797 protein-coding genes, 17 tRNA genes, 6 rRNA genes, 1 other RNA gene and 18 pseudogenes (2 of these 839 running past the window's edge) are annotated in these 922,746 nt (G+C 59.2%); 445 read left to right on the top strand and 394 right to left on the bottom strand.

Going from position 1 to position 922,746, the window contains the following annotated elements; genetic code table 11:
• Window positions 1-576, bottom strand: partial view of a hypothetical protein gene (locus R5M92_RS14170; protein ID WP_346796619.1) — the 5' portion only. The gene continues 27 nt to the left of window position 1, outside the view; the window shows 576 of its 603 coding nt (coding positions 1-576); its start codon is at window positions 574-576; its stop codon lies beyond the left edge, outside the window.
• 520 nt (window positions 577-1,096) lie between these two features.
• Between R5M92_RS14170 and glnA the strand changes: the two genes are divergently transcribed.
• From glnA to R5M92_RS14145, 5 genes are all read left to right on the top strand, one after another.
• Complete coding sequence (glnA, locus tag R5M92_RS14165; protein WP_346796618.1) at window positions 1,097-2,503, top strand: glutamate--ammonia ligase; 1,407 nt, start codon at window positions 1,097-1,099, stop codon at window positions 2,501-2,503.
• A gap of 126 nt (window positions 2,504-2,629) precedes the next feature.
• Window positions 2,630-3,151: a DUF4124 domain-containing protein gene (locus R5M92_RS14160; RefSeq protein WP_346796617.1), complete on the top strand. Its 522-nt coding sequence runs from the start codon at window positions 2,630-2,632 to the stop codon at window positions 3,149-3,151.
• A 361-nt stretch (window positions 3,152-3,512) separates the two neighbouring features.
• Window positions 3,513-4,559, top strand: coding sequence for a nitrogen regulation protein NR(II) (glnL, locus tag R5M92_RS14155; protein WP_346799389.1), 1,047 nt, complete (start codon window positions 3,513-3,515; stop codon window positions 4,557-4,559).
• Window positions 4,552-5,961 (top strand): nitrogen regulation protein NR(I), encoded by a 1,410-nt coding sequence (glnG, locus tag R5M92_RS14150; RefSeq protein ID WP_346796616.1) that lies wholly within the window; start codon window positions 4,552-4,554, stop codon window positions 5,959-5,961. Before glnL ends, glnG begins: the two co-directional genes overlap by 8 nt.
• A gap of 171 nt (window positions 5,962-6,132) precedes the next feature.
• Window positions 6,133-7,320, top strand: coding sequence for a GGDEF domain-containing protein (locus tag R5M92_RS14145; protein ID WP_346796615.1), 1,188 nt, complete (start codon window positions 6,133-6,135; stop codon window positions 7,318-7,320).
• A 162-nt stretch (window positions 7,321-7,482) separates the two neighbouring features.
• Here R5M92_RS14145 and R5M92_RS14140 read toward each other — a convergent pair whose 3' ends face one another.
• The 3 genes from R5M92_RS14140 to R5M92_RS14130 all read right to left on the bottom strand — a co-directional run bounded on the left by R5M92_RS14140 (window position 7,483) and on the right by R5M92_RS14130 (window position 9,462).
• Window positions 7,483-8,667, bottom strand: a complete 1,185-nt coding sequence (locus R5M92_RS14140) for a ChaN family lipoprotein (protein ID WP_346796614.1) — start codon at window positions 8,665-8,667, stop codon at window positions 7,483-7,485.
• A gap of 85 nt (window positions 8,668-8,752) precedes the next feature.
• Window positions 8,753-9,292 (bottom strand): YqiA/YcfP family alpha/beta fold hydrolase, encoded by a 540-nt coding sequence (locus R5M92_RS14135; RefSeq protein ID WP_346796613.1) that lies wholly within the window; start codon window positions 9,290-9,292, stop codon window positions 8,753-8,755.
• A gap of 38 nt (window positions 9,293-9,330) precedes the next feature.
• Window positions 9,331-9,462 carry an entericidin A/B family lipoprotein gene (locus R5M92_RS14130; RefSeq protein ID WP_346796612.1) on the bottom strand — a complete coding sequence of 44 codons (132 nt, stop codon included), beginning with the start codon at window positions 9,460-9,462 and terminating at the stop codon, window positions 9,331-9,333.
• Between the two features lie 322 nt (window positions 9,463-9,784).
• Between R5M92_RS14130 and R5M92_RS14125 the strand changes: the two genes are divergently transcribed.
• Entirely contained in the window at window positions 9,785-10,360 is a 576-nt protein-coding gene (locus R5M92_RS14125; RefSeq protein WP_346799409.1) for a hypothetical protein, read from the top strand.
• Window positions 10,361-10,867: 507 nt separating this feature from the next.
• Window positions 10,868-11,038 carry a hypothetical protein gene (locus R5M92_RS14120; protein ID WP_346796611.1) on the top strand — a complete coding sequence of 57 codons (171 nt, stop codon included), beginning with the start codon at window positions 10,868-10,870 and terminating at the stop codon, window positions 11,036-11,038.
• A 185-nt stretch (window positions 11,039-11,223) separates the two neighbouring features.
• On the opposite strand, the gene R5M92_RS14115 is transcribed toward R5M92_RS14120, so the two are convergent.
• Both R5M92_RS14115 and R5M92_RS14110 read right to left on the bottom strand, forming a co-directional pair.
• A complete protein-coding gene (locus R5M92_RS14115; RefSeq protein WP_346796610.1) occupies window positions 11,224-11,763 on the bottom strand; it encodes a phosphatase PAP2 family protein in 540 nt (179 codons plus the stop codon).
• Window positions 11,726-12,889: a glycosyltransferase family 1 protein gene (locus R5M92_RS14110; RefSeq protein WP_346796609.1), complete on the bottom strand. Its 1,164-nt coding sequence runs from the start codon at window positions 12,887-12,889 to the stop codon at window positions 11,726-11,728. The genes R5M92_RS14115 and R5M92_RS14110 overlap by 38 nt, the downstream gene beginning before the upstream one ends.
• A 149-nt stretch (window positions 12,890-13,038) precedes the next feature.
• Here R5M92_RS14110 and R5M92_RS14105 point away from each other — a divergent pair, with 149 nt between their 5' ends.
• Together R5M92_RS14105 and R5M92_RS14100 are read left to right on the top strand one after the other, a co-directional pair.
• Window positions 13,039-13,704 (top strand): SDR family oxidoreductase, encoded by a 666-nt coding sequence (locus tag R5M92_RS14105; protein ID WP_346796608.1) that lies wholly within the window; start codon window positions 13,039-13,041, stop codon window positions 13,702-13,704.
• A gap of 157 nt (window positions 13,705-13,861) precedes the next feature.
• Window positions 13,862-14,311: a DUF305 domain-containing protein gene (locus R5M92_RS14100; protein ID WP_346796607.1), complete on the top strand. Its 450-nt coding sequence runs from the start codon at window positions 13,862-13,864 to the stop codon at window positions 14,309-14,311.
• Between the two features lies 1 nt (window position 14,312).
• Here the strand turns inward: R5M92_RS14100 and R5M92_RS14095 are convergent, their stop codons facing one another.
• The 4 genes from R5M92_RS14095 to ugpB all read right to left on the bottom strand — a co-directional run bounded on the left by R5M92_RS14095 (window position 14,313) and on the right by ugpB (window position 18,588).
• On the bottom strand, window positions 14,313-15,365 hold the full coding sequence (locus tag R5M92_RS14095; RefSeq protein ID WP_346796606.1) for a sn-glycerol-3-phosphate import ATP-binding protein UgpC: 1,053 nt from the start codon (window positions 15,363-15,365) through the stop codon (window positions 14,313-14,315).
• 1 nt (window position 15,366) lies between these two features.
• On the bottom strand, window positions 15,367-16,209 hold the full coding sequence (gene ugpE, locus R5M92_RS14090; RefSeq protein ID WP_346796605.1) for a sn-glycerol-3-phosphate ABC transporter permease UgpE: 843 nt from the start codon (window positions 16,207-16,209) through the stop codon (window positions 15,367-15,369).
• An 81-nt stretch (window positions 16,210-16,290) separates the two neighbouring features.
• Entirely contained in the window at window positions 16,291-17,175 is an 885-nt protein-coding gene (gene ugpA, locus R5M92_RS14085; protein ID WP_346796604.1) for a sn-glycerol-3-phosphate ABC transporter permease UgpA, read from the bottom strand.
• An 87-nt stretch (window positions 17,176-17,262) separates the two neighbouring features.
• The gene (ugpB, locus tag R5M92_RS14080) at window positions 17,263-18,588 is read right to left on the bottom strand and encodes a sn-glycerol-3-phosphate ABC transporter substrate-binding protein UgpB (protein ID WP_346796603.1); all 1,326 of its coding nucleotides are present in this window, start codon (window positions 18,586-18,588) and stop codon (window positions 17,263-17,265) included.
• Window positions 18,589-18,806: 218 nt separating this feature from the next.
• Between ugpB and argE the strand changes: the two genes are divergently transcribed.
• On the top strand, window positions 18,807-19,970 hold the full coding sequence (gene argE, locus R5M92_RS14075) for an acetylornithine deacetylase (protein WP_346796602.1): 1,164 nt from the start codon (window positions 18,807-18,809) through the stop codon (window positions 19,968-19,970).
• An 86-nt stretch (window positions 19,971-20,056) separates the two neighbouring features.
• Here argE and R5M92_RS14070 read toward each other — a convergent pair whose 3' ends face one another.
• Window positions 20,057-20,365, bottom strand: a complete 309-nt coding sequence (locus R5M92_RS14070; protein WP_346796601.1) for a hypothetical protein — start codon at window positions 20,363-20,365, stop codon at window positions 20,057-20,059.
• Window positions 20,366-20,547: 182 nt separating this feature from the next.
• Here R5M92_RS14070 and R5M92_RS14065 point away from each other — a divergent pair, with 182 nt between their 5' ends.
• On the top strand, window positions 20,548-20,859 hold the full coding sequence (locus R5M92_RS14065; protein ID WP_346799388.1) for a GIY-YIG nuclease family protein: 312 nt from the start codon (window positions 20,548-20,550) through the stop codon (window positions 20,857-20,859).
• A 56-nt stretch (window positions 20,860-20,915) separates the two neighbouring features.
• Here R5M92_RS14065 and R5M92_RS14060 read toward each other — a convergent pair whose 3' ends face one another.
• Both R5M92_RS14060 and R5M92_RS14055 read right to left on the bottom strand, forming a co-directional pair.
• Window positions 20,916-21,305 (bottom strand): lysozyme inhibitor LprI family protein, encoded by a 390-nt coding sequence (locus R5M92_RS14060; protein WP_346796600.1) that lies wholly within the window; start codon window positions 21,303-21,305, stop codon window positions 20,916-20,918.
• Between the two features lie 4 nt (window positions 21,306-21,309).
• Window positions 21,310-22,065, bottom strand: a complete 756-nt coding sequence (locus tag R5M92_RS14055) for an SDR family NAD(P)-dependent oxidoreductase (RefSeq protein WP_346796599.1) — start codon at window positions 22,063-22,065, stop codon at window positions 21,310-21,312.
• A 251-nt stretch (window positions 22,066-22,316) separates the two neighbouring features.
• Here R5M92_RS14055 and R5M92_RS14050 point away from each other — a divergent pair, with 251 nt between their 5' ends.
• The 10 genes from R5M92_RS14050 to R5M92_RS14005 all read left to right on the top strand — a co-directional run bounded on the left by R5M92_RS14050 (window position 22,317) and on the right by R5M92_RS14005 (window position 33,018).
• On the top strand, window positions 22,317-23,678 hold the full coding sequence (locus R5M92_RS14050; protein WP_346796598.1) for an aspartate aminotransferase family protein: 1,362 nt from the start codon (window positions 22,317-22,319) through the stop codon (window positions 23,676-23,678).
• 84 nt (window positions 23,679-23,762) lie between these two features.
• Complete coding sequence (locus tag R5M92_RS14045) at window positions 23,763-25,457, top strand: VRR-NUC domain-containing protein (protein ID WP_346796597.1); 1,695 nt, start codon at window positions 23,763-23,765, stop codon at window positions 25,455-25,457.
• Window positions 25,454-27,784, top strand: a complete 2,331-nt coding sequence (locus R5M92_RS14040) for an ATP-dependent DNA helicase (RefSeq protein ID WP_346796596.1) — start codon at window positions 25,454-25,456, stop codon at window positions 27,782-27,784. The genes R5M92_RS14045 and R5M92_RS14040 overlap by 4 nt, the downstream gene beginning before the upstream one ends.
• An 88-nt stretch (window positions 27,785-27,872) precedes the next feature.
• Complete coding sequence (locus R5M92_RS14035) at window positions 27,873-28,328, top strand: DUF2170 family protein (RefSeq protein ID WP_346796595.1); 456 nt, start codon at window positions 27,873-27,875, stop codon at window positions 28,326-28,328.
• Between the two features lie 40 nt (window positions 28,329-28,368).
• Window positions 28,369-29,064, top strand: coding sequence for a PspA/IM30 family protein (locus R5M92_RS14030; protein ID WP_346796594.1), 696 nt, complete (start codon window positions 28,369-28,371; stop codon window positions 29,062-29,064).
• A gap of 41 nt (window positions 29,065-29,105) precedes the next feature.
• Window positions 29,106-29,837 (top strand): DUF2491 family protein, encoded by a 732-nt coding sequence (locus R5M92_RS14025; protein WP_346796593.1) that lies wholly within the window; start codon window positions 29,106-29,108, stop codon window positions 29,835-29,837.
• Between the two features lie 69 nt (window positions 29,838-29,906).
• Window positions 29,907-30,320: a DUF350 domain-containing protein gene (locus tag R5M92_RS14020; RefSeq protein WP_346796592.1), complete on the top strand. Its 414-nt coding sequence runs from the start codon at window positions 29,907-29,909 to the stop codon at window positions 30,318-30,320.
• A gap of 57 nt (window positions 30,321-30,377) precedes the next feature.
• Window positions 30,378-30,992 carry a DUF1190 domain-containing protein gene (locus R5M92_RS14015; RefSeq protein ID WP_346796591.1) on the top strand — a complete coding sequence of 205 codons (615 nt, stop codon included), beginning with the start codon at window positions 30,378-30,380 and terminating at the stop codon, window positions 30,990-30,992.
• A gap of 37 nt (window positions 30,993-31,029) precedes the next feature.
• Window positions 31,030-32,196: a glutathionylspermidine synthase family protein gene (locus R5M92_RS14010; protein ID WP_346796590.1), complete on the top strand. Its 1,167-nt coding sequence runs from the start codon at window positions 31,030-31,032 to the stop codon at window positions 32,194-32,196.
• 42 nt (window positions 32,197-32,238) lie between these two features.
• Window positions 32,239-33,018 (top strand): sulfite exporter TauE/SafE family protein, encoded by a 780-nt coding sequence (locus tag R5M92_RS14005; protein WP_346796589.1) that lies wholly within the window; start codon window positions 32,239-32,241, stop codon window positions 33,016-33,018.
• A 255-nt stretch (window positions 33,019-33,273) separates the two neighbouring features.
• On the opposite strand, the gene R5M92_RS14000 is transcribed toward R5M92_RS14005, so the two are convergent.
• Window positions 33,274-33,350 (bottom strand) — tRNA-Pro (locus tag R5M92_RS14000).
• 89 nt (window positions 33,351-33,439) lie between these two features.
• Complete coding sequence (gene ispB, locus R5M92_RS13995) at window positions 33,440-34,447, bottom strand: octaprenyl diphosphate synthase (RefSeq protein ID WP_346799386.1); 1,008 nt, start codon at window positions 34,445-34,447, stop codon at window positions 33,440-33,442.
• Window positions 34,448-34,772: 325 nt separating this feature from the next.
• Here ispB and rplU point away from each other — a divergent pair, with 325 nt between their 5' ends.
• The 18 genes from rplU (at window position 34,773) to R5M92_RS13905 (ending at window position 53,301) form a co-directional block, all read left to right on the top strand.
• Window positions 34,773-35,084 (top strand): 50S ribosomal protein L21, encoded by a 312-nt coding sequence (rplU, locus tag R5M92_RS13990; protein WP_346796588.1) that lies wholly within the window; start codon window positions 34,773-34,775, stop codon window positions 35,082-35,084.
• 32 nt (window positions 35,085-35,116) lie between these two features.
• Window positions 35,117-35,374, top strand: coding sequence for a 50S ribosomal protein L27 (gene rpmA, locus R5M92_RS13985; protein WP_346796587.1), 258 nt, complete (start codon window positions 35,117-35,119; stop codon window positions 35,372-35,374).
• Between the two features lie 101 nt (window positions 35,375-35,475).
• On the top strand, window positions 35,476-36,666 hold the full coding sequence (gene cgtA, locus R5M92_RS13980) for an Obg family GTPase CgtA (RefSeq protein WP_346796585.1): 1,191 nt from the start codon (window positions 35,476-35,478) through the stop codon (window positions 36,664-36,666).
• 160 nt (window positions 36,667-36,826) lie between these two features.
• The gene (proB, locus tag R5M92_RS13975; RefSeq protein WP_346796584.1) at window positions 36,827-37,963 is read left to right on the top strand and encodes a glutamate 5-kinase; all 1,137 of its coding nucleotides are present in this window, start codon (window positions 36,827-36,829) and stop codon (window positions 37,961-37,963) included.
• A gap of 252 nt (window positions 37,964-38,215) precedes the next feature.
• On the top strand, window positions 38,216-38,482 hold the full coding sequence (gene rpsT / locus R5M92_RS13970; RefSeq protein ID WP_346796583.1) for a 30S ribosomal protein S20: 267 nt from the start codon (window positions 38,216-38,218) through the stop codon (window positions 38,480-38,482).
• A gap of 58 nt (window positions 38,483-38,540) precedes the next feature.
• Complete coding sequence (murJ, locus tag R5M92_RS13965; RefSeq protein ID WP_417338957.1) at window positions 38,541-40,136, top strand: murein biosynthesis integral membrane protein MurJ; 1,596 nt, start codon at window positions 38,541-38,543, stop codon at window positions 40,134-40,136.
• Window positions 40,137-40,227: 91 nt separating this feature from the next.
• Window positions 40,228-41,346, top strand: coding sequence for a bifunctional riboflavin kinase/FAD synthetase (gene ribF, locus R5M92_RS13960; protein WP_346796581.1), 1,119 nt, complete (start codon window positions 40,228-40,230; stop codon window positions 41,344-41,346).
• Window positions 41,347-41,353: 7 nt separating this feature from the next.
• Window positions 41,354-44,185: an isoleucine--tRNA ligase gene (gene ileS / locus R5M92_RS13955; RefSeq protein ID WP_346796580.1), complete on the top strand. Its 2,832-nt coding sequence runs from the start codon at window positions 41,354-41,356 to the stop codon at window positions 44,183-44,185.
• Entirely contained in the window at window positions 44,178-44,708 is a 531-nt protein-coding gene (lspA, locus tag R5M92_RS13950) for a signal peptidase II (RefSeq protein ID WP_346796579.1), read from the top strand. The genes ileS and lspA overlap by 8 nt, the downstream gene beginning before the upstream one ends.
• 69 nt (window positions 44,709-44,777) lie before the next feature.
• Window positions 44,778-45,224, top strand: coding sequence for an FKBP-type peptidyl-prolyl cis-trans isomerase (gene fkpB / locus R5M92_RS13945; protein WP_346796578.1), 447 nt, complete (start codon window positions 44,778-44,780; stop codon window positions 45,222-45,224).
• 67 nt (window positions 45,225-45,291) lie between these two features.
• Window positions 45,292-46,284, top strand: a complete 993-nt coding sequence (gene ispH, locus R5M92_RS13940) for a 4-hydroxy-3-methylbut-2-enyl diphosphate reductase (protein WP_346796577.1) — start codon at window positions 45,292-45,294, stop codon at window positions 46,282-46,284.
• A 66-nt stretch (window positions 46,285-46,350) separates the two neighbouring features.
• The gene (locus R5M92_RS13935) at window positions 46,351-46,788 is read left to right on the top strand and encodes a type IV pilin protein (protein ID WP_346796576.1); all 438 of its coding nucleotides are present in this window, start codon (window positions 46,351-46,353) and stop codon (window positions 46,786-46,788) included.
• A 3-nt stretch (window positions 46,789-46,791) separates the two neighbouring features.
• Window positions 46,792-47,322, top strand: coding sequence for a GspH/FimT family pseudopilin (locus tag R5M92_RS13930; protein ID WP_346796575.1), 531 nt, complete (start codon window positions 46,792-46,794; stop codon window positions 47,320-47,322).
• The gene (locus R5M92_RS13925) at window positions 47,319-47,777 is read left to right on the top strand and encodes a type IV pilus modification PilV family protein (RefSeq protein WP_346796574.1); all 459 of its coding nucleotides are present in this window, start codon (window positions 47,319-47,321) and stop codon (window positions 47,775-47,777) included. The genes R5M92_RS13930 and R5M92_RS13925 overlap by 4 nt, the downstream gene beginning before the upstream one ends.
• Before the next feature lie 8 nt (window positions 47,778-47,785).
• A complete protein-coding gene (locus R5M92_RS13920; protein ID WP_346796573.1) occupies window positions 47,786-48,952 on the top strand; it encodes a PilW family protein in 1,167 nt (388 codons plus the stop codon).
• Window positions 48,952-49,962, top strand: coding sequence for a pilus assembly PilX N-terminal domain-containing protein (locus R5M92_RS13915; RefSeq protein ID WP_346796572.1), 1,011 nt, complete (start codon window positions 48,952-48,954; stop codon window positions 49,960-49,962). Before R5M92_RS13920 ends, R5M92_RS13915 begins: the two co-directional genes overlap by 1 nt.
• A gap of 65 nt (window positions 49,963-50,027) precedes the next feature.
• Window positions 50,028-51,050 carry a tryptophan--tRNA ligase gene (locus tag R5M92_RS13910; protein ID WP_346796571.1) on the top strand — a complete coding sequence of 341 codons (1,023 nt, stop codon included), beginning with the start codon at window positions 50,028-50,030 and terminating at the stop codon, window positions 51,048-51,050.
• 37 nt (window positions 51,051-51,087) lie between these two features.
• On the top strand, window positions 51,088-53,301 hold the full coding sequence (locus R5M92_RS13905) for an adenylate/guanylate cyclase domain-containing protein (protein ID WP_346796570.1): 2,214 nt from the start codon (window positions 51,088-51,090) through the stop codon (window positions 53,299-53,301).
• 3 nt (window positions 53,302-53,304) lie between these two features.
• Here R5M92_RS13905 and R5M92_RS13900 read toward each other — a convergent pair whose 3' ends face one another.
• From R5M92_RS13900 to R5M92_RS13885, 4 genes are read right to left on the bottom strand one after another with little or no spacing between them, the layout of a single operon-like run.
• Window positions 53,305-55,500 (bottom strand): hypothetical protein, encoded by a 2,196-nt coding sequence (locus R5M92_RS13900; protein ID WP_346796569.1) that lies wholly within the window; start codon window positions 55,498-55,500, stop codon window positions 53,305-53,307.
• Window positions 55,501-55,511: 11 nt separating this feature from the next.
• The gene (locus tag R5M92_RS13895) at window positions 55,512-56,921 is read right to left on the bottom strand and encodes a hypothetical protein (protein WP_346796568.1); all 1,410 of its coding nucleotides are present in this window, start codon (window positions 56,919-56,921) and stop codon (window positions 55,512-55,514) included.
• The gene (locus tag R5M92_RS13890) at window positions 56,918-57,691 is read right to left on the bottom strand and encodes a 3',5'-cyclic-nucleotide phosphodiesterase (protein ID WP_346796567.1); all 774 of its coding nucleotides are present in this window, start codon (window positions 57,689-57,691) and stop codon (window positions 56,918-56,920) included. The genes R5M92_RS13895 and R5M92_RS13890 overlap by 4 nt, the downstream gene beginning before the upstream one ends.
• Window positions 57,692-57,717: 26 nt before the next feature.
• The gene (locus R5M92_RS13885; RefSeq protein WP_346796566.1) at window positions 57,718-59,373 is read right to left on the bottom strand and encodes an HD domain-containing phosphohydrolase; all 1,656 of its coding nucleotides are present in this window, start codon (window positions 59,371-59,373) and stop codon (window positions 57,718-57,720) included.
• 441 nt (window positions 59,374-59,814) lie between these two features.
• Between R5M92_RS13885 and R5M92_RS13880 the strand changes: the two genes are divergently transcribed.
• The gene (locus tag R5M92_RS13880) at window positions 59,815-61,491 is read left to right on the top strand and encodes an NAD-dependent malic enzyme (protein ID WP_346796564.1); all 1,677 of its coding nucleotides are present in this window, start codon (window positions 59,815-59,817) and stop codon (window positions 61,489-61,491) included.
• 93 nt (window positions 61,492-61,584) lie between these two features.
• On the opposite strand, the gene acnA is transcribed toward R5M92_RS13880, so the two are convergent.
• A complete protein-coding gene (acnA, locus tag R5M92_RS13875; RefSeq protein ID WP_346796563.1) occupies window positions 61,585-64,338 on the bottom strand; it encodes an aconitate hydratase AcnA in 2,754 nt (917 codons plus the stop codon).
• Window positions 64,339-64,784: 446 nt separating this feature from the next.
• On the opposite strand from acnA, the gene trxB reads away from it, so the two are divergent.
• Window positions 64,785-65,744 carry a thioredoxin-disulfide reductase gene (gene trxB, locus R5M92_RS13870; protein ID WP_346796561.1) on the top strand — a complete coding sequence of 320 codons (960 nt, stop codon included), beginning with the start codon at window positions 64,785-64,787 and terminating at the stop codon, window positions 65,742-65,744.
• A gap of 86 nt (window positions 65,745-65,830) precedes the next feature.
• Here the strand turns inward: trxB and R5M92_RS13865 are convergent, their stop codons facing one another.
• Complete coding sequence (locus R5M92_RS13865; protein WP_346796560.1) at window positions 65,831-66,388, bottom strand: GspH/FimT family pseudopilin; 558 nt, start codon at window positions 66,386-66,388, stop codon at window positions 65,831-65,833.
• Between the two features lie 221 nt (window positions 66,389-66,609).
• Here R5M92_RS13865 and thiO point away from each other — a divergent pair, with 221 nt between their 5' ends.
• Window positions 66,610-67,710: a glycine oxidase ThiO gene (gene thiO, locus R5M92_RS13860; RefSeq protein ID WP_346796559.1), complete on the top strand. Its 1,101-nt coding sequence runs from the start codon at window positions 66,610-66,612 to the stop codon at window positions 67,708-67,710.
• Here the strand turns inward: thiO and R5M92_RS13855 are convergent.
• Window positions 67,707-67,988, bottom strand: coding sequence for a PP0621 family protein (locus tag R5M92_RS13855; protein WP_346796558.1), 282 nt, complete (start codon window positions 67,986-67,988; stop codon window positions 67,707-67,709). The two genes, thiO and R5M92_RS13855, sit on opposite strands and share 4 nt — an antisense overlap.
• 105 nt (window positions 67,989-68,093) lie before the next feature.
• Between R5M92_RS13855 and R5M92_RS13850 the strand changes: the two genes are divergently transcribed.
• Window positions 68,094-69,725 carry an NAD+ synthase gene (locus R5M92_RS13850; protein ID WP_346796556.1) on the top strand — a complete coding sequence of 544 codons (1,632 nt, stop codon included), beginning with the start codon at window positions 68,094-68,096 and terminating at the stop codon, window positions 69,723-69,725.
• Window positions 69,726-69,847: 122 nt separating this feature from the next.
• Here the strand turns inward: R5M92_RS13850 and R5M92_RS13845 are convergent, their stop codons facing one another.
• Window positions 69,848-71,461: a methyl-accepting chemotaxis protein gene (locus R5M92_RS13845; protein WP_417338949.1), complete on the bottom strand. Its 1,614-nt coding sequence runs from the start codon at window positions 71,459-71,461 to the stop codon at window positions 69,848-69,850.
• A gap of 157 nt (window positions 71,462-71,618) precedes the next feature.
• Complete coding sequence (locus R5M92_RS13840; RefSeq protein ID WP_346796555.1) at window positions 71,619-72,440, bottom strand: outer membrane protein assembly factor BamD; 822 nt, start codon at window positions 72,438-72,440, stop codon at window positions 71,619-71,621.
• 160 nt (window positions 72,441-72,600) lie between these two features.
• Here R5M92_RS13840 and rluD point away from each other — a divergent pair, with 160 nt between their 5' ends.
• The 5 genes from rluD to ilvN all read left to right on the top strand — a co-directional run bounded on the left by rluD (window position 72,601) and on the right by ilvN (window position 79,725).
• Complete coding sequence (rluD, locus tag R5M92_RS13835) at window positions 72,601-73,560, top strand: 23S rRNA pseudouridine(1911/1915/1917) synthase RluD (RefSeq protein WP_346796554.1); 960 nt, start codon at window positions 72,601-72,603, stop codon at window positions 73,558-73,560.
• A complete protein-coding gene (gene pgeF, locus R5M92_RS13830; RefSeq protein WP_346796552.1) occupies window positions 73,557-74,312 on the top strand; it encodes a peptidoglycan editing factor PgeF in 756 nt (251 codons plus the stop codon). The genes rluD and pgeF overlap by 4 nt, the downstream gene beginning before the upstream one ends.
• 143 nt (window positions 74,313-74,455) lie before the next feature.
• Window positions 74,456-77,038 (top strand): ATP-dependent chaperone ClpB, encoded by a 2,583-nt coding sequence (gene clpB, locus R5M92_RS13825; RefSeq protein WP_346796550.1) that lies wholly within the window; start codon window positions 74,456-74,458, stop codon window positions 77,036-77,038.
• A 471-nt stretch (window positions 77,039-77,509) separates the two neighbouring features.
• The gene (locus R5M92_RS13820; RefSeq protein ID WP_346796548.1) at window positions 77,510-79,234 is read left to right on the top strand and encodes an acetolactate synthase 3 large subunit; all 1,725 of its coding nucleotides are present in this window, start codon (window positions 77,510-77,512) and stop codon (window positions 79,232-79,234) included.
• Window positions 79,234-79,725, top strand: a complete 492-nt coding sequence (ilvN, locus tag R5M92_RS13815; protein ID WP_346796546.1) for an acetolactate synthase small subunit — start codon at window positions 79,234-79,236, stop codon at window positions 79,723-79,725. The genes R5M92_RS13820 and ilvN overlap by 1 nt, the downstream gene beginning before the upstream one ends.
• A gap of 54 nt (window positions 79,726-79,779) precedes the next feature.
• On the opposite strand, the gene ilvY is transcribed toward ilvN, so the two are convergent.
• On the bottom strand, window positions 79,780-80,670 hold the full coding sequence (gene ilvY / locus R5M92_RS13810; RefSeq protein WP_346796545.1) for an HTH-type transcriptional activator IlvY: 891 nt from the start codon (window positions 80,668-80,670) through the stop codon (window positions 79,780-79,782).
• A 171-nt stretch (window positions 80,671-80,841) separates the two neighbouring features.
• On the opposite strand from ilvY, the gene ilvC reads away from it, so the two are divergent.
• The 10 genes and pseudogenes from ilvC (at window position 80,842) to R5M92_RS13760 (ending at window position 90,894) form a co-directional block, all read left to right on the top strand.
• Entirely contained in the window at window positions 80,842-81,858 is a 1,017-nt protein-coding gene (gene ilvC / locus R5M92_RS13805; RefSeq protein WP_346796544.1) for a ketol-acid reductoisomerase, read from the top strand.
• 157 nt (window positions 81,859-82,015) lie between these two features.
• Complete coding sequence (gene pssA, locus R5M92_RS13800; RefSeq protein ID WP_346796542.1) at window positions 82,016-82,870, top strand: CDP-diacylglycerol--serine O-phosphatidyltransferase; 855 nt, start codon at window positions 82,016-82,018, stop codon at window positions 82,868-82,870.
• 424 nt (window positions 82,871-83,294) lie between these two features.
• A 16S ribosomal RNA gene (locus tag R5M92_RS13795) occupies window positions 83,295-84,827 on the top strand.
• A gap of 86 nt (window positions 84,828-84,913) precedes the next feature.
• Window positions 84,914-84,990, top strand: a tRNA-Ile gene (locus tag R5M92_RS13790).
• Window positions 84,991-85,101: 111 nt separating this feature from the next.
• Window positions 85,102-85,177: transfer RNA gene (locus R5M92_RS13785), tRNA-Ala, on the top strand.
• 217 nt (window positions 85,178-85,394) lie between these two features.
• Window positions 85,395-88,285 (top strand): 23S ribosomal RNA (locus tag R5M92_RS13780).
• A gap of 172 nt (window positions 88,286-88,457) precedes the next feature.
• Window positions 88,458-88,573, top strand: a 5S ribosomal RNA gene (gene rrf, locus R5M92_RS13775).
• The 16S, 23S and 5S rRNA genes sit together here with 2 tRNA genes alongside, the layout of an rRNA operon.
• A 211-nt stretch (window positions 88,574-88,784) precedes the next feature.
• A pseudogene (locus R5M92_RS13770) lies at window positions 88,785-89,926 on the top strand (IS3 family transposase).
• Window positions 89,927-90,047: 121 nt separating this feature from the next.
• Window positions 90,048-90,233, top strand: coding sequence for a hypothetical protein (locus R5M92_RS13765; protein ID WP_346796540.1), 186 nt, complete (start codon window positions 90,048-90,050; stop codon window positions 90,231-90,233).
• Between the two features lie 85 nt (window positions 90,234-90,318).
• Window positions 90,319-90,894 (top strand): isochorismatase family protein, encoded by a 576-nt coding sequence (locus tag R5M92_RS13760; RefSeq protein WP_346796539.1) that lies wholly within the window; start codon window positions 90,319-90,321, stop codon window positions 90,892-90,894.
• Here R5M92_RS13760 and yaaA read toward each other — a convergent pair.
• Both yaaA and R5M92_RS13750 read right to left on the bottom strand, forming a co-directional pair.
• Window positions 90,891-91,676: a peroxide stress protein YaaA gene (gene yaaA, locus R5M92_RS13755; protein ID WP_346796537.1), complete on the bottom strand. Its 786-nt coding sequence runs from the start codon at window positions 91,674-91,676 to the stop codon at window positions 90,891-90,893. The two genes, R5M92_RS13760 and yaaA, sit on opposite strands and share 4 nt — an antisense overlap.
• Window positions 91,677-91,757: 81 nt before the next feature.
• A complete protein-coding gene (locus R5M92_RS13750) occupies window positions 91,758-92,789 on the bottom strand; it encodes an NADP(H)-dependent aldo-keto reductase (RefSeq protein ID WP_346796535.1) in 1,032 nt (343 codons plus the stop codon).
• Between the two features lie 295 nt (window positions 92,790-93,084).
• Between R5M92_RS13750 and R5M92_RS13745 the strand changes: the two genes are divergently transcribed.
• Window positions 93,085-93,585, top strand: coding sequence for a tetratricopeptide repeat protein (locus R5M92_RS13745; RefSeq protein ID WP_346796533.1), 501 nt, complete (start codon window positions 93,085-93,087; stop codon window positions 93,583-93,585).
• A 60-nt stretch (window positions 93,586-93,645) separates the two neighbouring features.
• Complete coding sequence (locus R5M92_RS13740; RefSeq protein WP_346796532.1) at window positions 93,646-94,146, top strand: hypothetical protein; 501 nt, start codon at window positions 93,646-93,648, stop codon at window positions 94,144-94,146.
• Here the strand turns inward: R5M92_RS13740 and R5M92_RS13735 are convergent.
• From R5M92_RS13735 to R5M92_RS13710, 6 genes are all read right to left on the bottom strand, one after another.
• Window positions 94,143-94,700 carry a TIGR00730 family Rossman fold protein gene (locus tag R5M92_RS13735; RefSeq protein ID WP_346796531.1) on the bottom strand — a complete coding sequence of 186 codons (558 nt, stop codon included), beginning with the start codon at window positions 94,698-94,700 and terminating at the stop codon, window positions 94,143-94,145. The genes R5M92_RS13740 and R5M92_RS13735 overlap by 4 nt on opposite strands.
• 71 nt (window positions 94,701-94,771) lie before the next feature.
• Window positions 94,772-95,293 (bottom strand): DUF501 domain-containing protein, encoded by a 522-nt coding sequence (locus R5M92_RS13730; protein ID WP_346796530.1) that lies wholly within the window; start codon window positions 95,291-95,293, stop codon window positions 94,772-94,774.
• Window positions 95,265-95,591 carry a hypothetical protein gene (locus R5M92_RS13725; protein ID WP_346796529.1) on the bottom strand — a complete coding sequence of 109 codons (327 nt, stop codon included), beginning with the start codon at window positions 95,589-95,591 and terminating at the stop codon, window positions 95,265-95,267. The genes R5M92_RS13730 and R5M92_RS13725 overlap by 29 nt, the downstream gene beginning before the upstream one ends.
• A gap of 38 nt (window positions 95,592-95,629) precedes the next feature.
• Window positions 95,630-96,037, bottom strand: coding sequence for a thioesterase family protein (locus R5M92_RS13720; RefSeq protein WP_346796527.1), 408 nt, complete (start codon window positions 96,035-96,037; stop codon window positions 95,630-95,632).
• A gap of 93 nt (window positions 96,038-96,130) precedes the next feature.
• A complete protein-coding gene (locus R5M92_RS13715; RefSeq protein WP_346796526.1) occupies window positions 96,131-96,943 on the bottom strand; it encodes a hypothetical protein in 813 nt (270 codons plus the stop codon).
• Between the two features lie 78 nt (window positions 96,944-97,021).
• Entirely contained in the window at window positions 97,022-97,456 is a 435-nt protein-coding gene (locus R5M92_RS13710; protein WP_346796525.1) for a hypothetical protein, read from the bottom strand.
• Between the two features lie 34 nt (window positions 97,457-97,490).
• On the opposite strand from R5M92_RS13710, the gene R5M92_RS13705 reads away from it, so the two are divergent.
• Window positions 97,491-98,651, top strand: coding sequence for a PatB family C-S lyase (locus R5M92_RS13705; RefSeq protein WP_346796524.1), 1,161 nt, complete (start codon window positions 97,491-97,493; stop codon window positions 98,649-98,651).
• Window positions 98,652-98,690: 39 nt separating this feature from the next.
• Here R5M92_RS13705 and R5M92_RS13700 read toward each other — a convergent pair whose 3' ends face one another.
• Both R5M92_RS13700 and R5M92_RS13695 read right to left on the bottom strand, forming a co-directional pair.
• Window positions 98,691-99,647 (bottom strand): tetratricopeptide repeat protein, encoded by a 957-nt coding sequence (locus R5M92_RS13700; RefSeq protein WP_346796523.1) that lies wholly within the window; start codon window positions 99,645-99,647, stop codon window positions 98,691-98,693.
• Between the two features lie 138 nt (window positions 99,648-99,785).
• Window positions 99,786-100,460, bottom strand: a complete 675-nt coding sequence (locus R5M92_RS13695; RefSeq protein ID WP_346796522.1) for a PRC-barrel domain-containing protein — start codon at window positions 100,458-100,460, stop codon at window positions 99,786-99,788.
• Between R5M92_RS13695 and R5M92_RS13690 the strand changes: the two are divergent.
• A pseudogene (locus R5M92_RS13690) lies at window positions 100,459-101,357 on the top strand (IS3 family transposase); the annotation flags it as partial. The gene R5M92_RS13695 and the pseudogene R5M92_RS13690 sit on opposite strands and share 2 nt — an antisense overlap.
• Window positions 101,358-101,386: 29 nt before the next feature.
• Here R5M92_RS13690 and R5M92_RS13685 read toward each other — a convergent pair.
• A pseudogene (locus R5M92_RS13685) lies at window positions 101,387-102,528 on the bottom strand (IS3 family transposase).
• A gap of 61 nt (window positions 102,529-102,589) precedes the next feature.
• On the opposite strand from R5M92_RS13685, the pseudogene R5M92_RS13680 reads away from it, so the two are divergent.
• Window positions 102,590-102,862, top strand: a pseudogene (locus tag R5M92_RS13680) (IS3 family transposase); the annotation flags it as partial.
• On the opposite strand, the gene R5M92_RS13675 reads toward R5M92_RS13680, so the two are convergent.
• The 6 genes from R5M92_RS13675 to R5M92_RS13650 form a co-directional block, all read right to left on the bottom strand.
• On the bottom strand, window positions 102,859-103,095 hold the full coding sequence (locus tag R5M92_RS13675) for a hypothetical protein (RefSeq protein WP_346796520.1): 237 nt from the start codon (window positions 103,093-103,095) through the stop codon (window positions 102,859-102,861). The pseudogene R5M92_RS13680 and the gene R5M92_RS13675 sit on opposite strands and share 4 nt — an antisense overlap.
• 128 nt (window positions 103,096-103,223) lie before the next feature.
• Window positions 103,224-104,153, bottom strand: coding sequence for an endonuclease/exonuclease/phosphatase family protein (locus R5M92_RS13670; protein ID WP_346796519.1), 930 nt, complete (start codon window positions 104,151-104,153; stop codon window positions 103,224-103,226).
• A 366-nt stretch (window positions 104,154-104,519) separates the two neighbouring features.
• Entirely contained in the window at window positions 104,520-105,743 is a 1,224-nt protein-coding gene (locus tag R5M92_RS13665; protein ID WP_346796518.1) for a toxic anion resistance protein, read from the bottom strand.
• 60 nt (window positions 105,744-105,803) lie between these two features.
• Complete coding sequence (locus R5M92_RS13660) at window positions 105,804-106,745, bottom strand: cobyrinic acid a,c-diamide synthase (RefSeq protein WP_346796517.1); 942 nt, start codon at window positions 106,743-106,745, stop codon at window positions 105,804-105,806.
• Window positions 106,746-106,941: 196 nt separating this feature from the next.
• Window positions 106,942-107,769 (bottom strand): PRC-barrel domain-containing protein, encoded by an 828-nt coding sequence (locus tag R5M92_RS13655; protein WP_346796516.1) that lies wholly within the window; start codon window positions 107,767-107,769, stop codon window positions 106,942-106,944.
• A 190-nt stretch (window positions 107,770-107,959) separates the two neighbouring features.
• The gene (locus tag R5M92_RS13650; protein ID WP_346796515.1) at window positions 107,960-109,231 is read right to left on the bottom strand and encodes a hypothetical protein; all 1,272 of its coding nucleotides are present in this window, start codon (window positions 109,229-109,231) and stop codon (window positions 107,960-107,962) included.
• Between the two features lie 192 nt (window positions 109,232-109,423).
• On the opposite strand from R5M92_RS13650, the gene R5M92_RS13645 reads away from it, so the two are divergent.
• A complete protein-coding gene (locus R5M92_RS13645; protein ID WP_346796514.1) occupies window positions 109,424-109,891 on the top strand; it encodes a hypothetical protein in 468 nt (155 codons plus the stop codon).
• Window positions 109,888-110,439, top strand: a complete 552-nt coding sequence (locus R5M92_RS13640; RefSeq protein ID WP_346796513.1) for a sterol desaturase family protein — start codon at window positions 109,888-109,890, stop codon at window positions 110,437-110,439. Before R5M92_RS13645 ends, R5M92_RS13640 begins: the two co-directional genes overlap by 4 nt.
• Here the strand turns inward: R5M92_RS13640 and crtB are convergent.
• The 5 genes from crtB to fni are packed head-to-tail and all read right to left on the bottom strand — an operon-like array spanning window position 110,378 to window position 116,315.
• Window positions 110,378-111,313 carry a 15-cis-phytoene synthase CrtB gene (gene crtB, locus R5M92_RS13635; RefSeq protein ID WP_346796512.1) on the bottom strand — a complete coding sequence of 312 codons (936 nt, stop codon included), beginning with the start codon at window positions 111,311-111,313 and terminating at the stop codon, window positions 110,378-110,380. The genes R5M92_RS13640 and crtB overlap by 62 nt on opposite strands.
• Window positions 111,310-112,797: a phytoene desaturase gene (locus R5M92_RS13630; protein ID WP_346796511.1), complete on the bottom strand. Its 1,488-nt coding sequence runs from the start codon at window positions 112,795-112,797 to the stop codon at window positions 111,310-111,312. The genes crtB and R5M92_RS13630 overlap by 4 nt, the downstream gene beginning before the upstream one ends.
• Window positions 112,794-114,011, bottom strand: coding sequence for a lycopene beta-cyclase CrtY (gene crtY / locus R5M92_RS13625; protein ID WP_346796510.1), 1,218 nt, complete (start codon window positions 114,009-114,011; stop codon window positions 112,794-112,796). The genes R5M92_RS13630 and crtY overlap by 4 nt, the downstream gene beginning before the upstream one ends.
• A complete protein-coding gene (locus R5M92_RS13620) occupies window positions 114,008-115,267 on the bottom strand; it encodes a glycosyltransferase (RefSeq protein ID WP_346796509.1) in 1,260 nt (419 codons plus the stop codon). Before R5M92_RS13620 ends, crtY begins: the two co-directional genes overlap by 4 nt.
• 1 nt (window position 115,268) lies before the next feature.
• Window positions 115,269-116,315, bottom strand: coding sequence for a type 2 isopentenyl-diphosphate Delta-isomerase (gene fni, locus R5M92_RS13615; RefSeq protein WP_346796508.1), 1,047 nt, complete (start codon window positions 116,313-116,315; stop codon window positions 115,269-115,271).
• 206 nt (window positions 116,316-116,521) lie between these two features.
• Between fni and R5M92_RS13610 the strand changes: the two genes are divergently transcribed.
• On the top strand, window positions 116,522-117,430 hold the full coding sequence (locus R5M92_RS13610) for a polyprenyl synthetase family protein (protein ID WP_346796507.1): 909 nt from the start codon (window positions 116,522-116,524) through the stop codon (window positions 117,428-117,430).
• 155 nt (window positions 117,431-117,585) lie between these two features.
• Here R5M92_RS13610 and R5M92_RS13605 read toward each other — a convergent pair whose 3' ends face one another.
• Both R5M92_RS13605 and R5M92_RS13600 read right to left on the bottom strand, forming a co-directional pair.
• A complete protein-coding gene (locus R5M92_RS13605) occupies window positions 117,586-117,714 on the bottom strand; it encodes a putative transporter small subunit (RefSeq protein ID WP_346796506.1) in 129 nt (42 codons plus the stop codon).
• 56 nt (window positions 117,715-117,770) lie between these two features.
• Window positions 117,771-119,462, bottom strand: coding sequence for a sodium:solute symporter family protein (locus R5M92_RS13600; protein WP_346799381.1), 1,692 nt, complete (start codon window positions 119,460-119,462; stop codon window positions 117,771-117,773).
• 681 nt (window positions 119,463-120,143) lie between these two features.
• Between R5M92_RS13600 and R5M92_RS13595 the strand changes: the two genes are divergently transcribed.
• From R5M92_RS13595 to R5M92_RS13585, 3 genes are all read left to right on the top strand, one after another.
• A protein-coding gene (locus R5M92_RS13595; protein ID WP_346795833.1) for an IS3 family transposase occupies window positions 120,144-121,318 on the top strand; the annotation gives its coding sequence in 2 pieces (ribosomal slippage) (window positions 120,144-120,399 and window positions 120,399-121,318; 1,176 coding nt in all).
• Between the two features lie 22 nt (window positions 121,319-121,340).
• On the top strand, window positions 121,341-121,952 hold the full coding sequence (locus tag R5M92_RS13590) for an acyl-CoA dehydrogenase family protein (protein WP_346796505.1): 612 nt from the start codon (window positions 121,341-121,343) through the stop codon (window positions 121,950-121,952).
• 11 nt (window positions 121,953-121,963) lie between these two features.
• Entirely contained in the window at window positions 121,964-123,043 is a 1,080-nt protein-coding gene (locus R5M92_RS13585; protein ID WP_346796504.1) for an acyl-CoA dehydrogenase family protein, read from the top strand.
• Between the two features lie 59 nt (window positions 123,044-123,102).
• On the opposite strand, the gene R5M92_RS13580 is transcribed toward R5M92_RS13585, so the two are convergent.
• Window positions 123,103-123,579, bottom strand: coding sequence for a hypothetical protein (locus tag R5M92_RS13580; RefSeq protein ID WP_346796503.1), 477 nt, complete (start codon window positions 123,577-123,579; stop codon window positions 123,103-123,105).
• 57 nt (window positions 123,580-123,636) lie between these two features.
• Between R5M92_RS13580 and R5M92_RS13575 the strand changes: the two genes are divergently transcribed.
• The 3 genes from R5M92_RS13575 to R5M92_RS13565 all read left to right on the top strand — a co-directional run bounded on the left by R5M92_RS13575 (window position 123,637) and on the right by R5M92_RS13565 (window position 126,714).
• Window positions 123,637-124,542, top strand: coding sequence for an RES family NAD+ phosphorylase (locus R5M92_RS13575; RefSeq protein ID WP_346796502.1), 906 nt, complete (start codon window positions 123,637-123,639; stop codon window positions 124,540-124,542).
• 1,552 nt (window positions 124,543-126,094) lie between these two features.
• The gene (locus tag R5M92_RS16265) at window positions 126,095-126,394 is read left to right on the top strand and encodes a type II toxin-antitoxin system RelE/ParE family toxin (RefSeq protein WP_417339169.1); all 300 of its coding nucleotides are present in this window, start codon (window positions 126,095-126,097) and stop codon (window positions 126,392-126,394) included.
• A gap of 26 nt (window positions 126,395-126,420) precedes the next feature.
• Window positions 126,421-126,714 (top strand): helix-turn-helix domain-containing protein, encoded by a 294-nt coding sequence (locus tag R5M92_RS13565; protein WP_346796499.1) that lies wholly within the window; start codon window positions 126,421-126,423, stop codon window positions 126,712-126,714.
• A gap of 90 nt (window positions 126,715-126,804) precedes the next feature.
• Here R5M92_RS13565 and R5M92_RS13560 read toward each other — a convergent pair whose 3' ends face one another.
• A complete protein-coding gene (locus R5M92_RS13560; protein ID WP_346796498.1) occupies window positions 126,805-129,198 on the bottom strand; it encodes a TOTE conflict system archaeo-eukaryotic primase domain-containing protein in 2,394 nt (797 codons plus the stop codon).
• A gap of 119 nt (window positions 129,199-129,317) precedes the next feature.
• Here R5M92_RS13560 and R5M92_RS13555 point away from each other — a divergent pair, with 119 nt between their 5' ends.
• From R5M92_RS13555 to R5M92_RS13545, 3 genes are all read left to right on the top strand, one after another.
• Entirely contained in the window at window positions 129,318-129,845 is a 528-nt protein-coding gene (locus R5M92_RS13555; protein ID WP_346796497.1) for a hypothetical protein, read from the top strand.
• Between the two features lies 1 nt (window position 129,846).
• Window positions 129,847-132,336 carry a hypothetical protein gene (locus R5M92_RS13550; RefSeq protein WP_346796496.1) on the top strand — a complete coding sequence of 830 codons (2,490 nt, stop codon included), beginning with the start codon at window positions 129,847-129,849 and terminating at the stop codon, window positions 132,334-132,336.
• A gap of 109 nt (window positions 132,337-132,445) precedes the next feature.
• A complete protein-coding gene (locus R5M92_RS13545) occupies window positions 132,446-135,514 on the top strand; it encodes a DNA breaking-rejoining enzyme, catalytic core (RefSeq protein ID WP_346796495.1) in 3,069 nt (1,022 codons plus the stop codon).
• 370 nt (window positions 135,515-135,884) lie between these two features.
• On the opposite strand, the gene R5M92_RS13535 is transcribed toward R5M92_RS13545, so the two are convergent.
• From R5M92_RS13535 to R5M92_RS13430, 22 genes are all read right to left on the bottom strand, one after another.
• Complete coding sequence (locus R5M92_RS13535; RefSeq protein ID WP_346796493.1) at window positions 135,885-138,089, bottom strand: S8 family serine peptidase; 2,205 nt, start codon at window positions 138,087-138,089, stop codon at window positions 135,885-135,887.
• Window positions 138,090-139,020: 931 nt separating this feature from the next.
• Complete coding sequence (locus R5M92_RS13530) at window positions 139,021-139,350, bottom strand: I78 family peptidase inhibitor (protein ID WP_346796492.1); 330 nt, start codon at window positions 139,348-139,350, stop codon at window positions 139,021-139,023.
• Window positions 139,351-139,735: 385 nt separating this feature from the next.
• Window positions 139,736-140,971 carry a glycosyltransferase gene (locus tag R5M92_RS13525; protein ID WP_346796491.1) on the bottom strand — a complete coding sequence of 412 codons (1,236 nt, stop codon included), beginning with the start codon at window positions 140,969-140,971 and terminating at the stop codon, window positions 139,736-139,738.
• Between the two features lie 44 nt (window positions 140,972-141,015).
• Window positions 141,016-141,219, bottom strand: coding sequence for a hypothetical protein (locus R5M92_RS13520; protein WP_346796490.1), 204 nt, complete (start codon window positions 141,217-141,219; stop codon window positions 141,016-141,018).
• A 2-nt stretch (window positions 141,220-141,221) separates the two neighbouring features.
• A complete protein-coding gene (locus tag R5M92_RS13515; protein WP_346796488.1) occupies window positions 141,222-142,043 on the bottom strand; it encodes a SapC family protein in 822 nt (273 codons plus the stop codon).
• A gap of 324 nt (window positions 142,044-142,367) precedes the next feature.
• Entirely contained in the window at window positions 142,368-143,645 is a 1,278-nt protein-coding gene (locus R5M92_RS13510) for a hypothetical protein (protein WP_346796486.1), read from the bottom strand.
• 295 nt (window positions 143,646-143,940) lie between these two features.
• Complete coding sequence (tnpC, locus tag R5M92_RS13505) at window positions 143,941-145,491, bottom strand: IS66 family transposase (RefSeq protein ID WP_346799379.1); 1,551 nt, start codon at window positions 145,489-145,491, stop codon at window positions 143,941-143,943.
• Between the two features lie 80 nt (window positions 145,492-145,571).
• The gene (gene tnpB / locus R5M92_RS13500; protein ID WP_346796484.1) at window positions 145,572-145,937 is read right to left on the bottom strand and encodes an IS66 family insertion sequence element accessory protein TnpB; all 366 of its coding nucleotides are present in this window, start codon (window positions 145,935-145,937) and stop codon (window positions 145,572-145,574) included.
• A complete protein-coding gene (tnpA, locus tag R5M92_RS13495) occupies window positions 145,904-146,272 on the bottom strand; it encodes an IS66-like element accessory protein TnpA (RefSeq protein ID WP_346796483.1) in 369 nt (122 codons plus the stop codon). The genes tnpB and tnpA overlap by 34 nt, the downstream gene beginning before the upstream one ends.
• Window positions 146,273-146,325: 53 nt before the next feature.
• A complete protein-coding gene (locus R5M92_RS13490) occupies window positions 146,326-148,983 on the bottom strand; it encodes a class I SAM-dependent methyltransferase (protein ID WP_346796482.1) in 2,658 nt (885 codons plus the stop codon).
• A 580-nt stretch (window positions 148,984-149,563) separates the two neighbouring features.
• On the bottom strand, window positions 149,564-150,007 hold the full coding sequence (locus R5M92_RS13485) for a hypothetical protein (RefSeq protein WP_346796481.1): 444 nt from the start codon (window positions 150,005-150,007) through the stop codon (window positions 149,564-149,566).
• Between the two features lie 467 nt (window positions 150,008-150,474).
• Window positions 150,475-151,188, bottom strand: a complete 714-nt coding sequence (locus R5M92_RS13480; RefSeq protein ID WP_346796480.1) for a cytidylyltransferase domain-containing protein — start codon at window positions 151,186-151,188, stop codon at window positions 150,475-150,477.
• Between the two features lie 3 nt (window positions 151,189-151,191).
• Entirely contained in the window at window positions 151,192-152,730 is a 1,539-nt protein-coding gene (locus R5M92_RS13475; protein WP_346796479.1) for an N-acetylneuraminate synthase family protein, read from the bottom strand.
• On the bottom strand, window positions 152,657-153,385 hold the full coding sequence (locus R5M92_RS13470) for an inositol monophosphatase family protein (protein ID WP_346796478.1): 729 nt from the start codon (window positions 153,383-153,385) through the stop codon (window positions 152,657-152,659). The genes R5M92_RS13475 and R5M92_RS13470 overlap by 74 nt, the downstream gene beginning before the upstream one ends.
• A 296-nt stretch (window positions 153,386-153,681) precedes the next feature.
• Window positions 153,682-155,493, bottom strand: a complete 1,812-nt coding sequence (locus R5M92_RS13465) for a hypothetical protein (protein WP_346796477.1) — start codon at window positions 155,491-155,493, stop codon at window positions 153,682-153,684.
• A complete protein-coding gene (locus R5M92_RS13460) occupies window positions 155,483-157,906 on the bottom strand; it encodes a glycoside hydrolase family 99-like domain-containing protein (protein WP_346796476.1) in 2,424 nt (807 codons plus the stop codon). Before R5M92_RS13460 ends, R5M92_RS13465 begins: the two co-directional genes overlap by 11 nt.
• 103 nt (window positions 157,907-158,009) lie before the next feature.
• Window positions 158,010-158,579, bottom strand: a complete 570-nt coding sequence (gene rfbC, locus R5M92_RS13455) for a dTDP-4-dehydrorhamnose 3,5-epimerase (protein WP_346796475.1) — start codon at window positions 158,577-158,579, stop codon at window positions 158,010-158,012.
• Window positions 158,580-158,649: 70 nt separating this feature from the next.
• Complete coding sequence (gene rfbA / locus R5M92_RS13450) at window positions 158,650-159,525, bottom strand: glucose-1-phosphate thymidylyltransferase RfbA (protein WP_346796474.1); 876 nt, start codon at window positions 159,523-159,525, stop codon at window positions 158,650-158,652.
• Window positions 159,526-160,049: 524 nt separating this feature from the next.
• Window positions 160,050-160,931, bottom strand: a complete 882-nt coding sequence (gene rfbD, locus R5M92_RS13445) for a dTDP-4-dehydrorhamnose reductase (protein ID WP_346796473.1) — start codon at window positions 160,929-160,931, stop codon at window positions 160,050-160,052.
• Window positions 160,928-162,010, bottom strand: a complete 1,083-nt coding sequence (gene rfbB / locus R5M92_RS13440; RefSeq protein ID WP_346796472.1) for a dTDP-glucose 4,6-dehydratase — start codon at window positions 162,008-162,010, stop codon at window positions 160,928-160,930. Before rfbB ends, rfbD begins: the two co-directional genes overlap by 4 nt.
• Before the next feature lie 20 nt (window positions 162,011-162,030).
• Entirely contained in the window at window positions 162,031-162,654 is a 624-nt protein-coding gene (locus R5M92_RS13435) for a hypothetical protein (protein ID WP_346796471.1), read from the bottom strand.
• Between the two features lie 43 nt (window positions 162,655-162,697).
• Window positions 162,698-163,357 carry a hypothetical protein gene (locus R5M92_RS13430; RefSeq protein WP_346796470.1) on the bottom strand — a complete coding sequence of 220 codons (660 nt, stop codon included), beginning with the start codon at window positions 163,355-163,357 and terminating at the stop codon, window positions 162,698-162,700.
• Window positions 163,358-163,419: 62 nt separating this feature from the next.
• On the opposite strand from R5M92_RS13430, the gene R5M92_RS13425 reads away from it, so the two are divergent.
• A protein-coding gene (locus R5M92_RS13425) for an IS3 family transposase (protein WP_346795833.1) occupies window positions 163,420-164,594 on the top strand; the annotation gives its coding sequence in 2 pieces (ribosomal slippage) (window positions 163,420-163,675 and window positions 163,675-164,594; 1,176 coding nt in all).
• Here the strand turns inward: R5M92_RS13425 and R5M92_RS13420 are convergent.
• The 10 genes from R5M92_RS13420 to R5M92_RS13375 form a co-directional block, all read right to left on the bottom strand.
• Complete coding sequence (locus R5M92_RS13420; RefSeq protein ID WP_346796469.1) at window positions 164,503-164,955, bottom strand: class I SAM-dependent methyltransferase; 453 nt, start codon at window positions 164,953-164,955, stop codon at window positions 164,503-164,505. The two genes, R5M92_RS13425 and R5M92_RS13420, sit on opposite strands and share 92 nt — an antisense overlap.
• A gap of 21 nt (window positions 164,956-164,976) precedes the next feature.
• A complete protein-coding gene (locus tag R5M92_RS13415) occupies window positions 164,977-166,167 on the bottom strand; it encodes a hypothetical protein (protein WP_346796468.1) in 1,191 nt (396 codons plus the stop codon).
• Between the two features lie 191 nt (window positions 166,168-166,358).
• Window positions 166,359-167,405 (bottom strand): tetratricopeptide repeat protein, encoded by a 1,047-nt coding sequence (locus R5M92_RS13410; RefSeq protein WP_346796467.1) that lies wholly within the window; start codon window positions 167,403-167,405, stop codon window positions 166,359-166,361.
• A gap of 150 nt (window positions 167,406-167,555) precedes the next feature.
• Window positions 167,556-168,158: a class I SAM-dependent methyltransferase gene (locus R5M92_RS13405; protein ID WP_346796465.1), complete on the bottom strand. Its 603-nt coding sequence runs from the start codon at window positions 168,156-168,158 to the stop codon at window positions 167,556-167,558.
• 221 nt (window positions 168,159-168,379) lie between these two features.
• Complete coding sequence (locus tag R5M92_RS13400; protein WP_346796463.1) at window positions 168,380-170,761, bottom strand: glycosyltransferase family 2 protein; 2,382 nt, start codon at window positions 170,759-170,761, stop codon at window positions 168,380-168,382.
• On the bottom strand, window positions 170,758-173,244 hold the full coding sequence (locus tag R5M92_RS13395) for a glycosyltransferase family 2 protein (RefSeq protein ID WP_346796462.1): 2,487 nt from the start codon (window positions 173,242-173,244) through the stop codon (window positions 170,758-170,760). Before R5M92_RS13395 ends, R5M92_RS13400 begins: the two co-directional genes overlap by 4 nt.
• 172 nt (window positions 173,245-173,416) lie before the next feature.
• Window positions 173,417-174,484 carry a DUF4214 domain-containing protein gene (locus tag R5M92_RS13390; protein ID WP_346796461.1) on the bottom strand — a complete coding sequence of 356 codons (1,068 nt, stop codon included), beginning with the start codon at window positions 174,482-174,484 and terminating at the stop codon, window positions 173,417-173,419.
• Between the two features lie 159 nt (window positions 174,485-174,643).
• Complete coding sequence (locus R5M92_RS13385; protein ID WP_346796459.1) at window positions 174,644-175,588, bottom strand: hypothetical protein; 945 nt, start codon at window positions 175,586-175,588, stop codon at window positions 174,644-174,646.
• Between the two features lie 876 nt (window positions 175,589-176,464).
• Window positions 176,465-177,205, bottom strand: coding sequence for a response regulator transcription factor (locus R5M92_RS13380; protein ID WP_346796458.1), 741 nt, complete (start codon window positions 177,203-177,205; stop codon window positions 176,465-176,467).
• Between the two features lie 12 nt (window positions 177,206-177,217).
• Window positions 177,218-178,579, bottom strand: coding sequence for a sensor histidine kinase (locus R5M92_RS13375; protein WP_346796457.1), 1,362 nt, complete (start codon window positions 178,577-178,579; stop codon window positions 177,218-177,220).
• A 322-nt stretch (window positions 178,580-178,901) separates the two neighbouring features.
• Between R5M92_RS13375 and R5M92_RS13370 the strand changes: the two genes are divergently transcribed.
• Entirely contained in the window at window positions 178,902-184,655 is a 5,754-nt protein-coding gene (locus R5M92_RS13370) for a DUF4347 domain-containing protein (RefSeq protein ID WP_346796456.1), read from the top strand.
• A gap of 475 nt (window positions 184,656-185,130) precedes the next feature.
• Here R5M92_RS13370 and R5M92_RS13365 read toward each other — a convergent pair whose 3' ends face one another.
• Genes R5M92_RS13365 through R5M92_RS13355 form a run of 3 tightly spaced genes read right to left on the bottom strand, consistent with a single transcriptional unit; the run spans window position 185,131 to window position 187,541 of the window.
• Complete coding sequence (locus R5M92_RS13365) at window positions 185,131-186,084, bottom strand: TraI domain-containing protein (RefSeq protein WP_346796455.1); 954 nt, start codon at window positions 186,082-186,084, stop codon at window positions 185,131-185,133.
• Window positions 186,071-187,309 (bottom strand): site-specific integrase, encoded by a 1,239-nt coding sequence (locus tag R5M92_RS13360; protein WP_346796454.1) that lies wholly within the window; start codon window positions 187,307-187,309, stop codon window positions 186,071-186,073. Before R5M92_RS13360 ends, R5M92_RS13365 begins: the two co-directional genes overlap by 14 nt.
• Window positions 187,302-187,541 carry a hypothetical protein gene (locus tag R5M92_RS13355; RefSeq protein WP_346796453.1) on the bottom strand — a complete coding sequence of 80 codons (240 nt, stop codon included), beginning with the start codon at window positions 187,539-187,541 and terminating at the stop codon, window positions 187,302-187,304. The genes R5M92_RS13360 and R5M92_RS13355 overlap by 8 nt, the downstream gene beginning before the upstream one ends.
• A 151-nt stretch (window positions 187,542-187,692) precedes the next feature.
• On the opposite strand from R5M92_RS13355, the gene R5M92_RS13350 reads away from it, so the two are divergent.
• Window positions 187,693-187,917, top strand: coding sequence for a helix-turn-helix transcriptional regulator (locus R5M92_RS13350; protein ID WP_346799377.1), 225 nt, complete (start codon window positions 187,693-187,695; stop codon window positions 187,915-187,917).
• Window positions 187,918-188,080: 163 nt separating this feature from the next.
• On the opposite strand, the gene R5M92_RS13345 is transcribed toward R5M92_RS13350, so the two are convergent.
• Window positions 188,081-188,157 (bottom strand) — tRNA-Met (locus R5M92_RS13345).
• 327 nt (window positions 188,158-188,484) lie between these two features.
• On the opposite strand from R5M92_RS13345, the gene phbB reads away from it, so the two are divergent.
• The gene (gene phbB, locus R5M92_RS13340) at window positions 188,485-189,231 is read left to right on the top strand and encodes an acetoacetyl-CoA reductase (RefSeq protein ID WP_346796451.1); all 747 of its coding nucleotides are present in this window, start codon (window positions 188,485-188,487) and stop codon (window positions 189,229-189,231) included.
• 118 nt (window positions 189,232-189,349) lie between these two features.
• On the opposite strand, the gene R5M92_RS13335 is transcribed toward phbB, so the two are convergent.
• Window positions 189,350-192,208, bottom strand: a complete 2,859-nt coding sequence (locus R5M92_RS13335; protein WP_346796450.1) for a DUF349 domain-containing protein — start codon at window positions 192,206-192,208, stop codon at window positions 189,350-189,352.
• 260 nt (window positions 192,209-192,468) lie between these two features.
• On the opposite strand from R5M92_RS13335, the gene minC reads away from it, so the two are divergent.
• The 4 genes from minC to sbcB all read left to right on the top strand — a co-directional run bounded on the left by minC (window position 192,469) and on the right by sbcB (window position 196,089).
• Window positions 192,469-193,221 (top strand): septum site-determining protein MinC, encoded by a 753-nt coding sequence (minC, locus tag R5M92_RS13330; protein WP_346796449.1) that lies wholly within the window; start codon window positions 192,469-192,471, stop codon window positions 193,219-193,221.
• A gap of 200 nt (window positions 193,222-193,421) precedes the next feature.
• Complete coding sequence (gene minD / locus R5M92_RS13325; protein ID WP_346796448.1) at window positions 193,422-194,240, top strand: septum site-determining protein MinD; 819 nt, start codon at window positions 193,422-193,424, stop codon at window positions 194,238-194,240.
• Window positions 194,237-194,488, top strand: a complete 252-nt coding sequence (gene minE, locus R5M92_RS13320) for a cell division topological specificity factor MinE (protein WP_016915987.1) — start codon at window positions 194,237-194,239, stop codon at window positions 194,486-194,488. Before minD ends, minE begins: the two co-directional genes overlap by 4 nt.
• Before the next feature lie 107 nt (window positions 194,489-194,595).
• Entirely contained in the window at window positions 194,596-196,089 is a 1,494-nt protein-coding gene (gene sbcB, locus R5M92_RS13315; RefSeq protein WP_346799375.1) for an exodeoxyribonuclease I, read from the top strand.
• A gap of 18 nt (window positions 196,090-196,107) precedes the next feature.
• Here the strand turns inward: sbcB and R5M92_RS13310 are convergent, their stop codons facing one another.
• Window positions 196,108-198,948, bottom strand: coding sequence for an insulinase family protein (locus R5M92_RS13310; protein WP_346796446.1), 2,841 nt, complete (start codon window positions 198,946-198,948; stop codon window positions 196,108-196,110).
• A 14-nt stretch (window positions 198,949-198,962) separates the two neighbouring features.
• On the bottom strand, window positions 198,963-199,637 hold the full coding sequence (locus R5M92_RS13305) for an SOS response-associated peptidase (protein ID WP_346796445.1): 675 nt from the start codon (window positions 199,635-199,637) through the stop codon (window positions 198,963-198,965).
• Window positions 199,638-199,821: 184 nt separating this feature from the next.
• Here R5M92_RS13305 and R5M92_RS13300 point away from each other — a divergent pair, with 184 nt between their 5' ends.
• Window positions 199,822-200,439 carry a TetR-like C-terminal domain-containing protein gene (locus tag R5M92_RS13300; protein ID WP_346796444.1) on the top strand — a complete coding sequence of 206 codons (618 nt, stop codon included), beginning with the start codon at window positions 199,822-199,824 and terminating at the stop codon, window positions 200,437-200,439.
• Between the two features lie 71 nt (window positions 200,440-200,510).
• Window positions 200,511-201,173, top strand: a complete 663-nt coding sequence (locus R5M92_RS13295; RefSeq protein ID WP_417339167.1) for a 1-acyl-sn-glycerol-3-phosphate acyltransferase — start codon at window positions 200,511-200,513, stop codon at window positions 201,171-201,173.
• Here the strand turns inward: R5M92_RS13295 and R5M92_RS13290 are convergent.
• Entirely contained in the window at window positions 201,170-202,444 is a 1,275-nt protein-coding gene (locus tag R5M92_RS13290; RefSeq protein ID WP_346796443.1) for an HlyC/CorC family transporter, read from the bottom strand. The two genes, R5M92_RS13295 and R5M92_RS13290, sit on opposite strands and share 4 nt — an antisense overlap.
• A 102-nt stretch (window positions 202,445-202,546) precedes the next feature.
• Entirely contained in the window at window positions 202,547-203,347 is an 801-nt protein-coding gene (locus tag R5M92_RS13285; protein WP_346796441.1) for a cytochrome C assembly family protein, read from the bottom strand.
• A 228-nt stretch (window positions 203,348-203,575) separates the two neighbouring features.
• Here R5M92_RS13285 and ffh point away from each other — a divergent pair, with 228 nt between their 5' ends.
• The 11 genes from ffh (at window position 203,576) to R5M92_RS13230 (ending at window position 214,411) form a co-directional block, all read left to right on the top strand.
• Window positions 203,576-204,994 (top strand): signal recognition particle protein, encoded by a 1,419-nt coding sequence (ffh, locus tag R5M92_RS13280; RefSeq protein WP_346796440.1) that lies wholly within the window; start codon window positions 203,576-203,578, stop codon window positions 204,992-204,994.
• 233 nt (window positions 204,995-205,227) lie between these two features.
• On the top strand, window positions 205,228-205,476 hold the full coding sequence (rpsP, locus tag R5M92_RS13275) for a 30S ribosomal protein S16 (RefSeq protein ID WP_346796439.1): 249 nt from the start codon (window positions 205,228-205,230) through the stop codon (window positions 205,474-205,476).
• 61 nt (window positions 205,477-205,537) lie between these two features.
• Complete coding sequence (gene rimM / locus R5M92_RS13270) at window positions 205,538-206,083, top strand: ribosome maturation factor RimM (RefSeq protein WP_346796438.1); 546 nt, start codon at window positions 205,538-205,540, stop codon at window positions 206,081-206,083.
• Between the two features lie 15 nt (window positions 206,084-206,098).
• On the top strand, window positions 206,099-206,896 hold the full coding sequence (gene trmD / locus R5M92_RS13265) for a tRNA (guanosine(37)-N1)-methyltransferase TrmD (RefSeq protein ID WP_346799372.1): 798 nt from the start codon (window positions 206,099-206,101) through the stop codon (window positions 206,894-206,896).
• Between the two features lie 117 nt (window positions 206,897-207,013).
• Window positions 207,014-207,370, top strand: coding sequence for a 50S ribosomal protein L19 (rplS, locus tag R5M92_RS13260; protein WP_346796437.1), 357 nt, complete (start codon window positions 207,014-207,016; stop codon window positions 207,368-207,370).
• Window positions 207,371-207,491: 121 nt separating this feature from the next.
• On the top strand, window positions 207,492-208,373 hold the full coding sequence (gene xerD, locus R5M92_RS13255) for a site-specific tyrosine recombinase XerD (RefSeq protein WP_346796436.1): 882 nt from the start codon (window positions 207,492-207,494) through the stop codon (window positions 208,371-208,373).
• The gene (locus R5M92_RS13250; RefSeq protein ID WP_346796435.1) at window positions 208,348-209,118 is read left to right on the top strand and encodes a thioredoxin fold domain-containing protein; all 771 of its coding nucleotides are present in this window, start codon (window positions 208,348-208,350) and stop codon (window positions 209,116-209,118) included. Before xerD ends, R5M92_RS13250 begins: the two co-directional genes overlap by 26 nt.
• A 59-nt stretch (window positions 209,119-209,177) precedes the next feature.
• Entirely contained in the window at window positions 209,178-210,494 is a 1,317-nt protein-coding gene (locus tag R5M92_RS13245; RefSeq protein ID WP_346796434.1) for a homoserine dehydrogenase, read from the top strand.
• Window positions 210,495-210,496: 2 nt separating this feature from the next.
• On the top strand, window positions 210,497-211,885 hold the full coding sequence (gene thrC / locus R5M92_RS13240) for a threonine synthase (RefSeq protein WP_346796433.1): 1,389 nt from the start codon (window positions 210,497-210,499) through the stop codon (window positions 211,883-211,885).
• Window positions 211,886-211,905: 20 nt separating this feature from the next.
• Window positions 211,906-213,702 carry a single-stranded-DNA-specific exonuclease RecJ gene (locus R5M92_RS13235; RefSeq protein ID WP_346796432.1) on the top strand — a complete coding sequence of 599 codons (1,797 nt, stop codon included), beginning with the start codon at window positions 211,906-211,908 and terminating at the stop codon, window positions 213,700-213,702.
• A 73-nt stretch (window positions 213,703-213,775) separates the two neighbouring features.
• Entirely contained in the window at window positions 213,776-214,411 is a 636-nt protein-coding gene (locus tag R5M92_RS13230) for a YitT family protein (RefSeq protein WP_346796431.1), read from the top strand.
• Between the two features lie 60 nt (window positions 214,412-214,471).
• Here R5M92_RS13230 and R5M92_RS13225 read toward each other — a convergent pair whose 3' ends face one another.
• The gene (locus R5M92_RS13225; RefSeq protein ID WP_346796430.1) at window positions 214,472-217,024 is read right to left on the bottom strand and encodes a heavy metal translocating P-type ATPase; all 2,553 of its coding nucleotides are present in this window, start codon (window positions 217,022-217,024) and stop codon (window positions 214,472-214,474) included.
• On the bottom strand, window positions 217,021-217,434 hold the full coding sequence (locus R5M92_RS13220) for a MerR family transcriptional regulator (protein WP_346796429.1): 414 nt from the start codon (window positions 217,432-217,434) through the stop codon (window positions 217,021-217,023). Before R5M92_RS13220 ends, R5M92_RS13225 begins: the two co-directional genes overlap by 4 nt.
• A 292-nt stretch (window positions 217,435-217,726) precedes the next feature.
• On the opposite strand from R5M92_RS13220, the gene R5M92_RS13215 reads away from it, so the two are divergent.
• The 6 genes from R5M92_RS13215 (at window position 217,727) to greA (ending at window position 225,668) form a co-directional block, all read left to right on the top strand.
• Entirely contained in the window at window positions 217,727-219,073 is a 1,347-nt protein-coding gene (locus R5M92_RS13215) for an OmpP1/FadL family transporter (RefSeq protein ID WP_346796427.1), read from the top strand.
• Between the two features lie 176 nt (window positions 219,074-219,249).
• Window positions 219,250-219,531, top strand: a complete 282-nt coding sequence (locus R5M92_RS13210; protein ID WP_346796426.1) for a DUF2218 domain-containing protein — start codon at window positions 219,250-219,252, stop codon at window positions 219,529-219,531.
• Between the two features lie 107 nt (window positions 219,532-219,638).
• The gene (gene dapB / locus R5M92_RS13205) at window positions 219,639-220,445 is read left to right on the top strand and encodes a 4-hydroxy-tetrahydrodipicolinate reductase (RefSeq protein ID WP_346799371.1); all 807 of its coding nucleotides are present in this window, start codon (window positions 219,639-219,641) and stop codon (window positions 220,443-220,445) included.
• A gap of 304 nt (window positions 220,446-220,749) precedes the next feature.
• Window positions 220,750-221,895 (top strand): glutamine-hydrolyzing carbamoyl-phosphate synthase small subunit, encoded by a 1,146-nt coding sequence (carA, locus tag R5M92_RS13200; RefSeq protein WP_346799369.1) that lies wholly within the window; start codon window positions 220,750-220,752, stop codon window positions 221,893-221,895.
• A 54-nt stretch (window positions 221,896-221,949) separates the two neighbouring features.
• Window positions 221,950-225,195, top strand: a complete 3,246-nt coding sequence (gene carB, locus R5M92_RS13195) for a carbamoyl-phosphate synthase large subunit (RefSeq protein ID WP_346796425.1) — start codon at window positions 221,950-221,952, stop codon at window positions 225,193-225,195.
• A complete protein-coding gene (gene greA / locus R5M92_RS13190) occupies window positions 225,192-225,668 on the top strand; it encodes a transcription elongation factor GreA (RefSeq protein WP_346796423.1) in 477 nt (158 codons plus the stop codon). The genes carB and greA overlap by 4 nt, the downstream gene beginning before the upstream one ends.
• 103 nt (window positions 225,669-225,771) lie before the next feature.
• Here the strand turns inward: greA and R5M92_RS13185 are convergent, their stop codons facing one another.
• Complete coding sequence (locus R5M92_RS13185) at window positions 225,772-226,098, bottom strand: YhbY family RNA-binding protein (protein WP_346796422.1); 327 nt, start codon at window positions 226,096-226,098, stop codon at window positions 225,772-225,774.
• Window positions 226,099-226,198: 100 nt separating this feature from the next.
• Between R5M92_RS13185 and rlmE the strand changes: the two genes are divergently transcribed.
• The 16 genes from rlmE (at window position 226,199) to R5M92_RS13105 (ending at window position 243,448) form a co-directional block, all read left to right on the top strand.
• The gene (gene rlmE / locus R5M92_RS13180) at window positions 226,199-226,897 is read left to right on the top strand and encodes a 23S rRNA (uridine(2552)-2'-O)-methyltransferase RlmE (protein WP_346796421.1); all 699 of its coding nucleotides are present in this window, start codon (window positions 226,199-226,201) and stop codon (window positions 226,895-226,897) included.
• A gap of 227 nt (window positions 226,898-227,124) precedes the next feature.
• Window positions 227,125-229,131, top strand: coding sequence for an ATP-dependent zinc metalloprotease FtsH (gene ftsH, locus R5M92_RS13175; RefSeq protein WP_346796420.1), 2,007 nt, complete (start codon window positions 227,125-227,127; stop codon window positions 229,129-229,131).
• Window positions 229,132-229,228: 97 nt separating this feature from the next.
• On the top strand, window positions 229,229-230,125 hold the full coding sequence (folP, locus tag R5M92_RS13170; protein WP_346796419.1) for a dihydropteroate synthase: 897 nt from the start codon (window positions 229,229-229,231) through the stop codon (window positions 230,123-230,125).
• 4 nt (window positions 230,126-230,129) lie between these two features.
• A complete protein-coding gene (gene glmM, locus R5M92_RS13165) occupies window positions 230,130-231,479 on the top strand; it encodes a phosphoglucosamine mutase (RefSeq protein WP_346796416.1) in 1,350 nt (449 codons plus the stop codon).
• Between the two features lie 81 nt (window positions 231,480-231,560).
• Window positions 231,561-232,310: a triose-phosphate isomerase gene (gene tpiA / locus R5M92_RS13160; protein WP_346796414.1), complete on the top strand. Its 750-nt coding sequence runs from the start codon at window positions 231,561-231,563 to the stop codon at window positions 232,308-232,310.
• Between the two features lie 4 nt (window positions 232,311-232,314).
• On the top strand, window positions 232,315-232,674 hold the full coding sequence (gene secG, locus R5M92_RS13155; protein ID WP_346796412.1) for a preprotein translocase subunit SecG: 360 nt from the start codon (window positions 232,315-232,317) through the stop codon (window positions 232,672-232,674).
• A 22-nt stretch (window positions 232,675-232,696) separates the two neighbouring features.
• A tRNA-Leu gene (locus R5M92_RS13150) sits at window positions 232,697-232,783 on the top strand.
• Window positions 232,784-232,945: 162 nt separating this feature from the next.
• Window positions 232,946-233,022: transfer RNA gene (locus R5M92_RS13145), tRNA-Met, on the top strand.
• Window positions 233,023-233,253: 231 nt separating this feature from the next.
• Window positions 233,254-233,712, top strand: a complete 459-nt coding sequence (rimP, locus tag R5M92_RS13140) for a ribosome maturation factor RimP (RefSeq protein WP_346796410.1) — start codon at window positions 233,254-233,256, stop codon at window positions 233,710-233,712.
• A gap of 75 nt (window positions 233,713-233,787) precedes the next feature.
• Entirely contained in the window at window positions 233,788-235,302 is a 1,515-nt protein-coding gene (nusA, locus tag R5M92_RS13135) for a transcription termination factor NusA (protein ID WP_346796409.1), read from the top strand.
• Window positions 235,303-235,329: 27 nt separating this feature from the next.
• Complete coding sequence (gene infB / locus R5M92_RS13130; protein ID WP_346796408.1) at window positions 235,330-237,873, top strand: translation initiation factor IF-2; 2,544 nt, start codon at window positions 235,330-235,332, stop codon at window positions 237,871-237,873.
• Window positions 237,874-237,891: 18 nt separating this feature from the next.
• A complete protein-coding gene (rbfA, locus tag R5M92_RS13125) occupies window positions 237,892-238,302 on the top strand; it encodes a 30S ribosome-binding factor RbfA (protein ID WP_346796407.1) in 411 nt (136 codons plus the stop codon).
• On the top strand, window positions 238,302-239,240 hold the full coding sequence (gene truB / locus R5M92_RS13120) for a tRNA pseudouridine(55) synthase TruB (RefSeq protein ID WP_346796406.1): 939 nt from the start codon (window positions 238,302-238,304) through the stop codon (window positions 239,238-239,240). The genes rbfA and truB overlap by 1 nt, the downstream gene beginning before the upstream one ends.
• 98 nt (window positions 239,241-239,338) lie before the next feature.
• On the top strand, window positions 239,339-239,608 hold the full coding sequence (gene rpsO, locus R5M92_RS13115; protein ID WP_346796405.1) for a 30S ribosomal protein S15: 270 nt from the start codon (window positions 239,339-239,341) through the stop codon (window positions 239,606-239,608).
• Between the two features lie 178 nt (window positions 239,609-239,786).
• Window positions 239,787-241,937 carry a polyribonucleotide nucleotidyltransferase gene (pnp, locus tag R5M92_RS13110; RefSeq protein ID WP_346796404.1) on the top strand — a complete coding sequence of 717 codons (2,151 nt, stop codon included), beginning with the start codon at window positions 239,787-239,789 and terminating at the stop codon, window positions 241,935-241,937.
• Window positions 241,938-242,134: 197 nt separating this feature from the next.
• Entirely contained in the window at window positions 242,135-243,448 is a 1,314-nt protein-coding gene (locus tag R5M92_RS13105) for a PAS domain-containing methyl-accepting chemotaxis protein (protein WP_346796402.1), read from the top strand.
• A gap of 122 nt (window positions 243,449-243,570) precedes the next feature.
• Here the strand turns inward: R5M92_RS13105 and R5M92_RS13100 are convergent, their stop codons facing one another.
• The 11 genes from R5M92_RS13100 to dksA all read right to left on the bottom strand — a co-directional run bounded on the left by R5M92_RS13100 (window position 243,571) and on the right by dksA (window position 255,956).
• Entirely contained in the window at window positions 243,571-244,746 is a 1,176-nt protein-coding gene (locus R5M92_RS13100; RefSeq protein ID WP_346796399.1) for an acetyl-CoA C-acetyltransferase, read from the bottom strand.
• 197 nt (window positions 244,747-244,943) lie between these two features.
• Window positions 244,944-245,324: an aspartate 1-decarboxylase gene (gene panD / locus R5M92_RS13095; protein WP_346796398.1), complete on the bottom strand. Its 381-nt coding sequence runs from the start codon at window positions 245,322-245,324 to the stop codon at window positions 244,944-244,946.
• A 53-nt stretch (window positions 245,325-245,377) separates the two neighbouring features.
• Window positions 245,378-246,241, bottom strand: a complete 864-nt coding sequence (gene panC, locus R5M92_RS13090; RefSeq protein WP_346796397.1) for a pantoate--beta-alanine ligase — start codon at window positions 246,239-246,241, stop codon at window positions 245,378-245,380.
• A 42-nt stretch (window positions 246,242-246,283) separates the two neighbouring features.
• Entirely contained in the window at window positions 246,284-247,075 is a 792-nt protein-coding gene (panB, locus tag R5M92_RS13085; protein ID WP_346796395.1) for a 3-methyl-2-oxobutanoate hydroxymethyltransferase, read from the bottom strand.
• Between the two features lie 101 nt (window positions 247,076-247,176).
• A complete protein-coding gene (gene folK, locus R5M92_RS13080) occupies window positions 247,177-247,728 on the bottom strand; it encodes a 2-amino-4-hydroxy-6-hydroxymethyldihydropteridine diphosphokinase (protein ID WP_346796394.1) in 552 nt (183 codons plus the stop codon).
• Between the two features lies 1 nt (window position 247,729).
• Window positions 247,730-249,124 (bottom strand): polynucleotide adenylyltransferase PcnB, encoded by a 1,395-nt coding sequence (gene pcnB / locus R5M92_RS13075; RefSeq protein ID WP_346796393.1) that lies wholly within the window; start codon window positions 249,122-249,124, stop codon window positions 247,730-247,732.
• 865 nt (window positions 249,125-249,989) lie between these two features.
• Window positions 249,990-251,360, bottom strand: a complete 1,371-nt coding sequence (locus R5M92_RS13070) for a sigma-54 dependent transcriptional regulator (RefSeq protein ID WP_346796392.1) — start codon at window positions 251,358-251,360, stop codon at window positions 249,990-249,992.
• Window positions 251,338-254,289, bottom strand: coding sequence for an ATP-binding protein (locus R5M92_RS13065; protein ID WP_346796391.1), 2,952 nt, complete (start codon window positions 254,287-254,289; stop codon window positions 251,338-251,340). Before R5M92_RS13065 ends, R5M92_RS13070 begins: the two co-directional genes overlap by 23 nt.
• Entirely contained in the window at window positions 254,279-254,455 is a 177-nt protein-coding gene (locus tag R5M92_RS13060; protein WP_346796390.1) for a hypothetical protein, read from the bottom strand. The genes R5M92_RS13065 and R5M92_RS13060 overlap by 11 nt, the downstream gene beginning before the upstream one ends.
• A 6-nt stretch (window positions 254,456-254,461) precedes the next feature.
• Window positions 254,462-255,367, bottom strand: a complete 906-nt coding sequence (gluQRS, locus tag R5M92_RS13055) for a tRNA glutamyl-Q(34) synthetase GluQRS (RefSeq protein WP_346796389.1) — start codon at window positions 255,365-255,367, stop codon at window positions 254,462-254,464.
• A 136-nt stretch (window positions 255,368-255,503) separates the two neighbouring features.
• A complete protein-coding gene (dksA, locus tag R5M92_RS13050) occupies window positions 255,504-255,956 on the bottom strand; it encodes an RNA polymerase-binding protein DksA (protein WP_346796388.1) in 453 nt (150 codons plus the stop codon).
• A gap of 190 nt (window positions 255,957-256,146) precedes the next feature.
• Here dksA and R5M92_RS13045 point away from each other — a divergent pair, with 190 nt between their 5' ends.
• Window positions 256,147-257,307: an aminotransferase class I/II-fold pyridoxal phosphate-dependent enzyme gene (locus tag R5M92_RS13045; protein WP_346796387.1), complete on the top strand. Its 1,161-nt coding sequence runs from the start codon at window positions 256,147-256,149 to the stop codon at window positions 257,305-257,307.
• The gene (gene sfsA / locus R5M92_RS13040; protein WP_346796386.1) at window positions 257,307-258,038 is read left to right on the top strand and encodes a DNA/RNA nuclease SfsA; all 732 of its coding nucleotides are present in this window, start codon (window positions 257,307-257,309) and stop codon (window positions 258,036-258,038) included. The genes R5M92_RS13045 and sfsA overlap by 1 nt, the downstream gene beginning before the upstream one ends.
• A 41-nt stretch (window positions 258,039-258,079) precedes the next feature.
• On the opposite strand, the gene R5M92_RS13035 is transcribed toward sfsA, so the two are convergent.
• The 6 genes from R5M92_RS13035 to R5M92_RS13010 are packed head-to-tail and all read right to left on the bottom strand — an operon-like array spanning window position 258,080 to window position 262,582.
• Window positions 258,080-258,535 (bottom strand): DUF4426 domain-containing protein, encoded by a 456-nt coding sequence (locus R5M92_RS13035; protein ID WP_346796385.1) that lies wholly within the window; start codon window positions 258,533-258,535, stop codon window positions 258,080-258,082.
• Window positions 258,536-258,557: 22 nt separating this feature from the next.
• The gene (gene metW / locus R5M92_RS13030) at window positions 258,558-259,154 is read right to left on the bottom strand and encodes a methionine biosynthesis protein MetW (protein ID WP_346799367.1); all 597 of its coding nucleotides are present in this window, start codon (window positions 259,152-259,154) and stop codon (window positions 258,558-258,560) included.
• Window positions 259,154-260,335, bottom strand: a complete 1,182-nt coding sequence (gene metX / locus R5M92_RS13025; protein ID WP_346796384.1) for a homoserine O-succinyltransferase MetX — start codon at window positions 260,333-260,335, stop codon at window positions 259,154-259,156. The genes metW and metX overlap by 1 nt, the downstream gene beginning before the upstream one ends.
• A 31-nt stretch (window positions 260,336-260,366) precedes the next feature.
• Window positions 260,367-260,960, bottom strand: a complete 594-nt coding sequence (locus R5M92_RS13020; protein WP_346796383.1) for a YggT family protein — start codon at window positions 260,958-260,960, stop codon at window positions 260,367-260,369.
• A gap of 29 nt (window positions 260,961-260,989) precedes the next feature.
• Window positions 260,990-261,814: a pyrroline-5-carboxylate reductase gene (proC, locus tag R5M92_RS13015; RefSeq protein WP_346796382.1), complete on the bottom strand. Its 825-nt coding sequence runs from the start codon at window positions 261,812-261,814 to the stop codon at window positions 260,990-260,992.
• A 54-nt stretch (window positions 261,815-261,868) separates the two neighbouring features.
• Window positions 261,869-262,582, bottom strand: a complete 714-nt coding sequence (locus tag R5M92_RS13010) for a YggS family pyridoxal phosphate-dependent enzyme (protein WP_346796381.1) — start codon at window positions 262,580-262,582, stop codon at window positions 261,869-261,871.
• Window positions 262,583-262,616: 34 nt separating this feature from the next.
• Between R5M92_RS13010 and R5M92_RS13005 the strand changes: the two genes are divergently transcribed.
• Together R5M92_RS13005 and R5M92_RS13000 are read left to right on the top strand one after the other, a co-directional pair.
• The gene (locus tag R5M92_RS13005; RefSeq protein ID WP_346796380.1) at window positions 262,617-263,651 is read left to right on the top strand and encodes a type IV pilus twitching motility protein PilT; all 1,035 of its coding nucleotides are present in this window, start codon (window positions 262,617-262,619) and stop codon (window positions 263,649-263,651) included.
• A gap of 36 nt (window positions 263,652-263,687) precedes the next feature.
• A complete protein-coding gene (locus tag R5M92_RS13000; RefSeq protein ID WP_346796379.1) occupies window positions 263,688-264,848 on the top strand; it encodes a PilT/PilU family type 4a pilus ATPase in 1,161 nt (386 codons plus the stop codon).
• On the opposite strand, the gene R5M92_RS12995 is transcribed toward R5M92_RS13000, so the two are convergent.
• The gene (locus tag R5M92_RS12995) at window positions 264,849-265,985 is read right to left on the bottom strand and encodes an anhydro-N-acetylmuramic acid kinase (protein ID WP_346796378.1); all 1,137 of its coding nucleotides are present in this window, start codon (window positions 265,983-265,985) and stop codon (window positions 264,849-264,851) included.
• A gap of 117 nt (window positions 265,986-266,102) precedes the next feature.
• Between R5M92_RS12995 and tyrS the strand changes: the two genes are divergently transcribed.
• The 4 genes from tyrS (at window position 266,103) to rrf (R5M92_RS12975) (ending at window position 272,772) form a co-directional block, all read left to right on the top strand.
• On the top strand, window positions 266,103-267,302 hold the full coding sequence (gene tyrS / locus R5M92_RS12990; RefSeq protein WP_346796376.1) for a tyrosine--tRNA ligase: 1,200 nt from the start codon (window positions 266,103-266,105) through the stop codon (window positions 267,300-267,302).
• Window positions 267,303-267,751: 449 nt separating this feature from the next.
• Window positions 267,752-269,284 (top strand): 16S ribosomal RNA (locus R5M92_RS12985).
• A gap of 309 nt (window positions 269,285-269,593) precedes the next feature.
• A 23S ribosomal RNA gene (locus tag R5M92_RS12980) occupies window positions 269,594-272,484 on the top strand.
• Window positions 272,485-272,656: 172 nt separating this feature from the next.
• Window positions 272,657-272,772, top strand: a 5S ribosomal RNA gene (gene rrf, locus R5M92_RS12975).
• Between the two features lie 140 nt (window positions 272,773-272,912).
• Here the strand turns inward: rrf (R5M92_RS12975) and R5M92_RS12970 are convergent.
• From R5M92_RS12970 to hisC, 3 genes are all read right to left on the bottom strand, one after another.
• Window positions 272,913-273,991 (bottom strand): IS3 family transposase gene (locus tag R5M92_RS12970; RefSeq protein ID WP_346796374.1). Its coding sequence is split into 2 segments (ribosomal slippage): window positions 272,913-273,736 and window positions 273,736-273,991, totalling 1,080 coding nucleotides; the frame shifts between segments, so codons are not numbered across the junction.
• Window positions 273,992-274,134: 143 nt separating this feature from the next.
• On the bottom strand, window positions 274,135-275,082 hold the full coding sequence (locus R5M92_RS12965) for an AEC family transporter (RefSeq protein WP_346796373.1): 948 nt from the start codon (window positions 275,080-275,082) through the stop codon (window positions 274,135-274,137).
• A 175-nt stretch (window positions 275,083-275,257) separates the two neighbouring features.
• Window positions 275,258-276,319, bottom strand: a complete 1,062-nt coding sequence (gene hisC / locus R5M92_RS12960) for a histidinol-phosphate transaminase (protein ID WP_346796372.1) — start codon at window positions 276,317-276,319, stop codon at window positions 275,258-275,260.
• 184 nt (window positions 276,320-276,503) lie between these two features.
• On the opposite strand from hisC, the gene R5M92_RS12955 reads away from it, so the two are divergent.
• The 4 genes from R5M92_RS12955 (at window position 276,504) to mnmH (ending at window position 280,741) form a co-directional block, all read left to right on the top strand.
• Window positions 276,504-276,953: a copper resistance protein NlpE N-terminal domain-containing protein gene (locus R5M92_RS12955; RefSeq protein ID WP_346796371.1), complete on the top strand. Its 450-nt coding sequence runs from the start codon at window positions 276,504-276,506 to the stop codon at window positions 276,951-276,953.
• 176 nt (window positions 276,954-277,129) lie between these two features.
• Entirely contained in the window at window positions 277,130-278,506 is a 1,377-nt protein-coding gene (gene radA / locus R5M92_RS12950; RefSeq protein WP_346796370.1) for a DNA repair protein RadA, read from the top strand.
• Window positions 278,507-278,567: 61 nt separating this feature from the next.
• Window positions 278,568-279,605 (top strand): selenide, water dikinase SelD, encoded by a 1,038-nt coding sequence (selD, locus tag R5M92_RS12945; RefSeq protein ID WP_346796369.1) that lies wholly within the window; start codon window positions 278,568-278,570, stop codon window positions 279,603-279,605.
• A complete protein-coding gene (gene mnmH, locus R5M92_RS12940; protein ID WP_346796367.1) occupies window positions 279,602-280,741 on the top strand; it encodes a tRNA 2-selenouridine(34) synthase MnmH in 1,140 nt (379 codons plus the stop codon). The genes selD and mnmH overlap by 4 nt, the downstream gene beginning before the upstream one ends.
• Here the strand turns inward: mnmH and R5M92_RS12935 are convergent.
• On the bottom strand, window positions 280,703-281,389 hold the full coding sequence (locus R5M92_RS12935) for a type 1 glutamine amidotransferase (RefSeq protein WP_346796366.1): 687 nt from the start codon (window positions 281,387-281,389) through the stop codon (window positions 280,703-280,705). The two genes, mnmH and R5M92_RS12935, sit on opposite strands and share 39 nt — an antisense overlap.
• 195 nt (window positions 281,390-281,584) lie before the next feature.
• Between R5M92_RS12935 and R5M92_RS12930 the strand changes: the two genes are divergently transcribed.
• Entirely contained in the window at window positions 281,585-282,184 is a 600-nt protein-coding gene (locus R5M92_RS12930; protein ID WP_417338896.1) for a YjaG family protein, read from the top strand.
• A gap of 15 nt (window positions 282,185-282,199) precedes the next feature.
• On the opposite strand, the gene R5M92_RS12925 is transcribed toward R5M92_RS12930, so the two are convergent.
• From R5M92_RS12925 to hisB, 5 genes are read right to left on the bottom strand one after another with little or no spacing between them, the layout of a single operon-like run.
• Window positions 282,200-282,679, bottom strand: a complete 480-nt coding sequence (locus tag R5M92_RS12925; protein WP_346796365.1) for a hypothetical protein — start codon at window positions 282,677-282,679, stop codon at window positions 282,200-282,202.
• 44 nt (window positions 282,680-282,723) lie between these two features.
• Entirely contained in the window at window positions 282,724-283,497 is a 774-nt protein-coding gene (gene hisF, locus R5M92_RS12920) for an imidazole glycerol phosphate synthase subunit HisF (RefSeq protein ID WP_346796364.1), read from the bottom strand.
• A complete protein-coding gene (gene hisA / locus R5M92_RS12915) occupies window positions 283,494-284,246 on the bottom strand; it encodes a 1-(5-phosphoribosyl)-5-[(5-phosphoribosylamino)methylideneamino]imidazole-4-carboxamide isomerase (protein WP_346796363.1) in 753 nt (250 codons plus the stop codon). Before hisA ends, hisF begins: the two co-directional genes overlap by 4 nt.
• A 35-nt stretch (window positions 284,247-284,281) precedes the next feature.
• A complete protein-coding gene (hisH, locus tag R5M92_RS12910; protein WP_346796362.1) occupies window positions 284,282-284,923 on the bottom strand; it encodes an imidazole glycerol phosphate synthase subunit HisH in 642 nt (213 codons plus the stop codon).
• A gap of 46 nt (window positions 284,924-284,969) precedes the next feature.
• Entirely contained in the window at window positions 284,970-285,563 is a 594-nt protein-coding gene (hisB, locus tag R5M92_RS12905) for an imidazoleglycerol-phosphate dehydratase HisB (protein WP_346796361.1), read from the bottom strand.
• A 201-nt stretch (window positions 285,564-285,764) separates the two neighbouring features.
• Here hisB and R5M92_RS12900 point away from each other — a divergent pair, with 201 nt between their 5' ends.
• The 10 genes from R5M92_RS12900 to R5M92_RS12865 all read left to right on the top strand — a co-directional run bounded on the left by R5M92_RS12900 (window position 285,765) and on the right by R5M92_RS12865 (window position 292,036).
• Entirely contained in the window at window positions 285,765-286,256 is a 492-nt protein-coding gene (locus tag R5M92_RS12900; RefSeq protein ID WP_346796360.1) for an acetyl-CoA sensor PanZ family protein, read from the top strand.
• On the top strand, window positions 286,256-288,589 hold the full coding sequence (locus R5M92_RS12895) for an AsmA family protein (RefSeq protein ID WP_346796359.1): 2,334 nt from the start codon (window positions 286,256-286,258) through the stop codon (window positions 288,587-288,589). The genes R5M92_RS12900 and R5M92_RS12895 overlap by 1 nt, the downstream gene beginning before the upstream one ends.
• A 76-nt stretch (window positions 288,590-288,665) precedes the next feature.
• Window positions 288,666-289,772, top strand: a complete 1,107-nt coding sequence (gene mutY / locus R5M92_RS12890) for an A/G-specific adenine glycosylase (protein WP_346796358.1) — start codon at window positions 288,666-288,668, stop codon at window positions 289,770-289,772.
• A gap of 29 nt (window positions 289,773-289,801) precedes the next feature.
• A complete protein-coding gene (locus tag R5M92_RS12885; protein ID WP_346796357.1) occupies window positions 289,802-290,074 on the top strand; it encodes an oxidative damage protection protein in 273 nt (90 codons plus the stop codon).
• A gap of 107 nt (window positions 290,075-290,181) precedes the next feature.
• Window positions 290,182-290,257, top strand: a tRNA-Phe gene (locus R5M92_RS12880).
• 6 nt (window positions 290,258-290,263) lie between these two features.
• Window positions 290,264-290,338 (top strand) — tRNA-Gln (locus R5M92_RS12875).
• A gap of 64 nt (window positions 290,339-290,402) precedes the next feature.
• Window positions 290,403-290,478: transfer RNA gene (locus R5M92_RS12870), tRNA-Thr, on the top strand.
• A gap of 473 nt (window positions 290,479-290,951) precedes the next feature.
• Window positions 290,952-291,149, top strand: a complete 198-nt coding sequence (locus R5M92_RS16260) for a helix-turn-helix transcriptional regulator (RefSeq protein WP_417338892.1) — start codon at window positions 290,952-290,954, stop codon at window positions 291,147-291,149.
• The gene (locus R5M92_RS16255; protein ID WP_417338889.1) at window positions 291,146-291,361 is read left to right on the top strand and encodes a helix-turn-helix domain-containing protein; all 216 of its coding nucleotides are present in this window, start codon (window positions 291,146-291,148) and stop codon (window positions 291,359-291,361) included. Before R5M92_RS16260 ends, R5M92_RS16255 begins: the two co-directional genes overlap by 4 nt.
• Before the next feature lie 48 nt (window positions 291,362-291,409).
• On the top strand, window positions 291,410-292,036 hold the full coding sequence (locus R5M92_RS12865; protein WP_346796356.1) for a hypothetical protein: 627 nt from the start codon (window positions 291,410-291,412) through the stop codon (window positions 292,034-292,036).
• Between the two features lie 168 nt (window positions 292,037-292,204).
• On the opposite strand, the gene brxL is transcribed toward R5M92_RS12865, so the two are convergent.
• From brxL to R5M92_RS12810, 11 genes are all read right to left on the bottom strand, one after another.
• Window positions 292,205-294,265 (bottom strand): BREX system Lon protease-like protein BrxL, encoded by a 2,061-nt coding sequence (gene brxL / locus R5M92_RS12860; RefSeq protein WP_346796355.1) that lies wholly within the window; start codon window positions 294,263-294,265, stop codon window positions 292,205-292,207.
• A 21-nt stretch (window positions 294,266-294,286) separates the two neighbouring features.
• Window positions 294,287-296,620 (bottom strand): BREX-1 system phosphatase PglZ type B, encoded by a 2,334-nt coding sequence (gene pglZ, locus R5M92_RS12855; protein WP_346796354.1) that lies wholly within the window; start codon window positions 296,618-296,620, stop codon window positions 294,287-294,289.
• A gap of 52 nt (window positions 296,621-296,672) precedes the next feature.
• Window positions 296,673-298,541, bottom strand: coding sequence for an Hsp70 family protein (locus tag R5M92_RS12850; RefSeq protein ID WP_346796352.1), 1,869 nt, complete (start codon window positions 298,539-298,541; stop codon window positions 296,673-296,675).
• 1 nt (window position 298,542) lies between these two features.
• Window positions 298,543-299,796, bottom strand: a complete 1,254-nt coding sequence (locus R5M92_RS12845; RefSeq protein WP_346796351.1) for a hypothetical protein — start codon at window positions 299,794-299,796, stop codon at window positions 298,543-298,545.
• On the bottom strand, window positions 299,789-300,895 hold the full coding sequence (locus R5M92_RS12840; protein WP_346796350.1) for a hypothetical protein: 1,107 nt from the start codon (window positions 300,893-300,895) through the stop codon (window positions 299,789-299,791). The genes R5M92_RS12845 and R5M92_RS12840 overlap by 8 nt, the downstream gene beginning before the upstream one ends.
• 74 nt (window positions 300,896-300,969) lie before the next feature.
• Window positions 300,970-302,664, bottom strand: coding sequence for a DUF262 domain-containing protein (locus R5M92_RS12835; RefSeq protein ID WP_346796349.1), 1,695 nt, complete (start codon window positions 302,662-302,664; stop codon window positions 300,970-300,972).
• 4 nt (window positions 302,665-302,668) lie between these two features.
• Window positions 302,669-306,067, bottom strand: a complete 3,399-nt coding sequence (locus R5M92_RS12830) for an Eco57I restriction-modification methylase domain-containing protein (protein WP_346796347.1) — start codon at window positions 306,065-306,067, stop codon at window positions 302,669-302,671.
• Between the two features lie 158 nt (window positions 306,068-306,225).
• Window positions 306,226-307,938 carry an ATP-binding protein gene (locus R5M92_RS12825; RefSeq protein ID WP_346796346.1) on the bottom strand — a complete coding sequence of 571 codons (1,713 nt, stop codon included), beginning with the start codon at window positions 307,936-307,938 and terminating at the stop codon, window positions 306,226-306,228.
• Window positions 307,939-307,946: 8 nt separating this feature from the next.
• A complete protein-coding gene (gene brxC, locus R5M92_RS12820; RefSeq protein ID WP_346796344.1) occupies window positions 307,947-311,381 on the bottom strand; it encodes a BREX system P-loop protein BrxC in 3,435 nt (1,144 codons plus the stop codon).
• A gap of 52 nt (window positions 311,382-311,433) precedes the next feature.
• Entirely contained in the window at window positions 311,434-311,985 is a 552-nt protein-coding gene (locus tag R5M92_RS12815) for a BREX protein BrxB domain-containing protein (protein WP_346796342.1), read from the bottom strand.
• Complete coding sequence (locus tag R5M92_RS12810) at window positions 311,982-312,791, bottom strand: hypothetical protein (protein ID WP_346796341.1); 810 nt, start codon at window positions 312,789-312,791, stop codon at window positions 311,982-311,984. The genes R5M92_RS12815 and R5M92_RS12810 overlap by 4 nt, the downstream gene beginning before the upstream one ends.
• Window positions 312,792-313,391: 600 nt before the next feature.
• On the opposite strand from R5M92_RS12810, the gene R5M92_RS12805 reads away from it, so the two are divergent.
• The 8 genes from R5M92_RS12805 (at window position 313,392) to R5M92_RS12770 (ending at window position 321,083) form a co-directional block, all read left to right on the top strand.
• Window positions 313,392-313,826 carry a hypothetical protein gene (locus R5M92_RS12805; protein ID WP_346796340.1) on the top strand — a complete coding sequence of 145 codons (435 nt, stop codon included), beginning with the start codon at window positions 313,392-313,394 and terminating at the stop codon, window positions 313,824-313,826.
• A complete protein-coding gene (gene mobI, locus R5M92_RS12800; RefSeq protein ID WP_346796339.1) occupies window positions 313,816-314,400 on the top strand; it encodes a conjugative transfer protein MobI(A/C) in 585 nt (194 codons plus the stop codon). The genes R5M92_RS12805 and mobI overlap by 11 nt, the downstream gene beginning before the upstream one ends.
• An 825-nt stretch (window positions 314,401-315,225) precedes the next feature.
• Window positions 315,226-315,669 carry a hypothetical protein gene (locus tag R5M92_RS12795; RefSeq protein ID WP_346796338.1) on the top strand — a complete coding sequence of 148 codons (444 nt, stop codon included), beginning with the start codon at window positions 315,226-315,228 and terminating at the stop codon, window positions 315,667-315,669.
• A 10-nt stretch (window positions 315,670-315,679) separates the two neighbouring features.
• Window positions 315,680-315,934, top strand: coding sequence for a hypothetical protein (locus R5M92_RS12790; RefSeq protein WP_346796337.1), 255 nt, complete (start codon window positions 315,680-315,682; stop codon window positions 315,932-315,934).
• A 26-nt stretch (window positions 315,935-315,960) separates the two neighbouring features.
• The gene (locus tag R5M92_RS12785) at window positions 315,961-316,611 is read left to right on the top strand and encodes a hypothetical protein (protein ID WP_346796336.1); all 651 of its coding nucleotides are present in this window, start codon (window positions 315,961-315,963) and stop codon (window positions 316,609-316,611) included.
• Window positions 316,612-316,630: 19 nt separating this feature from the next.
• On the top strand, window positions 316,631-317,572 hold the full coding sequence (locus R5M92_RS12780; protein ID WP_346796335.1) for a metallophosphoesterase: 942 nt from the start codon (window positions 316,631-316,633) through the stop codon (window positions 317,570-317,572).
• A gap of 1,310 nt (window positions 317,573-318,882) precedes the next feature.
• The gene (locus tag R5M92_RS12775) at window positions 318,883-319,137 is read left to right on the top strand and encodes a hypothetical protein (RefSeq protein ID WP_346796334.1); all 255 of its coding nucleotides are present in this window, start codon (window positions 318,883-318,885) and stop codon (window positions 319,135-319,137) included.
• A 521-nt stretch (window positions 319,138-319,658) separates the two neighbouring features.
• Window positions 319,659-321,083, top strand: coding sequence for an integrase family protein (locus R5M92_RS12770; protein WP_346796332.1), 1,425 nt, complete (start codon window positions 319,659-319,661; stop codon window positions 321,081-321,083).
• A 287-nt stretch (window positions 321,084-321,370) separates the two neighbouring features.
• Here R5M92_RS12770 and R5M92_RS12765 read toward each other — a convergent pair whose 3' ends face one another.
• Window positions 321,371-321,577, bottom strand: coding sequence for a hypothetical protein (locus R5M92_RS12765; RefSeq protein ID WP_346796331.1), 207 nt, complete (start codon window positions 321,575-321,577; stop codon window positions 321,371-321,373).
• Between the two features lie 797 nt (window positions 321,578-322,374).
• Between R5M92_RS12765 and R5M92_RS12760 the strand changes: the two genes are divergently transcribed.
• Both R5M92_RS12760 and R5M92_RS12755 read left to right on the top strand, forming a co-directional pair.
• Complete coding sequence (locus tag R5M92_RS12760; RefSeq protein WP_346796330.1) at window positions 322,375-323,094, top strand: DUF2201 family putative metallopeptidase; 720 nt, start codon at window positions 322,375-322,377, stop codon at window positions 323,092-323,094.
• 94 nt (window positions 323,095-323,188) lie between these two features.
• Entirely contained in the window at window positions 323,189-324,211 is a 1,023-nt protein-coding gene (locus R5M92_RS12755; protein WP_346796329.1) for a WYL domain-containing protein, read from the top strand.
• A 331-nt stretch (window positions 324,212-324,542) separates the two neighbouring features.
• Here R5M92_RS12755 and R5M92_RS12750 read toward each other — a convergent pair whose 3' ends face one another.
• From R5M92_RS12750 to R5M92_RS12725, 6 genes are read right to left on the bottom strand one after another with little or no spacing between them, the layout of a single operon-like run.
• Window positions 324,543-324,962, bottom strand: coding sequence for an SMI1/KNR4 family protein (locus R5M92_RS12750; RefSeq protein ID WP_346796328.1), 420 nt, complete (start codon window positions 324,960-324,962; stop codon window positions 324,543-324,545).
• Between the two features lie 13 nt (window positions 324,963-324,975).
• Window positions 324,976-325,569 carry an HNH/ENDO VII family nuclease gene (locus R5M92_RS12745; RefSeq protein WP_346796327.1) on the bottom strand — a complete coding sequence of 198 codons (594 nt, stop codon included), beginning with the start codon at window positions 325,567-325,569 and terminating at the stop codon, window positions 324,976-324,978.
• Complete coding sequence (locus R5M92_RS12740; protein ID WP_346796326.1) at window positions 325,566-328,838, bottom strand: ATP-binding protein; 3,273 nt, start codon at window positions 328,836-328,838, stop codon at window positions 325,566-325,568. The genes R5M92_RS12745 and R5M92_RS12740 overlap by 4 nt, the downstream gene beginning before the upstream one ends.
• A complete protein-coding gene (locus R5M92_RS12735) occupies window positions 328,838-329,764 on the bottom strand; it encodes a hypothetical protein (protein WP_346796325.1) in 927 nt (308 codons plus the stop codon). Before R5M92_RS12735 ends, R5M92_RS12740 begins: the two co-directional genes overlap by 1 nt.
• Before the next feature lie 13 nt (window positions 329,765-329,777).
• Window positions 329,778-332,039, bottom strand: coding sequence for a dynamin family protein (locus tag R5M92_RS12730; protein ID WP_346796324.1), 2,262 nt, complete (start codon window positions 332,037-332,039; stop codon window positions 329,778-329,780).
• Window positions 332,036-333,118 (bottom strand): dynamin family protein, encoded by a 1,083-nt coding sequence (locus R5M92_RS12725; RefSeq protein ID WP_346796323.1) that lies wholly within the window; start codon window positions 333,116-333,118, stop codon window positions 332,036-332,038. The genes R5M92_RS12730 and R5M92_RS12725 overlap by 4 nt, the downstream gene beginning before the upstream one ends.
• Window positions 333,119-334,062: 944 nt before the next feature.
• On the opposite strand from R5M92_RS12725, the gene R5M92_RS12720 reads away from it, so the two are divergent.
• A complete protein-coding gene (locus tag R5M92_RS12720) occupies window positions 334,063-335,406 on the top strand; it encodes an AAA family ATPase (protein WP_346796322.1) in 1,344 nt (447 codons plus the stop codon).
• 93 nt (window positions 335,407-335,499) lie between these two features.
• Here R5M92_RS12720 and R5M92_RS12715 read toward each other — a convergent pair whose 3' ends face one another.
• Window positions 335,500-338,031, bottom strand: a complete 2,532-nt coding sequence (locus R5M92_RS12715; protein ID WP_346796321.1) for a nuclease domain-containing protein — start codon at window positions 338,029-338,031, stop codon at window positions 335,500-335,502.
• Complete coding sequence (locus R5M92_RS12710; RefSeq protein WP_346796320.1) at window positions 338,031-340,160, bottom strand: McrB family protein; 2,130 nt, start codon at window positions 340,158-340,160, stop codon at window positions 338,031-338,033. Before R5M92_RS12710 ends, R5M92_RS12715 begins: the two co-directional genes overlap by 1 nt.
• 383 nt (window positions 340,161-340,543) lie before the next feature.
• On the opposite strand from R5M92_RS12710, the gene R5M92_RS12705 reads away from it, so the two are divergent.
• From R5M92_RS12705 to R5M92_RS12685, 5 genes are all read left to right on the top strand, one after another.
• Window positions 340,544-342,754 (top strand): ankyrin repeat domain-containing protein, encoded by a 2,211-nt coding sequence (locus tag R5M92_RS12705; protein ID WP_346796318.1) that lies wholly within the window; start codon window positions 340,544-340,546, stop codon window positions 342,752-342,754.
• A 101-nt stretch (window positions 342,755-342,855) separates the two neighbouring features.
• Complete coding sequence (locus R5M92_RS12700; protein ID WP_346796317.1) at window positions 342,856-343,095, top strand: hypothetical protein; 240 nt, start codon at window positions 342,856-342,858, stop codon at window positions 343,093-343,095.
• Window positions 343,092-344,318, top strand: coding sequence for a B12-binding domain-containing radical SAM protein (locus R5M92_RS12695; protein ID WP_346796316.1), 1,227 nt, complete (start codon window positions 343,092-343,094; stop codon window positions 344,316-344,318). The genes R5M92_RS12700 and R5M92_RS12695 overlap by 4 nt, the downstream gene beginning before the upstream one ends.
• A complete protein-coding gene (locus R5M92_RS12690) occupies window positions 344,318-344,875 on the top strand; it encodes a dTMP kinase (RefSeq protein WP_346796315.1) in 558 nt (185 codons plus the stop codon). The genes R5M92_RS12695 and R5M92_RS12690 overlap by 1 nt, the downstream gene beginning before the upstream one ends.
• Before the next feature lie 536 nt (window positions 344,876-345,411).
• Entirely contained in the window at window positions 345,412-346,077 is a 666-nt protein-coding gene (locus R5M92_RS12685) for a fumarylacetoacetate hydrolase family protein (protein ID WP_346796313.1), read from the top strand.
• A gap of 64 nt (window positions 346,078-346,141) precedes the next feature.
• Here the strand turns inward: R5M92_RS12685 and speA are convergent, their stop codons facing one another.
• On the bottom strand, window positions 346,142-348,061 hold the full coding sequence (gene speA, locus R5M92_RS12680; RefSeq protein ID WP_346796312.1) for a biosynthetic arginine decarboxylase: 1,920 nt from the start codon (window positions 348,059-348,061) through the stop codon (window positions 346,142-346,144).
• On the bottom strand, window positions 348,058-349,029 hold the full coding sequence (locus tag R5M92_RS12675) for a homoserine kinase (protein WP_346796311.1): 972 nt from the start codon (window positions 349,027-349,029) through the stop codon (window positions 348,058-348,060). Before R5M92_RS12675 ends, speA begins: the two co-directional genes overlap by 4 nt.
• A 221-nt stretch (window positions 349,030-349,250) precedes the next feature.
• On the opposite strand from R5M92_RS12675, the gene polA reads away from it, so the two are divergent.
• A complete protein-coding gene (gene polA, locus R5M92_RS12670; RefSeq protein ID WP_346796310.1) occupies window positions 349,251-352,037 on the top strand; it encodes a DNA polymerase I in 2,787 nt (928 codons plus the stop codon).
• A gap of 93 nt (window positions 352,038-352,130) precedes the next feature.
• Here polA and R5M92_RS12665 read toward each other — a convergent pair whose 3' ends face one another.
• Window positions 352,131-353,159 (bottom strand): Fe(3+) ABC transporter substrate-binding protein, encoded by a 1,029-nt coding sequence (locus tag R5M92_RS12665; RefSeq protein WP_346796309.1) that lies wholly within the window; start codon window positions 353,157-353,159, stop codon window positions 352,131-352,133.
• Between the two features lie 204 nt (window positions 353,160-353,363).
• Here R5M92_RS12665 and R5M92_RS12660 point away from each other — a divergent pair, with 204 nt between their 5' ends.
• Window positions 353,364-354,551 carry an ABC transporter ATP-binding protein gene (locus R5M92_RS12660; protein ID WP_346796308.1) on the top strand — a complete coding sequence of 396 codons (1,188 nt, stop codon included), beginning with the start codon at window positions 353,364-353,366 and terminating at the stop codon, window positions 354,549-354,551.
• Here the strand turns inward: R5M92_RS12660 and R5M92_RS12655 are convergent.
• From R5M92_RS12655 to dctP (R5M92_RS12640), 4 genes are all read right to left on the bottom strand, one after another.
• On the bottom strand, window positions 354,444-356,108 hold the full coding sequence (locus R5M92_RS12655; RefSeq protein WP_417339163.1) for an ABC transporter permease: 1,665 nt from the start codon (window positions 356,106-356,108) through the stop codon (window positions 354,444-354,446). The two genes, R5M92_RS12660 and R5M92_RS12655, sit on opposite strands and share 108 nt — an antisense overlap.
• 266 nt (window positions 356,109-356,374) lie before the next feature.
• Entirely contained in the window at window positions 356,375-357,700 is a 1,326-nt protein-coding gene (locus R5M92_RS12650; protein WP_346796307.1) for a TRAP transporter large permease subunit, read from the bottom strand.
• Entirely contained in the window at window positions 357,697-358,200 is a 504-nt protein-coding gene (locus tag R5M92_RS12645; RefSeq protein WP_346796306.1) for a TRAP transporter small permease subunit, read from the bottom strand. Before R5M92_RS12645 ends, R5M92_RS12650 begins: the two co-directional genes overlap by 4 nt.
• A 105-nt stretch (window positions 358,201-358,305) precedes the next feature.
• Window positions 358,306-359,415: a TRAP transporter substrate-binding protein DctP gene (dctP, locus tag R5M92_RS12640; RefSeq protein ID WP_346796305.1), complete on the bottom strand. Its 1,110-nt coding sequence runs from the start codon at window positions 359,413-359,415 to the stop codon at window positions 358,306-358,308.
• Between the two features lie 381 nt (window positions 359,416-359,796).
• Here dctP (R5M92_RS12640) and R5M92_RS12635 point away from each other — a divergent pair, with 381 nt between their 5' ends.
• Together R5M92_RS12635 and R5M92_RS12630 are read left to right on the top strand one after the other, a co-directional pair.
• Window positions 359,797-361,983 carry a tRNA(Met) cytidine acetyltransferase TmcA gene (locus R5M92_RS12635; RefSeq protein WP_346796304.1) on the top strand — a complete coding sequence of 729 codons (2,187 nt, stop codon included), beginning with the start codon at window positions 359,797-359,799 and terminating at the stop codon, window positions 361,981-361,983.
• A 31-nt stretch (window positions 361,984-362,014) separates the two neighbouring features.
• The gene (locus R5M92_RS12630; RefSeq protein ID WP_346796303.1) at window positions 362,015-363,484 is read left to right on the top strand and encodes an aminoacyl-histidine dipeptidase; all 1,470 of its coding nucleotides are present in this window, start codon (window positions 362,015-362,017) and stop codon (window positions 363,482-363,484) included.
• A gap of 74 nt (window positions 363,485-363,558) precedes the next feature.
• Here R5M92_RS12630 and R5M92_RS12625 read toward each other — a convergent pair whose 3' ends face one another.
• Window positions 363,559-364,032, bottom strand: a complete 474-nt coding sequence (locus R5M92_RS12625; RefSeq protein WP_346796302.1) for a Dps family protein — start codon at window positions 364,030-364,032, stop codon at window positions 363,559-363,561.
• Window positions 364,033-364,183: 151 nt separating this feature from the next.
• On the bottom strand, window positions 364,184-365,332 hold the full coding sequence (locus R5M92_RS12620; RefSeq protein ID WP_346796301.1) for a glycerate kinase: 1,149 nt from the start codon (window positions 365,330-365,332) through the stop codon (window positions 364,184-364,186).
• Between the two features lie 155 nt (window positions 365,333-365,487).
• On the opposite strand from R5M92_RS12620, the gene R5M92_RS12615 reads away from it, so the two are divergent.
• From R5M92_RS12615 to R5M92_RS12600, 4 genes are read left to right on the top strand one after another with little or no spacing between them, the layout of a single operon-like run.
• Window positions 365,488-366,069, top strand: coding sequence for a hypothetical protein (locus tag R5M92_RS12615; protein WP_346796300.1), 582 nt, complete (start codon window positions 365,488-365,490; stop codon window positions 366,067-366,069).
• The gene (locus R5M92_RS12610; protein WP_346796299.1) at window positions 366,066-366,425 is read left to right on the top strand and encodes a hypothetical protein; all 360 of its coding nucleotides are present in this window, start codon (window positions 366,066-366,068) and stop codon (window positions 366,423-366,425) included. Before R5M92_RS12615 ends, R5M92_RS12610 begins: the two co-directional genes overlap by 4 nt.
• On the top strand, window positions 366,422-367,075 hold the full coding sequence (locus tag R5M92_RS12605; RefSeq protein WP_346796298.1) for a DUF1007 family protein: 654 nt from the start codon (window positions 366,422-366,424) through the stop codon (window positions 367,073-367,075). The genes R5M92_RS12610 and R5M92_RS12605 overlap by 4 nt, the downstream gene beginning before the upstream one ends.
• Before the next feature lie 44 nt (window positions 367,076-367,119).
• Entirely contained in the window at window positions 367,120-368,025 is a 906-nt protein-coding gene (locus tag R5M92_RS12600; RefSeq protein WP_346799363.1) for a nickel/cobalt transporter, read from the top strand.
• Here the strand turns inward: R5M92_RS12600 and R5M92_RS12595 are convergent.
• The gene (locus R5M92_RS12595) at window positions 368,015-368,455 is read right to left on the bottom strand and encodes an HIT family protein (RefSeq protein WP_346796297.1); all 441 of its coding nucleotides are present in this window, start codon (window positions 368,453-368,455) and stop codon (window positions 368,015-368,017) included. The two genes, R5M92_RS12600 and R5M92_RS12595, sit on opposite strands and share 11 nt — an antisense overlap.
• Before the next feature lie 262 nt (window positions 368,456-368,717).
• Here R5M92_RS12595 and R5M92_RS12590 point away from each other — a divergent pair, with 262 nt between their 5' ends.
• Window positions 368,718-368,849: an entericidin A/B family lipoprotein gene (locus R5M92_RS12590; RefSeq protein WP_346796296.1), complete on the top strand. Its 132-nt coding sequence runs from the start codon at window positions 368,718-368,720 to the stop codon at window positions 368,847-368,849.
• Window positions 368,850-368,953: 104 nt separating this feature from the next.
• Here R5M92_RS12590 and R5M92_RS12585 read toward each other — a convergent pair whose 3' ends face one another.
• The 7 genes from R5M92_RS12585 to R5M92_RS12555 form a co-directional block, all read right to left on the bottom strand.
• Window positions 368,954-370,015: an ion transporter gene (locus R5M92_RS12585; RefSeq protein WP_346796295.1), complete on the bottom strand. Its 1,062-nt coding sequence runs from the start codon at window positions 370,013-370,015 to the stop codon at window positions 368,954-368,956.
• Window positions 370,012-370,572 carry an acyl-CoA thioesterase gene (locus R5M92_RS12580; RefSeq protein WP_346796294.1) on the bottom strand — a complete coding sequence of 187 codons (561 nt, stop codon included), beginning with the start codon at window positions 370,570-370,572 and terminating at the stop codon, window positions 370,012-370,014. The genes R5M92_RS12585 and R5M92_RS12580 overlap by 4 nt, the downstream gene beginning before the upstream one ends.
• A gap of 128 nt (window positions 370,573-370,700) precedes the next feature.
• Complete coding sequence (locus R5M92_RS12575) at window positions 370,701-372,011, bottom strand: short-chain fatty acid transporter (protein WP_346796293.1); 1,311 nt, start codon at window positions 372,009-372,011, stop codon at window positions 370,701-370,703.
• Window positions 372,012-372,193: 182 nt separating this feature from the next.
• Complete coding sequence (locus tag R5M92_RS12570) at window positions 372,194-373,513, bottom strand: MATE family efflux transporter (RefSeq protein ID WP_346796292.1); 1,320 nt, start codon at window positions 373,511-373,513, stop codon at window positions 372,194-372,196.
• Window positions 373,514-373,648: 135 nt separating this feature from the next.
• Window positions 373,649-373,897, bottom strand: coding sequence for a YfhL family 4Fe-4S dicluster ferredoxin (locus tag R5M92_RS12565; protein ID WP_346796291.1), 249 nt, complete (start codon window positions 373,895-373,897; stop codon window positions 373,649-373,651).
• A 73-nt stretch (window positions 373,898-373,970) separates the two neighbouring features.
• On the bottom strand, window positions 373,971-374,450 hold the full coding sequence (coaD, locus tag R5M92_RS12560) for a pantetheine-phosphate adenylyltransferase (RefSeq protein ID WP_346796290.1): 480 nt from the start codon (window positions 374,448-374,450) through the stop codon (window positions 373,971-373,973).
• Window positions 374,450-376,348, bottom strand: coding sequence for a beta-ketoacyl synthase (locus tag R5M92_RS12555; protein ID WP_346799361.1), 1,899 nt, complete (start codon window positions 376,346-376,348; stop codon window positions 374,450-374,452). Before R5M92_RS12555 ends, coaD begins: the two co-directional genes overlap by 1 nt.
• Before the next feature lie 212 nt (window positions 376,349-376,560).
• On the opposite strand from R5M92_RS12555, the gene R5M92_RS12550 reads away from it, so the two are divergent.
• From R5M92_RS12550 to R5M92_RS12530, 5 genes are all read left to right on the top strand, one after another.
• Window positions 376,561-377,268 (top strand): methyltransferase domain-containing protein, encoded by a 708-nt coding sequence (locus R5M92_RS12550; RefSeq protein WP_346796288.1) that lies wholly within the window; start codon window positions 376,561-376,563, stop codon window positions 377,266-377,268.
• Window positions 377,269-377,371: 103 nt separating this feature from the next.
• Window positions 377,372-378,856, top strand: coding sequence for a D-alanyl-D-alanine carboxypeptidase/D-alanyl-D-alanine-endopeptidase (gene dacB / locus R5M92_RS12545; protein ID WP_346796287.1), 1,485 nt, complete (start codon window positions 377,372-377,374; stop codon window positions 378,854-378,856).
• Between the two features lie 46 nt (window positions 378,857-378,902).
• Complete coding sequence (locus tag R5M92_RS12540; protein WP_346796286.1) at window positions 378,903-379,274, top strand: diacylglycerol kinase; 372 nt, start codon at window positions 378,903-378,905, stop codon at window positions 379,272-379,274.
• A gap of 60 nt (window positions 379,275-379,334) precedes the next feature.
• Entirely contained in the window at window positions 379,335-382,343 is a 3,009-nt protein-coding gene (glnE, locus tag R5M92_RS12535) for a bifunctional [glutamate--ammonia ligase]-adenylyl-L-tyrosine phosphorylase/[glutamate--ammonia-ligase] adenylyltransferase (protein ID WP_346796285.1), read from the top strand.
• 3 nt (window positions 382,344-382,346) lie between these two features.
• Window positions 382,347-383,240, top strand: coding sequence for an AEC family transporter (locus R5M92_RS12530; protein WP_346796284.1), 894 nt, complete (start codon window positions 382,347-382,349; stop codon window positions 383,238-383,240).
• A gap of 61 nt (window positions 383,241-383,301) precedes the next feature.
• Here R5M92_RS12530 and R5M92_RS12525 read toward each other — a convergent pair whose 3' ends face one another.
• Window positions 383,302-383,667, bottom strand: a complete 366-nt coding sequence (locus R5M92_RS12525; protein ID WP_346796283.1) for a hypothetical protein — start codon at window positions 383,665-383,667, stop codon at window positions 383,302-383,304.
• Window positions 383,668-383,850: 183 nt separating this feature from the next.
• Here R5M92_RS12525 and R5M92_RS12520 point away from each other — a divergent pair, with 183 nt between their 5' ends.
• From R5M92_RS12520 to R5M92_RS12490, 7 genes are all read left to right on the top strand, one after another.
• Window positions 383,851-385,488 carry a BCCT family transporter gene (locus tag R5M92_RS12520; protein ID WP_346796282.1) on the top strand — a complete coding sequence of 546 codons (1,638 nt, stop codon included), beginning with the start codon at window positions 383,851-383,853 and terminating at the stop codon, window positions 385,486-385,488.
• A gap of 64 nt (window positions 385,489-385,552) precedes the next feature.
• A complete protein-coding gene (locus tag R5M92_RS12515; RefSeq protein ID WP_346796281.1) occupies window positions 385,553-385,699 on the top strand; it encodes a hypothetical protein in 147 nt (48 codons plus the stop codon).
• A gap of 108 nt (window positions 385,700-385,807) precedes the next feature.
• Window positions 385,808-387,151 (top strand): MFS transporter, encoded by a 1,344-nt coding sequence (locus R5M92_RS12510; RefSeq protein WP_417338867.1) that lies wholly within the window; start codon window positions 385,808-385,810, stop codon window positions 387,149-387,151.
• Between the two features lie 46 nt (window positions 387,152-387,197).
• Window positions 387,198-387,725, top strand: coding sequence for a retropepsin-like aspartic protease (locus R5M92_RS12505; RefSeq protein WP_346796279.1), 528 nt, complete (start codon window positions 387,198-387,200; stop codon window positions 387,723-387,725).
• 61 nt (window positions 387,726-387,786) lie between these two features.
• Window positions 387,787-387,966: a PLDc N-terminal domain-containing protein gene (locus tag R5M92_RS12500; protein ID WP_346796278.1), complete on the top strand. Its 180-nt coding sequence runs from the start codon at window positions 387,787-387,789 to the stop codon at window positions 387,964-387,966.
• 762 nt (window positions 387,967-388,728) lie between these two features.
• Entirely contained in the window at window positions 388,729-389,487 is a 759-nt protein-coding gene (locus R5M92_RS12495; RefSeq protein ID WP_346796277.1) for a winged helix-turn-helix domain-containing protein, read from the top strand.
• Window positions 389,488-389,529: 42 nt separating this feature from the next.
• Window positions 389,530-391,125, top strand: a complete 1,596-nt coding sequence (locus tag R5M92_RS12490; RefSeq protein WP_346796276.1) for an ATP-binding protein — start codon at window positions 389,530-389,532, stop codon at window positions 391,123-391,125.
• 22 nt (window positions 391,126-391,147) lie between these two features.
• On the opposite strand, the gene R5M92_RS12485 is transcribed toward R5M92_RS12490, so the two are convergent.
• Window positions 391,148-392,062 (bottom strand): LysR family transcriptional regulator, encoded by a 915-nt coding sequence (locus tag R5M92_RS12485; protein WP_346796275.1) that lies wholly within the window; start codon window positions 392,060-392,062, stop codon window positions 391,148-391,150.
• Window positions 392,063-392,162: 100 nt separating this feature from the next.
• Here R5M92_RS12485 and metE point away from each other — a divergent pair, with 100 nt between their 5' ends.
• Window positions 392,163-394,460 (top strand): 5-methyltetrahydropteroyltriglutamate--homocysteine S-methyltransferase, encoded by a 2,298-nt coding sequence (gene metE, locus R5M92_RS12480; protein WP_346796274.1) that lies wholly within the window; start codon window positions 392,163-392,165, stop codon window positions 394,458-394,460.
• An 84-nt stretch (window positions 394,461-394,544) separates the two neighbouring features.
• On the opposite strand, the gene ppk1 is transcribed toward metE, so the two are convergent.
• The gene (ppk1, locus tag R5M92_RS12475) at window positions 394,545-396,731 is read right to left on the bottom strand and encodes a polyphosphate kinase 1 (RefSeq protein WP_346799360.1); all 2,187 of its coding nucleotides are present in this window, start codon (window positions 396,729-396,731) and stop codon (window positions 394,545-394,547) included.
• 209 nt (window positions 396,732-396,940) lie between these two features.
• Window positions 396,941-397,939, bottom strand: a complete 999-nt coding sequence (hemB, locus tag R5M92_RS12470) for a porphobilinogen synthase (RefSeq protein ID WP_346796273.1) — start codon at window positions 397,937-397,939, stop codon at window positions 396,941-396,943.
• A gap of 217 nt (window positions 397,940-398,156) precedes the next feature.
• Here hemB and elbB point away from each other — a divergent pair, with 217 nt between their 5' ends.
• Window positions 398,157-398,816 carry an isoprenoid biosynthesis glyoxalase ElbB gene (elbB, locus tag R5M92_RS12465; RefSeq protein WP_346796272.1) on the top strand — a complete coding sequence of 220 codons (660 nt, stop codon included), beginning with the start codon at window positions 398,157-398,159 and terminating at the stop codon, window positions 398,814-398,816.
• A gap of 139 nt (window positions 398,817-398,955) precedes the next feature.
• On the opposite strand, the gene tatC is transcribed toward elbB, so the two are convergent.
• From tatC to R5M92_RS12400, 13 genes are all read right to left on the bottom strand, one after another.
• A complete protein-coding gene (gene tatC, locus R5M92_RS12460) occupies window positions 398,956-399,720 on the bottom strand; it encodes a twin-arginine translocase subunit TatC (RefSeq protein ID WP_346796271.1) in 765 nt (254 codons plus the stop codon).
• A complete protein-coding gene (gene tatB, locus R5M92_RS12455; RefSeq protein WP_346796270.1) occupies window positions 399,717-400,154 on the bottom strand; it encodes a Sec-independent protein translocase protein TatB in 438 nt (145 codons plus the stop codon). The genes tatC and tatB overlap by 4 nt, the downstream gene beginning before the upstream one ends.
• Window positions 400,155-400,159: 5 nt before the next feature.
• The gene (gene tatA, locus R5M92_RS12450; protein ID WP_346796269.1) at window positions 400,160-400,429 is read right to left on the bottom strand and encodes a Sec-independent protein translocase subunit TatA; all 270 of its coding nucleotides are present in this window, start codon (window positions 400,427-400,429) and stop codon (window positions 400,160-400,162) included.
• A gap of 128 nt (window positions 400,430-400,557) precedes the next feature.
• Entirely contained in the window at window positions 400,558-400,923 is a 366-nt protein-coding gene (locus tag R5M92_RS12445) for a phosphoribosyl-ATP diphosphatase (RefSeq protein ID WP_346796267.1), read from the bottom strand.
• Between the two features lie 46 nt (window positions 400,924-400,969).
• Entirely contained in the window at window positions 400,970-402,592 is a 1,623-nt protein-coding gene (ubiB, locus tag R5M92_RS12440; protein ID WP_346796265.1) for a ubiquinone biosynthesis regulatory protein kinase UbiB, read from the bottom strand.
• Complete coding sequence (locus R5M92_RS12435; RefSeq protein WP_346796263.1) at window positions 402,589-403,230, bottom strand: ubiquinone biosynthesis accessory factor UbiJ; 642 nt, start codon at window positions 403,228-403,230, stop codon at window positions 402,589-402,591. Before R5M92_RS12435 ends, ubiB begins: the two co-directional genes overlap by 4 nt.
• A gap of 7 nt (window positions 403,231-403,237) precedes the next feature.
• Window positions 403,238-403,993: a bifunctional demethylmenaquinone methyltransferase/2-methoxy-6-polyprenyl-1,4-benzoquinol methylase UbiE gene (ubiE, locus tag R5M92_RS12430; RefSeq protein ID WP_346796262.1), complete on the bottom strand. Its 756-nt coding sequence runs from the start codon at window positions 403,991-403,993 to the stop codon at window positions 403,238-403,240.
• Window positions 403,994-404,114: 121 nt separating this feature from the next.
• Window positions 404,115-404,504 (bottom strand): DUF971 domain-containing protein, encoded by a 390-nt coding sequence (locus R5M92_RS12425; RefSeq protein ID WP_346796261.1) that lies wholly within the window; start codon window positions 404,502-404,504, stop codon window positions 404,115-404,117.
• A gap of 227 nt (window positions 404,505-404,731) precedes the next feature.
• A complete protein-coding gene (gene hslU / locus R5M92_RS12420) occupies window positions 404,732-406,054 on the bottom strand; it encodes an ATP-dependent protease ATPase subunit HslU (RefSeq protein ID WP_346796260.1) in 1,323 nt (440 codons plus the stop codon).
• A 2-nt stretch (window positions 406,055-406,056) separates the two neighbouring features.
• A complete protein-coding gene (gene hslV, locus R5M92_RS12415; RefSeq protein ID WP_346796258.1) occupies window positions 406,057-406,575 on the bottom strand; it encodes an ATP-dependent protease subunit HslV in 519 nt (172 codons plus the stop codon).
• Between the two features lie 250 nt (window positions 406,576-406,825).
• Window positions 406,826-407,581: an SPOR domain-containing protein gene (locus R5M92_RS12410; RefSeq protein ID WP_346796257.1), complete on the bottom strand. Its 756-nt coding sequence runs from the start codon at window positions 407,579-407,581 to the stop codon at window positions 406,826-406,828.
• Window positions 407,582-407,584: 3 nt separating this feature from the next.
• Window positions 407,585-409,270, bottom strand: a complete 1,686-nt coding sequence (argS, locus tag R5M92_RS12405) for an arginine--tRNA ligase (protein ID WP_346796256.1) — start codon at window positions 409,268-409,270, stop codon at window positions 407,585-407,587.
• Between the two features lie 165 nt (window positions 409,271-409,435).
• Complete coding sequence (locus tag R5M92_RS12400; protein WP_346796255.1) at window positions 409,436-411,664, bottom strand: primosomal protein N'; 2,229 nt, start codon at window positions 411,662-411,664, stop codon at window positions 409,436-409,438.
• Window positions 411,665-411,813: 149 nt separating this feature from the next.
• On the opposite strand from R5M92_RS12400, the gene rpmE reads away from it, so the two are divergent.
• Both rpmE and R5M92_RS12390 read left to right on the top strand, forming a co-directional pair.
• Entirely contained in the window at window positions 411,814-412,029 is a 216-nt protein-coding gene (gene rpmE / locus R5M92_RS12395) for a 50S ribosomal protein L31 (RefSeq protein ID WP_346796254.1), read from the top strand.
• Between the two features lie 327 nt (window positions 412,030-412,356).
• A complete protein-coding gene (locus R5M92_RS12390; RefSeq protein WP_346796253.1) occupies window positions 412,357-413,628 on the top strand; it encodes a malic enzyme-like NAD(P)-binding protein in 1,272 nt (423 codons plus the stop codon).
• Window positions 413,629-413,712: 84 nt separating this feature from the next.
• Here R5M92_RS12390 and R5M92_RS12385 read toward each other — a convergent pair whose 3' ends face one another.
• A complete protein-coding gene (locus R5M92_RS12385; RefSeq protein ID WP_346796252.1) occupies window positions 413,713-414,540 on the bottom strand; it encodes an acyl-CoA thioesterase II in 828 nt (275 codons plus the stop codon).
• Window positions 414,541-414,662: 122 nt separating this feature from the next.
• On the opposite strand from R5M92_RS12385, the gene tadA reads away from it, so the two are divergent.
• Window positions 414,663-415,148 carry a tRNA adenosine(34) deaminase TadA gene (gene tadA / locus R5M92_RS12380; RefSeq protein WP_346796251.1) on the top strand — a complete coding sequence of 162 codons (486 nt, stop codon included), beginning with the start codon at window positions 414,663-414,665 and terminating at the stop codon, window positions 415,146-415,148.
• Here the strand turns inward: tadA and mltF are convergent.
• Complete coding sequence (gene mltF, locus R5M92_RS12375) at window positions 415,138-416,604, bottom strand: membrane-bound lytic murein transglycosylase MltF (RefSeq protein ID WP_346796250.1); 1,467 nt, start codon at window positions 416,602-416,604, stop codon at window positions 415,138-415,140. The two genes, tadA and mltF, sit on opposite strands and share 11 nt — an antisense overlap.
• A gap of 166 nt (window positions 416,605-416,770) precedes the next feature.
• On the opposite strand from mltF, the gene purL reads away from it, so the two are divergent.
• From purL to R5M92_RS12360, 3 genes are read left to right on the top strand one after another with little or no spacing between them, the layout of a single operon-like run.
• Window positions 416,771-420,709: a phosphoribosylformylglycinamidine synthase gene (purL, locus tag R5M92_RS12370; protein WP_346796248.1), complete on the top strand. Its 3,939-nt coding sequence runs from the start codon at window positions 416,771-416,773 to the stop codon at window positions 420,707-420,709.
• A 35-nt stretch (window positions 420,710-420,744) separates the two neighbouring features.
• Complete coding sequence (locus R5M92_RS12365) at window positions 420,745-421,536, top strand: crotonase/enoyl-CoA hydratase family protein (RefSeq protein WP_346796247.1); 792 nt, start codon at window positions 420,745-420,747, stop codon at window positions 421,534-421,536.
• Window positions 421,537-421,552: 16 nt separating this feature from the next.
• Window positions 421,553-423,355: a DEAD/DEAH box helicase gene (locus tag R5M92_RS12360; protein ID WP_346796246.1), complete on the top strand. Its 1,803-nt coding sequence runs from the start codon at window positions 421,553-421,555 to the stop codon at window positions 423,353-423,355.
• Window position 423,356: 1 nt separating this feature from the next.
• Here the strand turns inward: R5M92_RS12360 and R5M92_RS12355 are convergent, their stop codons facing one another.
• A complete protein-coding gene (locus R5M92_RS12355; protein ID WP_346796245.1) occupies window positions 423,357-423,782 on the bottom strand; it encodes a helix-turn-helix domain-containing protein in 426 nt (141 codons plus the stop codon).
• A 134-nt stretch (window positions 423,783-423,916) separates the two neighbouring features.
• Between R5M92_RS12355 and R5M92_RS12350 the strand changes: the two genes are divergently transcribed.
• Window positions 423,917-424,957, top strand: coding sequence for an SO_0444 family Cu/Zn efflux transporter (locus R5M92_RS12350; RefSeq protein WP_346796244.1), 1,041 nt, complete (start codon window positions 423,917-423,919; stop codon window positions 424,955-424,957).
• A 3-nt stretch (window positions 424,958-424,960) separates the two neighbouring features.
• On the opposite strand, the gene R5M92_RS12345 is transcribed toward R5M92_RS12350, so the two are convergent.
• The gene (locus tag R5M92_RS12345) at window positions 424,961-426,241 is read right to left on the bottom strand and encodes an MFS transporter (protein ID WP_346796243.1); all 1,281 of its coding nucleotides are present in this window, start codon (window positions 426,239-426,241) and stop codon (window positions 424,961-424,963) included.
• A 248-nt stretch (window positions 426,242-426,489) separates the two neighbouring features.
• Between R5M92_RS12345 and R5M92_RS12340 the strand changes: the two genes are divergently transcribed.
• The 6 genes from R5M92_RS12340 (at window position 426,490) to nadA (ending at window position 430,926) form a co-directional block, all read left to right on the top strand.
• A complete protein-coding gene (locus R5M92_RS12340; RefSeq protein ID WP_417338854.1) occupies window positions 426,490-427,404 on the top strand; it encodes a segregation and condensation protein A in 915 nt (304 codons plus the stop codon).
• Window positions 427,401-428,261: an SMC-Scp complex subunit ScpB gene (scpB, locus tag R5M92_RS12335; RefSeq protein WP_346796242.1), complete on the top strand. Its 861-nt coding sequence runs from the start codon at window positions 427,401-427,403 to the stop codon at window positions 428,259-428,261. Before R5M92_RS12340 ends, scpB begins: the two co-directional genes overlap by 4 nt.
• Window positions 428,245-429,303, top strand: a complete 1,059-nt coding sequence (gene rluB, locus R5M92_RS12330; protein WP_346796241.1) for a 23S rRNA pseudouridine(2605) synthase RluB — start codon at window positions 428,245-428,247, stop codon at window positions 429,301-429,303. Before scpB ends, rluB begins: the two co-directional genes overlap by 17 nt.
• A gap of 104 nt (window positions 429,304-429,407) precedes the next feature.
• A tRNA-Lys gene (locus R5M92_RS12325) sits at window positions 429,408-429,483 on the top strand.
• A gap of 68 nt (window positions 429,484-429,551) precedes the next feature.
• Window positions 429,552-429,627: transfer RNA gene (locus tag R5M92_RS12320), tRNA-Lys, on the top strand.
• Window positions 429,628-429,897: 270 nt separating this feature from the next.
• Window positions 429,898-430,926, top strand: a complete 1,029-nt coding sequence (nadA, locus tag R5M92_RS12315; RefSeq protein WP_346796240.1) for a quinolinate synthase NadA — start codon at window positions 429,898-429,900, stop codon at window positions 430,924-430,926.
• 78 nt (window positions 430,927-431,004) lie between these two features.
• Here the strand turns inward: nadA and R5M92_RS12310 are convergent, their stop codons facing one another.
• On the bottom strand, window positions 431,005-432,465 hold the full coding sequence (locus R5M92_RS12310) for a M48 family metalloprotease (RefSeq protein WP_346796239.1): 1,461 nt from the start codon (window positions 432,463-432,465) through the stop codon (window positions 431,005-431,007).
• A gap of 132 nt (window positions 432,466-432,597) precedes the next feature.
• Here R5M92_RS12310 and R5M92_RS12305 point away from each other — a divergent pair, with 132 nt between their 5' ends.
• Together R5M92_RS12305 and R5M92_RS12300 are read left to right on the top strand one after the other, a co-directional pair.
• Window positions 432,598-432,897, top strand: a complete 300-nt coding sequence (locus R5M92_RS12305; RefSeq protein ID WP_346796238.1) for a sulfurtransferase TusA family protein — start codon at window positions 432,598-432,600, stop codon at window positions 432,895-432,897.
• Entirely contained in the window at window positions 432,894-433,997 is a 1,104-nt protein-coding gene (locus R5M92_RS12300; RefSeq protein ID WP_346796237.1) for an AI-2E family transporter, read from the top strand. Before R5M92_RS12305 ends, R5M92_RS12300 begins: the two co-directional genes overlap by 4 nt.
• A gap of 29 nt (window positions 433,998-434,026) precedes the next feature.
• Here the strand turns inward: R5M92_RS12300 and R5M92_RS12295 are convergent, their stop codons facing one another.
• Window positions 434,027-434,500 (bottom strand): peroxiredoxin, encoded by a 474-nt coding sequence (locus R5M92_RS12295; protein WP_346796236.1) that lies wholly within the window; start codon window positions 434,498-434,500, stop codon window positions 434,027-434,029.
• Between the two features lie 230 nt (window positions 434,501-434,730).
• Between R5M92_RS12295 and dapA the strand changes: the two genes are divergently transcribed.
• The 3 genes from dapA to purC are packed head-to-tail and all read left to right on the top strand — an operon-like array spanning window position 434,731 to window position 437,424.
• Window positions 434,731-435,615: a 4-hydroxy-tetrahydrodipicolinate synthase gene (dapA, locus tag R5M92_RS12290; protein ID WP_346796235.1), complete on the top strand. Its 885-nt coding sequence runs from the start codon at window positions 434,731-434,733 to the stop codon at window positions 435,613-435,615.
• Between the two features lie 22 nt (window positions 435,616-435,637).
• A complete protein-coding gene (locus R5M92_RS12285) occupies window positions 435,638-436,660 on the top strand; it encodes a lipoprotein, NlpB (RefSeq protein WP_346796234.1) in 1,023 nt (340 codons plus the stop codon).
• Window positions 436,661-436,707: 47 nt separating this feature from the next.
• Window positions 436,708-437,424, top strand: a complete 717-nt coding sequence (purC, locus tag R5M92_RS12280; protein ID WP_346796233.1) for a phosphoribosylaminoimidazolesuccinocarboxamide synthase — start codon at window positions 436,708-436,710, stop codon at window positions 437,422-437,424.
• Between the two features lie 49 nt (window positions 437,425-437,473).
• On the opposite strand, the gene tsaA is transcribed toward purC, so the two are convergent.
• Together tsaA and nadC are read right to left on the bottom strand one after the other, a co-directional pair.
• Window positions 437,474-438,193, bottom strand: a complete 720-nt coding sequence (tsaA, locus tag R5M92_RS12275) for a tRNA (N6-threonylcarbamoyladenosine(37)-N6)-methyltransferase TrmO (protein ID WP_346796232.1) — start codon at window positions 438,191-438,193, stop codon at window positions 437,474-437,476.
• A 60-nt stretch (window positions 438,194-438,253) separates the two neighbouring features.
• Window positions 438,254-439,144 (bottom strand): carboxylating nicotinate-nucleotide diphosphorylase, encoded by an 891-nt coding sequence (nadC, locus tag R5M92_RS12270; protein WP_346796231.1) that lies wholly within the window; start codon window positions 439,142-439,144, stop codon window positions 438,254-438,256.
• Window positions 439,145-439,203: 59 nt separating this feature from the next.
• On the opposite strand from nadC, the gene ampD reads away from it, so the two are divergent.
• From ampD to R5M92_RS12235, 7 genes are all read left to right on the top strand, one after another.
• Window positions 439,204-439,803, top strand: coding sequence for a 1,6-anhydro-N-acetylmuramyl-L-alanine amidase AmpD (gene ampD, locus R5M92_RS12265; RefSeq protein ID WP_346796230.1), 600 nt, complete (start codon window positions 439,204-439,206; stop codon window positions 439,801-439,803).
• A 414-nt stretch (window positions 439,804-440,217) separates the two neighbouring features.
• Window positions 440,218-442,890, top strand: a complete 2,673-nt coding sequence (gene aceE, locus R5M92_RS12260) for a pyruvate dehydrogenase (acetyl-transferring), homodimeric type (RefSeq protein WP_346796229.1) — start codon at window positions 440,218-440,220, stop codon at window positions 442,888-442,890.
• Window positions 442,891-442,948: 58 nt separating this feature from the next.
• Entirely contained in the window at window positions 442,949-445,021 is a 2,073-nt protein-coding gene (gene aceF, locus R5M92_RS12255; RefSeq protein WP_346796228.1) for a dihydrolipoyllysine-residue acetyltransferase, read from the top strand.
• A 289-nt stretch (window positions 445,022-445,310) separates the two neighbouring features.
• The gene (gene adk, locus R5M92_RS12250) at window positions 445,311-445,967 is read left to right on the top strand and encodes an adenylate kinase (protein ID WP_346796227.1); all 657 of its coding nucleotides are present in this window, start codon (window positions 445,311-445,313) and stop codon (window positions 445,965-445,967) included.
• 136 nt (window positions 445,968-446,103) lie between these two features.
• Window positions 446,104-446,802 (top strand): tRNA (adenosine(37)-N6)-threonylcarbamoyltransferase complex dimerization subunit type 1 TsaB, encoded by a 699-nt coding sequence (gene tsaB, locus R5M92_RS12245; RefSeq protein ID WP_346796226.1) that lies wholly within the window; start codon window positions 446,104-446,106, stop codon window positions 446,800-446,802.
• Window positions 446,787-447,497, top strand: coding sequence for a class I SAM-dependent methyltransferase (locus tag R5M92_RS12240; protein WP_346796225.1), 711 nt, complete (start codon window positions 446,787-446,789; stop codon window positions 447,495-447,497). The genes tsaB and R5M92_RS12240 overlap by 16 nt, the downstream gene beginning before the upstream one ends.
• Before the next feature lie 32 nt (window positions 447,498-447,529).
• Window positions 447,530-448,651 carry a phospholipase D-like domain-containing protein gene (locus R5M92_RS12235; RefSeq protein ID WP_346796224.1) on the top strand — a complete coding sequence of 374 codons (1,122 nt, stop codon included), beginning with the start codon at window positions 447,530-447,532 and terminating at the stop codon, window positions 448,649-448,651.
• On the opposite strand, the gene R5M92_RS12230 is transcribed toward R5M92_RS12235, so the two are convergent.
• Window positions 448,648-449,307, bottom strand: a complete 660-nt coding sequence (locus tag R5M92_RS12230) for a YecA family protein (protein ID WP_346796223.1) — start codon at window positions 449,305-449,307, stop codon at window positions 448,648-448,650. The genes R5M92_RS12235 and R5M92_RS12230 overlap by 4 nt on opposite strands.
• Before the next feature lie 43 nt (window positions 449,308-449,350).
• Here R5M92_RS12230 and R5M92_RS12225 point away from each other — a divergent pair, with 43 nt between their 5' ends.
• From R5M92_RS12225 to R5M92_RS12215, 3 genes are all read left to right on the top strand, one after another.
• Window positions 449,351-449,905, top strand: a complete 555-nt coding sequence (locus R5M92_RS12225; RefSeq protein WP_346796222.1) for a SprT-like domain-containing protein — start codon at window positions 449,351-449,353, stop codon at window positions 449,903-449,905.
• A gap of 182 nt (window positions 449,906-450,087) precedes the next feature.
• Complete coding sequence (gene acs / locus R5M92_RS12220; RefSeq protein WP_346796221.1) at window positions 450,088-452,037, top strand: acetate--CoA ligase; 1,950 nt, start codon at window positions 450,088-450,090, stop codon at window positions 452,035-452,037.
• 223 nt (window positions 452,038-452,260) lie between these two features.
• Complete coding sequence (locus R5M92_RS12215; protein WP_346796220.1) at window positions 452,261-452,923, top strand: response regulator transcription factor; 663 nt, start codon at window positions 452,261-452,263, stop codon at window positions 452,921-452,923.
• Between the two features lie 63 nt (window positions 452,924-452,986).
• Here R5M92_RS12215 and R5M92_RS12210 read toward each other — a convergent pair whose 3' ends face one another.
• From R5M92_RS12210 to R5M92_RS12195, 4 genes are all read right to left on the bottom strand, one after another.
• The gene (locus R5M92_RS12210) at window positions 452,987-456,940 is read right to left on the bottom strand and encodes a NahK/ErcS family hybrid sensor histidine kinase/response regulator (protein WP_346796219.1); all 3,954 of its coding nucleotides are present in this window, start codon (window positions 456,938-456,940) and stop codon (window positions 452,987-452,989) included.
• Between the two features lie 102 nt (window positions 456,941-457,042).
• Window positions 457,043-457,555, bottom strand: a complete 513-nt coding sequence (locus tag R5M92_RS12205) for a hypothetical protein (protein WP_346796218.1) — start codon at window positions 457,553-457,555, stop codon at window positions 457,043-457,045.
• Between the two features lie 97 nt (window positions 457,556-457,652).
• The gene (locus R5M92_RS12200) at window positions 457,653-459,449 is read right to left on the bottom strand and encodes a sodium:solute symporter family protein (protein WP_346796217.1); all 1,797 of its coding nucleotides are present in this window, start codon (window positions 459,447-459,449) and stop codon (window positions 457,653-457,655) included.
• A 6-nt stretch (window positions 459,450-459,455) separates the two neighbouring features.
• A complete protein-coding gene (locus R5M92_RS12195) occupies window positions 459,456-459,716 on the bottom strand; it encodes a DUF4212 domain-containing protein (RefSeq protein ID WP_346796216.1) in 261 nt (86 codons plus the stop codon).
• 477 nt (window positions 459,717-460,193) lie between these two features.
• Here R5M92_RS12195 and R5M92_RS12190 point away from each other — a divergent pair, with 477 nt between their 5' ends.
• The 3 genes from R5M92_RS12190 (at window position 460,194) to ttcA (ending at window position 463,694) form a co-directional block, all read left to right on the top strand.
• On the top strand, window positions 460,194-462,014 hold the full coding sequence (locus tag R5M92_RS12190) for a putative nucleotidyltransferase substrate binding domain-containing protein (RefSeq protein ID WP_346796215.1): 1,821 nt from the start codon (window positions 460,194-460,196) through the stop codon (window positions 462,012-462,014).
• Between the two features lie 46 nt (window positions 462,015-462,060).
• On the top strand, window positions 462,061-462,678 hold the full coding sequence (locus R5M92_RS12185) for a 3'-5' exonuclease (protein WP_346796214.1): 618 nt from the start codon (window positions 462,061-462,063) through the stop codon (window positions 462,676-462,678).
• 107 nt (window positions 462,679-462,785) lie between these two features.
• Window positions 462,786-463,694, top strand: coding sequence for a tRNA 2-thiocytidine(32) synthetase TtcA (ttcA, locus tag R5M92_RS12180; protein WP_346796213.1), 909 nt, complete (start codon window positions 462,786-462,788; stop codon window positions 463,692-463,694).
• On the opposite strand, the gene fnr is transcribed toward ttcA, so the two are convergent.
• From fnr to ccoN, 11 genes are all read right to left on the bottom strand, one after another.
• Window positions 463,681-464,433 carry a fumarate/nitrate reduction transcriptional regulator Fnr gene (gene fnr / locus R5M92_RS12175; RefSeq protein ID WP_346796212.1) on the bottom strand — a complete coding sequence of 251 codons (753 nt, stop codon included), beginning with the start codon at window positions 464,431-464,433 and terminating at the stop codon, window positions 463,681-463,683. The two genes, ttcA and fnr, sit on opposite strands and share 14 nt — an antisense overlap.
• A 157-nt stretch (window positions 464,434-464,590) precedes the next feature.
• Window positions 464,591-466,009 (bottom strand): oxygen-independent coproporphyrinogen III oxidase, encoded by a 1,419-nt coding sequence (hemN, locus tag R5M92_RS12170; RefSeq protein WP_346796211.1) that lies wholly within the window; start codon window positions 466,007-466,009, stop codon window positions 464,591-464,593.
• A 90-nt stretch (window positions 466,010-466,099) separates the two neighbouring features.
• Window positions 466,100-466,801, bottom strand: a complete 702-nt coding sequence (locus R5M92_RS12165) for a sulfite exporter TauE/SafE family protein (protein WP_346796210.1) — start codon at window positions 466,799-466,801, stop codon at window positions 466,100-466,102.
• On the bottom strand, window positions 466,782-467,012 hold the full coding sequence (gene ccoS, locus R5M92_RS12160) for a cbb3-type cytochrome oxidase assembly protein CcoS (protein WP_346796209.1): 231 nt from the start codon (window positions 467,010-467,012) through the stop codon (window positions 466,782-466,784). Before ccoS ends, R5M92_RS12165 begins: the two co-directional genes overlap by 20 nt.
• On the bottom strand, window positions 467,009-469,483 hold the full coding sequence (locus R5M92_RS12155) for a heavy metal translocating P-type ATPase (RefSeq protein ID WP_346796208.1): 2,475 nt from the start codon (window positions 469,481-469,483) through the stop codon (window positions 467,009-467,011). The genes ccoS and R5M92_RS12155 overlap by 4 nt, the downstream gene beginning before the upstream one ends.
• Window positions 469,484-469,555: 72 nt before the next feature.
• A complete protein-coding gene (locus R5M92_RS12150; RefSeq protein ID WP_346796207.1) occupies window positions 469,556-470,068 on the bottom strand; it encodes a FixH family protein in 513 nt (170 codons plus the stop codon).
• Window positions 470,069-470,070: 2 nt separating this feature from the next.
• Window positions 470,071-471,501 (bottom strand): cytochrome c oxidase accessory protein CcoG, encoded by a 1,431-nt coding sequence (gene ccoG / locus R5M92_RS12145; protein ID WP_346796206.1) that lies wholly within the window; start codon window positions 471,499-471,501, stop codon window positions 470,071-470,073.
• Between the two features lie 128 nt (window positions 471,502-471,629).
• The gene (gene ccoP / locus R5M92_RS12140; protein ID WP_346796205.1) at window positions 471,630-472,559 is read right to left on the bottom strand and encodes a cytochrome-c oxidase, cbb3-type subunit III; all 930 of its coding nucleotides are present in this window, start codon (window positions 472,557-472,559) and stop codon (window positions 471,630-471,632) included.
• Window positions 472,556-472,774, bottom strand: coding sequence for a cbb3-type cytochrome c oxidase subunit 3 (locus R5M92_RS12135; protein WP_346796204.1), 219 nt, complete (start codon window positions 472,772-472,774; stop codon window positions 472,556-472,558). The genes ccoP and R5M92_RS12135 overlap by 4 nt, the downstream gene beginning before the upstream one ends.
• 3 nt (window positions 472,775-472,777) lie before the next feature.
• Window positions 472,778-473,386 carry a cytochrome-c oxidase, cbb3-type subunit II gene (gene ccoO / locus R5M92_RS12130; RefSeq protein WP_346796203.1) on the bottom strand — a complete coding sequence of 203 codons (609 nt, stop codon included), beginning with the start codon at window positions 473,384-473,386 and terminating at the stop codon, window positions 472,778-472,780.
• An 18-nt stretch (window positions 473,387-473,404) separates the two neighbouring features.
• Window positions 473,405-474,832, bottom strand: coding sequence for a cytochrome-c oxidase, cbb3-type subunit I (gene ccoN, locus R5M92_RS12125; protein ID WP_346796202.1), 1,428 nt, complete (start codon window positions 474,830-474,832; stop codon window positions 473,405-473,407).
• A gap of 35 nt (window positions 474,833-474,867) precedes the next feature.
• On the opposite strand from ccoN, the gene R5M92_RS12120 reads away from it, so the two are divergent.
• The 6 genes from R5M92_RS12120 to R5M92_RS12095 all read left to right on the top strand — a co-directional run bounded on the left by R5M92_RS12120 (window position 474,868) and on the right by R5M92_RS12095 (window position 476,001).
• Window positions 474,868-474,993 carry a hypothetical protein gene (locus R5M92_RS12120; RefSeq protein WP_346796201.1) on the top strand — a complete coding sequence of 42 codons (126 nt, stop codon included), beginning with the start codon at window positions 474,868-474,870 and terminating at the stop codon, window positions 474,991-474,993.
• 452 nt (window positions 474,994-475,445) lie between these two features.
• Window positions 475,446-475,521: transfer RNA gene (locus tag R5M92_RS12115), tRNA-Val, on the top strand.
• A gap of 83 nt (window positions 475,522-475,604) precedes the next feature.
• Window positions 475,605-475,681: transfer RNA gene (locus R5M92_RS12110), tRNA-Asp, on the top strand.
• 44 nt (window positions 475,682-475,725) lie between these two features.
• Window positions 475,726-475,802, top strand: a tRNA-Asp gene (locus R5M92_RS12105).
• 42 nt (window positions 475,803-475,844) lie between these two features.
• Window positions 475,845-475,921, top strand: a tRNA-Val gene (locus R5M92_RS12100).
• Between the two features lie 3 nt (window positions 475,922-475,924).
• Window positions 475,925-476,001: transfer RNA gene (locus R5M92_RS12095), tRNA-Asp, on the top strand.
• A gap of 59 nt (window positions 476,002-476,060) precedes the next feature.
• Here the strand turns inward: R5M92_RS12095 and R5M92_RS12090 are convergent.
• The 5 genes from R5M92_RS12090 to R5M92_RS12070 all read right to left on the bottom strand — a co-directional run bounded on the left by R5M92_RS12090 (window position 476,061) and on the right by R5M92_RS12070 (window position 482,336).
• Window positions 476,061-476,465 (bottom strand): heme-binding protein, encoded by a 405-nt coding sequence (locus R5M92_RS12090; protein ID WP_346796200.1) that lies wholly within the window; start codon window positions 476,463-476,465, stop codon window positions 476,061-476,063.
• A 96-nt stretch (window positions 476,466-476,561) separates the two neighbouring features.
• Window positions 476,562-477,791 carry a glycolate oxidase subunit GlcF gene (gene glcF, locus R5M92_RS12085; RefSeq protein WP_346796199.1) on the bottom strand — a complete coding sequence of 410 codons (1,230 nt, stop codon included), beginning with the start codon at window positions 477,789-477,791 and terminating at the stop codon, window positions 476,562-476,564.
• A gap of 15 nt (window positions 477,792-477,806) precedes the next feature.
• Window positions 477,807-478,925 carry a glycolate oxidase subunit GlcE gene (glcE, locus tag R5M92_RS12080; protein WP_346796198.1) on the bottom strand — a complete coding sequence of 373 codons (1,119 nt, stop codon included), beginning with the start codon at window positions 478,923-478,925 and terminating at the stop codon, window positions 477,807-477,809.
• 16 nt (window positions 478,926-478,941) lie between these two features.
• A complete protein-coding gene (gene glcD, locus R5M92_RS12075) occupies window positions 478,942-480,441 on the bottom strand; it encodes a glycolate oxidase subunit GlcD (RefSeq protein WP_346796197.1) in 1,500 nt (499 codons plus the stop codon).
• Window positions 480,442-480,629: 188 nt separating this feature from the next.
• Entirely contained in the window at window positions 480,630-482,336 is a 1,707-nt protein-coding gene (locus tag R5M92_RS12070; protein ID WP_346796196.1) for an L-lactate permease, read from the bottom strand.
• 388 nt (window positions 482,337-482,724) lie between these two features.
• On the opposite strand from R5M92_RS12070, the gene R5M92_RS12065 reads away from it, so the two are divergent.
• The gene (locus R5M92_RS12065; RefSeq protein ID WP_346796195.1) at window positions 482,725-483,420 is read left to right on the top strand and encodes a glutathione S-transferase N-terminal domain-containing protein; all 696 of its coding nucleotides are present in this window, start codon (window positions 482,725-482,727) and stop codon (window positions 483,418-483,420) included.
• 256 nt (window positions 483,421-483,676) lie between these two features.
• The gene (locus R5M92_RS12060; protein ID WP_346796194.1) at window positions 483,677-484,039 is read left to right on the top strand and encodes a phasin family protein; all 363 of its coding nucleotides are present in this window, start codon (window positions 483,677-483,679) and stop codon (window positions 484,037-484,039) included.
• 191 nt (window positions 484,040-484,230) lie between these two features.
• On the opposite strand, the gene uraD is transcribed toward R5M92_RS12060, so the two are convergent.
• Window positions 484,231-484,758, bottom strand: coding sequence for a 2-oxo-4-hydroxy-4-carboxy-5-ureidoimidazoline decarboxylase (gene uraD, locus R5M92_RS12055; RefSeq protein ID WP_346796193.1), 528 nt, complete (start codon window positions 484,756-484,758; stop codon window positions 484,231-484,233).
• 114 nt (window positions 484,759-484,872) lie between these two features.
• Here uraD and uraH point away from each other — a divergent pair, with 114 nt between their 5' ends.
• From uraH to R5M92_RS12015, 8 genes are all read left to right on the top strand, one after another.
• A complete protein-coding gene (gene uraH, locus R5M92_RS12050) occupies window positions 484,873-485,226 on the top strand; it encodes a hydroxyisourate hydrolase (protein WP_346796192.1) in 354 nt (117 codons plus the stop codon).
• An 11-nt stretch (window positions 485,227-485,237) separates the two neighbouring features.
• Window positions 485,238-486,434 carry a urate hydroxylase PuuD gene (locus tag R5M92_RS12045; RefSeq protein WP_346796191.1) on the top strand — a complete coding sequence of 399 codons (1,197 nt, stop codon included), beginning with the start codon at window positions 485,238-485,240 and terminating at the stop codon, window positions 486,432-486,434.
• A 16-nt stretch (window positions 486,435-486,450) separates the two neighbouring features.
• Window positions 486,451-487,167, top strand: a complete 717-nt coding sequence (locus R5M92_RS12040; protein WP_346796190.1) for a GntR family transcriptional regulator — start codon at window positions 486,451-486,453, stop codon at window positions 487,165-487,167.
• Window positions 487,168-487,243: 76 nt separating this feature from the next.
• Window positions 487,244-488,191 (top strand): allantoinase PuuE, encoded by a 948-nt coding sequence (gene puuE, locus R5M92_RS12035; RefSeq protein ID WP_346796189.1) that lies wholly within the window; start codon window positions 487,244-487,246, stop codon window positions 488,189-488,191.
• A 17-nt stretch (window positions 488,192-488,208) separates the two neighbouring features.
• Complete coding sequence (locus R5M92_RS12030) at window positions 488,209-489,039, top strand: bifunctional allantoicase/(S)-ureidoglycine aminohydrolase (protein ID WP_346796188.1); 831 nt, start codon at window positions 488,209-488,211, stop codon at window positions 489,037-489,039.
• 30 nt (window positions 489,040-489,069) lie between these two features.
• Complete coding sequence (locus R5M92_RS12025; protein ID WP_346796187.1) at window positions 489,070-489,558, top strand: ureidoglycolate lyase; 489 nt, start codon at window positions 489,070-489,072, stop codon at window positions 489,556-489,558.
• Window positions 489,559-489,689: 131 nt separating this feature from the next.
• Window positions 489,690-491,174, top strand: coding sequence for a pyruvate kinase (pyk, locus tag R5M92_RS12020; protein WP_346796186.1), 1,485 nt, complete (start codon window positions 489,690-489,692; stop codon window positions 491,172-491,174).
• A 40-nt stretch (window positions 491,175-491,214) separates the two neighbouring features.
• Entirely contained in the window at window positions 491,215-491,724 is a 510-nt protein-coding gene (locus tag R5M92_RS12015) for a DUF192 domain-containing protein (RefSeq protein ID WP_346796185.1), read from the top strand.
• Here R5M92_RS12015 and R5M92_RS12010 read toward each other — a convergent pair.
• The gene (locus tag R5M92_RS12010) at window positions 491,669-492,553 is read right to left on the bottom strand and encodes a DMT family transporter (protein WP_346796184.1); all 885 of its coding nucleotides are present in this window, start codon (window positions 492,551-492,553) and stop codon (window positions 491,669-491,671) included. The two genes, R5M92_RS12015 and R5M92_RS12010, sit on opposite strands and share 56 nt — an antisense overlap.
• A gap of 329 nt (window positions 492,554-492,882) precedes the next feature.
• Between R5M92_RS12010 and R5M92_RS12005 the strand changes: the two genes are divergently transcribed.
• From R5M92_RS12005 to R5M92_RS11955, 11 genes are all read left to right on the top strand, one after another.
• A complete protein-coding gene (locus R5M92_RS12005) occupies window positions 492,883-493,893 on the top strand; it encodes a DctP family TRAP transporter solute-binding subunit (protein ID WP_346796183.1) in 1,011 nt (336 codons plus the stop codon).
• A gap of 60 nt (window positions 493,894-493,953) precedes the next feature.
• Window positions 493,954-494,433, top strand: coding sequence for a TRAP transporter small permease (locus tag R5M92_RS12000; RefSeq protein ID WP_346796182.1), 480 nt, complete (start codon window positions 493,954-493,956; stop codon window positions 494,431-494,433).
• Complete coding sequence (locus tag R5M92_RS11995; protein ID WP_346796181.1) at window positions 494,423-495,727, top strand: TRAP transporter large permease; 1,305 nt, start codon at window positions 494,423-494,425, stop codon at window positions 495,725-495,727. Before R5M92_RS12000 ends, R5M92_RS11995 begins: the two co-directional genes overlap by 11 nt.
• A gap of 37 nt (window positions 495,728-495,764) precedes the next feature.
• Complete coding sequence (locus tag R5M92_RS11990; protein WP_346796180.1) at window positions 495,765-496,010, top strand: DUF2798 domain-containing protein; 246 nt, start codon at window positions 495,765-495,767, stop codon at window positions 496,008-496,010.
• A gap of 344 nt (window positions 496,011-496,354) precedes the next feature.
• Window positions 496,355-497,338 (top strand): TAXI family TRAP transporter solute-binding subunit, encoded by a 984-nt coding sequence (locus R5M92_RS11985; RefSeq protein WP_346796179.1) that lies wholly within the window; start codon window positions 496,355-496,357, stop codon window positions 497,336-497,338.
• Window positions 497,339-497,472: 134 nt separating this feature from the next.
• Window positions 497,473-500,073 (top strand): TRAP transporter permease, encoded by a 2,601-nt coding sequence (locus R5M92_RS11980; RefSeq protein ID WP_346796178.1) that lies wholly within the window; start codon window positions 497,473-497,475, stop codon window positions 500,071-500,073.
• Between the two features lie 28 nt (window positions 500,074-500,101).
• Window positions 500,102-500,530: a universal stress protein gene (locus R5M92_RS11975; RefSeq protein ID WP_346796177.1), complete on the top strand. Its 429-nt coding sequence runs from the start codon at window positions 500,102-500,104 to the stop codon at window positions 500,528-500,530.
• Between the two features lie 288 nt (window positions 500,531-500,818).
• Window positions 500,819-501,637, top strand: coding sequence for a DUF2189 domain-containing protein (locus tag R5M92_RS11970; RefSeq protein ID WP_346796176.1), 819 nt, complete (start codon window positions 500,819-500,821; stop codon window positions 501,635-501,637).
• A gap of 136 nt (window positions 501,638-501,773) precedes the next feature.
• Window positions 501,774-502,301: a molybdopterin-dependent oxidoreductase gene (locus R5M92_RS11965; RefSeq protein WP_346796175.1), complete on the top strand. Its 528-nt coding sequence runs from the start codon at window positions 501,774-501,776 to the stop codon at window positions 502,299-502,301.
• A 55-nt stretch (window positions 502,302-502,356) separates the two neighbouring features.
• Window positions 502,357-504,528, top strand: coding sequence for an ATP-binding protein (locus R5M92_RS11960; protein WP_346796173.1), 2,172 nt, complete (start codon window positions 502,357-502,359; stop codon window positions 504,526-504,528).
• 165 nt (window positions 504,529-504,693) lie between these two features.
• On the top strand, window positions 504,694-506,214 hold the full coding sequence (locus tag R5M92_RS11955; RefSeq protein WP_346796172.1) for an aldehyde dehydrogenase family protein: 1,521 nt from the start codon (window positions 504,694-504,696) through the stop codon (window positions 506,212-506,214).
• 163 nt (window positions 506,215-506,377) lie between these two features.
• Here R5M92_RS11955 and betT read toward each other — a convergent pair whose 3' ends face one another.
• The 6 genes from betT to R5M92_RS11925 all read right to left on the bottom strand — a co-directional run bounded on the left by betT (window position 506,378) and on the right by R5M92_RS11925 (window position 515,592).
• Complete coding sequence (gene betT / locus R5M92_RS11950) at window positions 506,378-508,426, bottom strand: choline BCCT transporter BetT (protein ID WP_346796171.1); 2,049 nt, start codon at window positions 508,424-508,426, stop codon at window positions 506,378-506,380.
• Between the two features lie 192 nt (window positions 508,427-508,618).
• Window positions 508,619-509,029, bottom strand: coding sequence for a hypothetical protein (locus tag R5M92_RS11945; RefSeq protein WP_346796169.1), 411 nt, complete (start codon window positions 509,027-509,029; stop codon window positions 508,619-508,621).
• Between the two features lie 113 nt (window positions 509,030-509,142).
• Entirely contained in the window at window positions 509,143-509,847 is a 705-nt protein-coding gene (locus R5M92_RS11940) for a response regulator (RefSeq protein ID WP_346796168.1), read from the bottom strand.
• Entirely contained in the window at window positions 509,847-511,256 is a 1,410-nt protein-coding gene (locus R5M92_RS11935; RefSeq protein WP_346796167.1) for an ATP-binding protein, read from the bottom strand. Before R5M92_RS11935 ends, R5M92_RS11940 begins: the two co-directional genes overlap by 1 nt.
• Entirely contained in the window at window positions 511,256-514,348 is a 3,093-nt protein-coding gene (locus R5M92_RS11930; RefSeq protein ID WP_346796166.1) for an efflux RND transporter permease subunit, read from the bottom strand. Before R5M92_RS11930 ends, R5M92_RS11935 begins: the two co-directional genes overlap by 1 nt.
• Window positions 514,345-515,592, bottom strand: coding sequence for an efflux RND transporter periplasmic adaptor subunit (locus R5M92_RS11925; protein ID WP_346796165.1), 1,248 nt, complete (start codon window positions 515,590-515,592; stop codon window positions 514,345-514,347). Before R5M92_RS11925 ends, R5M92_RS11930 begins: the two co-directional genes overlap by 4 nt.
• A gap of 161 nt (window positions 515,593-515,753) precedes the next feature.
• Between R5M92_RS11925 and R5M92_RS11920 the strand changes: the two genes are divergently transcribed.
• The 3 genes from R5M92_RS11920 (at window position 515,754) to R5M92_RS11910 (ending at window position 518,379) form a co-directional block, all read left to right on the top strand.
• On the top strand, window positions 515,754-516,338 hold the full coding sequence (locus R5M92_RS11920) for a TetR/AcrR family transcriptional regulator (RefSeq protein WP_346796164.1): 585 nt from the start codon (window positions 515,754-515,756) through the stop codon (window positions 516,336-516,338).
• Window positions 516,339-516,448: 110 nt separating this feature from the next.
• Window positions 516,449-517,558: an alkene reductase gene (locus tag R5M92_RS11915; RefSeq protein WP_346796163.1), complete on the top strand. Its 1,110-nt coding sequence runs from the start codon at window positions 516,449-516,451 to the stop codon at window positions 517,556-517,558.
• An 83-nt stretch (window positions 517,559-517,641) separates the two neighbouring features.
• A complete protein-coding gene (locus tag R5M92_RS11910; RefSeq protein ID WP_346796162.1) occupies window positions 517,642-518,379 on the top strand; it encodes an SDR family oxidoreductase in 738 nt (245 codons plus the stop codon).
• Between the two features lie 92 nt (window positions 518,380-518,471).
• On the opposite strand, the gene sugE is transcribed toward R5M92_RS11910, so the two are convergent.
• The 4 genes from sugE to modA form a co-directional block, all read right to left on the bottom strand.
• Window positions 518,472-518,792, bottom strand: a complete 321-nt coding sequence (gene sugE, locus R5M92_RS11905; protein ID WP_346796161.1) for a quaternary ammonium compound efflux SMR transporter SugE — start codon at window positions 518,790-518,792, stop codon at window positions 518,472-518,474.
• A gap of 150 nt (window positions 518,793-518,942) precedes the next feature.
• Entirely contained in the window at window positions 518,943-520,013 is a 1,071-nt protein-coding gene (gene modC / locus R5M92_RS11900) for a molybdenum ABC transporter ATP-binding protein (RefSeq protein ID WP_346796160.1), read from the bottom strand.
• On the bottom strand, window positions 520,010-520,696 hold the full coding sequence (modB, locus tag R5M92_RS11895; protein ID WP_346796159.1) for a molybdate ABC transporter permease subunit: 687 nt from the start codon (window positions 520,694-520,696) through the stop codon (window positions 520,010-520,012). The genes modC and modB overlap by 4 nt, the downstream gene beginning before the upstream one ends.
• A 68-nt stretch (window positions 520,697-520,764) precedes the next feature.
• Entirely contained in the window at window positions 520,765-521,568 is an 804-nt protein-coding gene (gene modA, locus R5M92_RS11890) for a molybdate ABC transporter substrate-binding protein (RefSeq protein ID WP_346796158.1), read from the bottom strand.
• A 171-nt stretch (window positions 521,569-521,739) separates the two neighbouring features.
• Between modA and R5M92_RS11885 the strand changes: the two genes are divergently transcribed.
• Complete coding sequence (locus R5M92_RS11885) at window positions 521,740-523,941, top strand: OsmC domain/YcaO domain-containing protein (RefSeq protein WP_346796157.1); 2,202 nt, start codon at window positions 521,740-521,742, stop codon at window positions 523,939-523,941.
• A gap of 96 nt (window positions 523,942-524,037) precedes the next feature.
• Window positions 524,038-524,721 (top strand): DNA-3-methyladenine glycosylase I, encoded by a 684-nt coding sequence (locus tag R5M92_RS11880; protein ID WP_346796156.1) that lies wholly within the window; start codon window positions 524,038-524,040, stop codon window positions 524,719-524,721.
• Between the two features lie 7 nt (window positions 524,722-524,728).
• Here R5M92_RS11880 and R5M92_RS11875 read toward each other — a convergent pair whose 3' ends face one another.
• The 4 genes from R5M92_RS11875 to R5M92_RS11860 all read right to left on the bottom strand — a co-directional run bounded on the left by R5M92_RS11875 (window position 524,729) and on the right by R5M92_RS11860 (window position 528,682).
• Window positions 524,729-525,958, bottom strand: a complete 1,230-nt coding sequence (locus tag R5M92_RS11875) for a nucleoside recognition domain-containing protein (protein ID WP_346796155.1) — start codon at window positions 525,956-525,958, stop codon at window positions 524,729-524,731.
• A 7-nt stretch (window positions 525,959-525,965) separates the two neighbouring features.
• A complete protein-coding gene (locus R5M92_RS11870; RefSeq protein ID WP_346796154.1) occupies window positions 525,966-526,898 on the bottom strand; it encodes a lysine exporter LysO family protein in 933 nt (310 codons plus the stop codon).
• The gene (locus R5M92_RS11865) at window positions 526,899-527,678 is read right to left on the bottom strand and encodes a hypothetical protein (RefSeq protein WP_346796153.1); all 780 of its coding nucleotides are present in this window, start codon (window positions 527,676-527,678) and stop codon (window positions 526,899-526,901) included.
• Between the two features lie 68 nt (window positions 527,679-527,746).
• The gene (locus tag R5M92_RS11860) at window positions 527,747-528,682 is read right to left on the bottom strand and encodes a glyoxylate/hydroxypyruvate reductase A (RefSeq protein WP_346796152.1); all 936 of its coding nucleotides are present in this window, start codon (window positions 528,680-528,682) and stop codon (window positions 527,747-527,749) included.
• A gap of 385 nt (window positions 528,683-529,067) precedes the next feature.
• Here R5M92_RS11860 and doeA point away from each other — a divergent pair, with 385 nt between their 5' ends.
• The 8 genes from doeA to R5M92_RS11820 all read left to right on the top strand — a co-directional run bounded on the left by doeA (window position 529,068) and on the right by R5M92_RS11820 (window position 537,859).
• A complete protein-coding gene (doeA, locus tag R5M92_RS11855; RefSeq protein WP_346796151.1) occupies window positions 529,068-530,267 on the top strand; it encodes an ectoine hydrolase DoeA in 1,200 nt (399 codons plus the stop codon).
• Window positions 530,268-530,294: 27 nt separating this feature from the next.
• Window positions 530,295-531,344: a N(2)-acetyl-L-2,4-diaminobutanoate deacetylase DoeB gene (gene doeB, locus R5M92_RS11850; protein WP_346796150.1), complete on the top strand. Its 1,050-nt coding sequence runs from the start codon at window positions 530,295-530,297 to the stop codon at window positions 531,342-531,344.
• Window positions 531,345-531,356: 12 nt separating this feature from the next.
• A complete protein-coding gene (locus R5M92_RS11845; RefSeq protein WP_346796149.1) occupies window positions 531,357-531,827 on the top strand; it encodes an Lrp/AsnC family transcriptional regulator in 471 nt (156 codons plus the stop codon).
• A gap of 222 nt (window positions 531,828-532,049) precedes the next feature.
• Complete coding sequence (locus R5M92_RS11840; protein ID WP_346796148.1) at window positions 532,050-533,546, top strand: NAD-dependent succinate-semialdehyde dehydrogenase; 1,497 nt, start codon at window positions 532,050-532,052, stop codon at window positions 533,544-533,546.
• 187 nt (window positions 533,547-533,733) lie between these two features.
• A complete protein-coding gene (locus R5M92_RS11835; RefSeq protein ID WP_346796147.1) occupies window positions 533,734-535,149 on the top strand; it encodes an aminotransferase in 1,416 nt (471 codons plus the stop codon).
• Window positions 535,139-536,161, top strand: coding sequence for a hydroxyectoine utilization dehydratase EutB (eutB, locus tag R5M92_RS11830; protein ID WP_346796145.1), 1,023 nt, complete (start codon window positions 535,139-535,141; stop codon window positions 536,159-536,161). The genes R5M92_RS11835 and eutB overlap by 11 nt, the downstream gene beginning before the upstream one ends.
• Window positions 536,162-536,191: 30 nt before the next feature.
• Window positions 536,192-537,133: a cyclodeaminase gene (locus R5M92_RS11825; protein WP_346796144.1), complete on the top strand. Its 942-nt coding sequence runs from the start codon at window positions 536,192-536,194 to the stop codon at window positions 537,131-537,133.
• 48 nt (window positions 537,134-537,181) lie between these two features.
• Window positions 537,182-537,859 carry a haloacid dehalogenase type II gene (locus R5M92_RS11820; protein WP_346796143.1) on the top strand — a complete coding sequence of 226 codons (678 nt, stop codon included), beginning with the start codon at window positions 537,182-537,184 and terminating at the stop codon, window positions 537,857-537,859.
• Window positions 537,860-537,934: 75 nt separating this feature from the next.
• On the opposite strand, the gene glgB is transcribed toward R5M92_RS11820, so the two are convergent.
• The 10 genes from glgB to R5M92_RS11770 all read right to left on the bottom strand — a co-directional run bounded on the left by glgB (window position 537,935) and on the right by R5M92_RS11770 (window position 558,885).
• Window positions 537,935-540,160: a 1,4-alpha-glucan branching protein GlgB gene (glgB, locus tag R5M92_RS11815; RefSeq protein WP_346796142.1), complete on the bottom strand. Its 2,226-nt coding sequence runs from the start codon at window positions 540,158-540,160 to the stop codon at window positions 537,935-537,937.
• Entirely contained in the window at window positions 540,153-543,503 is a 3,351-nt protein-coding gene (gene treS, locus R5M92_RS11810) for a maltose alpha-D-glucosyltransferase (RefSeq protein ID WP_346796141.1), read from the bottom strand. Before treS ends, glgB begins: the two co-directional genes overlap by 8 nt.
• 98 nt (window positions 543,504-543,601) lie before the next feature.
• Window positions 543,602-545,626 (bottom strand): alpha-1,4-glucan--maltose-1-phosphate maltosyltransferase, encoded by a 2,025-nt coding sequence (locus tag R5M92_RS11805; protein WP_346796140.1) that lies wholly within the window; start codon window positions 545,624-545,626, stop codon window positions 543,602-543,604.
• Window positions 545,627-545,684: 58 nt separating this feature from the next.
• Window positions 545,685-547,883 (bottom strand): glycogen debranching protein GlgX, encoded by a 2,199-nt coding sequence (gene glgX, locus R5M92_RS11800; RefSeq protein ID WP_346796139.1) that lies wholly within the window; start codon window positions 547,881-547,883, stop codon window positions 545,685-545,687.
• A gap of 114 nt (window positions 547,884-547,997) precedes the next feature.
• Window positions 547,998-548,729, bottom strand: a complete 732-nt coding sequence (locus R5M92_RS11795) for a DUF2934 domain-containing protein (protein WP_346796138.1) — start codon at window positions 548,727-548,729, stop codon at window positions 547,998-548,000.
• Between the two features lie 131 nt (window positions 548,730-548,860).
• On the bottom strand, window positions 548,861-551,668 hold the full coding sequence (treY, locus tag R5M92_RS11790) for a malto-oligosyltrehalose synthase (protein WP_346796137.1): 2,808 nt from the start codon (window positions 551,666-551,668) through the stop codon (window positions 548,861-548,863).
• The gene (gene malQ / locus R5M92_RS11785; protein ID WP_346796136.1) at window positions 551,661-553,802 is read right to left on the bottom strand and encodes a 4-alpha-glucanotransferase; all 2,142 of its coding nucleotides are present in this window, start codon (window positions 553,800-553,802) and stop codon (window positions 551,661-551,663) included. The genes treY and malQ overlap by 8 nt, the downstream gene beginning before the upstream one ends.
• Complete coding sequence (gene treZ, locus R5M92_RS11780) at window positions 553,799-555,661, bottom strand: malto-oligosyltrehalose trehalohydrolase (RefSeq protein ID WP_346796135.1); 1,863 nt, start codon at window positions 555,659-555,661, stop codon at window positions 553,799-553,801. Before treZ ends, malQ begins: the two co-directional genes overlap by 4 nt.
• A 14-nt stretch (window positions 555,662-555,675) precedes the next feature.
• Complete coding sequence (glgA, locus tag R5M92_RS11775) at window positions 555,676-557,343, bottom strand: glycogen synthase GlgA (protein WP_346796133.1); 1,668 nt, start codon at window positions 557,341-557,343, stop codon at window positions 555,676-555,678.
• Between the two features lie 528 nt (window positions 557,344-557,871).
• Entirely contained in the window at window positions 557,872-558,885 is a 1,014-nt protein-coding gene (locus R5M92_RS11770) for an isocitrate dehydrogenase (RefSeq protein WP_346796132.1), read from the bottom strand.
• Between the two features lie 144 nt (window positions 558,886-559,029).
• Between R5M92_RS11770 and R5M92_RS11765 the strand changes: the two genes are divergently transcribed.
• The 7 genes from R5M92_RS11765 to R5M92_RS11735 all read left to right on the top strand — a co-directional run bounded on the left by R5M92_RS11765 (window position 559,030) and on the right by R5M92_RS11735 (window position 566,761).
• Window positions 559,030-560,436, top strand: coding sequence for a nodulation protein NfeD (locus R5M92_RS11765; protein WP_346796131.1), 1,407 nt, complete (start codon window positions 559,030-559,032; stop codon window positions 560,434-560,436).
• A gap of 25 nt (window positions 560,437-560,461) precedes the next feature.
• Window positions 560,462-561,244 carry a slipin family protein gene (locus R5M92_RS11760; RefSeq protein ID WP_346796130.1) on the top strand — a complete coding sequence of 261 codons (783 nt, stop codon included), beginning with the start codon at window positions 560,462-560,464 and terminating at the stop codon, window positions 561,242-561,244.
• Between the two features lie 452 nt (window positions 561,245-561,696).
• Entirely contained in the window at window positions 561,697-563,187 is a 1,491-nt protein-coding gene (locus tag R5M92_RS11755; RefSeq protein WP_346796129.1) for a SulP family inorganic anion transporter, read from the top strand.
• Between the two features lie 17 nt (window positions 563,188-563,204).
• On the top strand, window positions 563,205-564,059 hold the full coding sequence (locus R5M92_RS11750) for a universal stress protein (protein WP_346796128.1): 855 nt from the start codon (window positions 563,205-563,207) through the stop codon (window positions 564,057-564,059).
• 170 nt (window positions 564,060-564,229) lie between these two features.
• Window positions 564,230-565,387 carry a cyclopropane fatty acyl phospholipid synthase gene (cfa, locus tag R5M92_RS11745; RefSeq protein ID WP_346796127.1) on the top strand — a complete coding sequence of 386 codons (1,158 nt, stop codon included), beginning with the start codon at window positions 564,230-564,232 and terminating at the stop codon, window positions 565,385-565,387.
• A gap of 64 nt (window positions 565,388-565,451) precedes the next feature.
• Window positions 565,452-565,817, top strand: a complete 366-nt coding sequence (locus R5M92_RS11740; protein ID WP_346796126.1) for a putative quinol monooxygenase — start codon at window positions 565,452-565,454, stop codon at window positions 565,815-565,817.
• 89 nt (window positions 565,818-565,906) lie between these two features.
• A complete protein-coding gene (locus R5M92_RS11735) occupies window positions 565,907-566,761 on the top strand; it encodes a universal stress protein (RefSeq protein ID WP_346796125.1) in 855 nt (284 codons plus the stop codon).
• Window positions 566,762-566,824: 63 nt separating this feature from the next.
• Here R5M92_RS11735 and R5M92_RS11730 read toward each other — a convergent pair whose 3' ends face one another.
• Both R5M92_RS11730 and R5M92_RS11725 read right to left on the bottom strand, forming a co-directional pair.
• Window positions 566,825-567,688, bottom strand: a complete 864-nt coding sequence (locus R5M92_RS11730) for a MurR/RpiR family transcriptional regulator (RefSeq protein ID WP_346796124.1) — start codon at window positions 567,686-567,688, stop codon at window positions 566,825-566,827.
• Window positions 567,669-569,444: an EAL domain-containing protein gene (locus R5M92_RS11725; protein ID WP_346796123.1), complete on the bottom strand. Its 1,776-nt coding sequence runs from the start codon at window positions 569,442-569,444 to the stop codon at window positions 567,669-567,671. Before R5M92_RS11725 ends, R5M92_RS11730 begins: the two co-directional genes overlap by 20 nt.
• A 228-nt stretch (window positions 569,445-569,672) precedes the next feature.
• Between R5M92_RS11725 and R5M92_RS11720 the strand changes: the two genes are divergently transcribed.
• The 12 genes from R5M92_RS11720 (at window position 569,673) to lpxL (ending at window position 580,417) form a co-directional block, all read left to right on the top strand.
• Entirely contained in the window at window positions 569,673-570,815 is a 1,143-nt protein-coding gene (locus tag R5M92_RS11720; protein ID WP_346796121.1) for a GNAT family N-acetyltransferase, read from the top strand.
• A 162-nt stretch (window positions 570,816-570,977) separates the two neighbouring features.
• Window positions 570,978-571,322: a cell division protein FtsB gene (gene ftsB / locus R5M92_RS11715; RefSeq protein ID WP_346796119.1), complete on the top strand. Its 345-nt coding sequence runs from the start codon at window positions 570,978-570,980 to the stop codon at window positions 571,320-571,322.
• Window positions 571,319-572,038: a 2-C-methyl-D-erythritol 4-phosphate cytidylyltransferase gene (gene ispD, locus R5M92_RS11710; RefSeq protein ID WP_346796118.1), complete on the top strand. Its 720-nt coding sequence runs from the start codon at window positions 571,319-571,321 to the stop codon at window positions 572,036-572,038. Before ftsB ends, ispD begins: the two co-directional genes overlap by 4 nt.
• A complete protein-coding gene (ispF, locus tag R5M92_RS11705) occupies window positions 572,038-572,532 on the top strand; it encodes a 2-C-methyl-D-erythritol 2,4-cyclodiphosphate synthase (RefSeq protein WP_346796117.1) in 495 nt (164 codons plus the stop codon). Before ispD ends, ispF begins: the two co-directional genes overlap by 1 nt.
• Entirely contained in the window at window positions 572,529-573,593 is a 1,065-nt protein-coding gene (gene truD / locus R5M92_RS11700) for a tRNA pseudouridine(13) synthase TruD (RefSeq protein ID WP_346796116.1), read from the top strand. The genes ispF and truD overlap by 4 nt, the downstream gene beginning before the upstream one ends.
• A 31-nt stretch (window positions 573,594-573,624) precedes the next feature.
• Window positions 573,625-574,371, top strand: coding sequence for a 5'/3'-nucleotidase SurE (surE, locus tag R5M92_RS11695; RefSeq protein WP_346796115.1), 747 nt, complete (start codon window positions 573,625-573,627; stop codon window positions 574,369-574,371).
• On the top strand, window positions 574,358-575,035 hold the full coding sequence (locus R5M92_RS11690; RefSeq protein WP_346796114.1) for a protein-L-isoaspartate(D-aspartate) O-methyltransferase: 678 nt from the start codon (window positions 574,358-574,360) through the stop codon (window positions 575,033-575,035). The genes surE and R5M92_RS11690 overlap by 14 nt, the downstream gene beginning before the upstream one ends.
• Complete coding sequence (locus tag R5M92_RS11685; protein WP_346796113.1) at window positions 575,032-575,973, top strand: DUF368 domain-containing protein; 942 nt, start codon at window positions 575,032-575,034, stop codon at window positions 575,971-575,973. The genes R5M92_RS11690 and R5M92_RS11685 overlap by 4 nt, the downstream gene beginning before the upstream one ends.
• Window positions 575,974-576,008: 35 nt before the next feature.
• Complete coding sequence (locus tag R5M92_RS11680) at window positions 576,009-577,130, top strand: peptidoglycan DD-metalloendopeptidase family protein (RefSeq protein ID WP_346796112.1); 1,122 nt, start codon at window positions 576,009-576,011, stop codon at window positions 577,128-577,130.
• A 140-nt stretch (window positions 577,131-577,270) separates the two neighbouring features.
• Window positions 577,271-578,248, top strand: coding sequence for an RNA polymerase sigma factor RpoS (gene rpoS, locus R5M92_RS11675; protein ID WP_346796111.1), 978 nt, complete (start codon window positions 577,271-577,273; stop codon window positions 578,246-578,248).
• Between the two features lie 121 nt (window positions 578,249-578,369).
• A complete protein-coding gene (gene alr, locus R5M92_RS11670) occupies window positions 578,370-579,485 on the top strand; it encodes an alanine racemase (protein ID WP_346796110.1) in 1,116 nt (371 codons plus the stop codon).
• 14 nt (window positions 579,486-579,499) lie between these two features.
• A complete protein-coding gene (gene lpxL / locus R5M92_RS11665) occupies window positions 579,500-580,417 on the top strand; it encodes an LpxL/LpxP family Kdo(2)-lipid IV(A) lauroyl/palmitoleoyl acyltransferase (RefSeq protein WP_346796109.1) in 918 nt (305 codons plus the stop codon).
• A gap of 54 nt (window positions 580,418-580,471) precedes the next feature.
• Here the strand turns inward: lpxL and speD are convergent, their stop codons facing one another.
• The 4 genes from speD to R5M92_RS11645 form a co-directional block, all read right to left on the bottom strand.
• A complete protein-coding gene (speD, locus tag R5M92_RS11660; RefSeq protein ID WP_346796108.1) occupies window positions 580,472-581,266 on the bottom strand; it encodes an adenosylmethionine decarboxylase in 795 nt (264 codons plus the stop codon).
• A gap of 225 nt (window positions 581,267-581,491) precedes the next feature.
• Window positions 581,492-581,911 carry an OsmC family protein gene (locus tag R5M92_RS11655; RefSeq protein ID WP_346796107.1) on the bottom strand — a complete coding sequence of 140 codons (420 nt, stop codon included), beginning with the start codon at window positions 581,909-581,911 and terminating at the stop codon, window positions 581,492-581,494.
• A 75-nt stretch (window positions 581,912-581,986) separates the two neighbouring features.
• The gene (gene murU / locus R5M92_RS11650) at window positions 581,987-582,661 is read right to left on the bottom strand and encodes an N-acetylmuramate alpha-1-phosphate uridylyltransferase MurU (protein ID WP_346796106.1); all 675 of its coding nucleotides are present in this window, start codon (window positions 582,659-582,661) and stop codon (window positions 581,987-581,989) included.
• Window positions 582,658-583,674, bottom strand: coding sequence for an aminoglycoside phosphotransferase family protein (locus R5M92_RS11645; protein WP_346796105.1), 1,017 nt, complete (start codon window positions 583,672-583,674; stop codon window positions 582,658-582,660). Before R5M92_RS11645 ends, murU begins: the two co-directional genes overlap by 4 nt.
• Before the next feature lie 70 nt (window positions 583,675-583,744).
• On the opposite strand from R5M92_RS11645, the gene R5M92_RS11640 reads away from it, so the two are divergent.
• From R5M92_RS11640 to R5M92_RS11610, 7 genes are all read left to right on the top strand, one after another.
• On the top strand, window positions 583,745-586,168 hold the full coding sequence (locus R5M92_RS11640; RefSeq protein WP_346796104.1) for an LPS-assembly protein LptD: 2,424 nt from the start codon (window positions 583,745-583,747) through the stop codon (window positions 586,166-586,168).
• Window positions 586,169-586,233: 65 nt separating this feature from the next.
• Complete coding sequence (locus R5M92_RS11635) at window positions 586,234-587,235, top strand: peptidylprolyl isomerase (protein ID WP_346796103.1); 1,002 nt, start codon at window positions 586,234-586,236, stop codon at window positions 587,233-587,235.
• A complete protein-coding gene (gene pdxA, locus R5M92_RS11630; RefSeq protein ID WP_346796101.1) occupies window positions 587,235-588,314 on the top strand; it encodes a 4-hydroxythreonine-4-phosphate dehydrogenase PdxA in 1,080 nt (359 codons plus the stop codon). Before R5M92_RS11635 ends, pdxA begins: the two co-directional genes overlap by 1 nt.
• A gap of 52 nt (window positions 588,315-588,366) precedes the next feature.
• The gene (gene rsmA, locus R5M92_RS11625; RefSeq protein ID WP_346796100.1) at window positions 588,367-589,185 is read left to right on the top strand and encodes a 16S rRNA (adenine(1518)-N(6)/adenine(1519)-N(6))-dimethyltransferase RsmA; all 819 of its coding nucleotides are present in this window, start codon (window positions 588,367-588,369) and stop codon (window positions 589,183-589,185) included.
• Window positions 589,178-589,555 (top strand): Co2+/Mg2+ efflux protein ApaG, encoded by a 378-nt coding sequence (gene apaG / locus R5M92_RS11620; RefSeq protein WP_346796099.1) that lies wholly within the window; start codon window positions 589,178-589,180, stop codon window positions 589,553-589,555. The genes rsmA and apaG overlap by 8 nt, the downstream gene beginning before the upstream one ends.
• A 13-nt stretch (window positions 589,556-589,568) precedes the next feature.
• A complete protein-coding gene (locus R5M92_RS11615) occupies window positions 589,569-590,384 on the top strand; it encodes a symmetrical bis(5'-nucleosyl)-tetraphosphatase (RefSeq protein ID WP_346796098.1) in 816 nt (271 codons plus the stop codon).
• Between the two features lie 101 nt (window positions 590,385-590,485).
• Window positions 590,486-591,676: a polynucleotide adenylyltransferase gene (locus tag R5M92_RS11610; RefSeq protein ID WP_346796097.1), complete on the top strand. Its 1,191-nt coding sequence runs from the start codon at window positions 590,486-590,488 to the stop codon at window positions 591,674-591,676.
• 27 nt (window positions 591,677-591,703) lie between these two features.
• On the opposite strand, the gene folK (R5M92_RS11605) is transcribed toward R5M92_RS11610, so the two are convergent.
• Both folK (R5M92_RS11605) and folB read right to left on the bottom strand, forming a co-directional pair.
• On the bottom strand, window positions 591,704-592,300 hold the full coding sequence (folK, locus tag R5M92_RS11605) for a 2-amino-4-hydroxy-6-hydroxymethyldihydropteridine diphosphokinase (protein ID WP_346796096.1): 597 nt from the start codon (window positions 592,298-592,300) through the stop codon (window positions 591,704-591,706).
• The gene (gene folB, locus R5M92_RS11600; protein ID WP_346796095.1) at window positions 592,300-592,674 is read right to left on the bottom strand and encodes a dihydroneopterin aldolase; all 375 of its coding nucleotides are present in this window, start codon (window positions 592,672-592,674) and stop codon (window positions 592,300-592,302) included. The genes folK (R5M92_RS11605) and folB overlap by 1 nt, the downstream gene beginning before the upstream one ends.
• A 135-nt stretch (window positions 592,675-592,809) precedes the next feature.
• On the opposite strand from folB, the gene R5M92_RS11595 reads away from it, so the two are divergent.
• Window positions 592,810-593,421, top strand: a complete 612-nt coding sequence (locus tag R5M92_RS11595; protein WP_417339161.1) for a glycerol-3-phosphate acyltransferase — start codon at window positions 592,810-592,812, stop codon at window positions 593,419-593,421.
• Here R5M92_RS11595 and tsaD read toward each other — a convergent pair.
• Complete coding sequence (gene tsaD, locus R5M92_RS11590; protein ID WP_346796094.1) at window positions 593,396-594,451, bottom strand: tRNA (adenosine(37)-N6)-threonylcarbamoyltransferase complex transferase subunit TsaD; 1,056 nt, start codon at window positions 594,449-594,451, stop codon at window positions 593,396-593,398. The two genes, R5M92_RS11595 and tsaD, sit on opposite strands and share 26 nt — an antisense overlap.
• Before the next feature lie 219 nt (window positions 594,452-594,670).
• On the opposite strand from tsaD, the gene rpsU reads away from it, so the two are divergent.
• The 3 genes from rpsU (at window position 594,671) to rpoD (ending at window position 599,002) form a co-directional block, all read left to right on the top strand.
• A complete protein-coding gene (gene rpsU, locus R5M92_RS11585) occupies window positions 594,671-594,886 on the top strand; it encodes a 30S ribosomal protein S21 (RefSeq protein WP_086622362.1) in 216 nt (71 codons plus the stop codon).
• Window positions 594,887-595,035: 149 nt separating this feature from the next.
• On the top strand, window positions 595,036-596,913 hold the full coding sequence (gene dnaG, locus R5M92_RS11580; RefSeq protein WP_346796093.1) for a DNA primase: 1,878 nt from the start codon (window positions 595,036-595,038) through the stop codon (window positions 596,911-596,913).
• Window positions 596,914-597,151: 238 nt separating this feature from the next.
• On the top strand, window positions 597,152-599,002 hold the full coding sequence (gene rpoD / locus R5M92_RS11575) for an RNA polymerase sigma factor RpoD (protein ID WP_346796092.1): 1,851 nt from the start codon (window positions 597,152-597,154) through the stop codon (window positions 599,000-599,002).
• Between the two features lie 119 nt (window positions 599,003-599,121).
• Here the strand turns inward: rpoD and R5M92_RS11570 are convergent, their stop codons facing one another.
• On the bottom strand, window positions 599,122-599,763 hold the full coding sequence (locus R5M92_RS11570; protein ID WP_346796091.1) for a hypothetical protein: 642 nt from the start codon (window positions 599,761-599,763) through the stop codon (window positions 599,122-599,124).
• A 200-nt stretch (window positions 599,764-599,963) separates the two neighbouring features.
• On the opposite strand from R5M92_RS11570, the gene R5M92_RS11565 reads away from it, so the two are divergent.
• Window positions 599,964-601,328 carry an L-serine ammonia-lyase gene (locus R5M92_RS11565; protein WP_346796090.1) on the top strand — a complete coding sequence of 455 codons (1,365 nt, stop codon included), beginning with the start codon at window positions 599,964-599,966 and terminating at the stop codon, window positions 601,326-601,328.
• Window positions 601,329-601,351: 23 nt separating this feature from the next.
• Here R5M92_RS11565 and R5M92_RS11560 read toward each other — a convergent pair whose 3' ends face one another.
• On the bottom strand, window positions 601,352-602,269 hold the full coding sequence (locus R5M92_RS11560) for a LysR substrate-binding domain-containing protein (RefSeq protein ID WP_346796089.1): 918 nt from the start codon (window positions 602,267-602,269) through the stop codon (window positions 601,352-601,354).
• 127 nt (window positions 602,270-602,396) lie between these two features.
• Here R5M92_RS11560 and R5M92_RS11555 point away from each other — a divergent pair, with 127 nt between their 5' ends.
• From R5M92_RS11555 to mtgA, 3 genes are read left to right on the top strand one after another with little or no spacing between them, the layout of a single operon-like run.
• Entirely contained in the window at window positions 602,397-603,506 is a 1,110-nt protein-coding gene (locus R5M92_RS11555; RefSeq protein WP_346796088.1) for an S-(hydroxymethyl)glutathione dehydrogenase/class III alcohol dehydrogenase, read from the top strand.
• Window positions 603,507-603,548: 42 nt separating this feature from the next.
• Complete coding sequence (gene fghA, locus R5M92_RS11550) at window positions 603,549-604,403, top strand: S-formylglutathione hydrolase (protein WP_346796087.1); 855 nt, start codon at window positions 603,549-603,551, stop codon at window positions 604,401-604,403.
• 50 nt (window positions 604,404-604,453) lie between these two features.
• On the top strand, window positions 604,454-605,179 hold the full coding sequence (gene mtgA / locus R5M92_RS11545) for a monofunctional biosynthetic peptidoglycan transglycosylase (RefSeq protein WP_346796086.1): 726 nt from the start codon (window positions 604,454-604,456) through the stop codon (window positions 605,177-605,179).
• A gap of 29 nt (window positions 605,180-605,208) precedes the next feature.
• On the opposite strand, the gene R5M92_RS11540 is transcribed toward mtgA, so the two are convergent.
• Together R5M92_RS11540 and R5M92_RS11535 are read right to left on the bottom strand one after the other, a co-directional pair.
• Window positions 605,209-605,898, bottom strand: a complete 690-nt coding sequence (locus R5M92_RS11540; RefSeq protein ID WP_346799355.1) for an EAL domain-containing protein — start codon at window positions 605,896-605,898, stop codon at window positions 605,209-605,211.
• Window positions 605,899-606,021: 123 nt separating this feature from the next.
• On the bottom strand, window positions 606,022-606,942 hold the full coding sequence (locus tag R5M92_RS11535) for a DMT family transporter (protein WP_346796085.1): 921 nt from the start codon (window positions 606,940-606,942) through the stop codon (window positions 606,022-606,024).
• Between the two features lie 150 nt (window positions 606,943-607,092).
• Between R5M92_RS11535 and R5M92_RS11530 the strand changes: the two genes are divergently transcribed.
• The 3 genes from R5M92_RS11530 to R5M92_RS11520 all read left to right on the top strand — a co-directional run bounded on the left by R5M92_RS11530 (window position 607,093) and on the right by R5M92_RS11520 (window position 610,352).
• The gene (locus R5M92_RS11530) at window positions 607,093-607,488 is read left to right on the top strand and encodes a DUF4168 domain-containing protein (RefSeq protein WP_346796084.1); all 396 of its coding nucleotides are present in this window, start codon (window positions 607,093-607,095) and stop codon (window positions 607,486-607,488) included.
• A gap of 228 nt (window positions 607,489-607,716) precedes the next feature.
• Window positions 607,717-609,630 (top strand): DUF294 nucleotidyltransferase-like domain-containing protein, encoded by a 1,914-nt coding sequence (locus tag R5M92_RS11525; RefSeq protein ID WP_346796083.1) that lies wholly within the window; start codon window positions 607,717-607,719, stop codon window positions 609,628-609,630.
• Window positions 609,627-610,352, top strand: a complete 726-nt coding sequence (locus R5M92_RS11520) for a 3'-5' exonuclease (RefSeq protein WP_346796082.1) — start codon at window positions 609,627-609,629, stop codon at window positions 610,350-610,352. Before R5M92_RS11525 ends, R5M92_RS11520 begins: the two co-directional genes overlap by 4 nt.
• Window positions 610,353-610,479: 127 nt before the next feature.
• On the opposite strand, the gene R5M92_RS11515 is transcribed toward R5M92_RS11520, so the two are convergent.
• The 4 genes from R5M92_RS11515 to R5M92_RS11500 form a co-directional block, all read right to left on the bottom strand.
• Window positions 610,480-612,150, bottom strand: coding sequence for a BCCT family transporter (locus R5M92_RS11515; RefSeq protein ID WP_346796081.1), 1,671 nt, complete (start codon window positions 612,148-612,150; stop codon window positions 610,480-610,482).
• 65 nt (window positions 612,151-612,215) lie between these two features.
• Window positions 612,216-612,647: a universal stress protein gene (locus tag R5M92_RS11510; protein WP_346796080.1), complete on the bottom strand. Its 432-nt coding sequence runs from the start codon at window positions 612,645-612,647 to the stop codon at window positions 612,216-612,218.
• A gap of 179 nt (window positions 612,648-612,826) precedes the next feature.
• Window positions 612,827-613,657 (bottom strand): proline/glycine betaine ABC transporter permease, encoded by an 831-nt coding sequence (locus R5M92_RS11505; protein WP_346799353.1) that lies wholly within the window; start codon window positions 613,655-613,657, stop codon window positions 612,827-612,829.
• Between the two features lie 5 nt (window positions 613,658-613,662).
• Entirely contained in the window at window positions 613,663-614,910 is a 1,248-nt protein-coding gene (locus R5M92_RS11500) for a glycine betaine/L-proline ABC transporter ATP-binding protein (protein WP_346799351.1), read from the bottom strand.
• 484 nt (window positions 614,911-615,394) lie between these two features.
• Between R5M92_RS11500 and R5M92_RS11495 the strand changes: the two genes are divergently transcribed.
• On the top strand, window positions 615,395-615,790 hold the full coding sequence (locus R5M92_RS11495) for a hypothetical protein (protein ID WP_346796079.1): 396 nt from the start codon (window positions 615,395-615,397) through the stop codon (window positions 615,788-615,790).
• A 501-nt stretch (window positions 615,791-616,291) separates the two neighbouring features.
• The gene (locus tag R5M92_RS11490; protein ID WP_346796078.1) at window positions 616,292-616,510 is read left to right on the top strand and encodes a hypothetical protein; all 219 of its coding nucleotides are present in this window, start codon (window positions 616,292-616,294) and stop codon (window positions 616,508-616,510) included.
• Between the two features lie 30 nt (window positions 616,511-616,540).
• Here the strand turns inward: R5M92_RS11490 and R5M92_RS11485 are convergent, their stop codons facing one another.
• From R5M92_RS11485 to R5M92_RS11460, 6 genes are all read right to left on the bottom strand, one after another.
• On the bottom strand, window positions 616,541-617,944 hold the full coding sequence (locus tag R5M92_RS11485) for a sigma-54 dependent transcriptional regulator (RefSeq protein WP_346796077.1): 1,404 nt from the start codon (window positions 617,942-617,944) through the stop codon (window positions 616,541-616,543).
• Between the two features lie 41 nt (window positions 617,945-617,985).
• Window positions 617,986-619,437 carry a sensor histidine kinase gene (locus R5M92_RS11480; protein WP_346796076.1) on the bottom strand — a complete coding sequence of 484 codons (1,452 nt, stop codon included), beginning with the start codon at window positions 619,435-619,437 and terminating at the stop codon, window positions 617,986-617,988.
• A gap of 159 nt (window positions 619,438-619,596) precedes the next feature.
• Window positions 619,597-620,775: a PQQ-dependent sugar dehydrogenase gene (locus tag R5M92_RS11475; RefSeq protein ID WP_346796075.1), complete on the bottom strand. Its 1,179-nt coding sequence runs from the start codon at window positions 620,773-620,775 to the stop codon at window positions 619,597-619,599.
• A 71-nt stretch (window positions 620,776-620,846) separates the two neighbouring features.
• Window positions 620,847-621,722 (bottom strand): AEC family transporter, encoded by an 876-nt coding sequence (locus tag R5M92_RS11470; RefSeq protein ID WP_346796074.1) that lies wholly within the window; start codon window positions 621,720-621,722, stop codon window positions 620,847-620,849.
• 73 nt (window positions 621,723-621,795) lie between these two features.
• Complete coding sequence (locus R5M92_RS11465) at window positions 621,796-622,746, bottom strand: LysR family transcriptional regulator (RefSeq protein ID WP_346796073.1); 951 nt, start codon at window positions 622,744-622,746, stop codon at window positions 621,796-621,798.
• A gap of 181 nt (window positions 622,747-622,927) precedes the next feature.
• Window positions 622,928-625,060, bottom strand: coding sequence for a TonB-dependent receptor domain-containing protein (locus tag R5M92_RS11460; protein WP_346796072.1), 2,133 nt, complete (start codon window positions 625,058-625,060; stop codon window positions 622,928-622,930).
• Between the two features lie 266 nt (window positions 625,061-625,326).
• Between R5M92_RS11460 and R5M92_RS11455 the strand changes: the two genes are divergently transcribed.
• Genes R5M92_RS11455 through R5M92_RS11435 form a run of 5 tightly spaced genes read left to right on the top strand, consistent with a single transcriptional unit; the run spans window position 625,327 to window position 631,038 of the window.
• Complete coding sequence (locus R5M92_RS11455; RefSeq protein WP_346796071.1) at window positions 625,327-626,253, top strand: ABC transporter substrate-binding protein; 927 nt, start codon at window positions 625,327-625,329, stop codon at window positions 626,251-626,253.
• Window positions 626,254-626,258: 5 nt separating this feature from the next.
• Complete coding sequence (locus R5M92_RS11450) at window positions 626,259-627,263, top strand: iron ABC transporter permease (RefSeq protein ID WP_346796070.1); 1,005 nt, start codon at window positions 626,259-626,261, stop codon at window positions 627,261-627,263.
• Window positions 627,264-627,271: 8 nt separating this feature from the next.
• On the top strand, window positions 627,272-628,381 hold the full coding sequence (locus tag R5M92_RS11445; protein WP_417338800.1) for a FecCD family ABC transporter permease: 1,110 nt from the start codon (window positions 627,272-627,274) through the stop codon (window positions 628,379-628,381).
• On the top strand, window positions 628,378-629,184 hold the full coding sequence (locus tag R5M92_RS11440; protein WP_346796069.1) for an ABC transporter ATP-binding protein: 807 nt from the start codon (window positions 628,378-628,380) through the stop codon (window positions 629,182-629,184). Before R5M92_RS11445 ends, R5M92_RS11440 begins: the two co-directional genes overlap by 4 nt.
• A gap of 39 nt (window positions 629,185-629,223) precedes the next feature.
• Window positions 629,224-631,038, top strand: a complete 1,815-nt coding sequence (locus R5M92_RS11435) for an ABC transporter ATP-binding protein (protein ID WP_346796068.1) — start codon at window positions 629,224-629,226, stop codon at window positions 631,036-631,038.
• Window positions 631,039-631,107: 69 nt separating this feature from the next.
• On the opposite strand, the gene R5M92_RS11430 is transcribed toward R5M92_RS11435, so the two are convergent.
• Window positions 631,108-631,683: a hypothetical protein gene (locus tag R5M92_RS11430; RefSeq protein ID WP_346796067.1), complete on the bottom strand. Its 576-nt coding sequence runs from the start codon at window positions 631,681-631,683 to the stop codon at window positions 631,108-631,110.
• A gap of 137 nt (window positions 631,684-631,820) precedes the next feature.
• On the opposite strand from R5M92_RS11430, the gene R5M92_RS11425 reads away from it, so the two are divergent.
• Window positions 631,821-631,897: transfer RNA gene (locus R5M92_RS11425), tRNA-Ile, on the top strand.
• A gap of 39 nt (window positions 631,898-631,936) precedes the next feature.
• On the opposite strand, the gene R5M92_RS11420 is transcribed toward R5M92_RS11425, so the two are convergent.
• A complete protein-coding gene (locus tag R5M92_RS11420) occupies window positions 631,937-632,935 on the bottom strand; it encodes an integrase (RefSeq protein ID WP_346796066.1) in 999 nt (332 codons plus the stop codon).
• Window positions 632,936-633,331: 396 nt separating this feature from the next.
• Between R5M92_RS11420 and R5M92_RS11415 the strand changes: the two genes are divergently transcribed.
• Window positions 633,332-634,117, top strand: a complete 786-nt coding sequence (locus tag R5M92_RS11415; RefSeq protein WP_346796065.1) for a hypothetical protein — start codon at window positions 633,332-633,334, stop codon at window positions 634,115-634,117.
• 673 nt (window positions 634,118-634,790) lie between these two features.
• Here the strand turns inward: R5M92_RS11415 and R5M92_RS11405 are convergent.
• The 4 genes from R5M92_RS11405 to R5M92_RS11390 all read right to left on the bottom strand — a co-directional run bounded on the left by R5M92_RS11405 (window position 634,791) and on the right by R5M92_RS11390 (window position 638,884).
• The gene (locus tag R5M92_RS11405) at window positions 634,791-636,059 is read right to left on the bottom strand and encodes a YfjI family protein (protein WP_346796064.1); all 1,269 of its coding nucleotides are present in this window, start codon (window positions 636,057-636,059) and stop codon (window positions 634,791-634,793) included.
• A 2-nt stretch (window positions 636,060-636,061) separates the two neighbouring features.
• Window positions 636,062-636,244, bottom strand: a complete 183-nt coding sequence (locus R5M92_RS11400; RefSeq protein ID WP_346796063.1) for a hypothetical protein — start codon at window positions 636,242-636,244, stop codon at window positions 636,062-636,064.
• A gap of 935 nt (window positions 636,245-637,179) precedes the next feature.
• The gene (locus R5M92_RS11395; protein WP_346796062.1) at window positions 637,180-637,890 is read right to left on the bottom strand and encodes a YagK/YfjJ domain-containing protein; all 711 of its coding nucleotides are present in this window, start codon (window positions 637,888-637,890) and stop codon (window positions 637,180-637,182) included.
• Between the two features lie 43 nt (window positions 637,891-637,933).
• Entirely contained in the window at window positions 637,934-638,884 is a 951-nt protein-coding gene (locus R5M92_RS11390) for an IS481 family transposase (RefSeq protein ID WP_346796061.1), read from the bottom strand.
• A 1,678-nt stretch (window positions 638,885-640,562) separates the two neighbouring features.
• On the opposite strand from R5M92_RS11390, the gene R5M92_RS11385 reads away from it, so the two are divergent.
• Window positions 640,563-641,531, top strand: a complete 969-nt coding sequence (locus R5M92_RS11385) for a DUF932 domain-containing protein (RefSeq protein ID WP_346796060.1) — start codon at window positions 640,563-640,565, stop codon at window positions 641,529-641,531.
• A 153-nt stretch (window positions 641,532-641,684) separates the two neighbouring features.
• Here the strand turns inward: R5M92_RS11385 and R5M92_RS11380 are convergent, their stop codons facing one another.
• Window positions 641,685-642,683, bottom strand: a complete 999-nt coding sequence (locus R5M92_RS11380) for an IS5 family transposase (protein WP_346795917.1) — start codon at window positions 642,681-642,683, stop codon at window positions 641,685-641,687.
• Between R5M92_RS11380 and R5M92_RS11375 the strand changes: the two genes are divergently transcribed.
• Window positions 642,660-643,688 (top strand): hypothetical protein, encoded by a 1,029-nt coding sequence (locus R5M92_RS11375; protein ID WP_346796059.1) that lies wholly within the window; start codon window positions 642,660-642,662, stop codon window positions 643,686-643,688. The two genes, R5M92_RS11380 and R5M92_RS11375, sit on opposite strands and share 24 nt — an antisense overlap.
• 161 nt (window positions 643,689-643,849) lie before the next feature.
• On the opposite strand, the pseudogene R5M92_RS11370 reads toward R5M92_RS11375, so the two are convergent.
• Window positions 643,850-644,113, bottom strand: a pseudogene (locus R5M92_RS11370) (JAB domain-containing protein); the annotation flags it as partial.
• A gap of 57 nt (window positions 644,114-644,170) precedes the next feature.
• On the opposite strand from R5M92_RS11370, the gene R5M92_RS11365 reads away from it, so the two are divergent.
• Complete coding sequence (locus tag R5M92_RS11365) at window positions 644,171-644,482, top strand: DUF1153 domain-containing protein (protein ID WP_295713727.1); 312 nt, start codon at window positions 644,171-644,173, stop codon at window positions 644,480-644,482.
• The gene (locus R5M92_RS11360; RefSeq protein ID WP_346796058.1) at window positions 644,482-645,297 is read left to right on the top strand and encodes an IS3 family transposase; all 816 of its coding nucleotides are present in this window, start codon (window positions 644,482-644,484) and stop codon (window positions 645,295-645,297) included. Before R5M92_RS11365 ends, R5M92_RS11360 begins: the two co-directional genes overlap by 1 nt.
• Before the next feature lie 28 nt (window positions 645,298-645,325).
• On the opposite strand, the pseudogene R5M92_RS11355 reads toward R5M92_RS11360, so the two are convergent.
• The 5 genes and pseudogenes from R5M92_RS11355 to R5M92_RS11335 all read right to left on the bottom strand — a co-directional run.
• A pseudogene (locus R5M92_RS11355) lies at window positions 645,326-645,562 on the bottom strand (DNA repair protein RadC); the annotation flags it as partial.
• Window positions 645,563-645,649: 87 nt separating this feature from the next.
• On the bottom strand, window positions 645,650-646,261 hold the full coding sequence (locus tag R5M92_RS11350; protein ID WP_346796057.1) for a lambda exonuclease family protein: 612 nt from the start codon (window positions 646,259-646,261) through the stop codon (window positions 645,650-645,652).
• 32 nt (window positions 646,262-646,293) lie between these two features.
• Window positions 646,294-647,073: an ERF family protein gene (locus R5M92_RS11345; protein WP_346796056.1), complete on the bottom strand. Its 780-nt coding sequence runs from the start codon at window positions 647,071-647,073 to the stop codon at window positions 646,294-646,296.
• Between the two features lie 426 nt (window positions 647,074-647,499).
• The gene (locus R5M92_RS11340; protein WP_346796055.1) at window positions 647,500-648,327 is read right to left on the bottom strand and encodes a hypothetical protein; all 828 of its coding nucleotides are present in this window, start codon (window positions 648,325-648,327) and stop codon (window positions 647,500-647,502) included.
• A 13-nt stretch (window positions 648,328-648,340) separates the two neighbouring features.
• On the bottom strand, window positions 648,341-648,799 hold the full coding sequence (locus R5M92_RS11335) for a hypothetical protein (protein ID WP_346796054.1): 459 nt from the start codon (window positions 648,797-648,799) through the stop codon (window positions 648,341-648,343).
• Window positions 648,800-649,025: 226 nt separating this feature from the next.
• On the opposite strand from R5M92_RS11335, the gene R5M92_RS11330 reads away from it, so the two are divergent.
• Window positions 649,026-650,024: an IS5 family transposase gene (locus R5M92_RS11330; protein ID WP_346795917.1), complete on the top strand. Its 999-nt coding sequence runs from the start codon at window positions 649,026-649,028 to the stop codon at window positions 650,022-650,024.
• Window positions 650,025-650,141: 117 nt separating this feature from the next.
• On the opposite strand, the gene R5M92_RS11325 is transcribed toward R5M92_RS11330, so the two are convergent.
• From R5M92_RS11325 to R5M92_RS11260, 14 genes and pseudogenes are all read right to left on the bottom strand, one after another.
• On the bottom strand, window positions 650,142-650,399 hold the full coding sequence (locus R5M92_RS11325) for a hypothetical protein (RefSeq protein ID WP_346796053.1): 258 nt from the start codon (window positions 650,397-650,399) through the stop codon (window positions 650,142-650,144).
• Window positions 650,400-650,595: 196 nt separating this feature from the next.
• A complete protein-coding gene (locus R5M92_RS11320; RefSeq protein ID WP_346796052.1) occupies window positions 650,596-652,785 on the bottom strand; it encodes a DEAD/DEAH box helicase in 2,190 nt (729 codons plus the stop codon).
• A gap of 42 nt (window positions 652,786-652,827) precedes the next feature.
• A protein-coding gene (locus tag R5M92_RS11315; protein ID WP_346795833.1) for an IS3 family transposase occupies window positions 652,828-654,002 on the bottom strand; the annotation gives its coding sequence in 2 pieces (ribosomal slippage) (window positions 652,828-653,747 and window positions 653,747-654,002; 1,176 coding nt in all).
• Window positions 654,003-654,076: 74 nt separating this feature from the next.
• A pseudogene (locus tag R5M92_RS11310) lies at window positions 654,077-654,298 on the bottom strand (transposase); the annotation flags it as partial.
• A 61-nt stretch (window positions 654,299-654,359) separates the two neighbouring features.
• Window positions 654,360-655,310 carry an IS481 family transposase gene (locus R5M92_RS11305; protein ID WP_346796051.1) on the bottom strand — a complete coding sequence of 317 codons (951 nt, stop codon included), beginning with the start codon at window positions 655,308-655,310 and terminating at the stop codon, window positions 654,360-654,362.
• Window positions 655,311-655,410: 100 nt separating this feature from the next.
• Entirely contained in the window at window positions 655,411-655,620 is a 210-nt protein-coding gene (locus tag R5M92_RS11300) for a hypothetical protein (RefSeq protein WP_346796050.1), read from the bottom strand.
• A gap of 51 nt (window positions 655,621-655,671) precedes the next feature.
• Window positions 655,672-656,103 carry a DUF488 domain-containing protein gene (locus R5M92_RS11295; RefSeq protein WP_346796049.1) on the bottom strand — a complete coding sequence of 144 codons (432 nt, stop codon included), beginning with the start codon at window positions 656,101-656,103 and terminating at the stop codon, window positions 655,672-655,674.
• 75 nt (window positions 656,104-656,178) lie between these two features.
• Complete coding sequence (locus R5M92_RS11290) at window positions 656,179-656,412, bottom strand: hypothetical protein (RefSeq protein WP_346796048.1); 234 nt, start codon at window positions 656,410-656,412, stop codon at window positions 656,179-656,181.
• A 301-nt stretch (window positions 656,413-656,713) separates the two neighbouring features.
• Window positions 656,714-657,128, bottom strand: a pseudogene (gene rnk / locus R5M92_RS11285) (nucleoside diphosphate kinase regulator).
• 332 nt (window positions 657,129-657,460) lie between these two features.
• Window positions 657,461-657,622 (bottom strand): hypothetical protein, encoded by a 162-nt coding sequence (locus tag R5M92_RS11280; protein WP_346796046.1) that lies wholly within the window; start codon window positions 657,620-657,622, stop codon window positions 657,461-657,463.
• A 13-nt stretch (window positions 657,623-657,635) separates the two neighbouring features.
• The gene (locus R5M92_RS11275) at window positions 657,636-657,788 is read right to left on the bottom strand and encodes a hypothetical protein (protein WP_346796045.1); all 153 of its coding nucleotides are present in this window, start codon (window positions 657,786-657,788) and stop codon (window positions 657,636-657,638) included.
• 73 nt (window positions 657,789-657,861) lie between these two features.
• Window positions 657,862-659,319, bottom strand: coding sequence for a nucleobase:cation symporter-2 family protein (locus R5M92_RS11270; RefSeq protein ID WP_346796044.1), 1,458 nt, complete (start codon window positions 659,317-659,319; stop codon window positions 657,862-657,864).
• Between the two features lie 899 nt (window positions 659,320-660,218).
• Entirely contained in the window at window positions 660,219-661,217 is a 999-nt protein-coding gene (locus R5M92_RS11265) for an IS5 family transposase (protein WP_346795917.1), read from the bottom strand.
• Window positions 661,218-661,527: 310 nt separating this feature from the next.
• Window positions 661,528-662,919 carry an MBL fold metallo-hydrolase gene (locus R5M92_RS11260; RefSeq protein ID WP_346796043.1) on the bottom strand — a complete coding sequence of 464 codons (1,392 nt, stop codon included), beginning with the start codon at window positions 662,917-662,919 and terminating at the stop codon, window positions 661,528-661,530.
• A 106-nt stretch (window positions 662,920-663,025) separates the two neighbouring features.
• On the opposite strand from R5M92_RS11260, the pseudogene R5M92_RS11255 reads away from it, so the two are divergent.
• Window positions 663,026-663,427 (top strand): annotated as a pseudogene (locus tag R5M92_RS11255) (integrase core domain-containing protein); the annotation flags it as partial.
• A gap of 31 nt (window positions 663,428-663,458) precedes the next feature.
• A pseudogene (locus R5M92_RS11250) lies at window positions 663,459-663,746 on the top strand (integrase core domain-containing protein); the annotation flags it as partial.
• A gap of 132 nt (window positions 663,747-663,878) precedes the next feature.
• Here the strand turns inward: R5M92_RS11250 and R5M92_RS11245 are convergent.
• Window positions 663,879-664,817, bottom strand: a complete 939-nt coding sequence (locus R5M92_RS11245) for a LysR family transcriptional regulator (protein ID WP_346799349.1) — start codon at window positions 664,815-664,817, stop codon at window positions 663,879-663,881.
• A gap of 144 nt (window positions 664,818-664,961) precedes the next feature.
• On the opposite strand from R5M92_RS11245, the gene R5M92_RS11240 reads away from it, so the two are divergent.
• Window positions 664,962-666,020 (top strand): SDR family oxidoreductase, encoded by a 1,059-nt coding sequence (locus R5M92_RS11240; RefSeq protein ID WP_346796042.1) that lies wholly within the window; start codon window positions 664,962-664,964, stop codon window positions 666,018-666,020.
• A 30-nt stretch (window positions 666,021-666,050) separates the two neighbouring features.
• On the opposite strand, the pseudogene R5M92_RS11235 reads toward R5M92_RS11240, so the two are convergent.
• The 11 genes and pseudogenes from R5M92_RS11235 to R5M92_RS11185 form a co-directional block, all read right to left on the bottom strand.
• Window positions 666,051-666,374, bottom strand: a pseudogene (locus R5M92_RS11235) (integrase core domain-containing protein); the annotation flags it as partial.
• Window positions 666,355-666,738 carry an EAL domain-containing protein gene (locus R5M92_RS11230; RefSeq protein WP_417339159.1) on the bottom strand — a complete coding sequence of 128 codons (384 nt, stop codon included), beginning with the start codon at window positions 666,736-666,738 and terminating at the stop codon, window positions 666,355-666,357. The gene R5M92_RS11230 and the pseudogene R5M92_RS11235, both read right to left, overlap by 20 nt.
• Before the next feature lie 255 nt (window positions 666,739-666,993).
• On the bottom strand, window positions 666,994-667,896 hold the full coding sequence (locus tag R5M92_RS11225; RefSeq protein ID WP_346796040.1) for a hydroxymethylglutaryl-CoA lyase: 903 nt from the start codon (window positions 667,894-667,896) through the stop codon (window positions 666,994-666,996).
• Window positions 667,897-667,906: 10 nt separating this feature from the next.
• Window positions 667,907-669,958 carry an acetyl/propionyl/methylcrotonyl-CoA carboxylase subunit alpha gene (locus R5M92_RS11220; protein ID WP_346796039.1) on the bottom strand — a complete coding sequence of 684 codons (2,052 nt, stop codon included), beginning with the start codon at window positions 669,956-669,958 and terminating at the stop codon, window positions 667,907-667,909.
• Between the two features lie 8 nt (window positions 669,959-669,966).
• Complete coding sequence (locus tag R5M92_RS11215) at window positions 669,967-670,812, bottom strand: enoyl-CoA hydratase/isomerase family protein (protein WP_346796038.1); 846 nt, start codon at window positions 670,810-670,812, stop codon at window positions 669,967-669,969.
• 7 nt (window positions 670,813-670,819) lie between these two features.
• Complete coding sequence (locus R5M92_RS11210) at window positions 670,820-672,427, bottom strand: carboxyl transferase domain-containing protein (RefSeq protein WP_346796037.1); 1,608 nt, start codon at window positions 672,425-672,427, stop codon at window positions 670,820-670,822.
• A gap of 104 nt (window positions 672,428-672,531) precedes the next feature.
• Window positions 672,532-673,818, bottom strand: coding sequence for a TRAP transporter large permease (locus R5M92_RS11205; RefSeq protein ID WP_346796036.1), 1,287 nt, complete (start codon window positions 673,816-673,818; stop codon window positions 672,532-672,534).
• A 141-nt stretch (window positions 673,819-673,959) separates the two neighbouring features.
• The gene (gene dctP, locus R5M92_RS11200) at window positions 673,960-674,850 is read right to left on the bottom strand and encodes a TRAP transporter substrate-binding protein DctP (protein ID WP_417338786.1); all 891 of its coding nucleotides are present in this window, start codon (window positions 674,848-674,850) and stop codon (window positions 673,960-673,962) included.
• A gap of 209 nt (window positions 674,851-675,059) precedes the next feature.
• Window positions 675,060-675,623, bottom strand: coding sequence for a TRAP transporter small permease (locus R5M92_RS11195; RefSeq protein WP_346796034.1), 564 nt, complete (start codon window positions 675,621-675,623; stop codon window positions 675,060-675,062).
• 86 nt (window positions 675,624-675,709) lie between these two features.
• Window positions 675,710-676,867 (bottom strand): FAS1-like dehydratase domain-containing protein, encoded by a 1,158-nt coding sequence (locus R5M92_RS11190; RefSeq protein ID WP_346796033.1) that lies wholly within the window; start codon window positions 676,865-676,867, stop codon window positions 675,710-675,712.
• Window positions 676,868-676,911: 44 nt separating this feature from the next.
• Window positions 676,912-678,471: an acyl-CoA synthetase gene (locus R5M92_RS11185; protein WP_346796032.1), complete on the bottom strand. Its 1,560-nt coding sequence runs from the start codon at window positions 678,469-678,471 to the stop codon at window positions 676,912-676,914.
• Window positions 678,472-678,647: 176 nt separating this feature from the next.
• On the opposite strand from R5M92_RS11185, the gene R5M92_RS11180 reads away from it, so the two are divergent.
• The 4 genes from R5M92_RS11180 (at window position 678,648) to R5M92_RS11170 (ending at window position 682,072) form a co-directional block, all read left to right on the top strand.
• A complete protein-coding gene (locus R5M92_RS11180) occupies window positions 678,648-679,463 on the top strand; it encodes an IclR family transcriptional regulator (protein WP_346796031.1) in 816 nt (271 codons plus the stop codon).
• Window positions 679,460-679,867 (top strand): PaaI family thioesterase, encoded by a 408-nt coding sequence (locus tag R5M92_RS16250; RefSeq protein ID WP_417338782.1) that lies wholly within the window; start codon window positions 679,460-679,462, stop codon window positions 679,865-679,867. The genes R5M92_RS11180 and R5M92_RS16250 overlap by 4 nt, the downstream gene beginning before the upstream one ends.
• Before the next feature lie 42 nt (window positions 679,868-679,909).
• Window positions 679,910-681,166: a CoA transferase gene (locus R5M92_RS11175; protein WP_346796029.1), complete on the top strand. Its 1,257-nt coding sequence runs from the start codon at window positions 679,910-679,912 to the stop codon at window positions 681,164-681,166.
• 72 nt (window positions 681,167-681,238) lie between these two features.
• Window positions 681,239-682,072, top strand: coding sequence for a type III pantothenate kinase (locus R5M92_RS11170; RefSeq protein ID WP_346796028.1), 834 nt, complete (start codon window positions 681,239-681,241; stop codon window positions 682,070-682,072).
• A gap of 77 nt (window positions 682,073-682,149) precedes the next feature.
• Here R5M92_RS11170 and R5M92_RS11165 read toward each other — a convergent pair whose 3' ends face one another.
• Window positions 682,150-682,983 (bottom strand): acyl-CoA thioesterase II, encoded by an 834-nt coding sequence (locus R5M92_RS11165; RefSeq protein WP_346796027.1) that lies wholly within the window; start codon window positions 682,981-682,983, stop codon window positions 682,150-682,152.
• A gap of 357 nt (window positions 682,984-683,340) precedes the next feature.
• Between R5M92_RS11165 and R5M92_RS11160 the strand changes: the two are divergent.
• Window positions 683,341-684,288, top strand: a pseudogene (locus R5M92_RS11160) (IS481 family transposase); the annotation flags it as partial.
• Between the two features lie 436 nt (window positions 684,289-684,724).
• The gene (locus R5M92_RS11155; protein WP_346796026.1) at window positions 684,725-685,537 is read left to right on the top strand and encodes a class III extradiol ring-cleavage dioxygenase; all 813 of its coding nucleotides are present in this window, start codon (window positions 684,725-684,727) and stop codon (window positions 685,535-685,537) included.
• A gap of 237 nt (window positions 685,538-685,774) precedes the next feature.
• Here R5M92_RS11155 and R5M92_RS11150 read toward each other — a convergent pair whose 3' ends face one another.
• The 6 genes and pseudogenes from R5M92_RS11150 to ytfE all read right to left on the bottom strand — a co-directional run bounded on the left by R5M92_RS11150 (window position 685,775) and on the right by ytfE (window position 690,595).
• Window positions 685,775-686,269: a hypothetical protein gene (locus R5M92_RS11150; protein WP_346796025.1), complete on the bottom strand. Its 495-nt coding sequence runs from the start codon at window positions 686,267-686,269 to the stop codon at window positions 685,775-685,777.
• Window positions 686,270-686,661: 392 nt separating this feature from the next.
• The gene (gene rnk, locus R5M92_RS11145) at window positions 686,662-687,075 is read right to left on the bottom strand and encodes a nucleoside diphosphate kinase regulator (RefSeq protein ID WP_346796024.1); all 414 of its coding nucleotides are present in this window, start codon (window positions 687,073-687,075) and stop codon (window positions 686,662-686,664) included.
• A 110-nt stretch (window positions 687,076-687,185) separates the two neighbouring features.
• Window positions 687,186-688,538, bottom strand: a complete 1,353-nt coding sequence (gene gdhA, locus R5M92_RS11140; protein WP_346796023.1) for an NADP-specific glutamate dehydrogenase — start codon at window positions 688,536-688,538, stop codon at window positions 687,186-687,188.
• Between the two features lie 136 nt (window positions 688,539-688,674).
• Window positions 688,675-689,073, bottom strand: coding sequence for a CZB domain-containing protein (locus tag R5M92_RS16245; RefSeq protein WP_417339158.1), 399 nt, complete (start codon window positions 689,071-689,073; stop codon window positions 688,675-688,677).
• 165 nt (window positions 689,074-689,238) lie between these two features.
• A pseudogene (locus R5M92_RS16240) lies at window positions 689,239-689,568 on the bottom strand (methyl-accepting chemotaxis protein); the annotation flags it as partial.
• A 370-nt stretch (window positions 689,569-689,938) separates the two neighbouring features.
• Window positions 689,939-690,595, bottom strand: a complete 657-nt coding sequence (ytfE, locus tag R5M92_RS11130; protein WP_346796021.1) for an iron-sulfur cluster repair protein YtfE — start codon at window positions 690,593-690,595, stop codon at window positions 689,939-689,941.
• 176 nt (window positions 690,596-690,771) lie between these two features.
• Here ytfE and norR point away from each other — a divergent pair, with 176 nt between their 5' ends.
• Complete coding sequence (gene norR, locus R5M92_RS11125; protein WP_346796020.1) at window positions 690,772-692,298, top strand: nitric oxide reductase transcriptional regulator NorR; 1,527 nt, start codon at window positions 690,772-690,774, stop codon at window positions 692,296-692,298.
• A 71-nt stretch (window positions 692,299-692,369) separates the two neighbouring features.
• On the opposite strand, the gene R5M92_RS11120 is transcribed toward norR, so the two are convergent.
• Window positions 692,370-693,176: a cytochrome c oxidase assembly protein gene (locus R5M92_RS11120; RefSeq protein WP_346796019.1), complete on the bottom strand. Its 807-nt coding sequence runs from the start codon at window positions 693,174-693,176 to the stop codon at window positions 692,370-692,372.
• A 2-nt stretch (window positions 693,177-693,178) separates the two neighbouring features.
• Window positions 693,179-693,640, bottom strand: coding sequence for a DUF2243 domain-containing protein (locus R5M92_RS11115; RefSeq protein WP_346796018.1), 462 nt, complete (start codon window positions 693,638-693,640; stop codon window positions 693,179-693,181).
• Between the two features lie 222 nt (window positions 693,641-693,862).
• Between R5M92_RS11115 and R5M92_RS11110 the strand changes: the two genes are divergently transcribed.
• Window positions 693,863-695,044 carry a cytochrome P450 gene (locus tag R5M92_RS11110; protein ID WP_346796017.1) on the top strand — a complete coding sequence of 394 codons (1,182 nt, stop codon included), beginning with the start codon at window positions 693,863-693,865 and terminating at the stop codon, window positions 695,042-695,044.
• 37 nt (window positions 695,045-695,081) lie between these two features.
• Here the strand turns inward: R5M92_RS11110 and R5M92_RS11105 are convergent, their stop codons facing one another.
• The gene (locus tag R5M92_RS11105; protein ID WP_346796016.1) at window positions 695,082-696,278 is read right to left on the bottom strand and encodes an NnrS family protein; all 1,197 of its coding nucleotides are present in this window, start codon (window positions 696,276-696,278) and stop codon (window positions 695,082-695,084) included.
• Between the two features lie 247 nt (window positions 696,279-696,525).
• On the opposite strand from R5M92_RS11105, the gene cofG reads away from it, so the two are divergent.
• The 11 genes from cofG (at window position 696,526) to R5M92_RS11050 (ending at window position 707,302) form a co-directional block, all read left to right on the top strand.
• Window positions 696,526-697,653 (top strand): 7,8-didemethyl-8-hydroxy-5-deazariboflavin synthase CofG, encoded by a 1,128-nt coding sequence (gene cofG / locus R5M92_RS11100; RefSeq protein WP_346796015.1) that lies wholly within the window; start codon window positions 696,526-696,528, stop codon window positions 697,651-697,653.
• Window positions 697,654-697,680: 27 nt separating this feature from the next.
• Entirely contained in the window at window positions 697,681-698,889 is a 1,209-nt protein-coding gene (cofH, locus tag R5M92_RS11095; RefSeq protein WP_346796014.1) for a 5-amino-6-(D-ribitylamino)uracil--L-tyrosine 4-hydroxyphenyl transferase CofH, read from the top strand.
• Window positions 698,886-699,845, top strand: coding sequence for a 2-phospho-L-lactate transferase (gene cofD, locus R5M92_RS11090; RefSeq protein WP_346796013.1), 960 nt, complete (start codon window positions 698,886-698,888; stop codon window positions 699,843-699,845). The genes cofH and cofD overlap by 4 nt, the downstream gene beginning before the upstream one ends.
• A complete protein-coding gene (gene cofC, locus R5M92_RS11085; RefSeq protein ID WP_346796012.1) occupies window positions 699,842-700,543 on the top strand; it encodes a 2-phospho-L-lactate guanylyltransferase in 702 nt (233 codons plus the stop codon). Before cofD ends, cofC begins: the two co-directional genes overlap by 4 nt.
• On the top strand, window positions 700,480-701,316 hold the full coding sequence (gene cofE / locus R5M92_RS11080; protein ID WP_346796011.1) for a coenzyme F420-0:L-glutamate ligase: 837 nt from the start codon (window positions 700,480-700,482) through the stop codon (window positions 701,314-701,316). Before cofC ends, cofE begins: the two co-directional genes overlap by 64 nt.
• Entirely contained in the window at window positions 701,313-701,978 is a 666-nt protein-coding gene (gene npdG / locus R5M92_RS11075) for an NADPH-dependent F420 reductase (RefSeq protein WP_346796010.1), read from the top strand. Before cofE ends, npdG begins: the two co-directional genes overlap by 4 nt.
• Before the next feature lie 79 nt (window positions 701,979-702,057).
• A complete protein-coding gene (locus tag R5M92_RS11070) occupies window positions 702,058-703,062 on the top strand; it encodes a TIGR03842 family LLM class F420-dependent oxidoreductase (protein WP_346796009.1) in 1,005 nt (334 codons plus the stop codon).
• Between the two features lie 126 nt (window positions 703,063-703,188).
• A complete protein-coding gene (locus R5M92_RS11065; protein ID WP_346796008.1) occupies window positions 703,189-704,421 on the top strand; it encodes a Zn-dependent hydrolase in 1,233 nt (410 codons plus the stop codon).
• Window positions 704,422-704,453: 32 nt separating this feature from the next.
• The gene (locus tag R5M92_RS11060; protein ID WP_346796007.1) at window positions 704,454-705,617 is read left to right on the top strand and encodes a Re/Si-specific NAD(P)(+) transhydrogenase subunit alpha; all 1,164 of its coding nucleotides are present in this window, start codon (window positions 704,454-704,456) and stop codon (window positions 705,615-705,617) included.
• Window positions 705,617-705,904 (top strand): NAD(P) transhydrogenase subunit alpha, encoded by a 288-nt coding sequence (locus R5M92_RS11055; protein WP_346796005.1) that lies wholly within the window; start codon window positions 705,617-705,619, stop codon window positions 705,902-705,904. The genes R5M92_RS11060 and R5M92_RS11055 overlap by 1 nt, the downstream gene beginning before the upstream one ends.
• 3 nt (window positions 705,905-705,907) lie before the next feature.
• Window positions 705,908-707,302, top strand: a complete 1,395-nt coding sequence (locus R5M92_RS11050; protein ID WP_346796004.1) for an NAD(P)(+) transhydrogenase (Re/Si-specific) subunit beta — start codon at window positions 705,908-705,910, stop codon at window positions 707,300-707,302.
• A gap of 257 nt (window positions 707,303-707,559) precedes the next feature.
• On the opposite strand, the gene R5M92_RS11045 is transcribed toward R5M92_RS11050, so the two are convergent.
• The 5 genes from R5M92_RS11045 to R5M92_RS11025 all read right to left on the bottom strand — a co-directional run bounded on the left by R5M92_RS11045 (window position 707,560) and on the right by R5M92_RS11025 (window position 713,775).
• The gene (locus tag R5M92_RS11045) at window positions 707,560-708,210 is read right to left on the bottom strand and encodes a TetR family transcriptional regulator C-terminal domain-containing protein (RefSeq protein ID WP_346796003.1); all 651 of its coding nucleotides are present in this window, start codon (window positions 708,208-708,210) and stop codon (window positions 707,560-707,562) included.
• A 219-nt stretch (window positions 708,211-708,429) separates the two neighbouring features.
• On the bottom strand, window positions 708,430-709,869 hold the full coding sequence (hydA, locus tag R5M92_RS11040; protein ID WP_346796002.1) for a dihydropyrimidinase: 1,440 nt from the start codon (window positions 709,867-709,869) through the stop codon (window positions 708,430-708,432).
• A 56-nt stretch (window positions 709,870-709,925) separates the two neighbouring features.
• A complete protein-coding gene (locus R5M92_RS11035; protein WP_346796001.1) occupies window positions 709,926-711,425 on the bottom strand; it encodes an NCS1 family nucleobase:cation symporter-1 in 1,500 nt (499 codons plus the stop codon).
• Window positions 711,426-711,499: 74 nt separating this feature from the next.
• Window positions 711,500-712,375 carry a nitrilase-related carbon-nitrogen hydrolase gene (locus R5M92_RS11030; protein ID WP_346796000.1) on the bottom strand — a complete coding sequence of 292 codons (876 nt, stop codon included), beginning with the start codon at window positions 712,373-712,375 and terminating at the stop codon, window positions 711,500-711,502.
• A 476-nt stretch (window positions 712,376-712,851) separates the two neighbouring features.
• Entirely contained in the window at window positions 712,852-713,775 is a 924-nt protein-coding gene (locus R5M92_RS11025; protein WP_346795999.1) for a LysR family transcriptional regulator, read from the bottom strand.
• Between the two features lie 221 nt (window positions 713,776-713,996).
• Here R5M92_RS11025 and R5M92_RS11020 point away from each other — a divergent pair, with 221 nt between their 5' ends.
• From R5M92_RS11020 to ald, 3 genes are all read left to right on the top strand, one after another.
• Entirely contained in the window at window positions 713,997-715,340 is a 1,344-nt protein-coding gene (locus R5M92_RS11020; RefSeq protein WP_346795997.1) for an aspartate aminotransferase family protein, read from the top strand.
• A gap of 49 nt (window positions 715,341-715,389) precedes the next feature.
• Window positions 715,390-716,880: a CoA-acylating methylmalonate-semialdehyde dehydrogenase gene (locus R5M92_RS11015; protein WP_346795996.1), complete on the top strand. Its 1,491-nt coding sequence runs from the start codon at window positions 715,390-715,392 to the stop codon at window positions 716,878-716,880.
• Window positions 716,881-716,983: 103 nt separating this feature from the next.
• Window positions 716,984-718,096, top strand: a complete 1,113-nt coding sequence (gene ald / locus R5M92_RS11010; protein ID WP_346795995.1) for an alanine dehydrogenase — start codon at window positions 716,984-716,986, stop codon at window positions 718,094-718,096.
• A gap of 112 nt (window positions 718,097-718,208) precedes the next feature.
• On the opposite strand, the gene R5M92_RS11005 is transcribed toward ald, so the two are convergent.
• Both R5M92_RS11005 and R5M92_RS11000 read right to left on the bottom strand, forming a co-directional pair.
• Window positions 718,209-719,645: an iron-containing redox enzyme family protein gene (locus R5M92_RS11005; RefSeq protein WP_346795993.1), complete on the bottom strand. Its 1,437-nt coding sequence runs from the start codon at window positions 719,643-719,645 to the stop codon at window positions 718,209-718,211.
• 93 nt (window positions 719,646-719,738) lie between these two features.
• Complete coding sequence (locus R5M92_RS11000; protein WP_346795992.1) at window positions 719,739-719,936, bottom strand: hypothetical protein; 198 nt, start codon at window positions 719,934-719,936, stop codon at window positions 719,739-719,741.
• Between the two features lie 10 nt (window positions 719,937-719,946).
• On the opposite strand from R5M92_RS11000, the gene R5M92_RS10995 reads away from it, so the two are divergent.
• The gene (locus tag R5M92_RS10995; RefSeq protein ID WP_346795990.1) at window positions 719,947-721,035 is read left to right on the top strand and encodes an AI-2E family transporter; all 1,089 of its coding nucleotides are present in this window, start codon (window positions 719,947-719,949) and stop codon (window positions 721,033-721,035) included.
• A gap of 111 nt (window positions 721,036-721,146) precedes the next feature.
• Here R5M92_RS10995 and R5M92_RS10990 read toward each other — a convergent pair whose 3' ends face one another.
• The 3 genes from R5M92_RS10990 to R5M92_RS10980 form a co-directional block, all read right to left on the bottom strand.
• Window positions 721,147-721,905 (bottom strand): phosphatase PAP2 family protein, encoded by a 759-nt coding sequence (locus R5M92_RS10990; protein ID WP_346795988.1) that lies wholly within the window; start codon window positions 721,903-721,905, stop codon window positions 721,147-721,149.
• Between the two features lie 110 nt (window positions 721,906-722,015).
• Window positions 722,016-722,822, bottom strand: coding sequence for an alpha/beta hydrolase (locus tag R5M92_RS10985; RefSeq protein WP_346795987.1), 807 nt, complete (start codon window positions 722,820-722,822; stop codon window positions 722,016-722,018).
• A gap of 179 nt (window positions 722,823-723,001) precedes the next feature.
• On the bottom strand, window positions 723,002-723,217 hold the full coding sequence (locus R5M92_RS10980; RefSeq protein ID WP_346795986.1) for a DUF2945 domain-containing protein: 216 nt from the start codon (window positions 723,215-723,217) through the stop codon (window positions 723,002-723,004).
• Window positions 723,218-723,475: 258 nt separating this feature from the next.
• On the opposite strand from R5M92_RS10980, the gene R5M92_RS10975 reads away from it, so the two are divergent.
• The 5 genes from R5M92_RS10975 (at window position 723,476) to R5M92_RS10955 (ending at window position 728,141) form a co-directional block, all read left to right on the top strand.
• Window positions 723,476-724,219 carry a Crp/Fnr family transcriptional regulator gene (locus R5M92_RS10975; RefSeq protein ID WP_346795984.1) on the top strand — a complete coding sequence of 248 codons (744 nt, stop codon included), beginning with the start codon at window positions 723,476-723,478 and terminating at the stop codon, window positions 724,217-724,219.
• 181 nt (window positions 724,220-724,400) lie between these two features.
• On the top strand, window positions 724,401-725,240 hold the full coding sequence (locus R5M92_RS10970) for a glycine betaine ABC transporter substrate-binding protein (protein WP_346799347.1): 840 nt from the start codon (window positions 724,401-724,403) through the stop codon (window positions 725,238-725,240).
• A 272-nt stretch (window positions 725,241-725,512) separates the two neighbouring features.
• Window positions 725,513-726,985 carry an Nramp family divalent metal transporter gene (locus R5M92_RS10965; RefSeq protein WP_346795983.1) on the top strand — a complete coding sequence of 491 codons (1,473 nt, stop codon included), beginning with the start codon at window positions 725,513-725,515 and terminating at the stop codon, window positions 726,983-726,985.
• Between the two features lie 123 nt (window positions 726,986-727,108).
• Window positions 727,109-727,684 (top strand): hemerythrin domain-containing protein, encoded by a 576-nt coding sequence (locus R5M92_RS10960; RefSeq protein ID WP_346795982.1) that lies wholly within the window; start codon window positions 727,109-727,111, stop codon window positions 727,682-727,684.
• Window positions 727,685-727,889: 205 nt separating this feature from the next.
• Window positions 727,890-728,141 carry a hypothetical protein gene (locus R5M92_RS10955; RefSeq protein WP_346795981.1) on the top strand — a complete coding sequence of 84 codons (252 nt, stop codon included), beginning with the start codon at window positions 727,890-727,892 and terminating at the stop codon, window positions 728,139-728,141.
• An 86-nt stretch (window positions 728,142-728,227) separates the two neighbouring features.
• Here the strand turns inward: R5M92_RS10955 and R5M92_RS10950 are convergent, their stop codons facing one another.
• The 3 genes from R5M92_RS10950 to R5M92_RS10940 form a co-directional block, all read right to left on the bottom strand.
• Window positions 728,228-728,581, bottom strand: a complete 354-nt coding sequence (locus R5M92_RS10950) for a hypothetical protein (protein ID WP_346795979.1) — start codon at window positions 728,579-728,581, stop codon at window positions 728,228-728,230.
• Window positions 728,582-729,011: 430 nt separating this feature from the next.
• The gene (locus tag R5M92_RS10945) at window positions 729,012-729,434 is read right to left on the bottom strand and encodes a ferritin-like domain-containing protein (RefSeq protein WP_417338764.1); all 423 of its coding nucleotides are present in this window, start codon (window positions 729,432-729,434) and stop codon (window positions 729,012-729,014) included.
• Between the two features lie 257 nt (window positions 729,435-729,691).
• Window positions 729,692-730,219: a cytochrome b gene (locus R5M92_RS10940; protein WP_346795975.1), complete on the bottom strand. Its 528-nt coding sequence runs from the start codon at window positions 730,217-730,219 to the stop codon at window positions 729,692-729,694.
• A 265-nt stretch (window positions 730,220-730,484) separates the two neighbouring features.
• On the opposite strand from R5M92_RS10940, the gene R5M92_RS10935 reads away from it, so the two are divergent.
• The gene (locus R5M92_RS10935) at window positions 730,485-731,054 is read left to right on the top strand and encodes a YgjV family protein (protein WP_346795974.1); all 570 of its coding nucleotides are present in this window, start codon (window positions 730,485-730,487) and stop codon (window positions 731,052-731,054) included.
• A gap of 71 nt (window positions 731,055-731,125) precedes the next feature.
• A complete protein-coding gene (locus R5M92_RS10930; protein WP_346795972.1) occupies window positions 731,126-733,081 on the top strand; it encodes an alkaline phosphatase family protein in 1,956 nt (651 codons plus the stop codon).
• Between the two features lie 88 nt (window positions 733,082-733,169).
• On the opposite strand, the gene R5M92_RS10925 is transcribed toward R5M92_RS10930, so the two are convergent.
• Window positions 733,170-734,669 carry an FAD-dependent oxidoreductase gene (locus R5M92_RS10925; RefSeq protein WP_346795971.1) on the bottom strand — a complete coding sequence of 500 codons (1,500 nt, stop codon included), beginning with the start codon at window positions 734,667-734,669 and terminating at the stop codon, window positions 733,170-733,172.
• Between the two features lie 244 nt (window positions 734,670-734,913).
• Here R5M92_RS10925 and R5M92_RS10920 point away from each other — a divergent pair, with 244 nt between their 5' ends.
• On the top strand, window positions 734,914-735,441 hold the full coding sequence (locus tag R5M92_RS10920) for an HPP family protein (RefSeq protein WP_346795970.1): 528 nt from the start codon (window positions 734,914-734,916) through the stop codon (window positions 735,439-735,441).
• 19 nt (window positions 735,442-735,460) lie between these two features.
• Here the strand turns inward: R5M92_RS10920 and R5M92_RS10915 are convergent, their stop codons facing one another.
• Both R5M92_RS10915 and nusG read right to left on the bottom strand, forming a co-directional pair.
• Window positions 735,461-735,853: a YbaN family protein gene (locus R5M92_RS10915; protein ID WP_346795969.1), complete on the bottom strand. Its 393-nt coding sequence runs from the start codon at window positions 735,851-735,853 to the stop codon at window positions 735,461-735,463.
• 137 nt (window positions 735,854-735,990) lie between these two features.
• On the bottom strand, window positions 735,991-736,521 hold the full coding sequence (nusG, locus tag R5M92_RS10910) for a transcription termination/antitermination protein NusG (protein WP_346795967.1): 531 nt from the start codon (window positions 736,519-736,521) through the stop codon (window positions 735,991-735,993).
• 221 nt (window positions 736,522-736,742) lie between these two features.
• Between nusG and R5M92_RS10905 the strand changes: the two genes are divergently transcribed.
• Complete coding sequence (locus R5M92_RS10905) at window positions 736,743-737,312, top strand: hypothetical protein (protein WP_346795965.1); 570 nt, start codon at window positions 736,743-736,745, stop codon at window positions 737,310-737,312.
• Window positions 737,313-737,332: 20 nt separating this feature from the next.
• Here R5M92_RS10905 and R5M92_RS10900 read toward each other — a convergent pair whose 3' ends face one another.
• Window positions 737,333-738,223 (bottom strand): LysR substrate-binding domain-containing protein, encoded by an 891-nt coding sequence (locus R5M92_RS10900; protein WP_346795963.1) that lies wholly within the window; start codon window positions 738,221-738,223, stop codon window positions 737,333-737,335.
• Between the two features lie 240 nt (window positions 738,224-738,463).
• On the opposite strand from R5M92_RS10900, the gene R5M92_RS10895 reads away from it, so the two are divergent.
• The 4 genes from R5M92_RS10895 to R5M92_RS10880 all read left to right on the top strand — a co-directional run bounded on the left by R5M92_RS10895 (window position 738,464) and on the right by R5M92_RS10880 (window position 742,338).
• Window positions 738,464-739,813 carry a VOC family protein gene (locus tag R5M92_RS10895; RefSeq protein WP_346795962.1) on the top strand — a complete coding sequence of 450 codons (1,350 nt, stop codon included), beginning with the start codon at window positions 738,464-738,466 and terminating at the stop codon, window positions 739,811-739,813.
• 114 nt (window positions 739,814-739,927) lie between these two features.
• Complete coding sequence (locus tag R5M92_RS10890; protein WP_346795960.1) at window positions 739,928-741,511, top strand: ABC-F family ATPase; 1,584 nt, start codon at window positions 739,928-739,930, stop codon at window positions 741,509-741,511.
• A 103-nt stretch (window positions 741,512-741,614) separates the two neighbouring features.
• On the top strand, window positions 741,615-741,908 hold the full coding sequence (locus R5M92_RS10885; protein ID WP_346795958.1) for a hypothetical protein: 294 nt from the start codon (window positions 741,615-741,617) through the stop codon (window positions 741,906-741,908).
• A gap of 43 nt (window positions 741,909-741,951) precedes the next feature.
• The gene (locus R5M92_RS10880) at window positions 741,952-742,338 is read left to right on the top strand and encodes a SirB2 family protein (protein WP_346795957.1); all 387 of its coding nucleotides are present in this window, start codon (window positions 741,952-741,954) and stop codon (window positions 742,336-742,338) included.
• A 26-nt stretch (window positions 742,339-742,364) separates the two neighbouring features.
• Here the strand turns inward: R5M92_RS10880 and R5M92_RS10875 are convergent, their stop codons facing one another.
• The 9 genes from R5M92_RS10875 to R5M92_RS10835 form a co-directional block, all read right to left on the bottom strand.
• Complete coding sequence (locus R5M92_RS10875; protein WP_346795956.1) at window positions 742,365-742,898, bottom strand: nitrous oxide reductase accessory protein NosL; 534 nt, start codon at window positions 742,896-742,898, stop codon at window positions 742,365-742,367.
• A gap of 36 nt (window positions 742,899-742,934) precedes the next feature.
• Window positions 742,935-743,759 (bottom strand): ABC transporter permease, encoded by an 825-nt coding sequence (locus R5M92_RS10870; protein ID WP_346795955.1) that lies wholly within the window; start codon window positions 743,757-743,759, stop codon window positions 742,935-742,937.
• The gene (locus R5M92_RS10865; protein ID WP_346795954.1) at window positions 743,756-744,688 is read right to left on the bottom strand and encodes an ABC transporter ATP-binding protein; all 933 of its coding nucleotides are present in this window, start codon (window positions 744,686-744,688) and stop codon (window positions 743,756-743,758) included. Before R5M92_RS10865 ends, R5M92_RS10870 begins: the two co-directional genes overlap by 4 nt.
• Window positions 744,685-745,980 (bottom strand): nitrous oxide reductase family maturation protein NosD, encoded by a 1,296-nt coding sequence (locus R5M92_RS10860; protein ID WP_346795953.1) that lies wholly within the window; start codon window positions 745,978-745,980, stop codon window positions 744,685-744,687. Before R5M92_RS10860 ends, R5M92_RS10865 begins: the two co-directional genes overlap by 4 nt.
• Before the next feature lie 69 nt (window positions 745,981-746,049).
• Window positions 746,050-747,927 (bottom strand): TAT-dependent nitrous-oxide reductase, encoded by a 1,878-nt coding sequence (gene nosZ, locus R5M92_RS10855; protein ID WP_346795952.1) that lies wholly within the window; start codon window positions 747,925-747,927, stop codon window positions 746,050-746,052.
• A gap of 4 nt (window positions 747,928-747,931) precedes the next feature.
• Complete coding sequence (gene nosR / locus R5M92_RS10850; RefSeq protein ID WP_346795951.1) at window positions 747,932-750,076, bottom strand: transcriptional regulator NosR; 2,145 nt, start codon at window positions 750,074-750,076, stop codon at window positions 747,932-747,934.
• A gap of 25 nt (window positions 750,077-750,101) precedes the next feature.
• The gene (locus tag R5M92_RS10845; protein WP_346795950.1) at window positions 750,102-750,404 is read right to left on the bottom strand and encodes a c-type cytochrome; all 303 of its coding nucleotides are present in this window, start codon (window positions 750,402-750,404) and stop codon (window positions 750,102-750,104) included.
• Window positions 750,405-750,661: 257 nt separating this feature from the next.
• Window positions 750,662-751,855, bottom strand: a complete 1,194-nt coding sequence (locus R5M92_RS10840; protein ID WP_346795949.1) for a cytochrome D1 domain-containing protein — start codon at window positions 751,853-751,855, stop codon at window positions 750,662-750,664.
• 13 nt (window positions 751,856-751,868) lie between these two features.
• A complete protein-coding gene (locus tag R5M92_RS10835) occupies window positions 751,869-752,201 on the bottom strand; it encodes a cytochrome c (protein ID WP_346795948.1) in 333 nt (110 codons plus the stop codon).
• A 335-nt stretch (window positions 752,202-752,536) separates the two neighbouring features.
• Between R5M92_RS10835 and R5M92_RS10830 the strand changes: the two genes are divergently transcribed.
• The 8 genes from R5M92_RS10830 (at window position 752,537) to R5M92_RS10795 (ending at window position 760,106) form a co-directional block, all read left to right on the top strand.
• Entirely contained in the window at window positions 752,537-754,267 is a 1,731-nt protein-coding gene (locus R5M92_RS10830) for a cytochrome D1 domain-containing protein (RefSeq protein WP_346795947.1), read from the top strand.
• A gap of 128 nt (window positions 754,268-754,395) precedes the next feature.
• Window positions 754,396-754,875 (top strand): Lrp/AsnC family transcriptional regulator, encoded by a 480-nt coding sequence (locus tag R5M92_RS10825; RefSeq protein ID WP_346795946.1) that lies wholly within the window; start codon window positions 754,396-754,398, stop codon window positions 754,873-754,875.
• A 2-nt stretch (window positions 754,876-754,877) separates the two neighbouring features.
• Complete coding sequence (locus tag R5M92_RS10820; protein WP_346795945.1) at window positions 754,878-755,420, top strand: AsnC family protein; 543 nt, start codon at window positions 754,878-754,880, stop codon at window positions 755,418-755,420.
• Window positions 755,417-755,875, top strand: a complete 459-nt coding sequence (locus R5M92_RS10815; protein WP_346795944.1) for an AsnC family transcriptional regulator — start codon at window positions 755,417-755,419, stop codon at window positions 755,873-755,875. The genes R5M92_RS10820 and R5M92_RS10815 overlap by 4 nt, the downstream gene beginning before the upstream one ends.
• The gene (locus R5M92_RS10810; RefSeq protein ID WP_346795943.1) at window positions 755,850-756,446 is read left to right on the top strand and encodes an Lrp/AsnC family transcriptional regulator; all 597 of its coding nucleotides are present in this window, start codon (window positions 755,850-755,852) and stop codon (window positions 756,444-756,446) included. Before R5M92_RS10815 ends, R5M92_RS10810 begins: the two co-directional genes overlap by 26 nt.
• A 24-nt stretch (window positions 756,447-756,470) precedes the next feature.
• Complete coding sequence (gene nirJ / locus R5M92_RS10805; protein ID WP_346795942.1) at window positions 756,471-757,670, top strand: heme d1 biosynthesis radical SAM protein NirJ; 1,200 nt, start codon at window positions 756,471-756,473, stop codon at window positions 757,668-757,670.
• Between the two features lie 16 nt (window positions 757,671-757,686).
• Window positions 757,687-758,535 (top strand): uroporphyrinogen-III C-methyltransferase, encoded by an 849-nt coding sequence (gene cobA / locus R5M92_RS10800; RefSeq protein ID WP_346795941.1) that lies wholly within the window; start codon window positions 757,687-757,689, stop codon window positions 758,533-758,535.
• Between the two features lie 53 nt (window positions 758,536-758,588).
• Window positions 758,589-760,106 carry a cytochrome D1 domain-containing protein gene (locus R5M92_RS10795; RefSeq protein WP_346795940.1) on the top strand — a complete coding sequence of 506 codons (1,518 nt, stop codon included), beginning with the start codon at window positions 758,589-758,591 and terminating at the stop codon, window positions 760,104-760,106.
• Between the two features lie 93 nt (window positions 760,107-760,199).
• Here R5M92_RS10795 and R5M92_RS10790 read toward each other — a convergent pair whose 3' ends face one another.
• Window positions 760,200-760,652, bottom strand: a complete 453-nt coding sequence (locus R5M92_RS10790) for a hypothetical protein (protein WP_346795939.1) — start codon at window positions 760,650-760,652, stop codon at window positions 760,200-760,202.
• 209 nt (window positions 760,653-760,861) lie between these two features.
• Here R5M92_RS10790 and R5M92_RS10785 point away from each other — a divergent pair, with 209 nt between their 5' ends.
• From R5M92_RS10785 to R5M92_RS10760, 6 genes are all read left to right on the top strand, one after another.
• The gene (locus tag R5M92_RS10785) at window positions 760,862-762,073 is read left to right on the top strand and encodes an NnrS family protein (protein WP_346795938.1); all 1,212 of its coding nucleotides are present in this window, start codon (window positions 760,862-760,864) and stop codon (window positions 762,071-762,073) included.
• Window positions 762,074-762,249: 176 nt separating this feature from the next.
• Window positions 762,250-762,702: a cytochrome c gene (locus R5M92_RS10780; RefSeq protein ID WP_346795937.1), complete on the top strand. Its 453-nt coding sequence runs from the start codon at window positions 762,250-762,252 to the stop codon at window positions 762,700-762,702.
• 18 nt (window positions 762,703-762,720) lie between these two features.
• On the top strand, window positions 762,721-764,076 hold the full coding sequence (locus tag R5M92_RS10775; protein ID WP_346795936.1) for a cbb3-type cytochrome c oxidase subunit I: 1,356 nt from the start codon (window positions 762,721-762,723) through the stop codon (window positions 764,074-764,076).
• A 63-nt stretch (window positions 764,077-764,139) separates the two neighbouring features.
• A complete protein-coding gene (locus tag R5M92_RS10770) occupies window positions 764,140-764,952 on the top strand; it encodes a CbbQ/NirQ/NorQ/GpvN family protein (protein ID WP_346795935.1) in 813 nt (270 codons plus the stop codon).
• A 9-nt stretch (window positions 764,953-764,961) separates the two neighbouring features.
• Window positions 764,962-766,905: a protein norD gene (locus R5M92_RS10765; RefSeq protein WP_346795934.1), complete on the top strand. Its 1,944-nt coding sequence runs from the start codon at window positions 764,962-764,964 to the stop codon at window positions 766,903-766,905.
• Window positions 766,906-766,916: 11 nt separating this feature from the next.
• Window positions 766,917-767,147 carry a hypothetical protein gene (locus R5M92_RS10760; RefSeq protein ID WP_346795932.1) on the top strand — a complete coding sequence of 77 codons (231 nt, stop codon included), beginning with the start codon at window positions 766,917-766,919 and terminating at the stop codon, window positions 767,145-767,147.
• Between the two features lie 31 nt (window positions 767,148-767,178).
• Here R5M92_RS10760 and R5M92_RS10755 read toward each other — a convergent pair whose 3' ends face one another.
• From R5M92_RS10755 to ubiU, 6 genes are all read right to left on the bottom strand, one after another.
• The gene (locus R5M92_RS10755; protein WP_346795931.1) at window positions 767,179-767,478 is read right to left on the bottom strand and encodes a cytochrome C oxidase subunit IV family protein; all 300 of its coding nucleotides are present in this window, start codon (window positions 767,476-767,478) and stop codon (window positions 767,179-767,181) included.
• A 96-nt stretch (window positions 767,479-767,574) separates the two neighbouring features.
• Entirely contained in the window at window positions 767,575-768,141 is a 567-nt protein-coding gene (locus tag R5M92_RS10750; RefSeq protein ID WP_346795930.1) for a cytochrome c oxidase subunit 3 family protein, read from the bottom strand.
• Entirely contained in the window at window positions 768,141-768,617 is a 477-nt protein-coding gene (locus R5M92_RS10745; protein ID WP_346795929.1) for a hypothetical protein, read from the bottom strand. Before R5M92_RS10745 ends, R5M92_RS10750 begins: the two co-directional genes overlap by 1 nt.
• 193 nt (window positions 768,618-768,810) lie before the next feature.
• Window positions 768,811-769,257: an Rrf2 family transcriptional regulator gene (locus R5M92_RS10740; RefSeq protein ID WP_346795928.1), complete on the bottom strand. Its 447-nt coding sequence runs from the start codon at window positions 769,255-769,257 to the stop codon at window positions 768,811-768,813.
• A 137-nt stretch (window positions 769,258-769,394) separates the two neighbouring features.
• Window positions 769,395-770,342 carry a U32 family peptidase gene (locus R5M92_RS10735; RefSeq protein ID WP_346795927.1) on the bottom strand — a complete coding sequence of 316 codons (948 nt, stop codon included), beginning with the start codon at window positions 770,340-770,342 and terminating at the stop codon, window positions 769,395-769,397.
• Window positions 770,343-770,350: 8 nt separating this feature from the next.
• The gene (gene ubiU, locus R5M92_RS10730; protein WP_346795926.1) at window positions 770,351-771,346 is read right to left on the bottom strand and encodes a ubiquinone anaerobic biosynthesis protein UbiU; all 996 of its coding nucleotides are present in this window, start codon (window positions 771,344-771,346) and stop codon (window positions 770,351-770,353) included.
• Between the two features lie 220 nt (window positions 771,347-771,566).
• On the opposite strand from ubiU, the gene hemN (R5M92_RS10725) reads away from it, so the two are divergent.
• On the top strand, window positions 771,567-772,952 hold the full coding sequence (gene hemN, locus R5M92_RS10725) for an oxygen-independent coproporphyrinogen III oxidase (RefSeq protein ID WP_346795925.1): 1,386 nt from the start codon (window positions 771,567-771,569) through the stop codon (window positions 772,950-772,952).
• A 24-nt stretch (window positions 772,953-772,976) separates the two neighbouring features.
• Here the strand turns inward: hemN (R5M92_RS10725) and R5M92_RS10720 are convergent, their stop codons facing one another.
• The gene (locus tag R5M92_RS10720; protein WP_346795923.1) at window positions 772,977-773,354 is read right to left on the bottom strand and encodes a hypothetical protein; all 378 of its coding nucleotides are present in this window, start codon (window positions 773,352-773,354) and stop codon (window positions 772,977-772,979) included.
• A gap of 176 nt (window positions 773,355-773,530) precedes the next feature.
• Between R5M92_RS10720 and R5M92_RS10715 the strand changes: the two genes are divergently transcribed.
• Genes R5M92_RS10715 through R5M92_RS10705 form a run of 3 tightly spaced genes read left to right on the top strand, consistent with a single transcriptional unit; the run spans window position 773,531 to window position 776,542 of the window.
• Entirely contained in the window at window positions 773,531-774,412 is an 882-nt protein-coding gene (locus R5M92_RS10715) for a putative selenate ABC transporter substrate-binding protein (protein ID WP_346795922.1), read from the top strand.
• Window positions 774,412-775,065: an ATP-binding cassette domain-containing protein gene (locus R5M92_RS10710; protein WP_346795921.1), complete on the top strand. Its 654-nt coding sequence runs from the start codon at window positions 774,412-774,414 to the stop codon at window positions 775,063-775,065. The genes R5M92_RS10715 and R5M92_RS10710 overlap by 1 nt, the downstream gene beginning before the upstream one ends.
• A gap of 7 nt (window positions 775,066-775,072) precedes the next feature.
• Window positions 775,073-776,542: an ABC transporter permease gene (locus R5M92_RS10705; RefSeq protein WP_346795920.1), complete on the top strand. Its 1,470-nt coding sequence runs from the start codon at window positions 775,073-775,075 to the stop codon at window positions 776,540-776,542.
• A 9-nt stretch (window positions 776,543-776,551) separates the two neighbouring features.
• Here the strand turns inward: R5M92_RS10705 and R5M92_RS10700 are convergent, their stop codons facing one another.
• Window positions 776,552-777,193, bottom strand: coding sequence for a lysozyme-like domain containing protein (locus R5M92_RS10700; protein WP_417339156.1), 642 nt, complete (start codon window positions 777,191-777,193; stop codon window positions 776,552-776,554).
• A gap of 261 nt (window positions 777,194-777,454) precedes the next feature.
• Here R5M92_RS10700 and R5M92_RS10695 point away from each other — a divergent pair, with 261 nt between their 5' ends.
• A complete protein-coding gene (locus tag R5M92_RS10695; RefSeq protein WP_346795919.1) occupies window positions 777,455-777,757 on the top strand; it encodes an antibiotic biosynthesis monooxygenase in 303 nt (100 codons plus the stop codon).
• A 109-nt stretch (window positions 777,758-777,866) separates the two neighbouring features.
• Window positions 777,867-778,235: pseudogene (locus tag R5M92_RS10690) on the top strand (TetR/AcrR family transcriptional regulator); the annotation flags it as partial.
• A gap of 126 nt (window positions 778,236-778,361) precedes the next feature.
• Here the strand turns inward: R5M92_RS10690 and R5M92_RS10685 are convergent.
• The gene (locus R5M92_RS10685) at window positions 778,362-779,360 is read right to left on the bottom strand and encodes an IS5 family transposase (RefSeq protein WP_346795917.1); all 999 of its coding nucleotides are present in this window, start codon (window positions 779,358-779,360) and stop codon (window positions 778,362-778,364) included.
• Window positions 779,361-779,450: 90 nt separating this feature from the next.
• Between R5M92_RS10685 and R5M92_RS10680 the strand changes: the two are divergent.
• Window positions 779,451-779,717 (top strand): annotated as a pseudogene (locus tag R5M92_RS10680) (TetR family transcriptional regulator C-terminal domain-containing protein); the annotation flags it as partial.
• A gap of 30 nt (window positions 779,718-779,747) precedes the next feature.
• Here the strand turns inward: R5M92_RS10680 and R5M92_RS10675 are convergent.
• Entirely contained in the window at window positions 779,748-780,350 is a 603-nt protein-coding gene (locus R5M92_RS10675; protein WP_346795916.1) for a glutathione S-transferase N-terminal domain-containing protein, read from the bottom strand.
• Window positions 780,351-780,541: 191 nt separating this feature from the next.
• Between R5M92_RS10675 and R5M92_RS10670 the strand changes: the two genes are divergently transcribed.
• Window positions 780,542-781,594, top strand: coding sequence for a class I fructose-bisphosphate aldolase (locus tag R5M92_RS10670; protein ID WP_346795915.1), 1,053 nt, complete (start codon window positions 780,542-780,544; stop codon window positions 781,592-781,594).
• A gap of 97 nt (window positions 781,595-781,691) precedes the next feature.
• On the opposite strand, the gene R5M92_RS10665 is transcribed toward R5M92_RS10670, so the two are convergent.
• Both R5M92_RS10665 and pcsA read right to left on the bottom strand, forming a co-directional pair.
• The gene (locus R5M92_RS10665) at window positions 781,692-782,384 is read right to left on the bottom strand and encodes a uracil-DNA glycosylase family protein (RefSeq protein WP_346795913.1); all 693 of its coding nucleotides are present in this window, start codon (window positions 782,382-782,384) and stop codon (window positions 781,692-781,694) included.
• Window positions 782,385-782,418: 34 nt separating this feature from the next.
• Entirely contained in the window at window positions 782,419-783,144 is a 726-nt protein-coding gene (gene pcsA / locus R5M92_RS10660) for a phosphatidylcholine synthase (protein WP_346795912.1), read from the bottom strand.
• 134 nt (window positions 783,145-783,278) lie between these two features.
• Here pcsA and R5M92_RS10655 point away from each other — a divergent pair, with 134 nt between their 5' ends.
• Window positions 783,279-783,728 (top strand): GNAT family N-acetyltransferase, encoded by a 450-nt coding sequence (locus R5M92_RS10655; protein WP_346795911.1) that lies wholly within the window; start codon window positions 783,279-783,281, stop codon window positions 783,726-783,728.
• Window positions 783,729-783,801: 73 nt separating this feature from the next.
• Here R5M92_RS10655 and R5M92_RS10650 read toward each other — a convergent pair.
• Window positions 783,802-783,957: pseudogene (locus R5M92_RS10650) on the bottom strand (cytosine deaminase); the annotation flags it as partial.
• A gap of 3 nt (window positions 783,958-783,960) precedes the next feature.
• Window positions 783,961-784,581 carry a TetR family transcriptional regulator gene (locus R5M92_RS10645; RefSeq protein WP_346795910.1) on the bottom strand — a complete coding sequence of 207 codons (621 nt, stop codon included), beginning with the start codon at window positions 784,579-784,581 and terminating at the stop codon, window positions 783,961-783,963.
• A 142-nt stretch (window positions 784,582-784,723) separates the two neighbouring features.
• Between R5M92_RS10645 and R5M92_RS10640 the strand changes: the two genes are divergently transcribed.
• The 3 genes from R5M92_RS10640 (at window position 784,724) to R5M92_RS10630 (ending at window position 791,016) form a co-directional block, all read left to right on the top strand.
• Entirely contained in the window at window positions 784,724-785,830 is a 1,107-nt protein-coding gene (locus tag R5M92_RS10640) for an efflux RND transporter periplasmic adaptor subunit (RefSeq protein ID WP_346795909.1), read from the top strand.
• Window position 785,831: 1 nt separating this feature from the next.
• The gene (locus R5M92_RS10635; protein ID WP_346795908.1) at window positions 785,832-788,873 is read left to right on the top strand and encodes an efflux RND transporter permease subunit; all 3,042 of its coding nucleotides are present in this window, start codon (window positions 785,832-785,834) and stop codon (window positions 788,871-788,873) included.
• 448 nt (window positions 788,874-789,321) lie between these two features.
• Window positions 789,322-791,016: a methyl-accepting chemotaxis protein gene (locus R5M92_RS10630; protein WP_346795906.1), complete on the top strand. Its 1,695-nt coding sequence runs from the start codon at window positions 789,322-789,324 to the stop codon at window positions 791,014-791,016.
• A gap of 46 nt (window positions 791,017-791,062) precedes the next feature.
• Here R5M92_RS10630 and R5M92_RS10625 read toward each other — a convergent pair whose 3' ends face one another.
• The gene (locus R5M92_RS10625; protein ID WP_346795905.1) at window positions 791,063-791,926 is read right to left on the bottom strand and encodes an ABC transporter substrate-binding protein; all 864 of its coding nucleotides are present in this window, start codon (window positions 791,924-791,926) and stop codon (window positions 791,063-791,065) included.
• A 224-nt stretch (window positions 791,927-792,150) separates the two neighbouring features.
• On the opposite strand from R5M92_RS10625, the gene R5M92_RS10620 reads away from it, so the two are divergent.
• Entirely contained in the window at window positions 792,151-792,360 is a 210-nt protein-coding gene (locus R5M92_RS10620) for a CPXCG motif-containing cysteine-rich protein (protein WP_346795904.1), read from the top strand.
• A gap of 78 nt (window positions 792,361-792,438) precedes the next feature.
• Here the strand turns inward: R5M92_RS10620 and R5M92_RS10615 are convergent, their stop codons facing one another.
• Entirely contained in the window at window positions 792,439-793,443 is a 1,005-nt protein-coding gene (locus tag R5M92_RS10615; RefSeq protein ID WP_346795903.1) for a WYL domain-containing protein, read from the bottom strand.
• 198 nt (window positions 793,444-793,641) lie between these two features.
• On the opposite strand from R5M92_RS10615, the gene R5M92_RS10610 reads away from it, so the two are divergent.
• Both R5M92_RS10610 and R5M92_RS10605 read left to right on the top strand, forming a co-directional pair.
• The gene (locus tag R5M92_RS10610; RefSeq protein ID WP_346795902.1) at window positions 793,642-794,529 is read left to right on the top strand and encodes a hypothetical protein; all 888 of its coding nucleotides are present in this window, start codon (window positions 793,642-793,644) and stop codon (window positions 794,527-794,529) included.
• 44 nt (window positions 794,530-794,573) lie between these two features.
• A complete protein-coding gene (locus R5M92_RS10605; RefSeq protein WP_346795901.1) occupies window positions 794,574-795,464 on the top strand; it encodes a hypothetical protein in 891 nt (296 codons plus the stop codon).
• A 96-nt stretch (window positions 795,465-795,560) separates the two neighbouring features.
• Here the strand turns inward: R5M92_RS10605 and R5M92_RS10600 are convergent, their stop codons facing one another.
• Window positions 795,561-796,478 carry a hydroxymethylglutaryl-CoA lyase gene (locus R5M92_RS10600; RefSeq protein ID WP_346795900.1) on the bottom strand — a complete coding sequence of 306 codons (918 nt, stop codon included), beginning with the start codon at window positions 796,476-796,478 and terminating at the stop codon, window positions 795,561-795,563.
• A gap of 39 nt (window positions 796,479-796,517) precedes the next feature.
• Entirely contained in the window at window positions 796,518-797,723 is a 1,206-nt protein-coding gene (locus tag R5M92_RS10595) for a CoA transferase (RefSeq protein ID WP_346795899.1), read from the bottom strand.
• A 135-nt stretch (window positions 797,724-797,858) separates the two neighbouring features.
• Here R5M92_RS10595 and R5M92_RS10590 point away from each other — a divergent pair, with 135 nt between their 5' ends.
• A complete protein-coding gene (locus R5M92_RS10590) occupies window positions 797,859-798,752 on the top strand; it encodes a LysR substrate-binding domain-containing protein (RefSeq protein WP_346795898.1) in 894 nt (297 codons plus the stop codon).
• Between the two features lie 58 nt (window positions 798,753-798,810).
• Here R5M92_RS10590 and R5M92_RS10585 read toward each other — a convergent pair whose 3' ends face one another.
• On the bottom strand, window positions 798,811-799,101 hold the full coding sequence (locus R5M92_RS10585; protein ID WP_346795897.1) for an SDR family oxidoreductase: 291 nt from the start codon (window positions 799,099-799,101) through the stop codon (window positions 798,811-798,813).
• 379 nt (window positions 799,102-799,480) lie between these two features.
• Here R5M92_RS10585 and R5M92_RS10580 point away from each other — a divergent pair, with 379 nt between their 5' ends.
• The 12 genes from R5M92_RS10580 to R5M92_RS10525 all read left to right on the top strand — a co-directional run bounded on the left by R5M92_RS10580 (window position 799,481) and on the right by R5M92_RS10525 (window position 810,622).
• The gene (locus R5M92_RS10580) at window positions 799,481-800,458 is read left to right on the top strand and encodes a TRAP transporter substrate-binding protein (RefSeq protein WP_346795896.1); all 978 of its coding nucleotides are present in this window, start codon (window positions 799,481-799,483) and stop codon (window positions 800,456-800,458) included.
• An 87-nt stretch (window positions 800,459-800,545) separates the two neighbouring features.
• The gene (locus R5M92_RS10575) at window positions 800,546-801,091 is read left to right on the top strand and encodes a TRAP transporter small permease (RefSeq protein WP_346795895.1); all 546 of its coding nucleotides are present in this window, start codon (window positions 800,546-800,548) and stop codon (window positions 801,089-801,091) included.
• Window positions 801,088-802,383 (top strand): TRAP transporter large permease, encoded by a 1,296-nt coding sequence (locus R5M92_RS10570; RefSeq protein WP_346795894.1) that lies wholly within the window; start codon window positions 801,088-801,090, stop codon window positions 802,381-802,383. Before R5M92_RS10575 ends, R5M92_RS10570 begins: the two co-directional genes overlap by 4 nt.
• 48 nt (window positions 802,384-802,431) lie before the next feature.
• Window positions 802,432-803,577: a heparan-alpha-glucosaminide N-acetyltransferase domain-containing protein gene (locus R5M92_RS10565; protein ID WP_346795892.1), complete on the top strand. Its 1,146-nt coding sequence runs from the start codon at window positions 802,432-802,434 to the stop codon at window positions 803,575-803,577.
• Between the two features lie 20 nt (window positions 803,578-803,597).
• Complete coding sequence (locus tag R5M92_RS10560; protein ID WP_346795890.1) at window positions 803,598-804,728, top strand: serine hydrolase; 1,131 nt, start codon at window positions 803,598-803,600, stop codon at window positions 804,726-804,728.
• Window positions 804,729-804,757: 29 nt separating this feature from the next.
• Window positions 804,758-806,188 carry a phospholipase D family protein gene (locus R5M92_RS10555; RefSeq protein WP_346795889.1) on the top strand — a complete coding sequence of 477 codons (1,431 nt, stop codon included), beginning with the start codon at window positions 804,758-804,760 and terminating at the stop codon, window positions 806,186-806,188.
• A gap of 140 nt (window positions 806,189-806,328) precedes the next feature.
• On the top strand, window positions 806,329-806,607 hold the full coding sequence (locus R5M92_RS10550) for a peptidylprolyl isomerase (RefSeq protein ID WP_346795888.1): 279 nt from the start codon (window positions 806,329-806,331) through the stop codon (window positions 806,605-806,607).
• A gap of 74 nt (window positions 806,608-806,681) precedes the next feature.
• Complete coding sequence (locus R5M92_RS10545; protein ID WP_346795887.1) at window positions 806,682-807,629, top strand: ABC transporter ATP-binding protein; 948 nt, start codon at window positions 806,682-806,684, stop codon at window positions 807,627-807,629.
• Window positions 807,626-808,387 carry an ABC transporter permease gene (locus R5M92_RS10540; protein WP_346795886.1) on the top strand — a complete coding sequence of 254 codons (762 nt, stop codon included), beginning with the start codon at window positions 807,626-807,628 and terminating at the stop codon, window positions 808,385-808,387. Before R5M92_RS10545 ends, R5M92_RS10540 begins: the two co-directional genes overlap by 4 nt.
• Before the next feature lie 54 nt (window positions 808,388-808,441).
• A complete protein-coding gene (locus tag R5M92_RS10535; RefSeq protein ID WP_346795885.1) occupies window positions 808,442-809,461 on the top strand; it encodes a nucleoid-associated protein in 1,020 nt (339 codons plus the stop codon).
• Window positions 809,462-809,516: 55 nt separating this feature from the next.
• Window positions 809,517-809,978 (top strand): TerB family tellurite resistance protein, encoded by a 462-nt coding sequence (locus tag R5M92_RS10530; protein WP_346795884.1) that lies wholly within the window; start codon window positions 809,517-809,519, stop codon window positions 809,976-809,978.
• Window positions 809,979-810,076: 98 nt separating this feature from the next.
• Entirely contained in the window at window positions 810,077-810,622 is a 546-nt protein-coding gene (locus R5M92_RS10525; protein ID WP_417339155.1) for an exopolysaccharide biosynthesis protein, read from the top strand.
• A gap of 345 nt (window positions 810,623-810,967) precedes the next feature.
• Here the strand turns inward: R5M92_RS10525 and R5M92_RS10520 are convergent, their stop codons facing one another.
• The 7 genes from R5M92_RS10520 to R5M92_RS10490 all read right to left on the bottom strand — a co-directional run bounded on the left by R5M92_RS10520 (window position 810,968) and on the right by R5M92_RS10490 (window position 816,721).
• The gene (locus tag R5M92_RS10520; protein WP_346795882.1) at window positions 810,968-811,273 is read right to left on the bottom strand and encodes a hypothetical protein; all 306 of its coding nucleotides are present in this window, start codon (window positions 811,271-811,273) and stop codon (window positions 810,968-810,970) included.
• A gap of 127 nt (window positions 811,274-811,400) precedes the next feature.
• The gene (gene cysQ / locus R5M92_RS10515) at window positions 811,401-812,207 is read right to left on the bottom strand and encodes a 3'(2'),5'-bisphosphate nucleotidase CysQ (RefSeq protein ID WP_346795881.1); all 807 of its coding nucleotides are present in this window, start codon (window positions 812,205-812,207) and stop codon (window positions 811,401-811,403) included.
• A gap of 98 nt (window positions 812,208-812,305) precedes the next feature.
• Window positions 812,306-813,586, bottom strand: coding sequence for an MgtC/SapB family protein (locus R5M92_RS10510; RefSeq protein WP_346795880.1), 1,281 nt, complete (start codon window positions 813,584-813,586; stop codon window positions 812,306-812,308).
• Window positions 813,587-813,793: 207 nt separating this feature from the next.
• Complete coding sequence (locus R5M92_RS10505) at window positions 813,794-814,000, bottom strand: hypothetical protein (RefSeq protein WP_346795879.1); 207 nt, start codon at window positions 813,998-814,000, stop codon at window positions 813,794-813,796.
• 88 nt (window positions 814,001-814,088) lie between these two features.
• Window positions 814,089-814,682: a cell division protein ZipA C-terminal FtsZ-binding domain-containing protein gene (locus R5M92_RS10500; RefSeq protein WP_346795878.1), complete on the bottom strand. Its 594-nt coding sequence runs from the start codon at window positions 814,680-814,682 to the stop codon at window positions 814,089-814,091.
• A gap of 412 nt (window positions 814,683-815,094) precedes the next feature.
• Window positions 815,095-815,643 carry a hypothetical protein gene (locus R5M92_RS10495; protein WP_346795877.1) on the bottom strand — a complete coding sequence of 183 codons (549 nt, stop codon included), beginning with the start codon at window positions 815,641-815,643 and terminating at the stop codon, window positions 815,095-815,097.
• Between the two features lie 103 nt (window positions 815,644-815,746).
• Window positions 815,747-816,721, bottom strand: a complete 975-nt coding sequence (locus R5M92_RS10490) for a GNAT family N-acetyltransferase (protein ID WP_346795876.1) — start codon at window positions 816,719-816,721, stop codon at window positions 815,747-815,749.
• Window positions 816,722-817,640: 919 nt separating this feature from the next.
• Between R5M92_RS10490 and R5M92_RS10485 the strand changes: the two genes are divergently transcribed.
• The 8 genes from R5M92_RS10485 to R5M92_RS10450 all read left to right on the top strand — a co-directional run bounded on the left by R5M92_RS10485 (window position 817,641) and on the right by R5M92_RS10450 (window position 823,163).
• A complete protein-coding gene (locus R5M92_RS10485; RefSeq protein ID WP_346795875.1) occupies window positions 817,641-817,976 on the top strand; it encodes a type II toxin-antitoxin system PrlF family antitoxin in 336 nt (111 codons plus the stop codon).
• Entirely contained in the window at window positions 817,973-818,476 is a 504-nt protein-coding gene (locus R5M92_RS10480) for a type II toxin-antitoxin system YhaV family toxin (RefSeq protein WP_346795874.1), read from the top strand. The genes R5M92_RS10485 and R5M92_RS10480 overlap by 4 nt, the downstream gene beginning before the upstream one ends.
• A gap of 295 nt (window positions 818,477-818,771) precedes the next feature.
• Window positions 818,772-818,954, top strand: a complete 183-nt coding sequence (locus tag R5M92_RS10475; RefSeq protein WP_346795872.1) for a type II toxin-antitoxin system HicA family toxin — start codon at window positions 818,772-818,774, stop codon at window positions 818,952-818,954.
• 35 nt (window positions 818,955-818,989) lie between these two features.
• Window positions 818,990-819,403, top strand: a complete 414-nt coding sequence (locus tag R5M92_RS10470; RefSeq protein WP_346795871.1) for a type II toxin-antitoxin system HicB family antitoxin — start codon at window positions 818,990-818,992, stop codon at window positions 819,401-819,403.
• A 314-nt stretch (window positions 819,404-819,717) separates the two neighbouring features.
• Window positions 819,718-819,996 carry a type II toxin-antitoxin system RelE/ParE family toxin gene (locus R5M92_RS10465; RefSeq protein WP_346795870.1) on the top strand — a complete coding sequence of 93 codons (279 nt, stop codon included), beginning with the start codon at window positions 819,718-819,720 and terminating at the stop codon, window positions 819,994-819,996.
• Between the two features lie 9 nt (window positions 819,997-820,005).
• Window positions 820,006-820,287: a HigA family addiction module antitoxin gene (locus R5M92_RS10460; RefSeq protein WP_346795869.1), complete on the top strand. Its 282-nt coding sequence runs from the start codon at window positions 820,006-820,008 to the stop codon at window positions 820,285-820,287.
• Window positions 820,288-820,446: 159 nt separating this feature from the next.
• Window positions 820,447-821,484, top strand: coding sequence for an IS110 family transposase (locus tag R5M92_RS10455; RefSeq protein WP_346795868.1), 1,038 nt, complete (start codon window positions 820,447-820,449; stop codon window positions 821,482-821,484).
• 737 nt (window positions 821,485-822,221) lie between these two features.
• A complete protein-coding gene (locus R5M92_RS10450) occupies window positions 822,222-823,163 on the top strand; it encodes a GNAT family N-acetyltransferase (RefSeq protein WP_346795867.1) in 942 nt (313 codons plus the stop codon).
• Window position 823,164: 1 nt separating this feature from the next.
• Here the strand turns inward: R5M92_RS10450 and R5M92_RS10445 are convergent, their stop codons facing one another.
• The 4 genes and pseudogenes from R5M92_RS10445 to R5M92_RS10430 form a co-directional block, all read right to left on the bottom strand.
• Entirely contained in the window at window positions 823,165-823,479 is a 315-nt protein-coding gene (locus R5M92_RS10445; protein WP_346795866.1) for a flagellin, read from the bottom strand.
• Window positions 823,480-823,528: 49 nt separating this feature from the next.
• Window positions 823,529-824,670: pseudogene (locus R5M92_RS10440) on the bottom strand (IS3 family transposase).
• Between the two features lie 29 nt (window positions 824,671-824,699).
• Entirely contained in the window at window positions 824,700-826,862 is a 2,163-nt protein-coding gene (locus tag R5M92_RS10435) for a hypothetical protein (RefSeq protein ID WP_346795865.1), read from the bottom strand.
• 105 nt (window positions 826,863-826,967) lie between these two features.
• Window positions 826,968-828,137: a nucleotide sugar dehydrogenase gene (locus R5M92_RS10430; protein WP_346795864.1), complete on the bottom strand. Its 1,170-nt coding sequence runs from the start codon at window positions 828,135-828,137 to the stop codon at window positions 826,968-826,970.
• Between the two features lie 839 nt (window positions 828,138-828,976).
• Between R5M92_RS10430 and R5M92_RS10425 the strand changes: the two genes are divergently transcribed.
• From R5M92_RS10425 to R5M92_RS10405, 5 genes are all read left to right on the top strand, one after another.
• On the top strand, window positions 828,977-830,290 hold the full coding sequence (locus R5M92_RS10425) for a nucleotide sugar dehydrogenase (RefSeq protein ID WP_346795863.1): 1,314 nt from the start codon (window positions 828,977-828,979) through the stop codon (window positions 830,288-830,290).
• A 12-nt stretch (window positions 830,291-830,302) separates the two neighbouring features.
• Entirely contained in the window at window positions 830,303-831,250 is a 948-nt protein-coding gene (locus R5M92_RS10420; RefSeq protein WP_346795862.1) for a Gfo/Idh/MocA family oxidoreductase, read from the top strand.
• 1 nt (window position 831,251) lies between these two features.
• Window positions 831,252-831,833, top strand: coding sequence for an acyltransferase (locus tag R5M92_RS10415; RefSeq protein ID WP_346795861.1), 582 nt, complete (start codon window positions 831,252-831,254; stop codon window positions 831,831-831,833).
• Window positions 831,833-832,921 (top strand): DegT/DnrJ/EryC1/StrS family aminotransferase, encoded by a 1,089-nt coding sequence (locus R5M92_RS10410; RefSeq protein WP_417339153.1) that lies wholly within the window; start codon window positions 831,833-831,835, stop codon window positions 832,919-832,921. The genes R5M92_RS10415 and R5M92_RS10410 overlap by 1 nt, the downstream gene beginning before the upstream one ends.
• A 118-nt stretch (window positions 832,922-833,039) precedes the next feature.
• Window positions 833,040-834,812: a class I SAM-dependent methyltransferase gene (locus tag R5M92_RS10405; protein WP_346795859.1), complete on the top strand. Its 1,773-nt coding sequence runs from the start codon at window positions 833,040-833,042 to the stop codon at window positions 834,810-834,812.
• A gap of 141 nt (window positions 834,813-834,953) precedes the next feature.
• Here the strand turns inward: R5M92_RS10405 and R5M92_RS10400 are convergent, their stop codons facing one another.
• Window positions 834,954-838,802, bottom strand: coding sequence for a glycosyltransferase (locus tag R5M92_RS10400; protein ID WP_346795858.1), 3,849 nt, complete (start codon window positions 838,800-838,802; stop codon window positions 834,954-834,956).
• Between the two features lie 135 nt (window positions 838,803-838,937).
• The gene (locus tag R5M92_RS10395; RefSeq protein ID WP_346795857.1) at window positions 838,938-839,870 is read right to left on the bottom strand and encodes a flagellin; all 933 of its coding nucleotides are present in this window, start codon (window positions 839,868-839,870) and stop codon (window positions 838,938-838,940) included.
• Between the two features lie 274 nt (window positions 839,871-840,144).
• On the opposite strand from R5M92_RS10395, the gene R5M92_RS10390 reads away from it, so the two are divergent.
• Complete coding sequence (locus R5M92_RS10390) at window positions 840,145-840,330, top strand: flagellin (RefSeq protein WP_346795856.1); 186 nt, start codon at window positions 840,145-840,147, stop codon at window positions 840,328-840,330.
• Between the two features lie 138 nt (window positions 840,331-840,468).
• Here R5M92_RS10390 and fliD read toward each other — a convergent pair whose 3' ends face one another.
• Together fliD and R5M92_RS10380 are read right to left on the bottom strand one after the other, a co-directional pair.
• Window positions 840,469-841,857, bottom strand: coding sequence for a flagellar filament capping protein FliD (gene fliD / locus R5M92_RS10385; RefSeq protein WP_346795855.1), 1,389 nt, complete (start codon window positions 841,855-841,857; stop codon window positions 840,469-840,471).
• Between the two features lie 121 nt (window positions 841,858-841,978).
• Entirely contained in the window at window positions 841,979-843,010 is a 1,032-nt protein-coding gene (locus R5M92_RS10380; RefSeq protein ID WP_346795854.1) for a DUF1853 family protein, read from the bottom strand.
• A gap of 234 nt (window positions 843,011-843,244) precedes the next feature.
• Between R5M92_RS10380 and R5M92_RS10375 the strand changes: the two genes are divergently transcribed.
• From R5M92_RS10375 to R5M92_RS10360, 4 genes are all read left to right on the top strand, one after another.
• Window positions 843,245-843,694 carry a C40 family peptidase gene (locus tag R5M92_RS10375; RefSeq protein WP_346799344.1) on the top strand — a complete coding sequence of 150 codons (450 nt, stop codon included), beginning with the start codon at window positions 843,245-843,247 and terminating at the stop codon, window positions 843,692-843,694.
• 221 nt (window positions 843,695-843,915) lie between these two features.
• Window positions 843,916-845,127 carry a zinc-dependent alcohol dehydrogenase gene (locus tag R5M92_RS10370; RefSeq protein WP_346795853.1) on the top strand — a complete coding sequence of 404 codons (1,212 nt, stop codon included), beginning with the start codon at window positions 843,916-843,918 and terminating at the stop codon, window positions 845,125-845,127.
• Between the two features lie 302 nt (window positions 845,128-845,429).
• The gene (locus R5M92_RS10365; RefSeq protein WP_346795851.1) at window positions 845,430-846,758 is read left to right on the top strand and encodes a diguanylate cyclase; all 1,329 of its coding nucleotides are present in this window, start codon (window positions 845,430-845,432) and stop codon (window positions 846,756-846,758) included.
• A 119-nt stretch (window positions 846,759-846,877) separates the two neighbouring features.
• The gene (locus tag R5M92_RS10360) at window positions 846,878-848,695 is read left to right on the top strand and encodes a putative bifunctional diguanylate cyclase/phosphodiesterase (RefSeq protein WP_346795850.1); all 1,818 of its coding nucleotides are present in this window, start codon (window positions 846,878-846,880) and stop codon (window positions 848,693-848,695) included.
• 77 nt (window positions 848,696-848,772) lie between these two features.
• Here the strand turns inward: R5M92_RS10360 and R5M92_RS10355 are convergent, their stop codons facing one another.
• On the bottom strand, window positions 848,773-849,375 hold the full coding sequence (locus tag R5M92_RS10355; RefSeq protein WP_346795849.1) for a putative metalloprotease CJM1_0395 family protein: 603 nt from the start codon (window positions 849,373-849,375) through the stop codon (window positions 848,773-848,775).
• Window positions 849,376-849,520: 145 nt separating this feature from the next.
• Between R5M92_RS10355 and R5M92_RS10350 the strand changes: the two genes are divergently transcribed.
• The 4 genes from R5M92_RS10350 (at window position 849,521) to R5M92_RS10335 (ending at window position 851,826) form a co-directional block, all read left to right on the top strand.
• A complete protein-coding gene (locus tag R5M92_RS10350) occupies window positions 849,521-849,751 on the top strand; it encodes a DUF2835 family protein (RefSeq protein WP_346795848.1) in 231 nt (76 codons plus the stop codon).
• Window positions 849,752-849,828: 77 nt separating this feature from the next.
• Window positions 849,829-850,212, top strand: coding sequence for a hypothetical protein (locus R5M92_RS10345; RefSeq protein WP_346795847.1), 384 nt, complete (start codon window positions 849,829-849,831; stop codon window positions 850,210-850,212).
• A gap of 294 nt (window positions 850,213-850,506) precedes the next feature.
• On the top strand, window positions 850,507-851,061 hold the full coding sequence (locus R5M92_RS10340; RefSeq protein WP_346799342.1) for an antibiotic biosynthesis monooxygenase: 555 nt from the start codon (window positions 850,507-850,509) through the stop codon (window positions 851,059-851,061).
• A gap of 93 nt (window positions 851,062-851,154) precedes the next feature.
• A complete protein-coding gene (locus R5M92_RS10335; RefSeq protein ID WP_346795846.1) occupies window positions 851,155-851,826 on the top strand; it encodes a glutathione S-transferase in 672 nt (223 codons plus the stop codon).
• 142 nt (window positions 851,827-851,968) lie between these two features.
• Here the strand turns inward: R5M92_RS10335 and nhaD are convergent, their stop codons facing one another.
• Window positions 851,969-853,456: a sodium:proton antiporter NhaD gene (nhaD, locus tag R5M92_RS10330; RefSeq protein WP_346795845.1), complete on the bottom strand. Its 1,488-nt coding sequence runs from the start codon at window positions 853,454-853,456 to the stop codon at window positions 851,969-851,971.
• Between the two features lie 315 nt (window positions 853,457-853,771).
• On the opposite strand from nhaD, the gene R5M92_RS10325 reads away from it, so the two are divergent.
• Window positions 853,772-854,767: a TAXI family TRAP transporter solute-binding subunit gene (locus tag R5M92_RS10325; protein WP_346795844.1), complete on the top strand. Its 996-nt coding sequence runs from the start codon at window positions 853,772-853,774 to the stop codon at window positions 854,765-854,767.
• A gap of 98 nt (window positions 854,768-854,865) precedes the next feature.
• On the top strand, window positions 854,866-856,710 hold the full coding sequence (locus R5M92_RS10320) for a TRAP transporter fused permease subunit (protein WP_346795843.1): 1,845 nt from the start codon (window positions 854,866-854,868) through the stop codon (window positions 856,708-856,710).
• 8 nt (window positions 856,711-856,718) lie between these two features.
• On the opposite strand, the gene R5M92_RS10315 is transcribed toward R5M92_RS10320, so the two are convergent.
• Both R5M92_RS10315 and R5M92_RS10310 read right to left on the bottom strand, forming a co-directional pair.
• A complete protein-coding gene (locus R5M92_RS10315; RefSeq protein ID WP_346795842.1) occupies window positions 856,719-857,282 on the bottom strand; it encodes a hypothetical protein in 564 nt (187 codons plus the stop codon).
• Window positions 857,283-857,318: 36 nt separating this feature from the next.
• Window positions 857,319-858,275 (bottom strand): calcium/sodium antiporter, encoded by a 957-nt coding sequence (locus R5M92_RS10310; protein ID WP_346795841.1) that lies wholly within the window; start codon window positions 858,273-858,275, stop codon window positions 857,319-857,321.
• Window positions 858,276-858,425: 150 nt separating this feature from the next.
• Between R5M92_RS10310 and R5M92_RS10305 the strand changes: the two genes are divergently transcribed.
• Complete coding sequence (locus R5M92_RS10305) at window positions 858,426-860,048, top strand: methyl-accepting chemotaxis protein (RefSeq protein WP_346795840.1); 1,623 nt, start codon at window positions 858,426-858,428, stop codon at window positions 860,046-860,048.
• A gap of 13 nt (window positions 860,049-860,061) precedes the next feature.
• Here R5M92_RS10305 and R5M92_RS10300 read toward each other — a convergent pair whose 3' ends face one another.
• Window positions 860,062-861,003, bottom strand: coding sequence for a LysR family transcriptional regulator (locus R5M92_RS10300; protein ID WP_346795839.1), 942 nt, complete (start codon window positions 861,001-861,003; stop codon window positions 860,062-860,064).
• Window positions 861,004-861,169: 166 nt separating this feature from the next.
• Between R5M92_RS10300 and R5M92_RS10295 the strand changes: the two genes are divergently transcribed.
• From R5M92_RS10295 to R5M92_RS10285, 3 genes are all read left to right on the top strand, one after another.
• Window positions 861,170-862,111 carry a sodium-dependent bicarbonate transport family permease gene (locus tag R5M92_RS10295; RefSeq protein WP_346799340.1) on the top strand — a complete coding sequence of 314 codons (942 nt, stop codon included), beginning with the start codon at window positions 861,170-861,172 and terminating at the stop codon, window positions 862,109-862,111.
• Between the two features lie 345 nt (window positions 862,112-862,456).
• Window positions 862,457-866,275, top strand: a complete 3,819-nt coding sequence (locus tag R5M92_RS10290; protein ID WP_346795838.1) for an AsmA family protein — start codon at window positions 862,457-862,459, stop codon at window positions 866,273-866,275.
• The gene (locus R5M92_RS10285; protein WP_346795837.1) at window positions 866,275-866,592 is read left to right on the top strand and encodes a BON domain-containing protein; all 318 of its coding nucleotides are present in this window, start codon (window positions 866,275-866,277) and stop codon (window positions 866,590-866,592) included. The genes R5M92_RS10290 and R5M92_RS10285 overlap by 1 nt, the downstream gene beginning before the upstream one ends.
• Before the next feature lie 67 nt (window positions 866,593-866,659).
• Here the strand turns inward: R5M92_RS10285 and R5M92_RS10280 are convergent, their stop codons facing one another.
• The 3 genes from R5M92_RS10280 to mobV all read right to left on the bottom strand — a co-directional run bounded on the left by R5M92_RS10280 (window position 866,660) and on the right by mobV (window position 869,652).
• Window positions 866,660-866,854 carry a hypothetical protein gene (locus R5M92_RS10280; protein WP_346795836.1) on the bottom strand — a complete coding sequence of 65 codons (195 nt, stop codon included), beginning with the start codon at window positions 866,852-866,854 and terminating at the stop codon, window positions 866,660-866,662.
• Window positions 866,855-867,245: 391 nt separating this feature from the next.
• On the bottom strand, window positions 867,246-867,905 hold the full coding sequence (locus tag R5M92_RS10275) for a hypothetical protein (RefSeq protein ID WP_346795835.1): 660 nt from the start codon (window positions 867,903-867,905) through the stop codon (window positions 867,246-867,248).
• Between the two features lie 283 nt (window positions 867,906-868,188).
• A complete protein-coding gene (gene mobV, locus R5M92_RS10270) occupies window positions 868,189-869,652 on the bottom strand; it encodes a MobV family relaxase (protein ID WP_346795834.1) in 1,464 nt (487 codons plus the stop codon).
• 358 nt (window positions 869,653-870,010) lie between these two features.
• On the opposite strand from mobV, the gene R5M92_RS10265 reads away from it, so the two are divergent.
• A protein-coding gene (locus tag R5M92_RS10265) for an IS3 family transposase (protein ID WP_346795833.1) occupies window positions 870,011-871,185 on the top strand; the annotation gives its coding sequence in 2 pieces (ribosomal slippage) (window positions 870,011-870,266 and window positions 870,266-871,185; 1,176 coding nt in all).
• 544 nt (window positions 871,186-871,729) lie between these two features.
• On the opposite strand, the gene R5M92_RS10260 is transcribed toward R5M92_RS10265, so the two are convergent.
• The 5 genes and pseudogenes from R5M92_RS10260 to smpB all read right to left on the bottom strand — a co-directional run bounded on the left by R5M92_RS10260 (window position 871,730) and on the right by smpB (window position 876,568).
• Complete coding sequence (locus R5M92_RS10260; protein WP_346795832.1) at window positions 871,730-872,740, bottom strand: hypothetical protein; 1,011 nt, start codon at window positions 872,738-872,740, stop codon at window positions 871,730-871,732.
• 120 nt (window positions 872,741-872,860) lie between these two features.
• A pseudogene (locus R5M92_RS10255) lies at window positions 872,861-874,002 on the bottom strand (IS3 family transposase).
• A gap of 257 nt (window positions 874,003-874,259) precedes the next feature.
• The gene (locus tag R5M92_RS10250; protein ID WP_346795831.1) at window positions 874,260-875,486 is read right to left on the bottom strand and encodes a tyrosine-type recombinase/integrase; all 1,227 of its coding nucleotides are present in this window, start codon (window positions 875,484-875,486) and stop codon (window positions 874,260-874,262) included.
• A 166-nt stretch (window positions 875,487-875,652) separates the two neighbouring features.
• Window positions 875,653-876,033: a transfer-messenger RNA gene (gene ssrA, locus R5M92_RS10245) on the bottom strand.
• 43 nt (window positions 876,034-876,076) lie between these two features.
• A complete protein-coding gene (gene smpB / locus R5M92_RS10240) occupies window positions 876,077-876,568 on the bottom strand; it encodes an SsrA-binding protein SmpB (RefSeq protein ID WP_346795830.1) in 492 nt (163 codons plus the stop codon).
• Between the two features lie 124 nt (window positions 876,569-876,692).
• On the opposite strand from smpB, the gene R5M92_RS10235 reads away from it, so the two are divergent.
• Window positions 876,693-877,127 carry a type II toxin-antitoxin system RatA family toxin gene (locus tag R5M92_RS10235; RefSeq protein WP_346795829.1) on the top strand — a complete coding sequence of 145 codons (435 nt, stop codon included), beginning with the start codon at window positions 876,693-876,695 and terminating at the stop codon, window positions 877,125-877,127.
• Entirely contained in the window at window positions 877,117-877,419 is a 303-nt protein-coding gene (locus R5M92_RS10230; protein ID WP_346795828.1) for an RnfH family protein, read from the top strand. Before R5M92_RS10235 ends, R5M92_RS10230 begins: the two co-directional genes overlap by 11 nt.
• A 93-nt stretch (window positions 877,420-877,512) precedes the next feature.
• Here R5M92_RS10230 and R5M92_RS10225 read toward each other — a convergent pair whose 3' ends face one another.
• Window positions 877,513-877,974 carry an outer membrane protein assembly factor BamE gene (locus R5M92_RS10225; RefSeq protein ID WP_346795827.1) on the bottom strand — a complete coding sequence of 154 codons (462 nt, stop codon included), beginning with the start codon at window positions 877,972-877,974 and terminating at the stop codon, window positions 877,513-877,515.
• Between the two features lie 72 nt (window positions 877,975-878,046).
• Here R5M92_RS10225 and fur point away from each other — a divergent pair, with 72 nt between their 5' ends.
• Entirely contained in the window at window positions 878,047-878,499 is a 453-nt protein-coding gene (gene fur, locus R5M92_RS10220) for a ferric iron uptake transcriptional regulator (protein WP_346795826.1), read from the top strand.
• A gap of 66 nt (window positions 878,500-878,565) precedes the next feature.
• On the opposite strand, the gene recN is transcribed toward fur, so the two are convergent.
• A complete protein-coding gene (recN, locus tag R5M92_RS10215; protein WP_346795825.1) occupies window positions 878,566-880,239 on the bottom strand; it encodes a DNA repair protein RecN in 1,674 nt (557 codons plus the stop codon).
• 217 nt (window positions 880,240-880,456) lie between these two features.
• Here recN and grpE point away from each other — a divergent pair, with 217 nt between their 5' ends.
• The 10 genes from grpE (at window position 880,457) to R5M92_RS10165 (ending at window position 890,971) form a co-directional block, all read left to right on the top strand.
• Window positions 880,457-881,086: a nucleotide exchange factor GrpE gene (grpE, locus tag R5M92_RS10210; RefSeq protein ID WP_346795824.1), complete on the top strand. Its 630-nt coding sequence runs from the start codon at window positions 880,457-880,459 to the stop codon at window positions 881,084-881,086.
• A 172-nt stretch (window positions 881,087-881,258) separates the two neighbouring features.
• Window positions 881,259-883,190 carry a molecular chaperone DnaK gene (gene dnaK / locus R5M92_RS10205; protein ID WP_346795823.1) on the top strand — a complete coding sequence of 644 codons (1,932 nt, stop codon included), beginning with the start codon at window positions 881,259-881,261 and terminating at the stop codon, window positions 883,188-883,190.
• 102 nt (window positions 883,191-883,292) lie between these two features.
• Window positions 883,293-884,450 carry a molecular chaperone DnaJ gene (gene dnaJ / locus R5M92_RS10200; RefSeq protein WP_346795822.1) on the top strand — a complete coding sequence of 386 codons (1,158 nt, stop codon included), beginning with the start codon at window positions 883,293-883,295 and terminating at the stop codon, window positions 884,448-884,450.
• A 248-nt stretch (window positions 884,451-884,698) separates the two neighbouring features.
• A protein-coding gene (gene prfB / locus R5M92_RS10195) for a peptide chain release factor 2 (protein ID WP_346795821.1) occupies window positions 884,699-885,797 on the top strand; the annotation gives its coding sequence in 2 pieces (ribosomal slippage) (window positions 884,699-884,773 and window positions 884,775-885,797; 1,098 coding nt in all).
• A 34-nt stretch (window positions 885,798-885,831) separates the two neighbouring features.
• Window positions 885,832-887,346 (top strand): lysine--tRNA ligase, encoded by a 1,515-nt coding sequence (lysS, locus tag R5M92_RS10190; protein ID WP_346795820.1) that lies wholly within the window; start codon window positions 885,832-885,834, stop codon window positions 887,344-887,346.
• A 60-nt stretch (window positions 887,347-887,406) separates the two neighbouring features.
• Window positions 887,407-887,793, top strand: coding sequence for a hypothetical protein (locus R5M92_RS10185; protein ID WP_346795819.1), 387 nt, complete (start codon window positions 887,407-887,409; stop codon window positions 887,791-887,793).
• Between the two features lie 70 nt (window positions 887,794-887,863).
• Window positions 887,864-889,267, top strand: a complete 1,404-nt coding sequence (locus tag R5M92_RS10180; protein WP_346795818.1) for an MFS transporter — start codon at window positions 887,864-887,866, stop codon at window positions 889,265-889,267.
• Window positions 889,268-889,308: 41 nt separating this feature from the next.
• Window positions 889,309-889,617: a BolA family protein gene (locus tag R5M92_RS10175; protein ID WP_346795817.1), complete on the top strand. Its 309-nt coding sequence runs from the start codon at window positions 889,309-889,311 to the stop codon at window positions 889,615-889,617.
• A gap of 11 nt (window positions 889,618-889,628) precedes the next feature.
• Complete coding sequence (locus tag R5M92_RS10170; RefSeq protein WP_346795816.1) at window positions 889,629-890,459, top strand: hypothetical protein; 831 nt, start codon at window positions 889,629-889,631, stop codon at window positions 890,457-890,459.
• The gene (locus R5M92_RS10165) at window positions 890,456-890,971 is read left to right on the top strand and encodes a GNAT family N-acetyltransferase (protein ID WP_346795815.1); all 516 of its coding nucleotides are present in this window, start codon (window positions 890,456-890,458) and stop codon (window positions 890,969-890,971) included. The genes R5M92_RS10170 and R5M92_RS10165 overlap by 4 nt, the downstream gene beginning before the upstream one ends.
• Window positions 890,972-890,985: 14 nt before the next feature.
• On the opposite strand, the gene R5M92_RS10160 is transcribed toward R5M92_RS10165, so the two are convergent.
• Entirely contained in the window at window positions 890,986-891,162 is a 177-nt protein-coding gene (locus R5M92_RS10160) for a cell division protein ZapB (protein ID WP_346795814.1), read from the bottom strand.
• 104 nt (window positions 891,163-891,266) lie between these two features.
• Entirely contained in the window at window positions 891,267-891,875 is a 609-nt protein-coding gene (rsmD, locus tag R5M92_RS10155) for a 16S rRNA (guanine(966)-N(2))-methyltransferase RsmD (protein WP_346795813.1), read from the bottom strand.
• Window positions 891,876-891,965: 90 nt separating this feature from the next.
• On the opposite strand from rsmD, the gene ftsY reads away from it, so the two are divergent.
• The 4 genes from ftsY to rpoH all read left to right on the top strand — a co-directional run bounded on the left by ftsY (window position 891,966) and on the right by rpoH (window position 895,843).
• A complete protein-coding gene (ftsY, locus tag R5M92_RS10150; RefSeq protein WP_346795812.1) occupies window positions 891,966-893,249 on the top strand; it encodes a signal recognition particle-docking protein FtsY in 1,284 nt (427 codons plus the stop codon).
• The gene (ftsE, locus tag R5M92_RS10145; protein WP_346795811.1) at window positions 893,246-893,914 is read left to right on the top strand and encodes a cell division ATP-binding protein FtsE; all 669 of its coding nucleotides are present in this window, start codon (window positions 893,246-893,248) and stop codon (window positions 893,912-893,914) included. Before ftsY ends, ftsE begins: the two co-directional genes overlap by 4 nt.
• On the top strand, window positions 893,911-894,885 hold the full coding sequence (ftsX, locus tag R5M92_RS10140; protein ID WP_346795810.1) for a permease-like cell division protein FtsX: 975 nt from the start codon (window positions 893,911-893,913) through the stop codon (window positions 894,883-894,885). Before ftsE ends, ftsX begins: the two co-directional genes overlap by 4 nt.
• A 91-nt stretch (window positions 894,886-894,976) precedes the next feature.
• Window positions 894,977-895,843 carry an RNA polymerase sigma factor RpoH gene (gene rpoH, locus R5M92_RS10135; RefSeq protein WP_346795809.1) on the top strand — a complete coding sequence of 289 codons (867 nt, stop codon included), beginning with the start codon at window positions 894,977-894,979 and terminating at the stop codon, window positions 895,841-895,843.
• 119 nt (window positions 895,844-895,962) lie between these two features.
• Here the strand turns inward: rpoH and slmA are convergent, their stop codons facing one another.
• From slmA to coaBC, 5 genes are all read right to left on the bottom strand, one after another.
• Complete coding sequence (slmA, locus tag R5M92_RS10130; RefSeq protein ID WP_346795808.1) at window positions 895,963-896,571, bottom strand: nucleoid occlusion factor SlmA; 609 nt, start codon at window positions 896,569-896,571, stop codon at window positions 895,963-895,965.
• 18 nt (window positions 896,572-896,589) lie between these two features.
• A complete protein-coding gene (gene argB / locus R5M92_RS10125; RefSeq protein WP_346795807.1) occupies window positions 896,590-897,501 on the bottom strand; it encodes an acetylglutamate kinase in 912 nt (303 codons plus the stop codon).
• A 182-nt stretch (window positions 897,502-897,683) separates the two neighbouring features.
• Complete coding sequence (locus tag R5M92_RS10120) at window positions 897,684-899,108, bottom strand: phosphomannomutase/phosphoglucomutase (RefSeq protein ID WP_346795806.1); 1,425 nt, start codon at window positions 899,106-899,108, stop codon at window positions 897,684-897,686.
• A gap of 28 nt (window positions 899,109-899,136) precedes the next feature.
• Complete coding sequence (dut, locus tag R5M92_RS10115; protein WP_346795805.1) at window positions 899,137-899,601, bottom strand: dUTP diphosphatase; 465 nt, start codon at window positions 899,599-899,601, stop codon at window positions 899,137-899,139.
• A complete protein-coding gene (gene coaBC / locus R5M92_RS10110) occupies window positions 899,598-900,926 on the bottom strand; it encodes a bifunctional phosphopantothenoylcysteine decarboxylase/phosphopantothenate--cysteine ligase CoaBC (RefSeq protein WP_346795803.1) in 1,329 nt (442 codons plus the stop codon). The genes dut and coaBC overlap by 4 nt, the downstream gene beginning before the upstream one ends.
• Window positions 900,927-901,171: 245 nt before the next feature.
• Between coaBC and radC the strand changes: the two genes are divergently transcribed.
• The 6 genes from radC (at window position 901,172) to R5M92_RS10080 (ending at window position 905,214) form a co-directional block, all read left to right on the top strand.
• Window positions 901,172-901,846 carry a RadC family protein gene (radC, locus tag R5M92_RS10105; protein ID WP_346795802.1) on the top strand — a complete coding sequence of 225 codons (675 nt, stop codon included), beginning with the start codon at window positions 901,172-901,174 and terminating at the stop codon, window positions 901,844-901,846.
• A 232-nt stretch (window positions 901,847-902,078) separates the two neighbouring features.
• On the top strand, window positions 902,079-902,315 hold the full coding sequence (gene rpmB, locus R5M92_RS10100) for a 50S ribosomal protein L28 (RefSeq protein ID WP_230447225.1): 237 nt from the start codon (window positions 902,079-902,081) through the stop codon (window positions 902,313-902,315).
• 24 nt (window positions 902,316-902,339) lie between these two features.
• Window positions 902,340-902,495 carry a 50S ribosomal protein L33 gene (gene rpmG, locus R5M92_RS10095; protein ID WP_027337782.1) on the top strand — a complete coding sequence of 52 codons (156 nt, stop codon included), beginning with the start codon at window positions 902,340-902,342 and terminating at the stop codon, window positions 902,493-902,495.
• Between the two features lie 121 nt (window positions 902,496-902,616).
• Complete coding sequence (gene mutM / locus R5M92_RS10090; protein WP_346795801.1) at window positions 902,617-903,447, top strand: bifunctional DNA-formamidopyrimidine glycosylase/DNA-(apurinic or apyrimidinic site) lyase; 831 nt, start codon at window positions 902,617-902,619, stop codon at window positions 903,445-903,447.
• Window positions 903,448-903,501: 54 nt separating this feature from the next.
• The gene (locus R5M92_RS10085) at window positions 903,502-904,692 is read left to right on the top strand and encodes a class I SAM-dependent rRNA methyltransferase (protein ID WP_346795800.1); all 1,191 of its coding nucleotides are present in this window, start codon (window positions 903,502-903,504) and stop codon (window positions 904,690-904,692) included.
• Between the two features lie 66 nt (window positions 904,693-904,758).
• The gene (locus R5M92_RS10080) at window positions 904,759-905,214 is read left to right on the top strand and encodes a thioesterase family protein (protein ID WP_346795799.1); all 456 of its coding nucleotides are present in this window, start codon (window positions 904,759-904,761) and stop codon (window positions 905,212-905,214) included.
• 56 nt (window positions 905,215-905,270) lie between these two features.
• Here the strand turns inward: R5M92_RS10080 and R5M92_RS10075 are convergent, their stop codons facing one another.
• The gene (locus tag R5M92_RS10075; RefSeq protein WP_346799338.1) at window positions 905,271-905,519 is read right to left on the bottom strand and encodes a SlyX family protein; all 249 of its coding nucleotides are present in this window, start codon (window positions 905,517-905,519) and stop codon (window positions 905,271-905,273) included.
• A gap of 106 nt (window positions 905,520-905,625) precedes the next feature.
• Here R5M92_RS10075 and R5M92_RS10070 point away from each other — a divergent pair, with 106 nt between their 5' ends.
• A complete protein-coding gene (locus tag R5M92_RS10070) occupies window positions 905,626-906,180 on the top strand; it encodes a cold shock domain-containing protein (RefSeq protein WP_346795798.1) in 555 nt (184 codons plus the stop codon).
• 108 nt (window positions 906,181-906,288) lie between these two features.
• Here the strand turns inward: R5M92_RS10070 and R5M92_RS10065 are convergent, their stop codons facing one another.
• The 7 genes from R5M92_RS10065 to map form a co-directional block, all read right to left on the bottom strand.
• On the bottom strand, window positions 906,289-906,678 hold the full coding sequence (locus R5M92_RS10065; protein ID WP_346795797.1) for a hypothetical protein: 390 nt from the start codon (window positions 906,676-906,678) through the stop codon (window positions 906,289-906,291).
• On the bottom strand, window positions 906,675-907,850 hold the full coding sequence (dapE, locus tag R5M92_RS10060) for a succinyl-diaminopimelate desuccinylase (protein WP_346795796.1): 1,176 nt from the start codon (window positions 907,848-907,850) through the stop codon (window positions 906,675-906,677). Before dapE ends, R5M92_RS10065 begins: the two co-directional genes overlap by 4 nt.
• Window positions 907,837-908,862, bottom strand: a complete 1,026-nt coding sequence (gene dapD, locus R5M92_RS10055; protein ID WP_346795795.1) for a 2,3,4,5-tetrahydropyridine-2,6-dicarboxylate N-succinyltransferase — start codon at window positions 908,860-908,862, stop codon at window positions 907,837-907,839. The genes dapE and dapD overlap by 14 nt, the downstream gene beginning before the upstream one ends.
• A 74-nt stretch (window positions 908,863-908,936) precedes the next feature.
• Window positions 908,937-909,281, bottom strand: coding sequence for a Spx/MgsR family RNA polymerase-binding regulatory protein (locus R5M92_RS10050; protein ID WP_346795794.1), 345 nt, complete (start codon window positions 909,279-909,281; stop codon window positions 908,937-908,939).
• Window positions 909,282-909,283: 2 nt separating this feature from the next.
• Window positions 909,284-910,477: a succinyldiaminopimelate transaminase gene (gene dapC / locus R5M92_RS10045; protein WP_346799337.1), complete on the bottom strand. Its 1,194-nt coding sequence runs from the start codon at window positions 910,475-910,477 to the stop codon at window positions 909,284-909,286.
• Window positions 910,478-910,600: 123 nt separating this feature from the next.
• Window positions 910,601-913,276: a [protein-PII] uridylyltransferase gene (locus R5M92_RS10040; protein WP_346795793.1), complete on the bottom strand. Its 2,676-nt coding sequence runs from the start codon at window positions 913,274-913,276 to the stop codon at window positions 910,601-910,603.
• Window positions 913,276-914,067 (bottom strand): type I methionyl aminopeptidase, encoded by a 792-nt coding sequence (gene map / locus R5M92_RS10035; RefSeq protein ID WP_346795792.1) that lies wholly within the window; start codon window positions 914,065-914,067, stop codon window positions 913,276-913,278. Before map ends, R5M92_RS10040 begins: the two co-directional genes overlap by 1 nt.
• Before the next feature lie 295 nt (window positions 914,068-914,362).
• On the opposite strand from map, the gene rpsB reads away from it, so the two are divergent.
• The 9 genes from rpsB to bamA form a co-directional block, all read left to right on the top strand.
• The gene (gene rpsB, locus R5M92_RS10030) at window positions 914,363-915,112 is read left to right on the top strand and encodes a 30S ribosomal protein S2 (protein ID WP_346795791.1); all 750 of its coding nucleotides are present in this window, start codon (window positions 914,363-914,365) and stop codon (window positions 915,110-915,112) included.
• Window positions 915,113-915,355: 243 nt separating this feature from the next.
• Window positions 915,356-916,225: a translation elongation factor Ts gene (tsf, locus tag R5M92_RS10025; protein ID WP_346795790.1), complete on the top strand. Its 870-nt coding sequence runs from the start codon at window positions 915,356-915,358 to the stop codon at window positions 916,223-916,225.
• A 125-nt stretch (window positions 916,226-916,350) separates the two neighbouring features.
• The gene (pyrH, locus tag R5M92_RS10020; RefSeq protein WP_346795789.1) at window positions 916,351-917,130 is read left to right on the top strand and encodes a UMP kinase; all 780 of its coding nucleotides are present in this window, start codon (window positions 916,351-916,353) and stop codon (window positions 917,128-917,130) included.
• Window positions 917,131-917,134: 4 nt separating this feature from the next.
• Window positions 917,135-917,692: a ribosome recycling factor gene (gene frr, locus R5M92_RS10015; RefSeq protein ID WP_346795788.1), complete on the top strand. Its 558-nt coding sequence runs from the start codon at window positions 917,135-917,137 to the stop codon at window positions 917,690-917,692.
• 74 nt (window positions 917,693-917,766) lie between these two features.
• Window positions 917,767-918,555: a polyprenyl diphosphate synthase gene (gene uppS / locus R5M92_RS10010; RefSeq protein ID WP_346795787.1), complete on the top strand. Its 789-nt coding sequence runs from the start codon at window positions 917,767-917,769 to the stop codon at window positions 918,553-918,555.
• Window positions 918,548-919,360 carry a phosphatidate cytidylyltransferase gene (locus tag R5M92_RS10005; RefSeq protein WP_346795786.1) on the top strand — a complete coding sequence of 271 codons (813 nt, stop codon included), beginning with the start codon at window positions 918,548-918,550 and terminating at the stop codon, window positions 919,358-919,360. Before uppS ends, R5M92_RS10005 begins: the two co-directional genes overlap by 8 nt.
• Window positions 919,357-920,550, top strand: coding sequence for a 1-deoxy-D-xylulose-5-phosphate reductoisomerase (gene ispC / locus R5M92_RS10000; RefSeq protein WP_346795785.1), 1,194 nt, complete (start codon window positions 919,357-919,359; stop codon window positions 920,548-920,550). The genes R5M92_RS10005 and ispC overlap by 4 nt, the downstream gene beginning before the upstream one ends.
• Window positions 920,551-920,655: 105 nt before the next feature.
• Complete coding sequence (rseP, locus tag R5M92_RS09995) at window positions 920,656-922,014, top strand: RIP metalloprotease RseP (RefSeq protein WP_346795784.1); 1,359 nt, start codon at window positions 920,656-920,658, stop codon at window positions 922,012-922,014.
• Window positions 922,015-922,120: 106 nt separating this feature from the next.
• Window positions 922,121-922,746: the start of an outer membrane protein assembly factor BamA gene (gene bamA / locus R5M92_RS09990; protein WP_346795783.1), read on the top strand. Its footprint extends 1,720 nt past the window's final position; only the first 626 of its 2,346 coding nucleotides appear in the window; the start codon lies at window positions 922,121-922,123; its stop codon lies beyond the right edge, outside the window.

Here is a 922,746-nt window from a genome sequence, read left to right as displayed (position 1 = left end):
CGGGGTGGGGTTGATATCGTTGTTTTCGTCGTCGAGCCGGTGAACGTTAGTTTTGCGGCGACGGTGCAAGTCCACATCCAGCGCCTTGATACGTGTCGGGCATGCCATCAGCCGTTGAAGAAGGTCGCTTGGAGCCGCCAGGTCGAGTTCCGCATCGAACCCGCCGATTTTTTCCAGCCAGGTACGGGTGACAGCCAGGTAGGGCGGAACCGGCGTGGTGGGGGGAAGGAATCGTTGCAACAGCCGCTCGGTCAGGGTGGGCTGGGGAATACCGATCATCGCCGCGTCCAGCAGATGAGTATCCAGTTGGGAGAATATGGGCTGCCACGCCGAGGGAACGGCGGCGCCCTGAAAGGGGAATATCAGCCACTCGGCGCGGGTATAGAGAACGGCATGGTTGAGCCGTGCGCCGAGCAGGCGATGGGGAATGGACAGCAGCTGGGCATGATGGCGCAACGCCAGCGCGGCAAGGCGCGAGTCCTTCTCCCCGGCAGTGAGAATAAGCTGGCCGTTGGTGGACTCCGCGCTCTGGCTGGGTACGGCGTGCAAGTGACGAGGCAAGGTTGCACCTGTCACGAGCGCATCGATGATGAAACAAAAGGAGTCCATCTCTGAGTTGCCCTCGAGGCGAGTGGAGGACCATTATTGTGTAATATATTGTAGTATATAGTTTAGTTGTGTATCAAGAAAGGGCGAGCTTTTGTTGTTCCTTGGCGAGAATATTTTCTTGCACGCTATTGGTGCATAAAGGAGTTGGTAGGAGCTATTTTGGTGCGCAACGCTGCCGATTTACGTGCTTACGCCTTGAGCTGAAACGATATGCCACATTGCGATGCATCTTTTTCTTCACATATTAATTTTTAAAACAATGACTTAGTGTTTTACATGCCATGTTGGTGCAATTGTGGCATGAACTCTGCATTAATGATGGGTAGCGGCTTGGCCGTCATAGGCAGGCAGCTTGTGACGTGCTAAAACGATAGCCGGCCGAATCACCGCCGTCGATTTCCGTTCTATTCATCTGACGGAGTCTCGGCGAGAGCAATGACAGCAACGAGACCGTTTACTACTTAGCCAAGCTCATACCGGAGGGCACATGTCAGCCAAGACCATCGCGCTAATTGAAGAACATGACGTCAAGTGGGTCGATCTGCGTTTTACCGATACACGTGGTAAGGAGCAGCACGTCACCATTCCCGCGCGTGATGTCGACGAGGAGTTTTTCGAAAACGGCCAGATGTTCGATGGCTCTTCCATCGAAGGTTGGAAAGGCATCAACGAATCCGACATGATTCTGCGCCCGGAAGACGGCACCGCCTATCTCGATCCGTTCACCGAAGACGCTACCCTGGTATTGCGTTGCGACATCATCGAGCCCGCCACCATGCAGGGCTATGACCGCGACCCGCGCTCCATCGCCAAGCGTGCCGAAGCCTACCTGCAGACTACCGGCCTGGGCGATACCGCCTTCTTTGGTCCGGAACCCGAGTTCTTCATCTTCGACGAAGTACACTGGAAGGCCGACATCGAAGGCGCCATGTACAAGATCACCTCCGAAGAGGGTGCCTGGTCCACCGACCGTCAGGTCGAAGGCGGCAACCTGGGCCACCGCCCGCGGGTGAAAGGCGGCTACTTCCCGGTTCCGCCGGTCGACAGTTTCCACGATATCCGTGGTGCCATGTGCAACACGTTGGAAGCCATCGGCCAGACCGTCGAAGTTCATCACCATGAAGTATCCAACGCCGGCCAGAACGAGATCGGTGTCAAGTTCAACACCCTGGTGAAGAAGGCCGACGAAGTTCAGGAAATGAAATACGTGATCCACAACGTGGCTCATGCTTACGGCAAGACCGCGACCTTCATGCCTAAGCCGCTGGTGGGCGACAACGGCAGCGGCATGCACGTTCACCAGTCGTTCTGGAAAGACGGCCAGAACCAGTTCGCGGGTGACGAGTACGCTGGTCTTTCCGAAATGGCGCTGTATTACATCGGCGGTATCATCAAGCACGCCCGTGCCCTGAATGCCTTTACCAATGCGTCCACCAACTCCTACAAGCGTCTGGTGCCGGGCTTCGAAGCGCCGGTCATGCTGGCCTACAGTGCCCGTAACCGCTCCGCGTCCATCCGTATTCCGTACACTGCAAGCCCCAAGGGCAAGCGTGTCGAGGCTCGCTTCCCCGACCCGACCGCCAACCCTTACCTGGCTTTCGCGGCGATGCTGATGGCCGGTATCGACGGCATCAAGAACAAGATCCACCCCGGCGATGCCATGGACAAGAACCTGTACGACCTGCCGCCGGAAGAAGGCAAGGCCGTACCGACCGTCGCCCATAGCCTGGATCAAGCCCTGGAAGCGCTGGATGCCGACCGCAACTTCCTGACCGAAGGCGGCGTCTTCACCGACGACATGATCGATGCCTACATCGAACTCAAGATGGAAGAAGTGGAGCGTATTCGCATGACCACGCACCCGATCGAGTTCGACATGTACTACAGCTGCTGATCATTGTCAGTTGTTTGTCATTGTCTGACGCCCAGTATCTGGGTACTCGAAACCCCGCTTCGGCGGGGTTTTTTCTGGACCGAAAAAAGCCACAATGGCAGCGACGATGCAAGCAATGGGTAGGCCATGAACAACAAGGTGTTAGGCGCACTGGTAGGGACGCTGCTGTGGTCGAGCAGTGTTTCCCAGGCTTTCGCCCAGACGGTATTTCGGGTGGTGGACGAACAGGGCAACGTGACGTTTACCGACAAGCCCGACCGGGGCGGCGAGGCGTTGCAGCTTGCGCCGTTACCTTCGGCGCTGCCGGGAGCGGCACCGGCGGTCGATCGGGATTCGTCGCCGCGCCGTAAAGCGGCGGTAGGGCAACCTTTCATGCCCTATGACCGTTTCGCTATCGCCAGCCCCGCCGCGGGGCAGATACTCGAAGCGCCCCTGACCAGCGTGTCGGTAGAAGTGGTGCCGGCATTGCGCGAGGACCATCAGGTACGCCTGCTGCTTGATGGGGAAATAAGCCAGTCGGCGTTGCACAGCGATGTATTCTGGCTGGCGGGTCTGGAGCGGGGCGAGCATCGCCTGCAGGCCGAACTGCTGGATAGCAGCGGGCGGGTGCGACATCGCTCCCGGGAAATCACGCTTTCCGTGCGCTAGGCGCCATGGTAGCTAGGTGCGCCATGTTAGACAGCATTCTGTGTCTGAGCGCTCCAGGTGAAAGGATATGTCATGGCGCACGTAATGCACCTTAATGGTGCATCGAAGGCTGCTGTTTTTGCGCGCCACGCTTTGTCGCGTGCCGGCCAAGCCCGTAATCGGCCGCATGTGGTGCGCTATGCTGGTGCCTGGGTAGGTTGGCGCACTTATTGCAACCCATCTTGACGACAGCTAACCAAGAGACCCGACCCCGCTGAGTGTCGGTTCGCTCGATGTTAACCGGATATGTGTTGCCATGACTCACACTGGGGCATCAAAGCCCGATACCCACCAACGCGAGCCGCGCGGTCACGGCGATAATATGCATCAACGTCTGCTGGAGCATTTGACCACGGCGGTCTTGCTGCTGGACGGAAAGTTGCAGGTACGCTGGATGAACCCGGCGGCAGAGGCCTTGCTGGCGGTCAGTCTCAGCCGTGTCTATGGCTCCAGCCTGGAAACCCTGCTGGGCTGCGAAGATAGCATCGATGACGTGCTGGCCAAGGCGCGGGATGCCTTTCATCCCTTTACCCAGCGCGAGGCGCGCATCACCCCGCTGAATCAGGAACCCTTGACCGTGGACTACACGGTGACCCCGCTCTCCGCCGACGAGTTGCTGCTCGAGGTAGAACCGCGTGACCGGCTGATGCAGATCTCCCGAGAAGAGGCGCTGTTGACTCGCCAGGAGACGATCAAGATTCTGGCCCGCGGCCTGGCCCATGAGGTCAAGAACCCGTTGGGCGGTATTCGCGGTGCGGCCCAGCTGTTGGAGCGCGACCTCGATGAACCGGGGCTGCGCGAGTTTACCCGCATCATCATCGAGGAAGTCGACCGGCTGCGCGATCTGGTCGATTCGATGCTGGGCCCGAACCGGGTAATAAAGCACGAATCGTTGAATATCCATCGGGTACTGGAAAGGGTTCGCTCGCTGCTGCTCGCCGAACATCCCGATATCACCATCATCCGCAATTACGACCCCAGCCTTCCGCCGCTTTCGGGCGATGAATCGCAGATGATTCAGGCGCTGCTCAACGTGGCGCGCAATGCGGTCCAGGCGATGACCGACGCCCAGGTGCCAGAACCCGAGCTAATCCTGCGCACCCGTGCTCGCCGCCAGTTTACCTTGGGCGCCGAGCGCCACCGCCTGGTATGCGAAGTCACGGTGAGCGACAACGGTCCCGGCATTCCCGAGACCCTGCGAGAAACGCTGTTCTATCCCATGGTATCCGGGCGGGCGGAAGGCAGCGGCTTGGGGCTGTCTATCGCCCAGTCCATTCTCCATCAGCATCAAGGATTGATCGAATGCGAATCCCGACCGGGACATACCGAATTTCGTTTACTGATTCCATTGGAGACGCGCCATGACTGAGGTCGCACGTATAGTGATTGTGGACGATGACCGTGCTATCCGCTGGGTACTGGAGCGTGCCCTGGCGCAACCCGACCTGGAAGTGGAGTGCATCGAGCGGGCCGATATCGCACTCGACCGGCTGTTGGAGAGTCCACCGGATGTGCTGGTCACCGACATTCGCATGCCGGGAATCGATGGGCTGGATTTGATGTCCCGAGTGCGCGATGCCCATCCCGATCTGCCGGTCATCGTGATGACTGCCCATTCCGATCTCGACAGCGCCGTGGCTTCCTACCAGGGCGGGGCGTTCGAGTACCTGCCCAAGCCGTTCGATGTGGACGAAGCGCTGGCGCTGGTGCGACGCGCCGTGGCCCACGCCCGTGAACGCAAGCAGCCGGTGAGCGTGCCGGAAGGATTGAATGCCGAGATCATCGGCGAAGCACCCGCCATGCAGGAGGTGTTTCGCGCCATCGGCCGGCTGTCCCATTCGCATATCACCGTATTGATCAACGGCGAGTCGGGAACCGGCAAGGAGCGCGTCGCCCAGGCCTTGCATCAGCACAGCCCCCGGGCCGGGAAGCCGTTCATCGCCCTGAACATGGCGGCCATTCCCCGCGACCTGATCGAATCCGAGTTGTTCGGTCACGAAAAAGGGGCGTTCACCGGTGCCACCGCACAGCGCCAGGGACGCTTCGAGCAGGCCAACGGTGGCACTTTGTTTCTGGATGAAATCGGCGATATGCCGGCGGAAACTCAGACTCGCTTGTTACGCGTGCTGGCCGATGGCGAATTCTACCGGGTCGGCGGGCATACGCCGGTCAAGGTGGATGTGCGTATCATCGCCGCCACGCACCAGAATCTGGAAAGACTAGTGGAGGATGGTCGCTTTCGTGAGGACCTGTTTCACCGCTTGAACGTGATTCGCGTCCATCTTCCTCGGCTTGCGGAACGGCGGGAGGATATCCCTCGGCTTTCGCGTCACTTTCTGGCGGAAGCCGCCAAGGAGCTGTCTACCGAGATCAAGGTGCTGACGCCGGAAGCCGAAACCCATCTGACGCGGCTTTCCTGGCCGGGGAACGTGCGCCAGCTGGAGAATATCTGCCGCTGGTTGACCGTCATGGCTTCCGGCCGTGAGGTGCTGGTCGAGGATCTGCCGCCCGAGCTTCGGGAGATAGGGAGTGCGGACAGCCCCCAAGGCGACTGGCGCAACGCTTTTCGTGACTGGGCCGATCGTGCCCTGGCCGAGGGCCATACACACCTGCTCGAGGAAGCGGTACCGGATTTCGAGCGAATCCTGATCGAAACCGCGCTCAAGCATACCGGTGGACGCAAGGGCGAAGCCGCCGAGCTGCTGGGCTGGGGGCGCAACACCTTGACGCGTAAGCTCAAGACCTTGCTTCCGGCGCTGGCCGAGGAGTAACGATTCCGCAGAAGCTTGATTGAACTCAAGAGCCTGGCTTGGTCATCGCGTAAGCTGCTGGAATGAAGTTTCAGCTGTCGGTATGAAGCATCTTGCGCGATGTACCGTAAACGAAAGAGCTTAATGCATTCGTGGGTCATTGTTCCTGTTGGTCAAGCTGCGAGCCTTGTCATGTCTGCCAATAAAAGTACCTCTGCCTTGTTTTCCTTCAAGGACAGGCGCCGCCATCCCCACGAACCCATCAGGAAGGAGATGTCGCTTTTCGCCACCCTCTTGAGTTCCCTGTGGGATACGCTGACGTCGCGTCATCATAGCCGTGACTTCATCTTTGCTCATGCTCATTACTTGCGCAATCGCGTGCTGGCGGTAGGGTTGATCTTCGCTGTCCTGTCACCGCTATGGGTGCTGGTCGATGGCATCATGTTGCCGCACGAGATCCAGGCGTATACCCAACTGGGTCGCTTGATGATGACGCTGGGGTTCATCGGGGTGTTATGGCTGGCCTGGCACAGTGTGGACAAGATCAGGCGGATTCGCCTTAGCGCGGGATTGCTGCTCGCGTTACCGGCGGCGTTCTATGCGCTGGTGCTGTTTCTCATGCCCCCCGGTGGAAGCCGCGAGCTGGCCGGTTATAGCTTCATTCCTTTCTTGCTGGTGGCGACTCTGAGCATCTTCCCGTTTACCCTGATCGAGTCCCTGCTGGCGGGGCTGGCCATGCTGGCGCTACTGAGCTTTGCCCAGTATGTGCAGGGAAGCTGGATGACCCCGCAAGGGCTGCAGGAGCAGTGGCTGCTGGGTACCCTGCTGGTCGTGGCGTTGACGGCAAATCATTTTCAGCTTGGCTTGTTGTTGCGACTCTATCGTCAAGCCACCCACGACGCGCTGACTGGGCTTTTGAACCGTGGGGCTCTGGAGCGACGCCTGGCGGAGTTGGCGCGTTCCGGCGATGAGCACACCTACAGCCTGCTGATGATGGATATCGACCATTTCAAGATGGTCAACGACACTCACGGCCACTCGGTCGGCGACAAGGTGCTGCGTGAATTCGCGCGACTGTTGGCGCTGCAGGTGCGAGCGGGGGATTGCGTGGCCCGCTATGGCGGGGAGGAGTTCGTGGTGATCCTGCTCGATACCGATCGGCGCAACGCCGCGTTGGTGGCGGAACGCGTGAGAGCGGCAATCGAGCAAGCGACGCTGTTCGATCATGACGGCAACCCCGTCCCGGTGACCACCAGTGTCGGAGTCGCCTGCCATGTCCGGGGTGAGGGGACCGAGACGACACTCAAGCGTGCCGATGACTCTCTCTACCAGGCCAAGGAAAGCGGCCGCAACCGGATCTGCATAAATGAATGTGCGTAAGTGAGTCGGTATAAGCGAGCCTGTATAAGCGAGTCCGCGTCAGAGAGAGTAGACCAACTATCTCGGTGCCTGTGTTGCCATGTGGTGATATCGATCATGTGGTTATATCGAGCATGTAGTTATATCGAGCATGTAGTTATATAGATTAAGTACAAAAGCCCGTCAGGACGAGGGAAAACGTACCAGCCGCTCCCGGGTGGCGCCGTCACGCTGAACCTCCAGCGGCAACAATGTTCCCGGCGCCTGCCGGTTGATGATCATCACTAGCATCGAGGGTGACGCCACCCGGCTGCCGGCGGCATGAGTAATAATATCGCCCTCCCTTAATCCCGCCTGCTCGGCGAGGCTTTGCTTCTCCACATGCAGAATACGTACTCCCTGTGAGTCGCTCTCCAGCATGACCCCAAGGCGGGGCGGCTCAAGCGAGGCGCCGCTTGATGTCTCCAAGGTGTATATCAGATCCGCGGAGCCGGGTTCCGGTGTCCGGCACTCGCTGACGTCCCAAGGTCGTAGCGTCAGGGGATCTTCCACGCCAAGGTCCTTTAATTGGTAGGGCACGCCGTCTCCGTGCAGTAAGTGGCCTTGGCCCATCAAGCCGACCACCAGAACACCCGGTTCGATGCTATCGGCCAACGCCGACGCCATGGCCCGATCCCACGCCAGCTGTGCCTGGATGAAACGCTCCAAGGCGTGATTCTCCTTCTGGCTATTGTTTTCTTCGCTGTTTCTATCTTCGTGATTCTCGTCGTCGAGGGGCGCTAACGCATGGTGCTGGAAGACCTGGGTGAGGCGTTGGCGATAGTTTTCGCTTGCTGCTAGCGGCGAGGTAATACCGAAGCGCTCGTCAGCTGGAACCTGATGCCACCCGTCGGCCAGGCGCTGGCGCAATGTCGGCGAGATGTTGAGCGCAACAAGGGGAATAGCCTGCATCCGGGCGAAGTGCAGAATAGGCAGATAGAGAGCAGGATCGAACCCCCAGCTCTCGTGCCATCGGCTCTGCTCGAGAAAGGCTTTTTCGTTGAGCTCTCCCGCTACCCAGGCGTCCAGTACCGGCTGGGCCTCCCTGGGCAACATTTCCAGGCCGATGACGAGTTCGTCGTGGTGCGCGTGGAGCCCGGCAAGAGTATGCAGTTGCCAACGATGATGCGCCTTGTTGTCGTGCTGCTCGCCCAACAACACGATCTCGTGCTGCGTCGCTTCTGCATATAGCTGCGTCTGCGACTCGGGCTGAAGGTCGTCTCCGTTCCACCACCGGCCGGGGGCGAGACAGTCGGCTATCCCAGGCGTGGGGAGCAGCAGCGCGGCGGAGGACAGAATAATAATGAGAGAGGTCAGGGCGACGCTCATGCAAGCTCCCGCTCAAGTTCGGACTTTGAAGTTGGTGCTTTTGAAGTTGGTGCTTTTGAAGCTGGTGCTTTTGAAGCTGGTGCTTTTAAAGATCGTCTTTTAAAGGTAGTGCTTTTGAATGGCACACATCCAGAAATGCCCCTAGATCCTGGAGGATCGTCGGCATGCTGAGGTGCAAGCGATGATCGTCGTCCACCAGGCGTAACGAGAGGCGCTGGGTGCGGGCATAGTCGATCACCCCGTCGACGGGGATCACGTCATCGCGCCAGCCGTGAACGATGTGGGAATGCTCGGCCTGAAGCCGAGGGCAGGATTGCGGATAACGGGGCAAGCCGATGGCCGGGGCCAGCAGAAAGCAACCCAGTACGGGATGAGTGCTGCTGAGCGCGGCACTTACCCAGCCTCCCAGGCTGGAACCGACCATTATGCAGCGGGCCGGATCGTCGTGTCGGCTTGCCAAGGTATCGAGCAGGTGTGCCAGGCGCTCTTCCGGCTCCGCCATGCCACGGTAGTCCATGACCACGGCGGCGCATTCGTCGTGTGCTTCCACCAATGTTTTCATGGTCTGAACCTTGAAAGCACCGGGGCCGCTTTCCAGGCCATGCGACAAGTACACCGTGATCATGGGCGTCTCCAGGGCGGATTCTGCGCGATAAAACTTGGCTAGGTAGTGGAGCGCTGGATCGCTTGGCCGCCCTCCTCGATGTCTTCCCCAGCGCCGCGAATGGTATTGCAGCCGCTCAACAGACTTATTGTCAGTATTGCCATTAGAACCACGAGGATGGAACGCTTCATGACTGTATTCTCCAGAGTCGTCTATGCGCGTGATAGGCGCATTCCAAGATTAGCAAATCTTCTTGTCCGGAAGGTACCTCCGTTGGGTTTACGTCGGGATTGTCTTGTGTGACAAAAATGCACACTTTATCGGCATGTCGGGCTCATGTGTCAGATGTAGCCACGGTGCGGGCCGTGTTTTTCGCGTTCTAAGGAGTTTTGATAACTCAATGTTATTTCTTAAGTAATTGTTTATTAAGTAATATATTTTCACCTTGGCATGAGTTGGCCTGGTTGATGCTTCTATCAGGGTGAGGATGACACTCCTGTTCAAGGAGCAAGGATGGGACGAGAGGAAGCATTCATTCCCGCAGTCCTAGCAGATTTGCCAAATGGAGGTGCAAACATGTTGTCTACAGAAGCGCTTAAAAAACTTGGAATTCTTGGTGTATCTTTCGGCTTGATCGCAAGCCCGCTTGCTTTCGCCAACCAAGATGAATACAACGACGCAGATACTCGTCAGCAGCAGACGGTAAATCAGGATCGTAACCCCAACGCCGATACCGATCAGCATGCAGACATGAATACTGGTACCACTGCCGGCAGCGTTGGCGGTAACGCTAACATCGAAGAGCGTGATGAGGATGAGGATACTCGGCAGCAACAGACGATAAACCGAGACCGCAATCCCAATGCCGAAACCGATCAGCAGGCAGAAGTGCCCATGCCAGGTACTACAACTGATGGTACTGCCGGTACTGCGGGAACCACCGGCACTGCTGGTGCTGCTGGCAGCACCAACTTGGAAGAAGTCGATGAAGAGGAAGATACTCGTCAGCAGCAGACGATAAACCGAGATCGCAACCCCAATGCGGAAACCGATCAGCAAGCTGAAACGGGTACCAGCCAAAACGATTGATAGCATCAGGTAAGTTTCGTGGTGCTTGGCTTGATTCCTGAAGTTTCTCGGGTCAGGACGACCTGAAGCAAGGAGAGATTGAATCAAGGACGATCGACTCAAGGATGAGTGATTCAAGGAAGGATGTAACGTCAGGAAGACGTTTCAGGAGTAACCGGGTCAACGACTCGGTAGGGAAAAGCCAAGCATTTGGATCGACTGAGCAAGTAACAAGGAATACAAGGAAGTAACGAGTAGATAAGGATTTCCTGGGAAGCTACAGTCGATCCATTACTCAAGGATGAGTGACGATACATCACCACTTGGCACAGTGAATGTAGCTAAGTGTGATGAGAACGCCGGAGCCGTGTGCCGTCAGGTACACGGCTCCGGCGTATGCGTATACAAAATTTAGCACTGCTCGGAATAGTCGCTTGCTTGCGTATAGGCTACCCTTGGTGCAGAAGACGATCAGGAGGCTGATAAATACCAAAACCAACAGCCCGACGCCAACAGGGAGCAAGCACTATGGCTATGGCATTGATGCTATTCATGTTCGTGCTGTTTTTGTGCTTTTCCGTAGTAGGGGTGTATCTGGCGGTCAAGATGCCGCTGCCCCGCTTCGCCAAGCGAATGGATGAGCTGGAGTTACCTCCGGAAGGCGTGAAGCGAGCGCCGCGCAGTATCTCCAAGCGGTAAACCTGTTCATGTATCAGTCATGTACAAGCAATACCCAACCCCATGCCTCGCGTAGCGGAGCATGGGGTTTTTATTAGTGGTCGCGGCTCGTAAGCAAGAGGAACCCTGTCGCTCTCGGTTCCTCAGTGTCGGCCACTCAAGCGCATGTATTCTGGAGTTAGGCGCTATGGTTCGCTATGGGCGACCTAACTCGCCATCATCAGGCTCACCAGAGCGAAGATGCAACCAATGGCGGCTCCCGCCAGCACGTCGCTGATGTAGTGCAGCCCGAGACCGACTCGTGACAGCGCGATCAGTAGAGTCAGCGGCAGGACTACAGGCAGTAGCCACGGTGTATGCACCGCGACCATAATACTGAACATGATCGCGTGCATGGTATGGCCGCTGGGAAAGCTGTAGCGGTCTCGCGCGGGTTCGCTGCAGCGAATGCCGTGGCTATAGGTGATGAACGGACGTTCCCGGCATAACCGAGTCTTGAGTAGGCGGTAGAATCCCAAGGCCGCCAGGGCGGTCAGGGTGTACTGCACGATGCTCCAGGGCTGCTGTGGTTGAAGCCACGGCTGGGCCAAGATCAGCGCTACCCATACGGGCCAGTCTCCCAGCCGGCTAGCGGCCTGGAGCAGAAGACGCCAGGGCCGATACAGGCTGAGACGGGTGAAGCGTTGGCATAGCTGCCATTCCAACAGGTCAAGACGGTCGAATACGACAAGTGTACGGGGTCGCATGGTAAGCCTCCCGGGCTTGGGTGAGGTGGGTGAGGAACTGGATCGCGATATCGGCCCAACGCTGTTCCAGGGCGCGTAGACGTGCCAGGCGTCCGTAACGAGCGTAATCGGCAGGGCTTTGGCAGAGGGCGACGGCAGCTTGGCAAAATGCCGCTGGATCGTCCGGGGGAACGGTGATGCCGTTGTAGCCGCTGTGGATGAGCTCGGCACTGGCCGCATGGTGATAAGCCACCACGGCCAACCCGCTGGCCATGGCTTCGCTGACCACGTTGCCCCATGTTTCGGAAAGCGAGGGAAAGATGAACAGGTCGGCACTGGCGTAGTGGCGGGCAAGCGCTTGTTGGTCGATGAAGCCGGTAAAGTGAGCGTCGGGTAACGCGCTGGCAAGCTGAGCACGCGCGGGGCCGTCGCCGACGACAACGTGAGCCATATCGGGACGAACGGTGCGCATGGCGTGATACGTTTCCTGCAGCATCGCCAGGTTTTTCTCGGCGGCGAGCCGGCCCACGTAAAGGGCTACCGGCTGATGGTCGTTCACACCCCAGGTACGACGTAATTCAAGGTCACGATGGACAGGGGAAAAACGCTCTCCATCTATGCCCCGCGACATTACCTGGACATCGCGGATGCCTTGCTGACGAAGCTTCTTGGCTTGCAAGTGAGTGGGTACCAGCGTCAATGCGCAACCGTTATGAAAATGACGCAAGTAGCGGCGGGTGGCTGGGGCCAGCCAGGGCATGCCGTAGTCGCCGCAGTAGTGGTCGAAATTGGTATGCCAGCCTGCGACCAGAGGAATATTCAGTTGACGAGCTGCCTGGCGTGCCGACCAGCCGAGCGGACCTTGAGTCGCCAGATAGATCACATCGGGTCGGTTCGCTTGCCAGAACTTGCGCAAGGTCGCCGGACGGCAAAAACCCATCCGCACCTCGCGGTAGCCGGGCAGCGACCAGCACGGCACGTGCAACTCGGCAAGCGCCTGGGACACCTTGGTCGCATGGGCGGGTTGTGGACGCACGATATCGATATCGACCCGGTGGTGTTCTAGCTCCCGGGTCAGGCGGCCCAAGGTGCGCGCGACGCCGTTGATCTCCGGTGCCCAGGTTTCGCTGACGATGCAAAGCCGCATGTACCATTAATCCTATGAACTATTTTAAAGACAGTGTGCGCGGCATGGATGACATGACCGAGTCAGACAGGTGAAGAAGCGATGACAGGTGGGCTGGTGCTGTACAGTTCGCTTATGTATCACCCATGGCAATGTATATGGAGTGGATGATGAAGCCGACAGTATTGATTACCGGCGCTAACCGGGGAGTAGGGTTGGCGCTTGCAGAGCATTACTCTAATGCTGGGTATCGAGTGATAGGCACTTGCCGACAGCCGTCCGATGATCTGACGCGAGTTGCCGATCAAGTAATCGAGTCCATTGATGTCACCCAGCCCGATGATATCGACCGGCTTGTCGAGTCGCTCGATGGAACGACACTGGACGTGCTTATTAACAATGCGGGGCTGTTGCGCGATGAGTCCCTGGGCAGCGTTGATTTCGACAGCATCCGTGAGCAGATGGAAATCAATGCTTATGCGCCATTGCGTGTTGTCGAAGCGTTACTGCCGAACCTTGTAACAGGCAGTAAAATTGCCAACATTACCAGCCGCATGGGCTCAATCGCGGATAACGACTCGGGCGGCCGTTACGGTTACCGTGCATCGAAAGCGGCCCTCAATGCGTTTGGTAAATCGTTAGCGATGGACTTGAAACCACACGGCATCGTCGTCGCCCAACTACACCCCGGATTTGTGCAAACGCGCATGGTGAATTTTGGCGGGCTGATCAGCCCGCAAGAAGCGGCGCTAGGTATTGCCGCGCGTATCGAAGCGCTGACGCTCGACAACAGCGGGGGATTCTGGCACAGCAATGGCGAAGCTCTTCCTTGGTGACAGTCCTTGGTGACAGTCCTTGATGATAGCAATAGGGAATGAATAGAAGAGTTTGCTCGCTACTGGCGCTGCAATGTGGCTGCATCCTCATTCGGCACGGCGGGAGGTTCGTGACTACACTCGAAACTCAAACGGATATGTCGCTAGGAGAAAGCCGATGAAGATGTACGTGCGTTTTGGCGTGATGATCGTGACAGCCACCATGATCATGCTGGGATTGATGTACCTGAACACCTACCAGCTGGATCATGTCACCTTCAGTGAAACCCGTACCTACATGGCGATCGTCATGGGTGCCACGATGGCAGTGGTCATGTTGGGTTTCATGCTGAACATGTACACCAACAAGGGGGTGAACGCGGCCATATTGGCGGTCAGCGTGGTGGTGTTTGCCGGGGCACTATGGCTGGTGCGCAGCCAGCAAACGGTGGACGACGTCTCCTACATGAAAGCGATGATTCCGCATCACTCCATTGCCATTCTAACCAGCGAACGCGCCCAGATATCGGACCCCCGCGTTCGTGAGCTCGCCGATGAGATCATCGAGGCCCAGCGTAAGGAGATCGCGGAAATGAAAGCGCTGATAGCGGACCTGGAAAACGACTGATTCATCGAGTCCGCCGGCCGGTCTGGCTGTCGAACGGATGCAGCGCGTCACGGGTGACGAAAAAGCGCAGCGTTTCGCCTTCGGCGACCGGAGGCTGGCCCGCCGTGCGGATTATCGTGGGCTGATCGCTGTCGGCGAGGTTCACATACAGGTGACTATCAGCGCCGGCGGCCTCGTATAGCTCCAGGGTCGAATCAATGACCAGGTGCGGTTCCTCCGGCGCAACCAGATGCATATCGTCGGGACGAATGCCGACGATATCGGTACCGGCGGGCAGAACGTCCAGCACACCGTTGGCCCCCCGTGCGTGCAGGTACTCGACCGGTACCATATTCATGGCGGGTGAACCGATAAATTCCGCGACGAACATCGAAGCCGGCCGGGTATAGATCTCCATGGGCGTGCCGACCTGTTCAATCTTGCCACCATTGAGCACCACCAGACGGTCGCCCAGGGTCATGGCTTCCAACTGGTCGTGGGTCACGTAGAGGCTGGTGGTCTTGAGCCGCCGCTGCAGTTTCTTGATCTCGACACGCATCTGCACGCGCAGCTTGGCATCCAGATTGGAAAGCGGCTCATCGAACAGGAACGCCGCGGGTTCGCGCACCAGAGCCCGGCCCATGGCCACCCGCTGGCGCTGGCCGCCGGAGAGCTTGCGCGGCTTGCGTTGGAGAAAATCTTCAATTTCCAGCATTCGTGCCGCCTCGCCGACCCGGCGTTCGATTTCATCCCGCTTGAAGCCCCGATTCTTGAGGCCGTAGGCAAGATTGTCGTAGACCGTCATATGCGGATACAGCGCGTAGTTCTGAAACACCATGGCGATATCGCGTTCGGCGGGTTCCAGCGTGTTGACCACGCGTTCACCGATCTTCAGCGTGCCTTCGGTAATGGTCTCCAGCCCGGCCACCATGCGCAGCAGGGTGGACTTGCCGCAGCCCGATGGGCCGACCAGCACCACGAGTTCGCCGTCTTCGACCTCGAGGTCGATGCCCTTTACCGCCTGCACCTCCCCGCCATAGGTTTTCTTCAGGCCTTCCAAAGTGATACTTGCCATCTTATTTCTCCGTCTCGGTCAGGCCTTTCACGAACAAGCGCTGCATGAACAGGATTACCAGAACCGGTGGCAGCGCGGCCATGACCACGGCGGCCATGATTAGATGCCATTGGGGGTTCTCTTCGGCGGTCATGCGCTGAATGCCCATCACGATGGTGGTGTAGTCTGCGTCGGTGGTGATCAGCAGCGGCCACAGGTATTGGTTCCAGCCGTAGATGAACATGATCACGAATAGCGCGGCGATATTGGTGATCGACAGCGGCAGCAAAATGTCCTTGAAGAACTTCAGCGGTCCGGCACCATCCACTCGGGCGGCTTCGAGCATCTCTTCGGGTACGGTCATGAAGAACTGGCGAAACAGAAAGGTGGCGGTGGCCGAGGCGATCAGCGGAATCGAAAGGCCGGCAAAACTGTTGAGCATGCTGAGGTCGGCGACCACCTGATAAGTGGGAATAATACGGACCTCTACCGGCAGCATCAGGGTGATGAAGATCAGCCAAAAGAAGAAAATACGAAAACGGAAGCGAAAATAGACGATGGCAAAGGCGGAGAGAATGGAGATACTCAACTTGCCGATGGTGATCGCCATGGCCATCACGAAGCTGTTCCACAGCATCTGCCATGCCGGTGCCGCACCGGAGCGGGACAGGCCGGTGCGCCACATGGTGGTGTAGTTTTCCAGGCCGTGGCTGCCCGGCAGTAGTGGCATGGTTCCTCGCAGCAGCTCACCGGGTCCTTGGGTGGAAGCCACGATGGCGATATAGACCGGGAATACCACCAAGGCTACGCCGCAGATCAACACGGTGTGAGCGAGAAAGTTGGCCCAGGGGCGGTTTTCAACCATCTTGTTACTCTCTCTGCAATGACTGGCTCTATAAGGACAGGCCAAGGGCTGGGTAATAAAAGGTCTCTGTAATAGGAACCGTTAATAATTGACCCGCCGCTCGATATAGCGAAACTGGATGACGGTCAGCCCCACCACGATGGCCATCAGGATCACCGATTGGGCCGCCGAGGAACCCAGGTTGAGGCCGACGAACCCATCTGCGTAGACCTTGTAGACCAGCGTATTGGTGGCCTGGGAGGGTCCGCCTGCGGTGGTGGCATGGATAATGCCGAACGTATCGAACATGGCGTACACCACATTCACCACCATCAGAAAGAAGGTGGTGGGAGTCAGCAGGGGAAAGACAATCGTCCAGAAGCGTTTCAAGGGACCGGCGCCGTCGATCGATGCCGCCTCGATCAGCGACTGGGGAATGGATTGCAGCCCGGCAAGAAAGAACAGGAAGTTGTAGGAGATCTGCTTCCAGGAGGCGGCAAAGATGACCAGTAGCATGGCGTCATTGCTGGAAGTACGGTGGTTCCACTGATACCCGACGGCATCGAGCATGTAAGGGATGATGCCGATGGAAGGGTTGAAGATGAACCACCACAGCACACCCGCAATTGCCGGAGCGATGGCATAGGGCCACACCAGCAGTGTGGTATAAGTGCTGCGCGAGCGAATCATGCGGTTCACGGTACTGGCGAAGAGCAGCGCCACCGACATCGATACCAGCGTGGTGCCTATTGCAAATATAGCGGTGACCGACAGCGAGTTGAGATAGCTGCCATCGCGAAACAGGCGGACAAAGTTCTCAAGGCCGACAAAGGTCGAGCGCAGGCCGAAGGCGTCTTCGCGCAATAACGATTGATACAGTGCCTGGCCCGCCGGCCAGATAAAGAAGATCAGGGTAATGATTACCTGAGGAGCCAGCAGCGCATAGGGCATCCAGTGGCCAGGAAAGGTCATGCGTTTGGTTTGCATGGGCAGCTCTTATCGGTACCAATAAATATGCATCAACATACGACAGCGCCGCCTACCTCTAAGGTAGACGGCGAAGCAAGTGCTTATTTACTGGTTGGCTTCTTCGAAATCGCGCAGCAGGTCATTGCCGCGCTGGACCGCGTCATCGGCGGCTTCCTGACCGCTCTTGTCGCCGGTCATTACCGCTTCCATCTCTTCGGAGATGACGTCGCGAATCTGCACGAAGTTGCCGAACCGCAGGCCCTTGGAATTCTCGGTAGGCTCGTTGAGTGTCATCTGCTTCAACGAGATATCGCTGCCCGGGTTTTCCTCGTAGAACCCCTGCTCCTTGCTCAAATCCCAAGCCGCCTGGGTAATGGGCAAGTAGCCGGTGCGCTGGTGCCATGCGGCCTGCACCTCGGGCTGCGACAGATATTCGAAGAAGGCGGCAACGGCGTCGTACTCTTCATCGCTATGGCCTTGCAGGGTCCACAGTGTCGCCCCACCGATGATCGAGTTCTGCGGGGCGCCGTCGACATCCGCGTAATACGGCAGCATGCCGTAGCCTACCTCAAAGTCTGCGTTGGCCACCACATCCGCTCGTGACGCCGACGAGCCGAAGAAGATCGCGCAATCCTGGGAGTAGAACATCGGCTCTGAGTCAGGGCCGGTGCCGGGACCACCCCAACGGAAGACGTTCTCTTCCTGCCAATCGTGCAGGTTGTCCCAGTGGCGGGCGACCAGTTCGTTGTTGAAGTTAAGTTCGGTTTCCATGCCACCAAAGCCGTTTTCCAGCGTGCCCAACGGTGAATCGTGCATGGCGGACAAGTTTTCCAGCATCACCCAACTGGGCCAGGAGCTGGTAAACCCACAACTGGCCGCTCCGGACTCGACGATTTGGCGAGAAAAGTCGGCCAGCTCTTCCCAGGTTTCCGGCGCCTGTTCGGGGTCCAGGCCTGCCTCCTCGAACACGTCACGGTTGTAGTACATGATCGGCGTGGAGGAGTTGAACGGGAAAGAGAGCATGTTGCCGTCGGTATCGGTGTAGTACCCCACTACCGCCGGCAGAAACGCTTCACGGTCGAACGGACGGCCGTGCTCTTCCATCAACTCATACACCGGATAGATGGCACCGTCAGCGTTCATCATGGTGCCGGTACCGACCTCGAATACCTGAAGAATGTGCGGCTGTTCATTGGCGCGGAAAGCCGCAATCGCCCCGGTCATGGTCTCGGAATAGTTGCCCCGATAGCTGGGGTTGACCTGGTAGTCATCCTGGGATTCGTTAAAGTCCTGGGTGATTTCCTCGAGAATTCCCCCCAGCTCGCCGCCCATGGCGTGCCACCAGCTGATTTCTGTCGCGGCCTGGGCTGAGAGGCTGATGCTGGCGGTCGCTACACCAACGGCAATAGTTTGCAACGTGAAACGAGACATGAGAGCTCCTTGTGGACCTGAATCAAGTCAGGTAGTGCAATGCGTTTATTGGGCTTCTTGGATGCACTGAACAATAATTAGTGTAGGTGACGTTTCAATGAACGCTAGGTGAACACACGATGACAGGCAGCGCCGATGGGCGAGGTAGGCGTAGCATCAAGGGGGTGATAGGGTTAGCGGCAAGCTATTTTGTCAAGCTATCCTGGAAAGAGAACACCATGTCCCACGCCATTTCGTTGCTCGAAAAATTGGTCGCCTTCGATACCACGTCCAGTGAATCCAACCTGGCCCTGGTCGAGTTCGTGGAGCGTTATCTCGCCGACTACGGGATCGAGGCAGATCGGGTGATGAGTCCTTGCGGCAACAAGGCCAATCTGGTCGCGCGCATCGGCCCCGACGCGCCGGGCGGGGTAATGCTGTCCGGGCATACCGACGTGGTCCCGGTAGCCGGCCAACCCTGGTCGACCGATCCTTTTCAGTTGCACGATGGCGGAGACGGCCGGCTCTATGGGCGTGGCACTTGCGACATGAAGGGCTTCATTGCCTGCGTGCTGGCAATGGTGCCCGAGTGGGTGGAGGTACCGCTAAAGCAGCCGATCTACCTGGGTTTTTCCTACGATGAAGAGGTCGGCTGCCTGGGCGCACCGGATTTGATCCGGCATTTCTGCCAGAAGTATTCCAACAGTGCCCATGTCATCGTCGGTGAACCCACCGACATGCAGCCGGTGGTGGCGCAGAAAGGCGCGACCAACCTGCGTACCCGCGTGATCGGACGCGAGGCTCACAGCAGCCAGGTCAACCAGGGCACCTCGGCCATTCACGTGGCGGCGCGCCTGGTCACCTTCATCGAGGACACCATGCAGGCGCTGGTCGATGAGGGCCGCGTGAATAGCGCGTTCAACGTGCCCCATACCAGCCTGCATGTGGGCAAGATCAAGGGCGGCACGGCGATCAACATCATGGCTCGGGAGTGTGAATTCGAGTGGGAGATTCGTCACCTGCCCACCGAAACCTTCGAAGATGTCCATGGGCGTTTCGAGGCGTACTGCCGTGAATTGCAGGCAAGTTTCGCCACTCAAGGCAAGACAGTCGAGATCGATACCCAGCCCCTGAACGTGACGGTACCGGGCCTGGCCGACCGGGATAACGCCAAGGTGCTGGCACTCACCAAGCGCCACCTCCCCAGTGAATGCTGCTCCCAGGCGGTGGCCTATGCCACGGAAGCGGGGCAGTTCCAGGCGCAAGGCTTGCAGACCTTGATCCTGGGGCCAGGCAGCATCGCCCAGGCGCATCAGCCGGATGAGTATGTCGAGGTTGCCCAGTTGGAAGCGTGTAGCGAATTCCTGCATCGCCTGGGACGCGACCTGACGCAGGATGCATAAGCCAAGCAGCCAAGGGTTGCCGCCAACAGCAAAGACCCCACCGCATGGGTGGGGTCTATACGCTAACTTGCTGTATCGACAGTGGGCTAGTGATGATGGTTCTCGAACAGATCCGCCTTGGCATGGCGCATGACATCTTCGCATGCCGCCTGGTGAGCGAGCTGGGTAAGCAGGCTCTGGGTTACCTCGAAACCTTTGCCCAGACAAGTGTCGATATCCTGGCGGCTCACTTGCGGGGTGACGCTGCAATCGATCTTGATGGTTCTTCCGCTACAGTCCAGCTTGTCGGCCATGTATCGTAGTCGCCAAGCGATACGCTCTTTCCAGCTGGCTGATTCTTCCGCGGCTTCGTTTACGCTAAACGTGCACTGCCATTCAGGCTTGTATACCTTCATGATAAGAACCTCCTGAGCTTGCTGGGAAAGAATGATCGATCGTCGTTACCGCTCCGTATTTGAGATGATGCCTATCCACTATACCGATTTTAAGAAGGCGGTATAGGACAGGCCCTGAAAAAAAACCGAACATGCCTTTTGCGCGAAACCGCTACCACATGAGCAAATTGAATACCTCTTCAATGCCGGCCTTGGCAGAAACCACGCAGAAACAGACTGGTGCTCCTTGGTACCTGTACTTGCTGGACTGCAAGGGAGGCAGTACCTATGTGGGTATCACCAACGATCTGGCCAGACGCTTTGCTGCCCATCAGGCCGGCAAGGGAGCCCGCTATACGCGGGCGAACCCGCCTATCGCCGTGTTGGGCAGCCAACCGTTTCCGGACCGCGCCAGCGCCAGCCGGGCGGAGTACCAACTCAAGCGCAAGAGCGCGGCGCAGAAACGCGAGTGGGCCTGCGACTGGCCCTGTTCACACCCTGTCGAAGTCGACTGAATCAACAGGCGGTAAGTCAGCATCCGACAGGGCCTGGCTAATCGAGCACAAGCGGATCAATGCTGCATCAGCTTTTCCAGCTCATCCGCCCGCTCTCTGGTTTCATTCAGTACGCATGAATTGGCACTCACCCGCGCCAAGGTGCCGCCTTCGGGGTCGAAATAGAAATCGCAGTTGGCTTCCTTGTACTGAATCCACGCTCGTTGCGCGGTAAGCAATTGCTCGCGGCGAGCACTGCTCAGCTGGCTGCGAAGCTGCTGGTAGTTTTCGTTGAGCCTCTGGTCCTGGCGCTCGTACTCATCGGTGATACACGTCACGATATCGACGGTACTGACGGCCTGCTGCAGGCACTCGTCGTGTGTCGGCGAAGCCGTATCGCCGTAAACGACGCCACTCGCCAGCATGGCGGCGCCGAACATGAAGCGCCGAATGCGTTTGGGTTTCATGGGCTTAATCCCTATCAATGGCGAAAGGTGCCCAGGCCTGGCGCGTACACATGACTTCCAGGCGGTTGATGTTGATATGGTCGGGCAGAGTCGCCAGGTAGAAAAGCTGCTCGGCGATGTCTTCCGCCTGCAGCGGTGTGGTGCCGCGGTAGAGCGCTTCCGAAGCGGCCTGGTCGCCCTTGGTGCGCACCAGGGTGAACTCGGTTTCGGCCATGCCGGGGGCGAGGTCGGTCACGCGAACCCCGGTGCCCTGCAGGTCGCAGCGCAGGTTATAACTGAACTGCTCCACGAAGGCCTTGGATGCGCCGTAGACATGGCTTCCGGGGTAGGGCCATTGGCCAGCCACCGAGCCCAGGTTGATCATGCTGGCGCCGGCGCCGGCCTCGATCAACAGCGGCAAGGCAGCGTGGGTGACGTTGACCAGACCGGTGATGTTGGTGTCGATCATGGTGTGCCAGTCCTTCAGATCCACCTTGTGCGCCGGTTCCGGCGCGAGAGCCAGGCCAGCGTTGTTGATCAGACAGGTCAGCGGCTTGAACTCCTGGGGAAGCTCGGCAAGCGCCTGGCTGACCGCGGCGGCGTCACGCACGTCCAGTTTGATGGTCAGCACCGGTACTTGTTCCTTGAGCTCGGTTTCAAGCTCGGCCAGGCGTTCAGCACGGCGTCCGGTGAGGATCAGCGACCAGCCCGCCTGGGCGAAGCGTTTGGCGGCGGCACGGCCGAACCCTGATGTAGCACCGGTAATCAGTACGACGGGCATGGAAGTCTCCTATTGATAGTAAGTTGATATGGTTTGGTTCATGACGAGCCAAACTAGTCCCGCAGTTCACTCAGCAGTATCCAACTTGCCATGACGATCAGCAATGGGGTAACCACGGTACGAAAGGAGCGGGAAGGATAATGCTGGAAACTCCACTGGTTTTCTGATCTGTAAGATACCGAAGGTTGCACACTTTCCCTGAGTCGGTTGCTGTAACATCACCGCCCGTCATCATTGCCAGAGGTCGCATCATGAGCCTGCACGACGCCACTGATACATCCGCTTCCCCACAAGCCGCGCCGCAAGTCACCGATGCCTACGTTCATCAATTGGACCGGCAATACGTGTTCCACTCCTGGGCCCAGCAGGGCGCCCAAGACCCGATGGTGGTGGCGGGCGCTGCAGGCTGCCGGGTATGGGATCATGCCGGCAATACCTATCTGGACTTCAGCAGCCAGCTGGTCAATACCAATATCGGTCATCAGCATCCGCGCGTGGTAGCGGCCATTCAGCAGCAGGCGGCACAACTGGCGACCATCGCCCCCGCCCACGCCAACCTGGCCCGGGGCGAAGCAGCCAAGCGTATCCTGGCCCGTGCCCCGCAGGGATTCAGCAAGGTGTTCTTCACCAACGGCGGAGCCGATGCCAACGAAAATGCCATTCGCATGGCGCGGCTCTATACCGGCCGGGAGAAGATTCTTTCCGCTTATCGCTCCTATCACGGCAATACCGGCTCGGCGATCGCCGCGACAGGGGACTGGCGGCGAGTGCCCAACGAGTACGCCAGGGGGCATGTGCATTTCTTCAACCCCTACCTGTATCGCAGCGATTTCTGGGCCGAAAGCGAGGCCGAGGAGTGCGAGCGCGCCCTGCAGCATCTGCGCCGTGTCATCGAGTGCGAGGGCTCCCGGTCCATCGCCGCGATCCTGCTGGAAACCATTCCCGGTACCGCCGGTATACTGATGCCCCCCAAGGCCTATCTGCAGGGGGTGCGCCAGTTGGCCGATGAATTCGGCATCATGTTGATTCTCGATGAGGTCATGGCCGGTTTCGGCCGTACCGGGCGCTGGTTCGCCTTCGAGCATTTCGATGTGGTGCCGGACTTGATCGTTTTCGCCAAGGGGGTCAATTCGGGCTATGTGCCTGCCGGTGGGGTGGTAATTTCGGACGCCGTCTCACGCCACTTCGACGACCACTTGTTCGTTGGCGGGCTCACCTACTCCGGCCATCCCCTGGCCATGGCGGCGATCGTCGCCACCCTGGATACCATGGCGGACGAGGGGATAGTGGAAAATGCCGACCGTGTCGGCAATGGACCGCTGGCCGCGGGTCTGGCGCGCCTGGCCGAACGCCATGCATTGATCGGCGAAGTCCGCGGCGTGGGGGTGTTTCACGCCCTCGAGCTGGTTGCCGACCCGGTGAGCAAGGCACCATTGCCGGCAGCGCAGGTGGGCGTAATCAAGCAGCAGCTGCAAGCCAGGGGGCTTCTGGTCTTCACCGCCGAAAACCGTATCCATGTAGTGCCGCCCTGCATCGTCACCGAAGAGGAGGTGAAAGAGGGGCTGGCGATACTGGATGACGTGTTAAATGCCTACGCAAATTCCTCGAACTAGAGACCTGAAAACTGAATCGTCTTGCAATTTTTACGCAAGGCAGTTTCGCTGACGGTATCGGGGTGTCGCTGATATAATGGATGCATGAACAGTATCTTCGATGCCCCGACTACCGCCTCTCTCGACGACCCCTTCTATTACCTGACGAACTTTCGCTTCGTTCTGACGTGGGTGGGTGAGCGTCACGGCGACCTGCTTGATGACGTCGAACGCGATTTTCTCGCCCACTTCGATGCCTTGCCGCGTGCCTCCCAGGCGCTGCTGGCGCGTATGGTGATGCGCAAGGGAGAGCTGTTCCGGCTCGGCAAGCTGAAGTATGCCGAAGTCGGCGACAGCGCAAATGCCCTGTTGCCATTGATCGAGTTGGGCTGGGTCGATGGCGACCCATGGCTCACTATCGATGAACTTTTTCACCAGTTGCGCCTCGCCGAGCTGCGCCAGGTGCTGGCGAGCGAGATTCACGCCGCAGCGCTCGCCACTTCCAGCAGCAAGGCGGTGCTTCAGGAGACGCTGGCGAGTCGCCTGACCGACTTCCTGCCGTTGCAGAAGTGGTGGCCCGACGCGGCTGATCGCGTGGTGCGTCTCACGGTGATGGATACCTGCGATCGCTTGCGTTTGATGTTCTTCGGCAACCTGCGCCAGGATTGGGCCGAGTTCGTGCTGACCGAACTCGGCCTGCAACGTTTCGAGACGGTGCCCTTTACGCCACAATCCCGCGCCTTTCAGTCGCGTCACGAAGTGGATACCTATCTGACCCTTCATCGTTTGCGTCAGCGCCTCGATGCCGGGGAGTCGCCTGCAGAGCTTCAGGGCGAGATGCCGCCACCCTCGGAAAATCGCTGGCTGGCCACTCGCCGGGCGCGGTTGCTGCTGCAGCTGGGGCGTGATGCGGAGCGTGGCGGCGATACGGCACTAGCGCTGTCGCTATATGGCGATTCAGACAGCAGCGAAGCGCGAATCCGCCAGTTACGGCTGCTGGAGCGGTTGGGCGAGCACCAAGCGGCGTTCGAGTTGGCCAGTCAGGCGCTGGAGCACGACCCCAGTGAAAGCGAAGCTCAGGCGCTGGCGCGGCTGCTGCCCCGCTTGCGGCGACGGCTTGCATTGCCCGCTATACCGGGCGATCCCGAACCGGCTCATGAGCGATGGGAGCGGGAACTACCCGGCCCGCAAAGCGTGGAGCGTGCCGTGGTGGAGGCCCTCGGCGAGCCGTGGGCGCCGGTTTACTATGTCGAAAACACGCTTCTGACCGGCTTGTTCGGTCTGCTCTGCTGGCCGGCCATTTTCGCGCCGCTGCCCGGCGCTTTCTTTCATCCCTTTCACCATGGCCCGGCGGATCTGTACCGCGACGATTTCGTGGCACGCCGGCGCGATATCTTCGATGCGTGCCTGGCGCGTTTGGATGACGACAGCTATCGCGAGGTGATTTGGGCGACATGGCGGGAGAAGTTCGGCCTGGCTTCGCCCTTTGTTCACTGGGCGGTACTCGACGAGGCACTCCTGGAATTGGCGCTTTCGTGTATCCCGCCAGAGCACCTGCGCCACTGTTTCGAGCGGCTGCTCGGCGATCTCAAGGCCAACCGGGCCGGGCTGCCGGATCTGATTCAGTTCATTCCCGAGGCGCTGCCCGGCGAGCCGCGCTACCGGATGATCGAAGTGAAAGGCCCCGGCGACCGGCTGCAGGACAACCAGCGCCGCTGGCTGACGTTCTTTCACCGGCACGATATTCCTGTCGCGGTGTGTTACGTGCGCTGGGCGGCCAGCGGCGAGTGTGAACAATGAGCGCAGCGTATCGTGTAGCGGTACGGGCGTTATGCGATTTCACCGCCCGAGAGGGAGATCTGGATCACCGCTTCACCCCCGCTCCCAGCGCCCGCGAAGGGGTCGAAGGGCATACGCTCGTCGCCAGCCGGCGCGGGGAGGATTACCTTGCCGAGCTGCCGCTGTCGGGCTCCTTCGAAGGGCTAACCGTGACGGGACGCGCCGATGGCTATGACCCCACGGCCAATCGCCTGGAGGAGGTCAAGACTCATCGTGGTAGCCTGGAGCGCATGGCGGATAATCAGCGCGCGCTCCATTGGGCGCAACTGAAGGTGTACGGGGCGCTGCTCTGCGCCGAGCGTGGCCTGGAGCACGTCACCTTGACGCTTGTCTACCTGGATATCGCCAGCGGCAAGGAAACGCTGCTGAACCAAGACGCCAGTGCCAGCGAGCTTGAGAGTTTCTTCATCGCCCAGTGCCGTCGATTTCTCGCCTGGGCGCAACAGGAAGCCGAGCACCGCCAGCGCCGAGACGATTCCCTGCAAGCACTGAGCTTTCCCCACGCCGCGTTTCGCCCCGGCCAGCGCGAACTTGCCGAAGACGTCTACAAGGCGGCGAGCACCGGGCGCTGCCTGCTCGCCCAGGCCCCCACGGGCATCGGCAAGACTCTGGCAACCCTTTTCCCGATGCTGTCGGCAATGCCGCGCCAGCAGATCGATCGGGTCGCTTTTCTGACCATGAAAACCCCCGGTCGACGCTTGGCGCTGGACGCCCTGGCGACCCTTGGTTCCGCACATGGCAATGAAGGGAAGATGCCGCTGCGGGTACTGGAGCTGGTGGCACGGGACAAGGCCTGCGAATATCCCGGTCGCGCCTGCCATGGCGAGGCTTGCCCCCTGGCCGCTGGCTTCTACGACCGCTTGCCCGCCGCCCGTCAGGCCGCGGTTGAGCAGGCGTGGCTGGATCGCGAGGGACTGCGCGAAGTGGCGGCCGCCCATGAAGTGTGCCCTTACTACCTGGGTCAGGAGCTGGCGCGCTGGGCGGATGTGATCGTGGGAGACGTCAACCACTGGTTCGACAGCCACGCGCTACTGCACGGCTTGGCCCAGGCCAACGACTGGCGAGCTGCGGTGCTGGTCGATGAAGCGCACAATCTGGTGGAGCGCGCTCGCGGCATGTATAGCGCGGAGCTGGATCAACAACGCCTCAACCGCCTGCGCCGCACCGCACCCAAGGCGCTCTCGAGGCCCTTGAACCGCATGGCCCGCCAATGGCAGACGGTGATTAAAGAGGCGGGCCTTGATGAGATGGGACTTGAAAAGACCGACGAAAACGGCAAGCCAGGCTATCGCCTGCTGGAAGCGCTGCCCGACAAGCTGGTAACTGCGGTTCAGCAGGTGGGAGCCACTATCACTGACCACCTCGGGGAACACCCCGAGGATGCCAGTCTCGAGCTTCAGGAGCTGCTGTTCGAAGCGCTGGCGTTCTGCCGGCTGGCGGAGCACTTTGGCAGCCACTCGCTGTGTGATCTCACCCGTCAGGGCCGCGGGCGGGCCGTGCTCGGCTTGCGCAATCTGATACCTGCCGACTTTCTGGTACCGCGTTTCAAGGCCGCCCACTCGGTCGTACTGTTTTCGGCGACGTTGACTCCCGCTCACTACTACCGGAATCTACTGGGATTGCCGGAGAATACGGTGTGGCGTGAAGTGGCGTCACCCTTCGCCGCGCGCCAGCTGGAGGTGCAGATTCGTCGCGATATTTCGACGCGCTTTCGCGACCGTGGCGCCTCCGTCGAGCCTATCGTGGCCGCTATGGTGCAGCAGTATCAGCGCAGCCCAGGCCATTATCTGGCGTTTTTCAGCAGCTTTGCCTATCTCGAGGCGGTGCTGGCGCGTTTTCGCCAGGCGCATCCAGGCGTACCGGTTTTCAGCCAGACCCGTGGGATGACCGAGGCCGAACGCGAGACATTCCTGGCGCGCTTTACCCCCGGCGGCCAGGGTATCGGCTTTGCGGTGCTGGGGGGCGCTTTCGCCGAGGGCATCGACCTGCCCGGCGACCGCTTGATCGGCGCCTTTATTGCCACGCTGGGCTTGCCGCCGTTCAACGACTTCAACGAAGCGCTCAAATCACGACTCACCGAGCGCTTCGGCCAAGGCGACGATTACACTTACCGCATTCCCGGTATGATCAAGGTGGTTCAGGCGGCAGGTCGGGTGATTCGCGGCCCCAAGGATGAAGGCGTGGTAGTGTTGATGGATGATCGCTTCGCCCAAGCCAACGTGCGCGCGCTGCTGCCCGGCTGGTGGGCGGTAGAAAAGCGCGAACGATCCCGTCGTCAGTTGTCATAGAATGAGCGAATCACAGCGTAACGCTTCTGGACCCTTCACCCGCAGGGGCGTACGGTGATTCATCCTTCGTCATTAAGGAGCCTCTGCCTTGACCACTACTGCCTCTTCCGCCGGTATCAACGCCGCCGAGCTTTATCATCTTGTGACTGAGCCCACGGCGGCAGACGGCGACAGCAAGCTCGAGTGGCCGCAGGCCACGGTAACCCTGGATCAGGCCAACGATACGCTGATCTGGGAGTTGGCCGATTACGGCAATCTGGTCCTTACGCTTTCGCGCAGCGAGAACGAGTGGGTGGCGATGACGCCGGTCGCGCCCATCAAAGGTGTGAAGCACAGCGTCGAGCTGAACGAGGTATTGCTGCGCCAGGGTCTGGCGCTGCCCCTGGCCTCGATTGGTATCATGGAGATCGATGGCGAGGACTATTATGTCGCTTATGGTCAGCTCTTCGGCGACTCCAAACTGGAATCGATCTGTGCCGAGCTTCACGCTACCGCCGGCGCGGCCATGGAAGTCGCCGAACTGATCCAGGCCCATTTCGCCTGATTTCGCCCATGCTGGGTAACCAACGAGTGAGAACGACACTATGTTGAGCAAGATCATGACGGCACTACGCGGCGGGGCCACGGAAGCGGGACAGACCGTGGTGGACTCGCAGGCTCTGCGTATTCTCGACCAGGAGATCCGTGATTCGGAAAATCAGTTGAACAAGTCCAAGACCGAACTCACCCGCTTGATGGCCCAGCGGCAGCTGAATACCGATAAGGTCCGGACCCTGGAAGGCAAGATAGCCGAGCTGGAGAAAAGCGCCGAAGCGGCGCTGGACAAGGGCGAGGAAGCGCTGGCGGTGGAGGTTGCCGAACGCATCGTGGCCCTGCAGGACGAGCTGGACGCCGAGCGTGCCATCGTCGACGAGTACGCGGGCAGCATCGAAAGCCTGCGTGGCGCTATTCGGGGAACCGAGAACCAGCTGCGCCAGCTCAAGCAGCAGGTCAGCGTGGTCAAGGCCACCGAATCGGCGCAGAAGGCGCAATCGGCGGTGGCGGCACGGCATTCGGGCCAGAACAGCTCCATGGGCAGCGCCATGGAATCCCTCGAACGTATCAAGGAGCGCCAGCAACTGAGTGCGGCGCAGATGAAGGCTGCCGACGAGATGGCGGCTGAAGAAAATGGCAGCACACTCGATGCCCGTCTGAAAGCGGCCGGCATCGGGGCTTCCGAGCGCAAGGCCGATGACGTGCTGGCGCGCCTGAAAGCCAGAAAAGGCACAGCGCAGGAATAATCATCCACAGGCGGGTCTTTGCTTCGGCCGGAGAGAATGAAATGTTGAATACGCTCAAGGCGCTGTTTCGTGCCAACCCGGCGGGCGGCAGCAAGGAGGAAAAATCCGCTGACGCCAGGTCGATCGCGCCGGGACTGCCCGCGTCCCTGGCCCACGTCGAGATGCAGGGCCTGCGTCTCGACGGGCGTGTCAAGATTCAGCTGGTAGGTCTGCGCGCCTACGAAGATGCCCTGTTTTGCTGGGATGACGAGACCTACCATCATATTGCCGCCGTGGGTCATGTCGACCTGGGGCAGGGCGCACACCTGGTGCGCTTCTATCTGGACAACGATACCTGGCTGCAGGCCAATATCGAGCATGGGCGGGTGGTGGAGTACAAGCTGTTCGACTTCTACCGGGTCGACCATGTCTCCGACGCCGAGTTCGATGCCGTGGTCAACGGCGCAGAAAAGCGGGCAGATGCACTGGGTGCGCAGCAGGTCGATATCTCATCGACCCAGGTGGCCGGGAAGGTATGTACGTTCAAGCGGGTATGGGGCGATACCGGTAGTCTGTGGTCGCCGCCGGTGCTCTTCGAGGAGGAGGTGATGACCACCGAAACGATCGCCTCCCGTCAGGTTCGCCATCATGCCATGCTCTACGAACGCCCCATTGCCGGGTCCGATAGGCTGGAGTATCTGCTGTTGAGCGCCGAGGACGATGGCGAAGGAAGTTTCATGGTGGTACACAACATCGGCGTCGATGTGGCTTCGGTGGACATCGATGCGCTCTAGTCGCTTATCTGGAATTCGCTTTTTCATCTTCACCGACACGTTCCAACGACAACCAAGGGAAACTGTCCCATGATGCATTATCTGCAGGGCCTGCCATTCTTCTTTGCCTATCTGCTGGGTGCCATCGTGCTGCTGGTGGCATTCATGTACTGCTACAGCCGCATCACCCCGCATCATGAATGGCAGCTGATTCGCGAGGGCAACGCTGCGGCGGCCTCGGCCTATGGTGGCTCGATCCTTGGGTTCACGATTCCGCTGTATAGTGCCATGGCAAACTCGGTAAGCTATTTGGATTTCCTGCTCTGGGGCATCATCGCCTTCGGCGTGCAGCTGGCCACTTTCTTTGGCATCAAGCTGTTCCTGCGGCGCCAGGGTGAAAGTCTTTCCCAACACATCACCGAGGGGCATCAGGCTTACGGCATCCTGGTGGCCGCCGTGGCCGTTTCGGTGGGCCTGCTGAACGCCGCCTCGATGACCTGGTAGTTAAAGACAGGGTAGTTAAAAGACATGGTAGTTAAAAACAGGGTAAGGAGAATGCGCATGCCATCCACAGAACCCTCCGCTCACCTGCCGCGCCGCAAGCGCAGCGCACGTCTCTCCCTGGCCATGATGGGCGTGGGGGCTTTCGGCTTGTCGGCCTGTTCGCCGCCGCAATCCGAGGAGCATGTCACCGACGTGAGCTTCGATAATCCCGAAAGCTATCAGAGCGTCGAGGATTGCGTGGCCGCCGAGATATACACGCGCAGCGCCTGCGAGACGGCCTACGAAGCGTCACTGGAGTCCGTGCCGCGCTTCAGCTCCCTCGAGGAGTGCGAGGCGGAACATGGCGAAGGTGCTTGCGTCGCGCCGACCGCAGAGCAGTCCCAGGTAGCCACCGGCAGTAGTACCGGCAGCTGGTTCATGCCGGCGATGATGGGTTACATGGTGGGCAGCATGATGTCCAACACCAATCGCGGGCGGGCGTTCGAACGTGTCTACCAGGAGCCGGTGTATCGCAATCGCCAGAACCAGGGTAACTGGAACACCGCCTCGAACCAGGCCACGCAGCGGGTTACCCAGCGCAACGAAGCCATGCGCAGCTCGATCGTTCGTCAAGCCACCCAGCGTAGCGGCTTCGGTTCGCGTTCGTCAGCCAGGGGTGGCTGGGGGTCGTAATTATCGCCGCCGGGAGTCGCCATGCTCAGGATCGTCCATGCTCCGAATTGATATTGCCGAACGCCATAACTGGAAAGACCTGGCTCATGAGCTGGGTTTTCATTTTCATACCATCGATGGCGAACCCTACTGGAAGGAAGACGCTTACTACCAGTTCACCCTGGAGCAGGTGGAGCGTGATATCGAAGCCCCCACGGAAGCGCTGCACGAGATGTGCATGGAACTGGTGGACCGGGTATGTAACTCCAATGCCCTGATGCAGCGTCTGGCCCTGCCGGAGTTCATGTGGGACAGCATTCACGATTCGTGGAAGGCCGGCCAGCCACACCTTTACGGACGCATGGACTTCGCCTATTCCGGTGACGGGCCAGCCAAGTTGCTGGAGCTCAACTACGACACCCCCACGTCGCTTTACGAGGCGGGTTTCTTCCAGTGGGTATGGCTCGAGCAAGCCATCCAGCAGGGATTGCTCCCCCGCCACGCCGACCAGTACAACTCGATCCAGGAGCGCATGATCAACGCCATGGCTCATGTCGGCCGGGGGCTCGAGGACGCCACACTGCATTTCTCCTGCGTTAAGGACAACACCGAAGAGCGCGCCACGGTGCATTACCTGCAGGATATGGCGGTGCAGGCGGGCTTGAAGGCACCCTTCATCTTCATGGAGGATATCGGTTACCAGCCTGGGGGCGACTACTTCGTCGACCTGGATAACCAGCCGATTCGGGCGCTGTTCAAGCTCTATCCGTGGGAGGAGATGGCGGACGACGCCTTTGGCGAGCGGATCCCATTGATGCAGACCCATTGGTTCGAGCCGCCGTGGAAGGCGGTTCTCTCCAACAAGGGAATCCTGCCGCTGCTCTGGGAGCATTTCGAAGGGCATCCGAGCCTGCTGCCGGCTTTCTTCGAGACGTCAAACAGCGAGCCCATGGCGCCGGGCTGGGTGCGCAAGCCGTTCTTCTCCCGCGAGGGCAGCAACATCGAACTGATCACCGATGCCGGTGAGCGCGAAGCCGTGGGCGGCCCCTATACCGACAGCCCGTGGATTCGCCAGGCTTACCAGCCCATGCCCCGTTTCGGCGATCGCCATGCCCTGATCGGCAGCTGGGTGGTCGGTGATCGTGCCTGCGGCATGGGTGTGCGCGAGGATGTGGGCCGTATCACCAAGGACACCTCCTGCTTCGTTCCCCACGCGATCGTATGACGACGACACCGCTCTTTCTAATGACTATTGATAAGCGAGACCATGGCTGATCTCTACTGGTACCAATATCTTCTTATCGGTTTGATTTTTGCCTGGAGCGGTTTCGTCAGGACCAGCCTTGGCTTTGGCGGCGCCGTGCTGGCGCTGCCGTTCTTGCTGCTGGTGGTGAACGAGCCGCTGGTGTTTCTGCCCATCATCGCGGTGCATCTGCTGATTTTCTCCAGCTGGATCGCCTGGAGCGGGCATCGCCAATTGCAGAAAGAGGGCGCCGCCAGCTCGGACGAGAGCAATATCGATTGGGGCTATCTGTTCAAGGCCTTGAAGATAATGATCATTCCGAAGCTGATCGGCGTGGTGGGGTTGTTGACGCTGCCGGCTAACGTCATGACCAGCATCATCTTCGGTATCGTCATCATCTATGCCATCGGTTACGTGCTCAACAGGCCTTTCAAGAGCAAAAACAAGTACGTCGACTACGTGCTGCTTGCGCTGGGTGGGTACGTCAGCGGCACTTCGCTGATCGGCGCGCCATTGATCGTGGCCGTATTCGCCGCTCATGTGGCCAAGGAGCAACTGCGCGATACCATGTTCGTGCTGTGGTTCATCCTGGTGGTGATCAAGATGGTCTCGTTCCTGATCGCCGGCGTGGACCTGCAGTTGATCCATCACCTGTGGCTTCTGCCGTGCGCGTTCCTCGGTCATCTGCTGGGCGAACGAGCCCACCGCTATATGCTGAAAGCGGACACGGGACTGTTCTTCCGGGTATTGGGCGCGGTGCTGATTCTGGTCAGCGTCGTTGGGTTGATCCACCCACCGGCGTGACGCGGTGTGGGCGCATCGGTCGCGCCAGCGCTAAGCGGACCGTCATCCAAGGCTAAGCCTGCCGTAAGGAAAGCCCTCCAGCGCCAGCCAAAAGGGTATCCCTATTGTGGAGAACCTTTTCACCAGTCTCACCAGTGAGACAAAAGAAAAAAGAATAAGACATCATCGGGTGCTGACATATTGCCGACACATGAAAACCAACAAAAAAACGGCCACTTGCTGTGATAGCTAAGTGGCCGTTTTCAATAGTGTCCTTGGTCGGAATAGCAGGATTCGAACCTACGACCTCTGCCTCCCGAAGGCAGCGCTCTACCAAGCTGAGCTATATTCCGAGGTCTCGCCCAAGTGGTCGCCACTTGGTGGAAACGGATCATACGCATGCACCGCCAGTTTTTCAAGCCTCAAGCGGAGGATTTTGCGCTCAGGTGGTGCGCTTCACCGCAAGGTGGGCGAGCTCCGCCATGCTGTCGCGATAGGGGCTGGCGGGGAGAACGGCGAGCTGCTCCAGGGCCTTTTGCGCCATCTCTTCGGCGCGCCTGCGAGTGTATTCCAAGGCCCCGGTTTCGTTGACGATTTCCATTACCGCGTCGAGCTGCTCCAGGCCGCCCTGGCGTATTGCCTGGCGAATCAGCTTGGCCTGCTCTGGTGTGCCCTCGGCCATGGCGTGGATCAACGGCAGCGTCGGCTTGCCTTCGGCCAGGTCATCGCCCACGTTCTTGCCCATGGCCGTGGCGTCGCCCTGGTAATCGAGCAGATCGTCGATCAACTGGAAAGCCAGCCCCAGGTAGCGGCCGTAATGCTGCAGGGCGACTTCCTGTTCTGGTGTGGCTTCGGCCAGCACGGCGCCGCTGTGGGACGCGGCCTCGAACAGCATGGCGGTCTTGCCCTGGATGGTGGCGAAGTAGTCGGCTTCGCTGATATCCGGGTTGCCGACGTTGGTCAGCTGCTGGACTTCACCCTCGGCGATAATGCAGGTGGCGCCGGAGAGAATCGCCATGATGCGCATCGAGCCGACATCCACCATCATCTGGAACGATCGCGAATAGAGAAAGTCGCCGACCAGTACCGAAGGCGCGTTGCCCCAGGCGTCGTTGGCGGTCTTCTTGCCGCGGCGCATGTGCGACTCGTCGACCACGTCATCATGCAGGAGGGTCGAGGTGTGCATGAATTCGATCAACGTGGCCAGGGTGATGTGCTTTTCCCCGGTGTAACCCAGGGCGCGCGCGGCAAGCAGCACCAGAAGGGGACGCAGCCGTTTGCCACCACTTTCGATGATGTACTCGCCGATGGTGTTCACCAGCGGCACCTTGGACGCCAGTTGCGTGATGATGGTGCGATTGACGCTGGCAAAGTCTTCCGCCACCGCGGCGTGCAGCGGCGAGGGCGAAGGGCTGACTGGCGGTGAGGAAGGCGAGGCGTTGGCAGGCATGAATTCCATCGTCACGGTCAAGTGGGGGCGGCAAGCGCCGACCTTGGGTGGAGCCATGCTATGAGCCTCCCCGTGAAGCGTCAAGGTATGGTGGCCCGGTATTGACCGCGGCAGCAGGAGACGCGCTTATGACAAGCCCCGCGAGACGATACTTAAAAGACGATAGGGTTGTAGCCACGTCGCGATATCGCTATAATCCGCGACCCACTCATCATGCTCCCTGTCAGATGGTTGCCGAAAGGGGCGCCACTCGCCGCAGGCCGATCAAGAGCGAATGCCGATGAGCGCCGGAAAGCCCGGTAATCACACAGTCCCGGAGAGAGACATGTACGCAGTTATCAAGAGCGGCGGTAAGCAGTATCGCGTTCAGGAAGGTCAGACCCTCAAGCTCGAAAAGATCGAAGTCGCTACCGGCGAAACGATCGAGTTTGATGAAGTGCTGCTGGTTGCAGACGGCGATGACGTAAACGTTGGCGCGCCGCTGGTAAGCGGTGCCAAGGTTGCCGCTGAAGTCGTTTCCCACGGCCGTGGCGATAAAGTGACGATCATCAAGTTCCGTCGCCGCAAGCACAGCATGAAGCGCCAGGGCCACCGTCAGTGGTTCACAGAAGTCAAAATTACCGGAATTTCCGCGTAAGCGGCTAGATTCCCTTAGAGGAGGATTTTGCAATGGCACATAAGAAGGCAGCCGGCTCCACGCGTAACGGTCGCGATTCCGAATCCAAACGCCTTGGTGTGAAACTCTACGGTGGCCAGGCGGCGACTGCGGGCAACATCATCGTGCGTCAGCGTGGCACGCGTTTCCACGCCGGCACCGGCGTTGGCCTGGGCCGCGACCACACCTTGTTCGCGCTGAACGACGGCGTGATCAAGTTCGAGACCAAGGGTCCGAAAAACCGCAAGTTCGTTAGCGTCGTTTCTGCTTAAACGCTCGAACCTGTGACAAGAAAGGCCCCGCTCTGGCGGGGCCTTTTTGTCTGTTTTGTCCTTTTGTACCGGGGCGGCGGAAGCGGCCAGGAGAAAAAACCATGCAGTTCGTCGATGAAGCCTCGATTATTGTCGAGGCGGGAAAAGGCGGCAATGGCTGTCTGAGCTTTCGCCGTGAGAAATATGTACCCAAGGGCGGTCCCGACGGGGGCGATGGCGGTCACGGCGGCAGCGTTTATCTGATCGGGGATGACGCGCTCAATACCTTGATCGACTTCAAGTACCAACGCTTTTACAAGGCCGAGAACGGCCAGGGCGGCATGGGACGCCAGATGAGCGGCAAGGCGGGAGAAGACCTGCACGTCAAGGTGCCCGTCGGCACCACGGTGATCGACGAGGATACCCTGGAAGTGATCGCCGACGTCACCGAGATCGGCCAGGTAGTGCTGGTCGCCGATGGTGGCCGCCGGGGACTGGGTAACATTCACTTCAAGTCCTCGACCAACCGCGCGCCACGCCGGACCACGCCGGGCACCGAAGGCGACCGGCGCAACCTGCGCCTGGAAATGAAGGTCATGGCGGATGTCGGCCTGCTGGGCATGCCCAACGCCGGCAAGTCGACCCTGATCCGTTCGGTTTCCGCCGCCAAGCCCAAGGTCGCCAACTACCCCTTCACCACGCTGGTGCCCAACCTGGGGGTGGTCAAGCTCGGCCTGCACGAGCATTTCGTGATGGCCGATGTGCCGGGGTTGATCGAAGGCGCCTCCGATGGAGCCGGGTTGGGGTTACGCTTTCTCAAGCACCTGACCCGTACCCGCCTGCTGCTGCATGTGGTGGACGTGGCGCCGTTCGACGAGACAGACCCGGTCGAGGCCGCCGAGGCGATTATCCACGAGCTAGGGCAGTTCTCGCCGACCCTTGCCGAGCTGCCTCGCTGGCTGGTGCTCAACAAGCTCGACCTGATCGAAGCGACGGAGCGCCAGGCGGTCATCGATGAAATCGTCCAGCGCCTGGACTGGCAGGGGCCGGTGTTCCATATCTCGGCGATCAGCAATGAAGGTACCCAGGCCCTGGTGCAAGCCGTGCATCGCTGGCTGACCGAGCAGCAGCGCCTGGAGCATGAGGACGAAGAAGCACGGGCACGCGAGCAGGAAATGCGGGCGCGCATGGAAGAAGAAGCTGTAGCACGTACCGAAGCGCGTCTGGGTCGCCGGCGCAAGAAGGTCGATGAAGACGACGATGATGATTTCGATGACGACGATTATGATGTCGAGATCGAATACGCTCCCTAGGTGACACTGGCTGCGCTCGGCCATACGTCGTTAAACCTTGGCTCAAGATGCTCATTTGCAACAGCAAACTCCGCTCTTTCGTCAAGGGTTTGCCTAGTCTGGCCATCGCTCGCGCAGTGTCTCAAGTTAGGAGATTGCAGCTTTGAAGGGGAGTCGAGAGGTGAGCAAAGACCAGATTCTGGGCCGCGATGCGCTGAGCGGTGCGCGCCGTGTCGTTATCAAGATCGGCAGCGCGCTTTTGACCAACGACGGACGCGGGCTCGATGAAGCGGCGATCGGCGGCTGGGTCGACCAGATCGCCGAGCTGCACCGCCAAGGCGTTGAAGTTCTGCTGGTATCGTCCGGTGCCGTGGCCGCGGGTATGGTGCGCCTGGGTTGGCACACAAGGCCCGGCGCCGTGCATGAACTCCAGGCCGCCGCCGCGGTGGGGCAGAACGGCTTGACCCAGTGCTACGAGCAGCATTTTGCTCGCCACGGCCTGGTCACCGCTCAGGTGTTGCTGACCCACGATGACCTCTCCAACCGTAAGCGGTATCTCAATGCCCTCTCCGCCTTGCGCACCTTGGTGGGCCTGCGTGTGGTGCCGGTGATCAACGAAAACGACACCGTGGTGACCGATGAGATTCGCTTCGGCGACAACGATACTCTGGGCGCCCTGGTCGCCAACCTGCTCGAAGCGGATGCGCTGGTGATCCTGACCGACCAGGAGGGCCTGTTCGATGCCGATCCGCGCCACGACCCGCACGCCAAGCTGATCGCCGAAGGCGACGCCGATGACCCGGCGCTTGCCGCGGTGGCCGGTGGCGGCGGTGCGCTGGGGCGGGGCGGCATGAGTACCAAGGTGCAGGCGGCCAGGCTGGCGGCGCGTTCGGGGGCGGTCACGGTGATCGCCAGCGGCCGCCAGCCTGACGCTATCAACCGCATTATGGCAGGGGAAGCGCTGGGTACGCTGCTGCGTCCCGAGCAGGCGCCGATGGCGGCCCGCAAGCGGTGGCTGGCGGGGCAGCTGCAGAGTCGCGGTACGTTGACCCTGGATGCCGGGGCGGTCAAGGTATTGCGCAGCCAGGGCTCGAGCCTGCTTCCCGTCGGCGTCAAGGCGGTCAGCGGCGAGTTCCGCCGTGGCGACATGGTGCTTTGCGTGGATGAGCAGGGGGCCAGAGTAGCCAAGGGTCTGGTCAACTACGGCGCCGAGGAAGCCGGGCGTCTGCTGGGCCAGCCGAGCCATCAGATCGCCGCCATCCTGGGCTATGTCGAGGCGCCCGAGCTGATTCATCGCGACAATCTGGTGGTGTTGTAGTCGCCCTTGCATGCACCATCCAATGCTGGCAAGGGGAGAAAGCGCGTGATAGACTACGCCATCCTCTCAGACAATACCCGTGGACAGGCGGCCAAAAAGATGCGCCTGTTGCACCATTTGATTGACCGGCTACCTGAGTAGCAAGGTGTCGATCAGATTTCTCGGTTATTTATGGAAACGTCGCCAATGGCGGCTGTAGACAGTTAATCCGTTGTCGTAAGCGGCAACCTTTATTCTCCAAGGAGATACCCAGTGGCGAACAGCAAGCAAGCTCGCAAGCGCGCCCGCCAGGCCGAACAACGTCGCGTCCTGAAATCCAGCCAGCGCAGCATGGTCCGCACTTATATCAAGCGCGTGATCAAGGCGATCAACACCGGCGACCACGCCGCGGCAATGGCGGAGTTCAAGACCGCTCAGCCGGTGATCGACCGCATCGCTGACAAGGACGTGCTTTCTAAGAAGAAAGCCGCGCGCCTGAAAAGCCGCTTGAATAAGCGCATCAAGGCACTGGCGGCGTAAGCCGGCAGGCGCCACAAAAAACCGGCTGCGGCCGGTTTTTTTGTGTCTGGATGATGCCATGACAGCCACACCGACGATGTCGAAAACTTCCAAGCCCGAGCCCTCCTCGCCGCCACCACGGCGCGGCTTGATGAGCTCGGGGCTTGTAGTCAGTGCAATGACCATGCTTTCCCGGGTGATGGGGCTGGCCCGGGATGTGATCGTGGCCGCTTTTCTGGGGGCGGGGAGCGGGGCGGACGCCTTTTTCGTCGCCTTCAAGATTCCCAATTTCCTGCGTCGTCTGTTTGCCGAAGGTGCCTTCAATCAGGCGTTCGTGCCGGTGCTGTCGGAGTATTCGACCCAGCGCAGCAAGAAGGAGATTCAAGAGCTGCTGAATGCCGTGGCAGGCAGCTTGACGGCGGTACTGGCGCTGATTACCGCCGTGGCCATGCTGGGGGCGCCATGGCTTGTCTGGGTGTTCGCCCCGGGATTCGGCCGTGACCCGGAAAAGCTGGCGCTGACCGCCGACATGCTGCGGCTGACGTTTCCCTACCTGCTGCTGATTTCGCTGACCGCGTTTTCCGGCAGTGTACTCAATACCTGGAACCGTTTTGCCGTGCCGGCCTTCACTCCGGTGCTGCTGAATCTCTCCCTGATCGGCGCGGCGTTGCTGTTGATGCCATTGATGGAAGAGCCGGCCATGGCACTGGCATGGGGTGTGTTGATCGCCGGTGCGGCGCAACTGGCGTTCCAGGTGCCGTTTCTGATGCGCCTGGGCTTGATGCCCACGCCCTGGCCCAACTTCGCCCACGATGGGGTCAGGCGTATTCTCAAGCTGATGGCGCCGGCGCTGTTCGGCGTCTCGGTATCGCAGATCAATCTACTGCTCGATACCATTCTGGCGTCCCTGCTGACGGCGGGCAGTGTTTCCTGGCTGTACTACTCGGACCGCCTGGTGGAGCTTCCCCTGGGCGTATTCGGGGTGGCGATAGGGACCGTGATCCTGCCGGCGCTGTCAAAGCGTCACGCCTCGCAGTCCCGCGAGCATTTTGCCGCCATGCTCGATTGGGCGATTCGCATGGTCCTGCTGCTCGGCCTGCCGGCGGCGCTGGCCCTGGCCATTCTCGCCGAGCCGCTGTTGATCACGCTGTTCCACTATGGCGCCATGACCGAGCACGATATCAACATGGCCGCGATGAGCTTGCGCGCCTACTCCTTCGGGCTTGTGGCGTTCATGTTGATCAAGGTGCTGGCGCCGGGGTTCTTCGCCCGCCAGGATACCAAGACGCCGGTGAAGGTGGGGATTATCGCCATGGTCGCCAATATGGTCTTCAATCTGCTGCTTATCTGGCCCTTGGCGCATGCGGGCCTGGCCTTGGCGACCGCGCTCTCCGCCTTTCTCAATGCCGGCTTGCTGGCGTATCTACTGCGCAAGCAGGAGGTGCTGGTGTTCCAGCCGGGATGGCGTCGCTACGCCGTGCAGCTGCTGGGGGGGTGTACCATCATGGGACTGGCGCTGTGGTGGCTATCGCCGGGCTGGAACGAGTGGCTCGGCTGGGAGTTGTGGCAACGCATCGGCTGGATCAGCTTGCTGGTGGGCGTCGGTGCGGGCAGTTATTTCGCCTGGCTGGCAGCTTTCGGCCTGCGGTTGCGTCACTTCCGCATTGCCGGCTGAGCCTTTGTCGCCGTGGCGGCTGCCAGTCAGCGGGGACTTCGTTATAATCGGGGGTCTTTCGGGCCTACCTTAACCGGGCTTTAGGGGTTTCATGCGCGTCATTCGAGGATTGCACAATCTGCGTGAATCGCATCGCGGCTGCGTGGCCACCATCGGCAATTTCGATGGCGTCCATCGTGGCCATCAGGCGATCCTGCAGCAGTGTCGTGAACATGCGGCGCGCCTTGGTGTACCGCTGACGGTGGTGGTGTTCGAGCCGCAGCCTCGCGAATTCTTCGCCGGCGACCAGGCGCCGCCCCGGCTCAGCCGCCTGCGCGAAAAGGTTCGCCTGCTGATGACCCACGGCGCCGAGCAGGTCCTCTGCTTACCATTCAACGACGCCTTGCGCAGCCTGACGGCGCGGGAGTTCATCGATCAGGTATTGATCGAAGGCCTGGGCGTCAAGCACCTGGTGGTCGGCGACGATTTCCGCTTCGGCTGCGACCGGCGCGGGGATTTCACCCTGCTGGAAGCGGTAGGGCGTGAAGCGGGCTTCGGCGTGGAGCACACCCGTACCTTCACCCTGGATGATGAGCGCGTTTCCAGTAGCCGCGTGCGTACCATGCTCGCCAGCGGAAACTTCGAAGCGGCGGCGCGCCTGCTGGGCCGTCCTTATGCCGTGCAGGGGCGAGTGGTGCGCGACCAGCAACTGGGCCGCACCATCGGCGTGCCGACCGCCAACCTGCCGCTGCTGCCCCAGCCGCAGACGCTGCACGGGGTCTACGCCGTCGTGGCACAGTTGCCGGGAGACGAATGCTATAGCGGCGTGGCCAATGTCGGCTGGCGACCCACGGTGGGCTCGAAACGACCCACCCTCGAGGTGCATCTCTTCGATTTCGATGGGAATCTCTACGGCCAGCGGCTCAAGGTATATCCCTGCGCCAGGCTGCGGGGCGAGATAAAGTTCGACGATATCGAGGCGCTCAAGCAACAGATACACAAGGATCAGGCCCGGGCGCGGCGCTACCTGCAGGATTTTACCGGCGCGAATGACAAGGTTGGCGCGTGTCGCTCGCTTGACGGTTCTCTACCGCTGGCATCCGCACCGTTGGGGCGTGATGCGGTAGCGTCGTCCGGTACTATTTCTTCTGATTCCATTTCGACTGATTCTGGCTCTTCTTCTTCTGACTCTTCTTCGGCGGGACGCTCCGCCGATCATAACGACGGCTGACCGGACTATGGATTACAAGCACACGCTGAACCTGCCTGAAACCGATTTCCCCATGCGCGGCATGCTGCCCAAGCGTGAGCCGGGTCGCGTCTCCGAGTGGCAGGACAAGAACCTGTACCAGCGCCTGCGCGAAGAGCGTGCGGGAAAGCCGCTGTTCGTGCTGCACGATGGCCCTCCCTACGCCAACGGCAGCATTCATATCGGTCACGCCGTCAACAAGATTCTCAAGGACATCATCGTCAAGTCCAAGAACCTGGCCGGGTATGATGCGCCTTACGTACCGGGCTGGGACTGCCATGGGCTGCCGATCGAGCACAAGGTCGAAACCACCCACGGCAAGCACCTGGAGCCGGAAAAGGCGCGCGCCCTGTGCCGCGAGTATGCCGGGGCCCAGATCGAAACCCAGCTGGCCGATTTCGTGCGCCTGGGCATCATCGGCGATTGGGATCACCCGTATCGCACCATGGACTACGCCAACGAAGCCGGCGAGATCCGTGCTCTGGCCGACATGGTCGACGCCGGTTATGTCTTCAAGGGACTCAAGCCGGTGAATTGGTGCTTCGATTGCGGCTCCGCACTGGCCGAGGCCGAAGTGGAGTACCAGGACAAGAAGTCCGATGCCATCGATGTCGCCTTCCCGGTGGAAGACGCCGACAAGCTCGCCGCCGCCTTCGGCCTGGATACGCTTTCCAAGCCCGCCGCCGTGGTGATCTGGACCACCACACCATGGACGATTCCCGCCAACCAGGCGCTCAATGTGCATCCGGAGTTCAACTACGCTCTGGTGGACGTGGGCGAGCGCCTGCTGCTGCTGGCCGAAGATCTGGTCGAAAGCTGTCTGGAGCGTTTCGGCAAGCAGGGCGAGATCGTCGCGACCGCCAGGGGCGAGAGTCTGGATCTGATCCGCTTTCGCCATCCGTTCTATGACCGCCTCTCGCCGGTCTACCTGGCGGACTACGTGGAAGCGGAAGTGGGCAGCACCGGTATCGTTCATTCGGCGCCCGCCTACGGCATGGATGACTTCATCACCTGCCGCGAACACGGCATGAGTTTCGACGAGATCGAAAGCCCGGTGCAAGGCAACGGCGTGTATGTCGATAGTCTGCCGTTTTTCGGCGGCCAGATGATCTGGAAGGCCAATTCGCAGATCGTCGAGAAGTTGCAGGAAGTGGGCGCGCTGATGGCGCATATCCCCATCACCCATAGCTACATGCACTGCTGGCGGCACAAGACGCCGGTGATCTACCGCGCCACCGCGCAGTGGTTCGTAGGCATGGACGTGGCGGGAAAGGATGGCAAGACCCTGCGCGAACGGGCGCTTGCCGGTATCGAGGCGACGCACTTCACCCCCGCCTGGGGGCAGGCGCGCCTGCATTCGATGATCGCCAACCGTCCCGACTGGTGCATCTCGCGTCAGCGCAACTGGGGCGTGCCGATCCCCTTCTTCCTGCACAAGCAGACCGGTGAGCTGCATCCGCGCACCGTGGAGCTGATGGAAGACGTCGCCAAGCAGGTCGAGTCCGCGGGCATCGACGCCTGGTTCCGCCTCGATCCGGCGGAGCTTCTGGGCGCCGAAGCCGCCGATTTCGAGAAGGTCACCGATACTCTGGACGTGTGGTTCGACTCGGGCACCACGCATCGTCATGTGCTGCGCGGCTCGCACCCGCACGGCCATGAATCCGGCCCGCGTGCCGACCTTTACCTGGAAGGCTCCGACCAGCACCGGGGCTGGTTCCACTCGTCGCTGCTGACCGGCTCGGCGATCGACGGCCATCCGCCGTACCGTGGCCTGTTGACTCATGGCTTCACCGTGGATGCCCAGGGCCGCAAGATGTCCAAGTCGATGGGCAATGTGGTAGCGCCTCAGGAGGTAATGGACAAGCTGGGCGCCGACATCCTGCGCCTGTGGGTGGCCTCCACCGATTATTCCGGTGAAATGGCGGTGTCCGACGAGATCCTCAAGCGTACCGCCGATGTCTATCGTCGTATCCGCAATACGGCGCGATTCCTGCTTTCCAACCTCAACGGCTTCGATCCCGCGCGCGACCAGGTGGCCTTCGGCGACATGCTGGCGTTGGACCAGTGGGTCGTCGACCGTGCCATGCAGTTGCAGCAGCGTATCGAGAAGGCCTATGAGGAGTATCGCTTCCTCGATGTTTACCAGCAGGTTCACGGCTTCTGCGCCCGCGAGCTGGGCGGCTTCTACCTGGACGTGATCAAGGATCGCCAATACACCACCCAGAGCGACTCGCTGGCGCGCCGTAGTGCCCAGACCGCGCTCTATCAGGTGGTCGAGGCGCTGGCACGCTGGGTGGCGCCGATTCTGAGCTTCACCGCCGAAGAGATCTACGAGCATATCCCCGGCGAGCGCGGCGACAGTGTTCTGCTGGAAACCTACTATTCCGGCCTGGGCACCCTGGCGAATGATGCCGACATGGGCCGCGACTTCTGGGAGCAGGTGCTGGAAGTCAAGCAGGCGGTCAACAAGTGCCTGGAAGACGCCCGTAACGCCAAGGTGATCAAGGGCAGCCTGGCCGCCGAGGTGACGCTTTTCGTCGATACTCAGCTCAAGGCCACCTTGGCCAAGCTGGGCGAGGAGCTGCGCTTCGTGATGCTCACCAGCGAGGTACGGCTGGCGCCGCTGGAGCAGGGCGGCGATGCCGAAGCCACGGAACTGCAAGGCCTCAAAGTTGCCGTAACGGCAAGCCCGCACCACAAGTGCGAACGCTGCTGGCACCACCGCGAGGATGTGGGACGCCACGCCGACTATCCCGATCTATGCGGGCGTTGCGTGAGCAACCTGCCGGAAGGCGAAGGAGAGACGCGTCACTATGCCTAAGCAGGCTCAGGAGCCGGAAATCGCCCCGGCTCCCATGCATCAACCGCTGCGTTGGCTGTGGCTGGCGTTGGCGGTCGTCGTGCTGGACCTGGCCACGAAATACGCCGCGACCGCCATGTTGGATTATGCGCGCCCCGTTGAGGTGTTGCCGTTTTTCAACCTGACGCTGCTGCATAACACCGGGGCCGCATTTAGTTTTCTGGCGACGCATCCCGGTTGGCAGCGCTGGTTCTTCGCCCTGGTCGCCATCGGCGCCACCGTCGGCCTGACCGTCTGGATGAAACGGCTGAAGGCGGACGAGACATGGTTGGGTGCTTCGCTTGCGCTGATCATCGGGGGGGCATTGGGCAACCTGTACGACCGCCTGGTCCATGGCTATGTGGTGGATTTTCTCTCCTTCCATGTGGCCGGCTGGTACTACCCGGCGTTCAACGTGGCGGATATCGGTATTACCTTGGGCGCGATCGGCTTGATCTGGGAATCGATCTTCGGCGAGCGCCGGCGTAAACGAGCATTATCCTGACGACTACCGTGAGGGCGTTTCAACAGCGGCCTCGAAGGACTTTCATTCAAGCACGCGATGGGTACAGCGATGACCGATTACCAAGTAGATGAAGGCATGGAGATCACCCTGCATTTCACCTTGTTGCTGGAGGACGGCACGGTGGTAGACTCCACTCGGGAAAAAGCCCCCGCCACGTTCCAGTTCGGTGACGGCAACCTTCCGCCGGGATTCGAGAACCCGCTGAAAGGCTTGCGCAAAGGGGAATCCGAACGGTTCACCATCGCGCCGGAGCATGCCTTCGGCCAGCATAATGAGCAGAATATCCAGCTGCTCAAGCTCGAGGATTTCGGCGACGAGACGCCCGAAGTCGGCATGGTGATGTCCTTCGCCGACAAGGCGGGAGCGGAGCTGCCCGGTGTGGTGAAGTCGATCGACGGCGAACGGGTCGAGGTCGACTTCAACCATCCGTTGGCGGGACGTACCCTGACCTTCGATGTGGAAATCCTCGATATCACGCCGGCCCTGACGCATTGAGTCGACGGCACTACACTTTCCGAGAACCCCAAAGCGATGCCGTGACGCATCAAGGCAAGGCTTCTTTATGCAAACGCCTCTAGACACTTCGACCGCGCAGCCGCCGGTGCAGATCAAGCTCGCCAATCCGCGTGGCTTCTGCGCCGGTGTGGACCGGGCGATCGAGATCGTCAACCGCGCCCTGGATGTGTTCGGCCCGCCCATCTATGTGCGCCATGAAGTGGTTCACAACCGGTTCGTAGTGGAAACCCTGCGCGAGCGCGGTGCCGTGTTCGTCGAGGAACTTCATGAAGTTCCCGATGATGTCATCGTCATCTTCTCCGCCCACGGCGTTTCCCGGGCGGTGCAGAAAGAAGCCGAACAGCGCGGCCTGAAGGTGTTCGATGCCACCTGCCCGCTGGTCACCAAGGTTCACCTGGAAGTGCTGCGCTATGCCAAGCGCGGCCAGGAATGCGTGTTGATCGGCCATGCCGGGCACCCCGAGGTTGAGGGCACCATGGGCCGTTACGATACGTCTCACGGCGGGCATATCTATCTGGTCGAGAACGAAGACGACGTGGCCACGCTTGAAGTCAACGACCCCTCGCAGCTGGCGTTCGTCACTCAGACTACGCTCTCCATGGACGATACCGCCAAGGTGATCGACGCCCTGCGCGAAAAATTCCCGCAGATCCAGGGGCCGCGCAAGGACGATATCTGCTACGCCACCCAGAATCGCCAGGACGCGGTGCGCGAGCTTGCCGCCGATAGCGACCTGGTCCTGGTGGTAGGCAGCCCGAATAGTTCCAACTCCAACCGCTTGCGCGAGCTTTCCGAGCGCATGGGCACCCCGGCTTACCTGGTCGATAACGCCGAGCAGATAGAAGCGGGCTGGCTGGAAGGCGTGGCTCGCATTGGCATCACCGCAGGTGCCAGCGCGCCGGAAGTCCTGGTGAAAGGTGTGGTCGAGCGCCTGCAATCCCTGGGTGCCAGCGTGCCGGAAGAGCTGGTCGGCCGTGAGGAAACCATCACATTTTCCATGCCGAGTGAGCTACGTCAACGGGTGATCGCCAGCAGCTGATGCAAAGTGTACGAGTTTGCGACATACTGAAACGGTATGAGCAATCTGGTACAGGAGAGCTGCCGCGTGACTTACTTTTTTCATCCTGCCATTCCAAGCCGTTCCTCCCGGAGCGGCCAGCGCGGCTTTACCTTGATCGAACTGATGATCGTCGTGGTCATCATCGGCATCATCGCCACCATCGCCTACCCCAGCTACACGCGGTATGTGGAGCGCTCGACACGCAGCGATGCGCATGCAGGACTAATGCAGGCAGCTTCTGATTTGGAGCGTTGCTATACCCGTACTTATTCTTATCCAACCTCTTCCGATGCAACTAGCGATTGTGGAATTGCTACAGAGTCACCTAAAGAAGACTATAACCTAACGGTGACGCATGAGAGCGATGATGGGGGCTACACCGTGACTGCCACGCTTGCGAGTAATGGTAAAAGCGATGGGTGTGGCGAGGATGGTATCAGTATCAATGCACTTGGCGAACGCTCACCCAAAGAGTGCTGGTAGCTTATGGTCCCGCGTGGCTTCACTCTCGTTGAACTGCTGATTACCCTGGCCATCGCGGCGATACTCGCCACGGTGGCCGTCCCCGCCTTCTCTACCTTCCTCGCCCGTCAGCAACTTGCCAGTGACGTCAACGAGATGATCTCGGTGTTGAGTTTGGCTCGTAGTGAAGCCATCAAGCAACGGCATGTTACCGAAGTGATTTTCTCACCTCCAGCTTCTTTTAATTCAACACGGCGGCCTGAAGCATGCAGAAAGAATGAAGTCGAAGAGGATAACCAGTATCGCTACTCAGGGTGGTGCTATTGGGTAGAGCGAGATAATGAAGTCTTGCGTATCGGGCAAGCGGCTAATGTATCTTCACCGGAAAATGAGTTTACGCTGATATTTAAAATGCTCGGCGATGCGGAAGTCAGCGATTGTGGCTCACCTTGCGAAATCACCATCAGTTCACAACGCGATAACGCCGCGATTGAACCGGTAACGTTAGTGTTTCGCACCACGGGCAGTATCCGTAAAAAGGAGACTGAATCATGAGGCGTCAGCGAGGCTTTAGCCTGATAGAAGCACTGGTTGCTCTTGTGATCCTGTCCTTTGGCTTGATAGGTGTAGCAGCAATGCAGTTAAAAGCACTGCAAAGCGCTACAGCCGGTTACCAGCATTCGGTAGCGACGCTTGCTGCGGTTGATGCGCAGGAGAGGTTGTGGGCGCAGTTGGGATTAGGAAAGGAATGCTCTAATATTGATATAAATAACGCAGTCACTATACAAGGCGATACAGATAATCCCGGCTGGGAAACCTATTGGTTTGGTAGTGAAGCTCAAGAAGCGGCTACGCCACTGCGTGAATTCATGGGCACAATTTACGATGAAAATAGCACGAATTACCCAAGTGAGTATCCAGAATTGGGGCCGTGCGAGTTTCTTATCGAAATTGATATGCAAGATGGTTATGACCCTTTTACTTATAACTTCCGCTTACCCAATTTGTGAGGCTTGCGATGTCAATGCACCGACAAAAAGGCTTTACACTCGTTGAACTGATGGTCGCCATGGTGATTGGCTCCATTATTATCCTCGGCGCTGGATCCCTTTTTCTTACCACATTCCAAACCTTCCAGAAAGTGAATGAGTTGAGCCGCAAGCAGGAAACGGTGATTTTTGCGGCAAATACATTAGTTGATGAGTATCGTAAGGGAGAGGGAGAGGGGAGATACAAATTGGAAGAAACTAAGGATAGTGATGGAAATACAGAGTGCTCTATTTTTGATAAAAACTCTAATTCGCAACCTATAGTTGGAGGATTGGCACAGTATGAAGGTAAGTGTGATAAAGGTAGGTTTATTAGCGATGTGGAAGTGGGTGATGAAAAAACTTTAGTCGGTTATCATCGCTTTACGCTGGATTTTGAGCGTAATGATGATGATGAGGGGGTGGAAACACTTTCTTTTCATGTTATGTCTCGTAACCAAGCACTTGTCTCAGGATCCCCAATTCTCCCAGCTCCTCCCGTATCCCCAAAAGAACAATACAAAGTGGGGACAGGAGATGTGGTTATAGCGGGCGAGGGAGTAGGCAATATTGATAATAAAAAATTGCAAGAAAAAAGCACAATTAGTGGGGATTTAGGTAGTGGAAAAATGCCTAATCCCTATATTGGAAATAATAGCTCTCCAGGATATGTTAATGGATTGAGAAATACTATGATGGATGATGTCGAAGATACTTGTAATTCATCTGAGATGGCTGCATCTAAAAAAACAATAATCTATTGTGAAGGAGAACATCTAAAATTTAATGTCGATGGGATGGATAATAAAATTGTAATTGCTGAAACCGGAGTTGACATAAATCAGAATGGAAATGTATCTGTCAATAATCTTGTTGTTGTGGCTAGAAGAGCTATAAATTTTCACGGAAGTAACACTGGTGCCAATTTTAGTGGGATTATATGGAGTGGTGAAGGTGTCCATTTACATGCTGATGGTGTGAATTTTGAAGGAGTGGTGATTTCAGGAAAAGATGTCACTGTGAATGGGAAAAGTAATATAACCAGTAATTGGAATATGCTGGACCTTCTTTCCGTGCCCGGCTATGAATTTTCAATGTATGAGAAATTCAAGGAGATGGGGATTCTAGAGCATATCCAAGAGGCGGATAGGAACTGATGAAACAACAACAAGGCGCCGCACTCGTTATCGTTCTTGCTCTGCTTACCGGAGCAATGATGATTGGTGTTTCTAGTATGAACTCCGCGCTGATTGATGAGCGGCTGGCGGGGAATTATCGTGCGTCTGTCGAGGCACAAATGAATGCGGAACAGCAGGCAGCTTTATTGGCAAATGATTTTGTAGAAGGAAGTAGTGGTGTTTTCTGCAGTGAAAAAAAAGAGGTTTCAATTGATGAGAGGAGAAGTTGGGTAACTTCCGATGATTTTAAGGCGCGATTTGATGTTTGTTTTTCAAAGAGTGATCTTGCTACCGTCTACATTGTAGAAGGCTTTGTAGGTGAGCCTGACAACCCGGTCGTCAGTAGCTTTATTGTTGTTGGTAAGTTAAGAGGAGATGGCTTAGACGATATTTTTTCTGACTTGAAACCTTATGAGGGAAAGAGTGTTGTTGCAGGAGAAGGCGAAGAGAGTTGTGGAAAAAAAGATAGAGATTCAGTTGAAAGCTGCGAGGTGGTAGGTAAAGGTAATGTACCACGTCCTGATGCCGCTATTGATAGTTTTATTGCTAATTATGAAAGTGGTAATATTCCTAAAGAAGAGGTTGTAGAGAGGTGCGATGGTAATTTTACCAGAACAGTCAATATGAAATATGTGCTATGTAGAGAGGCGGAGTTTACAGGAAGCTTAGAAAATTTAGACGGTATGACCGTGATTGTGGCAGGAAAAGAAAATTATAATAACGGTGAAATTAAATACGAAGGTGGTGATGTAAGGAATGCCAATATAAAAAATAATATTAAGATTAATTTTATTGCCCGAGGCGATATTTTGATTAAGGGATTTGGTAATAATATACTCACTGGAAATTTATGGTCAGGCCGAGATGTGAGATTTGATGGAAGATCGAATGTCGTAGGGGGAATAGCGGCTGTTGATGAAGTTGACTTTGATGGCAAAGCAAACGTATCAGAAGGGGGCGGTAGTGGTCCGAGGCTAGTTTGGTATTAGCACTGCTTGTTGGTCTGTTGAACTATTTCGATTACCATGCTTTTTATTTATGAGCTTTGATCTAAATGCCCAAAACTACCAAAACTCGCGTCCTGACCGGTATCACCACCACCGGTACACCCCATCTCGGCAATTACGTCGGGGCGATCAAGCCGGCCATCGAGGCCAGCCAGGATCCCAACGTCCAATCGTTCTATTTTCTGGCGGATTATCACGCGCTGATCAAGTGCCAGGAGCCCAAGCGTGTGCAGGAGTCCCGCCTGGAAATCGCCGCGACCTGGCTGGCGCTGGGGCTGGATACCGATAACGCCATTTTCTACCGCCAGTCGGATATTCTCGAAATTCCCGAGCTGACCTGGATGCTCTCCTGCGTTTGCGCCAAGGGGCTGATGAACCGGGCTCACGCCTACAAGGCGGCGGTGGCGGAGAACGAAGACGCGGGCAACCAGGACCCCGACAAGGGCATCACCATGGGCCTGTTCGGCTACCCGGTGTTGATGGCGGCGGATATCCTGATGTTCAACGCCAACAAGGTGCCGGTGGGGCGCGATCAGATCCAGCATATCGAGATGGCCCGCGATATTGCCGGTCGATTCAACCATCTCTACAAAGGCCAATACTTTACCCTGCCCGAAGCGGTGGTGGACGAGAAGGTTGAAGTGCTGGGCGGCCTGGACGGGCGCAAGATGTCCAAGAGCTATAACAACACCATCCCGTTGTTCGTCTCGGAAAAGAAATTGCAGAAGCTGGTGCGCAAGATCAAGACCAACTCGCTGGAACCGGGCGAACCGAAGGACCCGGATAGCTGCACGCTGTTCCAGATCTACTCCGCGTTCGCCACCGCCGAGGAAACCGCTGCCATGCGGTCGGAGTACAAGAACGGCATCGGCTGGGGCGTCGCCAAGGACCATGTCTTCGAGTATTTGAACGAACATCTGCGTGAACCGCGCGAGCGCTACAACGCGCTGATGGAAGACCCCGGCCATATAGAAGCGGTATTACGCAAAGGGGCCGAGCGCGCCCGGGCCGAAGCGAATTCGACCATGGAGCGCTTGCGCGAGGCGGTCGGGCTGGGTCGTTTCGTTTAGGTATTCATAAGCTCACTCAAGCAAGGGAGCCGTGGGCTTGGCAATACACTCTTCTCAAAAAGGCCGCTATTGGCGCTGGCTTCAGTACGGTGGCGGCTTGTGTATCTTGCTACTGCTGCTGACAGTGAAGGTGGGGTGGGTGCCGTTCCCCATGCTGGAACGCCTGGAGTGGCAGGCGTATGACCTGAAGGTGCGCACCACGCTCAGTGAACAGGCTGATACCTCGCTGGCGATTATCGATATCGATGAGCGAAGCCTGTATGAGATAGGGCAATGGCCATGGCCACGGGCGACCGTGGCGGAGCTGGTGGAAACACTATTCACTGAATACGATGCCGGCCTTTTGGGTATCGATGTCGTGTTTGCCGAGCCCGAGACAGCGCTTTGGAAGCAGCACTGGGAGAAGCTCGCCCGCGACTACCCGCAGTTATCCGTTCTGCCCCCGCCCATTGACGGCGACGAGCAGTTGGCCAATACATTGGCGAACCATCCGGTGGTGCTGGGCTACTATTTCCAAGCGTCGCGTCAGCTCGGCGATCCCACCTCGGTAGGGCAGTTGCCCATACCCGCTAGCGTTTCAGAATCCGAGCCTCTTCTCTTTCCCGCGCCCGAACGCTATACCGCTAACTTGGCTATTTTGCAGCAAAACGCCTTGGGTGCCGGCTTCTTTGATAATCCCCGCGTTGATGACGACGGTGTGTTTCGCCGTGTGCCGATGTTGCAACGCTGGGAGGGGGAGCTGTATCCCAATCTACCGCTGGCGATGCTGCTCGTCATGCTCGGCCAGCCGACAATCACGCCGCTGATTGGAGAGGGCGCGGATGCCCTTTCTCCTGGATTCATGCAGTTGGAGGCCCTGGATGTCGGCGGCTTTGAAATTCCTGTCGATGGTCGAGGTGCGGCGCTGGTGCCCTGGTACGGACCGCGTGGACACTTCGATTATATCTCTGCAGTGGATGTACTCGAAGGACGCCTGGAACCGGACGCGCTGGCGGGCAAAACGCTGATACTCGGCGCCTCCGCACCGGGGCTGATGGATTTGCGCTCGACGCCGGTCGGCGCGGTGTATCCCGGCCCGGAGATCAACCTGAGCCTGCTTGCCGGGATGCTGCACCAGAGCATCAAGGCGCAGCCGCCTTGGGTATTGGGGTTCGAGTTGGTCAGCCTCACCGCGTTAGGCCTGTTCATGATACTGCTCTTGCCCCGCTTGAATGCGCCGTTGTTGCTAGTGGTGAGTGGTGCACTGCTGGCCACAGCGGTAGGCGGCAATCTTTGGGCGTGGCATCGGGGGTTCGTGTTGCCCATCGCGGGGCTACTCATGTTGCTGGTGATACAGATGCTGTGGCACCTGGCGATGAACTTTCTACGCGAAACGCAGCAGAAACGTTGGGTCGCCGAGCGCTTTGGCCAGTATGTTCCCGCTGAACTGGTCGAGGAGATGGTCGACAGCGGGGAGAGCTTCGGTCTTGACGGTGAGGAGCGAGAACTGACGGTGCTGTTCTCGGATGTGCGCGGGTTCACCGCTTTTTCCGAATCCATACCCCCGTCGGAACTGACCGAGGTGATGAACCGGCTGCTGACGCCGCTGACCGGAGCGATCCATCAATACAACGGCACCATCGACAAGTACATGGGCGATGCCATCATGGCCTTCTGGGGCGCCCCGCTTCACGATGATGCCCACGCCGAACACGCGCTTGAGGGAGCCTTTGCGATGCTAGATGCGCTAGGCGCTATCAATGCTGAGTTTACCGCGGAAGGGAAACCGGCACTGGCGATGGGGGTAGGGCTGAATACCGGGCTCATGAGCGTGGGCAATATGGGGTCCAGTTTCCGTATGGCTTACACGGTAATGGGCGATAACGTGAATCTCGGCTCACGCCTGGAGGGGTTGACCAAGACATATGGCGTGAGCGTCATCGTCAGCGACACTACTGCCGAGCAGGCAGCGAACTGGTGTTACCGCCGCCTGGATAAAGTGCGCGTTAAAGGCCGCAGCACACCGCTGTGGATTCTAGAGCCGCTAGGTCGTCGGGACGCACTCTCAGAAGAGAAGCGCGAGTGGCATGACGCGTTCGAGCAAGCGTTGGAGCACTACCAAATGGCGGATTTTGTCGCCGCCGAGCGGGCCTTCCAAGCGCTTGACTCGGAAGACCCGCCTACAAAGATGTATCTTGCGCGTATCGAACACTTCAAGGCAGAGCCGCCCCCCGAAAGCTGGGACGGCGTCTGGACGCATACGGAGAAGTGAATATTAGCGCTCGAACACACCGGTGCCGCTGTAGTTCCCGGTTTGTTCTCCCCAGGCTTCGATCAGGCTCATGATCGCGGAGGCGTCTTCGCCGATATAGCGGCCATTGAACTCGCCGCCTTCGAAGCAACCGCTGCCACCACACACAACCTCATCCAGCGAAATACTGTCGAGCGAGAAGGTGGCAGAATCATTGCCTCCACTCAACGTGCCATAGCCATTCGTTAGAATGTTAACGCGCACGCCTTCGTTATTGGATAGTTCAATAGAGCTATCGCTTGAAATTGGGATGATCTCTCCCCCATCGCTAGGCACAAGTCCAGTGCCCTCGACCCAACTGAATGTCACGCTACCTGTTAGTTGATCGACGAGGTTGTTGTTAAGGGTTGTGCGTAACGTATCGGCAATTTCATCTGAAGCTGCGATAAAGACGAGGGATTCGTTCAGCCAGTCTGCGTCACCTGCAGAAGCAGGGACTTCCGTACCGCTCTTCCAGTAACCCCAGACGATTTCACCATTATTAACGGCGTATGAGCCTTGATCCGAAGGGGCGATATTATGGCGATAAAGATCGTTTATATCATCGCTATCGGCAGTATTCAGCAGCGTGTTTTGTTCGGTTGGCACAAAGTCCAGCCAGGAGGCTTCGGAAGTAGTATTGCTGCTTGCCAGGCTAAACATCATAGCTCGGGCGCCCGGGCAGTTGCCTTTGCCATTGCTATTCTCAGCGCAATTGCCCCCAGCGTTGTTGCCGTTGCCTGTGTCGGTGTCGGTGTCGGTGTCGGTGTCGGTGTCGGTGTCGGTGTCGGTGTCGGTGTCGGTGTCGGTGTCGGTGTCGGTGTCGGTGTCGGTGTCGGTGTCGGTGTCGGTGTCGGTGTCGGTGTCGGTGTCGGTGTCGGTGTCGGTGTCGGTGTCGGTGTCGGTGTCGGTGTCGGTGTCGGTGTCGGTGTCGGTGTCGGTGTCGGTGTCGGTGTCGGTGTCGGTGTCGGTGTCGGTGTCGGTGTCGGTGTCGGTGTCGGTGTCGGTGTCGGTGTCGGTGTCGGTGTCGGTGTCGTTGCCGTTGCCGTTGCCCTGGCCGTTGCCCTGGCCGTTGCCCTGGCCGTTGCCGTTGCCATTGCCCTGGCCGTTGCCATTGACGTTGCCCTGGCCGTTGCCGTTGCCGTTGCCGTTGCCCTGGCCCTGACCGTTGTTGCCAGCGTCGTCGTTATCGCCGGTGCTCTCGGTCGGCTCTTCGGTTTGGGGCACCTCAGCGGGTTCCTGGGTTGTCTCGGGGAGCTGCGATTCGATTTGCTCCTGACTAAGCGTGTTCTGTACTGAGCTATCGTCTTCTAATGATGTGAGTTCAGCGTTTGCGAAAAAAGCGTTAGCCGTAGGTGTCCTGGAAATAGCGGGTGTTGCAGAAGTCGAGGTCTCGTTGGCGGCGGCGTTTGGCTCGCCTTGAGGTTCCGAGGTGGCACCACTGTTCTGGGGGCCAGCGGTATTGTCCGGTGTCGTTTCTGTTGCCGGATCTTCACCGTCGTCTTCACTGCCCTGCGGCATGTTTTCATCCAGCTGCTCAAAGATACCGATGCCGCCGGTCACCAGTTGTGGCGGGGCATCGAGCGCTGGTGTGAAGAAGACTTGCCCGGGGCGGATAAGGGTGTCGCCTGCATTCGTCGACATGGCCAGCATGCCGGTTTCAACGTAGAGGTAGCTGCCTGACTCAACGCCGGGGAGCGGGGAGGCGCTTCCTTCCGGCACATGGAGGATCTGAAAGCTGGTGCCACGGATGCCCATGGTGGCAACGGGGGTGCTGTAGGTGACGTTCTCTGGCACGCGTTTGCCGATGGCACCGGTAATCGCGCGCAGGCCGCCGCGGAGAAGCTGGCCACTTTGTTCCGAGTCTTCGGGTGACCCTTCGTCGAGCTCGTAGCGCTCAAGGATGTAGGAGCTTTCGGGGCGAATCGCCTTGGTCCCGCCGTCGCTGTAGCGCAATTGCAGCGTACTCGCTTGTGCGGTGTGAAAGGTGTCGCCGGCAAAGAAGTCGTCGCCGCGCTCAGCGGGCAGGCGCCTGCCGTCGCGCTCGATGGTGGCGTCGCCATGAACGAACATGATCCGTCCCGCCGGCGTATCCGCGAAGGAAGGGAACGGCAGCAGCGCCAGGCTACCCAGGCCGAATGAGGTTAAACGAGCTAATGGACGCTTATAAAAACAGACCATAACAATCTCCTTTAGAAAAGGTAGCGAAGCCCTAGCTGTGCCTGGTAGCGGCGCGTATCAAAGAACTCGACCGAAGAGCGTCGGCGCTCAGCGTCGGCGCTGGCTTCCAGCAGCCAGTCTTTATTGAATTGATACAGCCAAGAGAGCCGCGCTTGCCAAATGCGATCGCGGCGGGTGGTGGAGTCGAAATCGTTATACAGCGCGAAGCCGTCGTCCTGGTAGGTGCGGATTCGGTGGTTGAGGTCGGCGCGAAGGAGATGACGATCCCCCAGCGGATAGTCGATGCCGGCGCCAAGTCGCAGGTGAACAAGATCTCCGCCGTCGCGACGGCTATCGGCCCATTCATTCTCGATCTGCGCGCTTAAACGGGTACGAAACGCGGTATGGTTGGTGCCCAACTGCACGCCTAGACGACCCGCGTCGTAATTATTGTTGGCGGCGCTGAAGCGGTTATGCTGCGCGCCGAGCCGCCAGGTGAGTTCGCTGTCCGATCCGATGGGGTGGCGTAGATCCACTTCGCTGCCCCAGCGGGTCAGCAGGCGGCTTTGGCTACGCCCGCTCCAGCCTTGGAGCGCCGAGCCGCGTAGGGTGAAGACACGCTGCGCGTTTAGATCGCGCTGGTAACCCAGTTGTGCCTGCGCGATGGTCAGGTCGTAATCCTGCGCGTCTTCTTGGGTATAGCGCTGTGACTGTCCCACGGTATTGACGAGGATGCGCGACTGCTCATCAATGGGAAACGTCCCTTGATAGCTGCCTTGCAGCCGCTGGTAAGTGCTGGCATCGCGGCTGAACACTCGCTCGTCAAACTGCGACGGGTCACCCTCGGGCTCCAGCCCAAGATCGATCAGTTCTTCAACCGCACGGCGTAAGTCGGGCTGCAGCGGGTCGATGGCGATTTCGTTGGGAAACCGCTGCGGATTGCTGTCATAACCGATATCCACCCCTAGGCGCCCTTGGTGTTGCGGGCCGTTCTCCGCTTGGTAGCGCTGATCGATTTCTGCTTGAAACCGGGCAATGGCGGCCTGGGCGTCGGGCGGCGGCGAAAGGGCTTGCAGCTGCTCGATTTCACGCTCAGCGGCCCCACGTTGGTCGAGCTGCAACAGGGCGGCTATACGCTCCATGCGAGCACCGGCGTGGTTGGGTTGACGTAAGATCGCACGGTCCAGTGCCATCAACGCGTGACTGGGCTCGCCCGCGCGAAGCGCAGCAACGCCTAACCAGTAATCGAACTCCGGGTTACCACTGTGTTCGAGCTCGGAGGCATGCAACTGCGAGTAGGCAGCCTGATTGTCACCTTGGGCCAGGGAATCCTTTGCACCGGCGAGATCCGCCTGGTAAGCCCAGGCGGCGGAGGTCAGCGTGATGCTAAGCAGGGCACCAGAAAGGCATCGAAATACATTGAACAGCGTGAAATGCTTCATGACAGCAGCGTCCATTGCAGTTGAGAAGGGAGCTGCTGGTGCAACTCGCTGGCGATACGTTCCCGTTGCGGGGGTTTCAAGTGTGTGAACCATAGCGTTTCCGGCAGCGTATGCAGGGCATCGAGGAGAGTGACGAGCCGCTTCGGTGTCAGGTGGTGGGCCATTTCCGCCAGTGCATCCATGTGGTTGCCAAAGGCGCATTCGATGACCAGGCGATTCAGCGGCCCCAAGCGGTTAAGCGAGGCGATCGTCGTCTCGCTCAGGCCGGTATCACCGCAGATGGCCATTTGAGTGTGACCATCGCTGATGCAGTAGCCGCAGGTGGGTACGCCGTGCGTAACCGGAAACGGGGTCGCCTGAAGCGATACGTTGGCTTCCCCCGCTAGCGTAATCGGCTGCCATAAGTTGATAGGGATGAGGCGCAGCACCGGTGCGTGAGTGGAAAAACTCTGGGTGAAATCCGGCCAGATATGCCCGTTGAAAATATGCTGCTTGAGGACATCGAGTACTTCCGGAAGCGCATAAACGCTTAGGGCGTGCCCTTGTTCGACAAGCATTTCATACTGCGTATCGACGAGAAACGGGAGGCTTGCGATATGATCGAGATGCGCATGTGTCAGCAGGACACTGCTCACGGAGGCTAGCGCATCATCATCGAGCTTCGAGACCCCGGTGCCCGCATCGATAAGCGTATGCGGGGGTAAGTGGAATGCACTGGTCCCTTGCTGTTGTTCTAGGCCGCCACTGGCGCCAAGTGTGAGTATCTGCATGGCATTGTTAATTTCTTGGAATAAGTTTAGCCGTGAGCGTTGACGGGTGAGGTGTCTCGCAACCCTGGCAGGGAAGCGATATCCACCGTATCAACCTGGCTCTCGGCAAGATGAATACGCGCATAATCGAGGTAGACTTTTTCCTCGACGAATACGGCGAACAAGTCGGGGTCAAGGTGATTTTCCTCCACCATTTTTCCCATGGTGGCCAGCGCCTGGGAAAGCTTCATGGGCGCTTTGTAGGGTCTATCCGGGGAGGTGAGGGCTTCGAAAACGTCGACGATACCCAGCATTCTTGCCGGCAGCGAAAGCTGGTCTCGAGTCAGGCCTTTGGGATAGCCGGTGCCGTCCATACGCTCATGGTGGCCGCAGGCATATTCAGGCACGCGCTGCAGGTGCTTGGGAAAGGGTAGCTCGCTGAGCATGTCGCACGTAGCGGTCATATGCCCTTCGATGATCTTGCGCTCTTCCCTGTTCAGCGTGCCACGGCGAATGCAGAGATTTTCCAGCTCATCTTCCTTGAGCAGTGGCTGGCGGCTGCCTTCGATGTCCACCCATGTCTCTTGCGCAATGGCGTGGAGTCGCTCGATTTCCTCATCTTGCATCACTCTATCGCCGGTGTTGGCTCGGCGGATAAGGGCCAGGTCATCGACCAGTTGCTGCTGTCGTGCGGTGTATTGCCTGCGCTGCAAGTCGCCGAATGGCGCATTGTTGCGGTAAGCCTCGAGCTCGGCGCGCAGCAGCTCGGCATCGAGCTCCTGCTGCTTGGCCGCGAAGCGCGCCTCGATCAAGGACAGACGGTCAAATAGACCTTCGAGCTTGGTCGATTTTTCCATGATGTGATGGGGGGTGACGACTTTTCCGCAATCGTGCAGCCATGCCGCCGTCTTGATTTCGTAGCGGTCCTTGTCCGTCAAGGTGAAGTTCACGACTTCCGGGCGCGTTGAGCGGTGCGTGGCTTCGGCGAGCAACAGCATCGCTTCGGGTACGCGGCGGCAGTGGGCGCCGGTGTGGGCAGACTTAGCATCGATGGCGGTCGCAAGCACCCGGACAAAGCTGTCGAACAGAGCCTGCATTTCTCCAATCAGCCGATGGTTGGTGATTTCGACGGCGGCCTGTGAGGCAAGCGACTCGGCAATTTGTTGATCAGCCTCGCTGAATACGCCGTCGATACCCTGTTCGGTACGCTTGTTGAGCAGCTGCAGTACCGCCACGATATCGCCTTCATGATTGTGCATGGGCACGGTGAGAAAGGCGCGTGAACGGTAGCCGGTGGCTTGGTCGAAGAAGCGCGTGCCGGAGAAGTCGAACCCTTCCGCCGCGTAGACGTCCTTGATATTGACCGTGCAGTCGTTCAGGACAGCGTAGGCAACCACGAGATGGTCATTGGGTTGGTGGTCGGCCTTGTACAGGGAAATGACGGGAAACTGATCGCTAACGGGCCGATGAAGCCCGCCAAGCTGAATATTCAGGGTGTCGTTTTGCACAATGGCAAATTCGAGTTGCTGCTTCTCGGCATCAACGGTATAGAGCGTGCCTGCATCCGCCTGGGTCAGTTCGCGAGCGCTGGACAGGATGCGCTCTAGCAGTACGGGATGGTTGTGCTCGGAAGAGAGAGCGATACCAATCTCGTTAAGCTTCTGTATGCAGGTGATGTCGTTATCATTATCCGTTTCGCCCATGTCGCACCTATGGGAAGTCTTTACAAATAAGCATATATGCTGAGGTATCTCAGCGCCTGCGCCAGTATCAACGTTAACCCAGGTGCATATTCAACGGGTTAACTCATGGTTGAAAGCTCGGCAATCATACAAGACCGCTGGAAAATTAATAATCCTTAAGTAGGCCATACTTCGTGCTGTATGTACCAGGAAAAGAATCAATTTAAGTGTAGAAAGATTGTGATAAACAGTACGAATTTAATGCCGTGTTTATCCCCATGGTTAGTAAAAAGAAATGAGATTTTCAAAAGGTAACTTAATGTCAGCTCGGGTGAGCTTGATGGGCAAGTACAGAGTTTGCCGTACGGTCGTGGTAGATTATGCAGAAATTCTCTAGATGCCTGATTTGCTGCATTGCAGGAGTCAGCAGCCATAAAAAAGCAGAGAAAGCCGAGAGTGCCCATGACCAACGAAAAACGTTCTCTTTATATCCCCTACGCCGGCCCTTCGCTGCTGGAAATGCCGTTACTGAACAAAGGCAGCGCTTTTACTCAGCAAGAGCGTCTGGCGTTCAACCTGATCGGGTTGCTGCCGCAAAAAGTGGAGACCATCGAGGATCAATTGGAGCGAGTCTACCGCCAGTATCAGCAGTACCAAAGCGATCTCGAGCGGCATATCCACCTGCGGGCCATCCAGGACGACAATGAAACGCTCTACTTTCGCCTGGTCTCCCAGCATCTGGAAGAAATGTTACCGATCATCTATACGCCCACGGTAGGCAAGGCGTGTCAGGAATTCTCCAATATCTATCGTAATCATCGCGGTCTGTTCATTAGTTACCCGGACCGCGAGCATATGGACGATATTCTGCGCAGTGCCACCAAGGACAAGGTCCGCGTGATCGTGGTGACCGATGGCGAGCGTATTCTGGGGCTGGGCGACCAAGGCATTGGAGGGATGGGAATCCCCATCGGCAAACTGGCGCTTTATACCGCCTGTGGCGGCATTAGTCCCGCGTATACGCTACCGATCATGCTGGATGTGGGCACTAACAATCAGGCGCTCCTGGATGATCCGATGTACATGGGCTGGCGCCATGAGCGGGTCAGCCAGGAAGAGTATGACGCCTTCATGGCGGACTTCATCGCCGCAGTAAAGCGTCGCTGGCCGGAAGTGCTGCTCCAGTTTGAGGATTTCGCCCAGGCCAACGCCATGCCATTGCTCGAGCGTTACCGCGACGAGCTTTGCTGCTTCAACGATGACGTCCAGGGGACGGCAGCGGTTGTGGTGGGCACGTTGATGGCGGCCTGCCAGGCTCGTGGCGAGACTATCGCCAACCAGCGGGTAGTGTTCGTGGGTGGCGGTTCCGCTGGGTGCGGCATTGCCGAGCAGGTCGTCGTGTCGATGCAGGCCGAAGGCTTGACGGAAAGCGACGCCCGGGAGCGTATCTACATGGTGGATCGGGAAGGATTGATGACGACCGATCAGGCGTGGCAGCGCGACTTCCAGCGCCGCTTGGCGCATGAACCCGAGCTTGTGACGACTTGGAACGGTCAAGGTCTGGAAGAGACCATCCATCAGGTCAAGCCGACGGTGCTGATCGGGGTGTGCGGCCAGAAGGGAATTTTCACCGAGCAGGTGGTTCGTACCATGCACGCCGGCTGCGAGAGTCCCGTCATCATGCCGCTTTCCAATCCTACCTCCCAGGCGGAAGCGGTGCCCGAGGATATAATCCGCTGGACCGACGGCGATGCGCTGGTAGCAACCGGCAGCCCGTTCCCGCCGGTAGTCTACAACGGGCGTACCTATCCCATCGCCCAGTGCAACAATGCCTATATCTTTCCGGGCATCGGCTTGGGCGTGGTGGCAGCCAAGGCCAAACGAGTCACGGACGACATGCTGATGAGCGCTTCACGGGCGTTGGCGCGAGAGGCGCCACTGGTCAAGGAAGGCGAGGGGGCATTGTTGCCTTCGCTGGCGCGGATCCGGGAAATCAGCAAGGCGATTGCCTTCGAGGTGGCGGCCCAGGCCCAGCAGAACGGTGTGGCGTTGAAAACCGGAGGAACGGAATTGCGTGAGGCGATCGAGCGGGCGAGCTGGTCTCCCGAATATCGCGAATACCGCCGTCGAGCCTTTTGAGACCGGCCGCCTCATAAGAGCAGATATCATAAGACCAAGCACAAAAAAGCCCCCACCGAAGTGGGGGCGATGCGAGCATTGCCAAGTTTCTCTTTAGGCTGCGCCGATCATCTTGCGCAGCACGTAGTGAAGGATACCACCGTGGCGGTAGTACGCCAGTTCGTTTGCCGTATCAATTCGGCACTTGGCATCAACGCTTTTTTCCCCATCGGCTCCCTTGATGATGACCTTGACGTTGCCACCGGGGGTCAGGTCGGCCAGGCCGGCAATGGAAACTTCCTCGTCGCCGGTCAAGCCCAGGCTCTTGCGGCTCTCGCCTTCGGGAAATTGCAGCGGGACCACGCCCATGCCGATCAGGTTGGAGCGGTGGATACGTTCGAAGGATTCCGCCAGTACCGCCCGTACCCCTAATAGGCGCGTACCCTTGGCGGCCCAGTCGCGGCTGGAGCCGGTACCGTACTCCTTGCCGGCGATCACTACCAGCGGGGTGCCTTCCTCGGCATACTTCATCGCCGCGTCGTAGATCGGCATCTGCTCGCCCGAAGGCACATGACGGGTTTCGCCACCGACAACGCCGTCGAGCATCTCGTTCTGGATACGCACATTGGCGAAGGTGCCGCGCATCATCACCTCGTGATTGCCGCGCCGTGACCCATAGGAGTTGAAATCCAGCGGCTTGACGCCGTGCTCCTGCAGATAGCGACCGGCGGGGCTATCCGCCTTGATGGAGCCGGCGGGCGAGATATGGTCGGTAGTGACGGAGTCCCCCAGCATGGCCAGTACCCGGGCGTTGGCCACGTCCTCGATGGCATCCGGCTCGCGTCCCATGCCTTCGAAGAACGGCGGATGCTGGATATAGGTGGAGTCGGGCCACTGGTAGACCTTGCTTTCGGGCACGTTGATGGCTTTCCACACCTCGTCGCCTTCGAATACCTCGGCGTACTCCTTGCGGAACATCGCGGTATCGACCTTGGCCACGGCTTCGGCGATCTCCGCCTGGGACGGCCAGATATCCTTGAGATAAACCGGATTGCCATCGCTGTCGCTGCCCAGCGCATCCTGGCTGAGGTCGCACTGCACATTGCCCGCCAGGGCATAGGCGACCACCAGGGGCGGCGATGCGAGCCAGTTGGTCTTCACCAGCGGATGGACGCGACCTTCGAAGTTGCGGTTACCGGAGAGTACCGAAGCCACGGTCAGGTCACCCGATTCAACGGCCTTCTCGATTTCGGCCGGCAGCGGACCGGAGTTACCGATACAAGTGGTGCAGCCGTAACCGACCAGGTTGAAGCCCAGGGCGTTGAGATCGTCGGTAAAGCCACCTGCTTCCAGATAGTCCGTTACCACCTTGGAGCCGGGAGCGAGGGAGGTCTTGACCCACGGCTGGGTGGAGAGCCCCTTTTCACGCGCCTTGCGCGCCACCAAGCCGGCGGCCATCATCACGCTGGGGTTGGAGGTGTTGGTGCAGGACGTAATGGCGGCGATGACCACGGCACCCGGGTCGAGGTCGAAGGCATTGCCGTCGAGTTCCACGTTCTGGCTGGAGTGGTGGGCAAACGGCCGGGTCTCCTGGCTGCGATCAGCGCCCACGGCGGTCTGGCCGCCACCTTCGGATTTCAGCTTGCCCCGCGCGGTGGAAGAGCTCGATTTAGCATCCTCTGCCATGAGCTTGGCAAAGGTGGACTTCATGTCTTGCAGTGCCACCCGGTCCTGGGGACGCTTGGGCCCGGCCAGGCTGGCTTCGACTTCACTCATGTCCAGCTGCAGGGTGTCGCTGAACACTGGCTCATCGCCTGGTTCACGCCACAGCCCCTGGGCCTTGCTATAGGCTTCGACCAGCTCCAGGTGGTCGTCTTCGCGGCCGGTGAGGCGCAGGTAGTTGAGCGTTTCCTCGTCCACCGGGAAGAAGCCGCACGTCGCGCCATATTCGGGGGCCATGTTGGCAATGGTGGCCCGGTCGGCCAGGGGCAGATCCTTGAGGCCGTCGCCGTAGAATTCGACGAACTTGCCCACCACGCCCTTGCTGCGCAGCATCTGGGTAACCGTCAGTACCAGGTCGGTGGCGGTGATGCCTTCTCTCAGCTTGCCGGTGAGCTTGAAGCCGACCACTTCGGGTATCAGCATCGAGACCGGCTGGCCGAGCATGGCAGCTTCCGCCTCGATACCGCCTACGCCCCAGCCGAGGACGCCCAGGCCGTTGATCATGGTGGTGTGCGAGTCGGTACCCACCAGGGTGTCGGGGTAGGCAAAGGTCTTGCCATCTTCTTCCTTGGTCCAGACGGTCCTGCCCAGGTACTCCAGGTTGACCTGGTGGCAGATACCGGTTCCCGGGGGAACGACGCTGAAGTTATCGAAGGCTTGCTGACCCCAGCGCAGGAATTCGTAGCGTTCCCGGTTGCGCTGCATCTCGATATCGACATTGGCCTGGAAAGCGGCGGGGTTGCCGAACTTGTCCACCATCACCGAGTGGTCGATGACCAGATCTACCGGCGAGAGGGGATTGATGCGAGCGGGATCTTCGCCCAGCTTCTCCACCGCGGCACGCATGGAGGCGAGGTCCACCACCCCGGGTACGCCGGTGAAATCCTGCATCAATACGCGCGCCGGACGATAGCCGATCTCACGGGTGGACTTGCCTTCCTTCTGCCAGTCCACTAGAGCCTGCAGGTCCTCGAGAGAGACGCTTTCATCGTTACCGAAGCGCAGCTGGTTCTCCAGCAGGGTCTTGAGGGTCTTGGGAAGACGGTCGATATTGCCCAGTTGCTTTGCCGCTTGCGCCAGGCTGTAGTAGTGGTAGGTATGGTCGCCTGCGTCCAGTGTTTGCAGGGTATCGGGAATATTGCTCATGCACTCCTCCTCTCTTGGCTCGACTACCTGCTTGACGACATGACAACCGTGACGGTTCAAGTCGGTAGCGTGGGCCTTGCGTTAATGGCGCCGGGGCGGCAGCACTTCCTTGTCTCGGGTCTGTTCTTGCTTGTCTAAGGTCTGTTGACGTTTCATCGCGAATCAGGATTCGGGTATCGTTTCTCTCCTGCCGGCCTCGGGTTGTTCGACCGTCGTTTCATTATGGCTTATCCCACTAATAGCACATGGGTGTTAACGAAGTCTGTTTCAAGAGCAGGGCCTGTTCAAGTATACGAACTGTGGAAAGAGCGCGAACCACGCGGATCGTCTCTTGCATTGGCTTGCCATCGCCGCCATTTCAGGCAGACTGCCTGCTGTTTTGTCCTAACCACTTAGTCTAGGGTCAGTTCCCTTACAGTCATTGCGTTACTGCGAAGAGGTCATGTATGAGTGAAGCACGTCACGAGCGTTTGATTATCCTGGGCTCCGGCCCCGCCGGGTATACGGCGGCAGTCTATGCCGCCAGGGCGAACCTCAAACCGCTCCTGATCACCGGCATCCAGGCGGGTGGCCAGCTGACCACCACCACCGACGTGGATAACTGGCCGGGAGACGCCCAGGGCGTACAGGGGCCCGAACTCATGGAGCGCATGAAGCAGCATGCGGAGCGCTTCGATACGGAAGTGCTTTTCGACCATATCCAAGAAGTCAGCCTAGGCGAAAAACCGTTTATCTTGAAGGGTGACAACGCCTCCTACACCTGCGATGCGCTGATAATCGCCACCGGCGCCAGCGCTCGTTACCTGGGCTTGCCCACCGAATCGCAGTTCATGGGCCAGGGGGTTTCCGCCTGTGCCACCTGCGATGGGTTCTTTTATCGCAACCAGGAAGTGGTCGTCGTCGGCGGCGGCAATACGGCGGTGGAAGAAGCCTTGTACTTGTCCAACATCGCCTCGAAAGTGACGCTGGTACACCGTCGCGACAGCCTGCGGGCGGAGAAGATTCTCCAGGCGAAGCTGTTCGAGAAAGTGGAGGCGGGCAAGATCGTCCTCGAGTGGCACCAGGCGGTGGAAGAAGTGCTAGGAGACAGCACCGGCGTGACCGGCGTGCGCCTGAAGTCGGTACTGGATGGCAGCCACAAGGAGATCCAGGCACCGGGGCTGTTCATCGCGATCGGTCATCATCCCAATACCGCCATCTTCGAAGGCCAACTGGAAATGAACGGCGGCTACATCAAGGTTCGCTCGGGCCTGGAAGGCAACGCCACGGCTACCAGCGTGCCCGGCGTCTTCGCCTGCGGCGATGTCATGGACCATATCTATCGCCAGGCGATTACCTCGGCGGGAAGCGGCTGCATGGCGGCGCTGGATGCCGAGCGTTATCTGGATGATGTTCCCGTGGCCTAGCAGGCCGCCCTGACAGGCCGTACCTGACAGGCCGTACCTGAAGATCAAGCCATAGCGGAAACAACATCAGGCGGCGAGGGCCATCTTCAAGGGTCGAGGGGACAGTCGATGTCACCTTGAACCCTGACCCGGCCCAACTGACTCAGCACGATCTCCTTGCCTGGCAAGTCATGGTCGGTAATGCTCTCGGGGCAGACGAAGAACCGGCCGTTGTAGCCGCTGGCGTGGCCCAGCGGGGTGTAGCGCATGCGCCGCCACTGACGGTTATACGTCACGGTTACCCCGCTGGTGGCGGGCAAGACACGCACGATGGTGTCCTGTTCATCCAAGGTGTCTTCGGCCAGGCCTTCGATGACCATCAAAGGGCCATCCCACTCGTTTATGCAGCGATCCTGTGTCGCATTGGCGGGACATAACGTCACGGTACTCTGGCGGGTAATTGCCGTATTACGGGCCAGAGAAAGAGCCTGCTGGAGGCGCTGGACTTCACTATGAGTCGAGGTTCTTGCGCCGAAGGCGTGAAAGCTGGGAATGCCCCAGACGGCTAAGATGGCAACAAGGCTCATCACCACCAATAGCTCGATCAAGGTGAAGCCGCCCTGGCGCGGTTGGGCGTGGTGGAGGCTTCGCGAAAACGTTGGCATTGGCTATCCTCAAGTCTTGACCCCTCTCGTATCGCCATTATTCTCATGGCTTGCTTCGAACTTCGTTCGGCGCAAAATTACCGCGAAGCCAGGACACGTTGATGGCCAGCCGCAATGGGCATACTGTTTGTTTTTCTGAAGGTATTGTTCTTCTGAATATATGTCCTTCTGAACATTACTCCTCGCTACGCCTTTTTCTGTAAGTCAAATCGGACGATCTTGTGAGCGATTTCCTCATTATTGGTGGCGGTGTCATCGGCATGATGACCGCACTGCAATTGGCTGATGCCGGGCGTCAGGTCATTTTGGTGGAGCGCAATGCGTGTGGGCAGGAAGCGTCCTGGGCGGGGGGAGGCATCGTGTCTCCGCTCTACCCATGGCGCTACCAGCCACCGATTTCCCGCCTCTCGCGCTGGTCGGAAGGTGCCTACCCCTCGCTTGCGCTGCGCTTGCTGGAAGATACGGGGATCGACCCCGAGTATCGCCAGCGCGGGCTTCTCTACCTGCAGGTGGATGACGAGGCACAAGCCTTGGCGTGGGCGCATGAAACCGGCAAGCCGCTGGAGCGCCGGGATGGCCGCTTCGTCTACGCCAAGGAACCCAATCTCGTGGCGGGAGTGGAGGAGGCGTTATGGATGCCGACGTTGGGCAGCATACGCAATCCCCGGCTCATCCAGGCCTTGCGGGCACGCCTTCTCTCCATGCCCGGCGTGACCCTGCGGGAGCAGTGTGAGGTAACGGGATTCGAGCAGCGGGGCGCGCGCATTACCGGGGTGACGACCCCCCATGGCGTGGTGCATGGGGACGAAATCATCGTTTGTGGCGGGGCGTGGGCGTCGCTGTTGCTCACTGAGTTGGGTATTCAACTGCCGGTGAAACCGATCAAGGGACAGATGCTGGCGTATCAGGCCCCCAAGGGGCTGGTGGAGCGCGTGGTGCTGATGAACGGGCGTTATGTCATTCCCCGCGCCGACGGGCTGTTGCTGGTAGGGTCGACGCTGGAGGATACCGGCTTCGAAAAATCCCTGTCCGCGGTTGCTGAAGAGTCGCTGAGCCAGAGCGCGCAGGCTATGGTGCCGGCCCTGAAAGACCTGCCCGTGGCGCACCATTGGGCCGGACTGCGCCCGGGGTCACCCGACGGCATGCCCTTTATCGGCAAGGTGCCGCAATGGGACAACCTGTATGTCAACGCCGGTCATTTCCGCAATGGTCTGGTGTTGGCGCCGGCCTCCACCCACTTACTGGTGGACCAGCTGCTGGGCCGCGAGCCGATCATCGACCCGGCGCCCTATCAGCTGACTCCCGAGCGGCTTGGGGGCTAGCGGGGGGACTGGTCGTTGTCGTCCTGGGTCTGTTCCTGCAGAAAGCGGTCCCGGTGGGCGCTGGAGCAGAACCACTGCTCGCGGTCGCGCAGGGCTTCGTTCTCGGGAACGTGAACATCGCACCAGCGGCAACGCACCATCTGGCCGCCGTCATGACGCAACTCCTGCTCCGCACGCGTATCGTGGTCGAGCTTCCATTCGCGGTACATGCGGTAAAGCTTGAGGCCGGCAAAAAACAGCACAGCGAAAATAATCAGCCGTATGATCAAGAGGTTCATCCTTTTGCGTCTCCCGGTTGGGAACAAGGCGGCAGACCTTTGCCAGCCGGCCGCCCTTGCGTGACAATGAGTGTTTGATTGGATTCTCAAGAGATTTCTACGCCCATGCAAGATTTAACGCTGGTAATGGCGCAGCTTGACCCCCTAGTGGGGGATATTCCCGGTAATGCCGACCGGGCCATCGAGGCCGTGCGGGAAGCGCGGATCGAGCATGGCGCGGATATCGTCGTGTTTCCCGAACTCTTTCTCTCCGGCTATCCTCCCGAGGATCTTCTGCTGCGCCCGTCGATGGAGGCGCGCTTGCGCCATGCCCGTGCCCGTATGGCGGAAAAGATGTCTCGGGAGGTACTGGTGATCATCGGCTATCCCGGGGTACGGGAAGGCAAGCGCTACAACCTGGCCGGGCTGCTCTATAACGGCGAGTGGCAAGCCGAGTACGCCAAGCAGCATCTGCCCAACTACCAGGTCTTCGACGAGCAGCGCTATTTTACGTCGGGCACCGAGCCGCTGGTCTTCGACCACAAGGGCGCCAGGCTGGGCCTTCTGATCTGCGAGGACCTGTGGGATGGCACTCCGGTACAGGCGGCCTGTGATGCCGGAGCGGATATCCTGGTCAGCCTGAATGCCTCTCCTTATCACCATGACAAGCCCGCCGAGCGCCTGCGGCTGCTGGAGGAGCACGCCAAGGAGGTGCAGCGTCCGATCGTCTATATCAATACCATCGGTGGCCAGGACGAGCTGGTATTCGATGGCGGCTCCTGCTGCGTCGACGGTTTCGGCCAGCTACAGGTGCTGGCGCCTTACTGGCAAGCAGGGCTGATGCCGGTGCAGTTCGTGCAACGCGACAATCTGTGGGAGCCCCAGGCCGGTGAAATCGAGCCGGAGGTCGAAGCCGAAGAAAGCCTCTACTGCGCGCTGGTGACGGGGCTGCGCGATTACGTCAACAAGAGTGGTTTTCAGGGCGTGGTGCTGGGACTGTCGGGGGGGATCGATTCCGCGCTCTCCCTGGCGATCGCCGTGGATGCCCTGGGGCCGCAACGGGTACAGACGGTGATGATGCCCTATCACTATACGGCGGATATCTCCAGGCAGGACGCGGCGGAGCAGGCCGAGCTTCTGGGGGTGCATTACGAAACCCTGGCCATCGCGCCGATGGTGGAAGCCTTTACCGAAACGCTGGCGGATAGCTTCGCGGGAACCGAGCGCGACACCACCGAAGAGAACCTGCAGTCGCGTTGCCGGGGCGTGCTGCTGATGGCGCTTTCCAACAAGAAGGGCTTGATGGTACTGACCACGGGCAACAAGAGCGAAATGGCGGTGGGCTATGCCACGCTCTACGGCGACATGGTGGGGGGCTATAACGCCCTCAAGGATGTCTACAAGACCTGGGTGTACCGCCTGGCTCGCTGGCGCAATCAGCAATCCCCGGCGATTCCCGAGCGCGTGATCGAACGCCCGCCGAGTGCCGAGCTGGCACCGGACCAGCAAGACAGCGACTCCTTGCCCGATTACGGCGTGCTGGATGCCATCCTGATGCGCTATATCGAAGGCGACATGAGCGCCGAGGCGATCATCGAGGCGGGATACGAGGAAGACGATGTCTATCATGTGGTCAAGCTGGTGGACCGCTGCGAGTACAAGCGCCGCCAGGCACCGGTGGGCGTGAGAGTGACGCCGCGCGCCTTCGGCCGGGACCGGCGCTATCCCATCGTCAATGGCTGGCAGCCCGGCGAGTGAGCCGGAGCGAGAAGGCTAACTAACCCTGTACCTACGACAACTCCCGCCTTTGCGGGAGTTGTCGTTTCTGCTGTTGTTGTCATGTCCCGCTTGGTGACCTGGACACTTGCCCGCTAGGCGGTTTAGAAGCTTTCCCATTCCAGCGCGGCTTGTTGCTGCTTGAGCGGTGTCGGCAATCTTGCGCTGGAGGCTTCCGGTGCGGCAGAGGCGGGTGCAGCTGATGCGGCCCTGGTCGCCGGATTGGCATCGGGAAGCTTGAATACCGCCATCGCTCCCAGCAATTGGTGAGCATTCTGGCGCAGGTTGTTGGCGGCGGTGGCGCTCTCCGCTACCAGCCCGGCATTCTGCTGGGTGACCTGGTCCATCTCCGTCACCGCCTGGCCGACCTCTTGCACCCCCTTGCTCTGCTCCACACTGGCGTGACTGATTTCCTCCATGATGTCGGTGACCTTGGTGATCGCCGCGACGATTTCCGCTGTGGCCTTGTCGGCTTCGGCGGCCCGTTCGTTGCCGTGGGCGACTCGCTCCAGGTTGCTGGTGATCAATTCATTGATCTCGCGGGCGGCGTCGGCGCTACGCTGGGCGAGGTTGCGCACTTCCTCCGCGACCACGGCAAAGCCGCGGCCGTGTTCGCCGGCACGTGCCGCTTCCACCGAGGCATTGAGCGCCAGGATATTGGTCTGAAAGGCGATGGCGTCGATGGTCGAGATAATGGAGGCGATCTCCTGCGAGCTCTTGTCCAGGTCGTTCATGGTGGCTACGACCTGATGCACCGCGTCACCACTGCGCGAGGCGATGCGTGATGCTCCCGCCGCTTCCTGGCTAGCCTGCTGGGCATTGTCTGCGTTCTGCTGGACCGTGCTGTTGAGTTCTTCCATGGCAGAGGCGGTCTGGGCCAGGGCGCTGGCCTGCTGCTCGGTCCGCGAGGACAGGTCGTTGTTGCCCTCGGCAATCTGTTCGCTATTGCCGGCTACCGCTTCCGCCGAAGCGCGTACCTGAGTGACGATGCTCTGCAGCTGGCGCGCCATTTCCACCTGCGAGGCCATGATGCTACGGGTATCGCCTTGGCGTAACCGGCCCTGAGTGGTCAATTCGCCGCGACCCACCGCTTCGGCAAAGGCTTTTACCTCATAGGGCTCGGCGCCCAGCTCGCGCAGCAGCTGGCGTGACATGACGAAGGCGATAAGTCCGCCGATAACCAGGGCCACCAGAGTCAAACCCAGCATCAGCATCTGAAAGCCTTCAGCGGTGCCTCGGGCGGACCGGGTCACCGTGTCATTGAGCTGGCCTTGCAAGTCGATAAAACCATTGATGCGGGTGAGCCACTCGCGGTAGGCAGGGCCGGTCTGGTCGGCCAGCAACTGGCGGGCGGCTTGTCGATTGCCGGCGAGCACCTCGTCAATGACCTCCTGGGTAAGCCGTTCGGTCGCTGTTGCTTGCTCACGGATATTCTGCAGCAATCGCTGCTCTTCGGCGCTGGGTGATACGTCTTCCAGCGTGGTCTGCATGGCGTCGGCAGCGGCGCTGTAACCTCCTTCAAGGCGCTGCATATCCTCCAGCAATGGCGGAATTCGGCTCGCTTGCGTGGCAAGCACGATATCGCGAAGCACAATGGCACGATCATGCACACTGCCGCGCCAATCGATGGCATGGCGCTGCTTGGCGCTGTTGACGTCATTGATGGTGGTGAGGTCGCGTTCGATGCGGTTGACCTGCTGAATGCCGATGATGGTCAACAGGATGAGCAGGGCCAGGATGATGGAAAAACCGAGTGCCAGGCGTGTGCCTATTCAGGCGATGCAGCGTTTTGTTTTCCCAAGTTTTCGGAAGTCGAGACAATAAAAAACCACGCCTGGGCGTGGTTTTGTACAAGATTTTCAGCGGGAGATACTGTTAACCGCTCAAGCGCTTGGCTTGTACATGCTTGGGCTCGAAGCGGCGCCCTTGCAGTTGCTCGTGGTCGGGGTCGTTTTCAATCAAGACATCCAGCACTTCCTTGGCCCGATCGCGCATTTCCAGACCCAGATAGCCTTCCACCATCGTGGCCAGGGCATCGCGGGTGGAGTTGGACTGCGGGTAGTTCTCGATCACCCAGCGACCGCGCTCCACCGCCGCCAGATAGGCGCCTTTGCGCAGATAGAAATCGGCGACATGCAATTCGTGGCGAGCGAGGACTTCACGCAGGTAGACGATGCGCTGCTCGGCATCCGCCGCGTATTCGCTCTGCGGGAAGCGTTGGATCAGCTCTCGGAAGTCATTGTAGGCATCCCGTGAGGCGCCCAGGTCACGCTTGGAGATATCGATCAGGCGCAGGCGTTCGAGACTGAAGCGCCCCGCCTGCCAGGCGGAAAGGCCGCGTAGATAGTAGGCGTAGTCGACCTGAGGATGGTCGGGATGCAGGCGAATGAAGCGGCTTGCGGCGGCGCGCGCCGTCTCCCAATCGCTGTTCTCGTAGTAGGCGTAGACGAGTTCCAGTTGCGCCTGTTCTGCGTGTGCGCCGAACGGGTAGCGGCTGTCCAGGGCTTCGAGCCGTTCGATGGCCACGGGGAAGCGATTGTTGTCCAACGAGGCTCGTGCCTGTTCGTACAACTCACGCTCGGCGACATTGTCGTATTCGCCCTCCTCGGTATTGCTATTGTTACTGGCGCAACCGGCTAGCAAGGCGGCGGTCAAGGCTAGGGCGCCCACGCGGGTGGCAGCGATAAAAACGCGCATCGTAATCCTCGTATCAAACAAGCCGTCATCCCCAAAAAGTCGAAGGGGGCGTGGTAGAATCGGTGGCAATCAGCCCACTATAAATCACCTCGGCGTAAAACGCAGGCCTTGACCGGCTTTCCGGTGGTCATTGCGTGCCGTAACCAAGGGGATCATCCGTATGTCCCGGATTCTTGAAGCTCAACATCGCGTCCCCGATACCTTGGCGGGGGCGCGCCTGGACCAGGTGGCGGCCGAGCTGTTCGCCGAGCATTCCCGTGAGCGCTTGAAGGGGTGGATCAAGTCGGGGGAGCTGACGGTCAACGGGGAACGCGGCAAGCCCAAGGACAAGCTCCATGGCGGCGAATTCCTGACTCTGGAAGCCCATCTGCAAGATGATACGCGTTTCGAGCCCGAGGACATTCCACTCGCCATCGTCCATGAAGACGACGAGGTGCTGGTCATCGACAAGCCCGCGGGGCTGGTGGTGCATCCCGCTGCAGGTAACCCGGATGGCACCCTGCTCAATGCGCTGCTGTTTCATTGCCCGGCTCTGGCCCAGATACCCCGGGCCGGTATCGTCCACCGCCTGGACAAGGACACCACGGGGCTGATGGTGGTCGCCAAGACCCTGGCGGCACAAACTGCCCTGGTCGAGCAGCTCCAGGCGCGTACGGTATCGAGGCACTACGATGCTGTCGTCATCGGCAAGCCGGTGGCAGGTGGCAAGGTAGATGCGCCCATCGGTCGCCATCCCAAGGATCGCAAGCGCCAGGCGGTTACCGCTTCGGGCAAGCCGGCGGTGACACATTATCGTGTGGTGGAGCGCTTTCGCGCCCATACTCATGTTCGTTGCCAGCTGGAAACCGGGCGGACTCACCAGATTCGGGTGCATATGGCGCACCAGCGCTATCCGCTGCTGGGAGACCCGCTCTATGGTGGGCGCCCGAAGCTTCCGCCGGGCGCGGCGCAACCTCTCAAGGAGATCCTGCGCGAATTTCCCCGCCAGGCTCTGCATGCGCGCAAGCTGAGCTTCGTTCACCCCGCCTCGGGGGAGGAGTTGACCTTCCGTGCGCCGCTGCCCGACGATCTGTTGATGCTGATTGATTACTTGCGCGAAGACAGCGAGACGATGCGATGAGTGACGCCATAGATTTACGTCCCACCTTGATCCAGCCCGACTGGCCGGCGCCGGCCAACGTCGAGGCGTTCGTCACCACGCGCGAGACCGGGCCGAGCCAGGATAGTTTTGCGGCATTCAACCCGGCACTGCATGTCGGCGACAACCAGGACCATGTAGCCCTGTGCCGGCGCCTGTTGCACAAGGAAATCGGCGATTCGCGGCCATTGTTGTGGCTCAATCAAGTGCATGGCGCGTGGGTCCAGCAGTGTTACGACGAGTCGCTACCGGACGCGGATGCCGCGGTGGCTCGCAACCGGGATTATGCCTGCGTGGTGTTGACTGCCGACTGCCTGCCGGTGTTCTTCTGCGACCGCGCGGGAACTAAGGTCGCGGTAGCTCACGCCGGATGGCGAAGCCTGGCAGGAGGTGTGCTGGAGGCCACGGTGGCGGCACTGGACGTGGCGCCGGATGAGCTTCTAGTTTGGCTGGGGCCGGCGATTTCCAACGCCCAGTTCGAGGTGGGGCCGGAAGTTCACGACGCGTTTGTCGGCGTGCATCCCCAGGCGCATGATGCGTTCGAACATAGCCCCTATCGGCTTGGGCATTACATGGCGGACCTGTATCGCCTGGCACGCCTGCGGCTCGAAGCGCTGGGTATCACCCATGTCAGCGGTGGCCATTTCTGTACCGCCTGCGAGCCGCGCTTCTATTCCTACCGCCGTGACGATGGCCTTACCGGGCGCATGGCCAGCGTGATCTGGCTCAAGTAAACGCTCGCTTCGGTATCGTCTCCTCTTGAAAGTGGGGTTGGTTGGCACCATAAGTTGTGTTAAGTGCGGTTCAACGCGACCGCAAGCACGATCAAGGGCCAAACGGCGCGTCCGAACGCGCCGTCACCCCAGAGGAGATTTCTATGCGATTCGACAAGTTTACCGCCAAGTTGCAAAACGCGATTGCCGATGCCCAGTCGCTGGCCGTGGGCCGCGGCCACAACCAGCTGGAGCCTGTTCACCTGCTGCTCTCGCTGCTGGACAACCAGGATACCGGCATCAAGGCGCTGGTGCAGAAAGCCGGCGGTGACAGCGCCCGGCTACGCGATGGGCTTAGCCGGCAACTCGATGACTTGCCCCAGGTCAGCCAGTTCGATGGCGAAGTACAGCCCTCCAGAGAGCTGATCAAGCTGTTCAACCTAACCGACCGCGAAGCGCAAAAGCGTGGCGACCAGTTCATTGCCTCTGAACTGGTACTGCTCGCAGCGCTTGAGATGGGCCAGATCGGCAAGGTCCTTAAAGAGACGGGAGTCACACGCAAGGCGCTCGAAAGCACCATACAAGGGCTTCGCGGAGGCGCCAGTGTCGACGATCCCAATGCAGAGGACCAGCGCGAAGCTCTCAACAAGTACACCTTGGATCTCACCGAGCGCGCGGCGGAAGGCAAGCTCGACCCGGTGATCGGCCGCGATGACGAGATTCGTCGCACCATCCAGGTGCTCCAACGGCGCACCAAGAACAACCCGGTATTGATCGGCGAGCCGGGCGTGGGCAAGACCGCCATCGTCGAGGGGCTGGCGCAACGTATCGTCAACGGCGAAGTGCCCGAAGGGTTGAAGGACAAGCGCGTGCTGTCCTTGGACATGGGATCGCTTCTGGCCGGGGCCAAGTTCCGCGGTGAGTTCGAGGAGCGCCTGAAAGCCGTGCTCAAGGAGCTCTCTCAGGAGGAGGGGCGAGTCATCCTGTTCATCGACGAGCTGCATACCATGGTCGGCGCCGGCAAGGCCGAGGGCGCCATGGACGCGGGCAACATGCTCAAGCCGGCCCTGGCGCGTGGCGAGCTGCATTGCGTGGGTGCAACTACACTCGACGAGTATCGCAAGTACATCGAGAAGGACGCCGCACTCGAGCGCCGCTTCCAGAAAGTGCTGGTGGACGAGCCGACTGAAGAGGACACCGTGGCGATCCTGCGCGGTCTGAAGGAGCGCTATGAAGTCCATCATGGCGTCGATATCACCGACTCGGCGATCATTGCCGCGGCCAAGCTCTCCACGCGCTACATCACCGACCGTCAGTTGCCCGACAAGGCCATCGACCTGATCGACGAGGCTGCCTCGCGTATCCGCATGGAGCTAGATTCCAAGCCCGAGGAGATGGACCGCCTCGACCGGCGTTTGATTCAGCTCAAGATGGAGCGCGAGGCCCTCAAGAAGGAAACCGATGAAGCAACTAAAAAGCGTCTTGAGGCGCTCAATGATCAGATCCACGAGCTGGAACGCGAGTACGCCGACCTCGATGAAATCTGGAAGGCGGAGAAGGCCAGCATCCAAGGGGCGGCCCAGTTCAAGGCCGAGCTTGAGCAGGCCCGACTTGATCTAGAGCAAGCGCGACGCCAGGGTGACCTGGGCCGCATGTCCGAAATCCAGTACGGCAGGATTCCGGAGCTTGAGAAGAAAATCGCCGAAAGTGGCGAAGGCGAAGAGGCGGATATCGCCAGCCATCAGCTGTTGCGCTCCAACGTCACCGAAGAGGAAATCGCCGAGGTCGTCTCGCGCTGGACCGGCATCCCGGTGTCGAAAATGCTCGAAGGCGAGCGCGACAAGCTGCTGCGCATGGAAGAGGCGCTTCACGAGCGGGTCATCGGGCAGCATGAAGCCGTCGAAGCAGTGGCCAACGCCGTGCGCCGCTCGCGTGCCGGCTTGGCTGACCCCAATCGCCCCAACGGATCGTTTCTGTTCCTCGGCCCTACCGGCGTGGGCAAGACGGAGCTCTGCAAGTCGCTGGCCAACTTCCTCTTCGATACCGAGGAAGCCATGGTACGTATCGACATGTCGGAGTTCATGGAGAAGCACTCCGTGGCGCGGCTGATCGGTGCTCCGCCCGGCTATGTCGGTTACGAAGAGGGCGGTTACCTGACCGAGGCGGTACGCCGCAAGCCTTACTCGGTGCTGCTCCTGGACGAGGTGGAAAAGGCGCACCCGGATGTGTTCAATATCCTGCTTCAGGTGTTGGAGGATGGTCGCCTGACCGACGGCCAGGGCCGTACGGTGGACTTTCGCAATACCGTGATCGTCATGACTTCCAACATGGGCTCGGATGTCATCCAGCGCATGGGCGGCGACGACAGCGACTACGAGGTCATGAAGAGCGCGGTAATGGAGGTGGTGGGCAATCACTTCCGGCCCGAGCTGATCAACCGCATCGATGAAGTCGTGGTCTTCCATGCCCTGGGGCAGGAGCAGATACAGGCGATCGCCGGTATTCAGCTCGAGCGCTTGAAGGCGCGTCTCGCCGAGCATGATCTCAAGCTCGAGATCAGCGACGATGCCATGGCCCAGCTGGCGGTGGTCGGCTTCGACCCGGTATTCGGCGCGCGGCCGCTCAAGCGAGCCATTCAGAGTCGCATCGAGAACCCGTTGGCCCAGGACCTGTTGGGTGGGAAATTCGCTCCCGGTGATACCATTCGTGTTTCCGCAGAGGAAGGGAAGCTCATCTTCGGTAATTGAGCTTCACTGAGGCCGCCTTGTTGGGTTTCTGCCCCGTCCGGCTCAGGCCTGGCGGGGCTTTGTCTATGTCTTTTTCACTAGACGATGGGTGAGCTTGGGCGTTTGACGGTTGACATGCCTCTAGTGCTAATGGAATCTTGACCATTCCTGATTGCGGGCGCGGATCGAAGGGCAACCCCCACCACCGCGTGAAGGGTAGGCTGACACGCCTTTACCCGCCGAAGGACTACCAGATCGGGCCAACCGCTCGTTCTGGCCAACCCCCCGACGCGGCGATCCGTCGTGTGAGGAGTCGCTGATTCATGTGGCCATGAATCCGGGCTCCCGATGAGAGTGCAGGCCCTAACCGGGCCATATGCCAGGGTTTGGCATCAGGTGCCGGCATGGGCCGGCAGCGGCATACCGCCGCACTCGACACCGTACTCGTTCGTGGGTGCGGATCGCACTCGAGACCTCCAGGGGAGAAATACAGTGGAACTGCTTTCCGGCGCAGATATGATCGCCCGCTTCCTGCAAGACGAGGGCGTCGAATACATTTATGGTTACCCCGGTGGGGCCGCGCTACACATCTACGATGCGCTGTTCCGCCAGGACAAGGTGAAGCACATTCTCGTGCGTCACGAACAGGCGGCGACACACGCTGCCGACGGCTATGCCCGGGCATCGGGCAAGCCGGGCACGGTACTGGTAACGTCCGGCCCCGGTGCCACCAATGCGGTGACCGGTATTGCCACCGCCTACATGGATTCGATTCCCATGGTGGTGCTTTGTGGTCAGGTGATGAGTCATCTGATTGGCGATGATGCCTTCCAGGAGACCGATATCGTTGGTGTCACCCGGCCCATCGTGAAGCACAGCTTCTCGATTCGTCACCCGTCAGAAATCCCTGAAGTGCTGAAGAAGGCTTACTACCTGGCTGCCACGGGCCGCCCGGGCCCGGTGGTCGTCGACATTCCCAAGGACATGACCGCTCCAACCGAGCGCTACGAGTATGTCTACCCCAAGAAGGTCAAGATGCGCTCGTACAACCCGGTGACCCGCGGCCATTCCGGCCAGATCAAGAAAGCCGTCGAAATGATGCTCAAGGCCAAGCGCCCGGTATTCTATACCGGCGGTGGCGTGGTGACCGGCAAGGCCTGCGAGGGGTTGACCGACCTGGTCAAACAGCTCGGCTTCCCGATCACCACCACGCTGATGGGCATCGGTGCCTACCCGCAACGCGATGCGCAGTGCCTGGGCTGGCTGGGGATGCATGGCGCTTATGAGTCGAACATGGCCATGCACCACGCCGACCTGATCATTGCCATCGGGGCGCGCTTCGACGATCGAGTGACCAACAACACGTCGAAGTTCTGTCCTACTGCCAAGATCATTCATGTCGATGTCGACCCCAGCTCGATCTCCAAGACGGTGCGCGCCGATGTGCCCATCGTCGGGCCGGCCTCGAGCGTGATCAATGAAATGATCAGCCTGGTGCAGGGCAAGGAGATTGCCAATCCCGAAGCGCTCACCGAGTGGTGGCAGCAGATCGATGGCTGGCGCGCCAGTCGTGTGGGCAAGCTGTACGAACCTTCCGCGGCAGGCGAGACACTCAAACCTCAGGAAGTGATCGAGGCCCTTTGCCGCGTCACTCGGGGTGAGGCGTTTGTCACCACCGATGTGGGGCAACATCAGATGTTCGCCGCCCAGTACTACAAGTTCGACCGTCCCAACCGCCTGATTACCTCCGGCGGTCTGGGTACGATGGGCTTCGGTTTTCCTGCCGCGATGGGCATCAAGCAGAATTATCCGGATGACGACGTCGTATGCGTGACCGGTGAAGGCAGCTTCCAGATGATGATGCAGGAGCTCTCCACCTGTAAGCAGTACGGGGTGGGCGTCAAGATCGTGAACCTCAACAACGCATCGCTGGGCATGGTGCGCCAGTGGCAGGACCTGAACTACAAGTCTCGCCATGCGCACTCCTACATGGAGTCGTTGCCGGACTTCCATATGCTGATCGAGGCTTATGGTTTCACCGCTATCACGGTCACGTCGCAGGAGGAGCTTGAGCCGGCGCTCGAACGGGCGTTTGCCGACAAGCATGAATTGGTGTTCCTGGATGTGAAGGTCGATCCTCACGAGCACGTCTATCCGATGCAGGTGCCCTTGGGTGCCATGCGCGACATGCTGCTTTCCAAGACGGAGCGTACCTGATGCGTCATATCATCTCGATTCTGATGGAAAACGAACCGGGTGCCCTGTCTCGCGTGGTAGGCCTGTTTTCCCAGCGTAACTTCAACATCGAAACGCTGAACGTCGCGCCCACGGAAGATCCGTCGCTGTCACGGCTGACCGTCACCACCATCGGTGACGATCGCGTGATCGAGCAGATCACCAAGCACCTCAACAAGCTGATCGACGTGGTGAAGCTGGTGGATCTCACCGAAGGCAATCACATCGAGCGCGAGTTGATGCTGGTCAAGGTGAAGGCCCTGGGGGCGGCGCGTGACGAGGTCAAGCGCACGGTGGATATCTTCCGCGCACAGATCGTCGATGTCACCCCGAGCCTTTATACGGTGCAGATCACGGGTGACGCCACCAAGCTGGATGCCTTTCTCCAGGCCATGGCCCCCGTTGGGGTGCTGGAGGTGGCGCGAACGGGGGTGTCGGGGATTGCCCGAGGCGACAAGGTCCTGTCCTTGTAAGCCCTGGCTGTTACTCGGAAATGATACAAAGAGCCGCTCCTCGGGGCGGCTTTTTCATGTCCGCTCGCTGACTTCATCCCAAAGCGCCTGGATCAACGGACTTTTCAAGCGTCGGTTAAGAGCGCAAAGACCGACATCGTAGTGGGGCAACTCGGGCTTGACTGTCAGGACCTGGACTCGCTCGGCCAGCGGGCTGCTATCCAGCACGATCCTGGGCACCACGCCGACACCAAAGCCGAGTCCGACCATGCTGACAATCGCTTCATGTCCGGCTACCTGAGCATAGATTCGTGGGGTGATGCCCAACGCCTTGAACCAGGTATCGGCATAATCGCGCGACAGCCCGGCCTCGGAGAGAATCATGGGCACCGAGCGCCACTGCTCGGCCGTGGGGCTCTCGGGTGAGGCGGGTAGCCAGTCCGACACGCTGGTCGGGGCAATGAAAACCAGCGGCGAACGGGTCAATGACTTGAAGGCGAGTGCCGGAGGCGGAACGCGTGGGCGTGGAGTGATGGCCATGTCGTCTTCACCGGCCAGAACGCGTGCCATGGACTCCGCCGGGTCTCCGGTGTGCAGCTTGAGCTCTATGCCGGGGTGACGACTACGAAACGCACTGAGCAGCTCGTAAAGGAAGCTGTAACTCGCGGTCACCGAACAGTAGATGCTGATTTCGCCGGTCAGGAAAGTGGCATCGGCTGTCAGGGTTCGCTTCAAGGTCTCCCACTGTTCCAGCGTGTCGCGGGCATAGCGCTGGAAAGTCATGCCCTGGGGCGTCAGCGTGACGTGACGATTATCACGTTCGAAAAGGGCGGCGCCTACGTCATCTTCCAGTTGGCGGATGGAGCGGCTCAGCGTCGAAGGACTGACATGGCACGATTCGCTGGCGCGCCCGAAATGCAGGGCATCAGCAACTGCCAGGAAATGCTTGAATTGGCGACTATCCATAAAAAAATCCATGTTTCATATAATGAAATATAACATTTCAAATATAGCGTTTTACGCAACGAGGTTGGTCGCGTAAAGTCATCTCAACGCCGAAAGCCCAGTACCGCGCCAAGACGGTACGGGTGGCCATCAACGCTGATACCTAACGACATTCGATTCCGGAGCCTCGCCATGCACGTTTATTACGATAAAGATTGCGATCTTTCCCTTATCCAAGCCAAGAAAGTGACTATCGTCGGCTATGGCTCGCAAGGTCATGCCCATGCCAACAACCTGAAAGAGTCGGGAGTGGACGTTACTGTCGCACTGCGCAAAGGTTCTTCATCTGCCGCCAAGGCGGAGGCCGCCGGTCTGAAAGTGGCCAGCGTGCCGGAGGCTTGCAAGAGCGCCGATGTGGTCATGATTCTGGTGCCTGACGAGAACCAGAAGGCGATCTACGAGCAGGAAGTCGAACCGAACCTGAAAGAGGGTGCGACGCTGGCCTTCGCCCACGGCTTCAACATCCACTACAACCAGATCGAGCCGCGCAAGGATCTCGACGTCATCATGATTGCACCCAAGGCGCCGGGGCATACGGTGCGTTCCGAATTCGTCAAGGGTGGTGGCATTCCGGATCTTATCGCCATTCACCAGGATGCATCCGGCAAGGCCAAGGAGCTCGCGCTCTCCTATGCGGCAGGTGTCGGCGGCGGCCGCAGCGGTATCATCGAAACGACTTTCAAGGATGAAACCGAAACGGATCTGTTCGGTGAACAGGCCGTTCTTTGTGGCGGTGCGGTCGAGCTGGTCAAGGCGGGCTTCGAAACCCTGACCGAAGCCGGCTATGCACCGGAAATGGCCTACTTCGAGTGTCTGCACGAACTCAAGCTGATCGTCGACCTGATGTACGAAGGTGGCATCGCCAACATGAACTACTCTATCTCCAACAACGCGGAGTATGGCGAGTACGTGACCGGCACCGAGGTCATCAACGAGCAATCTCGCGCCGCGATGCGCAACGCCCTCAAGCGCATCCAGACTGGCGAATACGCCAAGATGTTCATCAACGAGGGCAACAGCAACTACCCCTCCATGACGGCACGGCGTCGTCTTAATGCCGAGCATCAGATCGAGCAGGTCGGCGAGAAACTGCGCGGCATGATGCCGTGGATCGCCGCCAATCAGCTGGTGGACAAGAGCAAGAACTGATCGGTTCTGGCGTGTCACTCCAAGGCCGCGATGATTCGCGGCCTTTTGCTGTCTGGGAAGCGGGCTGGAATGAAAGGAAGCCCCTTTCGACCTTGCTGTCACCGTGTAGAATGAAAGGAATCGCGTTTCGGGTATATCTTTCCAATGGATGATGCATATGACACAGGACGACCGTAATTCGGAACATGAGCAATCGGCAAGCAAGGATGAATCCGAACAGTTCGTGAGAGATGACGAGGACTTGGCAGCGACATTCCTGCGAGAAACGGAAGTCGTTGAAGAGTCGGTCGAGGACGGTAAGAAAGTTCGCCGCAGGGGCATTTACCTGCTTCCCAATCTGTTCACCACTTCGGCGCTCTTCTCGGGTTTTTTTGCCGTCGTGGCGGGGATTAATGGTGACTTCTCGGCAGCGGCTGTCGCCATCTTCATAGCCATGGTACTCGATGGCCTCGATGGGCGGGTCGCCCGAATGACGAATACGCAAAGCGAGTTCGGGGCAGAATACGACAGCCTGGCCGATATGATCTCCTTTGGTATGGCCCCCGCGCTAGTGGCCTTTACCTGGATCCTGCAGGATATCGGCAAGACGGGATGGGTGGTGGCGTTTCTCTACGTTGCCTGCGCAGCGCTACGCCTTGCTCGCTTCAATGTCCAGATCGGTAGTACCGATAAGAAGTGGTTCATTGGCCTACCCAGTCCTTCGGCAGCGGCCGTGGTGGCTGCCAGTGTCTGGACGTTTCATAGCTTTGATGCCGACGCTCTCGGGTTCAAGTTGCTGATGCTGTTTGTCGTCGCCGCTGCTGGTGTCTTGATGGTTAGTAATATCCGCTACTACAGCTTCAAGGATGTCGACTTCAAGAAGCCGGTGCCTTTCGTTGTGCTCCTGGCGGTCGTGCTGGGGTTCGTGATGATTTCGGTAGAACCCTCGGTAATGCTTCTGCTGCTCTTCGGTGCCTATGTGATTTCAGGACCCATTTTGGCCGCCATGCGCAAGGCAAAGACGAAAGTCTGAAACTTTCTTACAAACCCCTTGCCAACTCCGCTGTGAATCCGTAAAGTACGCATCCGCTGCCGGGGACGCCAAGCGTTTCCAGCGGTGGATGAAGGTGAAAACCTTCGGATTGTCAGGAAGTTAGCGAAGTTTTGATCGCTCGCTTCACGCGCTGACATCAGCGGTTGACAATCACCAGGGAATGTGTAGAATACGCCTTCCTCGCTGAGGCCAAGCCGGTCACCGATTGGCCAGATAGCACAGCGACGCTCTTTAATAATTTGATCAGGTAATTCATGTGGGCGCTTGCCGATGAGGGTGACAAATCACCTATTATCAAGGCAAGCGACTCGTCAAAGGCTTCGGCCTAAGAATGAATTCGTTTGACCCTTGAGCCAAGATTGGTTCGCTTTTGCCTTCGGGCAAGCAAGAACCGCAATGATTGAAACTGAAGAGTTTGATCATGGCTCAGATTGAACGCTGGCGGCAGGCCTAACACATGCAAGTCGAGCGGTAACAGGGGAAGCTTGCTTCCCGCTGACGAGCGGCGGACGGGTGAGTAACGCATAGGAATCTACCCGGTAGTGGGGGATAACCTGGGGAAACCCAGGCTAATACCGCATACGTCCTACGGGAGAAAGGGGGCTTCGGCTCCCGCTATTGGATGAGCCTATGCCGGATTAGCTGGTTGGTGAGGTAATGGCTCACCAAGGCGACGATCCGTAGCTGGTCTGAGAGGATGATCAGCCACATCGGGACTGAGACACGGCCCGAACTCCTACGGGAGGCAGCAGTGGGGAATATTGGACAATGGGGGCAACCCTGATCCAGCCATGCCGCGTGTGTGAAGAAGGCCCTCGGGTTGTAAAGCACTTTCAGCGAGGAAGAACGCCTGTCGGTTAATACCCGGCAGGAAAGACATCACTCGCAGAAGAAGCACCGGCTAACTCCGTGCCAGCAGCCGCGGTAATACGGAGGGTGCAAGCGTTAATCGGAATTACTGGGCGTAAAGCGCGCGTAGGTGGCTTGATAAGCCGGTTGTGAAAGCCCCGGGCTCAACCTGGGAACGGCATCCGGAACTATTAGGCTAGAGTGCAGGAGAGGAAGGTAGAATTCCCGGTGTAGCGGTGAAATGCGTAGAGATCGGGAGGAATACCAGTGGCGAAGGCGGCCTTCTGGACTGACACTGACACTGAGGTGCGAAAGCGTGGGTAGCAAACAGGATTAGATACCCTGGTAGTCCACGCCGTAAACGATGTCGACCAGCCGTTGGGTGCCTTGAGCACTTTGTGGCGAAGTTAACGCGATAAGTCGACCGCCTGGGGAGTACGGCCGCAAGGTTAAAACTCAAATGAATTGACGGGGGCCCGCACAAGCGGTGGAGCATGTGGTTTAATTCGATGCAACGCGAAGAACCTTACCTACCCTTGACATCCTGCGAACCCGGAAGAGATTCCGGGGTGCCTTCGGGAACGCAGAGACAGGTGCTGCATGGCTGTCGTCAGCTCGTGTTGTGAAATGTTGGGTTAAGTCCCGTAACGAGCGCAACCCTTGTCCTTATTTGCCAGCGCGTAATGGCGGGAACTCTAAGGAGACTGCCGGTGACAAACCGGAGGAAGGTGGGGACGACGTCAAGTCATCATGGCCCTTACGGGTAGGGCTACACACGTGCTACAATGGCCGGTACAAAGGGTTGCGAGCTCGCGAGAGTCAGCCAATCCCGAAAAGCCGGTCTCAGTCCGGATCGGAGTCTGCAACTCGACTCCGTGAAGTCGGAATCGCTAGTAATCGTAGATCAGAATGCTACGGTGAATACGTTCCCGGGCCTTGTACACACCGCCCGTCACACCATGGGAGTGGACTGCACCAGAAGTGGTTAGCCTAACGCAAGAGGGCGATCACCACGGTGTGGTTCATGACTGGGGTGAAGTCGTAACAAGGTAGCCGTAGGGGAACCTGCGGCTGGATCACCTCCTTAAACGATGCGTCATCCTCGCGGTAAGCGCTCACAATGAATTACCTGATCAAGTGATAGAGCAAACGATAGAAGCACGATCCCCTCTTGGGTCTGTAGCTCAGTTGGTTAGAGCGCACCCCTGATAAGGGTGAGGTCGGCAGTTCAAGTCTGCCCAGACCCACCAAATTCCTGTGATACTGCGTTAAAATGTTCCTCGTGTAGCAGGCTATACGTCGTTGCATTTTGCCATAGCTCACAGCAATTGATGACAAGAGGTCGGTGTTGCTAAAACAATGGGGCCATAGCTCAGCTGGGAGAGCGCCTGCCTTGCACGCAGGAGGTCAGCGGTTCGATCCCGCTTGGCTCCACCATTAATCGTTTGCTTATGTTTTGTGATCATTGATAAGACGTCATGCGGAGCCATGCGTCGCCTTATCACTGTTCATCGAACAGTCGCTCTTTAACAATGTATATCATGCTGACATAAACGTCTTTTTAAGACGTTTATACGTAAATTGTTTTGTGATACGTCTCAAGCGTATCCGGCAATCGTTATCATTGCGAGATTCAGACTCCTTCGGGTTATAGGGTCAAGCAATGAAGCGCACACGGTGGATGCCTAGGCAGCCAGAGGCGATGAAAGACGTGGAAGCCTGCGATAAGGTTCGGCGAGGTGGCAAACAACCTGCGACCCGGACATCTCTGAATGGGGAAACCCACTCACCATCAGGTGAGTATCGTATCCTGAATCCATAGGGGTACGAGGCGAACCCGGGGAACTGAAACATCTAAGTACCCGGAGGAAAAGAAATCAACCGAGATTCCCCCAGTAGCGGCGAGCGACCGGGGAGTAGCCCTTAAGCATGAGACTGATTAGACGAACGTGCTGGGAAGCACGGCCGTAGCGGGTGATAGCCCCGTAGTCGAAAATCTGATCATGTGAAATCGAGTAGGTCGGGGCACGAGAAACCTTGACTGAAGACGGGGGGACCATCCTCCAAGGCTAAATACTCCTGGCTGACCGATAGTGAACCAGTACCGTGAGGGAAAGGCGAAAAGAACCCCGGAGAGGGGAGTGAAATAGATCCTGAAACCGTGTGCGTACAAGCAGTAGGAGCCCACTTGTTGGGTGACTGCGTACCTTTTGTATAATGGGTCAGCGACTTATTTTCAGTGGCGAGGTTAACCGTATAGGGGAGCCGTAGGGAAACCGAGTCTTAACTGGGCGCACCAGTCGCTGGAAATAGACCCGAAACCGGGCGATCTATCCATGAGCAGGGTGAAGATTGAGTAACATCAATTGGAGGCCCGAACCAGGATCTGTTGAAAAAGATTTGGATGACTTGTGGATCGGAGTGAAAGGCTAATCAAGCCCGGAGATAGCTGGTTCTCCTCGAAAGCTATTTAGGTAGCGCCTCACGTATCACCACCGGGGGTAGAGCACTGTTTCGGCTAGGGGGTCATCCCGACTTACCAACCCGAGGCAAACTCCGAATACCGGTGAGTGCCAGCGTGGGAGACACACAGCGGGTGCTAACGTCCGTTGTGAAAAGGGAAACAACCCAGACCGTCAGCTAAGGTCCCCAAATCCTGGTTAAGTGGGAAACGAGGTGGGAAGGCTCAGACAGCTAGGAGGTTGGCTTAGAAGCAGCCATCCTTTAAAGAAAGCGTAATAGCTCACTAGTCGAGTCGGCCTGCGCGGAAGATGTAACGGGGCTAAACCAGGTACCGAAGCTACGGGTTCATCCTCAGGATGAGCGGTAGAGGAGCGTCGTGTAAGCCGATGAAGGTGGATTGAGAAGTCTGCTGGAGGTATCACGAGTGCGAATGCTGACATGAGTAACGATAAAGGGAGTGAAAAACTCCCTCGCCGGAAGACCAAGGGTTTCTGTTCGATGCTAATCAGAGCAGAGTGAGTCGGCCCCTAAGGCGAGGCCGAAAGGCGTAGTCGATGGGAAACGGGTCAATATTCCCGTACCGGACATGATTGCGATGGGGGGACGGAGAAGGCTAGGTGAGCCAGGCGTTGGTAGTCCTGGTGAAAGTGAGTAGGCTGAGGAATCAGGCAAATCCGGTTCCTCAAGGCCGAGACACGAGACGAACAGCCCACGGGCTGGAAGTCACTGATGCCACGCTTCCAGGAAAAGCCTCTAAGCACCAGATCATGTGCGACCGTACCCCAAACCGACACAGGTGGTCAGGGTGAGAATCCCCAGGCGCTTGAGAGAACTCGGGTGAAGGAACTAGGCAAAATGGTGCCGTAACTTCGGGAGAAGGCACGCCGGCGTATCGTGAGAGCCCCCGCGGCTTCAGCGAGAACCGGTCGAAGATACCAGGTGGCTGCAACTGTTTAGTAAAAACACAGCACTCTGCTAACGCGCAAGCGGACGTATAGGGTGTGACGCCTGCCCGGTGCCGGAAGGTTAAGTGATGGTGTTAGGCCTCGGCCGAAGCTCTTGATCGAAGCCCCGGTAAACGGCGGCCGTAACTATAACGGTCCTAAGGTAGCGAAATTCCTTGTCGGGTAAGTTCCGACCTGCACGAATGGCGTAATGATGGCCACGCTGTCTCCACCCGAGACTCAGTGAAATTGAAATCGCCGTGAAGATGCGGTGTACCCGCGGCTAGACGGAAAGACCCCGTGAACCTTTACTATAGCTTCACACTGGACGCTGTTGTTGCCTGTGTAGGATAGCTGGGAGGCTTGGAACTGCGGACGCCAGTTCGCAGGGAGCCGACCTTGAAATACCAGCCTGGCATCATTGGCGTTCTCACTCAGGTCCGTGATCCGGATCGAGGACAGTGTGTGGTGGGTAGTTTGACTGGGGCGGTCTCCTCCCAAAGCGTAACGGAGGAGCACGAAGGTACCCTCAGCACGGTCGGACATCGTGCAATGAGTGCAAGAGCATAAGGGTGCTTGACTGCGAGACAGACACGTCGAGCAGGTGCGAAAGCAGGTTCTAGTGATCCGGTGGTTCTGTATGGAAGGGCCATCGCTCAACGGATAAAAGGTACTCCGGGGATAACAGGCTGATACCGCCCAAGAGTTCACATCGACGGCGGTGTTTGGCACCTCGATGTCGGCTCATCACATCCTGGGGCTGAAGTCGGTCCCAAGGGTATGGCTGTTCGCCATTTAAAGTGGTACGCGAGCTGGGTTTAGAACGTCGTGAGACAGTTCGGTCCCTATCTGCCGTGGGCGTTGGATGTTTGAGAAGCGCTGCTCCTAGTACGAGAGGACCGGAGTGGACGACCCTCTGGTGTTCCGGTTGTCACGCCAGTGGCATTGCCGGGTAGCTATGGTCGGACGGGATAACCGCTGAAAGCATCTAAGCGGGAAGCCCCCTTCAAGATGAGACATCCCCGAGGCCTCGAGCCTCCTGAAGGGCCCAGCGAGACCAGCTGGTCGATAGGCACGGTGTGGACGCGCTGCAAGGCGTTGAGCTAACGTGTACTAATGGCCCGTGAGGCTTGACCCTATAACACCCAAGGGGTCTGCTCAAAATGATAACGATCGCGTGTGAACACACGCAGAGAACCGGATACGCAACGAGTAAGCGACACGCTTGCTTGAAGTGACAGAGACGCTCACAAAACACGTCAATGGCAACACACCAGGACGACACAGCATGATATGCATTACCCGTTACGCCTGACGACCATAGCGAGTGGGAACCACCTGATCCCTTGCCGAACTCAGCAGTGAAACCGCTTAGCGCCGATGGTAGTGTGGGGCTTCCCCATGCGAGAGTAGGTCATCGTCAGGCACCTATCCTGCAGAAAACCCAGCCACCCGGCTGGGTTTTTTGTGTGCGTAGCTGACGCCTGGATCTTTTCGTTTTTCTCCATATGCCTAGCAACACAGCTGGGTCTTGTGAGCTAACATGCAGAATCTGGAATACAGCCGCCAGCGACTGAAGTGGTCCAATTAGAGCGGACACCCCGGTAAGCCTCATAATGGAGGCAGTGGAGGTGTTCATGACCAAGAAGACTCGACGTCGGTTTTCCGATGAATTCAAGGCGGATGCAGTGAGCCTGGTGAGCGATCAGGGGTATTCCGTATCCGAGGCCGCCCGGCGCCTGGGCGTGGAGCGCAGCGTGCTGGACCGCTGGTGCCGCAAGCACCGCCAGCAGGGCTCCGGCACCCCGGGGCGGCAGGAGGACGATCGCGACGCCGAGATCAAGAAGCTCCGCGAAGAAGTTCGTAAGCTTCAGGTTGAAAAGGATATTTTAAAAAAGGCGGCGGCCTTCTTCGCCAAAGAGTCGAACTGAGATACCAGTTCATCGAGTCGGAGAAGGCCACCTACCCCGTGGCCGTGTTGTGTCGGGTCATGCGGGTCAGCCGGAGCGGTTTCTATGCCTGGCGACGACGTGACCCTGATGACCATCGACAGGCCCTGCTCCATGAGGTCAGAGAGATCCATCGCCGGAAGCGCGGCAGCTACGGCAGCCGCCGCATGGCCAAAGAACTGCGACGCCGTGGCTATGAGGTCGGTCGTTACCAGGCCCGAAGCCTGATGCGGGAAGCCGGTGTAGAGGCACGCCAGCGGCGACGCTGGCGTCATACGACCGATACCCAGCACACCCTGCCGGTGGCGCCCAACCTCTTGAATCGCCAATTCACGGTGGCGGCACCGAATCGGGCCTGGGTGGCTGATATTACGGCTATCTGGACGTTGGAAGGATGGCTCTACCTGGCGGCGGTGCTCGACCTCCACGACCGGCAGTTGGTGGGCTGGGCGATGGCCGAGCACATGCGCACGCAACTGGTCCTGGACGCCCTGGAGATGGGCGTGGGCCGCCGGCAACCCGGTAGAGGGTTGATTCATCATAGCGATCGCGGGAGCCAATACGCGTCGCATGAGTACCGCGGCACGCTTGTTCGGCATGGGTTCCAGGCCTCGATGAGCCGCAAGGGGAACTGCTGGGATAATGCCGTCATGGAGCGCTTTTTTGGCTCACTGAAAAGCGAGTGGTTGGCTGACCAGCGGTATGCGAGCCGACAGGCGGCACGGCGGGATGTAATCGACTACATCGAGATGGAGTACAACAGTTGCCGGCTTCACTCGACCCTAGGCTATCAGACGCCGAGGGAGATCGAACTGGCGGCTGCGGCTTGAAAATGTGTCCGCTCTGACTTGACCAGAACATACTGACGCTTTGTTGTTGGCAGAGTAAGTGCTAGAGTTTTTATACTGATTAGCTATTCACCGCGTTATTTTCTCAGGAGGAGAAATGAATATGCCACGTATGCTGAAAGTCTTCGGCAGTATCCTTTTTATCGCCCTGATGGGGAGCGGCTTGGCCGCGTGCGATAATGAGGGGCCGGCGGAAGAAGCAGGTGAGAATATTGACGAAAGCATGGAAAGCGTTGGCGACAGCATGGAAGAAATTGGAGATGACATCGAGGACTCGGCAGATAATTAAGCGGGAAATCGTAACTGGTCGCCTCTTGTAATTAGAAAGCCGCCTGGAGCGGCTTTCTTTGTATATAACAATCAAGGAGTCGAAAGTGCGCCTGAAAGCAGAAACCAGTCTCTTTCTCATGGTCGATTTCCAGGCTGGATTATTGCCCGTGATTGATGGTGGCCTTCAGGCCGCCTCCGAAGCCGCGTGGTTGGGCGGAGTCGCCCATGAGTTGAACGTACCGATCTGGCTCACCGAACAAAACCCCGAGAAGCTGGGAGCCACCGAGCCCAGTTTGCTGCAAGACCTGCCTGGTTATCGATTGTGGCAAAAGAATCATTTCGGTGTGATGGAAGAAAAAGCTTTTGCTGATGCCTTGGCGGCGTCAGGGCGACATCAGGTGGTGCTATGCGGTACGGAAGCGCATATCTGCGTGATGCAAACGGGATTGGGCCTGCTCGAGGCGGGATATGAGCTTTATTGGCTGACGGAAGCCACCGCCAGCCGGCGTGAGGAAGAAGCCAAGCTTGCCCGCAAGAGAGTATGCCAGGCGGGAGCGGTGGCCGTGAGTGGCGATATGGTCGCGTACGAGTGGCTCCATCGCTGCGATAGCGAGGCATTCAAACGCGTCCACCGCCATTTTCTCAAGCCACGATCGCCACGCCCGGTACGTTTCTTCTAGCGTTCGGCACTGGCTTCTGGACGAGTGAAGACCAGAGTATCGCCTTCCGAGGCAGCGGGGGAGAAACGATACCCGGCGCCGGTGAATTGCTTGAGTTGATCCGGTTCGTTGAGACGCTGACGGATGATCCAGCTGGCCATCATTCCCCGGGCCTTCTTGGCATAAAAGCTGATGATCTTGTACTGCCCATTCTTTTCATCCTTGAAAATGGGAGTAATGATGCGGGCGTCGATTTTCTGGGTATCGACGGCCTTGAAGTACTCGTTGGAGGCTAGGTTCACCAGGACTCGCGAGCCGCTGGCATCAAGAGCCTCTTTCAACGCCTGGGTCAGGATCGGCTTCCAGTAAGCGTAAAGATCCTTGCCTTCAGGATTGGGCAACTTGGTTCCCATTTCCAGGCGATACGGCTGAATAAGATCCAGCGGCCGCAATAGACCGTAAAGACCCGAGAGAATCCGTAAGTGATTCTGGGAAAACTCGTTCATTCGCGCATCGAATTCGTGCGCTTCCAGGCCGGTATAGACATCTCCCTGAAAAGCCTGAATGGCGGGTTTGGCGTTGGTCGGCGTGAAGGGAGGCTGCCATTGAGCGAACCTGGCGGCATTGAGACCGGCCAATTTATCGCTGATCCCCATCAGTTCACTGAGTTGCTGGGGAGAATAATCTCTGAGAATTCCGATCAAGGTGCGGCTTCGTGCCAAATGGTCTGGCTGGGTCGCGATTTCGGTGGTGGCTGGCGTTTCAAAATCCAGTGTCTTGGCGGGCGAGATGACACTCAGCATGGAAAGCTCCTGAACCGGTTGGGCAGCCATTATAACAAGCCCCGGGCATTGCCGGGGCTATCAACTCGATAGGGGCGAGTATCAAGGGCAGGGGTTAGGCATCTGCGTATGGATGGCCTCGATGGCGTCCAGGACATCGTCATCCAGTTTGAGCGCCTCGCTTTCTAGGTTGTTTTCCAACTGCTCCATGGTGGTGGCGCCAATGATGTTGCTGGTCAGGAAACTGCGCGAATTGACGAATGCCAGCGCCATCTGGGCCGGGTCCAGGCCATGCTGGCGGGCCAGCTCGACATAGGCGCGGGTGGCTGTCTCCGCTTGAGGCGAATTATAACGCTGGAAGCGCTCAAACAAAGTGAGGCGGGCATTTTCAGGCCGAGCCCCATCCAGGTACTTGCCGGAAAGCACACCGAAGCCCAGTGGCGAGTATGCCAGCAGCCCGACGTCTTCTCGGTGAGCTATTTCAGCCAGACCGATTTCAAAACTGCGGTTAAGCAGGTTATAGGGATTCTGGATGGAAGCCACTCTGGGCAGCCCCATAGTGTCGGCCAGGTGCAAGCAACGCATCACGCCCCAAGGGGTCTCGTTGGATAGACCAATCGCGCGAACCTTACCGGCATCGACCAGTTCCTTCAGCGCGCCGAGACTCTCTTCCAGAGCGGTACTGTCCTCCTCCTCGGTATGCCGGTAATTCAGCTTGCCGAAGAAATTGGTGTTGCGATCCGGCCAGTGCAGTTGATAGAGATCGATATAGTCGGTCTGCAGCCGCTTGAGGTTGTCATCCGCGGCTTGCAGTATCTGCTGGCGGGTCAAGCGCGATCCGCCGCGCAGGTAAGCCATTCCCGGCCCGCTGACCTTGCTGGCGATGATGACATCGTCGCGTGAGCCGCGCGACTTGAGCCAGCTTCCGATATAACGCTCCGTGCGTCCTTGAGTCTCTGCCTTCGGCGGCACGGGGTACATTTCAGCCGTATCGATGAAATTGATGCCGAACGCTACCGCTCGATCCAGTTGTTCGTGGGCGTCGGTTTCGCTGTTCTGTTCGCCGAACGTCATGGTGCCGAGGCACAATCGACTGACTTCCAAGCCGGTCTTGCCGAGAGGGCGCGTTTGCATGCTGATCTCCTTGCTGTGGCGTTGTCGCCTCGGGTGCCTAATACGCAACTGCTGGGGCTAATAAGGCTTCTCAGAAGGTGGCGCTTATGGTGTGAGCGGCGCCAGTAGCGCATGTTAGCGAGAGGAGGAGAATGCAGCAAATCGATGGGGTTGAGTCATTGCCAAGGCAGGCGTATGCTTGCCAACCCCAAACCAGCCAAAAGGCTGGGATCACGCGTGGTCAGACGAGCAACTCGCATTAGGCGTTGTAGCGCTGACCCCAATGTAAACAGACTTAGAGGCAGGGTGGTTTGCCATGCCCCAGGCATCATCTTTGTTCATTCGGCTGGAGTATCGTCTGGCCGAGCAGCTGTTTCATAGCCGTTGGCTATTACCCCGGTCGCCGCGCACCCAGCGGTTGACCATGCGTCTTTACAAGCGCTGTGCCGATGCGGGCCATCCTACGGCGCTATCGGTCTATGGACACATGCTGTTCCATCGTAGCCTTTCGCCTCAGGATAAGGCGCGTGGCGCCCGCTATGTACTGGAAGCCGCCCAGGCCGGGAATGTGAAAGCACAGTATCAGGCCGCGGTCATCCACGAGCATGGATGCCTGCAGTATCCGCGCCGCGAGGATTACGCCGTCACCTGGTACGCCCGAGCCGCGCAGGCAGGCCACTACCTGGCGGCGAATCGCTTGGCTCAAGCTTACCGAGATGGTGAGCTAGGCTTGGCCGTGGACAATGCGAAGGCCGCCTACTGGCAGCAGCAAGCCGAAGCATGCAGTGAACCTCCGGCCCTCGAGCGTGCCGTATAAGGCACGCTTTGCTAGGGTTACCGTTATCTAGTTCATATCGTTCTTGTCTTTAGGGATACCGTGTCCGTGGCGCTACCCATATTGCTGGATATCGAAGCGTCCGGATTCGGCCGCGGCAGCTACCCCATCGAAGTTGGCATTGCTCGCGGCGACGGCAGTACCTGCGCATTTCTGATTCAACCGCTGGACGAGTGGACCCATTGGGACCCGAAAGCCGAATTGTTGCACGGTATCCAGCGTGATCGCCTGGTCCAGGAGGGCTATCCCGTAGGCCAGGTGGCGCGCTGGCTGAACGACGAGCTGGGTCAGGCCGGCAAGGCGTACAGCGACAGCTGGGGCTACGACAATACCTGGCTTTCGCTACTTTTCCATCACGCTGGCATGCTGCCGCATTTCCGTCTGGAAGCCTTGCGTATTCTGTTGAGCGAGGCGCAACAGGCCGCCTGGAGCGATACCAAGGAAGCGATCATTGCCGAATGCGGTATCCACCGGCATCGGGCTGGAGAGGATGCCAGGCTTCTGCAATTGACCTATCAACGCACTCAGGACTTGAATCTTTAACCTTTGCGGCCGTTGAGACTTGCTTCGAGCGCGTCCAGCAACGCATTCGGCGTTTGTGCATCGAGCATCATGTCGCGTGTCGCGGGGGTCAGGAAACCATGGGCCACCGTGGAATCGAGAAAATCAAGCAGCGGTGTGTAGAAGTCCACGATGTTGAGCAGCCCCAGCGGCTTCTCGTGCAGCCCCAGATACCCCCAGGTCCATATCTCGAAGAGCTCCTCAAGCGTGCCGATACCGCCGGGCAGGGCGAGGAAAGCGTCGGCATGCGCGGCCATGCTGGCCTTGCGCTCATGCATGTTACGTACCCGGATCAATTCGGTCAGCCCTAAGTGGGCCTGTTCTCGATCGACGAGATGATCGGGCATGACGCCGATAACCTCGCCACCGTTATCCAATACTGCGTTGGCCAGCTCTCCCATCAAGCCGATACGTGCCCCGCCGTAGACCAGCGTGTGGCCACGCTCGGCCAATAGCTGGCCCAAGTGCCGGGCGGTTTGGAGAAACTCGGGGCTGCGACCTTCACGCGAGCCCAGGTAGACGCAAATTCGTGCCATGAACAACAATCCTGGTGGAGACGACCCCTGGCGGAGCCGAGCTAGGGGAGACAGTACTAGAGGAGACAGTACTAGGGGAGACAGTCAGCCACTGGGTAAGACGCGTCCAACCATTGGCCGATGACATTGTCGCCGCATAGGTGGTGGGCGTACTGGGTATGCAGGCAGCGCACTTGATCCCAATTGCTGATGCCGCCTATGCCGCGTTGGGTCAACACCTCGTCGTAACCTAACTGGCGTACCTGGACTTGCTGGGCTTCACTCATGAAGGCCCAGCGAGCAGCGACATAGTCCTGGTGGCTGGCATGATAGGCAGCGAGGAAGTCGGAATCCTCCTGTAGGCGCTGTTCCAACTGCTTGATGACGCCTGCCGCCTCGATATGCGAGATCTCCACCTTCAGACGCTCGGAACATAGCCAATAAAGGGTGGGGAAAGGCTTGTCATCGATGATCGGCGCCATGCGCAACACCAGGGGCGTACCTTGACTGTCGGTCGCGGCAACGGCTTCGATGCCGCGCGGGGCACGTCCCAGTTGTTCTGTGATTATCGCGAGCTGGCGGGCGTCAGGAGCTTGATCGGTGCGAATCACCATCGTTGGGGTCTCTTACAAACTTGTTGGAGCGGCCGACGGCACGAAAGAAACAGCGGTTGAGCTGCTCGGGAGTCACAACATAGTGCCAGCGGCGCTCGCAATATTCGGCGCCACGGGCGATCAGGACATCGTACAGTCGATTGAACGGGGCATCATAATCGTAGGGGTCGGCGCCGAACAAGCGGATGTGCGGATAATCGGCGAAGCGCTCCATGAAGAAGAGTTCCAGTTCGGCCTCCACCGCACGATGCTGGGTGGTGTTGTCGGGATCTAGCCACAGATTGTAGCGAATCGCCATGACAGGCTCCTGAGGCCCCGGAACCGGGGCAAAATGGCTCAAGCAGGCGCCGGTGCCTCCTGCAGGTGGGCTTCAAGCGCCTCGCGCAGCTTGCCCTCGATGGGTACGGTGCATTTGGCCTGGTGGTCGTACTGGACCATGACGGTATGGCCGAGATTGGTCAGCTTGCCGTGCTGCCGGGCTTCCTGGGTCACGGTGAAGGAGCTATTGCCCAGGCGAGTCAAATAAGTGCGTATTTCGATATCGTGACCGTAAAACAGTTCGGCGCGGTAGTCGACTTCCATCCGAGCCATGATCAAACGCCACTGCCTGGGATTCAAGTCCGGGGTAAACAGCTTGAACAGGTCGTTGCGCGCCAGTTCGAACCAGGCAGGCAAGCGGGTATTGTTGATGTGTCCCAGGGCATCGGTATCGTAAAAAGCGGGTTCAATGGTACGTGTAAACATAAGTCGTCCTTGTTATTGGCGGTGCCCTCGAGTCAGGGGAGGACAATGGCAGGCTTCAGGATTACCCCAAGCAAACGCTTGGTCAAGTCCTGGTCAGGTCGCGAGTCGTCGATTGGCCCACCACTGCTGCACACGCAGCCACCCTAGAAGCCACAGCGTGGCAACGGCAAAACCGGCGAACGTGCCAGCGGCCAAGCCCCACGTCTCATAGGTGAGCGAAACGCACAGGGTATAGCTTAAAAGCGAGCCGAGACCCATCGGGTAGTGCTTAATCACCGTCGCTGCGGGGGCGGCGCCGTAAGACGCGTGCAGAATCAACAAGAAGGGAAGCATGGTGACCGGAAAAGCCGCTAGCGTGCCCGCCCAGGCAGCTGGCACCACGTGTGCGAGTGTCGTGATGATAAAAATCATCAGCGTAGCGAGCCCGGCGCGAAAGGCCAGTGCCGACCATGAAAATACGCCGCTGGCGTTAACGCGCGCCTCCGGTACACGTCGATAAAGCCAGGTGAACACGACAATGGCCACGAGCGTGACCAGCGTGCCGCTGACGCGGGTAAACTCAAACTGCGAGAGCACTCCACCGGCCACAAGCCAGGCCGCTAAGCCGCCCGCGCATCCAGTGAAAACACCCTTGAGGCCGTCCTGCCGGCCGCAGAGTAAATAGCCGCCACCCAATGCCAGCGTGGCGGTAAAGCCCGCTAACGTATGCACTGCGCTTTGGGTGGCGAATACCGGGGAAATCTCCAGCCCAATAAAAAACAGTGCCAGCGCCGTGCCGAGCGGGTAGCCAGCCAACAGGCCCGCCACCCGTGGACTCACCCTCACCGCGACAGCGCCAAGCCCGAACACCAGACCAATGGAAACTAGCAGCTTGGCAAGCTGCCAGATCAATGGAACCTCTGTCATCATTCATCCTTACTCTATTAGCTATGGGTAGCGTCATGCCGATGTCCGCTCACGCTTTATCGTCCGCCGACGAATGTGCTAAACGAGACGCAGCCCTTGGCTATCCTGCCAGGCGGCCGGAAGCGCTTGCGCCAAGGGTTCATGAAGCCGTTCCGGCAAGGCCGAAAATGCCTCTTCCAGGCTGCCGAACGAACGATTGCGCAACCAACAATAGGCCCAGGCGCAGGCCTCGGCATCGCTCGTCGGAACCGGCCCGGCCGGCATCTGATTCAGCAGAAAGACAGCGGTACGAGGTGCCCAGAGCGGAATTTCATCGGCATGCCCGGCTTGGCTCCAGGCGAGCAGTTCCTCGCCACTGGGAGTGTGCTCCGGCTCGGCGAGCTTGGCGACACGGGCGGTTTCCGCGAGGATCAAGGCCAGCCGGTCGCTGTCCGCCTGACCCAGCTCCAACCACTGCTGTAACAGCGCGGAAAGTCCTTCGCGCACCTTGGCATAGAAGTCGCGTTGCGGCATTGTCGGTTCCTTGGCTGGTTTCGGAGAGGATATCATGAGGTTTGATTTTGCCACGCCGCTGGAGCGGCGCCATCCCCAAGGCAATTGGGCTTCGCAAAAGTGGCACCGCTATGGCGAGGATATCCTGCCGTTATGGGTGGCGGATATGGACTTTCGCTCACCTCCCGAGGTCGTGGAGGCCCTTCACGCCCGCGTCGAGCATGGCATCTACGGTTACGGCGAAGTTCCCGGCGGTTTACCGCAAGCGTTGGCCGAGTGGAGTGCGCATCACTATGGCTGGGCTATCGACCCCACTTGGCAACAATGGTTGCCGGGAGTGGTACCGGCACTTCATCTTGCCACCCTGGCATTGACCGAGCCTGGGGAAGGGGTTCTGACCGTTGCCCCCATCTACCCGCCTTTTCTCGCTGTTGCCGAGCGCACGGGCCGAGTGACGCAAACCGCCTATCTCGCTCCGCCTGACGGCACGCAAGGGGAGTGGCGGCTGGACCTGGCCGCGCTGGAGGCTGCGATCACCTCAAACACGCGCTTGCTTTTATGGTGCCAGCCGCACAATCCCACCGGGCGTATCTGGCGCGAGGAGGAGCTGGCGGGGCTGGCCGAGCTTGTCGAGCGCCATGATCTCTACGTGATTTCCGATGAGCTGCATTGCGATCTTCTCCTGCCGGAAGGTGCGCGTCACCGGCCTCTGGTCATGGCGTATCCCGCTTTGGCCGCACGGACCATCACCCTGTGGTCTCCCTCGAAGACCTTCAATCTGGCGGGGTTGACCACGGCTTGCGCGATCATTGCCGATCCCGAGTTGCGCCGTCGCTTTGCCCGCACCATCAAGGGGCTAGTCCCGGACGGTAACGTAATGGGGCTGGTCGCGGCGGAAGCGGCGTACCGCCATGGTGAGCCCTGGCGCCAGGAACTACTGAGCACGCTGCGCGGCCATCGCGACTACTTGATGGAACGGGCCAACGCCTGGCCGGGTGCGCGCATGGCGGAGCCGGAGGCAACGTACCTGGCCTGGATCGACTTGCGTAAGGCCGGCTTGGGAAATACGCCGCAGAAGGCGCTGCTGGAGCGGGCCGGTGTGGCGCTTTCCAACGGCGCCGATTTCGGCACGCCGGGGTTCGTGCGGCTCAATTTCGGCACTACCGCCACCCAACTACAGGCGGCGGTGGAGCGAATGGACAAGGTACTGGGGTGAGTCGAGGGCTCGGTGTTGCCACCGAGCCTCGATTATCGATCAGTACATCAAGGCAAACAGCTTGCGCCGGTAAGCCACGGTGAGCGGATGATCGGCACCGAGAGCATCGAATACCTGAATGAGGGTCTTGCGCGCCGCGTCCTCGCCATATGATCGGTCCTGTTTCATCAGCTCGAGCAAGGCCTCCAAACCGGCTTCATACTGGCCGTCGGCAACCTGGCGCAGTGCCCGCTGGAAGCGGGCTTCGCTGTCGTCGCGGCCCTCCAGAGCGGCAATCTCGGCGGGCGGCAGGGCTTGCTCGGCAAAGGCGATGCTGGCAAGAACCCCGCGAGCCGGTGCGGCGTCGCGCTCTTCAGGCGGAAGGTTGTCGATTATCTGGCGCGCTTCGTCCCCTTGACCTTCTGCAGCTATAACGCGAGCTAATTCGACCTGGTAGGCGAAGTAGTCGGGATACTGAGCGATCAATGTCTGATAGATCTCTCGGGCAGTGGCGTAATCGCCCTGTTGTAACGCTTCAGCGGCCTGGCCCTCAGGGCTGGGCGGCGCTTCCTCGGGGGCGGGAAAATAGCGTCCCAGCCACTCTCTGACCTCTTTTTCGGGAAGTACACCCTGAAAGCCATCTATCAGCCCACCCTGGCTGACCAGCTTGATATCCGGTACCGAACGGACGCCGAGCTGGGCAGCGATTTCAGGGTTGGCTTCGGCGTCCAGCTTGGCCAGCAGAAAGGCGCCGCCATACTCCACCGCGAGTTTTTCCAGCACCGGAATCAGGGTGCGGCACGCGTCGCTGGTCGGCGAGTAGCAGCCCAGCAGAATGGGCACCTGCATGGAAGCTTCGAGTATCTGCTGGATATTGCCGGCGCCGACCTCGATGATCACGTCCTCGGCCCGGCTGCCATCGGAGGGCTTGCCCGAGGCGTCGTTTCCGGCGGGCGGTGATGGAGCATCGAGTGGCGCGGTTAGCGGCTCACCGGTACGAGGGTCGACAATGGGCATGGTAGGGCCTTACGCAGCGAATGAATGTGTTTACGATATGCTGGCAAAGACACAGGATTCAAGGGTGGCGAGTTTCATGACGCGCACAAAAAAGGGAGAGGGCGCACCCTCTCCCGGAGATTCCGGCTGGGATGACGATCAATCATCGTCGTCCCACATGCCGTTGTATTCCCGATAATCGAATACGTCCATGTCGCCGATCTCGTTTTCCTCATACTGCAGCATGTAGGAAGCATTTCCCGGCGCCCAGCCGTATCCATAACCATAGAAGGGGTAGGCGTAGGGGGCGTTACCAAAGTTGCCGGCGGAATGGATCACGATCGCCTGTATTTCGCCTTCCCTGGAAAACAGGATGTTATCGATGTAACCGTAGCCGACTCGGTTATTGAAGCTGGCATAATCGTCGAGCAGGTCGGTAAGTTTCCAGATGCGATCTCCGGTCTCGACATCGTCGTCGACTTGCCGGGCCTGCTCGGTCTGGGAAAGGTCGTCTTGACTGATGTAACCGGAGTCGAACAAGTCGTAATCGTCGACGTTGTCCTCGACGATGGGCACCTGCACCCCGTCATCGGTCAGCTGCACTTCCTCCCAAGGCACGAGAACGTGGGTAGCGCCGATACCCCAGAATCCGCCTACCTCGGCGATGATGGCAACGATCTGATTGTCCTGATTGATGAGGACGTTCTCGACATTGCCGATCTCTTCACCGGACTCGCCGAACACCTCGGCATCCATCAGGCTCTCCGAGGTGTGATCCTGCCCAGTAACGGTGGACACCTCAAGAACGTCATACGTTACGATGAGGTGAACCATGGCAAGATCGACAACATCAATGAAGAAAAAATCATATACCCGTTACTCAGATGCCTACCGGCAAGAAGCCTTAGCGCTTGCGGATCGCATTGGCGTTGCAGCAGCGGCGCGTGAACTGGGAATACACGCGAGTCAGCTCTATCAGTGGCGATCTAAAGCACAGCTGCAGCAAGACACATCCGAGCGAGAGCGGTCGTTGGCAGAAGAAAACGCCCGCTTGAAGCGCCAACTAGCCGAGGCAAATGAAGAGCTGGCCATCACAAAAAAGGCCGCGGTGTACTTTGCGAAAAGCCTGAAGTGAACTATGCCTTTATCCACCGTCATCGTCAGGCGTTCAGTATTCAGCGTATGTGCCATGTTGTCGGGGTCGCTCGGAGTGGCTACTACGCTTGGCGGCAACGCGAAGGCGCATCGTCCCCAAAACGCAGCCAGCAAGCCATTATCGATCAGCATGTGGCCAAGGCTTATCACCAACGCAAGGGCCGCTCAGGCGCCCCGAGACTAACGCTAGACCTGCGAGATGATGGGATGCCGATCAACCGTAAGACGGTGGCTGCCAGCTTACAGCGTCAGGGCCTGCGCGCTAAAGCAGCCCGTAAGTTCAAGGCCACCACGAACTCACGGCATTCGTTGCCAGTTGCACCGAATCTACTAGAGCAAAACTTCACGGCCTCGGCTCCTAATCAAAAGTGGGTGAGTGACATTACCTACTTGGCGACGGGCGAAGGCTGGCTTTACCTGGCAGTGCTCATTGATCTTTACTCTCGTAAAGTGGTCGGTTGGGCAATGAGTGAGCGTATGACGGCCGATCTTGTCTGTGACGCGCTACAGATGGCGCTATGGAAACGCAAAATGCCCAAAGGCGTGATAGTCCATTCGGATCGAGGTAGTCAGTATGTTCTGGTCAAGTCAGAGCGGACACATTTTCAAGCCGCAGCCGCCAGTTCGATCTCCCTCGGCGTCTGATAGCCTAGGGTCGAGTGAAGCCGGCAACTGTTGTACTCCATCTCGATGTAGTCGATTACATCCCGCCGTGCCGCCTGTCGGCTCGCATACCGCTGGTCAGCCAACCACTCGCTTTTCAGTGAGCCAAAAAAGCGCTCCATGACGGCATTATCCCAGCAGTTCCCCTTGCGGCTCATCGAGGCCTGGAACCCATGCCGAACAAGCGTGCCGCGGTACTCATGCGACGCGTATTGGCTCCCGCGATCGCTATGATGAATCAACCCTCTACCGGGTTGCCGGCGGCCCACGCCCATCTCCAGGGCGTCCAGGACCAGTTGCGTGCGCATGTGCTCGGCCATCGCCCAGCCCACCAACTGCCGGTCGTGGAGGTCGAGCACCGCCGCCAGGTAGAGCCATCCTTCCAACGTCCAGATAGCCGTAATATCAGCCACCCAGGCCCGATTCGGTGCCGCCACCGTGAATTGGCGATTCAAGAGGTTGGGCGCCACCGGCAGGGTGTGCTGGGTATCGGTCGTATGACGCCAGCGTCGCCGCTGGCGTGCCTCTACACCGGCTTCCCGCATCAGGCTTCGGGCCTGGTAACGACCGACCTCATAGCCACGGCGTCGCAGTTCTTTGGCCATGCGGCGGCTGCCGTAGCTGCCGCGCTTCCGGCGATGGATCTCTCTGACCTCATGGAGCAGGGCCTGTCGATGGTCATCAGGGTCACGTCGTCGCCAGGCATAGAAACCGCTCCGGCTGACCCGCATGACCCGACACAACACGGCCACGGGGTAGGTGGCCTTCTCCGACTCGATGAACTGGTATCTCAGTTCGACTCTTTGGCGAAGAAGGCCGCCGCCTTTTTTAAAATATCCTTTTCAACCTGAAGCTTACGAACTTCTTCGCGGAGCTTCTTGATCTCGGCGTCGCGATCGTCCTCCTGCCGCCCCGGGGTGCCGGAGCCCTGCTGGCGGTGCTTGCGGCACCAGCGGTCCAGCACGCTGCGCTCCACGCCCAGGCGCCGGGCGGCCTCGGATACGGAATACCCCTGATCGCTCACCAGGCTCACTGCATCCGCCTTGAATTCATCGGAAAACCGACGTCGAGTCTTCTTGGTCATGAACACCTCCACTGCCTCCATTATGAGGCTTACCGGGGTGTCCGCTCTAATTGGACCACTTCAGTACTGTTCCACGCGTTACCAGTCGCTGCTTACCCGGCATAAGCTTACGTGCAGCATGAGCGCCAAAGGCAACTGCTATGATAATGCCTGTGCCGAAAGCTTCTTCCACAGCCTCAAGGTTGAAGCGATCCATGGGGAGCAATTTACAACGCGAAACGATATGAGGCGCCAGGTGTTTGAGTACGTCGAACTGGACTACAACAAACAACGGCGGCACAGTGCTATTGGGATGATCAGCCCAGAGGCCTTTGAAGCCCGAATGATCGCTTAAACCAGTGTCCACTGTTGCTGGGTAAGATCAGTGATACCGCTTTCCTGGTAGAGCTCGTCGTAGTTCCATTCGGTGATGGTGCGAATCTGATCGTTCTGTTCTTGCTGAACACTGTTCTGCTGAGTATTGCCCTGCTGGGCCTGGTTGGTGCTGGCGCCTGCTTCTGCCTGAGCGGTCCCCGTGGCAGCGATAACGGCCAAGGCAATAAAAGAAAGGTTGTGTTGGAGTTTCATAAAACCTCCTATCTGCTGCATTCACCGGCAACCTAGTAGAGACATCTGGATATGTAAAATGTGAACTGATAGCAAAGGCGGCTGTTTGGAGTTTGATGATTGTCTTTGAGCTCGCTTCCCTTCGTCCTCTAATCCGAACTGACGCTATGCTCGGTGGCATCTTCCTCCCCTTCTTCGACCAATTCGCGAGCCTTTTCCTTTTTTTCCTCGGAGGCCTTGGGCTTGACGCTGTCCTTCTCCGCAACGGAGAGGGTGGCGGTAATGGCGAAGTGGTCGGAGCCGGGTATCCGCAATCGGCCCAGGTCGGCCAGGTGGAGCCCGTCGGATACGAACATGTGATCGATGGGGTAGCGCAACAGCGGCCGGTTCGCATCGAAGGTATTGAGCAGCCGTCGGCCGCGGCGGGGGTCCTTCAGGTCACTTATATCGGCGAACAGCTGGGTGGTGTCGGACCACGCGACATCATTGAAGTCACCGGTGACGATCCAGCGTTGGTCCGCGTGCTCCTTGACGTGGCGGGCAACGAGCATCAGCTCTGCATCGCGAATGCGGCTATCCCGGCGTTCGCTATCCTCGTCGTTGTGGCTGATCCGATCCCGCAGACCCGGCGGGACGGGGTGGGTGCCGATGTATCGTATCGGCCCGACTCTCGGCACGTCCAGAGTCGCGAAGATCGATGGCCGACGCTCGGATACCAGGTACTTGATCTCCTGCTCCCGCAACGGGAAGCGCGACCAGAGCACCATTCCCAGGCCTTCGTCGCGGACTTCCCCGACTCGATAAGAGTAGTGCCGATCCAGCATCGCAACCTCCTCGGCCCATGTCTGGTCGATCTCGATCAACAGCAGCAGGTCGGGGTCTTCGTGGCGTACCACTTCCAGCAGTTCGTCGTAGCGGTCGTTGTTGTAGGCGACATTCGCGGTCAGCACCTTGATGGGGGTCCGGGGCTCATCTGGCTCGGCCTCGGCGGTTGGGACTTCGGTCGGCCAGAGCGGTGTGAACGGCACGATATGCGATAGTTGCCACCCGCACGTCACCAGGATTACCGCCAGCCACATGGAGGGCTCTTTCCGGGTGCCGTACTTCCACGTATATCTCGCAATCAACAGCAGCGGTATCAATGTTGACCAAGCCAACTGAAGCCGCGGCATGTCCCATAGCCGGGCCCACCACTGACCGCTGGGAAGCATTGGGAGTAAGCTCACGACGACAAACAGTAGCGTCAGAACCCGTATGACCCAAAGAAGTAACCGCTTTGACAATCTTCTGCTCCTCATGCAAATGCCGGCAACGGCGAGCCGCAGGCGTGTTTCCGAACTTTTCCTAGGCAGAGCTTAGGTTCACCTTTCGATGAGTTGCAAAGTAAACATCGGAAGCAGATTGCCTTGCGCGAGCTAGAAGGGGGCTCCCGGCGCCTTGAACCATCAATCGGGGGAACGCTTACCGGGGGCTGGTTTATCGACGTAACCGTCCTGCAGTTGCGACTCGCTACCCTCGCGGAGGCGCTCGATGGAGGCATCCCCCTGTCTGGCTAGGCTCGCCAGCCGCTCGATCTGCTCGTCCAGCCGGGGCAGGGCTTGCTGACGGTAGGTCGAGAGATCATCGATCGCGCCCATCACCTCGCCGAAGGCCTCCTCGAGCACCTGCATGTCGAGCATCGCTCCGGAAGCGCGTTTCTGGATATCCACCCCCTGCTGGCGCAGGGCCTTGGCGGTGCCGCCGATCATCTGCGACGTGGTGGCATTGAGACCTTCGATGCGATCCAGCACCAGGCGCTGGTTGGCCATCGCCATGGCCACGGTCACCGCCACGGTCAGCGCCGAGACGGTGACGTTGATGGCCCGGTCCACGCCGCGCATCAGTTCCCGGTTGTTGCGGATGATGACTTCCAGCGCCAGCACGCCCTGCTGGCTCACCGCCAGTTGCTGTTGTAGATCGACGATGCGCTGACGCAGAGGAAAGAGCAGTTCTTCTTCGAGGAAGTGGCGCCGCGGATCATCGGCATCGCGAGCGGCGATCTCGTCCTGCAGGCGGCGATCGATCAAGCGGCCCAGGGCGATCTGGCGGTTAAGCTCGCGCAGAATCTCATTCAGGGCCTGCTGATCATCGCTCAGCGTGAGGTTGTCACGATGCAGCATATCGCGACCGCCTTCCAGATCCGCGATGATCGCGTCCAGCGCCTGCTGGGCGTTCTCGAACTTGCGAAAGTAGCGTTGCAGGCGGCTGTCGACGCCGGGAATGATCGCCATGACACGATCCAGCGCGCTCGGCGCCAGGCGATGGCGAGCGGGGTCGAGCCCTGCCATGCGCCCGCGCAGATCGGCCAGTGCCTTGGCGACCGGTCCGCCCTCGTCGCCCTGGTGGGCCAGCTTGCGTAGCGGTGTCTGCAGCATGGCGCTGCGATGGGCGGCCTGCTGCTGAAGCTCAAGCCCCATCTCGTCCACGGCGCGGCGCTGGCGAACCGCCGCTGCGTCGTCATTCGCGGCGAGGATATCCTCAACGAAGCGGTCTGCCATGGCCTCGAGTTCGGGGTCGATATCCCGCTCGTCAGGGCCGGTCGAATCGTCCTGGCGCGTTCCCAACTGGTCGGCGATCTCGTCCACTGGCGGCAGGGACAGGCGACGGTTGTCATCGGATTGCTGATTCATGGGCCTCTCCTTCTTGATAAACACCGTCGTGAAAATCGTACTGTATCAAAGGCCACCCGCTTACTTCTTGCGCGCGTAGCGATCGGCACCCTCGACGAAGCGGCGCAGGTCCTCTAGCGCCTTCTCGGTAGTGACCGAGGCCTGGGGGCGTGCCGTCTCGATGCGCGCCATGGAAACGGCGGTGTCGTCGAGCACGGTCAGGGCCGATTCGATACGGGCGGAGAGTTCGTTCAGCCGGTGTTCGGTCTCCACCAGCAGGTCCAGGCGGCGCACCAGGGCGGCGCGCTCCTCCTCGCTCAACCGCCTGTCCTTTCGAGCCAGGCGGCTCCGCACGTATTGGCCATCCACGTTGACCACCCCTCGCGCCTGGTTCGCCATGCTGGTCAGCGTATCCACCGCTCCAAGACAGACCTCGGCCACCAAGCCGCGCGAGCGCTCGAAGGCCAGCTCTCCCGTGTGGAATCGACCGCTCAGCACCCCCAACACATGGTGGTAGCGGCTGTAGAGGCGGTCCGCGAGAATCGCCATGTCAGGACGGTTGACGTCGAGCAGGTCCTGCTTGGCTCGACACATGGCCAGCACGAGGTCATCGGCTCCCGCGGGCGGGCGTGCCGGATCGAGTACCGTCACTCCGGCTTCATGAGCCTTGCGTTCCTCCTGGGCACGGCGCTTTTGCGTCTCGGCCACGCGTTGAGCCTCCCGACGGCGCTCGCGGCGGCGGGCCAGCCAGCCGCGCAGGCTTCGCTCGACGGGCAACGCCACGGGAATGGCAACAATGCCAGCCAGCCAGCCGAGCAGGCTGGGGCTGAAGCCACCCCACAGGGAGGTCAGCCACAACAGCATGCTGATGAAGGGGAGCGTCAGACAATAGCGCAAGATCACTTGCAGCCGGCCGGGAGCCGCCACCGGAAGTGCCAGCCCAGGGTTGAACAGCCCCACCAAGAGCCAGGGCAGGCAGGTCATGAAAAGGCCATAGGAAAATCCTTGCAGGAATCCCAGCATCGCTTATCGTTGCTCCGTGAATCACAAACCACGAGTGTAGAGCAACCAAGCCGGGACGATAAGCATCACGGACTCGCTGTGGACTAGTAGGTTGATTGAGTTAGAAGGGCTGACCCGGCAAGAACTTCCACCAGAAGCTAGTTAGCTCTCTATCAGTCTGGAGGAGACTCGCCGCAGGATGTCTCCTCCAGATACCTTACTGAGGGTTTCTTAAATCGCTAACCTGCTCGTACTCGGAGGAGGAAACTTCGCTGTAGTTCTCTTCCTCGTAACCCGTATCCTCCATCTCATCCGCGGTTTTATTGGTTTGCCATACGAGTTGATCTCCGGTGAGCTCCAGCTCGCTGAAGGGAATCAGGACCTCGCTTTCAAAAAAACCCCACAAGCCCCCCATACTGATGACAACGCCAGCATTGCTACCGTCATTGGCCATTACCACGTTTTCAATGGAGCCAAGCTCCTCATTTTCTGTGCTGTAGACAGTCTGCCCTTCAAGCTGTGCAACACGCATCTCGTCCAAGGGGCTTAGTTCCGGCGGTTCAGGCTGTGATTCCTGGGTAGTCGTTACCTCAGGCTGCTCCTGCTCTGCTTGGGCTTCGGCTTGCCGCTCTGCTTGGGCTTCGTCTTGTTGCTCTACATGAGCTTCGGACTGCTGCTCTTCCTGAGTATCTGTATCCTGCGCATCCACGGTAGCTTGGGAAGCTTCGTCATCTTCCGCGGATTCAGCCTCTATGACCTCTACTCCCGACTCCGGCATGTTTACATTGACTTCAGGCTCGGGCTGTTCGACGACAACTTCAGGATCTTCCTGTTCATCAGTGACTGTTACGTCAGCATCCGACTCGTCGACTGTCACTTCAGGCTCGGCTTCTTGCACCGTGACTTGAGGCTCGGATGATTCGACCGTGACCTTGGCGTTATCTGTATCATCCGATTGCGCATTCGCTAATGGCGCTAGCAATAAAGTACTAGCAGCCCCCATTGTCGCAATTCGTAGTTTTCTTGCCAGCTTATGATCCGTCATAGTGAATTCCTTTTATTGACTCGCAAACTTCGACTACCGCATTCTGAAGGCAAAACCGTGAACCTGTAACGGCTGGCTTTCCGCACGAACGCGGAACGATTCATTTGCTATTCGTCAGTAGCGAGAGTCCCCTTCAAAGGATTCTTTTGCAGCACCTTTGAAGGGGAGTGCCTTGGCCTATAGCAAGAAGTTATTGCTGAGCATTTCTTAGCTGGCCTAAGGTGTCGACATCCTGTTCAGGAACTTCAGTATAATTTTGAGATTGATAATCTGACATTTGCTCCAGCGTATTGCTTGTTGCCCAAACAAGCTGGTCGTCATCATTAACTCTCACTTCATTAAGCGGTATTAATACGCGCTTTTCATCGGATTCGACAACGAGGCCGGGGCTGTTTGTGCTACGTTCGATCACGATTAGCACAACGGAACCAAGCTCATCACCTTCCTGGTTCACAATCACGGAATCCATGACTGAATCGACTTGCACGTTGTCCAAGGCTTGCTGCTGGGCTTGAGTGATACGAACCCGTGCACCTTCAGCGGAATCCACCTCAACGTCAGCTTCGGCATTGTCGGCTACCTGGACATCCGCCTGTGCCTCTTCTACTTCGACTTGAGCTTGTCCCTCATCCTGCACTGATACGTCGGCTTCGCCTTCTTCATCAACCACGACGCGCGGTTTAGCCGGTTGTACGGATACGTCCGGTTCGGAGCGCTGGACGTCTACATCAGGTTGGCCCTGGCTGACATCGACGCGAGGCTCCTGTAGCTCGACTGAGACGTCAGGACGGCCTGATTCCACGTCCACATCAGGATCACGTAATATCACTTCGACTTCCGGCTTGGGTATATTCACCGTAACTTCAGGGCGCGGCTGTCTAACGATGACCGTTGGGCGTTTCTGGTCGACTGTAACGTCTGGACCTGCTGGCTCCACTCGTACGTTAGGCGAAATCTGTTGCACCGAAACTCGTGGCTCTGCAGGGTCGACGTTTACCTCGGGCGGTTCGCTATCCACGGCTACGCGAGGCTGCTGAGCCTGAACGACGACTTCCCCTTCTCCATCACGCTCTTGCTCGGTAATGAAGACTAAAAGCCGCTGATATTCTTCCTGATTCAAGGCTTGATCATTATCCCGATCATATTCACCGAGAATGTTTTCGCGCCCACCCTGTACCTGGGATTCTTCGAGGCGCGGACGGAGTTCTTCCCAATCCAGTACCTGGTCAGAGTTCTGATCTAATTCCTTAAACTCGGCTTCGGCCCGGTCGGCTATATCTGTCTGGGCCTGCGCTGCTGAAACGAGAATAAATGTGCTGGCTACACCAAGAGTTGCAAGGTTCAGGCTCAGCTTCCCTAACAATTTATGATCCTTCATAAAATTCTCCTTAAATTCATATGTGACTTGTTCAAGTCCTAAATTACCTTCCGTGTTCAAAGACACGAAAACCAATACCGTCATCTTGGACTTCAAGCCAATAGGAAGTATTTGAACAATAGCTAATGCGCAGCATTAAGCTCACAAAAACGAGTGTAGTGCCCATAAATAAGGTCAGCAAATACTCGCTATTATTTATTGGTTCGTGTATGTGATGTCGGTTGCTGATCTGGGTTAACATGAAGCGGTGGCTGCCAACTTGATGAGGATACGTCGATGAGACTCCTGACCATGCTGCTTCTGGTGCTGTTCAGCGTTGCCGTGCAGGCCAAGTCGGAAGGGGAACGGGTAAGAGCCTGGACCCTGGAAGATCAGTTCGGTGATGCCGTGATGATTGCGCCCGACACGCGCCTGCTGCTGGTGGCCAGCAGCCGCAAGGCAGCCGATGTGGTGAACGAAGCATTGGACGGGCTGCCGGAGGGTTTCCTCGAGTCGCATACGGCGCTGTACGTGGCGGATGTCTCGCGAATGCCCAAGATGATCACACGCATGGTGATGGTGCCCGCGATGCGCTCGGCACCCTATAGTGTCCTGCTCGACTACGATAGCAAGGTAGCGCCGGCGCATCTCGGCCAGGGCGACGACGTATTGTGGCTTGGCCTGGTGGGGTTGGTGGTCGAGGATCGGCGCACTTTCGATTCACCCGAAGCCTTGCGCCAGGCTCTGGAGACGTTACCGAGATGAACGTGCTCGTCCCTGTCTTGATCGTGTTGCTCACCGTGGTCGGCATGGAGCTGTTCGCCTGGTTCGCGCACAAGTACATCATGCACGGCTGGGGGTGGGGATGGCACCGGTCGCACCATGAGCCACCCGGTTCCCGCGAGCGACGCGGCTGGTTCGAGAAGAATGATCTCTACGCCGTGGTGTTTGCCAGTATCGCCATCATCCTTATCGCGCTGGGCACGGCGGGAGGTTATCCGCTGCAGTGGATCGGGGCGGGAATGACCGCCTACGGCTTTCTCTACTTCGTTGCCCACGATGGCCTGGTACACCAGCGCTGGCCGTTTCGCTACGTGCCGCGCCGGGGCTACCTCAAGCGGCTCTACCAGGCCCACTTGATGCATCATGCCGTGCGCGGACGCGAGGGCTGCGTGTCGTTCGGCTTTCTGTTCGCGCCTCCGGTGTCCCGGCTCAAGCGTCAGCTGCGCGAGCGCCATGGCGGTCCACTGGCTAACGAGGACGCTGCCACAGCGTTACCGGACGCGGAGCGGGCGTCTCGCCGCGAGACGTGACGGCCATTCTCGCGCCTTGGGCCAGCAGCCGCAACTTCTCCGCCTTGCCGGTCGAGACCCGTCCGTCCCAGGCGTGAGCGCCGCGGTTCTTCACCTTGACCCCTATCTCCCGGTACACGCCGTGGGCTGTGGCGATCGCCCAGGCCGAGCGCAGCGTCAGGGCCGGCAGCCCGCCTTGTGCGGAGTCGTAATAGGGCTCGGCGGCATCGACCAGGCGCGCCGCGAGTCTCGCCAGGGCAGGGCGGTGCTCAGCGGCGGCGATCTCTCCTTCAGGGATGCCGGCATCGCGCAGCCACTCGGCGGGCAGGTAGCAGCGGCCCATGGCGGCATCCTCGACGATGTCGCGGGCGATGTTGGTCAACTGGAAGGCCAGGCCCAGGTCGCAGGCACGATCCAGGGTCGTCTCCTCTTCTACCCCCATGATGTGCGCCATCATGATACCCACGACACCGGCCACGCCGTAGCAGTAGCGCAGGGTATCGTCGAAACTGACGTAGCGGGTTTCGTCAACGTCCATGGCAAAGCCCGCCAGGTGCTCCAGCGGATAACGCTCGGGGATGGCGTGACGCTGGACCACTTCCTGGAAGGCGGCGAAGGCCGGCTCGCGCATCGGTTCTCCGGCGTAGGCGCGGCGGGTCATGTCGCGGAGTTCCTCGAGGCGTCGACGACTCTCCGTGCCCTGGTGGGCGTCACCGGACTCGCCGGCAAATCCCAGCGACTGGCCGTCCACCACGTCGTCGCAGTAGCGGCACCAGGCGTAGAGCATCACTGCGCTGCGGCGGGTGTCGGGGTCGAACAGCCTGGCAGCGGTGGCGAAGCTCTTCGAGCCGGCCTGGATGGTCCGGGTGGCGTGAGCGACGAGCGTGTCGTTCATGTCCGCTCCAGCATCAGGCCGGCGGTCGCCTTGGCCGACCCGATCACGCCCGGCACCCCGGCGCCGGGGTGGGTGCCGGCGCCCACCAGGTAGAGGTTCTCGATCCTGGCGTCGCGGTTGTGCGGGCGGAACCAGGCGCTCTGGGTGAGGATCGGCTCCAGCGAGAAGGCCGAACCGAGATGGGCGTTCAGCTCGTCGCGGAAATCCTCGGGCGTGAAGTGGCGACAGGTGACCAGGTGTTCACGCAGCCCCGGGATGTGGTGACGCTCCAGGTAGTCGAGGATGCGGTCGCGATAGCGGGGGCCTTCGCGCGCCCAGTCGATGGGCGCATTGCCCAGGTGCGGTACCGGCGCGAGGACGTAATGCGCGCTGCCGCCGGGAGGGGCGAGCGTGGGGTCGGTGACGCAGGGCGCGTGCAGGTAGAGCGAGAAGTCGTCGGCCAGGGTCTTGGCGTGGAAGATCTCGTCGATCAGCTCGCGATAGCGCGGGCCGAAGCAGACGGTATGGTGCGCAAGCCCCGGCGGCGGTGGCGTATCCAGGCCGAAGTAGATCACGAACAGCGACATGCTGAAGCGCTTGCCTGCGAGCCGCCTGGCCTCGCCGACGCCCCGCGGGTGGCCACGCAGCAGGTGGCCATAGGTATGCATGACATCGGCATTCGAGGCCAGGGCGTCGGTCTCGAAGCGACGACCGTCGGCAAGCTGCACGGCTGTCACCCGCTCCTTTTCGACCTCGATGCGATCCACGCTGGCGTTGAGCTCGAGCTTGCCGCCAAGCTCCTCGAACAGCGTGACCATCCCCTGGACCAGCGCGCCGGTGCCGCCGCGCGGGAACCATACCCCCCATTCGCGTTCCAGCGCATGGATCAGGGTGTAGATTGAGGAGGTGGCGAAGGGGTTGCCGCCCACCAGCAGAGAATGAAAGGAGAGGGTCTGGCGCAGATGCTCGTCGCTGACGAAGCGCGACACCATGGCATAGACACTCTTCCAGGCCTGCAGCCGGGCGAGCTGTGGACCGGCGCGTGTCATGTCGCGAAAGCTGAGAAAGGGCACCGCGCCGAGCTTGCGATACCCCTCCTCGAATACCGCCCGCGAATAGGCCAAGAAGCGTCGATAGCCCTCCACGTCGTCAGGGTTACGCTGGGCGATCTGTCGCTCGAGTTCGGCCTGGTCATTGACGTAATCGAAGGCCGGGCCATTCTCCCAGCACAGGCGATAGAAGGGCGTGACCGGCAGCAGCTCGACATAGTCGGCCATCCGGCGCCCGGCCAGGGTGAACAGCTCCTCGAGGGCGGTGGGGTCAGTGATCACCGTGGGGCCGGCGTCGAAGGTGAAGCCTTTATCTTGGTAGACGTAGGCGCGCCCGCCAGGCTTGTCGCGTTTCTCCAGCAGAGTAGTGCGATAACCGCCGGCCTGCAGGCGGATGGCGAGCGCCAGGCCACCGAAGCCGGCCCCGATGACCACAGCACGAGGAGAGTCTGTCATTTGGCTGTCCTGATCTGATGAGGGGAGCCGCGCCGCGCGGCACGCAGGGCTTCGCCCATGGGTACTGGAGGCTTGCCGGTGACGATGCGAAGCTTGTCCAGGGCGGTCAGGCGCCCGGCGTAGAAGCGTTGCACAAGGGGTTCCGGCAAGCCGTAGAAACGTTGCATGACCCGCCAGCGCTGCTCGGGGCGGCCGGCCAGGAACAGCATGCGGTTGAGCAGGCGAAAATAGCCTTGTCGCCGCCACTCGCCGAGCGCCTCGCGGCGAATGGCGTCGAAAAGCGCCGGTGCGCTCAGGTCGTCGAGGCGGGCGATGCGTTCGGCCAGGCGCATGGCATGAGGCAGCGAGTAACCGGTGGTGGGATGAAACAGCCCGGCGCGCAGGCCGCTGCGCGGCTGTGAATCGGCCTCGCGCCAGAAGGCATCGAAGTCACCTGCCAGAGTGATGGGCAGCACGCCACTTTCCTCGCGCAGTATCGCCTGCACCTGCCAGCCGCTGGCGTGGGCATAGTCGGCGATGTTGTCGCGAAGATGCTGCGGTTCGAGCTGGCCCTTTTCGCCCCGGCCACGGTCGCCCTGGCTAGTGTCGACCCGGTCGCTATCGACATAGTGCGTGTCTTCGATCAGCAGCCTGTCCTGGGAGAAGGGCAGCACGTAGACGAAACGGTAGCCCTCCCCCTGAGCGACCGTGGCGTCCATCAGGATGGGGCCGTCGAGGCCATGGGGGTGCGCTAGCCTGACTTCCTGGCCGAGAAAGGCCTGGTAGCCCAGCGCCAGGTGCGGGCTCGTCGTGACACCGCGCCCATCGATCACCGCACCGGCATGCAGGGTCCGGCCATCCTCAAGATGCACCTGAGTGGGGCCAAGCTGCGACGCGCTTACCTCGACTTGCAGGGCACTGCCGAGCGTATCGCGCAGCGCGGAGGCGAAGTGCTGCGAGAAGATGCTGGCATAGCCGCTCTGCAGGGTGCGCCGACGCTCGGGAAAACGCACCTCGTGGTGAGCCCAGCGACACCCCACCAGCGGGCCGATCCAATCCCACTGCGCGGGCGTGAGGTCGCTGTCGTGAAACGACCAGGTATGGTTGCCTCCCGGCGCGGCTTCCTGCTCGAGTACGAGCACCTTGAGTTCGGGACGGATCTGCTTGAGGCGAAGCGCGATCAGGCCATTGGCCAGGCCGCCACCTGCCAGGATCAGATCGTGCTGGGCTTTCATGACCGCAGTGCCTCCTCGACGATATCGGCCGCCCGAGGCGTGCCACCGGCTGCTTCGACCTCGTCACCCAGGCGTGACAGGGCGGCGGCGAAACTGGTGTGCTCGAGCAATTTCGCCAGCTTGGCGCTCAATGCGCGATGACCTTCGAAGCGTGGCGAGGCGCGCAGCCCCACGCCGGCATGCTGGACGCGCGTGGCGACACCGGGCTGGTCGAAGGCGAGGGGCAGCACCAGCATCGGCGTGCGCGCGAGCAGGGCATCCATCACCGTATTGAGCCCGCCATGGGTAATCACCGCGTCGGCGCGCGACAGCACGGCGCGCTGTGGGAAGAAGCTTGTCACCCGAGCCGCTCCCTCTCGCCGGAGCCTCTCTTCCTGCCTGCGGTCGAGGCCGCCGCAATGCGCCACCAGCAGCTGTACGTCCAAGGTCGAGCAGGCCCGCACAATGCGTCGGAACAGCGCGAGGCGATGGCCTTGCAGTGTTCCCAGCGAGGCGAAGACCACGGGCTTGTCGGGGGACAGCCTGGACGCCATCTCCCAGGGGGAGGGCGCCGTAGGCCTTAAAGGGCCGACGTGGTGGAAATGCGCGGGCAGCTCGCGCCGGGGAAGCTCGAGGCCCGCTATCGTCTGGCTGATCTGGGCGTAGGGCGAGAGGCACTCATGCAGCCCGCTTCGCGAGGAGAGTCCGAACCTCGCGGCATGCCGGGCCACGGTTCGGCGATGCTTCGCCATGAGCAGGTCATAGGTTCGCTCGCTGCCGGCATAGACCCGCTCGTACTGCTCGCTTCGGCCATAGGCAAACGGCATCACCGGCAGCGGCAGGCCGGGCTCGCGATTGACCGGCAGGGCGCAGGCGACCGAGACGAAGGGACGTCCGCTGGCCTCGGCCACCAGCCCGCCGGCCGCCTCCATCTGGTCGCAGAGCAGGGCATCGATGCCAAGCTCGTCGAGCGCGCGGGGCAGCTCGCGACACAGCATGTCGGTGGTGTCGCTCATGTCGGCGATCAGGCGCCGTAACCCCAGCGGACCGCCCGGCTGGGCCGCCAGGCGAAGGGTACGTGCCAGGGCGCCAGGCGGATGGCTGATGCGGCCCACGGCGTGGAAGGCAACCTGAGGAGAGTCGAGCCAGCGGGCGGCCTCTTGCTGGTGCAGAAATGTGACTCGGTGGCCGCGACCAACCAGCACATCCGCGAGTGCCTGCAGGGCGCGGAAGTGGCTGGGAAAGGGCGGTGCGACGACACCGATATGGTGTGGCATATCAGGACGGCAGTTCGTCAAGCGGTGACAGGGGGGCGCGGCGCAGCTCGGCGAGATTGGCGCTGCCGGTGCAGAAGCAGGCGATACGCAACTGCTCGATGATGACCTGAAAGTGCTCGATGACGGCGTCGGTCGACTGCGTGGCGCTTTGCAGCACCGCAGCGGCCTGTGCCACCAGGTCGGCTCCCAGGCGGATCGCCTTGGCGACCTCCACGCCGCTGCGAATACCGCCGGAAGCGATCAGCGGCGTATCCGGCAATGCCCGGCGCACGCTCACCAATGCCTCGGCCGTGGGAATACCCCAGTCGGCGAAAGCCATCGCCACCCGCCGTGCGCTCTCGCTCCTGGCGCGCTCGCCCTCTACCCTGGCCCAGCTGGTGCCGCCGGCGCCCGCCACGTCGATGGACGCCACGCCGGCCGCCACCAATGACTGAGCCACCGGCGCCGATATGCCGGCGCCCACCTCCTTCGCCACCACCGGTACGTCGAGTGCCACGACCAGCCTTTCGATAGCCTGGAGCACGCCGCTCCAGTCACTGTCGCCGCCGGCCTGAACGGCTTCCTGCAGTGGGTTGAGATGCACGATCAGCGCATCGGCGCCAATCGTATCCACGGCGCGCATGGCCCAGTCGATCCCCTGGGGCTCCAGCAGTTGCGCTGCGCCGATGTTGCCGAGCAGCGGCACGCTGGGGGCGAAGCGCCGCAGGTCGCGCGTCAGACCATGGTCGGCACCAGATTGCAGGGCGACGCGCTGCGAGCCCACTCCCAAGGCAATCCCCAGCGTCTCGGCCGCCTCCGCAAGATGATGATTGATCGCGGCCGCACGGGTGGCGCCGCCGGTCATGGAGCTGATCAACAGCGGGGCGCGAAGTGGCTTGTCGAACCACGTCGTGCCGAGATCGACAGCGTCCAGACACATTTCCGGCAGAGCACAGTGCCGGAAGCGGTAGCGCGACAGCCCGGTCGATACATTGGTGTCGGCCTGTTCCATACCCAGTACGATGTTCAAGTGATCGTTCTTGCGGTGAACCAGGTCATCGTCGTCCATGATGGACCTCCCAGGAGGAAAGCTGCCGAGCCGGAGCGATTCTTCGAGTCAGCGTCTATAGTACTAGGATGTAGTCCTTGTGCAATGCTTGTATAAGATACTAGTCTACTAGCACTACGCGTCAACCAGTACTACGCGTCAACCAGCAGTATCCATGTGCATAATCTATAGCTCGTCTCGGCTGGCGCCTGAAGGAGAAATGCGCGATGAACCTATCCGTACCACAAATCGACGGCGTTTCCCAAGATCCGGATGAGTTCGGTGAGCTTCGCGAACGCCTTGTCATGCGGCTGGAGACGTTGCTGCCTATGGCGGAGGGCGAGGATGATCCGGTGGGGATCGCCATGCGGGCGTGCCTGCTCTCGCCGGGAAAGCGCATCAGGCCCATGCTGCTGGTGCTGGCCGGCCAGGGCCTGGGTAGCGACTCTTCGGCGCTGTTCGATCTGGGGTGCGCCACGGAAATGGTCCACGGCGCTTCGCTGATCCTCGACGACCTGCCCTGCATGGATAACGCCCAACTGCGACGGGGCCAGCCAACGATTCACCGTCAGTTCGGCGAGGACGTGGCGGTGCTCGCCGCCATGGCGCTGCTGACTGAGGCCTTTCGTCTGGTAGCCTCGACGCCGAGCGTACCGCCCGAGGCGCGTGCACCGCTGGTCGCCAGGCTGGCCGAGGCGTCGGGTATGCGGGGGCTGGTGAAGGGGCAGTATCGTGACCTGCACGCCGACTCCCGCATGCGTTCGACGCAGGCCGTGGCGACCACTAACGCGCTCAAGACGGGGGCGCTGTTCGAAGCCGCCATGCTCATGGCGGCCACCGTCAGCGAGGCAGATGCGTTCGCTACTGCTGAATTGAGCCGTTTTGCCCAGGCGCTGGGTCAGGCCTTTCAGCACTATGATGATCTTATCGACGAGAGCGGCGGCGATGGCAAGGATACAGGGCAGGATCGAGGCAAGCCGACGTTGATCGCCTTGCTAGGAGCGGAGACGGTGCGATGGCGGCTAAGCAGTCAACTGGAGCAGGCCGAGCAGCATCTGGCGGCGGTTTTCCCGGCTGATCAGCCTATCCACCGCTACGTTCAGGCGCTTTCTATTCGCCTCATGCGCGCCAACTGAGTCAACGAGTCAAGTGTTCTTCCCCGCCACCGTTAAGCCGGTACTGAAAGTCGCCGATTGACCATTTCCCTCATATATCCTCTCGAACCAGGAGGAACGAGCGAAACGAAATTCGCACCGTCCCCCGGAGGAAATTAGTCGTGTACCTTGCGGCATCAGACCAGCTCGCGATTCTCCTTTCTTGCTTGATGACGGTCGCGCATCACGGCTCGGCAAATAAGAACCAGCACGCCTAGCGTCAAGGCGGGCCAAATCAGGACATAAAAGGCCATTAGTGTGGTCATGGTGAAGTCTCCTTGAGGCGGCGCCATCGGCACCGCCTCGAACAGTCAGAAAGTTATTACTGGGTGGCGAGACCGGCTGGTGCGCCTTCCAACTTATCGTCGTCGAGGTTGGGTGTCTCGTCGTAGTCGCCAACGCGTTGGCTAATGGTATCGAAATCGAAGCGCTCCTCGCGGCTGGTCAGGCTCATCACTACACATACCAAGGTGCTTGCACCGTAGGCGGTCAGCGAGGCCAACAGAACCGTGTAGTCGCGCAGAAAGCCTGTAGCAAAGATCAGCATGGCGACAAGCGCGAGTGCGCCGGCGATGAAGCCAGCCGTGCGGCCGAGAAAGCCAAATACCATCAGGCCGATGATCACGCCACCGCCGATGCAGGCCAGCAATTCGAAGACCAACCCACCCGGGCCTGCAAGAGAGATCAGCTCGAAGCGTGCGGCGCAGAACAACACCATGGCGACCAGCACCGAAGTGGTGAAGGCGGCGTTGGTCACCCGGTTCCAAAAGCAACTGGCGATCACCGGAAAGACAATGGCCCCCCACAGCGCGCCGACGAATACCAGCATCACCAGGATATCCAGCGAGAAGCTGGCGAACACGATGCCGACCACAGTGGCGATGATCATGGTCAGGCGACCCACCAATAACATGCGCTTGGGATCGGCCTTGCCGCGCGCGATATTCTTGCCGTAGACGTCAGCCATCATGATGGCCGACAGAGCGGAGAGATCGGAGTCGGCGGTAGAGGAGAGCGAGCCGATCACCAGGATGAAGAACAGTGCGATGAAGATGGGCGGCAGGTATCCGGAAACCATCTGCGGAATCAGATTGTTCATGTCGCCATTGAGCGGCTCGACCCCTAGGGTCAGCGCCATCAGGCCGATCATGCCCAGGCCGATGACAATAGCGCCGTAGCCTACGGTAGCGGTGAGGAAGGTGGGCTTGATGTGGTCCTCGTTCACCGCGAACAGACGCTGGGAAATAGTCTGGTTGCCGATCGCGTAAGCCAGCACGGCGACGAAGAACGGTGCGCCCTGGTTGAGAATGGCGTCCATGGAGAAGAAGTTGGCCTGCTCGACGGTCAGGTTGCCGAGGCCGGCCACCAGTTCCGAAGGGCCGCCCATGGCGAAGAACACTGCAGGAATAATCACGATGGCAATCGCCATGAGCGCCACTAGCTGTGCGAAGTCGGTCATCACAGAGGCGCGAAAGCCAGACCATAAGGTATACAACAGTACGCCGAAACCAGCGATGATTACCCCGGCTTGGAAGGAGAGCGGCGAGAGCACCGAGACCAGGGCGCCCGCGGCGGTAAAGTTGACCATCAGGCTGATCACGCTGCCCAGCACGTTGGAAAGTGCCAGAATCAGCTGGCTGGAAGCACCATGACGGGCATGAATCAACTCACCCAGGGTGTGGGCGTTGGGGGCGAGCTTTCTGAAACGCCTGCCGAAGGGGTAAATGAACAAGATCATGAGTGCCCCCCACAGCCCGTAGTGGATGGGTCCCGAGACGCCGTAGGTATAGCCGGAAGTGGCTGCAGCGTAGAACGAGGCCGCCCAGATCCAGGTGGCGGTCATGCTGGCCGCGCCCATCCCAAAACCCACGCGGTGGTTGGAAACCATGAATGCATCGGCGTCCTCGTTCTTCTTGCGAATGCCGAGTGTCATCAGGTAGGTACCGCCGTAAAAGGCGAGCAACAGTAAAACAACGGTCAGGGTCGAGAATTGGTATAAGGATTCGCTGTTCAAGGGCAGTCCCTCGGTTGGTGGAACGGACACGCTCAGGTCACGTCGCAAGACAGCAAACCGAGCGCAGTGGTGACAGGAGGTGCCGGGGCGAGGCGTTATCTGATCAGCAGGAATGCTAGGGAACAGGCAGCTGCTTACGAACGCAGGGCGCATCGCAGCTTTTGCAAGCCGTTATCCATCTGTAAAGCACTAATCTGTAAAGCACTAAAATGCCGCGTTAAAGGCATTACCCCCTAGTGGGGAAGCAGGGTGGCGGGCGGCGTGGCATGCAGCGGCCCTCATCCGAATAGTGGGTCGACATGGATTCCCTCTTCTATCGATAGCGTCCGCACCGGGCGGAGAGTCGAAAGTGCCGGTGATCCAGTCTGCGGTGAGGCAAGACTAGGTGGCCCCTTGCGGGTGCCGAACAAGGGTTCGCATAGCGAATGCCTGGACCCTTGAGGACCAATACCTTACGGTGTGAAGCATGGATTGTCCAATCTGTATCTGCCTACAGTGGGTTTACCATGGTTATCAAGATTTAGTCTGGCAACCTGATGACATGAAAATTTAGCCTTAATGAATCCAAGGTGCCTTGGAATAGAGATAAAGCTGCTTTGCCTACAGCTTGTAGTGGCACAGTGAATCTGGCCACCTGATTTTGAGTGTATGATCACTCACATAGACAGTCAGGTGCAGATGATGACGAAGAAGAGAGCGTTCAGTCCGGAATTTCGCTTGGAGGCGGCCCAGCTCGTGGTCGATCAGGGTTACTCGCTGAAGGCGGCGTGTGAGGCCATGGGCGTTGGCAAATCCACCATGGAGTATTGGGTACGCAGGCTTCGTGCTGAGCGGGCAGGCAAGACTCCGCTGAAAGGTGAGGCTCTGACGCCGGAACAGCGTGAGATTCAGGAACTGAAGCGCAAGCTGCGGCGGGTGGAGGAAGAGAAGGAAATATTAAAAAAGGCTACTGCTCTCTTGATGTCGGACTCCCTGAACAATTCTCGATAATCGAGCGACTTGAAGAGAGCTATGCGGTGCAGCACTTGTGCCAGGTGTTTGGGGTGCATCGCAGTAGCTACCGGGCCTGGCGTGACCGGGACAGAAGGCCCTGTGAGACTGAGCAGAAGCTGCTGGACCAGGTTGTCGAGGCGCATACCGTCAGTAACGGCTCTGCCGGCGCTCGCAGCATCGCCAAAATGGTCACGCAGGCTGGAACATCGCTGAGTCGTTACCGGGCCAGCAGACGGATGAAGCAGTTGGGGCTGGTGAGCACACAGCCGCCAAGCCACGCCTACAAGAAGGCGGATCAGCCGCACCTGGATATCCCGAATTTTCTCGATCGGGAATTCGACGTAAAGGAGCCCAATCAGGTATGGACCGGCGACATTACCTATATTTGGACAGGGGCACGCTGGGCTTATCTGGCGGTGGTCATCGATTTGTATGCCCGTAAACCCGTGGGCTGGGCATTGTCCTTGTCTCCGAATACGGAGCTGGTGAAGAAGGCACTGACCATGGCCTACGAATCGCGTCGAGAGCCACCGGACATTCTGTTTCATTCGGATCAGGGTTGCCAGTACACCAGCCTGGCATTCCGACAGATGCTCTGGCGCTACCGGATGACGCAGAGTCTCAGTCGCCGTGGCAATTGCTGGGATAATGCCCCGACAGAGCGCTTCTTCAGGAGTCTGAAAACGGAATGGATGCCAGAGATTGGCTACCCCAATGTTGCGGCGGCGAAGCAATCTGTCACTGATTATATGATCGGTTACTACAGCAGCCTCAGGCCGCACAAGCATAACGGTGGCCTACCGCCGAATGTGGCAGAAAAGAACTACTGGAATACTCAAAATTCGGTGGCCAAAAACACTTGACCACTACAATCGAGGACTATCGTTGATTTTCTTTCCGCTCGATGCGGATGGCGTTTCGGTACAGCCCATACGGCAGATTAATGGTGAGACAGGTTTCGCCGAGATTTTTCTTGAAGATGTACGCGTCCCCAGCTTTAACCGATTGGGCGAAGAAGGCGAAGGTTGGTCAATTTGCATGACTACCGCTGGTTTCGAGCGTGGTCTTATGTTGCGCAGCCCGGCTAGGTATCAGGCCACTGCTGCACGACTGGCACAGTTGTGCCAAGCAATGGGGGATAATGTACGCTCCACCACTCGCGAGGCGGTGTTGCGCACCGTTATGGATGCGGATGCCTATGGCCTAGCAATTCAGGCTACTGCATCACTTCTGGATGCTGGTGGCAAGATCGGAGCCGAGGCTTCGTTGAATAAGGTCTTCTGGTCCGAACTGGATATAGCGTTGCATCGCACCGCGCTTGAACTACAGGGTCCACGCGGGGTGCTGACCACGCCGCAACAGGATGAGATAGCACGCGGGTCCGCTCAATGGCTCGATGGCTGGCTATTTTCACTCTCAGGACCGATCTATGCGGGCGCAAACGAAATTCAGAAAAACATCATCGCCGAGCGAGTGCTTGGCCTTCCGCGCGGCTGAGGAGTCCGAATATGGATTTTCAGGTTACAGAAGAACAACGCATGATTGCCGATACAGTCGACGAGGCTCTGACAGAGCTTTGCCAATCAGAGACGTTACGTGAGCAGATTGAGCAACATAACATGTTCGACGCTGGTCGCTGGCAAGCGCTCAGTGACCTCGGACTGCCTTCGGCGCTACTACCCGAAAATGCTGGAGGTGTCGGACTGGACGATGTGGCCTTCTGCGCCATCGCTCGTGCGGCCGGGGCTGCGCTGCTGCCAGAGCCCCTAATAGAAAGCGCTGGTGTTGCATTACCTCTGCTGGTAGAGATGCGCGACAGCGCTGTGGACAAAGTATCTTTGCCGCAAGATTTTGATATGTCTGTTACTGAGCTAACAAAAGGCATGGGGCACGCTGTGCTTGTCCATCCTTTACGCCCGTTTGCTCCCCATGCCGACACTGCGTGTCAGATTATTGTTGCAGAAGACAACGTACTATGGGTAGGGAAGCCGGAAAATTTTACTCTCAAGGCGCACGAAACGATTGATCCGCTGACTACGCTATTCTCAGTTAACCCTCATGATGCTACCCGTGTCCCTCTGTCTGAAGAAGGTCTGGCCGCTTTGGCCAAGGCAATAGACCGTGCCACCTTATTCACTGCCGCGCAACTAGCTGGTATTGCGTCGGCGGCGCAACAGCTAGCCGTCACCTACGCCACAGAGCGTCAGCAATTCGGCCGCTCAATCGGGGCCAATCAGGCGATCAAGCATCTATTGGCGGAAGTTGAAGTCGAAGCGGCATTTCTCGCTCCTGTGATTATCGCAGCGGCTGCACTGTTGCCACGCCAGAATGTATTGGGACGCGGCCATCTCGCTAATGCAAGACTACGCGCCGCCTGGGTGGCCGGCATGGCCTGCCAGAGCGCCGTTCAGGTACACGGAGCAATGGGCTATGCATGGGAAACCGACGTCCACCTCTTACTCAAGAGAGCCATGGTGCTGTCAACGCAGTGGGGGGATGACGAACGACTGTTCAACCATGCAGCCGATCGAACGTTCGATGCGGGTCAGATGCCCGGCCCGGGAACTTTGTTTGAAGCAGCTATTTGAGTCTCAACACAAGCATTTCCGGGTCTAGCCTCGGCCCGGTGTACTAGGAAAACTCCGTTCTAGCCGATGGCGGTGATGCCTACCGCCAGGAACAGTGGGACCGCCAACCCCAGCGGGGTATCTGGCTGCAAAAGAGCGATGAACGCGAATAACACGGCTATTGACGCTGACAGAACGAACAGCACCCCAAGACTTCCCCCCACTATGTCGGCAAGTGCGCCCCAGCCAACTCTCTCAAAGATGCCAGCGATGTGCACGGTGGACATAATCATACCTGCAGCAACCATTCCGACCAGTAGCTCCTCTATCATGAATGTTACCAGAAAGCTCAGCAGTGAGAGTAGGGCGGCGGCCAGGCACAGCCCGGTCAAGCCCAGCCAACGCGTCGCTGGCTGGCTGACCAGCAGGCGTAGCCCACCTAAGCCGCGAATCCTCGTTGCCGGATCATGGCCATCATCCCAGTACCTTTGCAGAATCTGTAGGGCCCGGCGGTCACTGCAGCTGCCACCGAGGCGGATACTGCGAAAATCGGTCATACTCTAAACCGAGCTCTCCCCACCGAAGGAGCGGCTCTTTCTGATAGGGCCAGATCGATGACAAAACGCCCCCCTACATTGAAGGAGCTCCAGGACCGGTATGGTGCCGATGTCGAGATCAGGCGCCAGTTTCCTTCGCGTTCAGAGATACAGCAGAAGGATTCTAGGCTGGAGCTTGTTGCAAGCGCTTTCGGAATTCAGCGATGGATGTGGAAAACCCGCATGGGAAACCTGATAGGGATAATTCTTGTACCAGCAACGATCAGCGGCATCGTGAGCTTCTGGGGGCCCGTCCTAACGACGACGTATGACTACGCAGCGCCTTACATTGCCATGGTGAGCGAGGCGGCTCTTGACCTTAGCGACGAGCTCATCGTGTTTGGCGACGCTTCGGGTACTCGGAAGACCCATGATGATGGTCAAGATCGCCCCAGCGCAATCATCGTACCCAAAATCCGCGTAGCACTGGCCGGAGATCACGTGGCCTTGGCCGGAGATATAGAAACCATTCAAGGCACCTTCTGGCGCGTCACACATAGGCGATATCCACCGCTAGTCACGTGGAGCAGCAACAGCAAATTTGTGGCTGGTCGCTGGAGTTCGCCAGGTGGATTGGCACCGCTCTATGCGGCAGAAGATCCCCTTTTGGCTATCGGAGAGTTTGCGAGAATAGGCGGTAAGCTATTGCTCTCGAGCGGATTTATGCTCCACGAATTATCAGTAACAGGGACTTTGGAATCGGCCCCGGAGCACCTTGTGGATCGGAACAGGCCGGATGCACTTTATGCTTCCAGAGCATTTGGTGATCAATGGATGGCCGAGAACCGGACGTCGATTCTCGCGACGCCGTCAGTTATCGATCCGTCTCGCAGAAATTTTATACTCAACCTCTCAGACCCAGAAAACCTGCATGTCACGCTGAAGCGAAGTATTCCGATAACCCCCGACATGTTTCAGGTCTGAGTGAAGGATTGTGATAGCCACGTTTCGCTGTATATCGACACGAAACCCAACTAAAAGATAGACAAACCCCCGCCTAGTTTTTTTATACGCAAAGTCGGCATGCATGCCTCGATCTGTACATGCCAGGCATACAACTGCTCGAAAGCTATGGGACAGCTTGTTATCTCGCGTGGCGATTCGCCGTACCCGCTTGAGTCTCCTTCCAAACGCCACCATCTAGGGGTGGCCGCCGTCGTGTTGGGTCTTCCCGATGAAGTTCCGGCATCGTGCGTAGAGCTTTAACTCTGCTGCAGGGGAGTTTCATCCTTGGTGACCGCCCGCTGGGCGCCACCCTCTAAATCTACTTTCATACTCACCAATTCGAGCTCTTCGACGCGGGCCCCAGCGCGCATAGGTTGAGAAGTGCTCGGCGACCGTGTCATCCATCCCTGGCTCGCCATCGATCTCTTCATGATGATGCGCGCCGATGGTTCTGTCAGTGACCGGCCGCTGCGCAGCCTCTCGAGTCTTGCTAGCTAGCCGTTGTTGGCCTGGGTGGTAACAATTAGGATTATTGCGGCTTTAGGGCCGAAGGCTCAGGTCGCCAAAAAAGGTTTTGACAGAGACGGCTAAAGCCCCAACCACTGGTACGGCTAAACGCGCGCGCTTGGTTATCCGCCATGGCACTCTGTCCATCGGCATCACGGATATAGCGGGTCAGCGTCATGGCAGCCGGTTGGCCGTAGCGTGCGCCGGGTGAAGCACAGGTCCAGATATGCCGCAGCGTCATTGCGATGTTAGGCCCGTGCTGATCTAGATAAGCCAGCCCATAGGTGCAGGCTTCCAGGGTCAAGGCGTCGTGAAAGGAGTGGATGTGTCACAGGAAGTTAGCCAGCGAACCAAAACAAAAAAGGCAGATCAGTAAGTAACTGATCTGCCTCTCGAAATATTGGTAGCGGGGACCGGATTTGAACCGATGACCTTCGGGTTATGAGCCGGATTGACTTGGATTTCCTCGCGTTCCCTTATTTGTTGTTATTTACTCAAAATGCTTGCTTTATAAGGGTTTACGTCGGTTTCTGAAATGCCGGCTAGGTATTTTAAGGGCAATTGCGTACACGCAATGCTGTCACAAAATTAAAAGCAAAATTTACAGCATAAATGACCGTTAGGTTACTGCTGAGGCCGGCAGCGGGTTAGCCGGACTCTGAAACCGTCGAGACTGGCATCATAGGTTTTGTCAGGACGGATTGTTTGGTTCCTGTGAGATGGCGCTGGGCGGATGTTCCAATTAATCGGGCGTAGTGAGCCTGCATCTGCATGATGGCGGCTCGGTCTTCAGTAGAGAGGTCGCAATAGCAGTGAGTCGTGGCAAAACCATACCTGAGGGTCAGATATTGCATTTGGTCATAGAGGCTGCCAACCCAGATGCGAATAGTCAGCGGCATCTTATTGGTGATATGGCTACAGTGAAAGCAGCTTGAAGCATTCGATTGATGAGCTTATTATATCTGAGCTGATATAAAAATTATGGCAGTCAAGGAGCCAGCGTGGCGCGCAAGAAACCTGTTGCATTCGTTGGAGACTCGAAGGATCGGCTGCGCGACTTCTCTCTGGACGCCAAGCGAGAAGCGGGTTTCAGATAGACAAAATTCAGGCTGGAGGCCAGCCGGACGACTTCCGCCCAATGCCAAGCGTTGGCCTTGGTGTCATGGAAATCCGCATTCGGGAACACAACGGGGCCTTTCGGGTCTTCTATGTGGCCAACCGGGGTGACGCGGTATTTGTGCTCCACTGCTTCCAGAAGAAAACCCAGCAGACCGCCAAAAAAGACATCGACTTGGGCAAACAGCGATACAAGGAGCTGCCCTGAGCCCAACCACCAAGCGAGGTTAAATAATGGCTATCGAGTATTACGACAGCGTGTGGGACGCCATCGAGGACACTCCTGAGGAGGCGCTGAACATGCGGCTGCGCTCCGAGCTTATGTCGAGGATTGCTGGCCGTGTAAGGGAGTGGGACATTACTCAGAAAGAGGCTGCACATCGTCTGGGAATCACCCAACCCCGCCTCAACGACCTGCTGAACGGCCGTATTAATAAGTTCAGTCTCGATGCTTTGGTCAACCTGACGGGACCGGCTCACTTCCATCTCGAACTGGAGATTGAAGACGAGAAGGAAGTAGCCGCCTGAGAGTGATCAACTGGGCTCAGCTAAACAAGTGACGAGATTCTTGGCCTCAGTTCACTCGATGAGCTTTAACGACTGGCTGCCTCTCAAAGGCTAAAGCAATCTGGTCTGCCCGGAAGCGATAAACTGATACTCCATAGCCCTATAGCCTTTCTCACGTTTTCGGAACATTCGCTCAAGCATAGGCAGGCCAGTATCCAGGTAATCATAGACAGTGACTTCTAGTTTGCCTTCGGTAACTCGATGGAGTCTGCCTGCATACTGTGACAGCGTTCCTTTCCATGCGATGGGCAGAGCTAAAAACAGGGTGTCCAGTCGAGGCAAGTCAAAGCCTTCTCCGATGTATTTCCCAGTTGCAACGATGACTTGAACTCTATGCAACTCTTTTCCTGCCGACTGGCGTTCTTTGACACGCATGCCACCCCGTAAGATAACTGACGATATGGATTCAGCATCCAGCAGTGTCGCCAAGGTCTCGGCATGTTCTCGCCGTTCCGTCAGCACAAGGCAATTTGCTTGGTTGTGCACACAGCTTGCAACATCCTGAACAATAGCCTGATTTCGGGCGCTGCTCTGGGCAAGCCAATGGTAAACCGATGCGATATGGGGCCGCTCACTAGGCTGGCAGATGTGTGTGGGTGGCGTTTCGTGATGTTCTCGAACAATGACGCTTTGGATAAATCGGTTACTGTGTTGCGCTTGGGCTTTGTGACGAATGGGCCCTGCAACCATCAACATGATTTTTTGGTGGCCATCCTGACGATCAGGTGTTGCTGTCAACCCAATGACGTATCGAGCGCTGACCTCATTAAGCAGCATCTCGTAACGTGGCGCTGAGATATGATGGCATTCATCGATGATGACTTGCCCGTACTCCTTGACCAGCTTCGAGACCGTATTGTCTTTCTTATTGATCAGGCTTTGGTAAGTGGCAACGTCGACCTGCCCAGTAGGTTTCTTTTTACCGCCGCCAATTACACCAATGGGCGCACCCTCAAGGAAGGTGTCGAGTCGCTCCTTCCATTGATCAAGTAGCTGACGACTGTGCGTGAGGATCAGTGTGTTGACTTGCCGCTTGGTGATCACGCCAATAGCCGTTACGGTTTTACCGAAAGCGGTCGGTGCATGAAGTATGCCGGTATCGTGTTGGACAAGTGCCTGCACCGCCTTGTCCTGATCATCACGCAGCGTTGCTTTTAGCCTGACTCCAGGTAAAAACTGGCCTGATATTCTACGGTCATCAATGTCCACCCTGATTCCCTGTTCCAGCAGCAGTCCTTGAAGCTCATCCAAGCAGCCTCTGGGAACAGAAAGATAACCTTGCTCAATATGGGCACATGATATGTAGCGAGGGATGCCATGCGTCGAGAAACGAAGCGACTGTGTTTTGAAAAATACGGGATTAGCAAAGCTGGCCATTCGCTTTATTCGTGCCGCCAATGTACCTGGAATGCCTGATAACTTCATATAAATGTGACTGGTCAGGATGAGCGTGATGCTTTCAGGACATCCAGAAAGCTTCCCTGTATCAACCGGTAACGATGGCGCCCACGGCAACACCGTATCTGCAGTCACACCGGAATTAGTCTCCTTGCCGATCAGCTCTTCAAGCTGAGCTGATGAAAGTGTCTGTTGCTGGCTGAGCAGTGCCCATTGATCCGGATATGGCGTAAAGTTATCGTCGACGAAGACGGTGCATCCGCGACTTCGCGCCTCGTATTGAAGCGGCAGGGCAATCAGATTGCCAAACCCACCATCAGGCATGGTGTCTTGGTTAGGAAATAGCCGGTCATAGGAGTCGAAGGATAAGCCTGGATGAAGCTCCATGGCCTTATCCAACAATTTGAATCCCAACGTCCTCGCTGACGAAGCTTGAACAGCTTCTGAAAAGAAAACCCATAGATGGGCACCCGCACCGGACCGAGAAATCTCCACAAGATAGGGTACGCCTTCACCGCGACAGACCTGGGCTAGTGCACGAACATCCGCTTTCCAGTCCCCCTTATCAAAATCCGCCGCCAGCAAGTAACAAGAGCTATCCGGTAGTAAAGGGTAAAGGCCGGTCACATGTTTGCCAGACAAGTGGTCATAAACGGCATCAAAATCGAGGGGCTTGAATTTTTTGTGTCGACATTCTCCGCATTTGATCCGTGGTTTCTGACAGATGCCCGGCACCCACTCATTCGCACAAGCGACAGCATAGCCGGAACGGTCGCCGGAACTCTGCCAGCGAACCGCATAAACATCCTGCCTGCCTCGAAAGAGTTTTCGGTATAATTCGACTTTCTGGCCAGGGGTGAGTAGCGGTAAATCATGTCGGTTTGCAGAGCGATACAGCTCTTGCTTTCGAGAAAGGAGAGCAGCCTTTTCTTGCTCAAGCTCTGATAGCCTCAGCTCAATAGAGGCGAGTTCTTGATCTACGCGGATACCTACCTCGTGCCCAGTAAAGCTATAGGGTCTACGGTTTAACAGGTTAGAGATGCTCATTTGTATTCTAGCTTATCGTCAGCACTCGGCTGACAGACCACACTCGTCAGCATTAAACTTTACGGCGATCTGTTTTGATAGAATAGTAATGCCTTGGACTGATAACACTGAGGCATGGTGTGACGACGTTAGTAATCTCGAAAATCAAATCCCCTTCCGGTGCGCTCGGTGAGATCGAGCGGGTCAACATTGACGTTGCCAATCAGTTGCCCGTGTCGTCATGGCTGGATGTTGAATTAGCCGATACTCTGCTTGTTTACCATCCCGTTTCGGTGCAAAAGGTGTCGAGGCATTATGAGGTGGTCAGTGGATTTCGAGCGTTTCATGCCGTCAGCGCCTTGCTGGATCCAGAGGCCACCATCTCGGTAGGCATCACCGACGCTGACGAATCCGATCTGATCAGAGGGGCGTTGTTCGAGCTTATTACCCACAGCCTGATGCACTGTCCTGAGGCTGTCGATGCGAAAGAGCGTGTCTATCGACAATTGAAACAACTCACCGTTACGTTGCGTAAAAAGCATGGCATCAAGGTGCCTACGAGCCTTTCCACACGCAACCTTAAAGCACTCATGGGACTAAAAGCGCGCCGCATCACGCATTCAAGGAAGCGCAAGTCGGAGCTTCAGCGGATTATGGAGTCCCAGTGACATGGTGGTGCAAGCGGAGTTGGAGCAACTGGCAACATTGAGTGGCGCGGAGCTTTCCCGCATAGAAGGGCTGCTTGCGCTGTTGAAGGCACCTGACGACCTGACCCAGCTTCTCCTGGTTCTTGAAAACTTGAGCCGTGCTTTACAGGCTGTCCAGAGAATTCATGGGATCCGAAGGGATCTTGATGACACGTCTGTGGAAAAAGGTGAGCAAGACCTCTTCCAGTACCTTGCTGTCATTGCCCAGATTACCACCGCGCTGAAGGGGTGTGATCGCGGCAGTTGCCCAGACGAGTGGCTAGCTCAGTCGGGTAAGCAGCGAGGCATTATCAATGACCACCCCGAGTGGGCGATGCTGATTCTTACGCCCGGCGCTGAATGCTATGACAGTGACGCCTATTGGCAGCATGCCGGTGTGGTCATGGGATGCTCGGCCATTCAGCGAAAGCGACACCAAGCGCGTATCGGTTCCGAAATCACCGCTGCTTGTCGTGATATCCGTACGATTGGCAATGGCAAGAAGCCCCTCGGGCTGTTGGCCGAGATTGCTGGGGATGCCTCGCTCGAAAGCTATCATCGGAAATATCTTCTGAAGGGCGACGAGATCCTCGAGCCGCTGTCGGGTATCGAGCTGCTCGTTCGAAAAGTACTTGGCCACAAGGGAAAGTCGAGAGACGGTGGGGGCGGGGGTGGTCACTCGGCCCGTATGATCGAGCGACACATTGAGGTGCCGGATTCGGGTGATGAGGAACACGAGGGGCCCGACCGGTCGGTGCAACTGTTGGAGTCGGCCGGTGACGAGCAGGCTCAGGGCCGTCAGCGTACCGCCGGCCTGCACCCCAAAGAATCCCAGACGCTGCGCGCCGTGTCTTTCACGGAGCATAAAGCATCCCCCACATTAGGGTTCGATCTGAGGGACTTGATCAGGCGCCAGAGCAGCCGTATCCAGCATATCAGCCAGACCAACCAGCGGCTGCCTTTTCGCTACGCCAGTTTAAGTCGGGTCGAACTGGCGCTGGCGGCGAAAGCCGCTTACGAGTTATTTACGGGCCGAGGGCGCTTTGAACAGCGTAATGACGAAGATGTCTACGCCGGCCTGCTGCTGCTGTTGATGATCTGGCTTGGGCGTCCCGTCGAGCAGCTTCTGGGGATGCGGGTCTATAACCATCGACATGAGCTACCGAAACACCGCAAGGAAGTACTCGCTTTTCTGGTTGAAGAGCATGCCTTCGTGCTGCCCATTCCGTCTCCGGAGTGGCGTAACAGTCTTCAGGACGACGCAAAGAGGCTGCTCTATACGGCCGGTGATAGCACGCCTGCACTGGTGGATGAGGTGGTGGTGGTCGCCAGTCCCGTGCGAATGGGAAAGTTTATCTCGCGCCTCGGGTTGTCGCGCAAGAGTCGGACAAAATATCGCGAGCTGTTTCCCGAGTGGCGCCATGCCACAATTGAAGGCGCAATGCGGGCGGCGGTTTCAAAGGTCAACCGCACCCATCGTATGCGGCTTACGCCCCTTCGGATCAGTCAGGCACTGTTCGATGAGATCGTTGGCCACTCTAGCGATTGGGTCGACGCTTACCTGTTGACCGGGCAACGTTTCACTGTCGCCGACGTGGCCGCGCATTATTACAGCGTGCCGGCCGGCTACCTAGAGACACTCTATCATTCTGCTGCCGTATCGCTGCGCAACAGCATCTATCAATACCTCAGCGTTGAAGAGAAGCATTACTATGCCTTTAAACAAGTCGTTCAAAACAAGGGCGATCATGGCAGTAAGCTGAACCTCAAGCCGCTACTGCTGACTCGCTTGGTCAAACATCTGAAAAGCGAGCTACGGGCGGTAAAGCGTCTTCCGCCCGGCGAGGAGAGTTGGCGGCAGGCGCATAATCATTACGTGGCCTATATCGCCTTCTGGATACTGTTCGCGACGGGCTACCGTGCGGTCAACGACTTGGTTTTTCGCTGGCGGGAAATCGACTTTACGTCCGGTTTTCTGGTCATTTCCGACAAAGACGACGAAGCGATGAGCCAGGCGCGGGTGGTCTGGCTGCTGCCGGAACTGCGTGATCAGTTACGTCAGTATGCGAGCCATCTGGAAATGCTGCAGGCCCGTCTGTATCACCGTGCGTCTCTTTACGAGCACCTCGAAGCGGTGCTGAGTGAGCCTCAGCCGGACGTGCCGCTGATGTTCTTTATCAGTGACAGCTGGCAGATGGTGCAATTGTCGCCAGAGAATCTGCGGCGGCAGGTGCCGCTCTTCACGCTGCCGGTCAACGCCAGCCGGCACTATCTTCGCAGTGCGTTGCGCGCCGAGAGGATTCGTGGCGAACTGGTCAATGCGTTCATGGGGCACGCTCAACAAGGTCAGGAGCCGTTTGGTGCCTTCTCTACCTTGACGCCCGTCGAGATGTTTCGGGAGTTGGCGCCTGTCCTTGGCAAAATGCGCCAGGAAGCGGGATGGACGGTGCAGCAGGGGCTGGCGGATGTCTGAGCATATCGAGGCAGTATGGAGCGGCTGGAAGCTGATCGAAGTTCCCGAAGGAACAGGCGGTGCCGAGGCGCGCCACCGGCAGCACCTGGTGAGTCGGCGTCGTCATCAAATGGCGGTGCTGGAATTGCTCCAGGAAACGCATCCCGGCCTGGTCCGCGGTGATCCGAATGTCAGTGTGCCGCCCGAGGTCTCTCAGCAGTGGGAAGAGTCTCTGCAAACGATCGACAGCGGTTCGGTCGCCGAAATTCGCCACAAGGTTAACTTCTTGTCACTGGGCTTGGCGCGTGGGCAGCAGGCGTTAGGGTGGGACGTGCGCGTTCCGGCGCCGCTGCACCTGGTCAGGCCAGCGGCGAGCCCTTTCACACCGTCATCCTTCAAACGTTTAAGCGACTACCGCGACTGGTGCCGGCATGCCGACCACGCGATTCAGCAGCCAGACTTTCAGACGCTTCTCTTGCACGGCAATGGGAAAAAAGGTCACCGTCGGCTTGAGCCCGAAATGATCAGTTGGGGGCTGTTTCTGTATTGTGTGATCACCAATGACGGCCTGCTGGGCAGCCAACACCTGAACGCACTGCCATTGGCGACCACCACTCTAGCAGTACACGAATCCTCTGCCTGGTTTGTGCTGCACGAGACGGTGCCGTCCGGCATGCCAAGTAAAAAAAGAATGCTGCCACGCAGCCGCTGGCAGTTGGGGGTGGCTGCATTGGCGGTGTTGATGCGCCATATTCAGCATTTCGGTCATCCTGATCCAAAGTGCGGCGATTATCAGCAGGCCAGGATGTTTACCCAGAGGGCTTGGCTGCATTTCTGTTGCGCTTTACAGGCTGAGAAGCTGTCACTGTCGGCGTTTCGAGAGCAGGCCTCGACCGCCTTTCGCCTGCATGTACCGGCTTATCTAGTGAACAGCGCGCATGGCAAGCATCCGGGCACGTCCCTCGCTGAAGCGCGTTGGCACCAGCTGCTCACCGGCGGGTACGTGGAGCATGCCAAGCCAAAAAACGAGCAGGGGGGTGGGCTTTCAACGGCAGGGTCCGGACTCGCATCGATGGCGACCAAGCATCGTGAGCGGGACCAGCCGTTGTATGAAGGACGTGTGCTGCTGAAATCGTTGCACGATACGCTCTATAAACGCCGTAACCAGAAGCGCCTCAAATTTGAAGCGCTTTCCCGCGAGCTGGAAAATGCCACCGTCGCCTCTCAGCGCATGGCCCCCATTGTTGAATGTCTCTGTCGTTGGCTGCTGTTCCTTCATCAGAAGCAGAAACGAAAGCAGGCGACGCTGTACAAGTATATCGGCGTCAGCATGTCGCTCTTACAGGCCATGGGGGATACGCCGGTCGATCAGGATCGGCTGGCTGTGCTTGTCGAGGCCTATCAGTACGTGGTGGAACAGGCCAAGACTGAAAAGAACCGCAGCTACCGCTGGGCGGTGCTGCGCTCGTTTCATTCGTTTCTTGTTGCTGATCTTGGATTGGCGAACGTCTCCATGGCGTTCGCTGACGGTGGGGCAACTGTCGCGCATCACGCCGATGCCAACTGTCTGTCAGAGGACGAATATCGCCAGATAGCCGGCTATCTGGCATCCCGAACGGCCAGCATCATGGGGCAGATTCGCTATTGGGCATTTGTGCTTGGGTTTCGTGCAGGTCTCAGGATCGGAGAGGCCCTTTCCATTCAGCTGGATGATGTCTTGCTCCATCAAGCGGTGCAGGATACGGACGTGACCCTTCTGGTCCGCAATAACGAGTATGTCGGAGTAAAGAGTCATGATTCACGGCGGCAGCTTCCGCTTCATCATTTGCTGACGGGTACCGAGTTGGAAGACTTCAAGGCCTTCGTCGCCAATCGACAAGCGGTGGCCATTCACGGTCGTGTCATGCTGTTCGGTGAGGGCAGTGGTTCGGTAGCGCCACTGCACGATGATGAGGTGCAGGCAGAGATCCACGAGACCATGCGCCGCATCACCGGGGACTCGAGCCTGCGCTTTCATCATTTGCGCCACTCGCTGGCCAATTATCTGCTGCTCTCCTTTCATGGCGTGTCGATTCCGTGGGCAGCTCCTTCACATCATGACGCTCTCTGGGAAAAGATCGCCGACGGACCCTCGCGATCGGGGCTGTACTTTGTCGCCCAGCTGATGGGGCATGCGTGCCCCGACGTGACCTTGCGAAGCTACCTGCATTTCAGCTGCCTTCTCCTTGACCACTACTGCCACCAACGGTCTGCCTCGATGGAGGGCCGTCTCCCGAGCCATTCGATTGCCCAGTTGGAACCCTTGGCCGGCGTACTCGGTATCAAGCCGGCGACGCTGCGTAAGTGGAAAGAGCGTTTCGGCGAAAGGCCGCCACTCTGGCTCAATAAGGCCTTTCCCCAGTGCCCGTTGATCGACGTGGCCCAGCGGGAGGTCGAGCCCTATCCTGCGTTGCCCGCCAGGATCCTGCCTGAGCGCCAGGGCCTGAGCCAGCTATCGCTGGAGCAGCTTGCCGCCGCGCTGGAAGCCTTGCATCAACGGGATATTGATGACGTTGAGCACATCTTTAATCTCTATGAAGGCGAGGCAGAGAGGCTGACCTCTTGTGCGGGACGGGTGCTGACAGCACGCACACGGCGGGGGATGAGCGCGTTTCGTCACTACCGGATCACGAAAGGCAAGCAGCCGGCACCGAGCAATCGCGCCCACCCACGATTGCCGACGCCGCACTCGCTTGCGGAGCGTTCGGTGGTGCATGCGATGTATCAAGTGATCTGGTCACGGTGGTTCAAGCAGCATCCGGATGAATTGCGTAAGCAGCTACGCTTTTTCTATCGCTACCACCGTGCCACCGACGGCCACGTATGGATTCGCGATGCCGATGACGGCCTGGCCTTCGTAAGTTGGGTGCTGAGCCTGGATGCTCGCGTGAAAGCCTTTATTGAAATAACTCCCAGTGCTCAATCGCCGCTGCCTGCCAAGCAACAGCTTAACGAATGGAAGAAGCGACTGCCATCGCATCACCATAAGGTTGAGTGGCAGTTAAAGTCTCCAGGCAAGCGCTATTCAAAACCGCTGGGCACGGGCAACGTTACTTTCTATGTGGTCAATAAGAATAAGCGCGCTCGGAGTGGGTACCCCGCGCGCTATGTGCTGGTGATGGCGTGTATTGTCATGGCGGCGGTGGCCAAAAAGCCATGACCGCCACCGTTTGCTGGGGCTTGCGGGCGGCGGCAGATGACTACCCCAACTAAGCACTCATCAGTCCAAGGCTTGCTCACGTGCTGAATCGCTTTGCTGCTGTTGGGCCTTGGCTCGCCGCTGATAGAGCAGGCTGGGCTGAAGGCCGAGCTCTCGGGCGGGCCGATCCGGTCGGCGAGAGCCAGCGCCTCGGCCTTGTAGTCTTGGGAGTAACGAGTAGAAGTCTTTTTCATCGAAGCTGTTTGCCTTGCCATGGGTCCCCTCGTCTCAGTTTACTGTTTTAACGAGGTGTCCATTGCTGCTGGGCAAGATCACTACTTCCAGACGTAAAAAAGCCGGCAACGTGTGCCGGCCGATGAAGCGTTGTTGATCAGATGTCGATGGAGTAGTTCAGCATCGCTGCGGTATCGGATTTGGCATCGGCATCATGCCCTGGCTCCAGAGAATGCAGCAGGTTGATTTGCAGCTGACTGCGCACCGATGGCTTCACGGTGTAGCCGAACTCGATATCCATCTGGCGGCCGGAAGGTGACAGAGAAGCTTCGCGATTCTCGCGGATCACGTCGCCTGCCAGCGTGCGACCCACCGGAACGTTGAAGGTAGCATCGGCACTATTGATCCGCATTGGTTGACGGAAAGTGAGAGCGGCCTGCTGGGTGCCACTGTTCCACTGGAAGCCTGCCGCCATTTCCTGGGCGCGAATATTGTCGATGCTGGAAATCAGCTCATTGCCGCTTGCGCTGCCTTGCGCTTGCTCAAACTGGGCAAAAGCGCTGAAGTTATCGCCCATCTGGTAATCCATGCTCAGACCGGCAAAGGTCATGCGATTGTCGTCACCGAAGCTCATGGCACCTGAGCCTTGGGCACCGAGAAGGCCATTTGACTCGTTGAGTACGCCCAGTGTGGTGGTCATATTCAAGTCTGGAGTCAGCTGAAAGCTCATGCCTACGTCAGAGCGATTGGCGCTGTAGCTATTGAAAAGGCTTGAGGAATCGCTATCCTCGCTGCCGTTCCAGTGAGCGGCGATCAGCTTTGTGCGCTCCCCTAGCGCGTATTCACTTTTTACCCCAGTGACTGATGCCATGCTGCGGGTGATATCCGATCCTCCTTGGAAGGAAAGCATCGGCATCATGCCAGATTCAGCATAGCTGCTCAGCGGGTCGACCTCATCGCCAGCAAAGTGGTACGCCGACAGCATGGCATTGCCAAAAGTGCCGTCAAAGCGACTGGCAAGCACCTCGCCAAAGTTATTCTGGACAGTGCCGAAGCTGAACATTCCAGCCTCACTTCGGGACTGCTGACGCATCTGGCTCGAGGTGATCGAGAGTCGGTCCATGTTATCGCGCATCAGACTGGCGCGGTTATCACGGGATGAGGCATTGCCTGTCATATCCAGAGTGTAATCACGGCCCAGGTCATCAAATACCGCGACATCTTTCAGGGCGGCACTTGACGCCATGGCATCACCATACGCACCTGAGAGTTGGGCAAGGCTTTCTGTCGGCAGGTGGCCCCCCGCGGCTACTTGAGTGCCCGACGCAACGGAGACGTCACCATGTGGCATCAATGCTGCCTCAATATCGGCTTCACCCTGCCCCATGTAATAGGCGCCGCAGTTAGTTGTGCCAGCGTCACCACAGTCATTCCGACCATAGAGAGCCGAGTGCTGGCTAGCGGTATCCAGCAGCAGTTGGCTGGCCTCCTGGGCGTTCATATGCGGCCACATTCCAATGATCCCCGCTGCGTAGGCGGAAATCTGCGGGGCGGCGATGGAGGTGCCTTGTGCGCCAACAGAATGGTTCACGAACGGAGCTGTGATGAACCGGCTTTGAAGCTGTGCATCGTCTCCAGGATGGTTGCTTTCAGGATGAATATCAGCGCCGTTATTGATGGAGCCGCCTGCAAAGAGCATTCGTGAAAACAATTCAGGATTATCGGTGATAGAGTTTTCAAGGGGTACTGCCATCGCCACGCCTTCGTTACCCGCACCCTGGACGAATACAGAACCTAGGCCGCCATTGGAGGTAATAATCTTGTTGAGCGATTCCGAAGTGGTGACCCCATTGTATTCCCAGTGTGAGTGAGGGGTTGGGTCGTCCAGGTTCGCTCGAAAGCTCAGGTTGACCACGCGGGCACCACGGTCTGCCGCCGCTCCCACTCCATGCATGAGTACAGATGAGCTAACAGAGTCCTCACCATTACTGATCTTAATCAGATCCAGCCGTGAATTTCCCAGCGGATCAGAGGTGACGGTTGAAGCAACGACATTACCGTGCCAGGGGTTTTCGCTCGATACGTCACTCTCCCCACTGTCGATGCTGTAGCTATCAATAATTAGCTCATTGTTAGCGATATCATTCTTATCAAAACCTCCGTCAATCACACCGACACGCGTGGGCTTTAGATCATAGGCAGGAGTGTTTGGCTCCGGAGTTGGTGTCGTCGGGCTGGGCTCGTGTAGTCCCGAGTCATTCGTGGGTTTAGTGCCGCCTCCGCCGCCACCTCCCATACACCCGGTAAGAATAATGGAAGTTGAGGCAATAGCGATTGCGATGGCGAGAGGTTGCTTCTTCATTTCGATTCCTTGACAACTGTTGCTGATTATTGGGTTGTTATTTATCGGGTTGTTGATGACCAAAGGAACAACACCGGCACTTGCTTGGTTGGCATGTCAGAATATCGATAATACCGTCGACCCTCATATAACCCTCGTTGGAATTATGTGCTAGGGGTTGGTGGTAGAAGCGTTATTTGAAGTCCAGGCCAAACCGAAACATTGAATCTAACTGGACGCGAAGACTACAGGATCAACCCGATGACCGGTTGTTCATTAAGTGGTGAAAAAGCATCGTTCAGGTACAAAAGATTGGGTCGGAAAATCGTAAAATTTTCATGAACTGCTTCACGCGGGCGGGCAAAGGCCCAACCGTCATCCTGTCATCGAACATTCTGAATTCGATCAATATTTTACATTTATGTGATTAATATTGACTTAGAAAATTGATTATTTTTTTGTAAGTATTGTCTTACTACTTTGGTTTTGCTTTGTGGCTTTATCTATTCGTGAAGTTCATTGCTTCCTAAGCAAACCGTAAGCGAAACACTGCATAAATCCTGCCCAAGGGCCTCCGTCGTGGTAAAAGTTTGGCTTTTCATTACCGTCTAACGGAGTCCCACTATGAAGCAGATCTCGTGCTCTCAGACTCAGCACCAGAACAAAAAGTAAGATCACCCGCCGGGAACGGTTCCTTGCACAGCTGGATGACATGATGCCATGACAATCCCTGATTGAGGTGCTTGTAGGTCCGCTTCCCGAACCCGACGAGCAAGCGCGTCCGTTGCTGGGGTCATCGTCTGAAATCTGTACTCTCACAACGACAAGAGCCAGCGTAATACACTGGCTCTTGTCGTTGTTGTCATGTTGCCCCGGCTCGCCTTGAGCCAAGCACGACCTCTCCCGTTACATATAAAAGAGGTTAAGCAAGTGGGCCTTTTGCTGCGTCTTGTCACCCGCACGTTACATCAGTAATTACCCCCTGCTGATCGAGTTCGACGTTCAAGCGATCATGGCGGTCATCTGCCGTGTGCATGTAACCAGGCCGCTTGACGCGAAGCCTATCCGCGCCGCTTGCCGACAGAAGGGCTGGTTCCATGGCATTGTCATAAATACGTCCCACATAGTGCTCAACCTTGGCGGCATCACAGTTGCCGTGCATCCCCTTGATGGGCAAATCTTGGCTGGCATCTTTCTGCACTTGAGCATCCCCTGTACCGACACAGCCTGCAAGCAATGCCGAGCTTGTAAGCGTCAGCAGTATTCTGCGTTTTGATAACATACCCTCTCCTTTTCGGCGACGGGATAGTCTTTCTTCGTCACCTGTTTGGCGGCTTCTCTCTTGAATTCTTCATTGCCGGCTCAGAACCTTCTGGATACCTTCAGTATAAGGGCTGGAGATGTCTATGAAACCCGAGGCGACTTATGCGAGGTGTTTGCATCACGATGACTTAGGTATTTGGCTGATCATCGATAGTTGCGAAGGTTTTTCGGAGTCGTGGAACACAGCGGCCTTACCCAAGCGTGCTGCTGAAGTCATAATAAGCGCGCTCGGAGTGGATACCCCGCGCGCTATGTGCTGGTGATGGCGTGTATCGTCATGGCGGCGGTGGCCAAAAAGTCGTGACCGCCAACGTTTGCGCGGGCTTGCGGGTGTCGGCAGATGACTACCCCAACAAGGACCCCACCAGTTCAAGCTGTCGAGGCAGGCAACGGCTGTGCAAGTCGTAGCGCTCGATGACAGTGGCGCGGGCCTTGTCCCGCAGCGGCTGCATGGCGTCCGGGTGGCTCAGGGCATAGGAGATCTGCTCGACCAGGGCCTGGGTATCGAAAAAATCCACCAGCAGGCCGTTTTTCCCATGGGTGATGACTTCGCGCACCGGGGCGGTGTCGGAGCCGATCACAGGGGCGGCGCAGCTCATGGCTTCCAGCAACGACCAGGAAAGCACGAAAGGGTAAGTAAGGTAGACATGGGCGCGGCTCAGCTGCATCAAGCCGGTCAGAGTACTATGTGGCACCTTGCCGAGAAAATGCACCCGCCTGGGGTCGAGTTGCTGGCGCACTTCATCCAGAAATACCTGCTTCCAGGAACTCCCCTCCGGCGCAGCGGCACCGTAGCTGACCTTATCGCCCCCCACGATAATCACATGGGCCTTTGGGTGACGAGCGAGTAATGCCGGCAGCGCCCGCATGAAAACGTGGTAACCCCGATAAGGCTCAAGGTCGCGGTTCACAAAGGTGATGACTTCATCTTCCCGGGTGAGGGTCAGCCCTTCGCCCAGCGTGACCTGAATGCTCTCTTTCGGCACGAAGCGTTGGGTATCGATGCCCTCATGAACCACCTCAAGCTGGGTGTGGTAGGGGGTGGGATGAACGTCGCGCTGAAAGTGAGTCGGGCAGACGCCCTGATCTACCTGTTCCAGCATCCACAACGGCCAGATGTTCTTCAGCCGGGCTTTCAAGCGGGCTTCTTCGCTCGGGGGAAATTCCGGGTCGAAATCCAGGTCCAGCCCGGTGGAATGATAATAAAACTCGAACCAGCCCAGTACCTTCGCTTGAGGAAAAATCTCCTTCAGGCCCAGCATATCGCCCCAGCCCGTATGGCCGATAACCAGTTCGGGCGCCCAACCTTCATCGCGCCACTGGCGCAGCACCTGCATGGCGGAGCACCCACGAATCAACTTGCTATCCAACTGCTGCAGTAAAGGGTCAAGCTCCGGCGAGTGGCCCCTGGCCAAGGGAGCTCGTGTGGTGGGAACCGTAGGGTTTCCGGATATCTCGCTCAAGGTAAGGGCGCGAACATCCGCCCCCTGCTCACGCAGAGCCGGTGCCAAATGACGAAACTGGCCGGGGAAATTGGGATGCATGAACAGCACCCGATGACGTGCGAAACGCGTGGACAAACGAACTCCTTATCACCGTTTGGGTACGGATTCATGATATAGGGCTAGCGACGCCAACGCCGTCGTGCCAGCCGTAAAAGCCCCACCAACGACCATGCCAGAAGCAACCCCGCCAGGGCGTAGGCCAGCCACTGCAACCAGCCTTCCAAGTGTACCGCTTCACGCCCGATAACATGGGCGGACATCAAGGCAAGAAAGCGCAGCACCAGCCACTGCGGTTGGGGAAGCTTATCCCATAGCGAACGCAAGGTTACGCTCCGAAATCCAGAATATCGTCCTCATCTTCCGCAAACAGAGTTTCCATTGCGCTATTGGCGGAAGCGTGGCGCTGCCATTCACTATGCAATTGATAACGGCGGCTCAGGTGGGTCATGCGCTGCTCGGAAAACAGCTGTGCATAAGCAAGGGAGAGGGCGCCGGATTGGGTCAGCGCTTGAAGCGTCTCAGCCGGCAGCTGCTTGAGCCGGGCTTCGTCAATACGGTGCAGCCCCCGCACCGGCTGTACGTTAGGGTCGCCTATTGCGTCTTTTTCGCCTTGGCTCAAGTGCAGCGCCCACGGCACGATCACGTCTTGCGCCGCCAATTCCGCCACGCAAGCGGAAGTCGTTCGACGGTTTTTCTCAAGCGCTTCCATGAAGGTTCGCATGGAGGCCAGGCTCTCGGTGAGCTCGCCATCGTCTGTGAACAGACGCTGCTCGCTTTTCTCCGCAGCAAGGGCGAAGCAGCCCCCGCCCTGGTCCACACATAACGCGGTACGCTCGGTATCCTCAATCGGCATCATGCGGAAGGGATAACTGCGGTAAAACGCCGGGACGTACTGACCCAGCCAGCGACCATCGGGTGCCACGTACACATTCAAGCCGGACTGCAACGACTGAACAGCAACCAACTGAAAGGGCGCGTCAGCGCTTTTATGCACGAAGGCCAGCGGCATGCTGGTTAGTAAATGGGAAAGCTCGGCCATCACCACCGGCGCCACTACGTCTTGTGCCGCGAAAAAATAACGCGAAGGGCGCTTCCAGCCAGCTCCACGGTGGGTAACGGGGCTAACGGGTATATAACTCAAGGGCATCCATGGCTCCAGGTTGATCAGTACAGCGATATCTTGACTTCTATTGCCAATTTAACAGCGGCTGTCCCTTGTCCTGGGACACGGGACAGCCGCAAAAGAGCGCTAGCAGAAAGTCAATAGGAAAATTTAAAACAGCGGTGCCAAGAAGTGATCTTTTTAAACACACAACGCATGCTCAACAAACCGTAAAACACTTGGCACATATGCCACTGCGAGGAGTGGCGCAACGCAGCCACAAAGGCTAGATCGTGATATTGCGAGGAGGAGCGACGAAGCCGTCCAGAGCCGGATTCTGTCATTGCGAGAAGGAACGACGAAGCAATCTCAAGCCTGTGGGGGCAGATGCGCTGCCAGCCGGCTGATCTGTTGGCGGGCGCGAAGAAATGTAGGCTGTGCGTTGGCCAGCGTTGTTTGGTACTCACGGTTCGCCAAGAAGTAGCGCTCCAGCTCTTCTTGCACATGGTGCAGTTGAGCAAGCAGCAAGTCGTTCTCTTCGGCAAGTTCCGTTTGCTCGGCTTCGGAATCGGCCAATGCTTTACGGCTAGCTTCCAAGGACTGGGTTAGCTCGGCTTGCTGAGTATTTGCCTGAGTAAGCGCCTGGCTGGACTGGGCTTGCTGCTGTTCTTGCTGAAGCTTCAACTTTTGATGTTCGGCTTTCAAGGCGGTGTGAGCCGTCTCGGCCTGCTTATGGGCCTGACGGTTTTTTTCAAGTTCCATGGAAAGCTCGCTTTGCTTGGCTTTGGCCTGCTCTAACTGCTGGGTGAGGGCGGTGATGCGCTGCGTGTGTTCACCAAGCTGTGTCTTGGCGCTTTCCTGATGAGCTTTACCTTCCAAAAACTGCTTTTCGAGTTCTTCCTGCACCTGATGCAGTTGAGCGAGCAACAGGTCGTTCTCTTCGGTGGCCTCTTTATGCTCTTCACGCAGCGCTTGCAAGGCAGCTTCCTGCTGGCTGGCCGCTTGCTGCAGCGCTTGTTCACGTACTTGTGCTTCTTCCAGGGCCGCTTGGGTTGCTTGGTGGGCCTGTGCCCGCGCAGGTGCCTGAACGCCAGCACCCACCACCTGCAGCAAGCTCGCCAACGCCGGTTCATCCACGCTAAGCGATGAACGAAACTCCGGTACCATACCGCTAGGTAGCCAGGCAGTGGCCTCTAGTGTTTCGTAAAGCTCCCAAGCATGGCGAACGGCGGGCACAGTAGCCCCCAAGCCCGAGCACAGCGCCGCCAGGGCACCTAAATAAGCCGGCGCTTCTTGCTGGTCAGGGCAGGTGGCCGATACATTCAGCGCCTCGGCCAGTGCCGCCACTGGCGTGCGTGCCGTATTCACCACGTATAAACGCTTATCCGCCACTCGCTGCAAACGCAATGCGGGTTGATGCTGGGCTATCCAGGCCGCCCAATCAGGCTGCGCGGTTTCTGCCAACTGCCACGGCGGCTGGTACAACCACAACCAATGAGCGCTCTCGTACTCTTGTGCCAAAGCAACGCTCTGCTCCGGTGCCACCCACTGGGCATTCAGTGCCTGGAACAGCGCATGGCCCAAGTAAGCGGTAGCGGCTTCCTCGGATACCCCAGAAATAAACACACGCGTGATAGGTTGCGACATAGATAAGTCCTAACGAAAAAATGAAAAACGGATGGCGTCATTGCGATGAGTTTACGTTGTGCCATTGGGAGTAGCCTGAACTGTGTCATTGCGAGGAGCCTGCGACGAAGCAATCTCAAGCCTGCGGCGGCACTCAGCTTCAACCCCAGATTGTTTCACTGCGTTCGCAATGACAGCCTAAAAAACACCCCAGATTGCTTCATTCAGCTGGCGGTGGTGCACTGTGAAAAACAATGTGAACCTCTGCACCTGGTAGCTGTTTCGTAAGCGAACGGGCAACACCGCTTGTCAGTGATCAGGCGGTGTGCTGCCAGTGGTGAGGCAGTAGTTCGTGGAGCTGGCTGGCCTTCTGGGTCGGCAGCCGTTCCAGCACATCCTTCAGGTAGGCATACGGCTCGTGGCCGTTCAGCTTGGCGCACTGGATCAAGCTCATGATGGTGGCAGCGCGCTGGCCGCTGCGCAGTGACCCGGCGAACAGCCAGTTGCTGCGGCCCAGCGCCCAGGGACGGATCAGGTTCTCGACCCGGTTGTTGTCGATGGGCAACCCGCCGTCGTTGAGGTAGCGCGTCAGCGCCGCCCAACGCTTCAGGCTGTAATCCAGCGCTTTCGCCGTTGCCGAGCCGTTCGGCACCTTCTCTCGGTGAGCCAGCATCCAGCGGTGCAGCGCATCAGAAATGGGCCTCGCCCGTGTCTCTCGGAGTCGTTGGCGTTCTTCAGCGCTGAGTGACTGGGCCTCTCGCTCCACCTGGTAGAGCTGACCAATCAGCTCGATGGCCTGCCCGGCGATCTGGCTCTTGCCGGCCACGTGCAGGTCGACGAACTTGCGACGCGCGTGGGCCATGCAGCCGATTTCGGTGACGCCGTTGGCGAAGCTCTGCTTATAGCCGCTGTAATCGTCGCAGACCAGCTTGCCCCGCCACTCGCCGAGGAAGTCACGGGCATGCTGGCCGCCACGCGTCTCACTGAAGTCGTAGACCACCACCTTCAATCCGGCGTAGGACGTGGCGGCGTAGGCCCAGAGGTAGGCCCTGTGGGTCTTCTTCTTACCGGGGGCCAGCATCGGCACCGGGGTCTCATCGGCATGCAGCACTGGCTCGTCGAGCAGCAGGTCGCGCAGCGCATCGATCAGCGGTTGGAGCCGCACGCCACAGATGCCGACCCACTCGGCCAGGGTGGAGCGCGGAATCGCCACGCCGGCACGGGCAAAAATCTGCTCCTGGCGATAGAGCGGTAGGTGGTCGGCATACTTGGCGATCAGTACCTGGGCCAGCAGGCCGGCGGTGGGGATGCCCTTGTCGATGATCTGCGCCGGCATCGGCGCCTGGGTCAGCGTCTCACACTGATCGCAGACCCACTTGCCACGGATATGGCGCTCGACGTGAAACACGCCTGGCGTGTAGTCGAGCTTCTCGCTGATCTCCTCGCCGATCCGCCGCAGCTGGCAGCCACAGGTGCAGTGCTCGCTTTCCGGGTCGTGGCGAATCTCGGTGCGCGGCAGCTCAGGAGGTAGGGGGGCGCGCTTGGGCGTTTTCTTGGCCGCCGGTGGCGTATCGGGTGTGGTCAGATCTGCCAGCTCAGTCTCGATGGCGGCGATATCGGCATCGACCACTTCCTCCAGCAGGCTGATCTGCAGGACGTTGAGCTGCTCGCTGCGCTTGCCGAAGGCGTGGCGCTTGAGCAGCGCCAGTTCATAGGTCAGCTTCTGGTTGACCTGCTCGGTATGCCGCAGCGTTTTCTGGCTCTGTGCCAGTGCCTGTTCCTGCTGCTCGACCTGCGTCATCAGCGTTGCCGCCAGGTGGCGGAGCTGATCGGGGGTGAGCTGGGACAGATCGGGCGGCGTGTTCATCCGCCGAGTATGCCAGCCCGCTGGCGAGAACGGGATTGGCGCATCCGCGAATAGCCGGGCCGCTGCGTCTGTGCTGCACATCACACGACCGAGATTACCCCGTCGGTGCCGAGACGTTGCCAGGGCAGACCTTGTACCAGCGCCGCCACCTGCTCGGGGCAAAGCGCGACGCGATCACCGTGCCAGTTACCCGCCCAGTGGAACTTGCCCTGGTTCAGGCGCCGGGCGCACAGCCAGACGCCCAGGCCGTCGTGAATCAGCACCTTCATGCGGTTGCCGCGGCGGTTGGCGAACAGGTAGGCACAGTGCGGGCGAGCCGCGCCGAACACCTTCACCACCCGGGCCAACGCGGTATCCGGGCCGGCGCGCATATCCAGCGGCTCGGTGGCCAGCCAGATCTCGTCGATGCGGATCATCCCAGCAGCCCTTTCAGCCAGTGGCCACACTGAGCGGCCTCACTCACCGGCCAGCGCACGGTGATCGTGCCCCGTGAGGAGGGCAGCTCGATGCAAATCTCGCCAGCGGTGGTGGGTGGTGTTGGCAGGCTGGCCTCTGCTGGCGGCACCGGCAGGGGCACGAAGTCCGGCACGGCCGGTAGCTGGCTCTGCCGCTTGGCCTTGCGGATCCAGGTCTGGACGAGGTTGGTGTTGAGCCCATGCTGAAGGGCGACCTGGGCAATGGAGGTATCGCCCTGCAGGCATGCCGCGACGATCTTGGCCTTGAACGACGGGGCGTAGCGACGGCGGCGACGGATCTCACGCTCGGTGCTTGGGGACGTCATGAATAGGTGCCCATCTATTGTTACGTGGGCACCTAATGTCACTGGCCAAGGGCTTACGCGGAAGGCGTGTTCACCGGACGCTTACGCTGTTTCATGCAATCCATTGTGATGGGAAGTTCAAAGCGTGGGTCGTGGCTGGTGCTTAACAGCCCGGCGTAGGGGTGTCCATCGATTGCAAAATATGTAATGTCTGCGGAATTGAGAAGCGTCGCTGGGTTTAAATCCCAGGCCCAGAGAAGCTCATTTGCGGCATTTTTAATCGCTAATTCATGTATGAAAAAGTACCCTGGGCAGCCTGCTATATCTAAACGAAGCCCGTTAATATCAACGTCATTAGGTAGCGTAAGCGTAAAGGAAAACACCTTTCCATCGAGCGTGACCTTCTTCTTCACCGTATCGTTTTCGTTATACCCAACCCCTTTGTAACACCAATAGAGCGTAAGCAAGGTGGATGGAGCAGGGGTAGTGTGCTGACCACGAACGAAAAGCTGCTTGGAAGGGTAAGGTTTGGTAGGCGGGTTCTCTAGCGGCGCTATTCCTTGTGCTCTGCGTGTCAGGTTATCGAGTACCGGCATGAAGCGTGAGTAATCTAGGGCGCTTAGCTTTATTTCCAGCGTCTCTAACAGCATTTCACTAAGAGCATGTTTATCTAAGAGTTCTTTTGAATTCGGCTCGGCAATGCTGGTAAGCGTACCCAACGTAATATGAAGGCCACGGTATAAGACAAGCTCAAGCGGTAAAGGGTGAGATTCCACCCATTCGAGATCAATAAATTGAGTGTCGCCAGTTGGCGTAATGATCAGGTTGCGTGGTATGGCATCAATAAAGTGAGGGGGAAGCCAAGCGTCGTATTCAGCCCAACCGAGCGCGTTAACAGACTCATCAGGCGGAAAAGACTGCGCTTTTAATGCGTCATGCCACGTTTTAAACCAAGGCAATAGATCTTCTAGCTGCCAGCCAGGGCGCTGCAAAATTCCGTGTAACGCATCCGCGTGTACCTCTCCAGAAACGTAGGGCTCATCAGTGGCATGAAAAGCGCTGAGTGTTGCCTGTGTGTTACCTAATCGTTTTCGACGAACAGTGATGCCATTATCTTGCTGGTGCAAGAACTCGACTTGCTGACTGAACGCCGCAGTGCGCTTGGGAGAGTAGTAAGACGCCAAGACATGAGGGTCAGCTAGGGTAATCTCAGGTGAAGCACTGGCCACCAGCAAATTTGAATTTGCCATATCTGCCAATAAACTGTTTTTTTCTATTAAGGGCCAAGCCTGCTCCAAAGAAAAAAGTGGCTGTTTAATAGGTTGAGGTTCCAGCGCTACTGCGGTTCGTAAAAGCGTTGCCAGGTTGAATTCTTTATGTGGCTGTTGGCCAGAAGGGGAGACTACCAGTGCTGGCATTTTGTAATCAGGAAAGGGTAGGTACGTCTCAACAGCGCAAAAGCCCGCTTTCTTTATGTGTTTTGTTAGTGTTTGGTGGCCAAACGTAACGGGTGTTTTCTCACGGTAGAGATCGTTAATGCCTGCCATCGCGCCCATGCCATGGTCTTCGGGGGCACCGGCAAAATATTTTAGCCCCAGCTGATTTTCAATCGCTATGATCAGCACCCCATTGGGCTTTAAGTAGCGTCTAGCGCGCAGAAGCACGGCCTGTATCGGGTCAACTGATTCGACATAAATACGCGAGTATTCAAGTACGCCTATGAGCGTTACAACATCAAAGCTTTTTTCGAACGGTAAATCTTGCAACCGATCAGCGACTACGCTGACATTTTCCAAGTCGCGGCAACGGGAAGCCGCAATTTGAGCACGGCGTTGGCTCCCTTCAACGGCAACTACTTGAGCACCTAACTCACCCAGGTAGCGTGTGATAGCCCCGCAGCCGCAGCCCAATTCAAGCACCGCTGCCCCTGCAAGGCTATTTGCAAAGGGGCGAAGCACATTCACCCTATCTGCAGATAAATGATAGCGCGAAGGCCAGTCGTTTTGTTGCTTAACCAACTCAGCCGAGTAGAGGCTAATGTCCTTAGCGTGTTCAATAATGGAAAGTATTTTTTCTTCCACGGCATCGCCGTCAGAGTAACCAATACTTTGTTCGTCTGGTTTTACCCAGACATGAGCTTCTACGTGATAGCGATAATGTGCGGAAAGACTGGGTAAGCGGGCAGTATGCGTGTGTGTGAGCCGCGCTGTGGGGCGGGCCATCGCTTTCGCTTTTCCAGACTGCCCTAACTGCTGCTTAATGCGTATGTTGATTAGGCTAGGCACTTTTTGGTCACCTAGGCCAAGGTGAGCTGCTATTTCAAAATGCCGGATAGCCGCCTCAGTGTTTTCTGGCTGAAGCAGCCTTGCTTGGCCCAAAGAGCCATAAACACCGCTGATAAGCACATTGCCTAATGCGCTGGGCGGCACTCCTGCTTGTAATGCCTGCTTTGCCCATTGGGCGGCACGTTCATGAAACCCCAACTGCCCACACGCCGCTGCAAAAAAAACGGCTGCCTCTCCCTTGGTATCGGCATTCTTAAAGTGCTGCGATAACTCGACAAGCTCTGCCCACTCTCCTAATTGCCAATGTAAGCGTGCTTGAATATCAGCCTCCTCATTGCCTGGTAAAACTGCCGTTTCAATAGCAGCACGCGGTGGGGCAGAGGAAGTAACAGCGGTGCTGGTATGGTTCTTTGAACGGCGAGAAAGCCAAAGGAGTTTTTTAAGCATGCTTGAAGGCTGCCTTTTATTTGAGTCTTCTTGAATACTACACCCACCCCGCGCTATTGCGAGGTGCCCGAACCGCGCCATTGCGAGAAGCCTGCCCCGTGTTATTGCGAGGAGCCTGAATCGTGTCATTGCGAGGAGGTACGACGAAGCAATCTCAAGCCAGCGGCGGCACCTAACCCCAACCCCAGATCGCCGCGCTTCGCTCGCGATGACACCGTGGCCTGATTGTGTCATTGCGAGGAGGCACGACGAAGCAATCTCAAACCTGCGGCGGCACCCAGCCTCAACCCCAGATCGCCGCGCTGCGCTCGCGATGACACCGTGGCCGGATTGTGTCATTGCGAGGAGGAACGACGAAGCAATCTCAAGCCAGTGGCGGCACCCAACCTCAACCCCAGATCGCCGCACTTCGTTCGCGATGACACCCAAGGGCCGCGACATCGCGCCGAAGCGTGCCATTGCGAGTAGCCCGAACCGTGTCATTGCGAGGAGGCACGACGAAGCAATCTCAAACCAGCAAGGGCACCCAACCCCAGATCGCAGCGCTTGCGATGATATCTTTACCGCTACTGCGTTTTATTCAAATATGAGCATTAACGTCAAGCTGATGATGACAAGTGGCGATAAAGTCCTGTGCTTCTTTAAGTAGACTTTCCATCAAACTAATAACTCCTAAACCGGGGTAGAGCTGTTGTGACTGTTTAGTGCGTGGATCTATAACTTCATTATCTGGTCTGCTATGTGAAGATGCGTAAATAACTTTATTCAAATAATAACGGTGAGTGCCAGCATTACGGAGTTCACAGAGCAAAGTAAGAAAACTGCCTGAGTCATCACGCTGTGCTTTCCAATAATCGAAAGCTGGAGATGACTTTCCATGCTTGCTTAACTTATCTCTTACAGCGCGCGGTTTCACCTCGCCAGCACCCAACCTCAGATTTTGCACTATGTTAATCTCATGCAGCAGATATTCACAGCCGCCTGCTAAATGGATAAAAAAGCCTCTAGCAAAGCATTTTCCCAATCATCATTGGTTCCACGGGAGGAGCTGACCTTGAGATGCTGAAGCATCAGTTGGGCATATTTTACCTTTTGGACAGTACGGTGGCGTGCTTGATCTACTATGTTCATTTGCTGACTCAATAGGGTGGATGGGCTGCTGGGGAGCACCTATTCCGGCTCGCTGAAGTTGGCTGCGGAGGATAAACAAATAAATTGCATCACCCCATTAAAGGCGTGACCACGACAGTGCCGTTCAAGCAAATGGGTATCGGCCAGGCCCCCGACCACCAACTGACCATAGCACGCCAGTTCACTAGAACCAGTGGAGAGATTATCCAGCACCACTGGCAAATAGCTTGTCTGAGAAAGCTGATTAACTATAGCTCGCGCTAGAGCTTGTCAGGGTTTAATCCATAAATGCTGGGGTATCCTGCTGTACTTCTACTACTTGAGTTCAGGTATTAAGATTTTAAGAAATAGACAGTAATATCACAGCAAGTTAATGCCACGATTTTTTTTTGCAACTGCGATATCTTCTAGAAGGTTAAATTGATCTTCCCAGTCGATATCCATAACAATGTTTTCAGGCAGTTCATATAAACACGGTTTATTTCCAATTCGGTCGTCTATTTCGCGCATCTTAGCAAAAGGCATTAGGTAGGCTGCATGATTAATTTCAAATAGCGGTTTGATATCTTGGCTTCTTGGCCACTTCTCCACACTGTTGTCGTAATTATAGGGCCCGTTTTCGTCCCAGATAAATTTATGCAATTTAGTAACAGTAACAAGACTATCATGACCTTTATTCTTAGCTGTATCCCAGGCAGATATTAGATCAGAAAAAACTGACGAATTAATAAAAGGGTGAGTGACATGGGTCATCAGCATGATTCCAGTATCTTCCAAGTTAGCAGCATAACGGATGAACGCACTCATAGGTGTGGAGGAATGGCCAAGCTCGTCAGGACGTTCAATTACTGTCACACGGCTATCAATTTTTTGTCTAAAGTAGGAAGAGTAAGCACTGACTACTGGGTCATTGGTCGATACAATAATTTTACTTAATTCCTTCACTCTGGCGAGTTGATGCAGTTTTAGCTCCAGCAACCCTTTTTCGAACCCAGCAAAGGGTCTTGTATTCTTTTGTTTTACTCGTTCACTGCCTGCTCGGGCAGGTATTAATGCAATAATCGGTTCAACCATGATTTAACCCTTACGGAAATATTTGTGGTGTTCGCTTCTATTAATTTCTTTCGCTTCAGAACCAATAATGACTTCAGCTTCTCGCACAGCAGCCACGTAATCGACGAACTCTGAGGTGGTGAGATCCAATGCCACTGCATCAAAGTGCGCCCATTCTGTATTGCCAAGCTTTACATGCTTTTCCACAATACGAGCACCGGCTGCCACCGCCATGGCTGAGGCCATTGCACCAAAATCATGGCTTGAATAGCCAGGCACTACATGTGGATGCTGTTTGGAAAGGTCACGGTAATGGCGAATAACGCCAACATTACAATCATGAGTTGGTGTTGGGTAAGCAGAATTACACTGCATTAGGTATAATTTATCGCAGCCGGTGAAAGTCTCTAAAACCCACTTTTCATAGTGTTGGTCTGTCATGCCTGTAGAAAGCACAATGCCACGCTTATATTCTCGTGCTACCGTTGCTAGATAATCAGTGTGCTCAGAGATCGTAGACGGTAGTTTTATTAGCTCGGGATCAAACTGTTGTATAAAGCGAAAGGAGGGCTCGTCTAGCACTGAAGCAAACCAACGAATGCCTAGCTTAGAACACAAACTATCCAGAAATTCGAAGTCTTTTTTGCCAAGTTCTAATGCTAACCGGTAATCCCTGAAGGTATTCCCAAAAGGCGAAACGTATTTAGCATTTAGCTGCTCCTTTGAATAAAAAGTTTCGACATCACGCTTCTGAACCTTTATTAAATCAGCGCCCGCTGCATGAGCAGCACGCACCATACGCTCTAGCCGATGACGATCACCGAAATGATTTGTCGTTAGCTCGGCAGTGATTAAAACACGATCCTCGTTCTGTACCAGCTGTTTATCCAGCCCAGGAAGAAAACGTGTATTCAGTTCTTCTGGTGTCAGCGTTGAGAATGCTCTATCACCTACATGCTGAATATCAACTTCGCTGTCACGCAGCATGTAAAGCGCATTAACGAAGTAGTGCTCCTGCGGGGTAATACGTGCTGAACGCCCACTGGCGTTTGCAGGTGCATAATCGTAATCAATCGCGTGGGCGTAGCCTTGGTCAACTGCAAAATCAAAACCCAACATATAAACGGTTTGTTTGCGCTCACGAGTATTAGCAATAACTCGTGCTAACCGAATGGCAGAAAGAAACAGTACCTCTTCAATAACAAAGTCTTTCTCTGGCTTTTCCGTTACCAAGCGGCTAAGCATCATATCTACGCCTTCTTGGGCGGCAGGCACATAGCGTGCTTGGAACACTTCACTCCGCGGCGGTTGAGTAGCTACTGCAGTAATATACAGACGCGAACGCCACCCACTGGCTTTCAATCCATCGATTACCCACTCATCATGAAAGATAGAAATATCGCAAGGGGCGATACGCTCAGCATCATTCAGGCCAATAACTAATGAGTTTGCCAATAGACTGGGGTGAATGCGATCAACAGAGGCACCTTTACCGAGTATGAAGATCGTATCGGTGGCGAATGTCGACGCGATATTTCTTACCAGGTTCGAGAAATTCTCCATGGTACGGCTTTCCTTCTACTTCAATGTCACAGTTATGTTCACGTGCCAACATCAGGCCAGGCAGTAAATCCCAGCTATAGGCACCCTGGGGGTTAGTGAAACGTGCAAAACTCCCCCTAATTACGTTATAGAGGTTATAAACAGCACATCCCATCAGGCGGCTCTCCTGGGTAGAGCGCATGCCTTCGAGAATTTCATCACACATAGAGGATGAAAAGCCACGAATCCTGGAGCGGATAGGCGTTAATTTATCCCCTGTCATGAGGTGTTCGCCTAACTCTGGTAGGAATAGCAAACTACCCAAGTGGTCATGGCCATACCAAAGTGTAAAAGATATGCCCCATTCTTTTAGGCCAGAGCAGAAATTTTCTGTGCCATCAATGGGGTCAAGAATAGCATAGTAGCCTTCAGGGGTGGTGGTTGTTAGTTCACTAAAGTTCTCCTCTCCAACAAAGGTTATACTTGGCAGTTTTTCTTCAATATATTTCTTAACCAAACTTTCAACAAGAAAATCAGATTGAGTGACTGGGCTTCCATCAGGTTTAATTTCTACGTTAAATCGTCCCCTCTGAATGTCTCCTATATTTTTGTATATTAAATCAATCAATCCTTGCATTAAAAAACGCACTTCATCAGTTGATATTATTTGCTGCATTTAAACCTCTATCATTGGAAAGCTAGATAAAAAATCGAGCGCATGAATTTTAACAAGATAAGTTTTGTTTATGCCTGTTATTCCACTGTTAAGTTGATCTAGCTATGAGTAAATTAATCGATGGTTAATGTAAAATGATTTGGGGAAATAATTCCTCAGCTTATAAAAAACAAGCAGAATTATAATCACAATGGCAGTCTGCCATGGCTCGCGGAGTTAGTAGATTAGTTCATAGCAGAAACCTTAGTTGTTACAATAGCTACGATGCGGAAAATTCAACCGAGAATTATTATTTTTCACTTCCTAATCTCATATTTGTCAATTAATTTTAGAACACATTCATAAACATCACGCCAGTCCATACTGACACTCAACTCATGCCAAGATTGATGTGTATGATTTATATCTCTAATTTCCTTTATTTTCTCACTTGGCACCTCAATTATTTTATGGTGTATATGTAGGCTTTTCTGCTCTTGTGTCACTGTTGGTGCAATGTAAACTACTCCCGGTTTTGCACAAATTGCTGAAGGGTACATTGAGTCAGTTTGATAACTGCTTATAAAAAAATCAATCTTAGATGCTAAAAATATTTTCTGTGAAGATTGCAGCCCAATCATGCTTAAGAAATTTACTTCTTTATTCTCGCTGATTAAGGCACTTAAAATCGAGTCTTCCTTTTCTTTACAGGTGATATCCGAATCCTGTGGGTTTTGAGGAAAAGTTCGCCCATCCACCAAAACTAAAAGGTTGTTATACTTTACTGAAATATCTCTTATAATTGATGAATATCCGCGTATTTGTTCAATCCAACTTCTTTTTTCAGTTGAAACTCCAATCCAAATGACTAAATCATATTGTTCCCATCGTATATTTGAATCAAGATTATAAGAGCAGTTTTTAATTATTTTTGATGATAATGATTTAAATTCTCCATGAAGGTTGCTTCTGTGAAATAAAATACATGGCATAATTAAAAATTGATTATTTTTAGCTAGCATGGAATTGATTCTAAGCTCACTCTCACTAGCATAAATACATTTATCAGGTAAAGTGTCTTTAGGGAAAAAGTCCATGCCGTGAATCCCAAAAGTTTTATATGTCCTGTGAGTTTTTTCTATTACTGAATTTAAGCCGCACATGTAATCGTAAAAAAAATGGTAGGGCCTATAGTTGGCTAATAAAAGCCCTAGAAATGTTGGATAACATTTTTTACGCACTAATAAGCTTTCACCCATATTAGCTAATTTTTTAAATAATTTAGGAAGTTTAGAATGTGCCTGTTTTACAACTAATGGATCAATTTCTAAAACTAAAGATCCAAAATAGATAGGAAAAAATAGGCTAATATTAGTTGTGTACTGTATTAAGTAGAAGCAGTCTTTATTGTTAGAAAAGAATAAAAAATTCATGTCATCAATGATGAAGCTAGCCCTGCATGTAAATATTTCATTAGAAATAAAACCTTTAACCTCTAGGACTTCACCTTCTTTTAAATTCATTATAGTCCGTAACGCCCAATCTTCCTTTTTAAACTGTTCAACAAAGTCGTGAAAATTAATTTCACATAGTGGGTATTCCATCTTAAATAAATCATCAAATTCATTTTCACTGTATATTTTAAATCTATCTTTTATTTTGATAAAAAAAGAATCGTCAAATTTATAGTTACTTGTAGGCTGAAAATGATGGATTTCTTGCCAGCATCTTTCGGAAATATTTTTAGCTATTGAACTAGGCAGATTAAGTTTTATACCTGTCCATGCCTTATGGCAAGTGTTAGCAATTTTTATAAAAGCTTCGACTTTTACAACATTTAATAGTGGGGCTATAAACTGAAATCCGAGCGTTAAATCTTTTGAACTTAACCCTAAGTGATCAGTAACATCTGGTCTATATATGTTTAAAAAGTGTTCTTCTTCCGAAGTAGTGCCATCATCAAATGTTGACTTTACAATAATTGAAATTTTTTCATATGGCAGGTAAAACCAACCGCTTACAAATAGTTCGTCTTGTGAGACGCGTAACTCGTTTTTTGGATTATCAAATCCCCCTTCAATTTTTAAATTTATGGTTGTACTTGATTCGAATAAAACCTTAAAGCTCATGATAAACCTCAGGCATATGATTGTTTGTTGCTAATAATGAAATAATCCTTTCAATTGCATGCGCTAATGTACCATCGGTTAACCCATTTTCTAAATCAAAAAACTCTGGTTTAATTTTTTCCAAACCATTCAGGGCTTTAGGTTTAAACCAATACATAGAGCCTGCAGGAAAATAGCTATAATTAAAATTAATATTTAATAAGGCGCATAGTTCATCAACTGTCTCTTGGTCATAAGTCATGTTGTGTTCAGTATGTGGAATTAAATATTTTTTTGGACAAAAAACGCCATTGCTTGTCGGACATTCCAACTCCAGTAAGTTTTTCTTAATAATTTCCTCTGAGCCAAGTAAGCCTTCGTAAACCTCGTCTCTGATTATATCTCCGTCACCTCTATAGATAGATTTTTTGGAATGAACTTTACAAATTGCTTTGTACCCAAGCTCCTTAATTTTACTGTATGTGTTAATAAACGGAAGTATGTCGCGCCCCCTGTTTTCAACTAACCTTATTGTGGCTAAGGGATACTCTTCTTTTATTTTATGTACGATATTATTATTTAGGCTAGTAACCGTAATATAAATATCAAAGCCAGCAAAGTTTAAGTTTTTAAGGTATCGGTTAATATCCTCCCAAATGTCTGTGTAATGAATATGTAAAATAACTGCATAGTTTTTATGTTTATTAAAAGGCTTATTTAGTGTGTCTAAAAAATCAAGTGAACAGTTTTTTATAGCATCATAAGTCGTTTGAAGATAACCGTATCCATGCTTTCTATCTGGTTCAAGATGTGTGCCTTCAGCCCACTCATTCCAAGCATTAACAAAAATAATCTTTTCATCTTTTCTGTATTTAGGGTTGTTGTAGGAGTTGATTGCTATATTTGAAATCCATTGTTTATATCGTAGTAAGCTAAAATTAGAGAAGATATGGCTATTGTCCTGTTTTCTTGCCGTATTATCCCAAGATAACATGCAGGTTCGAAAAAGTTTGAAATCTGGTTCTACAGTTTTGATAGAGTTTTCTACCACTTGTTCATAATCATAAATTCGACCCCTATACTTTTTGTTATTTATTTTTTTGGTATCACTAATTTCTCTTGAGTTTGCTGTGTGAGGTGGAAACTCCATCGCTGCATCGAAACCAAATTCATCAGGAGATTTTAAGCCGAAAGTTTGAGCGCATACTATATATAAATCATCGTAGCCCGCCTCTTTGGCCTTGCTTCGCCATAATTTTATTGTTTCTTCCATTTGAGGAATTATATTGGCGCGATATATAATTAATAGTGGCTTATTGTTAATCCTAATGTAGCGTTCGTCGTCAAAGAACTTATATAAATTCTCAATAAATTTAATAGAGTCTTCTTCACAATGGTTTTGTCCTATGAGAATATCATTCTCTGCACCGTCCCAACGCCTTGTCCAATTTTCATTTGCCCACGTAATGCAGAAAGGTATATCAATCTCTTTATGCTTCAATAAGATTTCAAATGGCTTATGCATAAGCACCTTGCCATCGAACCAATAATAGTAAAAGTTAAAGCCATAAACTCCATAGTTTTTTGCTAATTTCGCTTGTTCAAGCATGACTTCTGGTATACGTAGGTCGTAAAAACCATTATGTATAGGTAAGTGTGGTTGGTAGTGTCCTTCAAAATTTGGTTGTGCTTTAGTAACATTTGTCCACTCAGTAAATCCTTTCCCCCACCAGGCATCGTTTTCTGGGAAAGGGTGAAATTGTGGCAGATAAAAAGCAATGACTTTAACTGCAAGCTCATGAGAGTCACTTTCTTGGTAGCTTGTATAACCTTCATTTATATCATCAAATTTTATTTTATCTATAAGTGCTAGCTGTTTTTTGTTTTTTTTCGGTGTACAAAAATTTCTAGTGTGATAGTTTCTTTTAATTCCTTCAGTTATGTAATGTCCTAATGGTTCTACCTCTTCTTTAGCGACTTCTTTATAAGTGGCTAAGTAGTGCTCAGGGTCGAACCATTTGTTAGGTCTTCTAAATTCTTTCCAGCCCCAGTTTCTGTAATGTTGTTCTGGATCGACACCGGCTTCTTTTACATCAGGATATAGATGTAAGTAATAATTTGGATCAAATGCCTCGGAAAAGTTTTGGTAATATTTTTTTTTGCTTTTAAATTCTATATTTTTTTCTGCGCTGATGATGGGCTCATTACTTGTCGAGCTAGGGGGGTCTTTTCTCAGCTTTTTGATTGTCAAATCAATATTTTTTTTCACAATTTTTTCTAAATATGGGTTATTGTTTATGGTTTTTTTATAAAAAGATAATGCTTCGCTATATTTTTTCTCTCTAAATGCCTGGTTGGCTTTCTGGAGAAAAGTTTTTTTTATGGGCTTTGTTTTTTGATTTAATAGTGGTTTTTTATCTATCTTTTGTTTCATAGTGCTAACCTTTATATGTGAATTTTAATTTAGCTGTGTTATTTTAAATATTTTTTATATGTGTAAAAGTTCAAAATTTTTAAAGGTGTCTGCTTGTTTTGGCTTAGAGGTATATTTTATGGCGTTGCTTAGGGCAAGTCGTCCATTTCAGCGCACTTCTATCATCATCCTTCCCCGAAAGCTGTGGCTTCTGCTGCCCAACCAACGGCCACTCAATACCCAACGTCTCATCACACCACAACAGCGAATACTCATCCCCCGGATTATAATAATCCGTACACTTATATTGAAACTCAGCTTCTTCACTCGTTACATAAAAGCCGTGAGCAAAACCGGGCGGCACCCACAGCATCTGCTTATTCTCGGCACTTAAATACACCCCAACCCATTGCCCAAACGTCGGGCTGCTTTCCCGTAAATCTACCGCTACATCGAACACTTCCCCTTGGGTAACGCGAACCACCTTGCCTTGGGGCTTTTCTAACTGGTAGTGCAGGCCGCGCAGAATGCCCTGTTTTGATTTGCTGTGGTTATCTTGCACAAACTGGTAGTTGCCACAGTGGGCTTCAAATTCGCTTTGGCGAAAGGTTTCCATAAAGAACCCGCGTTCATCGCCGAACACTTGCGGGGTAATTAGCACTACATCGGGAATGGCTAGCTTTTCAAACTGCATGGGAACGGTACCGTAGAAATAAGTAAGGCGTTGCACGGGGCGGGGCTGAGCAGCCCCGCTAATCGCTGCTTCATTTTTGCTTCAGCAAGCGCTGCAGGTATTGGCCGTATTGGGTTTTGGCTAATGGGCTGGCCAGTGCGGCTAGGTGTTCGTTACTGATCCACTTTTGTTGCCAGGCAATTTCTTCCAGGCAGGCTACTTTTAGGCCTTGGCGGTGTTCAATGGTTTGCACGTATTGGCTGGCTTCCAGCAGGCTATCGTGGGTGCCGGTGTCTAACCAGGCAAAGCCACGGCCTAGGCGCTCTACGCGCAAATCGCCGCGTTGTAGGTATGCATTGTTCACGCTGGTGATTTCCAGTTCGCCACGCTCGGAAGGTTCTACGTTTTTGGCAATTTCCACTACGTCGTTATCGTAGAAATAAAGCCCGGTGACCGCGTAGTTAGATTTTGGCTGTTCGGGCTTTTCTTCAATAGAAAGCGCTTTGCCTTCTTCGCAGAATTCCACCACTCCGAAACGCTCTGGGTCTTTCACTAGGTAACCAAACACGGTGGCACCGCTGGCGTGGGCATTGGCGCGCTTTAGCTGTTCTGAGAAGTGCTGGCCGTGGAAGATGTTGTCGCCTAGCACCAGGCATACTGGGTCGTTGCCTATAAACTCTTCACCAATAATGAAGGCTTGGGCTAGGCCATCTGGGCTTGGCTGTTCGGCGTATTCAAAGCGCAGGCCAAAATCTTCACCGCTGCCTAATAGGTTTTGGTATTGGGGTAAATCTTCTGGGGTGGAGATAATTAAAATTTCGCGAATGCCTGCCAGCATGAGTACCGAAATGGGGTAGTAAATCATCGGTTTGTCGTAAATGGGCAGTAGCTGTTTGGATACCCCACGGGTGATGGGGTGTAAGCGTGTGCCGGATCCCCCGGCTAGAATGATTCCTTTGCGAGCCATTTTGCTTCCTTTGGTTGGTTCACGTGGTGGGTATTAGATTGCTTCGTCGTGCCTCCTCGCAATGACACGAGGGGGCTTGGGATTGCTTCGTCGCAGGCTCCTCGCAATGACACTTGAGATTGCTTCGTCGTGCCTCCTCGCAATGACACTGGGGAAAGGCTCCTTGCAATGACACATCAAGGGCGAGATTGCTTCGTCGTTCCTCCTCGCAATGACGCATCAAGGGTGAGATTGCTTCGTCGTTCCTCCTCGCAATGACACATCAATGGCGGGATTGCTTCGTCGCGGGCTCCTCGCAATGACACATTAAGGGCGGGATTGCCGCGTCGCTTCGCTCCTCGCAATGACACTGGGACGCTACTCGCAATGACGCATCAAGGGCGGGATTGCTTCGTCGTGCCTCCTCGCAATGACACGGGGAGGGATTGGGATTGCCGCGTCGCTTCGCTCCTCGCAATGACACGGGGGAGGGCTTGGGATTGCTTCGTCGCGGGCTCCTCGCAATGACACGGAGAAAAGGCTTCTCACAATGACGCATCGTCTAGGTGTTCTTTTAGGGTTAATGCGAGTTGGTCTTGCCAGTGGGGCATGGCGGTGCCTAGGGCGGTTTCTAGCTTGTTTAGGGCTAGGCGTGAGTTAAGCGGGCGTGTGGCGGGGGTGGGGTATTCCGCCGTGGGAATGCCGCGCACTTGGTTAGGCGTAATGGCTAACGCTATGTCGGCTTCTTCCGCTTGTTTAAAAATCTCACTGGCAAAGCCGTGCCAGCTAGTGGTGCCGCTGGGGGCTAGGTGGTAAACCCCAGGCGCGATGCGTTGCTGCCAGGCGTGTAGGGTTGCCAGGGCAATAAGCCGGGCGGGGGTGGGTGCGCCGATTTGATCATTCACTATTGAAAGTGAGTCGCGCTGTTTGCCAAGCATTAACATGGTTTTCAGGAAGTTTTTACCACGGGCGGCGTATACCCAGCTGGTGCGGAAAATCAGGTGTTGGCAGCCGCTGTTAATTACGGCTTCATCGCCTGCGCACTTGGTTTGGCCGTACACGTTTAGCGGTTGGGTGGGGCTTTGTTCATGCCAAGCCGCTTCGCCATCACCGGGGTATACGTAGTCGGTGGAGTAATGCACCAGGTACGCGCCCTGCGCGGCGGCATACTCCGCTAGCTGTGCGGGTAGTTCGCTGTTCAACCGTTTGGCTTGTTCAGGCTCGCTTTCGGCTTTATCTACGGCGGTATAGGCCGCTGCGTTAAGAATCAGCTGGGGGCGGTGGGTTTGTAGGTAGCGTTCTACGGCGTGGGCATCCGTTAGCTCTAGCTCGGCGCGCTCTGGGGCCAGCACATTTCCCAGCAGGGCAAAATGGCGCTGTAGTTCAAAGCCTACTTGGCCGTTTGCGCCGGTCACCAAGATGTTCATGCGTTGGCTCCTAGGCGCTCACCTTGGTAGCTGCCGTCTTGCACGCGCTGCCACCAGCTTTGGTTCGCAAGGTACCACTGCACCGTTTTACGCAGGCCGGTTTCAAAGGTTTCCTGGGGTTCCCAGCCTAGCTCGCGCTCTATTTTGCTGGCATCAATGGCGTAGCGCAGGTCGTGGCCGGGGCGGTCTTGTACAAAGGTAATCAGGTCGCGGTAGCTGGTCTCTTTGGGCACCAGCTCTTGCAGCAGGTCGCACAGCGTGTGTACCACTTCCAGGTTGGTTTTTTCGTTGTGGCCGCCAATGTTGTAGGTTTCGCCAATTGCGCCTTGGGTGGCTACTTGCACCAGGGCGCGGGCGTGGTCTTCTACAAATAGCCAGTCGCGGATCTGCTGCCCGTTGCCGTACACCGGCAGGGGCTTACCCGCTAGTGCGTTTAATATCATCAGCGGGATCAGTTTTTCAGGGAAGTGGTAAGGGCCGTAGTTATTCGAGCAGTTGGTAATCAGGGTAGGCAGGCCATAGGTGCGCTGCCATGCGCGTACCAAGTGGTCGGAACTGGCCTTGCTGGCCGAGTAGGGCGAACTGGGGGCGTAGGGCGTTTGCTCGGTGAAAAGATCGGTAGTGCCTTCTAGGTCGCCGTACACTTCATCGGTGGAAATATGATGGAAGCGGAATCCGGCGGCTTTTTCAGGCGCACTGGTTTGCAGGCTTTTCCAGTAGGCGCGGGCCGCTTCAAGCAATACGCTGGTGCCGACCACGTTGGTTTGAATAAATTCTGCTGGGCCGTCAATCGAGCGGTCTACGTGGCTTTCGGCGGCTAGGTGCATTACCACATCGGGCTGGTGGTGTTCAAATAGCTGCTGCATGGCGGCGGCATTACAAATATCTGCCCGCACAAATGTATAGCGTTCGTTGTGCTCTACGCTGCTGAGGGATTCCAGGTTACCCGCGTAGGTGAGCTTATCCACGTTAACCACATGGTGCTGGGTATTGGCGATTAGCTCGCGCACTACGGCAGAACCGATAAAGCCTGCGCCACCTGTGATTAAAAAGGTGCGTGAGTTGCCTTGCTGCTGCATCTTGACCTACTCCTGCAATACTATTTCTGATCGGGCTGTGAAGCGTCTTGTGTGGTGGTCTGAGGTACTGGGTAATGCAGTGGTGAAACAAAACGCTGCCCCGCAAGCGAAAGTGCCTGTGGCTCAATCGCGATATTCAGGCGTTCCAGTTCGTTGCGTGTACGCGCCTGAATTAATAGCCGTGTATCGCCTTGGGTGTTGGCGGTGGCGACTGCCTCTTCAAAATGGTTTAGCGCTCGCTGCTGGCCACCATTAATGGCAGCGGCACGGCCAAGCGTGTTATGTACGCCTGCAATCAGCACTTGGGCGATAAGCTTTCTGCTTGCCCCCCATTGGATGGCTAAACGGGTAAATTGGCGCGCCTGTTCGGTATGGCCTAGCTGTTGCTGCCCTGCTGCGGCGAGTAGCGCCAGTTTGGCGCGGTCAGGGTGGTGTTGCAGGGTATCGCGCTGCAAGTTGGCTAGGCTTTCCCAGTCACCAAATTGCCATTGGGTGCGGGCGCGTTCTAATAGGTCTTCATCGTAGGCGACCCATTCGCCGGGCTGAGCGTTGCTTTCGGTTGGGGTGGTTTCCATCGTTGATTGGCTTAGCTGTGTGGTTGGACGCAGCCGGTTACGCCACCAGCGCCTGAGTAGTGAGATCATGGAAGGCTCCTTGCACATGCCGCTGTGTTTATGCGGGTTACCGTTAAATCGCTGAGTCGTCTAGCAGCAGGTCTTTAAGCAGGGCCAACTGGGCTTCAGCGCGCACCAGCTGTTCGTGCATTTGTTCACGTAGGTGATGAAGTTCTTGTATCTCTTTGTTTTTGCTTTCAAGCGCTTGCCGCTGGGCGGTGTTTTCCGCTATGTGCGTCTGCAGCGCTTCGGTTATCTGCTGCAAGTTGCTGGTTATTGAGCCGGTGCCAGGGGCGTGGGGCTGCTGGGGAGGTGTGGGGCTATTAGTGCCATTGACTTGCTTAACTGGTGCGACTTCTTCCAGTTTGCCTGCCACACAGCGTGGTCCTAATACGTTTTGCTCGGCTGGCTGGCGCTTAATCACGCACATGGAATTGATAAACTCGACCGAGTGGATTTCCGCTAGCAAGCTTTCCGTCAGCTCTTCGGTAATACCAAAGGGAGCGAGGAGGCGTTGGCGGGTATGGCCTTCTAACCCCCAGTGCTCAAAGTTGGGAATATCCGCCAGTGCTTTGAAAAACGCCATGGCAGCGCGTGGCTCGTGTAAGCCGCCGTTAAATTTTTTCCAGTAACTGCAGTGCAGGTCTTCGGCGACAAACAGGCCGCCCTGTTTTACGTGGGGGAACAGTGTGCAAAATGTGTGAATGATATCCGGACTGGTATGTAGTGGCACAGTGAATCTGGCCACCTGATTTTGAGTGTATGATCACTCACATAGACAGTCAGGTGCAGATGATGACGAAGAAGAGAGCGTTCAGTCCGGAATTTCGCTTGGAGGCGGCCCAGCTCGTGGTCGATCAGGGTTACTCGCTGAAGGCGGCGTGTGAGGCCATGGGCGTTGGCAAATCCACCATGGAGTATTGGGTACGCAGGCTTCGTGCTGAGCGGGCAGGCAAGACTCCGCTGAAAGGTGAGGCTCTGACGCCGGAACAGCGTGAGATTCAGGAACTGAAGCGCAAGCTGCGGCGGGTGGAGGAAGAGAAGGAAATATTAAAAAAGGCTACTGCTCTCTTGATGTCGGACTCCCTGAACAATTCTCGATAATCGAGCGACTTGAAGAGAGCTATGCGGTGCAGCACTTGTGCCAGGTGTTTGGGGTGCATCGCAGTAGCTACCGGGCCTGGCGTGACCGGGACAGAAGGCCCTGTGAGACTGAGCAGAAGCTGCTGGACCAGGTTGTCGAGGCGCATACCGTCAGTAACGGCTCTGCCGGCGCTCGCAGCATCGCCAAAATGGTCACGCAGGCTGGAACATCGCTGAGTCGTTACCGGGCCAGCAGACGGATGAAGCAGTTGGGGCTGGTGAGCACACAGCCGCCAAGCCACGCCTACAAGAAGGCGGATCAGCCGCACCTGGATATCCCGAATTTTCTCGATCGGGAATTCGACGTAAAGGAGCCCAATCAGGTATGGACCGGCGACATTACCTATATTTGGACAGGGGCACGCTGGGCTTATCTGGCGGTGGTCATCGATTTGTATGCCCGTAAACCCGTGGGCTGGGCATTGTCCTTGTCTCCGAATACGGAGCTGGTGAAGAAGGCACTGACCATGGCCTACGAATCGCGTCGAGAGCCACCGGACATTCTGTTTCATTCGGATCAGGGTTGCCAGTACACCAGCCTGGCATTCCGACAGATGCTCTGGCGCTACCGGATGACGCAGAGTCTCAGTCGCCGTGGCAATTGCTGGGATAATGCCCCGACAGAGCGCTTCTTCAGGAGTCTGAAAACGGAATGGATGCCAGAGATTGGCTACCCCAATGTTGCGGCGGCGAAGCAATCTGTCACTGATTATATGATCGGTTACTACAGCAGCCTCAGGCCGCACAAGCATAACGGTGGCCTACCGCCGAATGTGGCAGAAAAGAACTACTGGAATACTCAAAATTCGGTGGCCAAAAACACTTGACCACTACAGTATGCGAGCCATCATCGATCACGATGTCGTACTGTTCGGCATGCTTGAACACCTGGGCAAGTGTGTCGTCTTGGTTTACGTCGCCTACCACTACATTAATTTTGGAGTTGGTGTAGCTGAGTTGGGCACATGCCGGGTTAATGTCGCAGCCGACAATTTGTTGGGCTTGGGTGAAATATTTTGCCCAAATTTCTAATGAGCCACCGTTTTGCACGCCTATTTCGAGCAGATGTATCGGTTTGCTGCGATAGGGTGCGAATAGCCGTTCGTATTCCTCCATGTAAAGCGACCACTTATCGGAAACACGCCCTTCATGGGTTTTGTAGTGCTCGGCTAACGTAGGTTGCGTCATGGTGGTTGCCTTGTTGGTTATTTATAATCCAGGCTCTCTTAGCAGTAGGTCTTTTATTAGGTCTATTTGCGCTTCGCCCTTTACTAGCTCGTCTTGGAGTAGTTGTTGGCGATGCTGTAATGTTTGGTTCTCATGTTCGTGCTGTTTAATGGCCTGCTGCGCTTTTTCGTTTACTTGTTTTTGTTCGGTTAGCTGTTTATCTCGCTCCGCTAGCTGCTGGGCCTTTTCTTTTAGCTGGGCATCCCGTTCGGCTAGCTGTTTTTGGGCGGCTTCCAGCGCTTTGGTTTTTTCACTCAGTTGCTCAATGTGCTCATTTAACTGCTGGGATTTTTCTTCCAAAGATCTTTTGTGTTCTTCGTTCTGCTTGCGGGCAGCGTCGCGCTCTTGGGTGCGCTGGGCTAGCTGTTCGCTGGCGGCGTTAAGCGCTTTGTCTTTTTCACTCAGCTGCTTATCGCGCTCGGCTAGTTGCTGGGTTTTTTCTTCCAGGGCTTGTTTGCGCTCGCTGGCTTGTTTTTCGGCGGCGGAAAGGGCTTGAGATTGCTTCGTCGCTTCACTCCTCGCAATGACACGAACCTCTTCGAGTTCTCTGGCAAGCCTCTCCGCTTCGCTCTTGGCGGTGGCAAGGGCGGCTTCGGCGTCTTTGAGGTCTTGGGATTGCTTCGTCGCTTCGCTCCTCGCAATGACACGAGACTCTTCGAGTTCTCTGGCGAGCTTCTCCGCTTCGTTTTGGGCAGCGTCGCGTTCGGCGGACAGGGTTAGCCGCTCGATCACGGCAGGTTGGCGCTGGTAAAGCCTTGCCACGGTGGGGTAAACGGCGCTGTCGTCTTCCAGCACGCAGGCGTAGCCCAGCTGGGTGAGGGTGGCATCCAGGGTGGCGCTATCCACGTCGTTTTCATACAACGCTTCTTCTGCCGTGCTGACGATAATCCAGCTGAACGCTTGAATTACCTTACTAGAGGTGGCACTGAGCAGCGCATGCCCTTGGCCGGGGGCGTTAAGCATCAGGGTGTGGGTGGCGGTTGGGTCTAGCGTTGCTTGGCTCAGCCAGGTTTCCAGACGTTGGGCGGCTACGGTTTCCGTGCTGTGTTCACGCACGTTGGGCAAGAAATGGTGCAGGCCACTGGGCGCTTGGGTGCTGCTGTAGTGGGGCAGCGTGAGTACGTGAAGCGTGGCGCTCTCTTGCGCTTCGGGGGTAATGGCGCCGTCGAACACGCTTTCCTGGGCGTGCCCCTGGGTGCGCTGGCTTAACGCTTTGGCTTGCTGAGGGTGGGCTTCGGCCAGATGTAAATGTTCACTGTGTAGCTCGCGCCATTGGGGAAGCTGGCTGCCATCGCCCGCGCCGATGATGAACGTATGCGCAAGGGGCGCGGCGCTGTGGGTATGCAGGTGTTTGAGCAGGGTGTTCATGTGCGGGGCGACTCGTTTAACTGGGTGTCTACGTGGTCGAGCAGGGCGTTTAGCACGCGCTCTTGGCGTTGGAAGGCGTGCAGCGTGTCTTGGCCGGGCAGCGGTTCGTCGTCTTCCTGCGCGGGCAGCAGCAGGTGGCCGAGAAGCTCTGCTGCTTCTTGCTCATCCGGGTGGGCCAGCAGGCGCTCGATAAGCAGGCGCGTGGCGGCTTGGCTGTCGCCTTGTTCGACCAGGGCGTTGACGCGTTCCGGCAGGCCGGTGCGCTGCAGGGTGTGCAGCCGTGCGCTGGCTTGGGCCTGGGCTTGAGAGGCTTCCGGCGCCAAGTTGAGCGCTTGCTGAACTGCACTTTCGGCTTCGCTGTAGCGGCCTAGCTGTTGCAGGGCGTTAGCGAGCCCTAAATGCGGCCAGGGGTGCTCGGGGGCGGCATCTACGGCGCGTTGGTAACTGGCAAGGGCATCGCTGTGTTGGCCTTGCAGCAGGTGCAGTTCGCCTTGCTTGCAGTGGCTCAACCCGTGGAGCCCGGTGGCTTCGGCAATGGCGTGCCAGGCGTTGCGGGCTTCTTCCACGTGGTGGGTTTCATGTAACACGCAGCTGAGCCGGTAGGCGTTGAGCAGACTTTCGGCGCGTTGCCGGGTAAGGTTTGGGGTTTGGCGCAGGTGCTCAATCAACCATTGCTGGCCCGCTTCGCGGCTCATTAGGTCAAAAGCGAAACTGCGTGTAGCGGGGCCGAAGGTGTGGGTGCCTTGCAGGGGTTGGCCGGTGTTGGCGTCAAAGGCGGTGAGGCTGTGTTCTTCGCCGTCGTACAGGCTGTAGGCGAGCGCCAGCTTGAACTGATGGTGGCCGTCGCCGATGCCAGCAGGTGCCAGGTCTTCACGATGATGTTCCGCTATGCCATAGCCCGCTAATTCGCCGCGTTCGTCGATGAGCTCCACCGCCAGCCGCTGCTGGGGCTGCTGCGGGGAAAAGGCCCAGCCGTAGGCGGTTTCTTCATGAATGGTGTCAAAGTTGCCTAACACGTGAAGTGCGGTGGAAGCTGTATTCATAGGGTGCTCTTTGTACGGGTAGTGGCACTGTATTGAAGCCAGGGGAAATATTGGCTTGTGCTGTCTGTGGCGGTGCAGATTTAGGAGCTGGTGTCAGGGAAAACCCTCGCGCGCTAAAGCGGCCTCCCGCCATGAATCATCGGGCTTGGGTCAGGCCTTTTGCGCGTAGCCCCAGAGGTTGTAGTAGGGGTCGGCGGTCACCCGCACTTCCTTGAAGCCGGCTTTCAGTAGTGCTTCGCTCAGGCTGTGTTTGTCGAAGCCGCTCTTGTGCGCCATGAAGGTGTTGCCTTCAGCGACCGAGCGCTGGTGGCCGTAAAGAATATCCAGCGGGGTGATCGGCCCGGCGGGCGATTGGTAGATCACCTCGGTGAGCTTGCCTTCGGCGACCCACTGGGCGACTTGCTGAAGGTCCGGCAGGGTAATCAGCAAAAACCCGCCAGGGCAGATGACCCGGTGCATTTCGTTCAGGGCGGCCACGGTGTCGTGCAGGTAGAGGTGCTCCAGGTTATGCGAGGAGAACACCGCGTCCATGCTGGCGGTTTCCACGGCAGAAAGGTCCGTGGTGTCGGCGATGATATCGGGCTTCACCGCCGGGTTGATATCCAGGCGGATCTGCTGCCAGCCGGCTTGCTGAAAACACTCGGGTAAACGCTCGGGCCCTGCGCTGCCGCAGCCTACGTTAAGAAACCGCTTGTGGGCGCGCTGTTGCAGAGCGGGCCGAAGCGCATTCAGGTCGGCGGCGGTCATGGTCATGGGGTGAATTCCTTCATGTAAATAGGGCCAAGGCTTGCGATGAGATTGCTTCGTCGCTGCGCTCCTCGCAATGACACAGGACACGAGCAGGCACGCTACCGCCAGGCAAAACCTTTTTTGGGTCTCGCTTAGCGCTCGTGGCGCGGTATGTGCCGGTGGCTTTTCCTTTTGCCGTGGGTTATGTGGCGTTTGCCACCTTAGGGGTTGCCGCTGCCGCGCAATTAACGTTTCAGGGCGTTGGTTCTGGCCGTGCGGGTTCGCGGGGGCAGAGCCAGCGTGGTGTACGGCGCCGCCGCGATATCCAGGCCCAGGTTGGGGTTGTACGCCGGGTCGGTGAGCAGGGCGGTGCTCCAGCGGTTGCGCAGGTTGTCCATTTCTCGCTGGGCGCGGGCGGCTTTTTCCGGGGCTTCATCCTTGCCGCGAGTGGCGGATTCGGCGTGAATCAGTCGGGCTTCCGGCGTCCAGAGGATATTCAGGCCGAGCCGGCGCAGCTTCAGGCATAAATCCACATCGTTGAAGGCGACCGGGAAGGCGCGATCATCCAGCCCGCCCACGGCGTGATAGTCCGCACGGCGCAGCAGCAGGCAGGCCGCCGTCACGGCGCTGAAGCGTTGGGTCAGCTGGTTCATGCCCAGGTAGCCGGCGTCGTGCGCTTCCCAGCTGTTGCCGATATGCCCGGCCAGGCCGCCGTATTGCCCGCCCAGTACGCCGCCGTGCTGCACCATGCCGTTGGGCCAGAGCAGCTTGGCACCCACCGCGCCGGTGCCTTGGCGCATCAGTAGCGCTGCCATGTTGCACAGCCATTCCGGGTGCAGCGCCTCGATGTCGTTATTCACCAGGGCGATCAGCTCGCTATCGCACTGCTCTACGGCAGCATTGTTGATGGCGGCGTAGTTGAACGGGTGGGGGTACTCCAGCACCTGAAAGGTGACGCGCCCACGCCCGAGTGGCTGGGCCTGGCGTTGGCGCAGGCGGGCCAGGTACTCATGGGTTTCGGGGTGCTGGGAGTTGTTGTCCACCACCAGTAGCTGAACGTGGCCGGGGTAGTCGGTGTGTTCCAGCAGGGTGTCGATACAACGGCGGAGCAGGGCCAGGGCATCCCGCGTGGGAATCACCAGCGTGACGCTGGGCCACTGCTCAAGGCTGCGTTGCAGGCGGTATAGGCCGGGCTGCTGTTCATGGCGGCTTAGCGTGGCGTGGGCATCCTGACGCTGAAGCCGCGCTTGCTGGCGGGCCAGTTGGGCATCGCTTGTGAGTTGCGGCCAAGGTTTGGCACGCTGGCGCAAGATTTCCGGCAGGTGCACCACGGCGCTTTCCGGCTGGCCGGCGGCATGGAGCGCTTCGATGGCGGCGTAACTGAACTCCTCAAAGCAGGTAGCGGGGTGGGCGGCTTCCTTAAGCAAGTCGCTGCGCACCAGGCACAGGCCGCCGCCCAGGTAATCCTGCCCCCACTGGCGCTCGGGGTCCCAGGCGGGCAGGCAGGCGGGTTGGCGCGCCTGGCTGTCTGCTACTGACATATCCGCTTCCGGCATATCGAAGTCGCTGTATACCAGCTGGGTGCCGCCTTCTTGCAGGGCATTCCAGGCCAGGGCCAGGGCGTTTTCCGCCAAGGTGTCGCCGCTTTCCAGCTGGGCGACGGCATCGCATGCCTGGCAGGCTTCACTCAGCAGGGCTTGATAGCTGGCGTCATCCTTCCCCTGCTCGGCTGGGTTGAGCACATAATGGCGGACTTTGAGCTGTTTTCCCCAAGGGTTTTTTCCTGCCGGAGCCGCTTGTGGGGTGGGTTCGCCCAGCCATAGCAGGCCGATGGTGCCGGGCTGCGTTACGCGGGGGCTGGCGGTGGGTGCAAACGCCTTCTGCCAGGCCGGGTAGTCATTGAAGCCTACCGCTCGGGGCAGCCACTGCTCGTAGCGGTCGAGCTGCTTTTTCAGTAGCTGATGCACATGGCTGGGCAGCTTGGGCACTAGTTGGGTGACCCAGGGCGCCAGGCCTTGCGGCCATTCGTGCACCACCAGGGGGCTGCCGCTGAGTTCGCGGCCTTGGCTGTCCTTGATGGTGAGCTCATGCGGCTCGCCATTCGCCATGCTCAGGGGCAGGGTGAGGGTAAAGGCGGCTTGCACGTATTGATTGTGATGATTCGTCCAGCGGCTGGGCTTGGCCGATGCCACGGGCCGCTCGCCTTCATAGGCGCTAACGCCAAGGGCTGTGTGCGGGGCTTCCGGCTCCACCAGCCAGCCGCGCAGAGTCAAGCCCGGTTGCCATTGCACCCGCGAGCTGGCATCGGTGTGTTCGGCCATGGGTTGGGCGGGCAGGCGTAGGGTATCCAGCACTTGGCGATGATTGGCCAGGGTCAGGCTGATGGCGCTGCTGTGCTGGATCTGGGTGTCGCTCAGCATCACCTTGAAGCCGTGCATGCCGGTGCCGGGAGCGGCCGGGTGGTATTGATCGGCATTGGCGAGGGCGAGCAGTTGGCCGTCGGCCATGATCGCTACCGCCCATTGCTGCTGCGGGGCGCTTTCATCATGCACCCAACCCTGCACCATGTTGCCGGCTAGTTGGGTGATGTGCCCTTGAATATGGGTGGCCAAAGCGGTGTGCGTCATGCCCGGGCTCCTGAAATGGTACTTAACAACGCGGCGGTCGGCTTGGAACCTGACGCCGCTGCACTGGGTGCGGCTAGGCTCATCAAACTAGGTAAGCGCACCCAGGCATGGGGTAGAGCATGTTGAATGGTCTGAATATCGAGCCCTTCCGGCACCAGCCAGGTAAGCGGCTGTTCTTCACTCAACTTTTCGCTCAACCAGGCGGCATCCGTCAGAGTGGCTGGCTGGGTATCCAGCAGCAGCACGGCGCTGAGCGGCAGGTGCGCATGGCATAGCATTACGCGTTCCCGGTAGCGGCTGGTGGCAAGTGGCAACACGAATACGCGGCCGCTGCTTAATAGCGGGCTCGCGGTGCGGCCGGGGTGGTTGAGCGGCAAGAGGTAAGTCTCCTGGCGCTGGGCGGAAAGCGTTGTGGCCAATTCAGTCAGTTCCGGCTGGTTCAGGCTTTCCGGCTGCCCCGCCACGGCAATCAAGGCGCCGGTGGCGGGTAGCTTAAATGTTGCTGTGGCTTGCGGTGCTTTGGCTTCCTGCGCTGCTGTGCTTCGCTGGGCCACCAGGGTTTGGCAAGCCGTTAACGGCATGCCGGGAAGCACACTGAAAAGCCATTGGCCAAGCGCCTGGGTAGCGGGCGCTAGCGAGTGAATACCCAGAGTGTGGAGGTCAGATTCAAGCTGAACGCGCTGCTCCGGCAGGCGGTATATAAGCCGCCAGGCATGAGGCTGGCCACCGCATAGCCTCAGCTCCCGCAGCCCGGTACGCGCCAGGGCGATATCACAATCGAGCGCTGCCAAGGCGCGCTCCGCTTGTGCCAGGCTGGGCCATAGCAAGACGCTATTCATGCCGCTGGGCCGCAGGGCTGAAAGCGGTTGTTGGCGTAGCCAGTGGCGCAGCAGCCGAGTACGGCCGGGGCGCATGGGGTCGGCTTTCAGGCAGGCGTTGAAGCGGCGCTCGGCGTTGGGGTAGCGCTTTTCCAGCACTTCCAGGTTCTGCTTGACCCTCAGGCGTTTTTCATCGCCGAAGGAGACGCCGCCCTGGTGAGCCACCACTACATCAAGCGCCCCGCGATGGTGGCGGCCGTTGGCGTGGGCGCGGTAGCACCAGTCGGATTCCTCGCCGTAGCCACGAGTCAGGGTGGGGTCGAGCCCGCCCTGTTCCGCCAGGGCGTCGTGGCGCAGGTACAAACAGAACCCGCAGCCGGTATCGATCTCGACATCCTGATGGTCTTCCACGCTATTGGCTGCCTGGGCGGCGTTATCCAGCTCGGCTAATTGAGCGGGGGTAAGGGCGGCGGCCGGTTCGCAGGGAGCCAACAGGCTCATCAGTTCGCCGTTGTTGCTCAGCGGCGTAACCGAGGCGACGTCAGGATAGCGGTAGGCGGCGGCTTTCAGCCTGTCGAGCCAGTTGCCGTGTACCAGCGTATCGGCATTGAGCAGGATGGTATCGCTGCCCCCGCATAGGCCGAGCCCATGGTTGACGGTGCCGATGAAGCCCTGGTTCTGCGCCTGGTGGTAAAGCTCGATGCTGCCGTCATCGGCCAGTTGTTGCAGGTCGTTGATAAGCGCTGTGTCGGGGCTGGCATCGTTGATCGCCACTACCCGAAACGCAGTGCTATTGGCGGCCCGGCTTTGCAGCACGCTTTCCACACAGGCCAAGGTTTCGGCATGGCCTTTGTAGACGGGAATCAGCACCGCAACGGCAGGCGACTTGCGTTTGGATGTTACCACAACCGGTGGCGCTAGAGGCTGCCACTGCACCGGGCTGCCTAGAAGCGGTTTTTCCTGTATGACGACATTCAAGAGCGAGGAGGCTGGCGCGCCTTGCAGCTCGACTTCAAACCAGCATAACTTCATGGCCGGCGCCGTAGCTGTGGCAGTAAGCGGCTGGGGTTGCTTCAGCGGCACCGACAGATGCTGACCATTGGCGCTGAGGGTGACCTTGGGCGCGGCGGTATCAGCGCTTGTCAGGCACCAGCCTCTGAGCCGAGTGCCTTGTTGCCAGACGCTACCGCAAGGCAACCCGAAATGCCGGGCATAGAAGGGAGCCAGGGCAGCGAGCGTCGCGTTATCGTGGCCGTGAGAGGCGTGGTATCTTAGTAGCTGTTGTTGGCCGGTTTGGTTTTCACGGTGTTCGCTAGCGCCTGCGCTGGCCAGAGCGGAAAGGTAGGCGAGCAGCGCGCTGCTGGAGGTCGGCTCGGTGCGATAAGCTTCTGCGTGGAAGGCAAGCGCCTGGGCGTCGGGTAGCGTGCGGGCCAGCAACTGCACCGCCTGGGCATCGGGTTCGATGAACATCAAGGCACTAAGCGCCGCTTGGGCAAGTGTGGGGCGGTTGGCGTGTATACCCAGCACCCCGAGCCACAGCAGAGCTTCGGGGTAGGTACGGCTATCGGCGAGGCCGCCTTGCAGGCACTCGAACGCCAACGCGTATTCGCGCTTGGCAATCAATGCCTCAACGTGGCGATGAAAATAATCGAAGGAATCTTGCACAGAACGGCACGCCTAAAAGTAAGCTACATCATGGCATTAGGTGAAAAACCGGCGCCTGGTCGGCGAGTCTCGGGGTTTCCCTAATGGCACGATCAACGCAAATGGGGGCTTGCGCCCCCATTGCGGCATCCCTGCCTCAGCCTTTGGGTGTTGCTTTGGCTTTGTTCTCGGCTTAGATCAGGAAATCCCAATCGCTCGCTTGAACGGTTTGATCCTGCAGTTCTTCGGATGCCACGAACTCGGTCGCGATGGTTTCCAGAGACACGCCCGCTTCCGCTTGGCCGACCCAGTAGTCACGACCTTCTGTATCGACACTATCAGCCGTACGGCCGAGCACGTCGGTGTAGAGCATGTCGATAACCGCGGCCATGCCTTCGCTGGTGTTAAGGTCCAGCGCATCCAGCTTGTTGCCGGCTTCGTCGGAGTTGAGCATGCTCAGGGCGATTTGACCCAGAGAAACGCCTTCATCCGCACGGTCGGACCAGTACTGCAGGCCTTCCAGGTCCGCTTGGCCGGCACCGTTCTGCTCGCGTTCCGCTGTATCGCTGAACAGCTGCTTGTACAGTGTGACCAGTGCTTGAACGTCGCTGCTCTGCTCAACGGTCTGGCTGCCATCATCGAACGTCAGTGTTTCGACGTTCACGACTTCATTGACGTCACCTGTCGCGTTGTTGGTAACAGTGACCAGCGCGCCATCTTGTTCGATGGTGTAGTCGGAAGCGTCGCCTGCGAATACCGCTTCGTCGTTGCCTGCGCCGCCGTAGATGGAGTCGTTGCCCGCGCCTGCCGAGATGGAGTCGTCACCCGCGCCGCCCACGATAGAGTCGTCGCCGCCGCTGGTCGTGATGACATCATTACCGGCACCGCCGTCAACGGTGGTGTTACGGTCGCCGTCCACGGTGAAGTCGTCATCGCCGTTAGTGCCGATGATGACGCGCTCGACGGTGTTGAACTGGGCTACAACGCCATCGTCGCCTTCGAATACGTAGGCACGGCCACCTTCACGACCGGAATCGTCGAACTGGAGCGGTGCATCTTTGGTGCCGCGCTGACCTTCGTCGAGACGCAGGAACAGGGCATCGGCGGTGCTGTTTTGGGCGGCTTGAGCGTTATTGACTTGCTCACCTGTAGCATTGTCACCAAACTGGGAAAGCAGCGAACTCACTGCATTCTTCAGGTTTGCGCTATATTTTTGGCCGATTTCATTGACCACACCGCTCGTATTATCGTATTGCGCCATTATTAGGCCTCTAGTAAGGGTTGTGTTGTGACAAAGCGCTGATTTATCAGCTTTTCTTGTTCAGGAAGCCATCCAGCCGGCCTCCCGGACAATTCATGGATTGCCTGCAGATGCAGCGTGCTGTTGCTTTATTGTCGTTCTGTGCTGATTTTTGTGTCGTTATTGCGCCGTAGCAATATGGGTCGCTTCCGGGTCCAACCAGGAAGAGCGCCCCGCAGGCGCCGACTGTTCCGGCTTGGATTGGACTATGGTTGAAACGGACGGAGTAACCTGCAACCTTACGGCGACCAGATGACCGCTGCGTGAAGCTTGTACGGCTTCCTTGGCGCCCAGTTCATGGCGGCTGCCATCGGAAAATACAGCGTCCGCCTCCAGCCGGTAAGCGGCGGCATTGCTACCCGCCAGGCAGATTGCCAGCTGCGTGATGGGGGCTGCCTGACGCCGGGTGCCCAAGTACTCGCTTCCCTTGGATTGCAAGGTCCGGTCTCCCGCCCGGCAGGCGCCGACGAACTCTACACCGGTTGGCGGGTCCTGCCATTCAATCTGTAACCCTTCCAGCCGTGCTTGGCCCCTCGGGTCACCTAGCCATTCGCCGCTATTTACCGTGACATCTCCCCGGCGCTCGATATGACCCGAAAGGCGTATCGGCAATGGTGCCTTGCTTGCCCTGGGCTGGTTGTGTGCACTGTCGCCGGTGGAACTCGTCGCTGTAGACATGGCCGGTGCGGTCTTGGCTGGAGTTGCCGACTGCTGGAGCGGTTCGATACGCCATTGCACATCCACCTTGCCGGCTAATGGCTTGGGTGAATACTTGCTGGCGGACAGGACGGCTTCGCCACGTTTGACATGGGCGATAAGATAATCACCCGGCGCGGAGAGCGTTTGGTGAGTGATGCCTTCCGGACAAATGAATTCGATCTCTCCCGCCATGCGGATAGGAGCCTGGGACAGTGCCAAGGGAATATTGACGGCACGCTGTAATCGGGCATCAACGGAGCCGGCGGGCTGAGCGCCTATGTAACGAATGGTATACATGCCGGGGGATAGTACTTTTAGGGCTGTCTTGACTTGAATGGCTTCGTTGAGATCGACATGTCGTGTCATGCTTATTATCCAAATGTTACAACTAAGTAAGCGAAGGCTGTGCCGGATATTAGGATTAATTGATGGTTACTTTACCGCTTGAGGAGTCTATGTTTCTAGTTCATTTGGCCTAAAATGTTACATAAATAATGGTTTTTAGGTTTTCTGCCATAGGGCTTGTAAGAAAATGCTTACATAGAGGGTTTAGTTACCCATTTTGAGCAGATGTGCAATCGATATTTCCAGTCTGAGGCCGGTTCAGTAGCTCAAGAAGCACGATGGCCCGAGCCTCGTGGCCCGAGCCTCGCCACTTTTTGCTTTGCCAGGTATTCGCTAAACGTCGCGGCTCGTCCGGCAATCGGACCCTCATGGATTTGAGCGGTCTCGCCGGGCCTGAACTCAGCATGAGCGGGTGAACCGCCAGTTACGATAATTGCTTGCAGCAGTTGGATCAGCTCGGAAGGGACGGGCGTATAGTGCTGCCGAAGCTAAGTAGCTTGAGGTTACCACGCGTGGAGCGGATCGGGCGCCAATACCATCGAGGTGAAAGATGTTGTTCTTACATGAGTTTCCACGAATTGCGTAAAGATATCGTCAAGTGAAACAATAATAAAATGGGTAAAGAAGTTTTAAGTTACGTTAAGTGTGCGTTTTATTAATAAAGACGAAAGAGCAAGACATAGGTAACTCTATCTCATTCGATACCTCTCATTCGGCACCTCATGAATAAGCCGGATAGACGGCTACACCATACAAGACTTCCATACACAAGTGACACAAGTGACACAAGTGACACAAGTGACACAAGTGGATCTCTATATCCCCATCACGCTGGACGTCCTGCTCATGTCCGTTGCCTCTCAGTGCCGCGGTGCCCTCATGGATGGCGCTGTGAGCTCAGCGGCTAACCGTAGGTATCGAGCCGCGCCGCGAGACCGGTCCGGGAAATACGTAGCCCACGCCCCGGACCGACTGGATCGGAAGCTTGAAGGCCGATGTCGAGAATTTGCGCCGCAGCCGTGAAACCAGGACGTCCAGGCTGCGGTCGTCGGGCCCGCTCTGTGGCTTCTTCAAGGCAACGAAGAGACGATCGCGCGATACGGGCTCGCCGGGTGCTTCCGTCAGCAGGGACAGCACTCCATATTCTGCCGCAGACAGCCGGGCGCGTTCTCCATCCGGCGAGATAAGTGCCCAGGCTTCGGCATCGAAGGTCCATCCCTCTGCCATTGGGGCAATTGGCGTTTCGGCGTCGGTCCCGGCTGTGTCGTCGTTGCCGATCCGCCGCCAAAGACTGAGCACCACCGCCTCCAGTTCCCGCATGCTTATGGGTTTGCAAAGATAGCTGTCGGCGCCACGGTCGAGACCCTCGATACGCTCTTCGAGCCCCCCGCGCGCGGTAACCATGATGACGCCGGCCCCCGTGTCATCGCGCAGGCGCTTAGCCGCGTCCAGGCCGCTTTCGCCGGGCAAACCGACATCGAGCAGGATGATGTTCGGCGCGATATCCGAAAGCTCAGCACGAAAATCCTCGACCGAACCGGCCTCGTGAACCGTCATGCCCCGTTTGCGCAAGTAGCGGGCCACGGGTTGGCGGAAGTCCGGCTCGTCGTCTATCAGGGCGATGCGTATTGAGGGCATGGCATCTTCCAATCAAGTCTCAAGCGCGGGCAAGGTAACGCGAAACACCGTGCCATGTGATTGGTCCAGCCTGATGTCCCCATCGTGCAGGGCGAGTATGCGCTGAACCAGATGCAGCCCCAGGCCTGCGCCGGGTTTATGCTGGGTGCGACGTGCGCGATAGTACTTTTCGAACAGCCGTGATACTTCGGTGGGGTCGATACCCGGCCCGTCGTCGTAAACGGCCACTTCCACGGTCTTCCCCTTCCGGCAATACGCCAGTGACACCCCTTCAGGCGTGTGGGCGTATTTGCATGCGTTATCCAGCAGGGCGGAAAAGGCGATCGGCAGCAGATAGGGGTCGGCATCCACCCGGATCGGTTCCTCAGCCCCATGCAGCACCACGTTGTATTCCGTGGCAAGCTCGGCCAGCACGGCGCCGACGTCGAGCACACCCGAACGGCGGCTCTGTGAAACGCTTTCCAGCCAGTCGTCGGCCAGGCACCCCTCGACCAGGTTTCCCAGCCGCCGCGAGGCCCGGTGGATGCGATCCAGCTCCTCGGCCGACTCCCGGTCATTCGCCGGCAAGTTGCAGGCGATGAGGTCCATCGAAGCCGCCATGATGCCCAGCGGCGTTCGGAATTCGTGCGAGACCATGGTCAGAAAGTTGCGTTGCTCCTGAAGCGCCGCTTCCGCCGCGCAACGGGCGGCATTCTCCTTGACGAGGCGCTCCTGCAGCATGTCGCGCAACCGCTCCGTCACCATGACCGCCAATCCTACGGTCAAACCGAAGAAGAACAGGATGCCCCATGCGAAGAAGGTGCTCGTGCTGGGACCGAGCCGTAGCATGTCCGTCGCTAATACCGGCTCCAACAAGGTTTGGGCTGCACGTGCCAGGTTGAAGAACACATGAAGGCCAAGCAGTACCGCAACTGCCTGGTGCGCATTAATCTGAAAGCGGCTTTCGCGGACGATAGCCCAGACGCCGAGAAGCGACAACAGACTCATGCCGAGACTGATGCAGATAATGCGAAGCCCGAGGGCTTCGGGGACATCGTGGTAGAGCGTGATAGGGAGGCTGAACACCACCACGATGGCGGCCAGCAAGGGCCAGCCGACCGACCGGCCGAGAAAGCGCCGAGCCCCAGCAACCAGAAAGGCGTGACCGACGAGGATCAGGACGTTGGCAACCGCAATGGACCAGAACGGCGGAATGACGTTTCGTCCGTACAGCAACCCCACGCCGACGCTAATAGCGACCATGCCGATGGCCCAGTCACGTGGGCCGGGCAAACTCCGGTGCAGGCGGTAAAGCAGCGCTAGCGCCAAGGAGGAAAGTGCCAGGGCCATGCACAGCACCGCCAGAAGCGTGCGGGTATCAAGCTCGGGTATCACAATGGGCACACTACAAGAAAAGGGCTGTTCGATCCGACAGCCTTGCAGACGACGGCGAGAGTTTCAGCGTTCAATAAGCATTTGTAAATTATAGATGCGCGCGTATCTCGTCAAGTTCGTCGAAAATGCAAATAAATGTCACAAAAATGCTTTTGACTCTCCCTGACCAGTTGTTTCTACTTAGCCCTTATTGCTTAGAAAAACTGCATTAAAAGTGCAGGTTAGTACAAATAATTGGCGTTTTATCCTAGGCAGAAGCAATTAGTGATGTACGCAATGGGACAGCTCCCCTCTGGGGCAAAACAATATGTGGAGATGGGTGATGGCGAGCGATCTTTTGCAACGTGGAAGCGACGGTAACGTCTTTTTTATCGATAAAGGCATTGCTGATTGGCGATCCCTTGTTGACGGTGTTCCCCAAGGCGCCGAGATCGTGACCCTCGACCCGTCCCGCGACGGCCTGGTGCAGATGGCGGAATGGGCCGAAGGGAAAGCAGGCTACGAGGCCATCCATATCCTTTCCCACGGCAGCCAAGGCCAGGTGCAGCTCGGCACTGCCAGCCTGAATAACGACACCTTAACCGACTATTCCGAAGCACTGGCGAAAATCGGCCAGAGCCTGACCGAAGACGGCGATATTTTACTCTATGGCTGCGACGTCGCTGCCGGGCAAAGCGGCGTGGAATTTATCGGCAAGCTCGCACAGGCCACGGGCGCGGATGTGGCGGCATCTAATGACCTAACCGGTGCCGAAACAAAAGGTGGGGATTGGGTTTTGGAACAGCAGGTGGGTGAGATACAAACCCAGACGCTGGTAGGGATGCAATACCAGCATGCGCTGGCTGCCCCCACCGACCAAGATTTCACGGATATTCCTCTCCACAATTTTTACCCTTTACCTTATAAGGTCGGTGGGGCTGGGGGACTAAGTTTTGCGGCGAGTCCGGGATCCTATGCAGAATTATACATCACCAATGAGCCTACCGGCTTCACAACGGGTGATGCCGCATATTTCTCTGCCCATGCTGGCCCAACAGGAATAGACAGTAGTGTTTATGTCGAATTTTCCTCGGTTGATCCGGATGGTGATGGTCCTGAAGCCAAGTCGCTCTTTACCCTTGGTCAGTTGGCGGCTGGGTATGAAGAATATTCACACTTAAGCAGTTACGTCGTTTCTGGGCGAGCCGACGGCGAAGAAGTTGTTTCTGTTGAAGTTGATCTGGCCACTACCGGCAATTATGGGTCTGGAACGAGTGAAATAACCTATACAAAATCGGCCCAGGATATACAGGGTCACGGACCTTATATTGGCGGCACGCTAAGCTTTGGGGACGCCTGGACAAACATTGATACCATCAGGTTCACAGTTTTTGATCCCGATATGATTCATGACCCTCTCATGATGAGCGTCAACCTCTTGCTCGATACGATTGATTTCAGCGAGCCAGTTCAGGTTGACACAACGCCGCCAACTGTGGATGTCGTTGTGGCTGACACTAGCCTGATTCCGGGTGAAACATCAACGGTTACCTTCACCTTCAACGAAGCCATTCAAGGTTTCTCCAATGACGATCTTACGGTGGCAAACGGCACACTCAGCACTGTAGCGACAGCGGATGGTGGCAAAACCTGGACGGCAACATTAACGCCAACCGCCAATATCAGTGATGAGACCAATGTGATCACGGTGACATTGGACAGCGTATCCGATTTGGCGGGCAATTTTGGCACTGGAACCGCTAATTCCAATAATTACGCTATCAATACCATCGTGCTTAATACGCCGACCTTAGCGCTAGGAATTGACAGTGGTGCCAGTGACAGTGATGGAGTGACCAGTAACGGCCAGGTCAATGTCTCTGGGTTAGAACAAGATGCTACTTGGGAATACAGCACCGATAGCGGTGAGTCATGGATCACTGGAAATGGCACCAGTTTTACTCTGCAATACGATGGTGCCAAGAGCGTTATCGCACGCCAGAGCGACATTGCTGGCAATGCCTCGTCGATTAGCCAGGCGCTGAGCTTCACTCTGGACACAACTATCTCCACTCCGACATTAGCCTTGGCAGAAGATAACGGGGCTGATGCTAACGACGGCGTCACCAGCAACGGCCAAGTTGATGTCTTCGGCCTAGAGCAAGGCGCCAGCTGGGAATATAGCACCGACGACGGTCAGAACTGGACCGCCGGCGAAAGCAGCAGCGTCACTCTGCAAGGCGACGGCACTAAGAGCGTTATCGTGCGCCAGACCGACGTCGCTGGCAATGCTTCGCCGGCTAGCCAGACGCTGGACTTCACTCTGGATAGTCCACCAACCTTGATTTCCGCCAGTTCTACCCCCGCCGATAACGCACCCGATGCTTCTATAAGTGGGTCACTGCAGTTGAAGTTTTCGGAAGCCATTTCTTTCAAAAACACTGAAGGAAGCATTACCCTTTACGATCTCACCGATGCTCAAAATCCAGTAGCGGTTGAAAGCTTTGATATCAGTGACATTGGGAGTGGTAACGGCACAATATCCATCGATGGCGATACGCTGACCATTAACCCCGCGCAGGATTTGTTATTAAGCACAGCCTATGCGGTGCAAATTTCCAGTGACTTAATTCAGGATGCCGTGGGTAACACCTTCGCCGGCATCGTAGACTACACCACCTACAAATTCACTACGATAGCGAACACCGCCCCCGACATCGCCAGCAACAGCGGCGGCGAAACAGCCAGTATCAATATCGTAGAAAACAGCACTGCCGTTACCACGGTTACCGCCACTGACGCCGACAGCGATACCTTAACCTACAGCATTACCGGCGGTGCTGATCAAGCCAAGTTCAATATTGATACAAGTACCGGCGTGCTGAGCTTCAAAACTGCACCCAACTTCGAGAACCCTACTGATAGCGATACTAACAACAGCTATATTGTCGAAGTCATCGCAGATGATAGTAACGGTGGTACGGATGTGCAGACGATCACCGTCAATGTCACCGACGTCAATGAAGCCCCGACCACCACGGGCCTGAGTGACCAGAGCAGCGACGATGCGGAGGCGATCTCGCTGGACACCGCCACGGCCTTTGCCGATGTCGACACCAGCGACACGCTGAGCTACAGCGCCACCGGCCTGCCTAACGGGCTGAGCATGGATCCGACGACCGGGGTAATCAGCGGCACTCTCGACACCTCGGCCTCCCAGAGCGGGCCATACAACGTCACGGTCACGGCGAACGACAGCCATGGCGGTAGCGTGGACGCCACCTTCCTATGGGCCGTGGCCAACCCCACCCCGGTAGTGGACGACGATACCACTAGCACCGACGAAGATAATGCACTGACCGTTGCTGCCGATGGCGTCCTCAGCAACGACGTTGACCTAGACGGCGATACGCTGCGGGTCACGCAAGTCGATGGCGACGCCAACAACGTCGGCGAGTCCCTGGCCGGCGATAGCGGCGGCCTGTTTACCGTCAAGGCGGACGGCAGCTACCGCTTCGACCCGGCAGGCGACTTCGACAGCCTGGCCGCCAGCGAGTCCAGGGCCAGCAGCGTGACGTATACCGCCGAGGACGGGGAAGGCGGCACCGCCACGGCGACCTTGACGGTCACCGTGGCCGGCGTCAACGACGCCCCGACCACCACGGGCCTGAGTGACCAGAGCAGCGACGATGCGGAGGCGATCTCGCTGGACACCGCCACGGCCTTTGCCGATGTCGACATCAGCGACACGCTGAGCTACAGCGCCACCGGCCTGCCCAACGGGCTAAGCATTGATCCGATGACCGGGGTAATCAGCGGCATTCTCGACACCTCGGCCTCCCAGAGCGGGCCATACAACGTCACGGTCACGGCGAACGACAGCCATGGCGGTAGCGTGGACGCCACCTTCCTATGGGCAGTGGCCAACCCCACCCCGGTGGCGGACGCCGATACCACTAGCACCGACGAAGATAATGCGCTGACCGTTGCTGCCGATGGCGTACTCACCAATGACGTTGACCCAGACGGCGATACGCTGAGGGTCGCTCAAGTCAATGGCGACGCCAGCAACGTCGGCGCGCCCCTGGCCGGCGATAGCGGCGGCCTGTTTACCGTCAATGCGGACGGCAGCTACCGCTTCGACCCGGCAGGCGCCTTCGACAGCCTGGCCGCCAACGAGTCCAGGACCAGCAGCGTGACGTATACCGCCGAGGACGGGGAAGGCGGTACCGCCACGGCGACCTTGACGGTTACCGTGACCGGCGTCAACGACGCCCCCGTGATCACCAGTGGTGCCACCGGCACGGTGGAAGAGAACGCAGCCACCGGCACCGTGATCTATACCGCCGCCGCGACCGATGTGGATGCCGACCAAGCCCCGGCCTACATTCTCTCTGGCACCGACGCCGACCTGCTCGATATCGACACCGGCAGCGGCGAGGTGACGCTCAAGGCCAGCGCCGATTTCGAGGCCAAGCCGAGCTACAGCTTCGAGGTCATCGTCACCGATGATGGTGATAGCTCGCTCAACGCTACCCAAGCGGTCACTGTTAATGTTATCGATGTCAACGACGCCCCGACTGGTATCGTTGCCGTCAGCGGCACAGTAAGGCAAGGCGAGACCCTCACCGTGTCCAATACCTTGGCCGATGAAGACGGCCTGGGCACGATCAGCTACCAGTGGCTGCGTGACGGTGTGGCTATAGAGGGCGCCATCGGAGAGGCCTATACCTTGGTACGGGCAGATATAAGGGCGGAAATAAGTGTTCAAGCCCTCTATACCGATGGCCAGGGCACCGCTGAAACAGTGACTTCTCTAGTGACTGATCCAGTCGTTGCGCTTCCCGTATCACCTCCACGCCCTGAACCGGAACTGGAGATCGATGTAACGCCACTCCCAGATACTCCTGTGGGAGAGACTGCTGTACGTGAAACCTTTAACAATACGGGTGTAGCGTCGCGAAGTGCCCGGTTGGTTGAAAACACGGGTAACAATAATGTCGTTACCGCAACGTTGCCGGGAGGCACGCAACTAACCAGTGATGGAGCGCGCACTGCCACGGAGCGTGACCAGGCGTTGACCAGTCTCGTTGCCAGTATTGAAGGCAAAGCTCCTAGTAATTTGACCGATCAGACGCAAACGGCAGCCAATTGGCTCAATACTCGCCCTGCCGGTACTCAGCTGGATATCCGTACGTTAACCTTTACCTCGGATAATGCCACTAATGATCCGATCGTTATCCGTGGTGAGACAGATAACTCCGCGAGTGGTTTTCAGGAAGCATTTGTGATTGATGTGACCAATCTCCCGGGCAGTACACGTCTGCAGTTGGATAATGTCGATTTCGCCAGCATTAAAGGCGCTGTGAGCATTGGAGGTGGTGAGGGTGACAATGTCGTCATTGGTGACAACGAGGCACAAGTGATTGTACTCGGGCCGGGCGATGATCAATTGTGGGGTGGCGGAGGTAACGACACTATTGGTTCGCTGGGAGGTGACGACCGGCTCTTCGGTGAGCAAGGTGACGATCTACTTTACTCGGACAGCGGTGCCAATGTTTTCCATGGTGGTTTGGATGAAGATACCGTCCGCTACGAAGGAAGCCGTGATGAATATGTCGTTTCGCAACTGCACTCGGTAATTACGGTATATCGACATGACACGCCGGAAGAGGCCGATACTCTAATCAATATAGAACAACTGGTTTTCGCCGACGATCAATTGACGCTTGACTATGACCCCATGCTCGAGGAAATCACGGCTCTCTATGCCCAAGTGCTGGGGCGTCAGGGTGATGTCGAGGGTGTGCAGTACTGGGCTGCCCGACAGGCGGAAGGGCTCTCTCGAGCTGATTTGGCCTTGAATATGATGCTGTCAGAGGAAGCCTCCACGTCGCTGCCTGAATTACCCGAAAATCAGGTTGAATGGCTATATCAAGCGTTGCTGGGCCGTGAATCGGATGTGGCCGGTAAAGCCTATTGGCAGGATGAATTAGCCGCAGGGCATTCGTTGGCTGATATCACCGCTGGATTTCTGGAGTCCCAAGAAATGCAGGGCCTCCACCTTGAAGCTTCGCAATGGTCCTTTATTGCTTGAGTAAGAAGAACTCAAAGTATTGCACGGCGTGCTAAAAAAACGCCGTGCAAGTTTCAGCCCCTTCGCAGCTCACGAAACTGCTTCTTTATCCTTCCCCAGTTAGGTCTGCCTTTGAGGCCTGGCTATGGTGTCGATGACAGCGAAATTTACGCTCGGTAACTTGCAGCCACACTCGACAGGCGCCTTGGCATCCAGGTCGCTGCAACCGTATGGCTATCGGAAAACTCATCACTGTCTTGCCCACGCCCGTAGGGGTAATGCGCAGTTTTGCTCCATTGCTTTGCTCTAGTCTTCCTCAGGTCTGTGTGAACTCGATTGATCTGTTACCTGACGGAAAACAGGCCAGCATTGGTGGGATAGGCTCATGTATCAAAACTTGAGCTATGCGAGCAAGGTGCCTTTCGTGGAAGAAACAGCAAAAACAACGCCGCCAGGCAAGACTGGCGGCGGCGCAAGTAGAGGGGCAAGAATGCCGTTAGGATAGTGACAGTGTAGACAATTCAGGCCGCCAAAAAATGTTTTGACCCAAGCGACTGAAGCCCCAGCCTGAATTACTACGAAACGCCCGTTGCTGATTGTCCACCATTGCGCTCTGTCCATCAGCATCACGGACATAGCGAGCGAGTGTCATCGCCGCTTTCTGACCATAACGTGCACCAGGCGACGCACAGGTCCAGATATGCCGCAGCGTCATTGCGATGTCAGGCTCGTGCTGATCTAGATACGCCAGCCCATAGGCGCAGGCTTCCAAGGTAAAGGCGTCGTGGCTACACAGCTTCCAGGCTGCATTGGGTTTTCCTTTCGAGTCGTAGGTGTATGTCTTGCCGATATCGTGTAATAACCCCGCGGCGAAACACGTTTCTTGCATGAGGCGGGGCATGGCCGGTTCGTTAAGGCGCAGCATCGCAACGGCATTGTTGGCCACATCCAGCGAATGCGTCAGCAAACCGCCAGGATACGCATGGTGATACGTCACGCTTGCCGGGGCATTTAAAAAGCTCTCCAGACGATCCTTGCGCTCCAATACTCTCGTTAAGAATTTACGCATATGGGCTGACTGCAGGGATTGTGCGATCGCTATCAGCTGATCGAATGCCTCCGGCGCAGGGCAATAAACACGAGGTAGCGACTGTAACGTGTTCAGCGAAGCCACTTCGTCTCGATTCGCCTTACGAAACTCGTGGAGCATGAACTGACCCGACAAGCACTTTACGCCGGTGGCGGTCACATGATCCAAGTGGCCGATATGCTCGGGTACCGACGTTTTATTCAAGTTCAGCATCGCGACATGATCGCCCACGCAATCGCTCAGCCGCAGCTTCAAGAAGGGCACTTTCGCGTTATCAATCTCCACTACGCGCCCAGTAAGGCGGTAAGTGCCCGAGAAGGTGCGAGACAGATGAGTAGGGACGTTATCAAGCTGTTTCATGACGCTGCTCCTTCTGGGGCTTGGTGGGTGTGGTATTGCCAAGTAGACGCTCAAAGGCTGAGCCATCCATACGGGTGGCGTTGGGGACGTAACGTGAATAGACCTTGAACAGCATCTCCGTGGAGCTGTGGCCCAGCATCCGAGCAACCCATTCTGGGTTTTCCCCTGAAGCCAGAAACAGCGTTGCGGCGGTATGACGGGTTTGGTAAGGACGCCGCTTGGCGAGTCCGAGAGACTTTAATAACGGGTACCACACCCGCTTGGTCACGTTATTGTGATCGAGCGGGTGTCCCAGCTGATTACAGAACACGTACTCGCTCTTGCAACCGGTCGCGGCGTACTGCGTCTTGAGCGCGTCATACACCTGCCCAAACATGGGGATCTCCCGCTGCGAGCCGTCGGTTTTGGTGTATTCAGTCTCACCATTGATCAGGGTTTCACGTACCAAGATCTCTCGTTTGGCAAAATCGACATTCTTCCACTTCAACCCATCCACTTCGCCAGTGCGCATGCCGGTAAAAAAGCGCACCGTGTAGTAGTTGCAATAGTCCGGGCGGACGTTGTCGATGATGCGTTGCACCTCGTGCAGGGAAAATGGCTCGATGTGGGTCTTTTGCAGCTTCAAGGGCTTGATATTTTTGTAGGGCGTGTCGAAGTCAAAGCGCTCGGCCGCCTCATCGAGCACCATGCGCAGAATCGTCATATGGCTATTGATTGTTTTGGACGATACCGTGCCAGCGGCACCGCGCCCCTTGCGCTTGGCCAGCTTGGCGCGGAATGCCATGATGTCGGCCTTGGTGATGTCTCCGATGGGCTTTTTCCCAAACACTGGCTTAAGCGAGCTATCAAGGATCGAGCTCACATTGCGCACGTGAGAGGCGCGCCACTGGATTTTGCTCTCGTCGAACCACTGAGCAGAAAAATCATTGAAGAGTGGTGTTTCAATCTGCTGCGATGTGGCCCTAGCGGCGTGCGTGGCCGTTGGGGTGCTGAGAGTAGCCTGCATCGGTGCCAGTTTTTTTAAGTTTTTGCTGCCAGGAAAAAACTCGGCGTAGTCGAAGTCATCTAGCAGGATTTTGGCTTCTACCTTTGCAAGCAGTTGCTCTACTTTTTTTCGGTTGGCAGGCGTGTCTTTCAGTGCAGTTTGCTCACGTAACCGCAGGCCTTGGTAGAAAAAATCCAGATAGAGCTTACCCGTCTCTTTACGCTGGCGAACCTTACCCATGGCTTACACCTCCGTTTGCCATTGGAATGGCAATACTGCTGACGGCGCTTTTTAGCATTTCCTTTTCGACAGCTTCCCACATGAATAGAATTTTTCGCCGACCAAAAGGCTTGATGTAGTGAGTGCCTTCGATAAGTACGCTGTCTTTTAACTGCTGGCGGATAGTGCGGCAGTCGTACTTGATGCGCTGAGCAAGCTCTTCGGTGGTGAGATAGGTGTATGACGTTTCCATCGAAAACCTCCTATGAGGGTGATATTCTACATAGCTAAAAGGCATCCCAAATATCAGGATGTCATCCTGGATGACATTTTAGGCAGCAGAAAACCATTTGCAAGGTTTTTTTGCCATCCAGGATGACAAAAAGCATTTGCAGGAGGTTTCTATGGTCCGTTGTCACCTGGCTCGCTTGATGGGCGAGCATAAGATGAAAATCGTCGATGTAGCGCGTGAGTCGGGGCTTAATCGCAACACCGTCACGCTGCTCTACAAGGAAACCGCGCACCGGATTGACTTGGATGCGCTGGATAAATTGTGCAGATTATTCAATTGTGAAGTTGGAGATTTGCTGGAGTATCATGATGAGCGTGGGCAAAACGCACAAGATTGAAAGCTTTTTGGTTGTTGCCTGAAGGTCACGGATCGAAAATGCGAATATAAAGCGCAGGCGGGCAAGTGGCACATATACGTCACATATGTGTCACAGGAAATTAGAATGCTGATAAACACAAAAAAGGCAGATCAGTAAGTGACTGATCTGCCTTTCAAAATATTGGTAGCGGGGACCGGATTTGAACCGATGACCTTCGGGTTATGAGCCCGACGAGCTACCAGACTGCTCCACCCCGCATCAACGTGGGGCGTATTCTATCGAAATTTTGTTCTATGTCAAGCGGGGTTGGAAAACGCTTATCCTATGGTAGCGAATGACGGGCTCAGGCAACATCAATGGGGTACGGCTATGCTTAAATAGAAGTGGCAGAAAGCACGACGAAACTTGCTTTAGCGGGAGGAAGACAGGACATAGCAGGTAAGACTTGCCGCGAAAGGTGGCGAGCGAACAAGTGGGTAACAATAACTTGCATGAAAAAGCACCTTGGGTGCTTTCACCGAAATGGCTTGAACGAGGATCTCGGATTGCCGCTCAAGCCACGTGTCATTATCAGGGAGGTAGTCAATGTCCAATCAAGCCCCCGTCGCCTGGGTAACTGGTGGAACTGGTGGTATCGGGACGGCAATTTGCCGTACGTTGGCTGACGCAGGTTTCCAGGTGGTTGCCGGTTATCACAATCCGGAAAAGGCCAAGACCTGGCTGGAAACCCAGAAAGCCGACGGTTATACCAATATCGCTCTTTCCGGGGTCGACTTGTCCGACCACGATGCGTGTCTCGCAGGGGCTCGCGAAATCCAGGATTCCTATGGGCCGATCAGCGTGCTGGTGAATTGCGCGGGCATCACGCGCGACGGCACAATGAAGAAGATGTCTTACGAGCAATGGTATGAGGTGATCGACACCAACTTGAACAGTGTTTTCAATACCTGTCGTAGTGTGATCGATATGATGCTGGAACATGGCTATGGCCGCATCATCAATATTTCTTCCATCAACGGCCGCAAGGGGCAGTTCGGCCAAGCCAACTATGCGGCCGCCAAAGCGGGTATGCATGGCTTGACCATGTCACTGGCCCAGGAAACAGCCACCAAGGGGATCACCGTGAACACGGTATCGCCCGGCTATATCGCCACCGACATGATCATGAAGATTCCTGAGAAAGTGCGCGAAGCGATTCGTGAGACCATTCCGGTCAAGCGTTATGGTACGCCTGAGGAAATCGGGCGGTTGGTGGCCTTCCTGGCGGATCAAGAGTCCGGTTTTATTACCGGGGCCAATATCGATATCAATGGCGGCCAGTTCATGGGCTAGCAGAGCCGAACGGCTCAGTTATGAATTCATATCTGGAAAAAGTAACGGGAAGCCTTGGGCTTCCCGTTGTCGTTAGTGATTCTGTCAGAGTGGCCTTGGTAAATTGGCCCGCCAATTCTCAAGGAGGAGGCAGACGCGACAGGCGGGCGAGAAGAGCATCCATTTCACTGACTTCACGCTGCCATACCTCGGTCGGCATGGGCCCCAGCGCCAGCAGTTGGGCCAGTAGATAGGTGAGTTCGTGGCTGGGGCTTCGCTCCTTGGATATACCCTCGTTAAGCCTTTCCACCTGTATGGCCAGGCGCAACGGCTCGTCGCGTTGATGCACGCTACCCAAGGCCAGCAGTGACAGATGCACCCGCAGGCGCGCCAGGCTGTCTTCCACCTCGCGGGTTTCAATAATGGATCGACGTGCTTCGTTGCGTGCCAGGTGGGCTGATTTAAAAGGACCTGTCAGTACGTTTTTGTTCAGTGCGTCTGTCTGACTCTGGCCCAGTACCACCTGGCTATCCACCTCTTCTGCGGGGTGTCCTGCCAGCACCTTGGCGTCCGCTTGTAGATGAGCGTTGAGCAAGGGGCGAAGTTCACTCCAATCCTGTACCACTTCGACCAGCGCCAGTCGGTTCAGGCGTTCTCGGCGCGCACGCACGATTCCACTGAAGCGGCGCTGCATGCCGTCGCTGCGTCGATTGCGTGGTAGCGGTTCCAGGGCGTTGGCTTCCTTGACGGCGTTTTCCAATAGGCTGGTTTCGCTGGTGTGCTGGGGCTGCCAGCCGTCCAGGCGATCGATCAACTGTTGCATGGTGTCGAGTTGCTGGCTCTGTTGGCGGGCATGATGCTTGCGCTGTTCATCGCGCAGGGCGAATATCTGGTCGCACAAGTGACGAAAATGCTGCCACAGGGCTTGCTCCTCGCCCTTGGGAGCTCGACCCAGAGTGCGCCAGCGTTGCTGGAGTTGCTTGGCCTGCTCGGCTCGCTGATGAGGAGGCTGGGAATCTTCCAGCAGTTGCTGGGCAGCTTCGATCAATTCACGCTTGGCCTCGGCGATATCGTGGGCTCGCTGGTCGATCAAGCTTTGTAGGCGATGGCGAATATGGCCGAAACGCCGGCCGATGGTTTCAGCCTGGTCACGAGGCACCGGGGAGTAAAGTCGCCATTGCTGACGAGCCCTGTCACGAATCTGGCGCAGTACATCGGGGTCGGCATCCTCGGCGGGTTGCGCCAGCAGGCTTTCCAGTTGTTCGCATAGCTCGATGCGCGACGCGAGGTTCTGCTGGCGCTCCCGGGCCAACTGCTCTCGCCAAGGCGCCAAGCGCTTCTGGACAAGGTCGGAGGCTTGACGAAAGCGCCCCGAGAGTTCTCGGTTGGCGGCAGCATCGCCCAGGCTCTTCCACTCCTTGACCAACTGGCGATGGCGTCGGTCCAGCCCGGCATCGGTCAGCGTTGTGTCTGCCGCCAGGGCCTCTATGGTCTGGCATAGTTGATCGCGTTTGGGGCCGGCGACGAAACCGCGCCAATCCCTGAGCTCTGCCAGCCTAGCCCCTAGTTTGCGCAACCTGGTTTTCAATGGCTTGTGTGCCGATTGCGCGGGAAGTGCCTCGATTCGTGGCTTGATCTGCTGATGCAGGCGACTGGCACTCTTGAAAGCACCTCTTTCCAGCAGCTGCTCGAAGTTGTCCAACAAGTCGTTCAACTCCGCCAACTGCTCGGGAATTGCCTGGTTGGGCGGAGCGGGAGTGTGGCTCAAGGTCGCCTGTGCTCGGGAGAGCAGTTCGGGTTGCGGTAGCCCGGCGGGCCAATGACACTCCTCGACCAGCGCCTGCAAGGCTTCGGAATCGGTATCGGTCAGCGCCGTTTCCAGGGCGGGCGTCAACTGCTGGAAACGTTCCCAGGCCAGGTGAACGTCCTCGTAGCCGCGCATGGCGGCATTGTAGCGCTGCTGCAGATAGGGCTCGGGAGGGTGAAGATCGGAGAGCGTCTGCCAGCGATTCACCAGTAACTGCTTTTGCGCCCGCAAGCTGTCGATGTCCTGACGTGCCAGAGTGCCGCCATGGTGTATGCCTTCCAGACTCTCCTCGAGTCCTTCCATCAGCGATTCGCGGACATTATCGGCTTCTTCTCGCCGCTGCTGATCGGCTTGCCGGGCTTGTTCCCGGGCCTCGTGTTCCTGCAGGGTCTTGCGGCAATTGCGACACGCATCCTGATAGCGAGCCTCCTGTTCGCTTGTCGGCGGCTCCTTGAGCTTGTCCCACTCTCGCTGGAGGTGGCGACAACGGCCTCCATAAAGAGGCTCCCAGGGGCTTCGAGCGTGTCTTTCAAGCTGCTCCAGCAGGGAATCGCGTTGCTGGCGTTGGCTTTCAAACCATTGCGCGTCGGCGCGCAATCGATTCAGGCGCTCGCGCGCCAGACGAGTTACATGCCGGTCACGCCGTGCATGCTGTAACAGTTGCTTCAAGCTGGCTTCATCGTGGATGCGCTCGGCAGCATGGTGGCGCACGGTGGTAACGCCGTTGTGGCAAGCCTGGTGAACAAGATCCTCGGGTTCCTCGAGGCGTTCGAGGGCGTCCAGGCGGAGAGTCAGATTATCGCCATTCAGTGCCACGGCGTTTAAAAGCCGTCTATCCTGCAATGAGCACGTCAAGCGTCTGCGCGTTGCAAGTTCGGTATGGCCCTGCTGGCCGCAAAGCAAGCTGCACGCGGCGGAAAACCAGGCTTCCCGCTGGGTATCGGTGGCTGGCGCTGCGGGAGCCGGCGAGGACTCGATCTGGTGGCAATAGTCTTGCAGCAATGTTTCGAGATCATCGAGGGCCACTAGCGCCGAGAGACGTACGTCGCTGTCCTGGTCGCGCGTCAGCTGCTCGAGTTTCTTGCGCTGCTGGGGTTGGCCGATATCGAGTCGCTGCAGTGCGTCGCGGCGAACCGAAGGGTCCGGATGTTGCCAGCGTGGGGCAAACAGGCGTCTTAACAGTCCGTGCATGGATCATCCTGCTGTAAGGCACGTAGCATGAGAAAAATGGCAAGCCATGTGTGACGAAATGATGGTTGTAGCTGCCATGGCGCTGTCAATCCGGCGTTAATTCCATTCAGCAGTTGCAGTCATCGTCGCTGTCGCTTAGCGTTGCCTTCAATGGGTATTGTTGAAGCGGTATTCGCTGTGACCGGTGGAGAAAACCGAGCATCCCGATAGCTTCCAATGCACTACCCTTATTTTACCTGAACATGACGTGGAGTTCGGCCATGAGCCTCAATGTGGATAGTGCCGAGATGGCCTTTACCTTCAAGGGCGGCATGTTGCCGATGACGATCATGGAGCTGAGCAGTGCCGACCCGGAGAGTATTCGTCGTCAGCTCGCCGGCAAGCTCACCCAGTCACCGGCGTTCTTCCAGCATACACCGGTCGTGCTCAGTGTGGAAAAACTCGGTGAGCCGCACCTGGCTCTGGAGCGTATCTGTGCCGTCTGCCGCGATCACAAGCTCTTGCCGGTGGCGGTGCGCGGCGGCCCCGAACCCGTCAAGCAGTCCGCCTGGGCGTTGGGGCTGGGCTGGTTCCCACCCGCGGACGCAGGGCGTGCCCGCACACTGGAAAGCGTGGACGGCGCCGGTCAGAAGCCGAGCGGAACTACCGAACCGGAACTTGCACCCGCGCTCGGCACGGCGGGTAACGGTACTCGGCTCTACCGAGGCACGGTTCGCTCGGGCCAGCAGGTCAGTGCCGCCGACGGCGACCTGGTGGTGATCGGCGCGGTGAATGCCGGTGCGGAAGTGCTGGCCGCCGGCAGTATCCACGTCTATGGCGCCCTGCGTGGCCGAGCCTTGGCGGGGATCCATGGCAATACCGCCGCGGGTGTCTACTGCCGTGAGCTCCACGCAGAACTGCTTTCGGTGGCCGGTAACTACAAGCGCCTGGAGGATATCGATTCACGCTTGCTGGGAGCGCCGGCCGAAGTGCGTTTTGTCGACGAGCAGCTGGAGATACTCTCCTTGACTTAGGTTGCCCGGTGGACTCGGCAGGCTGGCGACGTCAAGAGTCAAAATCGGCTACAGTAGGGTGTTAATAACATAAGTTAAGTAAGCGTTCAGATTGACGACGAATTCAAAGGGTAGCCTTCGAACCGGCGCCTGCCATTTTCGGCAGCAATCGAGTACGGGCGTACCGTCCATTTGCATGTTTTCAGTAAAGGAAACTTATCTTGGCCAAGATCATTGTCGTGACCTCCGGAAAAGGCGGCGTGGGCAAGACCACGAGCGCAGCGGCTATTTCCACCGGACTTGCGTTACGCGGAAAGAAAACCGTCGTTATCGATTTCGATGTCGGGCTGCGTAACCTCGATCTCATCATGGGATGCGAGAGGCGTGTCGTCTATGACCTGGTGAATGTCATCCAGGGAGAAGCGGGGCTCAATCAAGCCCTGATTCGTGACAAGCGCGTCGAGAATCTCTTCATTCTTCCCGCCTCGCAAACTCGAGACAAGGATGCACTGACCCCCGAAGGCGTGGAGGAAGTGCTCGAGAAGCTCCGGGCGGATTTCGACTTCATCCTCTGCGACTCACCGGCGGGAATCGAGCGCGGCGCCCAGCTGGCCATGTACTTCGCCGATGAGGCTATCGTGGTGACCAACCCGGAAGTTTCCTCGGTACGCGATTCCGATCGCATTCTGGGCTTGCTGGCGTCGAAGACCCGGCGGGCCGAGCAGGGTAACGACCGGATCAAGGAGCACTTGTTGATCACGCGTTACAACCCGAGCCGGGTCACCTCGGGGGACATGCTCACCCTGGAGGATATTCGCGAGATTCTGGCCATCGACCTGCTGGGGCTGATACCCGAATCCGAAGCCGTGCTGCGTGCCTCCAACCAGGGCGTGCCGGTTACCCATGACGCCAATAGCGATGCCGGCCAGGCCTATACCGACACGGTATCGCGCTTGCTGGGTGAGGAAGTGCCGCTACGTTTTCATGAGTACCAGAGAAAAGGACTGCTGAGCCGCGTGTTCGGGGGAGGTCGTCGATGAAACTGCTGGAGTTCTTGAAGCGCGAGCGCAAGAAATCCGCCTCGGTGGCCAAGGAACGTCTTCAGATCATCGTGGCACATCAGCGCAGCCAGCGGGGTCAACCCGACTACATGCCGCTGCTGGAGCGTGAGCTGCTGGAAGTGATTCGGCGCTACGTGCATGTCGACGATGACGCCATCCAGATATCGCTGGACAGCGAAGACAACTGCTCGGTGCTGGAGCTGAACGTGACGCTGCCCAAAAGCTGAAGGCGAGGCTCGGGCGTGGAAGGCGGGTATGCTAGGCTTGGGTTTTCCTTGCCTAGCGGAGTGCCCAGTACATGGCACAGAAAGAGTACATGGCGCAGAAAGAGCACATGGCCCAGTCCCCAGCCGCACCGACCAGTTTTCTTTGGCACGATTACGAGACCTTTGGAGCCGATCCGCGCCGTGATCGTCCCGCCCAGTTCGCGGCGTTGCGTACCGATGCCGATTTCAACGAAATCGGCGACCCCATCGAATTGTACTGCAAGCCCGCTGACGATTATCTGCCGCACCCCGCCGCCTGTCTGATCACCGGCATCACGCCCCAGCAGGCACGCCGCAAGGGGCTGCCTGAAGCCGAGTTCGCCGGTGCCATCTCCGCCGTCATGAGCGAGCCCGGCACTTGCGTGGTCGGCTACAACAGCCTGCGTTTCGACGATGAAATCACGCGTCATCTGTTCTATCGTAACCTGCTCGACCCCTATGCTCGCGAGTGGCAGAACGGTAATTCGCGCTGGGACCTGATCGATGTGGTACGGGCGTTTCACACGCTGCGCCCCGAGGGCATCTCCTGGCCGCAACGCGAAGACGGCTGCCCGAGTTTCAAGCTGGAACACCTCACCGCGGCCAACGGTATCGCCCACGAAGGCGCCCACGACGCGGTGGCCGATGTGCGCGCCACCATAGCGCTGGCGCGCCTGTTGAAGAAGCAGAATCCCCGATTGTTCGACTATCTGCTGGGGCTGCGCGGCAAACGTGCGGTGGCCCGCCAGATCGATTTGCCAAGCGGCAAGCCCTTGTTGCATATTTCCCGCCGCTACCCGGCGAGCCGCAGTTGCAGCGCCCTGGTGATGCCGTTGGCGGAGCATCCCACCAACCCCAATGGCGTGATCGTCTATGACTTGAGTGTCGATCCCGGGGCGCTATTGTCACTGACAGCGGAGGAGATTCGCCAACGTGTCTTTGTCAGCCATCAGGATCTGGCCGAGGGGGAAGCGCGTATTCCGCTTAAAGTGGTTCACATCAATCGCTGTCCGGTAATTTTTCCGGCAACGGTACTCAAGGATACCCAAGGGCCGAACAAGGGCGAATACGGCGCGATCGTCGCTCGGCTGGGCCTCGACATGGCCACCTGCCGTCGCCATTGGAAGATGCTGCGCGAAGCAGCGGGCGTTGCCGCCAAGGTGGCGGAAGTGTTCAACGCGCCGCTGGGGGACGAGGTGGAAGACCCCGACTTGATGCTCTACTCGGGCGGCTTCTTCTCCGCCGCGGATCGCCAGCAGATGCAGCAGGCCCGGGAAACCCCGGCCTGGGACCTGGTAGGCAAACGGTTTGCTTTTCAGGATGCCCGTCTGGAGGAAATGCTGTTTCGTTATCGGGCGAGGAGTTATCTGGAGACCCTGGAGGGCGAAGAGGCCGCTCAGTGGGAGGCATTTCGCTGGGCGCGCATGAACGACGCCACCCAGGCGGGGCTGACGCTGCAGGGTTTCGCCCGGGAAATCGAGCGTTACAACCACCAGCCCCTGAGCGAGCGCGAACGCCGGATTCTCGAGGAACTGGTGATGTACGTGGAGTCGATCGTGCCCGCCCAGGCCTTCGATCAGTAAGGCCCGGGCGTCAGTGATTTACGATCCTTCGGGTAGCGGTTCTCGGGAATCGCGGAAGGGCTGGATATCGCTGGGAGCGTCATCGGGGTCGAAGCGGATTTCCAGAGCCTGCGAGCGCCAGGTCTCCCATTGGTCGCGCAGGGCTTCCACGCTGACTTCCAGGGCCAGATTGGCGCGCCGCTGTTGATGATCGAAAGCCACATCCTCCATGACGGTCGCCTGCCAAAAACGATTCGCCATGCCCGCCAGGCTGGTGTCGCGTTGCGTCAGGCAGTCATGAACGGCTTGGCGATAGGGCGCCAGTGCTTCATCGTCTAGTGCTTCAAGACGCATGCCGGTCTGGGCCAGAAACGCTTCGATGCGTTCGGCGATGGTGTCGCTATCCGCATCCGATGACTGCACGACCAGGGCGATTCCCGGCGCATCGAGCAGCGGCGAGTAGGCGGCATTGACCACGTAGCCCAACTGCTCCTCGGTTCGTAGACGCTGGTAGAAGGGGCTCTGCAGCCATTGAGCCAGGACGCTCATCTCGGCTTGCTCCTCGAGCGTGCGCTGGCTGCCTTGCAGGTAATGCAGTACCAGCGACTCCTCGCGCTCGCTATGGGGGTGCAGTATCGGGGGCTCTTCGCCCACTGCCAGCGGCGTCAGGCTACCGACTTCCTCTCGTGACAGGCGGGGCGTCAACAGTTCTTCGACTCGCCGGGTCAACTCGATGGCATGGCCGGAACCCAGATTGCCGACCGCCATGGCATCGACATGCAAGTCGTCCATGAAGCGTTGACGAAAGTCGCGAAGGTTAAACAGGGTCAGCCGTTCGCTGGCCTCGAGCATATCTGCGAAAGACCATTGCGGGGTGAGCAACGCCTCGCCGAGGGTGCGGCTCGCCTGGCTGTATAGCGAGGCCTGGGGAGCATTGCGCCATTCGCGTTGCAGTTGGTAGCGAACCCGCTCGAAGGAGGCGGGGTCGATTCGCCCGGATTCGAGTTGCTCGAGCACTTCCTCCACCAGCGGTGCCTGACCGTCGCGCCAGCCGGAAAATGCCAGGGTGATGCCGCGGGAATGCGCGTAGGCATTGGCGGCCTGGCCGGCAAGCCAAGCGGGATAGAGCGTCTGGTTGAGGCTGTCATTAAGCCAGCCGGCCAGCAGCCGCGCCAGCACCGCTTCCTCGGCGGAGTAGTTGGCAGTGGGGTTTTGCAGGCTGAAGCGCCACTCGACCTTGGGGGTGTCGAAGGTGTCGTCCTGCTTGTGCCACAACGTGAGCGCCGGCTCGTCGATCAGTACGCGGGGCAGGGCGTTGTAACCGTTCAGCAAGGTCAGGTCTTCGGCGATATAGGGGTTGGGCTCGGGCAGCGCCAGCCCGCCGAGGGCCGTGCCGGGAGTCGGCGTTTCGAGTTCGTTCCAGGGGGCGTTGAACCAGGGCGAAGGGGTGTCGCCTGCCACCTCGGGGCCAATGTACAGACGGATCAGGTTATCGGGGCGCAAGGCGTCGAGGTACGGGCTTACTCGTTCTCGATCGAATCCCTCCATGCGGTAGGGCGCGTACTGGACATCCTCCACCGGATAGCGCGACAGGCTCATGGCGAGCCGCGTGGCTTCCTGCTGGGGTGCGCCATGTTGCTGAAAACGAAAGCTCTGCTCCGCCAGCTTCGCCTGTTCCTGGTAGCGCCACTGCTCCAGACCGCTTTCGCGAATCTGCTCGATTGCGGCAAACAGGGTGGCCTCGATATCCTCGATTCGCTCGGCTCCCTCGGGGGTCAGGCTGATGGTGACCGTAAACAGCGCATCCTGGCCGTCGGCACGACCGACACCGGTGCTCAGAGCGTCGGCCAGACCCGCCTGGCGCAGTACCGCCAGCAGGCTACCTTCGCCCTCGTGACCCAGCAGGTGGGCGATGAGGGACGAAGGCTTGTGGCGATAGTCGCTGGTGGGGTCGGGGACGGGGAAGAAGAAACGCAGCTGGCGGCTGTCGCGTATCGACTGGACTTCGGCGTAGCGGGGCAGGGTATCCGTCTTCGCCAGAGGAGCTTCGACTACCGGGCGTTCCAGGTCGCGATCGGCGATGCCGGTAAAGCGATCCAGTATTAGTGTCTCCAGTTCATCCAGCGGTTGCGGCGCGACGACAGCCAGGTGCATCACGTTGGCATCGTAATAGGCATGGTAGAAGTCCATGACGCGCTCGCGCAGGCTAGGTTCGCCTGCCGGTGGACTGGCCAGCGTTTCACGGCTGCCCACGGCAAAGCCGGTTGTCGGATTTTCGGGGTTCAGTAGCTGGTTCAGGACATCGTTTTCCCGTCGCCCTTCATCGCGAATGCGCGCCATGTATTCGGAATGGACGATGTTGCGCTCGCTTTCCAGCTGGTCGGCGTTGAAAAGCGGTGAAATGAAGAATTCGCTGAAGCGGTCGAGGGCGCCGGGCAGCGCGGATGGCTCGATGTCGAAAAAATAATTGGTGTCCTGCTGGGCGGTAAAGGCGTTGTGACTGCCGGCGTGACGGGTGATATAGCTCTGGTAGGCATCCGATTCGGGATAGCTTTCGGTGCCCAGGAACAGCATGTGTTCCAGAAAGTGCGCCAGGCCCTGGAGGTCGTCTGGGTCCTGGGCACTGCCGACGTCGATATTCATCGACGCGGCTGCCTTGTCGGCCTCGGGATCGCTGATCAACAGCGCGGTGAGGCCGTTCTCCAATTCCAGTATCCGGTACTCGCGGCTATCGTAGGGGCTGACCACTGGCGTCGTCACGTCGGCCAGACCCTTCTCTGCCAGGGCGATGCCCGGCCAGGAAGCGCTCACCAACAGAATGACGGATAGCATCGGGATCAGGCGGTGGGGCCGGCCCAGCGGGCGGGGAGGATAAGGCATCACAGCTCCTGTCTTTACGAAGCCCAGCGCAGCATCGGGCCAATGGGATAGGCGCAATCCGATGACTGGTAGGCGGGATTATTGACCTTCTTGGATACCGGAAACGCGCCCAATAGTTCCATCGGGGCGGGCATCAACAGTGATTTCGCCATGTCCGGCGGTGTTCGAGCGTCCAGCCAGGTGCCGGCATCGTCGGATGCGATGATCGCGGGCAAACGATCGCTAAGCGGTGTCAGCCAGGCACTGGCAGGCACCGTGACGAGCGCCGCGGAATCGGTGAAATCCGTCAGGCTGGTATGGTAGCGGCACCATACCCCCGCCAGAAACAACGGCATGCGCTCCACCTGGGTGATCAGGTACGGCTGCTTGGCGCGTGGCTGGTTCTTCCACACATACATGCCGGTGACCGGCACCAGGCAACGCCGTGCGGCGAATGCATCGCGGAACATGCTGCGCTGCTCGAGCGATTCCGCCCGGGCGCAGTGCGGGGCGTGGTCCAGGACTTTCAGCCAGGGTGGCGTCAACCCCCAGAAGATGTCGCCCAGACGTAGACTGCCCCCTTCCTGGCGGATGGCGGAAATACCGCGTCGCGGGGCCAGGTTGGGAGACTCGATCAGCGGAGCGTCCGCCTCGAGCCGAGGGAGCAGCCGGGTCAAGTCACAGCGGTGGACGTGCAGGCGTCCGGTCATCGAGACCTCCTGGCCCGCAAAACGGACTCGCGATGAAAGTTGGCGGATATTGCCGCTTCTGGTATCGAAAACACTGTTCGATGTAGGGTATCCTATATGACCCATCGTTTGCGCTAAAGAGCAGCAATGGCGGCTTCCGCTGCAGTTGAGCACAACCCTTTGTAGTCGATCACGAGAGAGAGCCATGGCCCGTCCCCGACAGCACGCTCCCGACGCGCTACATGCACAGGTCATGCATGCCTGTGATGTCTGGCTGTCATCGCGGCCGGTGCATTCCCTTTCCCTGCGCGCCCTGGCTCGCGAGGTGGGCTGCGCGCCGAGTACGCTGCTCAAGCTCTACGGTAGCTTCAACAACCTGCTGCAACACGTCAACGTGGAGTCGCTGGGTCGCTTGCAACAGGCGATCACGGGGCTGGAGGACGACGCGTCGCCTGAACCGTGGCTGCGCGCCCTGGCCCACGCCTATTGGCACTTCGCCGAAGCGGATTGCTTTCGCTGGCAACTGCTGTTCGATTACCCGCTGGCCCAGGAAGGCGAGCTGGACCAGCGCCAGAGCGACTTGATCGAGGCGCTGTTCACTCAGGTGGAAAACACGCTCAAGGCTTATCAGCCTGCCCTGGACGATCTCGAGGCGAGGCGCCTGGGGCGAACTCTCTGGGGGAGTGTTCACGGCCTGGTACAGCTTGGCCTCAATGAACGCCTGGGGTACTGGCAGGGCCAGCAGTTGAAAGTGGATGAATTACTCGATCAGCTGCTCAGCACGGTCCTCGCCGGCTTGCGCCACAAGGAACGCTCGACGTGACGTCATGGTGGGTGGCGGGTCTGGTGGGGGCGCTGGTTCTCACCTCTATTCTGGTACTTGTGCGTCACCGTCTGCGCTACGCGACCCGCTGGGTGCTGCGCTGGGTAATATTGCTGTTGGTACGGCTTTGCTATCGCCTGGAGCTGCATGGCAGCGAATGCCTGCCTCGCCACGGTGGTGCGCTGATGGTATGCAATCATGTCAGTTTCATGGATGCGTTGGTGCTGGGAGGTGCGTGTCCCAGGCCGCTGCGTTTCGTCATGGACAGGCCGATCTACGATTCGCCGTGGTTGAACTGGTGGTTTCGTCTGGTGGGGGCGATCCCCATCGAGTCCGAACGACGCGACCCCGGCGCGTTACGCCGTACACTGGACGAGGTGAGCCAGGCGCTGGGCGAGGGCGAAATCGTCATGGTGTTTCCGGAGGGCCGATTGACTCCGAACGGCGAAGTGCAGCCGTTCCGCAGAGGCCTGGAAACCATCCTGGCGCGCGATCCGGTGCCGGTTATCCCCGCCGGACTGTCCGGCTTGTGGGGCTCGTGGACCTCGCACTGCGGCGGGCCTGCGCTGAGCAAATGGCCACGCCGGTTCCGCGCCCGCGTGAGTCTCCATTTCGGTCCTCCCATCTCGCCCCACGAAGCTGGACAGATCGCCTTGCGCCGCTACCTGGAAGCGCGGGTGCGCGTGCTCAAGACGACCGCTGACGAGGATGTTCAGGGCGGCTCCAGGGATTAACGCCGCGGCAGGCGCGTCCGCTGCCAGCAGCGGGCGGAGGTAATGAGATTGTCGCGAATCTCGAGAATCTCCATCCGTGTATTGCCGATCTCCAGCGACGCCGGACCTTCCGGGAACGCTTCGAGATGTTCGAGGATCAAACCATTCAACGTCTTGGGACCATCGGTGGGTAGCTGCCAGCCCAATGCCTTGTTGATCTCGCGGATATTCGCCGTGCCTTCGATGACATGGCTGCCATCATCCTGCTGATGAATATCTTCGTCTTCGGAGACATCGGTGGTGAACTCGCCCACGATCTCCTCAAGGATGTCCTCCAGCGTTACCAGTCCCTCTACGTCCCCATATTCATCGACCACGATACCGATACGCCGTTTCTGCTTCTGAAAATTGAGCAGTTGCGTATGCAAAGGGGTGGATTCGGGAATGAAATAGGGCTCCCGGGCTTCCTGGACGATGGCTGCCTTGGTCACCTCGTCCCGCGATAGAAAACGGGCGGCGTTGCGCAGATGCAGCATACCGATGATGTTATTGATATCGCCCTTGTAGACGGGCACGCGGGTATGCTGGCTGGTGCGTACCTGGGTAAGTATCTCCTCGAGGGAGTCGTCCAGGTCGATGCCGACCACTTCATGGCGCGGCACCATGATGTCGTTCACGGTGACGTTTTCCAGATCGAGGATGGAGAGTAGCATTGCCTGGTGGCGGCGGGGAATCAACGTACCCGCTTCATGGACGATGGTGCGCAGTTCGTCGCGGGTCAGGTTGTCGCCATCGCCCTCAACGCTCTTGACCCCGATCAGGCGCAGCAGGCCGTTGGACACCATATTGACCAGCCACACCAGCGGATAGAGGACCTTGAGCAGTGGCTCCAGGGCGTAGGAAGTAGGGTAGGCAATACGCTCTGGCTTGATGGCGGCGTAGGTCTTGGGCGTGACCTCGGCGAAAATCAGGATGGTAATGGTAAGCAGGGCCGTCGCAACGGCGGGGCCTGTGACATCGCCAAAGAAGTGGATGGCGATGATGGTGGCGATGGAGGCTGCCAGGTTATTGACGAAGTTGTTGCCGATCAGGATAACCCCGATCAGGCGATCCGGTCGGGCCAGCAGCCGCATGACACGCTTCGCCCGAGAATCACCGCTATTGGCCTGGTGGCTCAGGCGATAACGGTTGATGGACATCATGCCGGTTTCAGAGCTGGAAAAGAAAGCGGAAAGTGCAATCAGCAACACTAGCAGGCCGAACAATAACCCCAAGGGGAAGTCGTCGCTCAAGTCGGAGTTTCCTCTATCGTATGTCAGGCTTGATTTGTAGGGGGCGGACAAGGTCATGTCAAGGCGCCGAACGTCTCGGCACTGCCCCGCTTGACGCCATGCTCAGCCCTGGTGGAGCACAATCTCCAGCACAAACTTGCTGCCGAAATAGGCCAGGGCCAGCAGAATGCCGCCGCCGAGGGTCCAGCGTACCGCGCGCATGCCGCGCCAGCCGAAGCGATAGCGTCCCACCAGCAGGGTGGTGAAGATGATCCAGGCGAAAAGCGACAGCAGGGTCTTGTGTGCCAGGTGCTGGGCGAACAGATTGTCGAGGAAGATAAAGCCGCTGACGATCGACAGCGTCAACAGCAGAACGCCCGCCCATACCAGCTCGAACAGCACGCGCTCCATGGTGGTGAGCGGTGGCAGCGATTGGACGATGCCGCGGATATGATGATGCCGCAAGGCCTGGTTCTGCAGGCCCACCAGGACGGCCTGCACAGCGGCGATCACCAGCATGGCAAAGGCCAGAGCGGAGCTGATGGCGTGCAACAGGATGCCGGGAGTCAGGCCGGTGTCGCGGCCCTGGCTGGGCACCCAGGTAGCCACGATCAAGACGATGGCGGCGAGCGGGAAGAGTGCCACGGAAGCGTTTAGTACCGGCTTGAACAGGCTGGCGACCAGCAGGATATTGACCACTACCGCCATCAGTATCGTGGCGCTATTGGTAAAGCCGGGCCACAGCCCCGGGGATAGCTCCATCAGCTGGAACACCACCCAGATATGCAGCAGCAGGCCGAGCGCTCCAAGCAGGCGCACCATGCCTTGGCGTGGCGGTACACGGCGCAGTAGGGTCATGCCCTGCCAGATGGCGGCGGCGACATAGAGAACGAAAGCCAGGGTGGCAAATGGGAGCGCTTGCATTGTGCTGTCCGTGCGCCTTGCCAGCGCGTTGCAAGTGAATGGCAAGTCAATCTTACCCGCAAGGGATGGCGGCTACTATAACCAAACAATGTGGCTGCGCACAGCCATTGGTCTGCCGCGTCTGCGCCGCTATCATGGAGAGTCGGCGTCACAGGGCGTATAATCGCGACAAATCAGACCAGGCCGGTGGCGCTGAGCCAGCCGCGTTGGCAGAGGCAGAGAGGCCCTATGTTTCAGAATCTAAGCGAGCGTCTGTCGCAGACGCTGAAGTCGATCAAGGGTCAGGCGCGCCTGACCGAAGACAACATCAAGGATACGCTGCGCGAAGTGCGCCGCGCCCTGCTCGAGGCGGACGTCGCGCTGCCCGTGGTCAAGGCCTTCATCGATCGCGTGCGCGAACGAGCGGTAGGTCAGGAAGTCTCGCGCAGCCTGTCGCCGGGCCAGCAGTTCGTCAAGATTGTCCAGCAGGAGCTCGAGGCGATCATGGGCGAGGCCAACGAAGGCTTGAGCCTCAAGGGTTCGCCTGCCGTGGTATTGATGGCGGGCCTGCAGGGCGCGGGCAAGACCACCTCGGTGGCCAAGCTGGCGCGCTTTCTGCGTGAGCGCGAGAAGAAGAAGGTACTGGTCGTGTCGGCGGACGTGTATCGCCCCGCCGCCATCGATCAGCTGGAAACCCTGGCCAAGGAAGTGGCGGTGGAATTCTTCCCTTCGCGCTCCGACCAGAACCCGGTGGATATCGCCGAAGCCGCCGTCCGCCATGCCAAGATCCAGTTCCACGATGTGGTGCTCGTCGATACCGCCGGCCGTCTGGCCGTCGATGAAGCGATGATGGCTGAGATCCAGGCGCTGCATAAGGCCCTGTCTCCCCAGGAGACGCTGTTCGTCGTCGACGCCATGACCGGCCAGGATGCGGTCAACACCGCCAAGGCCTTCCAGGAAGCGCTGCCGTTGACCGGGGTTATCCTGACCAAGGCCGACGGCGACGCCCGCGGCGGCGCGGCCCTTTCGGTGCGCCATGTCACCGGGCAGCCGATCAAGTTCATGGGTGTGGGCGAGAAGGTCGACGCGCTGGAGCCCTTCCACCCCGACCGGGTCGCCTCACGCATCCTTGGCATGGGCGACATGCTGTCCCTGATCGAGGAAGCCGAGCGCACCGTCGACAAGGGCAAGGCGGAGCAGTTGGCCAAGAAGGTCAAGAAAGGCGAAGGGTTCGACCTGGAGGACTTTCGTGATCAATTGCAGCAGTTGAAGAAGATGGGCGGCATGGGCGGCTTGCTGGGCAAACTGCCGGGAATGGGGCAGATGGCGGAAATGGCCCAGGGGCCGGGGCCGGAGAAGGAGCTGGGCAAGCTCGAAGCCTTGATCAACTCCATGACGCCCAAGGAGCGCCACAAGCCGGAAATCATCAATGGTTCGCGCAAGCGCCGGATTGCCGCTGGTGCCGGCTTGCAGGTACCCGATCTCAATCGCCTGCTCAAGCAGCACAAGCAGATGCAGAAGATGATGAAGAAAGCAGGCAAGAAAGGCGGCATGCAGAAAATGATGCGCGGCATGTCCGGCATGATGGGCGGCGGCGGTCCGGGTGGTCCTGGCGGACCCGGAGGAATGGGCGGCATGGGCGGTCCTGGCGGCATGCCCTGGCGCTGAAACGTAGAGAAGCGCCGATGCTTGGCCGTTTTGCCCCTGCCAGGCTTTCCAAGCCGGTCGCATTTGCGTAGAATGCGGCCTCTTCATGCGTGGACCCCGCGTGCGCGTCCTTGAAAAAGGGCCTGCGATAGCCAGGTGCAGGCGCATGATCACCCGATGAAGCACACCTTCAACGCTATATATGAAGTGCTACTTCACTGTTCTCGTAACCTCAACCGAAGGATAGTTATCGTATGGTTACCATTCGTTTGGCACGTGGTGGCGCCAAGAAGCGTCCCTTCTACCACTTGACCGTGACCGATTCGCGCAATGCGCGTGACGGCCGTTTCATCGAGCGCGTGGGCTTTTTCAACCCCGTCGCCCGTGGTCAGGAAGAGCGTCTGCGCGTCGACCTCGACCGTGTGACACATTGGCAGAGCCAAGGTGCCCAGGTTTCTGGTCGCGTTGCCGAGCTGATCAAGGAAGCCCGCAAGCAGGCCTGAGCCCTGTATTGCGTTACCTTGCCGGTATGTGGAATCCCAGGGGAATACGATGAGGTCGTCGATGAACAATGCCGACAATAGCCGGTCGAGCGACGATCATGTGGTATTGGGCAAGCTGACCAGCCCCTATGGGGTCAAAGGCTGGCTCAAGGTGTACTCCTACACCAGCCCCATGGAACGCATTCTGGATTACCCCGAGTGGTGGCTGCGCCAGGGCGAACGCCTAACACGTTACACCATTGCCGAGGGGCGTCGACAGGGTAAAGGCATGGTGGTGAGCTTCGAGGAAGTGAGCGATCGCAGCGCGGCGGAAGCCATCGCCGGGGCCGAGATACTCATGTCCAAGAGCCACTTGCCCAAGCTTGGCGACGATGAGTACTACTGGCATGAGCTGGAAGGACTGAGCGTCTTCACTCAGGCCGGCGAACGGTTGGGACGGATCCAGTATCTGTTCGAGACCGGCGCCAACGATGTCATGGTGGTGCGCGGCGATGCCGAAGCCATCGACAAGCGCGAGCGTTTGATCCCGTTTCTGCCGGACGAGGTCATTCTGGAGGTGGCGCTGGAAAACGACCGCATGGTCGTCGACTGGGACCCCGACTTCTAGATGACTCAGGCAACGATGTGGATCGGCGTGGTATCGCTGTTTCCGGAAATGTTCGACGCGATTACTCGTCACGGCGTGACCGGACGAGCGGTGGAAAAGCAGCAAGTTGCGCTGGAGTTCTGGAACCCCCGCGACTACGCCACCGACCGCCATCGCAGCGTGGACGACCGCCCCTATGGTGGCGGGCCGGGCATGCTGATGAAGGTGGGTACGCTGAGAGCGGCGATACACGACGCCCGGGAACGTGCCGAGCAGGTCACCGGCAAGCCCGCGAAAGTGATCTATCTTTCGCCACAGGGGCGAAAGCTGGACCAGCGGGGCGCACGGTCACTGGTCGACGCGAGTCCACTGGTGGTGGTGGCGGGACGCTATGAAGGCATCGATGAACGCGTCGTCGAAAGTGACATCGACGAAGAGTGGTCGGTCGGGGATTATGTGCTGAGCGGTGGTGAGCTGCCGGCCATGGTGCTGATCGACGCAGCGGCTAGACTGGTACCCGGCGTACTGGGCCATCAGGATTCCGCTGTCGAGGATTCATTCAACAATGGGTTGCTGGACTGCCCGCACTATACTCGTCCGGAAGTGATCGACGGGCGCCAAGTGCCGACGGTGCTGTTGAGTGGCAACCATGCCGCCATCAAGCGCTGGCGACTGAAGCAGTCCCTGGGGCGTACCTGGCAGCGCCGGCCGGATCTTCTCGAAGAGCTGACGCTGGATGCTGAGCAGCAGAAATTGTTGCAGGAATACATCGACGAACACGCTCTGTCCCTCAAGCAAGACAGGGCGGCGGTGCAGGGCGGCAAGGGCGAGTAGCCGACGTACCTGCGTCACCCATAACGACTCCCGCGAGGCTCGTTTCGAGCGCCGGGATCACGGTTTGCCCCTTCCACAACTGCGTGGCGAGCCATTACGTTATTTAGGAGCATGAAAATGAGCAGCAAGAACAAGGTGATCCAGGCGATCGAAGCAGAGCAGATGAGCAAGGAAATTCCGGCCTTCGCTCCGGGCGACACCATCGTCGTTCAGGTCAAGGTAAAGGAAGGCACCCGCGAGCGTCTGCAGGCCTTCGAAGGTGTGGTCATCGGCAAGCGTAACCGCGGCCTCAACTCCGCTTTCACCGTGCGTAAGATTTCCCACGGTGTCGGCGTCGAGCGTACCTTCCAGACCTACAGCCCGCTGGTCGACTCCTTGGAAGTCAAGCGTCGCGGTGACGTGCGTCAAGCCAAGCTGTACTACCTGCGTGAGCGTAGCGGCAAGTCCGCCCGCATCAAGGAAAAGCTGGCGTAAGCCGGTAATTCCACAGGCGTTCAGGCGCCTGGCGCGACAAAGCCCCGTCACCGCTCTGCGGGGCGGGGCTTTGTCGTATATGGCCTGTAGTTCGGAAATGGATCGAGAAGGACGAGCCTGAATGAAAGAGATCGACACCTTTCTCGATTCGCTGTGGCTGGAGCGTGGCGCGAGCGACCACACCCTGTCAGCCTATCGGCGCGACCTGACCGTCTGGGCGGCTCATCTGGAATCCTTGGGGCAAGAGCTGCTGGAGCCGGCTCCCGAAGCTCTGGGCGAGTGGCTTGAGCATCGCCGCGAAGCCGGCTACCAGCTGCGCAGCAATGCCCGCCTGCTGTCCAGTCTGCGTAGCTTCTACCGCTGGGGATTGCTGCAAGGGCTGATTCGCCATGATCCACTGACCGAGGTGCGCCTGCCCCGGGTGCGCCCCGGCCTGCCCAACACTCTGACAGAAGATGAAATCGAGCGGCTATTGGCCGCCCCCGACATTACCCAACCGCTGGGCATGCGCGACCGTGCCATGCTCGAATTGTTGTATGCTTGCGGGTTGCGAGTGTCGGAGCTGGTGGGGCTGAGTACCGATGCACTGAACTTGCGCCAGGGGGTTGTCCGTGTGCGCGGCAAGGGCGACAAGGACAGGCTGGTGCCCCTGGGGGAAGAGGCGGCCTACTGGCTGGGGCGTTATCTCGAGTCGACGCGCGGTGCCCTGATGCGCGATGCTACTCGTCCGGCGTTGTTTCCCGGACGTAACGACCAGGCCATGACGCGCCAGACCTTCTGGCACCGCATCAAGGCGCACGCACGCACTGCAGGTATCGAGCGGCCCTTGTCTCCGCATACCTTGCGCCATGCGTTTGCCACGCACTTGTTGAATCATGGCGCCAATCTGCGTGTCGTACAGTTGCTGCTAGGTCATAGCGACCTGTCCACGACGCAAATTTACACGCATGTCGCCCAGGCCCGCCTGGAAGCGCTGCATGCCGAACACCATCCACGAGGTTGAGCCGATGAGTCGACGCGGTACGTTTCACTTCCTGGCGCTGGCTACCGCCGCCATTTTGCCTTTCGCGGCCAATGCCGATACGGTTGCCGAGCAACTGGCACAGAGTCTGAGCGTGAACGGCCAGGCGATGCCGGTGACCGAAGTCTCCCCCACACCGCTCGCGGATATTTACCAGGTCCACCTGGAAACCGGTGAATCGTTCTACAGCAATGCCGATGGCAGCCACTTCCTGGTCGGTGACCTGTTCGAGAACGGCGAAGACGGGCTGGTCAACCTCACCGAGCAGGCGCGCAACCAGGAGCGTGCCGAGGCGTTGGCCGCCATCGACGAGGATCAGCGGGTGATCTTCCGCGGGGTGCAAGAGCCCAAGGCAACCGTCACGGTATTCACCGATACCAGCTGCCCTTACTGTGTCCAGTTCCACGAACAGGTTCCCGCTCTCAACGAGATGGGGATAGCGGTGCATTACCTGGCATTTCCCCGGAGTGGAATGCAGGGCGAGGTCGCACGGGTGATGCAGCAGGTCTGGTGCGCGGACAATCGCAGCGCTGCGATGACCCAGGCCAAGCAGGGCGAGACGTTGAAGGGGACGTCGGACTGCGACAATCCGGTCGCTTCCCAGTATGATCTGGGCATGGCCGTGGGCGTACAGGGAACGCCCGCCATCGTGCTGCCCGACGGACGCCTGGTGCCCGGTTACGTACCGGCTGAGCGGTTGGCGCGAATGCTGGACATCGAAGGCTAGAACCAAACTTTTACGACCGCCGCTATCGGTCGGTCGCTTCATTCAAGGGGAGTCGTATTGTGGAACCGGTGAGAGTAGGCATCTGTGGTCTGGGCACTGTCGGTGGCGGTACCTTCAACGTATTGACGCGTAATGCGGACGATATTGCCCGACGCGCCGGACGGCCGATCGTGATCGAGCAGGTCGCGCATCGCAGTATCCACCCGGACTGCGACATCACCGGTATCAAGGCCACCACCGATGTGTTCGAAGTGGCCACCAACCCGGATATCGATGTCGTGGTGGAGCTGGTCGGCGGCTACGAGGTCGCCCGTGAACTGGTACTCACCGCCATCGCCCATGGCAAGCACGTGGTCACCGCCAACAAGGCGCTGATCGCCGTGCACGGTAACGAGATCTTCAAGGCGGCTCACGAGAAAGGCGTGATCGTCGCCTTCGAAGCCGCCGTGGCCGGCGGCATCCCGGTGATCAAGTCCCTGCGCGAAGGCCTCGGCGCCAACCGCATCGCATGGGTGGCGGGCATCATCAACGGGACCGGCAACTACATCCTCACGCACATGCGCGATGAAGGCCGTGCCTTCGAGGAGGTGCTCGCCGAAGCGCAAGCGCTGGGCTACGCCGAATCCGACCCCACCTTCGACGTCGAAGGCATCGATGCGGCGCACAAGCTGACCATCCTCGCCTCAATTGCCTACGGCGTGCCGCTGCAGTTCGACAAGGCCTACACCGAGGGTATCTCGCGCATTACCAGCGAAGACATCCAACAGGCCGACAACCTGGGTTACGTCATCAAGCACCTGGGCATTTCCAAGCGTACCGACCAGGGGCTGGAGTTGCGCGTTCACCCGACGCTGATTCCCAAGGAGCGCTTGCTGGCCAACGTCCATGGGGTCAAGAACGCCATCGCCATCATGGGCGACGCCGTGGGACCGACGCTCTACTACGGTGCCGGTGCGGGCGCCGAACCCACCGCCTCGGCGGTCGTGGCCGATTTGCTCGACGTGGCTCGTGATATCACCACCGACCACTATTACCGTGTTCCCTATCTGGCGTTCAGTGGCGTGGGCGAAGACGTATCCAGTCTGCCGATCATGCCCATGGAGGAGATCACCACGGCCTACTACCTGCGCCTGCTGGCGGTCGATCGTCCCGGGGTGCTGGCGCGGGTGGCCACGATCCTTTCCGAGCAGGGCATCTCGATCGAGGCCCTGATCCAGAAAGAAGCCACCGAAGGCGAGCTGGTGCCGATCATCCTGCTGACTCACCGCACCAAGGAGAAGCAGATGAACGAAGTGATTCGCCAGGTCGAGTCAATGGCCGATATCGCCGGGCCGGTCATGCGCATTCGCGTGGAAAGCCTGGACGAGCAGGAGTGAACATGCGCTATATCAGCACGCGCGGGGCTGCACCCGCGCTCTCCTTCGAGGATGTGGTACTCACCGGCATGGCCGCCGACGGCGGCCTGTATGTCCCCGAGACCATCCCGCAGCTGTCGGCGGACGAGCTTGCGGACATGGCCGGCCTGTCGTATGCCGAGATCGCCTTCCGGGTGATGAAACCCTTTGTCGGCGGCGAGATCGAGGACGCCACCTTTCGCGAGATCGTGACGGACGCCTACGCGACCTTCAGCCACGATGCGGTGGTACCCCTCAAGCAGCTGGACGCCAATCATTTCCTTCTCGAGCAGTTCCACGGCCCGACCCTGGCATTCAAGGATGTCGCCCTGCAGCTGCTTGGCCGCTTGCTGGACCATTTTCTCAAGAAGCGCGGCGAGCGTGCGGTCATCATGGGTGCGACCTCCGGCGATACCGGCTCCGCAGCGATCGAAGGCTGCCGCCATTGCGACAACCTGGATATCTTCATCCTGCACCCGCACAAGCGCGTGTCCGAGGTGCAGCGTCGCCAGATGACCTCGGTACTGGCCGATAACGTGTTCAATATCGCCATCGAGGGGAACTTCGACGATGCCCAGGCGATGGTCAAGGCGAGCTTCGCCGACCAGGCCTTCCTCAACGGCACCCGACTGGTGGCGGTGAATTCGATCAACTGGGCGCGCATCATGGCCCAGATCGTCTACTACGTGGCTTCCGCCGTGGCGCTGGGAGCCCCCGGGCGCGAGGTCAGCTTCTGCGTGCCGTCGGCCAACTTCGGCAATGTGTTCGCCGGCTACATGGCGTACCGGATGGGCTTGCCGGTCAAGCAGTTCATCATCGCCACCAATGCCAACGACATCCTGCACCGCACCCTGGCGGCCAACGACTTCTCCAAGCATGAGCTGGCCGCCACGCTGGCGCCCTCCATGGATATCGTGGTGTCGTCGAATTTCGAACGCCTGCTGTTCGATGCCTACGACCGCGACGGCAAGGCGGTGGCGGCGCTGCTCGAGCGTTTCCAGCAGGAGCCCACGGCACTGGCCGAGGCGCCGCTGGCCCGGTTGCGCGAAAAGTTCGCCAGCTACAGCGTGGATGACGACACCATACTGGAAGTCATTCGTGAAGCGCACCACCGTACCGGCGAGATCCTCGACCCGCATACCGCCACTGGTTACCGTGCCGCGCAGCGCGTTCGCAGTGACAGCGCCACGCCGATGATCACCCTGGCCACGGCGCATCCGGCGAAATTCGCCGAGGCGGTGGTCAAGGCGGGCTTCCCGGGCGTGCCGTTGCCGCCGCACATGGACGACCTGCTGGAGCGTGAAGAGCGCTATACCGTGCTGCCCGCCGACCTTGCCGCCGTACAGCGATTCGTGGCGGAACAGCGGCGTTGAAAACAGCTGTGTCAGAGGTCATGGAAACTCAGCCAGCCAGTACCGCGAGTACGTCGCGGCCCCGCCTCGAGCTGCGCCCGCGGGATGAAAGACTCTACCAGCAGGCGCTGTCGGCGGGGCTTTCCGAGCTCCAGGCCCGGGTGCTAGCAGGGCGCTTGAACGGCTTCAGCGGCGACCTGGCGCCGCTGGTGTCACCCAGTCTGCGCTACCTAGTCCACCCGGAGAAACTGGCCGATGGCCGCCGCGCCGCCGAACGTATCGCCCAGGCGGTGGTGGACGGCGAGTCCATCGGCATTCTCACCGACTACGATGTCGACGGCATCACGTCCCACGTGGTGATCCGGCGTACTCTGGTCGAGCTGTTCGGCGTGCCGGAAAGCAGGCTGCACAGCTTGATCGGCCATCGCATCCACGATGGCTACGGCATCAGCCTGCCGCTGGTGGAACGTACGCTGGCGCTTCAGCCCGCTCCGACACTGGTGATCACCGCCGATTGCGGATCGTCCGACGAGCCGCGCATCGCACGGCTCAAGGCGGCGGGGCTCGACGTGGTGGTGAGCGATCATCACGCCTTGCCGGTGGAAGGCCCGCCGCCCTCGGCCTACGCCGTGGTCAACCCCACCCGCGATGATTGCGACTACCCGGATACCACCATCGCCGGATGCATGGTGGCGTGGCTGGTCATGTCGCTGGCGCGCAGCGTGCTGATCGAGTGGGGCGTGCTGGAGGAGGCGACGCCCAAGTTATCACCGTGGCTCTCCTACGTGGCGCTGGGCACGGTAGCGGATTGCGTCTCCCTGGGCGCGAGCCCGGCCAACCGTGCCGTGGTCAATTACGGGCTGCAATTGATCAACCGCATGGACAGCGCCTGCTGGAGAGCCATGGCTGCGCGCCTGGGCCAAGACAGCGTGCCGTTCAATGCCGAGACCCTGGCGTTCCAGATGGGGCCGCGGATCAATGCCCGCTCGCGCCTGGACGACCCCTATGCCGCGCTGCATTTCATGCTGGCGGAAGCCGATGCCGTCGCCCACCGTCAGCTCGACCTGCTCGATCAGGACAACCAGTCGCGCAAGGCCATCGAGGCCGACATGGCGGAAGAGGCGCGAGCGCTTGCCGCTGCGCCCCTGGCTGCCGGTGAACCGGCGGTCGTGGTGTTTCTGGAAGATGGCCACCCAGGGGTGCAGGGTATCGTCGCGTCGCGGCTGGTACAGGCATTCGGCCGCCCGGCACTGGTGCTGACCCCGGCGGCCGCGCCGGGCATGCTGACCGGCTCCGGCCGCTCGGTCGATGAGCTGCACTTGCGCGATGCCTTGCAGCGCACCTTCGAGCTGGCCCCGCAGGCGCTGCCGCGTTTCGGCGGCCACCGCGGCGCCGCGGGAGTCGGCGTGCCCCGTGAGCAGTTAGCGGCGTTTCGTGCCGCCTTTCTGCAAGCGGTGAAGGAGCAGCTCGGCGATACCGAGCTCTATCCCAGGATTCATACCGATGGGCCTCTGACGGCGCAGCAGTTGTCGCTAGCAACCCTGGCGGAGCTCGACGCCCTGGGGCCGTACGGCCGCGAATTCGATTCGCCGCTGTTCGAAGGCGAGTTTCTGGTGGAATCACTCAGGCCGGTGGGAAGTGACGGTACGCACCTGATGCTGGAACTCTCCTGCCAGGCAATCACCTGCAAGGCCATCTGGTTTCGCGCCCTGACCCCTGGCGAACTCCCGGCATTCGGCGTGGGAGATACGCTGACGTGTGCCTACAAGCTCAATCGCAACCGCTGGCGCGGGCGTGAATCGCTGCAGTTGATGATCGAGCACGCCGAGGCGCGTTGAGCGAAAACTAATTGAACGAAAACCGGCATCGGCTTGAAATTTTTCGGTTCTAACTCACAAAAAAGGAACTTCCATGCGTGTGGAGGAGTTACCCAAGGACCCCCATCGGCCCTATGAAGATGTGATGGCGATGCTGCTGGGCACGCTGTTCGTCGGCCTGGGCGTCACGTTCTATACCCATGCCGTGCTCCTGACCGGCAGCACCGCCGGCATGGCGCTGCTGCTGAATTACTTCAGCGAAGCGCAGGGCGCCACCGGGCTGGGGTTCGGTTTCTGGTTCTTCACCATCAACCTGCCGTTCTACTACCTGGCGATCAAGCGCATGGGCTGGAGTTTTACTCTGCGCACCTTTGCCGCCATCGGCCTGGTGTCGCTGTTTGCCGAGCTCACCCAGCGATGGGTGCAGTTCGAGCAGGTGCCGAGCCTCTACGCCGCTTTGATGGGTGGCGCACTGATGGGCATCGGCATGCTGATGCTGTTTCGCCATCGCACCAGCCTGGGCGGCATCAACATCCTCGCGCTTTATCTGCAGGACCGCCACGGTTTGCGTGCCGGTTACGTGCAACTGGGCATCGACGCGGTGATCCTGTTGATAGCCTTCAGCGTGCTGCCGCCGGATCGGGTCGCCTACTCGGTGCTGGGGGCGGTGACCCTCAACCTGATCATCGCCCTGAACCATAAGCCGGGGCGCTACATCGGCGTCAGTTGAGCCAGAACCACCAGACGATGAGGCCGATCAGGCCCAATCCCGCTAGATTGATCAACCAGCTCATGCGGGTACCTCCTGTGTCTCTTGGGTGGAGCGAGCGGGGCGTTTGCTGTGCCACAGCCGCAAGCGATTGGCATTGCTGACCACGGTGACCGACGAGAGCGACATGGCCGCTCCGGCGATCATCGGCGAAAGCAGCATGCCGGTGAAGGGGTACAGCACGCCGGCGGCGAGAGGAATGCACAGCACGTTGTAGCCGAAGGCACCCACCAGGTTCTGCTTGATGTTGGTGAGAGTGGCGCGGCTGATCTCGATGGCGGCGGCAACGCCGTGCAGCGAGCCGCGCATCAGCGTGATGCCCGCGCTTTCGATGGCAACATCCGTGCCCTGGCCGATGGCGAAGCCGACATCGGCCAACGCCAGCGCCGGTGCGTCGTTGATGCCGTCACCCACCATGCCGACCACCTCGCCCGCTTGCTGCAGGCGCTCGATTTCGGCGTGCTTGTCCTCGGGCAACAGCCCCGCCCGGAAATCGTCGATACCCACTTCACCGGCAATCGCTCGGGCGGTATGGACGTTGTCGCCGGTCAGCATGATCACCTTGAGCCCATCGGCCTGGAGGCGCTTGACGGCCTCGATGGTGTCGTGGCGCAAGGGGTCGCTGATGCCGAACACGGCGCTGAGCTTGCCCGCTCGGGCCAGATAGACCACGGTGCGGGCCTTCTGCTCCAACTGTTCCGCGATCGCCCGGCCGGGTTCGAGGTCGATACCGGCGTTTTCCAGCAGCCGGGCGTTGCCCAGCAGCAGGGGCTCGTCCTGCTCTGTGGTGGCGCTTACGCCTCCGCCGGTCACGCTATCGAAATCGCGGATATCGGCGGCTTGCGCTCCCGCTTCCTCGGCGTGCGTCAGCAGCGCCGTGGCCAGGGGGTGTTCCGAGCCGCGCTCCAGGGCGGCGACCAGGTCGAGGATTTCCTGCTTGTCGCCGTCGAGAATCTCGGCGTCGGTGACGCGGGGCTTGCCTTCGGTCAGAGTGCCGGTCTTGTCGACCACCAGTGTGGTGAGCTTGCTTGCGGTCTGCAGGGCATCGCCGTTTCTCACCAGCACACCGTGCTCGGCCGCCTTGCCCACGCCGATCATGGTGGAGATGGGTGTGGCCAGGCCGAGTGCGCAGGGACAGGCGATGATCAATACCGTGGTGGCGGTGACGAGCATGTGCAGAACCCTCGGCTCGGCGCCGAAGTTGTACCAGATCAGGGCCGTCAGCACGGCGATGATCATGACCGAGGGCACGAAAATGCTGGAGACCTTGTCCGCCAGCTGGCCGATGGGCGGGCGCGAGTTCTGGGCGCTGGCGACCTGCTCGGTAATCCGGCCCAGCCGGGTGTCGGCACCCACCTGGGTTACCCGATAGACCATACTTCCTTTGCCGTTGACGGTCCCGGCGCTGACGCTATCGCCCGGATGCTTGGCCACGGGGAGCGGCTCGCCAGTGAGCATCGACTCATCCACATGCGTGGAGCCTTCGACGACTTCACCATCGACCGGCAGCCGCTCGCCCGGGCGCACCCGGACCAGGTCAGCTTGGCGTACGGCATCGATATCGACTTCACGCTCTTCCCCGTCGCGTATCACCCGGGCGGTACGGCTCTGCAGGTCCAGCAGGCGTTTCAGGGCCTCGCTGGTGCGCCCCCTGGCGCGAAGCTCCATGGCATTGCCCAGCAGGATCAGACCGATGACCATAGCCGACGCCTCGAAATAGAGGCCGCGGGCCAGCTCGGGTAGCCAGGGGGCGAAAATCACCACCGCCATGGAATAGAGCCAAGCGGTGCCGGTACCCATGGCGACCAGGGTGTCCATGTTGGCTTGATGCAGACGCAGATTCTTCCAGGCATTGACGAAGAAGTGCCGGCCCGGAAACGCCATGATCGCCAGCGTCAGCAGACCGATCACCAGCCAGAAGAGCCGGCCCCAGCCCATGGGGTGGGGGTGGTAGATGAACATGCTCGCCATCAACGGCAGCGCCAGCGCCAGCGACCAGACACTGCCCCGCAGGCGCTGGCGGTAGGTGGCGGCGTCCTTCTCGGCGCGCCGCGCTTCGGCTTCGCGCATGTCGATGATCGGCTCGGCACTGTAACCGGCGCTGTCCACGGACTGGATGAGCGCGGCGGTATCGGCGGTGCCGCGTACCTGGGCGATATGGGTGCCGAAATTGACGTCCGCCGCTACCACGCCGGGTGTCTTTTCCAGGGCTTTCTGCACGCTCTTGACGCAGCTGGCGCAGGTCATGCCGGAAATGGAGAGGCGTGTCATGCTCCCTTGGGGGATATCCGCCGAGCTTTCAACTGGGATGGGTTCGCTTTCTGCATCCGCTTCGCCATCGTCGCGTACCGGCTCTTCTTTCGTCTCCAGCGGCGGATAACCCGCCTCAGTAAGCGCGTCGTCCAGCGTGGCGGCATCCAGCGAGCCGGTGACTTCCAGGCGTTTCTCTTCCGGCTTGCCGACTACCTCCGCCTCGGGGTCATGAGCGTTGATGGCCTCGCGCATGCGCTTGACGCAACCTTGGCAGTTCATGCCGGGAACGCTGCGAACATGGGTCGGTTCGGAATGGCTCATCGTTTTTCCTCCGGAAAGCTTTCGATCAAGCGGCACAGGCTATGGCCGTCCGGTGTGCCATCCGGCATATTCGCCCAGCTTTCCAGCGCTTGTTCCATGCGCCCGGCGAGAGCTTCAAGTTCACGAATGCGGGCACGTATCTGCGGCAGCCGGTTGGCCAGCAGGTCACGCACCAAGGGGCAGGGTGAGTCGCCATGGTCGGCGTGGGCCAGGATGTCGCTGATTTCCGCCACGCTGAACCCCAGAGTGCGCGCTCGCTGGACGAACTGCAGGCGCTCGAGATCGGCTTCGTCGAATATCTGATAGCCGTTGTGTGGCTCGCGTTTGGGTTGCAGAAGCCCTTCGCGGGTGTAGTGACGTACCGTTTCGGCAGTCACTCCGGCGCGCCGAGCTAGTTGGCTGACTCTCATGGGGCTCCTGGCATCCATGGCTGACGATAGCGATAGTGTAAAACCTTTGTGTCACCCATAGGTCAAGCAGAGTTCTGGCTCTTGTGCATAATAGGTAAGCTATTGATTTTAAAAGATGTTAGACTAATGTCTGAGTAAAAAAAACATTTAAACGACCGTTTGTCCTTGAACCTTTTGCCTGGTTGCGAGAAAACAGTTGGGGTAAAGCAAGCGTGGCAGATAGCTAGTACTGGCAAGAGTCGATTCGGCCTTGAGGTAGATCTGCTGATTCATCGGGAAGAGAGGCCCATTTATGCATAATAAATTCAACAAGCTAACCTTGGCTGCAGCCATCGCTGCCGCCGCCTTTGCCAGTCAGGCGCACGCTGGCGGTTATCAGATCAACGAGCAGAGCGTCAGCGGGCAAGGCTACGGCCACGCCGGGCGCAGCTCCAATGTACACGACGCCTCTATCGTCTACGGTAACCCGGCGGGCATGTCGTTTCTGGATCGCGCTCAGGTGACGGTGGGGGGCACCTACCTGAACGTGAATTCGGAAATTTCCAATGTCCAAGCCTCGCAGAGCAGTCCGGCCTTTCTGCAGGTCACCGGCGGTGCCACTGACACGCTACCGGTAACGGGAAGCAACGACGGTGACATGGTCCCAGGCACATTGATCCCGTTCGCCTTCTACGCACACCCGGTCAACGAGCGTCTGGCGTTCGGTTTTGGTGTCTATGCACCGTTTGGCTCCAACACCGACTATGAAGATGGCTTCCAAGGGCGCAACCAGGGCAACTATACCGAAGTCAAGGTGATGAGCGCGCAGCCTACCGTCTCCTATCGCTTCAATGATCAGTGGGCGGTCGGTGCCGGCGTAACCTACAATCGCGTCGAGGGCGAGCTGCATCGCCAGGTGCCGGTGGCGACTCCTCTGGGGCTATACGAAGCGGATTCACGGGTTGAAGGTGACGACGAGGCCTGGGGCTACAACCTGGGTGTCATGTACCAGCCAGTGCCGGAAACGACACTCGGGCTGACCTATCGCTCCAAGGTCGACTACGAATTGACGGGCGATTTCACGGCAAGCTCACCGGTACTGGACCAGTTGGGTCTTGGTACGGTGACCGACGATGCCTCGCTGGACCTGACCACCCCGGAAACCATCAACTTCTCGTTGACGCAGCAGATGACCGATCGTCTCAAGCTGATGTTTGGTGCCTCCTGGTCTCGCTGGAGCCGCTTCGAGCAGATCCGTGTCGATGGCAGTGAACGGGGTTTGATTACACTGGAAGAGCAGAGTTACTCCAATGCCTGGGCCTTCGCCACCGGGGGCGAATACCAGCTGACGCCGGAGCTCGCCCTGCGGGCAGGTGTCACCCTGGACTTCACTCCGACCCAGGACGAAACGCGCAGTGTGCGGATTCCCTCCGACGACCGGCGTATCTTCTCGCTGGGTGCGGGCTGGTCACCAACGCCCGATCTGACCATCGACGTGGCCTACTCGTACCTGACCGAGCGTAGTACCCACGTGGAACAGTCGAAGACGGATAGCTTTACCGTGGCGGGTCAGAGCACACCGCCGATTACCTCGAACTTCTCCGGCGACTACAAGAACGAAGCCCACGGTTTCGGCGCTCAGGTGACCTATCGCTTCTAGGAAGTCATGACCTGTTTCGATCGTATGCTCGCAGAAACCCGGCTCAGGCCGGGTTTTTTGCACTTTCGCAAGCCTTGGTCAGGGCGTTGGTGGGCTGGCGCGGGTTTTGCCATTTGGCAGGAGGCGGGTCTTGGCTCTACGCTAACGATTTATCCCATGGAACGGAGAAATAGAATATGCCCCTATCACGAGCAGAAATCGCGACCCCTTCCGCCGAGAAGTTAGTCAACCGCCTGTGCAAACACTGGGAACACAAGCTGGAAGTGACGCGTGAAGGACGCGAGGCGCGCATCCAGTTCGAAGAAGGACTCTGCCTGCTGCATGCCGAGCCAGAAACGCTGGTGGTAGCCATCGAAACGCTGGAGGAGGATTCCCTCGATCAGCTTGAAGGCGTGGTTGGGCGGCATCTGGAGCGCATGGCCGGTGACGAGGAGCTGGTCATCGTCTGGGAAAATTGAATCTATCAGACACGAGATCGGTCAGAATCGGAACAGAGGCGCCAGGGCAGGCGGGTCTGGTATGATTGCCGGCTGACCGTAACCGAATTTCAGGAGTCCGCATGTCTATCCCTCGTATCGCGATTGTCGGCGTAGCCGGACGCATGGGCCGAACCCTGGTGAATGCCGTGCAGCAGGATGATGCGGCAGCGCTGGCTGGCGGTATCGTCGAGCCCGGGAGTTCCCTGGCCGGCGCCGACATCGGTGAGTTGGCGGGCTTGGGCAAGCTGGACGTGGCAGCGGTGGACTCGCTGGATGCCATCGTGGATGACTTCGATGTGCTGATCGACTTCACCGCTCCGCAGGTGACGCTTGCCAATTTGGCGTTCTGCGCCGAGCACGGCAAGCGTATCGTGATCGGCACCACGGGCATGAGCGATGAAGAGCTGGCCCAACTGGATAGCTTTCGCGATAAAGTGGCGATGGTGTTTGCGCCCAATATGAGCGTCGGTGTGAACCTGACCTTGAAGTTGCTGGAGACCGCGGCCAAGGCGCTGGGCGATGAGGGCTACGATATCGAGGTAATCGAGTCCCACCACCGCCACAAGGTCGATTCGCCTTCCGGTACGGCGCTCAAGATGGGCGAAGTGGTGGCCGAGAGTCTGGGACGAAACCTCAATGAGCACGGCGTGTTCGAGCGCGTCGGCCAGTGTGGGCCGCGTACCGACAAGGAGATCGGTTTTGCCACCGTGCGTGCAGGCGATATCGTCGGCGAGCATACGGTAATGTTCGCCACCGAAGGCGAGCGCATCGAAATCACCCACAAGGCGTCGAGCCGCATGACCTTTGCCAGGGGAGCGGTGCGCGCGGCTCGCTGGGTAGCTGATCGCGAGCCTGGACGTTACGACATGCATGACGTGTTGGCGCTCAATTGAGCTCAAGCGGGGTAGCCGACGGGCATGAAATCCGGTAATATTCCAAAAATTTGGCCGGGTGGCCGAAGGAAGCGGTTCTAGAGAAACGGTTCTAAAGAAACAAAGGGCGCGCTTGTTGCGTTGGCCAACCCGAGCATCGAACAACAAGCGGGATGAAACCGGTTTTTCCACCGGCTTCGTCCCGCTTTTTTACGACCCGTAATCCGTTGATCTTGAGTGCGAGTCAATCGCCCTCACGGGATCGCTGAGCCTGCGTCACAGGCTCCCACCAGCATGGGAGGATGTTGTCTTGTATAAAACCGCCTTGAACAAACCCGCAATATTAGCTCTGGAAGATGGCAGCGTGTTCCATGGCATCGCCATCGGCGCCGATGGTCAGACCAGCGGTGAGGTGGTGTTCAATACAGCCATGACCGGCTACCAGGAAATCCTCACAGACCCCTCCTATACACGCCAGATCGTCACCCTGACCTATCCGCATATCGGCAATACCGGCGCCAATGCCGAGGATGTCGAGTCCGGCGCCATTGCTGCCGCCGGCCTGGTAATACGCGACCTGCCGCTGCTGGCGAGCAACTTTCGCAGTCAGCAGACGCTGTCGGACTATCTGAAAAGCCAGAACGTACTGGGCATCGCCGATATCGATACGCGTCGCCTGACCCGCATTCTGCGCGACAAGGGCGCCCAGCGAGGAGCCATCCTGGCGGGGCCGGATGCCGAAGGTGAAGACGCTGCCGAGCGCGCGCTGGAAGCCGCCAAGGCATTCCCCGGGCTCAAGGGGATGGACCTGGCCAAGGTCGTCTCCTGCAAGACGGTGTATGAGTGGAACGAAGGTGACTGGACGCTGGGGGCGGGCTACGCCGACAGCCGCCAGAGCGAACGACCGTACCACGTGGTGGCCTACGATTACGGCGTGAAGCACAACATCCTGCGGATTCTCGCCGGCCTCGGTTGCCGCCTGACCGTGGTGCCGGCCCAGACCCCGGCCGCCGAAGTGCTGGCAATGGAGCCCGATGGTGTCTTCCTGGCCAGTGGCCCGGGTGACCCCGAGCCCTGCGACTACGCCATCAAGGCGATCCAGGAAGTTCTGGAAACCGATATCCCGGTCTTCGGCATCTGCCTGGGGCATCAGTTGCTGGCCCTGGCCAGCGGTGCCAAGACGGTGAAGATGGACCTTGGTCATCACGGTGCCAACCACCCGGTGCAGGACCTGGATACCGGTACGGTAATGATCACCAGCCAGAACCACGGCTTTGCCGCCGACGAGGCGACTCTGCCGGCCAACCTGCGCGCCACGCACCGCTCGCTGTTCGACGGCACCCTGCAAGGGATCGAGCGCACCGATCGGCCGGCATTCGGTTTCCAGGGGCACCCGGAAGCCAGTCCTGGCCCGCGTGACATGGCGCCGCTGTTCAACCGCTTCATCGAGATGATGAAGGCGCGTCGCTAGGCCCGCCCATAACCAACGTCGCTGTCACTGCCATTCATTTCTGCGGGAATCGTCATGCCTAAACGTACCGACATCCAAAGTATCCTGATTATCGGCGCTGGTCCCATCGTCATCGGCCAGGCCTGCGAATTCGATTACTCCGGCGCCCAGGCGTGCAAGGCGCTGCGCGAGGAGGGCTACCGGGTCATCCTGGTCAACTCCAACCCGGCCACCATCATGACCGACCCGGCCATGGCCGATGCCACCTATATCGAGCCGATCACCTGGCAGGCGGTGGAGAAAATCATCGAGGTCGAGCGCCCGGACGCCATCCTGCCCACCATGGGCGGCCAGACAGCGCTCAATTGCGCGCTCGATCTGGACAAGCACGGGGTGCTTGAGAAGTACGGCGTGGAGATGATCGGTGCCAACGCCGACGCCATCAACAAGGCCGAGGACCGCGACCTGTTCGACAAGGCGATGAAGAACATCGGCCTGGCGTGCCCCAAGGCCAAGGTGGCGCATACCATGGAGGAGGCATGGGAAATCCAGGCCGAACTGGGCTTTCCTACCATTATCCGTCCCTCCTATACCATGGGCGGCTCCGGTGGCGGGGTGGCGTACAACAAGGAAGAGTTCGACGAGATCTGTGGGCGCGGCTTCGAGCTTTCCAACAACCATGAGCTGCTGATCGACGAGTCGCTGCTGGGTTGGAAAGAGTATGAGATGGAGGTCGTTCGCGACCGCAACGACAACTGCATCATCGTCTGCACCATCGAGAATTTCGATCCCATGGGAGTGCATACTGGTGATTCGATTACCGTGGCGCCGGCCCAGACGCTGACCGACAAGGAATACCAGATCATGCGCGACGCCTCCTTGGCGGTGCTGCGCGAGATCGGTGTCGAGACCGGCGGCTCCAACGTCCAGTTCGGCGTGGACCCCAAGACCGGGCGCATGGTGGTGATCGAGATGAACCCGCGAGTCAGTCGCTCATCGGCGCTGGCGTCCAAGGCGACCGGCTTCCCCATCGCCAAGATCGCCGCCAAGCTGGCTGTCGGCTATACCCTCGACGAGTTGACCAACGACATTACTGGCGGTCGTACTCCGGCGTCGTTCGAGCCGTCGATCGATTACGTCGTCACCAAGATTCCGCGCTTCACCTTCGAGAAGTTCCCACAGGCCAACGACCGCCTGACCACGCAGATGAAATCCGTGGGCGAGGTGATGGCGATCGGGCGCACCTTCCAGGAGTCGTTGCACAAGGCGCTGCGCGGCCTGGAAACCGGCATCGACGGACTCGATTCCAAGTTTCCCGAGGTCAGGGGCTCCGAGTTCACCGCGGAAGCCATGGCACAGATCAAGGGCGAGCTGCAGGCCGCCGGTGCCGAGCGTATCTTGTATATCGCCGACGCCATGCGCGCCGGCATGAATGTCGATGAAATCTTTGACCTGACCAATATCGATCGCTGGTATCTGGTGCAGATCGAGGAGCTGGTGCGCATCGAACAGGCCGTGGCCAAGGGCTCCCTGTCCGAGCTCGAACCGCGCGATCTGTTCAGTTTGAAGCGCAAGGGCTTCAGCGACGCTCGCCTGGCCAAGCTGCTGGGCGTCTCCGAAAAGGAGTTCCGTCGCACGCGCCAAAACGCCGGTATTCGCCCGGTCTACAAGCGGGTCGATACCTGCGCGGCCGAATTCGCCTCCGACACTGCCTACATGTACTCCACCTACGAGGAGGAGTGCGAGGCCGACCCCAGCGATCGCCGCAAGATCATGGTGCTCGGTGGCGGCCCCAACCGTATCGGTCAGGGCATCGAGTTCGATTACTGTTGCGTGCATGCAGCGCTCGCCATGCGCGATGACGGCTATGAAACCATCATGGTCAACTGCAACCCGGAAACCGTCTCCACCGACTACGATACTTCCGACCGTCTCTACTTCGAGCCGGTGACCCTGGAAGACGTGCTCGAAATTGCCGACAAGGAGAAGCCGGTCGGCGTTATCGTGCAGTTCGGCGGGCAGACGCCGCTCAAGCTGGCCCGAGAGCTGGAGGCCGCCGGCGTGCCGATCATCGGCACCACCCCGGACGCCATCGACCGCGCCGAGGACCGCGAGCGCTTCCAGGTGATGATCGACAAGCTGGGCCTGAAACAGCCGCCCAACGCCACCGCGCGCAGTTTCGAGGAGGCCTTCGCCAAGGCCGAGGCGATTGGCTACCCATTGGTGGTGCGTCCCTCCTACGTGCTGGGCGGCCGGGCCATGGAGATCGTTTACGACGCCTCCGAGCTCGAGAACTACATGATCCATGCGGTCAAGGTTTCCAACGACTCGCCGGTGCTGCTGGATCACTTCCTCAATGCGGCCATCGAGATCGATATCGACGCGGTATCCGACGGTAAGCAGGTGGTGATCGGCGGCATCATGCAGCACATCGAGCAGGCCGGCGTGCATTCCGGTGACTCGGCCTGTTCGCTGCCGCCGTACTCGTTACCGGCGAACGTGCAGGACGAAATGCGCGATCAGGTCAAGAAGATGGCCGTCGAGCTGGGCGTGAAAGGGCTGATGAACGTGCAGCTGGCGTGGCAGGATGGCGAGATCTACGTCATCGAGGTCAATCCGCGCGCCTCGCGTACCGTGCCTTTCGTTTCCAAGTGCATCGGCATATCGCTTGCCCAGGTCGCCGCGCGTTGCATGGCCGGAACTACCCTGGCCGAGCAGGGCTTCGAGCGCGAGATCGTGCCGCCTTTCTATAGCGTCAAGGAAGCCGTCTTCCCGTTCAACAAGTTCCCCGGTGTCGACCCGATCCTGTCGCCCGAAATGAAGTCCACGGGTGAAGTGATGGGCTCGGGGGACACCTTCGCCGAGGCTTTCTTCAAGGCCCAACTGGGTGCGGGAGAGGCGATTCCGGCCCTGACCGGCGAGCGCAAGGCGTTCCTGTCCGTGCGCGAACCGGACAAGGTGGGGATTATCGAAATCGGCCGTTCTCTGTTAGCATTGGGCTTCACGTTGTGCGCGACTCGCGGCACCGCGGCTGCTCTTGAGGCGGCGGGGCTCGAAGTAGAGCACGTCAACAAGGTTTATGAAGGCCGTCCCCATATCGTCGATCTGCTCAAGAACGACGAAATCGCCTATATCGTCAATACTACCGAGGGTCGCCAGGCGATCAATGACTCCTCGGTGATCCGCCGTACCGCTCTCGCGCGCAAGGTGCCCTATGCGACCACCTTGGCGGGAGCTAATGCCGTTTGCATGGCGTTGGAGTATGGCAGTGAGATTACGGTGCGGCGGCTACAGGAATTGCATGCAGGAGCAAGCAAATGAACAAGGTTCCGATGACCGTCGTGGGCGAGCAGCGTCTGCGCAAAGAACTCGATCATCTGAAGAGTGAGGCACGCCCCAAGGTAATCGCCGCCATTGCCGAGGCTCGCGAGCACGGCGACCTCAAGGAAAATGCCGAGTATCACGCTGCCCGCGAGCAGCAGGGCTTCATCGAAGGGCGTATTCAGGAGATCGAAAGCAAGCTCTCTAGCGCCCAGGTGATCGACGTGACGAAGCTGCCCAAGACCGGCAAGGTGATCTTCGGGGTGACGGTCGAGTTGGTCAACCTGGATACCGATGAAGAGGTCACCTACCGCATCGTCGGTGAGGATGAGGCGAACATCAAGGAGGGGCGAATCTCGGTCACGTCTCCTATCGCCCGGGCTCTCATCGGCAAGGAAGAAGGCGATGTGGTGGTGGTCAAGACGCCAGGCGGCGACGTCGAGTATGAAATAGGCGGCGTCGAGCACCTCTAGCAGGCGCTGGCATCGGCCATGAAAAAGCCCACGATTCGATCGTGGGCTTTTGCGTACTTGCTGGCGAACCGTCGGATGGACCTATGACTGGTTCGCGGCTTGCTCAATGCCGACCGTGGTGGTTCTCGAAGCGGGCAATGTTGGAAAGCTTGGGGTTGGCCTGGGGATTCTTGCGGTAGAGCAGGGCCATCTTGCCGATCTTCTGGATCAGTTCGGCGCGACTGTCCGCCAGCAGCTCATCGAGCATCGCGGCGCGGTCGTCGCGTTCGGGCAGGGCCAGCTTGACCTTGATCAGCTCGTGGTCGTTCAATGCTCGGTTGAGTTCCGCCAGCAGATTTTCCGACACTCCGTTCTCGGAAACAATGACCACCGGATTCAGGTGATGACCGATGCTGCGGTATGCTTTCTTTTGTGCCTGTGACAAGCTCATGGTATCTTGCGGTATCCCGGTTAGCGCTTAACGCTCCATCTTACGGTGAAAAGCCGTAGGGTGAAAGCGCCCTTATCTCCACGACGTGTCAGAAGCCTCCATGCAACAAAAGCCTCCAGGCCGAAAACGCCCCGGCAGCACCAGAAATGGTACTGATAGCAGTACTAAAGCCGGTGCCAAGAATAGCAGTAAAACCAGCGCCGGCTGGATGAAAGAGCACTTTGACGATGCCTATGTACAGCGCAGTTGGGAAGACGGTTATCGTAGTCGCGCCAGTTACAAGCTGCTGGAGCTGGATTCCAAGGACAAGCTGTTCGCTCCCGGCATGACGGTAATCGACCTGGGTGCAGCGCCAGGCGGCTGGAGCCAGGTCGCCGCTGACAAGGTAGGAAGCGAAGGCATCGTGATCGCGTCGGACATACTCGAGATGGACGCTCTGGCCGGAGTCGATTTCATCCAGGGCGACTTTACCGAGCAGGCGGTGCTGGATAGCATCCTTGAGCGGCTGGATAATCGTCGCGTCGACCTTGTGATGTCCGACATGGCCCCCAATATGAGTGGTATGGCAGCGATCGATCAGCCCCAGGCCATGTATCTGGTGGAGTTGGCACTGGAACTCGCCCGCGAGACCCTCTCGCCGGGAGGGCGCTTTCTGGCCAAGGTATTCCAGGGCGAAGGGTTCGAGGCGTATCTGAAGGAGCTGCGTGGTGATTTCAAGCGGGTGGTGACGCGCAAGCCTGACGCCTCTCGCGCGCGTTCCCGTGAAGTCTACTTGTTGGCCGAAAACTTTCACGGTTAGACGCGGGGGAACAGACATTCGGCATTGCGGCACAGGCGCTGCGATAGCCAGGTTATATTGACGCGATTGCCGGACAGGCAGGCGCAGATGTGTCACATTACGCCCATGGCAGGTGACACAGATGGCCCGGAGCCGCTCAGGTTTCGGCAATGGTTGAACGCTTGAGGCTGGTATAAGGTCAAACCAGTAACGTTTAGCTGACAGATTCTTGCAATGAGGGTAGTCCCTTGAATGATATGGCGAAGAACCTGATTCTGTGGTTGGTCATCGCGGCCGTTCTGCTGACAGTGTTCAATAATTTCAGTACGGAAAGTGCCCCGCAGACGATGAACTACTCCCAGTTCGTCCAGCAGGTGCAGAATCAACAGGTACGTAGCGTCACGATTGATGGTTATACCATCAGTGGTGAGCGTTCGGATGGTTCGCAGTTCCAGACCATTCGCCCGGCAGCGGAAGACCCCAAGCTGATGGATGATCTGCTGGCCAACGACGTGACAGTGGTGGGCAAGGAGCCTGAACAGCAGAGTATCTGGACGCGGCTATTGATCGCCAGCTTCCCGATCCTGTTGATTCTGGCGATTTTCATGTTCTTCATGCGTCAGATGCAGGGTGGGGCCGGCGGCGGCAAGGGCGGCCCGATGAGCTTCGGCAAGTCCAAGGCCAAGCTGCTGTCTCAGGACCAGATCAAGACGACCTTCGCCGATGTCGCCGGGTGCGACGAAGCCAAGGAGGAGGTCGAGGAGCTGGTAGACTTCTTGCGCGACCCGACCAAGTTTCAGCGCCTGGGTGGCACGATTCCTCGTGGCGTGTTGATGGTGGGCCCGCCGGGTACCGGCAAGACGCTTCTGGCAAAATCCATCGCCGGTGAAGCCAAGGTGCCGTTTTTCTCGATTTCCGGTTCCGACTTCGTCGAGATGTTCGTCGGTGTCGGTGCGTCGCGTGTGCGCGACATGTTCGAGCAGGCCAAGAAGCAGTCGCCTTGCATCATCTTTATCGACGAGATCGATGCCGTGGGCCGCTCGCGCGGCGCAGGCATGGGCGGTGGCAACGACGAGCGCGAACAGACCCTCAACCAGCTGCTGGTGGAGATGGACGGTTTCGAGGCCAATGAAGGCGTCATCGTCATCGCCGCCACCAACCGCCCGGACGTGCTCGATCCGGCACTGCTGCGTCCCGGTCGTTTCGACCGGCAGGTCACCGTCGGCCTGCCCGATATCCGTGGGCGTGAACATATTCTCGGCGTGCACTTGCGCAAGGTTCCGTTGGGCGAAGACGTCAAGCCGGCGCTGATCGCTCGCGGTACACCGGGCTTCTCCGGGGCGGATCTGGCCAACCTGGTCAATGAGGCTGCCTTGTTTGCCGCCCGGCGCAACAAGCGCCTGGTGGGCATGGAGGAGCTGGAGCTGGCCAAGGACAAGATCATGATGGGCGCCGAGCGCAAGTCCATGGTGATGACCGACAAGGAGAAGCTCAACACGGCCTACCATGAGTCCGGTCATGCGATCATCGGTCTGGTAATGCCCGAGCATGATCCTGTCTACAAGGTCACCATCATCCCGCGCGGGCGAGCCTTGGGGGTGACCATGTTCCTGCCCGAGCAGGATCGCTACAGCCTCTCGCGCCAGCAGATCATCAGCCAGATATGCTCCTTGTTCGGTGGCCGTATCGCCGAGGAGATGACGTTGGGGCCGAACGGTGTCACCACCGGGGCTTCCAACGATATCAAGCGCGCGACGGAGCTGGCCCACAATATGGTCGCCAAGTGGGGCCTGTCCGATGAAATGGGGCCGCTGCTCTATGATGAGGACGAATCCCACCAGTTTCTCGGCGGTCCGGGGCAGGGTGGCAGCAAGCTGAAATCCGGCGATACCACCACGCGCCTGGACAAGGAAATCCGCAAGATCATCGATGGCTGCTACGCTCAGGCCAAGCAGATCCTCGAGGACAATCGCGACAAGCTGGATGCCATGGCGGAAGCGTTGATGAAGTATGAAACCATCGACTCCACTCAGCTCAAGGACATCATGGAAGGACGCGACCCACGGCCCCCGGAAGGTTGGGAAGATCCCAGCGGTGGCGCACCTTCAGCGGGTGGTCCCGGCAATGCCGCCGAGCCGGAAGCTCCACGCGCCAGCGATGATGGCCAGAGCGATAGCGGTGATCACGGCGATGACGAGGAGGATGAGCCGAAGCGGCGCCCCTCCGACCCGCTGGGCGGACCCGCTGGATACTAGAATTGCCGTTTCAGAGCGAATGGGCGTCCCTTAGGGGGCGCCTTTTTTGTTATGCTGGAGTTACAGGCATGGACTTTACTCTTGACCAGGCAGCAACATGCACTCAAAAACTGATTCTTCTCTTGCTCCGCCCGCCAGTCTGCGCTGCGGTCGCCACCTTCTCGATCTCTCCTTTCCCCGAGTCATGGGGATTCTGAATGTCACTCCAGACTCCTTTTCCGATGGCGGCAAGCATCTGGCGCTGGATGATGCCTTGCATCATGCGGAAAAGATGTTGGCGGAAGGGGCTGCGATGATCGATGTGGGTGGCGAATCCACCCGTCCCGGTGCGCAGCCGATTTCCGAGCAGCAGGAGCTGGATCGCGTGGCGCCCGTGGTGGAAGCGCTTGTTCGTGAGCTGGATGCCTTGGTATCGGTGGATACCAGTAGTCCCGAGGTCATGCGGGAAACCGCCAGTCTCGGTGCCGGCATGCTCAATGACGTGCGTGCCCTGGAGCGTGAAGGCGCCCTCATGGCGGCGATGGCCAGCGGTTTGCCAGTGTGCCTGATGCATCGTCAGGGTGAGCCAGGCGATATGCAGCAAGCACCGCGTTACGAGATGCCGGTGGAAGAGGCGGTGGGCGACTATCTCGCTGCGCGAGTGGCGGCTTGCGAAGCGGCTGGCTTGCGCCGGGGAAGGTTGCTGCTGGATCCGGGGTTCGGTTTCGGCAAGACCGTGGAGCATAACCTGCGGTTGTTAAACCGTATGGACGGCCTGCGCTCGCTGGGCTTGCCGCTGCTGGTGGGCATGTCGCGCAAGAGCATGATCGGCAAGGTGCTGGCACGCCCGGTGGAGGAGCGCCTGGCCGGCGGATTGGCCCTTAGTGCGATGTCGGTGGAGCGCGGCGCCAGGATTTTACGGGTACACGATGTCGGCCCCACTGTGGATGCCGTCAACATGGCCTGGGCGGTGATCCAGGAAGGATGCGAGCGTCGTGACACTAAAGAGGGCTGATGCAATGAGTCGACGTTATTTTGGTACCGATGGTATTCGTGGAACCGTGGGCGAGGCCCCGATCACGGCGGACTTCATGCTCAAGCTCGGCTGGGCCACTGGCCGGGTGCTGGCGCGTGAGCGAGGACGTACCCGTGTCTTGATCGGCAAGGATACGCGCATCTCGGGTTACATGTTCGAATCCGCCCTGGAGGCGGGTCTTTCCGCCGCTGGTGTCGACGTGGCGCTGCTTGGCCCCATGCCCACGCCGGGCATCGCTTACCTGACACGAACCTTTCGTGCCGATGCGGGCATCGTCATTTCTGCATCGCATAATCCGTTTGCCGATAACGGCATCAAGTTTTTCTCCACCGACGGCACCAAGCTGCCGGACGAAGTGGAAAGCCGAATAGAAGCCATGCTGGAGGAACCGCTGACCACCGTGGCGGCAGATCAGCTGGGCAAGGCGATGCGGATCGACGATGCGGCGGGGCGCTACATCGAGTTCTGCAAGTCCACACTGCCCGACCGTTTGAGCCTGCATGGCCTGAAGATCGTTCTCGACTGCGCTCATGGCGCTACCTATCACATTGCTCCGAGTGTTTTTCGCGAGCTGGGTGCGGACGTCAGTCTCGTCGGCGCCAACCCCGATGGGCTGAATATCAACCGCCAGGTGGGCTCCACCCACCCAGCGGCGTTGAGGGCGGCGGTAATCCAGGAGGGAGCGGACCTGGGCATCGCCTTCGACGGCGATGGTGATCGGGTGCTGATGGTGGATGCCGATGGCCGTGAGATCGATGGCGATGACATCCTCTACCTGGTGGCCAAGGATCGTCTGGCACGTGGTTCACTCGACGGTGGTGTGGTAGGAACCCTGATGTCCAACTTTGGCCTGGCCATGGCCCTGGAAAAGATGGGCATTCCCTTCGAGCGCGCCAGGGTCGGCGATCGTTTCGTGGTAGAGCGCATGGCAGCCAACGGCTGGCACCTGGGCGGCGAGCCGTCGGGACACATAGTCTGCGGACATGTACAGACCACAGGCGACGGTATCGTGTCGGCACTGCAGGTCGTGGCAATCATGGTGCGCGAAAACAAGCCGTTGCCACGTCTGCTCGCCGGTCTGGAAAAAGTCCCCCAGGCGTTGGTGAATGTGCGTCTGGCGCCCGGCGCTCGACCCGCAGCGGTGATGGAGGATGCCTCGTTGCAGCAGGCCGTAGCCGTTCTGGAAAGCGAGCTGGGTGATCAGGGGCGGGTGCTGTTGCGCCCCTCGGGCACCGAGCCGTTGATTCGCGTCATGGTCGAGGGGCGCGCGCACCTGGATGTCGATGCCTTGGCCCAGCGCCTGGCACAAGATGTCCAGGCGCTGCTTGACTAGTCAAGTCGGCGCGATAACCAGCGGTTGTCTTGACAAGGCTGCTCCTATACCATTTCGCCCCACCTTGAACGAGGACAGTTGATGCGTACGCCCCTGATTGCCGGCAACTGGAAAATGAACGGTTCAGCTGAGCTGCTTGAAGCCTTTGGCCGCCTGTTTGCCGATGCACAACTACCGACTCCTTTGGAAATCGTGCTTCATCCGCCGTTTCCCTATCTGGAGGCGGCGTCCCGGTCATTGGCGTCGACGCCGATAAAGCTCGGTGCCCAGACGTTGAACCCGCTGCATTCCGGGGCGCATACCGGCGAGGTCAGTGGACGCATGCTCAAGGAGTTCGGCGTCAGCTACGTGTTGATCGGACACTCCGAGCGCCGGCAGCTGTACCGGGAGCGAGACGAAGACGTGTATGATCGCTTGCTGGCGGCGCTTAGCGTCGGTCTCCAGCCGATTCTGTGCGTAGGCGAAACGCTGGAAGAGCGCGATGCGGGGCGCACCATGGAGGTCGTGCTGCGCCAGGTGAGTCGTGCCATGGCGCCTCTGGAGCCGCAGCAGCGTACTCAGCTGGCCATTGCCTACGAACCGGTATGGGCGATCGGTACCGGGCGTACCGCAACACCGGAGCAGGCCCAGGCGGTAATGGCGGGAATCCGCGACTACCAGGCCGGTTATAATAGCGAGCTTGCGCAACAGTTGCGCTTGCTCTACGGCGGCAGCATGAATGCAAGCAATGCGGCGGAGCTTTTGGCTCAGCCGGATATCGACGGCGGTCTGGTGGGGGGAGCCTCGCTCAAGGCCGAAGACTTTTACGCCATTTGTCAGTCAGCAGGATAATTCCATGCAAGTTGCAATTCTCATGAGTCATGTGGTCATCGCGATCGCCCTCGTTGTCCTGATCCTGCTTCAGCAGGGCAAGGGCGCAGAAGCTGGAGCGGCCTTCGGGGGTGGTGCATCCCAGACCGTCTTTGGTTCGCGTGGAAGTGGAAGCTTCCTGGCGCGCTTTACTGCCATTCTTGCAGCGGCATTCTTTGTCACCTCGATGGCACTGGCCTACTTCGCCACCCAGGCGGGGCAGGCGCCGGAAGCGGGCATTCCCGATTCGCGTCTGATCGAGCAACAACAGGGCTTGCCAGCGCTTGACGACGATGGCGCAAGTGTGGATAATACCGCGCCAGTGCTCGAGGAAAGTGGTAATTAAGCTTTGCTCGGCCTCCCCTGATGCCGAAGTGGTGGAATTGGTAGACACGCTATCTTGAGGGGGTAGTGACCGTATGGTCGTGCGGGTTCAAGTCCCGCCTTCGGCACCATCTATTACGTGAAATCGGATGCAACGAAGATCCAGCACTCATGGCAGGATCGACGCGAGAGCCGATGGCACGCCTTAGAGATTCAGGATTGGCACCTGAGGCGACGAAAGGAATATCTTGACGAAAATGTTAAGTATCTCTATAATCGTCGACCTAGATTGATGCGGGGTGGAGCAGTCTGGTAGCTCGTCGGGCTCATAACCCGAAGGTCGTTGGTTCAAATCCAGCCCCCGCTACCATCTTCGAAGCAGCATGTCAGAACGTGACATGCGGTGGCTTGGAAGTGGTATAACAGGTTTCTTGTAAAAAGCCCCTTCCTGTGAAGGGGCTTTTTGTTAGCAAATCGTTTCGTCAGCGGATATCCGTCGGCATGCGCCGGTGACGCTTTTCCGGTAACGCCAATCAGCCACCTAGCTTTTCTGTCTACTCCTGGCCAGGTGCCTGATGCAACGGCTGTAGGAGCTTTGACTGTGGCCATTAAACACGCGGCGCTTCATGCGCTGATCGAGCCTGTCGTTGCCGCCATGGGGTTTGAGCTGTGGGGCATCGACCATCTGTCCCAGGGCAAGCACTCTCGACTGGTAATCTACATTGAGCGTGACAGTGGTATCAGCGTGGAGGATTGCGCCGATGTCAGTCGTCAGATCAGTGCCGTGCTGGATGTGGAAGACCCCATCGCCGGTGAGTATCGGCTCGAGGTATCTTCGCCGGGCATGGCTCGTCCCCTGTACACGCTGGATCAATACGCCCGCTTTCAAGGTCATCATATTGCGCTGAAGCTGCGTGTCCCTTTCGATGGCCGCAGGAAGTTTCAGGGATTGTTGGCCGGTGTCGAAGGGGACGAGGTATTACTGCAGTTCGAAGGCGAAGAGTACTGTTTTCCCATTGAAAGCATTGACCAGGCGCATATCGTGCCGCAATTCGATTGATGTCGAAATGGCAACGCCGCCGGCAGGCTGCCGGGCTGATGCACTTAAGGACAGGTTTTCTGGCGAGGCAAACGCATGAGTAAAGAAATATTAATGGTCGTTGACGCGATCTCCAATGAAAAAGGCGTCCCGCGAGATGTCATTTTTGCAGCTGTCGAGGCGGCGTTGGCTAGCGCGTCACGCAAGCGGTTCGAAAATGAAGAAGCCAATGTACGCGTTCATATCGACCGCCGTACCGGCGACTACGATACCTTCCGCTACTGGACGGTGGTGGAGGATGACGAATTCGAAACTCCCGATTACGAAATCAAGGAGTCCATCGCCGAGCAGCGCGATCCGCCGCTGAAGCTCGGTGATGTGGTCGAGAAAAAGATAGAAAACGCCGCTTTCGGACGTATTGCCGCCCAGACCGCCAAACAGGTCATCGTGCAGAAAGTGCGCGAGGCCGAGCGGGCCGAAGTGGTTCGCCAATACGCCGATCGCGAAGGCGAGCTGGTCGCAGGCATCGTCAAGAAGACCACCCGCGATGGCTTGATCATCGACCTGGGTGATAACGCCGAAGCTTTCTTGCCGCGTCAGGAAATGATCCATGGCGAACGCTACCGCATGAACGAGCGGGTGCGGGCGCTGCTGGTCAAGGTCGACCCGGAAGCGCGCGGCGCCCAATTGCTGCTGTCGCGGACTTGCCCGGAGCTGATCATCGAGCTGTTCAAGATCGAGGTTCCGGAAATTGCCGAACAACTGATCGAAATCAAGGGCGCGGCACGGGATCCCGGTTCGCGCGCCAAGATCGCGGTCAAGACCAACGATCGGCGTATCGACCCCGTAGGGGCGTGTGTGGGTATGCGCGGCTCCCGGGTACAGGCGGTTTCCACAGAGCTGCAGAACGAGCGAGTGGATATCGTGCTGTGGGACGACAATCCGGCCCAGTTGGTCATCAATGCGATGGCCCCGGCGGATGTCGGCTCCATCCTGGTGGACGAGGATGCCCATGCCATGGACGTCGCCGTCGCCGAGGACAACCTGGCCCAGGCGATCGGTCGCAGTGGTCAGAACGTGCGCCTGGCCTCCGAGCTGACCGGGTGGCGGATCAACGTCATGACCGAAAGCGAGGCGGAAGACAAGCGGGAGCAGGAAATCGACAGCCTGGTGGACGCCTTCATCCAGCAATTGGATATCGAAGACGACATAGCTCGTCTGCTGGTGGAGGAAGGGTTTACCACGCTGGAAGAAGTTGCCTACGTACCATTGGAAGAGATGCTTGAAATCGAGGAGTTCGACGAAGACTTGGTTGAAGAGCTACGTTCACGGGCCAAGGATGAGTTGCTGACGATGGCGATTGCCTCTGAAGAAGCACTCGACGGCGCCCAACCGGCAGAAGATTTACTGGAAATGGACGGCATGGAGCGGCACCTGGCCTTTATCCTGGCCAGCCGCGGCATTGTCACCATGGAAGATCTTGCCGAACAGTCTGTCGATGATCTGGTCGACATCGAGGAGTTGGACGAAGCGCGCGCAGCGGCACTGATCATGACTGCCCGTGCGCCCTGGTTCGAGGACGACGCCGCGTCGGAATCGAACACACAGTAAACAGGTCACGGGCTGAGGAGGGTCGAGATGTCAGATATGACAGTTAAAGATTTTGCAGCGAAGGTGGGCCGCGATGTGCCCCGCCTGCTGGAACAGATGAAAGAAGCCGGACTCAAGCATGCCTCTGAAGGTGATGCGGTGTCCGAGGAAGACAAGCGCACCTTGCTGAACTTCTTGAAGAAGAGCCACGGCGGTGAAGGCGAGGGTGGCAAGAATCGCATTACCCTGACGCGCAAGACCCGCAGCCGCATCAAGACCGGCGAGCGTGGCAAGACGATCGAAGTTCAGGTGCGCAAGAAGAAGACCTACGTCAAGCGTGAAGAGGAAGAAGTGCCCAAGGCGCCGGAACCTCAGCACAGTGGGCCGCGTCAGCTGGTCGGCGATATGGCCGTAGCGGAAGCGGAGCGCAAGGAGCGCGATCAGCGCGCAGCCGAAGAGAAGGTGGCCGCTGACGCGACTCGTGCGGCCGAAGAGGTAGCGCGCCAGGAAGCCGAAGCCAAGGCGGCGGCTCAACCCGCTCCGGTCGAACCCGAGCCAAGCATTCCGGTGCCGGAACTGGAAACGCCTCCTTCTCCGGAAGATGCGCCTGCTCCACCCAAGGAAGGCCGTACCGACCGCCGTACCGCGCCGCCCAAGAAGACCGCTGCCAAAGGCAAGAAAGGTCGCCGGGACGACGAGGACGATCGCGGCGATCGCGAAGAGCGCAAGCGTGGCAGCGGCAAGAAGGTCAAGCGTGCCGAACGTCGCGGTGGCCGTCGCAGTACCGGTGGTCAGGGCGGCAACGGCAAGCATGGCTTCCAGAAGCCGACCCAGCCGATCGTGCGCGAAGTCTCCATTCCCGAATCGATCAGCGTGGCGGAATTGGCCGACAAGATGTCGATCAAGGCCAATGAAGTGATCAAGGCCATGTTCACCATGGGCGCGGCGGTCACGATCAACCAGACGATCGATCAGGATACGGCGGCTATCGTCGTCGAGGAGATGGGTCACACGCCAAGACTGGTCAAGGACGATGCCCTGGAGACGGAAGTGCTCGCGGGAATCTCCTACGAAGGCGAGGAAATCACTCGCTCGCCGGTAGTGACCGTCATGGGTCACGTCGACCACGGCAAGACCTCGCTTCTCGACTATATCCGCAAGGCGAAAGTAGCGACCGGCGAAGCCGGCGGTATCACCCAGCATATCGGCGCTTACCATGTGGAAGACGAGCACGGCGGCGTGACCTTCCTGGACACCCCCGGCCACGCAGCGTTTACCGCCATGCGTGCTCGTGGTGCCAAGGCCACCGATGTGGTCATTCTGGTGGTGGCGGCGGATGATGGCGTCATGCCCCAGACGATCGAGGCGATCGAGCACTCCAAGGCGGCGGAAGTGCCGATGGTGGTGGCGGTCAACAAGATCGACAAGGAAGGCGCCGATTTCGACCGTATTCGTAACGAACTTTCGCAGCACGGCGTGATTTCCGAGGAGTGGGGCGGCGATACCCAGTTCGTCCACGTGTCCGCCAAGACCGGCGAGGGCATCGAGGAATTGCTGGAAGCGATTCAATTGGTTTCCGAAGTGCTCGAGCTCAAGGCCGTGCCCAAAGCACCCGGCAAGGGCGTCGTGGTCGAGTCCCGCCTGGACAAGGGCCGTGGTCCGGTGGCTACCGTTCTGGTTCAGAACGGCACGCTGAAGAAGGGTGATATCGTCCTCGCCGGCCTGCATTATGGCCGTGTACGCGCCCTGACCAACGAGTTGGGCAAGCAGGTGGACGCCGTGGGTCCGGCAATGCCGGTGGAAATCCAGGGTCTGGATGGCACGCCGGATGCCGGCGACGACTTCATGGTTCTGGCCGACGACAGGAAGGCCCGCGAAGTGGCCAACTTCCGTCAGGGCAAGTACCGCGAAGTGCGCCTGGCACGCCAGCAGAAGGCCAAGCTGGAGAACATGTTCAGCCAGATGGGCCAGGACGAAGTGGCCAAGGTCAACATCGTGCTCAAGGCCGACGTCCAAGGCTCGCTGGAAGCCATCAAGGGCGCCCTGGAAGAGCTCTCCACGGAAGAAGTCGAAGTTGCCGTGGTCTCCTCGGGCGTGGGTGGCATCACCGGGACCGACGCCAACCTGGCCTTGGCCAGTGACGCCATCGTGGTCGGCTTCAACGTTCGTGCCGATGCCGCCGCTCGCGAAATCATCGAGCGCGAAGGACTGGATCTGCGCTACTACAGTGTCATCTACCAGCTGATCGATGAAGTGAAACAGGCGATGAGCGGCATGCTGGCGCCGGAGTGGAAGGAAGAGATCGTCGGTATCGCCGAAGTTCGCGACGTCTTCCGCGCGCCCAAGATCGGTGCCGTGGCCGGCTGCATGGTGATCGAGGGCAGTGTTCACCGCAACAAGAAGATCCGCGTGCTGCGCGACAACGTGGTCATCTACGAAGGCGAGCTCGAGTCGCTGCGTCGCTTCAAGGATGACGTCAATGAAGTCCGCAGCGGCATGGAGTGCGGCATCGGGGTGAAGAATTACAACGATGTCCAGCCCGGCGACAAGATCGAAGTCTTCGATCAGGTCAAGGTCGAGCGCACCCTGTAAGGATGCGAGGAGGCAAGCATGCGTGAGTTCAAGCGAACCGACCGGGTGGCCGATCAGCTCCAGCAGGAGCTGGCGGTACTCATCCAGCGTGAAGTGAAAGACCCGCGCTTGGGAATGGTCACGGTCAGCGGGGTCACGGTCAGCCGTGACCTGGGCTATGCCGATGTCTATATCACCCTGCTGGGTGAAAACGACGGGGAGCGGATCAAGGAGAACCTGCAAGTGCTCAAGCGAGCCGGCGGTTTCCTGCGCTCCCAGATCGCCAGGCGGATCAAGCTGCGTCACGTACCCGAGTTGCGCTTCCATTACGATGAAAGCGTGGTGCGAGGCCAGCATCTGTCTTCGTTGATCGACGAGGCCGTGTCCAGTGACCGGGCGCGTCAGGATGAGGACGACGCAAGCACAACGGGCGACGAGGAGCCGCGCTGATGGCGCGTCGCCGTCGCGGCTTGCCGGTCAACGGCGTGTTGCTGCTGGACAAGCCCAAGGGGCTTTCCAGCAACCACGCGCTGCAGCGTGTGCGTAGGCTTTTCGAAGCCCAGAAAGCGGGCCATACCGGTACGCTCGATCCCATGGCGACCGGCTTGCTGCCGATCTGTCTGGGAGAAGCGACCAAGTTTTCCGCCCATTTGCTGGACGCCGACAAGGTTTACCGTACCCGGGTGGAGCTGGGAGTGATCACCGCTTCCGGCGATGCCGAGGGTGATGTTCTCGAGCGCCGTGAGGTGCCCATGCTGGAGACCGTCGACATCGAGTCGGTGCTGGAGCGGTTTCGCGGCGAGATTGAGCAGATCCCGCCGATGTATTCCGCACTTAAGCATCAAGGGCGCAAGCTGTACGAACTGGCGCGCGAAGGCAAGACGGTAGAACGTGCAGCACGGCGCGTAAGCGTGTATGATGCGCGCCTGCTGAGTGTGCATGGCACCTCCTTCGAGCTGGAAATCAGCTGTAGCAAGGGCACCTATATCCGCACCTTGGCGGAGGATATCGGGCAAGCGTTGGGATGTGGAGCGCATATCAGCGCGCTGCGCCGGCTCAAGACCGGCCCCTTCACCAGTGAAGATATGTGGACGCTCGAAGCCTTGGAGGCCTTGGCCGACCAAAGCGCCCGTGAAGCACAACTGCTACCGGTGGATGCGTTGGTGGAGCACTTGCCGGTATTGCCGGTGGATGCCGAGGCAGCGGGTCGCCTGACTCACGGCCAGAGTGTGCAGCTGGAGCACGGCATGCAGTTGGACAGTGCAGCGCACTCGGTGGGTGAGCTGACAAGGCTTTATCACCAAGCGGCCTTTCTGGGGCTGGGGGTGGTGAAGAGCGCTGCGGAAGTGGCGCCCAAGCGGCTGGTCAACACCGCCGCGGTATCGTGACAAACGGTACGTAATACAGAAAGATCCGTACTTTGAGACTGCAAATATGCGTGGTCTCATCCATTCATTTTTAGGCATATTGCTTACTGGAGATACAGATGGCACTGACCGCTGAACAGAAGTCCGAAATCGTCAATGAATTCGGTCGCGGCGATAACGATACCGGTTCCCCTGAAGTGCAGGTTGCCCTGCTGAGCGCCAATATCAACGGCCTGCAGGATCACTTCAAGAGCAACAAGCAGGATCACCACTCGCGTCGTGGCCTGATCCGCATGGTAAACCAGCGTCGCAAGCTGCTGGACTACCTCAAGCGCAAGGATTTCGAGCGCTATCAGTCGCTGATCCAGCGTCTGGGCCTGCGTCGCTAAGTCGTTCTTCGGCAAGGCAACGTCACGGGCAGCCCTTCGGGCTGCCCGTTTTCGTTGGTGGCCGCTGTAAATCGTCCCCGAGTGTCATGCCAAGCCGTGTATCGGTAGCCCTGGCGCGCCACAGCGCCTAGAATGGTGGCGAGTCAAACGACCCAACATAGACAAGTAGATATTGATAATGCTGAAGGAAGTCGCCGTGAATCCGGTCAAGAAAACATTCCAGTACGGTCGTAGCACCGTCACGCTCGAAACCGGGCGTATCGCTCGCCAGGCTACCGGTGCCGTCATGGTCACCATGGACGATACCGTGGTGCTGTGTACCGTTGTGGCCAGAAAAGCGGCCAACCCCGCACAACCATTTTTTCCACTCTCCGTGCACTACCAGGAGAAAACCTACGCCGTGGGCAAGATTCCCGGCGGCTTCTTCAAGCGTGAAGGGCGTCCGACCGAGAAAGAGACCCTGACCTCGCGCCTGATCGACCGCCCGATTCGCCCGCTGTTTCCCAAGGGCTTCATGAACGAGGTTCAGGTCATCTGTACGGTGCTGTCCACCGACCGTAACCACGATCCGGATATTGCCGCTATGCTGGGTACCTCGGCGGCGCTGATGATTGCCGGCGTTCCCTTCAATGGCCCCATCGGCGCGGCGCGTGTCGGCTTCAACGAAGAGCAGGGCTATTTCCTCAACCCCACCGTGGAAGAGCTGGCTACCTCCGAGCTGAACATGGTAGTGGCGGGTACCGAAAAAGCGGTACTGATGGTGGAATCCGAAGCCCAGGAATTGCTCGAAGACGAAATGCTGGGTGCCGTACTGTTCGGCCATCAGGAGATGCAGGCCGCGATCGGTGCGATCAAGGAATTGACCGCCGAAGCCGGCAAGCCCCGCTGGGATTGGCAACCGGCAGAGGAGAACGCGGCGTTGAAGAGCGCCGTGGCCCAAGCCTTTGAAGCCAAGGTGGGAGAGGCCTACCGCATTACCGACAAGATGGCGCGTCAGGAGGCTTTGAGCGCGGCGAAGGCGGAAGCCGTCGAGCAGCTGGCCGGCGAAGAGGACGGCCAGTTCAGCGCCGATGACGTCAAAGGTGCTTTTGCCGCCCTGGAAAAGCGCGTGGTGCGCTCCCGCGTGGTCAAGGGCGAGCCGCGTATCGACGGTCGCGACAACCGCACCGTGCGTCCGCTGGACATCGAAGTCGGCACGCTGCCCAAGGCCCACGGCTCGGCGGTTTTCACTCGCGGGGAAACCCAGGCGATCGCCATCGCCACCTTGGGTACGCTGCGTGATTCCCAGCTGATCGAATCACTCGAAGGCGAGCGCAAGGACCGCTTCATGCTGCACTACAACTTCCCTCCGTATTGCGTGGGTGAAGCGGGCTTCATGGGCGGCCCGAAGCGGCGTGAAATAGGCCACGGTCGTCTGGCACGCCGGGGCATCCAGGCGATGCTGCCGGCGGAAGACGCTTTCCCCTACACCATTCGCGTAGTGTCCGAGATCACCGAGTCCAACGGTTCCAGCTCCATGGCGTCCGTCTGCGGCTCCTCGCTGGCGTTGATGGATGCCGGTGTACCGCTGAAGGCACCGGTGGCGGGTATCGCCATGGGCCTGGTCAAGGATGAAGACGGCTTTGCCGTGTTGACCGACATCCTGGGTGATGAGGACCATCTCGGCGACATGGACTTCAAGGTCGCCGGCTCCGCAGAAGGCGTGACCGCCCTGCAGATGGATATCAAGATCGAGGGCATCAACGAGGAGATCATGGAAACCGCACTGATGCAGGCCCACGCCGCACGGCAGCAGATCCTCGAGCAGATGAACGCGGTGATCGGCCAGAGCCGTGAGGACGTGTCGGAAAACGCCCCTTCCATGGCAACGATCAAGATAGCGCCGGACAAGATCCGCGACGTGATCGGCAAGGGTGGCGCCACCATTCGCAAGATCTGCGAAGATACCGGTGCCTCCATCGATCTCGACGACGACGGCAGCGTACGTATCTACGCCGAAGACAAGGCCGCCGCCAAGCGTGCCATCGATACCGTGCTGGCGATCACCGCCGAAGCGGAAATCGGCAAGCTGTACAAGGGCAAGGTGGTGCGCATCGCCGACTTTGGCGCCTTCGTCAATATCATGCCGGGAACCGACGGGTTGGTGCATATCTCTCAGATAGTACCCGAGCGCGTCAACAACGTGCGCGACTTCCTCAACGAAGATGACGAGGTAGTGGTCAAGGTGCTCGACATCGACAACCGTAATCGCGTCAAGCTCTCCATGAAGGAGATCACCGAGGAAGAAAAATCGGCTTTTGCCGCCGCTGAAGCCGAAACTGCGATCTAGATCGGCTTCTAGCGATACCTGATCCGCCCCCGCAGCTTCCGCTGCGGGGGCGGTCTTGTTACTGGTGTTGCGTACGCCTGCAAGCGTAGTCGAGAGGCATCGTTGAGGAAGTCGTTGAAAAGAGGCATGTAAGCTTTTTTCTTGAATGTACAGAGTCTGTACAATAATTAAAACTAATTATACACCAAGGTTTCCCCATGCTGACTTCGTTCATTTCGCTTCTCTCTTCTCCCACCTTTGGCTCACGTAAATCCCGTTCCTCTTTGGAAAAAGCGCTACATCGACATACCGCCTCGATCACCTTTACTCCCCAAGGGGTCATCAAGCAGGTAAGCCCCATGTTCTTGAGCGCATTGGGCTATCAAGCGTCGGAGGTCGTCGGTCGGCATCACCGCATATTCTGCCTGCCAGACTATGCCGAGAGCGAAGAGTACCGGGAATTCTGGGAAGCGCTGGCTCGGGGAGAGCATCGTGCCGGGTTGTTTCAACGGCTCGACAAGGGCGGCCGCGACGTCTGGATCGAGGCGACTTATCTTCCCGTCTCAGACCGGGCAGGGAGGGTCACCCACGTCGTCAAGATCGCCAACGATGTCACCGAGAAACAGAAGACCATGATGACGCAGACGGCAATAGTGGAGGCCCTCGGCAAGTCCATGGCGGTTATCGAGTTCACGCCAGATGGCAAGGTTATGAACGCGAATACCAATTTTCTCGCTGCTACCGGCTACTCGCTGGCACAAGTGCGGGGCCGGCATCATCGGATGTTCTGTCGCGAGGCCTTCTATCGGAAAAACCCCGATTTCTGGTCGCGCTTGGCGCAAGGCGAGTTCCGCCAGGGGAAGTTCGAACGTGTTACCGCAACCGGCGATGAACTGTGGCTGGAAGCAACGTACAACCCGGTCATCGACGCAAGCGGAAGCGTGATCAGCGTGGTGAAGTTCGCCACCGATGTCACCCGAGACGTCAAGGCGGCCGAGGCTGCGCGTGCTGCGGTCCTGTCAGCGCAGGAAACATCAACCGAAACGGAACAGATTGCGACAAACGGCATGGAGCGTCTTCGTGATGTCGTCAGCGAGTGTGTCGCATCGGTTGAAGAGATGGGCCATGCCCGTGAAATCGTCCAACAGCTCGTTGCCCAGGCGCAGAACATCAACAGCATCACGGAAGGTATTGCACGTATTGCCGAACAGACCAACCTGCTGTCGCTGAATGCCACCATCGAGGCAGCCCATGCCGGTGAACAAGGTAAGGGCTTCGCCGTCGTGGCAAACGAAGTCAGGCAGCTTGCCCAGCGCTCGGGGGAAGCCGTGAGGCAGATTGGTGGGGTACTGGCGACCAATGATGCCATGGTGGCTCAGGCGAGCGATCAGATGCAGTCGGCGGTTGTGAAAAGCGAACAGGTCCAGGCCTACATGAGCGATATCGAGAAAATCGTCGGCGAGATCCTGTCGGGAGCCCGCAACGTGACCGCCTCCATCGACCGGCTCACCACTGAACAGGGCGCGGCGTAAACGCCTAGCGTGTATGCTGTGAGCCTGCGCCGTTGCCTTTTGGCTGGCCGAAAAAAACGTGCTCCGGAAACTCCAGAGCACGCTGTCGGCTTCAGTCGGCGATTTTATCTCTATTGGCGTGTTTATCTTTCAATTGCCAGGGCAACACCCTGACCACCACCGATACATAGCGTCGCCAGGCCTTTCTTGGCGTCACGGGCGATCATCTCATGCAGCAAGGACACCAGCACACGGCAGCCTGAAGCGCCGATGGGGTGACCCAGGGCGATGGCGCCACCGTTGACGTTGACCTTGCTGACATCCCAGCCAAGCTCTTTATTGACCGACATCGCCTGGGCGGCGAACGCTTCGTTGGCTTCCACCAGGTCCAGATCTTCCAGGCTCCAGCCGGCTTTCTCCAGGCAACGACGCGTGGCCGGTGCCGGGCCGATGCCCATGATGGCCGGGTCGACGGCGGCGTTGGCGTAACCGGCAACACGAGCCAGCGGCTCAAGCCCGAGTTCCTTGGCCTTTTCGGCGGAACAGATCATGACCACGGCAGCGCCGTCGTTGAGCGAGGAGGCATTGCCCGCGGTTACCGTACCGTCCTTCTTGAAGGCAGGCTTCATGCCGCCGAGTTTTTCCGCCGAAACTTCACGCGGATTCTCGTCGGTATCGAAGATAATCGGGTCGCCTTTGCGCTGGGGAATTTCCACCGGCACGATCTGGCTCTTGAAGCGCCCATCCTTGATTGCCTGGGCGGCGTTGTGTTGAGACTGGGCGGCGAACTCGTCCATCTCCTCACGGGTGATGCCGTATTTCTCCGCCAGGTTCTCGGCGGTGACGCCCATGTGGTAGTTATTGAACGCGTCCCACAGACCGTCATGCACCATGGAATCGATGGCTTTCCAGTCGCCCATGCGCTGGCCATTACGGGAATTGGGCAGCACGTGGGGCGACAGCGACATGTTCTCCTGGCCGCCGGCGAGTATCAGGTCGGCGTCGCCGCAGCGGATGGCCTGGGTGGCCAGATGTAGCGCCTTCAGGCCTGAGCCGCATACCTTGTTGATGGTCATGGCGGGAACCGAGTCGGGCAGTCCTGCCTTGATCGAGGCCTGGCGTGCCGGATTCTGCCCAGCGCCAGCGGTAAGGACCTGTCCCAGCAGGACTTCATCCACTTGCTCCGGGGAAACACCGGTGCTGGCGAGAATATCCTTGATCACCAAGGCGCCGAGATCGCTGGCGGGAATGCCGGCCAGGGAGCCGCCAAAGGAACCGATGGCGGTACGACGTGCAGCAACAATCACCACTTCTTGCATGGGATGACTCCTGAATATTGTAGAGCGGGGCGCAAGTGTGCGCCCGGTTGGCGTACTTTCTACAGCATAGGGGAAGGTTGTGCGCTGCGGCAATACGCTTTTTTGGCCATATTGCTCGGAGGTTGGTAAGGCGTGGCCAGTCTTGAAAAAAGGGCCGAGCATGTCGACCCGGACGGGAAAGCAAGCGTGGTGCCTGGTCAGGCCAGTTGGACGGGAATGGCGTTGCTGGTGTGACTGACCACATTGCCTTCCTGTAGATAGACCAGAGCGGGCTGATGGGCGTCGAGCTCTGCCTCGCTGTAATGGGCGTAACTGCAGATGATGATGCGGTGCCCGGGTGACGCCAGGTGAGCGGCGGCTCCGTTGATGGAGATCATCCGCGAGCCTTCTTCACCGCGTATGGCGTAGGTCGTGAAGCGTTCGCCGTTTTCCACGTTGTAGATCTGGATCTGTTCGTTTTCGCGAATACCGGCCATATCCAGCAGGTCGCCGTCGATCGCGCACGAGCCCTCGTAGTTGAGGACGGCATGGGTGACGCGTGCCATATGGAGCTTGGCCTTGAGCATGATGGTGTGCATTGAATGTCCTGTTGTAGCGACTTGTTGTGGCGAACTTGGTGGCTTTCGCCGGGTTAACCGGCCGGCGCGGCGGACGGCAGGCAGACACCGAGGTTGTCGATCAATCGTGCCGGTCCCAGTTGCGCCGCGACCAGCAGAACGGCATTGCGAGTGGCGGGAGTCACGGGGCCGAGCAGAGGGTCGCGCAGTTCGAGATAGTCGGGAACGAATCCGGCATCGTGCAACGCTTCGCGGCCCTGCTGGAGCACTGCAGATGCGGGCTTGCCGGCTTCCAGGTCCTGGCGTAAGCGTTGCAGCGTCCGGTGGAGCTGTGGCGCGATGGCGCGCTGGGAGGCATCGAGATAGCCATTGCGCGAGGACAGCGCGAGCCCGTCCTCGGCGCGGACGATAGGCACGCCGACGATCTCGACCGGCATGTGCAGGTCGCGCACGAGCTTGCGGATCACCGCCAGCTGCTGGTAATCCTTCTCGCCGAAAAAGGCGCTATCCGGTTGCACCAGGTTGAACAGCATGGTGACCACCGTCGCCACGCCATCGAAATGGCCGGGCCGGGTCCCGCCACACAATCCTTCGCTGACACCGGGTACATGCACACGGCTCTGCTGCTCGAGCCCAAAGGGGTAGAGGGTAGCGGTGGTGGGCGCGAACAGCACGTCGCAATCGTTGGTCTCGAGCTGTTGCTGGTCTTCGGCGAAAGTGCGCGGGTAGGCGTCGAGATCCTCCCCGGGGCCGAACTGCATGGGATTGACGAACAGGCTGGCGACTACCACGTCCGCATTGCGCCGAGCGCTCTCCACCAGCGTTAGATGGCCAGCGTGCAGGTTGCCCATGGTAGGGACCAGGGCGATGCGCTGGCCACGGCGGCGATACTCGCCCAGCGCATCACGCAGGGCCTGGATGTCTCGTAAGGTGCGCATCACAATTCCAGATCGAAACGTTGGTCAAGAATGGACATTGAATTAGAAGCAGTGCTCGGGGGCGGGAAAGGCGCGTGTCTTTACGGCATCGTGATACTGCGTGAAGGCGCCCTGGATGGAAGCGGCTTCTGTCATGAAGTTCTTCACGAAACGCGGCGTACGCCCATGGGTGACTCCCAGCACGTCATGCATGACCAGAATCTGGCCGTCGGTATCGGGTCCGGCGCCAATGCCGATGACGGGGACATCCAGCGCTTGTGTGACGGCTTTGCCCAGGCTGGCCGGCACGCATTCCAGTAGAATTACCGACGCGCCCGCCTCGACGAGGATCCTGGCATCGTTGATGATCCGCTCGGCCTGCTCGGCGTCGCGTCCCTGCACCTTGTAGCCGCCCAGCTGATACACCGTCTGCGGGGTGAGACCGAGGTGGGCGCATACCGGAACCCCGCGGCGGGTCAGCTCACGAATTCCTTCCGCCATCCACGCTTCGCCCTCGAGCTTGACCAGTTCGGCACCGGCGCGCATCAGCGCTCCGGCATCGTTGAGCAGCCGCTCGGTGCTGGTATTGCTCATGAAAGGCAGATCCACCATCAACAAACTGGCCGTTTTACCCCGTGCCGCGCAGCGGGTGTGGTAGCAGATGTCATCAAGGGTAACGGGAAGCGTACTGTTATGGCCTTGCAGCACCATGCCCAGGGAATCGCCCACCAACAGCACCTCGATGCCGGCTTGACTGGCGGTATGGGCGAAGGAAGCGTCATAGGCGGTCAGGCAGCTGAACGGCTCGCCGGCGCGTTTGAACGCCTGCAACGTGCTCAGGGTGACGGTTTTCATGGCGTGCTCTCGTATTTTCAGCGGTCGGCGCGACATTGGCGTCCAACCATAATGGGAATCGCCGTCGTGGTGCGGACACCTGGAGGCGTAGCCGGTGATTGTTACCTGAATGCATTGCCGGTGTCGAGTGACGGTGCGGAAGGAGCGCTATGAAGGGTTCTGTCGAGAGGGACCGGGTGCTGGTCAGTAGACAAGGCGTCGAGCCAGGCCTGGAGCGGTCTTCCTTGCAGCGACAGGTTGGGAGCGAGCTCCTGTAGTGGCAGGAGGACGAAGCCGCGCCGAGTCATTTCCGGATGGGGGAGCGTCAAGCGGGGCAGGGCCAGCGTTTGTTCGCCGTACAGCAGCAGGTCCAGGTCCAGAGTGCGCGGCCCCCAGCGCCTGGGACGTCGGCGGCTATGATGCTGTTCCAGCGCCTGGAGCTGATCGAGCAGGGCCAGCGGTGAGAGCCGAGTTTCCAGCCGGGCAACGGCGTTGATGAAATCGGGCTGGTCCTGAGGGCCGACCGGGCGGCTGCGATAGAGTTGCGACGAGCTCACATGGCGAGTCACGGGAAGGTGGCGCAAGGCTTCCAGTGCCTGGCTCACTTGATCCACGGGATCATCCAGATTGCTGCCAAGCCCGATATAGACGCTTTGCGGTGGATAGCGCCCCATTCTAATCGCCCTGAGATGGCCGGGGTTTACGCTTACGCCGTCTTTTGCGCCGCCCCTGACCCTGGCTGGCGGGGTCGCCTCCGGCTTTCTGCAACAGACGACGCTGTTCGTGCTCATCGCCTTTTTGAAAGGCCGTCCACCAGTCGCCGAGCCCTGGCTCCAGCTCTCCGGCCTGCTCGCGCAGCAGCAGCAGGTCATAGGCAGCACGAAAACGGGGGTGCTCCCGGGTCTGGAAGGCCCGCTTGCCGCGTAGTTGGGGCAAGCGCTGCTGCAGTTCCCATATTTCGCGCATGGGCATGCCGAAGCGCTTGGGAATGGAGGTATGCTGAAGCTGGCGCGAGATTACTTGCTGGGCGGCGGCCTGAAGCGCGGGTATGGCCGGCATGCCCTCCTGTTCGAAAATGGCCTGGCGCTGAAGTACCGGCGCCCACAAAAAGGCGGCCAGCAGAAAAGCTGGGGTCACCGGGCGCTCTTCGGCGATGCGCTTGTCAGTATTTTCCAGCGCCAGTTCGATCATGCCCTCGAACCAGGGGAGATCGACCATGGCCTCTTCGGCTTCGGGGAAAAGCATGGCGAACAGGCCGTATTCGCTCAGCAGACGGAACGTGGCTAGGCCGTGACCGGCCATGAACAGCTTGAGTACTTCGTCGAATAGGCGCGCCGGAGGAATCTGCAACAGCAGCGGGGCACAGTCGGCGAGCGGCGCCTCGGTGGCCGGGTCGAGGGTGAAATCGAGCTTGGCGGCAAAGCGAATCGCCCGCAACATGCGTACCGGATCCTCGCGGTAACGGGTCTCGGGTTCGCCGATCAAGCGCAGGGTTCGCGACTCGATGTCCCGGACTCCGCCGGCGAAATCATGAATCGAGAAATCCGCGATGCTGTAGTAGAGCGCATTGATGGTGAAATCCCGCCGGATGGCGTCTTCTTCGATGCTGCCCCAGACATTGTCGCGCAACAGCAGGCCGGCATCGGATTGCTGAGCTAGATGGCCGCCGTGCTCATCGCTGGGCTTGCCGCGGAAGGTGGTGACCTCGATCACCTCACGGCCGAAACGCACATGGACGATACGAAAACGGCGACCGATCAGCCGCGAATTGCGAAACAGGTCGCGCACCTCTTCCGGGGTGGCATTGGTGGCGACATCAAAGTCCTTGGGCATCTTGCCCAGCAAGGCATCCCGGATGCAGCCGCCCACAAGATAGGCGTCGAACCCCGCTTTATGCAGGCGGTACAACACTTTGAGGGCAGCTTCACTGAAGTGCTGGCGGGAAACCGGGTGCTCTTCACGCGGGATCACTTGGGGCACCAGGGGGCCGGGTGGGTTTCCCTGGGGTTCGAACAACGTCTTGATGTGCTCGCTCGGACTTTGCAGGAAACGGGTAAATCCTTTGAACATGCGGCGATATCGACTCGCGGAGTGCGGAAAAATAAATGGGTTGCAAGCGGGAGAGTGTAGCCGACCCCCAAGGGCTTGCAAAGCTTACCCGGTAATTGAACGCTCGGGTAAGGTAGAAAGGTAACTCTCGGATATAGAAAAAGGAGGCCTCGAAGGCCTCCTTTTTTAAGCGAACAATCAGCATCCATGCTGCTGTTTTTCTTCGTGATGGCACATCGCCCTGAATACGCACCGCAGTCGACACTCGCAAGGCGACCGCCTCGTATTCAAAACAATAATCCAACCGCGACTGCTTCTCTCTCCGGCGAGTTATTGTTATTGCCGGGTGTACGCGATACGACAATTGTTATTGTTGGCTGTCGTTGGCGCACGTCGCGTCCTGTCTAGGGCATTCCACTACTCTGTTTTGTTATTGTTCTGCCACTGCTTGATATTCTTGGCATTGGCATAAGTGGATGAGATGGCATGCCTTGTTGTTATTGCTATGGCTATCTCATTGACTGCCCGAGCTTGTTGTTTTTATTGCCCAGGCTTTGTCGGGACTGAAGGAAGTTGTTGTTGTTTGCGCTCAGCCGCGTTGCCCACATTTTTCTGTTCTTCTTGCCCAGTAATATTGCACTCGCTGTGCCACCAAGTTCTTTATTCATATATTTCATGCAGATAAGAAGCTGTAAGAGAAGCGGGGCGGAGAGCTGGCTGGGAAGTGTTACCGCAAAACCGTGTTTTCGAATGTTGGGTGTGTGGGGAAGTAACAGATGTTGGGGTAACAGTCGGAAAGGGAGCAAAAACTTCGTAATTCAAGGTCTTAGACGTTAGTGCAATGGCCGGCTGATAAGCCGGCCATTGCACTAACCGGCCGCTGCGTTCAAGAGGGTCGGCGCGTCGTTTTCTTGCGCGGGATTCCCAAGCGCTGACGGCGCTCCCAGAGGTTCTTGCGGCTGATGCCGAGCTTCTGGGCCAGTTCGGTTTCACTCATCTGGTCCTGATGCTCGAGAACGAAGTGCTGGAAGTAATCCTCCAGGGAGAGATCGCCATCGGCATCGCTATCTTCGCTGGCGCCGGGTGTCGCCGGTGCAGGAGTGGGCCGGGGCGGCGAGGGCGCAAGGCCCAGATCGTCGGAATGGATCAGATGCCCTTCGGCAAGGATCACGCCCCGTTCCAGGGCATTCTCCAGCTCCCGCACATTACCCGGCCACGGATAATCGTGAAGATCCTGTCGAGCGGCGCGTGACAGGCGCAAACCTTCACGGCCATGCCGCTTGCAGGCTTTTTCGAGCAGAATATCGGCGATCTTCAGCACGTCGTCTTCGCGCTCGCGCAGCGGGGGCAGATCTATCTGCATCACATTCAGGCGATAGTAGAGGTCGAGGCGGAATTCGCCGCTTTTGGATAGCGCGCGAAGGTCGCGGTGGGTAGCGGCAATGAGGCGCACGTCGACATGGCGGGTTTCCACCGAGCCGATCTTGCGGATCTCGCCTTCCTGAAGCACCCGCAACAGGCGTGCCTGGGCATCCAGCGGCAATTCGCCGATTTCGTCGAGGAACAGGGTGCCCCCGTCGGCGGCTTCGACCAGGCCGGTACGGGCGGCGCTGGCACCGGTGAAGGCACCTTTTTCGTGACCGAATAGCTCGGACTCGATCAGCGTTTCCGGTATCGCCGCACAATTGACGCAGATAAGCGGAGCGCCAGCACGCTTGCTTTGCTGGTGCAGTGCTCGGGCGACCAGCTCCTTGCCAGTCCCCGACTCGCCCTGGATCAGTACCGTGACATCGGCGGGAGCGGTCTTGCTGATTCGCGTATAGACCTGCTGCATGGCGGTACAGTCGCCGATCATCGGTTGGCGGCAGCCGCCCTCGACGGTAACGGCCGGTGGCACGCTTTCCAGGCTGGCGCGTTGATGCAGAATGCGCGCCACCGTTTCCAGCAGCTCATCGTGGTCGAAGGGCTTGGCGACGTAGTCCACCGCCCCGAGCTTCAGGGCGTCCACCGCCGAGCGCATGCTGGCGTAGCTGGTCATGATCAGCACCGGGATCGGTGCCGCCGCCGCGATCAGTGCCGTACCCGGATCGCCGGAAAGTCGCAGGTCGCTGATGATCAGGTCGAATTCATCGAGCGCCAGCGCCCGGGCCTCTTCCGCGCTGCCGGCCTCGCTGACCGCATAGGATTGGCGCTCCAGCAGGCGACGCAGGGCGCTACGAATGATGGCTTCATCTTCAACAATCAGTATTCGGCGCATGAGCGAGCAGGGCATCCTGTGGGTAGAGCGGCAGCCACACCCTAAGGCGGGTGCCGCGGTTGTCACCGGGAACGGGAGAAAAAATCTCGATTTTCCCTTCATGCTCGGCCACGATCTGATAAGCCAGCGACAGGCCGAGACCGGTTCCTTTCCCAGCGCTCTTGGTGGTGGTGAACGGCTCGAACACGTGCTCGCGGATGGCCGGGTCGATGCCGGGGCCGTCATCGGTCACTTGCCACCAGGCCTGAGCCCCTTGCGCGCCGGCTTCGATAATGACTCGACCACCTGCAGCGCAGGCATCGCGGGCATTGCTCAGCAGGTTCACCATCACTTGCATCAGCCGCTGGGCGTCCCCCCTGACCGTCAGGTCGGCGGGACAGGCGTTGATGAATTCCACATCCTCGCCCGAGCGTGCCAGGTGGATCAAGTGCAAGGCTTCCCGGCTGATGCTGGATAGCGAAGCTGGCGTATCGGGTAGCGGTGTCGCCTGGCGGCCGCCATGGGCGAAACCGACCAGCGAATTGACGATGCGCGTTACCCGTTCGGTGAGTTGCTGGATCTGGTTGGCGGTTTCCAGAAGTGCCGGATCGTCCGTATCGTAACGCAGGTTTTGCGCCAGGGAGGAAATGCCGGTGATCGGGTTGCCGATCTCATGGGCCACCCCCGCCGCCAATTGGCCGATGGACGCCAGGCGAGCGGCATGCACCAGTTCATCCTCCAGCCATTTCATTTCGGTGTGATCCTCGATCAGGATCACGCTGCCTCCACGGCTATCGTGGTCGCTGAGCACTGCCTTGTGCAACGTGAGAAAGCGCGGTCGTCCTTTTATCGTGGCCGGCTGCTTGTACAACGGGGTGCGATCGCCGGTGAGCGCTCTGCCGAGCAGGTCCGGCCAGGGAGCGGGAAGACTGTCGCGTCTTGCGCCGATGATGCTGTCGCCTTCGATGCCGGAAAGCTCGGCCAGGGCATCATTCCACATGACCAGCTCGTCATCGTCACCGAAGATGCATAGCCCCAGCGGCAGGTGTGACAGCGTACGGCGGTGATGGCGGCGCAGGCCATCCAGCTCCCTGGCCAGGCCGGTCAGGCGTGAACGATAGGCCTCGAGGCGGCTTTCGACGAAATGAATGTCGTCGGTGGCGGTACTGCCGTCGTGACGGTAGGGCAGGTAGCGGTCGACGATATCCCGCGCCACCGAGGGTCCCATCAGTCCCGAAAGGTTGGCCTGGATGCGGTCGCGCAAGCGACGCAGGGCATAGGGGCGGCGCTCGTTCTCCTCCAGGCCCAGGGCTTTCAGGGCCCGGGTGACCTCTCGCCGGGCTGCGTCGTCACCTAGCGCTTGGGCCAGTTGGTGGGGGAAATCGGCAGCGGTGACGGCTTCCAGTGGCAGGCGCTTGGAGCGGATGACGGCGTCCACCGAGCAAGCTTCGGCCGCGGCTTTCTCTCCTGCGGAGGTGCGGGTAAACAGCGAAACGGTCATCAGCATGATCAGGTTGCCGGCCAGTGATATCAGCGTGATCTGATACCAGTGGGGCGTCTGGGCCAAGGCGTCCAGAGGAATCGGCAGGGTTGGCAGGGGGAGCTCGAACAGCAACGGTAACCACAGGCCCCATAGCCATATGGCAATTCCTGCGGCCAGCCCCGCTATCATGCCGTTGCGATTGGCGCCCGGCCAGTACAGCAGCGCCAGCATGCCGGGCAGGCACTGGGCCATGCCCACGAACGCCGTCAATCCCAGGGCGGTCAGGTCATGGTTCACTCCCACGGTGCGATAGAAGACCCAGCCGCCCAGCACCACGGCGACGACCAGACCCCGACGCAGCCAGCGCAGCCAGCCGTAGAGGTCGGGGCGCGCTTCCGGCGGGTGCGCCACCAGCACGATATGGTTGAGGATCATCCCCGACAGGGCCAGGGATATGATGATCATGGTGCCACTGGCGGCGGCCAGGCCGGCGACGAATGCCAGCGCCCCCACCCACCAGCTTTGCGACAGGGCATAGGCGGCGTAGGCGGGAGCCAACGGCTCGGTGCTGCCCTGCGCCTGGGCGGCCCAGAGTATCAACGGAACCGGAAGCGCCATGAGCAGGAGGAACAGCGGCAACGTCCAGCCGGCCTGCAACAAGGTACGCCGCGACAGGGTTTCGGCGAAGGTGATATGGAACATGTGCGGCATCAGAAAGGCCGCGGCAAAGAACAGCAACAGCAGGGTGCGCCACTGGGTCGGGTCCAGGCGTGGCGTGGCTGCCTGTGTCGCCAACCCCGGCCCCTGCAGCCACTGCTGGAGATCCGCCGGGCCGTCGAAGACCACAAACAGGGCGACGAGTCCCAGCCCCAGCATGGCGGCCAGCTTGACGATGGACTCGAAGGCGATCGTGGCCAGAAGCGTATCGTGACGGGCATGGAGATGGCTGTGGCGAGCGCCGAACACCACCGCAAACAGGGCGATGCCGCTACACAGGGATAACGCCACCCAGCCGGGGTTGGCGATGCCGGTCATGTGCTGAATGGCTTCGCCCAGGGTTTTGACCTGCAAGGCGAGAAGCGGTAACACCGCGAGGAGGCTGATCAGCGTAATCAGGGTGCCGGCCCAACGGGTACGGAATCGAAAGGCGAACAGGTCCGCCAGTGACGCCAACTGATAGGTTCGCGTGATGCGCTGGATGGGTACGAGCAGCACCGGGGCCAGCAGAAAGGCGCCAGCAATGCCCAGGTAATAAGCCAGATAGCCGTATCCGGCACTGGCGGCCAGCTCCAGGCTGCCATACACCGCCCAGGCGCTGGCGTAGACCCCGAGAGCCAGGGTGTACACCGCCGGATGACGGACGATGCGTACCGGAATCCAGCCGCGTTCCACCCCCAGGCCGCAGCCGAACAGCAGCGCAAGGTAGCCGAAACCGAGCGCCAGCAGCGCGATCAGCTCACCGCTCATCCAATTTCCTTTTCTGTTCCAGCCACAGGCTCAGGGCGATCAGCCCGCCCCAGATCGCAAAGGGCCGATACCAGACGACGTCCGGGTCCCCCCAGCCGCTCATCAGCAGCGGTGAAAACAGATAGCCGCTGAATACCAGAAACAGCATGATCCGATAGACGTACATACGCGATTACTCCTGGGCGTGTGTCGTTTGCACGCGGTGGGGTGACGGTCGCAGGGCGTCCACCCGCCAGTGGGAAATCGCCCACTGCAGTTGCGTGGCGACATCGGCCTCGGCCAGTTCGGCGGGGGGCGCCTGGTCGAGCGCCTGCAAGGCCTGGACCAGCAGGCGGCGAATCCGATCCGGCTGCTCGGGCAGGGCCGGGGCCAGATTCTGCTTGGAGAGTTTCTGGCCCTCGCTGGTCACGATCAACGGCAGGTGCAGGTAGCGAGGCTCGGGCAATCCCAGGGCGTGTTGCAGCAGCCGCTGCCAGGGCGTGTTGTCGAGTAGGTCTACGCCGCGCACCACGTCGGTGATGTGCTGCGCGCCGTCATCGACCACCACCGCCAGCTGGTAGGCCCACAGCCCATCCTTGCGCCGGAGCACCACATCGCCGAGCGCTTCCGGGTCAAGGTTCTGCACGCCGAAAAGCCGATCCGTCCACTGATGAGGACAGGCGCCCCTGTCGCTGCGCAAGCGCCAGGCCTGGGGCTTGCGCGGGTCGCACACTGCCGTGCGGCACCAGCCGGGATAGATGGGGTAGTCACGCCACTGCTTGCGCGAGCAACTGCAAGGATAGACCAAGTCGAGCTGCTCGAGGCGCTCGAGAGTCTCGGCGTAGGCCGCGTCGCGCCGGCTCTGGTACATCACCGTGCCGTCCCACTCCAGGCCGAAGCGTTCGAGCTGGCGCAAGATGGTGTCATCCGCCCCGGCGGGGCAGCGGGGTGGATCGATGTCCTCGATACGGACATACCATTCCCCACCCGCCGCGCGGGCATCGAGAAAACTTCCCAATGCCGCCACCAGGGAGCCAAAATGCAGCGGGCCTGACGGCGTGGGAGCGAAACGGCCACGATATGCGCTTGAATGCGTCATGCCTATCTCAGGGTCAGTCTCAGGGTCGGTCTCTGGGTCGAAATCTCTGGATCGGTTTCTCGGGTCAACATGCAAACGGGCACCCTAGGGTGCCCGTTCAAGTGCGCGGTTGCGATTTGCGCAAGCCTTGCCCCGGTCAGCTACCCAGCTGCTTTTCCTTGAGTTCCGCCAAGGTCTTGCAGTCGACACACAGGGTGGCCGTGGGGCGGGCTTCCAGGCGCCGGATACCGATTTCGACGCCACAGGCTTCGCAGAAGCCGTAATCGTCCTCATCGATCATGTCCAGGGTTTCGTTGATCTTCTTGAGCAGTTTGCGCTCGCGGTCCCGGGTGCGCAGCTCCAGGCTGAAGCCTTCTTCCTGGGTGGCACGGTCGGCGGGGTCGGCGTAGTTGTTGGCATCCTCCTGAAGATGCCGCACCGTACGATCCACTTCTTCCATGAGGTCCCGCTTCCAGCCAAGCAAGATCTGCCGGAAATGTTCCAGCTGTTGCTCGTTCATGTACTCCTCACCCGGGGCCGGCTCATACGGGGTGAATTTATCGAGCGTTTCTGTTTTCTGTTGCGCTGACGCTTTTTCCGCTACTGGCATGGGAGTGCCTCGTGACGATGGTGACTGCTGATCAATCCCGGCAAGGCCGAGGATTTCACGCCAAAGGGATGCTTGTTTAGCTGAAAATCGAACGCTTTGCAAGCATAATGGTGCGCTTTGATACATTAGGCTAACTCGGGTCAGCGCTGCTCGAGCGTACCCGAAAGCGTCACAATTTAAGGAAGTCGATATGGCCTGGAATCCCCGCGTCAACCTGGTTGCCCCGTTTCGGGTCATGCACTTGCTGGAACTGGCCCAGGCACGCGAAGCCGCCGGACACGATGTCATTCACCTGGAAGTCGGGGAGCCTGACTTCCCCACCCCAGCGCCGGTACTGGACGCCGGGCGGCAGGCCCTGGATGCCGGGGCCACGCGGTATACCCCGGCCGCCGGCTTGCCGGCCCTGCGTGAGGCCATTTCCCGCCACTATGCCGAGCATTTCGATGCCGTGGTGGCGCCGGAGCGAATTCTGGTCACGCCGGGCGCCTCCGGCGCGTTGCTGTTGGCCAGCCAGCTGTTGGCTGGGCCCGGCGACCGGGTCTTGATGGCAGACCCCAACTATCCCTGCAATCGCCATTTCATGGCCCTGGCCGGTGCCGAAGTGGATACGGTCAGCGTTGATGCCAGCAGCGGCTGGCAACTTGATGCATCGCTTGTCGCGCAGCACTGGCGTGAGAACACGCGCCTGGCGATGCTCGCCTCGCCGTCCAACCCCACCGGGCACACCCTGGAAGCGGGGCCGCTCAAGGCCGTGATCGACCAGGTTGGCCAACGCGGCGGGCATCTACTGGTGGATGAAATCTACCAGGGTTTGAATTACGACTCCGTGCCGCTTTCCGCCACCGCGCTGACACCGGATGCCTTCGTGGTGAACAGCTTCTCCAAGTATTTCGGCATGACGGGCTGGCGCCTGGGTTGGCTGGTGGCGCCCGAGGCGGCGGTGGAACCCTTGACCCGGCTGGCCCAGAACGTGTTCCTGGCCGCGCCGACTCCCTCGCAGCACGCCGCCCTGGCCGCTTTCACACCCCAGAGCCGGGAAATCCTCGAGCATCGGCGGGCCGTTCTCAAGCAGCGCCGCGATACGCTGCTTGCCGGGCTGGCGCCGCTGGGGCTGGCTCCCACCCTGGCGCCCCAGGGCGCTTTCTACCTGTGGCTGGATATTTCCCGCTATAGCCGCGATAGCCAGACGTTCTGCCAACGGCTGTTGGAGGAGGAGAACGTGGCGATCACGCCGGGCATCGACTTTGCCGTGCGGGGAGGGGAGCACCATGTGCGCATCGCCTTTACCACCGAGGAGGCGCGGCTGGAGGAGGCCGTGGCCCGTCTGGCACGCTTTGTGGAACGCTTGTGATGGTGGCTTACCCGCCACTGGTGCCCGGGGTGCTGTTGCGGCGCTACAAGCGTTTTCTGGCCGATATCCGCCTGGACGATGGGCGCGAGGTGCTGGCGCACTGCCCCAATACCGGTTCCATGCGTGCGGTCAACGTCCCGGGTAGCCGCGTGTGGCTCTCCGCCAGCGACAACCCCAAACGCAAGCTGGCCTGGACCTGGGAATTGATCGAGCTGGCGCAAGACGACGGCACCACCGCCCTGGCCTCGGTGCATACCGGACGCACCAACCGCATCGTCGAGGCCGCCTTGCAGTCTGGTGTCGTGACTCCCCTGAAGGGGTATTCCGAGCTGCGCCGGGAGGTCAAGGTGAATGACGCCCGACTGGATTTCAAACTGGCGGATGCCGAACGGGGAGAGGCCTACGTAGAAGTAAAACAGGTCACCTTGAAGGAGCCGGACGGCCATGGCTACTTTCCCGATGCGGTAAGCGTTCGTGGCACCAAGCATCTGGCGAGCCTGGCCGAGTTGGCAAAGGCAGGACGCAGGGCCGTGCTGCTGTTCTGCGTGGCCCATGAAGGAATCGACGACGTCGCTGCCGCCGAACATATCGACCCGGTCTATGCCCGGGCGCTGCATGAAGCAGCCAGGGCGGGAGTGGAACTGCTGGCATATCGCGTGAGTTTCACCCGCCAGCAGGGGCGGCCGGAAGGCGTTGCTCTGGCCGCCCCTGTGCCGATCCGCTGGGCCTAGTTGAGCTTATCGCTTGCGCCGCTATCGTGTCCGCTCCAGTACTATCGCTCCAGATAGAAGCGTTGGATAAAGCTGATCTCGACGGGCTCGGCATTGCGGTCGTAACGTACGTCGAGATCGAAGCGCATGGGCTCGTCCTCGCGGATGCGGAAGGTGGCGAGATGATACGTCGAGTCACCGTCGTGGACCGTACGGAAGGCCAGGTTCTGGGCTTCCCCGGTCAATCCGCTGACCGTTCCCTCGACGCCGGCATTGACCGCTCGTGTATCGCCTTCCTCCTGAACCTCACGGACGCTGACATTGAGCAGCGCCAGCCCCTGGCTGCGCTGGATGTTGTTGGCTTGCGCCACTTCCGGCGTCAGGAAACTGGTGTTGACGGCATTGTAGTGGATTTCAAAATCGCCCACCTGGGTGTACTGCTCGGCCAGGGCGGGGCCGCCCAATCCCAGTGTCAGGGTGAGGGCGAAACTGGCGCGTGCCAGGAAGCGACGTAACATTCCAAGGTCTCCTGTAGACAAGTTAAGGTCGGCGGCGGACGCGGAAGATGGCGATCTCGCCGAACAGATTGGGCCAGAGGCGTGAAGACCAGTGGCCTCGGTGGTCCCCCACACCGACGGCGCGATCGACGATCATCAGACCCTTCTCACGGCACAGGTGTTCAAAATCATTGAACGTGGAGAGGTGAATATTGGGCGTGTCGTACCAGGCGTGGGGCAACGACTTGGAAACCGGCATGTAGCCGCGGATACCCAGGTACACGCGGTGACGCCAGTAGGCGAAATTGGGAAAGGTGATGATGCCCTCCCTGGCGACACGCATCATCTCGTCGAGCATCCTGTCCGGGCGGCGTAGCGCCTGCAGCGCCTGGGTCATGATCACCAGGTCGTAGGTATTATCGGCAAAGCTGCCCAGGCCGTCGTCCAGGTTGTGTTCGATGACGCTGACGCCCCGTGACACACAAGCGGTAAGTCCGTCGGGGTCGATCTCCAGGCCGTAGCCGGTAACCTGCTTGCGGCGCGACAGGGTATCCAGCAGCACACCATCGCCACAGGCGAGATCGAGGACGTGAGCGCCTTCGGGCACCCAGTCGTAAATCAGTTCCAGATCCGCACGCATCATGATATCTCCGGTAAGCCCAAGTCGCGTGCGACCCGGTTCATGTAGGCGCTGAAGACGGCGCAATAGCGCGGCTCCGGAAGCAGGAACGCATCGTGGCCGTGGGGCGAATCGATATTGGCGTAGCTCACCGGCTTGCCGGCGCTGATCAGAGCATCGACCAGTTCGCGGGAACGCGAGGGAGGGAAGCGCCAGTCGGTGGTGAAGCTCACCACCAGAAATGGGCACTGGGCCGGTGCCAGGGCACGGGCCAGGTCACCGCCGTGAATGGCGGCGGGATCGAAGTAATCCAGCGCCTTGGTCATCAGCAGGTAGGTATTGGCATCGAAGGTGGTGGAAAAGGCATCGCCCTGGTAGCGCAGATAGGACTCCACCTGAAACTCGACGTCGTAACCGAAATTGAGATCTTCGCTGCGCAGGTCGCGGCCGAACTTGTGACCCATGGCGTCTTCCGAAAGATAGGTGATATGCCCCACCATGCGCGCCAGCTTCAGACCCCGCTTGGGCACGGTGTGCTGTTCGCCGTACCAACCGTCATGAAATTCGGTATCCGAGCGAATGGCTTGGCGCGCGACTTCGTTGAAGGCGATGTTCTGCGCGGAAAGCCTCGGTGTGGCGGCGATCACCACCGCATTGGCGACCCGTTCGGGGTAGGCCATGGTCCACTGCAGAACCTGCATGCCGCCCAGGCTGCCGCCCACTGCGGCGGCAAAGCGCTCGATGCCCAGGTGATCCGCCAGGCGCGCCTGGCTTTTGACCCAGTCGCTGACCGTGACCATGGGAAAGTCCGGCCCCCATTGGCGCCCGGTTTCCGGGTTGGGACTGGTGGGGCCGGTACTGCCGTGGCAACCGCCGAGATTGTTCAGGGAAACGACGAAGAAATGATCGGTATCGATGGATTTGCCGGGACCGATATGGGCATCCCACCAGCCGGGCTTGGCTTCATCGGCACTGTGGTAGCCCGCCGCATGATGATGGCCGGACAGAGCATGGCAGATCAGCACGGCGTTGCTGCGCTCGGCATTCAAGGTGCCGTAGGTCTCGTACACCAGGTCGTAGGCTGGCAGCACCTTGCCGCAGGCCAGCGGCAAGGGGGTGTCGAAATGGGCGATCTGCGGGGTGACGAGACCGACGGAACTCCGTGGCAGGGGCTCCGAGGCGGTAACAGATGAGTCAGGCATCAAGAAATCCGTGTCCAGCAGGAAGTGTTAATCATAAGCCGACCAGAGCGCCGGAAATACCCGCCGCACGAATCAACGACCCCACCACGAGGCCATCGATCAGATTGATCGCGATGAAAACCACGATGGGAGAAAGATCGATCATGCCCAGCGGCGGAATGACCTTGCGCACCGGCGCCATGATCGGCTCGACCAGTTGCATCACTAGCATCGCCCCCGGATGGTTGGCATTGGGCGCGACCCAGCTGAGGATGATCATGACGATCAGGGCAAAGAAGTAGATCTTCAGAATGGCATTGGCAAGGGCCGCCACCCCGGCGATGAGCAACCCGGCGACAGGCGGGAAGCCGACACCGATCACCTGGAAGATCGCCACCATGGTCAGCACCTTGAGCACGAAACCGGCGGCTAGCGTGGCCAGGTCGAAGCGGCAGGCCACCGGGCCGAGAAAGCCCTGAAACAGTCCGACCACCGGCTGGGTGATCTTCACCACCGACTGGCTCAGCGGATTGTAGTAGTCCGCTCGCGACGCTTGCAGCAGAAATCGCAGCATCAACAAGAATAGGTAAATGTTGATCAGGGTGTTGACCAGCATCAGGCCGGCACTTCCCAATTGGTTGCCCATGAGGCACCTCCATTACAGTCCGTTGGCGTTTATTCGCCGCTGAGTTCCTTGGCCATTTCCTGGGCGCGGGCGGCGCAGGCCTGCATGGCGTCTTCGATGATGTCGCGCAGGTGGGCGCTTTCCATGTGCTCGATGGCGCGTTCGGTGGTTCCGCCGGGCGACATGACGTTCTTCTTCAGGGTGGCGGGGTCGCTTTCACTCTGAGCGGCCATGCGTGCCGCACCCATTGCCGTCTGGATCGCCAGGCGTCTTGCCGTGTCAGCGGGAAGGCCGAGGCGTGTCCCGGCCTCTTCCATGGCTTCGAACATCAGAAAGAAATAGGCGGGAGCGCTGCCGGAAACGGCGGTGACGGCATCCAGCAAGGCTTCCTCTTCGACCCATTCGACGATACCCACGGCTTGCATGAGCTGGGTGGCATCCTGGCGCTGCTGCTCGCTGACCGCCGCATTGGCGAATAGGCCGCTGGCGCCATAACCCACCAGGGATGGCGTATTGGGCATACAGCGTACCACGGCCAGGCCGCCACCCAGCCAGCCGTCGATGGTGTCTGCATCGAGTCCGGCAGCGATCGAGATGACCAGCGGCCGTTCGCGCTGAATGCTGTCGCGAAGCTCCTTGCACACGTCGCGCATGATTTGCGGCTTGACCGCCAGTACCACGATATCGGCACCGCTTATCGCCTCTTGATTATCGGTATGGGTAGTAATGCCGTAGCGTGTCTTGACCGGCGCCAGCATGGATTCGCTGGGGGAGGTGGCGGTGATGGCCGCCGGGGATACGCCGCTGTCGATCAGGCCGCCGATGATGGCGCCCGTCATGTTGCCGGCGCCGATGAAGGTGATGTTAGTCGCCATGTAAGTTTTTATGTCCTGTTGAGAGGATTGCCGCCGGCAGTACCGGCATGAAAATTACGTTTCGCTTGCGCTGCCGCGTGCGCCAAAGATGGCCGTGCCCAGGCGGACCAGGGTGGCGCCTTCGAGTATGGCGGCTTCCAGGTCGTCGCTCATGCCCATCGAGAGAGTATCCAGGGGCGCGTCGGGAAACGCTTGCTTGAGCTGCAGGAAGGCCTCGCGCAGGGCGGCCAGCGGTTTGCGCTGGGCTTCAAGTGTCTCTGTCGGTGCGGGAATCGTCATCAGGCCGCGTAAATTCAAGTTCGGCAACCCGGCGATCTCGCTCGCCAGTTGCGAAAGCTCGTCGAGTGATACACCTGACTTAGAGGTTTCCCCGCTCATATTGACCTGAATGCATACGTTCAAGGGGGGCAACTCTGTCGGGCGCTGTTCGCTGAGCCGCCGGGCGATCTTGGCACGGTCGACACTGTGTACCCAGTCGAAGCGTTCCGCGACGGCGCGGGTCTTGTTGGACTGCAGGGGGCCGATAAAATGCCAGACGAGCCCCTCGAGATCGGCGAGCTGGGCCTGCTTGTCCAGCGCCTCCTGCAAGTAGTTTTCGCCGAATTCGCGCTGGCCGAGCTGCCAGGCCTGGCGGATCATGTCGGCGGGCTTGGTCTTGCTTACCGCCAGCAGTCGCGCGTCGTTGATCGGTCGTCCGGCGTTTTCCAGTGCCACATGCAGGCGTTCGCGAGCAGCGGCGAGTGACTCGGGGAGCGCGATGTCTGTCATACTCAATCAACCTTACCGCAGCTGGGGAAGTGGAATGGATATTACCGAACTGCTGGCGTTTTCGGCAAAACAGAATGCGTCGGACCTGCACCTGTCGGCGGGCCTGCCGCCGATGATACGCGTTGACGGCGATATTCGCCGACTCAATGTTCCCGCCATGGACAATAGCGAGGTGCGCAAGCTGATCTACGACATCATGGGGGATCGCCAGCGGCGTGACTATGAAGAGCACATGGAGACGGACTTTTCCTTCGAAGTGCCGGGGGTGTCGCGGTTTCGCGTCAATGCCTTCAACCAGGCGCGTGGCGCTGGCGCGGTATTTCGCACCATCCCCAGTCAGGTCTCGAGCATGGCGGATCTCGGCCTGGGGGAGGTGTTCGAGCGACTGGCGATGTTGCCCCGTGGGCTGGTACTGGTGACGGGTCCAACCGGTTCGGGTAAAAGCACTACCCTGGCGGCGATGATCGATTACATAAACGACAAGCGCTTCGAGCATATCCTCACCATCGAGGACCCGGTCGAGTTCGTGCATACCAGCAAACGTTGCCTGATCAACCAGCGTGAAGTGCATCGCGATACCCATGGTTTCGCCCAGGCGCTGCGCAGCGCGCTGCGTGAAGATCCGGATGTCATCCTGGTGGGTGAGTTGCGCGACCTGGAAACCATTCGTCTGGCGCTTACCGCAGCGGAAACCGGCCACCTGGTCTTCGGTACACTGCACACCACCTCGGCGGCCAAGACCATCGACCGCATCATCGATGTCTTCCCCGGCGAGGAGAAGGCCATGGTGCGTTCGATGCTGTCGGAGTCGCTGCAGGCGGTAATATCGCAATCGTTGCTCAAGCGTCAGGGCGGCGGGCGCGTGGCGGCCCATGAAATCCTTGTCGCCACAGCGGCGGTGCGTAACTTGATCCGCGAAGACAAGGTGGCGCAGATCTACTCCGCTATCCAGACCGGCGGCAACCTGGGCATGCAGACACTGAACTCCTCGTTGGAACGGCTGGTGAAAGAGGGTGTGGTCAGCGTCGAAGAGGCACAAGCCCGTGCCAAGGGCGACTTGGCTTTATAGAGGCCTGCCGTCAGTTAGCGCGAAGGACAACAAGACATGACTGAAGCTCACGAGGGAAGCCTGACGCCGATCCAGTGGCTGCATCAACTGCTCGATATCATGGTGACACAGCAGGCGTCGGACCTTTTGATTTCGGCGGGTGCCCCGCCGAGTTTGAAGATGGCTCAGGGCCTGGTACCGCTGGGCAAGCACTGCCTGAGCCAGCATCAGGTCAGCGAGTTGGTCGGTGTCACGCTGCCGGAGGGGCTGCGGGGGCGGTTCCATCAGGACCGAGAGGCGAATTTCGCCCTGAGCCTGGGCGAAAAGGGGCGCTTTCGCGTGAGTGCCTTCCAGCAGCGCAACCAGATGGCGATGGTGATCCGGCGCATCTCGCTGGAAATCCCCCGGCTGGATGAGCTGGGCGTCCCGCCGCAACTGGCCGACCTGGCGCAGGCCAAGCGCGGCCTGGTACTGGTGGTGGGAGGGAGCGGCACAGGGAAATCGACGACCTTGGCAGCGATGATCCAGCAGCGCAACGAGACCATCGGTGGGCATATCATCAGTGTGGAAGATCCCATCGAATATATTCACCCGCACAAGAAGGCCATCGTCAATCAGCGAGAAGTCGGCATCGATACCGAGTCCTTCGAGGTGGCGCTGAAGAACACCCTGCGCCAGGCGCCGGATGTGATTCTGATCGGCGAGATTCGCACCCGGGAAACCATGCAGCATGCCTTGACCTTTGCTGAAACCGGACACCTGTGCCTGGCGACGCTGCACGCCAACAATGCCAACCAGGCGCTCGATCGTATCATCAACTTCTTTCCTCACGAGCGTCATGAACAGATATGGATGGACCTATCGCTCAATCTCAAGGCGATCGTGGCGCAGCAGCTCATGCCCAGGGTGGGCGGCGGTCGCTATCCGGCCATCGAGATCATGTTGCAGTCTCCGCGTATCGCCGACCTGATCAGCAAGGGGGCAGTGGGAGAAATCAAGCCGGCGATGGCAAAGTCCCGTGATGGCGGGATGCAGACCTTCGATCAGGCGCTTTTTGATCTCTACCGTGCCGATCTCATCAGCGAGGAAGTGGCCCTGGCGCATGCCGATTCCGCCAACGATCTGCGCATGATGATCAAGTTTGGCGAGCATAGGGATGTTGTGCCCGCCGCGGAGGCGCCGAGCCAGCTGGCCCTGCGCGACGAAGAAGATTACTGATCACGGCGCGTAGATGCCGCCCAGGATACGTGGCCCTCGGGCGCCGGTGACCGAGGGGAGGTTGCCGGGCAAGCCGTGTAGCCGTTGGTGCGCGAGCCAGGCGAAAGCGCCGGCTTCCATCCAGTCCGCTGGCCATCCCCAGTCGGCGCTGTCCCGCAATGCTATGTTCGGTACGTAACCTGCCAGGCGAGCAAGCAGATCGGGGTTGTGCGCTCCTCCTCCGCAGGGAATCAGCACCACCGGGTCGGTATCGTCCAGGCCCAATTGGATGATCCCCTGAGCCACGCTGGCCGCGGTCAATTCGGCGAGTGTGGCCTGCACATCCGCCGAGGTCTCTGCGCCACGAAGGTGGGATTCCAGCCAAGGCAGATGAAACATTTCCCGGCCGGTACTGCGGGGCGGAGCTTGCTGGAAGAAGGGCTCGGCCAGCAAGCGCTCGAGCAGGGTGGTATCCACGTAACCGCTTGCGGCCCAGCGGCCGTCATGATCGAATCTTCCCCCCTGATGTCGCTGATACCAGGCGTCCAGTAATACGTTGGCAGGGCCGGTATCGAAGCCCAGCGGCTTTCTCTCGCTGGCGCGAGGAGGCAGCCAGGTAAGGTTGGCAAAACCGCCCAGGTTCAGGATCAGTTGATGATGTTCTTCAGACGCGAAGACGGCCTGATGAAACGCTGGTGCCAAGGGTGCGGCTTGGCCGCCCGCGGCAAGATCACGACGCCGGAAATCTCCCACTACGGCGCAGCCGGTCAGTTCCGCCAGCAGGCTGGGATTATCTAGCTGCAACGTATAGGCCGGGCCGCCATCGTGGCCGCCGGGAGCGTGTTCAATGGTCTGCCCATGGCTGCCGATGGCCTGAATCTGCGTTGGTGGCATCCCTGTGGTTTCAAGCAGGGTCTGCACGGCGCGAGCCTGGAGTCGGCAGAAGGCCGCCTCGGCCAGGGCCAGCTCGGCGAAACTCACTGATGGAGCGTGGCACAAGGCAAGCAGTCGCTGATACAGCTCATCTGGCATGGCTTCGGCGTGAGTGGCGATCAAGCGGGGCGTCGTTGCCTCCATGCAGACCAGGGCGGCATCGATGCCGTCCAGGCTGGTGCCGGACATGAGACCGATGTAATAACGATTGGTGTCTGCTTTCATCTCGTGGCTCGTTGTGGCTGTTGAAGACTCAACCTTGGCGTATGGTCATGGTAACATCGTGCGCTATTTATCCCGGACTGCCCGGGTGGGCTATTGGGTCAATTTTGGAGACTGGTAATGAGTGAGGTGGAACAGGCTTTAGCGCTGCTGGCGCGAGGTACGCACGAAATCCTGATAGAGGATGAGCTGAAAAAGAAACTGGCCTCAGGCCGTAAGCTGCGTATTAAAGCCGGTTTTGATCCCACGGCGCCTGACCTGCATCTGGGACATAGCGTCCTGTTGACCAAAATGCGTCAATTCCAGGACCTGGGACACACCGTTATCTTTCTTATCGGTGACTTCACCGGCCGTATCGGCGATCCGACAGGTAAAAACGTGACCCGTAAGCCGCTGACCGAAGCGGATGTCAAAGCCAACGCCGAGACTTACAAAGCACAGGTCTTCAAGATCCTCGACCCGGACAAGACCGAGGTACGCTTCAATGCCGAGTGGTTTGGCGAACTAACAGCAGCCAAAATGATCGAACTGGCCGCTCAAAGCACCGTGGCGCGTATGCTGGAGCGCGATGATTTTGAAAAACGCTACAAGGCTAACCAGTCCATTGCCATCCACGAATTCCTTTACCCGCTGGTGCAAGGCTACGACTCTGTTGCTCTTGAAGCGGATGTTGAACTAGGCGGTACCGATCAGAAGTTCAACCTGCTGATGGGGCGCGAGATTCAAAAGCACTTCGGCCAGGAGCCTCAGGTCGTCATCACCATGCCGCTGCTCGAAGGTCTCGACGGTGTGCAGAAGATGTCTAAGTCGCTGGGCAACTATGTGGGTGTCGACGAAGCGCCGGGCTCCATGTTCAACAAGCTTGTCTCCATGCCGGACAGTTTAATGTGGCGTTACTTCGAGCTGCTGTCGCTGAAATCCAACGAAGAGATCGACGCGCTCAAGCAAAGTGTTGAGCAGGGGGCGAACCCGCGAGACATCAAGATGGAGCTGGCGCGTGAACTGATCGCCCGCTACCACGGTGACGAAGCGGCAGCCAATGCGCACAAGTCGGCAGGCAACCAGCTGGCCGACGGCGAGCTGCCCGCAGACCTGCCGGAAGTAGAGGTAGATTTCGAAGGTGGTGAGCAAGCGCCGATCGCTGCTGTGCTGAATCGGGCGGGCTTGGTGAACAACAGTGCCCAAGCCAAGGACATGCTGGGCAATAGCCGCGTCAAGGTCGACGGTGAAGTAGTGGCAAAAGACGCCATGCTGGCGACGGGCAAGGCTTACGTGATCCAGGCTGGCAAGAAGCGCTACGCCCGTGTGACACTCAATTGAACTTTTGGGTAAGAAATCCCTTGCCAACCTCGTCATGAATCCGTAAAGTACGCATCCGCTGCCGGGGACGCCAAGCGTTTCCAGCGGTGGATGAAGGTGAAAACCTTCGGATTGTCAGGAAGTTAGCGAAGTTTTGATCGCTCGCTTCACGCGCTGATATCAGCGGTTGACAATCACCAGGAAATGCGTAGAATACGCCTTCCTCGCTGAGGCAAGCCAGTTCAACGGCAAGCCAGTGACTTCTCTTGAAGTTCAGCAGCGAAACAGCTCTTTAACAATTTGATCAGGTAATTCATGTGGGCGCTTGCCGATGAGGGTGATAAATCACCAAATATCAAGGCAAGCGAACACCAAGATACACTTAGGTGTATCACAGTGAATTCGTTTGAAACCTTGAGCCAAGATTGGTTCGCTTTCTCCTTCGGGAGAGCAAGAACCGCAATGATTGTAAACTGAAGAGTTTGATCATGGCTCAGATTGAACGCTGGCGGCAGGCCTAACACATGCAAGTCGAGCGGTAACAGGGGAAGCTTGCTTCCCGCTGACGAGCGGCGGACGGGTGAGTAATGCATAGGAATCTGCCCGGTAGTGGGGGATAACCTGGGGAAACCCAGGCTAATACCGCATACGTCCTACGGGAGAAAGGGGGCTTCGGCTCCCGCTATCGGATGAGCCTATGCCGGATTAGCTGGTTGGTGAGGTAATGGCTCACCAAGGCGACGATCCGTAGCTGGTCTGAGAGGATGATCAGCCACATCGGGACTGAGACACGGCCCGAACTCCTACGGGAGGCAGCAGTGGGGAATATTGGACAATGGGGGCAACCCTGATCCAGCCATGCCGCGTGTGTGAAGAAGGCCCTCGGGTTGTAAAGCACTTTCAGCGAGGAAGAACGCCTTCGGGTTAATACCCCGGAGGAAAGACATCACTCGCAGAAGAAGCACCGGCTAACTCCGTGCCAGCAGCCGCGGTAATACGGAGGGTGCAAGCGTTAATCGGAATTACTGGGCGTAAAGCGCGCGTAGGCGGCGTGATAAGCCGGTTGTGAAAGCCCCGGGCTCAACCTGGGAACGGCATCCGGAACTGTCACGCTAGAGTGCAGGAGAGGAAGGTAGAATTCCCGGTGTAGCGGTGAAATGCGTAGAGATCGGGAGGAATACCAGTGGCGAAGGCGGCCTTCTGGACTGACACTGACGCTGAGGTGCGAAAGCGTGGGTAGCAAACAGGATTAGATACCCTGGTAGTCCACGCCGTAAACGATGTCGACCAGCCGTTGGGTGCCTTGAGCACTTTGTGGCGAAGTTAACGCGATAAGTCGACCGCCTGGGGAGTACGGCCGCAAGGTTAAAACTCAAATGAATTGACGGGGGCCCGCACAAGCGGTGGAGCATGTGGTTTAATTCGATGCAACGCGAAGAACCTTACCTACCCTTGACATCCTGCGAACCCGGAAGAGATTCCGGGGTGCCTTCGGGAACGCAGAGACAGGTGCTGCATGGCTGTCGTCAGCTCGTGTTGTGAAATGTTGGGTTAAGTCCCGTAACGAGCGCAACCCTTGTCCTTATTTGCCAGCGCGTAATGGCGGGAACTCTAAGGAGACTGCCGGTGACAAACCGGAGGAAGGTGGGGACGACGTCAAGTCATCATGGCCCTTACGGGTAGGGCTACACACGTGCTACAATGGCCGGTACAAAGGGTTGCGAGCTCGCGAGAGTCAGCCAATCCCGAAAAGCCGGTCTCAGTCCGGATCGGAGTCTGCAACTCGACTCCGTGAAGTCGGAATCGCTAGTAATCGTGAATCAGAATGTCACGGTGAATACGTTCCCGGGCCTTGTACACACCGCCCGTCACACCATGGGAGTGGACTGCACCAGAAGTGGTTAGCCTAACGCAAGAGGGCGATCACCACGGTGTGGTTCATGACTGGGGTGAAGTCGTAACAAGGTAGCCGTAGGGGAACCTGCGGCTGGATCACCTCCTTAAACGATGCGTCATCCTCGCGGCAAGCGCTCACAATGAATTACCTGATCAGAATGCTGTTGATACGCAGTGATAAGGGGTTTTGCTCTTCTCACGTTAAAAAGAAAAAAGAAAAGTCTTTTAAAGATATTCTCCTTTTTTCAACGTGAAAGAACCCTTATCACTGCGCATAGCAGTCGCTCTTTAACAATGTATATCATGCTGACATAAACGTCTTTTTAAGACGTTTATACGTAAATTGTTTTGTGATACGTCTCAAGCGTATCCGGCAATCGTTATCATTGCGAGATTCAGACTCCTTCGGGTTATAGGGTCAAGCAATGAAGCGCACACGGTGGATGCCTAGGCAGCCAGAGGCGATGAAAGACGTGGAAGCCTGCGATAAGGTTCGGCGAGGTGGCAAACAACCTGCGACCCGGACATCTCTGAATGGGGAAACCCACTCACCATCAGGTGAGTATCGTATCCTGAATCCATAGGGGTACGAGGCGAACCCGGGGAACTGAAACATCTAAGTACCCGGAGGAAAAGAAATCAACCGAGATTCCCCCAGTAGCGGCGAGCGACCGGGGAGTAGCCCTTAAGCATGAGACTGATTAGACGAACGTGCTGGGAAGCACGGCCGTAGCGGGTGATAGCCCCGTAGTCGAAAATCTGATCATGTGAAATCGAGTAGGTCGGGGCACGAGAAACCTTGACTGAAGACGGGGGGACCATCCTCCAAGGCTAAATACTCCTGGCTGACCGATAGTGAACCAGTACCGTGAGGGAAAGGCGAAAAGAACCCCGGAGAGGGGAGTGAAATAGATCCTGAAACCGTGTGCGTACAAGCAGTAGGAGCCCACTTGTTGGGTGACTGCGTACCTTTTGTATAATGGGTCAGCGACTTATTTTCAGTGGCGAGGTTAACCGTATAGGGGAGCCGTAGGGAAACCGAGTCTTAACTGGGCGCACCAGTCGCTGGAAATAGACCCGAAACCGGGCGATCTATCCATGAGCAGGGTGAAGATTGAGTAACATCAATTGGAGGCCCGAACCAGGATCTGTTGAAAAAGATTTGGATGACTTGTGGATCGGAGTGAAAGGCTAATCAAGCCCGGAGATAGCTGGTTCTCCTCGAAAGCTATTTAGGTAGCGCCTCACGTATCACCACCGGGGGTAGAGCACTGTTTCGGCTAGGGGGTCATCCCGACTTACCAACCCGAGGCAAACTCCGAATACCGGTGAGTGCCAGCGTGGGAGACACACAGCGGGTGCTAACGTCCGTTGTGAAAAGGGAAACAACCCAGACCGTCAGCTAAGGTCCCCAAATCCTGGTTAAGTGGGAAACGAGGTGGGAAGGCTCAGACAGCTAGGAGGTTGGCTTAGAAGCAGCCATCCTTTAAAGAAAGCGTAATAGCTCACTAGTCGAGTCGGCCTGCGCGGAAGATGTAACGGGGCTAAACCAGGTACCGAAGCTACGGGTTCATCCTCAGGATGAGCGGTAGAGGAGCGTCGTGTAAGCCGATGAAGGTGGATTGAGAAGTCTGCTGGAGGTATCACGAGTGCGAATGCTGACATGAGTAACGATAAAGGGAGTGAAAAACTCCCTCGCCGGAAGACCAAGGGTTTCTGTTCGATGCTAATCAGAGCAGAGTGAGTCGGCCCCTAAGGCGAGGCCGAAAGGCGTAGTCGATGGGAAACGGGTCAATATTCCCGTACCGGACATGATTGCGATGGGGGGACGGAGAAGGCTAGGTGAGCCAGGCGTTGGTAGTCCTGGTGAAAGTGAGTAGGCTGAGGAATCAGGCAAATCCGGTTCCTCAAGGCCGAGACACGAGACGAACAGCCCACGGGCTGGAAGTCACTGATGCCACGCTTCCAGGAAAAGCCTCTAAGCACCAGATCATGTGCGACCGTACCCCAAACCGACACAGGTGGTCAGGGTGAGAATCCCCAGGCGCTTGAGAGAACTCGGGTGAAGGAACTAGGCAAAATGGTGCCGTAACTTCGGGAGAAGGCACGCCGGCGTATCGTGAGAGCCCCCGCGGCTTCAGCGAGAACCGGTCGAAGATACCAGGTGGCTGCAACTGTTTAGTAAAAACACAGCACTCTGCTAACGCGCAAGCGGACGTATAGGGTGTGACGCCTGCCCGGTGCCGGAAGGTTAAGTGATGGTGTTAGGCCTCGGCCGAAGCTCTTGATCGAAGCCCCGGTAAACGGCGGCCGTAACTATAACGGTCCTAAGGTAGCGAAATTCCTTGTCGGGTAAGTTCCGACCTGCACGAATGGCGTAATGATGGCCACGCTGTCTCCACCCGAGACTCAGTGAAATTGAAATCGCCGTGAAGATGCGGTGTACCCGCGGCTAGACGGAAAGACCCCGTGAACCTTTACTATAGCTTCACACTGGACGCTGTTGTTGCCTGTGTAGGATAGCTGGGAGGCTTGGAACTGCGGACGCCAGTTCGCAGGGAGCCGACCTTGAAATACCAGCCTGGCATCATTGGCGTTCTCACTCAGGTCCGTGATCCGGATCGAGGACAGTGTGTGGTGGGTAGTTTGACTGGGGCGGTCTCCTCCCAAAGCGTAACGGAGGAGCACGAAGGTACCCTCAGCACGGTCGGACATCGTGCAATGAGTGCAAGAGCATAAGGGTGCTTGACTGCGAGACAGACACGTCGAGCAGGTGCGAAAGCAGGTTCTAGTGATCCGGTGGTTCTGTATGGAAGGGCCATCGCTCAACGGATAAAAGGTACTCCGGGGATAACAGGCTGATACCGCCCAAGAGTTCACATCGACGGCGGTGTTTGGCACCTCGATGTCGGCTCATCACATCCTGGGGCTGAAGTCGGTCCCAAGGGTATGGCTGTTCGCCATTTAAAGTGGTACGCGAGCTGGGTTTAGAACGTCGTGAGACAGTTCGGTCCCTATCTGCCGTGGGCGTTGGATGTTTGAGAAGCGCTGCTCCTAGTACGAGAGGACCGGAGTGGACGACCCTCTGGTGTTCCGGTTGTCACGCCAGTGGCATTGCCGGGTAGCTATGGTCGGACGGGATAACCGCTGAAAGCATCTAAGCGGGAAGCCCCCTTCAAGATGAGACATCCCCGAGGCCTCGAGCCTCCTGAAGGGCCCAGCGAGACCAGCTGGTCGATAGGCACGGTGTGGACGCGCTGCAAGGCGTTGAGCTAACGTGTACTAATGGCCCGTGAGGCTTGACCCTATAACACCCAAGGGGTCTGCTCAAAATGATAACGATCGCGTGTGAACACACGCAGAGAACCGGATACGCAACGAGTAAGCGACACGCTTGCTTGAAGTGACAGAGACGCTCACAAAACACGTCAATGGCAACACACCAGGACGACACAGCATGATATGCATTACCCGTTACGCCTGACGACCATAGCGAGTGGGAACCACCTGATCCCTTGCCGAACTCAGCAGTGAAACCGCTTAGCGCCGATGGTAGTGTGGGGCTTCCCCATGCGAGAGTAGGTCATCGTCAGGCACTTATCCTGCAGAAAACCCAGCCACCCGGCTGGGTTTTTTGTGTGCGTAGCTGACGCCTGGATCTTTTCGTTTTTCTCCATATGCCTAGCTGACCTTCCCCCTGGTTTAGGTCCGCTACCAATGTGAGGAACCGCTGCTTCAGGCACACTGCTCGGCATACACCACAGGTGGCAAATAGCCCAGCGAACTGTGCGGTCTGACATGATGGTAGTGGGTCCTCCATTGGTCGATTTCGTGTCGTGCATCGATAAGACTCAGGAACCAGTGCTGATTAAGACAACTATCCCGGAACTTGCCGTTAAAGCTCTCGATGAACGCGTTCTGTGTCGGCTTGCCTGGCTGGATGAAGGCCAAGATGACTTTCCGCTCACGCGCCCAGAAGAACATCGCCTTGCTGGTCAGCTCCGGCCCGTTATCGCAGACAATCGAGGCTGGCAACGAACGCTGCTGCGCTATCTCGTCCAGGAACCGGGCCAAGCGATGACCGGAAATGGACGTGTCCACCAATTGACCGACACACTCTCGGCTGAAGTCATCCACGATGTTCAGCACGCGGAAACGACGCCCCGAGGCCATCTGATCCGACACGAAGTCCATCGACCAGCGTTGGTTGGGTCTGTCCGGTAGTGCCATCGACGCCCTGGGCCGCACCAGCCGCTTGCGCCGACGGGGTCTGACCTGAAGCCCATTCTCGCAGTACAGCCGGTAGGTGCGTTTGCGATTGATCACCAGTCCCTCCTGCTTCAACAGCGCATGCAGCAGCAAGTAGCCGTAACGGGGATAGCAGGTCGCCAAGGCTTGTAGACGTGCCCGAAGCGGTTCATCTTCACGCGGCATGGCCTGGTATCGAGCAACCGATCTTGCCAGGCCCAGCAGTCGGCAGGCGCCTCGCTGGCTGAGCCAGCCACCTGTCACCAGGTGCGTCACCGCGTGCCGCTTCGCGTCGGGCGTTACCACTTTCCCGAGACGATCTCCTTGAGCGCGGCATTGTCGAGGGCGCTTTCCGCCAACAGCTTCTTCAGCCGAGCGTTCTCGGTCTCCAACTCGCGCAGGCGCTTGGCCTCCGATATCTCCATACCGCTGTACTTGGCCTTCCAACGGTAGAGGGTCTGCTCGGTCACGCCGTTCTGCCGGGCCAACTCGGCGATCGAGACGCCGCGCTCGTTGGCCTTGAGGATGCTGATGATCTGCTCGTCGGTATGTCGGTTACGTTTCATCGTGAGATCTCCTGCTATCAGGGTAAACGTAGCGGAAATCTCACATTGGCGGTGGACCGGATTCTGGGGGAAAGGTCAGCTCCAGACACAGCGGCTCGATTTGGGTGATCGTTTTTATAAGTCGGTTTCCATCTGAGTCAATATCAGATAAGCCCCGCTACGGCCAGAATGAAAGCGCCTAATGTGATGGTGATGCTGGCCAGCAGGGTGGAAATGGCGATGATATTGGCCGTTAGAACGGCGTTGCCGCCCATCGCCTTGACCATCACGAAGCTCGCTGCCGCTGTGGGGCTGGCAAAGAACAAAAACAGCACTCCAAGTTCGCGACCTTCGAAACCCGCGAGCCAGGCGCCTGTCGTTGCCAGGGCTGGCAAGGTGACCATCTTCATCACGCTAGCACCCGCAGCGAGTCGGCCCGATGCCTGGATCGCGCCCAGCGAGAGGGTGGCGCCGATGCAAATTAATGCCAGCGGTAGCGTCAGGGAGGCGAAATACTCACCCGTATGCATCAGCCAAACGGGGAGTCTCAGCCCCATGGCAGTCACCGGAACGGCCACCACAACGGCCAGAATCAAGGGGTTACGGGCGATATTCGCGGCGATGCTGCGCCAGTTCATATGCCGCTGGTCCTGATATCGAGACAGGATGAAAACCGACAGTATATTGTAACTGAGTATCACCACCCCCAGCAGCAGCCCACCGGCCGACAAGCCATAATCGCCGTACATGCTGGCGGCCAGCGCCAGTCCTATTATCCCGCAGTTGCCGCGAAAGGCACCCTGGACGTAGACGCCACGGTCCGCGTAGGGAATGCGCCAGATGGCCCATGCCCAGGCCAGCAGAAAGCATGCCAGTGTCGCCAAGGTAAAGAAACCCAGCAGGCGTGGGTTGAGCGCCACGTCCAGGTCGGCATTGATCAGGCTGAGAAAAATCAGAGTTGGCATGGTGCCATTGAACACCAGCGACGAGGCAGTGGTGATGAAGGCGTGGTCGATCCAGCCGATACGTTTGAGTCCCAGGCCGAGAAATACCATGGCAAACACCGGCAGCGTAACTTCCAGAGTGCCGAGAAAAAGGGAAAGAAGGTTCATTCTCAGGGGGTCCGAGCAGGGGTGTGTTCCTATATTAACATTTAAACATGTGCAAACTCTGGTGGGATTAGAACTGCGTTGAAGAGTTTTGAGCTTCCAGCGCCCGGTGTGCTACCAGGCGCTGCTGCCCGAGATGCTCAGGCCTCCGTGGGGCGTCTGACGAAGGGCAAGTCAATCAAGTGCAAAGGACTTCCAGTGCTTCCATGAGGCTATCCATCTCGTCATCGGTGCCGATGGATATACGCAGGAACTCGTTAAGTTCGGCGGTATTGAAATGACGCACCAGAATGCCTCTCTCGCGTAGACCGATGAACAATTGCGCTCCTTCATGCCTTGGATGCCTAGCCAGCAGGAAGTTGGCTTTCGAAGGCAGGACTTCGAATCCGAGGGCTTCCAGGCGCTGGCGTGTTCGTTCGCGAGTGGTAATGACACGGTCGCAGCAAGCCTGAAAGTGTTGGGGGTCTTCCAGAGCGGCAATGCCCGCAGCACTGGCCAGACTGTCCACGGGGAAGGAGTTGAAGGAATCCTTTACCCGCTTGAGACCCTCGATCAGCTCGCTTGAACCAAGAGCATAGCCGAGCCGCAAACCTGCCAAGCTGCGTGACTTGGAAAATGTTCCGGTCACCAGCAGGTTGGGAAAGCGTTCAATCAAGGTGACGGCACTTGTCGCCCCGAAATCCACATACGCTTCGTCGATCAATACCACGCGATCCGTGACTCGCTCGAGGAGGGCGGTGATAGCTTCCAAGGAGTGGGCGTGGCCGGTGGGAGCATTGGGGTTGGCGAAAATGATACCGCTACGGCTCTTGTCAGCCCCAAGCGCCTCCAGGTCGACTTCCCATTGCTCGGTCAGGGGGTGCGTCCTGAGTTCCACTCCATAAAGCTTGGCGTATACAGGATAGAAGCTATAGGTAATGTCCGGGGCATCCAGGGGCAAGCCATGCTGGAAAAAGGCCTGAAAGGCAAAGGCCAGCACTTCATCCGAGCCATTGCCGACGAACACCTGCTCCGGGGTGGCGCGGTAAGTGTCAGCGAGTACCTGGCGGAGTGCCGACGAAGTCGGGTCGGGGTACAGGCGTAAGTGGTCGATGGCAAAGTTGCGTAGCGCGTCCCCCACTCCTGGAGCGGGGGGGTATGGATTTTCGTTGGTGTTGAGCTTGACGACACGCTCACGGGGCTGCTCTCCGGGAATATATGGAGTGAGCGCACGGATATTGGGGCTCCACAAATGGCTCATGACACATCCTGACTATGAATGGTGAATGCAAACATGGTCGCTTGAGCAGGGAATTAGCGCAAGCGGCATGCAGGCAAACGGGTGGTACGACAGGGGTGGGCGTTAACCGCTGTAGCGGTTATGCTGTATTCAGCGTGGGCTGAATGTCGCGTATAGATATGTCAACACGAAAAGGAGGCACCCTATGCAATTCAGGAGTTTGTTGGCCGGTTCGGCCATGTTGGCGTTATTGGCGGGCTGCGCCGCCGGGCCTACCGAGCAGAGCGATACACAGGCTGAGCAGATCTCTCAAGCCACTTACCAAGGCACGCTACCGTGCCGCAATTGTGATGGTATCGACCTGGACGTCACCATGGTGGGTGAAGAGCAAGCCCCGCTGGAAGAGCGTACGTTCGAGCTTGAGGCGACCTATCGCAATCATCCCCAGTCGCCGCCAGACGAAAACTATGCCGGTAATTGGGAAGTATTGACGGGTACACCTTCCAACCCCAATGCAACCGTTTATGAGCTGACCCCGAATGGCGAAGGCCAGACCTATTACTTCCTGCGCATTGACGAGCAGACTCTGGAGTTGATCGACCCGGAACGTCGCCGTTTCCAGAACGGGGAAGGTCTGCGCTTGCAGCGCCGCTGATAACTCGTCGTTAACTCTTGGTGGTTAACTTTCGGTTATCGATTCGCTGTTGTTAACTTTCGTTGCTGCAAGCGCACTAGACGACAAGAAGGCGGCCCTGAGCCGCCTTTTTTCATGACCTTACGGTAAGGTCATGAATCACATAAGGCAAAAGCCAAAGACGAGGTGAGGCGGGCATGGCCAAGGTCAAAAGCGCTTACGTGTGTACTGAATGTGGCGCGGAATTTCGCAAATGGCAGGGCCAGTGCAGTAGTTGCCAGGAATGGAACACGCTGAGCGAAATCCGCCTGGCGAGCGCTCGTCCCGGGGCAGCAGCTACTGGTTCTCCGGCGCGTAGCGGCTATGCGGGAGACCTGTCACGGGAAGTCATGGACCTGGCCAATGTCGATTTGAGCGAAGTCCCCCGCCTCTCTTCCACCTTTGCCGAGTTCGACAGGGTGTTGGGTGGGGGGCTGGTGCCGGGATCCGCGGTACTGCTGGGCGGAAACCCGGGGGCGGGGAAGTCTACGTTATTGCTGCAGACGGCCTGCAAACTCGCCCAGGAGAGACGCATCCTGTATGTGACGGGGGAGGAGTCGCTAGCTCAAGTCGCCATGCGTGCGCATCGTCTGCAACTTCCTACCCAAGGGTTGAAAATGCTCACCGAGACCAGCGTGGAAACCATTCTGGCGGTTGCCGAGCGCGAGCGTCCCGAAATACTGGTGATCGACTCCATCCAGACGATGCATCTTGAAGACATCAGCTCGGCCCCGGGCGGTGTTGCCCAGGTGCGTGAGTCCGCCGCTGCCTTGACGCGCTTCGCCAAGCAGACCAACACCGTGCTGTTACTGGTGGGGCATGTCACCAAGGACGGCACCTTGGCTGGCCCCAAGGTGTTGGAGCATATGATCGATGCTTCTCTGCTGTTGGAAGGGGGCGCCGACTCGCGTTTTCGCACCCTACGCGGCCAGAAGAACCGTTTTGGCGCCGTCAATGAGCTCGGGGTTTTCGCCATGCTGGAGCAAGGGCTGAAAGAGGTGAAGAATCCCAGCGCGATTTTCCTTTCGCGAAGTGAAGAGCAGGCGTCGGGAAGCCTGGTGATGGTGGTATGGGAAGGGACACGACCGATACTGGTGGAAGTGCAGGCGCTGGTGGATGACTCGGCGCTGGGCAATCCACGCCGCGTAGCGGTGGGGCTGGATCATAACCGGCTGGCCATGCTTCTGGCGGTGCTCCATCGCCATGGCGGACTCTTTACCGGCGACCAGGATGTTTTCCTCAATGTGGTGGGAGGCATCAAGGTACTCGAGACCAGCGCTGACCTGGCCGTGTTGCTGGCGGTGGTGTCGAGCCTGCAGAACCGGCCATTGCCGCGAGAGCTGGTGGTGTTCGGAGAAGTGGGCCTCTCGGGCGAGATTCGCCCGGTGCCGAGCGGCCAGGAGCGCATAGCGGAAGCGGCCAAGCACGGCTTTCAGCGGGCGATCGTGCCGCGTGGCAATGCGCCCAAGCGAGCCCCCGCAGGCATGGAAGTCATAGTCGTGGATAAACTCAGTGAGGCACTGGAAGCACTTTAACGCCCTGTGAGCGGACGCCAGGTGCGATAGTATAGGGATGAATTTGCCAAGGAGAGACGCGATGACGAGTATTCGTTTGACTCAGTACAGCCATGGCGCCGGCTGTGGCTGCAAGATTGCGCCCAATGTGCTCGACTCCATGCTGGCCAAGGCCGGCCAGGGAACCAGCCACAAGAATCTGATCGTGGGTAACCAGGGTCGCGAGGATGCGGCGGTTTATGACCTGGGCGATGGTCGTGGCATGATCGCCACCACCGATTTCTTCATGCCGATCGTCGATGACCCCTTTGATTTCGGCCGTATCGCCGCGACCAATGCCATCAGCGACGTTTATGCCATGGGCGGTAAGCCGGTGCTGGCGCTGGGTATACTTGGCTGGCCCCTGGATAAGCTGGGCGCCGACGTGGCAGGTGACGTGCTCGCCGGGGCGCAGGCGGTATGCCGCGAGTTGGGCCTGGCCTTGGCGGGCGGTCATTCGATCGATGCCCCCGAGCCAATATTCGGGCTGGCGGTCAACGGCCTGATCGACCTGGAACATTTGAAGCTCAACAAGGGCGCCAAGCCGGGAGACCTGCTGTTTCTGACCAAGCCGCTGGGCGTGGGCATGCTGACCACTGCGGAAAAGCAGGGACTACTCGAAGCCGGCCATCACGGCCTGGCCCGGGAAACCATGCTGCAATCCAACGCCATCGGCATGGAGCTTGCCAAGGTCAAGGGCGTGAATGCGATGACCGATGTCACCGGCTTTGGCTTGGCGGGCCATCTGGTGGAGGTGTGTGCTGCCAGCGGTGTCGCTGCCCAGCTGGATTTCCGCCGCCTGCCGCGCCTGGCCGAAGCGGAAGCATATCGCCGCCGCGGGGCGGTTCCCGGCGGCACCCAGCGTAACCGTGACGCCTTGGGAGACGCCTTGCCCGCCATGGATGAGGCTCATTGGCAATGGCTGTGCGATCCGCAAACCTCGGGTGGGTTGCTGCTCAGCGTCGATCCCGCCTGGGAGGACGATGTGGAACGCATTGGCCGCGCCCACGGTGTCGAACTGCAGCCCTTCGGCAAGATAGTCTCGGCTAAGAAACCGGCCTTGATCGAGGTTATCGGGTGACGCTGCCGCTCGTTGCTGCGGATCTCGCCCTGTTGCGAGAGAACCGGCCCTTGATCGATGTGCGCGCACCCGTCGAGTTCGCCCAGGGCGCCTTGCCGGGTGCGGTGAACCTGCCGCTGATGGATGATGACGAGCGTCGTCAGGTCGGCATCGAATACAAGCAGCATGGGCAGCAAGCGGCCATCCGGTTGGGGGAGCAGCTCGTACAAGGGAACCTGAAAGCCTCCCGCGTGGAGGCCTGGCGTGAGTACGTGGCGGACCACCCAAACGCTATCCTTTATTGTTTTCGCGGTGGGCTACGCTCGCAGATCGCCCAACAGTGGCTGCAGGATGCGGGCGTTACCCGGCCGCGTATCGAGGGGGGATGGAAGGCGCTTCGCCAAGCCTTATGCACCCATATCGATAGCGCGGCTGCCCAGCCCATGTTGATAGTGGGCGGCCTGACCGGGTGTGCCAAGACCGATTTGATCCAGCGGCTGGATAACGGGGTGGATCTCGAGGCCTGTGCGCGCCACAAGGGCTCTGCCTTCGGTCGCCATCCGTTACAGCCGCCGGCACAGATCGATTTCGAACATGCCTTGGGCAAGCACTTGTTGTCGTTGCCCGGCGCAATGGTGCTGGAAGACGAATCGCGGCAGATCGGCAGCGTCAATATTCCGCTGACATTCTGGCACGCCATGCAACGGGCACCCCGGGTTCGGGTGGAAATGCCGCTGGATTGGCGCTTGAACCAGATTCATCGGGATTACATCGACGGTCTGTGGGAGGTCTATCTCCACCAGTACGGCCCGTGGCTGGGTTGGACGCTGATGCGCAAGCAGTTGAGCAGCGCCTTGGCGCGGCTGAAGAAGCGGCTGGGCAGTGCCCGCCTGGCGCGCTTGCAGCGGCTGCAGCAGCTGGCCTTTCGCGAACACGAGCGCGGTAACCGACAAGCCCATGAGGCCTGGTTGGCGCCGCTTCTCACCGAATACTACGACCCGCTGTATCGCTACCAGCTGGAAAAGCACAGCGGTACCGAGCAGCTGCTCCATACGGGAGACTGGGACAGTTGTCTGGAGGCCGCCCGCAGCTGGAGCACCACGGCCTCTCCGGAGCCGTCAGCTGCGCAACCACTGGCTAAGCAGACGATCGAGTAACGGGGCCAGTTGATCGCTGCGCTTGGGGGAGGACAACAGCGTTTCCCGCGCCTGAACGTAAGGGCTCTTCTCGCTGCCTTCCGGTAGTTCGGCATGGGCCAGGAGGCTCTTTATACCGGTTTCGTTGATTTCAAGATGACAAAGCAGGGCCATGACACGGCCGCAATCCCAGGAGAATCCCTGAATGGGACTGGCCTCGCTCCCTCCCAGGGGAATGGCGTCCTCGGGTAGACTGAAGATCCAGCGATGCCACATGAAGGCCTGGAACCGTTCGGGCAAGTCGAAAGGGCTCTCTGGTGCCAGCGTCACTTCATGCCATCCCAGCTCGGCATAAGTGCCACGCGCCACGACGGCGCCCAGGGCATCGGCGATCAGCTGGGCACCGAAGCCGATACCCAGCATTGGCTTGTGGCTGTCGAGCCAGCGGGACACCACCTTGCGCTCTGCTTTCAGCCAATCGGGGGGAGGCGCGGTGGCTAGCGCTTCGGGCGCGTCCAGCAGGATCAGGGCGTCGCAGTCACCCGGGCGCGGCACGAGCTCGCCGGCATGAAGATGGAACACCGTATGACTATGGCCCATGCTGGTCAGCCAATCGGTGATGCGCGCAGGATTCTGGTGTGGGCTGTGTTGAAGCAGATGAACATGCATCGCGATCTCCTCGTCGACCAACCATCACACCTGGCGTTAGGTTGGTCGGCACTTGTGGAAATTAGCCCAACTGGGACAATGGTTTAACGCAACAAACAAGCAGCTTAACGAAACCAATCTACCAATGCTACGGACCGTCTTTGGCAGCGATAAACCCTATCGGCCTGAGGCGGGTGCCGTCACGAGATGACTTACATGGCTACGACTTCTATGGCATCCCAGGGGTTCTACCAACGCTTGCAACAGTTGCCGCCTGTAGCGCAACAGGCATTCATGGCGGCTTTGTGTGAACGCCTGCTGCCCAACTATGCCCTCTATCAGGAAGCAACGGGCCAGGGGAACTACGCGGGACTAAGGGCCGTTCTTGACCTGGTCTGGGAGCACTTGAAGGTCAAGAACGCCAAGATCGACTTCGAGAAGCAGGCGGAAAAACTGGCAGAGTGCGAGCCCCCCGCGGCGGATGACAGTTTCGGCGCCCGGCGAGCACTGGAAGCCGTCGTGGCGCTGGCTGCTCTGCTCGATACCCTGCAGGGCGAGGCGCCTGGAGCCGTCCTGGAAGTCAGCCGGACCTCGCGTGGCGGCGTGCGGGCTTTCATCGAGCTGACCGAAGGGGAAGACGACGCAGCGGCCCTGGCGCTCCTGGTGCGCGATCACCCCTTGATGGAGGATGAAAACGACTTTCAGGATGCCGTGCTTGAGGCCGTCAGCCAGCCGCTGGAGCGCGAAACACTCAAGCAGGTTCAGCGGTTGGGGCGCAACGACGGCGTCAGTAATCTGGGCCTTTCACTGGAATAATGGGTAGTACAGCATTTAAAAGCGTAGCCCTGCGGTGAGCATTGCCCCGGCGGTACCGAATACGATGACATCCGATTCAAAACGATGCCACCGTACCCCTATGCTAGGCAATAAAGCCGGGGCAATTTCGTAACGATTGAAAGGGATCTTGTCGCGATACTCCCCCCGATAACCATGCAGCAAGCCGCCGGTCAGCTTGGCCCTTAGCATCACTCCCGCGGCCGACTCCCAGATAGGTAGCTCGCGTCCAGCGTACAAGTACACGCTGGATTGGTCGAAGGAGTTCTTGAACCAGGCGGCACCGGCCAGCCAGCGGCTCGGGGTATGCAGTTCAAGACCGAGCAAATCCTGCTGATTGGTGTGTTCCGGGTCGGGGCTGAAGTGGCGGGTATGTAGACTTGTTTGCACAAGCACATGGTCCAGTGTCAGCTGGCTTCGCTCGGTCGGCTCAAGGGCCCATAGCGAGCTGCTGAGCAAGCCCAGAAAAGCCACCATCGTGCGTCGTGGAAAAATGTATTCACCTGTCTTGCAATGAGGACTCAAAGGCGCATGACGATGCCGTGGTCCGTCATGTATCGCTTGGCTTCGGGAATGGTGTATTCACCAAAGTGAAAGATACTGGCGGCAAGTACGGCGTCGGCGCCGCCCTTGGTCACCCCTTCCACTAGGTGATCCAGGTTGCCGACACCGCCCGAGGCGATGACCGGGACACTAACCGCTTCGCTGATGGCGTGGGTGACGCCCAGATCGAAGCCGATCTTGGTGCCGTCGCGGTCCATGCTGGTCAGCAGCAATTCGCCGGCGCCGTACTCGACCATCTTCTTGGCCCATTCGATGGCATCGAGCCCGGTGGGGCGGCGACCGCCATGGGTGAAAATTTCCCAGCGGTCGGCTTCGCCTTCCGCCGAGACTTTCTTGGCGTCGATCGCCACCACGATGCATTGACTGCCGAAACGCTCGGCGGCCTCGCGGACGAAATCGGGATTGTTGACGGCGGCGGTATTGATGGAAACCTTGTCGGCACCGGCATTGAGCATGGTGCGAATGTCGTTGCAGCTCCGAATGCCCCCGCCCACGGTCAACGGGATGAAAACTTCCCCGGCGATGCGCTCGACCATCTCCACCGTGGTATCGCGGTCTTCGTGGCTTGCGGTGATATCCAGAAAGGTGATCTCGTCCGCACCCTGCAGGTTATAACGTTGGGCGATCTCGACAGGGTCGCCAGCGTCACGAATGCCGATGAAGTTGACGCCCTTGACCACACGGCCGGCGTCGACGTCCAGACAGGGGATGATGCGCTTGGCCAGGCTCATGACGTGGCTCCCGACAGGGTGAGTTGGTCGCTCAGGCGTTGCGCCTCAGCGACATCCAGCGTCCCTTCATAGATGGCGCGTCCGGTGATGGCGCCCAGGATGCCGTCGCCTGCCACAGCACTCAAAGCACGGATATCGTCAAGGTTGGTGACGCCGCCCGAGGCGATGACCGGCAAGCCGCCGACGCGAGCGAGCTCCGCCGTGGCTTCCACATTGACGCCGCCCATCATGCCGTCCCGGGCGATATCGGTATAGACGATGCTCGATACCCCGTCGTCGGCGAAATGCTTGGCCAGTTCCGTGGCCTTGATCGTGGAAACCTCGGCCCAGCCATCGGTGGCGACGAAGCCATCCCGGGCATCGAGACCGACGATGACATGGCCGGCGAAGGCGCGGCACATCTCGCCGACGAAAGCGGGCTCCTTGACCGCCTTGGTGCCGATGATCACGTAGCTGACCCCGGCCGCCAGGTAGTGCTCGATGGTGTCGGCCGAGCGAATGCCGCCGCCGATCTGGATCGGAAGCTCAGGATAGGCGCGGGCGATGGCGGTTACCGCCTCGCCATTGACCGGCTTGCCCTCAAATGCGCCGTTGAGATCGACCAGGTGCAGGCGCCGGGCGCCGGCTTCCACCCAGCGGGCCGCCATGGCGACCGGGTCATCGCCATAGGCGGTAGCATCGTCCATGCGGCCCTGTTTCAGGCGGACACACTGTCCGTCCTTGAGATCGATGGCGGGAATGACCAGCATAACGCGTCCTCTTGGATGGTATTTGGGCTGATGGATCAGGGCGACCAGTGAATGAAGTTTTCCAGTAACTTCAATCCGGCTCGGGAGCTCTTTTCGGGATGGAACTGTACCGCAAACGTCGCCTCTTTACCCACCGCGACATGGGCGTTCACCTTGCCGTAATCGGTGGTGCCAAAAACCTGGGAGGATTCGGCGGCCTGCACATAGTAACTATGCACGAAATAAAAATGTTCCTGGGAATCTATGCCTTCCCACAGCGGATGTTCCTGGGTTTGCCTGACCAGGTTCCAGCCCATGTGCGGTACCTTCAGTCGGTGGCCGTTGTCGTCGCGCATATCCGCCGGGAAGCGGTTGACTTCACCCTTCAGAAATCCCAGGCAAGGAATGCCGCCGTTCTCTTCGCTGTGCTCCAGCAACATTTGCTGGCCCACGCAGATACCCAGCAGCGGCTTGTCCTGGCGTTTGAGAATATCGTCTACCAGGCCGCGCAATTCGGTACGTTCAAGCTCGCCGATGCAGTCGCGAATGGCGCCCTGGCCGGGCAGTACCAGACGGGTGGCGCCGAGAATGCAGCGAGGGTCGCGGGTGATGATCACGTTTTCATGGGTGACGTGTTCAAGCGCCTTGGCGACGGAGTGAAGGTTGCCCATCCCATAGTCGATTACGGCAATGGTCATACGGCGCTCCTCGTCATGTATAAGCGGGTAGGCAAGAGATCAGGCATTACAGGCATCCCTTGGTGGATGGCATGCGGCCCGTCATCCGCGGGTCTTCGGCAACGGCCATGCGCAGTGCTCTGCCAAAGGCCTTGAAAATGGTTTCGGCCTGATGGTGAGCATTGAAGCCCTTCAGGTTGTCGATATGCAGGGTAACCTGGGCATGGTTGACGAAACCCTGAAAGAACTCCCAGAACAACTGGGTATCGAGGGTGCCGATGGTGGCACGGGTAAAATCGACATTCATGTGCAGCCCGGCCCGGCCGGAGAAGTCGATCACGACGCGGGAGAGGGCCTCATCGAGAGGAACATAGGCATGACCGTAACGATAGATGCCTAGTTTGTCGCCGATCGCCCGGGCGAACGCTTGCCCCAGGGTGATGCCGAGATCCTCCACAGTATGGTGATCGTCGATATGCAGATCGCCAGTTGCCTTGATCTCCAGATCGATCAAGCCATGGCGAGCCACTTGGTCCAGCATGTGATCGAGAAAGGGAACGCCGGTGTCACAGGCAAGGTTCCCCTCGCCGTCCAGATTGACGGTCACGGTGATCTGGGTTTCCTTGGTGTCACGGCTTACCGTGGCGATACGCTCTGACATCTTGCATCTCCAGCGCCGGGGCGCATTCAGGAACGGACAAACACCATTGTACAAGCACAGGGCGAGCACAGGCAGACGACGACTGTCGACAAAGCGAGCATTATAGTGAATCGACCCACCCATCCGCTACAATGCGCCGAATGAGACCGCACCTGTCACGCTGTGCGCAGCGAGGTGGCCTTGACCAGGAGGAACTGCATCATGCCGGTGACGCTTCAATACGTGGATCAATCGGTCTGGGAGGCTGATGCTCAGAAGCGCCTGGACCTCGAACGAATTTACCAGGATGCGCCTCAGGAGCGTATTGCCAATAGCGCCACCCGCTTCATCGAGCAGCACCTGGCGGCCGGCCACTGCTTTGCCTGCGCCCTTTTCAACGAGCGCCTTCTTGGAGCGGTCGTGGTGGAGGTGGTGCCCGATGCCTGGTGGCTTTCGCAGCTTTGCGTGCGCAAGACGACTCGTCGCCGCGGTGTCGGGACACGCCTCATGGCACTGATGGCAGACCGGGCCGCTGAAGAGCGCCGCGTATTGCGTATCGCAACGCGTTCGCTGCCTTTCGCCGATCGGGTCTTGCTCTCCAAGCTCGGCTATCGTCCCGTGGCGACTTCGAGTCCTGCAGCGGCGACGTCTGAAGCGATGAACTCAGTTGATGAAAGCGACTATGTCGAGCTTGTGCCACAAGGAAAAGAATGATGAAGCGTTTGTTGAGAATATTACTGGCGGCAACAGGAATGCTTGCCATTGTGGCGGTAGGTGCGGTGGTCTATGTCACCACCTTTCTCGATCCCGAGGATTTCAAGCCGCGTCTCACGGCGGTAGTCGAGGAGCACACCGGCCTTCAACTGGCACTGAACGGCCCCTTGAGCTGGTCATTCTACCCGCGAATCGGCGTCAGCGTGGAACAGGCGCAAGCCTGGATGCCCGGGCGCGAAGGGGAGGGCCAGGAGTTCGCTGCAATCCGCCAGGCCGAGGTCAGCCTCGCGTTCGCTCCGCTGTTGCGCGGCGAAATCGCCGTGGATGGTTTGACCCTCGAAGGCTTGCGTCTGAACCTGAAACGTGACGCCGAGGGCAACGGGAACTGGGAACCACTCCTCGATCGCCTTGCCGGACAGGGAGAAGAAGCCGAAGCCGTACTCGCCCCGGCGAGTGCCGGTCCCCATGCCGATGCCGGTAATCTAGACGTGGTGCTCAGTATTGCCAACGTCCAGTTCAAGGATGCCGACATTCGCTTTCGCGATGAAGTGACCAACAAGCTCTACCATCTGCAGAAGCTGAATGTGTCCGGCAGCAACGTCAATCCGGTGCGAGCTTTCCCCCTCAAGGCAATGTTCACCCTGGTAACGCATAACCGACTCGATGCCGAGATGCTGGAGCGAATTCCCGATACCGCCAGCGACATCAATCTGGAAACCCGCATGAAACTGGCCTTGGCGGACCAACGTTACATACTGGAAAGCATCAACCTGACCAGCCAGTTCAAGAGCCGGGGACAGGAAAATGCTCAGCAACTCAAGTTGCGGGCCGCGGAGATCGTGGTCGATGCCGAAAACCAACAGCTCAGCATTGACGAAGGGGTACTGGACGGCGGTTTCCACCATCCTGAGAACTGGCAGGGCAACCTGGCGATGAGCCTGGCTTTCGCTCTGGAAGTCGATTGGGATGCTGCTACGGTGCAATTGCAGAACCTTCAACTGACCGGACCCGATGGACTACGTATGGGCGGCCATTTGAATCTGAAGGGGCTGCGTGAAAATCCGCAATACAGCGGGCAACTCAACGCCGCCCCATTCAACTTGCGGCCGTGGCTCAGGCGTGCCGGCGTAGAGCTCGATACCGCCAGCGAAGCCGCGCTGAGCGATGTGGCGCTGACGAGTCCCCTGCAGGGCGATACCCGGCACGTCGAGCTCTCGGGCCTGTCGCTGGTGGTGGATGAAACCACCTTGACCGGTCAGCTGCAGGTCGGTCTGCAATCACCGCGCCTGGGATTTGCTCTGGAAGGTGACCAGATCAATCTGGACAACTACTTGCCGCATGATGCACCGGACGAGTCCCAGGCCGTACTGGGCGGCATGCTTTCCCGCGCTTACGCCCAGGCGCCGTCGTCGTTATCCACGCCTTGGCTTTCTCCGCTGGCCCTCAATGGCCGGCTCACCATGCAACAGCTGACGCTGGGCGGCTTGGCGTTTACCGATACCACTCTTGCACTCGAAGGTGAGGCCGGTCTACATCGAATGACAGAGTTCCAGTCGGATTTCTACGGTGGTCAGTTGCAGGCCACAGGCGAACTGGATAGCCGTGAAACGCCGATACGCTGGTCACTCAACCCCGATATCACCCGGGTCCAGGTGGCTCCATTGTTCGAAGCGATGGGAGAAGAGAACTCACCGCTGCGCGGACGTATCGACCTTCAAGGCGAGTTGACGACGCGGGGGAATAGCCGCGAATCCCTTGAGCGGTACCTCAACGGTGAACTTGATGCCAGGCTGAGCGAGGGGGCGATCATGGACATCAATATCCCGCGCCAGGTCTGTGAGTTCGTCGCCCAGTTGGAAGGCGAGGGAACCGTACGCGACTGGCACAGCGATACCCGCTTCGATCGTTTCGATGCGACTTTCTTCATACGTAACGGCGTGATCACCAGTGATGATCTCGTCATCACCCTGCCGGGCATCGAAATGCGGGGTGAGGGAGATCTTGACCTGAGTACTCAGCGTTTTCACGCACGCGCGGCTGCTCATCTGGACGATACCGCCGATGCTGCCTGCCGGGTGAATCCACGTCTTTCAAGCATCCAATTGCCCATACTGTGTGAAGGTCAGCTAAGCGATGCCCAGAATGAATGGTGCCGATTCGACGGCAAGGCCTTCCAGCAGAATGTAGTGGGAATACTGCGTGGCGAGGCCAGTCAACGCGGCGAAGAACTCATCCAGGAGCGCCTGGATGATGCCGTGAAAGAATTGGATGGACGCTTGGGCGAAGGCGCCGCTCAGGAACTTCGTGACGGGTTGCGTAGTCTGTTTGATTGAATGTTCATGCAGGACATCCCTTGCGCCGGCTTAATCGCCGGCGCTTTTTATGTTGCCTACACGTTAGAGGACCAACATGACGGACGAGCCGGCGCCGGTCATGGCACCTGAAGATTTCCAGCAGCGCCTGTTGGCCTGGTTCGACCGCCATGGCAGGCATGACTTGCCGTGGCAGAAACCACGCACCCCCTATCGGGTCTGGGTCTCCGAGATCATGCTCCAGCAAACCCAGGTCGCCACGGTGCTGCCCTATTTCGAACGCTTCATGGGTCGTTTTTCCACTATCGAAGCCCTGGCCGAGGCCGAACAGGACGAAGTGCTGCACTTGTGGACGGGGTTGGGCTACTACGCTCGGGCGCGAAATATGCACAAGTCTGCCAGACTAGTGGTGCAACAGCATGATGGCGAACTGCCGGTCCATGACATGGACGCCATGCTGGCACTGCCCGGGATCGGCAGATCCACGGCGGGTGCGATCATCGCCCAGAGTACCGGACGCCGGGCGGTCATTCTCGACGGTAACGTGAAGCGTACGCTAAGCCGGCTTCATGCGCTTCCCGGTTGGCCCGGTCAGCCCCGGGTGGAGCGCAAGCTGTGGGAATTGGCGGAGCACTATACTCCTTCTTGCCGCCTGACCGACTACACCCAGGCAGTGATGGATTTCGGCGCTACCTTGTGCCGACGGGGGCAGCCTGAATGCAGTCGATGCCCATTCAATGATGTGTGCATAGCGAATGTCCGCGGGGAGCAGAAACGTTTCCCCGAATCCAAGCCCAAGAAGACGCTTCCGGTACGCCGCGCCTGGATGTTGATGCTGAACGATGCCAGGGGGCGGATATGGCTCGAACAGCGACCTCCCGCTGGTGTCTGGGGCGGATTATGGACCCCGCCTCAGTTCGACGACCAGATGAGCCTGCGGGCCTGGCTCGACCAGCATGTGCCGGGCGCCATCGTTAGCTCTCCAGAACCTGTCTTCACGCATACCTTCAGTCACTTTCGCCTGGAAATTATCCCACAGCCCGTTCGCTGCGATAGGCTGGATGCCGTGCGTGAAGGCGGATGCTGGTACGATCCCGAGTTCCCTCCAGCGCTCGGGGTAGCCGCCCCGGTGAAGCTGTTGCTGGAGCGACAAGCGCCTTTTGCTTTAAAACCTCAGGACTCGCCTGGAAAAAGAGGTGGGTAACCTAAAACTGCCATGCCGAGGAGAGCCGCATGACCCAGACCGTATTCTGCCGAAAATACCAGAAAGAGCTGGAGGCACTGCCGTTTCCACCCCTGCCCGGCAAGAAGGGCATGGAGATTCAAGCCACCGTTTCACGCAAGGCATGGGAGGATTGGCAAGCATTGCAGACCCGGCTGATCAATGAGAAGCATCTCAACATGCTGGAGCCGAATGCGCGTGAGTATCTGATGGAGCAGATGGAGCGCTACTTTGCCAACGAAGACACCGATCAGGCCGAAGGGTACGTTCCTCCCTCATCCTGAAGCCCCGCACTCCGAAGATAGAGCGGTAGGAAAGGCCCGGGAAAGAAAGTCTTACTCAACTGTTGACGAAAACTCGGGAATCTTGTTTAATACGCACCGTTGGCAGCGGCCAGATAGCTCAGTTGGTAGAGCAGGGGATTGAAAATCCCCGTGTCGGCGGTTCGATTCCGTCTCTGGCCACCACATTGCTGGGGTATCGCCAAGTGGTAAGGCACCGGTTTTTGGTATCGGCATTCCCAGGTTCGAATCCTGGTACCCCAGCCACTGTCAACATGATTTTATGCTTGTTGTGTCGGACACAACAGCGCTGTGCAGCAAGATGCTGATCGCCGACATAGCTCAGTTGGTAGAGCAACTGACTTGTAATCAGTAGGTCCCGGGTTCGACTCCTGGTGTCGGCACCATTTAAAGTGGTTAAAAATCAGTAGCTTCATGAACATGAAAGAGCCGCCTACCAGGGCGGCTTTTTTGTGCCCGCTTTTTTTGTAGCTGATTTGCGTGCCGCTTTGCGTGCCGTTTCTATCTGGCTGGTTTCGTTCCGGATTGCCGGCTTCCTCCACTGGCCGTAAGCAGTGCTGAAAATCCCCCGGTCACTAACCGGCGTCATGTGCTCTCCTTTATCTACCGCGTCATCGTAAAGCCATTCGTAAGTTTAGTCACCCTGATTCAGCTTGGCCCTAGACACCGACTAGAGGCTACTCCTGCTACGATCTTGGTGTGGCCCCTGAGGGGCCCGGCGTATGTACGGACGAGAATCTTGCTTGCGAAACGCGTAAAAAGGCGGGTAATTCGCCAATCGGGCTAATTAGCCGCGACATGCAGAGTGCATAGCTCTTTAACCTAACCAAATGTTAAACAATGAGTTAGGTTCGCTTCTATGGATAAGTATCTTTCAGTTATCGAGCTGGCTAATCGCTATGGAATCGCTCGGTGCACCCTGTGGCGCTGGGTGAGGGAGGGACGCTTTCCCGCTCCTGTGCGTTTGGGGAGGCGTTGCACTCGCTGGCGGGAAGCCGATATCGCTTCGTATGAGAAATCGATGGAGATGGCAGCCGTGCGGGAGGACCAGGAATGAGCGTGGATCCTTCTAAGGTTCCCCCGTTTGGTCTGGTTCCATCTAATGTTTTTATGGACAAGCGGCTGAATGCTCGTCACCTGCGTGTGCTGGGCATCCTGTATTCACATGCGAACAAAATGTTTGTCTGTTGGCTGTATCTTAGTACCTTGGTTGGCTTGACTGGAATTGACCGTCGCGACCTGCAGCGCACGCTCAGGAGCTTAGAATAGTTCGGCTGGCTCCAGACACAGCGGGGTGCGGGCCGCGCAGTGCGCTCAGTGTATCGACTCCCCCCTCCTCGCAACCTTGGTATAGAGGAGCCCGAAAATAATGATGTTGGCGGCGAAGAAGAGGCGGATACGAAAACCGCGGGCAGCTTACCCGCCAGACGCCTCGAAATGGCGGGTGATTCTCTTAGAAAAGGCGGGCCTTATGACCACAAAGGAACGGGTGAACCACCCGTTCAGAACAGACAAAGAACAAAAAGAGAACATGCCTCCTCTTCCCCAGCATCGGAGTTGAATGAGGAGGAGACCGTTACTGCTCCCGCCATCACATGTGTGGCGCTATTGCAGGACCCTGACCAGGAGGAGCGGTTTGCTCGATTCTGGTCAGCCTATCCCAAAGGCCGTGGCAAGCGAGAAGCGGTTGAGGTTTGGAAGAGCATTGCGCCGGATGAAGCTCTCACCGAAAAAATGCTGGCGGTACTTGAACAGGCGAAGAGTTCCCATGACTGGTGCAAAAATAGTGGTCAGTTCATCCCCTTCCCCGCCAAGTGGCTGCGGGACTACGGTTGGGAAGATGAATGGTCGGTGCGCGTCGGGCCACTTGGGGAAATTAAAAAAGATAAGCCGCCTCGCCCCGCTGAAAGCTCCAGTAGGCGCGAGCTCAACGCAGGAGGCTGACTGCTCAGCACCTGAAGCTCCCAAAAGCGTCGAAAATGTGACTGGCCAGGAAGCTCTTCAAAATATGAAATTATCCATCTGTAGGGCTCGCAATGGCATGGCTCAGCTTGCTAGCTATAGTCCCAAGGCAGAAGATGTCTGACATGGTCAAATTTGCTCAAGCTCAAGCTACTCCCCAAGAGCCTTGAAAAGCGCATCCTTGGCATCCAAGTAGAATTGAATATCTATCTTGGTAGCCATCTCATCAGAGAGGTCGAACAGCAACTTACGGCATGTGACTGGCATCAGGATCGCTGTGGCGCCTTTTTCCACGGCGATCTCGACCAAGGTGACTGGGTTATGGATCGGCTCTATGGAGCCACCCAGGTTGATTTCCCCGACCACGATCAGTCCGCCGCGCAGGCTGCGCTTGAGCGTTGCCGAACTCAGGGCGATCAGTGCTGCGACACCAAGCTTGCTACCGGACTTGGCGGCGTCAAAGGCACGCAGCTGCACGGTGAATTCATGCTGGCGGGGCTCCCTGTCGCCCACCAACTGTCCGGCGCGTGTGTAGAGGTTCTGTTCGGCATAGCCGATGCTTTCGCGGAAGGCTGGTGGGACCGGCTTATTGAGGATTTTCACGCCCGAGCCGGGGCCTTCATTGACTTCGATGCGAAACAGCCCTGGATGCTCCTCCTGGCCAGTGCTGGCTTGGCCTCCTGGGCTGATGGTCCAGGCCTGGCCGGGTTCCAGTGGATCACTGCCAATACTGTTGTCGCTCTGCAGTTCGGGGGTGGCGACGAATTTTTCGACGCCATCCTCTCCCATGGTGTAGCTGAAGTGGGTGTTGCGGAACTCAGCCGCGCCGATGCGCTTTTGTTGCTCCTTAACTCGCCGGCGCGCCTCCATGGCGATATGAATGGACCATTCCAAGTCATCATGCGAAGGCATAAGGTCATCGCCTGGGTAAATGAGCTTGAGCAGGCCGCTGGCAGTCTTGTTTACTGCGTTGGTGTCGCGCCCTGACAGGGCGCCTCCAAAATAGACATGCCCTTGCCACTGGGAGACGCGGCTCTGATTGCGCAGCTGAGACCAGCACTCCGAGAGGAAATCGCTGACCAGGCCGAAGTGATCGGTCAAGAGCTCCTTGCTGACCTTGGGCACGTCCCAGCCTGGCAGGAAGGCGTGGATACGATCCATGAAGGCGGTGTCGTGGCGCATCTCCTCCGGCAGCGGTCCAAACAAATGGCCAATGCGCTGTTGGTGTTCGACATCGACATCGAAGTTACCCACCAGCACGATGGAACCGTCGGCACGGATACTCTCCTTGCCACGAGAGAACTCGCCCGACTCCATGTAGCCCTTCATGATGTTCACGCCATCCTTGTTGTCGAAGGAAATGCCGGAGACTTCATCGAAGCAGACCACGTCATACTGGCACACCAAGCCTCGCTGGCCGTTGGCGTTGTTGACGAACATCTTGGCAACAGTCGCTTTACCCCCCGAGATCAGGTGGGCATAGGGCGATACTTGCTGGAAAAGATGACTTTTACCGGTGCCGCGGGGCCCCAGCTCCACCAGGTTATAGTTACGCTCCACGAAGGGCACCATGCGCAGCAGTAGGGCATCCATCTGCCGCGACGTAAGTGAGCTGGACTCGATGCCCGTAGAGCGCAGCAGAAAGGCCTTCCATTCTTCGGTAGTGAAATGCTGTCGGGCTCGTGCCAGTTCATCGATTACATCGCGCTTGGAGAGTTGGATCTCGCGTAGAGCGCGAATGCCAAAGGGGCGACCACCTTGCTCCTGAGCGATACTGGCATCGTATTCCAGAGTCAACTCGGCGTAGAAGCCTCCGGTGAGCATGCGCTCATGCTCACTGACCAGGTCGTCGGGAATGCGGACATCATTCAGGCGCAGGCTAGGCAGGCTGGCCACATAGGTATCATTCTTCGTGTCCAGGCGTGCTTGTATCAGGTCGATGATCTTGATCTCGCCTTTCTCCCGGGCACGTGCCTTGAAAAGCTCTTCCTCGCCAGCCTTGATAGTACGCGACTTGAGTTGGCGCTGGACGACCTCCAATCCCTCCTCAATCTCCTCGGGATCGGTACTGGCGCAGTAACGACCCAGCAGGAACTCCACTACATAGGTCGGTACCGGAAACTGGCGTGCGAAAGTGCGCACCAGGTCCTTGCGCACCAAGAAGCCATCCAGCAGCTCGGCGGCCTTGCGATCCAGTTCATCGAGTTCCATGCGGTCTCCCCAGCCTTGTAATTATTTCTCGCCACCAATCGTGGTAGAGCGTTGCGCTACCACCTGTCCGTTATCGTTCAGTATGACCGCCTGGGCGGTTTCACCTTCTAGATCATCGTCCTCTATCACTACAGAGGCCTTGCCTCCGGCCTTGAAGGGCTTGGCCGAGAGGACTAGGCTGCTGGCAGGATCGCCAGCGTGACGGCGTAAATCGAGAAGCAATCCTTCACTGTTCCCTTCGACTGCCAGCGTACAGCGCAACCCCTTCCAGACAACATCATCGATCAGCACTGAGGGTCTGGGACCGGCGTTGCCAGTGATGACCAGTTCCGGTGTGACGCATTCCTGCAAGCTCAGGCCACCATGGGTATAGGTCTCGCCAGCCTTAAAGCAGTAAATACTTTCGGCCAAAGCGAAGTGCTCATGCTCGTTCCAATACCAAGGGAATCGGGCCGCATCTGTATGGGCTCCAGCCTTGATCTGGGCACAGCGCCCCCACTTGGATTCCACCAGGCTCGCTGAAAGCTCGGTCTTGGGCAGGTCTCCAGGCAGTAGCAGCCAGCCATGATCGGTCACCACGCGCACTTGCGGCCAGCCCTGGGCCAGTAAGGCCTGGATGCGTTCGGCAACCTCATCAAGCATGTCATCGACATGCTGGGCCAGCTTCCAGCCACGCTCGTGACCAGCATGATCGATATCGCCGAATTCACACCACGCTGGCTGTGACGTATCCAGCGTTTCCTTGTGCAGTTGCTCGACTTGGCGGCGTTCCAGAACCTGCCACCCATTGTCGCGCAGTAGCTTCTTAAAGAGGTGGTGCGTGATCGGAGTGAACTGATAGACCGCTGGCTCCTCTTGGATGGCACTGCTCCCCAGGATTGGTGCCACGGCATACTTACCGGTACCGGTGACGCTGGGCAGCGCGGCCCAAGTGGTATGTTCCTGTATGTCCAAGCCCCTTTGGGAGAGCCGGCGGGCCAGGCGTTTACCGCAATCCAGACGTAGACCGTCGACGAACAGGACACATTCCCCTTGGCGGGAATGAGGAGAAAGCTCGCCACGCTTCAGGCCATCCACGCCCGGCTGCCATACCTGCTGAAGATGACGAGCGGCTTCATCGGCCCAGCGTAGATAGACGGTACGGATTGCAGTGAAGATGGCCTCCTGTTCGCGCTGTCCGGTGATCTCGGCCAAGGCCTTTAGCACAGCATCATCGGCTTGCCAGCCTTCCTGCACGTAGGCCCTGTGCATGTCCTCGGCCTGGCCACCTGCCAGACTGAGGCGTGTCACGTTAGCCAGTTGATGCAGCGGTAATAGCGCCATGGCAAGCGGGCTCTCGCCGAGCTCCGCCCAAGTCCAATCGCGTCGCATGCCGTGCTGCGCCTCTAGCTCAGCCAAACGCTCACGGGCCTGGTGGGCCGGCATGTTACTCAACTCACACAGCGCCCGGTAGAGATCCTCTTCCTGCTGCCGATTAAGCTGCGGCCATGTCTCCATTTCTGCGGGGTCGGGGAACAGGCCTAGGTCGGGTGGGGGAAGCTGACGGATCTGCTCGATAAGTTGCGGATAGCGGTGTGGCGCTTCGCTGAATCTGGACCAGACGGTTTTCCATGATCCTTGGCGACGCATCAGTTGCTCTACAGCTTCCAGCGCACTCTGGCGTTCCGGGTGGAGGCCGAACTGGGAATTGCACACCTGGCAGAAGGCTTGCCACTCATTGTTGGGCCAACTGGCTCGCATGATGTCAGGCTGGCTCAGCCATTCCAGCAGGTCACGAACTGGGTCTCCACCAGTCAGCAGAGTATTGAACACGTCTGCATCGAGGTGGCGACCTTCCAAATTGGCCTGCTTTTCCTGAAGCAGCCGGGGCAGGGCGGCCAGTAGGGCCTTTCGAGTCGCGGCGTCCCCTGCCACCTCCATGCCTAGGCCGCCCTGGCTGGAAGCGAGGAAGGCGCGGGGAGTCCAGTCCTTGGCATTGACCTGCGACCAGAGCACGCCACGATACTGAAGCTCAGCCAGTGGCTTGAGCGATTCGGGACACTCGCTGACGGCACGGAGATCCTGGCGGCCCACGCCCGGCAAATAGAGAATTGGCGTTCGATCGTTTGGTAACGAGATATCTTCGAGCGTGTTGGCAATGGCACAGCGTAGCCAGATGGCCGGGCCGCGCCTGGCCTCAGGGGCATAATCGCCCAGTACCAGCAGCTCGGGCATCTCAGCCTGAAGCTGGGGGATAGCCGTCTCCCAGAGACGCTCACGGTCCGGCCATAGAATGCAGGCTGGGGCGGCCTGTACGTCTGGGTTGTAGGCAGCGGCGCTGCGAATGGTTGCTGCCAGTCGTTGCAAGATTGCCATGCTGTGAGATGTTCCCCTTGCCGTTAAAATAATGGCGACATGTTACAGGACCCTAAGATCCGATACGGAAGCTGCTGACCTTGCTGCCGGACTGGCCCGATAGACACCGGCACTTCGGGTCACCTGCCATGCTGTTGCAGTAACTGCAGCGGACATACCAGGCACGCTCATTGCGTTGGGTCGAGGTCAGTTCCTCAATACGGCTGAAATGCCCGCCAGGCTTACCAAGTTGCTTGATAATCAATGCCTCACCGGGTACCAGAGTGATATCTTCATGCGTTGCAATGTTAGGTCGCAGCATGATGCCGCCTTGCGGGTGGGCTGGCTGTCCGCTACGACCTGCAGGCTTTTTTGGTAAAGCATCCACTTTGCATTCATCGTTAGTTTTCATGACGGTTCGGCCAGTGATGCCCTGCATGATATCCAGCCCAAATTCCAATGAATGGATTTCAGCACGGTCACTATCTCCCTTGATCGCCGACTTGGCCGCTGCGTGCAGAATCAAGTTTTCGTCAACTTCCAGCCTGAGGATGATCCGTTCGAAGAGCTGATCCATTGAGGAATTAACTTTGACGTTAAGGCTGGCTAGCGTATGTCGCCTATCGTTGGTTTGGGCGTGTCTACCGTGGCGGTTAGGAGATAAAAGGGTAACTTTGCCGACACCATCCCGCGGGTCAGTACAGTAGAGGGTCAGCTTCTCGGCTTCGCTGAACTCACCCTCGGTCGGCATTTCATAACCGGCACGAATGACTGGGAAATACTTGCTCTTAGCGGTATGTACTTCGATGTTCTTAGCTAGCCTCAGCCGAGCCCGGTCATGGGCAATCCAGGCCGCACCTTCCGAGATGATCGAAAAACCACGATCAGAGATTTCCACACGTGTGGCCCCGAACATCTCGTAAAGTCCAGATTTGACCGCCGGCATATTAACAACACCACCCGTTGCCAGACAAAGCGAGATATCCGACGCTGTCAGTTCGGCCTCCTCAATCAACGCCTTGGCTCGCCGCACCCCTTGACGAACCTTCTGGCCAATGATTGCCTCCAGGTCGTCCCGGGTCAGCATAATATCGATATCCGGGTCCGGCACTTCGTTACGGAAGTAGCCGGGGATGAAGATAGGCTCCTGTTCCTGCGTGGAAAGCTTGATCTTGGCTTCTTCGGCACGGGCTAATAAGCGCAGGCTGGCTCCAGGATCAATGTCGGATTGGCCCATTTCGATTCCGACAGCGTCTGCGGCGCGCTTCTCGATCTCGCGACGTATGGCCTCGTCCATGACATCGCCTCCCAGATCATTGGCGCCATCGTTGCGGACCTGGATCAGCATGCCGTCCTGCATCTGGCAGAGCGTCAGGTCCAGCGTGCCGCCGCCCCAGTCGAAGACCAGCACATACTGGCCCTCCAGACGTCGAATCTCGTTCTCTGGGTCATGCTTGCTGCGCAGGTAACCGTACAGAGCCGCCATCGGCTCATGAACGAATTGTTCTATTGTTAGCCCGGCCTGGCGAAAGGCTTCTCGCAGTTCCTTGCGTTTCGCCCCATCCATGTCCACGGGGATAGTTATAACAGCACGAGCAATGCCATGGGCAAGTTCGTAGCGATCATCACCTTCAGTGGCAGAAATAACATGCTTCACGATGTCAGCGACCATATCGCGGGGTCTTCTCGGCACGCCATCTACATGAATATTCTGTCGTCCGAGCAGCATCTTGGGCGAGCGCACCACATTACCGATAACGCCAATTTCATGCGTGGCAAGGCGCTTCTTGGCTGCTGCGCCGCAGATAACGTTGTCTCCCTCATAACAAACTACTGAGGGGTGGGGTTCGTCACTGCCCTGGTCAAAAATGACAGAGCGATTACCCTGGATGTAGCTGATCAAGCTGTTGGTTGTGCCGAAATCGAAGCCAAAGACTTCCATTCTATTCTCCTTCAGTCTCGCGCAGAACTTTCTTAATATTGTTTAAAGTTTCTTCAACGTAGTGCGACACGATATGCAGCTTGGGCGGATCGCGTTGTAGTGCCACCAAGGCCTCTTCCAGTCTTGGTACTTCATTTTTCAGTGTCTTGGTAACCTGCGAGCGTAACCTGTGCTTGTCATCTTTCAGATGCACGCTGGCTGTCTGGGCGTTGCGCCTCTCCTGGTTGAGCACCTCTTCAAGCTGCCGCTTCTGTTCTTCAAGTGAGGTGTTCTCCTGTCGCCGCCGCTCCAGCTCCTCAAGGGCTCGTGTCTGATGGCTGTTGAGCTTTTCCACCTCTCGCTGGAGGCGCTCCAGTTCGCTCGATTGACGTAACCCTGTTATTTCGACCTGCCGGGACAGCCAGCCGATGGGGGAGAAGTCGGCAGCTGAATGGCCATACGCTGCCTTAAGCAGTGCCTCAATGGCTTGGCTGGGGTAATGGGTACGTGTCTCGAAGATTCGATCGGCCCGGAGGAAGCGCATCACATCCTCTTCGCTGGCCCACCCCAGGCTGGCTTGCCATATTAGGCTGAGGTAAAGAAGGTTATGTAGCTTGGCCTGTCTTTCCTTCTTTTCCTTGGCGGGTTCGCTTGAGGCCTTGATCAGTTCTGCTCGGGTTGCGTAGCGCTTGAATAATTCAGCAATAGGAAGGCGATCATCTTCTGTTAATGGGAGCCATTCATCCTGGCTTTCCATAGGCAGGTCAAATCCCTTCCGTCCTGCATCGATGGCGAATTTTAGCAGCAGATCTCTGATGGTCCGGTTGCTCTGGATCTCGAAGGCAGCGAAGGCCAGGTTGACAGTTCTGGCAAGTGATACATCCTCACGCTGTGCTAGCTCCAATAGTTCCTGATGCTGCGGCTCGGAAAGGCTGCGCTCTTCCAGTTTCTTCAATGCGGGCTCTGGAATCTTCTTCTGCATGCCCGTCGAAGAATAAAAGCGCTTGACGATATCGTAGACGCGAGTGAGAGAAGACCTTTCCTTGCGTTTATCAGTAGCCGGTTTTTTTCCGCTGGCAGTGCCAATGGCTTGTTCTCCGTCTGAAGCGGAGCTTTCATCTAAAGACGTGCTTCCAGACGAAACGGGTTTCTGTTGATCAGTCATGCTGGTTGACTGACGCGGCTGCTTGCCACGAGAAATGCCGTAAGCTTCTTCACCTGTCGTCCTGTTAAAGATTCTCGGACCTTGCTTTTCATCCTTTCTGGAGTCAGTCATTACCAGCTTCCTCGATAATCTTGTTTGCCAGCTCCTCGAACAGAGGGTTATGGCGGAGCGGCTTTGCCCAGCGTACCGCTTCTGTAAACTGACCGGCTTCCCAGAATGTATTCATCAGCAGAGCCTGGATCTTTACCCGGTCGTGGGGTGGGGTGGTTCGCTTGCCAGCCAGGTGTTCCAGCGTAAAGGCCTGGTCTAGCTGTTCGGCCAAAGGCAGGTGACAGAAGCGTATAATCTCTGCGGTGGCGATATCGACGGGCAATTGGTTGCCTGCTGTTAAAAGATCCTCAGGGGGCCGTCGGCTTTCTCCACCCCTCAGCCCATCGAGAATTCGACACGCCGCTGCAATCTGCCCCGGGGGGCGAAGGGCAAGCGCTGCAGCAAAAGCATTATCGTTAAAGTTGACCAAGGCCTTGATAAGGTTAGCAAGCGGCCTGTCTATGAAGCGAAGTGCCTGCTTGGCAGCATGGAACTTCGCTGTGTGTTCCTGAAAGACCAGTCCCGTATAGCCCCGCTGATCCTTGGACAGTACGCCATAAAGGAAATCGCTTATCCCTTCGATATAGTGGCTGGCGCCGTGCTCATGCTTGGCCACATCAATGAAATGGCCGATCCGCTCGCTTACCAACGGCTGGTTGACTAACAGCATGCTGAATGTCTTCTCTACTACCACCAACTGCTCTTCTGCAGGGATACAAAATTCAATATGGTAATCCACCACAAAATCATGGCTTTTCAGCTGAACGTGGTGAAAGCCGGAGGTTAGTTTGCTCAATGTTTGGCATGCCGCAGAATCAGTCATGGGTTGTTGATCAATGATGATCTGCTCTGCCTGCTGAATGATCCAGTCATCTGGTAGAAACGGCGCGCAGATGACATGGTCTCGTTCCGTCACCATCTGGTTGTCTACCACCAGTTGCGGACGCTTGGCCGGATGCGCATCGAAAATATGCTGACGACACTCTTCACGAGAAGCAAAAGCCTTTTCACACTTGGGGCACTTGCGAAGTACCTGCCGGTTTGGTGTAGTGGGCATTTCCGGGATCAGCACACTTCCCCCGGCATTGCCGGGGTCCACTGCGTCGATAATCTTGGCCATGGCAGGCCTCCCTACGTATTATTTTTTCAAGTAACCCAATGAAATGGGAAATCTTTATTTATTTTTGAGCCGGCTCATGCAGTATCCAGGGACCACTTTTCCTTAAGTACATTCATAAGATCCGCCTGCCGGTTCTCGACCAGTTCTGGTGTCCATGTAGGTTCGTTAAGCACTTGGCTGGTCAGGGCATAGGAAGAAACATTACTACGTCCGCGGAAGTAAGCATTTTTCTTATCGTCGAAATCAAAATTCTGTGCTTTTGAGTTCCTTCTCTTATTGAGCGGAACCAGGTTTGCCAAGCGATGGATCCAATTATCTCGCTGATCGTTATCGGGCCAGAGCTTTTCCCAGTTGCTTCCTGCAGAGACTGTTTGGGGAAGGACATGCTCAATCGTCAGAAGGCTTGGGTCGTAAGACGCGGCACCGTCCGAAACGAAAGAATCTAGCCGCAGCATGAGATAGTTACGCCGACGTGCGGTCAAGGTGTAGATGTCTCCGTTGAGCGCTTTAACCATCGCCAATTTTTCTGCATCGGTAAGTTCTACCGACTGGACTCGCTTTTCGGGGCAATGGTCCGACTCAAGATCCCTTATCAAGGAAGCATAGCGTTCGATACGCTCATTGACGTTTCGTGCACAGATATGCATATAAGCGGCGAGGCGCTCCAGACGTTTGAAGAACCAGAGCACATACTCTGGGTTGTCCTTCTGCTCGGCCAGGAACAGCATGGCGGGTGGAATCCAGTCAGAGTTATCGATCCGGTTGAGCCAGCGTAGGTAGCTGTTAATCTTCTCTGCGTCAGTATCTGATCGGTAATTGACCTCCCTCAGTACTGATAACGCTTCCGCATAGGGTTCCAGTATGTCTTCAATCAAGGCCTCCGTTGTCGATATCTTGGATAAGACATGGTTGCGGAACTCTTCAAGCAGGGCTCGCTTGGCTTTTTCCTTTGCATAGATCATACGGACATAGGCGAAGAGATCATTAAAACCACCTCGGCCTAGCTCGACTTCCATGTCCTCCCAGCGTTCGTTGTACTTTTCCTGATCGGTTTCAGAAGGGAGTTTGCCGATAACATCAGCTTTGATGATATCGGTGGGCTGCAGGTCGAGACCGCGGCTATTCATCACCGAGAACACGCGGAAGGCCGATTTCTGGCTGGGGGTAGATACGGCGACCAGAAAGCAACGTTGTAATAGAAAGCCGGCGAAGTCGTTTAGCCGGTCCTGGTCTGCTTTAAAACGATCAGAGATCCGCTTCAGCAGCAGCCGGCTATTGCCTTGAATGTTTTTCTGAGATTCGTTTTCGAGAGACTGCTCACCAAGCGCGAGCAATTGTTCAAAGTTGAAGCTCTGTACATAGCGAGAGAAGAATTCACGGTCACGTTCACGCAGTGTGAGGCGCGGTTTGGCTGCGACCCCTTCATACTTGTTCCCCCGCTCTATAATATACTCACGCAATGTAGCGTGGTCTTCTCCCTCCACATTGGAGGTAAGGGCAGCCATTAGAATTGTGAGCGTAGTCAGGCGTTGCTGGCCATCGATGACTTCGGCTTGCGGCTTTCCTTCTTCTTTTATCAGGACAATACTGCCAAGGAAGTAACCTTCCTCTTCCTCGGAGCGGTAGAAGTCATACAAATCATCGAACAGCTCCGATGCCTGGTCAATAGTCCAGGCGTAAGGCCGCTGATACGAAGGAATAACGTATTCAAATTCGGAGCTGAATATCTTGGCCAAGGGATACTCGGCACCGCTAATTTTCTTGCCCATTGCTTTATTCCTTCCCTTCCCGTGCTTTCTTTTTCGCCGCCAGTGTGAGGTGATAGTCGTTTATCCTGTCACCTTTAGCTCCGCCGAGGCTGGGGCCGAGGTCATACCAAGGAGCGGTTTCGACGTCCTTGCCACGATCCTTGCGCCAATGGATGTTGGGTTTGTCGCGCAGGACACCGGCGCCTTTCTTCTTCACATCGGGGACGGACATAAAGGGACGAATATTCAGACGCACGCCGTCGTTAAGATCCGGGCGCCAGCCGATGGGTTGTTCTTCCAGTGGCTTCCAGCGCACAAAAATGTCGTAGGGATCTTCGCCTTCAAGAATCAGCTCCAGGCTCTTTTGCAGCGCCTGGGCGGCGGCGAGCTTCTCCCCTGCGCCATCTACCCTCTCCTTCTGGGCGCGGGTCTGGGCGTTGATCCAGTCGCCCAGGTATGTATAGGTAAGAGTTTCGAGGGCCTTGTAGTCGAGCTGGTGATAATTGACCAGAGCGGAGAAGCCGTCCTTAAGGCCATCCCAGACGTGCCAGATGAAGGGGCGGTTCTGGAACAGCTTGCAATGCTGGGTGAAGAACTTGTCACGCAGCCAGCTCTCCAAGTCCTTGCCAGCATGGTCGACGCTTTCCAGTAGTTTGCTGCGGGTGGTGGCGGACCACTGCTCACCGTAGGCTTCAGCGAGCAGCGCTTCCAGGCGATCCACGGCACGGCGTTCGCCACGCACAGCGGGCAGGCAGACGATGCCATCGCGGTCGGCATGGCCGAGCAGTGTCTCGCAGCGCTTGACCCACTCGCGCTGCTCCTCGGCCAGCTCCATCTCCGGGTCCAGCTCCGCTGGCCAGCGGTAGCCCAGCAGCCGGGCCACGGCGACCTGCAGCACGGTGTCGTCGGTGCGCAGCGGACCGTGGGCGGTCCACTTAGCTGCCTCGTCCCAGACTACGGAACCGCAGGGGTGGCCGTGGAATATCCACTGGGTGGGATCATCGGAGTAGGGCTCGGGTAAGCCATAGGGGTATTTTTCTTCAGCGACTTTTTCCCAATGATCGAAGTCAAAGGGAACTTTGAGCAAGTTCTTAGGTGTAACCTTGAGTGATTGGTCTATTTCTCTTACAGTTATCCCAAAAGATCGATCTTGCAAAAAACAAAAAATTGCCGAAAGTTTTTCATCGTTCTTTGCGATTACTGCACAACAATTTGTATCGTAAACAGCTCCAGTGTATAAACTCACAGGGAGAGATCTCATTTGGCTTATTGCTATGCCTTTTTTGCCCCAGAATGGCTTTCCTCGCAGCCAGTTTTGCGCTGCATGATTTAGATGCTTTACATGCTGAGAAAGCTTGTACATGTCTCCTTTTTCCTGTTGAAGGAATACAATTTGTTCAAGTCCTCCAAAATGGTCTGTGCTATTTACTGTAGTTTGATTCCACTCCCAGTCATCACCATTATTCTTAACTTCCCAGTACTGCCGCAAAAACCTTGGACCATCACCAGCGTATGCTCCGGCCAGCGTGTCACAGCAATCACTTAGTAGCGACTTTGTTTCATAAGCAGAGAACGAAACTATGAAGCTAGGATTATTCAGCTGTCCTTTTTGGTCGATACTTTTAACTTCAGTGCGGGATAGTTCTAGTGCTTTTTTTGAAGATGTGCGCTGCTGGGATACATCTATTCCTTGAAAATGGTTAATCTGGTTAACAGAAGTTATAAGATCACTCAACTGCTCAGTGCCATTGCCCCGGCTTATATTAAACAAAGCTACGAAAGCTCCAGCAGCAGTTGAGGATTCAAAACCGCCCTCGCCCAACCGAGCAACCAGGCGCCATCTGTCATACTTGAGAAGTTTTTCCCGGAATTTTGTGTAACCGGTTAAAAACAGCCAGTTCTGCGGCAGCACGTTGCTGGTGGTGCCGCCTTCCACGCAGAGCTCCAGACAACGATCGAGGAATACCGTCGCAAGATCATTCTTGGCCGCCGGATAGTAATCGGCGCAGAACTCTTGCAGCCTCGGGTGCTGTTTGCCACGCGCCAGGTAAGGCACGTTGGTGATGACCCAGTGGTAGCGGTCCCCCAGCAGAGTGGCCGCCTTGGCCAGGCCCTGGGCGGTCACGGCCGTCTCGTGCTGCTCATCGCTAGCTTCCTGGGAAAGCGCCTGATTCAACGTCTCAGACAGCTCCTCCCACTGGGCGATCTTGGCGGCGCTGGTTCGGGTGGGGTCGAGCAGGCTACCGAGGATGGGGGCATCCTTGAAGCTGTCGTAGAGCCAGTCCAGGGCGATGGTCAGGTTCTTCTTGCCGAGCCCTAATGCCTTCCACTCCTCCTTGGCCACGCTGATTGGCAGGCCGGAGCAAGCCAAGTGCAGCTCGGGCAATGAGCGATAGCCCCCGGCATCCGGGTAGCGCCAGGCAGTCAGTGCCAGGGCGAAGGCGGCAAGCTCCATGCAGCGCTGGTCGATCTCCAGGCCGTGCAGGTTGTCGCGCAGCACCGCATCCACGGCGTCGCGGGTGCTGAGGCCCTCCAGCTCCATGCGCATGGGCACCAGCATCAGCAGGGCGGCGACCAGGAAGTGGCCGCTGCCGCAGCAGGGATCCAGTGTCTTGAGCTCGGATAGGTTCTGCGGCCAGGCATCGAAGGTGCCGGCGGCGGGGACCCACTGGCCGGTCTCCTCGTCTCTGACGAAGCGCAGGTATTCCAGCGGCACGCCGGGCAAGCTGGCCTTGGCGCGCAGCTCCTGTTCGCTTCCAGCATGCTGCAAGTCGGCATCCGACAGGCGGCGGGCGGCCCACCAGGCACCCAGGGAATTGTCGAGCAGGAAGCTGACCATATAGGGCTCGGTGAAAAGCTGGGTGACGGCGGGCAGCTCGTCGGCGCCGATCTTCACCTCGGAGCGGTTGATGCGCTCCTTGTTGTCGGTCTGCCAGAACTGATAGACCCAGCCCAGGCTGTCGCTGGCCTGGAATACCGATGGGTCAAGATCCGCAAGTAGGCTTTCCAGTTCGCGCTGATACTCGGCAGCCAGCGTCAGCTCAAAGACCGGGCTATCGATACGAAATACCTGAGGCAGCATGTGGCTGGCCTGTTGCGCTGCCAGCTCCCAGCCACTGGCAAAGCCTTCCTCTTCGGCGAGCTCATCGCACTCTTCCAAGGTGATGGCGACGCCCTCGTACATCAGCAGGTCATTTTCGGCCAGAAAACGGGCAAACAGCATGCGGTGCCAGTGTTCATAGGCGATTTCCCCGATCAGTCGGGTTACCGCCTGGGCGCCGTCCTTGAGCGGATCGCCCAGGCTGCGAGCATGAGCGCGCAACCGGCGGCGTAGGGCCCGCTGGTCTTCGCTCAAGTAGCTTGGGGCGCTTTCCTCGCCCACGCCGAGCTGTTCCAGAACAGCCTGGGCGGCTTCTTCCGCCACCGGGCGGGCCTTGCGTATGGCGCGATCAAGCTGATTGCGAAGTGTCTTGTCGAGTGGCTGCATACCGATATTCCTACTGATACGTTTTATTGCTCGTGAGCATTGGCTTGAGCATTAGAGGCTTTTTAATGCTCAGATCAATGCGCCGAGCATTGCTATCATTCATTGTGGTATTCGTAACGAGCATATTTGCCCTTGCCTGGCGGCTGAATCTGCGGGTTTTCCTCGCGCAGCTCGGCCATTAGCCGGTAGGTTTGATTACGGTCGAAGCGGGTGATCTGACGGATCTCTTTGTTAGATAGGCCGGGTTCGCCGCGCCTGGCGCGCTCCATCAGGATGCTCAGCACCCGAGTCTTGGCCGCATCCCAGTCAATGCGGCGCCGCTTTTCGGCGTTGCCGTCCTGTCTGAGGCGGTCATAGAGCTTCGGATGAATGCTCCAGTAGGCACCGCGCCCCGTGCCACCGTGCTCCACGTAATCAAGCGGCTCCATACGGGAAAGCAGCTCACGGGTTTCCGCTTCACTGCGTTGGCAGAGCTGTGCAGCGGTAGCAGTGTCCACTTCGGCGTGTTGAAGCAGGTATTGGAGCAGCAACAGGTGGTCGACACCCAAGGCATTGCCGCTGCGGCTCTCTTCGGCGACAAATAGGCGGAAGGCCGCATTGAGCTCACGCTTGAGGAAGATGACCGACACGGAGTCGCCGATCTCGCGAATCACCGGGGGCTCCTTACCCTCCATCAGCATGGCCGAGAACATGCGACTGACGCCTAGGTTGCTGCGGTTGACTAGGCGCAGGCGGGTCAGTGCCTCGACCAGCAGCGGATTGCGTGCCGCCGGCTGGTGGTGAAGGATATTGCGCTCACTGATTCCGGCGATGAAACCGCCGTTGTTGCTGATCTCCAGCCGCTGGGAGTAGAGCTTGACCATCACGGGCCCGGCAATGCGCAGGTCAGCGTGGCAGAAGGCATTCATCAGTGCTTCGCGCACGGCGACCTCCGGCCAGGTGCGATACTCGAAGTGGAACATGCCTTGCTCCACGGTCGTGATGGGGTTGAACGGGACCAGCAGCTCTTCGATGCGCTGCACCGAAACCGGCAGAGCGCTGACCCGGTCCTCGCGGATGCCATAGTCGATATCCGACTGCATCTGCAGGAAGGTCCAGTGATGTCCCGGCACATACTCGCGTAGGGCAGCTTCGCTACCTGCCAGCAGTATCGCGGCACGGGTCAGCTTGCCCTGACGAACCAGGCCCAAGGCATCGAGCAGCTCCATGTCGGAGCGTGTCAGCAGATCGTCCGGCACACGCTCCTTGCGGGCCAAGTCACGCAGGGCTTCCAGGGCGACCGGTGACAATAGAGCGGGGTCAGCAGGCGCCACCGCCTCGGCGGTGTAGTCGGTCTCTCCGGTTTCGACGCCTATCTTGCGACGAAGCGTGCCTGTCAGCGGCTGACAATCCTTGCCGACACGCACCGTGCCCGCACCGCGGGTGTCGGTGTAGGGCGGCATGCCAGGGTAGACCTGCATGACCAGGAGCCTCCCGGCACCTTCGGGTACACGCAGCTCCTCGAAGACCGGCATGATATGCGGGTCAGTCTGGTCGTAGACGGCCTTCTTGAGCAGGTTGACGTCAATTTCTGGAGGCACGCCGAGAATGGCCTGGCCGCGCCCCTTTACGCGATCCGCCACACCGAACACCACACTGCCACCACCGCCGTTGGCCATACAGACGGCCATCTGGACCAGCTTCTGAACGGCCTTGTCGCGGCTTTTGCTATCCCACTGCTTGAAGTCCAGGTCCTGATCTTCAAGCTCGTCGGCGATACGCCACTCCAGCTCGTCCAGCAGGGCCGCGATGTCCTGGCTCGATCTCATGTCGCTTCCTACTGGGTGATTACCGGGCCTTCCTGAAGGGCTCCGTGCAGCTGCTGACGCACCTCCTCCAGCCAGGCGTCGATATCCGCATCGCTCTTGAGGGTGCGGCGCGGCAAGCTGACGAACTGAATCTCAGGCTCCATGGCTTCGGCTGCGGCGACCAGCACATCATCGAAGCGGCTGGAGAGCGCATCGATACGGTCGCTGAGCGCGTCGGGTCGCACGTGGCCAAGTGTGTCCAGCACATCATCGGTGGAGCCCAGCGTGATGCTGGGTGCGTCGGCGGCCGTCAGGCGCTTCGCCGCCAGGAGGTCATGACGCTCTTCGGGCGAGAGCTGCTGCCAGTTGTCGTCGGCTTCCAGGCGCTGCATGCCGGCCTGGTGCTGCTCAGCGTAGCGTGTTTCGAGTTCATTGAACGTTTCACGGAAACGCTGAGTCAGGTTGTTCAGCAACGGCTGTACGGGATCGGGATCATCAAGCAAGGCACGGTGCTCGCGGATCTGCGAGACCTGAGCGAGCAGCGCATCGGCATCCTTGAGGCCTTTGGCGTAATCAGCCAAGCGCTTGAGCGTGCCCCAGGCGGGAAGGCGCTGGGTGATTTTTTCCGCAGTGGCCTGCCACTCATCGATAGATGCAATAAGCTCGTCTCGATTGGTGACAATGGCCTTGAGCTGATCGTTACCGCTGCTTAGACGTACGGCTTCGAAAGCGTCTGAGTGAGGGCGCTGAGGCAGCGGCGCCTCGCCACCGGCCTTGTCGGCCAATGAGCGGAGCTTGTCGATGAACTCGGGGACTTTGGCCGAGTCCTCACCGGCGTTGGTCTGTACACCGAGCTTCTGCATCACCTTGCGGATCTTGATGCGTTCTCCGGCGGAGATAGTAGTGGCCTCGATACGGAACTCGGTCTTGCCAATGGCCTTTCTGTCCAGCTCCTGGGGGGCGGTACCATCCGTGGCGCGAATCTGGCCGGCGACCAGCAGTACCTGTATCGCGCCATCGATGGCATCGCGCGGCCAGCCAAAGTCACCCTGCTCGAAGTGGTCACGAATGTCGCTGCCGCTCTTGCCATTGCCCAGGAAGCTCAGGACAGCCTTGCAAACCGGGTGGCTCTGAGGCTCGCCGTCATAGCCTACGGTCTTGAGAGCATCGGGAGCACCTTGCTTGGCCTTGGCGTAGACCTTGTCCCAGGCGGGGCTATCGGCTAGATGGAATTTCGGGTGCAGGCGGGCCAAGGCATTCTCGGCACCCTCCAGGATCGTCTCACGCAGGCTGGCCCCTACCAGTTCGTTACCACCGCCCTGGAACACCCGGGCGCCGCTGAAGGCCTCGTCCAGTAACTCATTCACGCGACGCTGCGCAGTGTCCCGAGTGGTCTGCATCGCGGCGCGGGCCTCCTCGCCCTCTGGCGTCCCAGGAGTGCCTCGGGTTTCCAGGGTGGCAGTGGCGGCCTTGAGGTCGATCAGCTGGTTGCGTAGCTCATCGGCGGAGCGCTTGGGAATGAAGACGAACAGCGTCGGGGACTCCGAACCAGCCTGGCGGGCATCCGCACGGATCTGGCTCTCATCGTCCGACCAGCCATCACGCACCCAAACATAGAGTCGCTCGCCGGCGTCCTTGGGTAGAGCAAGGTCGAACACGGGGGAGAGTGTGCGGGGTACCTTGGCGTCGCCATGCTGCACCGAGAGGTTCCCGACCAGCTTGGCAAAATGCCGACGGATCAGATCAGCGCGTTTGGTCTCGACCTGGTGGGTAGCGTTGTTAAGGATGCTTCTCTGGCTCAGGAAAGCATCGTTCCAGGCTGCGCTCTCCTCGGTCTGGATGCGATATTCATCGCCAATCTTGATGATGAATTCACACTCATCGAGCAACGACGGCAGCCGGCTGCGCAGCGAGCTGCTACCGCTTTTAAGATCGTCGACCAGCAGGTCGGCAATGGTGCTCAGGGTAGGGTGTAACCCTAGCTCGGTGTTAATGCTCGCCAATTTGTTGATCAGGAAGACGATAGCGCAGGCGCGGGCCATCAGGCGCTCGTCATCGTTACCCGCTAGCCAGCGCTGGGTGGCATCGTGCAGCCTCCGCGGCAGCATGCGGGACTGCAGCAGTTTGTCGGTGGCGTCAAAATAGAGGTAGTCACCAGAGATAATGGTGCCCAGTGGCTCATCCAGGTTGGTCTGAATGGCCTTGTGAATCATGCTCAGCTGATTGCGTAGCTGGCTATCGGTGCCGGTCTGGTCGAGCACACGCAGGGCGGCATCCCAGAAGCGGCGGCGTACCGGTAGGATGGGGTAATCCTGGGCAAAGTGCTTGGTGTCTTCTTGCCGGTGCGCAATGGAGGTCTCGGAGAGGTGACGGGAAATCTCGCCCAGATTGGCCTCCATCACCTCACCCACAGGGCCCTTGGCCTCGGGCTTCTTAGCGAGAATGACCTGGCGGATGACAGCATCCACGTCGGCATCCGAGAGTTCGACACGTAGAGTGAAGCGGCCCTGGAGGCGAGCCAGGTTATGGGTGCCAGTGATAGCGGTCTGTCCGGTACCGATGAACATCATGCGGCTTCCCAACTGCTTGCAGCAGGCCTCCACAGCCTCTTGGACTTCGATGGAGCGCTGGCCGTCAGTACCGATGTACTGCTGCACTTCGTCCAGCACCACCAAGGTCAGCGGCATCTTACCGTCACGACTCACCGCCTGACGGATCGCATTCACCATGTCATCGCTGCTCACATCATCCACATTAGGATAGAGGTTCATCAGCGTCATGGCACAGGCAGCGGTACTGTCGAATATCTCGGGCCTGGCTGCTACTAGGGCACGATGAATCTTGGTGGAGACTGTGAACATCTCCACTTCTTTTTTCCAAGGCTTGCCTTCCGCCTCAACGGCCTGCTTGATGTCATCGAGGATGCCTTCTTCCTGTAACCACATGACAAAGCGGGCAGCGGGATACTTAGCAGGTAAGCCAGCGGCGCGAAAAATGACCGCTAGCAGCGCCAAGCGTGCACTGCTATCGCGGGCGCTCGTACCGAGGGTGCCGGATGCTGAAAACAATCCACCATGGCGCTTGCCCTGAGTAGAGAGTTCCTTGAACAGATCTTGGGTCTCTTGAGGCAGATGAGCGAGTCCACGGGCGGTAGCGCCATCGTCGAAAGTGGTGTCTTCCCACAAGTTGCGCAGCATTTTGGCCATGTGCGACTTGCCCGAGCCGAAGAAGCCACTGATCCAAACGCCAGGCTGTTGGGAAGCACCACTGCTCAGGTTGCGTAGGTAAGCATCGAGAATATCGTGCATCCCTTTAGCATACTGACCATCGCAAACGAAGGTCTCCAGTTCGTAGCGGAGCACCGTCTGGGCACGGTCGCTGCTGTCGTCGTTGACGTAAGCGACGCCTTCGTTTTCCAAGTGTTGCTGGGATGGGTCTTTAGCATAGATATCGCGGTTACGCATGCATCCTTTTCCCTGCGGTGGCAAGTGGGTGTTGTGTTAAGCGTGTCGGCATCTAATGTGCGCCGTCAGGAGTAATAGGAGTAGCCAGGTAGTTCCAGCCATCATAGCCATCCAGCAGCCGGTAATTGTTATTGTCAAAACTGCCGGGGAATAGCACCACTAGGCGGCCGAGGACATGTGGGGCAAACCGGTCAACGACTGCCTTGACTTTCAGGAGGCCAAACAAGCTTCCAACTCCGTACAGGGCCATGACATGGTTTTTCTCTACAGCCATTTCTCCAATAACGGAGACGAAGCGTTCTTCCAGCCAATCTAGATAGTGGTGGTCAATCATCTTGAGTTGCTGAGGCATCGTGAAAAAAGCGTCTGCATACTCTTGCTCTGCCATCCACTCAGCAAAGGTGGAAGTAAGATCGAAGCTTGCCCAGTCATGACCCGCCTGGTGGGTGGTTAGCTCAAATTCACCTAAGTTGGCCCGCAGGCGCAGTTCCTCGGTTTCCGGGTAAACGCAGAACACTACGCGCTGGGCCGCTGCGGCATCGCCACGCCAGGGCAAAGCTATAAACCTGCCATAGGAGTCCACGAGGCGTTTGATCTTGCTCATGGGGTAGCTCCTTCAGTAGCCGTATCGCTCTCGGGCTTTATGGCTGCCTCCGCGACGGGAGCCAGGGCGGGGAAATCGACATCCATGACATTGTCGACTCGGCGCATTACCAGCCAGCCACGGGACGAAGCCTGGGCAGCCAGTTCTAATAACCTATCGGCGCCGGAGTCCAGTAGCTTAAGGTATTCGCTCTGCAGCAATAGCTCACCACGCCCACCCTGAATCCAGCCAAGATAAAGCGCGAACGCGACAGCACCTGTCGCAGGCTCAAGCTGGCGGCGGAATTTTTTGACACGCCCGCTCATATAGCCAGCCTTTGTTAGGCTGCTATTAATGTTCTGAGCTACAGATCTTCGAGTAGCGGGACTGAAGCGCTCAGGCCAGCGGACCTCGATAAGCTGCTCTACCCAGTCACGGCTGACGAGGGTTCCAGGAGTCACTTCTAGTATGGCTGGTAAAAGGCCACGCAATAGGCTATCGCGTGCCGCTGCAGCCAGCAGAGCCAATTGCGGATGAGCGGCCTTATCTCTTGACCAGAAAAAACGCAGGCCGACATGGATCGGGTTGGCTGGGTCCAGCCCATACAGTTCCGCCAAGTGGCGAGCTGTCAGGTCACGGGTTCTGCCCGACCGCTTGCCCAAACAGTTCTGTTCTCGAATCGCAGCGCGATAGGCTGACGCCGGCGCCTCGCTGGGCACGCTATCGAATAGAGCAGCAAGCTCATTCAGCATGATCGTCCGCGAAGCGTGTACGCCGCCTTGACGCTGCATAAACCCTAATCGACTTAGCGCTTCGTGATCATGCATCACCATCTTCACCTTCGTTAGTCCTATCGCTACGGTCGCTCATCAGCTTCCTCTCGCTTGAGCTTCGCAACCGGCCGCATGCTTGGGCAACTAATATAGGGGACTAACAATACACGATGTCGCGCTTCACGCCGAGGTGGTCCCGGCGAGGAAATGACTCAGGCCCACCAATTGTTCAGGAAGAGTGTCGTCTGAACAATTCATAAGGTTTGAGGGGGTGGGGGTTCCACTATCTTATCTTTGTGGATCAGCCCCCCTTCATTCCGCTGTAACAGCAGCGGAATGAAGGGAGGCTGATCCATGAATAGTAGAAAGGTTTGCAACGGCGTCCAGCCTACTACCGGTGAGCAGCTACATCCAGTTGCACATGGCCGTTAAACTCTTGGGCTCAATCAACAAACGCAGCAGCACCTACGGTTATTCTACAAGGATTTACGCTAGTCACTTCACTTCACTTCACTTCACTTCACTTCACTTCACTTCACTTCATTGAAGGGTCGATCTCTGAGTTTTTAAGAATTATTGATGTTTAGAGCGCGTGACAGGAAGGAGGGAGGGATCAGATAATAATTGTTCATCAAAAAACGAGAGGGCTGATTAATGAATGAGGTTTCCTTATTGGTTGCTATCGTCAACCTTATCTTTAGGATCTTAGCTATTGTTGAAAAGCGGATTGAAAATGCTGCGTTCGTGGTGATTGAGGAATATGCGCGCAATCCTGAAGCTAGTAAAAAGTGTTTTCCAGATGTGGTTAGGAGGAGGGGGAAGATATTCCTTGGTTGGAGGAGAACGACGTGGCACGGGGATGGCCGTTTTGAGATCGTTAGCGCAACATACGATAAACGACCTATCGGAGCCAACGTCCTTCGTTATGAAGATGAAAACCAGAAGAGAGTTATAGAGGCGGCTGAGAAAAAGCTTGGAAAGCTTCGCGAATGCTTGATTCTGATCGAGAAGCACCGAAGGGATTATAAGCTAATCGCAAGGAGAGTAAAAAATATTTACGATACAGCAGATACGAACAATGACGACTGAGGAAGGGTTGCCCAAGCTTCTCAGTGAAATTCTCTGTGGATTCAAGGGAATGAAGGAACACATAGAGAAATGCTCTGACCTTCTGTATGAAGAAGCCGTAAGTATCCGAGACGACTTTAGGCATTCAAGGGATGAGTTCAAGAAAAGCGAAGGCAGGCATATTTACTGGGTGCATGATGTGCGAGTAAAAAAAACAAAAAATGGTATATGTGTCGAGTGGTTTTTTTACAAATCAAGGCGTGGAGATTTTAGCATCTCTGAAAGCATAGCGAGTGAAGGGGAGCTGCAAATTCCTCCTTCCAGCTTTAAAAAGTGCTCAAGATATGAGAAGAAATGTATAAAAGATGCAGAGGAGAGGTTTTTTAAGCTTAGGCAGATTACTCGGCATTTGTCATCTATGTCACTTGGGCATTCTAGTCTCAGTCAGATGAAGAGTGCTGCATATAACAAGATAGTGGATGATTCCAACCCGTTGGTGGGTATCTGTCCGCCCGAGTGCGGTTGTGAGCTTCCTTGTGATAGCCTACTGAGAGCTCAGGCGATATACGGCTGGGGGATGATTTTTCATGATTAGGCCAATTGACGTTGGCCTTTTCCTATTAGCGCACCTTCAACATGAGTGCTAATTATTTCAAAACCTTTGTTGGGTATATTATTGTCACTGATAAAAGCCCTGCAGGTTATGTGCCCTGCCATGGTTGCATGATATAAGTCGCGAGTACGCTCACAGACAAGTATCTAAGCGAGTTAGTACGATTTGGCAGCCGATCGAGATGTTGCGGCATTTTTCTCAGCAAGCGGCGTGCCAGTGGCTTTTATTGGCTCATAAGCTGAAACTGCTTTATAAGCTAGCAGGTTACTATCATATACAATATGCCAATGCGATGTGTTTATGCAGTAATTGCACAGCAGGCTATATCTTAGCTCTAACAGATTCAGATGGGAGAGGGTGTGAATATCGAGCAGGATAAAATTTGGATATTGTGGGCATCGCTGTGATGGTTGGTAGCCCAGTGGCAGCATATCAATACACAGGCAGCATTCTGTCTGCATTCGTTGTGTTCATGGGAGCTGGGACAATCTGGGTATGCCTAGAGGACCGTTTGAGATGATCGAGGCGCGGCAATCCTGTCAGTAGAGCTAGCGCTCGGGGCAGCTCTGCTAGTAGCGGATAGGAGGTCGATCGGAGAGTTGTGGTAGAGCCATCAGGCGAGGAAGACGGCGCTCTTCAGCAAACGGATCGCAAACCTGCAGGCCAAGCGAGTTTTCAACATGGGTTATTCCAAGTTTATCAATCCTAGCAGAACGAGAACTGATCAGTTGAGAGCGACACCATTTGACGCAAACGGCCGCTATCCTGTAAATGCAGATCGCAGAGAGACGAGCCAGGAGGCGCGACATGACCGAACGTTTCGAAGTCGATGGCCTGATTTATGAAGTCCGCTTCACCTGCGCCAACCAAATTTCCTTCGCCATCGTCGGCGGGGCGAACCCCGTCTACGACACATACACCTACGATCCTTTCGAGCGTGTCGACGACTGGGGCACAGACCCTTGCGTCATGGAGGACATTGGTGTCACCCGCTACCCGCTCCGGGTCTACCGTCAGGTACTGCTACGGATCCACTCTTGGCTCGGTGCTACCCGGCCGAAGACCTTTTCATTCTGCGCCTGGTCAGACCGCCGCTATTGGATTTACGAGAGAGTGGCTCGCCATCTGGCCGAGCGCTTCGATTATGACCTGCAGATCATTGATGGAGCGTACCTGTTCTACAAGCTGAAACCCGGGGCGGCCAGCCAAGGTTCATATCCTGCACTTTTCGATCACCATACAGCCGCCTAGTGGGCCCGCTATGGCCTTGTCTGTTGAACATCTATCCCGTGTCCTGTTTGCCGCAGATCCCATGGGGACCTGCTGCAAGGAGAACGACTGCTTCGACGAGTATGATGCTATCGCTGACGGTATCGTCTCGCGATGTGAGCAGGGCCAGTCTTTGGAGGTAGCACTTAACGAGACTTTCGAGGAGTGGTTCGGAATGGAACTTGCCGAGCGTGTCGACATGCAGGCACTGTGTAGAGAGCTGACGGGCCGCAGCCCATCAGCCTGAAGTGACTGGAAAGCAGGAGCCGGCGAATGGAAGAACTACGTGCCGAGCTGCAGCGAAGGGCGGCGTCACGTCCCGCGCTACTACGCAAAATGGGCTACCGTAAACTTGGTGAGATAGTCGTCCGCCGCTTGTACGAAGTGCTGAAGGATCCCGACCTGGGCCTGAGTAGCGGTGGCTTCGATTTACGTTTCGGCAGCCGTGAATTCCTCTGTGCGCTCTGTGAGGCGGTCGGCCTGGACGAAGCGGATTATTTACCGCTCATCGAGGCTCGTCAGCAGTGGCTGAGCGATGAGTGGCACGCATTTAAGCCCTACGTTTTCATCGACACCAATTTCCGGCGCTCGGATCGGCCGGGAACGGCTATCTTTGTCCTGGCGATCTGCGAGAGTATGCGGCGCATTACCTTCCCGGAGGGCTTCTGGCGCAAGCCGCTGAGTGAGCAGATACAGCTGGCCCAGGCACGGGTGCGTCAATTCATGGCCGAAACGGGAGGTGACGTGAAGATCTGGGGTACTGCCAAGCGGTTCCTGTTCTTCCATGCCGAAGATGCTGCCATCGAAATTTCCCCGTCGGGTCAGGTGCTGGGCGATCGGCAGGGCGGAGTGCCTAGCCGGGCCTCGTTGAGGGTCGGCAATCAGGAAGTTACCACGAAGCCGGCGTCGGACGCGGACGACTGACAACCCAACCAGGAGCGATATGTACGATTTAATTGGCGATATTCACGGCTACGCCACCCCTCTCAAGCACTTATTAAGCAAGCTGGGCTACGCCGAGCGGGATGGTGTCTGGCAGCACCCCGGACGTCAGGTAGTCTTTCTGGGCGACTTTGTCGATCGCGGGCCGGAACAGGTGGAAACCGTACGCATTGCCCGCGCCATGGTCGAAGCTGGGCAGGCCCTGGCGGTGATGGGTAATCATGAATTCAATGCCGTGGCCTGGGCGACCGAAGATCCCGAGGCCTCGGGTCAATACCTGCGCTCGCATAACGACAAGCATCGTCGCCAGCACCAGGCGTACCTCGACCAGATCGAAGAGGGCAGTGCGCTTCACCATGAGCATATTGCCTGGTTCAAGACGCTCCCGCTGTCCTTGGATCTCGATGGGCTGCGGGTCATTCACGCCTGTTGGCATCCCCCGTCGCTGCAAGTCCTCGGTGACTATACGGATGCGCAGCAGCGCATTCTGGAGACAGCCTGGCCTGAGCTATGCCGCAAGGGCACTACGGCCTATGACGCTCTGGAAACGGCGGTCAAGGGGTTGGAGGTGCCGCTACCGGCCGGGGCCGAATTCTTCGACAAGGACGGCAATCCGCGTCATCACATTCGGACGCGCTGGTGGGAACTGGAGCGCCTGACCTACCGCGACCTGGCCATGGTGCCTGCCGATCAGATCGAGGCCATCCCCCATGACCCGGTGCCGGAGGATATCCTGCCGGGCTATGCCGGCGATGAGCCCTTGTTCGTCGGCCATTACTGGCTGACCGGCGAGCCGGCACCGCTCAACCGTTACATCGCCTGCCTGGATTACAGTATTGCCGCTGGCCACACGCAGAATGCTGGCGAGGGCAAGTTGTGCGCCTACCGCTGGGACGGGGAGCGTGAGCTGTCGAAAGATCGCTTCGTGTGGGTGACCGAATGATATTTGACCCCTCTTTCGACGGTACTTTGTCTCAGCGTAGTGAACCGCTGTCACAGCAGGAGAGATGTTGGAGCGCTTTCGCTGCAGTCTGCTGGGAGGCGCCGTGGGCGAGGCCTTGGGACTCGCTAAAGCGCACCTTCGCTAAGAGCCCTACCATGAGGAGACGCTGCGTAGTGTTCAGCAGGCCGAGGATCAGCGAACACCTGAGCGCCACATGCAGAAGCGATTACCCTGGTCGGTAAATGCTGGCATCGAGGAGACACTGGTTATGTCGATCTATTGCGCCCTGATTGCCGAGGACTTCCCTCAGGTGTCACCTTGGCGGCCAACTATGACGGCGACTCGGATTCGGAGCGATTGCAGGCAACCTAATGGGCGCTCAGCGAGGCGACCAGGATACACCTGAAAATGGCGGGAGCCGCTGTAACTACACTGTGTCATTGTCGAGCTGATTAAGGGGCTATTGATGTTTCTCGCTTGGGATATTGATGATGTTATTAGCAATGAAGCGGAATATGGACGAGTCTGGAAGAGGTATCCGGGTTTCAGTCCTCGCAACTCTATGCTCGGGGTCCTATCAAAAATGAGCGAGAATTCAGGAGCAGGTAAGTACACATGTTTTGTGGTACTGCAAGTGCTTTTATGAGCCGCTATCTAGTCATAACTATTGGGGTCTTGGTCCTAATGCCGACTGGAATGGTCAGTCCCGAGGCACTGGCACAGCGTATCGTTAGGCAACCCTCTGAAGTGAAACATCCTTACGATATCGCCTTAGAGCATTGTGAGAAACGAGGGGGGCTTGCCCAGTATAGTGTTCTGGGAAAAGTGGTGAAGTTTAGCTGCGGCAACAGCCCTGCTAGCGTAATCAGTATTGATTTATAGAACTGCCTTTACAGATGTGATGTTGGCCTGCCGGCATAGAGCGAAGCCGATAATCCTATAGCTTCTTCTCCCTCGAAATGACCGCCAATGGTTCACGGATTTGATCGGCGCTGCCACCTAGGACTATAAATTGATTACTTTATATCAATTACTTACTTGCAGCTTCGGTGAATTGGGATATCGTAGAAGCACGATTTGCAGCCGTAGCCAACGGTTAAATTGGCTGGGCCAGCAGGCGGTGCCCCAAAACACCTGCTGCGCGTCATAAGCCTAGGGCTCGTACGAGCCCGCCTCCACTTAGGGACGCGCTCATTACTGAATTGTTCTTCGTGAAGTATGCCCAGTGCGGCACTAAAGGGCGCCGTTCTTGCCCTTCGTAACCTCGAATTGTCAGCGATTTTATCAGGGCGAGTTGATCAGGTTGATCGGTGGGCTACCAAGCTTTCCTCACTCAGATTGTTACTCTGTCTGTTCCAGACACCTCCCTGTCCGAAGCAGACATTAAACCGCCTTTTTTGATTATTTCTTTAAAAAAAGCTTTTTTGGGGTTGCCATCTCAAGAGACATGTTTAAGCTTAAATCAAGCCGCTCGCACCAAGTTGTTACGGGGCCTAGCAGGAAGAAGCTATAGTTCTTTAGCTAGTTATGCCGAACAGGCAGCTGATAGTAGCGGTGTTGCTTGAGCCGCCGAATAGGCGGTTGATAGTAGTGGTAATGCTGGAACTGCCGAATAGGCAGTTGGTAAGTGCTGAAGAGCCGGTCAGTCTTACTGGCCGGCTCTATTTTGTTACGCTACTTGGACCACAAGCCAAAACTACTAGTTTTTATTACCGCCGCCTTCAGTTGATTGGATTTCACTCTACCTAAGGTTGGTGGCGCAGGCTCCTGAAGAGATATCCAGGTGCGCATTGCGAAAGCAACTGTCACTTAGAATGCTCACGCTACTTAGATAGTCAAAGACCCGGAAGCCGGGTCAGAGCTGTCTTAATGTTGCGTTAGAACCTGGTTTCGGCTTAATAAATAATCTACTTATGGAAAGGCCGAGCTGTGCATAGCCGATGACGGACATGAGGATTACGGAAGTAAGGGCTATTGAAATGGTTAATGGTCAGCTGGCTAATTCGGATAAAAGTCAAATTAGCCGCCTTGCAGGGTGCTCTAAGTGCCGTAAAGTACCGATGAATGGTGCAAATGAGTACGTATAATGTCACAGAATCAAAGCAAACAGAAATCGCAACGTCGCATCTTGACAGACGTTTCTATTCGCGCGCTTTCGCTGGGTGAAACTGCGACGGAATCCCTGCCTGGCCGAGGCACTGGCTCAATTTACTTCGAACGCCGTCCTTCTGGTTCGATAGATTGTTACTTTCGCATGAGGAAAAACGGTAAGTCTATAAAATTTAAGATCGGCACGTACCGCAACTCTGCTCGCTCCTTCGGCCTATCTCTCGTTGAAGTACGAGATAAGGCTCGTGAGTTATCTCACATTGCAACTGAGCATGGCGATGTGAAACAGTACTTGGCCGAGCAGGCAGAAGCCGAAGAGCAAGCTAGGCAAGAGCGTGAGCGGGCATTTGAAGAAGCCCGACGGCAGGCTGAGTTGGAAGCTTCACGTGGGACGTTGTCTGAGCTGTTTAATGACTATATCGATAGTCGACGTGGAAAGAATGATGCACGGTATATCAGGGAGCTTGAGCGAGTGCTTAAAGTAGAGTTAGAAGGAAGTGCTCAGGTAATAGTAAGAATGAAAGCTCGTGATATTCGTCCTGATCACATTCGTGAAATTCTCCAGCCAATCTGGGACCGTGGCGCAAAGAGCATGGCAGATAAGCTTCGCTCTTATCTTCATGCTGCTTTCGAGTACGGCCTAAGATACGAATATTCCTTAGATCGAAAAAGCTCTCGGGTCTATTCGCTTGAAAGCAACCCTGTGGCAGCAACACCAAAGGAGCATAAGGGCAGGGCCTTGACGCGTGCTCTTAATGAGGATGAACTCTCTTTGTTTTGGAACACAGTAACAGAGGCCGAATCGGTAGGCCCAATTGTTGCTCGGTTACTTCTTTTTATAATTTCGACTGGTGGCCAGCGTATTGACCAGATACTCCGCGAGCCATGGACAAGCTATAATTTTAAAGAAAAAGTTCTGGTTATTGATGAACGCAAAGGAAAAGGAAATAATCATGCTCATCTGGTACCACTCACCAGCAGGTCTATCAAGCTTTTAGAGGAAGCGTATGCTATTAACCCAAGCTCACCTTGGCCATGGTCTACTACCGGAGAGGGACCGGTCGATATATCAACTCCAGGAGATGCAGTCAAGAAGTGGCTAAAATCATCCTTTTCCAAAAGTGAAAAAACGCTAGTAAGTTACTTTACGCCAAGAGATCTTAGGCGGACTTGCTCACAGATTATGCAAAGGAACAAGATTGACACTGAAGCCTGCAACTTATTACAGTCTCACGGTCTTACTGGGGTTGTAGCCAAGCACTATCAGAACGATCCTTACTCATACTTACCCAGAAACCGCGATACAATGAAGCGCTTCGATGCCGCCCTAGATGGAATCCTCCTTGGCAGCAAGAAACTACATGGCAATATTATCTCCTTCCCAGAGAATAGCGCACATTAATAAGGGGCCTGGCGGCCCCTTAACGAATTCCGAATTACCATGAGTCATCAAATGGGCTGCTAAACGTATCCCTAAGCCCTCCGTCGTCCGTGCTAAGAGAGTTCTCGCTTGTACCAAAAGGGTTTCCAGCGACATCCAGCATCCCGCCTTCCATCATCGGAAGGCCACTGGTTGGGTTTATGCCCATTGTCGAACCATTATTGCTTTCGTAATTATCGTTGTGTGTGCTATCAAAGAGCCAAGCTAAAATCTTCATTTAATCACCTTGATAGTTAATAGGAGAGGTATCAAAACCAGTCATGTCCTTCTCTGCTTTCTTGGTAGTTTTCTCGGCAAGGAACACCTTGGTAACCGAGGGCAGATTGCATGCGTATAAACATTATTTTTTCACCCCTTTTCCTACGCATCATTACAGAGATTTCCACTTCATAAAAATCCTCGTAGCTTTCTGCGAATTTCACGATGTCTTCCATTGGTTTTTTAATTTGGTTCATGGGTGTCTCCTTGTGTCGGTCTAGTTGTGTACCCCGGTATGAAAGAGAAACAAACTATGCCTCTAGGTACTACCAATGACTCTGCAGCCACTGCCGACTGATCCCCATTGATGCTGGAGCAGCTGCAAAGCCTCGACAATCTTCACATTAATACATTCTATAATGTTTGCAATGCTACCCTTTGCAAAGTTATATATTGATACCAAAAATCCTATGTGCGCATGTTTTCCTGTCTGCATAAGACAGCGAAGCTGTTCCCTGTTCATTTAAGACAGAAAGGAGCGATCCCTCAGGATTTTTAGAAAAACTTTGAATTCAGGCGTTGTTGACCTAAGAAATATAGTTATCTTAGTTAGAAGTAGGATTTGTCCTATCTAAGGAGCACAGAGCGGGGCCTAATGATGACTGCTATTTAATAGGAGCGCTAAGGGTAAACAGCCTTGTCGATACTGTGGGTTAGAGAACCCTTCTGGATGTTTTTCAAAACAGCCCGGAGACTGCGGGTGTTGAAATTTTCATCACGTTTTTGATTGCTCTTAAGGCTTCTAACTTGGAAGTTCAAGCATTTCTAACAGTCAATCTGCTCTTTCTAAGTGTGCCGTACTGCTATTGTTAATACGCTTGGATCTCAAGAATAAAAAGGAACCTCCTTTGGGTCAAGGTTCCCCCAAGGCCTTGCTCTGACAATACGCGCGACACATTCTGTCGCGCAACATGTTCTCTATGCGACAGATATTGTCGCTGGCAGGGGAGAGACTATTACCGTAACCAACCAAGAGCACTACAGGAGGCACTGCATGGCGATTGGGGAATTGGTCGACTTATATACACCTGCTACTCAGGAACAGAGGCCTTCACCAGGCGTAACCCTCAGTGGCCTCAAGCAGGCGCAACGGGGCTTATGGGAGTCCGACCGTAGTGTCTGGCGTGCGACACAACCTCTGATGGCAGACCTGGCAGAGGCACTGAAAATTGTGCCTGTGATTGACGACCGCCTGATTTCTGCCACTACTGATGGTAGAAAAATATATTTCGATGCTCGTTACAGCGCAGGACTGGATGTCGACACCCGACGTTTTTTGCAGGCACATCTAATATGGCATTGCTCGCTAGGGCATATCCTACCTCCCGCAGGGGCGGATAGCTATCGCTGGCATCTAGCCTGCGATCATGAAGTCAATTGCCTGCTGCTCCATCAAGGGTTCGCTATGCCCGACACAGCGGTGCTGTTCTTCGCCAAGTTCAACCGCCCTGCGGTAGAAGTCTACGACTGGTTGGCGGCGCATCCTGCAATTGAGCGTGAATGTTTCTTGGACCGCACTGTTCAGCAATGTATTCGCTCAGCTACATCAGCAGCCTATGATGCAACATTTACTCCTCATACAGTGGATGAAACTCTAATCGAGACTTGGCAGGAGCATTCCCAACTGATAGCACGTGATTATCGATGTTCCCCTCACATGCCCCTAGCCATCGACATAATGCTGACAAAATTGGGCATGGCTGGTGAATGCTGAACCACTATCTAGCTTGCTGCGCTCAAGTTCAGACCATCAACGGTCGATACGTATCTACTAATGTGGCTCGCATAAACGTTTAATAAGGGAACTTATGTCCGATTTCCGCGATACGCTGTTTCGCTACCTGGCGTTACTACAATTGATACCCCGTGCCCCGGGAAAAATTGCCACTCCTGTCCTACTCGAAAAGCTCCGAGAGCGCGGCTTTCAGATCGACATGCGCTCGTTGCAACGAGACTTGCGTGATAAGCTGGTGTTGCACTTTCCTCTCATCTGTGATGACAGCCAGAAGCCCTACCGGTGGTACTTTGACCGTAATTTCAGTTGCAGCCTGCCTGCGCTGGACACTCCGGGGGCGCTAACCATGGTGCTTGCCGAGGAATATCTAAAGGGCCTGCTACCACCAGTTGTTGTGGGGCAACTCTCGCCTCAGTTTAGGGATGCCAAGCAGCTGCTCAACGACTTGGACAGCAACGGCCTGAGTCAGTGGGCCAAGCGAGTACGTGCTATCCCCAACGGCAAGTCGTTAATCCCGGCACCACTTGATCAGGAAGTCTGGACGGTAGTGACAGAGGCGTTGATGGAGCGGAAGGCCCTGGAGGCCAGCTACCTATCTCGTAGCAATCACTCGCTCAAGTCCTTGATTTTACATCCTCAGGGGTTGGTGAGCCGCTACAGCGTCAGCTACCTGATCGCCACGGTGGATGACTATGAAGACATACGCCAATTCGCGCTGCATCGGATAAGACAAGCGAAGATAAGCGAGACTTATTGGCGTGAGTCGACCAGTTTTGACTTGGATAGCTATATTCAAAATGGTGCGTTCGGCTATAGGCAGAGTGCCCGAGAGGTGACGCTCATTGCCAATGTACACCCTCAGGTAGCTTGGCTACTCGGGGAAACACCGCTTTCTGATAAGCAACATCTGCATATTCTTCCGTATACGGACTGGCAACGTCTAGAAGCTAAGGTTCCTGATGATCAGGAGACGCTATGGTGGCTGATGGGGCTGGGAGCGAATGTCGAGGTGCTAAAGCCGACTCATTGGCGTGAGGCGATCCTTGATGCTGCAAAGAGAATCATGGATAGAGCCGCTACTCCTGAGTCTATTTAAGCCTCTCAGAATGCTGTCAATTCAGTGCTCCGGCATACGTCAAATGCAGCTAGGTGTAGACGCTCCACGACATTACGCTGATGGCACTTCGATCACGCCGGTCGGTGCGGTAAGCCACACTGCGGGCGGCGGTGACGACAGCGCCTCAATCAGCCGCTGCCACGGCGCCAGAGCCTTTAACTGGCCAGGAACTGCTTCATGGCTCTGCCAGACAGAGACTATATCCCGCCGACGGCTGTCAGGCAGTGGCGGCGGGATTTATGAGGTGCTTCCCTAATAGTTTGTTCTGGTCGAACTTAAAAACATATAAGCGAGTTGTTGCAAGATTGCATCAAGCTGCATTTGGGCTACCAAAAATATGCTTAATCAAGAAGCTTTCAAGGCTGCTGTCCAGTTGTTTGACAACCCCACCATTGGGTGTTGCCCAGAGTAAGATATGAGATGATGAGTTGTCATACAGGTAATACTGTCCGTCTCCCAAATCCAGTAGAGGAACTGCTGTTTTTGGGTAGGCCGGATCTTGTTTTAAGTCCGCATAAATATTTTTTATATTTAAGTGGTAATCTTCTGGAACGCCCAAGCCATAAGTCTCATAAGCATCATAGATAATCACGCCAAAGGCCGAGAGAAAAGCTTTGTAATCTTCAGAAAGATGGAAGCCGAGACTGTCTTCCAAGTCTTGGATGTTGTTTTTTGATGCCGGACGTATCATTGCTTGATGGTGCGCTACCAATTCTTTCAGCTTTTCCATAATGCCTCCTCGTTCAGTTTTGAGAATTTATTTGATTGGCCCGCTCTTTCCAATGCTCTTGACGCTCTTTGTCGAAATCTTCCCGGTCTATTTCCGATTCTTTAATTTTGTTGTGCAGTATATTGTCGTTACCTTGACCCCGATGTTCGGAGCTGGTGAGTTCAGCCAACGGTGAGTCCTGCTTCTGGCCGATATGATGAAGCTCGATAGGCTTGCTATTCGCATCCAGCGGTGGCCTTCCTTTCTCCATTCTTTGGAGATTAGTGAGCTCAGTGACTGGATCGATCTTCTCGTAATCTATATCGGTGCGAACCAGGACATCTCTGCCATTGACTTGCTCTGGCTCTAGGCTAGCATTCTCATATATATTTGCCTCGGCCTCACTCCCTACTGCATCTAGGACAGATTCTGGAAAACCACCATCCTCTAGGCGCCCGCGTGTCTCTGTACTCACTGGGGGCAGTTCACCCCGTGTTTCCTGTGTTAGTGCAAAAATTGGGCGGTCGAGGTCTTCGACCACCATGCATTTATCCGGCATCTCGCTAGCTAGCAGTGCTAGTCTGCTCGAAGATTCCAAACTTTCAACTGAGAAATTTTCTACATTCATGCAATATCCTCTGCTTCCAGCTCCGCACGCCAGGCGGAATAAATGGCAACATGGTTTTCGTGTTGTAGGCTATAGTCTTTCATTAGGCATTGCTGGGCAGCTAAGAGCAGATCTCCGCTGGGTTCCTTCATGCGTTCCTGCAACATTGCATCAAGCTTCTGCTGTAGCTCCTGGTAATTATCGGCGGTCTGGATCGCTTTAGAAACATGATTCCGGCAACCGAGCACATCAACTATTAGCTGTGCAGTAAAGGCGAATCCCTGCGGTTTCCAGAGTTCCAGAGGTTCACCATGTTTACGTTGAGAAACCGCTGCGGACAGAGCGATTCTGGATGCCGATGAGAGCGGTAGCATGTTCAGGCCTTTCTCGATCAGCCCCAAATCAATTGCGGACGGGTCCCTAATGCGCTTGCTCAGAAGCAGATTAATGACTTGATGATTGAAATTTTGGCGTCGAATATTCGGGTTTCGCGATGGCTGATAGCGATATGGTTGCTCAGTGATGGAGAACTTTTCGACTTGGCAGAGCACCGGTTCCAACCAGTCGTTCTGATAGACGACTGCAACCCCCTTGGGGAGCCTGGCAACCTCATCGAGTTGTTCATCGCGCAAGGCCACAGATTTGCCTATCAACCGCCGGTCAGCCTCTTCCGGCAGGCGCAAGATAATTTTTGTATTAGTATTGCGAATGGCGGCGATATCGACGGCGTTGGGGGACTGATCGACGATAATGAAGCCTTCGCCATAAGTACGCATCTCGGCAATGGCATTGGTCAGCATTTCAACCGCCTTAGCGGCGACACCGGCTCCTTCACTACCACTGTCCGGGCTGCGCTGGAGTATGTTGTGCGCCTCCTCCAATACCGTAACGTGGCGTAACGGCTGGTTCATTCCGCCCTGAGCCATGCGGTACTCACTTAAACGCATGACCAAGAGCCCCATAATGAGCGCCTTTGTTTCGGAAGAACCGACACGGCTCAGATCGACGATGACGCGGCTATCGAACAGAACTTCATCACCAACCTCGTTATCTGTAAAAATCTTCCCGTTCAAGCCGTTAGCAAGTGACTTGACGCGTGTGGAAAGAGAACCAATGTAGTTGCCCTTGAGTTCCTGTGAATAGGCCGAATCCTCAACGACTCGTTCCAGTGCGTGAAGCAGATCGACGAAAGAGGGAAACGAGTCGTTGCCATAGCGGTTGGTGGAGCCATCGAGATCCCAACCACTATCCTGATAGGCTCTCAGCGTCGCATCCTTAAGCACTGCAGGCATGGCCGCATACATCGGCCAACAAATATTAAAGATTTCTATCAAGCGATCAATGTGCTCTAGCACATGGATTCCCGAAGGGAATCTGAAAGGGTTGATTCTGAGAAGCTCGGTGTAGTTAGGGTTGGTACCGAACACTCGGACATCGGTACGCTGACCGAAGACGTTCTTGTATTCGCCCTTTGCAGGTTCGACGACGAGAAAGGGAATATCGGCAGCGCTGATCTGCTCCAGCATACCGTAAAGGGTGTTGCTTTTGCCTGAACCGGTGGAGCCGCTGACGAAAACATGGCTGGTCAGATGATTGAGGTTTAGCGTGATATTCTGAGGCAGGTTTTCCCAGAGGTGACGCAGTTTCCCCAGGGTCAGGCTTCTTTCTGCGTCGGTATCGCTCGGGATATCATCCAAACGCTGGACCTTGCGGCCAAAGGTTTCTGTCGTAACCACTGAAACCGTTGAAGTAGAGCTGCGCGGCAAGCTCAGTTGGATCGCCAATTCCTTGCCAGACACCAATGTGGCGGGTGTCAGGTAGGTGATAGGAACCTGTTTCGAGAAGTTCGTTTTAAGCTGGGGATGGCTGAAGGTTGCCAGCCAGCCGATGATATTTTTCTTATCCTCTGAGTTCCAAGTACTCAAGGCGAAATCTTCATGGCTGGATTTGCTGCCGCGGATCAAACCTAAGAAAATACTGGCCAATGACTCGGAAGAGGCCTGGCTATCGCCAATAAAGTAGGCCGCAGCGTTCCAACCACCGTAGGTTTTGGCCTCGTCGATACGCTCCAAGTGATGGTCGACTCTACGCAGTAACTGCTCGATGCTCTTGTCGGTAGCCTCAATCGAGACCTGCTTGCTCGACCCGAGTGTCTTGTTCAGCGAACGACTATCGGTAACGCCTGTGGTCTGGGTGGACGAGGAAGTTTGGGAGGTGGCGGTGCTTTGGTTGATGCTATGGCTCTCGTTCCTACCATAGGCAGTCGAGTGGGTCGTCCCTGTTGTCTTTTGACTGGAAAAGGCCGTTGCAATAGCTTGTGCGCCGAAACCAACGGCCAGCCCTACTCCCGTGCCTATTCCGGGAAACAAAGCAGTGCCGACTGCGGCGGCCCCTGCCGTTATACTGGTGGTTTTTGCGGCTGTAGTCGGTGCGCTATGCGATTCGGAACGGCCGGTTGTTTCTGTCGTGGATGTTCCCGTGGTCTCTGTCGTACCCTTGGTCTCAGTCAGCCCCAGGCTTTTGCCCAACGATTCGCTCAAGCTTTTGCTGATGTTTAGGCCGACGCTATCGCTTTCCTGTTCACCGAACGACAGTTGCTGTTTGAGCAACGGGGAAAGCTGCGTGGCGACCTGCTCATAACCCGCCCGAATCAAGTCGAGGCTCTGCGAGGAAACCGGTTCGGCCAGGATGATCGCTTGATAGGCGCGGCCTTCGGCGGCATCAATGAAGCGCTCCAGACCCTGCATGAAGTGTTCGCGATTATCGGTGGAAAGAGCGGGAACCCCTGTCACGGATGTTACGCAGGCAGACGGGTTATCTCGCTGCTCCTGTACCGAATCGAGCAGATGATTGGTTTCTTTCAGCGGAAGGGGGCGCAAAGCACTGCCTGGGAAATGCCCCTTGAAGGTCTCTCGCAGTAATTCGCCTGAGTTATGGCCCAACATTTTGCCAGGCTCGCCACGAGTGCCGAGGTAAAGCTCGGTCTGTTGCCCGTCGGAGTTCAGCAGCATGAAGACCGCGTACCCGGCGGCTCCCAGTGCGGTATAGGCCGCAGTCGTACTTTCTAACACGGACTGCTTATTGGCCTGAACGATGCGTTCGATATGGAAGATCCGCACATCAGCGGCACGGCTGAACTGCGCCTCGGACGTATCTGACGCTTGGACCGGATACTGCTCAAGTTCTGCCAGATAGCTGCGGTTGATCAGCGTTTGGGCCGCTGCCAAGGAAAGAGTGGCAGTTTCTTGGATTTCACGAACGGCCAGTGGCTTTGAGGGGGGATTGCTCATCAGCTCCGTCCATTTATCAGGGCTATCAAGAGGACTGCCAGGGCGGCAACGGCACCACCCATCATCAGCGCGGTCCTGAACACGGGGTTGTGCTCGGGGTTGGAGTTTGAGGCATTACCATGTTGAGACTGGCCGCCCTGAGGTTGCGCCGAGGCAGGGGAATAAGACGTTGGGCTGGTGCTGGTGCTGGTGCTGGTGCTGGCGCGTGGCTGAGTGGGCCGAGCGGCAAAGCCTTCCACGCCCTGCTGGCGCAGTAAGCCCCTCACTTCGATCAGATGGTGGAAACGCTCTTCGGAGAAGTTAGTCTTTAGGTAAACAACTTGATCCGCGTAATATTGGCTGTCCCAGAGCTGGCGATCAGATTCCATACCGCGTGCGAAGGCCTTCTCCGAGTAAGTCTCGAACAGATCCGGCACCCTAGCCTTGGTCCAGGCCAAGTCAGTCCGCAGATCTTCGCTGGTTAGGCTGTTCCTGTGCAACTCCATACGTAGCGCAGTGCGTATGGCGAGCAGATCACTTGATGCCACGAACTTTTGGAGGTTATCAGAGGGTGTGTGATTCGAAGCCACGTTGTGTGGACTCCCTGTTTGAAGATGGGAAGGGGAGCGCGGCGAAGGTACGAAGCCTTTCACACCTTGCTCACGCAAATACTCACGCACCTCGATTAGATGCTCGATTCGCTCGCGGGCGAAATTATGCTCGGCGAGCCGAATGTGGCGGCTAAAGTATGCGGTGTTCCAATCCTTGGACTTCGAACTCGGAATGCTTTTTTCAATGCCTGGTTGGAAGCCGCTCAGCAGCTCGGGCGAGTGCTGCCTGGCCTGATTAAGGAGGCCACGCAAATGCTCCGTACTCACTTCGGGGTCCTTGAGCGATGACAGGAATTCCTTCCTGGCCTTGCCAAGCAATTCGGTAGTCGCAGTCATGGGATTCTCCTGATCAGACGGCCAACGTGCTATCGAGTTTGGCCTTGAAATTCTTGATCCATGAATGAAGCTCCCTAGCCTCGGCAATAGCTCGCCCGCGGGCTTCGCGGTCCGTGATCTTCTCTTTCAGAGAGTTCAAAAGCTCGGCAAATTTAAGTTCGAACTCCTCGGTCATGAACGCCACGAACTGCTCAGTCAGACGATTCTTCCCTGCCTCAATCTCGTCGCGTGCATTTTGTACGAGCTTGCTAAACTCCATGTCGATATGCATGTGCCTATCTTCCCATAGAGCGCCTAGATCAACGTAGGTTTCAGTACCGTATTCATAGACGGTTTTAGTGCGCCCCCAAGAAAAGGGGTTATACCAATCCGAGTCCTTGACTTCCCGAGTGCCAGTAACAACCTGCTTTTCTTGAATATCGTCTCGCTTTACAGCCAGATTGAGAGAGATATCGGAGACGGCTTTCCTGACACCTTCTAGGATTGGCAATTCCAGAAGCCCGGATTCATGGAATAGATCTGTAATGTAGCGTTGGTAATCCGCTGTCAAATCCTTGCGAATGATTTCCTGGGTCAAATTAAAGAGGTTCTCGTAGGCATTAACCAGCTTTTTATGATGGAACTGAAGGATTTCCTCAGCTTCCTGGACCCGAATTTCTGCTATATTTACGGGTGTTTCTTGCTTGTTGTCGAAGCGTGCCTCTAGTTTCCTGATGACTGGGTCCGTTGTTGCCTCAAGCTCGACCAGTTGCTTCTCCGTTTCCGGTGGCAGGGTCTTGCCTTCCCGCTCTAGCTTGTCCTTGTAGGCTGCCGTATCGAAACCTTTCTCTTGGCGCTGCTGTAGAGCCTCAATCTCTTCGTTGAGTTGCTCCAGTTGCCGTTCGTTTTGGTCGAGCTGCTCGATTAATTCGGCTTCATTCAGGCCTACCTCAATGGCTCGGTTCATGGCGTCATAGGCGCGCTTGAGGCGGTGAGGGAAGTTATACTTGTCGATGTACTCGTCAATCATCGCTTCGACAGCGGGTAGGCCGCTGCTCGATAGAAGAGGGGAGAGCTTCTTCTCTTTTAGGCTTCGCTTTACCTTGCTGGTGATCGGCATATATTGCAGCAGGTCCATGCTCGGCTCTTCGCTGAATAGGTCGGCCATGGATTTATAGTCGCCGCGCTCCTTGCGGGTGTGCTGGTCGCCGGGCTTGCGGATCAGGCGCGTGAGGTTGGCCGAGACCGGGTAGATCAGTGGGTTGTGGATACCATTGCTAGTCAAGTACTCATTAACCCGCTCCAGTACGGATGGGATATCCTCGCCGTTTTCCGGGTCGAACACGTCCATCTTGTTGATCACGAAGATGAAGCGGTCCTTGCTCTGCTTACCGCCCTTGCGCATTGTTTCGGCGACCAAGCCCAGCAGGTTGCGATCATCATTGGTGCTCAACTGACTGGCATTGAGTACGTAAAGGATCAGCGGGTTACGCTTGGAATCTTGAATGAATCCCATAGTAGTGCGCTGATGTTCATCATCCTGGCTGTTGTTCGGGCCGGGAGTGTCGGTCAAAACCAAGCGTACGCTGGGGCGCTCCTCGATGGCCGTGATGTTGCCCTCTATGTCGATCAGCTGGGTGTCACCCAACTGGTTCCACTCCTTGAGACACTCCAGATTGACATCATATTCATGGCCAACCACTTGCCCGCTGCGGTTGTAGCGCTTGGCCGTGAAGTGCTCGGTCTTTTGGTCGTTGTCGGTAATCCGGGCGATGGTGGCAGTAGTAGCTTCGTTGGCGGCGGGCAACAGGTCGCGGCCGAGCATGGCGTTGATCAGGGTCGACTTGCCCGATGACATGGTGGCCACGACATAGACATCGAAATCGCGATTGAAAGCTTCTTCGATGGACTGACGGACCTCGTCGTTATCCTCGATGAATTGGTCGAACTTTGGATGCTTGCGCGCCTCGGCCATCAATTCACGGATCTGCTCCAGGCGCTCCTCGGTTGGTACGGTCTCGACCCATTCCAGCTCCACCTGCATGCCATTGGTGGTAACGACCTGGGCAGCTTCCTGGATATCCAAGAAATCTGATTCCACGCCCTTGAAGACGATGCTGAAATTGTTATCACCGTGGAACAGGTCGCTCAGCTCGCCGAACAGTCTTTCGACCCACAATTGCAAGCGTGACTCCTTGTAGCTGGAGAGCTTGCAGCCAGCTGCAGGCGCTTGTCCGTTGATCTTGAACTGAGTGTCCACAGTAAAGGGGTTGTGGATGATTTCAATCTCGTTCATGCTGATACCTGGTGTTTTGTTTCTTCTTTTCGGGACTGTGCCCGTACGAATGTAGCCCGCTGCCGATCTATCATTATGACCACTGTCGCCAATCCGCTATATGCCATCAGAAGATGGAGTTCACTTTGATTAGCGGGTGCGACAGATACATTTCGAGTCTCGAACTGCATGTATTTCTTAACGTTTTTTCTGACAATAGCAGGTACGAGCGAAGCTTTAAGAAGAGCGCCGCTGTCTTGTAGGTAGGTGTCTCTGAAATTCGCTAATTCGATACGCTGTTTTCTGGAAAGAGGCATACCTGCCAGTTTTTTCCTAGCATAAAGCGCCGCATTGGCGATCATGGGAACGATGGTGGGTTCGGTATAGCCAACATCGACCAGATAGGAGAAAGCTTGCTCGACATGCTTCGTGAGGCTTTCACCTTTTTCACAATCCAACTGATCGACTTTATTCAGGATAAATACGACCTTATGTGGCCGCTGGAGGCGGGCCAGTTCTTCTTTGACTGTTGTCAGCAGCGCTCTATCATCTCGTGTTCCAAGCTGGGTGGCATTCAGAATATAAAAAACCATATCAAACGGAATGTCCCGAATAGCATCCATTGTCAGCTGAGCGTGACGAGGATCTTGGCTGTTATTTGGGCCAGGGGTATCATGTAGCACTAGGCCTTGTGAAGGTTGACAGTAGGTGCTGAAGTTCCCTTGTAGGATAATATTTCTGATCCGGTCGTCTCTGTTCCATGCTTTTAACTGCTCAGCCTGAATATTTGCTACCGAGTCCAACAGGTCGCCATTATAGGCATAGCAGCAAGCGCTGGTTGAATCGCTGCAGTCATTATGCTCAAGAGTCGTGATGCACGCAGTGGTGGCTTCATTGGCAGCGTGCAGTAACTCCTCGCCAATAAGTGCATTGATGAATGAGGACTTCCCCGCACTCATGGTCGCCAGAATGAGAATGTTGAATTGGCGATGAATGGCAGAAGGTTGCACTTTGCTCTTGGCCAATGTGGTTTCCAATTGTGTGATCAGGAATAAAAATTGCCCATCTGGGGCACTTCCCGCTTGGTCTCCTCCACCCATGCCTCCGGCTCATGCACCTGAATGTTGTTATTCCCATCCAAATATCCACCACAGCGCCTCCTGAGGAACCTTGGCGTGAGGTCGTTGCAGGTGCTGTCCGAAGCTCAATGGGGATTTTCTTAGCAGCCAAGCGATCTTTGGAAGGGTATCGGCAGCCAGCTCGATTCCTTTAGGAAACGCTGCTTAAATCCGCCGCGGCTACCTGGCCTCCCTGCTACTGGAGGCAATGCCGTCCATGAGCTTCCTGTTCCAACAGCACTGTCAGCAAAGCCCTGGACCAATAGCAAAACCTAAATTGCATGCTTGTAACTAACGCTCGCAACAACAGAACCTCTTCCTGGCCAGGGGAATGATCGTTTTTCTGGAGGGGGAGGAGGGTGTGGGCAGCTAGGTGCCCTCCAACGCACCAGCGCGCCGAAGCGAGCTGCTCCGAGCTTCGGCGCACTGGTGCAAGCCCTTTCATGCGCGCACCTGTGCGCACCTGTGCGCAGGGGGTAATAGGGGGCGGCGCGGCGCGCCTCACTTGTCAGAACGCAACGTCACACTAGCACCCCGGCTGCTATTCTTCGAAGAGTCGAAATCCGCCAGCAAATATCTGTGGTCTTAGCTACCCGCCCCCGGCGCTGACCGGATCCAGCCGTTGGCTGTCCCTTCCAGAGCCTACAGTGGGGTGCCTGCTTATAGCTCCAACCCGCCAGACATGCGCTTGCGCTGGCCGCTACACGTATCCCTGGCTGCGCTCTTCCAGTGTCCAGCGCAGGCGGGAAACTAGGGATGTGGTCCCGTCTCTCCTTGTCGGAGTTAGTAGTCGCTGAGGTTTCAGCTGGCTTAATTGTATAGGAAAGTCAACCTGTCTAATTCTAGCAATCACGGAATTGGACGGGACATCGCTGAGCTTGGGCCCTGCAGACTAAAAACAACATGACGTCAGCAAGGACCCATCTATGAAAAGCAGTACTCACTCCACTATGGCTCCTGATGAGCATATCAATGCTAGCAAGGCCGAGACCTCTATCCCGCTCGGCTACGGGACTGAGAATCCTCAGCTGCTCGTTGATGAAAGGCAGGCAGCTCTGGTACGCAGCGTTAAAGGCAGGACCGCGATGGAGACTGGTATGACTAGGTTGAATAGCGCTGAGAATTCTACGCGCTCCCACACAGTATCATTCCAGAGAGTGGACCTAACTGACCTGATGTCTGCAAAAGTCCCGGAAATTAGCTACATTTTCGAGCCTCTGTTTCCTCGGCGCTTTGTAACGTTGCTTGCGGCTCATGGTGGTGCCGGAAAGACCAGCCTAGCCATTGCCTTAGCAGCACATGCAGCTTGCGGACGTGAGTGGGCAGGGTTTTCTGTTGAGGCCTGTCGTGTACTCTTTTTAACTCTTGAGGACGACGCGGAACTGTGTCGTAAGCGATTGCGCGACGTTATTAACCATTATGATCTAGATTGTCAACAAATTGCAGAAAACTTGTTACTTTTGGATGGAACAACCAATAATGTCGCTTTGATGTCAGCATATGAAGGGTATTCAAGACGAGCGGTGCCGACGGAATCTATGCGCGAGCTCAATGACGCTGCATCAGGCATTGACTTCATTATTATAGATAATGCGTCTGACGCATTCGATGGCGATGAGAACATTCGTCGCGAAGTTCGAGCATTCATACATCAGCTAACATTAATAGCGTGTAAAAATAATGCATCCTTAGTGCTCTTGGGCCATGTTGATAAGCATGCTGCGCGAGGAGGAGATAAGGGGAACTTTTTTAGTGGATCAACCGCTTGGCATAACCATGTGCGTTCAAGACTTGCAATGATTGTAGATGACGACGGAAAAGTAAATATTATTCAGCAGAAGCTAAACGTTGGGAAGAAGCTTTCTTACGAATTAGAGCTTGGGTTTACAGGAGATGGTGTAATAGTTCCGGCGGCTGATAATGAGGAAGCTAAGCAGGATGAACTAGCCTCAGATCAAGAAGCAATTATTCGTGCTATGCAAGCTGCTTATACAGCAGGAATCGTAGTTCCTGCCAGTGTGGCACCGGGGGCCCATTCAGCAATGAACAAACTGCAGCAGCTAGCAGATTATGGGAAAATATTCAAAGGCAGGAAAGGGAGGCTACGAGCATCTTATGCTTTAGAATCTCTCCACAGCAGTGGGCGTATCAGGACTGTTAATTACAAGACTCCTCAGCGTAAAATCCGTACCTGTTTTGAACTGGTTGAGCAGCCAGGCTGGAGCTCTATTGTTGGGAAGCGCTCGGAAGCAGCTTGGGAGGAACTGTAGTGCAACTTTGATGCACAATATTAAGAATGCCTGTCTCGCCCTTATGCCAGCATTTTGAGCTTCAAGAGGCTGGCATTGCCCGTATCCAATGAGTCAAATTAACTCTTTATCAAAGTGGGAGCCACAGCCAGGACAGATTACATTTGTCACTTGCTCAGCTATGGTGTCATGGTACGTCCACATTGTGCCGCTTTTGAAAAGCGGAGCTTTGCAGTCATAGCAGTGGGTTCTAAGGGTCCATACCCCGCATTGCTTGCAGTCGAGCTGCCATCTCATCGCTCCGCTCTTCGTTCTCTTTGCCTTGATCGCTCTGTGACGTTCGCCACAACCTATGCAGAAGCTATGTGATACCCATTCCCACTCACCGTGACTATTGGCGGTTTCTTGTGGCTCAGGAAATACACTTTGGAATAACAGAGCCAGCAGGCGCTTGAGGTGCTGCGTCGAGCGCGTACCGGAAGACTTTACGCCGGTCTGTATCCAGCCTCGGTGATGCGAATCCGTACCGCCATAATTGCAATGAGCTCCCCATTCAAGGGGGGACGTGACGGGATATACTGTCGACTCGCAGGGCTGTAAGATGAAAACCTTCCCGCTCTCTACCGCCTTGTCGTAGCCTTTCACCAGAACTAGCTCGTCCAGCATGCGGTGTAGCTCATCTTTTTTCCAGTGGCTTCTGAACTTGGCATCCATAACGATGCCTCCGTATCGGCCAACTTCATCACCCTGACGCCAAGACAACTCTTTATCCGTATTGACAACCTCTAAGATGAAATCTGGTCGTCTCCCCGAGGGCATTTCGGCCTGGCAGGTGAGGGTCACCTTCATTTCTAAATCGTCGCGGGAAAATTCGAAACTGACATTGGTTGCGCGCCCTAGCGAGGTTGCAATCAGCTTCTCTTCCCAGCCTCGCTCCGCCTTGAACTGAAAATCGTGCTGCAGCAGCTGTAATATCTTAAGTAGACACCATTTCTCATAGATATCACTGGCATGAAGTATCCCGATATCACTTATCGCTTCCAGCTTTGACATATCCAAGCCGCCGCGCTCAAAGAAGTCGCGAACCTTGTTGAATGCCGATAGGCAGGCAGCGTAGTCCGGATTGGAGACGAACCGCATTCCCAACGGGAAATTCGAGCTGCGCTGGACCCCTAGGTGGTTAAAAGCATCGTCGGTTACAGCTAATCGCTGAACTCTCCGCTCAATCTCTCCCACTGTAAAGGAAATCTCTTCTTTTTTATCAAGAGCCCGTCGCGCACGTCGCTCTCCTGTCTTTGCTTCGCGTTCGAGCTCGGCCTTTTCACTAGGGGTGAGGCGAACATGCCAATTGTTTACCTCCAAACGTTGCTTCTTCTCAGTTCTTTTCTCCAAGACCTCTGTCTGCGGCACGACCTCATGTACGGAGTTTAACTTGATTTGGCGGAATTGCTTCCCAGACTTTGTGTTTCGAATACAGGAGTCCGCGCTCCCCTTGATCGTGAATCGACGGCAAAAGTGGTATGTTCCCAAGATTAGCTCAAATAGACCTACAGGCAGCACAATCACTCTGTAGTCGACATCGTTGTCGACATTGCGCCTCGTCCCCTCCTGCGGCGTGTAATAGAAAGAATGTTCATTATAATATCTTCTGCCCAGGCAAATCGGAAACCGCCCAACTCTGCCCATTTCATCATCCGGCAAGTTTTGGAAATTAATAATTTTATTCAGCTTGTATGTAATCTCTTCGGTTTGCTGATCGAATACTCTGGGATCAACTGGCCGCTTCTCCAGCTCACGGTTATTCTGGGCGCGCTCATTCTCTTGTGAAGCCAACCTTTCAAGAAAGTTAGATTGCTGCGAGGCAGCCGATAAATAGGCGCCGGCCACTTTCAGAGAAACTGATAACATATGCCGTAAGTACCGGTTCTCGGCTATATCCTCAGCCCTGTCGAAGACCCTACTTGTCAGTTGGCGGGCTACTGGATTGCGTGCATACTCGCGAAAGCTAGCTGTGTTTGGGCGCACCTTTGAGATTGGCTGCGGAGCCTGCCCTTCTCGGATGGTGACGGCGGGAGATGCCAGCACTCTTTGCGATGCATTATGTAACTCTTCCAGCGCGTCAGCGAGCTCGGTCCTAGGCTCCGTGCATGTACCGGTTGCTGTGGCGCCGGCACCATCGTTTATAACCATCCAGAGGAGGTCACCCCGGAAGTCGTCGATATACGCCTGGATGTCGGCGCGACCAAAGGCCGATAAGCGGTTTTCAACTCGCAGCACTACATCGCCTATCCGGATATTGTAGGTACCCGGACTCCGTTGTAGCTCACTCAGGTGTCGCTTGCTGGCATAATCCCAACCATCATCTCGCAGCCACCAGAATCCGCTACCGAATGGATCTAGAACCCGCAACATAGGGGCTTCCTGTCCTGATGCTGTCACGCAAGTCGGCTCCAGGCCCTCGAATCTGCTTCCGAGGCGTATGCCGAGCCACGGATGAAAATCGTTGAAGATCGTGCTTTCAATAACAAACTCGCCCTCGGTGGACGACTCTATCTCCAGCGGAACTGACGCAGCCTCGATTGCCCGGGCAATGCCCATCGACTGCCAATCAATCATCAGGTAGCGAACTTCGATTTCCTGAGACATTACCGAGCCCAGAAGTTGGCGATGCCGTTGTTACCTTCTGAGCGTGCGATCAATTCGTCGAGAGACTTAATAGCAGACTCGTTCACTTGGCTATGATCGAGGCCATCTAATGCTTGTGCCAGCGCATCTCTGAAGTCGATAAGGACATCATACCGCTTCCTCCCATTGGTTGAAGGCCTCTCAATATCAAGAATAATTTTGGGAAGGATTTTGTGTAACACGACGTTATTAAAAGATTCTACCGCTCCAATTCCAGCTTCTTCCCCTCTCTGGATGTAGTTGAGCGATTGTCGGATTGCCCGAAGGCCGAACTCGATTCCTAGAGGGTCGAGGTAATCACGAGCCAGACTAACCAACAGTTTTACATGGGGATCGGCTTGATCGAAGGCGGGGTACTCGCTGCGCGTACCGATGTCAGCAGCAAGCATGTTAACCGGCAGCCCCAAATCCAGGTCGAACTCCTCTAACTCTCTCTCAACCTCTTCCCAGTCCATTAATACTGGATTTCGGAACCGCATGACGTGTGCGCGGTCGAGAATCTTCGGTGAGAGATAATGTGTGGTCTCGTCCACGTTAATCGCACCGACGATCCAGACGTTCTGAGGAAACCGGAATCCGGCCGGGATATCCATCAGAGTCGAAATTGAGCGTCTAATTTTCGCATGGTGATTGAGTACAGTGTCCGCCTTTTGAAAGCCCGCTAACCGGCGAAGCTCAAGGTTGGCTTGGTCATCCATCAGGATATCTTGGAAAGAAGCATCGTCCGGGAGACCAGCACGCTTTCTAGCCTCCTCTTCTAGAGCCAAGAAGATTTTATTATCGGTAACGGCCTGCCGCTCCTCAGCCGCTGAGTACAGGTGGATCCAAGGCGCCTCTGCGCGGGTTTCGAGTAAACTTAGAAAGTCGGCAAAGTAGTACTCAACGCGCGCGAGATTCATCTCATCGAGGCAGATAAAATGGGGTATCTCGGGCTCGCGCACAGCATCCAGCAGAGCCAACAGGAATTGTGACGGTTGATAGCGCTGCTCAATCGGATTGTAGTAGCCCAGCAGATCTTCCGAGCCGGTCCAGTTTGGTTTCACAGGCACAACTGTGCAGCGTGCACCGATAGCGGAGGCTACAGCCTTCACCAGGCTGGTCTTGCCTGATCCAGAGTCCCCTGCGAGCACGATCAGGTCATTCGTGCGCAATAGGGTAAAGTAGTCGAGCAATTGAGCGCGGGTGTAGTGAATTCCCTTACGCCAAAGATACGCCTGAACATATGAAGATAATCGCTGGAAATCGCCGGTAAGTGTCTCTTGGAAATGATGTCCTTCTCGTACGTCTTGGGTTCTTATGGGGGGGAACAGCTTTTCCAGGTCAGTTCTGTCAACGAGATCAAGCGCGACCATCCGTTCGCCCCTCTCTTTGAGAAAATGTTCTAGTTCTCGGAATTTTTGTTCCAACATGCTTCTCCTCTGCACGAACTCCGCCTCCAGAGCCTCGATACGCTCAGCTTGCTGGCTGACTTCGATAGTGATCCGCTTGTACTCGTCGTTGAGCGACTTCTTTTCCAAAACAGCAGATTCTAGAGCCGAACGCGCAGCGTGTAGCTCATCCTCAGCTTCAGAGGTCTCACGGCGAAGCCGATCTTCTATAGCCTGACGCGCTTTTGCCAGTACTAGCGGCATCGGCTCTGATTGAATATTCTGGATTCCCCACCAACTTTCCGGGATGCCACTAAGCGGCTCTAGTGTTCCAGGGCGGACCATGCAGGCGAGTGGATCACCACGCTCTTTTCTTTTCTCCAAGGGCGAAAGATCCAGCTCGGCAAGCGCGAAAGTCTCGTTTCCCCACCGTTTCTGAAAGGCCATAACTTCGGAGGGCAGCACGAACGCGGTCGGGTTTGCTCTGGAGTTTCCGAGTGGGGAGGGGAGTCTGGCCCCTGAACCTGGATGATGCAGCTCCTCTAGGAATCCGAAGGCTCCTTTCTCCGCCAGCCGCAACCGTCCGATGACTTTTATGTGTGAAGGAGCGTGCTGATCCCATGCTTGTGCAAGGTATCCCCGCAGGTCCGCTTCCGACCAGTCGAGCGAGGGTGTTTCTTGGGTAGATTGGGTAGAGGCCTCTCCACTGGCAGCGTCGCTCATACTCTGCTCAGGTAAATTGGATGCCATATGTCTCCCTAACCCTGTCGTAGTATTCAAGTCGTTTTGGACAGCGGGAGATGGTTGTAGAAGCTGTGCCCCTCATAGCAACCTGGTCCTCACAAACGTGACCTGTCCGTATTTCCCTGCCTCATCCCACTGGCTGACGTGAGGCTAAGCGACTACTTTTGTGTAGCCATATGTTATCAGAGCGTAGAGTCTAGGGCAGCAATTCGAGTTAACAGTGCGTTTCAAAGCATCAAGGTACGTTTAGAAACTGGGGAGCTGGCACAACTGCCCTCAGTTGCTCTCCTCACAAATCGAAAGGCACCTGCGAAGTTACTATGAGACACTGTTGCGTTAGGCAGTAATCGAGCAATTACACAGTGAATGACCTCATTATCCTTCGAACGCCTAGCGAAGACCTGCGTACCCTGATCAACATATCCGGTTACCGCCCCTATTTCGCGAATAGAGGGTTGGATAAGGACTTGGACGACTTGGCTCTAGATAAGCGCCGAGGCAGTAACTTTGAGTTGCTGCATCAATGTCAGGCTGAATGGCTGCGCGCCGTCTTTTTAGATTGCGGTGCCGCTTGGCACGACTTAATCAACTCAGCTTGGCAGCGGCATAGCGATCTTTTACGATCCTTCGCACGCGATACCGATACCACCGGGATGATCAAGGCGCGTGCCAAGGGGGCCTTGCTGCGTCTGCTGGTGATTCCCGGGCTGTCCGGCTTCATCTGGCGTGCCAGCCGCGAAATCCCTCTCCTCGACGCCAAAAGTTGGTGGGAAACCCCTTTTTCCGCCTGGCTTCAAGCAGCGGCAAGCCAAAGCGACTTGCCAAAAAAACAGCTGCTGGAGAGGTTTGCTAACCATCTGGGTATCGATCAGCGCACGCTAGAACGCTGGCAACGCGGTAGTTCCGTGGGCAAGGGGCTGTGGCCTTACCGCACCACAATGCAGGCGCTGTTTCCTGACGGCAGCCTGACGGTGAACCAGGCCGAGCAACTCACGGGTTGGCTGGTCATGGCTGTGGCGATGCAATCCTTGTCGGCTGGGCTGCGTGCCAATGTCATGCGTGACTTTCTTGGGCATGATCAGCATCGACTGAAAAGCGAACAGCAGGTCCGAGTGCAGTTGAAGCGGGAGGCTGCCGACCGCAGCAGCCTGCCTCTGCGCAACCAGATTGCCCCCGTGCTGGACGAGTTTAATCAGCTGTTCATTAATAATATCCTAGGCAACGCGCAGCGAATTCGAGAGCGGCTCGACTGGCTTCGTGCGCTGTATGAGCGGCACAGTCCGGCCCAACGTGCGGCCCATGAATACCTGTGGTTATGGCTCACAGCACGTCTGGAAGCCAACCTCGGTGGAAAGAAGAGAGCACTTGAACTGTATGAGGCCGCCTGTAGGCAGGCCTGGTGGCGAGTTGGTCCTAACCAGCATGCGATTCTCCACGAGGCGCTGAGCCATGCCGTTGGCGTGGGCGACAAGGTCAGAGCCAAGCATTATTGGGACAAGTGTTTTCTGCTCGGGTTGAACAACCCACCGAAGCAAGAGTTAGATGATCAGGAAATGCGCCGCCTCTCGTTTGGGTTTGAGCGGCTGTTTCCCACGCAAAAGGCCTGCCGCCGCATTCCACCTGCTTTACGCTTCGAGGTCATAGATAAGCCATTCTTATTATCATCCAAAGATATCGCTAATCCGAATCGTAAACGCGCTCAGGCCGAGGGGCGGATCCGTTACACGCCTTTAATGAATGCAGTAATGCAAGGCTCGCTTGAGGACGTTCAACAGGCAATACAGGCCGGTGGAGATCCGAATGTGTTTATCAAAGAGTCGGGTGAAAACGCTCTGATAATGGCGCTACGCCGAGCCTATGACCAAAAGGATCCTGAGATACTGAATTACCTTTTAAAGCGAGGCATTTGTCCGGACACAGCCAATCGTCCGGCCTCCACTAGGCGGGAAACACCGTTACAAATAGCCATGAACATGGCTGATGCGAAAATTGTTGGCCGGCTGATCGATTTGGGCGCGGATGTCGAGCAATCATGTTTCACTTCGCCTAGCGCCCTGGTTTATGCAATGTCATTGCTGCATGACAGCACCCATGCCAGCGACACCAGCCAACGTAGGGCCTATCTTGAGGGGCGAGTACCAGCAGACGTTTTCGATGCCAAGGGCGGTGCCATTCTGGACTGTGAACTTCCCGCCCAGCGCCAGGCAATGGTGTCATCGCTTGACGAGCCTTGGAAGCGGCGGGTCTTCGAGGCGGTTGAGCAGTACTACTGTCGGCCTATTGATGCGTGCCGCAAAGTAGTTTTGGCACTGCTGAAAAACGGTGCCGATCCAAATCGGCGCTATAGAGATTTCAACGGCAATCGATCTCACTGGACACCTACGCTGTTAGCCGCCCAAGTAGGTGATCTAGTGGTGCTTAAGGCCATGATCGAAGCGGGTGGAAACCCATGGATGACACTCGAAGAAGACGCTCCCTTGGGCGGAAAGGATGCTCTGTGGGTTGCCGTCGCCTACCAGCGCCACGCTGTCGTTGAGTATCTACTGACTATGCTGCCTCGGCATCTCATGTAATGAGCAGTCATTTTTAATTTTTTCTTTCGGTCCCCTGTCGAGCTTCGATGGCTACTCTGCTGCACCATCTATGCAACACATGCATTTGAGGAGCCATCACCATGTATTTCAGCAAGAACAAGGATATTAACCAGTTAGTGCGAGAGCTGCTTCTGCTTGGCTGGACTTATGCCAAAGGGCGGCATTACAAGCTTTTTCCACCCAATGGCTGCGGCATGGTTATTGTCCCCACCACACCAGGTGATCGACGCGCCTTCCAGAACTTTCGCCGCGACGTGCGAAAGCATTTGCATAGCTGCGCCGAGCAGAAACGGCATTCCCATAGGGAGGTTATGCCATGAGCCCGGTTATTCTGGTGTCGCTGGACTGGCGGCGACCACAGGATGGCAAGACCGGTCTAGGGATCGGTTCGATTGCTGCTGCCCTGCAAGCTGCTCATGTGCCGTGGCGAGTTATTGAAGCTCAGATCAATAGCTCCGAGTTTACTTTGGAGCAGGTGCTCTGTGAGTTACTGCAGGCAATTTCTGAGGCAGGCCCGGGATGCTTGGTCGGTTTCGGGACCTATGTATGGAACGACTCTGAGGTACAGAGCCTGATTCAACAGGTCAAGAATAGCGGGGCAAGAATCGTGCTCGGCGGACCTCAGATATCCTACATGGCCAAAGGACAGCTGGAAGGCACGTATCCGGAAGCGGACTATTTTGTCCGTGGCCAGGGGGAGATGGCAATGGTGGCACTGGCTCGTGGGGCCCTGCCTTATGACTGTGGCATCCACGCCGCTGGTACTCCCGACTTGGGCCATAAGGCGGATCATGACTTGCTGGCCTTGCCCTCGCCGTTCCTGCTGGGCATAGTCGAACCGCAGCCCAGCATTCGCTGGGAAACTCAGCGAGGTTGCCCCTTCAAGTGCGCTTTCTGCCAGCATCGCGAGCCGGGAAAGCGGCTCAAACACCAATGGTTCGATGAGCAGCGCCTGGAGCGGGAGTTGGCACTATTTGCTGCTGCAGGGGTTGAACGGATTTCGGTGTTGGATCCCATCTTTCACACCAAGACGTCACGTGCCATCGATGTATTGAGCAGCGTCAAGGCAGTCGGCGTGTCTGCCCAGCTGTCGCTGCAGTGCCGTTTCGAGACCTGTAGCCCCGAGTTTCTTGATGCACTCGATGGGCTAGACGTGACCTTAGAGTTCGGTCTGCAGACAACTGTAGAAGCAGAGTATCGTGCTATTGATCGGCCCAATCATATGAAAATCGTTCGTGACAAGATCCAGGAGCTACATGCGCGGCAGATCGACTTCGAAGTTTCCTTGATTTATGGACTGCCCAATCAGACGCTGAGTACTTTCCGTACCAGTGTCGATTGGTGCCTAAAGCAAAAGGTTCCGCGGTTACGAGCCTGGCCGTTGATGCTGCTGCGTGGCACGCCTCTCTATGAGCAGAAGGCGCGCTATGGGTTCAGGGAAAGCCTCGGTCAGCGCATTCCTGTCGTGGTGGCCAGCCATAGCTTTTCCGAGGCGGATCATGCCGAGATGGCTCGCATCGCTCTGGCGCTTGGGGAGAAGTGATGGGCGTTTTTGTTGCGATCGAGGGATTGGACGGTGTTGGCAAAACCACGGTAGTTCAGCAACTGGCAGAACGCTTTTCCGGCCATGCGCTGAGCACACCGGGCCGGGCACTACGTGATAGTCGAAAGCCCGTGCTGGAAGCCTTCGCAGAAGATGAACTGGCCAAGGCATTATTCTATACGGCCAGCGTATCCAGCCAAGGCAGGCTAGCACACAGCTTGGCAGAGCGTGGCGAATGGGTCTTCGTGGATCGCTACTGGGCCTCGACACTAGCATATGCCAAGGCTCGCGGTGTCACCGCAGATCTGGATCAGTTGGGCAGGAGTCTGATCCAACCTGACTTGACCATTCTACTAATACTAGATGAGCCGGAGCGGCAGCGCCGACTGCATAAGAGGGGGGCAACTATTGAAGACATTGAAACGCTGGATCCAAAATTCCGCCAGTGCGTGTTAGAAGAGCTTCGTGCTCACGCCAATTTGATAGTCAACCTAAGTTTCCAAGAGCCGCAGGCCGCCTGCTCAATTATTGCGCAAGCTATTCGAGATCAGTTCTGAGACTGGGTTCGTACCTAAATTATTCTAAAGGACGCAGAACGAATCCAAAATGATCATGATTGAGGGCGCCTGCCATCGAGAGAAGCTTTTTGCAAAGGCTGGTTTCAGTGTTACGTGTCATCTGTGCGTGCCGTATTGCGTGCCGTTTCTTGCGGTTTTCTATGACACGCTATGCACCTTAAAAATATGTTATATAAATATTTCTTTTAAATTGATTATAAAGATCAGTTGCTTATGCCAATTTGGAGATGCTCTACGAAGCCATGTGACACGTAATTCGAGGTGACTTGTAATCAGTAGGTCCCGGGTTCGACTCCTGGTGTCGGCACCACTTAAAGTGGTTGAAAATCAGTAGCTTAGTGAATATGAGAAAGCCGCCTGACAGGGCGGTTTTTTCGTATGTGTCTACAAAGTGTCCACGGCGGAGAAGGGTGGTGTTTTGCCTCCAGGACTGTAGCCTCTCGGGGCAGGTGCGGTAGACTGGCAGACATGTCGTCGAGAACGCGGCACGCATAAAGAGAAGGAGTAGCCCCACCATGCGTTTTGTCCCCCACTTTGCTGACGGCTCGGAGTTTCCCCAGGCGTTGGGCAAGATTGTATGCGTAGGCCGTAATTACGCCGATCATGCCAAAGAGTTGAATAATCCGGTCCCCACCGAGCCGTTGCTGTTCATCAAGCCGGCTACCAGCGCGGTGGACCTGGCCGAGCCTTTATCGCCGCCGTTCTCCCGCGGCGAGGTTCATTACGAGATCGAGCTGGCGCTGTTGATCGGCGAGACATTGACTCACGCCTCCCATGACGAGGCCGAGAGTGCGATCGTGGGGATCGGCCTGGCTCTGGACCTGACGCTGCGCGATGTACAGACTCGGCTGAAGGAAAAGGGCCACCCTTGGGAAGTCGCCAAGGCGTTCGATGGCGCCTGCCCGCTCTCTAGCTTCCTGCCCTTGCCTCATGTGCCCAACTGGAATGCGCTGATGTTCACGCTCGAGATCAATGGCGAAAAGCGCCAGCACGGCGAGGGTGCGGACATGCTGTTCCCTGTGCCGACTCTGGTGGCCGAGATGAGCCGCCATTTCACCCTGCAGCCGGGAGATGTCATCCTGACCGGGACGCCGGCGGGAGTGGGGGAATTGCCCCGTGGGGCGGCGCTGCGCATGACGCTGACCGGTGGTCTGGAAGTGAATACCAACGTCATTGAATAGCAAGTATCCGGCAGATTCGTCCCGTGATATTTCTCGGGACGAATCTCGCCCTATTGCCAGTGGGTCACTCCAAGTAGGTATAGCCCTGCAATCCCGCGCTCAGATCGTCCAGGAAGCGAGCTTGCTCCTCCGGGGATAGCTCACTGGCAGCCAGTTGGTCGGCAAGCTTGGCCTTGAGCACCTCGGCGTCGAAGTTGACGTAGGCCAGAACATCGGCCACGCGATCGCCTCCCAGTTGATTGGTAAGTACCCACTCGCCGGCGTCATCCAGGGCGGCATCGACGGAATCCGTATCGCCGAACAAGTTATGCAGATCGCCGAGGATTTCCTGATAGGCACCGACCAGAAAGAAGCCCAACAGTCGCTCCTCACCTTCCTGCCATTCGGGCAGGGGTAGCGTGCTTTCCACGCCCTGACCGTCCACGTAGCTGTCGATACGGCCATCGGAATCGCAGGTAATATCCTGAATAACGGCGCGCCGGACCGGCGGACGGTCAAGCCCCGAAAGGGGCAGCACCGGAAATATCTGCTCGATTCCCCAGACATCCGGCACCGATTGAAACAGCGAAAAGTTGACGAACAACTTGTCGGCTAGCTTTTCGGCGAGTTCATCGGCGATTTCCCGATGGGCGCGGTTGCGCGAATCCAGCTGGGTCCGCAGGCGGGCACAGGCGGCAAGATAGACGCTTTCGCCTTCGGCCCGGGCGTTGATATCGCTCAGCCCCATGACGAAGCGGTCCTGGAGCTCGCCCACGGCTTGCAGCAAATCGTGCCAGGCTTCAACCAGGCTGCGCGGCTCCTGGGGTTCGGCAAGTTGGTCCAGAACGCGCCACAATTCGAGGACATGGCTATTGGAAGAATTGCGATGTGCCGGTGGTGTCTCCTCGATACGCTCTTCACCGATGACATTGGTGATCAGTACGGCGTGATGAGCCGTCAAGGCGCGGCCCGATTCGCTGATCAAGTGCGGTAGAGGAAGATCCTCCTCGCGGCATAGTTGATGGAAGGCGCCCACGACGTTGCGCGCGTATTCCCGCATCGAGTAGTTGGCCGAGCAGAAGCTGCGTGAACGCGTCCCTTCGTAGTCGATCCCCAGGCCTCCGCCCACGTCCACGGTGTCGATGGGAGCGCCCAAGGCAAGCAGGTTCTGGTAGAAGCGGGCGCACTCGCGCAACCCACGCTGGATGTCGTGAATATTGGCGATTTGCGAGCCCAGGTGAAAATGCACCAGCTGCAGACTGGACAGCGCCTGCTGATTGCGCAGGGTTTCCACGACCTCGAGAATCTGCCCGGCGGTAAGGCCGAACTTGGACTTCTCGCCACCGCTGTTCTGCCACTTGCCCTTGCCTACCGAGGCCAGGCGCGCGCGCAGGCCGATACGGGGCGCTACCTGCAGCTCCCGGGCTTCGTCCAGAATCATCTTCAGTTCGGAGAGCTTCTCTACTACCAGGTAGACGCGATGGCCGAGTTTCTCGCCCATCAGGGCAAGGCGGATATACTCGCGATCCTTGTAGCCATTGCAGACGATCAGCGAAGAAGCGCCGCCCGAAAGTGCCAATACGGCAAGCAGTTCCGGCTTGCTTCCCGCTTCCAGGCCCACCCGGCCGCTGCCGCGTTCAGCGGTGGCCAGTATCTCCTCCACCACGCGGCGCTGCTGGTTGACCTTGATCGGATAAACCGCCGTATAGCCGCCGCTGTAGTCGACTTCCTGCATGGCACCATCGAAAGCGGCGCAAAGCTGCTCGACCCGGTCGTGCAATATGTCGCTGAAGCGTACTAGTACCGGCAGGCGCAATCCGGCTGCGCGCAGTTGCGTGACCAGGCTCTTCAGGGGCAGGGCCGGGCCGCCGGCCTCCTGTCCGTGTGGGCGGACCAGGGCATCGCCCTGCTCATCGACATCGAAATAGCCGCTGCCCCACTGGTCGATGTTCCAGGTACGGCGTGCGCGTTGTGCCGCCTGGCCGTTGGCGTGTTCAGTGCTCATGAGGAGACCTTGGAATCGGGCCGGGGGATGGGCAGCGTGCCGTGATCCAGGCGCGCCCTGAGAATGGTGCGGAAACGTTCCGGGTCGTGGGGAGTCAGGTCATGCGCCGGTGGGTCGACGTAGACCACCAGCAAGCGCGATAGCCAATAGCGCAGGGCGGTCATGCGCAGCATTATCGGCCACAGGGTGCGCTCGGCATCGGTCAGCGGACGACGGGTCAGGTAGGCCTCGAGGATGGCGTCGTGACGCTCCATGTCGAGGCGGCCGTCGTCGCCGGTGGCCCAGTCGTTGATCACGATGGCTACATCGAACAGCAGATCCCCGGTGCAGCCATTGTAGAAATCGATGATGCCGCCGAGCCGGTCGCCTTCGAACAGCGTATTGTCGCGGAACAGGTCGCCGTGCAAGGCGCCCTGGGGCAGCTCGGGCTGGTCGGAAAAGGCTATTTCGTACTCGTCGACCTCGTTCTTCATCATCGACTGGTCGTCCGGGCTCAGGTAGGCCAGCACCTTGTGGTGCAGCGCCTTGAGCCAGTGCAGGTCACGGGGGTTGGGGCGGTGGCCGGGGAAGTGCTGCGAGACTGCATGCAGCCGCCCCAGGGTATCGCCCAGTATCCGGCACTGGGTCAGGTTGGGAGCCTCGGGATGGCGCCCCGGCAGTCGGGGAAACAAAAGCGCCGGCTTGCCGGCAAGGCTGTGCAGCGCGACGCCGTTGCGGTCATGGATCGTACCCGGCACCGGCAGGCGATGCTCGTCGAGATAGTCGAGCAGCTCGACGAAGAACGGCAGCTCTTCATGCTCGCCCTGCTCGAACAGGGTCAACACCAGCTCGCGGCGATCGGTGGTGACGAAGAAGGTGGAGTTTTCCGTTCCCCCGGCCACGCCCTGCAGCGCTACCAGCGTACCGACATCGAAATCTTCCAGGAATGCGGCGACCTGCGCGTCGCTAAGCGGGGTGAATACAGCCATGAGAATCTCGCCCGGTTGCTAAGCCCTCTATTGTAGCGATTTGCACCTGGAGTTGGCAGCACTGTATGCAAGACGGAACAGTATGCAAGACGGAACAGTATGCAAGGCGGAACAGTATGCAAGGCGGAGCCAATCGACCACGTACAATCCACACCTGCAGTAGAGTGGCTCAACGCGTATCATGAGGGCTTATATCTTTCCTGTTCTGACGGATCACGTTTATGGCTGCCCCAATCGTCCTCGTTGATGGTTCCTCCTATCTGTATCGCGCCTTTCATGCCTTGCCGCCGCTGGTGACGTCCACGGGCCAGCCGACCGGGGCGATCAAGGGGGTGCTGAACATGCTCAAGCGCTTGATCAAGGACTACCCGCAAAGCCCGATGGCGGTGGTCTTCGACGCGCCGGGCAAGACCTTCCGCGATGACCTGTATGAACAGTACAAGGCACAGCGCCCGCCGATGCCCGATGACCTGCGCTCCCAGGTGGCGCCGCTGCACGCGTGCGTCAAGGCGCTCGGCTTGCCGTTGCTGTGCGTCGAGGGAGTGGAGGCGGACGATGTGATCGGCACCCTGGCCCATCGTGCCACCCAGGCGGGCAGGGATGCGGTGATTTCGACCGGCGACAAGGATATGGCTCAGCTTGTCAACAATCACATCACGCTGGTCAATACCATGAAGGACGAGCTGCTCGATATCGCCGGGGTGGAAGCGAAGTTCGGCCTGCCGCCGGAGTTGATCATCGATTACCTGGCCTTGATGGGCGACAAGGTGGATAACATCCCCGGGGTGCCCGGCGTGGGTGGGAAAACCGCACTTGGATTGCTGCAGGGGATGCAAGGCGGGCTGGATGCCATCTACGCGGATCTGGAAAAGGTCACCACGCTGAGCTTTCGCGGCGCCAAGACCCTGCCCAAGAAGCTCGAGGAGCACCGCGAGCAAGCCTACCTGTCCTACAAGCTTGCCACCATCAAGGTCGATTGCGAGTTACCGGTGGGCCTGGATGACCTGGACATCGCCCATCCCGACCGCGAGGCGCTGCAGGAACTCTATCGGCAGCTCGAGTTCAAGGCGTGGCTGGCCGAGCTTCTCGAAGGGCGCGACGAAGGCGTGGATGATGTCGCTGGCGGCACCCCGGCGTCCGACTCGCCTGGCGAAGCAGGTGACACCCCCCAGGCCCCGGTCGCGGCAAGCAACGGCATTCCACGTCGGGACCAGGTGATCCTGACCCAAGCGGAACTTGATGCGTGGCTGGCGCGCCTGAAGGCCGCCGACCGCTTCTGCTTCGATCTGGAAACCACCAGCCTCAACTACATGGAAGCCCAGATCGTGGGAATCGGTCTGGCACTGGAGCCCGGGGAGGCGGCCTACATTCCCGTGGCCCACGATTATCTCGATGCGCCACAGCAGCTGGATCGCCAGGCGGTACTGGATGCGCTGGCACCGCTGTGGCAGGACCCCGCCAAGACCAAGGTGGGCCAGAATCTCAAGTACGATATCTCCGTACTGGCCAATTACGCCATCAGCGTGGAAGGCCCCTTGGAAGACACCATGCTGGCTTCGTACGTGCTCAACTCCACGGCGACACGCCACGATATGGATTCCCTGGCGCTGCAGTACCTGGGCGAGTCCACCATCCGCTTCGAGGATATCGCCGGCAAGGGGGCCAAGCAGCTCACTTTCAACCAGATCGCCCTGGAACAGGCCGTTCCTTATGCCTGCGAGGATGTGGATATCACCTTGCGTCTTCACCAGCATCTGACGCCGCTGATAACAGCGCAAGGACGCTTGCGCGAGGTGCTGGAAACCCTGGAGCTGCCGCTGGTGAAGGTGCTGTCGCGCATCGAACGCCAAGGAGTGGCGCTCGATAGCGAGCGCTTGCATCAGCACAGCGTACAGCTCGCCGAGCGTATTCATGACCTGGAACAGCAGGCCTTCGCCCTGGCCGGGCGCGAATTCAACCTGGGTTCGCCCAAGCAGCTCGGCGAGATACTGTTCGACGAGCAGAAGATTCCGGTCATCAAGAAAACCCCCAAGGGAGCGGCTTCTACCGCCGAGGCCGTTCTCGAGGAGCTGGCGCTGGACTACCCGCTGCCCAAGGTGATCATGCAGCATCGTGGCCTGGCCAAGCTGAAATCGACCTATACCGACAAGCTGCCGCGCCTGGTCAACAAGGCGACGGGGCGGGTTCACACCAGTTACCATCAGGCGATTACCGCCACTGGACGGCTCTCTTCCTCGGACCCCAATCTGCAGAATATTCCCATCCGCACCGAAGAGGGGCGCAAGATCCGCCAGGCTTTCGTGGCGCGCCCGGGTTATCGCATCGTGGCGGCGGACTACTCGCAGATCGAGCTGCGCATCATGGCTCATCTCTCGGAGGACAAGGGGCTGCTGGAGGCGTTCGCCGAAGGCCGCGACATTCATACCGCCACCGCCGCGGAGGTCTTCGGTGTCGGCCTGGACAGGGTGAGCCACGACCAGCGCCGCAGCGCCAAGGCGATCAACTTCGGCTTGATCTACGGCATGAGCGCCTGGGGCCTTTCACGGCAATTGCACGTGGAGCGAGGCCAGGCGCAGACCTATATCGACCGCTATTTCGACCGCTATCCCGGGGTGGCGCGCTACATGGACCGTATCCGCTCCCAGGCGGCCGACGAAGGCTTTGTCGAGACCCTGTTCGGTCGGCGGCTATATGTGCCGGAGATTCGCTCGCAGAATCGTAACCGTCGCCAGGCCGCCGAGCGTACCGCCATCAATGCCCCCATGCAGGGTACGGCGGCGGATATCATCAAGCTGGCCATGATCGACGTGGACGCCTGGCTGCGTGAAGGGCAGATGGACGCGGTGATGGTGATGCAGGTTCACGACGAGCTGGTGTTCGAGGTGCGCGAAGACCAGGTGGCGCCCTTTATCGAGGAAGTGAAGAACCGCATGCAACATGCCGCTGCCTTGAGCGTACCGCTGCTGGTGGAAGCCGAAAGTGGCGAGAACTGGGACGAGGCGCACTGAGGCGCATAGACGCATAAAAAAAGAGAGCCCGCACGGCGGGCTCTCTCTATCTAGGTTATTCGATGAGCTACCCGGCGGATTGCCCGGTGTCGCTTAGCGCCAGCCGACACGATCGAAGATGCGTACCGCTTCGGGGTTGTTTTCGCCCAGTACGCTGATGTTCAGATCATCCATCTTGAAGTCACCCCAGGATTCGAGAACCTCGGCTTTCTTTACGCCCTCCACGACCGGGAATTCGTTGTTGCCGGACGCGAAGAGCTCCTGGGCGGTATCGGAGGAGAGGAACTCGAGAAAGCGCACGGCGTTATCCTGGTTGGGGGCACCTTTCACCACGCCAGCACCGCCGACATTGATATGGGTGCCGCGATCTTCCTGGTTGGGGAAGATGATGCCCACTTTCTCGGCCGCTTCGCGATCCGCGTCGTTGTCGGACTGCAGCAGACGCACGTAGTAGTAGTGATTGGCGACGGCAATGTCACACTCGCCGCTGGCCACGCCGCGGATCTGGTCGGTATCGCCGCCTTCCGGCTGGCGCGCCATGTTATCGACGACGCCTTGAGCCCACTCTTCTGCCCCTTCCTCGCCGTGATGCTCGATCATCGAGGCCAGCAGGGACTGGTTGTAGATATTGTTGGAGGAGCGGATGCAGACCCGGCCTTCCAGTTCGGGGTCGGCGAGATCTTCATAACTACCGATTTCGCTGGGGTCGACCGCCTCGCGATTGTAGAAGATCGCCCGAACGCGCTGGCTGAATCCGAACCACTGGCCATCCGGGTGGCGCATGGCTTCCGGCAGTCGCTCGGCCAGCACGTCGGAATCGATATCCTGGAAAATGCCTTCCTGTTCGGCGCGCCACAGGCGGCCCGCGTCCACAGTCATCATCACATCCGCCGGGCTTGCTTCGCCTTCGCGCAGGATACGCTCGATGAGTTGGTCGGAATCCCCTTCCAGGACATTGACTTCAATGCCCGTCTCTTCGGTAAAGGCGTTGTACAGTGCTTCGTCAGAATCGTAGTGGCGCGCCGAATAGATATTCACCTCGTTGGCGGAGGCGTTGGCGGCAACAGAGGCGCCTGCGATGAGGGCGGCCAGCGGCAGGACGAGTCGTGAGTGCGGGAACATGAGTAGCCTCTTCAATTACAATGGATGAATGGTTTGCTTGTTAATGATAATGCGTTGCATTTATTTTAATATTTAAGCGCCTTGCCCGCTCGGTTGTCAACTGAATGAAAGCGATAACCTCACGCAGGTAAAATTGCGCCGCATTTAGCAAGATTTCGCGTTAGCATGGAACAAATTTCGTTCAGACGGGGCCATGTATATTTCATGAACAGCCAGTCGAATCTGTCCACTACCGAACCCGCTGTCGGGAGCCGGACGCCGGTGCTTGCCCTTGACAACATTCGTCATGCCTATGGCCGCCACACTGCCCTGGAAAACATCAATCTGGAGATGCATCCCGGCGAGGTCGTTTGCCTGCTGGGACCTTCGGGATGCGGCAAGACCACTCTGCTGCGTATCGTCGCCGGCCTGGAAGTGTTGCAGCACGGGAGCTTGGCGCTCAATGGGAAAAATGTCGGCGCTCGCGGCAAGGCACATGTGCCGCCGGAGAAACGCAACGTGGGGCTCGCCTTCCAGGATTCCGCTCTATTTCCTCACTTGACGGTGCTGGAGAACATTACCTTCGGTCTGAAGGCCTTGCCCGGTCGTCAACGTCGCCGGCGGGCCATGGAGATGCTCGAGCAACTGGGCATGACCGCCTATGCCGACAGTTATCCCCACACTCTTTCCGGAGGGCAGCAGCAACGTATCGCCCTGGCCCGAGCCCTGGCCCCCGAGCCGCAGTTGATGTTGCTCGATGAGCCATTTTCCAGCCTTGATGCCCGACTGCGCGATCGTATTCGCGATGACACACTGCACTTGCTGAAGAAAGTGGGGGCAGGCGCCTTACTGGTCACCCATGATCCCGAAGAAGCCATGTTCATGGCCGACCGCATCGCTCTGATGCACGAAGGCCATATCCTGCAGATGGGAACGCCGCGTGAGCTCTACTGCGCGCCCCAGCATCCCTTCGTGGTGACATTCTTCGGTGAGGTCAATACGCTGGAAGGCGAGGTGCAACATGGCGCGGTAGCTACGCCGGTGGGGTCGGTGGCGGCACCGGGCCTGGCGGAGGGATGTCGCGTGCAAGTGATGATTCGACCCGAAGCGCTGCGCATTGTCGAGCTGGACGAACCGGCCCTGCACAAGCACAGCCATATCATCATGGCCAAGCTGCTGGGACGCACCAGCTTGCTGCATATCTGTGCCCACGGCAATGACGGCCGCGAAGCCCACCTGCATGCGCGGGTACCCGGCGTCTTTTTGCCCGCAGATGGGCAGCCGGTCTCGATTTACCTGGACCCGTCACAGGTGTTCGTCTTTCCCCTCGACCCTGAAGCTTCCCGGGCGGGAGCGGCGCATGGCGAGGCTGAGCAGGATCACCGGAATTATGCCCACTGCCACGATAGCTAGCGAGGCGGTGGATGCCTCGGCCAGGCGTTCATCCGCCGCCAGATTATGCGCTCGCACCGCCAGGGTATCGAAGTTGAAAGGGCGCAGGATGATCGTTGCCGGCAGCTCCTTCATGACATCGACGAATACCAGAATGCCAGCGGCCAGCAGACTGCCCCGCATGATGGGCGTATGTACGTGGCGCAGGGTACCGCCCGGCGACTGCCCCAGGGTGCGCGAGGCGGCATCCATGCTGGGCGTTACCTTGCCCAGGCTGGCTTCCAGCGTATTGAAGGAAACCGCCAGAAAGCGCACCACGTAGGCGTAGAGCAGGATGAACGCCGAACCACTGAAGATAAGCCCGGCGATAAAGCCGTAATGCTGGCGTAAAAAGCTGTTGATCTGATCATCGAGCCAGGCGAAGGGAATCAGGATGCCGACCGCGACCACCGAACCGGGTATGGCGTAGCCCATCGCCGCTACGCGGGTGGCGCTGCGTGTGACCGGCCCGGGGTGCAGACGTACGCCATAGCTCAAGACAAGCGCCAGACCTACCGCCATCAGCGCGGCAATCGACGCCAGGAACAGGCTGTTGGTAGCGAAACCCAGAAACCGCGTTCCCAGCAGTGCATCCCCTTTGACGATCGCCAGGTAGCCCAGCAAGCCGCTGGGAATGAGAAAACCGACGAGTACCGGCAGCAGGCAGGCCAGGCAGGCCGCCAGGCCGCGCCATCCTTCCAGGCGATACTCGGGCAGTTGCTGGTAGCGGCTCGACGTGTGGAAGTAGCGACGCTTGCCGCGCGACCAGCGCTCCAGCAGCACGAATACGATCACGAACGCCAGCAGGCAGGCCGCCAGTTGAGCGGCGGCAATCTGCTCGCCCATGCCGAACCAGGTGCGATAGATGCCCGTGGTGAAAGTGTCCACACCGAAATACTGCACCGCCCCGAATTCGTTGAGTGTTTCCATCAACACAAGCGATACTCCGCCGACGATGGCAGGCCTCGCCAGCGGCAGCGCCACACTGGTGAACAGCCGCCAGGGGCCGCGTCCCAGAGTGCGCCCTACATCGAGTACACATACCGATTGCTCCAGAAAAGCGGCCCGCGCCAGCATGTAGACGTAGGGATAAAGCACCAGCGTGATCAGTGCCGCCGCGCCGCCCAAAGAGCGAATATTGGGAAAGTAATAGTCGTTGCGGCCCCACTCGAACAGCTCGCGCAACCAGCTCTGCAACGGCCCGGCATACTGCAAAAAATCGGTGTAGGCGTAGGCGATGACGTAGGTGGGCACCGCCAATGGCAGCAGCAGTAGCCATTCGAACAGCCGCCGTCCGGGGAAGCGGCACATGACCACCAGCCAGGCCGTCCCGGTACCGATAATGAAGGTTCCCAGCCCCACGGTCACGACCAGAAAAAGCGTGTTGCTCAGGTAGCGCCCCAGCACTGTGGTGGCTAGGTGCTGCCAGATGCCTTCGGTGGGCATGAAGATATGGGCGAGAACCGCCACGACCGGCAGCGCCACGACCGCTGCAACGACGATGGTCAAGGCACTCCAGATGTTGAAGCGCAGCGACAGCCGTCGATAGAGGGAGGACGGCCGTAGGGTGGTGGGGCGGGTCAAGCGGGAGCTCCTTTCGGGCAGTCTTTCGAATGGGGACGGCTGATTGGGAAATGGCGAATGAGAATAGTATCAGCTACCGGCTTTGGCTGCAGGTTTGCTTGCTTATCGCCTACAGCTTGCCGCCAACCGTTTGACGCAAACCGCTTATCGAAAACAAGGCGCCCACCGCGGACAGGCGGTGGGCGTCGGGACTTCAGGCAATGTCTAAGCCTTGCAGGATATTAGCCCAGCAGGATGGCCGGTAATCCGGTAATGATCCAAGGAAAGAATGCCATCAGCAGACATGCCAGCAGGATCAAGGCCACGAAGGGAATCACCGCCTTGTAGAGATCGACGATTTCCACGCCGGGAGGTGCCACCCCTTTCAAGTAGAACAGGGCATAGCCGAAGGGCGGAGTCAAAAACGAGGTTTGCAGTACCACCGCCACCATCACCACGAACCACAGAACATCCACGCCCATGGTATCGACGATCGGCAGCATGATCGGAAAGCTGAGCAGCACAATTCCCGTCCAATCGAGGAACATCCCCAGGATGAATACCAGAAACAGCATCAGGATCAGCGCACCGACGGTACCGCCCGGCATCGCCATTACCACGTTATGGATGACATCCATGCCGCCGCCGATGGAGAACACCCCGGTAAAGGCGGTGGCTCCCACCACCACCAGCATCACCATGGTGGTGGTCTTGCTGGCCTCGATCAGTGTGCGGTAGCAGGTCGACAGCTTGCGGTCGCCGAAGATCAGAAACAGCAGGAAAGCGATGAACACGCCGATGGCCGAGGCCTCCGTGGCGGTGGCGATGCCCAGGAAGAGCGAGCCCAGGACCCCCAGTATCAGCGACATCGGTGGTACCACGTACTTGCCGAGCATGATCAGCAGCTGGCCGGTGGAGGTCTCGGCGCGCTCCGCAGCGGGTACGGCTGGCCCGTAGCTCGGTTTGAAGAAGCAGATCACCAGCACGTAGAGGGCATACATCATGCCCAGCATCACCCCTGGCACCAGGGCGCCGGCGAATAGTGCACCCACCGAGACTGGCGAGTAGCTGGCCATCAGGATCAGCATGATGCTCGGCGGGATCAGGATGCCCAGGCAGCCGCTGGCCATGATGACCCCGGCGCTGAGTTCCTTGTTGTAGCCGTACTTCAACATCGGCACCAGGGCGATCATGCCCATCACCGCGATGGAGGCGCCGACGATGCCCGTGGTGGCGGCCAACAATACCGACACGATGACCACCGTCAATGCCAATCCACCACGCAGGTTGGCCAGCAGCAGGCGCATGGTATCGAACATCTTCTCGGTGACGCCGGAGTCGTTGAGGAAACGCGCCATCAGCACGAACAGGGGAATGGCCACCAGAACATAGTTATCGATGGAGTTGCCATAGATGTTGTTGATCAGGATGCCTAGTGTCTTGGCACCGGGGCCGAACCAGGCGCCGAGTACCGCGACACCGCCGAGCACGAAGGCCAGCGGATGGCCCATGAACAAGCCGATCAACAGCCCGGCGAACATGAACAGGGTGAGTATCTCGGCGCTCATGCGGCATTCCCCTTGCGTAGTTCACCGCAGGCGCGGATGACGATGGCCACCGCCTGGAGTAGCAACAGCACGGCGGCAACCACGATAACCCCCTTCACCGGATAGACCGGGATGGACATCATGCCGTAGGTGGTTTCGCCACGGCTGTAGGAGCGCTCGAAGAAGGCCCAGCCGAAGGTCAACAGCATCCAGGCGAAGGGCACGAAGAAAATCAGATAGCCAAGTATTTCCAGCACGGTCTGTTTTTTGCGTGAGAGCAGGCGCTTGAGCACGTCGACCTCGACATGGGCGTGATGGCGAAGGCCGTAGGCGGCCATCAGCATGAAGTGGGCGCCGAACAGCATTTTGGTCACATCGAAGGCCCAGTCGCTGGGGCGGCCAATGAAGAAACGAGCGGCTATATCATAGATTACAATCAGTGTGATCACGGCAAGCAGCGGAGCGATCAGGCGTCCGAACCCCTCGTTGAGGGCATCGATGGCCCTGGCAATGGTGTTCATGGTAAGGCTCTCGGAAGTGGGCGAATCAGACGAGTAAGAGTGGCATCGAAGCGGAATTGGGGCCGCCGGAAGGGGCCGGGTCCCGCAGGACCCGGCCTGACCCGCTTACTGGTTCATGCAGGCCTCAAGCTCTTCCAGGGACGGCAGGTTGTCCGTGGTACGGCTCATGTTGAAGGGCACGGTCACGTCGCGCCAGTTGGCGTAGTGCTCGAGATAGCTGATCATGGAGTGGTAAACCTTGGCGTGCATCGGGTCCTCGCAGGCACCACGCAGGATTACTTCATTGGTGATCTCCTGAATGCGCGCCAGATCTTCCTCGGGCAGCTGATTGATCGTCATGCCCTCTTCCTTGAACTTGACGGTGGCCTCGGTAGATTCGCGCTCCGACCAGGCCAGCGACCAGGCCATGGTGGCTTCGGCCGCGATCTTCAGCTTCTCCTGGGTCTCCTCGGAGAGAGCGTCCCAGGCGTCCTTGTTGATCATTACGCCGAATACGCTGGCGGATTGGTGCCAGCCTGGGGTGGACCAGTAGTCGGCAACTTCACCGAAGCCGGCTTTGTAATCGACGCCCGGTGTGGAGAACTCGCCGGCATCGATCACGCCACGCTCGATGGCCTGGTAGACTTCCCCACCGGCCAGGGTGACCTGGGAGCCGCCCAGTTCTTCCAGCACGCGGCCCTGGTCGCGGCCCGACAGACGCAGGCGCTTGCCTTCCAGATCGGCGATGCTCTCGATGGGAGTGCCGCCCATGAAACCGGATTCGTTGTTGGTGATGCCGTAGGGCAGGTAGACCATGTTGTAGTCGCCGTATACCTCCTGATAGAGGTCGAAGCCACCCCACTGATTGATCCAGTTCAGATAATCCACGCCGTTGAACAAGCTGGTGGTGGTAGCCAGCGGCGAGAAGGCCGGGCTCAGGCCGGCCCAGTAGCCGGGCCAATCGCCAGCGGCCTCGATGGCACCGGTTTCGGTGGCATCGAATACCTCGGTGCCGGGCATCAGGGTGCCGCCGGCGCGAAAGTCGATGGTGAGCTCGTCACCGGCCAGCTTGTTGACCAACTCGGCCCAGTGGCGGTCGATCTGAATCAGGTCCAGGTTGTCGGGCCAGGTCGAGGTCATGGTCCAGCTTTCCTGGGCCTGAGCGGTAGAAGAGATGGCGGCGAGAGCGACCCCGGCGGCAAGACTGGAGATGGTGAACTTCGTTGTCTTTTTCATGGCTATTTTCCCTGGTGTTTGGCGTACGAGGTTGTTGGTATGGATACTACCTGGAAACAGGAAAGATAATGCGCGGAAGCATGACGCGAACGTAAAGTACCGCTCATTGGCGACCGCTGATCCAAGCTAGCATAGTTCCCCCATTGCAGTGCAATATCAGCAATTAAAGAAGAATGCTCTGACATTGCTCCAAAACGAGCGTTTTATTTGTTTCGTTTCAATTGCTTATTTAATGTCGCAGGCCTCGCTTGCGGATTCTTTTGATGCCTAAATCGTTGAAAAACGTTATTTTTACATACTAAAGTTGTAAGCGATGACCTCGTCAAACGGCAGCCCTTCCTAGCGTCAGCCCGCTGGCAATCGCTCCAGCAAGGATCACGAATGGCTCTTTTCACTCCCGACACGCAGGCCAGACGCCAATTGCGTTTGTTGCTCGGTTACACCCAACGCTTGCGACGTCGCCGGTGGCGTGCCCTGGCCTGGCTTCAGGGAGATGCAGACGAGTGTCACCAGCAAGCGCAGGCCTTGTGGCATGCCCGTGAGTGGCAGGCGCCGCTGTGGGTGAGTGCGACAAAGCCCGACGCGTTGACGGCGAATGACTGGCTGCGAGCGGGGCAGGCGAGATCTCGCCTGGGCGGCGAGCATGAGCTGGTGGTATTCGATGCGGTAAGCGAAGGGTCGGGGCTGGACCCGGATGCCCTGGGAGCTCTCGCCGGAACGCTGACGGTCGGGGGGCTGCTGGTGATAATGACGCCTTCCGCCTGGGGGCGGGCACCGGACGCGGAATATGCCCGCTTCGCCGATTATCCGTACCACGCCTCGGCGCTGTCGTCGCATTACCTGGAGCGCTTTGCCCGGTTGCTGAAAACGTCTGACCAGATCGTGCGGTGGCGTCCAGGCCAAACGCTCGAACTCCCGCGATTGGCGCGCCGCGAGTCAGGCCAAGACGAATCACCGGCCGATCCGGCTTGCATCAGCATGGATCAGGCCGCAGCGGTCGAGAGAACCACCCGCCTGCGACGCAGGCGACCACTGGTGATAACCGCCGACCGCGGGCGGGGCAAGAGCGCCGCTCTGGGCATCGGCTGTGCCCGGCTCCTGCAAAAGGGAGTGAGCAGAATCGTGGTGACGGCGCCAAGTACCGGCGCGGTGGAAGCGCTGTTCCAGCGCCTTGAAGCGCTGTGTCCAGAAGGCCGGCGTCAAGGCACGGATTTCTGCCTGGCAGGTGACACTCCGAAAGTGGTCAGCTTTATTCTCCCCTCCATTTTGGCCCAGGAAGTCGAGGCGGGGCGCGAGGGAGGAGAGGGCAGTTATCTACTGGTCGACGAGGCTGCGGCGATCGCGCCGGCCTTGCTCGGCCAATGGCTGGTGGCATTCCCGCGCATCGTCTTCGCCACCACCGTGCATGGCTATGAAGGCTCGGGACGTGGCTTCGCCCTGCGCTTTCGCCAGCGCTTGCAGCAGCAGACCCCCGAATGGCGCGAACTGGTCATGCGCACGCCGATCCGCTGGGCGCCAGGTGACCCGTTGGAGCAGGTCATCGGCAAGGTCTTGGTGCTCGATGCGGAACCGGAAGCGATAATGGAGGAACCATTGACGCGAGTGTGTCTGGAGCGTGCAGCATTGGCCCGAGATGAGCCACGATTGAGGAGAGTCTTCGGACTCCTGGTGCAAGCTCATTACCGCACCACGCCGAGCGACCTGCGCCAGTTGCTGGACGGCCCCACGACACGCCTGCAGGTATTGGAAAGCGAGAGCCGGCCCCAGGCGGTGCTGGTAACCGGTGAAGAAGGCGGGTTTGGTGCGGAATTGGCAGAAAGCGTCGCCCAGGGCAAGCGCCGCCCCCAGGGCCACTTGTTGGCGCAATCGCTGGCCGCCCATGCCGGGAGCCGCCAGGCGGCGCGGCTACGTTGGCGCCGGGTGATGCGGATTGCCGTGCATGCCGAGCGGCGGCGCCAGGGTTTGGGCAAGCGACTGCTCGAAACCGATATCGCTGACGCTCGTCTGGACGGAGTGGACCTCTATGGCGCCACCTTCGGTGCCGAACCCGGATTGATTGCTTTCTGGCGGGCCATGGGATTCAAGGTGGTACGACTGGGGCTCAGCCATGACATCACCACCGGCGAGCATGCGGTCATGGTGGCGCGGCCCCTGAGCCCGGCGGGTGAGGAATTGGTCGCGTATTTGCAACACCGATTTCTGCTGACGCTTCCCGGCCTGCTGGCCTTCGAACTCACCCGCCTGGCCCCGGATGTAGTCGCGGCTCTGCTGGCGGATATGCCCCCACCCACACTGGATACAATAGCCACCCTGCAGGATTTGCACGACGTGGCCCATGCCCACCGCGAACCGAGCCTGGCCCGCCCGGCCTTGCAAGCCTTGGGGATACACGGCTGCCGCCAAGGAGTGACGGAGGACAACGTACAAGCCCTCGAGGCGTTGGTTGGCTGGGCATTCCAGGGGCGGGCCTTGTCCCGGGAGCGACGGGCGGCCTTGAAACCGCTGCGCCGGGCGGTGGCCCTGCTGCTGGCGGATGAAACCCTTTTCCCCACTGGCGCGCACCGGTAAAGTGACGCCGTTACCTCAGTGAAGAGTTCTTATGAACGCACATCTCGAACAGCTTTCACCCACGCTTGTGTGGCGCCATTTTCGTACCTTGTGCGACACCCCCCGGCCTTCCGGCCACGAGGCCGAACTGGTAGCGAAGCTGCAGCGCTGGGCCGATCAACGTGGCCTGAAACACGATCGCGACACCTTCGGCAACCTGCGTATCGTCAAGCCAGCCACGCCGGGGCATGAGTCGGCGCCGGGCGTGATCCTGCAGGGTCACCTGGACATGGTGGCACAGGCCAACGCCGGCCATGACCATGACTTCACCCGCGACCCTATCGCTACCTATGTCGAGGCGGGCTGGCTTCATGCCCGCGAGACCACGCTCGGCGCCGACAACGGCCTGGGGGTCGCCGCCGCCCTGGCGGTACTGGAAGACGACGAGTTGACTCACGGCCCGCTCGAAGCGCTCTTCACCCTGGAGGAAGAGACCTCCATGGGTGGTGCCTTGAATGTGGCGGAACAGTGGCTTGAAGGAGACGTGCTGCTCAACCTGGATTCCGAAGACCGGGGCGAAGTCTATATCGGCTGTGCCGGCGGTGCCGACGTGGTGGTCGATGCGCAACTGCCGACCACGGCGCTCACCGAGCAGGAACAGGTCATGCGCCTGGCGTTGACCGGTCTGAACGGTGGCCATTCGGGCATGGATATCGACAAGGGGCTGGGTAACGCCAATCGCTTGCTGGTCCGGGTGTTGCGCAAGCTGGAAAGCCACGGCATGCGCCTGGGCGACTATCACGGCGGAACGCTGCGTAACGCCATACCGCGCGAGGCCTTTGCGAGCCTGTTTCTGCCCCGTGATGAAGTCGCCGCCGCTACCGCCCTGGTAGCGGAGCTGGAAGCAATACTGCAACGGGAACTGGGGCCTCTCGAAGCGGGGATGCGTCTCTCCCTTGAGCCTGCTTCGGAACCCGAATCCGAGCAGGAGGCACTCACCGCCGATGCCACCGGCATGCTGGTGGCCGCGCTGCACTCGGCACCCTGCGGCGTGGAGCGCATGAGCAGCGAAGTCCCGGGGGTTGTCGATACCTCGAACAATCTCGGCGTGGTGAACTTGGACGCGGGGCGCTTTCATCTCTGTGCGCTGGTCCGCTCGTTGCATGACAGTGCGGTATTCGACCTGGCCGATCGGTTCAGCGCCCTGTTCGGCCTGATCGGCGCCCGGGTCAAGGTGGAAAACGCCTATCCCGGTTGGGCGCCGCACGCCGACAGCGCGCTATTGGCGCGTTTCTGTCGGGTACACGAATCGCTGCTGGGCGCCGCCCCCGAGGTAAAGGTGATCCACGCCGGGTTGGAGTGCGGCATTCTGGGCAGCAAGTATCCTGCCCTGGACATGGTCTCCTTCGGCCCGTTGATCCGCGGCGCGCACTCTCCCCAGGAGCGAGTGGAGCTGGACTCGGTGGAGGAGTTCTGGAAGGTCTTGCGTGCCTTGATCGAAGACCTGGCCCGCACGAGCTGAAACGACAACCGGCACCTTGAAGGTGCCGGTTGGGACATCGTGCCGAAGGGTAGCGGTCAATCGCTCGGCAGGACCTAGCCGAGGTAGGCGTTAAGCATCCACACGGTCTTTTCCTGTTCGCGGATATAGTCTCCTGCCTGGGCAGCGGTGCCTTCATCGTCGGCATCCGACGCCAGCGCCAGCACTTCACGCTGCAGCTCGATCAGTGTCTGGTAGCCCTTGAGAATGCCCCGAACGCACGCTTCGCCGTCTTGGACATTCTTGTCTTCCTGAATCTGGGTCATGCCGATGTAATCGCTGTAGGCGTGTACCGGCTTGTGACCCAGTGTCAGGATGCGTTCGGCCACTTCATCGACCTTGGTGAGCAGGTCAGTATAGAGCTCCTCGAACTTGTTATGCAGCTCGAAGAAATGCGGGCCTCTCACATTCCAGTGATAGCCGCGCACGTTCATGTAGAAGATCTGGTAGTTGGCCAGCAGATGGTTGAGTTTCTCGGCGAGTTGGCTGGCACTGCTTTCGTGCAGACCGATGCTATTGGTATCTGTCATTGCTTGGCTCCTTGACTGTCCCGAGGATGTCGGACTCATTGCACAATAAAATGTAGGGCTTCCCGCTTACAGCAAGTTCTCTGTATCGCGCCGATAGGATGCCGGTATCGTCCTGCCACTATCGGTTAGATGCTGGCGGTCAAGCCGATTTTCAAGGGCGGGCCGAGGAATCGGCTGCTTGCCAGAGGCGCGCCAGACTCTCGCAGCGCGATGTGAGCAGTTCCGGCGTCCGCGCCAGCGCTTCCTCGAGAGGCATCGGCCCATCGGCCAGGGCGAACGTCGCCGTTACACCTTCGTCCAGGCAGGCTTGCCAGTTATCCCCCAGGCTCCCCGCCAGCACGATGACCGGTATGCCTCGTGCGCGGGCGGTGCGGGCCACGCCAATGGGCGTTTTTCCCGCCAGGCTCTGACCGTCCAGGCGCCCCTCGCCGGTGATCACCAGGTCGGCCTGGGCCAGCAGTTCGTTCATACCGGCCTGGGCCATGATCATGTCGATGCCGGGGCGCAGGTCGGCGCCAAGAAACGCTCGCGCGGCGAAGCCCATTCCCCCGGCGGCGCCGGCCCCGGCGGCATGGCGATATTCCGTACCCAGGGTCGCCGCGACGCGATCGGCGAAATGGGCGAGAGCGCTGTCCAGGAGCGCTACCGCCGCTGCGTCGGCTCCCTTTTGCGGGCCGAAAACGGCGCTGGCGCCACGCTCGCCGAGCAAAGGGTTATCCACATCCACCGCCGCTTCCACCTGAAGTCGGGCTAGGCGGGGATCGAGGCGGGAAATATCCAGGCTCGCCAAGGAGCCGAGTGCCTGGCCGCCGGGAGCAAGCGCTTGGCCCTGAGCGTCGAGTAGCCTGGCGCCCAGGGCGCTGAGCATGCCGGCCCCGGCGTCATTGGTGGCGCTGCCTCCCAGGGTGAGCAGTAAACGCTGGGCGCCGTGATCGAGGGCTTCACGGATAAGCTCGCCCACGCCATAGGTCGTGGTGAGCAAGGCATCGCGCTCGTGGGCGTCCAGGTGCTGCAATCCGCTGGCTTCGGCCAGCTCGACAAAAGCGGTATGCTGTGAACCAAGCCAGCCCCAGGAGGCATTGCGGTAACGGCCCAGGGCGTCCTGTACCCGGGCATGGCGGCGTTCGGCGCCGGTGGCGGCGATAATGGCGTCGAGACTGCCCTCCCCGCCGTCGGCCAGAGGGCAGGTAACGATGCAAGCGTGGGGAATGGCCTGACGTATCCCTTGCGCCATGGCGTCGGCGGCGGCCTCGGCGCTCATGGCATCCTTGAAGCTGTCGGGGCATAGCAGAACATTCATCGGCACATTCTCCGCATCGGGTTGTCAGTTGTAGCACACTCAATTGTTCGCAAGGGCAAGGCTTGGCGTCGAGCTTAACGCGCCCACCACCACCGAGCCAGCCGGCTATTGCTAATCTGGCGACCGGGTCCGAAAAGCATTCGCAAGGAGTCGACATGAATTGGAAACCGATCGGTATTGCCGGTTGCTGTTTATGGCTGGCGGGCTGCCAGATGCTGCCGGACCGCTTGCCACAAGCGGAGCCGCCACCGGCGCAAGCCTGTCGCTGGAGCGAGACCGTCCCGGCGGAGACGATACTCAACACCGGCGTGGAAGTCCTGACTGGATGGGAGTTCGATCTCGATAGCTCCGATATTCCCCTGGGCGTGATAACTGCCAGCCGTGTTCGTCAGCGCGCGGGTCTCTATCCCGGTTATGACCTGTACGACCGGTTCGGCAGCGGCACTCACGTCTTCGGTGGCTTCGGCTTCGGCCGGGGAGGCGGTTTTTCCACCGGGGCGATGCTGGAATTCGGCGGCAGGACCGGAGTCGAGCACGAGGATAGGGAGCGCGTGACGGTGCTGGTGGAGAGGGGGGCAGAGAACCTCGTCCGGGTGTCCCGGGATATTCGCCGGTTCGACCATTTCGGCGACTTGCGCGAGTCCCGTAGCGCCAGCGATGCCGAGTTCTGCCAGCGCCTTCGCGACGCCATGCAGGCCGGCATGCCGCAGGCCCCTCGTCAGGAGGACGCCTCATGAAACGCATCCTGATAGTGGGATTGTTCGCGTTGGTATTGGCGGGCTGTGCCACGGCCCCGCCCCAGGAGCCCCGCGGCTTGACGTTCCCCACCCCCGCTGAGGAAACGCTGCGCCAGGCGGTGGGCCTGCTGGTGGAACAGGGCTATATCATTCGCCATGCCGATCTGGCGCTGGGCCGGGCGGAGGGAGCCCTGGCCCGCTGGCCGGAATATCGTGTCCAGCTCCATGTCGTGGCGGAAGGCGAACAGGCGAGCCGCTTACTGATCAGCGCGCAACGCGGCGGACAGCCGCTGCCTCCTCATCTGCTCGACCCCTGGCTGGTGGCGCTCCAGGTGCGTATGGGAGTGGCACCGTGATACGAGCTATCGTCATGGGAGTCCTGGCGCTCTGGTGCGGCGTGATGACGACCGCCGCCTGGGCGCACCCGCACGGCTGGATCGACATGAGCATCGAAGTGCTGACCGATGAGGCCGATGTCATGCAGGGCCTGCGCCAGACCTGGCGGATGGACCCTTTCTACAGCCTGATCGTCATGGAAGAGCTTCAGCAGGTACAGGGCGGCGACCTGGAGGCCGGGCTGGATCAATTGGGCGGGGAGATTCGCGATAACCTGGCATCACACGGGTACTTTACCGAACTGCATCTCGACGATGAGGCGTTGGCAACAGGAGAGGTCGAGGAGTACACCGTGATGGAGCGTCAGGGGCGGGTGGTGTTCATGTTCATCCTGCCGCTGGCAGAGCCGCATTCGTTGGCGGGAAAGACGCTGCGCTATCAGGTCTTCGATCCCAGCTATTATCTGGAAATGGTACATGACGCCGAGAACGACGAACCCACGGCCGAAGCCTTGCGTGTGACGGGGGGCGTAGCGTGTGAAAGGCGTATTATCCCCGCCGACCCGGACCCCGATAAAGTCATGGAAGCCGCCTTGCTGGATGCGGATCAAGAGTCCGCTCCCGGCCTGGGACGTTATTTTGCCGAGACAGGAGAAGTCGCGTGCGGGTAAAACGGATAATGGTATGGGGCGGGTTTTTCCTGGTCGTGCTTGTCATGCTGGCTGCATACCTGATGACAGGAGAGCATACTTGGGCATATCAGGTGCTGGCCTGGCAGCGTGAGCTGCATCGTGGCTTGACCCAGGCGATTACCCAGCTCTCCAGCGCACCGAGCCTGGCGGCCTGGAACGGGCTGCTGGGCGTGAGCTTCGCCTATGGTGTGTTTCATGCCGCCGGGCCCGGACACGGCAAGGCGGTGCTGGCCACGTATCTGGTCTCACAGGGTGGGGCGTTGCGTCGTGCGCTGGCGCTCTCTTTTGCGGCTGCACTGTTGCAGGGAGTCTCGGCAATCACTCTGGTGGTCGCCCTGGTACATGGTCTGGGCTGGTTGACGCGTCAGGCGATGGGCAGCGTGGCCTGGGTGGAGCAGGGCAGTTTTCTGTTGGTGACTGCCCTGGGAGTGTGGCTATGCTGGCGTGCCGTGCGCCAGCTTCGCCGGGCCTATGCTCTTTACCACGACCACGACCACGACCACGACCATACCGATTGCTGTGGAGCGCATCATATCGAGCCCCATCAGACACGAGACTGGCGTACTGCGGTCGTCGCAGTGGTCGCTATCGGGTTACGCCCTTGTAGCGGAGCGGTCTTGCTGCTCGGTGCCGCCACGTTGCTGGGCCAGTTCAGTGCCGGGGTGGTTGCGGTCCTGGTGATGTCGCTGGGAACCGCCCTGACGGTTTCCATGCTGGCGCTGGCCAGCGTGGTGGCGCGGGACTGGGCTCAGCGACGTCTCGCCAGGCAGACCGGCGCTCGCCGCTTGCAACTGGTGGCCGGCGGGATGGCCCTGGGGGGTGGGGTGGCCATCATTGTCCTTGGAATCACGCTGAGTGTTGCCGGGGTAGCGAAGCCCGACAGGGACTCGTTACTCACGCCAATGCGCCCCGCTTCCGTCATAAGCTGAAGTTAGGCGTGGCAAAATCGATGCCGTCTATCTGCGCCAGCAGCAACGCCCGCATGTCGGCCTGACCATCGAGGTCGTATGGCAATGGCGTACCATGGCCCCAGACGGGAGCCGGCCAGGCGGCATCGTCTTGTTTGCGGATCACTACATGAACGTGAAGCTGGCTGACGACGTTGCCCAGGCTGGCAATGTTGACCTTGTCGCCACCGCACGCCGTCTTCATGGCCTTGCCGAGTATTGTCGCCTCATGCCACAGCTGTTGCTGCTCGCTGTGTGAGAGCTCGAAGACCTCGCTGACCTGGGGGCGGCGGGGAACCAGGACGATCCAGGTGAAACGCGCATCGTTCATCAGCAGCAAACGACATAACGGTAGCTCCGCCACGGGAAGGGTATCCGCCTCAAGGCGCTCATCCAGTTTCAGCTCGTTCACAAATACGCTTCCTTGTTAAAGTTGATTTAATCCATCATAGCAGCCCATGGCGGCGGGTTTACCTCGAACCAGCAAGGCGAGCTCGGGAGGACAGCCGTGAAACCAGTGATTGAAAACTAGGCATTAATGCTAAGTGGCTGTTACGCTTTACGTGATGCTGCCAAGTTCAAGGCAGTACAAAATGAAAAGTCACCAGGTGGCGATCGCAAGTATTAGCCTCTACCCTGGTACGTGAATTTAATATCTCGTTAAGGAGAACGATATGAAAAAATTGATGGCGCTTAGCTTTATTCTGCTGATGTCCGCAGGTGCCCTGGCGGGTTGCAATACCATTTCAGGCGCCGGCCAGGACGTGGAGGAAGGCGGCGAAGCCGTGCAGGAAGCCGCCAGCTGATCAACTGATCGACAGCGAAAAGACGCAACGGGCCAGGCATATGCCTGGCCCGTTGCGTTGTGAATGCCGCTTGCGATCCTCGCTGTTGTTAGACGTAGCGGTTGCTAGTCGTAACGATCTTTCCAGCGTTGGCGGCGTATCTGATCCTTGATCATTTCCAGGGCGTCGATCAGCACCTGCTCGGTCACGTGATCGCTGCGTTCATCTACCCGCAGCCACGTATCGAAGCCGTTGCCAGCGACTTTTTCCACCAGCTTGCCGAATTCGGGTGAGTTGATGCCGAGCGCCATCTCGTCCACCAGGCGCCAGGCCACTCCGCTTAGCGAGGCATTCATGGCCTGGGTCAACTGGTGACCCATGGGTAGCCGGCGAAGGCGCTGAATTTCAGGACTCTCCTGCAAGGTACGTCCGATCAGCTGGTTGATATAGGCGCGAATGTCCTCGCGGTTACGTTGATAAGTGCCACCCGCCATCTCTTCCAGGCGCTCGGCGATTTCCTTAACCAGCTGTTGCTTACGCGGCATCACGACTCGCTCGATGACCCGTTCGGTCAGCGAGTCGCTGGACTGGACCTGTTCCTGCACGTTACCCAGAAGGCGCAGCGCGATGCGGTCGGACAACTCCTCCAGCAGGATATCGTAATACTTGGCGAGAAAGGCGTAGGCGGCCCACGTCTGCACATGAATCAACCCCAGGCGCTGCAAGCGGTACAGCAGGGAAACGACACGCAATACCCGCAGGAGGCGAAAACCGCTCACCGGTATGCACCCCAGCACGTCGTACCAGTGGACGAACGGGTAGAAGAACCAGCGGTGGTAGCGGCGCTCGATAATCGCCACCAGCCAGCCCAGCAGCACATCCATCACGAACAGGGCGACGAAGCTCAAGTCGATCGCGGTGAAATTGGCGTGGATGTGCGTCTCGTACCAGCCATGCAGCCCCGGCGCCACCTGCTCGAAAGCCGAATTCAGCGGTGGTAGCAGGTACAGCGAATCGAACAGCAGGAAGCTGAGGTTGATCACCACCGCCGCCATGATGAACAGGTCCCAGACAAGATGCAGGCGTTCGAGTCCCGGCGGCAGGTCTCGCTTGGTTCGGCGGTGCGGGCGGATAGTGTCGTTAGGCGTTTCGATGGCAGCGTCTCCCTGACAGGCTGGCCGATTCATGCACGATGGGCAGCAGATCCCAGCGCATCGCTATGTTGCGCGTGGGTGCGCTGCTGCTCCTGTTCCGCCTGTTTGCGTAACTTCTTGCGCAGGGCGGCCTTCTCGAAGCGAAGCGCCTGTAGCGGTGTCTCCAGACTGAGCGGCGGAACCTGAGCGGGCGTGCCGTCCGCCTCGACGGCGACCATGGTGAAATAACAGCTGTTGGTATGGCGAATCAACTTCTCACGGATATTCTCGGCCACGATCTTCACCCCGACTTCCATGGAGGAGCGTCCTACGTAGTTGACGGTAGCGAGAAACGTGACCAGCTCGCCGACGTGGATAGGCTGTTTGAACAAGACCTGATCGACCGAAAGTGTCACCACGTAGTGCCCCGAATAGCGGCTGGCGCAAGCGAACGCCACTTCGTCGAGTTTCTTGAGGATCGCACCGCCGTGTACCTTGCCGCTGAAATTGGCCATGTCCGGTGTCATCAGCACGGTCATGGAGAGTTCCCGTTGTCCCGCCAGCGCTTGCGTTGCTCCGGGATCATGCTCGGATAAGGGGGTGGAAGCCATGGGATCGATCTCCAAGGAAATAACAAGAATGGCAGTCCCATCAGCATGACGCTTAAATGCCGGTCGCGCAAAAAGTATCCCCGGCAAAAGCCGGGGATACGCAGTGGTTTATCTCGGGGTCGGGCGGCTTAGAACCAGACCAGGCCGACCGAGATGATGATACCGGTGATGAACAGCTGGATCAGGCAGAAGCCCATGATGTCCTTGGCTTTCAAGCCGGCGATGGCGAGCACCGGCAAGGCCCAGAATGGCTGCAGCAGGTTGGTCCAGGCATCGCCCCAGGCCACCGCCATGGCAACGCGGGAGATGTCCGCCCCGAGCGCCTGAGCCGCGGGCAGGATGACCGGCGCCTGTACCGCCCACTGGCCGCCGCCCGAGGGAACGAAGAGGTTGACGATACCGGCACTCAGAAACGACCAGAACGGCAGCGATGTGCTGGTGGAGAAGGAAACCAGCCACTCCGACATGCTTTGTGCCAGGCCGGACTGGACCATGATGGCCATGATGCCGGCGTAGAACGGGAACTGGATGACGATGCCAGCGCCGCCCTTGATGGCTTCATTCAGGCTGATGAGCAGGCTGCGCGGCGTTCGGTGCAGCACGATGGCCAGAAACAGGAATAGGAAGTTGACCACGTTCAGGTTCAAGCCGCCGCCGCGCAGAAAGAAGTGATCGAGCAGGAACAACAGGCCTGGAATCCCCACCAGCCAGGATAGCGGTATGCTGTTTTCCAGCCGCTCCGCCGGACGCGTGCCGCGGGTATGAGATAACTCCGGCTCTTCGAGCAGCTTGGCATCGACATAAACGCTGTCTTTCTCATCCGGCAGCATCAGCCGGTTAACCAGCGGTATGGCAATGAACAGGCAGACCACGATGGCCAGGTTGAAAAAGGCGAAGATCGTCGATCCGGTGCCAATCACGCCAATCTGGTCGGCGGTGAAGTGCCCCTCGGTGGCGATGGTCAGCGGGATCGAGCCGGCAAGCCCCCCGTGCCATACCACAAAGCCGGTGTAGGCACTGGCGACCAGCAAGCGGTAATCGACCCGGACCAGGCGGGCCAGCTCCTTGGCGAACAGCGCTCCGACCACCAGGCCGAAGCCCCAGTTGATCCAGCTTGCCGCCAGCGAGACCAGGGTTACCAGGATGATCGCGCCACCGGCGCTCTTGGCGGTGCCGGCGATGCGCTGGAGGATCCGCTTGACCGGAGGCGAGCTTGCCAGCATGAAGCCCGTCACCAGCACCAGCAGCATCTGCATGGAGAAGGTGAGCAGGTTCCAGAAGCCGTCGCCCCAGAAGCGCAGGACGGCCAGCGGCGTCTGGCGCTCCACGGCGATCGCCGCGATGGCGGCAATCAAGGTAAGCAGCAGGACAAATATATAGGGATCGGGAAGGTAGCGCTCCACCAGCTTGACCGCTGGCTTGGAAATGGCTTTCAGCATGGGATGGGTGCTCGCTTATTGTTTAGGGATGCATCTTCACTAATATACGAGTGTATCGCTTCGTTTTCACGTCGTGTCGTCGCCTGCGCGAAACGCCCCGCTTCGGTGATTGTCGATGTGACGTTGGCGTAAAGGGGATCATGCCCCAAAAGAGAGTCCGACCCAATGGAAGGCTTCAACGCTTAATCACGCCAGTGGAGGCGCCGGTAACGACGGTAATAGCCTATCAGTACCAGCGAGCGCACCAGCGCGAAAAGCATGAAGGCCGCCCACAGGCCATGGTTGCCGAACCCCTGCATCAGCCACCATGCCGGAAGATAAGCCGCCAGCCCGATGTAGATGCTGTTGCGCATTTCGCGTACCGCCGTGGTACCGATGAATACGCCGTCCAGCAGATAGCTCCAGACCGCAATCAACGGCATCACCATCATCCACGGCAAGTACGTTGCGGCGGTCTCACGTACCTCGGGCAAGCCGGTAAGCAGGGCGATCAGGGCATCGCCGCCCACGGCGAAGAGACCACTGGCCACACCGGCGGTGACCAGGGAAAAATACGCGGCCGAGCGCACGATGGCAGCGAATTCCTCCCAGTCGCGACGGCCGAAGGCGCGGCCCACCAGTGACTCGGCGGCGTGGGCGTAGCCATCCAGGGCGTAAGAGGTGAGCATGATGAACTGCAACAGCACGGCATTGGCGGCAAGTACGGTATCCCCTTGGCGCGCTCCCTGGGCGGTGAAGAAGGCCATGGCGAACAGCAGCCCGAGGGTTCGCACGAAAAGGTTGGTGTTGACATGGAACAACTCAGCATAGGCGCTCAATTTCTGCAGACGATGGCGCAGGAAACGCCCACCAAGCTGGGGTAGGCGGCGCAGCACCAGCCAGGCGCCAAACGCCAGAGCGGTGTAGTCGGCCAGTACGCTGGCCCAGGCCACGCCGTTGCTGGTCATGCCCAGCCCGACCACGAACACCACGTCCAGCACGATATTCACACAGTTGGTCAGTACCAGGATCATCAGCGTGACCCGCGAATTCTGCTGACCGAGAAACCAACCCAGAATCGCGTAATTGGCGAGCACCGCCGGGGCCGATAGCAAGCGAATCTCGGCATACTCGCGTGCCAGCCGGGTCGCCGCTTCGCTACCGTCGAGCAACCATAATCCCAGCTCGATCAACGGTGCAGAGAGCAGAATCAAACCGGCGCCGATCACTCCCGCCATGACCAATGACTGCCCCAGCAGATTGCGGACCTCATTGGCGCTTTCCCGGCCCTGGGCCTGGGCGACCAGCCCGGTCGTGCCCATGCGCAGAAAGCCGAAGCTCCAGTAGAGAAAGCCGAGTAGCGTTGCGCCGAGGGTTACTCCGGCAAGGTAGCGAGAATCGGGTAGATGTCCCATGACCGCCGTATCCACCAGGCCCAGCAGCGGTACGCTGATGTTCGAGACGATAATCGGCCAGGCGAGCGACCAGATACGCGGTGGTGGCGAAGGCGACGTGGAAGCCAAGATGACATCCTATCCATGGCCAGAAGGCCGGCTTGAAGGGCTTGTTCGCCATGGCCCGGAGCAGCAACAGGCTCGTCAGTGAAACGCCATAAAAAAACGCCCCTCGTGGCGAGAAGGGCGTTGGTCGGCATTCACTCAGGCGGCGGTGATGCGATGATACTTTTCCATCAACTCATCGCGGTTTTCCGGGCGCTGCGGGTCCAGCGGGATACAGTCCACCGGGCACACCTGCTGACATTGTGGCTCATCGTAGTGGCCGACGCACTCGGTACACAGTCCGGGATCGATCACATAGATCTCTTCGCCCGCAGAAATTGCGTTATTGGGGCATTCCGGTTCGCAGACATCACAGTTGATGCACTCTTCGGTGATCATCAGGGCCATGGCATACCTCGCGTATGGCTTGCGTGACCCACTCGGCATTTAAGCCGAGTGTTTTGGTCGGGTATAAGTTCGATCACGTATTGTAGTGCTTACGCAACGCTTGCGCGACCCGGGGATGAACCAATGGGCTGATATCGCCGCCCAGCTTGGCAATCTCGCGCACGATGGTAGAGGAAATGTACGAGTTTTCGATCGCCGGTGTCAGGAAGACGCTTTCCAGATCAGGGTTTTGCGCCCGGTTCATGTTGGCCAGCTGCAGCTCGTACTCGAAGTCCGACACGGCGCGCAAGCCACGCAGGATGACATGGGCATCGTGCTCTCGCATCAAGGTGGTCAGCAGGCTGGAAAATCCTACCACTTCCACGTTATCGAGATCAGCACAGACACTACGGGCCAACTCGATACGGGTCTCAAGACTCAGGGTGGGGCTCTTGCCAGGGCTGGCGGCGATCGCCACCACGACCCTGTCGAACAGGCGCGCGGCACGCTCGATCAGGTCGAAATGGCCATTGGTGAGAGGATCGAAAGTGCCTGGGTAGACGGCGGTTGTCATCACTTTTCTCCCTCGCCGGGGGCGTCGTCGTCGGCGAGTCGCCCGAACGGGTTGGCGACCGTCAGCGAAACGGGGTGAGTGTAGCCGGGAATGTTGATGTGGTCGGCGTGGATATCCAGCTCCGGGCCTTCGAGTACGGCTTCGCCGAACTGGTAACGTGGCCGGTAGTGGCCCTTGTCCGCCTGGTCCAGGTAAGCCTGGGCCTGGGCTTGCACGGCTTGTCGCCGCTCTCGCCAGGCTTGCATGGCGTGTTTGCCGTGGCGCTGATACAGCAGTTTTTCGGTAACCGCGGGCGAGAGCACCACGCCGGTGGCATTGTTGCCGCCGAACCCCTTGGCATTGATGAAAGCGGCATCCGCCGCGAAGGATTGCGGCTGGTTGCTCAGGCGCAAGCGCTGGGCGTATACGTCGTCGGCCACCTTGTCCAGCGTGGGAATGCCGGGCAGCAAGCCGTGGGAAAAACTTCCCAGGGCGCTGGTGAGCTGGTCGCCTGCCGCGGTTCCTTGCGAGTGACCCACGAAGGCCTTGACGGCGACCACGGGCCACTCCTGCACGCCATTGGCGCGGGCGATTTCATCGAACACGTGGGACTCGGTAATGCGGTTCTTGGGGGTGCTGGTGCCGTGGGCGTGAAGGAAGCTGCGCTGATGCAACGAGCGCTCGCCCAGCATGTCGCGAACCAGCGACGCTGCCTTGCCCAGGGTGATGTAGTTGCCGATGCCTGGCGCCGAAATGGAGCGCTTGAAACCGTCGGCATTGACGAAGACATCCGGCACCGAGCCCAGGATATCCGCCCCTACTTCCAGCGCCAGGGAGTCGTCCATCAGCATGACGAACTGGCTGGCTTCGGCCATGGTGAAACCGCAGTTGCGCGCAAACGGGCGACAGGCGCGCTGGTAGTCAGCATCGCTCAGCACATCGAGGGCATCCAGCAGCTTGAGGCTGGCATCGTCCGCCAGCGCTCCCATGGCGCGAAAGCCTTCGATGATCTCGGGAGTGATGGGGGCATCACTGGTGCCCACCATGACCACGCGGCGGCGCCCGGCGCGGATGTCGTCGATGCCCAGGCGCAGGTTGTAGAGGAAGCTGGCGCAGGCGCCGAGGGTCGCACCCGTGCCGCCGACGCTACCCAGCACGTAAGCATTGAGAAAGTCCGCCGGCATCTGGCCGTAACCCAGGGGCATCTGCTTGGAAGTAGTGCGATTGCCGGTGACCAGGCTCTTGAGCAGCCCTCCCCAGCCTTGATCATCCAGCTGGCCGATGGAGTTACCGGCATAGACGGCGATATGGTCCGGGTCGAGCCGGTTACGCAAGCCCTCCCACGCCAGGCCGCTGGCCCCCAGGCAATCGCTGGCGGCGAAGATGGTCATCGAGAGTCCGCGGGGGTGGTGCACGCTGCGGTAGAGGCTTGCCGGGTCGAACCCGCTGGGGAGTTGGGCGGCCGCCGCAACCTTGGGTGTCTGCGCATCGGGCAGCAGAACATCCAATTCGCCCGCGGGGACGCTGACTTCCACTTCGCGATGGTCAATCGCCCGTACCTGCCAGCTGGCGGGTAGCTGCTCGGGCAGTTGGCGCTTGTGCAGGCGAAACGTCAGCGGTTGGGCAAGCGCCAGGTTCGCCTGGCGATTGGCGGGTAGCCCCGGTGGCTGAAAGCGCGGGTCTTCGTTGCGGCGTATCAGTGTGTGATTGATGACTCGCGCCCGAAAATGCTCGCCGGGCTCCGTTACTGCCTGACCCGACGCATCGCGCCAGCCTTGTTCGTCATGCTGGGCAAGGCGCATCAGGGCGGCCAGGCTTTCGATGGTGTGGCGCTGCTGGTCAGCGGGTAGGACATCAAGCACGGTGCGGCGAAAGGCCTGGTGGCCCGAGGTTCTGCCAGCGGGGTTGATGCCGCCCATGCCGACAATCACCGGTAAGTGTGACAAGCCGGGTTCCTCGTTGTGCGGTGGTTGGTAACTGCTTTATTTCGACACGGCCAAGACGATCCTGCCGCGCGATTTATAGGTATCAGGAGGATGATAGCACCGGGCGTGCAATGGCGTCATGCCGCGGCAGCCTGAGGCTGGTAGAATCCTGGCTCGTCTTCAGGCTGGGAAACCACCGAATCACCATGCAACGTAAATCGCGCCATGTAACATCGAATCAGACCGGTCCCCATCAGGACCTGGAACGCCGGGTCGAGCGTGCCTTGGCGCACCCGCTGCGCAAGCCGATCGCCGACCATACCCGTGCCGCTTTCACGGCGGCATGCGTCTGGTATGCCAAGCAGGGACCGGCGCCGCTGATCCTGGATTCGGGGTGTGGCGTGGGTCTCTCCACCCGCCTGCTCGCTCAGCAGTTTCCTGGGCATGCGGTAATCGGGGTCGATCGTAGCGAGACCCGGCTGGGACGCGACCACGGGGAGCTACCCGCCAATGCCCTGCTGGTCCGCGCCGATCTGGTGGACTTCTGGCGGCTGGCGCATCAGGCTGGGTGGGTATTGGCGCGTCATTACCTGCTCTATCCCAATCCTTATCCCAAGGCAGCGCATCTGAAGATGCGCTGGCATGGTCATCCCGTGCTGCCGACGTTGTTGGCTCTAAAAGGGCGACTGGAGCTGCGCACCAACTGGAAACTTTACGGCGAGGAGTTCGCCCGGGCGGTGGCACTGGTTACCGGGCGTGACGCGCAAGTTCAGCCCTGGGAGCCGCAACCGCCATACCTGACGCCGTTCGAAGCCAAGTATGCGCAAAGCGACCAGGCGCTATGGCGGCTGGTGGTAGCACTGAGTGAAGGTATCGAGCCGGGGCCGCATGACGGGAACGAGCAGGACGCATGAGATTTTCGACGTACGTGGGAGACATGTACCTGGGAGACGTGTACGTGGGAAATATGTACGTGGGAGATATGTACGTGAGGTTTCGCAGTAAACAGGAGAAAGCATGCAAGGCAAGAAAGTGACGACACGGCGCTACCGGCAGCTACCCAAACGCCTGTGCGGCTGGCTGGGTGTGGCAGCGCTGCTGTTCAGTGGCAGTGTCCAGGCGGACTTCGCCCGTCTGAGCCAGCTCGGCGACAAGGGCTTTCTGATCAGCGCCGAAGCCCGCCTGCTGGGCAGCGGCGGCCCGGAGCTTACGCTGGGCGCCATCGAGCCGAACCGGCAGCTTTCGCCGGCGTCGGTCACCAAGGCATACCTCTCGGCTGCGGCCCTGGAGCGTTTCGGCCCCCAGCACCGCTTTACCTCGCGCCTGCTGAGCACGGCACCGGTCGATGCCCAGGGAGTGGTGCAGGGCGATTTGATCTTCGAGGGCGGAGGCGATCCTGCTCTCACCAGCGAAGACTTGTGGCGCCTGGTGCAGCGTCTGCAGCAAGCCGGAGTGCGCGAAATCACCGGTGGCCTGGTGGTAAGCCAGTGGCGTTTCGGCCCGGTATCCTGCATCACCACGGACCGCTGCCAGGCACAAACCCGAGTGGCCAACTCCTATAGTGCGCTGCTCTCTTCCGCCGGGGTCAATTATGGTAACTGGTGCGTCAATGTGGCGCCGGGAGCCGCGCCCGGAGAGCCGGCGCGAGTGACCAACTGCGATAGCCCCATGGAACTGAGCCGCGTCGATAATCGCGTGGTGACCCGGCCGGCCAACAGCGGTACCGAAATCAGCGCGGAACGCGTCACCGACGAGAGTGGTGATGTCATGGTACTGAGTGGTCAGATCTCCACCAATGCTCAGGCGCGGGATATCTACCGTGCCGCCAGCGACCCGGCGCAGCAGACCGCGCAGACGCTCTCCGCGATGCTCGACCAGGCCGGGATCACCCAACGCGAACCGGCACGAACCACGACCACCCAGCCCCCGGCAGGAGCCGTCGTTCTGGCGGCGGTGGATGGCAAACCGCTGCAGGAACTGTTGCTGCGAACCATGAACTACTCGAATAATTTCATGGCGGATACGCTGGCGCTTTCGCTGGTGGAAACGCCGCGTGCGGAGTTGCGCCAGGCCGGAAGGGCCCTGGAAGGGTTCGCTGAAACGCTACCGGGTCACGGTCCGGTCGAGCTGCATAGTGGCAGTGGACTGACGACGGAAAATCGCACCTCGGCGCATGGGGTCAACGTCATGCTGGAGTCGATGTTTCACGAGGGGCCGCTGTTTCCCAGTTTTGTCGCCACCTTCCAGTCGCCCGCCAATGGCGTGATGCGCTTCATTCGCCGCGGCTCCGAGACCTTTCAGAACAACGTTATGCTCAAGACCGGTACCTTGAATCAACCGGTGGCGGTACGTGCAGTGGGAGGTTACTTTCGCACTGTCAGCGGGCGTTGGGGCGTGTTCAGTGTGCTGGTCAACGGCACCACGAGCACTCCCTATCTCAACTGGACGCAGGTGCTGGAGCCGCTGGCCCATGATCTGGAAAGCTTTATCGTGGCGCATTGACCCAGTGACTCCCGCGCTCCTTACCTGACTGCCGATAGGAACCGTAATGAAAGCAAGCGATACCGGCTGGCGACATCTGCTGAATTCCACGCGTTATTCGCTCAAGGGGTTGCGCTCGGCGTTTCGTCACGAGACGGCGTTTCGTCAGGAAGTGGGTGTCTCGCTGGTATTGCTGCCGCTGGCCTGGTGGGTGGGCGATGAGCCGCTGGAGTGGATCGTGCTGATCGGCAGCTGGCTGCTGGTAATGATTACCGAATTGCTCAATAGTGCCATCGAGTGCGTGGTGGACCGGATCGGGGCCGAGCATCATGAGCTTTCCGGGCGCGCCAAGGACATCAGCTCCGCTGCCGTCATGCTGTCGCTGGTGGTAGTGGCGGTGACATGGGGGCTGCTGCTGGGCCAGAAGTTTATCGGCTGATTGACGTTTCCTGGCGGCGTTGCGGTATCCGCCGATGTCGAGTCTTTTTGCGAGGTGACCATGGATTTTCCCGACGATTTTCTGCCGTTGGAAGATATTCCCGCTGCACTCGAGCACCCGCTTGCCCAGGCCTGGCAGCGGGTCCGCGAAGGCCTGGAGCAAGCGGATAACGTGGCCCAGATGACCCGGCAGGATGCCCCTTCGGAGAGCTGGCAGGCGCTGTCCGTGGATCGTCGCCGGGCGTTGGCGCGGGTGCTGGCAATCTCGACCTTCGCCGTGGACACACTGGCGCGCTACCCGACCTGGCTTGGCGAGCTGGATGCCGGCGGGGAGCTGGATGCAGCACCCGAGCGGGACACCTTGCAGCAGTGGCTCGATGAAGCCCTTGACGGCGTGGACGAGGAGGCGGCGATGCACGCCGCGATTCGCCGCTTTCGCCGCGCCCGCATGTTCGCCATCGTCTGGCGCGATCTCAATCGTCCTGGCGAGAGCGAGCCACACGAGCATCCACGCGAGGCCATGTGGAGCACCGCCGCTGCCGTATCGCACTTGGCGGAAGTGTGCCTGGAGGCGGCCCTGGGCTGGCTTGAAGCGCATCTGGCGCCACGCTGGGGTCATCCCGCCGAACGGGCGGATGGTTCACCGCAACGGCTGGTGGTGCTGGGCATGGGCAAGCTGGGCGCCGGCGAGCTGAATCTCTCCTCGGACATCGACCTGATCTTCGCCTTTGCCGAGAAGGGCGAAACCCAGGGCGGGCGCAAGGCGCTGGAGCACCAGGAATACTTCACCAAGATCGGCCAGCGCCTGATTGCCGCCCTCGATGCCGTCACCGCCGACGGTTTCGCCTTTCGCGTCGACATGCGCCTGCGCCCATTGGGCGATGGCGGCCCGCTGGTGGGCAGCTTCGCCATGCTGTCGAGCTACTACCAGGACCAGGGCCGCGAGTGGGAGCGTTACGCCATGCTCAAGGCGCGCCCGGTTGCCGGCGACATCGACGCCGGCTACGAGCTGCTGGCCGGCCTGAAGCCGTTCGTCTATCGCAAGTACCTGGATTTCGGCGCCATCGAATCCCTGCGTGAACTCAAGGCGATGATCAACCGCGAAGTGCGACGCAAGGGCATGCAGAGCAACATCAAGCTGGGGCCGGGCGGCATCCGTGAAGTGGAATTCGTGGTCCAGGCCTTCCAGCTGATTCGTGGCGGCCGCGATACCGAGCTGCAGGTCGCCTCGCTCAAGACTGCCCTGCAACGCTTGCCGGCGCTGGGCCTGCTGCCCGGTGAAGTGGTCGACGAACTGCTGCCGGATTACGCCTTTCTGCGCGATCTGGAGCACGCCATCCAGGCGCTGGAGGACCGCCAGACTCAGACGCTGCCGGCCGACTATACCGACCGCGAGCGGGTCGCCCTGGCGATGGGCCATGAGGATTGGCCTGCCCTGATGGCGGAGCTGGACGAAGTTCGCGAGCGGGTACGCCGCCACTTCGACGCGGTGATCGCAGACCCCGAGGAGGAGCTCGACGAACCCGAGACGGTGGGCGATGGCTTGAGCCTGGAGCAGTGGCGCCTGCTGTGGCGCACCGAGCTAGAAGAGGACGAAGCGCAGGCGCTGCTCGAGCAAGCGGGATTCGCCGACCCCGACAAGGCGCTCAAGCGCCTGCGCGGGCTCTACCACTCGCGCCAGGTACAGAGCATGCAACGGATCGGCTTCGAGCGGCTGGATGCGCTTATGCCGCTGCTGCTGGGAGCGCTTGCCGACCACGCCAGCCCGGACAGGGCGCTGGCCCGGGTCCAACCGCTGATCGAAGCGGTGCTGCGGCGTACGGCATATCTGGCGCTGCTGCGGGAAAATCCCCATACCCTCGAACACTTGCTTGAACTTTGCAGTGCCAGCCCCTGGATCGCCGAGCAGCTGGCGCGGTATCCGCTGCTGCTGGATGAATTGCTCACCCCCGAAACCCTGTATACCCCGGCGGACAAGGAGCGCCTGGCCGACGAGCTGCGCCAGGCGCTGGGGCGTATTCCCGAGGACGACGAGGAAGCCCAGCTTGAAGCCTTGCGTGTATTCAAGCACGCCCAGATGCTCCATGTGGCGGCCTCCGATATCGCCGGGACCCGCCATTTGATGAAGGTCAGCGACTACCTGACCTATATTGCCGAAGTGATACTGGACGCGGTGCTGGCGATGGCCTGGAAGCACGTCACGCGCAAGCACGGCGTGCCGGAAGGCATGGAGGCAGACGCTGCACCGGCTTTTCTTATCGTGGGTTACGGCAAGCTTGGCGGAATCGAGCTGGGTTACGGCTCGGACCTCGATCTGGTGTTCCTGCACGACAGCGCCGGCAAGGGCAGTACCAACGGGCCCCGGCCTATCGATACGCCGGTCTTCTTCACCCGGCTAGGCCAGCGAATCATCCACCTGCTGACCGCCGTCACTCCAGCCGGCAGCCTCTACGAAGTGGACATGCGCTTGCGCCCCTCGGGCAATTCGGGGTTGCTGGTCACATCCCTTGAGTCGTTTGCCGATTATCAGGAACACCATGCCTGGACCTGGGAGCACCAGGCGCTGGTGCGCGCCCGGGTGGTGGCGGGGGAGGCCGGGCTGGCCGAACGCTTCAATACCATTCGCGGCGATATCCTGGCCCGGCCCCGGGATGTCGCAGAGCTGCGCGAAGACGTGATCAAGATGCGCCGCAAGATGCGCGAGCACCTGGCGAGTAAACCCGGTGAAGAGATGTTCGACCTCAAGCAGGACCCTGGTGGCATGGTCGATATCGAGTTTCTGTGCCAATACGCGGTGCTGGCGCTGGCCCACGAAACCCCGGCCCTGATAACCTATAGCGACAATATTAGAATTCTCGAAAATCTGGCCGCCGGCGGCCATTTGCCTGCCGAGGAGGCCGAGCGCCTGCGTGACGCCTATCTCGCCTATCGCAGCACTACGCACCGTGCGGCACTCATCGGCGAGCCGGCCAAGGGCAGGAAAGAGGAGTTCGAGACGCATCGCCAAGCTGTCATCGCGCTATGGAAACGCTTCCTGGAAGCGGGAGAGAGCACTCAACAACAAGGATAGGAAATGACAGGGCAGATTCTTGCCACGCTGTTGCCGGTGTTTCTGATTGCCGGTAGCGGGGCGCTTTACGGCCATTGGCGCACCCCGGATATTCGTAGCCTCAACACACTCAACATGGAGCTTTTCGTTCCGCTTCTGGTGTTTGCCGTGTTGGCGGACCGTCAGGCGCCGTTGGCGGATTATATCTGGCTCGCCGTTGCGGCAGCCGCCGTGGTGCTGGGGTCTGGCCTGCTGCTGTGGCCAGTGGTGAAGTGGCTGAAGCTGGACGCCAAGGTATTCCTGCCACCGATGATGTTCAACAACGCCGGCAACATGGGCGTGCCGCTGCTGGTCCTGGCTTTCGGCCCGGAGGCGCTGCCCGCCGCCGTGGTGGTGTTCATCGTCGAGATGCTGCTGCACTTCTCCGTGGGGCTTTACATGCTCAACCCGCGCACGTCGCTGTGGCGTATGCTGCGCATGCCCATCGTGCTGGCGAGCGTGGTGGGGCTGGGGGTCAATTTCAGCGGCATGCCGCTGCCCGGCTGGCTGTTGGAGGCCATGCACATGCTCGGGGGAGTATGCATTCCGCTGATGCTGTTCGCCCTCGGGGTGAGGCTGCTGGAAATCGACTTCAGCGACTGGCGCACGGGCCTGCTGGGGGCGCTGTTGTGCCCGTTATCCGGTCTGGTCATCGCCTTGCCATTGCTACTGATTTTGCCCTTGAACCCGCTCCAGGTCGCGGTGCTGCTGGTGTTTGCCGCTCTGCCGCCGGCGGTGCTCAACTATCTGGTGGCCGAACAGTATCGTCTGCAGCCCCACAAGGTGGCGTCCGTGGTGCTGATCGGTAACTTGGGGAGTCTGGTGGTAATGCCGCTGACCCTGGTCGTGGTCTTCACCTGGGTCTATGCCCCGGTATGAAGGCCAGCGGGGAAGCCGTATGGCATGATCGTCAGCCAGGAAGGCGCAAGAGCGTTGGCGGTTATCGGCGGCGTTCTTCTCTCACTTCGTAACTGCCTTCCAGCACTTCCTGTCGAGAAGTAAAGTCCTGACGAGAAGTAAAGTGATCGCCTTGGCCGCCACCGATATCCTGGGCCTGCCGGGCGCGCATCTGCTCCATGCGCTTTTTCATCTTGTAACGAACAAAAGGCATCATCGCCCAGCCGACAAGCAGGAAAAACAGGCCCAGCACGACACCGACGATCATCAGGGCACCGAAGGCAAGCCAGGTAAACAGTAACTTGACGCTTCCCATCAGGCCGTCAGGGCGAGCCTGACCGGCACGTGACCGCCACTGGTGGGCTGCCTGCCAGGCGGCGTTGCGCGGGTCGCGATTGGAATGAGTCATGGTGATGCTCCATAAGAGATGTCTTCGCCTTGGAACGCGTCAGCCCGAGCAAGTTCATCGCCACTGTGCGATTGTCGAAAAACAGAGCAGACCATGCGCGCATGCGAGCCGGTGCTGCAGCTGATAGTATCTATCGTGCAGCACCGGTAGGTGTACCACTCGATTGCTGACAAGGATGAACTCATGGCAAATCATGGAGGCAGAACAGTTTTCTGGGCGTCTGCGGTGATTATCTTCGCCTTGGTAATAATTGGTTCGTTATTTCCCGAGGGGTTCGGTAGCGCGGCTCAGGCGGCGCTCAATACGGTAACGCATCTGTTTGGCTGGTTTTATCTTCTTTCCGTTTTCGGTTTCGTCATCTTCCTGGTAGCCCTGGCGCTGAGCAAGCATGGCAAGGTGCGCCTCGGACCCCAGGACAGCACACCCAGCTACACTTTCTTCTCGTGGATCAGCATGCTGCTGGCCGCCGGTTTCGGTGTCGGGCTGGTGTTCTACGGCATGGCGGAACCGATGATCCACTATATCGAGCCACCCTACGGCGATGTGGAGTCGGAAAGCGCGGATTCCGCCCGCTACGCTATCCAGTACGCCTATTTCAATTGGGGGATTCACCAGTGGGCCGCCTTTGCGCTGGTCGGGCTGATCATCGCTTACTTTCAGTTCCGCAAGGGACAGGCGGGACTGGTCTCTTCGGTTCTCTCCTCGGTGACCGCCAAATCTCCCCGCCTTCGTCCGTATGCCTCCTGGCTGGATGTGTTTGCGGTCGTGGCCACGGTCATGGGGGTGGCCACTTCGCTGGGGCTGGGCGTACTGCAGATGAACGGCGGCTTGAATGCGGTCTTCGGCATGCCCGAGAACGGCTGGTGGCAGTTCGTCATCCTGTTCGTGATGTTCTGTGCCTACATGGCCTCGACCTGGTCGGGGCTGGACAAGGGCATCAAGCGCCTGTCCAATCTCAACATGTTGTTATGCATCGGCCTGATGCTGTATGTATTGGTGACCGGGCCGACGATCGCGATACTGGAGACGATCACGCTGGGTATCGGCGACTACCTGCAGAATTTCGTCGGCATGAGTTTGCGTATCTCACCCTATGACGGCAACGACTGGGGCGGCGGCTGGACGATCTTCTACTGGGCGTGGGTGATTGCCTGGTCGCCCTTCGTCGGGACCTTCGTGGCGCGCGTGTCTCGTGGACGCACGATCAAGGAGTATGTGTTCGGGGTTCTGCTGGTGCCGCCGCTGTTGGCCTGTCTGTGGATCGGGGTATTCGGCGGTGCCGCCATCAACCTGGAGCTGGGCGTTGGCGATGTGGGCCTGGCTGCCGCCACGCAGGAAAATATTACCGTCGCCCTGTTCGAGATGTTCGAGCTCATGCCTTTCTCCGGCGTGCTCTCGGTGGTAGCGATGATGCTGATCTTTGTCTTTCTGGTCACATCGGCGGATTCGGCCTCCTATATCGTGGCGCAAATGACGGATAATGGCTCGATCAACCCGCCGCTCTACAAGCGCATCATCTGGGGCGTGCTGATCGCGGCAATCTGTTTCACTCTGATTGTGGCCGGGGGGCTGTCCGGTCTGCAGTCGGCTGCCGTGCTGTCGGCGTTGCCGTTCACCTTCATCCTGTACATGATGGTGATCGTGCTGGTGCGGGAGTTGCGCTCCGATCGCAAGGCGATGCTGACCCAGTTGTATCGTCGCCACGGGGAAACGCCGGTGGGTGCCGACGCCTTCGAAGCAGAACAACTGGGCGAGGAGGAGCGCCTGCGCCGGGCACCGAACGTGATCAATCGTCGAATCAATCGACGCGAGGGAGGCTGACATGCAGCGAAAAAACGCAACACGGGCGGCCGGGTTCCCGCGCTGTGACGGGGCCTGTTGAACCATGGCCCGACAAGGGCGCCACGGCGCCACGCGACGCCGCCCTCGCAATGCGGAGTTCGACCGCTGGCTGGACCGGATCGTCGATATTGCTGTGGTCACGTCGCTGCTGGTGGGGACTGCTGCGGTGATTGCCCATTGGCTTCTGTAGCGGTAACCATGACGAGAGTCGACCCGGAGCTATGCTAGGCTTCGGGTTTGTCCTTTTATGAGACTATCCCCAAGACCATCCCGAAGACCATCTCAGAGACTATCGCCCGTGCGCTTCCCGTTATCTTCCTCGCCGCGGCAGCACGCCTCGCGCCGCGAAATCTTCGGTTGGGCGATGTTCGATTTCGCCAACCAGGCCTATACCCTGCTGATCATCACCGTGGTCTTTGGTGAGTTGTTCACCACCGTGATCGTCGGCGAGCGCGGCGACAGCTATCGTTGGGCCAATTTCCTGTGGAGCCTGGCCCTGGCGCTCAGCTATCTGCTGGTAGTGGTGACGGCGCCGCTGTGTGGCGCGGTAATGGATTATCGCGCCGAGAAGAAGCGCTTTCTACTGATCAGTTACCTGGCGACCGTCGCCGCCACGGCCATGCTGTACTTCGTGACCCCGGGATATGTCGTGGTGGGGATGGTGCTGATCGTGGTGTCGAACTATGCCTACTCCATGGGCGAGTCGTTCATTGCTGCTTTCCTGCCGGAACTGGGACCGCCGGAGTCGCTGGGCAAGATTTCCGGCTTCGGTTGGGCGTTGGGCTATATTGGCGGGCTCTTTGCCGCTGGTTTCACGCTGATAGCACTGGGTGAAGCCACGGCGGACAATTTCGAACGTATACGCTGGGTCGGGCCTTTCGCGGCGGGATTCTTTCTGATCGCGGCCATTCCCACTTTTCTATGGCTCAAGGAGCGGGGCCTGGCACAACCGCCGGGCCGTTCCTATCGTGCCATCGCCCAGGCGCGTATCCGTACCACCCTGCACGAGCTGCGCTATTTCAAGGATCTCACCACGTTTCTGGTCTCGCTGCTTTTCTCCATGGCGGGGGTGTACATCATTATCGCCTTCGCCTTCATTTATGGAGCCCAGGTGATCAACTGGGACGAGAGCGTACGCAATATCATGTTCATCATCGTCCAGCTCACGGCGGCGGCGGGCGCGCTGGGGTTCGGGTGGATACAGGACCGCTGGGGAGCGAAGAAGACCTACCAGCTGACATTGGCGTTGTGGGTCGCCGCAATCCTGGCGATCTGGGCGACCCCAGAGCTGACGGCCTGGCTCAACCGTCTGCTGGCGACTCATCTGCAGGCCCAGCATGTTTTCCTGGTGGTGGGCTGTTTGGCGGGACTGAGCCTGGGGTCCAGCCAATCGGCGAGCCGTGCGCTGGTGGGGTTGTTCTCGCCGCTGGAAAAATCCGCCGAGTTCTTCGGCTTCTGGGGCTTGGCCAACAAGCTGGCTGGGGTTTTTGGTATCGTCCTGCTGGGAGTTTTACAGACGCTGGTGGGGCTACAAGCGTCTATTCTGTTATGTGCGGCCCTGTTCATCACGGCGATGGTGATTTGCATGCGGGTGAATCAAGCACGGGGCTGCCTGGCGGCAAAGCAATGGGAACCGCACTGAAGCACCCACTCACCGAGCAGGAGCAAGCGATCAATCGAGGTGACGCATGGCTAAGCACGGAACGCGACGCAGTGGTCTGGGCATGATGCTGCTTTTCTGGGTACTGTTGATGGCGATCGGCACCTGGTGGCTGCACGGTGGGTGGGAGGAGTTGTTTCGGCCCAACGCGCAGTTGATCAGTGCGGTACCCGACGGAGAGCCGGTGACGCTGAAGCGCAATCGGTCGGGGCATTTCGAGGCACCGGGCTACATCAATGGCGAGCCCGTTACCTTCCTGCTGGATACCGGAGCCACCTATGTCGCGGTGCCCGGCGAGTTGGCGGATCGCCTGGACCTTGAGCCCGGGCGCAACGCCTGGTTCAACACCGCCAATGGCCGTGTCGAAGGCACCCTGACCCAACTGGAGGAAGTGGCGCTGGGCGGCATGCGGGTGGAGCAGGTTCAAGGGTCCATCAGCCCGGCGATGGAGGGGGATACGGTGTTGCTGGGTATGAGCTTTCTGAATCATTTCGCCATCGAGATCGCGGAAGGAAAAATGCAGTTGCGTATTCCCGAAGCCACTGCTTTGCCTTGAGACGTGCGCCACGGTGTGCTTAGCTGAAACTACATGAATGCCAACACGCTAAGGAGTTGCCATGGGCATTGAAGTAGGTGGTTTATTAGGCTTGATCTGGCTGGTAATCGTCGTCTGGGCCATCATCAAGGTAGCCAAGAGCTCGGCTGGCGGTGTCGCCAAGTTACTGTGGATTCTGGCATTGCTGCTTTTCCCTCTTATCGGGTTGATCGTATGGTTCCTGCTGGGCCCCAAGGGCTAGCGCATCGACCAATCTAGCGCACCAACCAGTAGAAACGCGCAACAAGCAAGAAGGCAAGCCAATGGGCTTGCCTTCTTCATCAGCTATCATCCTCAGGAAGTGATATCCGCTTGCAACAGCCAGCCTGGACGATGCGTGCGCCCCGGCGAGTCATTTCTCGGGTGGCCGATAATGACCAGGAACGATGACTTTCTCCCCGTTGGATAGATCCCGCACGTGAGTGGGCACATAAACGCGCTTGATGACACTTTTGCCGTTGTGGTCGGACATGAGACTCTCCTCTTGTCAGAGACTGTGACCAAAGACCATGGCCAAAGATGGTGTCGACAGTACGTACCTTAAAGTAGTGCTGACACGTACAACAATCAAACCCAGCCAAGCGCCGCGCCCTATTGTCGGCAGAAGGCTCAATTCCCAGTGAGGCAGTGGAACATTGTAAGGCTTCAACTGTCGCAAATTTACGCCAGCATGGAAGTCGCAACTGAAAGTAACTTTCAGCAAATATCAGCAATGGTTAAACTATTTCCAGAATGCTAGCGAAAGAAATGAGATGCCACCTCGACAGAGGCAGGCGATACCGTCATTTTAAGGTATCCTTGTTACAGTAATGGGCATCAGTACCGGTTTACCAGGACATCGATTTTCATAAGCACTCACGACACCAGCCCCTGTTGTGTCGGGCTTATGGAAAAGGTTATTTGCCGAGTCGCGCAGGACAGGCGGCGAGTATCACGAATTGGCTCAGTGGAGTGAAGAGAACGGATGGGAGATCACTTGGAAGAACAATTTCAGGCGCTTGGACCCCAGGAGTCGGGAGTCCCGGAGCATGCCGATCAAGATCATATCTTGATCATTGAAGATGATCGGCGCCTGGCTGAGCTGACCCGTGATTACCTCGAGGCCAATGGCTTCCAGGTGACACTGGAGGCCGATGGCGCCAAGGGCGTGGAACGGGTGCTGACGTTGCAGCCGGATCTGGTCATTCTCGACTTGATGTTGCCGGGCGAGGATGGCTTGGCGATCTGCCGTCGGGTGCGGCCCAATTATGCCGGCCCCATCATGATGCTGACGGCGCGCACCGATGATCTCGACCAGGTGCTGGGGCTGGAAATGGGCGCGGATGACTACGTGCCCAAGCCGGTACAGCCGCGTGTTCTCCTGGCGCGCATGCGGGCCTTGCTGCGCCGGGCCGAAGGTCCCGGCCCCGGCGGCGAGATGCGCTTGAGCTTCGAGAATCTCGAGATCGACAATGCCACACGCGAAGCCTGGCTGTCGGGTGAACGGATCGACCTGACCAGCGCCGAGTTCGACCTGCTGTGGCTGTTGGCCAGCAATGCCGGACGTGTCCTCACTCGGGAAGAGATCTTCAGCGAACTGCGGGGGATCAAGTATGACGGCCAGGATCGTTCGATCGACGTTCGCGTCTCGCGTATCCGTCCCAAGGTGGGCGACGATCCCAACCAGCCCCATCGCATCAAGACGGTGCGCAGCAAAGGCTATCTGTTCGTCAAGGACAGCTGATAAAGTCGAAGAAAACAGTTGATGAATAAGGATAGTTGAACGATGTGGCGTGTGCTGTCCCATGGCACCTTTATGCGTTTTTACCTGCTGTTGGCACTGGCACTCTTGCTGGTGTTCAGCATGGCGGTGGCGGGACGCGCCCTTCTCGAACAAGTTCGCCAGGAGCATTATCGGGAGCAGCTGGTGGCCTTGCCCATGGGGTTTCTTACCCACGCCCTGGCGCCGCTTTCTCCGGCTCGTCGCGAAGCCGTTTTACCTCGTTATGCCCACATTCTCGATATGCAACTGACTCTGCGCTCCCTGGAGAACGCCTCGCTGGGCTATTTCGCGCGGGCGCGTCTCGAGCGAGGCAAGGCGCTGGTGGCGGGGTATGAAGGTGAACCGTGGCGCCTGCAGCAGCGCCTGCCCGGACAGAACTGGCTGCTCGAAGCCATACTACCGGAGTGGAGCGAGCGCCAGTGGCAAGGCAGTGTGCGCTTGGCGGGAGAGTGGCTTGGCGCCGTCGCGGGTGAACAGCGTGAAACCCGGCTGCAACAGCTATCCACCAATGGTTGGCCCTTGCGCCTGCTGGACGAGCCTCCGGAGAACTTGAGCGGCTCCCAGCGTGATCTGCTGGAACAGGGTGAAGTGGTGATCCGCCTGCAGGCGGATAGGCTTTCGGTCGCCATGGTGTATCGACTCCCGGGAGAGGAGCAGTGGTTGCATGCGGGCCCCGTGGTGCGCGGTGACGCTCTGCCGAGCAGCTTGCATCTACCCCTCTTGATCGGCCTGGTGGTCGTGCTGGCGCTGATCATCTATCTCATCATGCGCAGTATCGAGTCGCGCATGGCGCGTCTGGAACTGGCCGCCACGCGCATTGCCAGTGGCCGCCTGGAAACCCGGGTCAAGGTGGAGAGCGGCGATTTCCTCGGCCGCCTGGGCATGGCCTTCAACGGCATGGCCAATCAGGTCCAGTCATTGCTGCGCGGGCAGCAGGAGATGATTCGCGCCGTCTCCCACGAGCTGCGCACGCCGGTGGCGCGTATTCGCTTTGCGGTGCAGATGGTTGAGGATATGACCGAAGAGCCGGCGATACGCCGCCAGCTTCAAGGCATCGACAGCGATATCGCCGAGCTGGACGATCTGGTGGATGAAATCCTCACCTATGCTCGCCTGGGCAGCGAAACCATCAACGGCATGGAAATGGAAACCGCATTGGTGGACTGTCGTGCCATGGCCCAGCGTGTCATCGAAACCCTCTCGCCTCTGCACAAGCACCTAGAGCTCTCCCTGGAGCCGGGCGAAGATGTCGAGCTCAACGCGGAGCCCCGTTATCTCCAACGCGCTCTGCAGAACCTGGTCAGCAATGCCTGCCGCTATGCCGAAACCAAGGTGGTGATCCGGCTATGCGACGAGCCACATCTGGTGCGTATCGACGTCGAGGACGACGGGGCGGGTATCCCCCGCGAGGCGCGCGCCGAAGTCTTCAAACCCTTTACCCGCCTGGACGATAGTCGGGCGCGCAGTTCCGGTGGCTATGGTCTGGGGCTTTCCATCGTGCAAAAGATCATGGCCTGGCATCGAGGCAGCGTGACCGTCGATGAAAGCCCCAAACTACATGGCGCGCGCTTTACCCTGTTGATCCCCCGGCGCACCTAGGCGCCTCGGCAGACGGCGCGTTTTAAGCCGGCTTGATACCCGCCAGTACAGCAAACGACGTTTCCCGAGCGGTACGCAGAAAATCCTCCATCCATGGCGCTTCGCGGGTCTCCTCGCGCAAGGCGGCGTAAAGCGTTCCCCACACGCCCTCCGGACCCAGGCGCACGGCAGTGACGTAGTTGCGCTCCAGGTATTCGGTCAAGGCCCAGTTGGGTAGGGCGCAGACGCCACGACCACTGGCCACCAACTGCATCATCATGATAGTCAGCTCGGCGGTACGAATCTCCTTGGGCCGGATGCCCGCCGGATCCAGAAACTGGGTGAAGATATCCAGGCGCGACTGTTCCACCGGATAAGTGATCAGGGTTTCCTCGCGGATATCTTGTGCCGAAACGAAAGGCTTTCCCGTCAGGGGGTGCTGCCTGGCCACCGCAAGAAGCCCCTCGTAGCGAAACAGCGGCTCGTAGTGCACCCCGGACAGCGGCTGGGGATCGGCGGTGATCACCAGGTCGAGCTGCTCACGCGCCAGGGCGGGCAGGGGATCGAAGTGATGACCGCTGGGGATATCGATCTCCACTTCCGGCCAGTGGTCGCGGAAATGATCCACCGTCGGCATCAACCACTGAAAACAGCTATGGCACTCGATGGCCATGTGCAGCCTGCCCTGTTCGGTTCCCGCCAGGCGCGCCAGATCACGCTCGGCAACCCGTACTTGGGGCAGTATCTGCTCGCTCAAAGCCAGCAGGCGCAGCCCGGCGCGGGTGAACTCCACCGGGCGAGACTTGCGGATGAACAGGGCGCTACCCAGCCGCGCCTCGAGATCCTTGAGCTGGTGGGAAAGGGCCGATTGGGTCAGGTGGACGCGCTCGGCGGCTTCCACCAGCGAACCGGTATCGCGCAAGGCGACCAAAGTGCGCAAATGACGTAGCTCTAGCATGGCTGAGTTTCATTCATGATGATCATTAAAATCTTTAGTTTGATTCAATTTTAGCCTGGCGCCAGACTGTGCCGAATCATTCACGTTGGCAGGTTTCATCATGACAGTTTCTCATATTCTGGGTTATCCCCGCATCGGCGCGCAGCGCGAATTGAAAAAAGCCACGGAAGCCTACTGGAAAGGCGAGATGGATCGCGAGTCGCTCGAAGCCAGCGCCCGAGAGCTGCGCAGTCGCCATTGGCAGGCGCAGCATAGCGCGGGCCTGGACTGGGTCACGGTGGGCGACTTCGCTTTCTACGATCAGGTGCTCAACGTTTCCACGCTGCTGGGCGCCGTGCCCCAGCGCTTCGCGGCGGACTCGGAAGTGGCCCAAGGCGATATCGACCTCGACACGACCTTCCGCATGGCCCGCGGGCGGGCCCCAAGCGGCACGCCGGCGGCGGCGTGCGAGATGACCAAGTATTTCGACACCAACTATCACTACCTGGTGCCGGAACTGCACCAGGGGCAGCGCTTTCAGCTGGCCACGCAGCGCCTGTTCGATGAAGTGGCAGAAGCACAACAGCTGGGTTACAACGTCAAGGTTACCTTGACCGGGCCGCTCACCTGGCTGTGGCTGGGCAAGGAGAAGGGTCAGGCCTTCGAGCGCCTGAGCCTGCTCGAAGGCGTGCTGGACGTCTACTGTGAAATACTTACGCGTCTGGCGGGCCAGGGAGTCGAGTGGGTGCAGCTGGACGAGCCTGCACTGGTACAGGATCTACCTTTGGCGTGGCAACAAGCCTATGAGCGTGCCTATCATCGTCTCCAGGCCGCGCCGCTGAAACTGATGGTGGCGACCTATTTCGGCGCCTTGGGAGACAATTTATCACTGGCGACGCGCCTGCCCGTGGCCGGTCTGCACGTGGATGCCGTACGCGCCCCCGAGCAGCTGGATCATGTCATCGACCGCCTCGGCCCGCATCAAGTGCTCTCGGTGGGCGCGGTGGATGGACGCAACATCTGGCGTGCCGACCTGGCCGCGTTGCGCGAACGCCTTCTGCCGGTGCGAGTGCGCCTGGGCAGTCGTCTGTGGCTGGCACCGAGTTGTTCGCTATTGCATGTGCCGGTGGATCTGGACGCTGAAACCGAGCTCGATAGCGAGCTGACTCAGTGGCTGGCTTTCGCTCGCCAGAAGCTGGATGAAGTGGTCAGTCTGTCGCGCTTGTTGGATAACCGGCCGACCGCCGAGGATGAAGCGCGTCTGGCCGCCGCGACTCGCGCCCTGGACGCCCGACGCGACTCGGCGCGCACCCATCGCCAGGCGGTGAAGGAGCGCCTGGCGGCGATCCAGCCCGGTGACAGCGAGCGCCGCAGCGTCTATGCCGAGCGGGCCGTGGCTCAACGGCGCAAGCTGGCCTTGCCGTTGTTTCCCACCACTACCATCGGGTCGTTTCCCCAGACCCAGGATATCCGCGCCGCCCGCCGCGCCTACAAGGCCGGCGAGTTGAGCCGCGAAGCTTACGAGGCGCGCATGCGCGAGGAGATCGCCTACACCATCGAGCGCCAGGACGCCCTGGGCCTGGATGTACCGGTACACGGTGAGGCGGAACGTAACGACATGGTCGAGTACTTTGGCGAGCAACTCGATGGCTTTGCCTTCACCAGGTTCGGCTGGGTGCAGAGTTACGGCTCGCGCTGCGTCAAGCCGCCGATCATCTACGGAGATGTTACCCGGCCCCAGCCGATGACGGTGCGCTGGAGCGAATACGCCCAGAGCCTGACTGACAAGCCGATGAAAGGCATGCTCACGGGGCCGGTGACCATTCTACAGTGGTCGTTCGTGCGCGATGACCAGTCCCGTGCCACCACCTGCCGCCAGATCGCCCTGACCCTGCGCGATGAAGTGAATAGCCTGGAAGCGGCGGGAATCGGCGTGATCCAGATCGACGAGCCGGCCCTGCGCGAGGGTTTGCCGCTGCGCCAGGGCCAATGGCAAGACTACCTGGATTGGGCCGTGGATTGCTTCAAGTTGAGTGCGGCGGGCGTGCGGGACGAAACTCAGATCCACACCCACATGTGCTACTCGGAATTCAACGACATCATCGCCGCCATTGCCGCCCTGGATGCCGATGTCATCACCATCGAGACGTCACGGTCGGACATGGAACTGCTGGACGCCTTTCAGGACTTCGCCTACCCCAACGAGATCGGGCCGGGTGTCTACGATATCCATACCCCCAACATTCCCGATGTCGAATGGATGGTGCAGTTGATGGAGAAGGCGTTGGAAAAGATTCCCGCCGAGCGCCTATGGGTCAACCCCGATTGTGGGCTCAAGACCCGCGGCTGGGCCGAGGTCGAGCCGGCGCTGGCCAATATGGTACAAGCCGCTGAAGTGCTGCGCCGCCGCCACGGCTAAGACAACCCTTGGCCTAACCTTTCGCCCCCGCTGCCGTTCCCGGCGCGGGGGCGTTCGGGTTGGTCACGGCAGCAGCGACACGGGTCAGTTCTTGGTGGCGTAGGCGTAGAGCAGGGTCTCCTGGGCACTGATGGGAGCGCTGCCGCCAGGACATTGCAGTTCATAGTTGCCATCGGCCTTGAGTAGCCAGCTCTGGCAGTTGTCCACCAGGTAGGTCTCCAGGTCCTTGCGCACCCGGGTAGCCAGTTTCCTGTCCAGCAGCGGGAAGCAGGTCTCCACGCGATGGAACATGTTGCGTGCCATCAGGTCGGCGCTAGAGCACCAGGTTTCTGCCGCGCCGTCATTGTGAAAATGAAAGACCCGGGTATGCTCGAGAAAGCGCCCGATGATCGAGCGCACACGGATATTGTCCGAGATGCCTTCAACGCCGGGGCGCAAACAGCACATGCCGCGGATGATCAGGTCGCATTCGACACCCGCCTGGGAGGCGCGGTAGAGCGCCTGGATCAGCTTGGGCTCGGTGAGCGAGTTGCACTTGAAGATAAGGCGGGCCCGGCGACCCTTGAGGGCATGCTGGGCCTCGCGATCGATCATTTCGACCAACCGTTCATGCAGGGTGAAAGGAGCGTGCAACAGCTTGTCGACACGTCTTGCCTTGCCCATGCCGGAAAGCTGCTGGAAGACCTTGTGTACATCGGCACACAGCTGGGGGTTGGCGGTCAGCAGGCTGTAGTCGGTGTAGAGCTTGGCGGTCTTGGAGTGGTAGTTGCCGGTGCCGAGATGGGCGTAATGGCGCAGCGCGCCTTTCTCCCGGCGCACGATATGCAGCATCTTGGCGTGGGTCTTGTAGGCCATGATGCCGTAGATCACGATCGCTCCGGCTTCCTGCAGGCGGGCCGCCAGGCCCAGGTTGTCGGCCTCGTCGAAGCGGGCGCGCAGCTCGATCACCACCGTGACTTCCTTGCCCTGGCTTGCGGCTTCCACCAGGGCGCCGACGATCGGCGACTCCGTACCGGTCCGGTAAAGCGTCTGCTTGATCGCCAGCACATCCGGGTCCCGCGCCGCCTCCCGCAGCAAATCTTCTATCGGGCAGAACGACTGGAAGGGGTGGTGGAGCAGCACATCGCCACGGGCGATGGCACTGAAGAGGCTGCCGCTCTTGAATGCCTTGGGCACACCGGGAGTAAAAGGACGGTAGAGCAGCTCGGGGCGATCGACGTCGCCCAGCACCGCCATCATGCGCGTCAGGTTGACCGGCCCCTTGACCCGGTAGAGGTCTTGCGGCTCCAGCTCGAACTGGGCGAGGAGAAAATCCGCCAGTCCGTCGGGGCAGGTATCGGCCACTTCCAGGCGCACGCCGCTGCCGTAGCGTCTCGCCAGCAGTTCGCCGCGCAGTGCCGATGCCAGGTCGGAGACCTCGTCGGGATCGACGCTCAGATCGGCGTTACGCGTCAGGCGGAACTGGTAACAGCCGCGCACGCGCATGCCGGGAAAGAGTTCGTCGGCGTGGGAGTGGATCATCGACGAGAGGAAGATGTATTCGGAAAAACCCTCCTCGCAAAGCGCCTTGGGCAAGGCGACCAGGCGTGGCAGTGAGCGTGGCGCCGGCAGGATCGCCATGCCGCCGGCGCGACCGAAGGCGTCCTTGCCTTCCAGCTCGACGATGAAGTTGAGGCTCTTGTTGACCAGGCGCGGGAACGGGTGCGAGGGGTCGAGGCCGATGGGGCTGATGACCGGCATGATCTCGTTGTCGAAGAACTCCCGTACCCAGCTTTTCTGTGCCGCCGTCCACTGTGTGCGGCGGCGAAAGCGCAACCCCTGGGTTTCCAGCTCGGGGAGCAGGGCGTCGTTGAGTATCTGATATTGCCGGGCGATCTGTTCATGGGCGACGTCGGCAATCTCGGCCAGCACCGCTTTGGGCAGCCGGCCGTCGGCACCGGTGGAGGCATCGCCCAGTAATACGTTGCGCTTGAGCCCGGCGACGCGAATCTCGAAGAACTCGTCCATGTTGGATGAGAAGATCAGCAGAAACATCAACCGGTTGAGCAGCGGGTGGGCCGTATCCAGCGCCTGTTCCAGTACCCGAGTATTGAACTTGAGATGGGAAAGCTCACGGTTGAAGTAGAGCTGGGGGTCGGAAAGATCCGTTTCTAGCGGCGCGGCGTTGCGGGCGTGGATGCCGGCCTGGGTGCGGTTGACCCGCAATGGCGGCTCGCTTGGAACATCACCGGTCCCGACCAGGGCCGCCGTCGACAGCTCCGTGGCAGACATTTCCGGTGAAGGCTGTTCAGTTGCAGAAGACCGTTCAGTTGCAGAGGGCGAGGACTCTTTAGTGGCCTTGATTTCCATGGAGCCTCCCTTGCGTGATGGTCAATTATGCTGAGAAATATGCGTGAAAGCGATCTGCCGGTCAGTATGGTGGAATAGTATGGGTAAAGAATATGACAGCGAGGTTTCACTCGCTGCCGTGGTAACTGTGCTCAGCGGCGTTGCAGCAGGCGGGCCGCTTCCAGGGCGAAGTAGGTCAGGATGCCGTCGGCTCCCGCTCGCTTGAAGCACATCAGCGACTCCAGAATGACCGGCTCGGGTTCCAGCCAGCCATTGTCGAAAGCGGCCCGGTGCATGGCGTACTCACCGCTGACCTGGTAAGCGAAGGTCGGTACCTGGAGCTCCTGCTTGACGCGTCGCACCACATCCAGGTAAGGCATGCCCGGCTTGACCATTACCATGTCGGCACCTTCGGCGATATCCATGGCCACCTCGTGAATCGCTTCATCGCTGTTGGCGGGGTCCATCTGGTAGGTGCGCTTGTCCGCCTTGCCCAGATTGCCGGCGGAGCCCACCGCGTCGCGGAACGGCCCGTAATACTTGGAGGCATACTTGGCACTGTAGGCCATGATGCGCACGTTATGCAGGTTCTCCTGTTCGAGCACCTGGCGAATGGCACCGATACGGCCGTCCATCATGTCGGAGGGCGCCACCACGTCGGCGCCGGCTTCGGCGTGGGACAGGGCCTGCTTGAGCAGGGTGTCGACGGTGCGGTCGTTCTGCACGTAGCCCTGCTCGTCGATGATGCCGTCCTGGCCGTGGCTGGTGTAGGGGTCGAGGGCCACATCGGTGATGATGCCGAGTTCGGGCAGCGCCTCCTTCAGCGCGCGGACGCTACGCTGGACCAGGCCGTTGGCGTTATACGCCTCCTCGGCCAGTTCGCTTTTCTGTTCGTCGCCCACCACCGGAAACAGCGCCAGGGCGGGAATGCCAAGCTGGTAGGCTTCGCGCGCCTGCTCCAGCAGCAGATCCAGGGACAAGCGTTCGACCCCGGGCATCGAAGCCACGGCTTCGCGCTGGTTGTCGCCCTCGGTGACGAAGACCGGCAGGATAAGATCGGCCGGGGAGAGCGTGGCCTCCTGCATCAGGCGGCGCGAGAAGTCGTCACGGCGCATACGACGCAGGCGGGTGGCGGGGAAATGTCGGGGCATGCTCAAGGCTCTTCTCCAAAATCCGAAACGGGACACCAGGCCGCATTGGGCGGCGGGCAGCTTTACCGAGTATATCAGCCGCGCCCCCCGGCGAAAGCCGCCTTGTGGCGGAACGGGAGACTCTCTAAAGTAAGCCTCTACCCTAGACGCTGTTTTTTACAACAGCTTGGTTCATGGCACGGCCATGGGGCGAAATCATTTTGGTAAGGAGACAGGCATGACCAAACAGGTGGCAGTGGTGCTGGCAGGCTGCGGCGTGTTCGATGGCTCGGAGATCTACGAAACCACGCTGACGTTGCTGCGGCTGGATCAGTTGGGCATCGGGTATCGCTGTTTTGCCCCGGATATCGAGCAGACTCAGGTGGTGAACCATCTCACCCAACAGGCGATGCCGGACGAGTCGCGCAACGTGCTGGTGGAGTCGGCCCGTCTGGCACGGGGGGAGATCAGCCCGCTCACCGACCTCGACGCCGACGACTTCGATGCGGTGATCGTTCCCGGTGGTTTCGGTGTCGCCAAGAATCTCTCCGACTTCGCCGAGGCCGGAGATGCCATGCAGGTGCTGGAGTCGCTCAAGACGGCACTGGAAGGCTTCAAGGAGGATGCCAAGCCCATCGGTCTGATGTGCATCTCACCGGTATTGGTACCGCGTCTGCTGGGGGACGGCGTGGCCGTGACCGTGGGCCACGACCCGGGTGTCTCCGGGGCCATCAGTGCCATGGGAGGGCTGCATCGCGGCTGCGGCGTGGAGGATATCGTCGTTGACCTCGAGCACCGCGTGGTCACCACCCCGGCCTACATGCTGGCGACCCGTCTCAGTGAAGCGGCTACCGGTATCTTCAAGCTTGTCGATCGTATCGATGAAATGATGGACTGAATCCCTCTATTACCTTCCCTCAAGACAGAAAACGGCCCCAAAGGGGCCGTTTTTAGCTGTTGATGAAGTATAGCCGTCCTCATCCAGGCTAGAACAATCCTAATGCGGGGGCGCTATAAAACCCATCCAAGCCGTTTTTTCATTCGTCCTCGACGACATCCTGCTCTTCCGACCGGCGCTTGCGCACCAGGCGACCGAACAGCAACCCCACTTCATAGAGCAGGTACATGGGCACCGCCAGCAGGCTCTGGGAAATTACATCCGGCGGGGTCAGCAGCATTCCCACCACGAAGCACCCCAGAATGATGTAGGGACGCTTTTTCGACAGACTTTCCACGCTGGACGCCCCTGAAAGGATCAGCAGGAAAGTGGCGATGGGAATCTCGAAGGCTACCCCGAAAGCGAAGAACAGCTTCAGTACGAAGTTGAGGTACTGGTTGATGTCGGTCATCACCGCCACATTTTCCGGCCCGGTCTGGGTGAAAAACTGGAACAGCAGGGGAAACACGACGTAATAGGCAAACGCGGCTCCGGCGTAGAAAAGCGCGATGCTGGAGACCAGAATCGGCACGGCCAGGGCCTTTTCGTTGTCATAGAGCCCGGGGGCGACAAACGCCCAGGCCTGATGCAGGACATAAGGAATGGCGATGAAAATCGCCACCACCAGGGTCAGCTTGAACGGCGCCAGGAAGGGCGAGGCCACTTCGGTGGCAATCATCTGCGACCCGGCTGGCAACAATGCCATCAGCGGCTGGGCGACAAAGGAGTAGATATCGTTGGCAAAGGAGTAGAGGCCGAGAAACACGACCACCACCACCACCACCGAGCGCATCAGACGCGAGCGTAACTCGATCAGGTGCTCGATCAGCGGTGTCTGTTCCTGTGCATCGTTGGTGGTGCTCATCGAGAATCAGCGTCCTTCTGCGGGTCGGCTTGCTCGGGGGCGGTGTCGCGTACCGTTGCCAGGGCATCGTCCAGGCGCGATGTCGCGCGGTCCACGCGGGTTTGCGTCGAATCCTCGGCGTCGCTTGCCGCCGTCTCCTGCGGTTCGCTTTCAGCGCTGGGTTTCGCTGCGGGCGAATCGCCCAGGCTCTCGACGTCGCGCTTGGCCTTCTGCAGGCTGTCATCGAGCTTCTTGTGCTGCTCGTTGAGCTTCTGGCGCAACTCCTCGGCTTCCAGCTGAGCGTTGATTTCGCGCTGCATGCCGGACACGGTCCGCTTGATCTTGCCGATCCACAGGCCCAGCGTCCGTGCCGCTTTAGGCAATCGCTCCGGGCCGAGCACCAGCAAGCCCACCACGGCGATAATCAGCAGTTCGAGAAAGCCCATATCAAACATGGGGCTTACTTGCGCTCGTCGGAGTTTTCGGTCTTCTTCTCTTCCGCCTGCACGTCGTAGGTGTTGCCACGCTCTTCATGGCTCACCTTGGCTTGCGGCGCATCCTTGTCGGTATCGTTCTTGTCGCCTTTCTCCTCCTCGTGCATGGCGCTCTTGAATCCCTTGACCGCGCCGCCCAGGTCGGTACCCACGTTACGTAGTTTCTTGGTGCCGAAAACCAGGATGATGATGCCCAGCACGATCAGCAGCTGCCAAATACTGATGCCACCTAACATATGCGTTCTCCTCGTTGAGAATGTCGTTGAGTCTGTCTTTGAAAGCGCCTTTGAAAGCGTCTGTGAGAATGTCTTGTCTTTGAGATTGCTGCAGGTTGAAGCTGAATTCTGTGTCGGTCCGGTTCGTGTCAGCGTTGCCGAGCAGCCTTTTCCTCATGCCCTGATATCCCGAAGCGTCGTGCCAGTTCGTCCAGAACTGGCTGATGATCCAGCCCCATATGCGAAAGCATGACCAGGCTATGAAACCACAGGTCGGCGGTTTCGGCGACTAGTGCTTGACGTTCGCTCTCGCCGTTGCCTTCGGCATCCTTGGCGGCAAGCAAAGTCTCCGTGGCTTCCTCGCCGACTTTCTCGAGTATCTTGTTCAATCCCTTGTGATGCAAGGAGGCGACATACGATGTTTCGGGGTCGGCATCGCGACGCTGTTTGAGCACTTCGGCCAGGGCGTCGAGCACCGGTTCGGGCGAATTGGGTGAGCCTGTTGGGTCTGCCATACGCGGTACTCCGTGATCAAGCTAATGAGAAAGCGCCAAGGCCGTGCTAGTGCCAGACCAGCAGGGCCAGACCGGCGACGGCGGCGGCCAGTACCGGCCAGTCCTGGGTCAGCGCCCATTGCGTCAGCGGTTGCCAGGCCAGGGCCAGCGCCACCAGGATCAACCCCAGGCGCAGGCGGTACTGGCGCTTGTGCTGACGCTGAAGATGGCAGCGGATGCCGTCGAGGGAATCGACTTGCTGGTGGCGTTGGCGATGTTCGTGTTCCATGCGGCTGAGGGCCTGATGAGCGAGCACCGGCAGCTCGGGCAGTTGTTGCGAGAGCTCCGGGGCCTGGCGTTTAAGCGATTCCCAAAGCCCGACGACGCCTGCTCGCTCCTTCATCCACCGCTCGAGATAAGGCTTGGCGGTGCTCCACAGGTCCAGATCCGGGTGCAACTGGCGACCCAGGCCCTCGATATTGAGCAGGGTCTTCTGGAGCAGCACCAGTTGCGGCTGCACTTCCATATTGAAACGCCGTGCGGTCTGGAACAGGCCCAGCAGCACCTGGCCGAAGGAGATGTCCTTGAGCGGTTTTTCCAGAATGGGCTCGCATACCGTGCGAATGGCGGCGGCGAACTCGTTGGCGCGGGTGTTTTCGCCGACCCAGCCGGACTCGATATGCAGCGCCGCGACTTCGTAATAGTCCTGGTGGAAGAATGCCAGCAGGTTGCGCGCCAGATAGTCTTGGTCTTCACGTGTCAGGCTGCCGACGATGCCGCAGTCGATGGCGATATACTGCGGATCCTCGGGATCGTCGCAGTTGACGAAGATATTGCCGGGGTGCATGTCGGCATGGAAGAAGTTGTCGCGGAACACCTGGGTGAAGAAAATCTCGACGCCCCGTTCGGCGAGCTTTTTCAGGTTGGTTCCCCGCGCTCGCAAGGCGGCGGTATCCGCTACGGGAATGCCGTGGATTCGCTCCTGCACCATGACGCGACGACGGGTCAACGGCCAGTGGATAGTGGGCACGAACAGCAGCGGCGAATCCTTGAAGTTGCGCTTGAGCTGCGATGTGTTGGCGGCCTCCTTGTACAGGTCCAGCTCGTCGAACAGTGTGGCCTCGTAGTCGCGAATGACCTCCACAGGGCGCAGCCGGCGCGCTTCGGGCACCTTGCTCAGCAGCTTGCCGACCTGGTACATCAGCGCCATGTCCTGGCGCATCACGCGGTCGATGTCCGGGCGAATGATCTTGACCACCACCTGCTCGCCGCTATGTAATACCGCCGCATGGACCTGAGCGATGGAGGCGGACGCCAGCGGGGCGCGATCGAACTCGGCGAACGCCTGGGCCAACGTCATCTCCAGCTCTTTCTCGACCCGCGCTACGGCCTTGTCGCCGGGGAAAGGGGGGACCTGGTCCTGTAGCCGCTTGAGTTCGTCGGCGATATCTTCCGGGAGCAGGTCGCGCCGGGTGGAGAGCATCTGGCCGAACTTGATGAAGATCGGCCCCAAGGCTTCCAGGGCCAGACGCAGCCGCTCGCCGCGGGAGCGCTTGCCTACCGGGATCAGGCGCAACGGCGAAAGCCATAACAGCGTGCGTAACCACCACGGCAGCCGCTCCAGGGGCAGCAGGGTGTCGAGCCGATGGCGGCTGATGACCCAGCCGATACGCAGTAGGCGCAGAATCATCGGGGCGGCTCCTGCTGGGTGAGTCGTCGATGCAGGCGTGCCAGACGCGCTTCCAGCCGGTCGGTGGCCACTTCGAGTTCGGTGAGATGGTCGCGCATTACCTCGTATTGGCGGCGTCCGGGCAGCCACTTGGCTTCCTCGAAGACGTATTCGGAGACGTCCTGCATCAGCTCGTCGCGGGCACGCAGGCCCCAACGTGCCGCACGCCGCAGCCCCTCGGCGAGCGAGTGTGCGGGCGTATCACCCAGCCAGCGCGCCAGTTCGCCCTCCCAGTCGAGATCCAGGTCGAAAAACAGTTCGCGGGTGGCGTCCAGCAAGTGAACGCGCCCACGCACGGCCAGCTTGCCTTCGAACATCAGGCGTTCGAGGGGCGAGCCGCCCAGCCATTCGCCCAGGGTGTCCGGCGTCAGTTCGACCACCGCATCCACTTCCGCCTCTTGTGCTTCGTCACCCCGCAGCAGATCCACACCGTGATGATGAAAGTGCAATATCAGGGCGAAAGAGGGCTGCTCGAAACGGATCAACAATCGGCTACCGGCCAGGGCGTCGAGTCGGGCGGGCGCCGCGGGGTCGCGGGCAAGCAGGGTGTTGAGGGTGCGTTCGAGACCGGCCAGTAGCAGAGTCGGGGTTACCAGCATGCCGACCTCATAGCTTGATGCCGCGATGCAGAGCGACGATACCGCCGGTCAGGTTGGTATATTCCACGCGCTCCAGACCGGCCGTCTCCATCATTGCCTTGAGAGTCTCCTGATTCGGGTGCATGCGAATCGACTCGGCCAGGTAGCGGTAGCTATCGCCGTCGCCGGCGACCAGTTCGCCCATCTTCGGCAGCAGGCGGAAGGAGTATTCATCGTAGGCCTTCGACAGCAGGGGGTTGCCCGGCTTGGAGAATTCCAGCACCAGCAGGCGGCCACCGGGCTTCAACACGCGGGTCATCGAGCGCAGCGCGGCATCCTTGTCGGTGACGTTGCGCAGGCCGAAGGCGATGGTGATGCAGTCGAAGCTGTTGTCGGGAAACGGCAGGCACTCGGCGTTGGCCTGAACGTACTCGACGTTGCCGCCCACGCCGTTGTCCAGCAGCTTGTCGCGGCCCACCTTGAGCATGGAGGCGTTGATATCGGCCAGCACCACCTTGCCGCGGGGGCCGACCAGGTGCGAGAACTTCAAGGTGAGATCGCCCGTGCCACCGGCGATATCGAGCACATGATGACCGGGACGAACGCCGGCGCGCTCCAGTGTCAGGCGCTTCCATATGCGGTGAATGCCCATCGACATCAGGTCGTTCATCACGTCGTAGCGGGCGGCGACCGAGTGAAATACATCGGCGACGCGGGCCGCCTTGTCTTCCACCGGAACTTCCTGGTAACCGAAATGGGTGGTGCGCTTTTCCATGGGGCTCATGTCGCTAGGCTCCCGAATCCTTGGCGGTGGCTATGAGGCATCTTGGCCTTGGCAGTATCGTTGCCGGCTATTGTAGCCTTCTCCGCCGACGATTGTCTTCGCTGTCGGCAGTGACGGCATGTCACAGCTGGCGAATTTCGATGCCCAGCGGCTCGCGGGATGCGCCGGCCTCGCGCAGCCGCTGGAGATAGTCGTTCCAGTAGGCGTCATGATGGGTGGCCAGTTCATGCAGATAATCCCAACTATACAGGCCGGTGTCGTGGCCATCATCGAAATGCAGCTTCAGTGCGTAGCGTCCGGCCTGGGTGATATCGCGTAGGCCCACGTCCTTCTTGCCGACCTGGAGCACGGCGGTATCACGACCGTGGCCGCGGACTTCGGCGGAAGGCGAGTAGACGCGCAGGTATTCCACCGGCAAGCGGAACTCGGTGCCGTCGGCATAGCCAAGCTCCAGTTCCCGAGCTTTCTTGTGGTAATGCACGCGGGTGGGGGTAGGGGCGGGTGAGTTCATCAGTGGGCTAACCTCTAAAAAAGGCGGGCATGGCAACGCTTGCGTTGCACGCAAGCACTATTGCTCTGCCTGCGCTTGAGCAAACGCCACGCATGGAAACAACATCCCTGTTGCCCATGCTAGCTCGGCATCCCTGCCGAGCTGTCGTTTGCTTTCTACGCTTGGCAATCGCGCACTTGCTAAGGCAGCGTTATGCGTTGCCATTGCCACGCGCAATGGTTGCTGATTTACAGAATATACCGCGACAGATCCTCGTCTACCGCCAGTTCGCCGAGCTGGGCATTGACGTAGGCGGCATCGATGGTCAAGGGGCCGTCCATGTCGCCGCCCTTGAACGAGGCCTCTTCCAGCAGGCGCTCCATCACCGTGTGCAGGCGCCGTGCCCCGATGTTCTCGGTGCCTTCGTTGACCTGCCAGGAAATCTCGGCGATACGCTCGATACCGTCGGGAGTGAACTCTATATCCAGTCCTTCGGTGGCCAGCAGCGCCTGGTACTGCTTGGTCAACGAAGCTGACGGCTCGGTCAGGATGCGCTTGAAGTCACCGGGTGTCAGGGCATCGAGCTCCACGCGGATCGGCAGACGCCCCTGCAGCTCTGGAATCAGATCCGACGGCCGCGACAGGTGGAAGGCGCCGGAGGCGATGAACAGGATATGATCGGTTTTGACCATGCCGTACTTGGTCGAGACGGTGGAACCTTCGATCAATGGCAGCAGGTCGCGCTGCACACCTTCGCGGGAGACTTCGCCGCCGCTGGACTGGCCGCTGCCCTTGGCCACCTTGTCGATCTCATCCAGGAAGACGATGCCGTGCTGCTCCACCGCTTCCACGGCGCGCGCCTTGATATCGTCCTCGTTGACCAGCTTGGCGGCCTCTTCATCGCGCAGCAGGGAGAAGGCGTCCTTCACCGTTACACGGCGGGTTTCACGCTTCTGCTGGCCCATGTTGGAAAACATGCTCTGCAGCTGGCTGGTCATCTCTTCCATGCCCGGCGGGGTCATGATGTCGATACCCGGCCCTTGGGAGGAGACTTCGATATCGATCTCCTTGTCGTCCAACTGGCCTTCGCGCAGCTTCTTGCGGAAGGTCTGGCGCGTGCCGCTGTCTTCCCGGGGCTTGTCTTCCTGCCCTCGCGGCGGCGGCAGCAAGGCGTCGAGGATACGATCCTCGGCGGCGTCCTCGGCGCGGTGGCCGACCTCCTCCTTGGCCTGCTCGCGCACCATCTTGATGGCGGCCTCGATCAGGTCGCGGATGATCGATTCCACATCGCGGCCGACATAACCCACTTCGGTGAACTTGGTCGCTTCCACCTTGATGAACGGCGCCCTGGCCAGTTTCGCCAGGCGGCGGGCGATCTCGGTCTTGCCCACGCCGGTGGGGCCGATCATGAGGATGTTCTTGGGGGTGACTTCCGGGCGCAGTTCGTCATCCAGCTGCATGCGGCGCCAGCGGTTGCGCAGGGCGATGGCCACGGCGCGCTTGGCGTCCTGCTGGCCGATGATGTATTGATCCAGCGCATGAACGATTTCACGGGGCGTCATCTGGGTCATGATCAAAGCTCTTCGAGGGTGACGTGATGGTTGGTGAACACGCAGATGTCACCAGCGATGGCCAACGACTTTTCGGTGATCTCGCGGGCCGAAAGGTCGGTATTTTCCAGTAGTGCTCGTGCCGACGCCTGGGCGAAGTTGCCGCCGGAGCCGATGGCGATGATGCCACGCTCGGGCTCGACCACATCGCCGTTACCGGTAATGATCAACGAGGCGCTGTGGTCGGCGACGGCCAGCAGAGCCTCGAGACGACGCAGGGCGCGATCGGTGCGCCAGTCCTTGGCCAGTTCCACGGCCGCCTTGGTGAGATGCCCCTGGTATTTTTCCAGCTGCGCTTCGAAGCGTTCGAACAAAGTGAAGGCATCGGCGGTACCACCGGCGAAACCGGCCAGCACCTTGCCACGATAGAGGCGGCGTACCTTGCTGGCGTTGCCTTTCATCACGGTATTGCCGAGTGATACCTGGCCGTCGCCGGCCAGGGCGACCTGGTCGCCGCGACGCACGGATACGATAGTGGTCATGGAGAAACTCCTTGTGGGAGGCAGGCTCCCGATGACTTGCCGTGCCGCTGCTGGCGGCACATGTGCTGACTTGCACAGGAAAATGCGGGCGTATCCTAAAAAATCAACCGTCCCGTGCCATTGGCGCCGTTCTGCGGGGCGGAAGGATAGTACTGAAAATAGTGCTAACCCCGGTGGGGTCAGACTGGGTGAACGTCGATTGGTTCTAGAGACTGGTTCTGCAGGCCAGTTCTGCAAATCGCTTCTGAACTCAGTTCTGCAATTGAATCAATAGCGGCTCGATCCCCTGGGTGCTCATCAGGTCCTGGGCCCGGTTGAGCTCCCGTGTATCGTCATAGGGGCCGACCTGCACGCGGTGCCAAGTATCGCCGCCGGCTTGCACTTCGCTGATCTGGGCCAGCAGGCTCAGGTTGCGTAGGCGCTGGCGCAGCTGTTCGGCATCGCTCAGCTCGCGAAAGGAAGCCGCCTGCAGCATGAAGCTGCCATCGGCGCTCGGGGGCTCGCTCGAACGGCTCGATGCTTCGCTGGAGCCTGCCGCGGCGTCGCGCTCCTCGGGCCGCTGGTTGGCGGCGATCACCTGGGCGATAGGGTCGTCTTGCGATACGCCGGTATCGCCACTGGTTGCGGATTCATCGGTGTCGCTCGGTGGCCTGGCAGCCGTGGAGGGAATCTTGCCTCCCGGCGCGATGACTTCGGTTTCGGGCAGCAGGGTATAGAACTCGAACGTCGGCATGGCCGGTTCCGCCGGCGACTCGGTCTCGCGGGCGGCCTCGCGCTCGGAGTCGCCGGGTGGCTTGGACAGCACGGTAGCCTGGGGCGGCGTGCCGGCACCTTCCTGCCACGGCGCCGTGCCGTGCTGGTGCTGGGCGAGGAAGAAGCCGGCGGCCATGCCGGCGAGTCCCCATATCCAACCGGGAACGCGAAACCCGCCCCCCGAACGCCGGGCGGGCTTGCGCTGGGTGGTGGCGCCACGCCGGGACGCGGATTTCTTGCGCGGGGTGGCCATGGCTTACATCTCCTCGGGTGCGCTCACACCCATCAGGTCCAGGCCGTTGCGTAGCACCTGGCGGGTGGCCAGGCCCAGCGCCAGACGGGTGTTGCGCAGGGTGTCGTCGTCGACCATCACCTTCACCGCGTTGTAGCAGGTATGGAAGTCACCGGCGAGGTCGAGAAGGTACTGCGCCACCTGCTGGGGCTCGCGGTTGGCGGCGGCGTACTCGACCACTTCGGGGAAGCGCGCCAGGCGGTTCATCACCGCCTTTTCCTGGTCGCTTTCGAGCAGTGCCAGGTTGGCCAGTGCCAGGTCGTGGTCGAATGGCTGGCCGGCATCCTGAGCCTTGCGCAGCATGCTGCAGACACGCGCGTGAGCGTACTGGATGTAGTACACCGGGTTGTCGTTGGACTGCGAGCGCGCCAGGTCGATATCGAAGGTCAGCTGTGAGTCGGCGCGGCGGGCAGCAAGGAAGAAGCGCGTGGCGTCGCGGCCCACTTCGTCGATCAGATCGCGCACGGTGACGTAACTACCGGCACGCTTGGAGAGCTTCACTTCGACGCCGGAGCGGGTCACCATCACCATCTGGTGCAGCACGTAGTCGGGCCAGCCCTGGGGAATGCCCGCCTCGAGCGCCTGAAGGCCGGCGCGTACCCGGGTCACCGTGGAGTGGTGGTCGGCGCCCTGCTCGTTGATGACGGTCTTGAAGCCGCGCTGCCACTTGTCGAGATGATAGGCGACATCGGGCAGGAAGTAGGTGTAGCCGCCGTCGCGCTTGCGCATCACGCGGTCCTTGTCATCGCCGAACGTGGTCGTGCGCAACCACATGGCGCCATCTTCCTCGTAGGTATGGCCATTGGCCACGAGGCGCTTGACCGTCTCCTCCACCTTGCCCTTCTCGTAGAGAGAGGATTCCAGGAAATAGACATCGAACTCGACACCGAACGCCTTGAGATCCAAATCCTGCTCGCGGCGCAGCCAGGCCACGGCGAAGGACTGAATCGCGTCGAGATCGTCGGCGTCGCCCTTGGCGCTCACCCGGCGGTCGTCGGCGATCACGGTTTCGCCAGCTAAGTAATCCCTGGCGACATCGCTGATGTATTCGCCGCGGTAGCCGTCTTCGGGCCAGCTGGGGTCGTCCGGCCCCAGGCCCTTGGCGCGGGCCTGGACCGAGCGCGCCAGGTTGCTGATCTGGGCGCCAGCATCGTTGTAGTAGAACTCGCGGGTGACATCGAAACCGGTCGCCTCGAGCAGGCGACAGAGGCAGTCGCCGATCGCCGCGCCGCGACCATGGCCCACGTGCAGAGGACCTGTCGGGTTGGCAGAGACGAACTCCACCTGGACCTTCTGCCCGGCGCCGAGCAGGCTGCGGCCGAAGGTATCGCCGCAATCCAGCACCTGGGCGACGACCTGGGCGGCGGCGTCGGTGGCGGCGAAGAAATTGATGAATCCGGGCCCGGCGATCTCGGTTTTGTCGACGACATCGTTCTGCGGTAGCGCGGCGACCAGCGCCTCGGCCAGCTCGCGCGGCTTGCGGCCCGCCGGCTTGGCCAGCATCAAGGCCAGGTTGCTGGCGTAATCGCCGTGGGCCTTGTCCTTGGTGGGGTCCACCTTGATGGTGGGAGCGAGGTCGTCCGGCAGCACGCCTTGGTGCTTGAGCGTCGCGATGGCGCTGTCGAGCAGGGAGATGATCGTGTCTTTCATGTGAGGATATCCGGGTAACGTCGTGTGCTGCGAAGCGCAGAGGCGGTGAGCGGTTGCGTCGTCAAAGGCGGCCATTATCGGTAATTGGGCGCCACTTTCAAAGCATGCGCGGTAAAGCGATCGCGCGAAGCGGTCAAACCGTCCCTTGAGTTTCGCCTGTTTCCGCTAGCTCAGGGTCTGTGGGTCGATATCCAGCGACCAGCGAACCTTGCGCGCCTCGCGGCTGGATTCGAGCCACTGGACCAGCCAGCTGCAGGCCCGGTGCAGCTGGCTGCGTTTGTCGGCACTGAGCATGACGTGCAGATGATAGCGGTTCTGGCGACGCTCCATGGGCGCCGGTACCGGCCCCAGGCAGCGTACCGAGTCGCCGCCAGCGAGCCAGCCGCGCAGGGCGCCGGCGGCCTGAGTGGCGAGAGCCTGGGCGGCTTCCTCCTGAGGGCTTTCGATACGCAGCAGGGCCATGAAACAGAACGGCGGCAGCCTGGCGGTGCGGCGCTCTTCGAGCAGTTGGCGAGAAAGCGCATGGTAGCCGTGTTCGGCCAGCAGACCCAGGTTCGGGTCGTCCGGGTGCAGGGTCTGCACCAGCACGCGGCCGGGGTGGGCGGCGCGCCCGGCCCGGCCGGCGACCTGTTCCAGCAACTGCGCGCTGTGCTCGAGGGCGCGGAAGTCCGCGGCATACAAGCCACCATCGGCATTGAGTACGACTACCAGGGTGACGTGCGGCAGGTGGTGGCCCTTGGCCAGCATCTGCGTGCCTACCAGCAGACACGGCTCCCCGCGCTGGACCTCCCTGAGGGTTTGCTCGAGGCTGTCGCGACGGCGCGTGCTGTCGCGGTCGATACGGTATACCGGCAGCTTGGGAAACAGACCCAGCAAGGACTCCTCGGTGCGCTCGGTGCCTGCCCCGAGCGCGCGCAGGTCGCCGCTGCCGCACTCGGGGCAGGCGTCGGGCAGGGCGCGGCGGCTGTCGCAATGGTGGCAGGCGAGCAGCGGTGGCTGGCGGTGCAGGGTCATCTTGGCGTCGCACTGGTGGCATTCGGCCATCCAGCCGCAGGCGTGACACGCCAGGGTAGGGGCGAAGCCGCGCCGGTTGATGAACACCAGCGCCTGGTGGCCGGCGTCCAGGGTGGCGCTCAGCGCCTTGATCACGCTGGGCGCGAGCCCGCCCTGGCGGTGACGATGACGTAGGTCGACCAGTTCCAGCTTGGCCGGGGGGAAGCGGCTGGCGCGCTGGGTCAGGCGCAGATGGCGATAATGGCCGTTCAGGGCTTGGTGGAGGCTCTCCAGCGACGGCGTGGCGCTGCCCAGCAGCAGCGGGATGCGATGGTGGTGAGCACGGGCGACGGCCAGGTCGCGGGCGTGGTAGCGCAGGCCGTCCTGCTGCTTGTAGGAGCCGTCGTGCTCCTCGTCGACGATGATCACGCCGGGGTTGGCTAGGGGCGTGAAGATCGCCGAGCGGGTACCGATGATGATCAGGGCGCGGCCGCTGGCGGCGGCTTCCCAGGCGTCCAGGCGTTCGGGGTCGGTCAGGCCCGAGTGCAGGGCGACGACGGGTATGCTGAAGCGCTGGCGAAAGCGCGCCAGGGTCTGTGGGGTAAGGCCGATTTCCGGCACCAGTACCAACGATTGACGCCCCTTGCTGGCCATGGCTTCGATCAACTGCAGATAGACCTCGGTCTTGCCGCTGCCGGTCACGCCTTCGAGCAGGCATGGGTGGTAGTCGTCGAGTTTCTCGTGGAGGGCGGCCAGGGCGGTGGCCTGCTCCTGGTGCAAGGGTAGCGCCGGGTTGGCCAGTAGCGAGCCGGCGGCGGGCGGTGGTGCCGCCAGGGTGATCGTGTGCGCGGTAATCAAGCCCTTGTGCTGCAGGGCACGCAGGGCGTCGCGCTGGAATCCCTGGGCGGAGATCGCCTGGGTCACCAGACCATGGGGATGCTGGCTCAGCATGGCTAGGAGCTCGGCCTGGCGAGGGGCGCGCTTGAGCGTCTCGGGAGCGACGTTGCGCCCTGCGGCGGTAAGCTGCCACTGTTCCTGGGTGCGTCCGGCCAGGGGGCGCCCCTGGCGCAACAGCGCCGGCATGGCGTGGTGCAGAGTATCGCCCAGGCTGTGCTGATAATAGCGGGCAGTGAAACGACATAGCCACCACCAGCTCGCGGGTAGAGGCTCTTCATCGAGCAGGGCGGTGACGGGGCGCAATTGCTCGGCGGAAAGCTCGCTGGCAACCGGCCCCTCGACCACCACTCCTACCACCTCCCGGCGGCCGAACGGCACCTTGACGCGCAGCCCCGGCTGCCAGCCATCCGCCGGGGCGTGGCTGCCCGGCAGATAATCGAACAGGCGGCGCAGTGGCGACGGCAAGGCGACCCTGATCACGGCAGGAGCGGGGGAATAAGTCAATTGGCCTCCAGCGACAGTGTTTGCTAGAATATGCGGCCGCCCTTGGACCGTTGGCTTCAATGGGCGCTAACCGGTTAGCAGTTGAACCAACCCGTATGCGGTGCCTGGCAGCAGATCAGGTGGCGGCATACAGCTTCATGAGGCTCAAGATGAAACAAGGTATCCACCCGAATTACAACAAGGTCACCGCAACCTGTTCCTGTGGCGCCACCCACGAGGTAGGCTCCACTCTGGATCATGACCTTTCTCTGGACGTTTGCTCTAACTGCCACCCGTTCTATACCGGCAAGCAGAAGCAGGCGACTACCGGTGGCCGTGTCGAGCGCTTCAACAAGCGTTTCGGTGCCGCAGTCAAGCGCGGCTAAGCAATGCGCTATCGGCGGAGTCGGTAATCTTCGCCGTAACGAACCCATCGCCTTCCGGCGGTGGGTTTTTTTGTGCTTGTAAGAATTCTGCCGATAATGTGGAAGTATTTTTCATAAAAAATACACGTCCAGCGATAAGTAAAGCGTTATAGGTGCACGCTACTTGCATAAGTTTCAGCAAATACCTGCTAACGTCGTTAAAAATTAAATAAAATGTTGCGATTAGTCGCTTACTTGCATGAGCAACGGGCAAGGTTGAGGGGACGTCGATTTTTCTATATTCTCGAATTCATAACACTCCTTATTGACGTTTGATTGGGCCCCACGATGACCGATGCAAAGAAGCAAGCTGCGCTGGACTATCACGCCAAACCGATTCCCGGCAAGTTGTCGGTCGAGCTGACCAAGCCGACGGCTACCGCCCGCGATCTGGCCCTAGCCTATAGCCCTGGGGTGGCCGAGCCGGTGCGCGAAATCGCCAGTGAGCCGGAAAACGCCTATCTCTATACCGGCAAGGGGAACCTGGTCGCCGTCATTTCCGATGGCAGCGCGATCCTGGGGCTGGGCAACCTGGGGCCGCTAGCCAGCAAGCCGGTCATGGAAGGAAAGGGCGTGCTGTTCAAGCGCTTTGCTGGCGTCAACGCGGTGGATATCGAAGTCAACGCCGAAAGCCCACAGGCGTTCATCGATACCGTGGCGCGTATCGCCGATACCTGGGGCGGCATCAATCTCGAAGACATCAAGGCGCCGGAATGTTTCGAGATAGAAAAGGCGCTAATCGAGCAGTGCAGTATTCCGGTGTTCCACGATGACCAGCACGGCACCGCGATCGTTACCGCCGCCGGTATGCTCAATGCGCTGGATATCACCGGTAAGTCGATAGATAACGTCAAGGTCGTCTGTATGGGGGCCGGTGCGGCGGCAATTGCCTGCATGCGCCTGCTGGTGGCGTGCGGCGTCAAGAAAGAGAATCTGGTCATGCTCGACCGACGTGGAGTGATCCACACCCAGCGCGAAGGCATCAACGAATACAAGGCTCAGTTTGCCCGGGATACCGAGATGCGTACCCTGGATGACGCCATAGACGGCGCCGATGTGTTTGTCGGCCTGTCAGGCCCCGGGCTGCTCTCCGCCGAGCAGATCAAGAAGATGGCGGCGGACCCGGTGATCTTCGCCTGTACCAACCCCGATCCCGAGATTCATCCTGATGTGGCGCGTGAAGCCCGGCCCGACGTGATCATGGCCACCGGCCGGTCGGACTATCCCAATCAGGTCAATAACGTGCTGGGATTCCCGTTCATCTTCCGCGGGGCGCTCGACGTACGTGCCACGCGGATCAACGAGGCGATGAAGCTGGCGGCAGTGCATGCGTTGAAGGACCTGGCCCGCGAGCCGGTGCCCCAGGAAGTGCTGGACGCTTACGAGTGCGAGGAGATGAGCTTCGGGCGCGAGTACATCATTCCCACGCCGGTCGATGTGCGCCTGCTGGCGCGGATCTCCTCCGCCGTGGCCCAGGCTGCCGTGGACTCCGGTGTGGCGCGCAAGCCGTACCCGGCGCATTATCCGCTGAAGACCATCAACGACGTCTACGGCGTTTAAAGAAACCAATCCCATGAAAGCAGAAGCCGGCACCCAGATGCCGGCTTTCGTCTATCGGAATTGGCGTGAAGTTTAGCTCGCGCTTCAGCGAATCGGTTTGTCGTGGACCCGGGTCAGCCCTTCCTGAGCGCTGGAAGCCACCAGACGGCCGTGTCGGTCGTAGAGGCTGCCACGGGCCAGGGCGCGGGAACCGCCGGCCCAGGGCGAATCGATGACATACAGCAACCAGTCGTCCAGGCGGGCGTCCTCGTGCAACCACAAGGCGTGGTCGAGGCTGGCGATCTGCAGGCGCGGATCGGTGTATTCCACCTCGTGAGGCGCAAGGCTGGTGGTGAGCAGGTTGAAATCCGAGGCGTAGGAGAGCAGGTGGCGGTGTAGCGCCGGGTCATCCGGCAGTGTTCCCGAAAAACGGAACCATAGGCACTGTCCCGTCGGTACTCCCTGGTCGGGATTGCCCGGAAGGTAGAGAAACTCGATGGGGTGGCCGGGGAAGCGGGAGTGCTGGGCACTGCCGTTCTCGAGCAGGGCTTCCGGCGTTGGCACATCGGGCATGGGGCGCTGATGGGACAGGTTGGTTTCGCTGGTCTGGAACGAGGCGCTGCAGAAGAATATCGGACGCCCCTTCTGGATGGCGGTGACCCGGCGGGTGGTAAAGTTGCCGCCGTCGCGTATGGTATCCACCTGATACACCACCGGCCGATGCGGATCGCCGGGGCGCAGGAAGTAGCCGTGTTGCGAGTGGGCGCTACGCTCTGCCGGCACGGTGCGTGACGCGGCCACCAACGCCTGCCCGAGCACTTGCCCGCCGTAGAGCTGGGGAAAGCCGAGATCCTGGCTCTGGCCGCGAAACAGCGTCTCTTCCAGGGTCTCCAGGTTCATTAGCTCAACCAGTGCGTTCAAGGGGTCGCTCATCTTGTTGTCCTGTTTCGTTGGCCGTGCCGATACGTGTCCGCTTCCCCAATCAAGGCGGGGCGGTTGGGTATCAATGTTGCGCTATCATACGATCGTTTTCCACCTTAGCGGAGTCGGCGCCGATGCGCAGCGATGAGTTCTACATGCACCGGGCGCTGGATCAGGCGCGTGAGGCCATGGCCGCCGGGGAAGTGCCGGTGGGGGCGGTGGTGGTCGATGCTCACGGGGAGATTCTGGCCGCCTCCGGTAATGCTCCGGTGGGGGAGTGCGACCCTACCGCCCATGCCGAGATTCGCGCGTTGCGCCAGGCCGCCGGGCAACTGGGCAACTACCGTCTCGACGGTTGCACCCTTTACGTCACCCTGGAGCCCTGCATGATGTGCGCCGGCGCCATGGTTCACGCACGTCTTGCCCGGCTGGTCTATGCCACGGCCGAGCCGCGCACCGGCATGGTCGAGTCGCGGGCCAACCTGCTGGGCCAGCCATGGTTCAATCATCAAGTGAAAGTGGAAGGCGGCCTGCTGGCCGGCCAGTCGCGGCGCCTGCTCAAGCAGTTTTTCTCCCTGAGGCGGGGCGGCGAGGTGGGGCCGGACCCGACTAATCGATAGGCGGCACGATATCGAAAAGCGGCAGGGAATCGGTGGGGACCAAGGCGGACTGCTCCAGCTGGAAAAATTGCTGGCGGCTGCGCTCGACGTAATTGAGCATCTCGTAATAGCGACGAATATTGCGCACGAAGATCACCGGCTCGCCGCCGCGGGCGTAGCCGTGACGTGTCTGGCTATGCCATTCACGGTGCTGCAATAGCGGCAAGGTTTCGCGCACATCCGCCCAGCTGTCGGGGTCGCCGCCTTGCTGTTCGACAAGCCTTCGGGCGTCGTAAAGGTGGCCCAGACCTACATTGTAGGCCGCCATGGCCATGAACAGGCGGTCCTCGCCGGTGATGCTCTCCGGTAGCCGCTCCTTGATGCTGCGCAGATAGCGTGCGCCGCCATCGATGCTCTGTGCCGGGTCGAGGCGATCGCTGACTCCCATCTCCTTGGCGGTGGGGTTGGTCAGCATCATCAAGCCGCGCACGCCGGTCGGCGAGGTGGCTTCGGGGTTCCAGTGCGACTCCTGATAACCCAGGGCAGCCAGCAGTTTCCAGTCGAAATCGGTATTCCGGGCGGCCTCGCGGAACATGGCGTCGAATTGTGGCAGACGCGAGTCTAAATGGGAGAGGAAAGTGCGGGTGCCGACATACTCCAGATAATCGTCATGGCCGAAGTAGCGCTCGACCAATTGGTCGAGCACTCCGCTTTCGCGTAGCTCCTGAATGAAGTCATTGACGGCATCGAGCAGCCCCAGCCCACGGCCGCTGGGAACCGCCCACGCCATGGACAAGGGTTCGCCCAACGTGAAGCCGCGCTCGACATTGGGGAAGAACAGGCGATTGAGGCGAAACTGATGATCGAAGATGACCGCCGCGTCGAGTACGCCGGCCTCCACCTGGGCCAGTAGCTCGGCGACTTCCAGCTCGCTGGACTCCTTCCAGCTCAGCGCGGGGTATTGGCCTTGCATTTGCTTGAGTACCCGGCTGGTGCCGGTGCCGCCCAGGGTGCCGATATCCAGCCCGGGCATGTCGTCGGGGGCATCGATGCCGTTCAGCCCGCGCCGGTATACCAGAAGCGGCTGCAGGGGAATGATAGCCTGGCTGAAGTGAATGCCTTCCTGGCTTGTTTCCAGGGGCAGGGCGGCGGCACCGAGATCGCCTTTCTGGCGCACGGCGGGCAGCACCGTATCGATATGATGGCTGGCATCCAGGTTCAAACTGACGCCCAAATACTGCGCGAAACGCCGCATCAGCTCGTACTCGAAGCCGGTAGGGCCGTGTCGCCCCTCGTAGTAGGTGGTCGGCGTGTTGCGGGTATGGATGGTGATGAAATCCCGCGCCTTGATCTGTTTGAGATGCTCTCCTTCCGGGGGCGGCGAAAACGTCGGGACCATGAGGAGCAGGCCAATGGCGATCAGCGCAAGATAGACCCCGGCGCGGTGGCGGAAATGTCGGTTCGCAGCGTTCAACATGCGTTATCGTCGGCATCGAAAGAGCTGTCACGATACCCAGCGCAGCGTTGACTGTCACCTTGCTGATTTCGTGTGGCCCCCGCTTTCCAGTATCATGGGGAGATTGCCGCTTGGCGGTCTACCGATTTCCCTGCTCGAATTCTCCCTGCTCTAGAGGCTCCAGGATATGCTCGAACTGCGAGGCGCCCCCGCCCTTTCCGACTTCCGTCATGCCAGGTTGTTAACGGTACTGCGTGAACGCCTTCCCCAGGTCGAGTCGCTGACTGCCGACTATGTCCATTTCATCGACCATCGGGATGATCTGACGAGCAGCGACCGGGAACGGCTGAGCCAACTGCTCGATTACGGCAGCCGGCAAACGGGTGACACACTAACGGGCGGAGCCCAGCGTTTTCTGGTAGTGCCGCGTATAGGCACCCAGTCGCCCTGGTCGTCCAAGGCCACCGATATCGCCCACAACTGCGGCCTGGACGGGATCGAACGCATCGAGCGGGGTATCGAATATCAGGTGACGTTCTCCTCGCCGCTGGATGAGGATGAGTTCGGCGTCCTGGTGGCGCTGCTGCACGACCGCATGACCGAAACCGTGCTGACCGACGCCTCCGATGCGGCCAAGCTGTTCTCCCATCACGCTCCGGCCCCGTTGGGCAGCGTCAATGTGCTGGAAGAGGGACGCCAGGCTCTGGTTACCGCCAACATGGAGCTGGGCCTGGCCCTGGCCGAAGACGAGATCGACTATCTGACGGCGGCGTTCGAGGAGCTCGAGCGCAACCCCACCGATGTCGAGTTGATGATGTTCGCCCAGGCCAACTCCGAGCATTGCCGGCACAAGATATTCAATGCCGACTGGGTGATCGACGGCGAGGCGCAATCGCATTCGCTGTTCAAGATGATCAAGAACACCTTCGCCAGCTCGCCCGAGAACATTCTTTCCGCCTACAGCGATAACGCCGCGGTCATCAAGGGCAGCCACGGCGGGCGTTTCTTTGCTGCTCCCTTGACCGGCGCGGAGGGCGAGACGGCACGCTACGGCTCGCATCAGGAATTGATCAACATCCTGATGAAGGTGGAAACCCATAACCACCCCACCGCCATCGCCCCGTATCCGGGGGCGGCGACCGGCTCCGGCGGCGAGATTCGCGACGAGGGCGCTACCGGCATCGGCGGCAAGCCCAAGGCGGGATTGTCCGGATACACCGTTTCCAACCTGCGCATTCCCGAATTCGTCCAGCCCTGGGAGGCGTTTGACTACGGCAAGCCCGAGCGTATCGTCTCGGCGCTCGAGATCATGCTCGAAGGTCCCATCGGTGGGGCGGCGTTCAACAACGAGTTCGGCCGGCCCAACCTGACCGGTTACTTCCGTACCTACGAACAGGATGCGCTGAGCGATGATGGCATCGAACGGCGCGGCTATCACAAGCCGATCATGCTCGCCGGTGGTTACGGCAACATCCGCGCGCACCATGTGCAGAAAGGCGAGATTCCGGTGGGCGGCAAGCTGATCGTGATGGGCGGACCGGCCATGCTGATCGGCCTCGGCGGCGGCGCCGCCTCGTCGATGGCGTCCGGCACCTCCAGCGCCGACCTCGATTTCGCCTCGGTGCAGCGCGAAAACCCCGAGATCGAGCGCCGAGCCCAGGAAGTGATCGACCGCTGCTGGGCGTTGGGCGAACGCAACCCCATTCGCTTCATCCACGATGTGGGAGCGGGCGGGCTCTCCAACGCCCTGCCCGAACTGGTCAAGGATGGCAATCGGGGCGGAATGTTCGATCTGCGCGCCGTACCCAATGCCGAACCGGGCATGAGCCCCCTGGAAATCTGGTGCAACGAAGCCCAGGAGCGTTACGTGCTGGCGGTAGCGCCGGAGGACCTGGCGACCTTCGAGGCGCTGTGTGCCCGTGAACGCTGCCCCTATGCCGTGGTCGGCGAGGCCACCGAGGCCCACCACCTGGAAGTGCGCGACGGTCATTTCGACAGCAAGCCCGTGGACCTGCCGATGAGCGTGTTGTTCGGCAAGCCACCCAGGATGCTGCGCGAATTCCAGCGCGAAACCCGGACCATGCCGGCGATCATGCTGGACAACCTCGACCTGCGCGAAGCGCTGGACCGTGTGCTGCGCTTGCCCACCGTGGCATCCAAGAGCTTTCTGATCACCATCGGCGACCGCTCGATCACAGGCCAGGTCGCCCGGGACCAGATGGTCGGCCCCTGGCAGGTGCCGGTGGCGGATGTGGCGGTGACCACTGCCAGCTACGACACCCACGCCGGCGAGGCGATGGCCATGGGCGAACGCCCGCCGGTGGCGTTGATCGACCCCGCGGCCAGCGCCCGGCTGGCGGTTGCCGAGGCGATCACCAACCTGGCGGCGGCACCGATCGCCAAGCTTTCCGATATCAAGCTCTCCGCCAACTGGATGAGCGCCGCCAGCCATCCCGGCGAGAACCAGGCGCTGTATGATGCCGTGCATGCCGTGGGCATGGAGTTGTGTCCGGCACTGGGCATCGCCATCCCGGTGGGCAAGGACTCGATGTCGATGCGCACCGCCTGGCAGCACGAGGACGACAAGGGCGAAGTCGAGGAGAAGAGCGTTACCTCGCCGCTGTCGCTGGTGATCACCGGCTTTGCCCCGGTCACCGATGCCATGGCGACCCTGACGCCGCAGATCAATCTCGACCAGGACGAGTCCGACTTGATCCTGATCGACCTGGGCAACGGCCAGAATCGCCTGGGCGGCTCGGCACTGGCGCAAGTTTACGGCCAGATAGGGGATGAGTGTCCCGATGTGGACGACCCCGAGGATATCAAGGCGTTCTTCGAGGTGATCCAGGGGCTCAACCGCGACGGCAAATTGCTGGCCTACCATGATCGCAGCGACGGTGGCTTGCTGGTGACCCTGCTGGAAATGGCCTTCGCCGCCCACGCCGGGCTCGAGATCAAGCTCGACTGGTTGATCGACGAGCCGGTGGAGGCGTTCAACGCGCTGTTCAGCGAAGAACTCGGTGCGGTGATCCAGGTCAATCGCGCCGACACCGAAGAAGTGCTGACCCAGTTCGCCATGGCCGGCATCGAGACCTGCGGCGTGATTGCGCGGCCGCGCTACGACGATCAGGTCCGGGTGACGCTGTTCGAGGAGCCGCTGCTGGAAACCACGCGCCAGCTCACCCAGCGCACCTGGGCGGAAACCAGTTATCGCATGCAGGCGCTGCGCGACAATCCCGACTGTGCCAAGAACGAGTTCGACAATCTGCTCGACGCACGCGACCCGGGCCTCTCCGCCACCGCGACCTTCGATGTCGATGAGGATATCACCGCTCCGTTCGTCAACACGGCGCGTCCGGCCATGGCGATCCTGCGCGAGCAGGGCGTCAACGGCCAGCTGGAAATGGCTTGGGCATTCGACAAGGCCGGATTCGACGCCGTGGACGTTCACATGAGCGACATTCTCGAAGGGCGGGTGAGGCTCGACGACTTCAAAGGGCTTGCGGCCTGCGGCGGGTTTTCCTACGGCGACGTGCTGGGTGCCGGGGGTGGCTGGGCCAAGTCGGTGCTGTTCAACGAGCGTGCGCGCGAACAGTTCGCCGCCTTCTTCCAGCGTGACGACAGCTTCGCGCTGGGGGTGTGTAACGGTTGCCAGATGCTCTCCCAGCTCAAGGAATTGATTCCCGGTGCCCAGGATTGGCCGAGCTTCGTGCGCAACGAGTCGGAGCAGTTCGAGGCGCGAGTGGCGATGCTTCGAGTGGAAAAGACTCCGTCGATTCTGCTGGCGGGCATGGAAGGCTCGCAACTGCCGATCGCCGTCGCCCACGGCGAAGGGCGTGCCGAATTCCGTGACAGCGCCCATCTGCGCAAGATGCAGTCGAGCAACCAGATCGCCCTGCGTTATATCGACAATTACGGCCAGGCCACCACGCGTTATCCGGCCAACCCCAACGGCTCGCCTTCTGGGATTACCGGGCTGACGACACCGGACGGCCGGGTCACGGTGATGATGCCGCACCCGGAGCGTGTCACCCGTGCGGTGACCAACTCCTGGCGCCCGGCGCAGTGGCGCGAGGACGGTGCCTGGTTGCGCATGTTCCGCAACGCCCGGGTGTGGCTGGGCTGAGCCGGCGAATGCAATCACGGAGTCAGGAAACGAGAATGCACGAAGTCCTGAACGAACGCGTAACACTGACCTTCGCCGATCATGTGGCCGAGGTCATGCTGTCGCGACCTGAACACCTCAACGGCCTGGATTGGGCGATGATCGACGGCCTGCTGGCTGCCCAGCGCTACTTGACCCGGCTCGATGGGCTGCGCGCCGTGGTGCTGTCCGGAGAGGGCGACAGCTTCTGTGCCGGACTCGACATGGCGTCGATCATGGGCGAGGCGGAGCGCCTGCCCACCCTGCTGGCGCCCAATTCTGCGGGTATCAACCCGGTCCAGCGCCTGGCCCTGGGCTGGCGTGAAGCCGGCGTTCCCGTGGTGGCTGCTCTGCACGGGCATGTCTACGGTGGCGGCCTGCAGATAGCCCTGGGGGCCGATATCCGCATTCTTCATCCCCAGGCGCGCCTGGCCCTGCTGGAGATCGACTGGGGCATCATTCCCGATATGGCCATCAGCGTGACTGGGGAGTGCCTGCGCCAGGATGTGCTGCAGGAGCTGGCGATCAGCGGGCGCAAGGTGGCGGGGGAGGAGGCTTTCCAACTGGGGCTCGGCACCCGCCTGAGCGATACGCCACGGGAGGCTGCCCGGGAAGCCGCCGCGCTTATCGCCACGCGCTCGCCCAAGGCCGTTGCCGCAGCACGCACGCTGTTCGCGCGCGCCCCGGACCTGGTCCATCGTGACCGGCTGGCTCTCGAGGCACATCTGCAGCGCGAGCTGCTGGCGGGGGACGAGCATCGCGAGGCGGTAAGCGCGCGCATGGCGCGTCGTACGCCCCGTTTCGACTGACAGCGCCCGACTGACGATGTCTCGATCCAGTTCTCCTGCCACCGATATTACCTCCGGCTCGCCGCCGAGTTTGCGCCCTTACCAGACTGAAGCTGTGACGCGTGTGGTCGAACATTTTCGTGCCACCAGCGACCCCGCGGTGGTGGTGTTGCCCACCGGCAGCGGTAAGTCCCTGGTGATCGCCGAGCTGGCGCGCCTGGCCCGCGGTCGGGTACTGGTGCTGGCTCACGTACGTGAGCTGGTCGAGCAGAACCACGCCAAGTATCAAGCCTACGGGCTTGAAGCGGATATCTTCAGCGCCGGGCTCAAGCGCAAGGAGAGCGGGCGCCAGGTGGTGTTCGGCTCAGTGCAGTCGGTAGTGCGCAATCTGGATAATTTCAGCGATGCCGGGTTCAGCCTGCTGGTCATCGACGAGTGCCACCGCGTCTCGCTCGCCAAGGACGCGAGCTATCGCCGGGTAATCGAGCATCTGCGCAAGCACAATCCGCAGCTCAAGATACTCGGCCTCACCGCCACTCCCTACCGCCTGGGGCAAGGGTTCATCTATCACCGCCATACCCACGGCATGGTGCGCGGAGATGAAGACTGCTTCTTTCGTGATTGCGTCTTCGAGCAACCGCTGCGGCTGATGGTCAAGCAGGGCTATCTGGCAAGGCCCGAGCGCATCGATGCCGCCGTGGAGCGTTACGACTTCTCGCGGTTGACGCCCGCCACGACGGGGCTGTTTCGCGAGGAGGAGCTCAATCGGGTGGTCGCGGGCAATCGCGCCACGCCGGGTATCATCGGCGAGATCATCCAACGTAGCGAAAACCGCCAGGGCGTGATGATCTTCGCCGCCTCGGTAGCCCATGCCGAGGAGATCATGGGGTATCTTCCTGCCGGCGTGGCGGCGCTGGTTACCGGCGCCACGCCGTCAGCGGAGCGCGAACGGTTGATCGCCGGCTTCAAGGCCCGCGAAATCAAGTATCTGGTCAATGTGGCGGTGCTGACCACCGGCTTCGACGCGCCCCATGTCGACTTGATCGCGATTTTGCGGCCCACCGAATCGGTCAGCCTCTATCAGCAGATCGTCGGGCGGGGTCTACGTCTTTCATCGGGCAAGACCGACTGCCTGATTCTGGATTACGCCGGCAACCCCTGGGATCTCTACGCCCCGGAGGTCGGCTCGCCCAAGCCGCCCGGCGACAATGAGCCGGTACAGGTGGAGTGTCCGGCATGCGGGCATGCCAATCTCTTCTGGGGCAAGCGCGACGGCGATATCGTCATCGAGCACTTCGGCCGCCGCTGCCAAGGGCTTGTGGCGGCCTCTGGCGACTGTAAAAAGTACCAGTGCGATTTTCGCTTTCGCTTCAAGGTCTGTGGCGATTGCGGGACGGAAAACGATATCGCGGCAAGGCGCTGCCATGGCTGCCAGGTGCTGCTGGTGGATGCCGACGACAAGCTCAAGGACGCCCTGAAACTCAAGGACGCCAAGGTATTGCGCGTCAGCGGCATGCAGCTTGAATCCACCACCAACGGGCGCGGTCTCCCGCGCTTGAAGATCACCTATCACGACGAGGACGGTGCGACGCTGGTGGAGTGGTTCGCCCTCGAAACCGCCGCCCAGCGACGTGCCTTTTACGGCGTCTTCCTGCGTGATCACCTTCGCGCTCCCGGCTTGTCCTGGCAGCCCGCCACGCCCGAGGCGGTGATCGCCGAGCGGCAGCGCCTGCGCCAACCCGATTTCGTCATCGGACGCAAGGTGGGGCGGCACTTCCAGCTGCGCGAGAAGCTGTTCGACTATAGCGGCCGCTATCGCAAGGCCCACGGGGCGGAGTGATCTAGGCGGAGTTTTCCCGTGGCGCATGCGTTTCAAACAGGGCTTCCACGATACGGCATTCGCGAATGCTGCCGCCTCGGCACTGGGAGATCACCGTGCGCAGTTCCTGGGCCAGCGCCTGCAGCGCCGTGATACGGGCTTCAATGCGTTGCAGGTGTTGTGACGCGATGGCATCCACCTGGCGGCATTCGGCGTCGGGGTGCGAGGTCAGGTTCAGCAGTTCATGGATGGTGTGCAGGTCGAGCCCGAGTTCGCGCCCATGGCGAATGAATCCCAGCTGTTCGACCGCATTCGGTGTGTAGTAGCGATAGCCGTTATCGCCCCGCTTGGGTGGCGTCAGCAGGCCGAGCTTTTCGTAGTGGCGTATGGTCTCCACCGAGCAACCGCTGGAACGTGCCACCTCGCCGATCTTGAGCAGTTCCGTCATGTCATTTGACTCTGTAACGATTACAGGGTTTACGCTACCGCCATGGTCGATAAATGACAATGATTGTTAGTGACAATGCTCGTTAGTGACAAAAGCCATTGGAAGCCAAATCGGCACCAGGCCGGGAGACGGTAATGACACTACTCAATGAAATACTTTACGTCGCCCTGACGGCAGCCCCGTGGCTGCTGCTGGGGTTGTGCGTGGCTGGGCTGATCAAGGGGTTCCTCCCCGAGTCGGTACTGACCCGCTGGGTCGGGGGCACCGGCGTGATGGGGATCGTGCGGGCGGCGGTGATCGGAGCGCCCTTGCCATTGTGTTCCTGCGGGGCGATTCCCACCGCCCTGGCCCTGCATCGCAAGGGGGCCGGGCGCGGGCCGACCACGGCGTTTCTGATCGGTACGCCGGGCGTGGGGGTGGATTCCATGGCCATCACCTACGCCCTGCTGGGACCTTTCATGCTGGTGGCTCGCGTGGCGGGAGCTGTGGCCACGGCGATTGCGACGGGCTTGCTGGTGGCAGTGACCGGACGGGACAAGGTCGTTTCGCGCCAGACCCGTGACGAGGGAGGCTGCTGCAGTTCGGGGTGTACGACGTCGAACACTCAACCGGTGGCGCTGACGCCGATGTCACGCCTGCGCGACGGCATGCACTACGCCTTCAACGACGTACTCGATGACATCAGCCTGTGGATTCTGGCGGGACTGCTGGTGGCGGGGGTATTGATGGCCTGGGTACCGCCCGAGACGATCGCCACCCATGGCAGCGGCGTGGGCATCATGCTGCTGATGGCGGTCATCGGAATCCCGCTTTATCTCTGTGCGACCGCGGCCACTCCCGTCGCCGCGGGGATGCTGCTCAGCGGGGTGGCCCCGGGTGCCGTGCTGGTGTTTCTGCTGGCGGGGCCGATCACCAGCATGGCCACGCTGGGAGTGTTGCGCCGTGAACTGGGCAGCCGCGCCCTGGCGGCCTATCTGGTGGGTATCATGGGCATGGCGCTGCTGGTCGGAGCGGTAGTCAACGTCGTGGTGGCCCAATGGGGGCTCGACCTGCCCGAGCAAGTCGGGGTGGTGCAGGAACTGCTGCCGCCGTGGCTGGAATGGACTGCCTTGGTCCTGCTGGTGCTGGTGGCCATCCGCCCGCTACGGCGGATGACGATGCAACGCCTGGCCTAGTCATCAGTCGCGACTGGGCTCCTCGAAGTGGAACTCCAGCTGGTCGTGTTCCAGGCGCGGGTCGAGTTCGGCGAAGTGCGGCGTTTCCATGCTGGGGACCGCCACGAAGGGTTCCTGTTCGACCTCGGGTTCATTGACCCGGCGTTTCAGCAGACGAGCTGTCACGAACAGGCTCAGAGCCAGGGCGGCGCCGCCCAGGAACAACCACAGGCCATCCGGTCCCGCCACCTGCATCACCAGCGAGGCACTGAATGGCCCGATGATCGAGCCGATGCCGTACCAGATCATGATCTTGGCGTTGGCGGCCACCACTTCCCCCGGCTCCAGCCAGTCGTTGGTGTGGGCCAGGCTGAGCGAATAGAGAGTATGCAGCATGGCGGTATGAAAGCACGCCACCACCAGCAGCACCATGAACTCCGTGCGAGCGGCGAAGCTGATCAGGCTGCCCGAGATGACCATGGTTACCGCCATCCACAGGATGACCTTGCGCCGGTCGATACGATCGGAAAGCCTGCCCAGGCCCCACTGGGCGAACAGTGCTACCAGCGTGGTGATGGCCATGAAGCGCGCCGTCTCCCCGGTGCTCAATCCGATCTCCTGGCCGTAGAAGGGGGTCATGGCAAAGAACGCCTGCGCCATCAAGCCGGCGGTGAAGGCCCCTACCAGCCCCACCGGGGCGCGCTGATAGAGCGCCTTGAGACGAATCTTCTGTGGCTGAACGTTGTGATGCTGGCTAGGTCCGTGCATGCGGTAGATCGAAAGCGGCACCAGGGACAGCGCGAACAGTATGCCGACCACCGAGAACAGCGCCGGGCCACTGGGATCGCCGAAGTTGAGCATCCATTGGCCGCCGGCCAGCGACAGGGTGGAAATGATCATGTACAAGCCCAGTACCCGGCCACGGTTTTCGTTGGTGGACTCTCCCGATACCCAGGACTCCATCACCATCAGCATGCCGGCGGTGGCGATACCGCCGAACAGGCGCCAGGCCAGCCAGGCCCAAGGATTGACCCACAGCCCGTGAAGCATTGCCGTCACGGCAAGAAGCCCTGCGCAAGCGGCAAATACGCGAATATGACCGACACTGCGTATGCGTTTTTCCAGCAGGTAGCTGCCGAGAACGAAGCCCAGTGAGAAGCTCGACATCAAGAGCCCGGCCATCTGCGAAGGGAAGCCTTCGAGTGACATGCGTACCCCGAGCAGGGTCATTATCAGACCGTGGCCGAGCAGGAAGCTGATCTCGCAAATGAACAGAATAGGTAGCGTTGCCGGTAGTCGATGCACCCGAACCCTCCATGTATCAGGTGGCCGCCAGGGAAGCCGTTCCCGCAGCCGAAAATTGGCGTGTCTTGTACGGTGTCGCAGGATAGTGGTTCAGCGCCACTTTTTCATCGTTAGGCCCTGTTTTCCCGTTGGCGCCGTGACGGAAACCTTGGAATGATTGAAAACATGGGATAGTGGCCCGAATTTGGTAGACTAGGCGTATTTGCACCGGCATCCGCCGGAAGCATCCAGCAGGAGAGCCGACCCGCGTGAGCGAGACGACAAGCGCCGACCTCACAGTCGACTCCGCCGCCCCGGCCGGGGAGGAGGCGCTGGGTCGCCTGTTCGACGAACCGATCACCCAGTGGCCGGAGGATCTGTACATCCCTCCCGAAGCCCTGCGCGTCTTTCTGGAAACCTTCGAAGGCCCCCTCGACCTGCTGCTGTATCTGATACGGCGTCACAACCTGGATATTCTCTCCATCAATGTGGCCACCATCACCCACCAGTACATCGAATACGTCGAGCTGATGAAGGCGATGGAAATCGAACTGGCTGGTGAGTACCTGTTGATGGCGGCCATGCTGGCGGAAATCAAGTCGCGTACCTTGCTGCCGCGCCCGCCCAAGCCGGGAAGCGAGGAGGAAGAGGAAGATCCACGTGCCGAGCTCATTCGGCGTCTGCAGGAGTACGAGCGACTCAAAGAGGCGGCGGAAGCGCTGGAAACCTTGCCGCGCGCCGGACGTGACTGGTTTGCTGCCCAGGCGGGCCTGCCGCCGCTGGAATCTCGGGTGATCCACCCCCAGGTGGAGCTCGACGAGCTACTGGGCGCGTTGACCGATATCCTCAAGCGCGCCGAGCTGGCCCAGGCGCACCAGATCAGCCGCGAAGTGCTCTCCACGCGTGAACGCATGCTCAAGATCATGGATCAGCTATCCCACGCCCACTACACGCCCTTTGAATCCCTGTTCGCCCTCGAAGAGGGGCGCGCCGGGGTAGTGGTGACGTTCATGGCCATTCTGGAACTGGCGAAGGAAAGCTTGATCGAGATCGTGCAGAATGCGCCCTTGTCGCCGATCCATGTACGCGCGCGCAGCGCAGGGGACGACGAGTCGGTGGCTGAAGAAGACGAAGCAATGGACGGCGGCGAGTCGGCGTTTGCCACCGGTGAGGAGGGAGAATGATGCCAGCGGAGGTCCAGCTCGAGGATATTCTCGAAGCGGCCCTGCTGGCTGCCGGCGAGCCTCTTTCCCTGGAGCGCCTGGAAGTGCTGTTCGAAGCCGCCGAGTGCCCACCGCGACGCGAGCTTCGTCAGGCCCTGGAGCAGCTGCAGACGCGCCATGACGCGGGCGCCCTGGAGTTGCTGGAAACTGCATCCGGCTACCAGCTTCGAATCCGCCCACGGCTCTCGCCGTGGGTGTCGCGGCTGTGGGATGAACGCCCGCAGCGCTACTCCCGCGCCTTGCTGGAAACCTTGGCGCTCATTGCCTATCGCCAACCGGTTACCCGCGGCGATATCGAGGAGGTCCGCGGCGTCAGCGTGAGCAGTTCGATCATGCGCACTTTGATGGAACGCGAATGGATTCGTGTGGTCGGTCATCGGGATGTCCCGGGGCGTCCGGCGGTCTACGCTACCACCCGTACGTTCCTTGATGAATTCGGACTCAAGACGCTGGATGCGCTGCCGCCGATTCATACCCTGCTGGGAGATGCCTTGCCCGAGCAGGAGCAGGGCGCCTTCCTGACGCCAGGAGCCGATGCCCAACCAGGAAGTGACTCACAGGCCGATACGCAATCAGGTAAGCAAGCAACAGAAACAACATCGAAAGAAATAACATCGACAGAAACGCAATCCATACCCCCGACGGCTGAGACAGCCGACACCCAGCACGCCGAGACGGCGTCAAACCCGCCGCTGAGTTTTGCCGAACTCGAGGCAAGGCTGGCGGCCCGCGCCGTGGCCCCTCACGTCGATGACGACGCAAGCGCCCACGCGGACAACCTTGAGACGAGGTCGAACGACCATGAGCAAGACACCTAACCGTGACAAGACACGTAGCAGCGACAAGACACCTAATCGTGACAAGACACGTAGCAGCGACAAGTCGCATGGCAGTCACAAGCCACACAGCAGCAAGTCCACCGCCAAGCCCACCGGCGGCAAGGCGAAGACGGCCAGGGTTGATGCGGCCAAGGCTGACCCTACTGGCGTCCCCAAGGATGATGCGGCGGTCAAGCCCAACAGCAGCGAAAAGCTGCAGAAGGTCCTGGCTCGCGCCGGGCTGGGGTCTCGACGCGAAATGGAGACCGCCATTGCCGATGGCCGCGTCAAGGTCAATAGTCAGGTGGCCAAGCTTGGCGACCGGGTGGAAATGCGCGACAGGGTGAGCTTCGATGAACGCCTGGTCTCGCTACGCGCCGAAAATGACGTGCCGCGCCGGGTGATCATGTACAACAAGCCCGAAGGCGAATTGTGTACGCGCAAGGACCCCGAAGGGCGGCGCACCGTGTTCGAGCGTCTGCCGCGTCTCAAGGGCGAGCGCTGGATCGCCATCGGTCGTCTGGATATCAATACCAGCGGACTGTTGTTGTTCACTACCGATGGCGAGCTGGCCAACCGCCTGATGCACCCCTCGACCCAGGTCGAGCGGGAATACGCCGTCCGCGTGATGGGAGAGGTCAAGAAGGAGCATCTCGTGGCCATGGTCGAGGGCGTCATGCTGGAAGACGGCCCGGCACGCTTTACCGATGTGCAGGAGTTCGGCGGCGAGGGGATCAACACCTGGTTCCACGTGGTCATCCTCGAAGGGCGCAATCGTGAAGTGCGTCGGCTATGGGAGTCCCAGGGACTCACCGTCAGCCGCTTGAAGCGCGTGCGGTATGGCAATATCTTCCTCGACAAGCGGGCCAAGGCGGGTGAATGGGTCGAGCTTTCCCAGGATGAGGTGGACGACCTGGCGGGCCTGTCGGGGCTTGAGTCGCGCAAGGTGCCCGAACTCACCCCCGACGAGAAGAATCGCTGGAGCCGGGACAAGCACAAGCGCCGTCCCGTGCAGGCAATGCGCAAGCCCAAGCGCCATTGAGTCAGCGCTGAAACAGGAAAACAATCAAACAATAAAATAGTAAAAACAGCAAAAAGTCCTTGCTATGACCGGGGCGGATACGTATTATCTGCCCCCGTTCGGAAGGGTCGTTAGCTCAGTTGGTAGAGCAGTTGGCTTTTAACCAATTGGTCGTAGGTTCGAATCCTACACGACCCACCATCCGACACGTTTCTGTAGAAACGTCTGTGTGCGTCACGTGTATACGTTACCAAGTAACGATCACGTCAGGGTCGTTAGCTCAGTTGGTAGAGCAGTTGGCTTTTAACCAATTGGTCGTAGGTTCGAATCCTACACGACCCACCAGATTCAACGCCCCTGGCAGCTTGCTGTCAGGGGCGTTTTGCGTTGCGGCTAAGGGCATAGTCCTGGTGGACGGTCCCGGCGCCACGTAGCGCTTGCACCGAGCAACGAATTCCCACCACAATGGTCCAATGCAAGTGAACGAGATTCAGCGGTGGGCCACGGCGAGAGACGCAACGGCCTGCCGTCTAGCTGCACGCAGCGTGCGGAGCGCATGCCGACGTGCCTGGTGCCATGCAGGGGGAGCCCCTGCCCGTCACAGTGGTAGACACGATGACTATTATGACGACTCAAGCCGAGTTACGTACTCAGCTACCCAGCCCTTATTGTCCCACGCGCATCCCCGCCGAAGACCACGCCCGCGTGGAAGAGATCAAGGGGTTGCTGAAAGCGCATAACGCTGTCCTGGTGGCGCATTACTATACCGATGACGCCATCCAGCAATTGGCTGAGGAGACCGGCGGCTGTGTCGCCGACTCCCTGGAAATGGCGCGTTTCGGCGCTCGCCATGATGCAACCACCCTGGTGGTGGCGGGAGTTCGCTTCATGGGCGAGACCGCCAAGATCCTGTCGCCGGAAAAGCGTGTGTTGATGCCGACCCTGGAAGCGACGTGCTCGCTGGATATCGGCTGTCCGGCAGATGAATTCAGCGCCTTCTGCGATCAGCACCCCGACCGCACCGTGGTGGTCTATGCCAACACCTCGGCAGCGGTCAAGGCGCGTGCCGACTGGGTAGTGACCTCCTCTATCGCAGTGGAAGTGATCGAACACCTGCAGGCAAGAGGCGAGAAGATTCTGTGGGCCCCCGACAAGCACCTGGGCGGCTACATCCAGAAAAAGACCGGCGCCGACATGCTGATGTGGGACGGCGCCTGTATCGTCCACGAGGAGTTCAAGGCCAAAGGTGTGGAAGATCTGAAGCGCCTGTATCCGGACGCAGCGGTACTCGTGCATCCGGAATCGCCCGAGCCTGTGGTCCAGCTTGCCGATGTCGCCGGTTCCACTTCGCAGCTGATCAAGGCGGCCAAGGAGCTTCCTAACGACAAGCTGATCGTGGCGACCGATCGCGGCATCTTCTTCAAGATGCAGCAGGCCGTGCCGGAAAAGACCCTGTTCGAAGCACCCACCGCCGGCAACGGCGCGACCTGCCGCAGTTGCGCGCACTGCCCGTGGATGGCCATGAACGCATTGGATAACCTGGCCGGCGCCCTGCGCGAGGGCAGCGGCGAGATCCATGTCGACGCCGAGCTGCGGCAAGAAGCGCTCAAGCCTCTCGAACGCATGCTGGCTTTCAACGCCTGAGCCCCACCGGCACCTTGCGGTGCCGGTCCTGTTTCATGGGGTGGCTCGCTATTCGAACTTTTTCTATTCGAACTTTACCTATTCGAACTTTTCCATCGTTTCCCGGTAGGTGATGAAGTCCTCGCGGCGCTGCTCGATGCGGCCGAGGGCTTGTTGATCGTTTTGCTGCTGGGCCACGTCCTTGGCGATGGCCAGCTGGTGAATACCACGATCGATGCGACCGGTAAGCTGAAGGTACTCCGCGCGCGCGATATGTCCCCAGGCTTCCTTTCCGCTGCGCCCGGCGGCTTCGGCCCGGAAACTGAACGCCTGGGGATTCTCCGGGTAACGCTGGGTGATATCGCGAAGAACCCGATAAGCCTCATTCGGGTCGTTCTGCAGCAGTGCTTCGGCAAGGAACATCTGGGCCGGAAGATAATCGGGAACCCACCTCAGCAGGCGTCGACTGCGCTCGATGGCTTCGTCATAACGGCGCGCCTTGAGCGCCACTTCGGCGGCGGAGGCGGGCAGCATGGTGAGATCGGGCAGCTCGCGCGCCAACCGGTCGAGTTGTTGCAGGGCGCTATCGGTGCGTCCAGCGCCGGCCTGGGTCAGGGCTTCCAGATAGCGCTTGGCGAACCCGTTGTCGTCGCCGTTTTCGGCAAGCCGGGAGGCGGCCTGCTGGGGGTTACTCTGATGGATGTGGTATAGCGCCCGTGCCCGCAGTAACGAATAATGCGGTTCGTTATCCTGTGTTGCCGAATGGCTGAGCTGAGAGGCACGCGCTTGGGCGTCGCTCAAGCGCGACTCGGAAACCGGGTGGGTGAGCAGGAATTCCGGTGGCGTGCCCCCTTGCAGGCTGGCCATGCGCTGCATGGCACGAAACATCTGTACCATGGATTCGGGGTCGAAGCCGGCGCTGGCCATTGCCTGCAAGCCGACTCGATCCGCCTCTTGCTCGAAGCGCCGCGAATAGGTCAATTGATCCTGGATCAGGGCGGCCTGGGAGCTCACCGCGGCGGCAAGGCCGGCCTGACCGCCACCACTGGCGGCGATCACCATGCCTGCCAGCATGGCGGCCATGGCCGGGAACTGGGTCTGTTCCGCCCGGGCGGTGCCGCGTGCGTAGTGGCGTTGGGAAAGATGGCCCAGCTCGTGAGCCAGGACCGAGACGAAGGCGCCTTCCTCGTCGGCGAAGGCGAACAGCCCGGCGTTGACGCCGATAATGCCGCCCGGCACCGCAAAAGCATTCAGCGAGGGGCTGTCCACCAGCACCACGCTGGTGCGTATATCACCTAACGAGCTGTGGGGTAGCAAGCGGGCTATCAGGGTTTCGATGTAGGCCTGGGTAATGGGATCCTGCCATTCGGGTGCCTGGGCACGAAACTGGCGCAGCCAGGCACGCCCCAGCCGGTGCTCTTCGTCGCCGGCGGCCTGGGTAGCGCTGGTACTCAGGCTGGGAAGGCCGCTTTCGTCGAAGGCGGCAAGGCCGGTGCTGAAAAGCCATAAAGCAAGAGCAATAAAACCGAGGCGGAATCGAGCGGCGTAAAGGCGCAACATGGCCATCCTCATGATGGTGAATACGAAGTCTAGCGTTATGACATTGATTCATCGGCTCAAGTGCCGTTAAATCGCAAAGGTTTCTTTAACCTGGCAAGCGTTGCCTTAGCTGGCATTCTCACGGGAGTATCTATGACTGTGCAACCGACTTCGGGGTCTGTGCAACCGCGTTCTGCAGATGACGGGACCCGGCAACCCGATGCGGTCCTGGATGCCCGTGGGCTGGCGTGTCCCTTGCCACTGCTCAAGGCCAAGCAGGCTCTGAGCCGCCTTGCCCCAGGGCAACTGCTTGAAGTGCAGGCCACTGATGCCGGCTCATGGCGGGATTTCGCCTCGTTTACCCAGCAAAGTCCTCATGAACTCGAAGCCCGCGAGAGGTCCGGCGAGATGTACCATTACTGGATTCGCAAGGGTGGAGATACAACACCATGACCGTGCGTGCGCTATTCAACGGATGGGTGGATCGCTATTTCTCCGATGAGGAGGCGATCATCCTGCTACTGGTTCTAGTGGGTGGTTTCGCCGGCGTGATCCTGTTCGGGCGCATGCTGGCCCCTTTCTTTACCTCGCTGGTGATTGCCTTTCTGCTTCAGGGTGGCGTCAATGCCCTGACCCGGCGCGGCTTGCCCCCTCTGGCGGCGGTGATTGTCGTCTTTCTCGGGTTCTTGAGCGTCCTGCTGGCGCTGGCGCTGATTCTCATGCCGCTGATCTGGAATCAGCTGGTCGGCCTGGTGCAGGAGATGCCTCGCATGTTCGCCAGTGGCCAGCAGTGGCTGGATGAGCTTCAGACGCGTTATCCCAATCTGGTGACACCCGACCAGATGCAGAGCTGGATCGGGGTGGCCAGCCGCGAAATCAGCCAGCTGGGCCAGCGGGCGTTGTCCCTGTCGCTGGCCTCGCTGGGCAATATCCTCGGGCTGATCATCTATCTGGTGCTGGTGCCGATCCTGGTGTTCTTCATGCTCAAGGATCGCCGTACCCTGGTGGGTTTTACGCTCTCGCTCCTGCCCAACAAGCGCGGCTTGATGGTGCGCGTGTGGGATGAAATGGACGCCCAGATCGCCAATTACGTCCGTGGCAAGTTCATCGAGATCATTATCGTCGGTACGGTGAGCTTCATTACCTTCGCCTTTTTCGGCGTTCCCTACTCGGCGTTACTGGCGGTGCTGGTAGGGTTTTCCGTTCTGGTGCCCTACATCGGGGCGGCCGTGGCGACTCTCCCGGTGGCGGCGGTGGCGGGCTTCCATTTCGGCCTCAGCGAGCAGTTCGCCTATGTGTTGGTCGCCTATGGCATCATCCAGGCGCTGGATGGCAACGTGTTGGTGCCGGTTCTGTTTTCGGAAGCGGTCAATCTCCATCCGGTATCGATCATTGTCGCCGTGCTGTTCTTCGGTGGCATCTGGGGCTTCTGGGGAATTTTCTTCGCCATTCCCTTGGCGACGCTGCTCAAGGCGCTGGTCTATGCCTGGCCTCGGGGATTGCAAGGGCGCCAGGAGGCGCTGCATACCGACTCATCCAGCCAAGGCTTTTGACCCCAGGCTAGCCCCGGTGCCTCTACGGCTCAGTGGTCATTCAACGCCTGGGCCGCCTGCAGCACCTCCTGCGCATGGCCCGGGACCTTGACGCCGCGCCACTCCTGCGCCAAACGCCCCTCACTATCGATTAGGAAGGTGCTGCGGACGACGCCCAGGTGCTCCTTGCCGTAGAGTTTCTTGAGCTTGATGACATCGAACATCTTGCAGACCGCCTCATCCTTGTCGGACAGCAGCAGGAAGTTGAAGTCGTGCTTGGCCTTGAAGTTTTCCTGGGCGCGAATACCGTCGCGCGACACACCGACGACCACGGTATTGGCAGCATCGAAGTCCACCTTGCGATCTCGGAAGTCGCCGCCTTCGGTGGTGCAACCCGGCGTATTGGACTTGGGGTAGAAGTAGATCACCACCTGCTTGCCCATGTAATCGGACAGGTTGAAGGTAGTGTCGCCGGTGGCGGGAGCGGAGAAGTCGGGTACGGATTGGCCGATGGTGATGGTCATGAAGATTCCTGATGGCTGTTAAGTCAGGTGTCGATTACACGCAACCGACGCCCGACTGTCAAAGTTGCCGCCGGCAGGCCCGGCGTTGCCCATTGTGGCGGTAATGTCCGGTTGATGCTGTACAGGCTTGAACGGCCTGAGTACCATTTGCGTTCTACATGACGGCAGGGCGTCGTTCGTACGCTGCGCCAGCTTTTTGTCAGCGAGTCTCTGCATAGAGGAATGATTGAATGATCACAGGCAGCATCGTCGCCCTGGCGACGCCGATGAAGGTCAATGGCGACATCGACTGGGAGGCGCTTCGTCGTCTGGTGAACTTTCATCTCGACAACGGTACCGATGCCATCGTCGCTGCCGGTACCACCGGCGAGCCCACGACCATGTCGTTCGCCGAACACTTCGACGTGATTCGCAGCGTGGTGGAGGAGGTCGACGGCCGCATCCCGGTGATCGCCGGCACTGGCGCCAACGCCACTTCCGAGGCGGTGGAGCTTGCCCGCTATGCCGAGGAAGTGGGTGCCGACTACTGCCTTTCGGTCTGCCCCTACTACAACAAGCCGACCCAGGAAGGCCTGTACCAGCATTTCAAGGCGGTGGCCGAGGGCAGCAAGTTACCTGTCATTCTCTACAACGTTCCCGGCCGTACCTGCTCCGATTTGTACAATGAAACCGTGCTACGCTTGGCCGAGGTCGACAACATCATCGGCCTGAAGGATGCCACGGGCAATCTGGAGCGCGCCGAGGATCTGATCTCGCGCCTGAAGGGTAGCGGCTTCATGCTCTACTCCGGCGATGACGCCACGGCATGTGATTTCATGCTGATGGGAGGCCATGGTGACATCTCGGTGACCGCCAATGTCGCGCCCAAGGCCATGCACGACCTGTGTACCGCTGCCATAGCCGGCGATTCCGACAAGGCTCACCAGATCAACACGCGGCTGATGCCTTTGCATACCAACCTAGGCATCGAGGCCAACCCGATCCCGGTGAAGTGGGCCCTGAATCGCATGGGATATGCCGAGGCCGGTATTCGTCTGCCGTTGACCTGGTTGTCGGAAAAATATCACGCCACGGTCAGTGAAGCGCTGCAGCTGGCTGGTGTGGTCGAAGACTAGACCTGCCCGCGGGTAGGCGTTCATGCCGGGATACGTAGCCGGTGACGATCTGTTTAACGAAGGTGGCTTGATGAACTCTGCGCTGAAATGGATGCCGTTGACCCTGGTCGCGGCCATGTCGTTGGCGGGCTGTGCGCGGGATGGTTTTTACCATGACCGTAACCTGGATTACGTGGAGGCGGCACCCGGAGAACCCCTGGTACTGCCGCCGAGCCGAAACGAGAGCCGTTACACCGATGCCATGCCGGTGCCACGGGCGACGCGAACGGCTCCTCGCCGCGATGAACCGTTCGAAGTGCGCGCTCCGCAAACCCTGGCCACCGGCAGCGCCATGCAGCCCGACTACGTCGAGCGTCGGTCGGCGGGCGATCGGCAATGGCTGGTGGTGGCCGAGGAGCCTGGCCGCATCTGGCCCCAACTCGAGCACTTCGCCCGGACTCGACAGCTCGGCGTGCAGTCCAGCAATGCCACCCAAGGCGTCATCGAGACCAACCAGGGCCGCCTGAGCCTGACCAGCGGCCTGCGCGAAGGGAGCAGTGAAATTCGCTGCGAACGCGGCGGCAATACGCTGGCGAACTGTCTTGAGGCTCTCGAAAGTCATCTGAGTGCCCGCAGCGCCGTGGCATCCACCAGCTCGTCATCGCTTTCCGCGCAGCGCCTCAATCGCGAGCAGGCTGTGGAACTGACCCGGGAGGGTGACCGTTGGCAGGTCGACGTGCCGCTGGATATCGATCGCGTCTGGGCGGAGCTGAGCCACTACCTTGCGCTGGACTTCACCCAGGAGGAAGAGCGTGAGCTGCTTGCCGAGTATCCCGAGGAGTACGCGTTCCTGGTCGAGTACAAGACCCTCACCGAGCGCAATCGCAACCCGATCGAGATCGTCTTCAGTCCCGATGTGCGCCAGATGTCGCAACAGATTCGCCTGGAGCTGGAACCGGCGGGGCAGAATCGGACGATCCTGCGGGCGGTCAACGACAGCGAGCGTGCCTTCAGTGCCGATGATCAGCGTGAATTGCTGGAACGGGTGTCCGGTTACCTGCGCTAGATGCGCGTCTCCCTTGGCATTTTGATTTTTTCCCTTTCGGAGCCCCCATGGAAAAGCGTCAAGAACTTTACGCCGGCAAGGCAAAATCCGTCTACACCACCGACGACCCCGATCGGCTGGTGCTTCAGTTTCGCGACGACACCAGCGCCTTCGACGGCAAGAAGAAGGAAGCCCTGGCGCGCAAGGGAATGGTCAATAATATCTTCAATGCCTTCATCATGGAGCGCCTGGAAGACGCCGGCGTTCCCACCCACTTCGAGCAGCGCCTGTCCGATACGGAAAGCCTGGTCAAGAAGATGGACATGATTCCAGTGGAGTGCGTGGTGCGCAATATTGCCGCCGGCGGCCTGGTCAAGCGCCTGGGCGTGGAGGAGGGCAGCGAACTCACGCCGCCGACCTTCGAGTTGTTCCTGAAGAACGACGACAAGGGCGACCCCATGATCAACGAGTCGCTGGCGGAAACGTTCGGCTGGGCAACGTCCGAGCAGTTGGCACAGATGAAGACCCTGACCTACAAGGTCAACGAGATTCTCAAGGCCCTGTTTGCCCATGGCGGTTTGCTGCTGGTCGACTACAAGCTTGAGTTCGGCCTGTTCAAGGGAGAGGTGATCCTGGGCGATGAGTTCTCGCCGGACGGTTGCCGTCTGTGGGATGCCGATACTAGGGAAAAGCTGGACAAGGATCGCTTCCGTCAGGGTCTGGGTGGCGTCATCGAGGCCTACGAGGAAGTGGGGCGGCGCATCGGTATCGAATTTCCCGCCTGAGCTTTACGGGCTGCTACGCCTGGCTCGAAGACGTATTGGTCTCTTGAGCCTAAACGATCGCCACGACCTCGAAGGTCGTGGCGTTTTCGTGATGGTGCGCGCAAAAGCGAACGTCCACGTCGCGCAGCCGTACACCATAGACTCGTGCGTCACCCGTCTTGCGCTTCCTGTCATGATAGGCGGGGCGCGGGTCCTGTCTCAGTACTTGGATAATCAATGCCCGCAGGGATTCGTTGTCCGAGCGTACCGCCAGGGTAGCTTCCGCTTCGGCCGAAAAACACACCGGCAGCTGTGTCGGCGCTTCGGGGGCGAAGCCCGCCCGCGCCTCGGGTCGTGATTCGGCCCAGGGCAGGTAGGGTTTGATATCCACTACCGGCGTGCCGCTGACCAGGTCACATCCGCGCAACACCAGACGTACCCCCTGGCGGGTATCGATATCGACCAGCTCAACAAGGGAGAGGCCGAGGCGATTGGGGCGGTGGGTGCTGCGGCTGGCGAAGACGCCTACCTTGGCGTTGCCACCCAGGCGTGGCGGGCGCACCAGCGGCGTCCAGCGCTCGGGGCTCTGATGGAAAATGAAACTCAGCCACAAGTGACTGAAGGCCTCGAGCCCGCGAACACTCAAGGGGTCGTTGTAAGGCGGGGCCAGTACCAGCGTGGCACGGGCGTCGAGAGCCAGACCGGGTTGCCGGGGAATACCGAACTTGTCCGGGTAATCGCTTTCGATCACGCCGATGGCATCAAGCGCAAATGAGTGGCTGGACGCCATGGAAAGTGCCTCGTGATGAATGCGCAATACGCCGTTGCTTCCCGTCTGGCAAACGGGTGTTCAGTTGGCGCGGGTTTCGATAATTCGCAGGGACAGATCGATGGCCTTGACGTCCTTGGTCAGTGCACCGCTGGAAATGCAGTCGACGCCGGTGGCGGCGATGGCCTCCAACGTGGAAGCATCGACGTTGCCCGACGCCTCCAGAGTGGCGCGCCCTTGAGTTCGCTTGACCGCGTCGCGCAGCTGCTCCAGCGAAAAATTATCCAGCATGATGATATCGGCACCGGCGGCCAGAGCCTGGTCCAGCTCGTCAAGGCTTTCCACTTCAACCTCGACCGGAGCCTCCGGTTTGATCTCGCGTGCCTGCTTGACCGCGGCGTCTATCCCGCCACAGGCGGCGATATGGTTCTCCTTGATCAGAAAGGCGTCCCACAAGCCGAACCGATGGTTGTGGCCGCCGCCGCAGCTGACGGCATATTTCTGAGCCAGGCGCATTCCCGGCAGAGTCTTGCGGGTGTCCAGCAGGCGCACGCCGCTGGCCTCGATCAGTTCCACGTAGGCGCGTGTCGACGTGGCCGTGGCAGAGAGGGTCTGCAGCAGGTTGAGCGCCGCGCGCTCTCCGGTCAACAGGCTACGTGCCGGACCTTCCAGTTCGAGAAAGGTCTGTCCGGCTTGCAGCTGTTCACCGTCGAACGCCAGCCAGTGAAGGCCGACACGACTATCCAATTGGCGAAACAGTTCGTCCACCCAGGCGCTGCCGCACAGTACCGCGGCCTCGCGAGTGACCACGCGGGCCTTGGCCCATTGATCGACGGGAATCAGTTCGGCGGTGATGTCGCCGGTACCGATGTCCTCTGCTAACAAGCGGGCAGCGCTGGAGCGTATCTCTTCGGCCAACGCATCTTGGTAGTTCCTGGGGCCGTGTGTGAGACTGTGCTTGAGATCGTGCATGAGGTGCCTTTGCGCAAGGGAAGTGGCGTATGGTGGGGCATTATAGAAAAACTCACGGCATGACGTCAGGGGGCAGGGTGGGTAATCCGCAACAAACATTCGAGCAGGGGTGGTGGCGCCAGGCGCGACGGGTGGTGTCGCCCAATTGTGATTCGCGACCCGAGGATGAAGTATCGCTATTGCTGCTGCACGCCATCAGCCTGCCTCCGGGGCGGTTCTGCGGCGATGCCATCGAAGCCTTGTTCACCAATAACCTGGAGCCGCACGGGCACCCGTACTTTGCCGCTATCGCCCATCTGCGGGTGTCGGCGCATCTGCTGATTCGTCGCGACGGCGAGTGCGTGCAGTTCGTGCCGTTCGGTCAGCGTGCCTGGCATGCGGGTCGCTCGCGCTGGTTCGACTCGCAGCGCAGGCAATGGCGGCGTGCGCTTAACGATTTCGCTATCGGAATCGAACTTGAGGGCGATGACGAAACGCCGTTCTCTCAGGCTCAGTATGCGTCTTTGAGTCGCATCACCCGACTGCTGCTGAACGTCTATCCGTCTCTCGATGAGACGCGTATCACCAGCCACGCGCGTGTGGCTCCGCTGCGCAAGACAGACCCCGGGCCGGCCTTCGACTGGGCTTATTATCGACAACAGCTGACGCTCACTGAATAAAAACCGCAAGTTACGTTCAATAACCGATAAAACGGTAGTTTGACTACAAGATCGGCCCGCTGCGCTGATCGATTGCCATCAATAGGGGAAGCTCATTCCAAGGTCTAATGTTGCGGTGCAATATGCTGTTTTGGATAGGCTTTTCAGTGAGCTATGATTGGCAGAAAGTCGCCTTTTGGGGTATCTTCTCGCTATATGGTGCCGTCATTTTCAAACATTTATGTAGCTTTACTACATTCGAGGAGAACTATCTCCTTGAATCCAGGGTTAAAACCCAATCGATCACAGCGAAGCGCTGGTGATCAAGAGGGACCCTGACGGATCTTCGGTCTGTGGCGAGCTTATTGCCGCAGACGCCATGGGCCCCTGAATTGGCGGGGTCATTGTCATTTATCGTCATTCGGAGAGACCTCTATGAGTCTGGAGCCAAGAGAAGATCTCGATCCGGTCGAAACCACGGAGTGGCTGGAATCCCTGGAATCGGTACTGGATCGTGAGGGTGAAGACCGCGCCCGCTACCTGATGACCCGCCTGGCGGATCGCCTGCGTCGGGACGGGATGAGAGTGCCCTTCTCGGTGACGACCCCGCACCGTAACACCATCCCTGTACATCGGGAGTCGCCGATGCCGGGGGATCTGTTCATGGAGCGGCGTATTCGCTCCTTGATTCGCTACAACGCCATCGCCCAGGTGATCCGCAACAACCGGGCCAATCCGGGGCTGGGCGGCCATATCGCCAGCTTCATGTCGGCGGCGACGCTGTACGACGTGGGCTTCAACCATTTCTTCCGCGCTCCCAACGGTGATTTCGAAGGCGATCTGGTCTATATCCAGGGCCATGTGGCGCCGGGTATCTACGCTCGTGCCTACCTGGAAGGCCGCCTGTCCGAAGCGCAGATGGACAAGTTCCGCCAGGAAGTCGACGGCGACGGCCTGTCTTCCTATCCGCACCCTTGGTTGATGCCCGATTTCTGGCAGTTCCCCACCGTCTCCATGGGCCTTGGGCCGATCCAGGCGATCTACCAGGCTCACGTGATGAAGTATCTGCATTCGCGTGAAATGAAGGACATGAAGGATCGCAAGATCTGGTGCTTCATGGGCGACGGCGAGTGCGACGAGCCGGAATCTTTGGGTGCCATTTCCCTGGCCGGCCGTGAGAACCTCGACAACCTGATCTTCGTCATCAACTGCAACCTTCAGCGTCTCGACGGCCCGGTACGCGGTAACTCGCGGGTCATGGACGAGTTCGAAGGAGTCTTCCGCGGCGCCGGCTGGAATGTGGTCAAGGTGGTCTGGGGACGCCACTGGGATCCGCTGTTCGAGAAGGACAGCAAGGGGATTCTGCAAAAGCGCATGGACGAAGCGGTCGATGGCGAATACCAGAACTACAAGGCCAACGGCGGCGCCTATACTCGCGAGCACTTCTTCGGCAAGTACCCGGAAACCGAGGAGATGGTCAAGGACCTCTCCGACGAGGATATCTGGAAGCTCAACCGTGGCGGTCACGATCCGTTCAAGGTCTATGCGGCCTACGACGAGGCGGTCAACAACGCCAATGGCAAGCCGACGGTAATCCTGGCGCATACCATCAAGGGTTACGGCATGGGCAGCGGCGATGGCGAAGCGGCCAACGAAGCTCACCAGGTCAAGAGCATGGAATACGAGGCGCTGAAGAAATTCCGCGATCGCTTCGGTATTCCCCTCTCCGACGAACAGCTCAAGGAAGTGCCGTACTACAAGCCGGAGGACGACTCCCCCGAGCTCAAGTACATGCACCTGCAGCGCGAGCGCCTGGGCGGCTACCTACCGAGCCGTCGCAGCGACTTCGAGGCCCTGGAAATCCCCGGCCTCGACGACAAGATATTCGCCTCCCAGACCGGTGGCTCCAAGGGCCGTGAAGTCTCCACCACCATGGCCTTCGTACGTATCCTCAACGGTCTGGTGAAGGACAAGAAGCTGGGCAAGCAGGTGGTGCCGATCATTCCCGATGAGGCGCGCACCTTCGGCATGGAGGGCATGTTCCGCCAGTTGGGTATCTATACCTCCGAAGGGCAGAAGTACGAGCCGGTCGACAAGGGTCAGATCATGTTCTATCGCGAGGATCAGAAAGGCCAGATCCTCGAGGAAGGTATCACCGAGGCCGGCGCCATGTCGGCGTGGATGGCCGCGGCGACCTCCTATAGCAACAACAATCTGACCCTGTTGCCGTTCTACGTCTACTACTCGATGTTCGGCTTCCAGCGTATCGGCGATCTGGCCTGGGCGGCTGGCGACCTGCAGGCTCGCGGCTTCATGGTCGGGGGTACCGCCGGGCGCACCACGCTCAACGGCGAAGGGCTGCAGCACCAGGATGGCCACAGCCTGATCCAGGCTTCCACCATTCCCAACTGCAGAAGCTATGACCCCACCTACGGCCACGAAGTGGCGGTCATCGTTCAGGATGGCTTGAAGCGCATGTTCCAGGACAAGGAAAACTGCTTCTACTATCTGACGGTGATGAACGAGAACTACGAACATCCCGCCATGGACGAAGTGCCCGCGGCGGATATCGTCAAGGGCATGTACCTGCTGCGCGAAACCCAGGGCGACAAGGGTCGCGTACAGCTGATGGGCTCCGGCACCATCCTGCGCGAAGTCGAGATCGCCGCCGAACTGCTGCGTGACGAGTGGGGCATTGGAGCCGATATCTGGAGCGTTCCCAGCTTCAACGAGCTGCGCCGCGAAGCGCTGCTGCTCGAGCGCGAGGCATTCCTCAATCCGGATGACGAGCCGGCAAAGCCGCACGTTACCCGGTGCCTGGAAGGACGCGAGGGCCCCGTGGTGGCCTCGACCGACTACATGAAACTCTACGCCGACCAAGTGCGCGCCTGGGTGCCGAGCGACTACTATGTATTAGGCACTGACGGGTTTGGTCGTTCCGATACCCGCGAAAAGCTGCGTTACTTCTTCGAAGTGGACCGGTACTTCGTGGTGGTGGCCGCGCTCAAGGCCTTGGCGGATCGCGGCGAGATCAAACGTACGCTGGTAGGGGAGGCGCTGAAGAAATACGGCATCGACCCCAACAAGCCTAACCCGCTGACCAGCTGATCCGATGACCCGGTGGGGTTCCCACCGGTTCCAGGTACGATTTGGAAGGAGCGCGACCTTGAGTAGCGAAATCATCAAAGTTCCCGACATCGGCGGTAGCGAAGGTGTCGAAATCATCGAGATCGCGGTGTCCGAAGGCGACGTCATCGAAGCGGAAGACACCCTGATCACACTCGAATCCGACAAGGCCAGCATGGACGTGCCCGCTCCCAAGGGCGGCAAGGTGGTCAAGGTGCTGGTGAAAGAGGGCGATAGCGTCTCGGAAGGCGACGATATCCTCGAGCTTGAAGCGGAAGGTAGCAGCGAAAGCGACGACGAGGCGGAGCAGGAGCAGGAAAAATCGGCCCCGGACGAGCAAGAGCAGCCAGCGCAAGAGCAGGAGCCGAAGAAGCCCGCCGCGAAAAAGAGTGGCGGCAAGCAGACCGTCGATATCAAGGTGCCCGACCTGGGCGGCTCGGAGAACGTCGAGGTAATCGAAGTAGCCGTGGGCGAAGGCGATGACGTCGATGCCGAGGATACTTTGATCACGCTGGAGTCCGACAAGGCCTCCATGGACGTGCCCAGCCCCCATGGCGGCAAGATCGTCAGCTTCAGCGTGAAAGAGGGCGACACGGTATCCGAAGGCGATGTGATCGGCCAGATGGAGATTGCCGGCGAAGGCGATGACAGCGAAAGCGCTGACGAATCGCAAGGCACTGCCGACCCCAAGGTATCCGACGACCTCGAGGCGGCCGAAGATACCGCCGAAGAAGAGAGCGAAGGCGAGGGTAAGGACGAAGGCGAAAGCGAGGACGGCGAGCCCGAGCGAAAGGAGATTCGCGTACCCGATCTTTCCGGTTCCTCCGACGTACCGATCATCGAGATCGCTGCTGCTGCCGGTGACGAGATCAACGAAGAAGATCCGCTGATCACGCTGGAGTCCGACAAGGCTTCCATGGATGTGCCGAGCCCCTACAAGGGCAAGCTGCTCGAGCTCACCGTGAAAGAGGGCGACACGGTATCCGAAGGCGATGTCATCGGTTATATCGAGGTCGCCTCGGCAGGTGGTGCTAAAGCGAAGAAGTCGGCGCCGAAAAAGGCAGCGCCGGAGAAGGCATCTCAGCAGAAGGCGCAGCAGAGTAGTTCAAGTCAGCCAGGAGCCAAATCATCAGCGTCACCGGCGGGTACGCCCAGCCCCGAAGCGCAGATGGCTGCGCACAAGCCGCGCGATGGCAAGCTGGTGCATGCCGGACCGGCGGTACGCATGCTGGCGCGAGAGTTGGGCGTCGACCTGGGGCTGGTCAAGCCCAGCGGGCCGAAGGATCGCGTTCTCAAGGAAGACGTCCATGTCTACGTCAAGCAGGCGATTGCCAATCAGGGCAAGAGCCAGGCGGAGGCGCCGGCTGCCGGTGGTTCGGGCATACCCCCGATCCCGCAGGTCGATTTCAGCCAGTTCGGTGAAGTCGAAGAAAAGCCGATGGGACGCCTGCTCAAGATGGGCGCGACCAACCTGCACCGCAGCTGGGTCAACGTGCCTCATGTTACCCAGTTCGACGAGGCGGATATTACCGAGCTCGAGGCGTTCCGCAAGTCGATGAAGGCCGAAGCCGAAGCCCAGGGCGCCAAGCTCACGCCGCTGCCGTTTCTGGTCAAGGCGTGCGCCTTCGCCCTGCGCATGTTCCCGCAGTTCAACGTCAGCCTGAAGGGCGATGGCGAAACTTTGGTGTGGAAGAAATACGTCCATATCGGCATTGCCGTCGATACCCCGGATGGCTTGATGGTGCCGGTGGTACGCGACGCCGACAAGAAATCGCTCATCGAGCTGGCTCGGGACATGGCGGAACTGGGCAAGAAGGCTCAGACCAAGAAGCTCAAGCGTGACGAGATGACCGGTGGATGTTTCACCATCTCGAGTCTGGGATCGATCGGTGGCACAGCGTTCACGCCTATCGTCAATGCTCCCGAAGTGGCGATCCTCGGCGTCTCCAAGGCGCAGATGAAGCCGGTATGGGACGGTGGCGAGTTCCAGCCGCGGCTGATGATGCCGCTGTCGCTGTCCTACGATCACCGCGCCATCAACGGTGCCGACGCGGCGCGCTTTACCGCGTTCCTGGCCGATGTGTTGAGCGATATCCGCCGCTTGCTGCTGTAACGTCAGGCGGTAACGGCAAGTCCTTCAGCGGCGCCTTCGGGCGCCGCTTTGCTTCGCTGCGGGGGCGGTTGCCGCAGGCAGGCGACCAAAGTGCAATTTTTTTATCAACAACCTGTTTTGCAATACAAAAAATTGGAAAAAAGCACCTGTCTCAGGCTTTTGGGGAGTTGTGCCGGTGCAACGGCCCCGTTATTGTCAACGGTCTTCCATTTTGGTGCGATCGTTCATTCTTCCGACTACACAATAATGTCGTCTTCACCACTTTCGTCTTCATTCAAGGAGCAGTGCGATGCGTTTGATCCTGTTGGGCGCCCCCGGCGCAGGTAAAGGAACCCAGGCTCAGTTCATTTGCGAGCAGTACAAGATTCCTCAGATTTCCACCGGCGACATGCTGCGCACCGCGGTGAAGGAGGGCAGCGAGCTGGGGCTAAAGGTCAAGGAAATCATGACGAGTGGCGGCCTGGTCTCCGATGATGTGATCATCGCCTTGGTCAAGGAGCGTATCGCCCAGCCGGACTGCAAGAATGGCTTCCTGTTCGATGGTTTTCCGCGCACCATTCCTCAGGCCGATGCCATGAAGGAAGCCGGGGTCAAGCTCGATCACGTGCTCGAGATCGCCGTGCCCGACGAGGAGATTGTCAACCGCCTGGGCGGTCGCCGCGTTCATCCAGCTTCAGGCCGGGTATATCACGTCGATTACAATCCGCCCAAGGAGCCGGGCAAGGATGACGTCACCGGCGAGCCACTGATCCAGCGCGACGATGACCAGGAATCCACCGTGCGCAACCGTCTGGCGGTCTACCATGATCAGACGGCACCCCTGGTCGATTACTATCAGCAATGGGCGAAGGAAGACCCGCAAGCCGCCCCCGCCTATCACCGGGTGGAAGGCATCGGCAGTGTGGACGACATCACCCGTCAGGTGATGGAGGCGTTGAAGTCGTAGTTCGATCGAGGCAGTACCTCCTGCAGTAAGGCGGTAGTCTCCTCCAGACGATGGCTCGCTTCATTCAAGCGGGCCATCGTCGTGTCGGCCCAGGCCACGTATACTAGCGGTTCATTTTGTTCGGTGACTCTACGTCATGTCCACATTACTGCTTGCGCTCGATGCCTCATCCAGCGCCTGTTCGGTTGCGTTGCTGCGGCGCGAACCCGGTCGCGAGGATGAGTGCTTCAGCCGCTTTGAACTCACCCCGCGCGCCCATACTCGTCGTCTGATGCCGATGGTTGAAGAAGTGCTGGCCGAAGCGGGCGTGGCCTCGGGGGAACTCGATGCCGTGGCCTATGGCCGGGGGCCGGGGTCGTTCACCGGCTTGCGCATTGCCGCTGGCGCCGCCCAGGGGCTGGCTTTCGGGCTGGACCGCCCATTGCTGGGAATCTCGACGCTCGAGGCGTTGGCCTTGGGAGCGCACCGCCGCCATCACTTTCGCTATCTGATCACGGCCCTCGATGCGCGCATGAATGAGATCTATGCCGCGGCTTGGCACTGCAACGCAGGGGGAGTGACCTGCCTGCAAGCAGAGGCGGTTATCGCGCCGCAGCACTTTGTCTTGCCTGATCAAGAGACCGAATGGGTCGGGGTCGGCTCGGGCTGGGCGCTATGGGAGCAGATGCCGGTGACGGTACAGGCTGGAGTCGGGCAACTTGTCACTTCCCTGGAAGCCAGCGCCGACGACATGCTGTTGCTGGCGGCTCGCGACCTGGACGCCGGGTTGGGGCGTGAGGCCCATGAGGTCCAGCCCGTCTACCTGCGCAACGATGTGGCATGGAAAAAATCCTAATGACGCCGGCTCCCGGCCTGGCGCTGGTACGCCAACCGGGCGGTCTGGTGCTGGCGGGGGACGAGGCGCGCTACGGCAAGCCGCTCAGGGTGGATTTCACCAGCGGCAAGGTGGCGCATCGTCGCCAGTTCGGGGGAGGGCGTGGCCAGTTGGTGGCCAAGGCCTGCGGTCTGGCCAGAGGAGTCACACCGCATGTGGTGGATGCCACAGCAGGATTGGGTCGCGATGCCTTCGTGCTGGCAAGCCTGGGCGCCGAGGTACTGCTGATCGAGCGTGTGCCGGCCATTGCGGCCTTGTTGCGGGATGGCCTGGAACGCGGTGCTCAGGATATCGAGGCGGCGGCTATCATCGCCCGCATGCGCTTGCTCGAGGGCGATGCCGCACAGCAACTCGAGGATCTCGTGAAACAGGCGGATTTCCCGCCGCAGGTGGTGCATCTCGATCCCATGTTTCCCCACCGGGAGAAGTCGGCACTGGTCAAGAAAGAGATGCGAATCTTCCGTGAACTGGCGGGCGAGGACAATGATGCCCCTCTGCTGCTGGACGCCGCGCTGCAGGTCGCAACCCATCGTGTGGTGGTAAAGCGCCCGCGCAAGGCGCCTCCTATCGAGGGGCCGGCTCCTCATCATTGTGTGGAAGGCAAGACCAGCCGTTACGATTTGTATGTACACCGCTCACTGGCTCGTTCCGACTGAGGCGGTTGATGAGAAGAACCGCAGGAGAAGGCATGCGAGCCACTTGGCGAGACGACAACACTTTCACGATGCTGCCCCAGGCATCGCGCTTTCTGCCCGCTATCTTCAAGGCGGTGGACGAAGCACAGACGTACGTGCTGGTCGAGCTCTACCTGATGGAGTCCGGCGTTCTGGCAACCCAGCTGTGCGATGCCTTGATAGCGGCCGCCCAGCGCGATGTCACGGTATTGCTGTTGCTGGATGGCTACGGTGCCATGGGACTTTCCAGTGCCGATCGCCAGCGGCTCGAGCAGAGTCGGGTGGCGGTGCGTTTTTTCAACCCTATCGGTTTCCACTCATTGGCGCGTAACCTGAGCCGGGATCATCGCAAGATCGTGGTGGTCGATGGCAAGGTCGCCTTCACCGGCGGATTCGGCGCGGTGGATGAGTTCCTCAACGACTGGTACGAAATTGCCGTACGTATTGAAGGGCCGGTGGTGCAGGATTGGATACGCCTGTTCAGCGAACTGTGGGACTCACGTATGACCCGAGGCCAGGCGGCTGCGCAACTGGTCCATTCGCTGCCAGCCGCTGTCTGGCCCGAACATGGCGAAAGCGGCATGCGCGGACGAGTCATCTCGGGGCAAGGCTACCGCTACCAGGCAATCCGTCATTCGCTTTACCAGCGGGTGGGTGCCGCACGCGAGCGCCTATGGTTGTGTACGCCTTATTTCGTGCCGACGTTCCAGTTGCGCCGTCGTCTGGTCAAGGCGGCGCGTCGGGGAGTGGATGTGCGGCTATTGCTGCCCGGCGACAAAAGCGATCACCCTAGCGTGCGCCATGCCGGCCAGCGGTATTATCAGCGCATGCTCAAGGCCGGCGTAAGAATCTTCGAATTTCAACCCAGTTTCATCCATGCCAAGTTCGTGCTGGTGGACGATTGGGTGAGCTTGGGATCATGCAATTTCGATCATTGGAACCTGCATTGGAATCTGGAAGCCAACCAGGAGGTGGATGATCCGCGCTTTGCACGTGAAGTAAGCGAGCTGTTCGAGGCCAATTTCGCTACCAGCCGTGAAGTGGACGCTGCTGTCTGGGCCCGGCGTCCACTATGGCAACGAGCCAAGGAGTGGGTTTTCGGCACCCTGGATAGTGCGCTGTCGCGCTTGCGCTAGCTCCTCCGGCCCTTGGCCGGCGTCTTCCTGCGCGGTTTGGGCTTGGGCGTTTCGGGGGGAACGCGATAGTGCAGATAGAGATCCAGTACCAGCTCGGGTAGCTGGGCGACGAAGGTCTCCACGCGCTGTGTGTCGCCGGCAAGCTCGGTCATGTCCGGTTCATCGTCGAATAGGCCCGATAGCAGCATGAAGGGCAGCAACAGGGTGGCGGTGGCTTCCTCATCCTCTGCGAACCAGGCGGCTTCATCGAGAAATACCGCTTCCATGAACCCGGCGCACCAGTCACCGATCGGCGTCTCCTCCGGCGTCAGTCCCTCGAGACTCAGGTCAAACGGCAGTTCCGGCAGTCCGCCTTGTTCCAGTACGGCAATGGCATTGTCGCGCAGCAAGACGAGCAATCCCAAAATATCGTCGCGTTGAGTCGGGTCGCTGAAGCGGGGCTCACCTTGAAAAAGCTCCGCGAGCCAAGTGGTGGGGTCGAGTTCGCCAGGGGCGACGGCCAAAGCCACTAGAAACCCGTGGGCCGAGATCATGTCCAGAGCATCGTCGTCGACCTGGTCGGAGTCGAGAAACTCATCCAGGCGTTCCAACTGAGCGTCGTCCAGTAGCGGTTGGGGTAGGTTGGTTTCCGCTTCGGCGGCGGGACGGTCTGCCATGCTAGCCTCACAATCACGTGGATCAAAAGCGTAGTTTAGCATCATGACGAAACCTGTATTGCCTTCTCCCGACTCCACGGCATTAGCCGCACTGGATAGAGCGCAGCTGTTCCAGGCGGTGGAAGCCCGTGTGGAAGCGGCATGGGCGCTGTGCCGGGAGGTTCATCCGCAGCTGCCGCGTCCCGGTGTCTGGTTCGACTTGCGTGGTGGCTCGGCCGGCCAGGCCCATCTCGGCCGCGGCGGGCTGCGCTTCAACCCGAGCCTGCTGGAGGAAAATCGCGATGCCTTCATGGTGGAAGTGGTTCCTCATGAAATGGCGCACTGGCTGGTGTTCCATCTGCAGGATGGTACCCGCTTGAAACCCCATGGCCGGGAATGGCAGACGGTGATGCGCGAGCTGTTCGGGCTGGCGGCCCAAGTCACTCATCGCTTCGATACACGACGTGCGCGCCCCACTCCCTATCGCTATCGTTGTGGCTGCCAGGAACACGGCTTTACCTCCAGACGTCATGGCCTAGTATTGAAAGGGAGGCGCTACCGCTGCCGTGATTGCGCTCAGACCTTGGTCTATCATGTCTATAGGGAAGCTGATATTTAGCTGCAGGGCTTTGTTTTTTAAACAAAAAAACTTGCTACCAATGTCTAAAGGGAAGCTCGGCACGGGAGGTTTATGCTGGGCGTGATAAATGGCGTCGGTACAGCTAACAACAACCTGGCCGGCAATATCCCCCCTAAAGAGTGTATTCCACGGATTCATTCCCACGGACTAGAGGCAATTTCATGAGCGAACAGCAGAACGTTTATCCAGTGCGCGAGGATTTCGCTGCCAACGCCTGGGCCGATAAAGAAAAATACCAGGCCATGTACCAACAGTCGGTGGATGACCCGGAAGGCTTCTGGGCGGAACAGGCCAAACGTCTGGATTGGTTCAAGACACCGACGAAAATCAAGAACACCAAGTTCGACGCCCACAATGTGGATATTCGCTGGTTCGAGGACGGCACCCTGAACGCCAGCGCCAACTGTCTCGATCGCCACCTAGAGACCCGCGGCGACCAGCCGGCGATCATCTGGGAAGGCGACGACCCCAACGAATCGAAGACGATCACGTACCGTGAGCTGCACGCCAGAACTTGCCAGCTGGCCAATGCACTCAAGGAGCTGGGCATCGGCAAGGGCGATGTCGTTACCCTGTACATGCCGATGATTCCCGAAGCGGCCGTCGCCATGCTGGCATGCGCCCGCATCGGTGCCGTGCATTCGGTGGTGTTCGGCGGCTTCTCGCCGGACGCCGTGGCTCAGCGGGTGATCGGTGCCGCTTCCAAGCTGGTGATTACCGCTGATGAATCGGTCCGCGGCGGCAAGCACGTGCCGCTCAAGGATAACGTCGATGCGGCACTGACCCGCGATGGCACCGATGTATGCGAGAAGGTGCTGGTGGTCAAGCGTACCGGCGGCGATATCGAGTGGAACGACGGGCGCGACGTCTGGTACTCGGATGTAGTGGAGAAGCAGTCCACCGAGTGCCCCGCTGAAGAGATGAACGCCGAAGACCCGCTGTTCATTCTCTATACCTCCGGTTCCACCGGGGCGCCGAAAGGCCTCAAACACACTACCGGCGGTTATCTCACCTATGCCGCCCTGACTCACCAGTACGTATTCGACTACCAGGATGGCGAGGTCTACTGGTGTACTGCGGATGTCGGCTGGGTGACCGGACACAGTTACATCATCTACGGGCCGTTGGCCAATGGCGCCACCACGCTGATGTTCGAAGGCGTGCCGAGCTATCCGACTCATGGCCGCATGGGCGAGATCGTCGACAAGCACAATGTCTCGATCCTCTATACCGCGCCGACTGCCGTACGTGCCCTGATGGCCCACGGCGACGATGTCATGCAGAGCAGCTCACGGGCCAGCCTGCGCCTGCTGGGCTCGGTCGGCGAGCCGATCAACCCGGAAGCCTGGGAATGGTTCTATCGCGTGATCGGCAACGAGAAATGTCCTATCGTCGATACCTGGTGGCAAACCGAGACCGGCGGCATCATGATTGCACCGCTTCCCGGCGCCACGGATCTCAAGCCGGGTTCAGCAACCCAGCCGTTCTTCGGCGTGGTGCCGGCACTGGTCGACAGCGAAGGTAACGAGCTGCAAGGCGCCACCGAAGGCAACCTGGTGATTCTGGACTCCTGGCCGGGTCAGGCGCGCTCGATCTGGGGCGATCACGACCGCTTCGTGCAGACCTACTTCTCGACCTACCAGGGCATGTACTTTACCGGTGACGGCTGTCGTCGTGACGAGGACGGCTACTACTGGATCACCGGTCGCGTCGACGACGTGCTCAATGTTTCCGGGCACCGCATGGGTACCGCCGAGATCGAATCATCGCTGGTGGCCCACGAGGCCGTGGCCGAAGCTGCCGTGGTGGGTTTCCCCCACGACATCAAGGGCCAGGGGATCTACATCTATGTCACTCTCAACGATACTGCCGAGCCAACCGATGAGCTGAAGAAGGAGTTGACTCAATGGGTGCGCAAGGATATCGGGCCGATCGCCTCGCCGGATATCATCCAGTGGGCGCCGGGGCTGCCCAAGACGCGTTCCGGCAAGATCATGCGCCGTATCCTGCGCAAGATCGCCGCCAACGAATGCGACGGCCTGGGCGACACCAGCACATTGGCGGACCCCAGCGTGGTCGATGATCTCATCGAGCACCGCGCCAACCAATAAGGCTTTTTGCCGCCTGCAATGCTACGACTGCCTCGATGCCGACCTTCTGGGTCGGCATCGTTGTTTTAATGGTCAATTTTAATGGTCAGTTTTAAAGTCGTAACATTCTGTGCATGACGGTTGGGCATCGTTAAGCCCATGGGGTAACATGCATCAACCGTATGAGCCTAGCGTTGCGGCGGCAGGCCAAGCTCCCGCTGCTTAAGGAACCGGAGGAAAATCCATGGCCTTTGCCCATAAATTCATCGTCGCTGACGATCATCCGCTGTTCCGCGCGGCGCTTACACAAGCGCTGCGCCAGTTGGCCCCACAGGCGGAGATAGTGGAAGCCGACACGATGGAAGCAACCAACGAAGTGGTCAATCGCCATCCCGACGCCGACCTGATCCTGCTGGACCTGCACATGCCCGGCGCGCACGGATTTTCCGGATTGATCCAGCTGCGTGGACAGATGCCCGATATCCCCGTGGCGGTGGTATCCGGAAGCGACGAGCCCTATGTGGTACGGCGTGCCATCGACTATGGCGCATCGGGTTTCATTCCCAAGTCCTCGTCGCTGCAATTGATCGCCGAAGCCGTGGGCGAGATATTGCAGGGTGAGGTTTGGCTGCCCGAAGCGCTGGCCAATGTGCTGCAAGACAGCAGCGAAGAGGAGACACGTTTCGCTGAAGCGATCGCCTCTCTCACCCCGCAGCAATTCCGGGTCTTGAACATGCTGACCGAAGGCCTGCTCAACAAGCAGATCGCCTATGAACTGAGCGTCTCGGAAGCCACCATCAAGGCGCACGTGACCGCTATCCTGCGCAAGCTGGGAGTTCATTCGCGCACCCAAGCCGTGATTGCGGCCCAGAAGCTTGAGGTCGACCCGCCCAAGGTTGAATCCTGACCGCCACAAGGTGGATGTTGCATGGCATCCACCACCTTGGCTCTTATCGCTCTTGTTCGGTTTTTACTCCTGCTCCTGCTGTCCCGCTCGGCTGGCTTGCAGCGTACGGGTGAGCAGCGCTCTCAGCGCCGCGGGACGAACCGGCTTGAGCAGTAACTGATAGCCACTGCGCTTGACCTCCTCCGCCACGGCCTCGGTGCGGTCGGCGGTAATCACGATACCCGGCACCGCGCCTGCAACCCTTTCGCTTAACGCCTCGAGCGCCATCAATCCAGTGACTTCGTTATCCAGGTGGTAATCGGCGAGTATGGCATCGGGGTCGCCATCCAGATTGCGCAGGATCGACTTGGCGCCGCCGATGCTGGTAGCGGTGAAGACCTCGCATCCCCATCCCGACAGCATGGCGCTCATCCCTTCGAGAATCAGGGTTTCGTTATCGATACATACGATGCGCGTGCCCGCCAACTTGTTGCCGCTGCGTCGCGACGAGGCGTCGAAGGATTCGGCCTTGGCTTCCCCCGCGGCAACGATGGGTACCGTAACGGAGAACATGGTTCCCACGTCCACCCACGAGCGGACCTTGATGGGATGATCCAGCACACGGCTCATGCGATCGGCAATGGAAAGACCGAGCCCCAGACCTTTTTCGCTCTCCTTGTGGCGTGAAGCCTGGTCCAGGCGACGGAACTCCTGAAATATCTCGGAAAGTTTGGACTCTGGTATGCCGGGCCCGCTATCCCAGACCTCGATCGAGAGACGATCCCCATGGCGGCGGCATCCTAGCAGCACCTGCCCCTCCTGGGTGTAGCGAATGGCGTTGGCCAGGAAATTCTGCACGATGCGGCGCAGCATTTGCGGATCGCTGTCCACCCAGAGCCGGGTAGGAACCACCGACAGGTCCAGGCCGCGGTTTTCGGCCATGACGTCGAATTCCGCCCGCAGCGGCAGCAAGATATCGGCCAGGGCGAAGTGGCTGCGCCGGGGGGTGAGGGCGCCGGCATCGAGCTTGGAAATGTCCAGCAGCGTGCTCAATAGCTCTTCCGCGGCTTGCAAGGAGTTGTCGATATGACCGATGGTCCGCTGGGTATCCTCTGCCATGTCGTTCTGCAGCAGGGCTGAAGTGAAAAGTCGGGCGGCATTCAACGGCTGCAGCAGGTCGTGGCTCGCCGCCGCCAGGAAGCGGGTCTTGGAGGCGTTGGCATCTTCGGCCAGTTGCTTGGCCTGACGCAGGGCTTGTTCGGCTTCGGCGCGCACCCGATTTTCCTGGCGCAGGGCGGCATTGGCTTCGGAAAGCGCCTGGGTTCGCTCGCGAACCCGTTCCTCCAGGGTCTCGTTAGTTTCCTTGAGGGCGATCTCTGCCTGGCGTCGCTCGGTAATGTCCTGATACAGGGCGAAAAAGCCGAGAATGGCCTCGCTATCGCCGAAATGGGGCGTATAGGTCACCAGCATGTAGCGCATCACGTCATCGAGCTGGAGCGAGACTTCAAAGCTGACGCGTTCGCCTCTCAAGGCGCGCGCTACCCAGGGCGCACGCTCCTGTGCTCTATGGGCGGGAAGCACTTGCTCGAAGCGCTTGCCGATCACGGCGTTGCGGTCGATGCCGAATGCCTGCTCATAGGCCCGGTTGGTAAACAGGTAGCGACACTCCTTGTCGAAGTAGGCGATCAGCGCCGGCACATTGTCGGTATAGATGCGGATGTTGTTTTCCGAGCGGATCAAGGCTTCCTCGATGCGCTTCTGCTGGGTGATGTCCTGATAGGTATAGACAAACCCGCCGCCGGGCATGGGGTTTCCCTGTACCTCGAGCACGCTGCCATCCTGGCGGTAACGCACATAACGGTGGGGTTGGCCGTCGCGAATGTTGTCCAGCAGCAACTGCACGTGCTCTTCGGGGTCGCCGGGGCCGTATTCGCCGTTGTGGGCGTTATAGCGGAAGATGCGGTCGATGGGGGCGCCGACCCGGATCAGGTGATCGGGAAAGCGGAACAGTTCCAGATAGCGCTGATTCCAGACCACCAGGCGCAGGTTCTGATCGACCACGCTGATGCCCTGGTTGATGTTCTCGATGGTGGCCTGGAGTAGAGCACGGTTGAACTCGAGAACTTGGGAGGCTTCGTCGACGATCGAGATCACATCCGAAATGCCGATACCGCGACCCTGCAGGGCCGAGTTGACCACGATCCGCGCCGACGATGCGCCGAGTACCGACGCCAGAAAGCGTTCGGTGAACTGGATGATGTCGATCGAGGCTCGAGTGCTGTTTTCCAGGGTCTTGGCGCTGCGCCTGGCGTAGTCGGCGAAGGCGCGCTCGACCTGGTCGGCTCCCAGAAAGCGTTCGCAAAGGACTTTCAGGTCTCCCACGGTGGTGGCGCCAGTCCAGGGCCGGTTGACCGAGGTCTGGCGCGTTTCGACACTATCGACGAACAGCGAGGCCTGGATGCGCTCCACCACCCGCTGAGACGTCACCTGCGATACGAAGATGTAACAGAACAGATTGACCCCGAGCGACAGCATCACGCCGTGAGTAAAACTGTCGCCCAGATTGAGGCCGAACAGGGCGGTGGGCGATAGCCATGTGACCCCTAGCGGTCCTCCATCCAGCCAGGCGACGGGCAATACACCGGCGCCGATCATGGCGGGCAGCAGCAGGCTATAGGCCCAGATGGCAAAGCCTGCGTTCATGCCCACGATGACCCCCAGCCGGTTGCCACGTTTCCAGTAGAGGCCGCCGATCAGGGCCGGCGCGAACTGGGCCGCTGCAGCGAACGACAACATGCCGATCGAGGCCAGGGAGGTAAATTCGCCAATCAGGTGATAGAAGCCGTACGCCATGGCGAGTACGGCAATGATAGTAAGCCGACGGGCACGCAATACCATGCGCCCGTAGTCGCGCGCCTTGGTGTCGAACCAGCGCAAGCGAAACAGGGCGGGGATGACGATTTCATTGGAGATCATGATCGATACCGCGACCGCCGCCACGATGACCATGCCGGTAGCGGCGGAAAAGCCGCCGATGAAGGTCAGCAGCGTCAGCCACTCATGTCCGGATGCCATCGACAGGGCCAGGACATAGGTGTCCGCCTCGACCCCGCTTTCGGAGAACAGGATCAGCCCGGCGGCGGCCAGCGGAACGACGAAAAAAGCCACGGCGATGAGATACAGCGGAAACAGCCAGCGCGCTTTCGAAGCGTCATCCTGATGAGTGTTCTCCACGACCGCGACATGGAACTGTCGCGGCAGGCACAGAATCGCCAGCATGGCGAGTAGTGTCTGGGCCCAGAAGCTCTGGCCGAAATCCTGGGTAGCGAGCTGACGTTGCAGCTCCAGCTGCTGTTCGGCATGGCCCATCAGCTCGCCGAGGCCGTCGAACATGCCCCAGGTGACATAGGCGCCCAGGAGCAGAAAGGCGAGTAGCTTGACCAGCGACTCGAACGCCACGGCGTGAATCAACCCTTCGTGATGTTCGGTGGCGTCGGTATGGCGGGTGCCGAACAGAATAGCGAACGCGGCCATGACGATAGCGACATAGAAGGCGGTATCGCCGAACAGGGGCGTGTGGGTGATGTCTCTCGCATCGGTCAGCACGCTGAAGGAGGTAGAAACCGCTTTCAGCTGCAGGGCGATATAGGGCAGGGTGCCGATCAGGGCGACCATACTGGCAAAGGCGGCCAATGATTGCGTCTTGCCATAGCGCGAAGCAATGAAATCGGCGATCGAAGTGACGTTCTGATGCTTGGCCACGCGGATCATCTTGGCCAGTACCGGCCAGAATAGCAGGAACGTCAGAATAGGTCCGACGAAGATACTGGCAAACGACCAGCCCGCCGTCGCTGCCTGCCCCACGGCACCATAGAATGTCCATGACGTGCAGTAGATGGCGAGTGCCAGGCTGTAGATGAGCGGCCGTCGCCGACTGGCCCCTTGCATGCGAGCGCGGCGATCACCATGCCAGGCAATGGTGAACAGCACGGCAATGTAGAGCAGCGAAATGGCCACCAGCAACCAGCCGTGGAACATGCCTCTCTCCTGTCACAGTGGGAAAGCCACGATTCTACGGCAATCGTATCGCCAGGGCAGCCTTGAGCATCGGCGCCAGGTTGCCGGCCGCTTGTTGATTCGTCAGGCGGCGCAGACTGCCTGGTAGAGGGGGGAATTCGTGTCGAGCTGACGCAGGCGTGACATGCGTGGCTGGCGAGATTCCTCGTCCAGGGGAATCATCTCCTGAGTCTGGCAGTTCATGAGGTAGGTCTGGTGCGTCACTCGGTCCATGTACTGTTTCTCGAAATGGTAGAGAATGAACTCGATCACCTCTTCGCTATCCGAACGGGTGACCTTCATGTTTTCCTGGTCGACCACTTCAAAGGCGATGGTCATGGGGAAGGCATAGGTCCAGGGGCGCCACAGGGCACTGCCTTGTTCAGTGGAAACGATTTCGGTGGTTTCGGGAAGTTGCTGCTGCTTGTAGGTGAACCAGGAGTACTCGAAGTGAATCTGGTAACCCAGCATGCCGAGTGCGGCAAAAACGGGAATTACCCAGCGAGGCAGGCGCTTGCCGCTTAGGGTTCGCAGTAGTAGCGCGATACCGGCGGCCGCCAGGCCCGAGAATATGGCTGCAATCAGGTGCCAGATCATAGTTCAACCTTTGTTAAAGCAATCGGGCTTCCCTGGGGAAGCCCGATTTCGTTGGGATTCATCACGCAGCACTGCCGCGTCAGGAAACCATTATCGCTTAGTGGGCAACCGCACCACCAGCACCTTTTGGATAGCGAACGCTTTCCACCAGGTCCTGGATTTCCTGCGGCGGTGCCTGGGTGACGCTGGAGACCGTGAAGGCAACCGCGAAGTTGATGATCGCACCCACCGCACCGAAGGACAGCGGCGAAATTCCGAAGATCCAGTTATCCGGCGTGTTGGCCAGCATGTTGGTTTCGGGGATGAAGAACCAGCCCAGGTAGGTGAAGATGTACAACAAGGTGGCGATGAGACCGGACAGCATACCGGCCACCGCGCCGACATTGTTCATCCGCTTGGAGAAGATACCCATCATCAAGGCCGGGAACAGCGAGGCACCGGCGATACCGAAGGCAAGGGCTACCGTCTGTGCGGCAAACCCTGGTGGGTTCAAGCCCAGGTAGGTTGCCAGCAGAATCGCGCCCGCCATGGAGATCCTGGCTGCCAGCATTTCGCCTTTTTCCGAGATCTTCGGATTGATCATGGTCTTGATCAAGTCGTGACTGATGGCCGAGGAAATGGCCAGCAACAGCCCGGCGGCGGTAGACAGTGCCGCGGCGATACCCCCGGCGGCGATCAAGCCGATGACCCAGCCCGGCAGGTTGGCAATCTCGGGGTTGGCGAGTACCAGGATGTCATTGTTGACGTCCAGTTCGTTACCTTCCCAGCCATTCTCCGCGGCGATGGGGGCGAAGTCTTCGCTACCGGCGTTGTACAACTGGATGCGGCCATCGTCGTTCAGGTCGTTGAAGGTGATCAGGCCGGTCTCTTCCCAGGTTCTGATCCAGTCCGGACGGTCTGCGTAAAGAATTGGCTCTTGTGCCGCTTCTGAGTAATCCTCTACGTCTCCAGCCATTTCCGGGTAGATGGTGGTCATCAGGTTCAGACGTGCCATGGAGCCGACCGCCGGTGCGGTGAGGTAGAGCAGGGCGATGAACACCAATGCCCAACCTGCCGACCAGCGCGCGTCAGCAACCTTGGGAACGGTGAAGAAACGGATGATGACGTGAGGCAGGCCGGCGGTACCGACCATCAAGGACAGGGTGAACAGCACCATGTTGAGCTTGTTGTCGACATCGGCGGTGTAATCCCGGAAGCCCAGGGCATTGACCACGGAATCCAGTTTCTCCAGCAGCGGTACGCCGGACTCGGTGTGAGTGCTGAACATGCCGAACATGGGGATCGGGTTGCCGGTCAGCTGCATGGCGATGAAGATGGCCGGGATGGTGTAGGCGATGATCAGCACGACGTACTGGGCCACCTGGGTGTAGGTAATGCCTTTCATGCCACCGAATACGGCGTAGAGGAAGACGATCAACGCCGCGAGCCAGATACCCCAGGTATTGCTGACTTCCAGAAAGCGCGAGAAGGCAACGCCGGCACCGGTCATCTGGCCGATGACGTAAGTCACCGAGGCCACGATCAAGCAGATGATGGCTACAAGGCGAGCGGTATTGCTGTAGAAGCGGTCACCGATGAAGTCGGGCACCGTGAACTTGCCGAACTTGCGCAGGTAGGGGGCCAGCAACATGGCGAGGATGACGTAGCCGCCCGTCCAACCCATGAGGAATGTCGAGTTGGCATAACCGCCGGAAGCCAGCAGGCCCGCCATGGATATGAAGGAAGCGGCTGACATCCAGTCGGCGGCGGTCGCCATGCCGTTGGTGATTGGGTGAACGCCGCCACCGGCGACATAGAAGTCCTTCGTCGACCCGGCACGGGCCCAGATCGCGATACCTATGTACAAGGCAAAGGATGCCCCGACGAAAAGAATGTTGATTGCAAATTGGCTCATGCTGACTTACTCCTCGAGGCCGAACTTTTTATCCAGCTGATTCATTTTCCAGGCGTAGAAGAAAATGATGCCGATAAACGTCAAGATTGAGCCCTGTTGAGCAAACCAGAAGCCAAGGTCCGTACCGCCGACGGGTATGCCGGCAAGCAACGGGCGAAACAGGATGGCACAGCCATAAGAGACGAATGCCCAGACAACTAGGCAACCCGCAATTGTTTTAACGTTTGCCGACCAGTAAGCAGCAGCATTTGATTTATCATCTGCCATAGTGTCGCTCTCCACTTGTTATTTAAGTTTGGAAATTGCACTGAGAATTATCATGACCCCAAATAATACTGGGCAATAAACGCCAAAATTAAATCCCAGACTTTGGTATCATGGTTACGATTCCAACGGAATGTTTTTTAAAAATACCATGAAATCAGCTTGTTGGTATGCTCTTTTGGTCTTGATGCCGGGCTTTTCCGCGATACAGACGATAGTCTAGGTATTTTAAGAAAACGGGACTTTGCTATCCTGCCAAGATGTGCTCTGTATCGTTTCGCAGTAAGTAAAGACGGAATGTTAGTGGGCGTTACTAAGGTCTTAATCCTTTAGTCACATGCTCCCGGCTTTAGCCTGGGCATGCCTGAACGATGCATTGCGTTTCTTTTTCGCTAAAAGTTGCAGTAGTGCTTAATGCCACCCTCGCGGTTATCGGCCGTCGTGGCTTGGCTCAACCAGTGTGACCCAGGAGCAACGGCCATGGTGGATATCGATCTCTCTCATCCTCCCTTCACATTGCTCGACGATGAAGGACGGGAAAGGATACGCAGCGGTATCGACCTGGCTTATTTCGACCGCGACGAGATCATTCTCGAAACAGGCCAGCCCGGCGAGTTCGTATTTCTGATTCACAAGGGAGAGGTCGCCGAACTCGACCCCACGCTACCCACCGCCAACTCGCGCATAGGTCATTACACAGCCGGCGATCTGTTCGGCGCCATCAGCATCATCAACGGCACCAGTCGCTATCGATTCCAGGCGGAACAGGAGTGCCTGTGCTATCTGCTGCCCAAGGCACTATTTCAACAGCTCTGCCGCAAATATCCTGAATTCAATGATTTCTTCCGCCAGACCTTGGCGCATAAAGCCCGCTTGCTGACTCACAAGCGCGCTGAAGGCGGCGTGACAATGGCCGGCTTCATGCTGGCAACCGTCAGTGAATGCATGCGTGCTCCGTTGATGGTGGACGCCTCGCTCTCCATTGCCGACGCGGTTCCCAGGCTCAATGAAGGGCATGCCGACAGTCTACTGGTGAAAAGTGACCAAGGGGTCGGCATGGTCACCAAGACGGACTTGCTCAATGCCCTGGTGATCAAGGGTATGGCCCAGCAAGACCCGATCGAACGGATCGCCCATTTCACCTTGATTACCTCCTCGGCCGATCAATACCTGTTCGAGGCACTGGTGGCCATGACGCGGCACAAGGTATCGCGTGTCGTGGTGATGGAGGGCGACGAAGCCGCCGGTGTGGTGGAGCTTACCGACGTGCTGAGCTTTTTCTCCAGCCGCAGTTATGTGGTCAGCCTGCAGGTTGAACAAGCCGCGACTCTCGAAGAGCTGGCGGCGGCAAGTCGGCGCACACCGGAACTGGTCAAGGCGCTGATGGCCCAAGGAGTCAAGCTACGCTTTGCCATGGACCTGCTGGCCGCGCTCAATGGGCGAATCATCAACAAGGCGTGGGAATTCGTGGTCGAGGCACCCTACCGCAGTGAAAGCTGTCTCATGGTGATGGGTAGTGAAGGGCGGGGCGAGCAGATACTCAAAACCGATCAGGATAATGGCTTGATCCTCCCCGACAGCCTGGAGTGGCCGGATATGGCCCCCGCCATGGAAGAAGTGACCCGTACACTGGTGGCACTGGGATACCCACCATGTCCCGGCAACATCATGGTTTCCAATCCCGAGTGGGTAGCCACGGAAAGCCAATGGAAGGGCAACATTGCCCGCTGGGCCAGTGCCCGCGATGGCGATAGTCTGATGAAACTAGCAATCATGCTGGATTCCCATGCCGTTGCAGGTAATCCCAAGTTGCTCGAGCGAGTGCGGGAGGAGTTGTTCGAGCGCTGTTCGCGGGATGAAATTCTGCTTTCCTACTTCGCCCGTACCGCGCTGCGCTTCTCCACACCGCTGACTCTGTTCGGTTCTTTGAAAAAGCCGCAACACGGTATCGATATCAAGAAAGGCGGGATCTTTCCCATCGTCCACGGGGTGCGCACCATGGCTCTGGAGCGACGCATCACGGCGACTTCCACACTGGAGCGTCTGGAGGCGCTGGTGATCGATGGACGGCTGGAAAAGCGTTTTGCCGAGGATTTGGGTGAAGCCCTGGCACTTTTTACCGAGCTGCGTCTAAAGCAGCAATTGGCCCAGTTGGAAGGCGACGGTGACGAAAGCCGGTCCGAGCGCGTCGTGGTGCAGGAACTGTCGTCGCTGGAGCGGGACCTGCTGCGTGAAGCACTACATATCGTCAAGGATTTCAAGCAACGGCTATCCCACCGGTACCACCTAGAATACTCATGAGCCGTGCCTGGGACAGGGCGGAGCCACACTTACAGGGAGTCCGAACATGTTGAAAGCACTGCGTCGCGAGAGTAATCGCCGACGTTACGCCAAGTCGCCTTATGCCTGGCTTTTCCAGCCTTATACCGGCGATGAGCTGGTGGCCATCGACTGTCGGACCACACGTGACGCAGGGGGGGCGGGGGAGCTATTTACCATCGCCATGGTCAAGGTTCGTCAAGATCGTGTCCTGACCAGCGGCGCCCAGATATTGCATATCCTCCCTCGGCAGGCGTTGAGTCGCAAGACTGTCTTCCACCTTCAACTGGAGGGAGTGGATTTCGATGCGATGCTGCCTTGCGATGAGGCATTGGAAAAGCTGCTTGCTTTTATCGGCACACGCCCCTTGGTCGGGTGGCGTCTGGAAAGCGGCCTGGCGGTATTGAATCAATATCTGGAGCGGCAGCTGGGGTTTGAATTGCCCAATGCTCAGATCGATGTTGCCCAGTTGCACATGCGTCAGCTACGCCGGTTGCACCCGCAAGTCGAGCTCCTGCCACGTTTGTCCCAAGTGGCTCGGCAGTGGAATATTCCCCGGTTGGCTTCTCCGGAAGCATTGGCGGACGCCACCACGACAGCCTTGATCTACATGCGTCAGCAGCGAGCTCTCACCGCGAGCGGGTGAACCGAGACGATAGGCGGTGGGCCCGATAAAGGCTGGCATGATATTGGTAGCCAAGGGGGGAGTGTTGCTAGAATGCGCCTTCGACAATCCAGTGACCGGCAGCCCCCATGCACCAAGCTAAACAGTTTGATCCTCGGACGTCTCATCTCTCCACGCCATCACCGAAGGCGATACCGGAAGAAGCCAAGGCCCGACAAAAGCGCGAATTCAACAAGTTGCAAAAGCGTCTGCGCCGGCAAGCGGGCAACGCCATCATCGATTATTCGATGATCCAGGAAGGCGACAGGGTGATGGTGTGTCTTTCAGGCGGAAAGGACAGCTACACCCTGCTTGAGATTCTGCGCAACCTGCAGCGCAATGCGCCGGTTGATTTCTCCCTGGTGGCGGTCAACCTGGATCAGAAACAGCCGGGGTTCCCCGAGCATGTGCTGCCTGCCTATCTGGAAGGCTTAGGGGTGGAGTATCACATTCTCGAGCGGGATACGTATTCGGTAGTCAAGGAGAAAACTCCGGAAGGCAAGACCACCTGTGCCCTGTGCTCGCGCTTGCGGCGTGGTTCGCTTTACGGCTTCGCCGAGGAGATAGGTGCGACCAAGATTGCACTGGGTCATCATCGGGAAGATATCCTGGAGACGCTTTTCCTGAATCTTTTCTTTGGCGGCAGCCTGAAGGCGATGCCACCCAAGCTGCTCTCGGATGATGGTCGCAATATCCTGATTCGCCCCCTGGCTTACTGCAAGGAGAGCGATATTGCCGAATTTTCCCGTCTCATGCAGTTCCCCATCATCCCCTGCAACCTGTGCGGCTCCCAGCCCAATCTCCAACGGCAACTGGCCAAGGAGATGCTGATGGAGTGGGACAGGAAATATCCGGGTCGACTTGAGAGCATGTTCAAGGCGGTGACCAATGTTGCGCCGTCGCAGCTGGCGGATCGCGACTTGTTCGATTTTGCTGGTCTGGAGGCCAGGCAGGCTGACTTGAAAGCCAGCCGTATCGATGCCTTTAACCTGGGCTGATTTCCTGCTGTTCTTCCTCAGCTAGTGAAATCAAAGCCGGCATATCCAGAATATTGACTTCGCGCCCCGAGACCGCCACCACATGCTGGGTCTGAAATCGGCTAAGGATGCGGCTGACAGTTTCCACTGCCAGGCCCAGGTAATTGCCGATGTCTGCACGCGACATGGATAGCCTGAAGCTGTACGGGGAGTAGCCGCGCCGGCGGAAACGGTCGGACAGAGTAGTGAGAAAACTTGCCAAGCGTTGATCGGCGGTCTTGCGTGAGAGCAGGCGCATCATGCGCCGGTCATCGCGCAATTCCTTGCTCATGCTGCGGTATAGCTGGCCGCGAAGCTCGGGAAGTTCCTCCGACAGCAGGTCCAGCCTGTCGAAAGGAATCTCGCAGACCGTGGTGGTCTCCAGGGCGATGACACTACCCGGATAATGTTGTTCGTCGATGCCGTCCAGGCCTACCAGCTCGCTGGGCAAGAAAAAGTTGGTGAGCTGGTCGTTGCCGTTACCTTCGGTGGTGACTTGCTTGAGGCTACCGGAACGCACGGCAAACACGCTGGTGAAAGCGTCTCCCTGGCGTAGCAAAGGCTCACCTTTCTTGAGCGGTGCTCGGCGGCGGATGATGGCATCGAACTGGCCCATGTCTTCCACTGCGAGGGCCAGCGGTAGGCACAGCGAGCTGAGACTGCAGGTTTGGCAACGAGTCTCATGTAACATGGCTCGCCGTCGACTCATGGTATCCGGCATGGGTTCCTCCATAATGGATGGTTACGACCATTATGGAGAATTAAGCGCTGGCGGCAAGCACTGATGTGTCGATATGTAGCGCAAATGAAGTAAAATTTTGATCAAGCTTAATTAATTGAGTTTATGAAAAAAGTCGTAGTCTCTTGGTGCGGGCCAATTACATGATACGCGAATAGCACTGGCCATGTTGCAAATGGGTATCGAACGCCATGGCCAGATGACGAATCATTAGCCGTCCTATGGCAGTTGCCGTAAAGCGGTTCCCGTCGCGTCTGACAAGACCATCCCGCTCCGCCTCCTCCAGTTTGCTCACCGCATCCGCCAGGTAAGCGACCCCATCGACACTCCACGTCTGCCCCAACTGGTCCAGATCCAGCGCCATATCGCACATCAGCCGCTCGATGGCGTGGCGACGAATCAGATCGTCACGGCTCAAGCGCAGCCCGCGTGCCGTTGCCAGGTGCCCGTTATCCAACGCCTCTTCGTAGCCCGCTAGGTGAGTCGGGTTCTGAGCATAGACATCATCCACCCGACTGATAGCCGAGACGCCCAGGCCGACCAGGTCACACTGGGCATGGCTTGAATAGCCCTGAAAGTTGCGCTGGAGCGTCCCTTGCCGCTGGGCAGTGACGAGACTGTCATCGGGTCGCGCGAAATGATCCATGCCGATATGCACGTAGCCTGCCTGAGTGAGCATCTCGATGGTAGTCTGCAGGATGGCCAGTTTCTCTTCGGGACCGGGAAGATCTTCCTTGTTGATGCGTCGTTGAGGGAAGAAGCGCTCGGGCATATGCGCGTAATTGAACACAGAGAGCCGAGCCGGATTCAACGCAATTACCTGCTCCAGGGTATTGGCAAAGCTGTCACGGGTCTGAAACGGCAAGCCGTAGATCAGGTCCAGGTTCAGCGAGCGAAAGCCGAGACGGTAGGCCTCTTCCATCAACGTTTCGGTCAGCACGCGGGGCTGGAGCCGGTTCATGGCTTGCTGAACCCGAGTATCGAGATCCTGTACACCGAGACTGATGCGATTGAAGCCCAAGGCTTGAATGTGGCGCAGGGTAAACACGTCGGCTTCGCGCGGGTCGATCTCGATTGCGTAGTCGCGGTCCGGAGAGCTGGACAGACCGAAGCGAGCATCCAGGCGATCTACCAGATCGCTCATCTGGCTCAATGTCAGGAACGTGGGGGTGCCGCCGCCCCAATGGAGTTGTTCCACCGCACGCGATGAATCCAGATGGCGCGAGGTAAGCACCATCTCCCGATCGAGGCGTGACACATAGGGCTCCACCGGATCGGTAGCCTGAGTGGTGATCTTGTTGCGCGCGCAATAGAAGCAGATATTGCGACAGAATGGGATATGCAGATAAAGCGACAGGGAGCGGCCGCTGTCATTGCTCCGTTCGAGTGCAGCAGTGAAGCCATGCTCACCGAACCCCTCGTGAAACGACAGGGCGGTGGGATAGGACGTGTAACGAGGGCTATTTTGGTCATAGCGGCGTAGTAGCGTCTCATCCCAGCCGGGAGTGGCCAGGACTCCGCTTGGTGCCGAGCATGCGGTGTTGGCTTGAGCGGCCATGAAGAGCTCCGGTATCCAGTAAGATACCGGTGATGCTAGTCCCTCCGTTGAATGAAGGGGTTGAGCTGGGTCAAGGAAGCGTAGTGTTCACTAATGCGCGCCAGAAGAGATGGTGGAGATTGACCATAACTGCCACAAGGCAAATGCAATGATGCTCAGGGCGGCGATGGTGCGGGTGGCTCGGTGCCGTATCAGACCACTTAACTGTCGAGCGGCCATGCCGGTGACCAGCAGCGCCGGCAATGTGCCTAAGCCGAAAGCCCCCATCAGAGCAGCGCCTTGCCAGGGGTCGGCAATCGCCAGGCTCCAGGCGAGCATGGAATAGACCAGCCCACACGGCAGCCAGCCCCACACCGCGCCCAGCATGACGGCCTGGGGAATGCGGACCACCGGAATCAAACGCCTCCCCAGCGGCTCCAGGTAACGCCACAGGCGCTTGCCCACGGCTTCCACCTTGAGCAAGCCTTTCCACCAGTCGGCGATATATAGCGCCATCAAAATCAGCATCACGGCGGCGAAGCCTTGAAGCATCCGGCCCGCGAGCGGAGACAATGCCAGGAGCGTGCCCAGCCCCGCCACCAGCGCGCCTGCCAGCATATAGCTCGAGATGCGCCCGATATTGTAGCCCAGCAGTAATCCCGAAAGCCTTGCCGGATGACGCATGCTGGGCGGTACGGCAAAAGTCAGGGCGCTCATGATCCCGCCGCACATGCCGATGCAGTGGGCCCCGCCCAGCAGGCCGAAAACAAAGGCGGCAAGAAGCGGTGGGAGATCAGTTCCGGTCGGATTCATCGTTCGACGTATCCTTTGTCGCAGGCGGTGGGGAGCGGCGCCGTGCACGCTCCTCCGGGGTCAGGTCATTTTCATCCTCGTCGAACAGGATACGGTGTGCCGGGCCTTCCAGGTCATCGAACTGGTCGTTTTTAACTGCCCAGAAAAATGCCCAGACCGCTAGACCAAGCAGGATCAGCGACAGCGGGATCAATAGATAGAGGATGCTCATGACGTCACCGGAGTGGGTAATGGGTTAGCCGCCGGTGTCGCCTTTCTGCGCCAACGCGACAGGCGCAGGGCATTGCCCACCACGATCAATGAACTCAACGACATGCCGATAGCCGCGGCCCAGGGGGGTATCAAGCCCAAGGCCGCCAGTGGCAGGGCGGAGAAGTTGTAGCATACCGACCAGGCCATGTTCTGGCGCATGACGCGTCGGGTGGCGCGGGAAATTTCCACGGCATCGGCAACACGCATCAAGCGGGGGCTCAGCAGCACGGCGTCGGCCTTGGTGCGCGCCAGGTCCGTCGCGCCGTTCATGGCAATGGCCACATCGGCACCGGCCAGGACCGGAATATCGTTGATGCCATCGCCTATCATGGCCACGGTTTCCCCCGCGGCCTGCAGAGCCTGGATGCGCTCGAGCTTGCCTTCCGGACTGGTACCTGACTGCCATGTAGCGATGCCCAGTTGCCGGGCGAGGCTTGCCACTGCCTGGGAGGTATCGCCCGAGAGCAGTTCCACTTCCAGACCCGCCGCCTGCAGTGCCGCCACTGTCTCGCCGGCATCCTCGCGGATGGCGTCGTGCAGGCCGAACCAGGCGCATGGTTCTCCCTCTTTCGCGAGCAGCAGCCAGTAACCTTCGTCGGGCGGCTCAAGCGAGTGAGACGGAGCGGCAAATTGCGGTTTGCCCAAGCGCCAACGAGCACCGTTCATGTCGCCCTCAATACCGTGGCCGGTATGGCTCATTACATCGCGAGCTTGTAGCGTGGCATCACGGAAGGGGCGGAAGGCGCGGGCAATGGGGTGCTCCGAATGAGCTTCCAGCGCTGCCGCGATGGTGCAGGCACGTGAAGAATCAATATCTCCCAAAGGTTGAGTATGGACCAGCTGCATCTCGCCGCGGGTCAAGGTGCCGGTCTTGTCGAAGATGACGCGGTCAAGCTGGGAGAGAGTTTCCATGGCGTCGGCCCGCGTGATCAGCACACCGCGGCGGCGCAGTTGCCCATGACCGGCGGTCAGCGCGGTGGGTGTGGCCAGGGCGAGGGCACAAGGACAGGTCACGACCAGTACCGAAAGGGTGATCCACAACACGCGTGATGGATCGATGAACCACCAGATCGCGGCCACCCCGAGAGTGACAACGAGCAGTCGAAGCACGAAAAGATGTGCCATTCGAGCCGCCAGTTGCGCCAGGCGTGGCCGGCTGGCGAAGGCGCGATCGGTAAGATCGACGATCCCGGCGACCCGGGCATCCCGGCCAGCATGGGTAACCCGCACGGTAAGGGGGCTCTCCATGTTCTGGCTTCCCCCGATCACACCTTCACCGACCCGCCGGGTTACTGGCAGGTACTCACCTGTCAGCATGGACTCGTCGAGGCTGGACTCCCCTTGCTCGATGATGCCATCGGCGGGGACGTTGTGCCCCGGTTTTATCAGAATGAGATCACCCGCCTGAAGCTCGGATGCCGGCAGGATGCGCTCATTGCCATGCTCGTCCAGCGAGATGGCGGAAAGCGGCAGGGCACCGGCGAGGGCGTTGCCGCTATGTCCGCTGCGCCGCCTCGCTCGAGCCTCCACGTAACGCCCGAAAAGCAGGAAGAAGGTGAACATGGCGACCGAGTCGAAATAGACGTCCCCCTGGCCGCTTATCACGGCGTAGCCACTGGCGACATAGGCACCCCCGATGGCCAGGGAAACCGGTACGTCCATACCCAGCACGCGTGTTTTCAGATCGCGCAGGGCATTGCGGAAAAAGGGCATGGCGGAGAAAAACACCACCGGTGTCGCCAGCGCAAATGAGAGCCAGTGAAAAAGCGCATAAAAGTCGGCACTGATCTCGCCCGGTGCGGCAACGTAGATGGGTATCGAGAACATCATGACCTGCATCATGCCCACGGCGGCGATGATCAGGCGGCGGACATTCATCCGCTCCTCGTATTGCAGCCTTGCTTGCGCCTGATCCGGTTCGTAAGGCTGTGAGTGGTAGCCGATCCCCGCCATTTCCGCGAGCAGCTGCGATAATTTGATTTCTCGAGGGTCCCAGCTGATCCGGACCCGGTGATGCGTCAGGTTGACCGCACTCGAAGCCACCCCCGGCAAAGCGTTCAGGCGGTGCTCGATCAGCCAGGCACAGGCCGCGCAGGTAATGCCTTCCACGGCCAGGGTAATCGCGACGGTATCGCGATCCGCTTCGGGGTGGACGAACTCCTGTTGAAGGCCGGGATCGTCGAAGACACTCCATGTTTCCGCCCGGGCCGCCTGACGGTCATCGGGCCGTTCGGGAAGCTCCGTACGAAATCGGTAATAGCTCTCCAGGCCGCCATCGACGATGGCGTGGGCCACCGCTTCACAACCCGGGCAGCAAAGTGGATGAGTCTGCTCGTCCAGGGTAATGGTCCAGGTTGGCGCCGCAGGCACCGGATTACCGCAGTGATAACATGCCGTAATGTCTTGTGCAGAAGGAGCCTGAGCGTTCATGGATACCTGTCGAGTGGATGGAAGCTGTTGACGTTCGACGAAGCGCGGCCGTGAAGAAAATATCAACAGCCCCTAGAGTCCCGGCGTCAAGTCGATGGTCTCCTCGCTGGGGAAGGTGGCTTCACCGGTAAGGCGCCATTCAGCATCGCGCCCTGCTGACGGTTGCAGCTGCAGATACCAGCGATGACGCAGGGGCTCGTCAATGACCGTGACGTAACGACCGCCATGGAGATGATCGAGCACCAATGACCGATCACGGCCGCCAGCCGTGGGAAAGATAAGCGATAGATGGAGCTGGTCGGGGCGACGCTCGCCTTCCAGGTCGACGACGATATCCCCGGTACGTGAATCTACCAGCAGGGAGGCTGCCAGACTCAGGGTCTGGGCATGCTCCTGCTTGGCCAACTGCTCGTTGATAGCCAGGCCATCCTTGTAGTAGTCCTGTTGCACCGAGCCATCGTAAAATTTAATCGACATCACCAGATACAGCGTACTGAATGCGATCGACGAGAACAGCAGTCCGATTAGAAACCAGGGCCAGAACTGCTTGTACCAGGGAGGTACGTCGGAAGTAGTCGGGGCCATGCTTATCTCCTGAGATTACCAAGAAAGCGTATGTCACGCTCCAGGCGTATATTATCGTCTTGTTGCGACATGACATGCAGCGTCAGCGAATGGCTGGGCTGTTCGATGACTTCCTGGTCGGCGCTGATATCGATGATCAGCAAGCGCGATTCACCGGCGGCCACCGTAAGTGACTGACGATCCATGGCAAGCCCCGGGAGGCCCGTGACATCCAGTTCATAGGTATGGTCGCGGTCGTCCAGGTTACGTACGTTCAATGTGTAGACATTGCTGATGCGTCCGTCGCGGGTCATTTGATACAACTGGGTGCGCTCGCGTTCCACATCGACATCCAGTGGCAGCCGGTCGCTAACCGCCCAGGCAAACAATCCGACCATGGCGATCAAGGCGGCAAGATAGCCAAGTAGCCGTGGCCGCAGGATATGGGTCTTCTTGCCCTCCAAGGCATTTTCGGTGGTATAGCGTATAAGGCCGCGAGGATAGCCCATCTTGTCCATGACGCTATCGCAGGCATCGATACAGGCAGCGCAGGTAATGCACTCATACTGCAGCCCATCGCGGATATCGATGCCGGTGGGACAGACCTGTACGCAAAGTTCGCAGTCGATGCAATCCCCCAACCCTTTTTCCTTGGGATCGATGCCGCGCTTACGTGCGCCCCGTTGTTCCCCCCGCGCTGCGTCATAGGAAACGATCAGCGTGTCACGGTCGAACATTACCGACTGGAAACGGGCGTACGGGCACATATAGATGCACACTTGCTCGCGTAGCCACCCGGCATTCAAGTAGGTGAAGACCAGGAAGAACCCGACCCAGAAATACGACCATCCGTGAGCTTCCAGCGTAGGCAACTCCACGACCAGTTGTCGTATGGGAGTGAAGTAACCGACAAAGGTAAGACCTGTAGCCAGCGCGATCAGCAGCCAGATGGAATGCTTGGCAGTCTTGCGCCAGGCCTTCTCACGGCTCATTGGCTGTTTATCGAGCCTGATGCGCTTGTTGCGCGGGCCTTCGATGCGATGTTCCACCCAGATGAACAGATAGGTCCATACGCTCTGCGGACAGGTATAGCCGCACCAGACACGCCCGGCAAAAACGGTAATGAAAAACAGGCCGAAGGCGCAAATGATCAGTAACCAGGAAAGCAGGATGAACTCCTGCGGATAGAAAGTGCTGGCAAAGAGATGGAATTCCCGGCTTGGCAAGTCGAACCAGATGAGCGGCCGCCCCCCCCACTGAATCCAGGGGAGAAGGAAAAAAGCCATCATCAAGACCCAGTTGGCACTGCGGCGAATTTTCTGGAAGAAACCTTTGATCTCGCGCACGTAGATATGCTGCCGTTTGGCATACATTTCCTGCGTGACGCTCTGACCCTGGGGCATATGATGGCCCACCGGATCCGGTGTTACATCTTGGCTGGGTATTTTTTCCATGGCAGTGTCGTAACTCTGAAGGGCAGATGAACTGCAGGGGATAGGCCGCTATTGTATCCACCCATGGTCGCCTACAAGAAAGGGTGCGACTCGAAGCCGCACCCTTTCATGGTAAAACGCTTAGGAAATCAATCGCGTAGGCGAAGGCTGTAAACGTAGGCCGCAACCAGGTGTACACGCTCTTCACCGATGTAAGAGGCTTGTGCCGGCATATGACCGTTACGGCCGTTACGCAGCGTCTGGCGTACCGAGTCCGCTACTTCCTGACCCGGCGCCAGATACAGCCAGGTATCGTTGGTCAGGTTGGGTGCGCCGAGAGCCTGGTTGCCGGTGCCGCTTGGGCCATGGCATGCGGCACACACCGAGCCAAAGGTCGACTCTCCCTGGCTGGCGAGTTCGGCGTCGTGCTCCAGGTCGGATAGAGAGAGAACGAATTGCGTCAGGTTCTCGATATTTCTCTCCCCCAGTTGTTGCCATGAAGGCATCAAGCCGTTACGCCCATTGTGAAGCGTGGTCAGAATGTTGTCCGGCTCTCCGCCGTACAGCCAGTCATCATCGGTCAGGTCAGGAAATCCGTAGCCACCCTGAGCATTGGAGCCATGACAGACGGCGCAGTTATTTTGATAAATGCGTTCGGCCACCTGCATTGCTTCGGGATCCTGCGCCAGCTCGGGGATGGGAACTTCTTCGTACTGAGCGAAAATCGGCGTGAAGCGTTCCTCGGCTCTTGCCACTTCTTCTTCCCACTGGCCTTCCTGGGTCCAGCCCAGCACTCCAGCGAAGTTGCCCAGCCCCGGGTACAGCACCAGGTAACCTAGCGAGAAAACGATAGTGGCAACAAACAGCTGGAACCACCACTTGGGCAATGCGTTGTCGTACTCTTCGATTCCATCTGCTGCGTGCCCTGTGGTTTCCACATTGCCTTCGGCATCCGGTGTCTTGTCAGTGCGGCGGTTGGCGAACAGGATCCATGCGCTGAAGGCGATCGTGCCCAGCGTGATGATGATGATCCAGGCACTCCAGAAGCCGGGTAGGGAGTCATCCCAGAGATTGTTCATGCGTTTTTGTCTCCCCTGTCTTTGCGGGACTCCGCCTCATCGTCTTGTGAGGCGGTATTGTCACGGTGCGGTAGCTCATCATCATCGGCAAAAGGCAGCTCGGCCGCTTCATCGAAGTCCGGCTTGCGTCGCTTGGAATAGGCCCACCAGGTGATGCCCAGAAAAGCGATGATCAAGACCAGCGTAATGAGACCGCGAAAGGTTCCCGTATCCATAAATTAACGTGTGCCTTCGAGCACGGTTCCGAGTTGCTGCAAGTAAGCGATCAGTGCAGTGATCTCCTGCGTGCCGCGTACTTCATTCGTGGCATTCGCAATCTGTTCGTCGGTGTAGGGGACTCCCAGGGTACGCAGGGTGCGCATCATGGCGGGCAGATCTTCACCATCGACGGTACGTTCGAATAGCCAGGGGTAGGACGGCATGACGGATTCGGGAACTACATCGCGCGGGTTGTACAGGTGAGCCCGGTGCCAGTCATCGCTGTAGCGGGTGCCCACGCGCGCCAGATCCGGGCCGGTACGCTTGGACCCCCATAGGAAGTTGTGCTCGTAGACCGACTCGCCAGCTACACTGTAGTGACCATAACGCTCGGTTTCCGCACGAAACGGGCGAATCATCTGGGAGTGGCAGCTGACGCAGCCTTCGCGACGATAGATGTTGCGGCCTTCCAGTTCCAGGGCCGATAGCGGCTCGAGTCCTTCGACCGGCTCCGTCGTCTGCTTCTGGAAGAATAGCGGTACCACCTCCGCCAGACCGCCGAAGCTGATCACCACCAGGATTAGAACGGCAAGCAGACCGACGTTCTTTTCAACAATCTCGTGTTTCATTGGTCTTGTATTCCCCGTTTAAGCCGCTTGCGGTGCAGGCTGCTGGCGAATGGCTTCGCTGCGCTTGACCGTCATGTACACGTTGTAGGCCATGATCAGCATGCCGGTAACCCAGAACAGGCCGCCAATCAAACGGACGAAGTATCCTGGCGCGCTAGCTTCCACAGATTCCACGAAGGTGTACATCAGGGTGCCGTCCGGATTGATGGCACGCCACATCAGGCCTTGCAGGATGCCGTTGACCCACATCGAGGCGATGTACAGCACAGTGCCGATGGTGGCTAGCCAGAAGTGCACGGCGATCAAATTGACCGAATGCATTTCGATGCGGCCGAACAGTCGCGGTATCAGGTGATACATCGAACCGATAGTGATCATTGCCACCCAGCCCAGGGCGCCGGCATGTACATGGCCGATCGTCCAGTCTGTGTAGTGCGACAAGGCATTGACCGTCTTGATGGCCATCATCGGGCCTTCGAAAGTGGACATGCCGTAGAACGACAGAGCGACTACCAGAAAGCGCAGTGTCGGATCGGTACGCAGCTTATGCCAGGCACCAGACAGGGTCATCATGCCGTTGATCATGCCACCCCAGGAGGGCGCCAGCAGGATGATCGACATGACCATGCCCAGTGACTGGGCCCAGTTGGGCAGAGCGGTATAGTGCAGGTGGTGCGGGCCGGCCCACATGTAGACCATGATCAGCGCCCAGAAGTGGACGATGGAAAGACGGTAGGAGTAGATGGGGCGTTCGGCCTGCTTGGGCACGAAGTAATACATCATGCCCAGGAAACCCGCCGTCAGGAAGAAGCCTACCGCATTATGGCCGTACCACCATTGCACCATGGCGTCGATAGCGCCGGCATAGATTGAGGTAGAGTACATCGGCGTGACCGGAATTGCCGCGTTATTGACGATGTGCAGCACTGCCACGGTCAATATGAAGGCTGCAAAGAACCAGTTGGCCACGTAGATATGTGACGTCGTGCGTTTTTTTATCGTCATCAGAAAGACGATGGCGTAGCTGATCCAGACCACCGCGATCAAGATGTTGATCGGCCATTCGAGCTCAGCGTACTCCTTGGTGGTGGTGTAACCGAGAGGCAAGGAGATGACCGCCGACAGAATGACCGCTTGCCAGCCCCAGAACGTAAAGGCAGCAAGCTTGTCGGAGAAGAGCCGAGCCTGGCAGGTACGCTGCACCACGTAGTACGAGGTGGCGAAAAGTGCCGAACCACCGAAGGCGAAAATGACGGCATTGGTATGCAGCGGACGTAGACGTCCAAACGTGATCCAAGGCAGGTCGAGGTTCAGTTGCGGCCAGACAAGTTGTGCGGCGAGGATGACACCGATAGTCATGCCCACGATGCCCCACACCACTGTCATGATCGCGAACTGCCGCACTACCTTGTAATTGTAGGTCGGGTGTTCTAGTGCTGTGTTCATTTAATGTTCCCATCGAACGCGGTTAGGTGTAACCCGTGGCATTTTGCCCGGATGCGGCCACCCGCTTGCTGATGCAGGTCAAGAATCCGCTGCAGATTCTAGCGCAGCTAAGCTTCAAGCTGAACACATCAAAAGGGGAAGAGGCGTCGCATGACGTATGATTGATGTTTAGCTGTTCGCCAGGTGCTTATGATTTGGGTCACGCTTTCGTGCTAGCGTTAAGTTAGCCAGCGAAGGAAATAAACAGGAGAAAAACAAGCTATTAGTCCACGCTGAGCATTTTTCCGCCGAAAACGGTGAGGCTGGAGATAGCGCATATTGAGCGAGACTATCGCAGCATGGGATCGGCCCGGCAAACGGATCATGCGACAAATTGACACGCGATGGTAGCGGCGGTCTCGGGCGTGGAGGAGAGGCCCGAGTAACAGGATGACATGCAAGCGCCTATGATGTCGGATATTGTCGCCAGTTTGCATATAAGGATTGACTAACGGGAACGCATGACGCATCCTGCACCCCGCTCACGCAGTGTTGCCGGGAAGTTGGTAAAAAGCTTGTTGAAAGCGTTGACAACCCCGGGTAGTTCTGTAGAATGCAGCGCCACGTGACCAGCGGGTGGTTAGCTCAGTTGGGAGAGCACCAGCCTTACAAGCTGGGGGTCACTGGTTCGAACCCAGTACCACCCACCATCACGCAAGTGATCTGATCATGTTGAATGGTAGTCGTAACAGCAGTAAAGAAGAACGCAGTCTAGAGTTTAGATGCATATAGCGGACCGGTAGTTCAGTTGGTTAGAATGCCGGCCTGTCACGCCGGAGGTCGCGAGTTCGAGTCTCGTCCGGTCCGCCAGCATCCCCTCAGTGTCTCGCTTTTCTTCAGTATTGTCATAATGCGGACCGGTAGTTCAGTTGGTTAGAATGCCGGCCTGTCACGCCGGAGGTCGCGAGTTCGAGTCTCGTCCGGTCCGCCATGACGACAATACCCTTCCGATTTATCCAATGCTTTTTGCGTGGGGTGATTAGCTCAGTTGGTTAGAGCACCAGCCTCACATGCTGGGGGTCACTGGTTCGAATCCGGTATCACCCACCACGCGGACCGGTAGTTCAGTTGGTTAGAATGCCGGCCTGTCACGCCGGAGGTCGCGAGTTCGAGTCTCGTCCGGTCCGCCATCTAGCATTACGAATTCCAAGCCCCGGGTCAGCTATCTGATCCGGGGCTTTCGTTTGCTTCAGGCGTTGAGTGCTGCTATCCCCGCCTTGGCCACCTGGGCATCCTGATCCGGCTTGACCCCGGAAATGCCCACGGCGCCCACCACCTGGCCTTCCACCAGCACCGGGACGCCACCCTCAAGCAATCCTTCCAGCGGAGCGGAAAGAAAGGCATTGCGGCCGTTGTTGATCATGTCCTCGAATATCTTGGTTTCCTTGCGTCCGAGTGCGGCGCTGCGCGCTTTCTCTGTCGCTACATAGGCCGACATGGGGGCAGCGTTATCGAGTCGGCGCAGGCCGAGCAAATGGCCGCCGTCATCGCTGACGGCCACCGTAACCGCCCAGCCGTTGGCTTGTGCTTCCTTTTGGGCGGCATCGAGGATGGCCGACACGTCGTCCTGGGATAAAACGGATTTGGTTTGCATTGCAGTCTCCTGGGTTAAGTGGTTGCACTTGACGCTCGCAAGGCCGGTTGTGGAGTTTTGCGACAATCGGCCTGCGTATTGAAAAGGGCGTGATTATCACGCGATGGCGGCATCGACGATTTCGATCCAGTGCCGTACCGGTGTTCGATTGGCACTGGCGAGATGAGTCTGGCAGCCGATATTGGCGGTAACGATTACCTCGGGGTCACCGGCTTCCAGGGCGTTGAGCTTGTTGTCACGAAGCTGGGTGGCAAGTTCGGGTTGAGTGACCGAATAGGTACCCGCCGAGCCGCAGCACAGGTGGGCATCGGCAACCGGGGTCAAGGAAAAGCCTAGCCGGGTCAGGACGCCCTCGACGGCGCCGCCGAGCTTCTGCGCGTGTTGCAATGTGCAGGGGCAGTGAAAGGCCAGGCGTTGCGTCTCCTTGGCCGTTAACGTCTCGAGTTTTTCATCGCGAAGAATTTCTACCAGATCCTTGGCCAGCTCGCTGATACGTGCCGCCTTGCTTGCATAGGCGGGATCGTCCTTGAGCATGTCGCCATACTCCTTGACGAAGGCGCCGCACCCGCTGGCGGTCTGCACGATCGCTTCCGCGCCCTGTTCCACCTGCGGCCACCAGGCATCTATATTGGCACGCATGCGGGCACGGCCAGCGTCCTGGGCATTGAGGTGGAAATCGATGGCGCCGCAGCAACCGGCCTCGGCGACCGGCGTGACGCTGACATTCAGCTTATCCAGCACGCGCGCCGTGGCGGCATTGGTATTGGGCGACAAGCCCGGCTGCACGCAGCCCTCCAGTATCAGCATGCGCCGGCTGTGCGCCGGGGCCGGGCGTTGTCCGGCATCGATGGGCTTGGGCGGCATCTTGCTTTTCAGCGCGCCGGGAACCAGCGGCTTGAACGTCTGGCCGAGACTGAGCAATGCCTGGAAGCGTTTCGGTTCCACCAGTGCCTTGCGCAAGCCGTAGCGCAGGGCGCGATCCGGCAGCGAGCGGGGTACGCGACGCTCGATCTCCGCGCGTCCGATATCCAGCAGCTTGTGATACTCGACACCCGACGGACAGGTGGTTTCACAGTTGCGGCAGGTCAGGCAGCGATCCAGGTGCAGGCGGGTCTCTTCCGTGACTTGGGTGTCGTCTTCGGGGCTCTCGAGCAACTCCTTCATCAAGTAGATGCGCCCGCGTGGGCCGTCGCGTTCATCGCCCAGCAGCTGGTAGGTCGGGCAGGTAGCGTTGCAAAAACCGCAATGCACACAGGTTCGCAGGATGCGCTCGGCTTCCTGGATGTGCGGCTTCTGGCGATCGGCGTCGGTAAAGTGCGTCTGCATCGTCAGGGCTCCTTATCAAAACGCCGCATAGAGACGGCCGGGATTGAATATGCCATGTTCATCGAGCTCGGTTTTCAAGTTGCGATGATACTTGGCCACGATGGGGTCGAGTGGGGTGAAAGGTTCGAATTCGGCTGTCTCGTGCTGAGGGGTAAAGCAGGTGGCATGCCCCCCGGCCAGGCGACAGGCCCGGCGCAGGGTGTCGGCGTCAAGCGAGGTCTTTACCCAGCGTTGGCTGCCGGCCCAGTCATGGAAGATATTGTCTTGTGCCACGTCAAGGTCCAGTGGCGGGGTATGCGGCGGCAGCGACAGACGCCACAGCGACTGGCCCGGCTGGCACTGGAAGAATGCCAGGCGCTGATCGCGCAGCTCTTGCCAGAAAGTGCTTTCCAGCGGCTCGCCACCGAGTCGTTCCCGGGTCGCTTCCACCGAGCTGTTGCCGCCTTCCAGGCGCAGGTGCAGAAGTCCTGCATGCCAGGCGGCGGCAGTGATAGGGAGTGGTTGACGGCCCAGTTCGGCGAGTTTCTGCATCGCCTCGTCCAAGGGCAGCTCGAGGACCAGGCTATGGGTGGCCGTGGGTACCGGCAGTACCTTGAACGATATTTCGCTGAGAACCCCCAGTGTTCCCTGGGCCCCTGTCATCAGGCGCGACAGGTCGTAGCCGGCGACGTTCTTCATGACTTCGCCACCGAAGCGCAGCAGCTTGCCCTCCTGGGTGATCACTCGGGTGCCCAGCACGAAATCGCGTACCGCTCCCGCCCAGGGGCGGCGTGGGCCCGATAGCCCCGTCGCCACGACACCGCCGATGGTGCTGTCGGAACCAAAGCGCGGCGGCTCGAAGGGCAGCAGCTGATTCTGGCGGGCCAGAGCCGCTTCAAGTTCTTCTACAGGGGTGCCGGCGCGCACGGTAACCACCAGCTCGACGGGATCGTAGTGAACTATACCGCGATGCCGGGCCAGTGAAAGCGTTTCGCCCTCTACCTTGCGGCCATAGAAGGCGCGGGTGTCGCCGCCGACGATGCGCAGAGGCTGGCGGGCCTGGTAAGCCTGGCGAACCTGGGCGCTGAGCGTTTCGTTTTCGTCCTGATCGAGCGTGTCATCAGGCGCGGGATAAGCATTGTTAGTCACGGTCATGATCAATCCTGGCCAATCAGAAGCGGGGCAGTTCCGGGTGGGGAAGCTCGTTATTATGGACATGCATGGCGCCGAATTCCGCGCAGCGTGCCAGCGTGGGAATGTTCTTGCCCGGGTTGAGCAGCCGCTGGGGATCGAAGGCGGCCTTGAGAGCATGGAACACGGTAAGCTCATCGGCCTGGAACTGGCTGCACATCTGGTTGATCTTCTCGCGGCCCACGCCGTGCTCGCCGGTAATCGTGCCGCCGGCTTCCACGCATAATTCCAGTATCTTGCCGCCTACGTCCTCGGCAAGCTCCAGCTGACCTTCCTGGTTGGCATCGAACAGGATCAAGGGGTGCATGTTGCCGTCACCGGCATGAAAGACATTGGCCACACGCAGGCCGCTCTGTTCGGAGAGGGCGGCGATGCCCTTGAGAACACGGGGCAGCTCGCGCCGTGGAATCGTGCCGTCCATGCAGTAATAGTCCGGCGACATGCGTCCCACGGCGGGGAAGGCATTCTTGCGTCCGGCCCAGAACTTGGCGCGTTCGGCCTCATTGCGGGCCTGCTGGATATCGGTGGCACCCGCGGCTTCTAGGACACGGCGTACGGTGGCGCAATCGTCGTCGACATCGGCTTCCACACCATCCAGCTCGCACAGCAGAATGGCTTCGGCTTCCACCGGGTAGCCCGCGCGGATGAAATCCTCGGCGGCACGAATGGCCAGGTTGTCCATCATCTCCAGTCCGCCGGGGATGATGCCGGCGGCAATGATATCGCCGACGGCGCGGCCGGCCTTCTCCACGTCATCGAAGCTTGCCATCAGCACCTTGGCAGTTTCCGGCTTGGGCAACAGCTTGACGGTGATCTCGGTGACCACGCCGAGCATGCCTTCGGAGCCGTTCATCAATGCCAGCAGGTCGAAGCCCGGTGCATCCCACGCCTCCGAGCCAAGCGTCATGCGCTCGCCTTCGATGGTCAGTATGTCCACCCGCATCACGTTGTGTACGGTCAGGCCGTACTTCAGGCAGTGAACGCCGCCAGCGTTTTCAGCAACGTTGCCGCCGATCGAACAGGCGATCTGCGAAGAAGGATCGGGAGCGTAGTACAAGCCATAGGGGGCAGCTGCTTCGGAAATCGCCAGGTTGCGCACGCCGGGCTGTACCCGCGCCAGACGGGCTTCGGGGTCTACGCTGAGTATCTGGTTAAAGCGTGACATGACCAGTAGCACGCCTTTTTCCAGGGGCAGGGCGCCGCCGGAAAGCCCAGTGCCGGCACCGCGCGTTACCACGGGTACCCCCAGCGCACTACAGCGCTTGAGCAGGGTTTCGATCTGCTCCAGGGTCTCTGGTAGTGCAACCAGCATCGGCAGCACACGATAGGCGGCCAAGCCGTCGCACTCGAAGGGGCGCAGGTCCTCCTCGCGGTGCAATAGGGTGAGCTCGGGAGCCGCCTGTTGCAGATCGCTCAGCACGTCAGCCTTGGTGTTGGTTTTGATTTCACCATCAAGGCGCTCGTCAAAATGAAAATTCATGGCAGCTCCTGAAGAGAAGGAGAGGACGCAGGCGATAATGCCTGATGAGGGCTATTTTATGGAAAAGCTTTCCATAAATCTATTGCGGCGTAGCAGGCGGAAAGCTTTTGCATAAACTTGATGCATGACGCCGGAGCCCAAGGGCTCCGGCGAAAGCGTTATCTACGTGGCGTTACCGGCGTGACGATTCAGTTGCCGGGTAACTGTAGTATCGGATCGCTAACCCCGATCACATAGAAGGCAACAAGGGCGATGAGACCGGTCGCTACCAGATAGTATAGGGTGGGTAACAGAGTCTTGCGGATAGTAGTACCTTCCCGGCCCAGCAGTCCCACGGTGGCGGATGCCGCCACGACGTTATGGATGGCGATCATGTTGCCTGCCGCGGCACCGACCGCTTGTAGCGCAACCATCAGAGCGGTGGAGACCCCCAGTTGCTGGGCCACGTTGAACTGGAACTCGGCCAGCATCAGGTTGGAGACCGTGTTGGAACCGGCAATGAAAGCTCCCAATGCGCCCACCGCGGGTGCGAAGAACGGGTAGACGCCGCCGACACTATCCGCCACGAGCTGGGCCATGGCCACCGGCATGGAAACCAGGTCGGAACCGTTGACGCCGGAGTTGATCAGGATGCGCACCATGGGGATGGTGAAGATCAGCACGAAACCGGCACCCAGAATGGTCTTGGATGAATCGCTGAAGGCGGCCTTCAGCTCGGCGCCTTTCATGCGGTGCAAGAGCGCCGTGACCAGTACCACCATCAACAGAATGCCACCCGGCAGGTAGAGCGGCTGAATGCTGCCCGAGACTCCGGCTTCGCCGAGAATATTGCTCCAGCCGAAGGCGAACGACGTGAGCGCTTCACGCAAGGGGTCGATGACGCGAGAAGCCACCAGGAAGATCGCCAGCAGGACATAGGGAACCCATCCCATGAAGGTGGAGATCGGCGCCTTGCCGGCGATATCGTCCATCTTGATTTCGAGCTTGCCGATCCACTCGTCCGGCCAGGAAGTGGATTCGGGGAAGTCCCAGCTATCCTTGGGGATGAGAAAGCCACGGCGGGCGGCGGGGACCACGATGGCCAGACCGACCATGGCGCCGATCATCGACGGGAATTCCGGCCCCAGCAGCACACCTGCCAGCATGTAAGGCACGACGAACGCAACGCCGGCGAAAAGGGCGAACGGGGTAATCGACAGGCCTTCCTTCCACGAGCGGTTGGCGCCGAAGAAGCGAACCATGACCACGACCATGATCAACGGCATGAGAATGCCGACGATGCCATGGATGATCGCCACTTCGCTGACGATGAGGCGGAAGTACTCAAGCCACGTGTAGCCACCATTGGCAAGCTGCTCGGTGATGCCTTCACGGTTGATGCCACCGCTGACCCCGACCACGATGGGGGTGCCCACGGCGCCGAAGGAGACCGGTGTCGACTGGATCATCATGCCGACCACCACGGCCGCGAGAGCCGGGAAGCCCAGCGCCACCATCAAGGGAGCCGCTACCGCCGCCGGCGTACCGAAGCCTGATGCCCCCTCGATAAAACAGCCGAACAACCAGGCGACGATGATGGCCTGGACACGGCGGTCCGGGCTGATACCGGAAAAACCTTTGCGAATCGCGGTGATGCCTCCCGAGTGCTTGAGCGTGTTGAGCAGCAGGATGGCACCAAAGATGATCCATAATATTGAAACGGTAAGAATCAATCCTTGTAAGGTCGAGGCCAGGACGCGGGTAAACGTCATGTCCCAGGCGAGCAGGCCGATCAGTGCCGTGACCACAAATACAATCGGCATGGCGGTCTTGGCTGCCATGCGTAAGCCGATCAGCAGCACACCCGCCAGTACCAATGGTACAAAAGCCAGAAGTGCAAGAGTTGTTTCATTCATGGGAGGAACTGCCCTTGTTATTTATCGGTATGCTCCGGAATGACCGTCAGGAGCGTGAGCCTCTGTCGGCGTCAGCGTGAAAGATACGGATCACACTTTACGTTGACTACTATTGGAGAATTGGTATTACCAATATGATGTGCTGAAAGACACTAAGATTTACTCGAAAGAAGTGATCAAGTATCTGTTTTTAAATTATATTTCGGCATCCTGTGAAAGCAGGCGTCCGGTGAGGCATTAGACTAATAGACAGCACGGTAAGAGCCTGACAGCACCGAATTGCCTCACATTCATCAGGGTTTTTTGGGTTTGCCTAACCTGGCTGCTTCTGGCAGTTTTAGTGAACCGATAGTGGCTTCCTCTCCCAATGACAACAAGGCTTTCCCCAATGGCACGATACTTGTACGACCTCTGCGGTCGTGATGAACGATTACGGTTTTCTCCATATTGCTGGCGTGTGCGGATGGCCCTGGCGCATAAGGGGCTGTCGGTTGAAACCGTGCCGTGGCGCTTTACCGACAAGCAAGCACTTGCTTTCGCCGATTACGACAAGGTGCCGGTGCTCTGCGATGGCGAGCAGGTCGTCACCGATAGCTATGACATCTTGTGCTATCTGGACACGACGTATCCTGAAGCTCCTCTGTTGGGAGAAGGGCTGGCCAAGCAGCGGGTCCTGTTTTTCAAGCACTTCGTCGAGCGCAGCGTCACACCATCGCTGTTTCGTATCGTGGCGCTGGATCTCTTTCAGGCGGTGCATCCTGACGATCGCGACTATTTCCGTACCACTCGGGAAGCTCGCTTTGGCTGTACCCTGGAGGAATTTCATGATCCAGAGAGGGGGCGTGCCGAGTTGCAAAAGGTGCTGGCTCCGGTTCGCGAGCAGTTGAGAAGCGCACCCTTCATCGATGGCGATTCTCCGGCGGGGGCCGATTACCTGCTGTTCGGCAGCGCGATGTGGGTCCACTGCGTCTCTCGGGAGCCGTGGACGACACCTGGTGATCCCGTTGATGCGTGGTTTGAACGCATGCTGGATCTGCATGACGGGCTGGCGCGCAACGCTTTCACTATTCGGGATCTGGATTAGGCTTGGCGCTAAGCGGCGGAACATGCCGTCTTGTAACAGAACTCGAGGTCATGCTGCTTGAACCAGACGCGTTCATGGTCCCTGAGGGAAGCTTGCGATGAACGAAAGGGCAGGATGGGAAATATCATGTTGCGCTGCACAAAAGGTCCTGCTAGTTTCATAACATGGATTATGCAACAGACGGCGTATAGGCAGGTAAGCCTCGTTCCCATCTCAAGATGCGAGAAACGCTCGCATCTACTTTCGGAGAGTCAGCATGAACAAGAGTTCTGACAAAGTGACCCAGCAAATGGAATCCGTATTGGTCGCGCCGATGCGCACCTATACTGTGGCGGCGCTGGACTACTATGAAAAATTACTTAGCGCCCAGTTGGACGCCGCTCGCTCCTATACCGACCTGAACATGGCGCAAGCGCGGGTATGGCTGGAGGTAAAGGATGCCGATACGTTCAAGAAGGCCGTGGAAAGCCAGCAGAAGACGGTTTCCGACCTGAGCGAGCGGATGAAAGGCGATGCGGAAAAGATTCTGTCGTTGAGCCAGGATTTCGCCCAGCAGAGCCAGAAAATGACGGAAACTAGCGCCAACAAGAGTGTGGCTTCGGTAAAGGCCGTTAGCTGACCTCATGGGTTGGTAAGAGGCTGGCGATGCATCGCCTATGACGTTGTCACGACATCACCACGATATCGCCACCCCTATGGGTGGCGATGTTATGTTAGGGATTATTGACCTTTCATTCACGACCGCGAGGAAACGCCAACAGGCCCTAGATAACACACCTGAAAGTTTCCGGCATGATTAACGTATACAATTTAATGTCCGACTCGGCTGCGCAAACGTAAACGCGCTATCTTGATGATCTGCTCCACGGCAGTGCGTCGCTCGGTTGACAAGTCATTGCCGAGCCGCCGTTCGAATTCCGCCAGGATGACATGGCGATCCAGCCCCTTGACCGCAATCACGAAGGGAAAGCCGAATTTCTCCTTGTACGCCTGGTTGAGTCTCTCGAAAGTCTTGAACTCTTGAGGCGTACACTGATCGAGCCCCGCGCCGGCTTGCTCGCTGGCCGAATCACGCGTCAAATCACCACTTATCGCTGCTTTTCCGGCCAGGTCGGGGTGCGCACGAATAACGGCTATCTGTTGCTCGGTATCGGCCTGCTGCAAGCATTTTCCCATCGTTTCGGCGAGGCTATCTGGATAGTCGTGTTCAGACGTCAGGCCTTGTTCCCACGCTTGTTCCGCCACCCAGGGCGAGTGTTCGAAAATATCGCCGTAATGCGCCAGGAACTGTTCCCGGTCGAGGGTGCTGGGGCGCGGCGATAGATAGATAGCGGACATGAGGACTCCCTTCGCGAGTGTGTATTCGCTTATACTGTATACAATAAATGGGAGTGACGGTACTCTAGCCGTCACTAAAGACGATAATGACAAGTGTGCTGACAAGGAGCCGATATGGGATATTTGACGACGCATGTACTTGACACGGCCAGAGGGTGCCCGGGCCGGGGGATTCGTATCGAGGTGTTTCGCCTGAGCCAGGATCGCCGGGAATGCCTGAAGGAAGTCGTCACCAACGCCGATGGCCGTTGCGATGCACCACTCCTGGATGGAGAGGCCTTTCAAGTGGGCGAGTATGAGCTGGTATTTCATGCTGGTGAATATCTTGATAGCCATGCCGCGCCCACCGAGTCGCCGCGTTTTCTCGACGTGATCCCCTTGCGCTTCGGCGTCGCCGATGCTGGTCAGCACTACCATGTTCCGCTGCTGCTGTCCCCTTATGGATACACGACCTACCGCGGCAGCTGAAAGGACACTTCATGCAAGCTTATCTAATTGATTTTGCCAACCTGCTGTTGCGCTGGCTGCATGTCATTGCCGCCATCGCCTGGATCGGGGAATCCATCTACTTCGTGATGCTGGACAACAGCTTGCGCACCCCCAAAGCGCAGGAGGGTCGCGACAGAGGTGTTTTCGGGGAAATGTGGGCGGTCCATGGCGGGGGGTTCTACCACAACCAGAAGTACGCCACGGCGCCCGCCAAGCTCCCCGCCGACCTGCACTGGTCATTCTGGAAGGCTTATACCACCTGGCTTTCGGGCTTTGCGCTATTCGTCATCCTGTACATGGTCAACCCTGGTTTCTACCTGGTGGATCCCGCGAGCGACTGGCAGTGGGCCGCCGGCATGAGTGGTTGGCAGGCTAACTTGCTGGCGCTGGCGTTCCTGATCGGCGGCTGGGTCGTTTACAACGAGCTATGCAAGCGCATCAGTCCCAATATGGAGCGCGACGGCCTGCTGAGCCTGGCGGTGGCGGTGATGATGATCGTCGTGGCCTATCTCAGCACCCAGATGTTTACCGGCCGTGCTGCATTTCTGCTCACCGGCGCGGTAATGGCGACGGCCATGTCGGCCAACGTATTCTTCTGGATCATTCCCGGCCAGCGACGCATGGTCAAGGCGATGCGGGCAGGGGAGTCGCCCAATCCGCTGGATGGCAAGCGCGGCAAGCAACGCTCGGTTCACAACACTTATTTCACTCTTCCAGTGGTGTTGCTGATGATCAGCAACCACTACTCCTTCGCCTACTCGCATGATCTTGCCTGGGTGATCATGACGTTGTTCATCTTCGCTGGTGCCTTGATTCGACAGTATTTCGTGCTGATGCACGGCGGTAGCCACAAGCCGGCTTATCCTGTAGCGGGAGTCGCCTTGATCGTGATAGCCGTTTGGGTGGGAGCACCGGGCTCGACCGGAGCCGCCGTGGGTCAAGCTACTGCGCCGGATAGTCAGGAAGTGCATACCATCGTCACCCAGCGCTGTGTGCAGTGCCATTCACAGACCCCCACGCATCCTGGATTTTCCGCTCCCCCCGCCGGTCATGTATACGACCAGCTCGATCAGGTGGTGAGCGAGAAGGAGCTGATCCAGAAAGTGGTGGCAAGTGGTTACATGCCCTTGGGAAATATCACCCAGATGAGCGAGGAAGAACGCAACACCATCGCCGCCTGGGAGTAACGAGAGAGAGCAAGCCATGAGTGATTCGCAGGCGGTGGTAAAACGTCGCTCTTCCGTCAAGGAGGGTGATGAGCGCCACGAAGCGATTTATCGTGCTGTCAGCGATGCCATTGTGGAACAGCGGCTCAAGCCCGGCGCAAGATTACGCGAAGATGCGCTAGCGGAAGTATTCGGCATCAGCCGTACCGGTATTCGCAAGATTCTGCAGCGGTTGGCGCTGGAGCAGTTGGTCACGCTGACACCGCGACGCGGCGCCAGCGTGACGCGGCCAACCGCCGAGGAGGCGAAAGATGTATTCGACGCCCGCCAGCTCATCGAATGCGGCCTGATGCCGGATGTGGCAAGAAGCGTCACGCAAAAGCAAGCCGGCGAGCTACGCGAGATGGCCCGTCAGGAGCGTCAGGCGCTGCGTAGCGGCCAGCAAAGTGTGGCGATTCGCCTGTCGGCGGATTTCCACGTGCGCTTGGCGCAGTTATCGGGTAACGCCACCCTGGCGGAGTTTGTCGAACGGCTCTGCTCGCGCTCGTCATTGATACTTGCCGTCTATGGCCATCGCGGCCATCTGGGTTGTGAATCCCATGACCACGACGATCTGATTGGTTACCTGGAGGAGGGCAACGGCGAGCGTGCCAAGGCATTCATGAGCCGTCACCTGAAAGCGATCGAAGCGTCGCTTTCCATCGTGGAAGAGGAAGACAGTGTCCCTGACTTGAAACAGATATTTGATACCTAGCAGCCGGATTTAAATGGCTTGACTGCTCTGTGCCTCTTGGGCCGAAGGCAGCCACTGACGTCAACAAGGAGCCGTCATGACGTATTCGTCGTCAACCACCCATGCACACTATCCCCGCGACCTGGTCGGCTACGGCCGCAATCCTCCCCATGCCAATTGGCCGGACAAGGCGAAGATTGCCGTTCAGTTTGTGCTGAACTACGAGGAGGGGGGTGAAAACAGTGTGCTGCATGGCGATGCAGGCTCCGAGCAATTCCTATCGGAAATTATCGGCGCACCGGCCTACCCGGACCGCCACCTGAGCATGGAATCAATTTACGAGTACGGCTCCCGGGCAGGCGTCTGGCGAATACTGCGCGAGTTCGAGAAGCGCGATTTACCGTTGACGGTATTCGGTGTGGCCATGGCCCTTGAGCGCCATCCCGACATCGCCCAGGCATTCAGGGACCTAGGTCACGAAGTCGCCTGCCACGGCTACCGCTGGATTCACTACCAGGAAGTGCCCGAGCACGTCGAGCGCGAGCACATGCAAAAAGCCATGGACATATTCCAGCGGCTCTACGGGGAAAAACCACAGGGCTGGTACACCGGTCGCGATAGCCCCAACACTCGGCGGTTGGTACTGGATGAGGGTGGCTTCCTTTACGATAGCGACTATTACGGTGATGACCTGCCGTTCTGGACCACCGTGACCGACAGCCAGGGGAGTGATCACGACCATCTCGTTGTGCCCTACACCCTGGACAGCAACGATATGCGCTTTGCCGCACCGCAGGGGTTCAATACCGCGGATCACTTCTTTACCTATCTGCGCGATGCCTTCGATGTGCTCTACGCCGAAGGTGAGGACACTCCGAAAATGCTGTCGGTCGGCTTGCACTGTCGTTTGATCGGTCGTCCCGGGCGTTTTCGTGCCCTGCAGCGCTTCCTGGACCACATTCAAAGCCACGACCGCGTCTGGGTGGCGCGCCGGGTCGATATCGCCCGGCACTGGGCCGAGCACCACCCCGCGCCGACGCGGTGATCCATTCTGGAAATTACATGACTAAACATAGCTACTACGCCCCAACCGGCGGACACCCGCCCCAGACACAACTACTGTCGGATCGAGCGGTGTTCAAGGAGGCCTACGCCTTCATTCCCAAGGGCGTGATGCGCGATATCGTCACCAGCAACCTGCCGTTCTGGGAGGGCACCCGCCTGTGGGTATTGGCCCGCCCGCTTTCCGGGTTCGCCGAAACGTTCTCCCAGTACATCATGGAGGTCGCTCCCGAAGGCGGCAGCGATAAACCAGAGCTTGATCCCCAGGCCGAAGGCGTGTTGTTCATCGTCGAGGGCGAGTTAACGCTCACCATCGCCGGTGAGCGACATACGATGCAACCAGGCGGTTATGCGTTCATACCGCTGGGCAGCCACTGGCAGGTGCGCAACGAATCCGATGAGCCGGTTCGCTTTCACTGGGTGCGCAAGGCGTACGAATTCGTGGAGGGGCTGGAGGCGCCGAAGGCCTTCGTCACCAACGAGCAGGACGTTGCGCCAATCGAGATGCCGGGTACCGAAGGCCGCTGGGCCACCACGCGATTCGTCGACCCCGCAGACGTACGTCATGACATGCACGTCAATATCGTGACCTTCCAGCCTGGCGCGGTGATTCCGTTTGACGAGACCCATGTCATGGAGCACGGTTTGTATGCACTGCAGGGGAAGGCCGTCTACCATCTCAACCAGGATTGGGTCGAGGTGGAGGCGGGTGACTTCATGTGGTTGCGTGCCTTTTGCCCCCAGGCCTGCTATGCCGGTGGTCCTGGCCCGTTTCGCTATCTGCTCTACAAGGATGTCAATCGCCACATGAAGCTGGGTTCGACTCGCTGAATACATGAAAGGACAATCAAGGAGACTCACGTGCTGGAACTGAATGCCCGTCCACTGACGCCGCAATCCTTTGCCCCGTTCGGGGATGTGATCGACGCGCGTACCGCAGATTCCTTTCCCATCAACGAGGGGCGTACCCAGCGTCATCACGACATCGCCAAGGTTGAGACATTGGGTGACGACGCACGGACGTTGATCAGTATCTTTGTCAGCCAGCCGGTGGAATTGCCTTTGGAAATTTCCTATCTGGAACGCCATCCGCTGGGCAGCCAGGCCTTCATGCCCCTGCACGAAGAGCACTTTCTGATCGTGGTGGCGCCCCCGGGTGACGATGTCGATCCGGCGAAAGTGTGTGCCTTCTTTACCGATGGGCGCCAGGGGGTGAACTATCGTCCCGGCACCTGGCATGCAGTACAGTCCGTGCTTTATCGAGAAGGAGAGTTCCTGGTGGTGGATCGTGGCGGTGCCGGGAACAACTGCGAGGAATATCCCCTGGAAGTGCGAGTGACACTGGGATGAAAGGCTGACCGTGCCGCTGTAATAAATGGTGCGTATACTGGGGAGCAAGCCGCCTTGGTACCAGATGCTCAAGGCGGTGGTGATCGACGGCGCACCATGCGCCTTGCCGTGTCGGCCTACCGAGGAGAGTTATGAAACCGCTACCCCATATTCCGCTTCGCCGTACCAAGATTGTCGCCACGCTGGGTCCCGCCAGCGATCGTGAAGGTGTATTGGAAGCCATGCTGGCGGCGGGAGTGGATGTCGTAAGGTTGAATTTTTCTCACGGTAATGCCGAGGATCATCGCCGCCGGCTGGAAGCGGTGCGTACCATCGCGGCACGCCTGGGCCGAAGCGTCGCCGCATTGGGCGATCTCCAGGGGCCGAAGATACGTATTGCGCGGTTCAAGGAGGGCGCCGTCACCCTTGTAGAAGGTCATTCCTTTATTCTGGACATGGCCCTGGACCGGGACGCGGGGGATATCGAACGTGTCGGTTGTGATTACCGCTCGCTGGTTGAGGACGTGGTGGCGGGCGATCGCCTGTTGCTGGATGACGGCCGAGTGGTACTCGACGTCACGGCAGTGGAAGGGCAGCAGGTGCATACACGTGTGGTGGTCGGCGGCAAGCTTTCCAACCACAAGGGCATCAACAAGCAAGGCGGCGGTCTCTCCGCGCCGGCGCTGACCGAGAAGGACAAGGAAGACCTCACCACCGCCGTCCAGATCGGCGTCGACTATCTGGCGATCTCCTTCCCCCGGAGAGCCGAGGACATGCTCGAAGCTCGTGCCCTGCTGGGTGAGGCGGGAGCGGATATCGGCCTGGTGGCCAAGATCGAGCGCGCCGAGGCAGTGGCCGACGACGCCACCCTGGACGGCATCATCGCCGCGTCGGAAGCGGTGATGGTGGCCCGCGGCGACCTGGGAGTCGAGATTGGCGATGCCAAGCTGGTCGGGGTGCAGAAACGCCTGATCAAGCGTGCCCGTTCGCTCAATCGCGCGGTGATTACCGCCACTCAGATGATGGAGTCGATGATTTCCGCGCCGTTGCCGACACGCGCCGAGGTGTTCGATGTCGCCAATGCCGTACTCGACAGCAGCGACGCGGTCATGCTTTCCGCCGAGACCGCCACCGGCGACTATCCGCTGGAAACCGTGGAGGCCATGGCGCGTATCTGCCTGGGAGCCGAGCGGGAAAGAATCGCCCAGGAGTCGGGTCACCGCATTCATGAAGGTTTTACCCGGCCCGACGAAACCATCGCGCTTTCGGCCATGTACGCCGCCAACCACATGGACGGTGTGGCGGCTATCGCCTGCATGACGGCATCGGGGTATACGCCCTTGATCGCCTCGCGTATTCGCTCGGGATTGCCTATCGTCGGGCTGGCCCACAACCCCATCGCCCAGCGGCGCATGGCGCTGTATCGCGGCGTGGTGTCGCTACCGTTCGATACCTCGTCCATGAGCGCCGCCGAACTCAACGACCAGGCTCTGGCCTTGCTGGTCGCTCAGGGCATCGTCGAGGTGGGCGATCACGTGATTCTGACCCGTGGCGATCACATGAATGCCCACGGAGGCACCAATACCATGAAGGTACTGGAAGTGCTGCCCCGCCATGCTGAAAGGAAAGCGTCCTAAACCCATGCTGCGTTAGCCCATCCACTCAGGTGACTCCCCGATGAATCCAACCCGCCGTGCCTTGCTCAAGTTTTCATTTGCTCTTCCCGTGCTGGGCATGGTGCCGTTGGTGCCGAGCCTGGTGATGGCACAGAACGATGAGCGCTTGCCACTGGTGATTCATACCAGCCAAGGGCCGCACCGTCTGAGTGTGGAAGTGGCCGAAACCCCTGCCCAGCGCCAGCGTGGCCTGATGGAGCGGGATCACCTCGATGTCGATAGCGGAATGCTGTTTCTGTACGATCGGCAGCAGAGTGGGCGGCAGGGGTTCTGGATGTATCGCACCCGAATCCCGCTGGATATTGCCTTTATCGACAGCGATGGCCGGATTGTCGCGATCGAACAGATGCCCCCTTGCGAGTCATTGCGTCCTGCGCAGTGTCCCTCATACGAGCCCGGCGAAGCCTACCATTCTGCACTGGAAGTCAATGCGGGCTACTTTGCCGAACGCGGCATCAACGTGGGGGATTGCGTGTCGCTGCCGGGGCACGCGGGCTTCTGCCGAACTTGATCACGATCAGGGCGATACCTGCTACCACCAGGCCACCGCCAGCCAGTTTATGAATGCCCAGGCTGTCTCCCATCAACAGCACACCCAATACCACGGCCAGAACCGGCACCAGTAGCGTCATGGGAACCACGCGATTGACCGGGTGCCGGCGCAGCAGGCCGTACCAGATGCTGTAAGCCACGATGGAGGACATCACGGCGGTATAGAATACCGCTCCCCATCCCGCCCAGCCCGCCTGGCGTAAAGCCGACCACTGATCGCTTTCGAATAGCCACGACCCGAGTGCGACCTGGGGAACGGCAAACAGCGCCACCCAGCCCGCCAGAGCCAGCGGCGCAATATTGGGGCCTTGCTTGATCAATAGTTGGGACACCGCCCAGCCCAGGGCGCTGCACAGCAGAATCGCCAGGGGCAGCGGGGCGGGGAGCGTCGGTCCTCCGGCAAGTACGATCACCCCGGCGAACGCCAGCAGCAAGCCGGACAGGCGCTTGGCGCCCAATTTCTCCTTGAGAAACACAACGGCTAAAAGCGTCGCGAAGGGCGTGCCCATCTGCACCAGCAAGGCACCGGTACCGGCCTCGGCCTGTTCCAGCCCGATAAAGAGAAAGGCGAAGTGCAACGTGCCGAAGGTAAGCGATAGCAGCGCCAGGAACAGCAACTGGTGCCTGGCGACGGGATGAAACGGGACGATGAGAGCGGCGACCAGCATGAAGCGCAGCGTGGTCATGAACAACGGTGGAAGCTCGGCCACGCCGACCTTTATCACGATGATATTGAGCGCCCAGATGGCGACGACGAAAAGACCCAGTAATAGATCGCGAATAGGCACAGCATTCTCGCAAGCAAGGACAACGGGGAAACAGCGGAACAGCCGTGAGCATAGCAGGTTGTCGCGATTCACGGGATCAAGCTGGTCTTCGTCGCCACAAGCTTTACAATGAGCTTGGGCAATCCCCGCTACGTGCTTCATATCGGAAATGTACGTACCTCAGGCACGCCACAAGCGTCCGCCGCGGCTTTCCATCCGAAAGCGAAAGCTCTACTGCCTAATCCTTGGCAGCTGGCATCCACTCGTTATGGCTCGCTGTCTTTGCCGGTAACCGGTACTGCCTTATCAGTCACTGGTACCAGGACGGCCAATAATATAAAAGGAATACCATGAAGCTGACACGCCATTTGACCCGCCTGGCCGCCGGCCTGGCTGGCGCCGCTGTTCTCACCGCCTCGTTCTCGGCCCAGGCACGTGAACTCTCCGTTTCCACTGTGCTTTCCGATGCCTTCCCCTGGGGCCAGGCCGCCGAAAAGTGGGCGGAACTGGTCGAAGAACGTAGTGGAGGCGAGATGACCCTGCGCGTCTATCCCAACTCGCAGCTGGTCTCCGGCGATCAGACCCGCGAATTCTCCGCCATGCGCTCGGGGCTGATCGATGCGGCGGTGGGATCGACCATCAACTGGTCGCCCCAGGTGCCCGAACTCAATCTCTTTTCACTGCCATTCTTCATTCCCGACGAGGCCGCGGTCGATGCGGTGACCGCCGGTGAAGCGGGTGAGATGGTGTTCGAAGCGATCGAATCACGCGGGGTTGTCCCGCTGGCGTGGGGCGAGAATGGCTTTCGCCAGGTCTCGAATTCACGTGGGCCGATTAGCCAGCCTGACGACTTGGATGGACTGAAAATCCGCGTGGTGGGCTCCCCGCTATTCCAGGATACCTTCTCTGCCTTGGGCGCCGATCCCACGCAAATGAGCTGGACCGATGCCCAGCCGGCGCTGACCACCGGAGCGGTGGACGGTCAGGAAAATCCGCTATCCGTCTTTGACGTGGCGCGTATCGACCAGGTCGGTCAGGAGCATCTGACGCTGTGGAACTACATGAATGATCCGCTGATTTTTGCGGTGAATCAGCAGGTCTGGCAGTCACTGACCGAAGAACAGCAAGAAATGTTGCGTGACACCGCGAAGGAAGCCGGCGAGTGGGAAATTGCCATGACCCGTGAACAGGAGAGCGAACGTCTGGCCGCGATTCAAGAGCGGGGGGTGACGGTGACCGAGCTTTCCGATGAACAGTACCAAGCCTTTGTCGATGCGACGCGGTCCGTTTATGAAAAATGGGCGCCACGTATTGGTGAAGACCTGGTAGAGGCGGCCCAAACGGCTATCGACGCGCGTTAATCACTTCAGACGTTCCAGCTACCGGCGTTGAGGCCGGTAGCTTTCTATCGTGAGGCTGTCATGAAAGGCTTTCCCGATGCTCGCCCTGAGCGCTGGCTGGGGGCGATGGCATTAATTATCATCGCATTGATCAGCTTGGCTAACGTGGTGACGCGCTACGTAACCGGCGGCTCGTTTTCGTTCACTGAGGAATTCTCGATATTTCTGCTGGTCGTGCTGACCTTTGCCGGCGCCTCGGTAGCGCTGCGGCGTAATCGCCATATCCGTATCGGACTCGTCGAGCGTGCTCTGCCACCGGGGCTACGCAAGGTGTTGATACTGTTCCAGGCTCTGTGCGGCGTGATTGTTCTGGGCTTGATTACCTGGTATGGCGGCAAGCTGGCCTGGCAGGAATACCAATGGGAGTCGTTGTCGCCGGGGCTCGGGCTGCCGCAGTGGTGGTATCTGGTATGGCTGCCGGTACTTTCCGCTGCGATGTTGTGGCGCTTGCTGCAGCAGACCGCCGATCGCCTGACGGGGAGGCTCGTCGATGAGCCCTGATGTGTGGATGATCCTGGCCTTTGCTGGGCTGCTGATCGCCGGGGTGCCGGTAGCGTTTTCCCTGGCCCTTTCCGGGGCGGTGGGCATTGTCGTGGGGTTGTCGCCGGATATGCTCGCCACGTTGGGTACCAATACCTACAATAGCGTTGCCAAGTATCCATTGATCGCGATTCCGCTATTTATCTTGACCGGGCTGATTTTCGAACGCTCGGGCGTGGCGTTGCGCCTGGTGCGCTTCGCCCAGGCATTGATCGGCCCGCGCCACGGCGGCCTGGCTCTTGTCGCGGTGCTGGTCTGCATGATCATGGGCGGCATGAGTGGCTCGGGGCCGGCGGATGCGGCAGCTGTGGCGATGGTCATGCTGCCCAGCATGACGAAAGCGGGCTATCCCAAGCCGTTTTCCGCCACCTTGATTGCCGCATCGGCATCCACCGCAATTCTGATCCCGCCTTCGGTGGCGCTGATTCTTTACTCCATAGTGGTGCCGGGTGTTGATCTCCGAGCACTGTTTGCAGCGGGGTTGTTTCCCGGTGTGCTGGCGGGGCTGGCGCTATTGGTACCGGCATTAATGGTTTCCAGACGCTACGGTTGGGAAGGTGGCACGCCGGTGGAGGGTGCCGAGCAACTGAGTGTGCGCACGACATTCAAACAGGCGATACCCGCCCTGTTCGCTCCCGTGCTGATACTGGGCGGTTTGCGCTCCGGGCTGTTCACGCCGACCGAAGCGGCTGTAGTGGCAGTTGCCTACGGGGCGATCGTGGGCCTCTTTCTCACCCGGGAGCTATCGCTGCGCGACATATGGGAATTATTGGGTGAGGCGGCGGTCATCTCCGGTGTGGTCATGCTGATCATCGCTCTGGCGGGTATCTTTGCCTGGGCGGGCACCATGCTGGGTACTTTCCGCCATCTGGCGGAATGGATCATCGGCTTGACCGACAACGGGGTATTGCTGCTTATTCTGGTCATGTTGGCGGTGCTGCTAGCCGGCATGCTGCTGGACGCGATATCGATTTATTTGATCATGATGCCGATCCTGATTCCGGTGATGCAGCATTTCGAATGGAATCCGGTCTGGTTCGGTATCCTGCTGGCGATGAACATCGCCATCGGCCAGTTCACACCGCCGGTGGCGGTGAACTTGATGGTGACCACCGAGGTGGCTCGAATCCGCCTGGAGCACACGCTTGGTTGGGCACTGCTATTCGTCGTCGCGATGGGTTGTGCCTTGGCCTTGGTGGCGATTTTTCCGTCCATCGCGCTCTGGCTACCCACGGTGCTGGGCTACAACGTTTAATGATTGAATGTACTGCGTTTGATTTCTGGAGCATCCAATGATCTTCCCCCCACGCTTTGCCCCGCTGGTATTTTCGGTGTTGATGTCGATCTATATGGTCACGTTGATGACCTTCGTCATTACGTGGGCCAACACCGGCATGAGTGAGGGTTTTCTGGGTCGTTGGTGGCAAGCATTCTATATTGCTTGGCCCATTGCGTTTATCCTGATAATGCTAGGAGCCCCGCGGCTGCAGCGGCTTACCGCAAAGTTGTTACACAAGCCACAAAGGACAGAAAAATGAGGCGGGCCTGTCTTGGTTATCAATGCTCATGACCCATACCCAAGAAGCATGGAATTAACGCCTACTAAACGTTCAAGGCGTCTAGAATGGCGACACGGCTAGCTCGGCTGAGGCAGTATGAAATCGATGGGTCGAGGCCGCTGACGGCAAGCATCCTGGAAACATGCTAAGGCCTTTTCATGTCAGGCTTTTTCGCTAATTTGCGTTTTTTTCGCTAAAGTAGTCTGAGGTGGTTATCCCGCCGAATCAGACTATCTTGAAACGTTTGCGAACCGATGATTGCACTTGTGTGGGCTATCGGATTGGGAACGACTGTAATACCTATAACATCAAGAGGTGTGTCCATGAAACGCCATGTATTTTCCACTGCCGCCTTCTCTGGCGCGTTGATTGCCGCCGCTACCTTCGCGTCTCCGGCGGTTGCTCAGGAAGAACGCTATATCACCATCGGTACCGGTGGTCAGACCGGTGTCTATTACGTCGTCGGTCAGTCGGTCTGTCGTATGGTCAACCGCGGCAGTGATGACCACAACATTCGTTGTAACGCTCCCTCCACCGGTGGTTCGGTGGCTAACGTCAACGGCATCAAGAGTGGTGAGCTGGATATGGGCGTTGTACAGTCCGACGTCCAGTATCGTGCGTACGAGGGCGAAGGAAACTTCGAGGAAGAGGGCGCCTGGGAAGACATGCGTTCCGTGTTCACCATGCATGGTGAGCCGCTGACCGTTGTGGCCCGTGCAGACTCCGGCATCGAGAACATCAGTGACTTTCCCGGTAAACGTGTCAATATCGGTAACCCGGGTTCCGGCCAGCGCAATACCATGGATGTGGTGATGGACGCGTTCGGTTGGGACGAGGATACCTTCGCGCTGGCGTCCCAGCTGGATGCCGCCGAGCAGTCTGCCGCTCTGTCGGATAACAATATCGACGCCATGGTGTATGTCGTAGGGCACCCGAACGGCTCCATCCAGGAAGCCACCACTACCATCGACGCTCGCCTGGTACCGGTGACTGGCGACGAGATCGACTCCCTGATCGAAGAGTATCCTTACTATACTCGCTCGGTGATTCCGGGTGGTCTGTATCGGGGTAACGACGAAGACGTCGAAACCTTCGGTGTAGCAGCCACTTTCGTTTCCTCCACCGATGTCGATGAAGATATCGTCTACGAAACAGTCAAGGCGGTATTTGAAAACTTCGACCGTTTCAAGCGCTTGCATCCGGCGTTTGAAAACCTCAACGAAGAAGATATGATTTCGGACGGTCTCACCGCTCCGCTTCACGATGGTGCAGAGCGTTACTATCGTGAGCGTGGCTGGATCGAGTAACAGCGCAGCGGTAGCGTAATAAGCAACGGGTGAACACCGTTCACCACCAGTAGTTAAGCGCGGACGCCCAGGGTGTCCGCGTTTCTTGTTGAAAGCGCTGATTGTCAGCGCTGACCATTAGGCAGGGCAAGCGTATGCGTGATGACAGACAACCCTCGGCGGCGGCTGAAAATGACCTGGAGGATATGGTCGCTTCCAGCGATTCGGGGGCACGAAAGCCTGCGGGAATGCCGGGTAGACTATTGGTAAGTATCGCAGCGACGTGGTCGCTGTTTCAGCTATGGATTGCGTCACCCCTGCCTTACATGGTGGGGTTCGGGGTGTTCAGTGCCACCGAGTCACGCTCGATCCACCTGGCGTTTGCGCTGTTTCTCGCTTTCATGGCTTATCCCGCCCTGAAGCGCTCGCCCCGCGACCGTATTCCGTTACTGGACTGGGTGTTTGCCGCGGTGGCTGCTTTCTGTGGCGCCTATCTTTTCATCTTTTATTCCGATCTGGCGCAACGGCCTGGTCGTCCTATCACCCAGGATATCGTGATCGGGGTGATAGGCATCATCATGTTGCTGGAAGCCACCCGGCGCGCACTGGGTCCTCCGTTGATGATCGTGGCGGGCCTGTTTATCGTCTATTCGCTGTTCGGTCCTTATATGCCGGGTATCCTGGCCCACCGGGGTGTAAGCCTGGGCGGTTTGATCAATCACCAGTGGCTGGGCACTCAAGGCGTGTTCGGTATTGCATTGGGGGTTTCCACCAGCTTTGTCTTCCTGTTCGTTCTGTTTGGCGCATTGCTGGAAAAGGCGGGCGCTGGCAATTATTTCATCAAAGTCGCTTTTTCCATGCTTGGTCACTTCAAGGGCGGCCCGGCGAAAGCCGCCGTGGTGGCGTCCGGCATGACCGGTTTGATTTCGGGGTCGTCGATTGCCAATACGGTAACCACGGGGACGTTCACGATTCCGATGATGAAGCGTGTTGGCTTTAGCTCGGAAAAAGCGGGCGCCGTGGAAGTGGCTTCATCCGTCAACGGCCAGATCATGCCGCCCGTGATGGGTGCCGCCGCCTTCCTGATGGTGGAATACGTCGGCATATCTTATGTTGAAGTGATCAAGCACGCCTTCCTGCCTGCGGTGATTTCCTATATTGCGCTTATCTATATTGTTCACCTCGAAGCGCTTAAGGCGAACATGAAGGGGTTGCCTTCGGGTAATCCGCCACGACCCTTGCTCAATAAAATTCTTGGCTTCATGACCGGATTGATCCTGCTGATGGTGCTGTCGTTCGCCGTTTATTACGGTCTGGGTTGGCTTAAACCAGTATTGGGCGAGGCTACGCCCTGGGTCGTATCGCTTGGCCTGGTCTTGGTCTATATCGGCTTGTTGAAAGTGAGCTCTAATTATCCAGAACTTGAAATGGATGACCCCAACTCGGCGGTGGTATCACTGCCGCAGACACGCCCCACGGTAATGGTCGGCCTGCACTACATCCTGCCGGTTATCGTGCTGGTGTGGTGCTTGATGGTGGAGCGCATGTCACCGGGACTGTCGGCCTTCTGGGCGACGATGTTCATGATCTTCATCATGGTCACGCAGCGTCCCGTCATCGCTTTCTTTCGTGGTCACAGCCAGTTTGCCGCCGACGTCAAGGAAGGCTTAAAGGATCTCTGGGACGGTCTCGTCGCGGGGGCACGCAACATGATCGGTATCGGTATCGCGACCGCTACCGCCGGTATCGTGGTGGGTGCCGTCTCGCAAACCGGTGTGGGCCTGGTGCTGGCGGATGTGGTCGAGATCCTTTCCGGCGGCAACTTGATGATGATTCTGCTGCTTACCGCGTTGCTCAGCTTGATTCTGGGCATGGGCCTGCCGACCACCGCCAACTATATCGTGGTATCCGCGTTGATGGCGCCGGTGATCGTGCTGTTGGGCCAGCAGAACGGTCTGATCGTGCCTTTGATCGCGGTACATCTATTCGTGTTCTACTTCGGCATCATGGCCGATGTCACGCCGCCTGTCGGCTTGGCCTCGTTCGCCGCGGCGGCGGTCTCCGGTGGCGACCCGTTACGTACCGGCTTTCAGGCCTTCTACTACAGCCTGCGCACGGCGGCACTGCCGTTTCTGTTCATCTTCAATACCGATCTCCTGTTGATCGACGTCAGCGTGCTACAGGGTGTCGTGGTGTTTATCGTCGCCACGACCGCCATGCTGATTTTCGCGGCGGGTACTCAGGGCTACATGATTACCCGCAACCGCTGGTACGAATCGCTGCTGCTGCTGCTGGTCGCCTTTACCCTGTTTCGTCCGGGCTTCTGGATGGACCGTATCCACGACCCTTACGAGTCCGTTCCTCCTGCTCAGTTTGTAGAAGCGCTGGAAAGCGTCGATGACGGCAGTAACCTGCGGGTGCAAATCGCCGGTGAAGATGATTACGGCGATCCGATGACGACGTACATCCTGGTGCCGGTACCGCGTGGCGACAGCGGGGAAGAGCGCATGGAAGCGCTGGGAATGGAGCTTTGGGTCGATGATGGCCAGGCGCTGGTCGACTTTGTGGCGTTCGGCAGTCAGGCCGCCGAGCTGGGTTTCGATTTCGATCAAGAGATCATCGAAGTGCTGGCTCCGGTGGATCGCTGGACCAAAGAGTGGCTGTGGATTCCTGCTCTGGCCATCTTTGGTCTGGTGGTGATGCTGCAGCGTCGGCGTCGTGAACCGCCCAGTGCAACGACCGCCGCCGACGCCTGATATCCATCGTTAGAAGAGGAGTATCATCATGTATCGGAAAATCCTGTTGCCGGTGGATCTCAACGAGGAAGCCTCATGGCACAAGGCACTACCCACCGCGCTGGCACTGTGCAAGAGCTTTGATGCCAGCCTGCACGTGGTAACGGTGCTGCCCGAATTTCACATGCCCATGGTGGGTGCCTATTTTCCCAAGAATTTTTCGGCCAAGGCCCATGAGGCGATATCGGCGGCTCAGCATACGTTTATCAAGGAGAACGTGCCCGAGGAGATAAAAGTACAAAGCGTGATTGTCGATGGCTCTCCCTGGGAGGCCATCATCAAGGCGGGCAAGAAACTGGATGTCGACCTGATCGTCATGGCCTCGCATACCAAGCGCAAGTTTGTCGATTACGTTCTGGGGCCGAATGCCGAGCATGTCGTCCACCATGCCAAGGTCTCGGTGATGATCGTGCGTTGAGCACCGTCTGTGGTGAAGAGCCTCCGTCCTGTGACGGAGGCTTTTTTTGTGGGCGTGACCTTTGTAGGCGGGATAAGGGAGGCTTTGAAGGCTAAGCATCGAAAAAATTGCAGCCTGATAGGTGATCGAGGGATTTTTTGTACCGTGTTGCGCTGGATTGCCTGATTTGACCGCCGCTCGTCTACATTAAGAGAGTATTAGCTCATTATCTCAGGATTAATGAGGGGTGAGTTTGGTTTTCAGTTCCCTGATGAAGTGAGTTCCTAGGTGAACCACAGGAGTCATGCAATGAATGCAACTACAACAAAAACACATGCTCATGCGGATACGCCCAGAGTCAAGATTTCAGCCAAGAAAGTGGGGGTGGACAGGCCTCGTGCCTGGCTGGCGGCGGGGATCGAGGATTTTCGCCGAGCCCCGGTCGTCAGTCTGGCTTACGGCATGTTCTGGGTCGGGCTGAGTGTTGCAGTTACCCTCGGCATTTTCACCATGGGATACTGGTACTGGCTATTGCCCGTGGTGGCGGGCTTCATGTTTCTCGGCCCCTTGGTGGCGGTAGGCTCCTACGGTATCAGTCGCGCATTGCAGCATGGCCGGGCGCCTCATCTGGGAGATGCCTTCAATACCTGGCAACCCCACGCTGGTCAGCTGGCCATGATGGGCGTGATGATGATGCTGTTCTTTCTGGCGTGGATACGTCTGGCGACTCTGCTCTTTGCCCTGTTCTTCGGTTTTGAAGTACCCAATCCTGTAACGCTCTACACCGTGCTGCTTACCACCCAGGAAGGTCTGAGCATGCTGGCGGTGGGAACCGTCGCGGGGGGAATACTCGCCTTCGGTGCCTTTGCCATCAGTGTCGTGGCAATTCCCACCTTGATGGATCAGGACCTCACCTTCATGGAAGGTATAGAAGCCAGCGTACGCTGCGTGACGCATAATTTTCGCCCCATGCTGCTGTGGGCAGCGATACTTACCGGCTGCGTATTGATCGGTGTGGTGACCTTCTATATCGGACTGGCCCTGATCCTGCCGGTTCTGGGACACGCCAGCTGGCACGCCTATGAGGAACTGGTTCAAGTCGATAGCGTGGACAAGATCTCTCATTGATCGACCTTTTTAGCCTGACCTGTCAAAAGAGATGGCATAATCTTGGCCATCTCTTTTTATTGTGGTCGCCTCCCCGAGGCGCTATTGATTGGGTAGGCTAGAGGAAAGACAAACGATGAGAGACTTCAGGAAAGGTATGGGCTTTACCAAGCGACAATGGCTGTCGGCATTGAGCTTACTGGTACTAGTGGTGTATTCCACGACGACCTTGGCCGATGCCGAGTCCTCTCTGCCGTATCCTGTCGGGCCGGTGGTGCTGAAGGTGACAGGCAACATCACGCACACCAACACCGAAGATGAAGCGCATTTCGATCGTGCGATGCTCCGCGATCTGCCGTTACACGAATTCGCAACGACGACTCCATGGACCGAAGGGACAAGCGTGTATTCTGGTCCGTTGCTGCGCGACTTTCTGGACCGGTTGGGTGCCGAAGGGGAGCAGATCCATGTTCAGGCGTTGAATGGTTACGAAGCTCATATACCGTTATCCGACCTCGATAAGTATGACGTGCTGCTGGCAATGGATCGGGACGGAGAGGCAATGCCGATCCGCGACTATGGGCCGCTTTGGGTGTTGTATCCATTCGATCATCATGAGGAGCTGCTCAGCGAAAAGATTCGCTTTCGGGCCGTATGGCAAGTGATGCATATCCATGTCCTCTAGCGGGATATTGCCTCTTACTCCACACCTGTTGCGCTATCCACGTCGAGTCAAGTGGGTGGCGATTATCGCCGTCTTGCTGTTCGCTGCCGCCCTGGTGGTTGCTTCTCTGGTTGCCTGGCGGCAGGACACTCTGACTCAAGGCACCCGCGAAGATACGGCCTGGGTGGTGTATAAGCTTGATCGTGATACCGTACAGCTACTCAATCATGTATTGACGATTCCGCGTCCCGCATTGGAGCAGGCCGAGCTGGACGATCTGAATTTACGCTTTGAACTGCTTTACAGCCGCATCAATCTGCTTACCAGCGGTGAGGTCAACGAACTGCTGCGGACCTTGCCGTCGGGACGCCAACTGCTTCCCGTGATTCAGCAACGCCTGGACGCCCTGGATACCTTGTTGCACGGCGCTCCGGCCCTGTCGCAAGAACAGCGCCTCGCCCTGGTGGAAAGCCACCTGGAAACCTTGAGCCGTACGACCGAACGGCTAGTGATTGCCATCAACGGCTATCTTGCCGAAACCGCAACGGAAGAGCGTGAACACCTCGCCATCCTGTACAACCTATTGCTTGCCCTGATCGTGGCGATGAGTTTGGCGGCGTTGCTGGTGGTGATCTTTCTGGTCCGAGAAATGCGTGAAAACGCCTCCGCCCGGCGGGAACAGGAACTGCTCAGCCGCCAACTGGAAGTCACCGCCGAACAGGCGCAATCCGCCAATCGCGCCAAGTCCGAGTTCTTGGCCATGGTCAGCCATGAAATCCGTACACCGCTCAACGGAGTGGTGGGAATGAGCGAACTTCTGCTGATGCCGAATGCCGGCGCGCAAGTCGAGGATTACGCTCATACCATCCATGAAAGCGCCAGCCAGTTGCTCGACATGATCAACGAGATACTCGACTTCTCCAAGATCGAGGCGGGTCACTTGCGTCTCGAGATAATACCGACTGAACTGGGACCACTGGTGGAGAGCGTCGCTGCCCTGTTGACGCCCAAGGCGGAAGCGAAACAGTTACCGCTTGAAGTGAGAATCGACCCCACGCTTCCGCAATGGGTAAGCGTTGACCCGGGTAGGCTTCGCCAGGTGCTGTTGAACTTGATAGCCAATGCCATCAAATTCACCGAGCGTGGCAGTATCGGGATCAACGTGAGTGCCGAGGCCGATGAGCTTTGCATCGCCGTAACCGATACCGGATGTGGATTGACCCATGAACAGCAAGCGCGACTTTTCGAGCCGTTCCAACAGGCCGACGAAAGCATTGCCCGCCATTACGGCGGTACCGGTTTGGGGCTGGCGATCTGCAAGCGGTTAGCAGAGGCCATGCAAGGAAGGATCGGGCTGCAAAGCGTGCCGGGGGAAGGTAGCTGCTTTTGGCTTAGCTTGCCGCTGGAGAGGGCCGAACCGGTCTTGGTTAGGCCCTCTCGACCAGCCGAGGCGGTCCGAGATTTCGCGAGGCTTTCACTGCTGCTGGTTGAGGATAACGAAGTCAACCGCCGGGTGGCGGTCGGTATGCTGGAGCAACTTAACTGTGCCGTTCGCTGTGCGTCGAACGGGCGAGAGGCGCTTGCCATGGTCGACCAGCGTCCTGTCGATTTTATTTTCATGGATATCCAGCTTCCCGATATGGACGGTCTGGAGGTGACTCGCCAGTTGCGCCGTCGGCATGACTGGCTGAAGAATATCCCTATCGTGGCCATGACCGCCGGCGGCTACGAGGGTGACCGTGCGCGCTGCCTGGCCGCTGGCATGAGCGGTTACATGACTAAACCGTTATCGCTCGCCGTTCTAAGCGATGTACTGTGGCGCCAGGTAGAGGAACCCTTTTCACCACCTGACGCCTGGCCATGGGCATCGCCGGGAGAGGCACTACCTCTGGTGGATACCGCCACGCTGGGTAATCTCGACGATACTCTGGGCGAGCAGGGTATGACGCAATTGCTCGCCCTACATCAGCAACAAGTCAACCGCTACCTGGCGGATTTACTGGCATTGACTGAGGTAACGCCGGGGGCACTGAATGGCCCCCGAATCAAGCATCTGGCGCATCAGCTACGCGGAGAGTCTTCAAGCCTGGGCGGCTTACGCCTGGCACAACAAGCCAAGGTAGTGGAAGTGCTTGCCGAAGAGGCCGATCAGCGCCAGATGACGAAAGCGCTGACATTACTATGCGAGACGGCCGATCACACGCTTGCGGCGATGGAAGCTTGGCGCCGGGAACGTTCCTCCGTCTAGGACGATCACCAACTGTGGGTGAGATTCGCCCGCCTACAGAATAAATCGGGTATCCCCTACCAAGGAATGAGGCTGCTCCTGGCTTTGGGGCTTGCCTGTTTCATGGCATCTGGCCAACACTGAAGCGGCAGCTAATCAACAACGATAATAGTCAGGAGTGTTGCCATGATCTACGCCAATCCCGGCCAAGGCGGTTCGGTCGTTTCCTTCGATAAGCGCTACGGTAATTACATCGGTGGCGAATTCGTCGCGCCGGTCAAGGGCCAGTATTTCGACAATGTCAGCCCGGTCAACGGTGAAGTATTCTGTGAAATCCCCCGCTCCAGTGCCGAAGACATCGACAGGGCGCTGGACGCCGCCCACCAGGCATTTCCCGCCTGGGGCAAGACTTCTGCTGCTGAACGCAGCAATATTCTTCTCAAGCTCGCCGATCGCATCGAGCAGAACCTGGAGATGCTGGCCGTGGCGGAAACCTGGGACAACGGCAAGGCGGTTCGCGAAACCCTTAATGCCGATTTGCCTCTGGCTGTCGACCACTTCCGTTACTTCGCCGGTTGTCTACGCGCCCAGGAGGGAACGGCGGCGGATATCGATGCCAATACCGTGGCCTACCATTTTCACGAGCCGCTGGGCGTAGTGGGCCAGATCATCCCATGGAACTTCCCGCTGCTGATGGCGGTGTGGAAACTCGCACCGGCGCTAGCCGCAGGAAACTGCGTGGTGTTGAAGCCCGCCGAACAGACACCGGCCTCGATCCTCAAGCTGATGGAGCTGATCGGTGATCTGCTGCCTGCCGGGGTCGTCAACATCGTCAACGGCTATGGGGCCGAAGCCGGCCAGGCCCTGGCGACCAGCAAGCGTATCGCCAAGATCGCCTTCACCGGTTCGACCCCGGTCGGTTCGCACATCCTCAAATGCGCCGCCGAGAACATCATTCCGTCCACCGTGGAACTGGGAGGCAAATCGCCCAACATCTACTTCGCCGACATCATGAACGCCGAGCCGGAATTCATCGATAAGGCAGTGGAAGGGCTGGTGCTGGCGTTTTTCAACCAGGGGGAAGTGTGTACCTGCCCGTCGCGGGCGCTGATTCAGGAGTCGATGTACGATGACTTCATGGCCAAGGTCATCGAACGTACGCAAACCATCAAGCGCGGCAACCCCCTGGATACCGACGTCCAGGTGGGCGCCCAGGCTTCCCAGGAACAGTTCGACAAGATCATGTCGTACATGGATATCGCCCGTGAAGAGGGCGCCGAGTTCCTCGCCGGCGGTGACAAGGAGAGCCTGGACGCCTCGATCAACAACGGTTACTACATCCAGCCAACGTTGCTCAAGGGCAATAACAAGATGCGGGTCTTTCAGGAAGAAATCTTCGGCCCGGTGGTGGCGGTGACCACGTTCAAGGATGAAGAAGAAGCTCTGGCGATTGCCAACGATACCGAGTTCGGCTTGGGCGCCGGGGTGTGGAGCCGCGACATCAACGTGGCCTTCCGCATGGGGCGCGGCATTCAGGCAGGACGTGTCTGGACCAATTGCTATCATCAATACCCGGCTCATGCGGCGTTCGGAGGGTACAAGAAATCCGGGGTCGGTCGCGAAACCCACAAGGTGGCGCTTGAGCACTACCAGCAGACCAAGAACCTGCTGGTCAGCTACGACATCAACCCGCTCGGCTTTTTCTAAACATCACCTTTCCCGCTCAGGCCAGTGCCTGAGCGGGATTCTCCTTGTGCGCTAGACAGGCGCTGCGCGCCATGCCTGGCGCACCATGAAAAACCCCAGCCTGAAAGGCCGGGGTAAAAGGGACCGCTTAAGAATCAGCGTGGGTGAAAACAAGGGTTGAGGTTCAGACTTGGGTAGCCTCTTTCGGCGGTTCGCCGATGGTGCCGGGCATCGCCTGGACACTGCCTTGCCGACCCACCAGCGCCAGGAAATGCAGGTGGCGCTCGTATTCGGCCACCAGATCGCCGATTACCTGGCCGCGGGTGTAGCCGTTCAAGTCTTTATCCTGACCCCCTTCGGCAAGGTAGACGTCCAGGCGCACATAGTAGTCATCATCCGCCGGTATGAAACTAGGAGTACGCAGGCGGTGCGGGCAAATCTGATAGACGAAGCTGGTGGCATCCTCCAGATCCACCTGCAGGGTGAGGCGTGGAAGCGACTCACCTTCCACGGGTTCCTCGGTGACAGCGGTGCTCTGGCCACGGTTTTCAAGCTCTTGGGCGAACTGGGTCATGGCCGGGCGTATTGCATGTTCGATAGTAGCTGCGGCTCCGGCCCGGTTGGAGGTGTCCAATGCGCGATCCAGGCGCTCCCGCCAGTCTCCGCCCGGTGCGCTACCGGCGATCATGCGGCGGGCATCCGCCTTGCTGCCTTCCAGCTTCAACGCCTTGACCATGCCAACCATGATCGCAAAGATCACAAGCGAAAAGGGCAGCGCGGTGATCACTACCGCACTCTGCAATGCAGCAAGGCCACCCGCCATCAACAAGGCAACGGTGATAAGCCCGATGATGGCCGACCAGAAGATACGCAATCGCACCGGCGCGTCATGGTTCACATCACGCAGGATCGACGTGAAATTGGCCAGGACCAAGGCGCCGGAATCGGCGGAAGTAATGAAAAAGACGATCCCCAGTACGGTGACCACAGCAGCGGTAATGCTCACGTAAGGGTAATATTCCAGCAGGGTGTACATCGTGGTTTGTGGCGTATTCAGCGCCTGGGCGCCCAGCTCGGCAACACCTTGGTTGGCGACGAGCTCTATTCCGCTATTACCGAAGATCGACATCCAGACCATCATGAACGCCAGAGGAATGAACAAGGCGCCGGCGACGAATTCGCGGATGGTGCGCCCGCGAGAAATACGCGCCAGGAACAGGCCGACGAACGGCGTCCAGGCAATCCACCAGCCCCAGAAGAAGATCGTCCACCACATCTTCCACTCCTGGGCCCCTTCACCGGCAAAGGCATAGGTATCGAAACTCTTGGCCACGAAACCGGAAAGGTAATCGCCCGCGTTGTTGACCATCTTGTCGAGCAATACCAGAGTGTCGCCCTGGAATAGAACGAACAGCATCAATGCCAAGGCCAGCAGCATGTTGAATTCGGACAGCCGCCGAATGCCTTTCTCTACTCCGCTGACGACGGAAATCGTGGCGAGAACCACCACCAGGGCAATCAGGATGATCTGCACGCTCAAACTTTCCGGTACATCGAACATGTACGCCAGACCGTAGTTGAGCTGCATGACACCGATGCCCAGGCTGGTGGCGATACCGAACACGGTGGAAACCACAGCGGTAATATCCACGGCATGGCCTATCGGACCGTAGATACGCTTTCCCAGTAGCGGATAGAGTGCGCTGCGGATCGCCAGTGGTAACCGGTGGCGATAGCTGAAATAGGCCAGCGCCATCCCCATCAGAACGTAGAGCCCCCAACCGGAAAGTCCCCAGTGCAGATAGGTCTGGACGACCGCATTGCGCATCGCTTCCTGACTTTCGGGTGTCAAATCCGGCGGTGCCAGGTAGTGGGCGACGGGCTCCGCCACACTGAAGAACAGCAGGTCGATACCGATGCCGGCAGCGAACAGCATTGCCGACCAGGAAAGTAGTGAAAATTCGGGTCGCGAATGATCTGGCCCCAGACGAATGCTGCCATATCGAGAAACGCCGATCATTACCACGAACACCAGATAAGCCACGATAGCTAGCATGTAGTACCAGCCGAACGTTCTGCTGACCCATGCCAGGCCGGCATCGAAGAATGCCCCCGCCTGTTCGGTGAACAACATGGTAATGATCAGAAAAACCACAATACCGGCCACACTACCGTGGAACACCACGGAGTTCAGTCGATCGCGAGGGGGTGAGACGGAATTGTCATGCGCCATGCAGGGCGAACTCCTGTCGTTAAGATGCTTTATTTTGAATGAACGTTCAAAATAAAATACGCGGTTTCGCCCTCGCCTTCAAGCAGTGTTTTCTGGATGAGCATGCTGCAATCAGGACAAATAGCCACAAAAACGCCCAGCATTGCTGGGCGTCAGATAGAACTTATACTGTTGTATCAGTGGCTTGGTGGGTTACTCTTCGGTATCGTCGCTCCCCCGGCGATCGCCATGATGGCGTCCAGGCTTGCCATGACCGTCGCGGAACTCCTCGCGCATTTCCTGCATGGCATCCTCCAGCGCTGCCTGCTGCTCGTCATCCAGGATCTCGTCGACCTGGGCGCGGTGTTGTTCGTGTAGCTCCCGCATGGCGGCCCAGTGCTCCTCATGGGCGCCATTCAGCTCTTCACGGGTAGCGTCGTCGAGTCCGGCGCGTTCGTGCAGGGTCTGGCGGAACTCTGCGTGGCGCTGCTGCATTTCTTCGCGATCGAAACCGTTGCCGGTCTTGTCGCCGTAGGGGCCTGCCTGGACAGTCAGTGCAAAAGGTGCGACAGCCAGGGCCAACAGGGCGGGGGCGAGTAACTTGCTAATACGCTGAGTCTTCATGTGAGCTCTCCTTGTGATTTGACCCTTGCAGTATCGTCGATCGTTGTGCAAGGGCATTGCACACAGTGTGCAAGAATCGAGGAGCTGAAAATTGCAGCGGGGCGTTCCTTGGCTCATCCCTCCGGCTGATACTTGTAGCCGACCCCATATACCGAGCGGATGATGTCGCGTTCGGGCAGGGCTTCGTGGATCTTCTTGCGCAGCTTCTTGATATGGCTGTCGACGGTGCGCTCGGAGACGATGCGATGGTCGCGGTACATGTGATCCATCAGCTGCTCGCGGCTGAAGATACGCCCGGGCGCTTGCATCAGCACCTTCAGTAGTTGGAACTCTACCGCCGTCAGGGCCAGGTCGTGGCCTTCGGCCAGGGCTCGCCAGCCTTCATGATCCAGGCTCAGCAAGGGAGTGGTGGCGTGGCTGTCGGGTTCCTGAGTGGCCCGGCTACGGCGCAGCACCGCCTTGACCCGGGCCACCACCTCGCGGGGGCTGAAAGGCTTGCAGATATAGTCGTCGGCGCCCAGTTCCAGGCCCACCAGGCGGTCGACTTCCTCCACCTTGGCGGTGAGCATGACGATGGCGATTTCCGGCCAGTGCCGGCGAATTTCTCGGCACAGAGTCAAGCCGTCGCTGCCTGGCAGCATCAGGTCGAGCAGGACCAGCGCCGGGGCGGGGTCGGCGGCCTCCAGCCAGGGCAGTACCGTATCGCCCCGGTCCAGATGGTGGCTGCTGAAACCGCTGCCTTCGAGATAGTCCGCCACCAGGCGCGCGATCTTGGGTTCGTCTTCCACGATCAGGATGAGATTGTCCGGGTTCGACATCAATGAGCCTCGTGTATCAGCAGAGGGAAAGTCAGGCGCCAGCGTAGCCCTCCCAGCGCAGAAGAGAAGGCGACAAACGTACCGCCGTGAGACTTGACCAGGGCGCTGGCAATCGAGAGCCCCAGGCCGCTGCCACCGCTGGCACGGTTGCGGGAACCTTCCACGCGATAGAGCCGCTCGGTCAAGCGGCTGAGCTCCTCGGAGGGCACTCCGGGAGCGCTGTCCTCCCACTCGATCACGGCTTGCCCGGCTTCCCGGCGCAGCGTTACCCGCAGGGTTCCGGGGGCGTTGGTGTAGGCGCAGCTATTGTCGAGCAGGTTGTTCCACAGCTGGCGTAGCCGGTGCGCATCCCCGCGAATCATTACCGCCTCGTCCAGAGATTGCTCAAGGGACAAGCCGCTATCGCGCAGCCAGCCCTGGGCGTCCTCCAGCCGGGCTGCGAGGTTTTCACTCAGGTTCAGCGGCGCCAATTGCACTTCCAGCGCGCCGGCGTCGCTCTGCGAGAGTAGGCTTAGATCCGCCACCAGGCGCTCCAACTGGCTCACTTCCTGGGAGAGCGAAATCAGGTTGTCCTGATTGAGCGGGCGAATGCCATCCTGCATGGCCTCGATCTCGCCACGCAAAACCGCCAGCGGAGTGCGCAGTTCGTGGGCGGTATCCGAGACCCAGCGGGCCCGGGCCTCGCGGCTGGCTTCAAGCGTGGCGGCCAGCATGTTGAAGTCCCGGGCGAGGCGCGACAGCTCATCGCGGCCCTTTCCGCTCAGGCGGGTGGTGTAGTCCCCTTCGGTCAGGCGCCGGGTCGCCCGCGCCAGGACGCGGGTGCGTCGCCCCAGCCACCAGGCGAGCCCACCGGCCAGCAATAGCGAGGCCACGCCCAACGAGGCGAGAATGATCGTCAGGTTGCGTTGCTGGCGCTCGAGGAAGCCGCGCTCCATACGCTCCATCATGTGCTGGGGCGGGCGATAGCCCAGCTCGCCGATAGGCGTGTCCTGGTAGCGCAGGGTCAGCCACTGCCAGTCGCCGGGGTCCGCATGGCCGCCGCGAGGCGGGATCACGAACGCTCCCTGGGACGAGCGCAGGATGAAATCGTCGGCGTCTCCCAGCGGTGAGTGGCGGTGACGGCGGTCTTCGCTCAGTTCCTGGTGAACCAGCATCGGCCAGCGCCGGGGAGCGCGGGCAAGCCACTCCCAGTCGCCGCGTTGCGCCCACGCGCGGGTCAGCCCCGCGGCCAATGTTTCGGCCCGCGACTGCTGGGCCTGGGCGAGATAATCGAGAAAACCGCGATCGATGCTGTGCGATACCGCCAGGAAAACCCCGGCGGAAATCGCCACATTGACACTCAGAATGATGGCGAATAGCTTGAGCCCCAGCGTCGACACCCCACGTGGAAGGAGGGAAAAGTAGGCCATCAGTTTGCTCCTTCGGTTGCTGGAGTGGCGGTCAGACGCCCACGCAGGTTTTCCAGGCTGAGATAGAGACACGGGACCAGTACCAGCAGGATAAGCGTGGCGAAGAGCATGCCGAAGCCCAGCGAGATGGCCATGGGAATCATGAAGCGCGCTTGGCGCGAGGTCTCCAGGATCATCGGCGCCAGCCCGAGGAAGGTGGTCAGCGTGGTCATCATGATGGGTCGCAAGCGCCGAGTGGCGGCGGCGACGATGGCATCACGGGCGGACATGCCTTCGCGCCGCCTGCGGTTGGCGTAGTCGATCAGCACCAGGGCGTCGTTGATCACCACGCCGGACAACGCCAGCATGCCCAACAGGCTGATGATCGAAAGCCCGAAGCCCATCAGCATGTGCCCGCCGACCGCCCCGACGATACCGAACGGAATCGCCGCCATGACCAGCAGCGGCTGGAGGTAACTGCGAAACGGAATGGCCAGCAAGGCATAGAGCGCGGCGATCATCAGCCACATGGCCTTGGTCAGAGCGGCCAGGTTGTCGGCGGTGTCCTGCTGGCGCCCACCCATGCCGACCTCGAGGCCGTGCCAGGTCGCTTCGAGACTGGGAAACACTTCCTCCTGCAGTGTCGCCAGCACCTGATTGATCGGCGTATCGCCCGCCAGGTCGGCACTGACATCGATGATGCGGCGGCCGTCGATTCGCTGCAGGCTGCTCGATGCCTGCCCGCGACTGATCTCGGCTACCCGGGCCAGCGGTACGCTCAACCCATCCGGGGTGCGCACGGGCAGTCGGTACAGCTCATTGAGGCTGTCGCGGGCTTCCGGCGGCAGCCGTACCTCGACACTGACCTCGCTGCGGCCCACGAACTGCTCCACCGCCGTGACGCCTTGGAGTGGGCCGCGCAACGCCTGGGCCAGGTCGCTACCGACAAGCCCCAGCGCGCGACCCTCGGGGGAAAGACGGATATCGAGCTGCGGCTTGCCGTCGCTCAAGCCGCTGTCGATATCGGTCAAGCCGTACTCCGACAGCTGTTCGGCAAGGCGGGCGGCGGCGGCTTCCAGCACTTGTGTGTCGGGATGCGAAAGCCGCAGGCTGAGCGCCGCGCCGCTGCCCGGTCCGCCGAAATCGGCTTCAAAGCGCACCGACTGAGCACCGACCAGGTCGCCGCTTAGTTCACGCCATTGGCGGGCGATGCGCGAGGGCGGCCACTCGTCGAGACTGTCGGCGGCGATATCCAGGCGCACTTCCAGGCTGGAGCCGTCGAGACGGGTGCGGGTGCTGGTGAAGGTCAAGTCGTCTTCACGCTCGTCAAGCCGTTCGGCGGCGTCCAGCAACTGCTCGCTGAGGCCGCGGCTGAGGCTGATGGGGCTGCCGATGGGTAGCGTCACGCTGGCCTGAACCTGGTCCGACTCGACCCGTGGCATCAAGGAGAAGCCGAGACGGCCGCTCATGGCCCAGGCCAGCGCCAGCACCAGTATCGTCACGCCCACCGCCACGCTGAGCAGCCGTTGGTTGAGGGCGCGCTGCAGGAAGGGTTCGAAACGTTGATAGGTAAAGTGATGCAAGCCGTGCTGACAGCGCTGGCGAACGGCTTCCAGCGGGCGCTGCCAGACCGGCGTGACGCGCGGCTTGTGACTGTGTGCCAGATGCGAGGGCAGGATGAACAGCGCTTCCAGCCACGAGATCAGAAACACCGTGACCACCACCACCGGCACGGTGGCGAAGATCAACCCCAGAAAGCCGGGCAGGAACAGCAGCGGCATGAACGCCACGATATTGGAGAGAATGGCAAAGGTGAGCGGCGTGGCGATTTCCCGCGCTCCCCGTACTGCGGCGTCGCGCAGCGAGTAGCCCTGCTCGCGATAGCTGTAGATGTTCTCGCCCACCATGATGGCGTCATCCACCACGATACCGAGGGCGATGATGAAGGCGAACATCGACATCAGGTTGAGCGAGACACCCATCCACGGCAAAAACAGCATGGCCCCCAGGAACGCCGTGGGAATCCCCAGGGTAACCCAGAACGCCAGGCGCGCTTCGAGAAACAGCGCCATGAGCACCAGCACCAGGGCCAGGCCCATCCAGGCGTTCTTCATCAGCAGCCCCAGGCGGGCCTGGTAGACCTCGGAGCTATCCCGGGAAATATCCAGCGATAGCCCCTCGGGTAGCCCCAGGCGCAAGCGCTCGAGTTCTGCATTGACCGCTTCTGAAATGCCGATAGGGGTCTGGTTGCCGATCTGGTAAACGTCGACGCTCAATCCCGGCAAGCCGTTGTAGAACACTTCACGGTCGGTTTCGGCGAACCCGTCGACTACCTCGGCAATATCGCCTAGGCGCACCAGCGTGCCGCTGGCGCTGGTCAGCAGCGGAAGATCGGCAAACGCCTGGGCGTTCTCGCGCCGCCCCTGGTAGCGAATCAGCCATTCACCTTCCGCGGTGGTCAGCTGACCGCTGGCGAGATCGAGCGCCTCCTGCCCGATGCGGGTCGCGAGCTGGGCATGGTCGAGACCGAAGCGTTCGATCGCCTGGTCATCCAGGTGAATCTGGATCTCGCGTTCACGATTGCCGGATAACTCGGTGCGGGAAATGCCACTGGCGGCTTGCAGTTCGGCGCGCACGTTTTCGGCGGCGTCATGCAAGGTGGCGAGGTCGGTCTGGCCATAGACCTGCAGACTGACCACGCTGCGCGACCGTCCGGCGAGGGTGAAACGCGGTGGGTCGGCGGCTTCGGGAAAGGTGGTGACAGCGTTGATGGCCTGTTGGATATCCTGGTAGAGGCGCATGATCTCGACGCCGTCGATCAGCGTGGCGTTGAGCTGGGCGCTACCCTCGCTGGCTACGCTGACCAGTTCATCGATGCCTTCGACATTGGCCACGGCGGCTTCCATCGGCAACAGCAGACTCTGCTCGATCTCTTCCGGGGTGGCACCGGGATAGCTCATGCTGATCTGGACGATTTCGGTCTCGAATTCGGGAAACACTTCCTTCTTGATGGTCAGCGACGCCAGCAGACCGCCGGCGATCAACAGGATCATCAACAGGTTGGGGGCGACACCGTGGTTCACCATCCACGCCAGAGGGCCACGGCGGATCATGGGCCCGCCTCCTGAGTAGACCGCGTATCTATCTGCCGCGGGCGAACCTGCTGGCCGATGCTGGGCTGGGCCAGGCCGCCAATGACGACGCGTACGCCGGCGTCCAGTCCCTGGCGTACCAGCACTTCCTCTTCGCCGCGATAGGCGAGGGTGACGCTGTCGCGGCGCAGGCGGTCGTCTTCGTCGAGCCACCAGACCTGCTCGCCGGGGCGCAGGGCAGAGGCGGGCAGAGCCACCAGATTCTCCTGGGGCGTGGTGGTGAACTCGGCACGCAGTACATCGCCCAGGCGCAGTGCCGGACCTGCGCGATCCAGTGCCAGGGGATCGTCGACCTCCACCAGCAGTTGCGCCTGCAGACCATTCTCTTCCAGGCTGGGCAATATCGACAGGACCCGGCCCTCGCGGGTGTCACCTGGGGCCCAGCCGCCGCTGGAGAGCGTTACCGGATTGCCCACTTCCAGCCACTCCAGCCACTCGCCGGGCAGCGAGGCGCGCACCCAGAAGTGCTCCACCCCGACCAGGCCGATGACCTCGGTTCCGCCGCTCAACAGGCTACCGGCGCCCACCAGGCGCTCCTGCACCATGGCGCGCCACGGGGCATCGAGGGTGGCACGCTCCAGGTTCAAGCGGGCCTGGTCGCGCTGGGCTCGGGCCTGGGCCACCGTTGCCTCGGCCTCGCGCTGTTGGGGTTCACGCAGCACCAGTGAGCGCCGCTCGGGAGTCAACTCGCGGCCGAAGGATTGGTATTCGCTGCGCGCGCGCTGCTGTTCGCCTTGTTCCAGCTCCAGTTGAGCCTCGGCCTGATTCACCTGGGCCTCGGCGTCGGCCAGGGCCAGCGCCAGATCGGCGCTATCGATATAGGCCAAGGGCTGGCCGGCATCGACCACCTTGCCGGGCACCGCACCCTCGGCGAAGCGCTCGAGTTGCCCGGCCACGCGGCTGGCGAGGTTGGTCTGCTGCTCGGCTTCCACCCGGCCGTAGCCGTAGAGCGTGGGGGCGTGGGCCGCCGGTGCGGTGGTAATAACGTCGACGAGCGGCGGAGTGGGCTCGGGGGGCGGACGTCGTTCGACCCGCGGCGGCTGGGACACAATCCACCAGCCCCCGGCGAGGCCGGCCGCCAGTACCAGAAGCGCCACCAACCCGCCCAGGCGGAAGCGGCCGCGTTGGCGTGGCGGAAGGGGAAAATGGGTGGGTAATCGATCGAGAGCCGGGGTGCGTCGGACCGGCGAAACATCAATGGACATTCAATGACTATCCGGCTGGGAAAAAGGTCATGCTAGCATCGCTTGCCAGCACGCAGGGATTGGGCATGAAACGAGTAAACAATGTGCAAACGGAGGGAGGCTCCTCGGCTTCCCATCACACTGATTTGATTCTCTAGACTGACTGGTCTACTTTTGATGATATGAAAACGACAGCCACACGCGACAGACTGCTGGATACCGGAGCCGAACTGATCGGCAACCACGGTTATAACGCCACCGGCATCAATGCGGTGCTCAAGGCCTCCGGGGTGCCCAAGGGGTCTTTTTACCATTACTTCGCCAGCAAGGAGGATTTCGGTCTCGCCGTCATCGACCGTGTCGCGTTGAGCTACGACGAAAAATTGACCCATCTGCTGGAGGATACCCGGGTAGCGCCCCTGGACAGGCTGCGTGGCTATTTTGCCGCCGGGCGGGAAGACATGCTCACCTGCGACCACACTCATGGCTGTCTGATCGGCAACCTGGGGCAGGAAATGGCGGGCCAGAGTGATGTATTTCGCGATCGTCTGGACAAGGTCTTCCAGCAGTGGGAGCAGCATTTCGTCCGCTGCCTGACAGATGCGCAGCGCCAGAGCCATGTCGATTCAACTCTCGATATCGAGGCGTTGGCGAGTTTTATCCTGGCCGGTTGGGAAGGCGCCATTCTACGCGCCAAGACCCTCAAGTCGGTGGAGCCCATGCAGCGTTTCGAGAATATCCTGTTTTCTCGCCTGCTGGTGCCCTGAGAGCCAATTCTCTTTCCGGCGTAATTCGAACCACTGGATCACGAGTAGAGACAGGCTTTTTTGCTAGTAGACTGGTCTAGATCATGGAAGGTAAACGCAAGGAGAACGCAATGACACAAGCTTCCGATACCCTGTTTCGCCCCATTACCCTGGGCGATCTTCCCCTGCCCAACCGGGTCGTGATGTCGCCGTTGACCCGCTCGCGGGCGGCGCAGCCGGGCGATGTGCCTACCGCGATGAATGCGGAATATTACCGCCAGCGTGCCGGCGCGGGTCTGATCATCGCCGAAGCCACGCAAATTTCGCCCCAGGGCAAGGGCTATGCGTTCACGCCGGGCATCCATTCCGATGCCCAGGTGGAGGGCTGGCAGAAAGTCACCTCGGCGGTGCATGACGAGGGCGGGCGTATCTACCTGCAGTTGTGGCACGTGGGCCGCATTTCCCACCCCGACCTGCAGCCGGACAACGCGCTGCCGGTCGCGCCTTCAGCCATCAAGCCGGAAGGCGCCAAGACCTTCGTCAGTGCGGATTCGGGAATGGTCGACATCCCTACGCCCCGTGCACTGGAGCTTGGAGAGTTGCCGCAGATCGTCGCCCAGTATCGCCAGGCGGCGGAAAACGCCAAGCGTGCCGGTTTCGATGGGGTTGAGGTTCACGCGGCCAATGGCTACCTGCTTGACCAGTTCCTGCGCACCGGCAGCAACCAGCGCGACGACGCCTATGGCGGCTCCCTGGAAAACCGCCTGCGCTTGCCGTTGGAAGTCGTCCAGGCGGTGGTGGATGTGTGGGGCACCGAGCGTGTCGGTGTGCGGGTAACGCCGACGGGCAGCTTCAACGCCATGGAGGATGCCGACCCGGTGGAAACCTTCGGCACCTTCGCCAGGAAGCTGGATGAACTGGGTATCGCCTTTATCGAAGTGGTCGAGGATTCATTCCAGGGCAATCATGAGAATGGCCGCCCCGAATCGGTGATCGATGCCATTCGTGACAACTTCAGCCGGCACTATATCGGCAACGGCAAGTACAGCGCCGACGAAGCGCGTCAGCGTATCGAATCCGGTAAGACCGACCTGGTCTCGTTCGGGCGACCATTCATCGCCAACCCTGACCTGCCCGAGCGCTTTCGTCGCAACGCGCCGCTAAACGAGTGGGATGAGAGCACCTTCTATGGCGGTGACGAGCGCGGCTATATCGACTACCCCTTTCTTGGCGAGGCCTGAAACGGCTCGACGAAGCTCGTATTCAAGAACGAGAAATTCATACGTATTGAAACTGTATACACTTGATTCTGCGAGGTAAATCAATGTCAGAGATCAACGCAAAAGTCGTCATTATCACCGGCGCCAGCAGCGGCTTGGGCGAAGCTACCGCCCATCGGCTGGCCAAGAGTGGCGCCAAGCTGGTACTGGGCGCCCGCCGTGAAGAGCGCCTGAAAGAATTGACCGATGCCATCGTCAAGCAGGGTGGTGACGCTATCTACCAGGTCACCGACGTTACCCAGCGCGACCAGGTGGAAGCGCTGGCCCAGGCGGCACGCGACAAGTACGGTCGTATCGACGTGCTGATCAACAACGCCGGCTTGATGCCGCTGTCGCCGCTCGATCAAGTGAAGGTCGATGAGTGGGACAAGATGGTCGACGTCAACATCAAGGGCGTGATGTACGGTATCGCCGCGGTGCTGCCGACCATGCGCGAGCAGAAATCCGGGCACGTGATCAATCTCTCCTCCGTCGCCGGGCATGTGGTATTTCCCAGCGCCGCGGTCTATTGCGCCACGAAGTACGCCGTCAAGGCTCTTTCCGAAGGCCTGCGCCAGGAGTCCAACGGCGAGATTCGCTCGACCAATATCTCGCCGGGCGCGGTGGACACCGAGCTGACCACCACCATCAGCGACAAGGATACCGCCGAGGGCGTCAACGAGTTGTACAAGATGGCGATCGATGCGGATGCCATCGCCCGCGCCATCGCCTTTGCCATCGAACAACCGGCCGATGTCGACGTCAACGAACTGATCATTCGCCCGACCCAGCAGCAGCTGTAAGCGGCTAGTGTAGAGCGCTAGAGCTGAGCGTCTCTGCAGCCCCTTGAACCCGATGCCTCCAGGCATCGGGTTTTTTGTGCACTACCCTCAGGTTATCCGGCAAGCTTGAGTCCCACCAGACCGGCAAATATCAGGACAAGGCTCGCCAGGCGCAAGGGGTTGGCACTGTCCCCATAGAGCAGAATGCCGAACAGCGCCGTGCCTATCGCGCCGATGCCTACCCAGATAGCGTAGGCGGTTCCCACCGGCAGGCTTTTCATCGCCTGGGCGAGCAGAAAGAAGCTGGCCATCATGGCGATCACGGTAAGTAAACTGGGTAGCGGTCGAGTGAAGCCGGCGGAGGCCTTGAGTCCGAGCGCCCAGCCCACCTCCAGCAGGCCGGCAATGACGAGTATGATCCAGGCTGTATTCATGACATGGACTCATTACCAGGCAGGGTCGTCCCTGAAATATTCGGTACATACCGGGCCGTCCCGGCAGCATTCATGAAAGCCAGGCAACCTAACCGAAGGTGATGGCGATGTCGAATCCAGGCGATCTGAGTTCGTAGCTCTTGATATCCCTCACTCCAGCAGAGCCACCGATTTGATCAGGGCATAGACGCGTTGCCCGGCCTCGAGTCCGAGCTGGCTTACCGCGCGCGGTGTCACCTCGGCCAGCAGCAGTTGCCGGTCGGCGGTGCGACACGCCACCACGATGCGGTGGTTGTGCGACGGGTCGATGCGCTCGATGGTCACCGGCAGGTGATTCTGGATGCTGATGCGGTGCGGATCGTCCAGCGACAGGCTGACGTCGCGGGCGAGTACGCGCAGTCTCGTGGCACCGGCGCTTGGCGCCTGCGTAGCGGCGACCCACAGCTGCGCCCCTGGCGGGCCGAACGGGCGCAAGCCGTCTTCTACCGTTTCGCCAACGCGTCCTTCCAATACCGAAGCCGCTCCCGTGTCGGCAAACAGCGGCGAGTTGGGGCGGGCCAATGCTTCGCGTAACGTCTCGATCCGCTGGATGCGCCCCTCGTGCATGAACACCACCCTGTCCGCCAGCCGCTCGACTTCGTCGGGTGCGTGGCTGACCATGATGATAGGCACCCCGGACTGCGCCGCCATGCGCGAAAGAAAGGGCATGATGTCGCGTTTGGTCTGGGTGTCGAGAGCCGCCATCGGTTCATCGAGCAGCAGCAGCTGAGGGCTGATGAGCAGTGCCCGCCCCAGGGAAATACGCTGGCGCTGGCCGCCGGACAGCTGGTCGATACGCCGCTCGAGCAGATCGTCGATTCCGAGCATGGCGGTCACGTCAGGAGGGTGCAGGCGGCGCACTGCCTCGGGCGTGCGTCGATAGCCGTAGAGCAGGTTGTCTCTCACCGACAAGTGCGGCAGCAGACTGTGTTCCTGAAACACCATGCCGATGCGCCGCTTGTGCAGGGGCACGAACCGTCGGCCTTGCTGCCAGGCGTGTTCGCCGAAGTGGACCGTGGCACCACGCACATGTTCCAGGCCGGCAATGATGCGTAGCAACGTGGTCTTGCCGCAGCCGGAGCGGCCAAACAGCGCCGTCACGCCGTCCAGAGAAAGTTCACTGGCGACCGAGAGTTCAAAGCCATCGCCATGGCGCAAACAAGCCTGAATCTGCAGGATCATAACCGGGTCACTTCGAAACGCCGATTGATGCTGTAGACCACGAACAGGGTAGCCAGGGCGAAGACCAGCAGCATCAAGGAGAGCGCATGCGCGGCCTGGTAGTTCATCGCCTCGGCATGGTCGTAGATCAGTACCGACAGTACCTTGGTTTCCCCGGGAATGCTGCCACCAAGCATGAGAATGACGCCGAACTCGCCCAGGGTATGGGCGAAGGTCAAGGTGGCTGCCACCACGAAACCGCCGCGAGTCAGCGGCAGGATCACGCTGCAGAACCGATCCAGTGGCCCGGCCCCCAGGCTGCCCGCGACCTCCAGCGGGCGCCTGCCCAGGTTACTGAAGGCCTCGGTAAGCGGCTGCACGGCGAACGGCATGGAGTAGAGGACGGACGCGACCAGAATGCCCTCGAAAGAGAAAGCCAGGTGATGCAGGCCCAGGCTTTCCAGCGTCTCTCCGACCACCCCGCGCGGCCCAAGCACGATAAGCAGGTAGAAGCCCAGCACGGTTGGCGGCAACACCAATGGCAGCGCCACGATAGCCTGTACCAGGACCCGGGCGGTAGAGCGCCTCTGGGCCAGCCACCAGGCCAGGGGCGTGGCCAGAATCAGCAGGATCAGGGTGGTATAAAGGCAGAGTCGGAAAGTGACGTTGATCGCCTGCCATTCCGCCGGGCCGAGTGCAAACATTGGGTTTCTCTTGGTGGGTGAAGTATCCGCCCCGGCGCTTATTCTCTATGACAAGTCACTGTGGCAAGTCATTGCGACAAGACGAAGCCGTAGCGGGACATGATGCCATGCGCCGCATCGCTTTCCATGTAATCGGCGAACGCTCGGGCTTGCGGTTTATCCTTGCCATGACGGGTGACGATGTAACCCTGGGTCAGCGGTTTGTGCAAACGTTCATCGATCAAGTGGTGACCGTGCTCTGCAAGCTCAGGGAACCTGGCCAGCGACAGGGCGATGATACCCACCTGTGCGGCTCCTGTTCGGGCCATCTGCGCGGTTTGGGCAATATTCTCGCCGAACACCAGCTTGTCCTGTACCGCCTCCCAGACTCCCGCTGACTGCAGCGCTTCCTGGGCGCGCAGGCCGTAAGGGGCGTGATTTGGCTGGGCGATGGCAATCCGCCGGATGGCGTCCGACCCCAGGTCCTCAAGGGTAAGGCTTGCGGCATCGAGGGTACTGCTCCATATCACGATGCGGCCAATGGCATAGATCGACGGTTCCGTCGCCGTCATTCCTAGCTCCTGGAGCTTCTCGGGATAGGCAATGTCGGCGGAAAAGAACATATCATAGGGCGCGCCGTGAATGATCTGTGTCGTCATCTTGCCGGAGGAGCCGTAGATGACCTCGATATCGGCATCGGGGTGCGCCTGATGGTAGTTCTCGATGATGTCGTCGAGGGCATAGCGTAGATCCGAGGCCGCGGCGATACGTATCGGTTCACTGGCATGCAGGGACGAGGACAGCAGGAGCAGGGCGAGTGAGACAAGCATGCGACCTGACATTGCGGAAAAACGAGCTAACCAATGCGCCAAAATGAGGGCGGGAAACGCCATGCTGAATCTCCTGGTAAACGTTACTGGCATGCTTGGCAACTGAATCCTACCGGGCCGTTGGTCTCAAGAAAACCGGATGACGCCTTTCCAAGACGCACGAGGGTAAAAACTGGATAATGGGCGCCAATCAGCCTATGCCTGTTGAAAATTCATCTATCCGGACGTCCGTTCATGGAAATCAAAGTCAACTATCTCGACAACCTCCGCCTGGAGGCCAAGTTCGACGACTTCACCGTCATCTCCGACCAGCCCATCCGCTACAAGGGCGATGGCTCGGCGCCCGGGCCGTTCGACTATTTTCTGGCGTCCTCGGCCATGTGCGCCGCGTACTTCGTGAAGGTGTACTGCAACGCCCGGGACATTCCCACCGACAACATCCGCCTGTCGCAGAACAACATCGTCGACCCGGAAAATCGCTACAAGCAGATCTTCAAGATCCAGGTCGAGCTGCCGGAAGGGCTCTCCGATAAAGACCGCCAGGGCATCCTGCGCTCGATCGACCGCTGCACAGTCAAGAAGGTGGTCCAGACCGGCCCCGAGTTCCAGATCGAGACGGTGGAAAATATCGACGAGGATGCTCAGGCGCTGCTGATGGGCGCTCCGGAAGGCAGCAACACCTATATCGAGGGCAAGGATCTACCGCTGGAACAGACCATTGCCAACATGTCGGGCATCCTGGCCGATCTGGGCATGAAAATCGAGATCGCTTCGTGGCGCAATATCGTGCCCCACGTTTGGTCGCTGCATATTCGCGATGCGGCGTCCCCTATGTGCTTTACCAACGGCAAGGGCGCCACCAAGGAGAGCGCGCTGTGCTCGGCACTGGGCGAGTTCATCGAGCGCTTGAATTGCAACTTCTTCTACAACGACCAGTTCTTCGGCGAAGCGATTGCGGACAGCGAGTTCGTCCACTACCCCAACGAAAAGTGGTTCAAGCCGGGCCCTGGCGACGAGCTGCCCGAAGGCATCCTGGACGACTACTGCCTGGCCATTTATAACCCCGATGGCGAACTGGGTGGCTCCAACCTGATCGACACCAACTCCGGCCGCGAGGATCGTGGCATCGTCTCGCTGCCTTTTGTGCGCCGCTCGGATGGCGAAACGGTCTATTTCCCTTCGAACCTGATCGAGAACCTGTTTCTCAGTAACGGCATGAGCGCGGGCAACACCCTGCCGGAAGCTCAGGTTCAGTGCCTGTCGGAAATCTTCGAGCGGGCGGTGAAGCGGCAGATCATCGAAGAGGAGATTGCCCTGCCGGATGTGCCCCAGCACGTGCTGGAAAAATATTCTCACATTGTGGAGGGCATCGCCGCACTGGAAGCCCAGGGCTTTCCGGTACTGGTCAAGGACGCTTCTATGGGCGGCCAGTTTCCGGTGATGTGCGTGACGCTGATGAACCCGCGTACCGGCGGGGTGTTCGCCTCCTTCGGCGCGCACCCGAGCTTCGAGGTGGCGCTTGAGCGCAGCCTGACCGAGTTGTTGCAGGGTCGCAGCTTCGAGGGCTTGAACGACCTGCCGCCGCCCACGTTCAACTCGCATACCGTTGCCGAGCCCAACAACTTCGTCGAGCACTTCATCGATTCGGTGGGGGTGGTCTCCTGGCGTTTCTTCAGCGCCAAGGCGGATGTCGAGTTCTGCGAATGGGACTTTTCCGGCAGCGGAACCAGCAGCAACGAGCAGGAGGCGGCGACGCTGTTCGGCATCCTCGAAGAGATGGGCAAGGAAGTCTACATGGCCGTCTACGACGAGCTGGGAGCCCAGGCGTGCCGTATCCTGGTGCCGGGTTACTCCGAGGTGTACCCGGTGGAGGATCTGATCTGGGATAACACCAACAAGGCGCTGGACTACCGCGAGGATATTCTCAACCTGCACCGCCTGGATGACGATCAACTGGCTGACCTGGTGGAGCGCCTGGAAGAGAGCCAACTGGACGATCACACCGATATCATCACGCTGATCGGCGTGGAATTCGATGAGAATACCGTATGGGGTCAGCTCACCATTTTGGAACTCAAACTGCTGATCAACCTGGCGCTTGGGCAGCATGACGAGGCGCTGGAACGGGTCGAGATGTTCCTGCAGTTCAACGACAACACGGTGGAGCGGGAACTGTTCTATCGTGCGATGAATGCGGTGCTGGAAATTGCGCTGGATGATGAGCTGGAACTCGACGACTACCTGCCCAACCTGACGCGGATGTTCGGCGAAGAGACCATGGGCGCCGTGGTGGGCTCGGTCACCGGCGAGGTGCGCTTCCACGGCCTGACGCCCACCAACATGCAGCTGGAAGGTCTCGAGCGTCACCTGCGTCTGATCGAAAGCTACCAGAAACTCCACGCCGCCCGCGCCGCCAGGGCGGAGATGGCAGTGTGAGCCTGCGCGGTTTTGTGGCTGTTTATTTCTGAGGATCGAGCCTCCATAAACGGTTGGTTGCGGCAAGCCAGACATTCGAATCGAAACGAGACGAGCATGACTCTTGATTACCGCTGGATTTACGACACAGTACGCAAGCGTTTTGCCACTGACGAAGCCATGGAGGCTTTCCTGCCCACGCCACAGACGACTGAAGCGTTGAAGCAGAAGGGGGATGATCGCTACCTTTCCGCCATGAGCCAGCGGGTATTCCGGGCCGGTATGCAACACTCGGTGGTCGATGCCAGGTGGCCCGCCTTCGAAGACGCCTTCTGGGGCTTTGTACCCGAGACGATGGTGCTGCTCAGCCCAGAGCAGATCGAAGGCTATATGCAGAATGATCGCATCATTCGCCATCGCACCAAACTGCAGACCATCCCCAAGAATGCCCAATTCATTCTGGACATTCGCCAGGAACAGGGCCGCAATTTTGGCGAATTCATTGCCGAGTGGCCGAGCGCTGACATTGTCGGCTTATGGCGGTTACTGGCTAAACGTGGCGCGCGCCTGGGCGGGCGCTCGGCGGCCGCGTTTTTACGTCTGGCCGGCAAGGATACTTTCTTGTTGACCAGCGATGTGGTGGCACGCCTGATGGCCGCCGATATCATTGACCATGCCCCTACCAGCCAGCGAGATATGAAAATCGTCCAGAGCGCATTCAATGCGTTGCAGCAGGATTCGGGAAGGCCGTTGTGTCAGCTATCGGCCATGTTGGCGTTGAGCATCAACCCAAGGTTCTAGCCGGTCGCTAGCCAAAGAACCAGTAACAGACGCCGATAGCCGTCATTACCCCGGCGGCATCGGCGAACAGCGCGCAACCCAGGCCGTGCCGAATGCGGCTGATGCCTACCGCGCCGAAATAGACCGCCAGGACATAAAACGTCGTTTCGGTGCTGCCCTGCATCGTGGCGGCCAGCAGCCCGGCAAAACTGTCCACGCCGAAGGTCTCCATGGTCTCGATCATCATGGCCCGCGCGCCGCTGCCGGAAAGCGGCTTCACGAACGCCGTCGGTAGCGCATCGACAAAGCGGCTGTCCCATCCGAAGCCTTCGACCAGCCAGCGGATACCGCTTAGCCCGGCATCCAATACGCCGCTTGCGCGCAGCACGCCCACCGCCACCAGCATGGCGATCAGGTAGGGCAGCAGCGTGACGGTAAAGCTCACGCCCTCCTTGGCGCCTTCGATAAAGGCGTCATAGACCTTCACACCGCGCAGCGCCCCCACTACCAGGAACATGATTACGATACTGAATAGCGTGAGATTGCCCACAAGCGTGGAGGCCGCGGCCAGCGCCTGGGCGCTCATGCCCGCCAGTGTGGTCAGCAGTATCCCCAATGCCAGCGCGGCAGCCACCAAGTAGCCCAGCACCACAGGCTGCCATAGCTTCAAGCGCTGCATGAGCGCCACCGCAAGCAGTCCCGCCAGGCTCGATGCAGTCGTCGCCAGCAGGATCGGCAGGAACACCAGGGTCGGGTCGGCGGCACCCTGCTGAGCGCGGTACATGAAGATCGTCACCGGCAGCAGGGTCAGCGACGAGGTATTCAGCACCAGAAACAGAATCTGTGCGTTGCTGGCGGTCTCGTGGCTGGGGTTGAGCGCCTGCAGCGAGTGCATCGCCTTGATGCCGATCGGGGTGGCGGCGTTGTCCAGCCCGAGAATATTGGCGGCGAAGTTCATGCTGATCAGCCCCATGGCGGGGTGGCCACGGGGCACCTCGGGCATCAAGCGACAGAATAGCGGGTCCAGCACACGACCCAGCAGGCGAATCAACCCCGCCTTTTCGGCAATCGAGAGAAACCCCAGCCATAGTGTCATGGTGCCCAGCAACACCAGAATGATATCGACGCTCACCCGCGCCATATCGAATAGTGCCTCTACCAGGCGGGCGAACACTTCGCTGTCGCCACCCACCAGCCACTGCCACAGAGACGCGGCGAAAGCGGCGATAAAGAAGCTTAACCAGATTCCGTTGAGCATGGCGGCACTAACCCGAAAGCGACAGAAAGAACAGGATCAGCGGCGGGGAGAGCAGCGATAGAATGAACCCGCTGACGACGGCGATGGGCACGCAGGCCACGCCGCCGTGCTGCTGAATCACCGGTAGAGTGAAGTCCATCGAGGTGGCGCCGCCGTAGCCGATCGCCAGTGCCGTGTGTCGGTGGATGACCAGCGGAATCAGGATGAATGCCAGCAGTTCCCGGGCAAGATCGTTGAAAAACGCCACACCGCCCAGCAGGGGGCCGAGCTGGTCGCCTATCAAAATCGCCGAAAGCGAATACCAGCCGAATCCGGCGGCCATGGCCAAGCCTTCGTTCCAGGGAAGCGACAGCAGCGGGGCGGCGACCAGGCCCGCCAGCAGCGAACTCAACGCCAGCGTGACGGCAATCGCCAGCCCCATGCGGTTGAGCAATATCTGCTTGAGCGGCATGCCGGAATTGCGCAATTGGCAACCGATCAGCACCAGCAAAGCATAAAGCACCCACTCCGCCAGCAGATCCGCTGTAGTGAACAGCATCTCATCCAGCACAGGGCCTGTGAGCAAGCCGAACAGGACGCCGCCCGCCACCACGGCCACCAGCAGCAGCGACCCCTGCATTGCCGCCCACTTGCTGGTGGGGGCGTTTTTCACTACCGGCGAATCGCCCACCCTGAGCGGCAGATGGCGCGATAGCCACCAAAGCGCCGCCAGGTTGAACACCGAGATAATGCTGAACAGCACAAGCGCACTGCCGCCCAGGCGGGAAAACTGACTGGCGAGGTCTTCCAGCCCGGCGAGGCTGATGCCCATCAGCAACAGAATGATGTAAACCGAGGCATTGACGCCGCGATTGACCAGCGCGAGAACTTGCGTCGAGCGAACAGGAACCAGGTAACCGAGAAACAGCGGGAGCAGAACAATGAGCAGGCCAGTAAGCATCTAAGGCGTCACGCCTCCTTGCAGGCTCACATCGAGCAATGAGAGCTGGGTATGCCGACGGCCGTCGCGTCGGTATTCGACGCTCAGCAACAAGCCGGGTAGTTGCGGGTGGAAGCTGATATGCAGCGTCCGGTCGGGTTTTTCGGGGTCGACGAGAGCCACCGTCACGGCCTCGAACTCCCCCGCGGGAAGACTGAGTGCGTCGCGGCTGACAGGATAATAATGGAAATGCTCGGGGTCGCCACTGTGATCCAGGTAATGAAGCTCACACGGTGAGTCCTGACGGCAGCCATCCTGATTGGCCGGAAGTGATAGCTTGAACAGAGCGGTTTGACGATCCGGTTGGGTCAGCTGCTCGTTAGTCAACTGATACTCCTTGCCGATACCCAGCAGCGAGTAACTACTGCTGTATTGCAATGCCTGAATATCGTCGTCCTGTACGGTGAAGCGGCTGCGCTCGTTGGCGCGAGCGATCGCCACCGCAAAGCTCATGCTACTTAGCCAGTGGCCGTTTTCCTCGCTCAAGCGATGGGTCACCGTGGCCTTGGGCCAGCCCTGGGTCTGCAATCGGTACCGTGCTTCAAAGGGCTGTGCAGCAGTATCAATTGTCTCGCTGGGGTTGATGGATTGCGCGTAGACCGAGAGCGGCTGACACATCGCTGCCATGAGCATCATTCGGCTCAGCCTCCGGGACGATGCGTGGGCTGCTACCTGGGCGGTATGCTGCCATGCTCGCTTGCCGGTACTGGCCGATTTTCCGATCCAGGCCGATAAAGACATGAAAGGCTCCCTCCTTGTGTCGTTCCCGCCCGACCGCGAAAGGGCGACTATACCAGACTGGCTTCTTCTCAGTAGCCTGCCGCCGGGTCCACCGTTTCGAGCGCCTCGCCCTTTTCAAAGGCACGAATGAGTTCTTCCACCTGATTGATGGCTTCCTTGAGTGGCGTCGGGGCGGCCATATGCGGCGTGATCCACACGCGAGGATGGCTCCACAGTGGGCTATCCTGGGGCAGCGGCTCCTGCTGAAAGACATCCAGCAGTGCGCCACGCAAGTGGCCAGGCTCGTCGCCGCTGCCCAGCGCCTCCAGCAGGGCGCTTTCATCGACCAACGCGCCTCGTCCGGGGTTGATCAGGCTGGCGCCCGCCGGTAGTCGGGCCAGGCGCTCGGCATCGATCAAGCCGCGCGTCTGGTCGGTATCGGGAAGCAGTGTCACCAGCGTGTCGACCCGGCCGAGCAGATCGTCCAGTCCGGAGTCGCCATGGTGGCACTCGACGCCGTCGATCTGCTTCGGGCTACGGCTCCAGCCATGGACCTCGAAGCCCGTCTGGCTCAGCCGGATCGCCACATCGCGCCCGATGGCGCCGAGGCCCAGCACGCCTACCGCCCAGTCTTTCTTGTCCCGCACGGCGATATCGTGCCACTGGGCGTTGCGCTGCTGGGCGGCGTAGCGGTCGAAGTGACGCTGAAAGTGCAGCACCCCATACAGCACGAAATCCGCCATCAGCTCGGACATCCCCGCATCACGCAGCTTGACGATCGGCACGTCGGTGGGCAGCCCCGGGGTCTTGAGCAGGGCGTCCACACCGGCGCCCAGGTTGATGATGCCCTTGAGTCGGCTCTGTTCCCGCAGCAAGTGGCCTGGGGGTTTCCACACCGCCAGGTAGTCGGCACCTTGCCTGCGTTCTTCGGGAGCGTCACTGGTGACGACCTCGGCATCTGGAAAACGGGACGCCAAGGCCTGCTGCCAGGTGGTGGCATCGTCGATATGGACAAGGATCTTCATGCTTACCTCGCGTCTGGAAAGTGATTCAGCACCGGTGAATGAAAACCGGCGGGATGACTCATCATGGTTTAGCGCCGGGGCGCAGTGCAAGAACCCGCCGCAGAAGCAGTCGCAAGGTAGATTGACCGGCATAATCGGTTGGCTTGGGAATAATCGTTTGGCTCGCGGATGCGGCGTGCAAGGACTTAATACGTTTTTGCGATAAAGGCTTTGACCGGCGACCAAGGGTCGGTGCTAGTATCGCCCCTAAGGCGACATTGGCGGGACCGGCGTGACATGCGGCGGTATTTGCCCCGATACCTGATCGGTGGCGGCCAGGTCGATCCTATGGCCCGGAGGCGGTTACGCTTCCGGTTCTTGGTGATCTTTGATGGCGAGTTGCCTCATGATTCAGGTTTCCCTGCCCTTCACTCGTGAAGAGTATGCCAGCCGCCTGTGGAAAGTGCGTGCTGAAATGGCCGGGCGCGGCATCGACGTACTGATCGTCAGCGACCCCTCCAACATGGCCTGGCTGACCGGCTACGACGGCTGGTCGTTTTATGTTCACCAGTGCGTTCTGGTGGGCCTGGAAGGCGAGCCGGTATGGTACGGCAGGCGGATGGATGTCAACGGGGCATTACGCACCTGCTGGATGGATGCCGACAACCTGACCTACTATCCCGATTACTATGTCCAGAATCCGGACATGCATCCCATGGACTACCTGGCGCAATCGATCCTGCCCGACCGAGGCTGGCACGAAGGTGTGGTGGGCATGGAAATGGACAACTACTACTTTTCGGCCAAGGCCTACCAGAGCCTTCTGCGCGAGCTTCCCCACGCCCGTTTCATGGATGCCAATTCGCTGGTCAACTGGTGCCGGGCGATCAAGTCGCCCCAGGAAGTCGCCTACATGCGGGTGGCGGCGAAGATCGTCGAATGCATGCATACGCGCATTCTGGAAGTGATCGAGCCGGGCCTGCCGAAGAGCAAGCTGGTCTCGGAGATCTACCGGGTGGGCATCGAAGGCTGGAAGGATGAGTATGGCAAGGTTCACGGGGGCGACTATCCCGCCATCGTGCCGATGCTGCCTACCGGCAAGGATGCCGCCGCCCCCCACCTGACCTGGGATGATACGCCGTTTCGCCAGGGCGAGGGCACCTTCTTCGAGATTGCCGGTTGCTACAAGCGCTATCACGCACCGATGTCGCGCACCGTGTATCTGGGCAAGCCGCCCCGCGACTTCATTCGTGCCGAATCGGCACTGCTGGAAGGCATCGAGAACGGTCTGGCGGTGGCCAAGCCCGGCAATCGCACGGCGGATATCGCCATGGCATTGGGTGCGGCGATGGACAAGTACGGCTTCGACCGTGGCGGTGCGCGTTGCGGCTATCCTATCGGTATCTCCTATCCGCCGGACTGGGGCGAGCGCACCATGAGTCTGCGCCCTTCGGACGAGACCATCCTCCAGCCGGGCATGACGTTTCACTTCATGCCCGGCCTGTGGGAGGAAGACTGGGGCCTGGAAATCACCGAGAGCATCCTGATCACCGAGACCGGTTGCGAAACCCTGGCCGATTTTCCGCGCCAGCTATTCGTCAAGTAACGCCAAGAACAGCGAAAGGATTTGTCCATGAGCGAGCAATCCAGCCAAAATCAGCCCAGCCAGATGCGGCCCAGCCCTATCGCCGCGACCGTCGATTTCGATGCCGACGGTGTCCAGCACGGCTTCCTCAAGTTGCCCATCTCCACCGATGAATCCGCCTGGGGAGCGGTGATGATTCCCGTCACCGTGGTCAAGAACGGCGACGGGCCGACGGCGCTGCTGACCGGCGGCAACCACGGCGATGAGTACGAAGGCATCACTGCGCTGCTCAAGCTGACCACTACGCTGAAGGCGGAGGACGTGTCCGGTCGAGTGATCATCGTGCCGTGCATGAACACCCCCGCGGTAATGGCGGGCAAGCGCACTTCGCCGATGGACAAGGGCAACCTCAACCGCAGCTTTCCCGGTGACCCCAACGGCACGGTAACGGCGCAGATCGCCGATTACTTCACCCGCATGCTGGTGCCCATGACCGATGCGGTGCTCGACCTGCACTCCGGTGGGCGCACCCTGGATATCCTGCCGTTCGGCGCCTCTCACGTGCTGGACGACAAGGCCCAGCAACAAGCGGCGCTGGATGGCGCCAAGGCCTTCGGTGCGCCTTATGCCATGGTGATGTTCGAGCTGGACGCGGAAAAGCTGTTCGATACCGCCTGCGAGCGCCAGGGCAAGGTGTTCGTGGCCACGGAGCTGGGCGGCGGCGGCACCTCGACTCCTCAAAGCATCGCCATCACCGAGCGTGGTGTGCGCAACTTTCTGGTTCACTATGGCTTGATCCGGGGCGAGGTGGAAATGCCCGAGGGCGGCCAGGTGTACCTGGATATGCCCGATGCCAGCTGCTACGTACAAAGCCAGCATTCGGGCGTACTGGAGCTGCTGGTGGCGCTGGGCGACGAAGTGAAAAACGGCCAGACCATTGCCTACGTATACGACATGACCCGCAGCGGCACTGAGCCGGTGGCTTATAAAGCGGAGCGCGACGGTATACTCATGGCCCGCCGCGCGCCTTCATTGATCAACATGGGCGATACGCTGGCGGTCATCGCCGACGTCGTGGATAGCCTGGATGCCCAGTAACTTGAAGACACCATGAAACTCGACCGTTACGACATCAAGATCCTGGAGATATTGTCCCGGGATGGGCGCATCACTAAGTCCAAGCTGGCCGAGGCAATCAACCTCTCGGTCAGTCCCTGCTGGGAGCGGGTGCGGCGCCTGGAAAAGGCCGGCATCATCCAGGGCTACAGCGCCCGTATCAATAGCGATGTGCTGGTGCCGCGCAACGTCGTTTGGGTGCAGATCGAGCTCAAGCAGCACAATGCGGAAAGCTTCCTGCGCTTCGAGGCGCTGGTCCAGGAGACTCCCGACGTCACCGAATGCGTGGCCGTGGGCGGCGGAGTGGATTACCTGGTCAAGTTCGAGGCGCGCTCGATCGACGCCTACCAGCGCTGTATCGATAGCTGGTTGATGTCGGATGTCGGGATCGAGCGCTATTTCACCTATATCGTGACCAAGGCGGTCAAACGAGCACCCCACGGCATCGAAAGCGACGCTCTGTAAGGGCGCTCTGTAAGGGCGTTGGACCGCGCCTTGCCCGGCGCGCCGAAAAAACCGCATGCCTGATGCCTTGAGACAAAAAAAGTTCTGCTAATGGCTGGAACTTTCAAAAACTCTTCGCCCACCAACTGCCTTACCCTGAACTCCTCCAACGACCTTCGGGTCGTTTATCGTTTTTTGCTGTACCTATCGTCTCGATGCGCAGCAGTGCCAGGGGAGGTTCCCATGACCACACTATCGACCACGCTTGCCAAGCGCCTGGAAGACCCGCGGCTGTTCCGGCAATACGCCTATGTGGACGGCAAGTGGACCCACGGGAACGACGGCCGCGAGGAAGCGGTTCATGACCCCGCGACCAACGAGGCCCTGGGCCATATCCCGCTGTTGGAAGATGCACAGATCACCGCCGCGGTGGACGCCGCGGAAGTGGCATTCGTTCACTGGCGAGCACTGCGCGCCGACGAGCGCTGCGAACGCCTGCTGGCCTGGTACGACCTGATCCAGGCCAACCGCGAGGATCTTGCCACCATCATGACCCTTGAGCAGGGCAAGCCGTTGCCCGATGCCCGGGGAGAAGTGGAATACGGCGCCAGCTTCGTGCGCTGGTTCGCCGAAGAGGGCAAACGTACTTACGGCGAGACTATCCCCAGCCATATACCCAATGCCTCGCTTGGCACCATCAAGGAGCCGGTGGGCATCGCGGCGATGATTACCCCATGGAACTTCCCGTTGGCGATGATTACCCGCAAGGCGGCCGCCGCGCTGGCGGCGGGCTGTCCGGTTATCGTCAAGCCCGCCAACGAGACACCATTCTCGGCATTGGCGCTGGCGGAGCTTGCCGAGCGGGCGGGTATTCCCGCAGGCGTCTTCAACGTGGTACTGGGTGAGCCGGCGGCGGTGTCGAAAATTCTCTGTGCCGAACCGCGTATACGGGCACTCTCTTTCACCGGCTCCACCCGTGTGGGCCGCCTGCTGATCGAGCAGAGTGCCCACACCGTCAAGCGGCTTTCGCTCGAGCTGGGCGGCAACGCGCCGTTCATCGTCGGGCCGGACATGGACCCGAAAGAGGCCGCCTACGCGGCGGTGGCGGCCAAGTTCCAGACCGCAGGACAGGACTGCCTGGCCGCCAACCGCATCCTCGTGCACGAATCGATTCACGATGAGTTCGTCGAGCAATTCAGCGAGCGCATGGCGGCGCTCACCGTGGGAAACGGCCTGCAGGGCGAAATCGACCTCGGCCCGCTGATTCACCGCCAGGCGGTGGAAAAAGCCGCCGCGATTGTCGATGACGCGGTATCGAAAGGCGCCACCATGATCGGTGGTGACCAGAGCCAGGCCCCGGGCGACAACTACTTCATGCCGGTGCTGCTGACCGGGGTGACGCCGCAGATGAAGGTGTGGCGGGAAGAGAACTTCGCCCCGGTGGCGGGCGTTACCGCTTACCGGACCGACGACGAGGCGATCGAGATGGCCAATGACACCGAGTACGGTCTGGCCGCGTATATCTACACCCACGATATTCGCCGTATCTGGAAACTGCTGCGGGCGCTTGAGTACGGCATGGTCAGCGTCAACTCGGTGAAGATGACCGGACCGCCGGTACCCTTCGGCGGCGTGAAGCAGTCCGGCCTCGGCCGGGAAGGCGGCGCGACGGGCATCGATGAGTATCTCGAGACCAAGTATTACTGTCTGGGCGCACTGGGTTCCGTGTCTGGCAGCTAGGTTCGGGAGCCACAGCATCGCGCGCTGAAGCGCCCTCCCACAACACCCGCTCAGGGGCTTGAGTGGGTACGGCGGGAGGCCGGCTATGCCGGGCGAAGGCACCGCGAGGTGCCCAACATTAAGTCAGTCACCAAAGATAAAATACCCTCCCCAACAGTGGGGAGCATTACCGTACAGAGAGAATGCCATGAGCTTGCATCAGGATTTGATCGAACGCGACCGCCAGGTCACCTTCCACGCCTCGACCCATCTGCGCGATTTCGCCCATGGCGATGCGCCGGGTCGGGTGATTACCGGCGGCAAGGGAATCAATATCGTCGACAAGGATGGCCGCGAGTTCATCGACGGTTTCGCCGGGCTTTACTGCGTCAACATCGGCTACGGGCGCACCGAAGTGGCCGAGGCAATCTACAAGCAGGCCCTTGAGCTCTCCTACTATCACACCTACGTGGGTCACTCGAACGAGCCGCAGATTGAGCTTTCCGAGCGCATTCTGAAAATCGCCGGGATGAACATGTCCAAGGTCTACTACGGCATGTCCGGTTCGGACGCCAACGAAACCCAGCTCAAGATCGTGCGCTACTACAACAACGTACTGGGCCGGCCGCAGAAGAAAAAGGTCATCTCGCGCATGCGCGGCTACCACGGCTCGGGTATCGCGTCGGGCTCGTTGACTGGCCTGAAGGCGTTTCACGACCATTTCGACCTGCCGATCGACACCATTCGCCATACCGAAGCGCCGCACTACTACCTGCGCGCCGCCGAACAGCACGGCATGACCGAGCGGGAATTTTCCGCGTTCTGCGCCGACAAGCTGGAGTCGATGATTCTTGATGAAGGCCCCGACACCGTCGCCGCCTTCATCGGCGAGCCGGTGCTGGGCACCGGCGGTATCGTGCCGCCGCCGGAGGGCTATTGGGACGCCATCCAGGCCGTGCTGGCCAAGTACGACGTGTTGCTGATCGCCGATGAAGTGGTGTGCGGCTTTGGCCGCACCGGCTCCGATTTCGGCAGCCACCACTACAACATGGCGCCTGACCTGGTCACCATCGCCAAGGGGTTGACCAGCGCCTACCAGCCGCTTTCCGGCGTCATCGTCGGCGAGAAGGTGTGGAAGGTGCTGGAGCAGGGAACCGGCGAATTCGGTCCCATCGGCCACGGCTGGACCTACTCCGGCCATGCGCTGGGTTGCGCGGCGGGGCTTGCCAACCTGGACATCATCGAGCGCGAAAATCTGGTGGGCAACGCCGCCGAGACCGGCGCCTACTTCCAGCAGCAACTCAAGGCCACCTTCGAAGGCCATCCGCTGCTGGGCGATGTGCGCGGTGTCGGCCTGATGGCGGCGCTGGAATTTTCACCCGATGCCCGCGAGCGTCTACACTTCGACCCGGCGCTGAAAGTCGGCCCGCGGGTTGCCGCCGCCGCCCTTGAAGAAAACCTGATCGCTCGGGCCATGCCGCAAGGGGATATTCTCGGCTTCGCGCCGCCACTGACCATCAATCGCGGCGAAGTGGACGAGATGATCGGCCGGGCCAAGCGCGCCATCGACAAGGTAACCGACGAGCTGGTCAAGTCAGGAGAGTTGCAGGGCCATGCCGCATGAGCTGAGTTCGCCAAGCGAAGCGCCTATCCATGGCGTCACCCTTGCCGAAATCTACCACGCCCGGCGGCGTCTCGCCGGGCAGGTAACCCGCACGCCGCTGATCCGTTCAGCGGCGTTATCGCATCGCTTCGATGCCGAGATATTCCTCAAGCTGGAAACCCATCAACCGACCGGCGCCTTCAAGCTGAGAGGCGCCGCCAATATGCTGGCCGCCTTGCTCGAGCGTGACGGACGTGGCGCGCTCGAGCATGGCGTCACCACTGCCTCCACCGGCAACCATGGTCGGGCTGTCGCTTACGCCGCGTCTCGTCTGGGGCTAACGACGATCATCTGCGTTTCCGAACTGGTGCCGGACAACAAGGTGCGCGCCATCGAGGCGCTGGGCGCCGAGGTCAGGCGCTGCGGCAACAGTCAGGATGAAGCCTTCGAGGAAGTGGAGCGCCTGGTCGCGCAAGGCATGACCGCCATTCCGCCATTCGATCATCCTCTGGTGGCGGCGGGGCAGGGAACCATCGGCCTGGAGCTGCTCGAGGATCGGCCCGATCTCGACCAGGTCATCGTGGGGCTGTCCGGCGGCGGTTTGCTGGGCGGTATCGGCGCCGCGCTCAAGTCTATCCGTCCGAACATTCAGGTGACCGGCGTGAGCCTATCCCAAGGCGCGGCGATGTGGGCGAGCCTGCAGGCGGGTCGCCCGGTCGAGGTCGAGGAAGTCGAAAGCCTGGCCGACTCCCTGGGCGGTGGCATCGGCCGCGATAACCGCTACACCCTGGCCCTGGTGCGCGAGGTGATGGACGACCATTACCAGGTTTCGGAAGCGGCGATCGCCCAGGCCATGGTGAGCTTGCTGGAGGAGGAGAAAATACTGGTGGAGGGCGCGGCGGCGGTCGGCCTGGCCGCGATGGTCGAGCATTCGCTGGAGGTTAGGAGCCGCAAGGTGGCGCTGATCATTTCCGGCAATGGCGCATCGCTCGATACCTTCGACCGTGCCCGCCGACTTGTTGAAAGCGACTGACAGGGAGCAAGCAATTTGGCAACGAGACACGTGCAGATATACCAACGCGATGCCATCGAAGCCGTCGTGACCTTGAACCTCGATGCCCTGGCGGCGGTGGAGGCCGGCTTCGTCGCGCTAGGGCGCGGTGACGCCGTGCAACCGTCGATTCTCTCCATGGCGATACCGGAGGCCAATGGCGAGGTCGACGTCAAGACGGCCCATATCCGGGGGGGCGAGCGTTTCGCCATCAAGATAAGCCCGGGGTTCTTCGATAATCCCAAGATCGGTCTGCCCAGCCTCAACGGCCTGATGCTGGTGCTGTCGGCAAAAACCGGGCTGGTGGAAGCGGTCCTGTTCGATGAAGGCTACCTGACCGCCATGCGTACTGCACTCGCCGGTGCCATTGCCGCCAAGCACCTGGCCCGCCGTGACAGCCGCCGCGTGGCGGTACTGGGCGCAGGGGAACAAGCTCGGTTACAAATCCAGGCCCTGCGCCTGGTGCGTGATATCGACACCGTGGATGTGTGGGCGCGGCGTGGCGAGGCGGCAAACGACTATGCCGATCATCTGCGCGAGGCGGGGCTTGCCGTGCAAGTCCACGATAGCGTGGCGGCTGCCTGTGCCGAGGCGGATATCATCGTCACCGCCACGCCTTCCCGTGAGCCGTTGCTGCACGCCCGTGACCTGCCCGAAGGCGTGCATGTCACCGCCATGGGCTCGGATAGCCCCGAAAAACGCGAACTTGATGATAGCGTGTTGACCCGCGCCGATGCGTTCGTCTGCGATACGCGGGCGCAAAGCGAAACCAACGGCGAGCTCAAGGGATTTGCCGGAGGCCAACCGCCATTCAAGGTGCATGAGCTGGGCCGTGTGATCGCGGCGGAAGAGCGGCTGCGCTTGTCGCAAGCTACCATTACCGTGTGCGATCTCACCGGAACCGGGGTGCAGGATACCGCGATTGCCGACTATGCTTTACAACAGCTGGCGTAATGTTCCCAGCGGCTTGTCACTGCTTCGCATTTATCTCAGGAGCCTGATATGCAACCGGTCCTAGCCTTGGATGTATACGGTACGTTGATCGATACGCAAGGGGTCACGACGGAACTCGAGCGACGCCTGGCACAACCGGAAAAAGCGCCCGAGTTCGCTCGTCGCTGGCGCGACAAGCAGCTCGAATACAGTTTTCGTCGCGGCTTGATGGGCGCCTACAGCGCCTTTTCCGAGTGTACCCGTGAGGCGCTGCTGTTCACCGACAGGGCCCTTCAGGCCGGCCTCAGCGAAAACGACCACGATCACCTGATGGCGGTTTACGCCGAATTGCCGGCCTTCGACGATGTAGCCCCCGCCCTGGATACGTTGCGGCGGCAAAAAATATGCTGTGTGGCATTCTCCAACGGTACTGCGCAAGCGGTAAGCCAGCTGCTGGAGCGGGCCGGGCTCCGGGAGCACATGGACGACATTGTCAGCGTGGATGAGATCAAGCGCTTCAAGCCCGACCCGGCGGTCTATGCGCACTTACGCAGTCGGTTGGATACGCGGCCGGAACAGACCTGGCTGGTATCGAGCAATCCCTTTGACGTCATCGGGGCCAAGCACGCAGGAGTCCGTAGTGCCTGGGTGCGTAGAACGCCCGAGGCGCCTTTCGACCCCTGGGGAATCGAGCCGGACATGACCGTTACCGACCTGGAAGCCCTGGCGGAACGGCTATTGGGTTGAGAAGTATGAAAACAAAAGCGCCCGGCTTGTCAGGCCGGGCCAATCTTTGCTATCAGAAACGTAACGATAGTCGCTCTAGGCCGACCCGGTCGGCCGCAACAGCAGCACCGCCAGTGGCGGTAGGGTCAGCTCCAGGCTGGCGATCTGCCCGTGCAGCGGCGAGTCCTCCGCCGTCAGGCTGCCCAGATTGCCCAGGTTGGAGCCGCCGTAGCACTCGGCATCGCTGTTGAGACACTCTTCCCACTCACCGGCATGAGGCACGCCCAGGCGATACCCCATGCGTGGCACCGGGGTCATGTTGGCGACCACCAGCAGCGGCTCGCCGCCGGTACTCCAGCGCAGCCAGGCAAAGACGCTATTGGTATCGTCGTTGCCCACCACCCAGGTGAAGCCGTGCGGGTCGCTGTCGTATTCGTGGAGTGCGGGAAGTTCCGCGTAGAGCCGGTTGAGATCGCCAAGCAAGCGACGAGCGCCGGCATGGCGGGGCTCGGCGAGCAGCGACCAGTCGAGCTCCCGGTCATGGCTCCATTCACGCCACTGGCCGAACTCGCAGCCCATGAACAGCAGCTTCTTGCCGGGCTGCGACCACATGACGGCAAGATAGGCGCGCAGGTTGGCGAACTGCTGCCATTCGTCGCCGGGCATCTTGCCGATCAGCGAGCCCTTGCCGTGGACCACCTCGTCGTGGGAAATCGGCAGCACGTAATGCTCGGAGAAGGCATAGACCATGGGGAAGGTCATGTCGTGGTGTGCGTAGGAGCGGTAGACCGGGTCCTTGGCGATGTACTCCAGCGTGTCGTGCATCCAGCCCATGTTCCACTTGTAGGCGAAGCCAAGCCCGCCTTCGGCAGTCGGTTGGGTGACGCCGGGCCAGGCCGTGGACTCCTCGGCGATGACCACCGCACCGGGCACTTCTTCGCCGATAACATCATTGAGATGACGCAGGAAATCGATCGTTTCGAGATTCTCGTGGCCGCCATACTTGTTGGGAATCCACTCGCCTTCGTTGCGTGAGTAGTTGCGGTAGAGCATCGAGGCGACGGCGTCGACCCGCAGGGCGTCGACATGAAAATGCCGCAGCCAATGCAGGGCCGAGGCGAGCATGAAACCGTGTACTTCGCGCCTGCCGAGATTGTAGATGTAGGTGTCCCAGTCCTGATGGAACCCTTCGAACGGGTGTTCGTACTCGTACAGCGCGGTGCCGTCGAAGCGCGCCAGGCCGTGGGGGTCGGTGGGGAAGTGTGCCGGTACCCAGTCGAGAATCACGCCGAGCCCGGCGCGATGGCATTCGTCGACGAAGTAGGCGAAGTCGGCGGGTTTGCCGAAGCGCGCGCTGGGGGCGAACTGGCTCAGCGGCTGGTACCCCCAGGAGCCACCGAAGGGGTGCTCCATGATCGGCAGCAGCTCGACATGAGTGAAACCCATTTCCATCACGTAGGGAATCAGGTGCTCGGCGAGGTCGCGCCAGCTGTAGATCTCGCCGTTGTCGCCGCCGTGCTTGCGCCACGACGCCGCATGCACTTCGTAGATGCTGATCGGCCGGTCGGGCTCATGCGCCTTTCCGCGCTGGGCGATCCACTCCTCGTCGTGCCAGATGAATGGCGTGGTATCGGCCACCACCGAGGCGGTGTGCGGCGGCATCTCGGTGGCGAGCGCCACGGGGTCGGCACGCAGGCCGAGAGTACCGTGAGCGTCGAGAATCTCGTACTTGTACGATTCCCCCGGCCCGAGTCGCGGCAGGAACAGCTCCCACACTCCGGCGGGGTGGCGAAGGCGCATCACGTGGCGGCGCCCGTCCCAGCTATTGAAGTTGCCCACCACCGAGACGCGTCGGGCGTTGGGTGCCCAGACGGCGAAGCGCACGCCCGCCACGCCGTCCACCGTCATGGGCTGGGCACCCAGGCAGTGCCCCAGGTTGCGATGATTGCCTTCGCCCAAGAGATAAAGGTCCATTTCACCCAACAGCAGGCCGAAGCTGTAGGGGTCTTCGGTGGTCTGCTCCCCCTGGGGCCAGCGAATGCGCAGCAGGTAAGGCGCGCCGTGGGGCAGCCGGGCGGCGAACAGGCCGGGAATCTGGATAGCCGTCAGGCAGCAGCGCAAGGTGCCGCCGTCACGGTCGAGCACATCGACCCCCACGGCGCCGGGCAGGAATACCCGCAGAACCTGATCGTCCCCGACATCATGAATGCCCAGCACCGAGAAGGGATTGCGGTGGGTTCCCTGGACCAGCGCCTCGGCGTCGTCCTCCGTCAGCCACAAGGTGCGATCCAGCATGGGTCGGGTATGAGTGACATCATTCATGTGGCTCTCCTGGGCTCATTTGTTCGACGATGGCGGCCAGACCGCGCAACGGCACACCCAGCCAGGCGGGGCGGTTGGCGGCTTCGTAGGCGATCTCGTAGGCCGTCTTTTCGAGCACGAAAAGATCGACCGCAGCCGCGGCGGCACTTGCCTGCTTCCATTCGTGGGGCATATCCAGCGTGGCCAGCCAATAGGCGTTGAGAAATGCCTGGCGGCCCTTGAGCAGGAACTGCTCCACCACGTCGTGGCCGGTGTCGGGGTGCGCCTCGCTACCCTCGTTGGCGATCTGTGCCTCTTCCACCTTGGCGTAGGCGTAGTCGAAGGAGCGTAGCATTCCGGCGACGTCGCGTAGCGGGCTGTCCTTGGCGCGGCGCTCTTCCAAGGGGCGTGCCGGCTCGCCCTCGAAATCGATGATGTAGGCATCGTCGTGGGCCACCAGTACCTGGCCGAGATGTAAATCGCCGTGGATACGGGTGATCAGGCTGCCTTCGGCAAGTTCCGCCATCTTCTTGATGGCGCCAGGAAGTGTGTCGCGCCGGGCCAGGATGGAATCCGCCAGCTGCTGCTCGGCGGCGTCGGCGGCACCCTTGTGGCGTTCGAGCAGCTCCAGCGCCTCCTCGACGCGCTGCGTCACGCGCTGGGTCCAGTGCTCGACATGCCCGGGGCCGGCGACATCGGGCGCGAACGCCGGGTCGTCGCTGGGCATCGCCAGGACCATATGCAACTCGCCCAGACGCTTGCCCAAGGTGGCGGCAAATTCCTGAAGCTCCTCGAAGGCGCCGTAGCGTGTCTCCTCGCGGGGCGGTTCGCGTCCCTGTGCGTCGTCAGCCACCGCTTCACGGATCGCCCGCCCCAGCGTGGTGCGGGTCCACGACCAGGCATCGCCCTGGTTGTCGATGTAGCCCTGCAGAATCATCAGGGTGTGCGGATTGCCTTGCTCATCGAATCGGGTCACCTCGCCGTGCAGTGGCGCAATGTGGCTAAAGCCCCGCTCGGTGAGATAGCGGCCGACTTCCGCCTCGGGATGAATGCCCGGCTCCAGGCGGCGGAACAGCTTGAGCACCAGTTGATGGTTGATGATCATCGAACTGTTGGACTGCTCGGCTCCCTGTTGCGCCACGTCGGGATGCTCGGGAAGCGTGAGTTCGGCAAGGGCGTCGGTGGGCAGAAAGCGGATCTCGCCGGCGTCGCAAGGCAACACGGTTCCCATGCGCATGGCCTCCAGCACCGCCAGGGCGAAGGCGTCCAGGGTCACGGCATCGGTCAGCAGCCCCACTTCATGAAAACGGCGAACCCGGGCCATGGCGAGTTGCTGCGGCAACGGCGTGCCCGGCTCCTCCTCGCCGAGAAAGGCCAGCGGCAATTGGTAGCGCTCGCTGCCCTGGGCGTGCTTGACCTCCAGTTCGCTGAACAGCAGTGTATGCTCGCTGTGTTCGAGACGCGCCACGTAGTGCAGGTTGATCTCATCGATACGCGCCTGCTTGGCGGCGAACCAGCGCCGCTTGGGCAGGTAGTTGGGCAGCGTCTCGCGTTCGAGCATCTGCCTCGGCGTCGTCTCGAAAATCTCCTCGAGGCGTCGTTTGATGATCAGGGTGACGTAATCCGGCATCGGCTCGGGCACCGGGACGTGCCACTCGGGCATGACGGTTTCCGGCGCCAGCAGGAACCAGAAGAAGCCGTAGGGCGGAAGCGTCAGCAGGTAGGGCAGTTTTCCCACCGGGGGGAAGGCACTGCCGCCGACCATCTCCACCGGCACCTGGCCGGCGAAAGCCGAAAGGTCGAGCTCCACCGCCTGGGCGGTACTGGCCACGTTGGCCACGCACAGCAGCGTTTCCGTCTCGCCGTTGTCGAGGGTCATCTCGCGCAGGTAGGCGAGAATATGGCGGTTGGCCGGGTGCAGTGGGCGCATGGTGCCGCGACTGAAGGCGCGATGCTGACTGCGTACGGAAAGCAGCCGGCGCATGTTGTTGAGCAGCGAATGCGAGTCGCGCACCTGGGCCTCGACATTGACGGTCTGATAGCCGTAGAGCGGGTCCATGATCGGCGGCAGCACCAGGCTCGCCGGATCGGCGCGGGAGAAGCCGCCGTTACGGTCCACCGACCACTGCATCGGCGTGCGCACGCCATCGCGGTCGCCAAGGTAGATATTGTCGCCCATGCCGATCTCGTCGCCGTAGTACAACACCGGCGTGCCGGGCATCGACAGCAGCAGGCTGTTGAGCAGCTCGATACGCCGGCGGTCGCGCTCCAGCAGCGGCGCCAGGCGGCGGCGAATGCCCAGGTTGATGCGCGCCCGGCGATCGGCGGCGTAGTGGTTCCAGAGATAGTCGCGCTCCTTGTCGGTGACCATCTCCAGGGTCAGCTCGTCGTGGTTGCGCAGGAAAATCGCCCACTGACAGGTGGGGGGGATTTCCGGGGTCTGGCGCAGGATATCGGTGATGGGGAAACGGTCTTCCTGAGCCAGTGCCATGTACATGCGCGGCATCAAGGGGAAGTGAAATGCCATGTGGCATTCGTCGCCGTCGCCGAAGTAGGGCCGGGTATCCTCGGGCCACTGGTTGGCTTCTGCCAGCAGCATGCGATCCGGGTAGCGCTCGTCGATCACCGCGCGGATCTTCTTGAGCACCACGTGAGTCTCGGGCAGGTTCTCGTTGTTGGTGCCCTCGCGTTCGACCAGATAGGGGATCGCATCCAGGCGCAGGCCGTCGACCCCCATGTCGAGCCAGTACTCCATCACCTTGAGTACCTCGTCGAGCACCACGGGATTGTCGAAGTTGAGATCCGGCTGGTGCGAATAGAAACGGTGCCAATAGTAGGCGCCGGCCACTGGGTCCCAACTCCAGTTGGAGGATTCGGTGTCGAGGAAGATGATCCGTGTGCCGGGGTATTTGAGATCGGTATCCGACCACACATAAAAATCGCGTTCCGGCGAGCCCGGCGGCGCGTGCCGGGCGCGCTGGAACCACTCGTGCTGGTCGGAGGTATGATTGATGACAAGTTCGGTCAGTACCCGCAGGCCGCGCCGGTGCGCCTCCTCGATGAAGCGCCGGGCGTCTTCCAGGGTGCCGTAATCGGGGCTGACGCCGGTATATTCGGCGATATCGTAACCATCGTCGCGGCGCGGCGAAGGGTAGAACGGCAGTATCCAGATCGTGTTCACGCCCAGGCTGACGATATAGTCGAGTTTCTGGATTAGCCCTTCGAAGTCGCCGATGCCATCGTCGTTGGAATCGAAGAAGGACTTGACGTGTACCTGGTAGATCACGGCGTCCTTGTACCAGAGTGGGTCGTCGAGAAAGTCCATGGTCTCGACGGCGTGTGTTTCGCTGCTGGCATCCATCATTGGCTTGCCCTCCCTGCGCTCATCGGTGTTGATAAATCGATACGGATAATGGAGTGCGAACGGATCGATTTAGAATCAAGTAAAAAAGTCTCTGTATGCTATTGGACCGGGCGGATACGCCAGATGGCGAACGGCATCGTCGGGTCGAGTCGCATCGATTGCCATTTGCCCTGCCAGCTCCAGCGCCTGCCGCTTATCAGGTCTTCCACGTGCAGCGCCCCCTCGTCGGGCAATTCGAACAGGCTCAGTGGCAGCTCGAACGCGCCTTCCTGGGGCTCGAAGGGGTCGAGGTTGACAGCGACGAGGATGACGTTGTCGCGGGACTCGGTGCTCTTGCTGAATAGCAGCAAACGGTCGTTGTGAACCGGGTGGAAGGCAACGCCCAGATGGGTGTGCAGGGCGGGGTTCTCGCGCCGGAGTCGGTTGAGCTGTGCAATCTCGTAGACGATATTGCCGGGCGCACTGTAGTCGCGCACACGGATCTCGTATTTCTCCGAATCGAGATACTCCTCCTTGCCGGGCACCGGCTCGCCTTCACATAGCTCGAAGCCGGAATACATGCCCCACAGCCCCGAGCCCATGGTGGCAAGTGCCGCGCGAATCAGAAAGCCCGCCCGCCCCGAGGATTGCAGAAAGTACGGGTTGATATCCGGCGTGTTGACGAAGAAGTTGGGTCGGTACCCATCGCGCATCGGCGCTTCGTTCAACTGGGTGAAATATTCGGTCAACTCGGCCTTGGAATGGCGCCAGGTAAAATAGGTATAGCTCTGGGTAAAGCCCAGCTTGCCCAGGCGCAGCATCATGGCCGGCCGGGTGAAGGCCTCGGCCAGGAAAATCACGTCGGGGTCACGGCCGCGAATATCGTCGATCAGCCACTCCCAGAAGGGCAGCGGCTTGGTGTGCGGGTTATCGACGCGGAAGATCTTCACGCCTTCGTCGACCCAGCCCTGGACCACGTCGCGTAGCGTTAGCCACAGCGACGGGATCGCGTCCTCGGTATAGAAATCGACATTGACGATGTCCTGATATTTCTTGGGCGGATTCTCCGCGTAGCGGATCGAGCCATCGGGGCGCCATGAGAACCAGCCTGGATGCTCCTTGAGCCACGGGTGATCCGGCGAGCACTGAATGGCGAAATCCAGCGCGATCTCCATGCCATGCTCGGCGGCAGCGCGCACCAGAGCGCGAAAATCCTCTCGCGTGCCCAGTTGGGAATGAATTGCTTCATGACCTCCCTCCTCGCTGCCGATGGCGTAGGGGCTGCCGGGATCGTCCGGTCCTGCCTCGAGTGTGTTGTTGGGTCCCTTGCGGTGAGCTCTGCCCACCGGGTGAATGGGCGGGAAGTAGAGCACATCGAAGCCCATGTCGCGGATCATCGGCAGCCGTTTGTGAACATCATTGAAGGTGCCGTGGCGGTTGGGGTCGTCGGTTTCCGAGCGCGGGAACAGCTCGTACCAGCTGGCAAAGCGCGCCGTGAGCCGCTCCACATCCAGCGGATAGAGGGCGTCGCTTCTGGACAGGTGCGGGCGGGTATCCGCTTCGTGCATCAACCGCGCCGTGTCACCGTCCAGCAGCAGGGCGACCCGTTCGGCGTCGAGCTCGAGCCGCTTAAAGCGCTCGTGAACGTCGGCGAGCGCTTCACCGAGCGCTCCCTCGCTACGTTCGGCGGCTTGGGCGATCAGTCGTCTGCCTTCCTCGAGTTCGAGCTCGATCGGCACTCCCGCCTGGTGTTTCTTGGAAAGCTCGTAGCGGTAGGTGGCGTAGACGTCCCACCAGGCTTCGATAATGAAGCCGTGGCGCCCCACCTGTTGGGGCGTGAAACGACCTTCCCACACGTCCAGGCCCATGGGTTCCACCTGACGCATGGGTACGCGCTGTTGCCGCCCCTGTTCGTCGTACCAGCAGATGGCCGCCGCCAGTACGTCGTGGCCGTCGGCGAAGATCGTCGCCTTGACGACGACCGGCTCGTCGACGGTGGCCTTGGCCGCGAACCGTCCGTGGTCGAGCGCGGGCATGACGGATTCGATGGCAATACGGGGAGCCTGGACGGCCGCCATGACATGGCTCGGGTCCTGCTCGCGCGCCGGGACGGCGCCGGACGCTGAATTGAGGGTTGAACTCATCGCATGCTTCTCCTTGCAGCGCGAAGACGGCACCGGCCATGTCCGCGCCGCCTCATGTCTAGGTAACGGCGACATCGGCCCGCTGCACCAACTCCAGCAGGGCCAGCGAACGGCCTTCCATCACATGTTCCTCACCGAAGGCGCGCTGGAAGGGTTCTTCCTCCAGGGTCCGGCTGGTATCGAGGCGGCATAACCAACCGCCGCCGCTCGGTGCCTCGGGTAAGTGAAAAGCCACTTCCTCGTGGTGAGCGTTGAATATCAACAGCAAGGTGTCATCGGCACCGGCACGGCGAATGCCCGAGGGTTGGGCGCGCCCGTCAAGCAACAGGCCGAGGGTGCGCGCTTCGGAGTCCTCCCAGCGTTCGACATCCATTTCGGCGCCATCCGGGGCCAGCCAGGTGACTTCCTTGAGCCCCATCTCCTCGTTGTACTCGCCGGAGAGAAAGCGACCGCGTCGCAAAATGGGATAGCGCATCCGCAGCGCACTCACGCGGCGGACATACTCGATCATGGCGTGGGCGTCACCGTCGAGATTCCAGTTCAACCAGCTGATTTCGTTGTCCTGGCAGTAGGCGTTGTTGTTGCCCTGCTGGGTACGCAACAACTCGTCGCCGGCCAACAGCATGGGGGTGCCCTGGGAGAACAGGATGGTGGCGATGAAGTTGCGAATCTGGCGCAACCGCAGAGCCTGGATTTCGCCGTCTTCGCTGGGGCCCTCTTCGCCGTGGTTCCATGACAGGTTGTTATCGTGGCCGTCGTTGTTGTCCTCGCCGTTGGCCTCGTTGTGCTTGTCGTTGTAGGCCACCAGGTCGTGCAGGGTGTAGCCATCGTGTGCGGTGACGAAATTGACCGAGGCGAACGGCCGCCGGCCGCGCCGGTTGAAGAAGTCTGCAGACCCCATGAGACGGGTGGCCAGCTCCGGCAGTTGGCCCTCGTCTCCCCGCCAGAAGGCACGGATGGTATCGCGATAACGGTCGTTCCACTCCGCCCAGCCCGGCGGGAAACCGCCCACCTGATAGCCGCCGGGGCCGCAATCCCAGGGTTCGGCGATCAGCTTCACCTGGCTGAGGATCGGGTCCTGCCGGCAGGAGTCGAGGAAACCGCCGCCTTCATCGAAGCCGTGGGGCTCGCGTCCGAGAATGGTCGCCAGGTCGAAACGAAAACCGTCGACCCGCATTTCCGTGGCCCAGTAGCGCAACGAGTCGGTGACCATCTGCAGCACCCGCTGATGGCTCAGGTTCAGGGTGTTGCCGGTGCCGGTATCGTCGATGTAGTAGCGCGGCTCGTCGGGCATCAGTCGGTAGTAGGAGGCGTTGTCGATCCCCTTGAGCGAGAGCGTGGGGCCGAGCTCGTTGCCTTCGGCAGTGTGGTTGTAGACCACATCGAGAATGACTTCCAGATCGGCGGCGTGGTAGCGCGCCACCAGTTCCTTGAACTCATGGATGCTTTCGCCGGCAAGATAGCGGGAATGGGGAGCGAAGAACCCCAGGGTGTTGTAGCCCCAGTAGTTGTGCAGTCCCTGCTCCAGCAGATGCTGGTCGTCGACGAAGGCGTGGATCGGCAATAGTTCCACCGAGGACACGCCGAGCGAATGGATGTAATCGACCACGTCGTTGACCATCAGCCCGGCGAAGGTACCGCGCAGCGCTTCGGGAACCGACGGATGGCGCATAGTGTAGCCGCGCACGTGGGTCTCGTAGAGGATGGTATGGTCCCAGGGGAGCTGGACACCCCGCGAGCGTCCCCAGGTGAAGGCGGGGTCGACCACTCTACAGCGCGGCATGAACGGCGCACTGTCACGCTCATCGAAGCTGAGATCGCCGTCATCGTGGCCGATGGTGTAGCCGAACAGCGCTTCGTCCCACTTGAGTTCGCCGACGATCTGCTTGGCGTAGGGATCGAGCAGCAACTTGTTGGGGTTGAAGCGGTGCCCTTCCTCGGGGGCGTAGGGGCCATGCACCCGATAGCCGTAGAGCTGGCCGGGACGGGCATCGGGCAGGTAGCCGTGCCAGACTTCGTCGGTGTATTCGGGCAGTTCGATACGTTCGAGCTCCTGCTCGCCGGTTTCATCGAACAGACACAGTTCGACCCGAGTGGCATGGGCCGAGAACAGCGCGAAATTCACCCCCAGGCCATCCCAGGTCGCGCCCAGCGGAAACGACCATCCTTCATTCACGCGTGAGCGCCGCATGACACTGGGCGACTCATCAGTGGCGACGGACTTGTCGCCGTCCCGCGTGGCTTGGCTTGTATTCATCGCATTCGTCCTTGAGCCGTTCGGGTGCTCTCATGTTTGTTACGGTTTCATCACGGTTCGCGGTCTTGGCTGCTGTCTGCGTTCTTGATAGCCGTTCTAGCTGCGGTAGCCGGTCTAGGGCTTAGGCTTGGTCGTCTTCTTCGCCTTTGGCGTGGTTTTCTTCGCGGGCTTGGCGTCGGCTTTTGCTGTCGTGGCCTTGCGCTGAGACTGGCCTCGTCCCGCTTTCTTGCCCGGCACCTGGGTCGTATCGGTTGCATTGGGAGCGGTCAGGGTGTCTTCGTCGCGGCGAGGGCGACGGGCACGTGTCGCCGTGGCGGAGTCCTCGGGCATCGGCTCCATCGGCCCGGCTGGTGGCTCGATAGTCTCGGGGGGGTAGCCCGGCTCGCCAGGCTCCTCCATCGCCATCTGCTTGTCCTGCTCCTCGATGGGGTCGCTGCCCGCGGCGGACTCCGCCGGCAGCGGCTGCGTCGAAGCCGCCGTGGGCACGTGCTCGTCCGCGGTCTCGCCCGGACTGCCGCGATCCTGCACCGGCACGTCCTGGGCAACGTCGCGATCGTCGCGGTAGGGCAGTTCATCGAAGTCGGGCTCGCCCTCGGGATCATCCAGCGGCAGGCGGTTCTCCTGAATGCCGCGTTCGTCGTCCTCCAGCGGCAGGTCATCTTCCAGGATGGGCGTCTCGTCGAGCGGCTCGCCCACTTCTTCCAGCTCGGCCTCGTTGCCCGCCACCTGCTCGGTAGCGGCGATCTTCAGCGCCCTGTCCCAATGTTGTTGCTGCTGCCCCTCGGGACGTCCTTCGGCTTCCCAGATGCTGTAGGCCAGTTGACGTACGCGTTCTTCGTCAGTCATCTCAGCTCTCCCTATAGGCTATTCAATGTGGTTCGATGTTTCTGAATCGCGAAACCGCTATCCGGTGGTGTCGCTGTATGGCTGTGTCTGCAAGAGCAAGTCACTAAGAGCAAGTCAGTAAAGCTAGCCAGTCAGAGCATGTCGGCGCGAGATCTTGTCGGGGCGTTGTCGGCGGTGTCGTCACGCAGGAAGACCCCCACGGGCAACTCCGCCAACAGGGTAGCGATGGAGATACCCTCGTCGCCTACCTCCAGTGTGGTATCTGTCAGGGCACCTTGCCAAAATCCGGCTTGCGGCTGCAGGCGGGTGTCGCCCCATTGCTGCGGTGAGATATGGGGATGCTCGGCCTCATCGAGCAGCTCGGCGGTGAGCCGAGGTACCACCACCAGCATCTGGTAACCGGCGTATCGGCGGGTAAAAGCCACCACTCGGTCGGCCTTTGCCCCTGTCGCCGTAAGGGGGCGGTAATCGCCGTGAGCGAACAGCCGGGGACAGCGCTGACGCAACGCCAGCAGCCGGAAGATAAGAGCCTGCTTCACTCGCCCGTCACGCCAGCTTGGCAGAGCCGCCGCGGGAGTTAGGGCTTCGTTCAGGGCCGCCTGTCGTGCGCCGTGGTCGACGGGGCGCCGGTTGTCGGGGTCGACCAGGCTATAGTCCCAGAACTCACCCCCCTGGTAGAGGTCCGGTACGCCGGGTACGGTCAGGCGCAGAGTCGTCTGCGCCAGGCCGTTGACGGCGCCGGGAAGGTCGAGTGCGCGCGCCGCCTCGGCGATGGAGTCGCGCAGGGGCGGCGTGGTCAAAAGTCCTTTCAGGAAAGCCCGGCAGGCCGACTCGTACGCTTCGTCGGGCCACAGCCAATGGCTGCGCAACTTGGCTTCACGCAAGGCCTTCTGTTGCCATTGGACGAGCCGCTGGGTAAAGGCCTGCATGTCGTCGCTGTGTTGCGGATCGAGCGTCGGCGGCCAGGCTCCCAGCAGGATCTGGTAGAGAATCAGCTCATCGCCCGGGGAGGGGGCGATCCCGTCGGGCAGCGAGCGCCGCAGCGGTGCCGCCATGCGCCGCCAGCGCTCGACCTGGCCGGCAAAGGTCTTGGCATGTTCGCTGAGCGCGGCCAGCCGGGCGCGAATATCCTCGCCTCGTTTGTGGTCGTGGGTCGCGGTGGTCACCATCGCTTGGGGGAAATGGCCGGCTCGCCAGGCATTCGCCGCGTGAAACTGGTCGACCGTGTGATGGAAGTGCTCACCATCGAAACCCACGTCGTTACGCGAGATCAACACCGCGCTGCGATATCCGGCGGTATCTTCAACCGCCTTGGCGGCGATCGGTGAGGTAAGCTGCTGAAAGCGTACGATGGCGCGCTGGCGCAGTCGGCGCTCTTCATCGTCGGCGCAGTCACGTGGCGCTTCGCCGCCCAGCCAGGCGTCCAGGTCCTCGAGAACGGCGGCGTCCGGCGGGCTCAACTCCTTCTTGGCCCCCCGCATGGCGTGCGCGAAGAAAGGGGCATCGGTATCGGGGCGGCCGCCGTCGTCGGCATAGCTGCGATAAATGGGAAAATGTACGATCAATGCTTGCAACGCCCGGCGAATCGCCGCCAGGGTAACGTCACGGCTGGCCAGTCGGGCGCGGGCGACGGTGTGCAGGGCACGGGCGCAGGCCGTGAATTCACTGGCCAGCAGTGACGTGAGAATCTCGCGCCGGGCAAGGCGTACCTCGGCAAGGAAATCAGGATCGCGGCCGCTGACCTCACCCCAGAGCCGACGCAGGGGCGCGGCACCCGCCGGGTCATGCTGTATCCCCGACACCTCGTTCATGAATTCGTAGCCGCTGGTACCGTCCACACCCCAGTCGGAGTGCAGCGTCTCGTTGTCACCCAGGATCTTCTCGACATAGAGCGCGACATGACGCGGCGCATCGGCCGGCCGTTTTGTCTCTAGTTCATCCAGGCGCTGGCGCAGGTGCAGACAGTAACCGCGCGGGTCGGCCAGCCCATCGACATGATCGACCCGCAGGCCGTCGACCCAGCCCGCCTCGACCAGCCGCAGCGGCAGGGCGTGGACGGCCTCGAAGACTTCCGGCACTTCGACGCGTACGCCGCCCAGCTCGGTAACGTCGAAGAAACGCCGCCAGTTGATCTCGTCGGAGGCGGTGCGCCACCACGCCAGGCGATAATGCTGGCGTTCGAGCAAGGCGTGAAGGCGAATGGCGCCGTTGGGGTCGCCGCCGTCGAACAGCGCCATGGTGGTATCGAGCGCTTGCCGGGCATCGGGGGATTCCATCGCCTTGCGCAGCTGCACGCGGGTGTCGCCAACGGCGGTATAGGCATCGTCACGTTGCTGCAGGGCGTCGAAAAATGCCGCCTGCTCGTAGAGCACGTTGTGCTCGGTAAAGCGCAGTATGTCGCCGTTGTGACGTGGGTCGATGGGAAAACGATGCTCGTGGTAGGCAACGTGAAAGCCGGCCGTTTCCGCGTCGTAACAAAGCGCCAGCTGTCCCGAATGTAGGATGTCGGCGTAGGCTTCTCCCAGAAACGGCACCAGCAGTTTTCCGGCAAGCGATGGGTCATCAGAGCGCCAGTCGATATCGAAGAACTCGGCGTAGGGGCTGTCGCTGCCCCAGGCCAGTACGTCCTGCCACCAGGGGTTCTGCGAGCCGCCCACCGCCAGATGGTTGGGGACGATATCGAGAATCAGCCCCATGCCGCGCGAACGCAGCCGTGACACCAGGCGCTCCAGTGCAGCCTCGCCACCCAGTTCGGGGTCGATACGGGTGGGGTCGATGCCGTCGTAACCGTGGGACGAGCCGGCACGCGACGCCTGCAGCGGCGAGGCGTAGATATGGCTGATGCCAAGGGCGGCGTAGTAATCCACCCAGCGTTCGGCATCTTCCAGAGTGAAGCCGCGATGGAACTGTAGCCGGACGGTGGCGCGAATCTCATTCATGGCCCGACCTCCCGTTGGCGCTCTGTCTCGATGGCTCACGGCTCGAGCCGCTCTTGCGAGTGCGGTCCAGTTGGGCAAGTCGCTCGCGGACCTCGCTCGATGCCAGCAATTCCTCGGCATCGACTGCCCAGCGCCGGCGCCAGTTGGGATGCTCGTCGATGGTATTCGGCAGGTTGGCCTGCTCTTCGAGTCCCAGGGCGTCCTCTACCGGGAGCAGCATCAATGGCGCGGGAGTGCGGCCCAGGTGGCGAGCGCAGGAATCGAGTACCAGCGAGGCGGGGATATCGGCGGCTTCCAGCGTCTCGGCGGTGGGCGTGTCGCCCAGCAAACCGAGCGTGGCGGCCAGCTTGGCCCGCTCTTGGCGCCGGGCCTGCTTTTCGCTGTCGGCGCTTTGCGATTCCTTGAGCAGGCCCAGGCGGCTGCGCCAGTCGATGTCGCGCCCCACCCACCAGCCGGCCACGGTCGGCAGGTCATGAGTCGAGGTGGTCGCCATGGCATCGGCCGACCAGTCGCTGGCGGCGAGATACTGCTCATCCTCATCCTGCTCGAACCACAGCACCTGCATGCCCAGGATGCCGCGCGCGGCAAGGCGCTGGCGAAAGCCGGGCGCCACGGTGCCGAGATCCTCGCCGATGACGATGCCGCGGTGACGCCAGGATTCCAGCGCCACCAGGCGCAGCATGTCGTCCAGTGGAAAGCGCAGGTAGCCGCCTTGCGTGGGCGGCGCGCCATGAGGAACCAGCCACAGACGCATCAGGCCGAGGACGTGATCGATCCGCACTCCGCCGGCCTGGGCGAAGGCGCTGCGCAACATGTCGATGAAGCTGCGAAAGCCCGAACGCACCAGGCCATAAGGCGAGAAAGCAGCGAGACCCCAGTCCTGACCCTGGCCGTTGAGCAGGTCGGGTGGGGCGCCGATGGAGACGCCTTCCAGCATTTCCGTCTGGCGACTCCATGTCTGGCTGCCGGCAGCATCGGCACCCACCGCCAGGTCGGCGATCAACCCTACCGCCATGCCGCTGTCACGGGTCGCCTGTTGGGCGCGCGACAGCCCATCGGCGACGATCCACTGCAGAAAGGCGTGAAAGCCCACTTCATGGGCGTGTTTCTGGGCGAAGCTAGCCACCTCGGGACTTTGCGGGTCGCGCAGCGCCTCGGGCCACTCGCGCCAGTCACCGGGTCCGCGCTCATGCTGCAGGGCTTCGAAGCGGCAGTGATTCTCCAGCAGATCGCCGCCCGCCCGGCGAAACTCCTCCAATTGCTGGCGCAGGGCCTGGCTGTCCTCATCCTCGCCAGCCATGAGGTCATCGTAGAGAAAGCGCAGCCAGGTCAGCTTGGTGCGCGCCGCCTCGGGCCAGTCAAGAAGATCGTCGGCTTCCAGATGGCGCATCTTTTCCTCGAGCCCGGTGCCTGCCTGGGCCTGATGAACGCGAGCTTCGCCCAGCAGGGTTTCGGCCGCGCCGTAAAGCACGTTATAGAGTAGCCGCGTGGAAGGAGAATAGGGGCTATAGCGCTCGGTGTCGGCGCTGAACATGGCGTGTGTCGGGCTGATCGCCAGGGCGTCCGCGCCTTGCTCTGCCGCCCGGATGGCGCAGTGCTCAAGTGCCAGGGCATCGCCGATACCGCCATCGCCGGGGCGGCGCAAAGCGTAAAGTTGTGCCGCCAGGCCCCATAGACGAGGCGATTTTTCACCGCTGGCATCACCCGGTGTAAAACACTTCTGCGGGGCGACGGCCAGGGTCAACTGGGTATCGGCAATGTTCAGCTTGTGGTAGCCGATCTCAGCCACGCCGGGCAGGGCGCCATGGCTGTCGAGACGGCCTTCGATGCGCTCGCCCTGTTCCAGCAGCAAGGAAAAGACGGTGCCGGGAGGCAGCGAAGAGGGCAGGGTGATCGGCGTGTCGCGGTCGGCGGTCAGCAGCGGCGGCCACTGGTCGGGACTTGCCGGTTCATGCAGGCGCTTGAGGCGCTGCAGGCTGTCGTCGATGGTGGCGTCGCTGTCGGCGGGAAAGCCGAGTATTTCCAGAAGCGTGCGTTGCACCCGCTCGGGCAGCTGGCACGGTTCGCCGTCGCTATTGTCCCACTCGAGCAACAACCCAGCGGCTTCGGCGAGTTGTCTTAGCTTGTCTTTCATGAACGTACCTCTTCGACACCCGAAGCGGGATACAACCAGGCGGCAGCGGCTTGGGCGGGCAGGTGGCCGCTTTCCGCGCTTGCCGCGACCCCCTCGCCGGTTTCGTAGAGCCGTTGTCCAGCCAATGGTTGGCCAACGTACAGGCCGGGAAGGTGTGCCGGCCGCTTGCCCAGGTTGAGCGCTATCATCAGGTGGGTTTCATCATTCATTTGCCAGCGGGCCACCACGGCCTTGTCGCCGATCGCCTCGGCGCCCAGTGCTACGGCGCCAGGAAGGCGCGGCACGATCTGCTGGTGACGCAGCGCCAGCAGGGTGCGATAGCGCGCAAGCCAGACGTCGTGAGGAGGGGTTGCCCGTGCCTGGAAATCGGGAATCGAGGCGTCGAAGGTCTGCCGGGCGTTGGGATCGGGAATGCGCTCGCGGGTGGCCGGATTCTGAAAAGCACTGAAGTCGGCGAACTCCGCACGCCGTCCTTCGCGAACCGCCTGGGCGAGTTCCTCCTTGTGTTCGGTGAAGAACAGAAACGGCCGGGTAGACCCCCACTCTTCGCCCATGAACAGCAGCGGCACCATGGGGGAAAGCAGTAGCAGTACCGTCGCTGCCGCCAGTGCTTCGCGGTCGGCGAGTACGCTCAGCCGCTCGCCGAGGGCACGGTTGCCGGTCTGGTCGTGGTTCTGCAGAAACGCCACGAAGGCGGTGGGAGGCAGGTGAGCGCTGGGCTCGCCTCGGGAATGACCATGACGCGACCGGTGGCCCTGGAAGATGAAGCCTTCGCTGAGGCAACGGGCCAGACGGGGCGTGGCGTTGTCGACGAAATCGCTGTAATAGCCTTCGTGCTCATCGGTCAGCAAGACATGCGTCACGTTGTGCCAGTCGTCATTCCACTGGGCGGTGAAATGTCGTTGATCGAGCAGGCTGGCGGTGTTGCCTTCGTTCTCGAGCACGAGATGGACATGGCGCTCGGGGTCGATATTGGTGCGTATCGTCTCGGCGAGTTCGACCAGGAAATCCTTCTCGCTGATGGCATGGACGGCGTCGAAGCGCAGGCCGTCCAGGCGGTACTCTTCAATCCACATCAAGGCGTTATCGATGAAATAGCGGCGCACCTGAGGCTGGCGGAAATCGATCGAAGGTCCCCAGGGCGTGACGATATCCTCGCGAAAGAAGGGGGCGGCGTAGCTTGCCAGGTAATTGCCGTCAGGGCCGAAGTGGTTGTAGACCACGTCGAGAAACACCATCAGGCCGAGGCCGTGGGCTTCGTCGACCAGTGCTTTCATCTCGTCGGGGCTGCCATAGGAGGCTTCCACGGCGTAGGGAAGCACACCGTCATAGCCCCAGTTACGGGCGCCGGGGAATTCCGAGACCGGCATCAGTTCGATGGCGGTCACGCCGAGTTCGGCAAGATAGGGTAGGCGCTGTCGTACGCCATCAAGTCCGCCCAGGGCACCGACATGCAGTTCGTAGAGCACGGTTTCGTGCCAGGGGCGCCCCTGCCACTCGGTATTTCTCCAGGTGTAGTGGTCGGGGTCGATCACCACGCTGGGTCCGTCGATATCGCTGGCCTGAGCGCGGGCGGCGGGGTCGGGCACCAGGGTGCCCGGGTCGCCGCTCTCGTCGTCTTCAGCGTGCTTTTCATAGATACGATAGCGATAACAAGCGCCGTGCCCACAGGCCACCTCGGCAGTGACGCAACCGTCATCGGCCTGGGTCATGGTGACGGCGGGCTGCCCCTCGACTTCAACGTCGACCCGGTGTGCCCCCGGCGCCCAGAGTACGAATCGTGTGCGTCCTTCCTCGACGACCTGGGCGCCGAAGGTGGGCTGAAACGGTGTCTTTTTCCGCCGTGTCCGGTCAAACATCGCTGACGTCTCCTTCACCGGGCCTGTGTCGCCTTGTCTCCTGCTTCTTCAAGTGCCTGCTGATACAGCTTGCTGTAAGGTGCGATCGATTGCCGCCAGTGATAGCGCCCCGTCATCGCCGCACCGCGCATGGCATTGAAGAGGTCGGTCGACTTGTGTACCGCGAAAGCCCGTTGGATGGCATGCATGTAGCTGCCGAATTGCATGTCGTCGAAGAGAAAACCGGTTACGCCGTCCTCGATGGTATCGGCCAGGCCACCGGTGCGGTGAGCGATAGGCAATGAGCCGAAGCGCTGGGCATACATCTGGCTCAACCCGCAGGGTTCGAAACGCGACGGCATGAGCAGAAAATCGCTTCCGGCAAAGAGGCAGCGAGCCTGGTACTCGTCAAACCCGATATAGACGGCGATGGCGCCGGGAAAGCGTATGGCAAGCTCCCGCAGGGCGTCTTCGACATGCCGTTCGCCACTGCCCATGAAGACGATCTGGCCCCCGGCATGCACGATGGCCTTGGCGGCTTCGATGGTCAGGTCGAGTCCCTTCTGGTGCACCAGGCGTGATATCACCGCGAACAACGGCCCCTGGCCGGATGCCAGACCGAAATAGCGGCGCACATAATCGGCATTGGCACGCTTGCCGCGCCAGTCGTTGGAGGAGAAGGCCTGGGCCAGGTGGCTATCGGTGCGTGGGTCCCAGGAGTCGTCGATACCATTGGGAATGCCACTCAAGCGACCCTGGTCGGCCTTGCAGCGAAGCAACCCTTCGAGTCCGCAGCCAAACTTTTCCGTGGTGATCTCCTGGGCATAGGTCGCACTGACCGTGGTGACATGCGAGGCGTAGACGATTCCCGCTTTCATGAACGAAAGGTCGCCGTAATACTCCACCCCCTCGATATCGAATGCCTCGTGAGGAATACCAAGTACATCCAGGCGCGAGGCATCGAAGATGCCCTGGTAAGCCAGGTTGTGGATGGTGAAGATGCTCGGCACGGGTTGTCCCTGCCAGTGCAGGTAAGCCGGGGCCAAGCCGCACGCCCAGTCGTTCAGGTGCAGAAGCTGGGGCTGCCAGTCGAGGTTCGCCTGGCCCAGGGCGATGTCGGCAGCAGCTCGCGACAACCTGGCAAAGCGGATGTCGTTATCCTGCCAGCCTTCATCCTGACCATCACCATAGCCGCTCGAACCGCCGCCATAGGGGGTGCCTTCTCGCTCGTAAAGCTCGGGGCACAGCAGGACATACAGAATCAGCCCGTCGCGGCAGGTGATCTGGCCGATATCGCAGGCAGGCAAACCAGCGAATGCCGGTACATGACCGACAGGGACGATTTCATGCTCGGACTCGATCATTTCACGGTAGGCGGGAATCAGCACTCGAACATCGTGGTGCGCCGCGAGAGCCCGGGGAAGCGACGACGACACGTCGCCCAGACCGCCGACCTTGACGAAATCGGTGATCTCGGTAGTAACGAATAGAATGCGTTGTGAAGAGTCGAGTCTATCTTTGTCGCGCCGGTCGATAACGCTATGGTTGCGACCAGTAACATCATGATTTGAATGATGCTTGGGAACAGGTTGGTGATATATATAAGAAGTGTCGATCAGGTTTGACTCATCCTGTTCGCCACTCTTTTTCGTGCTCTTGTCCGACTCACCTTTATCGGTAATCGCCTCGCCCACAACGCCCATGTTCAACCTCCCTGGAGTAGCATGGTCAACCGTGCTTTACTAGATATTCCACTCTTTCTTATGACATAAACTCATGACGTGAATTTATGTCATAGATATTGTTACTGAACTTATGACATGGATCTTGTGACATAGAGCTTGTGATATAGAGCTTGTGATATAGAGCTTGTGCCATAAGTCTTGCCCTTGGCGGTCCTGCCGTCAGGCCCTGCATCGGAAAACGCTAGTAAACAGTTATAGTTGAAAATCATAAGTTAGCGAAGCGGAATTCGTCCATAACGTTGATTAAGATCAAGCATGCTATATCAAGTTGGAGAACTCCCGATAGAGGGGATGAAGCGAAGTGGAGATTAAATACCGAAGGTTAATTGAGATTAAGGTAAACGGTTATAATGAAGTTTTCTTCGTTTTGAATATTGAGGCGCGCTGTCTTATATGACCGATCAACGGCTTCTATTTGTTTTTTAAAGGAGTGTGAAATTACCGCCTGTGCCTCACGATGAAGCACAGACGAAAGAAGAACGTTTTTTACCCGCGTAGCGTTGTCACCAGTGCCTCGGCGAAGCTATCGGTGGTGCCGCTGCCACCCATGTCCGGGGTAACCATGTCGCGGTTTCTTTCCAGGACATGGCGAATGCCCTGACGAATCGCGGTACCCTTCTCGGGCATACCCAGATGGTCCAGCATCTGCGCGGCAGCGAGCAGCAATGCGCAGGGATTGGCTATCTTCCTTCCGGCGATATCCGGCGCGGAGCCGTGAACGGCTTCAAAGATCGCGGCGTTCTCACCGATATTGGCCCCCGGTGCCAGGCCTAGCCCGCCGACCAGGCCAGCACACAGGTCGGAGAGAATGTCGCCGAACAGGTTGGTGGTGACGACGACGTCGAACTGATGCGGGTTCATCACCAGCTGCATGCAGGCGTTGTCCACGATCATCTCCTGAAACTCGATGTCGGGGTACTCCTTGGCGACTTCCCGCGCCACATCGAGAAACAAGCCGGAGCTGGTCTTGATGATATTGGCCTTGTGTACCGCGGTGACTTTCTTGCGACCGTTGTTTTTCGCCAGCTCGAAGGCGTAGCGGACGATGCGCTCGGAGCCTTGGCGGGTGACCTTGATCACCGAAAGACCGGTATTGCCGTCGTCGACGAATTCCTGGCCTTCCGAGAGGTAGGCGCCTTCGGTGTTTTCGCGCACGGTAATCATGTCGATATCGTCATAGCGCGAGCGTGTGCCGGGGAAGGTGATTGCCGGGCGCACATTGGCGTAGAGATCGAAGTGGCGGCGCATCTGCACGTTGATCGAAGAGAAGCCTTTGCCGATCGGCGTGGTGAGCGGGCCTTTCAGCGCGACACCGTAACGCGCGATGGCGTCGAGTGAGTCCTGGGGCATCAGTGAGCCGTGCTTTTCCAGCGCGGTCAGGCCCGCGTCGATAAAGTCGTATTCCAGGCCGCAATCCAGCGCATCGAGAACGCGCAGGGTGGCATCCATGATTTCCGGACCGATACCGTCGCCTTTGATTACCGCGATGGTCTGGCTCATGTCTTGCTCCTTCTGGCAGGGTGGGTCGTATCCGTGGTGATTTGCCGCAGGCGCATGGTACTAGAGAACGGCATACGTGTTGAGCCGCTTTCGCCTGCTACGCTAACGCTATTGGTCGAACGTTCTTGTGCCAAGGAGTCTCTGATGCCTCTCGATTCGCGAGCCTTGCGGGTCCTGTTGATTTCATGCTGTTGCCTGGTCTTGAGCGCGGCGTTGCTGGCGTGGCAGGCCCAGGCTCAGCAGGAGCGTCACGCTCTGGTATTGACGATGGAAGGCGCTATCGGCCCGGCGACCAAGGATTATTTCGAACGGGGCTTGCGTACCGCCCGAGAGCAGGGCAGTGAAGTAATGATCGTCCGACTGGATACCCCGGGCGGTCTGGTTGAGACCACCCGAGACATGATTCGGCAAATGCTGGGAGCGGATATTCCGGTGGTGATGTACGTCTCGCCCAGCGGGGCCAGGGCGGCGAGCGCCGGTACCTACCTGCTCTACGGCAGCCATGTGGCGGCGATGGCACCGGCGACGCACCTGGGCTCGGCCACACCGGTATCGATGGGGGGTGATGGCTTTCCGGAAGAGGATGATGCCAGCCCCGAAGAGGGCGAAACAGGCGCTGACGAGACGCCGCGGCGTGGCGACAGCGCCATGGAGCGCAAGGTGCTGGAGGATGCCGTGAGTTTCATCCGCAGCCTGGCCGAACGCCATGGGCGCAATGCCGAGTGGGCGGAAGAAGCCGTGCGCGAGGCGGTCAATCTTACCGAACGCGAAGCGCTGGAACAGAACGTCATCGATATAGTGGCAGGCGACCTGGAAGAGTTGCTGACCCGAATCGACGGTCGCGAGGTAGTCATGGCGAGCGGAGCGCAGATGCTGCAGACGGCAGACCTCGGTATCGAGCGCTTCGACCCGGATTGGCGTACCCGCTTGTTGAGCATCATCACCAATCCCAATGTAGCCTATTTCCTGATGATCATCGGCTTTTACGGGCTGGTGTTCGAGCTGGCAAGCCCGGGCTCGCTCTTCCCCGGCACGATCGGCGTCATCTCGCTGCTGCTGGCGATGTTCGCGTTTCAGGTACTGCCGATCAACTACGCAGGGCTGGCCCTGGTGGTCGTGGGGCTGGCATTGATGGTGGGTGAGGCGCTGATGCCGAGTTTCGGAGTGCTGGGCGCCGGTGGGATCGCGGCGTTCGTGTTCGGTTCGATCATGTTGATGGATGCGGAGAATTTGCGCGTTTCGTTACCGCTGATTGGGGGCGTGGCCCTGCTGGCGGCGGGTGTCATGCTATGGACCCTGACCCGTTTCATGGAGCTTAGGCGTCACGCGGCGAAAACGGGCGAGTCGGGACTGATCGGCCATGAGGTCATCGCCCTGGAGGCCTTTGCTACGCGAGGGTACGTGCGGCTGGGCGGAGAGCGATGGCAAGCACGCAGCTCGAGCGCCGTATCCGCCGGGCAGCGGTTGCGGGTGGTGGGGGTCGATGGGCTGACGCTGCATATCGAGCCGCTTACGCCAAGCGAGCCCCAAGAGACGCAAGACATGCTTTGACAATCCAACCGTAAGGAGCCAGGCCATGATGCTTTCCTATCTCGTACCCGTGGTGCTGCTACTGATGCTGGTGGCGGCCTCGATTCGTATCCTGCCGGAGTACAAGCGCGGCGTGGTGTTTTTCCTCGGGCGCTACCAGAGCGTCAAGGGACCGGGGCTGTTCATCATCATCCCCGGTATCCAGAAGATGGAAGTGGTGGACCTGCGTACCATCACCATGGACGTGCCGGAGCAGGATGTCATTTCCCAGGACAACGTGACGGTCAAGGTGAATGCAGTGCTCTACTTTCGGGTCATCGACCCGGAAAAGGCGATCATTCAGGTAGAGAACTTTACCATCGCCACCAGCCAGCTGGCCCAGACCACGCTGCGTTCGGTGCTCGGCAAGCATGATCTCGATGAAATGCTATCCGAGCGCGACAGGCTGAACGACGATATCCAGGAAATCCTCGATGTGCAGACCGAGGAGTGGGGTATCAAGGTGGCCAATGTGGAGATCAAGCATGTCGACCTGGACGAGAGCATGATCCGTGCCATCGCCCGCCAGGCGGAAGCCGAGCGCGAGCGGCGGGCCAAGGTGATCCATGCCGAAGGTGAGTTGCAGGCATCGAAAAAGCTGGTCGAGGCGGCCAACGTGATGCAGGAGAATTCCGCCGCTCTGCAGCTACGTTACCTGCAGACCATGAGCGACATGAGTAACAAGAACGCCTCGACGATCGTGTTTCCCTTGCCGATGGATATCATGGAGGCCTTCAAGCACATGCGACAGCACGCCGAGACCCGTAACCCGCCTGCCAACGAGGCATGACTCAACGCGATCCGCTCTATTCTCCCGCAGCCGTCTTGGCCGGCTGTGGGGAGATTGGATAAACAGCCGTGGGATAGCTATGGATGACCGTAGAAGAGCCGCGGTGTGAAGTCGCAGGGAAATCCTGCTAGAATCCCGCCTCTCTTGTCGCAAGGATTCAATCAAGGGCCAGTAACCCGGTAATTTCTTGCGCTGCAAAACGCCAATTCTTATTGGATATTTCAATGACCGCCTGCAGTCCACCCTAGCGTTAAGCCCCCTCCCCAGTCTTTTAGCGTCATCATGCTGTCATGGCGCGACGGCACCTTGTGGTCGTCATTATGCCGCACGTAGCGGTAACTCTCGTAATTAGAAGATTCTAAAACTTGCGTCTTTCACGCGATATCTTCCTGCTGCCTGTAAAGGTGGCATGAAAATCGCTTGTCATTAACTTTCCTCCTCTGGACCCCCGTATGCTGCAAACTCTCAAGCAAAGCTGGTTTTCCAATGTCAAGGGCGACACCCTGGCCGGGATCGTCGTGGCCCTGGCGTTGATTCCCGAGGCGATCGCCTTCTCCATCATCGCCGGAGTGGACCCTAAGGTGGGGCTATATGCCTCGTTCTGTATCGCGGTCGTGATTGCCTTTACCGGAGGCCGCCCGGGCATGATATCCGCTGCCACCGGCGCCATGGCCTTGTTGATGGTGACACTGGTTCGCGAGCATGGCCTCGAGTATCTGCTGGCCGCGACGCTTTTGACCGGAGTCTTGCAGATCGTCGCCGGCTACCTGCGGCTCGCCGAACTGATGCGTTTCGTCTCGCGCTCGGTGGTGACAGGCTTCGTCAATGCCCTGGCGATCCTGATCTTCATGGCTCAGCTACCCGAACTCACCAACGTCACCTGGCACGTCTACGCCATGACGATGGCAGGCTTGGGCATCATCTACCTGTTTCCCTATCTGCCGGTAATCGGCAAGTCCATTCCCTCTCCGCTGGTATGCATCGTGGTGCTGACCATCGTCTACATGGTGAGCGGCATGGATATCCGCAGCGTCGGCGACATGGGCGAGCTTCCAGACACATTGCCGGTTTTTCTGTGGCCGAATGTGCCGCTGAATCTCGATACCTTGATGATCATACTGCCATACTCGGTAATGCTCGCCGTAGTGGGCCTTCTGGAGTCGTTGATGACGGCGACTATCGTCGACGATCTGACCGATACCCCCAGCGACAAGAATCGCGAGTGCAAGGGGCAGGGCATCGCCAACATCGGCTCGGGGCTTCTGGGCGGCATGGCTGGTTGCGCGATGATCGGCCAGTCGGTGATAAACGTGAAGTCGGGTGGACGTGGGAGACTCTCCACTCTTGTCGCCGGGGTGGTTCTGCTGATCCTGGTCGTGTTCCTCTCCGACTGGGTATCGCAGATTCCCATGGCGGCGCTGGTCGCGGTGATGATCATGGTCTCCATCGGGACGTTCAGCTGGGAATCCATTCGCGATCTGAAGAAGCATCCCATGAGCACCAATATCGTCATGCTCGCTACCGTCGTGGTGGTGGTCTTCACCCATAATCTGGCCATTGGCGTCTTTGTCGGTGTCCTGCTTGCCGCGCTGTTTTTCGCCAACAAGGTGGGCAATATCCTGTATATCGGCTCCAGGGAGATCGATGCCGGGCGCGAGCGTGAGTACGAGGTAGTAGGGCAGGTGTTCTTCGCCTCTTCCGAGCACTTCAATGGCGCCTTCGATTTCAAGGAGAGCATCGACAAGGTGACCATCAACCTGTCACGTGCCCACTTCTGGGACATTACCGCCGTGCAGGCGCTGGACCGAGTGGTCATCAAGTTCCGCCGCGAGGGGACCGAAGTCGAGTTGTTCGGCCTGAACGAGGCCAGCGCCACCATCGTCGACCGCTATGCGGTTCACAACGATCCGGATGCCGTCGAAAAGCTCATGGGCGGCCACTAATTGCGCGGGAGAGAAACATGACAGACCAAGTGATGGCCGCGATCGACGGCTCGTATTTTTCCGAAGTCGTATGCGACTACGCCGCCTGGGCCAGCCTGGCACTGGAAGCGCCACTGACCTTCATGCATGTTGTGGACAATCATCCGCAGACAGCGGAATCGAATCTCACCGGCAATCTGCGCCTGGGGGCGCGGGAGAAACTTCTCAAGGAACTTTCCGACCTGGACGAGCAGCGCGCCAAGGTGAGCCGCGAGCAGGGGCGCTTGATGCTGGAGGCGGCCCAGGCGCGCGCGATAGAAGACGGAGTTGAAGCACCGGCCAGGCGCCAACGCAATGGCACACTGGTGGAGACCCTGGTCGAGCTGGAAGACGAGATACGCCTGTTGGTCGTGGGCAAGCGGGGAGAAACCGCCGGTCAGGCCAGCGGCCACCTGGGCTCCAACCTGGAACGAGTGGTACGGGAATTGCACCGTCCGATTCTCATGGTGACCGGCACTTTCAAACGCCCTGAAAAAGTACTGATGGCCTTCGACGGCAGCAAGACGGCGCGCAAGGGAGTGGAAATGCTGGCCCGTAGCCCGCTGTTCAAAGCGGCAGCGTGCCATGTGGTCATCGTCGGCTCGGAAACCGCCGAGCATCGCTCCCAACTGGACTGGGCCCTGGGCATTCTGAAAGAAGGCGGCCACCAGGCGGAAGGCGCGATTCGGGCAGGGGAGGTGGAAGAAACCTTGGCGGCTTATCAGCGAGAACAGAGCATCGATTTGATGGTGATGGGAGCCTACGGCCACTCCCGTATCCGCCACCTGCTGGTGGGCAGTACCACTACCGCCATGATGCGCAGTAGCAAGATTCCGGTACTGCTGTTGCGCTAGAGCGGCGATTGAAGTCGACCACTTATCGTGGTCGGCTTATATTTACTTTGTGCAATAAGTAAAGAAACCAGGAGATAGACAATACGTTTGAATCCGCCATAAGCGACTCCGCGGTTCTAAGCCGAATGAAATGGTTCTTGAATCTATGGAGTAGCGCGAGGAGTCGACCCATGAATACCTCAACGGAGCAACACACCGCTTTCTTCGATGAAAGTTCCACGTCCCATCGTTTCGTTGCCGATTTGCTGGAACAAGCCGATATCCACATAAACGGCAACCGTCCCTGGGACATCCGGTTTAATGCTCATGGTGTCATCGACAATGCCCTTGCCCGTGGCAATCTCGGGCTTGGAGAAAGCTATGTGAATGGCGAGTGGGAAGCCGAATATCTGGATGAGTTCTTTCTGCGCTTGTTACGTGCCCGCTTGCCGGAACGAATCAAACCCACCCAGTTGATGTTCCATTCCCTGCGTACGCGTCTGCTCAATCGGCAGAACGCCAGGCGAGCCTGGGAAGTGGGCGAGAAGCATTATGACCTGGGAAACGACTTCTACGCTGCGATGCTTGATTCGCGCATGACCTATACCTGTGGTTATTGGCAGCAGGCCGATACTCTGGAAGAGGCTCAACAAGCCAAGCTGGATCTGATCTGTCGTAAGCTTGAGCTGAAACCCGGCATGCGAGTGCTCGATATCGGTTGCGGCTGGGGCAGCTTCATGGCCTATGCCGCCGAGCATTACGGCGTGGAGTGCGTGGGGCTGACCATCTCCCGTGAACAGGCGGAATACGGCAAGAGCCTGATGAATAGTCACCTGCCGGTCGAGTTTCGTCTGCAGGATTATCGCGACGAGACCGAACAGTTCGATCGTATCGTCAGCGTTGGCATGTTCGAGCATGTCGGCCACAAGAATTATCGCCAGTACATGGACGTCGCCAATCGTTGTCTCAAGGATGATGGTCTGTTCCTGCTCCATACCATTGGCAAGAATATACGCAGCACGGCATCCGACCCTTGGGTCGACAAGTATATTTTTCCCAATGGGGAGCTTCCTGCGATGGGCCATATCACCGATGCCGCCGAAGGCCTGTTCGTATGCGAAGATGTGCATAATTTCGGCGCCGATTACGACAAGACGTTGATGGCCTGGCACCGGAATTTTGAAGCCGCCTGGCCACGTTTCGAAGCGCAGTATGGTGAACGCTTCTATCGCATGTGGCGCTATTACCTGCTGAGTTGTGCGGGGGCGTTTCGTGCCCGCAACCTTCAGCTATGGCAGTTTGTCTTCAGCAAAGAAGGCGTGTTGGGCGGTTACCGGCGCGTTAGTTGAAACTGTCGGCTTGGCGACCGAAGCCTGTAAGCGTTTTTCTTTGTTAACACTTGATGGAATTATCATGTCCGAAAAAATCTACTGTATCGCCAACTTCAAGCCCAAGCCGGGAAAGGAAGAATCGGTATTCAAGGCGCTCCAGGCTCTGGAGCCCAACTCACACCGTGAAGATGGCTGCATCCGCTACACCGTAACCCGGCATATCGATCATCCCAATGCCCCGGGTTCCAGCTATCCCATCGTGTTTCATGAGATCTGGGCGAATCGACAAGCCTTCGAAGCCCATTGCCAACGCCGGGAAATACGGGAGTTCTTTGCCACCCATCTACACTCACCTGAAGGGGATATCGAAGATGCCAATGTCTGTGTCTATACCGACGAACCGCTGAGCTTCGATGCTCCCGTCTTGCAGGGCGACTCATCAAGGTAAGCCCGGAGTGTGCTGATCCAGCCAGAATGGTGTAGAAAGGGTGATTCCAATAACAATATTCCTTTCGCACCTACTCAAGGAGTTCGCCCATGTCCGAGCAGGTACTGGCTGCTGTCGATGGTTCCTATTTTTCCGAAGGAGTATGCGACTACGCCGCCTGGGCTGCGCTGGCGCTGGAGGCTCCGCTTACCTTTGTTCATGTAGTGGATAATCATCCCCAGGTCTCCGAACCCGAACTATCCGGCAACCTGGGGCTGGGCACCCGCGAGCACCTGCTGGAAAGACTTTCGGAGCTGGACGAGCAGCGTGCCAAGGTTGCCCGCGAGCATGGTCGATTGATGCTGGAAGCGGCCAAGGAGCGGGCGACAGCGCACGGAGCAGGCGGCTCGCTCACCCGCCAGCGCAACGGCACCCTGGTGGAAGCCCTGGTCGAGCTGGAAAGCGAGATACGTCTGTTGGTGGTAGGCAAGCGGGGAGAAACCGCCGACCAGGCCAGCGGCCATCTGGGGGCCAACCTGGAGCGCGTGGTACGCCAGATGCATCGGCCGATCCTTATGGCACCGCCGACCTTCCATCGCCCGGAAAAAGTGATGATAGCGTTCGACGGCAGCAACACCGCTCGCAAAGGCGTGGATATGCTGGCGCGAAGCCCGCTATTTCAAGAGGCCGCCTGCCATGTGGTGATCGTCGGGGCGGAAACCGCGGAGCATTGCTCCCAGCTGGAGTGGGCTGTTGCTACCTTGCGCGATGCCGGACATGACGCCGAAGGCGCCATCCGCGCCGGTGAAGTGGAGGCTACGCTGCGAGCTTATCAACAGGAACACGCCATCGACATGCTGGTGATGGGAGCCTACGGTCACTCGCGCATTCGCCACCTGCTGCTGGGTAGTACCACTACCGCGATGCTGCGCAACGCCACCCTGCCGGTATTGATCCTGCGTTAATTCGCCGTTCGGGCCGCTTGCTCGATTGTGCGGAATAACCCGTACCAACGTCTGAATGCTTGATCAAGCGTTAGGCTTGGACAGCGGAAAGCGCGTTTCGCGCAGGCTATCCTTGATCTTCTTCAAGTGCGGAAGAAAATCCTCGCCGCGCCTGAGCGTCACGCCGGTCGCCAGGACGTCGATCAAGGTCAGCTGGATCATGCGCGACGTCATCGGCATATATTGATCGGTGTCCTCTGGAGTGGAAACGTCGAGTGTCGCGGTGCATTCGTGCATCAAGGGTGAATCGGGGGCGGTTATGCCCAGTACCACGGCGCCGGATTCCCGTGCCACCCGGGCGATATCCACCAGCTCGCGGGTGCGGCCGGTGTAGGAAATCACCACCACCACGTCGCCGGTATGGCACGCTGCGGCGACCATTCGCTGCATCAGCACATCCACATAGGCCATGACCGGCAGGTTGAAGCGGAAGAACTTGTGCTGAGCGTCCTGGGCTACCGCACCGGAAGCGCCGAGTCCGAAGAAGTGAATCTGCTTGGCCTGTATCAGGTAGTCCACCATGCGCTCGACGGCCTCCATATCGACTTCGCGTCGCGCTTCGTCGAGGGCGGCGATGGTGGCGCCGAATATCTTCTGAGTATATTGCGAGGCGTTGTCGCCGGGCTCCACCGCACGGGTCACGTAGGGTGTGCCGCCGGCCAGGCTCTGGGCCAGCTTGATCTTGAAATCGGGATATCCCTTGGCACCGAAGTTTCGGCAAAAGCGATTCACCGTCGGCTCGCTGACCCCCGCTGACTGGGCCAGGGTAGCGATGCTCATGCTGGTGGCAGCAGCAGGGTCGTCAAGTATCACCGAGGCGACCTTGCGTTCGGAGCGGTTGAGTTCCTCCAGGCGTTGGCGTAAGCGGTCAAGCAGGTCGTGGGCCATCAACGGTCTCCGGGCTAGTCAAAGGATGCGCCACCGGCCAATCGTGGCACCAGCGGACAAAATCAGCAGGGGCAAGGGGGCGTGAGTAGAGATAACCCTCCCCGATTTCACAGCCCATCTCCATGAGGCGTTGGGCTTGGGCGGGCTCTTCGATACCTTCGGCCACCACCTCGCAGCCGAACCCGTGGGCCAGCTGGGTAATGGTCTCGGCCAGGCGGCGATCCGTCGCGCTCTGCTCCAGGTCCATGATGAAGGTTCGGTCGATCTTGAGGGTGGAAACCGGCAGCGTCTTGAGATAAGCCAGCGACGAATGGCCGGTGCCGAAATCGTCAATCGCTACGCCGATCCCGGCATCGGCCAGCAGGGTCAATTGGCTGCGAGCGTTGGCAAGATCGCTCATCAGACTCGACTCGGTGACTTCCAATGAAAAGAATCGGGGCGGAAGGTCGTGGCGTTGCAGTAGCTGCATGACCTCTTCGGCAAAATTTCCACGTGCCAACTGGCGTGCCGCCACGTTCACGGCAATATTGAACGTGCCATCGAGTAGAGACTGGTTACGCCAGGCCACGGCCTGAAGGATGGCGGTTTCCAGCACCCAGTTGCCGATGGCGAGAATATCGCCGCTGGCCTCCGCCAAGGGAATGAAAACGTCGGGCGGAATCATTCCCAACCGGGGGTTGTTCCAGCGTAGCAGAGCCTCCGCTCCCACGATTCGCCGTTCCTTCAGATGCAGCTTGGGCTGGAATACCAGAGACAATTCACGGGAGGTGACGGCATGGCGAATGGCTTGTTGAAGGTGGAGACGATGTCGCTGCCGGGCTTCGATCTCCTCGCTGTAACACTGTACCCGAACGCTAGACTCGGCAGGCAAGGCGAGGGCGGCCATATGAATCAGACGTTCGCTATCGAACGCGCCTTCGGCGGTACAGGTGCCGATCCGGGCGTTGACCGTCAACAGCAAGTTGTCGACTTCCTGGTCACTATCAAAGCAAGCAAGCAACCGCGAGGCGAGTTGCCGCAATGCCGGGACATCGGTGCAAGCTGTGATGACCAGCAGTTCGCTGCCGCCCCATAAACCAAGGGTGTCGGTCGTCTCGAGTTTCGCTTCGAGGCTCTCGGCCAAGTGACGCAACAGCTTTTCGGCGGTACGGTAGCCATGCAGGCGCACGGTATCGTCGAACCCTTCCAGGGCGATGAACAACAGCCCGGTGCCACTCCCTGTCATGGAATGTTCATGAAGTTTCTGCGTCAGCCCGCGTCGGTTGAGTCTTCGGGTTATGGGATCGGTGCGCGATTGCAGTTCAAGCGCGCGGGCGCGCTTGGCGACCATGCGTTCAAGGGCCCCGGCCTGCTGGTCGCGAACACTGTAACGATGTTCCGCATTCAATATGCTGCGAATGCGCTGCAGGACGTCTTCCTTCTGGAAAGGCTTGGCCAAAAGCTCGCGTACGCCCGCGTTCAGGACGTGTTGCCGGGTCGCATCGTCGAGCTGGTCGGCAAATGCGATGACCGGCGGCAGGGCATGGCGAAAACGATTCTTGAGCTGATGCAGGGCTGCATCACCATCCGGATGGGGCATGCCAAGATCAAGCAGAATCAGGTCCGGCAAATGCCGTTCGCAGTAATCGAGCATGCGGCTGGGGTCTTCCAGGCCGTGAACGTTGTCGAACCCGTTGGCGCCAAGTAGGCCAAGCAGCAGCTCGACGTTGGCCGGATTGTCACCCACCACCAGCAAATGTTTGGTGTTCAGATTCATGGCTCCCTTCCGGGGGTATGCTTGGGTGCTGTTTCGGCGAGCGGGTGCGTTCAGGGTCCGTATTCCGTGACGCTCGGGTATTGGTCGTGACGTTGCCGGTTGGCATCATACCGTTAACCTTTTAGTCGCGCAGCAGCGTCACCAGATACTGGCTCAAACCCACCCGGTTGTGCCAATCATCAATACCGGGGCCGATGGTCGTCTACTTTCAACGCTCATGGAGTGACTATGTCATCGCTCTCTCTGTCTATTCTACCCGCCATCGAGGCGGTAGCGGCAAGCCAGTGGAACGCTCTGGTAGGGGAAGATCAGCCCTATCTGCGTCACGAATTCCTCCTTGCCCTAGAAACCAGTGGCTGTGTTTCGCGCGAGACCGGCTGGGAGCCCTGCCATTACGTGCTGTGGCAAGGCGGGGAGCTCGTGGGGGCATTGCCGCATTACCGTAAATACCACTCGTTCGGCGAGTACGTCTTTGACTGGAGCTGGGCGGAAGCCCTGGAGCAGGCTGGCGGCAACTATTATCCCAAGGGGCTGAGTGCCGTGCCCTTCACCCCGGTACCGGGTGGCCGGACACTACTGGCCGACCATCTCGATCCCGTTGCCGCCCGCCGCGTGCTCGCCGAGGGCTGGCGGAAGGCGTGCCGGCGTGACGAGCTTTCCGGCTGGCATCTGCTATTCAGCGATGACGACGATGTCACGGCCTGGCGGGAAGCGTGTCCCGAACTGGTCGCGCGTTACGGCGTGCAATTCCAGTGGCGCGACCGGGACTACGGCGACTTCGAGGGCTTCCTGGCGAGCATGACGGCCAAGCGGCGCAAGACCATCCGCCGCGAGCGCCGTCGGGTCGCCGAACAGGGATTGAGTCTTTCGCGTCTCCAAGGCGAGGCGATTACCGCCGAGGCCATGGCGCACTTCTATCGCTGCTATGCCATCACGTACCACGAGCGCGGGCGGCCGCCCTATCTCACCCACGATTTCTTCGAGCGGCTGCGCCGGGAGTTCGCCGGCTCGTTGTTGCTGGTGCAGGTGCGACTGGCGGGGCGGCCGGTGGCGGCGGCGCTTTATCTGCAAGGCGCGCATAGCCTGTACGGGCGCTACTGGGGCAGCGAGATCTATGCCGACTGTCTGCATTTCGAGGCGTGCTACTACCAAGGCATCGAGCACTGCCTGGAAAACGGCCTGACCCTGTTCGACCCCGGCACCCAGGGTGAACACAAGCTGACCCGCGGGTTCGCCCCGCGGCAGTTGCGTTCGCTGCACTATCTCGCCCATCCCGGCCTGCATGCCGGTGTGGCGGAGTTCTGCCGTGAGGAAGGAGAGCATATTCGCGCCTATCGCGATGCGGCGGTCGAGGCCTTGCCCTTCAAGTGACTCCACGGCAAGTGCAGGCCGTGGCTCGCCGCTGCCAGGCGTTAGTGGCATAATGCGGCGCACTATTTTCTCGATTACGATTATCTCGATCACGATAATCTCGATTACGACTTCACCGATTGCGACGTTCCATCACGACGTTGCTGGCAACAGGAGCCAAGCATGCGCAAATGGTTGGTAATCGCACTCTCGGCGATGCTGGCGTTGCTGCAGTACCAGTTATGGCTGGGGGATGGCGGCTGGCGCGACCTGCATCGGGTGGGTAACCGCGTCGCCGAGCAGGAAGCGATCAACCAGCCGCTACGCGAGCGTAATGCGCGCCTGGCCGCCGAGGTGACCGACTTGAAGACCGGACTCGATGCCATCGAAGAACGGGCACGCAGCGACATGGGAATGGTACGCACCGACGAGCAGTTCTTCTGGGTACCCGGTGTGGCGATCGAGCATGAGCTGCTGGAGATCAATGCCGGCATCGTGACCAATCCCGAGCGGGAGCCCAGGCCATGAGTCCGCCGCTGTGGTTGGTCGTGCCGGCCGCCGGCCAGGGCCGGCGCATGGGCGCCGGCCGCCCCAAGCAGTACCTGGAGTTAGGTGGTGCCACGATACTGGCACGCACCCTTTCGCGGTTGCACCAGGCGTTTCCCCAGGCGCGGCTGGTGTTGTGTCTCGACCCCGACGACCCCTGGTTTCGGCCACAGTGGGTGCCGTTTGCGCACTGGCAACGCACCGACGGGGGGCGCGAGCGCATGGATAGCGTCCTTAATGCCCTGCAGGTGATGGCCGCCGAGCCCGACGACATGGTCCTGGTCCACGACGTGGCCCGTCCCTGTGTGACGACCGCCGATCTGCAGGCGCTGTGGCAGGCGGTAAGCGTCCACCCGGACGGTGCCCTGCTGGCGATGCCGGTCGCGGATACCATGAAGCGTGCCGATGCCCGCTCTTGTGTTGCCACCACCGAACCACGCGAGGGGCTGTGGCACGCCTTGACGCCCCAGGGGTTTCGTTTCGAGCTGTTGCAACAGGCCTTGTTCCAGGCCAAGACGCGCGGGCTACAGGTGACCGACGAAGCCTCGGCCGTCGAGTCGCAGGGGCGCCGGCCGCTGCTGGTTCCGGGACGACGCGATAATCTCAAGATCACTCATCCGGAGGATCTCGCCCTGGCGACGGCGATTCTCGCCGCGCAGAAGTCGAGCCTCCCCTTGTCTAGCGAGACGAGCCAATGATGCGCATAGGCCATGGATTCGACGTACACCGCTTCGGCGAGGGTGACCATCTGATGATTGGCGGCGTGGCCATCCCGTTCGAGCGTGGATTCGTCGCCCACTCCGATGGTGACGTCCTGCTGCATGCCATCTGCGATGCCCTGCTGGGCGCTTGTGCACTCGGTGATATCGGTCACCATTTCCCCGATACCGACCCCGCCTGGAAGGATGCGGACAGCCGCGAGTTGCTGCGCGATGTCTATGCCCTGATACGCGCCCAAGGATTGGAGCTGGCCAACCTCGACGCTACCTTGATGGCGCAGGCGCCCAAGATGGCGCCACATATCGCCACCATGCGCGAGGTGATTACTCGCACCCTGGCGGTGGAGTTGCACCAGGTCAACGTCAAGGCCACCACCACCGAACGTCTGGGCTTCACCGGCCGCGGTGAAGGTATCGCCGCCGAAGCCGTAGTGCTGTTGATGCCGATTTCCTCCACTCGGCAAGATTCATGAGCGAAGGTCGTATCGCCCCTGCCTGGCCGCGCAGCCTGGACCCGCGCTTCGGCCCGCCAGCGCCGGGGCAGTACCGCGCCCAGGCGGATGATTTTATCGTCGAAGAAGTGCTGGGCTTCGTGCCCGAAGGCGACGGTGAGCATTTATGGTTGCATATCGAGAAGCGTAACCAGACCACCCTGGATGTGGTGCGTACCCTGGCGAAGGCATGCGAGGTGCGCTCACGGGATATCGGTTATGCCGGCATGAAGGACCGAATTGCGGTTACCCGCCAGTGGTTGAGCATCCATCTGCCGGGCAAGGCCGCGCCTGACGCGCTGGGCGAAATATTGGCGGCTCGAGGCATCAAGGTTTTGGTACAGGCACGTCATCCGCGCAAGCTCAAGCGAGGCGTCCACCGCGCCAACCGCTTTCGATTGCGGGTGACCGGCGAGGCGATAGCCACAGAGGCTTTTGCGCTGCGCTGGGATGCCCTGTGCCGGCAAGGAGTGCCCAACTACTTCGGCCCCCAGCGTTTCGGCCCCGGCGGGCGCAACCTGGCACGGGCCAGGCAGGTGCTGGCACGAGGGTGGCGCAAGAAGGACGACCGCGAAGGAATGCTGCTATCCAGCGCACGCAGTTTCTTGTTCAATGAAGTGCTGGGCAAGCGGGTTCAAGCGGCTACGTGGGGCGTGCCGCTGGTGGGCGATGTCATGATGCTCGAGGGTACGGCCAGCATCTTCACTGCCGACGAAGTGGATGAATCGCTGCTCTTGCGTGCCCGAGAATTGGACGTGCATCCCACCGGCGTGCTGTGGGGCACTGGTGGCGCCACGGTCAGTGCCGATGAAGCCTGGTTGCGCGATACGCACCCGGCCCTTTGCCAGGGGCTAGAGGCTGCCGGCGTGAAGCGAGCGCGACGGGCATTGCGTATGCGCCTGGACGAGCCGCAACTGACCCGTACCGACGAAGCGGTGTCGTTACATTTCAGCCTGCCGCGGGGCGGTTTCGCCACTGCAGTATTGGCGGAATTGATCGAACACCCCGATTTCGCGACCATGGCGATGGGCGGCTCTTTCTAACCAGTCTAACCAGTTACCGGGAGTATTGCCGATGCGGCGTTTGCTGCTTTCCAATGATGACGGGGTACACGCCCCGGGGCTTGCGGCCTTGCATGACGCCCTGCTGGCCCATGCCAAGCTGCGCGTGGTGGCACCGGACCGGGATCGTAGCGGGGCCAGCAACTCGCTGACGCTCTCCCGCCCGCTGGCGCTGACGGCGTTGGAGAACGGCTTCTACTGCGTCGATGGCACGCCCGCCGATTGCGTCTACCTGGGGGTGAACGGGGTGTGGGACGAAAAGCCCGACCTGGTGATCTCGGGTATCAACCACGGCAGCAATCTGGGGGACGACGTGCTCTATTCGGGTACCGTGGCCGCGGCGATGGAGGGGCGCAACCTGGGCATGTCGGCTATCGCCATGTCGCTGTGCGGAACGCGCTATTTCGACACTGCCGCCCGCGTTGCCGCCACTCTGGTAGGGGCCGCCGACCAGCTCTCCCTGCCGCCACGCAGCTTGTTGAACGTGAACGTTCCCGATGTTCCCTGGGATGAGCTGCGCGGATTCCGCGTGACTCGTCTGGGCTATCGAGGTCCGGCCGCCAAACCGCTGGAAGTGGAGGATCCGCGAGGGCGCAAGCGCTACTGGATCGCGGCGGTGGGGGCCAACGCCGACGATGGCGAAGACACCGATTTCGCCGCTATCGAAGCCGGCTACGTTTCCATTTCCCCCTTGCAAACCGACTTGACGCGTCATCAGGCGTGCGCAGATGTGCAGGATTGGCTGGATGCTTTTGCCTGAACTGTCACCACAGGAATTGCGCGGCCGCGGCATGACCTCGCAGCGCACCCGGGATCGTATGGTTCGGCGTCTGCGTCAGCAGGGGATCGTCGACGAGCTGGTGCTGGAGGTGATGGCCCGGGAACCGCGACATCTGTTCGTGGACGAAGCGTTGGCGCATCGTGCCTACGAGGACACTTCGCTGCCGATCGGCTTCGGCCAGACGCTGTCGCAACCCTTGACCGTGGCGCGCATGACGGAGCTTGTGCTGCGCGAGTCACCGCGCCGGGTACTGGAGCTGGGTACCGGGTCCGGCTACCAGACCCTGATTCTCTCTCGCCTGGTCGAAGAGCTCTACTCCATGGAGCGCATTCATGATCTGCACGAACGTGCCGCGTTGCGTTTGCAGCGGCTGGCGTCTCCGGTCACGCTGGCGCTGGCGGATGGCGGCCATGGTTGGCCGGGCGCCGCGCCTTTCGATGTGATCCTGCTGACCGCCTGTGCCGAGGTATTGCCTCAGGCTCTGCTGGCCCAGCTGGCCCAGGGTGGCGTCATGATCGCTCCCCTGGCCGAGGCTGACGGCACCCAGTGGTTGACCCTGATACGTCGTGTGGGCCAAGGCTTCGAACGGCGCAGGCTCGAACCGGTACGTTTTGTTCCCCTGTTACAAGGAGTGATTGGTTGAACCGTCAACTGGCAGTTTTCTTCAAGGGGGCCGGCATGGGTGCCGCAGATGCCGTCCCCGGCATATCCGGGGGCACCATCGCCTTCGTTACCGGCATCTACGAAGAGTTGATTTACACCATTCGCCAGTTTGGTCCCGGTGCGTACGGCGCCTGGCGGCAGGGCGGCCTGGCCGGCTTGAGCGTGCATCTGAATCTCGCTTTCATACTGCCGCTATTGGCGGGGGTGGCGATCAGCCTGTTGAGCGTGGCGCATCTGGCCGTCTGGCTGATGGAGAGTTATCCGCTGCTGCTGGATGGCTTCTTCTTCGGTCTGGTGGCGGCTACTGCGTTGGTGGTGGGCACGGTGCAGAAACGCTGGAAACTATGGTATGTAGTGCCCTTGCTGCTCGGCTTGATGCTGGCCAAGGCCTTGCCATCGTTGATGCCGTTGATATTGCTGGTGGGCAACGAGGCAGGGGTGCTGGTGGTGGCCGGCGCGGTCGCCATCAGTGCGATGCTGTTGCCAGGAGTCTCGGGAAGCTTCCTGCTTCTCACCATGGGGCTGTACGGCACCGTCATGCAGGCTATCCGGGAGTTCGACCTGGTGGTCATCGGCTTGTTCGGTAGCGGTTGCCTTGTCGGGCTGATGCTGTTTTCACGGCTGCTGGCGTGGTTGTTGAAGCGCCACCATGATGCGACCCTGCAACTGCTGCTGGGCTTCATCATGGGATCGCTGCCGGTGCTCTGGCCCTGGAGGGAACTGGTACGCTATCAGCTCGGACCCGAAGGCCAGATGATCCCGTTGGACTATCGTTATCTCTTGCCCAGTGAATACGCCGTACTGATCGGAGGTTCGGCCCAGGTCTGGGCGGTAATCGCCCTGATGCTGGCGGGTGCGGCACTGGTACTGCTGTTGAATCGTAAAGCGGCTACGCCGCGTGGAACCCGTGCCGGATAGCTGTCGCGGTAGTGCGGAAAAGGAGGAAGTTTTTCATGCGTAAAGTATTCATCATGTCCGCTCTGGCGTTGGCGATTTCCGGCTGCGCCAGCCAGCAGGGCGGCGCTCCGCAAGTGCGGGATCTGAGCGACTCCCGTCGGGCAGTAGAAGAAGCAGCGGGGAGCGGCTACACGGTCAAGTCCGGCGATACGCTCTACGGAATCGCCTGGCAGCATAATCTCGATTACCGTGAATTGGCGGCACTCAATGACATAGCGCCGCCGTACCAGATCCAGCCCGGCCAGCAGATCCAGCTTCGTCGTGGTGGCCAAGGCGGGGTCTCCCGTCGCGAAACTGGTGGCGCGCCATCAGGCTCGTCCGCTACATCCCAAGGGGCGGTGGCTACTGGCCTGAGCGGCTCCGGGGCTTCGGTCGCTTCCCTGGGGTCCGCTAATGAACAGGAACTCGACTGGCTGTTGCCCGATGAATCCGCCATTGAGCGAAACCGCCGCCTGACCGCCGAGCGTGAAGCGGAGGCTGACGCCGCCGAGGAAGTGGCCGGAGCGCAAGAGACATCGAGCACCGTCGAGACGCAACAGAGTCAGCGGGCGCAGGATGAGGAAGTATCCTCTCGCGCTGATGACGAAGATGAGACTGTCGAAGCGGCCGAAAATACGCCGCCAGCAACAAGCGAGCCCGACGTGGTTGCCGCCGCTGACGAACCGGAACCTGCTAGCCAGGCCGCGCAGGCCGAATCCCGCGAAAATGATGCCGACCGCGGGTCGCGCCGCTATACCCCGGCTGAAAACATCGACTGGCAGTGGCCGGTGGGCGGCCAGGTCGTCGGCTCGTTCGGCGAGGGTGACAGCATTACCGCCGGGATTGATATAGCCGGTGAAAAGGGGCAACCTGTCAGGGCAGCGGGTCCAGGGATTGTCGTCTACGCCGGAAGTGGCGTCAGAGGTTACGGCAATCTGGTACTGATCAAACATAATGACCAATTTTTGAGTGCCTACGCGCATAACGATGGACTCAACGTCAGTGAAAACGATATCGTCGAAGCGGGTGAAGTGATCGCCACCATGGGCGACAGTGACGCGGAAGACGTCAGATTGCACTTTGAGGTGCGCAAGGATGGGCAACCTCAGGATCCCCTGGAGTACTTGCCGTCGCGCTAGCGGGGCAGGCATGGCTTCCGGCTGAGGAACCTCCTTCCATAACAAGACGTATTTACATAAAAATATAACAAGTGGCATCCAAAATGGGTGCCACCAACGGATTTGGAATGGCGGCTAGGCGTAATCACGGGGGTAAGACTATGAGTATGTTGGAACGGGACCTTCATGAGGTTGATCTAAACTCGGCGGAGGAGACCTTGAGCCAAGTCAGCGATGACGAAGCCCCCGCCGAAGAAGACGCTTTCGAAAAGGCGCTGGGCAAGGAAGATCGACAGCAGTATCAAAGCTTGGATGCAACTCAAATCTACCTCAACGAGATCGGTTTTTCGCCTCTCCTGACACCGGAGGAAGAAGTCTTTTACGGGCGGTTGGCGCGCAAGGGCGATCCCTTGGGGCGCTCGCGGATGATCGAGTCCAACCTGCGCCTGGTGGTCAAGATCGCCCGCCGCTATCTCAACCGCGGGTTGACCCTGCTCGATCTCATCGAAGAGGGCAATCTCGGCTTGATCCGGGCGGTGGAGAAATTCGACCCCGAGCGCGGCTTTCGCTTTTCAACCTACGCCACCTGGTGGATACGCCAGACCATCGAGCGGGCCTTGATGAACCAGACGCGTACCATTCGTCTGCCGATTCATGTGGTCAAGGAACTCAATATCTACCTGCGCGCCGCCCGCGAACTCACCCAGAAACTCGACCACGAAGCCACGCCGGAAGAGATCGCCGAGCACCTCGACAAGCCGGTGGAAACCGTCAAGAAGATGCTGGGGCTCAACGAGCGGGTATCGTCGGTGGACTTTCCCATGGGCGGTGACAGCGACAAGCCGCTGATCGATACCCTGACCGATGATAACGAAGATGGCCCCGAGACGTCCCTGGTGGATGGCGATGTCAAGGAACACGTCAACCTGTGGCTGGACGAGCTGAGCGAAAAGCAGCGCGAAGTCGTAGTGCGGCGTTTCGGACTGCGCGGTCACGAGGCCGCCACGCTGGAGGAGGTCGGGGCCGAGATCGGCTTGACCCGCGAGCGCGTTCGCCAGATTCAGGTTGAAGCGCTGAAGAAGCTGCGCCGTGCCCTGGAAAAACAGGGGCTCTCCATGGAGGCGATTTTCGAAAGCTGATCCCTGCCAACCCGTGACGCCAGCGCCAAACTGTCAGCAGGCCCCAAGCGGGGCCTGCCGGCTAAAACCACACCGGGCTCCCGGTGTTTTTTTGTGACCCTAGAAATGAACGAGGCATTCGATGCGCCCGCTGGTGGCTCATATCGATCTTGACGCGCTGCGTCATAATTATCGGCTGGCGTGCGAAGCCGCGCCCGACAGTCGAGCCGTGGCGGTAATCAAGGCCGACGCCTACGGGCACGGGGCGCTAGCCTGTGCCCGGGCGCTGTCCAGAGCGGCGAAACCCGCCCCAGCGTTTGCCGTGGCCTGCCTGGAAGAGGCAGTGGCGCTGCGCGAGGGGAGCGTAAAAGCCCCCATCATGTTGCTTGAAGGTATCTTTGAAGCCGCCGAACTCGAGCAGGTGGATGCGCTGGGCTTGTGGCTGGCGGTCCATAGCCAGTGGCAGGTCGATGCATTGCTGGCGTTCGCTCCCCGCGCGCCGATCACGGTGTGGTTGAAGGTGGATTCCGGCATGCATCGTCTCGGCTTTCCTCCGCCCCTAGTGCCGGCCGTCTGGTCGCGCCTGGCCGCGGCCAAGGAGCACGTGACCCAGCTTCACCTGATGAGTCACTTCGCTACCGCCGATAGTGCTGACGAGCGTTATCTGCAGGAGCAGATGCGCTGCCTCCAGGCGTTGGCCGAGCAGTTGCAGGCACCGTCGTGCCTGGCCAATTCGCCTGCCACGCTGGGTTGGCCGGTGACTCATGGCGCCTGGAATCGCCCCGGCGTCATGCTTTACGGCAGCGATCCTCTTGAAGTGCCGAATGCGCTCAGCCGCCGCCTGGAGCCGGTGATGACACTGCGCTCGCGGATCATCGCCGTGCGCGAGCTGGATGCTGGGGAGCCCGTTGGCTATGGCGGCCGCTGGCGAGCCTCCCGGCCTTCGCGTATCGGCGTGGTGGCATGCGGCTACGGAGACGGCTATGACCGTCATGCCCGCGATGGTACCCCGGTGCTGGTCGATGGCCGCCGCGCGCCTCTGGCCGGCAAGGTATCCATGGACATGCTCACGGTGGATATCACCGATCACCCGGTTGCCGATATCGGCAGTGAGGTAGTGCTGTGGGGGCGGGCAGATAACGGCGCGGTGCTGAGCGTGGATGAAGTGGCGCGCTATTGCGACACCATCAGCTATACCTTGTTGACCGGGGTATTGCCGCGGGTGCCGAGGCGGTATCATGGCGCCTTTTGCGAGTAACCCAACGGCTTCCCATGGCTAAACGTAGTCCCTATCCCCGCTCCTTCTCCCATCCGCGCTACTGGCCCACCTGGCTGGGAATAGGAGGCATGTATCTTGCCGCCTGGCTACCGTGGCGGCTCAAGATGATGGCCGGCACGGTGATTGGCTGGCTGGCATGGCGGCTGGCCAAGCGCCGTCGCCATATCACCCGCACCAATATCGACCTGTGCTTTCCCGAAAAAACGCCGCTGGAGCGTCAACGGCTGGTCAAGCGGACGTTCATCGCCAACGGCATCGGCCTGGTGGAAACCGCGACCGGCTGGTGCCGTGATGCCGAGAGCTTGCGCCACCGCGTGGCCTACAAGGGGGCGGAGCATCTCATGCAGGCCCAGGCTCAGGGCAAGGGCGTGTTAGTGATCGGGATTCACTTTTCGACGCTGGATCTCGGCGGGGCGTTGCACTCGTTGTTCTTCGATGCGGATGTCGTCTATCGGCCGCATGATAACCCCTTGTTCGAGCGTTTCATGACACGGGCCAGGCGGCGTCATTTCGGAGAAGCGATCGATCGCCACGACTTGCGCCGCATGGTACGCCGCATCAAGCAAGGGAATATCGTGTGGTACTCTCCCGATCAGGATTTCGGTCGCCAGGCCAGCGTATTTGCGCCGTTTTTCGGTCATTCGGCGGCGACCATTCGTTTGACGGCCAAGATCGCCAGAATGACCGGCGCCCCGGTGATACCCCTGATGTTTCACCGTAACCCGGATGATCGCAGCTACACCATCGAAGCCTTGCCCCCTCTGGAAAACTATCCCAGCGATGATGAAGTCGCCGATGCCACTCGGGTGAATGACTTCATCGAACAGGCGATTCGCCAGCATCCCGAGCAGTACCTGTGGCTGCATCGACGTTTCAAGACGCGCCCCAAAGGCGAACCCGGCGTCTATTGACGCCGGGTTCGGTGTGTTCACGGAGCGGGATGCTCAATTCACAGGGCGAGATGCTCAATCCATATTGCGGGAATAGAAGATTTCCAGCATTTCCTTGCGCAAGCGACCTTCGATATCGCGAGCTTCCTCGAAGGTAATATCGCGGCGCGAGGTTCCGAACAGGTAGTTGTCCAGTTCGAAATCCTTGAGCAGCATCTTGGTGTGGAACATGTTCTCCTGGTACACGTTCACGTCCACCATCTGATAAGCCTCTTTGGTATCCGTGGCGAGGTAGTCCTGGATAGAGGTGATATCGTGGTCGATGAACAGCTTCTTGCCATGCACGTCCCGAGTGAAGCCGCGCACCCGATAGTCCACGGTGACGATGTCCGAATCGAAACTATGGATCAGGTAGTTGAGCGCCTTCAACGGGCTGATCATGCCGCAGGTGGAAACGTCTATATCCAGGCGAAAAGTACTGATGCCGTTGTCCGGGTGTGATTCCGGATAGCTGTGTACGGTGACATGACTCTTGTCCAGATGGCCGACTACTGTTTCGGGCAAGGGCCCGGGGCCGGGTTCGATCTGTTCCGGCGCGGCATTCTCGAGCTCATGCTCGGCAATCAGGATGGTCACGCTGGCGCCATGGGGCTCGTAATCCTGTCGTGCGATATTGAGCACGTGGGCGCCGATGATGTTGGTGACGTCCTTGAGTATCTGGGTCAGACGCTCGGCGTTGTAAAGTTCATCGATGTAATCGATATAGGCTTTACGCTGCTCTTCGGTCTTGGCGTAGCAGATGTCATAGATGTTGAAGCTCAAAGAGCTGGTCAGGTTGTTAAACCCGTGGAGTCGGAGATTGTTCGCCACGTCCGAGCCTCCTGATGGCAGGTGAAGACACCCCGACGAGCCAGCGCCGGAACCAGTGAAACCGTACTTGAGCCCGCACTTGCAGGTAACGGACATGTAGAAAACGGACTTGCTGAAGTCGTGCTTGCTGTAATAGCGAAAAACGAGGGAGCGTATTATGCCCGGCCAGCGTGCGTGACGCACCCGGCTGGAGGACTTTTTTCACTTCTTTCGTGACTGAACGGCTCAAGCGTCGACAATCTCGAACGAATGGGTGATATCGACCCCGCCTTTCACCAGCATGATCGAGGCACTGCAGTATTTCTCCGCCGACAGCTCCACGGCGCGCTGTACGTGCTTCTCTTTCAGCTCGCGCCCGGTGATCACGAAATGCACATGAATTCTGGTGAATACCGACGGCACTTCGTCGGCACGTTCGGCCTCGATCTCGGCCACGCAGTCGGTCACGTTCGAGCGTGACTTGTCGAGAATGTTGAGAATATCGAAGGCGGTGCAGCCGCCCATGCCCATCAACAGCATCTCCATCGGCCGAGGGCCGGTATTGCGGCCGCCATGCTCGGGCGGGCCGTCGATCACGACGCTATGACCACTACCCGATTCCGCCACGAACTGGCGGCCATCCGTCCAACTGACGCGAGCTTTCACATCTTTCTCCTTGGCTGTGGGGGGTGCTAAAGCACCATCTGGCTGCGCTGAGGATAGCATCTGGCCGGCGCAGGCTTAAGAAAATGTCTCGCCGGCAAGGTGAGCCTCCAGCTCCTGCAAGCGTTGGGGCGTGCCGACATCCACCCAGTGCCCGCTGTAGTGGCTCCCGCTCACCCGGCCCTCGGTCATGGCTCGCTTGAGCAGTGGCGCCAGGGCGAAGGCGCCGTGAGGTTCGTCGGCCACCAGTCCAGGGTCGACAAGCGCAATGCCGGCGTAGGTGAGCTTCGGTTCTCCCGTGACACTCAGCTTGCCGTGAGGGTCGAGATGAAAATCCCCGTGGGGATGGTGGGAAGGATTGTCCACCAGGCTCAGGTGCGCCAGTTCATCTTGCTGGAGAGCCATTGGCAGAGGCAGGGTGTCGCACCACACATCGCCGTTGACTAGATAGAAGGGCGCCTCGCCCAGATACGTCAAGGCCTGGCGCATCCCACCCCCGGTTTCCAGCGGCTGCGCTTCGCGGCTCCAGGTGATGTGAACGCCGTAGCGAGTGCCGTCTCCCAGGGCCTGGATGATCTGCTCGGCGCGGTAGCTGACGTTGATCACCACCTCGGTGATTCCTGCACGCGCCAGGCGTTCCAGGTGATGTACCAGCAATGGCTTGCCTGCCACGGGCAGTAACGGTTTCGGGCAATGATCGGTCAGTGGGCGCATGCGCTTGCCCAGGCCAGCTGCCAGGATCATGGCTTTCATCGTTCATTTTCCCGGGCCAGGCGCTGCTGAAGGGCGGGGCGCAACGTGTGTTCCGTCCAGGCGTGGAAGTCGCTGTGGACGGGCAAGGCGCCGAGACTGTCCTGCAGGTGATCGAGAAAGTGCGGCAGACGCGCCATGTAGCCGGTTTTTCCGTCGCGTAGGGTCAAGCGACAGAAAATCCCCAGTACCTTGAGCGAGCGCTGGGCGGCCATGGCATTCACTGTCGTGAGGAAATCGGCGAGGCCGAGGGTAGCGGGCAGCCTTCCGTCCCGAAGCGCCTGGCTATGGAACGCATCCACCAACTGCTGGAACTGAGCGGTGGAAAAGCGCAGATAACGCCCGCGCAGCAGCGAAACGAGGTCGTAGCTCACAGGCCCCGCCACCGCATCCTGGAAATCGATCATGTACAGCCGCTCCCGATGAAGCATCAGGTTCATGGCATCGAAATCGCGATGGACCGTGACCTGAGGCTGGGCAAGGGCGGACTCGATCAATGCCTGACGTAGCGCGGGCCAGGTTTCAGGCGGGGCGATACCCAACCAGTGCTCCAGACACCAGTCGGGGAACAGATCCAGCTCACGCTCCAGCAGGGCCGCATCGTAATGGGGCAAAGGCGACGGGTCGGCACGATTCTGCAAATCGGCCAGGATCGCCAGTGCCTGGGTATGGCGCTGCAACGAGCGCCGTTCGGCTTCATCGAAGGTCAACTGCAACGGGGTCTCGCCCAGGTCGTCGAGTTCCAGAAAACCCTGGTTCAGGTCATGGGCGTGAACCGTGGGGACGGGCAGCCCTTCGGCGTCCCACTGCCGGGCGATGGCCAGAAACGGCCGGGAGTCCTCCTGGGCGGGAGGAGCGTCCATCAAAATGCGGCTTTCCCCCGAAGGCAAGGTGAGGCGAAAGTAACGCCGAAAGCTGGCGTCACCGCCCGCCGGCGTCAGCGCCAAGCGCTCCGGTGGCAGCTGGTGAAGACGTGCCGCCCAGTCACTCAGGGCATCGAATCGAGAAGAGGACATGCAAGCTCCTTGCTGGTCGGGCATCATGCGGACTGTATAATACCGATTCTCGATGCCAAGGATAACGAACATGGGCAAGCGACTTTCACGCTCCGCGCTGGGCAGCCTCGTGGCCGGCGCTTCGCTAAGCCCCTGGTGGGTACAGGCGGCTCCGCCTTCCGCACAGGATCTGGACTGGCAACCCTGGGAAGGCGCCGCCGCTCAAGGTGAGTTATGCCGTGGCCGCTATGTAATGCCGGGCTACCGCTTGCCGCAGCAGGATGACCCTGAAACCGTGGCGCTGGAAGCGTCGGAGCTGGACTACCAGGCGAATGGCGAAGCGCTTTTGCGCGGCGATGTGGTGTTGCGCCGAGGCAATACCCAGCTGGAAGCCGCTTCCCTGCGCTTGCCCGAACAGCGCCAACATATCGAGGCCGAAGGGGGGTTGGCCCTGCGCGATGGCGTCGCTCTGGTGCGAGGGAAACAGGCGAATGTCTCTCTGGTCGACGACCGGGCGGCGCTGGAGGGGGCGCAATATGTCTTCTATGAGCAGCGCCTGCGCGGGGAGGCGTCGCGCCTGGAGCAGCGCGGCGAGTCACTCTATCGGCTGAACGATGCCACCTTCACCACCTGCGATCCCGGCGAGAATACCTGGCGCCTGGTGGGCAGCGAAATAAACTTGCACCAGGCGCGCGGTTACGGCACCGCTCGCCACACCCGTCTGGAAGTCAAGGACACCCCGGTATTCTATTGGCCCTGGCTGCGATTCCCCCTCGACGACCGTCGCCAAACCGGGTTGCTGTGGCCCACGCTGGGTTTCTCCGGCGATGGCGTGGACTACACCCAGCCCTTCTACTGGAATATCGCAGCCAATCACGACGCCACGATTACGCCGCGCTGGATGAGCGATCATGGCCTCCTGCTTGGAGGCGAATACCGTTACCTTTACCCCGACAGCCGCGGCCAGGTGGAAGGGGCGTGGCTCGCCAGCGACGACGGAGGGTCGGGGCAACGGGCCGATCGCCATGAAGGGGATGACCGCTGGTATATCGACGCGCAACACGCCGGCAGGGTGAATGAACGCAGCAATTATCGCCTGCGTTACGGCAGTGCCAGTGATGGCCGCTACTTCGAGGATTTCGGCAGTACCCTCGGCGGCGATTCGCGCAGCAGCATGGAGCGCCTGGCCCAGGTCGATTATCGCGGGGAGCGCTGGCAGCTGGATGCCCGAGCTCAGGGTTTCCAGCGTCTGGAGGAGACGCTCAACGATAGCGACAAACCGTTCTATCGTCTTCCCAGTCTGACGGCCAATGCTGACTGGCGCCAGGATAGCGGTCTGTATTACCAGTGGCGCTCCAACGCCACGCACTTCTGGCGGGATGTCGACGAAAACCTGGTGCCCGAGCGTGAAGCGGCGACCGGTACCCGCCTGCACCTGACGCCGGCGCTCGGCTGGCGGTTCGAACAGCCCTGGGGACATCTGGAGCCACGTACTGAATTGTGGCACACCGCCTATGCCCTGGATTACGGCGACCGCCAGACACAGCGCGATGAGTCGCCGGACCGTAGTGTCGCGGTCAGCTCGGTCGATGGCGGTCTGGTTTTCGAGCGTGAGCTCGAGCTTGCCGGACGCGACTATCGCCAGACACTGGAGCCACGTCTCAATTACGCCTACGTGCCGCGTACCGACCAGAGCGAGCTGCCGGATTTCGACAGTCGTGAACAACCCTTTTCCTGGAATCAGCTGTGGTCGGCCAATCGCTTCTCCGGTGCCGACCGGGTCGGCGATCTCAATCGCCTTTCCTATGCCCTGGAATCGCGGCTGCTGGAGCGCGAAGATGGCAGTGAACAGCTATCGGTAGGGGTGGGGCAAAGCGTCTATTTCGATGATCGGCGTATCGACCTCGATGGCGACCCCGACAAGCGCCGGCCGGAGGATTACCTGACCGCGGAGCGTTTCTATCAGGCTACACGCGAGCGCTCGCCGCTGGTGACCCGAGTGGATTGGCAGATCAATTCCCGCTGGAGCGCAGGGTACGAATGGCTCTACGATGACCACCGCGACCTGACCGAACGCTCCGCGGTGGATTTGCATTATCGCCATCCGCGCGGGCATGTATTGAACCTTGGCTACCGTTGGGAAATCGAAGGTTTCGACCCTAGCGTGGTACCGGGCGACGATGGTTTTCGCGACTATGACCGCGAGGAGTTCGATGTCTCGTTTGCCTGGAAAGCCACGCCGCAAGTGGATCTGATTGGGCGCTATATTCACGATCAGACCAACCAGCGCTCGCTCGAACAGCTCGCCGGTGTACAGTGGAACGACTGTTGCTACGGCGTGCAAGTGGTATGGCGAGAGTGGGTGGACGACAACGACACCGCCCGGGTGGCCGACGATTATCATGATCGTGGCCTGTTCCTGCGTTTTGTCTTCAAGGGCTTGGGCGGCATAGGCCAGGAAGCGGACAGTTATTTCGAACAAGCGGTTCCGGGCTACCGCGCCGCGGCGTTCTAGCGCCTGCGTCGCTGGACCCTGAACCAACCAATACGATTCACGTCATGAAGAAGGGAAAGACCATTATGCGCAGTCGAAAGATCGCCTCCCTGGGCCGTGTGCTGGGCTTGGCCGCTTGTCTAGTCGCCTTGCCGCTGACACTGCAGGCCCAGGAATATCAATCGCTGGAGCGTCGCTCGCTGGACCAGGTCGTGGCGGTGGTCAACGATGGCGTGATCATGCAAAGCGAGCTCGAGGAGCGGCTACAGCAAGTGCAGCGCCAGGCCGAGGAGCAAGGCGGCAGCTTGCCGACGGGCGTTAACCTGCGCCGGCAAGTGCTGGAGCGCATGGTGGTGGAAGAGCTCCAGCTGCAAATGGCCCGCGATGCCAATCTCAGCGTGGACGACACCGAGCTGAACCGTCAGCTACGCAGCATCGCCGAATCCAACGGCATGAGCCTCGATGCTTTCGCCGATAGGCTCGAAGCCGATGGCATGAGCCTGGGACAGGTGCGCGAGCAGGTACGCCGCGAGATGCTCATTCGCCAGGTCCAGCAGCGCCAGGTAGGGGGACGCGTCTCCATCAGCGACCGTGACGTGGAACGCTTGCTGGCGCAGCAGGCGCCCGGCGGACCGACGGAGCAGGCGGTGATCGAAGAAAATCGCGCCCGTCACATCCTGATCGGGATGACGCCCAACAGGGACGAGAGTCAGGCGCGCGCAATGGCCAACGATATACGTCGCCGTCTGCAGCAAGGGGAATCCTTCGCCGCCTTGGCGCAGGAAATGAGCGACGATCAGGGCTCGGCGCTCAATGGCGGCGAACTGGGCTGGCTTCGCCCCGGTCAGACCGTGCCGGCGTTCGAAGAGGCCATGAACGAGCTTCCCCTCAATCAGGTTTCCGAGCCGGTGCGTTCACAATTTGGCTATCACCTCATCGAAGTACTCGAGCGGCGCCGCCAGGACGTGACTCAGGAGAGCCAGCGCGAACAGGTGCGCCAGGCCATGTTCCAGCGCCGTGCCAGCGAGGCACTGGAAGGCTGGATTCAGGAGATCCGCTCCCAGGCCTACGTGGATATCCGGCTCTGATGCATGCAGGCGAGGCCGGCTCGCTGGCCGTGAAGTTGGCATTGACCACGGGCGAGCCCGCCGGTATCGGTCCCGAGCTGACCTTGATGCTGGCGGCGCAAGGGGCTCTGCCGCCGGGTACGGTTGCGGTCGGTGATCCTGAGATGCTGGCGGTGCGCGCCCGGGCACTGGGCTTGGCGGTACGAATCGAGACGATCTCGCCTGGAGAGGCGTTGCCCTCCTTGAATGCCGGTGTGCTACCGGTGTGGCCGGTACCGCTGCGCACCGAGAGCGTACCTGGTCACCTGGAGACGGCCAATGCCGCCTATGTGCTGGAAACCCTGGATGTGGCGATAGCGGCTTGCCTCCAGGGACACGCCGATGCCATGGTTACCGCGCCGCTGCACAAGGGGGTGATCGTCGAGGGCGGGTTTCCCGGCTTTACCGGTCATACCGAGTATCTGCGCGATGCCTGCAAGGTGGACGAAGTGGTAATGATGCTGGCCACCGAGCAGGCCCTGCACGCTCAGGTTCCGGGATGGACGGGGGAGAGCGCCCTGCGTGTCGCGCTGGTGACCACCCATCTTCCCCTGCGCAAAGTGGCCGATGCCATCACCGCGCCAAGGCTCGAGCGAATCGCCCGGCTGTTGCACGCCGATCTTAAGCGGCAATTCGGTATCGCGGCACCGCGTATCGCGGTATGCGGACTGAACCCCCACGCCGGGGAGGGCGGGCACCTGGGGCATGAGGAGCAAGCCATCATCACGCCGGTGCTCGATGCCCTGCGCGCAGAAGGCTTGCTTATCGAGGGGCCGCTGCCCGCCGATACCCTGTTCACACCCCGCCATCTGCGCGACGTCGATGCCGTGCTGGCGATGTATCACGACCAGGGTCTCGCGGTGCTCAAGTATGCCGGCTTCGGCCGGGCCGCCAATCTCACCCTGGGGTTGCCGCTGGTGCGGACCTCGGTGGACCACGGCACCGCGTTGGATCTAGCCGGCCGTGGCAGCGCCGACCCAGGAAGCTTGCAGGTCGCCCTGGCGCTGGCCGCGGAGCTATCGCGTCGAAAGCATTCCGGCCAGGTCCACCCCGCCGGGTAGCGACTTCGCCCGGCCATCGCTCGTCAGGTTTATTTTCCAAGGATTTTGTTTCATGACCCAACCTCCGGTTCACCGCGCACGCAAGCGTTTTGGGCAAAACTTTCTGCGCGATCCGGGGATCATTTCCCGGATCGTCCGTTCGATCGGGCCACGCGCCGCGGACCGACTGGTCGAGATAGGGCCGGGCCAAGGGGCCTTGACCGAACCGCTACTGGACGCGGCGGGCAAGCTCGAAGTCATCGAGCTGGACCGCGACCTTATCCCCGGCTTGAGAGTGCAATTCTTCAACTACCCCGACTTCGTGATTCATGAAGGCGATGCGCTGAAATTCGACTTTCAGGCACTGAAAGGCGATGGGCCGGCGCTGCGGGTGGTAGGCAATCTTCCCTATAACATCTCGACGCCGCTCATCGTTCATCTACTGCAGGCGGGTGATGCGATCGCGGACATGCACTTCATGCTGCAGAAGGAAGTGGTCGAGCGCCTGGCGGCGGTTCCCGGCGGCCCCGACTGGGGGCGCCTGTCGGTGATGGCGCAGTACTATTGCCATGTCGACCAGCTGTTCGTGGTGCCCCCGGAAGCCTTCGTGCCGCGGCCCAAGGTGGACTCGGCCATCGTTCGCCTGACACCCCACGAGCAGTTGCCGCACACGGCCCAGGACCCGCTGCTGTTGTTCGACCTGGTGCGAGAGGCCTTCGGCCAGCGGCGCAAGACCCTGCGCAACAACCTCAAGGGAAGGATCGATGCCGAAGCGCTGGAGACGCTGGGAATCGACCCAGGGCGTCGCCCGCAGACCCTGAGCGTGGAGGAGTTCGTGCGTATCGCCAATCACCTGGCGCTTGCCGATACAGGAGCCGACCAGGGTGAGTGAGCCGGAAGTACTCGTGGCGATCGAGCCGCATTACCGTAGCGATGAGTCCTGCGCCACCCAGGCGCGGTATGTTTTCTCCTACACGGTGACGCTGCACAACACCAGCGACCACAGCGTCCAGCTGATGGCACGCTACTGGAAGATCACCCAGGGCAGCGGTGAAAGTCAGGAAGTGCGTGGCAAGGGAGTGGTGGGGCAGCAGCCGTTGATCGGACCCGGTCAGCGCTTTCGCTATACCAGCCGCGCCATCCTGCAAACCCCGGTAGGTGTCATGCAGGGGGCCTATACCTGCTTCAATACCGCGACCCAGCGGGCGTTCGACGTTCCCGTGGCGCCGTTCTGCCTCGCCGGACCCAACCAAATCCATTGACCAGGACGTGCCCATGTCGACTTATGCTATTGGTGACCTGCACGGCTGCCATGCCGAATTCATCGAGTTGCTGGAAACGCTCGGCTTTGATTCGCGCCGCGACCGGCTGTGGTTGGTGGGGGATCTCGTCAATCGCGGGCCGGGTTCGCTCGAATGCCTGCGTGAGGTGAAGGCGCTGGGAGCGGCGGCGGAGTGCGTACTGGGCAATCATGATCTCCACCTGCTGGCGGTGGCGCGCGGCAACGGTACCCTGAAACGCAACGACACCTTGAGCGACATCCTGGCGGCACCGGACCGCGAACAATTGCTCGATTGGCTGCAGAGCCGTCCATTGACAGTGCGTCACGAGCAGGACCTGATGGTTCATGCGGGGCTGTTGCCGCAGTGGACGGTACCCCAGGCCGAGCGCCTGGGCCAGGAGGTCCAGGCCATGCTGGGTAGCGAGAATGCCGGGGCGTTCCTGTGTGCCATGTACGGCAACCTCCCCGATGTATGGCATCCCGAGCTTGAAGGTATCGCGCGGCAGCGCATGATCGTCAATGTCTTCACGCGGATGCGCTTCATAAACGCCCAAGGCCAACTGGATTTTGCCGCCAAGGAGGGGCTGGACAGCGCGCCTCCCGGCTACGCCCCTTGGTTCCAGTATCCCCGCGATGACGACTACCGAGTAATCTTCGGCCATTGGGCCGCGCTGGAAGGCACCGCACCCGACGCCAGGATGTCTGTCGAGTCGCTGGATAGCGGCTGTGTCTGGGGCGGAAGTCTTACCGCCTTGAACCTGGAGAGCGGCCAGCGCACCCGCGTGCCCAGCCGCCAGGTGAGGTGTTAGCCAAGGACGTAACGGGCAGACAAGGACGCAACGGGAAGACAAGTACGAAACGGGAAGACAAGTACGTAGCGGGACGAGTACGTAACGGAAAGAGGGAGATCATGGACAGACGCCTGGAAGGGTTGCAGGTCTACCGGGTAGGAGGCGCGGTTCGCGATGCCCTGCTGGGATGGCCGGTTTACGATAACGACTGGGTGGTGGTGGGCACCACACCCGAGGACATGCGTCGTCGCGGGTTTCGCGCGGTGGGGCGGGACTTCCCCGTCTTCCTGCACCCCGACACCCATGAGGAATACGCCCTGGCGCGTACCGAGCGCAAATCCGGGCATGGTTACGGCGGGTTCGTCATGCACGCCAGCCCCGATGTCACCCTGGAGGAGGACTTGGCGCGCCGGGACTTGACCATCAACGCCATGGCCGAAGATAGCGATGGCAAGCTCCACGATCCTTACCAGGGCCGTGTGGACCTGGAAACTCGGGTGCTGCGCCATGTCTCCCCGGCGTTCATCGAAGACCCGCTGCGGGTCTTGCGTACCGCGCGTTTTCTGGCGCGCTATGCCGGTCTCGGCTTCGTCATCGCGGAGGAAACCCAAGCGCTGATGCGCCGGATCGTGGAAAGTGACGAGTTAAACCACCTTGCGGCGGAGCGTATCTGGACGGAAACCGAAAAAGCGCTGGGCGAGCCCCATCCCGAGGCGTATTTTCGCGCCTTACACGCCTGCGGGGCGCTCGTTCGGGTGATGCCCGAGCTTTTTGAGGTGCCAGTCGATGAAATAACCGGTGACGAACCAGGCGTCCAGACAAGTGAGAGTGAGAAAGACGCTTTTCTGAAGACATTTCTGGCGCGTCTGCAGCAAGTCCCCGAGACCGACATACCGCTAGCTCACTGGCGTTACGCTCGCCTGGTGGAATCGTTGCCCGAGGAGAAAAGACAGGCACTCGCCATGCGCTTGCGCCTGCCCAACAACGTGGCCCGCCTGGCTCGGCATACGGCGGCCAGCCGAGAGCTGCTTGAGGCCTTCGAGATGACCTCCCGTCTGGTACCGGAGCAAGTCATGGCCTGGCTGGATCGCCTGGATGCCTGGCGCAAGCCGCGCCAGGTCGAGGGCCAGCTGGCCTGGATGATGTGCCAGGCGCCCGCGCTCGGCAAACGCCTGGCCCATGGCTGGGGCGCTGCAAGTCGGGTCGAGGTGAAGCCGCTGCTGGAGCAGGGCTACAAGGGCAAATCTCTGGGCGAGGCGTTGGCTGACGCGCGCCGGCAAGCGGTGGCGCAGGCGTTAGGCCCGGCCTGAGGGCTAGCTGTGCCTGGCCAAACGGTGTCAGACATCGGCGCGTGCGCGAGTGTGATCGAATGACTCATTCACCATCCGAAAGCTCGCCCGGGAGCCGGCGCAAGCGGGCTGAGTCCGCGAGATCCACTTGCCGTTCCAGTAGAAGTCCACCGGCCACAAGCGTTGGCTGCCCACATCGAACGCCTGCCATAGCTGGCGGTAGGCAATGCCGCTACGGGGATGCCGTGCGGCCGGCAGCAGCTCGGCCAGGGGTTGCAGGACAAAGGCGTTGTGGGTGATGTCGGCACGCGGCAACGTGACTCCATCGTACTCGCCGCACAGCTCGCCTACCGTCAACAAGTCGATATCCAGCGCCCGGGGGCTGTACTTGGGTGTATCCGCTCTGCGGCCATGGGCGATTTCCAGACGCTTGCCCCAGGCCTGCAATTCGCCAGGTGAGCGGTCGCTGTCGAAAGCCACCACGAGATTGTAGAAGTTGCGCGAATCGTGAAAACCGACGGGTTCGCTTTCAAAGACTCGTGAGATCGCCAGCTCGCCGAACTCGGCGTGTAGCGCGTCGAGGCAGAGGCGAATATGCTGTTCGGGAGCGATGTTGCTGCCCAAGCTGACGGTGACTTGTGCCATTACCTGTCTTCTTCGCTGCTGGGCGGGGTGCCGCGAGTAATCGTGACGCCCACGGCGGCGGCGCTGGCCACGGCGCCGGGCTTGCGGACCGTCAGGCGTAGCCAGGCAATACCGTGCTCTTCTCGCAGGCAGGCGGCAAGCCGTTCGGCGAAGGTCTCCACCAGGGCGAAGGCGTGTTCCGCAGCGAAGGCATGGATGCGCTGGCTGATGGCGGCATAATCCAGGGTTAGCCCGATATCGTCGGCAGCAGCAGCCGGACGAATGTCGGTGGCCAGCTCCAGGTCGAGCCGCAGTCGCTGGGTAATGGTACGTTCCCACTCATAGACGCCAATGGTGGTTTCGACGTCGAGCGCTTCGATCAAGATGCGGTCCATCGGGCTTCCCCTTTCAACAAGCGGGGAATTGTACTTGAGCCGAACGCCAAGCAACAGGCAGGCAGACAACAATGCGCAGGTCGACTCGCTGCAGAAGATAAGGGCGTGGAGCTTGCGGAACGTAGCGGGGGCGGAATGGAAAGCGCGATGTTAGGCAGTGTCGTCCTGAGCACTCTGGTGGGTTATCTCAGTGGCAGTTGCCTGGCGGCCCCCTGGATATGCCGCTGGGCCGGGGTCGCTGATCCGCGATCCCGGGGCTCCTGCAATCCCGGATTTTCCAATATGCTGCGCTTGTACGGCATACGCCTGGCCCTGATGACCCTTGTCCTGGATGCAGCCAAGGGAGTGCCGGCGGTACTGTCACTCAAGCTGCTGGGAGGGCCGGTGTGGGCCCAGGGTATCGCGGGGGCGGCGGTGCTGCTCGGTCACAGCTATCCCGTCTGGCACCGCTTTCGCGGCGGCAAGTCCGTGGCGAGTGCTTTCGGCGTACTGCTGGTGCTGGCACCCGCCGTGGCGCTGGGGAGTGCCGCGCTCTGGAGCCTGCTGGCGTGGCGTTTGAAGACGGCCGCAATGGCCTCGCTGGCGAGTGCCATGGCAGCGCCGCTGCTGTGCCTCTGGTGGACACCTCGCTACATCGTCGTGGTGGGAGGATTCAGCCTGTTGATAGTGGCTCGTCACTGGCTCAATATTCGTCGGATGGGGCGTGGCACCGAGCCCTCGCTCAGGCGACAGCGGCCGGGACGCTGAGTCGGTCCAGCGGCCAGCGCGGCACGGCTTGCATGATGCCGGGCTGGTCCCGTTCCCCGGCTGCCAGGCGCTGGGCGCCGACATAGGCGATCATGGCGCCGTTGTCGGTGCAGAAGCGGCCCCGCGGATAGAATGCCCGGGCACCGCGCTTGGCGGTTTCATGGTCTAGGCGTTCACGCAAGCGCTGGTTGGCGCTGACGCCTCCGGCCACCACCAGGCGCTTGAGACCGGTCTGGTCCAGCGCCCGACGACATTTGATCACCAGGGTGTCGACCACCGCCTCCTCGAAGGCGCGGGCGACATCGGCCCGGGCCTGTTCGTCGAGTTCACCTGCCGCCTCGAGCTTGCGAATCGCGGTCAGGGTATGAGTCTTGAGGCCGGAAAAACTGAAGTCCAGCCCGGGTCGGTCGGTCATCGGGCGGGGAAAACGAAAGCGTGATGCTTCGCCGCTTTCCGCCAGCTTGGCCACCTGGGGGCCGCCGGGGTAGGCGAGGTCCAGCATCTTGGCGGCTTTATCGAAAGCCTCGCCCGCCGCGTCATCCACGGATTCACCCAGCAATCGATAGCGCCCCAATCCTTCCACCGCTACCAGCTGCGTGTGCCCCCCGGACACCAGAAGCGCCACGAAGGGAAACTCGGGCGCCTGTTCTTCCAGCATCGGTGCCAGCAAGTGACCTTCCATATGGTGAACGCCGAGCACCGGGATGCCCAGGGCGCGGGCCATGCCGTGAGCGGTGCTTGCGCCGACCATCAAGGCGCCTACCAGGCCGGGACCGGCGGTATAGGCGATGCCGTCGAGATCGCGGCGGCTCAGGCCGGCCTGGATCAGTACCTCGCTGATCAAGGGCAACAGCTTGCGGGTATGGTCGCGGGAGGCGAGTTCGGGAACGACGCCGCCGTATTCGGCGTGCATGGCGATCTGGCTATATAGGGCGTCGGCCAGCAGGACGCCTTGGCCGGCGTTGGCCGCGGTATCGAAGATGGCGACGCCGGTTTCGTCGCAGGACGTTTCAATGCCCAGTACGCGCATGCAGGAACTCTCGTCAGCAAAGTGAAGGAAATTACGCCTCAGTTTATCATTTCCCGGCCGACACCGGAGCGGGATATGCGCTACTGCACTATCATGTGCCATATTTGCAAAGCTGGCACTTCGGGACTAGACTACTGTGCGCTGTAAAACTGGGTCGTGCATTGCACGTGGCAATGTACGTGCTAACCGAACTCAATTCTTAAGGTAGGTGAGTGCTTAATGCCTTCTGTCAAAGTACGTGATAACGAGCCGTTTGACGTCGCGCTGCGTCGTTTCAAGCGTTCTTGTGAAAAAGCCGGTGTTCTGTCTGAAGTCCGTCGTCGTGAAAACTACGAAAAGCCGACAGCAGAACGCAAGCGTAAGGCGGCAGCTGCCGTCAAGCGTCACGCCAAGAAGCTTCAGCGTGAGCGCAAGCGTTTCGAACGGCTCTATTGATCCGTACTGGGGATAATCGGGGCTATTGAACCGGTTTTCTCAAGAGGGACGCCAAGCGGCCGCCATCCGGTGGCCGTTTGTTTTTCTGTTTCATTTGCATGGTGCCAATAGCAGTGGTGGCGCCGTGTACCGCGAGGTCGCTGACAGCGATGGCCGGTCAGATTCCACAACGTTTTATCGATGACTTGCTGGGCCGTGTGGACGTGGTCGAGGTGGTCGGCGAGCGTGTGAAGCTGAAGAAGGCCGGGCGCAACTATTCGGGCCTGTGTCCGTTTCATCAGGAAAAGACGCCGTCGTTCACGGTGAGTGCCGACAAGCAGTTTTACCACTGCTTTGGCTGCGGAGCGCACGGGAATGCACTACGCTTTCTGATGGAGTACGACAAACTCCCCTTTCCCGAGGCAGTGGAGAACATGGCCGGCAGGCTGGGGCTCGATGTCCCGCGCGAGGGCGCCGACGATCCTCACGCCAAGATGCGGGAAAAAAAGCGCAAGGAAGGCGTCAACCTGCTGGAACTTGCCGCAAGCTTTTATCGCGAACGGCTGGTGATGCAGGAAGGGAATGCCGCACGGGCGTATCTGGATGGGCGTCGGCTATCGCCGGAAGTGGTCAAGACCTATGGAATCGGCTACGCCCCGGCACAGTGGGAGGCGCTCAAGCATCATCTGAGCGAGCGGGGTATCGGCGAGCCGGTTCAGGTGGAGTATGGGCTGCTGATTCAGCACGAGGATAGCGGGCGTACCTACGACCGCTTTCGCGATCGGGTCATGTTTCCGATCCGTGATCTGCGCGGACGGACTATCGCCTTCGGCGGGCGCGTACTCGGTGAAGGAAAGCCGAAATACCTCAATTCTCCCGAAACTCCCGTGTTTCACAAGGGTCGGGAACTCTACGGCTTGTATGAGGCGCGCCAGGCGGATTCTCGCCTGGAGCAGGTGGTGATCGTCGAAGGCTACATGGATGTGGTGGCGCTGGCCCAGTACGGTATTCACCATGCGGTGGCGACCTTGGGGACGGCGACCAGTGAAGATCATCTCAAGCGCCTGTTTCGGCTGGTGAGCCGGGTGGTGTTCTGCTTCGATGGCGACCGCGCCGGACGCCAGGCGGCGAGTCGCGCCCTGGAGACCGTGTTGCCGCTGATGATCGACGGTCGCGAGGCGCGTTTCCTGTTTCTGCCGGAAGGCGAGGATCCCGATACGCTGGTGCGCAGTGAAGGGGCTGATGCGTTCAAGGACCGTGTGACCTGTGCCATGCCGCTATCGGAATTTCTGTTCGAGCAGGCCGGCGAAGGGCGCGATCTCAAGGCGGTGGAGGCGCGTGAGCGCTTCGCCAGCCATGTGCTGGCGGGCCTTTCACGCATACCCGAAGGGGTGTTGAAGTCGCTATTGCTCGAAGAGCTGGCCAGGCGTAGCGGCTTGAACGAGTCGCGGCTGGGCCAGTTGCTGGCTCGGCGCGAACAAGCGCAACAGCAGGGGCAGCGAAGCCATGACGAGGCCTATCCTGCTGCGGACAATGGTCGCGATGAGATGTCTCATGGCACGGTAAATGCGCCTTCAGGCAGGCGCCACGGGGTGGAACGCCCATCGGGCGGTGCTCTGGCTCCCTTGGCCCGTGTGATACAGCTGCTGATTCATGAGCCAGCGCTGGTCGAAACATTGCCGCCGGAAGATGAGTGGTTACCCGGTGGCGATCCCGAAGCGGCGCTGTATACCGCTATCGTGGATGTGCTGCGCGCAGGACGCTACCGCAGCCCGCAAGTGGTGCTGGCGCACTTTCAGGGCAGCAATGAAGGGCGGCGTCTCGCCGAACTGGCCCGGCGCGAGTTGTTGATACCCCGCGGGGCACGTGCTGAAGAGCTCGAGGGGCTGGTGGCGTATTTTCGCCGTCATCGGTTGCGTCCTTCGTGCCAGGAGCAGATCGATGCTCTGTTGGCCAGGCAGCGCGAAGGAGAGCGACTTTCGCCACAGGAGCGTCAGCACCTGATGGCGCTTCTGGCCGATCTAGGGAGCGCTGGTACGCGCAAGTGAAATGCCATGGATGACGCGAGAAATGCTGCCAGGGGTTGAATTTTCGCCCCGGCAGTACCATATAACGGGGCAGCCACCCAGCGCTGGCCTAACCGAACAAACTAACACACCTGAATGACCGCGCAAATACGCCAAGTTGGAAAATTACCCATCATTACCGCTATAATGTTCGGCTTGTTGAGTTTTCTCCACCCAGCGCTTCAGGTGCTTCATTCTTCTTCGTCGAGATAGGGTTTCTATGGCTGGAAATGCGCAGCAGCAGTCGCGTCTGAAGGAGTTGATCGCGCGAGGTAAGGAACAGGGGTTCCTGACCTACGCCGAGGTCAACGACCATCTACCCGAGGATATCGCCGACCCGGATCAAGTGGAAGACATCATCGGCATGATCAACGACATGGGTATCAGTGTCGTTGAGGAAGCGCCCGATGAAGACACCTTGATGATGTCGGATCACTCCACCGATGAATCCGCGGCGGAAGAGGCCGTGGCGGCCCTGGCCGCGGTGGAAAGCGATGTGGGACGCACTACCGACCCGGTCCGCATGTACATGCGCGAGATGGGTACGGTGGAGCTGCTCACCCGCGAAGGCGAGATCGAAATTGCCAAGCGGATCGAGGAGGGTACGCGTGAAGTGATGTCGTCTCTGGCCTACCTTCCGGGGGCGGTCAGCTCGATTCTCGATGCCTACGACGCCACTCAGGATGAGGAAGCCCCTGGGCGTCTCTCCGACCTGTTTTCCGGTTTCATCGATCCCGACGAGGGTATTCCCGGCGTTGCCGAGGCGGACCTTCCCGAGCCCGAGGAAAAAGAAGAACTGGACGACGAGGACGGGGAATCCGACGAGGACGAGGACGAAGAGGACAACACCAACGAGGGTGGGCCCGATCCCGAGGAAGCCAAGGCACGCTTCGAGCAGATTCGCGAGCAGAATGCTCTCGTTCAAGCGGCACTGGAGAAGCATGGTCGTGGCAGTGCCGAACTGAAAAGCGAGCAGGCCCGCCTGGCGGAACTGTTCTCGCCGATCAAGCTGGTGCCCAAGCACTTCGAGCGCCTGGTGGGCCAGGTGCGGATCAGCGTCGAGCAGGTCCGTGCGCAGGAAAAGGCGGTGATGCAGCTCTGCGTGAAAAAGGCCAAGGTGCCGCGCAAGAGTTTCATCAAGTCCTTTCCCGGCAGCGAGTCGCGTCGTGAGTGGCTGGATGATTTTCAGGCCGCCTTTCCCAAGTATGCCGATCGTCTCGAGCCGCTGCGTGCCGATATCGCCCGGGCGCAACGCAAGATCGCGTTCGAGGAAGACATGGTCCAGCTGTCGGTGGCCGAGCTGAAGGAAGTCAACCGCAAGCTCTCCATCGGCGAGGCCAAGGCGCGCCGGGCCAAGAAGGAGATGGTCGAGGCCAACCTGCGTCTGGTCATTTCGATCGCCAAGAAATACACCAACCGTGGCTTGCAGTTCCTGGACCTTATCCAGGAAGGCAACATCGGCTTGATGAAGGCGGTCGACAAGTTCGAATACCGCCGTGGTTACAAGTTCTCGACCTATGCCACCTGGTGGATTCGCCAGGCGATCACCCGCTCGATCGCCGACCAGGCGCGTACCATTCGTATTCCGGTACACATGATCGAGACGATCAACAAGCTCAATCGCGTGTCGCGCCAGATGCTGCAGGAAATGGGCCGCGAGCCGACGCCGGAAGAGCTGGGCGAACGCCTCGAGATGCCGGAAGACAAGGTGCGCAAGGTGCTCAAGATTGCCAAGGAGCCGATCTCCATGGAGACGCCCATCGGCGACGATGACGACTCGCACCTGGGTGACTTCATCGAAGACGGCACCATGCTGCTGCCGATCGACATGGCCACCGGAGAAGGCTTGATCGAAGCCACACGCAATGTGCTGGGCGGCTTGACTGCCCGTGAAGCCAAGGTGCTGCGCATGCGTTTCGGTATCGACATGAATACCGACCATACCCTTGAGGAGGTCGGCAAGCAGTTCGATGTCACCCGCGAGCGTATCCGCCAGATCGAGGCCAAGGCGTTGCGCAAGCTGCGTCATCCGAGCCGCTCGGAGCCACTGCGCTCGTTCCTCGACGAGTAATCGTCAAGCTGGACCGGTAAAACTAGAACGCCCGCTGCCATTAATGACAGCGGGCGTTCTTGTAGTGTCGTGGCAAAGGTCGTTGCAAAGGAAAAGCCAACCGCAACAGGCGTGAATGACTAGGAGTTGGCCATTCGCCAGCGTCTGGCCAGGATCACCAGTTCGACCACGGCGATAAGGATCAGGGCGTAGCCCAGTAGCTCCATGACCTCTTCCGCCACATTCTTGAAAGTGCGCACATAGTTCTCCTCCAGCACGGTGAGCCAGAATTCCTGGCGACCGTAGAGGCGGGAAAAGACATAGGTGACCAGCAGACCGGAAACGAAGAAGCCGAAGGAAAAGGAATTGCTGAAGTAGGTGAATTCTGCGAGAAAACGCTGGCGATTACGTCCTACCCAGTAAAGGGAAGGCAGGACGATCAAGGCCACCAGAACCTTCCAGGTGTTGTCCGCCACGTAGGTGTCGAGGAAAGCGTCCTGCTCCCTGACCAGTGACGCCGCGAGAAACGCCGACAACAGTAGCGTGACATTGGGCCATACCCTGAGCCCATGGCGTATGTAAAGAAGCAGAACGCAGCTAACGGCGAGAAATAGCGTCTGGGTGAGCTCGGTAAGTCCCCACTCGGAAAAGCGCGACCCGGGCAGGTATAGAGCTTCCAGGTAAGTGCCTTGTGCAATCGCCCCCATGAACAATATATAAAGAACCGTGCGCAAGGCAGCGGCTCGAAAGGAAATGGGCGCATGGGGCGGAGGGAGCGACATGATAACGTCCTGTTATGGGAGGCGCATGGCAGCACATGACATCCATGAGTGGATGTTCATTATATCGTCACTTTTCTGCGCTGGCACGTCACGCTCACTTTTCCTTGGCTGGTATTTGTTAAGCTGGATTGTACGGTAGCCATGCGTGGATGCGGTGGTTCTCCATCTTGTGAAAGCCAAGCAATCAGCAGGAGAAACCCATGGCAATTAGCGTCTTCGATCTATTTCGTATCGGTATCGGACCGTCGAGTTCGCATACCGTCGGTCCCATGCGCGCTGCAAATGCATTCGCCAATAGTTTGCCTGCCGCTGTGTCACGCCTGGAGGTTCGCCTGCATGGCTCGCTTGCCGCGACGGGGGAAGGGCACGGGACCGATCAGGCCGTCATCATGGGGTTGATGGGAGAAACGCCGGAGCATGTCGATCCAGACACCGTAATCTCCCGTATCGAGGCAATCAAGACCGGCGCCCCGTTGAAGCTGCCCGGGGGCGACGAAATGGCGTTCGACTGGCAGCGTGATCTGCAGTGGGATACGGAATGCTTGTCGTTTCATCCCAATGCCATGACCCTGAGCGCTTATGGGGCGCAAGGCCTGCTGGCCAGCAACACCTATTACTCATTGGGCGGTGGCTTCTATGTCGATCAAGCCCAGGCGGACCGCAACGAGACCGGCGACGACACCACTGTATTGCCTTTCGCTTTCTCCACCGCCGAGGAACTGCTTGCGCTATGCCGGCATGAAGGGTTGCGTATCAGCGAGTTGATGCTGGAAAACGAGAAGGCCTGGCGTAGCGAAGAGGAGATCCGCCGAGGGTTGTTGGCGGTTTGGCAAGCGATGCGCGATTGCATCGACAACGGCCTGGAGGCGGAAGGGTTCCTGCCGGGCGGATTGAAGGTGCGCCGTCGCGCCAAGGGGCTATATCAGCATCTGCTCGACCCCGAGCGTCCCGAGAGCCTGATTGCCTCGACATTTACCGCCATGGACTGGGTCAACGTCTTCGCCCTGGCGGTCAACGAGGAGAATGCTGCTGGCCGTCGCATGGTGACCGCGCCCACCAATGGCGCTGCGGGAATCGTACCGGCGGTACTCGCCTATTATCTGCACTTCGAGCCCCAGGCGACCAGCGAGCAGGTCGTGGATTTTCTATTAACTGCGGGGGCCGTGGGTATTTTGTGCAAGACCAATGCATCGATCTCCGGCGCGGAAGTCGGTTGCCAGGGAGAGGTGGGGTCGGCCTGCGCCATGGCCGCTGCAGGGCTTGCCGAAGTGCTGGGAGGCACGCCCGCCCAAGTGGAGAACGCCGCGGAGATCGGCCTGGAGCACAACCTGGGGTTGACCTGCGATCCCGTGGGCGGCCTGGTCCAAGTGCCCTGTATCGAGCGTAACGCCATCGCCTCGGTCAAGGCCATCAACGCCGCGCGCATGGCCCTGCGCGGGGATGGCGAGCATTTCGTCTCGCTGGACAAGGTCATTCGTACCATGCGTGATACAGGACGCGACATGCAGGACAAGTACAAGGAAACCTCGCGCGGGGGGCTTGCGGTCAATGCCATCGAGTGCTGAGCAACGTCATCGAATACCGAGCGTCAGCGCTGGGCCGTGGCGAAGGCGTGCTTGATTTCTCCAGGCAGCGTCGGCGGTAGCCGCTCCACCAGGAAATCGACGAACTGGCGAATCTTGGGCGAGAGGTGCCGGTGGCGAGGATACACCGCCCATACCGCCGTATCGTGATGTTGAAACGCCCCTAGCACGGCTCGCAGCGCGCCACTGCGCAGGTGCGGCTCGACGTAGTAGTCGGGTAGCTGGGCGATCCCCAACCCCTTCAGCGCGGCATCCAGAAGGGCGGGGCCGGAATTGCCTTGCCAGCGTCCCTCGACCCGCACCTCCTTGCGCTGCCCCGCCACCTCGAACAGCCAGCTGTTGCGTGACCCTACCAGGCATTGGTGGCGGCTAAGCTCGCCGAGAGAGTGAGGCGTGCCCGCCCGGGCGAAGTAGTCCGGTGTGGCGACGACGAATTCCCGGCGCTCGCAAAGCCGCCTTGCGATCAGGCTGGAATCCTTCAGTACCCCCATGCGAATGGCGATATCGAAGCCTTCATCGATCAGCTCGACCGAGCGGTTGGTAAAATGCAGATGAATATCCAGCTGCGGATGCAGGCACTGGAAATCATTGACCAGCGGGGCGATATAGCGCTCGCCGAAGGTAGTGGCGGCGGTAATACGTAATACTCCCCGAGGCACGGCCTGTAGTTCGTTGAGCGCGCTTTCCGCCTCGCGCAGGCCATCGAAAAGCTGATGGCAATGCTCGAAATAGAGAGCTCCGGCATCGGTCAGGCGGCTCTGACGTGTCGTGCGGTAAAGGAGTTGTACGCCGAGCTGGTTCTCCAGCTGACCCACCAGGCGGCTGACATGCGATGTCGATACCTTGAGCCGATGGGCGGCGGCCGAGAAGGTGCCCTGGCGCACCACTTCGATAAACGCTTCAACACGGTCCCAGTGCTGCATGAACTCTCCTGCGGATCGATTATTGCTCAGCAGCAATAATCTTGTGAGTTTACCCGGCTTTATTCCCCCCTGTCAGCTGCCCTACACTGCTACGCCTATCATCCAGACCTTAGCTCAGGAGTAAGCCATGAAATCACGTGCCGCTGTCGCGCTTGCCGCAGGAAAGCCCCTCGAGCTTGTCGAGATCGACGTCGAAGGTCCCAAGGCCGGTGAAGCCCTGGTGCGCATGGCGGCCACCAGCGTCTGCCACACCGATGCCTATACGCTTTCCGGGGCCGATCCCGAGGGCAACTTTCCGGCGGTGCTGGGGCATGAAGGCGCGGGTGTCGTCGAAGAAGTGGGCGAGGGCGTGACCAGCGTCAAGCCCGGCGACCATGTGATCCCGCTGTATACCGCCGAATGCGGCAAGTGCAAGTTCTGTCTCTCGGGCAAGACCAACCTGTGCGGCGCCGTGCGTGCGACCCAGGGCAAGGGCGTCATGCCCGACGGCACCAGCCGTTTTTCGCTCGACGGCCAGATGCTTCATCACTACATGGGCACCTCCACCTTCAGCGAGTACACCGTACTGCCCGAAGTCTCGCTTGCGGTGGTATCCAAGGAAGCTCCCATGGACAAGATCTGCCTGCTGGGATGCGGCGTGACCACCGGCATCGGCGCCGTACTCAACACCGCCAAGGTCGAGCCCGGCTCAACGGTGGCGGTGTTCGGTCTGGGTGCCATCGGCCTGGCGGTTATCCAAGGCGCTCAGATGGCCAAGGCGTCGCGGATCATCGCCATCGACGTGAACCCGGATAAATTCGAGCTGGCCAAGCAGTTCGGCGCCACCGAATGCGTCAATCCCAAGGATTACTCCGACCCGATTCAGCAGGTGATCGTTGACTTGACCGATGGCGGCGTGGACTATTCCTTTGAATGCATTGGTAATGTCAATGTGATGCGCTCGGCGCTGGAGTGTTGCCACAAGGGCTGGGGTGAATCGATCATCATCGGTGTCGCGGGTGCCGGCGAAGAGATATCCACGCGCCCGTTCCAGCTGGTTACCGGTCGGGTGTGGAAGGGCTCGGCATTCGGCGGTGTCAAGGGCAGAAGCGAGCTGCCGGGTTATGTGGAAAGCTACATGAACGGCGAGATCAAGATCGACGAGTTCATCACCCATGACATGCCCTTCGACAAGATCAACGAGGCTTTCGAGCTGCTACATGCCGGCAAGAGCATTCGTACCGTCCTGCATTACTGATCATCAACCCACGCCACGTCGCTGTTCGCACAAGGAGCCCTCATGAGCATGAGTGAAACACTGGAACTGGTCTCGGCCAACCGTAGCTTTGGGGGCTGGCACAAGCGTTACCGGCACTATTCCCGGGCGCTGGATTGCGAGATGGTCTTTGCCGTGTATCTGCCACCCCAGGCCGAAGAGCAGCGGGTACCGCTGCTGTGGTGGCTTTCGGGATTGACCTGCACGGACGAAAATTTCATGCAGAAAGCCGGGGCGCATCGTGTGGCCGCCGAGCTGGGTGTCGCCATCGTCTGTCCTGACACCAGCCCTCGGGGTACCGACCTTCCCGGCGAGCATGAAAGCTATGACCTGGGCTCGGGTGCGGGCTTCTACGTCAACGCCACCCAGGCTCCCTGGAAAGCCCACTATCGCATGTACGATTACGTGATCGAAGAGCTGCCGTCGGTGGTGCGTCAGCATTTTCCGGTCAATGGCCGTGAATCGATCAGCGGCCACTCCATGGGCGGACATGGCGCCTTGATTCTGGCCCTGCGCCACCCCGGGCGCTTTCGTTCGGTCTCGGCCTTCTCGCCGGTGGTCAATCCCATCGCCTGCCCTTGGGGCGAAGCGGCATTCACCGCCTACCTGGGAGACGATGTGTCGCGCTGGCGCCAGTATGATGCCTGCGAGCTGGTGGCCAACGGCGCATCACGTCAGCGCCTGTTCATCGACCAGGGGGAGGCCGACCAGTTCCTCGAGGAGCAGCTCAAGCCGGAACGCCTGGAAGCGGTCTGCGAAGCCCACGATCATCCGCTGAGCCTGCGTCGTCAGCCGGGCTATGATCATAGCTACTTCTTCATCGCCTCGTTTATCGAGGACCATTTGCGCTATCATGCGGAGCATCTGTTCAAGCGCTGAAGCCAATGCTGAAACGCTGACACCTCCCTAGTGAAGGAGAACGGCTCTCAATGATTTCCCGTGCGCTGCGTCATCTGGCCCGCGTGTTGTGGCGCTGGCTATGGCGTGGCGCACTGGCGTTTGCGCTGCTGTCCGTGGCGTTGGTATTGCTGTTTCGTGTGGTGCCGCCACCGGGCTCGATGGTGATGGTCGAACGCAAGATACAGAGCTGGATCGATGCCGACCCCATCACGCTGCAATGGCAGTGGCGTAGTTGGGAGGCGATGGCGAGCCATGCCAAGATGGCGGTGATAGCCGCCGAGGATCAGCGGTTTCCCGACCATCGCGGGTTCGATCTGGTGGAGCTCAAGCGAGCCTGGCAGGCCAGCCGGGACGGCGCTCGCCTGCGCGGGGCGAGCACCCTGAGCCAACAGACTGCCAAGAATGTCTTTCTCTGGAGTGGGCGCAGCTGGTTGCGCAAGGGGCTGGAGGCCTGGTTCACCCTGTTGATCGAGACGCTCTGGCCCAAGCAGCGCATTCTGGAGATTTACCTCAACGTAGCCGAATGGGATAGTGGCGTGTTCGGCCTGGAAGCGGCGGCCCAGCACTACTTCGGCGTTTCGGCGGCGGCACTGACCGAGCGCCAGGCCAGCTTGCTGGCGGCCATCCTGCCCAGTCCTCGCACGCGCAGCGCTTCGCGGCCGGATGCGCAGGTGGAAAGGCGTAGCCAGTGGATACGCCAGCAGATGCGCAACCTGGGGGGGGCCGCGTACCTGGAGCGAATCAGTTCACCCTGAGACCATGACGCTTTACATGTTCATGATGGTCAAAGGTACTTTTGCGGGTCGATAGTCGCCAGTGCTTCCAGGTTGGGGCGGGAAAAGTAGAAACCCTGCTGGACGGCGATGCCCAGGTCGACAAGGCAGCGTGACTCCTCTCGGGTTTCCACTCCCTCGGCCACCAGCTTCGTACCCAGATTATCAGCCAGTACCACGACGCTACGCAGAATGGCCTGGCGGCGATGGTCGTTATTACATCCCATCACCAATTCCCGGTCTATCTTGAGCGAGTCGGGCTGAAGGTCCGTCAACAGATCGAGATTGGCGTAGCCGTTACCGAAGTCATCCAGCGAGGTGGAAAAGCCCATCTCCCGATAGCTATCGATAATGCGGCGCAAGTGGCTGCGATCCTGGACGCGCTCGGACTCGGTGATCTCGAAATTCAGACGATTAACCGGCCAACCGACGCGTTGGGCCGTTTCGAGGGTGGCCTGAATGCAGGCGTAAGGCTCATAGACGGCATTGGGCAGGAAGTTGATGGACAAGCTTTCTTGCATCTCCAGACGGCTTGCCAGTTCGATGGCCTTGATCCGGCAGGCTTGATCGAACCGGTACAAGAGATCATCGGTTACTTGCCCCAGAATACTGCCCGCAGACTCACCCTGGGGACCGCGAACCAGTGCTTCGTAATAGACGACATGTTGGGCGGTGACATCGACGATAGGCTGGAATGCCATCGTGAAGGGAAAGGGCGCGGGCGTGTCACAGCGATTGCACCGGCCCGCAACGCGAGCACAATGAGTTTCTGAATGAGTCATACGCATCCTGGCGATTGAACAACAAGAAAGAGGCAAGCAAGATCAAGAGCGGGCCGTGCCTTTATGGATTACCAGCACTACCCCGACGATCGCCACCACCATGCCGACCAGTCCCAGGAGCGGAAGGCGTTCATCGAAGAGCCACCAGGCCTGCAAGGCGGTGACCGGCGGCACGAGATAGAAGAGACTGGCTACCCGTGAGGCTTCACCACGCTTGATCAAGGCCATCAGCAGCAGAATAGCGGCTATCGATAATACCAGCACTAACCAACCTAGCGTCAGGACGAATGTTGGTGTCCACGCCACCTGCCGGGTTTCGAAGAGCAGGGCTCCCGCTCCCAGCAATACGCCGGCGGACATGTACTGGATTGCAGCGCCGGAGAGCAGCGGCATGCTGGTACAGAAGCGCTTCTGGTAAAGGGTTCCCAGGGAGATGCCACCCAGTGCCGCCACGACACACAGCAGCGCACCGAGACCGAATCCCTGAAACAACGATTCGCCAAGCTCCAACTTGCTTCCCAGTACCAGGCTGATGCCTGCCAAACCCAGGGCCAGGCCCAGCCACTGGCGAGGTGTCAGGCGCTCCCCCAGCAAGGGGCCGGCGCAGGCAGCGGTCAGTAGCGGCTGCAATCCTACCAGCAGGGCGGTAAGGCCGGCGGGCATTCCCAGGTAGATTCCGTAGAAGACGCCACCCAGATATGTGCCGTGTACCAGCAATCCGGTAACGCCGATGTGCGCCCATAGACGGATGCCGCGGGGCCATTCGATACGCATGAGCATGACCAGGGGCAAAAGCAGCGCCAAGGTCAGCACAAAGCGAATAAACAGAAAAGTGAAGGGCTCGGCATAGGGCAGGCCGAACTTGGCACCGATGAAACCGGTACTCCACAGGGCCACGAACACTACCGGCATGACGGCAAGGCCGATGGTGGAAGCGGAGGCATGTTTTTCGGCACTGATCATTGCGGCTTTTCCATTGCGGCTAATAAAGAAGTTGGCATACCTGCAATTCCTGCTTTCGTGTTCTTACATTTCGATACATTAAAGTTGGAACCTGAATGGGAGCGAAGCGTCACAGGGGCACATTCATAGCACGTATCGCGAGGTTTACACATGCAACGGATTACCGCTCTGTTTTCAGCCGCTCTGCTCGCCACTGGCCTGATGGCGGCTACCGCCAATGCCCAGGAGACCACTCAGAACTCTGCTCAAGACCCGGCCACTACCCAGCAAGCGGCCCCGGCAGCACAGGATTTCTCTGATCAGGAACTGCAGCAGTTCGCCGATGCCGCTCAGGAAATCGCCGTGATCTCGCAAGAGTACACTGAACGCCTGCATGGTGCGGAAGATGAGTCCACTCAGCAGGAAGTCCGTACCGAGGCTAACGACAAGATGGTCGAAGCCGTGGAAAACAGCGGTCTGGATGTGGATACCTTCAATGCCATCGGTCAGGCTATCCAGCAAGATCCTGAGATGATGCAGCGCGTACAGGGAATGGCTCAGTCCTGATCCAACCTCGTAGCCTATTGCGCACCTGACGGGTGCATACTGCCAGATTTCGTTGAGATAACGAACCTGAGGCAGTCGCAGTTATCATGCTGCCGATAAAGCCGCTCCCAGAAAGGAGCGGCTTTTTGCGTCAAGAGGGCAGGGTCGGCCGATCAAGAAAGGCTTTACGTGCATTTTGCGGCACGCCAGACTAATTGCTGGCAGGCGATACTAGGATATGGGGGCGGTATGGAAACGGAGCTTCTGGAAATATACGAGCATTTGGGCAAGCACCCGCCTTTTGACACGCTCTCGGATGATTTGCTGGAGCTGATTGCCAGCCGGGTGGAAGTTAGTTATTTCAAGGCTGGCACGCCGATACTGGAGTTGGATCAGCCGCTGGGTCATCTGCACTACATACGTAGCGGGGCCGTCGAAGTCTATCGAAGTGGGGGGGAGCTTTATAATCGTCTCGGCGAAGGCGATATCTTCGGCCACTTCAGCTTGCTCCGTAATCACAAGGCTCGTTTTCCCGCCACGGCGATAGAAGATACGCTGATCTACTTCGTTCCCGACGAGGTGTTTCAGCAGCTGTGCGAGGAGGATAACCACTTCGCCGATTTCGTCGAGCTGGAACGGCCGCGCCTGGAGTCCGCCGTAAAGCAGCAACGAAAAGACAACGACATGATGATCACTCGGGTCCGCAAGCTACTGTCGCGTTACCCGGTGATGGTGGAAACGACGACCAGCATCCGAGTAGCGGCACAGCAGGTAACCGAGGCTCAGGCGTCTGCAGTCTTGGTGCTTGAAGAAGCCGACGACGATCCCCGCCGCAGTTTTACCGATAGCGAAGAACGTACCTGGCAGATACGTGGAATTCTGACCGATAGTGATTTCCGAACCCGCGTCGTGGCGCATGGGCTACCGCCCGAGACCCCGGTGGGGGAGGTGATTTCCCAGCGATTGGTTTCGATCCAGTCCGATGAGTCGGTCTACGAAGCCATGCTGACCATGCTGCGCAATAACGTGCAGCACCTGCCGGTACTCTATCGGCGCCGGCCGGTGGGGATCGTGCATCTGTCGGATATCATTCGCTACGAAACCCAAAGCGGGCTCTACCTGGTCGGCAATATTTTCCATCAATCGAGTGTGGAGGGACTGGCCCGTCTGGCGCCGGAGGTACGGCAGGCTTTTGTGCGCATGGTGGAGGAGGGAGCCAACTCCCACATGGTGGGCAGCGCCCTGTCCACGGTAGGGCGCAGTTTTACCCGACGCCTGCTGGAGCTGGCTGAAGAAAAGCTGGGTCCGCCGCCGGTGGCCTACAGCTTCATGGTCAACGGCTCGATGGCGCGTAACGAGCAAACCATCGTTACCGACCAGGATAACGCTCTGGTGCTGGCGGATGATTTCGTCCCCGAGCGCGACGACGAGTATTTTGCCGCCCTGGCCAAATTCGTCAGCGACGGCCTGGATGCTTGCGGCTATACCTATTGCAAGGGTGATGTCATGGCAACCAATCCCAAGTGGCGCCAGCCCTTGCGGGTGTGGAAGTCGTATTTCACCGGCTGGATCGAGCGCCCCACCCCTGAACGCCTGCTGCACAGCTCCATCTTCTTCGATCTGGATAGCCTCTACGGTGAAGAAACGCTTGTCGAGCAGTTGCAGGACCTGATCGTCAACCTGGCGCCTAACAATCCCTTGTTTCTGGCCGCCATGGCACGCAACGCGCTCAACCGCACACCGCCGCTGGGGTTCTTTCGTACTTTCGTAATGGAAAAGGACGGCAAGCACAACAATTCGATCAATATCAAACGGCGAGGAACCGCACCGATGGTGGATCTGATCCGCGTCCACGCCCTGGCCTGCGGGTCGAGTTCACAGAATTCCTTCCAGCGCCTGGATGACATCGCCCAGACACCGCTGTTGGCGATCGGCGTTGCGGACAAGTTGCGGTATGCCTTCGAGTTCATGTGCATGGTGCGTATCCGCCACCAGGCTATCGATCTGCAAGAGGAGCGCCAACCGGACAACAACATCGAGCCGGAAAACGTGGCGGACAGCGAGCGCCATACCCTCAAGGATGCTTTCCAGATACTCAGCAACGCCCAGAAATTTCTCAAGTTTCGTTATCCCCGGCCCACCAACCGGCGAGATGTACGATGACATTGATTCGCCCACGCCGAAAACACTCCCAGGCGGATTGGACGGGATACATGGCCCAGCGGGCTGGCCAGGCCCGCGATCCGGCGGTAGCGCGGTTCTTCGCCACGCCGCCACCTCACCCCGATACGCCTATCGCCGAGGTCCCGCTGGTAGCGCTGGACATGGAAACCACGGGCCTTGACGAGCGCCGGCATGCCATTGTCAGTGTCGGGATCGTCCCCTTCACGCTGGATCGCATCCGGCTGAGCGAACGGCGTTACTGGGTGGTGAATCCACCCCGAGTGCTGGCGGAAAGCTCCATCGCCCATCACCGTATTACCCATTCGGAAATCGCAACGGCACCTGATCTCGACGCGATACTCGACGAGCTGCTGGAGCATCTGGCCGGGCGGATCGTCGTGGTACATTTTCGCAATATCGAAAGGCCGTTTCTCGATGCGGCGGTAAAAGCCCGACGGGGGGACAGCGTGATATTTCCCATGATCGATACCATGTCCCTTGAAGCGCGCCGGTACCGTCAATCGATATGGGCGCGTTTCCAGCGCTGGGTGGGGCGCCCACCGGTGTCGATTCGACTCGATGCCAGCCGGGCACGATACGGCTTGCCGGCGTATCACGGTCACCACGCGCTGATCGATTCCCTGGCCACCGCCGAGCTCTTCCAAGCCCAGATAGCGACGAACTACCAGCCCGATACTCCGCTGCGGGCCTTGTGGTGTTAGGCCAACTCAAGCCTTGTACTGCAACGCCATGCGCAAACGAAAACGGACAGCCGAGGAGGCTGTCCGTTTTTTAGCTGGCTTGTACTAGCTAGATTATTTATTCGCTAGATTATGGACTACCAGCGAATCAGCTACCGCGCGGCTCGCTCATCAATCCTTTGACGATGGCGTAGCAGCCCACCAGCAACACTAGGGTGAAGGGAAGGCCGGTTGTCAGCGCCGCCGTTTGCAACGCGGCGAGGCCGCCGCCTAGCAGCAGGGCGATGGCGAGCGCGCCTTCGATCAGCGCCCAGAAGATACGCTGGGGTTTAGGCGCGTCGACCTTGCCACCGGCGGTGATGGAATCGATTACCAACGAGCCGGAGTCTGACGAGGTCACGAAGAACACAATGACCAGAACAATGCCGACAAAGGAGGTGATGGCCGTCAACGGCAGGTGCTCCAGCATCGTGAAGAGCTGCAGCTCAAGCGCGGCATCCTGCACCTCGGTGATGCCTTGGTTGATGACCTGGTCAATCGCGGTGGTGCCGAAGGCGGTCATCCAGATCACCGAACCCAGGGTGGGCACCACCAGTACGGCGATCAAAAATTCGCGCACGCTGCGGCCACGGCTAACGCGGGCAATAAACATGCCGACGAACGGCGACCATGCGATCCACCAGGCCCAATAAAAGGCTGTCCAGCCCTGTGAGAAATTGGCATCTTCGCGCCCGAACGGCATGGAGAGCGCCGGCAGGTTGACCACATAGGCAATCAGGTTCTCAGCGACACCGGTAGCGATCATTAGTGTCGGCCCCACCAGGATCACGAAAAGCATCAGCAGCAGCGCCAGTGCCATGTTGAGCTGCGAGAGGCGCTGCACGCCTTTATCCACACCCAACATGATGGAACCCAGCGCGATCAAGGTGATACCGAGGATCAGCAGTATCAAGGTGGCGTTGGTGTCGGGAATGCCGAAGAGGTAGTTAAGGCCCGCCGAAGCCTGGGTCGCGCCTAGCCCCAACGAGGTGGTTAGGCCAAACAGAGTGGCGAATACGGCCAGTATATCGATGACATGCCCTGGCCAGCCCCATACGCGCTCACCCAGGATGGGATAAAAAATTGAACGCATGGTGAGCGGCAGGCCCTTGTTAAAGGCGAAGATCGCCAGCGACAGGCCGACAATGGCGTAGGCGCCCCAAGGGTGAAGGCCCCAGTGAAAGATAGTGGCGGCCATGCTCAACGAGACGGCGCCCGCCTGGTCGCCTTCGGCGGCCCCCAGAGGTGCCCAGTCAGTGCGCATACCATCCTCACCGACGCTGATACCGCCCATGGCGGTGCCGTAGTGGCCCAGCGGCTCGGAGACGCCATAAAACATAAGGCCGATGCCCATACCCGCAGCGAATAGCATCGCAAACCAGCCAAGATAGCCAAAGTCCGGTTTGGCATTGGCGCCACCGATGCGTACTTTACCCAACGGCGTAAAGATCAGTACTAAAGCGAGAATGACAAAGACATTGGCACCCAGCAGAAACACCCAGCCAAGCTTGGTGGTCAAAAAGCTGAACATGCTGTTGAAGATCGGCTCCATCTGAGCCTGCATGGCCAACGTGAAAATCACGAACAGTAGGATGACGAGGGAAGAGAACATGAAGACCTTGCCGTGCAGGTCCACGTTGATCCCCATGGGCGAGGCAGTGATATTGTCCTGGCCGATGACATAATCGGTATCGATCAGGTTCGCCGCGCCTTCCGGGGCGGGTATACCTTCCGAAGCAGGAGCCTCGGAAGAGGGTTTATCGTGAGGAGTGTTATCCACAGGTGCTCTCCGTTAGCGTTTAGAAAATACGGCTGCTTGTCCGCTTGGATGCAGTTGCTGGATATCTAGCGCGATGTTTCCGGGGGCCTTACCAGCAGGATCGATGCCTTGGTATGCGATGCGACCTTGCCGCCATGGGAGGGCATTATGGCATCCAGGTGCTTGGGCAAGTGCGTTGCCATGATGACCAGGTCCGCCTGGGTGTCCTCGATGGCCTGGATCAAGTCATCATCGAGGTCGGCGGTCGGGTCGGGAGAGGCGATCATCTTGCTATCCACCGGATGCCCGTGAGCCTCGTGTTGAGCCTGGGCAAAGGCCTGCAGTTTCTGTTCATACTCTTGCGGCGTGCGGGCCACGCTGCCGGGAGTGGTAGCAGTGACTCCCACGTAGCAGATCGACGCCTGGTATTGACCCGCCATGTCGGCGGCTACGTCCAGGGCCGGCTTGATGGCGTCGAGATGGGCCAAATCCACGGGGATCATGATCTTGTTGAACATTGTAGTCTCCTGGTCTTGAGGGCAGGGAGAACGCGGGCCGAAGGCACCCACGTCGCGGACCTTCGGCTGAGATGCTTATCGCCGCTACCCAAACCAATAAAGATTATTCATGGTCGCGCCATTCAGCATGGGTAAACGGGAAGAGAATGCAAGTTTCTCCTCTCGATCAATGGCGTTGCTTACTTGCGCGAGCGCCGCAGCGACTGGGTGAGGCGATCCAGCAGCATCGCTAGGATTACCACCGCGATGCCTGCTTCGAAACCGTCACCGGGACGCAAGCGTTGAATGGCCCGCCAGACTTCGCTGCCCAGCCCGTCGGCCCCGATCATCGCCGCGATCACGACCATGGAGAGTGCCAACATGATGGTCTGGTTGATGCCGGCCATTACGGTGGGCAGTGACATCGGCAACTGTACCTTGAACAGCTTCTGGCTCCGGGTCGCCCCGTAGGCATCGGCGGCTTCGATCAATTCCACCGGTACCTGGCGGATGCCCAGCGTGGTGAAACGAATGGCCGGTGGCATGGAGAAGATTACCGTGGCGAAGATCGCCGACACCGAACCGATGCCGAAGAAGGGTATCGCCGGGATCAGGTAGACGAATGCGGGCATGGTCTGCATGAAGTCCAGCACCGGCATGATGACTCGATAGAGCCGCTCGGAGAGCGCCGCCGCAATGCCGACGGGCAGGGCGATCAACACCGCCACCAGAGTGGCGAACACAACCAGCGTCAGCGTCTCGATCATGGGATCCCATAGATCCAGGTTCCAGATCAACGCCAGGCCCAGGGCGGCGCCAATCGCCAGTCGATGGCTGGCGAGCCACCAGCAGATCCCGACAATGATCAGCAGCAATGCCCAGGGGGGCAGCAGCATCAGCGTCTCGTTGAGCCCCTCGATGCCGGTCTGGGTAAAGCGGGAAATGCCGCGTGTCACGACGGAAAATTCGCTGGTCAGCCAGTCCAGGCCGCCTTCGATCCACTGACCCAGCGGAATGCGCGGGATTTCGATAGCCATCACTGTTCTCCTGCCGCTGTTGTTTCGGCGGTCGGCATTACCTCTGCCCCCTCTGCCGCCTGTGCCAGTTCGTCGAGGACGGCACCCTTGACCACCACGCCAAGCAATCGCCGCTGATCATCGGTCACCGCGATTGGGAAGCCCTTTTCGCTGAACATGGCGAAGAGGTTATGCATCGGTTCTTCCGGCCCCACGACGCGGAAGTCCTGGGTCATGCCATCGGTAATGCTCTCCTTGCCCGACTTGATCAGCGACTTGGCGGCATCGGCCTCGAGCAGGCCGACCAGCGTGCGGTCGCGGCGGGTGACATAGATGGAGTCGATGGCATTCTCATGCATCTTGCGCAAGGCGGTACGTGGCCCGTCGGTATCGCGCACGGTGGTGCGTACCTTGCGCATGGCATTTTCGGCGGTCAGGATACGCGAGCGGTCCACTCCTTCGATGAAACGGCGCACATACTCGTCGGCAGGCTGAGTCAGGATCTCTTCGGGAGTACCGATCTGAACCACCTCGCCGTCCTTGAGCAGGACGATGCGGTCACCGATGCTCAGCGCTTCATCCAGATCGTGGGTGATGAAGATGGTTGTCTTCTTCATCCGCGTCTGCAGTTCCAGCAGTTCCTGCTGCATATCCTTGCGGATAAGCGGATCGAGGGCGGAGAATGCCTCGTCCATGAGCAGAACCGTGGCGTCGTTGGCCAGGGCGCGGGCTAGGCCGACGCGCTGCTGCATGCCGCCGGAAAGCTGGTTGGGATAAGCGTCTTCCCAGCCGTCGAGCCCTACCTGCTTGAGCGAGTTGCGGGCGATCTCTTCACGCTCCTGCTTGGACACCCCGCGTATTTCCAGGCCGAACTCAGCGTTCTTTTGTACCGTGCGATGGGGAAACAGGGCGAAGTTCTGAAATACCATGGAAAAATGACGGCGACGGCACTCCAGAAGGGCTTTCTCGTTCAAGGTCGGAATGTTCTCGCCGTCAATGACGATCTCGCCTTCTGTCGTATCGATCAGGCGATTGAGACAGCGAATCAGCGTCGATTTACCCGAGCCGGATAAACCCATGATCACCAGCAACTCGCCTTCGTAGACATCGAAGTCGATATTGGAGAGGCCCAGGGTCTGCCCCGTCTTCTCTAGAATTTCCGGTCGTTTAAGGCCTTGATCACGTAATTCCAGGGCTTTTTTCGGGTGCTTGCCGAATACCTTGCTCAAGCCGCGCACCTGAATCTTGACGTTTCGTGTCTCGTCCATCGGCGATGCCTTTGTCATGAATAAGTGTCATAAGTGAAATGTGATGAATGAATCGACCTGCCCGAAGTGGTATGCCGCCAGGCAAATTCAGAATGCCATACCCCAGCGTTGACAACGCAAAACCCATGGCGGGATGGCGCTCAGCCAAAAAGACTTTCTAAAAAAGCTCGCTAAAAATACCTTTCATAAAGAAAACAAGAGTATTTTTCGCCAATTGATAAAAAACGATTATACATAAGAGCCCCTCTGCTTGTCTGCCCCACGTGTCGGAATGAGTCGGTCCGGGTGGGTATATCTGGCCCATGTGTCATTTTTCACCATCTTCAAGGCTTGTCGTACCAAGAAATAGACTATATGAGCCATTGGTTGGTCAGATTTAAGTTATTGTATTTATATTGTTTTTAAATTTATTGAAATGTTTGGCACGGAGCGTGAATGTGCTGAGTACATGGACAAAGCGTAATGAAAAGCTGGGAGGCAGAACATGGGTACAACACGTCGCGTCGCTGACATGAAGCGTCAAAAACGAGGATGGGTGTATTCCACTTGTATCATCGCCCTGACGGTTGGCACATTGACATTGACCGGTTGCGGTGATGACGAAGAGCCGCCTGAAGTCGATACGCCGCCGGAAGAGTACGAGCCGACCGAGCCACTCGAACGCGAATCCGAAATGACGGATGACGAGTCGGATCTGCAGATGGAACAAGAGCCGATGGTCAACGAAAACGAAAATGACGCTGAAGTTGGTGTCGGAGAAGAGCCGCTCAATAGAATGCCCGAGCAGGATGGCGACGAATCGGGTTTCGTTGAAGACGAATCGGGTTTTGGTGAAGAAACCGATCCCATGCCGACCGACGATGACGAAGAGCTGAATTAAGAGACAATTCAACGAATTTAGTCTTTGCGCAAGTGTTGAAGGTAAAGAATCAGTCAGGGATGGTATGTCGCCCAAGGAAGGGCACCTAGTGAGAACCTTGTGCAAGGAGGCACGGGTTCAGCGAGACCAGTTACAGAAACCAGGCAAAGGGAAGCGATAGCGTATTGGGCCAAGTGATAACGGGATTGATCACATCGGCAGTGTTAGACATAGGTGATGTCAGATCTTCTAATTGCTAGATGTACAAGCAGTAGCTGAAAGAGAAGGCGGGAGTTGCATAGTTGCGTTCAGGGAGGGGTGTCGATCCCTCGATGCATGTGGCAAAAGCTGTTTGTTCCCTGCGGCCGATCAAGCCACATGTCATCCTTTACCCCGCGCCAGCGGGGTTTTTTTTGCCGGATGTTTGCAGTGGCGTCAGTGCTGGAAAATAGCCGGCAATCGTTGTTCCGGCGCCATTCTACAGCTAGCTTGATGATACGGACCTTTACCAAGGAGCAGGTGATGATGCTATATGCAAGACTCCAGGAAACGCTGAAACATTCCGCGCGCGCCAAGGCAGGTTTGCTGCTGCTTACGACGCTTTTGGCAGGTGCCTTGTTGAGCGGTTGCGGTGCGGATGACCCTCCTCCCGGTGAACCGCAGACGGAAGAGCCCCACGGCCACGGCCCCATGTCCGAGGATGAAGCCGCTCAGGATATGCATGGCGAGGAGGATCTATAGAAATATAGAACACAGAAATACTGGCCGAGCTCAGCTTTCTTCCTCCAGTCGTCGGTACAAGGTGCGACGGGCAATGCCCAGGACCTCGGCCGTTCGGCGCTTATTGCCGCCGGTGGCTTCCAGCACCTTGCGAATATAGCGCTTCTCGACCTCTTCCAGGCTCGGCCAGCGGGCCGGCTGGGGTGGGGCGAGTTGCGTGCCGGGAAGCACTTCGCCCGAGGGAGCCGCGTCTGAGGTTTCATTATCGGCGTCAAGCATGGGCTCGTGGTCGCGCAAGCGTTCCGGCAGGTCGCGGTGGCGCAAGGTACCATCCTCGCTCAATGTCACCGCGCGCATGATGGCATTTTCCAGCTCTCGCACGTTGCCCGGATAGGCGTAATCCAGCAGGACCCGCAAGGCGGAAGGCTCGATGCCGGCAATATGCTTGCCCTGGGCTTCGGCATGCTTGTGGGTCAACGCGGAAATCAACCGTTCGATATCCCCTTCGCGTTCTCGTAAAGGAGGTATACGCAGGGAAAAAGTTTCCAGACGATAGAAGAGATCGCTGCGGAAATTCTCCTGGAGAATCTCCTTTTCCAGATCCCGATGGGTGGCGGCGATGATACGAACATCCACGGCCTCTTCGCGCTCCCCACCCACGGCACGTACGGTTTTCTCCTGCAAGGCGCGCAACAACTTGGCCTGCAGCTTGGGCGGCATCTCGCCGATTTCATCGAGAAATAGACTGCCCCCCCGCGCGGTTTGAAACAGCCCCTTGCGGGATTCGTTGGCGCCGGTAAAGGCGCCTTTCACGTGGCCGAAGAATTCACTTTCCATCAACTCGGCGGGAATGCTGGCGCAGTTGATGGCAATGAATGGGCCGCCATGGCGCGGGCTCTCCTCATGGATGGCGCGAGCCAGCAACTCCTTGCCGGTGCCGCTTTCGCCCAGGACCAGGATCGGCGCATCGCTCTTGGCCAGGCGGGCGGCGTCATGAAACAGTGTCTGCATGGCTTCGCTTGTACCGACGATGCCATGAAAGTGCGTGGCGTCATGCAGGTCCTGCGGTCCCCCTTGGCGACGTTCCAGTACACGGGTCACGGCCTCGCGGATGGCATCCAGGTCCAACGGCTTGGTCAGGAAGTCATCGGCACCCAGCTTGAGGGCGTCTACCGCCTGATCGATGGTGCCGAAGGCGGTGATGACGATAATGCCCATGCTGCTGTCTCCCTCCCGCAGTTTCTGCAGCAGCTCGATTCCGCTGATGCCGGGCAGGCGCACATCGGTAACCATCAGGGCAAAGGTGTTCCGGCCCAGTTGGGCAATGGCGTCTTCGGCACTTTCCACACCGTGGGTCGTGTAGCCGGCGTCCTGTAGTTCTTCTTCTAGAAGCTCGCGAATGGCCGCGTCATCCTCGACAACAAGTATCGGGAGGGAACTGTCCTGGTTGCTCACGCGTTTCATCCTCAAGGTGACTAATCAAAAATCGGCAGGTGTCAGTTCAGCTTAGGCGACACACCGGAACAAGGCAGAATGATTTCGAACCCGGCACCGCCCAAGAGGCTATCGAAAACCCCGATGGTGCCGCCATGGTCGTTGATTATACGGTGGACCATGGAGAGCCCAAGGCCGCTGCCCTTGCCGACAGGTTTGGTGGTGAAAAAGGGATCGAAGACCTGGCTGTGATTGGCCTTGGCAATGCCGGGACCATCGTCTTCCACCCAGATGCGCAGTTCCTCGTCGTGTTGATGGGCGTGTACGCGGATACGCCTGACATTGCCCGCTTGCGCCGCGTTGCTCAAAAGGTTCGTCAATACCTGAACGAGCTGTTGCTTGTTCGCCAATAGCTCGGGGGAGGGCTCGGGAAGGTCCAGTTCCAGGCGAATGCTATGCCGGTCCAGGGTTTCCTCCACCAGGGCGCGGGCATTGTCGATTATGTCGGCCAAGCGTTGCCGGTCCTTTTCGACATTATGTTGGCGCCCAAGGTCCATCAATTGGCGCACGATTTCGACGATCCGCTCCACCTCGCCGCGAATACGACCGAGACGGGCGCGTTCATCGTCGCCGATGACCTCGCGGCGCGACAGGCGCTGCGCCTGGCCGTTGATTACCGTCAATGGAGCGCCAATCTCATGCGCCACGCCAGCGGCAAGCACCCCCAGCTCCGCCAGTTTCTTGGACTTGCGCAGGCGTCTTTCCAGCTCCATTTCCTTGTGCCGCCGCATCTCGATGTCGGCGTCCTTCTCGGCCATGGCGTCCAGCATGCCATTCAATCCCGAGGCCAGGCGACGATATTCCAGCGGGCCTTCGATTTCGGCGCGCTGGCTGCGGTCGCCATCCTCCACCAGCAACATGACACCCAGCAACCGAGTGAGCGGACGTTCGATATAACGGCGAAATCCCCACCAGATGCTGAACACGATCCCGCCGGCGCCAATCACGAACACAAGCGCCGCCGCCAGGCTAATGAAGCCAGTGTAGTTTTCGATGCCGGTATTGAGGCGGTTGACCTGAATCACACCGCGGATGTTGCCTTCGGGTGTGCGCAGGGGGATCAGCGCCGAGTAATAGGTCCATCCTTCTTGGCGGCGGTAGTCACCCATCAACTCGTCGCGTTCTATGACGGCCCGGATTTCCTCGTCACTGAACAGATCCTTGCCGAGCCCGAGTCCGTATATCTCCCGGCCTTGGCGGTCGAATACATAGGCGCCGTAGATGCGATGGAAGGAGAAGGCGGAGTGCAAGGCCTCTTCCAGCGGAGTGGAGCTTTCCCGAGTGACGGCGTAACCCAGGGAGGTGCTCAGTGCGCGGGTAATGATATCGACTTCGGTTTGCAGCTTGGAACGAACGTTGTCCTCCAGCGACTTGATGGCCACCAGGCTGAATACCACCAGCACCACGAAAAGCGGCACGATCACTGTCAGGATAATCAAGTTGCGTAGGCGCATGGCACGTCCGTTTGAAAGCGGTTCCGGTACTGCTGGTCTTGCTCATGTGGTCTTGCTCATGTGGTCTGGGGCATTTGGTCTGGCTCATGGACGACAGCGATGTATCCCGTCGGCCGCTGAAGCCTTGCCTCGCGGGCCGAGAAGCATGCCGGATTCCTTTCACTGTGCAGGAACAAGGCGGTACAGCGAGCCTGAGTCGGCATCCTCGAGCAGATAGATAGCCCCATCCGGACCTTGGCGAACATCGCGAATGCGCCCGGCTTCTCCGTCGAGAATCATCTCGGTCCGCGCGACATCGTCATCTTCGATCACCAAGCGTACCAGTTGTTCACTGCTAAGACCTCCTGCCAGCAGGTTGTTCTCCCAGGCGGGGAAAAGGTCGCTGGTCACCGCGGCCAGGCCTGAAGGGGCAAAACGGCCTTCGTAGACATAGACCGCACCGCGCATGCCGGGCAGCGAATCGACACCGACCGGCTCACGGGTGGAGTAATCCAGCCCCTGGCTGACCTCGGGCCAGCCGTAATTCTCGCCGGGTTGCAACAAGTTGAGTTCATCACCGGTGAGCGGACCATGTTCGCTTGCCCAGGCCCTGCCGTCGGCATCCACTGCCAATCCCTGAATGTTGCGGTTACCCGCGGTAAAGAGAGCATCCTCGGTATCAGCATCGTCGACAAAGGGATTGTCGTCGGGAATGCCGCTCGTGGCGGTAAGGCGAAGGACGCTACCGGCATGGTCGCCCAGGTCCTGGGCACGTGGCGGGTCACCGCGATCGCCGATGGTCATCAATAATGTCTCGTCGGGCAGCCAGGCCAGGCGTGAGCCGTAATGGTGAGTGGGTGAGGAGGCGCGGTTCTGGCGAAACAGCAGCTCCGGCTCACCCAGGGTCAGGCTGCTGTTACTCCCGGCTGTCGCCGTTTCTGTTTCAACACGCACGCGCGACAGGGCAGTGAGTGTGCCGTCCTGCTCCGGCTTGCTCCAGGTGAAGTAGAGCCAATCGTGGGACTCGCCGTCACCGAAGCGTGGGTGCAGGGAGATATCGAGCAATCCGCCCTGGCCCCGGGCACTTACCTCGGGCATGCCTTCCAAGGTGTGTTTCTGCCCATCGGCATCGACCCATACCAGGCGCCCGGCGCGCTCGCTGATCAAAAAGCCATCGCCAACAATGGCGACCGACCACGGCTGCTCCAGATCCTGGACCACGCGCTCCAGGCGCAGGTCAAGATGCCGGGTTTCGATGAGTTGCTCCTGGGACGGTTCCGCTTGGGCCAACACTGCGGAGCTGAACATGACGGGAACGGCCAGCGTCATGGTTATCAAGGCTGAAGTGACGTCGCGCATAAGGACTCCGAATATCACAGAGGGGGTCTTCTAACCCTAGCAAAGCCTGGCTTGAAAGGGGGCGCTTCACACTACATGAGCAGGGCCAGCAGGACGGGAAGATAGACCAGGGCCATTAACGTCGAGCAGAACACCAGGCTTGCGACATAGGCGGGTTCACGGCCCGAACGCTGAGCGAAAAGGTAATTGAAGACCGCGACCGGCATGCTCATCTGCAGGACCAGAATCCCCTGGGCCATCGGCGGCAGACCCAGCCAGCCACCGATGAACCAGGCCGCCGTGGCGGCAAGGGGGATGCGTACCAGGCTGAAGCCGATACCCGAGCGCAGGCTCCTGACCTGAATGCTGGCCAGGGAGACGCCGAGCGTGATCAGCATCAGGGGGACGGTGAAGCCCGACATCAAGTCCACGCTGTTGGCCAGCCACAGCGGCAAGGCGGTGTCGGTCAAAAGCAGGGCCATGGAGATGACGATGGCATAGACGGTCGGGGTCTTCGCCAGTGCCTTGAATGGATTGCCCCGGCTGGCAAGCAACGTGCCCAGGGTGAACTGAAACAGCGACACGGTGACCATGATGGTAATGCCGTAGGCGAAGCCGGCGCTGCCGAAGGCATAAAGCACCACGGGCAAACCCATGTTGCCGGTGTTGGGGTACATCATGGGGGCCAGCAGCACGCGCCAGTCCCGACGCAGCAGGCGAGCGACCACTAGCGTGGCCGCCGCCATGCAGATGATCACCATGGCGGTTGCCAGCATGGTTCGGCCGAATGTTGATGCCTCGATCTGGGCACCGGAAAGCGATGCCAATACCAGGCAGGGGGTACCGATATTGAAGACCAGCCGAGTGACGAAATCGATGGGGTAGGGGTGGCCCAGGCGCACCCAGGTGAATCCCAGGCCGGCACCGGCCAGTACGGGCGCCATGACGGCAAACAGTTCGGCGAGCATGGCGTTTCCTTGGTCGATATGCGCAATGTCGACGCATTGTGATCAATGAGCAATGGCTGATGCAACAGCGCCTTCAGCCGAAGGCGAGATCGTTGCCGGACGGAAGCTGGGTTTCCGCAAGGGAAGCGGGCTTCCATGGGGCGGGGACAGCCTCGCGTAACAGTACCATCAGGGCCGTCACCTTGCGTGGTTGATGACCGAAAGCGTGAAGCGCATTCAACGCCATTGGAGCCGGTGCCCAGCCGGGAAGGCAGCGCTGGAGGCAACCGGGATGGGCATCTTCACGCCGTGCGGCCAACCAGTCGGCCAACACGCCCAGGCCCCGGCCTTGGGCCAGGGCGTCATTGTGCAGGCAGTGCTGGTCCACCTTTAGCCGGGAAATGGGCGGGGAGAAGCGATAACTTCCAAGCTGAGCATGGTTCAGTACCAGTCCGTCGTCCGTCTCGCCGAGCAGATCCACCCATGCGTGGTGAGCCAGCTCACGGGGGTGATCCGGTGTTCCCTCGCGCGCGAAATAATCGGGATGGGCGTAAATACTGCGAGTGAGCCAACCCAGGGTCTCGTGACGCAAGCCGACATCGGGAAATTGGCCCAGCCACAGGGTAACGGCATGGGTGTCGGGGCTCTGGGGAGGAGTATCGCAGGTGCGTACCGTCAGGTTGACGCCGGGGTAGCGGTCCATGAAGCGATACACCACCTCGGAGAGCCAGGAGCGTACCAGACTGCCATGGACATGAACTTCCAGTTCTCCGCTGACCTCGTGACGCAGGGTGTCCAGCGCGCACTGGCTCTGTTCGGCAAGTTCCAGAATCTTGCGACAATAGCCGTGAAACATCTGCCCGGCTTCGGTGGGCAGCAAGCGATTGGCCTGCCGGCGCATCAAGGGCTGGCCCAGACGGGTTTCCAACTGGCTGATGCGTCGGCTCAAGGTGGACTTGGCCAGGCCCAGGTCATGGGCGCTGCGGGTCAGACTACCCGATTCCATGACGGCGGCAAACGCGGCCAGTTCGTCGAGATCATGCATGGTGAGCACGCTGCAATTCGGGACTGAAGAGAGAGGAGTGTGGCATAGATTACTATGAATGAAAATAATTCGCGTTAATGGCTCTGGTCGACATAAAATCACGCCAATCGATACTGAATTAAAAAGCCCCGAACACGGTCGGGGCAATCGAACAGCAAGCGAGCTCAAGATGCGAGCGGGACTAGAACTCGTAGCGAGCGGATAGCCACAGGCGCCGCCCTTCCTCGCTGTTGGCATAGACGTTGCCGAAGCTGGTGCCATCGCCGTAGGCGCGGTAGTCGACAAAGTCCTTGTCGAACAGGTTATAGATCGTGGCGCTGAGGTTCAGGTTATTCGTCACCGCGTAATTGCCGCCCAGGTGGAACAGTGAATAGGCCTTGAAATCGCCCAGGTCATCGAACGAAGGCGCGCCACGTACCCGTTCACGACTGCGATAACGCTCGCTGCGATACTCGGCCGAGAACCAGGTGTCCAGCTTCGCCGTTGTCTGCCAGCGCAAGGTAGCGTTAATGGCGTGTTCGGGGGTATCGGTCAGTGGATCGCCGGCGTCATCGCCGCTTTTCTGCTCGCTGTCGGTGTAGGTGTAGTTGGCATTCAATCGCCATGCTGGGGTGAACTGGTAACCGGTAGCGAGTTCCACCCCCTGGGTGACGGCTTCGTCGATATTGATGTCCTGGCCATACAGGCCGTCGGGAATCAGCGGATCGTTTTCGACCAGGATATCGTTGCCGCTGGCGATCTTGTCGTCGAACTGGTTGTAGAACAGCGTGGCACTGGCGGTAAAGCCTTGCTGGTTATCGTAGTACGCGCCGATCTCGCTGCTGGTGCTGGTTTCCGGCTCAAGGTCGGGGTTGCCGATGGTCAATATCGTACCCTGCCCGGTGACGCCATTGATGCCGTCGTGAAGATCGTTGAGCGAAGGCGTCTTGTAGCCACGGCTGACACCGCCTTTCAACGTCCACTCGGGTGTGGTGTTCCATACCAGATAACCCCGTGGGCTGAACTGGCTGCCGAAGGCGTCGTGATGGTCGTAGCGTCCACCCAGCGTCAGCGCCAGGTCGTCGCGCAGCAGCCATTCGTCTTCCGCAAACAGCGACCACATGGTCTGCTCGAAGGTTTCCCCGGCCAGGCCGTCGTCGAGTTCGGCGTCCCACCACTGCATGCCCAGGGTGGTCATATGATTGGCCAGTGGCATGATGAATTTGCTGTCGAGCACCGTGTTGGTGGTTTCCAGCTCGCGCGGGTCACCGCCGACAATGCTCGGGAAGCCAGCGTAGGCCTCACCCACCGTGCCGGGAATGGTGCGGCCCTTGGTTTCGGTGGTATTGCGCATCAGGCTGGATTCCAGGGTGCCCGTAGCAAAACGGCTGGTATGACCGATGGCAACTTGCTCACGCTCGAAACGCAGTTCATCCGAGTAGCCGGTGGCGCTGCCGGGGTCCGGTGCACAGCTGCGGGTGCGCCCATCCAACGTACCAAGCTGGCACTCGTCGTTATTGTAGCGCTGGCGGTTGACCTCGCCATCGAGCCACAGGTCGTGGCTGTCGGTGGGGGTCCAGGTCAATTTGCCGCCCAGGTTATAGGTATCGCCCTCCACCGGGCTTGGGCCGCGCTGGCTGACCTCTACCGGCTCTCCGTTTTCATCGCTATAGATGAGTTCGGAAGCGTCGCGCTCATAAAACCGGCCGCGCAGCTGCACGCCCAACGTATCTTCAACCAGCGGACCGCTGGTGTAGAGGTTGATCGCGCGTCGGTCACCAAAGTCGCGGTCCTCGTTGAAGGTATTCTGGATACCGACGGAGCCGGTCCATTCGCGATCGATCTTGCGGGTGATGATGTTGATCACACCGCCCATGGCATCGGAGCCGTATAGCGTCGACATCGGCCCACGAATCACCTCGATACGCTCGATACTCGCGACTGGCGGGAAGAAGCTGGTCGAAGTCTCGCCGAACCCGTTGGGTGTCACGCTACCCGCCGGATTCTGACGACGGCCGTCGATCAGGATAAGTGTGTAGTCGCTGGGCATGCCGCGCATGCTGATATTACTTCCGCCGGTTTTACCCACCGAGCCGCCCACATCCACACCCTCTACGTTGCGCAGTGCATCGGCAACGCTGGTGATTCGCTCGCGTTGTAGTTGCTCGCGAGTGACGACCGAAATGCTGGCAGGGGCGTCCACCATGGCCTGCTCAAAGCCGCTGGCCGAGACCACGATATTATCCAGTTGAGCGGTTTCCTGGGCTTGGGCTGCAACGGTGGTGATTGCGAGCGTGACAGCGCTGGCCATGGTGGTACGAATAAAACGAGGCATGTCAGTTCCCTGGGTATCGATAACGGATCGCTAATGACATTGATTTTCAAATGAGATGTGCATTCTAGAAAGAAAAGTTCCCAGTTTCGAGAATGATAAGCGGAACAATTCGTTGCGATTTTCGCAACGGATATGCGAGAGGTTTCAGTGTGGTCGCTCGAAAAGTGTCGTTGCGAGAAATGGAACGGGCTATTCGAGCGAATATTGGTGCAACTGTTTTTGAGAATCGTTATTATCCAGAGAATGTATCGTATCGAGGAAACATCATGTTGGGAACAAGCTTGCGTAGTGGTCTCATCGGCGTGCTATTGAGCGGGTTGGCGATGGGCGTTGCCCAGGCGCGTACGCTGGATACCGCTTATGGCGAAGTGGAAATAGAAGGTACTCCCGAGCGGGTGGTGACGCTTTACGAAGGCGCCCTGGATACTGCGCTGGCGGCGGGTATCACTCCGCTTGGCGCCGTCACCACACGTGGTGGAGACGGGGTGGCCGGTTATATCGAAGCGCACCTGGACGCTGACCGACCTGCCATCATGGGCGTAGTGCGAGAGATCAATATCGAAGCGGTACTGGCCCAGCAACCCGATCTCATCCTGGCGCCACCCAGACTCCCGCAGGAGCAGTTTCAGCTGCTGTCGCGGATTGCCCCCACCGTGGTGCCACCGACACAAGAGACATCGCGTGATGTATGGAAATCGGAAGCGCGCCTTTTTGGCCAGGCGTTGAACCGTGAAAACGAAGTCAATGACGCTATTGTCGAGGTGGAGCAGCGCGGTGAAGAACTGGCGGCGGCGTTGGCCGAGGCCGACGTGGGAGGAGTCGCCTATCTGGTGCGCTGGATGCCCGCCGGCCCGATGGTGATGTCCGAACATATTTTCTCCACCGGCATCATGGCGGCGGCTGGCCTGGACGTCGAAGATGGCGATTTACTCAACGAGGGTGGGATACACAGCGATATTCTGAGCCTGGAAAACCTGTCCCGAGTGGATGGCGACTGGCTGTTTCTCGCGACCCTCAACGCCGATGGCCAGGACGCGTTGGAAACTGCCACGCAGAGCAGCGCCTTCAACCGGCTGAATGTGGTTCAGCAGGATCGAGTGGTACCGGTCGATGGCCAACTCTGGACCAGCGCAAGCGGCCCCTTGGCGGCGCTGGCCATTCTTGATGACATCGAAGCAGCGCTTCTGCCGTGATCAGCATGAGTTTCGCCGCCCGCATGGATGCGCGGGCGGCATTTCTCGTCCTGCTGATGGCATTGGTGGCGATGGCGGGAACCAGTTTATTGATAGGCGCGGGCGAGGTTTCTCCTTCCCGCGCCTTCGCCGTGCTGTGGGGTAGCGCCGACAGTGAAGCCCACTTCGTGGTATGGGAGCTGCGCGGGCCGCGCACCTTGATCGGCATCGCCGTCGGTGTGGCATTAGGTATATCGGGGGCGCTGCTCCAGGCCGTGGCGCGCAACCCCCTGGCCGAGCCAGGGTTGCTGGGTGTCAGCGCCGGAGCCGCTTTCGCGGTAGCGCTGGCACTGGTGCTGGGGGCCAGCGCCGCCACCCTGCGCATTGGCGTGGCCCAGTTGGGTGCGCTGGTGGGCTGCATTTGCGTACTGGGTGTTGTGCGCATGCGCGGGGTAGGCGACGACCCGGTTCGCCTGGTCCTGGCCGGGGCGGCATTTTCGGGATTGCTGGGTTCGCTCTCCGCGCTGCTTCTGCTCTATGATCAGCGTGCCGCCGATGAAATCCGTTTCTGGGTGGTGGGCGGTCTCGCCGGGCGCCGTCTGTCGGATCTCGTGGCGGTATTGCCAAGCCTCCTTGTTGCCGGTGGCGTGATCGCGCTGATTGCGAGACCCTTGGCTGCTCTGGCACTGGGGGAGCGTGTTGCCACTGGCCTTGGCCATCATCCCGCCGTTATTCGCTGGCTGGTGGTGCTGTGTGTGGCGGTGCTGGTGGGCGCGGCAACCGCCATGGCCGGGCCGATCGCCTTTGTGGGCCTGGTGGTGCCATTCGTGGCACGGGCGATCGCCGGCCCCGATATCCGTCGAACGCTGTGGTTCTGCCTGCCGATTGGCCCGCTGATGATTCTCGCCGCCGATATCGTTTCTCGCGTGGTCGTCGCGCCTTCCGAGCTGCCACTGGGTGTGCTCACGGCACTATGCGGCGCCCCGGTGTTGATCGCGGTGGTCCGTGCCAAGCGGTTGCCGATGCTATGAGTCAATCGATGAAAACGACGACCTATCCACTGTCTCGCGAGACGAGCATGCATGAGCTTGGCGACCGGGTGATAGCGCCTGACGGATACTGGCGTTTGGGCTGGCGGCGCCGGGGCCAAGCTTACAGTGTGCTGCTGGAACAGCGCGCCGTCATGGTCGGCGGCGGCCTGATGCTTGCTCTGTTGGCCGCCGGCTTGGCTTATTTGAGCCTGGGCAGCACGCTGCTCGCCCCGAGCGAGGCGGTTCTGGCGCTGTTTGGCCGGGGTGAAATGATGGCGACTTTCATGGTGCAGGAGCTGCGTTTGCCCCGCTTGACCGCCGCCTGCCTGACAGGTGCGGCTTTTGCCTTGGCCGGGATACTGATGCAGACCCTGGCCCGCAACCGGCTGGCCACGCCGGGCATCATCGGGATCGATAACGGCGCGACGGCGTTTGCCGTTGCCTCGATAGTGGGGATGGGCGTTTCGATTGCGCCTCCCGCCATGGCGCTGGCCGGCGCGACCACTGCCGCCGTGCTGACGTTCGGGCTGGCGGCGGGCAGCGGAACCCATGGTTACCGCTTTATTGTTGCGGGCATCGGCGTGGGCGCGGTGTTCGGGGCGATTACTCAACTACTGCTGGCACGGGTGGCGATCGATGCCGCCAACGCCGCTTATCCGTGGACGGTGGGCACCTTGAACGCTCGCGCCAGTGGCGCGATGCAACTGCTGACGGTCGGGCTCACGCTTGGCGTTATCGCCGCCCTGGCGCTAGCGCGTTCGCTGGCGCTTTTGCGTTTCAAGGATGCCACCGCCAGCGGCTTGGGTATCGTGGTCAAGGTGCGGCGCTTTCAGGTGCTGATGCTTTCGGTCGTGTTGACGGCTTTAGCGGTAGCCGTGGCGGGGCCGGTGGGCATGGTGGGGCTGATCGGCCCCGAGATTGCCCGTGCGCTGTCGTCTTCGCGGGGTGTACCGGTCATCTCCTCGGCCTTGGCTGGAGCGTTAGTGATGGTGCTGGCAGATCTGGCCGGGCGCACACTGCTGGCGCCCATCGAAATACCGGTGGGTATCGTCACCGCCGTGTTAGGCGGCCCCTGGCTGTTATGGATACTAATGCGCGCCAACCGGAGCTCCCCATGAAGCAACATGCCACGCCGACACTGCATACCCAGGCGCTGAGCCTGAATTACGGCTCGCGACAGGTCATCGATGGCTTGAATGTGGTCCTGCCCAGCGGCCAGGTCACCGCCATTGTCGGCCCCAACGGCTGTGGTAAATCCACGCTACTGGCCGGGCTCGCTCGCCTGCACAAGCCTGAACACGGGGCGGTACTATTGGATGGCGCCGACATTCAGCGCCTGCCCGCGCGTGAATTGGCGACCCAACTGGCGCTGTTGCCCCAGGAGGCCGTGGCGCCGGAAGGACTGACCGTCACCGAACTGATCCGCTTCGGCCGCCAGCCGCATCAGGGATGGCTGCGCCAGTGGTCGGCGGAGGATCAGCGCGTCGTCCAGCACGCCCTGGCCGCGGCGGGGCTGGAGCAACTGGCCGATAGGCCGCTCGAAGCGCTTTCCGGTGGCCAGCGCCAGCGTGCCTGGATCGCCATGACCATTGCCCAGCAAACCCCGCTTCTGCTGCTGGATGAACCCACCTCGGCGCTGGATCTCGGCCACCAGATCGAAGTATTCGAGCTGGTGAAACGCCTCGCCCATCACGGCCGTACCGTGGTGATGGTGCTGCACGACCTGGCCAGCGCCTGCCGCTATGCCGACCACTTGATCGCCATGCGCGAAGGGCAGATCATCGCCGAAGGCCCGCCGGCAACGGTGGTGACGTCCGACCTGGTGCGCACGCTCTATCAGGTGGAATGTACACTGCTGACCGACCCGGACACCGGAAGCCCGCTGCTTGCCAACGTCAGGCGCGCGGCTCAGACTGGCTGATCGATTTACCGCGACTCGATTTACCTTCGACATCAAGGAATGTACGTGGCTTCCTCTGCTCACAGTTTTCAGGCGCTGGTGCGCCTTTTGCACTACGCCAAGGGCTATCGGCGGCGCATCATTGCCGCCACCGTCTGTTCGATCATCAACAAGTTGTTCGATATCGCCCCGGAAATCTTGATTGGTGTGGCCATCGACGTGGTGGTCAATCAGGAGCAGAGCTTCGTGGCGAGCCTGGGATTCGAAACGCCCCAGCAGCAGATCGCCATGCTGGCGGGGCTGACGTTCTTCATCTGGGCGGGGGAGTCGCTGTTCGAGTACCTGTACCAGATATTGTGGCGCAACCTGGCCCAGCGCCTGCAAGCGGATATGCGCCAGGACACCTACGAACACGCCCAGCGGCTCGACATGGCATTCTTCGAGTCGAAAAGCTCCGGCCAGCTCGTGGCCACCATGAACGATGACGTCAACCAGCTCGAGCGCTTTCTGGACGGCGGTGCCAATTCGCTGATTCAGGTAATCGTTACGGTGGTTGCAGTTGGCGCGGTTTTCTTCGTGCTTTCGCCGCTGATTGCGCTGCTCGCCTTCACGCCCATCCCGCTGATCATCTGGGGCGCCTTCTTCTTTCAGCGCAAGGCCGGACCGCTCTACAGCGACGTGCGCGAAAAGGTTGGCGACCTGGCCAGCCGGTTATCCAATAACCTCAGCGGTATCGCCACGATCAAGAGCTTTACCAGCGAAACCCGCGAAGCCGAGCGCCTGCGCGACGTCAGCGAAGCCTATGTCGAAGCCAACCGCCGGGCGATCAAGGTCAGCTCGGCGTTTATTCCCGTGATTCGCATGGCGATACTGGCGGGCTTTCTTGCCACCTTCACCGTCGGTGGCATGATGGCGCTCAACGGCTCGTTGAACGTCGGCGCGTACGGCGTGCTGGTATTCCTCACCCAACGCCTGCTCTGGCCGCTAACCGGCCTGGCCCAGGTGATCGACCTGTTCGAGCGCGCCATGGCCAGCACGCGGCGCATCCTCGACCTGCTCGAAGTCCCTATCACCGTCAGGGACGACAGCACCACGCCGCTCACCCAGCCGGTGCGTGGCGAAGTGACCATCGACGACGTGAGCTTTCACTACGCCACCAGCCATGTCGGGGTCGAGGGCATACACTTGCGTGTGCCCGCCGGCAATACCCTGGCCTTGGTGGGGGCGACGGGGTCGGGTAAATCGACGTTGATCAAGTTGCTGCTGCGTTTCTACGACCCCGAAAGCGGGCGCGTGCTGATCGACGGCCAGCCCATCACCGAGGTGAGCATGACCTCGCTGCGCCAAGCAGTTGGCCTGGTGAGCCAGGATGTGTACCTGTTCGAAGGCAGTATTCGTGACAATATCGCCTACGGCAAGCCCGACGCCGACGATGCCGCGATCATCGACGCCGCCAGGATTGCCGAGGCGTGGAGCTTTATCGAGACGTTGCCCCAAGGGCTGGATACCGCGGTAGGGGAGCGGGGCGTGCGCCTTTCCGGCGGCCAGCGCCAGCGGCTTTCGCTCGCCCGGGCGCTGCTCAAGGACCCGCCGATTCTGGTATTGGACGAAGCCACCAGCGCGGTGGACAACGAAACCGAAGCGGCCATTCAGCGCTCGCTCACGCGCATCGCCCACGGCCGCACGGTAATCATGATTGCCCACCGCCTTTCCACCATCGTCCACGCCGATGAAATCGTGGTGATCGAGAAAGGCCAAGTGGCGGAGCGCGGCACCCACACGAGCCTCTTGGCTGCCAATGGTCACTACGCCGCTCAATGGCGCGTACAGACCGGCGAAGCCCAGGCCGGAGATGTGGAAGCCCTGAGCGTTTAATAAGAAATCATGAGCGTGTAAGAAGCCCAGGGGCGATAGGTGCGGTGTGCCCCTGGCGAGTGCGAACCGTCAGCGGTTGATCAGCAGCGCATCCAGGGTGACGGGCACATGCTCGCCGATCTGCTGGTAGCCCAGCAGCGACAGCACGGTGCGTACCGTATCGTTCTCCATCAGGGCGTTGCCATCCAACGCCATCTGCTCGGCGTGGGTCACGCGTATCTCGTTCAGCCCCTCGCGGGTGAATCGCAGCGGAACGGATTCCTCCTGATCCACCAGATCGCTCTGTACGCGAAACGTCAGGGTCTCCACCAGCGACTCGCCGATATCCAGGCCATCCAGACGCTCCGGCGGCATTTGCGCCACCAACGTGACCAGGGTGGCATTCGTCAGCAGGCCCGCCCACGGCGGCAGTTCGCCAAGCCGCTCGAGTACGTCTGTCTGGCTCAGTTTCAAGGGCAGGCGCAGGGTGCCGTCGCTTGCGATATCGCCCTGCAGGTCGCGCACCTGATGGTGGTGGGTTTGCGGCGCCTCGCCGTTCAACTGGGTAATCGACGCCTGCACCCGCGACTGGCCGGGGTCTAGCTGCCAGTCCGCGTGTACCGGCACCGCCAACAACAAGGGAAATAGAGCAATCAAGGCTTTCACAGCACACCTCCGCATAGAGAACTCACCACCAGACTCCAGGGCCGGGGAAAAGTGCCCCAGAAATGCCAAGCCCTCTCAATGTAGCGCAATGGGGCTAGCCTCGTACCGCCACATTCGCTATCATATGCACGCTTTTCGGGCCTATAGCTCAGTTGGTTAGAGCAGGGGACTCATAATCCCTTGGTCGTAGGTTCAAGTCCTACTGGGCCCACCAATTAAATCAATTGGTTACAGAGATAAGAGCTTCTTTTCATCAGTGCTTGGTTGCCATTTGGTTGCCAATGCGCGGCAGATTGGCAACCACACTGTCCCATCTTGTCGGGTCGGCGTGGGCATAGCGACTGGTCACCGTCAGTGATGAATGCCCCAGCAAATCCCTGATACTCGTTAATGACTCCCCCTTGCTGGCGAGTAATGAAGCGTAGCAGTGCCGCATATCGTGAAAACGGATGTCCGGCCGCCCAATGGCTTCTCGGGCTCTTTCAAACGCTCCCCTGACTCTGTCTCCTGTTGTGTCAAACGGTAAGCTTTCCGTCAATGGGAGCGCTTCTCCTGACAGCGGAATGACCCTGGGCTTGCCGTTTTTCGTCTGGTTGGGTTTGAGCACGATTCGACCGTTGTAAACATTTCTCGGCTCCAGTGCCATCAGTTCCCCGCGTCGCATCCCCGTCAGCATGGCCAGCAAAATCACCTTTCGTTCGACCTGATACCGCTCGGGTACGGCATCAAGCAGTTCGGCAAGCTCCAGTTCGGAGAGATAGACGTGGCGCTCATTTTTGGGTGAGGGCTTACGTAGCTTTCCGTCGAGTGGCAAGTCGATCCAGTCCCATTCCCGATACGATAGCGAAAGCACTCGTTTGACGACCTGAATCCGGTTGTTGATGGTTGACTGAGCCAATCCCTTCTCTTTGAGAGCTTTCTGCATCCTTCGGGCGGCATCTAGTAGTTCTTGGCTAATGATGATGCCGGGGGCATGCTCATCCATCCATCTGGCGACCAATAGGATGTGCTGCTTCTGGGAGCGAACGTCGTATTCGCTGACCATACGCTGCAGCCCCTCTGAGAAGGTGTATTTGGGCTTACGCCCCATGACACCATTGAACTTATCTTCTTGGCGTTGAGCTTCTGCCTTTAGTGCGTACTGCCTCGCTTCTCCTTCTGTGCGAAAAGTTCGCTGAGTACGTTGGCCGTTGATCCTTGCGCGGACAATCCACGTGTCACGGTCCTTTCTTTTTGAAACGGTGTATCCCATTCTCGATCCTCCTTCCGTTGAGGATCGCGCCTGCATCCTCTAGCGTACTCCTCAATAACCTCATGCTCAAAACGTATGGCTTTGCCAAATTGAATGAACCCGATACAGTGTTTGTTGCTGTAGACCCAGCTGAGGCTCATGCCCAGCCTTTCAGCGACCTGCTCGGGACGTAGTAGCGCTCTGGCCATTGTTGTCCTCCCTCCTCATCGGCTTGATGAGTGGATTTTCGCAACCTGCTGTCAGCCGCGTACCGGTGCTGCTTAATCTGCTTTAAGGATTATGTGTCTATCTTGACTAATGCTAGGTGGGTGTGATGAAGGGATTTTTGACGAAAGAGGGTATGAGCGCTGAAGCTCACTGGCATATTGGCCTGACTATTAGGTAGGAGAAGGTGAAGTGGTGACTGTGGATTCTTGGCAGATAATTTATGATCAAGCAGGTGATCTAGTTGATGCTATATTGCATGAGCAACCGAAAAGTGAATTCGATGCGATTGATTTTGAAGATGCAATAAATAGCAAAGCAGAGGAAATTATTTGGCGAGGAATCAATCCCGAAGATGATTGGTCTGCAATTATACGACCTGTTAAGGAGGGAGTTAAGCTTGATGATAAAATTGACGAGCACTTCCATGTTGCCTTGCGTCAGGGGGTGTTTGTTCGTTTGCTTTATGACGGTGACATGCAAAATATAATAAAATATTACACTGACAGTTCGCAGCCGGGAGAATTGTTTAAAGTTGGTGCAAAAATGGTTTCAGCCTTTTCTTGTGCGCAACAGCATGCAACAGCTTGGCGGCTTTTGAATGAAGTTAGAAACAAAAGCTATGAGTTAAGGCAGGAAAAAGCTCAAGCTGCGCGTAATGAGAAAAAGGAAGAGCGAGAAGTCCTGCTGCGTGGTTTAGTGAAAGGAGCGCTCTCGAAACGTCCAGCCAACGGTTGGCCTGGGCATGTTAGAACGGCGCAGACGATTGCCAAGACATTGTTCCCTCTTGTCGACGAATATAACCTTCTGCTACCGAATGACAAAGACCAGCTTTCTGAGCAGATTGAAAAACTCATCTGCCATGAGCCCAACTTGCGAAAGGCCTACAATGAAAATGCTAAGGAGCCGCTTGAAGAGCCAGTGAAGACACGCAAGATGAAAACAATAACTCTGGCTGTTAATAGCCAAGTGGAGTGACCTTGTTGTAGACCAATTCGCGCAGGGCGGCTTGAATGAACTGCTCTGCCTGACCATTGATCCGAGACGTGTAAGGCCGGGTGCGCTTGTGCTTCAGCCTGAGTCGCCGGCACTACCTGGCTGCTGCCCGAAGGTACCGACGGGGCAGCGCTCTAGGTGCGGCTGTTCCCGTTCAAAACGCCGCCGATGTTCCCTGTCCGTGCACGGAGCTGGCTGAGTGGGCTGCGAAAGGCCAGCTTGGTCATTCTAGCGGCCAACAGGAATGTCCCATGGGCCATTGAGCTGACTGCCGAGAGCTATCGCAGCCTGCGCTCGGACGCCATCGCCAGCGGCCCTCACCGACCTGCTCGGCGAGGAGAGCTACTGGCTGAAGCAAAAGACTATCCACTGACGGTCACGGGCGGGTCATCTTTGTTGACTACTGAGAAGGTGTGGACGGAATCTTGGACTATCGGTAGAGGTAGTCTATGTACACCTACGAATAATGCATCAAAGCCATGAAGCTCTACATCAAATACGGCAGGAGGCTCTCGGCAATTTAACTGTGACTTGAGAGCGTGCCTGAATCGTATACTCATGGTGGGCTTGGCAGGCAGTGCTGCAGGGGCTTAAATCAACCATCCTCAGATGGGTAGCCCTTGCCGCCCCGTAGGGCGGCAAGAGGAAGTGAATATCAGAGCATGCTCAGGTCCGGCGGCCCCAGCCAAGGCGCCAGGTCGATGTAGCGCGTTCGGTTGTGAGTAAAAACTACCACCTGCTGCTGGGCAATAAGCACTTCCAAGGCGGCCTTGAGGCGCTTCCTATCGCGCAGCTGACGTGGGGCGCGTTGACGCACATCGTTGTACCGCATGATACGCCAGTTGAACTGCCGGAGCTCATTGAACCACTCATTCAGTTGACAGGCATCCTGCTCCTCTTGGGGAGGTGGCATGAACACATGCTGGAAGTGGCCGGAGTAATAGAGACTGATATCCATTGCCATCAGCACCGTCTCGGGGATGATGCCCCCCTCATAGCCCTCGAACAAATGTATCAACGCCGCTACGCGAGCCACGTTTTCCGCAAGCTTCGAACCATGATCGGGGCATGCCTCGAAATACCCGCCTGGGCCCATCTGTCGCTCGATCTCATTGGCCACCTGTACCCAACAAGCCGCCCCCTCTTGTGTGAATTCCAGTTCCTCACGCGGCGTTTCAGGTGCGTGGGCCAGGATCAGGTTTTCCCGCGTCAAGGTGTCCAGGCGTGCCTCAGCTTGCTCCCAGGCCTTCCATTCCGGGGGGGTATGCAGCGAGTAGAAGCGCTGACCGCGGACCGATGGCGGTGCGCAGACGAGAAAACGGGCGAGCATGCCAGAGTCCCTTGCCTGCTGACCTTGTGTCTCCATGTATTTTTGCAGGATGCCGGGCTGCACCATCAGCAGCAGCATTAGGCGAGCATCATTCAGCACAATATCTTCTTTGGTGGCTCGTGTGATTACCGTGCTACCGCCACTCCAAAGTGAGTTGAGGTGGCTGCGTGCCCGGTTCATGGCGCCCTTGAAAAAGACTTCCGCCTCGTCTGTGGCCAGAGCTGCGCTCGGAATCGCCGTTTCCAGCCCCGAGAAGAGCGCTTCCGGTGTAGTGTCTTCATATAGCAGCCGGAACTCGCGGGGCGGCTCGGGACGACGCTGATGCAACTCACGTAGCGCTTGACGCTCACGCTCCGCCGTACCGCCCTTGGTCTGCTTGCGGTAGATCGCCTGGGTCAGCACTTTTTCTTCAGTGCGCCACTCTTCCAACTCTCCATGATAGGCATCCAACCGCCTGCGCCACTCACGGCGCTGTTGACGCTGCGACTTCTGAATGACATTGAGCACTTTGTCGTAAAGCGGCGATTTGCCTTCACCGGAGCCGGCTACACCTAGGATGTTGATCGTGGTGGGTTTGACCGCGCCGTAGGGCATCTTCAGGTCGTAGCGGCCTTGGCCACTATGCTGACCCCTGCTAGCAGGGTCAGGACGCTGAGATCTATCGACACCTGACAGTTCTGACTGAGCTCATGGCTGGATCGCCACAGTAAAGTGGGGGCGAGTCGCTGGGCATTGAAGTGGCCGGGAGCAGGTAGTATCGGGTGTAAGGGATAGCTCATTGTCACTCTCCTATAAGGGTTGGGGTGTGCCACCAGACCTTGTCCAGTGGCAGGGCAGAGAGTGACGCTTTCAGTGCAGCATGGAATCGGCACTACTTGAAAAGCGGAAGCTGATAAGTAGGGCTGTTGACATTGAGCAGAAAATGCTATCTAGAAATGAGGGCTCCAAGAGCTTAAGCGCAGTCGATGCGGTTATTCTGGCTATTGGTAGCCGAAATAACCGATTCCCAAGGGAGGTTCGGGTCTGCGCCACATGCTTATGAGCATCTGGCTCAGGCAGCGGTTAAAAAATACACAAGAATATTTGGTTATATACTTTCTTCTTTCTAGACTTTTTTGCTTGGCGCTGTTTGACCTGCCACGTGCTTTGCCACCAAGAGTGGACGCGGTTCAGGAACTGGATGATCAAGGGACCCCCCGCAGGCTCACAAACGCGCAGCCCGCGTAGCGGGGGGCCGTAGTGGCATTTCCAATGCGGGTTATCGGGATGGCATTTGGAGTGGTGCCCGAAAAGGCTAGGCTGAGTCATGGCCGTCTCCTGGATTATGTCTGAATGCGGATACGCACGGGCAAGTACCAGCCCCCAGGGGCCGTTCTCGTCGGGGCAAGGCAGGGGGTCGGGTCATCAGGAAAAGCGCACCAGGCGTGTCATGCCGGTGTCACTTGTCGGGTAGGTATCGCTAAGGCACATGAAGGATAGGCTGGCTCATGGCTGGCCAGCCCATTAAGGGATGCATAAATAACCCTGTAAGAGCGAGTCATCCATCATCCCGAGCGCCCACTCCTTGTTAAGACGCTTCTTTTCTGTTTTCTATGCTGATAATCCCTCAAAGGATGCGCTGAGCGCCGATCCGAGAGGGAAGGTAGAGCCCATGATAGGAGGAAGCAGCGATAACGCCTCACAGGCGCTCTCAGCCAGGCTGCGTCTGCCCGTGCTATAGGCGGCTACCATCGAAGCAATGCACGCCCTGGCCAATGGGTTTGGAATAGGCCTTGCACAGGTAACTGGCCGCGTAGAAGACCTCACGGAATGCCGCTCGGTCACCGCGATGAAAGTAACGCACCGCAGATTTATCGGTTAAGCGGTCTTGGGTCACGTTAACCAGGCCGCCCATCTTTTCCAAAGGCCAATTGATTGCCCAGGCCCACGCCCGCACCAGACGGTGATACAGGCAATCACCGTCATAAGCTTCGTCACTCCCGTCCATGTAAGCGCTCAACGTCCCGAGGCGTCGGAGCGCGTTGCCATTGAAGAAAAGCAAGGCGTGATAATGAGGCTTGTCGCTGGTGTCCTGTTCCCGGCACCAGATATAGCGCATGTCCGGGTCATGTGTGGTCTTGATCAGCGTCAACTCACAGCTCAAAAAATATAGGAAACGGCTTATCACGGTATTATGGGACGTTAGGCTGCTGGCAGGCAGGGCCTCGGGGTAACGCAGATCGAGCGGTACTGCCAGAATCCGGCTGTGGGCATCGCGAGCTTGCTTCATCACCCGATAGGTCTTTTCCAAATAATTGGTGATCAGGGGCCCACAAGTCATTTGTACCGACATGTTGTGAAACTTCGGGAAATGTCGGAGACGAAGCTGAGTGTTGTCCCGATGGCGTTTACGACCGTGCAGAAAGGATTGGAAAGGTGAACTCATCGTGGTGATCTCCTGACACGCGCCCACGGGCAGGCCCACGGCGCTAGGTGTATGGTCCCGGGAAGTAGTGGACAGGGTCATCATGGAATCTCTCCGGGTCATCCTGCCAACGTTCGAGAATGAAACCAATGGGCGTTTTTCCCTTGAGCGCACGAAGCGGTCGAGCACTGTTATACGCCCAGAGATAGTCCTTTAGATGGGTACTCAGCTCGCCTAAGGTGGCGTAATGAAAGCTTCGGACGGTCGCTTCCTTGATGGTGCGATTCATCCGTTCAACCTGCCCGTTGGTCCACGGATGGAAGGGGCGTGTCAGGCGATGTTCGATGCCATGCTGGTGGCAGACCACATCAAACCGATGCGGCTTATAGGATTCTGTTCCGCGCCGTTTAGCGAACTGCGAGCCGTTGTCTGTCAGCACGGTATGGACCTGGTACGGCAACTGATGCAGCGTGTCTTCGAGGAACTCAGCCGCCTGTTTCCGCTGGGCCTGGCGATAGAGCCGGGCATGCACAAACTTGGAGGTACGGTCGACGGCCACGAACAAATACGCCTTGCCCTCGCCGGTGCGGACCTCGCAGATGTCCATATGCAGGTAGCCGATCGGGTAGTGTTTGAATGATGGCTTGTCCGTCGTCTCATCGGTCTGACGAGGTCGCTGGCTGATACCGTGGCGTGCATACAGCCGATGCAGGCTCGAACGCGTCAGATGAGGAATAAAGCGCTGAAGCGCGAAGAGGCAGTCATCCAGGGCCAACCAGGTGGTGCGCCGAAAGGTGATCGCCGCCGCCTCCTCAAGGTCCGACAAGGAGGTAGAGCTTGGTTGCTTGGGGCCCATGCGTTCATCTTCCACGGAACTGCGATGCCGCCACTTGCGCACCGTTTTGGGATTGAGGTTGTAACGGCGGCTCAGCTCCGCGATCGAAGCTGACGATCGCTGTATGTCTTTTCGGATGGCGTGCGTGGTCTTGGCGCGTTGATGAAGTACTTGAGCCATGGATCCTCCTCGGACAATGGTTCGTACCATGGACCATTACACCCCGGGACTAAACAGCTAGGCCGTGTCCCAGACGTGGCGGTGTTGGGGTTAAAAAGCGAAAAGGGCCATGCACGCCAGCACGAGACCGCGCTTACAGGCGGTCGTCGTTTAAGGCGTTAGGCGGGGATGCCCCAAGGGGCGATACCCAACGTGGGGGGTGCTATCAGGTATACGTCGGCTTATGGGTAGCCACGGTAGGTGAGGGGTGACACAAGGGGGCACGGTCGCTTTGGGGAGCGACCGCTAGTGGGCACTGGTCATGGACCTACCGTTTTCTTATCGATCCTTCTTACGGGTATCGCTGGATACCTCGCAATCGACTTAGCCCAGGGTGGTGATTGGTTACAGCGCTAGAGGGGATAGGTCGGAGGCTAGGGGCCTCCTTCCATGATGGTTACCCCTACGTTAGCTGATGCATACTACTATTAACCGAGCAGATATCAGGCGTGAGGCAGATAAGCCATGAAAGCGAAAGCCACGTATGGCAAGGGCTGTCAGCGTGTGTCATCCACTTTTTTGTCCTATTTGTCGTTAAAAAACAATTCCATTTTTATCAGTGAGTTAACCGCAGGCTGAAAAGCCTGCCACACGTTCACAGGATGAGACCCGCCAGTAAAAGTTATTTCAGATCTATATCACCTGGGGGATAGCACTCGGCTATCGATGTACGTTCCGTATCCCCAGGAGAGACCGATGACACGGTGCCCTCACTGCGGTGTCACGCCGCAATCCTCGTTTGCGTCCTTCGGGAAAGTGAATCACACCGGCTTTTGTGGAAGCCGTTTCATTTTAAGTCAGACCGCCATGGCCTGAACAGTTTCTATCAATAAAGGTTGCGATCCAGGTTGGGTCGCAATGGCTCAGAACATGTCACACGCCAGTAAAAATTCTCACCGGATGGAGGAATACAGCGACAACAGCCTATTCCATCGCTGTGTGCATGCTGCGTCCTGGGCGTAGTGGCCCAATGAAACCGGACGCTAACGACCTTCAGCGGAGTAGGTGTTGTTAGATTTTGACATGCTCAAGGATTAAGGCCACCACGAAACCTGGTGTGATTTAGAACATTGAATAACGGTAAAAATCCACCTGGTGTAAAACCAGTCTGCGCATGCATGACGGTGAAAACTGTGCTCAACATTATTTGAGACCTATATCACTCCTGTGACCCCCAGCCCCTGGGATCTTCTCATTCACAGGAGTGTGCTCCATGCCCCCACCTTGTTTACGCTGCACAGCCCCACGCACGTTTAATCTTGAGACAGCCCGACAACTCAGCATTGCCAGTGGCGCACTGCTGGGTGGTGCCGTCGGGGCCTATCGCTCGTTCAGTTCCGATGGCACCCCTGACCCTGCTTCGCGTTTTCCACTTGCCAAATTATCTATGGCGGTCATGGGCGGAAGTACCGGTGGGTTAGCGGGCTCTCTCGCCGTGCAACGCTGTTTCTCTCAATGGATGCCGCCCGGTGAAGGCACGCCCTGGCTGTGCTTGTCGTGCGGCTATGCCTTTCGTCAGCCGACGCCCTCGGTGGCCTCCCCCTGACCCTCTCGCCGCTTGGCGGCTAACCCTCTTTCTTGCCCAACCTAATGCGCTGGCTGTCCGCTGGCGTTTTCGTGTTTTAAAGGAGTCATTTTCATGGCACACCTCGTTGAACAAATGGCCTACGTTGGCGATACCCCCTGGCATGGCCTAGGGCAACAGCTTTCCCGCCACCAACCGCTGGACGTCTGGCAGCAACAAGCCGGGATGGATTGGCACATCGAAGAGGCGCCGGTGCGCTTTATTGCCGAAGGGGCGAGCCACCTAGGCAGCATTCACTCCTTCCCGGAACAGAAGGTGCTTTACCGTTCCGATTCCAAGGCGCCGCTGTCGGTGGTGTCGCAGCGCTACAAGGTGGTGCAGCCCGAGGAGATTCTGGAGTTTTACCGCGACCTCACCGAATACGCCGGCTACGAGCTGGAAACCGCCGGGGTGCTCAAGGGCGGGCGCAAGTTCTGGGCCTTGGCGCGCAGTGGCCTGAGCACCTCGCTCAAGGGCCAGGATGAGGTCAATGATTATCTGCTGTTGGCAACATCGTGCGATGGCACGCTGGCCACCATGGCCACACCCACCACGGTGCGAGTGGTGTGCAACAACACCCTGCAGATTGCCGTGAATGGCACCACGCAAGCGGTGAAAGTGCCCCACCGTTCTGAGTTCGACCCCAACGCCGTGAAGCGTCAACTGGGAATTTCGGTCTCGCAGTGGAACGACTTCATGTACCGCATGAAGGCCTTGGCCGAACGCGAGATCAGCCACCGTGAAGCCCAGCACTACTTCCAGTCGGTGATCTGCGGTACCCAGACACCTCTGGACGATCCATCCAAGCTGCCCAACTATCGGGCGCTCAACAAGGTCCAGACGTTGTACCACGGCGAAGGACGCGGCTCGCACCTGGTTACCGCCAAGGACACCGCCTGGGGCCTGCTCAATGCCGTGACCGAATACGTGGACCACGACAAACGCGCCCGCAGCACGGACACCCGGCTGGATTCCGCCTGGTTCGGGCAGGGTGCGCAACTCAAGCAACAAGCGCTGGATGCTGCGCTTGAGCTGGTGGCCTGATGTTGTCTCCGGCCTAAGGAACCGCTGATCAATTAGCCTCTGAGCGACTGAAGGACTCAGAGTAGCAAAATCACCGAGTCAGCGATCATTTTCTAACCACCTTAGGTGGTCTGTTTTTCCTGCCAGCCGGACTATCCGGCTGACAGGGCAGATTCAAGGCGCACTGGCCCCGTCAACTCGGCCTTCGCATCGTGTCGCCAGTACCAAATTGGCCAGTCCGAACAGGCTGAATAGCTGCGCTTGGTTCTTGGCCAACCCCTTGTAGCGCACCTTGCGGTAGCCGAAGAGGTTCTTGATGACATGAAACGGATGCTCGACCTTGGAGCGGATGCTGGCCTTGGCCTTCTCGATTGCCAGCAGCAGCGTTTTCATGGGGCTGTCTTCCATCTTCTTGATGGGGCTGCGCTTGGCGGCAACACAGCAGCGGGAGGCCGGGGCATCCTTCTCTTCGTCCAGATACTTCCACATGCCGGTGTAACCCGCGTCGCCGTATACCTGCTTGTCATCGTCTCGGACCAGCTGGTTCACCATGGTGACATCGGCGACATTGGCCGAGGTGGCAGTGACACTGTGAGCCAGCCCGGTGACGGCATCAACGCCGATATGAGCCTTCATGCCAAAGTAATACTGCTTGCCCTTCCTGGTCTGCTTCATCTCCGGATCGCGTTGCTTGGCCTTGTTCTTGGTGGAAGGCGCCGCCGCCACGATGGTGGCATCGACAATGGTGCCCTCGCGCATGAACAGGCCCTTCTCGGTCAGATGGGCATTGATTTCCTCGAAGATCCGCTGGGTCAGCGCATGCTTCTCCAACAAGTGGCGGAAACGCAGCAGCGTGGTCGCGTCCGGCACACTCTCGATGGCCAGGTCGATACCAATGAAGTCACGCATGGCCTGGCTATCGTAGATGGCATCTTCGAGCGCCTCATCGGCAAGCGCGTACCACTGCTGCAGGAAGTAGATCCGCAGCATGCGCTCCAGGCCGATGGGGGGCCGGCCGCGCTTGCCTGCCGCGTTGGGAAAGTAGGACGGCGACAGTGCATCGATCAGCCGTTGCCAAGGCACTAGCGCCTCCATCTGGGCCAGGAACCGCTCGCGGCGGGTGACTTTTTTCTTGTTCTGGTGCTCGGCTTGGGCAAACGAGATCTGCTTCATCGGGTGGCTCTGTCAGACGGTGGCAGGAAGGTCAGATTATACCCCGCCGGTACCAATCAGGCAGCTGCGGTGGGATTTGTGCAGCGTTTCCCTAAGAGACAAATTTCCTTGAATGATATAAAAGAAATTTGTATTGGAGAAAAATCTCAAATTTTAGTAAACAAACAAAAATTCTTCAAAGGCAACATCGTAGACCACTTTGCCCTTTTAACTATAACTTCTCGGATTAACGCAGTACTGAACGAGTTACGAGGCATAAGCGATAGCCAAGACACCGGCATACGCAGTAGTGAAAATAGTAATAAAGCATTTAACCCACAAGGCTTAAATAAAAAAAATACGGCTTCTACGGACTCCTATGGCCTCAATTTCATTGCCCATGATGAATATTTCTCAGCAATAAAGAAAATTGACAATATTAACAAAGCATCATCAGTAGTTGATGTGTTTTTTGGAGGATCAGATAAGGAGCGTCCTATTACAAAAATAAATGAGGACTTTTCAAAAAATATATACAAATCAGTTATCGATTTTAGGCGTTCTTTTGTTGAGGAAGCAGGCATTATCAAGTTAGCTAACGATCTGACCACATTCGAGGTTAGTTGCTATACTTCCGCTAAGATATTAGAGCAATTAACCAAGCATTCGATCCATGAAAGTGTTTTTTCAAGCATAATTGAAAGAGCGCTTCCAGATGCTTTATTCATAAATTCTGAACAGATGAGCAACTTAACAAGTTCTATAATAGATAAGTATATGCAAGAAAAAAATCCTTTATTCTTATTTACCTTAAGAATATTTATCAGCAACAAAGAAACGAAGCTTCTGGATAGTATTGAACCTTACTACCATCACATTACAGACCTAGATAGTGGTGAAGCCAACAAGCAAATAATGGATTTTACTTCACATAACGAAAAACGTCTAGACTTATTTGACAAAAAGGTTAACGATCTTACGAGTAAGTTTGTCTCCAACACTTTAAACACAATATATAGCAGGTAGTTCTAAAAAGCCCATCAATCCACTCGCTTTTAGTATAGAATGATGGGCTTTTAAGGTGAACACTCCTAAGCCCTCTGGTTTAAAGCTACTTATTAACGCTTTTCTTACACTATTTAATATTCAGTAAACTAAAACTAACTCTATATTACTATTCAGTTCCTCTATAAACACCCCATTTCAGCAATCGAGATGCACCCCTCATTGCCGACCACCACGTGATCTACTACGCGTATATCCACTAGCCCCAAGGCTTCCTTAAGCCGCTCAGTGGTACATCGGTCTGAATCGCTGGGCTCTGGATCACCACTAGGATGGTTGTGAACAAGGATAACGGCAGCTGCGTTGTAGGCCAAGGCTGCCTTCAGCACTTCACGAGGATAGACGCTGGCGGCGTCAATGGTGCCCCTAAAGAGCTCTTCAAAGCGTTGAAGTGACCCCCTCCAAAGCTGCACAGGCTATAGTGCAGCTATCAGGAGGACGAGATGAGCAACGAACCCACCGTCAAACGCTGGACCGCCAAGCGTAAAGCCGCCGTGGTCATGGATATCTTCAAGGGCAAGACCACCGTCGCTGAGGTGGCTCGACAGCATGACCTCACCGTCTCCGAAGTCGAGGGCTGGATCGAAGAGGCCCAACGCAACATGGAGAACGGGTTCCGAGCCCGGCCCAAGGATATCCGTGAGCAGTACGAATCCGATCTGCGGGAAACCAAGGAGGCGCTGGGCGAGGCTCACCTGCAGATCTATGCATTAAAAAAGTGGCGCCGCCTGCTCGACGAGGACGACAACTCGTAGTGTCGTTGCAGGCGGAATTGGCCAACGAGGGCCATTCGGTATCGCTATCCAAGCTCTGTCGCTGGCTAGGCGTACCCAGGCGGAGCGTCTATTACCGGCCCAGGAGACGGCAGCGCTTGATCAATACAGAGCTGGAAGCGCGCGTAAAGCTGACCTTGGAACGCTTCCCCACGTATGGTTATCGACGATTGGCCTGTGTCCTGGGCGAGAATCGCAAACCCGTACAGCGCATCCTGCAGCTCAAGGGCTGGCAGGTGCGCAAGCGTCCCCAAGGTTTTCGGCCTCGTGCCAAGAGCTTGCCATCAGTGACCACGCAGCCTGATGAGCGCTGGGCCACTGACCTTACTCACGTCTGGTGCGGCAAGGATCGACGGGCCAGCCTGGCAGTCATTATTGACTGCTGCACGCGGGAGATCCTCGGTTGGCGATTATCGGACAATGGCAGCAGCAATACAGCGGAAGCCGCCCTGGAAGAGGCCCTGATCCAGCGACTCGGCGCTCTGGGACGAGTCCATCAGCCTCTGGCGCTACGCTCGGATAACGGGCTGGTTTTCAGCAGCCGGCACTACACGGCGACGGTGAAGGCGTATGGCCTGAGCCAGGAGTTCACGACGCCGTACACGCCAGAGCAGAATGGCCTCGTAGAACGCTTCTTCCGTTCATTGAAGGAAGAATGCATCTGGCTTCATCGCTTCGAGTCACTAGGCCAGGCAAGAGCCGTCATCGGTCGCTGGATCCGGTATTACAATGAAGAGCGGCCGCATCAGTCCTTGGGCTATGTGGCACCCAAAGCTCACCCGGCATTAGTCGCTTGAGGTGAGCAAAAACCAGGGGGTCATTACAGCGTATTACACGGTGTTGGCTATCGAGAAACAGCACGCTAAACACTTCGTGCTCGTAATCCTGTAATAGCACCTGCAGATGCTCAAATGCCTGGGCAGGCTGAGTAATCTTGCGCCCTTTGGCCAGTCGGCGGCGGGCAAAGCGCTTGGCCATGCTGATGATGTCGGCCTCGGTGACCGGGGCCGTGACATGATAAGTCCCGGCCACTTCCCCGGCTTTGAGTTTGGTATGTGTCATGGTTCCCTCCAAAAAATAAAATGCCGGGGGTTGGCCCCGGCGTCTATGGCGTGAAGTAGCGTGTTGCGTCGTGGTATAGGGCTCGCGTCACGCGGCCATCACCTGGGCCAGGCGACGATCCATTTCCTCGTGAAAGGCGTCGACCCGTTCGGCAATGCGGCGAATCAGGATGTCGTCGCGATAAGCCCGCTTGATAAACAGCGGCATACCCGGCCAGTAGCTCACGAAATCAATCCATTCCCGCTCGCTGACCCAGAGCCCGCCTTGGCATTGGGCGATGTGTTCTGTCGGGATCTCGCCGTTGAGCAGTACCTCGATCTGGTACTTGGGCAATTTGGTCTTGATTTCCAAAAGGCCGTTCTCGCCCACCAGACTATCGGGCGAGTAGCCCACGCCCTGGTTGAGAATGAGGCCGACTTCCCGGGCCTCGGGTTCGCCGGTGGCGTCCTGGTAGAGCTCTCGGGCCACGCCTTCCAGTGCATGCCCACGGCGGGTATGGACGTTGCCTTGAAAAGGCTCGGCCAATTCGCCGGTAATCCGTTCGCCCATCAGTTGGTACATGTACGAAAAGGCCCCGGTGCCAAATCCCCCGGGGCCCTTGCCCTTGACCAGCAAGGTCTTGAGTTCCGACATGGTGACGCGCCCTAAGCGTGCGGCTAGCCAGTCGGGGGAACCTTGCTCCATTGTCAGCAGTTGCATGGGGTCTCCTTTTAAAGCGGGATATAGGCAGGCTATTGAATAGCGCGCTTGGAAAGCGATGCCCGCAGCTTGTCAAAGTCAGCCTGGGGCACCTGGACCGCCGCGCCGTACTTGCCGCTGAACCACTCCTGGGTCGTGGCCGGGCATTGGCTGATCAGGCGCTGGAGTTGCCCCGCCTGGAAGGGGGTGACGCTCTTGATGCTCCCGGCTTTATTGCCATTGTCGTCCTGGCCCCGGGTGGTGATATTGAGCAGAGCACACAGCACATAACGCTTGCCATAGCTGGTGGAGGAGCCGAATGCCTGCACGGCGTTCTTGTTGCCGCTCATGTCGGCGGGCAGCAGCATGCCGGTCTCTTCCCGGTGGCCGTCTTTATGCATCAGCACCCCGGTGATCTCGATGCCACGTTCCTGGGTCTGAATGCGAAAGCTCACCGCAAAGCCGTGCTTTTGCATGATCGGCCGGACGGTATCGACGATATCTTCCAGGGTGGCGTACTTGCCGTTATTGCCTTGACCATGTTCTTCAATGCTGGGCAGTTCAGTCTGCATGGCCGCCATAGCGGCGCTGTAGGCCATCATGGCCTGGCGATCCAGCACGCGTTCCTGCATTTGCAGCAAACGCTCCATCTTGTCGATATCTACGTCCGGATTGAGCGCGGCACGCTCGATCACCTGAATGATCGCGGTGCTATCGGCGGTGGTTTGAGCATCCTGAGAGACCGGTGCATTCGTCGGGGTGGCCTCTGCTTGAATGGCTGACGGGGAGGTTTTGCGGGCAGAAGAATTTACCACATTAGTGCGCTGTGCCATTGGGCACCTCCTGTACTGTCAAATCGGTAACGCCGGGCCAAGAAATGCCCATGTGTGGATGAGATCGTGAAAAGGGAAGGGTTTAGTCAGGAAAATGGTCGGCCAGCTCTGAGGGATCGATACGTTCCAGTCGAAGCTCTGCCCGGTAAAACTCACCTTGGGCACATACCAACGACGTGGCCTGGTGCCTCTGCTGCTCTAACAGCTGCTGAGTGAGTCGGGTTAACGCAATTTCAATCGCGTGAGAAATAAAGGTCATTGAGTTACCTCGCGGCATAAGCCCCACAGCAAAACGCCCAGCCTTTTGAGGGGCTGGGCGTTATGGCGAGATTGCTTGAGAAAAAGGCATTAGCTGGAATATCTAGCTTTACTTGCTCGCTAGTGGATCAGATACGCCAGCATCCGTAGAGGAGATTTGCAAAAAATCTAAAAATCATAGTTGGGATTGAGTCCGACAATACGGTCACTATAGTCAAGGTAGCCTTCCTGATAACAAAAAGGTCCTGGAACCGTATCGTTTGGACCTACAGAGTTCTTCCCGCATTCATAATTTCCTGACGCCATAGGCAAGTAATTTGGAAGGTCACTTAAATAAACCTTTGTATGTTCTCCGTTAACTAGGTAGACCGTGCAAGGCCTATCACTAGACATAGGGCAAACAACATTATAATGACCATCTTTTACTGCTGCTTCATGGACGACTTGGTTTTTGTAATGCTCAGTATTGCTGAATGCATGTCTGTTCAAGGCTGTAATATTATTTTCTTCGTCCTTGCAGAATGACCCTGAGCACATTTCCCCAGGTTCACTATAAGGAATATGAAGAGGGAGATCGTCATAGGTGGCTTCCACTCTCCCTCCTTCGGAATTTATTATAATAAATGTGCTACCTTTTGTCAGGACGCGATATTTTCCGACAGGAGGGGCAGTACTGGCATATTTTTCTACCCGAGCTGCTTCATCTTCTGCCATCTGCCGGATCTTGGCATAAGTTTCATCGCGCCTACTGGTCCGATTGATTATCGTGCCTTGGCCGCTAGTCTGGCTCATATGAAGGCGTTCCATGACACATGCGATATCATCGTAGTTGTCATATCTAGTTATTTCACACTTGGTTTCTATATAATGGAATGAACTTGAAGGGTCATCTTCCACTGAAGAAGTGTGATGTACTTGTTGAGCGCTGGCAAGAACAGTAGTTCCACATGTCAGTAGTGCAACCATGAACTTGAGATAAAATTTAAATTTTTCCATTATTTTTTCCAGGTTACCAAGAAGCGTGGCAGGAGTTTAGTTCGCTCTCGAGCGGATGGAGCACGTCACTCAGGTTGGTCGTGGGTAGACGTACCATTTCCCCTTCCACACTAACTAGAAGATTGTTGGCATTACGGAATGGTTCCCAGAAAGAATGGAATATATCACCGCACACCCTGCAATCAGTAAAGAAAGGATTTGAATAAACCTCGCCATCAACAATTACATCAAAACCATCTCCGCTTTGGTTAGATGAGCTGTACATCTTGCCATTGATAGTTGCAGTGGCGCTGATATACCCGGAATATTCATCATCGGGGCAGGAGATGTGAAGCTCGTTATTGTTGCCATCGCTGACATGATATTCCGAAACACCCATACCCCAGCCAGCCGTCCATTCATAGCTCCCTGCCATAGCAGGTGACGCTAATGCTGATATCGACAATGCAATAATGCATCCCTTAAGTTTCATCTATTAGCTTCCATGTTGTGTGAATGTTGATAGGTAAAATTTACTTACTCAGCCATTATCGACTTTTAGGATCAGATCTTTAGGATTAGTGGTGAAATATGGGCTGCCAGTTTTGGCAGCCTTCCCATCCTTTAGGGAAACGCTGCACAAATCCCACCGCAGCTGCCTGATTGGTACCGGCGGGGTATAATCTGACCTTCCTGCCACCGTCTGACAGAGCCACCCGATGAAGCAGATCTCGTTTGCCCAAGCCGAGCACCAGAACAAGAAAAAAGTCACCCGCCGCGAGCGGTTCCTGGCCCAGATGGAGGCGCTAGTGCCTTGGCAACGGCTGATCGATGCACTGTCGCCGTCCTACTTTCCCAACGCGGCAGGCAAGCGCGGCCGGCCCCCCATCGGCCTGGAGCGCATGCTGCGGATCTACTTCCTGCAGCAGTGGTACGCGCTTGCCGATGAGGCGCTCGAAGATGCCATCTACGATAGCCAGGCCATGCGTGACTTCATTGGTATCGACCTGGCCATCGAGAGTGTGCCGGACGCGACCACGCTGCTGCGTTTCCGCCACTTGTTGGAGAAGCATGCGCTGACCCAGCGGATCTTCGAGGAAATCAATGCCCATCTGACCGAGAAGGGCCTGTTCATGCGCGAGGGCACCATTGTCGATGCCACCATCGTGGCGGCGGCGCCTTCCACCAAGAACAAGGCCAAGCAACGCGATCCGGAGATGAAGCAGACCAGGAAGGGCAAGCAGTATTACTTTGGCATGAAGGCTCATATCGGCGTTGATGCCGTCACCGGGCTGGCTCACAGTGTCACTGCCACCTCGGCCAATGTCGCCGATGTCACCATGGTGAACCAGCTGGTCCGAGACGATGACAAGCAGGTATACGGCGACGCGGGTTACACCGGCATGTGGAAGTATCTGGACGAAGAGAAGGATGCCCCGGCCTCCCGCTGCTGTGTTGCCGCCAAGCGCAGCCCCATCAAGAAGATGGAAGACAGCCCCATGAAAACGCTGCTGCTGGCAATCGAGAAGGCCAAGGCCAGCATCCGCTCCAAGGTCGAGCATCCGTTTCATGTCATCAAGAACCTCTTCGGCTACCGCAAGGTGCGCTACAAGGGGTTGGCCAAGAACCAAGCGCAGCTATTCAGCCTGTTCGGACTGGCCAATTTGGTACTGGCGACACGATGCGAAGGCCGAGTTGACGGGGCCAGTGCGCCTTGAATCTGCCCTGTCAGCCGGATAGTCCGGCTGGCAGGAAAAACAGACCACCTAAGGTGGTTAGAAAATGATCGCTGACTCGGTGATTTTGCTACTCTGAGTCCTTCAGTCGCTCAGAGGCTAATTGATCAGCGGTTCCTTAGGTGTCATTATTTCATGGCAAAATATAGCTTCCCGAGTTACTAAGAAGCCATCTTTTGCTCCCCCAAAAACAGTGTCATCAACGAGTATTAGCACTTCGTCAGGGTTAACGCCTGGTGCATAACTCAAAGCGTTTAAAAGTTTTTTTGCTGGAATTTTTGGTTTTACAAAAACTTTATCCCATGTCCAGCTCCAATCTTTTCTTTCCATCAATAAACTTTCAAAATCACTATTCATCTTGCTTCGTTCCCCTTATGTTTTTTTCGTTACATTTTTTAGCAGTGTGGAAGTTGACAAAACTGCTTGCTTTCCATGCCTTCACATACTTCCTTCTTGATGGTTAAAGTTAATGAGGGTAGCGTAATGAGAAGGAGCTGTCACGCTACTTAGAGCGTGACGAAAAAGGTATCGAAAAAGAATAGGGTTACTTTTGTTACTGATGCAGAATGCTATCAATCGCTACGCGCACTTCCTTCGGATCCCCTTTTTCAATAGTGGTCATTACAAAGACAGCTTTACCATCGGAAGCTTTTGCCCACTGCTGGCCAATGAGGTTTTTCTCGCGTGAATCGCGGTTTTCCTCAGGTGTGCGGTCCTTGCCTTTGTATTCCACGACAAGCAGTCGGTTATCGTCGAGCAGAGCGACAAAGTCTGGATAGAATTTGTCTGTGGAGGTCGGTAGCGAGAACGAATTTGGATGCCTACTGACGTTACGTGTCCAGTATTTTACCCTCGGGTGCGAATCGATCATGAAGGCACACTGTTCTTCCTCCCCATTGACCTTTTTGGAATCAAAGACGGGCACAGCGTCAGGCCCCATGAAGTGCTTTTTGAAGCGGTAGGTACCGTGATATTTCGGAACGCCTGCGTACATCTCATCGAAAAAGGTAAAGCCTTGGTCGAAGGAGACCTCAATATGGGCGTCTGGCCCGAACAGGTTGGCTTGGTAGACTTTCTCGCGCTCTGCTTGACGGAAGCCCTGAATTTTTTCAGACAGCTTGCGAGCGAGAATAAATTTGCAGCGCATCAGCTGCGATAAACTCAGCTCTCGATCACGTGTTAAATAGGTCACGACATCGCTCAGCCAAGCCAGTAATTCAGCTTGGCTCAGCCACGGTGTACGTATTTTGCGATCTAGCCATTGCACTAGGCTGTTTGGCGTCCAGTCGTCTACTTCGACGTTCATGGTGAGCTGTTCAGCGGCATCGCCAGAGCCAATGGTAACGCGGTTGCCGTCTAAATCAATTTCAAATGTGTTCGTGGTATCCACGATACTGAATTCGGAAGCTTCCAAGCGAGCAGGGTGGTCGGCAAGCGACCATTCATGTTGCTCCATGAGAATATCAGGGTCACCAAATACCATCTCCCCCTGCACGTAGGCCATCAAGCGGGGCAGCGTGAAGGTTTCTCCCTTCTGTGAGGGCGGTATCTCTTGCTGGTATTTAGCGTGGTGCTCGTTGATGCTTTGCTGAAGCTGCGGTTTAAGCGATTCAGGGGCATAGCTGATCAATGTGTCGGCTTCTTCGGGCTTGAGGAAGCCCTTCACTTCCACATGGCTCTTGCCGCTCTCATCAAAGGTCACTTGTACTTTCGACGGCACTGCCGTGTTCATTTTGCTAGCTTCTTCCTGGCTAGCCTGAATGGCTACTTTCATCGTTGGAGTGGGCCGAGGCTGAGGTCTAAATAATCCATCATCAAGGCCGAGCTGTTCGGCTTCGATATTGTCCTCTGCCTCGCTCTCTTCAAAGCCCATATCAATGAGCTTATCGCGAAGGCTGTGGGCGGCATCCATAAAGCGTTTTGAAACCAGCTTGGCGTAGGATTTATTCAGCGCTTTTGCTTTACGTTTTTGGGCATAAGGCATGCGCAATACGCGGCCAAGTAGCTGCTCAGCGTCGGTAGAGCTGCGAATATTAGCCACCGAGCAGAAGACGTAGGCGAAAGAGCAGTCCCAGCCTTCCTTGAGCGCTTCGATCGTGATGACGTACTCGATAGGGCAATCAGGCTTGAATAGGTTGATGCCGTCTAATTCGCGCTGTGCGCCCGTGGCCACGGCGATTTTACTTGGATCAATGTTCTCATTGTCGATTAGGTGCTGCTTCAGCACCTCCACGGTGACCTCTTCGCCTTTTTTTTGTGCCTGAAAGAGCACGATAGGGCGAATATAAGCTTCTCGGTCGCGTTCTGCATGCTCTTGTAGTTCGGCGCGCTTCAAAATAGCCGAGTTAACTGCCCCTTGCCATGTCTCAGCCTCATCCAGGACCACTGGCATTTTGATCATCTCTTCATCTTTCAGCTCCTGGGCGGTCACTGAGTGAAGCAGATTGTTAAATCCCTTAGGTGTGGCGGTAAATTCGATGAGCGCGGTCGGGTTAATCCGTTCATAAACCTCTTGGCTGAGCTTAGAACCAGCCTTATGGGCTTCATCCATGATCACCAGCGGCTGGTGAAGATGCATCAGGTTAGCGAAACTGAATTTGATCTTGCCCTTCTCGGTGTGCTCCAGCCCTGGCGTTTGAGGAGAAACCGCTGAGAAGTGTGGCTCCATTTCTTCGTTATGGGCATAGACTTTGCGCCCATCGGTATTGCTAACGCGCAGCGTTTGTACCGTGCCGACGACCACACAGAGATTGGAGCGTAGGTCATGCGGTTTGATGTGTAGTGGTCAAGTGTTTTTGGCCACCGAATTTTGAGTATTCCAGTAGTTCTTTTCTGCCACATTCGGCGGTAGGCCACCGTTATGCTTGTGCGGCCTGAGGCTGCTGTAGTAACCGATCATATAATCAGTGACAGATTGCTTCGCCGCCGCAACATTGGGGTAGCCAATCTCTGGCATCCATTCCGTTTTCAGACTCCTGAAGAAGCGCTCTGTCGGGGCATTATCCCAGCAATTGCCACGGCGACTGAGACTCTGCGTCATCCGGTAGCGCCAGAGCATCTGTCGGAATGCCAGGCTGGTGTACTGGCAACCCTGATCCGAATGAAACAGAATGTCCGGTGGCTCTCGACGCGATTCGTAGGCCATGGTCAGTGCCTTCTTCACCAGCTCCGTATTCGGAGACAAGGACAATGCCCAGCCCACGGGTTTACGGGCATACAAATCGATGACCACCGCCAGATAAGCCCAGCGTGCCCCTGTCCAAATATAGGTAATGTCGCCGGTCCATACCTGATTGGGCTCCTTTACGTCGAATTCCCGATCGAGAAAATTCGGGATATCCAGGTGCGGCTGATCCGCCTTCTTGTAGGCGTGGCTTGGCGGCTGTGTGCTCACCAGCCCCAACTGCTTCATCCGTCTGCTGGCCCGGTAACGACTCAGCGATGTTCCAGCCTGCGTGACCATTTTGGCGATGCTGCGAGCGCCGGCAGAGCCGTTACTGACGGTATGCGCCTCGACAACCTGGTCCAGCAGCTTCTGCTCAGTCTCACAGGGCCTTCTGTCCCGGTCACGCCAGGCCCGGTAGCTACTGCGATGCACCCCAAACACCTGGCACAAGTGCTGCACCGCATAGCTCTCTTCAAGTCGCTCGATTATCGAGAATTGTTCAGGGAGTCCGACATCAAGAGAGCAGTAGCCTTTTTTAATATTTCCTTCTCTTCCTCCACCCGCCGCAGCTTGCGCTTCAGTTCCTGAATCTCACGCTGTTCCGGCGTCAGAGCCTCACCTTTCAGCGGAGTCTTGCCTGCCCGCTCAGCACGAAGCCTGCGTACCCAATACTCCATGGTGGATTTGCCAACGCCCATGGCCTCACACGCCGCCTTCAGCGAGTAACCCTGATCGACCACGAGCTGGGCCGCCTCCAAGCGAAATTCCGGACTGAACGCTCTCTTCTTCGTCATCATCTGCACCTGACTGTCTATGTGAGTGATCATACACTCAAAATCAGGTGGCCAGATTCACTGTGCCACTACAAGGTGCCATCATCACGCCACTTGCGGAACCGGTCATACACCGTCGACCAAGGACCATATCGCTCGGGTAAATCACGCCATTTGGCGCCAGAGCACAGCACCCAGAAGATACCATTGAGCATTTTTCGGTCATCCCGCCTGGGTCTGCCCATGGTTTGAGGGGGCGCCACGATATCTTCAATCTGTGCCCAGCCGTCATCAGAGATTTCGTAACGTCCGACCATTGCTTTCCCCTATGCTGCTTTTGCATAGGGAAATTAGCAGATAAGGCTTTTCGTACAAAACCTAGGTGTTTGGTCCCGCAAAGAAGTGGTTCGGATCATCATAAAATCTTTGGGGTTCTTTTTGCCACTGTTCAAGAATAAATCCGACGGGTGTCTTGCCTTTGAGCGCCCTGAGAGGGCGAGCACTGTTATAAGCCCATAGATAATCCTCCAGATGAGACTGGAGCTGAGCCAACGAGGTGTAGTGGAACATCCGGATGGTGGCTTCCTTGAGCGTACGATTCATCCGCTCAACCTGGCCGTTGGTCCAGGGATGAAAGGGCTTTGTCAGCCGGTGCTCGATCCCGTGACGGTAACAGACGACATCGAAGATATGCGGCTTATAGGCCTCTGCGCCTGCCTTCTTCGCAAACTGAACCCCATTATCGGTCAGCACGGTGTGGACTCGGTAAGGCAACATCGCCAGCGCTGCTTCGAGAAAATCAGCGGCGATCTGCCGAGTCATCTGGCGATACAGATGTGCATGGACAAACTTGGATGTCCGATCCACCGCGACAAACAGATAGGCCTTGCCCTCACCAGTGCGGACCTCACTGATGTCGATATGTAGGTAGCCGATCGGATAGCGCTTGAAGGGCTTCTTCTCGCGCTTCTGGCGGTTATCTCTCGGCAGTTGGCTAATCCCGTGCCGCTGATAAAGGCGGTGCAGGCTCGATCGGGACAGCGTGGGAATTTCCCGCTGAAGAGCATGGAGGCAGTCATCCAGCGGTAGCAGCGTCTTTTGCCGAAAAGTGACAGCGGCGGCTTCTTCCAGTGGTGTGAGCGACGTGGAACGAGGGGCTGACGGCCCCATGCGGGTATCCTCGACGGTATCTCGGTGACGCCACTTGCGCACAGTCTTGGGGTTAATACCGTAGCGTCGACTCAACGTCGTGACCGACTCCGTCGATCGCTGTATTTCTGTTCGGATGGCGTGCGTGGTCGTGGCGCGTTTGTGAAGAATCTGAGCCATGGGTCATCCTCCGATAATGGTTCATAATGTAGACCATTACTCTTCGGGACCAAACACCTAGGTCAAGTCGAGGTTATGATTATCGCCTGTCCCGGTTGTCCTATCCCGGCTCGGTCAAGGTGGGCGTAGCGGCGTCATCCGCATGGGCGGCTGCGGGGGTGAGCTCGTCGAGCGACGCCGCCTCCCACTCCTCGACTCCGACCGGCTCGAATGGGTTGATGTACTCCCGGACAGAGCCTTTCAACTTCTTCAGCGCACCATCGTTATGATCACTCACGGTATCGCCCGGTTGCTGTTCGTTTCCTTGCATGGGATATGTACCCCGTCAAGAATAGATGCCCAATGTCCCGTCAGGATGGCCTCATATCGGCTTCTTATCCAGGTTATGTGCCCAGCAAGGCGGGGAGGACGGCTCGTGATCCATAGCGTCTTCTTCCGCCAATGCTGCCAACAATCGTTCCTTTAGCACTGGCAAGTGTGATGTATCAATGCGTCGGCTAGCGGTTAGTAGCGTCAGGGTTCCTTCACGGGCATAGCGCATCAATGGAATCAATTGATCGGACCGTTCAGCCAACTCCTGACGATAGCGCTCGAAGAACCGAGCTTGACCGATTTCCTGCTGATGGAAGCAGCGCCGTAACTCGGAGGAAGGCGCAGCATCCCGGTACCACTCCGTCAAAGCCAGTGAGCTACGTTGCTTACCACGTGGCCAAAGCCGATCCACTAGAACACGGCAGCCATCGCTTGCTTCGACAGGCGCGTATACACGCTTTAATTCAACGCGATAGGCCATCTTTCTCACCCATGGTGTGCATCACGTTACGCTGCCCTTGGCTTTTTGGGTGGCTAGCCGTTTATTTAGGCCTGCTTAGTAAGCCAGCTTCAACCGCTGGCGTGCATTGATGCGCATGACATAACCAATCTTAATCAGAGTCGGGCCTACGATCACTATCACATGGGCCGAAACCTGTTGTAACAGGGTCAAATGGCTATGCCAGACATATCCCCCTAGCAATCCACCGACAAGCAGCAGTAGGCCGACCAGCATGGTAGCGTTGCCTACCTGCTGGGTAAGTACTGAATTGGCAAAGAGATCTTTCATAGTGCCTCCTAAAGACACATTTTAAATACATCTTTATTTTAGCCTTTCGGCTCGCCCCGTCAAGCTAGCTTTTTGAGACATTCGGAGTCATCTATATCAGATAACTGGATCTACCAGGCGCATGGCGTAATTGTACATAGGCCTGGATGGCGCTTGCCAAGGCACCAGGCTGACCACCATTTTGCTGATGGGTCTGATTAAACATGATTAAACAGAGGTTTCACCTGGGGATAACGCGTAAACATGAGCGGATAAAAAAGCTGAGCAATTGCGTCTAAATGCTTACCTGACTTGCAGAACACTATCGATGAAACTGCTCTTTTCCCGTTCAGGTTGCCAAAAGATGGCATCGATCCGCAGGCGTGCTTCGGTGTCGTTGGGTAACGGCCAGTCGATGACACCGCCGATTTTAAGGCCGATCAGTGCAGCGCCAATGGGTGTCATCACCGAAATCCCATCCGGAACACTTTCCAGTGCGTGTGGGTATACCAAGATACGGATCATTTTTGAACCGCGATTGCAATCAGTGAAACGGACCTGGCTGTTCATGCTCACCACGTCATCGGAAATATCCTCGGGGTTACGGACTTCGTCCCGGCATAGCTCTTCCTCGAGTAGCTCCGCCACGGCCAGGTCCTTGTTGGATACTTGATCGATCAGGCGCTGGAGGCGCTCGGCATCCAGCGGTTAATGATGAGGGGAGGACGTTGTCCCAAGATTACTCTCCTTGGAAAGCAATATTGTTTAAATCAACAAAAAATAGTCCTCCCGAGAAGGGAGGACTGCGTGTACCAAAATATAGGCGATCAGGTGACGCCCTGATCGATCATGGCATCAGCGACTCTTCTGAAGCCCGCAATATTGGCTACCAAACTAGATTAGTCGCATTGCCGAATTCATCAGGGCGCTGCGCTGCACCTGGGTTGCTACGCCAATCTCTTCCATCAAGGTTGTTACTCGCTTCACGGCGGCCATGATTCCGTCATGGTTTCTCTGGCCAGAACAGCTTGTTGCGTTCCGGTTTTTACCTGCGCAACAGATGTTGCAATCAAGTGTCGGATATCGGTGGCGGCATCCGAACTTCATGTTGCCAGCTGACGTCCTTCATTGGCGCCCATAGCGAAGCAACGGCATGTTCACCGGCACATGCTGCTTCCACAGACCCATTAAGCGCTAAGCTATTGATCTGGAAAGCTATGGCGTCGATCAAGCCAATTATCTCGCTAAGCCTGTTGCGAGCTTAGCGGGATTTCGTACATGCGGCTGACCACATTCGTGACGACATCGCTACCTTGCTGGGCGCTGCGTGCGGCTTTTTGGACGACCTGAGTGGCTTGGGCGGCATTATCGCTGTTGCGTTCCTTGGTCGAGTTCATTTCCTCAGTGCTCGAAGCGGTTTCAGTCAAGGAGGCCGATAGCTGTCTTTTTGTTGAGCCTACGAAAATCGCTTTAATCGGCACTGGCGTTGCTTTGTGAGAATTTCTGGTTCAATTTATTGTTCTCTGACTTGGCTGCTTCTTCATCCGCCTTGGCAATCGCCTCGCGCTCCCTGGCCTCGTCCGAAAGCGATTTATTCGGCAAGACGATGTTAAGTGTGAAGGCTGTGATCGCAGCTACCACAATAGGGGCACCGCCGATCAGGTCTCTAACCACTGCAGGGAACTGCTCGATAGCTGACGGCACAGAAGCGATGCCCAGACTCAGTGCCAGGGCGAGACCCACAACCGTCATGTTTCGGGCGGACATTTCGTCTTTGACCAGCAACTGAATGCCGGTCATGGTAATCATGCCGAAGACGGTAATGGTCGCACCGCCCAGCACAGGGTAGGGAATGGTGGTCATGATAGCCCCGAACTTCGGGCTAAGGCCGGCCAGAACCATGAAGATACCGGCCAGCGCCAGAACGTAACGGCTAATGACCTTAGTCATCGCGACAATGCCGACGTTCTGGCTGAAGGTGGACGTCGGCAACGCACCGAAGAAAGAGCTGATGGTGGTGGTCAGACCATTTCCCAGCAAGCCTCCAGTCAACTCCTGCGTCTTTAGCTCACGGTTCATGCCGCCTACGGTGGTGGCAGATAAGTCGCCGATGGTTTGTACGGAATTGATGACGCAGATAACGACCATCGAAGCGATCGCGGCTGCGTGAAATTCCATCTCGAAAGGCATAAGCTTGGGTACGGCGATCCAGGAGGCATCGGTTACATTGCCGAAGCTGACCATGCCCAGGGCGAGCGAAAGCAGGTAGCCCACCGCAATGCCTACAATGATCGCAGAAAGTTTAACCACCCCTTTACCGAATTGAGCGGCGATCAACACCGTGAGTAGCGTGGCAATGGCCACGATCCAGTTGATCGGATCGCCAAAGTTGGGGGCGTTGACGTTGCCACTGCCCGCCATGTATCGAATGGCGATGTCGTAAAGAGACAAGCCTATGACCAGTACCACTGTGCCGGCAACGACGGGCGGGAAAAGGTGGCGGATATACTGGATAAAGTAGCCCACCACGACCATGGTCATGCCGCCGATCAGCTGAGCGCCAAGAATTCCTTCAATCCCATACTGAGCCCCCACCGCGACCAACGTCGGCACATAAGCAAACCCCACCCCAAAGATAGCAGGCAGGCGTGCCCCGAATTTCCAGACGCCGTAAAGGTGAAACACGGTACATATCCCTGATGCTAGTACTGCAACCTGAATAAGCAGAAGTTTTTCTTCTACACTCGCACCCACGACGCCGGCAACGATAATGGGCGGGGTTATCACCCCAGCGATCATGGCCAACAGGTGCTGAAGGGAAAGAGGGAGGCTCTTCAGAAATGGCGGCTTTCCAAAGAAATCAAACAATGAAGTATTCTTTTCAACGGTTCGTTTGCGCTGCCCGGAAGAGGCCGAAGCTTCACTCATGAAGATTCTCCATGGATGTTGTATTCAATAAATTAAATTTCATGTTTGTTCGGATGATTCATACTGTACACAATATTTTTACCCGAAATTAATCATTTTGCTGTATTACTTTGTGTCATTTTCTTAATGTAGACGCTACAGGATTGAACTCCATGGAAAGCGCAGCGCATGTAACCGGGAGAGAGATCGCTGATGGGCATGATAAGCCACTGTTTTAATGTTATTAATCGTTATATTCGGCAGCTGTGCTGCTTGGAAGATAGCGCCAAATACGACATCTTCTGTCACCCTCAGAACTCATGGAGCAGGGGAAGTAATCGTGTAGTAATCAAGAGTATAATTGTATACAAAGTATTATTGAGCATCCAATCAACTTCATGTAGGCATCTATCGGTAGACAGAAAATAACGGCAGAAAGGGCAGTTAAACCGGCGGCAGGAATGGCTGCGTCGGGTGAGATTCTTACGATAAGACAATTTGGTTTTTTATGTCGAAAAGAGGCCAGTCGGTGACTAAATAGTTAGGCGGAGCGGCTCTGCTGGCTTGTGTTTCAGTAGAGACCCAAGCGGCTACTTGAAGTGATACTTTTATTGGCTATCGCTACGGCACTCAGTTCACCGTGCCTAATAATTCTGAAAGGCAGAGAAGCATGCCGTGATGATTACGCATGTTCCTGGTTAGCCGTCGGGTACAAATTCTTCAACTTGGATGTTCTTCGGTCCCGTGCCGATGAGCTGGCCAATAACAGCGATACGGATGTTAGGGAACCGCTGATCAATTAGCCTCTGAGCGACTGAAGGACTCAGAGTAGCAAAATCACCGAGTCAGCGATCATTTTCTAACCACCTTAGGTGGTCTGTTTTTCCTGCCAGCCGGACTATCCGGCTGACAGGGCAGATTCAAGGCGCACTGGCCCCGTCAACTCGGCCTTCGCATCGTGTCGCCAGTACCAAATTGGCCAGTCCGAACAGGCTGAATAGCTGCGCTTGGTTCTTGGCCAACCCCTTGTAGCGCACCTTGCGGTAGCCGAAGAGGTTCTTGATGACATGAAACGGATGCTCGACCTTGGAGCGGATGCTGGCCTTGGCCTTCTCGATTGCCAGCAGCAGCGTTTTCATGGGGCTGTCTTCCATCTTCTTGATGGGGCTGCGCTTGGCGGCAACACAGCAGCGGGAGGCCGGGGCATCCTTCTCTTCGTCCAGATACTTCCACATGCCGGTGTAACCCGCGTCGCCGTATACCTGCTTGTCATCGTCTCGGACCAGCTGGTTCACCATGGTGACATCGGCGACATTGGCCGAGGTGGCAGTGACACTGTGAGCCAGCCCGGTGACGGCATCAACGCCGATATGAGCCTTCATGCCAAAGTAATACTGCTTGCCCTTCCTGGTCTGCTTCATCTCCGGATCGCGTTGCTTGGCCTTGTTCTTGGTGGAAGGCGCCGCCGCCACGATGGTGGCATCGACAATGGTGCCCTCGCGCATGAACAGGCCCTTCTCGGTCAGATGGGCATTGATTTCCTCGAAGATCCGCTGGGTCAGCGCATGCTTCTCCAACAAGTGGCGGAAACGCAGCAGCGTGGTCGCGTCCGGCACACTCTCGATGGCCAGGTCGATACCAATGAAGTCACGCATGGCCTGGCTATCGTAGATGGCATCTTCGAGCGCCTCATCGGCAAGCGCGTACCACTGCTGCAGGAAGTAGATCCGCAGCATGCGCTCCAGGCCGATGGGGGGCCGGCCGCGCTTGCCTGCCGCGTTGGGAAAGTAGGACGGCGACAGTGCATCGATCAGCCGTTGCCAAGGCACTAGCGCCTCCATCTGGGCCAGGAACCGCTCGCGGCGGGTGACTTTTTTCTTGTTCTGGTGCTCGGCTTGGGCAAACGAGATCTGCTTCATCGGGTGGCTCTGTCAGACGGTGGCAGGAAGGTCAGATTATACCCCGCCGGTACCAATCAGGCAGCTGCGGTGGGATTTGTGCAGCGTTTCCTTAGGTACACCCTATACCTTGTCTACAGCTGAGGTAACCGACATTGCTATATCCCGTTCATCATCTCAGACCAAAGCGCCTGTCATGGTGACATCGGCGACAGCGTCTCGATCAACCGTTGCTATGGCATCAAGCCACCCATTTGTGCCAAGAGCCGTTCTCGGCGGGTGGCCTTTTCTTGTTCTGCTAATTAATCCGGGCGCAGCTGGACCGTTCGATTCAACCAGTTTCAACAGGGAGTCCAGCTGCGTTCCACGCCGCCCACGACCCTGGAGTGTTCGCCACGTCGGAGAAGCCGGCTCGCTTCAGAATGCTGGCGGCAATGGAGGCACGATAGCCTGAACCGCAATAAGTGACTGTGGTCTTGTCCGGATCCAGTTCGTCAAGCTGATCGGCAAGGTGGGCGACAAAAATATGCTTTGCGCCGGGCACCCGACCATTGGCAAGTTCATTCGGACTGCGCACATCGAGCACCTGAACATCGGGTTCTTCGCGCCGGGCGTTCAGCTCATGGACGGTCCACGCCTGCAACTTGTTCAGCGGTAATGCCGCGTTCTGCCAATCCGTCATGCCATTACGTAGATAGCCACGGATGTTATCCAGACCGATGCGGTAGAGCTGGGTAATGGCTTGATGAACATCATCTGCCGACTCTCCTATCAGCAGGATCGGACGGGAGTCATCGAGCATCCACCCCGCCCAATTGACGAACTCGTTACGCAATGCAATGTTGACCGCCCCCGGCACATGCCCACCGCCGAACGCCAGTATCGAACGAATGTCCACGACCTGCATGTCGGCGTTGTCGGCCAGATCTTGGAAGTCTTGAGGCGGCAGGGGAGGAGGCAGCGAGGGGCCTTCCATCTGGGTTGCGGGGCAGACATTCAGCTTCTTCAGGCGCGCATAGTGACGCGGCGGCTCCGGCATATCGGCAAGCAGCCAATCGATGAACACCTCTTCGCTACGCTCTTCCTGAAGGGCAGGATTAAAGAGCCGTTCGTTGCCAAGCGTGGAATGACGCCGGTCACCAATCGACTTGCCACATGCCGAACCGGCACCATGGCAAGGGTACATTTCTACCCGGTCGCCCAATGGTAGATAACGATCGAAGAGGCTGTGGAACAGTTCGCCAGCCAACTTCCTCTCACTGCCTTCTCCAAGCAAATCGGGGCGTCCAACATCGAGGTTGAAGAGCGTGTCGCCGGTGAACAGGGCGATGGGCTCGCTGCCCTGTTGCGTATCGAACAGCTGCAAAGAAATGTGTTCAGGGGTATGGCCCGGCGAATGCATGATCTGCAGCTTTACCTGACCCAACTCCAGTGTTTCGTCATCGCTGATCTGGCGAAGCTCGAACTGGTAGTCATCGGAACGGCCACCAATAATCTGCGCACCGGTGCGACTCGCCAACGCCTGGGCACCGGATACGAAATCTGCATGAATGTGTGTTTCGATGGCATAGGCAATTCGCAGGCCTTGTTCCTTTGCCATCTGTAAGTAGATATCGATATCGCGACGAGGGTCAATTACCGCCGCCACAGCAGCCTTGCTGTCGCCGACCAGGTAGGAAATCTGCGCCAGGCCAGCTGTATAAACAGGCTCAAAAATAAGCATCGCTACCTCCGTTAAATATGAAACGTAACAGCTTGATTTTTTCTGAAAAAGCGAGTTCTTCGCCATTCAATATAGCTAACACCGCAAACTTGTCTCATCTCTGCCTGATGACTTTAACCGCGAAGGCCTTGGCCTCGAAGTAGACTTCTGGCTTCCGGCAGAGCGTGTTATCCGATCATTGAAGCAGATCATTGAGTGGCGGGGAAAACCGCGCTCTATTCGCTGACAATGGCCCTGAATACATCAGCGGCAAGTTGACGAACTGGGCGAGAAACCAAGGCATTGTGTTGGCGTTTATCAGCCCGGCAACCCCCAGCTGGATGCCTATATCGAACGCTACAACCGCACGGTGCGTTACGATTGGCTGGCACAGTATCTGTTCGATAGCACCGAAGAAGTCCAGGATTATGCTACTCGCTGGCGCTGGGTCTGGCACTACAATCACGAACGGCCCAATATGGGACTCGGAGGAATCACTCCTCAACAGAAGTTGGCCATGATGGCCTGAGGTCTACTTTCGAAGCCCTCTGAAAATGCGGGGATTACCATTGGACTTCAGCCGCCTGGGCAAGCCGACGGACAATGCTTTCGTTGAGTCCTTCAATGGTAAGTTCCGGGCAGAATGCCTGAACATCCATTGGTTCCTGTCACTGGACGATGCACGGCAGAAGATCGAAGCCTGGCGACAGGACTACAATCAGGTCAGACCCCATTTTTCCTTGGGCTGGCTAACGCCTGAAGAATTCGCTGCAAATCTATGTTTGACAGTAACTTGCAGCGAAATAATGGCCGGAATTCTATCAATGACCGGTCCTGATATGGGGTGAGGGTCAAGTCGTCATGATCGGAGCTTAACGCCTGGTCCGAATTTCGGGGACCATCTCAGGCTCAGCTTATCCGTAGAAAATCAAACCTGGCTGAAGCTTAATTAATCCGTTTACTGACTTGTACGAGTAGTTTTAGAGATGAAGCCTCTCCCTCCATCGATCCCAAGGAGGAAGGGGCGATACCGTCTCGAGCAGAAAATCCATGAAGGCACGCACCTTGAACGCTTTGAGCCGGCGCTCGGGAGTCAGCACATAAAGCTCGCGGCGACCAGGCATGACCTCGCCACGCCATGCCTCGAGCAGTGCTACCAATGAGCCCTTGGCAAGTTCCTCGGCGATCAGCCAGGTAGGAAACATGACCAGCCCTTGGCCGAGCAGCGCCGCCCTGACCAGGCTCTCAGCGTCGTTACTGGCGAGGCTACCATCAACCTCGTAGATAACTTCCTTCGAGGCGTCGTCCTGCTGGAAATACCAACGCTGCCGGCCCAGTTCACCCTGGTAGATCAGGCAGTCGTGCGCGGCGAGCGCCTCGGGCGTATCCGAGGTTCCCTGTCTTGCCAGGTAGTCGGGCGACGCGGCAATCACATAGTTCATCGGCGCTAGCTGCCGTGCGACCAGAGATGAGTCGGATAGATTACCGACGCGGAAGGTGATGTCATGGCCTTCTCGCACCGGATCGACGACGCGATCGTCCAGCTGCAATTCCGCCTTGATGTCTGGAAAACGGCATTGAAAGCGATGAAGCAACGGTACGATCTGGCGCTGGCCGAAGGCCACCGGTGCATTGATGCGCAGCACCCCGCGGGGTTCCGCCTGTGGCTGATTCAGCGCTTCGGTTGCCATATCGAGGCGTTCAAGAATGTCACGCACCTCTTCGTAATAGCACCGCCCCGCCTCGGTCAGGGTGACGGCCCGGGTGTGTCGGTAAAGCAGTGGTTGCCCCACCGATTCTTCCAATCCACGAATCTGTCGCGAAATTGACGATACCGCGCGGTGGAAGTGGTGCGCGGCGGCGGTGAAGCTACCGGTGGCGGCGACGCGTTCGAAGACGCGTAAGGCGTTAAGGTCCAGCGCTTTTAGGTTCATCGAATTGCGCCCTATGCAATAAAGATTTGCAATACTTTCGATTGTAGCAACGAATTCCCTCTACCAGACTGCCTTCATTGATCTGGCGTGAAGCTGGATCTTCTCGAATTCTCAAGAAGGGCATCAATCATGCGTAAAGGAACAGCAATCGTGGTGGGCGCTACCGGTATTACTGGCGGTAACCTGGCGACTTATCTGGTGGCCAGCGGGTGGACCGTCTACGGTCTCTCGCGCCGGGCGACCGAACAGAGCGGCGTGATTCCCGTCGCTGCCGATCTATTGGACAAACCGGCCACCGAGCAGGCGCTTGCGGGCCTGCCGATTACCCACGTCTTCTATTGCACCTGGATTCGTCGCGACAATGAGAAGGCCAACGTCGAGGCCAACAGCGCGATGATGCGCAACCTGTTCGAGGCGCTCGATAGCGATAACCTGGAACACGCCTCGCTGGTGACGGGTACCAAGCAGTATCTGGGTTCGTTCGAGGCCTACGGCAGCGGGCGAATCGAGACCCCGTTCCGCGAATCCGAGCCGCGCGTGCCGGGGGACAACTTCTACTACGCGTTGGAAGACGTGCTGTTCGAGGCCGCCGATCGTCACGGGTTTGCCTGGAACGTGCACCGTCCGCACACGGTGATCGGCTATGCCCGCGGCAACGCCATGAACATGGGCACGACGATCGCCGTCTACGCGTCGATCTGCAAGGCGACCGGTCAACCGTTCGTGTTCCCAGGCTCGCGGATCCAGTGGAGTGCGCTCACCGACATGACCGATGCCCTCGTTCTGGCGCGTCAGATGGAGTGGGCAGCGACTACGCCGGGCGCGGCGAATCAGGCCTTCAACACCGTCAACGGAGACGTCTTCCGCTGGCGACGTATGTGGCGCGAGATCGGTGAATACTTCGGCCTTGAAGTGGCGGACTGCCCCGAGACGCCGCAACCGCTGGAAGAGCAGATGGCTGACGCGGATTCGACCTGGCGCGAGATGGCCGAGAAGCACGACCTGGTGGAGCCGGACGTCGAAAAGCTGGCTTCCTGGTGGCACACCGACGCCGACCTGGGCCGCGATCAAGAGTGCGTCAACGACACCACCAAGTCTCGCGGCTTCGGTTTCGACCACTTCCGCGAGACTCGTGGCGCCTTTTTTGACTTGTTCGATCGCCTGCGTGCCGAGAAAATTATCCCCTGATAGTGGGAATACAATGTAAACATCCCTATTTTAGTTGCACCGCAAATTAGAGTTTTCCGTCCGTTTCGCCAAATACTCCCATGGCGTCAGGTCTTCCAGTGAATCGTGAGGGCGCTCGTCGTTGTATTCGGACATCCACGATTTGGTCAGTTGCCGGACTTCGGTGAGATTCTGACAAACATACATATTCAGGGTCTCGTCCCGGTAAGATCGGTTGAAGCGTTCCACGTGAGAGTTCTGAGTCGGCTTACCTGGCTTGATAAATTTCAGCGAGATACCGTGCTGTTCCGCCCAATCTGCCACGGGAATGGAGATTAACACCGGGCCATAGTACCTACGGCACAACCTGGCCGGGTAACGGAAGGCTGGCGTGTTCTGCTGCATCGCCTTCAAGCAGTACGCTCGAAAAAGCCGACGCCGTGCCGGGACGGCCAAACAGAAATCCCTGATAAATATGACAGCCCAGTCGAGCAAGCACCAAGCGCTGTTCGTTGGTTTCGACGCCTTCGGCAATAACCCGCAGCCCCAGGCTTTCTGCAAGGGTAATGATAGTGGCGGCAATCGGCGTGGCTTGCATGCCCAGGTTCAGATCCCTGACGAAGGCAATGTCTATTTTGAGCGTGTCCAAGGGTAATACCTTGAGGTAGGAAAGAGATGAGTAGCCTGTGCCGAAATCATCCAGAGCAAAGCTGACACCTACACGTTGTAGCTGCTGCATTTTTTTGATGGTGCCATCAGGGTCGCTTAATAATAGTGACTCGGTAAGCTCCAACGACTGAATCGCCCCGGGTCTTCTAGGCACTCGTCAGTCTCTGGAAGAAGGCGCCCATGGCAAGTACGCCCTGTCCTTCGATCCGAGCTAGGGTTTCGTCCAGTGCTGGCCCGCGGGGCAGGCCCTGCTGCCATATTGGCGTACCATTCAAAATGGCTTCCATAATTTGGAAGCTCAAGCTCAGCTGAGAGAGACGACTATCTACTTCGCTTTTAGTGCCATGCCCACCTTCGACCGATTCGACCGTCCGATGGTCTGGGTTATCCATATGCCAGTGTCCGCGAGCCTGCCGAGATCGATCCCGGTCTTGATGCCGATCCCTTCCAGTAAATAAAGCACATCTTCGCTGGCCACATTGCCCGAGGCTCCCTTGGCGTAAGGACAACCGCCGAGGCCCGCGGTCGCGGCATCGATCACCGCCACTCCTTCTTCCATCACCGCGTAGAGATTGACCAGGGCCTGGCCGTAGGTGTCATGAAAATGAGCGGCGAGCCGGTTTATCGGCACCTCGCGGCCGACCGCCTCGATCATGCGCTTGGCAGCAAGCGGCGTACCCGTGCCGATGGTGTCGCCGAGCGAAATTTCGTAGCAGCCCATGTCATAGAGCGCCTTGGCCACCTCGGCCACCTTGGCCGGGGCGATCTCGCCTTCGTAAGGGCAGCCGAGCACACAGGAGACATAGCCACGTACGCGGACATTGGCCTCGCGGGCTCGCTCGAGTACCGGCTCGAAACGCTCGAGCGACTCCGCCACCGAGCAATTGATGTTCTTCTGCGAGAAGGACTCCGACGCCGCGCCGAATACCGCGACCTCTTCCACGCCGGCGGCCAGGGCGCCTTCCAGCCCCTTCAGGTTGGGCGTCAAGGTGGAATAGACCACCCCGGGTTGGCGTGTGATGCCATTCATGACTTCGCTGGCATCGCCCATCTGCGGTACCCATTTCGGCGAGACGAAGCTTGCCGCTTCGATATGGGTCAAGCCCGCCGCGGCCAGGCGATGGATGAATTCGATCTTGGTCGCGGTGGCGATGATCGGCCCGGCCTCATTCTGCAGGCCGTCGCGCGGGCCCATCTCGAACAAGCGCACCTGTTGCGGTAGTGCCATGGCTCTCTCCTTATTCGTTGACGGCGAATTCCAGCAGCACGTCGCCCTGGCCGACGGTATCGCCGGCCTGGAAGTGGAAGCTTTCCACCTGGCCATCGGCGGGAGCGGTCATGGTGTGCTCCATTTTCATGGCTTCCATGACCATCAGCGGCATGCCTTTTTCCACGCTGACGCCGGGCTCTACCAGCAGGGCGACCACGGTGCCGTGCATGGGCGCGGTGAGGGTGGATTCCGCCTCGTGGTGACCGTGGTCGATGGCGTCAATACGCCGCCAATACAGGCGTGTCTCACCGGTGGGATCGACCATGACCACCACATTACGCTGGTTTTCCCCCACCAACCGCGCCTGCAGCCGGCGGCGATGGCCATCGAGGGTGACCGCCACGGCGTCGCCTTCTAGATGCTCAAGGCTCGCGGTGAGCGTTTCGTTGCCGATGGTCAAGTGCCACGGGTCGGCTTCGGTCTCGCGAGTGCCTTCCACGACTACCACGTCCTCGGCATCCGTCGACTGGGCCAACGAAGGGTCGCAAAGGGCGATGCGAATGGTGTGCGGAGCGTTGAGGCGGAAACCGTCGTGGCGATCCCACGGTGAATCGCTTTCGCATTCGCGGGCCAGCTGGTTGAGGCCGATCAGCGCGGCGCCGGCGTACTCCTCGGTGGAGTACTGCCTGGGGGCGAACAGCGTGGCTTCGTTCTTCTCGATGAAGCGGGTATCCAGCTCAGCATTGCGGAAGGCCGGATGCGTCGCTAGGCGCTGCAGGAAGGCGCGGTTGGTCACCACGCCTTGGACATCCAGCGCGGCCAGGGCCCGGTTGAGCGTCGCCAGGGCCTGTTCGCGGTCGTCGCCGTGAACGATCAGCTTGGCGAGCATGGGGTCGTAGTGCATCGAGACCACATCGCCGGTTTCCACGCCGCTGTCCAGGCGTACCTTGGCGCGGTCCTTTTGTGAAGAGCCAAGGCCGGCACCCTCCAGATCCATGGCGAAGCGCTCGAGGCGACCGGTCGCGGGCAGGAAATCCTGCTCCGGGTCCTCGGCGTACAGGCGCGCCTCGAAGCTGTGCCCGGTAATGGTCAGTTCGTCCTGGGTGCAGGGCAGTGCCTCGCCCATGGCCACGCGCAGCTGCCACTCGACCAGATCCTGGCCGGTGATCATCTCCGTGACCGGGTGCTCGACCTGCAGGCGGGTGTTCATCTCCATGAAGTAGAACGAGCCATCGGCGTCGAGCAGGAATTCCACCGTACCGGCGCCGACATAGCCGATCTCCTTGGCCGCGCGAACCGCCGCCGCGCCCATTTCACGGCGCAAGCCCTCGCTCATTCCCGGGGCCGGGGCTTCCTCGAGCACCTTCTGGTGGCGACGCTGGACGGAACAGTCGCGCTCGAACAGGTAGACGCCGTTGCCGTGGCTGTCGCAGAACACCTGGACCTCGACGTGACGTGGCTGGGTCAGGTACTTCTCGATCAACATGCGCTGGTCGCCGAAGGCGGCCTGGGACTCCCGCCGGCAGCCATCGAGGGCGGCCTGGAAATTGTCACTCGACTCGACCACGCGCATGCCCTTGCCACCGCCACCGGCGCTGGCCTTGAGCAGCACCGGATAGCCGATCTTGTCGGCCTCGGCCTTGAGCAACGCGTCGTCCTGGTCGGCGCCGTGGTAGCCCGGCACCAGCGGCACACCGGCATCCGCCATGCGCGCCTTGGCCGCGGATTTGTCGCCCATGGCCGCAATCGCCGAGGCGGGCGGGCCGACGAAGACGATGCCCGCCGTGTCCAGTGCTTCGACGAAAGCACCGTTTTCGGACAAAAAGCCGTAACCGGGATGAATGGCACCGGCGCCGGTGCGCTTGGCGGCGCCGATCACCGCTTCGATGTCGAGATAGCTTTCCCGAGCGGAAGCCGGGCCGATGCGCACGGCTTCGTCGGCTTCCCGCACATGGCGGGCGTTGGCGTCGGCATCGGAGTAGACCGCCACGGTCTTCAAGCCCATGCGCCTTGCCGTGCGCATTACGCGACAGGCGATTTCGCCGCGATTGGCGACCAGTAACGTACTGAATTGCGTCATCTCAGGGCTCATGAGCGTGGCTCCGTAGTGTTCTTGTCGCTATCGCGGTCGGCAGGGTCTTGGGTCCAGGCGGGAGGACGCTTGTCGAGGAAGCTGGCCAGTCCCTCTTGGCCTTCGGCACTGACGCGCAGTTCGCTGATGACCTGGCAGGTGTGTTCGCGAGTAGCCGCAGAATCGAGTTCGCGAGCCACCACGGCAAGCAAAGCCTTGGTGGTGCGGCTGGCTTGTGGTGAGGTGGCCAGCAGGGTCGCCAGCATGCCATCGACCGCTTCATCCAGTGATTCGGGTTCCACCACCTGGTGGGCCAGGCCGAGGTCACAGGCGGTAGCGGCATTCATGACTTCTGCGGTGAGGGCATAGCGGCGTGCCTGACGCTCGCCCAGCGCGCGCAGCACGTAAGGGCTGATGACCGCCGGCGACAGGCCGATCCGGACTTCGGAAAGGCAGAACTTGGCTTTTTGCGAGGCGATGACGATATCGCAGCAGGCGGCTAGGCCCACCGCGCCGCCGAAAGCGGCACCCTGCACGCGACATAGCGTAGGGCAGGGCAGGGTATCCAGACCGTGCATCAGGTCGGAGAGCTTGCGCGAGTCGGCCAGATTGCCGTCGAAATCGTACTCGACCATGCGCTTCATCCAGTTGAGATCCGCGCCGGCGGAGAAGCTCTTACCTTCCGAGCCCAGTACCACCACGCGTACCTCGCCCTGTTCGGCGCGCTGGTGCAATTCAGCAAGGTGCGCATTCAATTCGGCAATCAGGCTGTCGTCGAAGGCGTTGTGCACCTCGGGACGGTTCAGCGTCAGCCACGCCACGCCACGCTCGTCGATGTTCAGATTCGAATATGTCTGTGTCATGACTGCCTCACATCCGGAATACGCCGAACTTGGTGGATTCCACTTCCGCATTCATGGCGGCGGCGAGCGACAGGCCCAGTACATCGCGGGTCTGCAGGGGGTCGATGACGCCGTCGTCCCACAGACGAGCGCTGGCGTAATACGGGTGGCCCTGGTGCTCGTACTGTTCGCGAGTGGGCTGCTTGAACGCTTCCTCGTCTTCCTGGGTCCACTCGCGGCCTTCGCGCTCGTACTGGTCGCGCTTGACCTGGGCGAGTACGCCGGCGGCCTGCTCGCCACCCATGACCGAGATGCGCGCATTGGGCCACATGAACAGCAGGTTGGGATCGTAGGCGCGGCCGCACATGCCATAGTTGCCGGCACCGAAGCTGCCGCCGATCAGAATGGTGTACTTGGGCACCTTGGCGCAGGCCACGGCGGTAACGAGCTTGGCGCCGTGCTTGGCGATACCTTCGTGCTCGTACTTGGAGCCCACCATGAAGCCGGTGATGTTCTGCAGGAAGATCAATGGAATCTGGCGCTGGGCACAAAGCTCGATGAAATGCGCCCCCTTGACGGCGGACTCGGAAAACAGCACGCCATTGTTGGCCACGATACCCACCGGGTAACCGTGGATATGGGCGAAACCGGTGACCAGCGTATCGCCGTAGTAGCGCTTGAACTCGTCGAAGTCGGAGTCGTCGACGATGCGCCCGATGACTTCGCGAACGTCATAGGGCTTCTTGAGGTCGGTACCCACGATGCCGTACAGCTCGCTGGGGTCGAGGCGTGGCGGTTTGGGTTCTTTCATCGCCAGCTTGCCGCGCTTCTGCCAGTTGAGACGCGACACGCAGGCACGGGCCAGTTGCAGCGCGTGGGCATCGTTCTCGGCGTAGTAGTCGGCCACGCCGCTCTTCTTGGCGTGGACATCGGCGCCACCCAAGTCTTCGGCACTGATCGACTCGCCGGTGGCGGCCTTCACCAGCGGCGGGCCACCCAGGAAGATGGTGCCCTGTTCCTTGACGATGATCGACTCGTCGGCCATCGCCGGCACATAGGCGCCGCCGGCGGTGCAGGAGCCCATCACCACGGCGATCTGAGGAATGCCTTCGGCGGACATCGTCGCCTGGTTATAGAAGATGCGACCGAAATGGTCGCGGTCGGGGAAGACGTCATCCTGGCGGGGCAGGAAGGCGCCGCCGGAGTCGACCAGGTAGATACATGGCAGGCGGTGCTTGCGAGCAATCTCCTGGGCACGAATGTGCTTCTTCACCGTCATCGGGAAGTAGGTGCCGCCCTTGACGGTGGCGTCGTTGGCGACGATCACGCACTCGACGCCCGATACCCGGCCGATGCCGGTGACTACCCCGGCGGAGGGCACCTCTGTCTCGTAGAGCTCGTGCGCCGCCAGGGCGGAGAACTCCAGGAAAGGCGAACCTTCATCGATCAAATGATCGATGCGGTCACGAACGAACAGTTTGCCCCGGGACTCGTGCCGGGCGCGGGCCTTTTCGCCACCGCCCTGACGGATGGCGGCGGTGAGGTCGCGCAACTTGACGACTTCATGGTGCATGCTGGCCTGGTTGGCCTGAAAGGCGTCGCTGCGCGAATTGATCTGGGATTGCAGAATGCTCATTGCAAGTCCTTTAGGTTGATAGGGAGAGGGGCCCGTCACTGGAACCCAGCACGCAACTTATGCTTATGAAATTATTAATCATAGGAAACGATGGACTTGAAGATTCACCACATCATGTTGGGCAACCATAGTGTCAAGCCTGGGAAAAGGAGCAGAATCGAAAGCACTAAAACCTCAAGCAAAATGAAAGGCAATATGCCGACAAATACAGTGCTGAGAGGGAGTTTAGTTTGTCCCGCAGTGACGTAAACGTTAAGTCCAAGAGGAGGTGTTAAAAGCCCAATCTCTACTGTCTTTGTCACGATTATTCCAAACCATACAGCGTCATAACCTAGTGCCGAGGCAATTGGAAAAGCTAACGGCATTGTCAAGGACAGGATTGCCAATTGATCAAGCACCATTCCCAATAACAACAACATCCCCACCATCAACAGAAGAATGGCCCAAGAAGGAAGGCCGGAGTTCTCTACGGCAACGATGACGCCTTGAGTGATTTGGGTGAAGGCTAGATAGTTGGCAAAAATAGAAGAACAGAAAATGATTGCCACAATCATGACAGTGGTTGTCACCGCACGACTCAGACCACTTGATATGTTGCCTGGGGAGAGCACTCGCTGGGAAAGCCCGAGGATCAGTGCACCTGTGACTCCAAGGGCACCTGCTTCAGTGGGGGATGCGGCACCCGTATATATGGCAGCAATGACTAAAATAATTAGTACTACGATTGGCCAAACTCCTCGGGATTCTTTGAAAGCTGAACGTAGCTGAAAAGGAGATCCTGCAGGAGCATAGCCACTTACTCTAGAGAGAATCATTATGGTCATAATCATACCGGCCGCCGTCAGCATGCCCGGGACGATACCGGCGATGAAGAGTCGGCCGATAGAGGTCTCTGTAAGGATGCCGTAGACCACCAGAACAATACTCGGTGGGATCATTACGGCCAGTGTACCGCCTACACAGACAACCGCAGAGGAAAGCCTGTCATCGTAGCGATATCGACGCATTTCTGGAAAGGCTGATGCAGCCATGGTGGCTGCGGATGCTGTACTGCTTCCCACCAAAGCTGCCAGCATTACAGCTGAGCCAACGGTAGCCACGGCAAGACCGCCGCGTAGGTGGCCGACCCAGGCTTGGCAGGCGATAATAGCTCGTCGCGTCATATTACCCGCCGTTAGCAACTCGGCCATAAGAATGAATAAGGGAATGGCGACAAGAATAAAACTTGAGGTCTTTTCAAATACTGCGCGCTCGAGAATCGCCAGTGCTGGATCCGGACCAAAGTGAAGTACTAAACCCACAACGGCAGAAGCGCCCATAGCAAAAGCGACCGGCATTCTTAGGAGCATCAGCAAGAAAAGAAGAGCAACGACAAGGTAGAAGGATTGCATACTCAATGCTCCAGATGGGTTATTGTTAATTGTTTGAATGTCTATGATGCAGCCAAGGATTATTCAGGTTTTGAGTTTGGGTGACATGCGGTGTGATGAATACTGAACACACCGCATGTCTCAGTTACTCTACTTATAAGCTCAACGGTTACCGTTCAATGAGACATTGCTAACTGCACTCTCAAAAGCTTGTAACGCCTCGGCTGCTCTAGGATCGTGGCTGCTGATCCGTTTTACCCAGTCGCCCTTTACATCTGCCACTGCGCTATCGAGAGATTGCAATTCTTCGTCCGTGAATTGGAAAGTGTTGATCCCTTGATCACGCCACTCTTCCAACAGACCAGCCGTGGATTCATCCAGGGCTTTTGCGAGCGCGGTGCTAATTTCCTCTCCAGCCTCAAGCATCGCAGAGCGTTCCTCTTGAGATAGATTCTCAAAAGTTTTTTGGTTTATCACGAGAGCATAGCTATAGCCCCCAAAGGAACCATTGCTAGAAATATGGTCGACTACCTCCTGAAGGTTATATGCGCCAACCGATGAGAGTGGGAAAAAGACACCTTCAACTCGACCACGCTCAAGACCCATGTACACCTCAGGTCCTGCTAGGCTAACAGCCGATGCGCCGAGGGCGCGTGCTGTCATGGCCTGTGTTGTGCCGCTGGTACGAATATCAAGCCCACTCCACTCGGAAGGCAAGCCGACCTGTTTATCCTTGAGGAGTACCTGATAAGGCGGGCTCACCAGACTAAAAATGGGTACAACTCCGGCCTCTGTAAACTCCTCACGTAGAGGTCCTTCGCTCATCACAGATTGCAGTGCTGCCGAGCCTTCTTCCGCACTATCATATAGACCGGGCAAGGCAATCAGTGAATTGAGTGTCAGTTTTTCGCTGTGATAAGCAGGGCCGATTAGAGCCATATCTAGCACGCCAGTATTAACAGCGTCCAGCAAGCCGCCGGCAGGTGCTGCCTGTGATGATGGGAAATGTGTAAACTGGATTGAGCCATTGGTTTTTTCTTCGACATGGCTCATCCACGGCCTGGTGCCCTTTTGTGTAAAGAGGTGTTCAGTCGAGAAAAAGTCCCCGATGCTCAGGGGTCGGCTCTCTGCCGCTACCGGGAGGGCAGTGACAGCCAGAGTCGCTGAAAGGATGAAGGGCATTAGCGCGCTGTGTGATATTGAGCATGGCATATTATTGTTCTCCAAGACTATTGTGATGTGATACTACAGGTCGATTTATCTCAACCAGAGTGGTGACTTTCCTGTATTTTCTTTTGGTTCAAGGCAACTCTATTACCAAATACACTGGTACATATAAGGTCGTTAAGCAGCCGTAAGGAGAGCACGGCACTCCCTATAGGAATGGAGGCATAAGCCACTCCCAGAGGCCAGTCATAGATGCCAAAATAAATGGAGTGATTGGCCAGTGCCTTGAAGGCATACACCCCTGACCGCCAAGCAATTAGCACAAACAAGACGGCAGAAATAGCCAGGATAAGGCTATGTAGATATGGCCAAGCACGTCCAAACATTTCAGGCTTGATTACCTCAAGCGACAGGTGGGCGCCCTCTCGATAAACACGTGATAGGGAGAGCACCGCCGTTGCTGGCATAAGGTAGAGTTCGGTCAGCTCGAATTGGACATGTAGGGGTGTATTGAAGAGGGTTCGAGAGACGACATCCGCTGTGATAAGGCCAGTCAGAAACACAAGGCAACAGCAAGCCAAAGCATGCAGCGAGTCCTCCATATAACCGAGGATCCGGCTCGGCAATAGGATGCCCACATATTCAGAATCATTTTGCATAGTCATCCCCCGGCGGTAGCATGGTTGTTGTTAGACGCCTTACGGCATGTGTAAGGCGCCAGTTCCATCATGTTTCGATCAGGATCTCAGCCGCGAATCGGTAACTCCACGATACCTGTACCCAAAGCGGAAAGTTCTCCATCCTGATTGTATGCGGCCTGCTCGATCTCCACGAGATGACGTCCTTCCTCACTGGTCTTGCTCTTGACCTTGGCCTGGATACGGATGATGTCACCCTCGGGATTATGCCGGCGGATTTGACATGCTGACCGCCGAAGGAAACCGTCGTCACCCATCCAGTTGGTGAGCTGATGGGTCAGCCAGGAACAACGCTCGGGGCCATAGTCATAAGCGCCAGGAGCTCCGACACGCAAGGCGAAATCTTCTTCCCAATGTACCCGCTCGGGGCAATCGGGAATTCCGAAGCGATTCTTTATTCCTAGGCCTGGATGGGCAGTGTGCTGTTGCCAGGCGAGCTTGTTGGCTCGAATGTAGAGACCACCCCAGCCTTGTGCGTAGGCGATGAAACCAGTCACAGTCATTGGTCCTTTGACCATAGTCGGGAGCTCCTCTCCCTCCTGAACATCTTCCCAATAGCGCGGCGTACTGCCACGAATTTCTTCCTTCTCATAGAGTTTGAAAGCTTCGGCAAGCTCTTCCTCTGTATACTTCCTAGGCTCTCTTTCTCTTACCTCCTTGTATTTGGTTCCTTGCTCGCGGGCGTGGTCGCGCTCGGTACGAAAACACCAGCTGTCTGCCTCGGCTACTAAGTCACCCGATTGGTTAAAGAAATTCACATGATATATTTGCTGCACAGCACGGCCGGCAAAGCGGGTATCATGCTCAATCAGATCCTTCAGATAGGCTTCGGTGGTGATAACATCGTTGCGGCGAACTGCCTTGTGCCAAGTCCAATCGGCACCCGACCACATGGCGTGAACACCAGGCAAACCACCTACGTAACCTGAAACTATGCGGCTGGTGGAGAAAAGGAAAGAGGGCAGTGCAATAATATCGCCGTATCGTGTACTGGCCGCATAGCTCGGATCGCACCACAGTGGGTTGTCATCACCAATACCATGCGCATAGTGGCGGATGCTGTCCCGGCTCGCTTCATAGTTCCAAGGCTCGACAGTTTTTTCGATTTTGATACCTATGCGACTGGCTAGGTCGTCCAAGCCTTCTTGGGTAATTTTGGGAAAAAGGCCATCGGTGCCATCGGGTTTAATTGCTGCTTGGTTCATGTTGTTATACCTCTCGGTGAGTTGTTAAGTTCTAACTAGGGGGATCAGGAATCTGATCCAAGTGCTACCTTCTCCCGGTCGCGCAACACTTTTCGATGCACCTTGCCGGCAGGAGTTTTGGGGAGTTCCGAAACGAACTCCACGATGCGTGGGTATTCGTGCCGGCTCAGTCGAGTGCGTACTAATTCTTGAATCTCGGATATGAATTCATCGTTCCCGGGTCGCCCCGAGACGGCAAAGACCTTAACGACTTGACCGCGTAGTTCGTCTGGAACACCGATAGCGGCAGCTTCCTGAATATCGGGATGCTTGAGCACGGCATCCTCGATCTCCACGGCACTCATGGTCCAGCCAGCGGAGATGATCACATCGTCGGCGCGACCAGCGTGCTCGAAGTAGCCATCCTTATCGATCCGCGCAAGATCCTTGGTGGGAAACCATTCCCCGTTGCGCCAGATCATCAGTTCCCCGACCACACCAGGTTCGCAGGGCTTGCCATTGGCATCATGGACTTCGACTCGTGCTCCCGGCACGGGCTTCCCTAGCGATCCCGGTTTGAGGGGAAAATCTTCTGCTCCGGGATAGCTCACCAGAATGACCCCGATCTCCGTGGTGCCATACATGCTGCAGGCTTGCACGCCAAAGGTGTCAGCGACGAAGTCGGCGGTCTCGCTGTCCATGGGCTCGCCGGTAAAGGAGAGCTTGCGAATCGTGTAGTGATAGCGATCGGCAGCGCCCGAGTTCCTCATCATGCGATAGTGAGTAGAAGCGGCCGACAGGTTGGTGATGCGGTAGTCCTGTAGAGCCCTGAGTAACCGTTCGGCGTCGAACTTGCCTGAGAAGGTGCCGGTGGTGATGCCTAGGGCGAGGGGCGCCAGAGTGCCGTGCCAAAGGCCATGTCCCCAAGCTGGAGACGAAGGGCAGAAGAAACGATCTCCGGGGCGCAGTCCCGTACCATAGAGAGCCGCTGTCATCAGGGTGACAATCGAGCGGTGAGTGTGGCGCACTGCATCGGGCAGTTCACGTGTGGTACCCGAGGTGTACTGCAGGGCCGCGAGATCATCACCGCGTGTCTGGCATTCAAACATGTCGGAATAGCCACCCAGGTCAGCCATGAAATCCTGGTCGGCCACTACCGTCTTTAGGTTCGCAATACCCTCTGCCAGCGGGGCCTTTTCAGCATTGGTCAGCAACAGCCGAGGTTTGCAGTCCTCCATACGCAAGCGCAGTCCGTCCGGCCCAAACAGAGTAAAGAGCGGAACGGCGACGGCCCCCATCTTCATAGCGCCGAACAGGCCGACATAGAAAGGCAGGGAAGGCTCTAGCATGATCGCCACCGGCTCACCTGGCTTCACTCCCTGCGCGATCAAATAGTTGGCGAACCGTGCAGACGCCCGAGAAATGCTCTGGAACGTTAACGCTTCGTCGTGCCCATCGGCATGAGCGATGCGAACCGCTATTGCATCGTCGTCCGAATGACGGTCAATGCACTCGTGCGAGATGTTCAGTTGTGACCGGCTACCGTCGAAAAGCTCCCAAAGCTTTTCGGGCGAAAACTGGCGCTGGGCATCAGCATAAGTTGTGAGTTCTGTGAGTTTGCTCATTTGACTTCCCCGTTCGTAACTTTCCGTGCCCTAGCCGTGGGCGACTGTGATCAATTCAAGACCCGAGTCACGCTATTGTCAATAGACACCATGCATTTTATATTGACAATGGCTGGCATATGGATTCACACTGAGGTAGAAGGCACCTACACAAGAGCACATGAGATGACAAACACATGGAAACGCCAGAACGCCACATGAAGCGGGTACCAGCTGTGACACGTGCCATCGCAATTCTCAGGTACCTGGGGAAGAGAAAAGAACCCTTGGGTGTCAATCAGTTAGCGCGTGATCTCGAGCTTATTCCCAGCACCTGCTTGCACATCCTGAGGACTCTGGTCGAAGAGGAGCTGGTGGCCTTCGATCCAGAGACCAAACTCTACTCGCTTGATGCGGGGATATTGACCTTGGCTCACAATGTGATGCGCCAAAACAGCTTCGGTGACATCGTGCAGCCTGCTCTGAATCAGCTATCGGAACGCTATGGCGTCACGGCTATCGGTGTGCGCGTTTCCGGGATGCGGCACATGGTGGTTGTGGCGGTTTCGCATATGGAGCTTCCCTTCCGGCTGCATATTAGTGTCGGTAGCCGGTTCCCTGCCCTGATCAGCGCCACTGGTCGGTGTTTCGCTGCCTTCGGTAGTCACAATTGGGACGATCTATCAGCGCGCTTCCAGTCTCTCAAATGGGAGCGCGCGCCCTCTCTTGAAGAGTGGCGCCATGAGGTCGAGCGTACGAGAGAGACTGGCTATGCCATTGATAACGGAAACTATATCCGCGGGATCACAATCGTTTCAGTTCCTGTTCTGGATTCACGGGATGAGATGTCCCATGCCGTCGTAGTCGTTGGGGTTGCAGAGCAGGTTAAAGACGATGGGATGAAGAAAATGATTGAAGAAATGCGTGATATTGCTGGCAATATTTCCTGGAAACTGGGAGGGAAAGGTGAGATCCCCTCTTTGTCGTCTGAAAGAAAGACAGCTGAGGCATGAGGATGGAACAGGACCTGAAGTTGCTAGGCTGGAAGGCACGAAGTGTTCCGGGACTTATGACTTTTATTGGCCCGCTCTGGACTCGCCAAGAGAATGATAGTTGGGGGTATGGCTTACTCCTAGAAGAACATCATTGCAACCCTGCAGGAGTAATACATGGAGGCATTTTTACCACTTTAGCAGATCATGCGCTTAGTACACTCGCATGGGAGACTGCAGGGAGACATCCGTGTATTACGATACAGTTGGGGACACATTTCCTTATGCCTGTGCAACCAGGTGATTTTCTTGAGGCACGTGGTTGTGTTGTTCAGCAAGGCCGCAGCCTATTGTTCATGGAGGGAAGACTCTCCGTTGAGGGGCGTGACGTCGCCTTGGCCAGCGGGGTCTGGAAACAAGTATAAGACCCTTCACCCTCATATCGCTACTCGTCTTGGGAGCCAATAATGACTAGAAAATGCCAGGAAAAATCGTCTTGGAAAGGGCCACTTAATAACGTCAAAGTGCTCGATTTTACTCGCGTACTATCTGGGCCTTATGCAACCATGATGCTAGCTGATCAAGGTGCAGAGGTCATCAAAGTAGAAACCCCAGGCAAGGGGGATGACACTCGAAATTTCCCACCCTTTCAGGGCGATATGAGCCACTATTACATGTCGTTAAATCGCAATAAAAAAAGCATTACTCTTAATCTTGCTACTGAAGAAGGTAAGATGATTGCCCGTGATCTTGCCGCTAAGAGCGATGTGGTAATCGAGAATTTTCGACCCGGGGTCATGGAGCGGCTAGGTCTGGACTATGCCACGCTGGCTGAGCATAACCCTGGGTTGGTTTACTGTTCGATAAGCGGTTTCGGGGCGGATGGCCCTCTCCGTGATCAACCCTCTTTTGATATCGTGGCGCAAGCTCTTTCCGGAGTGATGAGCGTGAACGGGGAGCCAGGTGCCAGACCCACCAAAATGGGGCTACCGATTGGAGACATGGCGGGCGGCATTTATGGATCCATTGCGATCCTTTCGGCACTGTATGAGCGCAAAGAGACTGGTAAGGGACGTCTCATCGATATTTCGATGCTGGACAGCCTTTTAGGTATGTTGGGGTACCTTGCTCAGATTTATCTTGTGACGGGAGAATCACCGAAGCCTCAGGGGACGAGACATCCAAATCTGGTACCCTATGGTGCCTTCAAGACCAGCGACGGATATATCATTATTGCCTGCCTAACCGAGGGATTTTGGCATAACCTGGCACGGGCAATCGGTGACGAGGAGCTAATAGAAGATTCTCGCTTTGCCGATTATGCTTCACGTTTGACATATCGTGATGAGTTAAATGAGCTAGTCGAGCGCCATACTCGTACTTGCACTACTGCAGAGTGGACGGAGCGATTGCAACGTTATGATGTTCCACACTCGCCCATTCTGAGCATAGGGGAGGCATTGGAGCATGAAAACACACGGGCGAGAAATATGATCAACTCGGTTTACCATCCGGTGATGGGCGAGCTCCGTCTGGTTGGCAACCCCATCCATTACATGGGCATGCCCCGGCCTTCCCTTGAACCACCGCCCTTACTCGGAGAGAACACTGAGGAAATTCTTAAAGATATTTTGCACCTTGATGTTGAGCAAATAGCAGAGCTCCGTGACCGGGGGGTCTTCAACCCTCTAGGAACGCTTAAGGTTGCTGAGAGAACTTGTTGAAGATGTTCATGTTCCGTTCCTCACCTAAGACAGCCGACAGGATTGTCCTCGTTCTACTGTGTAGGCGTTCCCATGATTCTGGATCTTGATATCGGTAATGCGCTGTCAAAATGGCGTCTCAAGGACCCTATCAACAATGAGGTTCGCTCGCGCGGCTCAGTATGGACTTCAGAAAAGTGGCGTCCTGGTCGTGACTTTCCTGATCTAAATACAATCGAAGCAGTACGGATATCGAGTGTGGCCGAAGCTGCCTTATTCAAAGACTTCCTTGATATCTTACGGTGCGAGGTGGATAACATCCATATCGCCCGCTCCACTAGAGTGGCACTAGGTGTTACTAATGGTTACGAGGATCCTAGGCAACTCCGGGTGGATCGCTGGTTGGGTTCACTTGCCGGTTATCAGTTAGCAGGGGGCTGCTGCGTTGTTGATTGTGGTAGTGCCTTAACTATCGATTTCGTTCTACCGGGTGGGCGTCACCTCGGTGGGTATGTATTACCTGGAATACGGTTGATGAAAGAGATTCTGCAACTGGGAACACGCAATGTAGCGATCGAACTCGATAGCGAGGCCGAAGCATTGCTTGCCCCTGGAAGGCGAACCATTGAGGCAGTGAATCATGGCATCTATATCGCGGCAATAAGTGCTATCGACCGTCTCTATTTGGAGGTGTGCGCCAGGGAAAACAAGGCGTTACCGTTACTATTGACGGGTGGCGATGCCAAAGTGATAGCCGGAGGGGTGCATGCTCCTCATGCTATCTGGCCCGATATGGTCTACGGGGGGCTGGAGGCTTGCTTTCCGCTCACAGCCGCTGAGCGAGCGGGTCAGATGTCTGGAGCCCCGAATGTTCCTGAGCTGATCAATTTGGAAGCTATGAAGGCGTCAATTCTTTTAAATAAATGATTGACACTATGTAGAACATACCGTAAGCCGCCTCCAGTTTCTTAGACACCTGCAAGTCTTGTATTGAAGGTAAGATCCTATTTGTGTGAAGGGCTAATAGCTTTCATTCGTGTCAGTCCTTCTTGGGCGGAAGATGCCACTAAGATACCATCTCGATTATAGATGCTGCCGCGGGAGAAGCCGCGACCGCCACCAGCCCAAGTGCTGTCCATATCGTAGAGCAGCCAATCATTGACACGCACGTCGTGGTGGAACCAGACCGCATGGTCAAGGCTGGCAATTTTTAGGTTTGGGTCTGGATGGACTAGTCCATGGGGCACGAGTGATGTAGTCAGTAGGTGGAAGTCGGAGCTGTAAGCGAGCAAATAACGATGGAGGATAGGATCATCCGGTAGAGCATCGGAAAGGCGGAACCAGATCCGCTTGCGGGCTGGTAAACCAGGTTTTGCCTCGTCGCCAAGATGAAGGAACTCGATAGGATGCCCAGGAAAGCGCTCTAGGCGAGCGTTCCTGCTTGCGAGCATCTCAGGCGCTGTAACCTCGGGCATTGTGGGCTGGTGGGTAATACTCTCTTCCTTGCCATGAAAAGAGGCGCTGCAGAAGAAAATGTGCCGACCCTTTTGGATGGCTGAGACCCGGCGGGTAGTAAAATTTCCACCATCACGCACCCTGTCGACCTGATAGATCACTGGGCGATGTGGATCCCCAGGGCGCAGGAAATATCCATGTAGAGAGTGGGCCCGTCGTGAAGGAGCGACGGTTTGGCCGGCCGCCGATAATGCCTGGCCCAGCACCTGCCCGCCGAACAACTGAGGCAAGCCGAGGTCTTGGCTACGACCGCGGAACAGATCCTCTTCCAGAGCCTCTACGCTGAGCAAGTCCACCAGGGCGTTCACGGCGTCAGGGTTCATTGTCTTACTCCGGTGCTATGCGATGCAACGACACCGTTGATATCATACGGTTGTCTACATGTACTCCAGTTTACAGGATTTCGAGGCGTTTCGCAGATACGAATACTTCACGCACGGGATATAGGGGCAGGCCCGGTGGGGTTCGATTTCAGTGTAGGGACGGGATAATCGAGTCGTCCAAACCAATCGTCGAGAGGAGTTCTGTCTATCCAGCATAGCCTGTGTTCGGGGGGGGGTAGCTTACCTACGCTGAGCAGCATAGGGGCAGTTAGCAGAAGCTACTTCTCGTACAAAACCTAGATGTTTGGTCCCGAAGAGTAATGGTCTACATTATGAACCATTATCGGAGGATGACCCATGGCTCAGATTCTTCACAAACGCGCCACGACCACGCACGCCATCCGAACAGAAATACAGCGATCGACGGAGTCGGTCACGACGTTGAGTCGACGCTACGGTATTAACCCCAAGACTGTGCGCAAGTGGCGTCACCGAGATACCGTCGAGGATACCCGCATGGGGCCGTCAGCCCCTCGTTCCACGTCGCTCACACCACTGGAAGAAGCCGCCGCTGTCACTTTTCGGCAAAAGACGCTGCTACCGCTGGATGACTGCCTCCATGCTCTTCAGCGGGAAATTCCCACGCTGTCCCGATCGAGCCTGCACCGCCTTTATCAGCGGCACGGGATTAGCCAACTGCCGAGAGATAACCGCCAGAAGCGCGAGAAGAAGCCCTTCAAGCGCTATCCGATCGGCTACCTACATATCGACATCAGTGAGGTCCGCACTGGTGAGGGCAAGGCCTATCTGTTTGTCGCGGTGGATCGGACATCCAAGTTTGTCCATGCACATCTGTATCGCCAGATGACTCGGCAGATCGCCGCTGATTTTCTCGAAGCAGCGCTGGCGATGTTGCCTTACCGAGTCCACACCGTGCTGACCGATAATGGGGTTCAGTTTGCGAAGAAGGCAGGCGCAGAGGCCTATAAGCCGCATATCTTCGATGTCGTCTGTTACCGTCACGGGATCGAGCACCGGCTGACAAAGCCCTTTCATCCCTGGACCAACGGCCAGGTTGAGCGGATGAATCGTACGCTCAAGGAAGCCACCATCCGGATGTTCCACTACACCTCGTTGGCTCAGCTCCAGTCTCATCTGGAGGATTATCTATGGGCTTATAACAGTGCTCGCCCTCTCAGGGCGCTCAAAGGCAAGACACCCGTCGGATTTATTCTTGAACAGTGGCAAAAAGAACCCCAAAGATTTTATGATGATCCGAACCACTTCTTTGCGGGACCAAACACGTTGAGTGTATCGGCTTATCCTGGCGTAAATGGGGGTACACTTGCTCAACCGTTTGTTGCCCCGATTCATCGGCCACCACGGTGTAGGGAATGTCTGGTCCCAGTACCAATGGGGAGGATAACGCGCTACTAGGTAGCAGCACAGCAGTTGCCAGAAGCAGCCATAACGATATCCACTCAGGGATCAACGGTTTAGTCCATCGTTCGGTCAATTGCTTTTTCCATGATAACGGTTTGGCGCAGTTTACACGAAGCTCGGATCTTAGCGATTCTGGCGCTCGACGGCATTGTCGAAACCGTGAATCTTGATCACATCAAGGCGGGGTGTTGCTCAATCAAGGCGCTGAACCCCACGGGCAATGTGCTGGCAGGATCGGACGAGCTCTAGACGGGGCCGGTAAGGTCCTGCTTTTCATCTATAACCTGAGGTATCCATCATGAGCGCGAACACTGATGTATTGTTCATTTCCCACGGTGGCGGGCCGATGCCGCTGCTTGGGGATCCCGGTCACCGCGATATGGTGGATCGACTTACGGACATCGCGGGCAAACTGCGCAAGCCCTCGGCGATTCTGGTGATCAGCGCGCACTGGGAAGAAACGGTCCCAACGGTCACCGCAGGCGCCAATCCGCCGCTGATCTATGACTACCACGGTTTTCCACCCGAGGCTTACGAAATCTGCTATCCCTGCCCAGGAGAGCCTGCATTGGCGGGCCAGGTACGCCAGGTCCTGGAACAGGCCAGCATACCGGCACAGCTCGATGATCAGCGGGGCTTTGATCATGGCCTGTTCGTGCCGCTCAAGCTGATGTATCCACAGGCGGATATCCCCTGTGTTCAGCTCTCGCTGGTGAATAGCCTGGATACCGAGACGCATCTAGCGATAGGGCGGGCATTGCAAGCGCTGGACTACGACAACCTGCTGGTGATTGGCTCTGGTTTCTCGTTCCATAACATGCAAGCGTTCTTTATACCGAACACCCCGGAGATTCAGGCGCGCAACCAGGCCTTCGAGGACTGGCTGGAAGAAACCTGTACCGACACCAGCCTGCCGGAGTCTAAGCGGGCCGAGCGCCTGGCTCATTGGGAGCGCGCGCCCCACGCCCGGTTCTGCCACCCACGTGAAGAGCATCTTCTGCCGCTGCATGTGTGTTATGGGCTAGCGAACAAGCCAAGTGAAACCCATATTTCGGCAACGATTCTCGGCAAAAAATCGGGGATGTTTTACTGGCAAGCCGAAATGAGCTGATTAACCGGTCGAATACCGCCGACTACCTATATAGTTTAATCGTAGCCAATCTCTCTACACGACCCTGCACGGCGCTATGCCGAGCAGGGACGTCTGTTTTGACTAAACGCCAACGCGCTGCCGCCATAGCGTCTACCTTGGCTATGGTGGAGTCGGTTGGCTACTGTTTGGTGAGTTGTTCGAAGATGACTGTGAAGCCGACAAGAATCTTATGACTCTAATTTAAATTTACTGGTATTAATTGGATCTATTATCCAAGTAATCTTCCCGGAGAATAGGGATTTCTACTCTACTAATTCCACCCAATCTCCACGTTTCAACTGGGTCGCTTCCCTCTGGGTCCTGGATTGAGCCCCAGATCACTCGAAACGTGGTCGCGTAAACAGACCCATCCCCCATGACAATGTTCGCGTTAATGTGATACCTGCGCTTTTGCTCTTGCATTATTGCATCATCAAGATCCGATTCTATTTCAATATCCGCTATACCTTTCTCTTTACATGCTTCATGGAAATCAGAGAATTTTTCATCATAATAGGGGTCTGGTTCAATTTTCCGTTGATGCAGTGAAAGATGCTTGTCTTTATCTCCCTCGCAGATTGCTTGAACAGCGACTTCGACCATGCCTGTTGCTGTCTCGCTATACGCTTCATTGGCCAGAGCAAGGGAGGAAAATAGTAGAGTAAGTGTCGTAGTGATCGATATGGAGATTGAATTCGTTTTTTTTAACATTGTTGTTCCCTTGTTTTTAGCGCCAATATATTTGAACAAAAGTAAGGTTACGGGACCATACAAGCTATGGCAGCTTCTTCTACAGGCCGCTACCAACACCTGCTGCTTTATCGCACGAAAAACACGCTCACCAATACAATCATTGCATCGCCCCGGTGTCTAGATTATCCGGAGCGATTCAGGCTATCCAGAACAGGGGGACGGGGAGGGGCGCGATAGGTCGTCATGGCTTCCTCCATAGCTTGCTGCAATGCCTCGATGCGCGGACCAAGGGCGGGATGAGTCGATAGGAACTCAAGAGGCTGACAACACGTGTAGGAACTGTCGACGCATACAGCCAGTCCGTTCACCAGTCAGGCAAGACTTGTAAGCCTACCGTGACTTGCAGAACACTATCGATGAAACTGCTTTTCTCGTTCGGGTTGCCAGAAGATGGCATCGATCCGCAGGCGTGCTTCGGTGTTGTTGGGTAGCGGCCAGTCGATGATATCGCCAACTTTCAGGCCGATCAGTGCCGCCCCGATGGGCGCCATTACCGAAATGCCATCCGGAACACTTGCCAGGGAGTGCGGATATACCAGGGTACGAATCATCTGGGCGCCACGATTGAGGTCGGTGAAACGGACCTGGCTGTTCATGCTCACCACGTCATCGGGTATATCCTCGGGATTGAGGACTTCGCCCCGGGATAGCTCTTCCTCGAGCAGCTCCGCCACGGCCAGGTCCTTGTCGGACGCTTGATCGATAAGGCGCTGGAGGCGCTCGGCATCCAGGCGATTAATGATAATGGGGGGACGCTGTCCCATGACGACTCTCCTTGAAACGCAATAAAGTCGAATCAACAAAAAGCAGCCCTTCCCCGAAAGGAAGGACTGCATGCTTCTGGCAGTGTAAGCGATTCACATCATAAAGGCGATCAGGTGACGCCTTGTTCGATCATGGCATCGGCGACACGTCTGAAGCCTGCAATATTGGCGCCCAGCACCAGGTTGGACGGTTCGCCGAACTCGACGGCGGTGTCGGCGCACTGTCGATGAATATCGGCCATGATCTGCTGGAGTTTCTGGTCGACCTTTTCTAGTGGCCATTGCTCCATACCGCTGTTTTGGGCCATTTCCAGCTGGCTGGTGGCGACACCGCCTGCATTGGCGGCCTTGCCTGGCCCGTAAGCGATCTTGGCTTCGAGGAAACGGTCTACGGCCTCTTTCGTGGAGGGCATGTTGGCCCCTTCGCTAACGCAATGTATGCCGTTGGCGAGCATGATTTCCGCATCGCTTTCGGTCAGTTCATTCTGGGTGGCGCAAGGGAAAGCGGCTTCGGCTTGAATACGCCATACCGCATGTCCACCCTGAGGATAGTCGCGTGCCGAAATATACTGCGCCTCCGGATGGTCATGTAGATAGGCTTCCAGGGAAACCCGTTGTACTTCCTTGAGCTGCTTGAGCAAGCCTAGATCGATGCCGTTGGGATCGTGGATGGTGCCACGCGAATCGCTACAGGTAATCGGCTTGGCGCCTAGCTCGTATAGCTTCTCGATGGTGTAGATCGCGACATTGCCGGCCCCCGAAACCAGGCAGGCCTTGCCGCGAAGCTCTTCTCCTCTTGCCGCCAGCATGTTCTGCGCGAAGTAGACCGCACCGTAGCCGGTGGCTTCCTTGCGGCCGAAAGAGCCTCCCCAATTGAGCCCTTTGCCCGTCAGTACGCCTTCATAGCGCCCGGTCAGCCGCTTGTACTGACCGAACAGGTAGCCGATTTCACGACCCCCTACACCGATATCACCGGCAGGCACATCGCAATGAGGGCCAATATGGCGATATAGCTCGGTCATGAAGGATTGGCAGAAGCGCATGATCTCGTTATCCGATTTCCCCTTCGGGTCAAAATCGGAGCCACCCTTGCCGCCACCGATCGGTAAACCGGTCAGCGCATTCTTGAAGATCTGCTCGAAGCCCAGGAACTTGATGGTGCCCGACGTGACGCTGGGGTGAAATCGCAGGCCACCCTTGTATGGGCCGAGAGCGGAGTTGAACTGTACACGATAGCCTTTGTTGACTCGTACGCGTCCAGCATCATCCAGCCAGCTGACCCGAAACATGATCTGGCGTTCTGGCTCGACGATCCGTTCGATGATGCTGTGTTGATGATAGTGCGGGTTCTGATCGAACAAGGGGCGTAGGCATTCCAGCACTTCTTCAGTTGCCTGATAGAATTCTGACTGAGCTGGACTGCTTTTCTGTAGTCGTGTGAGCGTGTCGTGTACATAGGGCATAAGGGTAGACCCGTGCAGTTAAATAGCGTTGGCTGAAAGAATGTGAGGATATTTAACCGACGGTGCGTAATCATGCATACCCTATGCTTATTTGGTATGAACATATTGGATTGCAGGAAAGACTAAAGTCGAATGCTCAGCGCTCAGTACACGTTGGTTTTAGAATATCTAATAAACGGTTATTAAACGAATTGGTTGCCGCCGGGCTATTATGGAGGACCGGCGGTACTGCCTGGCGGGCCTGTTGCGCGTCGGGGCGGTACTTGCGCATGATGTAGCGCAGCCGTTTCATGACATCCAGATTGGCGGCTTCCATCCGGGACAGGGCGGCCATCGCCTCGTCCATGCGCCCTTGCTGGTGGTATGTCACGGCCTCGATAGCCTGCTGGTGGACTTCTCGATGCGGCACTTCCAGTGCCTGGAAGTCCTGGTCGCTGTAGAACTGCTGGCTCCCCGTTCCTGCGTAGTACCAGCGGCCCAGGGCGCACTGGGATTCATCGGGCAGGTCCGCTGCCGTCTTGGCCGAGAGGCCCATGAAGATACGATAGACTTCCAGCTTGATTTCCAGCTCTTCCAGATTGGCCAGCTCCACTTCGCTCAACATGGCGGAGAAGGCGAGTGCTTGACTGCTTTTATGGGTCAGCTCCAGCAGCTGCTCGGTACGCTGCATCACGTGGCTCGCCTCGGCGCTAAGACGTTCGGCCTTACGGGAGTTATCGTTCATCACCCCATCGACCTGGTCGGCCTGGCTCATGATACTGCCGTTGAGATCGCCGATTCCGTGAGTGGCATCATTGGTCCTTGACGCCAGCTCGCGCACTTCGGTTGCCACCACGGCGAATCCACGTCCGGCTTCCCCGGCCCGTGCCGCCTCGATGCTGGCATTGAAGGCGAGCAACGTGGTCTGCATGGAGATTTCATCGATAGCACCGACAAAGCTGTCGATACGCCCGGCGTCATCGCGCAGCGACGTGACCTGCTCGGCGGCAGTGCCGATGCGCTCATTGAGCGAGCCAAGATCGGTGACCATGGCATTCAGCGCATCCTGGCTGCGTTGCGATTCGCTGGCGGTGAATTCCGCGATCTGCTGATTGCCCAGCAGCAACTCGGAGAGATCCGAGAAGGACTCGTGTAGTGCCACCACGGAGTCCCCGAAGCCGGTGAGATTGGTAAACAGATGTTGGTGCAGCCGCTGCTGGGCTTCCAGCGTGTCGATGCGGGCCTGGAGCCGGTCGCGCTCGGCGTGCAATGCAGTAGCTCTTTCTGCCTCGCCTTCGTGGCGAGAAAGGGCATGACGGGAAGGGGATCTACGGCGGAAAAGGCGCATGGCGTCTCCTGGTCGTGCAAACAAGAGCCGCCCGTCACGCAACAGGCGGCGCGTGGAGTCAGTCGATGATGCGTCAACCGGCGCGTTCGAACAGCAGATTATTCTCCAGGTGGATGTGCTGCATGAGGTCGTCGCGGAATTCGCGCAGCCCGGCGTAGAGCGCGCGCCAGGTGGTGCAGGCGCCTTTGGGCGGGTTGATGCCATCGGTGAGCATCATGAGGTGCTCGAGGCTTGCGCCATGGTCGTCATGCTCGTGGCGCATCACCGTGATCGGCCCCTGGGCCTGGGCGCCCAGATCGCGACGCAGCATGGGGAAGAGAATCTGCTCCTCCTTCTGCATGTGGCTTTCCATTTCCTGATGAATGTCGGTCAACAAGTCGGCAAGCCCATGGGGGCAACTGTCGCGGTCGCCGTGGACCTGCTCGACGCGGCGGGCCATGCGGGTCAGCTCGGGTAACTGTTGGCGATGAACGTCATGGTAGCGAGTCAGGATGTGATCGATCAGCGCGTCGTCGCTGGCGTCTCGCCAATCGTGTTCATTGCTGGCATTGGCCGATAGCGAATCAAGTTCGGCAACGAGTTGATCAGGTTGTAGGCCGGCGCGCTGTGCCGCTTCTCGAAGAGTGATACGACCACCGCAGCAGAAGTCAATGTGATGCGCATGGAAGATACGTGTGGCGCCCGGTAGGGAAAGTGCGATACGTCCGACGGACTGGTCGAGTAAAGTCATGGCGATGCCTCATGTGGAACGAGTGCTGGGAAGCGTTCTGGGAAGAGTCCAGTTTTGTTATAGCAAGCGGCATGCCAGGATATTTATTTGATATAAATCAAATAGTTAAAGTGTATAAGGTGAAAATAACCCTGATATGGTAGGGTAAAAATAACTATATAAAGGTTATTTTAACCATGCTTGATGACACTCTATTGGCCGATCTGGTTGCCGATTTGCCCAGTGCCGTGCGCCTGCAGCGGCTTGTACGTACCCTGCGTGAAGGGTTTCGCTGTGGCGCAGTTTGCCTGCTGCGTCTGGAAGCGGATGCTCTGAGACCGGTGGCCGTGGATGGTCTAGCGCGTGAAGCATTGGGGCGGCGCTTCGAGGTAGCTCACCATCCGCGCCTGGCGACCATCCTTGCCAGCCGTCGTACCACGCTCTTTGCGCCGGATGCCGACCTGCCGGACCCCTACGACGGCCTGGTGGAGCAGCAACCCGGCCAGCCGCTGCATGTGCATGACTGCATGGGCATCAGCCTGCACGTGGAAGGTGAGCCCTGGGGCGTGCTGACCCTGGATGCGTTGGAAGCGGGGACGTTCGATGCCGCTGATCGCATGACGCTGGAGCGCTATGCGCTACTGGTCGAGGCGGCGGTGCGGGTCAGCCGCCTGGAACAGGACCTGCGCGCGTTGCGCATGACCCATCAGGAAGGCAGCCCGCTACTGTCGGCGCCCGAAGCGCGCGATATCCTTGGCCATAGTGGAGTACTTCAGCGGTTGCTAGGTGAGCTTGACGTGGTGGCGGCGTCCGATCTGACGGTGCTGCTGAGCGGTGAGACCGGAGTCGGCAAGGAGCTTTTTGCGCGTCGATTGCATCGGTGTTCTTCACGACGGGAAGCGCCGCTGGTCCAGATCAATTGCGCGGCCCTTCCCGAGTCGCTGGCCGAGAGTGAGTTGTTCGGCCATGTGAAAGGGGCCTTTTCCGGCGCCAGCACCGATCGTGCCGGCCGCTTCGAGGCAGCCGACGGTGGTACGCTATTTCTCGATGAGATAGGCGAACTACCGCTATCGATTCAAGCCAAATTGCTGCGTACCTTGCAGGAAGGCGAGATACAGCGCTTGGGCGAGGATACCCCGCGCCGGGTTGACGTAAGAATCATCGCTGCCACCAATCGTCAGCTGGCCGACTCGGTGCGCGAGGGCGGCTTCCGTGCCGACCTGTATCATCGGCTGTCAGTCTATCCGGTAGCCATTCCGCCACTACGCGAGCGGGGCAGCGACGTACTGGTGCTGGCCGGGCACTTTCTCGAGATCAATCGCATGCGTCTTGGGGTGCGCAGCCTGCGCCTCTCCCCCGAGGCCGAACAGGCGCTGCTGGCCTATGGCTGGCCGGGCAACGTGCGCGAACTGGAACACGTGATCAGCCGTGCGGCGATCAAGGCGCTCAGTCATGGCGCCAGCCGTGACGACATTGTCACACTGATGCCCGCATGGCTCGACCTGCCTGTTAGTGCGGAGCGGGTTGTCGGCGCGGCCGAGACGCCGAAAGTATTGAATGAGGCCGAATCGCCAACGCTACGTGAGCGAGTGGAAAAGACCCAGCGTCAGGCGATCCGCGAAGCGCTGGAATCCTGCGACGGAGGTTGGGCAGCCGCCGCGCGCTGTCTGGCGGTCGACCCCAGCAATCTGCATAAGCTGGCCCGGCGGCTGGGAGTCAAGTGAAATTAGCGTGAACCGTGTTCGGCTAGCGTCTGGATAAAGACATGCGGAACCCGGCGACTACGGACTTATCGCTACGTAGGAGTAGCACTAGACAACAGAGCCTCGCGCCGGTCGATGGGTTTACGTAGCCACAGGCTCAGCAGTACGACCGCCAGCAGCAGTTCAGCCAGGTCACCGCCGTAGTACATCAGCTGCGCGGCAAAACGGATCTCTTCCACCCCATTGCCGGTATCGCGGGGCCATAAATAACCGTACATCAGTTTGCCTAACAAGCTGTGAGCGGCGATGGCAATGAACAATATCCCCAAGCGAAAGCGCAAACTCAGCCGATGCGGCGAGGCATCCGGCTCCGCCAGAATGGCCCAGCAGAACAGATATCCTGCCACCAGAAAGTGCAGGTGTAGCCAATAGTGCAGCGCCTGGTTGTCCAGCGAAGCGGCATACAGAGGCGTCAAGTAAAGCACGTACATACCGCCGATATTGAGCGAGAGGGCACTAACTGGATGCGAGACGAAACGTATCGGTCGGCTCTGGAGCAAGGCAGCGACGCGCCGCCCCCCGGCTTGGGGTAACGCGCGCAACAGTAGCGTCACGGGAGCAGCCAGCACCCAAACCATGGGTGCCAGCATGCCTATCAGCAGGTGTGCCACCATATGGCCGCGTAGATCGTGATGCGCCCATGTCATCATCGATGGCAGCACAGCAACAGCAAGCAATACACTTCCTAGAACCAAGAAACCGCAGCGCCAGAGGCTCCAGCCCGCCGCGGTGGTTCGCTGTGCGTAGGCAGCGGCCAAGTAGGTCAGCGTCAGTAAAGTAACCAATACAAGCGGCAACCACTCGATAAGCCCATGACTGTCATGCGCCTGAACAGACATGTTTAACCCCTGCCCATTCGCTTGGCTCGCCGATATAGCCATCCCCCTACCAGTAGCAGGACCAGGGCGGCGAAATTCCAGCTAAGGTCGTAAATGAATGGCTCTACTTCGTAGCGGATCTGATGGAGGCGCAGAAGCTTGTGATTGACGATACCGTCAAAAAGCTGAAAGCCGCCCATGCCACAAAAGAAACCAGCCCACGCCCAGGAGATGGCCAACCGCTTTCGCTGCGATAAATCGATCAACAAGAAGACGCCGATCACGATGGCAAGCAGCTCTACGGCATGCAGTACGCCATCCGAAATGATGCCGATCGTCGGTGTCGCTCGGTCGAAAAAGTGGTGCCATTGGAGTAGCTGATGAAAGACGATTTCATCGACACCCGCCATCACCCCAATACCTACCAACACAGCCGCCCATAGCGAGCGCCGAGCATCGTCACGCGAAGACGTAGGCAAATTCATTTGTGTATCTCGCTTCTGAATACGCTCTTCAAATTAGCCAAGCTTTTTGCAAAAAACCAAGGCCACGGCTGGCAATGATGACCGAATTTGACCGCTCGATCGTCAATATGATGCAGGTCAATGTGAGCCGGTGGTGTTTCTGTTGCTATAGGAGCCTTGTTCCATTCTCGAGGAGAGAAGGCTGGCGCCTGCCTGGTGCCTCTCGCTTCTCAAGGAGATAGCATGAGCGACACGATTCAGCAGGATTGGGACCCGCGCAGCGAGAGCGTACTGGACGATCAGATCGCGGCTTACGACGAGATACGCGGTCGTTGTCCGGTGGCTTACAGCGATTACCTGCAATGGTCGCTTTTTCACCATGAAGACGTGATGCGGGTACTCGAGGATCACGAGACCTTCAGTAACGCGGCAAGTCGCCACCTGTCGGTGCCCAACGCCATGGACCCACCCGAACACACGCACTTTCGTCGCCTCATCGAGCCCTACTTCGGTCCTGCTGCCATGAGCGATTTCGCCCCGCAATGCCGCGCCATCGCCGAAGCAGTTGTGGACCGCCTGCCTGCCGACGGCGAAGTAGAAGCAATGGCCGAAATGGGCCAGGACTTCGCCCTGGAGATCCAGTGTGCCTTCATGGGGTGGCCGACTTGCCTGCATGAACCGCTGCGCGCCTGGGTGAATCGCCAGCAGGCCGCCACCTTGGCCGGCGACCGCGAAGCGCTGGGTGAGCTGGCATTGGAGTTCGACGGCGTGATTCGCGAGCAGTTGCACCACCGTCGAGCGCTGGGGGACGCTGCGCCGGACGATGTCACCACCCGGATCATGAAAGAGACGGTAAAAGGGCGCCCGCTTAGCGACGAGGAGATCGTCAGTATCCTGCGCAACTGGACAGTGGGCGAGCTCGGCACCATCTCGGCGAGTATCGGCATTCTGATGAACTACCTGGCGCGCAACCCCGCGCTTCAGACACGACTGCGTGACGAGCCCTCGCTACTCTCGACGGCAATCGACGAAATCCTGCGTCTCGACGCACCGCTGATGTCGAACCGTCGCATCACCACCCGGCCGGTGGAGATTGGTGGCCGGCACCTGGCCGCCGGCGAGCGCCTGACGCTTTTGTGGGGATCGGCCAATCGCGACGAGGCGGTGTTCGATGACCCTGACGAGGTACGTCTGGACCGTGATCCCAAGGACAATTTGCTTTACGGAGCGGGCATTCACGTCTGTCCCGGTGCCCCGCTGGCACGAATGGAACTTGAGTTCTTCATGGAGGCATTGCTGACCGCCACCGTCGAGCTGGCGCCCGCATCAGGACGCTCCGCGATACGCGCCCGTTATCCCGCGGGAGGCTATTCCGCAGTGCCGCTGAGAGTACGCACCGCCAAGCCCGCCAGCATGGCAAGCTGAACGTCGCGCTTGTCGTCGGAATGTTTCGTTGAATCACCTAGTTAAGCGTGTCTTCGATACTCTGCACGGGTCGCTTCGCGGGCGGCCGTGGGGGCGGCAGGCGAGCAATCCAGTACCGCAGCCGACTGGCCACCAGCAACCAGGCAAGGCTCCAGGCCAGTGCCGCACCCCATAGGACACTCAGCCAGGCACTGCCGGTTTCCAGTGCCCACAAGCGCAGGATCGCCGCCGCGGCGAACAGCACCACCAGCGGTACCAGAGCCCATTCCCGTTCGGGGTGGGCCTTGGCTCGCAGGATCGCTTGGCGCAGCATCACCGTGCTGGCCAGCGTCCCCAAGGCACCGATGGTGAAGGCGTGCAGGGGCGCGCCGTCGTGGGCCGATAGCCACCAGGTGCGCGCCATCAGCAGCAGGCCCACTCCCAGCCAGGCATAGCCGGCCATCAGCGCCAGCAAATCGGGTCGTTCGCGGCACTGAGTCGGCCTCCAGCGATAGAGCCGTAGCAGCACCAGAATCCCACCAACCAGCGCCAGCATGGCTGCCAGCGGCTGAAGCTGCGGCCACGGCATCAGCAAGGGTGCGATGCCCAGCAGCAGAATCAACGCCGCCTCGATGCGCGGTTGCACGCCGGCTCCCGCCAGGCCATGGCGCCGTATCAGGTAACCGTTCACCGCCGGGGCGATGATGCGCCCGCCCATGAACGTCATCAACACTACCAGCCACATCACGCTCTGGTGCATCAGCGGCGCCATGGTGGCTGTGTCGCCGAGGTAGCGCCAGGCGAGACTCACCACGCCGAGCAGGCACAGCAAACCCAGTAGCGGCGAGAGTATGCGGTTGCGCCATTTCTTGGCGGCCAGAAAGCGCGGTACCACCAACCAGGCGACCCACAGGGCAAAGAGGCCATCGGCCAACGTGGCGACATGCACCAGCGGCCAGGCCAGCACCCCTAAGCGGCCCACCGCCCATAGGGCGACCAACCCCGCAAGCTGTCGACGCGGCAGCGGACCCAGCAGGTAACCGGCGATCACGGGCAGCGCGAAACCGAAAACCAGCTCGCGAGCATGCGCCGAAGATGAAGCGAGCTGGGGCAGCAAGTCACCTTGATGGTAAAGCGCCAGCAGCGAGAGCGGCACCATGAGGGCCGCGTGAATTGCTGCCAGCGGAAAGAACCATTGCCAGGCCGGTAGGCGGTGCCCCGGGGCGGGCCGCGATTTCACTTTGTCTTTGGACATGCTGAAAAAATACTACTTAAGCGGCCTGCTGCCAATCGGAGGTGCAAGCCCCCTGATAACACGTCTTAGCTGATGCCTGCTGCTCGCTCGCACTTGTTCCGCTCTCCCGAGCCCGCTCTGTATCGCCCTAGGTTCTCTGAATAAAAAGTTTGACCAACCGGAAAAATATAGTCTAGGGTGGAATTTACCGAATGGTAAAAAATTAAATAACCAGAAGCGCACAACAAGAACAGGAGCGCTGAGTCACATGCTGACACGTCCGGAAGCCCTGGCGCTGGAAAAGGCGTCACCCCAGGAACTGGAAGATTTCTCTCTCCGTGCCGCCCGGCTGCGCGATTCGCACTGGGGCAAGACCCTGACTTACTCGCGCAAGGTATTCGTTCCCCTTACCAACATGTGTCGGGATGATTGCGGCTACTGCACGTTTGTCCAGAAACCGGGTTCGCCCAACGCACGGGTCATGACGCCCGATGAGGTCATGGCTGTGGTCCGGGAGGGCGAGCGGCTGGGCTGCAAGGAGGTGCTGTTTAGCCTCGGGGAAAAGCCCGAGCTGCGCTATCCGGAAGCCCGTGAGGCACTGGCCGCATTGGGCCATGACAGCATGATCGATTACCTGATCGAGATGTGTCGGCGCGTACTGGACGAGACTTCGCTTCTTCCCCACGTCAACGCCGGCACCCTGTCGGATGAGGACGTCGCGCGTCTCAAGCCGGTCAGCGTCAGCATGGGCATGATGCTGGAGAACATCAGCCGCCGGCTGCTGCAGCGTGGCCAGGCGCACTTCGCCTGCCCGGACAAGGTGCCGGTGCAGCGTCTGCGCACACTGGAACGCGCCGGTCGCCACGGTGTTCCCTTCACCACCGGCATCCTGATCGGTATCGGCGAAACGTGGGAAGAGCGAGTGGAGAGCCTGGAAGCCATCAACGCCCAGCATCGCCAATACGGCCATATCCAGGAAGTGATCGTGCAGAACTTCCGCGCCAAGCCGGGCACCGCCATGGCCAACCACCCGGAGCCGGATCTTGACGATATGGTCCGTACCCTGGTCCTGGCGCGGCTGGTACTCGACTCGTCGATCAGCCTGCAGGCACCGCCCAATCTCGAATCACGTTTCGCGGCTTATATCGGCGCCGGTATCAACGACTGGGGCGGAATCTCGCCGGTGACTATCGACCACATCAACCCCGAGCGGGCCTGGCCTCAGATCGACTCGCTGCGCCAGGCGACCGCGCGCTGCGGATACGGCCTGGAAGAGCGGCTGGCGATTTATCCGCGCTACTTGAAATCTCCCGAACACTTTCTCTCCACCCCACTCGCTGCGCGTCTTGACCACATTTCACGCGACGACGGCCTGGCGCTGCAGCAGTGCGTCTGATACCGCTCCCCTGAACAGGAGACCCCCATGGGTACAAAAACAACACCCCTGCACCCGATCGAACGCCTGCCCGCAGAGCTTTCCCGGCCCGAGGTGACTGCCAGGACACGGAATATCCTGCGCGCTACCCTGGCCGGCCAGGAACTGAGCGAGACTGATGCGGTACATCTTTTCCAGGTCGACGGGGCCGATCTTGATGCCCTGACGGCAACCGCCGACGAGATTCGCCGGCGGCGTGTCGGTGATGACGCCACCTTCGTCATCACGCGCAACATCAACTACACCAATGTCTGCTACATGGGGTGCCGCTTCTGCAACTTTGCCAAGCGCAAGGACGACCCCGAAGCGGAATTCTTCGATATCGACGAAGTCGTGCGCCGCGCCCAGGAAGCGTGGGATCGCGGGGCCACCGAAGTGTGTATCCAGGGGGGGCTGCACCCGAACATTCCCGGCCACTTCTATCGGGACATGGTCAAGGCGATCAAGCGGGCACTGCCGGACATGCACATCCACGCCTTCTCGCCCTTCGAGATCTGGTTCGGTGCGCAGAAGAGCCGCCTTTCCTATCGCGACTTCATCCGCGACCTGGTGGATTGCGGCCTGGGCTCGATGCCGGGCACCGCCGCGGAGATCCTCGATACCGAGGTGCGCAAGCAGCTGACACGCGACAAGCTGACTACCGAGCAGTGGGTGGAGATCATCACCACGGCCCACGAAGAAGGGCTGCCTACCACCTCGACGATCATGTACGGCCATATCGATGGTCCCGAGCACTGGGCGGCCCATATCGCCCTGCTCCGCGATATCCAGAAGCGCACCGGCGGGTTCACCGAATTCGTGCCCTTGGGCTTTATCCACTACAAGACGCCGCTGTTTCTCGAGCATGAAGGGGTGCGTCCGGGACCCACTCGCCTAGAGCATATTCGCATGCACGCCGTGGCCCGCCTGATGCTCAACGGCTGGATCGACAACATCCAGGCCTCGTGGGTGAAGCTGGGACCGGACCTGGCGCGCCAGATGCTGGCGGCCGGGGTCAACGACATGGGGGGCACGCTGATGAACGAGAGCATCTCCCGGGCCGCCGGTGGCGAGCACGGCCAGGAAATGCTGCCCGAGGCGCTGGCGAGCATGATCCGCGAGATGGGCCGCCGTCCGGTGCGCCGCAATACCCTCTACGAGACGGTGGAAACCTTCGATGAGCCGGCGCTGCTCAGTGTCGCCGGAGGCCTGTCATGACGCCCCGCGTCACCTTGCTGGCCGGCGGCGTGGGTGGCGCCAAACTGGCCGAGGGCCTGGCGGCGGTCTGCGCTCCCGAGCGGCTGTCGATCATCGGCAATGTGGCCGACGACCATGAATTCCATGGGCTGTGGGTCTCGCCGGATATTGACACCTTGACCTACAGCCTGGCGAACCTGATCGACCGGCAGCAGGGGTGGGGCCTGGCCGATGAGAGCCACCGGGTGTTGAAGGGGCTCGAACGCCTGGGTTGCGATACCTGGATGTCGTTGGGCGATCAGGACATGGCGACCCATATCTTTCGCACCCAGTTACGCCATCAAGGTATTCGCCCCAGCACGATCGCCCAGAGCATTGCCGACTCGCTGGGAGTGAAGGTCAATATGTTGCTGCCCACCGATGACCGCTTGCAGACCCTGGTGAAAACGGAGCAGGGCTGGCTGGCCTTTCAGGAGTACTTCGTCAGGGAGCGCTGCCAGCCCGAGGTGCGGGAAATTCGCTTCGAGGGTGCCGACGAGGCACGTCCGACGTTCGAGGCGCTGGAGGCCATCGAACAGGCCGATGTGCTGCTGATCGCGCCGAGCAATCCCGTGGTCAGCATCGCCCCCATCCTTGCCGTCCCCGAGATTCGGCGCGCCGTCGAAAACTCTCGCGCCACACGGATTGCCGTCTCGCCGTTGATCGGCGGGCACACCGTGAAAGGCCCGGCCGACCGCATGCTGACCGCCATGGGCTACCGCTGCAGCAATGCTGGTGTCGCCGACAGCTATGCGGGCCTCATCGATGGCCTGGTGATAGATGAGCAAGATCGAGCCGATCGCGCGGCCCTGGAAGCTGACGGCCTGCAGGTCTTGACGACCGCCACGTTGATGACGAGCGCCGAGGAAAAGACACGTCTGGCGCAAGAGACCCTCGCCTTTGCCGGGGTCTGCCGCCGGGAGGAGGTCGCGTCATGACGCCTAAGCCGCTGATCGTGATTCCGGTCAAGGATTTCCGCCAGGCCAAGAGCCGATTGGGGAACACCCTCTCGCCCGATCATCGTTCGGCCCTGGCCCGTCGCCTGTGCGAGCGCACCCTGGGCTTCTTCGCCAATCATTTTCCCGACCACGACCGCCTGGTGGTCACGGCGTCGCCGAAGATCGCCAGGCTGGCGAAAAAGCTCGGTGCCATGGTCCTTGAGGAGCCGCAAGCCGACGGCCTTTCGCCAGCGGCGCAGCGTGCCGCCGATTGGGCCCGCCAAGCGGGGTATTCGGCCCAGCTACTGGTTCCCGCCGATATCGTCGAACTCGATGAAGCGGAAATCTGTCGGCTGCTGAAGACCGGCGGCGAAGGGCCGGCCGTGGTGATCTGCCCGGCCAGCGATGGCGGCACCAATGCCCTTTTGACCTCACCGCCCGATGCGCTGCCTTTTCGTTTCGGGCCGCAGTCGGCCGTGGCGCACCGGCAAGCGGCGCAACGCCTGGGCCTGTCCTGTCAGGTGCTTGAGCTGTCTCGCCTGCGTTTCGACCTGGACACCCCCGCGGACCTTTCCACCCTAGATGCCCTGATCCAGCAACGCGGCGCCGAGACGCCCCAGGAGCTGAAGAAGCTATGGAACCTGTGTACGACACCCCACGGCATGACGCCCTGGACCGCCTGGCTGACGACACCATGAGCCCCGGACGCGTTGGGCTTCAGGCCTTGGCGGGTATCCCCGACATCCATCCGGGCGATGACCTGGCCGCGATCCTGATCGAGTGCCTGCGCCGCCAGGACATGACCCTGCGCGATGGCGACATCCTGGTGATCGCGCACAAGGTAATCTCCAAGGCCGAGGGGCAGGTCGTGGCCCTGGCCGATGTCACGCCGAGTGCCGAAGCCGAGGAACTGGCCAGGCAGGTCAACAAGGACCCGCGCAAGGTCGAGGCCATTCTGCGCGAATCGACCCGTGTGGTCCGCGCCGTGAAACGCCCCGAACAGGAAGAAGGCACGCTGATTGCCGAGCATCGCCTGGGCTTCATCTGCGCCAACGCCGCGGTGGACGAATCCAACGTCGGGGCCGAGGAAACCATCATCCTGCTGCCTCAGGACCCAGACGCCAGCGCCCGTGCTCTGTGCGAGCGCCTGGAGAGCGCCTTCGGCGTGAATCTGGGCATCGTGGTCACCGACACCTTCGGCCGCCCCTGGCGGATGGGCCTGGTCAATGTGGCCATCGGCCTGGCTCGGGTACCGGCACGAATCGACATGGTCGGCGAGCGCGATGCCTTCGGCCGCGTGCTGTCGGTGACCATGCCGGCCCTGGCCGACGAGCTGGCCGCCGCATCCGGCTTGGTGATGGGCAAGAGCGACAAGACGCCGGTGGTGCTCTTCAGCGGCATCGATTGGCAACCCTGTGTCAGTTCCGCGAACGATCTGATAAGACCCCAACAAGAGGACCTGTTCCGATGAACGTAGCAATTCTTGGCGGTACCGGCCCGCAAGGCCGAGGCCTGGCCCTGCGTTTCGCCCGCGCCGGTATACCGGTGGTGATCGGCTCCCGCGACGGCGCGCGCGCCCAGGGAGTGGCCGACGAGCTGAACGCCCAGCTCGACAATGCCGCTACCATCAGCGGCGAGGCACTGCGTGACGCCGTGACCGCTGTCGACGAAATGGTGATTCTTGCCGTTCCCTACAGCGCCCACGACGCCACGCTCGAGTCGATCCGTGACCTGCTGCCCGGCAAGATCTTGATCGACATTGTCGTGCCGCTGGCGGATGGCGACCCCAAGAAGGTGGACATGCCCGCCGCCGGTTCGGCCACCGAGGCCGCCCAGGCCCTGCTGGGCGACGAGGTTCCCGTGGTCGGCGCCCTGCACAACGTCTCGGCGACGACGCTCAATCACCTGGATCAGCCGATCAACTGCGATGTGCTGGTGTGCGGCAACGACCTGGCGGCCAAGGAGAAGGTGATCGAGCTGGTCCGCCATCTCGACGTCGAAGCCTACAACGCCGGACCCGCCGTCAATGCGCGCTGTATCGAAGCCATCACTCCGATTCTGATACGCCTCAATATTTCCAAGAAGGTGCCGTTTACCCACGCGGGTATCCGTATCTGCCCGCCGGGTTCTTGAGCACCCATTACGACAACAACTCAACAAGTCGCATCATCCAACAAGCAGTATTTAACAAGTACAAGTAAGGAGAAGAACAATGGAATTCGGTATCTGTTTCAAGGGATTCGTCAGCCCCGATCGCGCCCGTAAATTGGTCAAGCAGGCCGAGGAAGCCGGCTTCGATTACTGCTGGTTCTACGATTCCCATATCCTGTGGCGGGAGTGCTACCCCGCCATCGCCATGTGCATGGAGCACACCACGAAGATGCGCTTCGCTCCCTGCGTGACCAACCCCAACGCCCGCGACTGGTCGCTGGCGGCGAGCCTGTTCGGCAGCCTGGCCAAGCAGAGCGGCGGGCGCTTCGATATCGGCCTGGGGCGCGGCGACAGCTCGGTCCGCGTGATGGGCAAGAAGCCCGCACCGTTGGCGCGTGTCGCCGAGTTTACCCAGAAGGTCAAGGCGATGGTACGCGGTGAGGAAGTCATGTATGGCGAATGCCCGGAGCCGGTCAAGTTCCCCTGGGCGGATGGTTACGAGCTGCCCGTGCATATCGGCGCCTACGGCCCCAAGGCATTGAAGACGGCAGGCGAGGTAGGTGACGGCGTGATCCTGCAGATCGGCGACACCTACCTGGTCGAGTGGCTGGGTAACCAGGCGACCCAGGCGGGCAAGGATGCCGGTCGCGACATGTCCAACTATAAGGTCATCGTCGCGGCACCGGCTTACTTCGGTGACAAGGAGAGCTGCATCGAGGCCACCAAGTGGTTCCCGGCCATGGTCGGCAATCACGTGGCCGATATCGTCGAGAAGTACGGTACCGACAGCGGCCTGGTGCCCAAGAGCCTCACCGACTACATCGAGAAGCGCAAAGGCTACGATTACTCCAAGCACGGCCAGAGCGATAACCCCTATCTCGACTTCATTACCCCGGAAATCGTCGAAAGCTTCTGTGTTCTGGGCCAGCCCGAGGACCACGTCGCCAAGCTGCAGAAATTGCAGGAAGCCGGCATGACCCATTTCAATATCTACCTGGACAACGGTGACGAGGAGAACATTATCGCGCAGTACGGCGAGCATGTGATTCCCCGCTTCAACCGCTGATTCATCCACCGGTGGAGCACCGGTTCCCCTGTCGAGACGAGCGTGAAAGGGTCGCAATAGGCGGCCCCATGGGGACCCTGTGTGCGCCGTTCACCAAGTTCTAACTCGATAATTGGCGAGGTACTCATGAACGACATTCGCATCAACAAGCAGCGCCTGTGGGACAGCCTGATGGAAATGGGCGAAATCGGCGGCACCGAGAAGGGCGGCTGCTGCCGCCTGGCGTTGACGGATCTGGACAAGCAGGGCCGCGATCTCTTCGTGAAATGGTGCGAAGAAGCAGGCTGCAGCATCACGGTGGACAAGATGGGTAACATCTTTGCTCGCCGTCCGGGCAAGGATAACTCGTTGGCGCCGGTCGCGGTCGGCAGTCACCTCGACACCCAGCCCACCGGCGGCAAGTTCGACGGGGTCTACGGCGTGTTGGCGGGCCTGGAGATTTTCCGCACCCTGAACGAGCAAGGCATCGAAACCACCACCCCGCTGGAAACCGTGGCCTGGACCAACGAGGAGGGCTCGCGTTTCCCGCCGGCCATGGTCTCCTCGGGCGTTTTCGCCGGCGCCTTCGACCTGGAGTACGGCTTGAGCCGGGCCGACCTCGACGGCAAGACCATGGGCGAGGAGCTGCAGCGTATCGGCTATGCCGGTGAGGCCGAAGTGGGCAATCATCCGTTCAAGGCATTCTTCGAGGCGCACATCGAGCAGGGACCGATTCTCGAGGATGAGCACAAGCAGATCGGCGTGGTGACCGATGCCCAGGGCCAGCGCTGGTACGAAATCACCCTGACCGGCCAGGAATCCCACGCCGGGCCCACGCCCATGCCCAGCCGCCGCGACGCTCTGGTCGGTGCCGCACGCATCGTCGACATGGTCAATCGTATCGGCATGGATAACCAGCCCAACGCCTGCGCGACGGTGGGCTTGATGCAGGTATTCCCCAACTCGCGCAACGTCATTCCCGGCCAGGTCTTCTTCACCGTTGACTTCCGCCACCCCGATGCCGAGGTATTGGAAAAGATGGACCAGGCCCTGCGCGAGGAAGCGGCCCGTATCGTCGAAGAGCTCAAGCTCGAGATGGCATTCGAGCAGATCTGGTACTCCCCGCCCGTGCCGTTCGCGCAGCAGTGCGTCGCCTCCGTGCGCAAGGCGGCGGAAGAGCTGGAGCTCAGCCATCGCGAGATGGTCAGCGGCGCCGGCCATGACGCCTGCTACATCGCCCGTGTGGCGCCTACCTCCATGGTCTTCGTCCCCTGCGAGAAGGGCATCAGCCATAACGAACTGGAACGCGCCGATGCCGACGATCTGGCTGCCGGCTGCAATGTGCTGCTCAAGGCGGTACTGGAGCATGCCAACGCCTGATCGGGCATTCGATCACGTGCAGGAGAACAACAATGAAGCTATCGGTAATGCGGGAAACCCACCCTGGTGAGACCAGGGTGGCCCTGACGCCCGCCAATATATCGACCCTGACCGGCCTCGGCTGCGCCGTCTACGTGGAGACCGGCGCCGGCGACGCCGCCGGGTTTCCCGACGCCAGCTATCGCGACGCGGGCGCGGAGATACTCACGGCCCGCGCTCAGTTGCTCGAAAAAGGCGAAATCATACTCTGTGTCGACGCCGCCCACGACGCGGCGCTGGCCGACCTGCGTGAAGGCCATATCTGCATTGGCATGATGGACCCCTTAAGCGACGCCGACCGCTTTCTTGAGCTGGCCGAGCGAGGCATTACCAGCGTGGCGCTGGAACTGGTGCCTCGCATCAGCCGCGCCCAGAGCATGGACGCCTTGTCATCCATTGCCACACTGGCCGGTTACAAGGCCGTGCTGTTGGCGGCATGCCAAGCCCCGCGCATCTTTCCGATGATGATGACGGCGGCGGGAACGTTGAACCCGTCTCGCGTCTTCATCATGGGAGCCGGTGTGGCGGGCTTGCAGGCGGCTGCCACCGCCAAGCGGCTGGGCGCTATCGTGGAGGCGTACGACGTGCGTCCCGCAGCGCGCGATCAGATCCTTTCCGTGGGCGCCAAGCCCGTGGAACTGGATCTCGATACCTCGTCCAGCGAAGGCCAGGGCGGCTATGCCAGCGAACAGGACGACGATTTCCTCCAGCGTCAGCGCGAGCAGATGACCCAGGTACTCGCGCAGCAGGATGTGGTGGTGACCACGGCGGCGATTCCAGGCGCCAAGGCGCCGGTATTGATTACCGAGGAGATGGTGAAAGGCATGAAGCCGGGCGCCGTCATCGTCGATCTCGCCGCCGAGCGGGGCGGCAACTGTGAGTTGAGCCGGCCCGGCGAGACGGTAACCGCCTATGGGGTGAGCATCATCGGACCGCGTAACATCGTCGCTTCCATGCCCCACCATGCTAGCCAGATGTACGGGCGCAATGTCGAGAACCTGCTGCGCCACCTGCTGGATGACGAGGGCAAGCTGACGTTGGACTTCGAGGACGAGATCGTCGATGAAACCGTGGTGACCCATGCTGGTGAGGTGCGCGCCGCGCGAATTCGCGAGCGCCTTTCGATGGAACCTACCCGTGAAGAGGAGACGGCTTGATGGATATGCTGATCATGCAGATATCGCTTTTCGTGCTGGCCGTCATCCTGGGGGTCGAGCTGATCACCAAGGTGCCCGCCACACTCCACACACCCTTGATGTCGGGCAGCAACGCCATTTCCGGCATCACGTTGGTCGGGGCCTTGCTTGCCGCGGGGTCGGGAGAGGTCGGCGGCGTCTGGACATCCATCCTCGGCATGGTGGCCGTAACACTCGCCACCATCAATGTGGTGGGCGGATTCCTGGTCACCAATCGCATGCTGCGCATGTTTCGCAAGAGGGGTTAAACCATGAGTCTGTCTTTCGTAAACCTGTTCTATCTTGCGTCCGCAGTGCTGTTCATCACCGGAATCAAGGGGCTGACTCGTCCGCGTACCGCCGTGCGTGGCAACCTGCTGGCCGCCATCGGCATGCTGGTGGCGGTGGTGGTCACCCTGCTGAACCAGTCGATCCTGTCCTACGGCTGGATCGTGGCCGGAGTCATCGTGGGGGGAGCGGTCGGCGTCTTGCTGGCCACGCGCATCCAGATGACCGCCATGCCGCAAATGGTTGCTCTGCTCAATGGGTTCGGTGGCGGGGCTTCTCTGGCCGTGGCCATGGCCAGCTTTCTCACCGCCAGTGGGCCGATCGCCGCCGCGGGCACTATCAGCCTTCTGGCCATAGGCCTGACGGTGCTGATCGGCGCGGTCACGCTGACCGGCAGCGCGGTAGCGTTCAGCAAGCTGCAGGAACTGCTGCCGGGCAAGCCCATGGGCTTCAAGGGCATCACGCTGTTCAACGCCGCCTTGCTCAGTGGTGCCGTCGTGATCGTGGCGACCCTGGCGAGTGGCGGCGGTGGTCTCGGCCTGTTGTTGCTGCTGACCGCCATTGCCCTGGTGCTGGGCGTGACGCTGGTGATCCCCATCGGCGGGGCGGATATGCCCGTGGTCATCGCCTTGCTCAACTCCTACTCGGGCATCGCGGCGGCGGCGGCGGGCTTCATCATGGGCAACACCGTGCTGATCGTCTCCGGCGCTCTGGTCGGTGCCTCGGGGCTGATCCTGACGCGCATCATGTGCGTGGCCATGAACCGCTCCCTGGCCGGGGTATTGTTCGGTTCGCTATCCGAGGAAGGCGGCGAGGCCATGGATGCCGACGAGGTGTATGCCGGCAAGGTCAAGTCCTCCTCCGCCGAGGAAGTCAGCATGTTGCTGGAGACCGCCCAGCGGGTGGTTATCGTGCCGGGCTTCGGGCTGGCCATGGCGCAGGCTCAGCATGCGGTGCGGGATCTGGCCGATACACTGGAACGTCGTGGTGTGGAAGTGATCTATGGCCTGCACCCCGTCGCCGGGCGTATGCCGGGGCACATGAACGTGCTGCTCGCCGAAGCCGAGGTGGACTACGACAAGATGCAGCCCATGGAACAGGTGAACCCCAGTTTCGCTCAGACCGACGTGGTGATCGTCATCGGTGCCAACGACGTCACCAACCCGATGGCACGGGAGGACAAGGGCAGTCCGATCTACGGCATGCCGATTCTCGATGTCGACCAGGCGCGCACCGTCGTCGTGGTGAAGCGCAGCCTGAGCCCGGGTTTCGCCGGGTTGCCCAATCCGCTGTTTGCCAAGGACAACACGCTGATGCTGTTCGGCGACGGCAAGCAGGCGATTCTGGATCTTACCGGCGCCCTGAACGAGGCGGCATGACGAGACGCCTGACCGGCAGTATAGAAAACTGAAGAAGGTAGAAGGGGGGAGTAACTCCCCCTGAATCGACATAATCACGCATCGATACTTTGTCGGTCTGAATAACTCTTGGCGGGGGCGCTGTGAATCCCTCCATGGACGCTACATTCGCCATCCATGGCGAATGACCCCCGCTACGAGTTGATTCCGACCTTATCCCATCGCATTTACAGGGTTTGCCACAATATGGGGAGGCAATTCCCTCTTTTTCGGTTCAGTCAGTCCTTCTTGAGCCCCAATCCCTTGAGCAATACGTGGGTCAGGAAGTCCCCCGCTTTCTGAAAGTCCTCCTCATCCAGCTCGTTCTTGCCCAGCGCCAGGCTTATCTGTGAGGAAAAGTCGGCATAGGTCTGGGTCGAAGCCCAGATGGTGAAGAAGAGGTGTTCCGGGTCGACCGGGTCCATCTCGCCATTGGCGATCCATGTGCGGACCAGCTCGAGATCCGCCTCAAGCTGAGGCAAGAGGTCGTTTCTGAGGTAGACCTGCAGGTGCGAGGCGCCGCCGATCACCTCATTGGCAAATATCTTGGACCCGTACGGGCGCACCCTGGAGATCTCCAGCTTGCCGCGAATGTAGTTTTCCAGCATCACCGCCGGCGTGTCGCCGTTCTGCTCCATCAGCGTCATTTTCTCGATCCACAGGTCGAGAATATCCTTGAGCACGTTCTGGTAGAGGCTTTCCTTGGAGGGGAAGTAATACAGCATGTTCTGCTTGGAAAGACCGGCCTTCTCGGCGATGGACTCCAGGGCAGCGCCATTGAAGCCTTGTTCCGCGAAGATGATCTCGGCGGCATCGAGAATCTTCTGCTCCAGGGCGCGTCGATTGGCGGAACGACGAGATGATTTTTGCTCGACGGGTGGTTGACTCATGTGGCTCTCGTCAGGGAGTTAAACGAGCGACAGAATAACCATGCCCCCTCGTTGCGTCCACTCGTTCGGAGAGCCAGGACGACAAATAGAAAACGGGCCCGCTATCGGCAACAGCGGGCCCTGATTGAAAGGAGCGATAAGCGGGAACGATGGCGGCCATCGTCCCCGCCTTATGTCGTTATAATTATGTGTCGCTATAGATCGTGTGTCGCTATCGATTCAGCGTTTTACCGCCTGTGGCTCGTTGAGTTCGGTTTGGCGCGCCACCGCTTCCACGACCGGAGAGAATGGTGGCCGCTTGATATACCGGCCGGCACCACGCTCCGCGTTCAATTGGCCGTTACGCCAGACGATCTTGCCGTGGCTCAGGGTGTGGGAGGGGATACCCGTGACGGTGCGACCCTCGAAGATATTGAAGTCCACGTTCATGTGGTGGCTGTCGGCGGAAATGGTGCGTGTGCCTTGTGGGTCCCAGACCACGATGTCGGCATCGGCGCCTTCCGTGATGCTGCCTTTCTGCGGATAGATGTTGAACAGCTTGGCGGTATTGGTGGAGGTCACCGCGACGAACTCGTTCAGGGTCAGGCGGCCCTTGTTGACCCCCTCGTCCCAGAGGATCGCCAGGCGGTCCTCGACACCGGCGGTGCCGTTGGGGATCTTGGTGAAGTCGTCACGGCCGGCCGCCTTCTGGTCCTTGCAGAAGCAGCAGTGGTCCGTTGCCGTGGTGTGCAGGTTGCCGCCTTGCAAACCACGCCACAGTGCGTCCTGATGCTCCTTGGGACGGAAGGGAGGGCTCATCACGTGACCTGCCGCGAAGTCGAAGTCCTCACTGCGATAGACACTGTCGTCGATGGCTAGATGGCCGGCGAGTACCTCACCGTAGACCCGTTGACCCTCAGCACGTGCCCGAGCAATGGCGTCCAGCGAGTCCTTGCAGGAGACGTGGACGATATAAAGGGGCGTATGCATCGCCTGGGCCACCTGGATGGCTCGGTTGGCGGCCTCACCCTCGACGAAGGGGGGGCGTGAAAGGGGCTGGGCCTCGGGGCCGGTAATGCCCTTCTTCAGCATTTCCTGCTGCAACTGATAGACCAATTCACCATTTTCCGCATGCACGGTGGGCATCGCTCCCAGTTCCACACAGCGGCGGAAGCTGTTCACCAGGGTTTCATCATCCGCCATGATGGCATTCTTGTAGGCCATGAAGTGCTTGAAACTGTTGACCCCGTGCTCGCGCACCAGGGTTTCCATGTCGTCATGCACGGACTCGTCCCACCAGGTAATCGCCACGTGGAAGGTGAAATCGGTAGCGGCTTTCTCTGCCCACTTCTGCCACTGGTGATAGGCGTCCATCAGGCGCTGTCCGGGCTGCGGGATCACGAAGTCGATGATGCTCGTCGTGCCACCGGCCAGGGCTGCCGCCGTGCCCGTATAGAAATCGTCGCTGGCGACGGTGCCCATGAAGGGGAATTGCATGTGAGTGTGGGGGTCGATGCCGCCCGGCATGACGTACTGGCCATCGGCATTCACGACTTCCGCGGATGCCGGAACATCCAGGTTCTCGCCAATGGCGACGATTTTTCCGTCTTCACAATAGACATCGGATTTGAATGTGTGGTCAGCGGTGACCACTGTGCCACCCTTGATCAAAACGGACATGGATCTCTCCTTTCCTGCGCTTGTAAGTTGTTGCTGCTATATGTTGTTGCTTGTGGTTACGCTCGCGGCGCTACGTTGGCCGTTGCGGGACGATTCATGCTCATGAGGCCCAGGTAGACGATGGCCCCGACGGCAACGCCGACAAACCAGGCATAGTTGTAGATGGCCGAGAATATTTCCGGCACGCTTTCCACCAGGCCCGCCGCCGACAGAAAGCCGGGGAGATTGGGCAGTACCGCGATGATGAAGGCCGCCCAGGCCATGGGATTCCAGCCATTGGTGTAGCTGTATCGGCCGTGGTCCTTGAACAGGTCATCGTGTGCCAGCTCGGTCTTTCTCAGCAGCAGGTAGTCAGCCAGCATGATGCCCGCCAACGGGCCGAGGAGCGCGGAGTAGCCGATCAGCCAGGTAAAGATGTAGGCGCCGGTGGTTTCCAGCAGTTTCCAGGGCATGATGGCGATCCCCAGGCCGGCGGTGATGTAGCCGCCCATGCGAAACGAGATCTTGCCCGGCATCAGGTTGGCGAAGCCGTTGGCGGGAGCGACCACGTTAGCCGCCAGGTTGGTGGTCACTGTGGCGATCACCAATGCCACGAGCGAGACGACAACCGCTGCTCCACCCATGCGCTCGGTGATGGCGACCGGGTCCCAGAGGGCTTCGCCATAGATCACGCTGGTAGCGGAGGCCACCGCCACGGCGATGAACGCCAGGATCGCCATGGGTATCGGCAGGCCCAGTGCCTGGCCAATCAGTTGATGCCGCTGGCTCTTGGCGAACCGGGTAAAGTCGGGAATGTTCAACGCCAGGGTGGCCCAGAAACCGACCATGGCGGTCAATCCCGGCCAGAAAGCCTGCCAGAATTCACCTTCTCGCGAGCCTCCCTCGATGAACTCCGACGGCGTATCGAGCATGGGGCCGAAACCACCGGCTTTTACCACCGCCCAGATCAACAGCCCGAAGCACATGGCAATCAGGAAGGGCGCCGCATAGGTTTCCAGGAAACGAATGGACTCCGTGCCCCGAGCGATGAAATAGACATGCACCGCCCAACAGGCCAGAAAACTGAGAAGCTGCGCCAGGTCGATACCCAACCCCGGCAACGGCTCCCCCACCAAGGCGCGCCCGGTAAGGATGTTGAGAATCGCATAGATGGCGGAGCCGCCGACCCAGGTCTGGATGCCGAACCAGCCACAACCGACCACACCGCGCAACATGGCCGCCAGTTTGGCGCCGGAGGTGCCGAAGGACGCCCTGAGGAGCACTGGGAAAGGGATACCGTGCTTGGCCCCGGCATGGCCCAGCAACAGCATGGGAATCAAGATGATGGTATTGGCGAGAAAGACGGTGAGTACCGCCTGCCACCAGGACATGCCTTCGGGAATCAGGCTCGCCGCCAGCATGTAGGCGGGCACGCAGACCACCATCGAGACCCACAAGCTGGCGATATTCTGCCAGGACCAGGTGCGTTCTTCCTTGTCCACGGGTGCCAGGTCGGCGTTCCACAACTCAGGGCTATAGCCGGCCTTAAGCTCGGCCTTGTTTCTTGTTTCACTCATGATTCAGCTCACTGTGTTGTTGTTATGATGCCGGGGACAGGCTGGTTTCCCCGGCTCGGGAAGCGCAAGGGACCTCAGTAATCCACGAGCTCGTCATAGGTTTCGGGGCGGCGGTCGCGGAAGAACTGCCACCCTTTGCGGACTTCGCGAATCATGTCCAGGTCGATCTCGTGAACCAGCAACTCATCCTGGTCTTCACTGGCCTGGGCCTCGATCTGGCCCTTGGGATTGACGATGTAGCTGGAGCCATAAAACTCGCCCATCTGCCCATCCCAGGGGGCTTCGCTACCCACGCGGTTGATGGCACCGATGAAAACGCCATTGGCGGCGGCGGAGGCGGGTTGCTCGAGTTCCCAGAGGTAGCGACTCTTGCCCTTCACCGTGGCGGAGGGGTTGACGATGTATTCCGCCCCGTTGAGCGCAAGGGCACGCCATCCTTCCGGGAAGTGGCGGTCGTAGCAAATGTATACACCCAGCTTGCAGTAGGCGGTATCGAAGACGGGATATCCCAGATTGCCTGGCTTGAAGTAGAGTTTTTCCCAGAATCCCGGTGCCGTATCGGGAATATGATTCTTGCGATACTTGCCGAGATAACTGCCGTCCGCATCGATGACCGCAGCGGTGTTGTAGTAGACACCCGGCATTTCTTCCTCATAGATCGGCACCACAATGACCATGCGGTGCTTCTTGGCATACTCCTGCATCAGCTTGGTGGTAGGGCCATCGGGGATGTTTTCCGCCGAGTCGTACCATTTCCTGTCTTGGCTGGGACAGAAATAGGGCTGGGTGAATACCTCCTGGAAGCAGAGAACCTGAACTCCCTGTTGCGCCGCTTCGTCGATCAGGGGCAGGTGGGCGTCGATCATCTTGCTGCGGATCTCGTCCGGACTCATGGAGGTATCACCCTTCAGAGACATCTGGATCAGACCGCACTTCACATTATTCGCCATTTCGAGACCTCTTTATTGTGCTGGTGAAATGATGTTGTCGAGATTGTGTCGTTGCGCTTCCTGTCATTTAGCGGAATTGAACGGCTGCTTTCTTCGGACACAGCTGTCCCTATTGGCTCGGCAATGCCTTTGCCGAGCACCATGATTCAACAATCGATGTATGTGGTTCTGCCTGCAATCAGACCAGACCTTTAAGCCTTAACACGGCGGAATCACCACGAAGACCGATCGTGAATATCCTGTATCTTCTTGAACTGAATAGGTTTTATATTCCATGGGAGGCGTGCTCATGTTGTCATTGTTTTTTTACCTTTTGGTAAAGGTAAAAGTCATTTCTCGGCTGGTCAAGGAGTTTTTTTGCCGTTTGGTCAAGTGAGTTTTAATGCCCTGAGTTGGGTCTTTTTATTGCTATATGCACCAAGTGAGTGCGCTTAATACAACAATAGAATGTTGGGTTTCAGCAACTTGCAGGCGAATCAATTACTGTTGATCAGCTTGTTCAGTTCTTCTAGGTAACATTCCAGTACCAGGTTGGGCAGCCCCCCTTTGCGGGTAATGGCGCTGTAGCCCGTCATGTAGCGCCAACCGTGGTAGGGCAGTGCCTTCATCTGTCTGTCGCGTACCCAGCGTTCGGCGTAATGGGTGGGCAAGTAGCCGATATAACGGCCGGAGAGGATCAGAAAAGCGACACCTTCACGATCGGTGGCCGAGGCGGACGCCTTGAGCGGCTCGTGAATCGCCTTGATTTCCGCTGTCTGGGCATAGGCGGGGACGACGGCATCGTAGCTGGCCAATGCCTCACGGGTGACATCCGTCGCCTCGAACAGCGGATGGCCGGCTGCACAGTAGAGCCTCGATGCCTCGTCGTACAAGGCCAGGTAGTCGAGCCCCGGCAGGGTCTTTAAATCCGGTATCACCCCGGTGTGCAGACGACCATCGAGCACCGCCAGCTCGATCTCGCTCGGCGGAATCATGCGGATATTGATGCGCACGTCGGGGCCCCGTTCCTTGAGCGCGCTCAGGGCGTGGGTGATGTGCATTTCGGGCATGGTCACCAAATTGTCGGTGATGCCGATATTGAGTTCACCCTTGAGCCGGGCATGCAGGCCGTTGACCTGGGTGCGGAAGCCTTCCACTGCCGCCAGCAGTTGCAAGGCCGATTGGTAGACCTCGGTGCCTTCATTGGTCAGGGCAAAGCCGCTACGACCCCGTTGGCAGAGGCGCAGGCCGAGGCGTGTTTCCAGGTCGTTCATCGCCATGCTGATGGCGGCCCGGCTGATGCCCAGCTCCACTTCGGCAGCAGAAAACCCGCCGCACTCCACGACTTTGCGGTAAATCCTCAATAAGCGCAGGTCGGAGTCGCCGGGCTGACCCATCGGCGCTATCTTGCGGTGTGCCATGTTTTTTCCTTCCCCTGTGCTGTCGCCTGAGCTTGTGTCGGGCCAGGCAATCGCTTCGCCAGGCGTTCTCCGATGTCGTCACCAGAGTAGCGAGGCGATATCATAAAGTTAAGTAAATGCTTGCATGAGATTAAACAACTTTTTATTTAATTAATGAAAAGAGCGTCCTAGTCTGGTTGTGACACCATTCAATAATGGCAATAAGTACAGAGGTAGTGGCCATGTCAGCTCAAGAGTTTTCCCCTACCGCCGGGCTCAGCGCCGAGCAGCTCGACGCCTACTGGATGCCTTACACCGGCAACCGGCAATTCAAGCGCGACCCGCGCATCATCGTCGGTGCCAAGGGCAGTTATCTCAAGGATGCCCAGGGCCGCGATGTATTCGACGGCCTCTCCGGGCTGTGGACGTGTGGCGCCGGGCACTCCCGCCCGGAAATCGCCGACGCGGTAAGCAAGCAACTGCGCGAGCTGGACTACGCGCCGGCCTTCCAGTTCGGTCATCCCAAGGCCTTCGAGCTGGCCCATCGCCTGCGTGAGCTGACCCCGAAGGGCCTGGATTACACCTTCTTCACCGGTTCCGGTTCCGAGAGCGCCGATACGTCCCTGAAGATTGCGCGTGCTTACTGGCGCAAGAAGGGCAAGCCCACCAAGACCAAGCTGATCGGGCGGGCCAAGGGCTATCACGGGGTCAATTTCGGTGGCTTCAGCCTGGGCGGTATCGGTGCCAACCGGGCGCTCTACGGCCAGGGGGTCGATGCCGATCACCTGCCGCACACCCTGATCCCGGAGAACGCCTTCACCCGTGGCATGCCCGAGCGCGGCGCCGAGAAGGCCGACGAGTTGCTGGAGCTGATCGCGCTGCACGACGCCTCCAACATCGCCGCTGTGATCGTCGAGCCGCTGGCCGGCTCGGCGGGGGTGATTCCGCCGCCCAAGGGATACCTGAAGCGGCTGCGCGAGATCTGCGACCAGCACGACATCCTGCTGATCTTCGATGAGGTGATCACCGCTTTCGGCCGCATGGGTTCCATGACCGGTGCCGAGGAATTCGGCGTCACCCCCGACATCATGAACTTCGCCAAGCAGTTGACCAACGGTGCGGTCCCCATGGGCGGCGTGATCGTTCAGGGCGAGATCTACCACACCTTCATGGAGCAGGGCGGGCCCGATTACATGCTCGAGCTGCCCCATGGCTACACCTATTCGGGGCACCCGGTGGCGTGTGCCGCGGCCCTGGCGGCCCTGGACGTGCTCGAGCAGGAACGCCTGGTCGACCGCGTACGCGAGATGAGCCCGGTCTTCGAAGAAGCGCTTCACGGGCTCAAGGGCACGCGCTATATCAGCGATATCCGCAATTATGGACTCGCCGGCGCCCTGCAGATCGAACCCTATCCCGGTGAGCCGGCCCGCCGTCCCTACGAGATCGCCATGAAGTGCTGGGAGAAAGGGTTCTACGTGCGCTACGGCGGCGACACCATCCAGCTCGGCCTGCCCTTCATCGTCGAGCGTGAGGAGATCGACCGGGTCGTCAACGTGATCGGCGATGCCATCAGCGAACTGAATTGAAACCCTGACTCCTGAAGACTAAACCGACAGACCCAACAAGAGGCAACTCATGACAACACTCGGCCATCTGATCAACGGTGTGCGTGTCGACCGCGAAGAGCGTACCCAGGATATCTTCAACCCCTCCGTCGGCGAGGTCGCCGGCCAGGTGAGCCTGGCGAGCAAGGCTACCGTCGAGGAGGCCATTGCCGCCGCCGAGGCCGCCTATCCGGCCTGGCGTGACACTCCGGCCGCCAAGCGCGCCCGGATCATGTTCCGCTTCAAGCAGCTGCTGGAAGAACACGCCGACGAAATCGTCCGTCTGGTCGGCCAGGAACACGGCAAGATCGTCCATGATGCGCGGGGCGAACTCGCCCGGGGTATCGAGAACGTCGAGTACGCCTGCTACGCCCCGGAGCTGCTCAAGGGCGAGCATAGCAAGAACACCGGCCCCAGCATCGACTCCTGGAGCGAGTTCCAGCCGCTGGGTGTGGTGGCCGGCATCACGCCGTTCAACTTCCCGGCGATGGTACCGCTGTGGATGTATCCCATGGCCATCGCCTGCGGCAACACGTTCGTCCTCAAACCCTCCGAACGTGACCCCAGCTCGGCGCTCTACATTGCCGAGCTGGCCCAGGAGGCGGGGCTACCTGCCGGCGTGATCAATGTGGTCAACGGTGACAAGGAAGCCGTCGACACCCTGCTCGATGACCCGCGCGTGCAGGCTGTCAGCTTCGTCGGTTCCACCCCGATCGCCGAATACATCTATTCTCGGGCAAGCGCGAACGGCAAGCGCTGTCAGGCCCTGGGCGGCGCCAAGAACCACGCCATCGTCATGCCCGACGCCGACATGGACAACGTGGTCAACTCCTTGAACGGGGCGGCCTTCGGTTCGTCGGGTGAGCGTTGCATGGCGCTATCCGTGGCGGTGGCCGTGGGTGACGAAGCCGCCGATACGCTGATCGCCAAGATGCAGGAGCAGATGAAGTCGCTCAAGGTCGGCCCATTCTCCGACAAGAGCAACGACTTCGGCCCGGTGATCACCAAGGCGCACCAGGAGAAGGTCTGCGGCTATATCGACAGTGCCGAAAAGCAGGGCGCCACTATCGTGGTCGATGGCCGCGGTGTTCAGGTGCCGGGGCACGATAACGGCTTCTATGTGGGCGGTACCCTGATCGACCGGGTGACCCCCGAGATGACCTGTTACCAGGAGGAGATCTTCGGCCCGGTGCTGCTGGTGGTGCGAGCCGCTTCCATGGATGAGGCGATGAAGTTGATCGACGATCACGAGTACGGCAACGGCACTTGCATTTATACCCGCGACGGGGAAGCGGCGCGTTATTTCAGCGACCGTATCCAGGTGGGCATGGTGGGCATCAACGTGCCGCTGCCGGTGCCGGTCTCCTACCACAGCTTCGGCGGCTGGAAGCGTTCGCTGTTCGGTGATCTCTCCGCCTACGGTCCCGATGCGGTGCGTTTCTACACGCGGCGCAAGACGATCACCCAGCGCTGGCCGTCGGCCGGGGTCCGCGAAGGCTCGCAATTCTCGTTCCCCTCCTGATCGAGCCGGGACTGACGATAGCAGCGCATGGCCATGGGCCATGCGCTGGGCATCCTGACAAGAGTCGACCTAACAAGAGACGATCCAACAAGAGACAACAACCATGCAGATTGCCATTCCCAAGGAAATCAAGAACCACGAATACCGCGTCGCCTTGACTCCCACCGGCGCCCGCGAGCTGATCGGCCGAGGCCATGGCGTCACCGTGCAGGCCGGGGCGGGGGAAGGCGCCGGATTCGCCGACGATGCCTATGAAGCCGCCGGGGCCCGCATCGAAGCCGATGTGGCCAAGGTGTGGGATAGCGCCGAGCTGATCCTCAAGGTCAAGGAGCCGCAGTCTGAAGAGGTCAAGCGCCTGAAGTCGGGGCAGACGCTATTCACCTATCTCCATCTGGCTGCCGAGGAGTCCTTGACTCGAGGCCTTATCGACAGTGGCGTCACCTGCATCGCCTACGAGACCATCACCGACCGTCAGGGCGGCCTACCGCTGTTGGCGCCGATGAGTACGGTGGCTGGCCGCATGGCTATCCAGGCGGGGGCGCACAGTCTGGAGAAGGCCCAGGGTGGTTCCGGCGTTCTGCTGCCTGGTGTTCCCGGCGTGGCCCCGGCCAGGGTCGCCGTGATCGGCGGTGGGGTAGTGGGTGAGAATGCCGCGCGCATGGCGCTCGGCCTGGGTGCCGAGGTGACGGTGCTCGACAAGTCGATTCCCCGCCTGGAAGTGCTCGATGACCGCTATCAGGGGCGCATGAAGACGGTGTTTTCCACTGCTGACGCCATCGACGAGGCAGTGCGCGAGTCCGACCTTATCGTGGGCGCCGTGCTGATTCCCGGTGCCGCCGCGCCCAAGCTGATCACACGCGCGATGCTTGCCGACATGAAGCCCGGCAGCGTGCTGGTGGACGTCGCCATCGACCAGGGCGGCTGCTTCGAGACCAGCAAGGCCACTACCCACGCCGAGCCGACCTACATTGTCGATGGCGTGGTGCATTACTGCGTGGCGAACATGCCGGGGGCGGTGGCGCGAACTTCCACCCAGGCGCTGACCAATGCCACTCTGCCGTACATCATTGCGCTGGCCGACAAGGGATGGAAACAGGCGCTGGCCGACGACCCGCATTTCCTGCCCGGCCTCAACGTGCACAACGGCCAGGTGACCTACCGGGCCGTGGCTGATGCCTTTGGTCTGGAAAGCGTCGATCCGGCCAGTCTGGTATAACGTCGGGTTCAAACATGGGCGGCACTTTCGGCTTTCAGCACGCTCGGGCGAGTTGAAACCGGAAGTGCCGGTCAAGCTGCGTTTTCTCCAAGGGGAGTCGAGCCTCCCTCGTCTATGGCACACTGGCGGAGAAAATCTGGGTGGCCGCCAGGCCCGCCGCAGTGGCATGTTGCGAAGGGCCCATCAAGTCGATCAGGTACTCGATTCGTGTTGCTTCCGGCAGTTGCCTTAACTCTTCTTTCTTGAACTCGACGCTCCGATCCAGGTCTTTCGGCCGCTCCTGCTGCTGGCTCGCCGGTACCCGCAACGGCGAGCCAGCCGCGCGATGGTGGCGGAAGGGCGTGGCGGAGCCGGGCTCGCTCCGGGTTTCGACATCCACGACGTGCACGTCTTTGCCATGATCGAGCCAATCTCCGGCAATCCAGTCGTAAAGCAGCTGTTTCTCGGAAGGACTGAAGACGCCATACATAGGCGGTTTCTTGCTATCGTCGATGAGCTTCCAGAAAGGGCTGGACTGTGGGTCCTGGTGGCGCTTTATCAGCCCCGTCTCTTGCATCACTTGCAGGAAGTCTTCGATCAGTTCGGGATCATTGAGCCATTCGTTGATCGTCAGATTACCGATCCGCTTGTAGTCGGAGTGAACATAGCGGCCGAAGACGCTCTTGTGTTTCAGCATGGCGACGAGTTCCTTCTCTAGATCGAAGGTCTCGATGATATCGGTAGCGCCAAGGCCCAGCTCATTTAGCCGATAGCCGTTGGCGACTCGCGCCATGAATCGCTGAGGATCGCTATCTTCTGGCAGCATGTTCAGTACCGACTGCATGGCCCGGCGTGCATGGCCCGTGCTGGCGTTGTCGATCGTGACATGAAGGGAAAAGTAGTAGGGATCGATACCCAATTCATCGAGCTCGAACGCGGTGATCAGTAGATGCAGGGGAAGCTTCTCGTAGCCGAGGTTATAGCCAATCAGTTCGGGCAGGAATCGGTCGGCTTGGTAGGCCAGGGAGAGCTGCAGCGCTCCTTGCGTATAGTGCTCGTCGCTCATCTCCGGCAGGATGTCACACCCGTATCGCGCGAGCAGGCGGCGATAAAGCACGACATGATTCTGGCTCGGTTCACCGTCGCCCAATTCCTCAAGATAGGTTCGGATCAGCGGGTGAAAACGCTCATCCGCCCAGTTAGGCAGCACCCCATAGAGCCAGGCGCCATCGACCAGCTTGGTGGGAGCGACTCGCTGCAGAAAAGTCAGCGCGTGAGCACGACAGGTAAAGTAGCGTCGTGGTTGGCCCTGCCGGCGCTGGTCGAGATACGCTGCGTACTGCGCTCCTGTCTCGGCGGTTTCGCGCTCCAGCCAGTCACCCAGCACGTGAGGCCGAGACGGCATATCGCACGGCAGGCGTGAGGCTTCGTCAAGCTGGGACAGCAGGAACTCGTAGGAAAGTTGTCGGTTCTGCTGTGCTAGTGGCTCATTCAGCATCGAATGATAAACGCTTTTGGCGCTGCCAGGCGGAGCGGCCGCCGGCTTATCCTGCAGCAAGTAGGAGATCATCCTGATGTCCTCATATCCGTTTAAACGCTCGATGAGGCTGACCATCGAGCCATCGCCACTGCATGAGTGGTGTCCATGTCGCTTCGATCCAGCTTAGTCAAGACAGGTGGGGGGCTCAAGCAGGTCGAATGCCTGGATCCGTGCCGACGATGACGGCTCGCCTTGAGCTTGCTTGCCTCGAACCTGGCGGGTCTGCTGTTCAAAGTCGCTATCCTGTCTATCCTGAATGGGGGTCGGACCCATCACGAAACGAGCACGGATGGCGGTGGTGCCCGTCAGGCTCGGCCACATGGAGCGTCGTATGCACTCGCAAGAAAGCAGGGTTTCGCTAAAGGAATTCGCCCGGAGAGTCTGGATTACGGTCGGTATCGTAGGCTCGGTGATAGTCCTGCTGTTGGCGCTGTGGCTGGGTAGCACGATGGTATTGATGACAGGTGCGGGGCTGTTGCTCGCCCTGGCACTTTATATACCCTCGCACTGGCTCAGCCGGCACAGTTTTCTGTCGTATCGTTGGGCGCTGGCAGTCGTGTTGCTGGTCATCCTGGGCCTCCTGGCGCTGTTCGGCATGAACTTCTCCTCCAACGTCACGCAGCAATCGCAGCAGTTTCTGGACGTTCTCCCGGAATCATTGGAAGAGATCAAGGCCAACGTAGGGGAATGGCCCCTGGGAACCCAGGTGCTGAATCAGATGGAACAGAACGGCTCGGCCCAGGACATGATGGGGAGCGGGTTGTCACGTGTCACGTCGTTCTTCTCTTCGACGCTTGGCGCACTGGGCAATGTGGTCGTGGTCATGTTTATCGGTCTGTTCGTCGCGTTCGAGCCCTGGACCTACCGTAACGGCCTGCTGGCGGTTGTCTTCCCCAAACATCGCGATGGCGCTTTCGAACTGCTGATGGCGGTCGAGAGAAGAATGAGCTGGTGGCTGCTCGGTAGACTCGCCTCGATGATGGCGATCGGTCTGTTGACGGGAATCGGGCTCTGGCTGATCGGGATTCCCATGGCACTTTCCCTGGCCTTGTTGGCTGCCGTGCTTGCCTTCGTTCCCTACCTGGGACCGATCATTTCCGCCATTCCTGCCTTGCTGGTGGCCGTTACCATCGGCCAGAGTGCCCTTCTCTATGTGGTGATCCTGTATGCGCTGGTGCAATTTCTGGAGAGCTACCTCATCACACCGTTCATTCAGCGCGAAGCGGTGAGTATTCCGCCTGGCCTGTTGATCATCGTGCAACTCTGGCTCAGCCTGCTTGCCGGGCTATGGGGCCTGCTGCTGGCGGGTCCGTTGACCGCGCTGGTAATGGTAGTCGTCAGGCACGTGTATGTTGATGGGTGGCTACGCGAGCGTGAGGCGGACTCCACGGAGCCGGGATCTAGTGAAAAGCATGAATAGTGAAGAGTAACGCTGAAGAGTAATGCTAAGGCACGAGATTGAAGGAGCGAGCGAGACAACAAGGGCGGGCCGGCGCAATAAGCGCGCACGACCCGCTGATAGGCGCCACATTCAGTCCACCTGGGTGGAGTCTGGTTGCTCCGCTTCCACCTGTCCCCGTTGCTGCAACCAACGCATCACCAGCCAGCACAACGCCGCCCAGGCCGAGCCAGCCGCCCAGCCGGCGATCACATCGCTTGGCCAGTGGACGCCGAGATAGACACGACTCGAGCCGACCAGAAGGGTAAGCAGTATCGCCATCAGCAGCAGGTACGCCTTCAAGCGAAGCTGTGACTGCATGCGGCTGAGCAGCGCCGCGAGTGTGAGGTAGGTCACCGCGGACATCATCGCGTGGCCGCTGGGAAAGCTCGCGGTATAGACGATCGACTCATGGGGTACGAGATCGGGGCGAGGCCGATCGAAGCCGGCCTTCATCAGCATGCTGGTTATCACGCCGCCGGGGACCGCAACCGTCGTGAAGAGCGCGGCGCGAAAGCGCCGAGCCAGCAGCAGAAAACCCAAGCCCCCGAGTGTGATCAGCATGAGCACGCCCACACCGCCAAGCGCAGTGAAATCGCGCCCCAGCTCCTCCACCCAGCCGGGACCGAGGGGGTCGGCGTGGTCGGCCGGGTTGCGCAGGGCAAGTAGAATGGCTTCATCGATGCTTTGGGTGTCGCCCTCGAAGACTTCGTCGGCCAGCGCGACGAATCCCCAGATTCCGCCCGAAACGACCAGAACGCACAACAGAACCGAAAGCTCATGACGACCGAGACCGGTAAGCAGCGAATAAGCCCGATGCCCGAATTCGCCGCTCTTTTTCAACTGTTTCATATCATCTTCCTTGAAGTGTCTCCCTTGAGTATTCCTCGTACCGCCCGATGAGGCAGGCTGGCAGATCAATCACCTACCAGCCTAGTAACGGCTTGTTTAATCGACAACAGCTATCGAGACAGAAACTCGAGAATGGCGTCGAGCACTTGCGGGGGATGAGACATATGCGGGCAGTGGCCGACAGCGTCGATCACCAGCAGGGTGCTCTTGGGCATGGACGCATGCATATAGTGACCGATGTGCTCGGGCGCCAGAGCGTCGTACTTGCTCTGGATGATCAGCGTGGGGCACGGGACGGCGGAGAGAATATGGCGGTAGTCGGCAGTGAACGTTGCCTGGGCGAAGGTCTTCGCCGCTACCGGATCGATCGAGCAGAAGCTATCGGTGAGTTCGCCGACCAGGCTGACGCCGTTTTCCTGACCCATCACCACGGGGGCGAGATAATTGGCCCAGTCGATATGGTTCATGTCCATCAAGTCGAGCAGATCCTGCAAGTCGCCCTGCTCGAAGCCGCCGTAATAGTCCGGTGGCAGGTTCTGAAAGCAGGGTGAAGGCGAGAGCATCACCAGACGACTGAAGCGCTCGGGCTCGATCTCACTGGCGATCAGGCCGATGATGCTGCTGACCGAGTGACCGACCAGCGTGACATCCGAAAGCTCGAGCGCTTCACAGATATCGAGGATGTCCTGGGCGTAGCCCTCCAGGGTGGCATAGCGCTGCGGATCGAAGGCGGCGAGTTCGGAGTTGCCCGACCCCACGTAATCGAACAGCACCAGAGTGTAATACTGCCCCAGCGCTGGAATCAGAAAACGCCACATCTTCTGATCGCAGCCAAAGCCGTGCGCCAGCATCAGGGTGCGCTCGCCCTGGCCCGTTACCTTGACGTTATTACGCCGCAGGACATCGGAATTTGCCATGCAGTCTCCTTTTCGAGGTAGCAAGATCATCTCGTCCTTCCGCGCAGTTGATCAACTTTTTGACGCTTTGAAGAGAGCTTGCCGTGACTTTTATTGGCATTCGGCTTGAGCTTGTACTTAAGTACTTGAGATTGTTCTGTTTTGACCAGAACAGGTATGCGTATTATCGGCGCCTGCGGTTAATCCTCTACCTTGCTGAGCGTTGAATCCTTATGCATGGCGACATGATCGGTTTTGTCACTCTCGATCTCGTATTGCGGCTCATCCTCGCTGGCATGACGTTTATGCCCCTTGTATTCCGTGTCCTGGGTATGGACCCGGATGATACGTCCGCTGACGTGTCCCGCCTCGGAATTCCAGCGAACATGATCGCCAACCTTGAAACGCTTGGCCATGGCTCACCTCGAATAGATTATTGATTGAAGGTATTACCAGTGTAGATAGGCGCCTCGGCCGTACCAAACGAAGCGTGCGCATTTGTTTGTGCCACGATCATCGAGACGGACAGCGATCAAACCGCACGCAGTGTCTGGCCAGAAACACAGCGGTGAACCATACTCCACGCCTGCAATCGAATATGGTTCAAACAAGCGAGCAGAGACATGCGGCAAGAGGCTTCATTCCTGCCTCGAATTCTGAAGTGGAGCTTAAGAATGGCCGTAAGTTTTAACTCACCGGGCACCTTGATGATCCATAAGTTGGAAAGCATCTTCTCTCTTGCCGACGAGGAGAAGCAGGCCATCGAGGAATTGCCAATTCAAGTTGTCGACCTTAAGTCCGGTCAGGACATCGTGCGTATCGGCGATCATCCGACGCAAAGTTGTCTGGTCCTGGCAGGTTTTACCTGTGTCTACAAGCTGACGTCAGAGGGCAAGCGCCAGATCATGACCCTGCACGTGCCCGGCGATATTCCGGATCTGCAAAGCCTGCATCTGAACGTCATGGATATGAGTATTGCCTCGATCAGCCCCTGCACGGTCGGGTTCATCCAGCACGAGAACCTGCGCGATCTATGCGAGCGCTACCCTCGTATCGGCATAGCCTTCTGGCGCGAGACACTGGTAGACGCCTCGGTCTATAGGGAGTGGCTGCTCAGCGTCGGGCAGCGCGACGCCTATCCCCGTATGGCCCACCTTTTCTGCGAGCTGCTGATGCGCCTGAAAGCGGTGGGGCTGGTTGATGACAACACCTTCGAGCTGCCGATTACCCAGGCGGATCTGGCGGATGCGACTGGCATCACGTCGGTACACATGAACCGGGTGTTCCAGGCGCTGCGTGCCGATGGTCTGATCCAGACCCAGGGAGCCCAGGTGACCTTCCCCGACTGGGAGAAGCTGAAGGAGGCTGGCGATTTCGATCCTCTTTACCTTCACCTGGAAAGGGCCAGCGCTGCCTGAGCCCAAATACCCGCTTGGTATTCTGGCACTATCTAGCTGTGCTTTAGGCGCGCTATTTAGCCACACAATGGTGGGTGAATTGCCTAACCGTAAACGAAGGGGCCGGTTGCAACCGATGGTATGCGGATGCATGATTGAACAACAATTCGTTGAAAAGGTATGCCTGATGATTAAAAAATCCATGCAGTTTTCGACGCTGGCTTTGGCCGTCGGCCTTACGGCAGCGACGGCGCAAGCCCAGGATAAAGGTACTGTTCATCTGGCCTATGTCGAGTGGTCTTCGGAAGTGGCCTCGACCAATGTAGTCCGTGCCGCATTGGAGCAGCAGGGTTATGAGGTCGAAATGACTGCGCTGTCGGCCGCCGCGATGTGGCAGGCCGTGGCCAGTGGCGATGCTGATGCGATGGTAGCAGCCTGGCTACCTACGACTCACCAGGATTACATGGATCGGGTGGGCGAGAGTGTCGAGGATCTGGGTCCGAATCTTGATGGCACCAAGCTTGGCCTGGTGGTTCCCGATTATTCCGAGCTCGAAACGATCAGCGACATCAACGACCATGCCGATGCGCTCGGCAACCAGATCATTGGTATTGACCCGGGCGCTGGCTTGATGGGTCTGACCGAAGACGTGATCGAAGCCTACGATCTCGATATCAACCTGCGCAGCGGAAGTGGTGCGACCATGACCGCAGCATTATCCAGTGCCATCACTAACGAGGAAGAAGTCGTCGTTACCGGATGGACGCCGCATTGGATGTTTGCCCGCTGGGATCTTCGCTACCTGGATGATCCCGAGAATGTCTATGGTGGGGCCGAGCAGATCCACACCGTGACACGCCAGGGCCTGGAAGAAGATATGCCCGAAGCCTATGCGATTCTCGACAACTTCGAATGGTCTCCCGAACAGATGGGGGAAGTCATGCTCATGAATCAAGAAGAGGATGCCGACCCCTACGAGAACGCCAAGAAGTGGGTCGAAGAGAACCAGGATGTCGTCCAAAAGTGGTTGTCTGAATCCTGAAGGCAGTAGGGTTTAGATGACCCCGTGTTTGGATTGACACAGCTTTAGATTGATACAGTTTTAGACTGACCCAGGAGGCGCTTTTCAGCGCCTCTTTTTTATTGCTGGCAAGTGGCAGAGTCGCGTTAAATCGGCTCTGATTTACCAGCCGCTGCCTGTCTGGTACCGCATTGCAGTTAACGATAAAAGACGTGTAAGCGTGTCTCTTGGCCCAGCGGTGGGTTTAGCTGCTACCTTGATGAGTTCCTAGTGGCTGAAAATAAGGAGGAGACGTGTCAGGGACGAAACAGAAGCAGGACGCTCATTTTCGTGACAAGGTACCTTCACCCCCTCAAGGACGCGGTCGATTCAAGTGGTACGGCCCTGGCCTGCTGTGGATGCTGTCGGCTGTGGGGACAGGTTCGATTCTCTTCACTCCGCGTGTGGCCTCCGCCTACGAGTACCAACTGCTCTGGGTCCTGCTCGTCGTTGTGCTGTTCATGTGGGTAATGATTCGCGAGATGGCCCGCTACTCCATCGTCAGCGGCGACACCATGCTGGAGGGAATGCACACTCTGGAAGGCCCGCGAGACTGGGCGGTATGGATCATCTTCGTGCCCCAATTGTTCGCGGCGGCGATCGGTATCGCCGGGCTGGCCGCTGTGGTGGGCAGCGCCCTGGGCGAATTCCTGCCTGGCAGCAATACCGCCTATGCCATTGGTATGGTGGTCTTCTCCACGGTTTTCACCGCCACCGGCCGCTACTCGCTGATCGAGACGCTGAGCCGATTGATGGCGCTGGCCCTGATGGTGATGGCCATCGTCACGGCGGCCATCGTCTTTCCCGCGCCGCAGGATGTCGCCCAGGGGCTGATGCCTGGCTGGCCGGACGACCCCGACCTTTACATCATCCTGCCGTGGGTGGGGACTATTCTCGCCGGCTCCATGGGTATCGTCTGGTTCGGTTACTGGACCGCCACCCGCGGTTTTGGCGGCGGTTTGCAGAAGCACAAGACCGGGGATCAAGTGCCGGAGTCGTCGCGCAAGGAACTCGAGGGGACCGAGAGCGCCTCTCTGGATAAGCGACTGGCCAACGCCCATGGCTGGATACGGATCATGTCCCGAACCGCTGCCTTGGGGGTCGTCGGTGGCCTGGTGGTGATCTTCTCCTTTCTGGTGCTGGGGTCCGAGCTTCTCGCCCCGGAAGGCATCATGCCAGAAGGCCCCGAGGTCGCGGTGGATCTCACCAATATCTTCTCCGAGGTGTGGGGCGAGTTCGGCAGATACCTGCTGCTGACGGCGATCGTGATCGCACTCGGCGGCAGCATCCTGGCCAATCAGGACGGCTGGGGGCGCAGCTTCGCCGACATGGCCTTGATACTTACCCGAAGCCAGCGCGATGCTCACGACGGTGGCGGGGCGCTGATCAAGGGCCTGGATGCCCTCGACCGGAAGCTGCCGTGGCCGTTGCTCGAGCGCCGCTGGCTCAAGCGCCTCTTCATCGTCACCGTGACCGGGCTGTTACCGGTGATCATCCTGCTGCTGTTCAGCGATCCCGTTCAGGTGATGTCGGCCTCGGGTATCATCGCCGCCGCCCACACGCCATTCATTGCGCTGACCGCGTTATACGTGAACCGGTCACGGCTGCCCGAGAGCCTTCGCCCGGGAATGGCCGCGACGGTAACCATGGGGCTCGCCGGGCTTTTCTATCTCGGCTTCGCCGTTCTCTATCTGTTGAACATGGTGGGGATGTTCGGCGGGGGCTAGGCGCGCCGAACCGAACCGATCGACGATCAGCGATAAAGCTCCAGGTTTGGACCTTACCGCCGTGAGCAACTATGTTGAGGTTACCTACTGCGGTAGGCGTCACAATCCAGAGGAGGGAGACCCATGACGATGCACAGCACTAGCGGATCCACAGCAGATGTCGTCGACATTCTGACTACCGACCATCGGGAGATGATGGAACTGATCGACCAGATCAAGAGCACAAACGATGCCGAAAGGCGCAGAGATTCGGCGGATATGCTGATAGCGGAGGTGATGCGCCATTCGGTCGCTGAAGAGATGTTTGTCTATCCGGTGATCGAAAAGCACGTGCCGAACGGCAGCGAAGAGGTCGAGCACGACAAGAAGGAGCATGATGAGATCGTCCAGGTCATGCAGCAGCTAGAAGATGCCGATGCCTCCGAGCCGGTTTTCATGGAACGAGTGGGCAAGCTTGGTGAATTATTGAACCACCACGCCGACGACGAGGAGTCCGATCAGTTCCCCAAGCTACGTGCGCATATTCCTGGCGATAAACTCGTCGACATGGGCAACAAGGTCCAGAATGCCAAGAAACTGGCGCCGACCCGCCCCCATCCCAGTGCGCCGCATTCCGAGCTCTTCCACAAGAGTGTCGGTGCTGGCGTGGGCATGGTCGACCGCCTGCGGGACAAGCTCTCGGGTAGAATGACGGGGTGACACGTCTGCAAGACTCCGATCTTATCGTTTTTCGGTACCCTCAAAGCCCACGAAAGTATCGTGGGCTTTGTTGTATGCGAATCATCTCAGGACCGACCCTAGTGGGCCACCGTCGATCCTGCATCGGGTGATGTTTATCCAACACTGACGAACAATACGTAGCGCAGTGAAGAGGGCGCAGTACCGACCTTCAGCAATCACGGCGATGACATTGCCCAGCCCGGGGGACGGTTATGCAACGGCACCGGCCAACGCCGCCAACCCCCGGGCCAACAACGAGGCGGGACATATCATTATCCGCTGGCGTGAAAGCCAACTTATTCAACGTCCTGGCAACTGGTCAGCGGGTGCCAATGCGCCGATACAGGATGCGACGGTTGCCGCTAGCGGCCCGGTACGCCCCAGGGCGGCTACCGTGGTCATCCAGAAGCGCGATGGAGGGACGATAGGGGTGTGAGTCGGATCGTTATCATTGGCCTTGCCTTTCCACCTTGAAATAGGCGCCATCCCATACAGTAAAACCACTAGCGTCATCGCTCTTTATCAAGCTGGTTCCAGGCCCTTCCCATCCTGAAGGGCAGGAAATGTCGGCCACATCCACTTCTGCACTGTTAATGCCAGCATTTCGAAAGAGACTCTGTTCATCGATGCGAAATCGTGAGCGGAAATCGTGTCCATAGTATATGTGGGGTCTGTGCAGACTTGGCCATTGCGGCTGGCGGAATCCTCGTTGTAGTGAATGGTATGACCGATCCACTCGTCAGCTTCCTGCTCCGTCATGGCGGTAATCCCCGGGAATCTGACATCCGTTATTTTCCAACTCCCAAAAAGCCAATCATTTTCGGCCGCGACGACAGGCAATGAGAAGAAGAGTGTAAATAAAGCCACAGTGCGCATCGCAAGCCCTCCTTGATGTTATCGACAGTAATCTTGTTGACCCGATGATGGCTGACCGTATTTATATTTTTCATTACAGTGCAAAAAAATATAAAGGCAATACCAAGGTTGTCATATACCTATATTGAAATGATGAGCTTTGTTGAATTAGGTGGGCCAGTTATTTAATTGGAATGTTTGATGGTATGGGTAATAAACGGAGAGTGAGGAAGTTGAATTATTGCCGAGATTAGGCTGGGATTATTTATAATGTATTGTTGTTCATCAGGGTGGGCCGGTTAGTTGAAGCCCACCCTAAACATTGTGGTAGAACTCGCTTGCGAGTCTGATAGGTAAGGTTTCAATGCTGGCTCGCTATCTTGTGCTTACTGCTAACTCTCGACTATCTGCAATGCGATCCATGCATCCATCACAACTCCGTCAAGCAAGCTCAACCGGCTTTCTTGTTGACGTTTTCCATGGCCAAGGTGGACAGTTTTTCATCGGTGGATTTTTCCTCCTTGAGGGTTTCCGCCAGGATATTCTTGGCCTTGGTGTAGCCTAACTGTTCGGCTAGAGAACACAGTGTGCCGTAGGTGGCGATCTCGTAATGCTCCACCTTCTGGGCGGCGCCAATCAGGCCGGCATCGCGCACGGGACCTTTTTCGGTCGCCTCGATCAGCTCTTGCGCTTCCTCGATCAAGCTCTCCATGGCATAGCACTTGAGCCGCTTGATGCGAATATCGGGTACGCTGTCGGCCGCCTGCTCGAGCCTTTCCACCTGCTCCTGCGTCTCCTCGAGGTGATGCTTGTAGGCATCGACCAGCTTGGGATCATCCGCCGCACGAGCCATCTTGGGGAGCGCGCGCGTCATTTGCTTTTCGGCACTGTTCGTCTCGGACAAAAGACGAACGAAAAGTTCTTTGGCATCTTTAATGACCATGTTCTACTCCGTCTCGGTTGATGAGAATTACCCGCAGTAAGCGCATGCGGTAATTTAAAGCTAGCAGGGATTCTGCCCGTGACAAACCTAAGTCGGGTGAGTTAATAGAATGTTGATAACGCGACTGATGGCGGTGCCAGTCGCGTGTTCTTGAGGGGCGAAGAGGAGTGGCTGTCGAGACCTGAACGTTACTTCACCAACATACGCTCCATTACATCGTGGTCGCCGGTACGGCGGTGCCACACAGTCATGACGATATGTCCGATCACCAGTACCAGCAGTGTCCAGCCGAGAAAACCATGCAGTAGACTGCCGAGCGAGGTCATCCACTCGATTTCGTCACCTTCGAAGCCGGGCATCAGGGGAATGCCAAGCGGAGAGAATGCCCGTCCGGAGCCATATTGACGCAGCAGGGCCAGCGCGGGCACGGCGAACATCAACAGGTAGAGCGACAGGTGGCCGAGCGTTGCCATGCGATTGATCTCGGATGGTCGGTTGGCTCGGTCAAGCAGCGCCCAGATGATTCGTATCATGACCAGTAGCATCAACAGGACTCCCATCGGCTTGTGAGTCGCCCACAGCAGTTCATCCAGTGCGCTTTCGCTGACCAATTGTCGTGCCCCTGTTGTGGCGAATTGCCAGGCGAAAGCAACCGCCATCCCCCAATGTAGATAACGACTGATTCGTCCGTAATGTCGCGGTGCCGCTGTGCTCATCGATTCTCTCCTATGGGAATGGTGGATGCCGAAAGCTAGAGGAGCCATGATATCGCGACTGTTACGATCAGAGGGCGAGGGAGCCAGCGGCAAGACGCATTTCCATGATCACTCCGCATTTCACGACCTCTCTGCACTTCACGACCTCTCTGCACTTCACGACCTCTCCTGATGTGCGGTTACCAGCCAGAACATTTCGAACCCGAGAATGCGCGTTGGTGTGCGACCATGGGTAACGGAACGACCGAAAAGAGGGCAACGCACAATGCTGGACAACCTGAGCCATGGCGCTCTGGCCGGGCAGGTTTGCGGCTTGGTGGCGCTGGTGATCTGCCTGGTCGCCTTTGCTAGCAAAAACGACGACCGCATGTTGATGCTGCTGATTTCCGCCAATGTGGCGTTTGCGCTGCAGTTTGCTTTCTTTGCGAGCTGGACTGCCACGGCGCTGACGGTACTGGTGATCGTGCGCATTGTACTGGCTCGCCGCTATCTGGGTAGCCGGCGGGTAATGACGGGCGTGCTGGTAGCCAGCGGTATTGCGGCGACGCTCACTTGGCAGAGCTGGATCGATATCCTGCCCTTGACCGCCATGCTGCTGGGTACCATTGGCATGTTTCTGTTGCGCGGTATCGCCATGCGGGTGTTCCTGGGACTGGCCGCCCTGGCGTGGATGCTCAACAACCTGCTGATCGGCACGATTGGCGGCACACTGGCAGAAGCGCTCATCGTCGTGACCAACGCAATCACCATCATGCGCCTGCTGCGCGCCAAGCGACAGTATCCCGAGGCGTTTGACCAGGCCACCGCCAGTTCGACACCCGAGCGGCCGAACTAACGGCGTTGGCCATTCGCCTATGGTGTTGGTACCGTACCGATTGGCTCTTGATACTGTAGGTCGACTCGACAATGACGCCTCCCTCCATGGCGCACCAGTCCTTACCCGACGTGTTAGCAGGCCCGTTACTGAGGCGGTTATCTCCCGAGCGGCTGTTGCTGTGGCTGGTGGGCTCGCGCCCTCTCGAGTTGAATTTGAAGCTGCGTCCTGCAGGGCACCCGGTACGCCAGTTGAGGCTGAACGAGGCACGGCTCCGACGCTTCCCCGTGGGTCGCCATGCCTGGTTTCACCTGATCGATGTCTCCCTGGCCACGCCCTTGCCCACGGGCGTACGCATCGACTATGACCTGAGGATTCAAGATGAGGAAGGGGGCGAGACGGGCATTGCCGACTGGGCGCCTCATCTTCTTCACGCTGGCGCTACTTGTCCGTCTTTTGTGATCGCCGAGCGCCATCATCGTCTTCTGCACGGCTCCTGCCGCAAACCGCATTATGACGGTCCCGACGGGTTGGTTCGCGCCGATGAGTGGCTAGCCCAGCGACGTGACACACCGTCCGAACGGCCTGCCTGGCTGCTGATGACCGGCGACCAGATCTATGCCGACGATGTTGCCGGTCCCATGCTCGTCGCCATCCATGAACTGATCCAGCAACTCGGGCTCTTCGACGAGACCCTGGAGGGCGCCATGGTGCCGCATAGCCAGGCGTTGTATACCGCGGATGCCACCTATTATCGCCGCGACGAACTGTTGCCGGAGGTGACCGGCAACACCAAGCTGCGAGAGCGCTTCTTTGGCGGCGTCAAGAAGCCGGTGTTCACCTCCGTCAATGCCGGCAATCACCTGATGACCTTCGCCGAAGTCATCGCCATGTACCTCTTGGCGTGGTCACCCCAGCCGTGGCGCCTGGTCACGATAGCGCCGCCAACCCTCGACGCTACCCATACTGAAACTTTCGAAACGGAACAGGCGATCATCGAGCGCTTCGCCATGGGACAGCCATGCGTCGCCAGATTACTGGCGCACTTGCCGTCGTTGATGATCTTCGACGACCACGATATCACCGATGACTGGAACCTCACCCGGGACTGGGAGCAGACCGCTTATGACCACCCTTTTTCGCGACGGATCATCGGCAATGCGCTGATGGGGTATCTGCTTTGCCAGGGTTGGGGCAATGACCCGGACCGACTCGCCGAGCCCCTGGACGAGATCATCGCCCTGTTGCAACAGGCGCAGGCGCAAGATGGCTGGTTGCCGGCGGCGGATCATGACGCCCATATCCAGCGGTTGCTGCGTTTTCAGGGCTGGGAATATCGGATTCCGGGCGACCCCTTGTTGCTGGTACTCGATACGCGCACAAGACGATGGCGCAGTGAGCGCAACGCAGGAGATCCTTCGGGACTGATGGACTGGGAGGCCTTGAGCGAACTGCAACAGGCCATGCTCGATGCGGGCTCGGTGACCATCGTGTCACCGGCTCCCATGTTCGGGGTCAAGCTGATCGAGACGATCCAGAAGCTCTTCGTCCTGGCCGGCAAACCGCTGTTGGTAGACGCCGAGAACTGGATGGCCCACCGCGGCGCGGCAAGCGTAATGCTCAATATCTTTCGCCACTCGCGCACCCCGGATCACTACGTGATTCTCTCGGGCGACGTCCACTACTCCTTTACCTACGACATTCGCATCCGCCATCACAGTGGGGGGCCGAAGCTGTGGCAGATCACTTCCAGCGGCCTCAAGAACGCCTTTCCCGATACCTTGCTCGACTGGTTCGACCGCGCCAACCGCTGGCTCTTCGCTCCGCGTTCACCGCTCAATTGGTTCACCAAGCGGCGGCGCATGGTGATCACGCCGCGGGATCCGGACCGTGCCAAGGCCGGTGAGCGGCTGTGGAATGGCTCGGGGATCGGCCTGGTAGACTTCGACGACCAGGGCCGCCCCAGCGAAGTTCGTCAACTCGATGCCCGGGGGTTCGATGTCCGGTTTCCCGCCCCGCGTTCCTCGAGCCCCAGCAACTCTCGGTAGTCGAAGCACCGGTAGTCGAATCACCGGTAGCCGTAATCGTGCCGCGTCGATGAGCACGGCATTGGCGCAGCCAGAGTGAATCGGAAGGCTACGAATCCACGGGGGGATCGCGTCGTTCCAGCGCGTGATAGGCCGGCCCCTCGATTACATCGCCGCGGGTGTCGAAGCGGCTGCCGTGGCACGGACAGTCCCATGTCGTGTCGTTGGCATTCCAGTGCACCAGGCATTTCATGTGGGGGCAGACGGCTGAAAGTACCGAAAGCTCGCCTGATTCGTTGCGGTAGATGGCCAGCTTCTCGCCATCCAGGGTCGCTACCTTGGCTTCGCCCGGGGCCAGCTCGGCGAACTCCTTGAGTTTGCCCGTGGCCAGGTAATCCTGAACGAGGTGCTTGGTAACCGACGCGTTCTCCTTGACCCATCCACCCGCGGATTTTGCGGGTGTGATCCTTCTGGCATCGAAATGCGCATGCCAGGTGTTGTCGCGCCCGTGGATCAGGTCCGCGATGATTCTTCCGGCCAGGGTCCCCCAGGTAAGACCATCGGCGGCGAAGCCCGTGGCGACATAGACATTGTCCCGGGCGTGCATCCTGCCGATATAAGGTAGACCATCGGCAGAGCTGTATTGCTGGGCTGACCACTGATGGCAGAATTCCTGAACATCGAAGTGCTGGCTCAAGTATTCGCGCAGGCGCTGGTAGTAGTCGTACTTGCCTTCACCGGTCTTGTGCTTTTCACCGATCACCATCAAATAGCTCTCACCGGCATAACGGTAGCTGCGCAAGGAGTGAAAGGGGTCCAGCATCCAGAAGATGCCTTCCGGATAAGCCTCGCCATTCAGTTTGGCACTGACGCCGTATTCACGCGATGGCAACATCCCGGTCTGCAACAGATCGACGCCCTTGGGAGTGTGAGTAGCATGCACGATATGGCGAGCCGTTACCGCCGCCGTATCGGTCTTGACGACGCCCTGCTTGTAATCCACGTCGCGTACTGGGCTATGCTCGAGGATGGTGACACCCATCGCGCTGACGGCCTTGGCCAGGCCCTGCACGTAAAGCAGCGGGTTGAACTGGGCCTGATCGTTGATCTTCAAACCCTGCAGCGGCGAGAAGGGCAGTACGTGCTGCTCGATATCCTCGACTTCCAGCCCCGCCTCGAGCAGTGCCTTGCGCTCTTCATCGAGTTCGTAGGCTTGCACTTCGTCGGCGGTGGTGAATAGCCGGTACAACGGCCGGCGGTGAAACTGACAATCGATAGCGAATCGCTCGATCGTGGCTTCGATGAAGTCGATCGTCTCGATACGCGACGTGACGATATCACGGCTGACATCATCACCCCATTTCTTGCGAATGGCGGAGAGGCCCTTGGCCAGCGGACTATAGAGGTTGCCAGTGGAACCACCCGTACACCCTTCACCTACACTCAGTGCCTCGAGCACTATCACTCTGGAGCCGTCTTCCGCCAATTGCAGAGCGGTGGTCAGCCCGGTGATACCCGCGCCGATCACCACGACATCCGCTTCTCTCTTGCCCGCCAGGGCGGGATAGTGTTCGATCTCGGTATCGCCTATCTTCCAGATGGCTTGCATTGTGCCTCCTTGCCCTCGCGAAGCGGTCGTTTAACGTATCTTTTATATATCGATTGCCCGGTGACGCTATCAATGTAAACCAAGCGTAGACCCACTCAAGAGAGCTTGCTAACCCAGACCGCCGGTATAAGCACAAAACCCGCCTTTCCATCGAATAATTCATAACTCTATGAATATTTATAATTTTCCTTATTTGGTGCAATCTGACATGATTTGCACTCATTTTGTGCAGAAAAGACAGACGATGAAAGCTTATATTGGCAAGATGCGTGGTGAACGAATACGCCGAAACCCCGTGGGTTGGCAGGATGCGGCCTGGTCCTGGCTAGGCGCGTTTACCGGCATGGCGGCAATCTGCTGGCTGAGTGCCCACTGGCTGACACAGCAATTGTTGATTGTCGGCTCATTCGGCGCTACCTCGGTGCTGATCTACGCCGCTCCCGAGAGCCCCTTTGCCCAACCGCGCAACGTCCTGTTCGGCAGTGTACTCTCGGCAGCGGTCGGGGTTGCCTGTTACCAAGCCCTGGGAGCCACGCCGCTGGCCATTTCCCTTGCCGTATCGGTTTCCATTCTGGTCATGCAGCTGACGCATACCGTTCACCCGCCGGGGGCGGCGGCGGCATTGATAGCCGTCGTCGGCGGCCCGAGCGTAAACGAGCTGGGATGGTGGTATCCGTTAATGCCTATTGGAGCGGGTAGTGCGGTGATGTTGGTGATCGCCATACTCGTCAATAACCTGGCGCGGCATCGGCGCTATCCACGCCACTGGTGAGCTTGCGGCTACGGGGTGGCTACCGTTCCGGTGGCAAGACCGGAGCGTTGGGGCGCGTGAGGATAAAGGTGCCGACCACGATAAACAGGGTGCCGGTAGTGACAAGAACCCCCAACGCCATGCCCAGAGCGGCCATGATCACCCAACTGAGCGCCAGCGTGGCGCAAGCTAGACGTTTGGCAGAGATAGGGATGGCGCGATGCTCCTGCCAGGCGCAAAGAGTGGGGCCCAGATGACGATGCTCGCGAAGCCAGCGGGCCAGGCGCGGTGAGCTTTTGCCGGCGGCCCACAGCGCCACCAGCATGAACGGAGTGGTCGGCAGCAGCGGCAGGACAACACCCAGCGCACCGAGGCCGACGCAGCTATACGCAATGCCGCCATACACCAGCCTGCTCAAGGGCCGCCGTCGCATATCACTCTCCTGTGGCTGTTGCCTTCAGCGTAGCTTACTCCAGATTATTCCCAGTCGGCCAGTCAGAGACTTGGGACAAAAGGTCGCTTGCCGGCGTCAGCTGATGAGCAGCGCGCGGTCAAGAAGACACGGCGAGCTCAGTTACAGCTCTTGAGCAACTGCGCGAGCGATATTTCCAGGCGCTGAGGCCGGTTCAGCAAGTCCAGCAGTACAATAGCCCGAGCCTCGCCACTCTTTTGCTTGGCCAGGTATTCAACAAACGTTGCGCCTTGCCCGGCGAAAGGGCCTTCCTCGATATGAATGGTTTCACCGGGCGCGAACTCGGGGATATCGGGTGCCTCGGGGGTAATGGTGGCCCCTTGCAGCAGTTGGATCAGCTCGGACGGTACGGGGGCGGGATTATTGCCGAAACTCAACAGCCTCAGGACACCGCGCGTGGAGCGAATCGGGCGCCAGTTGCTGGTGACCTGGTCGAGTTCGATAAAAAGATAGTAGGGAAACAGGGGTTCCGTGATCCATTCAAGCCGGGAGTTGCGCTTGCGCTGCCGCCGCAGGATCGGATGAAAGACGTTGAAACCTTGGTTGGCGAGATTATCCTCTGCCCGAAAGGATTCTCCCCCTTTGCACTGTACGGCATACCATTGATAAGTAGCGTCGTGTTCATTCATGAAAACAGTATCCGCGCCAGTTATGAAAAGCGACTAACGAAAGCCAAGAAAAGAAAGCGTTATCGTCAGGATACGTTCTCTTAACACAAGGCGAAAGGTCGGGACTCGCTTGTGCGGGACGTTGTCGAAGGGGAATATGATAGTCTGCGTTTTTTAGTGCAGGCCGGTCGTTCCAGGGTGCCATGCCGGTTTTGCCCCAGCAGAATTGAGGAACAGCAATAATGAAGGTGGTTCACGTTAAGGATGGCGAACAGCGCAATGCTTGCCTGGCGCGGTTATGTGCCGAGGTCTACGGGCAACGCGCCGGCTTGAAGCCGCTGCTGGTGTTCGTGGGTGCCCGGCGAGTGCTGTTCCCCCAGGAAGGCGCCAGATTGCTGGCGCTGATAGACAACATCGGCAGCCCCTTGGCGCTGGCGCTTCTGGTACTCGATGAAGCCGGAGAGGGGATGACCCTGAGTCTTTCCTGCTCGCTCGACGGTACCTGCAATCCCGAGCAGCGTCTGGTCAGTGATCTCGTGCTGAAGGCGCCCCTGCGGGTGGAAGCCCAGACGACGGCGGAAGAAGACTTTTTCCGTTCCTGCGGTATCTCGCGCTGGTTTGCCGGGGAGGCGGGGGCGCGAATCGGCCTCGGCGGGCGCCACCCCGCCACCTCGGTGGCGGAGCTGGAGGCAACGCTGGAAGTCGATGAAAAAGCGCTGCTGCGCCGGCTGAAGCACGATACCAAGCGGTTCAGCGAGGAGAAACAGTGCTTCGTCGATAGCCTGGAAGCGTTTCCTCACCAACTGAGCTAGGCGCTTTCTCTACGGCCGCACTAGGCAGGTACGCAGCGGCGGATGTGCTCGACGAACTGCTTGACCTTGGAAAGCTCTCCCAGGTGCTCGGGGTACACCAGATAGTAGGCGCTGGCGCTGACCAGCGTATGTCTCCAGGCGATGACCAGGCGCTGCGATGCCAGCTCTTCTTCCACCACGAAGCGCGGAACCAGGGCAATACCGCCACCGGCCATGGCGGTGCGTACCAGCATATGGAAGGTCTCGAAGCGGCTGCCGTGATAGCTTCGATCCGAGGCGATGCCCTGCTGCGCGAACCACTGGTGCCAGGCGTCGGGCCGGGTGGAAAGATGCAACAGGGGGAACTCGCCGATATCTCGGGCGCTACGGATATTGCCGCCGGCAAGAAGGTCCGGAGCGGCGACGGCCACCACCTCCTCGTCGAACAGCTTGTGGCACTCTAGGTTGGGCCAGCTGCCATGGCCATGGAAAAACGCCACCTCAAAACCGGCCTGTGCCAGGTCGAAATCTTCCACTTTGTCATGAAACTCTAGGCTAATGCGCGGGTGGGCGGCGAGGAACGCCGGTAGTTTGTCGGCCAGCCAGCGGGAGCCGAAACTGGGCAGCGTGGCGACCTTGAGCACTTCGCTGTGGCCGCTATAGGTCATGATCACATTGGCCGACATCTCGATCTGCGCCAGGATCTTGCGTACCTCGCTCAGGTAGATCGCGCCCTCGGGTGTCAGCAGCAGCGACCGGCGCACGCGGCGAAACAACTTGTGCTGCAACTGGGTTTCCAGTTGCGCCACCTGTTTACTCACCGCGCTTTGCGTGATGTTCAGCTCCTCGGCGGCGCGGGTGAAGCTCAAGTGCCGGGCGGCCGCCTCGAAACACTGCATGGCGTTGGTAGAGGGTAAGTGACGTCCCATCAAGGGGTAGCTCCGGGTTGTCGGGAGTCGGATTCGCTAATGGAATGCGAGGCCGAAATTTACTTGCGCTGTCTAGGAGCTTATTTAAGGCTTTCGCAAGAAAAAATGGAATGGATAGCCGGGTTTTTTTCGTTTGTGCTGCGCGCGAGGCTCTGCTGTCATGGTAGCTATCAATAGTTAATGGAGCAGGCGCGCAGGGCGGCATGCCGTGTGGCCTGACTCGACATGACAGGAGCCCCGACGATGACGACTTCCTTTATCTCCCCCGACCGGATTCGCGACCGCTTTTCCCAGGCCATGTCTGACATGTACCGCCATGAAGTGCCGCAGTACGGCACTTTGCTGGAGCTGGTCGATACGGTGAACCGTGAGGTACTGGCGCAGGATCCCTCGCAGCAGGCGGCGCTGCGCGATGCCGGGGAACTGGATCGGCTGAGTGTCGAGCGCCACGGTGCGATTCGGGTAGGCACGCCGACGGAACTCGCCATGCTGCGGCGCCTGTTTGCGGTCATGGGCATGTACCCCGTGGGCTATTACGATCTTTCCGAGGCCGGGGTGCCGGTTCACTCCACCGCCTTCCGTCCCGTGGACGACGAGTCGTTGCGGCGCAATCCGTTTCGCGTGTTTACCTCGTTGCTGCGCCTGGAATTGATCGAAAGCGACGAACTGCGCAAGCGGGCCGCTAATATTCTCCAGGCGCGGGATATCTTCACCCCCACCGCCCGGGAATTGATCGAACGCTGCGAACAGCAGGGCGGCCTGAACGAGGCGGACGCCGACGTATTCGTGAGCGAAGCGCTGGAGACGTTTCGCTGGCACCAGGATGCCACCGTGGACCTGCCCACCTACCAGGCGCTTAGCCGCGAGCACCGCTTGATCGCCGATGTGGTGTGCTTCCGCGGGCCGCATATCAACCACCTTACGCCGCGAACCCTGGATATCGATTCGGTGCAGCGCAAGATGCCCGACTACGGCATCGATCCCAAGGCGATCATCGAAGGTCCGCCGCGGCGTGACTGCCCGATCCTGCTGCGCCAGACCAGTTTCAAGGCGCTGGAGGAACCGATCCTCTTCGCTGACGAAGCCGGCGGCCATCATACGGCACGTTTCGGCGAGATCGAACAGCGCGGCGTCGCCCTGACAAACGAGGGGCGCAAGCTCTACGATCGTCTGCTGACCGCCTCCCGCGAACTTCCGCCGGCGGCTGACAATGCCCAGCACCAGGCGCGTCTGGGCGAGGTGTTCGCCGAGTTCCCCGATGACGCCGATACGCTGCGCCGCCAGGGCCTGGCATTTTTCCATTACCGCGCGGCACCCGGCGCCAAGGGCGGCCAGGCGAATACCGATGTGGAAGCATTGCTGGAATCCGGCGCATTGATCGCCACACCGATGATCTACGAGGATTTCCTGCCGGTCAGCGCCGCGGGAATCTTCCAGTCGAACCTGGGCGACAATGTACGCGACGACTACGCCAGCCAGTCGAACCAGGATCAGTTCGAGGAGGCACTCGGCGCCCAGGTCACCGACGAGATCGCTCTCTACGAGCGCCGTCAGCAGGCGTCGCTAGAGGCGGCGTTGGCAGCTTTGGTGTAGCAGCGAGCGCTGCATGCAAGGTGCCCAGCGGCATGGTCTGCATGCCGCTAGGTGTATGCGCGCTCGTTAGCGCGTAGAATTGCGTGCCTTTGCACCTCGACTGGACCTTTTTACGTGATCGCGACCGCCAATATCACCATGCAGTTCGGGGCCAAGCCCCTGTTTGAAAACGTCTCCGTCAAGTTCGGCAACGGCAACCGCTACGGCCTGATCGGCGCGAACGGCTGCGGCAAGTCGACCTTCATGAAAATCCTCGGCAGTGACCTGGAGCCCACGTCCGGCCAGGTGATGGTGGATTCCAGCGCCCGTCTGGGCAAGCTGCGCCAGGATCAGTTCGCCTTTGAAGACGAGCGCGTCATCGACACCGTGATCATGGGCAATACCGAGCTTTGGCAGGTCGCGGCGGAGCGCGAACGCATCTACTCGTTGACGGAAATGAGCGAAGCGGACGGCATGGCCGTCGCCGACCTGGAAGTGCGCTTCGCCGAACTCGACGGCTACACCGCCGAAGCCCGCGCCGGCGAGCTGTTGCTGGGCCTGGGGATTCCCATCGAGCAGCATTTCGGCCCCATGAGCGAGGTGTCGCCGGGGTGGAAGCTACGGGTGCTGCTGGCCCAGGCGCTGTTCTCCGACCCCGATGTCCTGCTGCTGGACGAGCCGACCAACCATCTGGATATCAATACCATCCGCTGGCTGGAGGATATCCTCAAGACACGCAGCAGCACCATGATCATCATTTCCCACGACCGCCATTTCCTCAACAGTGTGTGTACTCACATGGCGGACCTGGATTACGGCGAGATCACGCTGTTCCCCGGCAATTACGATGACTACATGACCGCCGCCACCGCCGTGCGCGAACGCCAGCATGCCGACAACGCCAAGAAGAAGGCGCAGATCGCCGAGCTGCAGCAGTTCGTCAGCCGCTTCTCGGCCAACGCCTCCAAGGCCAAGCAGGCCACCTCGCGGGCACGCCAGATCGACAAGATCAAGCTCGAGGATATCAAACCGTCGAGCCGGGTGAGCCCGTTCATCCGCTTCGACCAGGGCAAGAAGATCCACCGCAATGCGGTCAACGTGGAGGCGATCACCAAGGGCTACGGCACGCCGCTGTTCGAGCGCTTTTCAATGACCGTGGAGGCCGGCGAGCGGATCGCCATCATCGGCCCCAACGGCATCGGCAAGACCACGCTGCTCAAAACCCTGGGCGGCGAGCTGCATCCGGACGCCGGCGCGGTGAAATGGACCGACAGCGCCGAGCTGGGCATGTTCGCCCAGGAGCATGGCGACGATTTCGCCGTCGATGCCACCCTGTTCGAGTGGATGGCGCAGTGGACCCAGGGCGGCGAGCAGGTGGTGCGCGGTGCCTTGGGCCGCATGCTGTTCTCCAGCGACGACATTGGCAAGTCGGTGAAGGTGATTTCCGGCGGCGAGCAGGGCCGCATGCTGTTCGGCAAGTTGACGCTGACCCAGCCCAACGTGCTGCTGATGGACGAACCCACCAACCACCTCGACATGGAATCCATCGAGGCGCTCAACCTGGCGCTGGAGAACTACCCCGGCACGCTGATCTTCGTCAGCCACGACCGCGAATTCGTCTCCTCGCTGGCGACGCGGATACTCGACATGAGTAACGATGGCATCGTCGATTTCAGCGGCAGCTACGACGACTACCTGCGCAGCCAGGGCGTGCTGTAGCCCCGCCTTGTGCGGTAGCATCGCGGGATGACACGCGCCGGTTCCCGGAACCGGCCTCTCTCTCGGCGGTCTGTTGAGGACCTCTTCCCGGAACCAGCCCTATATGCAAGCAGACGGTTTTTTCGATTCGGTAGGCGAGACGATAGGCGAGATCATCCGCGGCTTCGTCGATTTTCTCGTGGCGATCTTCACCAATTTCTTCGGCGCCATGGACTCCTTCGTGGAGGGGCTGACGCGTTCGCTGGGCATCAGCCCGTCATTTCTGAGTCTCGCCGTGCTGCTCATCGGCCTGCTGATCGTGTTCGGCGGTATCCGGGCGTTTCTGCGCGGCTCGATCATCGGCGGGTTGATCCGCACGCTGCTGGGGCTGCTGATTTTGTCCTGGTTGATTCCCTAGCGCGGGCTGACGCCCTGAAATGATCCCCTTGAAGGTGGCTTTCTTGGAACACTATTTTCTCATCAAGCATCTGCACATGACCACCGCCGCGCTGAGCATCACCTTCTTCGTGCTGCGCGCCTGGTGGTCGGTGCGGGAAAGTTCGTTACGTCATGCGCGCTGGGTCAAGGTGCTGCCCCACCTTATCGATACCGCTCTGCTGGGCCTGGGCGTGACGTTGATGGTCCTGCTTTCGGTGTGGCCCTGGCAGCTGCCCTGGCTTGGCGCCAAGTTGCTGGCGCTGCTGGCCTATATCGGCATTGGTACCGTTGCGATCAAGCGCGGGCCGACGCCGCGGATTCGCGCCGGTGCCGCTATAGTGGCCGTTATCCTGTTTCTCTACATGGTGGGGGCCGCCGTTCGTCACAGCCCCCTGTCATGGTTGGCTTGAGCCGCCTGGCTGGCCTGGGCTGTGCGTTATCCGTGATCGGGCGCGGTATGGCGATTCGTTTCGCCGCGCCCAAGGCTACCGAGCAAGTCGAGGTCGATATCGTCGTAGGCGATCACTTCACCGCCATGCGCCTCGATGAACCGAGTGGCGACTTCACGGCTGGAGAATGACGCCAGAGTGTGGCCCATGCTGCCGCGCCGGTCGTGGCCGATCACATACCAGGCCTCTTCAGCGAGGATGAATGCATCGTCCCGGGGAGCCTCCCAGGGTGTTGCGCCGATGTCGTGTACATAGGCATGGCGCAGCTGGCTCTGGTTCTCGGGCTGCTGAAGAAAGACGAACATCTCCAGGGTGGAGCAGAACTTGCGCGAATCAGTGCGATCCTCCATGAATGCCTGGCCCTTGGGTCCTTCGAACTCCGCGATGAGCATGCCGCAGACATGACAGACGTCGTCGTCGGCGATGGGCTGGGACGGTGTCGCTTCGGCGGTGTCGGTGGCATTGTTGCAACCGGTCAGGAGCAGGGCGATGAGTGTAAAGACAGGGAGCAGGGCGGGCATGGTGAATCCTCGGTGATACGTCACGGGTAGCGGGTTTCAAGCGGCATGGCGATGGAAGCGACGCATGGCCAACAGCAGTGACGCCGCGACCCAGGCCAGCATCGCCAGCAGCGGCCAAGCGGGGTGGAACGCGCCTTGTTGAGCGATGGCGGTGATGCCGCTTTCCAGTTGGGTGGCGTCGAAACCGGCCAGGTTGATCAAGCGAAAGTTGTCGGTCGGATTGAGCAGCATCAGGTAGGGCAGCCAGTCACCGCCCTGCTTGACCCCGACCAGCAACGCCAGCAGCGCCAGGTCGAATACCAGCACGAACAGAAACCACACCCCAAGCGCCAGCCCGGCGGCCCGCGCCTTCTCGCTAACCGTGACGCTGATCAGGTAGGCGAAGGCGAGAAATACCCAGCCCAGTAGTACGCTGCTAGCGATCAGCCGCGCCATGCCCGCGCTCAACTCGACGAGGGAAACGCCTTCGGCCCCCATGGCGATGACGATACCGGCAATGCCGAAGCCGAGCAGGGTAGCGACGGCCAGGATCAGCCCGTGGCCGAGGAACTTGCCGAAGAGCAGCGCCGAACGGCTCAACGGATAAGTCAGCAAGAGCAGCAGGGTGCCGGCTTCCTGCTCGCCGACGATGGCGTCGTAGGCCAGCAATAGCGCGATCAGGGGTATCAGGAACACCGCCAGGGTAGAGAGACTGATCAGGGTGGTGGCCAGCGAGGTAAAGCCGAGGCCACCGCTGGCTGCGGCACCGAAGTAGGCGATCCCCATCGCCATGGCGGCCAGGATCACGGTGATCGCCAGCACCCAGCGGTTGCGCAGGCCGTCCTGGAACTCCTTTGCGGCGACGATGAACATGGCCTTCATGGATTGTCTCCTGGCGCAGGGGAAGCGGATCGGGCGGAAAAATGCGTATAGAGATGTTCAAGTGTGGGAGGCGACATCTCGATATCCTCGATACCCGGCATCTCCGCCAATTGGCGCAGCACCGGCATCTTTTTCTCAGCCGGGACGCTGATCTCCATGCAGCGTTCGTCGATCGGGGTCGGTTCGAGGTGCAAGTCGGCCCAGTGGTGATGCTGAATTTTCGGCAAGTGGCCATGGACGCGAAAGGTCAGCGGTAGCTCGGCTTGTGCCCGCAATTGCTCGAGGCTGCCGAGCGCCAGGCGACGGCCCTTGCCCAGGATCAGCGCACGATCGATATAAGGCTCGATACCGGGCAGCACATGCGAAGAGATCACCACGGTACAGCCGCTGTCGCGCAACACTTTCACCGTCTGATAGAAGTCGCGGGTGGCGGCGGGGTCGAGTCCGGTAGTGGGCTCGTCGAGCAGCAGCAGCCGGGGTGAGCCCAGCAGGGCCTGGGCCAGACCGAGGCGCTGGCGCATGCCCTTGGAGTAGGTCTTGACGCGGCGGTCCGCGGCCTCGAGCAGACCCACGCGTTCGAGCAATACCGCGACCTGGTCACGCTCGGCCTGTTTTAGCCGGGCGAAATAGGTAAGCACCTCGCGCCCGCTGAGCTGCTCATAGAAGGTGACGTTTTCGGGAAGGTACCCCAGCTGGCGCCGCAGGCGTTCGGCATGCGGCCCGTCGGGGGCACCGCCAAGCACATCGAGGCGGCCGGAGCTTGGGGCAATCAAGCCCAGAATCAACTTCATGATGGTAGTCTTGCCGGCACCGTTGTGCCCCAGCAGGGCCAGCATCTCACCTGTTTCGATGGTGAGGTCCATCTCGGCCAGGCGCGTCAACGAGCCGTGGCGCTTGGTGACGCGCTGCAGTTCTATCACCGGGGTCATGAGGCGTTTCCTTCTCGGCTGGGCTCGCCCATCAGCGGCGCGCTGTCCTTGACGCCGGGGGGACGAAACACCGGGAACTGGCGTTGGACCCAGCGCAGCGCCAGGACCGCCGGGCTCTGCATCAATAGGCGCGCGGCGGGATGGCGCCACAACAGGTGATCCATGGCGTCGTTGGGTTCGTGGGCGGTGTCGCCGATGCCGTCGTCGTCCAGATCCCAGCCCAGGTAGTCGCTCCAGTAATTGCCGGACCAGTCCTGCTCGCGGGTGGCGACGTACTTGACTTGCTGCTTGTTGGCGATGAAGGCGTTGCCCGTCATCTGGTTGTCCTCCGAACCGGCGGTGAGGTGAATGCCGATATCGCTGTCCGCGAAGCGGTTGTTCTCGATACGGTTGAACTGCGAGTTGTAGATGAACAGCGCCTTGCCGTCGCCGCCGTCGAGACGACCCTCGCCATCGGCCCCCAGGGGCTGGATGATACCTTCGACACGGTTGCCGCGCAGGGTGGAGTCGGTAATGTTGTTCATCAGGATGCCGTAGTTGTCGTCATCCATGGAGCGGTTGTCGATGACTGTCAGACGCTTGGATTGCATCAAGGCGTAGCCTGTCCGCGTCTGGCGGGTCAGGTTGCCTTCCAGGTGATTGTCGAATGAGTACATGTAGTGAACGCCGTAGCGTAGATCGTGCAGGGTATTGCCGCGCAGCACATTGTGGCGGCTATTGTCGAGATAGATGCCGTCGCGGGTTTGCGCGACATCGTTGGATTCGATGATGGACTGGCTGACATCGTACAGGTGAATGCCGTTGCCGCGATCCTGAGAGCGCAGGCTGGTATCACCGCGAATGGTGTTGTCGATCACGCGTACATCGCTGACGGCATCGAGCCAGATACCGAAACCGGGCCCAGTCAGGCGATTATGGCGAATGGTACTGCCGTGAGCGTCGGGCTCGACGAAGATGCCCGCCTCCAGCTCGGTCAGGTTGCGGCCCCAGCCTTCGATACGTAACCCTTCGACAATAGTGTCGGGCGCGGCCAGCACCATGGCGTTGCCGTGGCCCTGCGCATCGAGTACGGCGTCTGGTTCGCCCTGCAGGTGCAGAGTGCGGTCGACAACGACCCGTCCGGGGTAGCGTCCCGCCGGTAGCAACAGTCGGTCGCCGTCTGCGGCCTGTTCGACCAGAGGTTGCAGCGGCTCGCCGGGGGTGGCGTGCCAATCGACAGCGTAAGCTCCGCCCGGCAGCCATAGCCATACCAAGGGGAGCAGGCGGCCGATGAAGCCGCGATATCGTTTCATGGCAATCTCCCGCAGCGGGCCGAACGTGTCGGCCCGCATCGTGGCTTCTTTCACAGCACTACTGAAGCGTCAGGCGGGTTCGACCAGCATGCGACCGGTCATTTCCATGTGCATGGCGTGGCAGAACCAGCTGCAGTAGTACCAGTGCACCCCGGGCCGGTCGGCAGTGAAGGTGACACTGGAAGTCTGCTGCGGGCCGATCTCCATGGAGGCGCCATGATTGACCATGACGAAGCCGTGGGTCAGGTCCTCGACCTGGTCGAGGTTGGTGACCACCACGGTCACCTCGTCGCCCTGCTTGACCTTGAATTCGGTCAGGCCGAACTGCGGGGCGATAGAGGTCATGTAGACCCGCACCTTGTTGCCGTCGCGGACTACCTTGCTTTCGCCTTCCAGATTGACGCCGTCGGCCTCGGCCATGGCGACGGTCTCGGCGAAGAAGGGGTCATCGCGTTTCCACACCCGGCTGGGGCTGAGCTGGTCGGCACGCAGCAGGATACAGTCGTGGGGCTCGGCGAAGGTGGGGCCGTCGTGTACCAGCTTCATTTCTTCGCCGGAGATGTCGATCAGCTGGTCATTTTCCGGGTGCAGCGGGCCTACCGGCAGGAAGCGGTCCTTGGAGAACTTCGACAGCACCACCAACCACTTGCCATCGGCATCGCGGGACTCGGTAAGACTCGCGTGGTTGTGCCCCGGCTGATAATGCACATCGAGCTTCTGGCGGATGTAGTTGACGTCTTCGCCATTGTAGTGGCGGATGGCGTCCTCGATGTTCCACTTCGCCACCTGGCTATCGATGAACAGGGTGGTATAGGCATTACCCCGGCCATCGTAGGTGGTGTGAAGCGGGCCGAGGCCCAGTTCGGGCTCACCGACGATGGTGTCGCGCGGTTCGATGTTGCCGTCGAAAAGGTCCGGCAGCTTGTCGATGGCGATGATCGAGCAGGTCGGCGAGAGCTTGCCGTTGGCAATGAAATACTTGCCGTCCGGCGAGGTATTCACGCCATGCGGGTTCTTGGGGATGGGGATATAGCGGGTCAGCTTCGAGCCCTTGCGACCGTCGAGTACCGGCACGTCCACACCACCCAGCGTCTTGTAGTCGCCGGCTGCGACGGCGGCTTCGATCGCTTCGACATCGAACACCACCACCCAGTCGCGCTCGGCGCGCATGGTTTCGGTCAAGGTCATGCCCTTTTCCGAGTTGTAGCAGCTGGAGGCAACGAAGCGACCGGTGTAGTCGGCATCGGTGTTGTCGAGGTTGCCATCGACGATCACCTGCCAGGCCACGTCCATGCTTTCGGCATCGATAGCGTTGAACATGGTGAAGTAGTTTTCCGGGTTCTCCAGGTCGCGACCGTCGTTGATCTGCGGAATCGGCAGTTCGGCGTTGGCGAAGACGTACTTGGTGTAAGGCACCTTCTGCAGACGCAGGCCGTGAATCGCCTGGACGTTGGGGATGGTGGTGATCTTGTCCGTCTTCATGATGTCGAGACGAATACGCGCCACCCGGGTATTGGCCTTGTCGTTGATGAACAGGTATTTGCCGTCGTAGCTGCCGTCGGTCAACGAGACGTGCGGATGGTGGCAGTCGCCGTTGAGAAAGCGCGCCGAGTCGCCCATGATGCGCTTGGATTCGTTGGTGATGCCCCAGCCGGTGGCGCTGTCGATGTTGAACACGGGGATGCGCATCAGCTCACGCATCGAAGGTACACCGAGCACCCGGACTTCACCTTGGTGACCGCCGCTCCAGAAACCGTAGTATTCATCGAGCTCGCCGGGTGCCACCTCGACCCCTTCGGCGCTGGCGGCCTGGGCTTGTCGACTGTTGAGCAGCGCACCCGCACCGAAGCCGCTGGCCAGACCTGCACCGGCCACGCCGGTTACAGCGCTGTTGCGCAAGAAATGGCGGCGGCCGAGGTTCTCGATCACTTTTTTCTTGTCACTCATTAGTTCACTCCTCCTGCAGAGTAGGGATTCGCTGCAATTTGCTTTTTCCGGCATTGCCGGGGTCATGGGTCCCGACGCTTGCCGAGGCACTGGAAGACACTCTGGTCGCCTTTTCGAAGCGCTTGCGGCGCTTGACCATGGGCGGGCAACGCTGGTCGTCGTAGTAGGTCACCTGGCAATCGAGACAGTAGTGGCACTCGTTGGCATTGATGCGGCCATCGGGATGGATGGCGGCCACTTCGCATTCGTTGGCACATATCTGACACGGGGTGCCGCAGCTACCGCGATGACGCTTGAGCCAGTCGAACAGGCGCAGGCGGGAAGGGATCGCCAATCCCGCACCCAGCGGGCAAACGTAGCGGCAATAGAATTTGTGATTGAAGGCGGAGATGGCGACCAGGCCCAGGGCGTAGAGCACGAAGGCCCAATCGCGCTGGAAGCGCAACGTGATCGCGGTCTTGAACGGCTCCACCTCGGCGTAGCGTTCGGCGGTACCCAGCGAATGCAACGAGACGGCGAACAGCGCCAGTAGAATGATGTACTTGATCGCCCATAGGCGCTCATGCAGGCCGAAGGGCACCTCGATCTGTTTGACCTTCAGCTTGCGGGCGATCTGGTTGACCAGGTCCTGCAGCGCCCCGAAAGGACACAGCCAGCCACAGAACACTCCACGGCCCCACAGCAGCAGGCTCACCGCGACGAACGACCAGAGGATGAACATCATCGGATCGATCAAGAATGAGGTCCAGCTGAAGCCGCTGATCAGCGAATTGGTGAAGGTGAGGATATTGACGACCGATAGCTGGGCCAACGAGTACCAGCCGATGAAGAACAATGTGTAGATCTTGAAACCCTGGCGCAGTGGATTCAGCACACGGGGGCGGCGGGCCAGCACGTCCTGAAACAGCATGATACCGGTGAGTACCAGCAGGCCGGCGCCCAGCACGCCGATCTGGAACGCCTTGTCGCGCCAGACCTGCACCCAGATCGCCTCCTCCACTGGCGGTTCGGGGCGCTCGATATAGGCCTCGGGCACGCTGTAGTCGGCACTGAAGCGGCTGAATTCGGTATCCAGGGGGCCGGAAGCACGACGCACCAGCAGATCCAGCTGCCAGGGCTGGCCGGGATCGAAACCCGCTTCCTCGCGGATGATGAAAATATCGCGCTCGGCCAGCGACGGCGCTCCATCGAGGGCCAGGTTGCCCAGGCGGATATGGTCGCTGTCATGAAAGCTGACCCGGGTGCTGCCCTGAGAAAGCTCGATACGATCGAAGATACCGCCGCGCACATACCCCGACCCCTTGAAGGAGTAGTCGCCCCGGCCCATCACGGCGATGGCATGCTCGTTCTCGCCCAATTCGGCCATGAGCTGCTCGTAGCCAGACTCGCCCAACAGATTGCGTCCGGCGGTCGGCGGGTTGAGGTAGGTGTAGAACAGCTCGATGAAGGTCTTGTCGGCGGGTTGCGGTGTGCGCAGGTAGTCTTCGGCGGCAGTGCCAATGAAGCTTTCGTCGACTTCACCGTGGGTCAGGTGCAGGCGGCGGATGGTGCCGTCGCCGGTGAGCGCGCTCCAGTCGGCGGGGGTGAATACCTCATCCAGCACCCGGGCCGGCGGTGCCAGTGAAAGGTCCGCGATGAGTTGCTGTTCGGCGGCCACTTGCCGGGCGCTGCGCATGATGGTGTCGCTGACTACGATGACCGTCACGGTCGCGCCGGAAATGGCGTCGAGATTGTCACCGACCCGAAGCCTGTCATTGACATGGGCCGTAACGTGTTCGTCGGCGAAGCCTTCAAGCTTCGTTTCCGGAATACCCACCAGCATGATGGGTTCTGCGTGGCTGAGAATATCGGCCTGGACGATGCGCCCTTCGATATCCACTCCCACCAGGACATTGACCGGTTTTCCGGAGTAGGCGGGAATGGGAGCGATATCCACGCTTTCGTAGACATAGCCGAGCAGTTCATCGTCACCGGCCAGCACCCGGCTGACCGGCCATTGGGATTCGGCTTCCGCGAGACGCTCGGCAGAAGGAAATCCCGCGCGGACTTGCTCAAGCTCGATGGCCTGGACGGGCAGCGCCACCATCAACAACAGCAGAAGACTAGTCCAGAGGCCAACGAGATGGGGCGGGAAAACCACGCGGGGCATTGCGTTTTCCTTTTAAGTAAGAGAGTTACAGCGTCGGTTCGAGCAGGTAGTCGACGGCCTCCTTCACTTCGTCGTCACTCAGGGACAGCTGTCCTCCTTTTGCCGGCATGGCCTGGAAGCCATTGATGGCGTGGTCATAGAGCGTTTCCATGCCTTTTTCCATGCGTGGCTCCCAGTGTTCGGCGTTACCGCGTATGGGCGCGCCTGCGGCACCCGTCATGTGGCAAGCCATGCATGCCTGGTTGTAGGTGGCTTCGCCATCCGCCTGAGCGCTAACCGAAACGAAAGCGACGGAACCGAGAAGTATTGCCGATGCGAGAAGTTTCATAACAGGTATTCCTTATACATATTTTGAGTGGTAGTACTACCAGTTCAGCAGTGAGCTCGCTTGGTTGGAAATGCTAAGGGAGCTCTTTGGAACTGGAATAAAACATAGCGAGAAAGTGTATAGGGTTCAAACTAAAGGAATCTGGTTGTGCTGTTATTGATTTGGGTCACCTTTATGTCTCGCTTTGGGTCAAATGCTCCCGGCACCACGCTAGCGAGATGCCGATAGGACATCTCGGCTCATCTTTGCCGAGGGGTTTATAGCCCGATGCGGTGGGCTCGGTCGGTGAAGAAGATGCCGCTTGGCGACTCGCTTTTCAGGCGCGCCACTTCCTGTAGGGTGCGGGTGTCGTAGACTGTCACCCGGTCGCTATCTCTGGCCGAGATCCAGACATGTTCACCGCGAGGAGTGAATTCCATGTGCAGCACGGCCTTGCCGGGTAATAGCGTGGCCGTGATCTGGCGAGTTTCGGTATCGATGACTTGCACTACATCATTAGCGGGATGGGCGAAGCTGACCCAGACCTGACGCTCGTCCGGTCGGCTCATGACGAAAATGGGTTGACCTTGGACCGGGATACGATCAATGAGCGCCCAGTCATCCTTATCGGCAACCAGCACTTCATGGCGTCCCACCGCTGGTAGCCAGGCTTCGTTCCCCGCCATGGCCCAGCCTTCCAGGTGGGGCATCTTGTAGACCGGCAGGCGCTCATCGCCACGGCCATAGTCGGGCAGGATGCGTTGCACTCCGCTACCGGTGTGCCATAGATCGAGCAGAACCAGACCGTCCTCGCCAAACAGGCCGGCAATGTAATAGCGTCCACTCGGGTCGATCAGGGCATCGTAGGGGTTTTTCCCTACGTCGGTGAAGCGAGTCATTTCGGGTGTTTCAGCGTTCATGTCGACGACATGAATTTCCCCGGCTTCGAACAGGCTGTAGACGAAGCGATTTCCCGGGGCATCCACGAGCCCCACGACCTTGGAACGCTGCTCTTGGCCGTTTTCATCCTGCCAGGTGGCGGGAATATCGGCCACCAATGCCAGATTCTCGCTGTCGAAGATCTTCACTCCGCCCGGCTCATAGTTGGCCACGGCAACGAGACGACCGTCCTGGGAGATGGCCCCGCCGATACTGTTGCCCGACTGCATGACGCGAGCGGTGATCTCGCCGCTGAGCAGGTCGACCTTGCTCAACCCGCCGTCACGACCGAAGACGAACGCGTAGCGAGCGTCACGCGAGAACTTCACCGAGGCGTGGGAGAGGTCGCCCAGACCTTCTACCTGATCCACGCGTTGTTGCCGACTGGTGTTGACCACCGCCAGGCTGCCCGTGGCACGTTCCACGATCACGCCCAGATCACCCGTTCCACCCAGCGTATTCGGAGCCGTCTGGCAACCGGAGAGAAGTGTCAGAAGCGTTAGGCTCGCAAGTGATTTGCGTATCAGGGTCATGATAACTCCAGCATCAGTGCTCCAGGGGATTGTCGTTTTGCAGATGTTCGGCGATCCAGCGCGCCTCCTGTTCACTGAGCAATCCCTTCCAGCCGGGCATGGCGGTACCGGGAATGCCCTGCAGAATCAACCCGGCCAAGCCATCGGTCGAGTAGGCACTCATGCGTTCACGGGGCAGGGCGGGACCCAGGCCTCCTCTCAGGGTCATGCCATGGCAGGAGCCACAATCCTGGTAAATCAGCGTTTCAAGCTCTTGTTTCCGCTCGGGAGAAATATCGGACGCCAGGGCCTGGGCGGCCAATAGTGCCGAGATACCGAAAAGGATGGCGCGATACAGGTGTGGCATGACGCCTCCAGGCAATAACGTTGCGAGGAGTGTCGAGTGTCCCGGGGAAAGTTTTATTGACAGGTATCAAGAAAACGAATCGCACCGAACTCGTCCACGTTATTTCTGGGTTGGCAATCGTGATTTCGAAGGAGTCGAGGGAAGGATGGAAGCAGATTGATCCAAGTCAATACTCGAAGAGAAACATGGGGGCGAAATCAAAAGAAGCATGAATAATGGATTTTATTGGACCAACCTGTTTTACAGCAGCGCTACGCCTGGACTCCTCCAGTGATAATAAAAAGAGCACTACCTGACAAGGCTGCTTATGTGGACCATGACATAGGGAAGCAATGATGAAGATAAACAGGTATCTCAAACCACTGGCCGTGGCTATCACGGCTGCGTCACTCGGCTTGGGCGTGGTACATGCTTTCGAGGATGACCCCGACCAGGAGCAGGAGGCAGCAAGACTTTACCGGGGCACCGATTCACCGGTGGATTCAGCATCAGCCAAGTCGGTACGCACCCCCGGTGCTCCTGATCTTACCGAGGAGGAATTCGAGCGCGCCAAGGAGATCTATTTCCAGCGTTGCGCAGGGTGCCACGGGGTACTGCGCAAGGGGGCGACAGGCAAGCCGTTGACTCCGGATATTACCCAGGAGCGCGGCCTGGACTACCTAAAGGTGTTCATCAACTACGGCTCGCCGGCCGGCATGCCCAACTGGGGCACCTCGGGTGACTTCTCCGAGGAGGAAGTCGAGTTGATGGCCAAGTACATCATGCACGAGCCGCCGGTGCCGCCGGAATTCGGCATGGCCGAGATGCAGGAAACCTGGGAAGTGATGGTGCCGCCGGAAGATCGCCCCACCGAGCAGATGAACGATCTGGACCTGGAGAACCTGTTCTCGGTAACGCTGCGCGACGCGGGTCAGATCGCCTTGATCGACGGCGGCAGCAAGGAGATTGTCGACATACTCGATACCGGTTATGCGGTGCATATCTCGCGTATGTCCGCCTCGGGGCGTTACCTGTTCGTCATCGGCCGCGATGCCAAGGTGGACATGATCGACCTGTGGATGGAAGAGCCGAGTGTCGTCGCGACCATCAAGGTGGGAATGGAGGCGCGCTCCGTCGAAACCTCGAAGTTCGAGGGGTACGAGGACCGCTTCGCCATCGCCGGAGCCTATTGGCCGCCGCAGTACGTGATCATGGATGGCGAGACCCTGGAGCCACAGAAGATCGTCAGTACCCGGGGCATGACCGTGGGCACTCAGGAATATCACCCTGAACCGCGCGTGGCGGCCATTGTGGCTTCCCATCAACATCCCGAATTCATTGTCAACGTCAAGGAAACCGGCAAGGTTCAACTGGTCAACTACGAGAACCTCGATGCCTTGAGCATGGTGGAGATCGATACTTCCCGCTTCCTGCACGATGGTGGCTGGGACAGCAGCGGCCGTTACTTCATGACGGCGGCCAACGAATCCAACCAGATCGTGGTGATCGATGCCCAGGAGCGCGAGCTCGAGGCCATTGTCGACGTGGGCAAGATTCCCCACCCGGGACGCGGCGCCAACTTTGTCGATCCTGAATTCGGTCCGGTATGGGCGACCAGCCACCTGGGTGACAACACCATCCAGTTGATCGGGACCGACCCTGAAGGGCACCCGGACAATGCCTGGAAAGTCGTTCGTACCCTCGAAGGCCAGGGCGGCGGTTCGCTGTTCATCAAGACCCATCCCGAGTCGAGCAACCTGTATGTCGATACGGCGCTCAACCCAGATGAAGCGATCAGCCAGAGTGTCGCGGTCTATGACCTCAACGACATGGAAGCCGGCTACGAGGTATTGCCGATCGCCGAGTGGGCCGATGTCGGGGAAGGTCCCAAGCGGGTGGTTCAGCCGGAGTACAACAAGGCCGGCGACGAGGTATGGTTCTCGGTCTGGAATGCCATGGACCAGCAGTCGGCACTGGTGATCGTCGACGACACGACTCGTGAGCTGAAAGCGGTAATCAAGGATGAACGCCTGGTGACTCCGACCGGTAAGTTCAACGTCCTCAATACCCAGCACGACATCTACTGAACCGGCAATGGCAGTGGCCCGAGGGGGCCGCTGCCCTTCCCTATGTCGGGAATGCACGACACGGAAAGGCACGACAGTAGTGCTCGAAAGAAGTGCATGACGGACGCAATGAAAAGTGAGCTGTGCCAATGCATTGCCATTCCCACGATCTCGATATGCTGGATCGCCGCTTGATCGACAGCTACCAGCGCGGCCTGCCGGTATGCCCCCGTCCTTTTCACGCCATGGCCGAGTGCCTCGGGACGTCCGAAGCTCAGGTGATCGATCGTCTGCAGCGGCTGCAGGCGCTGGGCGTGCTGAGCCGTGTCGGGGCGGTCTTCGACCACGCCATGGCCGGGGCCAGCCTGCTGGCCGCCGTGGCGGTTCCCGAGGAACAGCGCGATGCCTTTGCAGAGCTCATCAATCAAACCCCCGGTGTGAATCATAACTACGCCCGGGAGCACCATTACAATCTGTGGTTCGTGGTTACCGCGCCGGAGGAGAAGAGCCTGGCCGCACGCCTGACACGACTGGAAGCCTTGCTGGGGCGCTCGATCCTACGCCTGCCGATGGAGGAGAGTTTTCATATCGACCTGGCGTTTACGATTCCCTGGGCTGAGTTGGAGTGAATATGGCAACCGCAACGCCGCTTACCCTAGAAACCCTGGAAAGGGATTGCCGGGATCATGAGTCTTCCGCCCATCTTCACCTGCGCGCTTTACTGGAGGAGGGACTGCCGTTGGTCGCGCATCCCTGGCAAGTATTGGCCGAGCAGTGCGGGCTGGAGGAAGCCGAGGTGATGGTTTGCATGCAGCGCTGGCAGGAAGAGGGGTTGATAAAGCGATTGGGTCTGGTCGTGCGTCATCGCAGCCTGGGCATCAAGGCCAACGCCATGGTGGTATGGAACGTACCCGACCAGGACGTGACACGGGTTGGCCACACCCTGGCGCAAGAAACCGCCGTCACGCTGTGTTACCGCCGGCCCCGCCGCCTGCCGGAGTGGCCGTTCAACCTCTTCTGCATGATTCATGGGGTTCGACGGGATCAGGTGCTCGCGCAGCTTGAGCATATCGTGCAGCGTCATGGGCTAGGCGGAATCGAGCATCAGGTGCTGTTCAGTCGGCATGCCTATCGTCAATGCGGCGGGCGTTACGCCCTCGAGGAGACGCGATGAACACCCTGGAGCTCGATGTCGAGGATCGTGCCATCATCAATCGGCTGCAAGATGGGCTGCCCCTGGCGCCGTATCCCTATGTTCTGGTGGCGGCAGAACTCGGTCTCTCCGAGGAAGAATTGCTTGAACGTCTGGCTCGGTTGCGTGATAGCGGCGTGCTTACCCGCTTCGGCCCCATGTACCATGCCGAGCGCCTGGGAGGCGGCCTGACCCTGGCCGCCCTGGCGGTGCCGGAGGCGGACTATGAGCGGGTAGCCGGGATACTCGACGCCTTTCCCGAAGTGGCCCACAACTACCGCCGTGAACATCGACTCAACATGTGGTTCGTGCTGGCCACCGAATCGGCGGAACGTATCCCCGAGGTCGTGGCGGAACTCGAGACGGCCACTGGCCTGAGGGTCTTCAACATGCCCAAGGAGAGGGAGTTTCATGTCCGACTTCACCTACCCGTCTGACAGAGGCGAGGACCAGCGCCTGGATGAGCAAGACCGAGCCATCGTGCTGGCCACCCAGGCCGGGCTGCCTCTGGTTTCCGATCCCTGGACGGCAATCGGCGAGCAAGTGGGCATGAACGGTGAAGAAGTCCTTTCACGCATGCAGGCGATGCTCGAGCGCGGGATGATCCGCCGTATTGCCGCGGTGCCCAATCACTACCGTCTGGGCTACGTGGCCAACGGCATGACGGTGTGGGATGTAGCGGATGCCGACATCGAGCGGCTGGGCCGTGAAATAGCCGCTATCGAGGGGGTCAGTCACTGTTATCAGCGTCCTCGTCACCTGCCGGACTGGCCTTATAACCTTTTCGCCATGCTCCACGGGCGAAGCCGAGAGGAGGTCGAGCAGCAAGCTCGGGTGCTTCGCGACTGCCTGGGAGAGGCCTGTCGCGATTACCGCATTCTTTATAGTTCACGCATATTGAAGAAAACCGGATTACGCCTGGCGGGCGCAGAGCCGGAGGCCGCTAACAATTCCTTGAACAATAAAAACTCCTGGACCGATAGTAACGAGACCGACGCGCGAGGCTGAGCCTTGCCGCAGAAGGAGAACGCCATGTTCCGTGTCACCCGCTATATCAAATCCTTGCTCGAGCCCGGGCCGATCCCGGTAGCTCGCAAGCCTCCCGGCCCGGTGGTGATCTGGAACCTGATCCGCCGCTGCAATCTGACCTGCAAGCACTGCTATACCGTCTCGGCGGATATCGACTTCAAGGGGGAGCTCACTACCTCCGAGGCCCATGCGGTACTCGACGACCTCAAGGCCTTTCGCGTGCCGGCATTGATCCTGTCCGGTGGCGAGCCCCTGATGCGCCCGGACATATTCGAACTGTCACGGCGGGCCAGGGAACTGGGCATCTATACCGGCCTTTCCACCAACGGCACGCTGATTACCGAAGCGAATATCGATGAGATCGCCGATGTCGGCTACGACTACGTGGGTATCAGCATCGACGGCCTGGAAACCACCCACGATCTCATCCGTCAGCGCCAGGGCGCTTTTCGCGAATCGATGCATGCGGTGAAACTGTGCAAGGAGAGAGGGATCAAGGTAGGGCTGCGCTTCACTCTGACCCGGGAAAACTATGAGCAGCTCGGCGATATTCTGGCCCTGATCGACGAGCACGATGTCGACAAGTTCTATCTCTCGCATCTCAACTATGGCGGGCGCGGCAAGCGCCACAGCAAGCAGGACGCCTGGTACCGCATGACGCGCGATGCCATGACCCAGTTGTTTGATCGTTGCCGGAGTGAACTCGAGAGAGGTGTGGAGCGCGAGTACGTCACCGGCAACAACGATGCCGACGGCCCCTTCCTGCTGCAGTGGGCCGAGCAGCATTTTCCCCATGAAGCCGATACGCTGCGTCAACGCCTGGTGAACTGGGGAGGCAATGCCTCGGGGGAGCATATCGCCAACATCGACAACCTGGGCAATGTTCATCCGGATACGTTCTGGTGGGATCATGATCTAGGCAATGTCCGCCAGCGCCCATTTTCCGAGATATGGCGTGATACCCGCGATCCCATGATGGATGGCTTTCGCCAACGGCCTCGGCCGGTGAAAGGACGCTGTAGCGCATGCCGTTATCTGGCTATCTGTAACGGCAATACCCGGGTGCGGGCCTGGAAGGTCAGCGGCGACCCCTGGGAAGAGGATCCTGGCTGCTACCTGACCAATCAGGAAATCGGCGTGGACGAGCAGGCGCTAAGACGCATTGCGGCTCCTTTCGCCGCTATTTCCGTCACCGAACTCTAGCCCGAGGTGCTTAGCCATGACGTCACATCGTGTTTCCTATGATCTGGACGAAGCGCTGCTGGCACCCGGTGAAGTGGCCATCATCGGGGCCGGTCCCGGCGATCCCGGCCTGCTGTCGCTGCGGGCCCTGGCGTTGATCGAACAAGCCGACTGCCTGGTCTTCGATCGACTGGTTTCCAAGGAGGTGCTGGCGCTGGCGAACCCCGCTGCGCGGCATTTCTATGTCGGCAAGGCCTCCCGCTGTCACGCCCTGACCCAGGAGCAGACCAACGCCCTGCTGGTGCGCCTGGCCGGTGAAGGGAAACGGGTCGTGCGGCTGAAAGGAGGCGACCCCTATATCTTCGGTCGCGGCGGCGAGGAAGCCGAAGTGCTGGTCGAGCACGGCGTGCCTTTTCGCGTGGTGCCGGGTATCACCTCGGCGCAAGGGTGCGCCGCCTACGGCGGCTTCCCCATGACGCATCGCGACCATGCCCAGAGTGTCACTTTCGTCACCGGGCACTGTAAGGGCGACGGTGAGCTGGCCTTGAACTGGCAGGCCCTGGCGGTACCCCATCACACCGTGGTGTTCTACATGGGGTTGGCCAATGCCGAGCTGATCAGCCAAAAGCTGCAGTCCTGCGGCCTGCCGGCCGACCATCCGGTCGCCCTGGTGGAACGGGGGACCACCCCCGAGCAACGCCAGGTAATTACCTGCCTGGGTGAGCTGGTCGAGACGATCGACGAGCAGGGACTGCGACCCCCGACGCTGATCGTGGTTGGCGAGGTGGTGCGCCTGGCCGATGTGCTGGCTCAGCCGTTACCCGAGGAAGCGGTTTTCGTGTCCGGCGAAACTCTCGAACTGGCCGAGGAGCGCATTGTCCTGTGAAAGCGCATCGTCCTGTGAAATTTCTTTCTCTTTTGGCGCGATTGGCGCTTTTCTTGCCGGTAGCCTCGGTGCTGGCGGATGACGCGGATACCAGAGCGCTCTATCAGGCTCAATGCGCTTCGTGCCACGGCAAGGCACGCCTGGGCGGCATCGGCCCGGCACTGCTCCCGGGCAACCTTTCACGATTGAAACCCGAAGCCGCCATCCAGGTCATTCGTGACGGGCGGCACGCCAGCCAGATGCCGGGGTTCGGTGACATCCTCGCAAGCGATGATATTGCCTCCTTGGCCGACTGGATCTACCGCCCGCCGGAAACTCCGCCAAGCTGGACGAAGGACGATATTCTGGCCAGCCAGATATTGCTTCACCCCGAGGGCAGCCTGCCGAACGAACCGGTTTTCGCTGCCGACCCGCTCAACCTCTTCATCGTGGTGGAAACCGGAGATCATCACGCCAGCGTGCTCGACGGCGATACCTTCGAGCGCATTCATCGCTTTGAAACCCGATATGCGCTGCATGGCGGGCCCAAGTACACCCCGGACGGACGTTACGTCTTCTTTGGCTCCCGGGACGGCTGGATTACCAAGTACGACCTCTACAATTTCGAAGTCGTCGCGGAAGTGCGCGCTGGCATCAATATGCGCAACATAGCCGTCTCGGCGGATGGCCGCTACGTCATGGCCGCCAATTATCTGCCCCACAGCCTGGTGCTTTTCGATGCCCATGAACTGGACCTGATGAAGGTCTATCCGGTAGCCGACCAGGCCGGTAACGGCTCCCGCGTCAGCGCCGTCTACGCAGCACCCCCTCGTGGCAGCTTCATTGCCGCGCTCAAGGATATCGAAGAGGTCTGGGAAATTCCCTGGCCGCTGCCCACCGAACCCGTGGTGTCCACCGGCCACATGAATACGCCACTGGTCAGCCAACGCTCTCACGATACGCCCAATTTCCGGGTTCGACGTATTTCGGTGCCGGACTATCTGGACGACTTCTTCTTCGATCTCGACTACGGTCATGTCATCGGCGCTTCACGAGGCGGGCAGGGCGGCATGGTGATCGACCTGGACAGTGGCGAGAAAGTCGCCGACCTTCCCTTGGCCGGAATGCCGCACCTGGGCTCGGGGATCACCTGGGAGTACGAGGGGCGCAGAGTGATGGCGACGCCGCATCTGTCCAAGTCGGCGGTATCCATCATCGATATGCAGGACTGGTCGGTAATCAAGACACTCGAGACCGACGGCCCGGGTTTCTTCATGCGTAGCCACGCCAATTCGCCCTATGCATGGGTGGACGTATTCTTCGGCCCCAACCGCGACCGGATGCACGTCATCGACAAGGCCAGCCTGGAAATCGTCGAGACCCTGATTCCCGAACCGGGTAAGACCGCCGCCCATGTTGAGTTCGACCGTTATGGCGAGAAACTGCTGTTGAGCCTGTGGGAGGATGACGGCGCGGTGATCGTCTACGATGGCAACACTCTGGAAGAGCTGCAACGCATTCCCATGAGCAAACCGTCGGGCAAGTACAACGTCTGGAACAAGACGCGCTACGAGGAAGGTACCAGCCATTGATGGAGTGGTGATGAGCCCCGACGGGTTCATCACCATGTTGCTTTTATGGAAGGGCGGGATGGTGGAATCCGAGGTGTCGGATGCCGGCGTGTATCATTCGAAAGTAGCGCAGACGGGAGTCAATTCCTCGGGGGCATGGTGCACCACTTCGGTCATGTCCCCGGTGGCTTCGCCGAGTTGAATACGCCACTGATGGTCGATGTTCTCGGGATCGCAGACGCCTTCGTTACCCCCACCGAAATTGGAATCGATCCAGTAATGGAGATCGTAGAGCTTCCCTTCTTCGAGGGCATCGTCGAATTGCAGGGTGAAGGCGGGCTCGGTGGTATCTGCAATAGTGCCCGATTGCTTGGCCACCACCTCGTCGGTATTGACCTCGACGATAGCGGCTTCAACGTTGTCACCGGCATGAGGATAGGAAAAGCTGCCATCGCCTTGAAACGTCAGATCATAAGTCTCGTTTGCCGTCGCCTGGAGAGCGACGAAGCACAAGGGAACGAGCAGCCAATGTTTCGCTGAGTGGGAGAAAAGGACTGGTGTCGACATGATTCACCTCACTAAAGAGTTGCGTGATATTGAAGATCGTATTCAGCATAGACCCGATTCTCGGCTCATGCCGGTGCCGCCGAAAGGCACGAGCCACAGGGTTTCACGTTACTCGACCCAAAAGAAGTATTTTTGATGCATGTCATATTTTTTGCGCCGCACCTGACGCACAATCACCCTGTCCAAGTCAGCCAGTCGGGTATCATGCCATGTCCACTATCGCCTCCTCCCGAGATACCGCCAAGTTCAAGCATATTCCATTGATGCGCCTGGCCTTTCGGCCTTTCTTCCTGCTGGCGGCGCTATTCAGCGTGGTCTCCTTGCTGGTATGGCTGGCCTTCTGGCATGGCAATATCCTGTTGCAACCGTATGGCGGGCTGGTCTTCTGGCATCAGCATGAAATGCTGTTCGGCTTCTCGGCAGCGGTGGTGGCGGGGTTTTTGCTGACCGCCGTGCGCAACTGGACGGGACTGCCGAGTCTTTCCGGCGGGCCGTTGCTGGGGCTGGTGGTGTTATGGCTGGCGGGCCGGCTATTGATGGCCTTTCCCATGGCCTTGCCGGGCTGGTTGCTGCTGCTGGTCGATGTGGCGTTTCTGCCTGTGGTCGCCGTGGTCATGGCGCGCCTGGTGATCACCGCAAAGCGCTGGCGCAACTTGATCTTCGTTCCCGCCCTGACACTGTTCGCCCTCGCCAACCTGGGCATGCATCTGGGTGTCATGAATGGCGACCCCGAGTTGATTCGCCAGGCCGCCTACCTATCCGTGCTGTTGATCGCTCTGCTGATGACGGTAGTGGGGGGGCGAGTCATCGCCATGTTTACCGCCGGGCGTCTGGGCCGCCGCAAACCCGAGCCGATTCCTGCACTCGAGGGGGCGACGCTGATAACCACGGCCAGCGTGGTGCTGCTGCAGCTGGTCATCATGCTGGGAGTCGCCATTCCCGCCGGGTTGATGGTCGTACTGATGCTTGCGGCCGCCGTGGCCAATGTCATCCGCATGGCCCGCTGGGGTGGGCAGCACAGCTGGCGCGAGCCATTGTTGTGGGGCCTGCATGGCAGTTATGCCTGTATTCCGCTGGGGCTCGTGATGTGGGCGCTGGCGCTGCTGGGGCTGTTCCGCGTCGAACTTGCGCTCCATGCGCTGACTATCGGCGGCATGGGCACGATGATGCTGGCGATGATGGCTAGGGTCTCGTTGGGCCACACAGGGCGGCCGATACGCACCTTGCCGGGCATTGGAGTGGCGCTGGGATTGATGCTGCTGGCAACGCTGCTGCGTTCACCGCTGTTGGCGCTGTTTCCTCAGATCAGCCACTGGATCTATACCCTGAGCATCCTGCTGTGGTGTCTGGCTTACGGGGTGTTTCTGGCGCACTACACCTGGCCGTTGATGCAGGCGCGGGTGGACGGTCAGGACGGTTGATTGAACCATGGTCAGCGCTTCATGCATTTGCTGTCTGGTTGATAGAAATTTGATCGATGTCATGCCAATTTGTAATTGTTAGCTGCTATTATAAATATGCATTAAAAATGAATCTTAAAAAGCGGTGTCGTTGCCTTAGCAGAGACGCTGCCTCAAAGCAAGGGGAGGTATGTTCCATGGCCGATGGTCTCACTAAGTCGGCGGCCCGTAATATCTTCTACGGCGGGTCGCTGTTCTTCTTTCTACTGTTTACCGCTATGACGGCTCACACGCACTGGTACATGGTCACCACGTCCACAGACAGCGAAGGGCTCACCGAGTCCGTCGAGCTCGGCAAGCATGTCTGGGAAGAGAACATGTGCATCAATTGCCACAGCATCATGGGTGAAGGTGCCTACTTCGCTCCCGAGCTGGGCAATGTCTGGGAGCGTTACGGTGGTCACGAAAATCCCGAGGCTGCCCGAGCAGGAATTGACGCCTGGATCCGTGCCCAGCCCTTGAGAATCGAGGGACGGCGCCAGATGCCAGGGTATGACTTTACCGATGAGGAAATGACCGGCCTTATCGACTTCCTCGAATGGACCGATGGCATTGATGATCAGGATTGGCCACCGCACCCCGCCGGCTGAAACTAGGAGAACCGTACAATGAAATACGAAACCCAGAAGGTGGCACTGCCGTTCTTCATGGTGGCCATGGCGCTGTTCACGCTGCAGGTGCTCTTCGGCCTGCTAGCCGCGACCGTCTACGCGTGGCCTAACTTCATGGCTGAAATCATGCCTTTCAATATCATGCGCGTCAGCCATACCAACCTGCTGATCGTGTGGTTGCTGATCGGCTTCATGGGCAGCACCTACTATCTGATGCCCGAAGAGGCCGAACGGGAAATCCATAGCCCCAATCTGGCTTACCTGCAGTTGGCGATCTTCGCTTTTGCCGGCGCGGCGGCCCTGGTCGGCTACCAGTTCGGTATCCACGAGGGGCGTGAATTCCTCGAGCAGCCATTCTGGGTGAAGGTGCTAATCACCATCTCCTTTTTGATGTTCCTGTTCAATACCAGCATGACATTGCTCAAGGGCCGCAAGACTGCGATCAATCTGGTATTGATGCTGGGCCTGTGGCTGGCCGCGGTATTCTGGCTGTTCGCGTTCTACAACCCGACCAACCTGGCGGTGGACAAGCTCTACTGGTGGTGGGTGGTGCACCTCTGGGTCGAAGGCGTATGGGAATTGATCATGGCGTCCTTGCTGGGCTACCTGCTGATCAAGATGACCGGCGTCGACCGCGAGGTAATCGAGAAGTGGCTTTACATCATCGTGGGTCTGGCGCTGTTTTCCGGCCTGCTGGGTACCGGCCACCACTACTACTGGATCGGCGCGCCGAGTTACTGGCAGCCAATCAGCAGTGTCTTCTCCACGCTTGAAGTGGCGCCCTTCTTCGCCATGGTGGTCTTCGCCTTCACCATGTTCTGGAAAGGTAGCCGCAACCATCCCAACAAGGCCGCCATGCTATGGGCGCTGGGTTGCCCGACCATTGCCTTCTTCGGTGCCGGGGTGTGGGGCTTCATGCACACGCTGTCGTTCGTCAACTACTATACTCACGGCACCCAGGTCACCGCTGCTCACGGCCACCTGGCCTTCTATGGGGCCTACGTGATGCTGATCCTCGGGATAATTACCTTTGCCATGCCGCAGCTTCGCCGGGTACAGCCTTACAATCAGGTGTTGAACATGTGGGGCTTCTGGGTCATGACCAGCGCCATGTGCTTCATGACCTTCACCTTGACCTTCGCCGGTGTGGTACAGACTCACCTGCAGCGGGTTCTGGGCATGAATTTCATGGAAGTGCAGAGCCAGCTTGAGCTCTTCTACATCATGCGTCTGGGTTCCGGTCTCGCCGTGGCCGTGGGCGCTGGCATGTTGCTCTACTCCTTCTTCGGCCCCGCTCGGGAGCAGGTGCCGGCTGGCGGCACGCAGATGACCTCTGGCGCAGGTTCGGCCTGAACAAGACGGCCCTTCGGGGCCGTTTTTTTCCCTTTCTTCATTTACCGGCCATGGAGACTTCACATGCCAGTTTCTTCCGTTGCCGCTCATGTCGATGAGCGTGAAATACCCTTCTACGAAAGCGTCGGTAACGAATGCTCTTTATTCGAACACGCCTTTCAGCAACGCCTGCCGCTGCTGCTCAAGGGTCCAACCGGTTGCGGCAAGACCCGTTTTGTCAGCCATATGGCGGCGAAACTGGGTAAGCCGCTGTTCACCATCTCCTGTCACGACGACTTGACCGCCGCCGACCTGACCGGGCGTTACCTGCTGCAGGGCGGCGAGACCCGCTGGGTCGACGGCCCCTTGACCCGCGCCGTGCGCGAGGGGGGCATCTGCTATCTCGACGAGGTGGTAGAAGCGCGCAAGGATGTCACCGTCGTGCTGCACCCGCTGACCGACGACCGCCGCCTGCTGCCGCTGGAGCGTACCGGCGAACTGCTCGAAGCACCGGATGACTTCATGCTGGTGGTGTCCTACAACCCCGGCTACCAGCATATTCTCAAGTCGCTCAAGCCCAGCACTCGCCAGCGCTTTCTGGCCATGTCGTTCGACTTTCCCCCGCCCAAGGTGGAGCGCGACATCGTCGCCCGGGAAAGCGGGCTGCCGGGCGAGCAGTGCGCGGCATTGGTCAACCTGGCGGCAAGCCTGCGCGCCATGAAGGGGCAGGACCTGGAAGAGGGCGTCTCCACCCGTTTGCTGGTGTATTGCGCCACGCTGATTGCCGCCGGGATGCCCATTCGGGAGGCCGCACGCGCCACGCTGGTGGAACCGCTCACCGATGACCAGGATGTCCAGGAAGGATTGATGGAAGCTATTCACGCCACATTTGGTTGAGGGACGTACATGCTCGATTTCCTCGAGGTCGAAGAGTTCGTAGGCCGCCATTGGCACCGCTGGGCGTCCGGCGCAGCAAGCTATCCCGACCACCCTGACGCGGCGGTGCGTCTTGAGTCGTTGCGCCCCATGCTGGGGGTCTTCTTTCGCGCCGGCGGCGGCGAGGCGGGGGTCGATGTTGCCGCTATCGCCGGGCGCAGTTCGATTCATCGCCTGTCCCTGCGCCAGCGCCTGGGGCTTGACGAGGAAATACTCGATCAAGCACGGCGCGACGAAGAAAATTTGCTGTTACCGCCACGCATCGCCTTGTTTTCCGATCCCTCGCTGAATCGCGATCTCTATCTCTGGCTGGTTGCATATCTGGCGGTGGCTCGGCATGTGCCGGAAGCCGAAGATCCATTGCAGCATGACCTTCTTCAGCTACGTGAAGTGAACCGGGCGACACGAGCAGCTCTTGTCCACTTTCCCGGGCTCGGCCAACGCCATGCCAGGTTATGCCGGGAGTTGCTGGCCATTCGTCCGCAACGCAAGCGGTTGCCACCGATGGAAGCGGCGCTGGAGGCCGCCCTGTGTGCTCAGCTCGGTGATACGCCACCCGATTCGGACTGGGCCGAGTTGATGCATGACGCCATCCTCGACGAAGCCCTGCCCCTGAACGACTTTCAGGCACCACGCGGCTACCGCCCGCCACTGCCGGTACCGCTGTGGGGGCAGGCCGTGACCCTGGGTACCAGTAAAGAGGCGCGAACCGAGCAGGAGGATGACGAGACGCCAGTCGCCGGTAACAACACCCCCGACGATGACCACGGCAAGCGCAAGGCCGACCGCCGCGAGCAGGATCAGGCCGACCGCGACGACTCCCTGATGCTCAACGCCTCCGAAAAGATGCTTTCCTGGGCCGAGATGGTCAATCTCAATCGCCATGTAGAAGATGAAGACGAGGACGAAGCCAAGCAGGCCGCCGATCAGCTCGACGAGATCGTGCTCAGCCCCAATCGCAAGAAGGCGGCTTCCAAGCTCAAGCTGGATCTTGACCTGGCCCCCGACGAGGTGAGCGGGGAGCGGCTGCGCGGGCGCCATACCTATCCCGAATGGAACCACCGCAAGCAAGCCTACCTGCCCGATCATTGTGTAGTGTTGAGCGATGTGCAGAGCGAGGAAGGCGAGAACTGGCAGCCGGATGAAACCACTCGGCGGCGCATTCGCCGGGTACGCCGCGAGTTCGAAGCGCTCAGGCCGCGCCGCGAGATACTCCGTGGCCAGCTTGATGGCAGCGAACTGGACATGGACGCCGTGATTCGTTCGCGCTGCGACCTGGCGGCCACCGGGGAAGCGAGCGATCGTCTCTATCAGGCCAGCCGCACTCAGGCGAGAGACCTGGCGGTATCCATCCTGATCGATGTATCGCTTTCCACCGAGGCCTGGCTGGAAGACCGACGAGTACTGGACGTGGCGAAAGAAGCGCTGCTGGTGCTGGGTCACGGCCTGGCCGGGTGTGGCGACGACTATGCCATTCACAGTTTCACCTCGCACCGCCGTCATCGTGTCTGGGTCAATACGCTGAAAGGCTTCGATGAGCCGATGGGAGATCGGGTGTCGCGGCGTATCGCAGCGCTCAAACCGGGGCACTATACCCGTATGGGACCGGCGATCCGGCATCTTTCCGGCGAGCTTGCCAAGCGGCCCAATCGCCATCGGCTGCTATTGTTGTTGACCGACGGCAAGCCTAACGATACCGACTATTATGAAGGCCGTTACGGAATCGAGGACACGCGTAAAGCGGTGCTCGAGGCACGGCGAGAAGAAGTGAGGGTGTTCGGTGTGACCATCGACCGCGAAGCGGGGCGTTACATTCCCCATCTATTCGGGCGAGGCGGCTATGCCATCGTGCAGCGCCCCGAACATCTTTCCCTGGCTCTGCCGGGCATCTATCGTCAGATCATTGCCACCTGAGGAGGTACAGCATGTCTCGTTTGCGTCTCGTACTCGCGGTTGGGCTATGGTTTCTCGCCGCCCTGGGAGTGGTCTTGCCGCTGGTATGGCTGATCAATAATCGTGACTGGGGGGTGGGGCTGATGCTGCTGGTGCCCTTCGTCGTTTATGGCTTGATGCGGCTGGGCCGGTTGCTGGAGGCATGGGCGAACAAGGCGCCGTTACCTTCGGGTATTTCCGGTTCGGATTCCACGCCGCGTTAAGCCGACGTCAAATAGGCTGCCTGGCCATGCCTTATCCCGCCAGGGTAAAGCGACCCGCCAGGTAGCCCGCGGCAATCAGCGCCAGCGTCACCAGCATCAACCCGATGAAAATTCCTTTCCAGGCAGGCGTCGCGGCGCGCAGGTTGAGATAGACCATCAATACCCGGTGGGCCTTGAAGAAGGTGGCGGCGAGAATCAGACCCGCCGACCATAGCGGCAGCGCCTGCCAGTCGCCTTGGTCCAGGCGCGCCGAAACCATCGAGGCCAACGTTAAGGCCATCAGAATGCCCCAGGTAACAAGCAATCGGCGAGTGCCGGGAAGGGTCGTCATGATTGTCTCCAGCTCAGCAAAGTAGTTCGAGGGCAACGTGCAGCAAGGGTCAGTGCGGAAGTGCTCGGCGCAACAATGTTTTCAGCGCCCAGTGCTTCAGCGCAATAGATAGAGCAGTGGATAGAGCAGAATCCAGATCAGATCGACCATGTGCCAGAAGGCAGCGGCGGTTTCCACGTTTTCGGTCGTGGTACGCCAGCTCACCAGGGCCATAAGCGCCAGGCCGAACAGCACGTGGGCGAAGTGAAAGGCGGTAAGCCCGTAATAGAAGCCGAAGAAGGTGTTGGTTTCGGGCGTGATACCGGCGTCGAACTTGCCGATGTACTCGGTTACCTTGATCACACCGAACAGAACACCCAGCCCCATGGAGACGCCCAGCCACTGGCGGGTGCGGCGTATTCGTCCTGTACTCACGGCCTCCACGGCAAGCGCCACGCAGAGCCCGCTGGTCAACAGCACTAGTGTATTGAGGCCGCCCAGCAAGGGATCGAGCTGTTGCTGGGAAGCATCGAAGAGAGCGGGGTCAAAGGCACGCTGGCCAGCGTAGAGCGCAAAAAAGGCGGTGAAAACCAGCATCTCGCTGAGGATCAACACCCACATCAAGGGGTTGCCGGGTAGCGCCGAAAGTGGCCCCCAGCCGGGGTTGGGCAGGTCGCGATTCATCAATCCTCCAGGCTGATACGGGCACCGCCGAACGCCAGGCTGCGCGGATTGTCCACCGGGCGGTTGGATGTGAGACGGGCGATGCCTACCCCGCAACGGCCCACCATCCAGATCAGGCAGGCTGTGAAATAGATATACCCCATTGCCCAGGGCGCCATGGCCGGAACCCCGGCCAGCCCCAGTAACTGCCAGGCAGCCGTGAACACCGCTCCTCCCAGCACACCCAGCCAGAAGGTACGGATCTGGAACTGCAAGTGTGTCGCCACCCACTCCTCGGCATTGCGTCGTTTAATATGGGCGATTATCACCCCTATCGGTGCGGTCACCACCGCCAGCACGCTGCCTAGAAACAGCATATAGACAACAATAGCCGCACCGCGCCCGCGGCTCTTCTTGAAGGAGGCGAGGGAGTCCGTTTCGGCATATGTCTCGGGCTGAGCGGAAGAGGAGGAGGTGAACGAAGGTAAGGGGGTCATGGCATACCTCGACAAGGCAAGACTTTATCAATGATGTATTCAATATGCATCTATTGTAGTGCAACCATGGGGCCATTTCCTGGTCTGGATCAATGTTTCGGTTTGCGCCTCGCCATCACGCGAGGCTTGCTAGTACGTGGGCTCGCTATTCCATGGGCTGCTATTCCACGGGCTCGTTTTATGCGGAGCCCGTTTATGCAGAAATAGCAGGAATGCGCAGCAGGCGCGCCAGCTGCGAGTGGCGCTCATCCAGCACATCCGTCAGGGTATAGCGGTCGAGTACGCCAAGAAACGCCCGCAAGGCATCGTTGAGGATTGGCTGAAGCTGGCATGCTGGAGTAATGACGCAGGCATTTTCATCACGATAACATTCCACCAGGGCCATATCCGGCTCCGTCTGGCGCACCAGCTCACCCAGCGCGATCGTGGCGGGATCGCGGGTCAGTAGCAAACCGCCATTCTTGCCGCGAATCGCGGTAACGTAGCCTTCCCTGCTAAGCTCCTGGACGACTTTCATCAAATGATTGCGGGAGATATCGAAGGCGTCGGCAATCTCATTGATGGTGGATCGCTCCTCTCCCTTGACGGCAAGGTAGATCAACACGCGTATCGAATAGTCAGTAAATCGAGTTAGGTGCATGGAGTTTACTTCCGAGTTGATCCATATAAAAAGTATACAGCATGAATGTTAAGGCGGTTACGCAAACTAACCTGAAATTAATTCAATGCAAGAAGAGAACGAAGACGGCAACCCTTGCCTGTCTTCGTTCAGCCAGGTCAAGCTGGCACGGTACGAGTGTTGTCCATTCCCGGACGCCCATACCAGTAGCCGTCGCATATCTCAGCCTCCACCAACGCCAGCGGGTCCGGGGTGGGCAGCTCGCCGCGGCGTGCCGCGTCGAAGGCTTCGACCACCTCGGCCATGCCTTGTGCCCGGGGACTCAGGCGAGCCACGCCGACGCCCATCTCGGCCATGGCAGCTATCTCGTGACGCAGGTCCTGGCAAGCGCCGGATAGGGTCTGGATACCGTTCAGCGTGAAAACCTCCCTGGATTCCTGGGAGCGCAGCGCCAAGCCTTCGGGATACTTCTGGCAGACGAACTGACAGCGGTCCTTGGGCTTCTGGTGGCGCCGGGCGGTAAAGCAGCGCGATGACCAGGCCAGCGGCAGATGGCCATAGGCGAATACCTCGCAGGGCTGGCTCACCCCCGCCTGGCGGCAGTCGGCGATAAGCCGAGTCAGGTCGTCCCGCGACATTTCCACCGGCGCCTGCCAGCGTTGCATGCCGGCGCGGGCCATGACGCCCAGGGTGGCCGTGTTGTACAGATTGAGCGCGGCCCCGGCAACGAACGGCAGCCCGGCGCTGGCGAGGCGTTGCAGGGCGCTCTGATCGTTGGCCTCGACGATGAAATCGCCGTTGTCGCAGAGCTTGCGCAAATCGCGCAGGTCGGCCTCGGACTCGATCAGGGTCTGGCTGGCGAGCACCACTTGCTTGCCGACCTGGGCGAGCTCGCGACCGATGCCCAGCCAGTCGTCGAGTTTCATGTCGCGACGCCGCGAGCAGACCGTCTCGCCCAGGGTGACGATCTCCACCGGCCAGTCGGCGGCTTCACGGTAGAAGTCGGCGTAGCGTTCCCGGGTCCAGTAGAAAAGTACCGGTCCGAGGGCGAGTCGAAGGCCGTCTGCCGATGCATCCGGCTGTGGGGACTGAGGCGTGGATGACATGCAGACTCCTATTTCCAGCGACGCTCGTAGGCGCCCAGGGTGGTGGTGGCGCCTTCGGAAAGTTCGGCCAGGCCGGCCATCCAGGCGGTTTCGGGATGAAAATCGTCGGGTGCTGCATCGAGGCGGTCGAGCGCCTGACGCCAGATTCCGGCCACTTTCGACACATAGGCGGGACTGCGTTGGCGCCCTTCGATCTTCACCGCGCTGATACCCAGTTCCCGCAGTTCCGGCAACAGCTCCAGGGTGTTGAGACTGGTGGGTTCCTCGATGGCGTGATAGGTCTCGCCGCCCACCTCGAAGCGCCCCTTGCACAGGGTGGGGTAGCCCGCGCGTTCGCCTTCGGCGTAGCGGTCGATCAGCACATCGTTGAGGCGTGATTCCAGGCCACGGGGCGTCTGTTCCCAGCGCACATGAGCAGCCGGCGAACAGACGCCCCGCGTATTGGGCGACTCTCCGGTGAGGTACGACGACAGGTAACAGCGCCCCTCGGCCATGATGCACAGGCTGCCGAAGGCGAAGACTTCGAGTTCCACCGGCGACTGCCGGGCAAGGTCGCGAACCTGGGTGATCGACAGTACCCGCGGCAATACGGCGCGCTTGATGCCGAACTGCTGGTGGTAGAATTGCAGCGCTTCATGGCTGGTGGCGGAGCCTTGCACCGACAGGTGGCGCGCCACGTCGGGATGGTGCCTGGTGGCGTAGTCGAGCAGCCCCATATCGGCGAGAATCAGGGCATCCACGCCCAGTTCGACCGCCTGATCCACGGCCTGGGTCCACTGTTGCCAGCCATCGGGCTGAGGATAGGTGTTGATGGCGCAGAACACCCGCTTGCCGCGGGCATGGGCGTAGTCGATACCCTCGCGGGCACGCTTGCCGGTGAAGTTCAATCCGGCAAACTGGCGGGCATTGGTGTTGTTCTGGAAACCGAAGTAGACGGCGTCGGCTCCTTCGTTCACGGCGCGCTTCAGGGCGGGCAGGTTGCCGGCGGGGCACACGAGCTCCATGTCAGAGCCTCCTTGCGATGAATACCCGAGTATCTTAGTCGCCTATCTTGCCCCGGCCTTTGACCCGGATCATGGTGGAGGTGCTTTAGCTGAGTGCGCGGGTGCAGAAGGTTCTTAAAACGTATACCGTATGCATATTAAACTTATGTATATTAAAACAAGGGCTAACCTGCCTAACCATTTCACTGTCTAGCCCACTTTCAAGAGACCGGATCCGATCATGCAAGACGAGCTGCTGTTCAACCGTCCCCTGGTGGAGAAGTACGACCGGCCGGGGCCACGCTATACTTCCTATCCCACGGCGCCGCAGTTCCACGCGGCCTTCGCCGAGGACGACTACCGCAGCGCCGCCGAGCGCAGCAACCGGTCCGAGGCGCCCAAGCCGCTGTCGGTCTACGTGCATATCCCGTTCTGCAAGAGCCTGTGCTACTACTGCGCCTGCAACAAGATCATCACCCACAACACCGATCGCGCCGCCGAATATCTCGAATGGCTCAAGCACGAGATCAAGGTTCAGGGAGCACTGTTCGACGGCACCCGGCGAATGACCCAGCTGCACCTGGGCGGCGGTACGCCCACCTACCTGACCAACGCCCAGCTCGGCGAGCTGATGGCGGCGCTGGACGAGGCCTTCCATTTCGCCGCGCCCGAAGAGCGGGAGTTCTCGCTGGAGGTCGATCCGCGCACGGTATCGCCGATCCAGATCCACGAGCTGCATGCACTGGGCTTCAATCGCTTGAGCTTCGGCGTGCAGGATTTCGATCCCGACGTGCAGAAGGCGGTCAATCGCGAGCAGAGCGAAGAGCAGGTGGTCGAGCTGGTCGGGGCGGCCCGCGAAGCGGGCTTCGATTCGGTCAGCGTGGATCTGATCTACGGCCTGCCGCTGCAGACGGTGGTGAGCTTCGATGCCACGCTGGCGAAGATCATCGCGCTGCAGCCGGATCGTATCGCCGCCTACAGCTACGCCCATCTACCTGAGCTGTTCAAGTCGCAGCGGCTGATTCGTCCCGAGGACATGCCGCCGCCGGAGCGCAAGCTGGAGCTGCTGGAGCTGACCATCGAGCGTTTGACGGCCGCCGGCTACGTCTACATCGGCATGGACCACTTCGCCCTGCCGAACGACGAGCTGAGCCTGGCCCGGGAAAACGGCACGCTGCAGCGCAACTTCCAGGGTTACTCCACCCACGCCGACTGCGACATGATCGGGCTGGGCATCACCTCCATCGGCAAGGTGGGCGACACCTACAGCCAGAATGTCAAGGAGACCGCCCAGTACCAGCATCGCCTGGATGAAGGCCGCCTGCCGGTCTTTCGCGGCTACCGCTTGAGCGACGACGACCGTCTGCGCCGTGACGTCATCAATGCGCTGATGTGCCACGGACGTGTCGATTTCGCCGCGATCGAGGCCCGACATGACATCGAATTCCAGAGCTACTTCGCCGAAGCGCTGGAGAGTCTGCAAGAGATGGCGGACGACGGGCTTATCGTCTTGCGTGACGACGAGATCGAAGTGCTGCCTTCCGGGCGGCTGATGATGCGCAATCTGGCCATGGCCTTCGACGCCTACCTGAAGCCGCAGGAAAATCGCTACTCGCGCACGGTGTGAGTTTCTGGCGCTGCTCTCACGAGCCTAGCCCAGTGGCCACAAACGCCGCCGGGGAGTGTGGAGCGGTGCCGACATGCGCTGCATGGCGGCTTGCAGTGGTGTCAGGATCGCGTCGAGATGACGGTGGCAGAGGGTACTGTTCAACAAGCCGGGGCACTGAGCCAGCAGTACATCGCACTGCTGGGCCGCCAGGGCAAGCAACTGCACGGTTTGCGTATCGAACAGCGGCTTGGCTTGGCGGTAGCAGCCGTGCAGCTCCCTATTGAGCATCATCAGCATGCTCGCATCCAGCCAGCACGGCAGGGCATCTTCCAACTTGCCAGCCATGGAACTCTTGATGGCATCGAACGATGTGCGCAGGAAAACGGCGGTCAGATGCACCTGGCGTTGTTCATTTGTCATGGGAAAGCCAAATAAAATAAATTCTCATTTTCATCAAGAGTAGGCCCAAGACGTAACCGAGTCAAACCCTCCTTTCATCGATGCCGAGCGACGGTTGCATGGTGTGTGTCTGTTATCATGCGTTTACCGCTGTCTCCTTTATTTCTTTCTCTCTTTATCACTTTAAGGATGTCGTGATGTTGGGCCATATCAAGCTTGCACGCATGATTGCCGCCAGCGCCGTGTCGCTACTCTTCGCCGCTCCGTTGCTGGCTGCCGATACCCTGGTATTTACCGCGATTCCCGACGAGGACGAAACCCGTCTGCAGGAGCGCTTCCAGAAGGTTGCCGATTACCTTGCCGATGAGCTGGAGGTCGAGGTGCGTTTCATTCCCGTCACCTCCTATGCCGCGTCGGTCACCGCGTTCCGTAACAACCAGGTGCAACTGGCCTGGTTCGGGGGCTTCACTGGTGTCCAGGCCCGCCAGCTGGTGCCGGGCTCCCGTGCTATCGCCCAGGGGGCCGAGGATGCCGAGTACAAGAGCTATTTCATCGCCAACCGTGCCACTGGCATCACGCCCCACACAGGCGATACCGCCCCCGAAGCGCTGCGTGACCTGACGTTTACCTTCGGTTCGCAAAGCTCGACCTCGGGGCGCTTGCTGCCCGAGTATTTCCTGCGCGAGCATTTCGGCGAGGCGCCGGATGAAGTGTTCCAGCGCGTCGGCTACAGCGGCAACCATAGCCGCACGGTGTCGCTGGTGCAGTCCGGCGCCTACCAGGCGGGGGTGGTCAGCTACAAGGCGTGGGAAAACGAGGTGGAAAGCGGCAATGTCGACCCCGAGCAGGTCCAGGTGATCTGGGAAACGCCTTCCTATCCCGACTACCAGTGGACGGTACGTGGTGATGTCGAGGAGCGCTTCGGCGAAGGCTTCACCGAGCGCCTGCGTGAGGCGTTGCTTGCGATGGACGATCCCGAACTGCTGGATAGCTTTCCCCGCTCGGGCTTCATCCCGGCGGAAAACGCCGATTACGAGCAGATCGTGACCATCGCCCGCGAGCTGGACCTGCTCGACTGATGCAGGCCCTGACGCTCAAGGGTGAAGTGGCCGCCTACGGCGAGGTACGGGTGCTCGGCCCATTGAGCCTGACGCTGGCCCCCGGCGAGCACGTGGCCCTGGTGGGCAAGAGCGGTGCCGGTAAATCGACGCTGCTGGCCCTGATGTACGACCGTTGGCGCGACCAGGGCGCGGCCTTGATGCCTCAGGAGCTGGGGTTGGTGCCCACGCTTTCGGTGTTTCACAACGTCTATATGGGGCGGCTGGATCGCCACTCCTGGTGGCGTAACCTGCTGACGCTGGTACGCCCTCGACACCGAGATATTGCCGCCATAAGCGCACTGCTGGAAACGCTGGGCATTGCCGACAAGTGCTGGACGCTGTGTGGCGAGCTTTCGGGCGGCCAGCGCCAGCGTGTCGCCGCGGCGCGTAGCCTGTACCAGGCCGGGCGCGTGCTGCTTGCCGACGAGCCCGTCTCGGCCCTGGATGGTCCCCAGGCGGCACAAGTCATGGAAGTATTGGTCGAGACCTATCCAGCCTCGGTGCTGGCGATGCACGACCTGGAGCTGGCGCTGCGTTTTTCCAGCCGCGTGGTGGGCATTCAAGGCGGCGAGATCGCCATCGACCAGCCCAGCCATCGGCTTGTCGCCGCCGATCTGATGTCGTTGTACTGATATGCGCATGAGTGCCACCGCCCGCGTCACGCTGGGCCTGTTCGCGATCGCCCTGGTGTGCCTGGTCCTGGGCGATTTCGAGATCAGTACCCACGACCCCTGGGGCGAGCTGGGACGGCTGTTCATGGGGCTGGTCCGCCCGGATCTCTCCGCCGTGGATTTTCTGGGCGAGGCCATCTTGCGCACCGTTGCCTTTGCCTTCGTCGGTGTGGGGCTCGGGGCGATGGCGGGGTTGCTGCTGGCACTGGCGTTCGAGCGGCTCTGGGTCCGTACTTTCAGCGCTTTCATCCGTGCCATCCATGAACTGTTCTGGGCACTGATCTTCCTGCAGAGTTTCGGCTTGCACCCGCTCACCGGCGTGCTGGCCATCGCCATTCCCTACGCCGGTATCTTCGCCAAGGTCTATGCCGAAATCCTCGATGAGGCCGATCCTCAACCGGCTCGTATCCTGCCCAGCCGCAGCGGACGGTTTTCGGCGCTGCTCTACACCCGCATCAGCCAGGCGTGGCCGCACCTGGTCAGCTATACCGCCTATCGCCTGGAGTGCGGCCTGCGCTCCAGCGCGGTGATCGGCTTCGTTGGCATGCCGACCCTGGGGTTTCACCTAGCCGGGGCTTTCGCCCAGGGGCGTTACGCTACCGTGGGCGCCTTGCTGCTGCTGTTCTATGGCTTGATTGCCAGCCTAAGGCTGTGGGTGCGGCCGCGCCTGCTGCCGCTGTACCTGCTGGCGGCGCCCTTCTGCCTGGGAACCGGGCTGCCTATCGTGTGGAGCAACGTGGCGCGCTTTTTCACCCAGGATATCGTCCCGGCGCCGTTGCGTCATGGTGAGGGAATCGCGGGGCTCTGGCCCTGGCTGGGAGATCTGCTCGCTACCCAGGCGCTGCCGGGTATCTGGAATACCGTACTGTTGACCCAGATGGCTCTGGTGGTCACCGGACTAGTGGCGATGGCACTGTTCCCTGTCATCTCGCGCCACTTCACTGGTCGAATCGGCGGCACATTGGGCCATGCATTGCTGGTGGTGATGCGCTCGACTCCCGAATACCTGCTGGCGTTCATCCTGCTGCAGCTATGGGGGCCTTCCATGCTGCCGGCGGTCGTGGCGCTGGCCCTGCACAACGGCGGCATCATCGCCCACCTGGTGGGACGGCGCAGCAACGAGCTGACCCTGCGCCAGGATGCACCGCACGGCGTGAATCGCTATGCCTACGAGGTTGTTCCCCGCGTTTACGGGCCGTTCATGGCGCTGCTGTTCTACCGCTGGGAGATCATCATGCGCGAGACGGCGATCCTCGGCATCTTGGGCATCGCGACGCTGGGCTTCTATGTCGATAGCGCCATCCAGGAGATTCGTTTCGATCGCGCCATGGTGTTGATCCTGATCACCGCGCTGCTCAATATCGCGGTGGATGTGCTCGCCCGCCGCCTGCGTGCCTATCTGCGGCTGCGTCACGCGATCAATCGCCAAAGCTGTTGATAGGCCACCTCAGCCGCCACGGCAGAACGGCCACACCTGATAAAAGCGGCGGCACTGGAACTCGGCTTCGCAGGCGTTGAGCTGGGACTGGTAGCGCCCGGCACGGGAGGCTACCTGGCGTGCGGCCTGGCGAACGTGGGGCTTGTTGCGGTAACTGCCGCGCTGATAGCCGCCCGCTCCCTCGTGGTAGGCCAGGTAGAGGTGTTCGGGATTGTGCAGCGAAACCCCCGCCTGGCGCTGGGTTCGCTGGTTGTACCAGCCGATGAAGTCCGTGGCATGTTTCATGTGCGTGCGTCGGGCGAAGAGAGCGCCGGCATCCGCTTCGTACTCGCCCCAGACGGGATCTTGCGCCTGGGCGTAGCCCTTGGCGGAGGAGGGCCGTGGGCCGGGAATGAAGCCGAGGTAATACTTGCGATCGGGGCGCACGTGGCTGCGAAAGGAGGATTCCTGCTGGATGAACGACATTTGCGTGGCGATCGGCGTGCCCCATTTCTCCTGCGATTCCTGGGCATGGTCATACCAGGTAGGCTGCTCGCGGAATATCTCGCAGATATTGCTCTGATCCTGCGGCGGGTTGGGCGCAAAGGTGGCACAACCGCTGGTAATCAGGCCGAGCAAGGCGATAAGCAGCCAGCGTGCTGCATGGGGCAGATGTTTCCCTGCGCTGCTAGCGATATTACAAAAAGGCAGTTTTTGCACAAGTGTCACGACTCGTCTCCACGTCGGGTTGTTGTGATTCGGTCATGGCAAGTCGTCAATGCCGGGCCAAATGCTCATGCGCTTATATTACCAGTCTCGCTTGGCTCACGCGCAGCGGCCCCAGGCTGCTAGAGTGTTACGTCAACTTACTGTTTTCGACACGACAGGAATGTTCCGGCACGACAGGAATGTCCGACATGATTGGAGAATGCCATGTATATCGCCATGAACCGTTTTCGTATCGCCCCGGGCCGGGAAGAGGACTTTCTCGAGGTATGGCGCAACCGCGATTCGCATCTCGACGAGGTGGCGGGCTTCAAGCAGTTCCAGATGCTGCAGGGGGAAAGCCAGGAGGATCACACGGTTTTCATCTCCCATAGCGTCTGGGAGTCGCAAGAGGCCTTCCGCGCCTGGACTCAATCGGAGGCGTTCCGCAAGGCCCACGCCAACGCCAAGGCGCCGGAAGGCATCTACCTTGGCCCGCCCAAGTTCGAAGGATACGAGGTGGTGCTGTAGCAATACGGCGCAACGTTGACGCGCTGCAGTCACTAGGACATCTTCTCAGCACCGTCGCCTGCGGCGGTGCTTTTATTGGCTTGGCCTTCAGGCGTAAAGGGACGAAAGCGTGGCGAGAACCCAGGACGAAATTCGGCACACCAACGAGAAGAATATTCTCCAGGCGGCCGAGCGGCTGTTTGCCGAAAAAGGCTACGCCGGTGCTTCGATGGGCGAAATCGCCCAGCTGGCCGATATTCCCAAGTCCAACGTGCATTACTACTTTTCGACCAAAAAGGCGCTTTACCAGGAGGTACTGCTGGAGCTTCTGGAAGTATGGAAGCAGGACGCACTGTGCTTCGAGCTCTACGACGACCCACGTGTGGTGCTCTCCAGCTATATTCGCGCCAAGATGACCCACTCGCGCAATCGCGCCCACGGCTCGAAAGTGTGGGCGGCGGAAGTGATGCAGGGCGCACCGATGCTGAAGGAACCGCTGATCAATTAGCCTCTGAGCGACTGAAGGACTCAGAGTAGCAAAATCACCGAGTCAGCGATCATTTTCTAACCACCTTAGGTGGTCTGTTTTTCCTGCCAGCCGGACTATCCGGCTGACAGGGCAGATTCAAGGCGCACTGGCCCCGTCAACTCGGCCTTCGCATCGTGTCGCCAGTACCAAATTGGCCAGTCCGAACAGGCTGAATAGCTGCGCTTGGTTCTTGGCCAACCCCTTGTAGCGCACCTTGCGGTAGCCGAAGAGGTTCTTGATGACATGAAACGGATGCTCGACCTTGGAGCGGATGCTGGCCTTGGCCTTCTCGATTGCCAGCAGCAGCGTTTTCATGGGGCTGTCTTCCATCTTCTTGATGGGGCTGCGCTTGGCGGCAACACAGCAGCGGGAGGCCGGGGCATCCTTCTCTTCGTCCAGATACTTCCACATGCCGGTGTAACCCGCGTCGCCGTATACCTGCTTGTCATCGTCTCGGACCAGCTGGTTCACCATGGTGACATCGGCGACATTGGCCGAGGTGGCAGTGACACTGTGAGCCAGCCCGGTGACGGCATCAACGCCGATATGAGCCTTCATGCCAAAGTAATACTGCTTGCCCTTCCTGGTCTGCTTCATCTCCGGATCGCGTTGCTTGGCCTTGTTCTTGGTGGAAGGCGCCGCCGCCACGATGGTGGCATCGACAATGGTGCCCTCGCGCATGAACAGGCCCTTCTCGGTCAGATGGGCATTGATTTCCTCGAAGATCCGCTGGGTCAGCGCATGCTTCTCCAACAAGTGGCGGAAACGCAGCAGCGTGGTCGCGTCCGGCACACTCTCGATGGCCAGGTCGATACCAATGAAGTCACGCATGGCCTGGCTATCGTAGATGGCATCTTCGAGCGCCTCATCGGCAAGCGCGTACCACTGCTGCAGGAAGTAGATCCGCAGCATGCGCTCCAGGCCGATGGGGGGCCGGCCGCGCTTGCCTGCCGCGTTGGGAAAGTAGGACGGCGACAGTGCATCGATCAGCCGTTGCCAAGGCACTAGCGCCTCCATCTGGGCCAGGAACCGCTCGCGGCGGGTGACTTTTTTCTTGTTCTGGTGCTCGGCTTGGGCAAACGAGATCTGCTTCATCGGGTGGCTCTGTCAGACGGTGGCAGGAAGGTCAGATTATACCCCGCCGGTACCAATCAGGCAGCTGCGGTGGGATTTGTGCAGCGTTTCCTGAAAGAGCGCCTGCGCGAGAACCTATATGAATGGGCCAAGCTCAAGGAGTCGAAAATTCGCGAATGGGTGGAGTCGGGCCAGATCAACCCCGTCGAGCCTTCCTATCTGCTCTATATGATCTGGGCGTCGACCCAGCACTACGCCGACTTCGACTACCAGATCTGTCTGCTCAACGACGACAAGCCGCTAAACGACATGCAGTTCGAAAAGGCCGTGCAGTCGGTAACCTCGGTGATTCTGCGCGGAATCGGGCTGACGGTCTGATGACAGCGCGAAGGACGCTCTACGCAGCCATCAACTGAATGTGGTCGCCTGAAAGCTTTCTCGGTTGATCAAACCCTGATGCCATTGAGCCAGGCTGGGGTGCTGCTGTTGCCAGGCCAGCTCGGGCAGGCGAAACGCCAGGTAATCCAACGCGACGGCCACGACGATATCGCCCAGGGTCAATGCGCTTTGCTCTTGCTGTTCCCGCTGCTGAGTCTCCAGGGCTTCCAGTGTGCGGCGAATGGCGGCTTGGCGTCGCTGGCCCAGTAAGCTGTCATCGGCTTCCTGTCCCTGATGCTTGCGAGCAATCACGCTATTGAAAGCGGCTTCCATCAATCCTTGCCCCAACCCCGCCAACGCCAGTACTTCCGCCTGCCGGTCCTTGGGGATCAGCGAGGGAGCCGGCCCCTGGCTATCCAGGTACTGGGCGATCAACAAGGCTTCGGTCAAGGTGACTCCGTCATCCGTTACCAGCGCGGGCACCCGGCCCAGGGGATTGACGGCAAGCAGTGCCGGGTCGTCGACCCAGGGATCGCACCAGTGCAGCGATACGCTATCGGTCAAATTCTTCTCACTGGCGACGATGCGAACCACGCGCGCATAAGGGGAGGTGGCGTTGAGACATAGTTTCATGGTGACTCCGTTTCGTGACGTGGGGTGAAAGTCCATTCAAGCAGTGAAAAGGAATGGTACTACCAAAAACGCCGAGCCAGGGCTCGGTTCCGCCATGGGAGACACTTTCCCTAAGCTCGATTTACGCTCTATGCTTTATTCAAGAAGTGGTCGTTGTACACCGGACACTAATAAGTAGAGAGGATTACTACATGACGGATATAGCCGCCTTGCTCGGCAATGATGCAGAGAGCTTGCTTGACCACACTTGCCAGGGCATACGCCGCGATAGCCTGCATCTTCCCGGTGCTGATTTCATCGACCGCGTAATGGCCGATAGCGACCGTAGCCCGGCGGTGCTGCGCAATATGCAGGCTTTCTTCGATCACGGCCGCCTGGCGGGCACCGGCTATCTTAGCCTGCTGCCGGTGGACCAAGGTATCGAGCATTCGGCTGGCGCCTCCTTTGCGCCAAATCCGCGCTACTTCGACCCGGCCAATATCGTCGAGCTGGCCATCGAAGGCGGCTGCAACGGCGTGGCCTCGACCCTAGGCGTTCTTTCTTCGGTAGCGCGGCGCTATGCCCACAAGATACCGATGATGATGAAGCTGAATCATAACGAGACGCTGAGCCATCCCGCGATATATGACCAGACGCTTTTCGCCGAAGTGGAGCAGGCGCACGACATGGGCTGTGTGGCGGTGGGGGCAACCATCTATTTCGGTTCCCACGAGAGCCGCCGCCAGATCATGGAAATCAGCGAGGCGTTCGAGCGCGCCCACCAGCTGGGAATGGTCACGGTATTATGGGCCTATCTGCGCAACCCCGCCTTCAAGCAGGAAGGCATCGACTATCATGTGTCGGCAGATCTCACCAGCCAGGCCAACCATATGGCCGCGACGCTCAAGGCGGATATCGTCAAGCAGAAGCTGCCCGAGAACAACGGCGGTTACCGTGCGGTTGGGTTTGGGCATACCCACGATAAGGTCTACAGCGAGCTGACCTCCGATCACCCCATCGATCTGGCCCGCTATCAGGTAGCCAACTGCTTCATGGGGCGCGCCGGCTTGATCAATTCCGGCGGGGGCTCCAAGGGACACTCCGATCTCGGCGAAGCGGTGCGCACGGCGGTGATCAACAAGCGCGCCGGTGGCATGGGCCTGATCTCGGGGCGCAAGGCGTTCCAGAAACCGATGCGGGAAGGTGTCGATCTGCTGCATGCGATTCAGGATGTCTATCTCGCCAAAGACGTAACTGTCGCCTGATTGAAGCGCTGGGAACATGCTGCGGTTGGTTGGCCACGGAGTTGGTCGAGCAAGCGAGGCAGCATGCAGCCGCGTTGGGGTGAGAAGTGCGCGCGTCTCACAAGGTGAGGTTGTTCTGGCGCACGTCCAGTTGTTCCAGGCGCTGCTTCAACAGCCCCGGAAAACGCGCATACCAGGTCTGATTGAGCGGAGAGGGGTGAGGAAGTGGATAGAGCGTAAAGGTCTGTGTCTCACCCCGATCATCCTCCAGTGTCACCTCGATACTGCTTTCAAAGCGATCCTCACGCTTCCAGAAAGCCTCCAGGCGCGCACGCTCCTCTTTTGACCGGCCGATACCGAACCACAGGAAGGCCTCGCGTCCCAGTGTGATCAGGGTCCGCCCTTTCCAGCGCGATATCAGGACCTCGTTCATCAGGCCGTGAAAGTGACGCTTGACCTTCATGGACCATGCCTTGTTGCCCACGGGCTTGTAGGGCACGGTGTTGATCCAGAAAAAGTGTTCGCCTACGGCGCGAGAGGCCTCGAAGTCCGGCATCTTCTCGCCGTAAAGATGCTCGTAAAGCGCCTTTCTGACCAGCTGCCCGCCAGCGCCGATGAAGGGCTCGCCATGGCGTACCTCATCGCGCCCCGGGTCGCGCCCGAAGAAACCGATGCGCAGGTTCGGCTTTCCAAGCCCGATGATCGGCTCCAGCGAATCGCGCTCGAAGCGTTTGTAGACCTCGACATCGATTCCCTCGATTTCTGCTGCCAGGGTCCTGAATTTCTTCTGCTGATGCGGGGTCAGCGACATATTTCAACCTCCTTGTTGCCAACGAGCGCTTGGTTTACTCGAGCCACTCCTGAGCTGTCCTCCACACGCACATGCTCACAAAGTAAACCGAGGTAATACCCCATCCCCATAGTGCCCAGGCAGCATGCTCGGGGCTCGAGAGAATGAGTAGCGTGGCGCATGCACACCATATCAGGGTAACGGCGATATTGAGCGGCATAAACGTGCGCACTCTAAAGGGGTGAAGAAACTTCATGCGCGTGACGGTGAGGATGGCCAGAAAGAGGATAGCGGCAAAGGTAAGCCAGGGTGGAAAATCGAGAATATAGAAATAGGCGGCGGCGATATTCCAGGCGGCAGGAAAGCCAACGAAGTAATTATCCTGGCTTTTCATATTGGTGTTGCAGAAGCAGAACATGGATGACAGCAGAATGATGAATACCGACAGCAGTTCGAGATTGGGCGGCAAGTCAATGAAGAAGTAGATAAAAAGGGCGGGGATAAAGGCCCAGGTAAGATAATCGATGACCATATCGAGCGTCGAGCCATCGAAATGGGGCAGTATGGTCTTCACATCGTACTTGCGCGCCAATGTGCCATCGTACGCATCGACCATCATTGCGGCACCCAGCCAGAGAAGGCAAGCGACCGGATTATTGTCGATCAATGCGAGCAGCGCCATGGTGCCGAGCAGCACCCCGCTGGCAGTGAAGGCGTGTACGCACCATGCCTTGTATCTCGATGCGCGGGATGCTGTTTGCGAAGAGAGCGATTGAACCACGTTGACCCCATCGGGAACGTGTTGTCCCCTTTGTATTCGGTTTATCAATAGATGTGTAAAGGACGATACACTACTGCAGGAATGAATCCAGACAATATACTGGGATGTCATTCCCCTGCCCAAGGAGATTGCTGATGACCACTGTTCGTACAGCGACTATCGATGACCTCGATGTTTTAACCGAGCTATTGGATGGCTATCGCCAGTTCTACCAACAGCCAAGCGATGTGCAGGCGGCAAGGGACTTTTTGCGTCAGCGCTTTGGGCAGGCGGATTCGCGCATCCTGGTGAGTGTGAATACTGAAGGTACGCTGACCGGCTTTGTCCAGCTCTATCCCGGTGTTTCCACGGTGGGGTTGAATTCGCGCTGGACGTTGAACGATCTCTTCGTGTCGCCGGATAACCGTGAAAAGGGAGCAGGCCGAGCCTTGATGGAAGCCGCTACCCAGCTTGCCCGCGAGCATGGTGTGGCGCGTTTGGTTTTGATGACGCAGGTGGATAACGAATGCGCCCAGCGCCTCTACGAGTCACTGGGCTGGCAACGTAACACAGCGTTTTACGGCTACTTGCTGGATGTGAACTAAGCACCGTCAAGGGGCAGGGCTTTACCGACACTTAGACAGTTTGCTTGCTTTTCATCCAGTGGGCACGAACAAGTTTGCCTACCTCAAAACCGTAACGCTCTCCGATGTTGAGTACGCGCGCACTCTTGTCGGTAATCAGCGAACACCAAGGGGCGAAGATGGAGTTCTCAACAAAGCATACGTTGATGCCAGCTTCGTTCAGCTCTTTTATACGAGTAACGCCACGCCTGTTTCAGGGCCGGTTGATGAACAACCCGCGCATCAATGTTTCCACCATGCTATTGCTCTCCTCGGCCAACGAATACTGCTGGGGGTCTTGCAGCCAGTCGAAACAGGTACCGATCAGGAAACTGTGAAATTGGCGGCGGGCGCTGGCGGGAGTCAGGTCGTCACGTAAGTTGCCCGCTGCCTGGGTCTGTTCGAACAGTTGCTCGACGCGTGTTTTGGCGTGCTCGGAGAGCCTTGTGATCATGCAGATGCGGGGATGGTCGTCTTCGAGCTTTTCGCAGCGGTGCAGCACGATGGTGGCCACCCGCTGAAGCGGCAGGTCGTGGCATATGCCTTCCAGCGAGCGCCGGGCGATGTCGCGTAGACAGGCGACGGGTGTAGTGCCGAGCGCGTGGATGGCGTCGTCGACGATTTCATCGAGCGGGATACGCACCCGTTCCAGCAGCGCATCGAACAACGCGTTCTTGTCGGCGAAATGCCAGTAGATCGCTCCCCGGGTTACCCCCGCCGCCTGCGCGATATGCGCCAGGGTGGTGCGGGCGACCCCCTGGGCAAGAAAGGTGGCTTCCGCCGCATCGAGAATTGCCTCGCGGGTACGTTCGGCATCGGCCTTGCGACGGGTCATGGCGCCTCCTGAGTGATAAGCATCGCTTATTTTGGCATTGGTGAATGGCAATGTCGCCACTGGGTGTCTAGTATACTCGCTCACTGACATTCATGAATGTCAGTGAAAAACGAGCCAGTCAACGTCATCAGGAGCCGTCGTCGTGCCCGCCAAATTCATTCGCCTAGTGTTGGGGCTATTGGTCCTGTTCACTGTGGTTGGCTGCAACCAGTCACAATCCCAGTCCCCGCAGCAAGAGTCGGTTCGACCGGTAAAACTGATCACCCTGGATGACGCCAGCGCCACCCTGCTGCGTCAGTTTCCGGCCCGGGTCGAAGCGTCCACCCGCAGCAATCTCTCGTTTCGCATGGCGGGGGAGCTGCTGGAACTCAACGTCGAAGCGGGCCAGCGTGTGGAAGAGGGTGACGTCATCGCCCGGATCGATGACCGTATCGCCCGCAGTGAACTCGATAGCGCCCGCTCCAGCCTGGAGCTGGCGGAGGCGACCTTTGAGCGCATGCGTTACACGGTCGAGCGCGGCGCCATCAGCCAGGCACGCTTTGACGAGGCGAAAAGCGAATTGCGCGCCGCTCGCTCTGCGTATGAGCAGGCCGAGGAACAGCTCGAACACACCCGCCTGCGTGCCCCCTACGATGGCGTGATCGCCCGCGTTCCCGTCGACAACCGGCAGTTCGTCCAGGTGCAGGAGACCGTGGCGGTGATTCAGCAGCCCGGTCAGCTCGATGTGGTCTTTCATCTGCCGGAACAGATCGTGCGGCGCATGACTCCCTCCAGCGAAAGTTCATTGCCGTTTGCCGATGAATTGGCCCATGAGGTGCGCTTCTCCAACGACGGCGCTCCCTACCTGGCCCAGCTCAAGTCCTATACCACTCAGGCCAGCGAACAGAGTCTGGCCTACGAAGTCACCTTGACCTTGCCGCAACCGGACGACATCACCTTGCTGGATGGCATGAGCGCCAATGTCCGCCTGAATCTGGGGGCCTGGATGTCACGGGACATCGGCGCGGTGTGGCGAGTCCCGCCCGAGGCGGTCAGCTACGCGGCGGACGACCCCGACCAGGCACGAGTATGGCGCTTCGAGGCACCCGACAGCCTCGAGCCGGTGCCCGTGGAAGTCGGCACTCTGACGTCGCAAGGGCTCGAGGTGAGCGGCGACCTGGCCGCGGGGGATCGCCTGGTGTCCGCCGGGGCACACCGCTTGCAGAAAGGAATGACAGTGACGCCATGGGAAAAGGAGCGGGGGCTCTGACATGGTCGATTACTTCCTACGCCACAGGGCCGTCAGCTGGTTGATGACGGTGGTGCTTCTGGTAGGCGGCACGCTCTCGTTTCTCGGCATGGGCCAGCTCGAATTTCCCGAATTCACCATCCGCAACGCTTTGGTGACGACGCAATATCCCGGCGCCACGCCCCAGGAAGTCGAGCAGGAGGTCACCTCGACCCTGGAGGAGTCGATCCAGGAGATGCCGTCGATCAAACGCATCAGCTCGGTCAGCTCCGACGGCCTGTCACAGATCACCGTGGAGCTGCAGAGTACCGTCCAGAACGAGGAACTCGAACAGCTGTGGGACTCGCTGCGGCGCAAGGTAGGGGATGTTCAGGATCGGTTGCCCCCTGGTGCCAGCCAGTCCCAGGTCAATGACGATTTCGGCGACGTGTTCGGCCTGATGGTCAATCTGACCGGCGAGGGCTACTCGATGACCGACCTTGCCGATCATGCGGATTTCCTCAAGCGCGAGCTGGCGCTGGTGGATGGCGTGGAAAAGGTTTCTCTGGGCGGTGAACACGGGGAGCGCATCTATGTCGAGTTCGATCGCGAGCAACTGCGAGCACTGAATATTCCGCTGCCCCGCTTGCAGCAGCTGCTCTCCACCCAGAATGCCGTCGCCGATGGCGGCCACCTCAAACAGGACGGACGGCGCTTTCGTATCACCCCGACCGGCAGTGCCGCCGATATCGAAGACCTGCGCGAGCTGATCGTCAGCGAAGGCGGCGGCGAGCTGGTTCGCTTGAGCGATATCGCCGAGATCCGCCGGGAGCTGGCCGATCGACCCCAGCACCTGTATCGCGACATGGGCCGGCCGGCACTGTCATTGGGTGTCTCCTTCAAGAGCGGTGTGAACGTCGTTGATGTGGGTGAACGGCTCGACCAGCGCTTGGCCGAGCTGCAGGAGCGCACTCCCCTGGGCATGGAGCTCAACGTGGTCTACGACCAGCCCCAGGTGGTCGATGAATCCGTGTCCGGCTTTCTGCTCAACCTGATCCAGGCGGTCGGCATCGTGATCGTGGTGCTGATGGTGTTCATGGGCTGGCGTAGCGGCCTGTTGATGGGGTTGATCCTGCTCATCACCATCGTCGGTACCTTCATGATGATGCGCATTCACGGGTTGCAGCTGGAAAAGATCTCGCTGGGCGCCCTGATCATTGCGCTCGGCATGCTCGTCGATAACGCCATCGTCATCACAGAAGGCATGCTGGTCGGCCTGAAGCGCGGCCAGTCGATACGCGAATCCGCCCACCAGGTGATCAGCCAGAATGCCTGGCCGCTGCTGGCTGCGACATTGATTGCGGTGGCGGCGTTCGCGCCAATCGGGCTATCGCCCGACACCACCGGCGAGTTCATCGGCTCGCTGTTCTTCGTGCTGCTCTATTCGCTGCTGTTGAGCTGGGTAACCGCGCTGACCCTGACCCCGTTCTTCTTCGCCATGTTCTTCCGGAACGTCGCCATGGGCGATGGCGACGAGGACCCCTATCGCGGGATCGTCTACCGCTTCTTCAGTCGCCTGATCGTCTTCGCCATTCGCATGCGCTGGGCCACGCTGGTGCTGGTGACGGTGATCCTGGTGAGTGCCGGCTACGGTTTCACCTTCGTCAAGAACGCCTTTTTCCCCGCCTCGAATACCCCCATCTTCTTTGTCGATTACTGGATGCCGGAAGGCACCGATATCCTGGAAACCCAGCGGCGTGCCGGGGAGCTGGAAGAGACGGTGATGGCAATGGACGGCGTGAAGCACCTGACCACCACGATCGGTGGTGGCGCGCAGCGCTTCACCCTGACTTATGCCCCGGAAGATCGCTACGCGAGCTATGCCCAACTGATCGTCGAAACCGACGACAAGCAGACGCAGCGCGAGCGCATGGCCGACGTCGAAGCGGCACTGGAGCGTAATCATCCCGATGTCGACTACAAGATCGTTCCACTGGAAGTCGGCCCGGCGCCCAAGGCCAAGCTGGAGGCGCGCTTCTACGGTAACGACCCCGAGGTATTGCGCCGCATTGGCGGCCAGGTCGAAGCGCTGTTCCGCGATGAGCCGCTGATCACCAGCGTACGTCAGAACTGGCGCAATCGGGTGCAGGCCATCGAACCGGTGTTTCTCGAGGATACCGCGCGGCGGCTCGGTGTCAGCCGCGAGGACCTGGCCGATACTCTGGCACTCAGCACCAGCGGGACGCGGGTAGGCATCTACCGCGACGGCAGCGACCTGATTCCGATCGTCGCCAGGGCCCGTGAAGCGCAACGCCACGACGTCGACAACTTCGGCTCCCTGAACGTCTGGAGCGAAGAGCGCGGACGCTACATCAGCGCCGACCAGGTCATCGAACGGGTTACTACCAACGTCTCCGATCCCTTGATCCTGCGCCGTAATCGCCAGCGCATGCTGGCGGTTTATGGCGAGCCGCACCCTCTGAGCGGCATGACCGCGGCGAGTGTGCTGGAACGGGTGCGCCCGCAAGTCGAAGCCCTTGAACTGCCGCCAGGCTATCGTCTGGAGTGGGGAGGCGAATACGAAACCTCGAGCGAGGCGCAAAGCGGACTGTTTGCCTCTCTGCCGCTGGGCCTGGCGATCATGTTCATCATCACCGTGGTGCTGTTCAATAACTTCCGCCAGCCGCTGGCCATCTGGACACTGGTACCGTTGACAATCATCGGGGTGGTCGGTGCCTTGTTGCTCAGTGGCCTGCCGTTCTCGTTCATGGCATTGCTCGGCACCCTGAGCTTGATCGGCATGGTGATCAAGAACGCCATCGTGCTGGTCGAGGAGATCAACGTGCAACTGCCCCAACATGAACATCGCTACCACGCCGTGGTACGCGCGGCGGTCAGCCGTGTGCGCCCGGTGGCGATGGCGGCGCTGACCACCATGCTGGGCATGATCCCGCTGATCAGCGATGCGTTTTTCGCCAGCATGGCGGTGGCGTTGATCGGTGGGCTCGGGGTGGCGACGCTGCTTACCCTGGTGGTACTACCAGTGGTCTACTGCGTGCTGTACCGGATTCGCGTTCAGCAGTAGAAGTGCGTGTGTTCCACTTTCCTGCGCCCTGGTGAATGCAATTTCGCCAGGGCGCAATACGTTCATACTCTCAATCACAATCAAGTCAATTCGTTTTTGTATTGCTATTTAACGATTGGGTTAAATAAAACCCTATAAATAATCCCTTGATAAATAAATGCTTATGAAAACGCGACAGAATAATAACTATGAGTTTGATTAGTTTTTATTAATCTAGTTCTTTTACATTTAGGGATATTTGATAAACAAGCTAATTGAAAGCCTGCTAACTTGCTAAAATGAAGGGATTTAACGTTAAAGTCACTTTTTTTCTGGCCGATTAAGGTATCGTCCCGGACGAGCAGTACGCCCATGAGGGCAATACTGGTTATTGATCTGGGCCAAACGGATATTAAACATTTTAGCGTATACCGATAACTCATTATTTCGGTGTAGAGGACCCTGCTCAATGAACCGTATGCTCAGCAATCTTTCGGTCAAACTCAGTCTGACTGTCGTACTCGCGATCTTTTCAGTATTGATACTTATTATCGCCTTTCTTGGCTATCAGTCGGGAAAACAGGGCAGCGAGTCGATGGTCGAGTTGGAAGACGTGGCCCTGGAACAGCTTTATCCACTCAATCGCAGCCAGGTCGCGCTGGCCGATACTCAGCTCTTCTACATGAATAGTCTGGATGCTCGAAACGAAGGGGATCGCGAATTGGCCCGTACCTACTTGGAGCAGGCCTTGCAGTTTCGCTCGGCGGCTCAGGAGTATTTCTCGCGCTTCATGGCCGCCGAGCCGGAAGCCCTGCAGCCGGAGCTGGCCGCTTCCCTGGTAACGGCCTTCGACGCGGTGGTTCAGCAGGGGTTGATCCTCCAGGGCGATGCCTTGCAGCGTGGCGATGAAGCTGCCTTCCGTGCCGCCAAGCGCGAAGGGGATCGTTTGAATCAGGCCTTTATCGCTGCAAGCCAGGCGTACAACGACTATGCCATTGAGCATAGCCATCAGTTGATAACCGATTACGGCGATGAGATGAAGCTGTTCGGTTACATCGAGATAGCCGCGCTGATTCTCACCGCGCTGGTGGTACTGTTCGTGCGTATCGCCATGATCGGCGCCATCGTCAAGCCGTTGGATGAAGCGGTGCTGTACTTCGAACGCATCGCCCAGGGCGACCTTTCGAGCCGCATCGCCGATCGCGGCCGCAATGAAATCGGCAAGCTTTTCTATGCCATTCAGCACATGCAGGCGGGCCTGGTCGAGACCGTCTCGGGGGTGCGCGACAGCAGCGGCTCCATCCATATCGGCGCCCGGGAAATCGCCAGCGGCAATGCCGATCTATCCTCGCGCACGGAGCAGCAAGCCTCCTCACTGCAGGAAACCGCCGCCAGCATGGAAGAGTTGACGGCCACGGTGAAGCAGAATGCCGATAATGCCCGCCAGGCCAGCACGCTCGCCAATGCGGCATCGAGCACGGCGGGCCAGGGCGGCGAGGTCGTGGAGCAGGTCATCACTACCATGCACGGAATCAATGACAGCTCCAAGAAGGTGGTGGATATCATCGGTGTGATCGACTCCATTGCCTTCCAGACCAATATCCTGGCGCTCAATGCCTCGGTGGAAGCCGCCCGGGCGGGTGAGCAGGGCCGCGGTTTCGCCGTCGTCGCCAGCGAAGTGCGTAACCTGGCCAGCCGCAGCGCCGATGCCGCCAAGGAGATCAAGGCACTGATCGAGGCTTCCTCGACCCAGATTCGCGACGGCTCAGTACTGGTGGAAAGCGCAGGGGAAACCATGCGTGAGGTGGTGGCGTCGGTACGTCGTGTCACCGATATCATGGACGAGATATCGGCAGCATCCCAAGAGCAGAGCTCGGGTATCGAGCAGGTCAACCAGGCCGTGGCGCAAATGGATGAGGTGACCCAGCAGAACGCTGCCCTGGTCCAGCAGGCCTCTTCGGCAGCGGAGTCGCTTGAAGAGCAGGCTGCGCGCCTTGAACAGGCGGTGTCATCGTTCCGCCTCAGCGATGAGGAGCCGGCCCCAGCAGCTCTGGCGCAGCCGCAGCCCGCTCGGCGCGCCACCGCGAGCTTGCCATCTGCCCGTCCCGCCCCGGCCCGGCCCGTCAAGCCCGCGCACCACGCCGAGGAGTGGGAAGCCTTCTAATCGGGAGTATGCTGTACGCTGCCGGCATACGCCGGCAGCGTGGTGATTAGTGCTTCAGCGCGGTGACCACTTCATCGACTTGACGCTCCAGGCTCTGCAGGCCGCCACCGGAGAGGTACCAGAGCGCGGGTGTGAGCATGACGACCCGCGCTTCGGTCCCGGCGTTCTCAAAGGTTTGACTCAGGCTGTCGGCATCGGCGGGCTCATCGCCGATCGCGGCGCTGCGGTCGATCACCAGCACGACCTCTGGATCAATCTCGCCAATCGCTTCCGGTGAAAGCGGGGTGAAGGTCCGGGTGCCACGGGTTTCCGATTTAACGCTTTCGGGCATATCGAGCGCCGCGACGCCCAGCACCTCGTGTATCACGGGATGTCGGTTGAGCATCAAATTGCCGCCGTTGTGAGTGACCACCAGCGTCCGGGGGGCGTGACTCAGTGCTTCGCGGTGGCTTTCAATCTCGGCATGCAGGCTTTCAAGGGCCTCTTCCGCTGCGCTTTCCACCGCCAGCCGACCGGCCAGCTCACGTACATTGGCATCGAACGCCGCCAGGTAGTCATCGCCCTGCAGGGTGGTGTCGAACAGCGGGGCGATATCGGCAAGTTCTTCTTCCCACTCGCCTTGACGGCCGGTGTAGAGAATCAGGCTGGGGTCGCTTTCGCTGATGGCGTCCATGTCGGGAGAACGCAGGCCGCCGATGTCGATGTAGTCATCGCTGGCATACTGCGCCAGATAGTCGGGCAGACTGGCTTTCGGCACGCCAACCACATGCGTGCTCAAACCCAGGGCGTCGATGGTGTCCAGGCTTCCCAGGTCGAAGGTGGCAATGCGCTGGTCGTCGTTGGCAGCGGCACCAACCGCTGTAAGCAGCAACATCGCGGCGACGGTCGAGGAGGAAATCGTAGCCTTCATCGGAACTCCTTTCATGAGAAAATATTTTATATGCGATATTTTCTCATTTTCTCAGGAAAGCGGTGGCTTGTCTCCACTCTAAGAAGGAACAGGTCGTTGCGGAAAACGCTACCGCCCTCAAATCGTGAGGGCGGCAGGCCGCCTAGAGCGCACATGGCCGCAGCACTGCATGGCGGCTAAAGTGAAAACTGCACTTTCAGAGAGTTATTGTCGCGGGAGGCCTTATGCAGAGCGATGCCATCGTGGCGTATCACTTCAACTGTCCCTATTGCGACAGTCTCCTCGAGTTTCTGATTGATACGTCACAAGGCAGCCATGAGACGTACGAGGATTGCCATCAGTGCTGCGCACCGATTCAGCTGCGTGTCGAGGTGTCGTTGACCACCGGCGAGCTGGATTATGTCGAGGTCGGCCGTGATGACGAGGTGCTGTGAGTCGGCGTTAAAAGTTGCCGAGTCCTGGGGTAAATACCGACCATGCGGCGATTTTCCTGAGGGATACGGCGGCAAGGCTCATTCACGGGCGAGGATTCGCCGGGCGTGCTCGCGTATGTCCTCGCGCCAATGCGCCGGGGCAAGCACGTGAACGTGGGCGCCCAGGCCCCGCAGCCACCACAGGGTCTGCTTGTCGTCGGGGACCTCGGCTTCCAGCCGGTAGGCCTCACCGCCGGGCAGCGAGTACAGCGTCTGCGCGTCGCACAGTGGGGTTTCGCTGAGCAACCAGGCGATGGAGGGCGCCACCTCGGCCACCAGCCGCACGGTCTGCGGCCCCTCGCGGTAGGCGAATGCACCTTCCTGAATATGCGTATCGAGGTCGAAATCCGTCGCCTCCCGCCAGGGCTTATCGCTCGGGGCGGCGTGGCGCAGCCGGTGCAGGGCGAAGTGGCGGGGGTCGTCGTAGTCGTTGACCAGCGCCACTAGATAGGAGACGCCGTGGCGGCTGACCAGCCCCTGGGGATGAAGCAGGAGCGTGGACTCGGTCTCCCGGGTACGCGACAGGTAGCGCACCGCAAGCGCCTGTTGGCGCAGAAGGGCGTCGGTCACCGCCTGCCAGATGCTTGCCTCGATCCGCGCCGGCAGCAGCGTTAGCCCGGGTGTCACGGTACGAACGCGCTGGGCCCACTGGCCGAAGCCGTTGCCATCCAGGCCGTCGAGCTGCTTGCGGGCCAGGTTGAACTGGGGCTCCAGCTGCGCCAGTACCACCTCCGGCAGCAGGTTGCTCAGGTGGGCCTCCGCCATGACCCAGGCCAACGCTTGCGGCAGGTCCAGCCCGGGCAACGAGAGCTGGTAGTGACTGGGAAACGACCAGCGGAACGGCTTGTGGCTATCGTCGCACTGCAGCGGGAAGCGCCGCATCAGCGGGCCGCTCAGGTCGCGCTGCAGCGCTCGTATGTCGCTATTAAATCCTTGGGCGTGGAGTCTGTTCAGCAACGTGGGGGTGTCGATGAAGCGTGGTGCCCGGGGAATCAGTTCGAGCAACGCCAGGTAGCGCGGCAGCGGTTCGCGTGTTTCCGCCATCTTGTCTCTCTCTTGTTTCTCTTCCTGTTTTGCAGACCCGTCTTCAGGCGTTCTCAGGTCGTTTCCTCGCGCCGAGAGGCTAAACCGACTCTCAATGAGCATTCGCTGATTTAGCGTCTTGATGCGTCACTAAGTGACGCAGGCGTTCGTTATGGTGCTTGTCTCCATTCCAGGACGCAACGACGAGAGGGCACGAGTATGCCGAGCAGACGTGATTGGTCATTGGCGGGGCTGGCACTGGCGGTGGTGCCCCTGGTGCTGGCCGAGGCAAGCCTGCGGCTAGCGACGCTTTCCGCGCTTAACGGAGGAATGAGCCGCGGGCTTGTCTGGCTGCTTTTCGGTGCCGCGGCCGGTATCGCCTGGTGGCTGCGTGGTCGTTACATCACCGGGGCGCTGCGAACCTGCCAGCAGCGTCGGCGGGAGGTGCTGGAGGTCCACCATGTCATCGTGTCCGGCGAAGCGTTGCTCACCGGACTGGAAACTCGCCTGAGCCAGGCCCACCAGGCCCAGGGAAACGAGCAGGCCATGGGCGGCGTGCTCCCACGCCAGGGCCGGGTGCCACGCGAAGAGAGGGACAAGCTGATGTACATGTGCCGCAAGGCCCGTCGCGAGCTGGCCGGGCTGCAGCGACGCTATGCCCGCAAGGCTCGATCCATGCGCGACCAGACGAGGCGCTTGCGCCGCTATGTGGCCCCGGTGGCAGCGACCCTGTCTGCGCCGCAGTCAGCGCAGCGTAGCCAGCGTGGCCCCGGCCTGGGAAGAGCGGCGACTCCCCATCACGAAGGCTGGTTGAAGGCCATCCTGGCCGAACCCCTGGCGGCCCGCTGCATAGAGGAAGTGGTGGTCGATGATGCCCCGATTCGCCAGGGCGAGGCCTGGCTGGTGTGGAACCGTGGCCGGGGCCGCTTCGTGCTTCGCCTGCACTTGCGCGGGACATACCACAGTGCCCCCGCCATCATGCTGGTCCTCCAGGCGCAGACCTGCTGCGCGGCCAATGCCCAGGCACGGCAGGTCTGCACCAGCCTGGTGGATCTCGCTCCATTGCGCCTGGTGAATGCGGTAACCTCCGCCCAGGCGACCGGGTAACGCGCCCATGCCGACCCCGCCCCGAAACCGACCAAGGAAACCCCGTGTCGAAGATTACCTATTTCCAGCGTTATTCGAGTGTGGAAAACACCGTCACCAACAATACCCTGCAACTCTTTGCGCGCATCTACGCCTACTCGCCCAAGCGCGCGGCGGCCTTCCTGTCCGAACTCACCGGCGTGGATCTTGACATCGGCGTCTCCATCAACCAGCAGGTCCGGGGTACCGACTCGGTGCCGGACGGCAGCATCTCCCAGCCGAGCTTCAAGGTGCTGGTGGAGGCCAAGGTGGACTCGGGGCGCAATGACGACCAACTGCTGCGCCATGCCAGGGGCTTCGGCGACGAGGCGCAGAAGATACTGCTGCTGCTGAGCAAGAAACACTCACCGACAGTGGAGCGCCGCCTGGCGGAGCGGATTGCAAGCGAAATGCCGGGGGTGGTGTTCAAGAGCGTCACCTACGAGGACGTGTGCCGCCACGCCCAGTCGCTGTTCCAGGCGTACGAGTACGATATCAAGGAGATCGTCGACGACTACGTGGAGTACTGCAATGACGTCGGATTGTTCGACCAGTCGCCCTACCTGATGCGCATCGTGCCCTGCGGGCAGAGCTACGAACTCAACGAGACGTACGGCATCTACTTTCAGCCGGTCAGCCGCGGCTATACCCCGCACCGCTATGTCGGCATCTACCGCAACAAGCGTGTCAGTGCGCTATGGGAGGTGGAAAGCGTGTTCGATGTCAGCGTGTCGGAGGGGGCGATTGCCAAGAGACTGGTAAAGGGCCGCGAGACGGACGAATACGATGAGCGGTTGAAGGCGATCATCGCCGATGCCGAAACCCACTGCGGTTATCATATCGCCCAGGGGTACCGTTTTTTCTGCGGCCGTCCGGTGGCCACGAACTACCGAAAGACATCCCCCGGCGGCATCTAGGGCGCCCGCTTCGCCAATCTCCGCGACGTACTCGGCGAATCGGGCGATGTGGAGACGATCGCCGAGCGGCTGCGCCACCAGCAATGGCAGTGACGCTTAGCCGCGTTGCGGCATGGGGTAGCGCCGGTCGGCCTTGCCCGCCTTGACCACCTGGCCGGGCGTGGCGTGACCGACGAGGTCGGGTAGCTTGGCAGAGACGGCCAGCAGCGCGTCGAGATCCACCCCGGTTGCCACGCCCATTCGCTCGAACATATGCACCAGGTCTTCGGTGCAGACATTGCCGGTGGCGCCGGGGGCGTAGGGACAGCCGCCCAGGCCGCCGAGTGCGGCATCGAAACGGGTGATTCCCGCCTGCCAGGCCGCCAGGGCGTTGGCCAGCCCCATGCCGCGTGTATTGTGAAAGTGGAGCGTGAAGGGCGTCTGGGGCCAGCGGGCCGTCACCGCTCGGCATAGCTCGCCCACCTGGGCGGGGTCGGCCATTCCGGTGGTGTCGCACAGGGTCACGCCTTGTATGCCTAAGCCAAGCAGGCGTTCCACCAGCGCCAAGACACGCTCTTGCGGCACATCGCCTTCGAAGGGGCAACCGAATGCGGTGGAGAGCGAGGCGTTGACGAACACGCCGCTGCCTTGAGCCTTGGCGACGATCGTCTCGAACTGCGCCAGGGACTGCTCCGGCGTCATGCGCAGGTTGGCCAGGCCGTGGGAATCGCTGGCGGACATGACCAGGTTGATCTCGTCGACCCCGCAGGCCAGGGCGCGCTCGCAACCCTTGAGGTTGGGCACCAGTACGGTGATTTCCACTCCCGAGCGGCGCTGGATGCCGACGACCACTTCCGCGGCATCCGCCAGGTTGGGTATCGCCTTCGGCGAGGTAAAGGACGTGGCTTCGATGCGCGCCAGCCCAGTGGCGGAGAGGTCGTCGATCCAGCGGATCTTGTCCGCCGTGGGGACGAAACGGGCCTCGATCTGCAGGCCGTCGCGGGGGGCCACTTCATTGATCTGCAACTGACTCATGAAAACTCCTTGTAGCGCTGCCGCGCTTGGCTGCCGTAATCAAATGATGCCGGCCTGGCGCAGCTTGTCGCGGGTCGCCTGGTCGATACCCAGCTCGTCGAGCACCTCGTCGGTATGCTTGCCCAGTTCCGCACCGCCTTCGCCCAGGCGGCCCGGCGTGGCACTCAGCTTGGGGAGCACCCCGGGCACCTTCAGTGGCTTGCCGTTAGGGCGTTGAATGGTCTGGAGCATCTCGCGGGCGGCGTAGTGCGGGTCGTTGGCGATATCGGCGGCGGTATAGGGATAGCCCGCCGGCACCCGGGCGGCGTCAAGCGCAGTAAGGATCTCGTCACGCGGGCGCTCCTGGGTCCATGCCTGGATGGCGGCATCGATCATCTCGGCCTGGCGGCTACGTCCGTCGTTGTGCGCCAGGTTCGGGTCATCGGCGATCTCCGGCCGGCCGATCACCTCCATCAGACGCTTGAAGATGCTGTCGCCGTTGCCGGCGATCAGAACGTAGTCACCGCCCTGGCAGCGATAGGCATTGGAGGGAGTAATGCCCGGCAAGGCACTGCCGCTGGGCTCACGTATTTCGCCACTGGCATCGTATTCCGGCAGCAGACTCTCCATCATGGCGAAGACCGACTCGTACAGCGCCACGTCGATCTCCTGGCCCAGGCCGCTGCGGTTGCGCTCTTGCAGCGCCAGCAATGTGCCGATCACCGCGTATAGCGCGGAGAGCGAGTCGCCGATGCTGACCCCCACCCGCACCGACGGCTCCCCGGGTTGGCCGGTCAGATAGCGCAAGCCGCCCATGGCTTCGCCGATCACGCCGAAACCGGGTTTGTCGCGATAAGGCCCGGTCTGTCCGTAGCCGGAAATATGCACCATGATCAGCCGCGGATTGAGGGCGGAAAGGGTCTCCCAGCCAAGCTCCCAGTTGTCCAGGGTGCCGGGGCGGAAGTTCTCCACCACCACGTCCGCCTCGGCGGCGAGACGGCGCACCAGGGCCTGGCCATCCGCGCTCCGCAGGTCCAGCGCTACCGAGCGCTTGTTGCGTGTCTGCACGTGCCACCAGAGCGAGGTTCCGTCTTCGATCTTTCGCCATTTGCGAAGTGGGTCGCCGGTGCCGGGCGGCTCGATCTTGATCACATCGGCACCGAACTCGCCCAGCAACTTGGTGGCGAAGGGACCGGCGATCAATTGGCCCAGTTCCAGCACCTTGAGACCGGTCAACGGGAGTTGGCGAGAATCGGACGCGGCCATGCAAGCACTCCTTGCGAATCGAAAACGCCAGCATGCGTGAGGCCCCGGTACCTCGCAATTAGGCAATCAGCAAGCTGGGCTTCGTAACTCGCGAAACCTTGCGCTAGGATGGCGCAAGGTCACCAGGAGCTTGCCATGCGCCGTTTCGATTTCGTCACCTTGAAGTTGTTCGTATCCGTTGCCGATGAAGGGCGACTGACGGCTGCGGCCGAACGCGAGCACCTGGCGCTGGCGGCGGTAAGCAAGCGCATCAGCGACCTGGAAGCGTTGGTCGGCACGACACTGCTCTACCGGCGCTCACGGGGGGTGGAGCTGACGCCGGCGGGGCAGGCATTCCTGCATCATGCGCGACGTATCCTGGAGAACGTGGAGCGTCTGCAGGCGGAGCTGAGCGAGTACGGCGAAGGCATACGCGGCCATGTGCGCATTCACTCCAATACCTCGGCCATTATCGCCTTCCTGCCCCAGGATCTCAGCGCCTTCTCACGGCTCTATCCACAGATCAAGATCGATCTGCAGGAGCGCGTCAGCAGTGAGGTGATCGCCGCAGTACGCGACGGCTTGACCGATGTGGGCATCTTCGCCGGTCACGTGGCCGCACAGGAGTTGCAGGTGATGCCCTATCGCCGCGACCGCCTGGTGCTGATGACGCCGCGCCAGCATCCTCTAGCCGAACGAGACTCCATCTCGCTGCACGAGGCGGCCGATTTCGATTTCATCGGCCTGCAGCAGGATGCTTCCCTGCAGACTTTGCTGCATGACCAGGCCCAGCTTGCCGGCAAGACCCTGCGCATGCGCATCCAGGTGCGTAGCTTCGATGCCATCTGCCGCATGATCCATCACGGCATGGGCGTGGGCGTGCTTCCCGAGCGCACCATCTATCGTGACCTGCGTGACCTTGAACTCAAGAGCATCCCGCTTTCCGACCCCTGGGCCCATCGCGAGCTGATGATCGGCATGCGCCGCTACGACACTCTGCCGGTCATCGCCCGGCACCTGGTGGATCACCTGATCGGTACCACCTGCTAGGGCGGGCTTCACTAATGTTCTTGCTTGTTTTCCAAGCGTCTAGTCCTGCCCGGACGAGTCACGGATCACATTGAATGGCGCCCACTGCTGACATAGCGGCATGATTTCCAGGCGGTTGATATTGATATGCGGCGACCAGCTCGGCGACGGATTGGGCGTCGGTGACATCCAGCCGTGCTGCATGCGCCGGTACCAGGTCCTGGAGTTCTCGCTGCAGCTGGCTCAAGCGCTCTTCACGGCGGCCGGTCAGCACCAGCGACCAGCCGGCTTCGGCAAAACGGCGGGCGCTGGCGCGACCAATGCCAGATGTGGCGCCGGTGATGAAAACCACAGGGTTGGCTTCGTGCATGGTGAAATCTCCAGAAAGGCAAAACCCACGATGGGCAGGGGATAAAGGGTTTTGAAATCTGTTTCGGCTGCCATTGAGATGGCCATGACAGGCCAGCATCTATACATCTTTGGTCGTATGAATGGGGGTAGGAGGTAGAGCAGTGCATGATTAGTGAGGATAAAAGCCATCGTATTTGGCGAAGGCACCCTTCTTCAACGTCGATTTGAGCCTCGCCATGGCTTGTTTCAAGATCGAGTACAACGTGGCGGCTCACGTTGAGCCATCACCGTGGCGTCAAGAACTGAGGCAAGAATAGCCAGATTATGACCAAGCCGCCCCGTGAACGCTGTACACATGACATCCCAATCCAATAACGAATCCCGTAGGGAGAGATCCGATGCGGAACACACTGCTCGCCACATTAACCACCCTGGGAATGCTCACCGCCGCCCCGTTTGCACTCGCCAACCCCATCGAAATCCAGGTCAACAACACCATGAGCGAAGGCGGCTCGGAAAGTGCCGCTGTGGAGCGTTTCGCCGAATACCTCGAAGAGCAGGCACCGGGACGCTTCGACGTGCGTCCTTTCCTGGCCGGTTCGCTGGGTGGGGAAAATGCCGTCCTGGAACTGCTCAACCTGGGCCAGACTCAGCTTTCCATCACCGGTGGCAACTGGCGCCAGCAGTATGCGCCGGAATACGATGCCATCACCGTACCTTTCGTATTCTCCACCTGGGATGAAGTCGATGCCTACATGGAGAGCCCGTCGGGTCAGGCCCTGGTGGAAAAGGCTGAGGAGCAGGGCGGACTCAAGTTCTTCGGTACCCAGCACCGCGGGCCGCGCCACATGACCGCCAACAAGCCGATCCATTCGCCAGAAGACCTCCAAGGCTTCCGCCTGCGTCTGCCGTCGCTGCCGGTATGGCTGGAAGTGTGGGAGGAGATCGGTGCCCAGGTGGTCAACGTACCGGCGCCGGAGATTTACCTGGCGATGCAGACCGGCCAGGTCGACGGCCATGAAAATTCGCTCTCGTCGCCCTATACCCGGCGCCTGTGGGAAGTTCAGGATCACATCATCATGACCAGCCACGTGCAGTTCCCATGGAACTGGGTGGCCAGCAAGCGCTGGTGGGAAGGCTTGGATGCCGAGGACCAGGAGCTGATCGCCGAGGCCATCGACGTAGCACGTGAACACGGCACGCAACGCGAGAAGGAACTGGATGAGTTCTATCTGGAAGAGCTGAAGAAGAACGGCATGACCATCATCGAGCCCGATGTCGAGCCCTTCCGTGAGGCGGCCTTGCCGGCGATCGACCGGGTGATGGCGGATATGGCCGAGGGTGTACGTGAAGACGCCTTGGGCGATACCCAGTAACAGCATGTTCTCATGACCTCTCTACGGCGGCCTTGCGGCCGTCGTAGTTTTTTATGCAGTATTTTTGTCGCTTTTGAGGAGAACCCCGTGGTTGGAGTATCGACACCACCCCGAGCGTGGCCAGACCGGCTGGCCTTTATCCTGTTACGCCTGGTGGCGCACGTCTGTGATGCCCTCGGTGTGCTGTTGCTGGCTGCCATCCTGCTCTTGATAGTGGCGGCGGTGCTGGCTCGTGATGTGCTGGGCCTGGGGATGCCATGGACCGAGGAGGTGGCCACGATGCTGGCGATATACGCCATCGGCTTTGGCTCGCTTTCGGCCTGGGTTCGGGGTGAGCATTTGATGGTCGACCTGTTCAGCCATCGGCTCTCGCATCTGGCCAAGGGGCTGCAGTATCGCATCACTACGTTGATTTCCTGCGTGTTCTTCGTCCTTGCCGCGTGGGGCGCCTGGATCATGTCGGACATGAGCGCGAACAACCGTAGTGTTTCGCTGGGCATCAGCTTCAGCTATCTCTATTACGGGGTCTTCTTCAGCTTCGCCGGTATGGCGCTGCTGGCGGCCTGGCAAACCCTCCGTGGACCGGTGGACTGGTTCGACGAGGGCGAAGCCTCAGAGGAGTCGCTGACATGACCGAACTGCTCATTTTCGTCGGTGGCCTGCTGGTTCTGATGGGCATCGGCTTGCCGGTAGTGGTAGCGATCGGCACGACCTCGTTCATCGCCTTGGTGTTCACCGGTACCGGCGGGTTGCCGGTCGAGCTGCTGCCGCTGCGCATGGTGCAGACGCTGAACAACTTCACCCTGCTGGCGATACCTCTGTTCATTCTCGCCGCCAACATCATGAATACCGGATCGACCACCACGCGAATCTTCGACTTCGCCACCGCCCTGGTAGGGTTTACCAAAGGGGGCCTGGGGCATGCCAACGTGGTGGCCAGCTCCATTTTCGCCACCATGTCGGGCACGGCGGTGGCGGACGCCGCGGGGCTTGGCAGTATCGAGATAAAGGCGATGAAAGAGCGCGGTTTCGACCTGGGCTATTCGGCGGGTATCACCGCCGCTTCCAGTGTCATCGGGCCGATCCTGCCGCCGAGCATCGCTCTGGTGGTCTACGGCTGGCTGGCCAACGTGAGTATCGGCGCCCTGTTCATGGCCGGTCTGGTACCCGGCATTCTCATGGCGCTGCTGCTGATGGGCATGACCGTGATCATGGGCGCCACCGGCAAGGTGAAGATGCCCGCGCCGACGCCGTTCGACAAGCGGGAAGTGATACGCACCGGCAAGCGGGCGGTGCTACCGCTGCTGATGCCGGCGATTATCGTCGGAGGTATCTGGAGTGGTTTCTTCTCGCCGACCGAGGCCGGGGCGGTGGCGTCGTTGTACGCCGTGATCCTGGGCGGGCTGGTCTACCGCGATCTCAAGTTGGCCGATCTCTACCTGGCATTCCGACGTACCTTGATGTTCAGTGCCGTCATCTTGCTGATCATCGCGGTATCGAGCTTCTACGGCTGGATTCTGGTGCGCATGGGTATCCCCCAGGCACTGGCCGGACAGGTGGCCGGTATCGACATGCCCACCATCATCCTGCTGCTCTGCTTTGCACTGTTCTTCCTACTTATCGGCTGCTTCATGTCGGTGATCGAAAGCATTTTGATCTTCACTCCCATCGTGGTGCCTGCGGCCCTGACCGCCGGTCTCGATCCGCTGCATTTCGGTATCGTCATGGTAATCACGCTGTCGGTGGGGGTCATCACGCCGCCTTTCGGCACGGTGCTGTTTCTGATGGTGGGCATCACCCGGCTGCGCTACGGTCAGGTCGTCAGGGCCATCCTGCCTTTCCTGCTGCCGGTGTTAGCGACTATTCTAATACTCATAGCGCTGCCCGGGTTGGTTACCTGGCTACCGCAACTGACCGGGTATTGATGACCAGAGTATTGATGACCAGAGTATTGATGGCATAACGGGAGCTTGATGGAAGAGGACGAAAACGCCAGGAAGGCGTCGACATGGGCAGGGCGCTTGGGGGAAGTGCCGCAATTGCCGCGTGCCGAGGGGCGTATCGATGCGATCGACCTGGCACGCGGCATCGCCATTGCCTTGATGATAGTGAGCCATTCGGTAACCGGGCTGCTGGGGCTTTCCGATGTGCCCGAGTGGGGCATGGTGCCGGTGCATCTGCTGACCAAGTTTTCCTCGTCGCTGTTCATCCTGGTCTTCGGTATCGCCCTGGCGGTGGCATTTTTGCCCCATGCCGGGAGCGAGCGCTGGAAGCAGCGGCGGCTCAAGCTCTGGCTGCGCGCCCTGGAAGTACTGTTCTGGTACAAGGCGCTGGTCATCATCGAGATGCTGCCGCTCTACCCGCCGGAAGAGATCCTGCAGACGCTGCTTTACCAGCGTTTTGCCATCTGGGTGGAAATACTCGGTTTCTACGCCATCGCCCTGGGCTGGGTGCCGCTGGTGCTGCCGCTGTGGGCGTGGGCGCCGCTATGGAGCCGCCTGGGCGTGATCGTTCTCCTGGTTGTGCTTTCGGCCTGGTTGCAAGGGTTCGATTTCGGCGGTAACGATATTCTCAAGGCCATGCTGGTCGACCATGAAGACCACTACGCCTGGGGCCAGCTGAGCCGGGCGCCGCTGGTCTTCTCGGGCCTTTTGATCGGCGAGGCCATCCTGCGCACTTATTTTCATCCCGTGACGCGTCGTCGCCTGGTGCTGGCACTTTTGGGGCTGGGGGCGCTGGCGCTGGCGGGCTTCTTCGCCCTGGCGCTGTTCCAGGGGGAGGTCTATGCCGCGCTGATGGCGGTGGCGAGAAATATCGGCAAACACCCGCCGAAACTCTCCTTCATGCTCTTCAGCATGGGTGGCGCTCTGGTATTGCTGGCGCTTGCGCTAGCCGGGGGCAGCCCCTTGGCGCGAGCTCTCAAGCCGATTACCTTGGTGGGCACGGATGCGCTGAAAGCATTCATCTTTCATATCGTGCTGATCTTTCTGGTGCTGCGCTTCGTCTTCGCCAGCTGGCAGGCGTTCAGTTATCCACAGGTGCTGGGCGTCAGCGCACTGTTGATAGTGGGAGCCGCGGGCTGGATTGCTGCGACACGCTGGATGGGAGCCAATAAATGAGGGTGAGGTTACGGCGTCTGATGGCGACAGTGTTCCACCGTCGGGCGGGAGTGGCGCTGAGCATTGCGTTGCTGGCGGCACCGGTCTGCGCGGATGCGCTTTATGCGGTGGACAAGCGCAGCACCTGGCAGGAGTCCCTTAGTGACAAGCTTGCTCATGTCGAGACGGAGCTAAGCGGCGAAGTAGGGGTATATATCGAGGACCTGCACAGCGGGGAGTCATTTTCGTGGCGTGCCGGGGAGCCGTGGTACCTGGCCTCGTTGATCAAGGTGCCGGTGGCGGTGGAAGTGCTGGCGCGGGTCGAAGCCGGGGAGTTTTCCCTCGATGACCGCATGACCCTCACCCGGGAGGATTATATCGATGGTGCCGGCGAGACCAACTGGCACGAGCCGGGCAGCCGGCTGCGTATCGATTTTCTGCTCGAACAGATGCTTACTCATAGCGACAACACCGCCACCGACCTGCTGATACGTCTCGTGGGCCAAGACGCCGTCAACCAGCGTGCCCGGGCGATGGTGGCCGAAGCCGGGGGCGACCCCGCAGCCCTTGGCCGTATCACTACCCTGGCGGATGTGCGCCGTCATCTTTACGGCGAGCTGCATCCCGGGGCGTTCGAGCTCAGCGGCATGGACTTCATCGACTTGCGGCGCACCGGCTCGCTGGCGGCGCGTGTGGCGGCCTTCGCCGACCGCCTGGGTGTGGCCGAGAGCGACCTGCGCCTGCCCGACTACGCCAGCGCCTTCGATGCCTATGAAGCCGAAGGGCTCAATACCGGGCACCTTTCCGCTTTCGGCGCGCTGCTGGCGGCGCTGTATCACGGCGATGCCGGGCTGCGGGAGATAAGCCGCGATACCTTGATCGCGGTGATGCGGCTCACCACCACGGGGGAGCAGCGCCTGAAGGCCGGATTTCCCGAGTCGATACGCTTTGCCCACAAGACCGGTACGCAGTACCGGCGCAGTTGCGATGCGGGTATCGCCGAGCCGCGAACCCAGGTCCAAGATGAAACCCAGGCTCAAAATAGAAACCAGGCGTGGGTAGTGGTGGCCTGCGCCCGGGGTCCGGCAGCGGTGAGCGCTCACGAACGGGCACTTGGAGCCATTGGCAGTGCCATGACCATCAGTGGCGTCTTCAGCCAGGATGGCTCATGACCGTTACGCCGATATCCAGGAGGAAGCGCGTGATACTCGGTATGGTCGCGATAGCGCTGGCGGCCTACCTGGCCATGGCGCTCTATCAGGTCTACAAGCCGTTGCCGCCGGGTATCGGCGAACCGATGCCGCTGCGCGCCGCCGAGGAGGTGGCGTTTTTCAGCGATGAAACCTTCGTCGACGCCGAGGGCGAACGCCGCTTCGAACACGCCATCTATGACGAGATGCTGCGCCTGATCGGCCAGGCGCAGCGGCTGATAGTGCTGGATGTGTTCCTGTTCAACGAGGTCGATGTGGCCACGGCGGGGGACGGGCAGCCGTATCGGCCGATCGCCTCGCAGCTGACACAGGCATTGATCGAGCGCAGCGAGGAGGTTCCAGGGCTCGAGATCGTGGTGATCACCGACCCTATCAACACCTTCTACGGCGGCATCGCCCCGGAGCATTTCGCCGCGCTGCGTGAGGCGGGGGTGTCGGTGATTTTCACCGACCTCACGCAGCAGCGCGCCTCCAACCCGACTTGGTCGGGGCTCTGGCACCTGTGCTGCCGCTGGTTGGGCAATTCGGCCGATGATGGCTGGCTGCCCAGCATCTTCGGTACCGACAAGGTCACCCTGCGCAGCTACCTGGCGCTACTCAACTTCAACGCCAACCATCGCAAGACACTGGTGGTCGACCGGGGCGATGAGTGGGTGGGGCTGGTAACCTCGGCGAATCCCCACGATGCCAGTAGCCTGCATAGCAACGTCGCCTTGCGTTTCACCGGGCCCGCGGCTCGGGACCTGTTCGAGACCGAACGTGCCGTTGCGGCCATGTCCGGCGGTGAGATTCCGCCTCGACCGGCCTCGCCTCCCGCGCGGGAGGAAGCGCCGGATGCGGAGTTGCAGGTGCTGACGGAGGGCCGCATCGGCGAGGCGCTGTTGTACGCGGTGGAAACGAGCGAGGCGGGAGACCGCCTGGATATCGCGGTATTCTATCTCGCCCACCGGGAGTTGATCGAGGCGCTGAAGGCCGCCCAGGAACGCGGTGTCGAGCTGCGCGTGCTGCTCGATCCCAACAAGGCTGCCTTCGGCCGGGAGAAGAACGGCATTCCCAATCGCCAGGCGGCCCACGAACTGCACGAGGCGGGCGTTCCGGTGCGCTGGTGCGACACCCAGGGCGAGCAGTGCCACGACAAGTTGCTGATGAAACAGTCCCATCAGGGTAACGCTGAACTTATCCTGGGGTCGGCGAACTTCACCCGCCGCAACTTGGATGACCTCAACCTGGAAACCAGCGTGCGCCTGCTGGCCGCAGACGAAACGCCTGTCATGCGCGAGGTGGCGGCATACTTCGAGCGCCGCTGGAACAACGAGCAGGGGCGTCGCTATAGCGTGGCGTACCCACAATACGCCGATGACTCCCGGTGGCGCTATTGGCTCTACCGTTTCATGGAGGCCAGCGGCTTTTCCACCTTTTGATGCCGGGCGGCGGGAGTTCGTTCGGCGCGCCATGGTAGACTCAGTGTCCGGGTCGCGCCTCTCACGGCGGGACTCGAGGCGGCAATGCCGCCGGCCGCAGGAAATGAACTGGAAAACCAAAACGAGAAAGGAGCCTCCCTATGACACGCGCCAGCGCACGTCACATCCTGGTCAACAGCGAAGAGCAGTGCAACGCCCTCAAGCAGGAGATCGAGAACGGTCGCGATTTCGCCGAAGCGGCGAAGCAGCACTCCACCTGCCCCTCGGGACGCCAGGGCGGCGACCTGGGCAGCTTCGGCCCCGGCCAGATGGTCCCGGAGTTCGATACCGTGGTCTTCAACGGCGAGTTGAACCAGGTCCATGGCCCGGTGAAGACCCAGTTCGGCTACCATCTGCTGGAAGTCACCAGCCGCAGCTGAGCCTTGGCAGTCTATGCTATTTGCCAGCACGCCGTGGCCCGGCCACGGCGTCGGGTGAGTGACGGGAGAGTGTCTTGAGCGAACCGATCATCCGCATCAGCGGGCTCAACAAGACCTACGCCGATGGCTTCCAGGCGCTCAAGCACGTCGACCTGGAGATCCGGCGCGGGGAGATATTCGCCTTGCTGGGCCCCAACGGGGCCGGCAAGACCACCCTGATCAGCCTGGTCTGCGGCCTGGTCAACGCCACCCAGGGCCGGGTGGAGGTGGATGGATTCGACCACGTGGCGGATTATCGCGCCGCCCGTTCCCGCATCGGCCTGGTGCCCCAGGAGTTGACCAACGAAGCCTTCGAGACCGTGTGGAACACGGTGAGCTTCAGCCGGGGCCTGTTCGGCAAGCCGCCCGATCCCGCGCATATCGAACGTGTGCTCAAGTCGCTGGCGCTATGGGGCAAGCGCAACAACCGCCTGATAACCCTGTCCGGGGGCATGAAGCGCCGGGTGCTGATCGCCAAGGCGTTGTCCCACGAGCCACGCATCCTATTTCTCGACGAGCCGACCGCGGGGGTGGACGTCGAACTGCGCCGCGAGATGTGGCAGGTGGTGCGCCAGCTGCGTGACAACGGCGTGACCATCATCCTCACCACCCACTACATCGAAGAAGCCGAGGAGATGGCGGATCGCATCGGCGTGATCAATCGCGGCGAGCTCGTCCTGGTGGAGGAGAAAGCCACGCTGATGCGCAAGCTCGGCAGCAAGCAGCTGACCCTGCACCTCCACCAACCGCTGGAACGCGTGCCGGCGTCCCTGGCCGCCTTCGATCTGCAGCTTTCCGCCGATGGCTGCGAGTTGATCTACACCTACGAGGCCAGCCGCGAAAGCAGCGAAGGTAGCGAGGGCAGCGGCATCTCGGCGCTGCTGGCGGCACTCGGCGCCGCCGATGTCGGTTTCAAGGACCTGCACACCCGTCAGAGCTCGCTTGAGGATATCTTCGTCGACCTGGTCAAGGAGCGCGCATGAATCTCTACCCCGTCCGTTCCATCTACATGGCGGAGATGGCCCGCACCCGGCGCACCCTGCTGCAGAGCATCGTCTCGCCAGTCATTTCCACCTCGCTCTACTTCGTGGTGTTCGGCGCGGCGATCGGCTCGCGTATCAGCGAGATCGACGGCGTCAGCTACGGGGCGTTCATCGTGCCGGGGTTGATCATGCTGATGCTGCTGACCCAGAGCGTCTCCAACGCCTCGTTCGGTATCTTCTTTCCCAAGTTTTCCGGCAGCATCTACGAGCTTCTCTCGGCGCCGATCTCGCACCTGGAGATCGTGGTGGGCTACGTGGGCGCGGCGGCCTCGAAATCGATCCTGCTGGGGCTGATCATCCTAGCCACCTCGGGATTGTTCGTCCCGCTGGAAATCGCCCACCCGATATGGATGCTCACCTTTCTGGTACTCACCGCCGTCACCTTCAGCCTGCTGGGATTCATCATCGGTATCTGGGCGGACGGCTTCGATAAGTTGCAGCTGGTGCCGCTGCTGGTGATCACCCCACTGACATTTCTCGGCGGCAGCTTCTACTCCATCGACATGCTGCCGCCTTTCTGGCAAGGCGTGACCCTGGCCAATCCGGTGGTCTACCTGGTCAGCGGTTTCCGCTGGAGCTTCTACGGCATCAGCGATGTCAGCCTGGTCGCCAGTGTCGGCATGATCGTGGTGTTTCTGGCCCTGTGCCTGGGCGTCATCACCTGGATATTTCGCACCGGTTATCGTCTCAAGCCGTAAGGCGGCCGGTCGCCGCTGCTGCGTTGTCCTTTTCCACACTGCACGAGATTTTTCATGCCGCTACTGCATAGCATCGTCCACCGGCTCGACCCCAGCCCCGAAGGCGACCGCCTGATACTGACACCGGCAAGCACGGAGCATGCCGAAAGCGAGGCGATGGCGGAGCTGGTCGCCACGTTGAACGATGCCTACAACACCAAGCCCAAGGGCTGGGGCCGGTTTGCCGAAGAGGGCGCGAGTAGCCCGTTCCCGGCCTGGCTGGCGCGGTATCACCAGGGCGAGCGGGACTTCGCGACCATCACCCGCGAGGTGGCGGAGCGCCTGTGTACCCTCCTGGCGGAGCAACTTTCGGTAAGTGGTTACCTGATCTTTTCCCATAGCCGCCAGGGCGATACCGAGACCCTCAACCTGGCGTTGGTGCATCAGCGCGAAGGCGTGGGTATCGACGCCGAGCATCGTGCGGTGCCTGCCGCCCAGCTCAATCTGGGGCGCTTCTCCCTGGCGGCGCGAGTCAACCTCAGCCAGTGGCAGGCGAACGCACCCGGCACTCAGTACGTCTCGTTTCTCAAGGATCGCGGCGGCAAGAAACTGGCCGAAGCCGTCGCCGAACTGCTGGGGGTGGAGGAGGGCATCGATGCGCCCAGCGAGACCCGTACCCTGCTCAAGGCCTTCAGCGACTATGTCAAGCAGGAGGACTACGACGACGCCACCAGTCGCGAAAAGACCGATACGCTGGTGGAGTACGCCGACGAGCAGCTGCGCCGTGGCGAGCCGATCACTCTGGAGGAGCTTTCCAGCCTGGTGGACGAGCAGCAGCCCAAGGCGTTTTTCGAGCATATCCGCAATGCGGATTACGGCCTGGCGGAAGAAATACCGCCCGACAAGCGCACCCTGAGCCAGTTCCGTCGCTTTACTGGCCGCGCCGGCGGCGTGTCGATCAGTTTTGACTCGCACCTTTTGGGCTCGAGCATCGAATACGACGAAACCCAGGACCGCCTGATCATCAAGAAACTCCCCACCCAGCTACGTGATCAATTACTGCGCGATCAGCGCAAGCACCGGGGAGAAGGCTGAGAACCGTCCGCTCCTGGCGTGGTCACAACGCTGCGTCTTGCTACAGGAGAACGCCATGCTGGCGACCATACAGCAGTTTTTTCAGCGCACGCTGGCGCAGCCCGACCAGCGCGAAGACCGCACCCTGACCCTGGAGCTCGCCAGCGCGGCGCTGCTTTGCGAGGTGGTGCGCGCCGACTATCACACCAGCGAAGCGGAGCTCGACGCCCTGCGCGACATGCTGATCCAGCGCTATCATCTGGACGACCCGGCGGTGGAAGAGCTGATGTCGCTTGCCCGCCAGGAAGTCGAGGACGCCGTCGATCATTACCAGTTCGTCAGTCTGGTCAAGGAGCACTACGATTATGACCAGCGTTTCGAGCTTGTCGCATTGATGTGGCGGCTGGCCTGGGCCGACGGCAGTGTCGACCCGTTGGAAGAGCACCGTATTCGCCGCCTGGCGGACCTGCTGCACGTGGATCATCGCGACTTCATTCGCGCCAAGCTACAAGCAGAGGAGAGCCGAGGAGAGTCATGACTGAGGCCAAGGAAGCACAGCCGGAAAAGGACGGCAATAAGAGCGGCAAGGGTCAGGCAGGCCGGAAGGCGGAAAGCCTGACGGACTTGCTCGACGAGATGGATAATATCACCAACCGCACCGGAAAAATCAGCATGGACGATGTGGTCGAAGCCGTGGGCAGGCGCTCCTTCGGCCCCCTGCTGCTGGTGACGGGGCTGATCACGCTGGCCCCGGTGGTGGGGGATATTCCCGGAATGCCGACGCTGATGGCGCTCATGGTGCTGTTGGTGACCGTCCAGCTACTGGCGGGGCGTGAGCATTTCTGGTTGCCGAACTGGTTGCTCAAGCGCTCGATGTCACGCAGGAAATTCGACAAGGGCTTGCATTGGATGCGCAAGCCCGCCGGCTGGATCGACCATGTGCTGTCGGTGCGCCTGCCGTGGTTGACCGGCTATATCGGCATTCGCTTGACCGCCGTGGCCTGCCTGATGATCGCGCTGGCGATGCCGCCTATGGAGGTGGTTCCGTTCACCGCCAATGGCGCGGGACTGGCGCTGACCCTGTTCGGCCTGGGGCTGGTGGCACGGGATGGAGTCGCCCTGTTGCTGGCCTTTGTAATCACTGGCGCTACCTTCGCCTTTGTGCTGGGCAATTTTATCTAAGATCGTTGATACGGAGCGCTGGCAAGCAGAAGCCGGATTTAGCTGCTAGGCTGGTAGCGTCGGCTGGTGAGACCAGCCCCTAAACCGCAAAGACACATAGCAGCAAGGAGTGCCGCAATGCGTAATATCATCTATATCATCGGTTTGATCGTGGTCGTCCTGTTCATTCTTTCCATGCTGGGCCTCCGCTAGGCGTCGAGCCGTCGAGCCGTCGAGCTAGCTTTGAACAAGCTAATGAACTAGGTGAACGACTTCACCCCGTCAGCCTCTGAAATCAACTCAGTGGCGGCGGGGTAGTATTCTGCGAGTATTCTGAGCGTATTTATCGAGCCCTTATCGGCCGTTTCAGGCGCAGTCCGCCGCGCCCTGGCCGAACATGTCGAACATGATCTCCCGCCCCATGGCCGTCAGTACAAAGCGACCGTGCCCGTTATAGGTGGCGGCTTCACTGATTTCCAGTACCTGCTGACAAGTAGCCCATTCGCTAGAGATGGTCTTCAGGGTCTTCAATTCGCCGCGCTCCAACCCGCGATGGGGCAGGGTGATGATTTCCAGGACATGACCGTGATCGTAAAGCAGTGCCGCCACGGTGGATAAACACTGGCGCAGGCTGCGTTGAAGGTTGGCGGCGGGGGAAATATCGAGCGACATGGCGGTTATCTCCAACTGGCTTCAGTTCGTCCATCGCGTTCGATGGCGGCACTGCAGAACCGGTGAAACGGGCTTGTTGCAGTGCATTGTAAACTAAAGTCGTAATACTACCAATGTCTTAATTTTGTCACTTTTGCCATGTCGCCGACGAACCTCCCCAGGCGATGAAATCGGGATTGAGAACGTCACCGGGCAGTTGGCGCGGCACCGGATAGCGCAGTGGCTCGCCCGTCAGGGTTTCTACCCGCCCGCCGGCCATTTCCAATACCGCCTGGGCCGCGGCGGTGTCCCATTGCGAGGTCGGTCCCAGGCGCGGATAGACATCGGCCAGCCCTTCGGCAATCCAGCACAATTTGAGCGAACTTCCCAGCGCTATCCGCTCATGCTCTCCCAGCGCATCGATCCAGGGTTGCAGGCGCTCGGGGGAGCGGGAGCGGCTGACCAGTACCCGCCACGGCACGCCTGGCTCCGGGCGCTGCGCGACATGAATCGCCTGCCGGGAGTGCGTGGTATCGCTCTTGAACGCGCCCCATCCATGCATGGCCAGGTAAACCGACTGGCTCACCGGCGCCACCACCACGCCCAGCACCGGCCGGCCATTCTCGATCAGGGCGATATTGACGCTGAATTCCCCATTGCGCTTGATGAACTCCTTGGTGCCATCCAGCGGATCGACCAACCAGAAGCGCCCGGCAGCGTCGGCGCCGGTGAAGGCCTCGATATCCTCTTCGGAAAGCACTGGAATGCGTGGCGGTAATGCCTCGAGCTCCTGCAGGATAAGTCGGTTGGCGGCGAGGTCGGCCTCGGTGACCGGGCTAGCATCTTCCTTGGCGGTCACGCTGAAGCCACGGTGATAAAACGCCAGGATGGCCTCGCCGGCGGCGACGGCGATACGCTCTACCTGGTCCAGCAAATGAACGGTCAATAACGCCATGGTGTATGCCTGCTTTTGTTGAATTGTCTCGGACGCCGTCGGAATCGGTCCGTCAGTAACGGTCCGACAGTAACGGTCCGACAGCAAAGGTTCAGGACTTAAACCAGCCAGGCGGTCAGAAACCCCGCCAGCAGGGAAAGCGCGATGGGCACGCCCACGCGTAAGCCCAGGAACGCCGTACCGAACCCCGTGGCCATGGCGGTTTTCACCACGTTGTTTACCGAGGCGGCGATCACGATACCCAGCATGGCGGTTTGCGGCTCGATAGTGCTCTGGGCCATGCGCGTCAACGAGAGCGTGACGGCGTTGACGTCCGCCACCCCCGAAGAGGCCGCGAGCAGATAGACCCCGGCATTGCCCAGCAGCTCCTGCAGCCACTGGCCCAGCAGCAGTACCAGGGTCAGGAACACGCCGAAAAACAACGCCATGCGCAGATCCAGCGGGTTCTGGTTGCGCTCGGGTCTGTCGACGGTCTGGTGGTCTTTCTGCGTGCGCCATATCACCAGCGCGCAGACATAGAGCACACCGCCCATTGCCGCCACGGGCACGACGAGCTGCGGCAGCAGCGCGGGGTTGATCACCATTGTATAGACCAGAATGCGGGGGAACATGGTGCCGCACGCCAGCAATATTCCCGCCGCCAGAAGCGGCGCCAGCGTCTGGTTGTGGCGGGAGAGACGGGCGAAATGCAGCGTCAGGGCGGTGGAAGAACTCAGCCCGGCGAAAATGCTGGTGAAGAGAATCCCTTTTTCCGCGCCGCCCACGCGCATGGCGAAGTAGCCCACGAAGGAGATGGAGGCGATCATCACCACCATCCACCAGATCCCATAGGGATTGAGCACGCCCCCGGGTCCCAGATCCTCATTGGGCAGAAGCGGCAGCATCACCACCGAAATGAGCAGTAGCTTGAGCCCGGCGGCAAGCTCGTTGGCCTGCATCTTGTGCAACAGGCCATGTATCTCGTGCTTGTTGTCCAGGATCACCGCCGTGATGACCGCGCATGCCGTCGCCAGGGCGACGTCCACGCTGACCGCGATAGCGCCGAAGCAGAAGGTCAGCAGCAGCCCCACCAGGCCGGTGATACTGTAGTCGCGCCGCTCGGTTACCTGGGCGCGCCAGGCCACCAGCCCGATCGCCGCTATCGACACGAACATGAACGGAAACGCCCAAGGGGTGAGCCGTTCGGAGAGAAGCGCCGCGATACCACCGAACAGCCCCACCAATGCGTAGGTGCGAATCCCCGCGACTCGCTCGCCGGACTCCTTCTCACGATTTGCCCAGCCCCGCTCCAGCCCGATCAGCGCTCCCAGCAATAGCGCCACACCCAACTCCAGGGCGCCTTTGTTGCGCATGATGAACTCATTGGTGACCTCTTCCATGATCAGCGTTTCCTTAGCGATACAGCAAGACGGTACCAGGAGGATGGCCGATAGCCGGCAGCGCTTCAACGCCAGCCGCGCAACGTGAAGAGCCCAGGCGTTGTCAAGAGGCTGTCAGGCCAGGGTCGAGCCAGGCAAGTGGTTGAAGCAAATGGTTGAAGCAAGTAATTGAAGCAAGTGGTTGAGAAAAGGAGAGGGCGACAGGCTTCAAGCATTATCGAGAGTATTCAACATCTTCTGGGTGTAGCGACGCTGATCCTTCACCGCCTGGGTCAGAATCTCCTCCAGCCTGGTGTAATCCTGGGGCATCCGCTCGTCCATGCCCGTGCTTTCGAACTGCGCCATGGTGAAATACGTTTCCTGGATTATGTGATCGAGCTCATCGAGAACATGCTGGTAGTCGTTATCGGTCATACTTGCCTTGCATCAATGTGGCCCGTCGGGCGTTAAAATATTGGATCGGTAACAATTTAGACACTAAAAGGAAGAGACGTCGGCGATACTACCCGGCCTCGCGGCGCAACGCGTCAAATGTCTCTTCCGTCACCGGCTGACGATCCGCATCCAGAATATGTCCGCCGATATCCGCGACTTCATGGGTGAAGTCGATCAATGCCTCGGGGTTGCGCGATACCCGCCGGGTATTGAGAAAGCGGATAAGAATCGAAACGCCCTGCACGGGAGGCTGCTCTTCGTCGGCATGTAAAGGCGGAAGCTTACCCGGCGGCGCCGAGTTGGCCACCATCAACGGATATCCCTCGGGCGAAGGGGGTAGATGGTAGACGCCCAGCTCCGCCTCGTAAAAGGCATTGCGGGCCTGAAGCAGGTTGCCGAGTGCCTGATTGGCCTGCTGCCCAGGGGAATCGAACACCACGAAAAGGCACTGTTGCGTCTTGGGCTTCTGTTTCGTTTTCTCCCGCCGCGGCGCGACCGGCGCGATGGCTTCCACCGGTGGGGCTTTCTCCTGGGGCTCGGCGGGCTTCTCGGCGGCATTCGCACGCCTTCTGGCCAGGACCACGCCCACCACACTCAAACTCACAAGGCCTAGCAATAGCGCCACACCGGCAAGCCAGGTGGCCAGGGTTGTCTCGTTCATCATTCGCCCCTTTGACAGAACATATCCTTGCAAGTTAACAGAATCTTGAGCGGGGCAAACAACGTCATTCAACGAACATGACTTAGGTTACGTTTTGTACGCCGGAATATTGCTGAAAGTCATGCTCGGCTCATGACGGGTTTAGAAGCCGGCTCCACCCCAGGCTCAGCGATCAAAACCATCGCGCGATGAATCGCCCTCCCACCATGTATTCAGGCTTGAAAGCGAGAAGCCAAGTAGGAGGCCGGCTCCGACGGGCGAGGTTATTCCGAATTCCTGAACAAAGGCCCGTTTCATGGTGGGAGGGCGGCTTGCCGCGCGAGGGGTTACTAGCGCCAACCATGGCGCCTGCCGGTAGGTTCGCTACTACCGTGTTCTGCAAAGTTTGATATTCAGTGCCTTACCTGGCCAGCTACCGATCCTCATGCAAGCGACCTTCTACATACTTGTGCAAAATACTGGCCACCAGCGTCTGGTAAGGTATGCCTTCCGCAAGGGCCTTTTTCTGAAGTCCACGAAGATCCTTGGAAGAAAGTCTGATATTGATGCGTGCATCCTTTTTGAACATGGCTTCTGCATACTGCTGGTGCCGTGCTTTTCCCTCTTCAAAATCTGGCACTCGCTGGAGCTGTCCAGCATCAAACATATCCAGAACCTCTTGCTCTTCTTTATCCAGCCTGCTCATTTTGTACCTCCCAAATAGCTTTTTGGTCGCTTTCCGGCTCGGGATGATCGTTTTCAGAAAAACTTCATCTTCCGACTCTACAAAGGGAACCAGAAAAGCATATCCTTCCATTTCAATAACAAAGACTTTCTGACCTGGATATCGCTTCTGATTCGGGTGTTCGAGCGTATCCAGAATATCCCCAATCGAGATGTGCAATACCACATCTTCGAAGGAGATGTTTCTTTCATCTTGGAGTAGTCGATTCTTCGCTGGGTTCCACGTGATTGGTTTCATGATTCGAATGTAGCACATGGTGTGCTTTTTGTACTCATCCGATCAGGGTTGAAAGCCAGTTTCACCTGGCGAGGGTTACCGGAATTCCTGCACAAAACTTGCTTCATGGTAGGAGGCCGGCTCCGCCGGGCGAGGGGTTAGCCGCCGTGGCGCTGGCGTCTATCCAGGCATGCACCACACAACTGGCTTGCACCTTGAACCCGGCTTGCTCATATAACTGCCGTGCCGGGGTATTGCGCTCATCCACCGCCAACAACACCTCGTCCACCCCGGCCTTGGCCGCCCGTCGGAGCGCCTCGTTCACCACTTGCCTACCCAGCCCCCGGCCGCGCCAGGCGGGCACCAGGCCCATGTACATCAGCTCCCAGTTACCCGCTTCCGGGTGCGGCGCAAGCAGCAGCACGCCGGCATCTTCCCCTTCACAGCGCACCAGGTACCACTGCGCCGGGGCATGCGCGTCCTGGCGCTGAAATCCCATCAGCGCCTCCTGCGCCGTGAACGTCCCTTGCAACTCGGGGCAGTCTTTTGACCCTTCCTCCACCCGTTCGAACAGCGCCGCAAAGTGTTCGAACGTGATCTCACTGACATGAGTAAACGTAGCCCGGCTGCCCGCCACCGGCGAATTCTCTTCCGCCTGGGCAGGAGCGCTCAGGTAATGCAGGCACACCACCGCAGGAAAGCCGTTGGCCGTGAGCAGCGCCGCTGTGGAATGCTCGCCTACCTCCAGCACCGTTTTCACCAAGCGGATGCCTTGCCCCCGCGCCCAGTAAATCGCGGCACTGAGTAAATCAGGCGCGTTGGAACAGCCTGGCTGCGGCAGCCACAGGTTGGCCTCCTTGCCGGGCAGAACCTCCACCCACACCGCCCCGTTAGGCTCGCTTTCGTCGGGTGTGATCAACAAACCGCGCCAATCGACATCCTCGCGTTCCAGCAACTGCTCGATCGCTGCCACGTCGGCATCGCTCTGGGCAGTTTGCGCGGCGGCCAGTTGCATCAAGGCTTTACGCCGCCACGGCACGGGGCAGGTCACAATCCGGCTGCCGGTTTCGGCTGTATAAGAGAAGGTTTGTGGCTCCATTGGTGCTCTCACCCTTGCGTTTCTGCCCAGATAAATATTACCGCTCGGTATCGTAAGCCATGACCTCAAGTTTCGTACTTCAATAATTACCGAACGGTAATCGCTTCGAGCACTCACGTGCGTAGCAGGCCCGCCCTCGGATGCTGACGAAGGGCGATATACTGACGAAAAGCTGGCCAAGATTAAAACCCCTTCTTTGCTGCCTACGAAAATACTCAATAAGTAACAACGCTATATGAGTATTTTAACCTCATGATTATGGTCGATTTCAGGCCGCACCCTGTACAGAAGGAAACTAGGATAGGGGCAATATTAGTTGTGACAGGGGATTACCAGATGGCAAATCAACATCTCGCTGCAGGTGTATCTTTCGATGAGCTCATGGTCTCCCTGCGTCGTGTGAAGGAAGATCCGTACTCCCGTTTGCAGGAGGTCAACAGGAAGCTGCGAGAGGCCAATGCCCGAATGAAGGCCGCTAATTCGCGGGTGGATTACATCTTGAAGGGTTTCAAGTCCGAGGTTTCCCGATCCCAGACAGGAAGACTATCCTGAAACGACCCTGTCATTAAAACCCAACTCAAGGTTTTGCTCGATCATTGCTCACCATCGCTGCAATGATGATCGATGTCTCCGCTCTCGCCCAGAACGTCACGTTCGACACAAAGAAGTACCGCGACGTGGCCACTCAGCCTGGCTAGGCACAACTCCAGAATGCGTCACTGCGTTCGCAAGACACCACGGCACGCGACCTGGTGGGAGGCCGCTTCAGCGGGCGAGGGGTTTACTGCGTCAGCGCTAGCGTGTCATGGCGAGGAGTACCGCGACGAGGCCATTTCGGCCTGGAGGATGGGGATTGCCATTGGACTAGACAATGCATTTGCATTACCTTTAGTGCGTTGCCATTGAATGGAGACCCGTCATGAACACGGCCATTGAAGATGATTCCACCTTGACGGATCGCTACCAGACGACCGTGCCGGCATCGGTTCGGCGTGCGCTGAAGCTAAAACGCCGTGACCGGATTCACTACACGATTCGCGACAATGGCGAGGTGGTACTATCACGTGCCCACAATGAGTCCAGTCAAGACCCCGTGATGGTCAGTTTCCTGGCATTTCTGGAGCGTGACCTGCGGGAACACCCGGAAAGTATTCAGCCGGTGACTGCCAGCACCTTTGCCGAGGCCGAGCGCTTGACGTCAGGCATCGAAGTCGATCTTGATGAAGCGCTGACAGAGGACGACGATGACGCATGACGCCTCTAACGCGTAACGGCTGGAGGATCTACGCGCACCCGTTGTTTTTGACGCAGATTGATGCCCTCACCCGCACGGTAGGGCAACTCCAAGCGAAAGATCCGATTGGATACCGCAGCAAGCCAGCGACCAAACGCCTGGCCGCGATTTTGAAGCTGGCCTTGCACGACATTCCACAAGACCCGTCCGGCTCTCAGTACCGCCAAGGGAATACGCTAGGAACTGAACACACCCATTGGCACCGAGCAAAATTCTACCAGCAGTACCGGTTATTCTTCCGTTACGACCTCGCTAGCAAGATCATCATTTACGCCTGGGTCAACGACGAAGCCACCAAGCGTGCCTATGACAGCAAACACGATGCGTATGCTGTTTTCCGCAAGATGCTGGGTAACGGTAATCCCCCGGATAACTGGGAGGCGCTATGGAGAGCGGCCATCCATGAAGGTGAGCGTACTAAAGCACTTCTGGATGCAGGAGATGACAAGCCTTGCCTTTGACTCGTTTCACAACCACCCAGCCAGCTACCGAGTGGGAGGCCGCTTCAGCGGGCGAGGGGTTTACTGCATAGAGCTAGCGGTGTCATGCGGGGAGTACCGCGACGCGGCCATCTTGAGTTTGGTTTGCTCATTCTCCAGCGCCGTCGCCGGATCGTAATCGTAAATCTTGTCGCTCATCCTGTCCTCCTGGTGGCTTCCGGCATCAGCGGCTGCTGAGGTAGCGTCTCACTCCAAGAATGGACGTAGCGCCTTGTCGGGGTTATTATAACCCCGCATACAACGACAGGAGCCTGAGGTGAAGAGCAGCGAACTGATCAAGGAGCTCGAAGCGGATGGCTGGGCGCTGGATCGTATCAAAGGCAGTCACCACCACTTCAGGCATCCGGCCAAGCCCGGCACCATCACTGTGCCTCACCCGAAGAAGGACCTGAAGAAAGGCTTGATACAGGCCATCAGGAAGCAAGCCGGCCTCAAGTGAGACCTGCCGCCCTGTCTCACCAAAGGAGAAACGACATGCACTATCCTATTGCCATCGAGGTAGGTGACGACCAGCACGCCTATGGCGTGGCAGTGCCCGACCTGCCGGGCTGCTTCTCGGCCGGAGATACCTTCGACGAGGCGATCGCCAACGCTCGGGAGGCCATCGAGGGCCATCTCGAGAATCTGGCTGAACACGGCGATCCCATCCCCTCGGCCAGCGCCATCGAGCAGCACTTGGCGGATCCCGATTACACCGGATGGGTGTGGGCTGCGGTCGAGATCGACATGACCCCCTATCTGGGGAAGAGCCACAAGGTCAACGTCACCCTGCCCGACCTGCTCATCAAGCGCATCGACAATGCGGTCGAGCGTAACAGTGACTTCAAGAGCCGCTCGGCCTTTCTGGCTCGCGCCGCGATGCACGAACTCGAACGCCACGCCCACTAACGCCAGCGCCCCGGCACGAAGGCCGGGGCGCATCATGTCTGGCGGGGCACAACCCCAGATTGCTTCACTGCGTTCGCAATGGCTCTACGGCACGTTTCCTGGTGGGAGGCCGCTTCAGCGGGCGAGGGTTACCCAGACATAGCCACCTAAATATCATGCGACTTACGCCCCCTCCCACCCTCTGTCAGCCTTTATAAGTGGCTGCAAAAGCCCGGCTAGCCTACACATTCGATCAACTCTAGAGCTTGTCGATTGTGTGCTGTTACTCAGTTTCACTACTTGCCTTGTGTATACTGATGCTATACGCTTTTCATATGATTAAAAGCTTCCGACACAAAGGCCTGCGCAAGTTCTTCGAAACCGGTTCAGTTGCTGTCATCCAGGGAAAGCATGCCACGAAGCTGCAAATACAACTTACCGCCCTAGATAGTGCCAAGCGTCCCGAGGACATGAACGCACCAAGCTGGAAGCTCCACCCGCTCAAGGGTAGTCTGCGCGGGCATTGGGCAATCACAGTCAATGGGAACTGGCGGCTCACCTTTGTTTTCGAGGGGGAGGATGCCATCTTGGTTGATTATCAAGACTACCACTAGGAGCGCTCTATGAATCGCATGCACAACCCCGCGCACCCTGGCACCGTGTTGCGTGAATACATCGGTGAGATGACCGTCACCGAAGCAGCATCGCGGCTTGGCGTGACTCGGGCCGCGTTATCTCGAATCCTGAACGGCAGTGCAGGGGTCTCTGCCGATATGGCGCTGCGCCTTGAGCAGGCCTTGGGCACTAGCGCCGAGATGTGGCTGGAGATGCAGCTCAAGTATGAGCTGTGGCAGGCCTCACAGCGGCCGCGTGCTCAGGTAACGCCGCTGCATGCAGCAGGTTGAAGATCACGAACGTACCACTAAAATCGATCTTCGCCTTCCCGCCAACTACCTGGTGGGAAATGGGATGGACCCGTCCCCCCATGTGCCAAGATAGATAGGTTGCCCATCTACCTACTGGTGCATGAGGCACTGACGGCATCCTGAGAGGAGGGTCCATCCATGAATCAGATTAGCATTGTCGGCATTGACCTGGCGAAATACGTCTTTCAGCTCCACGCCGTAGACGGGCGGGGCCACAAGATCTTCAGCAAGCTGGTTCAGCGTGACCAGTTACGCATGGTGCTTTCCCAGCTTCCGCCTTGCCGAGTGGCCATGGAGGCATGTGGTTCAGCACACTACTGGGTGAGAGAAATCCGCGCCCTGGGACACGAGACAGAGTTGCTGCCACCCCAGGCCGTCAAACCGTTCGTTCTCGGCCACAAGAATGATGCGCGCGATGCTGCCGCCATTGCCGAAGCCGCTGCGCGCCCTGCTACGCCTCGTGTCGCCATCAAGACAGAAACCCAGCAAGCTACCCAGGCCGTACATCGGGTTCGCAGCCGACTGGTTCGAGACCGCACGGCAATCGGCAATGAGCTGCGTGGTTTAATGGGGGAGTTCGGCCTCGTCGTAGCCCAGGGACATGCCATGATACGTCAGGGCATCATCCGCGAGTTGCTCGATGAGCAGCAGGCACGGTTAGGCGATGAGTTATTCGCGCTGCTGGCCGATCTGCTCGACCAATGGCGCGAACTCGATGCTCGGGTAACGCACTATGACAAGCGTCTGCAGGCGTTGGCCAAGGCATCAGAGGAGGCACAGCGCTTGATGAGCATCCCCGGTATCGGGCCGATCAATGCGACGTTGCTGTTCAGCCACCTGGGAGATCCGGCCCGGTTCCCCAGTGGCCGTCAGTTCAGTGCATCGTTGGGGCTGGTGCCACGGCAGTACTCCAGCGGAGGGCACAGCCGCTTGAAGGGCATCACCAAGCGTGGCAATGGCGAGGTCCGGCGTCAGCTGGTACACGGCGCCAGAGCGGCTTTACGCCAGTTCCAGCGCCAGGAACATCCGGATCGGCTAGCACGCTGGGCATGCACGTTGGCGGCACGCGTCGGTCAGCGCAAGGCCATCGTGGCGCTGGCTAACAAGTTGGCTCGGATCTGTTGGTCCCTACTGGTTCACGGGCAACGCTACCAGCCACAAGGGCGGGCCGCCTGATGATGAGAAAAAGTAGACACTAGCTTGTTGTACCCTAGTTTACCCAACCCCGAGGTTGCGCAGGCGAGACGCTTCGATGGCATGACCGGTAAGACCGGCTCTCTGACACTCTGCTAGCCGGGAAGGCCCATCACGAGGCCGAGTGGGAGATCAGATCAGAGAGCGCGCATTCCATCAAGGCCAGGCACTCAAGGTGCCACCGATAGGCCGGATATAAGCGTGCAGTCCTCACCCCATGCATTGTTGCCTCTGGCTTGCACAACGGGACGGGTCCATATAAGGCCGGCTCTGCCGGGCGAGGGGTTACAGCGTCAGGGCTAGTAGTGTCATAGCGAGGAGCGCAGCGACGCGGCTATTTCAGGCCCGGCTCACCTTCGCCTTTCCAGATGCTTCTCCGCATCGACAACGTTACCCCCTAGACTCGCCAGGCCTTGGTCAGTGAGACCAGGCGAACAAGCAGTACCTTGTTCAGCGTTGAAGAGCGGCGTTCTTATCGAGATCTTCACACTTAAGCCTTCAATCAAGCCTTCAATCGGCTATTGGTCGTTATCGTCGCTGAATGAAGGTAACGTCGCCGGGCATAGCGGAAAGAGTTAAAAGGTAGGTGCAGTACGGCTCAGTAGGGCTGTCTTTGGCAAGCTAAGTTGTATCTAAGCTTTAATATGTACAGCTATTTACTGAAAGGAGAGACGCTAGTGCCGAAGAGGGGGGGTTATACAACTGAAACCGGATCGAATGTGATCACCTGCCCTGAGTCAGTGCGGCGCGACGCTGTTTTACAACTGGCCGCGGCACAGGATGAACGCTACAGAGCCAAACTGACGGCGGCCATCAAACAGGCACTAGAACGGTTTGATCCCGATTGGAGTGGTTTACTGATAAAGCCGGATGAGCAAGGTAAACCCGCCGGCGCCATTTGGGTGGAAGTCCTGCCCGGCAAGGAAGCCAATCTATGGCTACCGCAACTGGCATATGCCGGCGCTGCCGATTTGCTACAAGCCGCGACTCGTTGGGCACGGGGGCAGGGCATCCGGGTGATGAAAACGGTGCTTGACGTGGACGATCATCCAGCGGCGGCACTGCTGGAAGCCAATGGTTTTCCCCAAGTGGTGTGCTTGCACTATCTGGGGGCTTCTCCGCAAGCGGGGGTGAGTACGCCGGAGGCCGGCAGGATGACCACGTTTACCCAGGTGGGTGAGGTTACCTTCGAGCGTTTTTGTGAGTTGTTCGCCCAGGTAGAGGAGGGCTCGCTGGACTGCCCCGAGCTGCAAGGAATATTCACGGCGGAAGAGGCGCTGATGGGGTTCCGGCGCCAGGATGTGCATGCCCCAGCGCAGTGGTACCTGGTGCGCTGTGAAAATGAGGATGCCGGTGTGCTGTTGCTTGCGCCGCACCCGGCAGCCGGTAATTGGGAGTTGATGTATATGGGGCTGGTGCCCGCCTGGCGTGGCCATGGGCTGGGCAGGCAAGTAGTAGATAAAACGCTGCGCCTGGCGGGAGAGGCCGGGGTGAATGAGGTACTACTGGCGGTGGATGAGCGCAATACCCCGGCGCGGACGTTGTATGAACAGGCCGGGTTCGAGGTGCGGGCCCGGTGTGTGGTGCATGCTTGGCTGATGCGAACGTCGACCACGAGTCATCACGGCGTAGCGAAGCGAGCTGAGGTCTGGGTGGACTAAATCAACCTAACAGCGCTAATACGGTCTCAGGCATCAGGTTCGTTTGGGCCAGTACGCCATTTCCGGCTTGCTGCAAAATTTGCGCCTTCACTAAAGCGGAGCTTTCCGCTGCATAATCCGCATCCATAATGCGTGAACGTGCTTCGGTAAGGTTTATCGACGTAACATTTGCGCCTTCGATTACATTGCCCAAGCGGTTCTCCATCGCTCCTAGATAGCTACGTTTCTCGTCAACGCGTGCTATGGCGCGATCAATTGCGGCGATGGGGTCATCAGGCTGGCGCAAGCGCACCTCTTCACCGGTTTCGGTCAGCATGATCGGCGTAAAGTAATCCTGTTCTGGTCAAGTCAGAGCGGACACATTTTCAAGCCGCAGCCGCCAGTTCGATCTCCCTCGGCGTCTGATAGCCTAGGGTCGAGTGAAGCCGGCAACTGTTGTACTCCATCTCGATGTAGTCGATTACATCCCGCCGTGCCGCCTGTCGGCTCGCATACCGCTGGTCAGCCAACCACTCGCTTTTCAGTGAGCCAAAAAAGCGCTCCATGACGGCATTATCCCAGCAGTTCCCCTTGCGGCTCATCGAGGCCTGGAACCCATGCCGAACAAGCGTGCCGCGGTACTCATGCGACGCGTATTGGCTCCCGCGATCGCTATGATGAATCAACCCTCTACCGGGTTGCCGGCGGCCCACGCCCATCTCCAGGGCGTCCAGGACCAGTTGCGTGCGCATGTGCTCGGCCATCGCCCAGCCCACCAACTGCCGGTCGTGGAGGTCGAGCACCGCCGCCAGGTAGAGCCATCCTTCCAACGTCCAGATAGCCGTAATATCAGCCACCCAGGCCCGATTCGGTGCCGCCACCGTGAATTGGCGATTCAAGAGGTTGGGCGCCACCGGCAGGGTGTGCTGGGTATCGGTCGTATGACGCCAGCGTCGCCGCTGGCGTGCCTCTACACCGGCTTCCCGCATCAGGCTTCGGGCCTGGTAACGACCGACCTCATAGCCACGGCGTCGCAGTTCTTTGGCCATGCGGCGGCTGCCGTAGCTGCCGCGCTTCCGGCGATGGATCTCTCTGACCTCATGGAGCAGGGCCTGTCGATGGTCATCAGGGTCACGTCGTCGCCAGGCATAGAAACCGCTCCGGCTGACCCGCATGACCCGACACAACACGGCCACGGGGTAGGTGGCCTTCTCCGACTCGATGAACTGGTATCTCAGTTCGACTCTTTGGCGAAGAAGGCCGCCGCCTTTTTTAAAATATCCTTTTCAACCTGAAGCTTACGAACTTCTTCGCGGAGCTTCTTGATCTCGGCGTCGCGATCGTCCTCCTGCCGCCCCGGGGTGCCGGAGCCCTGCTGGCGGTGCTTGCGGCACCAGCGGTCCAGCACGCTGCGCTCCACGCCCAGGCGCCGGGCGGCCTCGGATACGGAATACCCCTGATCGCTCACCAGGCTCACTGCATCCGCCTTGAATTCATCGGAAAACCGACGTCGAGTCTTCTTGGTCATGAACACCTCCACTGCCTCCATTATGAGGCTTACCGGGGTGTCCGCTCTAATTGGACCACTTCATCCTGCCCGTCGCCCGCATCGGTGATTGCCGAATAAGTAAAGCGTTGGTAAATCGCCACCTCACCCATGCCGTTGAGCGTCTTGAGCAGATACTCTCCGCTACCCGATACGTAATGCCCTTCTAGCGAATCGACCCGGACCAACGTCGCGGTTTTATAGCTTGAACCGCCGTCGTCGGAAACCCGCATAATGTAGTTACCGTCACTGTCTTTGCCTAATACATTTTCACGTAATACGCCGCTAGCATCACGGTAGGAAACCAGCAGGTTTTCCTGGTCAGCGTTAAACTCTACAGTGGAATGGCCGCTATCAATAATCTCGACGTTCTCTACCTGGCGTATAGGGGTGTCGCCGTCTTTGGTTGCTGTGATAGTCACCGAGCCATCCGGGGTCATCACGGTATCCACTTGAACGTTATAGAACGCGACTCCGTCATCTTGTAAAGCACGTAGAAAATAGCGGTCATCTTCCCCCTTTACCAATGCGAGTTCGCCATCAACGCCAGGGGCATCGAACGTCACTTTCTCTACCGGAGAACCAGGCAGCGTATCTACAACCGAGCGGGTCTGCAGTGCAGATGCTTCCTGGCGAGCCACACCATCTGCGACGATGGCTAAATTACCGGAACCGTCTTGCTCCAACGTTAACGTTGCCGGTTGGTAACTGGCGGGGGTCCCCGCATCTTTCTCATAAAAACGCGTATCGTTGCCGCGCACGAGCATCTTGCCAGCTGGGGTATACACGGAAGGTGGTTCAATTTCCGTAATCTTTGCTCCATCAGCAAAAAACGCGTTATCTGCTGGCACGTCTGCGTCAATCAATGCGTTATAGCGAACCGTAATATCTCCCTGCCCCGGGGCATCGAGCGACGTCACGATGGCATCCACACTATAAATTGCAAAGGTATCGTCTTGATTGGCGACCCGTAGGTAAGTATCGCCATCCACTTCAATAAGCTCGCCGGTTTCAGGGGCAGTATCCGCTGGGAAACCCTCAAACGCCAAGCTGGCCTCGGCCAAGGGTAACGGCGCCAATGGCTCTGCGGGCTCGTAGGAAGTCGCGGTTAGCGGTTGGCTGTCCATCATCCGCACGCGTACTTCGGGCAGTGCGCCGCTGTAAGTGGGGTCTGCTGAGCGCGTTGTTTCCACTTGGGCAGGGTAATAAAAACGCTCCCCTTCCTGCCAGGTGGAAAGAAAGTAATTCCCGCCGGCTTTCACAAGCTGCTGAGCGCTGCCTGGAGCGGGGGCACCGTCAGTATCTACGAAAATAGCCCCGTCGAGAGTCACCGGTTTTAGCCCATCAGGCGGTGAAAGCCGCGTTTCCTGCTGGCCAGTCACGCTAACCGTCGTGCTGCGCGTGCTGGTATAGCTTTGGGCTCTGACATCGGCCTGGTAATGAACCGTGTTCCCCTGGGCGTCGACCCCCTGCATGTAATACGCGTCGCTTGTGCTGCGCATCAGTTTGCCATCACTGATACTTCCCCCACCTGAAACGGCGAAGTGGGTTGAGGTGCTGGTACCATCCGTGGGGAACAGATGAATATTCTTCGACCTACCCGGCAGAGTAGAGGTAGGGCGAACCTCTCCTGAAATTCCGGAAATATTGAAATCCTCCAACCCCAGCGCCTCTACGCTAAAGCCGGGTGGACGAAGATCGAGCCCGAGCGTTTCTTTCGCATTGGCCCCCACCTGAAGATTGACCATACCGGCTTGGCCGCTGAGAAGGGGTATGCTATTGAATTGCGCCTGCTCGTTGAGGCGGTCAATTTCCTTGAGGTTCAGGTTGATTTCCGCCTGGATATTATCTTGGTCGGGCTGCCCCAAAGTGCCGTTGATTCCCTGTATCGTCAGCTCGCGAATCCGCTGCAGTTTGTCATTAAGCCGGCTCAATACCTCATGCGCGGTTTGTGACATTGAGATGCCATCGTTAGCATTACGCTGCGCTACGGTACTACCCCGAATTTGGCTTGTCATCCGGTTGGCAATTGATTGCCCTGCCGCATCATCCTTGGCGCTATTAACCCGCAAGCCAGAAGATAGACGCTCCATTGCCGTGCCTAAGGCCGACTGCGAACGCTTGAGGTTATTCTGCCCGCTCAGGGAAGCCGTATTGGTATTGATGACTGTCATGCGCAGCGCATTCTCCTTATATATACGCTTCATTATATGTTCCACAGACGGCAGAACGAAATGCTTTCTTGCGTGAGGCAGTTTGAGAAGCAGGCGAGCAATTGTTCAATCACTACCAAACAAATCGCGGGTGTACACTTTATCTTCTATATCACGCAACTCATCGGTCATGCGGTTGGCCAGTACCACATCGCAAAGGTGCTTGAAAGCGGATAAATCATTAATCACGGCGGAGCCGAAAAACTCGCTCTGCTCCAGTGCCGGCTCGTACACAATCACCTTGATCCCCTTGGCCTTGATGCGCTTCATCACACCTTGCATGGCGCTGGCGCGGAAGTTATCCGAGCCGGCTTTCATGATCAGGCGGTAAACACCCACTACCTGCGGCTCGCGCTGGATAATGCTTTCGGCAATAAAATCCTTGCGGGTGCGGTTGGCCTCCACAATTGCTTGGATCAGGTTGTTGGGCACATCCTGGTAGTTGGTCAACAGCTGCTTGGTATCTTTGGGCAGGCAGTAGCCCCCATAGCCAAAGCTTGGGTTGTTGTAATGCTTGCCGATACGCGGGTCCAGGCCCACTCCCTCGATAATTTGACGAGAGTCCAATCCACGAGAAGCGGCATAGGTATCGAGTTCGTTAAAGTACGCCACCCGCATCGCCAAATAGGTATTGGCAAACAGCTTGATGGCTTCGGCCTCGGTGCTGTTGGTCAGCAGCACGGGAACGTCTTGCTTATTAGCGCCTTGGCTCAGCATATCGGCAAACTGCTGTGCCCGCGTTGAGCGTTCACCCACGACAATACGCGTCGGGTACAGGTTATCGTAAAGGGCCTTGCCTTCACGCAAGAACTCCGGGGAAAACACTAGGTTGTCGGTATTAAAACGCTGCCGGGCTTCAGCGGTGTAACCCACCGGCACGGTGGATTTGATGACCATGACCGCACTGGGGTTGACCGCCATGACGTCTTGAATGACCGAATCTACGCTGGAGGTATCGAAAGCATTGGTCTGCGGGTCGTAATTGGTCGGTGTAGCGATGATTACCCACTCGGCATCAGCGAGCGCTGAATCTCTTGCGGTAGTCGGTGAAAAGTGCAGCGCAGTATCCATTAAGAAGCGCTGGATATATTCATCATCAATAGGTGAAACGCGCTTAGCTAACTTTTCAACTCTGTCGGAATCGATATCCAAGGCCGTTACGTTATTGTGCTGGGCCAACAGTAACGCGTTCGAAAGCCCTACATATCCTAAACCTACCACAGTAATATTTTCCATTTATTGAAACTCTAGTAGTTACAGTCAATATTCTGGCATAGACCCGACGATATCACATTAACGTTTGTATTTGGGGCGGCGATAACTCGCCAGAGTAATAGTATTCCTGGATTTATAACTGAATTACCATTTACGAGCTTCGTCGTAACGAGACCGTTGATGGCTATCATCCTGAGCTGACGCAATTCCGCAGCCGTGAACAGCGGCACATCGCCTAAAAGTGGGCGAAGCGCTTACTCAGCATGGTCAATATTGTCTGCAGCTGTATGAGGAGGGGAGTCCAGAGCAAATCAGCGTTTCATAGCGCTTTGACCGGTATTTCCGTCAGCCTAAATAGCGCAACAAGCCCCGGCTCAAGAAAAATGAGCGGGCTTGTCGAGTTTTCCAACCGCATGTAGCATCTAGCAACGTCCCGCAGAGGTCGATGACTAGCTCATCATTGGCCATTATGGGGCAACATCGAGCTCAATGGACTTAAGCAGCCGGGCTTGGACACGTTGGTCGAACACCATAAATTGATCTGTAAACCGCTGTGCTAATGGAGTAAAGTGACTTTTTAAAATAGTAAGTTCACAATACCAGGGCCCATCCAAACGGTGTTGACGCAGCTGTGATTGAATCAGCTAACAGTTTTACACATGTGAATGCTGGTGTCTGGAGGGCTTGAAACGGTATTCAGACAATTTAAGAGAAGGTATCTGACAGACTTTAATATTATAGTATAATATTAGCTGATTAGAATGCTGTATATCTTTTAAAAAACCAAGCGATTCCTATTTTATAAAAAGTTTTGATAGAAATTTAGTAGCTCTATAAATCTTTAGTTGAAAGAGATTAATATGTCTGATTTTTTGCAAGGATTGATTAAAAGGATTGAAAGTAAAGAAGCCCTAATAGGCATCATCGGGCTGGGGTACGTCGGCTTGCCGTTAGCTTTACGCTATAGTAAAGCTGGTTTTGTTGTGCTCGGGTTTGATGTTGATAAAGAAAAAATAAGAAATCTTAATTCGGGGGGGAGCTATATTGAACATGTCACCGCCGCTAGGGTTGACCAGGCAATAAAGAAAGGATTTAAAGCAACATCTGACTTTAAAGATATTGCCGCGTGTGATGCAGTTGTTCTTTGCGTGCCGACACCGCTAAATAAATACCGCGAACCAGATATTAGCTATGTGATAAAAACCGCGGAAGCTATTCAACCCTATTTAAAATCTGGCCAAGTGGTTTCTCTAGAAAGTACTACTTACCCTGGCACCACGGAAGAGGAGGTGCTGCCCAGGATTGAAGCCAGTGGCTTAACTGTAGGAGAAGATATTTTTCTTGTTTACTCACCAGAAAGAGAGGATCCGGGTAACCTGAATTTTGAAACACAAACGATCCCTAAAATAGTTGCGGGACATACCACAGCCTGTAAAGAGGCAGGCATTATGCTTTACCAACAGGCAGTTGATAACGTGGTGCCGCTAAGCTCAACAAAAGCGGCAGAGATGACCAAGCTACTGGAGAACATTCACCGAGCGGTAAATATTGGGCTAGTCAATGAAATGAAGATTGTAGCCGATCGCATGGGCATCGATATTTTCGAGGTCATTGATGCTGCTGCGACCAAACCTTTTGGCTTCACGCCCTACTATCCGGGGCCGGGTCTTGGCGGGCACTGTATCCCCATCGACCCCTTCTATTTGACTTGGAAGGCGCGGGAATATGGCCTGCATACTCGCTTCATCGAACTTTCCGGCGAGGTGAACCGCGCCATGCCGGAATACGTAGTAGGCAAATTGATAGATGGTCTGAATAATCATTGCAAGTCTCTGAAGGGCAGCTGCGTATTGGTACTAGGCATTGCTTACAAGAAGAACATTGACGATATGCGGGAATCTGCCTCAGTGGAAATCATGGAGCTGATCGAGGCCAAAGGGGCTGAGGTGGCCTACAGTGACCCCCACGTGCCTTTCTTCCCCAGAATGCGTGAACACCACTTCGACCTGGAAAGTGTAGAATTGACCCCCGAACGTTTAACCAGCTTCGACGCCGTGGTACTGGCCACTGACCACGACCGCTTTGATTTTGACTTGATCCAGCAGTACGCCAAGCTGATCGTCGACAGCCGCGGTATCTACCGAGAGCCTGCCTCTCACATCATTAAGGCCTGAGGAGCTGCACGGATGAAGAACTTTGCTCTAATTGGCGCAGCGGGTTACATCGCCCCGCGCCACATGAAAGCTATCAAGGAAACCGGCAACCACCTGGCAATTGGTTACGATATCAACGACTCGGTCGGCATCATCGATTCCATCTCACCGCAGAGCGAATTCTTCACCGAGTTTGAGCGCTTCCAGGAACACGTCTGGAAGCTCAAGCGCAAAATTGATACCGCACTGGACTACGTTGCCGTTTGCTCGCCCAACTACCTTCACCATGCCCACATTGCCGCCGGGCTGCGCATGGGCTGCGACGTGATCTGTGAAAAGCCGTTGGTGCCCACGCCCGAATTGATTGATGAGCTTGCACTAATCGAGACAGAGACGGGTCAGCGCATCTACAACATCCTACAGTTGCGCCATCATCCGGCGATTCTGGAGCTTAAGCAGAAGGTAGAGATTGAACAGCGTGCAGACAAACATGAAGTGGAACTGACTTACATCACTTCACGCGGTAAATGGTACGGTAAGAGCTGGAAGGGAGACCCGCTCAAGTCATTCGGCGTGGCTACCAATATCGGTGTGCATTTTTTCGACATGCTACACTTCATCTTTGGGCAGCTGCAGAAGAATGTTTTGCATTATGCAAGCGACACCAAGGCCGCCGGCTATTTGGAATACGCTAAAGCGCGGGTGCCTTGGTTCCTTTCCATCGACGCTAACGACCTGCCGGAAAGCATCAAAGGCAAGCAATCTACCTATCGATCCATCACCATGAACGATAATGAGATCGAGTTTTCCGGCGGCTTCACCGATCTGCACACCGTCAGCTATCAGGAAATCCTCGCTGGTCGCGGCTACGGCATTGAGGAGGCCCGCCACTGCGTGGAAACCGTGAGTACAATCCGCTCTGCCCAGCCCCAAAAGCCTGGGGCGGGCGAAGGGCACCCCTTTCTCACTCGGTTGATGTGATATGAACGTGATGATTCATGAATCCGCTATTGTTGACGAAGGCGCCCAGATCGGCGAAGGCTCCCGCGTATGGCACTTCGTGCACGTATGCGGCGGCGCCCGCATCGGCAAGAACGTTTCCATGGGCCAGGGCGTGTTCGTCGGCAACAAGGTCACCATCGGCGACAACTGCAAGATCCAGAACAACGTCTCCGTGTACGACAACGTGCACTTGGAAGAAGGCGTGTTCTGCGGCCCCAGCATGGTATTCACCAATGTCTACAACCCCCGCTCACTGATCGAGCGCAAGGACGAATACCGTGACACCCTGGCCCGCAAGGGAGCCAGCCTGGGTGCCAACTGCACCATCGTGTGTGGCGTGACCATTGGCGAGTACGCCTTCATCGGCGCCGGCGCCGTCGTCAACAAAAACGTACCGGCCTATGCCCTGATGGTGGGAGTACCCGCCAAGCAGATTGGCTGGATGAGCGAGTACGGCGAACAGTTGGATCTACCGCTGACAGGGCAGGGTGAAGCCGTGTGCCAGCACACTGGCGGCCGCTACGTGCTGGATGGCCATCAACTGACCAAGGTAAGCGAATGATCCCCTTCATCGACCTTGCCGCCCAGCAGGCGCGGATCAAGGACAAGATCGACGCCGGCATCCAGCGCGTCCTCGCCCACGGAAAGTACATTCTGGGCCCAGAAGTGCATGAGCTGGAAGAAAAACTCGCCGACTACATTGGCGCCAAGTACTGCATCACCTGCGCCAACGGCACCGATGCTTTGCAAATCGCCCAGATGGCCCTTGGCATCGGCCCCGGCGACGAAGTGATTACCCCCGGCTTCACCTACATAGCCACTGCTGAAACCATCGCTCTACTGAGCGCAAAACCAGTATACGTGGATATCGATCCGGGCACCTATAACCTAGACCCTACTAAACTGGAAGAGGCAATCACGCCTCGTACGAAAGCAATAATTCCGGTATCTCTATACGGGCAGTGCCCTCATTTCGACGCCATCAACCTTATTGCCAAAAAGCATGGCATCACAGTAATTGAGGATGCTGCTCAAAGTTTCGGTGCCACTTACAATTGGATAAAATCTTGCAATCTGAGTACCATCGCCACGACGAGTTTTTTTCCTAGCAAACCTCTAGGCTGTTATGGAGATGGAGGAGCAATTTTTACCAGCAACGATGAGCTGGCCACTGTGATACGTCAAATCGCTCGCCATGGACAAGATCGCCGCTACCATCACATTCGCGTAGGTGTAAATAGCAGGCTTGATACCTTACAAGCCGCGATTTTGTTAGCAAAGCTAGACATTTTCGATGAAGAATTACACTTACGCCAGCAGGTAGCAGAGCGCTACAACCAGCTATTCCATAACGCACACGTCACGACTACACCTTACATAAGGCCTAATAACAGAAGTGCCTGGGCGCAGTATACTATTCGTGTAGAGGGCCGAGAGAAGTTACAAGCAGCTCTCATGAAAGCCGGTATACCCACTACAGTGCATTACCCGACCCCTCTAAACAAACAACCAGCAGTAGCGGATGCATCAGCAAGGCTACCCATAGGTAATAAAGCTTCGCAGCAAGTAATGTCGATACCCATGCACCCTTATCTCAAAAGCCACACTCAAGAAAAAATTGTGATGGCCATACAAGAAGCTAACCTATGAAGATACGACTCCTGTTACTCTTCTTTACAGCCTGCCAACGAAAAATATTTTTTGCGCCTAACTTAATATCGCCCCAACACGCTAAAGCGTTTTTTTCACCCATCGGAAACATCTAAATATGAATTTTCTTATTTTATATAATTCAAAGATTGACCCTTTTGGAACTCATTTGGCATTTTCAAACAGCATTGCAGAATCTGCTAATAAGCAAGGACACAACCCTCTTATCATAGATATCAGCCGTTTCTACGAAGAAGCTTATACTGCCCTCATCTCAGGTTATTTTGATGCGGTACACTTGGAACAGAGTCATGGTGCCGAATTAATAAAAAGAGCGTCTGAACAAAATCGGAAAACTCCTCCTTTTTTCTCTTTAGTTAGAGACATGCCTTTTTATCCATGGATAAATGAAAACATAATTAAAACAGACACTACCTCTAAATTTTTCTATGTTGAGCCTAGTGCTGTAGATATCGCAAAAAAAATCAATAAGCACCATAATGCTGAGTACCATCCTAGCCTATATACTTCTTCGCTTTTAACTAATGAGCGATTTACAAAACCTTCCGATAGGCCCATAAGAAATCTTTACGTTGGAAGTTATCAAGATAACAATCACTATTTAAAGCGGATAAGAAAAAATAAACAGCTATCTACAGCACTTGACTTAGTGCTTGAAACTAAGACAACACCTGCACACATAGCACTATCAAATGCTTTCAAAAGAAAAATAAACTTTGCAAAAGAAAGCAGCATGGTTGAACTATGCTTTCTTATCAATCAAGTTGCAAGATCAATCCGGCGCGAAGAGTTTTTGCGTACAGTAGCACCCCAAATACCGTTAACACTTGTATGGAATGGAAAATTCCCAGAAGGTGTTAAATTCCATAAAGACACCAAAGTACTAAAACCCAAAAATTATGCTCAAACCGTTAAGTTAATGCATCACAGTAGCAACATGTGGATGATCATCAATAACTTTGGTTCTGCTTTAAGTGAGCGGCAACTAACAGCTGCTGCTAGCGGCTGTATACCATTCACAACTATGAATGACCATTCAGAAATACATACAGAACTCAAATATGTATTTCACGACATAGATGATGACATTAAAAGAAGTATTGAGTTATCTAGAGATTTAATTTCCCTTAACCACATTCATGAAATGACAATAAGAGGTAAAAAATTAGACAACTTTAACCCGAAAAACTATATTAAAAGCATTGAAAAATCACTGCCAATAAAACCTAACTTTTCTATTCGCTCATCCTCAGAGAGTAAAAACTTTTCTGTTATTAAATACTGGGAGGATCGATACAAACAAGGAGGAAACTCAGGTTCTGGCTCATATGGACAACTTGCAAAATTCAAGGCCGAAGTTATTAACAGCTTTATTGCTGAAAAAGAAATACAAAGTATACTTGAGCTAGGCTGTGGTGATGGCAACCAACTAGCGCTATTCAATCGCGTTGACTATATAGGTGTCGACGTTTCAGAAACTATAGTAGAAATCTGTAAAGAAAAATTCAAAAATGATAATACAAAAAAATTCATAACTCTTAAAAGGTTTGCTGTAGAGAAACCCACTGCAGAACTAACCCTGTCTTTAGATGTAATCTACCATCTTGTTGATGAAGAAATATATAACGAATATATGCAGACACTATTTTCATCTTCCAAAAAATACTGCATTATTTATTCATGCAACCAAGAGCTCAACGACTTAACTCCACACATGCGAACTAGAAAATTTACTGATTGGATATACAAAAACTTAGAAAATTGGAAACTCATTAAGTGTATCCCAAATGTTTATCCCAGAAGAAAAAATAGCGACCCAAACTTGACATCAATATCTGATTTCTATATTTTTGAGAAACAGCCTACTTAATAAAATATTTTCATAAACTCATGCTCTACATGCCAACCAAAACTATAAAACAGTTTCAGGGTGACATGTAGAGCTAACTCTCAACTAACTATTTGCGTAATATTCAAGAAAACAGAGACCCCCACTTCACATTCGTATAAATCATTCGACATTAAAAATATAAGTTGATATATTTTCTATTTGTTGCAACCTTGAATACTTAGCCAAAACAAAATCTCTATACATTCCTGAGTTATATATCTCGTTTGTGAACATGCTAACGGCCTCATCGACGGTATTAAATACTAAGGAACTTGGATATAACTCTTTCGCACCAGGCCAATTATGAATTATAGGTTTAATACCTTTAGCCATAGCTTCAGCGATATTATAACCAAAAGATTCTGAAACACTTGTAGAAATCAAATAATTCTTGTTTTCAAGCCAACTGTCAATATCTTCAACATGACCATAAAATATTACATTATCCTTTATATCCAACCCTTCCAGTATATGCTTCATATATCGTTGAATGATTAGATCGCTACCTTTTCCAGCCACATGTAAAGTATACCTTCTGTCTATACTAACTAATTTTTCTATAATTTGGACAAGAAGTTGAGGGTTCTTCACATCTCTAAGGGCAGCAACAAACGCCAAATCAAAACCTGCGCTTCTTTCTTTATACTGCAATGACTCTATATCCACTCCATTATGAATCACAGTAGAAGATGTTTTTACACCTCTTTCTTTCACATATTCCATCATATGATCAGAAACAAATATCAGTTGGTCCAAAAAATTTGCTTTAATATTTTTTGGCCAAGGTGTAAAAGCCTCAAACCCATGTAAACGGCACACCACTTTACAATTTTTATTTATTTTATAACTAGCTTTAGCTATAACCTCGTCACACCACTCAAACCATGTTACATCTGACCAATCCATAAGTTTTTGTAGCCTCTCCATGTCAGGCAACCTGTAATCGAGATGCCAGTACTCTACGCTAAACTTACTTTCAAGGCTTTCAACTATAGGCTTAATAAATGTCTCGCCACGTGAGCATACAAAGAGTATTTTATTTTTTTCTCCATTTTCGTCATAGCTTAAAAAAGGAATAATATCATTTTTGCTTTCATAATGATGTTTTTTTGTTTGCACTCCATTTCCAGCTAATGCATCCAATTCTCCCGTGGTACTTTTAACGTTTACTTCTGAGATATTTTTATGACGAACGTCACTTCTATACCCTTCTTTATCATTTTTTTTATGATAGAAATTTGAAAGCATCCAGTTTATCTTATTTTTATCGCCCCCTTTTTTAATAAAGATAGCATCTGCAGCCAGCAGTTCTACATCCATATACTTTAGATTTTCTAAACGTAAAAACTTAAACCCTTTTTGGCTTGCCCAATGCTGCAGTTCAGCAAGATTAGGCTGGCGCTCATGAGTCGGCTGAAAGGCGACCTTCACCTGAATCAGAAGGGTGTTTTTTAATGTTTGTTCGCCGTTTTCTAACACCTTCATGGCATCGTGTAGGTCATCGAGAACCAGCACATCGACGTTAGGAATACCCTCGATGTCGTCTAGCCTTACTGTACTGATGGGCAACTCTGCCAGTGTTTTTACTTTATCGCGTAGGTATTCTGGCTGCTCCTCTTCTGGCAAAGGCTTAAGCGTGCTGCCTTTTTCAGCCTCTAGCGCGGCGTAAAGCGTGGCGGGCTGGCCATCGCCGAGAACAGCGTGGGGGTAGTGATGCAGTTCCCCGAACGCTTTAAGCTCATCGACTTTTTTATTTAGCAGGCTTGCCGGGTCAAAGCTGATCACCGCTAGGTGGCCACTGGCCATCCAGTTAGGGTAATCGAGGTGTCGTGGGAGCACGGCAGCGTTATCGATAATGGTGACTGGCTCATCAAGCTGCCATTCAAAGCTCTCGCTTTCTTCACCTTCTTCTATTTCTTCGCTACGGGCTTCGGGCAGTTCTAGCGGTTCCTTGTTATCCTCAAACCACAGCTCGCCTTCTTTGTTAAACGTCAGCGCTTCTGGCGATTTGCCTTCGCAGTAGCGCAGCCAAATCGCGCGCAGGGCATTGTTGAAGTGATTGGCAAAACGCGGCGCATCGCATACCGGAGAATAATGCAAAATGGTACGCAAACCAGCACGAATAACCGCAAGGTTGGGCAAGTCGCTTGCGAGTTCCAACACTCGCTGGCGGTACTCCTCCCAGCTAGTGGTCACTAACTCATTCAACCCGGCATTGATCAGGTGTGTTGCACTGTGGCGGCCCGCAAAGGTAGGGCCAGGCAGCGTTACCACTGGCACGCCCATCAGCATGGCTTCGCACGTTGTTAAGCCGCCTGAGTAAGGCCAGGTATCCAAGGCGATATCAATGCGTTGGTACGTCGCGATAAAATCTTTGTGACGAATAGGACCTTCAAGCAACACGCGATATTGTTCGATGCCATGCTGAGACATCTCTTCCCAAATCCATCGGCAAAAATCTTCGCTTTCATACTGAGCGCCGCGTAATAGGAGCCGGCTTTCAGGCAACTCGTGCATTAGCCTAGCCCACTGTTCTAACAACTCGGCGCTGATTTTTGCCGGGTTATTCAAACACCCCAATGTGATGTAGCGATTTTTTAACGCAGGCAAAGAGTTGGTAGCCGGTGAATACGGAGGCGGCATGTAACAGATGTAATCATCCGGCAGGCGGATAAGCTTTTCCGTGTATTGATCATCAACGCCTTCGGGGGTTTCGATATGATCTGAGATCAAGTAATCAATACTCTCCACACCCATGGTATTGACCAAGCCCCCAACCCACTTAACACAAAGCGGCGCTGGACGCATGGAGATAGCTTGTAAGCAGTTTCCATCACCGTGGCCAGATAAGTCGATAAGGATATCAAGTTTGTCGTCTCGTAATTGTTGGGCCACCTCGTATTGCGAAAGGTGACGAATTGGCCGCCAAACTTTACACGCATCCCGTACTTTTTGAGTAATAAAGTCGGTTTGGTCGCGAGTGCTATAGCCATAAAAGTGAATATCCGAACGGCTATGCTGTAAAGCAGCTGAAATCATCTGCCCTACCGGGTGCAGGCGGAACCCTGATGAAATCAAGCCAACGCGTAGTGGCTTGGTTTCATCATTAACATTCGTGGGCGCAGGCATGCGTGGCAATGCAAATTTTTTATCCCACTGTTTAGCAAACGCATGTATCTCTTCTTGTGTGGCATCAGGGTTGTAATGTTTTGAAAAAAAGATATTGGAATATGCCATCACAAAGCCTGGGTCTAATTCCAATGCTTGTTGATAGTACGATTCTGCTTTTTTGTACTGGCCAATGTCTTTGTATAAATTACCCAAATTATTATAGACGGAAGGATGCGGGGGGAACTCTTTCTCTAGCAAGTGGTATACCGACAATGCTTGATTAAAATACTTAGCATTATACAGCAGCACGCCTAAGAGAAGCTTACTTGAAAAAGGCTCAAAACCACCATCGATTGCAGCTTCAACATGTGGTATGGCAAGTTCCTGTTGACCCGCACTGTGTAACATTTCTGCCAGCCGGAATCGTCCCTGTGCGTAGCTAGGATCAAGCGCAACCGCTTTGCTCTGGTATTGTATGGCTTGCTCGTTGTTGCCTTGTTGATAATAGACGGCGGCAAGGCTTGTAAGTGATAGTGGATCTCGGTCATCTAAAGCGACCGCTTTATGCAAGGGCGAGTGCGCTTCTTGTACATCTCCCGCTTGTAGATAACTAGTGCCTAGCGCTTTCCAGGCAAACGCATTTTCAGGGTATTCCCGTGTGAGTTGCTGAGCTAACGCTTGTGCTTGGGTAAATTTTTCATTATCAAGCAGTGTGAGAAAGCGTTTAGCCTGTTCGGGGTGCACACCCAGATTGTCATAAAGCTTGTCATGAGACTTATCTGCCGGCGGCCAGTTGGTTGTAATACGCTTTGCTTGCTGTGTCTTTTTCGCTTTGCTACGTGTTTTTTTCTTCGCCATGGAGCCTCCCTAAGTTCAAATATTTGTTGCGTTACCACTACTTTATCAAGCCCTAGGTCGGCTGATAATAAAAAAAACCCGGGCAAATAGCCCGGGCTCTGTGTTTCGTGCCGTACGCTGGCTGTAGTGTATCGCTTAGCCCAGCAGTGAAAGTACGTTCTGCGGGCTCTGGTTAGCCTGAGCAAGAATGGACGTACCTGCCTGCTCCAGAATCTGCGCTCGCGTCAGGTTAGAAACCTCAACGGCGTAGTCAGCATCTTCAATGCGTGAACGCGCGCCTTGCAGGTTGGTAGAAGTCGTCTCGATGTTATCCAGCGCTGTTTCAAAGCGGTTCTGCATCGCACCTAAGTTACTGCGCTCCTGGTCAACAGCAGCAATCTTGCTATCCAAGATGGCGAGAGCATCGCCCGAGCCCGTACCAGAAGATAAACGTCCATCAAGAACATCGAAGCCTTGCGCAGTTACGCTACGAGCTTCCCCACCCACTGAGGCTACATCGTTGGTACCTGCTGCATCGAACATGTTCCAACCACCAGTCGCGCTGGAAGTACCATCTGCTTTGGCGGCTCCAATTGAAATATCAATACGCTGATTATCGTCTGAGCCAACCTGAACGGAGAAGTTAGTGCCAGTACCACCAACTGAAGTTTTGGTATCGAATACGTCACGACCGTTAAACTCGGTTTGTTGCGTGACACGATCGATCTCTTTCAAACGCTCATTAACTTCTTCTTGAATAGAGTCAATGTCTTGTGCGGTGTTAGTACCGTTTTGCGCTTGAACTGTTAGCTCACGAATACGCTGCAGGTTATCGTTAACCTGATCCAGTGCACCTTCAGCAGTTTGCGCCAGTGAAATTCCGTCATTGGCGTTACGAGACGCTTGGTTCAGGCCCGTGATCGTACTGCTCATGCGGTTGGCAATCGCCTGGCCCGCCGCGTCATCAGAAGCACTGTTGATGCGCAAGCCAGAGCTCAAACGCTCTTGAGCTTGAGCAAGCGAACTCTGAGAGCTTTTGAGGTTATTTTGGGCTACCAGAGCCGTAATGTTGCTATTAATCACTGACATGTGAATTCTCCTTCACGCTTTACATGGCCACTTGACCTGCCCTACGGCATATGTGCCGCTCTATACTGTGTTACGGCCAGACGGCGGCAAACTTTAGGTACTTTTCCAAAAAAAAAGGTAATTTTTCGTAACTTAACTAATTTTCTTCTAAGCAAGTGGTTTTGACGCAGCTAGGCGATGACTTCGAGGCCTGCTTTACTTAAGATAATGAGCAATTAACAAGCAGGATGGGCATCAATGACGATTATCAATACTTGCAAGAGTCCATGATCAGGTGGATGACTACCGTAGCCAGTATGGCGCGCTGCAGCGCCGCTTTGAGGATGCGATTGAAGGGCTGGCAAAGCAGTCTACTGCCACGCAAGCGGCACAGTCACGCATTATGGATGCGGATTACGTCGAAGAAGCTTCGCAACTGGTGAAGGCGCAGTGCTGCAACAGGCAGGCGATGCCATGTTAGCGCGGGCGAACTAATCACCACGGCATGTATTGGTTTTTTTGCACTGGTGGGGCGTAATATTCACCTTCAGGTGCTTGACTATAGCAAGGCGGGGCACGCCTTGCTTTTAGTCAGTCATTTCGCGTACGAAACAATAGTTTAATTACCGCTTGCCATCTGCCCGTTGATCATATTGAGCTGCTGAAATAGGTAGCCGCTCGTTGAGTTCATCTGGGACATCATGCTATCGAGCTGGGAAAACTGCTTTTGATATCGGCTGATGGTGCGCTCAATACTCTGCTCCGTGCGCTCGAAACGCGTATCCAGGCTTGCTACGCGAGCCTCAGACCCGCTCACGGCACGCTGAATCATGCCATTCTCGTCGTCGAGCGCACGTCCTAGTGTGGCTTCCAACCGGCCCGCCATGCCCGCCTTTTCATCGGCGCCGGCAAAGAAATCCGCCAGCGCCTGCGGATTATCGGCCATGACTTCGTTCAGCTTGGCTGTATCCAGCTCCAATCGGCCGTCTGCTTTCAGGGAGATGCCGACCTGCGACATCATCGTCAGCTCGCCACCCAATACGCTATCCGTCAGGTTGCGGCTGAGGCCGGTCTCGATGGTGCGTACGGTTCGATCCCCTACCAGTTCACCGGCGGCTTCTCCTACCCCTTGGGTCATGCGCCCCAGGGTAGAATCGAGCTTGTTATAGATATCGACGAAGCTTTGAACGGCCTCTCGTATCGATTCCTCATCTTTTTCTACGATGAGGCTGCGGGTTTCATTCGCTAGGCCAGGGTCCAGCTGCAGGGTGACGCCCTGAATGGCTCCTTCCACCGTATTGGTGGAACTGGTGATGTCGATACCGTTGATCTTCAGCTTGGCGTCCAGCCCCTTCTGATGAGTACCGGCATCCCCTTTCAGGTTGGCGTCAGTGAAGTTGGCGAAGGACATGCCGGAAATTCCGGCTTCGGCGCCGGTTTCCTTGGAGGACAGTACCAGGCGGTAGCCATTCTCGCTTCCGTCGTTGATGATGGAAGCATTGACGCCAGCATCCGGGTCGGCGTTGATGGCGTCGCGGACACCCTCCAGTGTGAGGCCTGCCTCCAATTCGACCGTTTTGGTCGTCGTTCCTGCTTCGGCATCGCCGAAGGTAAGCTGAAGGCTTGCCGTATCTGTAGTTGTAGTCAGCACGGTATCTAGGCTGCTTACCCCTGTACTGGCCAAGCTGCCGGCACGGGCGGTATTGGTGATGGCAACCTCGTAGCGGCCAGGGTTGGCCTCCGCGCTGGTGGTGGCGGTCATGCCTTCGCCGCCCTGCACATTGGCTTTCAAACCCTGATAGAGCGAGTTGCTATTCAACTTGCCAACAGCATCTTGAAGCTCACTCAGCCCGGATTTGAGGCGCCCGTAGGCCGAAACCTTGGCCTGCTCCTGGGTTTTCTGCTGTGTAATCGGCTGAAGCTTCTGCCGTTCAGCAGAACGCAACTGGTCCAGCAGGCCGCTCAGGTCGAGCCCGGAACCAACGCCGAGTGAAGAAATTGAAGCCATGCCTAGCGTCCTTTTTGCGTAGTTCGTATACCAACATGACACCCGAAGGGTACTGTGACATCCAGGAAGTACTACAAAACTAGTTTATTCTGGTTACTTTAACCTTTCGGCCGGACAAAGACTAACTTGAGGAATTTCTGCCCGGCGGCAGGGGAATGCGGTTCGGCCAGTCGTCGGCGACGAGAAAGATGCGCTGCCAATTCGATTCCGGAGCAAGCGCATGGCTGGAGCTGGCGGCGAAGGGGCAATGCACCATCATCTGCAAGGGCAGGTCGGTTCGAGCAAAGTGCCGGTGCAGCGCCGGGAGCAGCTCTGTTAAAGGACACAGACGGCTAGGATGGGGCGGGGCGAGCCAGTGGGGCTTGTCCAGCAGCGCCCCCTGGGTGGCGGCAGGCAGTTGCGCCATGAATTTGGGCCAGTCGCCCCATCTTACCCAGGTGCCGCGCAGGTGGTGCGGGTTGGCGCCGGTGGGAGCCGGCAGCTCAGCGTGAAAGGGGTAGAACAGCACCCCTGGCATGGCCAGGCGCTGGGTGAGCGCAAGCGGGGCTTCGGCGGAGGCGGTATCCCGCGGGGCGAGCCAGTGGCGCAGGGTGGCATGGGCGGCGGGCGTGGCGGAGAGCGGCAGCTGGCGACGCTGCATGTGGTCGCGTTTGATGGCCAGGCTATCCAGCCCGCCGGGGCCTATCCAGCGGCTTTGACTGTCGGCGGCTCCTGGCCCTTCGGGCAGACCGAGATAGAACTTGATGGCGACTTCCAGATGAACGAGCGCGGGGTCGTGGCAGGTGCGGTAGACCATGTCCAGTTCACCCAAGGTAATGCGCCGCTCGATGATACGAATGTTGCTCGCCAGCAGTCGCGTGCCTGGGGCGTGTTCCAGCAGGTAGTGCCAGAGGCGTTCGTGATAATGCCCCATGCGGGCGCTGACGGCGGTGCCGATGGCCTGTTCGAGATGCGCCGGATGGCGTTCGCGGGCGGCAAGCCAGCGGGCGCGTGTTGCCGATGATTCCAGCCCCAGCTCGGCGAGGGTGGGCCTTCCGGCCCAGAGGGGCGATAGCGCGGGGCTGGCGTTTTCGGGACTGACGATATCCGGCGCTTCGATCAACCACGCCAGATCGCGTACCAGCGGATGGTGGTAGGAATCGCTCTCGCTCATGCCGTTCCGGGGAAGGTGAATCTCATCGAACTCTACCATAGTGGTGCAAGCATGGACGCTAGGCCATAGTGAAGTCTGTGGCGATCAAGAAACGGAGTGTCCATGTTTACCCGCGCATCCCTGTTTTCACTTACCTGCCGGTTTTCCACCGCGCGTTACTTTCTCATTTACTTTCCCAGTTACTTTCTCAACTACTTTCTCAACTACTCTTCCAAGGCATTCGGGGCGCTGGTGATGGCGCTGGCGTTGCTGGTGCTGTCCGGCTGCGCCAGCCGGGATATCGCCACGCGGGAAGCACCAATCAATCAGGAAGGGCTCTCCATGGAGCGGGCGCTGATTCTGGCGAACGCTCAGCAAGCCCTGGGCACGCCCTACCGGCTTGGCGGCACCAGCGCCGAGGGTGTGGACTGTTCGGGCCTGGTGACGATGGCCTATCGCGCCGCCGGCATCGGCGTGCCGCGCACCGCCAACGATCAGTTCCAGCACCTGCCTTCAGTGGATGAGGCGCGTCCGGGCGATTTGCTGTTCTTCGGCTCCCGGCGCAAGGCGACCCACGTGGGCATCTATCGTGGCGACCGGCAGATGATTCATGCGCCGGGACGCGGCCGGGAGGTGGTCAGCGTGCCGCTGGATATCGACTACTGGCAGGAGCGCTTTCTGGGAGCCGCGGCTCCGGCGCCTTGACGCCGCTGGGTTGGTTATCGCTGCCGCTTGGTTTTCTGATTTTTATCGCTAGCGCTTGGCCCTTCTTTATCGCTAGCGCTTGGCCTTTGCCGCTTGCTGTCACTACGCTGGAAGAACGACTCTGCGGGAGACCGAGTGGTCAGCCCCTTGGAGTTCCCGTTTCAGGAGAGCCAGCGAGCGAGCAGCCAATAGCGAGTAGCAACCAAGCATAGGAGAGCGAGATGAAAGCCATCGTTTACCATGGAATCGGTGATATCCGGCTCGATGACGTTCCCGAGCCGACGATCCAGGAACCCACTGATGCCATCGTCAGAATTACCACGTCCGCGCTGTGCGGCACCGACCTGCACTTCATTCGCGGCACCTTCTCCGATATGCAGGAGGGCACCATCCTCGGCCATGAAGGGGTCGGCATCATCGAGCAGGTGGGCGATGACGTGCGCAACCTCTCGGTAGGCGACCGGGTGGTGATTCCGTCCACCATTGCCTGCGGCACCTGCTCTTATTGCCGTGCCGGGTATTACGCCCAGTGCGATGTCGCCAACCCCAACGGCAAGCAGGCCGGCACCTCATTTTACGGTGGCCCCAAGCCGACCGGGCCGTTCCACGGCCTGCAGGCGGAAAAGGCGCGCATCCCCTTCGCCCATGTGGGCCTGGTGAAACTGCCCGATGCGATCAGCGACGACCAGGCCATCGCCATGTCGGATATCTTTCCCACCGGCTACTTCGGGGCGGTGTCCGCCGAGATCAACGACGGCGATACCGTGGCCGTGTATGGCTGCGGGCCGGTGGGGCTGTTCGCCGTCGTCAGCGCCTTCCTGCTGGGCGCCGGGCGGGTATTCGCCATCGATTCGCACCAGGACCGCCTCGACAAGGCGCGCAAGCTGGGTGCCGAGGTGATCAACTTCGAGCGTGAGGACCCGGTGGAAACCCTGCAACGCCTGACCGGCGGTATCGGTGCGGACCGTGCCATCGACGCGGTCGGTGTGGATGCCGAACACGCCCACCACGGCCCGGCGGCCGAACACGGCGATGCTCAGGGTCAAGAGAAGGAAGCGAGGAAGAACGCCCCCGACGCCAACCCGTCAGGCGATCTCTGGCAACCCGGCGACGGCCCCAGCCAGGCGCTGCAATGGGCGGTGGAAGGTTTGGCCAAGGCGGGAACACTATCGATCATCGGCGTGTATCCGCCGGATTTCCGCGCCTTTCCCATTGGCATGGCGATGAACCGCAACCTGACGATGCATATGGGTAACTGCCACCACCGCAAGTATATTCCCAAGCTGATCGAGCTAACCCTGGCGGGCAAGGTCGATCCCGCCATGATCCTGACTCAGGACGAGCCCATGCCCGATGCCTTGAGCGCGTTCGAGTCGTTCGACCGGCGCGAGGAGGGCTGGATCAAGGTGGAGCTGGAGCCTCAAGCTGGCTAGATACCGCTAGCGTTCACGGCAGTTCCGGTCCATGCAGAACCGGTTCAGCTCCCATTTATGAAAATCAGCGCGTCATCCGTGTTTCGTCACTAGACGATAGGCGGATGGCGCGTTTGCGCTAGCGGTTTTCCGGCCTGGCGAAGTTGATGCATGTCAACAAACTCGCTGCAAATCCTAGGAATGGTTTCTGGCTGACATAAATTAACGGTGTGTTTCGTTATGATCCATTTTCATGCGTTGTTCCGGGGGTACACGAGCCAAGCCTGAGCGGAATCGACGCGGATGGTCAGCAGGAGAAACACATGACAACTGAGTCGATTTCCCAAGCCGGGCCGGGGACACCCATGCCAGTCGCTCTCGAAGAGGCCTACCACGCCCTGGAAGCGCGTTTCGAGCAGTTCTATATCGCCGTCGAGCAGAGCCCGGTCGCCACCGCTATCACCGATGCCGAAGGGCATATCACCTTCGTCAATCAGCGCTTCAGCAGTATTACCGGTTACAGCCGCGAAGAGTTGATCGGCCGAACGCCGGCGGTCATCCAGTCGGGCATGACCCCGGATGCGGTGTATCGGGAGATGTGGGCCACCTTGCGCGCGGGGTCGGTGTGGGCGGGCGAAATCCTCAACCGGCGCAAGAACGGCGAACTCTACTGGGAGTTCGAAACCATCACGCCGGTTCGCGGCGGCGCCGGCCAGATCCTCAATTTCGTGGCGGTGAAGGAAGATATCACCCAGCGCAAGCAGCAGGAGAACGAATTGCGCCTGCTGGCTACGGCCTTCGAAACCGGCCAGGCCACGGTAATCACCAATGCCGACATGGAGATCGAGCGCGTCAATCAGGCGTTCACCGATATCACCGGCTATCGCAGCGAGGAGGTGATGGGCAAGACCCCGCGGCTGTTCAAGTCCGGTCGTCACGATGGAGCCTTCTATCAGCGCATGTGGACGGCCCTGCGCGAGACCGGGCACTGGCAGGGAGAGATCTGGAATCGAAACAAGTACGGCGACGTGTATCCGCTATGGCAGTCGATCACCGCAGTGCCGGATGGCCAGGGGGATATCCGCAACTACGTGTCGGTCTTCCACGATATCGCCGAACGCAAGCGCATGGAGCTCGAGTTGAAGAACCAGGCGACCCGCGACCATCTCACCGGGGCCTACAATCGGCGGGCATTCGACAAGGCGCTGAGCCAGAGCATCGACAAGGCTCTGCACACCAGCGAGCCTTTCGTGCTGTTGCTGTTCGATATCGACCACTTCAAACAGGTCAACGACACCCATGGGCACGATGTGGGTGACGAAATACTCAAGCAGCTGGCCGAATGCATCAGAAGTTGCTTGCGTGAAAGTGATATTCTTTCGCGCTGGGGAGGTGAGGAGTTCACCATCCTGCTGCGTGGAACCAACTTGAGCGGGGGCACGGCCTTTGCCGAGCGGATTCGCGAGCGGGTCGCCCGGCAGAAATTCGTCGATTGCTCCATCACGATCAGTATCGGCGTGGCGGAGTATCGTCTCGGCGAAACCCAGGAACGCTTGATCTCGCGTACCGATAAAGCCTTGTATCTGGCCAAGCATCAGGGGCGCAACAGCGTGGTGGTGTGTAACCAGGCGGAATCTTGCGAGGGAGCGTAGTCCTGAGAGTGAGCCCGGTTCTACAAGAGAATTGGTTTTGCGAGAACTTGTCACGCCGCTGGCAGCGGTCGAGTAACCGTGCCATCCGATGACGAGAACAACCCATAAGGAGAGCCAAGGTGAATAGCCAATTCCCCAGCAGTCTTGACCTGGCTCATTCCCGGCCATCCGATAAAACGTCCTTGGCGCTATCTTCCAAGAACCAGGCTCCCAAGAACCAGGCTCCCAAGAGCCAAATGGTGGCGGCCACTGTTTTCCGCTATGCCAACGAGGCGATCATCATCACCGACGCGGAAAACCGGGTGATGGATATCAACCCCGCCTTCAGCGAGCTGACCGGTTATGCGCTCGAGGACATGGCCGGCCACCCACTGGAGTCGTTCAGTATCCTGCCGTTGGACGACAGCAACTCGGTCAGACTGCGCCAGGAAGAACTTCGACTGCGCGATCGCAGCAAGGGCCAGGTCAGCTACCGAAATCGCGAGGGCAAGATCTATCCCGCCATGATGTCGATCAACCGGGTGCGCGATACCCAGGGAGAGGTGAGCCATCATGTCATCATCCTGGCGGACCTTTCCGCCATCCCCGCTCACGCTCGCCACCTGAACCGGGAGGTCTTCTTCGACTCCTTGACCGGCCTGCCCAACCTGCAGCTGCTCACCCAGCTGATTCAGGAGTCCATGCAGCACGCCCAGGACAGCGGAACGCCTCTGGCGATATGTTCACTGGATATCGACTTCTTCAAGAACGTGAACGATCGGCTGGGTCCTGCCATGGGTGATGTGCTGCTTTCCACCTTTTCCCAGCGCATCAGCCACCTGCTGTTTGGTGATGACGTGCTGGCCAGGGTGGGGGGCGATGAGTTCGTTCTGCTGTTGCACAATGGGGTGGAGAACGCCTTTTTTGAAAAGCTGCTGCAGGAAATTCGCAAACCGCTGCTGGTCAATGGTCAGTTCGTCAACCTGACGGCGAGTATCGGCGTGACGCTCTATCCCGATGACAATGCCGAAGGCGATGTGCTGCTGCGCCATGCCAACCAGGCCATGTATCGGGCCAAGCAACGTGGACGCAACACCTACCATTTTTTCGATCCAAGCCACGACCGTCAGCTGCAGGTGCGCTTCGAGCAGCGGCAACGCTTTCTGGAAGCGATACGCAATGATGAGCTGCGCCTTTTCTATCAGCCTCAGGTGGACATGGGAAGCGGCCGGGTGGTCGGGGTGGAGGCGTTGATCCGCTGGCAGCATCCTGAGGAAGGGCTGCTGTCACCGGCGCAGTTTCTGCCCACCATCGAGGCCACGCCATTGGAAGTGGATCTGGGCGAGTGGGTCCTGGAGCATGCCATGCGGCAACTGGAGAACTGGCAGGAGCGGGGCATCATGCTGCCCGTCAGCGTCAATATCAGCCCCGCGCACTTGCTGATCGAGGATTTCAGCGACCGTATCGCCCGCTTGCTCGAGCGCCATCCCAAGGTACTGCCGGCGATGCTCAAGCTGGAGGTGCTGGAAACCGCCGCCATGCACGATATCCAGGCGGCCCTGGCGACCATGGCGCGCTGTCAGCAATTGGGGGTGAATTTTGCCATCGACGATTTCGGCACGGGGTTTTCCTCGTTGACGCACCTGCGGCAACTCCCGGTCGACCTGATCAAGATCGATCAGAGTTTCGTGCGGGACATGCTGAGCGATCGGGATGACATGGCGATCGTGGAGAGCGTGATCTACATGGCCAATCGGTTCCAGCGCCCCATGCTGGCGGAAGGAGTGGAAACCCTCGACCATGCCAAGGCACTGATGGGGCTGGGGTGTCGGCTGGCCCAGGGTTACGGGATCGCGCGGCCCATGTCGGCTGATTTACTTCCCGAATGGTTGCAGCGTTGGCCGAAGCGCAGCGATTGGCGGGCGCTGGCCCGGGAAGAGGTCGACTCCCTGACTTGAAGCTGGTTTATCTTCGGCCTCAACTCACTTCGATACTTCGATACTTCGATACTTCGATACTTCGATACTTCGATACTTCAAGCGAATTGCAGGGTGGTAGCGGGTGCGTCTTCGCCCGCCATTCGTGCCTGATCCATCTCGCTGCGCAGAGCCGCGGCCTCCAGCTGCGCCGCCAGCAGGTACTGGCGCGCCTGGGCGGCGACCTGAAGATCCTTGGGGGATGGGTCCGCCGGAGCCAGGGCGGCGGCGATCACGGTCTGCATCTTTTCGATAGTGGCATCCGGGTCGCCCTTTATCGGGCCGTAATCGATCGGGACTTCGCCGGCCACGGCGTACCGCTGGCCATCCGGGCCGGTTTCATACTCGTAGCTGACACCACGGGTATAGGCGCCTCCCGTTACCAGGTGAGCCATCTCATGCTGGCGAACCGCGCGATCGGTCTGCTTGAGCTGGTCGAGCATGCGCACTTCTTCACTGGTCAGTGGCGTACCATCCGGCCGTGTGGGGCCTGTGGTGGGACGGTTGTCTTCGCTCGTCTTGCTGTCCGTGTTGTCCGTGACCTGGCTTTCCGTGGCTTCCTGGCCTGGGGCGCCGGACGCGCTGACCCGGGGCGAGGCGGTCGGCTCGATAGCCGGTAACGGCGGAACCGCCAAGGAGAAATGGACTGACGACAGTTGCATGGGCGTTACCGGCGCTATCATTATTGGATAGAATGAAGTATCGGCAAGTTATGTTCTTCCGGCAAGTTCCGGTCTCGTTGAAGCGCGTGAAATCGCCACATGGCATCTTGAAACGCAATGGTCAGGTCTTGGGCGCGGGTGATATATGCCGAGTATCGATGTGGTGATTGAGTTGACGTATGCAGAGTGTCTGTCGCACTACGAAGGTCGAGTGGGACTTGTCCGTACGCGCAGCCTGGATGGTCGGCGCGTCGTGTTTCCGGCTGAGGCCATTCGCCGCGTGGTGACACGGGACGGCGTCCATGGGATTTACCGGCTCAGTTTCTCTCAGGAGGGACGTTTCATGAGTATTCAGCCGCTCCGGGTATCGTCGTAAGCCATGCTGGTGGAAAACCAGCTGCTGCGCTAACGGCTACAAGAGCGATACACAAGAATGGGTCACAAGAGTTTTCTATGCACCAGAACATAGCGGAAATCACCCTGAGGGAGCTGATATATACGATTATCCCTCACCTCAATACGGCGGAAAAACTGATCAATAATACCTTGTCCTCGCTGATCGAAGCCTCGAATAATCCTCTGGATCTGCTCAAGCGCCAGGATCAGCAGAAGGAATTCGCGCTGGAGGTGCAAAAGATCCGCCTCAACCTGGAGAATCTCCTCAAGCGCTACGAAAGCGATGCGGCGATCGTGCTGCGTGCCGAAGGGCGCGTTCCGGGGCCTGTCATCGAGCCGGATGAAAGCGAGCGACAAGCCCTGCAGGACGCTCTGGACATCTACGCTCGGGTGCGCGATTTCCAGCAAGGCGAACGCTCCCACCCACTACGCCAGCCCTAATCAGTCCGGCCTCGGCATATTTATTGCTTCAATTCTGTTACGTCATTTTCCGTCCGCCGCATTCTGTATACTGGCGGACTTTCCCGCGTTCGCATGCCGTGATTTATCCCTCATGGCAGCGGTGCAGGCCGTTTCATGCCTGGATTTATCCATCCGGGATGAGCTGCGACCCCTACCCGGAGTGTCGCTGATTGATTCAGGAGATATACAATGTCTACCACAACCGGGTCTACCACAACCGGGTCTACCAAAACCGGGTCTACCTCGTTCGAATCTACCTCGCCCGTCACCTTGATGGTGGCCCGCCGTGTGGCGAGTGGCCGCTATCGCGATTTTTGCCTTTGGCTGGATGAAGGACGCGAGCTTGCCGCCGATTTCCCCGGCTACCTGGGCTCCGGTGTTCTGGCGCCGCCTCCGGGCGATGACGAGCATCAGATCATCTTTCGCTTCAGTTGCAGCGCGACGCTGTCCAGCTGGGAGCATTCAGCGTCACGCCGCGCCTGGCTGGTTCGCGGTGAAGGGCTGTTCGAGGCGCCCCATGAGCATCGCGCCATCGGTCTGGATAGCTGGTTTCGCGATGAGCAGGGACTCACTCCGCCGCGCTGGAAGCAGGCTGTCGCTGTATGGCTGGCGTTTTTTCCCATTTCCCTAGTGTTTCAGTGGGGGTTCGGCGAGACGCTCGCCACCTTGCCCTTGTTGCCCCGGGTGCTGCTGAGTACATTGATGCTGACGCCGATCATGGTGGGAGTCTTCATTCCGCTTTCCACGCGCTTGCTGGCGCCGTGGTTGCAAGGCAAGTGGTCGTTCACCCAACGGCTGTCACGTTGGCGCTCGCATCACCGCGCCTGACTTGGCGGATCGGAAGCTAGGCTGCTGTAATAGCGACGATAAGATATCAGCTGTTTCAGCCAGCCTGCTGCTCGAGCCAACAAGGAGTTTGTCATGATTCGTGTCCACCATCTGGAAAAATCGCGCTCCCACCGGGTGCTGTGGCTGCTGGAGAGCCTGGGGCTCGAGTACGAACTGATCGAATACCCACGCGACCCCAGGACCCAGATGGCACCGGAATCGCTCAAGCGAGTTCATCCGCTGGGCAAGTCGCCGGTGATTACCGACGATGAACTGACCATCGCGGAATCCGGCGCCATCATCGATTATCTCCTGGCCCGTTACGGCAAGGGCCGCTTGCAGCCCGAGGAGAGCGACACCGCTGCCTGGGTGGATTATCGCTACTGGCTGCATTACGCCGAAGGCTCACTGATGCCGCTGCTGGTGATGCGTCTGGTGTTCGGTCAGATTCCCAAGCAATCTCCCTGGTTGCTCAAGCCGATCGCCGGTGGTATCAGCGGTACGGTACAGAAGCGTTTTCTTCAGCCCCAACTCAAGCTGCACCTGGATTTCATTGAAGCGCACCTTGCCCGCCATGGCGCCTTTGCCGGCACCTGGCCGTCTGGGGCGGACGTGCAGATGAGCTTCCCGCTCCAGGCGGTGGCGTCCACCCAATCGCTTGCGAACTACCCGGCCATTGCCGCCTTCGTCGAGCGAGTCGAATCCGACCCGGCCTGGCAGCGTGTGGTGGAGAAGGCCGGCCCTCTCACCATGCCGGGGAGCTAGGTTGCCTTCCGGTTTCTGGCGCTGCCTGCTGATGCTCGGATATGGATGTGAAAACGCCCCTGAAGCTGGCTTCAGGGGCGTTTTGCCGGGACTATCTTGTCCTTGCCTGTCTAGCCTGCGTTCAGGCTAGTCGATGACAGCGCTAGTTGAAGACGGTAAAGGCGTGCGCGTTCAGCCACAGGTGAGTGGCGATACTGGCGATATACCCCAGCAGAATGACCGGAGCCCACCTCAGGTGCCCCATGAAGGTATAGGAGCCGCGGGCCTGACCCATGACCGCCACACCTGCAGCGGAGCCGATCGACATCAGGCTGCCACCTACGCCGGCGGTCAAGGTGATCAGCAACCAATGCCCGTGGGACATTTCCGGCTCCATGGTCAGCACCGCGAACATGACCGGAATGTTATCGACCACGGCGGAAATGATGCCCAGGGCAATGTTGGCCCAGGTGGCGTTCCAGCCCGTGTAGAGCGCATCGGAAAGCAGGCCGAGATAACCCATGAAACCCAGTCCGCCGACGCACATTACCACGCCGTAGAAAAACAGCAGGGTGTCCCACTCGGCGCGGGCGACACGGTTGAAGACGTCGAAGGGCACGACGCTACCCAACTGCTCGAGTTTCTTGCTGTCGCCGCGACGGCTATAGCGCTCGCGCTTGCGCTCCAGCGAACGCGGCAGGCTGCGGCGCAGGTAGTAACCGAAGAACTGCAGATAGCCCAGGCCGGTCATCATGCCCAACACCGGCGGTAGGTGGAGGAAGACGTGGCACATGACGGCGGTGGCCACGGTAACCAGAAACAGCGCCACAATACGCCGCGCGCCGCGCTTGAGATAGACTTCCTCGTACAGGCTCTCGGGTTTCTGGTTCTTGATGAAGAAGCTCATGATGACGGCGGGAATCAGGAAATTGACCAGCGATGGCACGAACAGGCTGAAGAACTCCTGGAACTCGACGAGACCGGCCTGCCATACCATCAGAGTGGTGATATCGCCGAAGGGGCTGAAGGCGCCACCCGCGTTGGCGCCCACGACGATATTGATACAGGCGAGGTTGATGAAGCGCTTGTCGCCTTCGGCCACCTTGGTCACCACGGCGCACATCAGCAGGGCCGTGGTCAGGTTATCGGCGATGGGCGAGATCACGAAGGCCAGGCCGCCGGTGAGCCAGAACAGCGAGAGATAGCTGAACCCCTTGCGCAGCATCCACGAACGCAAGGCATCGAATACCCGGCGCTCTTCCATGGCGTTGATGTAGGTCATCGCCACCAGCAGGAACAGCATGAGTTCGGTGAATTCGAGCAAGGTAATGCGAAAGGCGTGTTCGGCGTCTTCGGACAGGCCGCTTTGCACGTAGACCCAGCCGATCAAGCCCCAGATGATACCCGCCGCGACCAGTACGGGTTTTGACTTTCGCATGTGAATCTTCTCTTCGCTCATGACCAGCGCGTAGGCGATGACGAAGATGAAGAGGGCAAAAAAGCCGACACCGGTACTGGTCAGGTCGAGGCTGCCGGTGACGGCGTGGGCGCTCGGGCTGAAGGCCAGCAGGGCGAGAAGGATAGGCACGAGGGAGCGCGACCACCGGCGGCTGGGCCAGGGTCTGCGGAAAGAAGCACACTGAGTGAGCATGACGTTGCGTTTCCTGAGGTAAGTTATTAAAGGGAGGGGGAAAAATCGGCGTTAGTTTAACAGCCTATATTGCGACGCAATATGGGAAAAATACGAAAGAAGGCCTGCCATAGCTTGTGGTTCGCGTCTTTTTTTAGGAAGTTAATCGTTTTGCTAGTTGTATTTTATTAGATAAGAGTGACGCTCTTTCCGCCTGCTTGGCCGGGCGCGCTCGTGCCCCGGGGGGAATGGCGTGTTATGTTTGACGCGCACCCCCTGCGATAAAAAAACGCGTCCTCGAGACGCTGGACTGACCCTGACCCAAGGAACCGTTCAATGCGCCACTTTACTCGTTTTCGTTCCGCTGCCCTGTCTCTGCCCCGCACGCTGCTAGTTTCCGCGAGTGCCGTCATTCTGGCGGGGGCGGCGTTTTCCGCCCAGGCCGAAACCCGGGTGACCTATAAATCCGCCTCGGCGGGAACCGCCTACTATCAGATGGGCGTTGAACTTTCCGAAGCCATTCGTGAAGGGACCGATGACGAGATCATCCTGACTCTGGAGGAGAGTCAAGGCTCGGTCCAGAACGTGATGGAAGTGATGGCTCGCCAGGGCAACTATGTCTTTACCACGCCACCCGCCCTGGTCGAGCAGGCAATGGCGGGAGAAGGCGCGTTTGCCGAGCGCAACAACCCGCGTTTTCAGGATATTCGCGGACTTTTCCCCATTCCCTCTATCACCATGCACTTCGTCATCAAGGGTGATGAAGGGGTGGTGGGACTCGAAGCGCTGGAAGGGTTGGATATCTTAATCGGGCGTGGCTCGTTCGGCGCTCGCGAGGCACAGCGCTACCTGGACCTCTTCGATCTCACCGACAAGGTAGATATCGCCGATGCCTCCATCAGCAGCGGTCCCGATGCGTTGAAGAACGGCCAGATCGACGCCTTCGTCACGTCCAGCTCCTACCCCACGCCGAACGTGATCGAAACCTCCTCCAGCATGCCGATCAGCCTGGTCAGCTTCACCGATGAGCAGATCGAGAAGACCGGTGCGGCGCGGCAGACGATTCCCGGCGGCACCTATCCCGGGGTAAAAGAAGACGTCCATACCACGTCGCTACCGGTGATCGTCTACACCACCACTCAGATGGACGACGATACGGCTTACACCTTGACCAAGACGTTCTGGGAGCGGCGTGACGCTCTGGCTCAGGAAGCCGCCTGGTGGGGCAGCATTACTCACGACATGCTGGATAACATCTCCGGTACCCTGCATCCCGGTGCCCTGCGCTACTACGATGAAGTGGGTATCGAGGTTCCCGAATCCCTACGTTGAGTGTCGACCCGAACCGAAGACCGCCACGACGATCGTCGTGGCGGTCATGTTTTGTCGGCGGGCTATCCGCATTTCCTGACTGATTGGGCCTTGCTGCCATGTTTGCTTTCTCCTCCTCCCTCGCCGACTCCTCGGACGCGCCCGCCGATCCTGCGCTGGAAAACAGAAAACGGCACAACCCCGCCGGACAGGGCGTTCACCCGGCTTGGGTGTTGCTGGGCGGTATCACGGTACTCTTTCACCTGGGCTTGATCTTCTATGGGCTGGCGCCGGCCTTGATCAGTCGGCCGCTGCACATGGCCCTGGCCTTGCCCTGGATTCTGATATTCATGGCGAAAACGCCCTGGCAGCGGCGCAGCGGCTGGTTGCTGACCCTGCTGGGGATTGCGGCGTGCGCTTACATCGCGCTCAACGAGGCGGCCCTGGCCGGGCAGTACGGTTTCATCGATACCCATCTGCAGATGGCCATCGGCATATTTCTTATCGGCCTGGCGCTGGAAACGGCAAGAAGGGCGATCGGTTGGCCGCTCCCGCTGGTGGCCCTGGTAGCGTTGCTGTACGCGCTCTTCGGCGAACTGGTGCCCGGGCAGTTCGGCCATTCGGGGCTTCCCCTGCCCAGCTTGATCGGCACCCTGACCATCGCCGAAGGAGGCTTGTGGGGCTCCTTGACCGGGGTGAGCGTGGGCGTCGTGGCGATCTTCGTGATCTTCGGAGCGGTACTCAATGCCGGCGAGGCGGGGCAGGGCTTCATGAACCTGGCCAGTGCCTTTGCCGGTCGCTTGACCGGCGGCGCGGCCAAGGTCTCGGTCATCTCCTCGGCGCTGATGGGCTCGATTTCCGGTTCCGCCTCGGCCAATGTGGCCTCCACCGGCGCCATCACCATTCCCTCCATGGTGCGGCTGGGCTATCCGCGCTCGCTGGCGGGAGCCGTGGAGGCGGTGGCTTCCTCGGGCGGGCAGATCATGCCGCCGCTGATGGGGGCGGGGGCGTTCGTGATGGTGGAACTGACGGGAACGCCCTATACCCAGATCATGGCCGCCGCGACCCTGCCGGCGATTCTCTATTTCGTTACCGTATGGGTGGGCATCAATGCCTATGCCACGCGCCATGATCTGCGTCCCGTTGCGGCGGATGAGCGCCCGACGAGCAGGGAGGTCTTGATTACCTCGCTGTTTTTCGCCATCCCCTTCGCCCTGCTGCTCGAGCGTATCTTTCTCGGCGGCTACACGCCGCAATATGCCGCCAGCGTGGCGATATTCGTCGGCCTGGGGCTTCTGTTCTTCGATGTGACGTTGCGCTTCTCGCTGCGTGGTTTTGCCACTCGTCTTGCCGACGCTCTGGTAACGGCGGGGCGCCAGGTGGCGGTCATCGGTGCCATCATCATCTGCGCCTCCCTGGTGATCGGGGTACTGTCGCTGACTGGCCTGGGGGTCAAGATCACCTCGGGCATCCTGTCGCTGTCCAACGACATGCTGTGGCCGGCCCTGCTGCTCACCGCCCTGGCGTGCCTGGTGCTGGGCATGGAAGTGCCCACCACCGCCGCCTACGTGATCTGCGTTTCGGTCGCCGGACCGGCGCTGACGGCGCTGGGGCTCGAGCCTTTGCTGGCGCATCTTTTCGTGTTCTGGTTCGCCCTGCTCTCGACCATCACGCCGCCGGTGTGCGGCGGGGTGTTCATTGCGGCGGGCATGGTCGGGGAAAACTGGCTGAAAGTGGCACTGAAGGCGATGTCGCTGGGGATCGGGCTCTACCTGATTCCGCTGGCGATGGTGGCGAACCCGGATGTGATTCGCCTGGCAGCGGTGCCGGGCGGGGCGCTGTTCGCTGCCGCCAAGATCGCCATCGGCCTGGGGGCGATCTCCTATGGCGTGATAGCCCGGCGGCCCATCTGGTTGCGGTTGGGGCTGGTCGTGCTGGGCGCCGTGGTGCTCTTTGTCTTGTGACGCCCGTGTCACTCCAGTAGCAGGGGGGATGAGGCAGATAACGGCTGCCTGGCAAATATCACCCAGGTATCCATGGCGGGGCCCAATGCCTGGATCAGACGGAGCCTTGCGGGGTACCGCTCGAGATATTCCAGGGCACAGATACCGGCGTCGTAGTGTCCGGCCAGCAGTCCTTCAGCGACGGCAACGGTAGTGGGCACGTCGATCAGCTCGGCATAGCCGCTCACGTCGGTGTAGTGGCGGGTGGCCGGCTGCAGGCCCAGCGAACGGGGGCGGGCGATCTCCTTGCGGCCCAGTACCGCCAGCGGCTTGCTGGCGGCAATGAAGGCGTCGATGGGGAAGGCACGGTGCATGTAGCGGCCCACGCAGTCACCGTGGGAGGCATGGGCGGTGCATTGCAGGACGTGGCTTACCCGCCCCGCTAGGAGCGCCTCGAAAGCCGCTTCAAAACGATCGAATAGTGCAAGGTGTGAGGACGGCTGGCCGTGCTGGGCGAGACCGTATTTGGCGAGATAGCGCAGTGCAATGAGTTCGTGGTTGCTGCCGCTGGGTCCCAGGGTGGCGATAAGCACGGCTGTCCTGTCATCAGGGAGCTGCCGGATGGCAGCTTAGTAAATAGTGAAACTGAGGCCGATATAAGCCGCGTAGCCCAACAATAGCAATAACCCCTCGCCGCGTGCCAGGCGCATGCCGGTATACAGAAACAGCATCAATAAACCGGCGGCACCCAGCATGACCCACTGGTCGAACTGGGCCACTCGCTCGGCGATTGGCAGCGGCTGGAGGAGCGTCGAGATACCCAGAATCCCCAGCAAGTTGAAGATATTGCTGCCCAGTATGTTACCCACGGCGACATCGGCGTGACGACGCAGGGCGGCGATGACCGATACCGCCATCTCCGGCAGCGATGTTCCCACGGCCACGATGGTCAAGCCGATCACCGCTTCCGAGATGCCCAGCGCCTGGGCGATGCCGATGGCGCCGAACAGCAGCAACTGAGAGCCGCCGATCAGCATGCCCAGCCCGATGACGAGGGCGAGCACGATCATCCCGCCGCCAGTGGGGAGCGCCGTCATTTCTTCGGCTTCCGACGCATGCATTTCGGCGGCGGGGACGGGCTGGCGGCTTTCGCTGATATACGCCCAGACGAGGTAGCCAATCAAGCCCGCGAGAAAAACGATTGCCTGCAGGCGACCCAGGGAGCCGGCGAGAGCCAGAACGATAAACAATACGCTGGCCGATACCACGACCAGGCCGTCCCGGCGCAGCGCCAGTGGTTGAACCGCCATCGGACAGATGAGCGCGCTCAGACCCAGGATCAACAGGATGTTGCTGATATTGCTGCCGACGATATTGCCCACCGCGATATCGGGTTGCTGACGAAGCGCCGCATCGATCGACACCACCAATTCGGGTGCCGAGGTACCGAAGCCAACCACCACCAAGCCCGTGAGTAGAGGTGATACACCCATCCGCCGTGCGCCTGCCACGGCACCGCGAATCAATGCCTCACCACCAAGCGTCAACAGCGCTATACCGGCTAACAAGCTCAAACCATACAACATTTTACAGGTACCTCTCGGGCGATTGGCGGGATGCTCCCGCGTGGTGTTTAACATTAGCCGGTTGCATGGCCGTAGCAAGCGCCACTGTCCTTTAAAGTTTTTTTCTTTTATGTCGATAAACTTATTTCGCTTACTTATAAGGCATTTTCCATGCTTGCACGGTTCAAGATCGGTACTCGCCTGGCGCTGGCTTTCGGCCTGGTCTCATTATTCCTGCTGGGCACCTTGACGGCGGGGGTCATCGGTATAACTGCTACGCGAAATACGGCGCAGGAAACCTTGTCCACGGATGTGGCACTAGCGGAAAACGCCGCCGAGATTCAGCGTCTAGCACTACAAGCGCGGCGTTTTGAAAAGGATGCCTTCATCAATATCGATGATCCCGAGCGTGTGGCGGCCTACCAGCAAGATTGGAGCGCAACCCTCGAGGAGATGCTGGCGACGTTTCAGGCAGGAAGCCAGCTCGCCTCCGACGATAGCTTGAGGGCACTGTACCAGCAGGCGGAAAGCGCCTTGGAAGGGTACGAAGCGGGTTTCATGACGGTATACCGCGTGATCGAGCAAGGCGACATTACCGAAACCGCCCAGGCCAACGTGGCGTTCGGCCAGCACAAGGCGAGCATCTATCGGCTCGAGGAGCTGGCCGACGAGATAAGCGGCGTGGCCGATGCAGGTGTCCAGGCCGCCGATGAGACGATTGATGCCCAGTATCGCCTGGCCCTCTGGGGACTCTATCTATTTTCTGGGATGGCATTGTTGATGGCGTTTGCCCTGGCATATGCCATCACCCGCAGCATCGTCCGGCCCCTGCGGCGTGCGGTCGAAGTGGCCCAGCGTGTGGCGGCAGGGGACCTGCGGCATGACATCGTGATCACAGGCCGTGACGAGACGGCACAACTGCTGGCCTCCATGGAGGAGATGAGTCAGGAACTGACCCTTCTCGTCGCCTCGCTACGCGATTCAAGCGAGCGCGTATTGAATGGCTCCAATGAAATTGCTCAAGGGGGGCAAGAGCTGGCGGCTCGCACCGAACAGCAGGCGGCGGCCTTGCAGGAAACGGCGTCAAGCATGGAAGAAATGACAGCGACGGTACGTCAGAACAGCGATTCCACCCGGGAGGCCGACTCGTTGGCCCACGATGCATCGCAGCGGATGCAGAAGGGGGGCGAGGAGGTGACGCACAGTGTCGAATTGATGCGGGAAGTGACGGCGGCATCACATCGCATGGGCAAGATCGTCGAGACCATCGATGCGATCGCGTTCCAGACCAATATTCTGGCCTTGAATGCCTCCGTGGAAGCCGCTCGCGCCGGTGACAAGGGACGAGGTTTCGCCGTGGTGGCGACAGAGGTCCGGGCGTTGGCGAGCCGCAGTGCGGCATCAGCGAGCGAAATTCGCAGCATGCTGGACGATACACGCAGCAAGATAGAGCACTGTTCCTCGCAGGCGGAGCGAGGTGCAGCATCCATTGGCGATACGCAAACCGTGATTCAGCGCCTTGCTCTGTTGATGGCCGAGGTCTCGTCCGCCACGCGCGAGCAAAGCAGCGGCATCGAGCAGATCAATACCGCTATTACCGAAATGGACTCCACCACGCAGCAGAACAGCACCCTGGTTCAACAGTCCACCAATGCGGCGCTTTCACTGGAAGACCAGGCAGGACGGCTTCGTGAGCTGGTGGCCGCTTTCCAGATAGACGAGTCCCACGTGAGATCGTCATCCCGCAACGCGGCGATGGCTCTGCCCTCGTCCGCATCGAAAGTGTATTACTAGCGTGAGATACGCATCAATCAAGCAGCGTGCCGAGTTCGTTACAGACGAAGCGGGGCTCGATCCACTGGGCGAGATGGTCATGGACATAGCCGAGAAAATGCTGGGCGGACTGCGGCAGGCGCTGGTCATTGCGCACGATGAATTGCCATTGGCTTTCGATCGGAAAATCCTCGATCGGCAGGATCGTCAATTCCGGGTGCTCCCTGGGCAGCACGTGCTCCGATAAAACCGCCACTCCCATTTGCGCGGCTACCCCTACACGAATGGCTTCGTTGCTGGCCATCTGCAGCGTCTTTTTCATGGTCAGCCCATGCTCCTGAAGCCAGCTTTCCAGCAGCATGCGCGTGGCAGAGCCCGGTTCGCGCAGCAGGAGACGTTCTTCAAGCAGTTGCTCCATGGCAATGGAGGATTGTCGTCCCAGGGGATGGTCGGCGGCGGCAATCGCCACCAGGGGATTGTGCATGAAGCGTGCCGCCACGGCGTGGGCGAGTGCGGGGGGATGGCTGAAGACATAGAGATCATCTTCCCCGCGCTCGAAACGAGCCAGTACCTGGCGGCGGTTGCCGATATGCAGGGTCACGTCGACGTCGGGAAACGCCTGGCTGAAAGGCCCCAGCAAGCGTGGTAACACGTACTGGGCGGTGTTGACCAGCGCAATGTTGAAGCGGCCCTTGTTGCCTTGCTGCAGGTCGCTCAGCTGGTCGGTGAAGTCATCAAAGCGCCCCAGGACGTCGCGACTGGCCTGGTAAAGGGCCTGCCCGGTCGCGGTCATGGTCAACCCCTGGGCACGATGCTCCAACAGCGGGCTGCCCACTGTTTCCGTCAGCCGTTTGAGCTGCTGCGATACCGTCGGCTGGGTAAGGTGCAGCTGCCGTGCCGCCTCGCTGACCGAGCCGTAACGTACCACGGCGACATACACCTGAAGCAGCCTGAACGTTAAGTGACGTATGTTCATCAAGTCATGTTTCCGGGTTGCTGAAAATCACGTCTGAAAAATGCATTAAAAAAAACAGCTGAAAACCATATAGATGATTACCTATGGTATTTCTCGGATATATTATTAGTTATCTGCCACAAGCGCACACAGAATGCAGCTTCCTTGGAAAGCGGAGTGCGGTTACATGCCGGATATCGTGGTGATGTTCTTTTTGCTTGGGCTTGTCGCCGGGGCAGTGAAATCGGATTTACAAGTCCCCAAAGCCACTTATGACACCCTGAGCCTTTTGTTGATGCTGACGATAGGCTTGAAGGGCGGCATGGCGTTATACGGCAATCTTCACTGGGGGCTGGTGCCCGAGCTTGCCGGCGTGGCACTGCTTTCCGCCTTGATCCCGCTGATGTTGATGCCCGTGCTGCGGCGCTGGGTGCGCTTGTCCGCCGCTGACAGTGCAAGCATCGCGGCGCACTACGGTTCGGTAAGTGCGGGTACCTTTGCAGTGGCGCTGGCCTATGTGGAAGCGCGCAATCTGCTGGTGGGCAGTGAAGTGACACTCTATCTGGTGGCGATGGAGCTGCCCGCCATCATGGTGGCCATCGCGCTCTATCGGCGCTACCAGGGGGCGAAGGTGAAGGAGAGCACCAGCAAGCTCTGGCATGAAACGCTGACCAACCGTGGCGTGATCCTGTTGGCGGGTGGCGTGGTGATCGGTGCGCTTTATGGACCTTTTCAGGGCGAGGAAGTGACCACGCTGTTTACCGGCGCCTTTAAAGGAGTCCTGGCGTTGTTCCTGCTGGAGATGGGCTTGACCGCTGCACAAACTCTGCGGCCGATGCCTTGGCACCACTGGCGTCTGGTTACCTTTGCCCTGGTGATGCCGTCCCTGCTGTCGCTATTGGGTGTAGCGGTAGGAGCCGCATTGGACCTGCCCCTTGGCTCTGTGGTCATCCTTGCCGCCCTGGCCGCCAGTGGCTCCTATATCGCTGCGCCGGCAGCCATGCGGGCGGCCATTCCCCAGGCAAACATCGGCCTGGCCATGCTGGCGTCACTGGGAATCACCTTCCCGTTCAATGTCATGATCGGGATACCGGTCTATCACGCAATCGCGGAGCGCCTGCTCGGCTAGGAAACTGCTTGAGGGCCGCCGCAGAAATGACGGCGCACTGATCGATAAACGATGAAACGAAAAAAGCACTCTGCGGGGCCACACCCTGCGGGGTGTTTTTTTCGTGAGGCGATGATGGCGGAATCTTGTGTGTCTTATACAGAAAAGCTGCCTCGTTTCTATTGCGCAAATGCAGAGTCAGGCTCAACGACTACAGTGATTGTAGGAAAACTGTACGGAAACGCGGCAATGACTCGAACGCGTGGCGAGCATTGTTGTGGTTGAATTCTATGGCGCAAGGTAGCGGACGCAATGCAACATCGAGCTTCAAGATTCCTACGGTGGTGGCTTATCCCGGTCATTCTGGTGGCGCTTGTCATCGCCGCCGTGGAGTTGATGTCCTGGAATTTCCTGAAGCCAGTCATTACCGAGCGTATCGAGGAAGCAACGGGGCGGTCGGCGGCCATTCACGGCGATGTGGAACTCAGTCTGTTTCCGCGTCCACAGCTATCGGTTCATGACGTCGAGTTCGACAACCCCGAATGGGCCACTGCGCCGCATATGCTCGAAGCAGACCAAGTCACTGTCTCGCCATCACTCAGCGACTTGCTGCAGGGCGCCGTGGTGCCGGAGGAAATCGAATTTGCCGGCTCGACCCTGAACCTGGAACAACGCGCCGACGCTCCCGGCAACTGGATGTTCGGTGACCAACAAGACGATCCGCAAGCGCAAGCCGATGAAGCCGGCTCCTCGCCACTGGATATCCCCGATCTCTCGTTTTCCGACTCAAAGGTGCGTTACTGGGCCGCTGACGCCGACACCCCGCTCGACGTCGCCGTTTCATCGCTGCAAGTGCAGGCAGGTGTCGAGAGCCTGGACGCTCAAGGGACCCTGACGTTTCGGCAACGACAGTTCGATCTCGAGGCCGAAACCGATCCTGTCGATGCCTTCATGAATGATAATCAGGCCTTTGGCGGCGACCTGTCACTCACTTCCGGCGAGAGCCAGCTCACCGGCACCTTCGAGCTTCCCCAGGCGCCATCGATGGAGCAGTTTCAGCTAGATGGCGAACTCAGCCTGGACAATCTTTCCGAGTGGTCGCAGTGGCTGGAGTTACCCCAGGTCGAGCTGGAAAGCCTCGATATAGCGGCGCAACTGGAACGTCACGGCAGCGAATGGCGACTGCGTGACATCGACGCCGCGGTGGCCGAGAGCCGGCTAACCGGCGAGCTGACGATGGACACCGCCGGTGAAGCGCCGAGCCTTGAGGGCCAACTGCACTCACCACGACTCGACGTCGCGGCGTTGCGCGCCGCCATGCCGAAATCCGAGGGAGACAGTGGATTGACCATTCCCGTGCTCCCTGACTTGCGCGGAGACGTTTCTCTCTCGGTAGAGCAGCTGATACTGGAGCAGGCGCAGCTTCAGAACGTTCAAGCGCAGGTACAACTGGCTGAACATTCGGTTGTGCTGCCTTCCTTGGCCTTCGATTTCGCCGGCAGTCATGTCGAGGCCGAGGCCAACCTGACCAGTAGTCCCGAAAGGGTTTCCGCAGGGGCGCAGATCCGCCTGCAGGATCTGGACATGAGCGAACTGAATAGCGACCTGCCCACTGGTGCCACTCTCGATGCCGACCTTGCCCTTGAGCTCGAGCCACTCGAGCAACGCCAGTCATTCGCGCCTGATACCTTGCTTGCTCACCTACGTATCGACGATTCGCGTGTGGCCTATCGCAACGCCGAGACCGGTGACGACCTGGAGGCGACAATCGAGACCAGCACAGAGGCGGAGCCGCCGGAACTGTTGCTCGATGTGGTGGGTACTTTTGACGGCAAGCCGCTGGAATTGCAAGCCAGGGGAGCCCCGCTACCCAGCTTGATCGACCTGGAGAGCGGTACTCTACAGCAGGATTACCCCCTGGATATCCAGGCAACGTCAACCGGCCTGGCCATTCAGGCAGACACCACCCTGGCGTCGATACTGGAGCTTGAAACATTCGAAGCCGATATGGTGCTGGATGCGGATAGCGGTCAGAGCCTGGAGGACTGGATTGGTCCGGTGTTGCCACCGATGCCTGATTATCAGCTCGCAGGCCGCTTGAGCCGCGATCATGAGCGATGGAGCGCTACCAGGCTTGAGGGGCGGATCGGTTCGACCGATGTCAGCGGCAGCTTTGAAGTATTCGCCAAGGATCGTCCTGAGGTGAATCTCGCAATCGATGCCGGACGTATCGATCTTGCCCAACTGATCGCCGCTGCCAACCGTGAACCCGAAGATGGAGAAGAAAGTGGGGATGGAAATAGAAATGAAGATGAAGAGCAGGACGACTCCCTGCTGGCGCCGCTACGCGGCTTCGATGGGCAGTTGGAGCTGAACGCTAACTCACTGGTATTACCCAACGGGCTTGAGCTGGGTGCGCTTGTGCTGAATGCCGAACTGGAGGACGGCAGGCTACAAGCCCAGCCTCTGCAGTTTCGTTTGGGTGAAGGCTCGGTTACCGCTGACCTGGCATTGGATGTGACACAACCAGCCGCCTCGGGGCGCCTGGATATCGCTTTGAATGATATTGCCCTGACCAGGCTGGGCGACACCTTTACCCCTATCGAGGACCGGCTTGGCAGAGTCTCGGGGGAAGTGCATGTGGAACTGAACGAAACGCTCCCCGGCGATAGGCGCGATGATCTTCTGTTGCCGTTTATCGGCCGTCTGGCGTTCGAACCTTCGGAGCTGCGTTTCAGTGATCCCCAAGCTGGCACCGAATTGACCTTGAACTTTGCAACCCGAGGCGCATCCGCAGGGAATCGCTCGTTTCATCTGGAAGGGGAGGGACGCTATGACGGCGCGCCGGCCTATATCAGCTTGCAAGGCGATCCCCTGCTCAACGCCCGCGACCCGAACCGCCCCTACGCGGTGGATCTCGAGGCAGACATCGTCGACACCCACATCAGTCTCGAAGGTACGATTTTGCGCCCTCTGGCGCTGGAAGGGCTGAACCTGGAACTCGCTATCGAAGGGCCGAACCCGCAACGCTTGAGCCGTCTGCTGGGCATTGGGCTTCCGCAGCTGCCCCCCTACTCGGTATCGGGAGAGCTGGACATGGAAGGCCAGCGCTGGATCTTCACCGACATTCAAGGGGAAACCGGCGATAGCGATCTCAATGGACGCTTGACCCTCGATACGAATTTCAGTCCCGTTCGCGTGAGTGGAGAGCTGAATTCCCGCTTTCTCGATATCGAGGATCTGGGCTTCCTCGCTGGGGCGACGCCGGAGGAGACCGACGCCGACGACCGCTTCGTGCTGCCCGATACACAGATCATCACCGACGCCTGGCAAGGCGTATCGGCAGATATAAGCTACCGAGGACAGTCGGTGCGCGCCGGGGACATGCCATTGAGCAATGTGGTCCTCGACTTTGTTCTCGAGGATGGCCGGGGACAATTCGAGCCTGTGGGGTTCGGCATCGGCGATGGATATGTGGATCTCATCCTCGACGTGGATTCTACCGCCCAGCCTCCCAGCGGTACGATGCAGGTGGAAGTGCAAGGAGTGGATCTCAACGATGCACTACGCAACTGGGGGCTGGCTGACGAGAGCGTAGGCATCATAGGAGGGCGCGGCAAACTCTGGGTTGAAGGCGCTTCGCTTGCCGAGCTACTGGCCTCCGCCGATGGTGGTGTGGTGCTGTTGATGACCGGCGGAAGGCTGGATGCCTTGCTGGTGGAAGTCGCCGGGCTCGATGCCGGTCAGACGTTTCTGAGTTGGGTGCGCGATCGTGACCCCATTCCGATTGATTGCGGCTACGCCGACCTTCAGATGAGAGACGGCGTTACCCAACTGGATACGTTTGTGATGGATACCGACGACACCACTTTCACCCTGGGCGGCCAGGTCGATCTGAACACGGAACGCCTGGATATCAGTATCATCGCCCACCCCAAAGATCCCAGTGTTTTCGTGGGGCGTTCGCCGCTTCACCTGGGGGGCACTTTCAATGACATCGAAACCGCGGTGCATCGTGAAGACCTCGTGATGCGAGCCGGCGCCAGCGCGGCGCTTGCCGTACTTGCCGGCCCACTCACCGCGCTCTTGCCGTTGGTGGACGTAGGCACAGGCCCCGATATGGCGTACTGCCAGGGGCTGATCAACTATTCCCGCGAAGCCATAGAGGAAGGAGATATCCAATAATGTGCCTACGTTACCGGTTCGGCGCTCTGTTGATGTTGGGATTCATGGCAGTTGGGCTTCTGGGTGGCTGCGCCGACAAGCCGGTCAACGAATCCGCCCGACTCGAGCATCAGGATTCGGTCGAAGCGGTTCAGATCAAGGCCTGGCTTCTAGAAGCACCGGACCTTGCCGGGTCGGCCATCGATGTGGACCTGGACGGTGATAGAGCCATCCTGAGCGGTTTCGTCGAGACATCGGAGCAGCGTGAGCGGGCTGAAGCCATCGCGCAGGAGCATGAGCAGATAAACACGGTGGAAAACAATATCACCGTTAAATAGCAACGTACTGGTTTTGGCTATGCGCAGCATCCACGCCCATGCGCAGAAATGATCGCGCTGACCGACATCACTTCTTTCTCATGAAAGGAAGTATTTTTGCCATCTTGTTAGCCAGCACTTGATCGAGGGGCGTGTGATCGAGACTGATGGCAGCGCGAGAGGCGGTATACGTGCCTTTATATTCCCGGGCTATCTCCTCATCGGTCATGTCGTCCGGTAGCTGCTCGTTTTCGCGGATCTTGTCGATGACTTTCTTGTCCATGGCGACCTCCATGCCAATGTGCCTGCTACTGATATCATCTAGCGTAGTACAGCATCGAACTGGTAGCGGGTTGCGATAGCGGGCCGATGAATGCTGACGTGGTGATGCCAAAACAGACATACACAGACCACAGACACAAAAAAAGCACCCGTAGGTGCTTGATTTGTCGACTTGTTTGGGGCGGCGTCGTTTGAACTGGGTAGTTAAAGTGATGTTATGTTTGATTTTTTATGATTGTATTTCAGTTAGGCGTACACCAGGGCATACACGGTACTCGCTGCTAGGCCTGTTTTTTGCCTGATTCGGTGGAGAAAATGGGAATAAAAAAGTGCCGTAACTCCTGAACTTGCTCTCACTGGAAATGCTGCCAGGTTAGAGTGAGGCGCGAGGACTAGTTTTCTCTGGGAGGCATCGGACCATATTCTTCTTGGCTTCTATAAAGCCATTCTCTAACTTCTTCGAGGCTGCGTGATGGGTACCATTCATTTCGAGCGGAAAAAACTATGCAGTCATCTATTGTCATCGGATATTGACACGAAGGGTCTCCACGCAATTCAGCCGCGTGCTCACGTTTGAATTCTTGAATATAGGAATCATCAGCAATCGACGGCGGCAACCTGCCGCCACTGATAGTCGCTTCGTGTAGGTGAGCACATGACTGCCGTACCGCCAAAACGGCAGCATTTCCCATTCCTTCTCGCATGTTTTCCAGCATGCAGCGATGAAAGCCGTCCGGATCGTAGGCATTTACGCTTTGAGATAGAAAAACCACACTTATTACGCTCGCTATCAAAGTTGGCTTTAGCATCAAGCTGCTCTTTTTTAGATGTGATGGACTACTATTGCTTAGCAGGCAAGCGGGGTTTGTCCTGATGGTCTGTTTGCATTTAAGAATAACGGACCAGTTAGGTGTTGACCACAATAAGCCTAGAGCATGACCGCCGCTAGGCCAGCCGTTGCGCATATCCAGAGCTGTTGCATTTTGTTGCTTTTGTGCCGGTGTATTGGGCGGTTCGCCCCATAGCCTGAAGAGTTCTGCAAGCTGAATCACTCGCACACCATTGCCTCGCACTGGCCATGCGCTGTGCGCGTTGGGTCCTGCCCGATAGCCACGTTGTCCTCGACGGTCATGCTATTCAGGCAGGCGCGGATCTCTCCATCTTGGGGTGCCGGTCTCCCGTGTAGTGGATTGCTCAGCCCCCGTAACACACTAAGGACGTCGAGTTAGCGGCTGGCGTATTGTTTGCCCGTTCTCTGTTTATCAACCGCCACCCATGCCAACGCACAGGCAGCGACTAGAACGGCCATCAGGCAGCCACAGCGGCGGGGATCGGTTACATTCCCGGCCCGCTCATCCCTGTGGGTGGCGTACGGGGTGGGGGTGTCGCATCCGGCATGGCGGGCTGGGGCTTCGTCAGCACATCGGGGGAACGCTCGACCGCTTCAGTGGCGTTTTTCTCTGCCACGGCACAGCGGCCTTCATCAGTCAGGTGTCCGGCAGAATCAAAGTAAGGGCTAGCACTCATGCGATCAAACGCTTCTACCAGATCATCATGGCCGGCAAGCAGCCCCCAGCACTCTCGGCGGATAGCTTCATCCGCGCCGGCAAAGGCCAATGGGGTGGCGGTTTTCAATCGCTCAACTAGGGCGCGCTCTCGCCTCTCCAGCTTTTGCCGACTCTCCATCGCCGCACGTTTGTGCTCGCGTTCGGCCTCCAGGCGTTGCTGGTGTGCCTCCTGAGCCTCCAGGCGCTTGCGTTCCTCAGCCTCCCGGCGCCAATGGTTGGCGGTCTGTCGCAGCTCGGCTTGCTGGGTGTCACTCAGTCCGTGCGTAAAAGCGGCCAACTCCCCAGCGGTTTTCTTGTAGCGTTCCGCATGGCGGCGGGCGGTTTCCTCCATCTCAGCAGCGCGGCGACGGTCATGCTCAGCCGTGGCGGCGCGGGCTATCACAGGCGCGTAATGTTCGTGGATCAACTCAGACAATCGAGCAGCCTGCTCCTCCGGTGACTCCTTCGCCCACAAGCGGCCCCGGCGCTCCAGCTCCTCTGCCGCCAGGCCAATGTGCCCAACCATCGCGCGGGCAAGCGCCTGGTGGTGGGCTTTGTTGGTGGTGTGACTGGCGGCGGACAGTTCCAGGCCACGCGCTAGTCCATGCCGGGCGCCTACCCTCTCTGAAAAGTCTGTTTGTAGCGCGGCGAGTTTCGCCGGGGTGCCGTTGTAGTGATCGGCAGACAAGACCACCTCGGCGGGCTGGTGAACCTCTTTCGTGACGCGCTTCAGCTTGCCGTTTTCGTCACGGCCACCGGCAAATACGCTTTTGCGCACGGTGCGGGCGGGGCGCTCGAGCAGGGGCACGACATACACGACCAAATGGGGCGCGGCTTCATCGTTCTGGACGTTCACCGCCGCTACGTTGTCAGCCCCGTGCCGTGCTTCCAAGAACGCCAGCGCATCCCTGAAATACTCGGGTGCGTGTGTGTCTCCCCCATGCTCGGTAAACGCCTCAGCGCGGGCGGTCACCAGGTACTCGACACACAACACCGGGTTTTGCGCAGTGGTGGCGGTCACCAGTGCCAGGCGTTCCTCTATTGCCATACGCAGCGTGTCCGGGCTGGTCGCGTCTCGCCAATCCTCATTCAGGTGGGCGCGCTCAGGATCGGCGTGAGGCACCGGTAACGTGCGCCAGGTGTGGCCGCCGGACGTGGCAACAGCGCTCCAAGATTTGAGCTTTTTCATGCGCAGGATGGCAGGCGGCAAACGCTTAGGGGTGGTGGTGCCAGTAGTGGCGCGGCTTTTCATGGGTCGTCTCCCTCTGTGTGTGTGCTGAATAAGGGGCAGGTCTAGAATCTCTGCCCTTGCAAACACACAAGAGGGGTACGGAGACTGGTTTTTGTGACAGACGGGCGCAAAAAAAGCGGGCTCCGATTGCTCGGCCACCCGTCTCGTTTTGATGCTTGAGCCGGCGCTGCGGGGTTGGCCTATTTCAGCCGTTTGCCGACCAGGTACAGCGCAGCAGCGATGACGGGCCAGGACATAAGCTGCCCACTACGATCAAGGCCCAAGGCACCAGACACGGGAACCGAGTGTAGTGGCACAGTGAATCTGGCCACCTGATTTTGAGTGTATGATCACTCACATAGACAGTCAGGTGCAGATGATGACGAAGAAGAGAGCGTTCAGTCCGGAATTTCGCTTGGAGGCGGCCCAGCTCGTGGTCGATCAGGGTTACTCGCTGAAGGCGGCGTGTGAGGCCATGGGCGTTGGCAAATCCACCATGGAGTATTGGGTACGCAGGCTTCGTGCTGAGCGGGCAGGCAAGACTCCGCTGAAAGGTGAGGCTCTGACGCCGGAACAGCGTGAGATTCAGGAACTGAAGCGCAAGCTGCGGCGGGTGGAGGAAGAGAAGGAAATATTAAAAAAGGCTACTGCTCTCTTGATGTCGGACTCCCTGAACAATTCTCGATAATCGAGCGACTTGAAGAGAGCTATGCGGTGCAGCACTTGTGCCAGGTGTTTGGGGTGCATCGCAGTAGCTACCGGGCCTGGCGTGACCGGGACAGAAGGCCCTGTGAGACTGAGCAGAAGCTGCTGGACCAGGTTGTCGAGGCGCATACCGTCAGTAACGGCTCTGCCGGCGCTCGCAGCATCGCCAAAATGGTCACGCAGGCTGGAACATCGCTGAGTCGTTACCGGGCCAGCAGACGGATGAAGCAGTTGGGGCTGGTGAGCACACAGCCGCCAAGCCACGCCTACAAGAAGGCGGATCAGCCGCACCTGGATATCCCGAATTTTCTCGATCGGGAATTCGACGTAAAGGAGCCCAATCAGGTATGGACCGGCGACATTACCTATATTTGGACAGGGGCACGCTGGGCTTATCTGGCGGTGGTCATCGATTTGTATGCCCGTAAACCCGTGGGCTGGGCATTGTCCTTGTCTCCGAATACGGAGCTGGTGAAGAAGGCACTGACCATGGCCTACGAATCGCGTCGAGAGCCACCGGACATTCTGTTTCATTCGGATCAGGGTTGCCAGTACACCAGCCTGGCATTCCGACAGATGCTCTGGCGCTACCGGATGACGCAGAGTCTCAGTCGCCGTGGCAATTGCTGGGATAATGCCCCGACAGAGCGCTTCTTCAGGAGTCTGAAAACGGAATGGATGCCAGAGATTGGCTACCCCAATGTTGCGGCGGCGAAGCAATCTGTCACTGATTATATGATCGGTTACTACAGCAGCCTCAGGCCGCACAAGCATAACGGTGGCCTACCGCCGAATGTGGCAGAAAAGAACTACTGGAATACTCAAAATTCGGTGGCCAAAAACACTTGACCACTACATACCAGTACGAACGGCGCAATTCGTACCAATGCCTCGTACCTTGAGTTTGAGTTTTCCCTAGTACCTTAACGCCTTCCTTAGCTGAGGTTTTCTGAGGTAGTAGCTAGCGATGAGATGCTGGCATTTGATAGCACCGGATCGGCTAGGGCCATGATGACCAATGTTGGGTTTTGTTGGGTCGACGGCAGAACTTTTAACACGTTCGCCATGCTAGGGTTTGCTAGGTTTTCCCTGCGCAAGTGCGCACCTCGTAATGCGCACCGCTACTGCGCACCAATGAAGGTTTTTGCAGGTTCGTGGCGGAATATTCGAACCAAGTTCGCGCGAGCAATGCGAACCGGAGGTGCAAACCAAACCCGCAAACCAGCGCGCATGGGGCGCTCAACCTTAACATTTCTCAACATCGGTGCCTGAAACGAAACAGCCCCAGCAGGTGCCAGGGCGCGGTGGTGGGACGTTGGTTAGCAGGTGCGATGTACTGATTGGCGCTGTATCCGAGCGGTTAGCCCTAGCCATATTTTCTCTATGATGCCTCCTAAGCGGTGCCGAAGAACTGCGCTGCGTAATCGCTGTAGCGGTCAAAGGGGCTGCGGTCGTTGCCGTAGGCATAGTCGTTGATATTGACGTAGCCGTTCCTCGAGGATTGCGGTTCCCGCCGGGGCGTTGCTCTGGCGAGTAGCCCGCGGGGCTCGCCGCCATCGCTGGGGGAGCCGGGGCCGGTGGAGTTGTTGGTACCATCCATCGCAGCGCCTCGGGCGGTATTACTCATGCTGGCCGCTCCAAGAAGCCCACCAGCAATGGCGCCGGGTGTGCCTGCCACGCTCATACCGGCACGCGCCCCTATGGTCCCGCCTACCTTGCCGCCAACCGTTCCTGCCACGGTGCCCTTGGCCTGCTGGCCAATAGCGGTGCCGTAGCTGTCATCCAGAGAGGTACCGAAAGCGTCATTGATCGAACCGATGGATTCCTGGGCATTCTTCGCGGCACTGTGTGTGTTCATGGCAGTTCCCAGCAGCCCAAGCGCCGGGTTGGCCACGGCCGCAACCGTCGAAAGGGCGCGGGAGGCAATGCTCGGCCTCGCGGCGGCGTGATGCGAATCGGGTATTCCCGCAACCTCGAGCGACTGGGTGTGCTGGCCCCGGGTCATAGCGGCCGCCTGTGAGGCGTTCGCCATGGCGTTGTTGCCGCCGTAGGTGGAGTTGCCGTAGCCGACGTTCTCCGGCCCCATCTGGGTATCGGCTTGAGTTGCCCAGCCGCCAAATACCGCTTGAGCCTCCTTGGCGGCATCATCCATGCTCACCATGGCGTTCATGCCCGTCATGCTGGACCCGACGCGCCCACCGGTTGTCGAACTGCTCTGTGCGTCCAGGCTATCGCCGAACGTACCGCCGTAGCCGTTGGCATTCCCCGGGCCTCCACCACCACCATGGCCTCCCGGGTTGCCGCTATTGCCATTGCCGGGCGTGCCATTGGCCACTGATTCAGCAGCGCCGATTGCGGCAGTCGAAACACCGCCGCCTGGCCTTCCGCCTGCGCCGCCATCCATGCCTAGGCCGCCTGGAGAGCTTGATGGTCCTCCTGCTGGGGCTCCTGTATTGCCTGGGCCACTGCCTCCGCCCGGTGTGCCGGGATCGCCTGTTCTGGTCAAGTCAGAGCGGACACATTTTCAAGCCGCAGCCGCCAGTTCGATCTCCCTCGGCGTCTGATAGCCTAGGGTCGAGTGAAGCCGGCAACTGTTGTACTCCATCTCGATGTAGTCGATTACATCCCGCCGTGCCGCCTGTCGGCTCGCATACCGCTGGTCAGCCAACCACTCGCTTTTCAGTGAGCCAAAAAAGCGCTCCATGACGGCATTATCCCAGCAGTTCCCCTTGCGGCTCATCGAGGCCTGGAACCCATGCCGAACAAGCGTGCCGCGGTACTCATGCGACGCGTATTGGCTCCCGCGATCGCTATGATGAATCAACCCTCTACCGGGTTGCCGGCGGCCCACGCCCATCTCCAGGGCGTCCAGGACCAGTTGCGTGCGCATGTGCTCGGCCATCGCCCAGCCCACCAACTGCCGGTCGTGGAGGTCGAGCACCGCCGCCAGGTAGAGCCATCCTTCCAACGTCCAGATAGCCGTAATATCAGCCACCCAGGCCCGATTCGGTGCCGCCACCGTGAATTGGCGATTCAAGAGGTTGGGCGCCACCGGCAGGGTGTGCTGGGTATCGGTCGTATGACGCCAGCGTCGCCGCTGGCGTGCCTCTACACCGGCTTCCCGCATCAGGCTTCGGGCCTGGTAACGACCGACCTCATAGCCACGGCGTCGCAGTTCTTTGGCCATGCGGCGGCTGCCGTAGCTGCCGCGCTTCCGGCGATGGATCTCTCTGACCTCATGGAGCAGGGCCTGTCGATGGTCATCAGGGTCACGTCGTCGCCAGGCATAGAAACCGCTCCGGCTGACCCGCATGACCCGACACAACACGGCCACGGGGTAGGTGGCCTTCTCCGACTCGATGAACTGGTATCTCAGTTCGACTCTTTGGCGAAGAAGGCCGCCGCCTTTTTTAAAATATCCTTTTCAACCTGAAGCTTACGAACTTCTTCGCGGAGCTTCTTGATCTCGGCGTCGCGATCGTCCTCCTGCCGCCCCGGGGTGCCGGAGCCCTGCTGGCGGTGCTTGCGGCACCAGCGGTCCAGCACGCTGCGCTCCACGCCCAGGCGCCGGGCGGCCTCGGATACGGAATACCCCTGATCGCTCACCAGGCTCACTGCATCCGCCTTGAATTCATCGGAAAACCGACGTCGAGTCTTCTTGGTCATGAACACCTCCACTGCCTCCATTATGAGGCTTACCGGGGTGTCCGCTCTAATTGGACCACTTCATATCAACTTCGCTAGGTTCATACCCAGCCAAAATACAGGCTATCTCCCAGCACTCCATCTCAGGGGCAACTAACCACGGTGAAAGACCCATAAACGCGCTACTCCTAACGCTTGCACTCCAATTAGGTTGGCCAGCCAGTACAGTGGAGTTATCTGCACGTTCGGGAGCTACCCTAGGCCAGCCAATTCGGTTGTTACGCTCGCTTAAACTCCATCACGTTTCCGCGCTGCAAGTTATCCAGGTGGTCGGCGTACCACTGCATCATGTGGCGGCGCTGCTCGATGTACTGCGCCTTGTTGTAGACGCCTGCCACGCCGTCTTTAACGTGCGATAGCTGGGCTTCGATGTGATCGGCGTTGAAGCCGTATTCGTTCAGGATCGTGCTAGCAATATGCCGGAAGCCGTGCCCGGTCTGGCGTCCTTCATAGCCAAGGCGGCGTAATGCCATGATGAATACCGTATTCGACCGTGGCGCTGTCTTGTCGCTGCGTCCTGGGAAAAGCAGGGGTTGGTATCCGGTCAGTCGGTGGAGGCTCTGAAGAGCTTCAATCGCCTGCCTTGGCAACGGAACAATATGTTCGCGGCGGCGTTTCATTCGCTGGGCGGGGATCGTCCATAGCGCTTTCTCCAGGTCGAACTCCTCCCAGCGAGCCTCTCTTAGCTCTGAAGGACGCGAAGCTAGGCGAGAAAGCAGGATCAGGCCAAGGCGTACATCCTCAGCGTGAGGATATGAGCCAATGGCGCGTAGCAGGGCGGGTAATTCGTCTTGGCTAACGTGAGAGTAGTTGGTTGCCCGGCGCGTGGTCAGGTGCTTGTGCAGGCTCTCCAACGGGTTGTACTGGATACGCCCGCTCACTAGCGCCAGGTCGTACACTTCCCGGCAAATAGCGCGTATGCGGCTGGTCTGTTCTATGATGCCGGTCTTTTCCAGGCTACGCAGGAACTCCAGCCACTCCATCGGCGTTATGTCGGTGAAAGGGCGCTTGCCGAATTTGGGAAACACATGCTTTTGCAGCGAGCCAATGACGCGGCTGGAAGTGCCGTCCGTCCAGTTCTGGCGCTTATTTGTATGCCACTCCCTTGCCAATGCCTCAAAGGTGCTGTTGGCGGCCTCCAGTGATTCAGCTTCCCTTGTGCGCTTGGAGACAATAGGGTTTTCTCCCTTGGCTGCATCTGCTCTAAGCCGGTCGGCTTTCTCACGCGCCAGGCTCCCGCTTGTCTCTGGATACCCGCCAAGGCCAATCCACGACCACTTGCCGTCTGGCTTCTTGTAACGCAGCTCCCAAGACTTTGAGCCGTTGGGCTTCACTCTGAAGTAAAGGCCGCTACTGTCCAATTCCCTGTATGCCTTGGCCTCGGGTTCCAGTGTCGCCAGTACGGTGTCAGCCAGCGGGCGGCGCTTGATCTGGGAGCGTTTCATGCGTGTATGCCTCTGGTTCACAATATCGCGAAGCATACACACAGACATACACGGTGCGCAATGCTGTATGGGATTATATGAAAGCATACAGACACAAAAAAACCCGCGCTAGGCGGGCTTTTCAGCTTCATTCAGACCTATATGGGAGCATCTGAATTTAGGTAGGTGGTGGAGGCGGCGGGAATTGAACCCGCGTCCGCCGGCACTCGCCCATTGGCTCTACATGCTTAGATTTCGTCTTTTGTTTTAGCGCGGCTGACTCCGACGATCAGGATTCAGCAACGCGATTCTTCGTAAGTTTTAACAGCTGAAGAGAAGACACCAACAGCTGCGATCCCATCATCTTTGGCTCGTATCCCGTCAGTGGTGAATGGGCACACCACCTTCGGGCCGGACAAGAAGCTACCAGCGTTTAAGCTGCTAGCGCGCCCTGAGCGTAGTTGTCGTCGTTTGCGACTATTGTTTGTGATGTTGGATTTACGAGATACATCACGCTCTCGGCATGCACCGCAGGGTTTGTCACCGGCGTCGAAACCATGTCGCCCCCTTACTGAGCGCACATTCTACCGCGCTCGCCCTTCATTGACCAGTCATGCCTTGTTTTGTTCCCGCATGATCCGACCTTTCTGCCGCTTCCAGTCGCGGTCCTTTTCCGTGGCCCGCTTGTCGTGCAGCTTCTTCCCGGTTACCAGAGCCAGTTCACACTTTACCTTGTTGCGCTTCCAGTACAGCTTGAGCGGCACACAGGTGTGCCCCTTGTCCTGGGTGACGGAAAACAGCTTGGCGATTTCCTTGCGGTGCAGCAACAATTTGCGCGTACGCGTGGGATCGGCAAGCTCATGGGTGCTGGCAGTGTTAAGGGGCATGATATGACTGCCCAGCAACCAGGCTTCGCCATTGCGAATAAGAATATAGGTATCGGTCAGCTGGGCCTTGCCTGCGCGCAGGCTCTTGACTTCCCAGCCCGCCAGCGCCAGGCCGGCCTCGAATGTTTCGTCGATATGGTATTCGAAACGCGCTTTCTTGTTCTGCGCAATGACGCTGCTGCTAGGACCCTTGCTCTTGCCTTTCTTAGTGGCCATGGAACCTCTTGTGTGATCTGTCCGTTGCCTGCCCTTCGTTATGTGGGGAGGCATGATACCATTCAAGGCCTGAAATGATTTTCTATGATACGCCTTGGACACTGTGAAGTCAGCGGAGAGGTCAATGCCAACGGTCAATCGTTCCGCCTTGGTGCGGCACACCCCCCAACAAATGTTCGATCTGGTCAATGATTTCGAACGCTACCCCGAATTTCTGCCGGGCTGCCGTCGTGCTCGATTGATCGAGCGCGATTCCAGCCACCTGATCGGCGAAATGACGCTGGGCCGAGCGGGTGTAGAGCAAAGCATAATGACGCGTAACGACCTGCATGAGCCGGAGCGCATCGATATGTCCCTGGTCAAGGGGCCATTCAAGCGACTCAAGGGGCACTGGCACTTCACCCCCATGGGGGAGGGCATGTGCAAGGTAAGCCTGGAAATGGAGTTCGAGTTTGCCAGCCGCCTGCTGAGTATGGCGTTCGGCAAGCTGTTCCAGCAGATCGCGGGCCAACTGGTCGATGCGTTCCACAAGCGTGCCGACGAGCTTTATGGACGCTGAGCTTGCGGTGGAAGTGGCTTTTGCCTTGCCGCATAAGCAGCGCCTGGTTGCCCTTCGGGTGCCGCAGGGCACCACCGCCACGCAGGCGGTGGAACGTGCCGGTTTGCCCGACTTGTTTCCCGAACTCCCCGCCGAGACCTTTTTTCAGGTGCCGTTGGGTGTGTTCGGCAAGGCGTTGCGTGAGCCTTCTCGCCATGTACTTCGCGAGGGCGACCGCGTGGAAGTGTACCGTCCACTGGAGATCGATCCCAAGCAAGCACGCCTGGCGCGGGCACGTCGTCAAACCAGTTGACCGGAAACGCCCGGTAGATACCGGTAAACAGTGGAGCTTGTATAGTTCAGCGGCCGAACGGCCGACACACATGCCGGCCGTTCGGTAAAGGCATTACAGTTCGCCAGCGGGTACGGGGACTGGCTCCGGAGCGGTGGCGGGCGTTTCGGGCTTCTGATCGATTACCCTGACAGGGTCGCTACCTTCGGTTGCCGGCCCGACATCCGAACCCCGCAGTTCGGGATCGCGAGAGAAATCGCCTTCCTTGCGGATATCGCTCAAGCGACCGCTGGGATCGAATTGCAACGTCACACGACGCTGCTCGACACCGCCATAGGCCTTGTCCAGGTGGAAGACATAGTCCCACTGGTCGGCATCGAAGGGCGCCTCGAGGAGCGGGCGGCCCATGATATAGGCGACCTGCTGCTGGCTCATCCCCGGCTGCAGCTGTTGCACCATGTCCTGGGTTACCAGGTTGCCTTGAGGAACATCTCGTTTATACACACCGAGATAGCTGCAGCCGCTGGCGATCAGCAGGGTGGCGGAAAGCGTGATGATTCTAGTCAACTTTTGCATTTGAGCCTATTCTTCACTATCGTGGTTTCGGTCGATCATACCCGACCTAACCCGTTACTGCGAAGAGCAACCATGGCCGATCAGAACCATGAATTACGCAAAGCCGGTCTGAAAGTGACCCTGCCGCGCGTTAAAATACTGCAGATTCTCGAAAGTGCTTCAGGTCAACACCATCTGAGCGCCGAAGAAGTGTACAAGACACTGATTGATGCGGGTGAGGATGTAGGCCTTGCCACCGTCTATCGGGTGCTGACTCAGTTCGAGTCGGCGGGTCTAGTGATACGTCACAACTTCGACGGTGGTCACGCGGTATTCGAGTTGACCCAGGAGGATCACCACGACCATATGGTGTGTCTGGAAAGTGGGGAAATCATCGAATTCGTCGATGAAACCATCGAGAGGCGCCAGCACGAGATTGCCCGTGAACACGGCTATGAATTAGTCGATCATGCGCTGGTGCTTTATGTGCGCCCGCAAGGTTCCAATGTGACTCGCCAGGATAGCGGCCCGGTCAACAAGAAGTGATCCCCTCTGCCTTGCCGTGCATGGAGCTTCGGCAAGGCCTCCTCCTTTATGCAGCCACAGACGAGCTCAATGCGGCTGGCGCTGGCTGGCGTCGAGCATCTCGCGAGCATGCGCCAGGGTCTGCTCGGATAGCTTGACTCCGCCCAACATACGAGCCAGCTCGCTGACCCGTCCTCCCTCATCCAGCAATGCCATATGCGTCAACGTGGTATCGCGCTTGGCCTGCTTTTCGATATGCAGATGCTGGTGGGCTTGGGCCGCCACCTGGGGAAGATGGGTCACGGTCATCACCTGGCCGTTCTCTCCCAGTCGCCGCAGCAGTTTACCGACGATTTCCGCCGTTGCCCCCGATACCCCCACGTCCACTTCATCGAATACCAGGCTGGGAATGGTGGAGTGGCTTGCCGCTACTACTTGAATCGCCAGGCTGATACGCGAAAGCTCCCCGCCGGACGCCACCTTGGCCAAGGGGCGGGCAGGTTGGCCGGGGTTGGCGCTGATCAGGAACTGTACCTGGTCCAGGCCATCCGGCGCGGCTTTTTCGCGAGACTGGATTTCCACTTCGAAGCGCGCCTTGTCCATCGCCAGGAACCCCAGTTGCTGCTGCACTTCCTTGCCCAGACGCTTGGCGGCACGCTGGCGCGTGGCGCTGATCCGGGCGGCTTGCTCGCGCCATTGCTCGCGTAGCGCGGCGGCTTGCGAGCTCAGTGCCTCGATATCCTGATCGCTCTCCTCGAGCTGCTGATACTCATGTTGCAGACGTGCGTGCAACTCACACAGCTCTTCGGGCTCCACGTGGTGCTTGCGCGCGATACGGTGGATCTCGCCCAGCCGGTCCTCCACCCACAGCAAGCGTTCGGGATCGAGTTCGGTATTGCCCGCCAGCTGGGTCAGCTCGCTGGAGGCTTCCTCGACCTGAATGCGCGCGTCGTTGAGCATCGTCAGGCTATTGGCCAGCTTGCCGGCATCGCTTCCGGGTAGCGCACTCAGGCGGTTGATGGCCTGGTTGAGCAGGGCGAGCGCGCCGCCTTCGTCGCCAGCGCAGCAGTCACATGCCAGCTGGGTTTCACGCAGGATCTCTTCGGCATGGGCAAGGGTATGCTGTTCTTCTTCCAGTGAGGCGAGTTCACCCGCGCTCAGGGCCAGCTGGTCGAGCTCCTCCACCTGGTAGTGCAGCAGCTGGCGCTTGGCCTCCAGTTCGTTGCCGTCCTCGGCCAGGCGCTTGAGCTTGCGTCGCGTTGTCTGCCACTGGCGATAGGTGTCGGCGAGGGTGTTCACCGCGTCGCGATGGCCCGCGTAATCATCCAGCAAATGCAGATGTGTATCGTCGCGGAGCAGGGCCTGGTGGGCGTGCTGGCCATGGATCTGGACCAGGCTTTCGCCTAGCTCCTTGAGGTCGGCAATAGTGGCCGGCTGGCCGTTGATCCATGCCTTTGAGCGTCCGGCCGTCGTCACCACGCGGCGCAGCAGGCACTCGTCCGTGGGCAGCTCGCGCTCCTCCAGCCACATCCTGGCGGCGGGAAGGTGGGCGATATCGAAGCGGGCACTGATATCCGCGCGCTCCCGGCCGTGGCGTACGCTGGCGGCGTCGCCGCGCTCGCCCAGGCATAGCCCCAGGGCCCCCAGGAGGATGGATTTACCGGCCCCGGTCTCTCCGGTGATGGCCGTCATGCCCCTGGTGAGTTCGAGCTCGAGATGGTCGACGATTGCGTAGTCACGAATGGCAAGCTGGATGAGCATATGTCCTCCGGGCGCCTGGGCGGAACAGCAAGAAGCTGGATAGGTATACATGAATATGTCGTTTTATACAGTAGCCGAAAAGCAACTGCAACGCCCCTCTTGAGTTCGCCAGCACGACCCCCATATACCCCGCACACGGTTTTGAATGTCACCGAACCCATATCGGCTCGATGGCCAGGTCGCCTGGTATCGGGCAATAGCTTTGCAGGAGTTTCTCATGGCGAAAGATCCCCAGACCCCCCCCGAAGACGAGTTGGCGCGCCGTGAACAGGAGACGGAGACGCCGGAGCAGCAAGCCGAGGAGCGCCTGGTGGAAGGCGAGTTGGAAGGCCTGATCAACGACGAAGAGGCGCTGCACGTCGAATCCGACAACCCCGAGGCGGAAATGCTGGCGGCCAAGGTGGAAGAGCTCGAACAGAGCCTGGCCGAGGCCAAGGACCAGTCCTTGCGGGCGGCGGCGGAAGCGCAGAACGTGCGCCGGCGCGCCGAGCAGGAAGCGGAAAAGGCACGCAAGTTCGCCCTGGAGAAGTTCGTCAAGGAGCTGCTGCCGGTGGTGGACAGTCTCGAGAAGGCGCTTGAGGCGATGGACGAGGAGGCATCCGAAGTCCACCGGGAAGGCGTGTCGATGACCCTGAAAATGCAGCTCGACGTACTGGGCAAGTTCGGCGTCGAAGCCATCGAACCCCACGGCGAGCCGTTCGACCCGCAGCTCCATGAAGCCATGGCGATGGTGCCCAATCCCGAGCTCGAGCCCAACAGCGTGATGGACGTCATGCAGAAGGGCTACCAGCTCAACGGTCGACTGGTTCGCCCGGCAATGGTCGTCGTCAGCCAGAAAGTCGAATAACCGCCGGGTGAAGTCGCTTTTCAAGCAAAAAAACCTTGAAAAGCCGACAACGACCCCCAGATAGATGGCAACCCCGCGGTAAGCGCCGCGCAGACAATTCAACCGCACCAGCTGAACGCAACCAGTGCGGTATCAATTAAATATCGACGCAACTAATTTCGAGGTTTTTGCTATGGGACGCATCATTGGTATTGACCTGGGCACAACCAACTCCTGTGTCGCCGTGCTGGATGGCGACAGTGCCAAGGTAATCGAGAACGCCGAAGGCGGTCGCACGACTCCTTCCATCATCGCCTACACCGAAGACGGTGAAACCCTGGTAGGCCAGGCGGCCAAGCGCCAGGCGGTGACCAACCCGGAAAACACCCTGTACGCCATCAAGCGCCTGATCGGCCGTCGCTTCAAGGACGATGTCGTGCAGAAGGACATCAAGATGGTGCCGTACACCATCACCGAAGCCGACAACGGCGATGCCTGGGTGGAAGTCAAGGGCAAGAAGATGGCGCCGCCCCAGGTCAGCGCCGAAGTATTGAAGAAGATGAAGAAGACCGCCGAAGACTATCTCGGCGAGGAAGTGACCGAGGCGGTGATCACCGTGCCGGCCTACTTCAACGATAGCCAGCGTCAGGCCACCAAGGATGCCGGTCGTATCGCCGGGCTCGACGTCAAGCGCATCATCAACGAGCCGACTGCGGCGGCGCTGGCCTACGGCATGGACAAGGCCCGCGGCGACAAGACCATCGCGGTCTATGACCTGGGTGGCGGGACGTTCGATATCTCGATCATCGAAGTGGCCGATGTCGACGGTGAAACCCAGTTCGAGGTGTTGGCCACCAACGGTGACACCTTCCTCGGCGGCGAAGACTTCGACCTGGCCCTGATCAACTACCTGGTCGACCAGTTCAAGGCCGACAGCGGTATCGACCTGTCCGGTGACAATCTGGCCATGCAGCGTCTCAAGGAAGCTGCCGAGAAAGCCAAGATCGAGCTGTCCAGCGCCCAGCAGACCGACGTCAACCTGCCCTACATCACGGCCGACAATACCGGTCCCAAGCACCTGAACGTCAAGGTGACCCGGGCCAAGCTGGAAGCCCTGGTGGAAGATCTGGTGCAGCGTTCGCTCGAGCCGTGCAAGATGGCGCTCAAGGACTCCGGCCTCTCCGCTTCCGAGATCGACGAAGTGATCCTGGTCGGCGGCCAGACGCGCATGCCGATGGTGCAGAAGAAAGCAGCGGAGTTCTTCGGCAAGGAAGCGCGCAAGGACGTCAACCCGGACGAAGCCGTGGCCGTGGGTGCCGCGATTCAGGGCGGTGTCCTGGGCGGTGACGTCAAGGATGTACTGCTGCTCGACGTCACCCCGCTGACGCTGGGCATCGAGACTCTCGGTGGCGTGATGACCCCGCTGATCGAGAAGAACACCACCATCCCGACCAAGAAGACCCAGACCTTCTCGACCGCGGATGACAACCAGACGGCCGTGACCATTCACGTGCTGCAAGGCGAGCGCAAGCAGTCCGGCGGCAACAAGTCCCTGGGTCGCTTCGACCTGGCCGACATCCCGCCGGCGCCGCGCGGCGTGCCGCAGATCGAAGTGGCGTTCGACCTGGATGCCAACGGTATCCTCAACGTCTCGGCGAAGGACAAGGCGACCGGCAAGGAGCAGTCGATCGTGATCAAGGCCTCCAGCGGCCTGACCGACGACGAGATCGACCAGATGGTCCGCGATGCCGAGGCGCATGCCGACGAGGACAAGAAGTTCGAGGAGCTGGTGCAGCTGCGCAACCAGGCCGACGGCATGATCCACGCCACGCGCAAGACGCTGGAAGAAGCCGGCGACAAGGCCAGCGACGAGGAGAAGCAGGCCATTGAAACCGCCATCACCGAGCTCGAGGAAGCGGTCAAGGAAGACGACCGCGACGTCATCCAGACCAAGCTCGATGCGCTGACCGAGGCTTCCGGCAAGCTCGCGCAGAAGCTGTACGCCGAACAGGCGGAAGCCGCGCAGCAGGAAGGCGGTGAAGGCTCCGAAGGCGGCGCCAAGGCGGAAGACGATGTGGTTGACGCCGAGTATGAAGAAGTCAACGACGAGCAGAAGAAGCAGTAACGCACTCTTTCTGCCAAGGTAAGCGGCGGCGCGGGAGACACCTCCCGCGTCGGCGTTTGCACGGCCAAGACGCTTTATTAGACCAGGAGGCGCAAAGGACCCATGTCCAAACGCGATTATTACGAAGTCCTGGGTGTCGAAAAAGGGGCTGATCAGAAAGAGATCAAGAAGGCCTACCGCCGCCTGGCGCAAAAATTCCACCCTGACCGCAATCCCGACGACACGACTTCTGCCGAGAAATTTCGTGAAGTCTCCGAAGCTTACGAAGTTCTCAGCGATAACGAGAAACGTGCCGCCTATGATCAGTTCGGTCATGCCGGTGTCGATGGCCAGGGCGGAGGCTTTGGCGGTGGTGGCTTCGGTGGCGGTGGTGCCGGCGACTTCAGCGACATCTTCGGCGATGTCTTCGGCGACATCTTCGGTGGCGGCGGCGGTGGGCGTCGGCGCGGTCCCAACGCACCCGCACGCGGCTCTGATCTGCGTTACAACCTGGAACTCGACCTGGAGAGCGCCGTATCCGGTACCACGGTGGATATCCGGGTACCGCGTCATATCGAGTGCGACCGTTGCGATGGCGAAGGCGCCGAGCCGGGTTCCACCAAGGAAACCTGCCCGACCTGCCATGGTCATGGCCAGGTTCGCATGCAGCAGGGCTTCTTCGCCGTGCAGCAGACCTGTCCCACCTGCCATGGTAGCGGCCAGCAGATCAAGGTGCCGTGTCACAAGTGCAACGGCGAAGGCAGGGTGCGCGAGACGCGCACGCTCTCGGTGAAGATCCCGCCGGGCGTGGATACCGGCGATCGCATTCGCCTCAACGGCGAAGGCGAGGCCGGTATCAACGGCGGCCCGCCGGGCGATCTGTACGTGCAGGCGGCGATCAAGCCGCACCATATCTTCCAGCGCGACGGCAAGCACCTGCAATGCGACGTGCCGATCAACTTCGTCGATGCGGCGCTGGGTGGCGAGCTCGAAGTGCCGACCCTGGATGGCCGGGTCAAGCTGAAGATTCCGCCCGAGACCCAGACCGGCAAGCTGTTCCGCCTGCGCGGCAAGGGCGTCAAGCCGGTTCGTGGTGGCCCCGCCGGAGATCTGCTGTGCAAGGTGGTGGTGGAAACGCCGGTCAACCTCAACGATGAGCAGAAAGACCTGCTGCGTCAGTTGCAGGAGAGTTTCGATGGCAGCAACAGTCATAGCCACTCACCGAAGAAAACCGGCTTCTTCGATAGCGTGAAGAAGTTCTTCGAGGATATGAAGCCGTAACCTCTTCTATCCTCGGCTTGCTGTTTGCCGAGTCGTAAGGTGACTAACCCCGCTTTTCCAACTGGAGGCGGGGTTATTCGTTGGTCCGATGGATGCGATGCGCTCGCTGTTTCGTTACAATAAGCGCCTTTTTCACGCTGTCGTGGTTCACTCTCACGCGTTGCGCGGCGGTTTTGTTTCGCTGGCGCTCCTTCGCCATGACTGCGCACTTGTAGCCATCTTCTCTTTCCAACCGTCAAGGCGAATCCATGCTGGAAACCAATCCGATTCATAACCTCATCAAGGACCTGTCTGAGCGGACAGATGTTCTTAGGGGGTATCTTTGACTATGCCGAGAAGCAGGATCGGCTAGAAGAAGTCTCTCGCGAACTGGAAGACCCCAACGTCTGGAACGATCCGGACTACGCCCAGAAGCTGGGCCGTGAACGCGCCTCTCTGGAAGCCATCGTGGCCACCATCGACGAGCTGGACCAAGGCCTGGGCGACAGCCGCGATCTGCTCGAGCTTGCCGAGATGGAGGAGGACGAGGGCACGGTAGATGAGGTCAGCAAGGAGCTGGCCGGCCTGCAGTCCGCCCTGGAGAAGCTCGAGTTCCGGCGCATGTTCTCCGGTGAAATGGACCAGAACAACGCTTACCTGGATATCCAGTCCGGTTCCGGCGGCACCGAGGCACAGGATTGGGCCAACATTCTGCTGCGCATGTACCTGCGCTGGGCCGAACACCACGGCTTCAAGTCCGAGATTCTCGAAGTCTCCGCCGGTGACGTGGCAGGCATCAAGTCGGCATCGCTGCATATCCAGGGTGACTACGCCTTCGGCTGGCTGCGAACCGAAACCGGCGTACACCGGCTGGTACGCAAGAGCCCGTTCGATTCAGGCGGTCGGCGGCATACCTCCTTTGCCTCGGTCTTCCTGTCACCTGAAATCGACGACAGTTTCGAGGTCGAGATCAATCCTTCGGATCTGCGGGTGGACACCTACCGCTCCAGCGGCGCCGGCGGTCAGCACGTCAACACCACCGATTCCGCCGTGCGTATCACCCACGAGCCAACCGGTATCGTGGTGGCTTGTCAGAACCAGCGCAGCCAGCACGCTAACCGTGACTTCGCCATGAAACAGTTGAAGGCGAAGCTGTGGGAACACGAGATGCAAAAGCGCAACGCCGCCAAGCAGGAAGCCGAAGATGCCAAGGCCGATATCGGCTGGGGCAGCCAGATTCGCTCCTACGTGCTCGACGACCAGCGCATCAAGGATCTGCGTACCGGCGTACAGTCGAGCAATTGTGAAAAAGTGCTCGATGGCGATCTGGATCAGTTTATCGAAGCCAGCCTCAAGCAAGGTTTGTAATCTCTTCAGGGTTTGATCATTTACAGGGTGCCCGATGGCTAACCAAGACGCGTCTTCTCACGACAACGAAAACCACCTGATCGCCGAGCGTCGCGCCAAGCTGGCCGCGCGCCGCGAGCGTGCCGCCGAGACCGGCGAAAGCGCCTTTCCCAACGACTTTCGCCGCGACAGCCTGACCATCGAGCTGGAGCAGGCGCTGGGCGACAAGGACAAGGCCGAACTCGAATCGCTGAACCAGCGGGCCGGTGTGGCCGGGCGTATCATGCGCAAGCGCGGTCCGTTCATCGTGATCCAGGACGTCGCCGGGCAGATCCAGCTCTATGTCGACAAGAAAGGGTTGCCCGCCGAGCTGCTGGAAGACATCAAGAGCTGGGATATCGGCGATATCGTGGCCGGCCGCGGTCCGGTACACAAATCCGGCAAGGGCGACCTGTATGTGATGATGGAAGAGGCCAAGCTTCTGACCAAGAGCCTGCGCCCGCTGCCGGACAAGTTCCACGGCCTCACCGATACCGAAGCGCGCTACCGCCAGCGCTACGTCGACCTGATCATGAACCCGCAATCGCGCAAGACCTTCGAGACCCGGGCGGCGATCATCAGCTCCATGCGGCGCTTTTTCGAGGCGCGCGGATTCATGGAAGTGGAAACGCCGATGCTGCAGCCGATCCCCGGCGGCGCCACGGCGCGCCCGTTCGTGACGCATCACAATGCGCTGGATATCGACATGTTCCTGCGCATCGCGCCGGAGCTTTACCTCAAGCGCCTGGTGGTGGGAGGCTTCGAGAAGGTTTTCGAGATCAACCGCAACTTCCGCAACGAAGGACTTTCCACGCGGCACAATCCCGAATTCACCATGGTGGAGTTCTACTGGGCCTACGCCGACTATCGCGACCTGCTCGACATGACCGAGCAGATGATTCGCACGGCGGCCGAGGAGGTGCTGGGCACCACCACGATCGAATATCAGGGGGCGAGCTACGACTTCGGCAAGCCGTTTGCGCGTCTCTCGTTGCGCCAGGCGATCCTCGATCATGGCGAAGGCATCCAGGAGAGCGATCTGGACGACCTGGAAAGCGCCCGCGCCCTGGCCGGGAAACTGGGTATCAAGGTCAAGCCGAGCTGGGGACTGGGCAAGCTGCAGACGGAAATCTTCGAGGAAGTCGCCGAACACAAGCTCGACCAGCCGACCTTCATCACCGCCTACCCGGCGGAAGTCAGTCCTCTGGCACGGCGCAACGATGCCGACCCGTTCGTCACCGACCGCTTCGAGTTCTTCGTCGGCGGCCGCGAGATCGCCAACGGGTTTTCGGAGCTCAACGATGCCGAGGACCAGGCCGAGCGCTTCCGCGAGCAGGCGGCGGAGAAGGACGCCGGCGACCTGGAGGCGATGTATTTCGACGCCGATTACATCCGTGCCCTGGAGTACGGACTGCCGCCTACGGCGGGCGAGGGCATCGGTATCGACCGGCTGGTGATGCTGTTCACCGACAGCCCATCCATCCGCGATGTGCTGCTGTTTCCGGCAATGCGCCCGGAAGTCATGGAATAATTGGTAAGGGGCGCGTTAAGCGCCCATAATGGTTAGCGTTTCGACGGCGAGGAGAATCCCATGAAACTGCTTAATCGCTCCGCCCTGAGCGTCAGGCCGACCCAGCACTTCGTTGATTGGATCAATGCGCTGGAACCCACCATGGGGGACGACGACCTGACTCTGGACGACGTCGAGCGTGAAAGTACCATCTATCTGATTCCCGAGATGGACACGCCGGAAGCGCTGGCGACGTTGGTTCGCGAGCGTTACGCCGAGATCCTCGAGACCGAGCTGAAAGCGTGGGAAGAGGATGAGCGGCAGTGGCCCGAGCGGCTGGACTGGGATCTGTTTCAGCGCTTTCTGCGGGTGGAGCACAGCTATCTGGCCATCGACCTTGACGACGAAACACCGCTGGAAATCTCCGAAATCGACGATGCGCTGTTGCTGGACAATGAACAGGACTGATCGTATCGCTTGACTCGTTCCCCCTGAAACCGGCCTTGGCCGGTTTCGCTGTTTAGGAAATCCCTCGGACATGCGACTGTTCGAAACCCGCCCCGGCGATGACGGCCTGCCCGGCCGTGAACGCAAACTGGCAGTATTGGCTCTGGTGACCGGCACCTTGATGGCGGTGGTGGACACCACCATGATCAACCTGGCGCTGCCTTCGATCGCCGCCGACCTGGCCATCCCCGCTTCGCGAGCGGTGTGGATCACCAACCTCTTTCAGGTCGTCTGCGCCGCTTTCCTGCTGGTATTCGCCGGTATCAGTGAATTGATGACCCGGCGGCGGCTGTACCTGTTCGGCCTGGGGCTTTTCGTCCTGGCCTCGGTCGGCAGTGCCTTGTCCACACAGCTGGAAACGCTGCTGGTGTTCCGGGCGCTCCAGGGGTTGGGGGCGGCGGCGACACTGTCGATCGGGCCTTCCCTCTATCGCGCCGTGTTTCCCTCCCGGCTGCTGGGCAGCGCCCTGGGCTTGAGCGCGCTGGTGGTGGCCGGTGGCTATGCAGCCGGACCGACCTTGAGTGGCGTCATTCTCTCCTTTGCCACCTGGCCGTGGCTATTCGCGCTGAATGTGCCGTTGGGGCTGAGTGCCTTGTGTCTCGCCTGGTTCGCCTTGCCCCGGGAAACGCCGCGCCAGGGCAGCTTCGATACCTTGGGAGCGCTGCTCTCCATCGCCATGCTGGCGAGCTTCTTCCTGGCCATGGATGCAGTCGGCCATGCCGCGCCGCTGTGGCAAAGCGGTGGATGGGCGGTGCTGGCCGTTGGTGCCGGGGTCGGGTTCGTGGCACGCCAGAAACGCGCCGCGTATCCGCTATTGCCGCTGGTGGTGTTCAACGAACTGCGTTTCAGCCTGGCGGTTTCCGCCTCGGGCCTGGCCTTCGTCGGTCAGGGGCTGACCTTCGTGGCGTTGTCGTTTCTCTATCAGCAGGAGATGGGCTTCACCCCGCTGGAAACCGCCTGGCTGTTCACCCCCTGGCCGCTGGCCATTATGCTGGTGGGGCCGGTGGCGGGGCGCCTGGCGGACCGCATCAATCCCGGACTGCTCTCCAGTACCGGCCTGCTGCTGCTGATAGCCGGGCTGGTGGCTCTGGCCCTGGTGGATGATTCGACGAGTGTACTGAACAGCCTGTGGCGCACCGCTCTGTGCGGCATCGGTTTTGGTCTGTTTCAGCCGCCCAACAACCGGGAGATGATGGGCAGCCTGCCGCGTGAGCGCAGCGCCAATGTCTCGGGGGTGATGAGCACCACACGCACGGTGGGGCAATCCTTCGGGGTGGCGTTGGTCGGGGCGGCCATGGCGGCGGGCTGGCCGGTACAGGCGACCTTGTGGCTGGCGGGTTTCACCACGCTGCTGGCCCTGGTGGTCAGCGTGGCGCGGTTTCCCCTGGCGGGCAGGGCGATGGCCGCGCAACAGGCGTCGTCGGCGAGTGACTAAACGCGTACAATTGCGCGAGTTGTTCTCTTCAGGAGAGGGTCATGACCATTCAGGCACTGATTGAAACCAAGCTCCAGGCGCTGGATCCGCTCCATGCCTATGTGGAAAACGAAAGCCACATGCACAATGTGCCGGCCAATTCCGAAACCCATTTCAAGGTGACCCTGGTCAGCGAGCGCTTCGACGGGATGATGCCGGTGAAACGTCATCAGCAGATCTACTCCCTGCTGGCCGAGGAACTGTCCGGCCCGGTGCATGCCCTGGCGCTGCATCTCTATACTCCCGCGGAATGGGAAGCTCGAGGCGGGTCACGTCCCGCCTCTCCCAACTGCCGTGGCGTTGGCCAATAGGCGGTGCTTGCGTGATCGGCGAGCCGCAACGTCGGCAGTATCTGGATGCCATGGGTCTGACCTCCTGGGCATCGCGCTACCGGCTGCCCAACGCCAGGCCCACGCCGACCTGCTCCTGGGAAGAAACGGTAGAAGAGGTTCGTGCGCCGAGCGACAAGCTGCATGCCCTGCTGGATGAGGCGCAACAGGCCACCGCGGCGGATGCTGCGGCGAAGGTATCCCATGTTGCCGCGCCCCAGCCCGTTCGCCAGCGAGCGCGCCAGCTGCTGAATATCGGCTCACAGGAAGCTACGGAAGATACCCCCGCTGAAGCCTCTGCTGAGCTGTCGGCCCCTCGGGCATCCACGCCATCCCTTTCGCCACCACTGCGCTTTGTGCTGCATGTGGCCTGCCTGGGCGGGCGTTGGCTGGTGTTGCAGACATCCGAGCCTGGTCAGGTAGAGCGGCGCTTGCTGCATGCGATGTTGCAGACCGCCGGTATTGGTTTGCCCAGCCCGCCCGAATTCGACGTGTTCCAGTGGCCGCAGCTGGAGCTTGAAGGGATGTCCCAAGGCGCTTCCCTAGAAGAGGCGCAGGAGGGCCTGCAGGCCTTCGTCGCGGGTTGTGCCCGGCGAGGCTGGGCGCCCACCCGGTTGCTATGGCTGGGTGCGGATGAAACGAGTCCGGTGGCACCGGTCATGGCAGAAGAAGAGGCGCATAGCCGGACGCTGGGTTTGCCCATCAGCCACTTGCCCGCTCTTGCCGAGCTGAGCCGCAATGCCGAGCTGAAACGCTCCTCCTGGCCGCAGCTGCAGGCACTCGCCACATTATGGCGCGAGGGCGAGGAGCGGCAAGCCACATGACGCTTGCGCCAGATGGGGAAGAGGGGGAGGCGATGACATTGGAGAGGCTCGATGAAACCCACCAGGCCGCCCTTGTCGACCTTGAGTCCCGCGCCGGCAGCGGCATGAGCGAAAGCCAGCTGGCGATGGCACTGAGCGACCCGCAAGCGACGGTGCTGGGGATATGGCGGGAACCCGAAAGTGGCGAGAACGCTTCACTGCTGGGCTATGCCTGGCTGGCGCGCCAGCCGTTCGATGCCGAATTGCTGGCGCTGGGCGTGGCGCCCGATGCCCGGCGCTGGGGGCTGGGGCGCCTGCTGCTGCAAGCGCTGGTCGAGACGGCATCCCGCTGGGGCAGCGAGCGACTCTTGCTGGAAGTGCGCGCGACCAACGCGGCCGCCATCGCGCTATATCGACAGGGCGGATTCAGCATCGATGGTCGTCGCAAGGGGTATTATCCTCCTGTGCCGCCTCAGACCGCGCGTGAGGATGCGTTGCTGATGTCGCGGCTTGTATCGCCGGTTGTCGATTAGGCGCCGCTATCGCTCTATGCCTCGTGGAACTTGCCCAACAATCCCTTCAGGCGGTTTTCCCACTCTTCATGTTCCTGCTTGAGGCGCGCATTTTCACTGCGTAGCTCGTCGTTTTCCAGCTTCATCAGTTCCAGCGTTTCCACGGCGCTGGTGACTTTTTGCTCAAGCTGGGAGAACAGTTCCAGGCTCATTCGTACCTCCATCGGTAACGGTATTGCCATCGAAAGACAGCGGGTGCAGAGATAGGGCGAGCGTAACGTGACTCCCGTGCGGCCACAAGAATGTTTTCGCTGGTTCAGGCGTCTCGCCGATAAAGCCTGGCGATACCCTCGCCGGCCCGGGTTTCACGATGCAGCTGCCAGCTGGCGGGCACCTGGGGAGAAAGCGAGGCTTCCGTTTCCAGGTAGATGTAAGCCTGCTCCGTCAACCAGCCGTTTTCCAGGGCGGCGCAACAAGGTGCCGCCAGGCCTTGATGGAAGGGCGGGTCGAGGAACACCAGCGAAAATGGCTGCTGTGAGGTGGCGAGAAAAGCGCTGGCGTCCTGTGCCGTCACTGGTTGATCCAGGGCTAGCGAGACCAGATTGGCGCGCAGTTGCTCGGCGACCTGCGGGTCGCGCTCCACGAACTGCACTTCAGCCGCCCCTCGGGACAGCGCCTCGATTCCCAGGGCGCCGGTGCCGGCGAACAGATCCAGCGCCCGGGCTCCGCCCAGTTGCGGGCCCAGCCAGTTGAATAGGGTTTCGCGGACTCGGTCGGGCGTCGGTCGCAAGCCGGGGCTTTCCAGCACCGGCAGCAACCGTCGACGAAATTCGCCGCCGATGATGCGTAGCTTGCCGCCTGAGCGAGCCTGCGGCTGGGAGCGAGAAGACCTTTCTCGGCCTGAATTCTGGCGTTTGCGTGTCATGGGGCGATTGTAGCGGCTTGCGTGTCCCAAGTCTCGATGCGCAATGTTAGGATGGAGCAAACGTTCACCCCTTGAAGTCGGATTCCACTCATGTTCGGTTTTTTCAAGCGTAAGAAAAAGCAAGACGACGATACCCAGTCCCAGGATGACCTGCCGGCAAAAGCGCCGACACCGGACGAGGCCGAGCCGGCAGAGAAGGAAGAAGACGCCACGCCTGCGGTTGAACCCGCGCCTTCTCCCGCCGAGCCTGTCGTGCCAGAGCCAGAGCCAGAGCCAGAGCCAGAGCCAGAGCCAGAGCCAGAGCCAGAGCCAGAGCCAGAGCCAGAGCCAGAGCCAGAGCCAGAGCCAGAGCCAGAGCCAGAGCCTCGTCCGGCACCCGCGGCCCGCGAAAAGCCGGTCGCGGAGAAACAGGGCTGGTTCGCGCGTATCAAGTCGGGCCTGGGCAAGACCCGTGCCAATTTCACCGACGGTGTCGCCGGCCTGTTCCTGGGCAAGAAGCAGATAGATGACGAGTTGATGGAGGACCTGGAGACCCAGCTGCTGATGGCGGATGTGGGAATCGAGGCCACCACCGAGATCATCGATAGCTTGACCGCCCGTGTCTCGCGCAAGGAGCTCAAGGAGCCGCAGGCGCTCTATCGCGCCCTCCAGGAGGAGCTGGCCGCCATGCTGGCGCCGGTCGCGACCCCGCTTACCCTGACACAGCCGGCCGCCGGCCCCTTCGTGATCCTGGTGGTCGGGGTGAATGGCGTCGGCAAGACCACTACCATCGGCAAGCTCACCCAGCGTTTCCAGCGTGAAGGCAAGCGGGTGATGCTGGCGGCGGGTGACACCTTCCGCGCCGCGGCGGTCGAACAGCTCAAGGTATGGGGAGAGCGCAACGATGTGCCGGTGATTGCCCAGCATACCGGTGCCGATAGCGCCTCGGTCATCTACGATGCCGTCGCGGCCGCCAAGGCGCGGGGCATGGACGTGTTGATCGCCGATACCGCCGGCCGCCTGCACAACAAGGGCCATCTGATGGAGGAGCTGAAGAAGGTCCATCGGGTCATGCAGAAACTGGATGCCGAGGCGCCCCATGAAGTGATGCTGGTGCTGGATGCGGGCACGGGGCAGAACGCGATCTCCCAGGCCAGTACCTTCAATGAAGCCGTGCCCATTACCGGCATTACCCTGACCAAGCTCGACGGTACCGCCAAGGGTGGCATCATCTTCGCCCTGGCCAAGCAGCTGGGCACGCCGATTCGTTTCATCGGGGTGGGCGAGGGGCTGGATGATCTGAGGCCCTTCGTCGCCCAGGATTTCGTGGCGGCGCTATTCGATAGCGATGAACGCAACTCGGAGGGGACGTCCCGGAGCGATTCCCGGGCATGATCGCGTTCGAGCATGTGGGCAAGCGCTACGGGGGCCGTTTCGAAGCGCTGGCCAATCTGGACTTTCGCGTTTCCCGCGGCGAGATGGTATTTCTCACCGGCCACTCGGGGGCCGGGAAAAGCTCGCTGTTGCGCCTGATAATGCGCCTGGAGCGGCCCAGCCGCGGCAGGGTGGTGGTGGCCGGACACGATATCGCCCGGCTTCACGCCAGCCAAGTGCCTTTCTACCGCCGCCAGGTCGGCGTGGTGTTTCAGGATCACCAGCTGTTGTTCGACCGCAACATTTTCGCCAATGTCGCCTTGCCGCTGGAAATCCAGGGCACCGAGCCCCGTGAAGCCGCGCGCCGCGTCCGTGCCGCCCTCGACAAGGTGGGCTTGCTGCACCGTGAAAAGGCCCTGCCTATCGAGCTTTCCGGCGGCGAGCAGCAGCGGGTGGGGATCGCTCGGGCGGTGGTCAACAAGCCAGCGCTGTTGCTGGCCGACGAACCCACCGGCAACCTGGACCCGCAGCTTTCCGCCGATATCATGGGGTTGTTCGAGGATTTTAATCGTATCGGTACCACTGTCATGATCGCCAGCCACGATCTCGCCCTGATCGCCAGGTTGCGCCATCGTATCCTGCGCTTGCGCGATGGCCGCCTGGTCGCGGATGAGAAGCCCGTATGAGACACGCTTCCCCGACTCCCAAACGCGGTGCCCAGAGCCATGCGCCCCAGGCGCGCAGCCGTCTGCGCGCCTGGGCCCGCCACCATCGCGCCATGCTGGTGGATAGCGCCCGCCGCCTGGTCAAGCAACCGTTAGGCAACTTGCTGACCATGCTGGCCATCGCTATCGCGCTGGTCCTGCCAGCCGCCCTGTGGCTGACCCTGGATAGCGCTCGCCTGCTGGATGCCGAACTCGAAGAGAGTGCCACTCTGACCGTCTACCTGGCACGCGAGGTGGACCAGTCCCAGGCCGCCCGAGTCGACGAGGCAATCGCCGCGCACCCGGCGGTAATGACCACACGCCTGGTAAGCGCCGAGCAAGGCATGGCGGAGTTCCAGCAGGCGCTGGGGCTGGCGGATGCCCTCGACGGACTCGAGGATAACCCGCTGCCCGCCAGTATCGTAGTACGCCCCGCCGTGCCAGAGCCCCAGGCGATGCAACGCCTGGCCGAGGCCCTGGAGGAGATGACGGGGGTCGACGAGGTGCGCCTGGATCTCGCCTGGATCGAGCGCCTGCGCCACCTGGCCGAGCTCGGGCGACGGCTGGCCCTCGCGCTGGGCGTGCTGTTCGGGTTCGGCGTGTTGCTGGTAGTGGGCAATACGATACGTCTGGCGGTGGAGAGCCGACGGCGGGAGATCGAAGTGGTGATGCTGATCGGTGCCACGCATGCCTTCGTGCGCCGTCCCTTCCTGTACAGCGGTGCCTGGTACGGCCTGGGCGGCGGGATTTTGGCACTAGGCCTGTTGACCCTGGGCAACCATTGGCTTTCGCTGCCGGTGGCGGCGCTGGCGGCAAGTTACGGCGCGGGCTTCAGCCTGCCCCAGCTGGACTTGGCAGGCTCTACAATCCTGCTATCTTGCAGTACACTACTAGGCTGGCTAGGCGCCTGGCTGGCGGTAAGCCGTCACCTTGCCAGCATGCGGGCACGTTAGGCCCGCTGGCATACTGAGCAAATAGGGAACATCGTGTTGCATGCGGTGTCCTATAGTGACAGAAACGGGTTTACAGGGAGACATCCTGCACATGAGCAATAGTCTTCTACCGGTGGGACAGCTTTCTCCGGGGCACGACCTGGGCGGCTATATTCAAGCCGTCAACGGCATCCCCGTGCTTACCGCCCAGGAGGAGCGTGAGCTGGCGTATCGCTTGTATGACGAGGGTGATCTTGAAGCGGCACGTCGCCTGGTGCTGTCGCACCTGCGGTTCGTGGTGCACATCGCACGCAGTTATTCCGGTTATGGCTTGCCCCAGGCGGATTTGATCCAGGAAGGCAACGTCGGTTTGATGAAAGCCGTCAAGCGCTTCGACCCCAACCAGGGCGTGCGCCTGGTATCGTTCGCAGTGCACTGGATCAAGGCGGAAATCCACGAATTCGTGCTGCGCAACTGGCGCATCGTCAAGATTGCCACCACCAAGGCGCAGCGCAAGCTGTTCTTCAATCTGCGCAGCGCCAAGAAGCGCCTGGCCTGGTTGAACAACGACGAAGTCGATGCCATCGCCAAGGACCTCGATGTCAAGCCCGAGGTCGTGCGCGACATGGAAGGGCGTCTTTCCGCCTACGACGCAGGCTTCGATGCCTCGCCGGGCGAAGACGAGGACAGCGTCTACCAGGCACCGGTACATTATCTCGACGACGCCGCCTCCGACCCGGCCGCGCAGCTGGAGGACAGCGATTTCGAAGCGGATTCCACGCGCCGCTTGCAAGGCGCCCTGGAGCTGCTGGATGATCGCTCTCGAGACATCCTCCAGCGTCGCTGGCTGGCCGAGGAAAAGGCCACCCTGCACGATCTGGCTGATGTCTATGGTGTCAGCGCCGAGCGTATCCGACAGCTGGAAAAGAACGCCATGAAAAAGATCCGTCAGAAAATGGGAGATACGCTGGCGGCCTGATCGGCCGCTGCGGTTCTCCCTTTTAGCGCTCTTGATCTCTCAGGCTCTCTCCCGCCCCTTGACCCCGGCCCTTGTGCCGGGGTCAAGCATTGTTGCTGCCTCGTACAAACTGGCGTCGTTCAGGCCGGCTGCGCTACCGGATGCAATAGCTGGGCGGAGAGCAGCACCCACTGATCTTCCCAATGCTCGGTGGGCAGACGCTGGAAATCGCTTCGCACGTACTGCGAGATGCGCCCTTCCGCCTGGGCCATCAACAGGTTGGCGGCTGCCGAGGCGGTGATGGTAGGGCGTAGCCCTTCGCGTAGTTCCGCTTCGCGCAGTACCTGCTTGAGCTGGGTTTCCAGGCGCTCGAACAGCTGATGGATGCGCTGGCGCAGGCGGGCGGTTTCGCCGGTGAGCACATCTCCGCCCATTACCCTGGAGAGCCCGGGATTCTTCTCGGCGAAGCCCAGTAGCAGCGTGATGATGGTATGGCAGCGCGCCAGGGTATCGGGGACTTCCTCCAGAATGCGCGTGATGCGGGCGAACAGGTTCTCCTCGATGAAGTCGATCAAGCCTTCGAACATCCGCGCCTTGCTGGGAAAGTGGCGGTAGAGCGCCGCTTCGGAGACGCCTACCTGGCGGGCCAGCGCGGCGGTGGTGATGCGCTTGCCGCTATCCTCTTCCAGCATCAATGCCAGGGCCTGGAGAATCTGTTCGCGGCGGCGGGGTTTGTGTTCTTCTGTCATGGCAATAACCTCGCTGCCCTAGCTGGCGTCGGTAATCAAGGTACCCACCCCGGCATTGGTGAATATCTCCAGCAGCGTGGCGTGAGCCACGCGCCCATCGATGATATGCGCGCTTTTCACGCCTCCTTTCACTGCCTCCAGGGCGCAGCGAATCTTGGGCAGCATGCCGCCGTGAATGGTGCCGTCGGCAATCAGCGCGTCCACCTGGGCCGTGGTCAACCCGGTCAGTACGTGACCTTCGCCATCCATCAGTCCGGCGACGTTGGTCAACAGCATCAGTTTCTCGGCGCCCAGCGCTTCCGCCACCTTGCCCGCCACCAGGTCGGCGTTGATGTTGTAGCTGTGGCCCTGGTCATCGACCCCGATCGGGGCGATGACGGGAATGAAGTCACGCGCGGCGAGCAGTTCGATCAGCTCGGTGGAGATGTGCTCCACTTCACCCACATGGCCGATATCGATGATCTCCGCCGCGGTCATCTCGGGGCTCTGTTCGGGGCTTTGTTGCTCCACCTTGAGCTGGCGCGCGCGGATCTGCCCGCCATCCTTGCCGGTGAGGCCGATGGCCTTGCCGCCGCTCTGGTTGATCAGGTTGACGATGCTCTTGTTGACCAGCCCGCCCAGCACCATCTCCACGACATCCATGGTCTCGGCATCGGTGACCCGCATGCCGTTGACGAAGCGCGACTCGATGTTGAGCTTGGTCAGCAATTCGCCGATCTGCGGTCCGCCGCCGTGTACCACCACTGGATTGATGCCAACCTCTTTCATCAACACGATATTGCGGGCGAAGGAGTCGATCAGGGTCTTCTCGGTCATGGCGTTACCGCCGTACTTCACCACGACGGTCTTGCCGGAGAACTGCTGGATATAGGGGAGGGCTTCGGAAAGCACCTCCACGACGACGCGAGGATCGCGACTGGTCGGGTTCATGGGGTTTCCCTTGCTGTGTTATCTAGCGCCACCGAGATGGCGCCGTTTATGTGTTATGTAACGTCTTGGTGTCATGGCTGACGTTTTTCTAGTCGGGTGCTGATACTTCTTGAAGCGTCTCGATACTCTGCCCCGGGGTGAGCCCCGGGGGTTGCGCTCCATGCCAAGCGCTCTCTGTCGTGTTAGAGCGGTATCTCCAGGTCGTCGGCGACCTGCTTGAGGGCCGCGGCGAACTGCTGGCGGATGCGTGCCAGGGCGGCATCGTTCTTGCCTTCGAAGCGCAGCACCAGTACCGGCGTAGTGTTGGAGGCGCGGCACAGTCCCCAGCCATCGGGATAGTCCACACGAATGCCGTCGAGCGTGGTCTTGACACCTTCGCCGAAGTCGCCTTCCCGGGCAAGTCTCGCCACCAGGTCGAACTTGGTGTCGTCGGTGACGGTAATGTTGATTTCCGGTGTGCCGATGTCCTGGGGGAAGCTCTCGATGAAAGTATCGGCATCCTCTGGTTGGTTGGCCAGGATCTCGAGCAGGCGGGCGGCGGCGTAAAGGCCGTCGTCGAAACCGTACCAGCGCTCCTTGAAGAAGATGTGACCGCTCATCTCGCCGGCCAGCTGGGCGCCGGTTTCCTTCATGCGCGCCTTGATCAGCGAGTGGCCGGTACGCCACATTTCCGGCTCGCCACCGGCATCGGCGATCACCTGGGTCAGGTTGCCGGTACACTTGACGTCGAAGATGACCTTGGCCCCGGGGTTGCGCGTGAGCATGTCGGTGGCGAAGGCCATGAGCAGGTGGTCGGGATAGATCAGCTTGCCGCTGGGCGTGATCACCCCCAGCCGGTCGCCGTCGCCATCGAAGGCCAGGCCGATATCGGCCCCGGTCTCCTGAACGCTGCGAATCAAGTCCTGCAGGTTTTCCGGCTTGCCGGGGTCGGGGTGGTGGTTGGGAAAGTTGCCGTCGATCTCGGCGAACAGCGGAATGGTCTCGGCGCCCAGCCGCTCCACCAGCTTCGGGCCAAGCTCGCCGGCCACGCCGTTACCGCAGTCGACCACTGCCTTGAGCGGGCGGGCCAGTTTGACGTCGCCGAGGATGCGCTCGAGGTAGGCATCGCGAACGTCTTCCTGGCGGATATCGCCCTGGCCGCTCTCCAGCTGGTTATCGCGAATGCGCTGGTACAAGGCGGTAATGGTGTCGCCGGAGAGCGTTTCGCCGCCGAGGACGATCTTGAAGCCATTGTAGTCGGGCGGGTTGTGGCTGCCGGTGACCATCACCCCGGAGCTTGTGCCCTCGATGATATGGGTGGCGAAGTAGAGCACCGGCGTGGGAACCATGCCGATATCCACCACGTTGCGTCCGGCGGCGTTGAGCCCGCGCATCAGCGCGGCTTGCAGGCGCGGGCCGGAAAGGCGGCCGTCACGGGCCACGACGACGGTGGATTCGCCGCGAGCGGCGGCTTCACTGCCGATGGCGCGGCCGATCTGCTCGACGCCCGCTTCGGTCAAGGTTTCGTCGACGATGCCGCGGATGTCATAAGCGCGGAAGATGGAGGCGGGTACCGACGGCGTGGTGTCGGCGGATGGCGACGTAGAAGAGTCGGAGGCTGAAGTCATGGTCGTCCCTGCTTGTAAGGTGAAAGGTTCAGTGGGAGCCCGTGCTGCCGAAGCCGCCACTGCCACGGATGCTGTCGTCAAACTGCTCCACCAGCTGCAACTCGGCCTGCACCACAGGTACAAGCACGTACTGTGCCAGGCGCTCGAACGGGGCGAGGCGGAAGGCGGTGGCGCCGCGGTTCCATACCGAGATCATCAGCTCACCCTGGTAGTCGGAGTCGATGAGGCCGACCAGGTTGCCGAGCACGATGCCGTGCTTGTGCCCCAGGCCGGAGCGGGGCAGGATCATGCCGGCCAGCGCCGGATCGCCGATATGGATGGCCAGTCCGGTACGCACCAGTTCGCACTGGCCCGGCTCCAGCCGTAACGGCTCGTCCAGCAAGGCGTGCAGGTCCATGCCGGCGGAGCCGGCGGTGGCATACCGAGGAAGATAGTCGCGCATGCGCTCGTCGAGCAACTTGAATTGCAGCCGCGGTGAGGGCGGTAGGGTCATGAGGTTTCTCCGGGGACGAGCAGATCGAGTGCGCGGTGAACGATGGTGGCGGCGAGCTGGCGCTTGGGTTGGGCGGGCAGTGCATCGCTGTGCGTTCCCTGCGGGGTACGCCACAGGACCCAGGCGGCGTTGACGTCGCTGCCGAAGCCAAGTCCGGCCTGGGAGACATCGTTGGCCACGATCATGTCGAGCCCCTTGCGCATGAGCTTGTCACGGGCGTAACGCTCCACGTCGCGGGTCTCGGCGGCGAAACCGACCACCAGGGTGGGGCGTGACGAGGTCGGCAACGCGGCCACGGCGGCGATGATGTCGGGGTTCTTGACCAGGGTCAGAGTCAAGGTCTCTTCGTCTTCGCGCTTTTTCATCTTGTGCTCGGCGGGGGCTTCGAGCCGGTAGTCCGCGACTGCGGCGCAGCCGATGAAGATATCCGCCTCGGGAGCCAGCTCCCGGGCGGCGGCATGCATCTGTTCGGCGGTCTCCACTTGGATCAAGGTCGCCCCCTTGGGCGCGGCCAGCTCGACCGGTCCGCTGATCAAGCTGACGCGCGCGCCAGCGGTCAGGGCGGCGGCGGCCAGGGCGTAGCCCATCTTGCCGGAGCTGTGGTTGGAGAGATAGCGCACGGGGTCGAGCGGCTCGCGGGTGGGTCCTGCGGTAATCACCACATGGCGATTGTTCCCCGCTTTCGACACGCCACCAGAGCCAACGTAGGCGCGGGGGTCGGAGTCGGCAAGAGGCTCGCTAGCGGAATCGGTCGCGGAAAGCGGAAAGCGGCCGAGCGAGGAGAGGCTCGCCAATACTTCCTGGGCGATCGTCTCGGGCTCGCTCATGCGCCCCGGGCCGATATCGCCGCAAGCCTGGTCGCCAGCGTCGGGGCCGATCATCCACCAGCCGTCGGCCGCCAGTTGTTCGGCATTGCGCTGGGTGGCCGGGTGGCGCCACATGGCCTGGTTCATGGCCGGCGCCATCATCTTGCTGGCATCGCTTGCCAGGCACAGTGTCGTCAGCAGGTCATCGGCCATGCCGTGTACCAGTCGCGCCATCAGATCCGCCGTGGCCGGTGCGACAACGATCAGGTCCGCCCAGCGCGCCAGCTCGATATGGCCCATGCCCGCCTCGGCTTCGGGGTCGAGCAGGGAGGTGCGTACGGGTTCGCCGGAAAGCGCCTGCAGGGTCAAGGGAGTGATGAAGGCTTGGGCCCCGTCGGTCATCACCACGCGCACTTCGCACCCGGCCTGCTTGAGCAGACGTATGAGCGAGGCGCTCTTGTAAGCGGCAATGCCGGCGCTCACGCCCAGCAGGACGCGCGTTGCAGAAAAGGGAGGCATGACGGATATCCGCATCGTTCATTCAGTAGGCTTACCATACCATTCGCGCCGGGGCTTGCGTAGGCGGCACAGCGTCTCGGCATCGGGTTATACTGGCGGGCGCCAAATTTCGCTTCGCCCTGGATCGAGTGCCGACCCATGGCGAAATCATGAACGCGCGTGTTGGGACTGGGTCGAGTCGGCTGGAATCGAGCACGGCTGGTCGAGTATGAAATCAGGTCGAGTATGAAATAGGGGGAGCGGGGATGGGGATCAATCACTGGCCGGAAGGCGAGCGGCCACGAGAAAAGCTGCTTGTCATGGGGCCGCAGGCGCTCTCCGACGCAGAATTGCTGGCGATCTTTCTACGCGTGGGCGTGGCGGGACGCTCCGCGGTGGATCTGGCGCGCGACCTGCTGGCCGCTTTTGGGGGGCTGCGCCAGTTGCTGGAAGCCGACCAGGCCCGTTTCTGCGCCGAACACGGGCTGGGTACGGCCAAGTTCGCCCAGCTTCAGGCCACCCTGGAGCTGTCGCGCCGGCACCTGGCCAGTCAGTTGGCCCGCGGCAACGCCCTGACCTCGCCGGCACTGGTACGCCATTATCTGAGTTCGCAGATGCGCCACCTCGATCACGAGGAGTTCGCCGTACTGTTCCTCGACACCCAACACCGCATCATCCGCTACGAGTCGCTGTTTCGCGGCACCCTGGACAGCGCCTCGGTCTATCCCCGGGAAGTGGCCAAGCGGGCGCTCGAGCTCGGTGCGGGGGCGGTCATTCTGGCGCACAATCATCCATCCGGCGTGGCCGAGCCCTCCGATGCCGACCGGCGTATCACCGACCGCCTGAGCCAGGCGCTGGCCCTTTTCGACGTGCGCATTCTCGATCATTTCGTGGTGGGCGACGGCGAGGTGATCTCGTTCGCTGAACGCGGCTGGTTATGAATCGAGCAAGGCAGGGGTTGACAGTATGCGATTAGCCCGTGAAACGGGCTTTTTTAGGGGAAATGTCTCGCTTTGCTTGCCCAATAGGGGCCGCTCTGGTATAAAGTGCCACCTTTGAATTAGGGTTGAATAACGGGCTTGGGTTAAACGACGCGTGACACCTTTGGGTGCCGCCCCCTCTTCCGGTTTGCCCGCCAGTTTTGAACAACTCGCCAAGCGGTTGGAGGCTCTCATGTCCAAGGTATGTCAGGTTACCGGCAAACGTCCGGTGACTGGAAATAACGTTTCTCACTCCCAGCGCAAGACACGTCGTCGTTTCTTGCCGAACTTGCACACCCATCGTTTCTGGGTGGAATCCGAAAGCCGCTTCGTCAAGCTGCGCGTCTCTTCCAAGGGCATGCGCATCATCGACAAGAAAGGCATCGAGACGGTTCTGGCCGATATCCGCAAGCGCGGCGACGCCATCTAAGCTGAATCCTGGGAGAGTAAAACCATGCGCGACAAGATCAAGTTGGTGTCCAGTGCCGGTACCGGCCACTTTTATACCACCGACAAGAACAAGCGGAACACACCGGACAAGTTCGAATTCAAGAAGTACGATCCGGTCGTCCGCAAGCACGTCATGTACAAGGAAGCCAAGATCAAGTAACCCTTCGGGCCTTGATCCGCTTCACCGCAGGCGAGTGCCTGTCCAAGAACCCGGCTGCCGCCGGGTTCTTGCGTGTGGTTTGCACTGACCGACAACGATGACCTGAGTCGAGCGATTCATCATGCCCGAGCTGCCCGAAGTCGAGACCACGCGCCGTGGCATCGCCCCCTATCTGGAAGGTGCCGAGATTACCGAAGTCCTGGTGCGCCAGTGGCGCCTGCGGGTGCCGGTGCCCCTTGATCTGGACCAGCGGCTGATCGGTGCCCGAGTCGGCCCTCTTGCCCGACGCGCCAAGTACCTGCTGATCCCCGTTGAGCAGGCCGGTGGCGCTAGCGCCACACTGCTCTGGCACCTGGGCATGTCGGGTAGCCTGCGTATTGCCCGGCTCGGTGAGCTGCCGCGCAAGCACGATCATGTCGATGTGGTGTTCGATAACGGCCACGTGTTGCGCTACCACGATCCTCGTCGCTTCGGCTTCGTGGATTGGCTCCAGGGCGGCGAACATGACGACAAGCGGCTGGCTCACCTGGGGCCGGAGCCGCTTTCCCCGGCCTTCGACGGCAATCGGTTGTATCAATTGTCACGCGGTCGTCGCATGGCGGTGAAACCCTTTCTGATGGATAACGCCGTGGTGGTGGGGGTGGGCAATATCTATGCCTCCGAAGCCCTGTACATGGCGGGGATCGATCCCCGCCGCGCCGCAGGGCGTATCTCGCTGGCCCGTTACGAGCTCCTGGCTCAGGCGTCACGCGACGTGCTGGCGGCGGCGATCACCCAGGGCGGGACGACGCTGAGGGATTTCGTCAGCGGCACGGGCGAGCCTGGTTACTTCGCCCAACGCCTGAACGTCTATGGTCGTCACGGCCAGCCGTGTCACCAGTGCGGTCGTGAACTTAAACGGGTAGCGCTCGGCCAACGTGCCAGTGTGTTCTGCCCCGGCTGCCAGCACTGACCTGCCGGCGCCCAACCAACTTTTTCGCCCAACCGACTGTTTGTGGAGATTGTCGTGACTCAACGTCTGCGCCTGAAAAAGAATGCCGACCGCCGCCTGAAAGCCGGGCACCTGTGGATCTACTCCAATGAAGTGGATACCGAAGCGACGCCCCTGAAAGTCTTCGAGGGCGGCGAGGCGGCCCTGGTGGAGGCGTCCAACGGCAAGACGCTGGGCGTGGCTTATGTCAACCCGCATTCGCTGATCTGCGCCCGTGTCATGTCGCGCGATCCAGCCATGCGCCTGGATCGGTCGTTGTTCGTGCATCGCTTCAACCAGGCGCTGGCATTGCGCAAGCAACTGTTCGATGCGCCGTTCTATCGCTTGATCCATGGCGAAGGCGACCTGTTGCCGGGGCTGGTGATCGACCGTTTCGGCGATGTCCTGGTCGTGCAGCTCAACACCGCCGGCATGCAGGCACTGGCCGACGAGATCGTCGATGCCCTGGAAAAGGTGTTGAGCCCCGAGGTGATCGTCTTCCGCAACGATACCGGCGGCCGCCGCCAGGAGGGCCTGGAGTCCCAGGTGGAAGTGGTCAAGGGAACCTTGCCCGAAGAGGTGCTGCTGGAGGAGAACGGTGTGCGCTTTGCCGTGCCCGTGCTGAGCGGCCAGAAGACCGGCTGGTTTTTCGACCATCGCATCAACCGCGCCTGGCTCAACGGCCAGGTGGCGGGCAAGCGCGTGCTGGACGTTTTCAGCTATGTCGGCGGCTGGGGAATCCAGGCGGCGGCCCACGGGGCTTCTGAGGTGCTGTGTATCGATTCCTCGGCCAAAGCGCTGGAACAGGTCGCGTATAATGCCGCGCTGAACGGTCTACATGAGCAGGTGGCGGTGGGCGAGGCGGATGCTTTCGAGGCCCTGGCTGCCTTGAAGGCCGATGGCGAGCAGTTCGACGTGATCGTCCTCGACCCGCCCGCCTTCATCAAGAAGCGCAAGGATATCCCCAACGGCGAGCGTGCCTACGCCCGCCTGAACCGTGAGGCGATGCGCCTGCTGGGGCGCGACGGCCTGCTGCTGTCGGCGTCGTGCTCGATGCATCTGGCGCCGGAGCGCCTGGTGGATGTGGTACGCGGCGCGGTGCGCCATCAGGATCGTCATGGGCAGGTAATTTTCCAGGGGCACCAGGGACCGGATCATCCGGTTCACCCGGCGATTCCCGAAACCTCTTACCTGAAGGCGCTGGGCGTAAGGGTCTTCCGCGACTGAAGCCGTACCGGGCCGCTTACGTCTGGCGACGGGGCGGCGGGAAGTCGCCGATGCAAGGAGCCGAATATGTCACCGTCATGGGATTTACCGGACCCATTCGTGCTGGATATCACGGTGCAGGACGCCGCGATAGATGCCTATCGCCACGTCAACAACAGTGAGTATCTGCGCTGGGTCGAGCAGGTCAGCTGGGCACATTCCGCCGCGCTCGGCCTGGATCTCGCGCGTTACCGTGAGCTCGATCGTGCGATGGCCGTGCATCGCCATGAGCTGGATTACCTGGCACCGGCCCATGCCGGCGACCAGCTGCGCCTGGCGACCTGGATCGTCGAGTGTGACGGCCGACTGAGTCTCACCCGGCGCTTTCAGCTGCTGCGCCCGCAAGATGGCAGGACCCTGCTTCGGGCGCGTACCCGCTTTGCCTGTATTGCTCTCTCCAGTGGTCGACCCAAGCGCTTGCCCGACGAGTATCGCGACATCTACGGCAGCGCCGTGGTAGCGGAAGCGAACGACGCTGGCTGAACGCCCATGCCTGGCGCGTTCGCAGTGACACCTGCCAGGCGGATGTAGTGAAATGCTCAGTAGTGCGGCGGCACTTCGTCTTCGGGTCGGGGTGTCGCATTGGCATTGTTATCCTGCCAGGCCTGCTGCTGTTCGCGCAGGCGGTGCTGCATCAAGGCACTGAGCTGCTCGAGACGTTCCAGCCGTCTTTCCTGCTGGGCCACGGCCTGATCCAGCGTGTCCAGCCAGTGTTCCTGGTAAGCGATGCGGCTTTCCAGCGCCTCTAGACGGGTATCGAGCTCGGCAGGCGAAAAATCCTGGTTCATCATGTAACATTGCAACCTTATGTGTTATGTCCGGTCTTGTCGAACCTGATAAGCTGGGTATTGTCCTTCGTCTGTTATTGCTACAACAAGAGAGCTTTTACCATCCATGAATCCAAAAGCTGTGTTTCGCTGTGTATTGATTAGTTTACTCCTGGCCGCGCCGGCACCGCTGGTGCTGGCGGCAATGGTTCACGTGACCGATGGCTTCCTGGCCGAGCAGTGGTTGGGTGCGGTAGCGGTCAGCGGTGTACTGGGGAGTTATTTGACCGTGGCCTTCGGCGTATTTCTGCTGCTGCTGGTCGCTACTCTGACGGTCTCCATCATGGCCCCGGCGCCAATGGCGGAAGCGCGAGTGGTGCCGCAGAAATCCGGCCCCGATCAAGTGCCTGGCCAGGCCGATACCCATCTGCAGAACGAGCAGTGGGATGACGATGACACGATCGACCCGAACGACGGTCGCGAAGAGGGAGAAGTGAAGTGGTTCAACACCAATAAGGGTTACGGTTTCATTACCCGGGATAACGGGGATGATGTGTTCGTTCACTTTCGTGCCATTCGTGGGCGCGGCAATCGCATGCTCACCGAAGGCCAGATCGTGCGCTACCATGTGATCAAGAACGAGCGTGGCCTGCAGGCCGATGATGTCAGCATCATCGAGTGAGTCAGCGACTCGTGACCCGATAATCGGCCCCGCCTTGGCGGGGCCGATTGCTTTCTAGGCTTTGCACGAACTGCCTGCGCTCGCCGACTTTCGTACACACCCTAGCGACTAGCGCCCCGAATCCGGCCACTCGACCGGACCTTCTCGGCCGTCGGGAAACACCTGCCAGAAGCGGTCCGGATCGTCTCCAGGATGCCAGCCGCCCAGTGAGCAGCGGACTTCCACGCCCAGCCGTTCGGCCGCCTGCTGGGCGCAATCCTGGTCGGTGATCCAGGGGCTGTCGCCACTGTCGAACCACAGGCTGGAAAAGCCGTCGGCGATCTGCTCCACCAGCAGCACGGGGATGCGCTCGCCCTGGCAGCGACCTTCGGTCTTCCACTTGTCCTTGCCGGCGGGCGTCAGTGGCGGGGCATCCAGAATGGTGGCCAGCCAGGCATTGAGGTCGTCGAGACGCGCCTTGGCCAGGTAAATCTCGATATCCGGGTAGCGTTGCATCATGACCTCGAACCGGCGGGTGAAACGAACAGGTGGCGCAGGACCGCTTCGTAGACCTGGCTCAACTCGTCCAGGTCGCTGGCGAGTACGCGCTCGTTGACCTTGTGGATGGTGGCGTTCAGCGGCCCGAGCTCCACCACCTGAGCGCCGAGGGTGGCAATGAAGCGCCCATCGGAGGTGCCGCCGCTGGTGGAAAGCTGCGGGCGCCTGCCGAGCACTTCCTCCACACCGGCGAGGGAGGCTTCGACCAGCGCACCCTCGGCGGTGAGGAATGGCTCGCCATTGAGCGTCCAGTCGATATGGTACTCCAGACCGAAGCCGTCCAGGATCGCCTGGGTCCGTTCACGCAACTGCAAGTGGGTGACTTCGGTGGAGAAGCGGAAATTGAATACCACTTCCACTTCGCCGGGAATCACGTTGGTCGCCCCGGTACCGGCGCGGATATTGGAAACCTGGAAGCTGGTGGCGGGAAAGAAGTCGTTGCCTTCGTCCCAGTGCTCGTTGACCAGTGCATCGAGTGCCGGGAGCGCCTGGTGGATCGGGTTGCGCGCCAAGTGCGGGTAGGCCACGTGGCCCTGGACCCCCTTGAGATGCAGAATGCCACCCAGCGAGCCACGGCGACCGTTCTTGATCACGTCACCGAGCACGTCGGTGGAGGAAGGCTCGCCGACGATGCAGTAATCCAGGCGCTCATGGCGCTCGCGCAGGTGCTCGACCACGGCGCGGGTGCCATCCACCGCCGGGCCTTCTTCATCGGAGGTGATGAGGAAGGCAATGCGGCCATCGTGGTCCGGGTAGTCGCTCAAGAAACGCTCCACCGCCGTGACCATTGCCGCCAGGCTGCCTTTCATGTCGGCCGCGCCGCGTCCGCACAGCATGCCCTGGTCGTCGATGCAGGGGGTGAACGGCGGGAATTCCCAGTTGGTGTGAGGGCCGCTGGGCACGACATCGGTGTGCCCGGCGAAGGCCAGCACCGGGCCGTGATGGCCGCGTACCGCCCAGAAGTTCTTCACATCGCCGAACGGCAGCTGCTCCACATGGAAACCCAGACGCTCCAGGCGCTCTATCAGCAGCGCCTGGCAGCCTTCGTCATCGGGCGTGACCGACGGGCGCCGTAACAGCTCGAAGGCCAGGGCCAGCGTCGGTGAGAGATCGTCGGACTCAGTTATGGGCATGCAGCGCCTCGTTGAGGGCCACGGCGCTCTTGTTGGTCAGGCACTCGATGCGGCCGTTCTGCGAATTGCGCCGCAGCAGCAGGTCGCTCTGACCGGCCAGTTCGCGGGCGCTCACGGTATCGACTTCCTGGCCCTGGTCGTCCAGTACCGTGACCTTGGCGCCGGCGGTGATGTAGAGCCCGGCCTCCACCGTGCAGCGGTCGCCCAAGGGAATGCCGATGCCGGCATTGGCGCCGATCAAGCAACCTTCGCCCACCTTGATGACGATGTTGCCGCCGCCGGAGAGCGTGCCCATGGTGGAGCAGCCGCCGCCGAGATCTGAGCCTTTACCCACCATAACGCCGGCGGAGATACGCCCTTCGATCATGCCAGGGCCTTCGGTGCCAGCGTTGAAGTTAACAAAGCCTTCGTGCATCACCGTGGTGCCTTCGCCCAGATAGGCGCCCAGGCGCACCCGGCTGGTATCGCCGATACGAATGCCGCCGGGCACCACGTAGTCGGTCATCTTGGGGAACTTGTCGACGCAATCGACGGAGAACGCGCGGCCTTCCAGGCGGGCCTTCAGGCGCCGGGCGGGAAGCTCCTCGATGTCGATGGCACCCTCGTTGGTCCAGGCGATGTTACGCAGCAGGCCGAACATGCCGGTAAGATCCAGGCCATGGGGCTTGACCAGGCGGTGCGACAGCAAATGGAGCTTGAGGTAGACCTCCGCCACGCTCTTGGGCGCCATGTCGGTCTCCAGGAACATCGCCACCAGGGGACGCTTGCTCGACGCCAGTGCCTCGGCGAGTTCCGCCTGCTCGCTGTGTCCCGCCGCTTCCAGGGCCTTGGCTAGGGCGGCGCACTGCTCCGGGAGAAAACTGACGGTGGCATTGCCTTGCCCGGCGTCCAGCGCTTCCCTGGCGGCACTGACCAGACTCTCTTCGGGCTCGAGCAGGGGTTGGGGGTAGTAGATTTCCAGCCAGTCGCCCTGGGTGTTCTGGGTGCCGATTCCAAGCGCAAAGCTCAGCATGATTCAGTGTCCTGTGTTTGTGAAAGATGTCGTTACGTATGGTGTCGCTGAGAGCCGAGTCGCGGGACAGCCGCTCAGCCGTGCAGGTTGTCGTAGTCGCCTTCGCGAAAGCCGATCCGTATCTCCTCGCCAGTATCCAGCAGGGGGCGTTTGAGCAGGGTGGGATTGGCCAGCATCAATTCGCGCGCGGAATTGGCGTCCAGGTTCTCCTTGGCCTGTGCAGGCAGGTCGCGCCAGGTCTTGCTGCGCTTGTTGACCAGTGCCAGTACCGGCACATGTTCGAGAAAGTGCTCCAGCAAGCTGGCGGAAAGCCCGTCTTCGCGCAAGTCATGAGTCTGGAAGGGCAGGCCCTTGCTTTCCAGCGCCTTCTTGGCCTTGCGGCAGGTATCGCAGGTCTTGATGGTATAGAGAGTCAGCATCGTTAACTCCTTTCGATGAGTTGGCGAATGCGGCGTGCGGCCGCCACCGTGGCATCGACTTCCGCCACCAGGGCCAGGCGTATGCGTCCGGCGCCGGGATTGTGGCCGTTGACCTGCCGGCCCATGTAGGAGCCCGGCAGTACGCTGACATGGGCCTCTTGATACAGCTGCCGGGCAAACGCCTCGTCATCTCCCCCGGGAACGGCGGGCCACAGGTAAAAACTGGCCTCGGGAGCGGGGAAGTCCAGCACCGGGGCGAGTTCCGCGGTCACCGAGCTGAATTTCTCCCGGTAGGCGTCGCGGTTGGCCCGAACATGTTGTTCATCCTGCCAGGCGGCGATGGAAGCGTGCTGCACCGGCAGGGACATGGCGCAGCCGTGATAGGTGCGATAGCGCTTGAACGGCGCGATCAGCGCGGCGTCGCCGGCGACGAAACCCGAGCGCAGCCCCGGCAGGTTGGAGCGCTTGGAGAGCGAGTGAAAGACCAGACAGCGGCGGTAATCGTGGCGGCCGAGCTCGGCGCACGCCTGCAGCAGTCCCGGAGGCGGCGCCGCTTCGTCCACATAGAGCTCCGCATAGCACTCGTCCGAAGCGATGATGAAATCATGCTCGTCGGCAAGCTGAATCAGGCGCTTGAACTCGGCCACGGGCGTCACGGCGCCGGTGGGGTTGCCCGGCGAACAGATGAAGACCACTTGCACATCCTGCCAGGTGGCGGCGGACACGGCGGCGAAATCCGGACGAAAGCCGGTTTCCGCCGTGCAGGCAAGATACAGCGGCTCGCCACCGGCAAGCAGCGTGGCGCCTTCGTAGATCTGGTAGAAGGGGTTGGGAACCGCAACCTTGGCCGGTCGGGTGCGATCCAGCGCCGCCTGAACAAAGGCGAAGATCGCCTCTCGTGTGCCGTTGACCGGCAGTACCTGGCGTTCGGCGTCCAGCTCCTGCAAGTGGAAGCGCCGTGTCGCCCACTCGGCAATGGTTTGGCGCAGCATGGGCAGGCCGGCGGTGGCCGGGTAGCGGGCCATCTGCTCCTTGTGAGCCACCAGCGCGTCAAGTGCCGCCGGGTAAGGCGCGTGCTGCGGTTCGCCGATGGTCAATGGAATCTTTGTCATGCCCGTCGGCGGTGTCAGCCCGGCGTAAAGGGCGGCCAGCTTTTCAAAGGGATACGGGTGCAGGGCGTCGAGATCAGGATTCATGGGTGTCCAGCGCCGTGAGCCGGCGTCGTTATGCGTATGGGGCGGTGTCGAGTCGTCGTGCCCAGCCAGGCCGCCGATTATAGGCAAGCCCCGGCTCGGCCTCAAACCGAACCGGGAGGTGGCCTAGACTCCCAGGACTTCTATCAGCCTTTCCCGCAGCTGCTGCTGGCGCTCGGGGTCGGTCAAGGGTTCGCCGGCCTTGGTGGTAATGAAGAACACGTCCTCGACCCGTTCTCCCAGCGTGGCGATCTTGGCGGCGGACAGGGCGATATCCTGTTCCATGAAGATCTGCCCCACCCGGGCCAGCAGCCCGGGGCGGTCGGGCGCGGTGAGTTCCAGTAGCGTGCGTTCGTTGGCCGGGTCCTGCTCGATGAGCACTTCGGTAGGCACCTTGAAGTGCTTGAGCTGACGCGGGGTGTGCCGGGTGACGATCTGGGGGTAGTCATCGGGGTCGTCGAGCTCCTCGACCAGGTGACGATGCATCTCCTCGATTCGTGCCGGGTCACGGATGGCCTGGCCCTGGTCATCCAGCACGATGAAGGTGTTGAGTGTCCAGTCGTTGTTGGACGTGGCGATGCGTGCATCGTGAATCGACAGGCCCAGTTGCTCCATGGCCGCGGCCGTCGCGGCGAACAGGTCATCCACCGAGCGCGTATGGATGAAGACCTTGGTGCCGCCTTCGGCCATGTCGCTGGTGGGAGCGCTGATCAACACCAGCGGCAGCGGCGATTCCCGGTGGGCGAGAATGCCCTGGGTCTGCCAGACGATCTCGCTGGGCGCGTACTGCAGAAAGTAGTCCTCGCCGAGTGAATCCCACAGCTTGTCTATCTGCTGGCTGTCGATGCCAATGGTCAACAGCAGCGAGCGTGCCTCGGCACGCGTCTCGCGAACCCAGTCGTCGCGTTCGGGCGGGTTGTTGAGGCCACGGCGCAGGGCGCGTTTGGTTTCGGTGTACAGCTGGCGCAGCAGCGAGGCTCGCCAGCCGTTCCACAAGGTGGGGTTGGTGGCATTGATGTCGGCGACGGTCAGGACATAGAGATAATCCAGTCGGCTCTCGTCGCGCACGGTGCGGGCGAAATCACGAATCACATCGGGGTCGGTGATATCGCGCTTCTGGGCGGTCATCGACATCGCCAGGTGATGCTCCACAAGCCAGCTTACCAGGCGAGTGTCGTGGGCCGGGACGTGGTGGCGGTGGCAGAAGTGCTCCACATCGCGGGCGCCGATCAACGAATGGTCGCCACCACGCCCCTTGCCGATATCGTGGAAAAGCCCGGCGATCCACAGAATCTCCAGTTTGGGCAGCTGGTGGATGAGCTGGGCCGCGACCGGGAACTCCTCCTTGGCCAGAGGGTGGCGAAACCGGTGGATGCATTTGAGCAGTCGCAGCGTATGCGCATCCACGGTATAGATGTGAAACAGGTCGTGCTGCATCAGGCCGACCGCCCGGCCGAATTCCGGCAGGTACTTGCCCAGCACGCCGTAACGGTTCATGCGGCGCAACTGGCGGGGCACGTTGCCGGTGGAACGCAGCAAGGCCATGAACAGGCGCTGATGGCGCGGGTCGTCGCGGTAATGATCGTCGATGTGGTGGCGATGATCGCGAATCAGGCGGATGGTGTCGGCGCGCACCCCCTCGATTTCCGGGTGCCGGGACATGAGCAGAAACAGCTCCAGCATGGCCGCTGGACGTTCGCGAAACAGGTTGCGCGAACGTACCTGGATATAGCCGCCCTTGGTCTCGAAGCGCTCGTTGAGCTTGACGGTGGCAAGGGACTCCGAGCGCCGCAGGATGACTTCGTCGAAGTGCTGCAGCAGCATGTCATTGAGCCCGGCCAGGGCGGTCACATGGCGGTAGTAGCGCTTCATGAACTGCTCGACCGCCAGACGCTCGGGAGTGTCGCGAAAACCGAACATTTCGGCAATGGTGCGCTGATGATCGAACAGCAAACGATCCTCGGCGCGGTCGGTAAGCATGTGCAGGGCGTAGCGCACCTGCCACAGGAAAGCCTGGCCCTGGCTGAGGATGCGCAGCTCGGCATCGTTCATGAAACCGCTGGCGACGATATCCTCGTAACGCTCGGTGCCGAAATGACGCTTGGCCACCCAGCCGATCATCTGGATATCACGTAGTCCGCCGGGGGAACTCTTGAGGTTGGGTTCCAGATGGTATTCTGAGTTGTTGTAGCGGTAGTGGCGCGCAATCTGCTCTTGCCACTTGGCTTCGAAAAAGCGGTCCGAGGGCCAGATGCGGCTGCTGTCGATGCGCTCGCGCATCGCCTCGCGCAAGTCCTGAGTGCCGGCTATCAGGCGCGACTCCAGCAGGTTGGTGATGACCGTGACGTCGGCCTCGGCTTCCCGCTCGCAGTCGGCAAGCGAACGCACGCTATGGCCTATCTCCAGGCCGATATCCCAGAGGAAGGTGATGAAAGCCGTAAGCGGTTCGCGATAGGGTGTGTCATCGTCGTGGCGCAGCAGCAGCAGCAAGTCGACATCGGAGTGGGGGTGCAGTTCGCCACGCCCGTAGCCGCCTACCGCCAGCAGCGCCACACCGTCGTCGGGCCAGTCATGCTGCTCCCAGGCGATGGCCAGCAGGCGGTCCAGGCACCAGGCGCGCCCATGGACCAGGGCGCGAATATCGGCGCCGTTGCGAAAACGCTCATCCAGGCGCATCTGGATGTCGCGCAGTGCGGCCTTGAAGGGGGCGATTGGCGAACGGCTGCCGGCAAGCTCCTGGCGAAAGCTGTCGAAATCGAACAGCGTTTCATCGGCCACGAAGCGGTAATGGTGGAGAAGCATCAGCGATCGAGGAAGCTGAAGTCTTCATCGCTGCGCGCGGTGAGGACCTCGACGCCGTCGTCGGTGACGAGCAGGGTATGCTCCCATTGAGCCGACAGGCTGCGATCCTTGGTCACCGCGGTCCAGCCGTCGCGCAGCACCTTGGTCTTGTAGCCGCCCACGTTGATCATCGGTTCGATGGTGAAGCACATGCCGGCGGCGAGTTCGACATCCGCTTCGGGGGCATAACCGTCGTAATGGAGAATCTGCGGCTCCTCGTGGAATTCGCTGCCGATGCCGTGGCCGCAGAAGTCGCGAACCACCGAATAGCCGTTGGCTTCGGCATGCTGCTGGATGACCCGTGCCAGCTCGGAAAGCCGTACCCCCGGCTTGATGTGGGCGATGCTCTTGTACAGACACTCCTGGGTGATGCGCGAAAGACGCTCGCCCTGGATGTTGGTATCGACCACGAACATCACGCTGGAATCGCCGTAGTAACCATCGGCGGTCTTCACGGTGATATCCAGGTTCATGATGTCGCCTTTCTTCAACTGCTTGGCGTCGTCGGGTATACCGTGGCATACCACATGGTTGATCGAGGTGCAGGTCGCCTTGGGAAAGCCGTGGTAGTTCAGCGGCGCCGGGGTCGAGCCCAACTCGTTGACGATATAGTCGTGGCACAGGCGGTCGATCTCACCGGTACTGATGCCCGCCTGTACATGGGGCGTGATCATTTCGATGACGCTGGCTGCCTGACGGCCGGCTTCACGCATCTTTTCAATTTCAGCAGGCGTTTTGATAGGAACGTTCATGCAGTCTCGATATGGAATTCGGTAGGTGAGAATGGTGGCGGCGAAGGAATGCCGCTTCATCTTGGCAATGATATATGGTATAAAGCCGCGCGCTTTCCTGCAATCGCCACCTGTGCAAGCTGTTCGCCTAGGGTAGCCCCGTGTCGTGGCGGTGGGAAGTGACAACCATGATAGTAACGCCTTGAAAACACACATGCACCGACACATGGTCCCGGGTGCCGCTCTGGTCGAGTCGATCGAGTGGTCGGATCCATGGGGTGCGTGGAGGCCTAACCCGATAGTTCAGGAGTCATCCATGGCACACGTCAATATGCGTGACCTGCTCAAGGCAGGCGCTCACTTCGGTCACCAGACCAAGTACTGGAATCCGAAGATGGGCAAGTTCATCTTCGGTGCACGCAACAAGATCCACATCATCAACCTTGAGCACACCCTGCCGGCGCTGAACGAAGCGATCGACGTGGTGGAGAAAATGGCCGCGACCAACAACAAGATCATGTTCGTTGGTACCAAGCGCAGCGCCAGCAAGATCATCAAGGAAGAAGCTAATCGTGTGGGTCAGCCGTTCGTCAATCATCGCTGGCTCGGCGGCATGTTGACCAACTACAAGACCATCCGTCAGTCCATCAAGCGTCTGCGCGACCTCGAAACCATGCGCGAAGACGGTACCTTCGAGAAGCTGACCAAGAAAGAAGTCCTGATGGCCACTCGTGAGCAGGAAAAGCTCGAGCGCTCCATCGGCGGTATCAAGAACATGGGCGGCTTGCCCGATGCCATGTTCGTGATCGATGTCGACCACGAGCGGATCGCCATCAACGAAGCCAACAAGCTGGGCATTCCGGTCATCGGCGTGGTGGATACCAACTCCAACCCCGATGGCGTGGACTACGTGATCCCGGGCAACGATGACTCCATTCGTGCCATTCAGATCTACGTGAAGGCCATCGCCGACGCTTGTGGTCGCGCCAAAGAAGGTCGTCCGGACGAGTTCGTGGAAGTCTCCGAATCCGAAGAAGCCGGCACCGAAAACAGCGCCGCCGAGTAAGGCTCGGGTGATTCCCGTGCTCCGCCTGGCGTCGTGCTCCGCCTGGTGTAGTGACGGGAAGCGAAGAGGGGGCAAAGGCCCCCTTTTTGCCCGCTTGAAGCCATGTCTGCTTTAAGCCATGTCGCTTGGAGTATGTCCGCTTGAAGCAAGGCGTCGAGGAGGAGTGCCCCGCATTTCCCCTCGGTGCTCGCTCAGCGAGTTTCGCTTTTCAATTCAGACAGAATCTTTCAGAGGTGAATTCCCATGGCAGCTATCAGTGCCTCTCAGGTCAAGGAACTGCGTGAGCGTACCGGGCTCGGCATGATGGAGTGCAAGAAAGCACTCACCGAAACCGGTGGCGATATCGACGTCGCAATCGAAAACCTGCGCAAGAATTCAGGTCTCAAGGCCGCCAAGAAAGCCGGTCGCACCGCCGCCGAAGGCGCCGTGGTGACCCGCGTGGCCGATGATGCCAGCGTGGGCGTGATGGTCGAAATCAACAGCGAAACCGATTTCGTGGCCCGCGACGACAACTTCAAGGCGTTTACCGACAAGGTCGCCGATGCCTTCTTCGCCGCCAAGAGCGAAGACGTGGCCGCGGTCATGGACGGTGAGCTGGAAACCGCTCGCGAGCAGCTGGTACAGAAGATCGGCGAGAACATCGGCGTGCGTCGTGCCGTGGTCGTGGATGCCGGTGAAGGCAACGTGGTGGGCGAATACGTCCATGGCGGCCGTATCGGCGTGCTGACCGTGCTCAAGGGTGGCACCAGCGAAGCCGCCAAGGACGTCGCCATGCACGTGGCCGCGATCAACCCGGCGGTGGCACATCCGGAAGAAATGCCCCAGGAGCAGCTGGACCAGGAGAAGGCAATCATCCTGGCGCAGCCCGACATGGCCGGCAAGCCCGAGCAGATCGCCGAGAAAATGGTTCAAGGTCGCCTGAAGAAGTACCTGGCCGAGAACAGCCTGACCGAACAGCCGTTCGTCAAGGACCCCAACCAGAGCATCGCCGAGTTCGTCAAGGCGGCTGGCGGGGAAGTGATCGGCTTTACTCGCTTTGAAGTGGGCGAGGGTATCGAGAAGGAAGAAGTCGACTTCGCGAAGGAAGTCATGGAACAGGCCAACCGTAGCTGAGGTCATAAGTTCCAGTGTGACGAATGGCGTGCGCGCGAGCGCACGCCTTCGCGTATCCGGCCTATGAGCATCTGCATGTTCACCGGCCGACCCGCCGCAATCAGGCTCGCTTCAGGAGAGATGCCATGACCCGAGATGCCCAACCCGCCCCTGCCTCTATTGCCCCCGGCAAGGCCAAGCCGGAAAACTCCAAATCGAAATACAAGCGTATTCTGCTCAAGCTTTCCGGCGAAGCGCTGATGGGTGAGCACGACTTCGGCATCGATCCCGCGGTACTGGATCGCATGGCGCTCGAGATCGGCCAGCTGGTGGGAATTGGTGTGCAGGTGGGAATCGTGATCGGCGGCGGCAACCTGTTCCGCGGTGCCGCGCTCAGCGAAGCGGGAATGGATCGAGTGACCGGCGATCACATGGGCATGCTGGCCACGGTGATGAACGCCCTGGCCATGCGCGATGCACTGGAGCGCTCCAACATTCGCTCACGCGTGATGTCGGCCATTCCCATGAGCGGCGTGGTCGAGCACTACGATCGACGCACGGCGATCCGCTATCTTACCTCCGGCGATGTGGTACTGTTTTCCGCCGGTACCGGCAATCCCTTCTTCACCACCGATTCCGCCGCCTGCCTGCGCGGTATCGAAGTGGACGTGGACGTGGTTATCAAGGCCACCAAGGTGGATGGTGTATACAATAAGGATCCGGTCAAGTACTCGGATGCCGTCAAGTATGACCAGCTCTCCTACGATGACGCCCTGGACCAGAAACTGGGAGTGATGGATTTGACCGCCATCTGCCTAGTACGGGACCATGACATGCCAGTGCGGGTGTTTGACATGAACAAGCCTGGCGCCCTGCTGAACCTGGTGGTAGGGGGCAAGGAAGGCACGCTGATAGACAGAGGGTAACAACGTGATCAACGAGATCAAGAAAGATGCAGAAGGGCGCATGCAGAAGAGCGTCGAGGCCCTGCACAGCAATTTCAACAAGATTCGTACTGGCCGTGCCCATCCGAGCATTCTGGATGCGGTGACGGTGGAGTACTACGGCAGCCAGGTGCCCCTCAGTCAGGTGGCGTCGGTCAACGTCGAGGATGCACGCACCTTGACCGTGGTGCCGTGGGAACAAGGCATGGTGCCCAAGATAGAGAAGGCCATCATGACTTCCGACCTGGGATTGAACCCCGCCAGCGCCGGCAACGTGATTCGCGTGCCGATGCCGATGCTGACCGAAGAGACGCGCAAGGGCTACATCAAGCAGGCACGTAGCGAGGCGGAAAACGCTCGGGTCGCGGTGCGTAACGTCCGGCGTGACGCCAACGGCGATTTCAAGTCCTTACTCAAGGAGAAGGAGATTACCGAGGATGAGCAGCGCCAGGGTGAAGATGCCATTCAGAAACTGACCGACAAGCACATCGCCGAGATCGACAAGGCGCTGGAAAGCAAGGAACACGACCTGATGCAGGTCTGATTGCCCTTGAATCGGCGGAGTGTCACTGACCGCCACCTTTCCCGAGCCTGACGATCCACCTGATGCGAGAGCCCATGACGTCATCGCAGCTTCCCGACAAGCAGCCCGACGGTGCCCTTTCCCTTGCTCGCGGCCAGGGCGTGTTGCCGGGTCATGTCGCCATCATCATGGATGGCAATAACCGCTGGGCACGGGCCCGCGGCTTGTCCGGCGCCCGTGGCCATCGTGCCGGTGTCGAAGCGCTGCGGGGCGTCATCGGTCGCGCCGCCGAACGGCGCATCGGCACGTTGAGCCTGTTCGCCTTTTCCAGTGAGAACTGGAAGCGTCCGGCTGCCGAAGTGAATGCCTTGATGGAGCTGTTCCTCATGGCGCTCAAGCGAGAGGTCAAGAAGCTCCACGAGCGCAACATTCGGCTGACCATCATCGGTGAGCGGGAGGGGTTCTCCCACGCCATTCAGAAGCACATTGCCCGGGCCGAAGAGCTGACCGCACTGAATGACGGCATGCACCTGGTGATTGCCGCCAACTACGGCGGCCAGTGGGATATCGCCATGGCGGCGCGTCGTCTGGCCCAGCAGGTCGCCGCCGGCGAGCTGCTTCCGGAGGCCATCGACGAGGCTCGGCTGGACGCGGAGCTGGCGCGAGTCAGCGTGCCCCCGGTGGATCTGTGCATCCGTACCAGTGGCGAGCAGCGGCTGTCCAATTTCACCCTGTGGCAGTTGGCCTACGCCGAACTCTATTTTTCTCCCCTGCTGTGGCCGGACTTCAATGCCGAGGCATTCGACCGGGCACTGGAGGATTTCTGTCGGCGCAAACGGCGCTTCGGCATGACCGACGAACAGATTGAGGCCCAAGGTGCTTAAACAGCGGATCATTACCGCCGCATGGCTGGCGCCATTGATGCTGGCGGGACTGTTTGGACTCGATGGCGGGCTGTTCGCCCTGTTTACCGCTGTCATCGTGTTGCTGGCGAGCTGGGAGTGGACGAACCTGGCCGGGGTGCAAGGCTCCATGGCGCGCCTGGGTTGCCTTGCCGCCATGACCTTGCTGATGTTGGCAATGTGGCTGAGTGGCGCGGCATTCGCCAGCTGGCCACTGTGGATTGCCGCCGTCGGCTGGCTGCTCAATCTGTACTGGGTCACCCACTATCCCGATAGTGCCGTCGTCGCGCAGTGGCAGTCGCCTGCGCGGCGACTGGCGATGGGAGTATGGGTGTTGCTCCCGACCTGGGTCGGTTTCAATGTGCTGCAGGCCAGTGGTGCCGCCTGGTTGCTGTTCGTCCTGCTGCTGGTGTGGGGTGCCGATATCGGTGCCTACTTCGCCGGGCGCAACTTCGGCAAGCGCAAGCTGGCGCCACGGGTCAGCCCCGGCAAGTCGTGGGAAGGTGTGTACGGCGGCATGGCGGTGACGCTGATACTGGCGTTGGTCTTCGCCGTCTGGCAGGGCCTCGGCGTGAGCGCCGGGGTCCTGCTGGTGCTGGTGACGCTGGTGGTTACCCTGGCCTCGGTGTTGGGGGATCTGCTGGAGAGCATGCTCAAGCGCCATCGCGGCATCAAGGATTCCAGCAACCTGTTGCCGGGCCATGGTGGGGTAATGGATCGTATCGACAGCCTGACCGCCGCCGTGCCCCTGTTCGCCCTGCTCCACCTGTGGGTGGTGCCACTATGACGGCCGAGAAACACCAGGCCGTTACCGTGCTGGGCGCGACCGGTTCCATCGGCACCAGCACCCTGGACGTCATTGCCCGGCATCCGCAGCGCTATCGGATATACGCGCTGACCGCCCATCGCTCCCGCGAGACGCTGTTGCGCCAGTGCCTTGTGCATGAGCCCAGCGTGGCGGTGCTGCACGAACAGAGCGATGCCGCCTGGTTGCGCGACCAGCTCGGTCAGGCCGGGTCACGAACCCGAGTCGAGGCCGGGCCGGAAGCCCTGGTCGACGTGGCCCAGGCCGAGGAAGTCGACGTGGTGATGGCGGCCATCGTCGGTGCCGCCGGGCTTCTGCCGACCCTGGCGGCGGTCGAAGCCGGCAAGCGGGTGCTGCTGGCCAACAAGGAAGCCCTGGTGATGAGCGGGGCGCTGTTCATGAATGCCGTCGCCCGTTCGGGCGCCGTTCTGCTGCCGATCGATTCCGAACACAACGCCATTTATCAATGTCTACCCCGCGAGCATCGCGGTGGACTGAAGGGCCATGGTGTCTCCCAGCTTCTACTGACCGCTTCCGGCGGGCCGTTTCGTGGCTGGTCGCCCGAGCAACTGGCAAACGTCACGCCCGAGCAAGCCTGCGCGCACCCCAACTGGGCGATGGGGCGCAAGATTTCCGTGGATAGCGCCACCTTGATGAACAAGGGCCTGGAGTTGATCGAGGCGTGCTGGCTGTTCGATGCCGCGCCCGAGCAAATCCAGATCGTGGTGCATCCGCAAAGCGTGATTCATTCGATGGCGGCGTACCACGATGGTTCGGTGCTGGCCCAGTTGGGCAATCCGGACATGCGTACGCCCATCGCTTATGGTCTGGCGTGGCCCGAGCGGATCGATGCTGGCGTTGCTGACCTGGATCTGTTCGCGGTGGCGCGCCTGGACTTCGAAGCGCCGGATGAAACCGCTTTCCCCTGTCTGCGCCTGGCTCGCGAAGCCATGCGTACCGGGGGGACGGCACCGGCGATTCTCAACGCCGCCAACGAGGTCGCCGTCGAAGCCTTTCTGGAACATGGCTTGCCGTTTCCGGCGATTGCCGAAGTGGTGGCGCAGGTGATGGAGAGCCAGGCGGTGGTGCCGGCCGACTCGCTGGAGAATATCCTGCAGGCCGACCGTATGGCGCGCCGGGCAGCCCAGGCCGTGCTCGAAGCCAGGTCATGATGCGCGGCGCCAGTGTACGCCAGTTTCGGTCAACGCCATGGAAGCCAACGGCGGCTCGTGGCGTGATTCTTTCCGTGTCGAGGATGTTGTGTTGAGGAGTGAAACGTGGGCCTGATTCAAAATATCCTTGCCGTGATTGTAGTGCTGGGCCTGCTGGTGACCTTTCATGAATTCGGTCACTTCTGGGTGGCACGGCGTTGCGGCGTCAAGGTACTGCGCTTCTCCGTGGGGTTCGGCAAGCCCCTGTGGTCGCGTTTCGATCGGCATGGCACCGAATTCGCCGTGGCGGCAATTCCCCTGGGCGGTTATGTCAAGATGCTGGATGAGCGCGAGGCGCCCGTGCCGGCGGAGCAGCTGGATCAGGCATTCAATCGCAAGAGCGTGTGGCAGCGTATCGCCATCGTCAGCGCCGGCCCGCTGGCCAATTTCCTCTTGGCCATCGTCGCTTACTGGGTGCTGTTCGTGGCCGGCACCAGTACCGTGGCGCCTGTGGTGGGGCAAGTCCAGCCGGGTTCTCCCGCCGCCCAGGCCGGCTTGCAGCAAGGTCATGAGATAACCGCGGTACAAGAGCAGCCGGTACGCTCCTGGGAAGATATCAGTCTCAAGCTGGTGGCGGCCATCGGCGCCAGTGGCGAACTGGCGTTTGAGGCTCGCGAGAGCGCCGAATCGACGCCACGCTCCTATCGGATACCGGTAGAGGACTACCTGGTGCGGCAAAATCCGCCGCAGCCGCTGGCATCGCTGGGTATCGTTCCATGGCAGCCGGAATTTCCGGCGGTTCTGGGGCAGGTGGTGGAAGGAGAGGCTGCCGCATCGGCCGGATTGCAGCCCGGGGACGAGATACTCAGCGTCAATGGCGAAGCGGTCAGGGACTGGATGCATTTCGTCAACATGGTCCGGGGCAGCGCCGGGGAGACTCTGACGGTGGACGTTTCCCGTGAGGGACGCCGCGAAAGCGTGTCCTTGACCCCGGGACGCAATGTAATCGAGGACGGTACCGAAATCGGCTATATCGGCGCCGGTGTGGAGCCGGTGAGCTGGCCCGAGGAGTACCGCCGGGAGATCCGCTACGGTCCGCTGGAAGCGGTGGGGCAAGCAATTTCGCGTACCGGTGACATGACACTGTTGACCCTGGATGCGATTCGCAAGATGCTGGTGGGATTGATTTCGCCTTCCAATCTTTCCGGGCCGATCACCATCGCGCAGGTGGCGGGCGATTCGGCGCGTACCGGCCTGGAGGCCTTTGTCAGCTTTCTGGCCTATCTCTCCATCAGCCTGGGAGTATTGAACCTGTTGCCGATACCCGTGCTGGATGGAGGACATTTGCTCTATTACTTCATCGAGGCGGTACGTGGGCGGCCGGTCTCCGAACAGGTACAGGCGATTGGCTTGCGGATCGGCCTGGCCATGGTCGGTACGTTGATGTTGATGGCGCTCTATTTCGATCTGATGCGCCTGTGGTAGTCCACACGCGTGCGCGCGGGCGGCACATGCCTTGTCAGCTGCCCGTACAAATGTATAAGGTGCCTTTCTGGACAGGTGGGCAGACCAAAGCGAGCGAATTGACTGCATGAAAATCAAGACCCTTGGAGTAGCAGCATTCTTGCTGGCCGGTGCGAATAGCGTACAGGCACAATCATTCGATGTTTCCGACATCCGTGTTGAAGGGCTCCAGCGAGTTTCCGCTGCGTCGGTCTTCAATGCCTTTCCCATCAGTGCCAGCGACCGAGTCGATGAGCGTGAGCTGGCCGAGGCTGCTCGCAACCTGTTCGCTACCGGCCTGTTCGAGGATGTCTCCCTGGCCAGGGAGGGCGAGGTACTCATCATCCAGGTGGTGGAAAGGCCCACCATCGCGCGTCTCAATATCAGCGGCAACGAACAGCTGTCCGAGCAGGACTTGCGCAATGGCTTGAAGGAATCCGGACTGTCGGAAGGCCAGGTGCTCGAACTCTCCACGCTGGAGGAAATCCAGCGCGAACTCGAAGGTGTCTACCAGGCGCAAGGGCGCTACAGCGCCAATATCGATGCCGAAGTGGAAGAGGTGGACGAGGGTCGGGTCCAGGTCAATATCACCATCAATGAAGGCGAAATCGCCAAGATTCGTCAGATCAATATCGTCGGCAACCAAGCCTTCGACGACGATACCCTGCGCGATGTCTTCGAGCTGAATGACCGCCCGGGGCGTTTCTTCGGCTG

Source organism: Halomonas sp. Bachu 37, from assembly GCF_039691755.1.
Classification (GTDB): Bacteria; Pseudomonadota; Gammaproteobacteria; order Pseudomonadales; family Halomonadaceae; genus Vreelandella; species Vreelandella kashgarensis.
The sequence above is the reverse complement of the archived record's forward strand: the minus strand, read 5'-3'. Positions and strand labels throughout refer to the sequence as shown.

Excerpts from the sequence above, each read along its gene's own strand:
- dnaK (WP_346795823.1), top strand. The coding sequence starts at position 881,259 with ATGGGACGCATCATTGGTATTGACCTGGGCACAACCAACTCCTGTGTC.
- R5M92_RS10320 (WP_346795843.1), top strand. The coding sequence starts at position 854,866 with ATGTTTGCTTTCTCCTCCTCCCTCGCCGACTCCTCGGACGCGCCCGCC.
- R5M92_RS11150 (WP_346796025.1), bottom strand. The coding sequence starts at position 686,269 with ATGTTAAAAAAAACGAATTCAATCTCCATATCGATCACTACGACACTT.
- malQ (WP_346796136.1), bottom strand. The coding sequence starts at position 553,802 with ATGAAAGACAAGCTAAGACAACTCGCCGAAGCCGCTGGGTTGTTGCTC.
- murJ (WP_417338957.1), top strand. The coding sequence starts at position 38,541 with ATGACAGCCACACCGACGATGTCGAAAACTTCCAAGCCCGAGCCCTCC.
- R5M92_RS10645 (WP_346795910.1), bottom strand. The coding sequence starts at position 784,581 with ATGACCCGTCGCAAGGCCGATGCCGAACGTACCCGCGAGGCAATTCTC.
- R5M92_RS12725 (WP_346796323.1), bottom strand. The coding sequence starts at position 333,118 with ATGGGTGGAGGAGACCAAGCGGGAAGTGCCCCAGATGGGCAATTTTTA.
- R5M92_RS11990 (WP_346796180.1), top strand. The coding sequence starts at position 495,765 with ATGATCTTCCCCCCACGCTTTGCCCCGCTGGTATTTTCGGTGTTGATG.
- R5M92_RS11865 (WP_346796153.1), bottom strand. The coding sequence starts at position 527,678 with ATGTCTTTATCGGCCTGGATCGGAAAATCGGCCAGTACCGGCAAGCGA.
- R5M92_RS13910 (WP_346796571.1), top strand. The coding sequence starts at position 50,028 with ATGCCCAAAACTACCAAAACTCGCGTCCTGACCGGTATCACCACCACC.
- R5M92_RS12785 (WP_346796336.1), top strand. The coding sequence starts at position 315,961 with ATGGAAGAACTACGTGCCGAGCTGCAGCGAAGGGCGGCGTCACGTCCC.
- R5M92_RS10755 (WP_346795931.1), bottom strand. The coding sequence starts at position 767,478 with ATGACGACCCTTCCCGGCACTCGCCGATTGCTTGTTACCTGGGGCATT.
- R5M92_RS12955 (WP_346796371.1), top strand. The coding sequence starts at position 276,504 with ATGCAATTCAGGAGTTTGTTGGCCGGTTCGGCCATGTTGGCGTTATTG.
- R5M92_RS10915 (WP_346795969.1), bottom strand. The coding sequence starts at position 735,853 with ATGCGACGGCGGCCCTTGAGCAGGCTGGTGTATGGCGGCATTGCGTAT.
- R5M92_RS16255 (WP_417338889.1), top strand. The coding sequence starts at position 291,146 with ATGAGCGTGGATCCTTCTAAGGTTCCCCCGTTTGGTCTGGTTCCATCT.
- R5M92_RS12435 (WP_346796263.1), bottom strand. The coding sequence starts at position 403,230 with ATGCTGGTAACCCCGACTCTGCTACTGGCCGGTCTCGAACGCACCCTC.
- rluD (WP_346796554.1), top strand. The coding sequence starts at position 72,601 with ATGTCCCGGATTCTTGAAGCTCAACATCGCGTCCCCGATACCTTGGCG.
- hisA (WP_346796363.1), bottom strand. The coding sequence starts at position 284,246 with ATGCTGGTCATTCCCGCCATCGATCTCAAGGACGGACAGTGTGTCCGC.
- R5M92_RS10905 (WP_346795965.1), top strand. The coding sequence starts at position 736,743 with ATGAAGGTGGTTCACGTTAAGGATGGCGAACAGCGCAATGCTTGCCTG.
- R5M92_RS13750 (WP_346796535.1), bottom strand. The coding sequence starts at position 92,789 with ATGCAAACGCGCCCTCTCGGCAAGACCGGCTTGGAAGTCAGTCGATTG.
- R5M92_RS10080 (WP_346795799.1), top strand. The coding sequence starts at position 904,759 with ATGTCACCGTCATGGGATTTACCGGACCCATTCGTGCTGGATATCACG.
- mtgA (WP_346796086.1), top strand. The coding sequence starts at position 604,454 with ATGATTTCCCGTGCGCTGCGTCATCTGGCCCGCGTGTTGTGGCGCTGG.
- folK (WP_346796096.1), bottom strand. The coding sequence starts at position 592,300 with ATGGCACAAGTCACCGTCAGCTTGGGCAGCAACATCGCTCCCGAACAG.
- murU (WP_346796106.1), bottom strand. The coding sequence starts at position 582,661 with ATGAAAGCCATGATCCTGGCAGCTGGCCTGGGCAAGCGCATGCGCCCA.
- R5M92_RS10820 (WP_346795945.1), top strand. The coding sequence starts at position 754,878 with ATGGCAACCGCAACGCCGCTTACCCTAGAAACCCTGGAAAGGGATTGC.
- pcnB (WP_346796393.1), bottom strand. The coding sequence starts at position 249,124 with ATGTTCAAAGGATTTACCCGTTTCCTGCAAAGTCCGAGCGAGCACATC.
- R5M92_RS11225 (WP_346796040.1), bottom strand. The coding sequence starts at position 667,896 with ATGGCACTACCGCAACAGGTGCGCTTGTTCGAGATGGGCCCGCGCGAC.
- R5M92_RS11035 (WP_346796001.1), bottom strand. The coding sequence starts at position 711,425 with ATGAGTGAAACAAGAAACAAGGCCGAGCTTAAGGCCGGCTATAGCCCT.
- R5M92_RS11870 (WP_346796154.1), bottom strand. The coding sequence starts at position 526,898 with ATGCTTACTGGCCTGCTCATTGTTCTGCTCCCGCTGTTTCTCGGTTAC.
- R5M92_RS10920 (WP_346795970.1), top strand. The coding sequence starts at position 734,914 with ATGAAAGCTTATATTGGCAAGATGCGTGGTGAACGAATACGCCGAAAC.
- R5M92_RS13105 (WP_346796402.1), top strand. The coding sequence starts at position 242,135 with ATGCTGACTTCGTTCATTTCGCTTCTCTCTTCTCCCACCTTTGGCTCA.
- dctP (WP_417338786.1), bottom strand. The coding sequence starts at position 674,850 with ATGAGCCATGTCGAAGAAAAAACCAATGGCTCAATCCAGTTTACACAT.
- R5M92_RS12205 (WP_346796218.1), bottom strand. The coding sequence starts at position 457,555 with ATGATCTGGCACCTGATTGCAGCCATATTCTCGGGCCTGGCGGCCGCC.
- R5M92_RS12700 (WP_346796317.1), top strand. The coding sequence starts at position 342,856 with ATGTATTTCAGCAAGAACAAGGATATTAACCAGTTAGTGCGAGAGCTG.
- R5M92_RS11330 (WP_346795917.1), top strand. The coding sequence starts at position 649,026 with ATGAAGCAGATCTCGTTTGCCCAAGCCGAGCACCAGAACAAGAAAAAA.
- R5M92_RS10420 (WP_346795862.1), top strand. The coding sequence starts at position 830,303 with ATGAAGAACTTTGCTCTAATTGGCGCAGCGGGTTACATCGCCCCGCGC.
- R5M92_RS10945 (WP_417338764.1), bottom strand. The coding sequence starts at position 729,434 with ATGACGCGCGCGCTCCCCAAGATGGCTCGTGCGGCGGATGATCCCAAG.
- ffh (WP_346796440.1), top strand. The coding sequence starts at position 203,576 with ATGTTTCAGAATCTAAGCGAGCGTCTGTCGCAGACGCTGAAGTCGATC.
- nadA (WP_346796240.1), top strand. The coding sequence starts at position 429,898 with ATGACTATTATGACGACTCAAGCCGAGTTACGTACTCAGCTACCCAGC.
- R5M92_RS11760 (WP_346796130.1), top strand. The coding sequence starts at position 560,462 with ATGATGCTTTCCTATCTCGTACCCGTGGTGCTGCTACTGATGCTGGTG.
- ugpE (WP_346796605.1), bottom strand. The coding sequence starts at position 16,209 with ATGGTTGAAAACCGCCCCTGGGCCAACTTTCTCGCTCACACCGTGTTG.
- R5M92_RS10950 (WP_346795979.1), bottom strand. The coding sequence starts at position 728,581 with ATGCGCACTGTGGCTTTATTTACACTCTTCTTCTCATTGCCTGTCGTC.
- R5M92_RS12770 (WP_346796332.1), top strand. The coding sequence starts at position 319,659 with ATGTCACAGAATCAAAGCAAACAGAAATCGCAACGTCGCATCTTGACA.
- speA (WP_346796312.1), bottom strand. The coding sequence starts at position 348,061 with ATGAGCACTGAACACGCCAACGGCCAGGCGGCACAACGCGCACGCCGT.
- ugpB (WP_346796603.1), bottom strand. The coding sequence starts at position 18,588 with ATGTCTCGTTTCACGTTGCAAACTATTGCCGTTGGTGTAGCGACCGCC.
- R5M92_RS12005 (WP_346796183.1), top strand. The coding sequence starts at position 492,883 with ATGAAGCTGACACGCCATTTGACCCGCCTGGCCGCCGGCCTGGCTGGC.
- R5M92_RS10175 (WP_346795817.1), top strand. The coding sequence starts at position 889,309 with ATGACCATTCAGGCACTGATTGAAACCAAGCTCCAGGCGCTGGATCCG.
- R5M92_RS13035 (WP_346796385.1), bottom strand. The coding sequence starts at position 258,535 with ATGTTACGTCGCTTCCTGGCACGCGCCAGTTTCGCCCTCACCCTGACA.
- tatA (WP_346796269.1), bottom strand. The coding sequence starts at position 400,429 with ATGTTAGGTGGCATCAGTATTTGGCAGCTGCTGATCGTGCTGGGCATC.
- map (WP_346795792.1), bottom strand. The coding sequence starts at position 914,067 with ATGAACGTTCCTATCAAAACGCCTGCTGAAATTGAAAAGATGCGTGAA.
- R5M92_RS12090 (WP_346796200.1), bottom strand. The coding sequence starts at position 476,465 with ATGCAAACCAAATCCGTTTTATCCCAGGACGACGTGTCGGCCATCCTC.
- R5M92_RS12740 (WP_346796326.1), bottom strand. The coding sequence starts at position 328,838 with ATGAGCAATCCCCCCTCAAAGCCACTGGCCGTTCGTGAAATCCAAGAA.
- pnp (WP_346796404.1), top strand. The coding sequence starts at position 239,787 with ATGCTGAAGGAAGTCGCCGTGAATCCGGTCAAGAAAACATTCCAGTAC.
- R5M92_RS10325 (WP_346795844.1), top strand. The coding sequence starts at position 853,772 with ATGCGCCACTTTACTCGTTTTCGTTCCGCTGCCCTGTCTCTGCCCCGC.
- ampD (WP_346796230.1), top strand. The coding sequence starts at position 439,204 with ATGACGTCAGGGGGCAGGGTGGGTAATCCGCAACAAACATTCGAGCAG.
- R5M92_RS12645 (WP_346796306.1), bottom strand. The coding sequence starts at position 358,200 with ATGAACACCATTGCCAGGGCCATCGATGCCCTCAACGAGGGGTTCGGA.
- R5M92_RS10860 (WP_346795953.1), bottom strand. The coding sequence starts at position 745,980 with ATGAAACGATATCGCGGCTTCATCGGCCGCCTGCTCCCCTTGGTATGG.
- R5M92_RS11025 (WP_346795999.1), bottom strand. The coding sequence starts at position 713,775 with ATGGCACACCGCAAGATAGCGCCGATGGGTCAGCCCGGCGACTCCGAC.
- R5M92_RS13840 (WP_346796555.1), bottom strand. The coding sequence starts at position 72,440 with ATGCGCGTTTTTATCGCTGCCACCCGCGTGGGCGCCCTAGCCTTGACC.
- R5M92_RS12490 (WP_346796276.1), top strand. The coding sequence starts at position 389,530 with ATGTGGCGTGTGCTGTCCCATGGCACCTTTATGCGTTTTTACCTGCTG.
- R5M92_RS11490 (WP_346796078.1), top strand. The coding sequence starts at position 616,292 with ATGATGCTATATGCAAGACTCCAGGAAACGCTGAAACATTCCGCGCGC.
- R5M92_RS12565 (WP_346796291.1), bottom strand. The coding sequence starts at position 373,897 with ATGGCCCTGATGATCACCGAAGAGTGCATCAACTGTGATGTCTGCGAA.
- R5M92_RS11860 (WP_346796152.1), bottom strand. The coding sequence starts at position 528,682 with ATGAAGATCCTTGTCCATATCGACGATGCCACCACCTGGCAGCAGGCC.
- R5M92_RS10300 (WP_346795839.1), bottom strand. The coding sequence starts at position 861,003 with ATGAACATACGTCACTTAACGTTCAGGCTGCTTCAGGTGTATGTCGCC.
- R5M92_RS11995 (WP_346796181.1), top strand. The coding sequence starts at position 494,423 with ATGAGCCCTGATGTGTGGATGATCCTGGCCTTTGCTGGGCTGCTGATC.
- R5M92_RS13535 (WP_346796493.1), bottom strand. The coding sequence starts at position 138,089 with ATGAAGAAGCAACCTCTCGCCATCGCAATCGCTATTGCCTCAACTTCC.
- R5M92_RS11305 (WP_346796051.1), bottom strand. The coding sequence starts at position 655,310 with ATGGCTCAGATTCTTCACAAACGCGCCACGACCACGCACGCCATCCGA.
- R5M92_RS11265 (WP_346795917.1), bottom strand. The coding sequence starts at position 661,217 with ATGAAGCAGATCTCGTTTGCCCAAGCCGAGCACCAGAACAAGAAAAAA.
- glgA (WP_346796133.1), bottom strand. The coding sequence starts at position 557,343 with ATGGGCGTTGTGGGCGAGGCGATTACCGATAAAGGTGAGTCGGACAAG.
- R5M92_RS10260 (WP_346795832.1), bottom strand. The coding sequence starts at position 872,740 with ATGGATGGCGGCGCAGGCGGAAGGCCAGGCGGCGGTGTTTCGACTGCC.
- nosZ (WP_346795952.1), bottom strand. The coding sequence starts at position 747,927 with ATGAGTGACAAGAAAAAAGTGATCGAGAACCTCGGCCGCCGCCATTTC.
- cofH (WP_346796014.1), top strand. The coding sequence starts at position 697,681 with ATGGGTACAAAAACAACACCCCTGCACCCGATCGAACGCCTGCCCGCA.
- metX (WP_346796384.1), bottom strand. The coding sequence starts at position 260,335 with ATGCCTGACTCATCTGTTACCGCCTCGGAGCCCCTGCCACGGAGTTCC.
- glcE (WP_346796198.1), bottom strand. The coding sequence starts at position 478,925 with ATGACCGTGACTAACAATGCTTATCCCGCGCCTGATGACACGCTCGAT.
- R5M92_RS10500 (WP_346795878.1), bottom strand. The coding sequence starts at position 814,682 with ATGAACGAGACAACCCTGGCCACCTGGCTTGCCGGTGTGGCGCTATTG.
- rpmB (WP_230447225.1), top strand. The coding sequence starts at position 902,079 with ATGTCCAAGGTATGTCAGGTTACCGGCAAACGTCCGGTGACTGGAAAT.
- ppk1 (WP_346799360.1), bottom strand. The coding sequence starts at position 396,731 with ATGTCTGCCACGGAGCTGTCGACGGCGGCCCTGGTCGGGACCGGTGAT.
- panC (WP_346796397.1), bottom strand. The coding sequence starts at position 246,241 with ATGCGCACCTTACGAGACATCCAGGCCCTGCGTGATGCGCTGGGCGAG.
- R5M92_RS12285 (WP_346796234.1), top strand. The coding sequence starts at position 435,638 with ATGCCGGGATACGTAGCCGGTGACGATCTGTTTAACGAAGGTGGCTTG.
- R5M92_RS13400 (WP_346796463.1), bottom strand. The coding sequence starts at position 170,761 with ATGACGCACACCGCTTTGGCCACCCATATTCAAGGGCACATCACCCAA.
- R5M92_RS11540 (WP_346799355.1), bottom strand. The coding sequence starts at position 605,898 with ATGGCATTCCAGCCTATCGTCGATGTCACCGCCCAACATGTCGTCTAT.
- R5M92_RS12365 (WP_346796247.1), top strand. The coding sequence starts at position 420,745 with ATGCACGAAGTCCTGAACGAACGCGTAACACTGACCTTCGCCGATCAT.
- aceE (WP_346796229.1), top strand. The coding sequence starts at position 440,218 with ATGAGTCTGGAGCCAAGAGAAGATCTCGATCCGGTCGAAACCACGGAG.
- R5M92_RS10740 (WP_346795928.1), bottom strand. The coding sequence starts at position 769,257 with ATGCACCTAACTCGATTTACTGACTATTCGATACGCGTGTTGATCTAC.
- ftsB (WP_346796119.1), top strand. The coding sequence starts at position 570,978 with ATGCGCAAATGGTTGGTAATCGCACTCTCGGCGATGCTGGCGTTGCTG.
- hemN (WP_346795925.1), top strand. The coding sequence starts at position 771,567 with ATGCAAGACGAGCTGCTGTTCAACCGTCCCCTGGTGGAGAAGTACGAC.
- R5M92_RS13390 (WP_346796461.1), bottom strand. The coding sequence starts at position 174,484 with ATGGCGCAATACGATAATACGAGCGGTGTGGTCAATGAAATCGGCCAA.
- R5M92_RS11680 (WP_346796112.1), top strand. The coding sequence starts at position 576,009 with ATGCGTAAAGTATTCATCATGTCCGCTCTGGCGTTGGCGATTTCCGGC.
- R5M92_RS13475 (WP_346796479.1), bottom strand. The coding sequence starts at position 152,730 with ATGGAGAATTTCTCGAACCTGGTAAGAAATATCGCGTCGACATTCGCC.
- R5M92_RS14105 (WP_346796608.1), top strand. The coding sequence starts at position 13,039 with ATGAAGCCGACAGTATTGATTACCGGCGCTAACCGGGGAGTAGGGTTG.
- R5M92_RS12665 (WP_346796309.1), bottom strand. The coding sequence starts at position 353,159 with ATGTTCCCGCACTCACGACTCGTCCTGCCGCTGGCCGCCCTCATCGCA.
- R5M92_RS10580 (WP_346795896.1), top strand. The coding sequence starts at position 799,481 with ATGCGGAACACACTGCTCGCCACATTAACCACCCTGGGAATGCTCACC.
- R5M92_RS10875 (WP_346795956.1), bottom strand. The coding sequence starts at position 742,898 with ATGCCCGCCCTGCTCCCTGTCTTTACACTCATCGCCCTGCTCCTGACC.
- R5M92_RS13865 (WP_346796560.1), bottom strand. The coding sequence starts at position 66,388 with ATGCCAACGTTTTCGCGAAGCCTCCACCACGCCCAACCGCGCCAGGGC.
- R5M92_RS13385 (WP_346796459.1), bottom strand. The coding sequence starts at position 175,588 with ATGACACGACATGTCGATCTCAACGAAGCCATTCAAGTCAAGACAGCC.
- R5M92_RS10985 (WP_346795987.1), bottom strand. The coding sequence starts at position 722,822 with ATGGCAAATTCCGATGTCCTGCGGCGTAATAACGTCAAGGTAACGGGC.
- R5M92_RS11525 (WP_346796083.1), top strand. The coding sequence starts at position 607,717 with ATGGAAACGGAGCTTCTGGAAATATACGAGCATTTGGGCAAGCACCCG.
- R5M92_RS13070 (WP_346796392.1), bottom strand. The coding sequence starts at position 251,360 with ATGCGCCGAATACTGATTGTTGAAGATGAAGCCATCATTCGTAGCGCC.
- ispB (WP_346799386.1), bottom strand. The coding sequence starts at position 34,447 with ATGCCTGCCAACGCCTCGCCTTCCTCACCGCCAGTCAGCCCTTCGCCC.
- sbcB (WP_346799375.1), top strand. The coding sequence starts at position 194,596 with ATGGCCCAGTCCCCAGCCGCACCGACCAGTTTTCTTTGGCACGATTAC.
- recN (WP_346795825.1), bottom strand. The coding sequence starts at position 880,239 with ATGCTCATCCAGCTTGCCATTCGTGACTACGCAATCGTCGACCATCTC.
- R5M92_RS12765 (WP_346796331.1), bottom strand. The coding sequence starts at position 321,577 with ATGAACCAAATTAAAAAACCAATGGAAGACATCGTGAAATTCGCAGAA.
- R5M92_RS12295 (WP_346796236.1), bottom strand. The coding sequence starts at position 434,500 with ATGACCATCACCATCGGCCAATCCGTACCCGACTTCTCCGCTCCCGCC.
- R5M92_RS10760 (WP_346795932.1), top strand. The coding sequence starts at position 766,917 with ATGTCTCGTTTGCGTCTCGTACTCGCGGTTGGGCTATGGTTTCTCGCC.
- tsaA (WP_346796232.1), bottom strand. The coding sequence starts at position 438,193 with ATGGCGTCCAGCCACTCATTTGCGCTTGATGCCATCGGCGTGATCGAA.
- R5M92_RS10715 (WP_346795922.1), top strand. The coding sequence starts at position 773,531 with ATGTTGGGCCATATCAAGCTTGCACGCATGATTGCCGCCAGCGCCGTG.
- carB (WP_346796425.1), top strand. The coding sequence starts at position 221,950 with ATGCCTAAACGTACCGACATCCAAAGTATCCTGATTATCGGCGCTGGT.
- R5M92_RS12720 (WP_346796322.1), top strand. The coding sequence starts at position 334,063 with ATGAAAAGCAGTACTCACTCCACTATGGCTCCTGATGAGCATATCAAT.
- R5M92_RS10520 (WP_346795882.1), bottom strand. The coding sequence starts at position 811,273 with ATGTCGCTCGATATTTCCCCCGCCGCCAACCTTCAACGCAGCCTGCGC.
- R5M92_RS13230 (WP_346796431.1), top strand. The coding sequence starts at position 213,776 with ATGCGTGTGGAGGAGTTACCCAAGGACCCCCATCGGCCCTATGAAGAT.
- modC (WP_346796160.1), bottom strand. The coding sequence starts at position 520,013 with ATGATCCTGCAGATTCAGGCTTGTTTGCGCCATGGCGATGGCTTTGAA.
- R5M92_RS12360 (WP_346796246.1), top strand. The coding sequence starts at position 421,553 with ATGTCTCGATCCAGTTCTCCTGCCACCGATATTACCTCCGGCTCGCCG.
- R5M92_RS10845 (WP_346795950.1), bottom strand. The coding sequence starts at position 750,404 with ATGAAACTTCTCGCATCGGCAATACTTCTCGGTTCCGTCGCTTTCGTT.
- R5M92_RS10765 (WP_346795934.1), top strand. The coding sequence starts at position 764,962 with ATGCTCGATTTCCTCGAGGTCGAAGAGTTCGTAGGCCGCCATTGGCAC.
- R5M92_RS12445 (WP_346796267.1), bottom strand. The coding sequence starts at position 400,923 with ATGGCAGACCCAACAGGCTCACCCAATTCGCCCGAACCGGTGCTCGAC.
- R5M92_RS10280 (WP_346795836.1), bottom strand. The coding sequence starts at position 866,854 with ATGGACAAGAAAGTCATCGACAAGATCCGCGAAAACGAGCAGCTACCG.
- R5M92_RS11465 (WP_346796073.1), bottom strand. The coding sequence starts at position 622,746 with ATGCATGATCTCGACGAACTGGCCGCGTTTGCCGCCGTCATGGAATCG.
- R5M92_RS12235 (WP_346796224.1), top strand. The coding sequence starts at position 447,530 with ATGCGAGCCACTTGGCGAGACGACAACACTTTCACGATGCTGCCCCAG.
- R5M92_RS11385 (WP_346796060.1), top strand. The coding sequence starts at position 640,563 with ATGGCACACCTCGTTGAACAAATGGCCTACGTTGGCGATACCCCCTGG.
- glnA (WP_346796618.1), top strand. The coding sequence starts at position 1,097 with ATGTCAGCCAAGACCATCGCGCTAATTGAAGAACATGACGTCAAGTGG.
- R5M92_RS10370 (WP_346795853.1), top strand. The coding sequence starts at position 843,916 with ATGAAAGCCATCGTTTACCATGGAATCGGTGATATCCGGCTCGATGAC.
- nadC (WP_346796231.1), bottom strand. The coding sequence starts at position 439,144 with ATGCACGATCTCAAGCACAGTCTCACACACGGCCCCAGGAACTACCAA.
- R5M92_RS14045 (WP_346796597.1), top strand. The coding sequence starts at position 23,763 with ATGAACAGTATCTTCGATGCCCCGACTACCGCCTCTCTCGACGACCCC.
- R5M92_RS10670 (WP_346795915.1), top strand. The coding sequence starts at position 780,542 with ATGACGGATATAGCCGCCTTGCTCGGCAATGATGCAGAGAGCTTGCTT.
- rsmD (WP_346795813.1), bottom strand. The coding sequence starts at position 891,875 with ATGACACGCAAACGCCAGAATTCAGGCCGAGAAAGGTCTTCTCGCTCC.
- R5M92_RS11165 (WP_346796027.1), bottom strand. The coding sequence starts at position 682,983 with ATGAACCCTGACGCCGTGAACGCCCTGGTGGACTTGCTCAGCGTAGAG.
- R5M92_RS10840 (WP_346795949.1), bottom strand. The coding sequence starts at position 751,855 with ATGACCCTGATACGCAAATCACTTGCGAGCCTAACGCTTCTGACACTT.
- rnk (WP_346796024.1), bottom strand. The coding sequence starts at position 687,075 with ATGGGACAGCGTCCCCCCATTATCATTAATCGCCTGGATGCCGAGCGC.
- R5M92_RS10955 (WP_346795981.1), top strand. The coding sequence starts at position 727,890 with ATGACATTGCCCAGCCCGGGGGACGGTTATGCAACGGCACCGGCCAAC.
- R5M92_RS14020 (WP_346796592.1), top strand. The coding sequence starts at position 29,907 with ATGATGCATTATCTGCAGGGCCTGCCATTCTTCTTTGCCTATCTGCTG.
- R5M92_RS11405 (WP_346796064.1), bottom strand. The coding sequence starts at position 636,059 with ATGCCCTACGGCGCGGTCAAACCCACCACGATCAACATCCTAGGTGTA.
- R5M92_RS11050 (WP_346796004.1), top strand. The coding sequence starts at position 705,908 with ATGAGTCTGTCTTTCGTAAACCTGTTCTATCTTGCGTCCGCAGTGCTG.
- ubiE (WP_346796262.1), bottom strand. The coding sequence starts at position 403,993 with ATGAGCCCCATGGAAAAGCGCACCACCCATTTCGGTTACCAGGAAGTT.
- R5M92_RS12155 (WP_346796208.1), bottom strand. The coding sequence starts at position 469,483 with ATGAACGCTCAGGCTCCTTCTGCACAAGACATTACGGCATGTTATCAC.
- R5M92_RS11555 (WP_346796088.1), top strand. The coding sequence starts at position 602,397 with ATGAAATCACGTGCCGCTGTCGCGCTTGCCGCAGGAAAGCCCCTCGAG.
- R5M92_RS13365 (WP_346796455.1), bottom strand. The coding sequence starts at position 186,084 with ATGAAACAGCTTGATAACGTCCCTACTCATCTGTCTCGCACCTTCTCG.
- R5M92_RS11340 (WP_346796055.1), bottom strand. The coding sequence starts at position 648,327 with ATGGAAAAATTTAAATTTTATCTCAAGTTCATGGTTGCACTACTGACA.
- dctP (WP_346796305.1), bottom strand. The coding sequence starts at position 359,415 with ATGAAAAAGACAACGAAGTTCACCATCTCCAGTCTTGCCGCCGGGGTC.
- R5M92_RS13650 (WP_346796515.1), bottom strand. The coding sequence starts at position 109,231 with ATGACGGTATTGGTTTTCGTGTCTTTGAACACGGAAGGTAATTTAGGA.
- R5M92_RS16250 (WP_417338782.1), top strand. The coding sequence starts at position 679,460 with ATGAGGATGGAACAGGACCTGAAGTTGCTAGGCTGGAAGGCACGAAGT.
- coaBC (WP_346795803.1), bottom strand. The coding sequence starts at position 900,926 with ATGCCTCCCTTTTCTGCAACGCGCGTCCTGCTGGGCGTGAGCGCCGGC.
- R5M92_RS13605 (WP_346796506.1), bottom strand. The coding sequence starts at position 117,714 with ATGACCACACTAATGGCCTTTTATGTCCTGATTTGGCCCGCCTTGACG.
- R5M92_RS13515 (WP_346796488.1), bottom strand. The coding sequence starts at position 142,043 with ATGCCCTTGAGTTATATACCCGTTAGCCCCGTTACCCACCGTGGAGCT.
- R5M92_RS13925 (WP_346796574.1), top strand. The coding sequence starts at position 47,319 with ATGAGGCGTCAGCGAGGCTTTAGCCTGATAGAAGCACTGGTTGCTCTT.
- ftsE (WP_346795811.1), top strand. The coding sequence starts at position 893,246 with ATGATCGCGTTCGAGCATGTGGGCAAGCGCTACGGGGGCCGTTTCGAA.
- treZ (WP_346796135.1), bottom strand. The coding sequence starts at position 555,661 with ATGTTTGACCGGACACGGCGGAAAAAGACACCGTTTCAGCCCACCTTC.
- R5M92_RS12635 (WP_346796304.1), top strand. The coding sequence starts at position 359,797 with ATGGCTCTTTTCACTCCCGACACGCAGGCCAGACGCCAATTGCGTTTG.
- rluB (WP_346796241.1), top strand. The coding sequence starts at position 428,245 with ATGAGCAAGACACCTAACCGTGACAAGACACGTAGCAGCGACAAGACA.
- dksA (WP_346796388.1), bottom strand. The coding sequence starts at position 255,956 with ATGCCAGTAGCGGAAAAAGCGTCAGCGCAACAGAAAACAGAAACGCTC.
- R5M92_RS10865 (WP_346795954.1), bottom strand. The coding sequence starts at position 744,688 with ATGACCCCGGTGATAGAACTGCAGCGCGTCACCAAGCGCCACGGCTCG.
- R5M92_RS10940 (WP_346795975.1), bottom strand. The coding sequence starts at position 730,219 with ATGAGCACAGCGGCACCGCGACATTACGGACGAATCAGTCGTTATCTA.
- R5M92_RS16260 (WP_417338892.1), top strand. The coding sequence starts at position 290,952 with ATGGATAAGTATCTTTCAGTTATCGAGCTGGCTAATCGCTATGGAATC.
- R5M92_RS11720 (WP_346796121.1), top strand. The coding sequence starts at position 569,673 with ATGTCATCGCTCTCTCTGTCTATTCTACCCGCCATCGAGGCGGTAGCG.
- R5M92_RS11335 (WP_346796054.1), bottom strand. The coding sequence starts at position 648,799 with ATGAAACTTAAGGGATGCATTATTGCATTGTCGATATCAGCATTAGCG.
- R5M92_RS14070 (WP_346796601.1), bottom strand. The coding sequence starts at position 20,365 with ATGAAGGTATACAAGCCTGAATGGCAGTGCACGTTTAGCGTAAACGAA.
- R5M92_RS11530 (WP_346796084.1), top strand. The coding sequence starts at position 607,093 with ATGCAACGGATTACCGCTCTGTTTTCAGCCGCTCTGCTCGCCACTGGC.
- R5M92_RS10455 (WP_346795868.1), top strand. The coding sequence starts at position 820,447 with ATGAATCAGATTAGCATTGTCGGCATTGACCTGGCGAAATACGTCTTT.
- R5M92_RS13185 (WP_346796422.1), bottom strand. The coding sequence starts at position 226,098 with ATGAGCTTGTCACAGGCACAAAAGAAAGCATACCGCAGCATCGGTCAT.
- R5M92_RS13735 (WP_346796531.1), bottom strand. The coding sequence starts at position 94,700 with ATGGCACGAATTTGCGTCTACCTGGGCTCGCGTGAAGGTCGCAGCCCC.
- R5M92_RS10830 (WP_346795947.1), top strand. The coding sequence starts at position 752,537 with ATGAAGATAAACAGGTATCTCAAACCACTGGCCGTGGCTATCACGGCT.
- R5M92_RS12760 (WP_346796330.1), top strand. The coding sequence starts at position 322,375 with ATGGCGATTGGGGAATTGGTCGACTTATATACACCTGCTACTCAGGAA.
- R5M92_RS11475 (WP_346796075.1), bottom strand. The coding sequence starts at position 620,775 with ATGCGCGACGTCACTTCAGCCTTGATAACCATGACGCTGGCCGTTCCC.
- R5M92_RS11885 (WP_346796157.1), top strand. The coding sequence starts at position 521,740 with ATGGAAATCAAAGTCAACTATCTCGACAACCTCCGCCTGGAGGCCAAG.
- R5M92_RS10350 (WP_346795848.1), top strand. The coding sequence starts at position 849,521 with ATGCCGAGTATCGATGTGGTGATTGAGTTGACGTATGCAGAGTGTCTG.
- R5M92_RS12495 (WP_346796277.1), top strand. The coding sequence starts at position 388,729 with ATGGGAGATCACTTGGAAGAACAATTTCAGGCGCTTGGACCCCAGGAG.
- R5M92_RS11480 (WP_346796076.1), bottom strand. The coding sequence starts at position 619,437 with ATGCGCCTACGCAACTTGATTATCCTGACAGTGATCGTGCCGCTTTTC.
- R5M92_RS13380 (WP_346796458.1), bottom strand. The coding sequence starts at position 177,205 with ATGCCCTCAATACGCATCGCCCTGATAGACGACGAGCCGGACTTCCGC.
- mobV (WP_346795834.1), bottom strand. The coding sequence starts at position 869,652 with ATGAAAAGCCGCGCCACTACTGGCACCACCACCCCTAAGCGTTTGCCG.
- R5M92_RS13640 (WP_346796513.1), top strand. The coding sequence starts at position 109,888 with ATGAACGTGCTCGTCCCTGTCTTGATCGTGTTGCTCACCGTGGTCGGC.
- R5M92_RS13765 (WP_346796540.1), top strand. The coding sequence starts at position 90,048 with ATGCCACGTATGCTGAAAGTCTTCGGCAGTATCCTTTTTATCGCCCTG.
- rfbA (WP_346796474.1), bottom strand. The coding sequence starts at position 159,525 with ATGGCTCGCAAAGGAATCATTCTAGCCGGGGGATCCGGCACACGCTTA.
- R5M92_RS14040 (WP_346796596.1), top strand. The coding sequence starts at position 25,454 with ATGAGCGCAGCGTATCGTGTAGCGGTACGGGCGTTATGCGATTTCACC.
- R5M92_RS10070 (WP_346795798.1), top strand. The coding sequence starts at position 905,626 with ATGAATCCAAAAGCTGTGTTTCGCTGTGTATTGATTAGTTTACTCCTG.
- R5M92_RS10525 (WP_417339155.1), top strand. The coding sequence starts at position 810,077 with ATGGATAATATCACCAACCGCACCGGAAAAATCAGCATGGACGATGTG.
- dapD (WP_346795795.1), bottom strand. The coding sequence starts at position 908,862 with ATGCTGAGCTTTGCGCTTGGAATCGGCACCCAGAACACCCAGGGCGAC.
- R5M92_RS12015 (WP_346796185.1), top strand. The coding sequence starts at position 491,215 with ATGAATCCAACCCGCCGTGCCTTGCTCAAGTTTTCATTTGCTCTTCCC.
- R5M92_RS11455 (WP_346796071.1), top strand. The coding sequence starts at position 625,327 with ATGTTGGGAACAAGCTTGCGTAGTGGTCTCATCGGCGTGCTATTGAGC.
- cfa (WP_346796127.1), top strand. The coding sequence starts at position 564,230 with ATGAATACCTCAACGGAGCAACACACCGCTTTCTTCGATGAAAGTTCC.
- rimM (WP_346796438.1), top strand. The coding sequence starts at position 205,538 with ATGAACAATGCCGACAATAGCCGGTCGAGCGACGATCATGTGGTATTG.
- R5M92_RS12580 (WP_346796294.1), bottom strand. The coding sequence starts at position 370,572 with ATGGCTTCCACCCCCTTATCCGAGCATGATCCCGGAGCAACGCAAGCG.
- R5M92_RS12425 (WP_346796261.1), bottom strand. The coding sequence starts at position 404,504 with ATGAACTCACCCGCCCCTACCCCCACCCGCGTGCATTACCACAAGAAA.
- R5M92_RS12745 (WP_346796327.1), bottom strand. The coding sequence starts at position 325,569 with ATGAATGTAGAAAATTTCTCAGTTGAAAGTTTGGAATCTTCGAGCAGA.
- minE (WP_016915987.1), top strand. The coding sequence starts at position 194,237 with ATGAAACTGCTGGAGTTCTTGAAGCGCGAGCGCAAGAAATCCGCCTCG.
- R5M92_RS14115 (WP_346796610.1), bottom strand. The coding sequence starts at position 11,763 with ATGCGACCCCGTACACTTGTCGTATTCGACCGTCTTGACCTGTTGGAA.
- uraD (WP_346796193.1), bottom strand. The coding sequence starts at position 484,758 with ATGTCCGCTATCTATCTATCGCCGCGCCCCAGCACCCTCGACCGGGAA.
- crtY (WP_346796510.1), bottom strand. The coding sequence starts at position 114,011 with ATGAAAGCCCAGCACGATCTGATCCTGGCAGGTGGCGGCCTGGCCAAT.
- R5M92_RS11840 (WP_346796148.1), top strand. The coding sequence starts at position 532,050 with ATGACCACACTATCGACCACGCTTGCCAAGCGCCTGGAAGACCCGCGG.
- R5M92_RS13850 (WP_346796556.1), top strand. The coding sequence starts at position 68,094 with ATGCAAGATTTAACGCTGGTAATGGCGCAGCTTGACCCCCTAGTGGGG.
- R5M92_RS12685 (WP_346796313.1), top strand. The coding sequence starts at position 345,412 with ATGCGTTTTGTCCCCCACTTTGCTGACGGCTCGGAGTTTCCCCAGGCG.
- rpoD (WP_346796092.1), top strand. The coding sequence starts at position 597,152 with ATGGCTGGAAATGCGCAGCAGCAGTCGCGTCTGAAGGAGTTGATCGCG.
- R5M92_RS11915 (WP_346796163.1), top strand. The coding sequence starts at position 516,449 with ATGACACAAGCTTCCGATACCCTGTTTCGCCCCATTACCCTGGGCGAT.
- dacB (WP_346796287.1), top strand. The coding sequence starts at position 377,372 with ATGCAAGGCAAGAAAGTGACGACACGGCGCTACCGGCAGCTACCCAAA.
- R5M92_RS10425 (WP_346795863.1), top strand. The coding sequence starts at position 828,977 with ATGTCTGATTTTTTGCAAGGATTGATTAAAAGGATTGAAAGTAAAGAA.
- R5M92_RS13670 (WP_346796519.1), bottom strand. The coding sequence starts at position 104,153 with ATGTGGCTGGCGGTAATCCTGGTGACGTGCGGGTGGCAACTATCGCAT.
- cofG (WP_346796015.1), top strand. The coding sequence starts at position 696,526 with ATGCTGACACGTCCGGAAGCCCTGGCGCTGGAAAAGGCGTCACCCCAG.
- R5M92_RS10185 (WP_346795819.1), top strand. The coding sequence starts at position 887,407 with ATGAAACTGCTTAATCGCTCCGCCCTGAGCGTCAGGCCGACCCAGCAC.
- glnL (WP_346799389.1), top strand. The coding sequence starts at position 3,513 with ATGCATCAACGTCTGCTGGAGCATTTGACCACGGCGGTCTTGCTGCTG.
- R5M92_RS11220 (WP_346796039.1), bottom strand. The coding sequence starts at position 669,958 with ATGACGCAATTCAGTACGTTACTGGTCGCCAATCGCGGCGAAATCGCC.
- tsaB (WP_346796226.1), top strand. The coding sequence starts at position 446,104 with ATGTCCACATTACTGCTTGCGCTCGATGCCTCATCCAGCGCCTGTTCG.
- R5M92_RS11400 (WP_346796063.1), bottom strand. The coding sequence starts at position 636,244 with ATGAGCTATCCCTTACACCCGATACTACCTGCTCCCGGCCACTTCAAT.
- R5M92_RS10925 (WP_346795971.1), bottom strand. The coding sequence starts at position 734,669 with ATGCAAGCCATCTGGAAGATAGGCGATACCGAGATCGAACACTATCCC.
- R5M92_RS11610 (WP_346796097.1), top strand. The coding sequence starts at position 590,486 with ATGGACAGACGCCTGGAAGGGTTGCAGGTCTACCGGGTAGGAGGCGCG.
- R5M92_RS12165 (WP_346796210.1), bottom strand. The coding sequence starts at position 466,801 with ATGAATCCGACCGGAACTGATCTCCCACCGCTTCTTGCCGCCTTTGTT.
- R5M92_RS12240 (WP_346796225.1), top strand. The coding sequence starts at position 446,787 with ATGGAAAAAATCCTAATGACGCCGGCTCCCGGCCTGGCGCTGGTACGC.
- R5M92_RS13710 (WP_346796525.1), bottom strand. The coding sequence starts at position 97,456 with ATGCCGCAACGCGACTTCTATGCCAAGGTGCGCGAAGGACTTTCCGCG.
- rbfA (WP_346796407.1), top strand. The coding sequence starts at position 237,892 with ATGCGTGAGTTCAAGCGAACCGACCGGGTGGCCGATCAGCTCCAGCAG.
- R5M92_RS10050 (WP_346795794.1), bottom strand. The coding sequence starts at position 909,281 with ATGCTGACTCTCTATACCATCAAGACCTGCGATACCTGCCGCAAGGCC.
- lpxL (WP_346796109.1), top strand. The coding sequence starts at position 579,500 with ATGGCTAAACGTAGTCCCTATCCCCGCTCCTTCTCCCATCCGCGCTAC.
- R5M92_RS12965 (WP_346796373.1), bottom strand. The coding sequence starts at position 275,082 with ATGAACCTTCTTTCCCTTTTTCTCGGCACTCTGGAAGTTACGCTGCCG.
- R5M92_RS10770 (WP_346795935.1), top strand. The coding sequence starts at position 764,140 with ATGCCAGTTTCTTCCGTTGCCGCTCATGTCGATGAGCGTGAAATACCC.
- yaaA (WP_346796537.1), bottom strand. The coding sequence starts at position 91,676 with ATGCTGAGTGTCATCTCGCCCGCCAAGACACTGGATTTTGAAACGCCA.
- R5M92_RS12675 (WP_346796311.1), bottom strand. The coding sequence starts at position 349,029 with ATGGCTGTATTCACCCCGCTTAGCGACGCGCAGGTCGCCGCATTCCTG.
- greA (WP_346796423.1), top strand. The coding sequence starts at position 225,192 with ATGAACAAGGTTCCGATGACCGTCGTGGGCGAGCAGCGTCTGCGCAAA.
- R5M92_RS11510 (WP_346796080.1), bottom strand. The coding sequence starts at position 612,647 with ATGTTCAACAAGATCATGATCCCCGTGGATTTGGCCCATCTCGACGCC.
- R5M92_RS14015 (WP_346796591.1), top strand. The coding sequence starts at position 30,378 with ATGCCATCCACAGAACCCTCCGCTCACCTGCCGCGCCGCAAGCGCAGC.
- R5M92_RS11970 (WP_346796176.1), top strand. The coding sequence starts at position 500,819 with ATGAATGCAACTACAACAAAAACACATGCTCATGCGGATACGCCCAGA.
- R5M92_RS13745 (WP_346796533.1), top strand. The coding sequence starts at position 93,085 with ATGCCCCAGGCATCATCTTTGTTCATTCGGCTGGAGTATCGTCTGGCC.
- R5M92_RS14120 (WP_346796611.1), top strand. The coding sequence starts at position 10,868 with ATGGCTATGGCATTGATGCTATTCATGTTCGTGCTGTTTTTGTGCTTT.
- R5M92_RS14095 (WP_346796606.1), bottom strand. The coding sequence starts at position 15,365 with ATGGCAAGTATCACTTTGGAAGGCCTGAAGAAAACCTATGGCGGGGAG.
- R5M92_RS12935 (WP_346796366.1), bottom strand. The coding sequence starts at position 281,389 with ATGCATGTTCATCTGCTTCAACACAGCCCACACCAGAATCCTGCGCGC.
- R5M92_RS11070 (WP_346796009.1), top strand. The coding sequence starts at position 702,058 with ATGGAATTCGGTATCTGTTTCAAGGGATTCGTCAGCCCCGATCGCGCC.
- R5M92_RS12710 (WP_346796320.1), bottom strand. The coding sequence starts at position 340,160 with ATGAGCGACGCTGCCAGTGGAGAGGCCTCTACCCAATCTACCCAAGAA.
- fkpB (WP_346796578.1), top strand. The coding sequence starts at position 44,778 with ATGACCGATTACCAAGTAGATGAAGGCATGGAGATCACCCTGCATTTC.
- rpoS (WP_346796111.1), top strand. The coding sequence starts at position 577,271 with ATGAGTATGTTGGAACGGGACCTTCATGAGGTTGATCTAAACTCGGCG.
- R5M92_RS11460 (WP_346796072.1), bottom strand. The coding sequence starts at position 625,060 with ATGCCTCGTTTTATTCGTACCACCATGGCCAGCGCTGTCACGCTCGCA.
- R5M92_RS11945 (WP_346796169.1), bottom strand. The coding sequence starts at position 509,029 with ATGAAGACTCAGCGTATTAGCAAGTTACTCGCCCCCGCCCTGTTGGCC.
- ispD (WP_346796118.1), top strand. The coding sequence starts at position 571,319 with ATGAGTCCGCCGCTGTGGTTGGTCGTGCCGGCCGCCGGCCAGGGCCGG.
- R5M92_RS10565 (WP_346795892.1), top strand. The coding sequence starts at position 802,432 with ATGGAAGAGGACGAAAACGCCAGGAAGGCGTCGACATGGGCAGGGCGC.
- argS (WP_346796256.1), bottom strand. The coding sequence starts at position 409,270 with ATGAAAGACACGATCATCTCCCTGCTCGACAGCGCCATCGCGACGCTC.
- brxC (WP_346796344.1), bottom strand. The coding sequence starts at position 311,381 with ATGCGTAACCGCGATATCTATGCTAAAGACCCATCCCAGCAACACTTG.
- R5M92_RS12505 (WP_346796279.1), top strand. The coding sequence starts at position 387,198 with ATGGCTAAGCACGGAACGCGACGCAGTGGTCTGGGCATGATGCTGCTT.
- R5M92_RS10560 (WP_346795890.1), top strand. The coding sequence starts at position 803,598 with ATGGCGACAGTGTTCCACCGTCGGGCGGGAGTGGCGCTGAGCATTGCG.
- tnpA (WP_346796483.1), bottom strand. The coding sequence starts at position 146,272 with ATGACGTCCCCAAGCACCGAGCGTGAGATCCGTCGCCGCCGTCGCTAC.
- R5M92_RS12650 (WP_346796307.1), bottom strand. The coding sequence starts at position 357,700 with ATGAGCGCCGAGATACTCACCCTGTTCATGTTCGCCGGGCTGTTGATC.
- alr (WP_346796110.1), top strand. The coding sequence starts at position 578,370 with ATGCGCCCGCTGGTGGCTCATATCGATCTTGACGCGCTGCGTCATAAT.
- R5M92_RS10065 (WP_346795797.1), bottom strand. The coding sequence starts at position 906,678 with ATGATGCAACGCTACCCGGATATCGAGATTTACCTGGCCAAGGCGCGT.
- R5M92_RS13045 (WP_346796387.1), top strand. The coding sequence starts at position 256,147 with ATGGCCTGGAATCCCCGCGTCAACCTGGTTGCCCCGTTTCGGGTCATG.
- R5M92_RS11390 (WP_346796061.1), bottom strand. The coding sequence starts at position 638,884 with ATGGCTCAAGTACTTCATCAACGCGCCAAGACCACGCACGCCATCCGA.
- ccoG (WP_346796206.1), bottom strand. The coding sequence starts at position 471,501 with ATGGAAAAAATACCCAGCCAAGATGTAACACCGGATCCGGTGGGCCAT.
- R5M92_RS10400 (WP_346795858.1), bottom strand. The coding sequence starts at position 838,802 with ATGGCGAAGAAAAAAACACGTAGCAAAGCGAAAAAGACACAGCAAGCA.
- R5M92_RS12485 (WP_346796275.1), bottom strand. The coding sequence starts at position 392,062 with ATGCTAGAGCTACGTCATTTGCGCACTTTGGTCGCCTTGCGCGATACC.
- hslV (WP_346796258.1), bottom strand. The coding sequence starts at position 406,575 with ATGACCACTATCGTATCCGTGCGTCGCGGCGACCAGGTCGCCCTGGCC.
- R5M92_RS11015 (WP_346795996.1), top strand. The coding sequence starts at position 715,390 with ATGACAACACTCGGCCATCTGATCAACGGTGTGCGTGTCGACCGCGAA.
- R5M92_RS13405 (WP_346796465.1), bottom strand. The coding sequence starts at position 168,158 with ATGACCATGACCGCCGCCGACCTGAATGCGCTTCGGCCCGCTCTGCAA.
- R5M92_RS12715 (WP_346796321.1), bottom strand. The coding sequence starts at position 338,031 with ATGTCTCAGGAAATCGAAGTTCGCTACCTGATGATTGATTGGCAGTCG.
- hisH (WP_346796362.1), bottom strand. The coding sequence starts at position 284,923 with ATGACCATTGCCGTAATCGACTATGGGATGGGCAACCTTCACTCCGTC.
- rpsU (WP_086622362.1), top strand. The coding sequence starts at position 594,671 with ATGCCTTCTGTCAAAGTACGTGATAACGAGCCGTTTGACGTCGCGCTG.
- R5M92_RS11640 (WP_346796104.1), top strand. The coding sequence starts at position 583,745 with ATGGGCAAGCGACTTTCACGCTCCGCGCTGGGCAGCCTCGTGGCCGGC.
- folP (WP_346796419.1), top strand. The coding sequence starts at position 229,229 with ATGCACTCAAAAACTGATTCTTCTCTTGCTCCGCCCGCCAGTCTGCGC.
- ubiU (WP_346795926.1), bottom strand. The coding sequence starts at position 771,346 with ATGGAGCTCGTGTGCCCCGCCGGCAACCTGCCCGCCCTGAAGCGCGCC.
- elbB (WP_346796272.1), top strand. The coding sequence starts at position 398,157 with ATGACCAAACAGGTGGCAGTGGTGCTGGCAGGCTGCGGCGTGTTCGAT.
- R5M92_RS12925 (WP_346796365.1), bottom strand. The coding sequence starts at position 282,679 with ATGGTGGCTTTTCTGGGCTTGCTCAGCAGCTCGCTATGGGCCCTTGAG.
- R5M92_RS10345 (WP_346795847.1), top strand. The coding sequence starts at position 849,829 with ATGCACCAGAACATAGCGGAAATCACCCTGAGGGAGCTGATATATACG.
- R5M92_RS13000 (WP_346796379.1), top strand. The coding sequence starts at position 263,688 with ATGACTGAAGCTCACGAGGGAAGCCTGACGCCGATCCAGTGGCTGCAT.
- R5M92_RS10470 (WP_346795871.1), top strand. The coding sequence starts at position 818,990 with ATGCACTATCCTATTGCCATCGAGGTAGGTGACGACCAGCACGCCTAT.
- R5M92_RS10600 (WP_346795900.1), bottom strand. The coding sequence starts at position 796,478 with ATGAGTCAGTTGCAGATCAATGAAGTGGCCCCCCGCGACGGCCTGCAG.
- ccoN (WP_346796202.1), bottom strand. The coding sequence starts at position 474,832 with ATGAACACAGCACTAGAACACCCGACCTACAATTACAAGGTAGTGCGG.
- clpB (WP_346796550.1), top strand. The coding sequence starts at position 74,456 with ATGCGATTCGACAAGTTTACCGCCAAGTTGCAAAACGCGATTGCCGAT.
- R5M92_RS12835 (WP_346796349.1), bottom strand. The coding sequence starts at position 302,664 with ATGGGCAAGAAAATTAGCGGTGCCGAGTATCCCTTGGCCAAGATATTC.
- R5M92_RS10305 (WP_346795840.1), top strand. The coding sequence starts at position 858,426 with ATGCTTGCACGGTTCAAGATCGGTACTCGCCTGGCGCTGGCTTTCGGC.
- R5M92_RS13010 (WP_346796381.1), bottom strand. The coding sequence starts at position 262,582 with ATGACAGACATCGCGCTCCCCGAGTCACTCGCCGCTGCTCGCGAACGC.
- R5M92_RS10630 (WP_346795906.1), top strand. The coding sequence starts at position 789,322 with ATGAACCGTATGCTCAGCAATCTTTCGGTCAAACTCAGTCTGACTGTC.
- puuE (WP_346796189.1), top strand. The coding sequence starts at position 487,244 with ATGACGTATTCGTCGTCAACCACCCATGCACACTATCCCCGCGACCTG.
- R5M92_RS13305 (WP_346796445.1), bottom strand. The coding sequence starts at position 199,637 with ATGACCGGACGCCTGCACGTCCACCGCTGTGACTTGACCCGGCTGCTC.
- R5M92_RS12300 (WP_346796237.1), top strand. The coding sequence starts at position 432,894 with ATGACCGTGCGTGCGCTATTCAACGGATGGGTGGATCGCTATTTCTCC.
- R5M92_RS11765 (WP_346796131.1), top strand. The coding sequence starts at position 559,030 with ATGCCTCTCGATTCGCGAGCCTTGCGGGTCCTGTTGATTTCATGCTGT.
- rfbB (WP_346796472.1), bottom strand. The coding sequence starts at position 162,010 with ATGCAGCAGCAAGGCAACTCACGCACCTTTTTAATCACAGGTGGCGCA.
- panB (WP_346796395.1), bottom strand. The coding sequence starts at position 247,075 with ATGAAAACCGTCACCCTGAGCACGTTGCAGGCGTTCAAACGCGCCGGC.
- R5M92_RS13920 (WP_346796573.1), top strand. The coding sequence starts at position 47,786 with ATGTCAATGCACCGACAAAAAGGCTTTACACTCGTTGAACTGATGGTC.
- R5M92_RS14055 (WP_346796599.1), bottom strand. The coding sequence starts at position 22,065 with ATGCCCGTCGTACTGATTACCGGTGCTACATCAGGGTTCGGCCGTGCC.
- R5M92_RS11450 (WP_346796070.1), top strand. The coding sequence starts at position 626,259 with ATGAGTTTCGCCGCCCGCATGGATGCGCGGGCGGCATTTCTCGTCCTG.
- R5M92_RS11595 (WP_417339161.1), top strand. The coding sequence starts at position 592,810 with ATGGAAAGCGCGATGTTAGGCAGTGTCGTCCTGAGCACTCTGGTGGGT.
- R5M92_RS12150 (WP_346796207.1), bottom strand. The coding sequence starts at position 470,068 with ATGGCCCCGACTACTTCCGACGTACCTCCCTGGTACAAGCAGTTCTGG.
- R5M92_RS12000 (WP_346796182.1), top strand. The coding sequence starts at position 493,954 with ATGAAAGGCTTTCCCGATGCTCGCCCTGAGCGCTGGCTGGGGGCGATG.
- R5M92_RS12755 (WP_346796329.1), top strand. The coding sequence starts at position 323,189 with ATGTCCGATTTCCGCGATACGCTGTTTCGCTACCTGGCGTTACTACAA.
- fur (WP_346795826.1), top strand. The coding sequence starts at position 878,047 with ATGGCCGATCAGAACCATGAATTACGCAAAGCCGGTCTGAAAGTGACC.
- tpiA (WP_346796414.1), top strand. The coding sequence starts at position 231,561 with ATGCGTACGCCCCTGATTGCCGGCAACTGGAAAATGAACGGTTCAGCT.
- R5M92_RS12995 (WP_346796378.1), bottom strand. The coding sequence starts at position 265,985 with ATGAAAGCAGACACCAATCGTTATTACATCGGTCTCATGTCCGGCACC.
- R5M92_RS12550 (WP_346796288.1), top strand. The coding sequence starts at position 376,561 with ATGCAACGTAAATCGCGCCATGTAACATCGAATCAGACCGGTCCCCAT.
- rfbC (WP_346796475.1), bottom strand. The coding sequence starts at position 158,579 with ATGCAGTTTGAAAAGCTAGCCATTCCCGATGTAGTGCTAATTACCCCG.
- R5M92_RS11215 (WP_346796038.1), bottom strand. The coding sequence starts at position 670,812 with ATGACACAGACATATTCGAATCTGAACATCGACGAGCGTGGCGTGGCG.
- R5M92_RS12540 (WP_346796286.1), top strand. The coding sequence starts at position 378,903 with ATGAAAGCAAGCGATACCGGCTGGCGACATCTGCTGAATTCCACGCGT.
- R5M92_RS10120 (WP_346795806.1), bottom strand. The coding sequence starts at position 899,108 with ATGACTTCAGCCTCCGACTCTTCTACGTCGCCATCCGCCGACACCACG.
- tsf (WP_346795790.1), top strand. The coding sequence starts at position 915,356 with ATGGCAGCTATCAGTGCCTCTCAGGTCAAGGAACTGCGTGAGCGTACC.
- R5M92_RS13235 (WP_346796432.1), top strand. The coding sequence starts at position 211,906 with ATGGAAACTCAGCCAGCCAGTACCGCGAGTACGTCGCGGCCCCGCCTC.
- R5M92_RS13675 (WP_346796520.1), bottom strand. The coding sequence starts at position 103,095 with ATGAAACTCCAACACAACCTTTCTTTTATTGCCTTGGCCGTTATCGCT.
- minC (WP_346796449.1), top strand. The coding sequence starts at position 192,469 with ATGAGCCTCAATGTGGATAGTGCCGAGATGGCCTTTACCTTCAAGGGC.
- R5M92_RS11875 (WP_346796155.1), bottom strand. The coding sequence starts at position 525,958 with ATGCTCAACGGAATCTGGTTAAGCTTCTTTATCGCCGCTTTCGCCGCG.
- R5M92_RS10775 (WP_346795936.1), top strand. The coding sequence starts at position 762,721 with ATGAAATACGAAACCCAGAAGGTGGCACTGCCGTTCTTCATGGTGGCC.
- adk (WP_346796227.1), top strand. The coding sequence starts at position 445,311 with ATGCGTTTGATCCTGTTGGGCGCCCCCGGCGCAGGTAAAGGAACCCAG.
- dut (WP_346795805.1), bottom strand. The coding sequence starts at position 899,601 with ATGACCCTACCGCCCTCACCGCGGCTGCAATTCAAGTTGCTCGACGAG.
- R5M92_RS13220 (WP_346796429.1), bottom strand. The coding sequence starts at position 217,434 with ATGAGAGTCAGCCAACTAGCTCGGCGCGCCGGAGTGACTGCCGAAACG.
- R5M92_RS11365 (WP_295713727.1), top strand. The coding sequence starts at position 644,171 with ATGAGCAACGAACCCACCGTCAAACGCTGGACCGCCAAGCGTAAAGCC.
- rpmA (WP_346796587.1), top strand. The coding sequence starts at position 35,117 with ATGGCACATAAGAAGGCAGCCGGCTCCACGCGTAACGGTCGCGATTCC.
- R5M92_RS14140 (WP_346796614.1), bottom strand. The coding sequence starts at position 8,667 with ATGAGCGTCGCCCTGACCTCTCTCATTATTATTCTGTCCTCCGCCGCG.
- R5M92_RS14160 (WP_346796617.1), top strand. The coding sequence starts at position 2,630 with ATGAACAACAAGGTGTTAGGCGCACTGGTAGGGACGCTGCTGTGGTCG.
- R5M92_RS10810 (WP_346795943.1), top strand. The coding sequence starts at position 755,850 with ATGTCCGACTTCACCTACCCGTCTGACAGAGGCGAGGACCAGCGCCTG.
- R5M92_RS11105 (WP_346796016.1), bottom strand. The coding sequence starts at position 696,278 with ATGTCCAAAGACAAAGTGAAATCGCGGCCCGCCCCGGGGCACCGCCTA.
- R5M92_RS12790 (WP_346796337.1), top strand. The coding sequence starts at position 315,680 with ATGGCCTTGTCTGTTGAACATCTATCCCGTGTCCTGTTTGCCGCAGAT.
- R5M92_RS11770 (WP_346796132.1), bottom strand. The coding sequence starts at position 558,885 with ATGAGCCAGACCATCGCGGTAATCAAAGGCGACGGTATCGGTCCGGAA.
- fnr (WP_346796212.1), bottom strand. The coding sequence starts at position 464,433 with ATGCCGGATACCATGAGTCGACGGCGAGCCATGTTACATGAGACTCGT.
- R5M92_RS10625 (WP_346795905.1), bottom strand. The coding sequence starts at position 791,926 with ATGAAGGCTACGATTTCCTCCTCGACCGTCGCCGCGATGTTGCTGCTT.
- R5M92_RS11195 (WP_346796034.1), bottom strand. The coding sequence starts at position 675,623 with ATGCAAAATGATTCTGAATATGTGGGCATCCTATTGCCGAGCCGGATC.
- R5M92_RS11730 (WP_346796124.1), bottom strand. The coding sequence starts at position 567,688 with ATGGCCCACGACCTGCTTGACCGCTTACGCCAACGCCTGGAGGAACTC.
- R5M92_RS11935 (WP_346796167.1), bottom strand. The coding sequence starts at position 511,256 with ATGGCCTACTTTTCCCTCCTTCCACGTGGGGTGTCGACGCTGGGGCTC.
- R5M92_RS11065 (WP_346796008.1), top strand. The coding sequence starts at position 703,189 with ATGAACGACATTCGCATCAACAAGCAGCGCCTGTGGGACAGCCTGATG.
- R5M92_RS12615 (WP_346796300.1), top strand. The coding sequence starts at position 365,488 with ATGAATTGGAAACCGATCGGTATTGCCGGTTGCTGTTTATGGCTGGCG.
- cysQ (WP_346795881.1), bottom strand. The coding sequence starts at position 812,207 with ATGGCGTTATTGACCGTTCATTTGCTGGACCAGGTAGAGCGTATCGCC.
- R5M92_RS13565 (WP_346796499.1), top strand. The coding sequence starts at position 126,421 with ATGGCTATCGAGTATTACGACAGCGTGTGGGACGCCATCGAGGACACT.
- R5M92_RS11955 (WP_346796172.1), top strand. The coding sequence starts at position 504,694 with ATGATCTACGCCAATCCCGGCCAAGGCGGTTCGGTCGTTTCCTTCGAT.
- R5M92_RS10165 (WP_346795815.1), top strand. The coding sequence starts at position 890,456 with ATGACGCTTGCGCCAGATGGGGAAGAGGGGGAGGCGATGACATTGGAG.
- R5M92_RS10570 (WP_346795894.1), top strand. The coding sequence starts at position 801,088 with ATGACCGAACTGCTCATTTTCGTCGGTGGCCTGCTGGTTCTGATGGGC.
- R5M92_RS13465 (WP_346796477.1), bottom strand. The coding sequence starts at position 155,493 with ATGAGCTTTAAGGTTTTATTCGAATCAAGTACAACCATAAATTTAAAA.
- R5M92_RS13100 (WP_346796399.1), bottom strand. The coding sequence starts at position 244,746 with ATGCAAGAAGTGGTGATTGTTGCTGCACGTCGTACCGCCATCGGTTCC.
- R5M92_RS12815 (WP_346796342.1), bottom strand. The coding sequence starts at position 311,985 with ATGAGCAAGATCAAACGCCTCGTGGACTCCTATGGCAGGTTTATAGCT.
- rsmA (WP_346796100.1), top strand. The coding sequence starts at position 588,367 with ATGACCCAACCTCCGGTTCACCGCGCACGCAAGCGTTTTGGGCAAAAC.
- panD (WP_346796398.1), bottom strand. The coding sequence starts at position 245,324 with ATGCACACCATCATGCTCAAGGCCAAGCTCCATATGGCACGCGTCACC.
- R5M92_RS10705 (WP_346795920.1), top strand. The coding sequence starts at position 775,073 with ATGAGTGCCACCGCCCGCGTCACGCTGGGCCTGTTCGCGATCGCCCTG.
- R5M92_RS10815 (WP_346795944.1), top strand. The coding sequence starts at position 755,417 with ATGAACACCCTGGAGCTCGATGTCGAGGATCGTGCCATCATCAATCGG.
- R5M92_RS11350 (WP_346796057.1), bottom strand. The coding sequence starts at position 646,261 with ATGCAACTGCTGACAATGGAGCAAGGTTCCCCCGACTGGCTAGCCGCA.
- R5M92_RS14100 (WP_346796607.1), top strand. The coding sequence starts at position 13,862 with ATGAAGATGTACGTGCGTTTTGGCGTGATGATCGTGACAGCCACCATG.
- R5M92_RS11115 (WP_346796018.1), bottom strand. The coding sequence starts at position 693,640 with ATGAATTTGCCTACGTCTTCGCGTGACGATGCTCGGCGCTCGCTATGG.
- ftsY (WP_346795812.1), top strand. The coding sequence starts at position 891,966 with ATGTTCGGTTTTTTCAAGCGTAAGAAAAAGCAAGACGACGATACCCAG.
- R5M92_RS12900 (WP_346796360.1), top strand. The coding sequence starts at position 285,765 with ATGCCGGTGACGCTTCAATACGTGGATCAATCGGTCTGGGAGGCTGAT.
- hemN (WP_346796211.1), bottom strand. The coding sequence starts at position 466,009 with ATGGCCGCTCAAGCCAACACCGCATGCTCGGCACCAAGCGGAGTCCTG.
- R5M92_RS13435 (WP_346796471.1), bottom strand. The coding sequence starts at position 162,654 with ATGATCTCACTACTCAGGCGCTGGTGGCGTAACCGGCTGCGTCCAACC.
- R5M92_RS11985 (WP_346796179.1), top strand. The coding sequence starts at position 496,355 with ATGAAACGCCATGTATTTTCCACTGCCGCCTTCTCTGGCGCGTTGATT.
- trmD (WP_346799372.1), top strand. The coding sequence starts at position 206,099 with ATGTGGATCGGCGTGGTATCGCTGTTTCCGGAAATGTTCGACGCGATT.
- selD (WP_346796369.1), top strand. The coding sequence starts at position 278,568 with ATGACGAGTATTCGTTTGACTCAGTACAGCCATGGCGCCGGCTGTGGC.
- R5M92_RS11155 (WP_346796026.1), top strand. The coding sequence starts at position 684,725 with ATGAGCGCGAACACTGATGTATTGTTCATTTCCCACGGTGGCGGGCCG.
- R5M92_RS10415 (WP_346795861.1), top strand. The coding sequence starts at position 831,252 with ATGAACGTGATGATTCATGAATCCGCTATTGTTGACGAAGGCGCCCAG.
- R5M92_RS10710 (WP_346795921.1), top strand. The coding sequence starts at position 774,412 with ATGCAGGCCCTGACGCTCAAGGGTGAAGTGGCCGCCTACGGCGAGGTA.
- R5M92_RS10610 (WP_346795902.1), top strand. The coding sequence starts at position 793,642 with ATGCCGAGCAGACGTGATTGGTCATTGGCGGGGCTGGCACTGGCGGTG.
- R5M92_RS12500 (WP_346796278.1), top strand. The coding sequence starts at position 387,787 with ATGGGCATTGAAGTAGGTGGTTTATTAGGCTTGATCTGGCTGGTAATC.
- R5M92_RS11230 (WP_417339159.1), bottom strand. The coding sequence starts at position 666,738 with ATGCAGCAGCTACAACGTGTAGGTGTCAGCTTTGCTCTGGATGATTTC.
- R5M92_RS13580 (WP_346796503.1), bottom strand. The coding sequence starts at position 123,579 with ATGACCGATTTTCGCAGTATCCGCCTCGGTGGCAGCTGCAGTGACCGC.
- pyrH (WP_346795789.1), top strand. The coding sequence starts at position 916,351 with ATGACCCGAGATGCCCAACCCGCCCCTGCCTCTATTGCCCCCGGCAAG.
- glgB (WP_346796142.1), bottom strand. The coding sequence starts at position 540,160 with ATGAATGATGTCACTCATACCCGACCCATGCTGGATCGCACCTTGTGG.
- R5M92_RS13545 (WP_346796495.1), top strand. The coding sequence starts at position 132,446 with ATGGCGGTGCTGGAATTGCTCCAGGAAACGCATCCCGGCCTGGTCCGC.
- R5M92_RS10380 (WP_346795854.1), bottom strand. The coding sequence starts at position 843,010 with ATGAGCGAGAGCGATTCCTACCACCATCCGCTGGTACGCGATCTGGCG.
- R5M92_RS11495 (WP_346796079.1), top strand. The coding sequence starts at position 615,395 with ATGGGTACAACACGTCGCGTCGCTGACATGAAGCGTCAAAAACGAGGA.
- R5M92_RS12310 (WP_346796239.1), bottom strand. The coding sequence starts at position 432,465 with ATGTTGCGCCTTTACGCCGCTCGATTCCGCCTCGGTTTTATTGCTCTT.
- R5M92_RS13720 (WP_346796527.1), bottom strand. The coding sequence starts at position 96,037 with ATGTTTACACGTACCATTGAACCCGCTTTTTACGATACCGATGCCCTG.
- R5M92_RS11205 (WP_346796036.1), bottom strand. The coding sequence starts at position 673,818 with ATGCAATCCTTCTACCTTGTCGTTGCTCTTCTTTTCTTGCTGATGCTC.
- R5M92_RS13020 (WP_346796383.1), bottom strand. The coding sequence starts at position 260,960 with ATGGGCAACCAATTGGGAAGTGCCGGCCTGATGCTGGTCAACACCCTG.
- R5M92_RS12610 (WP_346796299.1), top strand. The coding sequence starts at position 366,066 with ATGAAACGCATCCTGATAGTGGGATTGTTCGCGTTGGTATTGGCGGGC.
- R5M92_RS12200 (WP_346796217.1), bottom strand. The coding sequence starts at position 459,449 with ATGAGCCAATTTGCAATCAACATTCTTTTCGTCGGGGCATCCTTTGCC.
- R5M92_RS11300 (WP_346796050.1), bottom strand. The coding sequence starts at position 655,620 with ATGCAAGGAAACGAACAGCAACCGGGCGATACCGTGAGTGATCATAAC.
- ytfE (WP_346796021.1), bottom strand. The coding sequence starts at position 690,595 with ATGACTTTACTCGACCAGTCCGTCGGACGTATCGCACTTTCCCTACCG.
- R5M92_RS10620 (WP_346795904.1), top strand. The coding sequence starts at position 792,151 with ATGCAGAGCGATGCCATCGTGGCGTATCACTTCAACTGTCCCTATTGC.
- nhaD (WP_346795845.1), bottom strand. The coding sequence starts at position 853,456 with ATGCTCACTCAGTGTGCTTCTTTCCGCAGACCCTGGCCCAGCCGCCGG.
- rlmE (WP_346796421.1), top strand. The coding sequence starts at position 226,199 with ATGCAACAAAAGCCTCCAGGCCGAAAACGCCCCGGCAGCACCAGAAAT.
- nusA (WP_346796409.1), top strand. The coding sequence starts at position 233,788 with ATGAGTAAAGAAATATTAATGGTCGTTGACGCGATCTCCAATGAAAAA.
- R5M92_RS14050 (WP_346796598.1), top strand. The coding sequence starts at position 22,317 with ATGAGCCTGCACGACGCCACTGATACATCCGCTTCCCCACAAGCCGCG.
- crtB (WP_346796512.1), bottom strand. The coding sequence starts at position 111,313 with ATGAACGACACGCTCGTCGCTCACGCCACCCGGACCATCCAGGCCGGC.
- R5M92_RS11940 (WP_346796168.1), bottom strand. The coding sequence starts at position 509,847 with ATGTCGAACCCGGACAATCTCATCCTGATCGTGGAAGACGAACCCAAG.
- rfbD (WP_346796473.1), bottom strand. The coding sequence starts at position 160,931 with ATGAACATCTTGGTGACCGGCGCAAACGGCCAAGTAGGCTTTGAACTA.
- R5M92_RS10550 (WP_346795888.1), top strand. The coding sequence starts at position 806,329 with ATGACACGCGCCAGCGCACGTCACATCCTGGTCAACAGCGAAGAGCAG.
- R5M92_RS10505 (WP_346795879.1), bottom strand. The coding sequence starts at position 814,000 with ATGACCGATAACGACTACCAGCATGTTCTCGATGAGCTCGATCACATA.
- cobA (WP_346795941.1), top strand. The coding sequence starts at position 757,687 with ATGACGTCACATCGTGTTTCCTATGATCTGGACGAAGCGCTGCTGGCA.
- R5M92_RS14125 (WP_346799409.1), top strand. The coding sequence starts at position 9,785 with ATGGGACGAGAGGAAGCATTCATTCCCGCAGTCCTAGCAGATTTGCCA.
- glnE (WP_346796285.1), top strand. The coding sequence starts at position 379,335 with ATGGATTTTCCCGACGATTTTCTGCCGTTGGAAGATATTCCCGCTGCA.
- R5M92_RS10540 (WP_346795886.1), top strand. The coding sequence starts at position 807,626 with ATGAATCTCTACCCCGTCCGTTCCATCTACATGGCGGAGATGGCCCGC.
- R5M92_RS13420 (WP_346796469.1), bottom strand. The coding sequence starts at position 164,955 with ATGACGCAACCTACGTTAGCCGAGCACTACAAAACCCATGAAGGGCGT.
- R5M92_RS11725 (WP_346796123.1), bottom strand. The coding sequence starts at position 569,444 with ATGAATCTGAACACCAAACATTTGCTGGTGGTGGGTGACAATCCGGCC.
- R5M92_RS11645 (WP_346796105.1), bottom strand. The coding sequence starts at position 583,674 with ATGTCCTCTTCTCGATTCGATGCCCTGAGTGACTGGGCGGCACGTCTT.
- R5M92_RS13250 (WP_346796435.1), top strand. The coding sequence starts at position 208,348 with ATGCCGAACACCATCCACGAGGTTGAGCCGATGAGTCGACGCGGTACG.
- R5M92_RS13285 (WP_346796441.1), bottom strand. The coding sequence starts at position 203,347 with ATGCAAGCGCTCCCATTTGCCACCCTGGCTTTCGTTCTCTATGTCGCC.
- R5M92_RS13060 (WP_346796390.1), bottom strand. The coding sequence starts at position 254,455 with ATGTACGTCTATCGGATCATGCTGTTTCTGGTATTCAGCGGCTATCTG.
- R5M92_RS13880 (WP_346796564.1), top strand. The coding sequence starts at position 59,815 with ATGACCAACGAAAAACGTTCTCTTTATATCCCCTACGCCGGCCCTTCG.
- R5M92_RS12225 (WP_346796222.1), top strand. The coding sequence starts at position 449,351 with ATGACGAAACCTGTATTGCCTTCTCCCGACTCCACGGCATTAGCCGCA.
- R5M92_RS12065 (WP_346796195.1), top strand. The coding sequence starts at position 482,725 with ATGGCACGATACTTGTACGACCTCTGCGGTCGTGATGAACGATTACGG.
- cofE (WP_346796011.1), top strand. The coding sequence starts at position 700,480 with ATGGAACCTGTGTACGACACCCCACGGCATGACGCCCTGGACCGCCTG.
- purC (WP_346796233.1), top strand. The coding sequence starts at position 436,708 with ATGGAAAAGCGTCAAGAACTTTACGCCGGCAAGGCAAAATCCGTCTAC.
- R5M92_RS12185 (WP_346796214.1), top strand. The coding sequence starts at position 462,061 with ATGTTGAAAGCACTGCGTCGCGAGAGTAATCGCCGACGTTACGCCAAG.
- ccoS (WP_346796209.1), bottom strand. The coding sequence starts at position 467,012 with ATGAGCATCCTCTATCTATTGATCCCGCTGTCGCTGATCCTGCTTGGT.
- smpB (WP_346795830.1), bottom strand. The coding sequence starts at position 876,568 with ATGGCCACTAAGAAAGGCAAGAGCAAGGGTCCTAGCAGCAGCGTCATT.
- R5M92_RS11260 (WP_346796043.1), bottom strand. The coding sequence starts at position 662,919 with ATGCTTATTTTTGAGCCTGTTTATACAGCTGGCCTGGCGCAGATTTCC.
- R5M92_RS13730 (WP_346796530.1), bottom strand. The coding sequence starts at position 95,293 with ATGGTGATTCGCACCGATCAAGCTCCTGACGCCCGCCAGCTCGCGATA.
- R5M92_RS10435 (WP_346795865.1), bottom strand. The coding sequence starts at position 826,862 with ATGACAGTCATCAATACCAATACGGCTTCCCTGAGCGGGCAGAATAAC.
- R5M92_RS10180 (WP_346795818.1), top strand. The coding sequence starts at position 887,864 with ATGCGACTGTTCGAAACCCGCCCCGGCGATGACGGCCTGCCCGGCCGT.
- R5M92_RS10995 (WP_346795990.1), top strand. The coding sequence starts at position 719,947 with ATGCACTCGCAAGAAAGCAGGGTTTCGCTAAAGGAATTCGCCCGGAGA.
- R5M92_RS10430 (WP_346795864.1), bottom strand. The coding sequence starts at position 828,137 with ATGGAAAATATTACTGTGGTAGGTTTAGGATATGTAGGGCTTTCGAAC.
- pglZ (WP_346796354.1), bottom strand. The coding sequence starts at position 296,620 with ATGGCAATCTTGCAACGACTGGCAGCAACCATTCGCAGCGCCGCTGCC.
- R5M92_RS11170 (WP_346796028.1), top strand. The coding sequence starts at position 681,239 with ATGATTCTGGATCTTGATATCGGTAATGCGCTGTCAAAATGGCGTCTC.
- R5M92_RS13715 (WP_346796526.1), bottom strand. The coding sequence starts at position 96,943 with ATGACAGAGGTTCCATTGATCTGGCAGCTTGCCAAGCTGCTAGTTTCC.
- ttcA (WP_346796213.1), top strand. The coding sequence starts at position 462,786 with ATGCACCAAGCTAAACAGTTTGATCCTCGGACGTCTCATCTCTCCACG.
- R5M92_RS13470 (WP_346796478.1), bottom strand. The coding sequence starts at position 153,385 with ATGCAGCAAATAATATCAACTGATGAAGTGCGTTTTTTAATGCAAGGA.
- gluQRS (WP_346796389.1), bottom strand. The coding sequence starts at position 255,367 with ATGACGCATTCAAGCGCATATCGTGGCCGTTTCGCTCCCACGCCGTCA.
- slmA (WP_346795808.1), bottom strand. The coding sequence starts at position 896,571 with ATGACAGAAGAACACAAACCCCGCCGCCGCGAACAGATTCTCCAGGCC.
- R5M92_RS12805 (WP_346796340.1), top strand. The coding sequence starts at position 313,392 with ATGAATGAGGTTTCCTTATTGGTTGCTATCGTCAACCTTATCTTTAGG.
- treY (WP_346796137.1), bottom strand. The coding sequence starts at position 551,668 with ATGAATGAGATTCGCGCCACCGTCCGGCTACAGTTCCATCGCGGCTTC.
- R5M92_RS11240 (WP_346796042.1), top strand. The coding sequence starts at position 664,962 with ATGCGTAAAGGAACAGCAATCGTGGTGGGCGCTACCGGTATTACTGGC.
- R5M92_RS14145 (WP_346796615.1), top strand. The coding sequence starts at position 6,133 with ATGTCTGCCAATAAAAGTACCTCTGCCTTGTTTTCCTTCAAGGACAGG.
- mutY (WP_346796358.1), top strand. The coding sequence starts at position 288,666 with ATGACGGACGAGCCGGCGCCGGTCATGGCACCTGAAGATTTCCAGCAG.
- R5M92_RS10635 (WP_346795908.1), top strand. The coding sequence starts at position 785,832 with ATGGTCGATTACTTCCTACGCCACAGGGCCGTCAGCTGGTTGATGACG.
- R5M92_RS10990 (WP_346795988.1), bottom strand. The coding sequence starts at position 721,905 with ATGAAACAGTTGAAAAAGAGCGGCGAATTCGGGCATCGGGCTTATTCG.
- R5M92_RS10510 (WP_346795880.1), bottom strand. The coding sequence starts at position 813,586 with ATGGAAGAGGTCACCAATGAGTTCATCATGCGCAACAAAGGCGCCCTG.
- R5M92_RS10225 (WP_346795827.1), bottom strand. The coding sequence starts at position 877,974 with ATGCAAAAGTTGACTAGAATCATCACGCTTTCCGCCACCCTGCTGATC.
- nosR (WP_346795951.1), bottom strand. The coding sequence starts at position 750,076 with ATGCCCCGCGTGGTTTTCCCGCCCCATCTCGTTGGCCTCTGGACTAGT.
- dapE (WP_346795796.1), bottom strand. The coding sequence starts at position 907,850 with ATGCCCATAACTGAGTCCGACGATCTCTCACCGACGCTGGCCCTGGCC.
- dnaG (WP_346796093.1), top strand. The coding sequence starts at position 595,036 with ATGGCCGGTCAGATTCCACAACGTTTTATCGATGACTTGCTGGGCCGT.
- modA (WP_346796158.1), bottom strand. The coding sequence starts at position 521,568 with ATGGCGTTTCCCGCCCTCATTTTGGCGCATTGGTTAGCTCGTTTTTCC.
- R5M92_RS11055 (WP_346796005.1), top strand. The coding sequence starts at position 705,617 with ATGGATATGCTGATCATGCAGATATCGCTTTTCGTGCTGGCCGTCATC.
- mobI (WP_346796339.1), top strand. The coding sequence starts at position 313,816 with ATGACGACTGAGGAAGGGTTGCCCAAGCTTCTCAGTGAAATTCTCTGT.
- R5M92_RS11110 (WP_346796017.1), top strand. The coding sequence starts at position 693,863 with ATGAGCGACACGATTCAGCAGGATTGGGACCCGCGCAGCGAGAGCGTA.
- R5M92_RS12735 (WP_346796325.1), bottom strand. The coding sequence starts at position 329,764 with ATGACTGCGACTACCGAATTGCTTGGCAAGGCCAGGAAGGAATTCCTG.
- ispF (WP_346796117.1), top strand. The coding sequence starts at position 572,038 with ATGCGCATAGGCCATGGATTCGACGTACACCGCTTCGGCGAGGGTGAC.
- ilvC (WP_346796544.1), top strand. The coding sequence starts at position 80,842 with ATGCACGTTTATTACGATAAAGATTGCGATCTTTCCCTTATCCAAGCC.
- thrC (WP_346796433.1), top strand. The coding sequence starts at position 210,497 with ATGCGCTATATCAGCACGCGCGGGGCTGCACCCGCGCTCTCCTTCGAG.
- R5M92_RS12885 (WP_346796357.1), top strand. The coding sequence starts at position 289,802 with ATGACCCAGACCGTATTCTGCCGAAAATACCAGAAAGAGCTGGAGGCA.
- R5M92_RS10340 (WP_346799342.1), top strand. The coding sequence starts at position 850,507 with ATGGTGGCCCGCCGTGTGGCGAGTGGCCGCTATCGCGATTTTTGCCTT.
- R5M92_RS11435 (WP_346796068.1), top strand. The coding sequence starts at position 629,224 with ATGTACGTGGCTTCCTCTGCTCACAGTTTTCAGGCGCTGGTGCGCCTT.
- glnG (WP_346796616.1), top strand. The coding sequence starts at position 4,552 with ATGACTGAGGTCGCACGTATAGTGATTGTGGACGATGACCGTGCTATC.
- R5M92_RS10235 (WP_346795829.1), top strand. The coding sequence starts at position 876,693 with ATGCCAACGGTCAATCGTTCCGCCTTGGTGCGGCACACCCCCCAACAA.
- R5M92_RS13585 (WP_346796504.1), top strand. The coding sequence starts at position 121,964 with ATGGATTTTCAGGTTACAGAAGAACAACGCATGATTGCCGATACAGTC.
- R5M92_RS13530 (WP_346796492.1), bottom strand. The coding sequence starts at position 139,350 with ATGTTATCAAAACGCAGAATACTGCTGACGCTTACAAGCTCGGCATTG.
- R5M92_RS13660 (WP_346796517.1), bottom strand. The coding sequence starts at position 106,745 with ATGCTGGGATTCCTGCAAGGATTTTCCTATGGCCTTTTCATGACCTGC.
- argE (WP_346796602.1), top strand. The coding sequence starts at position 18,807 with ATGTCCCACGCCATTTCGTTGCTCGAAAAATTGGTCGCCTTCGATACC.
- tsaD (WP_346796094.1), bottom strand. The coding sequence starts at position 594,451 with ATGCGCGTACTGGGCATTGAAACGTCCTGCGACGAAACCGGCGTCGCC.
- npdG (WP_346796010.1), top strand. The coding sequence starts at position 701,313 with ATGAACGTAGCAATTCTTGGCGGTACCGGCCCGCAAGGCCGAGGCCTG.
- R5M92_RS13335 (WP_346796450.1), bottom strand. The coding sequence starts at position 192,208 with ATGCACGGACTGTTAAGACGCCTGTTTGCCCCACGCTGGCAACATCCG.
- R5M92_RS13900 (WP_346796569.1), bottom strand. The coding sequence starts at position 55,500 with ATGGTCTGTTTTTATAAGCGTCCATTAGCTCGTTTAACCTCATTCGGC.
- R5M92_RS13310 (WP_346796446.1), bottom strand. The coding sequence starts at position 198,948 with ATGCCTTATCCTCCCCGCCCGCTGGGCCGGCCCCACCGCCTGATCCCG.
- sfsA (WP_346796386.1), top strand. The coding sequence starts at position 257,307 with ATGGTGGCTTACCCGCCACTGGTGCCCGGGGTGCTGTTGCGGCGCTAC.
- R5M92_RS12730 (WP_346796324.1), bottom strand. The coding sequence starts at position 332,039 with ATGAACGAGATTGAAATCATCCACAACCCCTTTACTGTGGACACTCAG.
- acnA (WP_346796563.1), bottom strand. The coding sequence starts at position 64,338 with ATGAGCAATATTCCCGATACCCTGCAAACACTGGACGCAGGCGACCAT.
- R5M92_RS12600 (WP_346799363.1), top strand. The coding sequence starts at position 367,120 with ATGCTGGCTGCATACCTGATGACAGGAGAGCATACTTGGGCATATCAG.
- R5M92_RS13210 (WP_346796426.1), top strand. The coding sequence starts at position 219,250 with ATGCCCCTATCACGAGCAGAAATCGCGACCCCTTCCGCCGAGAAGTTA.
- ccoO (WP_346796203.1), bottom strand. The coding sequence starts at position 473,386 with ATGAAACACGAGATTGTTGAAAAGAACGTCGGTCTGCTTGCCGTTCTA.
- glcF (WP_346796199.1), bottom strand. The coding sequence starts at position 477,791 with ATGCAGACGCACTTTACCGACGCCGATCGCCAGAAGCCGCACATCCAG.
- R5M92_RS12825 (WP_346796346.1), bottom strand. The coding sequence starts at position 307,938 with ATGAGATCGAGCCAGGACATCGCGGCCCTGCTGGACGAGCTGGAGTGG.
- R5M92_RS10870 (WP_346795955.1), bottom strand. The coding sequence starts at position 743,759 with ATGAAGGCCATGTTCATCGTCGCCGCAAAGGAGTTCCAGGACGGCCTG.
- R5M92_RS13610 (WP_346796507.1), top strand. The coding sequence starts at position 116,522 with ATGAACCTATCCGTACCACAAATCGACGGCGTTTCCCAAGATCCGGAT.
- R5M92_RS10075 (WP_346799338.1), bottom strand. The coding sequence starts at position 905,519 with ATGAACCAGGATTTTTCGCCTGCCGAGCTCGATACCCGTCTAGAGGCG.
- ispC (WP_346795785.1), top strand. The coding sequence starts at position 919,357 with ATGACGGCCGAGAAACACCAGGCCGTTACCGTGCTGGGCGCGACCGGT.
- R5M92_RS12040 (WP_346796190.1), top strand. The coding sequence starts at position 486,451 with ATGAGTGATTCGCAGGCGGTGGTAAAACGTCGCTCTTCCGTCAAGGAG.
- R5M92_RS14060 (WP_346796600.1), bottom strand. The coding sequence starts at position 21,305 with ATGAAACCCAAACGCATTCGGCGCTTCATGTTCGGCGCCGCCATGCTG.
- R5M92_RS10365 (WP_346795851.1), top strand. The coding sequence starts at position 845,430 with ATGACAACTGAGTCGATTTCCCAAGCCGGGCCGGGGACACCCATGCCA.
- R5M92_RS12135 (WP_346796204.1), bottom strand. The coding sequence starts at position 472,774 with ATGGATACGGGAACCTTTCGCGGTCTCATTACGCTGGTCTTGATCATC.
- hslU (WP_346796260.1), bottom strand. The coding sequence starts at position 406,054 with ATGACCCAGATGACGCCCCGTGAAATCGTTCATGCGCTGGATCAATAC.
- surE (WP_346796115.1), top strand. The coding sequence starts at position 573,625 with ATGCGGCGTTTGCTGCTTTCCAATGATGACGGGGTACACGCCCCGGGG.
- R5M92_RS11910 (WP_346796162.1), top strand. The coding sequence starts at position 517,642 with ATGTCAGAGATCAACGCAAAAGTCGTCATTATCACCGGCGCCAGCAGC.
- R5M92_RS10295 (WP_346799340.1), top strand. The coding sequence starts at position 861,170 with ATGCCGGATATCGTGGTGATGTTCTTTTTGCTTGGGCTTGTCGCCGGG.
- R5M92_RS12355 (WP_346796245.1), bottom strand. The coding sequence starts at position 423,782 with ATGACGGAACTGCTCAAGATCGGCGAGGTGGCACGTTCCAGCGGTTGC.
- R5M92_RS11180 (WP_346796031.1), top strand. The coding sequence starts at position 678,648 with ATGGAAACGCCAGAACGCCACATGAAGCGGGTACCAGCTGTGACACGT.
- R5M92_RS13890 (WP_346796567.1), bottom strand. The coding sequence starts at position 57,691 with ATGCAGATACTCACACTTGGCGCCAGTGGCGGCCTAGAACAACAGCAA.
- R5M92_RS12585 (WP_346796295.1), bottom strand. The coding sequence starts at position 370,015 with ATGAATCGGCCAGCCTGTCAGGGAGACGCTGCCATCGAAACGCCTAAC.
- dapA (WP_346796235.1), top strand. The coding sequence starts at position 434,731 with ATGATCACAGGCAGCATCGTCGCCCTGGCGACGCCGATGAAGGTCAAT.
- R5M92_RS10885 (WP_346795958.1), top strand. The coding sequence starts at position 741,615 with ATGCAAGCAGACGGTTTTTTCGATTCGGTAGGCGAGACGATAGGCGAG.
- R5M92_RS13360 (WP_346796454.1), bottom strand. The coding sequence starts at position 187,309 with ATGGGTAAGGTTCGCCAGCGTAAAGAGACGGGTAAGCTCTATCTGGAT.
- R5M92_RS13620 (WP_346796509.1), bottom strand. The coding sequence starts at position 115,267 with ATGCCACACCATATCGGTGTCGTCGCACCGCCCTTTCCCAGCCACTTC.
- ileS (WP_346796580.1), top strand. The coding sequence starts at position 41,354 with ATGGATTACAAGCACACGCTGAACCTGCCTGAAACCGATTTCCCCATG.
- pdxA (WP_346796101.1), top strand. The coding sequence starts at position 587,235 with ATGCATGCAGGCGAGGCCGGCTCGCTGGCCGTGAAGTTGGCATTGACC.
- R5M92_RS10615 (WP_346795903.1), bottom strand. The coding sequence starts at position 793,443 with ATGGCGGAAACACGCGAACCGCTGCCGCGCTACCTGGCGTTGCTCGAA.
- R5M92_RS12525 (WP_346796283.1), bottom strand. The coding sequence starts at position 383,667 with ATGACTCATTCCAATCGCGACCCGCGCAACGCCGCCTGGCAGGCAGCC.
- R5M92_RS10250 (WP_346795831.1), bottom strand. The coding sequence starts at position 875,486 with ATGAAACGCTCCCAGATCAAGCGCCGCCCGCTGGCTGACACCGTACTG.
- ccoP (WP_346796205.1), bottom strand. The coding sequence starts at position 472,559 with ATGAACAATCTCTGGGATGACTCCCTACCCGGCTTCTGGAGTGCCTGG.
- xerD (WP_346796436.1), top strand. The coding sequence starts at position 207,492 with ATGAAAGAGATCGACACCTTTCTCGATTCGCTGTGGCTGGAGCGTGGC.
- doeB (WP_346796150.1), top strand. The coding sequence starts at position 530,295 with ATGAGCGAGCAATCCAGCCAAAATCAGCCCAGCCAGATGCGGCCCAGC.
- glcD (WP_346796197.1), bottom strand. The coding sequence starts at position 480,441 with ATGAATTTTCATTTTGACGAGCGCCTTGATGGTGAAATCAAAACCAAC.
- nirJ (WP_346795942.1), top strand. The coding sequence starts at position 756,471 with ATGTTCCGTGTCACCCGCTATATCAAATCCTTGCTCGAGCCCGGGCCG.
- R5M92_RS11565 (WP_346796090.1), top strand. The coding sequence starts at position 599,964 with ATGGCAATTAGCGTCTTCGATCTATTTCGTATCGGTATCGGACCGTCG.
- radC (WP_346795802.1), top strand. The coding sequence starts at position 901,172 with ATGGGGATCAATCACTGGCCGGAAGGCGAGCGGCCACGAGAAAAGCTG.
- R5M92_RS12030 (WP_346796188.1), top strand. The coding sequence starts at position 488,209 with ATGACTAAACATAGCTACTACGCCCCAACCGGCGGACACCCGCCCCAG.
- R5M92_RS12590 (WP_346796296.1), top strand. The coding sequence starts at position 368,718 with ATGAAAAAATTGATGGCGCTTAGCTTTATTCTGCTGATGTCCGCAGGT.
- R5M92_RS10585 (WP_346795897.1), bottom strand. The coding sequence starts at position 799,101 with ATGCACGAAGCCAACCCTGTGGTTTTCATCACCGGCGCCACATCTGGC.
- R5M92_RS11295 (WP_346796049.1), bottom strand. The coding sequence starts at position 656,103 with ATGGCCTATCGCGTTGAATTAAAGCGTGTATACGCGCCTGTCGAAGCA.
- R5M92_RS11440 (WP_346796069.1), top strand. The coding sequence starts at position 628,378 with ATGAAGCAACATGCCACGCCGACACTGCATACCCAGGCGCTGAGCCTG.
- R5M92_RS12520 (WP_346796282.1), top strand. The coding sequence starts at position 383,851 with ATGGCAAATCATGGAGGCAGAACAGTTTTCTGGGCGTCTGCGGTGATT.
- R5M92_RS11290 (WP_346796048.1), bottom strand. The coding sequence starts at position 656,412 with ATGAAAGATCTCTTTGCCAATTCAGTACTTACCCAGCAGGTAGGCAAC.
- grpE (WP_346795824.1), top strand. The coding sequence starts at position 880,457 with ATGGCGAAAGATCCCCAGACCCCCCCCGAAGACGAGTTGGCGCGCCGT.
- R5M92_RS13930 (WP_346796575.1), top strand. The coding sequence starts at position 46,792 with ATGGTCCCGCGTGGCTTCACTCTCGTTGAACTGCTGATTACCCTGGCC.
- eutB (WP_346796145.1), top strand. The coding sequence starts at position 535,139 with ATGCCGCATGAGCTGAGTTCGCCAAGCGAAGCGCCTATCCATGGCGTC.
- R5M92_RS12070 (WP_346796196.1), bottom strand. The coding sequence starts at position 482,336 with ATGAATGAAACAACTCTTGCACTTCTGGCTTTTGTACCATTGGTACTG.
- R5M92_RS11325 (WP_346796053.1), bottom strand. The coding sequence starts at position 650,399 with ATGAATAGTGATTTTGAAAGTTTATTGATGGAAAGAAAAGATTGGAGC.
- cofD (WP_346796013.1), top strand. The coding sequence starts at position 698,886 with ATGACGCCCCGCGTCACCTTGCTGGCCGGCGGCGTGGGTGGCGCCAAA.
- R5M92_RS13225 (WP_346796430.1), bottom strand. The coding sequence starts at position 217,024 with ATGAGCCATTCCGAACCGACCCATGTTCGCAGCGTTCCCGGCATGAAC.
- fghA (WP_346796087.1), top strand. The coding sequence starts at position 603,549 with ATGAGCATGAGTGAAACACTGGAACTGGTCTCGGCCAACCGTAGCTTT.
- R5M92_RS11560 (WP_346796089.1), bottom strand. The coding sequence starts at position 602,269 with ATGCAGCACTGGGACCGTGTTGAAGCGTTTATCGAAGTGGTGCGCCAG.
- R5M92_RS10460 (WP_346795869.1), top strand. The coding sequence starts at position 820,006 with ATGAATCGCATGCACAACCCCGCGCACCCTGGCACCGTGTTGCGTGAA.
- R5M92_RS11965 (WP_346796175.1), top strand. The coding sequence starts at position 501,774 with ATGGGCTTTACCAAGCGACAATGGCTGTCGGCATTGAGCTTACTGGTA.
- norR (WP_346796020.1), top strand. The coding sequence starts at position 690,772 with ATGCTTGATGACACTCTATTGGCCGATCTGGTTGCCGATTTGCCCAGT.
- R5M92_RS10960 (WP_346795982.1), top strand. The coding sequence starts at position 727,109 with ATGACGATGCACAGCACTAGCGGATCCACAGCAGATGTCGTCGACATT.
- R5M92_RS10935 (WP_346795974.1), top strand. The coding sequence starts at position 730,485 with ATGCTGGACAACCTGAGCCATGGCGCTCTGGCCGGGCAGGTTTGCGGC.
- ugpA (WP_346796604.1), bottom strand. The coding sequence starts at position 17,175 with ATGCAAACCAAACGCATGACCTTTCCTGGCCACTGGATGCCCTATGCG.
- lysS (WP_346795820.1), top strand. The coding sequence starts at position 885,832 with ATGGCTAACCAAGACGCGTCTTCTCACGACAACGAAAACCACCTGATC.
- R5M92_RS10495 (WP_346795877.1), bottom strand. The coding sequence starts at position 815,643 with ATGAAACCAATCACGTGGAACCCAGCGAAGAATCGACTACTCCAAGAT.
- R5M92_RS11845 (WP_346796149.1), top strand. The coding sequence starts at position 531,357 with ATGAAACTCGACCGTTACGACATCAAGATCCTGGAGATATTGTCCCGG.
- R5M92_RS11000 (WP_346795992.1), bottom strand. The coding sequence starts at position 719,936 with ATGTGGCCGAGCCTGACGGGCACCACCGCCATCCGTGCTCGTTTCGTG.
- R5M92_RS10160 (WP_346795814.1), bottom strand. The coding sequence starts at position 891,162 with ATGAGCCTGGAACTGTTCTCCCAGCTTGAGCAAAAAGTCACCAGCGCC.
- dapC (WP_346799337.1), bottom strand. The coding sequence starts at position 910,477 with ATGAATCCTGATCTCGACGCCCTGCACCCGTATCCCTTTGAAAAGCTG.
- R5M92_RS12690 (WP_346796315.1), top strand. The coding sequence starts at position 344,318 with ATGGGCGTTTTTGTTGCGATCGAGGGATTGGACGGTGTTGGCAAAACC.
- R5M92_RS11615 (WP_346796098.1), top strand. The coding sequence starts at position 589,569 with ATGTCGACTTATGCTATTGGTGACCTGCACGGCTGCCATGCCGAATTC.
- R5M92_RS12575 (WP_346796293.1), bottom strand. The coding sequence starts at position 372,011 with ATGCTGAAAGCCATTTCCAAGCCAGCGGTCAAGCTGGTGGAGCGCTAC.
- R5M92_RS10930 (WP_346795972.1), top strand. The coding sequence starts at position 731,126 with ATGACGCCTCCCTCCATGGCGCACCAGTCCTTACCCGACGTGTTAGCA.
- R5M92_RS13490 (WP_346796482.1), bottom strand. The coding sequence starts at position 148,983 with ATGCTTAAAAAACTCCTTTGGCTTTCTCGCCGTTCAAAGAACCATACC.
- ilvY (WP_346796545.1), bottom strand. The coding sequence starts at position 80,670 with ATGGATAGTCGCCAATTCAAGCATTTCCTGGCAGTTGCTGATGCCCTG.
- R5M92_RS11275 (WP_346796045.1), bottom strand. The coding sequence starts at position 657,788 with ATGAACTCGACCAAGGAACGCAACAGCGATAATGCCGCCCAAGCCACT.
- R5M92_RS11635 (WP_346796103.1), top strand. The coding sequence starts at position 586,234 with ATGCGCAGTCGAAAGATCGCCTCCCTGGGCCGTGTGCTGGGCTTGGCC.
- R5M92_RS10675 (WP_346795916.1), bottom strand. The coding sequence starts at position 780,350 with ATGAAACTATGTCTCAACGCCACCTCCCCTTATGCGCGCGTGGTTCGC.
- coaD (WP_346796290.1), bottom strand. The coding sequence starts at position 374,450 with ATGACAACCGCCGTCTACCCAGGCACTTTCGATCCTCTCACCAATGGC.
- metW (WP_346799367.1), bottom strand. The coding sequence starts at position 259,154 with ATGCGTGCGGATCTGGAACTGATTTACGACTGGGTGCCCGAAGGCGCT.
- ribF (WP_346796581.1), top strand. The coding sequence starts at position 40,228 with ATGCGCGTCATTCGAGGATTGCACAATCTGCGTGAATCGCATCGCGGC.
- R5M92_RS10530 (WP_346795884.1), top strand. The coding sequence starts at position 809,517 with ATGCTGGCGACCATACAGCAGTTTTTTCAGCGCACGCTGGCGCAGCCC.
- fni (WP_346796508.1), bottom strand. The coding sequence starts at position 116,315 with ATGGACGACGATGACCTGGTTCACCGCAAGAACGATCACTTGAACATC.
- R5M92_RS11020 (WP_346795997.1), top strand. The coding sequence starts at position 713,997 with ATGTCAGCTCAAGAGTTTTCCCCTACCGCCGGGCTCAGCGCCGAGCAG.
- R5M92_RS13655 (WP_346796516.1), bottom strand. The coding sequence starts at position 107,769 with ATGACGGATCATAAGCTGGCAAGAAAACTACGAATTGCGACAATGGGG.
- R5M92_RS10285 (WP_346795837.1), top strand. The coding sequence starts at position 866,275 with ATGTGCCTACGTTACCGGTTCGGCGCTCTGTTGATGTTGGGATTCATG.
- glmM (WP_346796416.1), top strand. The coding sequence starts at position 230,130 with ATGAGTCGACGTTATTTTGGTACCGATGGTATTCGTGGAACCGTGGGC.
- R5M92_RS13630 (WP_346796511.1), bottom strand. The coding sequence starts at position 112,797 with ATGACAGACTCTCCTCGTGCTGTGGTCATCGGGGCCGGCTTCGGTGGC.
- R5M92_RS10970 (WP_346799347.1), top strand. The coding sequence starts at position 724,401 with ATGCAGTTTTCGACGCTGGCTTTGGCCGTCGGCCTTACGGCAGCGACG.
- R5M92_RS14130 (WP_346796612.1), bottom strand. The coding sequence starts at position 9,462 with ATGAAGCGTTCCATCCTCGTGGTTCTAATGGCAATACTGACAATAAGT.
- R5M92_RS11345 (WP_346796056.1), bottom strand. The coding sequence starts at position 647,073 with ATGGCACAGCGCACTAATGTGGTAAATTCTTCTGCCCGCAAAACCTCC.
- R5M92_RS12810 (WP_346796341.1), bottom strand. The coding sequence starts at position 312,791 with ATGCATGATCACGAAGCGCTAAGTCGATTAGGGTTTATGCAGCGTCAA.
- uraH (WP_346796192.1), top strand. The coding sequence starts at position 484,873 with ATGGGATATTTGACGACGCATGTACTTGACACGGCCAGAGGGTGCCCG.
- R5M92_RS12390 (WP_346796253.1), top strand. The coding sequence starts at position 412,357 with ATGACCGATGCAAAGAAGCAAGCTGCGCTGGACTATCACGCCAAACCG.
- R5M92_RS14005 (WP_346796589.1), top strand. The coding sequence starts at position 32,239 with ATGGCTGATCTCTACTGGTACCAATATCTTCTTATCGGTTTGATTTTT.
- rpsP (WP_346796439.1), top strand. The coding sequence starts at position 205,228 with ATGGTTACCATTCGTTTGGCACGTGGTGGCGCCAAGAAGCGTCCCTTC.
- R5M92_RS11445 (WP_417338800.1), top strand. The coding sequence starts at position 627,272 with ATGAAAACGACGACCTATCCACTGTCTCGCGAGACGAGCATGCATGAG.
- R5M92_RS13700 (WP_346796523.1), bottom strand. The coding sequence starts at position 99,647 with ATGCCCATTGTCGACCCTCGTACCGGTGAGCCGCTAACCGCGCCACTC.
- R5M92_RS11500 (WP_346799351.1), bottom strand. The coding sequence starts at position 614,910 with ATGGACGAGACACGAAACGTCAAGATTCAGGTGCGCGGCTTGAGCAAG.
- R5M92_RS12930 (WP_417338896.1), top strand. The coding sequence starts at position 281,585 with ATGGCTACGACTTCTATGGCATCCCAGGGGTTCTACCAACGCTTGCAA.
- fliD (WP_346795855.1), bottom strand. The coding sequence starts at position 841,857 with ATGGCTTCAATTTCTTCACTCGGCGTTGGTTCCGGGCTCGACCTGAGC.
- R5M92_RS12210 (WP_346796219.1), bottom strand. The coding sequence starts at position 456,940 with ATGTTCCACGGCTGGTTGCTGGTGGCCATTTCGCTGCTCTACATTGCC.
- R5M92_RS11120 (WP_346796019.1), bottom strand. The coding sequence starts at position 693,176 with ATGTCTGTTCAGGCGCATGACAGTCATGGGCTTATCGAGTGGTTGCCG.
- R5M92_RS11395 (WP_346796062.1), bottom strand. The coding sequence starts at position 637,890 with ATGAGTTCACCTTTCCAATCCTTTCTGCACGGTCGTAAACGCCATCGG.
- R5M92_RS11535 (WP_346796085.1), bottom strand. The coding sequence starts at position 606,942 with ATGATCAGTGCCGAAAAACATGCCTCCGCTTCCACCATCGGCCTTGCC.
- R5M92_RS10695 (WP_346795919.1), top strand. The coding sequence starts at position 777,455 with ATGTATATCGCCATGAACCGTTTTCGTATCGCCCCGGGCCGGGAAGAG.
- R5M92_RS12045 (WP_346796191.1), top strand. The coding sequence starts at position 485,238 with ATGCAAGCTTATCTAATTGATTTTGCCAACCTGCTGTTGCGCTGGCTG.
- R5M92_RS11805 (WP_346796140.1), bottom strand. The coding sequence starts at position 545,626 with ATGAGTTCAACCCTCAATTCAGCGTCCGGCGCCGTCCCGGCGCGCGAG.
- R5M92_RS12305 (WP_346796238.1), top strand. The coding sequence starts at position 432,598 with ATGACTGTGCAACCGACTTCGGGGTCTGTGCAACCGCGTTCTGCAGAT.
- R5M92_RS12620 (WP_346796301.1), bottom strand. The coding sequence starts at position 365,332 with ATGAATGTTCTGCTATGCCCCGACAGCTTCAAGGATGCCATGAGCGCC.
- sugE (WP_346796161.1), bottom strand. The coding sequence starts at position 518,792 with ATGAATACAGCCTGGATCATACTCGTCATTGCCGGCCTGCTGGAGGTG.
- R5M92_RS13460 (WP_346796476.1), bottom strand. The coding sequence starts at position 157,906 with ATGAAACAAAAGATAGATAAAAAACCACTATTAAATCAAAAAACAAAG.
- R5M92_RS12515 (WP_346796281.1), top strand. The coding sequence starts at position 385,553 with ATGGCCCGACAAGGGCGCCACGGCGCCACGCGACGCCGCCCTCGCAAT.
- ftsX (WP_346795810.1), top strand. The coding sequence starts at position 893,911 with ATGAGACACGCTTCCCCGACTCCCAAACGCGGTGCCCAGAGCCATGCG.
- tatB (WP_346796270.1), bottom strand. The coding sequence starts at position 400,154 with ATGTTTGATATGGGCTTTCTCGAACTGCTGATTATCGCCGTGGTGGGC.
- R5M92_RS13895 (WP_346796568.1), bottom strand. The coding sequence starts at position 56,921 with ATGAAGCATTTCACGCTGTTCAATGTATTTCGATGCCTTTCTGGTGCC.
- R5M92_RS11520 (WP_346796082.1), top strand. The coding sequence starts at position 609,627 with ATGACATTGATTCGCCCACGCCGAAAACACTCCCAGGCGGATTGGACG.
- R5M92_RS11045 (WP_346796003.1), bottom strand. The coding sequence starts at position 708,210 with ATGAGTCAACCACCCGTCGAGCAAAAATCATCTCGTCGTTCCGCCAAT.
- R5M92_RS11005 (WP_346795993.1), bottom strand. The coding sequence starts at position 719,645 with ATGATCTCCTACTTGCTGCAGGATAAGCCGGCGGCCGCTCCGCCTGGC.
- R5M92_RS10535 (WP_346795885.1), top strand. The coding sequence starts at position 808,442 with ATGCCGCTACTGCATAGCATCGTCCACCGGCTCGACCCCAGCCCCGAA.
- radA (WP_346796370.1), top strand. The coding sequence starts at position 277,130 with ATGGCCAAGGTCAAAAGCGCTTACGTGTGTACTGAATGTGGCGCGGAA.
- R5M92_RS14030 (WP_346796594.1), top strand. The coding sequence starts at position 28,369 with ATGTTGAGCAAGATCATGACGGCACTACGCGGCGGGGCCACGGAAGCG.
- R5M92_RS13510 (WP_346796486.1), bottom strand. The coding sequence starts at position 143,645 with ATGTCGCAACCTATCACGCGTGTGTTTATTTCTGGGGTATCCGAGGAA.
- R5M92_RS10590 (WP_346795898.1), top strand. The coding sequence starts at position 797,859 with ATGCGCCGTTTCGATTTCGTCACCTTGAAGTTGTTCGTATCCGTTGCC.
- treS (WP_346796141.1), bottom strand. The coding sequence starts at position 543,503 with ATGATGGATGCCAGCAGCGAAACACACGCCGTCGAGACCATGGACTTT.
- trxB (WP_346796561.1), top strand. The coding sequence starts at position 64,785 with ATGAGTGAAGCACGTCACGAGCGTTTGATTATCCTGGGCTCCGGCCCC.
- R5M92_RS13410 (WP_346796467.1), bottom strand. The coding sequence starts at position 167,405 with ATGAATACAGCTTCCACCGCACTTCACGTGTTAGGCAACTTTGACACC.
- betT (WP_346796171.1), bottom strand. The coding sequence starts at position 508,426 with ATGGCGCATGACAATTCCGTCTCACCCCCTCGCGATCGACTGAACTCC.
- R5M92_RS11030 (WP_346796000.1), bottom strand. The coding sequence starts at position 712,375 with ATGGCGAATAATGTGAAGTGCGGTCTGATCCAGATGTCTCTGAAGGGT.
- glgX (WP_346796139.1), bottom strand. The coding sequence starts at position 547,883 with ATGAATACAAGCCAAGCCACGCGGGACGGCGACAAGTCCGTCGCCACT.
- rpmG (WP_027337782.1), top strand. The coding sequence starts at position 902,340 with ATGCGCGACAAGATCAAGTTGGTGTCCAGTGCCGGTACCGGCCACTTT.
- R5M92_RS10975 (WP_346795984.1), top strand. The coding sequence starts at position 723,476 with ATGGCCGTAAGTTTTAACTCACCGGGCACCTTGATGATCCATAAGTTG.
- pssA (WP_346796542.1), top strand. The coding sequence starts at position 82,016 with ATGACACAGGACGACCGTAATTCGGAACATGAGCAATCGGCAAGCAAG.
- R5M92_RS14025 (WP_346796593.1), top strand. The coding sequence starts at position 29,106 with ATGTTGAATACGCTCAAGGCGCTGTTTCGTGCCAACCCGGCGGGCGGC.
- R5M92_RS11210 (WP_346796037.1), bottom strand. The coding sequence starts at position 672,427 with ATGAGCATTCTGCAATCCCAGATCAATTCGCGCAGCGACGCCTTTCAG.
- phbB (WP_346796451.1), top strand. The coding sequence starts at position 188,485 with ATGTCCAATCAAGCCCCCGTCGCCTGGGTAACTGGTGGAACTGGTGGT.
- nusG (WP_346795967.1), bottom strand. The coding sequence starts at position 736,521 with ATGAATGAACACGACGCTACTTATCAATGGTATGCCGTACAGTGCAAA.
- infB (WP_346796408.1), top strand. The coding sequence starts at position 235,330 with ATGTCAGATATGACAGTTAAAGATTTTGCAGCGAAGGTGGGCCGCGAT.
- R5M92_RS12795 (WP_346796338.1), top strand. The coding sequence starts at position 315,226 with ATGACCGAACGTTTCGAAGTCGATGGCCTGATTTATGAAGTCCGCTTC.
- R5M92_RS13005 (WP_346796380.1), top strand. The coding sequence starts at position 262,617 with ATGGATATTACCGAACTGCTGGCGTTTTCGGCAAAACAGAATGCGTCG.
- R5M92_RS10980 (WP_346795986.1), bottom strand. The coding sequence starts at position 723,217 with ATGGCCAAGCGTTTCAAGGTTGGCGATCATGTTCGCTGGAATTCCGAG.
- R5M92_RS10355 (WP_346795849.1), bottom strand. The coding sequence starts at position 849,375 with ATGCAACTGTCGTCAGTCCATTTCTCCTTGGCGGTTCCGCCGTTACCG.
- R5M92_RS14110 (WP_346796609.1), bottom strand. The coding sequence starts at position 12,889 with ATGCGGCTTTGCATCGTCAGCGAAACCTGGGCACCGGAGATCAACGGC.
- R5M92_RS11740 (WP_346796126.1), top strand. The coding sequence starts at position 565,452 with ATGTCCGAAAAAATCTACTGTATCGCCAACTTCAAGCCCAAGCCGGGA.
- hemB (WP_346796273.1), bottom strand. The coding sequence starts at position 397,939 with ATGCCCCGACATTTCCCCGCCACCCGCCTGCGTCGTATGCGCCGTGAC.
- R5M92_RS10490 (WP_346795876.1), bottom strand. The coding sequence starts at position 816,721 with ATGGAGCCACAAACCTTCTCTTATACAGCCGAAACCGGCAGCCGGATT.
- R5M92_RS13645 (WP_346796514.1), top strand. The coding sequence starts at position 109,424 with ATGAGACTCCTGACCATGCTGCTTCTGGTGCTGTTCAGCGTTGCCGTG.
- acs (WP_346796221.1), top strand. The coding sequence starts at position 450,088 with ATGAGCGAACAGCAGAACGTTTATCCAGTGCGCGAGGATTTCGCTGCC.
- purL (WP_346796248.1), top strand. The coding sequence starts at position 416,771 with ATGCTCGAACTGCGAGGCGCCCCCGCCCTTTCCGACTTCCGTCATGCC.
- pyk (WP_346796186.1), top strand. The coding sequence starts at position 489,690 with ATGAAACCGCTACCCCATATTCCGCTTCGCCGTACCAAGATTGTCGCC.
- polA (WP_346796310.1), top strand. The coding sequence starts at position 349,251 with ATGGCTGCCCCAATCGTCCTCGTTGATGGTTCCTCCTATCTGTATCGC.
- truB (WP_346796406.1), top strand. The coding sequence starts at position 238,302 with ATGGCGCGTCGCCGTCGCGGCTTGCCGGTCAACGGCGTGTTGCTGCTG.
- scpB (WP_346796242.1), top strand. The coding sequence starts at position 427,401 with ATGATGCCAGCGGAGGTCCAGCTCGAGGATATTCTCGAAGCGGCCCTG.
- R5M92_RS12895 (WP_346796359.1), top strand. The coding sequence starts at position 286,256 with ATGAAGCGTTTGTTGAGAATATTACTGGCGGCAACAGGAATGCTTGCC.
- R5M92_RS11835 (WP_346796147.1), top strand. The coding sequence starts at position 533,734 with ATGAGCTTGCATCAGGATTTGATCGAACGCGACCGCCAGGTCACCTTC.
- R5M92_RS10655 (WP_346795911.1), top strand. The coding sequence starts at position 783,279 with ATGACCACTGTTCGTACAGCGACTATCGATGACCTCGATGTTTTAACC.
- R5M92_RS14135 (WP_346796613.1), bottom strand. The coding sequence starts at position 9,292 with ATGATCACGGTGTACTTGTCGCATGGCCTGGAAAGCGGCCCCGGTGCT.
- R5M92_RS13695 (WP_346796522.1), bottom strand. The coding sequence starts at position 100,460 with ATGGTTCACCTCATCGTAACGTATGACGTTCTTGAGGTGTCCACCGTT.
- R5M92_RS10485 (WP_346795875.1), top strand. The coding sequence starts at position 817,641 with ATGAACACGGCCATTGAAGATGATTCCACCTTGACGGATCGCTACCAG.
- R5M92_RS12350 (WP_346796244.1), top strand. The coding sequence starts at position 423,917 with ATGACACTACTCAATGAAATACTTTACGTCGCCCTGACGGCAGCCCCG.
- R5M92_RS10735 (WP_346795927.1), bottom strand. The coding sequence starts at position 770,342 with ATGTCATCCACGCCTCAGTCCCCACAGCCGGATGCATCGGCAGACGGC.
- R5M92_RS16245 (WP_417339158.1), bottom strand. The coding sequence starts at position 689,073 with ATGGGCCTCTCGGCCAAGACGGCAGCGGACCTGCCCGATGAATCCCAG.
- proC (WP_346796382.1), bottom strand. The coding sequence starts at position 261,814 with ATGGCGACTAACATCACCTTCATCGGCGCCGGCAACATGACGGGCGCC.
- R5M92_RS11980 (WP_346796178.1), top strand. The coding sequence starts at position 497,473 with ATGCGTGATGACAGACAACCCTCGGCGGCGGCTGAAAATGACCTGGAG.
- R5M92_RS11690 (WP_346796114.1), top strand. The coding sequence starts at position 574,358 with ATGCTTTTGCCTGAACTGTCACCACAGGAATTGCGCGGCCGCGGCATG.
- gdhA (WP_346796023.1), bottom strand. The coding sequence starts at position 688,538 with ATGCCCTATGTACACGACACGCTCACACGACTACAGAAAAGCAGTCCA.
- uppS (WP_346795787.1), top strand. The coding sequence starts at position 917,767 with ATGACGTCATCGCAGCTTCCCGACAAGCAGCCCGACGGTGCCCTTTCC.
- tadA (WP_346796251.1), top strand. The coding sequence starts at position 414,663 with ATGCGCAGCGATGAGTTCTACATGCACCGGGCGCTGGATCAGGCGCGT.
- R5M92_RS13665 (WP_346796518.1), bottom strand. The coding sequence starts at position 105,743 with ATGAATCAGCAATCCGATGACAACCGTCGCCTGTCCCTGCCGCCAGTG.
- R5M92_RS11930 (WP_346796166.1), bottom strand. The coding sequence starts at position 514,348 with ATGATCCGCCGTGGCCCTCTGGCGTGGATGGTGAACCACGGTGTCGCC.
- rplS (WP_346796437.1), top strand. The coding sequence starts at position 207,014 with ATGAGCAGCAAGAACAAGGTGATCCAGGCGATCGAAGCAGAGCAGATG.
- mutM (WP_346795801.1), top strand. The coding sequence starts at position 902,617 with ATGCCCGAGCTGCCCGAAGTCGAGACCACGCGCCGTGGCATCGCCCCC.
- R5M92_RS11880 (WP_346796156.1), top strand. The coding sequence starts at position 524,038 with ATGACTCTTGATTACCGCTGGATTTACGACACAGTACGCAAGCGTTTT.
- R5M92_RS12195 (WP_346796216.1), bottom strand. The coding sequence starts at position 459,716 with ATGGCAGATGATAAATCAAATGCTGCTGCTTACTGGTCGGCAAACGTT.
- R5M92_RS10750 (WP_346795930.1), bottom strand. The coding sequence starts at position 768,141 with ATGAATCGCGACCTGCCCAACCCCGGCTGGGGGCCACTTTCGGCGCTA.
- lspA (WP_346796579.1), top strand. The coding sequence starts at position 44,178 with ATGCCTAAGCAGGCTCAGGAGCCGGAAATCGCCCCGGCTCCCATGCAT.
- R5M92_RS13215 (WP_346796427.1), top strand. The coding sequence starts at position 217,727 with ATGCATAATAAATTCAACAAGCTAACCTTGGCTGCAGCCATCGCTGCC.
- R5M92_RS10720 (WP_346795923.1), bottom strand. The coding sequence starts at position 773,354 with ATGACAAATGAACAACGCCAGGTGCATCTGACCGCCGTTTTCCTGCGC.
- R5M92_RS13480 (WP_346796480.1), bottom strand. The coding sequence starts at position 151,188 with ATGGTTGAACCGATTATTGCATTAATACCTGCCCGAGCAGGCAGTGAA.
- R5M92_RS12555 (WP_346799361.1), bottom strand. The coding sequence starts at position 376,348 with ATGGGCGGCATCAACCCCGCTGGCAGAACCTCGGGCCACCAGGCCTTT.
- R5M92_RS12230 (WP_346796223.1), bottom strand. The coding sequence starts at position 449,307 with ATGGCAGACCGTCCCGCCGCCGAAGCGGAAACCAACCTACCCCAACCG.
- R5M92_RS12780 (WP_346796335.1), top strand. The coding sequence starts at position 316,631 with ATGTACGATTTAATTGGCGATATTCACGGCTACGCCACCCCTCTCAAG.
- tnpC (WP_346799379.1), bottom strand. The coding sequence starts at position 145,491 with ATGAACACGCCGCCCGATCTGTCCCAGCTCACCCCCGATCAGCTCCGC.
- ispH (WP_346796577.1), top strand. The coding sequence starts at position 45,292 with ATGCAAACGCCTCTAGACACTTCGACCGCGCAGCCGCCGGTGCAGATC.
- pgeF (WP_346796552.1), top strand. The coding sequence starts at position 73,557 with ATGAGTGACGCCATAGATTTACGTCCCACCTTGATCCAGCCCGACTGG.
- tatC (WP_346796271.1), bottom strand. The coding sequence starts at position 399,720 with ATGAGCACCACCAACGATGCACAGGAACAGACACCGCTGATCGAGCAC.
- R5M92_RS11190 (WP_346796033.1), bottom strand. The coding sequence starts at position 676,867 with ATGAACCAAGCAGCAATTAAACCCGATGGCACCGATGGCCTTTTTCCC.
- secG (WP_346796412.1), top strand. The coding sequence starts at position 232,315 with ATGCAAGTTGCAATTCTCATGAGTCATGTGGTCATCGCGATCGCCCTC.
- R5M92_RS13370 (WP_346796456.1), top strand. The coding sequence starts at position 178,902 with ATGGCGAGCGATCTTTTGCAACGTGGAAGCGACGGTAACGTCTTTTTT.
- hydA (WP_346796002.1), bottom strand. The coding sequence starts at position 709,869 with ATGTCCGTTTTGATCAAGGGTGGCACAGTGGTCACCGCTGACCACACA.
- R5M92_RS10595 (WP_346795899.1), bottom strand. The coding sequence starts at position 797,723 with ATGGCCGCGTCCGATTCTCGCCAACTCCCGTTGACCGGTCTCAAGGTG.
- R5M92_RS11975 (WP_346796177.1), top strand. The coding sequence starts at position 500,102 with ATGTATCGGAAAATCCTGTTGCCGGTGGATCTCAACGAGGAAGCCTCA.
- R5M92_RS12630 (WP_346796303.1), top strand. The coding sequence starts at position 362,015 with ATGAACGCACATCTCGAACAGCTTTCACCCACGCTTGTGTGGCGCCAT.
- R5M92_RS13550 (WP_346796496.1), top strand. The coding sequence starts at position 129,847 with ATGGTGGTGCAAGCGGAGTTGGAGCAACTGGCAACATTGAGTGGCGCG.
- R5M92_RS10465 (WP_346795870.1), top strand. The coding sequence starts at position 819,718 with ATGATTAAAAGCTTCCGACACAAAGGCCTGCGCAAGTTCTTCGAAACC.
- cofC (WP_346796012.1), top strand. The coding sequence starts at position 699,842 with ATGACGCCTAAGCCGCTGATCGTGATTCCGGTCAAGGATTTCCGCCAG.
- R5M92_RS13725 (WP_346796529.1), bottom strand. The coding sequence starts at position 95,591 with ATGGCGATTCGCTACAATCTGTGGCTAGATCCCGACAACACCACCCAG.
- R5M92_RS11470 (WP_346796074.1), bottom strand. The coding sequence starts at position 621,722 with ATGCTCGCCGAACTGTTTGCCGTCATGGCGCCCGTACTGGCCGGTGCC.
- R5M92_RS11735 (WP_346796125.1), top strand. The coding sequence starts at position 565,907 with ATGTCCGAGCAGGTACTGGCTGCTGTCGATGGTTCCTATTTTTCCGAA.
- R5M92_RS10835 (WP_346795948.1), bottom strand. The coding sequence starts at position 752,201 with ATGCCACACCTGTATCGCGCCATCCTTTTCGGTATCTCGGCACTATTG.
- R5M92_RS13575 (WP_346796502.1), top strand. The coding sequence starts at position 123,637 with ATGACAAAACGCCCCCCTACATTGAAGGAGCTCCAGGACCGGTATGGT.
- R5M92_RS13705 (WP_346796524.1), top strand. The coding sequence starts at position 97,491 with ATGAGGTTTGATTTTGCCACGCCGCTGGAGCGGCGCCATCCCCAAGGC.
- R5M92_RS10790 (WP_346795939.1), bottom strand. The coding sequence starts at position 760,652 with ATGTCGACACCAGTCCTTTTCTCCCACTCAGCGAAACATTGGCTGCTC.
- R5M92_RS10785 (WP_346795938.1), top strand. The coding sequence starts at position 760,862 with ATGTCCACTATCGCCTCCTCCCGAGATACCGCCAAGTTCAAGCATATT.
- R5M92_RS12215 (WP_346796220.1), top strand. The coding sequence starts at position 452,261 with ATGGCCTTTGCCCATAAATTCATCGTCGCTGACGATCATCCGCTGTTC.
- dnaJ (WP_346795822.1), top strand. The coding sequence starts at position 883,293 with ATGTCCAAACGCGATTATTACGAAGTCCTGGGTGTCGAAAAAGGGGCT.
- R5M92_RS12410 (WP_346796257.1), bottom strand. The coding sequence starts at position 407,581 with ATGGCCACCCCGCGCAAGAAATCCGCGTCCCGGCGTGGCGCCACCACC.
- folK (WP_346796394.1), bottom strand. The coding sequence starts at position 247,728 with ATGGGGCGCTATCCACCGCAAAGCGTCTATATCGGGCTTGGCAGCAAT.
- R5M92_RS10480 (WP_346795874.1), top strand. The coding sequence starts at position 817,973 with ATGACGCCTCTAACGCGTAACGGCTGGAGGATCTACGCGCACCCGTTG.
- R5M92_RS12190 (WP_346796215.1), top strand. The coding sequence starts at position 460,194 with ATGGTGGATATCGATCTCTCTCATCCTCCCTTCACATTGCTCGACGAT.
- R5M92_RS10230 (WP_346795828.1), top strand. The coding sequence starts at position 877,117 with ATGGACGCTGAGCTTGCGGTGGAAGTGGCTTTTGCCTTGCCGCATAAG.
- R5M92_RS12385 (WP_346796252.1), bottom strand. The coding sequence starts at position 414,540 with ATGAGCGACCCCTTGAACGCACTGGTTGAGCTAATGAACCTGGAGACC.
- ubiB (WP_346796265.1), bottom strand. The coding sequence starts at position 402,592 with ATGATTCTGCGCCTACTGCGTATCGGCTGGGTCATCAGCCGCCATCGG.
- R5M92_RS12530 (WP_346796284.1), top strand. The coding sequence starts at position 382,347 with ATGACAGGGCAGATTCTTGCCACGCTGTTGCCGGTGTTTCTGATTGCC.
- R5M92_RS13065 (WP_346796391.1), bottom strand. The coding sequence starts at position 254,289 with ATGAGCGGTGAGCTGATCGCGCTGCTGGCGCTCGGTTTCGGCTACCTT.
- R5M92_RS13885 (WP_346796566.1), bottom strand. The coding sequence starts at position 59,373 with ATGGGCGAAACGGATAATGATAACGACATCACCTGCATACAGAAGCTT.
- R5M92_RS12625 (WP_346796302.1), bottom strand. The coding sequence starts at position 364,032 with ATGACAGATACCAATAGCATCGGTCTGCACGAAAGCAGTGCCAGCCAA.
- rplU (WP_346796588.1), top strand. The coding sequence starts at position 34,773 with ATGTACGCAGTTATCAAGAGCGGCGGTAAGCAGTATCGCGTTCAGGAA.
- R5M92_RS11380 (WP_346795917.1), bottom strand. The coding sequence starts at position 642,683 with ATGAAGCAGATCTCGTTTGCCCAAGCCGAGCACCAGAACAAGAAAAAA.
- R5M92_RS14065 (WP_346799388.1), top strand. The coding sequence starts at position 20,548 with ATGCCGGCCTTGGCAGAAACCACGCAGAAACAGACTGGTGCTCCTTGG.
- R5M92_RS10895 (WP_346795962.1), top strand. The coding sequence starts at position 738,464 with ATGACGACTTCCTTTATCTCCCCCGACCGGATTCGCGACCGCTTTTCC.
- R5M92_RS12660 (WP_346796308.1), top strand. The coding sequence starts at position 353,364 with ATGAACAGCCAGTCGAATCTGTCCACTACCGAACCCGCTGTCGGGAGC.
- R5M92_RS11755 (WP_346796129.1), top strand. The coding sequence starts at position 561,697 with ATGCTGCAAACTCTCAAGCAAAGCTGGTTTTCCAATGTCAAGGGCGAC.
- R5M92_RS11060 (WP_346796007.1), top strand. The coding sequence starts at position 704,454 with ATGAAGCTATCGGTAATGCGGGAAACCCACCCTGGTGAGACCAGGGTG.
- brxL (WP_346796355.1), bottom strand. The coding sequence starts at position 294,265 with ATGGAACTCGATGAACTGGATCGCAAGGCCGCCGAGCTGCTGGATGGC.
- modB (WP_346796159.1), bottom strand. The coding sequence starts at position 520,696 with ATGTTTGCACTCGGCCCGGCGGAATGGCAGGCGATCAACGTCACTTTC.
- R5M92_RS11270 (WP_346796044.1), bottom strand. The coding sequence starts at position 659,319 with ATGAGTGAAGCTTCGGCCTCTTCCGGGCAGCGCAAACGAACCGTTGAA.
- R5M92_RS12850 (WP_346796352.1), bottom strand. The coding sequence starts at position 298,541 with ATGGAAGTCTTTGGCTTCGATTTCGGCACAACCAACAGCTTGATCAGC.
- R5M92_RS12840 (WP_346796350.1), bottom strand. The coding sequence starts at position 300,895 with ATGGCCAAGATTATCGACGCAGTGGACCCCGGCAATGCCGGGGGAAGT.
- R5M92_RS12845 (WP_346796351.1), bottom strand. The coding sequence starts at position 299,796 with ATGACTGACTCCAGAAAGGATGAAAAGCAAGGTCCGAGAATCTTTAAC.
- R5M92_RS13915 (WP_346796572.1), top strand. The coding sequence starts at position 48,952 with ATGAAACAACAACAAGGCGCCGCACTCGTTATCGTTCTTGCTCTGCTT.
- R5M92_RS12060 (WP_346796194.1), top strand. The coding sequence starts at position 483,677 with ATGAACAAGAGTTCTGACAAAGTGACCCAGCAAATGGAATCCGTATTG.
- rpsB (WP_346795791.1), top strand. The coding sequence starts at position 914,363 with ATGGCACACGTCAATATGCGTGACCTGCTCAAGGCAGGCGCTCACTTC.
- R5M92_RS12695 (WP_346796316.1), top strand. The coding sequence starts at position 343,092 with ATGAGCCCGGTTATTCTGGTGTCGCTGGACTGGCGGCGACCACAGGAT.
- R5M92_RS10780 (WP_346795937.1), top strand. The coding sequence starts at position 762,250 with ATGGCCGATGGTCTCACTAAGTCGGCGGCCCGTAATATCTTCTACGGC.
- rpsO (WP_346796405.1), top strand. The coding sequence starts at position 239,339 with ATGGCACTGACCGCTGAACAGAAGTCCGAAATCGTCAATGAATTCGGT.
- R5M92_RS10375 (WP_346799344.1), top strand. The coding sequence starts at position 843,245 with ATGGCGCTGGCGTTGCTGGTGCTGTCCGGCTGCGCCAGCCGGGATATC.
- R5M92_RS11570 (WP_346796091.1), bottom strand. The coding sequence starts at position 599,763 with ATGTCGCTCCCTCCGCCCCATGCGCCCATTTCCTTTCGAGCCGCTGCC.
- R5M92_RS14010 (WP_346796590.1), top strand. The coding sequence starts at position 31,030 with ATGCTCCGAATTGATATTGCCGAACGCCATAACTGGAAAGACCTGGCT.
- R5M92_RS12750 (WP_346796328.1), bottom strand. The coding sequence starts at position 324,962 with ATGGAAAAGCTGAAAGAATTGGTAGCGCACCATCAAGCAATGATACGT.
- R5M92_RS10395 (WP_346795857.1), bottom strand. The coding sequence starts at position 839,870 with ATGTCAGTGATTAATAGCAACATTACGGCTCTGGTAGCCCAAAATAAC.
- R5M92_RS11420 (WP_346796066.1), bottom strand. The coding sequence starts at position 632,935 with ATGGGATACACCGTTTCAAAAAGAAAGGACCGTGACACGTGGATTGTC.
- R5M92_RS11920 (WP_346796164.1), top strand. The coding sequence starts at position 515,754 with ATGAAAACGACAGCCACACGCGACAGACTGCTGGATACCGGAGCCGAA.
- R5M92_RS10665 (WP_346795913.1), bottom strand. The coding sequence starts at position 782,384 with ATGTCGCTGACCCCGCATCAGCAGAAGAAATTCAGGACCCTGGCAGCA.
- R5M92_RS13560 (WP_346796498.1), bottom strand. The coding sequence starts at position 129,198 with ATGAGCATCTCTAACCTGTTAAACCGTAGACCCTATAGCTTTACTGGG.
- hisF (WP_346796364.1), bottom strand. The coding sequence starts at position 283,497 with ATGAGCCTGGCCAAGCGCATCATCCCCTGTCTGGACGTCGACGCCGGC.
- tyrS (WP_346796376.1), top strand. The coding sequence starts at position 266,103 with ATGAGTGAGGTGGAACAGGCTTTAGCGCTGCTGGCGCGAGGTACGCAC.
- folB (WP_346796095.1), bottom strand. The coding sequence starts at position 592,674 with ATGGACCGCATCTTGATCGAAGCGCTCGACGTCGAAACCACCATTGGC.
- R5M92_RS10825 (WP_346795946.1), top strand. The coding sequence starts at position 754,396 with ATGCATTGCCATTCCCACGATCTCGATATGCTGGATCGCCGCTTGATC.
- truD (WP_346796116.1), top strand. The coding sequence starts at position 572,529 with ATGAGCGAAGGTCGTATCGCCCCTGCCTGGCCGCGCAGCCTGGACCCG.
- R5M92_RS10745 (WP_346795929.1), bottom strand. The coding sequence starts at position 768,617 with ATGACCCCCTTACCTTCGTTCACCTCCTCCTCTTCCGCTCAGCCCGAG.
- ald (WP_346795995.1), top strand. The coding sequence starts at position 716,984 with ATGCAGATTGCCATTCCCAAGGAAATCAAGAACCACGAATACCGCGTC.
- R5M92_RS10335 (WP_346795846.1), top strand. The coding sequence starts at position 851,155 with ATGATTCGTGTCCACCATCTGGAAAAATCGCGCTCCCACCGGGTGCTG.
- doeA (WP_346796151.1), top strand. The coding sequence starts at position 529,068 with ATGATTCAGGTTTCCCTGCCCTTCACTCGTGAAGAGTATGCCAGCCGC.
- rpoH (WP_346795809.1), top strand. The coding sequence starts at position 894,977 with ATGAGCAATAGTCTTCTACCGGTGGGACAGCTTTCTCCGGGGCACGAC.
- R5M92_RS11175 (WP_346796029.1), top strand. The coding sequence starts at position 679,910 with ATGACTAGAAAATGCCAGGAAAAATCGTCTTGGAAAGGGCCACTTAAT.
- R5M92_RS10405 (WP_346795859.1), top strand. The coding sequence starts at position 833,040 with ATGAATTTTCTTATTTTATATAATTCAAAGATTGACCCTTTTGGAACT.
- R5M92_RS11750 (WP_346796128.1), top strand. The coding sequence starts at position 563,205 with ATGACAGACCAAGTGATGGCCGCGATCGACGGCTCGTATTTTTCCGAA.
- R5M92_RS10685 (WP_346795917.1), bottom strand. The coding sequence starts at position 779,360 with ATGAAGCAGATCTCGTTTGCCCAAGCCGAGCACCAGAACAAGAAAAAA.
- metE (WP_346796274.1), top strand. The coding sequence starts at position 392,163 with ATGACAGTTTCTCATATTCTGGGTTATCCCCGCATCGGCGCGCAGCGC.
- hisC (WP_346796372.1), bottom strand. The coding sequence starts at position 276,319 with ATGAGCCATTTGTGGAGCCCCAATATCCGTGCGCTCACTCCATATATT.
- argB (WP_346795807.1), bottom strand. The coding sequence starts at position 897,501 with ATGAACCCGACCAGTCGCGATCCTCGCGTCGTCGTGGAGGTGCTTTCC.
- hisB (WP_346796361.1), bottom strand. The coding sequence starts at position 285,563 with ATGTCAGAGCGTATCGCCACGGTAAGCCGTGACACCAAGGAAACCCAG.
- R5M92_RS11795 (WP_346796138.1), bottom strand. The coding sequence starts at position 548,729 with ATGACTGACGAAGAACGCGTACGTCAACTGGCCTACAGCATCTGGGAA.
- R5M92_RS11820 (WP_346796143.1), top strand. The coding sequence starts at position 537,182 with ATGCAACCGGTCCTAGCCTTGGATGTATACGGTACGTTGATCGATACG.
- mltF (WP_346796250.1), bottom strand. The coding sequence starts at position 416,604 with ATGTTGAACGCTGCGAACCGACATTTCCGCCACCGCGCCGGGGTCTAT.
- R5M92_RS11925 (WP_346796165.1), bottom strand. The coding sequence starts at position 515,592 with ATGTCCATTGATGTTTCGCCGGTCCGACGCACCCCGGCTCTCGATCGA.
- R5M92_RS13355 (WP_346796453.1), bottom strand. The coding sequence starts at position 187,541 with ATGGAAACGTCATACACCTATCTCACCACCGAAGAGCTTGCTCAGCGC.
- R5M92_RS13350 (WP_346799377.1), top strand. The coding sequence starts at position 187,693 with ATGGTCCGTTGTCACCTGGCTCGCTTGATGGGCGAGCATAAGATGAAA.
- ilvN (WP_346796546.1), top strand. The coding sequence starts at position 79,234 with ATGCGTCATATCATCTCGATTCTGATGGAAAACGAACCGGGTGCCCTG.
- rpmE (WP_346796254.1), top strand. The coding sequence starts at position 411,814 with ATGAAACAAGGTATCCACCCGAATTACAACAAGGTCACCGCAACCTGT.
- cgtA (WP_346796585.1), top strand. The coding sequence starts at position 35,476 with ATGCAGTTCGTCGATGAAGCCTCGATTATTGTCGAGGCGGGAAAAGGC.
- R5M92_RS13855 (WP_346796558.1), bottom strand. The coding sequence starts at position 67,988 with ATGAACCTCTTGATCATACGGCTGATTATTTTCGCTGTGCTGTTTTTT.
- R5M92_RS10445 (WP_346795866.1), bottom strand. The coding sequence starts at position 823,479 with ATGCTGACCGAAACCGGTGAAGAGGTGCGCTTGCGCCAGCCTGATGAC.
- R5M92_RS11185 (WP_346796032.1), bottom strand. The coding sequence starts at position 678,471 with ATGAGCAAACTCACAGAACTCACAACTTATGCTGATGCCCAGCGCCAG.
- R5M92_RS13300 (WP_346796444.1), top strand. The coding sequence starts at position 199,822 with ATGGCCCGTCCCCGACAGCACGCTCCCGACGCGCTACATGCACAGGTC.
- R5M92_RS10040 (WP_346795793.1), bottom strand. The coding sequence starts at position 913,276 with ATGCTTCTCCACCATTACCGCTTCGTGGCCGATGAAACGCTGTTCGAT.
- R5M92_RS10310 (WP_346795841.1), bottom strand. The coding sequence starts at position 858,275 with ATGTTGTATGGTTTGAGCTTGTTAGCCGGTATAGCGCTGTTGACGCTT.